The sequence below is a fragment of the Solibacillus sp. FSL R5-0449 genome (assembly GCF_037975215.1).
Taxonomy (GTDB): Bacteria; Bacillota; Bacilli; order Bacillales_A; family Planococcaceae; genus Solibacillus.
This window is the reverse complement of the sequence record NZ_CP150239.1, coordinates 1,044,387-1,967,132: the sequence shown is the minus strand read 5'-3', so window position 1 is coordinate 1,967,132 and position 922,746 is coordinate 1,044,387. Positions and strand designations below refer to the sequence as shown.

The following is a 922,746-nucleotide window of genomic DNA, read 5'->3' as shown; positions in this document are numbered from 1 at the left end:
CCTAAGGAAATTTCTAACTATTATTCAAAATGGAATATTCTTTATCAGGAAATCATGGATTGTACTTTATAATCCTCTTAACCAATAGTCATAAGGAAAGACACAAAACGTTGTAATTACAATATTTGTGTCTTTCTGCCGATTCTAGTTAAGTGAAAACAAAAGGATTTAGTTTACCTTTTTGAGAGAGTGCCAACAAAAGTACCTATCCATACACCTGCAAAACAGGTAATTGTGAAGTAAGCCAAAAAGATACCTTCCCAGCCCCCAACAACATCCTTGCTAAAAATAATTAATCCAATACTAATTAGACTTAAGACAGTGGCGGTTAAAAGTACAACTTTTTTTGAAACTTTACGGGATGTAATATACATTCCAATTGCAAACACAATTCCACAAAGTAATATTGGCGTCCATCCCTCTAACATCAAAGCATCCATTTAATTACCTCCTGTTATGGTATTCCGTAACCTGAGCAATTCATTATTTATATTACTTTCTATTATTAATGTATCGTAATATCATTCGCTTTGCCACATATTTGTTAAATTATGTAATTTTAACTCTTGTCATGAGTTTGTACATTTTATTCATATAGGACTGCTACAACTTGATGAACGTTATTTAGGAATATTTTTTGTATAGGAAGGTTTAGTATTAATTTTTGAAATCCACTTCCAAAGTAGAAAAATAATAAATGTATTATAAATAACAGAGAAAAATCGAAAAATACATTCGTCATTTCTAAGTTATAGGCTTCAAATATTGATACCATCTGATTTCCCTTATACTGAATCCATTTAAACTGTAAGCCAAAAATCAAAGCGATTATAAAACTAATCGTGATTATTTTCATTTTTATCATTACTACACTCAATTCTCACTACTAATATTCCTCTATTATCTTTAAATGTCCTTTTGGTCATTCATAATTTAAACCACTGTACTTATTCGCAAGGTTTCCAAGGCCTCTGATTGAACAAAAGTTTTGATCCTGCATAAGGTAAAAGGTATGACAGGTTTTTTGGGAGGATTTTATGCATTGGGTCACCATTATTATTGTAGGTATAGCGGCTAATTTAGATAATTTGGGGATTGGATTGGCTTATGGAGTAAAAGAAACAAGAATCCCTATTTTATCAAACATAATCATTGCTTTTATTTCCATGACTTTTACTTATTTTGCAGTAATAGCTGGCGGTACGTTAAGCGAATATATTTCACCAAATATGGCCAACTATATAGGGAGTTCTTTATTATGTATGATAGGGTTATGGACATTATTTTCCAAAAGGTTAACTAATCCGGAACCATTTAAAAATCCGGAGCTAATTGATTGGGATGATAATCATGTGATTTCTTGGAGAGAAGCAATATATCTTGGACTTATTTTATCATTGAACTGTATGGCAAGTGGGCTGGGGATTGGTGCAAACGGAATTTCAGCTCTATGGACCGTTTTCTCTATAGGATTTTTTTCTTTAGTGACAATTGGAATCGGCAGCCATTTTGGTTATCTCCTTAATAAAACATTTATCGGTAAATATTCGACAACGATTTCCGGTTGGTTACTTATTATAATAGGTCTTTATGAAATGCTTGTTTAATCTCAATGCATCGGACAGGATATTTTCATAACCCTACAGAATTCTAAATGAAATTCAGCAATTGAATTTCCGTAATATACGGCCGCTTTCCTTATTAAAGGTAAGCGGCTTTTAATTATGTATATAATATAACCCACTGAATCCCAATTAGTTCCAAAATATATTGAGATAAAGTCCATAAGTTGTAATCTTCTTGTAACATACGTAATAGTAATACGTATTTGTATAAATCATAAAATCTGTCAATATTTATTCAGTGGAAGTATACTTTTTTTCTGGATGATTTTGTGAATTTAACAGTTTCGAACCCATTGATTTTATGGAATTTATTAATAGAATGCTATTCTTACCAGTTTATGGACCATTTATTACGTATTTTCTACTGTAACATAGTTTGTGTAGAAGAGGAGGAATTCAAAAATGAATAAAAAATGGTTAGCAACATCATTATGTGCAGCAACATTATTTGCAACATCTATTACTGCGGCTAATGCAGCAGATATAAATAAAGAAGAAAATAAAGGTGCAAATACTCAACATATTCAACTTATTAAAGGTGATCATTATCAAGATTTGGCTTTAAAATTAATTAAGCAAATTTCAGTAAAAGGCGAATTCGGGATTTTATCAAAAGATGCGATTAATCAAGCTTTAGTTAATCTTGATACTAATAAAATAGTTAAAGAGGGCAAAGTAGTAAATACACAAAAAACTACTACTAATAAAGAAGCTCAAAAAGAAACGACTGCTAAAACAGTGGAAAAAGAGGATAAAGCACCTCAAGCTCAAGCACCAGTAAAAGAAGAAAAAGCTCAAACTGTTACAGAAAATAACGATGCAAAAGCACCTGAAGCATCAACAGAAGAAAAAGCAACACCGGTAACAACGAACAATGATGCAAAAGAAGAGCAAGTACCAACAAAAGAAACAACTGCACCAGAAACAACGACAAATACACAGGCAACACCTGTGACAAATAACAATAATACACAAGCACCATCAAAATCAAATAACCAACAAACAGAAGCACCAGTAAAAACAACTACGAACAATGCTAGTCAGTCAGTTTCTGAATTTGAAAAACAAGTGGTAGACTTAACAAATGCAGAACGTACAAAAGCAGGTTTAAAACCGCTTGAAATGCACACGCCATTAATGGGTGTAGCTCATGCAAAATCAGCTGATATGGCGAAAAATAATTACTTTTCACATACAAGCCCGACATTTGGAAGCCCGTTCGATCAGATTAAATCTGCAGGGATTTCATACCGTTCTGCTGGAGAAAACATTGCACAAGGTCAAAGAACACCACAACAAGTAGTACAAGCATGGATGGATTCACCAGGTCACCGTCAAAACATTATGAATGCCAATTTCACACATATTGGTGTAGGTTTTGTTGAAGAGGGTTACTATTGGACACAACAATTTATCCAACTATAAGAATATAAATACGGTTAGGCTACTTATCGTCCATTCTATGGGCGTTAAGTAGCCTAATTTTTTATTCTGCATTTTTCAAATCAATGCGTAAGTCTTTTCCCCAGAAATTTAGAGAACAAAATAGCAATGATTAAAGCGGGTAACGCATAAATTTGTCCTACTAGCAATTTCCAACCTATTGTATTATAGCCATCAGAAGCTGGTAGAATCACAGCGATTAGACAAACAATTAAGTAAACTAATAGAGGGATAATTTTTTTCATCATCGGTTAATTCACCACCTTATAATAGAGTTTTATTTAAGTAATTGCCGAAATTTCTTAATAACTTATTAAACCAAACTCCATTGCCTATGCTTAATTCAAAAACTAGGTTGTGCTTTTTATCATTATACCACCAGAATATAGTAAGCTAATATAAGCAAAATGGGGGATTATTGAAACTAAGGAATATTTCACATAATAATGAACTGCGGAATGGAATCAGACCGAACGATATTGTGAGATAAGACTCAAAGGAGAGAAAAAGAAAAAACAGCCCAAATTGACCTGTCTTATTTAACAATCAATTTTTAATAGAGGCGTTGCTGATTACACGGTGGAAAACCAGATATATCTGCAATCATTGAAAATTCGTACTGTTTCAGTGCAAATTGTGTTTGATACAGATATTCAATAACCATCAACTTTCCGTTTGATACACCACAAAGTACCCCAGATGTCCCCTGACCATTTGCGAAGGATATACCAATCGGTTGTCCTATTAAATAATTAACCTTATGTTGCCATGGTGGCATTGTCATCAACCCTTTCTGTGTAGTTTATGCTTCTGGAAAGGGTATGTGCTACTTCAGGAATATAACCACATTGATTTCGTTCAACATTATTATTTTTAATTTTTTTCGAACGAAATTAAATTTTTTATAGTCTAATAAATAAGGAGGTGGCGTACGTTGGAGAATTTACTTGAAAAAGCTACCGCTGGGGATCAACTAGCGATCCTGGAACTGATTGAACAAGATGAGGAAGTACTTTACCCCATCGCTTATACATACTTGAAAAATGAGCAGGATGCCCTTGATGCCATGCAAGAAATGACCTATAAGGCACTGAAAAAAATGCACACCATTAAACAGCCTGAATTTGCGCGTACTTGGCTTGTACGTGTACTAATCAACTGTTGTAAAGATATATTGAAAAAACGAATCCAAACTGTTGAAATTGAAAAGACCAGCCTTAGTGAAGCGCCAGTTTATAATGACATCAGTCGTCTTCTTAATCTACTTACGCTCACTGAACAACAGTTAGTTTACGCAAAATATTTCCAACAGCTGAAAAACAATGAAATTGCCGAACTGCAAAATATTCCAGAAGGCACCGTTAAATCTCGGCTGCACGCCATTTTAAAGAAACTGCGTAAAGCAGCTGGACAAAAGGAGGATTGGCTATGATTAAAATTCCTAAAGATAAGCTGCGTCAAGGACGTATGGATGCATATACAAAACTGAAAAAAGAACGCCGGCGAAAGAAGCAGTGGCAGGGAATCGCTGCAGTAGCTATCATCTTCCTCAGTTTTTTGCTAACGGTCCGTGTTTCACCGACGATTGCCAGCTATGCCGCTAAAATCCCTGGTTTAAGTGTTATCGTCGAGCTTGTACAGGAAAATGAGGGGATTAAAGACGCCATTGCCAATGAATATTACGAGGAACTGGGCATACTTGTACAAGACAAGGATGTTACGATTACACTTCAAGGTGCCATCATCGATGAATACGGAATTATGCTCATGTACGATTTTGATTACCCGACAAAAAAAAGCGAACATCATAACTATACGGTGAACATTTACCAGGGTGATCAACAGCTGAAAAACAGTATGTCTTACGGGACAAAGGACAGCCGGGACGAGTCGGTTGCACACAGCAGCCATATACTTGAGTTGACGCTCGATCAGCCGCTTGATACGAAAAACCCTAATTTCCGTGTTGAATTTGAAATGCGTGATGGGGACAAACAAACGATTTCCATACCTTTTTCATTAGAAAAACCGATTGCTAAAGCGAAAGTAGTAGAACCGAATACGAACATTACAGCACAAGGTCAACGCCTAACAATCAGTAAAATCATTCGGACACCCCTGCGTATTCATATCGAAGTAAAGCCGGATCCATCGAATAAAATGCAAATTGTCGCACTCGATAACATTTCACTGGAACTTAAAAATGGCAGTAAACGTGAACTTATTCGCAATGGGTTAGTGGGCAGTGGTTCCTTCCGAGAAGGACAGTCCACGTTTTACCTCCAAAGCAATTACTTCTATGATTCAGATGAACTCATCGTCCGTATCGGCGAAATACAAGCTATTCCAAAAGGTGAAGACTATTTCGAAGTTGACTTCAAAACGAAGGAAGTGCTTTACAAACCAAACTTCATTGACTGGGATATTAAAGTTGTCGGCCACGATGTATACCTAAACGCACCCGTCAAGGATGACCACGGCCGCCAGCACTTATTTCCTGCTGAAAAAGAGGATGGTACGGCGCTTGAGTCAAAAGGAGGCAGTTTTTCTACGTCTGCCCACGAAGGCTTTAATTATAGAGAATACTATGAGCCCTACAGTGGCAGAGCAAAACTGTGGATCAACTACATTGCCAATCCGATAGCGAAGGACGTTGAGATTAAAATAGATTTGACTGAATAACGATATATCTCAGTTTTATTGATCAGAAAAAGCATCGTTTCTTTTGGAAACATGCTTTTTTTACTGTTCTGTTTTATGTAAACGCCTATTTAAGGAACTTTATTCCAATGATGGCGTTAAACATCTTGAAAGAGGTGGTATTTTGAAAAAAATTCTCATTCTATTTACAGTGATTAGTTCTATACTAGTTGGCTGTACTCAAGAAAAAGGTTATAGCGTTTGGATTGAAGCATCCCAAGGCCCAGTACTTATTGATACAGCAAAAGAAAGGCTAATTAATGCAAAAATAGATTTTATATTAGATGATAATGGAAGTGTTTTAATAAATGAGAAGGATTTTGATAAAGCTGTATTATGTTGCTCTTAATATTATACAAGCAAAAAACTGAAAATTAGGGGGGAAGCGATGTCCTTAATTTTATTCTTATTTATGGGTCTTATTGGTGTTTTCTTTGTCATGTTTCTTAAAAGGCCGTTAATCAACTTACTGGGAGAAGACAATTTTCTAATATCTAGGTTGAACAATGCGGAATGGTTTCAAAATCATTGGCTAGCAGGCATATTTCTGTTTATTACGAATGCCATCCTATTTTTTTCGACGGCTCTATTTCTTTATTTGTTAAGTTACTTCTTAATTCCGTATGTCCATTTGCCTGTGATGATACTTGCTGTAATAGGAAGTCTCTTTTTATGGATAATAATGAATAGAACTTGGCAAGGGACGAGAAAAAATCGTTTGAAGATGGCAGCAGTCGGGAGCAGTTTTTATATGATCCTCACTCTAATATTGATTTATATGTTAGTAACACTGGAGCCTGCCTATCCGGGGGATGATCCTTTTATGAGAGCAATCGGATTATTCATGGGGATTGTGGTCACAACAGGTGCGTGTATTTCATGTTTTATCTTTACAGGATTTTCGAATAAGAAGGAAGTGAATTAAATGTTACATATAAATTATCACTACTTTCTACTATATTAGGGTTACTATCAATGGTTTGTTTTTCTAAGTTAATTACAAGACAATTAGAAAATTCTCTTGGTGGTGTTGAGGAAAAAATTACTCTATTTGAAAAGATTTTTTCTTTTGCAGGCAACTTTTTAATGTGTCTTATTTTTGAGTGGTTTTTTACATTTTGTTCTCGTTGATTATACACTGATGAATTATTTTCTGGGGTTGCAAAAACCAGAATATGTAGTGGTCTTTCAGTGTTATTACAATATCCATGCACATAATTTGACCATCCAAAGACAAGATTGTTTTTCACAGCAATTATTTGCTCTTCAAATGAAATATCATAAGTCAATTCACCTTCTAAAATTAATGCGTGATCTTCACCAAAGGGATGAAAATGTGCTTTAATTCCTTCATCTCCATTATTAATTTGGAAATATAGAATCCGATGATTTTTGCAAGAACTTTCCCAAATCTTTTTGAACTTAATATCGGCTTTCATTAGTTCTTTTAAATCTATCATATATTTCACCTCAATTTGTATTATAGGTTGTTTAATCTAAGGTTAAATCAATCTTTCGGATGATATTTTAAAAATCATATTAATTATTTAATTGAAGAGCGCGATTCTTTATATGAATCGGCTTTTTTGTTTGGATAAAAAAAGATTAATGTTAAAATTTAGGTGGTGATATTTTTGCTGACTTTAACATACGGGTTGTATAGCATTTCGCTAATAATTTTTATAAGTAATTTTAGAGCGGGTGATTTATATGAAAATAGATTTACTATTTAACCAACCGGAATTTATCAATGAAGTTTCTGAAATGGTCTATCAAGAATTTGTAGTAAAAGCAGGTAGTAGGATGACGTTTGAAGATGTTGTTCAGTACTTTTCTAGTACAAAGGATTATTCATTACCTATAACACTCGTAGCCTTTGAAAATGGGGAATGTTTCGGCACTGTATCAATAGTTGAAAATGATTTAAAGGCAAGACATATGTATAAACCTTGGCTCGCTTCTCTTTATACAAAACCTGCGTACCGTAGTAAAGGGATAGGGAAAATGTTAATAGACGAGACGATTCGCGTAGTGAGGGAATTAGATTGGAATGAGCTGTATTTAAGAACAGAAGATGCTTCGGATTATTATAGGAACAGAGGATGGACCTTCCTAGAGACTGTTTCTGATGAAAAATATGAAAAGATTGATGTGTTTAAAATAAATTGTAAATGAATAATGGGGGAAGTTAAAATGCCATATGAAGTGAATTGGGATTTAGACAGTATTTTTCGAGGTGGAAGCAAGTCAGATCAATTCAGCAATCACTTAAATGAATTGGAAGTTTATTTACATACTATAAAAGAGTCGGTTGCCTCTTTTAGTGCACTGCCCTTAATAGATGATGGGGCCCCAATAGCAGAATTAATGAACAAAATTGGTGAAACCCACATCCATTTATCACAAGCCAATTCTTTTGTCACTTGTCTCCTTTCTCAACATTCTAAAGATTCGGATGCAGTAACTTTACGCGGCAAAATCGTCAGTTTTGAATCTGATTTTAAAATTGCATTATCTAAACTAAAGGTTGTCTTAGCAAATATTGAACAGGAGAGATGGGTAAGTTTAATCGAAGCTAAAGAATTAGCACATTATAAATTTATTTTGACTGACTGGCGTGAAAATACGAATACCGCTTTATCGGATGACGGACAATCGTTAATAGCTGATTTAACGGTTGACGGCTATCATTCTTGGGGCCATTTTTATAATGCACTGATAAGTAGTATGAAAGTACATATTGAAGTGGATGGAAATGAAAAACAGCTTTCAATAGGACAGGCTATCAACTTAAGATCTCACCCTGATGAGAAGGTGCGTAAAGAAGCACATCACACATTGGAAACAGTATACGAAGAAAAAGAAGAGATGTTCGCCAAAATATTAAATCATATTGCGGGCTTCCGGTTACAAATTTATGAGCATTCCGGTATTGAAAATGTGTTGGAAATCCCTTTAAAAGAAAATAGAATAACGGAAAAAACGATGAATGCTATGTGGTCGGTCGTCAAGCAGTATAAAGATCCTTTCTCGAATTATTTAAAAAGAAAAGCTGAAATGATGGGGACTCCCAGCATGAAAGCCTATAATTTTTGGGCTCCGATTATAAATGAAATCCCCAAAATACAATACGACGAAGCAGCTACGCTCATCATAGATCATTTTAGTCATTTTGGAAACGGATTAGAAATGTTTGCTAAGCATGCTTTTAATGAAGGCTGGATTGAAGCGGAAGACCATGACAATAAATCGGCTTTCCCGTTTTGTGCGAGTTTTCCGCTTACCGGCGAATCAAGAATTTTTATGACCTTTGGCGGGACGTTTTTAAACGTGCTGACACTTGTGCATGAATTGGGACATGCTTTCCACAATTACGCGATGAAATCGGTAGATGGGTTAAATAAACAGTATCCGATGTGTATTGCCGAAACCGCTTCAACCTTTGCCGAAATGATTATTTTTGATGCAGCATTGGAAAAAGTGCAGTCAAAAGAAGAGAAATTGTTTTTATTGGATGAGAAATTAAAACGCAGTGTCATGAATTTTATGAATATCCATTCCAGGTTTTTATTTGAAGAAAGATTTTATGAAGAGCGTAAAAAAGGGCTTGTTTCATCCAGGCGTTTGAACCAATTAATGAACGAGGCCATACAAGAAGCATATCACGGATCCCTTGATGAGCCGTCCACCTATTCTTGGGTATGGACACCCCATTACTATATTACACAATCTCCTTTTTATAATTTCCCTTATACTTTTGGCTATTTATTTGCATTAGGAATTTTTGCAAAGGCAAAGGAGAAAGGAAAAGAATTTGAGAAGGATTATCTGAATTTACTTAAAGACTCAGGCAGGATGACGGTAGAAGATTTAGTGATGAAACATTTAGGAGAAGACATCACATCCACAGATTTTTGGGAAAAGGGAATGGAAATCTGTGTAAAAGATGCGGAAGAATTTATAACCCTTACGTCTTAAGATATAATTCATAGGGAATTTCAGCGAAAATTAGGTGGTTAAAATAATGAATGGAACCAAAATTTTAAATATATTTGGATTTGAAGTGGAAGAAGAGCCTGCAAGCATTTATCCATATTCACCGGTATATCGAGTGAAATATGGTAATCGGGATGTTGTTGTAAAACGTACGCAAAAAAGAGCAGGAAATGTTATGTCGTATACGAACATGCTAAAAGACAAGGGGATAAATGTTGTAACGCCAGTTAAGTTACAAGTGGATAATCCGCAAAAATATGAAGATACAAATTTCGTGGTTTATCCATTTATTGAAGGTGAGAAATATTCAGGCAAAGACAATGAAATTTATGAAGCTGGTAAATTGTTAGGGCAGATCCACAGCAGTTCACCTGTTTCCAATGTTTATGACCTCCTCGTATATGATGTCTATGATTTTAATGAAGAAGAAGTGAAAGAGAGTATGGAGGCAATTAACCAACATGCACAAAAAGCCGGAATTAGAATGGACCCAGGATTAAAAACAAAGTTATTGGAAAGTGTTGCAAATCAGCAGGAACTTTACCGGGCAAACTTACCACATGTTGCAACACCTCATGATTTTAAAGCAAATAATTTAATATTAATCCCGGAGCCATTTCTAATCGATCCGGATAATGCGGCATGGATTCCAAAAATATTTGATCTGGCCCTCGCACTACTACTTTTTCATAATGAGCATGAAGAAGCACCAGATCGGGTCTTTACAAAAGGTGAATGGGAACTTTTTTTATCGGGGTACAGAGAGTACATAGACATTACCGATGAGGAAAAAAGCTTTTGGGAAATGGCCAAACAGCACGTTTTTCTAGATGAAGTGATGTGGTTAATGGCGGAGTATGAGGAGCATTCCTGTTAGAAGGATTTTCAGGGACTTGAAAACAAAAAAGCCCTCCTGTATGATGCTTGAGTATCAACGACTAAATTGACTCATTCATCTACGAGAGGACTATCTTAATGAATTCTAATACGAACCATAAAATTAATCAAGTTTCTGAAAATACACTCGTAATCGGCATTGACATTGCGAAGCACAAACATTTTGCCTGTGCTATTGATGATCGAGGCCGAGTGCTCCAAAAATCATTTCCTATTGCGCAGTCACGCATTGGATTTGAAAGCTTTTATGAGCGACTGCTTACGTTAAAAGATACCCATGAAAAACAGGAAATTCTAGTTGGTTTTGAGCCAACAGGACACTACTGGATGAACTTGGCGGCCTTTCTGACAAGCTACGGAATTCCATTCGTAATGGTCAACCCGATGCACGTCAATCGTTCCAAGGAGTTGGATGACAACCTTCAAACGAAGAATGACCAAAAAGACGCACTTGTCATCGCTCGCCTTATGCGCGACGGTCGCTTCAGCTATCCTCGATTTCTCGAAGGAATCGAAGCCGAGTTACGAAATGGTGCGACATTACGAACGAAAATCCAAGAAGATTTAAATGCCCTACAAAATCGCTTGATTCGTTGGTTAGATCGCTTCTTCCCGGAGTTTACACAAGTATTTAAAAGCTTCGGGAAAATGGCGTATGCGGTGCTCGAAATGACACCACTACCATCGGATATCAAAGGGAAAGCACCCGAAGAGCTACTATTCTTATACCGCCAGGTAGAAGGGATGAAAAGTCCCCAGCTACCAAAGGCAAAGCAATTAGTCGAGGTTTCGCAGAATTCAATCGGACTGACAGAAGGTTTAGTGATGGCCAAACTTGAAATCGCCACACTCCTTTCTCAAATGAAATTAATGCAAGCTCAGCTCGACGAATTAACGGCTCAATTAATCGAGCTTGCGAAACAAATGACGGATTATGAGTATTTGGCATCGGTACCGGGAATCGGGGACGTCACAATTGTCGATTTACTGTCAGAGGTTGGTTCTCTCACACAATATGCGCATCCACGCCAATTAATCAAACTAGCGGGACTCACATTGCGTGAAAACTCTTCTGGTCAGCAAAAGGGACAAAAACGGATTTCCAAACGAGGAAGACGCAAACTTCGCGCCCTCCTATTCCGAGTGATGATGCCGGTCATCTTGCATAATCCAGCCTTTAAGCAACTTCATGAATATTACACAACACGTACTAAAAACCCACTCCGCAAGAAGCAATCCATCGTTCTGCTTTGTGGGAAGTTACTAAAAGTTTTACATGCCTTGTGCAAAAAGAAAACCATGTTTAACGAACATCAAATGATAACCGATTTCGCCAGTCTTCAAACGGCTGCCTAAGCGTCACCACCGGAAGTCAAGACAAGAGGATGACACGGAGAAGCCGGCATTATTTATCCCATTCGACCGTTGAGTCATAGTCAAATGAGTCCCCTGAGGAGCATCGCCAGCCTCTGCCTTATGAATAGACCGAACGAAGGAATGTACGCGCACCAGACGCCTAGAGATATGGGAGGGTCCGTCATCATAAGCAACGCAGAGATCCAAAAGTGCATCGATATATCGCACAGGATCAGGAGAATTATTACCAGTTAATGGTTTCTCCTTTAGCGAAGCTTACAGTCAATATGTAAGAAAAATCAAGAATTACAAAATAACGATAGATGTACGAGTCGAAAAAAATATTTTTTGACGCTGAAAAATGGCGCAAGCCATTGATACATCAACATTTATAGAGGGAGGATTGGCAAAAACCTTCTCAGCAAAAATTATTTAATAGCTTAATTCAAATGATATTAAACAGCGCTGACTATAAACTGCTATAAAATGATTACATTAAGATACGTAATCAATCTTCTATTAATACACCACCTCTTCATTCGCATCCAATACGATTCTTATTGTAAAAACAATAAAAAACGTTTGACACGAATGTTATGTGTATGTTATTATTAAAAATTTGTTAAAAATCCATATACGTGTTAAGGTTAAGAAGGTTACCTTATGGTTGCCAAATATGGAGGTGGATTATTTGTTTCAAATTGGTGAAAACATTATTTATCCAATGCAAGGAGCAGGTATCATTAAAGCCGTAGTAGAAAAGGAAATATCAGGTGAAAAACAACAGTGTTATGTCATAAAAATGTCAACCGGTAATATGCTAATCACGATTCCGAAGGACAAAATATTGAATTCAAGTATACGACCTGTTACTGATATAATGGATTTGAAAAACATCATTCACATTTTTCAGCATGGAGAATCCGATAATTTATTGTCGTGGAGACAAAGGTATAAAGTGAACTCGGACAAAGTAAAAACGGGTAAAATATTGGAATGTGCTGAAGTTGTACGTGATTTAATGCGTATGAAAGAAGAAAAAACACTAAATACAAGTGAAAGAGAAATGTTAAATAGCGCACATCATTTTTTGATAATTGAACTCGGATTAATAAAAGGGATTACTGAAAATCAAATTAAAAGTTTCTGCTAAGATAACTGAAGACTTTCAAAAGGGTACGATTCTTAAAAAGAGTTGTGCCTTTTTCAATTGATTGATTTCGTGAAGAGAATCATTGAATACTCGAAACAAAACCGCTTAAAGCCGATAATTTTTAACATACTACATATAAGATTAAAAATTAAAGGTGTGGATGGATTGAAAAGAGCAGTGTTTTTAGATCGGGACGGCGTAATTAACGAAGTGCTGACGAAGCGGGTGAAATTTGTAAATGAACCGAAACAATTTTACTTTTTGCCTGGAGCAGAAGAAGCGATTAAAAATTTAAATGACTGTTTTGATTATGTGTTTGTCGTGACGAACCAAGGCGGAATCGGATTAGGTTATATGAAGGAAAAGCAGTTACAGAGAGTTCATGACTATATGGTGGCCGAGTTGAAGAAAAAGGGTGCAACGATTCATGAGGTTGCCTATTGTCCGCATAAACCAAAGGCCGGGTGTGAATGCAGAAAACCTAACAGCAAAATGATTTTGGATTTAGGTGAAAAATACAACATTGATCTGGAAAAATCCTATATGGTCGGTGACACGGATACGGATATTCAGGCAGGGAAGAAAGCCGGGACAAAAGCTGTCTTTATTGGTGAAAGTGATCCATTGGCAGATGCAGTGTTTCCCAATTTACAGGAAGCAGCACAATGGATTATTCATGATGCAAATAATGATTAGAAATAACCCGCAGAGGAAACCTTTGCGGGTTATTTTTAATGTCGTTTCTCTTTGTTGCAGCTGCCCTGCTACCCATTAATCATAAGTCTGAACATAAAATCCATTTTCCTCAGACCATTCCGCATAATAAATCTTCGTGATATCCTCGTAGCCTTCCTCTTTTAATTGCTGAATGATCCAGCGCTTGTCTTTTCCGATTTGTGCCAAAACTCTTTCTTCAATTCGCCCTTCATCGACAAGCAGATGAGTGAGCACACCACCGGAATCTTCCCCGGATGAATCCTTTTTCAATATGCTGATTTGCCCACCAGGTTCCAAAAGAGCATATTTTACTTCCCTAACCGAAAAAACACCTTGCATCCGCAGCAACGAACGCAGCTGTTCGGATTCCATTTTGTTTTTCTCTAATTCTTTAATATCCAACTTCCCATTATTTACAAGAAAAGACGGCTCTCCTTTAATGATCGGGCGCAGTTTTTCGAATTTCCTGACAAGAAAATCGGTTAACAGGTACAGCGCAGTCCATAGTCCAATCGTATAGAGCACATCCCAAATCTTCACTTTCTCATCGTATACTCCTTCTTCCAGTGTTCCACCGAGAATCACGATAAACACAAAATCGAATGGGGTGACTTCAGTAAGCTCTTTTTTTCCGATAAAGCGGATCACAACCATGAGTGCGATAAACCCGGCAATGATTTTAATCGTAATTGCTGTAATCATGTATTTCACTCTCCTATTATCCTTTGAATACCCTGAAGCCTGTCAATGTAAGCTGGTCTTAAATCACTAGCGTTTCCTGTTTTAAAGGGATTGAAGGAGTATGAATGAGTTGAATCGAAATGATTAGTAGAGGTTTAAAAGCAAGCTTTGCAACAAAAATAACAACTCGGGAGCGATGAGGAGGGAAAGAAATGCGAAGATACCCTGACTGTCCTGTTATTACAAAATCAATTGTTGTTGGAGGGCTGTCGAAAGCCGATCTTATTCAAAAACTGCAACAATCGTCTATTTCATTGAACCAATATGGTGAGAGATTATTATATGATGATCGGTTTACCACTACCGAAACAGCATATAGCGTGGAAATTGTTGAACTATCCGTTAGGGACCTTGGCTTTCCGAATGGCGCAACATTACCTGAAATCTTTAGACAAGCGAACGAACTGGGCTTGCAGTTATGTCCGCCTGAGTTGGGACCATACCTACGACTGGAATATGTAGACCAAGATGAGGGGAATTCAGGGGATCTTTCACAAAAAAATGAGGCACCTTCAGGATCTGTCACCATTGCATCAGAATTAATAAGTAATGAAGAAAGTTTTCCGAAAGGATTTTATGTCCGGAAAGTTGACGGCATATTATGGCTGCGCGGATATGTAGCTGACAACTTGCATGTGTGGAATCCCGATAACCGGTTTGTCTTCAAATCAGACAAGCTAAAATAGGAAACGATATTAGTGAAGTTTTTGGTGGAGCTTACCCAATGTCATGGAAATGGTTTACGTTCCTTTGAAGTCTCCTGGAATGTGAACCTTTGTAGGTGTTTTTGTGTTCAGTAACGAATAACTATATTGAGGTGGTCCAATTGCTGAAGGAAAAATCAGAAATAGTAGTGCATCATCAAAACGTCATAACTTTTATACATAGTTTGAAATCAGTTGATGAAAATCGATTAAGAAAACCGATCGGGGAAGGGAAGTGGTCCATTATAGAAATAGTCGGTCACTTTTACCCTTGGGATGAATTTGTGTTACAGCAAAGAATTCCCTATATATTTTCAGGTGAACACTTACCGGAAGCTCCGGGTATCGCGGAGCTAAATGACCAATCTTCTTTACAAGCCAGAACAGAAGCTGTAGAAAATACATTGGAAAAATGTATTCACGTAAGGCAAGACTTATTAAGTCTGCTAAAGCAAATTCCTGAAGATGACTGGCTGATCCCAATACAGATTAACCAATCAACGTTAACGTTTTACGAATACTTAAAAGGCTTAATGGAACATGATATCCATCATTTAAATCAAATGAAATCTACTATCTAAAACAGATTATAATGCTAGTTAAATAAATTTATATTACATTATTTCATGGTATTCACATTGGAGGCACTGTTGATGTTGAAATTGATAATTGCTTTATTAGCATTGATCGGTGGTTCGGCCGTTGCGATACAAAGTCAAATCAATGCCTTATTCAGTAAAAAAGTAGGTGTATTGGAAAGTGCCACCGTCTCGTTCATGGTAGGGGCCCTTGCCTTATTCTTTTTAGCTTTCTTTTTCGGTAAAGGGAATTTTTTAAATGTATTTACTGTTCCAAAATGGCAGTTAATCGGAGGATTATTGGGCGCATTCTTTATTGTCATCAATATCTATTCTGTTAATTTAATCGGAGTAGCTGCAACGTTTATGGCGGTTATCATTGGTCAGATTTTTGTCGGCGCGATTATTGATCATTTTGGCCTTTTTGGAGGGGTTATCTATCCGATGAATATGACGAAACTCATTGCCCTTGCGTTAATGTTTGCCGGGATTTATTTGTTTAATAAAGCTTAAATGGAAATTTTCTGTATAGTATATGAAACTTATTTGGTTTCCCTTCGTAGGTATATTTATGGAGGGAAATGAATGAAGAAAATATGGTGGATAATTATTAATGGGGTTTGGCTTGTCTTGTTTAGTGGCTTAGCTATATTTATTTATTTTAGAGAAGTAGATGCTGCAGGTGTAGTCCAAACATCTGAGCTTAGATGGCTTTCCTTGGCATTGTTAGGTGTAGTGTTTATTTTCATTACCATCGTCCAACTTATATTTTTATTTTTTTTAAAGAAACGAAAAAGTTAATAGCTTATAATATTTAAGGCGCTTTCCGTAATAAGGGAAGCGTTTTTTTAGTGTGCCCGGCATGCACAACAGCCTGGTGGTGAAAGTCCACTACAGGCTTGGCAGTAGGAACTGTTAGCGAAAGACAAGGGTGTCCATGGTGACGTGGAATCTGAAGGAAGTCGGACGCAAACTCTCGAACTGACGAACAGAAATCAGATAAAAGGCTGACTTGGGACGGATGAGCTTGCTAAACAAAGCGAAGTCCAATACTGCCCAAATCCCATACAGTAAATCTGGCAGTTACATGAGAGGAAGGCGGTTGTGCTTACCCGGGGAGGTCTCTTAAGGGTTATTCAATTAACAATTTGTTTAGTGATAAATGGATGAATCAAGAGAAGTCAGCAGAAGCCATAGTAGTCTTCGACCGAAGATGAAGGGCCGAACAATCTTTTAAATCTTGAAAGAAACAAGGAGGTGGAGACATCCCGCCAAAACACAGAAAACATCAAGGTATAGACCGAATAGATGGCTACTTATAGAGGGATAAGCTGGAAGCGAAAGAGTATATAAGAGCGTGTAGGGATGTAAACATGGAAATGAAGAAACAAGAAAGTATCAATTTAATTGACAGAATTGCGTCCCATAGAAACCTATGGAATGCATATAAGAAAGTAAAAGGAAATGGAGGAGCACCTGGAATCGACGGTATCACGGTTGATGGACTGAAGGCGCATTTAATAAAATATGAGGAACCATTGAAAAGGAAATTAAAAGATGGTTCCTACCAACCTCAACCAGTGAAACGAGTAGCTATCCCAAAAGCGAATGGCTCCAAACGATATCTAGGTATACCATGTGTATTGGACAGAGTTGTTCAACAAGCCATTCTACAAGTCATCCAACCAATAATTGATCCACACTTTTCAGACAAAAGTTTTGGCTTTCGAAAAGGTCGAAACCAACACCAGGCAATTGCCCTCGCTAAGAAATATTACGAGGAAGGTTATCGAACAGTGGTGGACTGTGACTTGAAAAGTTACTTCGATACGATTCATCACCAGCGACTACGAGCTTATTTGGAAGAATTCATAACAGATAAAATAGTACTTAAGCTAATATGGAAATTCTTACGCTCAGGCATATTGGACAAGGACATCCTCATTGAAACGACAGAAGGTACACCCCAAGGGGGTCCACTCTCTCCAATTCTAGCAAACGTGTATTTAAACAAGCTAGATAGAGAGTTAGAAAAACGAGGACACCGATTCATTCGCTATGCGGATGATTTTGTGATTTATGTAAAGTCACCAAGAGCAGGTGAACGCGTCATGACCAGTGTCAAGAATTTTATCGAAGATGAACTGGGTCTCACAATCAATGAGCAGAAAAGTAAAGTATGTGGCGCAACAGCAGCTACATTCTTAGGGTTTCATCTACAAAATCTGTCGGGAAAGTAGGATACCGACCAATCAAGTCCGCCAAGAAACGACTAAAAGATAAGCTAAGAATACTGACGAGTCGTAAACGAACAGGGACATTTCGTGAGATTGTGAAAAGAATCAATCAAACAACGGTTGGTTGGATAAATTACTATGGTATCGCTAACATGAAAACTTTTATCAGAGAAATACAAGCATGGCTAAATCATCGCTTACGTCAATTAATATGGAAACGGTGGAAACTACTACGAACAAAATATGCGAAATTACGCCAATACGGAATCCAACATGATGAAGCCATGAAAACGGCACATTCAAGAAAAGGATACTGGCGAATATCACGAAGTGAGGTTCTACACCAAGCCATTCCAAATAAAAGGCTCGTAAAGTGGGGACTGAAAGACCTGTCCCAACTTTACGAGCGAAGATACTCAAAAGATTGAACCGCCGTATACGGAACCGTACGTACGGTGGTGTGAGAGGTCGGCTAGCCAATTAATGGCTAGCCTCCTACTCGATTGAATAATGCCAATGATGAGAAAAATAATTTTAAAATTTTAAAGCCAAATGTTCTTCTCGGATGTCTAATAAATGTAAAACGAAAATGAAGGGAGGAATTGCGATGAATATGAAGCGCTTAGTAAAAAAAGCTCAAAAAGGAAATGACAAAGCATACTTAGAGCTTTTCCAACAATATGAAGCAGATATTTATCGAATGGCCTATGTCTATGTAAAAAATAAAAATGATGCTTTAGATGTTGTTCAAGAAGTAGCGTATCAGTCATTCAAAAATATTCGCACTTTGAATAAACCGGAATATTTCAAGACATGGCTTATGAAAATTACAATCAATTGTGCCTTGAACGTAATTAATAAAAATAAAAAAGTAGTGCCACTCATACCTCAGTTTGAAGTACATACGGAAGAAGGAGTTGAAGATATTGCCATGTCTTTATCGTTACGGGAACTAATGGATATTTTGCAGGAAGATGAGAAAAGCGTGATTTTACTGAAGTATTATAATGACCGTACGTTAAAGGAAATTTCGGATATTCTGGACATCCCGCTCGGAACAGCCAAATCGATTTTGTACCGTGCTCTGAATAAGCTTCGCCAAAATTTAAAGGAGGTAGAGAACTATGGGGAATCATTTTAAAGAGGATATAGATAAAATTGAAATCCCGTTCCAGCTTCATGAAAGAAGCAAAAAAGGCATAAAGGAAGCCAAATCGGAAATGGGCGGAACGGTGAAACGTTTTGTGAAAAAACGAATTGCAATTACGATCATGGCTGCCTGCTTAATGGTTCCAACTGGAGCATTTGCGTATCAGTCTTTACTTGCAGATGATCTATACGGATCGTTTGATAATGTGAAAAAACATATAGCAAATATTACAATGAAAAGTTATTTACTATTTGATGCAAAATTGTCCCAGGCAAAAGGTGACCTCGGAAAAGAACAATTCGAACAGTTTAAAGAAATACTCCATGTCATTACAGATGCAAAACTTGAATTTGGCGATAAAAACGGAAATATCGATTATTCTAAGGTGTCTGAAGAAAAACTGAAGGAAGTTAAAGCGGCCATTTATGAAATCCAACCGTACTTTGATAAGTTAAATAATCAGCCATCGAGTAAAGAAATTTTAACACCTGAAGAATATGGGCAATATATTCAGGCGTTATTAACCTTTGAAACAGTTATGGCACAATTAGGTGTTTCTTCACCACCAAAAGTAGAGATGGTTCCTGCAGATGCACAAGAAGAATTTTTAAAGGCTCGTGCCGTATTGGATTACGTGAATGAAAAACAAATGGGGAATTAATGGAGACAATCAGCTTGGGCTATTCAAGCTGATTTTTTTATGAATGTAATATCACCTGGGAAATTTATGCTAAAATTTAGTTAGATTTAGGAATGAAAACTTATTAAAAACAGGTGAATAGAGGGAGCATTTATATGGAAATTCTATTAGTCGGAACATGTCACCTTAGCGATACTTCAGACTTGAACACTTTATCGGTAAAGGATAAAAGGAAATATAATGATCGCGATTTTGAAAAGTTGGCCATTGATCTTGCGAAGTTCCAAGCGGATCAAGTGTTTGTCGAATATCCATTTCATTTACAAGAATATCTGAATTCAGTTTACCGCTCGGCAGAAGTAGAAGAAGTAAATGAAGATTTCAAAGAAAATGAGATTTATCAAATTGGATTCCGGTTAGCGAAAAAGCTTGGACATGATGCCATTTATGCTGTGGATTGGAACGAGCAGCCGGAAGAATCGATCGATCTGGGTCTCGTAGCAGAAGGGCAATCGAAAACAGAGTTCGAGGAAATAATGAACCGTGTACAATTTGTGCTCGAAAAGCTCTCTACTATCATTCAGCAAGGGGATATCATCGAACTGTACAAATATATTAATACACAACAATACAATGTAAATGATCATCAAGTCTATGTGGATTTAATGCAGCTCGACGATAAAATTGCATTTGAGTGGGTGACGAAATACTGGTATTACCGGAATTTAAAAATCGTCCGTAATATAAAAAAATCCACTCTTCCTGAAACAAAACGAGCTGTTATTTTATATGGAAGCGCACATAACTATCTACTTAAACAACTGCTGGAAGAGGACGAATCCATAAAAGTCATTCCGTACGGGCATTGGTCGGAATAAGGGGGGCGAGCTGTATAAATTGGGAAAACGAGTTGAGGTACTCAACAGAAAATTAGAAGTAATTGGCCAGATAAAGGGGTTAGGAACAACATGATTACATTAAGAAATGTGCAAAAGACAGATTTAGAAGAGCTGATCGTCATTGAAAATGAAGGCTTTACAAAAGAAGAGGCGGCTACAAGGGAAGCCTTTGTGGAGAGAATCCAGCTGATTGCGGATACGTTTATAGTTGCTGAAAAAGACGGAGAGATTGTTGGTTATATTAATGGTCCAGTAATTCCTCAAATCTACATAACGGATGATCTTTTTGAAGAGATTAATGAAAATCCTAAAAAAGGCGGCTATCAGAGTATTTTAGGTGTAGCTGTCTCTAAAAAAGCAAGAAAACAAGGCATCGCTCGAATACTATTTGATAAAATGGAGCAGCTCGTAATTGAAAATGAACGTCAAGGAATCACGTTAACATGCAAACAGGAATTAGTTCCTTTTTATGAAAAACTCGGATTTATGAATCACGGCATTTCCGATTCACAGCACGGTGGCGTCAGCTGGTATAACATGGTCAAGCTGCAATAGAATATGGATTAATGATAAGGGGGGATTTCGTTGTTTTGGAAATCCTCTTTTTAGGTAGATTAATCTACAGTTGTTTTATATTGCAAAAGTAAGTTAAGTGCAAAGGGGAATTAAATATGAAAATTCACAAAATCGATCATGTAGGGATCATAGTAAATAACCTTGCAGAAGTTAAAGAGTTTTTCAACGACTTTGGGCTGGAAGTGCTTGGTGAAGGGGAAGTGGATGGGAAATGGGCAGAGCGTATCACCGGGCTTGCTGAAGTGAAAGCAACGATTGTCCTATTGGGAATGTCGGATGGCCAAGCCAATTTAGAGTTGGTCAAGTTTCATACAGACTTAGAGCTGTCGAATATTCAGCAATCACCAAAAACCCATATCGCTTTTGCCGTTGAAGATATTGAAACGGTCGTTGCTAAGTTGAAAAAGAAAGGCGCGGAAATAATTAGTGAAATCCAAAATTACAATAATGTTTATAAACTATGCTTTGTTCAAGGACCTGAAGGCATAATTTTAGAGTTAGCGGAGAAAATGCGATAAACTTTAATTGGAAGTTTTTGATCTAATAATTTATTCATAGTAACCTTGGTGGGAGGAATACAATTGGCAACTAATACAGCTTTTCAAAGAGAAATTAAAAGTTTTTGGTATCCAGAGTACAACAAAAATGGATATCCACATCTCCAGCAAGGATTCATTCTACACCCCAACCGTAACGCCGAATTCGATCCATTTATTTTAATGGCAGAAGATTGGTATAAACGTGGCGTATTCTCTGATCACCCGCACCGTGGATTTCAAACGGTAACCTATGTTGTCGATGGCAGACTTGAGCATATTGATAATGCCGGCGGATACAGCATTTTAAATGCCGGGGATGTTCAATATATGAATGCTGGCTGGGCAGCTCGACATGCGGAAGAAGCATTTGATGATGACTTGATTCATACATTACAGCTCTGGCTGAACCTGCCGAAAAGTTTAAAACATACAGAAACGTCTTATCAAAATATTTATGTTGAAGATGCTCCTGTAGTTAATATCGATGGGGGATTCGTTCGAGTTTATTCAGGGGATATTGCCGGGGTAACAGGACCTATGCAAAGTTTAGTACCGATTACGATGACCGAAATTACGCTTCGTGAAGGTGCTGAGTACACGCATGTCTTACCTGAAAATCATAATTCATTCTTGTTTATGTTGGCAGGTGAAATGGAGTTTGGGGAAAGTATGACCAAAATCTCCAAAACAGGAGCGGCTACAATCTCTTATAACGAAGCTGGTTCTGAAGACAATTCAAGCGAACTAAAGATTAAAGCAACTACACGTTCTAAAGTTTTAATTTATTCAGGTGTACCGATTAGAGAAGAAATCGCTCTAGGCGGACCGTTCGTGATGAATACTAAAGAAGAAATCAGAGAAGCATTCCGTGATTTACAGCTAGGGAAATTTGGACCGCCAGCTGTAAGAAAATAAAACTGATAAATTCCCGTTATTACAATGAACCAGATGGAACTGAGCCATCTGGTTTTTTGTTTTCACCAAATTCGACGCTTAAATTATGGTAAAATTTATAATATAAGGAGAGGATTACATGGATTTATTATCGTTTGCTTTTTTAGGATTCTTACTTTACATCGTTGTCTTTTTGGCGGTAAAGCATGGGATTAATTATTCTGAACTTGGAATTTTAATAAAAGAGAAATATAAGATTGAAGAAGAAAAATCAAATATAAGTAATGATATTGTAAAAGAGTTGGAAAAGGAAAGTGATAAACAAAATTAACCGAGAAGTAAAGGGGGATAGCTGTGGAGATTAGAAGGTTGGAAAAACCCGAAAAAGTGCCAATGGAATTATTACTACTCGCGGACCCTTCTAAAAGTATCGTGGAAGATTATTTGGCAAAGGGAGAATGTTTTGTAGCTGAAAGTAATGAGCAAATCATTGGTGTCTATGTCCTGTTGCCGACAAGACCAAAAACTGTGGAAATAGTCAATGTAGCAGTAGCTGAAGAACATCAGGGAAAAGGGATCGGGAAATTATTAATCGATGATGCCATTCGTGTAGCCAAAACAAAGGGCTATAAGACGATAGAAATTGGTACGGGAAATTCAAGTATTGGGCAATTGGCGTTATATCAAAAATGCGGTTTTCGGATTGTTTCAGTTGATCATAACTATTTCATTAAGCATTACTCAGAAGAAATTTACGAGAATGGCATCCAGTGTATCGATATGATTCGGTTATCAAAAGAGTTATAGGGAGGGACAGTATGAAAAAAACCATATTTTTATTCGTTGTGTTTTCCGTCCTGTTCATATTGACTGCATGCAGTTTTCGAGCAGAGCCTACTACTTCAATTGAAGCCATAATTTCACCATTGACCGAGGATGAATTTGAGCGAGTTGGAACACATGAATTAGAAAATCCACATATTGATGATTTCAGAAAATTTATATTAAACGTAGAAGTGAATAATGTAGCTGGCCAGAAAGTTCATTTTGCATTTAGCGATAGCTGGAAAGAAGCGCTTGATTCATTGGATGCTACAGACCGATATTGGTTTGGCGGCGGTGGTGAACAAAATAATGAGAGTGAGAATTTCGCAAAGCATACTCAGGAATTTTCCTTTTATTCTAAAGGATTAAATGAAGGATTAATCAGAGAGGCATTGAATACGATTATTTTTGAAGTAAGGATTGACAACGGTGGGGAAATCGTGACAGAAGAATATAAAGTTGGAGATTTAGTGGAGTTTGAATAAGTCATGGCTTAAACCATTAATTAATAGATTGGAGACATCTTGATGAAAATATACGATCTAGCTAGTCCATTTCTGAATCACTATGAACCTTCCAAAGAGTACTACGAAAATTATTTTAATCAACACCCTCAAATCTATAGCTATTACTTTGATCATCATTGTAAAAATAAGGAATTGAAACTTGAAAACGCATTAAAAGCTCATCCAAATAAAATTGAACAAATGTCCTGGATTACCGAGAAATTAAAATCGCTAACTCCTCAAATTACAAAGGAGTACGAAAAGCGGTATCCGATAAAATTTACTAAGGATGTTTATATTTTTGTCGGTTTAGGTGGTTCGAATGCTTATACTTATCGTTCAATGGATCCTCATATTGCTTTTTGTGTTGAAAAATTTGAGCAAAATGAGACAGGTCTAAAAGTAATAATTGCACATGAATTTGGCCATGCAGTCCATCACCTTTTTACTACACATAACGGGATAGATGCAAAAGATATACAATGGCGTAACCCATTCACATGGCTACTGCAAGAGGGCGTAGCAACATACTTATCAACTTTAGTAGTATCAGCAGATCAGGATATTTATTTTGCATATCAACAAGATCCAGAATGGCTGACTTTTTGTGAAGAAAATACAAAAACCTTTATCAATGTTTTTCAGCAAGATTTAGCTCAATGTACTTCAGCTGAAATATTTAAAGAATGGTTCTCGATTAACGGGGGTCAAACATTTGGCTATAGCCGGCTTGGTTATTATATTGCTTATCTTTTAGTAAAGCATTTAGTAGATGAGGAAGGTATTGAGAACGCTATGCTTTATTGGGGACATTCAGATTTTGAAGCGAGAATGAAATCGTTGTTACGCACTTTTTAAATTATAGAAACCCACTAAACATTTAAGGATGGTGATAATTATGAGATGGAGAAAGTCTTTAATCACAATGCTTATGTTTATAGCAATGTATTTTTCGGCTTCCCAATTTCTTGTTCGAGAAGATTTAATATCTAAGTTTTTTGCAGGCCTGTACTTTTTCTTTTCAATGGTTATTGGAATTGTACTACTATTGGAAAGCTCTAAGAAGATTAAACAAAAATAGTAGTCACACAATGTATTCATATATTGGGGGAGTAGCATGATTATAATTAATTCAGTTGTTTTTTGGCTTATTATCTCACTAGCCATTAATACGTATTTAATGACTATGCCCATGCCGGTTATAAGAAAAAAGGATTTTCCGGCTACTTACATGATTCAGCACGAGAATCGAATCGACTTCCAAAAAGGGACGGAATGCGCGGCATTTTCAACGGCGTACCTATTGCGTCACTTTGGCAAGGATGCTGAAGGGGAAGTATTATATCAGCATTTCCCTAACAAAACAAAAACAGGCAATGTATACCCGAAAGGAATACGGGCGGTATTAAAAAATAAGGGATTTAAGACCCATTATTATAAAGGGAATATAAATTCATTGAAATACGAAGTCAGCAAAGGGACACCGGTCATTGTTTTTATTAAAGTGAAGAAGGATCTCAAAAATCTGCATTTCGTCCCGGTAGTCGGATATGACAAAGAGTTTATTTACCTTTCAGAGTCACTCGGTCATTTAGTAAATGATGAAGGCGAACTGAAAAACTATAATCGAAAAGTTCCGATTGAAGAATTTAAAAAACTTTGGGATGTAAAAAGAATCCATATGCTTCCTTACAGCAATACATATATAGCAGTAGAGGGAAAATAATTTGAAACAAAAAAACGAGCTGGAATCAATGCATCCAGCTCGTTTTTATTTTAACGTCGTAGTTTAAATTTACGCATGCGGTCGACTAAGAAGCCGCCTTTGAATGATTTTGGCTCATATGAAATGATAAAGGCTTTAGGTTCAATTGACTCAACAAGCGAGAATAATTCTTTTTCTCGGTTTCGTTTCGCCAGAATCTCATATTTATAACGTTCACTGTCACGACCTTCACTGACAGATGTCGTGATGGCAAAGCCGCTGTTTCTTAACGTGTCGATCAGTTCCTGGTTTTTCTGCTGCGTATTGATTGTAACAGAGACATAACCAATAGCCAGTTTATTTTCAATCATTGTTCCGACCGGTATCCCGATACTAAATCCGAGTGCATACACAACCATCGCTATAAAGTTCTGATCACCACTAAAAATGATAGAAAGTGCGAATACGTTAATAAGAACTTCTAAAAACCCGAAAATTGAGGCTAGAAGTCTCATATCTTTGACTAAGAAAATTGTTCGTAGGGTCATTAACGGCACGTATACGAGCTGTATGACTAGGATTAGGATTATTTCCTGCATGAAATCCCCTCTTTCATTTGAAAATTTACTTTACTTTTTTACTTCTACCCTAATATGAAATTTATATTCTTATTAATTATTTGAGCAAATGCTATAAAATGAGGGGGAAATGCATTGCAGTTGCTATATTGATACTTCCTAATCATCATTAGGCCATTAGGTTAAACGGTGATTTTTGATTAATCTTAGTAGGTAAAGTTAGGCAATATGCCCATCAATTAGTATTAATAAAATGATATTTTATGCACTAAGACTAATAAAAAACTGCTATGATGATAGAGTCCGAGATTATTATTTGAATATTTAAGGAGTTATGAATTTGGCGAAATCAATCAAAGCAGTACTATCACTATTAATTTTTCTACTAGTTTTTAATTGCAGCTCATTAAGCACGAGTGCAAAAAGCGTAAACCTTCTCCCGTTTGAAGACGAAAAGTCTGGAAGAAACAGTAACGCCTATTTATCTACACAAGAATATCCTTCAACTAAAATGAAGGAAGACTTTATTAATGAAATTTCTACATATGCAATGAAAGCAAATGAACAATGGGGAATTCCTGCTAGTGCAATTATTGGAATGGCAGCTCTGGAAAGCGGCTATGGAACAACAAGAATAGCAGTGAATGCGAATAATCTTTTCGGAGTAAAGGTTTGGGGGTATAACCCGAAGAATGCCTGGCAGTTGAAAGGACAACCTGATGAAGATTATGAACCGGTACCTGTGCTGAAGGATTTCGGAGAAGACCGTAAAATTTATGATGAAAGCAAAAGAAGGGATAACTGGTATCGCGCTTTTAGTTCCTATAAAGAAGCGGTTGAATATTTGGCAGGGAACTTACTGTTAAATGATCGCTATCGTTTCGCCAAAACTAACTACGAAGAACGGATGAAAAAGGGATGGGATTATGAGCGGGCTTCCAAAGAATATTTGTTTGACATTGCCAATGCCGGCTATATCCATTTAGGCGGGGAATACTATCGAAATAAAGTAGGGGCCATCATGGATGAACGGAATTTATATCAATTTGATGATAGAAAGTTAAAGGACATAGGTGGACATTGGGCCGAACAACAGATTTTATTCTTAACTGAAAAAGGTTGGATTTCCGGCTATCCTGATGGTACATATAAACCGAATCAATCGATAACAAGAGCTCAGGCTGCCGCTATTATTAGTAACTTTTTAGCGCTGACTACAACAAATAAAGACATCTCTTTCACTGATGTGGAAAATAGTTTTTGGGCAGCAGACTCTATACGTTTAGTGGCACAGAATAAAATAATTAATGGTATTGGTGATGGACGTTTTTCACCGAATACATATTTAACAAGGGCACAAATGGCTCAAATTTTCTATAATGCCGGTTTTTATAGCCAACCTGCTAACAAAGGTGTAAATTCATTTAAAGATGTAGACTATAACTTTTGGGCATCTCTTGCGATAGAAACGATGAAACAAGAAGGCATTATGGCGGGCTATACGGCTAGCCGATTTGGTCCAAACAATCCGACAACAAGAGCACATATGGCAGCCATGATCTATCGGATACATGAAAAGGGTTTGAATAAATAATACGGCAAATAAAAGAAGCACACAATTGTGCTTCTTTTTGTCTATCTAGGAACCTTTATGAAATCTGTTACCATACCGATGAAATATTCGAGGATTCGAACATCATCAGTGAGTTCTGGATGGAAAGAGCAGCCTAAAAATTGGCCGTCTCTGGCTAGTACGATTCGTTTTTCATATGTAGCAAGTATTTCGACATGTTTACCGACTGAGACAATATGCGGTGCACGAATAAAAACTGCTGTTATTTCATTACCGATTGATGGAATTGATAGCGGTGCTTCAAAGCTATCTACCTGTCGTCCGAAAGAATTTCTTTCCACTTCTACATCCATTAAACCGAGGTGAGGAGTATTGGAATCCTTAATCTTTCTGGCCAGCAGTATAAGACCGGCACAGGTCCCGAACATTGGTACACCTTGCTGTGCCAGTGACTTAATAGGGTCTAACAAATCATTTCGTTCTAACATTTTACCCATTGTCGTACTTTCTCCACCGGGTAAAATTAGACCGTCAATACCAAGTAAGTCACCGCATGTTTTAACTGCAACAGCCTCATGACCAAGAAGTTCAATTTGCTGAATATGCTCTTTTACCGCACCTTGTAATGCAAGTACTCCAATTTTCGCCATTTTACCAGCCACGCTCCTGCATCCGTTCATTAACACTCAATGAGGCTATTTCAATTCCTTTCATCGGTGTGCCAAGTTCCTTCGAGATTTCTGCAATCAGTTTGTAGTCCGTATAATGTGTAGTTGCTTCCACGATGGCACGTGCAAATTTTTCTGGGTTCTCTGATTTAAATATACCGGAACCAACAAATACACCATCTGCACCAAGTTCCATCATTAACGCGGCATCTGCAGGTGTTGCCACGCCACCAGCTGCAAAATTTACAACAGGTAAACGTCCTAAACGCTTAATTTCCAATAATAATTCAAATGGGGCACCTAAAATTTTTGCCTCGGTCATTAATTCGTCCACATTCATTCCGACAACGCGACGAACTTGGGCGTTAACTTTTCGAAGGTGGCGTACTGCTTCCACAATGTTGCCTGTACCTGGTTCACCTTTCGTACGAAGCATCGAAGCTCCTTCACCAATACGTCGAGCTGCTTCGCCTAAGTCACGGCAACCACAAACAAACGGCACTGTATAATCACTCTTAAGTAAATGGAATTCTTCATCAGCAGGAGTTAAAACTTCACTTTCATCGATATAATCCACACCCATTGACTCCAATACACGTGCTTCTACAATGTGACCAATTCGTGCTTTTGCCATGACCGGAATCGTAACGGCATTCATTACTTCCTCAACAATTCGTGGATCCGCCATACGGGCAACACCGCCAGCTTTTCGAATATCTGAAGGCACACGTTCCAATGCCATTACTGCTACTGCACCTGCTGCTTCCGCAATTTTTGCTTGTTCTGCATTAATGACGTCCATAATTACGCCGCCCTTTTGCATTTCTGCCATTCCTCGTTTTACTCGATTCGTTCCAACTTGTACCATGTAAATAACCTCCATTCCTGTAATGACTCTTAGTATAATGAAAATTGACCATATTAAAATAGTCAATTTATTGTGAATCTTTAGGGTCAGTGGGTAGATACCTAAAGCCATGGGCATAAAACAGTCTGATAATTCTGTTATAATAGTGATTGCAAAGGCTTTCTAATTACAGGTTAAGGAGGTTACAAATTTGATAAATAATATAGATTTGAAACATTTACATCGTTGTGTGGAATTAGCAAGAATAGCACTTGAAAAAGGTGACGAGCCATTTGGATCAGTACTTGTTTCCGCTGAGGGAGAAGTGTTGTTTGAAGATCATAATCATGTAGCAGGCGGTGACCATACACAGCATCCCGAGTTTGCAATAGCGCGTTGGGCAGCAAATAATATGGAACCTGAAGAAAGACGCAGAGCGACAGTATATACTTCAGGGGAACATTGCCCGATGTGCGCCGCTGCTCACGGTTGGGTTGGTTTAGGGCGAATTGTTTATGCAAGTTCATCTGAACAATTGGCAAAATGGCTAGAAGAATTTGGACAAGCACCTTCACGTGTACGCAATCTGTCCATTCAAGAAGTTATTAATGATGCAATAGTAGATGGTCCTGTTCCTGAACTAGCAGAGATAGTCCACCAGCTTCATCGTCAGCATCACGAAATGAAATGATGAATAAAATATAAAATGATTTTGTGGCAAGCAAGCGCGATTCTGTAAATAGAATAAGCGCTTGTTTTTATTTTGTGATGATTAAAGAAGGTACTTATTGAGGACTTGCAAATTAAATATATGTAAAGTAAACTTTACTTTAAGTAAAACTCGCTTTACATATAGGGAGGGTTTTTTATTAAAAATAATATTAAGGTTTTACGGGCTCAGCACAGTATGACACAAGACCAGTTGGCAGAAAAACTTTCTGTCTCTAGACAAACGATTATTTCATTAGAAAAAGAAAAGTATAATCCGTCGATTATTCTAGCATTTAAATTGGCAGACATTTTTAATTGTAAAATTGAAGATGTATTTATTTATGAGGGGGAAACTGAATGAACGAAGCTCGAAAAAATCAACTGTCATACTTATTTTTAGGTATTATTATGGTTCCATTAAGTATTTATATTAATTACCCTTATATTGCAAATGGTGATTTTCCAGTAGGTATTATGACTTTTTTCTTGGGAACAAGTTCGTTAATGATGGCATATCTATCGCCACATTTATTTCCTAAAGATGAGCGTACAAAAGAAATTATAGGTAAAAGTATGACAGTTAACTATTTCACGCTGTTTGCAACTATGACACTGCTATTTATTACAGTAGCTAAAACGCACACTGCAACAGAAGTTTTAACGATTTTATTTTGTATTATGGTAACATCCATTCCTCTAACAATGATTTTTTTCTCGAAACGGATATAGTGAAGCTGTACATATGTAAACATAATATGAGTCACATGAAACTGGGATAAGACAGTCCGATAATGAAAGGGGAAAACATAATGCAAATATTTTTCTTTATACTATTAGGGGTCATTATTACGATTCTATCAGTGATAGCATTTGCTGAGTTAGGTTTAATTCTACTGGGTGGTATTGCATTTGGCTTAATATTGTACATTACTGTTAGAGTTAGCAAAATGCCTTCTTCAAAACGGAAGGTACAGTGAGTGTATTATCTGGCGCAGTTCTCTAAGAAGAACGCGTCTATTTTTTTAACAATTTGAAAAGGGAGGGTAAAATGAGACCAAATCAAACAGGTACTAAAAGATTTTTTGAACTTTTTTTAGTAATGGCAGTCTTATTATTAGGCGGATGTTCATCGATTCAAAACGTCATTACTGAAGACGAAGCAAAGCAAAGGGTCTTGGAAAATCACATTAACCAGAATGGTCAAACGGAAATACGATCGGTTGAATTGAAAAATAATAAGTACTTTATTGAGTGGGAAATAAAAGATAACTGCGAACGCGGGGTAGACAGTGTAAATCAACACGGCAAAATTGAGATGATCGAAGCGAGTATCTGCTAATATTAAGCACCAATTAAGGGGAGGATGTATTGTCGACGGTATTCACTTTAATCATTCTTAATATTATAAGTATGATCATTATCTTTATCTATGTTGAAAATGACAGTTTAAAACCGACTAAATTAACGCTTATTTTTCTAATCTGTACATTAATTGTGTGGATATCTTTTATAGGCGGAATTTTTACCTATGTTCCAACTGAGTTTGTCGATTTACTTTGGAATGCATGCTGGATTTATTTAATATTTGCTGGGCTGGCTGCCATAATTTTTGAGGTAAAGAACAGTCGATTATATGTCATAGTTGCTTTACTGTTAACTTCTATAAATTTTATTTTCTTCAGCTTTTCGATTCCGATTGGAAATATGTAATTTTAAATAAGTATTGATTCTTTTTATACTGTCAATTCTGTTGCAGAAAGAGGTGAAGAAAATGGAGAGAGTGGCACACTATTTTTGGGCGGTTCGGATTCCGGATGAAGTCAAACAAACCATGTATGAGGAACTGAATAGAATTAAACCTGTATTCCAGTTTAAGCGATGGGTTGATTTAAATGATTATCATATAACACTTGCATTCCTTGGAGCTGTAAATCAAAAGCAACTTACATCAGTTATTGAATCAGTAGGGGAATCTATAAAGAATCAAAAAGCTTTTATGCTCGACATCAAAGGTTTGGGTGTTTTTGGAGCTGAAAAATCACCTCGTATATTTTGGGGAGCAGTAAGTGAAGCAGATGCTTTATATAAAATACAGGAAATTGTCCATCAAACTTGTCTTGCTGAAGGCTTTAAGTTAGAAACACGTCCATATCATCCACATATTACATTCGCCCGAAAATGGGGAGTTAATGAAGATTTTCTAGTAGACAACTTAAGCACGCGAAATCCTTTTAAAGAAAAGCCTTTATCTTTTAAAGTAAATGAAATCGTCTTATATAAATCAAATATAGAAAATACACCGAAATATGAACCGATTGCGTCGATTTATTTAGAAGAATGATGTTCATTTTCAAGTGTATTAGTGCGCGGGTGCGATTCTTTAGAAAGAATCAGCGCTCGTTTTTTGTTGGGGAGATTGAGATGTCTAGTGGATTCCATCGTCAACCTGAAACTTTTTTCCAATTTATCCGTATAATTTAATTAACAGAGCAAGGGGGGAATTTCATGTATGACATGCCAGGAAGTGGGGATTGGTTATTTAACTTCGGACCAATATTTCTCGCACTTATTTTTATTATCATATTTATCTCAATAATTGGGATGCTATTCAGTAGTTTCAAGCAATGGAAGAAAAATGAGAACTCACCTCGGCTAACAGTTCCGGCCATCGTAAAAGTTAAACGAACAAATGTAACGAGACATACCCATCACCATCATGAGAATAACCATCATTCGCACAGTACCTCTACAAATTACTTCATTACATTTGAGTTCGAGAGTGGTGACCGGTCGGAGTTTCATGTATCCGGGAAAGAGTACGGTATGCTAGCAGAAGGGGATATTGGCAAGTTAACTTTCCAAGGTACAAGATATCTTGATTTTAGTCGGGTGTAATTTCCGCAACTTTATAAGGCTCGCCAAAAACAGCGCGTTTCTGTAATGGAACCAGCGCTGTTTTATCTGGTTATTTGCTACCCATCATTTGAACATATAATTTGAAAAATGTATGATACTTTATACAAGTCAAATATTAGGAGTGAGAACTTGAAAAAATATATGCCATTTGTCTTGAGCCTTTTTCTATTAGCAGCATGTGAGGAGACAAATAATAGTGCAACAGCCGATCCAGACTTTGCAACTGATTCAAAGTCTAGTGAAGTAGATTCAACAAATACTCCGAGTAAGGAAGAAGCGGATTCAAATCAACCGGCAGAAGATACTTCAACTACAGAAGATTTTCAAAGTATTATTCCAAATGATTGGGATGTCGAAATGCCTACCGAATTTCCCGTTTCAGAGGGCAGCTTTTTAACTGCCATAACTAAGATTGATAATGATGTCATAACATTTAATTTCTATGAAACATCAGAAAAACTGGCGATAAACGATAAGGCCATTGAGCAAGATGGAACTTACATTGGACAAGTAACAATTACTAAATACGACTCAAAAGAATTGGCGGGCAAAGAGATTGACCAAACCGTTTTCGATAGTGGACAAGCTGTCGATTTAGGCTATGGAATTACAGGATATCAAGATGCCGGGGCGGGCTCTTTATTTACAAGCTGGAATGAAGGACGTTGGGCAATTATTGCGCGGTCCTTGACGGAAAAAGCCGAAGAGAGCTTAGCTTTAGCGAAAGAAACAGTTGAGTTTTTAGAAACGAATATGCTTCCAGTACCAAAAGATTACGGTTATTTACATGTCGATGTCGAACAATCCGGTACAATGGCGAAATGGCAAAAGGAAGAATATTTATTTGCGATGACTGATTTTGGTGAACAAACATTACCTTGGATTGTGAAATTTAAATAATATAAAGATCGAATAAGGTGGAAAATTTATATAGAAATATAAGCGAAAGAGTAAAACAGCACCCTGTTTTACTCTTTTTGCATTTTATTAACCTGATATATTTACATAGGAACTAAAACTTTATTTGACATAAACATAATAACTTTACAAAAAATGGTTGAACAAATATTGTTAATGTGTATATAATGTGATTATAGTATATACACATTATATAAAAGGTTTGTGATTATTTGGATGTTTTACTGCCATTTTATATGACAGCTTAACTGTTAAAACAAGTAATGAAGAACACGATTTTAATATGTAAAAATGAGGGATTGGCATGCAAATAATTATTTCAAACACTTCAAAAGAACCCATTTATGAACAAATTACGAATCAGATTAAATCCGCTATTTTATCAGGTGAACTTCAGGAGGGTGCAGCAATACCTTCCATGCGTAATCTGGCCAAAGAACTGCAAATTAGTGTTATCACAACGAAGCGGGCTTACGAGGAATTGGAAAAAGCGGGATTTATCTATTCCATTGTTGGAAAAGGTTCCTTTGTTGCAGAGCAAAATTTAGAAGTTATAAAAGAAAAGAAATTGAAAGTCATTGAGGAACAAATGAGCTCGGTCATCATGAATAGCAAAGAAATTGGTCTCTCGCTTGAAGAATTACAAGACTTATTAAAAATCTTATATGAGGAGTGATTTGAATGGAGAATGTTGTTGAACTTACAAATGTCTCGAAGAAATTTAAAGATTTTACTGTAAAAAATTTAAATTTAGAAGTGAAGAAAGGCTTTATAACAGGATTTATTGGAGCAAATGGTGCAGGTAAATCGACAACGATTAAAATGATGATGAATCTATTAAGACCGGATGTCGGGGAAATTAAGATTTTCGGATTGGATTACATGAAACACGAGAAGGCGATTAAAGAGCGCATTGGATTTGTTTACGATGGCAATGTGTTTTTTGAAGGGCTGAACTTAAAAGATATTAAACGCATTGTAGGCCCTGCATATAAACGCTGGGATGACGCACTATTTAATCAATACTTGGAAAAATTTGAATTACCGCTGAATAAACAAATAAAGACTTTTTCAAAAGGAATGCAAATGAAGGCATCATTGGCAATCGCATTATCCCATCATGCGGAGCTTATCATTATGGACGAGCCAACAGCAGGATTAGATCCCATTTTTAGACGAGAGCTGTTGGATCTATTACAGGAATTAATGGTGGATGGAGATCGTACCATTTTCTTCTCCACACATATTACGTCCGATTTAGACCGTATTGCAGATTATATTGCGCTTATTCAGAAGGGTGAATTACTATTCAATCAGTCTATTCTCGATGTAGTTGAAAATTATGCACTTGTTAAAGGGAGATTGGAACTTCTGGACCGAGACACTGAACAGGCATTTATTCATGTTCATCGTGCATTAACAGGATTTGAAGCATTAACGGATAATATCAAAGGAGTACAAAAAATTTTCGGAGACACCGTCGCCATTGATCAGGCCTCTCTGGAAGAGATCATGTATTACATGAAAGGAGGAATGCAGCATGTTTAATCTGATTAGGCGTGATGTAATATTACAGAAAAAACAGCTATTACTTTTTGTACCTTTTGTCATTTTCTTTATTTTCATGGAAGCAAATCCTGCTATGATTTTTCTCGTTGCCAGTATTCTGATTCCCTTTAACACATATGCTTACGATGAAAAAGTTGAAACGAACATCTTATTAAATTCCTTACCTTATACACGCTCGGAAATTATCGCATCCCGCTATATCGGTGCTGTGATCTATATGGTGTTAGCAATCGGTGTGACAAGTCTCACATTATTTGTTTTCAATAAACCTTTTACACTTACACATATTGCGATTGGTTGTAGTTTATTTTTAGTATTTGCTTCATTTACCTTCCCATTATTTTATTTATTTAAGCCAGGTTATATTTTTCCGACTGTATTGATTAGTTTTCTCCTTTTAGCAGCGGTCGGACCATCTATTGTGTTATTTTTAGCTGAACAATTGACTGTGATCAAGGATTTTATTGTTAATTTATCTAACCCTGCTTTATATACAGGCGCAACAATAATCGTCATCACAATCTATGTCGGTTCCTGGTTGGTAACAAACAGCATTTATCAGCGAAAGGCGTTTTAAATAAAGATAACACTCCATCTAGTATATAAATATATGTAGCTATTCAAAGAGCAAACTTCGCATCGTGCGGGTTTGCTTTTTCTTTTAATGAATTACTTATTTGTTTCAATAATAGTATATTTATGGTAATTTAGTAATAATTCAGTTTTTTATAATAAGGGGGAGTATCAATATGGTTTCATTTCCTAAACCAGGGGCAGAGCAGTTTTTACGTACATTTTCAATAAGGGATTTTGCGGTCAGTCCAGATGAAAAACAACTCGTTTTCAGTACAAATTTAAGCGGAAAGTATAACTTATGGGCAATGAATCTGCCAAGTACATTTCCAACACAGTTGACATTCAATAACCAGAGCTGTCAGGGTCTTTTGTATGATAAACAAGGACGATTTATCCTTGCTGGTTTTGATCACGATGGCGATGAAAATACGCAGTTCTTCGGTCTGCCTCTTCATGGTGGTACATTACAGCCAATTATTCGGGAAGAAGGAACGCGCAATACTGGAATGATTCTTTCAGAAGACGGGAATAGCCTTTATTACACTTCTTCAAAAGGAAATCCTTCTTTTTTGAATACTTATAAATATGACCTGGAAACAGGGGAGGAAGAATTGGTTTTAGAAGGTAAAGCGACACCTACATTAACAGTTGGTTTAAGCTCTAATGAAGAAACGCTCCTTTATATGACGGCGTATTCAAATACACATACACTGTTGTATGCAAAACGGGGGAATGATCATATTTTGCTGACACCGGCTACCGATTCTCAGCACACGGTTAGTGATGCATGTTTTGCAACAGATAATCTTGTTTATTTATTAACAGACTACAACGCAGATTTTACATACTTAGCATCGTATAATTTGGAAACGGATGAATTTACTAAAATTAAAGAGGTAGAGAATGAAGGCTTCACTACCCTGAAATATGACAAGCACAATCAACGCCTTTATATTGTTAGTGAAAAAGGTGTAGAAGATACAGTATATATGTATGATTTGTCATCGGATGAGTGGGAGAAAATACAAACGCCATGTAGTACGATTGATAAGCTGATTGTCACGAAAACAGGAAATTTATATTTGTTAGGCGGTACTGCTACTAAACCGGATAATATTTACCGATTTACAGAAAATGATTGGACTTCTCTTACGCAATATGCGGTTCCGGGTGTCGATCAAAGCGAATTAGTGGAGCCTGAAGTAATTACGTATACATCTTTTGATGGGCTGGCAATTGAATCACTATTCTTCAAGGCGAAAAAGGAAAATGATAACGGGGAAATCATCTTTTGGCCACATGGCGGTCCTCAAGCTGCAGAGCGAAAATTCTTCAGGGCATCGTTTCAATTCTTTTTAAATAATGGCTATAGTATATTTGCGCCAAATTTCCGTGGGTCTACAGGTTATGGATTAGCATTCACGAAAATGGTGGACGGAGATTGGGGATATGGTCCACGTCTTGATAATGTCGCAGGTCTCGATTGGCTTATTGATAACGGCTATGCAGAAAAAGGGAATATATTATTGATGGGCGGCAGCTATGGTGGCTATATGGCCTTATTACTTCACGGGCGACATGCAGAATATTTCAAAGCGGTAGTCGATATTTTTGGACCGTCGGATTTGTTTTCATTCGTCAATTCAGTTCCGGAAGACTGGAAACCGATGATGGATCAGTGGGTAGGAAATCCAGAACGAGACAAAGAAAAATTCATTGAATATTCTCCGATCACGTATTTAGAGACGATGACAAAACCAATGCTCGTTATTCAAGGAGCAAATGATCCGCGCGTTGTAAAAGAAGAGTCGGATCAAATTGTGCAGGCGTTGAAAGATAAAGGTCGTGAAGTTGAATATATGCTTCTTGAAGACGAAGGTCATGGATTCTCTAAAAAAGAAAATGAAATTGCTGTTTACCAAAAAATCCTTTCATTCTTTAGTCAATTTGCAACGTCTAAAGTGAAAGCCTAATGAATCAGCGACAACCACTATACAAGAGTGATTGTCGCTGTTTTACTTTGAAATAAGCATATCCAATAGTGATTGAAACCCTTCGTTCACGACTAGTAGCTGGTCGTTTTCTTTGACTCCAAAAATATAAAATTTATTATTATTTTCCGGGGAATAAATATAGCGGTCTTCTAACTGTCTTTCCAGTGTAGGCATACTATCCAATTGATGAACTCTTACTGCATATTTAACTTCACTTTCCTGTTTATATTCGATATCGAATATCGGCTCTTCTTTAAGAATTTTATGATCAGGTCGCTCCAACTGTACATAGGGGTACCTATACATTTCTACCATAGGAGTAAAAGCTGCATCCGATTTCGTAAAGGTTAACAATTCTTCATTTGCTTTGCGATCTATTACTGAAATAGTATCAATATGAGTCTCACTACTCATAATCCCTTTTAACACTTCATATCTACTATGCTCTTGCCAAAGGTCTAAAATAAACCAACCAGCAAAAATGACACCAATTAATGTTACCCAAAGCCATCTTTTCATAATTACCACCTTACTTAATGTACTTCTACAACTACTTCTATATAATTTAGTGAAATCCTTTAAAAGGAATAGGGGGACATTAGCTATCCCTGATATTACTTGCAAATATAAAAAGTTGAAACATTTACCAATTTTATTCGTATAGATATCTTAAGGAGGAATGAATATGACTCTAAATAATAAGTTGCGTAATGACAAAAAGAATAAATCTAGCTATGTTATTCCTGTTTTCATTGGTGGAGCAGTAGGTGCTGTTTTAGGTGTAATTGCATATGTGAAGGACTGGCTCTGAATTTTATCTAAAAGAAAATTCCTATATTTCAATAAAAATGAATGGAGGTTAAATTATGGATGCATTATCAATCCTGGTTATTGTACTCATCATTACCGGACTGGTTGTTTGTGCAATCAAAATGAGAAGTTTGAAAGATAAAATTCATGATAGTACAGCTACACCAATAATCCTTAGATGGATATTAATAACTGTTGCGTGGGGCGTATTGAGCATTTACTTAGTAGCATGGTGGCTAATGCCTCGATTGCTGTAAAATCTTCACTATATAAAAAGAGGGTAATCGAGCCCTTGTTTCGAATGATAATAAGAGGATGTATAAACGAAGGAGCTGTTTTATATGTGTGGGATTAGAAACTAAAAATAAAGAACGAGATATTTTGCTTACAAAGCATCGTCAGGAACTAATGGATACAATCGAACTTGATCTGATTAAAGACGAGAACGTGTTGGCCGTTTTTTATGGAGGATCCATAGGGAATGAGGAAACGGATTTATATTCTGATATCGATCTCCGTATTGTTGTAAAAGATGAAGTTTATGAGGAATATAGGTTGAACAAAAAGCAACGGGCCAGTAACTGGGGAAATGTACTTTTCTATGAAGACTTTCATTGGGCAAATTACAGTACGGCACATTACAGGTCATTTATAAAAGTGGACAGCTTTTATTATAAAACAGAGCATATGAAGCCATCTATCTGGACTCAAAAATTAAAAATTGTCCATGATCCAACAGGTTTGATCCATGGTGTATTAACAAAATCAGCTGGATTAACGTATAGCCCAACAATTTTAGAAATAGAGCATTGGAGAACAAAATTTTTTGCTTATCTTCATGAAGCATATAGAAGAGTGATGAGAAAAGAGATCTATTATGCACTACACAATTTAGATAATTTAAGATTATCCATGATAACCGGCTGGTATATGGAAGCAGGCATACAACCAAATACCTTTGGGGATTGGGCGAAATTAGAAGGAGATAGAAGCAAATTAAGTGAACGGCAATTATCACTGTTAATTCAATGGCACTCTAGTAGGGAACAAGAAGAAATTTTAACTGTCATGAAAAATATCATTCCAGAATTTATTCAAGTTCATAGGCAATTATGTGAGCAATACGGCGTCGACGAGAACCCCGAGTGGGTAAAAGAAATTATAGATTTGGTAATGTAATTTCAAATATAAGTCAGTGGTAATATGGCAGTAGAGAATATAAAAAACGCTCAGATTTTATAATTCCTGAGCGTTCAATCTGCCTATTCGACTAAAACCCTTACTTCGTGTTCTTGAAAATAATCCCAAAAAGCGTACCTATCCAAACGCCTACAAAAATAGTAAATGCAAAGAAGCCTAGACCCATACCTTCCCAACCACCGACAACCAATATGCTGAAGAGGATTAATCCGAAACAAAGTAGAGTCATTACAGCAGAGGTTAAAAGCAAAACTTTTTTTGAAACTTTACGGGCAATGAAAAACATCATAAATGCAAACAAAATTCCTAACAATATTAACGGAGTCCAACCGTCCAACATTAAAGCATCCACTTAATTACCTCCTATTATGTTTTCCGCGAACCAACATGACTGTTATATACTTAAAACACTTCTGTAAAAACCTTAACATAAATTTTCCAATTATTTAAGGGCATTAGGAAATTGCTGACTATTGATTACTCGAAATGTCTTATAATTAAATCCGAAGAAATCGGCTTTCGCTGGATTTCTCTCGCCCAAATGGACAGCTGACCGATGTGATGAATTTCATGCGTTATCATATGGGCGAGAATCTTTTTCTGTGTAAACTCTAATAGTGAACCGTCCCGTCGCTGTACTTCTATTATTTTGAACTCATAGTCTGAAGGGAGTTGTTCAATAAACTGTTCAGTTAACGATTGGACAAAACTCAAATATTCTTTGATTTCACTCAAATGAGTAAGGATTTAACGCCCTTCAAAAGCTACTTTTCCCTCAACTAATGAATTCAACCAAAGCAACTCACAGTCTATTATATGGATAAGTGTTTCACGAATACTTTTCATATCCCCCAATGCGCTCTTTATAAAATTCTTCTTCAGATAAAGATTCACACCATTTGAACCATTCTTCCCGTACTTGCCAATTATATTTAAATAAAGATAACATTTTGCACCTCATTCTAGTAGAATAGTAAACAAATTATAACTTAAATGGGTTTATTGGGAAATAGTGGTGAAGGTTGCATTTCAAATAAGGAGTTGAATGAATGAATAAAAATATTTTAAATAAGGTCTACATTATTTCCGGCCCTGCAGGAGTAGGGAAATCCACTACTTCAAAAGAATTGGCCAAAAAAATTAAAAACAGTGCCTATATATCTGGCGATGATATTAGCCATATGCACATAAACGGGAGAAAAAATCCGTGGGAACGATCGGAAGAAGTATTGATTTGGGATAACATATTGAGTTTGACAAAGAACTTTATTAAGCACGGCATAGACGTCATCATTGACTATGTAACCTTTCCTAAAGAGGCAGACTGGGTTAGCAAAAATCTAAAAAGTTTAAATGTCGAGGTTATTTATATTGTTTTATGGACGGATAAGGAGACTTTATTGACCAGGGATAATATGAGGATGCCAGGCGCTAGAATGGGCGAACGATGTGTGATTTTAGTTGATGAGTTCATTGAATCAGGATTAAATGAACAACACATTTTGGATACAAGCAATAATTCCCCTGATGAAATTTCATTTTTGATTAATGAAACGATAAGTAATGAAAAATATAAATTAGAATCGTAAAAGTAGATAAAAGTAGGTGTGATAATTTGAAAAAATTTAATGTCTCCATAGAAACGGATCGACTCTTAATAAGACCCCTTGAGAAAGAAGACTACCTATCGTGGTTATCCGCTTTTGAAAATAGATTACCATCCCAACATCAATATGATGAAGGTAAGATTGATATGAGCATTTGTACAAAAGATTGGTTTGGAGATTTGGTAGATCGACATCAAAGGCTTGCTTCAGATGATAAAGTTTATGTATTTGGGATTTTCCGAAAAGAGGACCTTGCGCATATTGGTTCAGTAGATTTTTCCACAATGTTAAGGGATGAATTTCAATGGGCAAGATTTGGTTATACCATCCACAACCAATATTGGTTGCAAGGATATGGCAAGGAAGCTGTAAAGGCTGCGATAACACTTGCCTTTAATAAACTGAATTACCATCGGATTGAAGCACATATAAATCTGGATAACTTCCCTTCGATTAAATTAGCAGAAAGTGTTGGACTGCAATTTGAATGTATAAGAAAAGGCTTTATTTATGAATTTGACGAGTGGACTGATCATCTCATTTACTATATAAACTCGTAGTAAAAGAAGTAACTGGAGTGAGTGCATGAAAAAAAGTAAAACAGTCGTAGCCATATTGTTCTTAATTGTTGCTTTAGGTGCTAGCAGTTATATCTACTTCAACCAGCAAGTAGCTTTTGAACAATTTTTTAAATTTGATGAGGATTATGCAAAAACAAAAGACGGTGATATAACAATTTATAGGGCACAGGAAGTTTTGTTTGATACAGAAGCCGTTCTTGACCGGATAGAACCGACAAAACAGTTGGCACAAGACATTTTTAAAATGGACTTTAAGACACATAATTCGCTGCCTATTTTCGTTACACTACCTGGATATAAAGGTCACGAAAAGATGGGGGCAAACACTGGAGTATATATAGATAATATGGGGATAATCTTCATAAATGGGGAAAATGCGCAGTTTTCATCGTATACAGCTGTCCATGAATATAGTCATTTTTTATTTGATTTATACTTAAGCGAGAATGGCATTTCGATTCAGGAAATACCTGCATGGTTCACCGAGGGAATAGCGGAATACTTTTCGTTTAAAATCGAACAGGCTTTGCCAACTTTTTATACATATTACTTCAATACTTTCCCATTTGATAAATTACATGAAATTAACAGTGGGAATGTCAATACAATCTACCTTCAAGGCTTTTATGCCATTTTTGATTTAATTGAATCATATGATGAAGATGTCATAACTCAAATTATCTCATCTTATAAGACGTCGGGTGATTTTTCAGCAGCTTTTGAAGAAGTAACGGATGAAAACTATGCCGAGTACCATGATAACTTTCGCTTAAATAAAAATAAAATCGATCTATTGGCCGATCAACTTTCAGAGCCGGAAAAGGTACTCGAAACGGGTGAACAACTATTGGCTAATCAAGCGAGCATTAACCCATATTCTCCATTTATTTTGCCATACCTCGTTTCCGCTGCAATTGAGTTAAATGAAATAAGTTTGGCGAAAACGTATTTGGATTCACTTGACCAACTATTGTTTAACCCCAATGATTATTTATATTTTGCGGTACAATTTCAAGAAGCAGGCGAACATTCAATAGCTGCCAAACTGATTGAAAAAGGTCGTTATTTTGGAAAAGCCTATCATTATGATCTGGAGTTATATGAAAGGGAGGCTGAAAAGATACTTACATCAGAAGAGCTATAGTTAGAGATTAAATAAAACTATCTAGTCGGCAAGAATGTGGGGTAATTAATCATGGGAAATTTTTTTACTAGTCTAATTTTAATATTGTCCATCTTTGGACTTGTACTATTTATTATGAATAAGTTTTTAAGAAAATGGCTAAACGTGGAGAAGAAAGAGTTTTTCTCCAATCACTTTGTAAATAAAAAACATAAAAAAATGGATTGGACTATTAGAATTACTTTTATAGTCGTTATGCTAGTTGGTTTTTTCTTTAACGTCAGTGAAGATCCTTCAAAGCACATTTGGTTTTTGCAACCATATATCCTTTTGTTTGGATTAATTTTTGTAACTGAACTGGTCAGGATTGTTATGGAGAAAAGATATGCTGCAAACAAAAATGATTATATTTTTACATCTGTACAATTAGTAGTCATCTCGCTATTTTTAATCGCAATGTTTTCGACAGATTTTTTTGGCTTGCTGGCATGGGAGTAAATACGTATACTTTTTCGCTTAAAGCTTATTGAGAAAGGAATCACTGATGAAAAAGAAGAAGTTAATAATAGCGGTTATTTTAATCGTTCTTATACTTGCAGGGCTGTTCCAAGTTACGAAACTGAGAACCTTTCAATTATTTGGTGCGTTGACCTACCACGCGGAAACAGAGGAGAAGGTTATCGCTTTAACTTTTGATGATGGGCCGACGAAGAATGTGGATCAGCTTTTGCCTTTGCTGGATGAATACAATGCGAAAGCTACGTTTTTCCTTATCGGTAATGAAATCGAAAAACACCCTGAAGAAGCAAAAAAATTATTCGAAGCAGGGCATCAAATTGGGAATCACACGTATTCCCACAAAAGAATGGTATTAAAATCGCCTTCTTTTATTAAAGAGGAAATAGAAAAAACGGATGAGCTGATCAGAAGCATTGGGTACACCGAGGAAATTGATTTTCGCCCACCTTACGGCAAAAAATTCATTGGCCTGCCTTATTATTTAAACAAACATAATAAGGAAACCATCATGTGGTCGTTGGATCCGGAAACGTATTATACAAGTGTAAATGAAAAAATCAGTTATGTACTGGAGAACATTGAACCGGGCTCGATTATTTTACTGCATCCAATGTATGATCAAACCGGCGAGACATTACAAGTTGTCGAAACGATTTTACAAGAACTAAAGAATGAAGGGTATCGGTTTGTAACAGTGGATGAACTTCAGGCATTATGATCTCTTTGATAGCACAGAAATTTATAAGACCTGTATCTTTGATTACTCGATAATCTACGGTACAGGTTTTTATAATTGTATAACAAAGTATTTTTTGGAATTTGAACCTATATAGCATTGGCAATCGTCTAATAGCAGAATTGATAATGATTAGTAAGGGGGGCAGTACATTGGACAGTGAAGAAAAGGATTATTTACTAGAAAAAATAATGATTGAATATGGGACTGAGCTGGTGCGGCTTGCATTTTCCTATGTGAGAGATAAAGAAGTTGCGAAGGACCTTGTTCAAAATACATTTATAAAATGTTATAACAACCTGGAATCCTATCGATTTGAGGCGCAAATCAAAACATGGCTTTATCGTATAACCATCAATGAATGCAAAGATTATTTGAAAAGTTGGCACTATAAAATGGTACAGGTTAAAAGTTTTATAAATGAAACAACCAAAGCTGTACTACCATCAATAGAAAAAACCGTAATTGATAAATATAAAGATGAAGAAATTAAAGATATCATTCTATCTCTTCCTAAAATCTATCGGGAAGTTGTTTATCTTTACTATTATAATTCATTAAACACAGAAGAAATTGCCGGTGTATTGGATATCTCTGTGAATACTGTGAAGACGCGATTAAGAAGAGCGAAACATCGGTTAGAACCGATGATAAAGGAGGCGGAACTTAATGGAAGATAATCGATTTAGAAGGGAAGCTAACAATTTAGATCAAGAATTGAAATTTACTAAAGAGGACCGGAATGAAGTATTCAAAAGAATCCATAACTCACAGAAAAATAATATCCCCCAAAAATATGTAAGTCCACTAAGAAAAGCGATCCCGCTTACATCTGCTTTTTTCATTGTAGGCCTATGTTTATTTTTATTCCTTCCGTCAATGCTTCCTGGGAATATGACTAATGAAACAAGTAGCGTTAGTTTAAATAAAGAAGCAAATCCCACTGTTACAGGCACTACAGGAACAGAAGAGGCAAAAGTGTTAACGACATTAATTACGGTTAAGTCTGAAGAAATGGATGATCGAATTTACCTCAACCTTTTACTTTCATACAGTACAGACAAAAATATGGTGAAAGTAGTATCGATTCCTTATGATACATATGTACCTGTCGCTGAACAAGATGAAGAGACTACTTTAAACGGCAAACTGTTATTTGCGTATAATTACGGGGGAGCTAAAAATGTGAGAACAATTGTCTCTAAACTTTTTGATATACCGATTGATCACCATGCAGTGATTGAACTGAGGAGTTTTTCTTCTTTCATTGATTCTATTGGCGGAGTAGAGTATCATTTGCAGGATGATATGACAGTAAGAGGGATAACTCAAGGGACAATAGAATTTAAAAAAGGCGCCAATCAATTAAATGGAGAAGGAGTTATAGCATTAATGATGGCTGCTACAGAACCGAACAACCTTGATGAAGGGAACCTTTTAAAGCTGATGGAAGCAGTAATAGATAAAGCGGAAAATGAAACCTCACCAAATAAGTTGAAAGTATCATTTGCAAATTCATTAAGCGATATGCAGTTGTTAGATAAGGATATTAGAGCTTTCCAACAAATATCTTTAAGCGGCGGAATGATCGATGATGCAATTACAATAAATAATACGGAAGGCCAACACATTTACAGGTTAGATGAGGAGTTTTTAAATGCAGTAACGAAAGAGTTAACTACCTTTAAATAATAAATGAAAGAGGCCAGGACATAATAGAATTATTGCTAAATAAAAGGAAAGCCTTTATTAAGAAATGGATATATAGCAAAATTGATTGGAATGGAGGGCGACTCCTGCGGGAATAGCGTGACGCCTGAGACTACAGGCTCAGGCCACGCCCGCGGAAAGCGTCCCGGAATGGAAATCAATTTTAACGCTCAGCAAAGAAATGCTATTTTTCTCTTAGAGAAAAATAGCATTTCTGGGTTATGTTCCAGCCTCATTTTAATTGATTTATTTAATGGATCACTTTTTTATAGTTCTAATGGCTATCTGTGTTAATTTATGTCATGACGAATTGATTTATCGACTAACTTAGCAGGTTAGGATGAGTACTGATTTTTTGCTCTTTTTTGAATATTTATATATTATTAAAACAAAAAAATATTGTTATTGATTCTATTGACGGTTTAAATTTAAGTTGATATTATTCTACTATTGTTTTTAGAAAATCTAATATACCTTGTATAAATTCAAGAAGATGGCTTGAAAGTTTCTACCAGCTACCGATAATAGCTGACTACAAGGAATGGGAAATAAATTTTATTTTTATTCCATTTTGTAGAGAAGCTTTGGCCTATATTGGTCAAAGCTTTTTTTATTCTAGGATAATAAATTAATTGCTATCGAAATAGCAACTAGGAGAGTACAACATGAAAAACTTTTTCAAATTTGCAGAACGGGGTACTTCGTATAAAACCGAAACACTTGCTGGGATTACGACATTCTTATCAATTGCCTATATTTTAATCGTCAACCCTATTATTCTAAGTCAATCCGGCATGGATCATGGTGCAGTATTTACTGCAACTGCGCTTACTGCAATTATCGGTACATTGTTAATGGGTATCCTTGCGAACTTCCCGATCGCTATTGCACCAAGTATGGGATTAAACTCATTCTTTACTTTTACCGTTTGTATTGGAATGGGAATTGATTGGCAAGTTACTTTAACAGGTGTATTTGTTGCCGGTATCATCTTCCTGATTTTAAGTTTATTTAAAATCCGTGAAAAAATTATTAACATTATTCCGAGTGATTTAAAGTTCGCGATTGCTTCTGGTATTGGATTTTTCATTACATTTGTCGGATTAAAAAACGGTGGCATTATCGTTGGTAATCCGGATACATTTGTGGCGATTGGTGATTTAACATCACCGATGACGTTATTAGCGATCCTAGGTATTTTCCTTACAATCATTATGCTAGTTAAAGGCATCAACGGCGGTATTTTCTACGCAATGGTTATTACTACAATTATCGGGATGCTGTTCGGTAAGATCGAAGTACCTTCTTCAATCATTGGTAGTATCCCAAGCCTTGAACCGACATTTGGTGTCGTGTTTGGTCATTTAGATGAAATTTTTACAGCAGAAATCCTGACAGTTATTTTCACGTTCCTAATTGTCGCTTTCTTTGACACAGCAGGTGCATTAATTGGACTGACAAGCCAAGCAGGCATGATGAAAGACAATAAAATTCCGAATATCGGCAAAGGGTTACTTGCCGATTCAGCTGCCGGTGTAATTGGAGCGGTATTAGGTACGTCAACACCTGCCACAAGCGTTGAATCTTCTGCGGGTATTGCAGTTGGAGGTAAAACCGGCTTTACATCAGTCGTTATTGCAGCATGTTTCGTCATCGCATTATTCTTCTCACCACTTGTTAGCGTTATTTCTGTGGAAGTAACATCTGCTGCATTAATTATTGTCGGTGCATTGATGGCGATGGAAATCCGTCGAATTAACTGGACAAAGTTAGAAATTGTCATTCCGGCATTTTTAACGATTATTATGATGCCGCTGACTTCCAGTGTAGTTATCGGAATTGGGTTAGGTTTTGTGCTGTATCCGATTTGTCTTATCGCACAAAAGCGCGCTAAAGAAATCCACCCGATCATGTATGTGCTTTGCCTGTTATTCCTTTTATACTTTGCATTTATTGTATAAATGGGCTACAAAATTAATGTTTTAAAAGACATAGGTTAGTTCAGCTAATCTATGTCTTTTTACTTTATAATTGTTTCATGGAATTGAATTTAGATTAGTTATTGAGGGGTGAATCAAACTTGTTATATTACGTAATTGATGCTTTTACCGAAACAAAATTTGGTGGAAATCCAGCAGGCGTTGTAATCCATGAAGATTTAGACGAAGAGTTTATGCAGAAATTTGCTGCGGAAGTTCGCTTTTCGGAGACAGCTTTTATTAAAAAAATAAACGCTCAAACATTTGAAATAAAGTTTTTTACACCAACTTCACAAGTAGAACTATGCGGACATGCTACGATTGCTTCTTTTAAAGCATTGTTGGAAAGCCAGGCTGTTGAAAATAATCATACATATATGATGGGAACACTTGCTGGAACACTATCTGTTGAGGTCAATCAATCATTTATAATGATGGAGCAAGCGAAACCTAAACTGGGGAAAACATTTGATGATTATGAATATTTGGCTGAACTTTTTAATATAGATAAAAGCCAAATAGGATGTGCAGGTTTTAACTTGATTCCTCAAGCTGCAAGCACAGGGCTTTGGGATATTATGCTGCCTATAAAAACTAATGAAGCTTTAAATGCGCTAAAACCTGATTTTAAAGCACTTGCTGAATATACAAAGGTCAATAAAGTAGGCGGTGTCCATGCATTTACGCTTGATACAAATGAAGGTGTAGCAATAAGTAGAAACTTTTGTCCGCTCTATGGGATTGACGAAGAAGCCGCAACAGGAACTTCAAATGGAGCATTAACATATTATCTTTTTCATCACAATGTGTTAAATGAATTTAACGAAGAATACATTTTTCTTCAAGGATACAGTATGGATAGACCTTCTCGCATTATTACGAAATTGGTAAATAAGAATAATCCTTTAGTTATGGTAGGCGGAAATGCTACTATACTGACAAAAGGGGAAATTTACTAAGGATTTTAGAAAATATCGATATCAAATTTTCGAGCATGAACCTGCTACAAGGATCATGCTCGTTTTTTATATTGAATCGGGAATTGAAAATCGAATGGCGTTTGGATAATTATGTTAATATTTATAAGGATAGTAAATGGAAAAGTAAAAGAGGTGGGAAAATGTCTCATGTAAGAATACGATGTACAGCATTGATCATCGAAAATAATTCGTTACTTTTAGTCGAGTATGATGACAACGGGATCCATTATAATTTACCGGGCGGGGGACTTGAACCCGGTGAAACAATAATGGAGGGTGTCGCAAGAGAAGTGCTTGAAGAAACTACGGCAGAAGTTGAGGTTGGTCCGTTAGCATTGATTTATGAATTTCCACCGCATAAGCAATCGGGTGATTATGATGAAAATGGGAAACATGGACTTCATCTTATATTTGAATGTACATTAAAGAATCAATCGGTCCCGAAATTACCCGAAAATCCAGATCCAAATCAAACGGCGGTGAAATGGATTTCTATAGAACAATTGGATTCAATCTTGCTCATTCCAAATATCAAAAATCAAATAAAGAACTATATTGATAATAAAAGAAATATTGAATTGATTGAGGATTACAGCCTGGAGAAACTATATTTGAAGTGAATGTCAGTTTGATAAAATATTCTCAGAAATATATAAAATAATAAAATGGAGGGGTTATCTAATAGCTGATTATTATACTGAAACGAGAGCCTACTTCACTTTGTTTGGCGAGGATTTTCCTTTGGAAGAATTCACGAGAGAAATTGGAATCATTCCAACAGAAGCATACAAAAAAGGTGAGGAAGTTATTCGAGGTAAAACAAAACATATAAGATTTGAAACGGCATGGGAGTACGGGCTCGATTACAAAATGACTAACTACCCTGAGGAACAAATTCACACCATAGTAAATATACTATATAACTCAATAGATATTATTAAAAAATATGTAGATACCTACAATCTGAAATGTAAATTAGTTACGGTTGTTTGTTTTAATCGTGAGCCTACACGAAGGCTTGTTATGAATAATAAAGCAATTGAATTTGCCAATCGGGTAAATGGAGAATTTGAATTCGATATTTATAATTTTGCCGATTAGAAAGGTGTTTTAATGGGTTTCTAATTATTGTTGCTTACTCCTAATTACTGAAACTTTTATGTCCCCGATTCCGTATAAACTATAACAAATCGTTTAGTTGGAGAGGGGAATATATATGTCTGAAAAAGGCTGTTTAAAATGTGGAAGTAAGGATGCGAGCAAGAAGGAAGTGGCGATGACTGGTACGGGGTTATCGAAAATGTTTGATGTTCAACACAATCAGTTTATTGTCGTTTACTGCAATAACTGTGGATATTCTGAGTTCTATAATAAAAAGTCGTCTTCAGCATCAAATATTTTGGACCTGTTTTTTGGTTAAAAAACAAAACTGCTATTTAAAAACTTACCGGAGTCTAAATGATTTAAATCAGAACTAATCATGTAAATGTCTTGCATTTTTTCTTCTGTGGCGTTAAGATAAGGTCAAGTTAATAGACCGGTTTGAGTTAAAGAGAGACCTTAAAGAACGCACAAAGCGATATTTGTGTGGTGCTTTAAGGTCTCTCTTTTTTTGTCTACAATAAGGAGGAAACATTATGTCAACAGCTTCATCATTACAACGTTCAGTCATCATGAATGATTTACAAAGCAAAGAATATGACGTTTTAGTTATCGGAGGCGGTATTACAGGTGTGGGAATCGCACTTGATGCCATTACGCGCGGTTTGTCGGTCGCATTAGTGGAAATGCAGGATTTTGCGGCAGGTACATCGAGCCGCTCAACAAAATTAGTCCACGGCGGTTTACGCTATTTAAAACAATTTGAAATTAAAGAAGTAGCCGAGTTAGGTAAAGAGCGTGCGATCGTGTATGAAAATGGTCCACACGTAACAACACCTGTATGGATGCTATTACCGTTCCATAAGGGTGGTACATTCGGTAAATTCTCTACATCTGTTGGATTACGTGTGTACGATTTCCTGGCTGGGGTAAAAAAATCAGAACGCCGCTACATGCTAAATAGTGCGCAAACTTTAGAAAAAGAGCCATTGGTTAAACAAGCCGATTTATTAGGTGGCGGTGTTTATGTTGAATATCGTACTGATGATGCACGCTTAACGATCGAAGTTGCAAAAACCTCGATTGAAAAAGGTGCCGTTTTAGCGAACTACACGAAAGCTTCAGGCTTTTTATATAATGATGCAAAAAAAATTATTGGCATTGAAGCAACTGATTTACTAACAGATGAAACAATTCAAATTCATGCGAAGAAAGTCGTGAACGCAGCGGGTCCATGGGTTGATGATGTACGTAGCATTGAAGGCAAAACAAGCGGTAAGCATTTAATTTTATCGAAAGGTGTTCACATCGTATTTGATGAATCGAAATTCCCGTTAAAACAGGCGGTTTATTTTGATACACCGGATGGCCGAATGGTATTTGCGATTCCGCGTAACGGTAAAACGTATGTTGGTACGACAGATACATTTTATGAAGGGGATCCGCGCAATATGGATATCGAACAATCCGATCGCGATTACATCATGAACGCCATCCACTATATGTTCCCGAATGTAAAAGTAACGGATGCGGATATTGAGTCAAGCTGGGCTGGCGTACGTCCGTTAATTCATGAAGAAGGAAAAGGGCCATCTGAAATTTCCCGTCATGATGAAGTATGGGAATCGGCTTCTGGCCTCGTTACAATCGCAGGCGGTAAATTAACAGGCTATCGTAAAATGGCAGAAGCCGTTGTAAATAAAATTTCAGCAAGTTTAAAAGCAGAATTCGGTATAGAGAGCAAGCCTTGTATTACTAAAAACATCCCGATTTCAGGCGGTGAAGTAGGCGGCTCAAAACATATCGAAACATATATTTCGAAAAAGACTGAGTTAGGTGTGAAAGCGGGCTTAACGAAAGAAGATGCAGCTCACTTGGCTCAGCACTACGGCTCGAATGTTGAAAAAGTATTTAGCTATATGGAGAAAGCAAACGACACGATGCCGAAAGCTTTATTTGCACAGCTTCAATATGGCATCGAGCATGAGCTTGTGACGACACCTGTCGATTTCTTTGTGCGCCGTACGGGGAATATGTTCTTTAATATCGATTCAGTAATGGCATATAAAGATGCTGTCATTGCACAGCTGGCCCAACAGTTAAATTGGACAGATGCCCAATTAACGGAGTTTACAGAACTGTTGAACATTGAAATTAAGCGTGCAACAACGGCAAAATAATGTAAAATAATATTGTGATATAATTTTGGCTCATCGAAGGCGTGGGAGATTTGAATTAACGCACTCGATGAGCCATATTAATATAAACAGATTTCTTAATATAGGAGGATGTTATGCCGTTTAATGATCAGAAAATTATTCCTGCTGCCCGAACGATTAAACAGTTTGATAAAGTAGTAAAAAGTGAGTTTGAATATATCGTATTGCTTGAAGTGCATTTAAGCCATCTACGCTCGCTTAAACAAGAAGCCGATCGTCATGGAAAAAAATTAATTATTCATGCGGATCTAATTCACGGCTTGAAGACGGATAATTTCGCCGCGGATTTCTTGTGTAACGATATACGTCCTGCAGGCATTATTTCTACACGTTCCAATATGATTTTAAAAGCGAAATCACGCGGTATTTTAGCGATTCAACGTGTTTTTTTAATCGATACGATTGCGCTTGAAAAAAGCTATTCACTGCTGGAACAAACGTCACCGGACTTTATTGAATTGCTCCCGGGTGTTATCCCGGAAATGATTAACGAAGTCTATACGCAAACAGGCATACCCGTTATTACTGGTGGTCTAATTCGGACGGACGAGCAAATTAAGCAGGCATTTGATGCAGGTGCAATTGCCATTACTACGTCAAACAAAGAATTGTGGAAACGTTTTCAAAAAGTTGTTGACTAATGGATAATTTCAAACTATTATGATTACTAAGTCGATAAATACGTGGTTGAGTAAAGGAGTCCGCATGTACATTGTTTTACGTGAATTCGTAAAACAATTGTTACTTGCGGACTTTTTTTCTCTTCTAAGTATTTTATTAACGGAATATACATGAGCTAAGGAGGTTATGGAATGTCAACATTTACAGCCGAGTTAGTCGGCACGATGCTGCTAATATTATTCGGTGGCGGCGTAGTAGCAGGTGTTTCATTGCACAAGTCAAAAGGTGAAGGTGGCGGTTGGGTTGTAATCACTTTTGCATGGGGCTTTGCCGTAGCGATGGCAGCTTATGCAGTAGGAGGCATTAGCGGAGCGCACTTAAACCCGGCATTAACAATTGCTCTAGCAACAATCGGAAACTTTGCATGGGCAGATGTACCATTGTTTATCGTCGCGCAATTACTTGGAGCGTTTTTAGGTGCTGTGTTAGTGTACTTTGTTTATTTACCGCATTGGAAAGGCACAAAAGACAAAGGGGCAAAACTTGGCGTATTCTCAACAACTCCAGCAGTAAAACATATTCCATCGAACATGATTGCTGAGATGGTCGGCACATTCGCATTAGTATTAGGGATTTTAGCGTTAGGTACAAACGAAATAACATCAGGACTAAATCCATTTTTAGTTGGTATTTTAATTGTTGTCATTGGTATGGCATTGGGTGGTCCAACAGGTTATGCGATTAACCCGGCCCGTGACTTAGGTCCACGTATTGCCCACGCGATTTTACCGATACCAGGTAAAGGAGATTCCGCTTGGTGGTATGCATGGGTACCTGTAGTTGCACCGATTATCGGTGGTGTTTACGGGGCAGTATTCTTCAGCTTCATCTGGAATGGAGCAGATGCAGCATTATTCTGGATTTTCAGTGTAGTAGTAGCGGCGGTGTTTGTAGCTGCACAAATGACAGTATCGAAAGTAGAAGAGTAGAAGAGTAGGAGGATTTGAAGATGACAGAAAAATTTATGATGGCACTAGACCAAGGTACAACTAGTTCTCGGGCAATTTTATTCGATAAAAATGGTACGGTATTTCATACAGCACAGCAAGAATTCCCTCAATATTTCCCGGAATCAGGTTGGGTAGAGCATAACCCGGAACAAATTTGGTCTTCCGTGCTATCTTGTATTGCTGCAGTATTATCAGAGAAAAATATACTTGCTAATCAAATTGCAGGAATCGGCATTACAAACCAGCGTGAAACGACAGTCGTATGGGATAAACATACAGGTCAACCTATTTACAACGCAATCGTTTGGCAATCAAGACAAACAGCTGGAATTTGCGAAGATTTAAAAGCGCGTGGCTTTAATGATACGTTCCGCGATAAAACAGGGCTGCTCATTGATGCGTACTTCTCAGGAACAAAAGTAAAATGGATTTTAGACAATGTAGAAGGCGCTCGTGAAAAAGCGGAAAATGGGGATCTCTTATTCGGTACGATCGATACATGGATTATTTGGAAATTAACGAACGGTAAAGTGCATGTAACGGATTATTCAAACGCATCCCGAACTTTAATGTTCAATATTTATGATTTGAAATGGGATGAAGAGCTACTTGATATTTTAACAGTTCCGGCTTCTATGCTTCCGGAAGTTCGTCCTTCTTCTGAAGTATACGGTCATACAGATGCAGATAATCTTTTCGGTCAGGAAATTCCAATCGCAGGTATTGCGGGCGACCAACAAGCAGCATTATTCGGGCAAGCTTGCTTTGAGCAAGGAATGGTGAAAAATACATATGGCACTGGTTGCTTTATGTTAATGAACACAGGTGAAAAAGCGGTGAAATCTGATCATGGTTTATTAACGACAATTGCATGGGGCTTAGACGGTAAAGTAACGTATGCACTAGAAGGAAGTATCTTCGTAGCGGGCTCTGCTATCCAGTGGCTGCGTGACGGCTTACGTATGTTCCGTAAAGCGGAGGAAAGTGAAGCATATGCAGCACGTGTAACATCTTCTGAAGGTGTATATGTTGTTCCGGCATTTGTAGGGTTAGGCACGCCTTATTGGGATTCGGATGTGCGCGGTGCAGTATTCGGCTTAACACGCGGTACAGAAAAAGAGCATTTCGTTCGTGCTACACTGGAGTCACTTGCCTACCAAACGCGCGACGTGTTAAGTGCAATGGAAGCGGATTCAGGAATTCCGTTAAGCACATTACGTGTAGACGGCGGCGCAGTAAAAAACAACTTCTTAATGCAATTCCAGTCAGACCTGTTAAATGTGCCGGTAGATCGTCCGGTTGTAAATGAAACAACGGCTTTAGGCGCAGCATATTTGGCAGGTTTAGCAGTAGGCTATTGGGAGACATTGGATGACATCTCAAACTACTGGAATTTAGATCACAAATTTGAGCCGGAGATGGGCGAAGAAGAGCGCGAAGCTTTATACACAGGCTGGGGCAAAGCGGTTAAGGCAGCACAGGCTTTTAAATAGTAGATTGACAATATAAATGCATAAAAGCTGTATGAAAAGTGAGTGAGCTTTTCATACAGCTTTTTTGTGTGGTCTATTCAACTGGTAATTGAACGATCGCTTTTACTGTAACTTCCTTAATTTCTTCCATTTTCACCAACCTGACCATTAGTACGTCATATTTTTCCTTAGCATTTATAAATACTAATACGGTAGTTTTAATTTGAAACAGACTCCCACTATTAATACTGAGGTAAAAATTAAAGTAAGAAATAATAATAATAAATCAAAAGATATCGAGTTTTTTTATATAATTTTCTAACTTTAGCTTCTATATTATCTCTTTTTACTGTGCTAATGCGTCATAACTGAAATTGCTAGGTTTCAGCAAACAATTGTCACATTTGTAATGTTTGTTATGGATTTGCAAAAGAAGCGCCATTCATTCCCTAGTGAAATCACGGTTTTTCTCTAGTAAGCTTGTTACAGATAACGAGAAAGGATTGATTTAACAATGTTGAAAAAAAGTATCGTGTTGTTCTTTAGTATGATGCTATTTGCGCTACCAGCTACTGCATCTGCAGCTACTTATACAGTAAAAAGTGGGGACACGCTTTGGAAGATTGCTTCTAAAAATCAAATCGGACTAAGCGAATTAATTGCTTTAAATCCTACATTAAAAAATCCGGATATGATCTATGTCGGAGAGAAAATTACGATTTCAGAAAATGAACAACAAGCGGTAGAGGAGCAAGTCGTAAGTCTGGTAAACAAAGAACGTGCACAGCAAGGATTAGCACCGCTTAAAATTGATTGGGAGCTAGCACGTGTTGCGAAATATAAATCTCAAGATATGCACGACAAAAATTACTTCAGCCATACAAGTCCTACATACGGCTCACCATTTGATATGATGAAAAAATTCGGTATCAGCTATACAGCAGCAGGTGAAAACATTGCAAAAGGTCAAAAATCAGCTGCGCAAGTAATGGATGCATGGATGAATAGTTCAGGCCACCGCGCTAACATTATGGATGCGAAATTTACGCATATTGGTGTAGGTTATGTTGCAGATGGTAACTACTGGACTCAAATGTTTATTAAGAAATAAAACTATCGAGTAAAATAGAAATAATGAATACCTTCTATTGAAATGAGCGCGATTCTGTAAAAAGAATCAGCGCTTTTTTTATTTGCAAGAGAGATGATTGAAGTATCAATTGCGTGGATATTCTTTTAGAAAATGAGAGAAACTAATGTACTCCAAAAATATATTATAGAAGATATGAGTTATAAATAATTTTTCGCAGAATATATTATTCCTAAGAAAGTATTAGGGGGATGAATATTTGGATTTAATAAAACCGATTTTATCGCACGCTAGTAGAATGCCGGACAAGAAAGCGTTAGTATTTGAAGATTGCACATATACTTACAAAGAATTAAATGATGAGATTAATCGCTATAGTAACGGGCTCATCAATCAAGGTTTAAAAAAGGGCGATAAAGTCAGTCTATATTTGAAAAATTCCCATTGGTTTGTCATTTGCGCATATGCCGTTATGAAAGCGGGAGGTGTCATCGTTCCTGTTAACTTCCGTCTAACAGCTAAGGAACTGAATTATATTGTGGAACAATCGGATTCAATCGCTATTATTACAGATGCAGATCAAACTGAATTGGTGAAAAATGCGGTAGCAAATATTGCTGCAAAGCCGATCATCTACAGTGTAGGAGATGCTGAGGATGATGTTATCTCAATAAAAGAAATTTATACTTCCCAAACCGAAAATCCCGATGTGGCAATAACAGCTGAAGATGCCGCGCAAATTCTATACACATCAGGTACAACAGGCAAGCCAAAAGGGGCACTGCTTACACACGGGAATGTGACGAATCTGAATAGCGCGCAAATGGTCATGATGAAATTAAATTATGATGATGTTTATTTACTCGTAGCGCCAGCATTCCATTCGGCAGGATTAAATATGGTACTTACATCCTGCTTTTTTGCCGGGGCTACAGTTATCATGATGCGTGACTTCCATCCTGTAGAAGCATTAAAGGCAATCGAACAGCATAAAGTGACGCTATTCTTTGGCGTGCCTGCTATGTATAACGCATTTTTCATGGTTCCAAAAGGTACTTTTGATCTTTCAACAATTCGAGGGTATGTGTACGGAGCAGCACCGATGTCACCGAGTATGATTGAAAAGGTTGTTGAATATTTAGGTTCAGACCGTTTCTACAATGCGTGTGGTTTAACGGAAGGTGGACCAGGAGGGGTTTATCTTACACCGGAAGAACATAAGACAAAGCTTGGTGCAAGTGGAAAAGCTATGACATTCCTGGATGTGCGGGTCGTAAATGACTACATGGAAGACGTATTGCCTGGAGAAGTTGGAGAATTTATTATGCGCGGCGAATCGGTTATGAAAGAATACTATAAAAAACCGGAAGAAACAGCGCAAACATTCCGGGATGGGTGGCTTTTAACGGGCGATTTAGCAACGATTGATGATGAGGGTTATATTACCCTTGTAGATCGTAAAAAGGACATGATCATCTCAGGTGGTGAAAATGTTTATTCGGTTGAAGTTGAGCAGATTTTAAATGGATACCCAGGCATTGTGGAGTGTGCAATCATCGGTTTGCCGGATCCGAAATGGGGTGAAGTGGTAACAGCTGTTATCGTTAAAAAGGAAGAGATAGAAATCGATGAAGAAGATATTAAAACGTATTGCCGCGATCAATTAGCAGGATATAAACTGCCGCGCCGGTTTATATATGTTGAAGCTTTACCACGAAATGTATCAGGAAAAATATTAAAATATCAATTAAGAGAAAATTGGAAAGAAAAAATAAAAAATTAAATCGTACCAAAATGGAACTGTACTTAATTGTTAGGAATATTTAACAATTTAGTGCAGTTTTTTTAAGTTATTATGACGTAACATGATGATTTACTTAATTGTTTGATGCATTAATTGGCTAAATTAAGTAAACTATTAAAGGATAATATAGTGAATTAGAAATATTGCGAAATAATAGGTGATTATATGAGTGTTAATAGGAATAAAATATCAAATATTAGAGATGAAATTAGCGATTTTTTAAACTCTTCTTTTGATACGAAAAAAATTAAAGAATCTAACATTGTATATAAAATGCTTGATGATATTTTAAACGCTATGAATGAATCAACAAATATTACGATTACAAATTATGACGGCACAATACTTTATGTGAATAATAATTTCTGCCGACTTTCAAAATATAAAAAAGAAGAAATTATTGGTCAAAATCATAGAATAGTGAATTCCGGAACACACACTAAAGAATTTTTCATACAAATGTGGCAAACAATTATTAGCGGTAATACATGGCGTGGTGAAATCCAGAATAGAGCGAAGGATGGCACGGTTTACTGGGTATTTGAAATTATCGTCCCGATCCTTGATGAGGAAGGGCAGCCATATTATTTCATTAGTTTCCAAACGGATATTACTGAAAATAAACAGGTGGAAACACAATTTAAAATGAATTTTATTCGGACATTTCAAAATCTGCAAAATGGGATTTTTAAAGTGCGAAAAGAACAGGACGGTACACTGAAATATACGATGTCAGAAGGTAAACTGATGGATGAAATCGGAGCGAGTGCTGAAATGATTTTATCCAAGTCACCTTTTGATGTATTTGATTTAGACATTGCAAAAATGAAACAAAGACTGTATACAAAAGCACTCACAGGTAAGAAAGTACAGTATGAGATTGAATTAGGCGGCAAACTTATTTTCGTTGATATTGAGCCGGTCTGCCATAACGGGGTAGTTACAGAAATCGTAGGAACTGTACACGATTTTTCGCAATTTAGAGAAGTTGAAAAGCAACTGAAAGTAAATGAAGAGCGGAACCAGTATTTAATGAATTACAGTTATGAATACATTACAATGCTGGATAAAGATGGCACTATTTTACATATGAATGCGAAAACGTTGAAACTTTTCGAAGTCGATGAAACAATTTTTGGAAACTTGAGTATTATCGATATTACGGTGGAAGAAGAACGCCCGGTTATTGCTTCATATTTCGAAAAGGTATTACTAGGTGAGGTTCAATTATTTGAGTTTGAAGTAAAGAACAACGGACAGCGAAGATTTTTAAATGTTACATTGGTTCCAATGATCAGTGAAAATGAAATCGACGTTATCTATGCAATCGGAAAAGATATAACAGAGGAAAAACTTGTGCTAGAACGCAATGCATTTTTAGCCCATCATGATGAACTAACAGGTTTACCGAATCGTCGGTGGATGGAACAAAAAATTCAGGAGTCATTAAAACTGGCGGAAGAGAATCAAAAGAAGATGGCAATTTTATCTTTAGATTTGGATAGATTTAAATCGATAAATGATACATTGGGCCATGCAGTGGGTGATGAATTACTACAGCAAATTGCAGTGAGATTGAACGCAAATCCGTATAAAGAAAAGTTTCATGTAGCACGCATGGGCGGCGATGAATTAATGCTGCTTTGCCCGATCGTAGAAACGAAAGATGAAGTAATTGAAATTGCACAAAATATATTAGAAAGCTTAAAAGATCCTTTTTATGTACAAGGTTCCGAATTGCTTTTAACTGCTAGCATCGGAATTGACTTTTATCCATCGAATGATGCCAATGTCACAGAACTGTTGAAAAGGGTGGATGTTGCACTTTATAAGGCGAAAGAGTTTGGGCGAAATATGTACCAAATTTATGATTCTTCGATGAACCAGGAAAATTACAAGTCGTTCGTAATGGAGCGTGATTTAAGAAAAGCAATTATGAACGACGAATTGGTGGCCTTCCTCCAACCGAGAGTTGATGCAATAACAGGCAAAGTCGTGGGTGCAGAAGCGCTTGTACGATGGAACCATCCGGAACACGGTTTAATTTCGCCTGGCCTCTTTATTCCGATTGCAGAAGAAACGGGATTAATAATCGCCATCGGAAAATGGATGAAGAACAGAGTGTGCGAACAATTAGTAGAATGGCGAAATGCGGGGGTGCCCCTCGTTCCGATTAGTGTCAATATTAGTTCCAAGCGATTTTTACAGCAAGGATTTGCTGAAGAAATAAGTGAATTATTAGAGCGATACGAATTAGAGGGGAAATGGTTAGAAATTGAAATTACCGAAAATTCAATAATGCTCAATGAAGAAACAGTTCAGAAAACACTGTTGGATTTAAATGAAATGGGCGTTAAAATTTTTATTGATGATTTTGGAACGGGGTATTCATCATTTAACTATTTGAAGGTATTTAAAATAGATGGAGTTAAGATAGATCAATCGTTTATCCGGGATATTTCCCATAAACCGGAAAACGCCACAATTACATCTGCCATGATAAAAATGGCGCAGCTGCTTAAGCTGGAAGTCATCGCTGAAGGCGTCGAAACAAAAGAAGAATTGGATTTTCTACTAGGTGAAAATTGCCGATATATTCAAGGTTTTTATTTTGGAAAACCATGCCAGGTAGAAGAATTTGAGCATTCGTTTTTAAAGTGAAATCTCAATAACATTATCTGCTAGTATTTTTTGTCCGTAATTGCCTATGCTAGTTTAAAAGGAGCAATCAAATGGCAAAGAAAAAACGAAACAAAATTCTTGTACCTGAAGCTAAACAAGAGCTGGATTTGTTAAAAGCGAAAGTAACCGGTTCTAGTAATCCTGAAGTGACAGTGCTAGAGGTAGCTAAGGAATTAGGCATTTCTCTAAATGAAGAATATAACGGCGAACTTACTTCTTTTGAAGCTGGTAAAGTTGGCGGGAAAATCGGTGGCAGCATGGTTAAGGAGCTAATTAAAATGGCACAAGAAAGTTTAAAGAAAGAACAATAAATTAAAGAGTGCTGCAAATTCCTTAGTATTAAGGGTTTGCAGCACTTTTCTTTTTTTAGAAGACATTCTACAACATTGAAATCCAGGTTATGTGCATAACAAATATCCCAGTATATAAGAACATGACGAAAGTAAGAACTACTCGCCAAACATTCGTTAATCTTGTAGGGAAATTTGATTTCCACAGTAACAAAATAGCACCAGATAAAGTGACTTTTATTCCAAGGATTGTTAAGGGTGAAAACGAACTCATCAGTGGGTTCGCTTCTTCAATCCATTCATTACTGAGCCCCCAAGCCGTACAAATACCATCAATTAGATTTAATAATAAAATAACCAACAACATACGTTTGATATTGAACAAAGTTTTCATTATTGTCGTTCATCGCTTGAATAGCAAGCTCTCCTTGTCAACGTTCTTCTTATTCTCTCCAACTTTAGACAAGCATTTACAAAAGTTATTATTTTTATACGGTTTTGTATAACTGAAATGAAATGGGAAGTCTATAGGAGGGGATTAGGCTCTGACAAATATAGTTGTATATCACTTCTTTCGAATTAAAAAATTCCCCAAATTTATTAACATAAACTCATTGAGTAGTATATATAACCTAACTAATTGATAGGGGAGTCAAAAACTATACATAAGTGAGAGAATATACACAGAAATAACTGAGACAAAAGTCATGTCGGTGGACTATACTTTAAAAGTAGGAATATTAAGAAAATGATAGTAATCGAGAGGAACTAACGTCACATGAATGTAAATAGTGTAGAAGCACACACAATCAAAGCAATGATCGTAGAAAAGAAAAATAATCACATAGTAGATGTACCCATGTCCGATCAAAAAGTAGTGGAAGCAAAAGAATTAATAATGAGTTCAGAAGTATTGGAGCTTGTTAATAGCACTCATTCAGTAGAAGGGCATTTACAAAAATGGCGAGGTACTGCTCGTTAATACATAGGCTTTAAACTAACTACATATTACATAAGAAAGCTCATTTCTAAAAAAGAATTGGGCTTTTTTTGTAAAGAAAAAGTTACCTTAAATAGTGTTCTGAAGTGGTGCAATAACTTTAACCAATAATGAAGGAATTGTTCCACTTCATATGGAAGTAGAAGAAGGTGGGATTATAGAGGGGGATTAAAAATGAAATTCAGAAAGAGCTTATTATTTTCTATTATTGCGTTTGCACTAACAGTAGTAGTAATTACTTGTAGTTTAGTTATTCAAAATGTAGGTTCCGTCAATCAAATATTTTTTCCAATGGTTACAGCTATTGTGGATTCGTCAGATGGAATGGAAGAGTGGGAACGTATAAGTTTTAACGCCCAAAAAGACATGACCTATAATAGCATTTTTTGGAGAAAGGAAGTTACGAATGACGCAAACAGTGCAGGTAATATACTCATGAGGGTAAAAGATATAAATGGAGAAATAGTAGTAAATGAATTTCAGATAACACCTGGAAAAAGTGAGAAATTAGAAGGGCTTAAGAATGGTAAAAAATATTTCTTTGAGATTAAAGCTGCAAAAGGAAGGTTTTTCATTAATGCTACATGAGAAATAGGCTCTCAACTAGTAGCTTGATACACAGAATCAGATTTCCGCAATCATGCACTTTTCGTAAAAAGATAAGTGCTTTATTCAATTATAGAGTTATATAGTGGATAACATTAGTTAATAATCACTGGAGGAGTTCAACATGTTTAAAGCTGTATTATTTGATTTAGATGGAACGTTACTGAATCGCGATAAGTCAGTAGATTTTTTTATTAACCACCAATATGAAAGACTGAATAAGATACTTTCTCATATTCCAAAAGAGCAGTATGTTTCACGATTTATTGAACTTGATAATCATGGATATGTTTGGAAAGATAAAGTGTACCAACAACTTATTGAGGAGTTTAATATATGTTCAGTAACTTGGGAAGAACTTCTCGAAGATTATTTGGACAATTTCAAACACCATTGTGTAGGATTTCCTCATATTCATAAAATGCTGGAGGAGTTAAAAAATAATGAAATCGCTTTAGGTATGATTACAAATGGATATGGTCAGTTCCAGATGGACAACATTAAAGCTTTGAATATTGTAAGTTATTTTGATGTAATTTTAGTATCCGAATGGGAAGGGATCAAGAAACCTGATCCCCAAATCTTTATAAACGCATTAGAAAAATTAAATGTCGAACCATCAGAGAGTCTATTTATTGGAGACCATCCTGATAATGATGTGAAAGCTGCTCAAAATGTAGGGATGGCTAGTATTTGGAAAAAAGATGATCAATGGACTGATGTAAAAGCTGATGCAATAATTGATGATTATTTAGAACTTCCTCAGCTATTAAAGAATTTAAGCAGTAACAAAAATTGCAATACATATAGCTTGCTCAAATAAGGGTTTGTACAAAGTAAATCAATAATACTAACAGAGCGTGAATACTATAGAAATTAGGCACATTTTATAAAAAGAAATGTGCCTTTTCTGTTGTGGTTGCATACTAGTGAAAACGATAAATATGAACGATCGAGTTAAGGTGCCTTATGGAAGATATATTCTCATATAGTTTATAAATCTTAGAATATCCTGGTTTTGAAAATGTTTAAATGAAAAAAATATCGGGCAACTAAGGTATAAGTTAACAAATTCAAACAAAAAGGAGCATTTATTATGACACAAACTTCGTATAATAATTTATCGACAACAACAGAAAATGATAATAATGGTAAGCTTTTAAGAGGAATGGTAATCGGGGCAGTTATCGGTGGTGCGCTTTCAATGCTTGACTCAACTACTAGAAATAAAGTTACTGAGACAACAAAAAATATGAAAGATTCAACAATGGATATGTACAGCCAAGTCAAAAACAATCCTTCAGAAGTAAAGGATGACTTGCAAGAGCGACTGAAATCCGCTTCGTCTGTATTAAAAGAAGCGATAAGCGATGCTCAAAACCTTTATGAAAAAGTAAACAATAACATTATTCAACCAGTTACTATGGTAACGGAAGAGTCAAGTGAAATTCTTTCCCATGCGAAAGATGCCACAACGGATTTAAAAGATATCGGCGGGAAAGTAAAAGAAGCCGGTGATGAAGTGAAGGGTAGCGGTAATGGGCAAAGCCAAGGTGCTTAGCTTCCGTGAAATTTTAAATGATTAACGTAAAGTTAATTTAGATTTTAAATTCAAAATCGAAAGCATACTCAAAACAAAAATCTCGCATTTTTAGGAATTATAAAAATGCGAGATTTTATAGTTAGCAAAAGTCTGAATCCCTTATTTCTCTGTTAAAAATACCGGATTTGTAAAAGCCTTATGCTTAAAGATTTGATAAATATAAATGAAAGAAACTAGGACTGTAAAGCTTAAACCAATGACGACACCTGTTTCATAAGCAAGCGCAAATCCTTCTGGCGCTACCATTAAGTATACAAATACTACAGAGGTCATGAATAGGGCTGGTAAACCTGCAATCCAGTGGAACTTGCCTGATTTCAATAAATACGATGTTGCAACCCAAAGCATAACTGTTGCAACCATTTGATTCGTCATCCCTACATAACGCCATAAGAATTGATAATCAATTGTTGATAGGAAAAATGCGGGTGCTGCAACTGCAACTGTTGCTAAAATTGGTGTTGTACTATTTTTTGAAAAACGAGAGCCTAAAAAGTCTAACACAATCATGCGTGCTGAACGTAATGAAGTATCACCTGTTGTAATTGGTAAAATTACAATCCCTAATATTGCTAAAATACTACCAAATGTACCAAGTAATGCAATTGAAATTTCGTCTACTACACCACCTGCACCAATTTCGGAGATTTTTGGTAATAATCCTTCTGTACCGCCATAGAAACTCATACCAGCCGCACACCAAATTAATGCAATGACACCTTCACCAATCATGGCACCGTAGAAGACTTTACGGCCTTCCGATTCTTTCTTGATTGTTCTTGAAATTATCGGGCTTTGTGTAGAGTGGAAGCCAGAGATTGCGCCACAAGAAATCGTGATCATTAATAATGGCCAAACCGGTAAATCATTCGGATGCATATTAGTTAAAGATACTTCAGGAATCGCAATACCTGAAGTGACTAGTGATACTAATACCGCACCGGCCATAATGATTAATACTGCACCAAATATTGGATAAATACGACCGATAATTTGATTGATCGGTAAAATTGCTGCCAATAAGAAGTAGATGAAAATCGCAATAAGTGCTGTCATAAATGTAATTCCTAATTTTGACGAAAGAACAGCAGCAGGTCCTGCAGTAAAGGCAGCTGCTACTAAAACCATTAATATTACTGAAACGATATCAGTGAAGACACGCATTACTTTACCTAAATAACGTTGAACAAGTGCAGGGAATTGTGCGCCTCCATGACGTAATGATAACATCCCTGCAAAATAGTCATGAACGGCACCGGCAAAAATACAACCAAATACGATCCAAATCATTGCAACGGGTCCATACAGTGCACCTGCAATGGCACCGTAAATAGGTCCAAGCCCTGCGATATTTAATAATTGAACCATCCAGCCCTTCCAGGCAGGCATGGGCATATAATCTAAATTATCAGCTTTTGTATAAGCTGGGGTCGGCGTTGCATCATTAACAATAAACACCTTTTCAATAAACTTTCCATATACGATATACCCTACAATTAATAGAGCGATCGAACCAAGAAGTGTATACATATATCTTCCTCCAATATTTCTGATAACTCAAATTATAGTAATGGAAGACTACGTTTGTAAACAAAGTTTTTAGAAAATTCAGTATAAATATCAATTGAAAATGTAAATATGCAAATAAAATATAATTAAACAAACATTATGTAGTGAAAATTGTTATATAAAAATATAATAAAAATCAAATAAATTTGAATGGAGATTGATAGATGTTCATGATAAATTGATAAAAATGGAAATCAACTATTAAAGTTTCCAGTGAAAATGGAAAATTCACAAATACCTTTCTGAAAATAGCTGTATTTCAATCCTGAAAGCACAGGGCACAGATAAGTAATTAACAAAAACAAGAGCATTAACCCGATGAAGGTTAATGCTCTTTCTAATAGAAATAGCTTTTATTCAGGAATGTAAGGTAATTCTAAGTCATTTGGCAGATTGATGACATGAGTTTCTGTGTAAGATTTGATGCCATCTAATCCGTATTCGCGACCTACGCCTGATTGTTTCACTCCGCCAAATGGGAAACGAACATCTAACCCTTGAATTGCGGCAGTGTTAATCATCGTTGTACCTGCTTCAATGCGACGAGCCACTTTAATAGCATGTTCTTCTTCGCCCCAAACGGAACTTGTTAAACCGTAAATGCTTTCATTGTGTAATTGAATCACTTGTTCTTCATCATCATATGGAAGGATTGGAACAGTAGGGCCGAATTGTTCCTCTACTACGACACGGTCATGAACATCTGCACCTAACACGAGTGTTGGTTGTAAGAAGTAACCGTTATCCATTAATTCAGGGTTTAGAATTGTTCCTAATGGAATAATTTTTGCCCCTTTATTTTTGGCATCACTTGAGCGTGATAGAGATTGCATTTCTGAATTAAAAATGAAGGACGTACTTGAAGAGTGGTACGATAACAAAATTAATGAAACCTTTCATGAATTTAAAAAGCTAAGGGACTTTTTATATAAGAAAGGATGTAAAATTGAAAAACAGAAATCTGATGATTATATGACATATTATTTTATTTTGTTTAGAGGATACGATGAAACGAGAAGCTACGGAAACATTGCTTTACGCAACTGGGTGAGTGAGGAAATGAAACGTATATTAGGAATGAAGTATTTAACACCGGCCGATAGAAAGTAAAGACCTCAATGTATTTTACCTTAAGAAGATTATTTCTTTTTATATAGGGAAGATATATTAACCGAAAAGAGATTTTATAGATATCGGTTTCAACAATGAGGAGCGATTCTTCAGATAATGTTGCCAAGTATACTATAATGAATAGATTATCCGATTTAAATTATTTAATAAGGGGTGTTTTTTTGGTCAGTAAAATAATGTTGGACGACAGAGTAATTCAACTGAGTAATTTTGAAGAAGAAAAAGAAAATGGACTTTATACAGTTTCAGTCACTTTTGATGTAACGAGTGAAGATTATCATGATATTGCAACGTTGCTTTACAACGGAACATTTGACGTGAAGATTCCTGAAAAAGATATAATGTTTAGAGGGACAATTTATAACTACTCCACTTCTATTACAAATTTGTATGAAAAAGATCAGGTAGGACAATATAAATTAACCTTAGTGGAAGAAAAGGGCTGAAAAATAATATGAAATTAAGCATTTTGGATCAATCACCGATCTCTTCAAATCAAACTCCACAAGATGCTTTAAATTGGTCATTGAAATTAGCGCAGGCAGGAGAGAAATTCGGATATACAAGGTACTGGATTGCCGAACACCATGATTTATCTGGACTGGCATGTCCTGCTCCAGAAGTGATGCTAAGCTATATTGGAGCTAACACGAATCGAATTCGTATTGGATCGGGTGCTGTTCTGTTGCCTCATTACCGACCATACAAAGTTGCTGAAATCTTTAATACGTTAGCGACACTATTTCCTAATCGTATTGATTTAGGGATTGGACGAGCGCCAGGTGGATCTTCTGAAGCGATGACAGCTTTATCCGGTAACTTTATAAAAAATGTCGGGAACTTTCCTTCCTTACTGACAGACTTACTTCATTTTTTAGATGATGATTTTCCGACAGAGGCCGAATATTCAAAGTTATCGGCTTCCCCAATACCTGAAAATCCGCCAATACCTTGGCTTCTTGGCACTGGTAAAAAAAGTGCTGTACTTGCAGCAGAAAATGGTGTGCCGTATACTTTCGGTTATTTTATGAGCGATGAAGATGGAACAGCTATTATTAAGGACTATATTGATAGCTTTCGCCCAAGAAAAGATGGGGAAACACCACAAGTCATCGTTACAGTTAACGTTATTTGCGACGAGACGACAGAAAAAGCAGAAGAAGTTGCAGCAAGCTATCTCATCTGGTTGTTACAAATGGAAAAGGGGGAACGCAAACAAGGGGTCCCTTCTATAAGTGAAGCAAAGCAGTATGAACTAACGGAAAAAGATCAAGAGATATTGGAAAGAGTTAGACAAAAATTAATTATTGGCAATCCTCAAGAAGTGAAACAGAAATTATTTGAGTTAAAAACTAAATACCACGCAGATGAAATAATGATTAATACGATTACACATTCACCACTAGACCGGATTCGATCCTATGAACTTATCGCGAAAGAAATATTTTAAAAGGCGATAGGAAGAAGAGCAAATGATGGTAAACGAAACCTCCTATATATTTTACATAAATAATGAACCATCACACATTCTATATACAGGAGGTGGGAATATGGGGAAGAAAATTTCGAAGGCGAATCATGGAAAAACAGGAGCTGAACTAATAAGTGAAGCTTTTGGCATGACCAAAAACGATAGCGAAGCTTTATTAGCACAGGCATCGGAAGTTCAAACTACAGATATTCCTTTAGGGAAAGAACATGTATATGCAAGGGATAGTACAACAACAACTTTGAACAACCTACATGAAGATAACACATCCGCCATTTTAGATCGAAATGGGCCAAGGTAATTATTGTAAGTAAATGCATAGTGACTTAAGGCAATTCTTCCTTTAAAGTAACTCTAACCTTTAAAATTCCTTAAATTAAGAGCTTTTGCTTTTAATTTGAGGGATTTTTTAATTTTACATAATTGATAAATACTAACCCGATAAATCTTCCACTATTAAAGTTTTAAAATGAATTATGAATTAGCAATAAAGAATTTTCTCAGAATAATTTTCCAATCTTTGAATATAAACTGATAAATACGGGTATAAAGCATAATGGTTGGTTAAAATTTTTATTATCAGTGTTTATTTGTAATGTATTTTAGAGGAGGTTTTATTGTGGCAGAGAACAAAGACAAAAATGTTGGGAAAAAAGAAGATGGGGAACGTGAAGTTCTAACTACCCGTCAAGGACACCCTGTAAGAGACAACCAGAATATCCGTACAGTGGGTAACCGAGGACCAGCAACTTTAGAAAATTACCACTTCATTGAAAAAATTTCACATTTCGACCGTGAAGAAGTACCTGAACGTGTAGTGCATGCACGTGGTACAGGTGCTTTCGGTTATTTTGAAACTTACGGTAAGGTTGGAGATGAGCCGGTTGAAAAATATACCCGCGCTAAAGTCTTTTCTGGTGCCGGAAAACAAACGCCTCTTATGGTGCGTTTCTCTACAGTGGCAGGTGCAAAGGATTCACCTGAGACTGCACGCGACCCACGCGGTTTTGCGGTAAAAATGTATACGGAAGATGGTAACTGGGATCTTGTAGGGAACAATTTAAAGATTTTCTTTATTCGTGATGCGATGAAGTTCCCTGATATGATTCACGCATTTAAAGCAGATCCGGCTTCCAACGTACCGAATCCTCAACGTATGTTTGACTTTGTTTCACGTTCACCGGAAGCGACGCATATGATTACATTCCTGTTTTCACCTTGGGGTATCCCGGCGACATACCGCCATATGCAGGGATCAGGTGTTAACACATATAAATGGGTCAATGAAGAAGGGAAAGCTGTACTTGTGAAGTATCACTGGGAGCCAAAACAGGGCATCCGCAATTTGACACAAGAAGAGGCAAACTCCATTCAGGCGACAAACGTAGGACATGCTACTCAGGACTTATATGAAGCAATTGAACGTGGAGAGTATCCAGAGTGGGAGCTATTCGTCCAAATTATGGAGGACGACTATCATCCGGAACTGGACTTTGATCCGCTTGATGATACAAAACTTTGGCCGGAAGATAAGTTCCCTTGGCTGCCTGTAGGTCGTATGGTACTTAACCGCAATCCGGAAGACTTCCATGCAGAAATTGAGCAGGCTGCATTCGGTACGGGTGTTCTAGTAGACGGAATGGATTTCTCAGATGACAAAATGCTTCAAGGTCGTACGTTCTCTTACTCAGATACACAGCGTTACCGTGTCGGCGCAAACTATTTGAAATTGCCAGTTAACGCACCAAAAGTACCGGTTCGTACAAACCAGCATCGTGGTCAGATGGATACTCGTGATCCGAAAGAATCCGGTGAAAACCCACATATCAATTATGAACCGTCAATGATTGGTGGCTACCGTGACGGAGGGGATAAAGCATATCCGCCACATCAGCCGTCTTATAATGCGGCATTAATGAGTGAGCCTATTGACCGCCCGAATAACTATGGTCAAGCAGGGGAAACATACCGCAGCTTTGAAGACTGGGAACGTGATGAACTCATTAATAACTTATCGGATGCTCTTGCAATTTGTGACCCGCGCATTCAGGAAGTGATGTACAATCACTTTACACAGGCTGACGAAGATTACGGCCGCCGTGTGAAGGAAGCGACTGAAAAGAAAATGAAAGAAATCGAAAAGATGGCTAAGGAAGGTAAATTACCAGGCCGGGAATCAGGCATTTCTAAATATGGTCAAGGCACGATCGCTGCAAATGAAGCTACAAAAGATGCAGTAAAGAAGAGCCATGAGGCAGACCCTTATTAATGATTAAATAATCACTTTGATGATTTTTACACACCCAAAAGCAAAAATTTAACCAAAAAAATGAATTAGGTAAAATTAAAAGGCTTAAGTTTGGTATCCCACCAGGCTTAAGTCTTTTAACTTGCTCTTAATCAGCAGAAGTGAAAAGGAGGAGCATGCTGGTGGGGATCTCTCAATAGTAGGGGGAAAGTGTGAAATTGAGTTGATAAATACTGTACTTAAAAAGTGAATATATATTACAATTTATAGATGGTAATATTAGGATATTAAAGTTGATTATCAAACTCGTTTAGAAGGAAGTGGATTTTAGTTGGATAGCATAATATTTGATCTAGATGGAACTCTCTGGGATCCAATTGACACAGTACTTAGTGCTTGGAACAGCGTAATAAGAAACAATAAACAAATAATCAATGAATTAACTAGGGAAGACTTTGAAGGTACGATGGGATTACAGATGAATGAAATAAGTAGAAAGCTCTTTCCTGCTTTAAGTTATACGGAACGGCACAACTAGTAAATGCTTGTTGCGAATTAGAACAATCTTTCATAGAAAAATATGGCGGGGTCCTCTATCCAAATGTAGAGAATGTCCTAAAAGAGCTTTCTCAAAAGTATAAACTATATATTGTTAGTAACTGCCAAGATGGCTACATAGAATCATTTTACAAATATCATAAACTTGAAAAGTATTTTTTGGATTTTGAAAGCCACGGAAGAACTGCCATGTCAAAAGGTGAAAATATTAAATTAGTGATTGATAGAAACAACTTATTAAATCAGGTTTATGTAGGTGACACGGAAGGGGATTTAAATGCAGCCAGATATGCTAAAATTCCATTTATATTTGCTAAATACGGATTTGGGCAAGTAAGTCAATATGATAATGAAATTGAAAGTTTGGATGAACTTTTAAGTATTTTCTAGTGAAAGTATTCAAAATTTTAAGCTGTTGTAGATTTTGGTTTTAGATGCATGAACATACATAAAATTTCTGCGGCACATAAGTGAAATCTTGTTAACCCTTATACTTACAGCAGTGCAATAATTATCAAAAAAATCTTTTTTCCCTTCCGTATACTTAGTCTTGAGGTGAGCAGTTATGTATAGTGAAATCGTCCAAAAAATTGTGGATACATTAGAGGAGAACCTATTAACAACGTGGCAGTTGGAGGATTATGCAGAAAAGATCGGTTATTCGAAATTTTATTTGACGCGGCAGTTTAAAAAAGAAACTAGTTTGACGATTGGCGAGTATATTCGGAAAAGACGCCTTGCCATATCTGCTTTTCTGTTGCTCCATACGGACTACACAATCCTTGATATTTCGTTTGAATGTCAATTTCAATCACAAGAAGCTTTTACACGTGCTTTTAAAGAGCTATACAGAATGCCACCCGGAAAATATCGTAATATGATGCGTTCTTTATACCAAAAGGAGGAAAATGAAATGGATACAGTAAATGAAGTAAAGGGTTGGTTTTTAACAGGGACAAATCCATCGCTTTATGGGATGAAAGCAGATCATGAAATATTCCATACGGGCTCAAAATCTGGTTATCTTAGATCTAATGGACCTGTTGAAGAAGGTCAATTTGGAACAATGATGCAAACATTTTCAGCTAAAAAATGGGTTGGTAAACGAATGAAAATGTCATGTTTTATTAAAACAAAAAATGTTATAAAGTGCGGTGCCTGGTGTCGAATTGATTCAAAAAATGGTGATTTACTGCAATTTGATAATATGGACAACCGTTCGATTCATGGAACAACAGATTGGAATTATTATTCAATTGTATTAGATGTACTAGAAGAAAGCGCCTCAATACATTTTGGCCTTTTACTAACAGGATCTGGAGAAGCCTGGATTGATGGGATTTCCTTTGAGGAAGTGGATAAATCGGTATCGTCTACTAATATAGCAGGCTCTGCTGGTGAATTACCGCTGGAGCCAGTGAATTTAGGTTTTGAGGATTTATGATACTGCTCGATTTACTATTTGATATTGTTTTTAATATTTATACGTCATTAGGCTTTGGATCAAAGGAATATAAAATTGAATCCAAGATGGAAAAAATTAAAGGTGACCATCCACAAGCCTATGAAATCTATGTGCAAAACCAAGTTCTATTTGAAACAGATGCAGAGCTAAGTAGAAAGATTTTGGAGTTAAATGTGAAAAGCAAATTGGCGGTCAACAACACCGTCAAAGAGATTTACGCACGTTTTGCGGTAACAGCTTAGCAATAATTAGAAACGATTTTCAACAATCGGGAGCTTTCCTGGATAAGGAAATGCTCTTTTGTGCGTTTCAGGGCGCAATTTAGCATTAATAATTGGCAGTATGTTCTTATCAGTAGGTATAAACCTGTTTTTAGTAACACATAAAATAATTTGATGGAGGAACACTTGGCTATTTAACGCCTGTGGAATTCAAGCTACAGCTCCTTTAATTTTTGTCCAGTTTAGTGTTCACATACCACATACTTCATACAGCAGAAGATTGCTACTTAGTCATTGATGAACAAGTGAGAAACTGGAAAAATGATCCGCAGATGAACAAATATTTAAGACCGATCACCTTATTCCGACCAGGAAATTTTGAAAGCTATTTAAACGATGCGCTTACAAGACAGCAGGAAAATAATCTTGATTTTGAACCTGTCATACTCGATTTTGATGAAGGTGAATGCTATTGATTAAAAAAGAGTTTCTGGAGCAGAGTATTTTAGCGACGATGTTTGAGGAAAACTATTTGATTATGATAGCCAGCTGAAGCCTTGATTTGCCTGCGCAACTCAACTGCAATGTTGAAGCGCGTAGCAATTTTATAAAAGTTCTTCGATTTAGTTGCCAAATCAGCTATTAACATGACAATTTGGTCATATAGGGAATGTTTGTTGGATAATTATTTTTTATAAATCGATAGTGCAGCGGGAATAAGCATTGTATAATAATGGTTTAAAGTGAACTAGGAGGAGCTAGGTTGGTATTTTTAATTTTCATCATTATTGCACTTTTTATTATTGAACCTCGTTGGTATAATAATATGAATATTTTAGCAATTATTTTGTTAATCAATTTGCTTTATTACACGGAAAAAATATTCTTTAATCAAGATTTTAGCGAGCAGGTTGTCAACATTACAGGTTATGTATTTGTTTTTGCCTTCATTCCGCTTGTTATGGCGTCGATGTCCGTTTTAACTTATTTTAATAGTAAAGTTTTACTCGAAAAGGAAGGGCGCAAAAAGTCGAATTTATTTATTGGTTTGATTGGTGTTACAGTTAATATTGTACTAGTCTACTATATTTATTCGATGTATCCGGGCACCGGCAATAAGTATAGCGAAGCCGGATTTTTCTATGTGTTTGGCCTTTTTGTTTACTTTACCATGATGTATTCAGCTACAGCGATTTACTTAGTTCTTTATAATTGGCGGCCGATTGTTTATAGACCAGATTACATAATTATTCTGGGATCTGGCTTAATTGGTGACCAAGTACCGCCGCTCCTTGCAAGCCGAATTGTAAAGGGTGTCCAGCAATATAAAAAATACGGTGGATATCCTTTAATCATTACATCAGGGGGCCAAGGAAGTGACGAGAAAGTAGCCGAAAGCTATGCAATGAAGCAATATATTCATAAGCATTATCCTGATATTCCAGATGAGGCAGTCGTCATTGATGACCAATCGACAACAACATATGAGAATATGCTTTTCTCGAAAAAAATTATTATGAAACGATTTGGCGCGAAAGCACGGGGAATATTTGTATCGAATAACTATCATATTTTGCGCGCTAGTTACTATGCAAAACGAGCAAAGTTAAGAGCAAATGGAGTAGGCTCAAAAACGGCTTTTTACTATGTGCCCAATGCATTTACACGAGAATTTATAGGTTTACTTGAAATGTTTAAGTGGCGGCATATAGCTCTTATCCCTATGTTCACTATTTTTTCTTTTTTAGTATTCCGTACAATGTAATAATGCAAAGAAAACGACAAAGGCTGAATTTACAATTTGTTGTTTTTGGGATGTGATTCTCCTGGTCAGGGGAATCTTTTTTTATTGGAGTGACTGAGTTAGAAGAATATAAACTAAGATTGACACTTTATACTTGTGGTAAAGAAAAAGCTATAGCGCTTACATAATTTCTGGTTTTTGCTTTTGGGTATTCCATTAAATATTCCCATTTTAATATTCTATAAAAGAAGAATTAACCTTAAGTTAAGGGAAAAATATACAATTCCAGTATTTAGTAATATAAAAGTTTTTTGGACAAAAGGATTTAGAACATTTATACTGTTTTTTGTTGCTTTTATATTGAATTAATATTAATAACTATAGATTTTATACTGATTATTAATTGAAAGATAAGTACTTAATGTTATTCTAGTGTTTTTCATTGTTACAAAGAAGAGAGCAATTAATTGAAATTGCCCTTATTTCATCAGTTGGTGGGATGAGCTAAAGCAAAAAGTAAGGAGGATTGTTATTGATATGAGACGTTTTAAATTAAGGCTCATCATGGTGTTATCTATCGTATTAGTCATATTCTTTATTGGAATAACTATGTATACTTCCTATATAAAAATTGGAGATACTGTCGAAGAGGCGATTGCTAACCAGAGTCTTGAATCTGCCAAATCCATTGCTAAGGCAATTGATCTGGAAACATATGAGCGATTTTTAAAAGAACGGAATCGTGATGAAGACTATTGGACAATACGGGATTATTTAAATGATGCCCGAGAAAAGCTAGGTGTATTATACGTCTATACAGTGGAAATAAACAATCCTACTGTTTCGACAACTTTGATTGTAGGTTATCCTGAAAACAAGGATGATCCAAATGATTTTCCAATAGGTGAAGATTGTACTGTACCAGAGGCTCAAGTGAAACTAGCATACGAAGAAGGAAAGCAATTTGTAACAGGAGTTTTAGATGATATGAAATATGGTCCACATTATATAACGGTGGGGACTCCTATTATAAATGAAAAAGGGGAAATCATCAGCTACCTTACTATAGATATTAGTACGGATACACTTGACGGGATTAAAAAAACAGTTATTAAAAGTAATATTTCTTTATTAGTACTTAGCGGATTTTTTGTGATTATCTTTATTATTTCTTTCTTACTTTTACAAAAGTGGTATCAAAAAGAAGTTGGATCTACGGAATCTACATATCAAAAGGAAATTAAAACATTAATTGCTTCTGTTTCGTCATTAAGACACGATTACGTTAATCATATTCAAGTTTTACATGGGTTTCTCCATATGGGTGAGGTAGATCAAGCGAAAAAGTATGTTGATTATTTGTCTAAAGACATACAGATAATTGAATCCATTAAATTGAATCTTGATCACCCGGGGTTAGCAATATTGCTGCAAACAAAAAAATTAACATGTCAAAATCAACAAATTGATATGCAGATAACTGTTGATGATAATCCATTTGATCACATAAAAACGATTGATTTAATCAATATCTTATCGAATATAATTGATAATGCGATAGAAGCGACAATGGAGTTACCAGAGGAACTTCGTAAAATTTCAGTTAGCTGTAAAGCAGACGAGTTGAATTATACGTTTACGATTACAAACGTTGGACGAAAGCTGCCTGATGTAAATCATGTTTTTAAACAAGGTTATTCAACGAAAAAAGTAGAGAATGGAAGAGTTAGAGGACAAGGTCTGTTTATTGTGAAAGAAACAATTAATAAATATAATGGATCGATTACGCTTGAGGCAATAAACGAAAAAGAGACAAGAGCGATTGTGAAAATTCCTATTAAGTAAATAGAAAAAGGTTATGGTACTAATTCAAGTAATGTACTATAGCCTTTTTAAGTGGTGTTTATCGCACGTCGTATAATGAAACATAGGGAACGAACAAAACCTTCGAAGTGATAGTACATCATCATTTCGAAGGTTTTTTAGCTGTAGCGATTTGAAGGTTATCAAGAAGCTGTTTTGGAGATAATTTTCCTTAGGCTCAAAGCTAATATAGCAATTAAGAAGAGTGAAAAAAGTCCAGCCCAAATGCTATCTTCCCCAAACAAAGAAACTAATAAGACATCAAATGAGAGACCCATTGTTTTTGAAAATGGAAAGAAAAGACCTATAAGAAAACCGAAAACACAGGTTAAAAACAATTTATTATTCCTTTTATTCAAGATAATTGCCTCCTTGTATACAGTTACATTCAATATCGTTAAATAAAAGCAAAAAAAAAATAATTCTGCGGACAAATTGAGGACAAAAGAGTAAACAAGTGGTTTGTGTAACATTTTTTTGTTTCTCTGTAATAACTGTATTAACTGTATTATAAGTTTTATACCTATATTTTTAATGAGCTCGTAATGTGCATGTGTTTTCGGGTGTAAGTTCTGAACTTCGTAGGCAAGATGGGAATTAGCCAAAACAAGTGTGCCCGCGAATTCCTCAGTATATTATTTGGTAACATTTTACATTGTATAGTAAGATGATTTAAGAATACATATATTTATAAAACTTTTGGAGGTAGGCTATGAATGATGTTGTGAATAATCAAAAAGAAAAATATAAAGATTGGGTGACGGAAAACTTAGGGGAAAAAACAGGGGTTTGGTACGCACCATATCTTGAAAAACTTGGACAACTGTTAGAAAAGTTCGGATTAGCTATCGGTTATAAAGGAAATTTCTTTGAGTATCAATCTTACTCAGAATTTAAAGATATTTATCAACAAATGACAGAACAAAATGATGAGGATATTGAGAAATTTGTGATGGGTAGAGGTACGCCTCACTATCCTGAAAAGTTTGGTACAACAAGAATTCAATTTAGACAAAATTATGCGGAAGATGAATATAATCGAGGCGTAAGAAGTAAACCGGATAATTTAGGTGGGATACCTGACTGGGGTGTTTTAATTCGCTCGTATTTAATATTTTTATATTATGCTGAAAATCCTACGTTAATTTATCCTAAAAAAGAGAAGAAAATTGCGAATCAAGAAGATGAAATTGATAAAGGCGTTAATTATTGGTTGATTTCACCGGGTGAAAACTCTAGATTATGGGAGCAGTTTCACAACGATAATGTAATTGCCATTGGTTGGGACTATTTAGGTGATATAAAGAACTATAGTTTAAAAGAAGCTGTTGAACGAAGAATATCAGAGCAAAGAGCAGATGGAGTGCGGCCTGTTCATGATACAAAGGCTGTGTGGGATTTCTATAGCGACATTAAAATAGGCGACATCATATATGTGAAAGAGGGAATAAAAAAAATTCTCGCACGCGGAGTTGTTACGGGAGATTACTACTTCGATTATGAAGCATCAGAGTATAAACATAGAAGAACAGTAAAGTGGCTTCAAGTCGGAAAGTGGGAGCTACATCAGACTTTTGCTCAAAAAACATTAACATGTTTAAATAATTATCCAAATTTTATTCAAGAAATAGACAAAGTAATGAATGAAGATTTTATTGATCCAAAAATTGCTGAAGTAAATGAGTTTCAAACTTGGTTATCCAATCAAATTACAGATACAGGAGCTAGCTTAAACGATAAAACAGTTAAGCAAAAAGTAAATGCATTAAAGGAAATAGAACGCCATTTTGAAGCTGCCATTTTTGGTGAATCAGATATTGAGCAACTGAAACTGTTAAAAGATATCGTTTTATCAGATGATTCCTACAAAAAATATAAAGGCGTTTCAGGCAGTTCAATTGATTACTACATTCGTTTTATTGAATCTAAACCTACTGTACAAGAAAATGAAAATTTTACAATGGATGATTTTCTTTCGGCTGTATTTATTGATAAGAAGGAGCTTGTACGTCTAATTTCTCTACTTGAAAATAAGAAGAATCTTATTTTAAAAGGGGCACCAGGAGTAGGTAAAACATTTATTGCTAAACGGTTAGCGTATGTCATGATGGAAGAGAAGGATGAAACTCGTATCCATATGGTTCAGTTCCACCAAAGCTATAGTTATGAAGACTTCATTGAAGGGTTCCGTCCAAAAGCTGAAGGGGATGGATTTGAACTGAAACAAGGTCCGTTTGTGAAGTTTGCTAGAAAAGCAGCACGAGATCCAGAACGAGATTACTTTTTTGTTATTGATGAAATTAATCGCGGGAATATGAGTAAAATATTCGGGGAATTGATGATGCTAATCGAAGCTGATAAGCGAGGTGAGCAAATCAATCTTCTTTATTCTAACGAGAAGTTTTCTGTACCTTCGAATTTATATATCATTGGAATGATGAATACGGCAGATAGAAGTTTAGCTTTATTAGATTATGCACTTAGAAGAAGATTCTCGTTTTTTGAAATTAAACCGGCGTTCCAAAATGAGACATTTAAGTTGTATGTAAATGAATTAAATAATCCAGACGTTTTAAAACGTATCATTGATGAAATCAAAACTTTAAATAATCAAATTGTTGAAGAACTAGGGACAGGCTTTCAAATTGGACATAGCTATTTTGTAGGGGATGCTTATAAAGTAGATGCTACAAATCGAGTAGAGGAAGTTATTGAATATGAAATTATTCCACAGTTATTCGAGTATTGGTTTGATGATGAGCAGAAGGTAAATCATTGGGCTGAGCGACTAAGAGGTTGTTACGATGGAGAGAAATAATAATATTCCTATTCGTAATATATACTATATGCTTTCCTATGCATATCAAACGTTAAGTCTTTCTGAGTATAAACAAATCGGGACAGAAAAGTTTGAGGACGTCAAAGAGCTATACGCAGAAATTTTAATGATTGGTATACCTGTTTTGATTCGCGGAGGATTAAGTAAAGATTATATAAGCATTGAAGAGACTTCCAATGTTATTAAGGGGAAAATTGATATCAATTCCACGATAAAGAAAAATACATTGGTTAATAAGAAAATCTCAGTGGTTTATGATGAATTCTCAGAAAATATATTGTTGAATCAAATTATTAAAGCGACACTCGTTTACCTATCTCGTTCAAATAAAATAAGTCGAAAAATGCGTAGATTGTTTTACGGTTTGCTGGCGTATTTTACAGAGGTATCAGATGTAGAGTTAGATTTGAAGCTATGGAAAAACGTGAGATATAACCGCCAAGATATTCGCTACCAGTTTATTGTAGATGTATGTAGATATCTATATGAGCAATTATTATTTGATGAAAGTTCTACATCTCAACTAATGAAAGAGGTTCAAGATGAACAAAGACTATCAACTTTATATGAAAAGTTCATCTATGAATTTTTCAAACGTGAAACGAAATATAATGTATCTCACCCCCAAATTCATTGGAATGTTGATGATGAATTCACAGATGCTTTACCGATTATGCAAACTGATCTTGTACTTAAGAAAGATAAAATGACTTTGATAGTGGATACTAAATTTTATTCTGAGAATATGGTAGCAAGGTTTAAAGGTGGGGTTGCAAAACAAAAATCTGGTAATCTTTATCAAATATTTACGTATATAAATAATTGGAAAAATGATCCAGGTGAAACGGTAGCAGGTATGTTACTTTATGCGAAAACTACCGCATTAAATCAACCAAATCATATTTATCACATTAAAGGTAATCCAATTTATGTCGTATCTCTAAATTTACAGCAAGATTTTAAAGGTATAAAGAAAGACCTATTAGCATATGCTCATCAATTTTTTGCATTAATGAAGGGGGTAAATCAATGAAAGAAGTTATATCCTTACCAGCTGCACAAACAATGGATTTGATTAAAAAGTATCTAATACACGCCCATCCTCATCCGAGGAAATATAAGGAAGCACAATATATGACGTTCAGAAAAGTCGGTGGTGTTATGGATACATTATACAGTATTGAAAATGAGCTAGTTTTAAAGCCTGAAGAACAAAATATATATGAGCAGATCAGCTTTTTAAACACTGATATTAAAGAGCGACTTCGAGGTTATATAAATGAACGGAAATATACTTTTGGATTTGGTGAAAAGGAAGATTATAAGTTTTATATTCTAAAAATCGAAAAGAATTTGAACCATTTACCAATTCCAAAAGAAGGTAATATGCAGTCCCATACTTATTATACTTATAACGAAATTACCCACGGGAAAAGAGAGATAACAAGAGAATCACAGTTAAAGAAAATTAAGATAATATAAATTTATGAGAGATATAGTTAGACCACTAGAAGTGCAATACAATATTCACATGTTTAGTTTTGAACTCGTCCGTTATCATTTCTCTATTGCTTTTTTAAATAGGAAAAAGCAACGCAAACAGATGCTGATTAAATTAATGAGAATTTCGTTTATTAGGCGTGATAAAGATTGGGGTAAATGTGTAATATTAAATATCTATACAGTAGGCTATTTCCAGTTTAACTTATGAGTACTTGTTTTATTGAACCCATTTTGATAGAATCAATCTAATTAAATGCATTTGCAGGGGGACACAATGTGTTGAGAAGGTAAAACCTGACCCTTAGAACCTGACCGTTAATACGGACGTAGGGAGCAAAGTACATATCTATTTTTCTGTACTTACTATGGCTCCGCGTAATTTACGTGGAGCTTTTCTTATGCAAATACTTTAATTGCAGGGGGACACATTCGTGTTGAGAAGGTTAAAACCTGACCCTTAGAACCTGACAGTTAATACTGACGTAGGGAGCAATTATAGGTGTAGTATACACTTTTTTGGCGTCTCTATATTAATAGAGACGTTTTTTGCACTTACGTCCATCTAAATCCAGCGAGGAGGAAAACGGATAGAGTTTTATGGGAAGTTTGAAAATGGTCTGGTTATTCAAACAACTGACAAAAAATAATTAGGGGGAAATGATGATGAAATTACATGAACAAACCGTTTTAGTTACAGGCGCAAGTAGAGGTGTTGGAGAAGAACTCGTAAAAGCATTTGTCAAAGAGGGAGCTAATGTCGTACTGAATTATTATAAGAGTGAGGAAAAAGCGCAACATTTAGCACAAAGTTTGGGTTCTCAAGTTATCGCTTTACAAGCAGATATCCGCAATCAACAAGAAGTGAAGCAAATGGTTAAAAAGGCAAAAGAGTATTTTCATACCCCGATTACAACCATTGTTAATAATGCATTGATTGATTTTGAATTTAATCCACTCACACAAAAAAATGTGTTTGGGCTTCAATGGACCGATTACAATAAGCAATTTGAAGGAACGATTAAGGGTGCTTTAAATAGTATTCAAGCATGCATTGAGGATATGAAAGAACTGGAATTTGGTCGTATTATTAATATTGGGACAAACTTATTTCAGAATCCGGTAGTAGCTTATCATGAATATACAACAGCTAAAGCAGCATTGCTCGGATTTACACGTAACATGGCGAAAGAGTTAGGGGAGTATGGCGTTACAGTCAATATGATGTCTGGTGGACTATTAAAACAAACGGATGCAAGTAAAGTGACAACAGCAGAAGTATTTCAATTGATTGAAAACATAACCCCTTTACAAAGAGTGGCAACACCAAAAAATTTAGCGGAAGTGGCATTATTCTTTGCATCTCCTTGGGGAAGTGCCATCACTGGGCAGAATTTAGTCGTTGATGGCGGTCTTGTAATGGATTAAGAGCAAACTTATATCTCTCTTTAAGATGAATCCTACTGATAGGCTTACTGGGATATAGAGAAAACCATAATTTTGAAAATATTGATTTACAGTAAGAACAATATATACTACAATGTAAATTATTGAAATACCTGAGTTGTTCAGGAGAGGTTCATAGCTGATACCCTCTATAAAAAACTATGGATACATGTATATTACGCCATGTCCATATTGGATGTGGTTTTTTTTATGCCTCCAATAGTTTGATTAGAGATGTTATAGTTCGCCCTCCTTGGAATACTCCGGTATTAACTTAAGGAGGTTTTTTTTATGTCTGGTCGTCACCAAACAGAAGGATTAGAGGATTTAACATTATTAGGAAATCAAAATGTAAAGTACACATTTGCTTATGCACCAGAAGTATTAGAGTCTGTAGACAATTTACATGTAGACCGTGATTATTTTGTGAAGTTTAACTGCCCGGAGTTTACAAGTCTTTGTCCGATTACGCAGCAACCGGATTTTGCAACGATGTATATTTCATATATTCCTGATAAAAAAATTGTTGAGAGTAAGTCGCTGAAATTGTATTTATTTAGTTTCCGCAACCACGGTGATTTCCACGAAGATTGTGTAAATATTATTATGAATGATTTAATTAAACTTCTAGATCCCCGCTATATTGAAGTATGGGGCAAGTTTACGCCACGAGGAGGTATTTCAATCGATCCATGGTGCAACTACGGCCGTCCAGGTACGAAATATGAAGAAATAGCAAACTATCGTTTAATGAATCATGATTTATATCCTGAAAAAATTGATAATCGATAATTTTTTATTCAAATAGCCTAGAGCGGTTATTAACAACCCTCTATAAAAAAAGATTAACTAGTACTGCCTCTTAGTGCTGTTTTTGGTTTAAGAAAGGGGAGAAAAAGAATGAAACATGAGAAAGCCGTTGTTGTATTTAGTGGCGGGCAAGATAGTACAACTTGTTTGTTTTGGGCTTTAAAAAACTTTAAAGAGGTTGAAGTCGTTACTTTTGATTATGGACAACGGCATGCACTCGAGATTGAGTGTGCGAAACAGATTGCACAGGAGTTGAACGTACGACATCATATTTTAAATATGTCGCTCTTAAATCAATTAGCACCGAATGCTTTGACGCGTGACGATATCGAAATACAAGAAGGCGTGGCAGGCGAGCTCCCCTCTACGTTTGTGCCGGGTCGTAATTTAGTGAATTTTAGCAAGCCAAATTGGCGCGAAGCATATTGTGACAGGTGTATGTGAAACCGATTTTAGTGGCTATCCAGATTGTCGCGATGCCTTTGTGAAATCCTTAAATGTCACATTAAATTTATCGATGGACACATCATTTGTTATTCATACGCCACTCATGTGGATTAATAAAGCCGAGACATGGGCTTTAGCAGATCAGCTAGGTGCGTTTGACTTTGTACGTCACAAAACATTGACATGCTATAACGGAATAATTGCGGATGGATGCGGGGAGTGCCCAGCATGTAAGCTTCGTCTGCAAGGAATGGAAGCTTATGAACAATCGTTAAAATAGGAGGATTTTATGATAAGAGTTTTACTTTATTTAGTATCAATTGTTACGGCAAATGTCGTAACCGCGAGATTTATGCCACTTGAATTCGGGATATTTCTTGTACCGATGGGCTCCTTCTTTATTGGGGCGACATTTATTTTCCGAGACCTTGTTCAAAATAAATATGGCCGCAAAAAAACATACCTCTTTATTTTCCTGGCGTTAGTCTTATCAGCTGTGGTGTCCTTTTCATTAGGAGATACATTAGTCATCGTTGCAGCTTCCGCCTTGTCATTTTTAGTAGCTGAAACGACAGATACAGAAATTTATACACGTTTAAAATTACCGATGGCGTGGCGTGTGTTTTATAGTGGAATTGTAGGCGGCTTGTTAGACTCAGTTATTTTTGTCGTTGTCGGCTTAAGTCCAATGGGCGCAGGCTTTATCCCTTGGGTAGCCGTCCCTGCCGCTATAGTGGGTCAAGTGATTGTAAAAATAGTCATGCAAATGATTGGCGCGGCTTTTTTAGCGCAAGGTTTAGTGTATAAAGAAAAGCGTCTATCTAAAATGTCCGCCTGATTAATGTAATAATATGCTTACGTATTTTTACCGCACTTACATTAGTTAAGCTGAACCGTCCCAGACGTAAATAAGGTTTTGAATAAAGCTTAAAGAACACGAATTATTCATGTTCTTTAAGCTCTTTTGTTATATGCTAACGGTAAGACTTAATGGTTGCAATATTGTTTCTACGACATCTTCTTTTGAGATTTTTTTGGAAGCATATTGCTGCACGTCATTATAACCGGTGAAAGACACTATTTAACCTTTTTACTTGCTATTTATACAGGCATGCATAGAGGAGAAATTTTAGGGTTAAAGTGGGGTGATATTGATTTTGATAAGAAGATGATCCACGTTTTTAGGTCATTAGCGTGCAGATAATGACATTGGCGAATTTTTTACAACGCCACCTAATGTAACACAAAATAATTGGAAAAAATCTTGCGGAAAAATTGCGGACAAAAGGGTAAACAAGTGGTTTGTATTACTCTTTTTTTATTTTTCTGAAGACTATGTAGATAATTGATAAATATTAACTAAAAATGTAAAAATATGTTACTATTATAATTAGTGCAACTACATATTTATAGTGCGGAGGGAAATATGCTCAAAACACCTTTTGGTACATACAATGGGGACAGTTGGGAAGAACATTGTCAAACCTTATTAAAAATGAAATACGAAGTTGATGGTTATCAGGAAATGACTGCGCATACAAATGGCGATTTAGGTATAGAGGGTTTTACAAGAAGTGGAATAGTTTTTCAGTGTTACTGTCCGGACGATGAATATGATTCCGCTAAACTTTATGCTCATCAAAGAGATAAAGTGACAACAGACCTACAAAAACTAAATAAATATAAGCCTCAATTATTAAAGTTCCTTCAAGGTGTCAAAATAAAAAAATGGATTTTTCTTACTCCGAAAATTACTAATAAATCTCTTATTGCTCATTGTCATGAAAAAGCGGTCGAATACCGTAAAGATGAAACTATGAAGGATTTAATAGATGATGATTTTGATGTCCTTGCTCATGATGAGCTATTTTACGGAAAAGAAATTCTTCAGGTAAAACGTATTCTTAATGAAAAGATTAATATTGAAGTATCAGTGCCGGATGAAGCAGAAATTATTAACTGGAAACAGTGCCAGACGTCTTCGATTGCAATATTAGACAGGAAAATCGGGAATCTCTTTGAACATTTGGACCAAGGAATTAAGGAAAGAAAAACTAACAAATATATTGATTTACAGGTGCGAAACTATATAAAGGGACAGGAAATTCTAAACTACATGAAACAGACATATAGTTCTGCATATGAGAAACAAGTGAGAATTAAAAGTTCCATTGCAAGTCATCTGGAAGAAGAGACATTGCTGTCAGATTTAGCTCCAAAAGAGTTGTTAGAAGAAACCATGGTCAAGTATAGGACTGCGTTGATCGGGGAAGATTTCAATGATATTTTTGAATTCTCTGTGTACAATGATTTGTGCCATGAGGCAATCGCAAGCTGGCTTATTGACTGCCCACTGGATTTTGGAGGTTAAAAAATGGACTTGCCATTCGATGAAATAAAAGAAATTAGATTCAGTAGAAAAAAAGTGCCAATTTCCCCAGAATTGCGACCGATGTACCGAATATCACAGATAACTCTTATTCTGCATCTTTCGTCCACGAAGCAGACGGCTTCGCTGTTAAAACTACAGTTATTTAACTGGGGCATGCAGAATCATGGCCGCTATGAAAGGTTGCTGAATCTAAAGGAAACGGGAAACTTTCCAATTATCAGCTTTGACCCCTTTTTAAATAGAGCGCTGAATTACGGAGTAGCAATGGGAGTTTTTATATTCAATGATAGTACGGGTAAATTCTCATTAACTGAAAAAGGGGAAGTTTTCGCACAAAGTATACTGAAAGAAGATGTATTCTTAGAAGAAAAAAATTTTTTAACTACAATTAAAAAAAGTCTGTCTGATAAGTACATTTTGCAAATATTTAAAGAGAGGTACTCCTCATGAACCGAATAAATTTGAATTATTTTAAAATAACGATTGATACGGCTGAAGGAGTATTTGGGACCGATATTCCATTCCAGTCAGGATTTAATATATTAAGAGCCAAAAATACAAAAGGGAAAAGTTCTACTTTAAATTCCATACTTTATGTATTGGGCATTGAAGAAATGCTAGGTGGAAGAAATGCAAAAACCATGAAACCTGTGCTGAAAGAGAAGCTGTCATATTTGGAAAAGGATGTCCCGATTTTAGAATCCAAAGTGCAGCTAGAGATTTCCAATCAAAAAGGGAATATTATAACACTGACCCGATGGATAAAATCATCTAGCATTGATGAGAAATTAATAAGAGTGCATTTTGGACCTCAGCTCACAAAAGAAGAAATAGTGAATTCCAAAGATTTTTATGTCCATATGAGTGGTTCTGCAACAGAGAAAGCAGGATTTCATGCCTTTTTAGCCAGCTTTTTAGAATGGAATTTGCCTGAAGTACCTACATTTGAAGGAAAGGACAGGATTTTATATATTCAGACCCTTTTTCCATTATTTTTTGTGGAGCAAACTAAAGGGTGGAGCAGTTTTTACTCTCCTATCTCTGGAGGTTTTGGTATCAGAGATTTATCCAAACGGGCATTTGAATTTTTATTGAACATGGATGTTACCAAGAATACGAAAGAGAGAGAAGAATTAAAAATACAAAGGGCTTTAATTTCAAATAAATGGTCTACATTGAAACAGGATATAGAAGAATTAGTTGTCAGTATACATGGGGAAGTTACGAGTATTCCTGAAAAACCTTCACTGTTAGAGGAGCTGAAGTTAAATGTGTATGATGAGAATAAAAAACTTGTTTCAATTGTTGACCGTATATTTCAATTAGAGCGCTCGATAAAAGAAAAAGAAAACTATAATATTGTCAAAATATCCAGTGTTACCTCAGAGTACGAAAAGAAGGTAAAAGAGCAAGAAATGCTTGTTTTACAATTGCAAAGTGAAATAAATTCTATCAAACAGGATTTACATTTAGAAAGAAACAATCATCGTTCTATGATTGAAAACCTTAAAAATTTAGAAATAGATTTAAAACGAAATCAAGAAGCTGAAAAACTGTACAAATTAGGTTCAATGGTGGATTCGAGCCTTTCTATTGGTGTATGCCCTACTTGTAATCAGCATGTTGAAGATTCGCTTATGCCTCCAGAAACAAGTATCCAGCCATTAGATTTATCAGAGAATATAACTTTTATAAAAGAACAAATTAATACACTCAATTTCGGTATAAAGCAATCGCAAAAAGTTATTCAAAATAAGAGATCCAAGCATGATGCAATTTCTGAACATCTTGATAATGCTAGAAGAGAGTTAAGGCTTTATAAATCCGAATTAAGTGAAAATCCACAATTGCCTACTAAGAAGGAAATGGAAAAATTGGTGGAGTTGAAAATCCTATTAAATAAGCTGCAAGATGCAAGTAATTCTTTTGAAAAAATTGACCAGCGTTTTGATAATGTAAAGGAAGAGTGGCGAAATTATTTATCCAGACAGGAAGCCTTGCCGAAAGATTACTTCTCGGAACTGGATAAAAAGAAGCTAGCTTATTTCGAGAAAGAGTTTTTAAGCTTGTTAAAGGAATTTAGTTTTTCCAGTATTAAAACAAATGAAATTGCAATTTCACATGATAAATACACTCCTATCGTAAGTGGTTTTGATATTAAATTTAATTCTTCGGCAAGCGATAATATCCGATTAATCTGGTCTTATGTAATAGCTATTTATAAGACAAGTCAGCAGTATGGTGGAAACCATCCTGGACTAATGGTTTTTGATGAACCGGGTCAGCAGCAAATGGCTGTGAAGAGTCAAAAGCAGCTTTTTGAAGTATTATCAAAAACGAAGGGACAGGCGATTGTTGGAACTTCTCTTGAGCCGGCAGAGATACAGGAAATGACAAAAGATTTAAACTTGAATATAGTCGATTTAGGTGAGGATTATATTATTAAACCTTTAAAATAATAGGGGAGACTATCTAAAAAATCAGTAACCGATTAGAAAGGTTACTGATTTTTTGTCAAGATTTTAGAAAAGGAAAAAAAGAAGGATTTTACGAGCCTATTAATTTGATGGTCCCGACTGGTCTCGAACCAGCGACCCCCACCTTGTCGAGGTGGTGCTCTCCCAACTGAGCTACAAGACCGGGATAAGAAACAAAATGTTCTTACCAGTTAGTATAGCATTCACAAAGGGAGAGGTATATAGGAAACTGTTATATTTTTACTTTTATTTCCGGCAAATTTCCCTTAGATCAACGTCTTTTCTTTTTATCGTCTTTTAATAAATCTTGCTTTTTAATTACTTTTTCTAGAACGACATGGACGTGGTATTTACTTTCTTCGATTTGCACGACATTTACAACTTTTCCTTTACGCCCTTTTATTTTTAAATCCTCATCTACATCAGGAATACGTTCTAAACACTGACTTAGAACAGGCGTATTATTTTCCAAATAATGAACAGCAAACAACATGGTTAAACGCTCCTTGTTTCTTCGATTTTAGATTGAGTCAATTTATGAAGATTCCAAGATGGATAGAACCATCAAAAATTGAGATTGATCAACTTGGGAGATATGATTTCCGCATTTCAATAATAGGATATGGTAACGAATGAATTGAGGTGTAAAAGGAATGACAAAAAAATGGGGTTTAATGGCTGTCATTGGATTTGGTCTGTATGTAGTGGCAATGTATCTGTATTTTTTCCTTGGACAAAATAGTGGAATTCCAGCCGCTCTTCAAGGAACAGCAGCTGACCCAAGCACTTTTCTTACAACGCAAGAACTGCTGCTAAGTGAAGAATTATCAAAGACAAGGAATTTCCTGTTCTTTATTACGACGCCATTGGAATGGCTGCTTTACTTCGTTATTTTAATTACGGGTATATCACGTCTGTTTGAGAAATGGAGTGCTAAACAATTTAAATGGTCCATTTTCAGAACAGCAATGTATCTGTTTTTCCTTTCTTTGTTGTTATTCATCCTCCAATTTCCACTGGATTATTACCGTTATACGCTTAGTAAAAGCTATGGAATCAGTACACAAATTTTTTCTTCATGGATGAGGGAAAATATCATCGATTTTTGGCTGGATTTTGGGATGTCGGTCATCATCATAGCAGTTCTTTACTGGCTAATTAGAAAAAGTCCTAAAAAATGGTGGCTCTATGCATGGGCTTTAACAGTACCGTTTTCAATCTTCCTGATGTTTATTCAACCTGTCGTCATCGATCCGATCTACAATGATTTTTCTCCGTTAACAGACAAGGAGTTAGAGACGAAAATTCTATCTTTGGCAGAAGAGGCAGATATCCCATCTGACCATGTGTTTGAAGTGAATATGTCGGAGAAAACAAATGCTTTAAATGCCTATGTGACTGGAATCGGCGATAATTCACGGATTGTGCTGTGGGATACGACGTTAAACCGGTTAACACATGATGAAATTCTGTTTATCATGGCACATGAGATGGGGCATTATTTGCTGAAGGATATTTATATTAATATCGCGGTCTATTTAATTATGACGCTCATTGGACTTTGGCTGATCGCAAAAATCATGCCTAGGATAATTCACCGTTACGGATCGATCCTGAAAATTAAAGAAATGGGCAATTTGAATTCATTGCCGCTGTTTTTAATAATCTCATCCTTTTTACTATTCTTCTCTAGCCCATTGTCCAATGCGATTTCACGTTATCAGGAAAACCGTGCTGATGAATTTGCGATAGAGCTTGTGGAAAATCCTGAAGCAGCGATTTCATCGTTTCAACAGCTGACGAAAGCCGGTCTTAGTGAAGTGAATCCGCCGGTACTTGTGAAATGGTTCCGCTATACTCATCCGCCAATGTTGGAAAGAATCAATAACATTGCAGAAGAAATTGATGAAGATTAAATAAAAACATGTATAATTAGTTTACTATATCTATAAGTGTTTCTATTATTTGGGATTTAGCACCTACTCCTATGGCTGCCAATCACCTAGTATTTCATTGGTAGATTAGGATCGTACTATATACAATACTTTGGATTGAAAGGTGGTAGGAAAGTGGCGAATAAATCAGCATTAGAAAGAAATATATTTCATCTTGAAAACAAGTTGTTGTTACCTGAAATTCGGACATCGAAAGAGGAGCTAACAAGCTTACTTTCTGACGATTTTTTTGAATTTGGAAGCTCAGGGAAAGTGTTGTACAAAGATCAGGAGATTAACGAAGCGACGCTTGGAATCGTACAAATGACAATGAGTGATTTTGAAATACATTCATTATCTGAAGAGATCGTACTTGCCACGTATCGAATTTATAATGAGCTTAATAATCAGCATTCACTAAGGAGTTCAATTTGGAAATTAGTCGAAGGACACTGGAAGATGCAATTCCATCAAGGAACAAAAATTCCACAATAGTTTTCAAGCGCTATTCTTTTAAAAGAATTAGCGCTTAATTTTTAGCGGGAACTGAATACATAGATGATACGGAGATGGAGAAATGAATATTTTCAAAGTAGTAGAGAATATAGAAGAATTGCTTAAACAAGCTGAAATGATCGGAATCGGCTCAACGAGAAAAGTTTATCGTTTTGAAGACATTGTCATAAAGACTTTTTTACATCCGATCGGGTATGACCAAAGTAAAAATGAATTTGAAATGTACAAATTCTTGGAAATGCAGGGTCTGGAAAAACATCTTGCACCCATACTTTTTTTGAGTGAGAGCTATGTCGTTCAGCCTTTTTTTGAGCAACTCCCATTAAACAATCATTGCTCATACGATATCGATTTGGAGAAAGACCCCAGAATAACGAAAGATTTAAAAACCGCAATCCAGATTATTGATCAAGAACTCGACGGCTTTGATTTTAAAGATAGCGGAAATTACGGATTAGATGAAGAGGGAAATCTGGTTTTAATCGACTATGGGATGACTAAAAATTTGTATGAAGAACAATGGGTACCATTAGCAGAAGCGGGGACATTGCCTCAAATACGATTTGAAAAGTGCCGTGTTTGTAACGTAGAAAAGGAACTTCGGATGTATGGCGAAAATGATGCAGATCATCGATGTACTACTTGCGGGAAAGATTACTAATTTTATTTGGTGTTGCAGGAGGAATTAAAAATGAATAAAGAACAAGAAACTCCAGAAGCAAGAAGAGAACGATTAAGACAGCAAGAATTAAAGAGAAACCCGGCAGCAATGCACGGTGGGGGCCTTCAAGATTTAATCGGGGATTTAGGGTGGAAAGGGACAGGAATCCTTATTTTTATAATCATTATCGCCATTGTAATTTATTTAGCATTTTTCAATTAAAGAAGCATTCGTATATATGTCGTGGAGGTATAAATATGCCAAAAAAATTTAAAGTAGTTTTATTATTTCTTATTTTTGTGCTAGGTATCATTCTCGCTCGGTTTATTTATATTAAAGCGAATGAACACATTTATGCAAATAGAGTTACGGACTATCTTGTGAATGAAATGGAATATAATGAAAGTGAAATAGCATCGGTGGAAGGTGTTTATGGATTTAAGTTGCCTAAGTTTTATGTAGTTGTAACCTTTACAAATGAACCTTATATTGAATATGTTTACTTTGCACATGATAGAGTTCTGCAGTTCGAATATCAAATAATTGATAATAAATTCAAAGGAATAACGAAAGAGGATTTACGCAATTATGATCCAAACGGTTCGATTAATTAATCGTAATCGATCAATTATTCTTTTAGGCATATAAAAGAGTATCGAAGAAATGTTTTGGTAATATAACCTTATATGATTTTTAGTAAGGGGGTATTACCATTTCAATTAAATACTCACCTCGTTTGATTTTATTGGCACTTGCGGGATTAGTACTTATCAGCTTGCCTTTTATCAGGCTCATCTTTCCTGTTTTCTATGTTCAAACATTTCTATATGATCCATCAGTTATTGTCCTTTTTCCGCATCGTTTGAATTTCGATCTAGTTCTAGCTGCAAGTTTATTATTATTTGCCGGATTTATTATCCCGCTTATTAAGCAAAATAAATTCACTTATAGCCTGTTAGCTGTGTTTGTGGCAGGCGGTATTTTTGTTTTTTATTTATCGGTTTTGAGCTATACATATATAGGCAAAGAAAAAATTGTATCGCATAATTTATTTGATGGAAAATCGTTAGAATGGACTGAAATTAAAGAAGTGGCGCTTGAGTACTACCAAGATGATACCGGTAGATATGAAGAATACAACTTTAAGGCAAATGACGGTAACTCAATACGGATCCCATTAAACAACCATTTCCTCTATGAAGATAAAAGTGAAATCTATAAAATAGCTAGACAAAATAACATATTTTTTATTGAACTGCAAAAAAATTAACACAGTCAAATCCATTTAATGGTATATTAATAGAGTATATTGGGATGGAGTGATGGTGATGGAAATGATGTATGATAGCGGTGGTATTGGCTTGTTTGCGTTAATCGGATTGTTACCGATGCTATTTAACTTAGTAATTATTATTTTTGTAATTTATTTTATTGTAAAAGCGATTAAGTTTATGGATATGAAACAAAAATTGGATCAGGAAAAAAATGAAAAAATCGATCAGTTAATTCAGCTGATGCGTCAAAAAAATAATGATAACTTTTGATTTGAAATAAGGGGCATTACCTTGATGGGAGTAATGCTTTTTTCTATAAAAATTATTGGGATTTTATGCAAGTATCGAGGGAGATAATATTGAAAGGAATTTTAGCTATGAAAAGATTAGTAATTATGACAGTGGGCAAAACTCATTCCGGAAAAACTACATTTGCTTATGCTTTAGAAAAACAATTAAATAATTCGATTGTGATCGATCAGGACAACCACGCTGAATTTCTAAATACTATTTATAAGAAGCTGCAAAGGGATGAAGGACCCAATATCCTTAAACATGCGCTCTCTAAGTTAATTGTCGATTATGCCAAAGCACATACAGATTATCATTTTATTATTTGCAACTCGAATCGGAGCATTAATGGTCGAGAATATTTACTACAGCAAGTATACCCACCAACAGCCTTTGTCCGGATATTGGTTCACTTTAATCTATCAGATGAGGTACTCCATTCCAGAATCAAACATAGTGCAAGAAGTACAGCTATATTTAGAGGTCCAATTACAAATTTTGAAGAATTGCTTATTAAACAAAATCTGGAATCTCTAAAAGAAGAAATAGTAGATCCTTCAGAAAACGAGGCCGACTATTTGTTTGTAATTAACGAAGAAAAGGATATCGATTTAGTGATACAAAGTATAATACATATTGCCCAAACGAGCTTGTAGACCCAAGCTCGTTGGATTAAGAAGAGATTTAATCCCGATTCGAACTCACCAATTCCAGTTTCCCGTCTATTTTCAGTAATACTCCATCCGTTAATAAAACCTCTAACGGGAAAACTTCAGCCTTCTTATTTGAGAAGAACCATGTGCGGCCTTCATTAACAAACAAAAGATAGGATGCATCTTCCCTTGCGCCCATAAATGTTAACCCTTCAGCCGATATTTCTTTATGGTCCCGTTCAAAAATTGAAACCTCGTGAAACGCTGATGCTGATTTTAATTTATCCTTTACCACAATACTCATCTCCGACACTTTTTGAAGCGATGAAGCGTTAAACGGTGTTGTATTTTGCTTTGCATCGGAAAAGCGGCAAATAAATTCGACTATATTTCCTGCAGGATCCTCAAAATAGATGGATTTCGCGTCAATACCTTCAAAGTAAACTTCATCTTTACCTTGTTCTTTTGATAATGTAACTTTTCCTTTGGTCCATGCTTTTGCTTCTTCAAACTGATTTGAAGGGATATCAAAAGCAAAATGATAAAATGGATTTTCGTTCAATGGGGCCTTGGTGAACGTAACTGCTGTACCTCCCACAAGTATTGTAAAGCGATCCGACTCTTCTGAATGTAGAGGGAATTCTAGTTTGGCTATATAAAATTGTTTTGTTGCTTCAAAGTTAGAAGCGTACATCGTTATATGTTCAATATTCATAAATTTTCCTTCTCTCAATCTGTAATAAGTTTAAGTTACCATGTATTCATTAAATAAGAATCATTAAATGGTCTGAATTTTCGTTTATTTTCCTGTAAATTAATTTTTAACTTTTACTCTAATTTTAATGAGTTAGTACATATAAAGTTTAGTTATTCATTATTAATCTGGCTAAATAAAGATAATAATGTAAAATAATATAAGACGAAAAAGGTTTTCTAGTATAAAGAAATCCAACTTAAAAAGAAAGGGAACTAATCAATGAAAAAAAGAATATTGGCAGCATTTGGCGCACTTATATTTGCATGTAGCTTACCTTTAACGGAAGCATCAGCTGCAAGCTCGAAGCAATTTTCAGATGTACCGGCTTCAAAGTATTTTGCCGAAGCAGTGTATGAATTGGCCGAGCGCAATATTTTGGGAGGCTACCCGGATGGTACATTTAAACCGGGCAACTCTATAACACGGGGACAAGCAGCGGCAATTATTGCGAAAATGGTTAAATTGGACACAGCCAATGTGAAAGACCCGAAATTTAAAGATGTATCGACAGCAAACGGTTATTATAAGGCTATTGCCGCTTTAGCTGAAAACGGAATTATTAACGGCTATGGAGATGGGCGTTACGGTCCGAATGATCCGATCAAACGCGGACAGATGGCTTCGATTCTTGTCAAAGCGTTTGATTTACCTCGCTATGATTACAATAGTAATGAAATACCATTCAAAGACGTTAACTACTCTTTACATGGTTTGAATATTTTTATTATTTACAAGCTGGGAATCACGTCTGGTACGACACCTGATACATTCAGTCCCAATGCTTTTATTACAAGAGGCCAGGCAGCCAAAATGTTGAAAGCAACGGAAGAGGTAAAACCAAACATGGTTACGCTGGAGGCAAGCGAGCTTGGATTTGACCAGATTAGTAGAATAGAAGCGGATGCAATCGATTCACATTTCTATGAAGGATTATTAGTAAAAGGGAAATATTTGCCGACAGGTCATTCGGGTGATCAGATTCAACTTATTCCTTTAAAAGAGGGGACAAGTACACTTGTTATTTCCGGAGTTAAAGATGGTAGTGAAGTATATAAAAAATATTATGTCCATATGAAAAAGGAAAATGGGAAATTGGAGTTAGGGCTGGAACAAACCGAAGATTCATTGCCTACCGTTGCGACATTATGGTTTTACGAAAACTCTATGAATGAACCGCTAAATGATACTGTTCAGAACATTTCGCTTGAAACAATGGAAGGTGAGAACCTTTCAGATAACGTAGCGTTTGAACAATGCGGTACGAATGGGGGCTGTATTGTCATTGATAATCCGGGTCAATATATTGCGACAGTGCGATTTACCGGGGGAAAAGTCGAGCGCTATGGAATTGAGGCGAAACCAAACAAATCCAGCATTTACTATGATATTCGGACGTTAAAAGAACAACGGGAAACGGTATTTAAACTTGATGAAAAATTTGATATCGGAAAACATATAATTCAAACTAAAGATGCAGAGCAATTAGCCATTGTAACAAGAGATCCCGGGACGAATGTGTTCCGTGCTAAAGCGACTGGTGAAAACGGTTATATTTCTGTTGATTTCGAAAAGACCGTCACTGAACGAGAATGTTTTAGCGAAAATGAATGTGTAAACAATGTTTGGTTAGGTGTCACTGTAAATGTTAGCCACATCGGTTCCATTGTAAATGTTACGATTAACCGAAATCTAATGCCAAATTATTAAGTGTTTAAGCAGGTGTAGATCATATGCCTGCTTTTTTTTGCGTACAATAAGAATTTTATGTAAACTAACACGATAATCGATAGACTATTATTTGGCGGTCCTTTTTTATTGAGCCTATGCTAAAATGAAATTGCCAAGTTTTGTTAGCCCGAAAATAGTATTCGGGAAATAACGTTAACCAGTTTTTATCTGAAATCATTCAAAAATGAAGGGAAGTAAGATGAAAATGAATATGTTAAAAGAAAAAATGATAGCATTGATGAATGAAATTGACTTTTCAGGCAATGTCTTAGTGAAATGCAGTGATGATTTTTTACATCAATATAGTAACGGTTTTGCGAATCGTACCCATCGTATTTTAAATAACGACTTAACACGATTCGGGATCGCCTCCGGGTGCAAAATCTTTACAGCCGTAGCGGTTTGCCAGCTTGTAGAAAAGGGGCAGCTTTCATTTGAATCGAAGTTATCCGATATTTTAGATATTCCTCTTCCGCTTTTTGATAAGGATATCACTATTCACCATTTGTTAACCCATACAGCGGGGATCCCAGATTACTTTGACGAAGAAGTTATGGATGATTTCGCAGAATTATGGGTGAATCAGCCAATGTATTTAATGCGGAACGGCCGTGATTTTTTACCTTTATTCCAGGATGAAGCGATGAAGTTGAAAGTGGGCGAGCGCTTCCACTACAATAATGCAGGCTATATACTGCTCGGTCTTATCGTTGAACAATTGAGCGGTCATGACTTTGACGAGTATGTAACGGAAAATATTTTCAAGCGTGCGGGAATGGAGCAATCAGGATACTTTGAACTGGATGCACTGCCTTCAAATACGGCACTCGGCTATATTGATGAGGAAAACGGCAAATGGAAATCCAATATTTATTCTGTACCAGTTAAAGGCGGTGCGGACGGCGGTGCTTTTGTTACGGTGGAGGACATGCATCGTTTCTGGCAAGCTTTAATGAAGTTTGAACTTTTAAGTGAAGCAATGACAAAGCAATTATTAACGCCGTATATTCATACTGATGATCATTTTGACCGCTTTTACGGCTATGGGGTATGGATTGATATGAAAGAAGACAATATTTTTAAGTACCATGTAATGGGCTATGATCCTGGCGTTAGTTTTCATTCTGCCTATTATCCGGGTAGCGGTATGGTTAGTGTAATTTGTTCGAATAAAAGTGAAGGCGCTTTTGACGTCTTTAAAGAAATTGAAAAGATATAGAATGGGAGCCAACTAGCTGAGGCTAGTTGGTTTTTATATATTGTTAGGGGGCGTGGTTTTCTAATATCTGGCGCGGTTCTTCTAATAAATTGTGAAAAGTTCTAATAAAATGCCGAACTTCTAATATAATCGCTCGATGTTCTAATAACTCATTAAAATGTTCAAATATCCTTCATAGATGTTCTAATATCACTCTCACATGTTCTAATAACCGCATCATTTGTTCTAATAAAAACTAGCTGTTATCCAATTAGCCTCGATATTGCGGGAAATATCTCTCAAAAGCGTACGATACACCTAGATTTTCTAATAACCTTTCAATTTGTTCTAATATCCAGTCTAACTGTTCTAATAATAGCCGCTAATGTTCTAATAAAAGTCACAACCCCTTCAGCACACCCCACTATTTCCCGGACAAATCATCAGTTACAACCGATTTTCCGAATTCTGCGGAAGTTTTCGCCAAAACTCTCCCCACCCCATAAAAAAAGTGCCCGCACACCCGTATGCGGACACTTCTTATATCAACCCTCGACCGCGTCAACCTCAACTACCTTCTCACGATCCGCCTTCAACGCTATGTAAACCATCATTACCAAAATAAGCGATGAACCGAGCCACTGGAAACTTCCGAACGGTTCCTTCAGCCATAAAACTGTTGCCAATACGGCAGTCAACGGTTCAATATTACCGAGCAGGCTCGTTTCTTTAGCGGTAAGTGTTTGAAGACTTTCAATGTAAAACCAGAAAGCCAGCATGGTGCCGAAAATAATGACGACAATTAAATAAAATACCGTTGCGCCTGTCCATACCGAAATATCCACATCCCATGGCGGCTGCACAAAACTCATCGTCACTCCGGCCAGGAACATCGCCCAGCCGACAACGACAAGCGAATCGAAGCGCTTTAATAGTGGAATAACATAAAGCGTATAGAACGCTAGCGTTACACCAGATAATAATCCCCAAATAATTGAAGGGAGCGGTACGGCAAATGTGGAAAGGGAGCCGTTCGTTAATAAAAAGAAGCTTCCGCTAAGAGCTAGCACAATTGTTACTGCATCTTTTTTCGTAAATCTGGATATGCCACGTACCGTCACCCAAATTATAATCATAACCGGTGCCATGTACTGTAATAATGTTGCGACCGCTGCATTACCTTCTTTAATCGAAGCCATATATGTGTACTGAACCCCGAGCATTCCAATAATCGCGAAAACGAGCAAGCGGAAAGCAGCCCATTTTTCCCGCCATATCTGTAAAATTTGTGCCCGATCCTTAAATATTGCCTGGGCAATTAAAAGCAGAATACCGGCAATGACAAGGCGTGTGGACACAAGCCAGTTAACTTCAATACCAAGAGAAAACAGTTGTTGTGCCATTGTTCCGCCGATACCCCAGAAGAAACTGCCGCTCACTACTAATAAAAAGCCAATCATTCGTTTGTTTTTCATTTTAAATCCTCACATTATGTATAATTATTTCATTGTATCGAATTATTATTCAAAATGCTATATCGCTATTTGCACCATTCAATCTAAAGAATGAACCTAACTACTATTTTAATATAATAAAAAGACCGCAATGTCCCTTTTTCGTCATATAAAAGGACATATAGATAGTAAAAGGAGGTGAATGACAATGTTAACAATTAGTGCAGGTCATTACGGAAAGGGGACAGGCGCCTCAGGTTATATGAATGAAGGAGAAGAGACTGCCTTGCTTGTGCAGGAACTCGGTAAAAAATTGCAGCAAAAAGGCGTGAAGGTCAATGTAATTATTGATAAGCAATCTAAAAGCCAGCAGCAAAATTTAACGTATTTAGTGAAGCAGCATAATGCATCACAACGCGAACTTGATGTAAGCATTCATTTTAATTCCGCGCCTACACAGCAAAAAGATGGAATTGGGACAGAAGTGCTTTATGTGAATCCGGCTATTTCAACATTTACGCAAAAGATGAGTACCGAAATTGCGAAAGCAGGAAAGTTTAAAAACCGCGGAGCAAAACAGCGTAAGGATCTGGCTTTTTTAAATGGTACAACGAAAAAAGCCATTCTCATAGAAGTATGTTTCGTTAATTCTGAGCAAGATGTAAAGTTATACAGGGCAAATAAAGACCAAATAATTGAAGCAATTGCCGAGACCTTAAAAAGCTATTTTCCGAACACGACACCACCAACACCGGCACCGACACCAGCACCGGATCCGCAAACAATTACGAGTAAAGCATTACAGCAAAAAGTGGAAGCCATTTTTAATGATAAAGTAGCTGTACGTGCACAACTTAAACAAGGTGCTCAGATGGGCGTATTTCAGCCATTATGGTTGGAAAAATTTGATGCTGGCACACTAACGCTATACGATTATATTGCACTCACAACATTGCAATACCAAAAAAATAACTCGAATATGTAACCTTTTATCTCTTAATTCGACTAATGTAGTGAAATTACCGAAAGGATGGAACTATATGAAAAAAATTGCACCTTTAGCATTATCTGTACTGTTACTTGGAACTGCTACTACTTATGCTGATCAGCCAACAACTGAAGGGACTGAGGAAGTGGAAAAAGCAGGAACATTTGTCCAGCACAGAGGGAATATCACTGCAGTCGAAGAGAGGGAAAATGCGAAATTATTTACGGCAGAACAAGCTGGCAATCTGTTCAATTTCTATGTAGATAATAAAACACTCGTTTTTGATGAACATGGCAATGAAGTTGAACTGAAAATGGGTGATACGATTTCACTTTCCATTTATGCGGATCAACCGATGATCTTAATTTATCCGCCGCAATATGCACCACCTGTAGTGATTGTGGAAAAAGATGATACGGCCAACTCTGTAAAAGTGGCACAATTCGATGAGAACTTCTTAAGTGATGATGGAAATTTAAAGCTGAATTTAAATGAAGAATCGGTCATCGTCAATACAAAGGGTGAAAAAGTGTCCGCAAAAGAATTAAAAAACTATAGTGCGATTGTATTTTACGGACCAACAACGAAAAGTATTCCAGCACAGACAGCACCGGAAAAAATTATCGTGTTCCCAAAACTTGATGAAGCAGTAGAAAACCCTGAAATGGCATCAGAAATCCAGGGAATAATTGGTGAGGATTACAAAGAAGTCGATGGCAAAATCATGGTGCCGTTACGTATTGTCGCAGAAGAACTTGGCTTTAAAGTCACTTCGACAGGAAACGGTGCGGTTATTTCAAAAAATGCACTGTCCTACACAATTACACGTGGCGAAAAAACATATGGCCATAATCGGGCACTTAAACATTTTGAAGTTGCACCAGCATTACTGGAAGAAAACAAAACATATGTAGAGTATGAATTTGTTGAACAGTTGCTGAACTAAATTAAATAGCTTACCAGGCTAAAATTCATTTACTCCATGAATTTTAGCTTTTTTTGATACAAAAGGTGCTTTGAATGAAACTCAAAGCACCTTCTATTAATGAATGGAACGAGGCTGTTTTTTTATTAAAATTACAAATAAGCTTGCCATGACACAGCAGACACCGGCCATGAAAAATGCCCAAGTATACGTATTGAAATAAGAATATAACATACCCCCACCATAAGCCGCCGTTGCAGCACCTACTTGGTGGGAAGCGAAAATCCAGCCGTAAATAATGGCACTTTTATGTACTCCGAATATTTGTCTTGAAAGATTGATCGTAGGGGGTACAGTTGCCACCCAATCCAATCCGTAAAATACAGTGAAAACGAGGATCCAAGTTAGATTGCCTTCCATTAATGCAAAAGGCAGCAAAACTAGAGATGCGCCTCTAAATAAATAATACCAGAACAAAAGCCAGCGATTATCAATACGATCGGACAGCCAGCCTGAAAGCGTAGTCCCTACCATATTGAAAACGCCCATAAACGACAGCAAGGAAGCTGCGGTGACGATAGGGATGCCGAAGCTGATACAGTAGGAAATAAAATGAGTCCCGACGAGCCCGTTCGTTGAAAAACCGCAAAAAAAGAAACTTCCGGCTAGTAACCAGAATTCTTTAGAACGTACAGCTTCCGCCAACCCTTTAAATGCCACAACAATAGGATTACCATTTGATTGACCATCCGCAATGTCAGTATCCTCTGTCTGACCATACGGAAGGATGCCGATTTCCTTTGGTGTGTTTTTCATAAATAAAAAAATGATGAAAAACATGACTGCGCTGATCGTTATAATGAAACCAACTGCCCAACGCCACGAGTAATTTTCAATAATTGTCGCTAGCAAGGGGAGGAGAATCAACTGACCCATTGCGGTACTCGCTGTCAGAATCCCTGTTGCCAGACCTCTTTTTTCTTTAAACCAGTGATTCGCTACATATGGACTAAGTACCGTTAAAAACAGACTGGAACCAAGTCCGATAATAACACCCCAAATAATGATCAGTTGCCATGATTGATTCATCATGAAAATTAATAAAAGACCGATCAGGAGTGTTCCCATTGAAGCAAGCATCATTTTCTTTAATCCGAATTTTTGGAGTAATGCGGCCATGAAAGGTCCAGCAAATCCGTAAATAAACAAGCTGATTCCAAAAGCCAAAGAAATCACTTGGCGATTCCAGCCAAACGCTTTTTCAAAAGGAGTTAAAAAAACCCCGGAAGATGCCATTGCAATCCCGGCGGCAATAATGGAGCAGAATGATATAGCAAGAATAATCCAGCTATAGTGAATTTTTTTCAACTGAACACCGCCTTTTTATACTATATTGTAATTTTAAAGACAAACAGATTATATGTAAAACAGTATTTTCGGATTATTTAGAAATTTATTTTTATGTAAAAATCTCTTCTCAAATTTATTTAATATAATTCCAGGAACGATTGCATATGTTAGGTAACAACACTAGCAAGGAAGTGGTTCCAATTATTGATAAAGCACTCATTATGATTATTGCTTTAAGAATTATTTCGGGAAGTATTGAGTTAACGGCTGCTGCATTAATGTTTAAATTCAATGATTTAGAAAAGGCCTTTTATATTAATACATTGCTTGCACTAGTCGGTCCGGTTATTTTAATCGTTACAACGGGACTAGCATTGCTCGGCCTGGCGGAAAAAATCTCGCTTGCTCGAATCATATGTCTTTTCTGCGGGATTTCATTGATTCTTTTCAGTTTGAAAGCCAGTTAAAGACAATGTAAAAAGACCTTTCAGCTATTGCTGTCGGGTCCTTTTTTCTATGATATTTCTTTTGGTTCAATATCCTCGATTTTGATGAATTTCCACACCAGGAATAAAAGAATTATTCCTAATATACCAGCAGTAATATAACTAATATTGAGGTGGTCTTTCATGACAAGCGACATGATAGGCGGGCCTGCAGCAACGCCGATAAATCTGGCTGAACTGTAGAATGAAGAGACAGTACCGCGCAATTCTTTTCTAATATTATCAGTAATGATAGTATCAAGAGCCGGTAATAATGCACCAATTGCAATTCCGACGATGCTTGTAACGATCAGCAGTAGAAATAGCTTTTTACTTGTATAACCGACAAAAATAATGCTGGCGGACATCGCAATTAGAGAAATAACGATAATTTTCTTGATTCGTTTCAAATCCCCTTTAATTTTCCGGCCGGAAATAAAAGAAGAAATACAGAGAAGTAAAAGCGGGATGGCCAGTACAAAACCTTTCTTGATCCCTTTAATGTCATGAACTTTTTCCAGATTTTCTGATAAGAAAAATAACATGCCAAATAATATCAGCATTACAAGGACCCCGTTAAGAAATACCGTATACAACCATTTTCCTTCGTCTTTGAAAACTTCTTTCGTATGGTGTAAAAACCCCTTAAATTTTAACGGTTCATCCTTTTCTTTAGGCACTTTAACAAAGAAAAAAATAAGTACAATCGAAATTAAACTGAGTGCAGAAATAGAAAAGAAGGGAAGGAACCATAGTATTGCAGCAAATATCGAGCCTAAAATCGGACTCAATACTTTACCGAATGTATTGGAAGTTTCGATAATCCCTAAAGTCGAGCTGATTTTTTCATCATCATCTTGATACAGGTCACCTACAAGCGGTAAAACGATGGGCATCGCTCCTGCGGCACCTATACCTTGGATAATCCTGCCGATAATAATCATTGTGAACGGGTCATCTATTTTCCATGAAGCAAACCCAGCGATTAAACCGCCGATTAAAGCTAAAATCAGACTCGGTAATATGACGACTTTCCTGCCAAAGCGATCAGATAAATAGCCAGCTACCGGAATAAGAAAAATAGCTGCCACTGAATAGCTTGTAATGATCATGCTTGACTGGAAAGAGGTGATTCCGACCTTGTCTTCTAGTATTGGAAGTACTGGAATAAGCATTGAATTTCCTAAAGTCATAATGAGCGGAATAGAAGTAAGACTTACAATGCACCATATACTTACACCCTTATTTTTATCCATTACCACACCTCGATGAATTTTGCTTTTGTTTAGGTATGGTTTCCTTTCACGAACATTTTATACGCAAGGTTTGGTTGTATAAATTTTTTATTTAAAATAATAATTCAAAAGCATGCTTTCCAAAATAAAGTCCAAAACCAATCATAAAAATGGACGAAAAAACGGTTACAGTTTTCAAGAGCCTAATGGATAATAATTTGCGTGCGACACTCGATAAGGAAGCATAAAGAAAATCCACAAATATTATGCCAAGTAGTATGGCACCACTAATTAGTATAATGTCAAATCCTGTAGCGATTCCTGCTGTTTTCGCAAGGATCGAGCCATAGATTCCTAGCCAGAAAAGGATTGTAATGGGATTCAGCAAAGACATTAACAACCCAGCTAATAACGAATGTCTTAATCGTACGATTCTACCGGTTTTAGAGTTCATTTCTATTTTATGTAATGTCAGTAAACTTTCAATCCCAGTATACAAAAGGACGAAGCAGCCAAAAGACCATAAGAAGGTTTGCAATATGATTGAATCGATAAATTTTCCGACGCCAAAATACACGACAAGCATATAAGCAATGTCAGTAGCCAAGGCACCCAGACTAAAAAACCATGCATGAAAAAATCCGTTTTTCAATCCAGTATTTATTAAAACGTTCTTAACAGGACCGAATGTAGCAGCCATCGTTATGCCTAAAAAAATATAGGTAAAGATCGAATTCATAAACTGTCCTCCATTAATTAGATATTTGTGCATTTTATTCGACGGTAAGGTTTTTTAGGACTAGTAATAGGCTAAGGAGATTATTTATTTTGAAGAATACTATCCACTTCGGTTAAAGGTGGGGAATACCCAGTTTTTATAATCAATACATAGATTATTTTTTGGATTTATTGTTATAATTTTAACGTAATGATCATTATCAAAAATTATAGTTAAAGGGAGGCAGTTATTATGCAAATAGATAAAAATATGCAGGAAATGTTTTCGAACTTCATTTTACAACGAGTAAAAGAGGATAAGATGGAGGAAGCAAAAGCTTTACTAGCTGAGAATTTTAAAAAGCAGGATGAAGGTACATTTACAAAAGAGGACGTTGAACAGTTTGTTCCAAAAATGCTGGAATATTTAAAACCGGAAAAAATTGAAGAAATTCGAACAATCGCTAAAAATTTCTCAATCAATTTCTAGTAAATCCTATCAGTTCACAAAATTTTTATAAATTTAAAAGGAATCCGTTTGTTCGAAATATTACGAACAGGATTCTCTTTTTTTGTCCTTTAAAGAACCCCGACAATTCCCTCTATGTCAACAATGTTAAACAGAACATTTACCCCTTACTTCAGCGAGCTAAACCAAAATTATTATACAATGTAATCTTTTTGTAATTAGACTGTAACAAGATTTTGACATTAAATATGGATTTACCTCTATTTTTTTCCGGTTTTGTACTATACAATGAGGTGGACAGCTTATGAAAGGATAGGGAACAATGAATCAAAAACTGATTACATTGGTTGTTGCAATCTTCCTCGTTTGTACACTAGCTGTTACACCGACATCAGCTAAGGTAGTATTTGCAGATGTTGCGACAACCGATGCCACTTACGACGAGATCCAGTATTTAATTAGCCTTGGAGCAATTAAAGGATATCAAGAAAATGGCAAAACGTACTACAAACCCAACATGAGTGTGACACGTGCACAAGCTGCGAAAATGGCAGTCATTGCTGCAGGTAAAAGTCCACTAAAAGTAAGTAAATCCTCGTACACAGATGTTAAAGTCGGGACAGAACAATCGACATACATCGAACGTGCACGTCAACTCGGATTATTTACTAAAACATCAGGGAATTTTTCTCCTAATGCCACTTTGTCTCGTGAAGAAATGAGTCACGTATTATCGATTGCATTTAATTTAAATGCAAGTGACTATAAGGATTTGCCGGTGTACTTCCCAGATGTATCGAATTCGAATACATATGCTCCGTATATTAAAGCAATCTACTATAATGGGATTACAAAAGGTAGTGACGGCAAATACATGCCAAAAAGCTCAGTAACACGAGCACAGTTTGCGTCATTTATCGCAAGAGCAAAAAGCGATAAATTCCGACTAGCCTTACCCGAACACCTTGATTCAGTTGATACGACACAAGTAATTGGTCTTGTATCGGTAACAACAGATGGCTTAAATGTTCGTACAGAGCCGAATACATCGAGTTCAGTGATTGGCCGAGTAAATACGGGCGGTAAGTTATCGGTGTATGCTGTGGAAGGTAATTGGTTGAAGGTTTCTTATCAAGGCTACTACGGCTATATCAGTAAATCATATGCCAAATTCCTTGAACAAGACGGCAGTGCCATTGGACCATCAATTAAAGCTGTCAAGACAAATACAATTATAAATCTTTATTACAAACCGACATCGTCATCGAAAAAAATTAAACAAATTTCTGCCGGTTCAACATTGTCAGTCTATAAAGAAATTGACGGTTATTATTTAACAACAGTAGGTGGAGTTCCTGGCTATATTGTAAAAAATAGCACGACGGTTGTAGGGAGTTCAAATGTGAATCCGCCACCATCGGAAACGGATTCCGGCAATAACGATCCTGTCGTTACATCCGGCACAACGGGTAAAGTAACGGTTTCGAGTTTAAACATGCGCAAATCGGCATCAGGGTCATCCGCGACAATTAAAAAGTTATCAAAAGGATCAGTAATTGCGGTACATTCCATTGATGGCTATTGGGCAAAAGTGACAGCGGGCAAAGATACAGGCTATGTGCACAAATCGTACATTAAACTAGTGAACGAAAAAGGCAGCCCTGTTAAAGACCGCATTATTATTTTAGACCCAGGACACGGTGGTAAAGATCCAGGTGCTGTTAACTCTGGTAGTACGGAAAAAGCGATCGTTTTAAAAGTTTCCAATCTTGTAAAACAAAAGCTTGAAGCAAATGGCGCAAAAGTTTTCACAACGCGTTCAGGGGATACATTCCCGACATTACAAGAGCGTGTGAACTTTACAAAAAGCAAATTCGGTGAAGTATTTGTTAGTATTCACGTAAATGCTGCGACATCAACAAGTGCAAAAGGTACTGAAACGTACTACAGCATTACAACGGGTGACCAGTATCAAGAGGATAAAAAGCTGGCAACATATATCAATACTGAAATTGTTAACAATGCGAACATGAAAAACCGTGGCGTAAAAGAAGCGCAGTATTATGTGACACGCAATATGATCATTCCTTCTGTATTGGTAGAACTTGGGTTCATCTCAAATTCAGAAGACCGTAAAAAATTAATCAATGACAAGTATGTAGAAATCTATGCACAATCTATTTATAACGGGATTGTGGATTACTACAGAAAATAAAATATAATAAAATATGCTGTTCAATGGCTTAGTTCTTATTAAAAGGACTAAGCCATTTTTATTTAGTATTAATAGAAAAATATGGTAAAATTTATGGAGACTTAACTTTTGCATTTGGGGTTGAATTGAAGCAATCAAGTTTAACCGAAAAATGCTGAAATAGTGAATAAAAATAGTAAATAGTGAGGTGATTTAATTGACTTTTAAAATGATAAAAAAAGAATTCAAGTTGGTTGGCTTAAAGGGTAGTGGGGAGTATGAAAACTTTGGAAGTGAAGTACCATTGCTTGCAAAACAGTTATTAAGCCGTTCGAGTGAAATCGACTTCCCGACTGAAAGTGAAATTGCATTGTATGAGCCTAAAAAGAGTGCCGGCCATACGACGGGCAATTTCTATGTAGGACTTATCGTTCGCGAGAGAGTGAACAAAATCCCGACAGGAATGGATTATTTAGAGACAGATAACCATTATATTACGACTAGAGGCAACATAATGGAACTTGGTAAACTTCATGAAGGCTTGCTTAATTGGGGAACAGCGCAAGGTTATAAAAGAGATCTTGATTCTTATATTATCGAAACTTATCACCCTGTCAACGAAGGGGAAGAAGTAGAAATCTATTTACCAATCATTGCGTAGAACTTAAAAAGGAGAAGAAAAATGGGCGAAAAGTTAGTGAGAGTCGGAACAACATACATACCGGTAACGGATGTGGAACAATCTGCTGAATGGTATGTAAAGAACTTGGAAGCGGCTTTAAGTTACAAAGACACGGATAAAGCCATATTAAACTTTGCAAATCAAAGTTTTTTTCTCGTGAAATCGAATGAAAATGAAAGTGCCAATTTTAAAGATAAATATGGAAACGAACGTTTTTCAATAACATTTGAAGTTGATGGATTACACGCTTTAGCACAATTGCATAAAGAATTTCAGCAAAGCGGTGTAGAAGTTGGTGAGATTGAAGATCGCGGGCATGCCGGAAGGAATTTTGTCTTTTATGATTTAGATAAAAATAAATTCGATGTGTGGAGCGAACTGAGCCCTGCTTTTAAAGAAAAATTTAAATAACTTCTTTACGGACTTAGTATGGGTGAATTCCTTACTAAGTTTTTTACGTAATAATGAATCTTTTCTTATTCTGTTCCGTACATAAACATAGTGGCGAATGAAATTGTTTAGTACTTTTATAAACATTACTTATTACATAATTTTTTACTTATTTTATAATTGGAATAATTACTATATAATGGAATTCGCAAGTTCTTACAAACAGGAGGTACGCTCATGGTGTTACAACTGAAAGATGTGACGAAACGCTACCGTGATTTCGTTGCAGTAAACCGATTGAACTTTACAATTGAAAAAGGCGAAATATTTGGCTTGATCGGGCAAAATGGTGCAGGTAAAACGACTACATTCCGAATGATTCTGGATTTACAGGATACAACAGAAGGTACCATTACATGGGAAGGGCAGCCGATTAAATCGGTAAGCCGTGATTTTTTAGGTTATTTACCTGAAGAGCGCGGTATTTTTCCGCAAATGAAAGTGGAAGAACAACTTTACTTTTTCGGCGAGCTGCATGGAATGGATAAAAACGAACTGAAAAAAGATATCGATTTTTGGATTGAACGCTTTGACCTGGAAGAAAAACGACATGTGAAAGCAGAAACTTTATCAAAAGGGAATAAGCAAAAGGTTCAATTGATCGCCAGCTTTATTCACAAACCGGCATTTTTAATTCTTGATGAACCGTTTAGTGGACTGGACCCGGTGAATATGGAGCTGCTGAAAAATGCAATCCTCTATTTGCGCGACCAAGGAATGACGATTTTATTCTCGAGTCACCAAATGGATAATGTTGAAGAGCTTTGTGATCACTTATGTTTACTAAAGCGTGGTGAATCCCTGTTTTCAGGCTCGCTGCTTGACCTGAAAAAACAGTACGGGAAAACGAAACTGACAGTACGCACTGATAAATCTTTCGAAGAATTAAGTAGATACCCAGGTGTGAATCATGTCAAAATGGAACGCGATTCACAGGCGGTACTGACACTTGAGGATGAAAAGTATGCACCGGAAATTTTCGACTTGCTGTCAAACGGCAATTACATCGAAAAATTCAGCTTAGATTATTTATCGCTGCATGAAATTTTCAAAGAGAAAGTAGGTGCCGGCCTTGTCTAAATTTAAAGTGCTTATAAAAAAATTATATAAACAAAAAATTTCTTCAAAGTCCTTTATTTTAACAACATTGCTTTATCTTGCAGTATTAAGCGGGTTTATGTTCTGGTCTGAAATCAAAGACCTCATTTTCTCGGGGGATGCCGATACGGTTGCTGTAGTCAATGAAACAGATTTTGATATCGCCCAAGTACTGCTGGACACCGATGATGTGGAATATGTATATGTTGATTCCGGCAATATCGCGGATAAATTGAAGGACGGCGATTATTATGCGGCGTTTACATTAACAGATGCAGATGGCAAACTAGCGGCAAAAATTGAATCATATGATCCGCTGCCGCTAAATGACCAGCAAGATTTCCAAAGTGCGCTAAGTCAGGCAGGCCAGCTGTATGCGATGAGTCAAATGGAATTATCACCGGAGCAGCAACAGTTACTATTGTCATCAGAACCGGTCATTACGTTGAATTCATTGAATGAAACTGCCAATGATGGCAAATCTGCTGAAGAAAAAATGGCGGGTGTCTGGGTTTCATATGCGATTGGAATTATCATTTATATTTTTGTGGCATCGTATTTATCGATGATTACAACAGATGTTGCTTCGGAAAAAGGGTCTCGTGCTCTGGAAATGCTGTTAGTCAGCGTGAAACCTGAAGTGCATTTCCGTTCAAAAATTGTCGGTGTATTTTTAGTCGCACTTACACAATTTGTTATATTATTCGGAGTCCTTTTATTATTGCTTCGCTTCACGGATGGTGGAAACAAATGGTCAGTTGTAACGGATCTGCTTAATTCACTATCGATTAGCTACTTCTTGTATATCGTCGGTTTCTTATTCTTAACAATTTTCATGTATTTAATTATCGGCGCATTATTCGGTTCACTTGTATCTAAAGTTGAAGAGGCAGGGCAAGTAATGATGCCGGCAATGATGCTGACACTTGTTGGATTCTACGTAATGCTGACAGGTATGGGTAACCCGGATACAATGCTAATTAAAGTATTCTCGTACATTCCGTTTACTTCGGGAATGGTGATGCCGATGCGTTTAGGGGCAACGGATATGAGTGCCATTGAACCAATCATAAGCTTTGTTCTATTGATTGCAACGGTGTTGACGCTATACTTCATGAGTCTGTCATTCTACAAACGAAGTGTACTGACATATTCATCAGGCGGTATTATTGAAAAAATGAAAATGGTATTTAAAGTAACAACATAACTTTTTAAATAGGCTCCCCATATTGTGGACAGAAAATCTGTTCAGCTTTATGGGGAGTTTTTTCCGTCAAGAGGATAATGCGGATGATGCCTTAATCAGAGATTTAAGATTAGAAACCGAAATCTATGCGAAGCAACAAGCACTTCATATGTAGGCTGTATACGAGAGTTCATCCAACCTAATAAATATAAAAAAGCAATAATAGTAAGCGTCAACTCAACATGCGAGTAGCTATTCGCAAGCATTCGTAGTAAACTAATAGTGTACGGAGAGATTTGTATTTACAACAAGTCTCTCTTTTTTATGAACGAAAAACAGTAGTAAGGATGAAAGCATGAGAAAAAAAACAGAACTACAAGTAGATAGTAAAGCGATTAAGGATTTGACGAACGGCAATCCATTAATTCTAAAAGATACAGTTATTATGCCGGAAGTAACGATTGAAGAAGGTACTCTTCTTCACTTAGTTGATAAAAGCGGGGGCTATATTGCAACTGGCTATTACGGTATTCAAAACAAAGGAATCGGTTGGGTGCTGACTCGTAAAGAAAAAGAGCTGATTGATGTGAAGTTCTTTACGAAAAAAATCCATGAAGCTGCTGAAAAACGCGCAGACTTTTTTGCTTCGGATGATACGAGTGCTTTCCGTGTATTTAATGGCGAAGGTGACGGCATTGGCGGTTTGACAATTGATTTCTTTAACGGCTTTTACATGGTGAGCTGGTACAGTGAAGGGATTTATTCATTCCGTAATGATATTTATGAAGCATTGAACGCGGCGGTGAATACACGCGGGATTTATGAAAAACTGCGCTTTAATACAAATGGTCAATATATTGATCAGGATGATTATGTTTCAGGTGAAAAAGGCGAATTTCCATTGATCGTACAGGAAAACGGCATGAATTTTGCGGTTGATTTGAATGATGGGGCAATGACAGGAATTTTCCTGGATCAGCGGAATGTACGTAAAGCATTACGTGACCGTTATTCGACAGATAAGACGGTACTGAATACATTCTCATACACTGGAGCGTTTTCTGTTGCTGCTGCATTAGGCGGAGCATCTGGTACGACGAGTGTCGATCTTGCAAAACGCAGCTTGCCTAAAACAATCGAGCAATTCAGTGTGAATGGAATTGACTATGAATCACAAGATATTAAAGTGATGAACGTATTTGACTATTTCAGCTATGCCGCAAGAAAAGGTTTGAAATTTGATGTCGTTGTACTGGATCCGCCAAGTTTTGCCCGTACGAAAAAAATGACATTCAGTACATCAAAAGACTATCCGAAATTGCTTAAAGATGCGTTAACGATCACAAACAATGGTGGCGTGATTATCGCATCGACAAACAATGCAAGCTTTAATATGAAAAAGTTCAAAACATTCATCGACAAAGCGTTTAAAGATTATGGTGCACGCTATAAAATTTTGGAAGAGCACCAGCTACCGGAAGATTTCACGGTGCCGCATAACTTCCCGGAATTCAATTATTTAAAAGTAGTCATCATTCAAGTGATGAACTAATCGGAGTGATATGATATGAAATACAATAAAACAACGATGCTGAAATTAATCAACGAACATCGCGAACTGCATGATGAATTAAAGAAACTGAAATCGGAAATGGGACTGGAAAAAAACTTCGCCGTTAAAGCGCTGTATCATTCAGCTGTAGCAGAAAATGGTCCATATATGAAAGATTATCAGGACTTGGAGCGTTTACGCTAATACTGACACCGCAACGATTGAACCCAATTGTTGCGGTGTATTTTTTTGAGCGTGACCATTAAATTAACTGTATATAATCATGATACAATACAGCTATAATATGTAAAATTGAGGGGAAAGCTATTGAGTATTCGAGAACAAAGAAAACAACAGCGCAGGGAACAAATCATTCAGGCAGCAAAAGCTTTAATGTTAAAAAGCGGCATTCAGCAAGTTCAGCTGCAGGATGTTGCAAATGAAGTAGGGATTGGTATTGCGACATTTTATCGTTATTTTGCGAATAAAGAATTGCTCGTTTTAGCAATCAATAATGAAATAACGAGAGATATGACAAAAACAATCAAGCACATAGCAAATGAACCAATTACCGCTTATGAGCAAATTGAACGGATATTAACTTACTATATTGAGTTAATCGATGATCCGGAGCATCAATTTGTGAAGTTTTTTAAAGCGTTCGAAGCATATAAACCGATATCAGAAGAGACGTACGAATACAAGGAATTTCTAGATATTAGAAGGGAAATGGCCAATGCCTTGTATTCTATTGCGGTAAAAGGAATGGAAGACAAATCAATACGAGCAGGTATTGATATTCCGGAGTATGTATTTACAGTTGTACAAAATATAAGTTATTTTTCGGTAGAATCCTATTTGACCGAGCATGACCCCGATCTACCTGTAAAATTAGATCCTAAAAAACAGTTAAAGCTAATTCGGGAAATGTTTTTACAATTCATAGCTACTAAAAATTGACGGACCGATTAAACACTGCTATTGTTAAATTAAGATAGTGATAGTTAACTATCATATTTTAGGAGGATGATTCTGATGTCTCGATTAACAGGTAAAGTGGCCATTATTACTGGTGCTGCTCAAGGTATGGGTGCTGCCCATGCAAAAGCATTTGTAGAACAAGGTGCAAAAGTAGTTTTAACAGATTTAAATGAAGAAAAAGGGAAAGCATTTGCTGCAGAATTAGGGGAGAATGCGATCTTCATAAAACAAAACGTTACTTCAGAGGAAGATTGGACAACTGTTATCACAAAAGCTGAAGAAGCATTTGGTCCTGTGAACGTTTTAGTAAACAACGCTGGGATTTCAATGGCTAAAAACATGCTGGAAATGTCTTTAGATGAATACATGAAAATCGTCAATATTAACCAAGTTTCTGTATTTTTAGGTATGAAAGCAGTAGCAGCTTCAATGATGAAAGCTGGTGGCGGTTCAATCGTCAACATTTCTTCCATCAATGGCCTAGTTGGTGGTGCTGTAGGATATACAGATACGAAATTTGCTGTTCGAGGTATGACGAAAGCAGCGGCATTAAACTTGGCGCCAATGGGTATTCGTGTCAACTCAGTACACCCGGGTGTTATTGCAACTCCAATGATTATGCAGGAAGATGCAAAAGCTGCAATCGAAGAATTTGCAAAGCATATCCCACTTAAACGAGTATCACAACCGGAAGAAGTATCTCAATTAGTAGTCTTCCTAGCATCGGACGAGTCTAGCTACTCAACAGGTGCGGAGTTTGTCGTTGATGGCGGAATTACAGCACAATAATAGTTAAAAATAGCACTCCAACCGCAGAGAAGTAACGGTTGGAGTGCTGTTTTAATTTATTTTTTCGTTTTCTTAACTAACCATCTCTTATAGCTATATATCGTTATTGCTGCGAGCACAAGTACAATCAGGGTGATGACAATGACGAGTGTCCAAAATGAGCCTTCATCATCCTCATCAGAATTTGTCTCATCTTTTAAAGTATCCACGAGTGAATCTACATCGTTGGCAATTTTTTCGGTAGTGTCAGCTGCATTATCCTCTTCTTTCTTAGTCTCCGCAGGTGCATTTACTGCAAATGAAAATGAACCAGATAACGGATGCCCATCCTCGCTAATACTATCCCATTCGACTGTATAAGTGTCATTTGGAAGCGGATCAAGCATAATTCCGGATAGGACCCCATCATTTATAGAAATTGAATGAATATCCATTTCTTTCCCGTCGCTTGCTATTACTTTAAATATACTGCCTTCTTCAATCTTCCCTTCAAACGTCAAATCAATTGTTTTTATATTTTCGTTTACAGACTCACCTTCTGCAGGATTAGTTGATACCAAGTGTGTATGTGCGAATGCTCCCGGTACAAATAATAAAAATGTAGCAACAAACGATAACAATAATAGTTTCCTCAATAAAAAAACTTCCTTTCGATATTCATTTAGCAGTTCCCATTCCTGCAAAAAAATAAAAATCTGCTGTAAATGGGATATTGGTTTTAGTATGGACAAAAAAATACAGAAATATTGTAAGCGAAAATATAAATGAAAGAACCGTTACAAAATCATTAGTAAAAATGTCAGCAAAAAATAATTCGGAATCCGAAAAAAATATTTGTAAAATATATCGGAAAATTTAAATATTTGGTAAAATGGTGGAACTTGAGTAAAAAAGAGGGTGAAAGAATGAAGGTATTTCTAAAATTAGGTTGGTTTTTTAAAGAGCGAAAATACCAGTACATAGTCGGGCTTCTAATGCTTGTATTAGTAGCGATCCTGCAGCTCGTCCCGCCGAAAATTATCGGCTTCACAATTGATGAAATCGGTGCAAGGACATTAACAAAAGCAGGCCTGTTCAAATGGCTCGCCATCATTATCGGTGTAGCAATTGCCATGTACATACTGCGTTACTACTGGCGTCAAATGATTTTCGGATCGTCCAACCTGTTGGCGCGAACATTACGCGAAAAGCTCCATCGCCATTTTACACAGATGTCCCCATCGTTTTATCAAAAGAATCGTGTCGGTGATTTGATGGCACATGCAACAAATGATATAAGTGCAGTGCAGCAAACTGCTGGCGGCGGAGTGTTAACATTATTTGACTCGCTTACAACAGGGGGCTTTGTCATTTTGGCCATGGCGATCACAATCGACTGGCGTCTGACATTAATCGCGCTCATTCCGATGCCGCTAGTCGCTTTATCGACGAGCTATTACGGCAAGCTTCTGCATGAGCGTTTCCGTCATGCCCAAGCGGCGTTTTCCGATTTAAACGATAAAACACAGGAAAGTATCAGCGGCATGAAAGTATTGAAAACGTTTGGTCAGCAACAGCAGGATGTTGCGGATTTTACGAAGCTTTCCGATGAAGTTGTGGAAAAAAATATGCGCGTTGCGAAAGTCGATTCACTATTTGACCCGACGATCAGCTTTGTAGTCGGATTAAGTTTTATGCTAAGTCTTGGATTCGGGACGAAATTTATTTTGGAAGAGGCAATGACTGTCGGGGATTTGGTAACTTTCACAACGTATTTAAGCATTCTGATCTGGCCAATGCTGGCAATTGGTATGCTGTTCAATATCGTCGAACGAGGCAGTGTTTCCTATGACCGGATCGAACGCATCTTAAATACTCCGATTGAAATCGATGACAAGGTTGGCGCAATCGAAGAAAATCCAACGGGTGACCTTCAATTCAATGTCACTTCATTTACATTCCCAGGAGATGCGGCGCCGACATTGAAAGATGTGCATTTTGAACTGAAACGCGGTGAAACTCTTGGAATCGTCGGTAAAACAGGCGCAGGGAAGACATCGATTTTAAAGCTGCTGCTACGTGAATTTGAAGGTTACAAAGGAACGATTCAATTTGGGGAACACAATATAAATGATTATAAGAAAAGTTCTTTGCGACAGGCGATTGGTTATGTACCGCAAGATCATTTTTTATTCTCGGCAACACTTTATTCCAATATTGCCTTTGCCAACCCACGTGCAAGCATGCAGGAAGTTCGCGCAGCGGCTGCACTTGCAAATATTGATGAAGATATTATGAGCTTTACAGATGGCTATGACACGATCGTCGGAGAACGTGGCGTATCGCTTTCAGGTGGCCAGAAACAACGGATTTCCATTGCTAGGGCACTACTGATGAAACCTGAACTGCTTATTTTGGATGATTCTTTATCTGCGGTAGATGCACGTACGGAAGAAGCCATATTACATGCACTGAAAGAAGAACGTAAAAATGCAACGACGATTATTACATCACACCGTCTAAGTGCGATCCAGCAGGCGCATATCATTATTGTTGTAGATGAAGGGACAATTATTGAAAAAGGTACACACGAACAGTTGATGGCACTGGAAGGCAGCTATTATGAAATGTACCAGTTGCAGCAACTTGAGCAGTTAGTGGAACAGGGGGGTGACCACGATGGCGAATGAGACGATTTCAAGTAAAGAACAGCGCCTCGTATTAAAGCGCCTCTTTACGTATTTAAAGCCTCACAAAAAAATATTGGCTATTGCGCTGTTTCTACTTGTTTTAACAGTACTCGGAGATATTATCGGTCCGTATTTGATCAAAGTTTATATCGATGACCATTTAATGATCGGCAATTTTGATATGACCCCAATCGTGACACTCGGAGTCGGGTATTTTATCATTCAGTTGCTGAATGTTGTGATTACCTATTATCAAAATATTAAATTCCAGGAGCTTGCCCTAAAAGTCATTCAGCAGCTGCGAATTGATGTGTTTTCAAAAATTCACCGACTGGGTATGCGTTATTTTGACCAGGTTCCGGCCGGTTCAATCGTATCCAGGGCAACAAATGATACAGAAGCGATTAAAGATATGTTCGTTTCGGTACTGATTAGCTTTGTACAGGCGGCATTTTTAATAGTCGGTGTATATTTTGCGATGTTTTTCCTGAATGCAAAACTTGCCTTCTATATGCTGCTATTGCTGCCGGTCATTCTGTACATCATTTGGCTTTACCGCAAAATGAGTTCGGTTGTGTATATGCGCATGCGGGAGAAACTGAGTGAACTTAATGCGAAACTTTCTGAAACATTATCAGGAATGAGCATCGTGCAGGCTTTCCGTCAAGAACCAAGGTTCAATGACGAGTTTGACCGTGTCAATGAAGAGCATTTCCAGTCGATGATGGCCAATACGAAGATGAACAGTCTTCTGCTTCGTCCGATTATTGACTTAGTGTACTTTACAGCGATTGTTATTTTACTGTTTTACTTCGGTTGGACATCATTTGAAACAGCTGTGGAAGTCGGGGTTGTTTATGCGTTCATTACATATATGAACCGCTTCTTTGACCCGATCAACCAAGTAATGGAACGTCTTGCACTGTTCCAGCAGGCGATTGTAGCGGCTTCCCGTGTATTTGAGCTGATTGATAATGAAGAACTCGAGCCAGCACAGCAAAACAAGCCTGTACAAGTTTCAAAAGGGCTTATCGAGTTTAAAAATGTGTCGTTTAGCTATGACGGCAAACAAGACGTACTGAAAAATATTTCGTTTACGGTTAATCCCGGGGAAACGGTTGCGTTAGTCGGGCATACCGGCAGCGGAAAAAGTTCCATTATTAATCTTTTGATGCGCTTTTATGAGTATCATCGCGGTGAAATATTAATTGACGGCCAATCGATCAAAGATTACGAACAGCAGGAACTACGTGAAAAGATGGGGCTTGTGCTGCAAGATCCGTTCCTGTTTTACGGAACGATTGATTCGAATATTCGTTTATACAATGAAAGTCTTACATTGCAGAAAGTAAAGGAAGCAGCGGAGTTTGTCCAGGCGAATGATTTTATTGAATCGCTTCCGGATGGATATGAAAGCCGTGTAACAGAGCGCGGTTCAACGTTTTCAAGCGGACAGCGCCAATTGGTGGCATTTGCGCGGACAATTGCGACAAACCCGAAAATCCTTGTTCTCGATGAAGCAACGGCAGCGATTGATACCGAAACTGAAGTGGGCATTCAGCAGTCATTGGAAAAAATGCGTAAAGGCCGTACTACTATCGCAATCGCCCACAGGCTTTCAACAATACAGGATGCCGAGCAAATATTAGTTTTGCATAAAGGTGAGATTGTCGAACGTGGAACACATCAACAGCTTATCGCACAAAAAGGGTTATATCACAAAATGTACTTACTGCAAAATGGTATAGTGGAATAATTTTAAGAGTGCTAGTAAGCTACAATTATTTACTTCTCAAATATGGACAACTATAATGAGAGTATCAAAAATTAGAAGGTGCACCAATGTCAGAACTAAAGAAGGGCGTCTTTTTAGCAATCGGCGCCTATTTAATGTGGGGGATCATTCCCCTGTACTGGAAGCAGCTGCAGCATGTCGGCAGTGTAGAAATATTAGTTGGACGTGTCATTTGGTCCTTTGTATTCACCGTTTTGTTTGTGTTGCTGATTCGTCAGTACAAACAGATGATCGCAGATATTAAAATGCTATTGAAGAATAAGAAACAGTTTTTTTTACTGTTCGTAGCATCGGTATTTGTTTCGCTAAACTGGGGAATTTTCATTTGGGCAGTAAACAATGGACATTTACTGCAGACGAGTTTAGGTTACTATATTAATCCGCTTATATCTGTGTTGTTCGGTCTGATCTTTTTTAAAGAAAAAATTTCTCGGGCAACTACAGTAGCAGTCATCATTGCGGCAATAGGGGTCGGATATCAGGCGGTATTAGGTGGGACGATTCCTTGGGTATCACTTGCGCTTGCACTGACATTTGCTTTTTACGGTGTCATTAAAAAGCAGATTCCGCTCGATGCGACACGTGGTCTTGCAATCGAAACATTGTTCGTTTTACCGATTGCTGTCGCGATCTACATTTATTTAATGAGAACGTCGGAAATCGCCTTTATGCATGTGGACTGGAAAACGAATCTATTGTTGATGGGCGGAGGGATCGTGACTGCCTTGCCACTAGTCCTATTTGCAAAAAGTGCGCAAAAAATACCGCTTTATCTATTAGGTTTCATTCAATTCCTGGCACCTACGATCAGTCTAATGCTCGGCATTTTCTTATATAAAGAGCCTTTCACACTGACAGAATTTATCACTTTCATTTGTATATGGCTTGCGGTATTCATCTTTTCGGCATCCAAAGTGCTCGAAGCGAGAAAACATCATGCAGCGTATAATAAAGAGAATGATGTTAAAGTTTAATCAAACGATAAAAAACGACCTTTTGCACATGCAAAAAGTCGTTTTTTTTATTTTAACGAGAGCCTATCAAGTTTCATCCAATACGGAAGTAATAATATATCCCCCGGCATTATTACCGGAAACTTTGATGTTCTGTGATTCAAGTGTGTTAACGGATGTTTTGTTGTTGGTATACTGCACGAAATAAGTTGTATCATCTAAAGTCATTTTATAAAATTGCTTTTCTTTGAGATAAGCAATATATTCCTCAAACACGAAGTCATGCTGCTTCATCATCACGCTGTGGGGCAGGCCTATGTATCGGAAATGCCAAGGTTCATACTCTATCCCGGTAATGTCGACTTTATGTTTAGGGTAACGAAGAATGTAGCCGAACTCCGCTGCATGTTCTTCCATCCATTTTCCTTCTGTGACATTTTCCATTTTGCCGACAGTTGAACCGATATCAATTGATAAGCCCGTCTGGTGTTCACTGTAGCCTGCAGGTAGAGCATAATCGGCACCGTATTGTTCATAAAGCTGTTCCTGAAGTTTTCCGCTCCGATAGGCACTATTAATTATGAAATGCTCGATTCCATCGTTTGCAGCAGCATCGAATAATTGCTTGAGGGGTGGAATAGCCTGCTCTTCTAGAAAATACTCTGAATTGACGATCACATTATCCGCTATATCAGCTGGAATAGAGGCTAAATTGCTTGGTTCATTCTGCAAAGCGATATCCCGGTTAACAAGTACAAGATCCCCGTTTGAGACGGAGTACGATGCTAGTGAAAGCTGCTGAGGTAAGTCGGGAGCACCAACTTGTTCAGTCGCAAAAAATTGAAAGCCAATAACGGCAAAAATAAGTATAAAAATAATCTTTTTCATTAAATAACGCTCCTTCAATCTAAGCATAGCAAATAAAACGGAATTTTGAAGGTTAAAATTGTGGAGATATTCCGAAGAACATAAAAAATAAGTAGTGCTGCTGATATTTGGATGGAATTAAAAAAATAGAATCCATTTCAAACAATACAGGTAAAAGGGGCTTCTAATTGAATCACTTTAACTAATGAGGAATTATTGTTTTCTATCATTTATAGACCTAGTTTTGCTTTTGGAATAATAAAAATCTACTTTTTTAATACTTGTAATATTAAAAATAATGAAGGGAAATTTTTATTATAAAATACATAAAAATACGTCATATACATAAAAATAAAATTTTTTTAAATAATAAAATTACAGAATATTCTTAAATTAAGTTTTTCCTTCTTTTATTTCCGTTTTCTAATTGTAACAAACGAATCTTTGTGCTATCGTTGCTTATTGAATGGTATGTGAAAGTTTTTACAATCGGGTATGAAATTTTCGAAAAAAATAATATTAAGTGATGGCAAAGGAGAGTTATTATGTCAGAAATGAATAATCAGCAGGTAGAAAAAGTGGCTGTTACACAAGAACAATTAGATGTTTTAGATCAGTTACTAAAGCCAGAGGTACAAGCTTCATTAACTACTTTAGTAGATAACTTACCAAAGTTGGCTGAAATGACTACATTATTAACAAAAACGTATGAATTTGCTACTAGTGTTGCAACTGATGAAACATTAAAAAATGATACAGTTGCTGCTGTAACAGAAATGGCCAGCCCAGTTGTTGGTACTGCTAAATCATTGGCACAAACAGCGATCGAAGCAAAAGACCGTGCTGAAGAAAGCAATGAAACAGTAGGCGTATTCGGCTTATTAAAAATGTTGAAAGACCCACAAGTGCAAGGGGCATTACGTTTTGCTAATGCATTTTTACAAGTAGCATCTGAACGCAAACAAATGAAATAATTTGTACAATCTAATTTTATTGGAGGATATTTAATATGGTAACTAAAGAAATCGTTATTTTAGGTGCTGGATTTGCTGGTGTATTGGCAGCACAAACAGCTCGTAAATATTTAAATAAAGACGAAGCGCGTATTACAGTCGTAAACCAATTCCCTACTCACCAAATCATTACAGAATTACACCGTTTAGCTGGCGGTACAATTTCTGAAGGTGCTGTTTCATTATCACTTGAAAAGATTTTCAAAGGTTATGACATCAACTTGGAAATCGCAAAAGTAAACAGCTTTGACGTAGAAAGTAAAAATGTAGTACTTTCAAACGGCAAAACATTACAATACGATACATTAGTAGTTGCTTTAGGTAGCCAAACTGGTTTCTTCGGAATCCCAGGCTTAGAGGAAAACTCTTTCGTATTAAAATCAGTTGATGAAGCTAATGCTATCCGCGAGCATATCGAAGCACGCATTAAAGCATACGCTACAACAAAAGACGAAGCGGATGCAACAATCGTAATCGGTGGTGGCGGTTTAACAGGTGTTGAGCTTGTTGGTGAAATCGTAGACCATTTCCCTAAAGTTGCTGAGAAATACGGTGTTAAATTTGAAGATCTTAAAATCAAATTAGTTGAAGCAGGTCCAAAAATCTTACCAGTATTCCCAGAAAACTTAATCGAGCGTGCAACACAGTCATTAACGAAGCGCGGTGTAGAATTCATTACATCAACACCTGTAACTGGTGTTGAAGGCAATGTTATTCAACTGAAAGACCGTGAGCCAATCGTTGCAAACACATTAGTATGGACAGGCGGAGTTGCTCCACTTCCATTAGTAGCTGAATCAGGTTTAGCTGCAGATCGTGGTAAAGCAACGATTAATGACTTCCTACAATCTACTTCACACCCTGAAGTATTTGTTATTGGTGATGCGTCTGCACATATTCCAAACCCGGGTGACCGCCCAACTTATGCACCAACTGCTCAAGTAGCATGGCAGCAAGGTGAAACTGCAGGTTACAACATTTTTGCACAAATTAAAGGTGCTGACTTAAAAGAATTCAAATTTACTAACTCAGGTACTTTAGGTTCTTTAGGCCGCAAAGACGGTATTGCGACAATTGGGGCAAACAATACTCAATTAGTAGGTTTACCGGCTTCATTAATGAAAGAAGCTTCAAATATCCGCTATATGACTCATATTAAAGCGTTATTTGGTCTAGCATATTAATATTCGACAAGACATATCCGAAAGTCACTTTCTTTCGGATATGTCTTTTTATTTTTGCAAAAAACAACAAATTTTAACAAATAACTATTATAATGGTAGTAAATGTCGTGGAAGAGGTGTGAGAATGAAAGATTTTGATACATCGAATTCATTATTTATACTAAAAGAACAGCAGATTGACCAATTTAAACAGCTCGAACATTATGACTACTTTTTCCATTTAATCCGCCATGACTTTGCACATTTTGCTTTTGTAAAATACAGTGTAAGCGATATTTTGGTTTACTTTTATTTCGATGAAGAGCCGGTCATCAATTCGGAGCATGCGCTCATTTTTCTAATTCGCCATTTTATATTGAATGAAGTATTAATCAGCTCAAAATTTAAACGTTTGAAAAAAGCAACGGTTGGGTCGTGTACGAATGCTTTAATGGCCTCTGTAATGACCGTCAATCTGTTTTTGGACTATTTCCGGGAAGTATTTAAAACAATACCAAAAGAACAATATGATCTCTATATGAAATTTGAAAACAGTTCGAAGCAATTATTTCATGACCGCTTCTATAAATACGAACATTACCCTAAAAAACTTGTTCAAATCGAAACAACAATTATAAAAAGTTTACGTGATTTCCTGGCAGCCAACGATACAAAGTATGACGAGGCTCAACAAAAAGTCATTCGTTTTATGGATCAATTTTCAATTATTAAACGTGAACTGTACGAACCGTTATCTTTGAAAAAGTAGGAGGTGGCTATAAAATGGGGAAGCAACTAAAGTCATTACAGCTTGACCATTATCGTTCACAAACATTTACATCAATCGATGTACAGTATGAAGCCTATATAGCATTGTTCAAATCATTAATTGAAGAGGGAAATACCGAAAACATAAATGCTTTCCTTCGTTTTGATAGTGAACCTTTTATTTTAGCGAATAGAAATACGAAAATTTTGCAAATGCTATTGGACATTGAACAATATTTCAAAGAAAATTTAAAAGGTTGTTTGGCAAGTCTCTATTTGGTAATAGGACATTGTTATTATTTCAGTATTGATTTTGAGCAGGCAAAGAAATACTACCGGCTTGCGAGCAGTTTGGCATTGGAAGATGAAAATTATTCATTGCTGTCACTCGCGATGAATAACTATTACGCAACACAAATGGATGAATTACCTAAAGATATTTTTTGGGAAATCAGCAAGATACCCGCAGTTTTTTTGAAGATGGGAAACCCTGATGATGAAAAGTTCATGCTGGTCCGTTTTATCACACATATTGAATTGTCTCTGCAAATGGGGAAAATGGATTATGCGAAAAAATTATTCGATGATTATTTTGAAGAGTACCCGTTCGAAAAGTTTTCCCGTATCGATTTGCATGTCCGAGTTCTAAGAGGGAAATTTCTTTTTAAAAATGGCCGATATGAATGTGCAATAGAAGTATTGCATGAGGTGCTCCTGCTTTGTATGAAAGCTAATAGCCATAAGGATCTGGTGCAGGAATGCTATAAATATATTACCCAAGCTTATAAGCTCATAAACGAAGAAACGCTCCTAAAAAAGATGGAGCAGTACCAAGCGCGTTTTTACCGCAAAATTGAAACAGATAAGCGCTATATGGAAAAATATATTAAAACGTCAACAACCAACGAATTTGAATTGGACAAAAGTTTTATATCGCCATTACAGCAGTTTCAGCTCGCGGGTACATATTTATTAAACTCAACAAATGATACAGGGTATACGCTCGTATTAGTTGATTGTAAAGTGGTAGAAAACAAAAAAGAAAAATTAAATGATATTATTCATTTAATCAATGATGAAATGATGAGTGAGATGAAAGAGGTCATCATTACAAGCACCCGTGTTGATGAATCAACAATCGGCTATATTATTCAGCTATCGGAAAAATGTACAGATACGTTATGCGCAAAGGTATTTTATAAAATCCGGGAACATTACCCGAAAAACGACAGCGTACTGGAAGCCATCTATTTTGCATCGGTAAATAATAAAGAAAACAATTTACCGAGCTATCAAAAATGCCTCGATTTAGCATATGCATATATTTATTATGAAATTTACAAATAGAAATCAACAGTAAAATACGAAATATTCAAAAATCTCTTTCGTATTTGAATGACTACCTTTAAAATAAGAGTAGTACATCAAGGAGGTAGTGCCATGTTAGTGAAACAAAGATATATAAAGAAGAAAGATGTAAGTTTTGTAAAAGAGACGGATGCCATTAAAGACGTACTCGGTCAGCTAAATGACAATGGTTATAGATGCATCCCGGTATTGGATGAAGCGGGTGAAAAATTCGTCGGAAATATTTATAAAGTCGAGTTACTCGAGTATAAGTTAAAAGATGGCGACACGAAAGCACCTGTTAAAGCACTTACTGAAGAACCGGATGCATTTGTACACGAAAACAGTTCTTTTTTTGAAGTGTTCCATTCAATTAAACAATTGCCTTATTTGGCGGTTGTAGATACGAAAGGGAACTTTGCCGGCATATTACCTCATTCAAAAGTATTTGAGCTGCTGGAAGAAGCGTGGGGCTACCGTACAGGAAGCTGTGCGATCACAATTGCATTGCCGGACACGGACGGTATTTTAATCAGAGTACTGACGGCAGTAAAAAAGGTATGGCCGCTGCATTGTGTGTTCTCTCTTGATGATGATACGACTTATTTGCGCCGAGTGGTTATTACTCTGGCAAAAGGTGCGAAACAATCAACAGTGGACGAGCTGGAAGCCGCCATCTTAAAACAAGGTGCCCGTATAATTGATTTGGAAGTATTTGATAAAGAAAACTTTTAGTATTAAAGCGATTCGTTCATTAGAGCGAATCGCTTTTTTTTTATGAAATGTGTACTAATACAGAATTAACGGTAAATAAGAGGGTTTTGGGTGATATATATCGAAAAGTATATAGAAAGGGGTATGCCGGAAAGGAGTACACGAATGTTTATCCAAATAAATGAAGAAAAAATCGAATTTACTAAAGTAGAGATAATTGTACTAGAACAGGGGATCAGCGACCTATTTGAGAGTTTTGATAAAAAAACGCTTGGCGAACTGACAAAGCAGAAAAAGTATGAGCATTTAAATGACTTTGTTGAAGAACAAAAACACTTAAAGAATGTGCCGGCCGGTGCAGCAATAAAATCCCTAAAAGAAGAAGGGAATCATACTTACAGACAATTTTTGAATAACTACGGTGACCTGACTTACTCCCGTTTTGTCGTCAGTGGTGACGAGGATTTATTGAAACAACGAGGCATTTATACGATCATCGCAAATAATGAACTGAAATTTTGCGGTGTGTGTGCAAGAACATTTAAAGAGCGTTTTAATCAACATATCGGCAACATATATGCAAAAGGTTGCTACCGGGATGGAACGTCTACACATTGCCATGTTAATGCAAATATAACAAAGCTTTTGCAGACAAGCGATGTTCATTTTGCCATCTATCCTATGGAGAATGAAAAGGCGATGAACAAACTGAAAAATGCCATTGTGAAACGGTTCGAACCAGAATGGAATTTACGTTCCAACAGAGAGGTTTTTGAATTAACTTCAACATAATAATAAAATCTGCCTTTCATCTGACATGATAAAGGCAGGTTTTTTCATTTTACTACATTTTTCCGGTTTCATTTTCGACAAAAAGTGGGAATAGTAAGTGAAAAAAGTAGGTGATGATCATGCAGGCAGCATTAAAACATTACAGGCAAACACATAGCGAATATAAATGGCTGCATTTTTTGGCAGCTGTCGTATTGGTATTTACATCCGTATTCTGGTTTGTACTCCCGTACTTCATGATTAATTACGGAAAATATACGACGAATGTATTCCAGCAATCATTGTTGTTGATTGCCTTGTTCACAGTACCTTCCATCGTTGTGACATTACATTGCTGGTTTATTAATTTTAAGGCAGCTTTACGATGGAAAAAAAGCGCTCCTAAGGAATGCGTATGGCGCTGGTCAATCAAGTTCCAGCTAATTACGATTTCAATAGTAGTGTTGTTTACTTCAGTTATTTATTCCAGTCTTTTTATTATTGATATGATTCGATAGTAAAATCTCCCTTCCCATATCAAATGTGCTAAAGTGCCACACAGTTCAACCGGAAGAGCCTTTCATATGCAATGGTATTAACAACGGCACTTTCGCACATTTATCCCTTTAACCTTTCTCAGTTTCCTTATTACATGGACAAAAAATATTCATCTAAAAAAGGAAGTAAAGTATGGTGAAATTTGGTACGATGGATGTATCAATGTTAAGGAGAATGAAGCAGCATGAATACAGATTTAAATGTCCTTTTAGCTTTTGGAGCCGGTTTTTTAAGTTTTATTTCACCATGTACGCTACCGCTCTATCCTGCATTTTTATCCTACATAACCGGTATGACACTCGATGAGCTGAAAGCCGAAAAGGGAATGATGCAAAAACGCGCAATTTTACATACTTTATTTTTCCTGCTTGGATTTTCGATCATATTTATCGCAATCGGATTTGGAACCTCGTTAGCGAAAGATTTCTTCTTCCAGTACCAGGATTTACTGCGTCAAGTTGGCGCAATTTTAATTGTTGCATTCGGTCTAATGATTGTCGGCCTTCTGCAGATTGACTTTTTAATGAAAGACCGCAAGTTTCAGTTCAAAAATCGACCATCCGGTTATTTCGGTTCAGTGCTGATTGGCCTTGCCTTCGCAGCGGGATGGACACCTTGTACAGGTCCGATATTGGCAGCGATTATTACGCTTGGCGGAACGAATCCCGATTCGGCAATGTTGTATATGCTTGCATATTACTTAGGTTTTGCTATCCCGTTCTTTACATTATCATTCTTCATTTCTCGAATGAATTGGATTCGCACGCACAGCCAAAAAATTATAGTCGTTGGCGGCTATATTATGATCGCGGTCGGTATTTTATTATTCTTTGACGGATTGACTTACATTATTAATCTTCTCTTGCCGATTTTCGATGGTTTTAAAGGATTCTAACTGTTCCATGCTTATTAAGACCATGCTATACTAAAGAAAGTAAGATAAGTGAAAAAGTGTGCATGATCCATTATATTATCTCGATAACACGATAATTTTACATTTGTTCATGCAAGAGGAGGAATATGATGTTCGACAGTATACCTTCTCACTATTTATTAATTGGTTCGACGATTATGGCAGTTCTAATGGGATCTTTCGTAATGTTCATAAGACTGCGTGCACAAAAAAAGCCGGTAACCACGAAAAAAATACTTATCCCGCCTTTTGCAATGTCAACAGGTGCGCTGATGTTTATTTTTGAGGAGTTTCGTGTAGCGCCAATTCAAATAGTAGAAGCGGCCGCACTAGGCTTGTTATTTTCATCTGTATTAATCTTAACGTCGAAGTTCGAAGTGCGAGACGGCGCAATTTATATGAAGCAATCTAAAGCATTTCCATTCATATTAGTGGGATTATTAGTACTACGTATTATTTTAAAATTAATATTTGCCGAAACATTCGATGTCGGTGAACTTGCCGGTATGTTCTTTATCTTGGCGTTCTCGATGATTTTACCGTGGCGAATCGGTATGCTAATTAAATATAAGAAGCTTGAAAAATCGCATATTGTTGCATAAAAAAGACTGTCTCTAAAAGTTTTAAACTTTTAAGACAGTCTTTTTCTGTTAAGGAAATTATATACGATCGCGCTGTGGATAACATGAAACTAAATTTTTGTCCCCGTCCAGGCTAAAGCGCCAACTCCTCGGTCATTTCAGTCCCTCCGTGCAAAAGTGGTGAACCGTTTACTTTTGCGTCGGGCCTTCCTAGTCTTGCGGCTCAAACGATGTGAGTCATTGGGGGCATGCCACATGGATGTGGCGTTTTGCCCACTCGGAGTTGAACGGGCTCTTTAGCGCTTTTGTCCTATGCCTCAAATAAATGGTCATAATTCGTCGTATCAATCTTCATTTCAGTAAGTTTTTTACGTAAAAACTTATGGTCGCGTTTTGGTGAAGCAATAATATAGCCGCGAATAATTAAGTCCAGGTCGATTTTAGAGGCACGCTCATTCAATGCGATTTCACCGATTTTACCGGCGATCTTTTCTTTCGCAACTTGGCGGAATAGCTCTGGTACAGGACTGACAAGCTCGGTAAGTAATTGTTTTTCATCTTCACCCCAAAGGTGAATCGTTTTATCTAAGTATATGTTTTGCCAATCTAGATCCGATTTACCATCCTGTTTCGGCAGAGCCTTCAAAAACTTGCGGAACATAAAAAAGCCGCCAATCCCCATAAGCGAAACCAATACTACCACCCAAAATAAAATAAACCATAAAAACCAGCCATCTAAGCCCACAATGTTCACCTCACTACTAAATATTGTCTATGAAATTCTTTCTACTAAACTAATGGTGATATACCTCATTAATGTCTATTATATAAGGTTTTGTAAAATTTTTCATCGTCCTTGTCCCTTTTTTCTGTAAAACATGACATATATAGGGCAAGGAGGTGATAAACATGAACGAATTCGGATTTTTAACTGCAACGTTAACAGTATACTTTCAGACAGGCCTTGATGAATTTAACGAGCCGATTATTAAAAGTTCCACATTCCGTAACCTGGAAAGAAATGCAACTGCACAACAGCTCTACACAGTTGCTACAACAATCGTCGGCTTAACAGATTACGATTTTATCGAATCTGTGAAAACGCAAAAAGATATTATTACAGACTAATTAAGATTAACGAAGTAAAGGAGGTGAGCGTATGGCACAAGTTCTACAATTAACATTTGCCAATATTGCAGGAAATACGATGACGATCAATATTAATGATCCGAAGCCGAATCTTACGGAGGCTGAAGTGAACGCTGCGATGCAGACGATTATTGATCAGGCGGTATTTTCGAAGGATGGATTTTTATTCAATGTGAAAAAATCAGCGCGCATCGTTGAACGTAATGTTACAGCGATCGAACTGAACAGCTAATAGCAAGGGCGGGCCGGTGAAGTGTAATGCTTTACCGGCTTTTCAAATGTAAGGAGGGGATATTAATGGAGCAGTGGATAGCGATTCTTCAGGAAGTAACATTTCCGATCTTTATATCATTTTATTTACTGTATCGGATAGAAACAAAGCTTGAAGCGATTCATACCGCACTTGTATCATTACATCATCCTGCAGACAGAGCTTAAAAAGTTCTTCACAATGTTGACACACAACCATTCCTTCAATAACTATTGAGAATATACTAAATATTGGGTAAGATGAGAGTAATGTTCAAAGAGTGGAGAGAGAGAAATGAAAACGAAAAAAATAGTATTCGCACTTATGCTCTTGGCAGCAACCGTTCTCACAGCTTGCAGTAATTATCAGTTTAAACCGACGACAAACTTTGAAATTAGCGGGTTTACGATGACCGATCACCGGAATGATGAGGTGACACTGGAAAGTCTAAAAGGGGAACCATGGCTGGCGATGTTCATCTTTACAAGCTGTACAACGATTTGCTCGCCTATGACGATGAATATGACCCGGGTGCAGGACCACCTTGAAAAAAAAGGTCTGGAAGATTATAAAATTGTCGCGTTTTCAGTTGATCCTGACTATGATACACCGGAGCGTCTGACAGAATATTTATCGCGTCATAAACCGGTAGACGAATCAAAATGGCATATGCTGACAGGATATGATCAAAAATTTATCGAGCAGTTTGGCAGAAACTCATTTAAAACTCCTGTCCAGGCAATTGAAGGGAATTCACAAGTTATCCACGCCGATACATTTTTCCTCGTGGATGAAAAAGGAATTGCCGTAAAAAACTATTCAGGTTATGGTACTGGAGAAGATGGTGTTCCATATGAAACGATTGCGAGTGATATGGAAGCACTCATTGATGAACGTTTAAATTAATAGTGGAATGATAGATTAACTTGCGGAAAAAGTGCTGTAACTTTTAACGCAAGTTTTTTTGTGGAGTGGGTGTTGGTCTAATAAAATATTAAATGTGCTAATAAACCCGCTGATTTTCTAATAAGTTACGGAATGTCTAATATAGTTGCGGGATACGCCAAAATCAGTTCCTGTTCAGCTAAAAAGTACGCCAACTCTTCTAAAATCACCTGCAGAAGTGCTAATATAAATCAATTTCTTCTAAAAAAAAGCACAATGGCATCAACCGAAATTGTTCAAACCAGAAATTGAGAAAGCAATAAATAAAAAGAATTTTCAAAACTCAAATTCTATGATATAGTATACGAAATTACATACTGTGTAAGTTACGGTGCTTGTGAGAACAAGCTGAAAAGGGAAACCAGTGAAAGTCTGGTGCTGTCCCGCAACTGTAAATCGGAGTTCGTGATATTCAACCACTGTCTATTGATGGGAAGGATCACAAGAACGTTGATGATGAGCCAGGAGACCTGCCGGAAACTAGTACACGCCAATACCTACGTGGAAATAGGTGGTGATTTTGTGCGAAAGTGAGACAACATCCTTTGATAAAACAAAGGTTTCTTTTGTCAATCTCTTAAACATTCACACCCCTCTTTCATTTGGAAAGAGGGGTTTTGGTTTTTATGTAACAAATTTAAGGAGGAATTGTTTATGAAAACAGCAGTAATTGGCTACCCTTATATTGGACAGAATCGTGAATGGAAGCGTATAACAGAGGCATTTTGGAAAGAACAATTATCTTTGGAAAGTTATGAACAGGAAATGAAAAACTTACGTATCGCTCAACTTCAGCAGCAACAGGATTTGGGGCTGGATATTTTAACAGTAGGAGATTTTACATATTATGACCGCATGCTTGACTTAGCCGTTATGTTTAATATGATTCCATCTAGATACGACCACCTTTCCCTGCAGCATCATTTAACAGCGTATTTTGCAATGGCGCGCGGTGCTGAAAATGTGGTGGCATGTGAAATGACGAAATGGTTCAATACGAATTATCACTATATTGTACCGGAATACGAGGGACAGCAACTGGCATTGCAACACAATGTTTACGCGCAATATATTCAGGAGGCAATCGAAGCATTCGGCACAATCCCTCGTGTGACTATTATCGGTCCTTTTACCTTTTATAAACTTACAAAAGGTGTAGGTGACGCACAAAAACAACACTATATTCAGCAGCTGGTAAATGTGTATAAAGAGTTGCTTCAGTCGTTGGAAGCAAGCGGTGCAACTTCGATCCAGCTTGAAGAACCAAGCCTTACAAAAGACCTTACTTCCGAAGATATTGCATTAGTTCAGCATTTCTATCATCAAGTATTAAAAGGACTGACTGTTGAAATGATCTGCACAACATATTTTGAAGCGTTATCCGACTATGAAACAATTATTAAATTGCCTGTTGATGGCTTTGGACTGGACTTTGTTCATGGAAAAATTGAAAATATAGCATCGTTAAAAAAATTTGCTTTCCCAAAAGATAAAGTTTTATATGCCGGAATTATTAATGGTCGGGATATATGGAGAGCCGAGTTGCAGAAGCAGTTGGCGCTAGTCGCGGAAATACGATCCTATGTACCATTTTCACCAATACATCTACAAACCTCGTGTAGCCTTCAGCATGTGCCAGTTACAACAGCGGGAGAGGATGGCATTGTGCCAGAGCTGCTAAATGCTTTAGCATTCGCAAATGAAAAAATAACGGAACTGCAAATGATTAAAGGGAAGATACTTCACCTGGAATTTCCTCATAATAAGGCTTTTTTAGAAAGCGAAAAAGCAATTCGCACTTTGGCGCTGCATGAATCAAGACAAAAGGAAGCTATACATGCACAAGTAAACGCATTAACACCGGAAGCATTTAAACGAGCAGAGAACTATAACAAGCGTAGTAAGCTACAACGTGCCTTTTTACAGTTACCTGACTATCCTACAACAACAATCGGGAGTTTCCCGCAATCCGCAGAAGTTAAGAAAAACCGTAGTTTATGGCGTAAAGGAGAAATTACAACAATAGAGTATGAAGCATTCAACGCGAACGAAACCGCACGTTGGATTTCGATTCAGGAGGAACTTGGTCTAGATGTTCTCGTCCATGGGGAATTTGAGCGAACAGACATGGTCGAATTTTTTGGTGAAAAATTAAATGGCTTTGCGTTTACGAAAAACGGATGGGTAGTTTCGTACGGATCGCGCTGTGTAAAACCGCCACTTATTTACGGAGATGTTGAATGGAAAGAACCGATGACAGTAAAGGAAGTAAGTGCAGCACAATCACTTACGGAAAAGCCGGTCAAAGGGATGTTGACGGGACCCGTTACCATATTGAACTGGTCATTTGTAAGAGATGATTTAGCACGCTCAGAAGTAGCTTATCAAATCGGTTTGGCACTGAGAGAAGAAGTAAGGGCACTTGAAAATGCGGGAATCAATATAATTCAAGTAGACGAACCTGCCTTGAAAGAAGGTATGCCAATACGTAAAAGTCTGCATAAGTCTTATATCGATGCGAGTGTAGCTGCATTTAAATTAGCGACAAGCGGTGTGCGTGAAACGACCCAGATTCATACACATATGTGTTATTGTGAATTTAACGATTTTATTGATGTAATAGAATCATTGGATGCGGATGTGATTTCAATTGAAACGTCACGAAGTCACGGTGAGCTGATAAAAGTATTAAAAGAAACACCATATGGACTTGGAATTGGCTTAGGTGTATATGATATTCATAGCCCGCGTATTCCAACTGTGGAAGAAATGGCAACCATTATAGAAAATAGTAAAAAAGTAATCGCAAAAGAACAATTTTGGATCAATCCCGATTGTGGCCTGAAAACTCGTACGGAACAAGAGACCATTGCATCATTGAAAAATATGGTGGCCGCAAAAGAGCGACTTAAACAGTTGAATTAGGGGCGGTTACTATGAGACGAATGAAAAGAAATTACAATCCTGTGTTTTTGGCAGCTATAATGAATGGCTTTACAGGAAGTTATTCAAAAAGCCTTAAAGAGTTACGTAATGAGTTGATAGCGACATACCCAGCAGATGCAAAGGAGATTCAAAAAGCATATTATTCTGTAAAAGCTGAATTAGTAGGATGAAAGAATTTTTTATAAACAAATAGAAAATACAATGCCCATTGCAATATGCAATGGGCTATTTGTAATCGTGATATCTTATTAAAAAGTCCCTTTAAATTTCTCAGGCTTTACAACATAGCCCTCGATAATAAAACCGCAATCCGTACAAATAATATATTCAATATTGCATCCTAAACTTAATTTATTAACAGGTGACATCACACTGTACCCGCTATGTTTTCCTCTTCCTAACTCCGTACCGCCACATTTAGGGCATTCATTTACTTTGACGATCGATGTCATCTCTATCATCCTTTCGAAATTAATTACTCGGCAACAATATCATGTTCTGTCAGCTTCTCTTCCTGCTTTTCCTGCATTCGATTCGTGTATTTTTGCACAATTACATTAATATAAAAGAACATCCCCATGACAATTCCTGAAAATACCCAACTTGCCACTCGTTTATAAATTAGCATATCACCATAGCCGTCAATCCCGTATTTCCGCAACAGAAAGACCGTAATTCCTGCCATAACGAGCCCTCGAATTATGAACACAACCTGAATCAGCTGAAACCATCCGAAAATTCCTTTTTGGAAAAATAATGTTTTGCTGTCCTTTCTTGCATAGCCTTGCAAGTAGGCAAAATCAATTGCAACATACAAAGGAAAAGGCTTTTTAATGATAAATAATATTCCATAGATAAATGTGTAAAAAAGACCTAAATAAACATTATTCCAAATCATTTGCTCCGCTGAGCCTGCCAATAAATCAACCGTAGTACCTATAAGCATCGAGCTTAAAATAAACAAGCCCGTCACATTAAACTGCCGATCTTTTGCAAAGCGGTAAATTGTATAAATTATACCGGGAACGGTGGACAGCAGCATCGCGGCATAGTCACCAAATGGCTCCCGCCCAAACTTCCATATCGCATAAGGTAGGACTGCATAGAAAAGTAGTTCCAAAAAGATAAAATATTTATTTGACTGTGAATTATTCGCCATAAAAGCCTCCATTACATTGAATTCTTAAATACCCTTAATAATGTATATAAAGTGTTAAATGAATTATATTACTGAAGATTATCCGACACTATATACTGTATTTTAATAATTTGAAATAAGCTAATAAGCAAACTAAAGAACGCTTTAATTATTATTAGCAGAACTACTTCAGTGCTTTTCACATAACTCCTTTCATTTTATTGTAATATTATGTATATTCTTCTACGAATTACCTCTAAGGAAAGTTTCAAAATTTTAATTTCATAGAGGGGAATAGAGATAAAAGGATTGGGAAACTAAAAGTAAGTAGGTGCAAAAATACTATTAGCTTTTGAGTTTATTTATGTTACAATAACTTTCAAATAAAATAATTTCCTTCGGGGTCGGGTGAAATTCCCAATCGACGGTGATGAGTTGAACTCTAAGCCCGTGAGCCACTTTATGTGTGCAGGATTTTGGTGCAAATCCAAAGCCGACAGTTATAGTCTGGATGGGAGAAGGAATGGCAACACATTTTTAAAAATTTGATTTTAAATGTGATTTTTTGCTATACACTTTTCCTGTCGCGCCTTTGTGACGGGATTTTTTTATTTCATTGAAAAAAATAATTTCCTTCGGGGTCGGGTGAAATTCCCAATCGACGGTGATGAGTTTACCTCTAAGCCCGTGAGCCACTTTTGTGTGCAGGATTTGGTGCAAGTCCAAAGCCGACAGTTATAGTCTGGATGGGAGAAGGAAGCAATGTCAGCAGTTTTTTGAAAATTAACTTCAAAAAGCTTATTTGATGATGCTCAATTTTGCTCTCATCGAACTCCGAAATCAATCGGGGTTCTTTTTTTAATTTTAAAAAGAGGTGAGCAGGATGTTTACAGGAATCATTGAAGAACTGGGAACGGTTGATACAATCAGCCAGTCCACACAAGCGATGGAACTAGCCATTTGCGCAAGCAAAATTTTAGAGGATGTTCAACTCGGGGACAGCATTGCCGTTAACGGTGTCTGTCTGACAGTGAAACAATTCTCGTCATCCGTATTTTTGGCGGACGTCATGCCAGAAACGGTCAAAGCAACAAGCCTCCAGCAATTAGCAGCAGGAATGCCTGTCAATCTGGAACGGGCGATGTCGGCGAATGGTCGTTTTGGCGGGCATATTGTTTCAGGCCATGTTGATGGGATTGCGACAATACAACGTAAAAGACCTGTTGCCAATGCCGTTTATATTGACCTGGCAATGGAAAAGCATTTGATTGCAGAATGCATTAAGAAAGGCTCAATTACAGTAGACGGCACGAGTTTAACAATTTTTGACGTGACGGATACATTCATTACCATTTCCTTAATCCCTCATACATATGAGCAGACCGTATTAGGCTTTAAAAAGCCGGGAGATGTTGTGAACATTGAAACAGATCTGATCGGAAAATATGTAAAAAAACATTTGCAAAATCAAACGGGAAGTACGCTAACAATGGACTTTTTGCAACGTACTGGATTTTAAAGGAGTGGTATAAATGAATACGATTGAAGAAGCAATTCAGGCATTGAAAAACGGTGAAATTATTATTGTGTCAGATGACGAGAACCGTGAAAATGAAGGGGATTTTCTTGTTTTAGGGGAATTTGCTACACCGGAAAATATCAATTTCATGGCACTTCATGGAAGAGGGTTAATATGTACACCGATTTCTTCTGCCATTGCAGAAAGACTTTCCCTTCATCCGATGGTGCAAAGCAATACCGATACATATCAAACGGCTTTTACGATTAGTATCGATCATATCCATACAACAACTGGTATAAGTGCATTTGAGCGTTCTAAAACAATGTTAGCATTACTGGATCCTGCAACAAAACCTGAGCATTTTCATCGTCCGGGCCATGTGTTCCCGCTCATTGCAAAACAGGGAGGCGTGTTGGAACGCCGCGGACATACGGAAGCGGGCGTCGATCTGGCAAAGCTATGCGGTTCGAATGAAGTAGCGGTCATCTGTGAAATTATGAACGAAGACGGTTCAATGGCCCGCATGCCGCAGCTCAAAAAGCTGGCACAAAAACATAACTTGAAATTTATTACTATCGAAGACTTAGTTCAATATATAAAATTAACTACCGTATTGGTATAAAAGGAGCAATTTATAATGGGAAAAACATTTGAAGCACAATTAGTCGGAACAGATTTGAAAATCGGAATTGTCGTTGGACGATTCAATGAATTTATAAATGATAAATTATTAAGCGGAGCAATTGATGGCCTGAAGAGACATGGTGTTGACGAAGCAAATATTGATACAGCATGGGTACCAGGTGCATTTGAAGTACCGTTTGTAGCAAAAAAAATGGCTGAAACGTATAACTATGATGCCGTTATCGGTTTAGGTACAGTCATTCGCGGGTCTACAACACATTATGATTATGTATGTAACGAAGCAGCTAAAGGCATTGCAAAAGCGGGCTTGGATACAGGCGTTCCGGTAATTTTCGGCATTGTCACAACTGAAAATATCGAACAGGCAATCGAACGTGCTGGTACGAAAGCAGGCAATAAAGGCTATGACAGCGCAATGTCTGCCATTGAAATGGCAAACTTGAATAAAATGTTTAAATAAAGATTATTGAACGCCACTCCAAAAATTTGAGGTGGTTTTTCTTTGCTTTCAATAACAAGTTTACAAATTATTTCCTGTAGTTTATTGTTATGTTATACGATATATCGCGTGACATAATAGTTGGAGGAATGAATATGTCTTATAATGGCGGACCGATGACGGAAGCAATGTATTATGTCCTGTTGGCATTAATGCGTCCTAATCATGGTTATCAGCTAATGCAATCCATTACAGAAGTATCAAAAGGCCGTTTGAAAATGGGGCCCGGCACATTATATGGTGTCCTATCAAGAATGCAAAAAGACGGTCTCATTGTTTTGTCAAAAGATGATGGCCGCAGAAAAATATATGAAATAACGGAAGATGGTGAGCATGCATTAAGAAACGAATATGCACGTCTGAAATCTCTAATTTCCGACAGCAGTGTATTAGAGGAGGGAAACGATGGGTAAAGTAGTGCGTAAAATCAGACCAACCAACTACTGGCAAATCGGAGAACACGAAAGCTGGTTTTCGGATATGTCGTTACAAGGACTCCATCTTCATAAAATGGGAACCAATTTAGCTCATTTTAAAAAAGGTGAACCGAAGCGAATCGAATACCGCATTGAAGTGACAGGTAAAAAGTTAATTACATATGAGCAAATAGATCTGTACGAGGAAAACGGCTGGGAGTATGTTACAAGCTATCAGTGGTTTCATGTTTTCTCTTCGCCAACTGAAAAAAAAGCACCTGAAATTCATACAGATCCAGCTGAGCAGGCATTTACTTTACAGCGGCTTTATAAAAAACTCGTATTTAATTTAGTATGGGTTTCTCTGGGAGTAGCCTTGATTTTAGGTATGCTTTTGGCGATGTGGTTTTTGGATGGAACGCCTGTTTTACGGTTGGTTGAAGGATATGTCGTTCAGCAAAGTACCATCACGATCCTTTATATTTACTATGTTATTAATGCGGTAAAAGCAATGCTGGCGATTAAAGAATTGAAAAAAAGTTTAAATGAAGGCAAAGCCATCAATCATCACGCTCCATGGAAAAAGAGTTTGCGGAAAAATGGTATATTGTCGGTTGTCTTTATAGGGATTATTCTTGTATGCGGCTTAATTATGCCATTTTATCAACTGAAAAAAATGGATACCTTTACACTTCCAAAGAATGACGAAAACTTGCCGTTTGTCCGTTTAGCGGATATCGAACAAAATCCACAGCTGAACAGGGATGAATATTATACAGATGAATTCGGTTGGGCAAACCGTTATACAACAAATTGGAGTATCTTTGCACCCGTACAGTTCGAGACGGACGAAATGTGGTTGGAAGAAAGCGGAACCTATTCACCGAGCGTTTCTTCTGAAATATACAATTTAACATTTCAGGCATTCGCTAAACCGTTGCTGTCTGACTTGATGGAGTGGCATACGTATGGGGATGAGAGGGAAAGTTTCATCGAAAGGAAACACCCTGTCTTTGATCATCTTGTTACGCGCGAGGATGAAGAATGGAAGCAATTAGTTGCTTCTAAAGGTAAGGTGGTAATGTATATACGTTATTACGGATATGCAGATCTGGATGTAGTAGTGGAAAATGCAGCTCAGAAAATAGTGCTGCTTGCGGAAAGATAGTTCCAAGCGGTGTAAAAGGCAATCCTGCATGGGCAGGGTTGCCTTTGTGCTGAGAATATTTTTAGTGCATCAGGAAGTGCTGAAATGCTTTCCTGGTCCTAATTAATTATTTACAAACTTTCCCTTCTATTCTATGGTTAGGTCAGGTATATAAGGAGGGAGAGCGATGGCAGAAATCGTACGCAGATTAAGACCGGGCCAATATTGGCGCATCAAGGAACATGAAAGCTGGTTTTCAGATATGTCTGAGCAAGGTCTTCATTTTTATGAGATTGGCACACATTTTGCGAAATTTAAAAAAGGTGATCGTAAACGAATGGATTACCGGCTGGAACTCGCAAAAAGCAAATATATATCAAGTGAAAAAATCCGGTTATTTGAAGAAAGCGGCTGGGACTATATTGCGAGTGACCGCCATTTTCACGTATTCGCTGCACCGACAGATCGTAAAATAAATGAACCCCCAATAGATCGGGAAGAGCAAATAACTGTAGCAAATGCCCTTTTCAAGAAAACATTGATAAGTTTCATCTTTATTTTATTGGCTGTGATAGCCCTTTTTTGGCTAATTGGCAGTATTTGGTTCACAGGAAATACACCAACATTGACATTAATTGAAGGTCATATATTTACAACAATGGTCCTCTCATTGTTGAACCTCTATTACTTGATTTCCATGGCAATGGGACTTCTAGGTATTGCACGCATACGACGCAATATGAATGAAGAAAATTATGATAATCATCATAAACCATGGGAGATTTTTTATCGCAATAACATAATAGTTAATGTAATGACTATGGGAATATCTTTATTTGCGATTTTCATTCCGTTTTATCAGTTACTTCAGATGGATACACTTACATTACCGGAAGAAGATTCATCGCTACCGTTTGTAAGATTAGCGACAATTGAAACTGCGCCAAACCTTGAACGGGATGTTTTTATGATAGATGAAGTAGATTGGGGAAATAATTACTCGGAAAACTGGAGTATAGTCGCTCCTATACAATTTAGTATGAGGGAAAATTTCATTGAAAAGAAAGGGCAAAGGTCTGACCCAAACAACAGTTATGAACCAAGTATCTCTTCGGAGGTTTACCGTTTAAACTTTAAATCCCTTGTTGCACCATTGGTTGATGACCTTATCACAAAGCATAGTTTTGTAAATGAAGCAGAATCATTTATGGAAGGAGAGCATAAGGAATTCGACCGGTTACTTATACGCCAAAGCGACTATAATAAAGAATTTATCTTCGTTAAAGACCAGTCTGTCATGTATATTGGTTACTCAGGTGAGGTAGGGGCGGATGTTATTATAGAAAATGCCGCTGAGAAAATTGTTTTGCTTACGGAATACTAAGCGCGGATCTAGAATTTCTAATATAATCGTAAATCATCTAATATCGGGTAGAAATCTTCTAATAAGTTGCCGATTTTCTAATATATAAGGCAATTGTTCTAATAAGTCTCTCAGATGTTCAAATAAATAGTTGAAATACGCTAATAAACCATAGAAGTTTTCTAATAAAACGAAAAAACTTCTAATAAAATCAGTCGACGGTTACAAAATTTAGTCCGCCATACATAAAAACAACCAAGCATGCTTAACTATTAAACTGAAAATACCCCTGGCTTCCTTCTGATCAACATGTTAACATATTTAAAAATTCAGAAAATGAAGGTGAGTAAATGGAGAATGTAGTGTTCTTTATTATTGCGTGTATACTACTGATCATACTGCCAGGTCCGGATACAGCGATCGTTACGAAAAATACGATTGTTAACGGACAAAAGGGAGGGTTTCAAACGATGGTCGGCTCTTGTGCAGGGTTAACCGTCCATACAATCGCAGCGGTTGCAGGGCTGTCGGCAATTATCGTGAAATCAGCCGTGGCATTTACAGTGCTGAAATATGTCGGAGCAGCGTATTTATGCTATTTGGGTATCAAAACATTGATTAGCCTGCGTGCTAAAAAAACAGAGGCAGAGGAAATGACGGATATTCCGGAAATTGAAGCAAAAGGCAATTCCTATTTTAAGCAGGGCCTTGTCACAAATATTACGAATCCTAAAGTAGCGGTATTTTTCCTTACATTTTTACCGCAGTTCCTATCAAAAGGGGCAGAGCCGTTTTGGCCATTTTTAACGATGGGAATCATCTATATTGTTTTAACTTTTGTCTGGTTTGCACTCTATGTATTTTTATTGAACAAAATCCGTGAATTCATGAAAAAACCTGCTACACAATCGGTAATCGAATCATTGACCGGAGCTGTTCTTATCGGTTTTGGCATTAAACTAGCATTGGAAAAACAATCCTAATAGATAACGGAGAGAAATGTACAAATCCATTGCATTTAAATCGTAATCCCGATTAAACCGCATATTCTTTTTTGAAAAAGGGTATAGTTCCCTAATTCTAGAAAAAAGGATGATGAAAGATGGGTTTGTATATTACTATGTGGATAGCCATGATCGCGGTAATAGTGGTGAATGTGCTATCAAATACACTGCCGATAAACGGTCAAACGGCAGCAGATATTTCGGATCGATTAGAAGTATTATTTACGCCGGCAGGTTATGTATTTTCAATTTGGTCATTAATTTATGTATTGCTTGTCATATGGCTGATTACGATATACCGCAAAGTGAAAGACAATCGTTTTAACGGAAAAGTAGGGATTTTATTTATCATTAGCTGCATATTTAATATTGCTTGGCTGTTCAGCTGGCATTATGAACAGTTTATCCTGTCCATTATCGTAATGTTCTTTTTATTATTTACACTCATTGCGATTTATAAGCAGTATAAAAACAATGAAACCGGTTTTTCAGAACGCTTTCCGTTTTCGTTCTACTTAGCATGGTTATCCGTAGCGACAATTGCGAATGTGAGCTATGTGTTAAAATACAATGGGGTTGATTTAGGAATCTCTGAAGTGGTCGGATCACTCGTACTTGTCGGTGTTGCAGTTATTTTAGGGTATTTGGCTGTTGCCATCTCAAAGGATATCTTCTTTACCCTCGTTATCGTTTGGGCGCTGGTCGGTATCGCTGTCAAAACAGATGATGCGACAATGCAGTACGGAACAATCGTATTAACAATCATATTAATCATTGTGGCACTCATCCACTATATGCGCATGAAAACGAAAAGGCTAGTGTAATAATGAAGAAGGGTTGTAGTATAAGTCGAAACGGACTTGTACTACAACCCTTTATTTTTGGTAGTTATTTAAAAAATACAATCGACATAAAGCCCATGTAAAAACATAATGTAATCGCAAAAGTCATGGCAGCCGATACAACGACCGGTAGCTGTTTAATATAGCTTACAATGACAAGCCCAATAAACAATGCAGTCATGAGGAAAAACCCTAACCCGATACCTGTCATTTGGAAATATCCGCGCATGCCTGCTTCAATCGAGCTCCGGTAAAATAGTTCAAAAAACGGTGAAATTTCCAGAACATAAAAGCTGGGTGGCTGTTGTTCACTATATAGCGCGGTAATGAACAAAATCAATACGAGCAAAATCGTTTCAATCCTTACCCATGTACGCGGTTCAAATAATGGCTTGTTCATTTTCAGTTTTATAAGCAGACTGTTAGCTAAAATAATAACTGTCAAAGGTACTAGCAGAACATGCTTAATAAATAGAAACTGTCCGTAATTGCTCGACCAGCTTGTCACATAGCCCGGCACGATTGTGTCAGTCATAAGGACACCTGTTAAAGCAACAGCTGTAAAAGCTACAAGTGCAACAGGGGAGAACCATTTTAAAAAGGCTTCCCAATTTTGCGCATCTTTTGAGAAGAAGCTCATCATGATTAAAATGCCAAGCCATATACTGACAGCTAGAAGATGGACAAAATCCAGTACCGATCCGACAATCCCTGTCATCGAACCTGCATGACTTATATAACCTATTGCTGCCATCATAGCGATTAAAATAAAAATCACCATGATCGCTATAAGCTTAGACGGTTTCTTTAGAAACTGGCGAAGCACTATAAGCAAAATAATAGTGAAACCTGCGATAGCGAGCCATGAATGGCCAACTTTAAATTTCATAAGCAACATGCCTACTGATTCAATGAAACCGAACTGCGGAGTCAAAATTGTCAGCAACTGAATATTCGGTACAAAAGTGACAAAAGGCAGAATGACTGCACTTACAATGATCCACTTTGCAGGAATATCAATTTTCGGACGAACTGTTTCAGGGATACAGTATAAGAGTAATGATCCCATTAGAAGAGCTAAACTTACATAGAGTAAAAATTGACTAAAAATTGTCAATGCCATCATTTTATATTTTTCCGTCTAGCAATAGTGAAAACACTTACGATTATAATAAGAAGTAAAAGGGCTCCAACGATATACAGTAATGTATTATTTGAAGTTTCCTCTTCAGCTGCCACAGTTGTTTCTGCAGTATCATTATCTGCCGTTTCGTTTACTTCCGCTTGCTCTTCGTCAACTTCTGTAACTTCTTCATCTACCGGTTCTTCTGCTACAGGTGCATCAACCGTAAAGGAGAATTGACCTGATAATGGGTGACCGTCCTCACTAATACTATTCCATTCAACAGTATAATCATCATTTGGTAATGGAGAAGCGAAACTACCCACTAATACACCATCAACTAAATCCATCGAAACGGTTTCTATTTTTTCACCGTTACTTGAAATGACGTTAAATGTACTGCCTACTTCAATTTTTCCGGCGTATGTAAGTTCGATTGCCTGTAACGGTTCAGTTACAACTGCACCGTCCTCGGGGGTAGTCGTGTCTAAATACGTATGTGCTGCTGCGTTCGGTACAGCTAAAAATAGTGCAGCAAGAATCGATAATAATATTGATCTCATATTAATATGATTCTCCTTTCATCTGTTATTTTACTCACCCCATATTGTAGCCGAACCATAAGACAAATGCACTGTTTCCGCTTATTAAACTTGATGAAAAGTCAGATAGAGAGAGTTGTTATGCTATAATATTGTCACAAATGAAAAGGGGATCAACATGCAGCATTTTGTAGAGGATATTTATTTAAAAGGAAATACACAAGCCGTTCTGCTTTTACATAGTTTTACGAGCAATGCGAAAGAGATGAACTATTTGGCAAAAATGCTTCATAGCAAAGGGTATACAAGCTATGCACCTAATTTGGCAGGGCACGGAGCATCACCGGAACAATTATTTGCAAGTTCTATGGAACAAATATGGGAACATAGCAGAAAGGCTGTTCAATTTTTAATCGATGAAAATTATGAAGCGATTACTGTCATTGGCCAGTCGTTAGGTGGTGTACTAGGAATAAGGCTGGCAAATGAATTTCCTGAAGTGAAGGCTTTATGTATTATATCTTCGCCAGTAATAGAGCGGCCCGTGGAAGGATTGGAACAACGTGTCGTCTATTATTCCAAAAGGTATTTACAAAATAAAGGGAGCTCTGAACAGGAACTGCAAGCGTTTTTGAATGAGCACTTTCCAAGACCTGCCGATAAAATGATTGCGCTGCAGCAGTTTATCGTTAATACGGGCAAACAGCTTCATTTACTGAAACAGCCGCTTTTCCTGGCAAAAGGTATGCTGGACGAACCGGTTTTTCATCAAAGTATAGATATAATTGAAAATAGTGCAACAAGCAAGGTCATTACAAAAAAACAATACGACAATAGTGGCCACCTAATTACATTAGGAAAAGAACGCCAATTGCTGACGCAAGATATTATTGATTTTCTCGTTGAAATAGAAAAAGGAACTGTCCAATTTTAGACAGCTCCTCTTTTTATTCTTCTTCGTTGTTGAACCATAGTGGGTCGTTGTCATCAACATCCCCATTATAATTAATAAAAATTTCTTCGCCGGCTTCAATATCTTTATAAGCAAAGAAATCGAATGTTTCGTTGTCGAAATTAATTTCATATGTGGCATTCGGCTCATATGAATGGTTAAATAGCATCCCGTAGCCTAATAGGATTGCTGAGCGTCCAATACCAAACTCAAACGCATAATCCGCAAGATTTGTTTTTTCAATATGTTCATGTTGCTCGTTTGGATAGCTTAGTACCGGTGCTTGGTGGAATAACGTTCCTTTAGGAATTGCATTAATCGCAAAAATACCGCGATTGTATTCCCCGTCACTTATCGGAGAATTCTTTACTTCGATCATATTTTTTCGCCTTCTAACTTTTAAGATTCTTTCCTACTGTAACATGTATCATCATAGAAAGGTTGTTTTATTGCTTATTTACCTAAATAATTCATTGGAAGGATGAAGTTCATGCAAAAACTGCAATTTGAAGCAGCATGGGATAAAACGATTTCAACACAAGACCGATTAATAATCGAACAAGCTTTTCAGAAAACGAAAGAACAAGATCAGCTCATTTCCTGTGATGTAATTCGTAAGGCCATTAATCATAAAAAACAGATCCTCATTACTACACTTATTCATAATCGGACAGATCGACATCTTACTTTTAATAATAGGAAGGTCAGTATTATAACAGAAACGAGTCGAATTGCTCGAAATTTTACAATTGATGCACTCAAAATTCCTCCTTATTGTTCAATGCCGTGGACTTTTATTTTCGACGAAAGTAATGATTTTCTATTCACAGAAATAAAACAGTTGGTTATTGAAATATAATGGGATTGAGGTGAAGGAATCGATGCATGGAATGAATGCAGGTATTTGGCTCACATTCGTAACCCCTATCTTTTTAGTCAGTGCATTATATTTTATACTGTCATTTTTTCAGCAATTGAAAATCGACAATGAGCGATTAGTGAACCAATCGAAGTGGGGAGCAGTTATTTCCCTGGCAATCGCATTAATTGTTCCGGCAATTTATCAAATTGTTGTTTACTATCAAGTCATGAATTATTAAACATACTAATAACAAAAAGACCGCTATGTAAATAGTGGTTTTTTCTACTTCAAACTTCCAATCCCCTTTAAATCACATAATAAGTTTGTTAATAAATACATATGAATACGTTTTTTTACATCAATTTGCTAAAAGCATACTATTCCAGTATGAATTATTCAAATTGACTATTGACTTTAAATTAATGCATCTGTAAACTAACGAATTAAGAATACTGAATTGCAAGAAAATTCTATAACTAGTAAAGGAGAGGTGTTATGGGAGCAGTTGCACATATTGACGAAATCGCGGAAAAGCTTGCGGAACAGTTTGAACAAACAGCCGTAGAAAGAGATAAAGTTGGTGGCAATGCTAAGTTTGAACGGGATTTAATTCGTGAAAGCGGCCTTTTGAAACTTTTAATTCCGACTGAATACGGTGGTTTAGGTGGGAATTGGCAAGATGTGTTTCAAGTCGTTCGAACAATCGCACGAGCTGATAGTTCACTGGCACATGTAATAGGCTATCACTTTATCAATCTTGTTACACCGCATTTATGCGGTTCCCAAGAGCAAAAGGAATTTTATTACCGCGAAACTGCAAAACATAATTATTTTTGGGGAAATGCATTTAACCCGGTAGCTATTCAATTGAAGGCTGAAAAAACAACAACAGGTTATGTGCTGAACGGGGTAAAAACGTTCTGCTCAGGCAGTGTCGATTCAGATGTATTATTAGTATCAGCAATTGTAGAAGGACAGGATGAGCCATTGTTGGTCGTTATTCCTAGTAATCGGATAGGTGTAGATATAAAAGGCGATTGGGATAATATGGGCCAACGTCAAACAGATAGTGGAACGATTATTTTCAGCGAAGTTGAAGTACACGAAGAAGAAGTGTTGCAGCAAGGATTTTATGCAAGTGAGTTTTCTCAACTGCGTCTGAATATCGCGACATTTATTTTAAACCATGTCTATTTAGGAATTTCAGAAGGTGCCCTTCAATCAGCGCTTACATATACGAGAGAACAAACAAGACCGCGTGCTATTACACAAACTTCGGCGATTGAAGATCCGATCATCCAGCATCATTACGGCCAGTTTTACGTACAGGTTGAAGCAGCGAATCTGGTTGTTAAAAAAGCGGATCAACTATTACAGAAACTATGGGATGAACCCGAAAAGATTACCCCTAAGCATCGCAGTAATCTGGATGATGCATTACAAACAGCTAAAATCTTTACAACACAAGTAGGGCTTGATATTACTTCAAAAATTTTCGAAGTGATGGGCAGCCGCGCTACTGCAGGACGATATGGGTTTGACCGCTATTGGCGTAACTTGCGGACGATGACATTGCATGTTCCGGTTGATACGTCGATTCAATCATTAGGTAGAAAATTTCTGTTAGGAGAGTGAGTACATGGTTCAGTTATTGGAACGTCCAGTGCTACAACAAAACCCTCTATCAACGAAACATAGCAACGAGATAAAAACGAAAATTAAAGTGCAGAATATCGATTTCAGTTATGATGCGACGACAAAAATACTAAACAATATTCAGCTGGAGGTGCAAGAGGGCGAGTTTCTCGTATTCATGGGGCCATCCGGATGCGGGAAAAGTACATTACTTCGAATGATGGCAGGGCTTGAACCATTTTCAAATGGCGATATCGAAATAAACGGCAAATCCGTTAAGGAAACGCATCCGGATTGCGGTGTTGTTTTCCAGGACTATTCCTTATTTCCATGGCTGACGGCACAGGCGAATGTCATGCTTGCATTAAAACAACGGAATAAGAAAATGCCGAAAAAAGAACTGGCACATATTGCAGAGCAGTATTTGACACTTGTTCACTTAGGGCATGCGGTAAAAAAATATCCAGGGCAAATGTCCGGTGGTATGAAACAGCGTGCAGCCATTGCGCGGGCATTAAGCTACGGTTCGGACTTACTACTGATGGATGAACCATTTGGCGCTTTGGATCCTGTTACACGTATTCAATTGCAGGATCTGCTTGTTCAAATCAGTGCCGAGCAAAAACGTACCGTTGTTTTTGTGACACATGATGTTGACGAAGCCATTTATTTGGCGGACCGGATTGTCATCTTTGCTCCGGGGAAAAACGGTGCGGTAACGAAAAGCATCCACGTACCGATTGAGAAAAAAGGAACGGATCGTCAGAAGTTATTTGAAAACAAGGAGTTCCGTGCATTTCGTGAATCCCTTTTAAACGAGATGAACGAACAGATCGTCAATAGTTTAAAAACGGAAATAACAGACGGCGCAGGAATATAGGAGGATCGTTAAATGAAAAGAACAAATCAGAAATGGATCGCTTCACTTGCTTTAGCAGCAGGATTGCTTACTGCATGTGGAGATGACGAACAAGTTTCGAAAGGGGAAGCCTCTGACGACTATGAAATTACGGTTGGTTTAAGTCAGTCTGCAGGCGGAACACTCGTCGATATTGCCCACCAGGAAGGCTATTTTGAAGAAGAACATATTGCGGTCAATCGTGTTGGATTTGCAAACTCGGCAGACGGTCTGAATGCACTCCAAGCAGGGAAAATCGATGTCGGATTAACTTTCGGTACAGCTGGACCGTTAACATTTATTGCAAACGGCTCGGACTTCTCGATTATCGGTGGTCATTTGGAAGGCGGACACCCGATCCTAACGAAAAAGGAAAATGCGGGGCAATATACTTCGCTTGAAAGCTATAAAGGTAAAAAAGTAGGGACAATCAGAATCTTTACATCGGATATCGTTTTCCGCTCTGCACTTGAAGATGCGGGGATCGACTGGAAAAAAGATCTGGAAATCGTTGAATTCAAAACAGGCAGTATGCTGCTTGAAGCGGTAGCGTCAGGAAAAGTGGACGTTGCAGTATCGGCAAACTCATTCTACGCACAGGCGGTTGATATGGGTCTTGAAGCAGTTGCATGGAGCAATGATCTACAGGAAGGGCATGTATGCTGCCGTGTCGTAACACGTTCGGAATTATTGGCGGAAGAAGATGGTGAAGCGTATAAACGTTTTTTAAAGGCACTTATTCGCGCAGAACGTAAAAAGATTGAGGATCCGCAATCAGCTGTAACAGCTGCGAAAGAATATATGAAAGTCGATGAAAAAGTAATTAATACAATCGTAAACGACAGCCACTCGAATTATTCTTCTGATCCAAGCAGAGAGAAAGTAGTTCAAATGTGGGAGCAGATGAAAGAAATCGGCTATGTTGAAAATGTGGATGATATTGATGTAAACGACTATGTAAATATCGATCTATACGAAAAAGCATTAAACGAATTAATTGAACAATATCCGGATGATGCTTATTACAAAGATCAGCTCGTTCGTTTTAATGAACAAAACATTTAAGGGGTGGGATGGAATGCTCACATTTTTTAAACGCTATAATCTTACTATATTGATAGGAATAATATTTATTGCAGTCTGGGCCCTTGTCACAAAATATGCGACATGGATCAATCCGGTAATATTCCCGCAGCCGCTAACGGTCGTTGAATCCTTTTCCGCGAAAATTGGTGAGCTATTAACCGGTGTTGTAAGTTCGATGAAACTACTGATACCAGGGTTCTTTGGAGCTTTAGTGACAGGTATTGTAGGCGGTCTGTTTTTCGGATTGAACAAACGGTCACGTGAAATATTAATGCCTTATTTTCATGCATTAAGTCCGATTCCGCCAACATTGTTCATTCCATATGTCATTGCGATTTTACCGACTTTCCAAACGGCTTCGATGTCACTTATTTTTATCGGTGCCTTTTGGCCGGTATTTTTAGGAACGATTCATGGTGTTCTTCTGATAGAAAAACATTATTTGGACAATGCAAAATCACTTGGCTTAAAAGGACCGACATTCCTGTTGAAAGTCGTGTTACCTGCAAGTGCACCCCATATTTTGAGCGGTGCCAGTACTTCACTCGGTATGAGCTTCCTGATTTTAACGATTGCCGAAATGTTTGGGGCTTCATCGGGAATGGGCTTTTTCATCCAGTATTACAGTGACTTTTCACAATATCATTACGTCCTTGCAGGCATCATTTTTAACAGTATTATCATTGTGGCTGTCATGATCGCATTCGAAAAGCTGAAAAAACGCTTGCTATTCTGGACAAATTTAAAGGCTGATGGCAAATGAAAAAAATTTTACTTACAATCCTGTTGCTGGCAGGCTGTAGTGCACATGCAAATGAAACACTCGATGTGTCACTGAATGCCAGTAAATCCGAGCTGGAAGCATTTGAACCGGTAACAATCACAGCAACCGTAACGCAAAACGGCGAACCGATTCAATACGATGTGGAAATTGAATTCGAGCTGATAAATCCAAACGGAAATACGATCGGTTCTGTAAAGCCAGATTATAGAGGGGACGGGAAGTATTCGATTGAAACGAGCTTCGATGGTACCGGCACCTATAAAGTGGTTTCCCATGTCAGTTATGGAGAACTGCATGAAATGCCTGAAATTGAGGTGAAGCTTAAATGAAAAAATGGATACAGCTTTTATTATTCGCTGTCCTGATTATCGCGCTAAGCTATGCCATTATCTCCAACACGTCCAAACAAAAGGCAGAAGCGAAAACCGAAGAAATTTTGCTCCAAACTACTTCCGGTGAGCAAGTTGCCATACCGGAAGAAGGCAGCTATATTCTTAATTTCTGGGCAACCTACTGCCCCCCATGCGAAAGGGAAATGCCCGCCTTTAAAGCGGCGTATGAAACACTTCAGTCTCACAACATTGAGCTCTATGCAGTCAATGTGGAAGAACCGACAAGGCTGGTCAATCAATATTTAGCGAAATTCGATTTACCGTTCCCGATTCTTTTAGATCGTCAAGGGCAGCTGAAAGAAAACTATGAAATTTTGACATTGCCTACGACGTTGTTTTTGCAGGACGGAAAAGTAGTACACACCGTAAAAGGTGAACTGACGGAACAGGAATTGCTTACACTTACTCAAAAATTTCTTTATTAAAGGAGAATTTTCATATGACATTTTTCAATCAGGAAACAATCGCACTCCATACGGGTCAAACTGTTGATCCGGTAACACGATCACGTGCAGTGCCGCTGTACCAGACGACTTCCTATGTATTTGATGATACGGAACATGCGGCAAACTTATTCAAATTACAGGAAAGCGGCTATTTATATTCGCGAAATGCCAATCCGACAAATGCAGTATTTGAAGAACGTCTAGCTGCCTTGGAGGGCGGTGTCGGAGGATTTGCGGTCGCTTCCGGGCAGGCGGCAATCCTGATTGCTGTACTGACTGTCGCACAGGCAGGGGATGAAATTGTCGCAACGAATGCTCTTTATGGCGGTACGTATACATTGTTCTCTAAAACATTGCCTCGCTTCGGTGTAACAGTACGCTTTGTTGAAGGATCTGACTTGCAGGAAGTTGAAGCAGCGATCAATGACAAAACACGCGCTGTATTCACTGAAACAATCGGTAATCCGAGCCTGCAAATTGCAGATATTGAAGGATTGGCACAAGTAGCCCACCGCCATGATGTACCTCTTATTGTTGATAATACATTTGCGACACCTTACTTATCAAAGCCGATTGAATTTGGAGCAGATATTGTTGTGCACTCGACAACGAAATTTATCGGCGGTCACGGAACGTCTTTGGGCGGTGCGATTATTGATGGCGGTAAATTTGAATGGAAAGCGCCTCGATTCAAAAGCTTCGTAGAACCGAATGAATTGATCGGCAACCGTTCTTTTGTTGAAGCAGCAGGAGAAAAGGCATTCATTACGAAGGCACGCTTTGAGCTGGGGCATGATTTAGGTGCCACATTATCACCATTCAATGCATGGCTTTTCATTCAAGGTCTTGAATCACTGGCAGTGCGCGTACGACAGCATGTTGTGAACGCACAGGCCATTGCTGAATATTTAGCGGATCATGATCTGGTGGAATGGGTAAATTATCCGACACTGCCTGGCAATGATCCAAACAATTTAGTAGAGAAGTATTTACCGAAAGGGGCGGGGTCGATTTTCAGCTTTGGGATAAAAGGCGGACTAGAGGCAGCGAAGGCATTTATTAATAATGTTCAGCTTCTTTCACATGTTGCCAATGTCGGCGACTCGAAGTCACTTGTCATCCATCCGGCAAGCACATCTCATTCACGATTATCACCAGAGCAGCAATTGGCAAGTGGAGTCACACCTGGTCTGATCCGTTTATCAATTGGTTTGGAAGATATTGAAGATATTAAAAACGACTTGGCACAAAGCTTACTAAAAGCTGCCGAAGTTGCTCAAATAACAAAATAACAGGGGGATTTTAAAATGGCGATTGCAGTAGTAGTAAATGATGAAGGTCTTGTAACACCGATTGTGGAAGGAACAATTTTACGTATCATTCAGAAGGACCATTCTGTAGAAGATTTGCGTAATCCGGCACTTGATTTAACAGAAGGACGCCGTGGCGCAACATTACGTAAAGCGATTGAATTGGGCGCGACAACTTTTGTTGCACCGCCTGAAACTTTCTGCGAATTATCTTATAAAAAAGCGCAGGAAGAACAAATTTCATTCATTAATATACCGGCAAATCAATCATTTGCTCAGGTGGCAGAACAGTTGAAATCAGGTTCCATTCAACAATCAAACGAATTACCGGCTGATGAAGTAGTAGCAAGTGCGCCGGTTACAAAATAAGGGGGAATTCAAATGACAAAAGTAGAGTTTATTACAATGGCGCCAACTTCTGGTGATAGTGAATATGTAGGAAACCAAACGTCAAATAAAGGTGCACAAACATGGTCAGGTGTCGGGGTAGATTCAGATCGTGAACCTTCTGTAGAGTATATTACAAAAGTTGCACAGGCCGCTGAAAAAGCAGGCTTCTCGACATTACTGTTGCCGATTGGCGGAAGCTGTGTTGATTCATTGGTTGCTGCATCTCATTTGACAGCCAATACTAATAGTTTGAACTTTCTGTTTGCGGTTCGTCCTGGTTCTACTGCGCCAACACAACTGGCGAAACAGTATTCATCGGTCAACTACTGGTCGAATAACCGAGTATTTGTCAATGTCGTAACAGGCGGGGCACCGAAAGAACTTGAAAATGACGGGGATTTCCTATCACATACAGATCGTTACAAGCGTACACGCGAATATATTGAAATTTTAAAACGTCTGTTCAACGGAGAAACGTTCGATTATGATGGCGAGTTTTACACATTAAAAGGCGCGAACTTACCATTGCCTGTTAAAAATGCTCCTCCGATTTACTTCGGTGGATCATCACCGATTGCAAAAGAAGTTTCAACAGATGTAGCGGACGTTTACATGCTTTGGGGCGAAACATTGGAAACGACAAAAGAAGAGCTTGAAACGGTTGTGAAGTTGGCGAAAGAAAAAAATCGCGATCTATCCTACAGTGTTTCATTCCAGGTTGTCTTAGGTGAAACAGAAGAAGCGGCGTTTGAAAATGCGAACAAAATTATTAGCCAAGTAGAACCTGAAGTATTGGCAGCAAAACATGCCAATACGTTAAACAACGGAGCGGTAGGTGTGAGCCGCCTTCATCAGTTGATGCTAGAATCAAAAGATAATAATTTCGTGATTGCACCGAATATTTGGGCAGGGTTAACACAAGTGTTATCCGGCAATTCGATTGCGCTTGTCGGCACGCCGCAGCAGGTAGCTGAGCGTATCGTGGAATTCGTAGATTTAGGCTTTGACAAAGTGTTATTGCGTGGTTTCCCGCATTTGGAAGTAATCGAAGAGATTGGCGAAAAGGTCATTCCACTTGTTCATGATATATTGGCTAAACGCGAAGAACAGTTAGTGTAGGAGGTACGCAAATGACGAAAAAACAAATGAAATTAGGCGTCTTTTTAATGGGTACAGGGCATCATATCGCTTCATGGCGTCACCCGGATGCACAGGCGGATGCAAGCGAGAATGTCGAATTTTTTAAAGAAGTTGCTGTAAAAGCCGAGCAAGGAAAATTAGATATGCTGTTTTTAAGTGACGGTTTATCTTTTAACGAACTTTCACACCCGGCAGAACAAGTTCGCTTTGAACCACTTACATTACTCAGTGTGTTATCAACTGTGACTAAAAATATCGGTTTAACAGCTACTGCGTCCACAACATACAATGAGCCATTTCATATCGCGCGTAAGTTTTCATCGCTTGATCATTTAAGCGGCGGGCGCGCAGCATGGAATATTGTGACAAGTTACTATTCGGCAGAAGCGAGCAACTTTAACAAGGACCACCATCTGGATCATTCACTTCGCTATGAACGGGCAGATGAATTTGTCGAAGTCGTAAAAGGTTTATGGGATTCTTATGAAGATGATGCATTGGCACGCAATAAAAAGACGGGTGAATATATTACAAAAGGCAAACTGCACACATTGAACCATAAAGGTGAATATTACGCAGTACGAGGTCCGTTAAATTCATCGCGTCCTCCGCAAGGCAGACCTGTATTAGTGCAGGCAGGGTCTTCGGAATCCGGTACGACACTTGCCGCACAACAAGCAGATGTTATTTTTACGGCACAGCAGACACTTGAAGATGCAAAGCAATTTTATAAAAAACTGAAAGACAAGGCAGTTGCTGCAGGACGTGACCGCGCTGATATCAAAATCATGCCTGGTGTATCAATTTACGTAGCGGAAACGAAAGAAAAGGCCTACGCCAAATATGAGGAACTGCAACAGTTAATAACACCGGAAATTGGTTTGGACTTTTTGGCAGACTACTTAGGTGTTGACCTTTCGCAACATGATCTGGATGGTCCATTGCCGAAAGACATTCCTCCGACAAACGGGAACCGCAGCCGTCAACAGCTGATCATTGAGCTGGCAGAACGCGAAAACCTGACTATTCGTGAGCTTTATTTACGTATCGCCGGTTCACGTGGTCATCGCATTATTTTCGGTTCACCAAGTGAAATCGCAGATCAGTTGATTGAGTGGGTAGATGAGGAAGCTGCGGATGGCTTCAACTTAATGCCTCCGTACTTCCCGGGCGGCTTTACCGATTTTATTGATTTAGTAATTCCTGAGCTACAAAAGCGCGGGGTATTCCGTACAGAATATGAGGGTAAGACACTACGTGAGAATTTAGGGTTAAAACAAGTCCCATCCCGTTATACTTTACAAAATATTTAGGAGGAGTGTGGATCATGACAAAAGCGATTTTAATTAATGGTGGAAACAGTGTGATATCCCGATTAACAGGTGTTCAGCAATCCATTGAAACATTGCTGGAACAGCAAGGTATTTCTCATGAAACGATTCAGGTCCACCAGTTGCCTGCGCAAGATTTGATTACGGCAAACTATGCGAGTGAGGCAATTGCCGAAGAGATTGTCAAAGTAGGTGAGGCGGATATCGTCTTTTTCCTGACACCGATCTATAAAGGTTCCTATACCGGCATTTTGAAAACATTCATCGATTTACTGCCGCAAAAAGGATTGGAAAATAAAATTGTCGTACCAGTTGCAATCGGCGGGTCCATCGCACACTTATTGGCACTGGAATATTCACTGAAGCCGGTACTTTCGATTTTAGGAGCGACAACAATTTCAAGCCCTATTTATATCGTTGATAAACAAGTAACGAAAACTGATAATGGCTTTACATTGGATGAAGCAGCACAAGAACGCATCGAAAAGGTGTGGGAAAGTGTTGCACCCAAAAGTAAAGTAACTGTATAAAATGAGCCTCGCGAAGGAGTCATTCCTTTTGCGGGGTTTTTTTATTGAATGAATAACCCTCACTAATTGTCATTTTATAAGATAACTGCTTTTCATTTACCGTAAAACAGGGAATACTCTCAGTGGATTGAGCTATTAAAAAAGGAGAGGATTCTATGAATTATAAAAAGGTTACAATTGCAGGAAGCGGTGTTTTAGGTAGTCAAATTGCATTCCAATCCGCATTTTTCGGATTTGAAGTAAGTGTTTATGATATTAATGAAGAGGCAATTACTAAGGCAAAACAGCGTATGGCTACATTAAAGACAACATATGGCCAATATTTTCAAGACGTTGCCCGTGCTGAAAAAGCGTCCGACAGTCTTCAGTATTACACTGATTTAGCAGAAGCAACAAAAGAAGCAGATATTGTAATCGAAGCAGTGCCGGAACGTATAGAAATTAAACAGAAATTCTATGAAAACCTGGGGAAAGTGGCACCTGAAAAAACAGTCTTTGCTTCCAATTCCTCAACATTATTACCAAGCCAATTTGCTGAGTTTACTGGCCGTCCGGAAAAGTTCCTGGCATTACACTTTGCGAATTCTATTTGGCAAAACAATACGGCGGAAGTAATGGGACATCCCGGAACAGATATGCAGTATGTTGAACAAGTGGCAGATTTTGCACGTAATATCGGCATGATTCCGTTTGTGCTGAAAAAAGAGCAGCCTGGTTATATTCTTAATTCATTATTAGTACCGTTTTTATCTGCGGCAATGGAGCTTTGGGTGAAAGATATTGCAGATCCGCAAACAATCGATAAAAACTGGATGGTTTCAACAGGATCGCCACGCGGACCATTTGCAATATACGATATCGTAGGAATGGAAACACCATATAATTTAAACTTAATGCGCGCAGAGCACGATCCGGCAGCAAAATTAATCGCAGAAAAAATTAAACGCGAAATGATTGATCAAGGTAAAATGGGCGTTTCAACAGGCGAAGGTTTCTACAAATACCCAAATCCTTCCTATATGGATCCTGAATTTTTAAAATCGAATTAATACTAAACGTACGATACCACCTAATTCTAACCCTTGAAGAAATACATGCTTCATGGGTTTTTTAATGAAATAAGTGTATGCAGATTTTGCATAGGCAATATCGGAAAAGCCCATCCATTTCATTCAAAAGAAAAGGATGGGTTTCAATTTATTTCGCTGTATATTTTTTAATCGCCGGGATGATTTCGTTACCGATCAGTTCGATATTTTTCATTACTTTACTGAATGGCACTCCGCCAAAATCGATTTGGGCCATGAAGCGCTGCATGCCAAACAATTCATATTGGTACAGCATTTTCTCGATAATTTGGTTTGGACTGCCGACCATGAGTGCATCTTCCACATTTGGTGCCTGTTCCACTTGCCAGCGAGGATAGCCTTGACCTCGAATCGCCTGGAATCCGCCGCTTAAATGTGGGTGCATCCCATCAACCGCTTCTTTTTCCGTTTCCGCAACATAAAACAGACTTGTCGTTGCAATTGGTAAAGATGCCGCATCGAAACCACTGCGATCTGCTGCTTCGCGGTAGGCATCAACAGAAGGTTTAAAGTTAATCGAAGGCCCACCTAAAGTCGTCAGCATCATGGGAATGCCCATATAGCCGGCTTTTATCGCACTACCGGGAGGGCCGCCAACAGCCCGCCAAATTGGAATCGAGCCATTTAAAGGCTGAGGTAAAATATGGGCATCCTTTAATGCCGGGCGAAATTTGCCGTTATAGTTTACTACAGAATGGTCATTTAACTGTTTTAACAGAGCAAGTTTTTCCTCAAAAATTTCCTCATAGTCACGTAGACTAACCCCAAACAATTCATGTGCGCCAACACGTGAACCGCGACCTGCAACTATTTCTGCACGTCCATTCGAAATTAAATCTATTGTCGCAAAATCTTCGTAAACACGGACCGGATCCGCTACGCTCAATACCGTCGCAGAACTTGACAGTTTAATGCGTTTTGTAGCCTGTGCAATTGCACCAAGTACAACTGAATGAGCCTGTGTTGTAAAGTATTGCTGATGGCTTTCACCGACCGCAAATACATGAATACCTGCCTGTTCTGCCAACTGGCTCGCTTCGATGATTTCCTGAATCCGCTGCTGCGCAGAGATGCGTGAGCCTGTTAACGGATTCGGAATATGGTCACCTAACGTATATAGTCCAAACTCCATCCCGTTTTTTTCATTAATTCGATATTGTTCCATAATCACTGACTCCTTAAAAAATCGGCTTTAATTTTGCTGTAATTTCTACACGTCGGGATTCTAAAAAATCCGGCAAATCCAATTGTTCACCGAGCGAGTCCACATGACCGTCGCGTAAAAAGCCTGGTCCATCCGTCGCAATTTCGAATAAAATACCATTCGACTCTCGGAAATACAGGCTCTTAAAATAAAATCGATCGACAATGCCTGATGACATAAACCCTCGTGCTTTTACTTGCTCATCCCAATAGGCCAATTCTTCATCATTTTTCACCCGGATGGCCAAATGGTGAATGCTGCCGCGACCAGGTTTTTCAGAAGGCCCGTCCTGTTCAACAATATAAATTTCTCCAAACATCTCATCATTGACCGATTGAAGAAGGGCGGTTGTTTTGTCTTGTGTTTTCAATACAAAACCAAAGAGTTCAGTTAAAGTCCGAACTAATTTTCCTTTATTTTTTACCGTCATTTCAACAGTTCCCATGCCTTGAATTTGATGTTCAACTGGAACAGGTGATTTTTCATATGCTTCCCAATGTTCAACTTTCGTATTGGGTGCAGCGATAAGTGCCAAACGTAAACCTTCTTCATCTTCAAAGAGAAGGGCAGGGCGACCGGCAAATGTTGTGATGCCTTCATGTTGAACACCGAATTCATCCAGTCGATGAACCCAATACTGCAGACTATCAACGTTTGGTACGATCAAACCGATTTTTGTAATGGCATTTGTACCTCGGTGAGTGCGTCCAACTAACGGAATTTCAAAAAAGGAAAGCTCTGTTCCTGGACTGCCTGTTTTATCCCCATAAAAGAGGTGGTACATGGATGTGTCGTCCTGATTGACCGTCACTTTAACACGGCGTAATCCTAAAATATCACGGTAAAATTTGTTGTTTTGCTGTGCATTTTTTGTAATCATCGAAATATGATGATGTCCTGGAATTGTATACATGTTCATTCCTCCAATAAGTAATCGCACTGTTGTTCTCACTGACCAATCTCACAAAAGGAAACTGATTTCTTCATTTCTTACCTATTACTTTACTACTCAACTGTTTTGACGACAAGAAAAATATCTCGAATTCAAAATAAATTTATCTGTAACTTTTTTCCTTTTTATACGTCTATAGGTAAAGAGAATCGAAAAACTAATCATTAAAGAAGGGGATCTCATGAAAAACTTACTCGCTTTAGGCATATTGCTTCTATTGGTTGGATGTCAAGAAAACGTGCAACCCGAAACAATTGAGCAAACGGAAGTTGAAACTGTACGAAATGATCGTGTTATTGACCATAATGGTGAGATTGAAAATTTGGAGTTATTGCATCAATTTTTAAAAGATACAGAAGATAATAAACAATCGTCGTTGGAGCTGACGCGCTATACGATTGAGGGGGCACCTATTTACTGGAGAGTTGAATATCAGGAAGGCCAATATAACATCGAAGTCGATAACCGCGAAGATAATTTTGGAAGTCAAAATATTGAAAATTACCAATGTGGTGAGCTAAACGAAGATGTGACGGGTTCGCTGACTGATTATAATTTTAAATCATGTGAAGGTGGCTACGAAATCAATTTATTATCGGTGACAAGTGATTAAGCGCACAACAAAAGGCCGCCAAAATCCTATTTAAGAGATTAGCGGCCTTTAAACGATTTATTTAATTGTACTGGCGATTTCCAGTGCCTGTGTAAAGTCTTCAATCAGATCATCTTCATTTTCCAATCCGACTGAAAATCTCAGCAAGCCATCAGTAATTCCGCGTTTTGCACGTTCTTCTGGCTCCATCGCGGCATGACTCATTTTGGCAGGGTACGATAAAATTGATTCAACACCGCCAAGACTAACTGCAAATACCGGAATTTTCATCGCTTCCACAAAAGCTTTCGCAATGTCATAATTCGGCAAACTAAACGATAAAACCGCTCCCGCAGAAGTTGCCTGTGCTGCATGGATTTCAAACCCAGGGTGAGTAGGGAGTCCAGGATAGTATACGTTTTCAACTAACGGATGTGCATGTAAAAATTGTGCAATGCGCATCGCTACACGTGATTCCTCGTTAAAACGTACAGCCGTTGTTTTCATGTTTTGAATTAATGTGTAGCAATCCTGAACACCAAGTACAGAACCGAATGAGTTTTGAACGAAATAAATCTCATTGCCCAGCGCTTCGTCTTTTGTCACAACAAGTCCCGCTACGATATCGGAATGCCCTGATAAAAACTTTGTAGCAGAATGGATTACAACATCAACACCTAATTCAAGCGGTTTTTGATGGAGCGGGGTCATGAACGTATTATCCAAAAACGTGAGCGCACCGTGTTGTTTTGCAATTTCTACTACACCTCGAATATCTGTAATGCCTAAAGTTGGATTCGAAGGTGTTTCCATATAAATTAATTTTGTTTCCGGACGCACAGCTGCTTTTACAGCTTCAAGATCAGTAAAGTCAACAAATGTATGCGTAATGCCATAGCGCGGCAATATTTTTGTAACGAAACGGTATGTACCACCGTAAACATCTTCGGTAATCACGACATGATCACCTGCAGATAAAATCATAAAGCAAGCAGATACAGCTGCCATACCTGTGGCAAATGCAAACCCTCGGTCACCGCCTTCAAGTTCGGCAATCGCTTTTTCCAATGCGGCACGTGTCGGATTTCCCGAACGTGCATAATCATATTCCCCAAATTCGTCAATCGATTCCTGATGGAAAGTCGAGGATAAATACATCGGCACATTTACAGCACCTTTTTTATCGGCATAGCCTTCACGGATTGCCCCATGAACTAATGCGGTTTCAATGCGGTTTGTCATGCAAATTCACCTCTTAACGAATCAAAAACTTGTGTCAGGTCAGCGATTAAATCTTCCGCTTCTTCAATACCGACTGAGAAACGAAGTAATCGGTCACAAACGCCTCGTGCAACACGTTCCTCATAAGGCATGTCGGCATGTGTTTGAGTAGCAGGGTAAGTAATAAAGCTCTCAACCCCTCCGAGACTTTCTGCAAATGTTATCAGTTTGATCCCTTTTAAAAATGGGTTGACCATTGATGCATCTTTGACACGGAAGGAAAGCATGCCGCCTTTTCCTGTGTATAGTACATCCGTTACAAGAGGTTCATCAGCTAAATATTGCGCGACTTTTTTTGCATTCGCATCGTGCTGCTTTAAACGTAAATGCAATGTTTTCAGTCCGCGAATCAGCAGCCATGAATCCATAGGCGAAAGCACCATTCCAATACCATTGTGATAGTATCCTAACTTCTCACATAATTCAGCTCCTTTGGCAACGACCAGTCCTGCCAAAACATCATTATGTCCGCCAATATACTTTGTAGCACTATGTAAAACAATATGTGCACCTAATTCAAGAGGACGCTGGAAATAAGGAGTGTAGAATGTATTGTCTACAATTAGCAGTATGTTATGTTTTTCCGCCAGTTCCGCATATGTCACTAAATCAATTTCCTGCATTAACGGATTTGTCGGTGTTTCGATAAACAATGCTTTCGTATTTTCATTGATTAAACTTTCAACTTCTTCAACATTAGTAAATGGATTATAAACCGGTTTAATATTATAGTTTTCCGCAAATGTTTTGAATAGACGATATGTTCCGCCATATAAATCTTCCGGTACGATTAATTCATCGTTCGGTTTAAATAATGACATGACAAGTTGTACTGCCGCCATCCCAGAACTACAGGCAAATCCTGCATCGCCGTTTTCCAGCTCAGCGATGCCTTGTTCGAGAATCGTACGAGTTGGATTTTTTGTACGTGTATAATCATACCCTGTCGATTCACCAATGCCTGTATGCTGATAAGCTGTCGACATATAAATCGGCGGATTGATCGCACCTGTTTTGGCATCACTTAAATTTCCGAGCTGCACTAATTTTGTTTCAATTGAACGTTGTGACATGAATACACTTCCTTACATGAATTTACTAAACATTTCGAATGAATCGAGTATTACATCAATTTAACATGAACAGATCAAAGGGACAATAGGGGAAACGAGTATTAAGTAGAATAGGGGAATAATTGAAATAAAAAAGAAAAAAACCTGGAATACGTTAAACTTGTATCCCAGGATTAGTGATTTTTATTTAGTTTGCTCGTTTTTTAATAAATCACGGATTTCCTTAAGCAGCTCTTCTTTTGCATCCAATTCAGGAGTCGGTTCTTCCGCAACTTGCGCTTCCTTTTTACGGTTTAGTTTTGTCAGTATTCGTAAAGCCATAAAAATGGCAAATGCGATAATGATGAAATCAATAATCGATTGAACGAATACGCCGAGTGCAACCTGTGCTTCACCTGATCCGAACTTCCATTCATTTGTCAGGTCAATTCCGCCAGTAAGCATACCGACAAGCGGCATAATAATATTTTCAACTAATGATGTAACAATTTTACCGAAGGCCGCACCAATAACAACCGCAACCGCTAAATCGATGACATTGCCCTTCATAGCAAATTCTTTAAATTCTTTCCACATATTATTCAACTCCTCTTAACTATAATAAACAATGTCTAATTTTATACATTGCTATACAAATTTTCAACAGTGAAAATTACCTGCTTTTTTAGTAGAATGATAGTTAACAACATTATTACGTCTGAAGATTGGTGGCTTATATGGCAAAAAGCAAGAAAAAGAACCCTTTACTCTCCCCGAAAACTAAAATTTTATTAATTATTTTGCTTATCCCCATCACTTTAACGGTTTATATTGTCGCTTATTCCAGCTGGCAGCAATTTCGTGGTTGGCCATTTACCGATAAAACAGTGTATCAGCAAATCCAGGAACAGTTTGATTTGGAAATTCCAATCGAGTATATCCCTGTTTACGTCGCAGCCGAACAGAAATACGGTGTTCCGTGGACGCTTTTGGCGGCCCATCACCGCGTAGAAACCCGTTTTTCCACAATGAAGACACTTATTTCACCGGTTGGCGCAGAAGGGCATCTACAGTTTATGCCCTGTACATTTGTAGGCTGGCAACATCCTTCATGCAAAGATTTAGGGCAGGGGGACATCCCGGACCATGATAAAACGAATCCAGCCATAATAAAAAAATATGGCGGCTATGGGGTAGATGCAAACGGAGACGGTGTAGCAGATCCGTTTGATATTGAAGATGCCGTATTCAGTGCAGCCAAATTTTTATCCATTGCCGGTGTAAATGACGGGCAGTTGAAAAAAGCAATTTTTCAATATAATCACAGTGATGATTACGTGGAAGATATTTTATACTACTATAAGCAGTACCGGGACTACGGCAATCAATTGAAGCAAATTGCTCTTGATGAAGAATAAGGAAGACAAATAAAAAAGTGTGACAACACGTCACACTTTTTGCTCTTTATCCTTGATGAGCTTAATTTGTTGCTTTACGCATTGAGCGTAGGATGAAGCTTACAATAAAGATTAAAATGATGGCACCGATCAATGCTGGGAATACATAGAAGTCTGAAACTTTCCAGCCCCAGTTCCCTAAAATCATGCTGCCGATCCAAGAACCGACAATACCTGCAATAATGTTACCGATAATACCACCCGGTACATCCTTACCTAAAATAACACCAGCTAACCAACCTAAAATACCTCCGATAATTAAGAACCAGATGAAACTCATCATACTGTCCAACTCCTTTGTTTAAGATTATTCAATAATAATTGCATCTAGTTATTTATTTCCTTTCAGGCAATTCCTTAAACATTTTTTTAGCTGGAAGTTTTTAAGCAGATCCGGAAATTATGGAAAAATATTATGTTCTATTGAATAGTAATATGGTGTAAATGAATTAATCTATTGTTTATATTATGGATGCACCTAAACAGGATTTGAAATGACCAAGTGCCCATTTATGACCGATTTCATTAAAACTTGCAACGGCATTTTCAGGAATCGCAATTTTATAGCCTAAATTATAACTGTCCACAGCCGTATGCAAAATGCAAATATCTGTACATACACCGACAAGTACAACTTCTTCAACGCCACGTTCCCGCAGTAAAATATCCAAATTTGTTCCTGCAAAAGCACTATAACGGGTTTTATCAAAAGAAATCACGCAATCTTTATATATTTCATATAGATCTTTCACAGAACCATACAGTTCACGTCCGTTAGTTCCTACAATATTATGTGGCGGAAATAATTTAGATTCAGGATGATATGGATCATTTTCATAATGTAAATCATTAGCGAATACGACAACATCTTTTTGTTCAATAAACTGCTCTATCAAAGTACTAATATTTTTTTCAATTGCCTGTCCCGGTTTACCGCAAGTCAATTTTCCGTCGTCTGCTACAAAATCATACGTATAATCAATCACGATTAAAGCTTTTTTCATCCGTCATTCACTCCTTATTCATTGTAATGTTATTATGCCATGGTTATGGAAAAAATGTGGGCTAAATCATTAATTAAATATTCAAAATATTTTGATTTTTGAAATCGAATGTTGTATAGTTAGGATATCAAATAAATGGGGTGATTAATATGGATATGGCAATAACGAAGAGGCTAAACCGTCAAGGGTTAATTTTTGCAGGAATCCACAGTTTAATCATTTTAAATTTTGCTATTGAATTATTATTACTCTAATAAATTACGATATTTAACAGAATCTAGCCTGAATAGGCGCTAGGTTCTTTTTTATGTTAGAAAAGTATTGGGTTCAATAAATATGTACAAAAAATTTTAAAAATTCACTTTTTGTAAAAATTGTGACGAAAGAGTAAAAAGGCAACACCAATGAGGATGAAAGCGATTGCAATAATTTCAGACTTTTTGAATTGTATAAAAAATTCAAAAAATAGTGTTGACGTTGGAGTTCATTTCGTACTATGATAACAACAATTTAGTACACCACATCACTCAAGCGACAATTTGATGTGAGCTTACAAGGTGTAATATTCGATCCTTTCTGATCAAAAAATTTCGAATATTCGAAATTAATATGAAAAATCGAACATATAAAAAACAGCAAGAGTAAAAGCATTACGTTGAGGGGCGTTTAAAATGAGAAGTGATATGATTAAAATGGGAGTTGACCGAGCTCCGCACCGTAGTCTTTTATACGCTACAGGTAAAGTTAAGGCTAGAGATTTAGAAAAGCCATTTATCGGTGTATGTAACTCGTATATTGATATTATTCCAGGCCATGTTCATTTGCGAGAATTCGCGGATGTAGTAAAAGAGGCCATTATTGAAGCAGGCGGAATTCCATTCGAATTCAATACAATTGGAGTCGATGACGGAATTGCAATGGGTCATATCGGGATGCGCTATTCATTGCCATCACGTGAAATTATTGCCGATTCGGCTGAAACAGTTATTAACGCACACTGGTTTGACGGAGTGTTCTACATACCAAACTGCGACAAAATTACACCAGGTATGTTAATGGCAGCTGTACGTACCAATGTTCCTTCTGTATTCGTATCAGGAGGCCCAATGGAAGCCGGTACGTCTTCTTCAGGTAAAACATTATCATTAACAAGTGTTTTTGAAGGAGTCGGTGCACATAAAGCTGGTACGATGACGGCTGAAGAACTGCTTGATATCGAGAACAATGCATGTCCAACATGCGGTTCTTGTTCAGGAATGTTCACAGCAAACTCAATGAACTGCTTAATGGAAATGCTCGGCTTAGCATTACCGGGTAACGGTACGATTGTTGCAACAAGTGAAAAACGTAAAGAATTAATTTACGAAGCAGCGAAACATTTAGTTCGTATGATTAAAGAAGATGTTAAACCACGCGACATTGTTACAAAAGAAGCAATTGATGATGCTTTTGCTCTTGATATGGCAATGGGCGGATCTACAAATACAGTGCTTCATACACTGGCAATCGCCAATGAAGCAGAAATCGACTATAACATTGAAGATATTAATAAAGTAGCAGAACGTGTTCCTTACATTGCAAAAATTATGCCGGCATCGGATATTTCGATGGATGACATTGCAAAAGCAGGCGGTGTTCAGGCAATTATTAACGAATTAACAAAAATTCCAGGGGCTATTCACCCTGACAGACCGACAATCGCAGGTGTATCGATGCGAGAGCTTGTAAAAGATTATGAAATTACAAATGATCGTGTCATCCGCACTAAGGATAATCCATATAGTGCTGTAGGCGGACTGTCTGTATTATTCGGAAATATTGCGCCTGAAGGTTCGGTAATTAAAGTAGGAGCAGTTGATCCTTCGATTAAAACGTTCACAGGCGAAGCTATCGTATTTGATTCGCAGGAAGAAGCACAGCAGGCAATTGATGACGGTCGAGTACGAGAAGGACATGTCGTAGTCATTCGATATGAAGGTCCAAAAGGCGGACCGGGCATGCCGGAAATGCTGGCTCCAACTTCTGCAATTCAAGGACGCGGACTAGGAACGAAAGTCGCACTCATTACAGATGGCCGTTTCTCAGGTGCATCACGCGGTATTTCAATCGGCCATATTTCTCCGGAAGCTGCTGAAGGCGGTCCGATTGCATTAGTACAAAATGGCGATACAATCATCATTGATTTGCCAAGCAGAACAATCAATTTACAAGTTTCCGACGAAGTTCTTGCTGAGCGTCGTCAAAACTTAAAACCATTCGAACCTAAAATTAAGCGCGGCTGGTTAGCACGTTACTCTGCATTAGTAACAAATGCTTCCCAGGGCGGCGTAATGAAAATATAATCTGAATACTTTAAAACGTTGATGAGGTTAAAGGATATAGAGTCTTGTATTTACCAGAGAGCCGGTATTGGTGGAAGCCGGCGATACAACTATATCCGACATCCCCTCGGAGTGAGCTATTAAACGCATTCGCCATTAGATAGCTCCGGGCATATTCGAATTGCTCGTTATTAATGAATCGCTCTCTTTGTTTAGTTGCACAAATTTCCTTTAAGAATTTTGAAATAAAGAGGCTCAAGCGGTTCGCGAGGTAACTAGGTGGATTCTGTTTCTTTACGAAGCAAATTTTCGTCGATGTTATAAATGAGGGTGGTACCATGAAAAGTCTTTTTCATCCCTACGTAAGAGGTTTTCTTTTGCGTGCGGAGAAAAAGGCTTTTTCTTTTTATCAATTTATAAAAAATGATTAAAAAATGATTTCACATATAAAGTTTTGAAAAAGGAAGGAGAAATTACTATGAGTGCAAACGTTTCAGTAAATCAAGAAATCGAAAAGCCCACAGTTCAACAAGTAACAAAACCGAGAGACGGTGCGGATATTTTAGTGCAGGCACTGCATGAACAGGATGTTGATATTATTTTCGGTTACCCGGGCGGGGCAGTTTTACAAATCTATGATGCGCTTTACCGCAACCCGATCCGTCACATTCTGACACGCCATGAACAAGGCGCGATCCATGCGGCAGAAGGTTATGCTCGTGTTATGAATAAACCGGGTGTAGTCATCGCAACATCTGGGCCAGGAGCGACAAACCTCGTAACAGGTATTGCCGATGCGATGATTGATTCGATTCCATTAGTTATTTTTACAGGGCAGGTTGCAACATCGGTCATCGGTACTGATGCATTCCAGGAAGCGGATATTATGGGGATCACAACACCAATCACAAAACATAACTATCAGGTGCAGGACGTAGCGGATATCCCGCGTATTGTTAAAGAAGCATTCCATATTGCCAATACAGGACGTAAAGGACCGGTTGTTATTGACTTCCCGAAAAATATTTCACAAACAGTGTTCATGGATGAGATTAAAGCACCGGAAGATATTTATTTGCCGGGTTACCAGCCGACAACAAAACCGAATTACCTGCAAGTTCAAAAGGCAATTCAGGCATTAAGCTTAGCTAAAAAACCATTAGTACTGGCAGGTGCCGGCGTATTATTCGCAGATGCACGTGAACAATTGACAGAATTTATTGAAAAATATAATTTGCCGGTTGTTAATACATTACTTGGTTTAGGCAGCATTCACGGACAGCACAAACAATTCTACGGAATGGCCGGAATGCACGGTTATGCAACGGCAAATGATGCGATTACAAAATGCGACTTATTAATTAATATCGGTGCCCGCTTTGATGACCGACTAACAGGAAATTTAGCGACCTTTGCACCGAACGCAACAATCATTCATATCGATATCGATCCTGCAGAAATCGGAAAAAATGTACCGACTGATATCCCGATTGTTGCAGATGCCAAAGAAGCATTATTAGCATTGCTGAAAAAAGACTTCGAAGGGCCGGATACAACGGAATGGGTTCATTACTTAAATGATAGCCGTGATAAATATCCGCTTTGGTATGAAGATGCAGGAGAAGAAGTATTACCACAGCAAGCAATTGAGATCCTTCATAAATTGACTGACGGTGAAGCGATCATTACGACAGATGTTGGACAGCACCAAATGTGGGCAGCCCAATACTATCACTTAAATAATCCGCATAACTGGGTAACTTCAGGCGGTTTAGGAACGATGGGCTTCGGCTTCCCGGCAGCGATCGGCGCACAGTTTGCAAAACCTGAGAAAAAAGTTATCTCCATTGTTGGGGATGCAGGTTTCCAAATGACAAACCAGGAGCTTGCACTACTAAAAGAATTTAACTTACCAGTAAAAGTAGTAATCCTTAACAACAGCTGTTTAGGAATGGTTCGTCAATGGCAGGAAACATTCTATGAGGAGCGTTATTCACAAAGCCTGATGCCAATTCAGCCGGACTTCGTTAAGCTTGCCGATGCATATGGCATTAAAGGCTACCGCATCGACAATATTTCTGAAGCGGAAGCGATCTTTGATGAAGCGATCAATTCAGATGAACCGGTTGTAATTGACTGCCGCGTAAAACAACTTGTGAGCGTATTCCCAATGGTTGCGCCTGGTAAAGGATTACATGAAATGATTGGAGTGAAGAAGCCATGAAGCGAGTGCTGACAGTAACAGTAATCAACCAAAGCGGCGTATTGAACCGAGTGACTGGCTTATTAATGAAACGTCAATTCAATATTGAATCGATTACAGTAGGCCATACAGAGCAACCGAATTTTTCGAAAATGACGTTTATCGTTCATGTGGAAGATGAAAATAAAATCGAGCAATTAATCAAGCAGCTTTCAAAGCAAATTGATGTATTAAAAGTAAACGATATTACAGAAAAAGCGATCGTTCTTCGTGAGCTGGCTCTTATAAAAGTAGTATCTCCGCCGAACTTGCGCCTGGAAATGAATGCAATCGTAGAACCATTCCGCCCGCAAGTAGTCGATACATCAAAAAATGTTGTGACATATGAAGTTGTAGGCCATCCGGAAAAAATCGATGCCTTTATCGAATTACTTCGTCCATATGGCATTAAAGAATTAACACGTACAGGTGCAACAGCAGCTATCCGTGAAGCACAAAAAATCGAAAGCCCGCAATTATCGATTTTAAAATAAAGCAATACAACATTGGTTTTAAACAGGGTGGAGGATGTCATCTGAAGCCCGAATTACAAAATAAAAAAACATTCACTTAATTGGAGGAAATGAAAATGTCAAAAATGTATTATGAAAACGAAATCAACGAGCAAGTATTACAAGGGAAAAAAATCGCGATCATTGGTTATGGTTCACAAGGCCATGCTCATGCGCTTAACTTAAAAGAATCAGGTTTTGATGTAGTAGTAGGTATTCGTCCAGGTAAATCATATGATGCAGCTAAAGAAGATGGCGTAGAAGTTAAATCAGTAGCAGAAGCAGCAGCAGAAGCGGATGTAATCCAAATATTACTTCCGGATGAGCGTCAAAAAGCTGTATACGAAGCTGAAATCGCACCACATTTAACACCAGGTAAAGCATTAATGTTCGCACATGGTTTCAACGTACACTTCGGCCAAATTCAACCACCAGCAGATGTTGACGTATTCCTAGTAGCTCCAAAAGGACCAGGACACTTAGTACGTCGTCAATTCACTGAAGGTGCAGGCGTACCAGGATTATTCGCAATCCACCAAGATGCAACAGGTCAAGCTCGCGATTTAGCTCTTGCATACGGTAAAGGTATCGGTTCTGCACGCGGCGGATTACTTGAAACTACATTTGCTGAAGAAACAGTTACTGACTTATTCGGTGAGCAAGCAGTACTTTGCGGTGGTACAACTGAACTTGTTAAAGCAGGTTTCGAAACATTAGTTGAAGCAGGTTACCAACCAGAATTAGCTTATTTTGAAACATTACACGAACTTAAATTAATCGTTGACTTAATGTTTGAAGGCGGTATGGCGACAATGCGCTACTCAATTTCTGATACAGCAGAGTGGGGCGATTACGTTTCAGGTCCACGCATTATCGACGCATCAGTAAAAGCGCGTATGAAAGACGTATTAACGGATATCCAAGACGGTACATTTGCAAAACGCTGGATCGCTGAAAACGAAAACGGTCGTCCTGAATATACAAAATTCAAAGAAGCTGGCGCAAACCACCAAATCGAAGAAGTTGGCGAAAAATTACGTGCTATGATGCCATTCATCAACCAAGGAAAACAAAAGGTAACAGTGAAATAATATGAGAAAAATTGACATTTTTGATACAACATTGCGCGACGGAGAACAATCGGCTGGAATTAACTTAAATACAGCAGAGAAAGTAGAAATCGCAAAACAACTAGAGCGTTTAGGTGTCACAATTATTGAGGCAGGATTTCCTGCCTCATCTCCAGGTGACTTGGAGGCCGTATCGTTAATCGCAAAAACGGTGAAGAATTCAATCGTCACAGGTTTAGCACGTGCTGTGAAAAGCGATATCGATGCAGTTTGGGAAGCAATTCGCCATGCGGAGCAGCCACATGTTCATACATTTATCGCAACGAGCCCGATTCATATGGAATATAAGCTTAAGAAAAATCCGGATCAAGTAATCGAGCAAGCCGTTACTGCGGTCAAGTATGCTAAGGAAAAATTCTCGCTTGTAGAATTTTCTGCAGAAGATGGTTTCCGTTCTGATAAAGAATTTTTAGTTCGTATTTGCCAGGAAGTTATTAAAGCAGGTGCAACAACGATTAATATTCCAGATACAGTAGGTTATGCAACACCGGAAGAATACGGCGCTTTATTCCGTTATTTACGTGAAAACGTGATCGGTGCAGAAAAAATTAAATTCTCTGCCCACTGTCATGACGATTTAGGAATGGCGGTTGCAAACTCATTGGCTGCCATCGAGAACGGTGCAGACCAAGTAGAATGTACGATTAACGGTCTAGGTGAACGTGCAGGAAATGCCGCATTAGAAGAAATCGGTGTTGCCCTACATATTCGTAAAGACTTCTACGGTGTGGAAACTGGCTTAAATTTAAAAGAAATTAAACGTACATCACAGATGGTAAGCCGTTTAACTAATGTAGTGATTCAACCGAACAAAGCGGTTGTCGGTAAAAATGCATTCGCACATGAATCCGGTATTCACCAGGATGGTGTACTGAAAAATCCTGAAACATATGAAATCATTTCACCGGCACTGATCGGTGAAGACGATATTCCATTAGTTTTAGGAAAACATTCAGGCCGCGCAGCATTCCGTGATCGAGCTGAAACAATGGGCTTCCAGCTGTCGGATGAAAAACTGAACAAAGCTTTCGCTGAGTTCAAAAAATTGGCGGACCGCAAGAAAGAAGTAACAGAAGAAGATTTAACAACGATCTTAACTGAGCAGCAAGTTTCAATAGAAGATGTTCCATTATTTGAACTGAAATCGGTTCAAGTTCAATATGGTACAGAAAATATTCCAACTGCTACTGCATCCGTTATGACTCCAGAAGGCGAATTGAAAACAATTGCCTCTACAGGATCAGGTTCAGTCGAAGCGATCTTTAATACACTAGAACAGCTTGTTGGCGGTATAGTCAATATTTTGGACTACCGAGTACAATCAGTCGGTAAAGGACGCGATGCACTTGGAGAAGCGGTCATTAATCTAAAATATAACGGCTATACATCAACAGGACGTGATTCAGCGCAAGACGTGCTTGAAGCAAGTGCAAAAGCGTATTTAAATGCAGTGAACAGACAATTGATCCAACAGCAAGTACGCGATAAACAGACAATTTCGGTTTAGTAGATTCATAAAGTTGTTCTCATAAAGGAAACAACGAGCAAAGCTCATTAGGGAAAATAGCGTCATCATAATCGGTGGCGCTTCTACATCAAGTTACTTCACGTAGAAAGAAAGGTGTTTTACAAATGGAAAAGAAAATTACAGTACTACCAGGTGACGGCATTGGTCCAGAAGTTGTTGCAAGTGCAGTAAAAGTATTACAAGTAATCGGGAAACGTTTTAACCATACATTTCATTTAAATTATGCGGCAATCGGCGGAGCTGCAATTGACCAGTACAATAATCCATTACCGGAAGAAACAATTGCAATGTGCGAAGCAAGTGATGCCATTTTATTAGGTGCAGTAGGTGGTCCTAAATGGGATAACAATCCGCCAGCATTGCGTCCGGAAAAAGGTTTATTAAAAATCCGCAAGCACTTTGATTTATTTGCAAATTTACGTCCTGTGAAAGCATTCCCAAGTTTACTTGCATCTTCTCCATTAAAGCGTGAAGTTGCGGAGAATGTAGACTTAATGATCGTCCGTGAATTAACAGGAGGGCTATACTTCGGAGAGCCACGTAAAAAAACAGATGCAGGTGCTATTGATACATGTGTGTATTCCCGTGAAGAAATCGAACGTATTGTTGAAAATGCATTCGAATTAGCGCGTTTACGTCGTGGAAAACTTTGTTCAGTAGATAAAGCAAATGTACTGGATACATCCCGTTTATGGCGTGAGATTGTAGAAGAAAAGAAAAAGCAGTACCCAGATGTAGAAACAGAACACAACTTAGTTGACTCAGTGGCAATGAAACTGATTACGAATCCGGGTCATTATGATGTCATCGTGACAGAAAACCTATTCGGCGACATTTTAAGTGATGAAGCTTCTGTTATTACGGGTTCACTTGGTGTATTACCTTCTGCATCTATTCGCGGCGATAATTTTGGACTTTATGAGCCTGTACATGGTTCAGCTCCTGAAATCGCTGGTCAAGGTGTTGCGAATCCGGCAGCAACAATTCTTTCAGTGGCAATGATGCTTCAATATTCATTCGGCTTAAAAGAAGAAGCAGCAGAAATCGAACGTGCCGTTGCAGCCGTGTTCGAAGATGGCTATTATACAGCCGATTTAGCTCAGGAACATAAACGTACATTATCAACAGATGAATGGACAGAAAAAGTGATAAACGAAATCGATGCAAGCTTTGTATCTGACAGCATTATGATTTCATATAACTAATTTCAATCGAAAGAAAACTGTTGATGGTTTTGAATATCAACACTATATATGGTTAAGGAACGGTGAGAACTATGGGGAAAAATATTATTGAAAAAGTGTGGGAACAGCATGTCGTACATCGTGAAGAAGGAAAGCCGGACTTACTTTATATCGACCTGCATTTAATTCATGAAGTAACAAGTCCTCAAGCATTCGAAGGACTACGCCTGGCAGGACGGAAAGTGCGTCGTACAGATCTATCGTTCGCAACAATGGATCATAACGTACCTACAAAAAACCTGCCGACGATTAACGATCCAATCGCAAAAAAACAGATTATGACACTTGCTGAAAATGCAAAAGAGTTCGGTATCGAATTAGCGGATATCGGTCATCCGGATCAAGGGATTGTTCACGTTATTGGACCGGAATTAGGTCTTACACAACCTGGTAAAACAATTGTTTGCGGTGATTCACATACAGCAACTCACGGTGCATTCGGCGCAATCGCATTCGGAATCGGTACTTCGGAAGTAGAACATGTACTTTCGACACAAACATTATGGCAATTAAAGCCGCCGACAATGGAAATCCGTGTTAACGGTGAACTTGGTATTGGGGTAACAGCAAAAGATATCATTTTAGCAATCATTGCAAAATGGGGAATCGGTGTCGGTACAGGACATATCGTAGAGTATACAGGTGAAGCAATCCGCAAGCTTTCAATGGAAGAGCGTATGACAATCTGCAATATGTCGATTGAAGCGGGAGCAAAAGCTGGCCTGATATCACCGGATGAAACAACGGTTGAATTTTTACGCGGCCGCCGTCACGTTCCTCAAGGAGAAAAATTTGAGGAAGCGGCAAAATACTGGTTAAGTCTTGCTTCCGATGCGGATGCAAAATATGACATTGTTCTAGAAATCGATGCACAGGAAATTGAACCGATTGTAACATGGGGGACAAATCCAGCTATGGGTGTCGGTGTTTCAAAAACAGTTCCTACTGCTGCTGATTATGACAATGAAACAGACAAATCCGCGTTAAACAAAGCTCTGAAATATATGGATCTGCAAGAAGGGCAAAAGATTACCGATATTGAAATCCAGCATGTATTTATCGGATCTTGTACGAACTCCCGTATTAATGACTTACGTGCAGCAGCTGAAATTGTAAAAGGCGAAAAGCTTGCACCGGGTGTGAAAGGGATTGTAGTTCCTGGTTCCTGGTCGACAAAACGCCAGGCAGAAGAAGAAGGTCTACATCACATTTTCCTTGATGCCGGCTTTGAATGGCGCGAATCAGGCTGTTCTGCTTGCTTAGGGATGAATGAAGATGTTATTCCAGCAGGTGAACGTTGTGCTTCAACATCTAACCGTAACTTTGAAGGACGTCAAGGTGCAGGTGCACGCACACATCTTGTATCACCAGCGATGGCAGCAGCTGCTGCAATTCACGGCCGTTTTGTCGATGTTCGTAAGCTACAAAAGCAGGAAGCATAAGGAGAGATCAGCATGAAACCGATTAATATTGTAAATAGTATATATGCACCACTTGACCGTAAAAACGTCGATACAGACCAGATCATTTCAAAAGAATTCTTAAAGCGTATCGAACGTACAGGATTCGGACAATTCGTATTTTACCACTGGCGGTTTGATGAAAACGGCAATCCGATTGAAGATTTCGTATTAAATAAACCAGAATATAAAAATGCGGAAATTTTAGTTGCTCAAGATAACTTTGGCTGTGGTTCATCACGTGAACACGCACCATGGGCAATTCTTGACTATGGATTCCGAGTTGTCATCGCACCGAGTTTTGCGGATATTTTCCACAATAACTGTTTCAAAAATGGTATTTTACCGATTAAATTAACGGAAAGCGAATGTGACGAACTTTTAGAAAGAGGTTTAGCAGAAGCACAGGCAATTGAAGTAAATTTAGAACAGCAAACAGTTACGACAGGTTACGGCAAAACGTATTCATTTGACATCGATCCATACTATAAACAAATGTTACTGAATGGATGGGATGAAATTTCTCTTACGTTCCAGTATGAAGAGCAAATCGCTGCATACGAAAAAAACCGCATAGCATACTAATCTAAAAGCCTCTTACTTCGGGTTCATCCCTAGTAAGAGGCTTTGTCTTATTTTACCGGTTGTTGTGCCAATTTTACGGTGCTATAATTTTCTTCATTGTTTGAAGTATCGGGAGTGTAACAATGAAAAATCTATGGATGTGGATAGGCATATTATTTATTATAGGATTGATTATTAACTACTGGATGTTTATCGTTGGGGCAGTTGTCTTATATTATGCGGGTAAGAAACTAATAAAATTTTTAAAAGCAAAAAAGAAACAAAAATTTCTTGAAGCAGAACATCTGAAAATGAAAGAAAATCAGTCAACGATTGAGTACAAAATGGAAAGACTGCTTACTTTGTCGAATAATACAGATCCAAATGGTTTTAAGCGTCAGCAATATAGAAATAAGCAACAGCTGGATTTAAGGGATTACTGGTATAAATATTTAGATTTGCGAGCAAAGCTTTTATTAAACGATACGCCAACTTATCGTGAAGAAGAAGTTCTTCATATTATGTGCGATGAACTGCTGATCCGAATGGATAACTTGGAAATTGAAATAACTGATGCGTTGAAAACAGAATTCATTGAAGAAAATTTAACACCATTACTGAGGGATATTGTAGAAATCATGGAAGATATCAGCCCAGTGAAAACGATAAATATGGATGCATACCGCTTATTAAAAGCGAGTAACCATTAAACCTGAAAAGCCATTCTCATCAAGAGATGGCTTTTTTCTTAACCAAAACTAATCATTCTGGAATAGTATTGCTCAGATTGGGCATCCTATAAAAAAGTTTAGTTGGGATTGGGGTAATTCGATGTCTTCGGAAGAGAACATTAAGTGGATTAATGAACAATTCAAAGATACAAATGAATTTACGATGAAGACTATGGAAGATGATGATAAGAAAGCCGAATTATTTTACATAAAGCCACTTATCGATGTGGAGTTGCTTCAACAAATTATTATTAAACCATATTTTGAAATGGATTCAGAGTCGAAATTTATTCGATATTTAAAATCTCTACCCCAATTTCAGGACAGCAAGTCACAGGAGCAACTGAAAACTGAGGTGTTAAACGGCAATGTAGTTCTTTTAATCCAGAATAAATTTTATTTACTAGACCTGAAATTTTCTTTCAATGATCAGACGAATACAGCATCAGTTGAAACAACAATTCATGGTTCACAGCTGGCACTTAGCGACAATATTGCGACAAATATTAATATTATCCGATCCGATTACCATCAGCCGACATTGTATGTTGAATACTCCACGATTGGACAAGTAAACAATCATAAACTGGCGATCATTTATGACAAAGAAAAAGTAAATAAAAATGCCCTGAACATTATCACGGAAAAACTGCAGCAAGTTGATAAGCAGGTGATTACATCTACTGTTCAGCTAAGTAACTATATTAATAAGCAAAAATATTCGCTATTTCCGCAGTTAATTATGACAGAACGTCCTGACAGGATTGTCTATAACTTGGCTGGAGGTAAAATTATATTATTGGTGGACGGTAACCCTCAAGCATTGATAGCCCCTGTATATTTCTTCGATTTTATGACATCGATGGAGGATAATTACCATTCTTACTATATTTCATTATTCCTTAAAATACTCCGTTATGCTGGGCTATTTATAAGCCTTCTATTACCAGGTCTATATATCGGTATTACCTCATTTGCACCGGAAGTGTTCAGGACAGAACTCGCACTGACCATTGCAGGAAGCCGTATTGGCGTTCCATTTTCTTCATTTGTAGAAGTATTGTTTATGCTGTTTTTTATGGAAATGCTGCTGGAAGCGAGTATTCGACTCCCGAAAACGATCAGTGCGACGGCTACAACCGTTGGGGGGTTAATTTTAGGGACGGCTGTAACAGAAGCATCGCTCGCTTCGGATATTATGGTTATCATTGTGTCGGCGGTGGCAATATCAACGTTTGTTATTCCGATCAATGAAATGGCATTTTCCATTAGGGTAATTCGCTTCTTGTTTATCCTTGCATCAACATTATTAGGATTGGCCGGTTTAATGTTAGGGCTTTACGCATTGATTATGTATTTAGTAAGTATCGACAGCTTCGGTGAACCGTATCTGAAATTTAATGAAAAGAAGAAAAGTAAAACGAAGGCAGGGGAGGAAGCATGAGCAGGTTTTATTATTATTTAATTATTATTAATATGGTTGCTAATATTATTGCTTCCGTACCAGCTATCCTTCTCCATTTTCATAATGATGGTTCTGTTATGGGTTTGCTTTTATCAATTCCAGCAGGTGTCCTTCTTGTTATACTCTATACGAAATTTTTCCTTAAGTATCCGGGAAAAACATTACCGGAACTGCTGGAAAAAACTACTTCTAAATGGTTTTACTTGCCTTTCGTTTTTCTGCTAGCTGTCCTATGGTTTGTAGCAGGACTTATTACGCTAATAACATTTACATTTTTACTGATACGTTATTTAAGTCCTGAAATGCCGATTATTCTAATTGCCCTGACGCTCATATCAGCGGTAATTTTTGGCTGTGTATTAAAAACAGAACGGGTTCTGTATACCGTTGAAATGATTATGATTATTACAAGTCCTCTCATTCTTTTCATATTTATTAAAGCATACAGCAGCAACAGTTTAAATTGGGATTTTGTTAAGGAAGCGGCTTTATATATAAATCAAGTTCCGAATTGGCATTCTTTTTCTGCTTGCTTTTTTTTATTTTTGGGGGCGGCCAATTTATTTATATTCAATCGATTTTTTAAAGAAAAACAGAAATTTGGTAAAAAACAAATTTTGTTTATCGTTATATTATCGATTGGAACGCTCTTTACAACCTATTTCATACCGATTGGTTTTAACGGATTTGAGGGGATTAATGAATTAGTCTATCCTTGGATTGCAACAACCGATTCGATTAGGATGGATTATTTTATTGTTGAACGTGTATTATTTATGTTTTTACTTTTCTATTTAGGAATCGCTTTTTTAAGTATACTCATTCACTGGTATGCGGCGGCAGAGTTTTTAAAATTTACATTTAAACTGGAAAAAATTAAATATAAGGATAAAGTAATCGGAATATTTTTCCCTCTTCCAATATTTGTAGGGATTTCTTTATACTATGTAACCGTATTAACGGAATATCAGCTTTTCCAGTATTCGAGTTATTTTTATGATATTTTGGTTTTTATTTTTCCATGCATGATCCTATTGTTTAGTTACATTAACAGGAGGATGAAAAATAATGAATTTCCTTCTAAAAATTAAAGGAACTTTACTATTAGTAATATTGGGAAGTGTTCTATTATCTGGCTGCGCATTCAAAGACATTGATAAAAGTGTCTTTGTTGCAATGATTGCTCTGGATGTTTCCGATGATGAGGAAAAACCGTACAAAGTTACTTTGAAGCTATATGAACCAACTGGATCATTCAGAGAGGCAACAGAACCTCAGTATTCCTATTTATCGGAGAATGGGGAAACTCTTTCGGAAGCAATTCGTATGATGGAATCCTATTCAGATAAGGAGCTTGAATTTGGCCATTCGAAGCTAATTGTTCTAGGTGAGGAATTAGTGATGAATGAAAAAAACAAGGAAATTTTGGACTTTTTAATTCGTAGACCTGATATCCAGATGATTTCCTGGATAACTGTCGGACGGCCTAATGCGGAAGAAATTATTAAAATGATTCCGCAAGGGGAATCAGCTGCCTATCCTGAACTGTTTAATTACTTTGATGGTAATGGTACGACAACCCCCTATATTGTGACGACCCACTTATTTGAGTTTAGAAGAAATATAAAAGAAGGTTGGATCGATAGTGTTTTGCCGATTATCGAAATAAATAATGAAGATCAGCATTTTGAAATTAATAAATCTTTATTACTTTCCGCAAATAAAGAAACGTATGAATTGGATTCATTAAATACTTCCATTTATAATATGCTGTCAAGAAGTGTAAAACATGCGAATTTACTAATAAAAGAGGATGGTGACCATTTCATTGCCAATATTGATACGGTTAAATCAAAATATAATGTTAAAATTAATAATCCTTCAGAAATCGAACTCGATATAAAAATTAGTTTATACGGCTCGGTGGCAGAATCACATAAACCAATGATTAATAAAGACCTGCCGAAGTATAATGAAGAATTAAAAAAAGAAACGGAAGAAAAATTTACGACATTCATTTCAGAGATGAAAAAAAACGGCTATGACCCTTTAGGTTTCGGCATCGATTACAAAGCAAAAGTTCTACATAATCGGCGCATGTCCAAAGAGGAATGGAAGGAAGCCTATAAAAATGCAAAACTCAATTTAACGGTTAAACCTGGTATAAAAAGTACGGGATCAATCCAATAAAAAAGACTTCAAATCGAACATTTGAAGTCTTTTTCCTTTTAAATCGCTACCCAATGCCCTTTAGTAACTTCAACAAGCTCTGTGTTCTCTACATCAAAACGGTTCTTTGCCAGTTCTTCGTCTGTCATCACAATACGCTTTTTCTGTTTTTCAATGGCCGGATCCGGAATTGGAATCGAATCGAGCAGCATTTTCGTATAGGGATGCTGCGGATTGGCATACAGCTCTTCACTTTCTGCCAGCTCAACAATTTTCCCGCCATACATAACGGCAACACGGTCACTAATATGCTTTACCATCGATAAGTCATGTGCAATAAACAAGTACGTTAATCCTAGGCGTTGCTGCAAGTCTTTTAATAAATCCACCACTTGTTTTTGGATGGACACATCAAGCGCGGATAATGGTTCGTCACAAACGATAAATTGTGGTTCCACAGCAAGCGCACGTGCAATGCCGATGCGTTGGCGCTGACCACCGCTGAATTCATGCGGATAGCGGAGTGCATGCTCTTTTTGTAAACCAACAAGTTCCAATAATTCTTCCACCCTTGCCCGGCGAGCTTCCTTGGAAGGGGACAGTTTATGAACATCCAATGCTTCTCCGATAATATCCAGCACTTTTTTTCTTGGGTTTAAACTTGAATAGGGATCCTGAAAGATGATTTGCATATGACGACGCATACTTTTCAGTTCATTTTTCGTTAGGCGACTGACCGGCACACCTTTATAAAGCACTTCACCGTCTGTCGGTTCGTGTAATTGAAGAAGTGTACGTCCGGTTGTCGATTTTCCGGATCCTGATTCACCAACAAGTCCTAATGTTTCACCAGGGTAAATCTGGAATGATAAGTCATTGACCGCTTTTAATACATTGCCTTTTGCTAATTCAAAATGCTTGGATATATTTTTAACTTCCACTAAAGGCACGTTAATATTTAAATCAGGAGATAGATTCGGCTGTTCTTTTGGCTGCTTTGGTTCATGAAGCTTTGGCAACGCGTTTAAAAGCCGCTTTGTATAAGGGTGCTGCGGATTCGCGAAAATTTCTTCCGTCGTACCTTGTTCTACCACTTCGCCTTCCTTCATAACAACTACGCGGTCACACATTCCCGCAACAACACCTAAATCATGTGTGATCAATATAATAGATGTACCAAATCGCTGCTGCATATCCTTCATCAACGATAAAATCTGAGCTTGGATTGTTACGTCAAGCGCTGTTGTCGGTTCATCGGCGATAAGAAGGGAAGGATTACACGCTAATGCCATGGCAATCATCACGCGTTGACGCATTCCGCCACTGAATTCATGAGGGTACTGATTATAGCGTTCTTCACTATTTTTTATTCCGACTAATTTCAGCAGTTCAATTGTTTTCGAATACGCTTCTTTTTTGGAAAGCCCTTGATGCTTTATTATACCTTCCGCAATTTGGTCACCAATACGAATAGTAGGGTTCGTGGAAGTCATCGGGTCCTGGAATATCATACTAATGTCCTTCCCCCGGATCGCTTCCATTTGATTTTCCGTTTGCGTAATCAGATTTTTTCCTTGAAATTCAATCGTTCCATCCTTTAAAAAAGAGGGGGGAGACGGAAGCAGACGCATAATTGAACGGGCTGTCACACTTTTCCCGCTCCCGGATTCTCCTACAATTCCGACTGTTTCACCTTCATTCACATGAAAACTTACGCCTTTTACGGCTTCGAATTCTTGCTCTCCAGTTATAAAAGATACACGTAAATCCTTTACTTGAAGCAACTTTTTACTCATAAAATGCTCATCCTTTAATAAAAATAAAATAATTTCATTGACTTCTGAATGTTCGTTCTACATAATACATTACTATACAGGTAGGGATTATACAATATTAAAAGTGTGAAGATTCTTTACACGTTAGTGAGGGTGGAAAGAATTTGTAAGAAAGGAGCTGCTTTCGTTACATGCAGCATTTATTTTTTGAAAGCTTTCAAAAAAATGCTTCGAAAAAGGGTTATTATTTCGCTTTCGTGCTGCTCGGTCTGCTCGTACACATTTTTACAATTCCGTTCTATTTAGTAAATCGTTCTAAATCAACGTATGCGGAAAAAGCTATGAATGTGAAGAGACAATTAATAGAAGATGAGAAAGTATTCGAGTGGCATAAGCAATATGAAGTAGAAGAACGGACAAAAGCTCAGTTTTTCAATCAAAAGATCGATGAGCAAACTATCATCAATAATGCGAAATCGCTTGCTCAGCAAAAATTGGAGCGAGAAGTTGAAAAAGTACTCGCGGCAAATGGAGTAGTGGAAAACTCCTATAAAAATTATTTTAGTACTCTATTAAAACGTCCGTATTTTTTACTGATTACGATAATTCCTGGCATTTTGATGTATGCTTTACTACTTATTACGAGTAATCCATTTGCTCGCTTTATTTTTGAGCGCTTATTACAGAGTGTGTTCGTTATCGTTGGGGTGGCAACACTCGTGTTTACGATTTTGTACATTTCGCCGTTTGATCCAGCCCGCAATTTGCTTGGGGTAGAGGCGACACCTGCACAGGTCGAAAACTTTAATAAGCTATATGGATTAGATCAGCCTTATTTAGTGCAGCTTTGGCATTCACTGTCAGGTCTGTTCACATTCGATCTAGGAACATCCTTTGCCGGGAAGGAAGATGTAACGCAGAGCATATTGAACAAATTTCCGGTAACGCTTGAAATCGCGATGTTTTCATTACTCATGGCGATTGCCATTGCCATTCCGGTCGGTATTATTTCAGCAGTACGTCCGAATTCATTTATCGATTATGTATTCATGTTAATCGCATTAATCGGTTTATCAATACCAAGTTTCTGGCAAGGGCTGATTTTCATTTTGACGTTCTCGCTTGAACTGAAATGGTTCCCGGCTACATATAATCCGGGAAATTGGATGTCGATCGTTCTGCCGATTGTTGTACTCGGAACATCGATTACTGCATCGATTGCCCGTATGACAAGATCCAGTATGCTGGAAGTCATCCATGAAGATTATATTATTACTGCAAAAGCTAAAGGGTTAAGTGAACGGAAAGTAATTACAAAACACGCAATCCGCAATGCAATGATTCCGATTATTACAGTTATTGGACTGTTGTTTGGCGGAATGCTCGGCGGTGCGGCAGTTACAGAGAAAGTCTTTAATATTAGCGGTATAGGAAGTTATATTGTCGACAAGCAGTTTATTCCGGATATTCCGGCAATTTTGGGTGGGGTAGTCTATATTGCAATTACCATTTCCATCGTGAATATGCTGATCGATATTTTATACGCTTTCTTTGACCCACGAATTCGTTCGAAAATGAAAAAATCTTAGGAGAGGGTAACGACGTGAAATTTATATCAGATGTAAAACTGCTGTTGAAAATAACACAAGAGTATGTAAATGCACAGTTTACCATTGCTTTTTCTGCGATTTTTTCATTGCTGTTTTTACTTTATAGTTTTAATTTTTCAGAAGGTATATGGCGACCGTATGTAATTGGTTTTTTTGCGATCTATCTAGGTACAACAATTTACGTATGGCTCACATCACTGCTTATTAAAAAGGATTTGGCGAAGTACAGAGAACTGACAAAGCGTACACGTCTTCTTGGTATCCCATTGATATTTACTATTTTTGTCGGGAATGTATTTGCTGCTGGATTCGGTTTTATGCTCGCATCGAAAAATAAAACGGCAGAATATACATTTGCTGTTTATGCTTTTATGACGCAAATATTCATTATCCTGATTTCGGGGCTAAATTTGTTCAAACCATATGTAGTGGATACATTTGTTCTTGCAATGGGCGGGTTTATCCTACTAGCATTGCTGTATTTAGCAGCTGCTGTTTTAATCGCAAAGTTTGTTACGGTTGATACAGCGCCTAAATGGATGCTGCCGCTTGGAATTGTTCTGCTAATCCCAACATTGACAGGCAATTTCTTCTCGCTGTTACTAGGTATCACATTAATTCGTAAAGCACGAAATGCAGATCCTTCTGCAGTAGAGAAATGGCAAAAAACATGGAATAAAATCTTACGCAATACGATGGCTGTATTTGGCCTGTTTTTCATCGTTTTCATGTTCAGTTTGTCGGTTGTTAGTTCATGGACATTCGATTATGACTTTGCGGTTGAAAACAATTATGCAGTACTGCTGCAAACACCGACATTGGAATATCCGTTAGGTACCGATAATTTCGGTCGGGACTTGTTCTCACGCATTGTATTCGGTGCGCAAATTTCGTTGATCGTCGGTTTTTGTGCGACGATCATCCCGGCGATAATCGGCGGGGCGCTCGGTGCGATTTCCGGCTATTACGGTAAAAATACCGACAATTTGATTATGCGTGCATTGGATATTTTATATGCGATTCCAGGAATTTTGCTGGCTATTGCAATCATTGCCGCATTTGGCGCAAATACGACAAATCTGATCATCGCTTTAAGTGTCGGGGCTATCCCGACATATGCGCGGACAATGCGGGCAAATGTACTGCAGATTTCAAACTATGAATTTGTTGAATCTGCCCGTGCATTAGGGGCAAATGACCGCTCGATTATTTTCAAACATATTGTACCAAATGCACTGGCACCGATGATTGTCAAAGCAACTTTAACAATCGGAGGAGCTGTTATTTCAACGAGTAGTTTAAGCTTCCTCGGATTAGGTATTGAACCGCATATACCGGAGTGGGGCAATATTTTAAAAGTTGGAAGTACGTATTTAGAATCACATTCATATTTAGCGATTTTCCCGGGGCTATGTATTATGCTGCTTGTTTTATCGTTTAACTTTTTCGGCGATGGACTGCGTGACGCATTGGACCCAAAATCTAATTAACTTTTTGGAGGAATTTTTCATGAATAAAAAATTATTTACGTTAGCATCAACAGCAACAGTGGCAGCAGTAGCATTAGCAGGCTGTGTCGAAACAAAATCAGATGTAGAGGAAAAAGATTCTTCAACAACTGAAACGGCTGGAGCAAAACCAGTCATCGAATTACTTGGTATGTCTTCTTCAGAGCAGGACATGAATATTGTGCGTGACCAATTAGTGAAGAATGGTTTTGATGTGAAACTGAATATCCAACCGGATTACGGTTCTTTCACAGCACAACAGGATGCCGGAAACTTTGATATTGCCATTTCAAGCTGGACGACTGTAACTGGTAACCCGGACTATGCAGTACGCGGTTTATTCAAAACAGGCGGGGACTACAGCCGTACTTCAGATGAAACAGTCGATAAATTAATCGATGAAGCGAGTACATTAACGGGTGATGAAGCAAAGGAAAAATATAAAGAGCTGGAACAAGCTTTAGTATTCGACAATGCCTATATTGCACCATTATATATTTCTCAAAAATTCCAAGGTATTTATAAAGCGGAAGTGAATCCGGATACAGTACGTCTGCCAAAATCACGTGCTCAGGCATGGGAATCAATTTCATTCAATGATGAAGGTAAAAATGCATCTGAAACATTAGTACTTCACCAAGCATTGGCATCATTGACATCACTTGATCCTGTTAAGGCAAATGATGGCTCGATCAATACATTGAATACAAATATGTATGTACGTTTAGTGAATTTATCAGATACAGATGAAGTTGTATCAGAAGGTTCACTTTCATACGACCATGCAATTGCAGAAAACAATGAAGAATATTATTTCGTACTGCGCGATGATATTAACTTTGCAAAAGTGGAAGGCGAAAAAGCTGTTGATACGGGTGATTTAGTATCAGCAGAAGATGTTGTATTCTCATTAAACCGTGCAAAAGACGAAACTTCGGTACCGGATCACCGCACATATTCAATCCATGAAAATATTGATACAGTGGAAATCGTATCGGATATTACATCATTGGATTCAGTGAAAACTGCAGATGGCAAGTCAATTTTAGAAGAATTATCGGATGATCTGCCTGCAGCGATTTCTGAAGTTGTAACAGATGAAAAAGATGTAGATAATGCATCAGGGAAATACCAAGTTGTTAAATTGACAACACCAAATCCTTTCCCGCAAGTATTAAACTACTTAGCGCACCAATCTGGCGGTATTGTATCAGAAGCTGCGGTAACTGTAGTCAATACATTTGATGTAGCAAGCTATGATCCAAACACGGATATCGCATACGGTGACCAATCAACTGTAACTGAAGGCGCGAGCTATGCAAACCATTTAGCAGCATCAGGTCCATATATTTTAGTGAAGAAAAATGACTATGAAGCAACATTCGTGAAAAACCCTGCATACCAGGCAGGAACAGAAAATGAGCCGAAAATTGAAAACATCAGTGTTCGTTTCATCCAGGATAATGACAGTGCACTATCTGCATTGCGTAATGGTGAAATCCACGTATTACAATCAGTTCCTGAAACGAAAACAGATGTAGTGGAAGGCGATGAAAACTTACAATTAAAAACAGCTGACAGCAATGCCGTATCGTACTTATTGTTCAATACTAGCGGCCGTGAAACTGCGAAATCTGCAGACTTACGTAAAGCAGTCCTTCACTCAATCAACCAAGAAGAGTTCATCAGCTACTACCAAGGTAAGAAAAAGCCGGCTGTATCAACAGTTTCACCTTTAATTGACACAGGTTTAAAACTGGAAGCAGACAGCGCAAAAGTAAAAGAGTTCTTAAAAGCATATAACGAATCAAAATAATATAAAAAACCGAAGCGGCATTGGATGCTGCTTCGGTTTTTTTCTTTAAATGGTGATGCTTAGGAAACTTGTGGGGATATATAGCCGGCTTTCAGAATATTTTCGAACGCTTCTTTCTTTAATGGTTTGGAAAATAGATATCCTTGAATGACGTCGCAATCATTCTTCTTAAGAAATTTAAGCTGTTCAAACTCTTCCACACCTTCAGCAACAACATTCATCTCCAAGGATTTCGCCAAATGTAATGTAGCGCAAATAATGCCGTTATCTACCTTATCCTCGTTATTAATATTATCGATAAATATTTTGTCGATCTTAATTTTATTCGGTTTAAACTTTCGTATCGAAGCTAATGAAGCATAGCCGGTACCAAAATCGTCAACTGCGATGCGAATTCCAAGATCTTTCAGGCTTTGAATTGTTAAATATACGCTCGATTCGATATTCAGCAAAGTATCTTCTGTAATTTCGAATTCCAGATAGAACGGATCAATTCCGTATTTTTCTAATTGTAACTTAACATGTTGTAACAAGCCTTTTTTCATAAAGCGAATAGGAGGAATATTAATTGCTATCGGGATGATCGGCAATCCTTTTTCCTTCCATTCTTTAAGAAGCTGACATACTTTTTCAATCACCCAATCGGTAATTCCATTGATCATATGATTTTCTTCGGCAAGCGGGATAAATTCTCCGGGAGAGACTAATCCCCATTCTTTATGATTCCAGCGAATTAACGCTTCAGCACCGCAAAGAGAACCATTTCTCGTCTCTACCTGCGGCTGGAAGTGTAGCTCAAACTCTTCATTTGATATGGCTTTCCGCATATCCCGATCCAACGCATATTTTTTATAATTTGATATATCGCCTTCATCAGAAGAAAGCTGAAAATTACTTTTCCCTTCCTTTTTAGCTTTATGAAGGGCTGTGTGCGCATTTTTCAAAAGCGTCAATTTTTCTTTCCCTTCATCAGGATAGAAGGTAATTCCAATACTAGTTGAAATATTTAACTCGTAATCCTCAATCGTAAATGGTTCTCTTATTTTTTTGATTATCATTTTGGCATATTGAAGCACTTCTTTTTTATTCTCAAAATTATGGATGATCATTATAAAATCATTGCTGCTCAGACGAGCTAAATAACTGTCTTTAGGCATTATTTTTTCAAGACGATTGGCTACGTACTTTAATGTTTTATCTCCGATATAATAGCCGAGTGAGTCATTAATAATATTAAAGCGGTCAAGGTCAAAATAAAGTATCGCAAATGGATTATCGCTCTCACATAAGAGGTCCAATTGTTTAAACAGACTTTGCTGATTTGGCAGACCTGTAAGATGATCGTAGTTGGATAAGTAATTGATTTTGTGTTCTTTTTCAATTTCATAAGTAATGTCGGTCACTAAACCGAATATATTCGTTATTTGGCCATGATCATCAAGGCGGGGGACAACTTCTTCAAGCAGCCATTTTGTATTTTCGTTCCCGGAGTTAATCCGATATATCCACTGGAAACTATTCCCGCGCATCAATTTCTTTTTCCCATTTTCCAATTCTGTAAGATGTACTGGCTGAATCATATTATGCCAGGCTTTTGAATCTTCATATAGGGTGGAGAGGGGAATCTCCAATATTTCCTCTAAACCTTTAGAAGCAAAGAGGAATTTACCGCCTATATCTTCCTTCATCCATATCCCTGAAGTAAGATTATCAAAAATGGATTTATAGCCTTCATTTTGCTCAATCAATTGCTTTTTCAGCAAAGTTTGATAAGTTTCATCTTTAATGATGCCAAAGACTTTCGTCGGTTTTCCTTCTTCCCAAAAGACTTCTGCATGTACTTTAAAATATTTTAATTCATTTGTTTTTTTATGATAAACCCGAACTTTATGTGTATAGTTTTCGCCTTCATGAATGGATTTTTGTAAATATTGAATTGAGATATTCAAATCATCAGGGTGAATTTGCTTGAAAGGCTCATCAATACTGATATATTTTTTGTAATCCAATCCGAACATATTATAAAAGTTTTTTGAACAGATTAGCTTGTCTTCTTTGAAATGATATTCCCAGCTTCCGATTTCGGCTATTTGCTGCGCATAATTCAAATGATTTTCCCAAAGTAACAGTTCCTGTTTCATTAAGGTTTTATCTGTATTATCGGTTACGATCAAATAGATACCGATAGTCTCATCGTCAATAATAATCGGAATGAAAGTCAGGTCGAGAAATAGTGTATTATTAAGATCATTCCTGATCTCAATATTGCATTTTTCGGAATGTCCTTTTAATGTTTTTTGAAAAGTATTTCGAAGTAACTCCAAATTATCGCCATAAACAAATTGTCGGAAATCCGCTTCATTTAATATTGGTTTACCGAGTAAAGCATGGAGTTTTTGACTATTTGATGAAAGTACTTTACCGAATTTAGACAATACAACAACAATATTCGGATGATTATTAGTAAGAGATGTGAAATAATTGAAAAAGTCATTATTCACTTCTTCACTTTTATTTTGATCTGAAAATAATTGCTTGAATTTGAGGTAGTTCATATCATTTTCCATTACTTTTTCCACCATCCCTCTATAAAATCCATTTCATTGATACGTATTACTTCATAACACCAATTTGTCAATCGAATTTTACACCATATGATAAAAAAATACTATTTTCGATATTATAATCTATTTAAACATAAAACTTAATCAAAAGGTACATCTTGAGAGTATTAAATAAAAATTGGAAAAATATACAACGAATAGGTATTTTATGCTAAACTATTTGTAACAGTTTTCAAAAGGAAGGTAGTTTATACGTATGAAAAAAACAACAAAATATATGGCACTTTTTACAATACCGGCTGTCATCTTCAGTGTACCTGCATACCCAGATGCAGCAAATGACTGGCAAGTTGAACACACGGAAAAACTCATTGACCAGATTAATCCATTAAGTACTACATACGAATATTATTTAAATGAGGCAAAAAATGCATATTACGCATTATCAAATTATCAGCAAAACCAAGTCCGTAATTCATCGACACTTTTTTACTACATGCAAAGTACAGACAACCCTCAATATGTGCTGACAACCTTTTCAAATAAAATGTCAGCCATTTCTGCACGAAACAGTACTTTTTTGCGTGATATTGAAGAAGCGAATCGATATTACCATTCTTTGACGTCTTCTCAGCAAGCGATCATTCCAAATTATTTATACTTACAGCTACAGAATTATATGGAAAACTTGAATAAATTGAAAGCCGTAAAGCTTAACCTTGAACAATTATCTGTAAAGGACAGCAATTATGTTTACAATTATGAAACGGCTATGCTGGCATATCAATTATTGCCATACGATTTTAGGATGTTATTAACATCACTGGTGAATGACAAAAAGCGTGAATATGAGTCCTATTATTCACCGACAAACAACCGTTCAGTCGCACAGCAGGTATTAAACGAAATATCCAAATTGTCGACAAGCTCTTCAATCGAACAAGTATCAGCCGTTCGTGATATGTACAATGGATTAAATGTCTTACAGCAAACCTTCGTTTCCAATTATCATGATTTACTGTATATCGAACAAGTACATCGCAATGCGCCTACTGGCTGGGATCCATATTATTATGATGAAACCGGCAAGCCAGATCAATATCCGTCAAATATAGAAGTTACAAAAAAAGGTCAAATGTATACAGTAGTATTGCCTGTTTCCAAAATGAACAAGTATTCGAATACGAAAATAACGGTATCGGATACTGTTACACTTTCAATTCCGAAATCTGCGGTACAAAATACAAATAATAATGATGTTTTAACGTTAACAATAGAAGAAACGAATGAACAATCCATACTATTTACGGCAAGTTTGTATGATGAAAGCTTTGAGTTTTCATCCTATATTGATATAGAAGTAAAGGGCTTACCTTCCTCAGCAACAATTGTCCGTTTGCATGATGATGGGGAGTATGCAGCAACACCTTACAGAAAGATAGCAAATAACTATTCGATAAAAACGAAAACATCTGCACAATTTACAGCAATCAATAATCGAGTACAACTTTTTGATATCCATGCAGACGGGCATCGCTATGAAATCGAGCAATTGGCGAGACGGAAAATCGTATCAGGAGAGAACGGGTATTACAAGCCGAATGCACATGTAACATTGGCACAATATGCAGCGATGATTGCTCGTTCCATGAATATAACGACAGATGAATTCTCTACTTATCAGGATGTTCATGGGAAGTGGTTTGAGAGTTCCATTCAAGCTCTATTGGAAGCAGGTATACTTGAAAAGCCACATTCCAACTTTTTTAATGCCGAAAAAGTTGTGACACGTAAAGAAGCGGCTGTTATATCTATACAATTACTTCAATATGCAGGAATCCATATTTCAGATCCTGATTTAAATAAGGTTCCATTTACGGATTTTAAACAGCTTTCAGCAGCTGATCGTTATTATGTCGCAGCGGCATATGAACTAGGCATTTTTAATGGTAAAGGAAACGGCCAATTTGACCCGAATGGAAAATTGACGCGTTCACAAATGGCCAAAGTATTGTATAAAACTTTGCAGATTGCAAAAATGATTTAATTTAGCCTTCGTTAGGATAGCATACGACATTGGCAGGCTAACTCTAACTCAAAAAGCCGTTTTTCTCTAGGAGATAAAACGGCTTTTTAGTAGGCTGAAGAATCGGTTCTTATAAAATTTTTACTTCTGTCAAACCCATTTTATTATTACTGTGCTACGCGGCGGTACTCTTTTACTGTACCATCTGCAAATTTAATTTCTAATTCCAGTTCCAAAAAGCTGTCAGGTTGTTCAAATTTTTGGAGTACTTCATCAATTACTTCATCATCAGGTGTATCCTTATCTAATGTGAAGCTTTCAAAAATCGGAACCAATTTGTTAGTCGCTTCGTTACCTTCTAACTTCGTATTGTTTACTTCATCTTCAATCTGTGCTTCCGCTCGGGATGCTTCATTTTCATAACTCACATCATAACTTTTATCATCCGCATATTCGATATCCAAATCAAAGTGAGTAAAGTTAAATGGGGCATCCGTTGTTTCGGTTACAGTACTTGTCTGATTCATCGTATTTTGTTCTGTCGGTGCATTGTCTGGTAAGTTGGTTGCTTCTTCGCTGTCACCACAGCCTACTAACAATGCAGTTGTACTTAGTGCGCAAATTAATGCAAATTTTTTCATGAATGTAAACCACCTTTCTTGTAACTACTTTTTAAAATACCCCAATTATAAAAAAATAATCTGCATAATTTCCCTTTGTAAAATATAGTTAATTTTGTTTATGCCAAATTATCTAGAATAAAAGTTAAGTACAGCTTGGATAGTGAAAGTATGTGAAGTTGGGAAAGTTCCAAAATATTCTATATTTAAATAAATTTATGTTACACTTGTTTAATGAGATATTTATGGAAATGACTTAACAATTATGAATTTCATCATCGCGTCTCCAATTTATTTCATAAAATCAATTTGGGAATGACTTTCTAATGCAGGAGGATGTTTGAATGAAAAAGATGACTAAAACCGTTTTAGCTACTACATTGGGGACTACATTGATGCTGACATCAATTATTCCTGCCGTTAAAGCTGATGAAGTAACTCCGGATATAAGCAGCTGGGCAATCGGTACTTTGAATGAAGGCGAAAAATACGGAATTTTTCCGATTGAATGGTACTATGATGGTTTCCGTTCAGCGATTACTAAGGAACGTTTAAATAATTTAATTGAACTCACTGAACAAAAGATTGCAAGTTTAAATTTAGAGAAGAAAGAAAAGTTTAATCCAGTTGCGGTTAAAGGCGATGGTACACGTGGTGATATTATAAACCTTCTCTATAATATTGTCGGTCAATACAAATTAGATACAGTAGATGACGCTGTAACATATATGCAGAAACATAAAGTTTTACAAGGCTCTGAAAAAGGCTTGATGCTCGATCAAAAAGCTACGACACAACATGCGGTTATTTTTGCCGTACGACTAATCCAGAATACATTTGAGCAGGCAAATGCAGGCGCGAAAGGTGTTGCATGGGTAGTGGAAGATGAAGATACCAAAGTATATTTGCTGGGCTCAATCCATGTAGGAACGCCGGATCTTTACCCAATGCATAAAAAACTGACAAAAGCCTTTGATGAATCGGACGGCCTTTTTGTTGAAGCAAACTTATTAGATCCTACTGGTATGGATTATTATATTGAAAAAGCGATGTTTAACGATGGTCGTACAATTAAAGAAGTTGTAAGTGAAGAAACATATGCAAAACTTCAAAAGGTCGCTGCACAGCTTGAAATGCCAATGGAAGAGCTGGAAATGCAAAAGCCATGGCTGCTCTCCAATAATTTTTCGTCGATGATGATGGATGGGGCGTTTGGGTTAACAGCAGAAGAAATGGCGATGCATGGGGTAGATATGCAATTTCTATTAAGCGCCTACTTACAGCAAAAACCTATTTATGAGCTGGAAGGAATCAACGCACAAGTCGATATGTTTGAAGCATTATCGCCAGAAGCACAGGAAGAATCCTTAGTAGCAGCACTTGACGGTATTTTGGAGCCTGCTGATCAGTCCGAAGAAGATGTTCAGCTTATGGCTGATTGGTTTACGAATTGGGTTAAAGGAGATGTAGAAAAGTTTGCGGAAAGTTTGAGTGAAATGGAAGGAGATACTTCTGAGTTCAACCAGATGCTGTTCGGTAAACGTGATGCAGAAATGGCGACAAAGCTTGTGGATGTATTGGAAGAACAAAAAGGGACTTTCTTTGTCGTTGTCGGCGCGGGTCACTTTTTAGTTGATAAAAATATCCGCTATCACTTAAAAGAAAGCGGGTATGAAGTAAAACCGTTTTATCAATAATTTAAATGCGCATGGAGCTGGTTACGAACGTAACTGGTCCATGCGTTTTATTTTGGGGAATATAATAGGATGCCAATTATGATTGCAATATAGTAAGCAAAGGTCTGCCGGCGAGCATGAAAATGATATAGATTGAAAGGGCTCCTAAAATAGCATATCCAGGTTTCCATAAACCTGAAAAATAAAAAACAAGGACAGTAAACAGGACCATGCCGACAGCCCCGAAAATGGCGTTCTGTTGCACAATATGAAATGTTTCATCCGTCATATTTTTCACTTGCAGCCGCATATTAAGCAACGTTAATATCGGGAGCAATGTAATTATGCCGGATAAGAAGTGCAAATTCGATTTGCTTAACCAAGAAGCGAGCAGCATCACTGTACCGCCAAGAATAAATTGAATTACGTAAAACACGTTCCACTTACCTCAATTCCATTAAAATACAATAAATATAAATCATCGATTTGAATGTATCAATATTATTTTCGGAAAATAGAATTAATAATGTAAAACGAGATTTCCTTAGTCTATTTTCTAATATATTTTATAAGAAGAATTGCATAAATTCTCTCAAGTTGTAAAAATATGTTGAATTTTCTAGTCATAGTAGTGTACCCTTGTTGAAAATGATTATCATTCGCATAGTAATGAATAATATAAGGGGTGAGGAGAATTCAAACGAACGATTTAATAAAATTTTTCGCCAACTCAGCGATTCAATATGCAGATTTATTTGTAACAAGTTTAGCTCCTAATGTACATGATACCAATCGCAATACAGCACCATGTTTAAATGGACTCGTTATTACTCTGTCGGGAAGCGCAAATTTTTCACTGAATGGGGAAGTATATGCGATAAATAAAGGAGTAATCCTTCATGCCGGACCTAATATGGCGATTGATATTAAAGTTACAAGTAAGGAACCATGGCATTATACGGTACTGCATTATGCGATGTTAAACCGTCCTTTTTCATTGGATATAGGCCATTTTGAAATCGCAGCTGGTCATCATCATAAATTGGATTATTTAGTCCACCAATTAATCCATTTCGAAAAGATACCGGGTGATATGAACCGGCTGAAATGTAAATCTCTGTTCCTGCAGTTGGTAGAATTCATAGTTATTTGTGCAAAAATGCAAACTTCAAACAATGTAGTGGACCAGGCGATTACATTTATAACCGAACACTATAATTTACCTATAACAATAGCAGAAATCGCTGAGGAGGTAGGGTGTGACCGTCGTAGATTTGCCTATTTGTTTGATAAGCAAATCGGCATGTCACCAATTCAATTTTTAACGGAAATCCGATTAAAACAATCCCGTGAATTGCTACGTACGACATCAATTCCGATTAAGGAGATTGCTGAACTAATCGGTTATCAAGATGCATTCTACTTTTGCCGAGTTTTTAAAAAGCAATATCACATGACACCGACAAATTTCCGTAAGCAATATTTAACTGTTTAGCAAAAATCCATTCATTTTGTAAAAAACTCTATGTACGTAAAAACAACCGTTTGATATTATCGACATTGTAAATAAAATGATAATGATAATCGTTATCAATAAAACGGGAGGAAAAATAATGAAGAAATATCGTACATTAATTGGTGCAGGGGCAATTGCATTATTGCTTGCTGCATGCAATGATGAGGTGGATTCATCATCTGCAGCTGAATCAGAAAATAAAACAGATCAAGTTACAAGTGAAGAAAAACCTGTTGCAGATAAAGCAATACAACAAAAAATTACTTATCTAGGAAACGACTATGATGTACCTGCAAATGTGGAAACAATTATTACAGCAAGTTTGGAAGCGATGGAAGATGCTGCAGTACTCGGTGTAAAGCCTGCGGGTGTTATTTCTACGGATGGCACGACTATTCCTAAATATTTGGAGGCAGATTTGGCAGGGGCAGCAGTTGTCGGTTCCAAAAAAGAGCCAAGTACCGAGGCAATGCTTTCTTTAAACCCTGATGTAATTTTAGGTACTAGCAAATGGGATGAAGCGCAAATGTCGAATTATAACAAAATAGCAACGACATTCCCGTACTCTCATATTTCTATAAACTGGAAAGAAAATTTATTATTATTTGGCCAAATAGCCGGTAAAGAATCAGAAGCACAGAAAGCATTGGATGACTATGATAAGCAATTAGCCAGTACGAAAGAATCGATTGCCAACAGTGAGCTGAAAGATAAAAAGGTTGTAATCATTCGTGTACGTGGCGGTTTGTCGGTCTATCCTGCTGGAGTATATTTAAACCCTTCTATTTATGAAGATTTTGGTTTTACAGTACCAGAAGAATTGAATTCAATAGAAGCACAAACAACGATTACATATGAAACATTGGCAGAGTGGAATCCGGATATAATTTTCCTTCAATTTGCTGATGATGAAAATAAAGATACGCCTGAGTTATTACAGGAGATTTTAGATAATCCGATTTTTAACAGTACAACTGCTGCTAAAACAAATAATGTGCATGTTAATCTTATAGATGCATTGGCACAGGGAGGGACAGCTTGGTCAAAAATTAACTTCCTGAAAGCATTTAATGAGAACGTACTAAAATAAGCACGGATTATTCAATAGACAGCTTCAGAGAAGTTAGAACAGACTGTACAATATTTCTGTGAAAGGGCTGTGCCGGAAAGGTTTTCCGGGCAGCCTCTTTCTTTTATTCAATAAAAGGAGGCATATATTTTTGAATTTTTCATACCGGCATTTCATTTTATTTTCAACAATATTGCCTGTTCTGATTGTTGTTGTGACAATCATGTCGATTTCGATGGGTACAAAATCAATAGCGCTTGAAACGATTCTCGATGCATTTACCCGTTACGATAAAGAAAATGTAGATCACCAAATAATATGGTCTGGTCGGGTACCTAGAGCGCTTGCTGTATTGTTTGTTGGTGCATTTTTAGCAACAGCAGGGGCAATTATGCAAGGGGTTACTCGAAATTTCCTTGCATCGCCATCAATTATGGGTGTAACGGACGGTTCAGCCTTTTTTATAACGATGGCCTTTGTTTTTTTGCCTGGGATATCAAGTTTTAATTTAGTCCTTCTTTCTATGCTGGGTTCACTTTTTGGCGGTGCACTTGTATTTGGTTTTGCATCCATCATTAAAAATGGCCTATCTCCTGTAAGACTGGCAATTATCGGTACGGTAATCGGTACATTTATAAGCAGCACCGGAACTGCAATTGCGATGTATCATCAAATTTCACAAACGATTACAATGTGGTACAACTCGAAAGTACATATGGTAGAAATGGAATTAATTTATTTATGTGTTCCAATTGGAATGATCGGACTATTACTGGCAATTTCATTGGCACGTGCTGTAACGATTACAGCGCTTGGTGAAGATGTTGCTGTCGGCTTGGGGCAGGACACAAGAATAGTAAAAGTATTAAGCATGTTAGCTGTTGCTATATTGACGGGTACTGCTGTAGCTCTTGTCGGGAAAGTAGCTTTTGTCGGTTTAGTCGTACCTCATATTGTAAGAATGCTTGTGGGCGTCGACTACCGTGTAATTATTCCTTGTTCGGCTGTTATGGGTGCCTTTTTCCTTGCAGGCTGTGACCTCGTAAGCCGATACATCAATTTTCCGTTTGAAACACCGATTGGAGTAGTAACGGCACTAATCGGGGTACCGTTTTTCTTATATTTAATTCGACGTAAAGGCGGTGAAAAATATGACGCTTAAAAAAACAAAATGGCTGTTTATAATCGGCATACTGTTTTTCATGCTTTTATTAGCAATGTATATCCATTTAACGAGCGGTGCGTTTACCATGACGACACCGGAAGTATTTAAAACTTTACTGCGGATTGATTCAACAGAACAATTTGATTTAGTCATTTTTGATTTTAGGCTTCCTAGAATCATTACGGCTGCACTTGTCGGTATGGGCCTTGCGATGGCTGGCGTTGTACTTCAGGGGATTACAAAAAATACGCTTGCTGATCCGGGAATTATCGGAATTAACGCCGGTGCAGGATGTGCAATTGTTATCTTCATGTTTTTCTTCCATGTCGAACTTATTGATGTGGAAATAAACAGCCTTATAAAAATATTAATTGTTCCGATTTTTGGTTTTGCAGGAGGAGCAATAGCTGCAGCAATTATATTGGTCATTTCATATAAACATGGACGAATGGATATGCAAAGGCTGATATTAACAGGGATTGCGATTAACACCGGCTTTAGTGCGGTTACTTTATTCTGGTCATTGAAAATGGATGAAGGGGATTATCAGGCGGCCGCTATTTGGATGAATGGATCCATTTATAATTCCAACTGGTATTTCGTTAGTGCAATGATGCCATGGCTGATTATTTTAGGTATTTATATTTACCGGAAAGCCTATTTGCTCGACTACTTTCAATTGGAGGAAGAGACGATTACTAGTCTTGGAATTAGTATTGAAAAGGAAAAAATTAAACTAATGCTTGCAAGTGTCGGACTTGTCAGTGCCTGTGTTTCCGTTTCAGGAAGCATAGGGTTCATTGGATTAATGGCACCGCATATTGCAAGACAGCTAGTCGGAATTCATCATCGCTACATGATGCCAGTAAGCCTTTTTATAGGGGCAGTATTGCTTGTGTTTTCAGATTATGTAGCAAAAACGGTCTTTTCACCTGTAGAGCTCTCTGTCGGGATAGTCGTATCACTTGTCGGGATTCCTTATTTTCTGTATTTGCTTGTAAAATCGAAAGGGTGAGATATATTGTATGCATTTGAAGTTGAAAGCTTAACGACAGGTTATGAGAATACAAGAATTATCGAAAATTTAAATGTGAGCATTCAATCAGGTAAGATTACGACGATTATCGGACCGAATGGCTGCGGTAAATCTACTTTATTAAAAACAATCGGCCGTATATTAAAAAAGGAATGTGGCGAAATTTTTCTGCAGGATGAAAACATGAATACGATGTCTACTAAGGAAATCGCAAAAAAACTGGCATTACTCGTGCAGTCTCCGGCAGCACCGGGACAGCTGAAAGTACATGAGCTTATTTCGTATGGACGCTATCCTCACCGGAAAAATGTTGGACGCCTTACAAAAGAAGACAACGAAAAAATTAATTGGGCTATGGAAGTCACAAACACTTTGGAGTTCCAAAACCGGGAAATCGCAGCACTTTCAGGTGGGCAACGGCAGCGTGTGTGGCTGGCGATGGCTTTGGCGCAAGAGACCGATATTTTACTGTTGGACGAACCGACGACATACTTGGATATGGCACATCAACTGGAAGTGCTTGAAATTGTTCAGCAACTCAATAGAACGTTTGGCTGTACGATAATTATGGTGCTCCATGATTTGAACCATGCTGCAAGATTTTCAGATGAACTGATCGCGATGAAAAAGGGGGAAGTGCTTCATACGGGCACTCCCGAACAAATAATGAAAGCCGACATACTAAAAAGTGTATTCCAAATTGACGCTAAGATTATGATTGATCAGGAACATCAGGTGCCCGTCTGTTTTTCATATAATTTAATGAAATAGGTGAATTTAATGCAATCAATGTACAATGGCTATTCTTATATTGTGGACATTTACGAACCGAATGAAATCCCTCCGGCAGAAGGGTTTCCGGTAATCATCGTGTTGGATGGAACACGCTACAATAAACTGATGTATGAAACAATGGCAATGCAGTTGCGAAACAGGAAAAAAACATTGGTTGATCCTGCAATTATTGTTGGTATCGGCCATGATGAAAAGGATATTCCAAAACAGCGATTTTATGATTTCACGGCACCGGCAGTTCATTATCATTTTCCTGTTCGCAGGGGGAAAGTGATGCAGGAGCTTCCGGCTGGAGGAGCAGTACAATTGATGGATTTTATTTTGCAGCAAATTGTACCGATGCTTCAGGAAAAATATGCAGTTGACGATCAGAAAATATCGCTGTATGGACACTCGTTAGGCGGATTATTTGTATTGTGGAGTTATTTAATTTATCCTGACAGCTTTTATAAATATGTAGCTTTAAGCCCATCGATTTGGTGGAATGATCATGAGCTTTTTCGGACAATTCAACAAGTGGAAAATCCTATTGAAGCACCTATATTCATAGGAGTTGGAGGGAAAGAGGGCGATATGGTTGATGATGCGCAGAAATTCGCTGCAATGGCTTCTGAGAAATGGATGAACTGTGAATTTTATATAGCAGAAAGCGAAAATCACGCATCTGTCATTCCGACTACAATGAGCCGGGTTCTACGATTTTTAAGATCAGATGACTAAGCAGGTGGAACAAACGGCTGTATTATAACTAACCAAACTACGGTTGAACTCTTTAGCTTTACTTCAAATTGATAAAAATCGTCCTTTTACTGTTAGATAAAAGGGCGGTTTTTAGTATGAAATGTTTTAAGACGGAGACAATTGCACCGCATGTTTTTATGTAGATATTTAAGGGAATAGATGACTATCACTCTTCAATCATCGTTAGCTACATGGAAATAGTAGGAGGAATGCAAAATGGGAAACAAAGAATCTGAAACAAACAAAAAATCATATAACCGCTTACCTGATGAACGTAAAGACGAGAAAGTAGAAAAATTTGATGAAACGAATCACGTAAATGTACAAAACGAATCAATGAAAGATGATTTATTGCTTAAAACGAATAAAGAATCGTTTAACCGTTTACCGGATGAGCGTGATGATAAGGAAATGGAAAACTATAATGAACGCAGTCATGTCGAAGGAAACGAGGAAAAAAAAAGCCTAGAAACGAATAAAGAATCCTATAACCGCTTACCGGATGAGCGTGATGAAGAAAAAATGAAAGACTACAATGAACGCAGCCATGTAGAAGGGACCGGACATACAGACAAATCTTTTGAAACTGTAAAGGAATCCTATAACCGTTTACCGGATGAACGTAATGATGAAGAGATGAAATCTTATAATGAACGCAGTCACGTAGAAGGGAATCAGCAACAAGAAACAATTGTTGAAACCGAGAAAGAATCGTATAACCGTATACCTGATGAACCGGTACATGAGACATCTGTTCATGAAAAATATAAAAGTGATAACAAATAAAATTCTGTTCAAACATCAAAAAAAGCGTTGAATTTAAAATTCGACGCTTTTTCTTTAACTTCTAAGCTGATACCAGCTGAACAACATTGCGATTAAACTGATGCTCAATATTATCCCGCCGATAACAAGGGATGCATTGGCATAACTCGTTTTTATAAATATGTATTCATTAGTATCTGACATACCCCTGAGAGATTGTATCCATAAAGAGCCGAGTGTATTGGCAATTCTTCCATTAAAAACAATTAAAAGTAATCCAATGAGCGCAAATATACTGCTTAATTTAAGCAAATCCGAATTTCTAGTCGAGTTTGTCATTTTATCGTTATTCCTCCTCTGTAGGTGTTCGATAGATGTTTATAATGTCGATTAGTTTCGGAAACTGTTCAACGATATGATGGGCTTTTGTTATTTCTTCAAGTTGTGCAAAATCAAAGTTTACAGCAATGGCAATTAGACGGTTATCAATAGCTGCGTTAATATCCGAAACGCGATCACCAACGACAAAACCGCTTTCTATATCATTTTCCTTCAATATCCGTTCAACAAGTTGTGATTTATTTTTTGATGGAATTATATCTATACTATAGCATCCTTTAATCCACCGTTCTAAATTGAAAGTAGATATAATTGCCTGTAAATAAGCGGTTTCGCCATTACTGGCAATATATAAAGGGGTAGGATTCACTCAACGATTGAAGTGTCGTCAACACGTTTTTATAGAGTGCACCATTTCCTTGACGAATTTCTTCAATGAGAGCCGACTGGAAATATTGATTGCTTTTTTCGCGTATTGTATCGGAATGATCGGGACATAACGTTTTCCATACGACATTAAGAGGAACACCCATGATTTCCCGGTATTTCTCGATAGGAGTTTCACCTGACCAAAGTTTTTTTTGACGTAAATATTCAAAAGTACGTTCGAGCGCCGGTTCCAAAATAAGATTTGTTTGAAATAAAGTACCATCCATATCAAAAATAATTGCCGTTTTCATTATCTTCACCTCTTAAATTTGATAGCCAAAAGTTTCCCCATTTTTTAAATTGAGTTCATGTCCATTAATAATGACAATCTCATCGCCCCTGCATCGAAAGCATAGAATTCCAAAGTATAGCCCATATTTGGTGAATAGGATGTTAATAGATGCTCTGAACCTCCGAATGAATATACAATGATTTCTAAAGTGAAAAACAAAATAATCAATGATGTAATCAATATGGAGGTTGAATTTATGAAGAAGGCAACCACTTTTTTTACGCAGGACAATTGTTTATATTCCTGATGTAACGAATAGATAATGAGCATTAAAAGAAGGGCGACAGCAATAAGTGTTGTATAGGAAAATGTCCATAATGTTGTAGTCATTAGATAATAGCAAACCCCGATAAAAGCTAGACAGAAACTAAATAATAGAATGGAAGACCAAAAGTTCCGCAAAACGACACCTCGCAATTAACTGGAAAATAATGTTTTTGTATATAACGCCGTTAATAGGGGAGAAGTTGCAAAAAAAACAGCCGTATGCAAAATGACTACGGCTGCGCATTCATAATAATTATTGTGCTGGGTTTAATTCAAGTTCCACTTTAATTTTAATATCTTTACCAACTAATACGCCGCCCGTTTCAAGTGCAGCATTCCAAGTAAGACCGAATTCTTCACGGTCAATTTTCGTTTCCGCTTCAAAACCGTATACTTCTACACCCCATGGGTTTGTTCCTTTACCGCCATATTCTACATCAAATACGACCGGTTTTGTCACATCTTTTATTGTTAAATCGCCTGAAACTTTATAATCGTCACCGTCTTTTGTGATGTTTGTCGATTTAAATTTAATGTCAGGGTATTGTTCAATATCAAAGAATTCCGCCGATTTTAAATGGTTGTCGCGATCTCCATTGTTTGTATTAATACTTGTCGCATCGATAGTAATTTCAATATTTGCCGATGTTAAATCTTCTAAATTATCAACTTCTACATCCGCTGAATAATTAGTGAATTGACCTTTAACTTTCGATACCATCATATGCTTGACTTCAAAACCAATTGTTGAGTGTGCCTGATCGATTTGCCATTTTGCCATGATAAATTCCTCCCAACTTTTATGAAACCCAAGAAATTCTTTACCTTGAATTCGAGATAAATTTACCATAATAGGGTAGAAGTGTCAATTAAAATATAAGACTATTTGAATAATTCCAACATTTAGGCACGCATTAATTTTCCATCATTAATTTTGCAATATCTTCATCAAAACCGTCATTTCGTTTTAGTAATTCATCGATGACGAGTTTTTGTCGTTCTTTTGAATGACCTTGGCTCAGTTTTGCAGCAGCATCAATGGAGCTGATTCGCAGTTTGAACGGCACAATGCCTTTCAATAACCCGTTCATATATTTGGCGTCCACAGCATTTACATCATAGGAGCTATTCGGCCTCTCGTATTTTTCAATTAAACGTTGGAGGGATAGACGGATTTCTTCTTCATCCTCCATCATTTCGATATGGCCCTTTACATGGACGGTTACATAATTCCAGGTTGGAACTGAATCTTTCGTTTCATACCAGGAAGAAGAGATGTAGCTATGCGGGCCATTAAATATGGCGAGTACCTGTTGATCGAGAATATCTTTCCATTGAGAGTTGGCACGGGCAAAATGTCCGTATAGAAACTTTCGGTCTTCACTTAAATAGAGCGGTAAATGAGTCGCTTCCGGTACGCCTTGATGAATGGAAACAACTGTCGCAAAACTATATTCTTTAATAATTTGATGAATCTTTTGTTCATCTGTTAACTGATACTGCTTTGGAATAAACATCATTAACCTCACAAATGTTTTGTCATAATGAAATCGTTTTGTTCTTCTTCACCCATGAAAAAAGAATGGGAACCCGTTTTTTTAAAGCCTGCTTTTTCATAAAACGCAATGGCATTCAGGTTTTTTTCCCACACACCAAGCCAAATTTTGTTTTTGTTCTTTTCATTGGCTAATTTGATTGCTTCATCCATCAATACTTTCCCTAAGCCAAGCTTCTGAAAACGGCTTAAAATATAAATTCGCTCAACTTCCAGGGTATCTGGTCCTAACAATTCAGACTGTGCCTCATCTGTATTGATCTTTAAATAACCTGCCAGTTCTTCATCTACATAAAGTAATTTAAATAGCGACTGTTTATTTTCGAGCTCAGCTGTCAGTTTTTCACTTGAAAAAGCGGTGTTCAAATATACGGTCATACTTTCCTCGTTATTTTGATCATGGAAAGTCTCATAAAACGTATCCCGGCTGATTGTTTGTAAAGCGTCTAAATTTTCGGTAGTACATTGTTTTAGGTGAATGTTCATAATGATTACTCCTTAATAATTGTGTTTTTTCCTCGCTTTACATTTTCCCAATCTTTTAAAGAGATGTAAACCGATACTTTGGTAAAAAATAGTTGAGAACGGTATTGACAAAAGATTCTATCTATTGTTATAGTTGGAATAATTAATGGAGAGAGATGGTGATGAATATGACAAAATTACATGAGATTGAAACAATGCAATTATGCTTGTCATATGACATTCGCCACAATAGTGCCTTCTAAAATAGAAGAGTCACGCTTCTTTACTGTGCGTATGAAACCTTATGACTGGCAAAATTGCTGGTCATAAAGTTTTTTTGTTTGCCTGAAAAACAAAAACACGATCATACGCCATTAGGAGGCAATTCCATTGAATTTAAAACAATTAGGTTTTACAGCATTTTTTGAGTCACAACTTCAAACATTATCGGTTGATACGACGACAAAGCTTGTTGGTCGCGTCATACTCGAACATAAACATTCTTACCGCGTCCTGACAGAACAGGGCGAATATTTGGCAACGGTGTCCGGAAACTTTGCGTACCACGCCTTTTCAAGAAAAGATTACCCGGCTGTTGGCGATTTTGTCATTATTGAACAAATGCCGGGAGAAGAGCGTGCCATTATTCATCATTTATTTGACCGGAAATCCAAATTCACAAGAAAAATGGCGGGCCTTGAAGTCGATGAACAAATCGTGGCAACAAATGTTGATCTCATTTTACTTGTTATGAGTTTAAATGATGACTTCAATATACGCCGTTTGGAACGCTATTTAGTTGCTGCATGGGATTCAGGGGCAACACCGGTTATTGTCTTAACAAAAGCGGATCTATGCGTGGATGTCACACCTTATTTAAAAGAAATTGAATCGGTTGCTTTCGGTGTGGATATTTTGACGGTGAGCGCGCAGACTGGTGAAGGAATGGCTTCATTAAATGCGTTGTTAACTGAAGGGAAAACTGCCGCATTACTCGGATCTTCCGGTGCAGGGAAGTCAACACTTACGAACGCTTTGTTAAACACAGAACAAATGAAAGTGTCCACAATTCGTGAAGATGATGCAAAAGGCCGCCATACGACGACACACCGGGAACTTGTTGTTTTACCATCCGGTGTTTGCCTGATTGACACTCCTGGAATGCGGGAGTTGCAGCTTTGGGATCAGGGGGACAGTCTAACTGCAAGTTTTTCCGATATTGAACAGCTTACAGAAAACTGCAGATTTCGTGATTGTAAGCATAAAAATGAGCCCGGTTGTGCTGTATTGCAGGCAGTTGAAGAAGGGGCACTTGATGCTGCAAGGTTGACGAGCTTCTTTAAACTGCAGCGGGAACTTGCCTATATCGAGAAAAAGGCGAATACCGATGCCCAGCTTGCGGAAAAACGTAAATGGAAGCAACTATCAAAAAGCATTAAGAAAACGAGATAAATCACAAGCAGGTGTACAGACTTTGTGCATCTGCTTTTTTGGTGCGTTCTATTAACTTGAGCAGTCATTGAATATAAGGGAGATTGAGCTATACTTAATGAAGTAAAGAGATTACAGCACTATGATCGCTTCAAAAATGACGAATTGGAGATTAGTATCTAACCTTGTTATCGCTTACTATCAGGTAAGCGGTATTTTCATTTTCAATGTTATTACAATTCTCACCCGAAAAGTGAATCGATTGTTATAAAATATGCGTTTATATGTCTCAAATGCATATTTACAGGGAATAGTAAAATAGTAGAATGAAAACTAGTAATTAATAACATTTAGTAGTTGCTTTCTCTTAATAATTAAATAATGAAAAGAGATGAATTTCATGACAGTCACTGGTATTTTAACCGTCACCATATTTGCTTTAAATATACTGTTTGCCCTCGTATTAATCTTCATCAGCCGAAAAAGTGCTTCCTCTACATGGGCATGGTTATTTGTGCTCTTTTTCTTGCCGATTTTTGGTTTTATTTTATATTTACTGATCGGTCGGAATTTACAGAAGAAACATTTTGTACGATGGCATGCGGTCCAGCAGGAGGAATCACTGGAAACATTCCAGGATCAAAAGAATGCGCTGGAAGAAGGGACATACGAATTTCCGAATGCCATTACTAAAAAGCATGCTGCATTAATTAAGATGAATGTCGATTATAATCATTCATTACTGAGTTCGAAAAATGATGTCCAAATATTGGCGGAAGGAAAGGGAAAATTCCGTTCGGTCATTGAAGATATCGAAAATGCTAAACAGACCATTCATATTCAGTACTACATTTATAAAATGGATGATGTCGGTAAAAGTATTTTTAATGCGCTCGTTAAAAAAGCAAAAGAGGGCATTGAAGTGCAGATGATGTACGACGATTTAGGTTCGCGTACATTACGCAAAAAGGATCTGAAAAAATTAACGGATGCCGGTGGACAGGTGGAAGCGTATTTTTCATCGTATTTTAAGCTGTTTAACCCGCGTATCAATTTTAGGAATCACCGGAAACTCATTATTATTGACGGCAAGGTAGGATATATCGGCGGATTTAATGTCGGGAATGAATATGCCTGTCTGGATGACGATATCGGGTATTGGCGCGATACGCATTTGAGAATTGAAGGCAATTCCGTCTATAACATGCAGGCGCATTTTCTATTTGACTGGTACCAGGCGAGAAAAGAAGAGCTGACTGAAATCGAACAAAGATATTTTCCAACGTTTACAGTAGATGCGGACACACCTGTTCAAATTGTGTCGAGTGGCCCTGATACGGATTTTGAATCAATCAAAAACAGCTATATTCGGATGATTTTAAGTGCCAAAAAGTATGTTTACATTCAATCGCCATATTTTGTACCGGACGAACCATTTATGCATGCGGTTCAGATCGCTGCATCATCAGGTGTGGATGTGCGCATTATGACGCCCGAAGTAACCGATCATGCTTTCGTATACGGAGCCAATTCAGCATACAGCGGCGACTTATTGGAGGTTGGCGGTCGAGTGTACCGTTATAAAAAGGGCTTCCTTCATGCAAAAATGATTGTCATTGACGATGAAGTGGCGACAATTGGTACGGCTAATATTGATGTCCGCAGTTTTAGCCTGAATTTTGAAATTAACGCCATTCTTTATGATGCGGATTTGGCAAAAAAATGCAGAGAGCTGTTTGAAGCAGATATTAAAGACTGTTTTGAACTAACGAAGGAGCAATATGACGAACGCAGAACTTGGACGAAAATTCGAGAATCCGTTTCGCGTTTATTATCACCAATTTTATAAAGCTGAAGCTAGCCAATTCCAAAGGCTAGCTTTTTTATTTCTAAAACCGAAATATTTTCGAGCATTTTAACTTGTTTTTTAGTAAAATAAGAATTGAAATATAATTCAGAAAGTAGGTAATGGAATGGTGAATGTTAAATATCCTGAAGTTTGGGATTTGGATGTGTTTTTCCCTGGTGGTAGTGCTTCTCCACAATTAATCGAGCATATTGAAGGTTTGACGCCTAAACTTGAAGTATTAAAAGAGAAAGTCGATAAATTCGAAGTTCCACAAAACAGTGATGCAGCTTTAGAAATCCAATCGATTTTAGAAAGCATCAAAGAAGTAATGCTGCATATTTCTCAGGCAGGGGCAGTGCTTTCATGCTTAACTGCACAAGACACGACAGATCGTGAGGCATTATTGCTGCAAGGCCAATTATCCGGTATTGCTGCAAATTCATCGCCGATTTTAGAAAGTTTCAATCAGAAGTTGGGTCAAATCGAACAGGCGACTTTCGAAGCATTATTGCAGACAAAAGAATTAGCTCAATTTGAATTCATCTTAACGGAATGGCGTGAAAAATCAAAAGAGTCATTATCTGAAGAAGAAGAAGCGCTAATTTCAGCTTTAGGTGTTGATGGCTACAGTTCTTGGGGTCAACTATACAGTATGCTGATCGGCGATATTAAAGTGGAAGTAGAAGTAGATGGCGAAAAGAAATTACTGTCAGTTGGACAAGCGAACAATTTAAGCTCACATAAAGACCGTACAGTACGAAAAGCGGCTTTTGACGCATTGGAAAAGGTGTTTACAGAGCGTGAAGAGTTCTTTGCCAAAACATTGAATCACTTGGCAGGTTTCCGTTTAGCTGTCTATAAAAAGCGCGGCTGGGACTCGGTAACAAAAGAGCCTCTGCAAATTAACCGTATGAAACAGGAAACGATTGATGCAATGTGGGGTGCCATTACATCTCGTAAGGCAACATTTGCTGGTTACTTGCAGCATAAAGCAAATCTGTTAGGTACAGAGCAACTGGACTGGTTTGACTTTGATGCACCTGTTACGGATTCAAAAGCTACTATGTCCTACCAGGAGGGGGCCGAGTTTATCCTGAAGCATTTCGGCCGTTTTGGTTCAGAAATGGAAAGCTTTGCACGCATGGCATTTGAAGACGGATGGATTGAAGCGGAAGACCGTGATAACAAACGTCCGGGCGGTTTCTGTACAGGAATGCCGTTATCAGAACAATCTCGTATTTTTATGACTTACTCTGGTTCGATGTCAAATGTTTCGACACTGGCACATGAACTGGGGCATGCATTCCATTCGTATGCATTGCGCCCTGTTCATCCATTGAACCGTCGTTATGCAATGAATGTTGCTGAAACAGCTTCAACATTCGCAGAAATGATTGTTGCCGATGCAGCAGTTGAAGAAGCAACAACTGAACAAGAAAAGATTGCATTACTGGAAGATAAAGTTCAGCGTTCTGTTGCCTTCTTTATGAATATCCATGCACGTTACTTATTTGAAACTCGTTTCTATGATGAGCGTAAAAAAGGGATTGTCTCAACGAAACGTTTGAACGAACTGATGGAAGAAGCTCAAATTGAAGCACATGCAGGCGGTCTAGGTGAAACACATCCGCACTTCTGGGCATCAAAAATGCACTTCTATATTACAGGTGTACCGTTCTATAACTTCCCGTACACATTCGGCTATTTATTCTCATTAAGTATTTACGCGAAAGCAAAAGAAGAAGGTAAGGGCTTCGAAGAAAAGTATGTGGCTCTATTGCGTGATACAGCGATCATGACAGTTGAAGAATTGGCAATGAAGCATTTAGGTGAAGATATCACGAAAGAAGATTTCTGGTTAAAAGGAATCGCACTATGTGAAAAAGATGTTGAGGAATTTATTGCGTTAACATCTAAATAGATTGCAAAAAGGGGCTGTGAAAAACACAGCCTCTTTTATATTGATTATATTAGTAAGCTTATAGCGGTTTTTTATGAAGGGTAAACCCTACTGTATCAGCATCACGGATAGTGATCGTATACGTACCGCTTACTTGATCGTGCTTCACATCAATATTGTCCAAGCCTTTATCATAACGGAAGAGAATCTCACCTTCTGCCGATTTATAGACGACATGCAAATCATCCCGTTTCACTTCAAATGTGGGTGTAAAGTCAGGATTGCGGTCGGTAAACTCATTGATAAACAATTTGGCACCTTGCTCAACAAAATCTTCCCGATTCTCCAGAGGTGCGATTGCTTCGTAAATATTGTGGACCGAAGCATCAAGTTCAATATATTTCCCGTGTTCAAACTCTTCGTCAATTGCTCTTTGAAGTTGCGGAGTCTGCTCTTCGTTGAGCGATTCCGCGATTTTTTCATATAATTCCTTCATCAGCATTTTTGTTTTCTTTTTGTCGGAAGCGATTGGCGTAGCCTGCAGGAAAGTTTCCATGAAAAACTTCGCCGGTTCGCCATCCGATTGTTTATCCAGTACATAAACATTTTCTTCGAGCGGATCATAATTCATTCGGATAAGTGCACATTTTTGTACACGGCTGGATGCATCTGGTAATATATTTTCGATAGTTTTCAAATTCAATGTTTCCAAATCAATCTGGACTGCATCTTTCGGATCCAGCTTTAACAGTAAAATATAATCTTCGCCAATTAGTTCAATATGTGCAACAAAGACCGAACCGTTACTGTTCGATACCGTTTGCATAATTTGATACAGTTTATTTGATAAATCATTGGCTAATGATAGGAAATGAGTGTCATCTCGATATTCTACATAACGGTTCATTTTCGTCAGAATATCATTGTCCCGGTCTAAAAATTTACATGCAACAGATTTTGGACTATTCATCGTTGCATCTATGTATGATTCAAAAAACTGATTATACACTTCAGACTGAAGTGCGGATAAATCCATTGTTTCACTTGCAGATACAAAACGGCTTTGCTGCATATCCAGCAATGTAACAGCCATCCGTTTCATTTGGATTGATAATGTTGTTTCAACTTCATTCATCTTGACATAGCTCCTTTGAATTCCGATTTTTCAAGTATAGCGGACATTAATGAAATTTGCACGAGCCTAAATTCAGTTTACAAACGCGAACATATGTGTTATGATTAATTATGTGCTATTTTAGATAGTGCTATAAATGAATTGGCATTTCTGCTAGTGTTTTTGAAGATACTTATTCACACTGGCGCAAGCTTCAGGGCTGCAAGGACATAGTAGAAGGTTGGGACTATGTTGCTTAAGTTAGAAGAGATTAGTAGAATTTTACCGCGGTTAAAACTGGAGTTGTGCACTCCGAATAAATATAAATTCCCCGGATGATCGGGTTGAGACTTTCATTTATTTATAAATCTATCTATTAAATACTAAAGGGGTCCCCAATACTTGGGGGCCCCTTGTCCAATTCTCCGAATAAAAAACCATCCAAATCGGTTTGGATGGCGCTTAAGAAAATATTAGTCCGTGAAGCATAAAGAAGTCATATACCCAAGCATTAGTAATAATCCAAGACCCATAACAATGTCCATTTTTTTACAACCTCCCTTAATATAACCTACAATATCTTCCTTTTTTATTGTACAATGATTACAATAAAGATGAAACTATTTGTTGAAATATTCGTATATATTAAGGAAGAGTGTTTTAAAATTATACATAATAAAAGTGGGTGATAGACTTGAAAAAATGGATTTACAAATCTCTTGTTGTTTCTGTCGCGTTATTATCGTTTGGTTTAATTACACCAAAGCATGAAATTTGGGCAAATTTTGATGAAGACCGTCATGGGAAGTCTGTATTGGATCGTCCAAGCGATAACCATATTTCAGCTGCCTATCAGCTGGACGATATTATTGTTGATGAAAAACCGCTGCCAACAACCGATGACTTTGTGTCTGCAGCAAAAGAACAATCATACATAAAATTTGGAACAAAAGTCGGACCGGTTATTGAACAACAATTCGAAACTAATATTTTCCCTAAAATCGAAGAAGCGATTGCGATGACAGTGGACCGGATTGGCGATGATATGCTGCGTAACTTAACGGTTTCCGAAAAACCGAGTGGTGATTATTCAGAAAAAATCTTCCACATTGTTGACAATCAATCTAAAACAGACGTAATCCGTTTCCATGTGCGAACAGAGAACCGTCCTTTTGATGGCTACTACTACAATTTCCACTATCATACGTATGAAGACAATTATTCAAAGCATTACGACCTAGGCGAGATATACTGGAGCAAAAATACACCGCCTAAGTGGTTATCATAGCAATGCAGCACCCGTCAATAGGTCGGGTGCTTTTTTATGTACAACAAATATTCTCCACAATATTAGCATCTCATACTTTCTTTCCATCCATTACCAAAAGAAACCTCAGGAACCAAAGCTTAAATAGTTACCGATTGGCCAACCATTAGTTTAGGGAGTGGTAAGGTTGGAAAACAAATTCTTCGTAGGTTTATTTAATGGGCTGATTTTAAGTATAATATTATGGACCTCAATTTTCGGATGGATAAAATTAATTACCGGTTTATTATGAATTTTTTGAGAGAATTGCTTCCCAAGCTTTTAATTCCTTAAAAAGACCAGGTACTCATTACAGAGCCTGGTCTTTTTTAGTATTTAATTTTTATTACTTTTCATTTTCTTCATTTTTGTTGTTTTTGTTCTTTTGCTTTGCGTATTCTGAGAAATCAGCTTCTTTCCCAGCTTCCATATTATAGTTCGGTCTATTTGTTGCTCTTGTATGTGTAACGGTTGCATTGTCCTCTTCATCAAGGTTTTTCATTAACAGCGGAATGCATGCAAGACCGGCAAGACCGACAAGTGCATAAATGATTCGTGATAATCCGGCAGTTTGTCCGCCAAATAAAGATGCGACTAGATCAAATTTGAAAAAGCCGATAAGTCCCCAGTTAATTGCTCCAATAATTACGAGTACGAGGGCAATTCTATATAATGCTCCCATTTAAAACATCTCCTTTATTTTAGATAAAGAAGTTCATCGGTATGTAAATCACATACTAAAGAAATTCAAGTATCTATTTCTGCTTGTATTTTTCCCGGTAACTGCTTGTTTATACTTCATTTTTTTTAAAAGAAAATGTATCAAAATACGAATAAAAAAGGTCACTTAAAAATAAAAATAATTAAAAATAGGAATTAATATCTGCAGCAATCTGAAGGGAAATATATAGTTCTGATTTCGTAATAATTAATGCGAAAGTTATTTATTTAACGTTGTTAGTAGAGTATTTGGAGATTTATCATATTATTACTATGAGGATGGAAAAAGAACCTTTATTTTTTCGTGTAATTTACGAAAAATTTGAAAATTAAAGGTGAATTTTTATGTAACTCGAGGTATAATATTTGTATACTATAGTAAAAAGGAGGACTGCCGATGATAACCGGTCAGTTAGGGCGAGCATTCCAATTAGCGGAAAAACATAAGCTCGACGTAAATACAATTTTGGAATTAACAAAAATTATTGCGAAAGAAGTTAATGGTACTCAAAAAATTGAGGACAAAATTTTACTTCAAATGATTCAAATTCTTGAAAACAACAAAACAATACTTAGGGAGGCAACATAAAAATTGACGCAAACGATTGAGCTATACGATGACTTAGACACATTTGACTAAAGGCGCTACTCAGCAGACGAAATACGAGTAGCGCCTTTTATTGTGCACTTTTTTAATACATACAGATTGATTTCTATATCACATATTAAAATTCTATGTAGTCTTTTCGGTTCGATTTTGCAGATTATGTGTTATTCTCATCATAAGTCTATATAATAAACACGGAGAACATTCTTTAGGAGTGAAAATATTGACACATGCAGATCATACATATTTAAATTTATTGCAATATATTATGGACAACGGTACCGATAAATCTGACCGTACAGGAACAGGGACACGCAGCGTTTTTGGCTATCAGATGCGCTTTAATTTACAGGAAGGCTTTCCGCTTCTAACGACGAAGCGCGTGCCATTCAAACTCGTGGCAAGTGAACTTCTATGGTTTATAAAAGGGGATACGAATATTCGCTATTTGCTTCAGAATAATAACCATATATGGGACGAATGGGCATTCAAAAAGTGGGTAGAATCAGAAGAGTACAGTGGACCTGATATGAGCGATTTTGGAAGACGCTGCCTGATCGATGAAGGATTTAATGAACAGTATCAAACAGAGCTTTCTTCGTTTTGTGAACGCGTATTACATGATGATGAATTTGCTTCGAAATACGGTGATTTGGGTAATGTTTATGGGAAACAGTGGCGTAATTGGACAACATCAGAAGGTGAATCGATCGATCAATTACAGGATGCAATCGATTTAATTAAACATAACCCGGATTCCCGTCGCATTATCGTAAATGCGTGGAATCCGGAAGATGTGATCGATGCAGGAGGAAAGGGCAGTAAAGCGGCTTTACCGCCATGCCATGCCATGTTCCAATTTTATGTTGCTGACGGTAAATTAAGCTGTATGCTTACACAGCGAAGTGCGGATTCATTTCTTGGGGTACCATTCAACATTGCGAGCTATGCATTGCTGACGCATTTAATCGCGCATGAATGTGGGCTTGAGGTTGGTGAGTTTGTGCATAGCATGGCCGATACCCATATTTATTCAAACCATTTTGAACAAGTAAAAGAACAGCTTACACGTGAACCGAAGCAATTGCCGATCTTAAAGTTAAATCTGGAAAAGCAATCGATCTTTGATTTTGAAATGGAAGACATTTCGTTGGAGGGGTATCATCCGCATCCATCAATTAAAGCACCGATTGCGGTATAAAGGGGGATCTCCATGATTTCATTAATCGTAGCGCATGATGAAAACCGGGTTATTGGCTATCAAAACGATTTGCCGTGGTATTTACCTGGGGATTTGAAATACTTTAAGGAAATGACAATGGGAAAACCGATGATTATGGGCCGGAAAACCTATGATTCAATCGGACGACCATTACCTGGCCGCCGAAATATTGTCATTACAAGGAATGAAGACTTTACAGCTGAAGGAATCGAAGTTGTAGGGAGCCTGGATGAAGCGTTGGCGCTTGTTGAAGGTGAAGAAGAAGTGATGATTATTGGCGGTGCTCAAATATTTGAGCAATCGATGGCAATTGCCGATCGATTATATATTACGCTCATCAATCACAGCTTTAAAGGGGACACTTATTTCCCGTCATACGATGAATGGAAAAAAGTATCATGTCTTGAACCGATTGAGTCAGAAGATGGCTATACATTCCAGTATTGTATTTATGAAAAATAACTGTAAAAGGACATGCTGAATCAATTTTTCAGCATGTCCTTTACTTTTATATTAAATAAATATATACACAAGCCACCATGCATCCACATCCAGCAATAACGAATAAATGCCAAATTGCATGATTGTACGGAAGGCGGGTCCATGCATAAAAAATTGCCCCAAATGTAAACAGCAATCCGCCAATAAGCATCAGCATAAAACCATCAAACGTTAAATATTCATATAGTGGCCGTATAGCGAAAATGATAAGCCAGCCCATGAAAATATAAAGCAGCAATGACAATTTCTCGAATCGGTGAATGAACAAACATTTGAACACAACGCCTAATATGGCAATAAACCAAATAATACACAGCATGACAATGCCTGTCACGCCCCCGATTGCAATTAGTAAAAACGGGGTATAAGTACCAGCAATCAATATATAAATTGATGAATGGTCCAGTATTGAAAAGAACCGTTTATATTTTTCCGGAACACTATGTAATAATGTCGACATTAGAAACAGTAAAATTAAAGATGCGCCAAAAATAGCGTAGGAAGTAATATGTACTGCCGTGCCGTATACTGATGAATGGATGATTAATAGTATGCAGGCAGGTATGCTGATGGCAAGCCCAATCCCATGTGTAATGGCATTCCAAAGTTCTTCTTTCCAGTTTTTATAGTCAAATGCGTCTAAATTGTGCATGTGTCATCACGCTCCTCTATATTAGTATAACAATTAATCAAATTATTCGTGATAGATGGATGTCATGATGTTATACTGCTATATGTCATATGTAAATAGTGATAAACGGGGTCATTCTTCAATGACAAATGTCATATTGGTAAACAAATATGATTTCTTTATAATAGTAAGGAAGATAGATAAAGGATGTGTTTTCTTTGAGTCAAATTCATATCGTAACAGATTCAACTTGCGATTTAACAGACGCAGAAATTCAGGAACATGGAATTCATGTAGTACCACTAACAGTTCAAATTGATGAAAAAACGTATACAGATCGTGTAAATTTGCAACCGGATACATTTATTGAGTTACTAAAAACAGCAAAAGAACTGCCAAAAAGTTCTCAGCCGTCTCCAGGTGCATTTAAAGAATTATATGACGAACTTGGAAAAGATGGTTCAAAAATTGTATCGATCCATATGACAGGCAATATGAGCGGTACCTATCAGTCAGCCAATCAAGCATCACAAATGAGTGATTCTGACGTTACTGTAATAGATTCACGTTATATAGCTTTTGGATTGGCATTCCAGCTTCGTGAAGCGATCCGTTTACGCAATGCAGGTGCTTCTGTGGAGGAAATTGTTGCAGGTGTGAATCGAGTACGTGAAAACACACGTCTTTTTGTTGCATTGGACACATTGGAAAACATGGTGAAGGGCGGCCGAATCGGAAAAGGTAAGGCAGTTGTCAGTTCTTTGTTGAATATTAAGCCGATTGGTCACTTGGATATTGGGGAAGTGACGATTTGTGCAAAACCGCGCAGTTATAAGCAAGTGGTGAAATATTTAATGAGTGAATTTGAAAAGGATACTCAAGGCAAAAAAGTGGCAGGTGTCGGCATCTCCCATGCAAATTCGTTGGATACTTTAGTGAATCCGTTGATTGAACAGGTAAAAGCAACAGGCTATACAGGGCAAGTTGAAGTTGCCTTTACTTCGCCGGTTATCAGTACACATACAGGTGAAGGTGCAATCGGTTTTATTTATTATACAGAATAGGTAAAAGGTAATTCTAAAGAATATTAACTTTAGAATTACTTTTTTTGTAAAGTGAAAAAATATTTTCTGATATATCACTATTTTTATAGGCAAAACATTCCTAAAGATAAGGAAAATATTTTATAATGAAATAACAAAATAAAAAGGGGGAAGTTGCATGTGGCGGTTAGTACTCACATCATTAGCTGTCATTTTCTTGTCCGCATGCTCCGTTACAATTGACCCACAAATAGAAGAAGCACAACAATCCGACAATTCATCCAGTGATAATAATGAGTTGTCTATATCAGAAGAAGAAGCCGAAAACGAAGAAACAGTCGCAACGAGCTTTTTTGATATTATAAATGATGTATTTCAACTAGACTGGTCTGATCGTAAGGAAGAAAATGCACAATCGGTTTTTTATTTAGCATTAGGTGATTCACTTACACGTGGTGTTGGAGATGAAACACAGGATTATGGCTATACAATTCGTCTGCAGCAGGAGCTGGAAAAATGGCCGATGGTAGAGGAAGTGGAACTCGATAATCGAGGTAAAAATGGTAGACGCAGTGACCAGCTGCTAAGTCTACTTGAGCGTGGCCACTATGAAGAAGAGCTGCAAAAAGCAAATCTGATTACGATTACGCTCGGTGGTAATGATGTAATGAAAATTGTTAAAAAGAATTTGTTTTCAATGAAAAAATCTATGTTTGATAAGGAATTGCCCCGCTTTGCTGAGCGTTACGAAAAAGTCATAGCTGAAATTCGCAAAGTAAATCCTGAGGCACCGATTATTTTAGTCGGGTTTTATAATCCCTTTTCAATCGTAGTCGATGAAATAACACCTTTTGATCCGATTATTTCGGAGTGGAATGAAGAAATCGAAAAGCTTGCTGCCACAGATGAAAATGCGTGTTTCGTATCTGTAGAGGATTTATTTGTATCAAATGAGGATATGGTATATCATGTAGACTTCTTTCATCCGAATAGCACAGGATATGATCGTATGACAAAGCGTATCATTGAAACAATGCAACAATGTGATATTGAGCAGATGTCAGACGGTTTATTAGGATTTGAGGAGTGAGAAGATGAACAAATGGAAAGTCGCATTTTTACTATTGGCTGGAGCAGTACTCATAACATTCGCCACATTGCTCTATTTAATAACTGCCGACGTTAAACAGGCTACCGAACAGCCGCCACTCCAAGTAGAGGGCAATATACTGACGGTAGAAACGACAGCGAAAGAATTCGAAGCAATTGCAAAACAATATTTATCGGAAGCTATGAACCAGTCACCGGTTCCAGTAGAGCTGACAGTGGATGATAAAATCTATTTATACAGTACTTTAACTGTTTTTAATATTGAATTACCGATACAGATGGATTTCATCCCAGTTGTAAATAATGGTAATATTACACTGAGTCAAGAGGCTGTCCATGTGGGCAAGGTAAATATTCCTCCGAAAACGGTTCTGAAAATGATTGATGATGCGGTTAATTTTCCAAACTGGATAACGGTAAAGCCAAATGACGAAGAAATATATGTGGATCTGTCGCGCATTAATATCGCAAGTGGTTCGAGAGTGCGCGCAAAGGAAATTGATTTACCGAATGATAAAATAGAGTTGGAAGTAGTTATTCCAAACCAGACGAAGTAAAATAGGAGGTAATTTTAATGGCATATGAAAAAGCGACATTTGCAGGGGGCTGCTTTTGGTGTATGGTAAAGCCATTTGACCAACAGCCCGGTATTATAGAAGTCGTTTCCGGTTACACGGGCGGTCATGTTGAAAACCCGACATACGAACAAGTATGCAGTGAAACAACGGGGCATCTCGAGGCAGTTCAGATTACGTTTGATCCTGAAATTTATCCGTATGAAAAACTGGTTGAACTTTATTGGACACTGATTGATCCGACAGATGCAGGCGGTCAATTTTATGACCGTGGCGAATCATACACTACGGCGATTTTTTACCATGATGATGTCCAAAAGCAGATTGCGGAACTATCCAAGTCCAAACTGGAGGCGAGCGGTAAATTCAGATCACCGATTGCTGTTAAAATACTTGAAGCAAAGCCATTTTACGCAGCGGAAGATTATCATCAGCACTATTATAAAAAGAATCCGGCACATTACGAACGCTATTCTGTAGGTTCTGGACGTGCAGGATTTATCGAAAAACACTGGGGGTCGAAATAAATGAATAAAGAGCAGCGTTTAAAAGAATTAACAGATATGCAGTATCATGTTACTCAAAACCAAGGAACGGAACCTCCATTCCGCAATGAGTACAATGATGTTTTCGAAGATGGTATCTATGTGGATATCGTTTCAGGAAAGCCACTTTTCAGTTCAAAAGACAAATATGATGCAGGATGCGGCTGGCCATCTTTTTCAAAGCCAATTGAGTCAGTGGAGGTAACAGAGCATTTTGATACATCACACGGAATGCGTCGTGTGGAAGTCCGCAGTAAAACAGCCGATTCCCATTTAGGCCATGTATTTCCTGATGGTCCACAAGAATTGGGTGGATTGCGTTATTGCATTAACTCAGCGGCATTGCGCTTTATTCCGGTAGAGGATCTTGAAAAAGAAGGTTATGCTGAATATAAATCATTGTTTGAATAAAAAAACTCGCTTATGGAATTTACCATGGGCGAGTTTTTTATTTTAGATTTTAAATTCGTTAACAACACTTCGCAGGTGATCAGCTTGTGAAGCCAGTTCGACGGCCGATGCATTAATTTCCTCCATGGATGCGGAACCTTGTGATGCAGCCGCTGCACTGCGTTCTGTATTGGCAGCAGTATTGTCTGCAATGGCTGCCACATGTACGAATGAAGTTGTGACACTGTGACTATTATTTAACGTTTGTTCAATCTGAGTAACCATTTGTGTTAAGATATCAGATGTTTTCTCTGTTTGCAGTAAAATATTTTGTAAAGAATTCGTCGTCTCATTCGTCACTTCAACACCTCGGATTACTTTTTCTACCCCAGTGTGGTTTTGCTCGATAATGGAATTGACCTCTGTTTGAATCGATCCGACGATTGCTGAAACTTCTTTTGCTGCTTTTTGGGATTGCTCGGCAAGTTTTCGAACTTCAGCCGCTACAACCGCAAAGCCCCGTCCATGTTCTCCGGCCCGAGCAGCCTCAATCGCCGCATTTAAAGCTAGGAGGTTCGTCTGTTCGGCAATTGCTGTAATGGTACTGATAATGGACGTAATATTTTTGGATCTTTCCCCTAATTTTTCAACCGTATCCGAAGTTGTTGCCATTGTTTCTTCAATTTCAAGCATCACATTGGCTGAATGATTCACCGATCTGCTACCCTGATGTGCAGCGTCTTTCATTTCAGATGCCGCTTGCTGAACTTCCCGAGCCTTTTCATCTAAAATATGCATCGATTGCTCCAAATTTTGCATTTCGTTTCCGGCACTTCCGATACTGTTTAGAATTTCACTGCTGTCACTCGCGATGTTCATCGTAGAATCAGCAATAAAATCAATTGTTCGCGCGTTTTCATCTGCTAGTGCCATTAATTCCTGTGAACTTCCCGATACATTATCGGCAAGGTTTGACACGCGTTTCACCAAAGCAGAGATTGATTCAATCAATACGTTTGTAGAATTTGCTATTAATGAAAATTCGTCTTTTGTTTTAACGTTTACACGTCGTGTTAAGTCACCGCCAGCTTGTGCGATATCCAGAATCGATTCATTGATTTTTTTCGTATTTCTCCGAATCGATTTCGATAAAATGTAGCCCAATGAAATAGTTAAAATAACAGCAACACCAGTTAAGGCAGAAATCATTATTTTTGAGGCAAATGCAAACTGTTCCAAGTCTGAAATCGTTTTTTCATTGCGCTGTTCAAGTATTTGAATCAGTTTCCCTGTATTTTCATCTATATAGCCTTTGAAATTTTGGCTTCCGCTATTAGCAAACAGTTTAGCGGCATTTTCATAGCCATATTTTTGACGTACTTCAATCGTCGATTTAGAATAGGATAAATAATTAGCATAAAACTGTTGGATTAAGCCGACGATTTTAAGTTCTTCATCCTGATTTCTAAACGATGCTTCAACAGATGTTAAATTTGTATGTATTCGTTCCTTCGTCTCTTCATATAATTGAAGAAATTTTTCGTCGCCCGTAATTAAATAAGTTTGTTCATGGCTTGAAAGTTTCGCGATATCAGAAGCTAAACTATTGATATGCATTTGCTGTTGGAGATTTTCTTCAGCAAATTCTCGTAAATTATTCTCCAAATTTGTTATATTGATATACGACAAAATTTGCATCGAGATAATTATTGCCATTAAAATAGTGAAAGTAATTAAAATTTTCCCTCGTATTAGGTGAAAGAAGTGAAATAGGGCTTTCGGTTTAATAGATTTTTTTATTCGTTTTTCTTTATTAGGTTTATTTTTCTTGCTCTTTCGCAAATAATTCACCACTTTCTGAAAAATCAATATTTAACTATTTTACTACATGAATGGGAAATTTACACTATTTATTGTGAAAAAAGTATAAAGGAGGGAAAATTTTGAAAAAATCATTTTATCATTTTGCTCTCACATTTAGAGGGGGAGAATGGTCGGACGAGAAAGTGCGTTTTGCGGAAAGCATGTTTCACGATCATGCTTTTCCAAAAATGTCTGACAGCTTTGATGAGCTTACAAATTATATTGAATTTCAGTCCAATGAATTTTTAACAATCGGTGCCTTTGACCAATTATGGGACCTTTATGAAAATAAATTTTCAGTATAAGCAATGTTTTGCATGCAATTTGCCAGATGGGGTATAGTGAAAGTAAGGCAAGCTGCGTAAAATTAATCGTTATTTTGTCCAAATATTGTTTTTTATGCAAATTTTTTTGTGAAGCAAGACGTCTAACGATTGAATGTTTATACGAAAACGTTTACAATTTAAAAGAATTATGATGAAAAGAGGTTTTTTGATGAGCGTTCATATTAATGCCAAAAAAGGCGACATTGCAGAAATTGTACTATTACCAGGAGATCCATTACGTGCAAAATATATTGCCGAAACATTTTTAGAAGATGTTGTACAATATAACGAAGTACGTAACATTCTTGGCTACACAGGAACTTATAAAGGGAAACGTGTTTCTGTACAAGGTACAGGCATGGGTGTACCATCCATTTCAATTTATGCTACTGAATTAATGCAAGAGTACGGTGTACAAAAACTAATCCGTGTAGGTACTTGTGGTGCGATTCAAAAAGACGTGAAAGTACGTGACGTTATTATTGCACAAACTTCGTCTACAGATTCAAATATGAATCGCGTTGTTTTCGGCGGTACAATCGATTATGCACCAACTGCAGACTTTGATTTATTACTGAAAGCATACAATGCTGCTAAAGAAGCGAACTTAAATGTACGTGTAGGTAATATTTTCACTGCAGATATGTTCTATTCAGATGAAGCACAAAACGAAAAATTAGCGCAATATGGCGTATTAGCTGTTGAAATGGAAACTTCAGCACTATACACATTAGCTGCGAAATTCGGTCGTCAAGCTTTAACAGTATTAACTGTATCAGACCACATCTTAACTGGTGAAGTAACAACTTCAGAAGAACGCCAAACTACGTTCAATGATATGATGGTGATTGCGTTGGAAGCGGCTATTCAAGACTAAGAGAATCAAGGGATTGCAACCCTTTATTGCTAATTCGAAAGTACCTGACAGGTAATAACTGTCAGGTACTTTTTTTGTGGTCAGTACATACGGAATCTTATTTCATTTAGAGAAAAATGATTTATAATAGCGGTCAATTTAATGGGCAGACTAAATCAATAAATAAAGTTTAAGGAGCAGGTGAAACAAATGATGTATTTATTAGCTATTTTCTTGCCGCCTTTAGCCGTCCTGTTTTGCGGAAAACCGATCCAAGCATTAATTAACTTTTTCTTATGTTTTTTAATATGGATACCGGCAGTGATTCATGCAATTTTGATTGTTCGTGATTATAAAGCAGATAAAAGAATGGAGCGCCAAATCAAGCTAATGAAGAAATAGCAGGAAAGCGCACATAATCAATAATTGGGTAAATGCACATTACATCTGTATCGTGCATTTTTAGTCTTTTCGCCGATTAAATTTCAAAAATTTTCTTAGCCGATGTTTGGCATATCGATTTTATGTTGTGGGCAAACTGAAATACCGGCAATTTTAAAGCACAAAAAGATGACGGTCAAAAAGTAAAAAGGAGTGAGGGGATGAGTCAGGAAGTAGCGAAGAAATTTATTGATCGAATCTCAAGCACAGTGGATCCGTTAGCGAATATTGTCACGGTGAGTCTGTTTTGTGAAAATGCCATTAATCATCTGATTCAGGAAAAGCTGCCAAAAGTTCGGAGCTTCAAGGATCAGGCAACTTATATCCCGATGGCAAGCTCCAATTACAGTACGAAAGTCTATTCTGTTTATGCATTAGGTTTAATCGAACAGAAATTATTCGAAAACTTATGGTTGCTGAATTATTGGCGCAACAAAGCCGCACATAATATTAGTGTCGATATCAAAGCTTTGCCGATGAACTTTCACATTTTTGATAACAACCTGAGAATCGAGAAAGACATGAATGAAAATGAAATTGTGATCGGGATTGCGCTTTGTACGTATAAAGAGCTGCATGTGTTTTTAAATGAACAATACGGTATAAAACTAAATTGGTGAACAATAAAAAGTGTCTATGCCTGTAGACACTTTTTATTCTATCCGTCATTTCTAAAAAAATGCACGCTTTCCATAGAAGATTTTTAATAATAAATTAAAATACAATTAACCTTATTTCAATTTTAAAGATATAAATAGTACATATTAGGGTATGGATAGGGGAAGTTTACTGTAGGAAGGGTTGAAATGATTTGAAAAAAAGATATTTATTCGCAATGTCTACTTTATCAATTGCATTGGTTGCAGGATGTGGGGATACAGCAGAACCGGTTGACGGTACAGAAAACGAAGCCAATTTAACTTTACAGCAAGTATATGAAAATGCCATGCAGCGCCAGCAGAATTTAAAAAGTGTTCATGCTGAAACAAAAATGGATCAGGTGACGACTTTCTTAATGGATGGTCAGACGATGGAAATGACGAGCAACTCGAATTTGGCAATGGATATTCAGCAAAATCCGATGGCCATGTATTCTAAAGGAACAATCGAAATGGATATGGGCGAGGATAACATGGAAATGCCTATTGAAATGTATATGACAGAAGAAGATGGCTTTTACTTATATAACGGCGAATCGAATGAATGGCTGAAAATGCCGGATGAGCAATATGAACAGCTGTTGGCGCAAACCGGTGCACAGGCAGATGCATCACAGCAACTTGAACAGCTTGAGCAGTTTATCGAAGATTTCAGTTTTGAACAGGACGAAGAAAATTATTTACTGACATTGAATATAGAAGGGGACCAATTCAAGCAGTTCATCCTTTCGCAAATGGGTGCAAGCCTTGGAGAATCAATGGAAATGAATGAGGAAATTTTAAAAAATATGTCCTTTGAAGATTCACAGTATAATATAGTTGTAGCAAAAGATACGTTTGACATAAAAGAAATGGATATGGATCTGAAAATCATCACAAATGTCGAAGGTCAGGAAACAACGATTGAAAATGATGCAAACATTGTCTATTCTAAATTCGATGAAGTAAAAGAGATCAATATACCAAATGAAGTTTTAAAAGAAGCAAAAACTGAATGATAGATCAGGCAGCGAGTCCACTATATTGCGGAAATCGCTGCTTTTTCCTATTTAATATGAAATGAAATAAAAAAAATGACGTCTATCCTTTTCTAGTCGCTTGTAAACTGATATTATTGGTATAGTGTGACATCAGACAGTGTATAAATGAGAGTGGTGAAATTGAAATGGATGAACAAAAAAGAGATGAGGATCAAAACGGTTTAAACGAAGAGCAAATAACAAAACCGGCAGGAAAGTATTTACGCATGAAACCATTTGCATTCATAATGGTTATTTTCCTGACAATTTTATGTACAGCCGGTTTAACAATTTTTGCGTTAACATTCGGTGAAAAGAAAGTTGTGGAAGTAAAAGAACCGGTAGAACGGGCAGAATTCAAAAAACTTTATGATGCGTATGATGCACTTCAGCAAAAATATTATGAAGACATAAATGAAGAAGAAGTGGTATATGGTGCAATCAACGGAATGTTTGATGCATTGGGTGACCCTTATTCTGATTATATGAATAAAGATGAGGCAACCTCTTTCAATGAAAGCCTTTCTTCAAGTTTTCAAGGAATTGGTGCGGAGATTCAAGAGCGAAATGGATATATCATGATCGTATCTCCAATTAAAAATACTCCTGCAGAAAAAGCAGGTTTACAACCGAAAGATATGGTATTAGCGGTTGACGGGAAAAGCGTCAAAGGCATGAGCTCTACAGAAGCTGTGTTATTGATTCGCGGTGAAAAAGGATCTGAAGTCACTCTGACAATTCAGCGCGGAGATGCTGAAAGCTTTGATACAACTATTGTGCGTGATGATATTCCGGTAGAAACTGTATATGGTGATATTGATGAAGAAGGAATTGCTCACTTCCAAATCACATCTTTCAGTGAAAATACTGCAGTAGAACTGGAAAAACTGTTAATTGAATATGAAAAACAGGGAATGAAAGGGATTGTTTTAGATGTACGTCAGAATCCAGGCGGCTATTTAAAAGCAGCAATCGATATTTCAAACTTGTTTGTTGAAGAAGGAAAAACAATCGTTCAAATTCAAGAAAAAGATGAAGCGCCACAAATTGTAGCTGCAGATAATCGTTCTAAATATAAACTTCCTTTAACAATCCTAATCGATGAAGGAAGTGCTTCTGCTTCTGAGATTTTGGCAGGTGCTCTAAAAGAGTCTGCAGGTGCCCAAATCGTTGGTTTGACTTCCTTTGGTAAAGGGACAATGCAGGAAATCATCTATATGGAAGACGGAGCAAACTTGAAGTTCACAACAGGCAAATGGTTAACACCAGACGGCAACTGGGTGAATGAAAAAGGAATTGCACCGGATGTGAAAGTTGACTATCCGGATTATGCTTCATTACCATATATTGATCCAAGCCAGACATATGAACAGAATTCCGATCATGCGTCCATCAAAACAGCTGAGCGCATCTTGGAAGTTTTAGGTTATGAACCAGGTGAAGTTGATACAAAGTTTGACGAATCGACAGAAGCAGCATTAAAAGAATACCAACAAGATAATGAACTTGAAGTGACAGGTATTTTAACAGGCGATACAGCCTATGCCTTAATGGATGCAATTAGCGAAAAGCTGAAAAATGAAGATCCTCAAATTTTAAAGGCAAAAGAATTATTGGATATAAAGCCTGAAGAAACGACAAAAGAATAAAAATTGCGGGCTGGCAAAAAGTGCAAAAACACTTGATTGCCAGCCCATTATTATAGGAAGTGAAACGATGAAAGATGTATATTTATTTAGCGGATTTTTAGGAAGCGGCAAAACGTCCATGTTGACCGATGTCATTCGTCAATTGAAAGAGGCAAATTTAAAGCCTGCTGTAATTATGAATGAATTAGGAAAGCTGCCTTTTGATTCACAGGCGGTGGAACAGGATGTACCTTTGAAGGAAATGCTGGAAGGCTGTATTTGCTGCAGTGGGGCGGAAAAAACGGAAGCGCAAATTCAATCGCTTTTACACGATCAGGAATTTGATGTACTTATTATTGAAACAACAGGGGCCGCACACCCTGTAGAAGCACTGGATGCAGTCTACTCGCCTTTATTTGCGGATAAGTTAAATATTAAGGGGATTGTAACAGTGGCAGACAGCCGCTTATGGTTAGACCGCTCAAGTCTGACGCCACAGGTACGTTCACTATTTATGGAACAAATTCGTCATGCCCATCTGTTATTGGCGAACAAAACGGACTTGCTTACGGAATCGGAACAGGCGCAAGTTGTCTATGAGCTGCAAGGGTTCAATGCAAATGCTTTTATCCTTCAGACAACTAATGGACGAGTACCGTTGAAGTTATTGCAAAATATGCAGTCTACAGCTCGGGTTTCTAAAGAAGACATCGTGTCAGCACGTATAGGTGAAAGCTTTAATTTAGGCTCTCGCCTCGTACGGTTTGACACAAGCTTTACTCAAGAACAGTTTGAAGATTGGGTTCGAACTTTGCCCGATACGGTTTACCGTATGAAAGGGTACGTCCCGATTGAAGGCATCAAAAATCCAATGTTGTTCCAGTATGCCTATGGAATGGTCCAATGGCTGCCGGAATATATAAAAATGGAATCGAACCTAGTGATTATTGGTGAGAACATCAATAATCTTGAAATTATTTCTGTACCTTAATTCGTCAATAGTGTCGGCTATGTACAGGAAGGGAACAGTTGGACACAACATTTATTAAAAAATATTTTGCTGAAGCTATTCTTTTCGCATTTGAAAAGGATAGCTTTTTGGGTTTTCAAAGCATTAACGGAATTCTTGAAACAATATAAATACTTTTATTGAATACTAATTATTTTTTGGGAACTTTAAAAATTTATATGTGAAAACACCCAATTTTAGAGAAAAGCTTTATAAAGTGCCAAAATGTGCTACAATATACGGTATACTTTTAAAAGTCTCTTTTGAAAAGAGACGAAAATTCCAGGAATTGAAGTGATAATTACATAAATCATTTTTTTGAAATAATAATTTAAGGTTATTAAAAAAGAAAAGTTTAAGAGTTTTGTAAAACAATCATGAAAATAAAAAGTAACAACAAATAAATAAGATATTTATCGAAGCATGTTGAAATGTACTATTGCATAAGATAGATGCAATGACAATTGCTTTGTTAGGAGAAATTTATGAAAGAAAAAACAATTATTTTAACAGGCGGAGGTACGGCCGGTCACGTATCACTAAATGAAGCGATTATCCCTTCATTGCAGGAAGCGGGGTATAATGTCCATTATATAGGCTCACATGATGGGATTGAAAAGGAACTGATTACAAATGCTTTCCCTTCTTTGCCATATCACAGTATTTCAAGCGGAAAGCTGCGTCGATACTTTTCAGTACAGAACTTTACAGATCCGTTTAAAGTGATGGCGGGGATTACACAAGCCTTTTCAGTTATCAAGAAAATTAAGCCGACCGTCATTTTTTCAAAGGGTGGATTTGTATCAGTGCCTGTTGTGATTGCGGCAAAGTTGGCAAATATACCGGTTGTTGTTCATGAATCGGATGTGACGCCTGGATTAGCAAATAAAATTTCATTGCCGTTCGCGTCCCATATTTTCACGGTATTCAAAGAAACGATGAAACATTTACCGATCGACAAATCGACTTGTACGGGTTCGATCATCCGTCAGCAGCTATTTGAAGGGAATCGCGAACGGGGCATGGCGTTATGTGGATTTACAACCGAGAAAAAAGTAATGCTTGTTATGGGCGGAAGCTTGGGATCTGTCGTAATAAATGATGCGCTTCGCGAAAATTTACCGGCCTTGCTTGAGAACTACCAGATTATCCATTTATGCGGTAAAGGGAACGCCGACAAAAAACTTGAAAATCTTCAGGGCTATTGTCAATTTGAATATGTGACGACAGAATTGCCGGATTTATTGTTTGCAACGGATTATGTTGTATCGCGTGCCGGTTCGAACTCGATTTTCGAATTTTTAGCGTTGCATAAGCCGATGCTGCTTATTCCTCTATCTGCTGCAAAAAGTCGCGGCGATCAGATTTTAAATGCCAACTTGTTTAAAAAACAAGGCTTTGCACAAGTATTGGATGAGGAAAAATTGACAAAAGCGTCATTCATGCAAGCAATTCAGAAGCTTGAAGAGAAAGCGGAAGAAATGATCGATCATATGCTAGAGGTCGAACATCCGAAAACTCCGAAAGAAATGGTTGCTTTAATTACTCAATATGAAAAATAATCGATAAAAAAGGGGTTACCTAAAAGTTCATACTTTTAAGGTAGCCCCTTGTTTTGTTTTAGGAATATTTATAACGTGACATTCATATAAGCGTAAAGTAGGGATTCGCATCACTGTGAAACTTCTTCTTTACATTGCCTGTTCTTCTGTTTCTTCGAGCGTATTTGCTGTCGTTAAATAGAACAGATCCTTTGGAATTTTGAAAAGACGGAATTTATTTACGCCTTGATTAATTTGTGCGAAAAGAGATGGATTTGATTCCTCGGCATCTACTACATAAGGTAATTTTAGTGCTGCTGCTTGTGAGCGAGCATTTTCTTCGCGGATGCGTAAGAAAACTGTATGGAAATCATAGTCGAAAAATAGTTCATTTAAAAACGCTAATTTCGCTTTCTGATTATAACCGATGCCTTGGTATGGTTTGCCGATCCATGTTCCTAAAAAGCCGGCGCCATCTTGGATATCAAAAATACTGATTGTTCCGATTGGGACACCCCAATCATCTACAATTGTACGTGAAATCGTTAATCCGTTTTGTTCTTCTTCAATTAATTGTTTAGTCATAAATAAATACTCTTCAGCTGAAGTTGCTTTCTGACGTACGAATGGAAACACAGACGGATGACGTAATAATTCGTATAATTCTGCTGTTTCATGAAGTTCTCTCTGTTTTAACATGTGAAACGCCTCCTTTTAAGAAGAAAATGGTAGAGCCTGTTGTTAAAGAAATGGTGCGAATAATCTTCTGATGCTAAAAGGTTCTTTATCATAAGGCAGTAGTCATTTCGAGCTTGATCTTACCTAAAAGAATTTGACGTTAAACTATTATGCATAATTCGTATGTCTCGCTCTATCCTAGACAATTAATAACAATATCGAAATAAGAAATATATCTACAGTTTATTATAATATATTCTCTTGTCGCAACTTTCAAGCTCGAAAAAAACATTTTTTTCTGTTAAAAGTCGATATATTCAGAAAAATGCGTAAATAAAAACTATTAATGACAAGATGAATTTTTTAAAAGTATAATATAATAAAATAAGAGAGAGCGTGGAGGTACAAAAATATGAATATTCAACTAACAAAAGTACATGGTTCTGGCAATACATTTTATTTATACGAAGCATTATATGATGAACAATTTGATTTTGTGAATATCACAAAACAATTATGTCACCCAACCAATGATGGTGGAGCAGATGGCTTATTATTGGTGCTTCCGTCTTCCGTGGCAGATGCAAAAATGCGCGTCATCAATGCAGATGGCTCGGAAGCTTCGATGTGCGGAAATGGTTTGCGCTGTGTCGCACGGTATGTCTGCGAAAAATTCAATGTAAATGAAGCGGTTATTGAAACAATGCATGCATGCCTGAAAGTGAAACGAGAAGACTCCATTTTTGAACAGCTACCTACATACTCTGTTGAAATCTCGCCCATTTCCTTTGAATTAGCTTCATTGCCAATGAAGGTAGAGGACAAACAACAATTGCGCCATGAAGTAATACCTGCTTTTTCAGAAGAAATTCCTTTTACGGCAATTTCAGTACCGAACCCGCATTTAATCGGAATCGTTGATAAAAAATATATCGACAACACATCACATCAGCAACAGCTTGCTGCCTATTTGAACAGTGAAAATGAATATTGCCCTGATGGAGTGAATGTCAGCTATGTACAACCATTATCGGCTGATGAGATTTTTGTCCGAACTTATGAGCGAGGTGTAGGTTTTACAAATGCATGCGGTACTGCAATGACTGCCTCTGCCCTAATTGCCTCAATTGAAGGCTACGTTTCGAGTAGTAAAGTAACCGTCTATAATCCGGGAGGCTTTGTTCAATGTGAGGTTTCTAATAATGAAGGAAGCTGGGAACTGGCACTGATCGGAAATGCAACGATATTAGGGGAATATGAATTCGAGTTGCAAGAAGAAAAAATTGAGTTAGTTCGTATACAGCCGTCAGAAGAGCAAATCCAATATGAGAAATGCAAAATTTTTGTGAAAGATAAAATAGAAAGCTTTCTGTAAAGATCAGTAAAGTAGGGGGACAAGGATGATGAGTTCCATTTATTCAATGGATCTATTGAATTTGTTATTCAAAAATAGTAATGATGCTGTGTTCTTTATGGAAAAAACAGATGAAAAGTATCGTTATATTTTTGTCAATGATGCTGCAGTAAAATTGATTAATACAAATCCCTGCGGCAAAACGATCGAACAGGTAATCCCGTCCCATTTGGCAAAAACAATTATTCACCATTATGACTTAACACTCGAACAAAACAAACAAGTTGAATTCGAGGATTTCACCTATGAAAGAATGAATGTTCGAAAACAAAGAACGACAACTATTCCAGTAACACAAGACGGGAAAAATTATATTTTGGCTATAACAAAGGAAGTGTCCATGAGTCTAGATTTGGAAGATAAATATTTATTTATGCGCTCCTTATTTTCCAACTCATTTTTATCAACAATACTCGTTTCCAATGATCTGCAACTGCTTGAAGCCAACACGAAATTTTTGGATGAATTTAATATACAGTTGGAAGATGCATCCCGTACCAGTATATTAGATATGCCATTTATAGAAAGAAAAATGGCAAAGAGATTAAAATCTTATTTGAAACGTGCGCAGCTTGGTGAAAATATTCAATCAAAAATGCTGTTCTTTATTGATAAATATAATGAGCAGCGATGTTTTACCGCCTCTTTTTCGACGCTGACAAGTAATGGTGATAATATTGCCGTATTTATTATATTGCAGGAAATAACAGAATTTATTAAACAAGGACAGGCATTACGAACGGCATCGCATGGCTTGGAAATGTTCAAAAATGCGATCAATTCATTTGCCGAAGTTATTTTTACTGACGCTGACGGAAATATGATGGATGTCAATGAACGGGTTATCGAAAATACAGGTTACACGCGTGGCGAATTAATCGGCAAGCCTTACCACTTTTTACACTCGACATATCAATCTGATTTTGGTTCAACGAGTTATTGGCATAATGTCAGTAAAGAAGGAATTTGGCGTGATGAAGTGTGCAATTGCAGAAAGAATGGCGATATTTATTGGGTGGATTCCACTGTGATTCCTTTGAAAAATGAGCTAGGGGATATCGAGCAGTTTTTAATGGTGCAATATAATATTTCGTCTGAAAAGAAATTAATGTCCGACCTTTATAAAATTGAACGCAATTTCAGAGCGATTACTGAAAACACAAATGATTTTATTGTTGTCACAGACCGCTACGGAAAAATTAAATACGCTTCACCTTCCTATACAAGGAAACTTGGTTATCATGAGGAAGAGCTGATTGGTGTTCCGTACGATCGATTGCTGAAGCCTGAATGTGTTCAACTGTGGCATGAAGCATTGAACCCTGAAACGATTGATAGAGTAGAGGAACAGAAAATTGAACTGCTTTTGTACAAAAAAGATAATAGTACGATATGGACGGAAGGGAATTATACGTTAACATTTGATCTGGCAAATCATGAAATTACGGAAATTGTCATGGTTTCAAGAGAAATTACCGAGCGAAAGCAGCTGGAAGATCAGTTAACCTATTTAGCGTATCATGATAGTCTGACACAGCTGGGGAATCGCCGTAAATTGTATAAGGACTTTCCGATGCTTAAGGCAGAAGCGGATGAAACAGGCACCTGCCTGGCGATTTTATATCTTGACGGGGATAATTTTAAACAAGTAAATGATCTGTACGGCCACGATGTTGGCGATGAATTTTTAATTCAATTCGGTAAATCGCTCGTTCGAAGCGTACGAAATGAAGACCTCGTTATAAGGCTTGGCGGCGATGAATTTTTAATAGTTTTAACAGGGTTGTCCATTTACGAGACAGATCGTACTGCTCAACTCGCTCAAATTGTGGGCAGAATCAAAGAAAATCTGCAAATTGGATGGATGATTCGAGAGGCACATTTCTCCCCTACAGCCTCAATGGGCCTATCAATATATCCAAAGCATAGTGTAAGTCTGGATGTATTAATTGATTTAGCGGATCAGGAATTATATAAAGCAAAACAGTCTTTCAATTAAAGGTATATCTTTATTTCATTTTCAAGAATACGGAAATTTACTCCGTATTCTTTTTTTATTGTAAAATACAAATGGTACACTAAATGTTGATATAGATTGTTGATAGAGAGGGAAGCTGATGAACCAGAAGATTTTAATTATTGAAGATGAAAAGAATATTGCGCGTTTCCTTGAATTGGAACTTAAGCATGAGCAGTTTGAAACCGTTACTGCATATGATGGGAGGACGGGTCTCGAATTCGCGGAAAGTGAACAATTCGACTGTATTTTACTCGATGTCATGCTGCCGCAATTAAATGGAATTGAAGTATGCAGAAGAATACGTAAATTCAGCGATGTACCGATTCTGTTAATAACCGCACGTGATGAAGTCATGGACCGTGTGTCAGGATTGGATGCAGGGGCAGATGACTATATTGTGAAGCCTTTTGCGATCGAGGAACTACTGGCCCGGATTCGTTCGATATTAAGGAGAGTCACGCACACTCAAAAATCTAAGCAACTCGTTTTTAGAGACTTGGTAATTGATGTTCAGGCATATGAAGTAATATTTGAAAATAACAAAATCGAGCTTACGAGGAAAGAATTCGATTTATTAAAGCTGCTTGTGGAGAACAAAAATCATGTATGTACAAGGGAACATATTTTAGAAATGGTTTGGGGATTTGATTCTGAGGTAGAAACTAATGTAGTCGATGTATATATTCGCCATTTACGTTCAAAACTGCAAACAGAAAATACTCCGTACATTGAAACTGTACGTGGTGTTGGCTATGTGATACGCGGGTGAGGATGATGAAAAATAAATTACTGAACCTTTCCTTAAAATCGAAGTGGATGCTCGCAGTCGGCGTAACGATTTTTGTAAGCTATACCCTCATATCTGTTGTGCTGTATATCGCGCTGCAAACATGGCTGATTCATAATGAGGAAAAAAATGCATTGCGAACGGTTGATGATATGACAACCTATTTTGAATCACAAGGAAACACTGTTACAGTACAGGCGCTTCAAAACAACACAGCATTGATGAAAGCTATTTTAAATCAGGAACAAACAGTACGTGTATTTAATTTGGATGGTATTGAGGTAATGCGTATCAATGATGCTGCGCCTGCTGCACAACTGCCAAAAACTCAAAATTATTATTCAACAGTGATTGAAAAGCAGATGATTTCAGGTTCTGAGAACTATGTCATCCACAGAGTCGTTCAGATCGGTCAATTTCAAGGAATTATGCAGCTGATTCACCCTTTAGCAGCATTTCATTCGATGATGAACTATATTTTGACGACCATCTTTATTATCGGTTTCGGTGCCATTTTATTTTCGGTTATGATCAGTTATTACTTATCGAATATGTTAATGAAACCGCTTGTTCAGTTAAGGGATGCCATGAGTTTCGTCAGAAAAAACGGGTTTGCAGCCCAGCCGAAATTTGATTATACGGCAAAAGATGAAATTGGCGACTTACTTCATATGTATCGTACTTTGATGAATGAACTTGAAATTTCATTTACAAAGCAGCAACAGTTTGTCGCAGATGCCTCACATGAACTGCGAACACCGATTCAAGTTATTGAAGGTCATTTATCTTTAATCAAACGGTGGGGGAAAGACGAACCGGAAGTAATGGAAGAAGCATTAAACACTTCGTTAACCGAAATTGCGCGTATGAGGAAAATGATTGAGGAACTATTGCAACTGGCAAGAAGGGAACAGGCAGATGAAAAGGCTTCAGCTGATATAGAACAAGTATACGAACAAGTAAGAGATGAATTACTGCAGCTCCATCCCAGCACTGAGTTTCGTCTGACCGTAAACGGTGATAAAGCGGCTGCCTCCATTACCGAGCATGCTTTAGCGCAAATCTTTAGAAATATTTTGAGTAATAGTATACGATATAATAGCAATGTTCCAAATCTTCATGTAACAATTGATTATAATGAATTACAGTCGCAGATTTTAGTTAAGATAGAAGACAATGGTATCGGTATTTCTGAACAACATTTACCACATATTTTCGATCGGTTTTACCGAGTGGATGCATCACGAACTAATAAAATTGCAGGTACTGGACTTGGGTTAAGTATTACAAAGATGCTCGCAGATAAATATGAAGTGGAAATTGATGTCGAAAGTAAAATACAGAAAGGTACCTTTTTTTACCTTAAACTTCTTAAAAAATGAATAATTTTTCTCAATCTAATTACTATTTCAATAGTTCACGAAAAAAATTGCTTAATTTGATAAAAAGAGTTGTATTTTTTGTGAAGAGTAGTAAGATTGAGATGGAAAAAATGTTCTTCCGCCGTATATAAATGTGCTTTTAGTCCATGTGGAAGAATGATAAAATATTATTTGCTTTGTTTTGGTAGATAAAAAGAGGGTACTTAATTTATCTACGTACAAAAGAAGGTAATTTTTGTATTGTAATATACAAAATTATACCTTTTTAAGTAAATTATTGGAACAGCCATAAGGCAAAAATTTGGAGGTTATTTTCATGTCGAACAATGTATTACCTGCAGGTTCTCCATGGTCAGCGTTTTCTGGTCCTAACTTAGGTTATGTATTAGAGCAGTATGACTTATTCCTGCAATCTCCTGAAGAAGTAGAACCGGAACTAGTGGAATTATTCCAGGCTTACGGTGGTCCTGTATTTGCAGATGGTCAACAACCGGTTGCAACAGCAGCAGTAACAGGTACTGGAGACTACAAAAAAGTTTTAGCAGCAGTTAAGTTGGCAGAATCAATTCGTGAGTACGGCCATTTAGCAGCAGATTTATACCCATTAAAAAATCGTCAATTAGATACTTCGCGCATTGAAGAAAGCGTATTCAATTTAACAGCAGCAGATTTACAGGCTATTCCTGCATCAGTATTTTTCGCTAATGTTCCTGCAGGTGTTACAAACGGTAAGGAAGCAATTGATTATTTAAAATCTGTCTACACTGATAAAATTGGTGTGGAAGTTGCACATTTACAAAATCCGGAAGAACGTGCTTGGATCGAAGCGCAAGTAGAAGGCGGCACATTCAAAAAAACGTTATCTGCTGATGAAAAGAAAGCAGTATTAGAGCGTTTAACACGCATTGAAAACTTTGAAAAATTCATTCATAAAACATTTGTTGGTCAAAAACGTTTCTCTGGAGAAGGTTTAGACACTCAAATCATTTTATTAGATGAAATTATCAAATCAGCTGAAGCGAAAGGTGTAAAAAACGTTCGTATCGGTATGGCACACCGTGGTCGTTTAAACGTATTAACTCACGTATTAAATAAACCATACGATATGATGTTCTCTGATTTCGCCCATGTTTCTAATGACCTATTCTTCCCTGAAGACGGTAAATTAGAAATTACAAAAGGCTGGACTGGCGATGTTAAATATCATATGGGTGCATCTTACACTCATGATTCAGGATTGAACGTTAAATTAGCATACAACCCATCTCACTTAGAAGTAGGGAATCCGCTTGTAATCGGTTCTGTACGTGCAGCACAAGATGATGTATCAGAAGCAGGTGTTGCAAAACATGATCCATCAAATGCATTCGGTATCATTTTACACGGTGACGCGGCATTCGCTGGTCAAGGGATTGTAACGGAAGGCTTCAACTTCTCTCAAACAGCAGGATTCAAAACAGGTGGTACTGTTCAAATTATCGCGAACAACATGATCGGTTTCACAACTGAATTACATGATTCACGTTCATCTAATTATTCATCTGACCCTGCAAAAGGCTATGATATTCCGGTAATCCATGTAAACGCTGACAGCCCTGAAACAGTAGCAGCTGTTGGTCGCTTTGTTGCGGAATACCGTGCGAAGTTCAAAAAGGATATCGTAATCGACTTAATCGGTTACCGCCGTTACGGTCATAACGAAACAGATGATCCGACAGTAACAAACCCTGAAACATATAAATTAGTAGCAAAACATGAACCAATTCGTGCATTATACGGTGCAGAATTAGCAGAAGCAGGTGTTCTGTCTGCTGATGAAGTAAAAGCATTAGATACTTCTATTTATGCAGAAATGCAAGCTGCGTATGATCATGTAAAAGAAATGGCTGAAAAAGACGAGCATGTAACGCCTAACATGCCGGAAGAACTTAAAATCGAATTCCCTGAAATCGATACGAAAGTAGATGCTGAACGTCTTGCTAAAGTAAATGAAGATCTTCTTGTCTTTGCAGATGGTTTTGAACCGCAAAACAAGTTAGGTAAAATTTTAGCTAAACGCCGTGATGCATTCAAAGATGGCAAAATCGACTGGGGTCATGCTGAAACATTAGCATATGCAACAATCACACAAGATGGCACACCTGTTCGTTTCACTGGTCAGGATGCTCAGCGTGGTACGTTCTCTCAACGTCACTTAGTATTACATGATAAAAACAATGGTTCTGAATTTACACCGTTACACCACATTGAAGGTGCAAAAGCATCATTCTCAGTTTATAACTCACCACTTACAGAAGCAGGTGTAGTAGGTTTCGAATACGGGTATAATCTAGAAAACCAAAATGTATTATCTGTATGGGAAGCACAATTCGGTGACTTTGCGAACATGGCACAAGTAATGTTTGATAACTTCATCTCAAGTGCACGCGCTAAATGGGGTCAAAAATCTGGATTCGTACTTCTATTACCACATGGTTATGAAGGCCAAGGTCCAGAACACTCATCAAGCCGTATGGAACGATTCCTGCAGTTATCTGCAGAAAATAACTGGTTCGTAGCGAACTGTTCAAATGCAGGCAACTACTACCACTTATTACGCCGTCAAGCTGCATTATTAGGTACTGAAGGTGTACGTCCATTAGTAGTGGTTTCTCCAAAATCACTTTTACGTCACCCACTTGCTGCAGCTACTGCTGAACAGCTTGCAAACGGTCGCTTCCAAGAAGTAATCGAGCAAGAAGGTTTAGGCAAAAACACAGAAGCGGTTGAAAAAGTAGTACTTGGTACTGGTAAAGTAATGATCGATTTAGCTGAACGCGTGAAAGACGGCGAAGGCTTAGATCACTTACACATTGTTCGTGTTGAACAAATTTATCCATTCCCTGCACAACAAGTGAAAGATATTATCGCTCGTTTCCCGAATGTTAAAGAAATCGTTTGGGTACAGGAAGAACCGAAAAACCAAGGTTCATGGACATATGTTCTTGAAACATTATATGATATCGCAGAAGGCAAAAAAGTGCGCTATGTAGGACGTCCTGCAATGAGCTCAACTTCTGAAGGTGATGGCGATTCACATAAAGCAGCACAAGCGAAATTAGTGAACGAAGCACTTGAAAAGTAATAAATGATTTGTTTAAAAAGAGCTGCTTCTATTTAAAATAGAAGTGGCTTGCTATACAATGGATGTGTAGCGTAATTAAAGGAGGATATGAACGTGGCTGAAATTAAAGTCCCTGAATTAGCAGAATCAATTACTGAAGGTACAATTGCCCAGTGGGTGAAAAAAGTTGGAGATCGCGTAGAAAAAGGCGAATTCATCGTTGAGTTAGAAACTGATAAAGTTAATGCTGAAATCATCTCTGAAGAAGCAGGCGTTTTAAAGCAAATTTTAGCTGAAGAAGGCGATACTGTATTAGTAGGACAAGTAATCGCAGTTGTTGAAGCTGGCGAAGGCGCAGCACCTGCACCAGCAGCTAAAGAAGAAGAAGCTCCTAAAGCAGCTCCGGCTCCAGCAAAAGAAGAAGCTCCTAAAGCAGCTCCGGCTCCAGTTGCTGCCGAAGAAACTTCAAGTGAGCGTGTAATCGCTTCACCGGCAGCTCGTAAATTAGCTCGTGAAAAAGGCATCGACTTAGCAGCAATTTCACCTGTTGATCCACAAGGTCGCGTACGTGTACAAGACGTTGCAGCTCATGGTACAGCACCAGCAGCTCCTGCAGCATCAGCTACTCAAGCACCAGCAGCAGGTAACGGTCCAATGATCTTTACACCAGCAGCTGACACAGACCGTGTAACAGTTGAAAAAATGAGCCGTCGTCGTCAAACAATTGCAAAACGTCTATTAGAAGTTAAGCAATCAACTGCAATGTTAACTACATTCAACGAAATTGATATGACGAACATTATGGCTTTACGTAAACGTAAACAAGATGAGTTCGTGAAAGCTAACGATATTAAATTAGGCTTCATGTCATTCTTCACAAAAGCTGTAGTAGCAGCATTGAAGAAATATCCATATGTAAATGCACAAATTAACGGTGATGAAATTCACTTAAACAACTTCTTCGATATCGGTATTGCCGTATCAACTGAAGAAGGTTTAGTAGTACCAGTTGTTCGTGATGCAAATGCGAAAAACTTTGCTGAGATCGAGAAAAACATTGCAGAGTTAGCTGGAAAAGCACGCGACAAAAAATTAGGCTTAAACGACATGGCTGGCGGATCATTCACTATCACTAACGGTGGTGTATTCGGTTCATTAATGTCAACACCAATCATGAACGGTACTCAAGCTGGTATTTTAGGTATGCACTCAATCGTAAACCGTCCAGTAGCTGTTAATGGTGAAGTTCAAATTCGTCCAATGATGTATGTAGCATTATCTTACGACCACCGTATCATCGATGGTAAAGATTCTGTTGGCTTCCTGAAAACAGTTAAAGAAATGATCGAAAACCCAGAAGATTTATTATTAAATTCTTAATAGTATTTTCTCTACGAATGCGCGATACTTTATGTATTGCGCATTTACTTTTTTTACCTTAAAATTTCAGAAAAATGATTGTTGACGGAAATGTCGCAATAATGTAATATAAAACTTATCAATTTCATATTAAAACCTCACAATCTCGTGAGGTAGAGGCGCGATACTTAACAGTTTTATATGGAGCCATGAGCTGGCTGTGAAATATAAAAGAAGGAAATATCGCCGAAGTGTTGTAAATGCTCAATTTTACAATGCTGGGTCTGCAGTGAACAATTGCAGAACTGTCTCAATCATCTATATCCCTGATGGTTGAGTTGTGCTATCTCAAAATGGGAACTGTAGAGGATTCGGGCTAATTATAATTTAAACGACCTAAAGTTCTTCTTTTAGGTCGTTTTTTGCATATAATGCGTCCGAAATTTAACAAAAGAGGAGAGATTTTCTATGAAAAAGAGACTATTAATTTTACTGACAGCCATGACAATGCTATTGCTGGCTGCATGTGGCTCGAGCGAAGAAGGTACTACAGGCGGTTCTGATTCCGACAAAAAAGTGCTTAAAATTGGAATGGAAGCAGCGTATGCACCTTTCAACTGGTCACAAAAAGATGATGCCAATGGCGGAGTTCAAATTAAAGGTTCTAAGGAATACGCAGCAGGCTATGACGTGGAAATCGCGAAGAAAATCGCTGAAGGTCTGGACATGGAACTTCAAATTGTTAAGACAGACTGGGATGGTTTAATTCCATCACTACAATCAGGTGCCATTGATCTAGTAATTGCTGGTATGTCACCAATGCCTGAACGTAAGGAAGTAGTTGATTTTACAGAGAACTATTATACAAGTGACTATGTCATCGTTGTAAAAGAAGACGGCCCATATGCTAATGCAACTTCATTATCTGACTTTGCAGGTGCGAAAATTACTGGTCAGCAAGCGACAACACACTATGATGTAATCGATCAAATCGAAGGTGTTCAAAAACAAGTAGCGGCAACTGATTTTGGTGCAATGCGTGTACAATTACAGTCAGGCGCAATTGATGGATATGTTTCAGAACGTCCAGAAGGGATCTCTGCTGAGATGGCACTGAATAACATTAAATACATCGTACCTGAGCCAAACTTCGAAGCAGATGAAGCGTCAACAGCTGTAGCGGTAGGTTTGAAAAAGGGTTCTGATTTACGTGAACAAATTAACAAAGTTTTAGCTGAAATTTCGGAAGAAGAGCGTCAACAATTAATGGAAGACGCAATTGCAAATCAACCAGCAGCACAATAATCGTGTTGGATTAACAGTTTTAATGAGGTTGTCTTGCCGGCAGACGGAAGACAACCTTTTTCTATTAAAATGATCATTTCGTACATAAATAATATAAACAAAGATAGAAACGGAGGACAAGGCGATGGCATTTTTAGAATCATCATGGAACTTGTTTACGGACAACTGGGATTTATTTGTACGAGGCGCATGGACAGCACTGCTCTTGGCAATTATCGGGACAATTTGCGGAACGCTGATCGGATTTTTCATCGGGATTATGCACACAATTCCACAACGTAAAAAAAATATTAAATCAGCACTATTGAAGGTTGTTAATTTTATTTTAACAGCATATGTGGAAATTTTTAGAGGAACGCCGATGATGGTACAAGCGATGGTCGTATTTTACGGTCTTGTCTATTTAGGCATCGATATTGACCGCTTTTTAGCAGCCTCTATCGTCATCAGTTTAAACACAGGCGCCTATATGGCCGAATATGTACGCGGTGGTATCGTATCGATTGATAAAGGGCAATTTGAAGCTGCACAGGCGATTGGTATGAATCACCTGCAAACAATGATTCATATTGTGCTGCCGCAAGTAGCGCGCAATATTTTACCTGCAACAGGGAATCAGTTCGTTATGAATATTAAAGATTCATCTGTATTAAGTGTCATTTCGGTAGTGGAGCTGTTCTTTACAGCGAATTCGATCGCAGGCAGTAACTACAAATACATCGAAGCGTTCTTTATCGCGACGGTATTATACTTTATCATGACATTTACTGTAACTCGTTTCTTACTATTATTCGAGAAAAAGATGGATGGCCCGTCTTCGTATAAAGTGGAACTTATTACAGGCAACAAGCTAGATAAGGATGGTGAATAAGATGGCAGTTGTAATTGATATTAACCATTTAAATAAAAAATTCGGTGATCACGAAGTTTTAAAAGATGTTAATTTCCAGGTAAACAAAGGGGAAGTCGTAACATTGATCGGATCTTCCGGTTCAGGGAAATCGACACTGTTACGCTGCATTAATTTACTGGAAACACCAACAGCAGGGGAAATCATCTACAATGGTGAGAATATTTTAAATGACGGTCATCAAATTGAAAAGTACCGTACGCATTTAGGTATGGTATTCCAGCAGTTCAATTTATTCAATAATCTGGATGTGCTAAATAACTGTATTGTTGGTCAAATTAAAGTGTTGAAGCGTTCTAAAGAGGAAGCCGAACGAAATGCGATGAAGTATTTGGAGCTTGTCGGCATGAGTGCCTATAAGAATGCGAAACCGAAACACTTATCCGGTGGACAGAAACAACGTGTTGCCATTGCTCGTGCATTAGCGATGGATCCGGATGTAATGCTGTTTGATGAACCGACATCAGCGCTTGACCCTGAAATGGTAGGGGAAGTATTGAAGGTAATGCGCCATCTGGCAGACCAGGGAAATACAATGCTGATTGTTACTCATGAAATGGAGTTCGCCAAAGAAGTATCAGACCGGATTGTATTTATGGATAAAGGGGTTATCGTTGAAGAAGGCCCTCCGGAACAATTGCTCGTAAACCCGAAACACGACCGTACAAAAGAGTTCCTGAAACGAACATTACGGTAAAAGCAATAAGCTCGCAGTTAACTGCGAGCTTATTTTCGTGAATTCCATTCGCTTATTATTATAAATACAATTGCAAAAGCAATGGCAATCGCGAAAAACCACATCGGAACACTACCAAATACCATTATTTCCACCTCTGTTTGTGAGTTTAACATGGAAAAGTTGTTCTATCAAATATCTCAAACAGCGATAAATTTAGGAGTTTAACTTGAATGAGTTCATTTAGAAACAAGAAAAGTTGATTTTTACTACAACTCGCTTTCCACTGACAGGAAAATCATATAAAATAGGAGAGTATCGATAATAGATAAAAGTGAGGGAACAACATGTTACATTTAAATTGGAAAGATGCTCCGACAATTCGCACAGTAAAATGCGTACATACAGATGCATCGAAATATTTAGTATCAAATGTTTTAACAGCAGGTAAAGAGTATGAAGTGAAAAACGAAACAGAAGAGTTCATTTTTGTCATCGACAATACAGGTGAAGTTGGCGGTTTCTACAAAGAATACTTCGCTTAAAATAAAAGGTGTGCGAAAAGTCATTATGGCTTTTTCGCACACCTTTTTATTTTTGCTCTAAGATTGTATGTTCGATTGCGTGACGCTTTTCGTCTGTTTCAACGTGCACCCGTAATGTATCCTCAATATCGTGCAGCAATTGCATTTGGGTCTGTTTAAAGCGGTCAATATCACTATGGGATAATGCTGGACGGTTTGCCGCTTTTTTGGACACTTCCAGCATTTTGCCGTTCTTACGCATTAATTGTTCCGATGCATCCATCAGACGCTCCTGGGAACGTATTGCTCGACGCTGATTGTTCATATTTAATAACATCGCTATTTGCGACTGCCATAAAGGAATCGTCGTCATAATCGAACTTTGAATTTTTTCGATCAGCATTTGATTTGTTTGTTGAATCATCCGGATTTGCGGGGCATACTGGATTGCCACTTCACGGGACAGTTCCAGGTCATACATACGGCGGTCAATCCATTCGATTTGCATTTCAATATCTTTCAATTCATGCTGTTTAAATGGATTTTGTCCTTCTACAATTTCTTTTTGAAGTGCAGGTAACACAACATCGCGCATATGCTGTTTTTTTATTTCCAGTGTTGCAATATAAACATTGATTTCCTGAAAATAATCTTCATTGATCGCATACAGCTTATTTAAAAACTGATAATCGTTTAATAATGCATTTTGGTTATATTCCAGTTGAATACTTAAGCGGTCAATCCGTTTACTCAACTTATTGTAATGGGTCATAATTTCTTGAATAGACTGTGTGGAACGACTGAACAGTTTAGCAAAAAAACCTTTTTCCTGTTCGATTAAAGCATCCGGGTCAATCATCTCCAAATGCTGCATCAAATCGGATAATACTTCACCGACTTTCCGTACATCTTTGCGCTGAATATACTGCAGCATCTGGGTCGTGAACTTTTTTAATGCTTCTTGCGCCGGCAAACCAAATGCCAGAACGGTTTCATAATTTTTTGGTTCTAAATTTTGGGCCAGCTGCAATGCCCGTTGTTTCATGTCATTTGATAATGATGCGAAAAGCGGTGAGGCTGCATTGTTTGCAACATTCACCGCAAATTGTTCTTTACTTACTTGCAAGTCAACGTTTTCACTCGCTGTAAAGGCATCAAATGGATTATTTGTCATATTCATTTGTTACTCACCGCCGATTTTTAATCGATCTTTACGCTTTTCATTCGACAATTTTGCAAAGTCGAGTTCGATTTTCAAGTTTTCGATATCCGAAGATAAAGCACTTTTCAAATCTGATTCCATCGTAATTTGCAGTTCTTTTAAAGTTCTGCGTGTATCTTCCAATGCTAAATGCACTTCAGTACCAGGCACCTGCTCTTTTGTCAGTAACGTGTATTTATCGGACAGCTGTACGGCTGACGGCAAGTGTGCATAGAAGAAATCTTCCACTGCATAAAATTTGTGTGGATTTGTCTGTACAATATTGATAATGCGTTTTGCCAGTTTTTGCATTTCATTGATTTGCTTGAACGAACGTACCGAACGCACTCGGACATATTGCTGATTTAATGCCTGAATATGTGAACGGGCCTGTTTTAATTGTGCTTCGATTAAATTGTATTCCGATTTGGAAAGCCCAATTTTTTTACTCTGTGTCGTTTTCTGAATAGCGTAAGTTACTTTATTGCTGATGAAATATGCTGCTGCTCCAAGAGGTAATGCCAGCATCGTTGTCATTCCGGTAAAATTAACAAACGTAAGTGTTACTGCTGTGGAAAAAACTAATACATTAATTAGATGCCGTGTTAGAAAATTTATAGGACCAAGCATTTTCATACCTCCTTTACTCGATACTATTGATACGTATGAAACGTAAAAAAGTTTCAATTTTACTTACTATATTGCAGAATAATCAACAGAATTAATTATTACATACCAAATATTTCAACCGAAATAGAAATGGCGGCTTTTTATTAATCGTAACAAGTTTTGGCTCTATTAAAAAGTAAAATGATTTGGAAAGCAGCACAATTATTTTGATTTCCATTCTTCCCCTAATATAATAAGCATTATTAGACATCACAGACAAAAGTGTATAAAATATAGAGAAAGAAAGGATAATGTATATGTATAAAATTATTTATATGAAGGCGGATTATGAGCCTTGGTGGCAATTTGACGGTTGGGAAGAGTATATCGTATCAACAGATCAATATGATACAGAACATCAATTCCAAATGGCATTGAATCATTTGCTTACTCAATTTCGAAACAAATATGAGTTTGAAGCACATAAAAATGAACGATTTTATGCATTTTGGTCTGAGGATGAATGTGAATTTTGTGAAGCGTGTGATGACGATGCCCAAATTTATCACGGTATAATTGTTTTGACACCAGAAGCGATTACACAATAATAACTGCATTTGATTGAAAATTTGCTTAATTTACCAAATGGTAATTGACAGTCATAATTATGATATATATACTATATTTAACAATTGAAAGATTGACCGAATACAATGGCTTTACATATTACAAACAGTAATCGAGTTAGTGGATCGGTACTCTTGTAATATGTGTTTTTTTATTTGGTTTTTTAATTGTTAACTTTTATTTTTGGAGGTATTTATTGATGAAACAAGGTACAGTAAAATGGTTTAACTCAGAAAAAGGTTTTGGCTTCATCGAGGTAGAAGGAGAAAACGATGTATTCGTACACTTCTCTGCAATTCAAGGTGAAGGTTTCAAAACATTGGAAGAAGGACAACAAGTGGAATTCGAAGTTGTAGATGGCAACCGCGGACCACAAGCATCTAATGTAATCAAATTATAATTGTACAAATTCCGAAGCTGCGTATTCATTTACGCGGCTTTTTCTTTTGCATTACAAATATTTACATATAGTGATATAATCTAGGGAAAACTGAAGGAAGGTTGAGATTCCAATACGAAAAGTACATAGTTTAAGTATTAAGAAAAAAAGAATATTAACATGGGGAATTATTATTATTTTAATATTAGCTGGTTTGTTTGCAACGTTTTATGAGAAAAAGCAAAGTAAAGAAACCGATGAACAAGTGAACGTTCTTGCGGAAAGTCAAGATAATAAAAAACCCCTATTCGAGACATATTTAAAAATTAATCAATATGAGAAATTCTACCGAGATGGAAATATACGATCAAAAGAAGCGGTAAAGTCTTCTGCACTAAGTGAAGCGATCTCTAAATATGCACTGATCGATTATTTACAACAGCAAAATACTACGTTAAGCGATGAAAAGCGCCAATTACAGCTGAAAATTTTAGATGAGCAAGTTACATATGATATGCAAAATCCACTATTAAAACAATATTTTGAGAAGATGTTCCAAGAGCTTGAAATTACCAAGCAGGACTATATCGAGGAGTATTTACTCGTTAATAAAGAACATGAAATTTTAGAAAGGAATATGTTTGATTCGGGTACAATTTATCCAAAAGGCGATCAGGAAGACTGGTATGCAAAGAAGTTGGGAATATCTTTTGATTATCAGGAATATTTAGCTGTAAGTGAATTTATTCATATTGATCCTACTGGGACTGATTTAGATTTGCCTTTTACAGTTTCTACTTATTATCTAGATTTCGCTAAAAATCAGGCTGGAGAAATTATTCTCGCTTCAGAAGATTTTGACCGGCATCGGTTAACAGAAGAACAAACCCGTTTGATTTACTTGATAGAAAAAAAGAACAACTTTCAGGAATTGGCAAGGTATAATTTCAAACAGTATCAAAATGCAATTGAGCAAGAAACAGCTGCAGGAAATGAAGATCCGGCAGTTGTGAATGATTTACTGAAACTCTTTGAAATCGCGGAGCGGAGCATAGATTGGGAACTAGGTGGAGAGTTACATTATCACTACAATGAAATACCTTCATTTGATCCCAGCAAGCTGCGGAAGCATAAGGGTATTACATTACAGTTGTTTGAATATGAAAATTATCACTTGGATGAAAATATTCCTAATAAATCGTTTGCTTATCGAATGGCAAATGAAGAAGTAGGGGAGATCTATGGATTATTTAATTATTTGAAGCAGGATTTCGATATAGAAATAGATGAAACAGCGCGTCTTAAAGCACGTGAACAGCTTGATAAGTCTCTAACAGAGCAAATGGAAAATCCTTATTTTAAAAAATATATGGATGACCAACTGAAGAATTTGGATATTTCATTATCTGCATATATCGATGATTATTTGTTAGTGAAGGAAGAGTATAAATTACTTTTAAAACGAATGAAAGAACAAAATATCGGGCTTGATACAAATCGTCGGTACAATAAAGGCTGGACCGAAGCGCGTTACCGAATGGCTGCAAACTTCACATGGGAATATAAATTTGACAAAATGTGGTCGATGAATGACGGGGAAATTGTTGAGGCACTGGTGCCGCAACCTGAATTATCATTTTCATTACCGGATTATGCACCACAAATCGGTAGAAATACTAAAGGACAATATGTTTTCACTGAGGATTACCCGCTTACGATCTATTTGTCGGATGAACAGCAAATATTCTTTGATCTGCTTGTGCAAACGTTTGATTTACCGGTCCTTTCCCGTTATTCCATTACACAATATATAGAAAAACTGGATCAATTAAAGGCTGATGAAAAAAAGAAAAAGCAATTGCATGAACTACTCGACATTTATAAAAATACGATTACCTAATAATGTTCAAAATAAAAAGAAGGAGGGCAGAATAACTGCCTCCTTCTTTTTCGTTTATTAGCTTAAACCTTGTGCATCTTTCCACTCTAGATACTCATCATATGTTAATGGTTTATCTAAAATAGAACCGTCTTCACGGATTTCGATTACGCGGTTTGCGATTGTTTGAATGAATTGGTGGTCATGTGATGTAAAGATCATCGCACCTTTGAAGCGGATTAAGCCTTCATTCAATGCTTGGATTGACTCAAGGTCTAAGTGGTTTGTTGGCTCATCCAATAATAATACGTTCGAGTTTGAAAGCATCATTTTAGAAAGCATACAGCGCACTTTTTCACCACCGGATAATACTGCCGGAGATTTCTTCACTTCTTCACCAGAGAATAACATACGGCCTAGGAAACCACGTAGGAACGATTCTGTTTCATCTTCAGGAGAATAAGGGCGTAACCATTCAACCAATGACTTTTCGTTACCGCCGAAGTATTGGTCATGATCCATTTCGAAATAGCTTTGAGATGTTGTAACACCCCATTTGTACGTGCCAGCATCAGCCTTTTGACGATCCATTAAAATATCCATTAATGCAGATTTTGCATTTGGAGAACCTAAAAGGATGATTTTGTCTTCTTTGTTCATAGAGAAGCGCATATCTTTGAATAAAATTTCGCCATCTTGTGAAGCTGTTAACCCATCAACTGTTAATACGTCATTACCGATTTCACGGCCGATTTGGAAGTTGATGAATGGATATTTACGGCTAGATGGTTGAATGTCATCCAGCTCGATTTTATCAAGCATTTTTTTACGAGAAGTTGCTTGAGAAGATTTCGACGCGTTTGCAGAGAAACGAGCAATGAAGTCTTTTAATTCCTTAATTTTTTCTTCTTTTTTCGCATTTTGGTCAGCCATTAACTTTTGAGCTAATTGTGAAGACTCATACCAGAAATCGTAGTTACCTACATAAAGTTTGATTTTACCGAAGTCTAAGTCTGCGATATGTGTACATACTTTATTTAAGAAGTGACGGTCATGGGATACAACGATTACTGTGTTTTCAAAATTAATTAAGAACTCTTCCAGCCATTTAATCGCTTTTAAGTCCAAGTGGTTGGTAGGTTCATCCAGTAATAATACATCCGGCTTACCGAATAAAGCTTGCGCAAGTAATACTTTTACTTTGTCAGAACCTTCCAAGTCAGCCATCATCATGTAGTGCATGTCATCGCCGATACCTAGACCGTTTAAAAGAGTGGCTGCATCAGATTCTGCTTCCCAACCGTTCATGTCAGCGAATTCGCCTTCAAGCTCAGCAGCACGCATACCATCTTCGTCTGTCATTTCAGGTTTCATGTAGATTGCATCTTTTTCAGCTTTTACTTCCCAAAGGCGTTTGTTACCCATTACAACTGTATCCAATACGTTGAATTCATCGTATTCGAAGTGGTTTTGCTTTAATACTGAAAGACGCTCATCTTTACCCATTGATACGTGGCCTTCTTGTGCCTCGATGTCACCAGATAAGATTTTTAAGAATGTCGATTTACCAGCACCGTTTGCTCCGATTAGACCATAACAGTTACCTGGAGTGAATTTAATATTTACATCGTCAAATAATTTACGGTCACCATAACGTAGACCTACACCTGATACTTGAATCATGCAAGTACCTCCTTGAATTGTTTCTTTGTATTTTCGATTGCTTAAAAAAGAGAATTCTCTTTTGCACACAATGTTTCTATTATAGCATGTCTTATTCTTAAATTAAATAACAGCGCATCGGAAATAAACGAATCTTATAAAGCAAAATCATTTAATGGTCATACATTTTCATCCGTTTTACGATGGAGTTATTAAAAGAGAAACGAGGAACGAAATATGAAGCAATTATCAAAAGCAAAATCATTTAATGGTCATACATTTTCATCCGTTTTACGATGGAGTTATTAAAAGAGAAACGAGGAACGAAATATGAAGCAATTATCAAAAGGAAAATCTGTTTTCATTATTTTTTCGATTATACTTGTTTCCATCAATCTGCGTCCGGCTATTACATCTGTCGGTCCAATTCTATCGACAATAAGGGAAGCTTTACAAGTTTCGAGTACCCATATGAGTTTACTGACCTCAATCCCGGTATTTTGTATGGGCCTGTTTGCTCCTTTGGCAGTACCAATACAAAAAAAGTACGGGTATCGCTGGTCGGTTACCATTTTAATCGCCTTGATCGGTCTTGCTACGGCGGCAAGAATTGTATTTTCGAATTATGGTGCACTCATTGTAACGAGTTTCTTGGCAGGATTTGCAATTGCGATCATCAGTCCGATTATTAATGCCTATATAAAAGAAATGTTTCCGACAAAAATGGAACCGGTCATTGGGGTCTATTCCTTTGCGATGGGGTTCGGAGCTACATTAAGTGCCGGTTTCACGGCTATTATATATAAGACATTCGACGGGAATTGGTCACTTGCATTAGGAATATGGGGTGTATTGGCCATTATCGCGATGATCAGCTGGTTTACTGTCGTGAAGGATTCAGGTGTTACATCTAGTATTAGTTCTCAGACCGTGGAGAGGCGAAATCCATGGAAAAATAAAGTAGCCTGGTCGATTCTTTTATTTTTCGGTTTCCAAACGTCACTGTTTTTCAGTTTGACGACATGGCTCACTTCCGTAGCGCTGGAACAGGAGATGGCCTTGTTAACGGCTGGTTCTGTCTTAACATTGATAACCATCGTACAGCTGGCAGGGAATTTACTGATTCCATCTTTCATTAATCGTTATCCCAACCGAATCATATGGCTGCATAGTTTAATTATGGTGGGGCTATTCGGTTCGGCTGTATTTTTTATCAATGAAGTTTGGGCAATTTGGGTGAGCGCGGTAGTTTTCGGTTTTGTACTTAGCGGATTATTCCCGATCGGGTTAATGCTTCCTTTGGATGAAGCAAAAAATAAAGCCGAAGCAAATGAATGGAGCTCCATGGTATTGTCTGGCGGTTTTATGATGAGTGCGATTGTTCCACTTATTATCGGAATTGTGTATGATGTGACCGGTACGCATTATGTTACGAAGTGGATTATCGTCATATTATTCGCTTTTATGTCACTTTCGATTATGAGAATGCAAAGGCAAAAGAAATCAGTATAATGGAGGAGTGTCTGATTCGGTTCAGTCACTTCTTTTTTTGATGAAGGGGATTTAGTTTACATAATCTGATTATAGTTTACTATATTAATGTTTGAGGTTTTATTAGAAAATCGGAGGGGCTTATTAGAAGAAGCCGGGAAGATATTAGAACATTTTGACTCGATATTAGAAAGAATCGTGCCGATCAATGCTTCTGACAGATGAGTTACTAGGGAAGAACTTAACTTTGATTTTTATTAGAACAATTCAGTGCTTTATTAGAAGATGGGGGATTGATATTAGAAGATCCCTCTACATTATTAGAACATTCAGTCTATTTATTTGAATAACACGTTGATATATTAGAACATCCGACTTTTATTAGAACAAATAAATTTATATTAGAACTTTTAGAATTTTATTAGAAAATACCACAGAACCCCAGCCCAATTGGAACAGTTATACAACCCCTTTTTAAAACTATACATATTATCCGACACTATATATTAGAAAATTATATACTAAAATAAGCAATTAAGAAGTAAACCAAACCATAAAATAATGCAAATAAATTGTTTCTAGATAAAGAAAGGGTTCTATTTTTATATGTCGAAATTATTGAAAATAGGGGACATATCATCGAAAATCTATTCAATGTATTAGAGTAAATAACTCAATAACTATATTATGTAAACTAAACTCCCTTTTACGAACTTTTATTTGCATGTATAATAGAGAAATTGAAGTTATTTAGGAGGGATTATGATTTCACTAGCATTACAACATTTAAAAACAAACTTTGGTTATGACTCTTTCCGTCCTGGTCAAACCCAAATTATCGATAATGTGTTAAATAACCAAGATACCCTTGTTATTATGCCAACAGGTGGAGGGAAATCCCTTTGCTATCAAATTCCAGCTTTATGTATGGAAGGTACGACACTTGTTATTTCACCATTGATTTCTCTAATGAAAGACCAGGTAGACATGCTTGTGTCGAGCGGGATTTCAGCTGCTTACATTAACAGTTCACTTAGTTATGAAGAAGTACAAGACGTTATGTATGGTGTACAAAGCGGTAAAATCAAATTGCTTTATATTGCTCCGGAAAGACTTGAAAATGAGCGATTTTGTATGGAACTTTCCCAAATAAATGTGCCGTTATTAGCTATTGATGAAGCACATTGTATTTCACAGTGGGGGCATGATTTCCGTCCAAGTTACCGGTCTATCCAGCAACTGTTGCATTTATGGAAAAAGAAACCGACTGTTATTGCATTGACAGCCACTGCTACTGAAGAGGTAAGTGCAGATATCCAACAGCTTCTTTCCATTGAAAAGGAAAATACTTTTATAACCGGTTTTGCACGTGAAAATTTAACATTTTCGGTGTTGCTTGGGGAAAACAAAGAAGCCTATATAAAGAAATATGTGAAAGCAAATGAAAATGAAGCAGGCATTATTTATGCCGCTACTCGAAAATCGGTGGAAGCGGTCTATGAGATGCTGAACAAAGCGGGTTTTGCCGTAGCGAAATATCATGGTGGTATGTTTGAAGAAGACCGTACATATGAACAAAATCGCTTTTTAAATGATGAAGTTCAAATAATGGTCGCAACAAATGCTTTTGGTATGGGAATAAATAAGACCAATGTACGCTATGTGCTGCATTACAACATGCCACGCAATATGGAGAGTTATTATCAGGAGGCAGGACGTGCTGGACGTGATGGACTGGATAGTGAATGTATATTACTATACAGCTCTTCCGACGAACAAACACAGCGTTTTTTAATCGATCAGGCACAAGATCGTTCTCGAATTCCATTTGAACTGCAAAAGCTGCATGCGATGATTGATTACTGTCATACAGAGCGCTGTCTTCAAAGTTATATTATCGAGTATTTTGGTGATGAGGCAGGTCAAGATTGCGGGAAATGTGCGAATTGTACAGATGATCGTCCTCAGCTGGATGTAACGACTGATGCACAGAAAGTATTGTCATGTATCGTACGAATGGGCCAGAAATTCGGGAAACAGTTAACTGCTTCTGTATTGGCTGGGTCACGCAGTAAAAAAGTGCTTGAATTCAATTTCCAAAAGCTGCCCACTTACGGTATTTTACGTGCTATGAATGCGAAAGAGATTGCCAGCTTCATCGAGTTTTTAATTTCAGAAAAACTGATCGTCGTGAATAATGGGCAGTTTCCGACATTATCGATTTCCGATGAAGGTAAAGAAGTGCTGCTTGGACAAAAAAAGGTATTGCGTAAAGAAGCGCGTATTATTGAATCGACAGTAGAGCAAAATGATCCTCTATTTGAAATTCTTCGTAAAATACGCAAAGAAATTGCCGATCGGGAAAAAGTTCCGCCTTTTGTTGTTTTCTCCGATAAATCGTTAAAGGATATGTGTGTTCGTAAACCTAAAAACAGTACACAATTTTTAGAAGTTAGCGGTGTAGGGGAGAGCAAATTGGAGAAATACGGTAAAACATTTATTGAGGCAATTATTGCTAACACCCAATAGAATGTTAAATAATTACAGTATTAACAATAGCTCAAAATTAAACTTTTCATAAAAAAATCCAGTATGTTCTAAAAAAATACTTTCAGTGATTAAATTCAATTTACTCATTGAATTTGCTATCTCACTATACTAAAGGAATGTATTGCCATGTGCAGTACATTCTTTTTTGACTATTTTACGGTTTAAATCATTAAACTTTAAGTTAAGATATTGTAAAAATTCTGTATTCATAGTTTAATAAGAATATTCAGTTAAGAAGTGTAGGTGAAATATTGAATATACTAGGAGAACGCATAAAAAAGCTGAGAAAACAGAAAAAATTAACTCAGACCGAGTTAGTAGGGGAACGTTTAACGAAAGGTATGCTAAGTTTAATCGAGAATGGTAAAGCTCAGCCTTCAATGGAAAGTCTACGTTTTATTGCTAAAAGATTAAATGTCGATGTCGATTATCTACTCGATGACGGTACACTGACAATGCTCAGAAACTTGTATACAGCAATCGAAGAAGATGTAGAGCGTAGAAAGCTCATCCGCGACCCTGAAGAACTCCAATCACTTACGATTAAAATAATCGAAAAAATCGAACCTTATTTACCGGAAATACAAGGCACAAACTATGAACAAATTCGCTTAAGAGAAGTTTATTTCTTAATGAATCGTACGATCAATAAAGCTAAATCCCTCGACGAATATTGGAAGTTTATCGATCAATATGAGGAAATCCATGCGTATAGCCGAATGCTTCGCTGTTATTTTTATTTATGCCAGGCTGCAATCGATCAGCGCAATTACAGTGAAACACTAGCTATATTAAAGCAAGGGGAAAAACGGATTGAACCATATGAATTGATGATGGATCCGATGGTCATCCTTGATCTGTATTACAATTTAACGATTTCCTACTCGGCAGCTGATGATGTTAAAATGTCGGATCATTATTTACAAAAGGCATTGGAAATGGCAAAAAAGAAGCAAATATTTTATCGGATGGACCGCTTTTATCATTTGTTGTTTATTCAATCCATTGCGAATGAGAATATTAACAAAAGTAAAGAGTACATAGAAAAATTAATGCTTTTATCTGAGTTTGCTGATGATCCGGCAATTTCGGTCAGGTATTTATACAGTAAACTGCACTATATGAACATTGTTGAAAAGAAATATGCCCAAATCGTACCGGAAATCGAACATTACAAAACAAAACTGCAAGATTATTTATTTTTGTTTAAAAACCCAATCTTCGTCGGTGAAGAAATGTATGCGGAATTTAAATTACAAAACTACTCGAAAGCACTCCAAATCGGTGCTGCTTTAACCATTCCTGACTATTTACACCATCCCATTGATTTAGCTAAATATTATCAGTTCTTTGCTGTAAGGGCATTAGCTTCGTATTATGAGAAAGATGCAGTTGCCGCAAAGCGTGATATCATCTTCGCAAAAAATGGCGTAGAAGACTTTCCCGAGACGATTTATAAAAAATTCATTTACAAAGCTTTCAATGAAATCTTCATTTAGTCTAGTTCATAATTTTACGAAAAAAGGAACGTACCGCTCGAAATATCGAATGGTACGTTCCTTTTATGCAGAAAGATTAACTTTCTTTCCAGTGGGTGTCAATAAACTCATCACGACCGGATTTGTCACGGTCTTCCTTATAATGTGCTTCTTCTTTTTTATAATAATCCTGATGATAATCTTCTGCTGGCCAAAAAGTTTCTGCCGGTTTAATTTCAGTTACTATCGGCTTTTTGAATCGGCCGCTTTCCGCCAGGTTTTTCTTCGACTGCAATGCAGCCGCATATTGTTCTTCGTTATGCGTAAAAATCACGGTCTTATAAGATTCGCCGCGATCGTGGAACTGACCACCAGCATCTGTTGGATCAATTTGCATCCAATATATATCCAATAGCTTTTCATAGCTGAAAATCTCTGGGTTAAATTCAATTTCCACTGCTTCCACATGACCAGAGTCTCCACGTTTTACATCTTCATATGTAGGGTTTTCCACATGGCCGCCTGTATAACCGCTTGTTACTTTTTCGATGCCTTCCCATTGATCGAAAGGTTTGACCATACACCAAAAACAACCACCTGCAAATGTTGCCTTTTCCATTTCATATCACTCCTTATAAACCAGTAAACCAACACTTTACTTCAATAAAGTAAATATGATGTATTCTAACATGGATAAGAATGACATTCAATTTATTAAACTTTTAATAGCATATAATAGTAAGCTTCGTAATAAAAATAAAGAAAAAAGATATGCGGACATATCATTAGTTAGGAAGAAAATGTGCATAAAATGGTATACTATAAGTAATTTGCAACTAAATTTAATGTAAATCGTCTAAACTTCACAGAAATAGAAAGGAAGTTGTAGGAATGGAAGAACAGACACGTCAAACCCGCTATCAAAAGAAAAAAATGCGTAAAGGCCGGGGAATATTCGTAGTCATTTTTCTTTTGCTTTTAAGTGTAATTGGATATGGATATGTCCAGTTTAATAAAGGGAAGGAAATGGCAAGTGACAATAAAATTGTAGTAGAAGACTTTGAACCAGATGATAATCATCCGACTATAGAAAATTATTTAATTTTAGGTGTTGATACTCGAGGCGAGGAAAAATCGCGTTCCGATACGATGATGGTGCTTTCATGGAACCGAAAAACGAATGATATGAAGCTCGTTTCCTTTATGCGTGATATTTATGCGGAAATACCTGGTTATCAATCCTATAAACTGAATACGGCCTATTATTTAGGTGGGGTACCGTTACTTCAGGAAACGTTAAATAATATGTTTGATATCCCGATCCACCATTATGCCATGATTGATTTTAAAAGCTTTGAAACATTGATCGATATTTTGGCTCCAAACGGTATTGAAATGGATGTTGAAAAAGACATGGGCGGTTTAATCTATGTGGAAATTAAAAAAGGCCTTCAAAACCTGAATGGTAAAGAACTGCTCGGCTATGCCCGTTTCCGTAGCGATGCTGAAGGAGACTTCGGACGTGTAGCGCGTCAGCAGAAGGTTATTGAAGCATTAAAAGATCAGTTGTTTTCACCAAAAAATATTGCAAACATCCCTAAATTTATCGGTGCGACACAAGGATATATCACAACAGACTTAACGAGCAAAGACCAACTGACAACTGCATTAAAAGCAGTATCAGGCGGGGAAATCAATGTTGAAAAAATGACAATTCCAGCTGAAGGAACGTATAAAATTAATAAGTACCGACATGCAGGGGAAGTACTGGAAATAGATGTGGAGAAAAATTCTCAAATTTTGCATGATTTTTTAAATTTAAACGAGTAAGCATTATATGTATGAAGGTTTTTCATGATAAAATAAGTTATAAATTAAATATTGTTGAAATATTGAGGTGGTCTTTTGCAGAGAAAGAATGAAATGAATAAAGTAAATTCATTACCCCAGGAAACGTCTAAATTTTTCTCTTCTAAATTTATTCGATTTTTAGGTGGTAAAAATTTATTATTCTTATTAGTGATCATCTTATTAGTTGGCTGTACGGTATTCGTATACGATAAAATTTCTTTTATATTCGAACCGTTACATGTATTATTCGAAGTCATCATATTACCCGGGGTTTTAGGAGTCATCTTGTTTTACTTATTACGCCCTCCATTGAAGCTTCTAGTAAGATGGAAAGTGCCGCGCGCATTGGCGATTCTGATTTTGTATATAGTAGTAATCGCATTGATCACTTTACTGGTCTTACTTGTTTTCCCGTTTTTACGTGATCAGTTTACAAACTTAGTACAAGAATTCCCTGTAGTTTTAATGGCACTCGCGAATGATTTATTGGCATTTTTAAATAACTCTCATTTCAGCGAGTATTTTGAAAAAATCAACTTTGACTACAATCAGATCTTAACGGATTTTACAGACAGCTTTATAACGACGGTCAAGGTAACTTTAGGCAGTTTAGCTACTGGTGTGGCTAGTGGAATAACAGGTTTCCTATCAACCGTTACAGGTATCATTTTATCGCTTGTCATTGTACCGTTTATTACATTTTACTTATTATACGAAGGCGATAAAATGCCGCGCTTCATTTTATTCCTATTCCCGCCACGCATGCGTAAGCAAATCGGAGAAGTGCTGCATGATATGGACAAGCAAATCAGCTCCTACATACAAGGCCAGATTTTAGTATCGTTTTGTATTGGTGTTATGATGACAATCGGCTTTTTAATTATCGGAATGCCTTATGCTCTATTGCTTGGCTTCCTGGCGATGATTACAAGTGTTGTTCCATATTTGGGACCAGCCATTGCAGCAACACCTGCCGCAATTATTGCGATTGTGAATTCACCTTGGCTGTTAGTAAAGTTAGCAATTGTATGGACAATTGTACAATTAATTGAAGGGAAGTTTATTTCCCCGCAGATTATGGGTAAATCATTAAGTATCCATCCTATTACGATTATTTTTGTATTATTAACAGCTGGCTCTTTATTTGGAGTTCCAGGTGTCGTGCTAGGTATTCCTGGTTATGCTTTAATTAAAGTTCTCATTTCACATACGTATCGACTCTTTAAACAACGCTACAATCGTTTCCAATCAGACGAGACGAATCTGTATGAAGAATTGAAATAAGAAAAACAGGAAATTGTAAAGATGGGGTATGTTAAAAGAAAAACTTTTAACATGCTCCCTTTTTTAAAATCGATCATCAATTACATATTTAACTGGAGGAGAATACATGTTAAGCAAATGGCTAACATCAGTAGAAGAAAATGGCGTAAAAGTTGAAACCGTTATCGAAAAGACAGAACTTGTAGAAGGTGACATATTAAATGGTTCTGTTTATGTGACAGCACATACAGAAGAGCATCAAATCGATTACATTTCATTAAAAGTACTTTGTGAAGAATTGGACGGCGAATTTTCGATACTTGGAAAACACTCGTTTCAGCTAGTTGGCGGGATCCGTTCAAAAGATGGGGAAATCATTCCGTTTGAGATCATTCCGGACGAGCGCTGGGTATGCGGGAAAGATGAGGAGCTCATCTTACAGACAACTGTTGTATTTTTGGATGGAGTGGCAATCGAAGAACAAGGTGTTATTACGTATAGCGCCATTGAATAAACAAAAAGGCGCTGCTGATAATTACATTCAGCAGCGCCTTTCCTTTAGAATTTGATTGATGATAGTCGTTTAACAGCTTCTTGAAGCTTTTCCACAGGTTGTACGAGTGCAAGACGCATATAGCCTTCACCAGCTGTGCCAAATACCGTGCCTGGTACCATGACAACACCTGCCTGTTCGATTGCTTTATAAGCAAAATCGATACATTTAATATCATACGGATATTTTGCCCAGACGAACATCCCGCCATCGCTCGGTGCAACTTGCCAGCCGATTGATGTTAAGCCTTCCATAAGCGTTTTATGACGGACAGAAAACGTTTCTCTCAGTACATTTGTAACTTCTTCTGCATTATCCAATGCTAATGCAGCTACTTGCTGAATCGGTTCGAAAATACCGAAATCCAAATTTGACTTCAGCTGTTTCATAATACCGACCAATTGTGCATTTCCAACTATGTAGGCAATACGAGTCCCAGCCAAACTGAAACTTTTCGATAACGAGTTAATTTCCAGACCGACTTCTTTTGCACCAGGTGTCGCAAGGAAGCTGATCGGAGCATCTCCTTTAAAGTAGAACTCAGAATAGGCCGCATCATGCAGAACGATAATATTATACTTTTTCGCGAATGCCACAACTTCTTCAAAATACGCAATGGATGGCATGGCCGGTACCGGGTTACCCGGCAAATTTAAAATGAGTAATTTAGCTTTTTGGCGAATTTCTTCTGGAATAGCTGACAGATCCGGCAAATACTGATTTTCCTTTGTCAATGGCATATAATAAGGCGTTGCACCAGCCAAGTGAATTCCTGCATCATACGCAACATATGCCGGGTTTGTAGTCAGTACGATGTCACCTGGATCACAGAATGCTACCGGCAGATGGACTAACCCTTCCTGTGAGCCAATTGTTTGTACAACTTCAGTTTCCGGATCTAACTCAACCTTGTTGACTCGTTTATAATAACGACATACCGCTTCATTGAATGTTTGAATACCCGTTAAAGTGTAGCCGTAAGAAGAAGAGAGTGCGGTAAGCTCGGACATTTTTTGCCGCAAATTCTCTGCCGGAGCGATATCAGGGCTCCCAAGACTTAAATCGATCAGTTCCGTTCCTTGTTGCTCTTGCAATTTGGCATGCTTTTTTAAGTCACCAAATATTGCCGGCACAAACAATGACATTTTTTTAGACGGTTGGATATTCAATCTTAACACTCCTTAAAACTTTCAATTGTAAGCACCATTTTATCATACACATCACGTATAATGGGGATGAAATCAGAAAAGAGAATTAATTCACAACATAAAGCACGAAACCGTAGTGGAAGAGCAATAAAAAGTACCGGAAAATATTATTCATAGAAAAATAAATTATTAAGAGGTGTAGGATGAAAATCTATTCGTTGAGCGGGCCAAGCGGTACAGGAAAGAGTACAAGTGCTTTGCAATTTGCGCATGACAATAACATTGAGGCCATCATGGATGACGGGATATTAATTGTAAACGGAGAAAAAGCGGCAGGAACATCGGCTAAATTTGAGAAAAATACCTTAAAAGCAGTGCGCCGCGCCATTTTGGACGATGACTTACATAAAGCGGAAGTACTGGAGGCAATTCACACTCATAATGTAAATTCCATTTTATTGATCGGTACCTCCGACAAGATGACAAAAAAGATTGCAGCCCGTTTACAGCTTGGAGAAATCGATGAATTTCATTATGTCCATAATATCCGTACGGAAAAAGAAATTCGCATCGCCAAGTATGTGCGGGAAATTCAGGGAAAACATGTCATGCCAGTTCCATACCGCCAAGTAGAACAAAACTTTTTCAAACGTCTTATCCAGCGGGGGAAGGAAATTTTCTCATCTTCACAAGTGAAGCTCGGAGAAACAACGATTGTACAGCCGGATTTTCATCAAAATAGTGTCTATATTTCCCGTACTGTATTTACCGATGTATTGGAACATGTCCTTGAAAAGCAGGACAAACTGACAAAATTCGAAATAGCCAATATGCAAACAGACAGCGTACCCCAAATGACAATTGCACTGTTCTTAAAGTCACCAGTTGCCTATGTAGTTCCGGAATTTCTATATGAACTTCAAAAGGAAATTTCACAGGAATTTTTCCTGCATTTCGGTATTGAACCCGAAACGATTCATGTTCACATAAAAGGAATTAAATGAATAGCTATAACAGAAGCTGGCGTAAATATGTCAGCTTTTTTATATAGGAAATATCATATAATAAATAAGTAGTTTCTATTTTTAGATGATTTAGTATATTCTATTTATTAAGTGCTTGGACAAGCAACAGGCCATTGAAAATAGCAAGGGGGAGAAGCAGTGAATTATATTGAACAGTTAAAGGAAATTTTATCACATGAACAAGTGACAACAAATGAAGTGTTACGTACACAACACGGAAAAGATGAATCGTATCATGAACCGCATTTACCGGATGTTGTTGTCTACCCGAAAACGGCACAGGAAGTTAGCGAAATTTTAACATTAGCAAATGAACAGCGTATTCCAGTAGTCCCATTTGGTCTTGGGACAAGTTTGGAAGGACATGTCATCCCGTATCAAGGGGGAATCTCTCTGGACTTATCGCTTATGAATGCCGTATTGGAAGTACGGTCTGAGGATTTTCTTGTAAAGGTTCAACCAGGTGTAACGCGCAGCCAGCTGAATAAAGAATTAAAAAAGTACGGCTTATTCTTTTCAGTCGATCCGGGTGCCGATGCGACATTAGGTGGAATGGCAGCGACAAATGCGAGTGGAACAACTTCCGTTCGCTACGGCATTATGCGTGACCAAGTGCGTGATCTAGAAGTGGTGTTGGCAAATGGGGATGTAATTCATACAGGGGGATTGGCCGCAAAATCTTCCTCAGGCTATCATTTGAATGGTTTAATGGTCGGTTCCGAGGGGACACTCGGGGTCATTACTGAATTGACATTACGCGTTTTCGGAATCCCGGAAAGAATTGTGGCCGGTCGCGCGACATTTGAAACAGTTCAGCAGGCGGTCGATGCTGTTGTCTCATTAAAGCAGGCCGGTATACCAATAGCCCGAATGGAACTTGTTGATAAACAAAGTATTGAAAAGGTAAACAGTGCTTCGGGAACAAATTTCCCTGAAACGCCAACACTATTTTTGGAATTCCACGGTAATGAAGCAGGCTTGCAGTCAGATGTAGTTTTTGCAACCGAATTATTAAACGACAATGGCTGTATCGAGCTGGCATTCGAGCAGGATGAACGAGCACGCAATCATTTGTGGGAACTTCGTCATAATATGGCGTATACATATATTCATTCCGCGCCAGGGAAAAAACTGATGTCTACAGATGTTGTCGTTCCGATTAATTCATTGCCGGATGCGATTCAAAATTCCCGTGAAAAAATTGAAAGCATGCAGATCGACGCGGGGATTGTCGGTCATGTAGGCGACGGGAATTATCATATCTTGCTGATGGTGGATATGGACAGCAAAGAAGAGATTGCAAGAGCAAAAGAACTGAATGAACATGTCGTAGAATATGCATTGTCACTTGGGGGTACATGCACGGGGGAACATGGTGTAGGTTATGGTAAGAAGAAATACCAACAGCAAGAACACGGACTTGCCTATATGTGGATGAAAGAAATTAAACGGGCATTTGATCCGAACAATATTCTAAACCCCGGCAAAATTTTTATTGATTAAGGTTTGTTGAAATAGAGCGTTTTGTCGAAATGCGCTTTTGAGACGGACGAAAATGAGTCACCAGGAAATTCAACAGCAATTGACAAGCGTCGCCTTAAAATCAGTAAACGACATTGTATAATCTGCTCGAATGGATGGACTGTCAATTTGCTGCACTTATAAAAAAACTGCCCCCGCTTATCGGAGGCAGTTTTTTTATTGATTTGGAAGCTGTCTTGTGAAAACCGGCTGGCGTTTTTCAACAAATGCACGGACACCTTCAGAAAAGTCTCTTTCAGAAACAAACGGTGTTGAACCTTCCCATAAAGCAGGGGCTGAATCCACACATTCTTTAACCGAACGTTTGACTGCTAATAAGGAGTCCGGAGACATGCCGGCAACAAGTTTCCCCATACGGATGGCAAAACGGTTCAAATCTTTCTCTGCAACTAAATAATTGAGCATTCCGGCTTTAAACGCTTCTTCTGCTTTATACATGCGTCCAGTGAATACAAAATCTTTTGTTGCAGATGGGCCGACCAAATCGACTAAACGTTTGGCAAATTTATTATTCAATGTAATACCGAGCTTACCGACCGGAATCCCCATTTTAGCTTTGTCCGAGCCGATACGAATATCACAGGCAAGGGCAAGCTCCAGTCCAGCGCCCATTGCCGGTCCATTAATGACACCAATTACCGGAATCGGCAAGTTTTCAATTGTCGAAATCGTTCTTTCCATATGCACGAAAGCTTCTTCCGCTTTTTCCAGCGAAATCGAATTAAATTCTTTAATATCTGAGCCTGCTGTAAAGTTCTCGCCCGAACCACGCAATAACAGCACCTTGTTTTTTGGATTTTCCAATGTGCGCAGTGCAATTTTGGCAAGCTGGTCCCACATATTCGCCGTCAATGCATTTTTAAGTTGTGGGCGGTGGATTGTAATGATGGCGAGCCCCGCAGTTTCCTGATAAATGATTTTCGCTTCTTCCGCTTCAAGTCTAGTCGTACGTACTTGCATTTATGGTCCCCCTTAACTATGTATACATAGTCATTATAGACGAAAAAATATACAATAACATGCATTCCGGTTGGTTCAAGTAAATTTAACGAATATTCAGCAATTTACTGTATCAAATCCATGTAAATCTTACCACTTGGCATGATACAATAAAAAGAAAGGGGCGAAAAATGTGGAAAAAATCCAACCGTATGTTAAGGCATTTACTGCTTACTTAAAGTCCTTAAATAAATCTTTTCATACGACGAAACAATATACATTGGATGCAAAGCAATTCGCGGAGATTATTGAGCATGAGAATCAAATAAATGAAGCCCTGCAACTTTATGCAAAAACGATTCAGGAAAAGTATCCTTCGTTCAATTCAGTCAACCGCAAATTCGCATCCATTCGCCATTTTCTTACTTTCTTGCAGCTGCGCGGTGTCATTTCCGTATATAACGAAGAAATCATCGCCCCGTTGACTAAAGAGGAGACGGAACTGAACGTACTGAAGGAAAAACAATTCAATCGAGCATTAGCTTATTGGCCGAAGCAGTATGAGATTGCCTTGAATGAGGAACATGAATGGCTCGCATTACGCAATACGGTCATTGTATTTACTGTTGCGGAGCTTGGCATTAAGCCAGCAGAGCTTGTACGGATGGAATGGAAGCATATTAATCCTGAAAAACGTGAAGTGATCGTACTGGCTTCAAAAAGTTACCGTGTTTTGCAGTGTTCTAAAAAACTGCTTGAACTGCTCGAAGACTATAAACGCCACACAATTGAATTCATGCCGCTGACGGAGCAGTCACCTTATGTTTGGCTCGGCGTCGGCAATAAAATGGGGGAGCCGGTCACCGTCAAAACGATCGAGCGCATTTTTAAGGCGATGTCCGAACAGCTTCAATTTAAAGTGACCGCTACTAATATGCGCTACCATGCAATACAAAAGCTATTAACAAAACAAGAGGATCCGAAAGTATTGTACGAGCAGTTCGGCTATGCAAGAAAAGGCGTATTGCTTGAACGGGAGCAACGTTTCCCGAAAAACGGCTAGTAAATAATTGGATTGATGAAAGATTGAGAGGGAAAACGAATGGCAATATCAATGATGGAAGCGTATACGATTGAACTACTGAAAACCCATCCGTATACATTTGACCAAATAAAACAATATATTGAAAATGATGATCTTCATCGATTAAAAGAAACGTATGATATTGATACAGAGAGTTTGAAAATTTTATGGAATGAACAGGCTGAAGAGATGGAACAGGCTTTTGCAGGAAACTATAAGGTGAAGTTTGTAACGATCAATGGTTTGAGAAACCTGCTGCGCATGCGTTTTCAAATATCCGATGATCAGTATGAACTCTTGCCTGAAGGGAACGGTCTGCAATCACTACATGTCGATCCGGTCATTGAACAGCAAATTCGCGCGATGCTTTCTTCAAACTGGAAAGTCGAGCGTAGCGGGGAACAGATCACTCTATTTGTCTAGTAAAAGTAAAAGGGGATATGGGATTGTGCCATTGACATCTCCCATATCCCTTTTAGCGTTGTCTTCGTCTATTTATTTTTCCATAGTAGCTTGTCGAAAATTTGTAAACCTGATTTAAAATAAGCAGTGCCAGCGTCATTAAGCCAATAACCATCAGTATAAGTGCGGTCCATTCAAAGAAAGTAAAACTAAAAATTTCGGATAATTTAAATGGCTCTGCCAGCATTTCAATCACTAGATTCATTCCGTATATACCGGAAATCATACTGAATATCGTTAAAATAAAGATCAGTTTATTTAACCGGTCTGTTGAACGGTCTTCCTGAATCCGGTACAGTTCTTCAAGTGTTTCCTTCGTCTCTCGGTAAAGTCCGTCGATCCGGAAGACTTTCCGGAGATAATGTGAAATTTCTTTTCCTTCTGTACGTGCCGATACTTCCGAAAAATAATATCTCGATGCAAACTTCGTAATCTGTTCAATTAATTCCTTTACAATATCCTTATCCCTGGAAAACTTCAGTTCACTATGTTCAAAGACAAGTTTCAGCAGCATCAGTTTATAGAAATAATGAATGAGAAATATGTAATAAGAGACAGAATGAAAGCTGTTTAAGGATTTATACATACTTTTGTCATCCATCGTTGATAGGTGAATTTGACCTTGCAATGTTGTAATAATATGAAATTGTGGCGCCCATCTTTCGTAGCAATGTTCCTCGACGAAACGTTTTATATATTCTTCATTTGTACTTGAAATATACGGATCCCCATTACTATCACGTCCATTTAATTGTCCTGCCCGAAATAATAATTCCTCATCAATTTCCGCGTCTTCTCCCATATGAAAGAATGCATTGACGTACATACGCTCATCTTCGAAAAACGGGATTTTGCTAATGTTTTTGTGAATAGATGAATAATCAATAAAATACTTCTCTAAAAACGGGGCAATTTTTTTTAATAATAGCTCATCGGTATTATGAAAGATAAAATTGTCGTAATAAATTTCCGCGCCTAGTTCTTCCTCAATTTTTGGCCGCAACACTCTAAAATAATGACCGAATGATAACGCGGCATTCATGTCCACATCATCTGCCAATTGTATTCTCAATGCTAAAATCCCAATACCGAATGGACACAGATTGATATCCGCACTCAATAATGTAAAGGGAACTTCATCGAATGCCGTCTTCATTTTTCCTTCGCAATGGATTTTTTTCGAGTAGCGGTTGAAGTTTCGTACGGAAATATCGTTATTCAATAATTTCTCTTCCATAAAAGGATAAAAGAATTGTGTTAGCAATTGGGGGGAAACTTGAATATCGGGTCCATAAAGTGTTTCATTAAATTCCTCTTCATCGATTGTAAAATGATAAAATTTGTTGCGCTTTAATTCATGCTGTAATTTTCCAAAATCATACTGTCGATAATTGAAAGGATAATAAAAAACATAGTGACTTTTAAGGGAATTCATCCTTTCACCTCCTGAAACATCTATTCCCAAAATTCGATAAATTTAACCAAAAAGGGCTTCGACAAAAATCGCTCTCAGACGATTCGACATGGGTCATCATCCACGAATCGACATTTCACTTCGTCTGAGAGCGAATTTACGATATAAGAACAGATGTTCCTTTTTATTGTCGAAAAACCGCTTGAAACTACTAAATTAGCAATAATGTTCCCAAATATAAATTTGGGAACATTTTTTATGCTATAATAAGAGCTAAATAGAGGGGGGAATGGCCGAAAATGAAGCTGCCGAAATTTTTACGTGATTTTTTGATTTACTTAACAACAATTACCGGAAAGTCCCAAAGAACCCGAAAAGAATACGAATATGACCTTATTCTGTTTATGCGTTTTCTAAAAGCGATCGAAGAAGATATTTCGTTGGACCGTTTACATACAATTGACATTTCCGAATTTACAATCGACCAGATTAAAGAAGTGTCTCTGGAAGACTTGTATTTATTTATGGAATATTGCGAAGTGCAGCGCGGCAATTCCTCAGCAGCCCGTGCGCGGAAAGTAGCCACATTAAAAGCCTTTTTCAAATACTTAAAAGGAAAGCGCCGTCTCATCGATGAAAATCCGGCCGAACATTTGGAAACCCCAAAAATTGGGCGACGCCAGCCAATTTATTTAAACTATAATGAGGCAAAAGATTTCATTGGTGCTATCCAAACACAATCGTACAGTGCACGTGATGAATGCATGATGGTCTTTTTCCTGAATCTCGGTATTCGGGTTTCCGAATTATGTTCACTGAATACCGATTCCATTAATGGCCGGATGCTGACGGTAATCGGGAAAGGGAATAAAGAACGTCATGTGTATTTAAATGATGCATGTATGAACGCATTGGAAAAGTATTTAGAGGAGCGGCATGCATATAAAGGGGAAGGGAAAGAACCGCTGTTTACCTCTCAAAAAGGGACACGTTTTGCGAGACAGTCGATTGCGCGGATTGTGAAAGTGATCAATACCAACAGCCCGTCCCCGAAAGAAAAACTGACGCCGCATAAACTGCGACATACTTCCGCGACCATGATGTATAAATCCGGAGCGGACATTCGAACATTACAGCATATTCTTGGCCACTCCAGTGTTGCGACAACACAAATCTACACGCATATCGAGGATGAACAAATTCAGGAAGTACTGAAAAACAATCCATTCAATAATTTATGATAATTATATTATGTAAACTAAATAAATATACGAGCCTTATAACAAGGAAGACGAGCGGCACCCCCGTGCTATAATCAATAAAACACCCATTTTCTAACCAAGAGAAAATGGGTGTTTTTATTATGATTCGCTTTGAGTTATATTCTGTAAGGAACTCATTGTTTTAAAATCATTGCCGGTTGGGTTTTGGAATAGTCTCAAGTCAAACTCGGATGCGATCGCAAAGAGATGATCGAAAATATCCGATTGAATCGACTCATACACCGCCCAGTTAATATCGTTTGTAAATGTGTAAATTTCTAGTGGCAGCCCGTGTTCACTTGGCGCCAATTGTCTCACCATCGTTGTCATGTCTTTGTGGATTCCCGGATGGTTTTTTAAATAGTTGCTGATATATGTCCGGAACAGCCCGACATTTGTCAACGCTCTGCCGTTCACCTGGTTGCTTGTATCAATACGATGTTTACTATTGTACTCGGCAATTTCACGTTGTCTCGTATCAATATAGTCCGTAAGATAATGGATGTTTCGCAACTGCTCGATCTTTTCCTCCGAACAAAACGCGATACTTGTTGTATCAATAAAAATCGAGCGTTTGATCCGTCTGCCACCAGTAACCTGCATCCCTCTCCAGTTTTTAAAGGAATCCGAAATCAAAGCATAACTAGGAATGGTCGTAATGGTTTTATCAAAGTTTTGAACTTTCACGGTATTTAATGAAAGATCAATGACATCACCGTCCGCGCCGTATTTCGGCATTTCAATCCAATCACCTACACGCACCATATCATTTGATGTTAATTGGATCCCAGCGACAAGACCTAATAAGGAATCTTTAAAAACGAGCAGTAGTACAGCGGACAAGGCACCCAGTCCACTTAGAATGATCAGCGGATTTTCTCCGATTAAGTTTGCGATGACCAGGATAATCCCGAGAACATAGACAATTATTTTCACGACTTGAATATAGCCTTTAATCGGTTGTACTTTTGAAATCTCAAATGTTTGATAAATATCATGAACAGCATTTAATAAACTGCCTATTAGGCTTAATACAACTATTATGATATACGTAACAGCTCCTTTTTCGATAAGGGCTTGGTACGTAAAGGCTTCCGCAAAATAATAAATAATGATCGCCGGCACAATATGAGATAACTTATGGAACACTTTCTTTTCCAACAGAATGTTATCCCACTGATATTTATTGTTATTCACAACATGTGTAATAAATCGGATGACGATCTTTTTCGTGATGAAATTTGCGATTAAGCAAATGATTACAATAAAAATAATCATAAGCGCCACTGAAAGATATTCAGCAAATAATGGACTTAATCCAAATTCGATAAGTTTTTTGTAAATAAGATTCATGTAATTCCTCCCGACTCCTATGGTAACAAAGATGTCGATAAGATGAAATGATTGTCTACTGCGGATTTCCCATAAAAACCTTTATCGAAAATGTATAATACTAGTACAAAAATTCAGATAATTTATTGACAGCAATCATAAACTGTTATATATTTAATTTACAAATAAAAACTGTTATATAACAAAGGAGAGAAGAACAATGAGTTATTTCGAAAAAGGGTATCAAATGTATGTAGAGAAGTGTGAACAATTTGGATTACAGCCGGTGAATTTCCGGTATTATGTTAATCAGCTTTCTTATCAGCAATTACTTTCCTATAACGATTATGCAATGGAACAGGAGATGAGACGAAATGGTTAGTCCTCAAACCGAAACCGTTTATTATAAGGATGTTATGCCGGTTCATTCCATCGAACTTGTGAACATTCATTATATCCAGCCGGATCTGACGATGGAAATGTCCCACATATGTGCTAACTACGCCATGCTGTATCGAGGTGTTTATGAAATTACAACTTAATTTACTGTATTAAATCAATCTACGAATCCGTTGTAGGTTGATTTTTTTATTGCTTAATCCTTTATACAGCAAAAAGGCCGCTTTGTAATCGAGTTACAAAGCAGCCCTTTATTAATCAAGCAAATAACTTTCAATTCGTAAAAACTCTTCCTCATCGATATTGTCCATATATTTATAGAGCAAATCGAGGTCGACTTTAATTTCATCTTTATGTGTTAAATAAAACTGCTCTGTTAAATGGGAAATAATTAACGGAACCGCTTTTTGATGGTTAAACCGGTGTAAATAGGTTGATAAAAATTCCGCATTGACAGCAATATCCGTATTTTGGCCAAGCGCATTGAAATCGACATAATGGATATGTGCTGTTAAAAATTGTTCCGTCAAATGCACATTGTATTGACAAATATAAGACCAATCCAGCTCATTTTTGTATCGATTCAACCAATGCAGCTCCGCAATGGCTGTGAATAACTGCTTTTGTTCATCACTGTACGCTTTAAACTTTTTATCCATTTCGGCATTTGTTAATCGACGGTCCCCATAGCGGTTATACTTCTGACTGACCAGTGACGGAATTCCTTTCACTAAATGCTCACTGCCGGCCCATTTATACGAACCACGGTCATATTCGAAAAGCTGCAGATCCATATCAGGAATTTCATCGGCTTCCGGTAAATAGATAAGCTCAAATGAGTTATAAAAGACATTGCTTTCAATGAAATCATCCAGCTGATCGACAAAGTCCGGATTCAGACGCATTTTATTTGCCATTAACGTTGTGACTAAATAACGTTTAAATGACATCGACAACCGGGCAAGTACCGGCTTGTTATATTGGAGTGCTTCCAGATCCACGTCAGGCAAATAATCGATTAAAAACTGTTCCGATAAAAGCGTATTGGCATAGCTCACATACGCAAACGGCAAGTATTGAAAATAAGCCGTTAAGCGAGATGGATGCAACTGAACAGCCTGATGGCACCAGTTTCTATAAGCTTCTAAAAATACGCGGTCATATGGTAGCTGCTCGTAAACGGTTTCGTCATTCGATTCCAGCTGTTTCACAATGGAAAGCTCGTTAAAATCATCTACTGAAAAATGGGCAGGGAACGAAATTTCCTGAAAGGCCTTATTTAATTGGAAAGTGGCTTTTGGCTTCGTCGAAACAAAACTGTATGTTCCGATTGCGCCGCGCTCTTCCAATAATAAATAGGCGAGTTCCTGGCGTTCATCCTGTGTTAAGTCACAGTCTTTAGGGAACTTTACCGCTGCAAAATATTGCGCTTTTGCCAAGTCATAGAAAAACTTGTAGTCGCCTTCTTTTGTATAAGGTTCCTTTGATTCATTTTGCTGCCAGTAGAGGAGGGCTCCTTGTATCGGACTTCTATTTGAAAACGTAATATTCGCGATTGAAAAGATGTTCTGCGCTAATGCGTCATCATACAGAACTTTCATAAACTCGATTTTTTTAATTTTTAGCATGCTAAGACACCTCCGTTCCTACTATTATATACTCGAATCATAAAAATTCCGAAAAAAAAGTTCTCAAAATAGGTTTAAGGGTAGTTTAAGGTGGTATATTACTTGTAAGTAAAGTTGCGGTCACTGAAGAGTAGATGTAAGTTAACCACTAGTTTAGATAGTTTATATGATGATTTCTATTAGCTTCGTTGTATGCGTTTATCAAGCAACATTCACAGTTTATTTTAGGCAATTAATGAACAAAATGCTTTAACGAAGATTTTCGAAAGATGCCAACTAAAGTTAGGCGAGCGAAATGCATACACGAATTGAGATATACTATTGAAAATTTCAGCTCAAACGTTTTATAAGATGTTAAACTAACGTACGAAACATTACAACTGAATACGCAATACCGACCGCAGCTTTACGCCTTTCACTCCTTATGCCATAAGGAGTGTTTTATTTTTGGCAATAATGGCTATAATATACGTAATGAATTGCTGATAGGAGAATGACAATGTGGAAGATACATAACGGGAAACTGATTCAAACAACGGACGAATCAAGAATCCGGTACAAAACGCGTATGAGCGCGGCAATTATTAACAGTTTAAAACAGCTTGCCAAAAAATATGATACACATATCGGTTATTTACTGGAAAATGGATACAGTAATTTAATTGAATCGGGTACAATCGTTTACGATAAAAAAAACCGGCCTAAAGACCGCATCGAATTTCGGACGACATGCGATAAGGAATTACTGGATAACCTGAAGGAATTTGCAAAAGACCATAACCTGAACTTAAACGATGTCATTGAAGCAAGTGTTGCATACATCAATTATGAGGATGTTAAACACGCAAATTGGCGTTACCGTGTAGAAGTTTAATAAGAAAAACGATGAAGCAATTGGGAAACCGATTGCTTTTTTTCATTCTCTCTATATTTATTTTTCCATATTATTGAAATTATTTTCATTTTCCATTAGATTTATAGTATAGAGGTTTTTTAAGAAGGGATGAGAACGGCCATGTTTAAAAACTATTCACCGAGGCTGATTTTTGGTGTAATGGCGGTTACTTGTATTATTATTTCACCGTTGTTCGCCATATTTGTACCGATGACTGTTCCGGATTTATTTTTGACCGATCGCTCTTATTTTTATATTTATTCGTTTCGCACAAATGTAAAACTGATTATGGCGGGGTTTTTTATATTAGCTGTAGCCTTTGCAGTGCTTTGCTGGAAACGCCAAATCGCGACATATGCGCTTAGTTTAGTGCTCCTTATCGGAGGGTTGGTGACGCTATACGGTTCCACTAGTACCTACACAGCGATTAATGAACAGGAAGTGTTTAAACGACAGCTGATCGGCTCTCAGAAAATGCAATGGGATTCGATTGACCGGGTTGCATTAGAATATGTGCCGAATGCATTAGGGAATTATAAATTTATCGATAAATCGGGGAATGAGCTAATTGTTCAGGAGGATAAAACGATGGCAACGAGTTATATTTACCTCATGACGAGTAAGAAAAAGATTAAATTTGATGAGTATGAAAAGAAATAGCTTTATAAGATGAAAAGCTTAGTTTCGTAAGGGGCTAAGCTTTTCTTTTATTTCTGTTTGCGCGGTTAAGGAGGTTAGTAGAAATGTTCAAATTCAGCTGGATAGGGAGCGAAACACATTTTGTAGATTTACCGGATACTTTGCAATTCAAGAACATAGTCATTGGAAGGTTTGGTGGCAATACTTCAGCAGGGCAATATAAAAACGAAGATGGTTGTCTCGTTTGGGTGAATGAAGAACAAAACTGGGAATTTGTCATGATTTTGGATGCCCATAACAGTGCGGAAAGTGCCGAACTTGTTGTGGAAACTATTTTAAACGAAGAGCATAACCTCACTTCAATTTTTAACAAACCGCTTTCCGTTGCTTTTCAGGAATTGGATCATTACATTCTCCATATTTTTCAAGATCCGCTCTTTTTAGCCCGTTGTCGGGAAGTGCAGGGGGAAACGGCTTGTCTGATTGTATTAAGGAAAGACAAATATATTTGGTGGTTTTCGGTTGGAGACTGTATTCTTCACATGTTTCACCCTGAACTGGCTGAAATGCAGCAATATCAGCTAAACCAAAGAAATTTCTATGAATGGATCGGGAATGTTAATACGTTCGAATTGGATGTGCCTTGTTACAGTACGGGGCGCAGAGAATTGCGAAAAGGATTAAATCAGCTTTTTATGACGACGGACGGACTAACGGAATGTCCCCATACTTCATTTGATAACCCGAGGGACATTCTGCAAGTATTTACTCATTCCCAGTCTTCACACGATGCTGTAGGTCAGCTACTAAAGGAGATTGAGGCAAAGGGAGTACGGGACAGTACAACGATTGTTTCATGGGCTGTTGAGATCGATGAATATGCAACGGAGCCGAGCAATAAATAATCATTTAAAGGGGCTATGTATATGTTTAAAGAGACCAATTCTATTACAGGTTATAAAGAAAAGGATATTCACTATACTATTTTAAGTACCAATGAAAATGCTTCGAAACTGGCGATTTTGCTTCCTGGAGCCGGCTATACTGCGCAAGCACCGCTTTTTCATTATTCAACGGGTGTGTTTTTACATAAATCGATCGATGTGCTGCAGGTGAATTATACGTATAACGATAAGTTTTACGATCATTTCACTATGGATGAGCTTGTCGAAGCGATTCACCATGATGTAGGTGCTGTTATTGATAAAGTGCTAGAAGAGAATTCGTATGATGACTATTATGTTGTCGGGAAGTCTCTAGGTACGATTGCCATGGCGTCACTGATTAATAGGGAAATCTTTTATAACGCAAAAGCAGTATGGTTAACACCGCTTCTTAATCGGGATGATGTTTTTCAATCGATGCTACAGAGTCGTAACGAAAGTTTATGTTTTATTGGGGATGATGACACGCACTATAATGCGGAAAGATATCGTCAATTCGCCCAGAATCCAAAGCTCGTAACAAGACTACTCGAAGGAGCGGATCACAGTTTGCAGTATAAGAGCGATCCGGTACAGTCCGTTGATCTGTTAAAAATAGTTATCAAGGCAATCGATGCATTTTAACGAAAAAAACCTTCCACCAGTTCGATGGAAGGTTTTCATTTTATTCTAAGTTATCAATTGCGTACTGAGCTTCTTCAGCCGTAAATTTTTCACCGTATTCGGAAATCAATTGATCATATATAGCAGCGTCAGACATCGCCATTGTTTCAGCGTATGATTTTGCTTTATCTAATGCATTTGCTTTCCAGTCAAACTCCAGGTTATCGATTGCATATTGCGCGGCTTCTTTAGGGAAACCTTCTCCAAAGGGGAGTTACTGCAGTTTATCCATTTGATTTGGAGATGCAGTAAAGAATACTACTACAATAAAAAAGGCACTTTTGTAAGAAGCCACAAAAGTACCGCACCAATATAGTTAAGGTTTTAAAACAACTTTAATACAACCTTCTTGTTTCGCATCGAATATTTCATACCCATACTTTGCTTTTTCAAGAGGGAGGACATGGGTAATAATATCACCTGCATTCACTTTGCCATCAGCAATTAAGTTATAGACATGCGGCATGAGGTGCACAACAGGGGCTTGTCCCGTGCGTATCGCTACATTGCGTTGGAAGATGTCACCAAGGGGGAAAGCGTTGTACCGGCCACCGTAAACACCCGTAATTTGGATAGTTCCTCCTTTACGTACTGCTTGGCTTGCTGTGACGATCGCTCCCATTGCACCACTCTGCAGTTTTATACCACTTGCCAGAAATTCTAGAGGCGTCATTTTTCCGCTCATCCCGACACAATCAATTACAACGTCCGCGCCGCCTTTTGTAATTTCTTTTAAATATTCACCGCAATTTTCATGGTCTTCAAAATTAACAATTTCGACTTTATTTGTCTTTTTCGCGTGTTTGAGACGATAACCGATATAATCTACAGCGATGACTCTTTCCGCACCTTTTAGCCATGTAAATTTTTGCGCCAATAGCCCAACAGGTCCGCAGCCAAGGATGACAACCGTATCACCTTTTTTCACACCAGCGTTCTCTACACTCCAAAAAGCAGTCGTTGCAGCATCGGCGAGGAGAACGAGACTTTCATCGGGAACTTCAGACTTTTCCGGAATTTTAAAAGGGAGGAAATTGCCATAGGGAACACGCATATACTCTGCCTGGCCTCCAGGAAAACCACCTGTTGTGTCTGAATAACCGAAGTAGGCACCCATTTCACCATTGTCATTCGCATTATCGCATTGACTTTCGAGCTCATGATTGCAGTACCAGCATTGACCACATGCAATATTAAACTGAATGACAACCCGGTCACCCTTTTTGACTTTCGTCACATCCTTGCCGACTTCTTCAACAATTCCCATCGGTTCATGGCCAACGACATAATCTTGTCCTATATTTGGTATCATTCCATGCATCAAATGCAAATCAGATCCGCAAATAGCTGTTGTCGTTAGACGGATAATAAGATCATCGGCTTTTTTTATTTTTGGGTCTTTTACTTCCTTGACCTCAACATTTTTAATGCCTTGAAAAGTAACAGCTTTCAATTAAAAATTCCTCTTTTCCATTTACTTTTTTGGTGGGGTAGGGAACATGCCTTTACGATTCATGCTCTTAGGAAATAAATCCAACTGTGCAATACTTATCGCATTTTCCGCGGATTTAATATCCAATTCCTTTTGACCTTCCAAATGATAAGGCTTCAGCCATTCTTTTTTCATCATGAGCTCTGAAATCTCAAAATACAGATCAATCATGACATTCAGTTGCGTTCTCATGATTTTTTGCAGTGCTGGGGAAGCTGTTTCGGTTAAGGCGATTGAAAGATTTCGAATTCCCGTCTTTGTTGTAAGCAAAAACTCAAGCGCAACTCCCGAATCCGTTAGTTCAGGCATTCCGATTGAATTGATTGGATCTAAATAGTCTTCCATAAATTTGACCTCCTAATATACCAGTTCCGATTTAGAGTAGAGCTTAACCATTGCGGCAAGTGCTGGGGTAGATAATTTCACATTTTTATCTAATAAAGCCCTTAAATCATCATCAAAGACAACACCTTGACTTAACTTCGATTTAAGTAAACTAGTTGTCATAAAGTTTATAACTTCATGAAATTCCATTGTTTCATGAAGAGCTAATTTTTTCTCTAACACGTTAAACGCACTTCCAGATTTTTCTTTAAAAAGTTTACCCTGGAGTAAATCTCTTTATACAAATTTGCCTTTAAATCAAGGATAATGCAATTTATTCTATTGTCGAATAACATCGATACTTCATTCAAATATTCATTTGACTATTTAGATGAAGAAGCATAACCTAATATATACAATCAAACGTATATTAGAATATAGAGGTGAATACTTTGCAGAAAGCAAATGATGTGTGTGAAATCACGTGTATAAATGAGGACAATGTCGTCTGGATTCAAAAGAAATTATCTATGGAAAACCCAATAGAAGTAGCCAAAATTTTCAAAGCCTTATCAGATGATACAAGAATTAAAATTGCTTATGCATTGTCACAAAATGAACTGTGTGTTTGTGACGTTGCCAATATTGTAGGAGCAACTACAGCTACAGCTTCACATCATTTAAGACTACTTAAAAATCTCGGAATAGCTAAATACCGTAAAGAAGGGAAATTAGTTTATTATTCATTGGATGACGATCATGTAAAACAACTCATTGAAATAGCATTTGCCCATCAAAAGGCAGGTGTTCAAGTTGAATAATTCAACGGATTCATTAATGGATAAAAAGGTATTTAGAGTTGAGGGTTTTTCCTGTGCAAACTGTGCAGGGAAGTTTGAGCGCAATGTAAAAGAACTAACTGGGGTTCAGGAAGCAAAGGTGAATTTTGGCGCTTCGAAAATTAGCGTGTATGGGGATGCGACAATCGAGGAATTAGAAAAAGCAGGTGCTTTTGAGAATCTGAAAGTGATTCCTGATAAGCCTGTTCGCGAAGAAGGCAATTATACGAATGGAAATAATCGACTTACAGAGGTAAAAGTACCTTTTTATAAAAAGCACAGTACTTTAATGTATGCCGGGTTATTTATTGTCTTTGGCTATCTTTCACAGTTTATAAACGGGGAAGATAATCTCATCACTTCGTTATTGTTTATCACATCAATTGTTATTGGCGGATACTCTCTTTTTAAAGTCGGTTTCCAAAACTTGCGTCGTCTAGATTTTGATATGAAAACTTTAATGACAGTTGCTGTAATTGGTGCAGCGTTCATCGGTGAATGGGCAGAAGCATCGATTGTTGTGATTCTCTTTGCGATCAGCGAAGCACTTGAGCGCTATTCAATGGATAAAGCAAGACAATCAATTCGCTCATTAATGGATATCGCTCCAAAAGAGGCCCTCGTTAGAAGAAATGGTCAAGAATTAATGCTTCATGTAGAAGAAACCACAGTCGGGGACATCATGATTGTAAAACCTGGTCAAAAAATTGCGATGGATGGTGTTGTCGTAAACGGTTATTCTTCTGTAAACCAGGCCGCTATTACGGGTGAATCAGTTCCTGTCGGTAAATCAGTAGATGATGAAGTATTTGCAGGTACATTAAATGAAGAAGGTTTACTTGAAGTTAAAATAACAAAATTAGTCGAAGATACAACCATTTCAAAAATTATTGAATTAGTTGAGGAAGCACAAGCTGAACGAGCACCTTCACAGGCATTCGTAGATAAATTTGCAAAGTATTATACACCCATTATTATGCTGATCGCAGGTTTAGTTGCAGTAGTGCCACCTCTTTTCTTTGATGGTAGTTGGGAAATTTGGGTTTATCAAGGATTATCCGTTTTAGTAGTTGGTTGTCCATGTGCACTCGTCATTTCTACACCTATTTCTATTGTTTCGGCAATCGGAAATGCAGCTAATAAGGGGGTCCTTATTAAAGGTGGCGTTTATTTAGAAGAAATGGGCGCTTTAAAAGCAATCGCATTTGATAAGACAGGGACTTTAACAAAAGGTATTCCCGTTGTTACAGATTATAAAATGACTGAAAATAATATAAATGAAGAAGATTTACTTGCAGTGATTGCGGCGCTTGAAAATCGTTCCCAACACCCCCTTGCATCGGCAATTGTTAAAAAAGCAGAAAATGATTCAATTTCTTTTACGGGTGTTGTAGTAGAAGACTTTACTTCAATTACAGGGAAAGGCGTTAAGGGTACAATTAAGGGAATAACTTATTATATTGGTAGTCCCCAACTATTTAAGGAGATGGACTCGATAAATTTCAGTCACAATCTAGAACAGGATGTAACCGAATTTCAAAATCAAGGTAAAACTGTGATGGTAATTGGAACTGAAAAATTAATACTTGCAATTATTGCTGTTGCTGATGAAGTCCGTGAATCAAGCAAAGAGGTAATTAATAAATTGCATCAACTTGGCGTTCAAAAAACAATCATGCTTACGGGTGATAATAAAGGAACTGCTAGGGCAATAGGTGACTATGTTGGGGTATCAGAAATACAAGCCGACTTAATGCCTGAAGATAAATTGAGTTTTATAAAAAAATTAAGAGCTGAGTATGGCAATGTAGCGATGGTAGGCGACGGTGTAAACGATGCACCTGCGTTAGCAGCTTCTACAGTAGGTATTGCGATGGGTGGTGCTGGTACCGATACAGCATTAGAAACTGCTGATGTTGCCTTAATGGGCGATGATTTAAAAAAACTCCCATTCACTGTAAAGTTAAGCCGAAAAGCATTAAATGTTATTAAGGTTAACATTGCTTTTGCGGTAGGTATTAAATTCCTTGCACTACTTTTAGTAATACCCGGCTGGTTAACATTGTGGATTGCCATACTTTCAGATATGGGAGCCACACTTTTGGTATCGCTAAATAGTTTACGGCTTATAAGAGTAAAAGAATAATGAAAAGGGCTTCCGGAATATGGAAGCCCTTTTCATTTTTAATTTTAGAATCTAACAGTAAATTAAATATTATGGTTGCAAAAATAATGTTTCTAACATAATATAAGCATATTATTATATAGTGATTTACTTTTTAGTCATAATATAAGTATATTATTATATAGCTATGGAGGGATATGATGGAGCTCGATTTATTGGAAAAACAGTTAAAGGCTGTAGCGGACGCCAATCGTTTACGCATTTTAGCCTGCCTGAAAAAGGGTGAAGTATGCGTATGTGATTTTACGGACGTCCTTAATATTTCACAACCCGCAGTGAGTCAGCATTTACGTAAGCTAAAAGAAGCAGGCATTATTACAGAACGTAAGGTGGGTACGTGGAAACATTATCGTATTCAAGAAAATCAAACTTCGTTAATGCAAAATATACTTGCTTCAATTAATGATGATGTGACATGTGAATGTAAAATTAACTGTGAATGTGTGGAGGGCTAAAAATTGAATATGTTTGTTATTGCGGCACTCATTTTTATCATCACACTGATTTTTGTCATCTGGCAGCCAAAGGGACTCAATATTGGCTGGTCGGCAATGGCTGGAGCGATCGTTGCATTACTTGTTGGTGTTGTTGATTTTAACGATGTCGGAGCAGTAATTGATATTACGTGGAATGCCACATTATCTTTTATTGCGATTATATTAATTTCCCTAGTATTAGATGAAATTGGTTTGTTCGAATGGGCGGCACTACATATGGCACGGGCTGCAAAAGGCAATGGGATCAAAATGTTTGTGTATGTCAGTTTGCTCGGTGCAGTTGTTGCTGCATTATTTGCAAATGACGGGGCCGCACTGATATTAACGCCGATTGTGTTAGCGATGGTGCGTAATTTACAGTTCAGCGAAAAGATGATTTTCCCGTTTATTATGGCGAGTGGCTTTATTGCTGATACAACGAGCTTACCGTTTGTCGTGAGTAACTTAGTCAACATCGTATCAGCAGACTTCTTTAATATAGGGTTTGTGGAGTATGCTTCGCGTATGGTCATTCCGAACTTATTCTCGCTGGTAGCAACAATTGTTGTACTACTGATTTACTTTAACAAGTCAATTCCACGTGAATATAATGAATCGATGTTAAAGGAACCACGCCATGCGATTAAAGATATGAAAATGTTTAAGCTTTCATGGATTGTGCTTGCAATTTTAGTTGTTGGGTATTTCTCTAGTGAGTTTATCGGTGTACCGGTATCGCTTGTTGCGGGTTTTGTCGCGACTTTCTTTTTAATCATGGCAAGACAAAGTGCAGTTGTTGACACTAAAGCCGTTGTGAAAGGGGCACCTTGGAATATCGTATTTTTCTCAATTGGAATGTACGTTGTTGTATACGGACTAGGCAATGCAGGATTAACGCCCGCTTTAGCTAGTGTAATCGAATGGACAGCAGAGCAAGGATTGTTCGCAGCGACAGTTGGCATGGGCTTTATCGCGGCTTTTCTATCATCTGTCATGAACAATATGCCAACTGTTATGGTCAATGCATTGGCAATTGCTGAAACGACGACAGATGGTACGTTACGTGAAGCATTAATTTATGCTAACGTTATCGGGTCAGACTTAGGACCAAAAATAACGCCAATCGGATCACTCGCGACACTGGTTTGGTTATATGTATTGTCTCAAAAAGGTGTGAAAATCTCTTGGGGTACGTATTTTAAAACGGGGATTGTGTTAACAGTACCGATCTTAATCTTTACGTTAATCGGACTTTATATTACATTACTAATTTTTTAATAAAGGGAGTTTATACAAATGACAAAAAATACACTTTATTTCTTATGTACAGGAAACTCTTGCCGTTCGCAAATGGCGGATGGATGGGCACAAAAATTATTACCGGGAGATTGGGAAGTGTATTCAGCAGGTATTGAAACACATGGTGTCAATCCAAATGCGATCAAGGCAATGAATGAAGTAGGTATCGATATTTCTCACCACACTTCAGATTTAATTAACCCGGATATTTTAAATAAAGCAACATTAGTTGTAACACTTTGTGGGGATGCAGCAGATAAGTGTCCAATGACCCCTCCAGGCGTACGTCGTGAGCATTGGGGTTTCGAAGATCCAGCAAAAGCAACAGGTACAGAGGAAGAGAAATGGGCAGTGTTCCAGCAAGTACGTGATGCAATCGGTACGCGTATTGAGCAGTTCGTAAATGAAGAATTAAAAAAATAAATGTTTGTAGGGATCGACTTGAAGAAAATTGAAATTTTTGAGCAGGCGATGTGCTGTCCTACGGGTGTATGTGGACCAGCAATCGATCCAGAGTTACTACGCATGTCTTTTATTATGAATAACTTAAAAAATACGAACGTGTCAGCTGAACGTTTCAATTTAACGAATCATCCGGATATGTTTATCGACAATAAAGCAGTTAATGATTTATTGATGAATAACGGAATGGATAGCTTACCGGCGACATTCGTGGATGGTGAACTAGTATTAAAGGGGAATTACCCGACAACAGTTCAGTTTGCTGAGTGGTCTGGATTAAGTGAAGATGAGCTTTTGAAAAAGCCGAAAGTACGTCTATCAATCGGAGTGAATAAATAGTGGAACGTTTTACGCGTGAGCATTTTCCGACGACACCGTTTCTTTTCTTTACAGGAAAAGGTGGTGTTGGGAAAACATCGACTGCTAGCAGTCTTTCCATTGCGTTAGCGAAAGAGGGAAGAAAAGTGCTGTTAATTAGCACTGATCCAGCTTCGAATTTACAAGATATATTTGGTCAGGACTTAAAAAATGAACCAACAAAAATAAATGGTACAGAAAATCTTTATGCTCTAAACCTTGATCCAGAGCAAGCTGCAGCAAGTTATAAGGAGCAAATGGTTGGCCATTATCGCGGGAGATTGCCGGAAGTTGTGATTCAAAATATGGAGGAACAATTATCAGGTGCTTGCACTGTTGAAATTGCCGCTTTTAATGAATTTGCAATGCTGTTAACAAACGATGCGTATACAAAGCAGTACGATACGATTGTGTTTGATACGGCACCAACTGGCCATACCCTCCGTTTATTGCAGTTACCTTCAGCATGGTCAACATTTTTAGATGAAAATACGACAGGTACGTCTTGTCTAGGTCCATTAAAAGGGCTTGAGCCTCAGCGTGAAGTGTATAAGCAAGCTGTTGCACAGTTAACGAATGAGGTGCAAACAACACTGATGCTTGTCACACGACCTGAAGCAAATCCATTAAAGGAAGCAGCACGTGCATCAGAAGAATTATTTGAGATTGGTCTTCGTAATCAGCAGTTACTCATTAACAGCCTTTTACAATCAGAAAGCGATGATCCGATTGAAAAGGCCATTTCTGAACGTCAAACGGTGGCGCTAAAAGAAATGCCAGAACCATTAAAGGCATTTAAACATTTTTACTTACCGTTCGTACCCTATTCTTTATCAAGCATTGAGCGAATGGAAGCATGGATGATGGATACGAAGCTCCAGACAAATGCGAATGAGCCAACGATACTAAATACCCCGGAACTTGAAGAAATGATCGCGGACTACGTAGCACGTAAGCCAAAGATTATTTTTGCGATGGGGAAAGGTGGCGTAGGGAAAACGACTGTTGCCTCGTATATTGCTCTTAGAATGGCCGAAGAAGGGATGGGTGTACACTTAACAACAACAGACCCCGCAGCCCATATAAATTGGACATTTGGTCAAGAGGAACAAGAAGGCGTAACTGTTAGTCGTATTGACCCGAAAGTAGAAATTGCGAATTACGAAGCAGAAGTGCTAGCAAAAGCAAGTGAGACAATGAATGAAGACGGACTCGCTTTTGTAAAAGAAGATTTAGCTTCACCTTGTACAGAAGAAATTGCTGTCTTTCGAGCATTTGCGAATCTGGTTGAAACGCATCAAGATGAAGTTATAATTATTGATACAGCGCCAACAGGGCACACGCTGTTACTGCTCGATGCAACGGAAAGCTATCATAGGGAAATTTCACGTTCAGAAGGGGCAGTACCTGTATCTATATCGAACTTATTACCACGATTACGCGATAAAGACTATACAAGTGTAGCGATTGTTACATTACCAGAAGCAACACCTGTATTTGAAGCAACGCGTTTGCAAGAGGATTTAGCACGTGCAGGCTTACATGTGGATTGGTGGGTCGTTAATCAATCATTTGCCGGTCTTACACTAACAAGTCCAATACTGATGCGAAAACAGCAGTCTGAAGTTAAGTGGTTAGAAAAAGTAAAACAATTAAGTGAAAACCGCTTTGTCACGATTCCTTGGGTGAATGAATCACCGGTTGGAAAAGACGGATTACATGCATTAAAAGGGGAGAAGCTAAAGTGAAGATGAGTTCAGAAGGTAAACAATTTATAGAGCAAGTATTAGCTCAAGCTGAAGGTGCAACATTGCGCTTTTACGGTGTTGCAGGATGTTGCGGTATGAATTTAAGTGCAGAAATTGCACCAGCACAGGAAGTCGATACAGTAGAGACAGTTGAAGGAATTGAAATCGCCGTAGATCCACAAATTGCCCAGCAGTTAACAGACGTAACAATTCACGCAGAAAAAGAAAATGGCCAGCTTGGCTTAGTATTACTAGGCTACGAACAATCAAGCTGCTAAGATGCGATTACATCATTCGAGTACATCAATGGCTGAGCTTCAAAAATAGTAACGGAAATCCATCTCTAACAAGAGGTGGATTTTTCTTTTTATGTTTTTTATCCCAATAAAGAAATCCCCTTGAAAATACTCCAAGAGGATAATTATTTAACAGCAATTAGAAGTGCTATTACTATTTAAATCTAAACTACATACACCGGTCTCAGGAAGGTCTAGCTCTACTTTACGAGCTCCTTCGAGATCACCTGTTAAGTAAGCGACAACTGAACGAACTTGCTCATAGCCAGTCGCCATTAAGAAGGTAGGCGCACGTCCATAGCTTTTCATTCCAACAATATAAAAGCCAGTTTCAGGATGCCTTAATTCTAACTCACCATGTGGACGAACCGTACCACAGCTATGTTCGTTCGGATCAATGAGCGGTGCTAATGCTTCAACACTTTCGACAGCCGCATCAATCGATAATCGGATTTCTTTTAAGAACGAGAAGTCTGGACGGCTTCCTGTATTTGCAATGATTTCATCAACTGCAGGAAGTTGTTGTTCGCCAATCACGCCTTCGCCTTTAAGAATAATTCCAGCAGAAGTTTGTGTAAGTTCTTCGATATAAAATGGGGTAAAGACTTTTACTTTTCCTTCATCAACCAATGTATGAATACGACTTCCTAATTCACCTCGAGCAACAAGGGCATCCTTTTCTTCACCGCCATAAGCATCTTCTACACGTTTTTTACGTAAAATCCATGTAATTTCAACATCCTCAAGTTTTTCTAACTCTAAAATCGTATTAATAGCTGAGTGCCCGCCACCGATAACGGCGATACGTTTGCCTGTATAGCGTTCTTTTAGTGTTTCAATATTTGGAATACCGTAAAAGATCTTGTCAGCAAGCTTTTGTTCAGTTGATGTCCAAACATTATCTGCATGAACAGGATTCGGCGTTGCCCACGTACCCGTCGCATCAATAACCGCACTGGCAAGAATTCGCTTTGTTTCACCATTTCGTTCTGTATAAAGTACAAACGGTGCAGAGTCGCGACTGGCAGACTTCATTTTATCGTGATTTTTTTTACTGATACCTACAACTGTTGTATTAAACGAAATAAATGGTTGGATTCCAGGTAAATTTGCTAAGGGTTTTAAATACACCTCACGAATTTCTTGACCTGTTGGTAGGACGGAATCTTCTGGCGTAGTCCAACCAGATTTTAGTAGCAATTGTTTAGCAGCTTTATCAACGTTGTATTGCCACGGTGAAAATAGACGAACTTGCCCCCAAGATTTAATGTTTTCAGCAACCTCAGAGCCCTTTTCAAGAAGGATAAACGCTTCACCAGCTAAAGATAGATGGGCAGCAGCAGCTAAACCCACTGGACCTGCACCAATGATTGCAACTGGAAACGTTTTATTTAATTCAAAAGGTGTTTCTTTCATGGACATTTCTTTTTTGGGCACTTCCACAGATCCACAGCAAGAACTAGCGGGCTCTTTTGTTGGTGCGCAACAGCTTGCAGTTTGAGATTTAATTGTTAACGGTATGTTCATTTTAACATCCTCCTAAAATACTTGTAGTTTGCAACTATATGATAAATAAAAAAGTAAGAAAGTTCTTGCTTAGTAAATTGGGGTACAGCATACTGTCGATTTAGACATTGCTTCGTTTAGAAGTTGAATCGAACGAAGGACAGTTTCTTTTTCAAAGTCGTTCATATGAGAAAATACTTCTTCTAAATAGGCATTCATGGACTCATCTATCGTTGTTGCAACAAATTTTCCTTGCGTTGTCAACGATAAAATTGATACACGTTTATCTTGAAGAGAAGGTGTTTTTTTAACCAATTCCATTTTCACAAGTGTTTGAATTTGTCGGCTGAATGTCGTAATATCCATTGCGAGTGTTTCAGCAATTTGTTGCATAGAAGGTGTTTGCTGTTTATCTATTTCGTAAAGAATTTGACTTTGGATAGTAGATATTTCAAATAATCCAACAGAGCAACAATTTTTGTTTAATAAGCCAAATCTTCGAGTTAGTATGTGAAAAATTTCGCGTTTGTTTTCCATTCAATCACCTCTAATTAAATGAAAACAGAAATACTTGTAAAGTGCAACTATATGTTTTATTATTTTATTATTCAGATTTTATGGAGGTTAATTCATGGCTATTAAAATTCGATTTGTTACAAGTTAAGATTGGCCAGACGTGAAAAAAATTTACGAAGCAGGAATAGATACAAAAATGGCTACATTCGAATCGAAGGCACCCGAATCTTATAATGAATGGGTTGGTGAAGCAATTCCAACTTGTTCATTTGTTGCTTTGGAGGAAAATCAAATGTTAGGTTGGTGTAAACTAACACCTGTTTCAAAACGTAATGCATACAAAGGCGTAGGCGAAGTAAGCATTTATATTGCGCCTGAAGCAAAAGGGAAGGGAATTGGGGATTTGTTATTAAATCATATGATTCTAGCTTCTGAAGAGGAGGGATTTTGGACCCTGGAATCCAAAATCTTTAAAGAAAACATTGCTAGTCTGAAACTCCATAAAAAAATGGCTTTCGAATTGTAGGGGTTCGAGAAAAGATTGCTCAACTTGATGGGGAGTGGAAAGACAATGTGTTATTAGAAAGAAGAAAATCTTTTTAATAATGCTTTTTGGATGTTGTACAAAACTGCGTAGAATACGAAAAAGCATCTGTCGGTTTACCCAATAGATGCTTTTTTTATCATTTCTTTATTCTAGAGACTCAAGGTAACGATACAGCGTCGATTTACTAATACCTGTCTCATTTTTAATATCTAATAATGCGCTTTATTCCGAATTCAGTCATGTTAGGGTTCGTGAATGCTTTAGCTATTCTTATTTTTATGGCACAAGTACCACATTTTTTAGGGGAAGGGACAATGACGTATGTCTTCATAGCAATTACGCTACTAATCGTCTATATATTACCACGATTTTTTAAAGCCATTCCGGCCCCATTAATCGCCATCGTATTATTAACAGCTGTTACTTTTATGTTTAATGTGGAATTAAAAACAATTCGGGATTTGGGATCGATTACACAAAGCTTACCAAGTTTTTTCACTCCAGATGTACCGTTTAATTTAGAAACATTGTCTATTATTTTCCCATATGCACTTGCACTGGCATTAGTCGGCTTAATGGAATCATTGATGACGGCTCAAATTGTCGATGATATGACGAATACGAAGTCAGACAAAAATCAGGAAGCGCGTGGACAAGGGATTGCGAACTTAATTAACGGTTTCTTCGGTGGAATGGCTGGATGTGCAATGATTGGCCAATCGATTATTAACGTTAAATCAGGCGGACGAGGTCGTCTTTCTGCACTCGTTGCCGGGTTATTCCTGATGTTCTTAATTTTAGTACTTGGGAATGTAGTAATTGATATTCCCTTGCCTGTACTAGTAGGTAGCCGAGGCTTGAATTTATTACAAGAGATGGTGTTAGGTAGTGTCAGCCATAAAGTAATGAAGCGTGTTCATTGTCCAGCTTTAATTGTGAAATAGACTAGAGAAGAGAACTTGGGATCTGTCTATAATAACTGATTCCAAGTTCTTTTATAATTACAGAAGAAGGTGTTGTTATTATGAGCAAATTTATTACTCCTAAAATAGGGACACGGTCATAATATATATTATAGGAAGTTAAGTCTCGTTTCAAAAGTATACTTATAATAGTGAGACGAAACACGTTTTTTAAATAAACAGCCATAACTTAACCGGACCCGTTATATTATGGCTGTTAGTTTACTTTTTCAGTTGGATCGTAACGCTTTTGTATAATTGGATATAAATAAACTGTTCATCAGCAAAATACGCCAACGCGTTTTGTTTAGTTAATTGCTTCTCCAGACCCGGTATTAACGAAATTGGCATCTTTAATTGAGCTGGCTGTTTGAATTCGACATTTTTTCGGTTACTTTTCATTTGAATATGTAAACCTCTATTAATATATATATCTACCGTTAGTTGCTTATACTCGTCATCTACAGTCAATTCGATCCCGTCCGCGCTTTTAAACACTATTGGCTGGCATTCATCTTGCTGATCTATTGTCGCTACCCAGCTGTCCCCAAATGTATGTAACGGAACTTCCAAGCGGTTTTCAGCTGTTTCAGCTAATATTGTATCTTCGCTTACAGAATCCGTTGAAATTACCTTCTGAATGCTTTCAGTCGTTTCATCTGCATACAAGACTTCTAATGTCGTATCAGATTTATAGATTCGTATAACTTGTTCCGCGCTTAGCTGAGTCAATTCCATAGTATCTGGATCCAATTGATACAAATAGCCAGTATGAGAATCATTGCTGAAATACAATAATCCATTGATATAGAAACAAAATTGAATTTTTACAGCAAGTTTCTGTTTAGGTTGAAATGGAAACTCCTCAAAATTCATTTCATACAAATGACCATTTCCAGGATGTGCATAATAAAAACTAGTATTGGCAAGACAGCCATCATATAAACGATGAACTGCTTCGAATTTTTTACTCGTACATAATGGGTAATGATTTTCATTCCATTCATGATCAAGACGCATTTTCTCATCTGCTACTAAAAAATAACGATAGCGAACTTCTTTACCGGGAATGGAACCGATATCATCCCAAGTCACGTCGATATGATACCAATGCTCATCAATCTGCACCATATTCCAAGCATGCCCCTCTGTGCCCTCACCCGCCGCTTTTCCAACTACGTAATAACAAGGAATCTCCAGAGCTTCCATCATCTTTTCAAAAAGAAGTGCGTAAGCCATACAAACACCGTGTTTTTCATTCATAAACGTATACACAGCAAATGGTGAACCTTCAGTATGCCGTTCATAGCTATACGTCCTTGCGATATAGTCATGGACAGTGAAAACCTTTTGCAATGTTGACATATCTGGAGCAATTCGATTTTTTAAAATGTTTTGTATTTCGTCAACAATCCACTTTTCTTCCTGCCGCGCCATACGGTAACGCATCCTAAACTCCACTTTCACCCGATTTTTCGTTAATTGCCGATATTTATAGCTGCGTTTTTCACAATGTTGGGTGTAAAATGGCTGTTCCAGATGACATTGATCAAAAGCTTCCTTAATTAAAGAATCAATCGGCATTGGCAGCTGACCGTTAATATGCAGTGTAAACTGCCTGTCCATGCGCTCCATATGGGCAATAAGCGCCGGCAGCAACTGTTTTGCTGTAATGGTCGTCGTTTTAATTGAATTTCCTTGCCTTTTATACTGTTCATAGCTTTCAAAATATGTTTTCACAATATGTCGATACTCCTCTTATAACGCTTCCGTTTCATCTTCTTCAAATGAATTGAGCTTAACATAGATTTCAACCGTTTTCCCGTCCATTTCAATGACTTTCTCCAGATGCATCCCATTTTTTAATGCAATTCTTTTAGACCCTTCATTTCCTACTTGAATCGCTGAAATATACCGGTGAAGCCACATCTCTTCATCCGCATATTTCGCCAGCGCCTGAGCTGCTTCAAATCCGTAGCCTTGTCCCCAATAAGCACGTTTAATCCAATACCCGAGCTCAATCTCAAAAGTATCGTCAATAACTTGTGCAACAAGCCCCGCATGTCCGATAAAATCACCTGTTTGACGATGAATCAGTTTATGTAACCCGTAATCCCCAAAGTTTTGGTATTGTTCAAGCATCCGTTCGATTAAATGAACCGCATATGATTTATCTTTTATTAGTCCATTGCCAATAAATTTCATCATCAGTGGGTCCGAAACGAGGTCAAGCACAGTCGGTAGATCCTTTTCCGTATAGCGTTCAAAAGTTAACCGCTGCGTAGTTAAATTCAACATGGTATTCCTCCAATTTAATATTTTTTTGACGTATTGTTTATAATATCTCGGGGTTTTTCTTATGCAGAGTCAAAATATTATTATTTCACTTCCATTTTATATAAATTACATGTTTTCACCCATATGTAAGAATTCCCTCACCTTAAATAAAAAAATTTCTCATTATTAGTATATCAGATTTTTACTAGTTATTTTGTGTTATAGTACAATGTGCTGAATAACTCAAATTCAGCTGAAATTACCGATATTTTAAGTTTCGGAATATAATATTGTGCTTTATGTAATTTAATTTCTAGCTAAAATATGTTTTTCATTACTTCCCTTTCCGTAAATAATAATTCTATACCAATTTCAAACAGAACTTCTCCAAATATATCTCCTTAAAACTTGATAATTCTGCTTCATTCGCATTTTAAACATTCAAATTTTTCGGAAAAATTATTATTGCATTATATTGTATCCCCTCTTACAATGAGTACTATTAACGGATTCAAATAGTAATTTGCCGTTTAAAACAGAATAATTTTTCTTAAGGGGGAATTCCGTTGAGTCAATTAGGGGACAAAATCTCAGCGAAACGCGATGGCATTAACTTTGATAAAATCGATCGCATGGAAACATTCAATCAGTTTGTAAAGAAGAAAAACACATTTTTATTCGGAATAACTATAACATTTTTGACATTTTACATCTTACTGCCGGTGCTTGCATTCACACCTGTTTTACAACAGAAGGCAGTCGGCAGTATTACTTGGGTATGGGTCTACTCGCTTGCCCTTTTCATTATGACAATTGTTTTATGTACACTTTACGTAAAAATGGCAGCTAAATTCGATAAAGCGGCCGCTGCGGTTTTACAAGAATATGAAAAGGCGGGTGCATAGCGATGAATCTTGTTTCAGCTGGCTTCTTTATAGGGATCGTAGGGTTAACACTTATTGTTACATATATTGCTGCTAGAAGAACATCTTCTGCAAGTGATTTCTACACTGCTGGTGGTGGGTTAAAAGGTTGGCAAAACGGATTTGCCATTGCCGGTGACTACTTATCCGCAGCCGCATTCCTCGGCGTTTCGGGTGCGATTGCATTAACAGGCTTTGACGGGTTCTTCTTCTCTGTCGGATATGTCGTAGCCAATTTAGTTCTACTATATATAATAGCGGAACCGATGCGTAATTTAGGACGCTATACATTGGCAGATATGCTGACTGCGCGTTTTAATGAAAAACGAATTCGCGGTGTAGCAGCAACTGGTACGATCATTATCGTCATTTTATATATGATTGCCCAATTGGTTGGTGCCGGTGCACTAATTAAACTTTTATTCGGTATTGAGTATTGGATGGCTGTATTAATAGTAGGAGTCATGATGACGACGTACGTACTGTTCGGTGGAATGACGGCAACGAGCTGGGTACAGATTATTAAAGCAGGCCTATTATTGTTCGGTACGACATTACTAGCGTTTTTAGTATTCTCGAAGTTTGATTTCAATTTGGTGAAAATGTTTGATACGGTCAGCACAAATTACGGGGACCAATATTTAGTGCCTGGGATGAAGTACACATCTACGATCGATTCGGTTTCGATGATGCTTGCGTTAGTGCTTGGCACATCAGGTTTACCACATATTCTAATGCGATTCTTTACAGTAAAAGATGCGAAGACGGCACGTGCATCGATTTCATGGACAACGTGGATTACAGCGATCTTCTTCTCGCTGACAATCTTCTTAGGCTTTGGTGCGATGCATTTCGTCGGGTTTGACAAAATCATCGCGGAAAATGCTGCGGGTAATACGGCTGCCCCACTGTTGGCTGAGTTTTTAGGCGGCAATATATTACTGTCATTCATTTGTGCGGTGGCATTTGCTACTATATTAGCGGTTGTATCCGGTTTAGTATTAACAGGTGCATCAGCCATTTCCCATGATATTTATGGTGAAATCCTGAAAGACGGTAAACTAACAGAAAAGCAACAAGTATTAGCTGCAAGAATCGGTTCAATTTCGATTGCGGTTGTTTCGATCCTTTTAGCACTGTTTGCGCAAAGCCTAAATGTTTCCTTCCTCGTATCGTTTGCATTTTGTATCGGAGCATCGGCAAACTTACCGGTTATCCTTTATACGATCTATTGGAAGAAATTCAATGCAAACGGCGCGGTTGCTGCAATGGTAACAGGCTTAGTGTCTTGTCTAGTATTAGGTGCGCTTGGTCCGAATATTTGGAGTCCTACAGGAAATGCCATTTTCGTAGGCGAACCAATTGTGAATTTAGCGGTACCTGCCATCATTACCATTCCTTTAAGCTTCTTTGCAGGTTACCTGGGCTCAATATTAACGGCGCATAAGGTGGAACAAGCAGAGGCAGAACGTGTTTATAAAGAGATCCGCGTTAAAGCACATACAGGTATTTCTGTGCAGGATGTTTCCCATTAATTATTAGAAGAAAGTAAATTAGAACAATAGATTTTAATAAATAAAAACTGTCTCGAAAATATTTGCTATTTCCGAGCAGTTTTTTGCTTTTTTATACCATTTTATACATGAATATAACTTTTCGAATATACTGAATTTATTTTTTTGTAAAATAAATCATTTTTTAAATATTACTTTTACTTATAGAATTGAATAATATTTTCTTATAATTAATTTTCTGATTTTTTGTAATTATTTAACGTTTTGACCCCTTCAAACCCATGTAAATACTACCTTTCCATCGATTATCCAAAATATAACAATTTAATATTCTCCTCTTAATGTATTATTTTTTCTCTATTAAACTTATTTTTTCAAAAAATTTTTCCACATAATTTATTTAAAAAGTGTTGCAATTTTGTTACAGCTAAAATAGAATGAAAATGTAAAATCCTAAAAGCAGAATTTTACGTACATTAAGCAGTAATAATTATCACAAAATGGGGGAATGTTTATGGGGAATAATCAAAAGCCAATTATTGATTATGAGAGAATTGCATCGCAGCAATCTTTCAGGCAACTGGCGCGGAAAAAGAATTCATTTTTATGGTCGATTACCGCAATCTTTTTAGTACTTTATATGTTACTACCAATCTTAACTTCGTTTACAGAAATCTTACATCAAAAAGCGATTGGTGATATTACATGGGTATGGCTTTATTCGGCAGGGTTGTTCGTAATGACTTGGGGATTAGCTCACTTCTATGTAGCACGTGCTAATAAATATGACGCAGAGGCAAAAGAGATTATTGCGGAATATGAAGGAGGTAAAAGCAAATGAGTTTTACAGCGATTTTCTTCTTCGTAGCAATCGTAGGGTTAACGTTAGTCATTACTTGGTGGGCTTCTAAACGTACATCAAGTGCGTCGGATTTCTACACAGCTGGCGGCGGTTTAACAGGCTGGCAAAACGGGCTGGCAATTGCAGGTGACTACTTATCAGCAGCATCATTCTTAGGTATCGCCGGTTCGATTGCCTTATTCGGATTCGATGGCTTCTTCTTCTCGATCGGTTACCTTGTAGCCTATTTAGTAGTTTTATATATCGTAGCAGAGCCATTACGTAACTTAGGCCGATTCACATTAGCCGACATGATTACAGCTCGTTTCGATAAAGCAAAAGTTCGTGGTACAGCAGCATTATCTACAATTACCATTGTATTGTTCTACATGATCGCTCAGCTTGTAGGTGCTGGTGCCCTAATTCAATTACTGTTAGGTATTGAATACTGGATGGCGGTTCTTCTAGTTGGTGTCATGATGACAATTTACGTATTATTCGGTGGTATGACGGCAACATCTTGGGTACAGATCATTAAAGCATGTCTTTTAATGTTAGGTACTGTCATTATTTCATTCTTAGTATTAGCAAAATTCGACTTCTCGATTGCACAAATGTTTACGCAAATGACAACTGAAACTGAACATGGTGCAGCTTATTTAAATCCAGGTTTACGTTATACAAATGGTATTGATACAATTTCAATGCTGCTTGCGTTAGTACTTGGTACAGCGGGTCTTCCGCATATCCTGATGCGTTTCTTCACAGTAAAAGACGCACAGACAGCTCGTTCTTCAGTAATTTGGGCTACTTGGATTGTTGGTATCTTCTATGTATTAACAATTTTCCTAGGTTTCGGTGCTGCAGCATTCGTTGGTAAAGACGAAATCGTAGCAGCGAACCCGGCAGGTAACATGGCTGCCCCACTATTAGCACAAGCGCTTGGTGGCGACATTCTGTTCTCATTCGTGTGTGCGGTAGCATTCGCGACAATCTTAGCGGTAGTAGCAGGTTTAGTACTTTCTGGTGCATCTGCCCTATCTCATGATATTTACGGACAGATTATTAAAAAAGGTAAAGTTACGGAACAAGAAGCGGTTAAAGCAGCTCGTATCGGTTCAATCATTATCTCAGTTGTTTCGATACTGTTAGCTTTAGGTGCTCAAACATTAAACGTAGCATTCTTAGTATCGTTAGCATTCTGTATCGCGGCCTCAGCGAACTTACCGGTAATCATCTACACAATTTACTGGAAACGTTTCAACACATCAGGTGCTGTTACAGCGATGTTAACAGGTTTAATCTCTGCATTAATCTTAGTTGCCGTTTCTCCGAACGTATGGAATCCGGTTGAAGGTAAAGCAATCTTTGTTGGTGAACCGTTAATTATGTTAACGAACCCTGCATTAATTTCTGTACCACTTGGTTTCTTAGGCGGATTTATCGGTACATTGATTTCTAAAGAAAGAAATGATCTGAAATACCGCGAAGTTGAAGTAAAAGCGCAAACTGGTATTTCTGTACAAGACATTTCTCACTAATCATACTCTTCCTTACTTTGACGAGTTGAGGAAAAACAAGTCAGCTTCTAACATTGTTAGAGGCTGATTTTTTATAACTTCCTAGTTTTTATAATCTCCCCTATCCTATATTGAGGAGTGATGCGATGACGCTTGGACAACATATCCGTGTATTCATTTGTGTTGTAGTGATGGGCTGTATTGTCGGCTTTGTACTAAACGGGAAAGAAAATGAAACGGACTCCCCTTATATCGATTATGTAAAAGCGCAGCAATGGCCTTTTAACGAAGCGTTGCACATTGCGGATGTATTTGATGGCCATTATGAATTGACCTACTGGGAGTACTTTACTGCGCAAAATGGCGAGCATGTCGTCCAGTTTACCGGAACGAATGCTGAACAGCAGGATATTTACCAGTTTATCGTCGAAAAAGATTACACAGGATTTCTAATCGGTGCGGTCAAACAAAATAATATCCTTTTGCCGCCTGAACAAAAATGGTCTTTTGTCAAAACGCTCACGAATAAAAAAGCGTCAAAATCCGGAGAATTTCTTGCCGGATTTTGACGCTTTTTCTTGGCTGTTTTTCTAGTAAAAACAGGAATATTCTCCTTAATATTTCATGGTACAATAGAAAAGCAGCATCCAGCTGACTCCTTTTGTAAAGGAGGTGTACTACTGTGTCTTATCCATCACGCAAAGAAAAGGCTAAGGCTGTTTCGGAAAAAAAGCGTAAGGAAAAACTCGCCATTTTTCGTTATGCGACAGATCTTTTCCGTCTTGTCGATACCATTTATCGTTTTTTCCGAATGATGTTGTAAAAAATTTATTTTCACCACTTAGACTCGCCATCTAGGTGGTGTTTTTAATTTCCACCAATAATGAGCAAATAAAAAAGCGATTGGGGGCCACCCAACCGCTTTGTACTACTGTAGATCCATCACGCATGAATCTTACTAACTTCATTGTATGAAAGTATGCCTTTCATGTCAATGAATTACTTTTATCATATGTTTTGTTTTCGGCTAATATACATGAATCCTTACTCTGTCTTTTCAACATAGGCGCGGCAGATTGCCCCATCGCCATCTATATCAATTCGTAGTGATCCGTTTGAATAGCGGTCTGCTCTCGTTAAGGATGTTACTGAGATCGTTTCCTGTATGCCTTTTTCAGTCTCGATTGTAAATGTATTTCTAAAGTTCACAACTAAAATTGTGTAAATACGGTGCGGGTTCGATTTTAACTCTTTTAAAATAACGACACCGCGTTTTGCACGGTTGCCAAGTTCAAGTTCGGATAACAGCATACGCTTAACGGCACCGCGCTGTGTAACGATAACGAGTTCTTGTTCCTGCTCCGGATTTAAGATAGCCACCGCCGCAAGATACTCGCCCTCTTTAACAATGATTCCTTTAACGCCAGCTGTTTTTACTCCTGTTACCGGAAGATCTTCCATAGGGAATCGAATTGTATAGCTTGTGTTTGTCGAAAGCAATACTTCTTCTTTATCCGTAACGAGACGCGCAAAAATCATTTCGTCATCGCCTTTTAAATTCATTGTCTTAATCGGTTTCGAATAACGCGTAACAATATAATCAGCAAGTGCCGAACGCTTAATTTGACCTTCTCTTGTAGCGGTAAATACATACAGATCCGGTTTCTCGAACGTATCAATTCCGATGACTTCGATGATTTCCTCGTTTGAGTCGATCGGGACAATACTCGAAATATGCTGTCCGAGATCTTTCCAGCGAATATCCGGCAATTCATGAACCGGCTGGTAAATATAATGCCCTTTGCTCGTGAACAGCAGTAAGTGATGCTGCGTATTCAAGTGGGCTTCATACAGCAAGTAATCGGAATCTTTCATCGCAAAGTCCTTGCCGTTGGATGCATTGTGTGAACGGAGACTTGTCCGTTTTACATAGCCGTCTTTAGTCACAGTTACAACAACTTCTTCACTTGGTACCAATACATCACGCGTTACTTTAATCTCTTCGATTTCTGCTTCAATTGTTGAAAGACGAGGTGATGAGAAACGTTTTTTAATATCGTTCAATTCCGATTTAATAACACGGATCAATTTCTTTTCGTCCTCTAAAATGGCTTTCAATTTCACAACAAGCTGTTGGAGCTCATCCTGCTCTTTTTGAAGCTGGGTAATATCGGTATTTGTTAAACGGTAAAGCTGAAGGCTGACGATTGCTTCTGCCTGTTCTTCCGTAAAGCCGAATTTCTCCATAATGTTATTTTTCGCATCGCGTTTATCCTTCGATGCACGGATTGTTTCAATTACTTCATCCAAAATGGATAAGGCTTTCATAAGACCTTCAACGATATGTAAGCGATCTTCTGCTTTTGTTAAGTCATATTGGGATCTGCGTCGCACAATTTCCTTCTGGTGATCAATGTACGCATCCAACATGAGCGGCAATGTCATCATCATTGGACGACGGTTATGAATCGCAATCATATTGAAGTTATATGAAACTTGCAAATCCGTTGATTTTAATAGGAAATTTAAAATCCCTTGTGCCGGCACGTCTTTTTTCAGTTCGACAACAATTCGTAAACCGTCACGGTCCGATTCATCACGAATTTCGGAAATGCCGTCTAAACGTCGGTCATTTACACGGAGCTCGTCCATTTTACGGATCATGTTGGCCTTATTTACTTCAAACGGGATTTCGGAAATAATAATCTGTTCTTTATTGCCTTTTAACTGCTCAATTTCAGTACGTGAACGGACAATGATTTTCCCTTTTCCAGTTTCGTACGCTTTTTTAATGCCGTCAATCCCTTGAATAATCCCGCCCGTTGGAAAATCGGGCCCTTTAATAACGGTCATCAGTTCATCGACTGTACAGTTTTTGTTGTCCAGACGCATTAAAACCGCATCAAGTGCTTCCTGCAGGTTATGTGGCGGAATATCCGTCGCATAACCAGCCGAAATCCCTGTTGCGCCGTTAACTAATAGATTTGGGAAGCGAGATGGCAATACAGTCGGTTCCATATCCTGATCATCGAAGTTCGGAACGAATTCAACTGTATTTTTATTAATATCACGTAACAATTCTGAGGCAATCGCCGAAAGACGTGCTTCCGTGTAACGCATTGCTGCTGGCGGGTCCCCATCGACAGAACCGTTGTTACCGTGCATTTCGATCAGCATATGACGGCTTTTCCAGTCCTGACTCATACGGACCATCGCATCATATACCGAGCTGTCACCGTGCGGATGGTAGTTACCGATTACATTACCGACAGTTTTTGCCGATTTACGGAACGGCTTGTCAAAAGTATTACCTTCATGGAACATCGCATATAATATACGACGTTGTACAGGTTTTAGCCCGTCACGTGTATCCGGTAATGCACGGTCTTGAATAATATATTTGGAATAGCGACCAAAACGGTCACCCATTACTTCTTCTAATGGCAAATCTTGAAATTTTTCTACAAAACTCATTATTCGTTAACCTCCTCATGCTGGATGAATTCATTTTCTAAAATGCTTGCATCCTCTTCCATGCCGAAGTTGACGTTTGATTCAATCCATTTACGACGGGGCTCTACTTTATCGCCCATCAATGTTGTAATACGACGTTCTGCACGTGCTCCATCTTCAATTTTCACACGGATTAATGTACGTGTTTCCGGATTCATCGTTGTATCCCAAAGCTGGTCGGCATTCATCTCGCCTAACCCTTTATAGCGCTGAATAATATAGCCTTTGCCGATTTTCTTCGTTGCGGCACTCAGCTCCTGTTCAGTCCAGGCATAGATCAGCTCCTGCTTTTTACCCGAACCTTTTGAAACTTTATAAAGAGGCGGTAACGCGATATACACTTTCCCTGCTTCGATAAGCGGGCGCATATACCGGTAGAAGAATGTCAGCAATAGTACTTGAATATGGGCACCATCTGTATCGGCATCGGTCATGATGACAACTTTATCGTAAGCGGCATCCTCCACTGAGAAATCAGCTCCGACACCGGCACCGATCGTATGGATGATCGTCGCGATTTCTTCGTTTTTCATAATGTCCTGCAGCTTAGCCTTTTCGGTATTGATGACTTTACCGCGCAATGGCAAAATCGCCTGGAATGTACGGTCACGGCCTTGTTTTGCCGAACCGCCAGCAGAGTCACCCTCTACTAGGTACAATTCATTTCTCGAAGCATTTTTCGACTGTGCAGGTGTCAGCTTACCGGACAGAAGCGTACTTGATTTTTTCTTTTTCCCGTTACGGGCATCATCACGTGCTTTACGTGCAGCTTCACGCACTTGTTGGGCACGAATGGCTTTTCGCACTAAAGAAGCCGATAGCTCGGCGTTTTCTTCTAGGACATACATTAACTGTTCTGAAACAACGGTATCAACGGCAGAGCGTGCTTCGGATGTACCAAGCTTCCCTTTTGTCTGCCCTTCAAATTGCAGCAGATTTTCAGGAATACGGACAGAAACAATTGCTGTCAGGCCTTCACGGATATCCGTGCCTTCCAGGTTTTTATCTTTTTCTTTCAGCAGTCCGATTTTGCGTGCGTATTCATTGAACACACGTGTCAAAGCTGTTTTAGCACCTGTTTCATGCGTACCGCCATCACGTGTACGGACATTGTTAACGAATGACAAAATTGTTTCGGAATAGCCGTCGTTAAATTGCAGCGCGAACTCCACTTCAATTTCCTGAATGATGCCTTCTACATATTTGACTGGATGCAATACATCTTTTTCTTCGTTCAAGTATGTAACGAACGCCTCAATACCGCTTTCATAATGGAAAATTTCATGCTTCCCTTCTCCGCGCTCATCGATCAGTTCGATTTTTAAACCTTTTAATAAAAACGCAGATTCGCGTAAGCGCTCTGCCAAAGTATCATAATTATATTTAACGACAGAAAAAATCGATGGATCCGGCAGGAAATGTACAAGTGTTCCTGTTTCCTTCGTTTTCCCGATCATATCAAGCGATGTAGCCGGCTTCCCGCCTTGTTCAAAACGCTGGCGGTAAATTTGGCCGTCACGATAAATCGTTACTTCCAAAAATGTTGATAAGGCATTTACAACGGATGAACCTACACCATGTAAACCACCACTTGTTTTATAGCCGCCTTGTCCAAACTTTCCGCCTGCATGAAGGACGGTGAAAATAATTTCCGGGGTTGGTTTGCCCATTTTATGCATACCTGTTGGCATACCACGACCATGGTCACGCACGCTAATACTGTTATCTTCATGAATCTTCACGATGATATGATGTCCAAATCCAGCAAGCGCTTCATCCACTGCATTGTCTACAATTTCATACACTAAGTGGTGAAGACCTCGACTATCTGTAGAACCAATATACATCCCTGGTCTTTTGCGTACGGCTTCTAAACCTTCTAATACTTGAATGGCATCTTCATTATACGAAATACCGGTTTGGTTTTTTACCAAATGTAATCCCCTCCAAAAATACAAACAACCGTTCTATTTACTACCTAATCGTACGCTCAAATATGCATGATGTCAATGTTTAAAGGTACTGATTTAGGCTTTGCAAAGATTAATTGTATCACCAATAACGAACGTTTAAAAGCATATCCTTTAGCAGCAAACAATAAAATGTAACTTTTTCCCTGTTTTTTACATAGGCGAAAAAATAATACCTCTTTCCTTCTATTAAAAAACATTGTAAAATATTCAATACATACTATTAGTACCAACTGATAATTCTGAATTCGAAAGGAGCACAACACTTGATCAACGCGTTAATTATTATTTGTGCTTATTTAATCGGTTCCATTCCATCAGCTTTATGGATTGGCAAAATTTTTTACAAAACGGATATTCGACAACAGGGCAGCGGCAATTTAGGCACGACCAATACATTTCGAGTATTGGGCAAAAAGTCGGGCATCGCCGTATTGCTAATTGATATATTAAAAGGGACGGCTGCGGTATTGCTTCCGTTATTGCCGTTTTTCGCAGACAGCACGGTCCATCCTTTAATCTTGGGTGTCATCGCAGCTGCGGGCCATATGTTCCCGATTTTCGCCAGTTTCCGTGGAGGAAAGGCGGTTGCTACGAGCGGTGGCGTTATTTTAGGCTATAATTTACCGTTATTTATAATTTTAATCATTGTATTTGTCATCGCTTTAAAACTAACAAAAATGGTCAGCTTATCATCTATGATTGTGTCCGCTGCAGCGGTGATTTATGTCATCGGTCATTGGATGATAACGGGTGAATATGCGTTATTCATTTTAGTTGTCGTATTGGCTGGCTTCATTTTTTACCGTCACCGTGAAAATATTAAACGGATTAAAGCCGGTACTGAACCGAAAATTAAAGGATTTTAACTAATTGACTGAAGGGGTTTCCTTTCAGTCTTTTTTTGTAGTCAAAATTTCAGAACGCGAGCTTTGTAAGTTTTTTTTATTTCCTGCATAATGACAGTAGAGGTGAAATATATGGAAATCAGACTATCAGAAAAAGCACTTACTTGGTTTAAACAGGAAATGGAAGTAGAAAAAGGCGATTTCATTCGTTTTTATGCAAGGTATGGAGGTTCTTCACCTTTTCATGAAGGGTTTTCGTTAGGGATGACGCGGGAGCAGCCGCATGAAATAGGCATTGAAACCGTTGTGGAAGATATTCATTTTTATATTGAAAAGTCCGATGAGTGGTTTTTCAACGAACATCATTTAGTTGTAGATGTCGCCGATTCATCCGATGAATTAACTTATTCCTATGAAAAATAAACACCTTTTTATCGCTCTCTAATACGAACAATTCGCCGTCGAAAAGTTCAAATGTTTCGAAATTTTAGTAAATCCGTTTTTGCCGATTCAATCGTTATAATGAGTAAGGATTATATCGAAGATTGATGAGGGATTATATGTGAAAGCGAAACAGGAATTTTATTGGCGCTGCGTATTTTTTATTGCAGGCATCATTGTTTTATCATTAGGCGTGACATTAACGATCAAAGGACAAATACTTGGCGTTGGGTCATGGGATGTCCTTCATATCGGACTACAAAAAAACTTGGGCTTAACGGTCGGTACATGGTCTATCATTTTAGGCTTGCTCATTCTGGCTGTTGATACGTTTTTCACGAAAAGATTGCCGAAAGTCGGAACGTATTTGGACATGTTCCTGACAGGTATTTTTATTGATATATTTATGATTGTATTACCGGATGCGAATACACTGTTTGAACAAACATTGGCATTTGTTGTTGGCGTTATCCTGCTGGGCTTCGGCTGCGGCATGTATATGGTGGCTAACCTTGGTGTAGGGCCTCGTGACACGTTAATGCTGTTGTTGGTTCACCGTCTTGGCTGGAGTGTCAACCGTGCACGTACAACAATGGAAGTAACGGTTGCTATAATAGGTTTTATATTGGGCGGACCAGTCGGAGTCGGTACGGTATTTATGGCGTTCGGCTTAGGGCCTGTCGTACAATGGGCGCTCAAATGGAACGGAAAGCTGTTCCACCGCGCAGCAGGTGTAGAAAGTGTCGTTATATAAAAATAGGTAGAGAGCAAGCATTATGCGTTTGCTTTCTTTTTTTACATTTGAATTGTTACAATTTTCAAAAAAATACTTTCGTAACAATGGAAAAAAGTGCATAGTAATAAGTGGAGGTGTTTTTAAAATGATACATATTGAAAATATCCATTTATATCGCAATGACAAAAAGATTTTAAACGATTTAAGCTGGCATGTCCAAAAGGGACAGCATTGGGCCATTTTAGGGTTGAACGGCTCAGGTAAAACGACGTTGTTGAAAGTCATTAACGGCTATATATGGCCAAATGAAGGAAGCGTCCAAGTATTGGGCGAAACATATGGCAAGACCTATATACCGAAGATGCGGACGCGGATCGGCTGGGTAAGCAACGCGATGATCGATAATTTCAACTGGCAGGATAATGCGATTGAAATCGTGCTCAGCGGAAAATTCGGTGCCCTTCGACTATTCGATGAAGTGACAGATGAAGAAATTGATCATGCGGTTTCCATTATGAAGCATTTTCACTGTGACCATTTAGCAAATAAATCATTCGAGCATTTGTCACAAGGTGAACGGCAGCGTGTTCAAATCGCAAGGGCCATTATGGCAGATCCCGAAATTCTCATATTGGATGAACCGTGTGGCGGGCTGGACTTAATCGAACGGGAAAACTTACTGCAGACGATTGAACAGATTGCACAAGCTGAAAACGGCCCTACCCTCATCTATGTGACTCACCATGTAGAGGAAATTCTGCCTTGCTTTAGCCATGTGCTTTTAATGAAAGACGGAAAAAATATCGAAGCCAATGCACGGGAAACGGTTTTAACAGATGAATTATTAAGCGATTTCTTCGGGCGTGAAATCAGTTTGCAAATCGAACGCGAACGTGCCTGGGTCGCGATTAAATAAAACGAACCAGCAGGAGTCCACCTCTTGCTGGTTTGTTTCATTTTATACACACTAAATATGATATTCAATATTCTCATCAACATAATGCCATTCGTACGGTGTTTCTTGGTATACGTAGTAGTTCAGCCAGTTGTAGAACAATAGATGCGAATGGGCACGCCAAACATTTTTCGGTGCCTGCAGCGGATCGTTATTCGGAAAATAGTTGACCGGAATATCCGTATTGTCCGGATCTTTCTCGATATCGCGGAAATACTCATCCGATAATGTCGTTGCATCATATTCCAGATGCCCTGTAATCATAATATGTTTATTGTTTTTCGATTGAACGATAAACACCCCTGCATCATCCGAATAGCTGAGTAAACGCAAGTCGGGATGTGCTCGTACTTCATCAATCGAAACCGATGTATGGCGTGAATGCGGTGCAACATACTCGTCACTGAATCCACGTACTAGATCTACTGTTAAATCCGTAATCACATGGGAATATACACCGGAGCATTTCTTCGGCAATTCGAATTTACCAATGCCAAAATGGTGGTACAGGGCAGCCTGTGCACCCCAACATATATACATGATTGAAGTAACATGTTCATTTGCCCAGTCCATCACATGCGTAATTTCGTTCCAGTAGCCGACATCTTCAAAATCCATTTTCTCTACTGGCGCACCCGTAATAATAAGACCATCAAAACGACGGTGCTTCACTTGGTCAAATGTTCGGTAAAATGTATCTAAATGCGATTTGGAAACATTTTTTGATTCGTATGTAGCTGTATTTAAAAATGTGACATCTACCTGTAATGGTGTATTCCCGAGCAAGCGTAGCAACTGCAGCTCGGTTTTCTCTTTTTCAGGCATTAAATTAAACACTAAAATATTTAGCGGTCGAATTTGCTGCGTTTTCGCACGGTCCTCCTCCATGACGAAAATCTTCTCTTTTCTAAGCAGCTCACCCGCCGGTAAATGTTTCGGAATATTAATCGGCATTTCACTTTCCCCCTCATAAACTATTTCAAAATACTTTTAATAATCAGTCGTGTTCAGGCATTGCATTGTTTTACGAGCGAAACGAACCGTTCCAGAACAACATAAAAAGCCCCTCTCACTCCAGCAAAACAGAATTGAGAGGGGCTTTTACCCGTTCTTATCTGCCAAGGTCAACACCTTGCTGGAAGTAGCACCTTTCTAGTAACACTAGAGGTTGCTGAAGCATCATAAGGCCAAGTCCCTCCGCTTCTCTTGATAAGACTATTAAATTGTCATTAGTGTATCATGTACTTTATAGTTTTGCAATAATTCAAAAAATATTATTTTACTCATCCTGAAGCTGTTCTTTTTCTATATTGAATAAGATGGTTTCCAGCCGCTCATCCCATACACGTGTCAACGTATTGTATACACGTACAAAATGTCTGTTTTCCTTTTGATCGAACAATAAAAAACATAGGACCGGTATATCATTAATCTGGATTGATTCCGTCGACACAACACTCGTTATATAGTGCGGAACTTCGTCTTCCGCCACCGGTTGTTCGGAAAGCTGCTGTTGAATGAAATCAACGAGCAATGTTTCTTCAATCGCTTCAATTTCTTCTGTATCCATTGTCGGGAAAGGCTCCGGAAACTCTTCCAAATCCGCGAATTCTTCCAGGTCCCCCTCCAATGGCCGTTCATGAATCGGACTGTATTGAATGAAGTAACTTGTTTCTTCTAGTTCCTCTTCAAAAATGCCCGATTCCAGCTGTGCTTTCCCTTTAGCAGTAAGCGCAAATTCCTGTTCTTTCACTATCATGCCGAGTCGTAACATTTTATTCGTCAAATCATGAATAAATAACGGTTCCACCAATAAAATTTCGGCTAAGAGCTCCACATTTTTCAGTTTTGCCTTTTCAAAGGAAATGAGCATCATCTTCATTAAAATATCCATGGCATTGCGCATCACGGGATGATATTTCACTTCCAATGTATGAATCGGAATGGCATATTGCATTTGCTTTTTAATTTCAATGGATGGGTTTTGGCTGAGTTCTTTCTGCAGCTGTAAAACTGTTCCTTGTAAATCCATTCAATCCAATCCCCCTGTTTCTACACAGCAAAATAGCCGTCCTGTTCTTTTACGGTCGTTAAGACATGGGCATACATATCCCTTGTTTTCGCGCTCTTTGGACGCTTCGTAAACATTTCGGTACTGCCGACCATAATGAGCAGTTCCCGGGCGCGGGATAAGGCAACATTGAGACGTCGGTAATCTTTCGCAAAGCCAATTTCTCCGCGCTCATTGTCATGATTCCGCACCATGCTGACAATAATGACATCCATCTCCATCCCCTGGAATTTATCGACCGATCCAGTACGGATGTGTAAATGCGGTACACTGATCTCCTGCTCGATCAAACGATTAATGCGCTTTACCTGCTCCGCGTAGAATGAAATAACGCCAACCGATTTTAATGCGTCTTGTGGAATCAGACCTTGTGCCTTTGCCTGCTCCGTTGCGGCATTTAATTCGAGCAGCTGCTGTTTAATCTGTTCCAGCTCAGCTAAATTGAATAAACTCGAGCCTTCTTTCATCCGCTCTTCAAAATACGGTTTGGCATTCGGTATATCGAGCCATAGCAAATGATGGTTTCGTGTAATTTTGGATGTTTCAAGGAAATGATCTCGTACAGCATCCGAATCCTCTAACCCACATTGCAGCTGTTCGGATTCATTTTCATAAAACGGTGTAATAGTTGACATAATATTTTTATGCATACGATACTGAAGGGCAAGCATCGTTTTGTTTTGCGACGGCAAATTGTTATATAAACGCTCAAATAGTGATTCTTCGAGTAATTTTTCAAGCTCCCGTTTTTCTTCAAATGTTGTACTTTCCTTCACAACTTGCTCCAATGTTTCTTCAAATGTCGCATCGCCTACAAGCGGCGGCAGCTGGTGATGGTCCCCAACTAAAATAATTTTTGCGCCTTTTAACATCGGCAGTAACAGTTCCGGTGGTGTTGCTTTTGAAACTTCATCAATAATGACGACATCAAACGTCGGGTAGTTGTCCATAAACTCTTTATTCGCCGAGGCAACACATGTTGTGCCGATTACATTGGCATGTTTCACGTACAATTTGCGGATTTCGTCCAAGTCATGGGCATTGGCATTTTTCAATAAACCATGCCATTCGTTTTGAAGTTCTGCTGTTACCGGGAGCAAACTAATTTTCACTTCTAGCGTTTCGATCTTTTCTGTAAAAAGTGTAATTTTTTCGTTTACTTCAATGATTGCCTGCTCAGGGTTCAGTTTTGTCAGCTGTTCAAGTTCTGTGCGGCGTTTTTCAAGCTGTACGCCTTCGCTGTTGATCCCTTTAAAGCGCACTGTTAACTGTTCAACCGTCTCAGTACCAAGGGCAATCTGTTCATTTAAAACTACCAGCTCTTCCGCTTTTTTGTTCAGTTGAAGCTCCACTTTTTCACGGTTTTGGCGCTGTGTTTCGGTTTTCATCTGATCCAGTTCATTTGTTGCGAGCAGTTCTTCCAGCTCATCTGTTGTATGATTCAGCGTTATCGACGGATCGATTTTTTCGTTGATTGTATCCATTTGGGATTTAATCGTTGTTGCCTCTTCCTCCAGCTGCTGAAGATGCTGTGCCTTCACATCATTTTGCTCTTTGAACTGTAGGATAATTTCCTCTTTCAGCTTTTCGAAAATAAGTACGGTTTCACGGATCGCATCCATATATTTATTGTTCAGCTGCTCGATGTATTGCATGCGCAAATGAATTCCCTGAATGGAGCGGGTGCCGTTTTGAGCATTTACGCGGCGGTCCCTAAAAGCGATACTCAGCTTTGTCAAAAACTCCTGAATCTCTTCAAGTGTATAATGATGCCCCATATCCAGCCTATCCGGTGTTACATGGATTCCTAACACCGTTTCACTGTAGTGCAACGCCTTTTCCAGACGTTCTTTCACATCTTTGATCGGCTTATACTGCTCCATTTGCGGCTGAATTCGATCAAGTGCTGTAAGTAAGCGGTCCATCGCATAGTTCCGGCGAATATTGTATTCACTCATGAACTCCTCTATTTCGTACACTTTTTTCAACGAAGCAATTTTATCGACGAGCAGATCATACTGTGACGTCTCATTGGCCTTTTCGATTTTCGTCTTAACTGCAGCAAAACGCTGCTGGAATTGATCAAGCTGTGCCTTATAATGACTTTGCGTAAGTTGCTGCTGGTAGTTTTCTCGCGCTTCTTTCAACTGTTGCGCTTGTTCTGTCAGTTGTTCGACTGACAATCCGTCTTTTACTTGCTGTTCGAAATTAGCGACGGTCTCGGCTACTGTGCTTCCTGTCGCCTGCAGTTTCTCCAATTTGCGTTCATTGTCTTCCAGTTCTTTTTTGCATTCGGTCAATTCTTTTTTTAATGCCAGAATCTTTTCGGCCAGAACATGCAATTCTGCCTTTGCCGCTTCTTTTTGTTCAATTTGAAGTTCCAGCTCTTTTTGTTTTTGTTTAAGCGCATCAATCTCATTTTGCGCTACATTGATTTCATCATTTAAAAGCTGTTCTTTTTTCTCATGCAGCGAAATTTCATGGCCGATTGCTTCAAACGTCTGCTCCTGCCAATACGACGCAACATTTTCCTCGATGAACTTCTTCCCTTCTTCTTCAATGCTTTCCGTACGGCCGTAACGCAAAATCCGGATATCTTTGTTCGATAAAAGCCGGCTTAATGCATTGTCGACCGCTAAGTTCGATTGGGAAGCAACAAGCGTTTTCAGACCCGCTTTTGCATTTTGATAGCAAATTTCCGAAATTACCGTCGTTTTACCGGTACCCGGCGGACCTTGAATAACATACAGATCTTCAGAGCTCATTGCCCCTTCGACTGCCTGCTGCTGGTACTGATTCAGCCGGTTATGAAAATCGAGAGGAACCGTTTTTTTGCGCTCGGCAATAACCGGTTTATCTTCGAATAAAATTGTTTCGAGATTCGCATTTGCAGCCAATCCTTCTTTTAACCGTTCAAACCCTTTTAATAAGCGTTTTAGCTGTGATTTCGTCGCGGCATTGGAAAATTCGATGTCTTCCGATTGGAACTGAAGCTCATTTCTCCGCGCCAAATTGCTGTAATACGGTTTTAAGGCAATTTCAACAGTATTTTCGTTGCGGCGGATTTTTGCCACATCCCCGATTTCCTGGACATAGCCGCGCAAACGCGCACTAAGGCCCTCCAGCTGTTTCCACTGCTTTTTATCGAGGTTGTTAATACGCACGGTCATATGAGAAAAGTCTGCATCAAATGTGACACTTGAAAAACGGGCATGAATATCTTCAATGTCCGCATTTTTGTTTAACACTTTTAAATAGCCTTCCCAGCTGCTGATCCGTTTATTGACATAATCAAAGCGTTCCTGTGCAATCGGCAGTTCATCGATGGCTTTTAGAAACGGTTCCTGGTATGTATGGCCACTAATACGGGAAGCGACGAAGTGGATTTTCATTGTCGCGCGGCGATTTGTGACAACCGGTGTCCCTTTGCCGCGTGTTCGAAAGCTTTTCGCCACTAGTCCGTTTTTCCGGTCAAATACACAGTCCATAATGACGACGCGTTCGTCAAATTTATTTTTTAGTTTTACGTTTTTATCATTATCAAAAAAGATGCTCAAATGCGTTTGTTCTGCATCGACCGATACTTTTTCAAGCGCGACAATGAAATATTGCTGTAAATTAAAAAAGGCGTGTTCATCTGGAACATGCTCCTTCATCGCTTCGCGTGCCGTATTCGTCAATAAAATATGACAGCGGGTTTGAATATTTGCGATTGTTTTTGGTGCCATGAACACACCTCCCTCATAGTTTTTTTATATACAGTTCCGTTTGGTCGTATATGATTATAACAATATTCCTCTGTTCATTAAAGAAAAAATGCCCTGTTATTAATTTAACAGGACATGTCGATTAACTTTGAATTTTCGCAACTTCCGCATATTTGGCATCCCATGCTGCATCAATCTTTTTCAATGCGACCGGACGGAAGTTTTCCTTTTTCACTAAAATATGTTGAGACTTCGCGGTTACTGCAACGGTGCCGTCTTCATGCAGAATTTCATAGCCGTATGTAGTGCGCAGCTTCGTATGTTCCTCAATCCATGTGCGAACTGTAGCTGTTTGACCATAGCGCATCGCCGCTTTGTATTGAATCGAGAAATCCATAACAGGCGATAAATACCCATCCTCTTCAAGCTTCGCATAGTTAAATCCTAAATCCTTCACAATCTTTGTACGCCCAATTTCGCACCAAACGAGATAATTGGCATGATAAACGACACCCATCTGATCGGTCTCCGCATAGCGTACTTCTACTGTTGTTTCTGAAATAAACATTCTCTTCACCTCTAGAGGTATTATAGCGCTAAAGTGAAGGAGTTGTAAGGGTAATGAATCGATTGTTTTTAAAACAGTAAACGAACTAATCTGTTGATCACTTATAATCCTTCTTTACATTTTATCGAATTTCCAAATACAGCAAATTTGGAACAGCTTTCCACCTGTGCTTTGGTATACTGAATTTACTGTACGAATCACTATACAGCTGGGGGAATTTAGATGGATACAAGAGAAACTTTGCAGATGGTTTTAGAGTTTATTGACGAGAATATTACTGGAAATATTAGTCCGGAAATTTTGGCTGCACGAGCAGGCTATTCAACTTGGCATTTCTGCCGAGTATTCCAATGGGGTACCGGATATTCGGTCATGAACTATGTTCGGAACCGCCGACTTGCGTTTGCCGCACATGAACTAACTTCGGGCAAGCGGATTCTCGATATTTCAATAGAATATGGGTTTGAAACTCACTCTGGATTCAGTAAAGCTTTTCGCCGTTATTACGGTTGTTCACCAGGAACTTACCGTTTGCATGCACACAATCATCGTCCGTTTCCACCAAGCCTATCGTGCACGTACAAATACTTTATCGGAGGTATTATTATGGAACCTAAATTTGTCACACTGCCTGCTATTAATCTTGCTGGTTATGTCCTTAAAACGACGTCAACTGGCGGCGAAAACTCTACCGCAATCCCCGCCTTTTGGGACAAATATATAAGTGAAGGAAAGATGGAAAAACTTCACTCGGAAAACTTTATTAAAAAACATGATGAATACGGTGTATGCTTTCCGGAAGATCCGACTACCAGTGAATTTGAGTATGTAATAGGGGTCGAACCGAAAGAAGGTGCTAAAATTGCTGACGAATACCATGTTTGTGAAGTACCTCCTGCAACTTATGCTGTATTTTCAACGCCTCCTTCTGATGCAATAAATTTTGTAGCTGCTATTCAAGGAACGTGGAATTATATTTTTAATGAATGGTTCCCTAATTCCGGTTATGAGTACGCACCGGGTTGTAACGATTTCGAACTATACGATGATCGTTGTATGCTCGATGATGGGAAGATTTGTGATATTTATATTCCGGTAGTTAAAATACAAAGTTAAAGTTTTGAAGTAGTAATAATTTGCAACTAGGAAACATACATTATAATAACTGGTCATTTTATGGACCTGAGTGGATGCTCAGGTCTTTTATTCTATATTCATATAGTGAATTTGTTACTTAAGACCTTTTTACAGCAAAAATCTATTCGAAAGAGTTTCAAGCTATTATTATTTTGGGAATAACGAAAATAGAAACTTAAAAAGGGGTAATGATCATGAACATTTCAAAATTATTAGGTGCGCCATATGCTAATTTAAAAACAGCGAAAGTGTTTGTTAAACCGGGGCAAGTCGTCGTTACATATAATAAGAAAACATACTTTATCGTAAAAAAAGATGTATTTACGAATATTCTTCATCAATTAAAATATAATGCGATAAATTCTTGAGAGATAATTTTATCTCTCTTTTTATTTGTCTCCACCGGGTTACCAATAACATACAACATGGATAAATATAAATTAACTTTTCATACTAAAGCTAAACGGTAAAGGATGTGCTTTTGTGAAAGATACGAAATTTGCGGAACTGGATATGACCAAACTCGAAGCCATTAAACAACTGGAGCAAAAATTAAATGTCACGCTCATTGCGTATGAATTAGCACCGAGTCACCATAACCATCATGAGGATACGCCTATTGTCATTAACCCTTCATAATGTAAAAGCCTTCGCTTAACTTGCGAAGGCTTTTTAAACATTTACTTCCCCTTTATTTGATCCAGAACGTCTCGAAAAGCCTGCCGCTCACCCGCTTCCCTGAAATCTTTAAAGGGATTGCCTATGCTCTCTAAACGCTTGATTACATTTGCTATTGTGAAAAGATCAGGTGTTAATTTTTCATTAACTTCTTCCCATAATAACGGCGTCGCAATCAATCCTTTATCATTGCCGCGAGCTGAATACGGTGCAACAATCGTTTTGCCTTCCCTATGCTGGACATAATCCAAATACAGCCTTTTCCCTCTATTTTTCTTCATCCGCTCGATTGTAAAGGAGTCAGGATATTGCTGTGCAAGAAAGCGGCAAATAAACTCTGTAAAAACACCCGTTTCTTCATAGGAGAACGTGTGAAGCGGCAATGGAATATAAATTTGCATACCTTTCCCGCCCGACGTTTTGACAAAGCTTGTCAGTTCAAAATAATCTAAAATCGATTTGAACTTTAATGCAGCATCTACCGCTAATCCGAATTCATCAACGGATGGTGGATCCAGATCAAAGACAATTTCTGTCGGCTGTTCTGAATTGACCGGCTGAAACGGGATATGAAATTCCAAAGCGAGCTGATTGCCCAACCACAAAAGGGATTCAATGTTATTACATAAAATAAAATGGGTGTCGTCCACTAACTGTGTCGTAACAAAATCAGGCAAATTTTCAGTATAGTTTTTCTGGTAAAAGCTTTCTCCCGGAACACCGTGCGGATAACGGATCACCGTCAATAATCTTTCCCGCAGGAAAGGCAGCAGCATCGGCGAAACCGTCTGCAAATAAAATAAGTAATCATCCTTCGTAATATTGCTTGCGGGAAACACCGGTTTATCCGGACTAGTTATCGTTACATTTTCCGGAATCGGGTTTAACTGCCTTTGCATTTGCTGCCAGTTACAATCTGTTGCTTCCAGATGATGCTGGAATGAATGAAAGCGCGGTTCCCTCAATTTAGTGCCGTCAAAATCAATACAGGCAACGGTTACACAAATTGAAGGAGGTATTTTAAATATACTTTTTTCCAACAGTGTGCCATTTGTTTTAAAAAAGGTGGTCAACGTTTTGCTTTCCTCTTCAGATAAACCATGTTTAAACGACACAATCTCCAAAAGGGTATTTTCTTTATAAATTGCCCCATTAAAGAAACCGTTTGATTGATCAAATTTCGTAAGAATAACATTTACGAGTTTCCAGTTCTTTATTTTCAGCCAGCTTTTCGTTCTCGTATCTTCCATCCATTTGCTGTTACGTTTTTTGGCGATGATCCCTTCGCCATTATGGGATTTTACGTTTAGCCAAAGTAAATGCGAATCATCAAATACATCAATCATTTGCAGTTTTCTTGAATCGGTGTATTGAACAGTTCCAGCTAAATTGAGACGTTCAAAAAAGTCGGATAGTAATTGTTTTCTTGTCGTTAACCGGCTATTTCCCTTAACTTTCCCTTTTAATTTCAGTAAATCGAACACAATATAATGACACGGGAAAGTCTGTGCGTTTGATTCAATATTTTTTTGGTTCGTCATTTTCCCACGTTTTTGCACATACGAGAACTTACTTTTTAAATTGTTTATTAAATATACGACTTCCCCATCAAAGCTAAGCGGTAAGTAAGCTTCGATTTCTTCATAAATACGCTCACAATAATGAATAATTTCAGGGAATTTTTCGTTTAAAATATTCCCATTCCGGCTTTTCAGTATTGGCGACCGATTACCTTTTTCCCAAATTAAAACAGCGCGATAACCGTCATATTTTGTTTCGTATAACCAATCATCACCTAACGGAATTTCCGGTGCATCGGTTAATAACATTGATTTCACATAAAGGCCAACTTTCGTTTTTTTGTATTTATCCTTTGTTTTTTTTCGCAGACGATACATAAATTAAATTTTTAGTCCCATAGTAAGGAAAAATGAGGTGACAACATGCATACTGTCTGGAAAGGTAGTATTAGCTTCGGCTTAGTAAATATTCCGGTAAAACTACATGCGGCAACTGAAAATAAAGACGTAAAGCTCCGACAGCTCCATAAAGAATGCCATACACCAATCAGCTACAAAAAGGTGTGCGAAGGCTGTCAGGCAGAGGTAAAAGATGAAGATATCGTAAAGGCATACGAATATACAAAGAACAAATTCGTCGTTTTGGGTGAGGAAGACTTGGAAAATTTACGCAAGGAAAATGAAGATAAATCCGTCGAGATTATAGATTTTGTGAAGCTGGAAGAAATCGATCCGATTTATTTTGAAAAAACGTACTATTTATCCCCTGACAATACGGGTGCAAAAGCCTATGTGCTACTTCGAAAAACATTGGAGGAATCCGGTAAAATCGGCGTAGCAAAAATTACGATACGATCAAAAGAGCAATTGGCCATTGTCCGTGTTTATAAAAACGCATTAGTGATGGAAATCATTCATTTTCCGGATGAAGTGCGGGATGTCGGGGATGTACCGAATATCCCAAGTGTCGAAGCCGTCGTGCAGAAAGAACTTGATACCGCGCTTATGCTTGTTGAACAATTGACAACCGAGTTTGATCCGACGAAACACACGGATGATTACCGGACAGCACTTATGCAGCTGATTGAGGAAAAGAAATCGGAAAGTACCGTTGTTGCAAACGAAAAACGACCGCTGCCTGATAATGTGACCGACTTGATGTCTGCATTGCAAGCATCCCTTGATAAAACGAAGAAACCGAAAACGAGAAAGCGGACAACGACTACAAGAACGAAGAAAAATGCATAAATTAAAGAAACTGGGACATAAGTAGAATAACCGATAAATAACAGGAAATCCTTTATTAAGAAACGGATATTTTGCAAAATTGATTGGAATGCAGGGCGACTCCTGCGGGAATAGCGTGACGCCTGAGACTACAGGCTCAGGCCACGCCCGCGGAAAGCGTCCCGGAATGGAAATCAATTTTAACGCTCAGCAAAAAAATGATATTTTTCTCTCAGAGAAAAATATCATTTTTGGGTTATGTCTAGGCCTCTTTAAATATTTTCAAACTATTTTACAGCTGCCGGCACCAATAATTCTTCGATCGCTTTCTCGATATCAAGGAATGAATCATCCGGCTCGAATCGACGGATGACACGGCCATTACGGTCTACCAGGAACTTCGTGAAATTCCAGCGAATATTGCGGCCAATTAAGTATTCCGGGTAGTTCGTTTGGATTGTGTTGTATAAGCGGATTTGCTGTAATGTCTCACGAACAAATTCCGGACAATCCACTTCATGTTTTAAGTAATTGAACAGCGGATGTGTTTCATTGCCATTCACTTCGATTTTATCAAACACTGGATATGTAACTCCGAACTGAAGCTTGCATTGTCTTGCAGACGTTTCACCGTCCTCCGGGTTCTGCTCGCCAAATTGGTTGCATGGAAACGAAAGAGCTGAGAATCCTTTATCGGCATAGCGTTCATATAACTTTTGCATGTCTTCATATTGGAAAGTAAATCCACAACTGCTTGCCGTATTCACAATCAACATGACTTGATCTCGATACGTTTCCATCGATAGTATCTCACCGTTTGTTTTTTTTCACTAAATAATTATAAATGCTCATTAAGTCATTCTCCCTACAACGTTTAGTATAAAGCTATCATATTATAAATTTCATACAAGTACAAAATAACTAACTCAAAAAGTTATAAAAAATATGGTGTAAAAATGGGCAAAATTAAAGGCGCATCAGATTCACGAGGAATCATGCGCCAAATCATTCGATGGCTAACCGACCATCGCTAATAGTATCACCAGTTATTTGACGGTTATTCAAAAACACAAAAATTCTTTGCTGTTTTTTATGTAGTTGCTACAGGGTATTCATATGAGTAGCACGGGAAAGATATTGAAGAAAGGAATGAATCAACATGCCAAGAAAACTTATAGCTGCTATAAAGGAGCATGCACTGCCCTTTAACGAACAAAGTTTAAATAAAATTGTAGAAGCGATTGGAAACGCCAAAATTGTGATGATTGGTGAAGCTTCCCATGGTACATCAGAGTTTTATACTGTCCGCGCAGAATTAACGAAAATGCTCATTAATCAATAAGGATTTAATATTATCGGTGTAGAAGGAGACTGGCCTTCAGCTCAGGCAGTGAACCGCTACGTAAAAGGTTATGATAAGGATGAGAAAAATGCTGCTGCGATATTGAAAGAATCTTTTGATCGTTGGCCGCAATGGATGTGGGCAAACGAAGAAGTAGAACAATTTGTAGAATGGCTAAAGGATAAGAATAATACATTGGAGACTAAGGTCGGTTTTACGGCATTGATTTATACAGCCTCTTTGAATCGATGGATGAAGTAATCCACTTTTTATCTGAAAACCCTAAATACAAAGCTGATTTTGAACATGCAAAGAAAGCATTTTCCTGCTTCGAACCTTATAACAGAATGCCGGAGCACTATGCTCTATCCACCGCTCAATTTACCGATGAATGTGTCCGTGAAGTAACGGATTTATTGAGGTCGTTATGAGAGAATAAGCAACAGTACTCGAACAAACATGAGGAAGATTTAAATGTCATGATAAATGCGCTTGTTGCTAAGAACGCCGAAACCTATTACCGGGAGATGATGCAGGATGCCATCTCCTGGAATACTCGCGACTTGCATATGGTGGAAGCAATCAATGAATTATTGAAGTATCACGGTGAAGATGCCAAGATCATTATTTGGGAACATAATACACATATCGGGGATGCATCTGCTACAAGTATGAAAGAAGATCAAATGATCAACGTCGGTCAACTTATCCGAGAGCAGTATGGAATGGACAATACGTATGCTATCGGATTCGGAACATATGAAGGAACGGTCATCGCTGCTGATAACTGGGGAGATCCTCTCCAAATAATCCCAGTTCCCTCCTCCAAACTCAATACATGGGAAGGACAACTCCATGCAGCTGGCGGACAGGATAAAATATTGATTTTCACTGATCAAAATCGGGAATTGTTCAATGACCGGATTGGGCATCGCGCAATTGGTGTCGTCTATCATCCCGAATATGAAGCGTATGGAAATTATGTTCCGTCCAATGTCGGATCAAGATATGATGTCTTTATTTACATTGAACAGACAAAAGCATTAAAGCCATTATAAAGTGAGCGTACGTTTATCGTATCGCTTGCTTTTTATTTGTCTCAGTCACCTATCATCTTCCATTTTATTCTATAATAGTAAATATACTTTTTCTTACAGGAGGCACTTATGATTAATGAAGCGACACTGAACCAAGCATCCGCAGCAGCCAGGCTTGCTTTACTCCTTTGGCCAGGCAACAATTTACATGAATTCGTACAAAACATGGAAGACGTTATTACCAATCTCAACAGTACCGTTTTCTTAGCATTTAATGATGAAAAACCGATTGGATTTGCACAATGCCAGCTACGTTTTGATTATGTTGAAGGAACACATTCCAGTCCGGTTGGCTATTTGGAAGGCTTATATGTTGAAGAGCCCTACCGGAGACAGCATTTCGCACAGCAATTAGTGCAGGCATGTGAACAGTGGGCGAAATCAAAAGGATGTACAGAGTTTGCGAGTGACTGTGAATTGTCGAATGTAGAAAGTTTAAATGTTCACCTTAAATTAGGCTTTACAGAGGCAAATCGCATTATATGCTTTACAAAAAAACTATAAAGGGAGCGGTTGATTGTGGAGTTTAAACTAATGGAAGCAACTGATTTAGCAATATGCACAGAAATATTTATCAAAGTATTTAATGCAGAGCCATGGAATGACCACTGGAACTATGAAAGTGCACACCAGTATTTATCCGATTACTACAATACCCCGAACTTTCTGGGCATAATCGCTTTAGAAAATGACGAACTGCTTGGCTTTATAATGGGGGTGCAACGGAAATGGTATAGTGGCCATGAATATTTCATCCATGAAATGTGCGTCGATCAGACATTGCAAAATAAAGGTATTGGTAAAGCAATGCTGAACTATTTAGAAATCCAGTTGAAAGATAGATCAGTAGAATCGATGACACTGCTCACAAACCGTAATATACCGGCAGAACAGTTTTATAAAAATAATGGCTTTGAAGAAATTGAACGACTCATCTTTTTATACAAAGAGATAGAATAGTACGCTCCATTAAAAAAATGGCTTACCTTTTCGGGTAAGCCATTTTGATTAAAACTAAATTAATTTGATAGCGCAATTTTAATATGAGCGAAATGGTGCTCCTCGTGCCATGCCAGTTTCGCCACTTTTGCGGCCACTGTGACCGGCCCATTTGTTTCATGGGTAAATTCCCGCTTAAGCTGGTCTTCCGTTAAATGATGACCTAACGAAACGACACGCTCATTAATACCTTCAAGCATTTTAATCGAGCTTTCTACAGGTAAGTCTGTGTCCGGCAAAACGGCCCATTTCTCTTCATCAAACCCTGGTACTGTCGGATTGTCGTCCGTTAGTGCCAGCTTCAGTCGCTGATACATGTTCAGCTGTGAATCCGCAATATGATGAACGAGCTGACGAACTGTCCATGCACCTTCACGGTAAGTTTTATTCAACTGCTCTTCATTTAATGAATCGACAACTTCTCTTAAACGTGTCGTAAACGATTCCGTTTGTTGTAACCATTCCTTCACATTGTCAAGCGTCACTTGTTCAGGTACTTGCAATGGACCAATAGGAAATCTTACATCCATGTTAAAACGCCACCTTTATCATTTTACTCATTAATGTTTAATTTTATCGTCCTCAAATAACATTGTCCCATGCTCTTTTAGATTGTTATGGAATGAGAATGCTTTTTCAAGGATATGCGGTGTTTGGCCGCCCACTTTCTCTTTAGCCTCTTCGAAATAAGCACGTAACTGTTCTTTATATTTCGGGTGTGCAATTTCAATCAATTTCTCAGCGCGCTTCACTGGTGGCAGACCACGAAGATCCGCATAGCCCTGCTCCGTTACAATTACATCGACATCATGTTCTGTATGGTCGATATGTGAAACGAACGGAACGATTGTTGAAATTGCACCATTTTTCGCTAATGAAGATGTTACGAAAATGGTAATGCGCGCATTACGGGCAAAGTCACCGGAACCGCCAATACCGTTCATAATTTTTGTACCGTTTACATGTGTTGAATTGACATTACCGTAAATGTCTACTTCAATTGCCGTGTTAAACGAAATAACACCTAAGCGACGAATGACTTCCGGGTTATTCGAAATTTCCTGTGGACGGAACATGATTTTATCCTTGTACTTTTCCAAGTCTTCCGCTAATGAGTCAACACGCTTCTTAGAAAGTGAGAATGCCGTACCTGCAGCGAATTTAACAATACCCGCATCGATCAAGTCAAATACACCATCTTGCAGTACTTCCGAGAATACTTCTAGATCTTTAAATTGAGATTTTTGCATTCCGTTTAAAACGGCATTTGCTACTGAACCAACGCCTGATTGAAGTGGCGCTAATGATTCCGGTAAATTCCCTACTTCAACTTCATTTGCAAGGAATGCTAATAAATTATCCGCAATCTTTTGTGTTTCTTCGTTTGGCTCAAATAATGGTGATGGAATATCCGGCTGCTCCGATAAAACGATTCCTTTTACTTTCGCAGGGTCTACTCTAATTCCGATTTCACCAATTCGATCACCTGTATTGTAAATAGGGATCTCTTTACGCTCGCCTTGCGCTTTTTGTACATAAATATCATGAAGCCCTTCATATGCTTTCGGGGCAGTTGTATTAATTTCGATAATAACATTTTCAGCTTTTTCAACAAAGATCGGTGAGTTCCCTACAGAACCTGTTGGAATGACTAGACCGTCTTCTGTAATTGCAGCTGCTTCAATGATTGCATAGTCAATTTTACCAAGTGACCCTTTACGAACCTCTTCTGCTGTATGTGATAAATGCTGATCAATATAGAAAATTTCTCCGTTATTGATCTTACCGCGCATAATCGCATTACCTTGATATGGCACACGTAAGTTGATGATTCCTGCTTCTGCCATTGATTGGTCAGCAGTTGGTCCTAATGATGCACCTGTATAAAGATTTACTTTGAAATTTTCTTGCTCTCCTCGTTTAGAAAGTGCAAGCGGAAATTCTTTTGGCTCTCCGAAAAGCGTAAAACCACTCATACCCAGATTCATGCCGTCTTCAATCCAAGACGCGGCTTCCTCCGCTGAAACAACTTTGTTTAAAAACGCTTCATTTCTGATGAACTGACTTAAATCTTTTCCCATTAACAATCACCCCAAAATAGTATTTTTAGTTCGATGTTTCGATGAATTTCTGTAAATCCATATAGCCAATTAAAAAATCCGTTACACCTTATTTTTTAATCGCCTTATCTACATTGTAATGAGAGATTCGTCTTTCGTCCATTAGATACTTCCTATAATTTTTATAGAAAAAAACTATAGTGAATAAAAAAGCGGAATTAGAGAGATTTCTCACACTAAAAAACATACTTTTTCGCAACATTAATCAATTGACAAAACGCAGCAATTCAATCACACGCTAAAGTTCCACGCTTTCTATAAACCGATTTCATAAAAAAACACCTCTTTTTTAACAGAGGTGCACACAATATTAAAACTGTTTCATCCATTCCATGAAGTTTGCGATAACACCATCTAAAAATGCGATAGTTGCTTCGTCTGTCAGCTGCCCTTGCGCATCGATTTTTTCATGGACTGCTCCAATATACACTTCATTACCAGGTAATACCGGTGAATTTAAGCCGACTGCAAATAAAATATCACGTAAATGCATTTGCGCTTTAACAGAACCTAACATCCCCATTGATGAACCCATTATGATCGACGGCTTGCCGTTCATTACCTTGTCCACACGACTTAGCCAGTCGATCGCATTTCCTAAAACGCCGGGTATTGTAGAGTTATATTCAGGAGTAATCCAAAGGACTGCATCTGCTGCTTTTACTTTTGCCTTAAAGTTATGGATAGCTTCAGGAGCTTCCATTTCAATGTCCTGGTTGTACATTGGCAGAGGAGTCAAATCCAGAATTTCCAAATCAAATTTATCTGCATAACGTCCTTGAATATATTTTGCGATTTTTAGATTGTATGATTCTTTGCGGATACTTCCTACAATTGCGACAACTTTCATATAGTAAAATCCCTCCAGTATTTTAGAATTATTCGATAAGCTTCCATGGACAATGATTTTATTTTGCTACTTCCGTTTATAGATATACCCAAACAAATGAAATGGCGAAACCAATGAAAAAACACGTAAAAGTTCGGCATACAAACTTTCACGTGTTATTAATTATTTTTATTAATGATGGGCATGATCAATTGCCTGATGGAGCAAGTTGATCACATGGTCGTCTGCGCTTGTATAGTATAGTGTCGTTCCTTCTCTCCTGAACTTTACTAATCGCAAGTTCTTTAAAAAACGCAATTGGTGGGAAACCGCCGACTGATTCAAATCAAGCTTTTCCGCAATGTCATTTACCGAATGTTCTTCACAGCATAACATGTTTAAAATACGAATTCGTGTCGGATCGCTTAACGCCTTGAACGTTTGCGAAACGACAAACAATGTTTCTTCATCCAATTCATGTTGGGTTCTTTTTTCCATTGTCATACGATTAAACACTCTTTTCTCCTCTACGCCAGGCTTATTTGATTAATGGTGGTGATGATGTTGATGGCTTACATCTTGCTTTGCTGTACAATAGACCGAATGATCATGCTGATGCGAATGAGTCTCTACTTGAATCGTAACATGATGAATATTTTGATGAAGCAAATCATGTTCGACTTTATCTAAAAGTTTCTCACTTTCTTTAATCGTCAGGTCATCATTTACAACGATGTGGCAAGACAGTGCATTTAATCCGCTCGTAATTGTCCAGACATGCAGATCATGTAGCGCTTTGATGTCATCATATTTTTCAATTGTTTGAATGATTTCATCGACTTTTACATCCTGAGGTGTCCCTTCCATTAAGATATGCAATGACGCTTTCGTTAAATGATAGCCGCTTCGTAACACCAGTGCGGCTACAAAAACGCTGGCCAATGGATCCGCCCATCCCCAGTCAAAGAACAGGATCAGTAAAGCCGCAATAATGGCACCGATTGAACCGATCATATCGCTGATCACATGCAAGTATGCGCCTCTCATATTTAAATTATCTTTCGTATCTGCACCGCGCATCATAATCCAAGCAACTAAAATATTTACCGCCAATCCGATACTGCTGATGATGAGCATTCCGGTTGAAGCAACTTCAGGAGGATTCATGAAACGTCCAATTGCTTCGTAAAAAATGAACAGGGCGATAATGATTAACGTCAGTCCATTTAAAGTAGCCGCTAATATTTCAATCCGTTTATAGCCGAAAGTTTTACTGGCATTTGCGACTTTTTGTGCAAAAATGATGGCCATTAATGCAATTCCAAGTGAAACGGCGTCGCTTAACATATGGCCTGCGTCAGACAATAGCGCAAGACTGTTCGTCAGCACCCCACCGACCGCTTCGACAATCATAAATCCGGTAATAATTAAAAAGGATATAAAAAGAACTTTCTTGTTCGTACTGTGTGAATGATGGTGCTGATGGTGCTCTCCCATTTAAAACGCCCCCATTTATCTTTTATATATGAACATATACTCATATATTAACATATTATGTTTTATGATAATTGTCAATTACATATGCCCATTTACGATGAACACCTCTCATATGAGTCATTCTTAAGGAACTAGTGACACCGAAACAAGCTCGTCATAAATCTAAAACTGGTGAACCCCCGCAATTGGGGTTCACCAGCTTTTTCACCAATTCCGCGCTTCATTGGCTACATACAGTCCGACGGTTTTATTCTGCTTCCAAACGGTGTTCCAACGTTTCAACGGAACGGATGCTTCCCCGGCAAATGGAGCGATTTCGACCGTCATCGCAGGGCGGTCTTTTACTTTTGTAAAGTAATCTTCAGATGCCGCAATCGGTTCATTCTTTTTCGTTACAGGCATCAACTTATAACCGGTGATGTTCGATACCCCTTTTACCAACTTTTTCGTTCGGCTGAATTTTGTTTTCGTTTGGCTCCAGTAAATAATCTGACCGGAAGAATGATAGGAAACATATGCCAAATGATTGCCGCGATCAATCAGTCGTTTGATTGCGAGCGCTTCCGGTTCTGTATTCGGCGCTTTTCCTTTATATGTCTTGAATGAAGGCTTTGTCGTTTTAATTAGATGCCAGTTCACATTAAATTGACGATTCAAATCGACTCCGTTAATGTTGGCTTTCCAGCGATTGAAATTAGCACTGTTGTTGTTCATCGCCTTCAGTTTTGTCATCGATGTTTTTACTTTACCGCCTTGGGCAAGCGTTACCCCATCCGGATTCACCATCGGCACAAAGACGATGCTTACTTCACTTAATATTTTCTTCACATCATATTTTTCGATTTTCGTCCCGTTTACATATGCCTTAACATACGTATCAATCATTTCCATCAATACATTTGTCGTCATATGTTCACGTCCGTGGAAAGACGCATCCATTAATACTTCCTTTTTACCCGCTCCAACTTTTAATGCATATAATGGCTTTCCCTCAACCGATTTTCCAATTTCCTGCAATTTCGTCAATGACGGATATATAGAGGATACTAGCTTTAGCTTTGCTGCGACTTCATCATAGGTAATTGTTTTCGCGCCATCGACCAACTCGATATAATGCACATCGGTTAAAGGGATGAAAGCTGATTTGGAAGAATATCGGGTCACTCCGGCCTTCCCTTTTATCGCCTGCAGTAATAGCTTGTCCCCTTTAGCTACAGTTTTGATGACATTTCCCTGTTCATCTTTCAGTTCTGTATTCTTCTTTGCAACTACTTGCACAGGATATTTACCAAGACTGACTGTGTCTGAAGCCGCTGCGGCAGAAATCCCATTTAAACTGAACATTGCTGCTACAACCAGACCTAACAAAAATAACTTCTTCATCTCAAGCCTCCTTTTATGTAGATTAAAACTTTTCTTCTATACCCATTACTTTACATTAAAAAACAGCCTGCAAGAAATGAATTCTTACAGGCTGCTTGGATTAATTGTCTTTTACATCTTTACGATTTTTCTTAAGCATTTTTGATAATACTTCATAAACAATCGGTACGATGATTAATGTTAATAAAGTAGATGATAGTAAACCACCAATTACTGTTACAGCTAAGTCTTGTGAAATCAGACCGCCGCCAGCTCCACCGAATGCCATTGGTAACATAGCACCAATTGTTGCGATCGCCGTCATTAAGATCGGACGTAAACGAGTAGCTCCGGCTTCCAGTATTGCTTCACGCATGTTCATACCATCATGTTCCATACGGATAATGCGGTCAACAAGTACGATTGCGTTTGTTACTACAATACCGATTAACATCAGTAATCCCATCATAACTGAAACGGAAATTGTAAGACCTGTTGCGAATAGTCCAATCCATGAACCGATTACAGTAAATGGTAATGAGAATAGAATCGCAAATGGTGCTAAACCTTCACCGAATGTTACTACTAAGATGAAGTATACAATTGCAATAGCTGCAATCATCGCAACACCTAGTTGAGTAAATGTTTCAGCCATATCTGCTGCAACACCACCTACACCAGTTGTAACGCCTTTCGGTAAATCTAAATCAGCAATTTTTTCATCTGCTGCAGATGTTGCTTTTGAAATATCTTTATCTGTAATCGTTGCAGATACTGTCGCAAAGTATTCACCTTTTTGACGAGATAATGAATTTAAAGTTGTGCCTTCTTCAAGTTCAACAATATCACCAATTGTCATTGTCTGACCAGTTGCCGTTTGAATCGGCGTTTCCAGTAATTCATCAATATCCGCTGCTGCAGATTTTGCTTCACGTTGTACAACAACATTAATATCAGCGCCGTCACTTTCAACAGTTGTCAGTACTTCTTTTGCTGTATTTGTTTGTAAAGCCATTAAAATTTGGGCAGTAGTCAGACCGTATTGTAATACATTTTCCTGATCTACTTTAATTACATTTTCTACATATGGTGCAGAAGCATTTGATTCAACTTCATCAAGTCCTTTAATGTCCACTAGAACATCTTCTACTTGAGCGACTGCTTCATTTAACATATCCAGATCTTCACTGTATAGTGTATAGCTGACTTCATTCGATGACATACCCATCGCGAAGTCCTGTGTTTTCCATTCGCCTGATTGGCCAACGTTAAAGATATAGTCTTCTACTTCTTTTTTCGCTTTCGGGAAATCATCCATGTCCGGATCGAAAATGGCATAGATTAAACCGCCGCCTGCACCGCCGCCAGTCATCATTGCAGCAGCATCAGTAGAAGTTTCCGTGTTCACTGATAATTGTAAAACATCGATATCTTTACGTTTCAGTAATTCCTGTTCTACTTCTTCAATGTTTTCAAGTGTTTCATCCATCAATTCGCCAGTACCTGGTGTGTATGTTAGATACATTACCTTCTCTTCTTGAGAGCCCATGAAACTAAAGCCGATTAATGGTGTTAACGCTAGTGAACCGACTAATAGAACAATCGCAACAATTGATGAAATCCATTTATGGTTTAAAGATTTCTCCAGGAAATTACGGTATGCTAATGCAAGCTTACCAACTTCTTTATGCTGACTTTCAGATTTTTCACCGTAAATTTTCTTACGGAATAATGTATGTGAAAGTGCTGGTACGATTGTAACCGCGACGATTAAAGAAGCGATTAATGCAAATGACATTGTTAATGCGAATGGTACGAATAATTCCCCTACCATACCGCCTACAAATACAAGTGGTGCGAATACCGCAATTGTTACTAATGTTGAAGACATGATCGGCTTGAACATTTCAATTGTTGCTTCACGAATTAACGCACGGCCTTGCAATTTCTCTTCTTTCAAGTGCATACGACGATAAATATTTTCTACAACTACAATCGAGTCATCAATTACCCGTCCGATCGCAACAGTAATCGCTCCAAGCGTCATAATATTCAGCGTAATATCCATCCAGTGCAATGCCATTAATGCCATGAATACTGACACCGGAATTGAAATGATTGAGATGATTGTTGATTTAAAGTCACGCAGGAATAACAGGATAATCAATACTGCGATTAAACCACCAAATACCGCTTTTTCAACCATTGTAAAGACAGAATCTTCAATTGGTTTCCCTTGGTCTAAAGAAATATCGATTTTAAGACCAGAAATGGCTTCCTGCTCTTCTTCGATTAAATCTTTTACTGCATTTGCTACAGTAACCGTATTGGCATCCTGACCTTTTACGATTTGAATTGCAATCGCATCTTTACCATTCGTTCGAGATACGGATTGCACTTTACCTACTTTTTCGATTTCAGCAATATCCCCTAGTTTCACGAAAGGAACCGGGTTTGTTTCAGAAGGTGTAACAGGGATCAGCATTTCTTTCAACTGTTCTACTGTTTTGAACTTGCCGTCAACTGCAACAGCCTGCTCGCCCTCTTCAAACTCGTATAATCCTAACGAGACTGCAAGGTCACTAGCCTGAATCATCTGCTTAACAGAGTCTTCCGTTAAACCAAGTTGTGCCATCTTTTCTTCATCATATGTGAAGGCTACTTCTTCAAGATGTTGACCTGTAACTGTCGCAGATGCAACACCGTCAATTTTGTTTAGTTTCGGCAGAATCGTTTTCTCTACTGTTGACGTCAGTTCAACAATTTCTTCTTCCGAACTACTTACTGATAATGCTATAACAGGCATCATGTTCATGCTGATTGCCATAATAGAAGGCTCTTGTGCACCTTCTGGAAGCTCAATATTATCTAAAGCAGCTTCTAACTGGCGTTTCTTTTCATCCATATCCACGCCATATTCATATTCCACTTGAACTTGTGAAACATTTGATGAAGATGTAGAATATACAGCCTTTACATCTTCCAAACTTTCAACTGCCTTTTCATAAGGAATTGAAAGATCATCCATTACTTGCTCTGGTGTTGCACCAGGATAAACACCCATAACGATTAAGAACGGGATCGAAATATCTGGAATCGATTCCATTTTCATACGTGTGGATGAATAAATACCGGAAAACACGATTATGATTGTTAGTAACCATACGGCAAGCTTATTTTTCAATACGAAATTAACTAAGCCTTTCACGGTTCCACCTTACCTTTCTTGACTATATGTAACCACCATTCTATAATAATGACTAGTCGGTCACGTGTCAATTGAAAGGAGCTTGAAATTATTATGACAAGAAAACAATTGATCATCGATTCTGCACTTCATTTATTTGCCGAAAAAGGGATTGAAGCTACGTCAGTACAGCAAATCACTGACCATTGCGGGATTTCTAAGGGCGCCTTTTATTTATCGTTTAAATCAAAAGATGAGCTCGTTTTTTCTATTATTGAACATTTTATGAACAATATAATTCGTGAAGTTGACCAAGCAGTCAGTGAAGCACAAACGCCTTCAGATAAGCTCCATACCTACTTTGTTCAGACGATGAAAGTGTTATCACAATATGCGGGTTTTGCGGATATTTTAATGAAGGAGAATGTTTCTGCCATCAATAAAGCATTAATTGAACGGATTCATTATTACGTAGAGCTCTCCAATAAAAATTTGGAAAAGCTGTTATTCGAAGTATTTGGCGATCAAATCGAGGGAAGACAGTATGATTTAGTCGTGATTATTAATGGGATGGTCCAATCATATATGCAGTATATTTTCGATTCATGCCAGCCATTCGATTCGGGGAAATTTGCGGACTCGCTTGTTGAGAAGACGACTTTACTTGCGACGAAAAGCAAAATCGCACTGCTTGAACATCCATCTCACTTTTATAAACGACTAGAAAATTATTCGAGTGACGATTTAATGGAAGATTTATTATCACTTCAACAACAAACATCAAACAAATTAGAACTCGAATCCATTCAGTTATTAATAGAAGAACTGAAAAGCGAAAATCCAAGAAATGCGATTATTATTGGGCTTGTTGGTAATTTAGAGAAAAACGAATGTTTTAATTGGATTACATTATATTTGAAAAAGCAATACAGTTAAAACGAGAGGGACCCAAAAACATGGATCCCTCTCGTTTTAGTTTTAATTGTTCAGGAAACGGATAATTTCTCTTGCTACAGATTGAGCATCTTCCACCATTCCGAGATGACCTGTATTTGTTGATACTTTTTCTACATTCGGATTGGATGTTGTAATCGGGGTAACCGCTTTGTCCTGTTCCCCTTCAATTACAAGGATTGGAATCGGTAATGTATCGACCAGGTCTTTTTGGCTTGGACGTGACTTCATTGCACCGAGTGCCGCAACGAGCCCTTCTTCCTTCGCTTCATAGGCAACTTCTTTTGCAAACAGAACATCATCTGTTTTTGCATCAGGCGCCAGGAAATTATGAATAATTCCGTCAACGAACGACCCTGTGCCATTTTCCTGAATTTCTTCTTGTTGTTTTGTTCTCTTATCGATTGCTTCCGGTGTATCCGCTGAGTCGGATGAATACAGTAAGACAGCCTTTTCGATATTAGAATATTGTTTCTCGATTGCCGCCAATGTAATATAGCCACCCATCGAATGGCCAATCCAATAAGCCTTTTCAACTTTTTCTGCTACTAATACATCGATAATATCTTCGGCATAACGATAAACTGTATATTCTCCTTCCGGCATTTCGCTTTTACCGTGGCCCGGCAAATCGATGGCAATGACATCAAATTGTTTTGTTAAAGGCTCCATAATTTTTTCAAATATTGCTGTACTGCCTAAAAATCCGTGTACTAATACGATAACTTCCCCTGAACCATTTCGAGTATAATGTAACATCTAACCAGTCCTCCCCTTATTTCATCTCTTATCCTTTTCCGTATTTCTCTAATAATAAACAAAAACAGCCATTTTAAACGAATCGCTTAAAATGGCTGTTTGTTAAACATAGGACTTCTTTCGTCTGAAGGTCGGTTTGACTTCTGCAAACAGAATGGCAAAGAAGATAAGGACACATCCAACAAGCATTCGGCCTGTCAGAAGTTCGTTTAAAAGAAGTACTGAGAAAATCGTACCGAACAATGATTCCGTCGATAAAATAATGGCCGATTTCGTCGGATTTGCATATTGCATCCCGATATTTTGACATACATATGCAACAGCAGTACAAAATATCGCCAAGTAAACAATGATCCCCAAGCCTTCTGAAGTATACGTCGTCGGTACTTCCCCAAGTATAAGGACGCTTGCTACACTGAGGACAGTCGCTGTATAAAACTGAACGATTGTCAGCGCTAAAGCATCTTCCGTTTTGACAAATACATTTGTATAGAAAATATCGAAAGCAAAGCCGATCGCACAAAGAATGGATAAGAAGTCCCCAATATTAATCGTCAGCGAATCCTGTAATGATAAAAAGCCGATACCGACAACGGCCACACCCGCTGCGATAAATTCGAACCGGTCAATTCTTCTTTTATAGATGACATAAGCAATAATCGGCACGATAATGACATTGATCGCTGTCAGGAATGCATTTTTAGAAGCTGTTGTATATTCCAAGCCCATTGTCTGCAATGCAAAGGCGATAAATAAAATTGCTCCAAGAATTGCCCCTTTCCATATTACTGCCCTGGAAATGAGCTTTAATTTTTTATAGAAAATGAAACTTAAAATAATGGAAGCCAATAAAAATCTTCCGGCCATTAATTGAAATACAGTCCAATGTTCAAGGCCTTTTGCCATTCCGACAAACCCGCTTCCCCACATAACAGCGGTGATGAGCATGAGCAGCTCACCTTTAAATTTTTGCATACGATTCCTTCTCCCTGTTGAAACTATTGTTAAAAATTATTATGTATAATCAGTTGTTGTTGAACAAACTATTATTACCATAAGCAATCTTCAATGAAAAAGAAAGCGAAAATTCAAAATCTATCCAAACCAGCAATTAAGATAGAATTTTTTGCTTGACCAATAGGTATCAAAAATGATTTTTTATTGGCTAAATAGTGTTAAGACTATATTTTATTGTGAGGTTTGAGCGAAGAGGTGATTTCAATAAAAATAACATATAGTGTCGGATAATATGTATTATTGTTATAAGTGTTGCAGCTTTTGTTTAGAATATATAGGAAAAAAATCCGCATATTTTTCAATTTCCCAATGCTTGGACTATTATATCAATAGCAATTTACCGTAATATCGTGTAAAATAAACTTTTAGAATAATTTAGGGACGTGAACAGTTTGATTAAAATTGAAATGCCAAAACCAGATTTAGTAATTCGTCAACGTGAGCAAGTATTAAAACCAGGCGATGTGGAAATTACTCCATACTTCGGATTTATTGATTTCCATAAAATTACGCGTGATAAGGGCGGAATCTTCTTCTTCTACAATGAAAAGAATGAACTTTTATTTGTAGGGAAAGCACGTAAAATCCGTCAGCGTATTAAAAAGCACTTTGAAGACAATGTATCACCAATGAAAAACCACCGTGCTGAAATCCACAAAATTGAAGTATATGAAATTGAAGATCCAATGGAACGTGAAATTTACGAAACTTATGCGATCAATCAATTCCAATCTAAATACAATATCGATAAAGTATTTTTCGAACGCGCATAAAGAAGAGCATAACCAAAAACCCATCTTTCTCCGAGAGAAAGATGGGTTTTTTACTATGCTTTAAAATTGATTTCTATTTCGGGACGCTTTCCGCGGGCGTGAGGCCAACACGACGTTGGTCACAAAAGCGTTGCCACAGGACGTGGCGTTCTTAGCTTTTGTTCCTAGTCTTAGGCGTCACGCTATTCCCGCTGGAGTCGCCCTCCATTCCAATCAATTTTACAAATTATCCGCTGCTTAATTTACTTCAACATTTTTTAAAATCTATTAATTATTCTGCTTTAAAATCGAGCATTTCGTTGATTTTCGATAGATCTTCCATAATGCCTTTTTTCTGGTTGGCGATGCCGTCATACCATTTGTTTAAAATGTCCTGCATGCCTTTTTCGATTTCTTTTCCTTCTGACACGAGCTGTACCATCAGGTCGATTACCTTTGTACGCTCTTCATAAAATTTAACACGTGCCGGGAAATCTTTCCCGATATTTTGTTTGAAAATATAGCCGAGTTTAATAATCCCGTTATTCATCAGCTGCTCTGAGTAAAGTGTTGAGCCGACAACTGCCAGACGTTCTTTAAAATCCGGATCTTCTTTAATATAATTTTGCATCAAAAGGGCTACCTCGTCCGCAAATGATTTAAGTTTGTTGCGCTGACCTTCCATCAGATCTTTTGATTCCTCAAAAATATTCAGCATCAGCTCTGTATGTTCAAGCATACTTTTTACTTTATTTAGTGGTTCTTCACTTGCTCCGTTAAGACGTACTTGAATTGTACGGTATACATACTGGCGTTGTAAGTAAGCCGACAGTAATATAATCCCATTGTAATGAATGCTTGCTTCGTAATGTTGTTGTGTTATCATAGTAAAATCCTCCAACCGGTATGTCTATACACTGTTAACAATACCACATATTCAATCAGTTGAAAGGAAAAATTCAAACTATTTTCACTTTTTATATAAAAAAATCCCCGAAAAAGCTCCGGGGATTTCTCCTGCCGATTACACCGATGCATAACCGATCAGTTTATTGAATTCATTCCAACTTGTCAGACGCGGATATTCTACTGTCTGATTGTATGACTGATTTTTCACAATGACTTTCGTTGTGCTCCCCGCCAATGTATTTAAAACAGCGGGCTTATCATCTACATAAACGTCAAGTTCCAAACTTTTAATAATATCGATTTTCTCATGATCTGCCATTCCGCAGGAAAAACGCTCATCCACAACCGGGAACCCCTGTGCTTTTACCCATGCTCGGGTCTGTTCACAATACCCTTTCGGACGTGACGTAATATAATAAATTTCATGTCCTTCTTCTGCCAAGGCATTTAAAACTTCCTTAGCCCCTTCAAAGCTAGGACAGTCTGTGAAATAGATTTCTTCCATCGTATCTTTCCACATTTGGCTGCCTTCTTCATTTGTTAATCCAAACGGTACGTGGATTTCGACTGTCGGGATTGTTTCGAAAACATCTTCGCTGATCTGTTTGTTCAATTTCTTATTATACAAATGAAATGCATGTCGACGTAAATCGATTAACGTATCATCAATATCAAAACCAAATTTCATCTATCTCACCTAACTTAATACGAGAAAAGCTTCATGGAACTTTTGCTCTTTTTCTATTTGTATTGCCTGAATTTTTTCGATTTGTTTTTTTCGTGCCGTTGCACAGCTGACAAAATCAAATTCTTCATTTTCCAGCAGCATCTGGGCCAGCACATGGGCATCCATTAACGAACTGTTTAATCCGTAGGCACCTGTCGGGGTCATTGTATGAACAGCATCCCCAATTAATGCAACACCTTCTTTACCCCATTGTTCGGTCGTACTGCTAAATACATCAAGCAGCACAAAGTCTTTCCATGACCGAATATGCTCCTGTACTACAGGCGCCAATTGGGGAAATGCTTTTACGAGCTTTTCAATGAATGGGATAAACGGCTGTTTGCGTAATTCCGGGTAGCTCCCCTTTTCGATATTCCAACCGATTTGGACAAATCCTTTTGCCTGCGTAAACAGGGATATTTGCATGCCGTCAACTAAGGCCATTTTTATCGAAGGCGTCCAGTACTCAGGTGCGGGTATTCTCGCCCAAAGCAAGTCATAGCCATGATCGCGAATCGTCACATCCAATTCCGCCAGCTTTCTGACCGTCGAATAACGCCCATCCGCACCGATAATTAGCTGTGCTTCAATTGTCATCTCAGCATCACCCTGTTTAGCGCGAACAGCTGTATATTGTCCATGTTCATTTTGAACAAGCTCTTTAACCGTCGTATTCAATAAATAGTCAAATGCCGGATAGCCTTTAGCCTGCTCGATAATTGCCTGAAGCAGATGTGCTTGCGGTACATGGATTCCTAAATGTCCTACTGTGGGATCCGGTTCAATTGTTTTAAACTTTTCACCGCCCATCCAATATTCCAATGTTTCCATCCGCAGCAAACCGAGCTGTTCAATTCGTTCGAAAAGCCCGTACTGTTTAAGAATACGCTCGCCTTCTTCATTTAAATGTTCCCCGCGGAATGCCTTCGCAAAGTCATTTGTCCGTTCAATTAAAAGAACCGATACATTATTTTTCGCCAATATATTGGCAAGCAGTGCACCGCCAGGACCACCGCCAACAATGCATACATCCACTTTTCTATTCATGTAAACCAGCCTTCTTTGGATAGGCTATAATACGCAAATCTTCCCCGATGCGAGTGATTTCACCGAATTCAAGCTCGCTTGCCAAATCGATTGTTTCCACATCAGATCCGGTAAACGGTGTAATGGAGTTTTTCCCTCCCAATACTTTTGGAGCGACATATACCATATACTGGTCAATGAAGCCGCCTCGTAAAAATGATGCGTTCACATTGCCGCCACCTTCAATAAGCAGATGCGTAATGCCCTTTTTATATAATGCTTTCAACATATCCTCTATGTTCAAGCCTGTTAAATCTTTTTTCACCCGGATAATTTCGACATCGTTACGTTCGAGTTGCTGTGCCTTTACTGGATCTGAGTCAAGAGAAGTGACAATGATTGTACGAGCTTCTGTCGTATCCGCTATACCTGCATCAACCGGTGTTTTCAGCGTACTATCCAACACTACTCGAATCGGGTTACGACCTTTCCGATTATCCTTTAGACGTGTCGTCAGTTTCGGGTTGTCATTTAAAACGGTTTGAACACCGACTAATATCCCGTCCACTTCATGGCGCAATTCATGGACATCCGCACGTGCTGCTTCACCCGTAATCCATTGGGAGTGGCCATTATATGTCGCGATTTTACCATCAAGTGTCATTGCGAACTTCGCCACGACAAAAGGACGTTCTGTCAGCATATTATGGATAAACCGTTCGTTCAGTTTCTGGGCCTCCTCCTGGAGAACTCCCACTTCCACTTCGATTCCCGCTTCACGCAACAGACGGATTCCGCGTCCTGCTACTTCAGGGTTCGGATCTTCCATTGCAACAACAACGCGTTTAAACCCGCTTTCCTTTAGCAGCTTCGCACATGGCGGTGTTTTGCCGTAGTGCGAACAAGGTTCCAATGTGACATAAATCGTCGCACCTTTCGTATGCTCTCCTGCCATATTCACCGCATGTACTTCTGCATGAGGTTCCCCTGCTTTACGGTGAAGCCCTGTGCCGACGACGACGCCATCTTTTACGATAACGGCCCCGACTAACGGATTTGGATTTGTATTGCCTCTTGCACTTGCTGCCAGTTGGAGCGCTAGTTGCATATAGTCCTGATCAGTTTTCATTTAAAATTCTCCTTACACCGTTAACTTTTCAGCCATCGCGATATGACCAGACTTTTCTACTTTCGTTTTCAAGTACTGTTCATTCGTTTCTGTCAGACCGCCCCATAATGGAATATGGCCATCCGCAAGTAACCCGCTCTCCTGCAGTGCTGCAAGCTTTTTCGGGTTGTTTGTAATAAGTGTTACCGGTTTTGAACGCAATACTTGCAGTACACGGATTGCGTCATCATACGAACGGACATCATCTTCAAACCCAAGTGCATGATTGGCTTCCACTGTATCAAATTCTTCTTCCTGCAATAAGTAAGCGAGCGATTTTGAAAACAGCCCAATACCGCGTCCCTCATGATCTGCTAAATAGAAGATAGCGCCACAGCCGTGCTCGACAATCATTTTCATCGATTCATGTAACTGATAGCCGCAGTCACAACGCTGTGAACCGAAAATATCACCTGTATGGCAAATGCTGTGCATGCGGATCAATGCATCTTCCTGATTGGCGAAGTCTCCATATACGAGTACTGAAGACTGCTGGCCAAATGCTAAATGCATAGACGATACGGATTCCACTACTTGTTGTTTTGTCTGATTTTTTTCAACAGTTGTCCATGAATACCATTGGAATGTTGCTTCTAGATTTTCTTGCTTTATAGGTAGCTTTACCGGTCCGACTACTGCAATATTTTGCAGTTCATCACGACGGACAAGCTGAATTTTATCTTCTAAAATAGCCATTAATTTTTTCATCTAATCACCTTTAGTTTTTATTAAGTTACTTTATGTAACCTAGTTTACAATAATAAGTGTTTAACGTCAAATAAACCAGAACTATCAATTGATAGTTCTGGTTTCTATCATACAGACCTAAACCTGTTATGGCTATTAGAAATGGTAATCTTCTATTTTTTTCATCTTTTGCGCAATCAGACTTACCGCTACAAATGTAATAAGTGAAGCAAAGATTGGGATGGTAACGGAGTGCATGCCATAAATATTTTCCGCAAATCGATAGATGACAATATACAATGTCAGACCGACTATCATTGAACTGATGGCCCCGTATTTATTTGCTTTCTTCCAGTACAGACCAAATACGACACTCCATAAAAAGGCTGATTCCAGTCCGCCGAACGCAAACAAGTTCAGCATGATTAACAGCTCCGGCGGCTTAACGGCAAATATCACTACCGCGATCCCGATAATGCTTGTGACCCAGAAGCTGCGGTTTTTGATCTGTTTATCGCTTGCTTTCGGATTGATATAGTTTAAATAAATATCTTTTACAACTGTAGAGCTTACTAGAATGAGCAGTGCATTGACTGTCGACATAATGGCTGCCATTGGAGCTGCAAGTACAATTCCTGCCAGTACCGGCGGCAGCACTTCCAATGTCAGAAGCGGCATTACTTTATCGCCGACTTCTATTCCTGGCATAACCGGACGTGCAAATACACCAATTAAATGCATGCCGAACATGATTGTCCCGATTCCGATTGTCCCGATGAGAATTGCTTTATGTAAGCTTTTCGAATCTTTGTAGCTCATCGCGCGAACGGCAATCTGAGGCAAACCGATGACCCCTAGTCCAATTAATATCCAAAATGTTGATACATACAATGGTGTCAGATTTTGTTCTGCACCAAATGGTGTCACTAAATTCGGATTTTCTGCAACGAGTCCTTGCATAATCGTGTCAACACCACCACCGGCAATGACAGTCGCAATCAGAAGAATGACTGTACCGACGATCATGATGGACCCTTGCAATGCATCTGTTAACGCCACAGCACGGAAACCGCCGATAATTACATAGGCTAAAACGGCTACCGCAAAAATAAGCAATGCATTTGTATAGGAAAGCCCTGTCAGTGATTCAATCAGACGAGCACCGCCGACCCATTGCGCTGTCATTGAGGCAAATAGGAAAATGATGATGCTGATCGCTGATAAAATAACGATTGTGTGACTGTCATAGCGTTTCTTTAAAAAATCGATTAGTGTAATGGCTTCAATACGGCGTGCAACAATCGCAAATTTCTTGCCGAGCACCATTAACACAAAATAACCTGCAGGCAGCTGTGCCATTGCCAACAGAACCCATCCAAGCCCTGTATTATAGGCAACACCTGGTCCACCGATAAAGCTTGAGGCACTGCCATATGTCGCCATCATCGTCATCGCCAGGATGAATCCGCCCATTTCGCGTCCGCCTAAAAAATACTCCTGTAAAAATGAATTCGATGTGCGTACTTGACGATTTGCCCAAATACCGATACCAAAAATGACAATTAAAAATATGAGTAATGGAATTATGACTGACCAATGTATCATTTATGTTTGTCCTCCTCTTCAAGCGAAATGTCTTTGAAGAAAAGTTTCATCGCGAGCCATATTGAAATAATCATAAAGATTGTTCCTGCGATACAGCTGTAGAAAAACCATGCCGGGAACCCTAATACATAATCGTACTCCAGCGGGTCACCGGAACCGAGCCCATATGCAAATCCGAACCAGATTGCAAAGTTGATGATGACAAGCACGACTCCGATCAGTGCTTCTTTATGTGCGATTTTAAAACGCTTATCCTGCACATTAAACATCCTTTCTGTTTACTGTTTGAATCTACTGTAACTTCAGATTCTCAAGGGAATTAACTTACTCTAAAGTGGACAACCATCTTTCAGAGACTTAACCTCTCTATTCTACGTTGCCAACCCGCGAAAGAAAAGACTTTGTCATCGATTTGTCCGGCAAAACCCAAAAAAACGACGCCTAAATTTACTAGACGACGTTCGTTTGGATATTACAGTAATTCTTTGCGCAAATCTGCTGGCGATTTTGGGGATAATAAACCATATGGAATATCGAATACCGTCTTTGCACCTTTGTCTCCTTTTGCCTGCAATTTATAGGCAGCGCGTGCATACGCAACAAGAACACTTGATGTGAACATCGGATTGGACTCAAGCGTTAATGAAAACTCCATAATTTGCTTATCTGCGTCACCAGATTCACCAGAACGGATGACAAACCCGCCATGCGGCATCCCTTGGTGATTTTCTTTAAATTCTGCTTCGGTAATAAAATTTACCGTTGTATCATAATCCGCAAAATAGTTTGGCATTTCCTTAATTTCTTTTTCGATCGCTACAGCATCCGCACCTTCAGCCAATACAACATAGCATTCACGGGCATGTTTTTCACGTGTTGTCAGTTCAGGATTTTCGCCATTGCGTACACGGTTTACCGCTTCCTTAATCGGCAAAGTATATTGTACGGCATTTTTTACACCTTCAATACGGCGTAAAGCGTCTGAGTGGCCTTGGCTTAAGCCGTCCCCCCAGAACGTATATGTATTTCCTTGTGGCAGAACTGTTTCACCTAATAGGCGGTTCAATGAAAATAGGCCCGGGTCCCAGCCAACCGAAATAATGGATACTTTATCACTTTTTTGTGCAACTGCATCAACCGCATCAAAGAATGCCGGAATATTTGCATGCGTATCATAACTGTCGATCGTATTGAACCATTGCGCAAAATGCGGAACTTGCTCCGGTAAATCTTTTGCAGAACCACCGCATAATATCATGACATCAATCTGTTCTTTATATTTCGGTGCTTCATCCACTAGATACACCGGTACGTTCGGTGATTTTATAGCAACTGTAGCAGGATCACGACGCGTAAATACAGCTACCAATTCCATGTCAGCATTTTGACCGATCGCTGCTTCCACACCGCGGCCTAAATTTCCGTAACCTACAATACCAATGCGAATTTTACTCATCTTTTTCATTCCCCCAATTTCTTTATTAGACATTTTTCCTTACATAGTGATGTAAATTCAGAATTTTCATCTAAATTAAACTTCATCATACAGTGTCATTTTTATGATTACAATAATATTTGTGATTCTCACAAGAAAAGCTATATTTCGGGCATTGCTTGTAGTATTTGCTTAAAAGTGTTTTCATTTTCTATTTAGGTAGATTTTTGATATACTGAGAAAGTAAATAAATAGACTAATTGGGGGAAAAACATGAAAAAGTTATCAGCAATCTTATTAGCTTTCACACTTGTATTTTCAAGTGTAGGGACTACGATTTTATTTGCAAATGATGCAGATACTGTAGAAGCAAAAGGATACAAGTCAGGTAAAAAAGGCTTCAACAACAATAACAACTCAAATTTCCAAAAGAAAAACAATGATGCTACAAACCCGACAACAACAAAACAAAATAATAATTCTACAAAAAAGAATGATTCAAATACAGCTTCAACTAACAAAGGCGGCTTAATGAAAGGCTTAATGCTTGGTGGTTTAGCCGGTTTATTATTCGGTAGCTTATTTGCAGGCATGGGGATGTTAGGCAATATTTTAGGACTGTTGATCAACGTAGCAGCAATTGCGGCGATTGTCTTCTTCCTAGTGAAGATTTACCAGTTAATCAAACGCAAAAAGGATAAAGAGGTTACTGACTCGTGGAAAAACTAACATTACTTGAACAAGATTTAATTAATGCCGTTTGTCTGTTCCATGCAAAATTCAAAAACGCAGCTCCCGAAGAAGTGGAAGTGGAGCTGATGTATGATGATGTTGCCGGATATTCAGCGGAAGCTTTCTACAACGGACAATTGGATGTATATAACTCTGTGAATTTCATCATGGCACTACGTCTGTATATTGATGAGCAGCTTGGCCGTGACTCAATGTCAGCGCGTATTTCTCTCGCTATTGATGATGAAGAAGGCATGATTGCCCACGTAGAGTTTTAATGAAACGTTAAAAAACCCGTCACTCTCTTTTATGAGAGCAGACGGGTCTTTTTTTATGCAGTCGGCTGCACTTCCGGTGTGTACTTCGTCGTAAGTGATTTATAGCTTACGATAAACGCGACTAATGCCAACACAGAAGCAACGACTAAATAAATAACCAGCGTTAAAGCATTTGATGATAATAATGAAAGATCCCCTAATGAAATAACCGATTTAAATCCTGAAATTGAATACGTAAACGGTAAATATGCACTTACAGCCTGTAAATTTTCAGGCAGCATTGGAATCGGCAAATTCGAACCTGTAATCGATAATTGTGCAATAGCCAGTACAAGTGCGATAAACCGCCCGATATTGCCTGCAACCGATACAAGGAAGAAAATGATCGACATGAATACAATGCTGACAAAAATCCCGAATAAAATAAACGGCACGACATGTTCTACCGATAGCTGTAATACAACTAATGTAAATACGGTAACCAGCACGGCCTGAATTGTAGCAAAGAGTGCCAATTGCAGCCACTTACTGACAAACCAGCTTACCGCAGACTTTGGCAATACAGCCGGCTTTTTAAAGTCAACAAACATGGACAATACGAGCATACCTACGAATAATGCCAACGATAAAATATACGGTGCCGTTGAATCACGGTAATATTCGTATGCATTGACTTTCTCCCCTGCCAATGTGACCGGTGATGAGAACATCGCGATATTTTCGTCGGTAATCCGTAATGCCGCCACTTGTTCACGTCCGCCTTCCAGACCAGTCGCCAATTCCGATGAACCTGCCTGAAGACGGTTCACCCCATCATTTAATGAAGTAACCCCTTCTGTCATCGTTTGCCACCCAACTGCTACGGTTTCATTTCCTGTACTGATTTGCGTTAAACCGCTTTTCAAGTTGGAAACACCTGCACCTAATTTGTTCCACGAGCTCGTTAGCGATGCGTTACCGTTTGCTACCTGTGATGCACCACCCGCTAAAGTAGAAGCCCCTGAAACGACAGCTGTCTGCCCTGCAACAAGCGCATCGATTCCTTGAACAGCTTTTTCTTGACCCGCTGTTAATGAACCAATTCCCGACACGATTGTTTTTTGGCCTGCAATCGCATTTTCAAGACCTGTCGTCAATGCTGGCATGGATTGTGCAATCTGGTTGGCACCATTGCTTAATGCATTAGCACTTTGAACGGCAACAGGATAAACGCTGCCGAGTTCACCCAAACCTGCACTTAACGCAAGTAAATTTTCGCGGTATGCTTCCATACCAGGTGCTTGCGCCAAACTTTGCAGCAATACTGCACCTTGCGCCATTTGCTCAATATCCGCCTGTTTCGACTGCAATACTGTCGCCAGCTGGTTCAGACCTTTTGCCAAGCCAGGATTCGCTTGTGTGCCGTCTCCTACCGCGATCCCTGCGTATAGCTGGTTCGCTCCTGCAGAAAGCTGCTGTAACCCACTAAGTAGATTTTCAGAACCAGGCTGTAATTGCTGTAAGCCTGTGTAGATTTCCGTTGAACCGCCTTTTAAGGAGTTAAGTCCGGCTAATACTTGCTGTGATCCGCCTTTTAACTGTGTAGCACCTGATGCCACTTGACGTGATCCGGACGCTAGCTTGTTAATGTCGCCCGTTCCTCCATTGATCGCAGAAAGAAGCTGGCCTGCCCCTGCATCGGCCGTCTTCGCACCGGCAGCAAGTTTGTTAATATCTGCCGACTTTTCCGTCAATGATGTTAATAAGGTGTTTGTCCCATCTGCCAGCTGCTCCGTGCCATCCACGATTTGCTTCGAACCATCCGCTCCGGTAGCAAATCCTGTTTCGATATCCGTAAATCTTGAGAATACCGTTCTGGCATAAGTCGCTGTAATTTTGTCCCCTAATTGTTCGCGAAGTTTTTCAACAGCACTGTTTGTTACTTGCGCTCCCATGAAGTTTAACCCTTCATTTTGGATATAGCGCAATTCCGGCACTTGCGGATTTGCATCAAGAACGGTAGTCACCTTTTGTGAAAAGTCTTCCGGTACTTCTACCACCAAGTAAAATTCCTGATTTTCCAACCCTGCCATCGCTTCTTCTTCTGTCACGAAATGCCAGCCTAATGAATTACTCTCCTTTAATGTTTCCATTAAATCTTCGCCGACATTGATTGCTTGACCACCCGAAACCCCGCCTGCATCCTTATTGACGAATGCAACCGGTAAGTTATCCAGATTGTCATACGGTCCCCATGTAGCTGACAGAAGAACAGCTACGTAAACAATTGGAATGAGCATGACACCGATCAACGCAACGAGTAAACCTTTACGATTTTTCAGTGACTGCAATTCCTTCCCAAACAACTGAAACGACCCCATAAAAAACCCCCCTTTTTTATAAAATTAGTCCTATACGAATGAATGAACACTCATGCGTATAACAATAATATATTCTAAGTTTTTACATATTTCTACTAGAAAATGTAAATATTTTCTTATTAGTACGTGAATTTTGTTCATATTAATATTCAAAAAATAGGACAATATAATCGTTAAATAACATTCTATTTTAGGACCAACTATATTTATCTGAATTTTCTAACTTATAATGTTATCGAGTGATAAGGTAAACGCTTTCATTTACATAATATTATTTGCAGAAAAATAAATAAAAAAACCACTAACATGGTTGCCCAAATTAGTGGTTTCGCTATTGAATTATTTTTCCGCAGGTGCAGCTACATCTACAATGCGGCCTTCTGTCGTAAACTTAATTTCTTTCATTGATAGTAATTGTTCTTTTAAGTTTTCCCAATCTGATAAACCTAAGTCCGTCACACGGCCTTCACCGTATGCTTTTTCGAATGAGCTGAAGCCGTCTCCGCCTTTAGCTGTGAAGGCATTTGTAGCTACTGTGTATGTTTCGTTATCCGCTATATCGACATATGCATTCGTTGCTTCATCAAAGTATTTTAATGAAACGACACGAGAACCTACTTCTTTAGAAGAATCGTATTCTAGTTTAGCACCTGAAATATGCAGGAATCCGCCGTTCTCTTTTGGAGCTTCTTTCACAGAGTGTTCAAATGCCGCTTTTAATTCAGCACCTGTAACATCCATTAATGCTAATGTATTACCAAATGGCAATACTGTAATAACTTGTCCTGTTGTAATATTGCCGGCAGGAATTGCAGCACGGATACCGCCGCCATTTTGCATTGCCATTACAACTTTTTTATCAGTATATTGTTTCGCTTTTGCAAGCATACCGTCAGTAATAATATTACCTAATACCGTTTCGCTGTTACGTACACTCACTGGATTATCATCTGATGCACGAGGGCTTACTAAATCTTCTGCGATAGTTACACCGATTTCGGCTTTAGTAATTTCATCCACTTTTTCTTTAAACGGCGCTAGAATTTTTAAACCTTCAGCGTCATCTGCAAGTTTACCGATTTCAACTAACTGACCGTCATGTTTCACGATGACACCATTTTCATCGAACTCAACGTTCACAGTACCTAGGAAACCAGCGTACTCTTTCGCTTGAACAATCAATGTTGCATCCTTTTTCTCGCCAACAGTGTTTGTATCAATTACGACTGGCTCTTTCAGTTCAGTATGCGTGTGACCGCCTACGATAATATCAATTCCAGGTACTGATTTTGCTAGAACTTGATCATTGTCATATGCAGGGTTATCGTCATAACCGATATGTGTTAAAGCAATAATTTTATCGACACCTTTATCTTCAAACGCTTTAACCGCTTTTTTCGCTTCGTCGATATAATTTTCAAATGCTACACTTCCTGGTGATGCGATGTCTTTCGTTTCAGCCGTCGTTAAACCGAAGATCCCGATTTTTTCGCCGTTTACTTCTTTAATCATACCAGCGTAAATTTTGCCGTTTTCTGGCTCGCTTGATACTAAGTCAGAGAACATTCCTGTAAACAGGCTGTCTTTTGTAAAGTCAACATTCGCCGTTAATACCGGGAATTGTGAAGCTTTAATGAAGTCTGCCAATGCTTTATGTCCTTCTGGTGAAGAACCTAAGTCAAATTCATGGTTACCTAATGTGATGGCATCAAATTTCAATGCATTTAAAAACGGTAGATCTGCTTGTCCTTGGAATTCGTTGAAGTACAATGTACCGCTGAATACGTCACCTGCATGCAATAAAAGCGCATCCGGTGTTTTAGCGCGTTGTTCCTTAACTGCCGTCATTAATTTCGGGAATGAATCCACACGTCCATGAGTATCGTTCACATGCATGATCGATAATTTATAATTGTCTGTTTCAGGTTCAGGCTGTGGTGCTGGTGCAGCCGCTGCAAGCATTGTTGCCAATACGCTTGAAAGTTCACCACGAGTTAGTTGTTTCGTAGGGTTGAATACAACTTTAGCCTCTGTTAATAATGCTGTTGCATCAATCGGATATACCGCTGAAACATTCGTTAAAATTTTAGCAAACTGATTATGTGTAATTTTATCCGCTGTACGGAATGTGCCGTCTTCATAACCTTTTACAAATCCAGTAGCTACTAATGCCGCTATTTGACTGTAATACTGGTTTGACGTTTTAATATCTTTGAAGTTAGGATTTTTCACATTTGTCGTATCTAGTTTAAGAGCACCCGCAATCATTTTTGCAGCTTGTCCACGTGTAACCGTTGCGTCTGGTTTAAAAGTACCATCTTCAAATCCTTTAACGATACCTGCAGAAGTTAGAGCATTGATTCCATCTGCATATGGATGGCTAACAGAGACATCCGTGAAAATTGTCTCTTCTGCCATTACACCTGTTGCTCCTACAGCTACTGCCGTAAATGCTGCTAAAGCTGTTGCTGAATACATTCTTTTTTTCTTCATCCAAAAGACCCCCCAAAATTTTTAACCTTCCTTTTGATAGTAACGAAATATTATAAAAATTTCCACATTTTCCGTAAAATTTTACTGTTAATTAACAAAAAATACATTCTTTAGGTCCTTTTTGCACAAAAAAAGACAAAGCCAATCGAAATTGACTTTGTCTTTCAAGTTATAGAATGGAATTATTGTTGTGCAGCTTTAGCACGTAATACCATTTGTAGGATACCACCGTGACGGTAGTAGTCTACTTCTACTTCAGAGTCGAAACGAGCTAACGCTTTGAACTCAGTTACTTTTCCTTCTGGAGAAGTAGCAGTAACAGTTAGGATATCACGTGGTTTAACATCATCAGTTAAGTTAACGTCGATTGTTTCGTCACCTTTTAATCCTAAAGTTTCAGCTGATTCGCCAGCCATGAATTGTAATGGTAATACGCCCATCATTACTAAGTTAGAACGGTGGATACGCTCGTAAGATTGTGCGATTACAGTTTTAACGCCTAGTAAGAATGTACCTTTAGCAGCCCAGTCACGAGATGAACCCATACCGTAGTCGTTACCAGCTAATACTACTAAGCCAGTACCTGCTTCTTTGTACTTCATGCAAGCATCGTAAATGTACTCAACTTCGCCTGTTGGCCAGTAAGTAGTGAAACCACCTTCTGTACCTGGAGCGATTTGGTTACGGATACGGATGTTAGCGAATGTACCGCGCATCATTACTTCGTGGTTACCACGACGAGAACCGTAAGAGTTGAAGTCACGGATTGCAACTCCGTTTTCGATTAAGTACTTACCAGCTGGTGTATCTTTACCGATTGCACCTGCAGGAGAGATGTGGTCAGTAGTGATAGAGTCACCGAACTTAGCCATTACACGCATTCCAGCTAATGTTTGGATAGCACCTGGCTCTTTAGAAAGACCAGTGAAGAATGGTGGGTTTTGGATGTAAGTTGATTTGTCATCGAAAGTATATAAGTTTTCAGTTGAAGTTTCGATTGCATTCCAAGCTTCGTTAGCAGTGAATACAGTTTCGTATTCTTTTTGGAATAATTCACGAGTTACAACTTTATTTAATACTTCGTTAACTTCTTCAGTTGATGGCCAGATATCAGCGAAGAATACTTCTTTGCCTTCTGGAGTTACAGCGATTGCGTCTTTTTGTAGATCGATATCTACAGTACCCGCTAATGCGTAAGCAACAACTAATGGTGGTGAAGCTAAGAAGTTAGCTTTTACTAATGGGTGTACACGACCTTCGAAGTTACGGTTACCTGATAATACAGAAGTTACGAATAAATCGTTTGATTTGATTGCATCTTCGATTTCTGGTAATAAAGGACCAGAGTTACCGATACATGTTGTACAACCGTAACCAACTGTGTTGAAACCGATTTGGTCGAAGTAGTCTTGTAAACCTGATTCTTCTAAGTAGCCAGTAACTACTTTAGAACCTGGAGCTAATGAAGTTTTAACCCACTTAGCAGGTTTAATACCTAACTCTACAGCTTTTTTAGCAACTAAACCAGCAGCTAATAATACGTATGGGTTAGATGTGTTTGTACAAGAAGTGATGGCTGCGATTGCTACCGCACCAGCTGGAATTTCAACAGCACCGTCTGCAAAGTTAGCAGTAGATGTTTTTGAGAATTCTTCTTCTGTTAAACCGAAACCTTGTGTACCTTGAGGAGCTACTACTGACTCACGGTAAACTTTTTTCATTTCAGTTAAAGGAATTAAATCTTGTGGACGTTTAGGACCAGAAAGGTTAGCTTCGATGTCAGCTAAGTTGATTTCTAAAACGTCAGTGTATACAGGCTCTAATTCTGGGTTGAAGAACATGTCGTTAGCTTTTAAGTAAGCTTCAACAACAGCAATGTGCTCTTCGTCACGGCCAGTTAAGCGCATGTAGTTTAATGATTCTTCATCAACTGCGAAGAAACCACAAGTAGCACCGTATTCTGGAGCCATGTTTGAGATTGTAGCACGGTCAGCTAATGGTAAACCAGGTACGCCAGGTCCGAAGAACTCAACGAATTTGTTTACTACGCCACGAGCACGTAATACTTGAGTTACTTTTAATGCTAAGTCAGTAGCTGTAGTACCGTTTGGTAATTCGCCTACTAATTTAACACCGATAACATCAGGAATTGGGAAGTAAGATGGTTGACCTAACATACCAGCTTCAGCTTCGATACCACCAACACCCCAACCTAGAACACCGATACCGTTGATCATAGTTGTGTGAGAGTCAGTACCTACTACTGAGTCAGGGAATGCTACTAAACCTTCTTCTGTTTCGTTAACGTGAACGATTGGAGCTAAGTACTCTAAGTTAACTTGGTGTACGATACCAGTTGCTGGTGGTACAGCGCGGAAGTTATCATAAGCAGTTTGAGCCCATTTTAAGAAGTTATAACGTTCAGCGTTACGTTCGAACTCTAAATCCATGTTCGCTTGTAATGCTGCTGCGTTACCGTATTTGTCTACTTGTACTGAGTGGTCAATTACAAGGTCTACAGGAATTGCAGGGTTGATTTTAGCTGGGTCTCCACCCATTTCTTTCATTGCAGAACGTAATGAAGCTAAGTCAACTACTACTGGAACACCAGTGAAGTCTTGTAATACTACGCGAGAAGGTTTGAATGGTACTTCAGCATCTGCATTGTGATTACCGAAGTTAGCTAATTCATTAACATGCTCGTCTTTAATTACATAGTTATCATATTGACGTAATACTGATTCTAATAATACTTTAATTGAATAAGGTAGGCGTGATACTTTTGCGATACCAGCTTCTTCAATTGCAGCTAAACGGAAATAGTTATAAGTTTTACCGTTAACTTCAAAAGTCGAACGACTGTTGTGTAAGTTTGCCATGTTGTGTTCCCCCTAGTTTTTCTTAATTGAAAAGGTTGTAAAGCTCTTTTCTCCACAGTCAATAATAACGCACATTCATACATAAGTAAATTGCATTATTATTATCTTTTGCGATAAGTTAAAATTATGACCTATCGGAAATGCCATTTTCTTCTGCAATTCATTTAGAAATCCTACTTTGTCAGAAAGTTCTTCTAACATTGGTTTCCTCAACAAATGATCCTACAATAAAAATGGCATATTTTTTTAGTACATCTTGTAATAAATTTAAATCACAATCAATTTATTATTGTACTAAAACAAAACCCTTAGTTTAATTTGAGCCAGTGCTGAATGAATGTTGATACAATACTGCGCAGTTTTTCATTCCGATTGGCAAATTTCAAGTAAAAATAAAGTGTTTTTGCCACGTTCAGCTGGTTTGTTCTCGCTTTAAACCAAAGTGCATCATAGCCGCGCTCATAGGCGACCATTTCCAGCTGGTCAAACAGCTGTTCAAACCATTCAATGAACAGTTCTTCGTCGATATTTTTGGCAAGCAATGCCTGAATAATGTTGCAGAAACGTTCTTCTTCGTCATCGACAAATACATAGCCCTTCCAAATATTTGCGCGGATTGCCTGCAGTATTTGGGATGTAAACCGAATCGGATACAACGGATGCGCTATAATGGCGTTGATCAACTCCGTTGTATTCGTAATGCTATGTGCCCAGCCAGACTTCGGATCGACAAAGCTTCGCAAATCCTGCTCTTTCGATAACAGTGCCACCGCATTTTGTGCAAGCAGCTCCAACTGCTCACTACTTAATATGGCAAGCTGTCGATCGGCATTCACGATTGCCGCTAAATAAAGAGCCGCATAGGAACGCTGAAAAACGGATGTTGTCCCCTTTTCACCGATGTTATAAAGTAAACCGTCCGTCGAGGAAAGTTTGCTCACAAAATCGGCAATAACTGTTTCACCGAGTGCATTTTCCGACAACAGCAAAATGAACAGGCGGTAATTCAGCTGGTCACGGATAGCTGCTTCTTCATGACCAATTGTCTCCAGTAAATCATTCAATATCGACGGGTGCCCCTGAATAGATTGTTTTCGCTCTTCCGTCGTCATTTCAAAAAACTTTTCATAATCTTCCACTAACAAAAAGACGCCTCCTAACCAAATGCCTAACAATATTGTAAGAGACGTACGATCATTTGACTAGGTAAAAGCTCTTCTAATAGACGCACACCTTCTGAATATACCCGTTTTTCACAAAACAAATGCATCTTCTGCTTCAAATAATTCATTTACTTCAATTACCCGATCCGAAAAGCGGTCGACTACATTCAAATCGACGGTATTGAACAAATTTGTTAATACAATTGAAGTACATTCAAACTGCTTCTGCTTTTTTGTATGCTCAAATTCTTCGATAAAACGTGATGGTAAAAAACTGGACCCGTCCGTCACGAACAGCAAATCCGCTTTTTTAAATTCACTTTTCTTCAACAGCTCCAATGCTTCCCGTAATGGAAGCTCGTAGTTTGTACCGCCGCCAATGAAACTGTCACTGAACTGAATGAGATCCTGGGTCTTTGCCTGACCTTTTCTGAATAATTTAATTTCCCCTACATTCGTTGCAAAAGGGATAATCGCAAAATCTCTTTTCTGTTTTTTAGCGATATTCAGTAGCGCAATACAAAACGCTTTGCTCTGGGCTTTAATCGATGTCATGGAACTGCTTTCATCCATGCACACAATAATCGGTCCCTTACCTTGACGGTCCTTTCCCTTCTTATTAAAAACAAGTGTTTGCTGCTCGCTTAATCGCTTTAAAAAATCTAGCTTGCTATGTCCGAGCATATAGTTGCCCAATTCCGCCGGCAACAGACGCGACAGCTCATGCCCAAAAGTCACCGATTGATGCTGGACCGTCTCGTCTTGTTTTGACTTCTGCTTTTTTGTCGCAATTTTTTTAAACCGGCCGACTAATTCGGCAATCTTCTGCAATTCCTTTCGCTCGCTAATCATTTTCGCCAGTTTAAACTGGTCTCTTAAAGGAATCTGATCGATTTTTTTGCCATCCATTGTCCCGACTTTCATAACCGCAGTTTTTGTATGGTGAATATTCTTTTTATTTTCCTGGAGCATCATACCGATTGATGTTTTCGATAATTGTTTCAAATATTCCCGTTTTTCCGGTATATCAATCGTCATGTTTGGCGTCTGCTGCTTCTTTTGAAAGGCTTCCAGTTGTTCAATTTGAAAAGGGTTTTTTTGTTCCTTATAAAATTGGAAGCTTTTAAGAAGCTGCTCTGCAATGCTGACGGAAGTGAGGACACTTAATAGCTCGTCACCTTTTGTCAGCTCATGCCATTGAATGTATTCCTCATTTTTCAGCAGCTCTTTCACAAAATCATACTGCATCTTATCCAGTTGCTTTGCATTTTCATTTAATACAGGCGCTTTATAATAGAAAGCATGCCAGCAATCCCCGATGATATTCGTAAAGCCCGGAACAATTTTTTCGCCTGCAATGCAGCTGTCGTTCAACAAAGTAGCCATTTTCAATAATTCGTTAAATCGTGCCTTTTGCTCTGCACTGCCCTTAAAAACCGTTCGGCTGTAGATTACGTGTATGTTCTCATTCAAAAAGCATCCCACCTTCTGTATTCTTTAAAACCCGATAACATCTGAAGTGATTCGCAGCAATTGTTTATGCATTTCCGTTTTGAGACTGTTTAATTCCGGTCGACTCGGGATTTGCCGGCTCATATTCTGTACTTCCATAAATAAGTTTTTCCCCTTTAGCAGCAGCTGACTCAGCTCCGATTTGGCAAACGGGGATTTTTGAAGCATCGCATTTCTTGCAGTTAAAATAATCATTTCAAACTCGGTCGATGTCCTGTGAATAAACGCATCGACTGTATCAAAGGCCACTTCGTTAACAATTCGCTCTGTTACCGATTTTTGTTCAATTGTTTCCCATAAAACATTCGTCAATATCAGCAAGTCTTCCCGAATTACTTCTGTTCGGCCGTCTAAATATGCTTTAGCTTTTAAAGTCGACAGTGACTGTTTAAAACGGCGGTCGGACGGGCGTATGCCTTCATCATGAAGGGCCTGCCTGATTTTAGCGAGCACTTTAAAAATCGTATCCGATATCGCCACCTTATTCGTCTTTTGCTGATGTTCGTAGAGCTCGTCCAATGTTATTTTCGAAACTTCCTTTTTACTATCATCTTTCAGCATGGCAATGAAATCTTCTTCTTCCCGGATATAGTTTACTTCATAGCGAAGCAAGAAACGGTCGAATAGTGCCTCCAGCCCTTCCCCGTCTTCAATGTATTCATTGGAAGAACCGACCATCGTCAAAAGCGGAGAAGCAACTGGAATCCCGTTATTGTAATAGATCCGCTCATTGATTAGAGTGAGCAGTGAATTCAGGATGGCTGAGTTCGCTTTAAATATTTCATCAATGAACGCAAAATGGGCTTCCGGCAGCATATTTGTCACATTCCGCTTGTAGACCCCCTGTTCCAAATCTTTTAAAGAAAGTACCCCAAACAATTCTTCAGGCGTACTGAAAGGCGTCAATAAATGCTGGAAACAATGACTTCCCTCAACGATGGAACCGAGCATTGACGATAGCACACTTTTTCCCGTACCCGCCGGACCGATAAATAAAAGGTGCTGCCGTGATAATAGAGCAATTAATAACGCATCAATTTCTTCTTCCCGATCATAAAAACGTTCGTTCAGTTGCTGACGGATCGTTTGCAGCTGTTCATACATTGATTGACCACCTTCCCTTTTTCGTTAAATACGATACCCGCACATTTATGTAATCTTCTCCTTATAACGTTACACTTCCTGTACAGTTTTTAAACCTTTTCCCTGTCACATTTCTTCCTTTAAAGAACTAGGAATATTTCAGCTGACTTTGCACTATTTTAGTAAGAGCAGAATAAAAATTTTTTCATGTTTTTACACAATTTTAGTTGCAAATGATTAATTTTGTTATTTTACGTGAACATATTACATATAGCATGTTTTGTAGGAGGAATCGTATGGCGTCAGTAAGAGTTTCATCTTCAATTTTTTCACGCATTAAAACTATTCAAAAAGCTGTGCAACGAACAACGAGCCATGATGAAATTACCGTTGCATCCGGGACATATAAAGAAACATTGACTTTTGAGGAAAATAGAACGATTGCAGCACAAAAGGATGCAACTGTCTGCATAAAAGGATCCATCGTGATCGCTGATTGTGCGACGGTCACATTCGAGAACATGACGATTCAACCTACAACGCAAATTTACGTCGAAGGTAAAATTATATTAAAAAACTGCGTTATTCAAGGTGGACGTACGAATGTACTGTTAGCATTGAACGGTGGAACCATTGTCTGTAAAAATACAACGTTCAGAGATGCAACGGATGCGGCAGTCACATTGGTTTACAATAGTGATGCCCAATTTGAACAGTGTCATTTTGAAAACAATAAAAAAGTGCATATTCTAGCGGAAAATTCAACGCTTCGTTTAACAGATTGTACCCTTTCAAAAGCAAATCAGGCACTTTGGGTTAAGACAAATGCAAAGGCCTATTTAACCCGTGTGAAAGTACATCACCATTCAGGGACACAGCTCATTATCCAGGACAATGCCTTATTGGAAATGGAAGCCTGTGAAGTGATGCATGGCGAGGGTAATGGTATATATGCATCAGATCATTCAAACATACATTTATCGAAAACAACAATCCAACACCATCACCTACCTCAAGTCTGGATGCAAAGAAGTTCCCTAAACGTAACAGATTGTCAAATTCAATACGGCAATGAATCCGGTATTATTTTACGGGACTACTCAGAAGCAATGATCGAGAACTCATTGATTGCGTTTCATAAAATTGCGAATATCCAGCTACTGCTCGAATCTTTCCTGAATATGTCGAACTCTGAAGTAAACAGCTGCCAAGGCGTCGGGATTCATATAAAGGAAAAATCGATCGCCAACTTCAATAGTACGGTGTTTGCCTATAATGTGCTGCCGCAGCTTTTCATTACCGAAAATTCCATTTGTACAATAAAAGATGCGACCATTCAGGAAGGCAAACAGATTGGGGTTTACACAGAAAAAGGGGCTTCCTGTTCGATCGTTTCCAGTACGATAACAGGACATAAAAATGCTGCGCTAACGGTAATGGAGGCGGAATTATTCCTATTAAATACGACGGTCCATCATAACAAAGGCAATGGCATTTTGGCGGTCAATCATGCAAAAGCCTCTTTGGACAACTGTCATTTCAATCACAATGACCTCGCACATATTGCCGGGAAAAATAACAGTACGGTGACGATTTACCAAAGCGAATTAATCGGCGGGAAAAGTATCTTTGTCATGGATCAATGTGAACTTGAAGTAACCGAATCGGTTGTTAAAAATGGTACGGGAATTCAAATTGAACTGGTCGGCAATACGAATGCCACAATTTTGCATTCCCAAATTAGCGGCGGCGAAACGAACGGGATTGTGGCGATGAAAGATACGTCGGTCCACATTATCGAAAGCCAAATTTCCTGTCATAAAATGCCGCAAATCATCATCAATGACAGTTCTCTTGTGTTGAAGGAAAGCGAGTTGATGGAAGGTGAGCGTAACGGGTTAATTATTGAAAACCATGCAGAGGCGTTGATTCAGGATACATTCATTTCCAATCATATGTATTCCCAGCTATGGATCGACTCCGAATCTTCAGTCGAGCTGAACGCAACACAGATTATTGAGGGTCATGAATCCGATATATTTGTTCAAAACAAATCGGTTCTCCATGCTTCGAAATGCATTATCCAAAATGCGAAGTTCGACTTCAACATCCAGGCGGTCAACTATTCGAAAATTTATCTGTTCGAAACAATGGTCGACAACTCATTCGGTTCAAAGTTTTACAGTGAAAATAACAGCGAAATTTCATCGAATCTGGACGAAATCAGCTAATGGCATTACTACCTGCAACTTTTTCAGCTGCAGGTAGTTTTTTTAGTTGCAGGCAAAACAAAAAACAACCTACCCTAAATAGGATAGATTGCTATATTTAAATTATTTATTTCACAATCCCACTGACAAATTCAGTAGACGGATAATACATGTTTTTAACAATGACGTTTGCCCCTAAGCACTTCACAGCAGGACAATGACAATTAATCGATTTGGAAATATTTGAATCGAGCCATCTCTTGTAAATTTGAGTCAATGATTCATTTTTAATATTACCGAACGCCTGACCGTCATCCGAAAAATCGGTAACCGAAATATCACCCGAGAATATATTCAGGTTCATTCTTGAACGTCCGTCGACATCATTTCTCATTGTCGTATTCGATGCATGATTGATCCGGTTGATTAATGCGATATCTCGCTCATCCCGGCTGCACGGATAGAACGGCAATGTACCGAATAACACCCAAATATCTTTATTTCTGTAATCGAGGAGTTCATTGATAACTGTTCGATATTCATCCAACCCGATCGTTTCCAGACTTTCAGCGAAATCACTGGCATACATCGGGTGAATCTCATGACGTTTACATAGCATTTCATTTGCTACTTCATGGTGGATTTTTTCCATAAACGGCACCGTGTTGCGGTTCAACATTGTTTCTGCAGAAACGAACATGCCGCCTTTTGACAGCTCTCTTGCATTGTCAAAAATATTGCGGTATAAGTTCCCTCTATATTCAACTGACGGCGTTTTTTCCATCATAGCAAATCCTGTTTCAACAAATTCCTTTTCATCACACCAGTTGTGCGAAATATGCATGACATCCAGATAAGGTGCTACCAGTTCATAATGTGACATCGGTAACGTAAGGTTGGAGTTGATTTGTGTCTTAATGCCTCTGCTCTTCGCATATTTCAATAGCGGTAACAGGTTATCCTTAATTCCCTTTTTCGTTAATAACGGTTCCCCACCTGTAAAACTCATTGTTCGTAACGTTTCAACCTCATCCAGTTTACGAATAATTTCGTCTGCCGGAATGGCCGGTAATTCTTTCGTTAATAACGTATATCCTACTGCACAGTGCGAACATCTCATATTACATAAGTTAGTTGTTGTAAACTCTATATTAGATAAAGTTAGCTTACCATGTTGATCGATATCAATATATGGCTCCCATTCATCATGCGGTTTAAAAATTGTATTCATTTAAAGACTTCCTTTCTGCGAGTACAATTTTCTCATAAAACCGTTGTATTGGAAAGGCTATTGTTGATAAGGAATTCGCAGCAGTCCCGTTAAAAAGCAAATGGCCGCACGAGATAAAATCCCGCGCAGCCATTTTTTTAAATTTCGATTTTTTCTGGTAATTCCGGTATATCCGATACAATATTTTCTTCAGTTAACCGCAGCTCAAACAGTTGGTATTTTTCTTTCAAATTCAGCTGTGCCACCATTTCATCCGGTTCTGCTGCAGTTGGTGTTTCATACGTAAAATCAACCGATACAATATGATCGATCGTCTGTTGAATTTGCAATTTTTCCTGCTCTTTGATCGGCAGAACTCTATCCAATAAAAGAGGCTCTATCGCATCTTTTATAAAGCTTTGTGCTTCGGCAATGCAATTGAATTCAGCCAGTTTATTTACAGAGGCTGTCATGTTGGCCCGTTCACGAATCCGCTGTGCTTCCAATTCGTTTAACTGATTGTGTATTGATAATAGCCGATTTCCCACCAGCTCGTTCAGTCGGCTTTGTACTGCATCCAGTTTTTCAAGAACAAATTGTTCGTATTTTTTAATGAACACCAGTTTTTGTGCACCAGTTTTTTGGATTTTATTCAACGTTTGAATTCGCTCCAACAGAAACGGTGTAAGTTCACTCTCTTTTAACGGGAATGTGAGTGACACCCCCGTTTGTTTTTTGTACTGCTTTTCAAGTTGTCCATATTCCAATGAGTACTCGACATGCAATTTTCGGTAATCACGCACATTTTTTTGGTAAAGCCCCGCCATTTCCTCATACATATCGATGATCGGATCACGTAAATAGGAATGGCTTTCCAGTGTCTGTAACAGCTGAAAAAGAGTTTGTACTTCTTTGAACACTTTACTGACCGATTCATATTGTTTGTCAAGAGAGCTGATGAGCGCTTTATCGTGTTGTAATTGCGCTGCATCTTCATTAAAATCGTTTTGATGCTGAATGACATACTCAAACGCCGATACATACGGTTCTCTTGCAGGAATTGTATTGATTTCCACACGCAGTCGTTCCAGCCACTGTATAAATCGCTCCGTTATATGGCGTGTCTTTTTTTGCCTGTTTTCAATTAACTGGAACATCAGCTGTGACAACTGTGTAATGCGGGAATCAATAAGCAGCTGTGAACTGTTCGTAGTACGTGCTTCCTGGGCCTGTAAAGCCGATACCGGGACATCCTCTCCTATAAAGTAGCCGTAACGTTCTTTCTCCCTATCTAGAAAGGTTTCCACTTCCCCATCTACCCGGTCAATCCCGTTTACGATTAAATGTGCCGTAATCCCCATTTTGTTCAGCTTTTCTATAAAGTTTAATTCAGCCTCTGTGGCAGGTGAACCCGCCTGCAGTACCCAGAACACCTCATTGCAGCGTTTCAAGAGTGCAGGTGGAAAGTAGGCTGTATTGTTTGCGCCTGCTTGCAGCGCAACCGAGTCGACAATGGTTACTTTTTTTAAAAGCTCGCACGTTATATATACTTCCAAATAATCCAGATGCTTACGAATTATTTTGGCACTTTCCGTATTCGAAATGGTGAATAATGAGATGTTGGCAATATCAAAGGTTACTTCCATTCCATTTATAAATACGGCTTTAATATATTCCGTATCTCCGTATTTTAAAAATGTATTGGTCCTCGTCGGTTCTGATGGGCGGTCTTCCAGCAGATTTCTGCCGAGTAAACTGTTGATTACGGTCGTTTTCCCAACGCGCTCTTTTCCGAGAAAGAGCACGATTGGCTGACTGTCTGCATCATTGATTATCTGTTTTAAACGGGTTGACGTATCTTTTACATAACTATTTCGAGATAAAATACTATGCAAAGGTTTTAACCGTTCAATTAATTGTTCCAACGGATTATGTTCATCAAAGTTGTTTAGCTGTTCGCTGAATCGCTCATTCATACGGGTCACTCCTTTACAAACAATTGTTATTCTATTATAAACGCAGTCATTTCCATGTGGACAAGTAATTACGAAATTCGAAATAATTGGTTCCTCATACTTAATCAATAAAACGTCGACTAGGTATTAACACATGGAAATTTTATTGAAGAAATTAAATTACATCATAATGTTGCTATTGCCGGGCATGATTTGCATGCTATTATAGTAGAAGAATATTTAAAAGGAGCTACACAATATATGTACAATATCCGTGAGCAATGGTTTGGGAATGTACGCTCAGATGTGCTGGCAGGACTGGTTGTCGCACTTGCCCTCATCCCTGAAGCAATTGCTTTTTCTATTTTAGCCGGTGTAGATCCGATGGTCGGACTCTATGCCTCATTTGTAATCGCTGTAACAATCAGCTTTGTCGGTGGTCGTCCTGCGATGATTTCCGCTGCAACAGGAGCGATGGCTCTCGTTATCGTCTCGCTTGTTAAAGACCATGGATTGCAGTATTTACTCGCTGCAACGATTTTAACTGGAATTATCCAAATCATTTTCGGAATGCTGAAAATTGCACGCCTGATGAAGTTTATTCCGAATGCGGTAATGATCGGCTTTGTGAATTCATTGGCGATTTTGGTATTCATGGCCCAAACACCGTACTTTATTGGCGGCGACTTCGTTACATGGGTGTTTCTTCTGGCGACAATTGCACTTATTTACGTAATTCCTTTTGTCATTAAAGGTATTCCGGCCCCGCTCATTGCTGTAGTTATTTTATCGGCAGTAGCTATTTATTCAGGCTTTAATTTAAATACAGTCGGAGATATGGGGACAATTACACAATCATTGCCATCATTTTTAATACCTGATATTCCTTTTAATTTTGAAACGTTAATGATTATTTTACCTTATTCATTGGCTCTGGCTGTTGTCGGATTGGTCGAATCATTACTGACTGCATCAATTTTGGATGATATGACGGCTTCTGAAAGCGATAAAAATAAAGAAGCGCGCGGACAAGGGATCGCCAATGTTATTAACGGTTTCTTCGGTGGTATGGCCGGCTGTGCGATGATCGGACAATCTGTTATTAACGTAAAATCCGGCGGACGTGGCCGACTCTCCACTTTTGTTGCTGGTGTATTTTTAATGTTTTTAATACTCGTTTTGGGCGATTATGTCGTTCAAATTCCAATGCCGGTACTTGCCGGTGTAATGGTTGTAGTATGTATTACCCAATTTGACTGGCAATCATTCAAATATGCTGTGACAGCACCGAAAAAAGATGTCTTTGTGATGCTTCTGACAATCGCGGTTGTCCTTTATACACATAACCTGGCGTTAGGTGTTGTAGCCGGTATTGTTGTCAGCGCACTGTTTTTCGTCAACGAAATCTCGCGTGTAAGTATTTCGCAGGAAGGGAAAACATACTTTGTCAAAGGGCAACTATTCTTCGCTTCAACGGAAGGTTTTATTAACTATTTCAAAACGGTTCACAGTGAGTCGTCTTCCATCGTTATCGACTTTTCCCAATGCAAAGTGTGGGATGATTCGGCAATCGGTGCTTTAATGAAGGTGAAAGACCAGCTGAAAGCGAAAAATATAGAAGTAACCTATTTGAATATTGATGAGTCAAGTAAACAGCTATTGAGGAAGTTAACCGGTACGACATTAATCGATTAGGAGGTGGCTCATTATGTATGAACACATTTTACTGGCCGCTGATGGTTCGCAAAACTCGATACGTGCGGCTAAGGAAGCTTTAAAAATAGCCCAAATCAATTCTGAAACAATGGTAACCATCCTTTTTATCATTGATATGGAAAAAGCGAAAACGGATGTACTGCATTCAAGTTCGATTGAAAGTCTTTACATGGAACGCCGTCGAAAGCTTGTGCCGATCGAGGAACTGTTCAGCGAGCAACAAGTTCGTTATAAAGTAGAAATCATTCATGGCTCACCGGGTCCTGAAATCATCAAATATGCCAATACAAAAAATGTAGATTTAGTTGTGATCGGCAGCCGCGGGTTAAACAGTCTGCAGGAAATGGTACTGGGGAGCGTATCACATAAAGTGATGAAGCGCGTCCAATGCCCAGCGATGCTAGTGAAGTAAGCAAAGAAGATAAAACATTTTTAGTTCGACTAAAATGTTTTGTCTTATTTTATGTATAATTGTGGTTAACAGGTCAGATTGAAGATGAGGTGGGAACTGTGTTTTTCTTAAAACCTAAACTAATTAAAAATAATAAGAAATCTATTGCGGATTTGTTATTTAAAGATGTTTCACCTGAACAATGGGATCAGAATCATTTAACTAAAGCTAATTTGGATTATTCAATTGATAGTGTTCGTCTCGTTAATGAGTACGCTGAACGGATACTCCATACAGAATTCGGTCAGCAGCTTTTAAAAGAGCATTCAGAGAAGCTCATCACACGTATTGGTGCGTATTTAGGCGAAGTCATAAAAAATCACAAAGACGGGCACTATCGCTGGTTTGAATTTAATTCCGTAAAAGCAAATACCGTACATTTAAATGGATATGAACAGAGTGTGAAAGACGAATCCGTTCTTTATTCTAAAAAGCTGGATCATGCATTGTGTCCCATTTATGAAGTGAAGCTATATTTTGATGGCAAGCCCAACTATAATCATTTTTTAGCCTATGTAGAACAAGCGATAAAAAACTAGGATTTCGGGGGAGGAATTATTGATGTCGAGTGCCGCTTTAATCGTACTAGCCATAGTTTCGACTGTGATTTGGATCGCCGTTTCTAAAGAAGCTGCAAAACCTACAAAAGAAGTAAACCGAAAAAAGATGTACGTTTTAGTATCCGCAGGAACTTTATCGACTATTATTTTAACGGTGTCGCTTTTGCAAAATTTAGTGCTTTAACTTCTGTAGATTAAATAACAAGACGTCCGTTTGAATTGTGTTGAATCAATATTTATTCCTCAGTTCGGGCAAAATATTCCTCACTTCGGGCTGAATAATCCTCACTTGCTCTTGTTTAATCCTCACTTCTAGCTCGTTATTCCTCACTTCCAAGTATATAATCCACAAATTCTATATGAGGGGCAGAAATCCGCCCCTCTTTACCTTTTAAAACAGTGGCAATTCGTTGTATGGTCATTTACCATGCCGACTGCCTGCATATAGGAATAACAGATTGTGCTGCCGACAAATTTGAATCCGTCTTTTTTCAGTTGCTTGCTCATACGGTCGCTTATTTCTGTCGTAATCGGTACTTGTGCGGATGATTCCCATGAATTGATCAGCGGCTTACCGTCGACAAAAGACCAAATATAGTTTGAAAAGGTGCCATATTGTTTTTGGATAGCTAAAAAGCTCTCGGCATTCGTGACGACACTTTTGATTTTCAGCCGATTGCGGATAATGCGTTCGTCATTTCTTAATGCTTCAATTTTTTCGTCATCATATTGTACAATCTTTTCTGCATCGAGCTGATCAAATGCTGCCAAATACCCCTCTCTTCTTTTTAAAATAGTCAACCAGCTTAAACCTGCCTGCGCCCCTTCCAGACAGAGCATTTCAAATAGCTTCCGGTCGTCATAAACGGGGACGCCCCACTCTTCGTCATGATATTTCACATAAATCGGTTCATCCAGCTTTACCCAACTGCAACGCTCCATTGTACTCACCTCTTGTTAACCACTGTAATCCAACACGTTTGCAATCGCAATCAATATTTGCTACTCTTACCTTACGAACGTCAGGAAGGTGATAACATGACGAAAGAGAAGATCATACAGGCCGCTTTGCTCAATTTCAGTGAACACGGATACAGCGGCGGATCACTGGCCCAGATTGCGGAAGAAGTAGGAATACGGAAACAATCGATCTATACGTATTATAAAAGTAAAGATGCACTCTATTTATCGATATCGAAACAGGCAATGGAAGCTGAACTGTTATTTGCAAAAGAATTTATCGCAAAACATCAACAACTTCCTGTCGAAAAAGTATTACTGTCATATCTGCAATCTTTTCAGCAACGCTTTGAATCATTTGCGGAAACTAAATTTTTCATGCGTTCGATTTTCTTAATGCCGCAACATTTGGAGCAGCAGTTAAGTGAACAAACGTACATTTATTTGGACGAATTAGAAAGGCTATTCACGGATTATTTAAAAGAACAGCAACTGTCCGTTGCAGCGAATGAAGCAGCAATCGGCTTTTTGGCATTGCTTGATAGTCTGTATGTCGAAATGCTTTATGGCGGCAGTGAACGGTGTGAAAAACGTTTGCAGGCGGGATGGACCATATTTCACAGAGGAATAAGAGCTGAGGTGTAGACATCATGACAAAATATTGGATACTCGTCCTATTGGCTGGCATCATTGAAATTGTTTGGGCAATGGGACTGAAATACGCAAACTCTGTGTGGCTATGGGTAGGAGTTGCCGCATTAATCGTAATATCATTTTATATTTTAATTATCGCAACAGAGAAACTGCCTGTTGCTACTGTTTACGCAGTGTTTACAGGGATCGGGACTGCCGGTACGGTCATTGCGGAAACGGTCATTTTCAACGAGCCGTTCAGCTTCACGAAAATCGGATTTATTGGACTATTATTGATCGGTGTGATTGGGTTAAAGCTTATTTCCAATGATCCGGAAGAAACGAGGGATGCATAATGGCTTGGGTATATTTAATTTTTGCCGGACTTTTTGAAGTCGGCGGTGTGATCGGAATGAATAAAGTTGCCCAGAAGAAATCATTCGGCTCCTATGCGTTTCTGATCGGTTCTTTTATTTTCAGTTTCTCTCTCCTTTCACTGGCAATGAAAGAATTGCCGATGGGTGTCGCCTATGCTGTCTGGACAGGGATCGGGACAGTCGGAGGGACGCTTGTAGGCATGTTTATTTATAATGAATCCAAGGACTGGAAAAGAATTCTATTTATTTCGTTTATTATTATTGCGGTTGTCGGATTAAAAATTACGCAGTAGAATAGAATTAATAGAAACAATGTGTACATTTTATGAATTTTTTCATAGAGTGTGCACCTTGTTGTGAAATGTTGGAGGCCATTGTGAGAAATTTATTTCAAGTAGTCCCAATTCCTATCAGTGGGCTCATGCTCGGACTGGTTTCATTGGGAAATTTATTTTTTAGTATGGACAAAGCCGCTTTCGGTCACGTCTGTTTTTTTATAGGGATCTTTTTATTTCTATTAATTATCGGAAAACTGATTTTTGCGTTTTCCAGTATTCTAACAGAAATGCAAAACCCGATTATTGCATCAGTATCTCCCACTTTTACGATGGGGACTTTATCGATCAGTAGTGGTTTACACTATTATGGTGTAAGTGATTTCGTTATACATATGATCTGGATTCTAGCTGCAACGACTCAAATCTTTATAATCTTTTATTTTATCCGAACGTTTATTTGGAAAAAACGAATTTCGATTTCGGATATTTATCCAAGCTGGCTTATTATGTTTGTCGGGACTGCCGTCTTGCCACTAACAGCGAGTGATCTTTCCGGCATATTCACAAAAGCGATTGTTATTTTTGCGATTTGTGCTTTCATTGTGTTACTACCGATTCTTATTTTCCGTGTATTTATTAAAAAAGATTTGCCGGAGCCTACGATTCCGATGCTGACAATTTTAACTGCGCCCGTTTCGATTAGTTTAGCTGCTTATTTCCAGCAGTTTGAAAGTCAATTCGGCATTGTGCTGACATTATTCATCCTCGCGCAAATCATGTATCTACTAGTACTTTCGAAATTACCGGGTGCCTTACAGCTGCCTTTTTATCCAAGCTATGCTGCCTTTACATTCCCGTTAGTAATTTCTGCTACGGCCACTTATGGGATCATTCATTATTTCGGGCAAAACGGGATTTCGACAAATTGGCTGGAACCTTATTTTTATTTTCAAATAACTTTCTCTGCAATTATTGTATTTTATGTTTTTATCCGCTATATCAACTACTTGTCTGTACAAGTACGACTACAGCGCAGAGTCATTCGAGAAGAAAAAGAAGCCATTTCATAATTCTTTCGCAATAGCGAAACATTCCCCCTTTATGCATCGTATACTACATAAAGGGGGGATTTTTTTGAAAAGAATTATTTTTGCACTATTATTTATTGTTCTTATCCTCGTGTTAATTTTCTACTGGCTTGACTATGAAATGAATGCAGTGTTAAAAAATGAGGCAGACGGTTCCAACGAATATGTGGTCGTTTTAGGCGCAAAAGTGAAACCAGGCGGCATCCCTTCCCAATCATTAAAAAACCGTTTAGATGCGGCAGTGGATTATCTTCAAAAATATCCTACCGTAAAAGCGATTGTTACAGGTGGTCAGGGTGCTGATGAAGATCGCACAGAAGCCTCTGTTATGGCTGACTATTTAATCAAACATGGGATTGCTGAAGATCGAGTGCTATTGGAAGATCAGTCTACAACGACTTATGAAAATTTGTTGTTCGCAAAAGAACTGATGCCTGAAGATACAGAGAGCATCACGATCATCTCAAATGATTTTCATTTGAAGCGTGCGACCATTCTCGCTCGCAAACTTGGTTTAAAGGCGGATGTAGTGGCTGCCCCTACGCCAAAAGTCGTCAATACAAAATCACGTATTCGCGAACGTCTTGCGATCATTAAGGCCTATACGAGAGGCCAATAATTTTACATTTGCCGTTCAATTCGTTATCGTAAACTGTAACGAACAGTTGAGGTGAATTTCAATGAAACTTAGTATATTAGATCAAGTACCTATTTCCAAAGGCATGACATCAACCGATGCACTAGCAAATGCAGTGAAGCTTGCCCAACTTGGTGATGAGCAAGGTTATGAACGAATCTGGTTTGCAGAGCACCATAACACAACTTCCCTTGCCAGCTCGGCGCCTGAAGTAACAGCTGCCTATGTTGCGGCGAAAACAGAGCGTATCCGTGTAGGAACGGGCGGCATTATGATGATGCATTATTCTCCATATAAAGTGGCAGAAGTATTTAAAACATTGGCTGCGTTGGCACCAGGTCGTATCGATTTCGGTGCAGGCCGTGCTCCTGGCGGGGATATGCCTGCAATGACTGCGCTTGCAAGTGGACGCAGACCTGACCTGACAGAACAATACGATAAACTCGAAGTTATTTTACGTTTAATGAATGAACAGCGTACAGGTGAAGCGGTTTATGATAATGTTGTCGCCGCTCCTTTCAAAATACAGCTTCCGCAAAGCTGGCTGCTTGGATCAAGCGGACAAAGTGCGAAAAAAGCGGGTGAAGCGGGTGTCGGCTATTCCTTTGCCCAGTTCTTCAATGGACAAATGTCTAAAGGGATTTTCGATGCATACCGCAACAGTTTCCAGCCATCATACTTTATGGAACAGCCGCAAATTATTACGACTTATGCGATCAGTGTAGCTGAAACGGCGGAAGAAGCGGAATACTTATCGATGCCGATGCAAATTACCCGCCTGAACTTGATGCGTGGTAAGCTCCTGACTGTGCTTTCTCCTGAGGAAGCAAATGACTATCCGCTTACAGAGATGGATAAAATGATTCTGGAAGAAAACCGTCCGCTTATGCTGATCGGTTCTGCCGAAGATGTGGCGAATCAGATTAGAGAAGAACAGGCATATTACGGCTTTGATGAAGCGATGATCAACTGTAATTTATATACGATCGATCAGCGTCTGAACAGCTACCGTCTATTAATGGAACAGTTTAAAAAATAATAGAATTTTAAAAAAGTAGAGCCATTTGTATTTTCAAGTGGCTCTACTTTTTGTTTCTCACGTTAATTTAACCGTAATGGAAACACAAACGTAACTTTACAACTAAAAAAGCAGTCCAAACTTTACATATCGTACAATTTGGACTGCCTATAATTTTCATATGCTATTCACTTCAACCTGTTTATACTGTAGCTGTCGTCGTAACTGGTTGCGGGGCAATTTTTGCGACAATCACACTGTTTATAGCGTTAATATAGGCCATAGCCGAAGCTTTTAAAATATCCGTATCTGCTGCTTTAGCAATATAATTTTCTCCGCCATATTCAATAATAATTTTTACTTTCCCTAATGCTTCCTGCCCACGTGATACAGAGCTGATGTTATATTCAACAAGCTTTACCTTGATTCCTGTAACGTTCGCAATGGCTGAATAAAGGGCGTCAATCGGACCGGAGCCGACCGCACTTGATTTGAATACATCTTCCCCGCGGCGAATTTTTACGCTGGCTGACGGGAAAGCAGCATTTGAAATAATCTGTAAGTCTTCGATATCATAAAACTGATCAGAGTAGGATTCCTTGTTTGGATTGTTCTTCTCTGTTTTTTCGTAGTAGCTTTCAACAATGACATATAGATCATGGTTGTAAACTTCCTTTTTCGAATCGGCCAGTTTCAGGAAGCTTTCAAAAATACCTTCAAACTCTTCATCCGAGAAATCATCAAATCCAAGTTTAGATAGCGCATTTTTCACTGCATGACGACCGGAGCGTGCTGTTAACACTAGTTCCATATCATCCAGGCCAACATCTTCCGGATGGACAATTTCATAAGCATCACGTGATTTCAATAAGCCGTCCTGATGAATTCCTGATGAGTGGGCAAATGCATTATCACCTGTAATCGCTTTGTTCACTTGCACATCAAGACCCATGAAGCTTGAAACTAAGCGAGACGTATTCATAATTTCTTTCGTATTAATATCTGTAAACACATCGTACACATCACCGCGCGTCTTAATCGCCATCACAACTTCTTCTAACGCCGCGTTACCAGCACGTTCGCCAATACCGTTCATCGTCACTTCGATTTTATCGGCACCATTTTTGACCGCCGCTAATGTATTGGCAGTCGCCATCCCTAAATCGTTGTGACAGTGAACAGAAAGCAGTACCGAATCGTCCAGGTTTTTCATTCGATAGTTCAGCTTGGCAATCATCTCTCCCCATTGTTCCGGCTCGGCATATCCGACTGTATCCGGTACATTAATCATCGTAGCGCCGGCCTTCATGACCGCTTCAATCGTTTTCCACAGGTATTCAAAATCAGATCGGGATGCATCTTCCGTTGAATACTGTACTTGCGGCAGTAACGTTTTCGCGTATTTTACTGCATCAACTCCGATTTGCAGGATCTGGTCTTTCGATTTACTGAACTTCTTCTCCACATGAATATCGGATGTTCCTAAAACCATATGGATCATTGGATTATTGGCGTATTTCACTGCATTATATACAGAATCAATATCATCTTTTACCGCACGGGCAAGTGCCGTGATCATCATATTCGAATTTTGGCCAACCTTTTGAGCCACAGCTTTTACTGCTTCAAAATCACCTTGTGAAGATGCTGGGAATCCGGCTTCAATAATATCAACACCGAGCTTTTTTAACTGCTGGGCAATTTCCACTTTTTCATATAAATTCAGTTTAGCCCCAGGCACTTGCTCACCATCACGTAATGTCGTATCAAAAACCCAAATTTTTCTACTCATTCTCATAACCCCTTTTCTTCTCAAATGATTTTAAAACAGTATATAAAATAAAAAACCTCGCCTCTATGAACAAATTCATAGAGACGAGGTTATACTCGCGGTACCACTCTAAATTGAATGCCCATTGCTGGAACATTCCACTTATCGACAAATAGTTTGCCTGTCTTTTAACGGAGACTTCCGACTTCCCTACTGTAACTTCAGGTCGTAGCTCATGGACGAGTTCAACAGTTGTATCTGCCAGTTTGCACCACCCACTGGCTCTCTTAAAGTATACAAGCTATTTACTACTTCCAATCATTGCCTAGATATTACCTTGAAATGAAGTTTACCGGCAATGAAATAAAAAGTCAACACTTATTATCAGAAAATTTAAATTTTATCGCCATTGAAAATTGAATTTTTAACAATTGCATAATCAACGTTACGGATCGCCGATAATGTTTTACCACCTGCATATGAAATGGACGACTGCAAATCTTGTTCCATTTCAGTTAGTGTATCGAAAATCGATCCTTTTGAATCAACATACATTTTCTTGCCTTCAACGTTTTTGCGCTCGCCTTTTTGGAATTCCGAAGCAGAACCGAAGTATTCTTTTACTTGTTTGCCGTCGATTTCCACTGTTTGGCCAGGTGATTCCTCATGACCAGCAAAAAGTGAACCGATCATCACCATTGATGCACCGAAACGCACTGATTTGGCAATATCCCCATGTGTACGAATACCGCCGTCCGCGATAATCGGTTTTGAAGCTGCTTTTGCACACCAGCGAAGTGCTGCCAACTGCCAGCCGCCTGTACCAAAGCCTGTTTTAATTTTTGTAATACACACTTTACCTGGGCCAATCCCAACTTTCGTCGCATCTGCCCCTGCATTTTCAAGATCACGTACTGCTTCAGGAGTACCGACATTTCCTGCAATGACAAAGCTGTCCGGTAAATGCTTTTTAATATGACCGATCATTTCAATCACTTGGTTTGAGTGACCATGTGCGATGTCAATCGTAATATAATCCGGTACAAGCTGAGCATCTTTCAACTCTTCGATAAATGTATACTCTTCATCTTTAACACCGACAGAAATCGATGCGATCAAGCCTTTGCTTTGCATATCGCGGGTAAATTGCGCACGCTTTTCAGGTTGGAAACGGTGCATAATATAGAAATAGCCTTGTGCAGCTAATTTTTCTGCTAATTGCTCATCAATAATTGTTTGCATATTTGCCGGAACTACCGGAAGTTTAAATGTATGGTTACCCAAAGTTACGGTTGTATCGCATTCTGTACGACTTTTCACTATGCACTTTGCAGGGATTAATTGAATATCTTCATAATCAAAAACTGTATCTATCATTTCACTACACTCCTAAATACGAACATTTTTCGTTTTTTTATAATAATCATTCGACATCTGTTACTTTACAAAACAATGAAAACGTTGTCAACCATAAAACGAATATTTTATTTAATTTTAATATAATTGTTCGGTTTTTAAGGAATCTAAACAAATTTCTTCATTGTAAACGTAAAAAAATTATATTTCCCCTTATTTATAAATAACTATTGTCCACTAGCCTGATGCAATGCTTTAATAGAATTATTGAAAAGGAGTCGATGAATTGATGTTAGAGAAATGGTTGAACGTTCAGAAATAAGATTGAGCTGAAATTGGCTCAATAATCAATCATTATTGGAGCTGAAAAACATTGGAACATTTATTAAACTGTATGAAAATTATCGGGAACGATACAATCCAACGCATACAATTAACACATCGTATGGAGCTTGTCAAAACCTTTCAAATTAAGAAAGGTATGAAAGTACTTGAAATCGGATGCGGTCAAGGTGATACAACGATTGTATTGGCCGATGCTGTCGGAGAAACAGGACGTGTTGTCGCAATCGATATCGCTTCAACCGAATATGGTGCCCCGATCACATTAGGCGAAGCAGCAGAAACAATTTCACAATCACCATTAGGACAGCGAATCGATTTTTACTATGAAACCGATTTTTTGCAAATGGTGTTCGACGAGAAATTTGATGTCGTCGTTCTATCCCATTGTTCCTGGTATTTCGAAAGTATCGAACTGTTAAAGAAATACTTGCAAAAAACCAAGCAAATAGCCGATCGAATCTGTTTTGCTGAGTGGGATATCGATTATACTTCAGATGCCCAGCGTGCCCATTTTTGCGCAGCTAATATTGCCGCGCTCTATACAGCATTTACAGAAAATGAAGGGAATATCCAAAATCTCTTTCATAAAACGCAAATAAAGGAACTTATGCTAAGCGAAGGCTTTTCAATCAAAGTTGACCAAACAGTCGACGCCAGCTATTTACAGGATGGATCGTGGGAAGTTGACTACAGCAATTACTTGCTGAATGAATTCTCGGAAGTTCCGACCAAAATTCAGTCCTTAATTCGCAGTTATGCCTATTTAATGAATGAGCAAACAAAGCCTCTTCTTTCGTTAAATAGTTTTGTACTGTGCGCTGATTTTTAATAACAAAAAGAAGCCAGTTTAATTAAACAAACTGGCTTCTTCTATTACTTATAATTTATTTTCATTTTGTTGAGCGCTCCAGTTTATTGCTTGTTCAACCAATCCATCAACAAAATCCTGTTTATGCTTCTGATATTGATGCGTTTCATTCGGAAACTGTCTCGCTAATTTTATTTTTAATTCACCATAACTTTTTGCGACTTCTGGAAAATGGGATAAGTATTTCTTGAAATCTAAATGTATATCTATATTTTCATGTCCTTCCTGATAAATATGAACATGATGTGTCCTATTATTCTTACCTTTTGGAAAGTATCTTCTGCCTGCTATTCCATTCTCACCTCTTGGTTCATACCCCAGTTCTGTCATAGTTTCATTATATAAATCAATTTTTCCGATTTCTTTTACAACGAGTAATATATCTATAACAGGCTTTGCATAACCGATTGTCGAAAGAGAAGTACTGCCGATATGTTCTATTCCAAGCAATTCATCTCCAAAAGTATTTTTAAGTATTTTTTCTTCCTTTTCAAATTGTTTTACCCAAGCTTCTGTCCAAGGAAGTATTGTTGTTTTTCTCATCCGTCCCTCCTCAAAAAAGTCATGGTTCACTTATTCCCATAGCTAATAATAAAAGAAATGCAACGACTAACACTGCAAGATTGGCGATGATTCCAATTAATCCGATTACTAGTCTACTTAGGCGACCCTTTAATATCCATGAAGTTATTCCCGCAGTAATAAGACCTATAATAGATAAAATAGTTAACACTGCAATTGTCCTGTAAATATCAGAGTTCGGTCCTCGTACAGAATAAAAATAAATTACACTTATGATCACCGGCAATATAGAAAAAATCCCCAGAATCATCCCGACTTTTGCTTTTTCCAAGTGTCATTCCCTCCTACTATCTAGTGAAGTGAAGTAAATTAAATCAATCTTCAGGAGACTATTTTTTAAAATAAACATGTAACCATATTATATGGATTAACTAAAATGCATACTCACGACGCCCCGTGGCAAACTACCATCATGGAGGTGTAAACAGTGAGTACTAACAATAAAAACAATCGCAGCACGAGTGATGAGCAAGCAGTAAGAAAGAACTTATCAAGGGCGCTTGATCACGAACTGGCAAACGAACCGTTGACAGCGGCCGAGAGACTTAATAACAAGAAAACGAAGAAGCGACAATAACCGCATTCCCCCATCTGGAGTAAGGTGGGGGCTATTTAATTCGTTTGCCTTTATAAGTCGCTACTACTTCCCCTATTTTTTCTCTTCTTTTTACCACCAAGATAATTCCATAGATAATAGGTAGACCAAAATAATGCCGGAAAAATAAAAATGGAAATCGATGAAACATACGGCTTTTCAAAAAAGTTACTTGGAGTACAATAAATGTACAGAACTATGATGATTAGAAATGGCACTAAAAGAATCCAGTAACGTATGTCTTTAAAAGTATTAAAACTCCACATATGATTCTCCCTTTTCAATAATATGTGATCTTTCTTATAAACCAATCGTTAAGATTTAATATAATTCTTTTTACTTTCCTTGCATTTAATATACCGAAACAAAATCACTTCTTCCACAAAATACCGTTTTCCAAAAATAAAAACCACCAGTTGAACTGGTGGTTTTCTCTGCGCGTGAAACGCTGGGTTACTGGCCCACGTCTAAAGACGCTCTGAAAGGTCTGCCAACCGCACTACGTTTCCGACTACCGCTAAAGCGGTGTACTTATTTTTTTCTTCGATTTAGTTCTTCTCCTGTGAATGGGTCAATGAATTCTTTCATCGTCATTTGATCCTCTAGGAGATCTTCCTGCAATTGATTTTTTATATATTCCTGAATGACTTTTCGGTTTCGCCCTACTGTATCCACATAATATCCTCGACACCAAAATTTTCGGTTGCCATATTTATATTTCAAATTTGCATGCCGATCGAATATCATCAAACTGCTTTTCCCTTTAAGATAACCCACAAACGCAGATACACTAAGCTTCGGTGGGATACTGACTAACATATGTATATGATCAGGACACGCTGTGGCTTCAATAATCTCTACGCCTTTTCTTTCACACAGTTGACGTAGTATTTTACCGATATCTGCTTTTATTTTCCCATAGATCATTCTTCTTCTGTATTTTGGCGCAAACACAATGTGATACTTACAATTCCATGTTGTATGTGCTAAACTTTTATTATCCAATATTGGAACTCCTTTCGTACGTAATCGGTTGACCAGACCTGATTTTATTGTACGACTGGAGTATTTTTTTTGTCCATAGCTAAAAGCTTTTTAGAACCCCCCGCATAGCAGGGGGTTTTCGTTTTCATAATAAAAAGGTACGAATTTTGAATATTCAACATTCGCACCTTTTACTCGCTTCGATTATTTAACACCACTTTCTAAAATTTTGAACATCCTCTTTTCACAATCAATTTCTGCTTTTGCCCCATAAGGTAATATAAATTTCGGTTCGGTATGACCAAAGTTCAAGTTATATAATATCGGCAGATTTTCTAAACGATACTCTCTCATCACTTGAAGAATTACCTCTTTATATTCCTCATAATACTTCTCGTCCTGAGGTTTCCCGAAAATGATGCCATTTGTTTTTTGTAAAATGCCTTGTGCCGCATAATTTCGCAGCCAATATTTAATAAGATTCGGTCCAGGATATTCTTCAGAGGTTTCAAAGAATAGAATGCTATTGTCCCAATGTTCTTTATCCGGCCAAATGTCAGTTCCCTTAGCAAACTCCAAAACTTCAATACAACCGCCTATTAAAAATCCTTGCACTACACCCGTTCCCTGAAGTACTTCATAACCTGAATTTTTCCGCATATTCCTGCGACGGTTTTTATTTTCTTCTGTCCATTCCAAACGCTCACTCGTCCATTCGTTTGCAGGTTGAATCTCACCAATGATCTCAACCGAGAATAGTGTCCGGTTTACCATTTCAACCGTATAAGGATCCATCTCCACATTTTCAGCAAAATCGGTTAAGATGGCCGGACCATAAAATGAAGAGATCCCTGCTTTATGACAAAATAAATGGGCAATGGTTACATCCGAATAACCCATCAATATTTTCGGATTTTTACGTATGACATCTATATCAATATAAGGGAGTAAACGGATACTATCTTCTCCTCCAATATTGGCAATGATCCCTTTTATCTGTTTATCTTTAAAGGCCATCATTAAATCCTCTGCTCGAGCCTGTGGATTTTGATAAAGATATTCTTCACCTTTCAAACTGTTCGGCATTGGGACTACCTCAAGCCCAAACACTTCCTCCAATCTCTTTACCCCTTGATTATATCGCCATTTAAGAGCGGGTTCTCCTGCTCCACCCCACGAAGGACTTACTTTAGCAATCCGGTCTCCCGGCTGTAATTTTCCAGGCTTAATTAACATCTTTACTCACCTCTGCAAATCGATTTTTAATTTTGCTCTATAGAAAAAGCTCCATTCGCTGTTGCTTTCGTAAAACCTATTTCACATAACAACTATAATTTCCGCCAATGATCGACCATTTCTTCGTAATATGTATCTGTCCAATGGTAAGGTTGAAGTTCCGTTAATGTCTTAAAAATGATTTCATTCTTTTCATTTGAAATGGCACATTGTACTCGAGGCCCCCAGTAAAATAAGCGTTCTTGGCAAATTCCACAAGGTGAAAGTACTTTTAATGGCGAAAGTTCATCTTCCCTTGCTAAGCAAATGCTATGTGTAATTTTTTTATTAAATTTATGGGCTTCTAAAATTGCACCTGTTTCCATACAAAGAGCAGTTGAATCATTGATTACTTCTGGTGCCACACTTGTATAAATCGTCCCATCTTCTACACGAACCGCTGCCGCACCACCCCAACCACTCGGATATCTTACATCCACTATTTCTTTTACTGCATTATAAAGTTCTTTATCTGGCATTGAATTCTAGCTCCTTGAGATTAATTTCTTTCCTTCTTCTAATTCTTACTTTTTTTATTCCAAAAATAAATAGAAAAAATGATTAAAAAAACGTAAGGTACGACAATTTGAAAAATCGTAGTAAATGTACTCATATTTAACTCCCATTTCTAATAAAAATATAATTTTCTTTAATAAATTCAGTATAATTGAAAATAATGGAATTATTACAAAATATGCGAATTGAAATATTTGGAGGAAACATGGGAATTGGAGATACATTAAAGAAAATCCGTTTGAATCGTAATATGACTCAAAATCAAGTTGCAGAAGGGGTAGTTAATCAAGGGACATATTCTCGTATTGAGAGAAATCAACTTCAGGTTGATGTAGAGCTATTAGAAAAATTACTTCAAAAGTTCAATATATCAAGCAATGAGTTTTTCTATGTTTACAATAATTATTCAGCTACAGAACAACAGACTATTATGCAAGAATTCAGGGATTTAGCTATTGTTTCGCCTGATTTATTAAAAATCAAAATAGATCGTTTAGAAAATTTTTTAGCTAAAACACCATCAACTAACTTAAACAAAATACATTCTGCCTATCAGATATTATTTCATTATATAAATGGGGTAGAAAATGAAAAGAACCAAGCACAAGCAATGGTCATTTGGGAAGAATTCCAACGATTAGACAATTGGTATATTGATGATTTAATTTTACTTAATAGCTTATTATTTCTTTTACCATTAGAGATTGCGGAGGATATTACGAAAACTGCATTACAACGAATTCGAAAGTACAAAGAGTACGAAAAAGATTTAACTTATTTGGAGATTTACTTTCAAATGGATTTGAGCGTTATGTACATTGAACATCAACACTATGACATCGCACTACATAAGCTGAATTATCTTGAACAAACATATAAACAAAAAATGAATTACCAGACATTAGCTGGACTATTTTTCAATAAATCCATCTGCTACTTATTTTTGAATGAACAATATGATGAAGAGTTTTCAAAAGTAAAGATTTTGTTGGAAATTTATGATGATCAAGCATTATTGAACATGCTTCTACAGAATTTTGAGGAGCTTCAGTGTCAATTAGAATTCCGACTATATAACCCCTCATCTCTTTAGATTTTAGATATAGGGTTGCCAAAAATGAGTTATACTGTAAAATTTAGAAAATACATATCTTATAGGCGGTGGAAATAGAAGATGAACTTCCCTATTGTGAAACAATATAGCAATGAATATCAAGCTCAAGTTGTAGATTTAATTCTTCATATTCAGCAGCAGGAATACAACATTCCGATAACTAAAAATGATCAACCCGATCTGTTCAAAGTAAAAGAATTTTATCAGACAGGAAACGGTAATTTTTGGGTAGCCATTTATAATGATAAAGTTGTTGGTACAATCAGCCTTTTAGATATCGGTAATAACCAGGTTGCATTAAGGAAGATGTTTGTGGATAAAAATTATCGCGGGGCAACTTTTAAAACCGCAAGTCTTTTATTAAACACTGCCATCGAATGGGCAAAAGAACATACTGTAGAGGTTATTTATCTAGGAACTACACCACAATTTTTAGCCGCTCACCGGTTTTATGAAAAGAATGGATTTACAAGGATAGATCCTACCGAATTACCTAAGAGTTTCCCTGTATTACAAGTGGATAAATTATTTTATCAGTATTTCGTTCAAGTTGATTTAAAATAAAGGAGATATTGCCATTGAATAATAAAAATAAACTTAGTATGTTAATTGCCATAGTAGGAAGCATCCTGATATTAACAATTGGCGGTATAACTATTAACCAAATTTATAAAAATCATCAAGCAAATGAACTGATTATAGAGAAGTGCTTTGAAAACTTCGATAATGAAAATGGAGTGGTGATAAAAAAAGAAGGATTTTGGTCTCCGGTAATTTGTGAGAAAAAATAGCATAAAAGTTTAAATCTTTTTATGCTATTCAATACTAAATGTTCTAGGGAGTATCATTTATTATGCTTGTCTAATGAGTATTAATTTTTCAAGCATGACTCCTAATTACTCACTTCTTCAATCTCTCATACTTTAATATGTCGGGGAATAAATCCGTCCTGTATCGGTATCAATCACAAATGCCACCTGAACAGTTGCATCATACGGAATTCGGTAAAATTGATAATCTGAACACAAAACGTGCGTAATTTCTATGCTGGAAGATGCCTTCTTATTTACTTGTTTATAAAGTTTGTTTAACTGCTCTAATGTATAGCTTGGTCCAGATAACAGCACTTGCTGATCATACCCATCCACTTCAATTAACATATTCAATCACTACTGGGTGCTAGCCAGCTATATAGCTAAAATTTTAAGCATTATGAAATCTTATTCTACCTTATTTCTCTACTTATTCCCTATTCATATTCAGGGTGGCCATGCTGCATGCAGCCAAATAACTGACAGCCTCCATTAGGATACATATCGTAATCAAAGGATGGTACATCTCCGTTTTCTAAGCCCTGCAATAGGTTTTCGAGAGTATTAAGCTGTTCGGTTAATTCAATTATGCAGTCGTCACGATCCCGCGCTGTCCAATGCTCATCGAGGTCCCTTTGCTGTTCATCCATTTGTTCTTCTTTATTCTGTTGTATTGCTTGTTGGATAATTGTTCGGCAAGTATCGTAGTCCTCTAATTGCCACAACGTATACGCATAGCGACTGATGCAATAAGGTGAAATATAATAGCTGTTCCATTCTTTTTCAAATTGTGCTCGAGCTTCCTTGTAACAACCAAGCTCTATGTAAACATCTGCAATTTCAATCACACCTGTGTAATCATCCGCTTCGTCATTCCAATTAGCTAATAGCGCCTTTGCTTTATCAACACCACCTGCATACAACCACGATACGACCTCGTGTAATTGCGTCATGCCTGAATCACCAATACAGCGAGAAAAAACTTTTGCTGCTTGCTCAAATTCACCGAGCTGAAAATGTGCCATTGCTAAATTATAGGTCACATCCTCCGCTTCGCTAAAACTGTGCGCCTTTAGTAAATAATGCTTCGCTTCATTAAACTGTTTATTATGTAACTCAATTTCACCGAGTAACATATAAGGAAACGAAGTCTGTGGGTTCAGGACAAGTAATTGTTCTAATAATGCCTTTGCCTCATCTCGATTTTCTTCCTCTCGCAACATAATCCACGCAAAATTGTTAAGACTCTGAACAGATGGTGTTTCTATTGCTAACTTTTTAAAAAGTGAAAAAGCTTCATCATATTTGTTTTCCTCTAACAGCTTAATCGCTCTTTTATTATCTGAAATACGGTTCTCCAGCCTTTCTCTGTAAAAAGATTCTTACTTGGTTAAATATTGTTAACTGCATGACCAAAACTGGGACAATCAGAATCGATCCATTTGTAAAACTATCCCAGCAACCATCAGCGAGACGAGTGTTATAAAACTATCGATGTAGAAATGATGATTGACAAAACTAAACAAGCACTCCAAACACAGCCTAATACCTTTTGATTATGTATATTTTTCCCTTGTTGTAACTTTTCTAGGAGCTGAACTAAATTTAGAAACCATAAAATTGAGAATACTAAAGGAGCTACCAGACCTAATATTTCCATATTAACACATCCTTTACGATTGAATAACTTAGCGTTTATCCTGAAGGTAATCTCCTATTTGAATCGTCTTTTCAATTATTTCACCATCATTTTTCTTTTGCCATGAAATATGAAGCTTATATGTTTTAAAAATGCTTTGTAGCTGCTCACTCGAAAAATCCTTTGCATAAAAAATAAAGCGTAGGGTTTCCTGCTTAAAGCTGCCATTATTAAATTTGCTTAAGCTACTCTCCCCGTTCATATACATCGTTCCATAATCTAATTCAATACCATCCATAAATGCCCCCCAATCAAAATCATGATTTACGGTTAACTTGTTAAACTTATTGCCGTTTAATATTTGATAATCGAAAACAATAACTGCATAATACTGTTCGATTTCTTGTTCAGTAAAGTTACTTGCGTTATTACTCAGTTGTTCAAGCTCCTGTTCGTTAGGTTTTTGAATTTCAAATTGCAACCTATCTTCTATAGCAAGCTCCTCTTGTCTACAACTTACTAGTAACAGTACAGCAAGTAAAACAACAGCGAATTTTTTCATTGAACACCCCTATCTTAAAATATAAGAATTCCAACTAAGTTTTTTGTTTAAATCCAAAATCTCTGCGAATTGCCATGCATTGTAGTCGGTGGTATCCACTTCAAACTCTACAGTCTTAATACCTTTTTCACGTAATCGTTTTAATTGCTCTTTTAAAATCACTAATAAATCCGTATTGCCTAGCTGTCCGACCCAGCCAATTTCGTAATGTTCGTTATTTATCGGATGAAGGAATATATATGCAGTGACACGCTTATTTTCGATTACAGTAAAACTTAATTGCAAATCTGGTGCTTCATTTAAAAGGCTATTCTTCCAAGATTGCCAAGTCACCTCTTTGGCAGGATTATGTAGATGCGTATGCTCATAGCTATATTTTAAAAGCTTAAATAAATCTTCTTCTAAAATTGGTTCTTTTAAAATTTGTTCAAGGGATATTAATAATAGCGGTTCATCCGTCTCGTTAATCTTTTGCAATAAATCATTTATTGTATAGTTCTCCATATAAGTTTTTCTAAAAAGCTGGAATTGAAATTGCTGGATTATCTGAATTTTTTCTTGCTCATTTTCCCAGCAAGAAAAAATTATTCGATCATATGGAGGCCGAAGAATAAGTAGTTCATTCATTAGTTCGTTTGAAACAGTACCTGCAATGTAAATATATTTAGCAAAAGGATGGTTTGGATTATTCCAGCTCATCCCGATGGCAATTACAATATCATTAAAAACTTCTGCGATTAGTTCATCGTAGCTGTTAGATTGAATACGCCATAGAAAATCCTTTAAAGATTCTTTAAGGTGATTACCGATTTTGTATTGTTCCAAATTGTCGATTTTTATTATGATTGAATTGTGTTTCATTATGTCCCCCAAAGAAGATTCAATAGACATTATAAAATTAATAGTGATATCCAGTTCTTAAAAATGGACGCCGCGCCAATTGATTATTAATAAATTTGCGTAATTAAAAAAACTCATACAACCCTTTCACAAAATAATCATAGTCATCATCATCAACGATTTTGTCCCCATAGCCTTCAAAAAAGATTTCTTTATCTATTTCATCCTCAAAAGCATTAGGTTTTGGGCGTATAGCCAAGGAGACATCATATCTTGGGTCTCCGTATGCACCGCCACTCCAGTCGATAACTCCTGTAATTTTGCCGTTGTTGACTAAAACATTATCAATTGTAAAATCTCCGTGTATGAGTGTCTGTTTATACTCGTTCGGTTTATTATTTTTGATTTTTTCTAATAATTCTCCAGTTCCGTCCACTTCATAATTTTTCAAATTATACTCCGCCTGGCTTAACTTCTTCTCTAGCCAAGGATGTTCACCTATTAATTCAACAGGACAAGGTGTTGAAAGAATTTGCCGTAACAGATTGCCAAAGTTATAGATGATTTCATGCCGCTTTGCCCTACTTATCTCGTTATATAAAGCAGAACGTACGGTTTCCCCTTCAACAAACTCAATTAGAGCCCAAGACTCTTTTACGGATACTCGTTCAACGTAATTCTTTACCTTAGGAATAGGTAATTGTGTTTTTTGAGTCAAACAGTTAATAACTGATACTTCTCGATTGAGCAAACCACAGTTTAACTCTCCCTTTGTTCTTTTAAGCGCATAAAGGCCTTGAGCATTTTCAATTAATGCTACATTGGAAGTGTAACCTTGTCGCGGAAAAGTCATTGAATTGATCTTTTTAAGATACGTATGGATTTCGCTTGGAATTTCTTCAAGTGCAATTGGCAACAATGTGTCCCCCTCCTAAAGTAGATTAGTTGAAGAAAGATTTAACTTTCCTTTTATTTCTTGAATTATTTCATCGATACTTTTTCCTTCAGTATCTACATACTCTCCGAAGTCGTATTGTTCGAAGGCTTCTATGCATTTATCGGTTTGTTGAAAACACCAGTTGCCTTCTTCCTCTCCGCGTAATCTTAACCTTTTGTAAATTGTCTCTTTACTTGCATTCAAACAAAAGTTATAGGTTTGTCCATCAAAGCTTTTAAATCCTTTATAAATATAATGAAAGTATTCAAGATTCCGGATCGTCATTGGTACGATTAGATTCATATTATATTTAGAAATTAATTTCCTCCCCATATCAACGGTTACCTCTTTCCATAAATCCAGATCTTGAAAGTCACCCGTGGGAGATTCTGTTCTTTTTATATTAGTGGGAATCACATTTCTTAACATGAATCCAATTTCTTCAGGGTCATAAAGCATACTATTTTCAATTTCGCTTAAAAGCCTATTTGCAATAGTAGTTTTACCTACACCAAATGCTCCATTTATCATGATAATCAACACATCATCTCCCTAACCTTCACTTCATTTACGTCACTGATTGATTGCACTTACCCCAAACTGACCATAGTTAATGACTTTCTCATCAGGTGTTGCATAACCTACATTCGTATGATTACTAAAAAGCAACAAAATCTGGATACAATGCCCTCGCCCATTCGTCCACTTCAAACTCCGAATCAAAAATACGGTTATCCTCTTTATGGCTGCCATTTATCCATATCACTTTTCCCATTGAAACTGCCTCATTTCCAAGAAAATTCACAAACATGGCTATTGTTTAACGTTGTCCATCTTTTCTTGCTTGGATATAACCATAATAGACACAAGTCCCATTGTTCGATAAATCTTTTACTTCCATTCCGCAGTTCTCATAAAATTTGAAATTATTTGCTGAAGTGTGCGCAAACCAATCTCCATGCGGAAGCTTTTGAATACATAACTCAACAAGTTTTTTTCCGATCCCTTTACCTCTATATTCTGATAAAACGACTAAATCCATAATATTTGCCGCCATGATTTGATCTGATATCACTCTCACCATCGCAATCATTCTCTCATGGTCCCAAACCGTAAATGCCCAAGTTGAATTTTCAAAGATGAGTGAGTACTTTTCTTTTTGCCAAGATGGAATATTTTTTGCCCATCCAGCGTCTTTAAATAAGTACTCAACAAAATCAGCTGGAATTCCTTTAGTACCTTCTCTAATAACGAAACCATTATAATATTGATACAATTGCGATGCCCCCATGCATTGCTAGATTTTACATACTAATAAAAATATTTCTCATTATGGTTCTTGAAAACCCGCTGTTGCCATTACAAATATGATAAGATAGCCAATCAAACCAATAATATTTAGTCCGAATAATGTAAGTCTGATATACCCTTTCACACCAAACAGAGCAAATAATAAACCTAAAACCCCTATTCCGAATGGTAAGTATAAATTAGGAGCAACAATTAAGTTAAAAATCTTTTCCTCCAAACGAAAAGGCATTTTATTCAACAAGGAAATTAATGCCAAACAAATAATTGCGGAAATGACTGAAAAAATTACTCTCAACTAACCAACACCCCATTCTCTCCATTAAATTATTTATTGGAAATCCATTCATAAAGAATATCTGGTAAATTCTCTTCGTTTTCGTGCCCTCTGGATTTGATTTTAAAGCCGTTTTTTTCATAAAATCGCCGCGCATTTTCATTTACTTCAAATGCAGGTTCACTACTTTCCCTCCTTAGTAATTTCACTTTCATCCCCCGATTTATTTGCAGTGTCTTTCCAACGCTTCTTTTTAATGAAAGTGTAGATAGTTAAAATCACGCCAATAACAAACATCACAATCGCATTGAATGCCAGTATTATCGCAATAAAACCTCCTGCAAAAGCGATTCCTTCTCCTGTACTATCGGGATCGGTATTCGTTCTGTTAAAATAATTAATTCCTAAAGCTACAAAACTATAAACAATCACCGGAACTAAAAGGGCTATAATAATTGCCGAAGTCCATAAAGGAAAGTTCCTTTTACGGTATAAATACACTGCTAATCCATCACAAATTAAAATAGACAATAAGATCACCAGCCATACAATAGCATCTCCACCCATAAAAATCCCCTTTCTTAAAAAGCAGCAAATCGGTTCAGTTTTTCAATTATAAGCCATATTTACTTGACCATTTGTGCATAACCAGGTCAGAAAGTGTAATTTCTATAATAGGATCTTCAGCAATATTTAAAGTTACCTCTCTATCATGTGGGATTACATAAAACCCAAAAGAATCGCCATCTTTATAGTTTAATCCACTTCCAGATGTATATATTTTGAAAGTGCTGCCTCGATAAGTTGCTTTGGCATTTGCTCTTAATCCGAAAGAAATCCCACCCTGTACTCGTTCATGTACAATACCTGATACCAATGTCGCGCCATATAAATTATATTTACCACTTGATCTAAAAGACACGTCGTAATTTGCATCATCTGAAATAAAGACATTCGATACGTAAATCTGATGTTTACCATCATCATAAAGTGTCTTACCTACATTACTTTCAAGGTCCCTTAAATCAATTAATACCGAATACTCACCCTCTATAGGCTTTAATTCGAAGGAATAAAACTTTTCGTTATTAGCAATATCACCGATGTCATAAAACCATAGATTAATGGCACCGGTAATCCATAATAGGAATACAGTGATGGGAAAGCCTATTATGATGCCTTTTAACAGTAAACGTCTCTGTTTCATGACTTCCCCCTAATTGGCGTTGAACCTATTATTTCGTTTCGATAGGTTTACGGCTTTCCAGAAATTTAATAACCGCATAAGAAATAATCAATACTATCCCAATTAGAAATGCGATAAGGAGACCGAATGTGCCATTCAAGCCGACCCATCCGATAGTGAACGTAAGGAAAAATAGTTGATAGCATAAACCAGCTATTATTATTGCAATGGGTACATTAAAGGGAAATAAGAATTTCCACGCAAACCCTAAAAAGGAAGCTGACAAGATTATTGTAACTAAAATGATATTGTGGAATATACCCCAACGGAAACCTGCGCGAGACTGCCCTTCTTCACCAAAGGCAACCTGTGTATTTAAGTCATAGAGAATCATCCAGGCTGTAATAATTCCGACCAATACAATGAAAATGAATGTCACCCAGTTTATCGTTTTTAGCGTATTTTTGTTTTTCATTTTTCCTCCTGAATCCGAAATTTTTAATGCTTACAAAGAAAAAGACAAATCTGATATTTTATTCTGTTTAACTGATTTATGTTGAAAATAAAATAATGCGCTCTATCTCTTACCATTTTACAATTAATAACCAGTATTTTCCTGAATTATTCTTAAAAGAATGTGAAACTATTCCTCATTTTTTACGTCTGTACGTGGCATTCCGAATTAAAGGAGATTAAAAATGAGAAGAAAATTCTTACATTCATGAATGGGCTTACACTGGCATGAAGCTATTGGCGTAGAAGATTGATTGAGTAATAAATTGAAATTATGAAACAAGAGGAATAAGTAATGAATAAGATAAGAAAAGCAACTGTCGAGGACGCAGTGATACTGACGGATATAGCTATTAATGCAAAAGGCTCTTGGGGGTATTCAGAGGATTTTATGAATGCTTGGAAAGATACTTTAACCATTACAACAGACGATATCCAGTCAAAAGTGATTTACGTGCTAGAAGAAGAGAAGGCGATTAAAGGGTTCTACTGTTTATGTACCGAAACGAAAAAATTAGAGAATTTCTTTGTAGTTCCTATATACATAGGACAAGGATTAGGAAAAATTTTATGGAAAGATATTTTACTGAAGGCAACAGAATATGGATTGAGTAGCTTCCAATTTAATAGTGATCCAAATGCATATGAATTTTACTTGAAAATGGGTGCAAAAAGAATCATTTATGTTGAATCAGCAGTCATACCGGGGAGAATATATCCCCTTATGGAATATGTACTTACATAACTTCACCATACATAATATTTCTAAAATAATATTCAAGGATTTTTGGAAATGGCTATCTATTTTTAAAATATACATAAAAGTTATATAATGGGATTTAAAGGATTTTTTATTTTAGTCAGGAGTTGGTGAATTTGTTTGATAAATTAAAGGATTCGTTTACATCCAAGCAATTAGCTTGTTCAAATTGCGGAAGAAAGATCGAAGAAGGGCAACGCTTTACAGCCAATATTACGATGCCCTCCGAAAAAAATATGATGGTTTCAAGATTAGATAATGCAATTGCAAGAACTGCCAATAGTGTACTTTGTGAAAATTGTCAGTAAAGAACGCAATAAATGAATTCACCAATAGGTTCCCTTATACGAATTCGGAATTAGAACGGTAAAGCACGAATATTGTTATTTCAATATTTCGTGCCTATTTTTTGTCATCCTTCATTTTATACTAGTAATGCAAACCAGAACATAACGAAACAATCCTATATTTCACACATGCGTTATTATAACTTCTCAATACCCTCCAGCTCACGATGTACTTCCGCCAAAATCTCTCCGGCCGACCCTTCCAACACTAAGTCAAATGAATAATGTGCACTTGTGGACGTTTGCTCACGGTTGATATAGATGAGCTTCCCTCTTGACATGCTAGGCAGCTGGTTGACAGGGTATACTTCCAAACTTGTTCCGATTACAATCACAAGGTCTGCATCGTGTATTTCATGCAGTGTCTGGTCCCATGCCTCTGCCGGCAAAGTTTCCCCAAACAGCACGACATTCGGCCGTAGTTTCCCGGAACAATAGGTGCAAATACTATTATTCAAAAACTGCTCTTTTGCATGTGGTTTGCCGCATTTTTGGCAGCGAATGGATACGATATTGCCGTGAAGTTCGGCCACATTTTTACTACCTGCCTGCTGATGCAGTTGGTCGACATTTTGAGTCGCGATCAATGAAACAAGTCCGCGCTTTTCGAAGTCCGCCAAAACTAGATGTCCTTGATGGGGATTACAGTTTTCTAGCGCGGTAATTCTCATCTGGTAAAACTCGCGGAACTGTTCATAGTTCTTTTGCAGACTTTCGGTAGAGGCAACTATATGAGGATCGATACTTTGCCACAAGCCTGTCGACGAGCGAAAATCCGGTATGCCCGATTCAATCGACATCCCGGCACCAGTCAGCACGACCGTACGATTCGATTGTTTCATCAAGTGCGCCAATGTTTCAGCCGTCATCCTGAATTCCCTCCATCTCAATCTCATTGACAACTTCCAGCAATGTATTCGTTAAAAGTGCGAAGCGTTCAATGATATGCTCTTTTAAAATATGCTCATGTTCTGCATGAATACCGTCCCCTACAAGGCCCAGACCATCCAATGTCGGCGTATATAACGACGTGAAATTGCCGTCACTTGCACCGCCGACTGATGCTTCATCCACATCAAAACCAAGATCTTCCGCTTCTTCCTGCGCAATTTCGAACAGTTCTTCACTTTCTTCATCTCGTTCCATCGGTGGCCGGTTAATTCCCCCATCGATTTCGATTTTCGTGCGCTGATCGTATGGTTTAAGCGCCTCGAAATAATCGTCGATCCGCTCCTGCTCTGTCCGTGTAACCGATCGGACATCGACCCCTACATGCGCCTCATCGGGAATCACGTTCAATTTGCCGCCGCCCTGGATCATCCCGACATTGAGTGTTGTCCCCTTTTCATAGTCGTTGAGCGCATCGATATTCAGAATTTGCCTTGCCGCTTCCGTAATTGCGCTGACACCATCGCGCGGATTATTCCCCGCGTGTGATGCAAGTCCGTGAATGTTCAGCAAATACCTGGATGTCCCTTTTCGCGCAATTTTCAGTTCACCTGAAACGGTAACTGCAGGCTCCAGTATAAAAGCGGCTACCGATTTTTTGGCCTCTGCTTCGATCAGCGCTCTCGACGTTGGGCTTCCGATTTCTTCATCACTGTTCAGGAAAAATACAACGCGGCGCTTCAAAGGCAGATTCATTTTTTGAACATATTTAAAAAACCAAATCGCACTGACGAGACCTGATTTCATATCCAAAATACCCGGACCGAAAATTTTATCTTCTTCCTCCCGATATGGCAAAGCCCCTTTATCCCAAACAGTATCATAATGACCGATCATTAAAATCTGTTCGGTTCCTTCGCCCATTTCAAAGCGGAGATGATTGCCGTTATGCTCCATCGCATATTCTGTTGCCTTTACATGAAAATAGTCATAAAACATCGACTGGAGTACATCTTTGCACAAATCAAGCAGCTCTTTGTTTTGCGAAGGTGAATCGGCTAATACTAAGCGTTTAATATCATCTTTTATATCTTTTTCATGCAATGTGAAAAAATCGAATGCTTCCATAACAACGCCTCCTTCATTTTCTATACCCAAAAATGCCTAAGTGACATTCACTTAGACATTCGAATTGGGAGACTTTTTGCTCCCGGCAATTGATAAATAGGCGACAAAAACGAGCATTAATAAAGTTCCGACATATTGCCAGTTATACAAAGTTGCACCGAGCCAGACAACGGAAATCGCCATCGCTGTCAATGGTTCAATACTCGATAAGATACTCGTTTCAACTGGGGATATGTATTTCAGGCTTGTTAAAAATAAAATATACGCGAAGGATCCTAAAATACCCGTAGCAATAATGATGACGACATTCACTGGATCCAGCAGCAACAGCCATTGCTCCGGCTTCCAAAGCTGTCCCGTTACCGAGAAGATAAGTCCGCCGATTATCATACCCCAGCCAATAATAATGATGACCCCTACTTCAGCCATCAGCCGAGCAGGATACAGTGTATAAAACGCATACGTAAATCCTAACAGCAGTCCCCAGACAAGTGCTTCCTTACTAACCAGCAACTCTGAAACCGAGCCATTTGTCAGCAATAGAAACAATCCGACAAGTGTACCAAAAATACCGATCAATTGACTGCGCGGTGGAAGAACCTTCCCAATAACCGATGTATAGATGACGATGAAGATTGGCGCTAAAAACTGCAGGAGTGTTGCAATTATTGCATTACTCACTTCAATCGACTTCACAAACGTAAATTGTAACCCTACCATTCCGATTACACTGAAAATCAGTAATTGCACCGAATAGTTCCGGTTTTTCCAAATGGAGAATACCGGTTTTTTCTGCATAGCTACAATCGTAAGAATTAAAACGCCTGCGATCATTAACCGTACTGCTAGCATAAACTCAGCGGTCATGGACGTTGTTTGAAGTAGCCATTCCATCATCGGACCGGTAGCCCCCCAAAACATCGAACCTACAATAATCATCGCTATGCCTTTCAATCGTTCCACAATTACTACCTTCTTCCAACCATCTATTCATAATAAAATTTTATCATGATTCCAATGTTGGGAATAGACTACTTCTTATTTGATTAGTTCGATCCAGCCGCTTTCTTTGATCGTTACGCGGGGTGATGCGTATTTTGGAGGTTCGTAGGAAAATATGGTTTTATCAAAATCTTCCTTTACTACAAACACATTTAAAAATTGAATTTCGTTGATTAACTTTCGGATATGCGCTTTATCATACATGTCGCTTTTCTCATTCATTAATATAAGGAGCTCATTTTTTATACTCAATACGTCTCGTTCATTTGCTCTGCGTATAACACTTTTCGGCATTTTTAGAAATTCGTCGATTTTCATTAAGTTCTTTTCCATCTTTGTCTTCCTTTCCCTCATGGCAATACTTGTGTAAATCTCTTTTGCTGTTATTTACCCAATTTCACCAAATTCACCCCTAATTAATCACCAAGAGGAAATTTTAGACCACTTCTAAGCTTAATTTCACAAGCTTTTAAATTGTTTGTTAATCCGTATTTTTGAATATATATTTATCAAATATTAGATGTATCCCACAAAAGAGGGCTGCCCCCAACCCACCTATCATTGAGAATAGTAATAGATTCGCATCTTCAAAAGAGTAGAGGGCGTATGGAACCGTAAATACCGCACCAATGACAATATAGCTGATCCATTTCATTTTTTCAGAACGCAGATTTTTTTCAAACAGAAACGATACGGCAACCCCTAAAACGAGAAACATTGGTGCGCTTAATACGATAAATGTCAGAACGGTCATGCCAAAAGACAGATACTGTTCACTCGCCGTCATTGTCTCGATAATGGCTAACAGAAAACTGAAAAGAAATGTTGACACGAGTGCTACTGTAAACTTACGACTTAAAACTTGCATAAAACTCCCCCTATAGTGTTCGAAAAAGATGATAAAAGGCATCGAGCAAAGGATACTCGATGCCTCAGAATACAGCTTACATGCTCTTTAATTTTTCATATTCAAGCTGTAATTGTTCAATGCGCTTACGTCCTTCTTCACGATTGCGCACCGTTTCTGCCTGAATTTGTTTTGTTTCTTCAATACCGGAAATGATCGTTTTCCAAGTCGTTTCAATTGTTTCGACTTTGATGCTTGGACTGCCTGCCTGACGTGCAATGTTCACTGAATTTTGACGGACATTTTCTGCATTTCGTACGAGCATTTCATTCGTACGGCGGTCGAGTTCAGCCATCGAATCCGAAACAAGTTTTTGTCGCTGCATTGTAACGGCATGAATCAGACCTTGTTTGAAGATCGGAATAGTCGTCACGAATGCCGAGTTGATCTTACCGATTAAATGGTTGTTCCCTTGCTGCATTAAACGGATTTGCGGCGCTGACTGGAATGATACTTGCTGGGCCATTTCAAGGTCGTAGCCTCGTTGTTCCAATAGCTCGATTCCACGTGTTACCGTTTCCAGCTCCATAATGGCTTCATGGTCACCGGAATCCGCTCTAGCCGACAATGCCGGCAGTTGTTGACGTAGATCATTAACTTTAATATCGATCGCCGCAATATGTTCGCTTAACGTATGGAAGTAGTTTAAATTTTCATCATACATTTGTTCCAGCTGTACCGTGTTTCTTTTCATTTCCACTTCGTACTTCTGAATTTCGTTATAAACGGCATCGACTTCTTTATTCATCGTGTCGTATTTGGATAAAATACGCTCCAATTGCTCTTTGCTTTTTGAGAACAGCTTTTTCAGGAAGCCCTTTTTCTGTTCCTCCTGGAAATCCTGAGGATCAAAGCGGTCCATAATTTTATTTAAATTGTTCAGTAACGTTGTCGACTTTTCCAGATTGCTTTGCTTAATCGTTGCAAGCATTCGGTCTGAAAATGTTGAAATTCCCTGAGCCGTTTCTTTCCCGAATTCAAGAACCGCGATCTGGTTTTTCACATCAATTTTTTCAGCAAGCTGTTGAACTTGAGGCTGTTGTTTTAACTGTTCCTGACGTTGACGGATTTGAGAAAGCTCCTGTTCCGAAACGAGTTGTTTTTGTGGTTGTTCGACTAGATCAGTCGTTTGAGCGGGCTCTTGCTCAGCACGTTTATTTAAATCTTCAAATAATGGATTTTCAGCCATGTTCGATTCCCCCATTCTATGTAGTACTAGTATTTACGTAATTTTTGATGAAAAGTTTCATGCACTTGATGCTAATTATAACGCAAAACATTGCGAATTTTCTAATTTGAGACCGATTGAAAATAAATGCATCGCTTTTAGACACAAAAAATGCCCTTTTATGCGCAAAAGGACACTTTTTGTAAGTCTACTATTGGGGGAGAGACTTCAACACCCACACAAGCTTTGCATGAGTCTAAAGATAAATTACCCTAAATCGTACAACCTAAAACACTTTTTTAAATTTCCATAGATTTTTTTCGAATTGGTTTTAAAATCAATCCAACTACAAAAATAATGATGGCAATGACAACCGCCGAGTAAAATAGACCGCCATAGCCGTTTTGTGCTGCCATGACCGTTACTTCATTGACAGAATTCAAAATGACCTCTTTTAACGTCGGATCTTGAATATTTTGAACGACACTCATCATTTGTTCCTCGGAAAACTGACCGCCTGCTGCAAACTGACTGCCTACTTGAGCAAGTTCTGCAGTTGCCTCTTCCGATAGATTCGCCTGTTGTAAATTTTGCTGTAAAATTCCTTGGAAATCGTTTTTAAATAATGACGGAATTTCACTGAAGCCGCGTGCGATAAACCCGGCATAAATCGTCGGCGCGATTGTCATCCCGATTGTTCGGATTAATGATAATGACGCTAATGCCGTCCCTTTATTCGCTTCAAGTTTTTCTGTTGCTAAAATATTCAGTGGTGCTCCAAGAAGTACCCCAATGCCGACACCGCCAATAACAGATGCAATGACAAACTGCCATTTTGCATCAATCCATGCCGGGAACAGGAAGAAACCAATTGCGGCTGCAAGACCTGAAAACAGAACAGCTAAAATCGGACCTCTTTTATCGACTAAAATACCGCCAACTGCTGCCCCTACTCCTGCAGCCAGTGCAAGCGGTGTCATCCAGTAGCCCGCATGCTCGGATTTAATACCCAGTACTTGCTCAGAGAAGGCCGGAATGAAGATCATTGCAGCAAGCATTGCACCAGATAGAAGACCTAACAGTAATGTCAGTAAATAAGTCGGCTGACGCATTAACCCTACCGGTAAAATCGGGTCCCCTCCACGACGCTCAAGGCGTGTTTCATAGAAATAAAGAATCACTAGTACGATCATTCCAGCTAGTAAATATGGATAGACTGTCGGTTCGATAAGAGAGCTGAAAAAGTTTACACCCTCAATATTTGTCAGTCCGTACATAATGCCTAAAATTGCAACAGAAAGTAAAACCGTACCCGTCATATCAAGCTTGCCGGGTGCTGCGTCTTTCGTTTCTTCCAGTTTAAGAAAACCCATGATGACTAGGAAAATTGCGATTGGCACATTAATTAAAAACAGCCAATGCCAGCTGCCTGTCAAATCCAGAATGATACTTCCGATATTCGGACCTAAAACAGCGGCAATCCCATTCATACCACCAAGTAATCCCAACGCTTTCCCTTGCTTTTCCGCAGGCAGTGTACTAACGACATACGAAGTACCGATAATAAAAATACCGCCTCCGCCCATCGCCTGGATGAAACGGGAAATTAAATAAAATGTAAAGTTCGGGCTAAGTGCCACAAGCAGCGATCCCAGACCAAACAACGCAATTTCCACAATAAACAGTTTCTTGCGTCCATAACGGTCCGAAAGTTTCCCTACAATCGGAACACTGATTGCTAAGCCAAGTGTGTACAGTGTAACACCCCAGGCTCCCCAGTTTGCTTCGACATTAAACGAGCTGTTGATCGTTGTCAGTGCAGCACTGATAATTCCGTTATCCAGTGCGGCCATAAATACGCCAAGTGCAAATAATGTAAGCACCCATGATTGCGAAGTCTTTGTATTTGTCATAAAAAGACACCTTTCTATTTAAAGTATCTATTATTATACTGCTAATTTTTAATTTGTATAAGAAAAAATACCATTTTTAGGTACAAAAATCAAGGAAGGCCAATAACCCAAAAAGTACCATTTTCCTACCTGAGAAAATGGTACTTTTTTATGCGTTAAAAATTGATTTCCATTCCGGGACGCTTTCCGCGGGCACGGCCTGAGCCTGTAGTCTCAGGCGTCGTGCTGTTCCCGCAGGAGTCGCCCTCCATTCCAATCAATTTTATTAAATATACATTTCTTAATAAGGGTTTCTTCTGATTTCCTAGCCTCATCCCTGTCTATACTAATAATTGTTTTGCGTTTTGAATTTGAAGTGCCACTTGCTCAAAGCCTGTGCCGCCTAATGAATTTCGTCGGCTAACAGCAGCTTCCGGTGCAAGTACTGCGTAAATATCTTCTTCAATTAATGCGGATTCTTTCTGCATTTCTTCCAACGGCAGATCCAGTAAATAGATTCCTTGCTGGATACATGTAAATACAAGCTTCCCTGTTACTTCATGCGCTTCACGGAACGGCATCCCTTTTGTCGCCAAGTAATCCGCAAGCTCTGTCGCATTTGAAAAATCTGAATGTACCGCACTGTGAAGACGCGCTTTGTTGACCGTCATTGTACGAACCATACCTTCGAAAATTTTCAGTGAACCTAATACCGTTTCCATCGTGTCGAACATGCCCTCTTTATCTTCCTGCATATCTTTGTTGTACGTTAACGGCGTACCTTTTAATACCGTTAACAGCCCCATTAAGTTCCCGTATGCACGACCTGTTTTTCCGCGGATCAATTCTGCCATATCCGGATTTTTCTTTTGTGGCATAATGGATGACCCTGTTGAGAATGCATCATCCAGCTCAATGAATTTAAATTCATCCGTAGACCAAATAATGATTTCTTCCGCGAAACGTGATAAGTGTGTCATTAATAATGCTGAATTGGATAAAAATTCAACGATAAAGTCACGGTCACTTACCGCATCCATAGAATTGGCATACACTTCCGCAAATCCAAGCAGTTCAGCCGATTTTAAACGGTCAATCGGGAATGTTGTACCTGCCATCGCGCCGGCACCTAACGGTAAAATATCAATGCGTTTCATCGATTCAGTGAAACGCTCTTTATCACGTTGCAGCTGCCAGAAGTAAACCATTAAGTGATGTGCAAAACTAATCGGCTGTGCACGCTGTAAATGCGTATAGCCAGGCGCAATCGTATCCACATTCTGTTCTGCCTGCTCAACAATCGTTTTTTGGAAATGTTCGATTAAGCCGATTACTTCAGGTACGCGCTTTTTCAGGAATAAGTGCATATCTGTTGCAACCTGGTCATTACGTGAGCGTCCAGTATGAAGCTTTCCGCCAACAGGACCGATCAGATCAATCAGCATTTTCTCAAGATTTAAATGGATGTCTTCATTTGAAACCGAAAACTCCAGTTCACCCGCTTCGGCTTTTACTTTTAATTGTGCAAGACCGTCCAGAATTTTCTCGACATCTTCTTTTGGTAAAATATTTTGTGCACCTAGCATTGTGACATGTGCTACAGAACCTTCAATATCTTCCAATACTAACTGCTGATCAAAGCCAATCGATGCCCCGAACTCGTCAACCCAGCTTTCTGCAGACTTTTGGAAACGACCGCCCCATAATTTTGCCATAGTAGTTTCACTCCTCAACTTATGTTCCGAATAATAGAAGAAGCGACTCGGGTTCCGAATCGCTCACTTCAATAACCGTATATCTAATTATTTATTTACTGTTTGTTTTGTGCTTTTTGCTACTTCTGATGCAACAACTGTTGGCATACCCCATAATTCGATAAAGCCTACAGCAGAAGCGTGGTTGAATTGGTCATGTTTTGAATATGTCGCCAATTCTTCAGAGTATAGAGAATTTGGAGATTTACGTCCTTCAACAATCGCATGGCCTTTGTAAAGTTTTACACGAACTGTTCCGTTTACATACTTTTGCGTTTCTTTTAAGAACGCTTGAAGTGCTGTACGGATTGGGTTGAACCAAAGACCGTTATAGATAATTTCAGATAGTTTTTGTTCAATGATTGGTTTGAAATGTGCCAACTCTTTTACTAATGTAATATCTTCTAATTCTTTATGCGCTGTTAATAATACTTTCGCACCTGGAATTTCATATACTTCACGAGATTTAATACCAACTAGACGGTTTTCAACGTGGTCGATACGTCCAATACCGTGTTCACCGGCAATTTTATTTAATTCTTGAATTAAGTCTGCCAGTTTCATTTGAATACCGTTAATCGAAACTGGTTTACCTTCAACGAATTCGATTTCAACGTATTCCGGTGTATCCGGTGCTTCTTCCAATGAAACTGTTAAACCGTATGCTTCTTCAGGTGGTGCAACCCAAGGATCTTCCATTACACCAGCTTCGTTTGCACGGCCCCATAAGTTTTGGTCGATTGAGAATGGTGAATCAAGTGTTGCAGGAATCGGAACACCATGTTTTGCCGCATATTCGATTTCTTCGTCACGGCTCCAGCCCCACTCACGTACAGGTGCTAAAACTTCAAGATCCGGATTTAATGCTTTGATTGACACTTCAAAACGTACTTGGTCATTCCCTTTACCAGTACAACCGTGTGCTACTGCATCGGCATTTGTTTCATTCGCGATTTCTACTAATTTTTTTGAAATTAATGGACGAGATAATGCAGAAACTAATGGATACTTTTGCTCATACCAAGTATGTCCTTGTAATGAGATTAATGCGAAGTCCTCTGCAAACTCATCTTTTGCATCGATCATATATGATTCAACAGCACCTACTTGAAGTGCTTTGTTACGGATAAATTCTAAGTCTTTACCTTCACCAACATCAAGACATACTGCGATTACGTCCCAACCTTGTTCTTTTAACCATGGAATTGCTACTGATGTATCAAGACCACCTGAATATGCTAATACGACTTTTTTGTTCGCCATGTTAATTGCCCCCAAATGATGTATGTTTATACATTGAATTAATAGTTTATACACGAATAGTAACACGTTATAAAAATAAACGCAACTGCATTTATATAAATTTTTTCACTTTTTCATACAATCTAAAAACAATCATTTCGGAAGTTTTCACAGGCTCTCGTTCATGCATAAATATGCTATTTATTGCTAGACATTTCAAAAGAGAGCATTTCAATTTTTATAGGATAAAAATCGAATGCTCTCAAACTTACTTCTTATTAAAGAAACCTTTGCCGACAAATTCCACAAGTGCTGGCGCTACTGCATATAATTTACTCGTTACTGCCATAATACGTGGCAGGTTCACTTCGCGCGGACGTTTCACGATTGCTTGGACAACTTCTTTCGCGACTTTTTCAGGCGGTAACAGGAATTTCCCGATTGCATCCTTATAAGCGTTCGATGCATCGGCTTTCTGAATAAACGGTGTATCGATTGGTCCAGGATAAATTCCGGTAACTTGTATATTGTATTCTGCCAGCTCCAGACGAAGCCCATTTACAAAACCGGTAATTGCATGTTTACTCGCTGCATAAACACTCGCTTTTTTCGTAGCAACCTTCCCTGCCTGTGAACCGACAAAGATCAAATGGCCATTCTTTCTGTCGATCATTGCCGGTGCCAGACGTTTTGCCAAGTAGATAGGCGCACGTACATTGACATCAAGCATTTGATCAATTTCCTGATCAGCTAAATCTACGGCATTTTCAAAATAACCTAATCCGGCGTTTAAAATAGCGATATCGATTGGCGGAAGTTGCGAAACGACTTCATCTATTTGCGAGGGAACTCTTATATCCGCTTTGTAGGCAACCGCCCCTATCCCATTTAAATAGTTAATCGCACTGTCATTTCTACCCGTCGCATAAACGGTATATCCTTCTTTTACTAGCATTTCTGTTACGATGCGCCCAATACCGCTTGTCGCACCTGTAATAAAAACTGTTTTTTTCATAGCTTCCCTCTTTATTATCTTATTTTTAGGTAATATAAAAACTAGTAAATGGCTATTTACTAGTTTGGGTAATGCCGAATAATTCACTTAATATGTCTTTTGATACGAGCACATCCGCCAATGTATAGGTATCAAGCACAGCCAAATAAGCAGTTAATGCTTCACCTAAAGCAAATTTAAGCCTGCACTCGGGAGATATTTTGCAAAGATTCCCTTCCGGATTGAAACATTCAACAAGGTGAAAGTCATCTTCTGTTTTGCGGACGACATCACCAATATTGATTTGCTCAGGTTCAAGTGCCAGACGTATGCCGCCACCGCGTCCGCGAATCGTTTCGATATAGCCATGTTTCCCTAAATCATGGGTTACTTTCATTAAATGGTTTTTCGAAATTTGATACGCATTCGCTATTTCCTGAATCGTAACTAAATTCTCTCTGCCCCGTACACCTAAATACATGAGCGTACGTAAAGAATAATCTGTATATACTGTTAACCGCACGCTGTTCACCATCTTTCTACAACTTAAGTATAACATTTAAACAAAAATGTTCGAATAGAACGGCTTATGTTTATCGATGAATTCATTATATAGTTTTGTGTCCATTTTGTTAAAGATGTATTTTTGTTATATCTTTGTGACAGAACTGTTAAAGATGTATTTTTGATATTGCTTTAGCATTTTTTTAGCAGTATATTGATGGTGCAAGTAACAAACAACCAAATTTGAGGGGACGTGCAAAGTATGTTAGCACAACAAACAATCAATATTATTAAATCAACAGTACCTGTATTGGAGGTACACGGATTAGCCATTACTAAAACTTTCTATTCAAACTTATTCAGAGAAAACCCTGAATTACTAAACATTTTCAACCATACAAACCAAAAGAAAGATCGTCAGCAAACAGCTTTAGCAAACACGGTTTATGCAGCAGCAGTACACATCGATAACTTGGAAGCCATCGTTCCGGCAGTTGTTCAAATTGCACATAAACACGTTAGTTTAGGAATTTTACCGGAGCATTATCCGATTGTCGGCAAATATTTATTGGAAGCAATCAAAGAAGTTCTAGGAGATGCAGCAACAGATGAAATTATCGACGCTTGGGGTAAAGCTTACGGCGTGATTGCGGATGTCTTCATTTCAGTGGAAGAAGATTTATACAAAGCAGCAGAAAATGCTGGCGGCTGGCGCGCATTCAAAGAATTTACTATTGCAGAAGTAGTAGAAGAAAGCGAAGCGGTAAAATCATTCTATTTAAAACCAGTTAACGGCGAGAAATTACCTGCATTCAAAGCAGGACAATTCATTACATTACGTACACAAGTACCTGGCGAACAATACTTAATGAACCGCCAATATACATTAACTGACGGTTCGGAAAATTATTTCCGCATTTCTGTAAAACGTGAAGATGATGTCACACCAAACGGAATTGTTTCAAACTTCCTGCACAACGCAGAAATCGGTACAAAAGTGGACGTAAGTGCTCCTGCAGGTGTGTTCACATTAGTGGAAAATGACAGCCCAGTTCTATTCATCAGCGGTGGTGTTGGTGTAACACCATTACAAGGAATGCTAAAAACTATTGAAGGACGTCAAGCATCATTTATCCAATGTGCACGCAACGAAAATGTCGCGGCATTTAAAGAAACAATCGAAGAAAACGTTGCAGCGACAGACGGGAAATATAAAGCGGTTTATTCAGATTTAGACGGCTATATTACAAAAGCGCAAATCGAGGAATTCCTGGAACCTGGTACGGAAGTGTACGTATGTGGCCCAACAGTATTCATGGAAACGGTCATTCAATACTTAGTTGAACTAGGTGTACCTGCTGAGAAGATTCATTATGAATTCTTCGGTGCAGCGATGGCGTTACAGATTAAGAAGACAGCTTAACTTATAGCAAAGCTTTTATTTAGTACGAAGAAAAAACAGCCAGTTGCCGGTATCCATACCGGTGACTGTTTTTTTGCTTTCCCCGTTCTCATTAAATATGGCTGATCTAATCTTGAAACAAATCCCTTGATAACCTGAAAGTTTTCCTCATTTAAATTGACTGATTATGTTTCTAATAAATTGGTGAGATGTTCTAATAAGCACGTAAAAGTTCTAATAAAACACCGATCTTCTAATATAAGTCGCCGATGTTCAAATAAGTGGTCGAGGTCTTCTAATAAGAGGTCGAGAAGTTCAAATATGTGAGTCGGATGTTCTAATATATCGGGGAAAGTTCTAATATAAGCAGCAGACCACATTTTCTAATATGCAATCGTGAAGTTTTAATGAGATGGTGCGCCGGTTTTCTAATAAGTTAGTGCGCTGCTCTAATAAGCTGCCGAGAACTTCTAATATTTGTGTTGGGATGTTCTAATATATCGGGGGAAGTTCTAATATACGCAGCAAAACGCATTTTCTACTATTTCAGCAGCTATTAAAGATAAATTTGAGTCCGGTGTAATACCGGACTCATTTTTAAAACAGGCTGATAAACGTTTCCGCAATTAACGGGTCAAAATGTTTCCCTTTGTTTTCATCAATAAAGGCCAATGCTTTTTCTTCCGACCATGAATCTTTATACGGTCTGCGCGTCGTTAACGCATCAAATACATCGACAATCGATACGACTCTCGCTTCAAGAGGAATCTGCTCGCCTTTTAACTGGAACGGGTAGCCCGTTCCATCCCATTTTTCATGGTGATACAATATGATATTTTCGGCGACTTCCATACTCTTTATAAAATCATAATTGATTTCCTTCGACATTTTATTTAGAATATCCGCCCCTGTTAATGGATGCATTTCGATTATTTTTCTTTCATAAATGGACAATGCTCCGGGTTTATATAAAATTCCTTCTGGCATCCCCGCTTTCCCGATGTCATGCAATATACTGGAATGAATCACATTATGCATATAATTCGATTCTAATTGGAGGTTGTTTTTCTCATTGTGTGCCTTCAAAAGTTTTTCCGTCAATACCTGAACTCTTATTAGATGTTCTTCCGTTCCGGGATCACGAATTTCACAGGAGATGGCCAGCACTTTCAAAAGCTCTCTCTGAACTTCTACCTTTTTGTCTTCCGATAAGTATAAGCCTTCTTCCAATTGTTCCAGCGCACGAAAAACGCCTATATAAAACAATTCTTCCTCAATTTTGAACGGTGTGATCGTAATAGAAGAATGCCAAAGTTCCCCGGATTTCTTTCGATTTACAAAAATTCCAGACCAAGGGATATGCTGCTTTAGTGAATCTTTCATTGCACGATACGTTTCTTTACTCGTAAGATTCGATTTAATAAAGCCCGCTTTCACTCCGATTATTTTATTTCTATCAAACCCTGTTACCTCTTGATATGTATCATTGACTTCTAGAATAATATGGTCACTGTCTGTTATCAGTACAGCATCTCCTAATTCCAAAAAGCCTTTTAGTTGGAAAGGTAACTGCAGCATCGTTTTCATAAACAGCCTCCTGTTTCTTTTTATTTCTTTTATGACATTGTGCTGACTCGTTATGTTCTCACATGGGAATATTATACTGATAAAACAAGATTAATGCGCTCTAGTTCTTAGTGAAAAATGACACATTTTCTACTCAATATAACGAATTCTTAATATTTCGATTTTTCATCAAGTAATTGTAAACATTTTATGAGCTTTTACAACAAACGGATGATAACAATTGAATGTCAAAAACGTCAAAACCAATTTTTTATGAAAGGTTTTGACGTTTAGGTTAAATACTTAATTATTTATTAATCTGGTTTTCATAATATTTATGTGAAAAATCAATACACCCATTAACTTTTCTCTAATTTCAATACTATTCATTATTATCCTAATCTTGTATTAATAATGAACTTACCGATTCTCCCTAACATTAATAATTTTTAGAAGCTAAGTAATGCTCAATCGTGGTAACATATGTTTTCCAATCGCAATAACATTTTTGAATTTTCGCTTCTAATATGGAATCAATTTGTTTTTCTTCATTATAAATCCCTTTACGACGCATGCTCTCTAATCTATTAACATACTGATTGATTGAAATTTCCTTAAGTTTTCTTTCACCTTTTTTTAGCACATGTTTTTGCTGTAAATATTCAATAAACTCCATATCTTTCCCCCTATAGTTCTTTGTCTTTATCTTAGAAATGCTGAATCATTTACTCCCATTATTTTCATCTTATCTAAGTATTAGTATAAATGGCAGTTGATTATTTCATAACTTAGCCACTGACATAATACCGCAGTGTAAATAATCGCCTTTTTTTCTTTAGTTTGATTAGTATTTCAGAAAATAGATTCCTCCCCCCAACTAATATTGATTTATTATCTTAAAATAAGAAAACCCTGGTATATTCCAACAAAATAATAGCTGATTTCCCCTTCTTGTCTCACGTTAAAATAAGTCCCCTTCATCGACCGTTTCAATACCTTCTGGAACAGACCAGTTAAAGCCTCTCCACACGTGTCCAGAAAAGTCCGCTCAAAAAGATTTAATATTTTTTAAATAATTTAAAAAATATATATTGTTGCGTTAAAACGCAACCGGGTGGATTTTTTCTTTGTGGCTTTTAATATCCTGGCAATGAAAATTATTATTTTGAACCGATTGTCCCCTTTTTAGATTTTTAAAGACATATATAAGGCAAGTGAGTAAGCACACAAATGGAGGCGGGAACATGCAAAAAGTAATAAATTGTTCAACAAACTTTTCAGTTCAGATTGAAGATCACAATAAATACTACAATAAGCAAAATAATATGTCGGTTATCTTATAGGCTTTGATTTATTGTTTTATTCAACAAAAAACCTCCTAACTATTTTTTTAGGAGGCGTTCCAACTATTGAATTTTAAGACTTTCACTGCTTTGAAGTAGATCACAAAATGTTTCATCATTGATTTGAACTTGGTTAGCTTCAATAAAAAAATGATCTTTATTATTAACTTGGAAATAAAAGTTTGTTTTAGAACTGATATCTTCAATCACTCTTAAATCTGGATTTAATGTTTCAATTTTTACTTTCCCAAAACCATTTTGATGATAGCCAATTTCGCTGACAAAACTAGTATCATTAAATTTGCGAGTATTTAATCTATAGGTGTTATTTGCCTCTTGATCATACACTACTGTTTCTTGATAAATATAATACGAAAGAACTTCTTTAAAAGTAACATACGTTTTAATAATATTTTGGCCTGACACACTTTCAACTAGTAGAGAAATCATTTCAGCAAAATAGTTAATATCTAAAGAAGATATTTCCCATCCATTTACTCTGTGCTCTAATAAATAAGGAATATCAGTTAGGTTTTTCATTATTAATACCCAGTTTTATTTAATGATTTATTCGCTTCTCTTGAAGCATGTAGAGTAATATCACTTTTCTTATAAAACTGAATCCCGTCACGTTCTTCAATCTCGACCATACCTTGATCTATCAAATAATCAAACTGCCCTAATGTTTCAGATAATGTCAGGCCTAATTGCTGCTGATAAATGCGTTCGAATAATTGAGTGGTCATTTCAAAGTTGGTTTTTGGTGTATCGAGCATACCGTAAACTTTTAATGCGCGTTGTCTTTGTTTCTCCAACCGTTCATCAATGAGTGGTTCGATATTTGTCAGTTCTGCGCCATGACCTGTATATACTTTTGAGATATCTAAATTTTTCAGGCGTTTAAGTGATTCATTATATTGCAGCAATGATTTAGGTCGCTCCATCGATAAATCAAGCGGTGGTTCGACTAATGGATTCGACGATGTGCGTTCCAGCAGTAAATCACCGCCAATGCATTCACGGGTATTCTCTTCAACAAAGATCAGATGGCTTTGCGCATGCCCGGATGTTTCATAAACTTTCATACCAGGATGGCCCGGCACTTCATCGCCTTCTTTTAAATAACCCGTCAACGGAATCGTACCGAATAGCTCAATTTCCCCTTTAACATGTAATATCCGGTCTACATATTTTTCAGGCACCCCTTGCTCGATTAAGAGCTTTTTGAAAAATCGCTCATGATACTGCAGAAATTCCGGCTCTTTTTTCATCCAGTAATCAACATATTGATGGCCTAATACTTCCGCCCCTGGAAATGCATCGATCCAACCGGCATGATCCGGATGATGGTGCGTTAAGACGACTTGTTCTACATCTTTCATATCATAACCTGCAGCGCGCAGTCCCCATTTGATCGCTTCATACGCTTCTTCGGTTTTCGGACCTGCATCAAATAATGTCAGCGCATCTCCCTTTACTAAAAAAGCATTTACATCTCCCACTGCATATGGTGTAGGTATAACAATTTTATGTACTTCCATAGTTTAATCCCCTTTATCTTAATTCAGCAATCACTTACCTCTTCAAGTAGTGTTTACTGCTTGTTTTGTTTAACCCAGCTGCTGGACAAAAAGCCAGCTGAATAAAGATAAGCCTCTGGCAGGTGACGCAGATTTTAAAAGGAATTTAAGAGGAATTTAAGAGGAAGTCAGCCTAAAACACCGCATCCTGCGACAACGGCTGACTGACCCACGTCCTGTTGGTCTCAACTCAAAAAATCTGGACGCCAATTACGTCGAGACGTAATCGATTCGCTCGCAATGAATGACTATTCATTTATTTTAACTCTTTTTTCTTCATTCGTCACGTCAAAGGTTGACAGTTTTTCAATACAGCACTATAATTTTGGATAATTCAAAATTTACAGGCAATGAAAAAGCCAAGTAAATTATTTTAAGGTTTTAGAGAGTGCCGTCTTTGCTGAAATCGGCATAACCCGCTGAAATAATTGAACCTCCTTTTGAGCCGTTATGACAACATAACCGTATCCTTTGCGATAAAAAGGCTGAAGCTGCACACATTATGTGTGAACAAAGGTGGTACCGCGGAAATTTATGCATTTTCGTCCTTACATTAGTAGGGATGGAGATGCTTTTTTATTTGTTAAACGAAGTCTTAATGCAAAATGGAATCGGATTAAAAAATCGGAGGGATATAATATGCAAAAAATTATTTTTATCGGCGCAGGATCGATGGCAGAAGCGCTTATTCACGGTTGGACCAAAAAGAATGTCATCCATCCACATTCCCTGTTTATATCCAATCGGTCCAATAAAGAACGCCTTAAAGAATTGGTCGAAAGCTACGATGTTAAACTGTTGGAGGACCATACTCAATTGCAGGATGCGGATCTTGTCATTTTGGCAATGAAACCAAAAGATGCCCGCGCTGCGATGGAAATAATCGCACCACATTTAGGAGCAGATACGGCTATTATTTCGGTGCTCGCCGGTGTAACGATTGAAACAATTGAACAGTATCTCGGCAACCGATCGATAGCTCGTGTCATGCCAAACACATCCGCACAAATCGGCATGTCTGCATCCGGTATCGCGTTCAATCCGCATGTTACAGACGTGCAGCGTTCACTTTATATTCAAATGCTTGAAGCGATCGGCATTGTCATTGAAGTGGAAGAAGAGAAACTGCATGCTGTTACAGCACTTGCTGGAAGCGGACCTGCCTACTTATACTATTTGGTTGAAGCATTTGAACAGGCCGGTGCTGAGTTTGGGCTATCAAAAGAAGTCGTGCGGGAACTGATGGTACAGACAATAGCCGGTTCAGCGGAAATGCTGAAATCCGGAAACGTGGAGCCTTCTATATTGCGCAGAAAAGTGACAAGTCCGGGCGGCACGACAGAAGCCGGTATTAAAGCACTTGAATCGATGTCCTTTAACGAAGCGATTGTGAACTGTGTTCGAAGTGCGGAAAACCGCTCAAGAGAACTAGCGCGCGGGGAATAAACATACTCGTTGAACTTATTTGTAGCATATAACTTTAAATACTAGAGGGCTCCTGATGAACTTAATTTTCAGCAACCCAATCTTCAAAAAGCTTGATTCCTCAAAAAGAATCAAGCTTTTTCTCTTTGTGATCATTTACTTTTCCTGGGAAATACCATGATTACCTTACCTTGACATATCGAGAATTCTAGATATATAATTACCCGCATGGAACCTATTGATGTATTCAAAGCATTATCGAATGAAACAAGACTCAATATTCTGGAGTGGTTAAGGGAACCCGAGAAACACTTTCCAAAGCAAGGCGCTCACCTACCAAAGGAGGTAAGTTACAAAGGTGGAGTATGTGTTGGGGATATTCAGGAAAAAGCCAAAATTTCTCAATCCACGATTTCGAGCTACTTAAATATGATGCAAAAAGCTGGTTTACTTGAGTCGATTCGTCATGGCCAATGGACGTATTACAGACGTAATGAAGACTTTATTCAACAGTTAGCTGAATACTTTAAAACAGATATCTAATAGGATTTCTGTTTTTTTATCAATCAATATATCGATTTATCTAGATATACAATTATACCGAAAAGAGGATTTCAACTATGCGCTTTATATTTTATCTATTTGCTTTTTTAGCTGGAGCCGCACTTAGCTTTGAAGGCGCAATCTATGCAGAACTAGGAAAAACAATCGGACAAATAGAAACAAGTTTTTATAACTTCTTTATGGGCTCAATCATCATGGGGCTTTTGTGGATCTTTTTTGGAAAAGGCAGGATTTCCTATACGTTGGAGGCACCGAAGCACTAGCAAAGAATCTGAAACTGTTGCATAAAAGGTCTCCCCTAATAATAGGGGGTCCAAATAAAAACTGGCAATCTTCATTTTTTTGAAGATTGCCTTTTATAATTACTTCCATGCTGTAAAATCGTCGAAACCTATTTTACTCATGTTCTTTGTCTTTCTTCTCTTTTTTCTTTTCTTGATCTTTCTCATGCTTCTCCTTTTGCTTTTCTTTATCCCTCTCTTTCTTCTCTTTTTCCTTGTCCTTCTTCTCTTTATCTCTCTCTTTCTTTTCTTTATCTTTATTTATATCTTTCTTTTCTTTTTGTTTTTCCTTCTTTTCTTTATCCTTTTCTTTCTTCCCTTTATCTCTTTCTTTTTTCTCTTTATCTTTCTTCTTCTCCATCTCTTTCATTTCTTGCTTCTTCTGCTCTTTCTCTTTCTTTTCCTGCTCTTTTAGCTGTTTGACCAGTAGCGGTAGGGCAAATTCTTTTTGGTTAAACTCAGTAATCGATTCAGTCAAAATTTCATTGAAAACCTTTGTGGCAGTCATTCCGCCAGTTCCTGATAAATAATGATTTTCATCTGTTTGATCATAGCCCATCCAGATTGCGCCCACTATTTCCGGTGTATATCCAACAAACCAGTGGTCCTTTGCACCACCGGAATTCGCAAATGGAAGCTCTGATGTGCCCGTTTTGCCGGCTATTTCCCATCCATCTACTTGAGCATTTTTCGCTGAACCTTCTTCGACAACACCTTTAAGCATATATGTTATTTCTTGAGCAACTAGGGGCTTTGTCACGTTCGTCTCATTGTGCTCCCACTTAGCAATGATCTTGCCGTCTGCATCTTCAATTTTTTGTATGGCATGAGCTTCTACCATTACCCCATCATTAGGAAATGTTGAAAATGCCTGAGCCATTTGTAAAGGAGAAACCCCTTCATTCAAACCACCAAGTGCTAAACTTAAATTATGATCCTCTTCTTTCAATTCAATGCCAAAACGCTCCACTGCATTAATACCGGATTTCAATCCCATATTATTTAATAGCCATACCGGTGGGATATTGTATGAATTTACCAATGCTTCATACATTGTGACTTCTCCATGGAATCGTTTGTCATAGTTCATTGGCTGATACCCGTCAATATTAATCGGTGTATCTGGTAATTTATCATACATTCCATAGCCTTGTTCCAGAGCAGGAGTATATGCCGCCAATGGTTTTATAGCGGATGCTGGTTGACGTTTTAATTGAGTTGCTTGATTAAACCCTCTAAAAGTATGGTCTCCCCTTCCTCCAACAAGAGCACTGATTCCTCCAGTTGACGGATTGATAAATATTGCCCCACTTTGGATGAGCTGATCAGATTGCCCTTCAGGAAATAGTTCATTATCGTTATATACCTGTTCAACTGTATTTTGGATTGCAGGATTCAGTTCTGTATAGATATGAAGTCCGCCTGAGAGAACTTCATTTTCTGTAAGCCCGTATTGTTTAATCGCTTCGTCAATAATATGATCTACATAATAAGGATATTTCCCCTTATACTCATCAAATTTTTTACCCTCTACTACGATAGGTTGTGCTTTTCCATCTTTCACTTCATTTGGAGTAATGTACCCTTCCTTTTCCATTAATGATAGAACAAGGTCTCTCCGTTGAACTGATTTATCCATATCTTTTATAGGTGATAATATCGAAGGCGCTTTAATCAAACCTGCAAGCATGGCCGACTCGCCTAATGTTAATTCACTCACGTCTTTGCCGAAATATGTTTGGGAAGCACGCTGTACGCCCCAGGCTCCTTCACCAAAATAGATCTGATTTAAATAGCGTTCCATAATTTCGTCTTTCTCATATGTTCGTTCAATTTTTTTCGTCAAAATGAGCTCTTTAAACTTCCTCGTATAGGTACGTTCTTGTGTTAGAAAGACGTTTTTAGCCAACTGCTGTGTAATCGTACTTCCTCCAGCAACAATTTCTCCACTCATCGTATTTTGAGTCATTGCACGGACAATTCCTATCATGTTAATCCCACTATGCATGTAAAACTTCTGGTCTTCCGTTGCAATTACAGCATGAATCAGATGTTCCGGAATTTGATCTATATTGACGCCATCTATTTTGGAACCTGTTACTTTACTGGCTACCTCTCCATTTTGATCATAAATAATCGTTGGCTGCGGCGTAGGTTCTTCGAGTTTACTGACATCACTTTTCCATATAAAAATATTAAATACGAGCAAACAGCACAATAAAAATATGGAAAGTCCTAGTATTACTTTCATGATTATTTTTTTATCTTTAACCTTACGCCATACCCGCCCGGTTAATTTTTGCTGCTGTCTTCTTTCCACTCTTTTCACGTTTCGTTCCACCTTTAGTCTTACGATTCAGTTTTTGCATAAAGGTTATTGTTAGTTAGGAAATATGCATAGTCAATAGGTTTTTGATAAACCGCTACTTTGTCCTCTACTAAAACCCAAGTATTCATATCATATCTCCTATATAATGGGGCTCCACAATAATAAAAGGGCGCTAATTCTTAATTAAGAATCACGCCCCATTTATTAAATACTTATAAAAATAAGCAACCATCAAGTTCCTAAATCAACCTTTTTTCGTTTGGGGACAATTCTACCGATTATATACCCCATAATGATTCCCGTTAAAAACATGAACAGCCTTTCCCCTGAAAAATCATCCGTAAAGTATCCCCATATTAGCCAACCTGCAACTGTTCCTATTATTAAACCAAGTAACTTTTTCAATCTCTACCTCCTATATCTTTTCACCATTTTACATTAGAGAAACTCACTAGAATTCTATCTCTCTCCTATATCACTTCAATTCACATTAGGTTATTTATGTTAAAATAGTAATATAAAACATTTATTTATTTAAATTGGAAAATATTTATTTAGGGCTATAGAGGTTTAAAAATTGTTGTTGATGTATAAATAGTGGAGTGTGATAAAGTGAAATGGTTGAAGTATGTAATTGGATTTGTAATAGTAGTAGCTTTTTTAACAGTTGTTTTGTTTAACCTCACAACAAAAATTGAAGCAAATCAATTAGAGGAAAAAGTAAGTACCCTGGAAGAACAAATTGGTAATCATTATAGAAGCGACCTCTATTTATGGGAAGATGCGGCAGAGCAGCTATTAATGTTTGATTTTTCTCAGCCTATAACTGAAGAAAACAAAAATGAAATCTTTAGACTTTCAAGATTATTTAATACCGCATCGGAAAACCTTTTTTTTAGACTCCGTACTGAGTCCGCCCATCCGGAATTGTATTCTAAACTGTCCAAGGTAGATAGGTATTTTTTAACTTATGATGATAAAGGTTCACTTACAGAAGAACAAGTGGCTGATTTATCTCAGGTTCTCCATGCAGTACGTTTTATAGCTAAGGATATCAATGACCTTACTCGATATAATATGCAAGCTTTATATGATGCGATGAACGATGAAGAACATGAAATCGGAGAACGCATTAAGTATCGTCTCTCTATAGAATATTGATGAAAAACGCTCAGATTTCTATTTCTGAGCGTTTTACTTTAGCTATATATTATTAGTTACAAGTTTTCAAGAAATCCTTAATTACCGGATCATCTGGAGGACTGATTACCGGTAAATCTGTTAAATCGAAAAATCGTATATCCGTTGCTTCTGATTCATCGAATTTAATCGAACCTTCATAGTTTTTACAGATAAAGGCGGTAACAACGTTATAAACTTCATCACCATGAGGATATTTATAATAAAACTCTTTACCTGAAAATGTTCTGAATAATTCCAACCGTGTGGGGGTTAATCCGGTTTCCTCTTCCATTTCCCTCACTGCCACTTCTTCCAAGCTTTCACCTAATTCCATCGCTCCACCAGGAAGTCCCCAGCTATTATTATCTTTTCTATGTTGTAGAAGTAACTGTGTCTTCTCATTCACTATTAAAACGCAAGCTCCCACCATAATGATTGGATCAGTACCAATCTTTTTGCGCAATTCCATAATATATCCCAAAGTCATCACCTACTACTAGTTTAAATGAAACTTGAAAATCACTAAATAAATCGATACTTCCTCGAAAATTGTGAAATAGCTAAAACGACTGTTGCCCCAACGACCAAGTACCATACTACGTTAAACGGAATGATAAACATTAGTAATCCGAATAATACAGCAATTGAAGCGCTAATTATCATTGCCTGTGCACTTGTTATTTTCATTTGTAAAATAAGATAAATTGCTAACGGTAATGCCAATGTAAAAATCGGTATGTAAATTGTAATAAATGAACTTTTAAATAGCATCAGGGATAATACTGCCATTACAAAACCGATCGATGTAGTAAAGGATCTTTCTAAAACCTTTTCTCCTATAACTGAACGACACAACATAATTGTTAATACAGCAAATAGGCCGGTGATCGAAACAAATGTGTACCCCATAACAAAAGAAGCTGCGGAAAGACAAAGTAAAGAAATACAAGGTAACAGCAAAATTAATGGTTGCTGTTCTTCTTCTATATTCATTACATTAGTGAACCCTACTAGGAATAATAAAGAAAATGGAATCGCCAAAAGTCCTAATTCAATTTGATTAATATAACTAACTTCAAGATCACCAAACAATATGATGAATAATGATGCGCTAATTTGAACGACGATGAACCAGTTGCTTGATAAATTAAATTTTTGAGTAAGCTTCGTCGTCAAAACGACCATAACCAAAGCTATCAATAGTGTTAAATATAACAAAATTCTCCTCCTTGTTATGCGAATATACTTTTAGTGTTTATTCAAGACTTACTCCGTATACTACCATAAAAATCCAATTCATTAAATACTGCTTTTCACTTGAAGTATGCTCTATATGCATGGATGAACGCTTCCGGTGAAGATTTCACGATATACGTATAGACCCCTTGAAGCGTATGTAAATATAGAATCCCCCCTTGATTGGCAATTTTCCGGTAAGAAAAATCCATCACAATGTTAATCGGAAATTCTCGATTCTGCGTAACCACTTTGTCATTGTATAAGTAAATGATTCGGTCATGCTCTATTTCAAACTGTTCAGTACCTGTAACAGTTCTTTCTACTTTAAAATAAGGATGTTGCGCGATCAAATTCATGTGAACCTCCTGATATAAAGACTTAGGAGTATATTAACACAATCTGATTAATTACTTGGTGAAACGGAAACATAATCCCATATACTTTCAAAAGCATAAATTTGCTTCATCATTTCCCACCTCTCAACTTTCTTGATTCGCCTTATTTTTTCGGTGTATTTCTGAAAGATCTCTTATATAGATTAATGAATAGTCATCTCGAATATCGACTTCATAAAAGTAGTCGTTTTCCGTAACGGTATCTTTCACTTCTATTTCAAACAACCCCATGCCTCTACGGAAATTATTTTCTACTAAAATGATATTTTCCCGTTCAATTCCATAATTCGTTTCCATGTAGTCCTCCACATAATGGAATACAACCGCGCCTCGAGATTTACTATTAAAATAATTGAAAGCAACAAAAACCACAACTATACAAAATAATAAGTTAAAGAGAATTATTTTTTTCAAGAGCCTTCCCTCCGCAGTCTAGAATTACAATTTATAAAATTTTAATAGAAAGAAAAAATAGTAGAGCGATGAATGGAAGTATGATAATCGTAATTAAGGCTTTCTTTTTAGTATTTTGAATAGCACGTTCAGTGATCTCAGGTTCTTCTTCGTATAATCCTCTTCGTCCCCATAACAAGCTTTCCTTAGGGTTTACATAAGTCCAAATCGTAACCCCGTATAGCAAAGCCCATGACAATATCACCACTATCATCTTTCATCACCGTCCCAACTTGTATAATAACTAATATACGGTTGAAATTGCCATTAGTTTCAAAATTTTAACAGTTCTTATCAGACTGATTTCTCTAATCAAAAAACACTCAGTTCAAAAAATAACTGAGTGCCTTGGCATATGATTTATTTAATTTTCCCCTTAAGCGAACCGGAATCTTTACAATAATCCATTCTTAATGCGCTTTACAATACTGAATGTCGTATAGAGCGAGATCGGACCTAATACTGCGGCAATGATCAGCCACATCGTTAAGCCATCTGTCGCCTTCAGCATGTCCAAGTTTGTTCGTATGTACACAACGACCCCAAATAACAGAATATAGCTCATGACATTTGGAAAAATAACTAGCAATCGTAATACTTTCGGTGAAATTGTCGGTTGCTGCATCATTCATCCCCCTTTTCTCCATTATAGCGGAATATTTCTGCAATTGAACAAAATTCTCTTAAAAATTAAAGTGGCATATAGTAAACATTTCCCCGTTTACTATACACCTCGAATAAATTCATCTATTCAATTTCCAGCAATTCGTTTTTCCGCCACTCAAATTGGCTGAAATCATTTGCTAAATAACTGTTTTCAAAAATCGCTTGAGCTTCCTCCAAAAACGGAATGAGATCATGCTTTAAAAAACGGGCGCTAATGTGATTTAACAGTAAATGTTTCGCTTGTGCTTCTTTCGCGACAGTTGCCGCTTCCGTATTTGTCGCATGTCCGTACTTGCCCGCCAGTTCTATTGTGGAATGGTCAAAGGTTGCTTCGTGTACGACAACATCAGCGTTTTGTGCTAAACGGATACTGTTTTCGCAATATTTCGTATCCCCTAAAATGGCTACCGTGAACCCTTGCTGTGGTGGTGACGTTACATCACTGCTTTTGACAACAGTGCCATCTTCCAGCTGCACAGAATGACCTGCTTTTAATTGGCCTAATAGCGGACCTTTTGGCACACCTAATGCCAAAGCCTTGTCAATCAGCAGCTCGCCCTGCATCGGCTTTTGTTCAATCCGATAACCGAAGCACGGGACAACATGCTGCAGCGGCAGTGCACGTACCGTAAACTGCTCATCTTCAAACACGATGCCATCTTTTACTTCGACAAATTCAATCGGATACGTTAAATGGGTTTTTGATAATTGCAATGTTTGTTCAATCCATTGCTGTAACCCGGCCGGCCCGTAAATTGTAAGCATGTCCTCCCCGCCTAAAAAAGACCGGGAGCTTAAAAATCCGGGCAGCCCGAAAATATGGTCGCCGTGTAAATGCGTAATAAAGATTTTATCGATTTTACGCGGTTTAATCGTAGTATGCAAAATTTGATGCTGGGTCGCTTCTCCACAGTCAAACAGCCAAATCGAGCCGCATTCTTCAAGCAATTTGAATGCGATCGAACTCGTATTGCGCTCTTTTGAAGGCATCCCTGCACCGGTACCTAAAAATTGGATCTGCATGTCATTTCCTCCTAACACGAGATTAGTTTGCCTCATGTAGAAGCTTTTTACTATCGCTGTCTTTATTATAGGTGGCAAACAAGTTTATGCAAAGTAAAAAAGGCGCGGCAAAAGAAATGGCCAGGCGAATGATAAAAATCCCAACTACATAAAAAAACGCAATCTTCTTTTTGAAGGATCACGCACAGTTTGTGGAAAATGATTTAACTGGTTAGTTGAAAAATATTAGATTAAAAATTGAATCCACTTGTGCTCGGGTTCGTGAAGTTCAAGTGCAGATTTGAGCCATTGTCTCTTCTTATAATCAAGATGGTCCTTTACTGTAATAAAATCTTGATGGTCTTTTTCTCTTGTATTCTTCGCCTTTTATAAAAGGACTATTTCTGGATTTAAATAAGGAATACCCATATCAGAATAACTCCACATTGAATTTAGAGGTAAGGAAATCCTCAAATCTCTTCTGAATTCCCAATCATTATCTTTTGCTTCGTTTAGAAGTACTTCAATTTTATCTCCATTTAACTTATTGGTAGCATGAATTTCGTGTATAGGTAGCTCTAAAAATTCATTTCCCCAATTATGGAATTCACTTTTAATTACTTTCTTAAACTCCCATTCTATTAGATACGCCTTTAAATTTAATTGGTCTTTTCGAAATATAGCAATCTCTATATCTTTATGTTCTCTTGTTTCTTTCCCCATAAAAAGATCAATCGCCCACCCTCCAGCGATGAACCAATTTTTATTAAATTTTGCCATCAAAGAAGTTACATTTTGGCATTGTTCAAATGACATATAAATCCCCCAAGTCTAAATTTCTTACTTTAAAAAGACCATATGTACAACTCGACAATATTTTTACATCCTTCAATAAACGCACCGATTATTGAATAATATCACCCTTATTAATTAAATAAGGACTGAACTTTTAAAGCTACTTCTTTTGCTTTAACGTCAATACACGATTACATTTTTATATCTACCCACGTTGGCAAATATATTCCTCTCGCTCTTAAACATAAACCTATATAAACACTCATCTAATAAATTAAATGCCTAGATTATTTCAAGCAGCTAGTTAATCGGCTAATAGGCTAAACACCATTTGAATAAAGTCATAGTTACCTAAGATATTCGTCCACAGTCTTTTTCAACTAAAGCATAATCTAGTGACGTAATACCAATTAAACCCGAAAGGAGATGATTATTTATGCCGGTTACTGGAAACCAAAACACTGAAGATAATCTAGAAGTAATTCAAACTCAAAATCAAGGATTATTTATTCAAAATTCTCATACTGTTGACGTAACTCAAACGGAAGTTCAAGGTCTTGTGGTAGTTCAAGCTGCCCTACAAGCTGCTATCGAAGCTGCCGTTGTAGTTTTAGGCTCCAATGAAAATGCTGATATAAGCAATCTTCAAAGAATAGCTCAAAATTTAGAAGTTACTCAAACTGAAATTCAAAACGTTACTATTATTGACTCTGATGCAATCACTGTAAGACAAACCGAAGTTAAAATTGATGTAGTAGTTCAAGCAGCTATCCAACTATTAGCTCAACTAGCTTTAAGAGTTGCCTAAATAGAAATTTACACGCTTAAGTTTTGCAATACTAAGAGCTATCCTACAAACTTTTGTGGATAGCTCTTACCTATTTTAATGTTTCACAATATCTAGTTCATTTCCGATAAAATCTCGTTCCTAAGCAAAATTTATTATTAGTTGGTCAGTTAAATAATCTTATTAAATTTACTTTTTATTAACGTGTTTTGATAATGTAGTTGATCTTCAATCTTAATATTTCCACTAAGCTAATATTTCACCTGCAAATTATCCTGTAGTATTTTCTCTGCAAGTTTAATGTTTTCTTTTAGAAATAAAGGTAGTTCCGTATGTGCAAGAATCTCTGATGTAGTCATCCAAATAACATCATCCACTTCTTCAGTACTTTTAGCATAAGGTTCTCCACATTTATGATGACATAGGAAAACAATATCGATCACATTTATCCCTGATTCTGTCACGAAGGAGGAGCTATTTACATATTGAATGCCTGTAATTTCGCTACCTACTTCTTCAAAAATTTCTCGTTTTAAAGTTCTTTCCAGAATATCTGACGAATTACCTTCAATTTCACACTTCCCTCCTACTAATGAGAGACCACCACCAGCATGCTCTTCCTTTTCACTTCTGCGGATTAAAAGCCATTTCTCATTGCGACGAATTGCCCCTTCTACATTTACAACAAACATAAAATACCCCCTAAAATTCATAAACTTTCTTTAGTACTTGCCCATTTAATTTCGTAGACGTATTTTTTTGCAGTAATTCCGCCAGGTTATAGACTCTATAAACTATATCTTATATGAATCTCCAATTATTGCCACATTAAAAACCTTTGCATTATAAAATTTGATAAGTACAACTCCCAAATGTCGCTTTGGTAATGTTAAAATTTTATTTAAATATGGTTTAACAAAAGGAGCAGGATTCATGAATCAAAGCCACGTTAAAAAACATATAAAGAATTGTTTAATTGTAGGAATCTATGCACACCAACTTTTTATTAATGAGAAATTAGAACTTACATCTAGTGAATTTGTGATTAACCTAAAAAATCCTGTTACATCGGAAAGTTGGTATTGGCGATTAGAATGGTCTGAAGATGCCAAAGGACAAGATTTATTAATCATTCATGAACAACAAACTCCTGAACCATTAAAGTTTACAACAGAACCAATTATTTCTAACGATTATTTTATACTTGATTCTAGATTCAGCTTTGATGACAATAACATTAATCAAGTCATTGGTTATGGTTATAAAGACACAAATTATGAAATTTTAAGGTCGCTTGTTTTTGAATTTGAAAACGCTTATCTCCTAGTTAATACTGGTCCTATTATTGAAATGAAGTATGTAAAAGTGAAACCAAAACTTCAGCAAGACATTATTTTTACGATGAATTAAAAATCCGTTACCACATTTAATAAACGCTTTAGGGACACATTTAAAAGGCGTTCCGTTGTTCTTAAAGTGCTATTTATGTTTTGAATTCAGAAAATTGAAACTTTCATGTATTCTTTTCCGTATAACTAATTAGATTGATAAAATTGACTAATTAACTTTAAAAAATTGGGAGGGAAATTTATGAAAAAAATACTTTCGTTAGCAATGCTTAGTATTGGCTGCGCTTTAATGCTATTTGGAGGTGATCAACAAGGTTCATCAAATAATCTTGAAAATGTTGCAAAAGCTGAGGATTTTGAATCACATTATTATCAAAGCGAACGATATATGATTTATTTGGATGAAAATGAACTCACAATTAATGGAACTTTTGTAAATGATGATAGAAAGAGTATTCTTGACAAGGTTGTAGTAACTGAAGATATGGAAAGTTCCCATGTTGAGAGAGAATATACTAATGCTAAGGTAGAAGTCAAAGATGATAAATATATTATTACAGCTGATGACGGTGTTTCATTAGAATTTACTAAATTTAAAGAACATATCATTGTGGATGCCGATGGAATGGAATACATTCGTAAGGCAAAGCCCTTATAATCGAAACGAATTATAGTTGATAATAAAGCCAGTAATCCTTTTAAAGATACTGGCTTTCGTTATTTTTAGAAACCCAACTAAGCATTTTTACCATTTTTATGGTGGAAACTATAAAAGTCACAATTTCTTTTCATAGAATCGCGCCCTTTAATTGAATAACTAAGAATCATTAATTTAATATCTGAGATTAGAGTGTAACATTATCTAATTAATATTGAATATCAAAGGCAGTTACATAAGTAGCGGTACTACCTTCCCATGTTCCTACTATTTCAACTATATATTTCCCTTTTTCTTTTATTTCTTCAAATGTATTATACGTTGCAATCACATTATTATTGTCCCAGACTCTTATCTCATATTGAGTTGGTTCTTTTTCAAAATCTAATTTTATAGTTTCGGCCAGATTAACACTAACTCCTTGTTCGATATTCATCATCTCGTTTGGGGGAGCATGATCTGCCTCCACAGTTACTACTTGCCCTGTACTTTTATCAAAATAACTCCAACTATAAGTTCCACGGTAAGTTTTAATCTCATTTTCGCCAATTTTTAAGTTTATAGCTGGTGGTTTTTCACGATTATTTGACTCTGTGATTATATTGCTATTACTAATACTTTTAGATGTCTCTTCTTCGACATTACTACAACCTAATAATGTGAATAACATCATTAATGAAAATCCCAATCGAATTAAATTATTCATAAAATGTCTCCTTTTTAAATTAGTCGACATTTTCAAAGTAAAGTTACAAAATATTGTCTGTTAATTTAAAACGCATACAGGGCCAATTCTTTTATTCAAGAAAGCGCACAGTTGAAAGAAGGAGTAACTAAGCTTCTGTAACCACACATTTCAAATACAATAAATGTACCAAATTCTGCTTTGAGAAGGTTTTTGAATCTATCTAGTGGAATATAGATATATACAATTATTGGGAGGTGGATATTGGTGAAAAAGAAATTAAGTTTATTATTATTATCGGCAGTAGTGGCTTGTGGTATTTTTACATTTTCAAATAATGTTTATGCAATTACACAGTTGAAAGAGTTAAAGGATGACAGTTATTCTACGGAGGTTCTAACAGTTTTAGATGCCCAAGGTGTTTCCTACTTAACTACCGAAGAAAATTTACACACACCTTCTGGATTACCTATTTATAAAACGGAAGTATATTATGCCAACTTAGATGAATTAAGACAACAACCTGAGTTTTTCGAATTTAAAAAAGATGTTGAAGGGCATTTATATAAAGGTACTCTAGAATTATATCAAGCTGAAATAGAAAACGACGGTAGCTGGAAAGCAATTTATAGTGGAGTAATCTCTAAAGTCGAGTCGTCTAATGAATAACAGTTCCAATTTATACAAGTTGTTTTCAGATAACGTTTCCAAATGAAAGTTTGGATATACACTAAAAAGCGGGAAACGTTGATATAATAACGTTTCTCGCTTTTCTTATCGAACATTGTTTATTCGTGATTTTATTGTGGAAGAACTTTAATTCCATAAAAACCATTCTAATTAAACGTTCGGCATTGTTTTTCTACTTATTCTTGCGAAATATGTTTTTTAATTTTCACGTTTGAGACTTGTAACCCTGTTAGGTTAGAGTCTTAAGTGGGTTCTAAATGAATAACTTAAATAGTGAGAAATTGATTCAAGGAGAAATTAGAGCTGTAAAAAAACAAACACTTAAAGTATTGGGTATTGGTTTTATGGTTATATTATTTTTTTTAATTTATTGGATTTATTTTGAAGAGAGTTTTTTAGTTGTTGAAAGTAAGTCCCCTGATGTTGATAAAGAAGTAATTATTAATGAAGTTGGAAATTAGATAATAGATTCCGGTACAATATAGATATATTTTAAACAAGAAATAGCCATAGAATTTGAACAATCCGCTCAGATTTTAGAGTATTCCTTCTATACTAATCACATAGAAATAAAGAATAGAGAAGAAAGCATTTAATTTATGGAAGAATTGAATTTTGTCTCGCGATTCTTGGTCATACTAACTTTGTTAGGGAAAGGAGTTTATGCATGAAAACAAAAATTTTATTCGGTTCTGCTATTGTCGTTATAACTATGGTTACACTCAGTGGGGTCCTTAAATTTTCAAGTGACGAAGATGAAGCAACAAATAGAAACATTGTAGAAGCATCTGAATCTCAAATTTATCATGCTGAAATTAAAGAATGGGTTTCAAAGATGAACGTATTACTTTCCGAACCGTTGAACGACCCAAAATTGAAAAAAGCAAATAACGATGAAGGTTTCGAGTATTATTTGAAGTCACTAGTAGTCGATAGAGAATCACCAATCGATGTAATTAAAGGAAATAAAGAATTGAAAGAAGATTATACAACTTTGTTCCTTTTAACCAGCTATATATCTAATAAACAAGCTGCCCGAACGGTACATTTAGATCCTAATGGTGAAGCAATAGAATCAACAGATTTAGTTGATCAATGGGCACCTACTGATGAAAATACGCTTATTGCATTCGATTACATGAAGCAAATTATCAATGATTTAGACGTAGCCATTAATCATAAGGGAAAAGGTGAAGTATATGGTGTGACACATTTATTAAACGGTAATAAGGCTTCGGAAGTAAAAAAATTCGTAACCAGCAGTTGAGAGTGAAAATGCCGAAAGTTATTCGTCTCCTTTAGACGGTAGACATGTCGAAGATCTCGATTTTATCTACTGTCTATTTTATTTAAATTTAAATAAGAGCTAATTACTTATACAACAATTTGGCCTATAACGGAAAAACGCGATCTTCTTATTGAAGAATCCCGTCCAGATTGTGGAATATCCATTACTGTATTAACACCTTTGTAAGTACAATAAGAATTATTTTTCAGATTTAAAAAAGCACCCACCTATTGAAATCAATAACCCTAAAAAAGAAATTCCAAATCCTATTTTTGTTCCACTTGAATATCCAAGTCCCGTTGAACTATATGCCGATATAATGGCAATACCAAAAAGTATAATTGCTATTCCTAATAGAACAAATTTCATATGTTACCTCCTCGTCCTTGTTCAAAAAACCTGAACGATAGTTTTAGCGTAATCTTTCTTTCACAATCTTAATTATATTATATATAATTTGGTTTATTTTCCTCTACAAATAAAAGCAAGCGCTGATCCTTGTTACAGAATTGCGCCCAGATTGTTGAACATCGTTATTCAACTAAAAACATCTATTTGTTCAACAAGATGATATTAATATTCATCACTTTTGAATTAAATTAAGTGCGTTGGTTTTATAAATTTTATCTTTGTCTAAATCAAGGAATTCATCATTACCATTATTAATATTAGGGTAATACCCAAGTGTAAAGATCACATTTTTGTTTTCTTTAAATATAATTAAATGATTTGGCAATGCAATATTCATGCTTTCTGTACTTTCTTGTCCTGCTCTTTCAATCGTATTTATAATTCGCTTTATTTCTTCTTTCGATTTAATGACAGAAATAACTTCACCTTCTTGCTCGCTATATTCTTCTGGACTTGGTGATGCGCTTGCAAATTTCAGAATCTCAATACTTGTGATTGTAGTATCATTTACAAAAAAGCTGTTTGAACATCCTCCCAAAAATATAGCCAACAATGATAGTAGTAATAGCAAATTATTTTTTATAATAACAAATCTCCCCCTTTTAAACTTATTAAATTCTTTAAGTAATGCTTCGTTAGTTTAAGTGTAATCCTTAACAATCTTGAATTCATTATCGATTTTGAGTACAGGACTAGATAATTATGTACCAAACGTCAGTTTAGGAATGTTTACGTTTCTTAAATTCATTTACTCGATGGGAAGTGAATTCTCGGGAGGCAGTTATTCCAAATATAAACTAGTCGAATATTCAATCCCATCTTCACCTATATATTTTCTTGGTGCAACTTTATTTAAAGTATAACTGAATTTTGGATTTCCTTTTACTTTAATTGTATAAGTGTCTTTGTTCTTTAATACACTGTACTTTTTATACTCCCCAGGAATTAGTTTCGTTTCAGTGATTGTAATATCCTTGTTGAAATCTTCTTTAGTAGAACCGTCAATACGGGGAGAGGGTATAAATGAATTTTTTATTTCGAGCGTTCCATCAATAGATTCGATTGCGTATTGCGTAAAACTTGTTTTGCTTGTTTGTTCTAGATAAAATCCTTCCCATTCCGCTGTAACATTGTTGTTCTTTTGCAGAAAAGTAAATACCAAAATTATAGTAAATAATATCCCACCAAGCAATATGACCACTGTTTTTTTTGACATATTCAATCTTCCTCCTTTTTTAGCATTATTTTCATTTATCTGTTATACGAATTCCAAAGCAAAAAAGATTCATCAAGAGGTCCCATCAGATTTATGCGGAATTACAAGTACGATGTATCATTAGAATTTACTAAATTTATGGACCATATCGGGGTAGCGTCAGAAAAATGCGGATTTACAACGTTAAGAGCAGATTATTCCCAAACATCGCTTTGGGAACGTATAATGCAGATATAAATGGGAGCGTTTTGCGTTTCGAAGGAGGAAAGACTTTGAATAAACACCCAAAAGTAATTGTTTTTTTACTTTTCATTATAAATATAATTTTTGTATGGGTATCTTTAATGATTTCTGATTTATTTGTTAGTCTAGAAAGACTTAGTGAACTTAATGGATATATGTTAACGGATGAAGGGGAGATTGTAAGTTTTCTGATGTTCAGTATCCCTATGCTCTTGATACAAGTTCTTTTTATATATTTTATATTAAAATATTTGAAAAAAAAGCACGTTCATAAATCTGTAATCATACTAAACATCGTAGCAAATTCTCTTCTCTTTTTGTGGTTTGTCTTTAATTTATACGATTTCACAATAAATGGATATTAAAATACAAGAAGCTCAATGATTTATAAAGTATGCAAATTAAACCTAAATAACGTTCCCAAATGATACTTTGGGCATGTTTATATTTTCAATTATTATAGTAATTCACCCAAACAGCAACTATATAAAATAACTCATAAATGGTAATATGAGGGTGTGTATTGTTTAGGAGGTATCACGATGAGATTAAATATGATTTTAAGTATTATATCTATTTTTTTCTTACTAACTTTAAGTGCGTGTTCAAATAATGAAGTTAAATATGAGGGAGAACCTTTAAAAATTGCTGTAATTGGTGATATTCCTGAATTAAATAACAAAAAAATTCATTTTGAACCAACTTCTTTAGATGAATTTGGTGAAGATACAGTACATATTTCAATAAACTTTGACGCTGTGATGATAACGCCTGTGATGTTTGAAGAAGCATCTAATGATAGATTTGTTGAGGTATATAATAACTCTAAAATACCTATTATCTTTTTTGATTCGGAAAAAAGGAATCTTCCGTTTACGAACGAAGGAACTACCTATGAAACGGCTCGTTGGGAATCTTTAAATAATGGCTCTCATACGACAATTTATCTATCCGATATAGATGCCGATAGAGAAGATGTTTGGTATTTCTATTTAAAGAATGAAAAAGAGTTAGATAGTCTTTATAAAGAGATTTTTCAAATGATCGAAACGTTATAAAGTTAGATTTTACGTAGTTAAGATTGTTATAACATGCAGTATCATTCAAAATAACGTTCCCAAATAAAAGCTTGGTAACATTTTAAACAGCGACAAGCACTGTAAATCAGTGTTTGTCGCTGTTTTTATTAGAAAATAACGCTCTGAGACACTGCGAGAAATCATTTTAAAGAGGACTGCTCAATTCACTCGTTCTGAATGGAGGTAACATATAAATAGAATCTCAATGAAATGTTCCCAAAGGACGCTTTGAGTGCTTTATTTTATTCAACTAACGAGATAGGTTTATTGAATAAAAAGTAACAAGAGATACGAAGAATAAGGAGTAAACGTAAACCAGAGGTGAGTGTTGATGGTTAAGCATTACTTAGTCTTATTAGGATTTATATTGATTATTCTTACTTCTATGCAAGTAGCAAAATCAGAAACAATACCAAAAGCAGAAGAAATGTATGTCACAACAGAGGACATTATTTCAGACATTATCTTCCCAACTATTGATAAAAGAGTTATCAAAGAGTATGGAGGAGATAATCGCCTTATTTGGCACTGGAAAAGGATTGTTGGTATTACTTACAACGAGAATCATTCCTATGATGTTACTGTAAAAATTGAGATTCCTTCAAAAGACATTAATGAAAATGTTGAAAATGTTAAAGAAGATTTGGTTAAGGTAAGAATATCCCCGTCCTGTGATAGTGAGAAGATTAATAGGAAGAAATGTAATCACGGTTTCGAAATTGAGATAATAGACTACAAACATTTATCTCAATAAGAAATATTACCTTTAACTAAACGCAACAAGGTTTTATAAAATATGCAAAATAAATCTAAATAACGTTCCTAAATTAAAGTTTGGGAATACACCAAAATGCGGGAAACGAGGATTTAATAACGTTTCTCGCTTTTCTTATTGAACATTGTTTATACACTATTTTATGCAAGTCTCCTAAACCCTTGATATAAGGGCTTTTTGATTACTGGGTATTATCTTTAATTTGCATAAAAACTTATATAGCCATTCTTTTGTCGTTATAAATCTACATCTTTTTAACACTCCCCCAAAGAAAAAATGCTCCTCCACAATCTTGGCTCGATTATTGAATAACAAAAGACGAAACCCTGTTGGATTCCGTCTTGAACAGTCATAATATGACAGTATATTTTGTTGTAACAACCTTTAATTAAAACGTGCGTTCATACCATGCCTTCGCTTTTTGTACTTCATTCATTGTCAGCTGGTGACCGTTGGATTCCCATTCCAATGTCACGCTTGCTCCTGCGTCTGTTAAATAGCGCTCCAGATCGATTGCTTCTTGCTGCGGGCAAATCGGGTCATTCACTCCTGCTGCGATAAATACTTGTGTGCCGTTCTGTTTCGCCACAGTTGTATCATGATTCGGAACCATTGGATGATGCAAAACCGCCCCTTTTAATGCATTTTCATATTCAAATAACAGGTTCGCTGCGATATTTGCACCATTTGAATAACCGATCGCAATAATGTTTTGACGGTCAAAGCCGTATTCACTTGCTTTCTCGCCGATAAATTCATACAGTTCCTTCGTACGGAAAGCCAAATCTTCCATATCAAACACGCCTTCAGCTAAACGGCGGAAAAATCGTGGCATACCATGTTCTAAAATATTGCCGCGCACACTTAAAACCGAAGCTTCCGGATCAATGATTTCTGCCAGTGCAAGCAGACTGTTTTCATCCCCGCCAGTACCATGTAACAATAAAAATACCGGCTTATCTTCTTTACCTTGATTAAAAATATAGTTCATCGGACATTCTCCATTCTCAGTTTGTTAGTCAAATTATTCGTATTCTTTTTCGATTGTTTTTGTTGAACGCACCGTATCAATCGGTCGGACAACACTTTCAATATAATCGCGTTTACTCTCCAGGAACGGTGGTAATGACAGGATTTCCCCTACTGTTTCATATGGCTCATCGCCCATGAAACCTGGTCCGTCTGTAGCCCATTCAAATAAAATCCCCGGTGCGACACGTGCATAAAGTGATTCAAAGAAGAAGCGGTCCACATAGCCCGACGTACCGAATCCGAAGCTTTCAAGACGGCCGATCCATTCACGCAACACGGCTGTATCTTCAACACGGAATGCTGCATGGTGAACTGTACCGAAACCTTGACGACCTGGCTGCAGCACTGTATTATGCTCGACAATTACAGATGCTCCGTTACCGCCTTCCCCTACTTCAAATAAGTGCAATGAATCTTCTTTTCCTGTTTGACGCATCACTAATACTTTCTCAAGAACTTCCTTGAAATAATCAAAATTTGAAACACGTACATGAATTGGACCTAATCCTGTAATCGCAAACTCTAATGGAATCGGACCTTTTTGCCAAGGTGTACCTGAAGCGATTCCTTCATTGTTTTCATCTGAAATAAGCATGTATTGCTGGTCATCGAAATCGACGAATGATAATGTTTGCTTACCGAACAATGGTTTGATTCCTTCATGTTGTACTTTCAGACGATCGAATCGTTTTACCCAATAGTCCAGTGCCGCATCGTTTGGAACACGGAAAGCTGTTTTGTAAATTTCGTCCGTACCGTGACGGCCTTTCGGGATTCCAGGGAAATCAAAGAAAGTCATATCTGTTCCTGCAGAACCTTTATCATCCGCGAAAAACAGGTGGTATGTTTGAATATCATCCTGGTTAACCGTTTTTTTCACTAGTCGCATTCCTAATACATATGTGAAAAATTCGTAATTCTTTTCTGCACTGCTTGTAATGGCTGTTACGTGGTGGATTCCTTTAATGTGATTCATTTGTATTGCCTCCATTTTTCTCGATATCGAGATATTAGTTTAAGAAAAATGCACCGATTCCGATGCTTTTAATCAATTTAAAATTTGTTCGCATGGTGTCCCACACGCTTTAAATAGTCTGTTAAATTTTGCAGTTCTTCATCCGACAGCACATCAAAAATCGATGCAATCTTCTTTTCATGTGACGGGAAAATCGATTCAATCATCTGTCTTCCTTCATCCGTTAACGAAACAAAAGTAACCCGGCGATCTGTCGGACAGGCAACACGTGCCACGAGATTTTTCTTCTCCAGTTTATCAACGACATACGTGATACTGCTGCTAGCGATCAATACTTTTTTACCGATGATTTGGATAGGCTGATCTCCTTTATGATAAAGCAATTCCATCACGGCAAATTCCGTTAAATTCAGATCATGCTGCTGGATATCTTTTTTCGTTGCTTCTTGAACGGAAGTCTGAGCCCGATGTAAAACAGTAAATGCTTTTAAATGTTTGTCATATTTACTCATAAAGTTGCCTCCTTCCTGTTATCACGAATTCATTTATCTTTAATTCGAGATAAATATACCATGTATAAAATACAGTGTCAATTAAAAAACGTTCCAAATCAGTACTACACTGAGTTGGAACGTCTCTTCTATTCACATATTAAAACTTGGCGTTCAAATTTACCCTTTTTCAAAACGGCTCGATCGATAATCGTTAAACCGGCTTCGTCGATTTTATCATCCATCGATTCGATTGTTACAATGATGACCCGTTTTGCAATCCGACGGGCATTTGTAATGATGCTTTGCTGCAGTTCACCCGTAATATGCGTAAATAAATTGTACGGCATATCAATGATCGCCACATCATAGCCTTCACTTGCCTCTTCAATTGGACCGATCTCTACATTCGGTTCGTAGCCGAAGTGGCGAAGATTGATTCGGGAACCCCATACAACCCGTTTGTTGATGTCACGACCTTCAATTTCAATCCCCATACTCATCGCTTCCACAAGCACTGTACCGATACCACAGCAAGGATCGATCACCTTTAATCCGTCCGGAAACGGTACCGCAATATTGACAATCGCACGGGCATCCCGTGTACTCAATGCCGTAGAATACATTTCAGGTTTTTGCATATGCTTCAGCCAAATTGCTTCCCCATATGTAAGTTCACCTAAATAATAGCGCTCCTCGTGAAGAACAAGACCCAATACTACATCCGGTTTTACGAGTTCCGGTTCAGCATTGATGACCGAGCTGAGGCGAATCATATAATCGTTTCGAATCGCACGGTTAAGTTTCGGTTTAATCGCATCATCACTATTATTTAAACAGTGAATTTTGAACGTATTTTGTCCCAGCTCCAGCTTAGCCGCCATTTCTATCAGCTGCTCTATTGAACTCGCTTCCAGGAATACAGCTAACCTTGAACGCATATACGGACTACGGCTCGGCTCTATTTTTTCTTGGCTGATCAGAACATTTTCTTCAACTTGAAAGTTAAAAAATGTGCGCATTTCCAAACGTGAAAGTTCATATTCATCTCTTTGCCATGTAAAACTATATAAATATTTTTGCGTCATTTATTTCTCGACAATCGATATTAATTGCGCAACAAATTGGTAAAGCATTTCACATACTTCTGTAATCGTCATCTTCTCATGGAAGCCTTCTATGCAGTCAACCGCAATGTTCAGTTCCCAAAGACCTTCTTGACCGGAGAACGCTGCACTGCTGCTTCCTAATGCAGATTTGACATTGTCTTTTAAATATTGACGGATGACTTCACCATGTTTCTTTTGCAGTTTCAAGCCGAATAATGCCGTATACAGATTAAATGCATCATCAAATTCAAGTGCTACCGCATCGATGCGAATATCGTTGAATTGTGCACATTCCACATAAATAAATTCCCCTTGATTGTCCTTTAAATAGTGGATCGGTGTTGATGCAAATGCATTACTTTCCGCTGTAATTGTATCTTCTGTTTCTTTACTGCATCGTTCTAATACTTCTAAATGTAATTGTACCATGTTTATAATTCCTTTCGATTCCATATTCGCCCATTAAAAAATCACCTAGTCCAGTATACATGACTATTGTTTAAAGCGCATTAGAAAGAAATTTCTTTCAAAACGGAAAACCTTCTATTTATGAATGATGCATTTTTTCCTTATGCTGAACCTTTACAAATGCCGCGCCTGATTTCATAAATGAATAGAGCACCACCATACAGAAACTAAATAATAATGTTCCTGTAAATACAAAGCCGGATGTTCCTACTAAATCTAGTGCACCTAAAAGTGAAGACCCTGCGACTACGCCAATCGAGAAAAACGCATAAAAATAGCCGTACGCTTTGCCGCGCGTCTGTTCAGTCGTTGCTTCAATTAATATCGCATTAATAGAAGGGAATAAAAATGCAAACCCGATTCCGTAAAGTGCCAGTATTGCATAAAGCAAAGTCATTTCAGATGTCAGACCGATTCCGATTTGAGCAAGTCCAAGTAATAGCACTCCCGCAAACAATGTCACTTGCGGATTCAAATAATCGAAAATTTTGTTCGTCGGTAAGATAAATATCAGAACAGCAACAATTCCGAATACACTTAGTAATGTACCAGATACTCTGGAGTCATACCCTAGATCCTGTACATAAATCGGCAATAAATAGGCGAGAACACCTTGTGAAAACATGAGGAAAAATGCGCCGCCAAATGCTTTTAAAATACCGCTGTTCCAGTTCAACTTTTCTTTTGCCTGCTGCTTTTCCCGTTTTGGTAACGGTGATTTACGTAAAAACAGCACTAGGCCGACCAATAGGACAATTCCATAAAGTGCAACAATTGAAAGCACATTTGGGACTGAAATTTTACTTGCTAGAATACCGCTTGAAGCCGGACCAACAATCGCTGCAATGCCGACAAATGAACCTGTCACCGCGCTGCCGCTCCCCTGTTCGTTTGCTGCTCGCATATTCGCAAGCAATGTAAAGGCCGCTGGAGTAATAAACCCGCTACTAAACCCGTGAATACAGCGGACGATTAAAAGAGCCGTCGCATTATCGACAAGCTGGTAGCATAATAGCGAAATCGCAGACGTTAACAAGCCGAATAGCAAAATGCGAAAGGCGCCGATTCTATCGGTAAAAATACCGGAAAAGATATTGCCGAATGTATTCATAAATGAATAAAGTCCTACGACTATCCCCGCGATAAATGTTGTCGCGCCGACCGACAAGGCATATGTACTCATAATCGGCAGCTGGACGAACAAATCAAAAAATGAAAAGAAAATGATGGCATAAACGAGCCATTGTTTCGGAAATGGCTTTGTATGTAAGGTTGGTTGCATTTTTTTCAGTCGATAGTCGAGCAGAAAATTGCCAAATGGAATAAATGCGACCAGCACGCTTAACAATGACCAGCCGATATGCCATTGGATACGCAATTGTACAATAACGATTGCGAGAAAATAAACCATAAAAATACCGCCGTGTACGCTGCCGTTTACCGTCACAAATTGCGGTAAATCTGCGAAATACTTAAGCGGCATCGAAATAAGTAATAACGTAATGAGCGAAATCCCATCGAGTAAGCCCATTATTCGTAAAAACCGGATCGGATGTAAACTCATATTGTCCTCCTGATGCATAATATCAACCCTATTATAGCATGGGTCTTTCGTAGTTACCTAACTAAATGAAAATTATTCTCATAATACTATATACAAGTTTCGGAGAAGTTAAACATTGCAAGCTGTGTTGAAGTTCCCACTTTAACGCAGCTTGCATTCATTTCGTATGATCTTCCAGGAAGTCCTTGCTGAAGCTTGTTTTCGAGGCATAGCTTTTTGATTTCACCCGGACACCGCGTTTAATGGCGCCTTTACCGAACTTCTTCTCAATCGTATCGACCAGTTCCAAAATCGGCTCGTCTTTTATATGCTGCTCAAAATTAAACAGACTGAGCTGCTGGGTCAATTCGGACTGATCGACAACATTGGAAACAGTAATGCCGATTAGTCGGACAGGCGTTTCATCCCAGTGTTCGGTAAACAGCTTCCACGCGATTTCAAATATTTCATCTGCCTGATTGATTGCGTTTCGCAATGTTTTACTGCGCGATACATTTTGCCAGTCGAAATTTCGGATTTGAATCGTCACGGTTGTCCCAGCCAAATATTTTACTTTCAGCCGTTCTGATACACTTTTACTCAGCTTTTCAAACGTTTCTTTTAAAATATAGTATTCGGTCTCATCTCTTGGAAGTGTCGTCGAGTTCCCGACACTTTTTGTATCAAAAATAGCATTCGGGTCAACAGGACGCGAATCAATACCATTTGCACGCTTGATAAGTCGAGCCCCGTTTTTCCCTAAATTCCGGATTAACAGCCGTTCATCCGCTTGCGCCAAATCACCGATTGTAAAAATATTCATCGTATTTAACTTCTTCGCTGTTTTCTCCCCTACCCCGTGCATTGTCACGACTTCCTGCGGCCATAAAAGCTCCGGCAGTTCGCGAATCCTCAAAATCGTAATTCCGAGCGGTTTTTTCATGTCAGAAGCCGTTTTGGCGAGAAATTTGTTAGGGGCAATACCGATCGAACACGGCAAGTCGAGCTCATGTAAAATACGCTGCTGAATTTCCTCGGCTAACTGGAGCGGGTGCTGTGATTTCGAGCGTTCCGTCACATCCAAATATCCTTCATCAATTGATACTGGTTCGACTAGATCCGTATAGCTTCGGAGTATGGAGAAGATTGCCGCACTGGCTGCCCGGTATTTTGGGAAATCAGGAGGCAGTAACAGCAGTTCAGGACATTTACGCTTTGCTTCCCCGACATTCATCGTCGTATAAATTCCTTTCGCACGAGCCTCATAAGAGCTTGTTACGATAATCCCTCGTCGTTCCTTAGCATTTCCTGCTACAGCAATCGGCTTTCCTTTTAAACTCGGATCATGGGCCTGTTCGACCGATGCATAAAAACTATTCATATCTAAATGGAAAATAATTCTCGCTGCCATTTCCCCACCTCCTAAACTGAGCAGATTGTTATGAATACTATTTTACTACATTATTATTGGTACGGGGTAAACGCTGAACTCAATAAATCAGAGGAAAATCTTTGTTTACAATGCCACAGAAAGCAAAATATAAAAAAACCGGAATTTCAGATACAAATCTGACCTTCCGGATCAACACAATATTCAACCCCATCTATGCTATTTCAACTCTTTCATTCGATGCTGCCAGTAATATTCAAATACCTCAAGCGAAGATTTTTGCGGAATATACTGAAATACTTCCTTCAGTCTTTTATTGTTCAGAACCGGACGATAACGCAGGAAGTCAACCTGTTCTTCTCCGTACTGACTTAACTTCAGCCTCTTTAATATAAACAGACTCCCTTTTATAAACGGTGCCGGTATTTTCACAACTTTTTTATTCAGCAATATGCCAAGCTCATCAATTGTGACAGCACCATCCCCCGCCAGATTGAAAATACCTGTCACCTCACTGTCAATGGCTTTCGCAAAACAGGAAATGACGTCCTGGTCCCAAATAAAGACAAATGGACTTTTTGATTTGGCTACACCAAGTACCATGTTCTGTTCGAACAAATTCGTAATTTGGTTGCGTACATTCTTCCCTAAAATCGTTCCGATCCTAAAAATTGTCTGCTCAAGCTGCGGGTATTGCGAGCGGTACTGCTCGAGCATCTCTTCCACTAACCGCTTATGATAAGAGTAGGCAAATGCTTCATTGCCCCGGATTGGGTCTGTTTCTTCTATCCATTCCGCATTGGTATCATAGTAGCCATAAGCCGCACCACTGGATGAAACGACAATCCGCTTAACATTTGTCTGGACACATGCTTCCAGAATATTTTTCGTTCCTAATACATCTACAGAATATTCGAATTCCCGGTTGCTTTTCTTACCCGGGGTAACAATCGATGCTAAATGGACAACGACATTCACATCATATTGTTCAAAATATTCCTTCGCTTCATCTGAGCGGACATCCAACACGATATAGTGCAGATTAGGATGCGCTTCAAAAGGAGACGTATCTCGAATATCCGCTGCTATAATGGAATGATTTGTAGACTCCAGTAAATGACGGACGAGCTGTTGACCTAAATAACCACCCGCCCCAGTAATTAAAACGTTCATGCCTGGACCTCCTGTTGAACTGTGACAATCGCTTCGGGAGCGCGCCTTGACCAGAATGTTGCGATTGCTAATCCGGAAATAATATGCCAGATTCCCCACATTGCCGCAACAAGCGCCATACCGCCTAAACCTCCAAAGAAGGTAAAGATGAGCACAAGGCCAAGACCCGAATTTTGAATACCGACCTCGATGGCGATCGCTCTTCTGTCACGCTCGTTCACTTTTAATGCACGGGAAGAGAAATAGCCGATGCAAATCGCCAGTAAATTTTGCAGGATCACGACCCAAACAACCGCCCCAACATTATTAATAAATGTATCGAAATTATTCGCTACCATAATGACAACAAAGAGCACGAAAATGACAATCGAAAGTTTCATCATGATCTGGTTGAAACGGGCTGCAAACTTCGGGAATTTTTTTCGAATATACATCCCGATAATTAACGGCAGACCGAGCATGAAGAAAATTGTCGTGAACATATCGACAACACTAATACTGAACGATGTCATAATTTCTTTTGTCGGACCGTATAAAGATGCCCAAAACATTGTATTGAGCGGTGTCATAACAATCGCCAAAACCGTGGAAATGGCTGACATGCTGATCGACAAGGGTGTATTGCCCTTAGCATAATGCGTTAAAAAATTCGATAAATTCCCTCCCGGACAAGCTGCGACTAAAAATAATCCTAACGCAATACTCGGAATCGGCTGAATGATGCTGACAAGAACAAATGTAATCGCCGGCAACAGGAGAAATTGACAAGCAAATCCGATTAATGCCGGTTTAGGTGTCTTTAACGATCTCTTAAAATCGGAAACTTGCAGATCGAGCGCTACGCCAAACATGATAAATCCAATGACGATGTTCATAATTAACAAGGCTGTCTCATTAAAGTTGATTTGAATAGTATCGATTCCCATACATTATTTTCCTTTCGGTTCGGCATGCATGTCTTTGAAATAACGTAACCCTGGCGCCCACATATGCTTGACCGGGTCAACTTCTGTATGAATGACGGTACACTTTCCGACTGAAATAGAAGTTAAGAGTGCCTGCTCCAGCTGGTCAAACGTTTCTACATATTCACCGTGTGCCCCCATCGCTTTTGCAACTAAGTCAAAACGAATCTCACCTAAATCAGCATTAATACTTTCATGCGGATCCAATGTTTTTTTCAACATCGTTTTAATCGGTCTTAGCGCAAAATGCTGATTCATTTTCACCATGCCCCATTGTTTATCACAAAGCACAATATAGACGACATGCAGATTATTGCGCACAGCTGTTTCGATTTCCTGAGGGTGGAAGCCCATTGCCCCATCACCGATAATGCATAAAACCGGCTGTTCCGGCTTGGCAACTGCTGCACCGAGTGCCTGACCGACACCTGCACCGAGCATGCCGAATTTAAATGTCGATAAAAGCGGCATCTCATCATTCACTTCATAATAGAAGTTCGACCAAATGGCTGTATTGCCGCCGTCTATGACAAGTGGTGTATTTTTAGGGAAGATTTGATTGGCCATATGCGGAATTTGTGCCGGATTTAATGGTGAATTTTTATCCGCTATATGCTCATTCAATTTTTTGCGGTGCGCCCTTTTCGATGCAATATGTTTTTCAATCAGCTGTTTTCGATTGGTATCCATTACGGTTTCCGTATCTCGGTTTAAAACGACTAACAGCTCTTGGAGAAATGCTTTAATGTCAGCCTGTATCAATAGTTCGGCAGGTTTATTTGCCCCAAGGATGGAAGGCTCCAAATCTACTTGAATGACCGTTTGGTGTGCATTCCAGTAAGGTGCTTTCCCCCACCAGTCCGTTTCACCGAGACGGGATCCTAATACTAAAACCACATCCGCATCGTTTCGGACATTATTATTTGTTTCAATATGCACCATTGGCATCATAAGCGGATTATCCTCGCTCATCGCACCACGCCCTGCCCAGCTCGTCGTAACCATTGCCTGCAGTTTTTCCGCCACTTCAGTCAGTTCTCTTTTTGCACCTGCATGGATGACACCACTGCCTGCATGAATGATCGGGAATGTAGCTGACTTCAATAATTCGGCTGTACGTTCGATCTGATAGTTCGATGCTTTCGGCAGCTCCAGCATGCGGTATTGGGAAGGTTCCCAAAAATTCAATTCGCAGCTGACTTTCGTATTCATAATGTTTTCCGGGATATCCAAATGAACGACACCCGGACGCCCTTCATAACATTTGCGCAGGGCCATCCGCAGCATTTCAGGAATCCGGTCAAATGAAGGTACTGCTTCACTCCATTTGGCAAACTGTTTAATTGTTGAAGTCTGATCGAAACACTGATACGTGCCGCCACGATCCGGATACATAATACCTGTTCGTCTCGCACTTGTAATGCACAACACGCGATTCCCTTCCGCTTCTTCTACAACCAAGCCCGGCAGAATGTTGGCAACACCTGGGCCATTACTTGCCATACATACACCCAGGCGGTTTGTCACCCGCGCATAAGCGCCTGCCATATGTGCTGCACTTGTTTCGTGACGGGGTGATATGAGCTCAATCCCATTCTTTTGCAAGTTCGAATAAAAGCCGAAATACGTTCCGTCAATAATCCCGAAGATGTTATCCACACCTTCTTTTGCCAACATTTTTGCTACTACTTCTCCACCTGACATTGTTGCCATTCCATAATTCCCCCTTCAATTTGTAAACGCTTTCTTAATTGTTTAAAAATCACTTCAATCTCTTCACTACTCGGTACTTTCCTGTTCGTTAAAATGCCATTGCCGGCTAATGCCTGCTCCGCAAGTTGTTCGATCACTTCATCAGTCAATAATGGGCCAATCTGTTGTGCGCTTTTCCAAATGTGCTGTTTTCTGTTCAACTCATCCAAATAACCGCTTAAAAATTGAGTTCCATTCAACCCGATAATTTTTGCTATTTCCTCGTAACGTTCATGTGCACTTTCAAGTGAATATTGGATAACAAACGGGTGCATCAGGGCAACACACTGTCCATGCGGCATATGAAATTTCACACCGAGTGCACGACCTGTTGCATGTGCCAAATTTGTTGAAGAGTTGGAAAACGCAATTCCCGCATAAAAGCTCCCCATTAATAATTGCTGTCTCGCCTCTAAATTGTGCGGCTGTTCAAACACCATCTCTATATTTTTTGAAATACAGGAGATCGCTTCTTTCGCGTAAAAGTCACTCATCGCATTCGCTTTCGTTGAAACAAACGCTTCGATCGCATGTGTTAATGCATCAAGCGCAGTAAAACTAGTAATGGATGGCGGCACATCTACCGTAAGCATGGCATCTAAAATGACGACATCGGGAATAAAACTCGGATGTGCAGGATTAAGCTTTTTTTGAAGCTTTTCGTCCGTAATGACCGTTACTTTTGTCGCTTCAGAACCCGTCCCCGCCGTAGTAGGAACGGCGATAAACGGCAAGCGGTGTAATTCAGTCAAATTCGGAATATCGTTTAAGCTCAAGTTCGGATTCACCGCAAAAACAGCCACTGCTTTCGCTAAGTCAATGACACTCCCGCCACCGATTGCTATAACACCATCACAGTTATTTACTTCATGTTCAGCTAATGCCCGTTGCAGCTCAACTGTTGTTGGCTCACCTTTAGAAATTTCATAGAAGTGCGTATCCGGTAGTTCTTGCTTCAAACTATTTAATTGACCACCTAATGCACTTTTGCTGTAAATAATGAATGGCCGCTTCATCTTTTGTTGAGCAATTTCTGCTGATAATCGTTGAAATGAATCGATTCCCGTAACAATTTTCTTCGGTAGAAACAGTTCATTAATCAAGAAGTCACACCTCCTGCTGTTCTTTTAGTTTTCAGTTTCAACATATATAGCTCCGGGTGAAACAAACTACTGTAATACTCGATCACTTCACCTCGCACACCTAAAATGACCCGTTCAATATTTAAAACATTCGTATTCGGCTTCAAATCGAGCAATTCCGCATCTTCTTCACTTATTGGGCTACAGCGAATCGTCTGTTCAGCTTCGACCATTGTAATATTCAATTCTTTTTCGATAATGTCATAGATTGTCGCTTCATTCAGATCGTGTGCGGCTATTTGATTTCCTAAGTGCGTATGATAAAAATGCCGTTCGATGGAGATTGGCTGGTCATCAGCTGTTCGTACTCTGGAAATCCCAAATAATATGGATTGCCCTAATATCGCACTTGCTTCCGGAAAGTTATCAATATTTTTCGCATATAATAGCTTCGCACCAGGTTTCATCCCCATTTGCCTGACCGTATCTGTAAAACTGTTCAAAGAATTCAGCCAGTCATGTACCGTCTTGTTCTTCGTAATAAACGTCCCTTTTCCATGAATTTTTTTCAGTACCCCATCATGTACCAAATGCTTTACCGCCTCTCTCACCGTTGACCGGCTGACAGAAAAGCGCTCCATTAATTCACGTTCACTCGGAATTTTCACCACATGTTTCCCTTCAACAATTTCAGTTTTCAATAAATCCTTTAACTGGATATGTAACGGAATATGATTTTCAAAGTTCATCGTACCCACCTCCATTGGTCCGCACATCATAACGTCCGTACCAGTTCACTTTGTAAAGTTGATTATAGGGATAGTTTCCATTAATTACAATAAGTTTTCAGAATTTTCTAATATATGATTCTTCTATAATATTTCACACTATTATTTCCAAAAAATGATAAAAATAAAAATTCCCCATTACCTAAATCTTTATAGATTAAGGAATGAGGAATTTCATCAATTATATTTTTTTGCTATATTGAATTATTTTAAAAATTTTTACGCTGTCACGTCACGCTTCATAAAGTAGCCGAACGTAATCGCCAGGAAGACAATCGCATATACGATGTTAACGATTAATGAGAACGTAAACGTTAAGCCTTCAATCATCGGCATACTTCCCGGTGCATAATACGATAAATCATTCGCAAACCAAATGTATTTCGCAAAATCATATTGGGCGATAAACATTGTCGCTGTAGAACCCATCAATAAGATGAACAACGATAAACTTACCGCTAACGTACTTGAACCAAAAATCGTACCGATCATGAATGCAAATAAGATCGTCATGATAATCGAACCCAGTGAGTAAAGTGTCGTTTCGACAAATGTATTCTGCACTGTTTCCTGCACAACTTGCCCATCTACAATCGACAATGCAATAGCACTGTCCGTTCCGAAAAATGCCATCCCGACAATCAATGCCACTATGATTCCAACAGCAAATAATGTAATACCATAAAGAATCGAAGCAACCAATTTTGAAAGTAAAATCTTCCATCGTGCTACTGGGCGAGTCAATAACATTTTAATCGTACCAGTACCAAACTCAGATGAAACGATACCTGCCGCAATAACGACAGTGAAAATACTTGTTACCATAATCGTCAATGTTAACGATAAGTCCATATGCTCCGTAAAAGTCATTGCATTTGTTGGTGGTAAATCATTGGCGATACGGTATTCAATCATCGCAACTTCTTCCTTGAAATATTGCTCATCTTCCGGCATTAATTCTCCTGAAGCAAGCATTTCTTTCGGATGTGCCAATAGTTCTTCATTTGCTGCTAAACGCGCTTCTTTTGTGCTTGAATCCACGTCATAATATTTGTTCATTCCTGCAACTAATACGATTAACACGATTAAAAGACCGCTCATAATCCATGCATTTTTTTGCGACCACATTTTGATCCATTCATTTTTAACGAATTGCATCGATTGCACCTCCACCTGTCATCTCGATAAATTGATCTTCAAGACGTTTTTGAATCGGCTGGATCGTATACAGATCAATGCCCGATTCAACTAGTTTACGAATAAGTGCAGGCACTTCTTCTTTTGTCAGATTGACGACATAGCCGCCATTTTCTTTTGTTAACGGCTCTTCAAACATCGCCAGGAGCTGATCCGGCTGACCAACTTCAATATAATATTGCGATGCCTCGACATGTTGCAGTTCACGAATATCAATGAGCTCACCATTTTGAATAATCGCGATCCGGTCTACCATTAATTCAATTTCAGATAAAAGGTGACTCGATACAACGATTGCGACATTATCTTCTGCGGCAATTTTACGTAAATACATACGGAACTCACGAATACCGGCAGGATCCAGACCATTTGTCGGCTCATCCAAAATTAAGAACTTTGGACGGTGCAGCATCGCCTGAGCCAGTCCAAGACGCTGACGCATCCCTAACGAATACGTTTTCACTTTCTCATGAATACGATTTTGCAGACCAACTTGCGCTACAACTTCATCAATACGCTGTTTTGTTACACCTTTATGCATTCGGGCAAAGTGCTGCAAGTTTTTATACCCTGACATATATTTATACATTTCCGGGTTTTCAACGATTACACCAATGTTACTGATTGCTTCTTCATAATTTGTCGAGAGCTGTTTTCCATCGATGATTACTTCTCCTTTTGAAGGGTACATTAACCCCGTCATCATGCGGATTGTAGTAGTTTTGCCTGCCCCGTTTGGCCCCAAAAATCCGGTGATCTGACCCGGATAAAAGTCCAGGTTCAAGTCTTTAATAATGTGTTTGCCCTTGATTGTTTTGTTCAAATTTTTAATTTCCACAATTGGCTGTGACAATTGTCCACACCTGCTTTCTTTTTCTTCTATTACAAGCATTGCTTGGCGTACCTTGATGCTATATGTAGTGACTCGAATGACTTCACATGTAATAGATTCTAATTACTATACTGGGTGAGTATGGAAAAAGTTTCATGAAAATATAATTATGGCGAAAAAAAAAGGGGGTGGGACAAAACCCGCCTCAAAATCAAAAGCCGTTCAAATTTACGATGAGTAAAGTTTGAACGGCTTTATTATTATGTGTCTACTATGTAGTCGTTGTTCTCCGTTACGGCGGACGCTTTCCTGGGGGCACGGCTCGAGCCTGTAGTCTCTCCCACGTGCTTGTCCCCTGGGAGTCGCCGCCTTCACTCCGAACAACTAATTTTTCTTCTATATCAAGTAAATCTCTGCATAATTTCAGGCATGAAAAAAGGACATTCTCTGTTAAAATTTAAGTATCCTACAACCAAATTTCAAACGAAAGAAGTGTCCCTATGTTTAAAGATTATAACATGAATCAAATTATATTACCGCTAGATTTAGAAGTAAAGTTACATAAAAATGATATTGCCTTTTCTATCCATCATTTGGTCGAAAGCATTCCGAACGAAGCTTTCGCTCCTTTTATTCACCATACTGGTTGTCCATCATATCATCCACGTATGATGCTAAAGCTGATTTTATGCGGTTACACACAATCCACTTTTTCAGGAAGAAAAATAGAGGATCTGACAAGAGACAGTATCCGTATGATGTGGCTTGCCCAAGGATATGAACCAAGTTATCGCACTATTAACCGTTTTCGTGTACATCCCAATATGAAGGAACTCATTCGCCAATGTTTTGTACAATTTCGTTGTCAGCTAGTTGAAGAAAAACTCATCGATCAAGAAGCGATTTTTATCGATGGCACAAAGATTGAGGCAAATGCCAATAAGTTCACATTTGTTTGGAAAAAATCAGTGGAAAAACATCATACCAACCTCGTAGAAAAATCAAATAAACTTTACGATGAGTTATTGGAACATCAAATTATTCCTGAAATCAAACGTGAAAGTGATGAGCAGTTATCGATAGAAGAGTTAACTCAAGTAGCACATCACCTAGAAGAAGTAGTCGACGACTATACAAGCAAAATAGAACATTCTGAAGATGTCATTGAGCGAAAAAGATTACGTAGCGAACGAAAAACACCAAAGCAAATCCTCAAACAAGTACATGATTGGATCATAAGAAAGCAGAAATACCAAAAAGATTTTGAAGTGTTTGGCACACGTAACAGTTATTCAAAGACGGATCATGAAGCAACATTCATGCGGATGAAAGATGACTATATGCAAAACGGTCAATTGAAGCCAGGTTATAATGTACAAATCGCTACTGAAGGTCAATACACACTCGCTTATGATGTATTTCCAAATCCAACAGACACGAAAACACTTATTCCATTTCTTAATCAAATTGAAGAAAATTATTTTGAGTTACCAAAACATATTGTAGCGGATGCCGGATACGGCAGTGAACAGAATTACCATGATATTCTTAACAAACGCAAACGAACTCCACTCATTACATTTAATCAATACTTGAACGAACAGAAGCGAAAATATAAAAATGACCCTTTTAAGACAAGTAATTGGGTGTATGAGAAAGAAAACGATGTCTACATTTGTCCAAATGAAAAGAGATTAAGATTCCAATACAATTCTGTTCGTACGGATAAAGCAGGTTTCCAACGAGAATTTAAAATCTATGAATGTGAGGAATGTACAGGGTGTCCTTTCCGTACAAAATGTACAAAAGCTGCAGAAGGTAAAAATCGAAGACTCATGATTAATGAGAAATGGGAAAAACAAAAAGAAGAAGTAAGAGCGAAGCTTTCAGAAGAAAAAACGGCTGCCATTTATCGTCGACGTAAAATCGACGTGGAGCCAGTTTTTGGATTCTTGAAGGCTAATTTGTGTTTCCGTCGATTTTCTGTTCGTGGAAAATCGAAAGTTACTAACGAAATAGGTTTGGCATTAATGGCCACAAATTTAAGGAAGTATGCGGTAAGAGGATAACACCTCTTCCAATATTTTCTTTATAAAACGCAAAAAAGAGAAATTGCATTGTGCAATTTCTCTTTTTGCGTGAACTGGAACTAATTCTGTCCCAACCCCGAAACCCGTTATTAATATTCTCCAACCCATTCATCTTTCAACAGACCATAGACCGCATGATCGACATAATGATTGTACAGCCATTCCGCCTGACGGATTGTTCCTTCATGCATAAAACCAAGACGCTCCGCAATATGACGGCTTTTCGTATTGTTAACAGCAGCATGAATTTCGACTTTTCCAAGCTTATATTCGTTGAAGGCGATATCAATGATGCCTTTTACAGCACGTGTCATAATGCCTTCCCCTTGATATCCTTCATCTAAAAAATAGCCGATCTCGCATTTTTTCAGAGACCAGTTAATCGTATTAATCGATACTTTCCCGACAAATTGCCCTTTATAAAAAATCGCTGTATCCAAACCTTCACGCTTTGCGAATTTATTTAAATTCATCGCGGCAAAATCACGTGTATCTTCAACAGTCTTCGTATTATCTACCCAACCAAGCCACTCACGTAAATAATCACGTGAACGGTCAATGAAAGCAAAGATTTCTTCTGCATCATTTTGTGTAATTAATTTTAATTGTATTTCATTATCTACTTCATAAAAGAACATTACTATCTCTCCAATCTAAGCTCCCATTTAAAACAATAAACCCTTTTTTATTTTCTTATCATATAGAGCTATTTCCGAATATGCAATTAAAATATGTAAACCATTAAAGATTTGTGTAAGTTTACCATTTTCGTACCGTTAATTGTGCACTTTCTAAAGAAAATTCGCAATATTCCTGCTTACTATTTTGGTAAACTAACGGTGAGGTGTTTTTATGGAAACTAATGAACAAGCTTGGGGAAAGTTATTAAAATATTATCGGCAAAAAAAGAAGCAAAAACAAGATGACGTAGCTTTCGGCATCTGTACGCCTTCATATTTAAGCCGGATTGAAAACGGAATCGTCGTCGCAGAGCATTCGATGTATGAGCAGCTATTTAAAAATCTGGGCATCGATTTGAATAAGCTAGAACAACAGCTCCAAGGCCAAACAACTTTTTTGGAGCAGTTATACGAAAAATTATTGTCGAATATAGAGCTTACTGCAGATGAAATTGAACAATTAACCGCTATGCAAAATGATGAACATCCACTTGAACAGCAGCTGATGGCAAAGCTTGTGTATGCTCGCTTCCTATATTCGATAAAAGAAGATGATCAGGCGAGAACAATCCTTCTTGAAATGGAACCGTTCATCAGCTGGAAGAAAGACCGGATCACCCAGCTATTTGTAGCGATTACCGCTTTCGGGCATCTTTCTTTTCAGGAATTTGAGCAGTTGTCTATTAAAGAAGAGAACGATCAACTGTCACAATTTTTATCCAATGCTCATCCTTTTGAACTGGCTAACTACCATTATCATATCGCTTTTGCGAATCACCGAAGCTACAAGTTGCAAAAAGCGCTCGAACATATTGAAATGGCACAGCAGTTTTTCACCCACCAGTATAAACCGTTGTTTCAGCTGAAGCTTTACTCCATGAAGGGTGTAATTTTCAATGATGCACATCGATTCCAGGAAGCGCTAAAGGAGTTTGAAGCAGGGCTCAATCTGCTTGCGAATGTCCCTTCCATTCAAACACCGATGCAATGGAGCTCACTGCATAACAATATTGCGTATTGTTACGAATGCCAGGAAAACTTTACAGAAGCAGCCAAACATTATAAATCGGCAAATGACTATGATGAAGATTTGCATTCAGCCATTAACTGGATGCGCACATGCTTTGCGCAAAAGGATTTCGATCAGTTGCATATCCTGTTGAAACGCTATGAAGAACAGCAATTTATTGTACCTCATCATATTTATCAGCGCAGACTGCTAGCATATGCGGTTGAAGATGAGATTACGATCCGCGGCTTAAAATTGCTGGAGGAGGAAGCTTTTCCACATTTCAGCGAACAGCAGTATTATTCATTAACTCTGTTCTATGCTCCATTATGGGCAGGGTTTTACGAGCAGCTACACGCCTATAAACAGGCAAGCCACTGCTTTAAGCAGGCACTAGATGCAAGTGAAAAAATACGGCAGCGAATGAGCAGCTAGGGGGTTAGGATTTGGAGTTAAAAAAAGAGTATTTTTATTTGTGGTTCGGGTTTGGTGCTTCAAAACTGGGCAGCTGGATTTACTTGATCGCACTCAATCTATTAGTCTGGCATTTGACCGAGTCACCTGCTGCTGTCGCGGGCATCTATATTATTGGTCCGATTGCCCGCATTTTGTGCAGCTTTTTTGCCGGCTCGATCGTCGACAGAACGAATAAAAGGATGATCTTGATTGTTTGTGATGTTTTCCGCGCCGGGATTGTCTTTTTGATGCCGCTGCTTTCGGAAATTTGGCTTATTTACTGTTTGATCTTTTTGGCCAATATCGCCGTCTGTTTTGCAAATCCGAGCAGTACATTTATGATTACAAAACTTGTTTTGCCAAATGATCGCCTGCGTTTTAATGCGATCAACAGCATGCTCGGTTCAGGGAGCTTTATGATCGGGCCTGCGCTAAGTGGTGCCATAATCGCCATGAGCAGTACTGCGACGGCGATGTGGGTGAATGGGTTTATGCTATTGTTTAGCGCATTTATGATGTATCTACTGCCAAATCAGGAAATCAAGTCATCCACGCAGTCAACTGTACTTACACTTATTGTTATCCGAAATGATTTTAGGACTGTGTGGGAATTTATCTCGCAACAGAAATCGCTGCTTAAATTTTTCGTTTTGTATTCAACAGCACTGATGATTTGTTTTTCACTCGATTCACAGGAAATGTCATTTTTAAAAGACTTTCATAAAGTGACGGATTCTGTATACGGCATCATTGTAGGAATAACAGGAATCGGTGCCATTGTCGGTGGCTATTTGGCTGCCCGATTCGTGAAAAAACTGTCGCTCGTCTCGTACATCGGCGTCGGGTTTACATGTACATTACTTTCCTACTTTATATTTTACTTTTCGTCGAATCTAATGATTGCGGTCGCTGCATTTATTCTACTCGGACTGTTCATGGCGTTCAGCAATGCAGGCTACGCGACATTTTACCAGCAAACAATCCCGACTGAAATAATGGGACGGTTCGGCAGTTCATTAGGATTGATTGAAAGCTTGATGCAAATCTCTTTAACTTTAATCATCGGGTTTTTGGCGGAAATCTACACAATTCAGCTGACAACAAGCATCTTCGCTTTGATTGGCGTTGTCATTGCATGTATCGTCTATTTCCATCTGTTGAACAACAAACCATTGTTTATAAAGGAGGAGCTTACTTGATTACTTATGGAACTATTATCTACTGCTGTAAAACTTTTGTGCAGCGGGGAGAGGGGCCTGAATTTCTAATATATCCACAGAAGTTCCAATATAATTTTATTTGTTCTAATATATTGCCGATTTTCTAATATAAGTGCGGTTTGTTCTAATATGTGTCCAGGATGTTCAAATAAAGTATGTACTTCTTCTAATATCCTGTCTCGATTTTCTAATAAACCGTTCAAATGTTCTAATAAAATCCAGACACTGCTTCTTCTCGCCCATTTTACCCGCTATATAGACTGTTCTAGACCTCAAATTTAAGGATTTTCTAATATCCTGTCCGGTTCTTCTAATATCACTTAAGGTTCTTCTAATAAAGCTCTCTATTGTTCTAATAAAATCCGCCCCCCGGAATGGAAATCAATTTTACAATGAAAAAAAGCATCTTTCTAAAAGAAAAATGCTTTTTTCGACTCTTTATTTCTTACGAATCTTATAAAGAACAAATAGCGCGATAAACCATAACGGTGTTAAGAGCAGTGAAGTTCTTGTAGACTCGGAAATGCCCATAATTATTAATAAAAACAAAAAGAATGCCAATATTAAATAGTTGATGAATGGTGTTAAAGGTGCTTTGAAAATTGAAGTTTTATGTAAATCCGGATGACGCTTTTTGTAAATAATATGCGAAATCAGAATAATGCTCCAAACCCAAATAAAACAAATCGCACTAATTGTTGTCACGATACTGAATGCATCGTCCGGCATCATATAGCTTAGCAGTGCACCGATTGAAACGACAACTGCAGAAAATAACAGACCATTTTGCGGCACCGCATTTTTGTTTAATTTACCGTAAGCTTTCGGTGCTTGTTTATTATTACTTAAACTGAACAGCATTCGGCTCGTTGAGAACATCCCACTATTCCCTGCAGAAGCAGCTGATGTCAGTACAACAAAGTTAATTAACCCTGCAGCAATCGGGATCCCTACCAATGCGAAAACCTGAACGAACGGCGAGCTTGCTGCGCTTAATGTATCCCACGGATTGATTGTTAAAATGACGAATAATGCCCCTACATAAAACAGCAGTATTCGAACGGGAATTTTATTAATCGCAGATGGGATGTTCTTCGGCGGGTTTGCCGTTTCAGCAGCCGCTACCCCTACTAATTCAACCCCAACGAATGCAAAGACTACCATTTGGAACGCCATTAAAAATCCAAATGCACCATTCGGGAATAATCCGCCATGCTCCCATAAATTCGATACAGCCACTTTGCCTGTATCTGTTTCAAAGCCAATGATCAATAACACAATACCTATCGCGATCAACGCCACAATTGTGATAATTTTAATCAACGCAAACCAAAATTCCAGCTCTCCGAACAGTTTGACCGTCAATAAGTTCAAAAAAAGCAATACAACTAAACATGCAATAGCCGGTACCCATTGCGGGATGTCGAACCAGTACTGCGTGTACATGCCGACAGCGATAATGTCCGCCATTGCCGTCATAATCCAGCAGAACCAGTAAGTCCAGCCGGTAATATAACCTGCCCAATCCCCTAAGTATTCAGTGGCGAACTCGGTAAATGAAGCATAGCCGCCTTTTGATAAAAGCAATTCGCCAAGTGCACGCATGACGAAAAATAGTGCGGTTCCAACGATTAAGTATGCAAAGATAATAGAAGGTCCTGCAAGTGAGATCGCTTTACCTGACCCTAAAAACAACCCCGTTCCGATTGTTCCTCCAATCGCGATTAACTGAACGTGGCGATTTTTCAGATCGCGCTTTAATTCTTGTTGTTCCAAAACGATTCCTCCAAAGGATAAGTATTTTGTCTGTTTACACAGCGCAAAATAATAAGTACATCATCGCGGTCCATCAAGTAAATTTTTCTGGAATTAAAACAGGGACTGATATTATGCCAGTCCCTGTGTCTAAGAATAATCGATTTCACCTCTGTAAAATCGCGTCCAGATTTCAAAAATCTGTGACATCTATCGAGTACCTTTCTATAAACAATGAATTTACATCCACTATTAAAGAAAAGCGTCTCTCATTACTCTTCTGTCCTTTTGCCTGAGATTGTGAACCCTTCGGCGACGCGGATTATCGCGCTCTCTCCAGAAACTGCTCCCGCCAGTAGTTTTATCCACGACGATCAACGCTTGATATGTATGCAATTAGTTGCCTATAGGTCCTTGGCATCTTCCAATTCCCTATAGTTCGCGTTCAATACTATTATTGTACGATAATTCATACTACCAATTTTTTGCCCGTCTTACAATGGAAGTTCGGAGCCGGTTATTATCTAAATAGCAATTTAACCTTATTCCCAACATAATGTTTTCTTCTTGCAGAAAAATCATGACGAAAAAAATATTACACCGAAAATTCAATATTTTCAGTGTAATATTATATAGAGGAATTGGTAGCCCTCGTATTACTGTATTTGTTTACTTCAATTTTTCCTGAACCGTTTTATCCTCTTCATAGATTGTTCGATTGATATCGATCAGCTTACCCTTTGTTGTGTCGGTTTTTTTCATTTTGACAACATACGTATTGTCCAAAGCTATTTCTGTGCAGGCGATGTCTTCCTCACTGCGAAGATCTTCCGGATAGTTTAACGTAATGACTAAAGTATCCCCATCTTTTTCGATTTTTTCAATTTCTCTTCCACAACCATCCGAATACCCTGTGACAAACAGTACTTCCTCTGATTCAAAATCGACAGGTGGAACGGATTCAAAGCCAAAAATATCGGCCCAAGTCGTATACAGCTTTTCATCCTGGACAATTGAAATACTCGTACCTACCTCAGGAGGTATCGTATCTAAATGAAACAGTAATTCATAATCTACTTTATTTTCATCATTTTCTTTCTGTACAGGTTCGGTTGGATCGGATGATGTTTCATTTTCATTTTCTTTTGTATTACATGCCGCTAGAACTAAGATCATTCCAATGACCAGCATATAACTTAACCATCTCTTCATTGACATTCACCTCATCCCTTTCCTAATTAGTCGTATAAAAAGTAAAAAAGTTTCGAAATTTCCCTCATTATATTTGTTAATATTGGTTAATTTAAACTTACGTGAGAACGTTAAATAAACTAATAATTCAGCAAGTAAGCTTTTATTATAATATGGCGTATAATGTAGTTGTTTATCCAACTATTACACCATTCTCTTGGAGGGTTTGTACAAATGAGTACACGTATTGAAAAAGACTTTTTAGGCACATTAGAAATTCCAAAGGACGTTTATTACGGCGTTCAAACAACTCGTGCATTAGAAAATTTCCCGATTACTAAAATGACAATGCACCCTGAATTAATTCGTGCATTTGCCATCGTAAAGAAAAGTTCAGCACTTGCAAATGCTGCTATCGGCAAATTGGATCCAGTAATTGCTAATGCAATTGCACAAGCATCAGATGATATCATTTCAGGACTATTACATGACCAGTTCGTTGTAGATCCAATTCAGGGCGGAGCAGGTACTTCAATGAACATGAATACCAATGAAGTAATCGCTAACCGGGCACTTGAAATTTTAGGGGAAGAAAAAGGTACTTATTCAATCATTAGTCCTAACAGCCATGTCAATATGGCGCAATCAACAAACGATGCATTCCCATCAGCTATCCACATTGCAACAGTTTCTACATTAAATAATTTAATTATGGCAATGGAAATGATGCGCGATAGCTTCATCAGAAAATCAGTAGAATTCGATTCAATCGTTAAAATGGGTCGTACGCATTTACAGGATGCTGTACCAGTACGTTTAGGCCAGGAATTCGGTGCCTATGCTGCCGTTGTTTCTCGTGATATCGCCCGAATCAAAAAAGCGCAGCAAACAATGCTGCAAATCAATATCGGTGCAACTGCAATCGGGACAGGCCTGAATGCGGACCCTGAATATATGAAAATGGCAGTAGAAAACATCGCGACTTATAGTGGTTTCCCGTTCATTAAAGTAGACAATTTAATCGATGGTACACAAAACACCGATACGTATGCTGAAGTATCATCTATGCTAAAAATCGCCATGATGAATATGTCGAAAATCTGTAATGACTTACGCTTAATGGCATCAGGTCCAAAAGCCGGTTTCGCAGAAATCCGCTTACCGGAACGTCAACCAGGTTCTTCAATTATGCCAGGTAAAGTAAATCCGGTTATGCCGGAAGTTATCAACCAAATCGCGTTCCAAGTAATTGGTAACGATGTAACGATTTCACTTGCTTCAGAAGCAGGACAATTTGAGCTGAATGTAATGGAGCCAGTTCTCGTATTTAATCTGCTACAGTCAATTGAAATTATGACAAACGGCTTCACAGTATTTACAAAATACTGCCTGGATCATATTGAAGCAAATGAAGCGCGTCTGCATGATTTTGTAGAGCGTTCAATCGGTGTTATTACAGCACTTGCGCCGCACCTTGGCTATGAACGTTCAAGCCAAATTGCACGCGAAGCACTGCATAGCGGTAAATCTGTACGCGAACTTTGCTTAATGTACAACTATTTCACACTTGAGCAGCTCGATATTATTTTAAATCCATTCGAATTAACGCAACCAGGTATTGCTGGTGAACGTGCATTTGAAAAACAACAATAACATGTAAAACGAAAGCTCCGCCGAAATATTTCCGGCGGAGCTTTTTTCTTTACGTATAGAGCACTTCTTTTGCGAGTGAGATTGCACGCTTACTAACTTCCAATTTGTCGCCGTCCGCGTTCAGTTTCACAACACCATTTGGCTCATCAAAAATGGATTTCAGCTGTGCTTTCGGTTTGACTCCAACCATTACTGGTCCTCTTTCGGCCTCATCAGTTCGCAGCTTTTCCTGCTCTCGTGCGACACTTTGTTCTTCACCGATTTTCGGGAAGGCTGTAGTTTGTTGCTGTAAATTTCGGGGACGTGTCTGATTATTTAAACTTGAACTCCCTGTGCCAACAGATCGAATCATAAAGATCCTCCTTCATCTATCTTTTCTTACTTTTTCGTATATCAATATCCGCGTATATTTCGACTTCCTGTAGTGCCTGATTCGCTAGCTGATCCGCCTCACCATTTAGTTTGCGGTCGATATATTGATACTCCGGTCGGAGCCCAATCTTTTGCAACTTCGCATCGATTTTATCCGCCCATGTGGAGAGAACGCTATCGGTTACTGCCCATTCACCGTTCATTTCATTAATGACGACTTGGGAATCGCCGTAAATCTTAATTTTTTGATGATGGACACCCATTTCTTCAAGCTGTTCAACTGCAAGATTTAATGCTGCATATTCCGCTTCATTGTTTGATGTCAAATACTCCGCCAGCTGGTTCGTCCGCAAGCGATAGTTTTTCCCATTCTGTTTATAATAGACGACAATTCCTAAACCGGCCAGCTTTTCTTCTCTATTAAATCCGCCATCAAAGTACACTTCGACTTCGCTAGGTTCTGTTTCAAGAGATTTCAAATATTTTTTCAGCTCTTTCAATGTCCATGTACTGTCATGTTCATCAGTCATTACGATGTTTTTTGTACGTCCTGTATTTTCCATATCCAGTACAAGCGTATAGGCATGTGCTGCCGGAATTGCCTCACTTCGCCATGTAATTTCCTGCTTCGACTTTGTCATGTATTGCCATTCAATCGTCAATTCCAATAGGCTCTCCCCTTCCATTTGTCGCTTGCTGCAAATCTTCCTTATAAAACCAGTTAATACACAATGTACTAACCATTATACCTACTATTAACGGTGGTGATACAAAAAATAAGAATTTCTCACTGCCAATAGGTGCTTTCATAAAGTATCCGAATACGACTGGCTGCAGAAAACAAAAAACAAAGCTTGTTAAGTAAAGTGCCCGTTTACTGTAATTTTTACGCATGATGTACAGGACATAATACCAGGGAATCACGACAAAAAAATAAATCGGCAAAACATAAATGATAATGGACGCGGCCGTTCCGAATGTGAACATATGATTCACATAAGGCAATGAAAATGCGATAAAGGCAATGACCGCCATGACATAAGGTAAAAAACCTGTTAAAATGATTTGCCAACTCTTCATCACATTCCCCCTATTTTTCATCATTATACCAAACACCATTTGCCTATACAAAATTTGCTTTTACGGGTATAGTACAGGGGGTGATAAAATGAAGATAAAATTTTATGAAAATAATGAAAAACGCGTATTAGGCATAACATTAAAAGATCCTGCATTTCCCGAGAACAATAATATGGCACTCCATGTCTGCAAAAACGAAGCGGATATTATCGAAAACCGCCAACAGCTTGCCTCACTGCTGCAAACGGAGTTAACCGATTTTGTATGCGCCAATCAAACACATAGCGCCAACTTCTTCCGTGTGGAAAAATCCGAAATCGGCAAAGGAGCTATCGACAATGCATCCGCTGTTCCCGAGACCGATGCACTGTATACGTATGAACCGAATGTCGTGATCTCCAGCTTTACCGCAGATTGTGTACCGGTTTTATTTTATAGTGAAAAAACAAATGTTATTGGGGCCGTTCATTCCGGGTGGCAAGGGACGATTAAGGAAATTACATTGAAGCTGCTGCAGCATTTACAGCAAGAAGAAAATTGTGATTTAAGTGATGTGAAAGTAATGATCGGACCTGCAATCAGCCAGGAAAAATTCGAAGTGGATGCCGATGTGCAGGAAAAATTCAAAGCACTCGGATATGCGGACGAATTTATGTACTGGAATAATGAAACGAATAAATTCCATATCGATAACCAATTGACTGTGAAGAAGCAGTGCTTGCTTGCAGGTGTGCCGGAAGAGAATATTACGATTGACCGGATGTGCACATTTATGGACGATGATGGATTTTCCCACCGACAGGACCGTTCAACAGGCAGACATTTGAGCTTTATTATGCGCAAGGAATAGATTCTTTTGTATAGCACATGTGAAAAAGGAACACCTATAATCCATTAGGCGTTCCTTTTTCATTTATGGCGTATAAATGAAAGGTCATGGAGCTACCAATTCAACCTTAATTCTATCAGGATCTTCAAAAAATACTGCATAATAATTTTCCCCGCCTGCATAGGGATGTTTATCCGTATAAAGGATTTTAACCCCCTTACTTTCCAACATTTTTGTCATAGCATCTACTTGTTGACGGGAATTTGCATGGAAAGCCAAATGGTTTAGACCAACGCGACTTCTATGGTAAGGGACATCCAAAAATCGTTCTTCCGCTTGCACGAATACGATATAGGTAGCTCCGAGTTTCCAACTATGTCCGCTTTCCCACGATTGAAAAGACTCATACCCCAGTTCCTCTAAAAACCAACCCCAAAAATTGATGGAACTTTTTAAATCCGAAACATACAGTTCAATATGATGTATCAGCCCTGTTGACAATGGACGCCTTCCTTTCTATTACTAAATAGTTTAATTTAATCGTAAGATCTTTTATCCGATCTTCTAGAATTCACCTGATATGTAACGCCATAAATGATATTGAAAGCAAAAGTAAGATTTATTGGATTCAGAATAATCCAAGCCTTGTCCACTTCAAATGCGATCAGTAATAAAATCCACATATTCCCTACGACGAAATATGCCACAATCATAGGCCAACTAAAAACTTTGTCCAGCATGGTACCCCCTATAAATAAAATCCTAGCGATATGATTCATATCACTAGGATAAATTAATTTAAAGATTACAGATTTTCAATTTTTCCAACATCTTCTGCAGTCAATTCGAAATCGAAAAGATCCAGATTAGCTGCTTGGTTTTCACGGTTGTGTGATTTCGGGATTACAACTACACCGCGTTCAATCTGGTATTTCAATAACACTTGGGCACCAGTTTTACCGTATGCTTTACCGATTTCCTCCAACACTTCATCTTGGTGTTGTTCTGTTTTCATCGGCCCCCACGCTACAGGTGTAATGCCCTCTTCTTGCAATGTCTCAAGTAATTCTTTGTTTTTTTCTATTAAGTTAATTTGTATTTGATTAACGGCCGGCTGCACTTTCGCGAATCCCTTCAAATCATTCAAATGATTTTTCTTAAAGTTCGAAACACCGATTGCTTTAAGTTTGCCCGCCTCATAATATTCTTCAAAAACTTCCCAAGTGTTTTTAAGCTGTTCTTTGTCTTCAATCGGAGCATGGATTAGAAGCAGGTCCAAATAGTCTGTTTTAAAGTTTTTTAGACTATTATCGATTGCTGCTCGCGTCTTTTCCTTTGAAGAAACATATTCTTCTCTCGCTGGAACTTTTGTCGTAATGAACAACTCTTCTCGAGGCACTGTGCTTTCTGCTAAAATCCCCCCAACAAGCGCTTCGTTTCGATAACTAATCGCTGCATCTATTGAACGGTATCCCAGTTCAAGTGCTTGCTCAAGTTCAGGAATATCATTTTTTAATTCACCGTTATAGTCTTTATTTACTTTCCCGTACGTATTTGTACCCGTACCAACAATCGGCATTTTTACTCCATTATTAAGCGTGATATATTCCATAGTTTAGGCACTCCCTTTGTATCTCTCATTATTTTTCCTGCTCACTCTATCATAACGAAAAAGGGAATTTTCAGAAAGTAATAGGTAGGGGTCAATACTGACATATTAGATTTCGATTCTTTATTGTTTATTTATAGAAATTTGATTAGTTTCCAGTCCTAACCGCTTTTTTAATTCTTCGGTTACAGTAAACGAAATAGTGGTTCCTGCTTTAACATCTTCGAATTTATAATGTATTGCCGTAACAACGGTGCCATCTGTAACAGAGGTTTCAGTCGGATTAGAATTCATTTTTAAATGGTCGATATAATTCCCGCTAATTTGTCCTTGAATAAAATTATCATTCGGCAAAACCGGATAGGCTGGTTGACTTTCTTTCAAAGAAACTTCAATCGTGTCTGATTGTAATTCTACGATGCCGTTTGACGGAACAGCCCCTCCGTTTATTTCTAAACGGTAATTCCATAATTGCAGTGCTAAATCTTTTAATTCGGTATCACTATAATCTTTAATAAGGTCATGGATCACTTGTTGATAATAATCAGCTTCTTCTTTTTTGTAGTTTAATTGCGTTTGCGTATTTTCTAAAGCTGCTTGTAATTCACCATTTTGAACTTTTAATTTGTCTGTTTCACCTTCGGAAGGCTGTGCAGAAGCATTTATTTTTTCAATAGTTACACTAGTATTTTCTCCTTTATTATTTGAACAGGCTACAAGAATTAACATCAAACTTAAGAATACTACTATTTTTTTCAACTATTAGACACCTCCTAAATATTTTCTAATTTTACCAAGTATAACTTTATAACAAAAATTATGTAACATATGCCGTGAATTATATGAAATAAGAAACAAAAAGAGAAGTAAATAAAAAATACCACTTCCCTTTAAGGAAATGGTACGCAGCATAGTAACTACTTTCAATTAACCGAAGAAAACCTATCAGCTATTTCTCTTTAAAAAGATCCGTGCTGTGCGGTACATGCTTTTTGGCTGTCGGGTCAATATACAACCGCGCTGCACTGATGGCAACCGGTGCTTCACCGAATCCCGTTGCAATCAGCTTCACTTTTCCATCATATGTTGTGACATCACCAACCGCATAGATTCCTTCGATATTGGTTTCCATTTTTGGGTTGACGATAATGGAATTTCTCTCGATTTCTAAACCCCATTCTTTAATCGGTCCTAAAGAGGATTTAAACCCATAGTTTACGATGATGTCGTCGACTTCAAGTGTTTCTTTATCTCCTTCTGCATTCCGGATCACAATTTGATGAATGCCATTTTCATCACCAACCAACGCATCCGGCATATAAGGGGTTTTGATTTCCACACTCGAATTGAACAGATTTTCTACACTGTGCTCATGCGCACGGAACTGATCTCGTCTATGCACAAGTGTAACTTTCTTAGCAATCGGCTCAAGCATAAGCGACCAATCAATGGCCGAATCGCCACCGCCGAAAATGACAACATTTTTATCTTTGAAATCACTGATATTATGGATGAAATAATGAAGGTTTTTGCCTTCGTAGTAATCGGCTCCTTCAACTTCCAACTTTCTCGGCTGGAAAGCACCAAGGCCTGCTGTAATGATGATTGTTTTTGTATAATGTATTTCTTTATTGGTTGTCAGTTTAAATGTGCCATCTTCCAACTTATCAATGGCTTCAGCACTTTGATCAGTTACGATTGCCTGATCAAAAGCCGACATTTGTTCCTTCAGATTATTGACAAGTTCCTGTGCACGGATTTTAGGAAATCCTGCGATATCATAAATATATTTTTCCGGATAAAGTGCTGCAAGCTGCCCGCCTAATTGTGGCAGACTTTCAATTAACTTCACTTCAAGCTGGCGCATGCCACCGTAGAATGCCGTAAACATTCCAGCAGGACCTCCACCGATAATCGTGACATCATATAACTTTGAATCTTCCATCATATTATTGTCCCCAATCATTTTAAGAAATTAGAGTGCTATTATTTTCATACGAATTAACACTTCCATTGTACGTTTCCACTACAATAATTTTTAAAACACATGTTGTAATTCTATATTGGAATATTCTTAGCGAATTTAAACTTCGATTTTAATTGTCATCCTTGCTCAGTATGATTCTTTATCCACAATACCGGTTGTTTTACAATTTCACACGCTGCAGTCGTAATGCATTCAACACAACCGATACGGAACTGAATGCCATTGCAGCACCTGCTACCCAGGGAGCAAGGAAACCGAGCGCGGCAATTGGAATGCCGATAACATTATAGGCAAATGCCCAAAACAGGTTTTGTTTAATATTTGTCATCGTTTTACGGCTCATTAATATCGCATCGGCAATACTGTTCAGATCCCCGCGAATTAATGTAATGTCCGCCGCTTCCATCGCTACATCCGTACCCGTACCGATTGCCATCCCGATATTGGCTACCGCAAGTGCCGGTGCATCATTAATACCGTCACCAACCATCGCAACATTTCGTCCTTGTTGTTTCAAGTTTTCGATTTGCTGTGCCTTTTGTTCCGGCAGTACTTCTGCAATGACTTCATCAATGCCGACTTCCGCTGCAATTGCTTTGGCAGTACGCTCATTATCCCCTGTAAGCATAATGACTTTCAGACCAAGCGCGTGCAGACGTTTTACCGCTTCAGCAGATGTTTCTTTTACCGTATCCGCCACAGCAATGATTGCTGCAAATTCTTTATTGATCGCAACAAGCATCGCCGTCTTCCCTTGCTGTTCCAATGAAATCAGTTGCTGTTCAACCGATTCATCGATACTAATTTGTTGATCTCGCATCAGCTTTCTCGTACCAACAGCAACTTCTAAATCATCCACTTGAGCTTCAATACCAAGCCCAGGAAGTGCCTGGAAGCCGGAAACAGCCGAAAGCGAAAGTCCACGCTTCAACACTCCTTCAACAATTGCTTCCGCCAATGGATGCTCGGACTGTTTTTCTGCTGATGCAACAATGCGAAGTACATCCTTCTCATCAAAATCATTAAACAGGACTACATCTGTTAATACCGGCTTCCCGTTAGTTACAGTACCTGTTTTATCTACTACAATCGTATCGACAAAACCAGTCTGTTCAAGGTGTTCCCCGCCTTTAAATAAAATACCAAACTGTGCCGCACGTCCTGAACCCGCCATAATCGACGTTGGTGTCGCCAAGCCAAGCGCACATGGGCATGCGATGACAAGTACTGCAATTGTCGCCTCAAATGCCTGAATGAATTCTCCTCCGATCAGCCACCACAACATGAACGTCACAACGGCAATTCCTACTACTATCGGTACAAATATATTAGAAATCTTATCGGCAAGACGCTGAATCGGTGCTTTGGAACCTTGTGCCGACTCGACGATTTTAATAATTTGGGACAATGCTGTTTCACTGCCAACTTTCAATGCCTTCATTTCCAGTGCACCATTTTTATTCAGTGTGGCACCATAAACGAAACTTCCGATGTTTTTTTCCACCGGCAAACTTTCGCCTGTCAGCATCGATTCATCCACCGCAGAAGTTCCGGAAACGACTTCCCCATCGACTGGAATCTTTTCACCCGGCTTGACGCGGACAATATCATTGATGCGCACTTCTTCAAGTGGTACCGCCTGTTCAACGCCATCACGGATGACAAGCGCTGATTTCGCCTGCATGCCCATCAATTGTTTGATCGCCTGCGAAGACTTGCCTTTTGCACGTGCTTCAAACAGTTTCCCTAATAAAATCAGTGTAATGAGCACCGCGCTCGTTTCAAAATACAGGTGCGGCATATGGCCATTCGGATGTGCGAGCATTTGATAAATACTGTAAAAATAAGCCGCACTCGTTCCCATTACGACGAGCACATCCATATTTGCAGCACCACTGCGTAATGATTTATATGCCCCTACGTAGAATTGCCAGCCAATAATAAATTGAACAGGTGTTGCTAATACTAGCTGTACCCAAGGATTCATCAGAATGTCTGGTACATATAAAAAGCTCGTAAATGAAAAATGGGCAACCATCGTCCATAACAGCGGCAATGATAAAATTGCTGCGGAGATGAATTTAATCGTTTGCCGTTGAATCGCTTTTTCGCGATGATCAACCGGATTTCCTTCAACGACGGGCTGTGCGCCGTACCCAATCTTTTCGATCCGTGCAATAATATCGGATACCGAAACTTGCGAAGGGTTAAATTCGACCGTCGCTTTTTCCAATGCCAGATTCACATTTGCCGAAGCAATTCCATCCATTTTTCCGAGTACTTTTTCAATTCTTGCCGAACACGCCGCACACGTCATTCCATCGATTGTGAAGTCCGCTTTCTCTTTAACGACATCATAACCGAGTGCCTGAATCTTTTGCACGATATCGTGTGCTTTAATAACCGTTTCATCATATTGAATCGCCGCTTTTTCAACCGCTAGATTGACGTTCGCCGACTCAACTCCATCCATACGGTTCAGCCCTTTTTCAATCCTTGCCGAACATGCTGCACACGTCATACCTGTTACCTGCAATGTCAGTTCTTTTGTCATTTTCTCACCTCTTTATACCTCAAGGGGGTATAAAATTTTCTAAAAAGAGAGGTTCTCTATAGAAGAGAACCTGAATCATTTGAAAACCTCAAATTAAACAACGTCATAACCTTGTTCATCAATTGTTTCTTTGATTTGCTCAACAGTAACGGCATCTTCGTTATACGCAACTGATACCTTTTTCTCGGCAAGATCAACTTTTACTTCCTGTACACCAGCTAACGCGCCTACGCTCGTTTCTACAGATTTCACACAATGACCACAAGACATCCCATTAACATTTAACGTTACATTTACCATACTTGAACACTCCCTATTTTTTCATCATTTTTTGAATAGTTACGACAAGCTCGTCCAAAACTTCCGTATCGCCTTCATTCAGACGATCTACGACACAGCCCTTTAAATGACCTTCAAGCAAAATTTTCGCGACACTGTTTAAAGCAGATTGGGTTGCCGATAATTGTGTAATGATATCATCACAATACACGTCTTTATCAATCATACCTTTAATTCCGCGTATTTGCCCTTCGATACGATTCAATCGCGTCGTTAAATCTTTTTTTATCGGTTCAGGATGATGACTTTTACGACAGCTTTCTTCATGTATTTCCAAATGACTATCGCTTTCATGAATCATTCAATCAATCCCCCTTACTTGAATTCACATTATCATACCTGCAAGGGGTATGTAAAGCATTAAGAAAAAACGTTGAAGTTCTTTAAAAGAACCCCAACGTTATTATTTTTCATACACACCATAATGGAACTTAGCTGTTAATCGTACATCCCGCTCAAACTGGTATTTTTCAAACCAGTCCGATTTATAATGTGCCTTTAACACGACACGGTTTTTGGCCACACGCTTTGCCTCGGCCACCCATTCATCCGTTAAAGTCAAATGCTTACCGGCATAGCGCAGCGCTTCAAAGTTCGTTGATTCTTCAATGACTTCCTCGAACATCGGATCCATGTAGACGACATTAAAGCTGTCATCTTCTTGTTTTTTTAAATAGTCCAGCGCATTTGAATGAATGACTTCGATATTACGCATTGATGCAGTTAATGGAAGTTCAGTCGTATCATACGTTTGCATTCCTGTTTTTACAATAAACGACACATTTTTATCTGCTTCTACACCGATCACTTTACCTTTTTCACCTACAACATAGGCAGCCAATAAGCTATCAGCACCGATCCCAAGGGTACAATCCAAAAATGTATCCCCTTCCTGCAATGCACAAGCAGAAAGTAATGGTTCATCTTCACCCCGGGCGACACGTTTCAGACGAAATGCGGCTGAGTTCGGATGAAAAAAGAAAGGCGCCTCGGTACCTTTCGCATAGTATTCAAAACGATTTTTTCCCGCAACAATGACATTGGCATCATACACTTCTGAAAGCTTACGAACCGAACGTTTTTGGCGCGGAACAATTCTTGCCTGCAATTCCCGACTTGCAAATTCAGCTAACTGAAGCGATTGCTCGTCCGGTCTGCCTGCAGTTGTGACGATTGTTACTCGGCACATACTTGTTTTAACACATCTGATAAATGATCACGGATTTGTTCCATTGGATGACCTTCGATTTGATCACGTGGAATGAAGTACGCTAATTGGCCATCTTTTAATATTGCCATTGATGGCGAGCTTGGCGGTACTTCATCAAAGTATCCACGCATTGCTGCAGTCGCTTCCGGGTCTTGACCAGCAAATACTGTTACAAGCTGATCCGGTTTTACATCTGCTACCGCTTCACGAGCAGCTGGACGGGCAAGACCTGCCGCACAACCACAAACTGAATTGATTACAACTAAAGCCGTTCCTTTAGTTTCAGCCATAAATTCGTGTACGCTATCTGCTGTTGTTAATTGTGTAAAGCCTGCACCCTCAAGTTCCGTACGCATTGGCTGTGTTACTTGACGCATATATTCATCATAAGCATTTGTCATTTTCATTACCTCTTTCTGTTATATGTATTCACATCGCTCATTATATCAATCATAGGACAAGTTGTACAAAAATTGGATTTCAATGAATTACTTACAACTATAAGTTTCTCTCAAAAAAATCATACCTGTTAAGTTTAGTCAAATATATCGCTTTCTATTTATGTATAAAAATTTAATATTTTACAAATTATTGAATTTTATAATTTTAGCATGTTTCGACATATATCTCTTCCGAAATAAGATAGGATGAAACAGTTGTCATTTTATTTCAACAAAAGTTTAAACCTACCAACTACTACTGAAGGGAAATTTATCGATGAAATTTTTACTGTTTAAAAAGCTATTAAAAATACGAATTGAGACTAAAAGAAAATTGATGTACAAAAAAGCAAAAGATTTAGGATTCACTCATCCGGAAGTCGTGAATTGCAGTCAGGAACTGGATGAATTACTTAATAAATATTCGGATATTGCAGCTTAATTAAAATGAAGGATTACATATTGTTTCGCTTCTAAATATTTTGAGTTAATATCGATTTATTAATTGCACATAGTTTATTGAATATCAATAAACTATGTGTTTTTCTTTATCATTACTTTGCTTATATTTATATTATGTATCTCTCTTCAAAAAGAAAACCAATTTGCGAAATAAAATTTTATGAACACTTTACTAATCTACCGTTTTCTATATGTATGAATTGAAATTTACTCAACACAAAATCATTTAAAATAGTGTTCCTATAGGTAAAAAAATAGCCCTCCACAAATCGAATGTGGAGGGCTTTATTTATTTTGTTTTAACATATTCTGAAATTCCCTTTCTAATTAAATACATACGTTTTAATTTATTTAATCTAGGATTACTTTTCACAATATTTTCAAAAAAGTTTGTTGCCCCCATTCTTTTTAAAGCTTTCATCCGTATTCACCTCCCTATCTGTAATATAACATAAATAGTCAGAATATTCCATAAAATAATCAAATAAATGATAATTTTTTTTATTTAATAAGATTACATATATTCAAGCTTGTAATTCTCTCGCTTTTCTATTTACCGGATGTACCGCCAAAATATTATCTACAATAAAATTTCGTTTTGCATGACGGGTAAAGCAATACGCTTGCACATGATCACCTGAAATTTTAATTAGTTTGATTCGACGCTTTGTTATTGACTGATCTTTGGCGATATACACAATATCCAATATTTGATGGTGTTGCATCGCCTTTCTTAATTGTTCCTTCATCCATTACACCTCGCTCTTCTACATTATAGAACAAGTGTTCTGTTTTTACAATTATCAAAATTACCCATTTAATGAAAGTTCACTGCCAATATTTTGATTAAAAGTACAAAAATAAATGCCGGATAAATGGATTTCACAATGCCTCTTCTTACGGTTAACTGGTTAACTCACCTTAGTTTTAAAGGATTGTTTGATCCAGAGCAGTCTAAACTATCCAAAAGCTCATTGTAATAACATAATGTTCCCTATTATGTTAAAATAATAAAATTCGAACATGAGAAGGCAGGTCCACCGATGAATATTTACCCCTATGAAAAGAAATATGCAGCGCAAATTGCGACATTGCTCAATGATTTTTTACCATTTGAACCAGAAACGTCCGATACTGTTGATCAGGCTGGTGGCATCCGTTATATTGCGGTTAATGAACAGGATGAAGTTGTCGGTTATATCGCAGGTTATGAAATATTGGATTTCAACAAGGAGTTCCCTTACTTTCATGAAGAACTGCAGCCGTTAAAGAAACTGGTCGCATCAGGCATCAGTTATTATACAAGCCATTTTGTCGTTCATCCAAACGAACGTAAAAAAGGAATTGGTACAAAGCTTGTACGCGCTTACCTAGAAGCCGCACAACTGATTGCAAAAACAATTGTTACAGTTGGATGGGTACAATCCGATACAAACCGCTGGGCAGCAGAGCGACAATTTGCAGCACAGGGCTTTGAACCTTTTATTTACATGCCGCGCTATTTCGAGCCGTATCAAGTCGATTGCCCAAGCTGTAAAGGGCTGTGTTATTGCGATGCACATATTTTTGTAAAGTAACTGCTGACTTTATCAGAGTTCCTAAAAATGAATGTAACAAAAAGTATATAGAAAAGCAGGAACGTTGAATTACCAATGTTCCTGCTTTTCTCAAACTTCGAATTTATTTTGTGCTACTTTTAACTGCAAAAAACTTAATAAACAAAGGTAATAGGAAGATAAGTAACACAATTAAAAATAACCGATCAGACATGATTCTCCAAAAGGCTGTGTTAATAATATAAAGTGTAAGGAGTATTACATATTATCATATGCTCTTTTACTAAACAGAATAGGTTTCTTCAGATAAATCATTAAAAATAAACCTAGCATTAGCGGTTTATATATTTAGCGTTGTTCAAGCTCGAATCGATTTCATGCGTCAGAGTCTGCTCTGAAAGAAGACGGTTGGATATGAACATTCACAATGGAGCCGATTCGCTGCACATCTACAAAAAGAGAAATTTCGTATTCAACATTTGATTCACAAAATGTTTCATAGCACAATTTGTCGATTACTATATTGTTAAACCCAATATGGAACGTACCTTCTTCATGCCCGATAGCTTGCACACGATACAAGTTAGTACCTGGATCTCTAATGACTGTAGCTATCTTTTCTATATCTTTTCTTAATGGTGTATGCTTGCCTATGTTGTATTGTTGTCCCATATCAAATAGATCAGAAGTTTGTTCTTTCACAACCCTCACTTGATAGTAAAAGCTACTATTGTTCGGTTTCACTTCAATTCCGTACCGTACTTGTACTCCCCCGACCATAAGAACAGTAGCAATATACTGACCGGGTTGTTCTATATTGATACAAATATCGTAACCATCATTACATTTTTCGAACTTCACATTTTCAGACAACTTTTTTCCATCCATTGTTGTAAGTGATACGTTTTGAACAGATTCAAACGATACTTCACGTGATTTACTTATTTCCTTCCCTAACCAGTATATCCTTAAATCATTCCATAGCGGTAAAGCCGCTTCTCTCGGCAGAGAATCATCGGTTTCTTCCAGCGTCAGCTTCAGCTCGCCATTTTCTTTTTTACTATGTACATAATATTTTTGAGAAACTTGCTTGTTTGCCTTTTCACCAACGACCACGAGTGTACTCTTTCCTTCTTTCAACGGGAATAACTGGACCTTATCTCCCGTGTAACCGGTTGATAGATTTTTCCCGCTCACTACGATTCCTTCAAAAACACCTGCGTTTATCTCATTCGCTCCAACATTAAAAATTCGATCCCAATTTAAGTCGTTCGCCTTTAATGTCAGCATAGACAGTTTTGCTTCTTCAGATGCTTTCAACAATTTGGCTGCTTGTCCTCTCGTGATGAAAGCATTGGGGCTAAACTTGTCAGCCGATGTACCTCCCGTGATGCCAAGTTTATAGATAATATAAATATTAGTGCTATGTGAATTGGCATAATAGTCAACATCTTTGAAAGGTTTTTTACTTTCATCGAAACTATAGCGTGGCAGATCGAACGCTTTGACAAGTATTGATGCCATCTGTCCGCGTTTGATTGGATCATTTGGCCCATAACGCCCATCGCCATAACCGTTGATGATACCTTCTTCTGTCATGGCTGCAATTGCTTTATAGTAATTATTCGCAGTTGAAACATCTTGAAAGCCTGGATTTTTTACGTTTGAAGTATCCAAGTTGATCATTTTCGCGATAATTGCGGCAGCCTGTCCTCTTGTAATGGTATTTCCTGGTTTGAATGTACCATCTGGATACCCTCCGATAATATTACGTTCTGCCAAATCATTAACCGCTTCGGCAAAGTACTTTGATGAGGGCACATCTGAGAATTGCTTTGTGCTCGCAGCAAACGTCCCCGATAAAGACAGGTTACACACAAAAAATAGTATGCCTAATACAGTAAAAAGTGTATTCTTCATTTTCTTTCTTCCTCTCTTTTCCTTTAATAGATTTGATTGAATTAAAAAAATTATTTGCTTTTGCAACTAGGAATTGTCGAGATTTCATACTAATCGTTCCCATAGTTTTTAATTTCACTTAACGCTGTGCTGGACACCTACTAGCGATAAGTCGTAACGTGGGCATTCTAATTCAATTCTTCTAAAATCTCTACCAATCAGTAGTGCGCTGTACTGACGGTAAAAATGGAAATTAGTTTCACATTATTTCTCTAAAAAATTTTTAAGATTGAAGTATAGATAGATATTTAATTAAACGTGCCTATCATAGTCCAACTTTTCAAACAAAAAATAGAAAATCAAAGTGTTATTTTATTTTAAGTCTTTTAAATCTGTACAAAAGCAACTCTAATTGTTGAAAAAAATTACTAAAACATAATTAAGCATCAATAGCGCAAAATAATTTCGAGGTGTTTAAATGGTAACTGCCAAAAGGATTTTATTTATTATTTGTGTAGTGATTTTTAATATAAGTATTGCTCCATTTTGCAAAGCAGAAGAATTAAATGAAGCTAAGAGTTTAGAGGAAAAAATTGAAGACCTTAAAGAAAAATTAAAAGAAGCTGAAAATCGTCTTCAAAATCTTGAACCTTCCAAACCTGAAAATATTTCTGATCCTCCTTGGAAAGAGCAACCTTTCCCTTCAAATATAGTCCAAATTTCAGAAGTGATGAAAAATGGAACTAAAATTCCTTTTGAAGTGATAGTAAATAAACCTGATTATAAAAGACCTGCATATGAGGAACACTGGTATAGCAAGACAGGAAGATGGAGTTATATTCCAAGTAGAGTCCATTATGCCCTACATCGATTATTTACAAATTATGATATTGGAATCTCTGGTTGGTATGATTTCGAACACAACCTCGGCTTATCTATCCCCATGTTTCAAAATGAAAATGATTTGGACCTTTATATTGTTGCATTTCAAACTGAAATTACCGATGTTTATACTTTAGGTAATCAGGTCGTTGTTGTCGGTCATCCAAAAAGAACTGGTGTTCAGGTTATTACAGTTAAAACCGGAGCAATAAACCCACTTAATAAAAAGGAATCTTTACTTGTACAATTAGCAACTCAATCCGGGGATGAAATTGATTATTCTTTAATTCCTTATATGCCTCCTGACTTTTGGTCAAAGCAAAAGAAAAACTAAATGAGCGTAAGCGTAAAAAAAAGACAAAAAACTCTCTTGCATAAAGAGTCTTTTGTCTTTTAGTATTAGTCAGAGCTATTCCGACCTTATTTTCTATTGTTAATTCTGTCCCTTTATTTATCCATTAACCGGACCATTGTTAATCTTCGTTAATGACTCGTTCACTGCAAAAATTTTGCTGTTGATGGCTGTTATACCAAAGCCATTGAGACGCTTTGAATGCATTTCCAAGTAAGCTGCAGCAGTTTCCTTTGTTTCAAACAAGTAAATACCACCCGCTTCACCAGCTTCCGCATCCTCTGTCCAAATTTTCCAAAGCATGCCTTCTTCTTCATTAATACTTTCTGCCAATCCTTTAAACCCTACAGCCATTTCTTCGCTGAATGGACCGTCCATTTTGAAATCTACTTGTAAAATATATGCCATTAGAAGTGCCTCCTTTTTTCTATACACTCTAGCTTATTTCTTTATTGTCCTGCAAAATCCTTCTCTTCGTTATTCAATTTCCTGCACTTCACAATGCATCGCGTCTTTTGCTTCATGCCAAGGGACACTGTAACCCTTCCCTTTTGCACAGAAAATGCTCGAAGAACTATATTCCGGATCGGCGTTTTTATTGTAGCCAATTTGTTCAATGATGTCTTCACTGTTATGGCATACATCATAGCCATCAAATTGCAGTGTTAACGCGCCTTTCCCGTTTGTATAAGCGGCAAATTGAGTGGAATAATCCATAAAGGTTGCTACAGGAGCCCGCCCGTATAATGTCACGGTGTCTTCTGTTAAAATCGGCGCCTCGAATGTACCGCTTGCCTGTTGGATATCGGACATCATCCGGCCGATATGGTCGTTTGACGCTTTCAACTTAAATCGGTAATAAGGCTCCAACAGTACATTTCCCACTTGTTCAAGCCCTTGCCGCAATGCTCGAAACGATGCTTCCCGAAAGTCCCCGCCTTCTGTGTGCTTGTTATGTGCACGTCCAGTTAGTAGCGTAAAATGAATATCCGTTACCGGAAAACCTGTAAGCAATCCGTGATGGTCCCGCTCAAATAGATGCTTTTCTATTAACCGCTGATATCCGACAGTTAAGTCATCAGTATGGCATTCGTTCGAGAATGTGTTGCCTGCACCACGCGTGTTCGGTTCCATTTTCAGATGCACTTCCGCATAATGCTTTAGCGGTTCAAAATGGCCATAACCGACAGTAGGGGCAGCGATCGTTTCTTTATAAAGAATTTGCGGTTTGCCGAATTGCACGTCAATTCCGAAGCGGTCCTTCACAAGTTCCGTTAATACTTCGAGCTGAATCGTCCCCATAACATGAACCGATATCTCCTGGAATTTCTCATTCCATACAACCCGTAAACTCGGCTCCTCCGCTTCAATTTCACGGAAAATCCGGTGAAGTTCTTTAATATGTAATTCACCTTCGTACATTACTTTCGCCTGCAATGTCGGGACCATTTCAAATTGGGCAGGGTTTGCTTCATTAGCGCCAATTACATCACCAATAATCGGCGTCGTCAGTCCCTTCACCGCAAAAATATCACCTGCCTGCACTTGCTGAACCGTCGTAAAACTGTTGCCATTATATAGCCGGATTTCCGTTACCTTTTCGGCCGTTTCACCGAATGTAAATTCATCACGCACCTTTAAAACACCCGATAAAGCTTTCATAAATGTGAGGCGCTGCTGATTGTCATGGCGAATTTTATAAACTTTCCCTTCAAATGATCCGTTCGCATCGAATGTTGTTTCTGTCAGTTTCGCAACCGTTTCGAAAAACTCCAGTACCCCCTCATCTTTCAGAGCTGAACCCGACATACAAACAAATGCCTGTTCCTGATGAATCATCTGCTTCAGCTTTGCGGTACAATCGTCCTCCGTTAAATCGTCAATGAAGTACTTTTCCATCAGCTGTTCATCACGTTCCGCAAGCCACTCTTTTACTGTAGTATCAATGCCAATGTTGTACAGGAGGGCATTTGGGGATAGGTCTTTTTTAATTGCACCCATTACTGCATCAACATCCGCTCCTTCACGATCTATTTTGTTAATGAAGATGAATGTCGGAACATGGTGTTCCCTCAGCAAATGCCAAACGGTTTCCGTATGCCCTTCAATTCCATCGACCGCACTGACAATGACAATGGCCGCATCCATCACATGAACCGCACGTTCCATTTCCGGTGCGAAATCGATATGACCCGGTGTATCGATCAGTGTGTACACTTGCCCGTTGTAATCGATCCGTCCCTGCTCCGCAAAAATCGTAATCCCGCGCTGACGTTCTATCGCATGATTATCTAAAAAAGCATCCTGGTGATCGACACGACCGCGCTTTTTAATCGCATTTGTATGATAAAGTAATTGTTCGCTAAATGTCGTTTTGCCAGAATCGACATGAGCGACTATCCCGATAGTAGTATGCAATAGTATTCCTCTTTCTTTTTTGTAAATTTTGAATCTATGTAAGTTGCTCTTGTTAAAGAACCTAACGTTGGTATAAAGCTTGCAAGTATTTACATTTTAACAGAAGATGTATGATTTTGATTCTTTCATAGAAAAAAGCCGTTCTCCTAATACATCGAGTAATAGGAGAACGGCTTGTCTATGTCATTAGAAATGAAAATCATCTTCGCAAATAACCATTTCTTTCGGGTCATACGGTTCAATATGAACAAGTGTTGTCGCATAAGGATTCAACTGCTTCACTTCATTTTCAATTTGCTCCGTAATGGCATGTGAATCACGTACATTGAGATTAGGATTTACACTTACTGTAATATCGACAAGAATTAAGCTGCCGTGCTGTCTGCCACGGACATCGGTAACGTCACGGACACGCGGAATTTTCGAAACACGTTCTTCAATCGAACTGATCAATTCCGTATCAAATCCGTCCGTTAACGAGAACACCGCTTCTTTAAAGATTTCGATCGCTGTTTTAATAATGATTAAACCGATAATAAAGGCGGTAATCGTATCGACGATCGGGAAACCTAATATCGCTGCGGTAATACCGATTGCTGTCCCGATACTGACAAAGGCATCAGAGCGGTTATCATAGGCTGCCGCTTTAACAGCAGAACTGTTAATTCTTTTTGAGAGGTTTAAATTATATTTATAAACTGCAAACATACCTGCTGCACTAAACACGGCAACAATAATTGTTAAGATGGAAGGATCCTGATCGATCGGATTAGCGATTTTTTCACCAGCCGATATAAGTACTTCGATCCCGACATAAATCATAATAAATGAAGCGACAAGTGATGCGATCGTTTCTGCACGAAAATGTCCGTATCGATGGTCATCATCAGGCGGACGCTGGGAAATTCTGAGCCCGATCAAAACGGCTACTGAAGCAATAATATCTGTTGTATTGTTTAATCCATCTGCCTTTAATGCTTCTGAATCTCCTAAATAGCCTGCTGCTAACTTAAGCGCGCTTAAAAATATGTAGGCAATAATCGATAAATAGGCACCTTTTTCGCCCGCTCGTAAATTTGTATATTGCTCCAAAATGTTTCCTCCCTGAAAAACTTCTTTAAACACGAAAGAGGTTACCCCGCACAAAATCGAACGGGATAACCTCTTTTACATATCGTTGATTGTAGTATACCAAAAAACCGGGAGAAAACATACATACAAGAAAAAATATTATACAATTATAACTTTATACTCAGTCTAAACGACACCTGTCAATTATCATAGTTTTCGGTTTTGTCCGAAGTAACGGCATATATATGAACGATTTGTCCATCTTCCGACAGAACGATGCCATTCAATTGACCTGTAAAATAACACCCGCCGTCTATTCCAATATATTTTTGGTCTTCACTAATCCAAACATCATTGCAATCATGGATGTGTTGTAATGGTGTATGGCCAAAAACATTGATATACGGTGTTTTATTTTCATTTTTATAATGCTGGCGAATCCATAAGAAATTTTCATCCTGCGTCTCATCAACGGTCGCGAAACTCGAATCAAACCCTGCATGCGTCAACAACAGATTTCCTGCGATTTCATATAATTTGCCGTTATTTAAAAAATCCAATTCCTTCGCAAACTTCTCTTTTACGACTTGCGCTTGTTCAATCGGGTCCAGTTCACTTACTTCGACCGGTAAATACTTTAAAAATGAAGCCATTGTTTCCCGACCGCCATATTTGTAATAAAAGGCGTGTTTTTGTCCAGGATTTTCGAGAAAATCCAGCAGCATCGCTTCATGATTCCCTTTGCAAAAAATAACCTGCTCCCCGTACTGCCGTTTTAAGTTCATTACTTTTTGCACGACCTCATAAGACCTTGGTCCCCGATCGATTAAATCACCAAGTAAAACAAGTGTATCCTTTTGATTCCAATATGTTAATAACTTTTCAAATGCTTTATATTGACCGTGGATATCACTAATAATGAAATAATTTTTCATATTGCACCTGCTTTTCTGCAACCTATTTTGCGCTTTTTACTGCCATATTCGGTTTACAACAGTTTGATTATTGCTAAACTCTATTTCAAAGACATCCGGATTTGACAGCTGCTTCCATTCTTCAAAACCAAAATCCGATTGAAAATGATTGAGTAGTAATGACATTATATTGCCGTGTGTAACAATCACCAATGACATATGAGTACTTTGTTTTAATTCTTCTACAACTTCATTAATGCGTTGTGCGGCTTCATTACTTGATTCCCCGCCCAGGAATTTTAAATCCTTGTCGATATAAGTTTGTTGTAACTTTTCATACCAGTCGGGAAGATTTACACTGCTTAATACCCTTTCTTTTAGACGATCATCTAATTTAAACGGAATATTATTTTGTAAAACAAAAGACTGTATTGTCTGAACTGCCCTTGTATAGGGGCTTGAAATGACTCGTTCTATATTTAAGTGCTGTAAAAAATTTGCTAAACGCTCGCTAGCTTCCTTGCCAGCCATAGTTAAACACGCATCCGGTGCCTGTCCCTCAGCTTCACAATGACGAATTACATACAGTTTCATAACTGAAATCTCCTTGCACTTCATGATAAGACTTACTACCACTACATTATGTATAGCCACTTCCTCTTATACAGTATAAACTAATACATACAAATAATAGAAGACGCGAGGTAACAAAAAATGGAAGATTGGATAAAAAATTTACTAAGTCCTGCAATTGAAATTATGGCGGCCAATATTCCACCTTAAGTTATGCACCGTGTCGTGGCAATGGCATCAGGAGGGATGGATACCCTTCCTCATAACGGCGCGGTCATCACCCTGCTGGCGGTAACAGGATTAACACATAAACAGTCTTATCGTAACATTTTTGCTATTACTATCATTAAAACATTGGCCGTATTTGTTATCATCGCTCTTTATACATTCTTTGGATAGTTTAATAGGCTGGTAGTTATGAAATGGGTTGCTTCAAATACCGAAAGTTTTCATTAGTGCTTTGACAATCAAAATTAAACGGAGCCAGCTCTTTTGGCTCCTAATCTAGGAGGCGTTTTTTGGGTGGTACAAAATAAAGTGTTATTCATTACAGGTGCAGCACAAGGTATAGGATTTGAAATAGCAAAAGATTTTTATACTAAAGGTGCTTTTGTCGTGCTGACCGATATAAATGAAGAAAAAGTGAAAGCAGCAGCGAGCACGCTTGGTGAAAGAGCTGCTGGATTAAAATGCGATGTTACAAAAGAAGAAGAAATTATAGCTGCAATAAATGAAACGATTCAAAAATTTGAGCGGATTGACATACTTATAAACAATGCGGGCATGCAACATGTAGCAATGTTAGAAGATTTTCCTACAGAACGATTCGAACTACTAATAAAAATTATGTTAACGGCTCCATTTGTATTAACCAAACATGTATTACCACATATGAGAAAACAAAAATTTGGTCGTATTATTAATATGTCATCCATAAATGGACTCGTTGGATTTGCAGGAAAAGCCGCATACAATTCGGCTAAACATGGGGTTATCGGGTTAACAAAAGTCGCGGCACTTGAAACGGCATCAGATGGCATTACAGTTAACGCAATTTGCCCGGGATACGTAGATACACCACTTGTTCGAAACCAATTGCAAGACTTGGCAACAACACGCAATATTCCTCTCGAAAATGTATTGGAAGAAGTAATCTATCCACTCGTTCCCCAAAAACGATTACTTGATGTAAAGGAAATTTCTAATCTTGCTTTATTTATTTCAAGCGAGGATGCAAAAGGAATGACTGGTCAGGCTGTCGTATTAGATGGTGGGTACACAGTACAATAATTAAAAACAGGTGTGATGAAATTTAAAATTTTCAACACACCTGTTTTCTGTTAGTTCAATGCACTTTTCCCTTACAAACTACTGTTAATTTGGCCGACAAATCTCCACCAATCACTTGCTTGTGTCGGATAATATACTATTTATGCATTGTTCATTCGGGTTAATTCTTTATGATATTGAGCAGTTGTTTCATAGCTTTCTTTGCTTCCGGAATCGGAAATACCGGAAAAACATGATTCATTCTCGGGTATTCGAAGTAATCGATTGTTACGCCTTGTTCTTTTGCTTTATCGAGCAGCATAGCTGCATCGACAAGCAGCAGTTCACCAGTTCCGACAAAAGCGGTAATTTGACCGATGTCTTTCAGTTCCCCATAGACAGGACTTATTTTGTAGTCGGTTAACTCCAATCCGTCCGCCCATAACCTACCCAGCTCCTGTGCACCGAGCACACCTAGCATCGGGTCCAGTTTTTCAAGTTCTTTATAGCGCGGATCTTCACCGCGGACATCGAGCCATGCGGAATGTAGAACAATATGCTGTGGCTGTTTTTTTGAGAACCTCTTTACATCCTGCGCCAGCGCCAATGCCAGTCCACCGCCTGCTGAATCCCCCATAAAAATAAACGGCGCATCATATTTTAAAACGAGCTGATCATATAAATCATGAATGGCAGTAAAGCACTCTTTATGTGTATGTTTAGGCAGCTTCGGATAAATCGGCACGACAATCGTGAAGTTTGATTCCTGTGCAAGCTTCACTAAATAGCGCCAATGAAAAATCAGTGGATCATTAATATAGGCACCACCATGGAAATAATAAATGACCTTTTCCGGTGTTTGCTGTTCATTGATCGTGTAATAGTTCATGCCATTCAGTTCGTCTTTTTGGATTTGGTGCTGCTCTTTGAATTTAGCATCCAGTTCATACGGTCTTTCATTATGTTTCATTGCAATAAAATCATCGAGCAGGCGTAAATCCATAAATTTCTTTTTCGTTCCGCGCAGCACTAAAAACTTCTCAAACAATACACTTTGCACACTTCGCATACAATGCCTCCCTTTATCTCACACCAAATTTAACATTTTCCCTTTGTTATCAATTCGCCTAAAATCGATTGATCCCCTTCTCAACGGAAAAACGTTACCCTTATGCATATGCCCATTTATACTTCGTTAGAAAAGTCCTTATGTAACTTCAATCTCTTATTATTCCAATAAAATAAAAATAAGATCATTTTGAAACTTTTTTCCAACTTCTTCGTAAATTAGGAAATGAGTTTAGAGGGGGCATGTTCATGCTTATTGGATTTTACAGTGCACTTATCATTTTCACTTTATTATTTATCATTGCTGCTTTCTTTTTTATCCGGCAATTCGTAAATAAGAAAGTATCCCCCTATAATTTGAACACAATTATGCTTGGTGTGCTTTCGCTGTTTATGCTGATTGTTTCAGGGATTTACAGCTACGATTTCTATCATCTGCAGACAGGTGATCAGAAAACTGCTGGAGGAAGTTGCGAAATCACCTTTGTAAATGGGCATGGCAGAAGTATCGATACGACTGAGGTTACGATTGAAAACAAAGTTTACAATATTAAATCCAGTACTTACAAAGACTTCCCTGATGGGCGTTATCAATGTGAATTAACGTTTTTACCGATTACAAAAATTGTGACGCAAATCGATATTGTGACAACAGGAAAGAACGGTGATTAATATGATTGATTTTTCAATTGCATTTATACTTATTTTAGTTTTTATTACACCACTTATTCTATCGATCTACTACAGGGAAAAACCGAAAGTGGATAAAGGATTTAAAATCGCCTATCATGGGCTATCATACCGCCGTAAATTTTTGCGCGACCTTTATTCCATTCCCATTTGTATCATAGCGTTGATCATTATTTATTTGTTTGAAGGTTTCACTAATCTCTTTATATTTTTCACGCTATTTTTCATACTACTTTTTGGGATTCAAACTACGTACAATTATATAAAGTGGAAAAAAGAGGATTAGAAAAAGCCTGAGTTCATCTGGAACCAGGCTTTTTTCCATTATTTCACTCCGCTCGAACCAAAGCCTTTGTCACCGCGCTCCGAATCTGTCAGCTCGTCCGTTTCTTCAACGAAAACTTGCGGAACATATTGAACGACTAACTGAGCGATACGCATCCCCTTTTCAATCGTAAACGGCTCTTTCCCGTGATTAATTAAAATAACCCCGACCTCACCGCGGTAGCCTGCATCGATCGTACCTGGACTATTTAACACAGTAATCCCGTGTTTCAATGCTAATCCGCTACGTGGACGTACTTGAGCTTCTGTTCCTTCCGGCAATTCGATTTGAAGTCCGGTTTTAATTAACCCGTATTCTCCAGGCAGTAAAACGTTGTCTTCAACCGCACTCAAATCCATCCCTGCATCCCCTTCTCGTGCCTGTTTCGGCATTACGGCTTCGGGGTTGGTTTTCTTAATTTTTAATTGAATCGACATATTCATCCAACTTTCTCTTTTTATATACTAACTTCATGCAGTTATAACAAAACCATATTTTTTCTTTATTTTCAATAGTGAGTTGTCTAGGGTTTTGGTTGGATTTATGCAATCATTCAATAGACCCTTTACTTTTAGGTTGTTAACGCTTATACTCAATTCAACTATATATTGTGTTTTTTTAACAAGGTACTACTAAATGTAGTTTAAAAGGGAAGTTTGGTGCAAAGCCAACGCTGTCCCCGCAACTGTAAATGCTGACTGAAGGCGAATAGACCACTGTGCTACTGGCATGGGAAGGTACGTCTGACGGATGAAGCAAAGCCAGGAGACCTGCCTCGTTAAAACTACGTACATTTCTTCGGGGAATAGGAAATGGAGGCGCGCTCTCTTTCCGTTTCCATTTCAAGCTATCCTGTTTTCCGGGATAGCTTTTTTTGTTTTTTTCCGCAAAATATATACGGCACAATCATTAGTAATACTTATATAGCGAGGGATTCTATGATGAAACTTTATACGAAAACAATTTGCCCAAAATGTCTCTGGGTAAAATCCGAACTTGATGCAGCCAAATTGGAAGTAGAAGTCATTAATATTGATCAGGATGAAAAAGCAAAACAACAAGTAATCGATGCAGGTTTTCAGTCAGTGCCGTTATTTGAAATAAACGGTGAATTTATTGCAGAGCCGACTTCTATTATCGATCGCATTTCTGAAATAACTGCATGATCATTTATGCTTCACGAACTGGCAATGTACGATATATCGTGCAAAAACTCGGCTTGCCCGCTATGGATCTGGCCGAAGTGGTAAAAATCGATGAACCGTATCTGTTACTTACGTATACGGATGGATTAGGCTCTGTCCCCCCTATCGTCGACCAGTTCATGACGGCAAACTACGAATTATGCAAAGGAATCATCGTAAGCGGAAACCGTAATTTCGGTCATGATTTTTTCGGCCGTGCTGGTGACACTTTAGCTGCACAATACGGAATTCCGTTAATAGAAAAAGTGGAAATGCGAGGAACTCCGGCTAATTACGAATCGATTACAGATTACTACTACTCCATTTGGAAAGAGGCATCGATATGAAACAGTATTTAACATTAAATAACGATATATTAAACCGTTACCGTGCGACCGGTGAACTGGATTTGGCGAAAGACAAAGAAGCGACACGCCGCTATTTTCTGGAAGACGTCAATGTCCGTCTGCGCTACTTTATAGATATAGAGGAAAAAGTGCGCTATTTAGTTGATGAAGGCTATTACGAAAAAGAGTTTTTAGACTTGTACTCGATGGACTTTATTAAACGGATGTACAAAAAAGCCTATTCCTACAAGTTCCGGTTCCCTTCCTTCATGAGTGCTTCAAAGTTTTACGAAAGCTATGCGATGAAAAGCCGGGACGGAAAAGAGATTCTGGAAAAGTACGAGGACCGGATCGTCATCATCGCCCTTTATTTGGCACAAGGTGATGAAACATTGGCGGAAAAGGCCATTGAAGCGATCATGACTGCCTACCAGCCGGCAACCCCAACTGCTTTAAACAGCGGGAAAAAAGCGCGCGGCGAGCTTGTCTCATGCTTCAAACTGACGATGGACGACACAATGAACTCGATTGCCGAGAACATCGGTTATTGTTTGGAGCTTTCCCGTTTAGGCGGCGGTGTCGGGGTAAACTTGACCGATCTTCGTCCATTAGGGGATCCGATTAAAGGGATCTTAAACCGTGCGAGCGGGGTTATGCCCGTTGCGAAACTGCTGGAGAATTCGTTTTCTTACAGCAACCAATTGGGGCAGCGAAACGGTTCCGGCGTCGTCTATTTAAATGTTTTTCACGGAGATGTTGAGTCATTCATTTCGTCTAAAAAACCTAATGCAGATGATAAAATACGACTTGCTACGTTATCGACAGGCATTATTTTACCGGATATTTTCTTTGAACTGATGCGTCGCGATAAAGATATCGTCTTGTTCAGTTCTTATGATATTTATAAAGAATACGGTAAACGCATGTCGGAAATTTCAATTACGGAAATGTACTATGAGCTATTGGATAATCCGAACATCCGTAAACTGAAACGATTAAACGCCCGTAAACTATATACGGAAATTAAAAAGGCACAATTTGAATCGGGTTACCCGTTCGAAATATTCGATGATAATGTAAACAATGTCCATCCATTAAAGGAAATCGGGCGTGTGAAGATGTCGAACCTCTGTAGTGAAATTCTCCAGTATCAACAAACAAGCGTCATTACCGACCAAAATGAGCCGAATAAATATGGTCTCGATGTTTCTTGTAATTTAGGTTCAATTGACATTCACGAAGCGACGAAAGTTCAGGATTTCGGACAGCTTGTTGATACAGCAATGCGTCTTTTGACGAATGTTTCAACGATGACCGATATCGTCAACGTCCCTTCTGTATCCAAAGCCAACAAAGTGATGCACTCTGTCGGGTTGGGTGTTATGAACTTGCATGGACACCTCGTACAAAGTGGGATTCGTTATGGTTCCAAAGAGTCAATTGAATTTATCGATGCGTTTATGGAATCGTTGAACTATTACTCGTTAAAATCATCAATGGAAATCGCGAAGCAAAAGAACGAAACGTTTTATCGATTTGAGAAAAGTGATTATGCGAGCGGGATTTATTTTGAAAACTATATAAACAAAGAAGATAAAGATTTTGCACCAGAAGTGATTAAAGCACTTGGGGCTACTCCGATTATTACTCGAAATATGTGGGATGAATTGAAAAAACAAGTTCAGAAATATGGACTATTCCATAGCTATCGACTGGCAATCGCGCCTTAACTGACTAGGGCTTTCATTGTTGTAAAACAGTGTCAAAACAAGTGAAATTGCTGGAAAGCCGTAAAGCCAAAAATACGACAACGTAATTGGAAACGATAAACGTGAACGTTGCGAAAGCAGAAAAAAATTTTTGGATAGCATAAGGTGAAAAAAAGCATATTTTGTGAGGTTGTAATTCTCGCTAAATATGTCCTAAGTGCCAATACAATCGGTAATCAGCAGCCAAGCACCTTTCTATGAGGTGAAGGTTCAACGACTATAATACTTGGTAGGCAAACGCCTATATTGTATAGTCTACTCCCTTTTAAATATCAGGAAACTGAGGGTATTAAGGACAGGCAGTATTTCCTACATCCGCAGCTGTACGGCTTCCATCTCCCCTGTTACAGAACGTGTGGAAGTTCGTGATTATGCGGACAGTCGAACAATTTATCCGATGCCATTTTTAACGAATGATAACCAAGAACTTTATACCGAAGCCTATGAAGTAAACCCGTATGAACTGATCGACCTTTACGCAGCCGCGCAAAAGCATGTCGACCAAGGAATTTCCATGACACTATACGTAACGGATCAGTGGAACACAGAACAATTAGCAAAAGTCTACATTTATGCGTGGACGCGTGGCATTAAAACCGTTTATTACGTACGCCAACGTTTACTTACAATTGAGGAGTGTGTCGCATGTCAAATTTAACGTATAAAGCGGTCAACTGGAATACCCCGACGAGTGACCTCGCTCGTATTTTTTGGGACCAGCAATGGAAACAAATATGGTTCCCCGAAGGTGCGACTTGTTTCTAACCGAAATTCACAAGGTTAGAGTGAATTGATTAATCAATTCATAACTGTTATCACGAGGAGTAGAATGATTGGGTAACGCCATGAAATGCTCCCCTTAATACTCCGATTAGCATGATATTAAGCAAATAATTGATTGTTAAAAGCTCGGTGAAGTCGGCTGAATGATACCCTAATGTTGATTTAATTATTAACAAGGAAAGACCTTTAGAGGTAAAGGTTGTATCAGATAGGTCGGAGGTCTATAAAATATCTATGGTTAGGATGTTCAAAAGAACTGACGAAGTTGGGAATGTACGAGTCTATAGGAACAGAATGTAGAAATGCATTTGCTGCCGAAGTTGCGGTGTAAGTGTGGATTAGTAAGATTCTTCAGTATGAAAATCCATATAGTGTTACAGGCACTATCAAGCTTACAGGCTTATACCAACAACCTAAGGATATATGTAAAGATAGTGATAATGGAACAAGGGAAGCTTGCAACGTTGAGAATTTGCTTTCTATGAAACGTTGAATAGGAAAACGTTAATTTGTATAACTATTCTTAATGCAAGTGAAAGCGGAGGCATGAACCATTTGAAATATGTTGTAATGACATATTAGGGATAGCCTCTAGTCAAAACAAATATGAAGTAGATATTTTGTAAATTCAATTATACAGGATTCGAGTAAGACAAGAAGATACGAAAACCACTCTAATATTTTATATTAGAAGGGAGATTAGTAGACCTGACGACTAAAAACAAGAAAAGAAAGTTGTTAAGAAACAACGAATATTACAATATACAAGATGCTTTAGACTTACTATACGAACAATCTAAAGATGGAAGATATTTTAAAAACTTATATGATTTAATTATAAGTGAACAGAATATCATGTTAGCTTACAGAAACATCAAAAACAACAAAGGCTCAAATACAGCAGGAACTGATGGTTTAGTTTTATCGGATATTGATAAAATGGATGAAAATTTATTCATTAGAGATATTCAGAAACGCTTTGAAAACTATCAGCCTAAAAGTGTAAGACGTGTTGAAATTCCTAAGAACGGTGGAGGTTTAAGACCACTAGGTATTCCTTGTATGCACGATAGAATCATACAACAATGCATTAAACAAATTCTTGAACCGATATGTGAAGCAAAGTTTCACAAACATAGTTATGGTTTTAGACCCAATAGAGGTACTGAACATGCTATAGCTCGGGCACAAGCTTTAATAAATAATGCATATATGAACTACGTGGTTGACATAGATATTAAAGGATTCTTTGATAATGTTAATCATAGTAAACTCATGAAACAATTATGGTCTATAGGCATACAAGACAAAAAAGTGCTTAGTATTATTAAAAAGATACTAAATTCAGAAGTAGAAGGACAAGGTAAAACGACTAAAGGAACACCTCAAGGTGGAATCATTAGTCCTCTATTATCAAATGTTGTTCTGAATGAATTAGATTGGTGGTTAAGTAGCCAATGGGAAACTTTCAAAGCAAAGTTTCCATATACTAAAATCGGCAATCAACAACAAGCACTTAAAAAGACCAATCTCAAAGAATTCTTTTTCGTAAGATATGCAGATGATTTTAAAGTATTTTGCAGAGATTACGAAACAGCACAAAAAGTATTTATAGCTGTTAAAGAGTGGTTAAAAATAAGACTCAAACTAGATATTAGTCCTGAGAAATCTAAAGTAACTAATCTTAGAAAGAATTACACTGTGTTTTTAGGAATTAAAATGAAAGCTATTAAAAAGAAATCGAAGTATGTTTGTTATAGTAGAATGTCTGATAAAGCAAAAGCGAATGTATATAAAAATTTAGTGCATCAAGTAAAAGTTATACAAAAAATTCCTACGGGTAAAGAAGTTCAAAAATTAAATTCTATGATACTTGGGATTCACAATTATTATAGAGTGGCTTCTCATATCACTAAGGATATGAGAGAAATTGACTTCTGGCTTAGAAAGGTCATGTATAATAGATTAAAACACAATTTAACTAACGAAGATTGTAGAAGTAAATTTTATCTTCAAAGATATGGTCAATATAATCACAAACTAATAACAGTTGGAAAAGTAACTATTTTCCCTGTCTATGGTTGCACCAATAAAATACCTTTAAGGTTTAACCCAGATATTTGTAATTATACCAAAAAAGGAAGGGAACTTATTCATAAGAAACTTTCTGAAACAGGTTTAATAGAATATCTGATTAAGGTAAAAATTAATTCTATGAGTGTGGAACTATATGATAACTGCATATCATTAATGGCAGCCCAAAAGGGTAAATGTTTTGTCACTAATGAACCATTGCAAATAAACAATATGGAACTACATCATAAAATTATGAAAAGTACTGGTGGAGATGACTCATATAAAAATCTTGTTTGGGTAAGTAAGGATATTCACAAACTTATACACTCAACAAAAGAAGAAACAATTTCAAACTACATGAACAAAATTAAGTTAGATAAAAATCAACTTGATAAATTAAATAAATTAAGAGTTTTAGTCGGAAATAACAAAATATAATTAATCTACTTCAAAAAGTTTTGATGGAAAGCCGTATGATAGGAAACTATCACGTACGGTTTGGTGCGGGGGAAAAGCTGGAGATAACTTCAAAGACTTACCTATCGCAATAAATCGCAGTCAGTAAAGACGTCAAACAATGGAAGGAATTCGAGCATCAGGATACATACAAAAAAGTGTTCGGCGGCCTGACATTGCTTGATACGGTACAAACGAACATCGGCATGAATGAAATTGCCAAGTATACACCTGATTTTCAGGAAAAAGCGGTGTTGACCGTATTCGGATCGTTTGAAGCAATCCATGCAAAGTCTTATTCGTATATTTTTACAACATTATGCACAAACACGGAAATTGACGAAGTTTTTGAATGGGTGCAAAAAAATGAGTTTCTTCAATATAAGGCTAACCGCATCGGCGAAGTATACACCGCGATAAAAGAAGATGACCCGGAAAGTTTATGGAAAGCAATGTTCGCTTCAGTTATGCTGGAAAGCTTCTTATTCTATTCCGGCTTCTTCTACCCTCTTTATTTGGGAGGACAGGGTGTATTGCGAAACAGTGCGGAAGTGATTAGCTTAATCTTGCGTGACGAAGCAATTCATGGAGTAGCGGTCGGCTTTTTCGCCCAGAACATTTTCAAAACGTTCTCAGCAGAAAAACAGCAGGAGCTTACTTTGTGGGGCTATGAATATTTACTCGATTTATATCAAAATGAAATGAAGTATACCGATGATTTATATGCAGAAACCGGACTTTCTCCGGAAGTGAAAAAATATGTGCGCTACAATGCAAATAAAGCGCTTATGAACTTGGGGCTCGATACGATGTTTCCTGACGAGGAAGTCAACCCGATTGTCATGAACGGAATTTCCAATACTGGGTCAACCTACGATTTCTTCAGTCAAAAAGGAGCGACTTATGCAGTGGCTAAAGTAGCCCCTATAACTGATGATACGTTTAAATTCTAAAAGAAACGCTATACCAAAAAACTGGTATAGCGTTTCCTCTTATTTAATATTGCTATGTAATTGTTCGCTATTCCCTTCTATCGAAAAACAAGCAGCACCATTCAACAAATTACCCCATAGCTGGTTGTAAGGCTGTTTATGAAGTGCGGAAATCAAACAGGCAATTGCAACACCGTGCGAAACGACAGCGATTCTCTCATACGGTAACTTTAACAAATACTGGTGAAACCTGAGCATCCGGTTGGTTACTTCTTTAAAGGATTCTTGAGTCGTATTGATAAACAGTTCAGGTGAATTCATATAGCAACAATACTGTTCATCCTGTTGAAGGTTCTTAATATAGCTGCCTTGCCAATGTCCCAAGTTGATTTCACGCAAATTTTCATTTTTATGAATGGTGTGGTCCGGAAACATGAGACGGGCTGTTTGCACTGCACGCTTCAAGTCACTGGAGAATACGATCTCAGGATTCCAGTTAACGGACATTGCCTGTTCAACTCCTTTTGTCGTTAAATCCGAATCAAGCCATCCTTGCAGCCGCCCTACTTTATTCCACACTGTTTCACCATGACGGTAGTAGTTAATGATTTTTGACATAATTCGTTATTTCATCCTTGCATTTTGTCCAGATTTCTTCACTTTTGACAGCGATTCGAAACCATGCGCCGTCCAGGCCGACATAGTTTTTTGTATGGCGTAAAACGATGCCTCGCTCTAATAAATATGTAAAAAATTTATCAGAATTATTTTGTTCCGGCAATTGGAACAGCAAAAAATTCGCTGCACTGTTTGATACTTTACAATCAATTAATTTTAAGTCCTTCACTATCTGACTCCGTAATTTGCTGCTTTTTTCACGAGATTCCATTACAAAATCCTTGTCCTGTAAACAAAGACAGCCAATTTCATTTGCAATCGCACTCACATTCCAGTGCGGCAAGTATTGACGAATTTCTTCTGCCTGTTGACCGATGACATAACCGAGTCGGATTCCTGCCAGCGCATATATTTTTGTCATGGATCGCACAACAAATAAATTGGAATGGGTGTTTACCAATGGAACTACGCTCTCCGATTCATCGGTCCAGTCCATAAACGCTTCATCGACAACAAAATCGCAGTGGGGATACTTTTTAATCAACTGTTCAATCCAATATTTTTTCAATAATACGCCTGTAGGATTATTCGGATTGCAAATATAGCAGGCATGGACATCTTTCAGCTGTTTCTCCAATATTTCCTCATTAAATCGATATGTTTCAATATCGTCAGCTAAAATAGATTGAATGACACAATTCTGCTGTTTTAGTGTTCTAGCATACTCCGAAAATGTTGGCTGTAACAAAGCAATCTCCTGTCCATTGAAAAGCTGTGCCAAAGCCATTAAGCCCTCTGCCGCACCATTTGTAACGACAACTTGATCGGCTGCTACTTGGTGAACAGCTGCCGCTTGCGATCGAAATGGTTCTGCTTGTTCATCCGGGTAGCCAGCAATTTTTTCTAACAGGTTTTGCCACTGTTGCTTTACTTGCTTCGGTACCCCCAGATGATTGACATTTTCGCTGACATCAATGACTTTATCCGGCATCTGTAAATTCATCGCTTTATATAACGCGGCTGCATTAGCCCCATGTGCAGGCAATTCCATACAATATTCCTCCTGTTATCACAACATACCATGTACAAACATACATGTGCTGGATCGCTTTTTTTATATGTATTTTCTGCATCGTATTGGACGGTTTCCCCATATAAGCACGAAATGATTCCACCCCGCCATAATGATTTAACCCGCCTAAACGGATTCCTAACTGAATGGCTGTAGCAGCCTCCATATACCCGCTGTTCGGGCTTGGATGTTTTTTAGCATCACTTAGCCAGTATTTAAATCGGTGTTTAATTGGTTGTGCCGTCTCACATTTTGTAAATACAATAAGGAAAAACCCCGAAATTCTACTAGGCACATAATTCGCAATATCGTCCATTTTTGCTGCAGCATATCCAAAGTCTTCATAACGTTCATTTTTATAGCCGATCATCGAGTCCAATGTATTAATCGCTTTATAGCACCATGCACCGGTTGCCCCGAAACATAATGCATACATAAGAGGAGCCGTCACACCGTCACTCGTATTTTCCGAGACTGTTTCAATGACACCTCTTACAATTTCAGGTTCATCCAAATGATTTGTATCACGACCCACGATCCAGCTTAAATATTTCCTTGCTTCGGATAAATCGTTCGCTTCCAAGGAATCGTAAACGAGCATCGCCGCTTCTTTTAATGATTTCTGGGCTAGGGCTAAACTAATCAAAAAGACTTCGACTACAAGCCAAAGAAGAAGATGTATTTTCATGGCCAGAAAGACAATAAAAAAAACCGAGCCCGTTGTAATACTTACCGTGAGGAAAACTGTTAGTAATCCATTGATCCGTTTTCTAGTGCCACTGCCATCATTCCATTTCCTTTCGAAAAAAGAAATTACGCTACCTATATAAATGACGGGATGCGTCCATTTTTTCGGATCCCCGACAATGCAATCGATGAGCACTGCGAATACACAAATAATAAAATACATCGGTCCATGCTCCTTTAATATTTATCCATTCACTTCGTTTCAATCTTGCTTTCCGAAATAAACGAATAAATCTTTTCCATATTTAAGTGAGGACGAACATGACGGTCCAGCATTTCATACGCTTGTTCACGGTGTTCAAAATCGGATAAGACATCACCTGAAATAGGCTCCATCCCTTTTTGCATACGGATTGTATTAAAATAATCGCGAGTAAACGGACGGTTTTGGAAAACCCCGTGAACATATGTACCAAATACTTGCTCCGTATAGATACCATCTGTCCTGCCGTCATAAAATTGGATGAAAGGCTTCATTGGTTTTGTTGCTACACTGCGCCCTAAATGAATTTCATACCCTTCAATTTCATGACCTGTACAGCTTCTGCCGGAAACTTGCACTGTTTGCTTACTAGTAATAAATGTTGTTTCAATAGGCAGCAAACCTAAAGTTAAATATGTGCCTCCTGTGCTTTCAACCGCATGCTCATCACGGATTATTTCACCTAGCATCTGGTAACCTCCACAAATACCGATAATACGAACATTTTGATTCGCTAACTGTAAAATCCTTTGCATTAACCCGGTTTGCTGAAGCCATAAAAAATCTTCCACCGTATTTTTCGTCCCTGGTAAAATCACGACATCCGGATTTTTCAAATCACTCAGTGCCGTAACAAAGCGCACGCCTACATCCGGTTCTTCAAAGAGCGGGTCTAAGTCGGTAAAATTCGAAATATGCGGAAACCGGATAACTGCAACATCAATCGCAAATTCATAGTATTGTGGCTTTTTAAAACGCATGCTGGATAAAGCGAGCGAATCTTCAGCTTCAATGTGAATATCAAAATACGGAATAACACCAAGTACAGGAATTCCTGTATATTCTTCAAGCCAGCCGATTCCATCATTCAGCAATTCTTTCATTCCACGAAACTTATTAATAACAATTCCTTTGACACGGGCTCTTTCCGCATCGTCCAATAACATCAATGTCCCGACAATTGAAGCAAAAACACCGCCCCGGTCAATATCGGCAACTAAAATTACGGCGGCGTCGGTTTCATGTGCCATGCGCATATTGGCAATGTCCCGGTTTTTTAAGTTAATTTCCGCGGGACTTCCCGCGCCTTCCAAAACAAGGACATTATAACTCTCCGACAAACGGGCAAGTGAAGAACGAACTTCAGGCATGACTGTTTCCACAAAATTTTCACGATAACTTAGCGCATCTATATTGGCATAATGTTTTCCGTTGAAAATCACTTCCGATATCATATCCCCTTTAGGCTTAAGTAAAATCGGGTTCATATCCGTTGTTGCGTCAATTTTTGCGGCTTCTGCCTGAACCCCCTGTGCACGCCCAATCTCCCCACCGTCTTTTGTAATATAAGAATTAAGCGCCATATTTTGTGATTTAAATGGAGCCACTCGATAACCGTCATTTGCCAAAATGCGGCAAAGCGCTGTACATAGTACACTTTTTCCCACATCGGATGCTGTACCTTGAATCATAATTGCCTGCACTAAAATCTCCTCCCATACTGTAAATATCCCAATAAAATAAAAATGCCTCTACCTCTCATCGAAAAAGAGGTACAGGCATGTGAAATTAATTATGGATATTGTTTCAATACACAAAAACAATGACTAGTTTCGCCTATACTTCTCCCTCCGAAAAGTAAGTATCGATTGAATAAGCAGGTTTCCTGGCTTAAGCTTCGTTTTACTTTCACATCTTCCCATCATTACGACAGTGATTTATTGTGATTTCATCAGCTATTACAGTAGCGGGGGCTGCATTAGTCTTTCACTAATTTCCCTTTTACCTTACAAAATTCTGTAAGCACTTATTTAAATTGCAAATTATTAAATTATTATAAAAATAACATAGTAGATAAAAAAATGATAGGACCATTCTTGATTACAATTAATTTTTCAGCACACGCAAGCACAGGTTACTCATTATTGAGCCTCATAATTTCCATTACAGCATTATCTATAGACGCCACCGCAATAATGTTTATATTTAGCTGCTCATCTTTTTTTACTTTCTTCGCTTCTTCTGCGTTTTCCACAGGTAGAAGAATATGAGAGAAACCGCTTTGTTCGGCAATTAAAGTTTTCGCTTTAATCGAACCGATTTCTTTTACATTTCCTTTGCTGTCAATCGCTCCTGTTACAGCAATCGGCACATTATTATTAACGTCACCATTTTCGATAAGAGCGCTTAACACAGCGGCAAGTCCCGCACTGTCACCTTCTATATCTTCTCTTTCTAAAAATTGATTAATAGCAGAAGAGTTTTCTGGTAAATAAGCAATGACGTTTTCCTTCATCGTTTCAAAATGTTTCTCCGCGGGACGTACATAACTTAGTAATTCTACGTTTTTCGAACGGTACCGGATTTCATTCGTGACAACTTCCGCATCCAAAACTTTTTTATTCGTTGAAGATTCTATAGTATGAATTAAATATCCCAAATCTGTTATATATGGGGCCTCAAAAACATCCACTGCCAGTACATTAACACCTGAATCTTCCACTATTTCAAAAGGCTCGTTATATGAGACAAGGAAATAAGTATACTTTTCATAATCGATCAGTCGGCTTTCAAATATAGTTAATAGAGATAGTATATAAAATATCCCTAAAAAAGCAGCTTTCAACTTCTTTTCGTTCCGGTAAAGAAAAAAACCGGAAATCGAAATACCTAAGCCGACTATAATTAAAATAATAAATAGATAACCGTTAATCTTATCAAAATAATAAGCGAGCAAACCTGATATGTATAAAACGAATGGCAGTACTATTAAAGAAATGCGTTTCAATTTTTCAGCTCCTTAAACTAAAGTGGGAGTTCCATGAATAATCCAATCGGCTGTTTGTGTACATTTGGCTGATTTTAATAAATGTCTTAATAATGCCGCCTCGAATTGCTTCACGTTCCATTCATACCGGTATTTCTTATGCCAATCTTCTACTTCTACATAATGCAATCCTTTTAACCACTTCAACAGTTGCTCATCTGTCAGTCCCTTATCCAGTAATGCATCAATGACCGGTAACATGCGTTCTTCTTCCTCATCGATTAAAGCGTATTCAGTATGAAGGCAGCTTTTCAAACTTTGTAATGCACTCCATAATGAATGCGTATCAACCATTAGCGGATGTCTAATTGCTTCTGCTAATAAGTCACTTCCATGTGCGACCGCATGTGCCCAGCCTTTCGTATTGTCGAACCCCCGGTAATCTTTCTCAAGAAAAAGATATTGGATACTTTGGTCAATGGCCTCAACAACGAGTTCCTCTGGCAATATTCTTTTTTCACGATCTAACCCTAAAATAAGGGTGATAACAAGTGATGAAAACGATCTTGTAAATACATCATCAGAAGGTTCGCTCTGAGTAATATTCAAGTAAAGGTGCTCATTATCCAAACATGTTTTTACTAGCACAATTAATTGTTCATCAGTAAATTTCCCATTCAGAATTAATTCACAAAATCCCCGATAAATTAAGTTATCCCGTAAATAGCCATCCGTATTACCGATATTGTTTAACATGAACTCCATTAATTCGTTTAGATTGATTAAATCCACATCGATCGATTTATTTACTACTCCCTCTAGGACTTCTTTCATCACTAATAGCTCCCTTTTCATTGCTCCATTTCAAAAAGTTCTTTTAGTGGCTCAGGAATTTTTGCAACTTTTTTCTTTTCCAAATTGAAAAAGCAGCCTGATTGCTTTCCGGTACAATGTGTTTGCTTCTCCGTTGCAATTTCCAACTCCATTTCCCAACTTGATTGCCCTATTTTAACCATCCAGCACCGTCCGACCGGTTGATCGAATATTGTTAAAGGTGCTTTGTATTCAACCTCCGTTTTCATCAAAATCGGAGAAATTTGCATTTTCATCATATCCGCCAATGGATAATGTTCATTTAAAAAAGTCACACGTAAATCTTCAAACCATCTGACATACACAATATTACTGACAATGCCCATCGCATCAATATCATAGGCGTTTATTTGAATCGGTTGCTCTGCTAATAACTGTCTCACAATGTTTCCTCCTTATTTTCGTTCATCATAACGGACCATTGACCAAAATCCGATATCTTCAAATCCGATCCGCTTATAAATTCGTCCTGCTGCCGGGTTATCATAAAACAGACAAATTGACTTACCTTCAGCGAGCAGGTCTTGGCAAAGCTTTAACATGCAATGTGTCGCATATCCCTTTTTCCCATACCCTGGTCTAGTTCCAACACCTACAATCATCGCGGACTGTGAATTTTCCGCTGTTGTTGATGCGGAAGACACCATTACACCTTGTTCATCACGAATAATATAAGTGCGCCCTGTTTTAAACTTTTCCGCGCGCTCTCTTCCTTCAACACTGAATGTCCCCGTGGAAAATTCCGGAATCGATTGGAGCATTTCAATATTTTCTTCATACTCACTAGGCTGTAAATACGTCACATTTGAAAAATCCAATTCAGCAGTCGGAACCGTCAATTCAGTACATTTTGCATAATACGTTTCACTGTCCCGACGAATACCGCGGTCAATCCATTTTTTTAATGGCGTGACTAAGTGCTGAAGTCCCGATATTTCAATGCGCCCTGGATTTCCGCTGATTATTTTGGCAAATCCTTCGACATCATAGTTCCCTTCACTATACGGGATGTAGTTCTGGTCATAGCGCAGTAAGATAGCAATCAGCCGATCACCATCAAATTGTCCCCATAAATCCTGGATATCAGATTCCATGCCATACGCTTCAATATCACCGATGATAAATAAATTTTCTGCTGGTCTTTTATGTACAAGTGCCATTGTAATTTCCAAGTCTTCGTTTGTTAATTTTCGAATCATTTTGCTTGCCTCCTATAAAGTACGTTTACGCGCTTTTACGATAAAAGTTGTTGGAAAGTGGCTTGCTTTATGTAGAGAATAATATTTTTCGGAATACGGAATTTCTTCACCTTTTAAATGAGATGGCGTATCACTTTCAATAATTTCTACAAGTTCAAAGTCTGCTTTTATAAGGGCATTTATAATTGTCGCCATTTTATATTTCGGTATTTGCATTGGCGCATCTTCCCCTTTAAATGACGTTGTTTCAATATAACCTTCCCGCTGATAGGAATCCGTTAAAATAAACTGATGATCACGGCATTTGATTTGATTGTAAAAAGGATGTTCCCAACTGAAAACGAACTCGCCGCCTTCTTTTAAGTAGCTGTGAATTAACTTGAATGTTGCCGGAAGATCACTTGACCAGCCAATCGCATAAATGGAATACACTAAATCAAAATAATTTTTCGGTAAACCGATCTCTTTTTCCATTGGAGCCGTAAATAAATTGGCCTCGATGCCTTGTAACGTTTTCTGCGCAAGTGCTCTTTGTGCCTCCGAAAAATCGACACCCCAAAGTTCCTTTGCACCATTATTGTTCATATATAAAAGAGAATGGCCGCTTCCAAATCCAACTTCCAAGACCGCTTTCCCGGCAATCTGTCCGATTAAATTCAGTTCCTCTTCTGTTTGGGCTAAAGGTCCATAGCTTGGCAATGCATCTCCTCCCGCAAAATGCTTCGCTACAATCTCCCAGCTTTTTTTGTTGTTTTCGATAATTGAATTCAAAAAAGTCATCCCTTTCCGCAACGATATTTATGACGATAAATCTATACTAGATGTCCCAATTAAACCACTTTATTCCAGATGTTACAATCCGACAATTTTTCTAATTTGTTTTCGATAGGGTGCGTTTCAACATCTACGAATGGATATATATTGAGTTTACAAAGTTTATAAATGTTCCCAATTGAAGTGTAAATTACCTATTCCTCATATGGTATGAAACTCTTTTCTCGGCACATTCTAATGTCAGAAGGAGGCGATAACAAATGGCAAACAACAACAGCTCAAACAAATTACGTGTACCTGGTGCACAACAAGCAGTTGACCAAATGAAGTACGAAATTGCACAAGAGTTTGGTGTTCAATTAGGACCAGATGCATCAGCTCGTGCTAACGGCTCTGTAGGTGGCGAAATTACGAAACGCCTAGTTCAAATGGCAGAGCAGCAATTACGCGGAAATTCAAATCAACAATAATTAATGAGAAGGAAGCGCTACATAATTTGTAGCGTTTTCTTTTCATTTTGGCTCTTCAACAAGATTACATACAAAAACAAATAAAAGGAAAATGAAACTTTTACAGCTTTCCTCCGTAAAAGACAGTAATAACAATTTAAGGAAATTTGGTTACGCTTAGCTGTGGTTTACAAAGGAGGAAAGGTCATTTATGAATATTTATGGTTGGATTGGTTTAGGTGGAATTATTTTCTTCACTTTAATCCCCTTATTGGATAAGAAACATAGAACACGTGAAGAAGTTCAGAAAGCGATTGTGACGGTCGCGATAATAGTTGGAATTATTATTGCCGTTTTAGTTTTCAATATAAATTTCCTCATTGCTTTCCTACTTGGTATTCTGGCTATGATCTTGACGGAACGAAAAACTTATACAAAAAAGCGATTAACCATTTGCGGAGTCGTTATTTTAATTACAGGAATTGCAGCATATGCTCTACTTAGAGATAACCCCAATTATATTATCCAACATTTAAAAGAAAATCCGGAATCCAGCTCTTTTTATTTTGCTGAAAACGGCGAACCTCTCATTACCTATCAGTCAACTGTTATAAGGCCATTGGCAAGTACAGTAAAAATCCTTATTGCAGTTGAATATGCCATGCAGGTTGATGAAGATAAACTTCAAAAAGACCGGAAAATATCATTGAATGAATTGAACCGTTACTATTTTAAAAATACGGATGGGGGCGGACATGAAGCATGGTTAGAAGCTTTAAAACAAGATGGAGGCATCCAAAATAATGAAGTCACTTTGCATGAAGTTGCAAAAGGGATGATCACGTATAGCTCCAATGCCAATACAGATTATTTAATTAATCTGCTCGGGGTGGATGCGATCAATCAAAGAAAAAAAGAGTTAGGCTTAACACAGCACGAGGATGTTTATCCAATTGGCAGTGCACTCTTAATCCCTGATTTTATTCAAAAAGATGGGATGTCTGAAAAGGAATTAATCAAGGCACTCCAAAATTTATCAATGGAAGAGTATCGTAAATTAGCCCAATCGATCAGCCTGCAAATAAAAGCAGGCGAAATTAATGTAAGTGAAGAAAAGTTCGACGCATCTCCTGCCGTACAAAGAGTTTGGTCGGATCGGTTAGTTGGCGCTTCTGCAAGTGATTACGGGAAACTGCTCGCACTTATTTCCAATGACGAGCTGCCACCAATTGCAGCTGAAACAATTCGGGATGTAATGGAGTGGCCGATGCAATTAAATGAAGAAAATTATAAGAAATATACACATATTGGCTCAAAAGGCGGCTCTACACTGTTCGTCTTAAACAACGCGATGTATGTTGAAAACCTTAAAGGAGACCAGTACGAAATGGTCATTTTACTGAATGACCTGAAATTTCATGAACGTTTCCTGTTAAGCAACAATCGAAATTCATTTGAAAGAATGCTTTTGAATGATGCAGATTTTCGTGATGAGGTACGTGAAGCGCTGTTGAACTAAGTTTATTATTTCACTACAAAAAAGATGCTTTGCCTATTTTGGCGAAGCATCTTTTTCATTTAGTAATTCCCCGCGCCCACTTCTTACAAAATCCTTACCGCAATTTTATACTATAGGAATGCATTGCCTTCGGGACACCTTCCATGTCAAAAACCCCATCGACAATTAAACGTCTAACTCGATATTCTATAAACTGATCGCCAATATATTGATCGAGATGACCTATTACTTCTCCGATAATTCTGGCTGATTTTATAAAGTCTTTCTGCTGCTTATTTTGATGGATTTTCTTCACTGTATTGGTAATATAATTATCATAGAAATTTTCAGGAACACTCTTTATCTTTTGATTTTGCCAGATTCGCAGAACATCAGTGGATTGACAAAGCTGCTCCCATTCCCTTTCAAATATATGACGTTCCGCTTGTATCAGTAGCCGACCATTTTGCTCATTTTTATAAATTTCCATTAATTGATCTGATGAAAGTTCACCCATATTTAACGGTGTAAAATCGATATCGGATTTCTCAAAATAAAGTTTATACGCTTTGTTTGTATGAATGATTTGAATGTCGATATCTTTATCTTTTAATAAATAAAGCACAAACCGTAAAGCTGTTTGTTCATGTGCGTTTTCTCCTGCCCAAATGATAATTGGGTGATCACTTGGCGTTTGCTGAATATCGATAATCGACTGTCTAAAATGTTCTTCGTAATGATATAGATCCTCATCATCAATAAGGATGTGGTTTCTTAACCAATTCAATCGATTCGAAATACCTTCTATGTTATGTAAGTTCCAAACGGGGCCAATTGAAAATATATCGGAAAGCGTAATTACCCTTTCCTGTTGACTTATCCCTAATTTTTTAAATGCCATTTTCAGGCTGCCTGATGGCGAATCCCCAAAGACAATATGGGTCTTAACATATTGTACAGGTCCAATATTTAATTGATTCTTTTTGTATTCCACCAAATTCTTATATGTTTTATTAATATCTAAATAGAATTGCTCCTCTGAATAGCCATTTCCCTCTTCGACTACTTGCATCCGTAAAAAAATTTGCATTAATAAGGCTTTCGTTTCTTTGTCTTCTAATTGATTTATCAAATAGTTCAATTCATCAAACAAATGAATACCCCCTTTTTATTAAATTTTACCATTAAACCCTCTTTTGGTATAACTTTCCTGGAGGTGTCATCCTATTTAATTTTAAACACAAAAAAACTGCACCCCCTAATTGGGATGCAGTTTATCGGTTACATCATTAAAATTAAAGTTTTACGATGTTTGTAGCTTGTGGGCCACGTTGACCGTCTTCGATTTCAAATTCAACTTTTTGACCTTCGTCTAAAGATTTGAAACCTTCGCCTTGGATTGCTGAGAAGTGAGCGAATACGTCGTTTCCGCCTTCAACTTCGATAAATCCAAAACCTTTTTCTGCGTTAAACCATTTTACTGTACCTTGTGTCATTTAAATGACCTCCATTTAATTAAATTTAATAAGATCACAATTCCTCATAAAGAAAAAAATTCACATATTACAATAAGTACTAAATAAAACACGAATACATATTGTAATAGGTGAATTTATTGTTGTGCTTGTAACATTTCTTATTAACCTTAGTATATACCATATTAATTCATTTGTCTATGCATATGAAACAATTCATTACTTTGCCAAATTTATTCTTGTGCAATCTATGTTTGGAAATAGATATATTATTATGAATGTGGACCATTACTAGACATTATTCTCAAAATTACAGTATCATTAGAGGCATCAACTACTTAACGAGGTGTTCACTATTATGGCAGCTAAAAAAGTACTAACTAACGAACAGCAAGAACAGCTTCTCACAACATTGAAAGATCGCTTTTTACAGCATATGGAGCGTCATCCGAATATCGATTGGGAAAATGTACAGACAAAACTCGAAGCAAATCCGGTAAAACTGTGGTCTCTTAATGAAATGGAACGTACAGAAGGTGAACCTGATGTTGTTGCCTATAACCAAGAAACAGACACATACACATTTATGGACTGCTCACCGGAAAGCCCTAAAGGACGCAGAAGTATTTGTTATGACCAGGAAGCATTGGATGCGCGTAAGAAAAACAAACCGGAAGACAGCGCTATCAATATGGCCGCGTCAATGGGGATTGAAATTTTAACGGAAGTCGAATACCGCTCTTTGCAGCAGCTTGGGAAATTCGATTTAAAAACATCCAGTTGGGTTCTGACACCACCGGATATTCGTAAACTAGGCGGAGCGATTTTCTGCGACCGTCGATATGAAACTATTTTCATGTACCATAACGGGGCCGACTCATACTACGCGGCACGAGGATTTAGAGGTTCTCTTACTGTATAGCTGTACCATTTTAACTGAAAACAAGCCGTTGTCATAAATTCTGACAACGGCTTGTTTCTATTATAGTCCATAAAAATCCCGGTACAGTTCTTCCAAGTTTCGGTTAATCGGATTCACCGCATGGATTTGCACACCATTTTTCAATAGCCATTGAAGATAGGTTTCAATCGCAAATGCCGCATCTGTAATTAGTACATTCTCTTTCATCTGGAAAGGAAGTTGGCCCTTTTTCATTATTTGAGAAAGATCACTCTCATACGAATATTTAATTTCGTATTGAACTTCCCTACTCGACTGCAACGAATCTTTATAAAGCTTTCCTTCTTTAATAAACCAGAACGTATCCGTCAAATCTTCGAGTAAATCCAAGTTATGCGTTGAGATGAAGATGCTCATTCCTTTTGCATGCAGTACTTGAATCAATTGTTTTAATTCAATAATGCTCGTTGGGTCCAGTCCATTAAATGGTTCATCCATTAAAATAATGAGCGGCTTCGTCAATATACTTAACGCAATGAGCAAATGCTGGCGCATCCCGTACGAATAAGATTTGACGGGCTGATGCACGTAGGAGCGGATGCCGATCAACTCAATGACGTCATCTATTTCTTGTTGCGGAATATGGTAAATATTCGCCACAAATGACAGATGATCATAGCCGGTTAACTGCATGTACAAGTAATTGTCACTTGGCAAAAAGGAAATATGTTTAAAAAACTCAGGCTTATTGTTGGCAATATTGTTTATGTGAACAGTGCCTTTATTAATCTTTTCCAATCCTAATACCGCGCGCATTAACGAAGATTTCCCTGCCCCATTCGGTCCAACGATTCCAATTATTTCACCAGTACCGATTGAAAACGTAATATTATCCAGTACCCTTCTGTTTTTATATTCCATTTCAAGACCGTACACCTGCAATACCATTATGAATTCACCTTCCTTTTAAATAAAAGCCCCAGCCCGAGTAATAGGATTCCACCGATTAGTAAAATGCCCGTACCCGTCAGAAAGTTCACTTTAGCGTTATTTGCCTCAATCGATTTCCAGCCATCTACAATATTCCATGTATCAAAATATACAAACGGATTATACATGCTACTTGTTAGTTCAATGTAATGGTTCCCTGCAAAGTACCCGGTAATGACAAGTATGGATGTAACAATAATCGCGGCATAATGATTTTTCATCAATTTCCCGATAAAGCTGAACAAACTATTTAAGAAGAAGAGTTGTAAAAATACAAGCACGCCACTTTTGAAAAGCAACGATGACAAACTTTCAAAATAGAAATAGGCATTGTTCGCAGTTGAAAAGATAAAGGAATCCTCCAGTCGTTCTGTTGCATAAATCAATATCGGATAATCCCAGTCACCTGCACCACCTATTAGCGTAGCAATCAGAAAAACAATCGTTCCCGTAATGAGCAATAAACTACAGGCAACCGTTAAATTGTAAATCCACTTCATTATATAGATAGAAGAAAATCGAATCGGTTTTGTTGCTAAAAAGTTCATCGACAAGGTCGGTCTATATTCATCGGCCATCGTAGTCCATAATATGAATACAAACAAAAACAGGACGACCAACATCAAGTTCCAATCCAAAAACCGATACATTGCAAACGAACTGCTGTCTCCGTATTTTGTATTTTGTTCCTGGAACAGTTTTAAACGTTCATAATGTTCTTGGTCCAAAGCCTGACTCAGGTCATCAAATTTCGATACCCATTTATGTCCAAGCGGCCACGGGGTTATCCTTTTTTCATCCAGAACTATTTCCTGCTCTTCCGATGCCATGTCGGTCATAGTCCAAAGCGTATTATCGCTTTCTTTATAAGATCCCGGTTCAAATGAGTTCATCACATCCCGAAATGTCTCGGCAAATGTCGGAGAATGAATATCCGCCTTTAAATGTTCAAGCGCTTCAAACCGCATTTCTAATTGTTTAATCATTGCCTGATAAGGATTTTGATCAAGTATTTCCAGCTCTTCACCCGTCTCCTCAGCCATCCGTTGCTGTAACTCCTGCTCCATTTCAAATTCATCCGCGACCAGCTTCCAGTGTGTTTGATCTTGGATATTCGTATTTTGCGAGCTCTCGATTATTTTCAGTGCTTTGTCAGGAAATGTTCGATACTGCTCATTCACTACAATGACCGTACCGCCAATTATTCCGAATAGCAGAAGAACGGTTAAAAGAATATGCCCTTTCCGTTTCTTTTTCATATGCTCAAACTGTAGTAATTTGAATTTCCTATTTGGACGATACTGTTTTTTCGATGCTGTATATTCTGGAACTCCCAAACTGACACTCTTCATATTAATAACAGCATAAGTAAGACCGGTACACACCAAAACCAGCAAGAACATAATGATTAAATAATAGACTAAACGATTCAAATTCAGTAATAGCTGTTCATACGAAACAATCAGGTGAATCGGGTTATACATAAGAAAGCCAGTCTTCAAAGAAACGATATAGCTGATTAACACCGGCAAACTAATCAACGAGAACAACAAACCTAATTTCACTTGCTGTTTAATCAGGCAAGTAAACAGCAGTAATAATATCGCACAGAATATTCCCCAACCTATCGGGATGAATACTAGCCATTTCCATATTGGAATTAATACAACTTCAGAATTGACCGTCACTTCAACGGGATAGTAAATTGTGTTGAGATTCCCTGATAATAATGGCGGCAGGAAAGACAAAACGTATCCGATGACGATGTAACACAACTCGACAAGTAATAATGGCATCAAATAGCCAAAATAAATGGCCGTACTGGACAATGAATTCATTTTAAAGAAATCGAAAGTACGATTTTCTCGGTCGAACATATATTTATAGCTAAAAACTAATAAAAGAAGAAAGGCCGTAACGGGGCTGAATAGAATTTGGAATAATTGTTTTGTAAATAAGGCCGTTTTATATGGCGTATTTTGTTCCGTATAGGCCAACTGATGATCAATGAGCGCTTCAGCTTTCTCCTTTTCTACTGTGACTGATTGTTCTCCAAGATAAGGGATTGCTTTAAATGCTATGTAATTTTCATATTCGTTTAAAAAGGCCAGCTGCTGCTCAGCAATCTGTAGATCGTTCTCGTCTAATTTCTTTAAAATATCGTTTATATATTGCTCTTTCAATAGAAGACTTTCCAATGATTGCTGTTCTTCAGGAGTAAGACCTATTACACGTTCTTTCGTTAATGTACTTGTAATCAATAAATGTACGGTATCTTTCCGGTTGTTGAATGTCTCCTGCAGTTCCTGCTTGGTAGCACCAGATTGTATACTATTCATTACGAGCATCGATCCGACAAGTACAATAATTGCCACAGGTAAAATAAAAATATATTTGCTTTTCAGCAAGCCCTTCATGAGAAAACGAATTACTTCATTCATCATTCTCCCTCCTTCCCCTTTAGTTTGCTGAAAATATAAATTCCTCTTTGAGCAGAACTGCCATAAAGCGGTTGCTTGTCCTTTTCAAAGAGGATTTGAAATGATCAGATTCAGACTAGCAATTACTCCTCGTCTGCGTTACTAAGCGGTGCATATGGTCCTGTTTTCAGCGTGCCTGAGAAGAAGGAATAGCCCGGCTTCCCTACAGCGTAGCCACGATTATACAAATAACCAGAATACGTTTTACCGTTTTGAGTAACCGTTACCCACATCGATTGTGTCGTTGTATATGGCACTTCTTTTGAATACCAAAGTGTATCGGACGCTACAGAAACTTCAGGCTTCAAACTTTCAGCTGCTTGGATACTTGAAATATTCACGGATACACTTAAAGAAATTGCTGCTACTAAACTTAAACTTACCAATTTAAATTTTTTCATCATTGATTCCTCCTCTGTTCCTATTCCAAAACCTGATTACAATAGATGAATCTTCTACATCCTTCACTTATCCTCCACCAGTTCCAATAATCCACAGTTCCAATGTTGTGAGTAATAAATCTACCATTTCTCCCCCTCCTTTGTATTAATTTTACAAACTATCCGACGAAAAGTGTATAATATGCCTAAAAGAATAATTTAGGTGATGAAATGAATAATTACGGGCATGTCATAAAAGAAATCAGGGTAGGTAAAGGCTATTCCCAACAATATGTCAGCGAAAAAATATGCTCACAGGGCAATTACTCAAAATTTGAAAAAGGGGAAAACAGAGAAATTAAATTTTCGATTTTGAAGGAATTTTTGGGACGGCTTGAAATGTCCTATGAAGAATTTGAATACATAAGCAACAATTATGAAATGCATGACCGCCAAAGAATTATGAAGAAGTTCTACAATCAAACCTATAATTCCGAAAACGCTCTGCTTCAAATGATTGAAGAATGCGCTGCCTATTTACAGCAAAATCCGAATGACAATTTAATCATGAATATTCAAACGGTTATGGAAGGCATGCTCGTTTTGGCAAGATCCAGTGATTTTGTACTGGCTTCTAAAACATTATCACCCATTTGGGATGATCTCTCTCAGCGAAATACACTGTACTTAGCTGATATTTATATACTGAATGCCATTTTATTTGTATTTCCGATTTCTACTGCAACCGAAATTAAAGAATTTGCTTTTCGCCATATCGACAAGTACAACGGATTTCAAAATATTAATAAGTTAAAAATAAACTTTCTCATCAATCTGTCGCTTATCAATATAAAAGGAAAAGACTTTGAAACCGCGCTACACCTTTTGAATGATGCCATCGGGAAATGTAAATCGGAGCAGCTTTTTATTAACTTGTCGATCTGTTATGTAAGAAAAGGCGTGTGCCTGAATAATTTGAATGGAACGGATGAAGGTTTTATCGAAAAAGGATTAACACTACTTCAGCATTTAGAACAGGCAGAACTAGTTAAAATGCTGGAGAAGGAAATTAAAAATAATTTAATCGTTAAATAATATAAGCAAATTAAAAAGGGCTGCCTGTATAATGAGGCCGCCCTTTCATTTTTTATTTTTTATTAGGTAAATTCATTTTACGTTCCAATAATTTAATGCGGTATTTATAAATCGCATAGATTACTGCCAGCACAATTATGATGATGACAAAAGGCTGCAAATACTGTTTAAACAGATCCCCTGCCTGCTCCCAGTTCTCCCCAAGCTTAATGCCTAAATAAACATAAAGCGCGGTAATCGGAAACATCGCTAAAAATGTATAGATTGAAAACTTCCATACATTCATTTTTGTCATCCCGCATGGTACCGAAATTGCGGTACGGACGATTGGCATAAAGCGTCCGAAAAAGGCAACGCCCGCGCCGTATTTTGCGAAAAACTTGTCCGATGCATTCACTTGCTTCTCATTAATCAAGAAGAACTTCCCGTATTTCAGAACGATTGGACGACCACCATAACGCCCTACCGCATACAAAGTCAACGGTCCTAATGTTCCGCCTACTGTTCCGGCAAGCACCATTAACCAATAGCTATATTCCCCTTGAGCAATCCAAAACCCGGCCATCGGTAAGATGACTTCTGCTGGAATAAACTCAAAGCACAGTGCCAGTAACACACCGAAATAGCCAAACCCTTTAAAAAACTCAATCATTGATAGAATGATTGTATCTAACAACAAAAACAACTCCAATCATTTGCAATATCCAAAGTTAAAATCAGCGACAAAGTCCGATTTCAACTCCAAAGTCCACTTCTACATTCACTTAGCATACAAAATCTTTAAACGATTCACAATACAAATTGTGAAAACATGCCGTATTTATGTATGTTCTTCTATAGATTAGAACGTCCTCTCCCCATAAATGTTGCCTCATCCGCAAAACTTTTAATTTTATAGCAGTGTATGTCTATGCAAAAAGCGATATGTCAGCATACCTCTGCCGAATGCATGCAAATTAAAAACAAACAGGCGAAACCATAAGTACTATGGAATCCCCTGTTCAAATCGTTAAATCAATGCTTTTAAATCATGAATACATTCATAAATAAAATAGCAGCCAAATCCGAATAATAATAAGCCTGCAATAATGGAAGTCCATTTAATCATCGCTCGGTTCATGACCTTACTTGTCAGTCGTTTTATAAATATAATTATATTTGAATATTTATAAACATTCAATCACTTTTTAACTTCCCCAGTAAATTCCAGTATTGATTTATTTCCGGAAATCTATTATGATGGCATTAATTTATGAGAAGGAGGGATGTTTCTATGTTTTCAATTCGTTTACGCTAAGCTGGCAATAAAAAAGCAAACCCATTAATGTTGGGCCTTTTTGTCATGCTTGTAAACGAAGAAACCATAGGGATTCCTCTTTAAACGGGAGATTTCTATATTTTTTTCGCAGCAGGCATACATATGTCTGCTTTTTTATTGCGTTTTAGACTCATTACAAAATGGAGGGCTAAAACTATGCAGATGTTACTATTCTTTTAATACGGGCGGATTACCCTAACCGCTCGTATCGATAAGCTATCGGTACGAAATTTACTATTTCGGAGGTAGCAACAATGGAAAACTTAAGCTTTGAACTGAAAAATATACTTGTACAATTTTTAGATAAGGATGTACTGACAATCCCGCAGCTGGCCATTTATCAATTCGACCGCATTGGGATTGTCGGTAATAACGGTGCCGGTAAAAGTACTCTATTAAAATTATTAACCGGTCAACTCATTCCACAGCAAGGGAATGTTAATGCACATGTCGACTATTATTATTTTGAACAAACATCCCCTGCCGTTACAGATGACAATATTGACATTGCGCTTTTCCATAAACTGAAAGCAGTCAATCCCCATAGCGGTGGCGAACAAACACGGTCGAAATTGTCACAGGCATTCAGCCATTTCTACGAGGCAATGCTATTAGATGAACCGACAACACATTTAGATCAGGATGGCATCAAATTTTTGCAGGAGCAGCTCCGCTATTATTACGGAGCCGTCGTCATTGTCAGTCATGACCGTAACTTGCTGGATAGCGTCGTTACGACAATCTGGGAAGTGAGTGACGGGCATGTGACAGTCTATAGCGGGAATTATTCGGATTATGCCGCGCAAAAAGAACGGGAAAAACAGGAGCAAGCTGCTGCCCATGAAAAATATGTTCGCGAAAAGGCACACTTGGAAAAGGCTGTTGCTGAAAAAATGAAAAAAGCCGAAAAGATTACCGAAGCGAAAAGGATGTCAAAAAAAGAAACGAAGGCCAAAGCAAACCGAATGTTTGAAACAAAATCCAAGGGAACGAGCCAAAAATCGGTTTACCGATCAGCTAAAACAATGGAAAAACGGATTGAACAGCTGCCTGTTGTCGAGAAAGTAAAAGAAGAAGTACCACTTCAATTCAAACAATCGAAAGCACTGGAACTTCATAATAAAGTACCGATTATGATACAGGACCTTACTTTAGCAATCGGAAACAATATACTGTTGGATCAATGTCAGCTTCATGTTCGCCTACAGGATAAACTAGCGATAAAAGGTCCAAACGGCAGCGGAAAATCAACATTGCTGAACGCGATTATCGAAAAGCATCCTAATATAGAACGCTCACCGAAAGTAAAAATCGGTCATTTTTCACAGCTTGCTTATCAAACCTTACCGAATGAGACGATCTGGCGTTTTATTAAAACAAGAAGTGAATACAACGATGCATTTATCCGCACTGTTTTGCATCAAATGCAGTTTGAACAGAGTGATCTGCAAAAGCGAATCACCGTTTTAAGCGGTGGCGAACGGATTCGATTGCTTTTAAGTCAGCTGTTTTTAGGTGAATATAATATTCTCCTGCTTGATGAACCGACCAACTTCCTTGATATGGCGACAAAAGAGGCATTGGCAAACTTTATTAAGGCCTATGACGGGACTGTGCTCTTTGTTTCCCATGATGACTATTTTGTGAAGCAAGTGGCAACAAGAACGATTGAAATAAAAGATAAGAAAGTAATTGAATTGTGATGATACTGTTCTTTATGAGAGATACATTTCTTTCATTTCCTACCGGTGTGCACTACAATAATTGTTATGGTAATGCTAGTAAGAAAAGGAAACGAGCCCTTTACTAATTGGAGGTCATCATATGGAAATAGGTATTTCAACTTTTGCAGAAACTACACCGGATGTGCTAACAGGTGAAACAGTAAGTCATGCCGAACGACTGCGGCAAATCGTCGAAGAAATTAAGCTGGCGGATGCGGTTGGACTGGATGTGTATGGTGTCGGGGAACATCACCGCGAAGATTATGCAGCATCAGTTCCCTCTGTCGTACTCGCTGCGGCTGCAATGCAAACAAAACAGATTCGACTAACAAGCGCTGTAACGGTGCTTTCATCTGACGATCCGGTACGTGTCTTCCAGCAATTTGCGACACTTGACGGACTATCGAACGGACGCGCCGAAATTATGGCTGGCCGCGGTTCATTCATTGAGTCATTCCCGCTGTTCGGCAATGACTTGAATGACTATGATGCGCTTTTTGAAGAAAAACTCGATCTCTTATTAAATCTTCAGGAAAATGAGATTGTGTCATCAACCGGCCATTTCCGCCCGTCTATTCCAGGACGCGGTATCTACCCCCGCCCTGTACAGGAAAAATTGCCGATTTGGATAGCGAGCGGCGGTACACCACAATCTGCAATCCGTGCGGCTACATTGGGCTTGCCGTTAACATTGGCAATTATCGGAGGAAGCCCTCTGTATTTTGCGCGCATCGTTCAATTGTATTATGATGTGGCGAAAAAAGCAGGACATGATATTTCAAAGCTGCGCGTCGCTTCCCATTCACACGGGTTTATTGCAGATACGACAGAACTTGCAACAGAGCAGTTTTTCCCGTCAACAGCAGCGGCTATGACGAAACTAGGCCGCGAACGTGGCTGGGCTCCGTATACACATGAAGCATTTGATGAGGCCCGAAGCTTGGAAGGCGCTCTTTATGTAGGTGATGTGGAAACGGTTGCGAAGAAAATCATCTATCTGTACGAACATGTCGGCATTTCAAGGTTTTTCTTACACGTGCCGGTCGGTTCTATGCCGCATGACCAAGTACTGCATGCCATTGAACTTTTAGGTACGAAAGTTGCACCAATTGTGCGTGAAGAAGTAGCAAAATTGAAAAAGAGATAAAGATGATCGGTCAGGGGCTATGCAGTATTTTTCTGCATAGCCCCTTTTTATGATGTATGTTTTTATGTTCCACCAAAAGTTTCAGACTATATTCACTAGAATAATAACAAAAATGCTTAAAATTCAGAAAATTATTGCAATTATAAATTTATTAAACTACAATAACATGAATTCAATAGAAAGCTGAGGTTACATCATCATGGGAATTTTACAGAAGATAGGTAAGTTTGCAGGAAATACATTTGCGATTTGGGTTCTTGTTGCTGCAGGTTTAGCAATTTGGACACCTGAATATTTCACTTGGATCGGCAGTTACATCACCATATTATTAGGAATTGTCATGTTTGGTATGGGGATGACATTAAAATTAGATGACTTTAAATTAATTCTTCAATATCCGAAAGGCGTAATTATCGGGATTGTTTCTCAATTTGTCATTATGCCATTACTTGCATTTGCGTTAGCAAAAATTTTCAATTTACCACCTGAAATTGCGGTTGGGGTTATTTTAGTAGGATGTTGTCCAGGGGGTACGTCATCAAACGTTATGACATTCCTCGCTAAAGGTAATACGGCATTATCTGTTACAATTACATCATTCACAACATTATTAGCACCGTTTGTAACACCTGCTCTCATCTATTTATTAGCAAGCGAATGGTTACCGGTTTCATTTATGGCCATGTTTATGTCGGTTATTAAAGTGGTATTGATCCCGATCATTTTAGGGATTCTTGCTCAATTCTTATTTAGACCAATTGTAGAGAAAAGCATTGATATCCTACCAACAATATCCGTTGTGGCGATCGTAATGATCGTTGCAGCCGTAGTAAGCGGAAGCCGCGATAAAATTTTGGAAACTGGATTAATCATTTTTGCCATTGTTATTTTACATAACGGGTTGGGCTACTTAATTGGATACTTGGTAGCGAAACTATTTAAACTAAAATACGATGATCAAAAAGCGGTATCGATTGAAGTTGGGATGCAAAATTCAGGTTTAGGAGCACAGTTAGCGATGGCGCACTTCGATCCCGTATCGGCAGTTCCGAGTGCGATCTTCAGTTTCTGGCACAATATTTCCGGACCGATTCTTGCTACCTATTGGGGTTCAAAAGCGAATAAAAAGGAAAACAGCAAATAGTAATAACACAAAAAAGAGGTACGAATTCATAATGATTTGTACCTCTTCTTTTTCGTTCATATGTATTAATGGGCTTAAATGCATTCAAATATGTATACCTTTCCTTCTTCATTAAAAGACCTTATCATTCTTTCAAAACCAACTTATATTGTACTAACTTAACTTCTTTCCCTATGTATAAATCTGTTCCCACACGGCTTTCCTCTTTAAATCCAATTTTCTTCATCAATTTTCTGGAGCGATGATTTGTTTCATGCGTTTCTCCGTAAAATGTGGTAATTCCAAATTGTTCATTTGCATAATTGATTAATTCCTCTATCATTCGTGTACCAATGCCAATATTCCAGAGCGTACTGTCACCTATAGCAATACCAATTTCAGCACAATTTTCATTAATCTCGGTTAAATCGGCATGACCGATAAGTCTATTTTTATATTCAATTCCCAGACGAATCATATCTTTTTGTTGATTGGCTACACAACGTTCCCACCATTTAAACACTTCCATATGATCTCTATTTTTTTGCCAACCATTTGCTTCACAAAAATGCTCATCCCTGCTCCAATCAACTACAGCATTGAAATCTTCTAATTTCAACTTTCGGAAGTAAATTTCATTTCGATTAATAACCATTAATCATCCCACCATTCTGATTTTCGCAACGCAATAATCGTTCTTAGCTCCGTAATTTACATATGAAAACCCTTGCCGTTTTAAATGGCAAGGGATGTTTCATTTAAACTAAACCTGCTTTTAATAGTTATTAATCTGATATTCGTTCATTTTATGTGCTAAACGAATTGTCACTTGAGCTAATTGTGCATACGTAACTTCACTAGTTGGCTTCAACTGATTATTTTCAGCTTCAAGTAATCCCATTGCATACGCTAATGCCACGTGACCACGTAATTCCTTATCTACTAGTGCGGCATCACTGTATTTCAATTCATATATATCACTCAGTTGTGCAGGTTTATTTAGTTTCAGTGTTCCAATTACCCATTTTGCCAGCTCCTGATTAGTAAGAGCTGTCTGAGGATTAAAGGTTTTAGTAGATGCATCGAGCATTCCCATCTTTAATGCACGAGAGACAAATGCATATGAAGGATCGTCTGGCGTTATATCAGTAAATGATTCGTCCGCCATTTCAAAATCATTGTATCTAGAGCTGTAATACATGTATGTTACGGATTTCAGTAATACTTTTAATGCTTCCTCTTTTGTAATAGCGGCATCCGGGTTAAACTTTTCGTTAACTTCTAAAATACCTGCATGAATTAAATAATTTAATTCTTCGGCAGCTTTTGGATGCTCGATTTTCGGCTTGTCCGCATTGGCCATTCCAGATGCATCTAACCATTCACCTGTTTTGGCATCAATGCCAGCAGACCGTTCTTTGAAGACTGGTTGGTATGCTAAACTGTAATGCTGCTCATTCCCTACTTTTGGATGATTCACATATTGCAGTTTCAGTTTCAACTCATCCTTCAACATTTTTGTTGCTTCCTGTTCAGCTAAAATATCCGTTACTGCCGGGTACTCCAAATCACCATAGTCGCTCATGTATAAGTTGACTAAATCACCTGTTTTGGCATCGACACTTACTGAGACACTATCCCCCATTACCGTTAAGCCATTCTCGATGCGCGGGAATGTAAAGTTATAACTATTATTGTAGGTCTCATGGTAGCCTTCATTTACCGGCAATGCATACTTGTGAGCAGATGAAGGGATCCATTCTTTTACAAGAGCGATCGCTTTATCCAATGCCTGTTTTTGTGTTAATTTCACTTCATCTTTGCTGTCATCATTATCTACTTCGAGACTACTTTTTATATCACTGTAATTAATGAATTCCCCTGTTGCTTTATCAATTGTTAGTACAGTCCCTGTTCCACCATTACGATAGTTATACATATATTGAATGTTGAATACTTCTTTACCCGACTCCGAAGTTGTTTCATCAACCGCTCCAATCTCCAGTTGAACACCTTTTATATCTGTTGCAAGCAATTTTTCAGCCAATGCTCGTGCCTGAGCTGCTGTCATGTTCGGCTGTTTTGACGCTAATGGCGCTGATACAATTGGTGTAATTGGTTTAGCAGATATTGTTGATGAGAGTCCGTCCATAGTGAACCATTCCCCTGTTAGCGCATGGATACCTGAAATAACCTGGCTATTCGGTTCATAAACTAACTTCACTTTATGATTTCCTGTTGAATAATCCGGTATAATTGTATAAGACAATTGTGCTTTTAAAGCATCTTGAACGCGGTTAGCAACGGATGATTCATCTTGTTTTTTTGATGGGTCATCATATGTGAAATTATTTTTTGAAGAGGTTGTTCTATAAAAAGATGATACTGTTCCATCTCCTAGTACACGAATATTGATAGTTTGATCTGAAATTGGAATTCCTGAATTTTTCTTCTCATAATTAAATGAGTATTCAACAGGCTGCGTTAATATAGATGGAGAGTAATAATCGTATGGGTTCGGCACAAGCTCATACCCTTCGCCTTTACTGAACTTTTCCATAAATTTATCCGCTGATTTTTTCACTTCTTCTTTTGAATATTTTGCCGGGAATAATACATCCTTTGTGTATACAGGTTGATAATAGAATTGCTCCAACTCTAACGTATCCCCTACGAAAACAAAGCTCCCATGTTCATATTGATCATTAATATTCTTTGAGAAATAAAGTTCATAACGCACCGTAGTGTCTGAATGATGTGAGTATCCAGCCCCGCTATGAAAGTCTTTTTCCGATACATGCAGGAACTCATTTGGAAATAATTCTCGGAAACGCTTTATTAAATCTGCTTTTGTTACTGTAGTATTTGCTTGTGCGACCTGAATCGGTAATGTCTCCATTCGTTCATTCCCTAATGTTGAAGCACTAGCAATCGGTGCTAATAACCCAACAGATAGCGCTGTTGCAGTTAGCATGGCACCCGCCTTTTTAAAAGTTACCACTCTTCATCCCCCTATCTCTTTCTCGTAAACATCTGTTTACACTTATATATTACGAACTTAAATTCAAAATAGTTTCACTTTTGTTAATATTCAACTAATTATTATGAAATGTTAAAGCCGATAAGCCATATATCTAACCGTTTGATCAATACCATAAAAATTAATTCCTCCCTCTTACCTCTTTTCAAAACATTACCAGTTATCAAGATCAATAGTTCAAATTATTCCCAAAAGAATAAAAAAACACCTATTTTGAAAATAGGTGTTAAAGTTCGGTTATTGAGTAACCGGATTCATCTTCGTAATCTCTTTCCTGTTTATTGAAATTGTTCCGCTAATAGGTTCTACCATGCGGTTCAGCATACGAAGAGCTGTCGTTTTACCACTACCGCTCGTCCCAATAAATGCGATAAACTCCTCTTTTTAATATCTAGAGTTAAGTTATCAACGGTCACTTTCCCACCACGGTATACTTTGCGTAAGTTTTCGATATGTAGCATAGAGCTCATTCCTTTTCCCATTTATCGTAATCCTATTTTGATAAAATACTTTATTTATAAACCCCGCTTTTCAGAAACGTAACAATGGAGACATTTAAATTGCAATATTGTAATTTTATAGTTTATTACGTAATCTCCAATAAAATTTTGTAATATTTAACGGTTTCCATCCGACTTTTTTATTTCTATATAGTATTTTTTTACGATTTCGAATTGACAAAAATAAAGTTTAAGTTAATAATTATAAACCAAGTAACAATTCGTAAAATGTTTAAGGTTGTTACATTATAAAAGGAATAAAGGGAGCGTATTATGCATTTTAAAAAATTAGGATTATTTTCAGTAGCATTATCGGGTCTGCTTTTAGCTGGTTGTAATAATCAGGATGATAGCAGTGCTACAATTGAAGAAAAATTAAACTACACGATTAATGGCATTGAACCAGGAAGCGGAACAATGGAATTAGCAAATAATGCTTTACAAGATTATGAAAATCTAAATAACTGGAACCTTACAGAAAGTTCTACGGCAGGTATGCTGGGCGAACTGGATAAAGCTTATAAAAATGAAGAACCCATTATATTTACAGGCTGGAACCCTCACTGGATGTTCGCAAAATATGATCTGAAATATTTGGAGGATCCTAAAAAATCATTAGGTGAAATTGAAAATATTAATACGATTGTACGAAAAGGCTTTAAAGAAGATTTACCGAACGCTTATACAATAGTGGATCGCTTTTATTGGGAGCCGGAAGATATGGAAACGGTCATGACCGATGCCCAAGATTCAAACTTTGAGGATGCTGCAAATAAGTGGGTAGAGGAAAATTCGGATACGATTGCAGAATGGACTGATGGCGTTGAAAAAGGAAACGGTGAAAAAATTAGTATTATTTCAACTCCTTGGGATACTGAAGATGCTTCATCACATGTCATCGCAGCTATATTGGAACAGCATGGCTTTGATACCGAAATCACTCCAGTTGACCCAGCAATTATGTTCCAGGCGATTTCAACGGGAAATGGGGATATTTCATTAGCTCCATGGCTGCCGATTACCCATGAATCCTTTTACGAAAAGCACAAAGATGACTTTATTGATTTAGGCGAAAATTTAAAAGGGGCACGACTTGGCTTTGTTGTTCCAGCATATATGGATATTGATTCGATTGAAGATTTAGCTCCAAAAAAATAGTCATACAATAGCATCGGGAAATTTATTTCCGATGCTTTTTATTTTGAAAGAATGTAGCTTTACAAATATTGAGAACACTCCATCTAATATCAGATAATTCAAAAATTTCCCGCGCAATAATTTAGTTACTTGTGGATAACTTTAATTTGAAGGGTGCCTAAAGGAATTTCCGTCAATGATTTTCTAATAAATTTTGAGATCTGCTAATATATTTTTATTTGTTCTAATAAAAATTCGAAGTTCTAATTTATTTAATGTTTGTTCTAATAAGGCCGGCAACTCTTCTAATATGTTCTACCGTTCTTCAAATAACCAGCGCATTTCTTCTAATATCCTCCCCAACTGTTCTAATAAAATCTCCCTCAATTTCTTCAAGACAAAAAAACTGCCCAAGTTACAAACACTTGGACAGCTTTCCAATTAGAACGGCATTCCCATAATCGCTTTTGGCTCAAGAAACTCCTCGATACCATAATCGCCCCATTCACGGCCAATACCAGATTGTTTAAATCCGCCGAATGGTGCTGAACGATCCGTTTCACTATCGTTAATACGAATTTGCCCTGCTCGAATGGAGAATGCGACTTTCTTCAGGTCTTCTTTATCATTACCGAATACATATCCGGCAAGTCCATAAATCGTATCATTAGCAATATCAATGGCTTCGTCTAAATCTTTGTACTTGATGACCGACATAACCGGACCAAAGATTTCCTCCTGTGCAATGGTCATATCGTTTTTCACATTCGTAAATACCGTAATTTGTGAGAAGAAACCTTTATTAATTCCATCTGGTCTGCCTGGCCCACCGATTGCAATGGTTGCACCTTCTTCTTCACCTTTTTTAATGTAGGACTGAACGGTCTCCCACTGATCTTTGGAAACTTGAGGACCCATAAATGTATTTTTATCCTGTGGATCCCCTACTGGAAATTCCGTAACAAATTCTTTCATTGCTTCAATGAATTCATCATGCATTTCTTCCGGTACAATCATGCGGGTTGCCGCGGAACAAACTTGCCCTGTATTCATAGCAATTTGTCCTAATGCCGCTTTTGCTGCTTCCTTTACATCCGCATCTTTTAAAATAACAAATGGTGATTTGCCGCCAAGTTCCAATGAAATATTTTTAATATCTTCAGCAGCATTTTTCATTAATCCGCTGCCAACTTCACCTGATCCGGTAAACGATACAATGTCCACATCCGGATGTGTACTGATTGCTTCACCTACTGTTGAACCTGAACCGTTTACAAGATTAAAGACTCCTTTTGGAACACCCGCTTTATCCAAAATTTCTGCCAGAATGACCGCTGCAAACGGTGTTTGGGAAGCAGGTTTTACTACCATCGTACAACCGGCCGCCAGTGCACTTGCAAGCTTTGTGGAAAGCTGATTTGTCGGGAAATTCCACGGTGTAATCAGCCCGGCTACTCCAATCGGTTCTTTTTGAATATATGATTTCTCTCTTTTTTCGGTAAATTTAAATGTCTTCAATTGTTCTGCCGCTTCTTTAAAGTGCGTTAGCCCCATCTTAAAATGGATTTCCTCCGATTTGGTAATAGGTGCACCTAACTCAGCGGTCATTATTTTCACTAAATCATCTTTACGATTTTCATATTCTTCAGCAATCGCTTCCAACAGCTTAATTCGATCATCCACCGACATTTTTGAAAAGGAAGGGAAAGCCTCATTCGCTGCCTGGACCGCTCGATTCACATCTTCTTTCGTCCCGCTGCTAATCTTACCTACTACTTCCTCTGTCGCAGGGTTAATTACTTCGATTGTATCTGATCCAGTAGAATCAACCCATTCCCCATTGATGTATTGTTTTGTATGATTTAGCATAATCAAACTCCTTTATAAATCGACTTATAAAAAATATTCCCTTTGTGCTTGTCAGTAAACATTTGAAACTTTCTCATAAAGCAAAAAAATTCGAAGCCTGTAGTAGCGCTTCGAATTTTTAATCAGTGTTAACCTATTCATTTATCGCAAGCAATTGCTTAGCGATTTCCTTCACATCCGGATCTTTTGATTCTTTTGTAAAACGCACTATATGTTCTTCGATTTCAGTACCTTGCCAATGCACACGATCATATGAAAGTAATGTTTGAATCGCCATATACTGCAAATGGTCGTCAGTCGTTTTTAAAGCTTGCCTAATAAAATCCATACCAATCCCATCATACTGATCCAATTCTTCAATAAGTGATAAAACTACAACTTTCTGGTCGTTCGTCAGTTCATTGAAATCACCAAAACACGCCGTAATTCCAATTAGACGTTCGATAACTTGCGGATCCTTCGCGGCAAATAATGAATAATAATATTGCACATTTTCAGGGTGACTCTTTAACTTTTCAAATACGATGTCCGTTATATCTGCTTTATAATATTTGGCTACCGCTAACGCCATATCCTCATTTTCCTGGTCATATTGCAGAATTTCCAATGCTTCCTGCAGCCATAATGGATTTTGAGCAATCACGTTGATGTTTTCTTCTACTGTACGCTTTTCATGCGGTTTCCAGTTAGATGAAAAGCGATCATCCCATGTTTCTTCATCATATTGTAAATACTCATGAATTTGTGTCAAAATAAAAAACTGGCTGAATGTCAGGCAATGTGTTTTCGCATGATGTGTATAGCGCATCAGTACTTGACCTGCATACTGATATTCATCCATCGTTTGATAAGCCCCTTCATATAAAAGCGCTAATATAATTGTTCCCGCACTGTCAAATATTTTCCCGGAAATAATTTTTTCGTGCAGTTCAATATCAAGCTTCCCTTTTTCAGCACACATTAATGCCGAGGCATTCCCAGGTACAGTATTTTTTAGACCTTCCAGCAATATCCACTGTCGGATATCTTCATTTGAGGCATCCAGGAAATTTAATGCTTCAAGTTTACCCCAGTCTGAAACATTTTTCGCAATATACCATACGATCTCATTACTGTTAGTTGTGCCGTTAGTTATTGCGAATAAAGCCACTCCGGTAAACTCTTCATGCAATGCAATCACTTTTAATCGTTCTTTATACTCTTCACATTTTACTGTTCCCAATACAAGAAGCGCAAATTTCACTACTTCGCGATGTGCCGCATGTTCTAGCAGCCAAATTGCCTCTTCTTTCACTCGGTCTTCATCTTTTTCAGCTTCAGAAAACCGCTCCAAAAATTCATGGAAATAGCTGATGACCTTCTCATCTTTAATTTTTTCGTAGGTTGATTTACGTGTTTGCTCATTCGGATTAGTAACCTGTTCTAAAAATAGCTTAATCAGCTTTTTCGTATAAAATGGTGTTACTGCCTCTTGATGCAGCTGGTCTGCAAACCCTGGCGCAAATTTCGGATGATGTTCATCATATAAAAAATCGTCATCCGGCAAATCTTTTGTTATTACCTGTTGATTTTGCTCATATTGCTCTTCAAGCAAAGGTACGATATACACCTTATTTGCCCATGGTAAAAATTGCAGTTTCATAGCCTCATGGAGCAACTGCTTTCCATCTACTTTCACCTTTATATTCAATTTAACAAAGCCGCCTATTTTCACATATACTCTATGTGTTTTACCGCTTTTGGATTGGAACGTCCCTTTCATTGTTGAAAATGGTATTAGATGCGACCAGATTGATTTCCGTACATTTTGTGCAATCGTTTGGCCATCTACCTTTAAAACTTCTTCCATCATGCCATTCCTAACTTCTATTTGATGACCTTCATACTCCAAGATCCATTGCTTTTCCACTTCTTTTGCAATGTCATTTTTGGCATTACGTATTTCACGCTTCATTTCTTCTTTAAATCCCATTTACTTGCTACCTATCCCTCTCGTTTCTATACAACTATCATAACAATTTTTATTAACTATTTGTTAAATAGTTGCAAAAAAGCGAAATAATATCACAAGTATTTACTTAATTTTTGGGAATTGTCAGATAAAAAGGACTAGTAAATATACTAGTCCTAAAAATAAATTATTGAGTTTTAACAACTACTTTCCCGTTATGCTCCCCATTAATTACTGCATCAAATGCCTTACCAGCCTCTTCTATTGGATAACTGTAACCTACGACAGGTTTTAGCTGTTCTGTTTCCAGCAGCTTTGCTACACCGTATATTAGTTCCTGGTGTTCTTCTGCCGATACATTAAACAGTACCATCCCACGTACATCACATTCTTTTTGCATAACTAGTCGTGGATTAATTTCAATTTCCCCACGGTTTCCGACAATGACAATGACACCGTTTTTAGCAACCATCTGCAAGTCAGTTTGCAGATTTTCATTCGCCAGAAATTCAATTATGACATCCGGACCTTTGCCATCATTGGCATCAAGCACAGTCTCAATCGTTTCTTCTTTAATATGATCAAGCACAACATCCGCGCCCGCTTCTTTTACAAGTTGTTTCCCGGAATCACGGCTTGCCGTTCCTATTACTTTTGCTCCTAAAGCTTTTGCAATTTGAACAGCCTGCAAACCTACCGCACCACTCGCTCCGTGAATGAAAACCGTTTGCCCTGATTTCACTTTCGCTCTTCCAACCAATGCTCTGTAAGCAGTCAGTGCCGGAATTCCTAATGCGGATCCCTGCTCAAACGAAATATGCTCCGGAATCGGATGAACAAAGCGGCTTTCACAAACAATCTTTTGTGCCAATGTACCTGTCGACTTACCACTCGGCAAGCTCGCGATAAATACTCGGTCCCCTGCTTTTACGTTAGTCACTTGTGCTCCAACTTGTTCAACAACCCCCGCCCCGTCTAACCCTGGCGTATATGGCAGATTCGGTTTAACCGCATATGTACCTGTGGAAGTATAAACATCGCTAGGATTTACACCTGCCGCATGAATGTTTATCAGTACCTCATTTTCTGCCGGTGTCGATACTTCCGCTTGCTCCACAACTAAATTTTCAGATGTTCCAAATTGATTGATACGTATTGCTTTCAATAACTTCACCCCATCAACTATATTATATTAAGAATATTAGAAAAATTACATTTTGTATAGAGATAGCTTCGTTTAATAAATTATTAAAATGTAATACTCTTATTGGTTCATCTATATGGATAATATAGAGGGGGCGAGAAATAATTTTTATTGGCAGTAATAATGATGCTATATTTTGAAAGCAGATGTACGAACTCACTTCGTCATCTGCTTTAATGTGATATCCTCTATCTCTTTTATCTAAAAAATAATCGGAAAAGTAAATATAACGAAAGCTGCCCACAATCCGTATACCGGCAAATACTTCGTAATGGCATCTTGAATCGCTTCAGGTCCGGATTTATTTTGAAGATAATGTAAATAGGAAATCATTATCCAAAGTAGGTTTGCAAAGATTAGTATATTCACCCCTAAAACAGCAAGCCGATTTGGTGTAATACCGTAAGAAGTCACTCTGAACATGATGGCTGATAATGCGACACTGTCAATAATAAGCGCAACAACGATTAAAGCGAAATTGACATAGTCGAAGATGGTCTTTTTATCGTCCGAATCCTTCTCGGTAATAGAGAAGATTGTAACAGCCAGTACGCCAAGTAGTATTCCGTTGAAAGCGATCAGGAAATCACGGTCCAAAAACGGGTTTTTACCGACCGATAGGACTGTTACAAGGTATACAATTAAAGTAATAAATACTAACGGGCTAAATATTTTTGCGATAAATGGAGTTATATTTTTGGCCAACTTTAAATTCATAGAAACGAGGTGAACACCTACAACAGCAAGTGCCGCTGCCCCAAATAAAACGATATTACTAAAATAGAAGTTCTCAATATCTAAGCCAATAAAGCTGAATAACTGCAACGTTAATAATGCGAGAAACATCCCGCTAACTGCCATGCTGGCGTAAAGAATGCCAAATTCTAAATTAAATTTGATATAAGCTAATCTTATACTGCTATTTAAATAATCATTTCCTGTATATGCTAGCCCTAATAATACCCACAAGAAAATGGGGAAATGTAAATATGCTAAAATTATGCTATCGTCATTGAAATTCAATGGCAGCATATTCAAATAAATTCCTGAAACTAAGAACATTGCCACTAACGAATAAATGATACTTCTTTTAGGTTTATGCTTGTAAACGAAGTAGGCAGCAATAAACGGAATAATACCAAATGCCAGATTAATCGGAGCGATCGATTCCTGCTCGACAAAATGGAATATAATTCTTGTGCATACCCCTGCCATGATCGCTAATATTCCCATGAAAATAAATCCACTTTGTAATGACGCAGACCTTTTTTTACTATCCATTTCATTGAAATTCAATCTTTCATACCAAACACTCAAAATCGGGGAATCAGAGTTTTGTTCCCATGCCTGATTAAATGACTTAGTAAAAGCTTTCGGGTCTTTTCGATACATTTTCTCCAGTACATCGGGTTTAGTAATATTTTCAATAACCAAATTATTACTCTCCATTGCTTTCCCTCCCTCAATTATGTTCCACCTAAATTTCCTCATCACTTTTGTATTCTAAAATATCTCCAGGCTGACAATCCAACGCCTTACAAATCGCCTCTAAAGTTGTTATTCGGATGGCTTTTGCCTTTCCATTTTTCAATATGGAAAGGTTAGCCATCGTAATTCCAACCTTTTCCGAAAGTTCTGTTACACTCATTTTCCTTTTTGCCAGCATCACATCAATATTAATAATAATTGCCATAGTTATTCACCTCAGACCGTTAAATCATTTTCAGATTTAATATGAATTGCTTCCTGTAAAAGTTTTTGAAGAACCGCTGCGAAGACTGCAATTACCAATGAAGCAAAAGGAACAACTAATCCGACAAAGATAACACCCGGTGCGTCATCCAATTCTGCAAATACATAAAACAGCGGTAAAACGAATAGATGCAAAATACTAATTGTGATGGCACAATATTTTATTTTCTTTAAAGGTTTCACAGCTAGCTCAGAGAACGCTTTATTATTGTCGATAAAGCGTAAAAGTAGGAAAGCCTGATACAAAGCAAAGAAATAAGGAATTGCCGAAGCATCGAAAACGATGTAAACAAAATATTTTACGAATGCAAACTCCGGAAGCATTTTTGATGCTACATTTGCCAACTCAGGTACTAAAAAGATGCATAACGCCAAAATAGGAATTCCTAAAAAAACAACAGCAACTTTTAAAAACAACGTAGTTACTTTTTCCATAATTCGCACCTCATTTATTTATTTTCAATTTTGATTTTAATATATGATTTATCGTAAATCAATAAATATATATCTAATTTCGTGATTTATTTATTGCATATTAGGTTTTACATTTACAATTCCAAAATAAAAAGCTTGGAAAAACCTTACTAATTAAGGCTTTCCAAGCTTATATTCATTGCTATTTAATTTTTTTCACTTTGCCCCTCTTATTTTAGGAAGCTTAAAAAGTTAGAGAATGATGCTACAAGATCTTGGTAGTAACCAATGACTTTATCTTTTAGTGCGATTTTTTCACTTTGATTTTGTTCTTCTTCAGGATCTACACTAATTTCTTCCGTATCTGTTTGGACTGGTTCTTCTTCCGGCTCTGAAACAGTGTTTTCCACTTCTTCACTAAATTGCTCTGGTGTTTCTACAGTAGAAGATAACTCTTCAGTTGCTGCATCTACTGGTACTTCCAGGTTTTCATCAGTTTCAGCTGGCTGAGACCCTTTATTTTCAATCGGGATATCTTGTGAAGAATTTTCCTCTCCAGTTGTTGATACTGTTTCAATAATATCAGTTGCTTCATCAGTTACTAGTGTATTTTCTGTTTCTACATCTACTGGAATTTCCAGGTTTTCATCAGTCTCTGCTGGCAAAGCTGTATTTTCAACCGGTATATCTTGTACATAATCTTCCTTTACAGTTGTTGGTACTGTTTCAACAATATCCGTTGATTCGTCAAATACTGGAGTTTCAGTTAATTCAGTAGATTGGTCAGAATCGAAATTACTTAAATATTGTTCAATATGAGTTTGGTAGTAGTTAATTAAGCTTTGGTAGCTATTATCGATAAATTGATAAGATTCTTCTACCCATGTAGTAAAGTCATCTTCTGGTGTAATTACTTCTGTTAGATCATCTTCAGTCACCGGTACTGCGGGTTCTTCCGTTACATCTTCTTCCACCGGCTCTTCTTCTGCTACCGGTGTTTCTGTTTCATCAGTTCCCTCTTCTACTACTGGTTGTTCTTCAGAAACTGGTGCTGCTGGTTCTTCCGTTACATCTTCTTCTACTGGTTCCTCTTCCGCTACCGGTGTTTCTGTTTCATCCGTTCCCTCTTCTCCCGCTTCGTCATCTTCTGACACTGGAGCTGTCGGTTCTTCCGTTACATCTTCTTCTACTGGTTCTTCTTCTGCTACCGGTGTTTCTGTTTCATCCGTTCCGTCTTCTTCTGGTTGGTCCTCTTCAGAAACCGGTACTGTCGGTTCTTCCGTTACATCTTCTTGTGGTTTTTCTTCTGCTACCGGTGTTTCTGTTTCATCAGTTACCTCTTCTTCTGATTGATCCTCTTCAGAAACTGGTGCTACTGGTTCTTCAGTAATATCTTCTACTGGTTCCTCTTCGGCTACCGGAGTTTCTGTCTCATCACTTAACTCTTCTTCCGCTTGATCTTCTGCTGGAGCATCAATTGCTACTTCATCTTCATTTACCGGTGTCTCTAGTTCATCTGCAAGACCATCATCCGTTGTATTATCCAAATTATCATTATCTTCTAATTCATCTGTCGTTTCGTTTTTTTGCTGGGCAACTTGGCTGACAAGCTTCCCTTTTTCAGGAGAACCTGGCAGGCTCTTTGCAAATTCAGACACTTTCTGCCCGTGATTTTTTGCGTGTTCAATAACTTCCTGATTAACATCTTTTGCATCCAATTCCGCTGCTGAGATAGGTGCACCTGCCGCTAAAAATGATGCAGCGATAAATGATGTTGACATCACTAGTGGCGCTACTTTCTTAGAAAAATTCTTATTTGCTGTTTTAGAGTCCATTTGTTTTTTGTTCATTACTTGATCTCTCCTAATTCGTATTTTGTACTGATAGGATGGATTTTTCATTAACCTCGGCATTAATCGTTTCACCTCTGATTGAACCGAGTAAAATGATTCCTCAATTTATTTGGCAGCACCATCTACTGCCTGCATAAAATATAGCAAAATTATATTACGATATTGTTTTACTCATATTAAAAGAGTTGATTTCCCCATTACGAATCTTTCGAATTTTGCAATATACGAAATAAAATATACTGATAAAATCAATCCGTTTTTATATAATGAATACGCTTCCACATTTGTTCTGTTAGTAATCTTAAAAATTTCCCTTACTTAATAATTTGGTGAAAACATTTTACATATATCACGGGACAGTAATAATTATCTAAACTAATAAGACATTTCTCAGCACATTATTACCAATTAAAATCATAATAGGCTCAACTAGGTAAGAATTTCCGTAAAAACACCTTATTTATTATGTATCATGCATTTCAGCATCCTTGTAATAACAGGAATTTATAAATTACTATAAATTAAAAAGGCATTTTAATAATCCAAAGATGTAAGTAGCTCCTTAGATATCAAAATGCCTCGCCAACTATTCTATTCATTTAAACAATCCTTTTGGTTGTACGAAAACCGTATTTTTTAAAGTTTTAATGGTAACTTCATAAAGATGTTGCTTAAGGTCATCCCGATTTTCCATTCTCGTTTGCAGCGAAGAATATGAGATGATCGGTTCCAATCTTTTTAATACTTGAACAATTTCAATTTGATCAAATTGCTCGACCATAGTTAACCTCCCCTCTATTTTTTACTCCTTTCATGATTTGTCTTTGTGAGGTCATTCGATAATACGTCAATTGAATTTCGTAAAGAATCGATTTTGCCTTCAAATCGCATTAATAAATAAATTGCTATCGTAATGGGAAATCCGAAATTCCCTAATATTTGAAACAGCTGCCCCTCAATCATTTTCCTCCCTCCCTTCTCTCAAAATTCTAATTGCTTTATGAATCATCTTAGAAATGGCTTGTTGTGAAACATTGTAAATCTTCGCAATTTCCTTCTCAGTTAACTCGTTTACATACCGGTAATACAATACTTGCTTTTGCTTTGTATTTAAACGTTTTAACAAAGTTATTAACATTTCATCACTCAACAAGCTCTCTAAGTCATTCTCAAAAATGCTTTCGAATTGTACAGAAGAATTTTCATCTTGAACGGTGTCTACCATTGTCAGGCTTTCATTTATAGGTGCAACCAAATTTAATTCGTATTTTTTATTGTACTCTCTTAGCTTTGAATCAAATTTTTTTGATTCATATATAATTGCTTTTTTTATATAGGCGATACGTATAATCAGTTTTTCAAAGTATTTAAATTGTTCATTTAAAGCATCCGCATTCGAACTTGTCGGATCCTGCAAGTATGCATTATACAGTTTGTTGTAGTCTTCAATCTCTAAAAAACTTTTAAACACATTACTATTCACGACATCAGGATTCAATATCTTCATTCGTCATTCCCCTTATCTTTTTAGTCTTAAAACCTGAACTTCTGTTCGTTTTTAATTAAAAAGACTGAATAGAATGCTTATCCCTTATTATATAAAGGGGATTTCCCTAAGAATAATACAACCAAAACATTACGTTTTATTGAAATATTTCAGAAGAAGATGCACCAGGCGTACGAGTTGGGAATCTATTACGACTGGTGCCATCATTTTACTGAAAATGTCTTTTTATCCCCCGCCAATTCCTACAATCCATAATTCCAGCGCGATAATAATAAACTCAACCACTTTCTCACCCCCCCTTTTTTTACTAATTTTACATAAATTACACTTCACAAACTTATAATATTAGTAAATGAATATTTGGAGGGTATTATGAATAATTACGGAAAAACATTAAAAAAAATTAGAGTCGGCAAAGGATTTTCACAGAAATATGTATCCAACAATATTTGTACTCAAGGGAATTTCTCCAAATTTGAACTAGGTGAAAATAAAGATATTAAGCATTCAACTTTAAGTGAATTTTTAGTACGAATTGAAACATCCTATGAAGAATTTAGATATATTGATAATGGGTATATCATGCCGTTAAGGGATGAAATTATTACGAATTTCTATAATCAAACATATAATAATTCGGAAAATTTATTGCAATTACAGAGAAGTTGTATTTCATTTTTAAAGGAATTTCCTGATGATAATTTAATTAATAAAATATTTATCATTATAAAAAGTTTAACAATATTGGCTAATACGAACGATTTTCATAGTGCGAAATTACTTGCCGAGCCCATTTGGACAGAACTATCGCGTAGAGACGACTTGTACTTGTCCGATATCTTTTTACTAAATTCCATACTTTATATTTTTCCGATTGAAACCGCTGTCGAAATGAAAAAATTCGCTTTTCGACATATTGAAAAATACAAAAACTTCCAGAATATAAACCGGATTAAAATAAATTTTTTAATTAATCTCTCTTTGTTATATTTAAAAAATCACGATTATCATATGGCTTTAAAACAATTAGAAAACTCTATTGAACTATGTAAAATAGAGAAACTTTTTATAAATCTGTCTATATGTTATATACGTAAAGGGATTTGTTTAAATAATTTGGGTCATTGCGGATTATATTGGCAAACTAAAGGGATGAATATGTTGGAAGTTTTAGACGAAATCGAATTGCTTTCCATATTAGAAACAGAAATCGATAAATGCTCCAATTAATATAAAAAAATAGATGTGCAATACGAGATTCTTGGTGTATTGAAGATGGCTAGTGTTATTGCCGTTTATCTACTAAAAGCAGCCGTCGATGAAGACAATAAAAATAAGAGGCCGGGACATAATTAGAATTATTGCAAAATAAAAGGAAAGCCTTTATTAAGAAATGGATATATTGCAAAATTGATTGGAATGGAGGGCGACTCCTGCGGGAATAGCGTGACGCCTGAGACTACAGGCTCAGGCCACGCCCGCGGAAAGCGTCCCGGAATGGAAATCAATTTTAACGCTCAGCAAAAAAACGCTATTTTTCCAAAGAAAAATAGCGTTTTTGAGTTATGTCCCCCCTCATTATTTAATCGCATCTTCCTGCCGTTTTTTCAATTCTTTCTCTATGTACATTGCTCGGTCCGATGCTTTAATCATATCGTCCAGATCTGCATATGCAACATCCGTTGTATAGTGCCATCCAATGCTTGCCGAAACATTGATAATATGCTGATCTAGAATCATTGGCTTCTCTAGAGCAGATTGGATTCGATTCATTATCTTTTTCAATATCGAATTATTCACATTAGCCGTTAGAACGACGAATTCATCTCCCCCTAACCGGCACAGTAAATCGGTTTCCCTTAATACGCCATCGATCCTTAGAACAATAATCTGTAATAATTGATCCCCAATTTCATGGCCGTATGTATCATTAATCTTTTTAAAGCCGTTCATATCAAGGAACAATAAGGCTATTGAGTCGACATTTTCATGCTTCATTAAATCAAACTTTTCCCTAAGCAATGAACGGTTTGCTGCACCAGTTAAAGGATCGTGATAAGCCAAGTCCTGTAACTTGTCATTAGCTTCCCTCACTTTAAGGATGAAAACAATAAGAAAAATAGTGATAAATATTCCAAACAGTATTAAATAAATAAAGTCTTCCTTGACGACATTCGGAAAAATTTCATCGTGAAGATAGAAAAACGAATAGAATGTAAGAATGATCGAAGCGGCCCCTGCCAGCAAAACAGCTTTGATCTGCTGATATATGGCACTTAGCGGAAGGGCGAGCCACATGAAGAAATAATTTACTAAATACGGCGAATCATTAAGCAGATAATAAAAATATAAGTACATACTGATGATCATGACATACATTGTGAATTTGGCGTTTACTTTCTTTTGAATTAGCAAAATCATGATGAGCCCAAAGATTCCAAAGAAGAATGCTGGAGGAAAAATACTCGCTATACCTTCAATCGATATATTAATTATTATTTGTGTAAAATAAAATACACTTATTAATAGAAGTAATAATGAATTTCTTCGATGCATTTCAATCATACTTCACCCTCCTCTACATCTGTATTGGGCATTATTGTTTATTTAACTTGTAATCATTTACTTTATTATAGCTTATGGCAGAATTCTATGCAGTGAATAATAATCAACTAAAAAAAGATCTTTCGACAGTTCATTGAAACTGATGAAAGACCTTCCCTTAAAATCTATATTCGTATTTTAAATACTTTATTCGTAATCGGTGCGAGAAATTTAACCCCTTTTTTCGTCATCATATCACCTAATATATGAGATAAATAGGCCATAGTGGAGATGATTGCTAAATTTTCCGCACCTGTACTTACTTCCAGCAGATGAGACATATATGCCCAAAACACCACAGCCCATATTGTGTGAGTAAAACCTCGGTGCGGGAACCAGCCAGCTGCCCCTATGTATACAGCAAACAGTACGAGCCACCATAGTTCATCGGTAACTGCATAGTACAGAAGAAATAAACTTAAAACCGTCATTAAAATATTTTTCAGCGTTTCCTGACTTCTCATGGACATTGCGATAATAATAGCACCCAACGCTAAAAACAGCAGCTTATTTTGCTGCGTAAACCATTCACCATCCAGAAAAGGCAAAAGATTTAAGTAGGCTGCCAACGATAGAATCATTATAATTCCGCCGACCATTTGTCCGCCCTTTTTTATTTGTTTCGCGGTTTTTGTTACATGTTTATTCAACAGATTGTTCCCATCCAAATCCGGCGCAAGTGAAGCTACCGCGGATACAGCTAAAACAACCGGAATCATCTCAGGTGCCTGGCTGACAGATGCCACTGCACCGATTCCTAAACCAATTGTTAAATGCGTTCGACCTTTCATGATGTCACCTCTTTGTTGTAAAGTCTTTTAGCGGAAATTACCGCGCACTTCATATGTATTCAAAGTGTTCATTGTACTTAATGAAGTTCTATTAATCAAGTTTTTTCATTAATGAAGCCTGCTTCACTTTATGTGCAGCTCTTTCGGTTTATTACTTACCGATCGTTCACAATTCACGTCAGCCTTTGCGCTCGGTTATATATAAAAATACTGCAAAGCATGATTAATGAAATCGTCGCAAACATATAATCGATATAAACCGTTAACAGCCATCCACCGATAATCGGTCCGAGAAAACCTCCTATATTTTTAAACTGTGACGCACCAAGATACGTCCCCTTCTGATCCTCAGGTGCAATTTCCTCAATAACTGCATTCATCATCGGAAAACAGAAAATCTCACCGACCGAGAACACAATCATACTCGCAATGAACATCCAAGAACTGTCGGAAACACCAAACAGAAATAATCCGACCGCAAAAATGACGACACCGATTTTCAGCGAACTGTATATTGAAATTCTCTCGCTTAATACGGTTAAAGGCAGCTGAAATGCCAGTACTGTAATGGAGTTTGCGACAATCACATAGGAAAATAGCTTCACCCCATCCTCCACATTCATATTAATGAACTGTGGGAGTGTCGAGTTGAACTGGGAATATCCAACCGTGATCAAAATGCCCCCTGCGATAAACAGCAGCAGCTTCTGATCATGGAACACCGCTTGTAATACCGACCGGATTTGATGATCTGACTTAAGCCTTTTTTGCTTCATTTCATAACGGTTTAATACGATAAGTAAAAAGATGCCATACAGCGCATACATAATGCCGGTAATCATAAACGGTGTCGCCGGACTTGATAAACTTGCGACCCAGACACCGAGCAACGGTCCCATAACAGCCGCTATATTAATGGCCGTATACCGTACGGAAAATAGCCTTCTTTTTTTGGCATCTTCCGTAAAATCAATCATCAGCGCTTGCGTACCCGGTTCAAAAAATGAGCGGCATAGCCCGTTCACCGCATTCAACACGACAAAGTAAACAGCTGAAGGAGCTAACGCAAACCCAACGAATGTAAGGCTCCATATAAAGACTGTAATTATAATAACCGCTTTTCGTCCGAATCGATCGGTTAAATAACCGCCGATTAACCCGCCGAATGTTGAAAACAGAGGGGCAATTCCAATTGTAACGCCGATTAATAAAGGTGAGGCCTGTAGTTCATTATGTAAATATAAAGCTAAAAACGGGATTGCCATGAAACTCGCAGTCCGTACAAATATCGTGCCACTTAATATAATCCATACAAGCGGATGAAAATAATTAAAAATCCTTGCCATAGCCTGCCTCCTGAAAATTTTGAGAGATAACTTCCATTATACAGAGTTTGCGTAAAGAATATTTCTTTAATATGAAATTTCTGTATGGTTCCGCTTATCAATTTCAAGATAATGGTATAATTACTGAAAATAGTAGGTTAGGAGGTTTTATGTAAGTGAAGCTGACAAAAGAAGAAAAGTCCTGGATTTTATACGACTGCGGGAATTCGGCTTATTCCATTGCAATCACTACCGCGCTTTTTCCCATTGTTTTCGGGATGTTTCAAGGTGTGAACAACATGGATTTAGGTTACTTCAATTCACTCGCAAGTATACTTGTCGCCGTTCTTAGTCCTATATTAGGAGCCTTTGCTGATTATAAGGACAAGAAAAAACGTTTCTTCACATTTTTTGCGTTAGTCGGAATTATTTCCACTCTTTCCTTTACATTTATTTCACCGGATAGTGGGCAATGGCAGCTATTAATCGTCATGTACATTCTTTCATGTATCGGTTTTGCAGGCGCCAATATTTTCTATGATTCTTTCTTGGTCGATGTAACAACAGATGAGAAAATGGATAAAGTATCATCATCCGGCTTTGCTTTCGGCTACATTTCAAGTGTCATTCCATTTGGGATTAGTTTAGTCGTCATCTTAGTGATGGGGATGGGTGCGGCGATCGGTTATCAGATCGGCTTTTGTATTACCGCGCTATGGTGGGGATTACTGACGATTCCGATGATTAAAGACGTCAAACAGCGCCATTATATAGAACCCGAGCCGAATCCGATCGGCAATAGTTTCAAGCGATTAGGTCAAACCTTTTTAAATATTAAAGACTATAAAATCGTATTCATGTTTTTAATCGCTTATTTCTGCTATATCGATGGTGTCGATACAATTATAAAAATGGTTGTTCCGTACGCGACAAGTGTTTTAGGCTCCGACGGGCTGAATACATTTATGCTTTTGGCCATTTTACTTGTTATTCAAATTGTAGCCTTTCCTTTTGCTCTGCTTTACGGTTCACTTGCAAAAAAATATTCGACAAGGGCATTAATTATTGTCGGCATTATGACTTATATGATTGCCTGTATCGCTGCATTTTTCATTTCAGAATTGTGGCATATCTTTATTTTAGGAATAATGATAGGATCTGCACAAGGCGGTATTCAGGCACTCAGCCGTTCCTATTACGGGAAAATTATTCCGAAAGAACGCTCCAATGAATTTTTCGGTTTCTATAATATTTTCGGGAAGTTTGCCGCGATTATCGGTCCTTTTTTAATGGCACTGACAACAACGATGACCGGCGATGCGAGATACAGTATTTTATCTATTATTCCTTTATTCATAATCGGGCTCATTGTCTTTTTAATGCTGCCAAAAGATGCGCATGAACAAACTAAATTAGCAGGGTGATCAAATGAATAAAAATCATAAATATGTAATCGTTGTTTCATATGATGCCTTTTCTAAAGATAATTGGGAAAGTGCAGCATCGAAACCGAATTTAGCAAAACTGATTGAACGAGGGGCCTCCACAAATTTAATGAAAAGTGTCTACCCTACCCTCACCTATGTTATACACAGCTCCTATGTGACAGGTGTTTACCCAGACCGGCACGGAGTTTTTCATAACAATCCATTTCAGCCATTCGTGCCCGAAAACGATCAGAAATGGCACTGGTTCCGAAGTGATATCCAAGCTCCAACTGTATATGAGGCAGCTCGAAAACAAGGACTTACAACTGCAGGACTTTTATGGCCAGTATCAGGAAAAGCGGATATTCACTTTAATATTCCCGAAATAAAAGCGATTAAAAATGAAAACCAGGCACTGAAAATACTGAAAAGCGGCAGTAAATTGTTTACGATGCAAATGGAACTGAAGTACGGAAAAGTTCGGCAAGGGATTCAGCAGCCGTATTTGGATGATTTCACAACACTATGTGCAGTAGATACGATTAAAAAGAAAAAGCCGAATTTACTTCTAATGCATTTAATTGATCTCGATGATACGAAGCATTTACATGGAACAAAGGGGCCTCATATCGAAGAAGTCATTGAACGGATGGATCGCCGAATTGGAGACCTCATCCAGGCGACAATCGATGCGGATATTTATGAAGAAACGACTTTTATAATCGTCGGAGATCATAGTCAGCTCGATGTTCAGTATAAAGTGTATTTGAACCGGATTTTATACGAGGAAGGCCTGATTTATGAGGAGAATGGAAACTGGCATTGGCGTGCATATGTTCAAAGTGCTGGTGGAGCCGCGTATTTACATGTACAGCCCGGTGATGTAGAAGCAGAAAAGATAGCGCTTACAATTTTACAGGATGCTGCACGGAATGAGGCTTACGGCATCGAAGCGATTTTAAGTGCGGAGGAATTACAGGAACTTCATGTGGCCAGTAAATTCCATTATATGATTGAAGCGAAAGAAGGCTTTGCTTTTGAAGATGACCATTTACAGGAAGTTGTGGTCGACTTACATGCACTTGGCGAAAAGTATGCGACACATGGTTACTCCCCTAATAAACCCGATTATACGAGCAACCTGATTATTTCAGGCAACGGTGTGAAAGCCGGCTCAACAATTGGCGAAGCTTGTGTCGTTGACATCGGTCCGACCATTGCACATATTTTAGATTTGGACTTTGGAAATACAGATGGCAGAGCATTGACTGAAATATTCAAGCGATAATACCGACGCTATATAGAAAATCCCTTTTGATTGATTAGCTTCAAAAGGGATTTTAATTTCATAATTATAAAGCTCTATTTTAATTTTGTTCTTTCACTTCTTTATAAATCTTTAAAGCTTTTTCATACATATCATTGTTTTCGTCGATTTGAAAATTTCCAGAACGATTTCCCAGTAGAAAAACCCCTTTATTATCGATCACTAAACTACCTGATATTTGATCATTATAGATAAAATGAATCGTTACCGCCTTATCATAATTAATTTCCTCGTTTGTCTGTTCAATATCTTTAATTTGATTGTACTCCTTCACAAGCGACTGAACCGTTTTTTCATCCACTTTGTTATAGCCCTCAAACATGCTCTGCCCATAACCGATATCGAAGTAATCTGCTTTAATTTGATTAGGCGAATTACTATTAAATCCTCTTACAATAAAAAATAAAATTAAAATAACAAATACTACTAAAAATTTCTTCAAAACTTCCTCCATCTAATCTAACCTTCTTTTAAAACCCTGTGGAACTATCTATAGGTGTATCTTGTCCGTTTATTTTTACATTAATTGAATCATATTGTGCATCACCACGAGTAATTTTATAAACGTATTGTTTTAACTCGCTATTTTCTTCATTTTCAGTTTCCAATTTTATATCCAATATGTTTTCTCTCTCTTCAAGTTCAGCTGTTACGGTTCCTGCAGATTGAAAAACAATATACTTCACATCGCTTTTGCTATCGTTAACAAGCTGCAATGTGTCATCGGGATCCATAAAATCAATACTCTCCTGTACTTTTGGAGGAATCTTTTGCACTTCGGTAATACTCAATTCCGAGGAGTTGCAAGCAGCTAAAAGTATGGCTGTAATAAACATGAATGATATTAATTTTTTCAAGTTACGTCCCCTTCCTTGGTTCGTCTCGTTTTATTCAAGTGCATTTAGTTAAATTTAACACCTTAAATTTGCCGTATTTTAATTTATCACTTCAATCATTTCTCTTTCGGAAATAAAGTGTACGAAAGTGTTATCACAAAATCAATGGCAAGAATAATTAGCCATACCTGACTGAATTTATTGATTCCTTCATTATTAAATGGGAAATTTCCGCTCTCGTCATCAAACCACATTCCGAAAAAATCACTCAGTGGTATTTGCTGCAAACTGTCTGAAAAACCGACTGCAATTACAAATCCTATGTGAACAATGATAAAAACGACGAAATGTAACGCAAATTGCTTCCATTCTTGTATCGCATAAGCCTTCCCATACAGTTTAACAGGTTGGAGTGAATTATCGATTGGCTCTCCCCGTCTTTTAGCCACCCACCTTTTAATAAAGGCATCGAGCTTTTTAAAGTCTGACTTCCCGAATGTCATCGCATATACAATAAGAATCACGATAATAATTTGATAACTCGAAAATTCACCTGTTCGCTGATAATCAAAATAAGCCAAAAGTGCAATCCATAAATCATTCACAATAAAAATAATAAATACGAATATACTCAGCTTTTTCAGCTGAAACCAGTAGCGCAACAGCAAAAAGGCAAATGCACATACCCAAAAGACAACTTCTGCCGTTATGAGGAAAAACCACTTATAATCCAAAATAAAGTCCATTGCTTCCTCCCTTAAAATAGGTTACTTAAATACTATACACTCTTATAATACTTGAAATTGTAAGAGATTAACATTTATTATCCAAATTCATTCACTTTAAAGTAGGAATATTAAGGTATGATGATTATGTAGAATATATTTTGATAAAGGAGCTGAAATTTTGAAGAAAAAGCCGATTTATGTGGAAACTGTAATAGACAGCTCGATTGAAAAAGTATGGCAATATACACAGCAGCCTGATCTGCATGAACAATGGGATTTACGTTTCACATCCATCACCTACAATGAAAAACAGCATGAGGACGCACCTCAAACTTTTACATATACAACAAAAATAATGCCGGGTCTGTCAGTTGCAGGTTGGGGTGAAAGTAAAGGAACACATGAAAAAGCAAGTGGTGTTAAAACTTCTTCTCTGCATTTCGGAACACCGCAAATGATTTCCCCAATTAAAGAAGGACGCGGCTACTGGCAATATATACCGAATGGCGACCGCGTTACTTTTCTGACCCAGTATGACTATGATGCCCGATTTGGTCGATTCGGACAATTGTTTGATTTACTTTTCCGTCCTGTTATCGGCTGGGCAACTGCGCTAAGCTTTAATGTGTTGGCAAGATGGATTGAACTCGGAGAAAAACCGGCAACCCAATACCGGCGATTTTTCAGCTATTATTTACTCTGCTTCCTGTTTAGTTTCATATGGCTCTACCAAGGTCTCGTTCCGAAAGTGTTGATGAAGCATCCGCTTGAAATTGATATGCTGATGAAACTGTCCCCGCTAGCTTATGGTCAAGCATCAACAGCCATAGTTTGGATAGGTATGTTGGAGATGGTGATTGGGATCATCTTTTTGGTACCGAAATTGCAACCGCTGCTGCTAAAAGCACAGATTTTATTGTTCCCATTGCTGACATTAAGCGCAATTATCGCTGCACCTTCAGTAGCAACGGCTCCATTTAATGTTGTTACCTTTAACGTTGGATTATGGATTGCTTCAATAGTTGCTTTACTGCTGACAAAAGAATTACCGACAGCAAAATTTTGCAAACGAAAAAGAGGTGCTTAATATGATTTACGAAACATTGCTGGCAGAAGACTTTAACAGACTGCATCCAAAACTGCAGGAAAGGTACCGCCTACCATTAGGTCAGCCTTTTCATGCACAAGGAACAATGCAAGTTATTCATTCCGGACCACGTTTATTACGACCAATGTATACATTCTTTACTAAAACAGACTTCCTCTTTCCAGAGTCCGGCGAGGAAATTCCTTTTACAATAACGAATACCGCACGAATGAACAACGAAAAGGACGCTGAAGTGTATTGGGAGCGCACCTTCTATTTTCCACTGGCGACAAGAAAGTTCAATGCAACGATGACAGTCGATTTGGAAAGACAAATTGTTAAAGATTATTTAGGGGATCCTTCACTGTTCTACTCTGACTTAAAAATGGATGTTACAAAGGACGGTTCATTAATGATCCGCTCTGCAGAACAGCGTGCCGTCTTCGGGCGTAAAGAAGTGGGTTTGCCAAAGAAACTGACGGGCCGCGTTGTTGTAACAGAAGGCTACGATGATGTGCTCGATGTATATACGATTCATGTTTCCATTTATAATGATTTCATCGGAAGGATGATGATGTATGCTGGTCAATTTACGCCATGTGCTCAGTAGACCTTTAACAATCATCGGTCTGGTATGTATGGCCACGCTTCTGTTATTTAACGAACCAACATCGATGTATTATTATTTGACGCTGGCCCAACTTATCTTTGTACCAGTCATGGTAGAGCTGTTGGTTTCCCTGAAAAATTGGCAAAGACTTATTATAGCTGGCGGTCAATTTGCAGTGACAATGCTTTACTTTACACAGAACAATTTCTCCATCCTGCTTTGTGTACTTATCTACTTGCTAAGTACACTTCTCATTGCCTCTCAAGGTATTAACCGGTTTTTAAAAAGAGGCTTTGTCAATACAGCAGAAATAATGATCGATATCGGTCTCATTTATATTGTAATGGGTGGACTGTGGTTTATGGCATTCCATCTGCAACTGGATACAGGCTTCAGTCCCATCATTACATGGCTGACAGCAATTCACTTTCATTACTCCGCCTTTCTGCTATGCATTACAGTCGGTTTGATCGGACGTCTTCATATGACCCGTTATTTCAAATTTTGCTGTGCCGTCATCGCAGCAGGACCAATGCTAGTAGCGATCGGAATAACTTTTTCAAGAATTGTTGAAATCATTTCAGTAAGTTTGTATGTCATTGCCATTTTCAGCATTAGCTTTTTCGTAATGAAGTGGCCATTACCTCGTGTTCAACGCATCTTCATTCGCCTTGCATTTTTGACATTATGCTTTACAATTATTTGGTCGTTTTTATATGCGTATAGCAATTTTACAGGTACGAATCTTGTTGATATTCCGGATATGCTGGATTTTCATGGGCTATTAAATTGTTTAGGTTTTGGTATATCGGTAGTAATCGCCTGGAGTCTATTGCTGCCACCGACAAAGCATCACGACTATACATTCCCGATAAGCAAAATTCGCGGAAGATTTTCTCCAACAAACAAACCGGCACCTGGACTTGTCGATGATATGTCATCCTATATTAATAAAGAGGAAATTTCTGAATTGGTTCATGAGTTTTATGAACATACTAAGCGATTTGAATTAAAAGCGTCGGTTCAATGGGCAGCATGGTTTAAACCTTTTGCTTATATATATCAATTCATTAGCAGGAAAATGGGACAGCTGAATTTACCCTATTCCTCAAAAATGATTGTGATGGACGGTGAAATCTGGCAAGTTGATTCCCAACAAGATGGTCGGGAAAAACCGCGTGTCTGGCAACGGTCGATCAATGGGGAACCCGTTTTTAATGCGATTTATTCGCAGCATCGTGATGCAGCCAATACTTATATGAATATTGCATTGCCTTTGCCCTTCTCGTCGATGCATGGAATACTGCAGCTTTCCGTAAAAGACCGCGCACTGTACTTAACAAGTGACGGACAAGGCGATGCTGGTACGTATTTAACGTTCAGATCTTATCTATTCAAACTTCCGTTACATGAGAATTTTGTGATTAGGGAACAGCAAGGCATTCTTACAGCAACGCATCAGATGACACTGTTCGGTATAAAGTTTTTACATATTGATTATCATATCCGTAAAAAATAAAAATTCCCGGCTTCCCTATACATAAAGGGAGCCGGGTATTAATTTTATTCCACCATTTTTGCGTTAACATAAACCAACTCAAGCAAAATGATACCTATTGCCACAAACATAACCGTTTCTGCTTGTTGTACACCTGCAAATCCGCTTATGACAATCCCTATACCTAGTAAAGCAAATGTTCCACCGACAAGTACGGCCAATTTATTTTTGTCTTTTACCCGCTTTTCATTATACCCTGCTAGTAGCCAAGTTAACTTTTTAACACCGACTAAATAACCAAGCACTAAAAATATTACGCCAATTATAACTAAGTTCATTTCCATTTCCCGATCCCCCTAAAAGTTTTTTATTACAGCTGGAACAATATAGAAAGGAATGCAAAGCGTAATGATTAAATATATCAAAATCCATTCTATATTTATCGCCCATTCCAAAACCCCTTGGCTGCCAATAACTAAAATCATTATGAGCAATGTATTTAAAACGAACATGCTTCGTAATGACCATTTAGTAATATTTGCATTTACACGATCATCAAATTCGAATTCGTCGTTCATCAATTTACTTCTCCTATACTTTGCTAAAACCATTAAGCAACCGATTCCTACTAGCAAAATCCATTTCAATAATGTACTTTCAATAAATAAAATTACAACAATACAGCAAAGAACCGGGATATAGGTGAATGTCTTTTTCATAGTTCTTCCTCCATCCAAAACAATTTTTCAATAGAAGTATCCAATGCATTTGCAATCAGCAAGCAAACTTTAATTGTAGGATTATACTTTTGTGCTTCGATTAAATTCATCGTCTGTCTTGTGACACCAACTTGCTTAGCTAAATCACTTTGTGTTAAATTGCCTAATTCAGTTCTTCGTAATTTCACACAGTTACTTATTTGTACATCTTTCAATTTGAAAGGCCTCCTCCCTAAAAATTTTGATGTCACGAGGTTTAGTTGCTGACAAAATACGAATAGGAAAAAATTTACTTACAATCAAAGTGTAACATATATATTAACTTAGTCAATTATATATGACATATTACGCAATTTAAAACTGCAAAAAGCTACCATCTCTAAAATAAGAAGATGGTAGCTTTACTTATAATGCTTCTAAATTATTTTGCTTCTTGTTTCTTAATAATAAAGGGTGCTGCCACTAAAGCAAGGATAAGAATAATCCCCAGATAACCGATTAGTGGATAGAAATAACTAACGAGGCCGGTAAAGCCTACGAAACTTGCCAAATAACCAACAATCATTGTAATTGTAAAGAATGTTTTAAATTTCTGTGTCTCGGATTCCGCGAAACGTGCTGAGAAAGAAAAGAACATTCCAACCGCTGTATTATAAATCATACAGAAAATAACTATTGACATGATAATACCTAATATTGGCGATAAGTTACTAACAATTCCTAGCATTGGCATGTCCAATGCACCAACTTCTTCAATTTTCGAGAAAATGGCTAAATGAATTAATAGAATGAGAACCCCTAAAATTAGTCCTCCAACCAATCCGCCTATTGCTGCTGTTTTTGGATTTTTTTCTGCTCCGCCCATCACTATTGACATTGAAGCTCCAACTGCGACATTAAATGAGACGTAATTAATACTGGAAATAAACCAGTTTGGCAGTGTAGTTGGAGTTGCTTGTGCTACATCGTTTAACGATGTAAAAGTGCCATTCATCGTTATAAAACTATAAATTGCAATAAATACGACAAAAATAATGAGAACCGGCGTAATGCTTCCTATAATGGCAACAACGCGATTTACTTTCAAAAATCCTGTTAATAAAACGAGTATTGTCATAAGGGTCGTACCCACAAAGACTGGTAAGTCGAACTGCTGATTTAAGTTCGAACCGGCTCCAGCCAGCATTACGACACCTACACCAAACAATGTAAAAATAAGAATGAAATCGATGACAGTTCCTATATATCGGCCACTAATTCGGTATATAGCGTCTTTATGTGATGTCGTTTTTGTATAACTGCCAAGCCATACTAACAGCATACCAATGCCTGAAAACAGGGCCGTTGATAAAATAGCTCCGAATATCCCGAGTATTCCAAAGCTTGTAAAGTACTGCAGTATTTCTTGTCCTGATGCGAACCCTGCCCCTACAATCACGCCAATAAAAGCGCTTGCAATTTTCAATATATTTTTCACACGTCTAACTCCTCTTTTAATCCTTCGATCACTATGTATTTTCTTAAAATAATTACTAAAGCTATATTCCCCATATCGAATTTTTCGATTATTATAGCCTTTTTTCGATTTCTCCCTAGTTGTCCCCCTTCCTTTATTAAATTAACTACAATTTGTATATTATATCATACTATTATTACGATATTTTATTATTCCAAATATTCATTTTTCAGAAAGTGTATAGGAAAATAGAGATATTGATTAAAACTTATTTCCATAAAAAAACATTTTTCTCAAATGAGAAAAATGTTTTTTCTGTATTGTGATAAGGATTCCATTGCAATGAGGCTGATTTTCTAATAAGTTGCTCCATTGTCTAATATGCTCAAAAATCTTCTAGTAAAAGTGTGATGTTCTAATAAAACGCCTCTTTATTCTAATAAGTGCTTCAATTATTCAAATAAAGCACGAGAATATTCGAATATCCTGCCCAATTTTTCTAATATGTGCCCGGACTTTTCTAATAAAATGCCTTCTCAGATTCTGAAAAATCAACCCGTTGCATCTGTTCGATCAAAGTGGCGACCTTTTTTCAATGCTTCTACAAATTCTGTAATACCTGCTGCGACACCAGGTGCATGCGCATAGTCTTTATCTAAAAGTTCAGCTGAAGCATACCCTAATGCTTTATAATGGTTGAAAATTTCATCAGCAAATCGTTGTACTTTACGTTTCGGTACAACACTATCGAAAGTTGCGGCAACAATCAAACCATCATAAAGTACAGGATCTGCCGTTTCCAGCGTATGGTCGATTTCACGCTCACCGATTCTTCCTTGCTTCTCGCTGATCAATTCAACTGTAACTCCTTCATTTTCTAATGGCGTTACCAGTTCTTCCAAATTACTGTGGGTATTAACAATAATACCGACTTTTTTTGATTTTAAGAATGGTACCTGATTTTTTAGGATACTCACGGCATCTGAAGGCTGTTGATCGGCAACTTGCTGGATCGATTCATCTGGTGGCGTAACACCGATATTTTGTGCAATTTGCTCAGCCATTGCACGGTCGACACGAGCAAACATATCGACTGCTGCTTTGCGAATTTCGATTGTTTCTACTTTCCCCAGTTCAAAACTGAAAGCATTAATAATATGCTGTTTTTCCACATCAGTTTGGCTTAACCAGAATTGACGCGCTTGGCTGTAATGATCTTCAAATGATAAGCTTCGGGCACGTACTTTTCGTCCTTCGATTTTTTCCTGGTAATGTGCATAGCCGCCTTCTTTTTGTGTTACTACATGAGGGGTATTGTTTTGCAAACTGTTTTTCCCGTATGCAACACGACCTTTATTGATCGTCATTCGACCATAGCCATCACGCTGGTTATTATGGAATGGGCAAACAGGGCGATTGATCGGCAGTTCATGGAAGTTTGGCCCGCCTAATCGAATTAGTTGCGTATCTGTGTATGAAAATAAACGGCCTTGCAATAAAGGATCGTTTGAAAAATCAATTCCAGGTACAACATGTCCTACATGGAATGCGATCTGTTCCGTTTCTGCAAAGAAGTTATCCGTATTTCGATTCAATGTCATTTTTCCGAGTTTACGAAGCGGAATCAACTCTTCCGGCCAAATTTTTGTCGGATCTAAAATATCGAAATCAAATTTGAACTCATCTTCTTGTGCAATTAACTGCACAGCAAGTTCATACTCTGGATAATTTCCGGCTTCAATATTATCGTAAAGGTCACGGCGGTTAAAGTCGGGATCTTTACCAGCAATTTTTTGAGCTTCATCCCATACTAAAGAATGCGCACCGAATACAGGTTTCCAATGGAATTTTACGAAGTGGGCTTCTCCTTTGGCGTTTACAAAACGGAATGTATTGACCCCAAATCCTTCCATCGTACGGAAACTTCTTGGAATCGCTCGATCAGACATTTTCCACATTGTCATATGAGCCGTCTCTTCATTGCTTACGACAAAATCCCAAAATGTATCATGGGCACTTTGCGCTTGAGGAATTTCATTGTGGGGCTCCGGTTTAACGGCATGGATTAAATCCGGGAATTTAATTGCATCCTGAATGAAGAAAATCGGGATATTGTTCCCTACTAAATCGTAATTCCCTTCTTCAGTATAAAACTTCGTCGCAAATCCTCGTACATCACGAACTGTTTCTGCTGAACCTCGTGAGCCTGCTACTGTTGAAAATCGAACAAAGACAGGTGTTTGTCGACCTTTCTCTCCTAAAAAATGCGCCATCGTTATATCTGATGCATCACCATAACTTTCAAATACCCCATGAGCCCCCGAACCTCGTGCATGTACAACTCGTTCCGGAATTCGCTCATGGTCAAAATGGGTCATTTTTTCACGAAAATGAAAGTCCTCCATTATGGTTGGACCACGTTCACCTATCGTTAATGAATGTTCGTCATTCGTTAACTTTAATCCATGATTCGTTGTTAGCGGCTGTCCTTCATCCTTTGTTGTAAACTGTTTTAATTGTTCGACTTTCTTATTGTTGTTCTCCAATTTACATCCTCCTCATACCAAAAATAGCAAGTTACACAAGATTAGTTATACTGAACCATCTCTGATACTTTTCTACCCTGTTTTCCGAAAAGTAGTCCTATAAAATATAATCTTAATATTTAAATCTTAAAAGTTAGTACCTTCTCAATTTAATAATTACAAAATTGGCATGTCTTCCTTTGAATTGAACATAATACTTTCAAAAGGATGTGAAAAATACATTCTTTATGAAATACCAAAAGGAATGAGGGAAAATATGTACTATTACAAAGAAGAACTGATCAATATTATTAAACCGGACAAGCCAGATCCGGCAGCTGCACGCGTTTTACAGGAAATTTTAGGCGGGCATTACGGAGAAATGCGAACAATGATGCAATTTTTCTTCCAAAGCTCGAATTTCCGGGGGAAAGAAACTCAATTTAGAGATTTGCTGCGCGGAATTTTCTTAGAAGAAATTGCCCATGTCGAGCTTGTTCAAAATACAATTAATCAGCTTTTGAACGGTTCTGGAGAGTCTTCTGCTCCCGGTAATAACGGAATGGACCAATCGCCATTGGATGAAGCGGTCCGCCATGCAAATCCCCACCATTTTATTATGGGCGCACAAGCATCATTGCCTGTTGATGCAGCAGGCAATCCATGGAACGGTTCCTGGGTCTACTCACATGGTAACCTCATTGCCGATTTACTGAATAACCTCGTATTGGAATCTACAGGTGTTCTGCAAAAGACTCGTATTTATGAGATGAGTTCAAACCAAACGTTCCGGGAAACACTCGCATTTTTAATCGTTCGCGATAACGCCCATCAAAATGCTTTTGCCAAAGCACTTGAAACATTAGGTGTGAATTGGGGCAAACTATTCCCCGTACCGAACTATGATATTAACAAATACCCTGAGTGCCAGAAATTCATTGATATGGGTTACCACAACTGTCAATTTAACTTCCGCCTGGATCCGACTAGAATCGGTGAAATTTTACATGGACAATCCCCAAGCCGAAATGGCGGACAATATCAAGTGACACCGCCCCCGGAAGGTTTCCCTGTACCATTAATGCCGGATATGCCTAATGAGCATAGCCCTGGATTATATGATTTAAATAATTAATAGCTGTATTTAAACCGACCCTCGACAATTCAAAAATCATCCGTTTACTTCTTGGCTGAGTAAACGGATGATTTTTTTATTTTCCTATTTCTTATTTTTTGGCAATGCGATTCGATCAAAATTATCGACGAGTTTACGCAGTCCCTCGCTTAGCTCAACTCCGCTCATTGGCACCCCATGTCCTGTAATCGCTACAGAAGGATTTAAGGCCGCGAGCTTTTTTACCGAATCAAACGCGGCGGTCCAGTCCGGCGTCAAATACTTCGGTGGTCCGTTCACTTCTTTTTCCTGAGTAAATACTTTATATAAAGATTCCTGTTTGACTGTAACAAATGCATCCCCTGCAATAAGTGCTCTATCTTGCTCTCTAAATAACGAAACATGGCCAGGTGAATGACCCGGTGTATGAATCCACTTAAATCCTTCCATGAAAGGTACAGTTTCATCAGGTGGAAGCTCCTGGACAGATTCTCCTAAGTCGATTGCTTCATTCGGAAACATCGGCGACATTTTGGCAACTAACCCGTTGTCAACACTTGGATCAGGCTCTGGATAATCTTTTAAGCCTGTTAAATAAGGCAGTTCCAGCTTATGCGCGAAAACCGGTACCTGCCAATAGTCAACAAGTTCAATGATAGCTCCGACATGATCAAAATGACCGTGTGTCAAAATAATGGCATCCGGTTTTGTTGTTTTACCATATCTTTTTTCCGCCACATCTATTATTTCTTTGGCGCTCTTCGGCATCCCGGCATCAATTAATACAAACCCGTTTTGATCCGGACTGCTATAGAAAACAATATTTGCAATTTGAATTGTATGAACGTATAAATCGGACAATACCTCTTCACTTACACCACTATGAACAGATGTAGCAGGTATAAATTTATAGTCATCACCGTAATTCATTTTTTTATCCAAAATGGACACCCCTTCACAATAAAATTATTGAAATACTGTACAGTTATTCCAATATACCCGTTTTAACTATTTCTACATCTACTTTTGGGGAAATATCCAACGTTGAAAAATGTTCACCCCAATCTTCATTAAACCATTTCGGATGAAATGCTCTTACCTGTCGTCCAATTCCGATTGCATCGCACTTTGCCTCCTGTAATTTTTTGATTACTTCCTTCATATCCTTTTCGATTTCATCTTCCAAAAATTTTTCAAGCTCTAATCTCGTGTTTGTATCATCTAAGTTATCGTCTGGAAATTCAGAAAGAATAAACTCCAGTTTTAGAGGAATATCAATTTTATTTTCTGAAATTTCAAATTTACGTTTTAATTTATTAAGTCTTACTGTTAATGGACTGTCTTCATATAAGTAGGAAATCCTTGTAGCAAATCCAAGGGAATTATTTAATATATTTAATAAAACCGCTTCATCTATTGACAATGTTTTTCCAGTGAAAGAGCGCCCGGAAAAGAGTGCGATTCCTTCTGCCTTAGGATTTTTCTCTTCTCCCATTTTAAAATAAGGCAATGCCAGGTCTTGAGCATTTTCAAAAATGACAGAAGATGCTGTCTGCAATGTGTAAGGGATTACCATTGAATTATCTTCCAAGCTTGTAATAAAGCGATCATAAAAATCCCCTGCCGTACTTTGCTTATCTTCACTTACTTCAAAAAATGGCTTCAAATCTCCTTGTACAATGGCTAATTTAGAAGTTACCGGACTATGCGCATCACGAAAATAACCATCCCAAAATTTATAAATATCATGTTCTGCAGTCTTTTCAGAAATTAAAATCGTTGCTAAAACAGATAAATCCAATGTTTGTTCGACTTTCAGTTCTGCATCCTGACGAACGTCACGTGGTGAAACACCCTCACCTGTAATAATAACGGTTTTCATTTCGGTAGTTGTAGCTTCCGGATAGGCATAATAGGCAGTTAATTTCCCTATCTCCCCTTCAAAACCTGTTAAAGATACAACAGAGGAATTTTTATAAAGCCTCTCATCCCAACAGCCTGCCAGTAGAACAAGAGGTATAACGATTAAGAAGATTTTGCCGAATCGGATACAGTCCGCCCCCTTACCTTGTTGAAAAGTATGATGAGAATGGGCAATAAAAAAGTAAAAGCAATATTTCCATATACTAAATTATGTTTGAAAAATTCCAGCACTGAAAATCGTATAAGGAAATCCGCTATACCGCCAACAACGATAAAAAATATAAGCAGTTTTATTTTCGGATATTTAATTTTGTTTTCAAAATAAACAACTCTTATCACAAGCACATAATTGACGATTGTAACTAAACACCACGAAAGCCAAATATATACAAAAAATAGATCGAGCCTTTTTATGAATGTTACTTCCGCCGAATGTAATATATACAAAATTGGTTCTGGAATAAGTTTTATTTCATCTAAAGAAAAAAACATCAATGTAAATGTAATTGATAGTAAGTAAAAACTTGTTAATGCTGTAAAATAAACCGTCAGCATTTTTTTTGAAACTTTTACACTTTTAGATAAATATTTGCGCAGAACAATATACATCTCTGCCCCGCCAAATGCATACGTACTAAAAACAAATCCCATCCACCATGTGTTAGATCGATCATAAAAAAAAGGCAGCAAATTTGTCACATGCAAACTGGGCACAGTTAAAAACATAAAAAATAAAAAAAGTAATAACATCGGAATTAAAACGACACCAATATTGATTGCTGTTTCTGGCCTGCTAATACTTGCATACAGGCAAACGGATAAAAATATTGCAATCAGAACACTTTCTGGTGTGTTTGGAAAAACCCAAGTCGTTAAAACATACGTAATGTAGACGACAAACACAACAATATAGCTTGTCCAGTAAATGAGGTACAATGCTTTTGTAAACTTATTCAAGAAAAAGTATTTGTGCATACGTTCAAAAAACAATAACTGCAGGAAAAAAATGACCGCCACAACAAGAAACTGAATCGTAGCATCACGTTTGCTATGTTCAATAACCATATTTTGAAATGATGTATAGACAAATCCAGTTTGCATTACAAACATTAATAGAAATAATTGCACCTTTGTTAACTGGATTGTCATTCTCGATCATTCCTTTTCGATTTAAAGCTTCGAGCCTGTCTGTTCGCTCCATAATATGGACCACGGAAGAAAACCTTTCGCATTGCTACTGGATCAAATGGGATAATCGGTGAAAAATAAGGACGTTTTAATGAACTCAAATTTAATAAATGAATAACTAATAAAAATGTGCCAATTACAATTCCGAAAAATCCAAATAGCGATGCTAAGAACATGAACGGGAAACGAAGCGTCCGTATCGTCGTATTAAGTTCAATTGAAGGTACTACAAAGCTCGATATCGCTGTAAACGCTACAACAATTACCATTAAATTTGATACGAGCCCCGCACTTACAATGGCATCACCAATTACAAGACCTCCAACAATACCAATTGTCTGTCCAATTGACTTCGGCAGGCGGACACTGGCTTCACGAATCAATTCAATCGTTATTTCCATGATCATCGCTTCAATAAGTGGTCTGTATGGAATCTGGTTTATATCCGATTTCACCTTATTTGCAAGTTCTAGCGGGAGCACTTCAAAATGAAAACTTACAATCGCAATATAAAAAGCTGGCAAAAAAATAGCGGATACGAAACCGAACAATCGTGTCAACCGGTAAAATGTGCCGACGATTACACGGGAGTTGAAATCATCCGGAGTTTGATAGAACGAAAAAAATGTAACCGGCCCAATGATTGCGTTATTCGACAAATCACTCATTACCGCTATTTTACCTTCCAAAATATTTGCTACTACACGGTCTGGACGTTCTGTAAGCAAAAGTTGTGGAAACGGGGACCATACTTGGTCATCTAAATATTCCTCTAACTGACCCGTGCTGTATAACATATCAATATCGATTGCATTCAAGCGATTCTCTACGATTTTAAGTGCCTCACTGTCCACCACATTTTCTACATAAAAGTAATAAACCGTTGTTCTTGTTTCATTTCCAAGTTGAATTGTTTTAACAACGAGTTTATTGTTCTTAATCCGTTTTCGGATCAGTTGAATATTTACATCCAAATTTTCAACCAAACCTTCATGCGAACCTCTCAACACTTGTTCATTTTCAGGTTCTTCAGGTGATTTATGTGCAAATTCCGCATTTTGTAATCGAATCATCTGTTTAGACTGTAATAGAATAATTAAAGTCTCACCATTACATACATAATCAACAAGTTTTTGCTCATCATATTTTTCTGTAGTAATTGTGATAGTTTCCTCATTAGCTAACTGTTGATTTTGCGTACTAGAATCCTGATTATTTTCACTATTTTTTTCTGGTTCATTTATAACAGATTGATTAGAGTTCTGCTTTGAATTTTGGTTATTCTGTGATGAGGATTCACTCAACTTTTTCAGATTTACAAGGTTCTGTTCTACATCGGTTTTATTCACAAGCGATGAATAGTAGCATAAAATGACATTTTCTTCTCGTCCAAGTTGAATTTCTTTTGCAATAAAGTCTGAAGAATGGAGGAATTGCTTATTAAGTCGTTTAATTTCCTGCTTTATATCAATAGTTTGTGTCAAGACGACTCCCCCCTTTTGTCACAGTATAGGAAGTTTATAAAAGAGTTATTCACTTTAGTTAAATTCGGGAAATTTGGGTAATATAAAAAACAAGCGGTGCTATCTTAAGTTAAAAACTTTATAGCGAGATTAGATATTACTATCCCATTCGAACTAGTCACACCTAATTTCTCAACAAAAGAATAATCAAAAATGTTTATTTTTTTCAAACTGGGTAATACATTTATATGTCACTGAACGGAGGTTATTAAATGAAAAAAGTAGGCATTGTTTTTTGGAGCTCATTTGCATTAGTAATGCTGGCAGTACTAGTTGGTGTACTCGCTCCACAAACTTTAGAAAATGTCACCAAGAACATACAAAATTTACTTACTTATAATTTTGGCTGGTATTATTTATTAGTTGTCGCAATTATTATTGCATTTTGTGTTTTCCTCATATTGAGTCCTGTTGGAGCAATTCGTCTTGGTAAGCCGACTGACCGGCCGGACTACAGCAATGCATCGTGGTTTGCGATGCTATTTAGTGCGGGTATGGGGATTGGGTTAGTATTCTGGGGAGCAGCGGAACCGTTGTCACATTTCGCCATTAGTTCTCCACAGGCTCCAGAAGGTTCCCAGCAAGCATTGAAAGATTCATTTCGTTACACATTCTTCCATTGGGGAATTTCCGCTTGGGCCATCTATGGTGTAGTCGCTTTAGCACTCGCCTATTCTAATTTCCGTAAAGGAGCACCCGGTTTAATAAGTTCCACTCTTTTTCCTCTTTTTGGTGAAAAAACTAAGGGTCCTATCGGATATACAATTGATATTATCGCTGTCTTCGCTACCGTCATCGGTGTTGCAACAACACTCGGATTAGGTGCACAGCAAATAAATGGCGGTCTTTCCTATTTATTTGACCTTCCTATTAACTTTACTGTTCAATTAATCATCATTGTGATTGTTACGGTATTATTTATCATTTCTGCATCAACGGGTCTTGATAAAGGAATTCAGATTTTAAGTAATTGGAATCTCTATTTAGCAGCTGCCTTATTAGTTTTAACTGTATTTATGGGACCTACTGTTGCCATCATGAATGACTTTACGTCAGGTCTCGGGAATTATTTACAAAATTTCGTACAAATGAGTTTACGTATGGAACCCGGGGATGCGGGCAGCCGTGAGTGGATTAACGGATGGACGATTTTCTACTGGGCATGGTGGATGTCCTGGTCTCCATTTGTCGGCATATTCATTGCCCGTATATCAAAAGGCCGTACAATCCGTGAATTTTTAATGGGTGTGATTTTAGCACCGACACTTGTAAGTATTTTCTGGTTTGCGACGTTTGGTACGACAGCGATTGAGACATATTTGACAAAAGATGAAGCGCTTGTTGATTTACCGACAGAACAGCTTTTATTCGGTGTATTTGATCAGATGCCACTCGGCTTTATTTTATCGATTATCGCGCTCTTACTTGTCGCTGTATTCTTCATCACTTCAGCCGATTCTGCTACATTTGTATTGGGGATGCAAACAACATTCGGCTCGATGAATCCATCATTTAAAATAAAATTGATTTGGGGGATTCTACAGGCTGCAATTGCGGCAAGTTTATTATTCTCCGGCGGTCTGACCGCACTGCAGAATGCCGCGATTATTGTCGCCTTCCCATTCTCATTTATTATTTTACTTATGATACTTTCGCTCTATAAATCTTTAATGGCTGAGCGTAAGAAATTAGGTCTCTACATCCGACCCAAAAAACAGCCACCTTCAAATACGCACAAAAAGGAAGGATGACATATTTCATATAAAAAAACGTCGCAAATTTGCGACGCTTTTTTTACGGAAGAGTTTATAACTGTTACTTAAATTTGGTCGGGCTTAACTTATCTTATTTCCCATACAAAGTTGCCTGGTCCCTATCAAAATCTACTGTATTGTTTTTGCGTGGCTTCGTGAATTTATACCATTGCCAGCAGAAAATAATAATGAGCGCTACTTCAATCCAATCCCCTGCATAATACATGACCATGCTTCCCATTTCCGCCTCTTGCTGCGAAATTCCCGCTGGTGGATTGGCGTACATATACTTCGACAATATATCGTGCCCGGCGATTGCGATGATTAAAACTGCCGCACGGAATCGGTAAGAATATTGATGGTAGACCGGATCGAAATAAATAATGGAAATTGTAAACACATACCCTGCGATGAAAAAATGCAAATGTACAAACAAAGCAAATAGCGCATTTTCATGCATTAAAACAAACAAATTCGTTGTGTATAATAACCAAAGTCCTCCTACATTTAAAATTGCGGCAGTAATCGGATGCGAAACGAATTGTAGCAAGCGACTTTTTAAAATGGAAGTCAGCTTGCGTGCGAACGTTGTGTTTGCAGTTCTGAGCGTCAAAGTCACCGGTTTGGCAACTGCCATAAAAATTGGTGCAACCATACTTAATAGTAAGTGGCTCACCATATGTGCTGTAAAGTTGGAATGTGCACTGTTTGCCAACGGACCGACAACTGCTACAAGTGCAACAACCATACCGATTGTCCAACAAACGGTACGGAAAATGGGCCATTTTTTATATCGCTGATTTGTTATGATGACAGCTGTTATATAGGCTACCAGCAAAAATATGAAGAAAAACCCGAGCAATAATTGAGGATTTATTCCAGATACTGAATGGTTCATAGCACTCTGTCCATGGTTGTGCAGTAAGTATAGGCTATTCATTTGCATTCTTCTCTTTTAGAGTACTGTTTTTTGATGTGCGGAATAATAGAAAAATTCCGATGAGTAAAATGATTAGTGCACCGACATTCCATACAATATCGTATACAATGACATTGTCAACGTACCGGATTTGGTGAATTCGCATCCATTTATGTTGAATGATGCCGTCATACAATTGAAATACACCAATTCCTAATAATACGCCACCAAGCCAGCGTTGAAAGATCAGGCCATTTCTCCGACGCAGATCCGCAAATAAAAACAATCCTGCTATTGTAGCAAACCAGCTAAAAGCATGAAAAATACCATCGGAAATTAACCCGATATCCGTTGTCGATTTGTCGTAGAAATGATGCCACCTTAACAGCTGATGGAAAACAGTTTCGTCAATAAAAGCAATCAGACCGACGCCAAACAAGATGCCTGACCACATGTTCCGGCGCGAAACTTCTATCTCGTTGTTATTTTTCATGTACATTCAGAGCCCCTTTACGTGTAATAACTTACATTTAATCTCTCCAAATACAACACAACATATTCGATAATAGAAGTTCCCCTCTTACCTTATTGATTAAACCTGATTGCTATTAATTTCCTGCATATAATCCTTGCTGTTCGAACGTTTTAATCAATTCACTTATATAATCATTCATTTCTTGCTCGGTCGGGATATTTCCAAGCAGCTCAGGGATTGTATACATTTCCCCATCCTTGACTATCTGATCAATTTTCATTGTATTTTCTATATGGATAAGGGGATTTTCATTCAATACTAATAAGTCCGCTATAAAACCTTCTTTTATATCGCCTAAGTCCGCTATTTTCAAAGCTTTCGCTGCATTAATGGTAGCTTGCTGAAGTGCCTCTACTGGTGTAAATCCGGCATCAACAAAAAGCTGAAGCTCACGGTGCAATGCAAAGCCCGGATATGTATAGATTCCTGCGGGCGTATCTGTGCCTGTCACGACAGTCCCACCCATTTTATAATAGGTATAAGCGATTTTTTGAATGGTTTTCGTTTGAATACCTAACGTAGCCTGGCCTTGTTTTGCATGTGCAGCTTGTGGCCAGTGTTTAAATAAGTAGTCACTGTTCTCCATATGATCAACAATTTCATGATTAATTGTCCAATATTGGTCTGCTAATCGCATCTGATCGTATAATACGATTGTCGGACAAAGCTTTATATCTTTTTTCAACAATTGTTTACATATGTTTGTTATCAACTCCTCATCAGGCTGATCCCACGGAATTGTATCCCAGATTTCTTTCGGTGCATCCATTGTCCACTGCGGGTACATCGCTTGAATAATACCGGAGCAATGTTCCAGCCAATCAATCCCTATATCCGCTGCAAGAAGTGCATCCACTTTTTTGGAATAGATAATATCACTGCTTACTTCTAGATTATGTTTGCGCGCTTCTTCTACTACTACTTTCATATATTCAGGATCAAGCCAGCCGTAAACTTTAATAAAATGTGTACCCAGTTCTATTTGCCGCGCTACTTCCTGTCTTGCAAGATCTGCATTATCGACATTGATATTATAGGCCGTATCATCTCCCCACAAGCCCGGCGGACCATCAATCATACGATCTGCTGAAATAACACGCGGTTCCATTTCGCTTCCATTCGCATCAATAAATGGTTTTAGTTCAATAATGCTCCCCGCAGTATTGCGAACCGTTGTAATACCCGCTGCTGTAAAGTAGTTGGCAAAGTGCTTTTTGATATGGACATGCATATCAATCAATCCCGGAATTAGCCATTTATCCGTACAATCCATTACTTCAACATGATCCAATTGAAGATTAGGTGCTACTTTTACTATTTTATTATTTTCAATATACACATCCTGTCTCGTAAAATCCCCTGTTTCCATATTTACTACAAAACCGTTTTTTAATAGTTTCATTTCCAGTCCCCTTTACTTTTTTATTTCTTAATAAATTTTAGTTTAATTTAAATATTCTGGAAATGATATAATTTTATTAGAATAAGAATGAGGTGACTTTGATGGATACAGTCGACGAAAAAATGACAATTAAAAAAGCGAATGAAAGTGATGCTTCACAAATACTCGCAGTGATGAAAGATGCGGAACAGTCGGGATATATGCTCTATGCACCTGATGAACGAAACTTGGCACCAGCTTCTTTGAGCAAGTTAATTCAATCCATAAACCAATCCCCTACATCTGGCTTCTTTATCGCAGAGCATGACGATGAAATATTAGGTTATCTCTTATTAAAAGCGGAAACGTTATCCCGTACTTCTCATAGGGCACAAATTGCTGTCGGGGTACATAGTAAAAGTCGTGGTAAAGGAATTGGTACTGCTTTGTTCGACTATGTGATTCAATGGGCCAAAGAGTCACAGCTCCACCGCCTGGAGTTAACGGTCATCGAGCATAATGAACAAGCTGTACACCTTTATAAGAAAATGGGGTTTGAAGTTGAAGGAGTGAAAAGAAATTCTTTATTAATCGACGGTCATTATGTTAATGAACTGTATATGTCAAAATTGCTTTAATTTAAAATGGGGCTACTCAAAATATGAGCAACCCCTCTTCATTGTGATACTATTACTCTAGCGCTCTAACCTTAATCGGAAACAGTGAGTTTTCCAATCGTTCACGGTAGTCTTCATATTGTACCGGCAACTTTAGCTGCTCGCCCATTGTTTCAGGCGTTTCATCATGTGCAAATCCTGGTGGATCTGTCGCAATTTCAAATAAAATTTCTCCTGTCTCACGGAAATAGATGGCATTGAAGTAATTACGGTCTTTAATGTCCGTTACATGCTGACCTTTATCCATCGCGTATTGCTGCCATTCTTTATGGTCTTGATCATCATTAGCACGCCATGCAATATGATGTACCGTTCCTACCCCCATCGTTCCGCGATTACCGACTGTCATTTTGACGTCCACGATATTGCCGATAGATGCTGTTGCTTTTAGTCGCACAAAATCTCCTTCGCGGCCAATCTCTTCAAGTCCCATCACGTCAACTAATGTACGGATTGTTTCTTCCGGCTGTGATGAATATAAAATTGCCCCGCCAAATCCTTTAATTGCGACATCAGCAGGTATTCCTCCAAACGTCCAGCCATTTGGAGAACCTCCATCACGTTCGACAATTTCGAGATGCAGACCATGTGGATCATCAAAACGTAAATAGCTCTCTCCAAATCTACTTACTTCATTATATAATATATTGAATTTTGTTAAGCGATCTTTCCAGAAACCCAATGCTCCCACTGGTACAACATATGTCGTCACGCCAACCTGACCGTCGCCGATGCTGCCTTTATATGCTGCAGGCCAAGGGAAGAAAGTAATAATTGTTCCCGGCTCTCCGCCTTCATTCCCGAAATATAAATGATATGTTCCTGGGTCATCAAAATTGACTGTTTTCTTTACAAGACGTAATCCAAGAACGCCCGCATAGAAATCGACATTTTCCTGAGGATGACCGACGATTGCTGTAATGTGATGAATACCCGATGTACGTTTTTTCATATTCATTTCCTCCATTCGTAAAAACTGAACACAGCGTTCCATTTGATAAAACACTCTGTCCAACTTTTATGTAATAAATCTGGCACATGCAGTCACATGTGCCAGATTGTTGATTATCGATTAACGAATTGTTTTTAATGCTTTTGACCATGGAATTACTTGGTCCAGCATTTGGTTTACTGAATCAGCCTGTACATCTTTCGGTTTGAAAGTAGTACCATTTTCGAAATCAGTGAATAATGATAATGCTGGGTGTACACGTACATCCGCAACAAGTAATTCACCTAAAATACCGCGTAAATGCTCAGTAGCACGTGCGCCACCAACAGAACCGTAAGATACGATACCTGCAGCTTTATTGTTCCACTCTTCACGCAAGTAGTCTAAAGCATTTTTAAGTGCGCCCGTAATCGAATGGTTATATTCTTGAACAATGAATACAAAACCATCTTGTTTTGCAATTGCTTCAGACCAGCCTGCAGCACCTGATGCATCCCCGCCCGGCTCTCCTAATAATGGCAATTTGAAATCCGCAATATCAATAATTGTGTAGTTCGCATCGCCGCGTTTATCTGCGATTTCTTTCACCCATGCACCGACTTGAGGGCTTACACGACCTTCACGAGTTGATCCTAAAATGATACCGATGTTTAGTTTTTCCACTTTGTTTTCCTCCGCTTTCTTAGTTCCAAATAGTTTACTGATGAATCCCATTTCTTACACTCCTTCAATTATCTTGAATTCAAGATATCAACTAATACTTGAGGCTTTTATAGATGGATATAGGCATGAATACAAATAATTGAAGTATTTGCCTCAAGTCTTAATTTGGTACTTTTATGCATTCGTATCAGTAACGTAAATCATTATTGCCTTATTACTGACAATTTATCCTTGCAGTTCTTTCAATATTAAGCAGCAGGGTTTAATTCTAACTCTACTTTGATTTTGATATCTTTTCCTACTAGTACGCCGCCTGTTTCTAAAGCTGCATTCCATGTTAAACCGAAATCTTCACGGTTGATTTTAGTTTCAGCTTCAAAACCGTATACTTCTACGCCCCATGGATTCGTACCTTTACCACCGTATTCAACTTCAAATGTAACCGGTTTTGTTACATCTTTAATTGTCAAGTCACCCGTCACTTTATAGTCATCGCCATCTTTTTCAATGTTTGTTGCTGTAAACGTGATTTTCCCAAATTCATCAGTGCTGAAGAAGTCCGCTGATTTCAAGTGGTTATCGCGATCTTCATTGTTCGTATTAATGCTTGCTACTTCCAGTTCAAAGTTGATTGATGCAGTAGTTAAATCCGTTAAGTCTGCCGCTTCCACGTTTGCTGAATATTGATTGAATTGACCTTTAACTTTTGATACCATCATGTGTTTTACTTCAAAACCGATTGTTGAGTGTGTTTGATCTACTGTAAATGTTGTCATTTTATATTCTCCTCCAATTTATCTCGATTTCAAGATATATACTCAAAATAAAATTTCGAAACTAGATATCTCGAACTTGAGATAAATATATCATGTGTATTAATAAAGGTCAACAACAAATTAAAAATTATTTTTTTGTCCTGTTTATACCGTAATTTATAACCTTCCGTAAAAAAACCCTCCCCCACTTCACCATAAAAAAAGCGAGATGAAGTTTTGATCACTTCACCTCGCCCTATTCACTTTAAATTTCGTACTCGATTACAACTTCTTTACTGTTGCTGATATTCGGTGATGGCTGAGAATTATAAACACGTGAATATGGCGGCACCGAATATGTCAGCCAAATATTACTGCCAAGCACTGTGTCATGGCCAATTGTAGTTTTCCCGCCTAAAATTGTAGCACCGGCATAGATGACAACATTGTCCTCAATATTCGGATGACGTTTTACACCTTTTATCGGGTTTCCGTTTTCATCGAGCGGGAAACTTAACGCGCCTAACGTTACACCTTGATAGATTTTAACATTGTTGCCGATTGTGCACGTTTCTCCTACTACGACACCTGTACCATGGTCAATGAAAAATGAATGGCCGATCTTTGCACCTGGATGAATATCGATTCCTGTTAACTGGTGTGCATATTCAGACATGATACGCGGAACGATTGTTACATCCATTTTATAAAGTTCATGTGCGATACGATGGATAAATACAGCACGAATCGACGGGTAGCTTAACATGATTTCTTCAGTTGATGTAGCAGCCGGATCTCCGTTATAAGCAGCTTGAATATCTGTTTGAATCGTTTCACGGATTTCCGGGAAACGGTCCATTAACTTCATTACAACATGATCCGCTTTTTCTCGGCATTGGCCATCACAATTATCAAAGTTTTGGTAGACTAATACTTTTTCGATAATATCACGCAAATCCAATGCTGATTGACGAAGATTATTATTTAATTTCATTAATGTACGTGTTTCATCGACAACACCTTGATTATAGATTGTCGGGAAGAAAATCTCATAAAAACTATCCAAAATATGATGGATTTGATCACGGCCCGTGAATCCAATCGATTTTTCAACTTCAATATGTTTTTTATTATAGTCGATTAACTTATTTGCAATAGTTGATGTTTCTTTATTTAACCAGTCCTCGATTTTCATGCCAAAACTCCTTTTCTCTTTAAAATACATAGTAATGAAGATTATACTACACAAAACGCGCAGTTTGGTCCTTCTTTTCAAAATTGTAAATCAGCCTGGGAGCAATAGCCAGTAAAGAGCTTTCTCTCTCCTTATCACGCTAAACAAATTGAGGAACAATACGAATTTAAAAGAACATGTTTTCCTTTTATTTCTTCATTTACAAACTGTTCTCGATACATTATTAACATTTAGTAATTTATTTTTCAAAAAAAGAATGAATGACTAGTAATCTATAATATAATTAATTCATTAGCCTAAATAATCTGAAGGTAGAGGGAGAATTATTTATGTCACAAGCGAAAAGTATTAACTACTACAAAGAATTAATTGATTTAAAAAAAGTCGAACAAATTGAAGCACGGTTTCAACATTTACTCGATGTTTCGATTGATTCCATAATTGACCTGGAGAATTGGATTGAGGAAGAAAAGGCATTACGCTTTGAAATTGAAGAAGCATTGACAGGCCACCTTGTCGACTTCTACCGAAATACAGAGGATCCGGATATTAAATCAACATACCTTCACGATCAGCAAGTCATTCAGCCTTTGATGATGAAATACGAGGCAAAGCTAAATAAAAAATGCTGCGAATCTCCTTATTTCAAAGAATTAGATGATAAGCGTTACGGTTTGATGCGCAATTTTAGAGAGTCAAAAGTAAAACTGTTTAGAGAAGAAAATATTCCACTGTTTGTAAAGGAACAAGAACTAAGCACAAAGTACAGTGAAATCATGGGCGGACTTACAGTTGAATGGGATGGAGAAGAAAAGCCTTTCCCGTTTATCGAATCACAGCTTGATAATTTAGACAGAAGTGTTCGGGAAAAAGCCTATCATTTAATTAGAGCTGCCTACCGTCAAATTAAACCCGAAACGGATGCACTCATGGATGAGCTCGTTCAGCTGCGTCACCAGATTGCAGTCAATGCGGGTTTTAATAATTATCGTGATTATATGTTTGTTGCAAAAAACCGTGAGTATAGTATTGAAGATTGTTATGACTTCCATGAAAATGTTGAAAAGCATATCATTCCTGCCTGGAATCGACTTGCAAATGTTTTTAAGTCCAAACTTGGTGTCGACTCATATCGCCCATGGGATAACACCGCTAAACTGCTGAAAAATCCTCCATATACCGAAACATCCGTGCTTGTGGATGGCGTTGCTGAAATGTTGGGAAAAACAGATCCGTATTTTTCAGACCGTTTGGAGTACATGAGAGCAAATGGATTGCTTGATCTTGGGGACCGTAAAGGTAAAAGTCCTGGTGGTTTCTGTGTCCCTTTACCAGTTTCGGGAGATACGTTCGTTTTTGCAAACTTTAGTCCATCCTTTTTCTCGCTTATTGCACTCATTCATGAAATGGGTCACGCGGTAAATGGTTATCTTCAAGCTTCGGAACGAGGCCCTATCGAAGAATTCCAGTGGCGAGCGGAAGTAGCTGAATTGTATTCACACGGAATGGAATTATTGTTATTGGATAAGTTTAATCTGTTTTATCCGGAAGAAGAGGAATTCAAAAGTGCGCAACGTGAAGAACTAAGACGGGCATTTACGATGTTATTCGGCCCATTGTCAGGCGACCTTTTCCAGCACTGGATGTATACAAATCCCCAGCATACCGCTAAGGAACGTGACGAAAAGTACTATGAGATTTTAAAACGATACGGCTTGAACCCCGTTGATACTGCCGGGTTTGAAGAAGAAATTGGCATGAGCTGGATCGGGACACTTCATTTTATTCAATATCCTTTCTATGATATTGAATACTCGATGTCGATGCTTGGTGCACTGCAATTACTTGAAAATTATCAACAGAATCCAAAGCAAGCTGTCGAATTTTATAAAAAAGGTGCAAGTGCAGATTACAATCAATCCATTGCAGCGATTTATAAAGAAACCGGCGTTGATTTTGACTTTTCAGAGTCAACTGTAAAACGAATGGGTGAATTTCTGGAAAAAGTGATTCACGATATTAATTCATAATCGGTAGAGAACAATTTGAAAAGAACGAATTCCCTGTTCGGAAATTCGTTCTTTTTTAGTTATAGCCATTCACGTTCCCTAATTACTGCCTTTAACAATGTTCTTCACACCGATATAAGTTGCATAGAAATACCCGCCATAAATGATGACAAGGATTACTGAGCTGACTAGTATACTTTCATAGTTGAAATGGAACATTCCGCTGACCGCCTTAATACCGATAATGGAATGAATGACAGCCAGACCAAGCGGGAGTAAAAAATAGATGAGGCATTGTTTTAATATCGCCCCGTTTATCATTTTATCCGTAACACCGATTTTCTTCAGTGCTATATAGCGTCCCAAACTGTCACTTGCATCAGATAACTGCTGCAATGCCATAACAGCCGCGCTCGATACAATAAAGACGAGCCCTAAAAATAAACCAAGGAATATAAATAATGCCGCAGAACCATTTTCCCGCTCTTTTATTTGATCGATTGTACTTCCGATAACTAAACCGGGATGAATGTTTCTATATTTATTTTCTTCAAGCTCATAAAATAGATTTGAAAATTTCTCTTCTGATTTTTCAAAGGAGCGCTCTTCATATACTACGTTAAAACTTGAGAATTCTAATTGAAGGTTGCCCTTAAAATTATCAGGAATGATAAGATAAAAGAACTTACTGCCCTTGTTAATTCTTATATTTTCATCAATAGCCACATCATTCTTTAGTGTATAGGCTTTATTTTCAATTATAATATTTTCTTCATTTTTCATATACTCTGGCAAAGCTTGAATGATCTCGCCATAGCTTGATACAACAAGAACCTCATCATCCTTTAAATCAAAATGCTCTTGCCCCTTCAGATCAAGAATTGCATTATAATCCGATATTTTTATAGCAGATACCGGACCATACAAGTAATTTTCCTGTATAGCAATCTGTTCCTGTTCACTTAAATACTTGGATAATAAATCCTCGATTGATAAATCCAAAAGGTATTCATTAAAAAAGGCATGTTTTTCATTCGGTTCAAATGTAAAGTCAATATCATTCAAATATGCTTTGATATTATTCACTTCAGATTCCCCTTCATCCTGATCAGCTACAAGAAATGCCGAAGCATCAAAAGGAAACGTTTTAGCCGAGTTTTTATCGATTGTTCCTTTTAAATCAAAAGCAGTAAAGATGAGGGAGATTGTTAAGAAAAGCATGAGACAGATAATTGTCATGGAAAGGAAGTTCGTGTTGACCTTATTGTTTATTTGTCTTAGGACAAAAATATTTATATCTTTCAAATAGTATCTCTTATTCTTTTGCACAATATGGATAAAGAAGCTCGAAAGGCTGAAAAAGAATAAAAGTGTTCCAAACACCCCAGCCAAAACTGTGATGATCAATTCCATACTTGCAGCGTTTAAACCGGTCTTCAGGATTCTACTATAGGCAAATACTAAAAAAGCCAAAGATAGAATAAATGTTAGCACGGATACGACAGAATTTTTCAGCTTTACTTCTTCGTTACGTTTAGAGGCATTTAACATATCGATCAATTTGTATTTGGAAATCGTATACTGGTTGAAAATCATGACGAGTAAATAGATGATACCAAAGTAAACAATTGATTTGATCATGGCGCCAAGTGAAAAAACAAACGTATATTTCTCAATATCCATAGATAGGATGTTTGCCGTCAGCACAGATAAGCCTTGCGATACAATTATCCCAAGTCCAATTCCCGCAACTAAAGAGACGACACCGATCAGGAGCGTTTCGACAATTAAAATTCTCGAGATTTTCCCTTTTGACATACCTAATGTCATGTATAAGCCAAGCTCTCTTTTCCTTTTTTTGATCAAAAAATTATTGGCATATACTATCAAACCTCCAAGAACAACTGATACAAATACTGATGTTCCAGACATGAGCAATTCTAATGATTCACGAAACACACTATTTTTGTTCATTTCCTGAATTGCTTGTTGCGAGTCAAGAGAGTTGAAACTGTAAAAAATACAAACACCTAAAGTCAATGTTAGAAAATAGATTGAATAATCTTTAAAGCTTCTTTTAACATTATTGAATGCGATTTTAGAGAACATTGCCGACATCGCCTCCAAGTAAAGTCACCACTTCAATGATTTTATTGAAGAATTCCTTTCTCGTATCATTTCCGCGCACGAGCTCATTAAAGATCCGACCATCTTTTATAAACAATATTCTATTGGCATAACTTGCAGTAAACGAGTCGTGGGTAACCATCAAAATTGTTGACTGGTATTCTTTATTCAGTTTTTCAAAAGAATCCAGCAATAATCGTGATGATTTTGAATCGAGTGCACCTGTTGGTTCATCGGCTAAGATGAGGGAAGGCTCCGTTACAATCGCTCTGGCACATGCGACCCTTTGTTTTTGCCCACCTGACAGTTGAAATGGAAATTTACTAAGGATGCCCGTAATATCAAGCTTTTCCGCAACATCTTTAATAAGTTGATCGATTTCCATTGCCTCTCTTTTTTGAATCGTCAAAGCCAAAGCAATGTTTTCATAAGCTGTCAGCGTATCCAGCAGATTAAAATCCTGAAAGATAAAACCTAACTCGTCACATCGGAATGCTTCGAGCCCTTTCTTCTTTAATGTTGTAATATCCTGATTATTGATTATAATTTTGCCAGTTGTCACCTGATCAATTGTCGAAATACAATTCAGAAGCGTTGTCTTTCCGCTCCCTGAAGGTCCCATGATTCCTAAAAACTCGCCTTCATTTACGGTAAAGCTAATATTATCGATCGCTTTTGTAATATTGCCTTTGTTTCCGTAGTATTTTTCGATTTTTTCTACGCTTAATATCGGTTGCATACGTTTCCTCCAAGATAGATCTATTTTTTCACATCAAATTCGGCCTGTGTTTCCATAATTTTTTTCCCTTTTACATATATCGTGACACCGTAATGCCCCTCTTCAAGACCTTCCGGAACAGATAGCTCGGCAATGAAATATTTCGCATCGTTTACAGTTACTTCTTCCTCCACTACAAATCGGTTCGCTGTTTTAATTTTACCTTTATACCAAACAACTTCTGCCTTATTAGTCCAGAATCGATTTCTCTTCGCGGCAAAATATATTTTTTCACCTGATGTAAACGTATTTGTTATATCAGCAGGTTTCCCCTTTTCATCAATCGTTTTTGCCATGACGCCCTCTACTATTTTTGGCTCTGAAACATATTCATACACTAGGAAAATCCCAAAACCTAACAGAAAGATTCCTAATATTGCAATGGCTTTTTTCATTTTTTATTCCCCCCTAATTGATTTCTAACTGTATCTTATCAATAGGTAATGGGAAGACATATTGGTTTATATTTTATTAAAGTGACATTTTTGCAAGATTATAAACAAAAGCGCCCGATTAACTCCGCCAGCCATTGGAGGACCCGTTGCCTAAAATTGAAAAACGGACTTATAGCGATTGTAATGTACAATCGCTATAAATCCGCTATTCTATGTTGCATTACTGCATGAAGTTTACATTCGTTAAAGGAAAAATAATACTCACCTTTGTTCCTTCCCCCGCCTTTGATGTGATCGTAAGACCTAAGCCAAGCTGATCTGCTAGTTTTTTGCATAAATAAAGACCGATACCGGTGGACTTCCCGAATTGCCTTCCATTTTCCCCGGTAAACCCTTTTTCAAAAACCCGGTGGATATCCTTTTCTGTAATGCCAATCCCGTTGTCCTCGATCGTCAGAACAATATTATGTTCGTTTCGGACCGTATGGATGTTTACCTTTCCATTTCGTTCACGGATATACTTAATGGCATTCCCGATCAGCTGATTCAGGATAAATTCCAGCCATTTCGCATCACTGAAAACGGTCCCTTCAACTTTTTCAAGGTTAACTGAAATCCCTTTACTAATAAAGTCTCTTGAATTTCTCTTTATAACTTTTCTTACAAGGTCAACTAAAGGTACCTCTTTAATAAGATAATCCTTGCTCACATTATTACTTCTTGAATAATAGAGAACCTGCTCGATATATTCTTCAATCTTCTTAATTTCCTCTTGAATATTTCGTGTCACGTCGTTTTGATTATTTTCAATGATCAGCCTTGTGGAGGCAATGGGTGTTTTAATTTCATGAATCCAAGTTTCAATATATTCCCTATACTCGTTTTCCCGGTCCCGAAAACTTTTCACATGCTCATGCATATCTTTATTTGCCTGACGCAATACCTCATACAATGCCTTGCCTTCCACAGTTTCCGGCTCTTTCATGACTTCCGGCAGCAAATATTTCTGATCTAAGTTCTCTGTAATACTAGTTAACTCATCATAAAAAGCTTTTTGCTTAAAATATTCAATCAACATATATAAGATAAGAGGACAAAACCAAATACAGAAAATAAGAAAGACTGTTTGACTATTTATCCCGACAAGCATCATAATGCCGCCAACAATGATAAATAATACGAAATTAGTGAGCAGGAAAACTGTTCTGTCTTTAACATATTCTTTAAGTGTCATGGAAGTATATATCCTAACCCGCGTCTCGTTTCAATGTTTTTTTCCATACCTAATGCTTCGAGTTTTTTTCTTAATCTCGTAACATTGACCGATAAATTATTATCATCTACAAAAACATCTGCGTTCCACATAAAATCCATAAGATCATCCCTTGAGACGATTTTCCCTTTGTTTTTATATAGGCAGGATAATATTTTAATCTCATTTTTCGTGAGCTCTGCCTTCTCCCCTTGATAAGTAACAGACCCGTTGGATAAATTGAGCTTTAAATCATTATAAACAAGGGTATCCCGTATGCTTGACCCCTGGACTCTTCTTAGTATGGTTTCGATTCTTGCCAAAAGAATTTGAGTGTTATATGGTTTTGTGACAAAATCATCCGCGCCTAAATTCATACTCATCAGTTCATCCATCTCGTTGTCCCTGCTCGTCACGACTATAATCGGCACATCCGATTGCTTCCTTATTTCTCTGCAAATATAGTAACCATCAAAAATGGGAAGGTTGATGTCCAGCAATATAAGATCCGGTGCTTCGTTTAGTGTTTCCTGAATAATATGTTCAAAGTTTGTCGGTGCTTTTGTATCAAATCCATATGTGTTTAAAAAGGTTTTCAATTCTTCTCTTATCGTTTCCGTATCCTCTATAATTAAAATTTTTGACATACATTCACTTCCTTTAATGTTTGGAACCCCGGATTAAAATTCATTTACACTTATACCATGCTTATACATTTATCACAAACATATGTACAGCAGATATATGCAATTATTTTCAACTTAAAGACATTCCCACTTTACCCACATAAAAAAGAATGAAATCCGATGCGGAAATCATTCTTAATAAATTTATTTTACTTCTTCCACTTGGTCAGTAGTCGCTTTCACGCGGTCAAAGCCTACTTTAATCGCATTTACATATTCTTTAATTACTTTCTGAGCAAGTTCGGACTGTGGGTTCAGTGATTCAAAGCCATGGTATGCGCCGGGATATAAGTGAAATTCCACATCAACCCCTGCCTGTGCCAGTTTAGTTACATACGTAATAGTTTCGTCACGGAAAGGATCCAATTGACCAACACATGTATACGTATATGGAAGATTGCGATAATCTTCTGCCCTTGCCGGTGCTGCATAAATCGGTACTTCATCGTGACCGTGTAATTCACCTAAATAACATTTCCAGCCAAAATCATTCGTTTTTTGGTTCCAAATCATGCCTTCCGTAATTTCGTTAGCAGAAGGTGTATCGTTGCTATCGTTAATCATCGGGTAAAGTGGCATCTGGAAACAAATTGAAGGATATTCACGATCACGTGCCAGTAAAGTTAAACCAGCTGTCAAACCACCACCGGCACTTGCACCCGCTACACCGATACGGTTCTTGTCCACTTGCAGTTCTGCAGCATTGTCCGCAATCCATGCAAGCGCACTGTAGCAATCTTCAAGCGGTGCAGGATATGGATATTCCGGGGCTAAACGGTAATCTACGGAAACAACGACACAGTTTGCTGTCTCGACAACTTGTACACAAAGGTGATCATTGTCTTCAATGCTGCCCAGTACGTAACCTCCGCCATGAATCCACAATAAAACAGGTAATTCCTGTTCCTGGTGAGCTGGTTTATAAATACGAACACGAATTTCATTGTCATCAATGCCAGTTATGGTTTTATTAATAATATTCACTGTATCAGTGCTCGTTAACGGCAATACCGCCTGAGCCATACCTTCACGCATCGTTTCCAAGTGCTCTACTTTAAAATCAAAGTCTGTAAATGCTTCTAAACCGGCTAAAAATTCTGGATTTACTCGTTTGATCATCTTCATTCCTCCATCTCACAAAAATTGAACTCACTCTACTAATTTATTCATTCAATTTAATGATTAGAACTCTTGTAGATGAATATGGTGTGGAATATATTTTGAAGCAAATGGAGTAATTTTAACTAAGAGTAAAGAAAAACACGGAAATCTTTATGATTATCCGTGTCTTCTTATTATTATATGATTTCTTCATATGCATCGATAATGAACTGGATTTCTCTTGTGACTTTTAAACCTTTTACACCATCCATTGCATATAAAATATCACGTTTCGCATTTTCCTTATCTCCCAGTTTGAAGTAACATAAAGCCCTAACAGCAAATGTACGGTACATCATCGATAAATCAATCGGATGTTGATTGTATTCCAATATTTCGATGTCCTTTAATGTTTGCAATGCTTTTTCATACTGCCCAAGCATGTAATAGGCATAGCCATATTGCCCACTAAAGAAAATGTCCGTGCTGTATGAAAAGCCCTCTGGTGCAAAACTAGTTTCAAATTGGGTCGCAACCGTTTTTTTGTAATCTTTTTCGATTTGATTTGTATAGAGAAGCGTTACAAGCTGCTCCATGAGCGTTTCAGTCGGATCTTCCATAATTTCTGCAAATGCCCGGATTTTCTTTAAATAATAGGAAGCCTTCTCCCCTTCTTCTTTTGAACAGTGAATGAAAAACAAAAAGCGGTAAAAATCATTTAACCTATAAACGATTTTCTTTTCTTTTGCTAATTTTAAAGCTCTTTCCAAATAAACTTCCATTTGAACATCATCATTCAGCGCTGCATAGGAAACCGTAATATTATAGTATAAATCCAGTTTTTCAAGGTCGTCTATCAGATCCCCATATTTCTCGATATACTTTTCCCCTTCATGTAAATAGTGCAGACCTGCAGCATAATCTTTTTCCATAAACTTAATATTCCCCATCCGGGCATAAATCTTCAATATTTTCGAATAGCCATGGACTTGCTCATACATTTTGATTAACTTGGCAAATGGCTTTTCGGATAAATCCATTTTCGCAAAGTAGCGCATTGTTAAATACACTTCGTAAATGCGCACTTCCTCAAAAGTTGCCCCTTTAAGGCTGCCATTCTCATAAAATGGATGGATTAAATGATACAGTTCGAGCACTTTTTCATTTACTTTTTTATCATCATGCTCTTTATTGAGTGCTAAACGTTTTATTTCAACATCCCGGTATAAATCTTTTATTTGCTGATGATTTTCGGTTTGCATGAGCTCGGATACGTCGATGCCGAGCTGACTTGCAATATGTTGAAGGCTTTCCATTGATGGCTGTGCCTTTCCGTTTTCAATCAGACTGAGCATCCCTTTTGTAATTCGATCTCCCGCTACTTGGGCAAGCGTCATCTTGCGCTCTTTTCTTAGTTCTTTTATTTTGGCACCAATATTCAACACGTCGTCACCTCATTAAATACAGTTTACCAAAAATCATACAAAAGGCTAATATTTTAACCTGATTAAACATTTCACACAAAATAAATTCTAACACCTTAAAATATTTTTAATTAAATTAAACTTTTGGATTGTATTTCAAAATCCCACACCATATAATAAGTTTAATTAAATTAAACAAAGGGGTTTTGTTTATGAGTGAACAGCAGAAATTAAAAAGAGCAACGTATCATTTATACACGTTTCTAATAAGCAAAATGATTGGTGCGCTCGGGTCACATGTCTACAGCTTTGGTATCAGTATGTATATTTTATCGATGACAGGTTCTTCGCTTAGTTTTGCGACAAATATTATTTTAAGCTACTTGCCGCGCACAATCATGTCACCGATTGCAGGTCTATTAGGGGATCGTTTACCAAGGAAGTGGCTTGTACTCAGCGGGCAAGCCGGCGTAATACTTACAGTTAGCGGCTTATTGCTCTACACACATGAATTTGGATTATCTTTAATCGCCATATATATCGCTACAGTATTCAATAGTATTTTCAGTACATTTTCAGGAGTCGCATTTTCAGCTTCAATTGCCAATCTTGTCGATGAAGCTCGACTTCAGAAGGCAATGAGTTTTAATCAGTTGTCCTATTCTATTTCAGGTATTGGCGGACCGATTTTCGGTGGGATGTTGTTTGGTTTTGTTTCGATGGAAATGTTCCTGATTATCTTTATCGCAGCTTCTGTCATAACACTTATGTTGGAATCTACAATGAATTTTGTTCTTTATAAGAAAGTAAGCGTTAAAGAAAATGCGGAAAAAGAATCAATGTTTGAAAGCTTCATAGCCGGCTTTCGCTATGTCAATTCAAAACCGATTATTAAAGCCATTTTATGGACTGCACTTTGGCTAAACTTATTTTTCACTGCCATCAATGTTGGCGGAGATTATATTTTATTGACGATTTTGAAGTTAGATCCAAAGTATATCGGTTTTACAGAAGCTGGTGGTGCAATCGGCGTTTTAATCACATCCGTTTATTTCGCATCAAGAGCAACCGTCAAATTCCCATTACTTACTGTTAAACGATCTGTTTTTGCCTCTTCTGTTGTCGTCATTTTATCGGCCCTGCCGCTTATGATCACATTTTCGGCAATGATGAATTTCATCTATTATTTAATCATCATGTTTTTATTCGGAGCATTGGGTGTCATCACAAATACGCCGCTTGGTGTGTTGATGCAAACTTCAATTGAAGAGGAGTACCGGGGGCGTGTTTTTGGGATTATCGAAATGATGGCAATGAGTGCTATGCCTGTCGGGACACTTGTATTTGGTATTTTATACGAGTTCATTCCGGCTCAGTATATCTTAATCGTCAGCGGACTAATTTTAATTGGTATTGTTCTATTATTATTACGCCCTTCGATTTTAGAAATGGCTCACCCTGAACTGAAAAAAGTAAAGCTGGAAACAGAAGCAATAACTGAATAATAAATTTCTCTTCGAATTTGAGCTAATTTTCTATGTTAGCTCTTTTTTTATGTAATTAGCGGATAGATAAGTTTGATATACTGTTAAAGTTTCTGTACAATTTATAATGTAATAATTTTCATATTAGAAAGGCTGATATTCATTGAATTTCCACAACTATTATTTTGTTCCTGAAGGTAAATATTCAGAATTTCAGCAACTTTTGTCAAACAACCCGTCTCTGGACATTCAATTAGAAGATTATAATCAAAATTATAATTTTTATTACCAATTTGTTTATAATCTGTATACATATTTAACTATGGATGATGACCAATTAATATCGGATGATAATATACGTTTTCACTATCCTTTTCAGTCATATCTTCATGAAATAATCATTAAGCAATACGAGCTGCAAAGATTTAAAAAGAGAAAAAGCAATGATCCTTTAATCTGTTTATTATTTTCTGTTCTATTAAAAAGTAAATTAAAGCAGACAATCCAAAGTCTTATTGAAGAAAGCGGTTTCGAACCCGAATTACCATTGGAATTAATAAACTTTTACGAAAACAATCACATTGAATCCCCATCCAGTCAGACTATCAATTATATTCATAATCAATTTCTTAAACGATTAAAAGAACATATTTTTGTTGGCTCTTACTTCAGTCAATTGATAAAAGATACTATTGATCGCACAAATCGGTATTATTTAATCCATCAAAAGGAGTTTTAACAATGCATACAAGTTGCGAGACATCAGTACAACATAGTTTAAACAACGAATTGCGATTGATCGAACGTTCATTAACACTGAGCATAAAGCAATTTAAAACTTTCTATGCTAACAAACAGTTTGATGAAGCATTTGAACAGCTTCAATTTATTTTGGCCATCATAGAACGATCTAAAAACCCGGAACATTTGTCAGAAGCGTTAGTATGCTGTGTTAATTTTGCTTCGATCGTTTCTTCCATTCCACAAAGCGATATGCTGATCAACTCGATCATTCACACGATCGATACGGATTCTTTCCCTCAAAATTTGTCTATGTGCCACTATTTATTAAGCATCCATGCACTTGAAAATAACAACAACCTGGAAGCGGTTCAATATGCAAAGAGTGCATACTTCTATGCTTTGGAAATGAAAGAGGACCGATTATTTTACGAATGCAATGCACAGCTACAGCTCGTTACTGCCCTCTTGGAAATTGGTAGTTTTGAAGAAGCCCATAAATATATAGACCAGTTCAACTGGTATATTGAACATTGTAAAAACGATGCGGAAGTTGTCTTTGTCCATTCCATTCAGGCAAGTACAAACTTCTTAAAGCAAAATTACGAAATGGCCGTTTTTGCAATGTCTTCATTGTTAAAAAAATTTAACGAATCAAATGAAATTATGTATACTTCGTTTTTAGCAAGACACTTCTATCGGATTATCAGGAAGCATCCTGAGGCGAGCTTGCTATACGGCGATTTAATGACCCTATGCGAGCAAGTAATTGAACGACATAAATCCTATATACCTGCTGAACTGAATACTTCTCAAAATGTTCTGATTTATAACTCTAAGCAGTTTTATCAGCTTGCGGACACTTTTTTTGCAAAGCACATCAATGAAAATAATCTTATTTCCATGTACAAATTAGAGCTAAAAAGTCATATGAATTTCACAAAGTTATTTAATCTGATTGATAGTGAATCAGCCAACAATCAGCTTATTATTTACCCTTACAGTGAACAAAAGTTTTTACTGATTACAACCGATAAATTTCAGGATGTACTATTGAATAATAAACAATTTAAAAGCAGTTTAATGTATATTGGTTCTGCTGAAAATACCGAACAAAAAAGTTTTTACGAACTGTATAATGAACTGAATTTATCCATTATTAGCCGTAGTTAAAGCCAATATGATCAAAGTGGCTGGGACATAGGTAGAAAGACCGTTAAATAATAGGAAATCCTTTATTAAGAAACGGATTTTTTGCAAAATTGATTGGAATGGAGGGCGAGTGTAGCTGACGGCTACGCCTTTCGCTACAAGCAAAGCTTCCTGCGGGAATAGCGTGACGCCTGAGACTAGGAACAAAAGCTAAGAACGCCACGTCCTGTGGCAACGCTTTTGTGACCAACATCCTATTGGCCTCACGTCCGCGGAAAGCGTCCCGGAATGGAAATCAATTTTAACGCTCAGCAAAGAAACGCTATTTTTCTCTCAGAGAAAAATAGCGTTTTTTGATGTTACATAGATATTTGATTAGCGTGATTCTTTTGGTGGCTGGCACACTTCACATTTTTGCTGTTTATTTTCTTTGAATTTTTTCCAAGGTTTTTGGAATGTGTTCCCGCACGCACATTGGAAATCTAACTTTTGTGAAAAACCTTTAAATTCAGTTGATAATAATTTTGTATCTGTATTCTTTTCAACATATTCACGAATTGAATGGATTGTCCATTTTTTTGACATTAACTACACCTCCACAAGCTCTTTATTATAGCACGAAAGTTGATTCTTTCCTTAATTAAATAACCAATCTACAACAAAACCGAATCCTTTAAACGCAAAATAAAGAAAAAGGAGACCAATTATGATAAATCCTAAGCAGCCAAACACCCCGGAAAACATAAACAGCTTAAAATTAGGGCCTTTTCGATTGCCCCACTCCTCTTTTTTATCGCTCGTGACAGAGTTGATTGTATGGCAATGCGGGCATTCCTTAATATATGTTCTTTTCTGTTGTTTTTTCCCGTTAAATATTTGTATTTGCGATGAAAAGCGATCGGAAGAAAAATCAATTGTCATTTGTTCCTGACAGTTTCTACATTTTATTTCTACTTTTTTGCCCTCCATAATTAACCAACTCCTTTTTTGTATCAACTCACAATAAAACATATAATGAAAACTTTTCAAGCGTATATACATAAGGTAAGGGATTTGCCTTAGAATAGGAGGAATACATTTGAAAAGTGAAATGGATGCTACACCCTCTTTGGAGATAATTGCTGCCAGACTTGCCTATGCAGGTGCTGCTGTCACTACAATCGGCGATGTATTGGGTATGATTTCTGCCGGTATCGCGTTAAAGCTGCTTGAGGAACAAAATGGACAGCAACCATCCAATGATAAAGGTAATGAATCTGATTTTAAGCAAATGCAAAATGAAATCGATAAATTAATTCGGGAACTTCGCCAAATAAGAAAAATGATGGGTGCTCCCTAATCACGGTTGAACAAATATTTCCTGGAATCTGCTTCGATCCGCCGTTCACAATCATCACAACTAACGCTGGCTTGTCGATTTACTTTAAATTGCTGATAGTTTTTAGTGCCTTCCATCAATTTGAATGATTTCCGGCAATACCGGCAAGTAGTCTCATAAAAGAACATTTCACATTTCCATTCCTTTCGTAATATCTCTATTTATTATAACGTAAAATGAAAAAACCTATTGTGAGAAAGTATCATTCCCTCGCAATAGGCTTTGTTTTATGATTTTAGGATTTTTACAGTAACAGTTTTTCGTCCCCAGTTTTTAGCTGTCGCCTTTTTACTAATAAAGACGTCAATTTTTTTTCCTTTTATGGCACTGCCAATATCACCGGCAACTGCTATTCCATAGCCTTCCACCCATACTTTCGAACCAAGTGGAATGATTTTCGGATCAACGGCTATCACCTTCAAACTAGGGTTTTTACGTAAATTTAACCCTGTTTTCGTAATACCTGAACATCCTTTGCAACTTGCCGTATAGGCCGTTGCTGACATCTTAATTGTTTTTTTCACATTACTTGGATGTGTAGCGGATTTTTTTACTGTTGTTTTCTTTACTGCTGGTTTATTTTTAATATGGCTTGGTAGTTTAAGGACTTGTTTTACTTGTACTTTTGAAGTCTTTAAATCATTCAATGCCATGAGTTCTTTTACTGATGTATCATATTTCTTCGCAAGCATTGTTAAATTCTCGCCTTTTTTGATTGTATGTGAAGCTGCCTCTGACGTTCCTACAAAAATAAATGTGCTTGCGACCATAACCGCAATAAATGCTACTACTTTCTTGATCATACTTGAATATTTCCCTCCAGAAAAAGTGTCGTGAAAAATCTTTTTGATTCAACATGAACTAGCATAACCTTTCTATATTTCAGTAACATGACAACTACATACCACCTATATTACAATTCGATAACAAAAAGTCGAATTGTGTCGATAACATATTACAAATTTCTGAATAAACTTAACTATTTGACTAAATATAACTTCATTTCAACAAATTTCTAATGACTTTTTACCCTTTTTAAACGTATGAGTAAAAAACTATCCTATAGTAACAATTTATGCTAATATATTTTTTGTTTTGATTTTAACAATAGAAAGAGTGAACTGATTGGAAAAAGGCACGAAAGAATTAAGTTTATTTAAGTTAACATGGCCATTATTTTTAGAGTTGTTCCTATTTATGCTAATGGGATTAGCGGATACTTTTATGTTAAGTGCTGTGTCGGATGATGCAGTAGCCGGTGTAGGAACAGCCAATCAATATATACAAATTGCAATTTTATTACTGGGGGTTATCGGTACAGGTGCTTCCATTGTTGTTTCACAATATTTAGGATCACGACTAATTGCTGAAGCATCACAAATTGCTGCTTTATCGGTAACACTCAATTTGCTCGTCGGTTTAGTCATCAGCGGGTTATTTTTATTGTTTTCAGATGTTTTAATGAAGATGATGAACCTGCAAGGTGCTGTATTGGAAGCAGCGCAAAGCTATTTAGTCATTGTCGGAGGATTTATATTCGTTCAGGCTTTAATTACTTCTATGTCTTCCATTATTCGTGTACAAGGCTGGACGAAACAAACAATGTACGTTTCGCTTGCAATGAATATTGTGCACGTCGTTTTAAACTATATTTTAATTTTTGGGAAATTCGGGATGCCGGAACTAGGTGTGGAAGGTGCAGCGATTTCTTCTATTATTAGTCGTGTGCTTGCTGCGGCTGTTTTTTTCTGGCTCTTATACCAGGCGTTAGAAGTTCGTATCGAGTGGGCGGATTACTATCGATTGTCTAAAAACTATATTTCCAAAATATTAAAAATCGGGATACCCTCAGCATTGGAACAGGTGCTTTACCAGACAAATCAAATTGTCCTTCTCTATTATGTAACCTTTATAGGGGCCGAGGCATTGTCTGCCCGTCAGTATGCCGTGAATATATCGATGTTTACTTATCTTTTCGCCATGGCAATCGGGATGGCAACTGCTATTTTAGTTGGACGGTATGTCGGAGCTGGTGATAAAGAGTTGGCCTATAATAAAGTATGGTTTGGTGTAAAATCGGCACTGATTTTTACATTATCAATGGTTGCAATTATTATTCTCTTCAGAGAATCATTGATGGGCCTATTCACTAGTAATGAAGAAATTATTAAAATTGGGGCCAGTGTATTACTATTAAGTATTTTACTGGAAACAGGACGTACGGTTAACATTACAATCATCAATTCATTGCGTGCTTCCGGGGATGCCGCTTACCCTGTGCGTATTGGATTCGTTTCCATGATTTTGATCGGCTTATCGCTAGGTTATTTATTTGTCTTTGTTCTTGATTTAGGTCTTGTCGGTGTATGGCTGGCTATTGCATGTGATGAATGGATCCGTGCAATACTCGTTATTTTCCGCTGGCGTAGCCGAAAATGGGAACGCTATGCGATTGTCAGTTCAGATAAATAAGCATTGTAAAACATCCACTTCCTCTTATATGGAGGGTGGATGTTTTTTTCACCAAATGAATTACAATCAAAAACGCCTTCTGCAATTATATTGCGAAGGCGTTTTTGATTATTTAGATGATTCTTCAGTTGAAGCTTCTTCTGATACAGTTTCCTCAGTTACAGCTTCTTCAAGTTCTGCATTTTCTTCTGCCAGTAATGCTTCTTCAGCTGCACGACGTTTTGCTTCTTCAGCTGCTTTCTTTGCCGCTTCTTCAAGTGGTTTATTGACAACACCTAAGCACCAAATAAATTCTTCCCATGCCATGTTCCAACCTTTGAAAACTTCTTCAGAGTCGTCCCATTTCACTGAATAGGCGATTCCATCTTCAGTTTTTACAATAGAAAGTGATAAGTCCGCTCCAGCACGGTCACTTAGTAATTTAATTTTTCCCTCTTCATCAAAGCGTTCATCGATATTGTCCTTTTCTGTAAATGAACGGCTTTGCGCAATTTCAAAAAGAACATTACTATGAATTCGGTATTTATTTTTTTGCATTCTTTTCCCAACTTCCATTATTGATTCGTTACTTGTACTATCTTACAACGTTTCAAAAAAATTATCGCGATTTTTTTCAGTTTAGCACTTTAAATTATTTTATCACAAGTTGGTACAGTTAAACCACTAACGATTACACAAAAGAGAACGTATATTCCTTATTTTATTAAAAAATATTAAAAAACCCGTGAAGTGTTTAAAAACTTCACGAGTTTAGAAGTATAAAAGTGCTTAGTAGTAATATGAGCCGCTGTTTCGCTTTTCTGCAATTTCGTATGCAAGCTCAATAATGGATTTTGCAAGTTGTGCATATGTCACTTCTTTTTTCGGCAGGAACATTGATTGATCAGTACCTTGAAGTCCTAACACGTGTGAAATCGCTACATAGCCGATTTTTTCCGGATCCACATCAGCTGCATCTTTAATCTTTAACTGATAAATATCAGGATGCTTTGCTGCTTGTTCAAGACCAAGTGTACGGATGTACCAAACGGCTAATTGTTCATTTGTTACTTTTTGGTCGATGTTCAATTCATCTTCAAGCGGATTTAAGATACCTAGACGTGTTGCCGTTTCCACTACATTATAGTAAGGATGTTCCGGATTAATATCTTCAAATGAAACAGGTGGCTGCTCCTGACGGTATGCATAATAATCTTCATAGAAATAAGTGATGGATTTTATTATTGTTTGTAATGCCTGCCCTTGAGAAATGGCTGTATCCGCATTGAAACTTTTCGGATCATTTACCTCAATCGCACCTGCCTGGATTAAATAGTTCAGTTCCTTTTCGGCAGTCGGGTGAGTAACTTTCGCTTTTTCAGTTTGAGCATATGGACTGAAAACTTCACCGCTGTTCACATCGATTTGATAGTACTCTTGTCCCTTCACTGTCGGCACATATACGAGTTCGTATTTTCCGTCTTCATTTTGCAGTCTGTGGTAAACAAGCTTAACATCCAGTGCATCAGCAAACAGCTTTTTCGCCTCTTCACTTGAAACTGATGCAGCAGCATCCGGCCATTCCTCAATTTCTAATGGATAGCGGTAGAATGATTTTAATTTCCCTTCATCATCGATTGTTACCGAAAGACTGTCACCATTTACAATCAGTCCGTTTTTAATTCGCGGGAAATTCACATAATGCACTTTCGATTCTTTATCATAAACGGGTTCTGTATTTGCCTTAGCATATTCATGTACAGATGTCGGAGCAAGTTCCTTCACATACTTTTCAGCTGCTGCTAAAACTTTATCCTTATCCAATCTTGGTACTGAGTTTTCCGTTTCATCATCTTCAAACGGCATTGGACTATAGAAATCAGAGTATGAAATAAGTTCCCCGGTATTTTTATTGAACTCGATCGAAGAACCGAATGAACCGTTTCGGTAGCGGTAAGAATATGAAACACTGATTACTGCCTGGTCATTCATTTCATGTTCATAGGCATGGTCAATCGTGAATTTAGTTGTATTCCCCTGGCTCTCTACTAACTGTTTTGCGATTTCTTTAGCATCGTCAATAGTAATTGGTGATGGTTCTTTTAATTGTTTTGGAGCAAGCGGTTGTAACGCTAACTTGTTATTTAAAGAATCCATCTTACCTGTAGTTGTTGCCCATTTATTTGATGTTGCATGTAATCCAATGACATTTGGCGCTGGCAAGTATACAAGTTTTACAGAAGGTTTGGAAGACATCGACATATAATCAATCGAATATTGCAAAGTTAAATTTAGTTGATCCTTCATCTTTTCTAAAGCGGCTTCTTTAGAAACTACATTTGTCGCCTCTTCAAATGACATCCGTTTTTGTTCCGGACTCACTTGTGTGAAATACTGGATTTTGCCATCGCCAAGTACACTTACTACCATCGACTGATCCTGAATTGGAATATCTTTTTCAGTTGAAGTGAAGCTGTAGTTATACGTAATTGGATCCGTTATGAGACGGCTGTAATAACTAGGTGTTTCATTTGATAATACATAATTGGAAGACGACGCAACTTTCTTAACGAAATCTTCTGCAATTTTACGTCCTTGCTCTTCCGTTATTTTCCCTGGGAATAATGCATCCTTCATACTTGCAGGATTGAAATATAAGTACTCTATTTCAAGATTGTCCGATCTGAATGATACACTACCGCCCTCCATTTGTTTGTTAACTTTTTTCTGGAATGTTAGCTCATAACGTGTCGTCAAATCGTCTGCATAATGATAGCTCATCGATGTCATTTGGAAATCACTGTTAGAGTATGTAGCAAACATCTCCGGTAATTTCGTCTTTAAAATCTGAATCAGCTGTTCTTTTGTGACACTTTCGTCTGTCATCGCAACATAGATGGGCACCCTTTCATCTTTCGGGTTAATAGATGCCTCTGCAAGAGCAGGACTGGCAAGCAATCCTAGAGAAACAATCGACATGCCTAGAGTGGTTGTCCATTTTTTCATTTTAATTCCTCCTTTGTTTTCTCTCTATTATACGCCAAAATATTGGCAATAGTTTCAATATATTGTCTTTTAAATAAAAATATTCCTTTTTACCCAAGTAGTTAGGAGAGATTGTGTTCGAAAGTGAGTCATGATAGAATCTTTCAGAGGTGAAGTTCGTGAATATTGTAACAGCAGGAATGCTAATATCATTTTCCGGCATTATTGTCGTTTGTTTAGGTTTGTTTGGCGTCCTGCCTAATACTAACCAAACATTAAATTATGTATTTATCGGCATCGGATGGGTATTTATCCTATTCGGCATCGTCATCCGTATTATCGGTATGAAACTAGAACGGAAAAATAAATAAAGAAGAGGCCAGGACATAATCCAAAAAAGCTATTTTTCTCTGAGAGAAAAATAGCTTTTTTTTGGCTGAGCGTTAAAATTGATTTCCATTCCGGGACGCTTTCCGCGGGCGTGAGGCCAACAGGATGTTGGTCACAAAAGCGTTGCCACAGGACGTGGCGTTCTTAGCTTTTGTTCCAAGTCTCAGGCGTCACGCTATTCCCGCAGGAAGCTTTGCTTGTAGCGAAAGGCGTAGCCGTCAGCTACACTCGCCCTCCATTCCAATCAATTTTGCAATATATCCATTTCTTAATAAAGGCTTTCCTTTTATTTAGCAATAATTCTACTTATATCCCGGCCTCTTCTCCTTTTTAAATTCCTTTTTAAACAAGTTCCTCTTCAAGCAAATAATATTTTGCTCCGTATAGATCCACTTCATAGGTAATGACACCAGATGTACTTATGTGAATGTTCGTAACTTCCCCTACCTTATCAATAATATGAGCTTCATAAAATTTGCGATAATGGTAGGTTTCACTATCTAAATGTTCATCGATTAAGATGATCTTCACAGTATCCATTACTTGAAATTTCGGCTGATACTGTTCAAACTCCAGATCAAATAAATTTAGCTGACGCAAAAAATTCACCTGCCAATATGTATTCAATCAATACATTCGACAAGTGAATTTAATTTCCTTTATTTAGGCGAAACGTATACAAAATTGATGCCAATCAGCTACGTTCATCCTGCATTTTTGTTAACGGCAAAATCGTCTCATTCTTTTTCTGCTCCGGCTTTAAATAAATGACCAGTTCTTGCTGGTATGTACCATTTTCCAGTAAATAATGATCCAGTGTGTGGCTGTCATACTGGTAGCTGCCAAACGGAAACGAAACGCTTTCGCCCTTGACGGCAGCAAGCAGTCCCGCCACATCTTGACTGACCATTTGCAATACTTCTTCAGCCGTTTCTGTTAATACAAATACAACATTCATCTTTTATTCTCCTATACTCCAATAAATAGTGTCGCCTGCGCAATTGCAATGTAAAATGCCGGGTCCTGTACAGGCGCTTCTTCCCAAATAACGAGCTTAACCGAAAACAAATCCGATTGTTCATCATAAACAGCAAGCCACCTTGCGATAACCTCATCATTAATAATAAAGTTGGACCAGTCTTCCATTTCTTTATCGATTTTCATTTTAAATTTTTCGTTTGAAATAAATAGTTCCGGAACACCAATACGCCAGTTTTCATAATTAATAATATATTTTTCGTTTAGAACAAGATCTTTTCCTTCAAACCACACTTTCCCACGTCTGAAAATCTTCTTCACTTCGAAGACTGGTTGTCCATCATTACGAAGCACCGCATATTTTAAAAAATAGCGGTGATCGAAATAGCCGTCCAGCAGTTTTTTCAACCCATTATCATATATGCGTTGAACTTTCAGGACCTGCTCTCCGGACTCATTGTAAACTGGCCGCTGTTCCGTAGATTTTATATCCCCTAATACTTCGTACGTATAAGTCTGCATTGATTTCCCCTTAATAAATAATCTTAATTTTGTTGAGTATCCTTTGTATAAAATTTTGCTTTTCATCAAATTTTTCACGTTTTGAAAGTGCTTCATCCGGATGGTCGGTAATAACGCCATTTACATTTTTCTCATAAAATTTCTGCATATCCGCTTCATCATTTATCGTCCAGACGAACAATTCCATGCCGCGATCCTCAACCTGCTTCTGAATATTTTTCGTCGCAAAGGACTGCTCTACTGAAATAAAGTCCGCATTGGATTCCGGTAACTTACCGTATGCGATAGAGTATATATGCCCGGTATGAATCCGGGGTTCCATGTCTTCAAGCATTTCCATTGTCGGTATATCAGGTGATTGAACATAATGATAATCCAAGGCATCATATTCATCAAGCAGATCCACAAAGCGCTGTAGAAAGTCTTCTGTTTCAAAACCATGTGTTTTCAACTCAATAAGCAATTTTATATTTAAATCATGACTCATTTCAAGCACTTCCTCAAAAGAAGCAATCGTGTCGCTGAAACCATCCGCCAAAACAGTTGTTGTGACTAATTCATTCAGTGTTAAATCATAGATGATATCATCTTCACCTGACAAACGTGATAAAGTTTTATCGTGATGAACGACAAAATCCCCATCCTTCGTTTGCTGAATATCGATTTCCACCATATCTGCCTCGGCCTCTTTTGCCGCCTCAATCGCATTCAAGGTGTTCTCCACACCGCCATCCATAAAACCTCGATGGGAAATGATGTTTGTATCCGGTTCGTAAATCGTCTTTTCCAAACTGATTAAATTAATACCGCTCACAAGGAAAAAAGCGAATACGACAATGATAAAGGTCCACTGACGAATTGTTTGTCTAAATGGTTCCTCCTGAACGATTAATGGTTTGTGACGTGTTAACTGAAATGCTACCATAACAAGTAACTGGGTAAAGAACACTTGCAATATAGTGAAAAACAGGATGATAACGCCCTGTGCAAGTGTCAATGTAAAGCTTGCAGTAACAAGGCCCCAATCCGGTTTAATTTTTTCGATGATAAATAACGGTGTCAATATTATGAATAACGCGAATAATAAAAGCGTTAAATTAACAAGAACAATAAGGCCGATCATCCCGATTGTCTCGAGTAGTTTTCTTTTCGAAAACTGCCAGCTCATTTTTAAAGCCTTAAAAATTGTAAGCTCTTGGTAAACCGTAAAAAATGGCCATGTAAAAATAAATCGTAAGCTTATAAAACTCATTATAATTATTAGCACAACATATAGAATCGTGCCATTACGTGAATTTAAAAGTTCATCTATAATAAAGCTTGGTACATTGATATTTTGAATCAATGAAACTGGCAATAAGGAAGAAATAAGCGGAATTAATAACAGTAGATAAACGACAATCAGTAATGTCTGCAAACTAACAAAATAGACAACCTTCTGATTTAATCGTTTTAATAGTTCTTTCCATGTATATGGAATCGCGCGCTGCTGATAGTAGGCAAGTAATATTAAAAATCCTAATTCATAATAAATGAATACAATTCCAATAAAAAGAATAATTCCTATTCCAAATAACGCAAAAGGATTTGTCAGTAAGTAAAGGATACTGTCCTGCGTTATGACCTGCACCCCTGTAATATCCATGACAATAGCTGTTATGAGCCAGATGAGCGGCAGTAAAATAAATGCCTGCACAATACGCAAAATCGCAAATGTCCGTATATAATCGACTCGGTAATAATATAAATTTCTGAAAATCAGTTTAATAACTCGTTTTATTCTTTCCACAAGACTTCCTCCAACTAGTAAACTCTATCTCTATTTTTGATTTTTTTTCATATATTCCTTCGTTTGAAGCAATGTATTGGTAAATACCTCTATTGGTTCAACCCCTCTGATTCCGTAATGGTCTTCAAATACGAAAAAAGGAACACTTGATATTTGCAGTTGCTGGGCCTCATAGCGATCCAACATTAACTCTTCCGTGAATTGTTGTTCCTTTATTATTTTTTGTGCCATGTTCCGGTCGATGCCAATTTGTTCACAAATGGCCAACAGTGCTTCCGTGTTGTTTAAATTTAGTCCTTCCGAAAAGAATTTTTCCATCACAATATTTACAAACTCCAATTCTTTTTCATAAAGCTTAGCCAGCTTACATAAGCGATGGGCATTTTTTGTATTGGCCAGCACTACCTTATCAATGTTGAATAGGACACCTGCCTCCTTTGCATGCATTTCCAACGCTTCCATAAATTCTTCCGTTTTACGCAGATCATTATTTTTCTTTTTAAAGATCGTATCGACATATGATATTGTTTCCGATTTTGAAGCTTTAGGATTTAGCTCGAATGCCCTGTAAACAACTTCCGTTTCCTCATCTAAATTTAACTGTTTAATAGCTTGGAATAACTTCGTTTTCGCAATATAACAAAACGGACAAGCGAAATCAGAAAAAATTTCTATTTTCATTTTGTCTCCCCCTCATTTTTATGTACTTATCCCTCTATTCTATGGCTTTTTTATTACATTACCCAAAATTCCAAAGAAAAAAGCCGAACCCAATGTGGATTCGACTAAATATTATCTAAAACGAAGTAATTGTTGCAAAAAACTCTTCATAAAGTCCCTTTAAAATTTGATCTTCAAATTCTGAACGAACACCAAACACAAGACTAACTTCCGAAGAACCTTGATTAATCATTTCAATATTCGCACCTGTTGCAGAGATTGCCGTTGCAGCTCGAGCAGCCAAGCCTGTATTATGGCGCATACCTTCCCCGACAATGACAATCATTGAAAAGTTATGGCTGAACTGAACATCATCTGCACATAGTTCATTTTTAACGCGTCTTACAATACGTTCTTCATTTTCAGGTGTCAGCTGGCTTGAACGCATAATAACTGAAATATCGTCTAAACCAGATGGTGTATGCTCATAGGAAATATTTTCTTCTTCAATAATTTGAAGAAGCTTGCGGCCAAAGCCAACTTCCCGATTCATTAAATATTTTGATACATATAATATTGAAAAACCGCTGTCCGCCGAAATCCCTGTAACCGGGCGATTTGTTGCAGGACGCGTTGGTAAAATCAACGTGCCTGATGCAGACGGGTTATTTGTGTTTTTAATATTGACCGGAATACCTTGTTTATAGACCGGCATCAATGCCTCATCATGGAATACGGAAAAACCTGCGTACGATAATTCACGCATTTCGCGATACGTAATTTCTTTAATATCGACTGGATCATTTACGACTTTAGGGTTTGCAGCGAATACACAGTCCACATCCGTAAAGTTTTCATATAGCTTTGCCCCAACGGCAGATGCCAAAATGGAACCAGTAATATCAGATCCGCCACGGTCAAATGTACGTAAAATGCCTGCCTTTGTATAACCGAAGAATCCAGGGAAAATGATAATCTCCTCTGTATTTTTCAATACACTCAAGTTTTCGTATGCTTCCGGCAGTGCATACGTACGTTCCGGAAAGTCATTTAAAATCAGCTTATCTTTTGGACTTATATATTTTGCAGGCATGCCAATTGCATTAAAATAACACGCAATCAGTTTTGCGTTGTTATCTTCACCGCTTGCTTTTATATTATCTAAGAATAAGTCTTTGTTTGACCAATTTTCTGTCACACGCCCGCGTATATCCTGTTCAATAATATCGGAAATTGTATTGTCTAAACCAAGATCTTCAGCGATATTACGGTAACGGTCTACTACAGCTTTAATTTTTGCTTCAACATCGCCTTTATTAATTACGGTGTTTGCTAAATCTATTAATAAATCCGTCACTTTAATATCATCACTTGAACGCTTACCAGGCGCCGAAACAGCGACAATCTTTCTTTCAGGATTAGACTTCACAATGCTTGCTACTTTTTTGATTTGTTCTGCACTCGCGACAGATGTGCCGCCAAATTTACATACTATCATCTCATCATATCCTTACTCTCAAAATTGATGTTTGTACTCACCGAAAAAACATTTGACTTTACACAGTGTACAAATTTATCCTATTTCAGTCAAGACTATTCAGTAAATTCATTAATCTATTTAGTCAAAATACGAATAATTCGTCATTTTGTCAATATATTATATGAGATTTTCATAAAAAATGATATTTATTTGTTCAAATTTATAACATTTTTACAATAAAAAATAATTATCTCTGTTAGGCTAAAGAAGTGACAAAATAGTGAAACAATTCCCCTCACAATCCTTCGCAACGAAAATTGTTTCATCCCCCATTCTGCTGTAAATTACTCTATAATTATTACTATAGGATTTGTAATTATTATTAGTAGGAGAAGGATATATGAAAATAGTAATTGCAGAAAAACCAGATCAGGCAGCAAAATTGGCTGCCCCATTTTCATTTACTAAAAAGGCCGGGTATTTTGAAGTTAAGCCAAACACGTACTTTCCGGAAGGTGCGCTCATTACATGGGCGATCGGTCATCTATGTGAATTGAAGGCCCCGGAAGAATACAACGCCTCATGGAAGAAATGGACATTGGAAACATTGCCGATCATTCCGGACCGTTTCGAATACAAGGTTACAAAGGCAAAATATAAGCAGTTCAATATTATTAAATCACTTGTGAAAAGACCGGATATTCGGGAAGTTATCATCGGCGGGGATGCAGGGCGTGAAGGTGAACTCATTATACGCACCATTTTAAAAGTATGCGGTGTGAATAAACCAATGAAACGTTTATGGATCTCTTCGTTAACGGAAAATGCGGTGAAAAATGGTTTTGCCAATTTACTGCCGGAAGAGAAAACGAGAAATATTTATTTTGAAGCAATGAGCCGCTCCTGTGCCGATTGGCTGATCGGTATTAATACGTCCAGATTGTACACGGTGCTGCTTAAACGAAATGGAGTAAAAGATGTTTTCTCAATAGGAAGAGTACAAACACCGACATTGGCGCTCATTGTAAAACGGGAGCATGAGATTGCGAACTTTAAACCTGAACCTTTTTGGGAAGTGGAAGCAGAATTTAATTTTAACGGCAAAATACTCAAAGCGAAATGGCATAAAAACAACGTGACAAGACTTCTCGAGGAACGTCAGGCAATTGCTGCAGCCAACTTTTGCCTCAATAAAAACGTGGAAATTACAAATATTAAAAAAGAAAAGAAGGAATATGCACCTCCCCTTTTGTTCAATTTGTCTGCGCTACAGGCAACAGCAAACAAAGCTTTTAAATTTTCACCGCAAATGACGCTCGATATTTTACAGAAGCTCTATTTGAAAGGCGTCGTTTCCTATCCAAGATCGGATTCACAATTTCTGACGAACGAGGAAGCAAAAACATTACCGGCGATTCTTGGACAGTTAGGCAAGTTGGAGCAATATAAAAATCTGTTACCGCCACCGGTAACTTCCCTTCTGAACAACAAAAGATTTGTCAATGAAAAAAAGGTAACCGATCACCATGCTATTATCATTACCGAGCAAGTTCCGAATATGGCAAAGCTTAGTGCGGAGGAAGCAAAAATTTATGATTTAGTAGCAAGGCAGGTGATTGCGGCTCATTACAATAATGCCGTATTCTCCTATACGACAATTCACTCAATTGTCGATCAGCGCGCGGAATTCATTTCCAAAGGGAAAGTGCTGCTGGAGGAAGGTTGGCGCAAAGTAATTCATCATTCGAAAGATAATGCCGACAAAGATGAACTGCTCCCCCTTCTTCAGGAAAATGAACAAGGGACGGTTGTAAAAGCGAATGTCAAGAAAGGTGAAACCCAGCCGCCAAACCGCTATTCGGAAGGTAATCTCATTACAGTCATGAAAACCGCAGGCAAACATTTGGAAGATGTGGAACTGGAGAAGGTATTATCGAAAACAGAAGGATTAGGTACGGAAGCTACGCGCGCTGGTATTATCGGCACACTGAAAGACCGGAACTACATCGAAGTGAGGAAAAACCAGGTGTTTGCAACGACGAAAGGAATGCTGCTCATTGAGGCACTGGGAGAAAGCATTTTAACGTCCGCGTCCATGACAGCGAAATGGGAGCAACGACTTTCTGAAATTGGTGAAGGGAACGCATCTCCCCAAGTATTTATGGAACAGGTAAAAAAACTGGCAGATAAATTGATAGCAGATGCCGGCGAGCGGGAAAAAGAATGGGCATTCAATCAACACGATGTGGAGAAGATTACTGAAAACAATCCCTATACTAAAAAATATAAGAAAGAAAAAACAGTTGTCGGGAAATGCATACTTTGTGATGGCTCCATTGTTGACCACGGTACTTTTTACGGTTGTTCAAATTATAAAAAAGCCAACTGTAAATTCTCGGTTTCCAAAAAAATTCTCGGAAAAACGATAACGCAAACGAACCTGAAAAAATTATTAGCTTCCGGCGAAACCGATTTAATCAAAGGATTTAAAAAAGGCGGTAAAATCTTCAACGCCCATCTCATTTGGGATGAGAAGGAACGAAAGACAAGCTTCAAGTTTACCAATACAAAGTAATCAACTTCCTTTAAAAGATACACCCCGAAAGTTAAATCGAACATTTAACTTTCGGGGTGGTTACTTGAAAAGGCATCTATTACAACTATCATTTTAAAGGTAATTGGATTGTTTCCGATTGATTGTTCCACTCTATATTCGCTTTAAGTTCTGATCCTTCCGTTGCATTCGAACAGCCATATGGCAGAAAAAACATACCATTTTCATCTAAAGAAATGGAGGCTCCTTCTGTATTATCAACACTAAACTCCAATTGCTCTGGCATCGGATCATTACCCAGATATTTTATATAGCCTTTAGTAGCGTTGCAGCCACTATCATCTGTCACTGTATATTGGACTCTCCAATTTTCACTTTCACCAAAAAACACATAATCCTTTTGTATGCAGGCAGTTAAAAGAGTAACACTAAACAAAATTAAAATTCCTATTTTCGAACTTACGCGTTTCAATACAACACCTCCACAATTTGCAGATCTCAGTATGGCTTACTCCTTGATAAAACCAATCACATGATCTATGTATCTCACTAAAGGTTGCTTCGTATCTACAACTATATATGACCCTTTATTTGGTTTCTTACTATTTTCAATGGTAAATTTAAATGTTTCTTCTGAGCTGACCGCTTCAATTTGACTAACCATTCTATTTCGACTTTTTAATCTATTATTAATTTCTTGAAAATCGTTCAGATAACACTCAACGTATTTGTAAGTGGCATTATACTTTTTTGACAATTTTATACCTTGCTCCACCATTTCCTGATAAAGGCAAGGACTATCTAAAATGACATTTTGTCCTTGTGATAAATGAAATTCCACTAAAGACCAATCAACATTATAGGCAATCTTACCAATAAGCTTTTTCTCAATTGAAATTTCCTCAAATGACGTTAATAGCGAAGATTTTACAATGTCATGATCTATTATGACTGCCCCTGTTCTCTTGGCAATTTGTCGAGAAAGCGTTGACTTGCCAGACCCCGGGAATCCGGACATTTGTACAAAAAACATATTTAACAACTCACTTTTTAAAATTTTGTTGACCCAAATACTCTACTGGGAGTTCCCTTTCAATTATGCCGTTTTCCCAAAGCATACTGTACGCTTTGGCATCAGGTCTGGAACTAACCACTTTATAAATTTCCCGGCCTTTATAATGAACCGCAACACCATCATCAACAGCAATTCCTGATTGTATTTGATTGGACTCGATCAGCTTATGATATGCAGGTCTTCTTTCCTTTTCACCATCGTAATGCGGACAATTACTCCCATTTAATAATCCCAGGCAATCTATTGGTTCAAGTCCATCTCCAAAAGAATCTGTCACCCCCTGCTCAAACCAACAGATTGCCCCTGCACTTAACCCCGCTAAAATAACCCCCTCCTCCCAAGCTTTTCTTAAAATATGGTCTAATCCCCAATCCTTCCACAAAGCTAAAAGGTTTTTCGTGTTTCCCCCACCAACATATAAAATGTCTTTCTCTAAAATAAAACTTTCCAAATCCCGTGATGAAGGGTTATATAGAGATAAATGTGAGGGATCACAATTTTGTGTATTAAAAAAATGATAAAACCTGGATATGTATTGTTCAGAATCGCCGCTTGCTGTAGGAAGAAAACAAATTTTCGGTTTTGCCGTTTTCGCCTGCTTCAGAATATATCGATCCAATAGCGGGTTATCTGGTTCCATTGAAAAGCCCCCGCCGCCCATCGCAATTATTTGTTTCATTTCGGTACTCCTTTCAATAATCAAAAGTATTTTATTTTGCCACCATGTTTTGACCTTAATTAATATATTCTACAAAGTTCACGATACTCCTTGAGTTAATCACAAAAAGAGCATTGTCACTTGAACAATGCTCTTTTATAAATCGATTAAATAAGTTGTTGTCTTATACCCCGTCTAAAACTGTTAATAGCGCAATCGTAATACATGACATCATAATCGTGAAGGCACCTGTCATTACATACACATTAAATTTGGAATCCTGATTATTTCGCGATTTATCAATGATGATTGCTAAGTTTAAACAAAATAAAACGGCTAAAATCGGTGTACCATATACTGCCATAAAAATAAAAAACATTGTGTCCTCCAAAGTATTGATAAATTCTCGTTCTCTTTAACCTATCTTTATAGTAACAAATCTTACTATGTTAACGTTTAATCTTATTAGACTGATCCTGTTAGTTTCCATGACCTACGTATCGAAAGTACTCCTTTATCAAGCTAATTATTATGCCGATGTAGAAAATATTAACATTAAAATGTTATACTGATAATACAAATATAGGGGGGATTTATTTTATGGAGAAAAGAAAGAGGACGATATTTTGGATTATACCAATCGGGGTAATTGGTATATTTTTTTACTTTTTTGGTCCACAAAAAGCCGTAACAGATAATGACTATATTACATATATTCATGCGACACCCGTTATGGAAAATAGTAATATTACAACAGAAGAAGCATTCAAAAACTATTGTGAAGAGAGCCGCTGGGAATACTTCCAGACTAAAATGATGGAGCATGTTGTAGAATTTAAAGGTAAGTGCAAAATTGACAACAAAGTACAGCCTGTTAATTTGCAATATATTGTTGAAAAAGGACAAACAGATTACCGTATTGGCGCAATGCTTGTAAATGGCGAACAGCAATCCGAAGATCAGCGAACAGAGTTTTTGAATACACTTCAATAAGATATTACAAAGTGGAAACTTCATAAGCTTCCACTTTTTTCCATCCCAAAAATCTATAGTAGCAAACCCCTTAACTTAGACAATAATCGCTGACGTCTTTTCTTAATTGTTTCATAACTCAGCTTATACTTGTCAGCAATCTCTTTTAACGAAAGCTCTTTTTCAAACAATGCGATCAGCAGAAATTGTTCATCCTTATTTAATTCCTCAAACCATTCCGGCCATTCCAAACCTGTTGTAATTAAATCCTGTTGCTGCGAATTAACGATTATCACGTCTTCCTCCACCGCCAGTTCATGCTCGGTTATATGATTCGCTTTGGATAGTGCTCGAATTACAGCATATTTTACAGTCATATAGGCAAACATCGCAAAATCCCCTTTTGTTGCATCATACTTCTGCAGTGCCTGCCATAGGGCGATTCTTCCGATTTGCATGTATTCATCAAAATCCCGATAAATTTTCAGTTTATAGATCACTTTTTTTATTATTGTTTCACTTTCAGAAATAAGTTTTTCTACATCCTGCATATTTCCAATTCCTTAAAGCTGTGCACAACTGATTATTCCTAGGTACTACAAATTTAAGGAATTGTAGAAAATGAAACAAAGAACAGATTTATTACGAAAAATTACATTTGCACGTTAAATAGTCATAAAATTCACACTTTTATACGGTAAATCGGTCTAAAAAGAACTTTTTCGTATAGTTTTCTAATAAATCAGATATAACGATATTGACAAAAAATGCGCTATCATGCATGCTATTAGAAAATATAAAGGCATATTGAAGACGAGTACGTAGCAATTGGCTATACAAGAGAGCACATTCCACAGGCTGAAAGAATGGCATAGCAAAACCTGCCGAACCTACTTCAACAGCTCCTACAAAAATAGGCGCAGACTCAGCGTTATGAGATAAGTGGAATGCAAGAACTTGGCATTCAATTTAGGTGGTACCACGGAAACAGCACATTTCGTCCTAATCGATAGGATTGAAATGTGCTTTTTTATGCTTTTAAGTCCATCAAAGGTTTTTTTCTATTCCTAAAAAAGTAGAAAAACATAAGTTAAAACTGTCATATCCTGTAACAGCGTATCTATGACCAATATCGTGTAGCGGGATAATTTAATATTTTTATCGAGGAGGATTTCGGGTGGAAAGAAAACGTATTGTAATAAAAATCGGAAGCAGTTCTTTAACAAATAATAAAGGTGAGCTTGATCATGAAAAATTTCATGACCATGTTGCTGCAATTGCTGCATTAAAAAAAGCAGGTCATGAAGTTATTCTAGTATCTTCTGGCGCAGTAGCAGCAGGTTTCCGAAAGCTTGGCTATCCTTCTCGACCGATTACCCTCAAAGGGAAGCAAGCTGCTGCAGCAGTTGGTCAAAGCATACTAATACAAGCGTATGCAGATGAATTTGCCAAATATAACGAGACGTCTGCCCAAATTTTACTGACTCGCTCTGATTTCAACGATAAACAGCGTTACAGAAATGCTTATGAAACATTAACAGAACTGTTAGAACGTTCCATCATCCCGATTATCAATGAAAACGATACTGTATCTGTCGCTGAATTGACTTTTGGCGACAATGACATGCTTTCCGCTTTAGTAAGCGGTCTTGTCCATGCAGATCAGTTAATTATTTTAACGGATGTCAACGGGCTCTATACGGCTAATCCATTAACAAACGCAGATGCCGTTCGAATTGATCGCATAGAAAAAATTACAGAAGAGATGCTTCTCTTTGCTACAGGATCAGGCTCAAAAGTCGGGACCGGTGGCATGCAGTCAAAGCTTGCTGCAGCCAATCATGCAATTAATACAGGAGTCGAAGTTTTTATCGGAACAGGTTCCGGTCATACAAAACTAATCGAAATTCTTGAAAACAACGGTGACGGCACGTATTTTGAACGCAATGAAAAGTACGTACCTACAAATAAACAATGGGTACAGCTTTCAAAATCTTCCGGAAAGATTTTTATTGACGAAGGTGCGGTCCAAGCATTGCAATATGGAGGGAAAAGTTTACTGCCAGCCGGTGTTTATGCCTATGAAGGACAATTTGAAAAAGGCGATGTTGTCGAAGTTTATGATAGACATACTTGTATCGGTCGTGGAGAAATTCTTTATTCTTCAGCTGAATTGGAGCATGCGATGGGTAAACGTACGACAGAGCTCATGCATTATCCGATAGAAGTCATACACCGTAATCAATGGGTCAAAATTTAAGGGGGTTATCTTTATGACGAAATCAATTGCAAATGAAGTGGTTGAAAAAGGTAAGCGTGCAAAAAAAGCGAGCTATTTAACGAATATCAAAACAACAGCAGAAAAAAATGAAGCATTAAAAAGTATTGCTCAACAACTAATTGCCGATATGGACTTCCTGCTGTCGGAAAATACAAAAGATATTACTGATGGAAAAGCAAACGGACTCGATCAAGCAACACTGGACCGCATTTTACTGAATGAAAACCGCATTCAAGCGATGAGCGATGCCATTATGCAGCTGATTGAATTAGAGGATCCTGTCGGTGAAGTAGTCGAAGAAATGACGAAAGAAAATGGGCTGCAAATTACTAAAAAGCGTGTCCCATTAGGCGTAATCGGTATGATTTATGAAGCACGACCAAATGTAACGATTGATGCAGCAACACTTTCCATTAAAACAGGTAATGCGGTACTTCTGCGTGGCAGTTCTTCTGCAAAATACTCCAACATCGCACTCGTTGCCTCGATTCACCGTGCGCTAGAAGCTGTTAATTATCCGGAAGATGCCGTTTTGTTAATCGAAGATACAAGCCGTGAAACAGCGAAATCTTTATTTACACTTACTGAATACTTGGATGTGCTCATTCCGCGCGGAGGTAAAAAACTAATCGATTTAGTTGTACGTGAATCGACGGTTCCTGTTCTTGAAACCGGTGCCGGAAACTGCCATATTTATTTGGATGAATTCGCTGATTTCGATATGGCGAAATCAATTGTAAAAAATGCGAAAACACAGCGTTTATCCGTATGTAATGCGGCGGAGAGCCTATTGATGCACCAGAATTTTTTCCAATTTAATGGCAAGCAATTTTTGGAATATCTACAAAATGAACTTGATATAAAAATTTATGGTGATGAAAATGTATGTGCAGTGTTGCCGGAAGCGATCGAGGCAACAGAAGAACATTATGCCGAAGAGTTTTTGGCTCTGGCATTAAGCATAAAAGTAGTAGATGACGTATTGGAAGCGGTACAGCACATTAATCAGTTCGGAACAAACCATTCAGAAGCGATTATCACCGACAATATGCAAAATGCTGAAATCTTTTTAAATTCTGTAGATGCGGCAGCTGTGTACCATAATGCGTCGACGCGCTTTACGGATGGCTTTGAATTCGGATATGGTGCAGAAATCGGGATATCAACTCAAAAGCTGCATGCTAGAGGACCAATGGGGTTACCAGCATTAACATCAACGAAATACTACATCCATGGTACAGGTCAAATTCGGGAATAAAATGTACCTTCTATAATGAAATTAGGGCTATTATGGGAATTTTTCCTTCCCTATTTTTTCCTCTCTGTAAAGTCTAGAAGCGGAACTCAATCTCTGCATCTAGACTTTTTGGGTCAGTTAAATTACGCCCCGTCAATACGGGATTATGAAAGCAGGTTTGCCATATGAATATACACTCGATACTTAAACTTACTATCTCCATGGCTATTTTTGGTTCTATCGGCTTCTTTACTACGCAAACCGGCCTGCCTGCAGTCGAACTCGTTTTTGTTCGCTGTATTTGTGCCACATTCTTTTTGGGCGGATTATGGTTTATAACAGGCGGTAAAAAAACAGAAGTTTGGAATAAAAGCGAAATAATGAAAACAGTCATTTGCGGTATATTTCTTGTGTTAAACTGGGTATTTTTATTTAAAGCGTTTGAAGTGATGTCGATCTCTATCGCCATTTCCATATACAATTTGGCGCCAATTTTTGTATTGATATTAGGTTCGGTGTTTTTGGCAGAAAAAATGGGGATCGGTGCGATTTGTGCAACAGTCATTTGCTTTTTCGGTAGTATCCTCATAATTGGTATTGATAGCTTTACAAGCGTCTCTCAATTTATGAACTCTGGATTTATATGGGCGCTTCTTTCGGCCATCTGCTATGCGCTGACAATGTTCACGAGTAAAACGATTCACGGTATGTCATCCTATGCTCTTACGTTTATCCAAACAATCGTAGGCATCGTAATGTTGCTCCCTTTTTGCGATTTTGCCGCATTTGAAGGTTTAACGAATACGAACTGGCTATACATACTAGGTACTGGTTTTATTCATACGGGATTTGTTTACTATTTGTTTTTTGACAGTGTCCGGGACCTCCCAACTGTCATCGTATCCGTACTCGTATTTGTCGATCCGGTAGTAGCGATATTATTGGATGCTGCATTGCTTTCCTTCCGACCAAGTTTATTGCAAGTGCTCGGAATTGTTCTGATTTTCGGAAGTATTTTGTACACCGTCTTCTCCCCTGAACAAACCGTAAAAAAGATAAAAACAAGTAGTTCACAATAAAATAGATATAACGAAATAAACTCTAAATCACAGCGGTATCATTTCGCGCGCGATTTAGAGTTTATTTTTTATTCAAACTGGGCCAGTTGTCGTGGTACCAGTATTTTATCTGCAAACCAGATTGCCTGCAATTTCGTTTTATCGCCCATATAGATGACGACAATTTCAATATTTTTCGCTTTTTTGTAATCTGTTACAGCTGTTATCCATTCTTCTTCATTCGGAAAATCATCAAACAGTAATTCATTGCAGATTAAATAGATTTTACCGCTACTGCTATGAGATAATTCTAACTTTAGCATTGTAAAAGCATAATTGATAATACGTTTATAATTAATCGGTTCCGTTTTAAGTCCGAACGATTTATCCAGCTCGAAGTAATAATTAAAATCTATTGATTCTTTATGTGTAATCATTTCCTGGTCAATTGCTTGTATGAATGATAAAAAAACAAAATTGTGTTCATGTTTTTGTGAAAATTCCGAAACAGCCAATGCCAATCCGTTCTGTAAAGTAAGGCTGCGTTTCATCGATATATCTTTTTGAACACAAAATACATATGTACTGTTCGGATCAAGTCCAACTTTCAGGAATTGTTCTGTCTGAAATTTGGATTTCCAAAACAAAACTTCGGAAAAGTGCCTTGATTCAATATAACTCATAAATTTTCTTAAATTGTCATTGCTGATTGTTTCCCATATCTTGTCGCCGAAAAGCAGCTCTACCGCTTTCGTTTCTTCCAGCACTTCTTCAAGAATTCTGTCGTAAATGGAATTGAATTTAAATAAATTCATGTACCAATAGCTTTGAACTTTCAAGTGGATTTCATGATAGATATCACTATTTTTTTGATTTTCAGCAAGGCCCTTTTCATATTCAGTATTCAATTTTTTGATTTTCAACGCTTTACGCATATCATAAAAATAATCTTTTTTAATTTTTTTCCATATGTATAGTGCAATAAAAAAATTTTTTACAGAGGAATCTTTTAAGTACTCAAAATGCAATTTTTTTGCATTTCTAGCTGAAAAAAAATCCAATAAGAAAATTCGCCATTCTTTCAGTCTAATATCTTCTTCTATTATTTCTTTTTCGTACTCTTCCCCAATTTCAAAAAGTGACCAAAGATCATGAAAAATGAAATAAAAATCATCACTTTTTAATAGTATTGAGTCATTACAATGTTCGGAGTATAATAAATTTAATAAAGCTTCTTTACGTTCATCACTTAAAGAACTAGGATTTTTCAGCAATAGCTCCTCCATTATGGACCCACCTCTCTTTATACACTACTAAATATATATCATTCTCTCAAATTATACCATTTATTAATAGATAATGTGAGAATGTTTAACAATAAAAAGGAATTTGCCAATTATTAGAAGTACAGTTGTGTAGTAGGTAATCTATATTATTTTATGAATATAGTAATACTAAAACACTAACCAATATGTTGGCACTACGCCTGCGGTTAGTGTTCAGAAATGGAAAACAATTTTTACAGCGATCAAAAATGCTATTTTCTCAGGAGAAAATAGCATTTTTGATTGATGATCAGGCCATCTTAAATTTTATGCTTTGCGGCTTTCCGTCATTTGTTTCCAGACGGAACCTTTTGCCTCTTCCCCGCCTTCAATACGCGCAAGTGCCATTTTTGCTTGAAGCTTTACTTCAAACTCTTTATCTTCACTCGCTGTTTTTAAGGCGTCAATTGCCTGCTCTGTCCCTACTTCATACAAGTACATTGCCGCACGCCAGCGGACAAGTTTATTTTTGTCACCCAATGCAGCGATCATCGCCGGCTCAAATTCAGGTAACCCTAAATCACTCATGCAGTCGCCCGCTGTACGGCGTACTGCTGCACTTTTATCATTCAATGCCTTCGTTAATGCCGGTACAACCGCAACATCTTCGATCATTCCTAAATAAACGGTAGCAAGGCGTCGAATAGACATTTGCTCGTCTTCCAGCGCTTTTTCAAACAACGGAATATCCTTTACTTCCGGATCCGGTAATTGATCTAACAACTGGAATCGCTGCTGCCAGTCTTCCACTTGCTCATATTGCTCCAATGACACTTCTTTCCGCTCTTGTGCTGCTGTTACAACCTGTTCATTAGCAGACTGGACAATCGATTCAACTCGGTCTTGCGGATAAAGTGCATCCACCTCTTTTAGTACCTCTTGTACTACTTGCTCTTTATCGCCATAGCGAACACCGAAATCGACCCATTTTCGTTCAAAAATATAATTTTCATCCGTCACACTGAACTGCAGACGTTTGAAAGCTGTTGTAAAACGGTCTCCTGCGCTAATTCGTACTTCCCCTTCACCGTCAAAAGCTTTAATTTGCAATGGAATCGCTTTGTACATTTGAACATGTACATTTACTTCCCCATAATGCTCATTCATCTCATATTCCGTAGTTTCAGTTGCCTCTCCGCCAATTGCACGGCGAATGTCCGCCAAAATATTTTCCCAGGCAAATTTCGCATTACGTTCTATCGCCAGGAAATTCGATACATGGTAAATGCCTTTTACACCTTCTACTGCAAAGATGGCCTGCAGCTCAGGTGATGCTTCACCGATGTTGTCTTTCGTATAATTAAAACTTTTACCAAATGGTAAATCCTGATCGATAATTACTTTCATTGAATTTGGACTTGGGGTTGGTTCAATTGATAAAATTTTCATTGTTATGCTCCTATCCATTTGCGATTTCGTCTAAATAGCTCCAGCGCTCGATTAATTGTTCATATTCCTCATTTAGTTTTTCTAAATCGGACGTCAGCTGCTGAAGTTTTGTAAAGTCCGAACCAGCTGATGAAATTTCCTCTTCTGTCGACATAATTTTTTCTTCAACTTGAGCAATCGTATCGGCAATCGTTTCCCATTCTTTCTGCTCTTTGAATGATAGCTTTTTCTTTTCTGTTTTCTGCTTTTCAACTTTCGGCTTTTCCTGCTTCATCTCTTTCGCTTCCTGCTGCAGTTCCGACTCGCGTTTTGCTAAATAGTCGGTATACACATCCAAGCTTTCCGATACGCCGCCTTTTCCGTCCAAAATCCATAGCTTTTTCGCAATGCGATCCAGGAAGAAACGGTCGTGACTAATTGTAATGACAACACCCGGGAAGTTTTCGATAAAATCTTCCAGAACACCTAATGTTTCGATATCCAAATCATTTGTCGGCTCATCTAAAAGTAATACGTTCGGCTGTTCCATCAATAGACGGAGCAGATGAAGTCTTTTCCGCTCTCCGCCTGAAAGCTTGCTGATCGGCGTACCATGTGTATTCAGCGGGAATAAGAAACGTTCGAGCATTTGTGATGCTGAGTAACGAACACCGTCTGAATCGGTAATGTCATTTGAAGCTTCACGAATATAATCGATCATTCGTGCATTTTCATTCATTGCTGGCAGTGCCTGCTTGAAATGAAGACGTTTTACTGTTGATCCCACAACTACCTCGCCCTTATCCGGTTCAATTTCACCTGCGAGCATGTTAAGAAGTGTCGATTTACCATAACCATTTGCTCCAATTATGCCAATACGGTCCCCATGCTGCAGTAAAAATTCGAAATCCTGAATAATCACCCGGTCACCGTAAGCTTTGGAAATTCCATCTGATTCCAGTACTTTTTTTCCTAAACGCGTTGTTGCAAGCCCCAGTTCAAGATCGGACTGGTCATTCGAACGATCGATGGATTCATCCAACGTTTCGAAACGCTGAATACGGGCCTTTTGTTTTGTAGTTCGCGCTTTTGCCCCGCGACGAATCCATTTTAATTCCGAGCGGTAACGATTTCGTAATTTGGCCTGTGATGCTGCATTCATTTCTTCACGAATCGCCCGGGCTTCAAGGAAATCCCCATACGAACCTGTATGGCGGTACAACGTTTTATCTGCCAATTCATATATATGTGTTGCGGTTTCATCAAGGAAATAGCGGTCATGGGTAATAAAGATTACCGCTCCTTTTAGGCGTGACACCATTTCCTGCAGCCATTCTGTCGATGTAACATCCAAATGGTTTGTTGGCTCGTCCAGTAAATATAAGTCTGCCGGTTCGATTAATACTTTTGCCAATGCCACACGTTTTTGCTGTCCGCCCGATAGGCTTGTGACTTGCTGGTCGAACATGTCGATTCCGAGCTTCGTTAATGCTTGCTTTGCCAATGCATTGACGTCCCAGGCATTTTCTGTATCCATTTGCTGCTGTAAACGGAATAATTCATTTTGCAGTTTTTCAGATTGCGGATTTTGTGACAATGCGGCTACCGCTTCTTCATAGGCACGGTTTAGCTGCAATATCGGTGAATCTCCGCTAAACACCGCTTGTAAAACCGTTAAATCCTGCGGAAATTGCGGATCTTGTTCCAAATAAGCAATACGGTACTTATTCGGATGGTCGAATTCCACTGTATCGGCATCCTGTTTTTTTGCAATAATCGATAATAATGTGGATTTTCCTGTTCCGTTTATCCCGATTAAGCCTGCACGTTCCCCTTCATAAATGGTAAATTCAATATTTTGAAATAGCGTTTTATCGCCAACTGTTTTTGTTAAATTTGATACGATTAAATGACTCATGAAATCCCGTCTCTCTCTTTTTTTAACTGCTCTAAAAATTGTACCATAAAGGCATGACGTTCTTCAGCCATTTCGCGCCCTTTTGCAGTTACCATTAAATCTTTCAACAATAAAAGTTTCTCATAAAAATGCGTAACAGACGCTGTGGATTGACTGCGGTATTGTTCTTTCGTCATATTGACACGAACTTCTTCTGCATCATCATACAACTTGCGTCCTTTTGCACCACCGTAAGCAAACGTACGCGCAATCCCTACTGCACCAATTGCATCCAGCCGGTCTGCATCCCGAACAATTTTTGATTCCACTGTTGTAATATCCCGTTCATTGCCCCCATTAAATGAAACCTCCGCAATGACTGTACGGATATGCTTTTTTTCTACTTCCGTTAAATCAAGTTCATCCAAAATCCGCTGTTCCTGCTGTTTATCCGCTGCATACTTTTCGTCACTGACATCATGCAGCAGCACGGCTAAACTTACAATTTTTTTATTTGCTGAAGGCTCAGATTTAAGTATTGTCATAGCGTTTTGATAGACACGCTCAATATGTTGAAAATCATGGCTTGCATCCATCGTTTCATAAATTTCTTTTACTAATTGTTCACACCGTACGATTATTTCGGACATTTCCATTCACCATTTTCTTTTAAGAGTTTACATAATCATATTACCATGAGAAGCAAGATGACTTCAGTTATTTAACACCATAATTGTTAAATGATTCGGTCTTTCCAACTCTTTTGGAAACCCCCTTGATATAGCAACTTTCATTCAAAAAATCAAGTATCAGTAATTATTCGAAGATAATTTTTGTCTAAAATGTGAACTAAATGCTTGTATTTTACAAATTTACATCATATAATAGCAATAAGAAAACATTAAACAGAAAAAAGGAGTGTTATTTATGCAAAGAATGATGCAAGCTGTAGCACCAAATATGAACGATAGCCAACGCAAAGGTCTAATTGTTATTTCACCAATTTTAATTGGATCGGTTGCATACGGATTAAGCGCAACTTTTATGATTGCTACTAACCTTCTACAAATTATGTTTTAATGAACGAACGTAAATTTGAACAAAGCTTCCACTGCAAATAAAAGAAACGTATTCGAATGAATTATCAAACGAATACGTTTCTTTTACTTTTATTTATCACTGCGGTTTTACTATGTCCTTTGACATAAATTTCTCCGGCAGTTATCTCTTATTTTGATTAAAACAATCCAAGCGCACTTCCGTCTTCTGCCACGTCCATATTTAGAGCTGCAGGCTGTTTTGGCAAGCCTGGCATCGTCATAATATCTCCTGTTAAGCAAACGAGGAATCCTGCCCCCAGCTTCGGCAGAATTTCACGAATCGTTACAATGAAATCAGTTGGTCGGCCAACTAAACTTGGCTGGTCTGACAATGAATATTGTGTTTTCGCCATACAAATCGGTAATGTGTCCCAACCATTTTTTTCGATTACTGCTAACTGTTTTTTTGCAGCATCCGTTAATTGTACACCTGCACCACCATATACTTGCTGTACAATTTTCGTCAATTTTTGTTCTACTGTTTCCTGCAAATCATATAAATGATGGAAAGTATTTGGCTGTTCAATTACTTCAAGAACTTTTTCGGCAAGCTCAATACCGCCCTTACCGCCTTCTTCCCATACATTCGTACGGGCAATCCGGACTTCATTTGCTTCCGCCCATTGTAAAACAGCTTTCAGTTCCTGTTCGGTATCTGTAATAAATCGGTTTAATGCAATTACCGGCTCGAGTCCAAAGTTCCGAACATTGGCCACATGTTGCGCCAGATTGGAAATACCTTGTTTTAAAGCTTCCACATTTTCTTCCACTAAGTTTACCTTTGCAACACCGCCATGCATTTTCAGTGCGCGAATTGTTGCTACAATCACGACAGCACTCGGTTTAAATCCTGCTTCACGGGCTTTAATATTTAAAAACTTCTCAGCACCTAAATCAGAACCAAATCCTGCTTCTGTTACAACGATATCCGCAAGTTTACGTGCTGTTTGAGTTGCAGTAATCGAGTTGCATCCATGGGCTATATTAGCAAAAGGTCCACCATGGATTAATGCCGGTGTTCCTTCAATTGTTTGAACCAAGTTGGGATTCATCGCTTCTTTTAAAATAAGCGCAAGTGCTCCTTCTACTTGTAAATCACCAACAGTTACCGGGTTACGATCATACGTATAACCGATTACAATACGTGCAAGACGCTGTTTCAAATCTTTCATACCTGTTGCTAAACAGAAAATGGCCATAATTTCTGAAGCGACTGTAATATCAAACCCGTCTTCACGAGGTACACCTTGCATTGGACCACCTAAACCGACTGTCACATGACGCAGTGCACGGTCATTTAAGTCCAGTACACGTTTCCAGACAATACGTCGCGGATCAATATTCAATGCATTCCCTTGATGGAGATGATTATCAATCAAGGCTGATAATGCATTGTTTGCAGTTGTAATCGCATGGAAATCTCCATTGAAATGCAAGTTGATCTGCTCCATCGGCAATACTTGTGCATACCCGCCGCCAGTAGCGCCGCCTTTCACACCCATAACCGGTCCTAATGAAGGCTCACGTAAAGCAACCATTACCCGCTTATCCAGTTGATGCAGTGCATCCGCCAAACCGATTGTTACGGTAGATTTTCCTTCTCCTGCTGGTGTAGGGCTAATCGCTGTTACAAGTACAACATTCGCCGTTGCTTCACCACTAATTTTACTTGTATCAATTTTTGCTTTAAAGCGACCGTATTGTTCAACTGCATCTAACGGAATATTTGCATTTTCAGCAATTTCCAAAATCGGCTTCATAGTTGCCTGATTGGCTATTTCAATATCTGTTAATGGTTTCTTCGTAGTAGTTGTCATGCTTCGCCCTGCTTTCTAAATATGTAGTCACCTTATTATAGTTTGTTTTATCAGAATTAATAATTTAAATATAGTGCATAAATCGACAAATTATTGACAGTTAACATATGTATAGTATATAGTTTATTCGTAATATTCTGGAATCTTTATGTTTCATCAATTGATTTTGACAGTATCGGAGGAGAAAGCGGATGCACCAAGGCACTGTAAAATGGTTTGATAATGAAAAAGGTTATGGATTTATAGAATCTGCGAATGGTGAAGATGTTTTTGTACACTTTACTGGCATACAAGAAGAAGGATTTCGTTCACTGGATGAAGGACAAGTGGTTGAATTCGATTTAGTCGATGGCATCCGGGGTCCGCAGGCAGCGAATGTTATAAAAAAATAGACAAAGCTGTAAACGAAAAGGGTTGATCGTTTACAGCCTTTTTTTATTTCTTGTTTATTTCATATTGTGCCCCATCGATTGTAATTTGCTTTTGTTCTTTTGCACCTGAAAGGACAACCTTTTTTATGCCATAGCCATTTTCGAGCATATAATTCCAAGCGGCTCCTTCACCAATCGGCTTGACAAAAATAAGCTTCACTTCATCGAGCAGAATAATCGAATACTCTACGTTTTCTTCCTGATTTACCTTTTTTAAAATGGTCGCACCACATAATTGGGCAATTTGCTCAACTGCATCAAAATTCGGCACAACAAAATGGACAGCTTGGATCGCTAAATCCCCTAAAGGATGTTTCGCTATAATCCCACGGTCCGTTAGTTCCTTACGTCGAAGTGAATCTGCTTCATCCCATTGAATGAAAAAAGGGAATTCAATTTTCGATTTAGGATGACCAATATAAAGCAGTTGCCAGCTTACTTCAGTACCATCATCCCGTTTTCTTGAAAAACGTTCAGGTCCTACTACATCCAAACCCGCTTTAGCGAATAACTTCGCGTCTTCTTCAATCGTTGTTGTACGAACGGCAAAACGCGTCAATCCGTCACGTCGGCGATTTTCTTTATAGCTCGCATGTAATGAATAACTCTTATTGGCAGCTTCCTGGAACTTTTTCTCATTTTCAATGCCGATCAGTTCAATATAAGCCAAATCAAAATAGCTCAGTGTATTATATGTGCCCCACGCTTCATGACTTCCTCCCGGAACAACATGGAGACCTTCTTCTTGGAGCTTTAACATTGTCTGTTCTGGATATGGGACAAAATGGACGAGATGATCAAACTGGTACATGCTACAACCTCTTTTCATTAAAAAGTAGATTTAAAATTTAAATCAAACCCTATACAGGTAGTAAAAAAATTCTTTATTTAGAAATGGCATTTATTAATGCTGTTGCAGCGGCCATTTTCCCATCAACTTTAACGGTCTCCCCGGATTTATGAATAATATAATGGGGCTCCATTGCACCATACAATGATTTGGAGCTATTTGCTACCATATAATCCGCTTTTGCCGTTTCCATTCTTGTAGAAGCTCTTTGTAATAAAAATGATTCATCTTCCGTTGCTTCCAGTTTAAAGCCGATTAAAGTCGTATCCGGTGACCAGTTTTTAATTTGTGCCAATATTTTCGGCGCCTTTTTAAAATGGATAATCGGAGGCTCATCAGATGGCATTTTCCCTTTTTCCGTCAGTTCATTCCCCTGCTGATCGAACACTTTATCAATAAGCCAGTCCGAGCCGGCCACAGCCATAATGACATAATCGATATGCTCGGATTCAAGAACTGATTTTAATTTGTTCCCTAAATCTTCAATCCCTTCAAATTGGATGAGCTTCATCTCATTTTGATGTTCAGGCAGCTGTGTAAATACACCATGCATATAAATGACATCCGCACCTTTTTCAAGTGCTCCTTCCGCCAAGTAGCATCCCATTGTTCCTTTTGATAAATTCGTATGGCCGCGGACGTTATCCCATTTCTCGAATGTCCCGCCACTCGTGATCAATACTTTTTTTCCTGTTAGCATGATTGTTCCCCTTTTACTGTTCTTCGTTTTCCAGCCACTGTTTTAATATTTCCACAAATTTTTGCGATGCCGGTGAAAGCTTCTGCTTCGTCGATAATCCGAGGATCCGGTAACTTTCCTGTACAAGAGGCAGTGCTTTTACAGTGTCCGGCAACATCGATATCGCCATTTCTGGCAGTATACTAATACCTAGATTATGTTCTACCATTGATACGATCGCCTTTTCGTCATAAAGTTCAAAACGTATATTCGGGAATACACCATATTTTTCAAATGTCGTCATCACATCATTTGTCCCTTTATAGGAAGGCATTATGATCGGTGTTTCTTCAATTTCAAATAAATCGATCTCTGTTCTATCATATAGCGGACTATGCGACGACACAATACATAACAGAGGATCCCGTTTTAAAGGCATAAAATCGAATTGTTTGGAGCTTGTCCGGTTTAAAAATCCGCAGTCAACTTCCCCTTGCAGGAGCCATTGTTCAATTTCATAATAATCCCCTTCGCGCAATTCAATGCGAATGCCCGGGTACTCTGAATCCATAATGTGAATGATGTTCGGCATCCAATGTGTAGAGATTGTTGATATTAGACCAATTCTTACTGTCCCTTGGCTTACCCCTATAATATTTGAAGCCGTCTGCTGAAGATGCTCCTCCGCCAATAATACTTTGCGCATTTCATAAAGCATTTTCATCCCATCTTCAGTCAACGTTACACCTGTACGGTTCCGGTGAATTAAATTAAAGCCAAATTCCTTTTCCAAACTTGAAACAGCATGACTTACAGCTGATTGTGTGAGTCCTAAAACAGAAGCCGCTTTAGTAAAGCTATGTACTTCCGCCACTTTATTTAAAATTTCATATTTGACTAAGCTCATTATAATTCACTCCACTATTCAATTTTAAACATGAATTATTTTCATATCATTCATTATAAACATTCGTTTTACTAATCACAACTTCCTGTTTATACTGTTTTATAACAGAACGGATTTGTAGAAGATAAAAGATTTTAATTCTATAAATTTTATAGTTGAATTTGTCTTCTAATACATATTTTTACTTATTATTTACAACTTACTTTTTAGAAATGTGGTGACATCTTTGAGTTTACAAGGTAAAGCAAATATTTTAATGGTGATTGTTACAATGTTTTGGGGGCTGTCCTATACGTTCATGGTCATGGGACTGGAAAGTTTGGAAGCTTTTAATGTTGTAGCACTTCGATGCTTAATCGCATTTATCATTGCAGGGCTAATCTTTTTACCGAAGATGTTGCGCGTAAACATAAAAACGATTTTATATGCATCTGTACAAGGCTTCTTATTGTTTACAATTTTCGCCTTATCATTGGTGGGACTAAAAACGACTTCTGCTGGAAATGCAGGATTTATACTTAGTTTAACAGTTGTCTTAGTGCCGATCATGACAAGCTTTATTGAAAAACGGCTCCCTTCTCGAGCAGTCAGCTTCGCCGTTGTTGCTACAATGATTGGTATTACCGTTTTGACTATGAGAGAATCTATGACATTCCAAATCGGGGATATATTAGTTGCTATTGCAGCAGTTTGCTATTCAATCTACTTAATCTTAAATAGTCGATTTACTAAAAATGTCGAGTCGATTTCTTATGGTGTTTATCAGTTAGGTGTTGCCGGCTTGTTCGGAGCAGTGTTCACAATAATGTTCGAATCACCGATGTTCCCGTCCAATTCTTCCGGTTGGATTGCTGTACTTGGATTAGGTATTATTTGTACCGCGTTTTGCTTTATTGCACAAGCTGTTGTACAACAATACACTTCCCCTACACATACAGGGCTGATCTTTTCGCTTGAGCCTATTTTTGCAGCTATATTTGCGATGATTTTCCTAGGAGAAGGATTAACTGCGCAACTTGTGATTGGTGGCGCATTTATTTTAATCGGGAATACTGTTGCCCAGCTCGAACAATTTGTAGCAATGAAAAAAATACCAGCACCTACTCACTCTGAAACTACGTTATAATAGGAAGAGACATCGCATCGAGCGTGCCATGTCTCTTTTTTTATAGATTAGTGAAAGAATTAACTCTATTATTGTTCTATTTTTATGTAAAGTTTAATATAATGTAAAATGCAACAATTTTTCTGATAGTTCTAAAAACATAATCAGTTTTCATAATAACAATCTGACGTTATTATTATTAGTAGCAATACTGCGACATTAGTATTTAAAAGTTGTATTAAAGGAAGTGTTACAATGATTGGACGTAATGACCCATGTCTATGCGGTAGTGGAAAAAAATACAAAAAATGTTGTGAAGGAAAAAATCAAGTAACTTCACAAAACGTTTTCCAGGAAGAGATCGAAAACGTATTACAGACTTTCTATAGTAATTACCCTGAACGAAAAGATATCCGTGAATTTATGGAATTAGTTCGTAAATGGGCACCGAAATTAGAAAAAAAATTGCATAAAGAATTGGTGGAAGCCGTTGCATTGGACGAATATTTCTTCCATCAACGACCTGATATTTGGCAGAACTTCTTAGCAAAAACAGCTAAAAAGGCGCTTCGCCCATCTATGATCGACTTATTGAAATCATGGGAACAGCCGATATTCTTCATCGGAACTGTCGAAGATGTGAAAGATGATTACTTTACAGCTATCTCTGCATTAACTGGCAGAACTTATCACATTCAACGTGAAAGCCACAAATCAATCCCTCTAGGAATGCGTGTGTTCGCCTTTTTATTACCGGATGGTTCAAACAAGGAAAATCACGTATTAGCTGTCTCTACCCTAATCTTCTTCCATAAAGAACATGCGATTTCTTTTGAACAGTTTACAGAGGCTTATAAAGCAAGCCGTTTACCTGTTGAGCAGTTCACAAAAGAAAACCATTTATTATTATGGGAAGGCTTAGTTGAAAACGGCTATGAAGGGGAAGAGTTTACACCTTTCGAGCAGGAAGTCGTGGAACAGTTAAAAGCCTTTATGTCGGAAAAAGCAATCGACAACGAAAGCTTCGTGGCAATGGTTGAAGATTACTTAGTCGAAAAACAGCCAACAGCACGTAAAGCAGGGGCTATCGCTGCCGGTGCAGTAAGATTTGGTCAGGATAATGACTTATTCGAACAAAAGTTCACTGTTAAAGAAATCGGCGAAAGCTTCAGTGTTTCCCCTTCTTCTTTAAATAAATATTATCAGGAATTAAATGCTTTCTATAATGAAAAGCAACTTGTTACAAATTAATAAAAGCAAAAAAGCTACTTTCGAGACGACGAAAGTAGCTTTTTCATTTGCGCTGATTTTTAAATATGACCACAAAAAAACAACTTGTAATATAGTAGTTATGCGCTACATATTACAAGCTGCCTCCTCCTTTTCAGCTATAAAAAGGAATTAAAAATGAAGAAATTTTTCAACGGTAACCACTCCGCTGAAGTCATTTACCTATAAAAAAATAAACCTGTACCAGAGATTTAAACAAGGCAAATAAGAAATACTTAATCATTATATCAAAAAAACATTATTATTCAATAGTAAGAAGAATGTTCTAAAATTATTATTTTTCGGAAACTTTCATTATTTCTTTACCAAGAAACTGAAGCTGTTCCCCTACTGTACAAGATTCAATGCAGAAACGGTGCGCACCATGTTTTCCTCGTTCTTTACGAAGGTCCTGAATGACAAGACAATCAGCGCAGTACATATCCATTAATTCATCAATATCTTTCATAACATCTACTTTATTCAAGTCATGTACCTCCCGATAATTTGTTTTACTATTGTACGCTATTTTTTTATTTTCTCCAACTTACATGTATTTGTTATACTTAAACGAACAGAACATTAAAGGAGCGAAAATATGTTAGAAGTCTATATAGATGGCGCCAGTGCCGGAAATCCCGGTCCTAGCGGGATTGGGGTATTTATAAAAGGTGAAGGACAACAGATAAAAATCAGTGAACCAATCGGGATTACAAACAATCACCAGGCCGAATTTATTGCGCTTTTACGTGGTTTGGAAGAAGCTTTAAAAATCGGTTCATCTTTTGTTTCCATGCGCTCCGATTCGAAGATTGTCGTCAGTTCGATCGACAAAGCTTATGTGAAAAACGAGGAATTCAAACCTTATTTAGAGCGGGCACTCACTTTAATTGAACAATTTGAGCTATTTTTCATAAAATGGATTCCCGATAAAGAAAATAAAGCAGCAGATGTTCTAGCACGCGAAGCGATTTTAAAAAATAATTAAGTATTTCCCTTAATTACAGTCATTTTCAAACATAAAAACCTACTATTAATAGTGGCAAAAAACGATCCATCTATTCCACAAATGGAACGATGAATCGTTTTTCTTATTGTTCTGTTTTATGTTTTTGACGATTGAGCAAGAGCATATACAGTGCAAATACGACAATAATAATAAATGCCGCAATATAATACACAAATTCATAGCCAAGATTTACTGCTACCATCCCCAGTAGATATGATCCAATCGCAATCCCTATGTCAAACAGCGTAAAATAAGTGGCTGTTGCATAGCCGCTCCGCTGAATTGTCGTAGCCTGGATACAAAGCGACTGAAAACTCGTTGTCAACGTACCATACCCTGCACCGATAAAAATCGCCGATAATAGGAACGGAATTTCCTGATTGGCATTGCCAAGGATTATCAGCCCTAACGCGAATATAAAGAATGACGGAATAATGACGAATTTGGCACCCATCGTATCATAGATTTTCCCTGTAAATGGACGGATCGAAATCATCGCAACAGCAAATACCGCAAAGAAATAGCTGGCAACACTGAGTAGATCCTTTTGTTCCGCATAAAGCGATAAGAACGATAGAACACTTGCATATGAAAATGCGACTAAGCTGGCAAGTGCGGCAAGCGGTAATGCACTTCGTTCAAATAAATCATTAAATGAAAATTTAAAGTTACGGTCTACTATAACCGGCTCCGGCAAATCATTCGTCTGAATAGATAAGGCAAGCAAACTGCCGATTGCCACAAAGACAGATAAGACAATAAACAGCATATCAAAACTTGAATATTGGATAATAAGCAATCCGATAAATGGACCGTATACAACCGCTAAATTTGTGGACATCGCAAAGTAGCCCAACCCTGCCCCTTTACGTCTTTTTGGAACGATATCGGCTGCTAAAGAGCCTGAAGCTGTTGTTGCGATACTAAACCATATCCCTTGGAAAAAACGAAGCGCCAGTAAAAGTAAAAATGGTTTAAAAAATAAATATAATACCGTGCATGCAAAGTAAAGGATAAGACTGATAATCAGTAATCGTTTTTTCCCAAAGAGATCCAGCAGCTTCCCGCTGAACGGACGAACGACTATAGCCGAAATTAAAAATACGGTTACAAGCAGTCCTGAATCGTCATCCGATTTCCCTAATTCACCGATTGCATATAAAGGCAATGTCGTGATCAACCCGTAAAAAACTAGAAATATCGACATATTCGTAAAGAATAGACTAATAAATCGCTTAGTAAATATTTTATTTGTTTGTTCTTGAAGCTCCATATATTCTAACCTTCCATCTTTTTTAATAATTGAATAAGGTGCGCCTGTTCTTCCTCAGATAGATTTTCCGTCATTTTTCGTTCGAATGAAAGGACGGATTCCTCAATTTCAGGAAACAGTTCCAATGCTTTGGCCGTTAAGTCAATCATTTTTTCACGTTTATCCGCTCCTTGCACCCTTTCCACCCATCCCAGTGTTTCCAGACGAGTGACTGTTCTTGTAACAGTCGGTGCTTCCACATCCAGGTACTTCCATATTTCAGTAAGTGTCATCTTCCCGTTTTGATGCAATAAAAAAAGAACCGTCCATTGTGAGCTGAATAGTCCATGTTGTTTTAAAACATCATTTAACTGTTTTACTAAATAACGATTTTGCTGAAAAAGTATATGAAATAACGGATTCATCACAATCTCTCCTTATTTACCTAACTAAATAATTCACTTTTCCTATTTTACGCTTCTTAAAATTCTATGTAAAGCAATTAAGATAAAAATGGAAAAAAAGAAGCATTTAAACTATATTGCTAGCCTAAATGCTGTCCTTTATTTTCTGCTGTGCTCACGAACATTTAACAGTGCACCAATCGCACCGGAAAAACCGCAATCTTCCAAGAAAACAGGTTTATGTTTTTTTAATATAGTATAATGTTCAATTACTTTTACAAGCTGTTCATTATCGATCAGCGTGGATCCGATATAGACGATGTGCTCCGTCTTATACTGTACGGCTAGCTGGATACTTAATGTGGAAATCACTTCACCGATCAGCCCCTGTGTTGTTGCAAGGAGATTATTTTGTTCAAATTCACGTTGATCGGTAATACCGACCTTCCCAAAATTACTGGCAGTTAAATTGCCGTCGATCGGTGTATCCATTCCTTGATAAATATCTTTTACAAGCAGATCAATGCCTTCCCGCTTGCCTTTGTAAGCGTTTGCTTTTATTTCATCGAAGTCTGAGATTCCGGTCATAATAGTAGAAAGTCCGATTAAGGTACCGCCGCCTACTCCTGTACCGCCTACTCTGGCATGTGTATTGCCATCCATATAGTGAATCGATGTACCTGTACCGATATTCGTAATAATACTTTGATCAATACTGTGTCCTTCTTTTTCCAGCAAATAGCGCACACCTTTTAAAGTTGCTTCAAATTCAACTATATATTCAATCGACTTCATCGTCTTTAAAACGTCCCGCAATTGCTCAGTCCGTCCTCCGGTTAAGCCGATTTCTTCAACTTGAGGATGATTTTCCAACCATTCTTTTACTAAGTGCATTTCGTTAGATGGAAAGACCGTCAATTTCAGCTCCTGTTGTTCATCTAAATAGGCAAGCTTAGTTAACGTACCCCCTGTATCAATTCCAATCCATGCTGACATAAATTAATCTCCTTTATTATCCCACGAGTGATTCGTACCCCCCTATCATAACGTAATAGGAGTCGGCATTAAAGAAAAAATTCTCCTAAAAATGGAGAATTTATTATACTTGTATTATATTTTTCTCGATTAATGCTCGTTTATAAAACTCAGCAACAAACATATGCTCATACTTATTAAGCAAACTTAACACTCTTGCTTCATATGTATTGGTAGGTTCATCATCTAAATTAAATCTTGCAATTATCTCTTCTTTTTTCAATAAATTTGCTAATGTCATCACTTCAGTTTTCGGCAAAGTGACTTGATGCAATTTCAATATTTTTGACATTGATCGTAATGCCGTACGTGAAATTAAAATTTTGCCGTCCATATTCTCCGAAACTTGCTGCAAGAACTGCTTTGCCTGTGCATTCGGCTTAATCGATATTTTCTCCGATGTCGTTTTTTCTCCGTCTTCCCCCACACGTTCGACTATTTGTACAGTAAAAGGAAGCTCATCACGGAAAGTATTCATTGAATTGACCGTTATCCGATCATCCTCGATTTTACAATTCGTTACTGAGATGACAAGTTCGTACGTCGTTTCGAGCATTCTGAAATTTGTCAGCAATAAAATAAAATCATTCGTTTGCTGCTGTTCAATGAGCTGATCTCCATCAACTTTAACGAAGATTGATAGCAGACTTGCCGCATCTGCTAATGCACGGTGCTGTGTTTCGTTTTCCAACCCAAGCTGTGCCATTAACCCTCCCAATGAAGGCTGCTCTTTTAAACCATTGGCAATCATATATTTTTGCTGGAAATCGATCATCGGATACAAGCAATCATTTTTTATATAATTTCGTGACAGCTCTTCTTCAAGCACTTTCCGATCAAATTCTCCAAATGTCAAAAATACATAATCCTGCTTGCACCAGCGCTTAAATTTATGAAAAGCTTCTTTAAAGGAAGGGGCATCAACTAGCTGTTCTGTCGTGATACCTGTCAGCTTTTGAATGTGCGCATTCAACTTTTTGAATTTATATGGCTGAATTAACTGTGTAAACGTTTCTGTCGTACCATCAGGAAGCCATTTCACTGCGCCAATTTCAATAATATACTGCTTACCGCGTATCAGGGCGGCTTCTATATCTATACTTATATATGTTTTCGTTCGTCCCAAATTTTTCACCTACACCGAATCTATATAAATTTAACAGGATAAGATATTCCCATTAAAGATTTAACTATCTTATTGTATATGAAAATATGGGATATGACACGAGAATGTTCGTTTATTCCACACAATTCGTGTTAAATAGCTTGAAAAAATGCGAATTTCTTATAAAATCTTATCAATAACATTCATTAATCCACTTATTTTCAATATTTTAATAAATGATCGACGAACTTGACTTTAAGTTGTGTCCAATCTTCCAGAATGACACTATACATAACGGTATGGCGAATGATTCCTTCTTTTCGGATCATATGATTGCGCAGAACCCCTTCTTTTACTGCGCCAATCCGTTCAATCGCTTTTTGCGAACGGTAGTTTTCGTGACCTGTTTTAATTTGAACACGATTTAATTGAAGTTCTTCAAAGCAGTATCGAAACAATAAAAACTTGCAATTTGTATTAATCGCCGAGCGCCAAACACTCGGGTTATACCAAGTAGACCCTATTTCCAATCTTTTATGCGGAAATGAAATATCAAGAAAAGAGGTACAGCCTACAATGGCGTCCGTTTTCTTATCGATAACCGCAAACATATTGGAAATCCCTTTCTTCCGCTCTTTAATCGCATTTTCAATATAGTTTTGTACCGCTTCTTTAGAAAGCAATGTTACCGACATATGCTCCCAAATCCGCTCATCATTCGCGGCAGCGGTAATTGCTTCAACATCATCTATTTGTACAGGTCTTAACTTGACGATTTCATTTTCTAATATGATTTCTTCCATATATTTCTCCCTTTTCACGATATCAAATTGGCTATTTCCTTATAATTGTGAAGAATGAACTTGGGACAGATTCCGGACAAAATCCGAGAACTTTTCTTCTTCCTCAATAAACGGGTTATGGTTACTTTTTGCAAAGGTCGTCAAAGTCGCATTCGCTAGCAAATCCGCCGCTTCCACTGCAAATTCATATGGACATTGCGCATCGTATAACCCGCCGTATATATAGGCTTTCGTTTTCACTGTCGGTAATTGCGGTCGCAAATCGAAGTCTTGGAGCTCTTTATACGAAAAATAATCCAGTCTTTTTGAAACGGTTTTCCCGCTGCTTGGCCGGCTTATCATATTTTCATAGCTTTGTTCTTTATATAGCGACATAAGCGCCCATTCTTTAGAGCCCGCTCTTCTTTGCTCGATTGTTGATGATGGATCGCGCAGCATCGCTAAAATCTCAAGAATCCTTTTATTGTTAGGATTTTCCTTGCAGTAGATGCTCGCAGGGTGATGCATATATTCTGCAGAAGCACAAAGTCCGCCAGCTACGATAAATTCCACGCTTTCCGGATGCAAAATCGCATAATTTAATGCAAGCATTCCCCCTGTTGAATGCCCCGCAAAGCCCCATGCATTATAATCCAATGCTGTTCGTATTGCCTCCAGATCCGCTACACTATCCTGCATGCCATAGTTAGAGACAGACACATCATCCGTTGATTTTCCGCAGCCACGTAAATTCACTAAATGCACTTTATAATACGGGACAAACATTTCCGCAAACCGATTGCCATTTGCATTAAATTCGCTGTATAAATGTGTCACACAGAGCGGTTTCCCCTCGCCTTTTGTAAAAACTTCAAAAACTCCTCGCGTTGTTTCAATTAGCTGCTGTTCCCACATAGTCCCACTCCTTATTTTTCCAATATTCTAATAAATTTTCGCATAGATAATGAGGGGATACAATGAGTATTTATATCTTTAGAGGATTTATAAGCACTTAAATCACCATTAAGTCCGTTTAAATTACATTCTTTCAGGTGATTGGATGCCTAGTAATTTCAAACCATCCTTTAATACGGTTGCTACTGCAAAACATAGCTGTAAACGGTTTTCACGTTGTTGATCTTCTACTAATATTTTTGTATTTGCATAATATTTGTTGAACATCCGTGCTAAATGCAATACATATTTCGCAATTAAGGATGGATCCACTTGTTCAAAACTGTCTATAACTACTTGAGGATATTGTTGCAACAGCAAAATGACAGCCCAAGCCGAATCTTCTAATTCTTCTACGGGTATTTCCTTGTCCGCTTTATACTTTGCTTTATCTAAAATGGAATGAATCCGGGCATGAGTATATTGTACATATGGCCCTGTTTCGCCTTCGAAATTCAACATTTGAGGTAATGAAAATTCAATATCGTTTAAGCGAAAGTTTTTTAAATCATTAAATATTACCGCGCCAATGCCTACTTGCTCAGCTACATTTTGTTTATTATTTAAAGTTGGATTTTTTTCCTCTATATTTCTTGACGCTGTATCCACCGCTTCCTTTAATACACCCTTCAATAAAATGACTCTACCTTTACGAGTCGACATCTTTTTTCCGTCTTTCAGTATCATTCCAAATGGTACATGCTTCAGATTTTCCGCCCATGGATAGCCCATTTTCGAAATGACTTGAAACACTTGTTTAAAATGCAGTGTTTGCTCATTCCCTACTACATAGAAAACTTTGGCTGGTTCATAACGCTTCTTTCTATAAAATGCTGCGGCTAAGTCACGTGTCGCATATAATGTTGCCCCGTCCTGCTTAGTTATTAAACAAGGCGGCATGTCTTCAAGCTCCACAACATTTGCGCCATGCGACTCTTTAAGTAATTGCTTCTTATTTAATTCCTCAACAATAGGCTGCATTTTATCATTATAAAAAGCTTCCCCCTCATAAGAATCAAACGCAATATGGAGCTGATCATAAATCTGCTTAAATTCTTGTAAAGAAGCACCTTTAAACCAATTCCATAATTCCAATGCCTCCGGATCCTGATCTTCGAGCGCTTTAAAAGCAGATCTCGCTTGCTCATTTAGATTGTCATTTGATTCCGCTTCATCATGGAACTTCACGTAAAGTTTTAAAAGCGCTTCGATAGGTGCTTGTTCAACACACTCTTTTTCTCCCCATAGCCGAAATGCCACAATCAATTTACCAAATTGGGTACCCCAGTCGCCAAGATGATTTACCCGGACAACGTTGTACCCGTTTTTTTCTGCAATATTTGCAAGGGCATTGCCAATAACTGTAGAACGAAGATGCCCCATGGAGAATGGTTTTGCAATATTCGGTGATGAAAAATCGATTACAATGTTTTTATGTTTTGATTGTTGTTGGCCGTATGCTTCTGGAGCTGACATAATCTTGGTAATGACGCTTCTTGTCACTTGCAGCTTATTTAAAAATAGATTTATATAGCCGCCAACTACTTGCACTTCCTGTATAAGTTCATTTTTAATTCTGTCGCCTATTTCCCGAGCGATCATATTCGGGGCTTTCTTTAATATTTTGGCAAGCGTAAAGCATGGAAAAGCTACATCCCCTAAATGCTCATACTTTGGCTTTTCCAGTAGTTGTTCAATTTCATCTGTCGTTATAATATTTTGAGGCAAAGCGTCTTGAATTATTGATGCAATACTTTTATACATGTTATCCCCTCCCAATATAAAAAAGCCCCCGTCTCCAAATAGAGACGAGAGCTTCGAATTCCCGTGGTACCACTCTAGTTGCCACAAACGTGACCACTTTCCATTATTAACGAGGTGACTCCCCGGCAGATCCTACTTATGTTCAGACCGCTTCTCCAAAGTGCGCTTCATTTACATATTTTGCACCAGGCTTACACCAATCCCCGGCTCGCTTTCCAAAATATCTGTAAACTACTGTCTTTTTCATCGAATTTAAATTTACTGAATTATATCCATTAAAGGGTATTATTGTCAACAGTGTTTATTAGATAATCTGTGGCCTTTATTAGACAATACAGACTTTATTTTAGAAAATCTGGGGAAATAAATGCAGGCAACTCATGTTTTCCTTTAGTTTAAGGGTGTTCGTTTAACTCATATAGTCTTTATTAGAACAAATGAGACAGATATTAGAAAATGCTTGGGACATATTAGAACAACTGAATGCTTTATTGGAAGATCTCGACCACTTATTTGAACAACTGGCCATTATATTAGAAGATCAGGATTTTATTAGAACTTTTTAAAATATATTAGAACAATCCGCTAGCTTATTAGAAGATTGCACCACACCACACCACTTACCACACTAAGCAGAAATCAAAAAAACTACTGAAAACATTGTCTCAGTAGTTTAATTCAGTAAGCCTTTAGCAGCGGCATAACTTATTTTGATTCATTTCCCTTAGTTTCAGGGATGTTTGAGAAAAACTTGCGTCCAATGAATGTTTGGACAATTAAGAATAACCCTCCGACTGCCCAGTACAGTGGGAGTGCAGCCATCGAAGATAATGAAATAATGACAATCATAATCGGTGATACGTAAATCATCAGTTTCATTTGGTTCTTCTGAGCTTCTGGTACGGTTTGAAGCGATACTTTTGCTTGTATAAAATAAACGATACCTGCAATGGCAGTCATCCAAATATCTGTAGAGCCAAGGTCAAACCATAGGAATGAATGGGTTTTAATTTCGGCCGAATATAAAATCGCATAGTATAAGCCCATAATAATCGGCATTTGTATAAGCGCTGGCAGGCAGCCCATATTTAGCGGATTAATATTATGTTCTTTGTAGAGCGACATCATTTCCTGCTGAACAGTCATTCTTTCTTCCGGAGTTTTTGCTGCTTTTAAACGTGCCTGGATATCTTCCATTTGTGGACGGACCGTATCCATTTTCACTTTCATAGTAGCTTGACTGCGGTAAGTTTTAAGCATAAACGGCATTAATACGAGACGAATAATTAATATAATAGCAATAATAGCCAATCCATAGCTGCCGTTAAATAATTCACCAAATGTGTTTAACGTCCAATCCATTGGACGTACAAATGTTGAATAGAAGAAGCCTTCTTTGTTTTCAACACTTTCACAGCCTGCCAGTAAAAGTGGAACAGTTAGAAGGAAAACACTAAGTTTTAAGTTTTTCATAGTTCACCTGCTCAACAATCTTGTAATTCGTCTATATCTTAAAATATTTTTCGATAAATGAACAGTAATAACTCTTATAAATGTTAAGTTTTTTTAATATGAACGTAATTAAACTTAATATTATTTACATGTTCCACCATAATTATAAACCGTAAATCCATTTTTCTAAATGACTCTCCCCTAAGACTTCTTTAACAGGCTCCCCAATATATCTTCATTATGTGTCCCGGCTTTTACCCCGATTGTCCCGTAAGATGCCTTGAAAAGATTGGACTTAATCGGACAAGCAATCTGTTTTTGTGTAGTTCCATCCGGCTTTTCAATTTCCACAAACATTTCCCGGGCCTTGAAAAGTGGATGGGCAACCGTTTCTTCAAAAGATAATACCGGCTCCACACAAGCATCGACTTCAGAAAAAATAGATTGCCACTCTTCCAATGTCTTTTGCAGGAATGTACTTCCGAGCTGTTCTTTCAGCATTGCCAAATCAGCCGGATTACTACTCATTGCTAATCGGAGTAAATCCGGGGATCCGATTGCCTCACACAACTGCTGCCTGAATTTCGGTTCCAGGCTGCCGACTGAAAGGTACCGGCCATCCAGCGTTTCGTAGTAACCATAGAATGATCCGCCGTTTAAGATCAGCTCTTCACGTGCAAGCGGTTTTCCTTCTCCTAAATGATCATGGGCAAATAAAGCATTTAGCGTTAAAGCACAATCTGTCATACTAATATCCAGATGCTGCCCGATTCCCGTTTTTTCACGGTAAATGACTGCCGACAAAATACCGATTACCGCATGCATGGAACCTCCCGCCAAATCTGCCACCTGAAAACCAATATTAGCTGGTCCGCTTTCTTTTGTTCCTGAATAACCTTGCAGCCCCGCCAACGCGACATAGTTAATATCATGCCCGCCACGTTCACTGTAAGGACCAGTCTGTCCGTAGCCAGTAATGGAGCAGTATATTAAGCCAGGATTGATCGCTTTTAATGAATCATAATCAAGACCAAGTCGTGCCATCACACCGGGCCGGAACTGTTCAACAACAATATCGTATTCCTGTTCCTTTAATAGTTCCTTTATAGAAGCGACAACTTCCGGAGATTTTAAATCGACCGCCAGCGATTTTTTAGAACGCTGCAAATACTCGTCCGGTCCCCACTCCTTACCATCTTCTACCGGTTTTGTGACGTGTACCACTTCTGCTCCGAGATCTGCAAGCATCATTGTCGCAAACGGACCTGGCAATAATGTGGAGAAATCCAATACTTTTAATCCTTTTAACAACATAACCCTCATCCTTCCAAAAATAAATTAAGGCCGTACTGAAAGCTGAACTTTCAACACGGCCCCCAATTGTCCTATTTATTGATTTGTAACTGGCTTTAAAAAATTCGGAGGGCGTTTCTCAAAGAACGCACGGATCCCTTCATTTACTTCCCCTGTAGTAAATGTTTTCGCAAAGGCTTTCCGTTCCACTAATAACCCTTGTTCCAACGGCAATTCTTCTGCAGCCAAAATACTCTCTTTAATGAGGCCGATCGCTCCTACTGCACTTTGAGCAAGCTTATTTGCGAATGCAATTGCCTTTTCTTCCAGCTCTTCCGGGGCAACCGCTTCTGTAATTAAGCCGATTGTCGCAGCTTCTTCAGCTTTTAAACGTTTGCTTAAATACATCAACTCGCGTGCTTTTGCTCCGCCTATTAATCTTGTCATGCGCTGTGTCCCGCCGGCACCCGGCAACAAGCCCAATGATGCTTCTGTTAACCCTATTGTTCCGGCACCCATAATCCGGAAATCGCATGCAAGTACGAATTCACACCCGCCGCCTAATGCATGGCCATTGATTGCAGCAATGGTCGGCACCTTTAAGGCTTCGAGCCGATTGAAAATATCCTGCACATGTTTTGAGCTTTCGGCAAAATCCACGTTTACATTAGAGCTGCCCATTGCCCCCAGGTCAGCACCTGCTATGAAAATCTTCGGGTTGGCCGATTTGAATACAATGGCCCGGATTTCCGGATTTTTCTCGACTTCTTCAATTAGTTGCAATAAATCCTGTTGAATTCCTGCATTTAATGTATTGGCTGGCGGGTTATTAATTGTTACGACATGGACGCCATAATCTAATTTCTCTATCGTCATTGTTTCAAGGTTCATCCGTTATCCTCCTTATCTTGGGGCCATGCGAATCGCACCGTCGAGTCGAATCGTTTCACCGTTTAACATCGGGTTTTCAAAAATGGCCTTTACTAAATGTGCATATTCATCCGCTTCACCTAAACGCGGTGGGAAAGGAATTTGTTTTCCTAACGCTTCCTTAAGGGCTTCAGGTGCACTGTTCATTAAAGGTGTATCGAAAATACCCGGAGCAATCGTCATAACCCGAATACCGTGGCTTGCCAAATCCCTTGCAATCGGCAATGTCATCCCTACAATGCCGCTTTTAGAAGCAGAATAGGCAGCCTGGCCGATTTGCCCATCGAATGCCGCTACAGAAGCTGTATTCACGATAACCCCGCGCTCCCCGTGTTCATTCGGTTCATTTGTCATCATGGCAGCTGCCGCTAAACGGATGACATTAAACGTACCAACCAGATTTACTTGAATAATAAAGTTAAATTCATCTAATGGAAAAATACCCTTTCTGCCTACTACACGTGTCGATGTACCAAGACCGGCACAGTTTACAACACCTTGAATCGAACCGTACTTTTCTACAGCACCGTCGATTGCTGTCTGTACATCTTCTTCCTTCACAACGTTCGTTTTAAAAAACAGGCCATTTATTTCATCAGCTACCGCCTGACCCTTTTCTTCATTTAAATCCAGTATGACCGGATAGCCTCCAGCAGCTGCAATCTTTCGTGCAGTCGCTTCACCTAAACCGGATCCTCCACCCGTAACGATAATTGCCTTTTGGTCAAAATTCATTTATTAATCCCTCCCTATTCATGTTCAATCGTTAACCTGTTTGCCATTGCTGGGCATTCGCATTTGCGCCTCGTCCATAACAGCAGAATCTGCGTTCTAGTTCATGTACTGAAGTTTAAGAACTTCGACCAACCGACCGCTTCTTATTTAGGCAATGCGTTCTTGTCCAAGTTTTTCAGCGCCGTCTTTAAAATTTTACCTGTTCCCGATTTCGGAATTTCTTCGATAAAACTCACATAATCCGGCACTTTGTATTCGGCAAGTTTCACTTTGCAGTAGTCCCGAATATCTTCTTCTGTAAGCTCGGAATCTTTCGATACGACATACGCAACCGTTTTTTCACCAAAAACCGGGTCCGGTCTGCCGATGACAGAACATTCTACAATAGCAGGATGCTGGTACAGCATTTCCTCTATTTCCCTTGGGTAAATATTAAATCCACCGCGGATGATAATGTCCTTTTTACGGTCTACGATAAAGTGATAGCCTTCTTCATCGCGGTACGCCATATCCCCTGTATACAACCAGCCGTCCCTGATTGTATTTGCAGTCTCGTCAGGCTTTTTGTAATAGCCTTTCATCATGTTCGGCCCTCTAAATAAAATTTCTCCTACTTCATGATCGGCTACTTCATTTCCTTCCGGATCGACCAGCTTTAAATCGATGCCCGGTAACGGCATGCCGACAGAGTTGACTTTTTTCGGTAAGCTGCGGTGTGTTGTCAACAGCATGACCGTACTTTCCGTTAAACCGTACCCTTCTGAAATACTGACACCGAACGATTCATTCGTCTTATGCAATAGCTCTGCCGGTAAGCTTGCACCACCTGAACCGGCTGTGCGTAATTTCGAGAAATCCAGCTGTTCGACTAAATGTGGAACTTGGGCAAAAAAGGCATACATTGTCGGTACACCTAAAAATATTGTAATTTCATGTTCGGCAATCGCTTTTAATGTTTCTACTGGATGGAACCGTTCCTCTAAATAAATTGCACAACCGTGAGCAATCGGTGCAAGGAAGCCCTGAAGTTTTGCATAAGCATGGAACAATGGTAATACACATAGTACACGGTCACTCGGAACTAACTGATTGTAGACGGCTGCTGTTATGGCCATCCAGTTTAGATTTCCGTGTGTAATCATGGCGCCTTTCGGATTTCCGGTCGTTCCGGAAGTATAAATAATTTGTGCGACTTCAGATTCATGGAGGGGTACAATTTCTGAAATAGAAGCGGATGTGTCCAGATGATGCCAAGATAGAAATTGTTCATCAGCCGTATCACTGTAATTAATAATTGCTTTGACCGATTTCAATTGAGCCATTGCGTTTTCGATAACCGGTTTACACACATCTTCAATTATTAATAGTTCAACTTCAGAATCGTTAAGGATATACGTAACTTCCTGCTCTTTGAATGTCGGGTTGATCGGAACGACCGTACCTCCATTCGCTAAAATAGCAAAATACGTAATAATATATTCCGGGCGATTCGTCATCATTAATGCTATATTTGTACCTTTTGTGACACCTTGTTCTTTTAAACCTGCGGCGACTTTGTAAACCTTATCTTGCAATTCTTTATAAGTAAGCTGAGCCCCTTTGAAGTGGATGACAGGTTGATCTGGTAAACGAGACGTTGTTGAAGTAAGCAATTCAACAATATTCATAATGTAACCTCCTACTTTCAAATTATCGATCAAAGGAAAGGAGGATTCCCCCTCTCCTCAAGAGCGCTTCCTTTAAATTAAATACTTACTTTTGAACTGATTACTTCTTTAGAAACGTTTACAATGATGTCATCCGGAATACGGAAACTTAAAGACGACGGATCGTTTTGTACAGCAGGCACAAGTTGCGGAATATCCGCCGCATCAATATTAAACTCGTCAAAGCTTGGCGGCAGATTTACTGCATTTCTTAAATCGACAATTACATTGATGCACTCATCCAGTGTTTCTTGCGGATTCTCAGCATTCGGGATGACCCCTAATGCTGAAGCAAATGCATTCACTTTCGGTAAGTACATGTTCGGCATGTTTTTCATTACACTCGGCATGAGAACTGCATTTGCCAAACCATGTGGAATTCCGTATTTCGCACCATACGTATGGGCGATATTGTGGATTGGTATATTGGCCATCGCCGCCTGGAAGCTTGTGATCGCCATCGCACTTGCCTGAAGCATATTGGCACGGGCTGCAACATTCTTTCCATCATGCACTGCTGTAGTTAAATTTTCGACGATGATTTTTGCAGCATGCAGCGCAAAAGCATCGGAAAAATTCGTGGCCTTTGTTGAGAAGAATCCTTCTACCGCATGTGTCAGTGCATCCATACCGGTAAATGCTGTTACTCGTGGCGGTAAACCGACCGTTAAATCAGGATCTAAAACCGCGATGTCGGAACTTAAATACGGATTCATCAAGTTACATTTCAAGTTCAGCAATTCATTGAACACTACAGAAATACTGGAAATTTCAGCACCTGTTCCGGCTGTTGTCGGAATCGAAATATGCGGAATACCGAATGGCTTAGCTTCAGGCCATACTTCCAAAACATTCCCGGTTAAAGTATATTCGACTTGGTTCACACCATTATAAAGAGCCCATTTAATTGTTTTGGCAGTATCTAAAACACTGCCTCCGCCAATCGCAATGATGGAGTCGCCATTGCATTCTTTAAAATATTTCAGACCTCTATTAATATTGCTTGATTTCGCATCTTGCTGAATATCATCAAACACACCCGCAAGCTTTATACCGGGCACCATGTCAAATAAGCTTTTGATTTTTTGTGTTAATCCAGCATCCGTTAGTCCTTTATCCGAAAAAAGAACAGGGCGCTTTCCGCCTAAACCTTGAATTAAATCCGGAACTAAAATATGTGAACCTGCACCACTTCGGATTTCAGGGCGATGCGTGAACTCAAAATAGGAAGTCGTTTTCATCGTATCTCTCCATTCGTTTTTCGATTAAAAGATTAAACCTAAAGCTGGGCGCTGCGCGTTTTCTGTTGTTAAGGACGTGCAAATATTTTTAAGCTCCGTGTAGTCATCAAACACTTGAGCTCCCTGCTCCCGACCTAAACCACTTTGCTTATAGCCGCCGAATGGAGCATCCGTACGGAAAATATGCCAGTCATTGATCCAGACTGTACCCGCATTAATTTTTGTCGCAATTTCATTTGCTTTCGTCACATCACGACCCCAGACACCGCCTGATAACCCGTATTCCGTATCATTGGCGATGGCAATTGCCTCTTCTTCAGTTGAGTATTTAAGCACGCATAATACCGGACCAAAGATTTCTTCTCTCGCAATCTTCATATCGTTCGTTACATCTGCGAAGATCGTCGGCTCGATGAAATATCCGTTCTCCAGCCCTGGACCTGTTGCCCGATTACCACCGCATACAAGTCTTGCCCCTTCATCAATGCCAGACTGAATATAATCGAGGATTTTATTCATCTGTGATTCAGAGATAACCGGCCCCATTCCCGTTGTCATATCTAGTGGCTGACCGAGTTTAATTTTCTTCGATGTTTCAACTAGTTGTTGCACGACGATATCATAAATGGATTCATGGACGATAAGGCGTGTACTCGCTTCACACACTTGCCCTGAATGGAAAAACACACCGAGCAGAATTCCCGGAATTGCCACTTCAAGATCTACATCCGGAAGTACGATTGCAGGCGCTTTTCCCCCAAGTTCAAGCGTCACTTTCTTTACCGTGCCTGCAGCTTGCGCCATAATTTTTCTGCCTACTTCAGTGGATCCAGTGAACGCCACTTTCGATACATCCGGATGCGTGACAAGGGCATCCCCTACTTCAGCTCCCGGACCAGTGATGACATTGATTACCCCTGGTGGAATACCGGCTTCAACTGCTAATTGTGCAAGCTTCAATGTACCTAATGGTGTATTGGAAGCCGGCTTAATAATGATCGAGTTCCCCATCGCGATTGCCGGTGCGATTTTCCACATCGCTAAAACTAACGGGAAGTTAAATGGCGTGATTGCCGCTACTACACCGAGTGGTTCACGAACAAGCAGGCTTCGGTTCGGACCGAGCTGCTCATTAACAGGAAGCGCTGTTACAGCTTCATATTTCAACGATAAATCCGCTGTTTGAGTAAGTGAAAGGATTAACTGTCGAATATCCGCGCCACCTAATTTTCGCAGTGTCGCCCCCGTACTAATCCCCTCCAGGAAAATAATCTCCTGGGCATGCTCCCTGATTTTCCCCGCGAATTGCAGCATGATCTGTGCACGTTCAGCCTGCGTTTTTCCAGACCATACACCTGATTCAAATACTTCTTTCGCATTTTGAACCGCCTTGTTCACATCATCCTGATTCCCTTTTGAAACTTTCGCCACAACTTCTGATGTAGCCGGATTGATCACATCAAAAAATTCACCTGAAGCAGGTGGTGTCCATTCACCATTGATAAATTGCGGAAAGACCTTTACTTGTACGTCTGTCGTCATCTTTCATCCCCCTTTAAATAGCAAACTGTCTCTTTACAGCGTCTGAATGATTATTTCCTATACTTCCTCTAAAGCAATATCCGTATTGTAGATTTCTTCCAATGTCTTTCCTTTTGCCCGTGAAAGAACTGTCAGACGTGCCTGCAATTGTTTCATTGCAAATTCCATCGACTTTCCTCGTTCGATTCCAAGACTTGTTACTTCTTCTTTTCTTTCCGTTAACATCATTGCAATCGGTAACAGCTCCTGCAGTCTTTGTTGCACGCGTTCAAACAGCTCAAGTTCAGGATTTTCACTGATGAGGCGCTGAATAAGGAATGTGCCGAAACCAATATGACGTCCCTCGTCACGCTTTACATTTCGAATTCCGGAAATAAATCCCGGGAACAGATTTGATTTTGAGAGTGCTTCATGGAAGAACCAGTATCCTGTTTCAGCCAAAACACCTTCCGCGAAAATATTGTAAGTAACCGCTGCATCGATCATCGCTTCCGGTGATTGATCATCAATCAATTTGCCCATCACTGCAGGCAATTTTTCATCAAATAGCTTCCGGTAGCCTGGTGAAAGTAAATGCGTCAAATCTTCCGTTACGCCGATTTCTTCCAGGAACAGACTGAAAAATTCAGCATGCTTCGCTTCTTCAAAAAGGAATGTTGTTAAATACGATTCCTCTTCGAACCACCCTTTTTTGGAAACCGCCATAATCATCGGTAAAATATCTTGTGTGACCGCTTCTTCACCGCCGATAAATTGAGCAAACTGTGTAAGTACTTCTAATTGTTGCTCATCACTTAATTTCTTCCAGTCTTCTTTATCCTGTGTAAAATCGATATCTACCGGATTCCAGATTCCGAATTTTTTTGCTTTCTGGTACAAGTTATAAGGTAGTGAATTTTTGTTGATTTCCTGTTTCGTCGTTACATATTCTCTCATTGCTAGTTCCCCCTTAATTTTTGTTCGCTTCATCCATAACTGCTTGAGTATGAAAGAGATTCTCCTGTAAAATTGCAGTCAACATCACAAATTTTACGTAACGAAACATCTCCATAGAACAAACGTAAAAGTAATTATTTTTTCACCTCAAAAAACGCCTTCACTTTTACTTCCACATCTTCATTGACCGCTTCCGCCTCACAAATCCAGCAAGCTTCATTTTCATCAACAATTCGGCCTTGAACCGTTATTCTTTCTCCCGGCCTTGTCATTGCTTTGAATCTCGTTGTGAATTTCTTCAAATCCTTCACTTCAAACCATTGTCCAATTGCCTGTCCGACAAAACCCATCACCAGCATGCCATGTGCAATGACCCCGCCTAAATCTGCTGCATCAGCAAATGGGACAACGGTATGGATCGGGTTGAAATCGCCGGATGCACCCGCATATCGAACGAGTTGTGTATGTGTTATTTCATCCTTCTGTAAAGGTTCCAGTGTCTGGCCAACTTCCATAAAATGACCCCCCTAATGCCTTTCGATAATCGTAGATCGGCTGATTAAAATCGTTTCACCTTGTTTGTCCATGTAGTCCTTGCGTATAACAAAGAAGTTCATCGCCGCTTTTGTATACGCTTTTTCAATTACACCATGTACGGTAATTTCTTCATCTGGAACGATTTCCCTGAAATATTCATACTCCTGCTCACCATGGAGAACTTTTTTCATATTTAAATTCAATAGTTCGGACGAAGAGGCACCCCCACCCCAGAAGTCGATCACTGTTGGGAATGTCGGTGGTACTGCTTCTCCGTTCAAATACTCCTCTTTTAAATCGCCAATCGCTTGTGCCAATTCTCTGATTTTTCCTTTTTCAACTCGAAAGGTGTAGGATTCTAATTTCAGGCCAACTTTTTCCTTAAGCCCTGTACTCAAAAAAATCACCTCCTTCAACTTCATTTATCTATATTTTCAGATAATTTAAAATATGTTAATTCATCGTTGCTGACGGTGCTTTCTTCATATAGTCTTTATGAATTTGAGCAGCAATGATGTTTTTTTGAATTTCGGATGTACCTTCATATATTTTTGTAATACGGGCATCCCGGTAGAATCTTTCAACAGGAAAATCTTTCATATAGCCGAGACCACCATGGATTTGAACAGCTTTATCCGCAATGCGATTATAAATTTCCGAACCTAAAAGCTTTGCCATCGCTGCCTCTTTCATGACATTCAACCCCTGGTCCACCATCCATGCTACTCGGTACGTAAAGGATCGTAATGTCTCGATATCCAAAGCCATTTCCGCCAAGTAATGCTGAATGATTTGCTGTTCAAAAATTGGTTTACCGAACTGTTCACGCTCATGCGCATATTTGACGGATAACTCAAATAGCTTTTGGGACGAACCTAAGTTTCTCGCTGCGAGGCCTGCACGTCCATTTGCCAAAATGGTTAAAGCATTAACGTAACCTAATCCTTCTTCACCAAGCACATTTTCGACCGGAACTTCACAATCCTCAAAGAAAATTTCAGAAGAATGGGATCCGCGAAGTCCCATTTTTTCTTCTGTTTTACCGATGATTAAACCGGGAGCGCTTTTATCTACGAGAAATGAAGTGATCCCCTTTGCACCTTTCGATGGATCGGTCGCAGCCATCACTGTAAAAACTCCTGCAATCGGGGCATTTGTAATATATTGCTTTGCACCATTTAGTATATATTTGTCCCCTTTACGAACAGCAGTTGTTTTTAGCGCCGCCGCATGGGAACCGGCAGTCGTTTCGGTTAAAGCAAACGCACCAATGATGTCACCTGAAGCCAAGCGCGGTAAATATTTCCGCTTCTGCTCTTCTGTCCCCAATTCCACAATCCCGACAGACCCAATGCCGGTGTGGGCACCAATTACCGTCATATAACCATTCGATGTGCGCCCGATTTCTTCAAAGAGACTACATTTCCCGACCATATCAATACCCGTACCGCCATATTCAGCAGGGATGCTTAGACCGAATAACCCCATCTCTTTCGACATTTTCATAAGATGTTCTGGAATGCGGTCTTCACGGTCAATCTGGTCTGCAAGTGGATCCACTACATTGTCTATAAAATCCCGGATCGATTTTTTCATTTCAAGTAAATCGGGTGGCAGCTGAAAGTCCATATTTTTTTCTCCCTTCCATTTAGCAGTCCAGAAAATTACACTAACGGAGCATACGGAAAGACTTGGGCACTACCTTCAAGCGGTGTAAAACTTGATTGAAGCGATCCTTTAATTGCACTTAAGCTATCAACAGACCAGCCTTTTGCATTGAATACCGAGCGAATCGGGCGCGGCTGAGAAAATACCATAATTTCTTTTCCTCGCACACCAAATATTTGACCCGAAATATCGGCAGCTTCATCCGATGCCAAAAAAGCAACTAATGGCGCAATATGAGCCGGTGAAAGCTGTTTCAGTCTTTCCACGCGCTCTTTTTCATCTTCTGTCTCTGCAGGAATTGTCCCGATTAATCGGCTCCATGCAAATGGGGCAATCGCATTCGATGTGACATTATATCTGGCCATATCCAGCGCCGTGCTTTTACTTAACCCGACAATTCCTAATTTGGCCGCAGAATAATTGGCTTGCCCCACATTCCCGATTAACCCTGAAGTGGAAGTGAAATGAATAAAGCGTCCACTTTTTTGCTCCTTAAAGATCGTTGATGCTGCCCGCGTCATATTGAAGGAACCTTTTAAATGAACCGCAATCACGGCATCCCATTCTTCCTCGCTCATTTTAAATAGCATACGGTCACGTAAAATACCTGCATTATTCACGACGATATCCAAGCGTCCGAATCTTGAGAGCGCTGTGTCTACAATATTGGAAGCGGAGTCATAATCTGCAACGGAATCATAGTTGGCTACAGCTTCTCCGCCAAGTTCCTGTATTTCCTGTACTACTTCATCGGCAATTTTTGTATCATTCCCTAGCCCGTCTGATCCTCCGCCCAAATCATTGACAACAACTTTTGCCCCTTCTTTTGCTAAAAGTAAGGCAATATCTCGTCCAATGCCTCGACCGGAACCTGTAACGATTGCAACTTTATCCTTTAAATTCGACACAGTTAACACCCTTTCTTATTTGGCTGATTTTCTTTTTATACGAATTGATTGTATTGTTCAGTTAGAGCTGCCCGGAACTTCGGATGCGCAATGGCAATCAAGCTTTCCGCCCGTTCTCTTAAAGACTTTCCGAACAGTTTGGCAACACCGTACTCTGTGACAACATAGTCGATTTCAGACTTCAATGATGTCACGTATTTTGTGTGAACTTTTATCCGGGATTCCGTACCATTTTTCGCCGTGGATGGCAGGGCAATAATCGCTCTTCCGCCAGGGGAAAGTTTGGAACCGTGAATGAAATCCATTTGACCGCCAACTCCCGCCACAACATAGGAGTCCTCAACTTGCTCGGCATTGATTTGTCCTGACAGACTTATTTCCAGCGCCGAGTTAATTGAATTGAAATTGCTTGTTTTCGAAATTATTGCCGCATTATGTGTGTAACTGACCGGATACAGTTCAACGCTTTTATTGTGATGACAGAAGTCATATAAAACGTTTGTTCCGGTAAGTGTTGTACATACGGTTTTGTGACGATTAATTTCTTTACGTTCGTTTGTAATGACTCCTAGATTGATGAGCTCCATAATATCATCAGAAATCGAACCCGAATGCACTCCTAACCCGACTTTTGACCGAAGTGACCGGACAATACTGCCAGCAAGCTTGCCAACCCCGACCTGTATCGTCGCATAATCGGGAACCAGCGCAGCTACGTAATTGCCGATCGCTATATCTTCGTCAGCTGGTGGACTGTTTGGAATCGTAAGTAGCGGACGGTCAGACGGAACAAAACAGTCAATCTGTGATACATGGACCAGCGTTTCACCGGATGTCCAAGGAAGATGGCTGTTTTCTTCCGCGATGACAACCGTCGCTTCCTTTATTAAAGTCTGCACAACATCTACCGAAAGACCGAGATTACAAAAACCGTCTGCATTTGGCTTGGAAACCTGGATTAGTGCAACATCAATTTTCTCTTCTTTGGTCCATCTTGGGATGTCTGAGAAATTCATAGGAATGTAATCACAATGATTATTTTGGTGTGCTTTTTTCAATAAGGATGAATTTAAAAATGTTCGGATTGTAAAGTGTGGTTGACATGATAGATCCGCATATTTGCACGGACTACCTAAAACGATGGTATATAATAAAATCTCTTGTAAACGCGCCCTTTGACGAATTAATTCTTCAACAAGTTCTTGAGGTTCATTACACATCGGTGCCAAAAATATTGTTTGAGAGGATTCAATAAGCTGGATTGCTTTTTTTGCAGTGGTACATTTTTTTGTATAGTGGGATTTCCAATCGGTATTAATCAAGTTCATTTGATCAGCTCCAGTACATATTACAATTGCATGTTTTCAACAATTGTCGTAATACCAAGTCCGCCGCCGATACAGAATGTAACTAAACCGTATTTTTCTCCGCGCCTTTCCATTTCATGAAGCAGCTTTGTCATTAATACACCGCCTGTGCCGCCTATTGGATGACCCAGTGCGATTGCCCCGCCATTCACATTGACACGGTTTACGTCCATGCCAAGTTCTTTAATGACAGCTAAAGATTGCGCTGCAAAGGCTTCATTCAATTCAATCAACCCGATTTGATCGAGTGTTAAATTCGCCATTTTCAATGCTTTTCGAGTTGCAGGTGCAGGGCCGATTCCCATAATTTCAGGCGAAACCCCCGCTACAGCCTGTGCAATAATTTTTGCTTTCGGCTTTTTATCATACTGTGCAGCAGCTTCTTCCGACATCAGGATGATCACACCTGCCCCATCATTACGGCCACTTGTGTTACCGGCCGTTACTGTGCCGTTTTCTTTAAAAACAGGTTTTAACTGGGACAATTTTTCAAATGTTGTTTCCCTCGGATGCTCATCTACTTTAAATTCAACCGATCCCTTTTTCGTCTTCACTTCAAATGGGACAATCTGATCCGCGAACAGTCCCGATTCGATCGCTCTTTTCGCATTTTCCTGGCTTCTTAAGGCGAACTCATCTTGTTCGCTTCGGGAAATCGAATATTTTACAGCCAAGTTCTCGGCAGTCATCCCCATCGTTAAGGCGCCATATGTTTCAATCGGTTGAGCACGAGGCTGACTTTCCGTATTGGAATCAAGAATTTCGCCGTTTCCTGCCCCGTACCCATAGCGAACATTCCGCAAATAGTACGGCGCAGTGCTCATGCTTTCAGCGCCACCAGCGATAATAATATCGGACAGTCCACACATTATTTGCTGGGCACCGCTATTCATCGCCTGCAGACCTGATCCGCACTGCCGGTGAACGGTATAACCTGTAATTTCAATAGGAAAGCCTGCACGTAATAGGGCTAAGCGTGCCAGATTGGGTGAGTCTGTACTTTGCTTCGCTTGTCCGATAATGACTTCATCGACTTTACTTTTGTCGATTCCGGTACGAACTGTAATTTCGTCCAACACTTTTGCCGCGAGATAATCTACTTCCACATCTTTCAATGTCTCGCCCATGCGACCGACCGCTGTACGTACAGAGTCTATTATTACGGCATTTTTCATTTCATCCCACCTCATAAAATCATAGTACGAATCATGTGCTTAAACTTGATGAAGTCGTTTCGGATTAATTACAGTCCTAGATTTTTGGCAATAATGACCTTCATAATTTCGTTGGAACCGGCGAAAATTGGTGTAACCGCAATATCACGGAATCGTCTCGCAATCTTGTATTCTTCCATATATCCGTAGCCGCCATGTAATTGCATGCACTCTACGGAAATTTTCCGGGCCATATCCGTTATCCACCATTTGGCCATTGATACTTCTGTCACGATATCCTGACCTTCCATGTGTCGGATGATTAAATCATCCACAAATGTTTGGCCGATTTGTACTTGTGTTGCAATTTCAGCCAGTGTAAATTGTGTATTTTGGAATTTACCAATCGGTTTGCCAAACGCCTCACGCTCTTTAACATATTGCAGCGTCAAGTCGAGCATATCTTTTGCTGCAGTAATCGCCCCTACTGCTGTCAGAAGACGCTCTTGCTGTAATTTTTGCATTAAATACAAGAATCCTTTTCCTTCTTCACCAAGAAGGTTTTCCGCCGGAACCCGTACGTTTTCAAAAATAAGCTCTGCTGTATCCTGGCTATGCATGCCAACCTTGTCTAATTTTCTGCCGCGCGAGAAACCTTCCATCCCTCTTTCAATAATTAATAAGCTTACTCCGTTATGTGCAGGTACCGCTTTTGGATCTGTTTTACAAGCGATGATGATGACATCGGAAAGTATTCCGTTCGTAATAAACGTTTTTTGACCGTTCACAATATAGTCGTCGCCATCTTTAACGGCCGTTGTCGTCATTTTTTGTAAGTCCGAACCCGCACCAGGCTCTGTCATGGCAATGGCTGAAATCCATTCACCGCTTACAAACTTCGGAAGATACTTCATCTTCTGTTCTTCTGTTCCAAAAGAAGTGATATATGGCGTTACGACATTACTGTGCAAACCAATGCCGCTTAAACCGCCACCGACTTTTGACAATTCTTCAGATAACACAATATCAAAAATAAAATCCAAGCCCATTCCGCCGTACTTTTCCTCGACGCTTGGACATAAGAACCCCTGACTCCCCAACTTTGTCCAAAGTTCACGCGGAACGATGCGATCATGCTCCCATTGTGTAAAATATGGATCAATCTCTTTTTCCACAAATTTTCTTAGAGATTCACGGAACATAATATGATCATTATTAAAAAACGCACGGGAAGCTTTTCTAGTTTTCGCCAATGTTTTATTCATATATTTCACTCTCTCTTCGTTATATTTTTAACTTCTTACAATTGAAAGCGATTACATATCTTTTCGTAGTTTTATAAAATAGGATAGCGTTATTATTTAAATTCTCTCAATAATTGTTGCATTGGCCATGCCCATACCTTCACAAATTGCAAGCAAACCGTAGCGCTGGTTATTACGCTCCATGCGGTAAAGCATCGTCGTCAATAATTTTGTACCTGTTGCACCAAGTGGATGACCTAACGCAATTGCACCACCGTCGGGATTCAGTTTTTCCAAATCCGCGCCAAGCTCTTTTGCCCAAACAATCGGTACCGGGGCAAAAGCTTCATTCACTTCATACGTATCCATATCCGCTATCGTTAAGTTTGCTTTTTCCAGGACACGTTTTGTCGCTTCTATTGGACCTGTCAGCATCAGTGTCGGGTCAGATCCTACAACCGTACGTGCAATGATTTTCGCCATTGGTTTCACACCAAGTTCCTGCGCTTTTTCACTCGACATAATGAGTACAGCTGATGCACCATCACTCATTTGTGATGAAGTTCCTGCAGAAATCACTCCGTCTTCTTTAAACAGCTTTCTTAAACCTTCCAGAACTTCGACAGTCGTTCCCGGTCTTGGGCCCTCATCAGTAGCTACATTACCGATCGCTACAATCTCATCATCAAAATAACCGGATTCAATTGCTTGAATGGCCCGCTGCTGGCTCAGCACAGAATATTCATTAATCTCCTGCTCTGATAACTGCCATTGTTCAGCAATACGCTCAGCGGATAACCCTTGGTGAATCAGCTCATATTTTTTAATACGGTCACTTTTCCGCGTGCCCTCCATATTCGACCCCATCGGTACACGGCTCATGCTTTCGATCCCACCCGCGATTACAATATCCATATCCCCTGCGATAATCGCTTGCGCCGCAAAATGCACTGCCTGTAAACTCGAGCCGCATTGCCGGTCAATCGTGACACCGGGCACTTCAATCGGAAAGCCTGCCATCAATGCGGCAATTCGTGCAATATTTCCGCCTTGCTCCAATGTTTGGGTAACACAGCCAAAAATAATGTCCTCCACGAGTTCCTTTTCGATTCCCGCACGCTTTACTACATCCTCCAGTACATCTGCAGCTAGATCATCTGCCCGTACTTCTGCCAACACACCATTTCTTCTGCCTACCGGTGTTCGTGTTGCAGCGACGATTACGGCTTCTCTCATTCACACATTCCCCCTTAAAATAAATTGGGTGTCGGCAAATCATTTAGATTGCCTCGTAAAACCTCTAAACCATTTCGCTTCCCCAAAAATCACTATATGTTGCTTGTACAAAAAGATTACAACCTATTAAGCAATTAATAATCTGTCTTTTAATTTATATAGATAATGGAGTGAAAATATTCTCAACGTATTAGTACTTTCAAATAGTAAAATTCGACCTTACTCCATAAATTGTTATTGTTCTAATAACAATTTTCAATTTCACTTAAAATTTCAGTATAAGTTAACATATCATTAAGGCGGATATTTAACAGGTTAAATATATGGTTTCATATGTAAACCGACCTTCTTATATGACAGTAATTTATTATGAATCAGATAGAGTTCCCTCCCTATTTCCTTTTAATTTGAAAAGTATTTTTTTCATCTAAATTTTTTATAAATATTTTTCAAATAATAATAAAAAGGCATCATCCATTTGAATTAATCAAATAAGATGATGCCTGTGAATATATATCTAATTTTATACAGTTTTAATTAATCATTTATACTTCCGTCTGTGGAATGGAAGCGCAATAAATCCCCATTTACGACTTTGTCGGAATAGTGAAGTTTTTCCTCTACCATCGCTTTTAATTTATCTGCTGTCTCTAGTTTTGATTCATCAAGCGCTTCGCCTGTTTTCGGATCGTAATATTTGCCGTCCAATGAATAAATCGTCGGGCTGACAAAATTACCGTTTCTGAACGGAACGATTTCGCTATGTTCTTCAGAAAGAAGGTCTGTCCCAAAATGAATATTATTTTTCGTTTCTACACCAAGTAAATGCAGTACTGTCGGAAGAAGGTCAATTTGGCCGCCATACGTATGGTTTACGCCACCTTCTTCCATGCCTGGTACATGAATAAACAACGGTACACGCTGTAAATCAGCGTTCACAACAGGTGTAACTTCTTCACCAATAATTTGTTCCATCGCTTTATTGTGGTTATCGGAAATACCGTAATGGTCACCGTACATCACGATCATTGTATTTTCATAAAGACCGGATTCTTTTAAGTACGCAAAGAACTCTTCAATCGCTTCATCGGCGTATCGAGCTGTCTGGAAATAATTATCGACACTTGTATCGCCAGTTGTCGCCTTACCGATCGTCGTTAAATCCTGGTCGATCTTGTACGGGAAGTGATGGGCAACCGTAATGAATTTTGTATAGAACGGCTCTGGCAATGTTTCAAGCAAGCTTTCCGATTGCTCGAAGAATGGCTTATCCATTAAACCGTACTCTGCCATGTTTTTAGAATCGGTTGTATCATAAGAACCTTCGTCAAAAAACTCGTCATAGCCAAATTGGTTGTAAATAATATTTCGGTTCCAGAAGCTGCCGTTATTCCCGTGGAACACAGCAGACGTATAGCCATAGTCTTTTAATAATGACGGTGCGGCTTCAAACGTATTTTGACCTTTTGTAATAAAGGCAGAACCTTGTGGTAAACCGAACAATGAATTTTCTAGCATAAATTCAGCATCGGATGTTTTACCCTGTGCTGTTTGATGATAAAAGTTATCGAAATACATCGTGTTTTCGTTATTAACTAATGAGTTTAAAAACGGTGTTACTTGTTCGCCATCAAGTTCATAATCGATTAAAAATGACTGCATAGATTCCAGATGCAAATAAATCACGTTCATATCTTTTGCTTTACCGAAGTAATTCTCGTTTGGCTGAGCAGAAAATGAATTAGTATAGTTAATAATTTCCGCAATATCACTGCTGTCTGCCGAAGCACGTTCTGCAGATGCCTCATACGTTTTAACTGAATCATAGATTGTATAATTGTACATACCTAAGTATTTCACAATATAACTGCGGTCAAAGCCACGGCTCAATAAATCCGGGCGGTCCGCTTCCGCTAATTGCAAGTTGACAATAGATAATACAATTGCCGCCGCTATAACTGCTGCAGGCATTTTGAATCCGATTTTACCGGATTGGAAATTAATTTTCTTTGAAAAACGAATATAAATCAATACAAAAATATCTACAAAAAATAATAAATCAGTTGGTTTTAATAATGTTAATACACTGCCGCCCAAATCCCCAAAGTTTTGTGTTTGAGAAACTGTTGGAAGCGTAATAAAATCGCTGAAGAAACGATAATATACAGCATTTGCAAATAATAGAAATGTCATCAAAGTATAGATGATGATCAATGCAGTCAGCTTTCTTTTTCCTTTAAACAGGAAAGCAACTGCTAAAAATAGTACCGCAGAACCTAATGGGTTAATTAATAAAAGAAACTGCTGGAGTGGTCCTTCTACGCCCAACTTAAACTGCGTTACTTGTGTAATGTAGGTTTTCGCCCAAAGCATTAAAACAGCAAGAACGAAAATCCCGAGAAAATTGTTTACTAAGCTTTTATTTTTTACTAAGTTTTTCACCTTGTAATCACTCTTTCTATTCATGACGTTTTCCTTTTTTTATTTAGAAAAACAAGAATCAATATATCAAAAAAACATTAACCTATGCAACTATTATGTAACGAATTTCGATAGCAATTGTTGCCAAGGACTGTTGATATTGAACGAAAACAGTGAAAAAATGGAGGTTTGCGTAAGCAAATTTCTCCATTTTGTATAAGTCTAGCTATTCATGCTTTAGTTTACTAATCTTTATTTAGGAAAAACTTTTTTAAAGCGGTCACACACTGTTAGCATTTGTTCGGTAAATTCCAGGCCTTGTTTAGAAAGTTCTTTACTAAAAAATGCAATATGCGCTTCCTTCCACTGCTCATAAGTACCTTCTCCTTCTGCAAGTGCAAAATCTATTGGCACTTCATTGAACGGGTAAATATCAATAGAATAGGACTGGATAATCGCAACTGGTACATCGAGACTATTTAATACAATTTGGTAATCCCCGACTTCCGGTAAATTTTCTCCTTCGAGTTCATATAACGGATAGCTTGAACAAGTTGCTGTTTTAGTACCGTCTACAACAAGTCCTGCAAGCCAATCCGCCTTTTCACCGAATTGAAACGCTTCCTTATAACGAATATTTTTCATACCTTCAGAAACACAAAAATACCGCCAATATGCTTCGATTTGATTCATTTGCCTAACTCCCTTTGTTTCGACTGTGCCCATTCAAATGGACCTTCATGAACGGTAAGCTGCTGATTTTCCAGCCATGCCGTTCTCGTAAATAGCTTTTGCAGAAAATAACGGTCATGGCTAATCGCGAGAATAGTTCCTTCAAAGTTCTCCAATGCTTCTTCAAGCGCTTCTCTCGATTCAATATCAAGATGGTTCGTCGGCTCATCCAATACAAGTACATTGCATTTTTGAACCATTAATTGAGCCAGTCGAAGTCGCATTTTTTCCCCGCCGCTTAGTTGGTCCACTCTTTTAAATACATCATGTCCGTAAAATAAAAATTGGGCGAGCATATGCCGCGCATCGTATTCCGTTAACGATGCCTGCTCCCGGAATGCATCAATAAGACGCTGCTTGCCGTTAAATTGGTCAAACTGCTGTGCAAGATAACCGATTTTTAAATTGCTGCCCTGTTTAGCATCGCCATCAACCGGTGTCAGTTCCCCCAATAGAATTTTTAATAACGTCGATTTTCCTGTTCCGTTATTCCCGACAATCGCAATCCGATCTTGAAACTGTACCGATAACTGAACATCCATAAATAAGAAGTCCTGTTCAAATCCGTGGGAAATGTTTTTCAGCATAAATACTTCTTTTCCTGTCCGGTCTTGCGTCTTGAGCTGCAAATTCATCTGGCGCTCGGTTTTCGGCTTTTTGACAATTTCCATTCGAGCCAGCATCTTTTCCATTACTTTCGCTTTGCGGTATAGATCGGGATTCGGAGGAGATGCTTCATTCGCCCACTGCCGTAATCGGCGAATCGCCTCTTTTATCTTCTGAATCTTTTTTTGCTGCTCTTCATATGCCGCAAACTGCTGGGCTATTTTTGCCTCTTTATTTTTAATGTACTGATCATAGTTTCCCTTGCTCTTCCAGATCTGACCGTCTTCAATTTCAGCCACATACTGAACCGTTTTATTTAAAAACATCCTGTCATGAGAAATCACAACAACGGTACCTTTAAAGTATTGCAAGTAGTCTTCCAGCCATTGTGTTGCAGCAAGATCCAAGTGATTTGTCGGTTCATCCAGCAGCAGAATATCCGGCTGCTGCAGTAAAATTTGAGCGAGCATTACTTTAGTTTTTTCCCCGCCGCTAAGCGCATGGAAAGGTTGTTCCAATAATTTTGTAATTTCAAGTCCATTGGCAATCGATGCAATTTTCGCTTCAATTTCGTAGCCACCTTTTGCTAAATAGTGCTCCTGCAGCTCGCCGTATTGATTTAAAATTTTGTCGGATAACTCAGTTGCCATCCTCGTTTCCAACTGAGTCAGCCGCTCTTTAATATCATGTAGTTCAGCAAATGCTTTTGACAGTACATCAAAAACCGATATATCCGTATATTGAGGAATCTGATGCAAATAGCCGACAGTTTGACCTTTCGATATGATAATTCGGCCTTCATCCGGCTGTTCAATACCTGCCAGCACTTTAAATAATGTCGTTTTCCCGCTGCCGTTACGACCGACAATCGCGATCCGTTCACCGGCATTCACTTCAAAAGAAAGTTCCTTAAAAATGGTGTTGCCACCGATAATTTTCGTTATGTTTTCTGCTTTCAACTGCATATTTCTACGCCTCCACCGGCGCAGCTAAAAAACAAAAAGACTGCTCATTAACAAGAGCAGCCTTTTCAGTATTGGTGAAAAGAATGAAGTTAATTAGCTACGCATTATTTTTAAATTGTCTAAAAAAGGACACACCTATCCCGTTAGACCCAAATTTAAAAGTAATGACACGTGCAAAATACATAGCTGTATCCACCTTTACACCTGTCGCGATCGCTAACTTTTTCATTCCTTTCACCTCCGTCCATTTGAATTGTTCTAATATTACCATATTTCAATAAATGTGTACATAATGGAAATGCGTGTGTTTTTTGGGTGGTGTTCTGCTTTTCGCATTGTTCCATTTTTGATACTCGATGCTCTATTTCTCCATGCACTTTCTACTTTATTATGAATTCGTTCTACTTTCTGTGTGCAAAATTCCACTTTCACACTCGAACATTCTACCTTTCGCTCTACCTGTTCCACTTTTTAGCCCAGGTTGTTCTAATACCCCTCTTTTCATCCCTTTTCATTCCCCACCTCAAATTCTTAAAAGCCGGAACTTTTATTTTCCCTTTTCACGAATTTGCGATACGATAGGTAGTGGATGCAATTTAGAATGGAGGAAGTTTTCCTTATGTCGAACAAAGCTTTACAAAAAGATGCGATGCGCGTTTTAAAAGAGACGAGCCGTACATTTTATATCCCCATTACTTTTTTAGATAAAGAATTAAAATTAACGGTTGCTGCTGCCTATTTAGCGATGCGGGCAATTGATGAAATTGAAGATCATGAAGATGTTTCCAATGAAATAAAAAATGTGATATTATTAAAAGTTGCGGAATTACTGAAAGCTCCTGCCTTTGATAATACTGCTTATCTTGAAGCGCTGGCACCTGTAAAGGACAAAATGCCTGAAGTGACACTGCGACTTGCTGACTGGCTGGAAGTTTGTCCTCAAGGGGCGTTTCCGATTGTCACTTCTGCGACGAGCGAAATGGCGGAAGGTATGGCAAAATGGGCCCTTGCAAATTGGCAGGTGCATACGAAGGAAGACTTGGACGACTATACATACTATGTGGCTGGTTTGGTCGGAGTCATGCTTTCGGAGCTTTGGGAATGGAGTGCCGGCACGAAAACCGACCGTGAACTGGCAATTGGCTATGGTCGTGGCTTGCAGGCAGTAAACATTTTACGAAATGAACAGGAAGATTTGGATGAGCGTGGTGTCAGCTTCGTTCCTGATGGCTGGACACGTGCTGAACTATTTGCATATGCCGAGGAAAACTTGGCAAAAGCCGACCTTTATATGAAGGATTTAGATAAACGGACAATCAAACTGTTCTGCAAACTGCCATTAGCATTGGCCCATAAAACATTACAGGCAATGCGAGAAGGACGGGAAAAAATGTCCCGCTCAGAAGTGGAAGCAACAGTAGAAGAAATCCAGGTAGACTAAAAGAAGTGCGTTGGGGGTTTTCCCCCGACACACTTCTTTTTTACATAATAACGCCGATTGCGATACTGCAGATGGCACAAAGCACGACATAAGTAAATGAAATTATATGACGACGCTTTTCTCTTCTTAACCAAAATTCCAATAGCCCACGGATTATAAACAAAATCATAATGAACGCAAACAATACAGAATATAATGTTTTTTGGTCAAATAGATTCATAGTTACATACGATAAAAACATGAAACATAGGATGATTTCCAGGAATAAATGCCAAATCCCCACATACTGATCCATAAATTTTTCGTTTTTTGGGATGTTATATTTTTTACGCAGGTTTAAATCGAGTAAACCTGCTCCAAAAAAAGCGATGATGACGATTACAATTAACACAAGCTACTTCCCTTCTATATCTCTGATTGTAAATACTGCTGTCGTAATTCTTCAGGCACTAAATCGCCGCCTGTCGACCAAATAATATGTGTGGCGTTTTTCATTTTATCTTGAAGCCCATGCTTTTGTATATATGAAGTCCCCTGCATCATTAATTCAATCGGCCCATAAACACCTGCATGTGCTGAAGGTTCCATAAAAATGTTTTCCGTCTCATACATACCTTTTAAACTTCTGAATAAGAAGCTGTCATCCACAGTATAGCATCCGCTTATTACGGATTCCATCAATGTTCCGACAAAACGTGATGGACGCCCTACCGCCAATCCGTCAGCTTCCGTCTTATTGGACAAACCAATATCACTCACGCTGATTTTATCATGCATCCCCGTCATCAAACCTAGCAGCATACACGGTGATGCAAATGGCTCCGCAAAGAAAATATGAATATGTTCGCCGTAAATTTGCTTTAAAGCGTAGGCAATCCCTCCAGGGGCACCCCCTACCCCGCAAGGCAGATAAACAAATAACGGATGATTTGCATCGACTTTAATTTTCGCTTGCTGAAGCTGATCTTTCAGGCGTGAACCCGCTACCGCATACCCTAAAAACAGATCGATTGAATTTTCGTCATCAACAAAGTGGCAAGCAGGATCTTGTTCCGCTACTTGGCGCCCGTGTTCCACGGCAGAAGTATAATCGGATTCGTATTCGATAACTTCCACCCCTTTTTCACGCAGCAGTTTCTTTTTCCACTCTTTTGCTTCGATTGACATATGGACAGTTACCTGAAAACCAAGCTGTGCGCTAATAATACCGATACTTAGCCCCAAATTGCCGGTTGACCCGACCGCAATTTTATATTGGCTGAAAAATTTCCGGAATTCTTCACTATGGAATTTAGCGTAATCATCCTGCTCTGTTATCATACCTGCATTAATTGCCAGCTTTTCGGCATGGCTCAACACTTCATATATACCGCCTCGCGCTTTAATCGAACCGGCAATCGGTAATGCATGATCACATTTAAGCATTAACTTTCCGGGAATGTTAAAACCGCGTCGTCCTTCGATAAGTTTTTTCATCGCGGCAATTTCTCTTAGTTCCGATTCAATAATGCCGTCTGAAAATTTCGTAATCGGAAATGCGACCTTTATATAAGAAGAAAAACGCTTCAATCTGCTTTCGGCGTCTTGAATCATTTCAGGTGTTACGAGTTCTGATACTTGCCTTTCCTTTGCTACATTTTCATTTTCCCAAAACACATATTGTTCGGATTGCAGCTTTTCAATTAACGGAAAGCGCTCTTTTAATGCATCTAAATTCAAGATTTGCTGATTCATTTATGATTCCTCCTTCTCAAAAATCGCACGTTCACAAATTTGTCGAAATTTTGTTTCAAAAGCCAAATTATTTTCTTCCGTGCGTTTTTTGGGGCCTTTTGTACGTCCCCCTGCACGTCTTATTTTCGCACTTTCAAATCGAAAAGCCAACAGCTGATCTATATTGTCAGACGTCAGTTCTTTCCCATTGTGATTGACTACAATTCCACCTTTTGCTATACACATCGCAGCAAGGCCATAATCACCTGTTATAACAATATCTCCTCGGTTTAATACACTTAGAAGCTTAAAATCGACCGAATCTGGTCCCTTGTCGACAATAATTGTTTTTGCACCATCTCGTTCGATACGATGTGATGTATCGCAGAATAAGATTGGTCTTATCTCATATCGAGATGAAATAAACAGCGCTAAATCAACAACTGGGCATGCATCTGCATCAATTAATAGTTGTAAAATAGTTCATCATCCTTTCCAAAAGCAACTCCAAATTAATATATCAATATAATATATGAAAACGTTTTCTCTTTTTTAACACCGATTTTACATAGTGATGTTACATAAAATATAATTGAATTGTTTGATAATTCATACTAATGTATACTTATTAATCCATTTGGGGGTATTAACATGACGACAATGACAACAACGAGTAACGCACAGCAATATGTTGATGGTGTGTTTGAAAAATTAAAAGCAAAAAACTCAAATCAATTGGAATTCCTGCAAGCAGCAGAAGAAATTTTCCTTTCTTTAGTACCTGTATTCGAACAACATCCTGAATACATTCAACATAATATTTTAGAACGTATCGTTGAGCCGGACAGAATTATTTCTTTCCGTGTAGCTTGGCAAGATGATCAAAACCAAGTACAAGTAAACCGCGGGTACCGTGTTCAATATAATAACGTTATCGGGCCATATAAAGGTGGTTTACGCTTCCATCCTACTGTAAACGAATCGATTATGAAATTTTTAGCCTTTGAACAAATTTTCAAAAATGCTTTAACTGGTCAACCGATCGGCGGCGGTAAAGGCGGTTCCGACTTTAATCCAAAAGGTAAATCAAATGCAGAGATTATGCGCTTCTGCCAAGCATTCATGACAGAATTATACCGTTATGTTGGTCCGGATGTCGATGTTCCGGCCGGAGATATTGGTGTAGGTTCACGCGAAGTCGGCTATTTATGGGGCCAATACAAGCGCATCCGCGGTGCATATGAAGCAGGTGTTTTAACTGGTAAAAAACCTGGCTATGGCGGTTCATTGGCACGTACAGAAGCAACAGGATACGGTTTAGTATACTTTGTCGAAGAGATGCTACGTGACGCAAAACTTTCAATTAACGAAAAAACGGTTGTCGTTTCAGGTTCTGGTAATGTTGCGATTTATGCAATTGAAAAAGCTCAGCACTTTGGAGCAAAAGTTGTTGCCTGCTCCGACTCTGCAGGCTACATTTACGACCCGGAAGGCATTAACTTAAAAATTGTAAAACAGTTAAAAGAAGTTGAAGGGAAGCGTATTAAAGAATATGTAAATTATCGTCCAAATGCTATTTATACAGAAGGCTGTGACGGCATCTGGACAATTCCATGTGATATCGCTCTTCCATGTGCAACTCAAAATGAAATTAACGGTGAACAGGCCCGTACTTTAATTGCAAATGGCGTGAAAGTCGTTGCAGAAGGTGCAAATATGCCATCGAATTTAGATGCAATCAATGAGTTTTTAGCAAGCGATGTTTTATTCGGCCCTGGTAAAGCAGCAAATGCAGGCGGTGTTGCTGTATCTGCACTTGAAATGGCTCAAAATTCCGGCCGTAACTACTGGTCTTTCCAGGAAGTTGATGAAAAACTTCACGGTATTATGAAATCAATTTTCAAAGAAAGTTCGGATGCGGCGAAAAAATATGGCTATGAAGGCAATTTAGTTGTCGGCTCAAACATTGCCGGCTTCATTAAAGTAGCAAACGGTATGCTTGTAGAAGGCGTATATTAATTAACAAAACCCGCAATCCCCTTTGAACAAGGAGTATTGCGGGTTTATTTTTTTAACGTACTACGAGAACATCACAATTGGCACTGCGAACTACATTCTCCGATACAGAGCCGAGTAAGAAGCGTTCTGCACGGTTTAAACCGGTTGCTCCGATAATGATTAAATCGGCATCTGTCAAGCTCGTCAATACCGCTTTCGGCGATCCTTCTTCAACGTATACTTGTACATGCTTAACGCCGGCCTGTTCCGCTATAACCTTGTATTCCTTTAACTGATCAAGAGTTTTTTCCTTGAGGGCCTTTGCATACTTTAAATCATATGCTTCCACTGAGCCGAATGAATGTGTATCAATTACACTCACTAGATTCAATGTCGCATCCGTCAATCGCGCAACGTTCATGCCACGCTCAAAAGCTACTTTTGCTTTTTCCGAAAAGTCTATTGCCACAACAATATTTTTATACGTTTTTAGCATCTAAATCACTCCTTGTCTAAAATTATTATAACAAATGTTACCATTACATTGTAAACAAAGGGCACAATCCCCTTAAGGTTAGACGTCTTTCTTCAGAATACGAACATTTTTATGTTATTAATATAAAATCATTCGTGTTATAATGAATTTGAAATTACTATTGGAGGTATCTCACGTGGAATTAATTTATACAGGTAAAACAAAGGATGTATTCAAGCTTGAAAACGAATTATATTTACTGAAATTCAAAGATGACGTAACAGGTGAAAACGGGGTTTTTGATCCGGGTGCAAACACAGTCGGCTTAACAATTGATGGGGCTGGCCTTGCAGGTTTGAAACTAACTTCTTTCTTTTACTCTAAATTAAATGAATTAAATGTACCGACACATTATGTTGAGGCAAATTTTGATGAAGCGACAATGACGGTTAAACCGGCAACAGTTTTTGGTAAAGGTTTGGAAGTAATTTGCCGATTTAAAGCAGTCGGTTCATTTTTACGTCGCTATGGCGCTTATGCAACAGAAGGTCAGGATTTGGATTCGTTTGTGGAAGTGACGATTAAGGACGATGAACGCCTGGATCCTCCTATTTCTGAAGATGCACTTGCAATGCTTGATATTTTGACTCATGAAGAGTATGCAATTTTGAAACAACGTACAATCGAAATTTCAAAGTTTGTTGCAGCAGAGTTAGAGAAAAAAGGATTAACACTTTATGATATAAAGTTGGAATTTGGCCGCGATGCAAAAACAGGTGAAATTTTACTTATTGATGAAATTTCAGGCGGTAATATGCGTGCATATCAAGGCGATACATATATTGAACCATTACAATTAGAAAAGATTATGCTTGCTGAATAATTTAAATATTTTTTTGCTTATTATCCAGCTGTAGAGGGACATTTCGGGTTATCCGGTATGTCCCTTTCACTTTTTCCTCTTCCTTTTTTCTTAATAAAATGCTACACTTACTTTTGTACTTCAACGCGTTGAAGCGCGAAACTGTAGAGCGAGGTCTAATCATCATGAATGCAAAACAACATGTAAAACCACATTTTATTGAAGCACTTATTTTAATTTTATTTATTATTGCACTCATCTCCTATAGCATTATGAAACTCGGGAGTGTACCGCATATTCCGATATTAATAGCCATCTTTGTTCTATTTATTTATGGTTTCATGCGAAAATTACCTTACCGAGTTATGGAACAAAGTATGATTACTTCTGTTACAACTAGTATCGGCGCGATTTATATTTTTCTGTTAATCGGTGTTTTAATTAGTAGCTGGTTAATAAGCGGTACAATTCCTACCTTACTCTATATAGGTTTATCCATTATTTCTGCTAGCTTTTTTTATGCTGTGGTGTTCATTATTACGAGCATTATCGGCACAGCGATCGGCAGTTCGCTTACTACCGTTGCAACAGTTGGTATTGCAATGCTGGGTGTCGGCAATTCTATAGATGCTTCACTTGCTATTACAGCAGGTGCAATTGTTTCAGGAGCCTTTTTTGGGGATAAAATGTCCCCGTTATCCGATACAACAAACTTGGCTGCGACTGTTGCCGGTATCGACTTATTTACGCATATTCGAAATATGATGTACACGACAATACCTGCATTTACCATTTCGCTCGTTGTCTATGCTTGGATTTCACCGAGCAGTCAAAATATGAACACAAAGCTTATTACAAGTTTTAAAGAAACATTACTTGCGACAAATTTAATACATTGGTATGCGATTATTCCGCTCGTCGTTTTAATTGTCTGCACGATTTTTAAATTGCCGAGTCTTGCTACACTGGCAATTAGTGCGATATCAGGCATCTTGCTATCATACTTCCACAGCTCGATCCCATTGAACGAATTGTTCGGGATTTTGTATAACGGCTATTCAATGAATACCGGTGTCGAAGCAATTGATTCATTATTGTCACGTGGCGGAATGAACAGTATGCTGTTTACGATTATTTTAATTGTCCTGTCTCTTTCAATGGGCGGACTCCTGTTTGCACTAGGAATCATTCAAACATTGCTGCAGACACTGCAAAATCAGTTGAAATCGGTTGGTTCGGTTATTACGGGAACAGCTTTTACCGCAATCGGTATTAACGTAACGATCGGCGAGCAGTATTTATCGCTGTTATTAACCGGTGAGGCTTTTAAGGATAAATTCAGAGCACTTCACCTCCATCCGAAAAATATGGCACGTACAATTGAGGATGCAGGTACTGTCATCAACCCGCTTGTTCCTTGGAGTGTGTGCGGTCTGTTCATTGCCTCGACATTGAATGTTCCTGTTATTGACTATTTACCATTCGCTTTCTTTTGTCTGTTAAGTCCCATCATAACGATTTTATTTGGCTGGTTGAATATTACGATTACAAAAATCAGCAAGAATTAATTAAAAACCTGCTCATTTTAGAACGAGCAGGTTTTTTCGTATTATATTTGAATTAAAATCTATCTAAACGGCTATTCTCTTCCCGAAAATTGCTTTAAGCAGAGGCGGTGTCACAATTGTTGTTACGATAATTACAATAATTATCGATGTATAATAATTACCTGGAAGAAGTCCTCCTTCAAGCCCCATTGCAGCTAATATTAGGGCAACTTCGCCTCGGGAAACCATTCCAGCTCCAACACCCATCGAGGATTTCGTATTGAATCCGGCTAATTTCGCACCGAATCCGGAACCAACGAATTTGGATACAACCGCAATGATTGAAAATACGATAATAAACCCGATTTGTTCTCCGATTCCATCAAATGAAACTGCTAATCCGATACTAACAAAGAAGAACGGAACAAAAATCCCGTATGCAATCGGCTCAACCTTATGCTCAATTTCTTCTTTATATTCTGTCTGTGCAATGGCAATACCCGCAAAGAAAGCACCGATAATACCAGCGATACCCAGGAATTCTGCAAAATATGATAAACCAAAACAAATAATCAACCCTGCACTCAATATCGATTCAGTAACTCTAAATTTCTTGAATGTTCTTATAAAGTGTGGGATAAACCATTTTGCCAGTACAATTAATATCGCAAAGAATAATACTTTCTTACCTATTAATAAACCGATATTCGTATCTGACCCGGCAAAGAAACTCATCGCAATTGCGATTAAAATGACAACTACAATATCATCCAATACCGCAGCTCCAAGTAATGTTGAACCTTCTTTACTATTCAGCCAGCCAAGCTCCCTTAATGCCTGTACCGAAATACTGACAGAAGTTGCAGAAAGTAATAACCCAATAAAGATGGATTCCCCTACAGACAACCCATAATATTGCGATCCTGCATAACCCAAAATAATAGGCAGGAGAATACCACCTAAAGCAACATAAATTGCCGCTTTTTTGTTTCTATTCATTTCCTGAAGGTCGGTTTCAAGCCCCGCTAAAAACATTAACAGTAAAACACCTATTTGGCTGAATACAGTTAAAAGTTCAGTATCATGTACCCAACCAAGTAATGCAGGACCCAGAATAATACCTACGATAATTTTCCCGAGTACAGATGGTTGCCCTAATCTTGCAGCAAGATGGCCAGCAAGTTTTGTAGCAAATAAAACTAGCACAATTTGTAAAATAAACATAAATTTCCCCTTTCAATGCAAAAAAAGACAAGGCAGTGCCATAGTTGACTATGGCTCCACCTTGTCTTGCACTTGTTATTTAATTTAATGTTCTTAGCTCTATTTTAATATAATTACACTCGATTTTGCAAGTATATTCTATATGAATCTACCTTCGCATTCTTAAATACACTTAATGAATACCTAAAAAACCTTTCAACTCCGCCATTTGCTTTTGTGCCTGCTCATAGCCGACTTCATAATTCGCTTTCATTTGATCGATTTTGCTTTCAAAGCTTTTGATTGGCCGATCCGGTTTAAAAATGAATGCTTCCTGATCAATTTCTTTTTGCGCAATATATTGAATTGTTTCATTATACATATCCGCACGATGTCTCATCGCAGCTGCGAGTCTAGGATAGCGTTTTTGGAAAAGCTTTGTTGCCCACTGATTTGTTCTTGAAGCACTTTTTATATAGCCCGGTTCCCTCGTCAAAATGAGCAGATGCTTGTTATATCCTTTTTCAATCGCTCGTTTGATTGGAATCGAATCCGATAATCCCCCATCATAATAAGGCACATTGTCAATTTTAATTTCAGGGAATAATATTGGAATGGCACATGTTGCCTGCAAAATATCACATGTTTTTGTCATAGTATGCGCACTTTTATACTCCACTTTTCCGGTATATGCATTCGTCAGCCCGAACTCCACCTCGCCCCGGTAATTGTAATAGGCATCCCAATCAAATAAATCAAGCTGATTTGGCACAATATTATAAGCAAAGTCCAATCCGAACAGGCTTTTTTCCTTTAAAAAATTCCGCATGCCCATATAGCGGGGATCATTGCGGTATGTTGTCAAAACACGCATCGTTCGTTCCGGCTGATTTGACATATAGGACACCGCGTTGATGGCACCTGCTGAAATTGCCGCAATATACGGCATTTTTATCTGTTCTTCCATGAGGGCATCCAACACTCCCGCTGTAAAAACTGTTCGAAATGTCCCGCCTTCAAGTATTAGACTACAATCCTTCACTTCCTGCATATCATCACACTCTTTCCCTATTTCCATCGTTTCTCTATTTTACTATATGTCCTGTAAATAATATTAAAAATATTTATCAACCAAATTTTCACTACTTCCTAAATTTTCAGAAATATGGTATTATTTATTTCGAATATCGTAATATTAGGAGGCTAATTATGTCAATGTTGAATCGTAGTGATGTACCGGTTGAAGAAACTTGGAATTTGGAAGATTTATTTGCTACAGAACAAGCCTACACAACGGCAATCGAAGAAATAAGACAACTTGCAGAAGAAACTGCAGAGGGGCTTGCAGGGACAATTACTGATGTACAAGGCGCCATTAATGCCATTGAAGCAACAGAAAAAATTCAGGAGAAAATGGTTGTTGTCGGCACATATGCGAGCCTTTCACATAGCGTTGACCAAACAAGCACAGATAATCAAATGCGTGCCGCAAGCTTTGGTTCATTTGCCGCAAAACTTGCTACTAAGCTATCTTTTGTAAAAAGTGATTTACTTGCGTTGGACGAAGCTGTATTAAAAGAAGCACAATCTGTAAAACCAGAATACGCTAATTATATTGATAAACTGCTCGTACAAAAACCGCATCAATTACATCCGGAAGCGGAAAAAGCATTGGCAGCATTCGGTGCCACATTCAACGCGCCATATGAACTGTACAATACTACAAAATTGGTAGATATGAAGTTTCCTAACTTTGAAGTAGATGGTGAATCATTCCCGCTTAGCTACAACTTGTTTGAAGGTGACTGGGAGCTGGAAACAGACACGAATAAACGTCGTGCTGCATTTGAAGCCTTTTCAAAAAAACTGCGTGATTATCAGCATACGACTGCCAAAACATATAATACACACTTGACGATTGAAAAAACGGAGGCGGACCTTCGTGGCTACGACAATATTTTTGATTCTTTATTAGAGTCACAGCAAGTAGACCGCTCAATGTATAACCGTCAAATCGACTTAATTATGAATGAGCTTGCTCCACATATGCGCCGTTATGCAAAACTGCTGCAAAAAACACATCAGTTGGACAAAATGACGTTTGCGGATCTTAAAATTTCATTAGATCCTTCATATGAGCCAACTATTACGGTGGAAGAATCCCGTCAATATATGAAAGACGGCTTATCGATTATGGGTGAGCATTATACGAACATGATCGATCGTTCTTTTGATGAGCGATGGATTGATTTTGCACAAAATGCAGGAAAATTTACTGGTGCATTCTGTTCAAGCCCATATGGTGTACATCCGTATGTATTGATTTCATGGACGAGCCGAATGAATGAAGTATTCGTATTAGCTCACGAACTTGGTCATGCCGGTCATTTCTACTTGGCAAACGATGCGCAAAACATCTTCAATGCTCGACCATCACTTTACTTCATTGAAGCACCATCAACAATGAATGAAATGCTGATGGCTAACCACTTACTGAAAAATTCTACAGATGCGCGCTTTAAACGTTGGGTCATCTCAACAATCATCAGCCGTACGTACTATCACAATTTCGTTACGCATTTACTTGAAGCAGCATACCAGCGCAAAGTATACGAAATTATCGATGCAGGCGGAAGCGTCAATGCACCGAAACTGAATGAATTAAAACGTGAAGTGCTTGAGCAATTCTGGGGAGATACAGTTGAAGTAACTGAAGGTGCAGAATTGACTTGGATGCGTCAGCCGCACTACTATATGGGCTTATATCCATATACGTATTCTGCTGGTTTAACGATCTCAACACAAGTTTCACAACGCATTTTAAACGGTGACGAAGCAGCTGTTGAGCAATGGATTGATGTATTAAAATCAGGCGGTACAAAAACACCTGTTGAACTAGCTCAAATGGCAGGAGTCGACATTACGACTGAACAGCCATTACGTGACACAATCGCATTTATCGGCGATTTAATTACACAATTGGAACAACTGACTGCAGAGCTGCAAACAGTTTAAGTGACACTGCAATCAGTGGAGATTTTTTATTCCCACTGATTGACCGTCTTCACTATTTTAGAGGATGTGCTGAATTTACTTTCAGACACATCCTTTTTAAATGGCTACCGAAGTATTGATTAGATCTACTTGCTGGAACAATTCAGATACCCCTGATTCGATTGCAGCAGATCCCACCGCTTTCGCCACAACACCTGCAACACGTTCATCCATTGAACTTGGAATAATGAAGTCTTCATTGAGCTCTTCATCTGTTACGAGCGATGCAATAGCTTCAACCGCCGCCAGCTTCATCGATTCATTGATATCTGTCGCTCTTACGTCAAGTGCACCACGGAAAATCCCCGGGAAGGCCAGCATATTATTAACTTGGTTTGCATGATCAGAACGGCCGGTACCGATAATTTTTACGCCCCACTTTTTTGCATTTTCCGGTGTTATTTCAGGATCCGGATTTGCTAAAGCAAATACAATCGGATCTATAGCCATCGATTTAATATGCTTTTCCGTTAAAATATTCGCTGCAGACACCCCGATAAACACATCCGCACCTACTAATGCATCATCCAATGTACCGCGTAACTGCTCCGGATTCGATAAATGAGCAACCTGTTCTTTTACAGGATTCATCCCTTCAGGACGCCCTTCATAAATAATGCCTTTCGTGTCACACATAATGACATTCGTGTAACCCATTTGAATTAAAATACGGAGAATCGCAATACCTGCCGCCCCTGCACCGTTGATGACAACTTTCATTTTCGCCACATCTTTTTTCACTAGTTTTACTGCATTGATTAAACCTGCTCCTACAACAATCGCCGTTCCATGCTGGTCATCATGAAATACAGGGATTGAACATTCAGCACGTAGTCGGTCTTCAATTTCAAAACAGCGAGGCGCTGAAATGTCTTCCAGATTAATTGCCCCATAAGTTGGGGAAATTGCTTTTACGACGCTGACAATTTCGTCTACGTCTTTAGTGTTTAAACATACAGGCACCGCATCGACATTTGCAAAGCGCTTTAATAATAATGCCTTCCCTTCCATTACCGGCAACGCTGCTTCCGGACCGATATCCCCTAAACCTAAAACCGCAGTTCCATCTGTAATAACCGCTACTAAATTCCCTTTCATCGTATAGTCATAAACCGTCGAAGGATTCTGTTCAATTGCCAGACAAGGGGCCGCGACACCCGGAGAATACGCTAAACTCAAATCATATTTATCCTGAACCGGAACTTTTGCACGGATCTCCATTTTCCCGCCAAAATGTTCGTGCATTTCCAGTGATTTTTTCATTAAATCCATAATTACCATCCCCTTCTAATTTTTGAAATCCTTTGTAATTATGAATGTTAACTTTTAGTTTTTATCTTGTCAACAATAGCATTGAAAACTTATTTTAATTACATGAATATCCCTATAAACATTGATATATAAAGGTTTATGAGGTTTTTCAACCGCTTGTTTCACTTGTGAATTTAAACACAATCTATTATTCCACAAAAATCAATGTAAGGGCTATCATTTTCAAAACCCTGCTTTATCAAGCTAAAGTATGTGATGGATTGCACGAAGTATTTTTAATTTAGTAATATGAAATAATTCACAAACTTCTAAAAAATTTTTTTTCGACCAGCTGTTTTTGTCTCAAATTCAGTGTACTTTTGTTACACTTATACATATCGGAGGGAACGCAATGACAGAGAAACCGAATACTGAAGAACTGACAGAAGAAGAATTTTTGGAACTTGTTTTGGAAGAACAGGAAAAGGCGCTTGCAAAAGAGCGGGAAGAACGTTTAAACCCACAGCCGAAAAAATTGAAAAAACAAAAACCATTTGTTCGAATTGTAGTATGGCTGATGGCATTAACATTAGCTTTCAGCACGTTTGCCGTGATTTTCAATGTGTATTCCATTCCAGCCATCGAATTTTTAAAAGTATCGACACAATTATCAAATCAGGAAAATATTCAAACATATAAACAATCTGTTGTCACGATTAATACCGATTCAGGAAAAGGGACAGGATTTGCAATATCAGACAACGGCTACATAATTACGAATGATCATGTCATTGACGATGCGCTGACAATCACCGTCGTTTTTCCGGATGATACACTTTATAAAGCTGAGGTAGTGGAATCATATGAAGATTATGATTTGGCACTGTTGAAAGTGGATGCGGAAAACTTGCCATTCCTGCCACTTGCCCGGGCGAGTGAATTCCGTAAAAATGAGCCGATTTATTTTATCGGAAATCCGCTTGCATTTAGCGGGATTGCCAATAAAGGAACGATTATCGGCTATACTACGGCCGCTGATATTGAGCCGGATATCATTATGATAGATGCACCCGTGTATCGCGGAAATAGCGGTAGCCCCGTTATTAACGAAAATGGAGACGTAATCGGTGTTGTATTTGCGACAGGAAATCGTGAAGGGCACGGTAAAGTCGGGTTGTTTATCCCGGTAGAAAATGTGCATGAACTGTTTCAGGGTTATTTGAAGTGATATGGGACGGTTTATGTGGTTGCAAGCGTCGTAATATATTAGAACTTTTGTGATTGATATTAGAAAAGTTGAGGGATATATTAGAACTTTCATAGAGTTTATTTGAAGATCGCGTGCTCATATTAGAAGAACCGTTGCATGAACTGTTCCGGAGTTATTTGGGACGTCATTATGGTTTATGTGGTTGCAATCTGCGTAATATATTAGAACTTTTGTGACTGATATTAGAAGAGCTGAGGGATATATTAGAACTTTCATAATGTTTATTTGAAAATCGCGTAGTCATATTAGAACAAACGTACACTTTATTAGAAGTTCCGCGATATATTAGAACATTTAATATTTTATTAGAACTTCCCTGGTTTTATTAGAACTTTTCAAATTATATTAGAACAACCAGCAACTATATTAGAAAATCTCACCACCACCACACCCACAAAAAACGGCTGCTCAATATTAATGATTGAGCGCCGTTTTAAAATTAGAAAATAAGGCTAATTAAGAAGTAGAATAATCCGGCCATTAATGCGGAAATTGGCAATGTGATAAACCACGTCACTACAATTTTACGTGCCATCCCCCATTTAACGCCTTTCACACGTTGTGCTGCACCGACACCCATAATTGCAGAAGAAATTACATGTGTTGTCGAAACCGGTAGTGCGATGACTGTGGCACCAAAAATGATCGATGCCGAAGTTAAGTCAGCAGCTACCCCGTTGACCGGTCGGATTTTCATGATCTTACCGCCGACTGTTTTAATGATTTTATATCCGCCTACCGATGTCCCAAGACCCATCGCCAGTGCACAGGCAAAACGTACCCAGTTTTGTACTTCATCAGTTGATTGCAAGTTTGCCGCGATTAGAGCCATTGTAATAATACCCATCGCTTTTTGCGCATCATTCGTACCATGTGTAAACGATTGTAATGCCGCTGTACCGATTTGCGTTAAACGGAATGCTTTCGTTGTTCCGTACAATGGTGAACGGTGGAAAATAAATTTGAATAATTTCATTACGATAAAACCAAGAGTTAATGCTAAGATCGGCGAAATGATTAACGCCTGCAAAATTTTAAAGAAGCCTTCATAGTTTAAAATATTCATACCTGCAGATGCCACTGCTGCACCAGCAATTGAACCGATTAAAGTATGTGAAGAACTTGATGGAATACCGAAATACCAAGTTAATAAGTTCCATGTGATGGCAGAACATAATGCTGCCAAAATTACGACAGATCCTGTTGTATCCCCTTCAAATGCGTTTAAAGAGAATGGATCCACAATTCCAGATGCTACAGCTTTTGCTACACCTACAAACGTCATTGCACCTATAAAGTTCATAAATGCCGCTAACAGAACAGCTACTCGAGGTTTTAGTGCTCGCGTCGAAACAGATGTTGCGATCGCATTCGCTGTATCATGGAAACCGTTAATAAAATCGAATGCCAGCGCAAAGATGACAACGAGTACGGTAATGATTAATAACGTATCCATAATTTACTCCTTTTTCATTATGCATTTCGCATAATAATTGATTCGATTGTATTCGCTACATTTTGGCAGTAGTCCGCAATTTCTTCTAACTGCTCATATAAATCTTTAAAGATGATTAAGCGAATTGGATCTTTTTCAGTCTGGAATAGTTCAGTAATGGATTTACGGAAAATTTCATCACATTCACGCTCATAATCTTTGATCAGAATTGCATGTTGACGCATTCCGATTAAATCTTTTTTATTCAATAACTCCATTGCTTTTACTGCTTCATCTGATGATTTGGCAATATAATCTACAAAGTCACGCATGTACTGGTTCACTTCTGTAAAAGAGTACATTTCGAAGTGGGCAATTGTATTTTCAATGCCATCCAGAATATCGTCCAGTTTAATAGCCAATGATAAAATATCTTCTCGTTCAATTGGTGTCATAAACGAATCGTTTAATTTCACGATTAATTCATGGATCAGCTTGTCCCCTGCTGTTTCATAGGACTTCATTTTAATTTGAATTTGTTTTAGTTCTGATACAGTAGTAATTGTCGATTCTTTAGCATAGTTGGCACCTTGTTGTACATTTTTTGCAATATTTAATAATCCTTCAAAAAATGGATCCGGTTTTTTAGAATTAAACATCGAATAAATCCTCCTAAAATGAAGTTTGTATATTAAAACCTAGGTAATCATAACACCGATTTTTCAATATCTTCAACATTAATCTATGTTATTTACAAAAGCTTTACAATCGTGAAACATAGCTCCCAGTACTTATCCTGTTAATTTTAGCCGATTTTTGATGAAATATTCTGAAATTAACAGAAATTTGTTGATTTAATGCTTTTAAACAGCCATTTTGGCAGTAATCTCTACAAATATTAATGTTTCTTCTTCCATACCCTTTATTAAGCAATGTTAATTGTAAAGCCAATGTAAATTTTAAGTTTCGTAATAGTTATTTTTTTCAGCAGCAATTTCTACTAAAAAAGCCTAGCAAGTTACAACTTACTAGACCATAATTCTCATATTTATTTGTTCAGCACAGAAGAAACAATATGTGCCGCATCCCATTCGCCTAAAGACAGTTTAGTAATCGGATACTTTTTATTGAAAAGCTGCGCTGTTATTTCATCCGTTGTCAAACCCTCTTCGTTCATCATTTCGATTTTAGCACTTAGCTCTTTTAAGTAATAAAGTTTTCGTAGTAAAACGTCTCTCCCATTTTCAATATATCCTGCATGATTACAATAGATTTCTAGAAAGTCGTATGTTAATACTTTCTCCAGCGATCGGATAATTTGTGGAATGCTCTCTTCACGCAAAACGACTTTTGTTTTCGGTGTTACATACAGATCTCCTGTAAAAAGTTGACCTGTCGATTCATTTAAATAGGCTACATGGTCCTCTGTATGTCCGGGAGTTTCAATCACTTTCCACTCAGCAGTTCTTGATGAAAAAGAATCGCCAACAGGCTGTGCTAGAAACGGCCGTCTTGCCCCCCAGAACAGTTTGCGGTATAAAGGATAGTTTGCTTTCTTAGCACTTTCTTCTATATTGAGCGGATGCATAAATATTGGCAGATCATAAGTTTTCTGCAAAAAATGCGCGCCTCCGGAGTGATCTTCATGATAATGGGTCAACATAATCTGATCAACGTCCATCTGTTCGAAAAAAGGCTTAAACTGTTTAAGAAGTGAGGCAGAACCTGTATCGATGAGTATACCGTCCACTTCAAAGCAATGAACATTCAAGTGAATAGCTTGAAATTGAACAGATCCATTCATCATTTTTACTCCGTTCTTTTCACTCAGCTCCGTTTTTTTCTTAAATAACATTTTTCTCACTCCTTTGACCAGTATTTTCTACACTATCACTTTATCATAAATATTGGAAATCAACCCTAATTTTCTGAACGGCAAAAAGCCGCTATGTAAAAATAATTTACATAACGGCCTGTTCAGCAGGTCCATTTTATTTCTCGACAGAATGATGATTTACCCAATCACTATAGCCTGCCATATAGATTTTTATATTTTGATAGCCTGCTTCCTTCAACACAGTATATACCGGTGTCGCTGTAACACCTGATCCGCAATAGACAACTACTTCCTCATCTTTTGGAACTTGTTGAAGAAGAGATGAAGTAATAACGAGTTCCGAGCCATTGCGCAGCTGTTCCCAATCATAGTTTTTAGCTGTCGGTATATGTCCTGCCACTTTATCAAACGGTTCTGTCTCACCACGGTAACGTTCCGGTGCGCGGGCATCGATTAATGTCGCTTTTCGTTTTCCTTCAATAATGTGCATAATGTCCTGACGCTTTAGTAAAATATCGTCATTCCATTGTAAATCAAGCTTACTTTCCTTAAATTCAGGGATTTCTGTCGTTACAGGGAATCCTGCATCCTTCAGTGCTTCAAAGCCGCCATTTACAACATAGGCATGCTTGAAGCCTGCATAATGCAATATCCACCATGCACGTGTTGCGTATGCTGCTGCACCTTGATCATAAATATAGATGGCATCATTGTAATTCAATCCATGCTTTTCAAACAAAGCCTGAAGCTGCTTCTTTTCCGGAAGCGGGTGTCTGCCTTCTTCTTTTGTTAAATCCGACAGATCGGTATTTAAATCCCAGTATACCGCCCCTTCAATATGGCCCTCTTCATACATCTTTCTGCCTGACTCTAAATTGCTCATATCAAATCTAGTATCGATCAAACGACCTGTTCTTTCCATTCGATTTGCGGTCACAAAAATATTCGTCATTAAAAAGATCCTCCTTACGCTTGTAGTTGCGCGTAAATATCTTTCCAAACAGCTAAGCGATTTTCTTCTTGAAGTAACAAACGTTCTGTTTCAATTTGCTCGACTGCCTGTTCAAGCATATGCTGGCGCAATCCTTCTGCCTCAATGGCGATATAGCTGCCGGCCCACTCCATAATTTTAGCCTTTTCCACATCCAGATAACTTTGTGCATCTGGTTTTGTTAATTTTTCCAAGGCATCACGCAATTGCTCTTTTTCATTCTTTTCAAAGAATGCCTTCACATTTTTAAAGTGTGATTTTACGCCTTCATATGGTGTAGAATCCGTAAATGGACCAGTGAAATCTAAAATCTCCGGCTCTTTTGATTCATAGCTTAAAAATGCAAAGCTTGGGTTCAATTCTTTTAATTCACGTGCCTCATCTTTGAACAATTCCTTCATTTTCTTCTCAACAAATTGAGCTAAGCGGAAATTCGTTACACGCAATTCCTGTGCGAAGTCAAAGCTCAATGCTTGAAGCACTTCTTTTAAAGCTGTTTGCAATGCTTGCTGAGCAGGCATTTGCGCGAAAGTGGACGGATTATAGCTTTCACGGTAGAAGTCCGGATAGCGGTAGTACACCCGTTGCAGTACATAGTATAACAGTTCATCCAGTTCCTGTTTTGTTTCACTTTCAAGCATGGCTGTCTGCGTTGATTGGAATTTGGAACGCACAAGCTTTTCCAAATGAGCCAATTCATCAAGACGCTCATCTTTACGCTTCAGGTTTTCTTCGGTTTGTGTAATTAAATCATTCAGGCGTGCTTCTGTTTTATCCACTTCTTCTTGAAGTGCCTGTACCGCAATGCCCATCAGTTCATCATTCAGGAAGTGATGGAATGCATCTTCAAATGGTGCCATACCTGACTGATGTTCAAGCTGATCCTGCTTTTCTTTTAAGGCCAGTAAGCTCGATACTCCGTACAGTCTTGGGAAACGAATACCGAATCTCTGAAGTTCTGAACGAACATAACCTTTTACTTCTTCCTCTTCTTCCATTGTAGAAGCCAAGTCAATCGCATTTACGATAAAGAACATTTTATCCAGTTCAAATGCATCTTTTACACGTCCTAGCTGGATTAAGAACTCACGGTCCGCTTTTGCGAATGCATGGTTGTAGTACGTAATGAAAAGAATGGCGTCGGCATTTCGAATATAATCGAATGCTACACCAGTGTGACGCGCGTTGATCGAATCGGCACCCGGTGTGTCTACTAATGTTACGCCCATACGTGTTAGTGGTGAATCAAAGTAGAAATCGATATTGTCCACGAAACAAGAGCGGTTTTCCTGGGCTACGTATTTTTCAAAATCATGACGGTTAACACGTAATGTTGTGCCTAGTTTAGTGATAAATGTTTCATAACCTTCCGAATATGCACGGATAAATGATTTATGGACATTCAGACGCTCATCTGTTAATGGAACTGCCAGCCCTTCTTCTGCACGATCATACGCTTCTTTCAGTGATGATACTTGAAGGCCAATCGCTGCATACGAGCCTTGAATATCTTCCAGCAGCTGCGCTTCATTCTTCAGATGAACATCGGCTGTTTCATGGGGATGTTCCGGTGTGACAGGACGAATTTTGTTAATCGCTGCTGTCGTCGGGTTTGGTGATACTGGTAAAACACGCTCACCCATCAAGGCATTTGAAAAGCTTGATTTACCCGCACTGAACGCACCGAATAAGGCAATCGTAAAGTCGCGTTTTTGCAGACGTTCCACTTTTTTTGTCAGGAAGCTGGACACTTCTTTGAAGCCTTGTACATCTTTAATAATATGCGCCGTCTTCAATGCTTTTTCCGTTACTTTATCAACATTCAAACCTGAACCTGCTTTTTCCTGCGTCTGTTCAGCAGCAAGTTCTGTTTCCTGGTCTTTCAATTGTAACATCGACTCATCAAATGGACGGATATCTTTCAATGCCTGCTCATGTTCACGCTTCCAGTTTTCCAAATAAATTTTGGATTCCGCACGAATTTCATTGGAAACTTGTTTCATCAATGTGCTGCTGAATGCCTGGAATTTCTCGATTTGCATAATATGCTGAAGTGCATGCACCTTTTCAGACATAGCATTAATTTTAAGCTTAACTGGTGCTGCCGCTTCACGCGCAACCTGTTCCAATGTATCTTTTTGCTCTAGCTTCCACGCATCCGTTGTTTGAATAAAGTAACGCTTTGTCGCATCCGATACACGATTTGCAAAATTTAATACCGCATCGCCCGTTATGACCGCGCTCTTTTGTACTTGATCTTCAATAATCGAGAATGGGAAATTAAATTCCTTATTGTCAATACTTGCGGCACGCTCGTCGTTCAATGCACCAACATCTTTTAATGCTTGTTTCATCATTGCTTTAATATGACCGCTAATTTGAGATTGGACAACATGATTAAAGCTTGCATATGCTTCTTCCTGACGTCGTGATTTCTCTTCTGCTGTTTTCTTTTTCGCTGTAAACAGTCCGCCAACTTTGAAGTCCTCTTGCTGACTTTCTAAATAAGCACGTAATTTATCACGTACATCCGCCGGCATAATCGCCGCATTGGCAAGCAAGTCTTTACGTTTTTCATCGAACTGCTTATCAAATACATCAAACGAGAATAGTTCTGTTTGACGTGTCAGCTTTTCATATTGCTCTAAAATATCTTCACGATGCTGCCAGTCGTCTTCAGAAACGAATTCAGCATATGTAGTGAAGCGATCCTGCTTTTCTTCTTCCAAATACGCTTCATGCTCATGCTGAAGCTTTGTTAGCGTATTTTCTGCAGTTGAAATTAATTGTTCCTGCCAGTCGTTCATCGAATCCATGACGATTTTCTTTACTTGATCAAAATCGTTGTTCGGAAGCTCTTTTTCACGCAGTGAAGTGAAGAAAATATTTTTCGGGTAAACACCCCAAGCTGCAAACGAGTTGTGAACAGATTGTTTAAAATCTTCAAATGATAATTCAGCTTCGCGGTGTTTGTCGATTTGATTGACGATTAAATATACATTTGGATTGTATTTCATCAATTGCTTAGTAAATTGGAAATTCAGTTCTGATTGCACATGGTTGTAGTCCATTGTGTAAAATACCATATCGGCAATATGCAATGCAGATTCAGTACTCATTGCATGTGCATCGTCTGTTGAGTCAACACCCGGAGTATCCATCACCGTTACCCCTTCAGGCAAGCTCGATGTACTGTGTCCAATTTCAATTTGTGATACCAATTCACCGTTTTTGCTCAGTTCTTTTACTTGCTTAATATCATAGCCCGCTTCAAATTTTACCGGCTTTTCATTGTGCAAATATAGAATCGCAAAATCTTCATCAGATTTATGCACTTTTACGATGTTCGCACTTGTCGGAATTGGACTTGTCGCCAAAATGTTTTCTCCAGAAAGCGCATTGATCATACTCGATTTACCTGCAGAAAAGTGACCGGCAAACCCGATAACAAATTCCTTTTGTAAAAGCTTGCGTGCAAATAAATGAAGTTTTTCAATTCGTTCTGTATCTTCATTTTTTTTATAAATTATGTATTGTAATGCCGATTGCTGTAACAATCCCTGAATTTTCTCGTCAAACATCGTCATATTACTACCCCTTTATATCAATTTATATCTTTTTGCCTTAAATTCGTCACATTTCTATAGTACCATGCTTAGCCCGGAAAATCGGCTAGTATTTTTTTAAAATTATTGTTCCCCGCATATTTCCATTAAATATTAGCTGTTTTCTGCTTAATTTGCTATTTTGGAATAACCAGTTTATTATGCGCATTTGAATTCATTTTCATGAATGTATTGTATAGATTTATAAAATCACGTCAATACCCAACATAATATCAGTATAATGAGAAAATAAAAAGATTGGAGCAATATATCGCCCATTTTTTAAATGATTGTGAGAGGAGATGATGAACCATGAGAGGTTTGTCTTTTGAAATACCGAACGAATACGGCCGTTATTTATATGAAATTTTAGAGGACATCAACATCGAAATTTACTTTTGGAAGGCAGGTGACGGAGAGGCATATTATATTGAAAACAATCAGCTAGGAGCTGCAATGTTTCCGCAGCCTTTTACATATACCGGTGAAGACCTTTACAACCAAATCACTGCAAAGGACTATTATGTAATATTTACAGACTTAAAAGCATTTAAAGAACATACAGCTGTGCAGGACATATTTACATATGAAGATTTTCTAGTGAGTCAATGTGAAATCGTCCTGTTAATCGTTGATAGTTCCTATGTAACAATCTATGCAAAAGATGAGCATGTAATTGATTGTATTTATAAAAAAGCGGTTCAGAATGGATACGAAAATATTGAATACATTACAGATGAAAATGACCTTCGCACAACATTGACCTCATTTTGAATGAATAAGTGAAGCAGTAATGATGCTTCACCTATTTTTCAATGGCTCATTTGTCGTATAAAACCCGTTAAAGGACTAACTTTAGCCGAATTTCTTAAATGGCTCATATAAATATCTACCGGATAAATCGTTGCAATAGGTCCTATATCCACTACCCTTAACATATCCGCTTCAATCTCATCTGAAATCAAACTTTCTGGCAATAGCCCGATGCCTAAACCTTCCTTAATCAATTTAATAGCAAAAATAACATCTTTTATTTTGTGGAATTTCTTAATAACGTACTCACTATTTAAATATTCAACTACAGGGGTATGTTCATTTAAATACCCTATATAAAGCGGATGCTCAGCAAAAAGTGCTTTAAGCTGTAAATCCAACTGCTTTTCCGTAAGCTGTAACTTAGAAGAATGGACCAGTTTTAATGGAGAACGGTCAATGCGCTCCGAATGAAAGTCTTTAGAAATGAATTTATGTAAACCTAATGCTACATCTATTCGCTGTTCTTTAATCGCGCTCTTTAAAAGGATTTGATCTTCCATTACAATTTCTACATTATATTGTTGATTTTCTTCAATAAAGTCATGTATTCGTTCTAATAGATTCGTATAAAGCAACGCCGGTGAGACAGAAATTATTAATGGTACAGCCGGATGCAGGGCTTCCAGGTGAATCTCTTTTGTACTTGCTTCTATTTGAGCCACAAGTTTTTTTGCCATCGGGTAATATTTTTCGCCAATTGCCGATACCTTTACCTTTGTATGTTCTCGGCGAAACAATTGGACCTGTAAATGCTCCTCTAATAATTTCATATGTACAGTAATACTCGGCTGGGAAATATACAGTTTTTCTGCAGCCGCTCGAAAACTCCCTTCCTCAACAACCGCAATAAACGATTTCAGCCATTTTATATCCATATCGGTCCTCCTCTTATTAATATTATTAATTAAATCGATTAAAATTCATTAATTTCGTTAATTTTAAGTCTATTATACACTGTAAACACTACATGAAATGAGGTGTTTTAAGTGAAAGATTTAGTAACCGCCTTCACACGTTTCGCCAGCCATGAAACCAAAAACAATAGCCCGCTTTACGAATATTGGTCGATGAGGATTCAAACAGACGAGCAGCTGTTAAATCTTATTATGCATATACCGAAGTTACAGCCGAAGCCTAATTTATTTTTTGGGGCTGTGCAGTATTTATCAGCTCAAACTGAAACGCCGTTAAAACAACTATTCGAAAATCCCAATGTAGTAGATTTGGAAGAAAGCTTTCAGTTGCTCACTGACTTCTGTACACAGCATTCCGATGAACTGTTAAAGTTGTTTCAGACAAAATCCGTTCAAACAAATGAAGTACAGCGGGCCAGCTATCTTTACCCGATCTTTTCGGAAATCGCGGAAGAAGCAAAACTTCCGTTAACATTAATGGAAATCGGGACAAGTGCAGGACTATTGCTTAATTTGGATGGGTATCGGTATGAAATAGAACAAGAACCGCCGATTTCATTTGGCAATGAAAATAGCCCGCTTACTCTTTTTGCAAAAAACTATGGTACTCCTCTAACTTCAGTGAAAAACCTGAACATATTACACCGCATCGGGATTGATTTAAATATTATTGATTTACAAGATTCGGATGAATATTTATGGCTGAAAAGTCTAATTTGGCCTGAACAAATTTTACGCAAAGAAAATTTAGATCAAGCAAAGGCGATTCACCGGCAATACCCCAAGCTTTTACTGACCGGGGATTTCAGAAAACTTATTCCCTCTCTATTTGAATCTCATGAATTTAAAAATAGCCAGATAATTATTTTCCACACACATGTCGCAAATCAGTTTTCCGCTACATTAAAATCAGAATTATTGACACTTCTTCAGCAACTAAGCCATATTCAAAGCATTTATCATGTCTACAACAATATGGAGGATAAAGATTTACATGTCGATTTCATTGATGCAGGTATTACTAAAACCATCAAGATACTTCAAAATACAGATGGACACGGGAAGTTTTTTTGTTGGAATTAACTCCACAAATAGTAATAACTACGATTTATGTTGACAAGTATGTATCAACTATATAATATTATAAATCGTAATAGTTACTATTTAGGAGGTAATGTATGAAGAGGAAATTAAATTGGATAGTTATGTTAGCATTTGGCTTTATCCTCGTTGGTTGTGCTGAAAATTCTAAAGAAGAGGTCAAGGCAACTGCGGATGATGTAACAGAAGAAAAGGCTCATGATCATCAACATGAAATTAATGAGAAACAGGAAAAAATTTATAACGGTTATTTTGAAGACGAAGAAGTACAGGACAGACCATTAAGCGATTGGAGCGGCGACTGGCAATCGGTCTACTCTTATTTGCAAGATGGCACTTTGGATGAAGTATTTGAACATAAGGCTTCCCATGAAAACCAAACATTTGAGGATATTAAATCTTATTATGAAACTGGCTATAAGACTACTACGAACCGAATTGTCATTGAAGATCGTTTTATTACATTTTATGATCATGGTCACGCGCATAAAGGAGAATACGCATATGATGGTTATGAAATTTTAACCTATGAAAAAGGTAATCGCGGTGTCCGGTTTATTTTCAAACATGTCGGCGATGAAACAGGCGTCCCCGCTTATGTTCAGTTCAGTGACCATATTATCGCACCTCAAAAATCAGGGCATTACCACATCTACTGGGGAGATGATCGTGAAGCCTTATTAAAAGAAGTAACGAATTGGCCAACCTATTATCCTTCAAATATGGATGGCCATGAGATTGCACACGAGATGATAGCACATTAAAAAATGTACAAAAAAAACAACCATTTGCTCTTGAGGAAATGGTTGTTCTTCTATATTTTTTATTTTATTCTTCTAAATAAAGATGAATCGTGCCATCTAGTTCTAATACACTTTCCGGCTCCGGTAACTGCGCTTTTACAGTCTCGCCTTCTCCATGTACCTTAATTTGATAAGGATATTCCATCTCCATTATTTCATTGACAGGTACACCGACTAAATTCGGTACGCGCTCCGTCAACTCATCTCCCCAGCGATATTGCTTTTCCAGTTGGCCTTCACGGTCTTTTTCTATTCCCAGAATCGGTGCGATATCTTCAATAATCTGCCCAACAATCGGCGCGACAATTGTACTGCCGAACACTGTTTCCCCTTTTGGACTGTCAACCGCTACATATACGACAACTTCAGGATCATTTGCTGGTGCAAAACCAATAAATGATACGATATAGTCCCCATCTTTATAGCGTCCGTTTTCTACTTTTTGGGCAGTACCCGTTTTCCCGCCAATGCGAAGTCCATCCCGATATGCAGCGCGACCTGACCCATTTGCTACAACGGACTCCAGCGCGTCTCTTACAATTTTAGAAGTTTCCTCACTGACCACATTGCGTTTTAAGGTCGGCTTATTTTCCAGGACGACTTCTCCCGTTTCCGGATTATATACTTTTGACACAACATACGGCGTAAAGAGTTTCCCACCATTCACAGCCGCAGAAACCGCTTGAACTTGTTGAATCGGCGTCACCGATATCCCTTGCCCAAAAGAAGTGGTGGCATGCTCGACTGGTCCAAACGCTTCTTCGGAAAATAATATACCCGATGACTCTCCGGCAATATTGGAACCGGTTGTTTGCCCGAACCCGAAGTTTTTAATGTACTTCATTAACTTGTCAGCACCAACTCGCTGCCCCAGTTCGATAAATCCAGGGTTACAGGAATTTTCAACTACTTGTAAAAATGTTTCTTCCCCATGACCTTCCCGCTTCCAACAGCGAAGTCTTACACCTTCCACCATCGTATAGCCTTTATCAAAAAAAGTATCTTTTTCAAGATCTACTACATTTTCTTCAACAGCAGCACTCAATGTAATAATTTTAAAGGTTGAACCCGGCTCATATGTCATCCATACCGGTAAATTCCGGTTATAAATAGATGAATCAACTTCTTCAAACTTAGAAGGATCGTATGTAGGGTATGAAGAAAGAGCCAATATCTCCCCAGTTTTAGGGTTCATCGCAATGGCCAGCGCCTGTTCCGCATTATATTTTGTCATCGCTTGAGACAATTCTCGTTCGATCACTTTCTGAACTTCCACATCAATCGTTAAATTTACCGTTGCTCCTTGCTTCCCTTCCCGCCACTCATCATTTACATGTGGTAATGGCTTGCCTTTTGCATCAGTAAACAATTTGATCGCTGCATCTTTGGAAGTCAAAAGTCTATCATATTGATATTCAATACCTGCCAGCCCCTGCGAATCATAACCCGTAAATCCGACCAGCCGTGATAACAGATTCCCGTACGGGTAACTCCTGTCATAATCTACACCGCTATATAGTCCGTCAATTTTCAGTTCCTGAATTTTAACAGCTTGTTCATATGAAATATTTTTTGCTTCCGGTGCAAGTTTGACGAGATAACTTTTGGAATTCATTTTTTCATATAATTTTTTCGCATCCAAATTAAGTACTTCTGCAACCTGATTTGCCGCTTGTTCAATATTATCATTCTGGGTTGGCATAAAATAAAGCGTCGGCGCTAATTCATTCGTCACAATAAGTTTACCGTTTCGGTCCGTAATCTCCCCACGCTCTGAAGAAAACGGAATTTCACGATCCCAATTCGATTTTGCAAGTTCCGTTAATTTATCGTGCTGAATAATTTGCACATAAAACAGTTTGATAAATACAATAACCCCAAAAAGAATAAAAGCTGAAAAGATTAACCTTAATCTATTTTTGGAAATAGTTGAAATCCACTTCAAAAAATTCACCTCATTATTCACGTTATGAATAAAACGGAAAATCTATTCAAGCATAGTTTGCGAATTCACTAGAGGAGGTAAAATGGGTCCCTTTTAGCGGTGAGGCTGTGCTAGTGGATGAGGATGAGATTTTCTAATAAATTCGGAAATGTTCTAATATAATTTTATTTGTTCTAATAAAATGCCGATTATCTAATATATCTTCTGGTTGTTCTAATAAGTGTCCGCGATGTTCAAATATCATCTCCCAATCTTCTAATATCACCCGCACTTTGTCTAATAAACTGCTGAATTGTTCTAATAAAACTCCAAACCAAGCACTAGGTATATAAATTTCCAGGCAAAAGCAGCGGTCGGTTCACTTTCTTCTAATATCGACGTAGAATCTTCTAATATCCCACTGAATTGTTCTAATAACTCCTGCAATTGTTCTAATAAAATGGCTTTCAATCTTGACGTTGCCTTAAAAGCGCACTCAAAATGCCTTTCCCTAACCCTAGTGTCGGGTAATATGCACAATCATCCAAATAAAAAACAGCACCTCATAATCGAGATGCTGCCTTAAATTCAAAAATTATTTTTTCTTAATAGTGATTGTCCAAGAAGCTTCGCCTAATTGTTCGTAGTTTGTTACTTCATGGCCGTCTTCAGCTGCCCAGCGTGGAATTGATTCTGTACCTTGAGTACAATCGAACTGTACTTCCAGCTCATCGCCTGTGTTTAACTCTTTAATCGCTTCTTTTGCTTCGATTAACGGAAACGGACAAACCATACCTAATACTTCTAATGTTTTTTTCATGTAAATTCTCTCCTTAAGCACGCGCTACTGCACGTTTTTTTGATGGACGCACGAATACGAAATACGATGCTGTCCAAGTACCCAAAATCATGAATAGTAAAGCAACCCATCCTGACCAAGTCATCATAGATGTCATTACAAGACCGTTCCCGATTGAACAGCCGCCTGCAAGACTTGCGCCGAACCCCATTAAAATACCACCGGCAGAGCTACGTACAACTGTTTTTGTATCTGGTGTACGTAATCGGAATTCACCGCTCATTTTAGCAGCGAAGTATGAACCGAATAAAATACCCATTACAAGGAATACGCCCCAGTTGATGATATCTAAATCCCCAGTTACTAAAAACTGAAGAATGTTTGCTGAAGGTGTTGTAATCCCTAAACCGAAAATTCGTCCAGATGCCGCACTTAACGGCCAAGCCAATGTTGCGATTAAACCGATTAAAGTTGCTGTCACATAAGGGTTCCAGCGTTTTTCGAATAAAATATGTGCCAAGCCTGTTTTCTTAGGTTTCAAGCCTGGAATTTTCACACGTGGTTTGCGTAATTCACGGTAAACAATGAACGCCACCAATGCCACAAATGGAATGACTAAAAACCAGACATTAATGCCAAATGTATCGGCAATTGAATCCGTACCGACTACCGGAGTACGTGCATCAACTGTGAATTGCGCTAATGGACCTGATTTCATGATTGCTGCCATCAACATGTAAAATGCTAATGCGATCCAGCTTCCGATTAAGCCTTCACCTGCACGATACCAAGTACCTGTTGCACAGCCCCCAGCAAAAATGATCCCAATACCGAAAATAAATGCACCAGCAATTGTTGCCCATAATGGGAACTGACCTGCTGTATATTCAAACGCCCCTGCCTCAATTAGTAGGAATACCCCTACCGCTTGAACTGCAATGGCTACTAGTAAAGCATAAAACATACGATTATCTTTTGCGATGTACATGTCACGGAAACCGCCTGTTAAACAGAAACGTCCACGTTGCATCACAAAACCTAAAAGAGCACCACATAGGATACCCGTAATTGCCATTTGCAACAAAATAATTCCTCCTATTTTTAAAACCAAGTTTATCTATAGGGATATAATATAATATTTTACTGCCATAATACAAGTGTTTTGTTTGAGATTAAGATAATCGTATAATTTTAGTTGGTTTTCTCGTTTAAAGGACGAAAATCAATGTATTTTATTAAAAACCCACAAAATAAAATCATTTTTCTATAAAATCATTTTTCCAGTATTGTTAATCAACCATTTAGTCGTTCATACTAGCCCGGACTTTTTCAGGAATCATTACGACTTCTGTTTTCAAATCAATGGAACCAAAGCTTTCATCGATGCATTCATCCCAGTATTCAAGATGCTTTTTATCAATCCAATGTGTGGAATCTTCTACATCCACCCCACCGCTTCCTTGCACAGAATACCAGTATAAATATTCTTCCCCGTTCAAATGTTCATGAAAAATTGTTTCCACATACATTTTCTCACCTTCAAGAGTGATGAGCACATCTTCCATATGATGATTTAAAAAATCCATCCATTCTTTTACTTTAGACGTTTTACCTTTTTTTACCCGATATCGTGTCAGCTCTACCTTCATTGAAATCCCCCTATTATTTCACCCAGTACTCGGAACCATCGTCACTGCGCTCCATAAACCCGTACTCGATGAGATGACGTCGCAGTGAGACAAAATCTTCGTGGACAGTCTTTAAAATTTCATTTACTTCTTTTTCATGGTAGTGCTTTTCTTTATCAAAACGCTTTAAAATATGCTGCAGGATAATGAGCTTTTTCTTTTCTTTACTTGGAATCGTTTCAATTCCCGCGTCCAACCCGTTTTTAAAATAGGTAGTCAGTACTTTTTCCCGTTCTTTCTCTTCTGTACTATAACGTTCGTCCACCTGTCTCGCCCCTTTATGAATTTGATATTGATCAGGATTCTTCATTAGCTGCATGAGGGCAACAAAAATTTTCGCCTGTTTTTCCTTTTCGCGCAGTTTAAAGCGGTGCTGACGAACTGTCGATACACTCGATAAATTGCTGGCATTCACTATTTCCTGATCGGTTTTCCCTTCGAAAAAATGCTGCATCATTTCAATTTGAACATCTGACAGCCCGCTTATTTTTTTATCTAAAGCAAGCAATGCGTGAAATGGTGATGTATGTGCGAGCTCCATATGTATTTTCATCATGCCTTCCGCTGTCAGAAACCGATTGTCATATGGAAAGACTTCATCTGAACGGTAGGACTGTTCACAAAACAAACATTCATAACATTCCTCTTTCATCTCATAACCCTTCACAAGCACTTCCGTTGAAATATTTTGAATTTCCAAATATATCACCTCTATAACATTTATAATATACGTTATATTATTTGTAAACATTTTTAATTTTTGTTTACTTCAAAATATTTTCCTTCTATTTCGGTTTTTTGAAGTTTATAGCTCCCTTATGAAGAGGGTTGAATTCTAAAAAATTCTATGGCATACTACTAATAATTTACAGGAAGGGAAGATGAATGGCTGATGATTAAATAATTCTATTTTACACGTAAAAATGTATACGCATTTTCACATAAAATAGGATTAGTCTGCCCATTTATATTCCTTTAGCGAACTTAAAGGCTTATTTACGTATGATTACTAATCCTTCTGACTTTTTCAGAAGGATTTTTTATTTAATATATTCAGTGTGAATGCGTATACTTTCAATTTAAAATTTGGAGGTATACATATATGCCAATAGAAATGAAAAATGTATCGTTTAGCTATGACTTACTTGAAGAACCATTATTTAAAAACATTAACATAACGATCGATAATACTTGGAAGCTTGGTCTGATAGGCCGGAATGGTCGCGGAAAAACGACTTTGCTCCATTTGCTGCAGAACAAATTACCGTACAGCGGAACAGTAACGAGTGATGAAGAATTTCATTACTTCCCCCTTACCATTCGCGATCCAAAAATAAGTGCGTATTATATGATCGATGAAGTTCTGTCAGTTGAGCTATGGAAGCTCGAACGGGAATGCCAGCTTTTGTCGCTCGATCCATCGTTGTTATGGATGCCCTTTGAGCAATTGTCAGGCGGCGAACAAACAAAAGTAATGCTTGCTGCTGTCTTCTGTGAGGATAACCGTTTTCTGCTTCTCGACGAACCGACGAATCACCTCGATATGAAAGGCCGATCCATCGTTGCGAACTATTTGAAAAAGAAAAAAGGCTTTATCGTCGTCAGTCATGACCGACAATTTATCGATGAAGTGGTTACACATATTTTGGCGATTGAAAAAAGCCAGCTTAGCCTGTACAAAGGAAATTTTTCAATCTATGAACAGCAGAAGAAGCTGCAGGACGAATTTGAACTCGAACAAAATCGCTCATTAAACTCTGAAATCAACCGACTGCAAAAAACGGCTCGCGAAAAGTCTAACTGGGCCGCGCAGCGTGAAAAGCCTTCAGGTAATGATCCGTTCGGAAATGCCATTGCAAAGCGTATGAATAAACGTGCAAAAGCAATCGAAAAACGCACACAGGAAAAAATTGAGGATAAAACGAAGCTGCTGAAAAATATTGAAACAATAAGCGATTTGACGATTAACTGTCATTTTAAACATCGGAACCCTGTACTTCGCGTGAAAAACCTTACGTTGAGCTACAATGATCAACCGCTGTTCCAACCCATTTCATTTGAAATTTTTCAAGGGGAGCAAGTTGCCATTGTCGGACCGAACGGAAGCGGTAAAACATCACTTGTTCAATATTTACAGGGTACATTCCCTGGTACTGTCGACGGCGAAATGATCATGCCACAGGGGTTGAGCACAAGTGTTATCCGCCAAAATTATGAGGATAATCGAGGGATGTTAAAAGACTTTGCCTTTGAGCAGCAAATCGACTACACATTGTTTTTAAATAATTTGCGTATTTTCGGATTTAACCGTGATGTTTTTCAAGTACCAATCGAAAAGATGAGCATGGGTCAGCAAAAGAAAGTCGAATTTTCAAAATCGCTCGGACTCGAAGCAGAATTTTATATTTGGGATGAACCGCTGAACTATTTGGATGTTTTTAACCAGCAACAGATCGAAAAAATGATCGCTCAATTTAAACCAACTTTGTTATTTGTGGAGCATGACGCAACATTCGTAAAAAACACGGCAACGAAAGTTATTGAGCTTCTTCCTTATCGTTAAACTTAAAAAGGAACATTCCTACATTTTTTTGAGGGAATGTTCCTTTTTCCTATTATAAACAAAACAAATCATATTCCTTTGACAGGTGCATCAAAAAATCGATGCCTGCTACACTATTGCCGACTTGATCAATTGCTGGTCCGTAAATGCCGATTCCAATCGGGCCTTGCAGTTGTTCAATTTCCCCATTACGTACAACGGCAATGATAGCACCGGATACACCGCTTTTTGCCGGCAACCCTACAAATGCGGCAAATTTTCCGGATGCATTGTACATTCCGCATGTGAGCATTAAAGCTTTTGCAATATTAATCACCTCTTTATTGCAGCAAGCTTCACTGTCTTTTCCATTAGTCGCAAAATAATAGGCCATTTTTGCTAAATCCGACACGTCTACTGAAATCGAGCAAAGCTGTAAATAGACTTGAAGAGCTTCCTCTACATCAGATTTCAGGAAACCGTTTGCCTGTAATATATAGGCGATTGCCCGGTTATAGTCAGCTGACTGGTATTCCGAAAAATAGATTTCATTATTAATATGCACTTTCTTTCCAATCATTTTTTCCAAATAAGTCGTAACCGATTTCACTTTTTCATACATAGTCTCACCCGGTAGTAACGAAGCAATCGTTATCGCCCCTGCGTTGATCATCGGATTGAATGGCTTATTATTATGGCCTTCCAACCGTACAATGGAGTTAAATGAATCCCCTGTCGGCTCAACATCAACATAATTCATGATTTCCTCGATACCGTGATGATTGGCAGCAACCATAAAACTGATGACTTTCACGACACTTTGAAGGGTAAACGTTTCTGTACAATCACCTAATTCAATTTCCTGTTCTGCGCTCAGTAAACTTACCGCAAATAAATCACTATTTGCTGCAGCAAGCGCTGGTATATACGAGGCGACCTTACCCCCTGCTGTCATTTGCTTTGCCTGTTCATAAATTTTTTGTAATTTACTCATTCGACACTAGTTACCGTAACTAGCTCTTCACCTCCTCATTTTTCAATCATGTACCCTACTCTCCATTTACTATTTCCTTTTTTTCGCTTGAATATATTGTATAATTTTAACATATAGCCAAAACTATAAATTTGCAAAGACAGGTGATAATATGTTTCAACCATTGCAACGTGGCGATAAGATCGGCATTTTCTCCTCTTCTGCACCGGCAACAGCTACCGCAAAGCCACGCTACAATCGTGGAAAAGAGTTTCTGGAGGGAAAAGGATTTCAGATTATCGAGGGCAAACTTACAGGAAAACAGGATGGCTATCGGTCAGGAACGCCAAAAGAACGTGCAGAAGAATTCAATCAGCTACTAAGAGATCCATCGATTAAAATGATCATGTCGTCGATCGGCGGGACAAATTCGAATAGCCTGCTCCCCTATATCGATTACGAAGCGTTTCGAAATAACCCGAAAATTGTGGTCGGCTACTCGGATACTACTGCAATTTTATTGGCTCTTTTTGCCAAAACAAATATACCTACATATTACGGGCCGGCACTCATCCCCTCGTTCGGTGAATTTGAGCCGCTAGTCCATGAAACATATAATTATTTCGAACACTATTTCTGTCAGCCGAGCATTCCGTACTCCGTTCCTATGCCACATGTCTGGTCAGATGAAATGATTAACTGGCTCGATTTTGAAAAGCCGAAAGCACTCTATTCAAATAAATGGATCGGTATTCATGAAAGTGTTGTAGAAGGGCGTTTAATAGGCGGCAATAATAATACAATGTACGGCTTTATCGGGACACCTTATTTCCCTGTTATTAATTCAGGTGATATTTTACTGATTGAGGATTCGTTAAAGAGTGCGGCAACTGTAGAAAAGAACTTTGCAATGTTGAAACTGCACGGCATTTTCGATAGAGTTGGCGGGATTATTCTTGGAAAACACGAGCTCTTTGATGATGAAGGGACAGGCAAGCAGCCACTTGATCTATTATTGGAACAGCTTGACGGAAAAACAATTCCTATTCTCGCCGATGTCGATTGTGCCCATACCCACCCGATGTTCCCTTTGGCTATCGGGAAAAAAATCCGTCTGGATACAATCAACCAATCCATTACGTGTATCGAACATTGGCTTTAGCTATTAAGAAAGCTTTTCGACATTCAAAAGGCTATTGAACACTTCAAGCAATAGCCTTTACTATATACCTTTCATTCATTTCAGAAATATACATCTACTCTAAATAAAAAATCGCATTGCCGATGGGACAATGCGATGAATAGTTTTCATTATTTTATAGATTAATTCGCTGTATTTTTTAACACATAGTTTCCAATTGCCACATAAACGATCACTGTTGCCCCTACCAAAGCATACAACATTTCAAACACCGCCTTATATACTGATAATAATTATCATTTTCATTATAAATGCTTTGAAATTTTCTGTCAATATCGTTACTTTGAATTTTCTTCTATACATATACCAAAGTAACATGTTAATATGAATTAAAAGTCTAGGAAGGAGAAATAAATAATGAGTAATTCGACGCATATTCAAACTATTTTAAACGGGACAATTAATTCACTGAAAACTATTTTGCCTATGAACATAGATGTGAAATCTCCTTCCCTCATTAATGAACCGTATGAACAACATGAAATGGGCGTGCTTATCGGGTTAGTTGGTGATTTTAAAGGCCGCATTATCATTGATGGTACACCGGAAAGTTTCAGTGCAATCGGTTCTGCGATGTTCGGAATGCCTTTAGAAGGGGCTATGCTTGAATCTTTCACAGGTGAACTTGGGAATATGATTGCTGGTAATTTATGTACATACACGGTCCAACATGATTTGGAGCTTGATATTACGCCACCTACCGTAATGGTTGGACATACGAAATTATACGGCTTTAAGCAAGCATTCAAAATACCAGCTACGTTAGAAGGTATCGGGGATTTAGTGATACTCTATACAATCGATACTTAAGAAGACGAATAAATTATGATTGCCTTTTATTGACCATTTCAATGAAAGGTTTTTTATTTGAAGATATTTACGGATATTAGAACAACTCTATAAATTATTAGAATTATTCACTACTATATTTGAACTTCTCAACTTCATATTAGAAGATATGATTTGCTTATTAGAAAATCAGCTTTTTATTAGACGCTTTTTCATTTTATTAGAACATCATTGTTACTTATTAGAAAATCCGCGAACTTTTCAAATCAATCTAACTAAAAACCCCGCTCGATCCTCTCGAACGGGGTTAACCATTATTGTGGTTCTACTGCTAAAATATCTGTGAAGTGTGATTTCACGCTTGTTTCTTCGTTATTTAATAAAATATGAATGTCACCATGGTCATTCGATGTACGAATTAAGCGGCCCATTCCTTGCTGAAGACGAAGCTGCATGAATGGTAATTCCACTTCTTCAAATGGATTTTGCGCAAATGAACGCTTTGCATCAAACAACGGATCATGCGGTGGGAATGGCAAATCGAAAATAATGACGCGCGTTAACGCTTCTTCCGGTAAATCCAAGCCTTCCCATAAATGATACGAACATAACGTTTTTACTTCACCGTTTTGGAATTCACGGACAATTGCCGAAAGCTCCCGGTCGCCTTCGAATGCAATATTTAAACGTTCCATTAAACCTACATTTGATTTAAAGTGATTCATTGCCTGTTTTGACTTAAATAAAATCAATGTTTGCTTCTCATCTTTCAAAAGCTGCTCTACTTTTGCAGTTTTTTCAGATTGCGAAAGGTCATGTAAATAGATTTTCATTACTTCTTCGTAATCAAACGGTGATGGTACACTGAAACTCTGGTATTGTTCAATGCCTAAGCTTGATGCGATATAGCTGAAATCCTTATTTACCGATAGTGTAGCCGATGAGAACACGATCGGCATTTTTTTCGAGAATAATGTTTCGGAAAGAACATCGGTAATGAGGCGTGGCATAATGACAAGCGTCTCTTCCCCGTCTGTATCTTCCAGCCAGTCAACAGCATCGCCTTGTGCAACAAAAATACGCATTGCCGCAACATAATGCTCTAAAAATTCTTCCGCCATATTCAGTTCATATTCCGGAATCATATACAGTTCCGATTCGAAAACGAATTCTTCCAGCAGCTGATCGACATATGCAATTACACGCTCGCCTAATTGGATCAGTCGCTCTGATTTCACAATACGTTTACGGTCTTCTTCTGATTGAACGACATCTTCACGCAATTGATCAAAGAAAAGTTCATGGTGATCTTGTAAATGTTCCATTGCATATAATGTACGCTCACGGACACCGTCTACCATTAATCGTTCCAGTAACTCTACAATCGTATATGCCTGAACTTTGTATGTTAATGCTTTTTGGGCTGCATATTCCAGTAAATGGCCTTCATCAAGCACCATCATCGAAACTTCCGGTAATAGCGGTAACTGCCCTTCACGCTCGCGTGATTCCTTTGTCGCCAAATGTTCCATTAAAAAATCTTGCGAACAAATGATCAGATCCGTCGATTTACGGTAATGTGCACGATGCAATGTTTGGCCGCAACGATTACGTAAATCACAAACCGCACATTGCATGATTGAATTGTAGTTTACTTTTTCCCAGTCTTCATCCGTTACTAACGGGTAATCCGAGCGTTCACCGTATGGCTGTATGGAAATCATACTGCCCTGTGCATATACCCCATCCGGAATTGAAAAGGCAATATCATCAATCCACTCTTCTGTTTCCGTTTTTTCCGCTTCTTCAAAGCGCTTTAAACATAAATATTGGTCACGTGATTTTGCAAGACGGACATCAATATCCAGTCCTAATACATCACGAAGTTTATGAATATCGCCGCCCTCTTTTACGAGCTGGTCGATTAACGTTTCATCTGCACAGGCAATAAGTGCCGGTTTTCCTGTATAACGTGCATAGGACACAGCCGGTAATAAGTAGGCAATCGTTTTCCCTGTCCCTACACCAGCTTCCGCAAATAACACGTTCTTTTCTTTTAATGCTTGCTCTATTTGGTAAGCCATGAAAATTTGTTCGTCACGGCATTCAAATCCTCGTTCAGGCAATTCGTCATACAGGACATCGCCTAACCAATCTCCTAAAGAGTCGAAGAAAGTTTTCTCTCTCGATAATTCAAAAGGTAAAGATTTTCTCAAATGGATGTTCCCCCTCAATATAAGGCGGAAGGAATTATTTACAATCCCTTCCGCAAATACTAACAATTTACAATTTTATTTAAAAAATTCCGTACTCATCATTATACAATGAGTTACTAAAAAAAGACTAATAATATGTAACAAAAAGAGCGTTCTCCGGAATGTCTTCACGGACACGCTCTTCATTATTAATTTTCGCGCTTAGATTTTTGACCCCAATATTGGTACAAATCTGTGCGGATGAACCCGTTGAATAACTTACGCTTTTTCGTCGCTTTTTTACCGTAATGCACTTCAAGATCTTCCATTGATGACAGCATGTACACTGACCACGTTGGATAATTTTGCATTACTTGACCAAACTGGCGCAGCATTTTCTCGATTTCTTCCACTTCACCGATACGTTCACCATATGGCGGGTTTGTAACAATAACTCCGTCTGTCAGTTTCGTTGTGAAATCTGTCGCCTGCATTTGCTTGAATGTCAATAAATCGCCAAAGCCTGCTTCAAGTGCATTTTCTTGCGCAATTGCCACCATTTTATGATCGATATCCGAACCGATAATCGTTAATTCCTGATCATAATTCGCTAATGAATCTGCCTCATCACGCGCTTTATCCCAAATATCCTGCTTCATCCATGGCCATGATTCCGAAATAAATTCACGGTTATAGCCAGGTGCGATATTTTGGCCGATCATTGCCGCTTCCAATGCAATCGTTCCCGAACCACAGAATGGATCTACGAACGGACGGCTTGGCGACCATTTTGAAATTTTCACCAATGCTGCTGCAAGTGTTTCTTTTAATGGCGCTTCACCTTGTGTCGTACGGTATCCGCGTTTATGCAAGCCAACACCCGATGTATCGATCGTTAATGTAGCCATATCTTTTAAAATGGAAATTTCGATCTTAAATGTCGGACCGGACTCATCTAAAAAACCTAAACGTTTGTAAGCCAGTTTCATTCGTTCAACAATTGCTTTTTTTGTGATAGCCTGACAATCCGGTACACTGAATAATGTTGATTTGACTGATTTACCTGCGACAGGGAAATTGGCGTCCACCGGTAAGTATTTTTCCCATTGAACTGCTTTTACCCCTTCAAATAACTGGTCAAATGTTCTTGCCGGGAATTGGGCAACGACGATTTTCACACGATCCGCTACACGCAACCATAGATTCGTGCGGGCAATCGCCATTTCATCGCCTTCAAAATATACTTTCCCGTTATCGACACGTGTTTCATATCCTAGATCACGTACTTCTTCTGCTACAATTGCCTCTAGGCCCATCGCAGCTGTTGCAACTAAATTAAATTTTGTCATGCGTTTAAATCCTTCCTTGATGCTCAACTTCCCAAAATTGGATGAAGTCGATTAATTCTTCCATAGGCAAAGGTTTACTGTAGTAATACCCTTGAATATAATCACAGCCCATCGATTTAAGTAAATCGACTTGCTGGCCTGTTTCCACGCCCTCAGCTACTACTTTCATTTGCAGACGATGCGCCATTTGTATAATCGCATCGACAATTGCCTGCTTATCATCAAGCGAACAAATATGCTGAATGAAGCTGCGGTCAATTTTCAGCACATCGAGCGGGAATCGCACTAAGTAACTTAATGAAGAATACCCGGTCCCGAAATCATCAATCGATAGCTTAAATCCTAATTGCTTTAGTTTAACAAGTTTACTCACTGTTTCCTGCGCGCTGTTCATTACTGTCCGTTCCGTTACTTCGATTTCAAAATTTTGAGCAGAGGCATTATTCCGCTCTAAAATTCTTTGAACCGATTCTAAGAAGCTTTGCTGCTGGAAGTGAATGCTTGAAACATTTACGGCAATCGGTACTTTCGGGTAACCGGCAGAAACAAGCTGATGGTAACCCTCACATGCAAGCTCGAAAATCATCTCGCTGAGTGGGATAATTAAACCCGACTCTTCGGCATGTTCGATAAATTCAGCTGGTGACACAAAGCCTAGTTTCTCACTGTTCCAACGTACTAATGCTTCAATTCCGACAAGATCGCTGTTCTCTGTACTAATTTTCGGCTGGTAAGCAAGCGTAAATTCTTTGTTTTCAATCGCTTTACGGAGCTCGCTGTCCAGTGTCAGCACTCGATTCGAATCCGTTTCCAACTCATCAAAGTAAAATGAGTAGCAATTACGTCCATTCTCTTTCGAAAATGACATAGCACGATCGGCACGATTCAAAAGCTGTTCTGTTGTCGTACCGTCCGCAGGATAAATACTGATCCCCATACTCGTTGATATATAGACATCCTGATCATGAACTTTAATCGGCGCTTCGAATACACGGAGCACATGCTCAGCGAATTTTGCGGCTTCTCTTGGATGTTGAATATTTGCTAATGTAATGACAAATTCATCCCCGCCAAAGCGCGCTAAAATATCCTTGTTTCTTACCAAAGTTTTGACACGTTTGGATACTTCAACCAGTAACTGATCACCAATGGCATGGCCAAGCAAATCATTCACTTGCTTGAAGCGGTCTAAATCCATAAAAAGAACGGCATGCTGGATCGGCATTACCTTATTCTCGGTCATTTCCAGCAGTGCATTCATTCGTTCGATATAGGCGAAACGATTGCACACTTCTGTTAATGAATCATGGAGCGCCCTTTTTTCAAGTTCATCTTCCACGATTTTTCGTTCCGACAAATCCGTAAAAATGCCACAGTAATTTGTAATCTTACCTGCTTCATCTTTAATAGCCAGTATTGTCAGCCATTCAGGGTATAATTCACCCGTCTTGCGCCTATTCCAAATTTCACCTTGCCACATGCCTGTTTTACCGATTTGTTTCCACATATCAATATAAAACGCTCTGTCATGTACGCCAGACTGCAAAATAGACGGTTTTTTTCCTTGTACCTCTTCCAATTTAAAGCCTGTTACAAATTCAAAAGCAACATTAATCGATAAAATTCTTCTATTCGAGTCGGTAATCATAATACCTTCCGCAATATTTTCAAAAACTCTTTCGATTAATTCTTTTGGAAACTGAGACAATGCCAGTTCTTGCAAGTTGGATTTATTAGACTTCAATTCGCTCAAGACATATCACCCTTATATAAAGAACAGTTTTTATATATTCACTCCGAGAGAAGCAGGTGCTGTTTTATTGATTTTGTTCCCTTATTCCCCGATATGAACCTTTATTTTATAGTTATTATAATTTTCCCTACTAAGAAAGGCTCTCCACAAAAGAATGGAGAGCCCTTTTATATGTTCAAAAAAAGCATCAATAATCAATAAGCCATGTTTTGTTCCTAAGTACTCAAGCAGCTTGCGCCTCGTACGATTAGGTAGTAATCATCTATCTACGGCCAAGCTGACCGTCCCTCCATCCGTTCAATTCCTTCAGGAGAGTGCCCCTACCATAATTTGGGTTTCTCACTCATGGGGTTTACCTCGTTCCACCTCATAGTTTTCACTATAAGCTCCGTCACTGTGGCACTTTCAGGAAGTTTCGTCCATATCTAAAAGACTTAGGAGTTCCTTCCGCCGTCAAGAGAAATTCTCTTGCCTTACCTTATTTTTTCAGTAAGCACGAACACTACGGGCATCGCAGCACCGTGTGAGCATGGACTTTCCTCTACGACCTAAAAGTCGCAGCGATTACTCGAATATTGATGTATGAATAAAGTATACTGCAATAATAGAAAAAAAACAATATTCCCATGAATAGTTTAACTATTCGTAAAGCTTACTCCCAAAAACATGCTTCTCCAAGTTTGAAAGTCGCTTTAAAATATCGAAGTTTGTACTATTTGCTGTTGGAGCAGGAGCAACCGCCGATTTGCGGCTTGAGTTTGCCAGCTCTTGCTTTAAGCGCTCATTCTCTTCTTCCAGGGAAGCGATTTTTGCAGTAAATGTGTCATAATCTTCACGAATCAGATCCAAAAACTGATCTACTTCGTCAATGTTATAACCTTTCATGCTCTTCTTGAATTCTTTTTCCAATATATGGTCAGCTGTTAATTTAATATCCATTATTCCTCGTCCTCCCATCACGCTACTTCTTTGGTTTATTATAGCATAGGTCTGACAAATGGGACGACTACATATCTTCTAGATGTCGAAAAAATTCTTATTTCTTTTAATATCTAAACGGCTTAGCCTTTTCTGCCAATTTTTCCGCTGATTTTGAAGCTGTGTTTCTTTTTGAAATGGGATTTCAGGAAGTAAATTATTCCCTATTTCCGTATAAATATACGCCTGCTCATAGTCCTTTACTTTATGTTCAAAAAGCATGGCCAATTGTTCATATGCCTGCAGCTGTTTTCTGACAGGGATGGCTGGAAGTGCTGTCTGGAATGATTGAATCGCTAAATCCGTTTCACCAATCCGCTTTAATTCATACGCTAAATAATAATGGGCATAGCCGGTATCTTTTGTTTCGAAATGTGCTGTCACAGCCTGCAAGATTTCGGTACTTGTTTGCCGCTTCTTCAAGTCGCCGAACCATTTCCCGATATTCGTATACGTTGTAGCCGACTCTGTTGATATATCATCAAACAATAAGTTCGTCGAGTGAATATACAATGTAATTAAGGACAGTAAATCCCATTCATTGTGCAGCAGTACTTTCATCAACGTTTCCGCATTCCCGCTCTTAACAGCATCAAAGTAAATAATCGGAGCTAAATGACCCGGTATATCCCCAACCCGGTGAAAACCGAGCTTATCCTGTTCTACTTGCGTAAGCTTCATACGTGATAAATCATCTTTCCAAAGTCGTTTCGTACTATGCAGCAAGTCAATTTGACGCTGTGACTTCAGCGGCGGCAAAAATTGCTGGTTCAACGTCCAGCGTACTTGAAGCTGCGGCCAGTCGAAACTTTTTCCGTTATAGGATACAACCGTTACATTCCGCTGCCATAGTTTCGATTCAAAAAGAAGAGCCGCTTCATTCGAAGGGTCCGCCAATACATACTGTGTGAGCGTAAAACCTTCATCATCCGCTTCCAAAAAGCCGAGGAGGAAAATATGGGTACCCGCGCCTTTCAAACCGGTTGTTTCTGTATCAAAAAACACGATTGTTTCATCACCGCTAATGGCAAACGGATGATCTTCGGCTTGGGACTTCCAACGCTTTAAAGAAGGAAAAAACTCCCCTAGCTTGTAGTCGCCATGCTTGTAATCAAACGGATAATGCACTTCCCGTTTAAAAAGCATGCCGAATTCATTTTCCACCAGTTCAAGTCCTGCCTGTTGCCATTGTTCACTGTAAAATGGCGGTTCCGGTTTAATGAATTTTGGTTTTTCTTTTTTTTGCTCCGTTTTTTTGCCTAGCAGTTTTTTCATTTGCAATAGCTTATTTTCGTACGACATGCTCTCACATCATTTCGTTAATTAAAATATTCAATACTTTCATCACTTGTTTTTTATTTTCTCCTAAACTATCCTGCGCACCGATGCATGAAGGGCAGCCTTGCTGACATGGACAGTTTTCCACATGCTGTGCCGTTCTTTCAAGCAGTGACAGTAAAACATCATACACACGTTCACTTAAACCGATACCTCCAGGGTAACTGTCATAAATAAACAATGTCGGTTTTTCATTATGAACCGCTTTTACTTGCGGGACAACCGACACATCCGACCGATCGCAGTGGATGAATAACGGGATAAAACTTCCCATTGCATAGGCTGCCCCTGTCAGTGCGTCGGTCAGTTGCTCTTCTGTCCATTTATTCGGCAACTCAAAGCTCATCCACGTGGCATTTGTATGCATCTCCATTGGAGGAATTGAAATAGGGCCTGAACCGATATTGTCATGTGTATTAAAACGGATTTTCTTAAAGATGGTCGGAATAGCTAAAATGCTTACATCGCCGTAGCTTACTGTCGAATTTTTAAATGGTGCCGATTTATCTTCACTTAGCACTTTCAGCTCGATCGCCAAATTCGCATCTGTAAAGTAGTCGACATCCACTTCCCGGACGAAAGCCTTTTTCTCTTCCCAGTCGAGTTTTTCGACCTGGAACTGTATCCCTTGGTGTAAATAGATCGCTTCTTCATGTAAAAGAGTCATTGCACTGTAAGTATCCATTTCGCCGATCACTTTCGTATTGGCAGGAGTTGAAATATCAATAATGACGACATTTTCCTGTGCTGCAGAGCGCAGTGAAATTTCATGCGCCGGGAATCTGTCGCTCATCCAGTGCCATTTCGTACTCGTTCGGACAAGTACACCCTCTTCTTCTAAATACGCTAACAGTTCCTGAACTTCATATTCCCCATACGTATCTTCCATCGAAAATGGCAGTTCAAATGCCGCACACTTCAAATGCTCCATTAAAATTAACAGATTTTCAGGATTAATACGCGCTTCTTCTGGTGAACTTCCTAATAGATAACTAGGATTTTGGACAACATATTGATCCAATGCCGTAGATTGCGCAACATATACAATGAGTGCCTCATCCTGACGTCTTCCTGCCCTGCCCGCCTGCTGCCACGCACTCGCGATATTCCCCGGGTATCCGGTCATAATACATGCCTGCAATTGGCCGATATCGACACCCAATTCCAGTGCGTTCGTACTGACGACCATCTGTATCGATCCTGTCCGTAAACCTTTTTCAATCTCCCGCCGTTCACTCGGCAAATAACCGCCGCGATACCCTTGAATCGATTCGTCCATAATTTTTTTCGCTGTTAACGACTTTAAATACGTCACAAGCATTTCCACACGGACTCTTGATTTCGCGAAAATAATCGTCTGAATACCCGCTTCAAACAAGCGCTTCGAAATATCGCGCACTTCGAGCACTGCACTTCGTCTTACACCAAATGTCGGGTGGACGATCGGCGGATTGTAAAAAATAAATGTTTTCTTCCCAACAGGCGCCCCTGATTGCTCGATCAGCTCATGCTTACTGTTTGTCAGGCTTTCCGCCAGTTCTTTAGGGTTTTTGATTGTGGCACTCGTACAAATAAAAATCGGATTGCTTCCATAAAATTCGCAAATACGCTGAAGTCTTCTTATAACATGTGCGACATGTGAACCGAACACACCTTTATACGTATGTAACTCATCAATGACGATGTACTTCAAGTTTTCAAAAAGGGATACCCATTTTGTATGGTGCGGTAAAATCCCTGAATGCAGCATATCGGGATTGGTCATGACGATATGGCCCGCTTTCCGGATTTTTTGGCGGATGCCTGGCGCAGTATCTCCATCATATGTGTAACTTAAAATATCCTCATCCATCAGTTCAATCAACTCATTAAGATCTGATTTCTGGTCCTGTGCAAGCGCCTTTGTAGGAAACAAATAAATGGCGCGACTTGAGCGGTCTTCTAAAATTTGCTGTAATACCGGCAGATGGTAGCAATACGATTTTCCCGAAGCTGTCGGTGTAATCGCAGTAAAATGTTTTTGCTGTTGTGCATAGTCGAACGCTTTGCGCTGATGGATATAAAGCTGTTCAATTCCGCGTCCATGCAATGCTTTAACAATCGATGGGTGTAAATTGGATGGGAAATCTGCATACTGTGCCTGCTTTTCATCAATCGTATGCATAGCGACAATATTCTGTTTCATTTCTTCCTCGTATTGCCACTCGTCGACAAGCTGCGAAATCGTTCTTTTCTTACTAAGCACCGTCTTCACCTTCCTCAATCTTTGTTGCGAGTAGCTTCAATGTGTATTGGGCAGATTGGATCGATTGAATAAACCGTTTTTTGCTCGTTCCTTTAAAGAAAGACTGTACAACAAATTGTTCCATCGCATCGGCTGCGTGGTCAATTTGCTGTACGTATAAATTTTTTGGGTGCTGGCTTTTTATCCAATTTGTCGCATGCTGCTGCCATTCGTGAATACGTGTATGGACGTCATCGACATGCGGCTTGACCTCATTGAAAAAATCGGGCTCCCTGTCTAAACGTCGCATTTCCTGAAAACGGTGTAAACACGCATCACATTCTTCTATTAATTTGTATGTTTCATCTATCAATTGCATAAAGTGCACCTCGAGTAATTTCATCTGTTTTAACCTTGCAGCGCAAATTACCGTATTTCACTGCAAAAGTTACTTTTTATTGATCTTTGCCCATTCAGGCTAAAGTATATTTGTTCTTAAGTGTATCAAATTCTCCTCGTTTGTACTACTTATATGCGAACAGGCATTCTTTACTTGACTCTTTGTTTCTGCTAAGCTAACTTTTTGATAAACAGTGAGTAGATTGGTTAAATGCTCCACTTTCATTCTTAATTGCTCGCGTTCCATTTGCAGTGATAATAATGTTTGTGCCATTTCAACTTGTTCGATTAAGCGTGATAATTTCGACATATAATGCCCCCTTTTCCACAATGATTCTTTCTTTTTTTACGGAATCCTTGTCATGTGGCAAAAATAGTGTCCATTCGCTAAAAGAAGTTATATTTTGCATAGCTTTTACAAAATTATTAACGGGTACATTGTTTGTGATACACTATTAACGTATTATTTCTTCCAGGAAAGAAGGTGATTCCATGGTGATTCGTTATCCAAACGGTAAACTCTATGAAAATGCCCCAAAGGTTGAGAAAAATAAAGAATCTGCCAAGTTTCAATCGAGTGCTAAAGAAAAAAATAAAAGAGCCGTCAATTACAGTAACCGTGGAAAAAGCTTAGAAGATGACCTAAATGAAACAAATATGTTTTATTTACATAGGAATATGGCAAATATACACAAGAAACCTGTTCCTATACAAATCGTCAAAGTAGATTATCCGGCTAGAAGTGCTGCTGTCATTAAAGAGGCTTATTTCCGCACACCTTCAACGACGGATTATAATGGCGTATGGAATGGATACTACATTGATTTTGAAGCAAAAGAAACGGATAGTAAAACATCCTTTCCATTAAAAAACATTCACCCCCATCAAATGGATCATATGCATTCCGTGACAAATCAACGAGGCGTTGCGTTTTTCATTGTACGATTCAGCATGCTAAACCGGAATTTTGTTATTTCTTATGATATTGTGGCAAAATGGTTTTCAGCAATGGATGAAGGGGGAAGAAAATCTATACCAATCGCCGTATTCGAGCAGGATGCCTTCGAAATTTCCGAAGGTTATTTACCGAGGCTCGACTATTTGCAAGCGGTAAAAAAGTTAATCGCAAACAACAATGTTTGTGAAAGTGAGGAGAAACAACGTGACGGAGAATAGAAAAACACGCGAACAGATTAAACGCGAACGTCAACAACAAAACAAAAAATCCAGAAAACCGAAAACTTCTGCTGGGAAATGGATTAAGCGCATTGTTTTAGCAATCGTTTTAATTGGGGTAATTGGTTTCTTAAGTGGTGCTGCATTATTTGGCTACTATGTGAGCAAAGCACCGGAACTGGATGAGGATGCATTAAAGGATCCGATTTCATCGGAATTTTATGATATAAATGGCGAACTTTTTGCAACAATTGGTGCAGAAAAACGAAATTATGTTAAATATGAAGATATTCCACAGCAGATGATTGATGCGATTATTGCAACAGAAGATGCACGATTTTTCGATCACTTCGGTGTAGACTTGTGGCGTCTTGGCGGTGCCGTACTTGCCAACTTCCGTGATGGATTTGGTGCACAGGGTGCGAGTACCATTACTCAGCAAGTTGTAAAGAACTCATTCTTTACCAATGAGAAAAAGCTGGAGCGTAAAGCACAGGAAGCTTGGCTCGCAATCAAGCTGGAACGTGAATATAGTAAAGAAGAAATTTTCGAAATGTACTTTAATAAAATCTTAATGTCAGGTAGAATTCATGGCTTTGGTACAGCAGCCAAAGAATTTTACGGAAAAGAATTAAGTGAACTGTCATTGGCTGAATATGCTCAATTAGCAGGGATGCCGCAAAGTCCAAACAATTATAACCCGTACAAAAAGCCGGACCGTGCTAAAAAACGTCGTAATATCGTTTTAGGTTTAATGGTTCAGCACGGGAAAATTAGCGAAGCGGAAGCGGAAAAAGCGAAAAAGGAACCTATTACTGGCGGACTCATTCCTGAAGAAGAGCGTGTAGCTAACAGTACAACGAAATACCCGGCCTTTTTGGATGTCGTTTTAGCAGAACTTGAAAAAAATGGTGACAGCGAACTGACTTCTGAAGGGATCAAAGTTTATACAACGCTAGATCCAAAAGCACAGACGACTGTAGAAAATTTAATGAACAATGACAGCAACTTCCCTACCGAAGAGATCCAAGCCGGTGTTGCAGTCATCGATACACCAACAGGTGAAATTCGTGCAATTGGCGGCGGACGAAATTATACAGGTGAATTTAACTATAACTTTGCCTACGATATGACAACACGCCAGCCTGGTTCAACTTTAAAACCTTTAATTGATTACGGGCCAGCCATTGAATATTTAAAATGGTCGACTGGTCAGACTACGGTCGATGAAAAGATTACGTATTCCGGTTCTGATCAGGTAATCGGTAACTGGGACGGCCGCTATTTAGGCGCGATGACAGTGCGTGAAGCGCTTTATACATCACGAAATATTCCGGCTGTGAAAACTTTCCGCGAAGTCGGTCCTGAACGTGCGAAAGAGTTTTTAGGCAACTTAGGGATTAAATCAAGCGGATTGACAGAATCGGAAGCACTTGGTGGAGGACGCGTCAATATTTCTCCTGTCCAAATGGCCGCTTCCTATGCAGCATTCGGCAACAACGGTACTTATAATAGTCCGCATGCCATTACGAAAATTGTTTTCCGTGATGGAAAAACGTCAAAATCATTTAAACCGGAATCCAAAAAAGCGATGAGTGATTATACTGCTTATATGGTAACGGATATTTTACGTGATACAGTTAGTAACAAACGCAATGCCTCTGCGCCGCGTGCAGCAGTAGCAGGCGTTGATATTGCAGGTAAAACCGGTACAACTAACTATGGATCAGATGAATTTGAAAAGTTCAATTTAAAGAATGGCTCAGTACCGGATACATGGTTTGCCGGTTATACAACAAACTACTCGATCGCGATTTGGGGCGGGTATTCACAGCGTAAAGATGCCATTACAACTTGGGAAGAGCGCTGGTTGCCGCAACAATTGTTCAAATCGATCATGACGGATTTAAATCAGCATAACCCGTCGTCATCATTTAAACAGCCAAGCAGTGTCGTATCGGCTTCGATTGTCGTTGGATCAAATCCATTAAAGCTGGCGAATGAATATACACCAGCTACACAAAAAGCGACAGAACTATTTGTTAAAGGAACGGAGCCAACTGAGTATACAGAGGAATTTGTTCCTCAAAATTTAGATGCACCTACTGGTTTACAGGCATCATTTAATGATGCAGCACAACTTGCAGATATTTCCTGGTCTCATTCTTCACTTAACGGTTCTGGTGAAGATACAGATCCTGTCACATTTGAAGTTTCAATGAAAGTAGATGGCGGTCCGGCAACAGTCATTTCGACGACAAGCGCAACCGCTATTCAAGTACCGAACATTGAACGAGGGAAAGAATATACATTTACAGTTACAGCCATTTCGGGTGATTTACGAAGTGATCCGGCTAGCGTTGGACTATACGTAGACGGAAATACAACACCAGAGCCTGAAGATCCGAATGACTCCATTGAAGATCCGAATGATGCAGAACAACCGGAACAGCCGGGTAACGGGAATAACAATGGGAATAACGGAAACGGCAATAACGGAAATGGTAACAACGGGAATGGCAATGGCAATGGCAATAACGGGAACGGCAATGGCAGCGGTAATACCGAAGAGCCAGATGAGCCAGACCCTGAGCCATCACAACCAAACCAGCCAAGCCCACCGACTTCTGGTGGTGAAACAAGACCTGAAGACTCGGAAGACGATTAAACTAAAAAACATCAATTTTTCTCTTAGAGGGAAAAATTGATGTTTTTTCTTTATGAAAAGCCGTATTTACTTTTTTATTCTCAGTCGTGCACAGCGCTTTTTCGTTTCTTTATAAAGTTCGTCCAATTGACGATAGCATGCATATTGTCCGGGACGTGCTTTTATAAACTGCAGACGCTCCATTCCGTTAATTGGCATGAGCTCGTACTCACTTTGCACAGAAAACGGTGTCTCAGTCATAGAACCACTCACAATAAACTGCTCAAAATGTTCGATTCCTTCTACCATGAATTGCTGGGCTGATCCGTCACGTCGTTCATGGGCTGCATGAATCGTTTCACGCAAAACTTCCCATTCACCGTACCAAGCGTCCACCACTTCTTTTGAAATTGCCTCTTGTTGAACTGAAATCATCATATTTTTACCAAACCTTTTTTCAAACGTTTTTGCCCTTCCCGACAGTCATCCAATAACGGACATGACCCGCAGCCGGGATTTTGAGCTTTACAATGATAACGACCGAAGAAAATAATTTGATGATGGGCCCGGCTCCATCGTTCTATCGGCGTCTTTTTCATGATCGTTTCTTCTACTTCCAGCACACTGTCTTTCCACCGACAAAGTCCTAATCGTTTCGAGACACGCTCTACATGCGTATCGACAGCCATCGCAGGAACATCAAAGGCAACCGACAAGACAACATTGGCTGTTTTACGGCCGACACCTGGCAATGTTACAAGCTCTTCACGCGATGCCGGAACCTCCCCGCCATATTCATTTATAAGACGGGCACATAATAATTGAATATTTTTCGCTTTGTTTCGGTAAAGGCCAATTGAACGAATATCATTTTGCAGTTCCTCAAGTGATACATTTAAATAATCCTGAGGTGTTTTATATTTTTGAAATAATTCTTTCGTCACTTTATTGACGAGGACATCCGTACATTGCGCAGATAATAATGTCGCAATCGTCAACTCAAACGGATTGTCATGCACTAATTCACAATGTGCATCCGGAAACATCCGATCCATCTCATCTAAAAAGTGATTCCATTTTGCTTTTGTTAACATAAAAGTTTTGGTGTCCTCCTATTCTCGCTCCTCTAACCAATTATAGAAAGAAACTTTTTCCGTTTTCTGGACTGCTTTTTGCTGATGTACCGGTTGAACCGGTGCAGCGGTCATTGTATTTTTACGGTATTGCTCACTATGTTTTTCAATTTGTGCAATTGTTTTTATGTTGCGCTTCTTCCACTCGATTAAAATTCGATCGATGTAGCGTAAGTTTACTTTATCAGCAAGTACTGCTTCTTTTAAGGCGGCTTTTATAATTTCAGGACTATGTTGATCCAAGTCCATCCACATGCCGATTGTTTCAATTTCCATTGGGGATAGCAGGCGTCCCAGCTCTTGTTCAAATAGCTGGAAAATTTTCGCCTCGTCCAATTTGTTGGCAGTTGAAACCTGCTGTTGTGCTTTTGATTGCAGCAGATCGAGCAGTCTTTCCCATAGCGGATAAATTGAATATTTCTCGGCAAGACGCCCGGAATCATCAGTGCTTTGAGATATTTCGACAAACCCTTTTTGCATCAGGCGTTGTATGATTTGAGAAATAGCGGTCAATTGGAAATTTGTCCGCTGCATTAAATCATTTGGTGTCGGAAAGTCGATTCCTTCCTGTTCGAACGTTAATAAATGTAGAATAATCAATGCTTCGTCATCTTGTATGTTCAATTCGCTATAATGTTTAAAGAATAATTGTGGAATAGTAATTTGTAATTGCTCCGTCCAAACGCGGATTCGATTAAAATTTTTAGACATCGTTGAATCCCCCTTTGTGCGCTCGTAACGACAAAACGCCCGGCAAAATTCCGGACGTTTTCTCGTTGTATAGATTAAGTTCTTCACCAAAGTATAACGTTGATTTCCATTCCGGGTCGGACGCTTTCCAGGGGCACGAGGCCAACACGATGTTGGTTACAAAAGCGTTGCCATAGGACGTGGCGTTTTTAGCTTTTGTTCCTAGTCTCAGGCAACGTGCTTGGCCCCTCGGAGTCGCTTCCCCTTCATTCCAATCAACGTTTGATGGATGACCATTAATTATGGATATAAACGGTTTAATAAACGTGGGAATGGGATGGACTCACGGATATGTTCTGTTCCGGAAATCCATGCAACTGTACGCTCTAACCCTAAGCCGAAGCCTGAGTGAGGTACTGCACCTTGTTTACAAAGATCTAAATACCATGCATATGCATCCATTGATAAGTTATGTTGTTCTAAACGTGATTTCATTAGCTCATAATCATAAATACGTTCAGAACCACCGATAATCTCACCATATCCTTCAGGAGCGATTAAGTCTGCACATAAAACGACATCATCGCGCTCTGGGTGTGGCTGCATGTAGAACGGTTTAATACCGATCGGGTAGCATGTGATAAATACTGGTTTGTCGAAATGGTTGGCAATTGCTGTTTCGTGTGGCGCACCGAAGTCATCGCCCCATTGAATATCATCAAAGCCTTGCTCATGTAAAAACTCGATTGCTTCATCGTAAGAAATACGCGGGAATGGTGCTTTCACGTTTTCAAGTTTTGAAGTATCTCGGCCTAGACGCTCTAGATCAAGCTTACAGTTTTTCAGAACAGATTGTACGATATGTGATACGTATTGCTCTTGTACTTCCAAGCTCTCATCATGCTCAACGAATGCCATTTCAGGCTCGATCATCCAGAATTCGATTAAGTGACGACGTGTTTTAGATTTTTCTGCTCGGAATGTAGGACCGAACGAGAATACTTTTCCTAATGCCATTGCAGCAGCTTCCATGTAAAGCTGACCTGATTGAGACAGGAATGCATCTTCATCGAAATATTTTGTGTGGAACAGCTCTGACGTACCTTCAGGTGAAGAACCTGTTAAGATTGGCGGATCCATTTTTGTAAAGCCATTCTCATTGAAGAATTCATATGTTGCACGAATGATTTCGTTACGTACTTTCATGATTGCATGTTGTTTACGAGAACGTAACCATAAGTGACGGTTGTCCATTAAAAATTCTGTACCATGCTCTTTTGGTGTAATTGGATAATCTTTCGCAGGACTGATTACTTCGATACCAGTAACATTTAATTCAGCTCCGAAAGAAGAACGCTCGTCCGCTTTCACTTCACCAATAACATACATTGAAGTTTCCTGTGTCATGCCTTTAGCTACTGCGAAAAGTTCTTCGCCTACTTCTGCTTTTACAACTACGCCTTGTGCGAAGCCTGAGCCATCACGTAATTGAAGGAAAGCTAATTTACCGCTAGAACGTTTGTTAGCCAACCACGTACCAATTTTTACTGTTTCGCCAATATGATTTGGCATATCTTTAATCATAATTTTTTTCATAAAGTCCAAGTCCTCCAAAGCTTATGTTGCAAGGACGCTTAATCTTGCCATTTTGATTTAACAAAGGCATCGATTCGGCGAACTGCTTCTTCTAATAATTCTAAAGATGTCGCATACGATAAACGTATTGTCGCTGGTGCACCAAATCCTGAACCTGGAATGACCGCAACATTTGCTTCTGTTAATAGTGCCGATACAAAATCATCCACTGAAGTGTAGCCTGTTTTCTCCGCTGTTTCCGAAACATCCGGTAATAAGTAGAAAGCACCTTGTGGCTTTAATACTTTCACACCTGGAATTGCTGCAAGTTTCGGGAAGATAGCTTCTAAACGTGATTCAAACGCTTGTCTCATCTTTTCTACTGCATCCTGCGAGCCGTTATATGCTTCGATCGTTGCATATTGCGCTGTTGTTGTTGCATTTGAAGTAGAGTGAGATGCTAAATCCGTCATCGCTTTAATGATTGTCGCGTCACCAGCTGCATAGCCAATGCGCCAACCTGTCATAGAGTGAGATTTTGCAACACCGTTTACAACAATTGTACGTGCTTTCACTGCGTCTGAAACTTCCGCAATTGAATAATGCTCTATACCATTGTAAACAAGCTTTTCATAAATTTCATCTGAAACGATTAAAATATCCTTTTCTTCTGCAACTTGTGCAAGCTCAGCCAATTCTTCCTTCGAATAAATCATACCAGAAGGATTCGACGGCGAGTTGATAATTACCGCTTTTGTTTTCTCAGTAACGGCATCACGTAGTTGCTGCGCTGTAATTTTAAAGTTCTGTTCCTGTGTTCCTTCCACATATACAGGAACACCGCCAGCAAGCTTCACTTGCTCAGGATAAGATACCCAGTATGGAATTGGGATAATTACTTCATCGCCCTCATTTAAAATAACTTGGAACAATGTATACAGAACGTGCTTTGCTCCGACACCAACGATTATCTCATTTGCTTTGTATGTAAGATTATTGTCACGAGCCAATTTATCAATGATCGCTTTCTTTAAAGCAGGTAACCCTCCAGCAGGTGTATATTTTGTCAGACCAGCATCCATCGATTGTTTTGCTGCATTTAAAATATTTTCCGGCGTATTAAAGTCCGGCTCCCCCGCACCTAAACCAATAACATCAATACCTTGCTCCTTTAACTCTTTCGCTTTAGCTGTGATTGCCAAAGTTGAAGATGGTGTTAAAGTCTTTACACGATTTGCCAACAATTGTTTCATGTTGCTCTCTCCTCTACAAATTCAATATGCGTTTCCACCATTGCCCGTCTTCAAATAGAAGATAGACATAATTCAAGCTGCCGGATTCACTTTTATAGGTAATTTCCCATACTGGACCCGGCTCCTCGAATCCTAACTTCATATGAAGAATCTCTTTCGCAGCAGTATCTTCCTGAAAAACAGACAACGCCTGATCTTCGGTGATGCCATCTGCTAAAAATACTTCCTGCATTGAATTCTCATCTAAACTCATCGGGACGAAGACTGCCTTTTCCTTCCCATACTCATCCACTCCGAAAACAGTGACATATGGCTTATTCCCATTGTAAACATAGGAATCATCAACAACAGCAAGTGCTTTCGTTTCCAGCGCAAAACTTTCCGCCTTTTGTTCTATTTCACTAAACGGTGCATTGGCCTTCCAAAATACAAACACTGAAATAACAAGCGACAAAGATAAAATAAAGACAACCGAAAAGATAATCCAGTTTTTCATAACTGCACCTTACAATCCGATGTATTTGTTTGTTGTTTAAAGTTTTGTTTCATTTTTGTCAACCTGCTTTCCTTCCTCATCGTTTTTCATTATACCAATTTCCTAAGCTTTGCACCATACTGTGTAGAGGCAGTTTTTGTATAGAAATTGGCGGTAATGACTCGATAAACTGCTGTCCGTATGATTTCGTTTCAATCCGGCGATCCAAAACGATAAATACCCCTTTATCATGGCTCGAACGGATCAATCGCCCGAATCCTTGCTTGAACCGGATAATGGCATCCGGCAGCGCAAGCTCTGTAAAGGAATTGCGTCCCTGCTGTGTTATATAATTGGCCCGCGCTTTAAAGGCCGGTTCTTCCGGTGAAGAAAACGGCAGCCGCACAACGATGACAGCAGACAGACCGTCTCCCGGTACATCGACCCCTTCCCAGAAGCTGTTCGTTCCGAATAATACGGAATGATTAAACTTCTGGAAAGACTTTAATAACCGCATACGGCTTCCGGATGTCACACCTTGCGCAAAAATCATATAGTCGCTTAGCAATTCACTTTCCTGAATAAGATTGACCGTTTTCCGGAGCATATCCTGTGACGTGAACAAAACAAAGCATCGTCCATTCGTCATGCGCACAGTATTTGTAACGGCATGTGCGACCTCTTCGATATACTCGGATTGTGATACAGCCTGAATGTCCGGCATGTCATTGACAATATACACTTCTGCCCCGTCGTAATAACTTGGGTCCGCATGCAGCTTTTCAATCGGAATTGACGGATTGATGCCAAGCTGGTTTGTTATAAACCGCTCATTACTTGGTACTGTCAATGTTCCGGATGTCCACACAATGCCGCTCTTTTCACGGATCGGATCAAAAAGCTTCCGGATTGTTGATGTTACTTCTATCGGTTTTTTATAGAGCTGGATACTTCCCGGTACACTTCGCTGATCCAATTCCAGCCAGCATGAATAGTCAGGATCTTGACTTAGAAAAACATCATCCCACTCTGACAGTTTTATCGTAAACTCATTGACGATATACTGCCATTGCTCAATTAAATATTCATGCTCCGGCGCAAGCTCTTCCACACTTGATGTGAACTTCCGGATTAGCTCGGTCGCCTCATCCACCCATTGCTGTACAGTAAGCGAAACTTTCATTAAAATTTCACGGCCCAACTGCAATTCCGAAATGAAAACTTCGATTTTCTGAAGTTGCTTCGTCTGATGATGTTGCGCTTCTTTCACCCCTCGAAGCAATGCCGCCATTGCCGTATCAAACGCGTTGACCATTTGAATATAGCGTTTTTCCAGCTGATCAAGTGTTTGATAATTCAACAGATGTTTTTTAATCGCTACGCGACGGATCTTATAAAATAGCTGTTCATCTTCCTGTATACCAATTTGTCCAAATAAATATTTCCAATTCATATAGGAGAATATTTTTTCGTGCTGATTGATTGCAGCCTGAATAAACTGATGGGCCTCATCGATTACCCAGCCGCCTAATGAATTAAAAATCTGTTCATTGCGTACGAGATCACTTAGCAGCATCGCATGGTTTGTCACGATTATATCTGCCTGGCGACTGTTTTGAATTGCCCGTGAATAGAAATCGTAAAGCGGCATTGTTGTTTTCGGCAAAGCAGTCTTTCGAATTTTATCGATAAGCAGCTGGCCACCGCCTGAAACATTCAGCTCGCTTAAATCACCCGTCTCCGTTTTCGCAAGCCAGATAAGCGTTTGCAGAACGGTAAATGTCTGATCATAGGAAACATCCTGTGTCTTTAGCTCTTTTTCGAATTTTTCAATGTCGATATAATGGTTCATTCCTTTTAATAAAGCCATTTTAACGGGCTGGCCAAGCGCCTGTTCCAATAATGGAATGTCATTTTGCATAAGCTGATCCAGCAAATGGGAAGTATATGTGCTGATTCCGATTTTCTTATTCGTTTTCTTAGCATAATAAATCGATGGCACTAAATAACCCATCGTTTTACCGATTCCTGTTGATGCTTCAATGACATGTTCCGCATTTTCATTGAATGCATGCCATATACTGTCCATCATTCGAAACTGCTGCGGGCGCTCTTCAAAATTAGGAATCCCTTTCAATAATAAGGCCATTTTTTCTTCAGTCGTTTGCGGGTAAACAAGTTGTTCCCCATCACTTTTTGGTGTTGGAGCCATTTTGCGGATGGCAATTTTACGGTAAAAAACATGCCCCTCATCCGTTAATGCTTTACTGCGTTTTATGACAAGTGCATCAAAAAACAGCTGGGACAGGTCTGTTCTCAAACGGAAAGAACGTTTATGCAATTGCTCCAAAGTAATGAGCGGCAATGTTAACAGCTCTTCCCAGCAATGTTTCAACAAATACGCTGTCGCGAGCGCATCATCATCCGCGCGGTGTGCACTCTCCAGCTCGATATGAAACTCATTCGCCAAATCCGCTAATTTGTAACTTAGCGACATCGGGAATAAAATTTTTGTCAGTTCAACTGTGTCGATTTTCTTCCCGTGCCATTTCGATATACCGGCACGGTTAAACTCCGCCTGTAAAAAGTTCAAGTCAAAATCTGTATTATGGGCTACGAATACGGCCCCTTCCAGCAACTCATAAATATAATCCGCATACGCTTCAAAAGGCAGCGCATCTTTTACATCTTCGTCTGTAATATTCGTTAAATCCTGTATAAATAACGGAATCGGTTTTCCCGGATTAATAAATGTAGAATATTTTTTAACGATTTCCCAGCCTTGCATAATGACAATGGCGATTTGAATCATGCGGTCGCCGCTTGCAGGAGAATGGCCTGTTGTTTCAATATCGACTATTGCATATTTTTGACTTTCCTTCATTTTCTTCAACTCACTGTTCAAGTAATATAACGGCATTTTATCATACTGGAGGTAATGCGGTCATGTAATTGGATAGCGCTGTTCCAATGTCACGCTGGAATGCTGCTACCGTAAATATTGAGTCCTTGCCGGTATATGAACGTTCTAGAAGTTCTAATATATTTTACATATCTTCTAATAAAATTTAATTTGTTCGAATAAAATCGCGATTTTCTAATATAACCGCCAACTGTTCTAATAAAAGTCCAACTTGTTCTAATATCATTCCCAGTTCTTCAAATATCCGACGCAAATATTCTAATATCCCCTCAAATGTTCTAATATATCCCGGCAGACCACTACCCTATTTAAAGTCAAAAAAACCTAGTGCCGCCACAAGGGACAACACTAGGTTAATATACTATGTATAGGTGTGCAGGGGCTCATCTCCCTGCACAATTCAAAAGCTTCCCAGCAAATCCGTGCTGTTGGTGGAGGCTTTTGTTGTGAAGACTAAATCTTCACCGAGGTTTTGGCACCTAATACATAGAATACAATAATATAAAGAATCATTCAACTAGATTAATCGATTAAATTTGAACGGTTTCCGAAAATTCCTTTTAACATTGGTGGAGTAACCAACGTTGTGATAATAATAACGATAACCATCGGTGTATAATCTTCTGCCGGCAGTAACCCACTAGAAAGACCCATACCCGCAAGAATCAGTGCCACTTCACCACGTGAAATCATCCCCGCACCGATACCAGTTGAAGATTTCCAGCTGAAACCTGCCAATTTCGCTCCAAGACCAGAACCGATAAGCTTCGATAAGATTGCCACGATCGAGAAAATCACTAAGAACCAAATATTTTCTGTAATTCCCGCAAATGTAACGGACAATCCGATACTTACGAAGAAGAATGGTACAAATAACCCGTTTGCAATCGGTTCTACTTTATGTTCAACTGTATCTTTAAATGGAGTACGTCCGATCGCAATTCCGATAAAGAACGCTCCGATAATTGTCGCAATACCAAAATAATGTTCACCTATGTAGGCTAATGCAAAACATGCCACAAGTGCTCCACTTAACAGGGCCTCTGTTACTTTCAGGCGGCTAAACAGCTTTAAGAATGTCGGAATCACCCATATCATTACAACAGCCAGTAAAACGAAGAAGAATACTTTTCCACCGATTAACGCAGGAATTGAAACATCATCCCCTACTAGGAAACTCATTGCAATTGCGATTAACACAACGACAATAATATCATCCAGTACAGCTGCACCTAGTAATGTTGAACCTTCCTTACTTTTCAGCCAGCCGATCTCGCTTAACGTTTGAACCGAAATACTTACGGATGTAGCGGCTAATGTTAATCCGATGAAAATTGCCTGACCTTGAGTAAGACCAAATGCCAATGCTAACGGATAACTCATTGCAATCGGTAAAATGACACCGCCAATTGCGACGAAAATGGCCCCTTTCATATTTGCATTTAAATCTTCCAGATCTGTTTCCAAACCTGCTAAAAACATTAATAAAATTACCCCTATCTGACTGAATGTTTGCATAATTTCATTGTCAGTAATCCAGCCAAGCATTGCAGGACCGATAATGATACCAATCAGAATTTTTCCGAGTACAGATGGCTGGCCTAAACGTACTGATAAATGTCCTGCGAGTTTAGTAGCCAATAGTACGATAACAATTTGAAAAATAAACATAATATCCCCCTTTTCCATACAAAAAGGCATGAGGGTGCCAGATTTGACTGACTCCACCATGCCTTACTTCGTATAAGATTAGCTTTAGTTTAAATTATAAAAAAAGAAAAAGCAATAAAATTTTACCGTTATCTGAATATTTCTTATTAGCAAACAAATGTTAGATTAGAAAAACCCCGGCAATACTTCCCGCTGAAAATACTGATTTTTCCTAAGCCATACATTTAAAATATGTCGATGTGTCAGCAGCTTTCTCCGTGACGCATGCCTTCTTTGCGCTTCCTGCAGACTTTCGAGCAATATACGCGTCTCCGTCATACATTGTGCCGGGTCGGTAATAACTTTCAAAGCCGGACTTATTAACCCGTGTTCCTGCAGTAGTGCCAGCACTTTAGCAAACTGTTGTCCCATCGCAATATAGTTTTCTTCTATATTAAAATCAATACATTGATATAACGTATTTTCCACTTCTTTTTCTACAAGCTCCATTGACTGATTTTCCATATGTCACCTCATGTTGGAATTGTATACAACAAGTATAGTAGAATTCAGCTCAATAAAAAAGAAATTGGATTGAAAAAGCTACGGGGCATCTCATCTGCACCGTAGCAACCAGTTATTTTGCATGGATCGCTTTTCCGAAAACGGAACGAGCCGCATCGCCAACATGCTCGCTTACTGTCGGATGCGGGAAAATAAGCCTTGCCAAATCTTTTACGGATCCCCCTAATACTTTTGCCGCCAGCATGGAATTGATCATTTCCGTCGCGCCGTCACCAACGACACATGCCCCGTAAATATCCCCTTCAGGACTCGCGACAAACTTCATAAAGCCCTGTGTATTTCCTTCAAGCAAGGCTTTAGGATTCGTCGGTAAATACATCTTCGTTACAATGCTGTCTGCAGGTGCTTCGTGTTCCAGCATGCCAAATGTCGCAATTTCTGGATGTGTATAGACACATCGCGGAATTTCCTGCTGATTGATCACTTTCGGATGCTTCCCTAAAATATAATCGACTGCATGTACTCCTTCTGCACTTGCAGAGTGGGCAAGCTGGAATCCGCCGACTAAATCGCCAATCGCAAAAATGCCCGGAATACTTGTCTCATAGTGATTATTAACTTTGATTAAACGCCCGTCCATCTGCATCTCCAGCACTTCAGCAATTTCAGTGTTCGGACGGCGGCCTGTCGCAAACAATAAATTTTCGAACGGGTAATTCCCGATTGATGTCTGTACATGGTCCGCATGGATTTCTTCGAATGTAAAGTCTGTCACAAGTTCGATTCCCAGTTGCTTCATCTTTTCTTTAATAATCGGCCGTGCATCCGGCTCTTCTGTCTGCAAAATATCTTTACTATGATTTAATACGGTTACTTTTGTTCCCATTGGTGCTAAAGCAAATGCCATTTCAATTGCGATTACCCCGCCTCCGATAATCGTTAATTGTTTCGGAAGCTCCTGGATCGAGAAAAACGTATCCGTTGTATGATATTGTGCATTTTCAAGCCCTTTAAATGGCGGAACGAACGGGCGGCTGCCTGTTGCCAAAATGACATGATCTGCTGTAAATGCCTCATTGCCGATAATCACTTTTCGTTCTGCGGTAACTGTCGCCGTCCCTCGAAACATTGTAATCTGTGCATTTTCAATAAATGTTTCAATATTAGCTAACAGTTCATCAACTACCTGGTCTTTACGCTGCATTAACTTTGGAAAATCAATATTAATTGTCGGGACTGTCACACCCCAATCGGTACCGCGCCGAATTTCCTGCACTAGCTTGCTATGCTCAAGCATTATTTTTGAAGGAATACAGCCGACATTATAGCAGGCTCCACCGACTTTATCTTTTTCCACAAGCGCTACTTTCAACCCGCTTTTTGCTGCATGGATTGCCGCAACATATCCACCAGGCCCTGCACCAATGACAGCTAAACCAAATTTTTCCATCTATACCACCTCAATTTTCACATTAGCATTACGATGTAGGGAATGCAACAAATCGACCGTCAATTTACTATTAATTCTTAATATTTAATCAATAAAAACAGCGAACTGCCAATCGCATTTCGCTGTCTATTCTTCCTTTATTTCAATACTTTAATTTCTACATTTTTACGGCCCCAGTTGAGTGCAATTTTCTTTGTTTTAACATAAACATCAATCCGGTTACCTTTAATGGAACCGCCTGTATCACCTGCAACTGCAATTCCGTAGCCCTCTACCCATACTTTCGTTCCAAGCGGGATGACCTTGGGATCAACCGCAATCAGTTTGACATCCGGATTTTTCTTTAAGTCGATTCCGGATGCCGTTTTTCCGGAGCATCCTTTACAGTATGCAGTAAAAGCGCTTGCTTCCACCGTTAACGTTTTGACAACTTCAAAGTCATCAATCGTTTCCTTTTTCTCTTTTTTCTCTTTTTTCTCTACCGGTACCTTGTTTTTAATATGATCCGGTAATTTCAGTACGAAACCTTCCGTTACTTCTTCTATGTCGTTCACTTCATTTAATTCAAGCAATGTATATACTGATGTGTCATAACGATCTGCAATTTCATCCAATTCTTCACCTTTCTTCACCGTATGCGTAGCTGCAATTGCCGCGCTTGTGAAGAATAAGGTAGTGACCAAAAAGAAGGCAAAGCTAAATAATAGTTTATTTTGAAACATATTAATTATTTCCCCCTGTATCTTTTGTCTTTTTTGTAAAATAAAGCTAAATCCAAGTCTACACATTTTATATTTCAAAAAGATTACAAGAAGATGATATAAAAATTACAATATTATCCTTTATAAACCAAAAATGTAATATAAAAAAAGCTGTCATATAGGAATATTCCTTCATGACAGCTTTTCAAAATGTTTTTACATAATTGTTGCTTCAGGTTCGTATGCGATGATTTCTTTAATTGTATTGCTTTCCCCCATAATCGCAACAGTCGGTGTATGTTCCGCAACTTCTTTATTGTCCACGTACACGTATGAAATAATGATGACAATATCACCTTTTTGAACAAGGCGGGCTGCTGCCCCATTTACACAAATTACTCCTGAACCGCGCTCGCCCGCAATAATGTACGTCTCAAAGCGTGCTCCATTGTTGTTATTGACAATATGGACTTTTTCATTCGGCAGCATGCCAACCGCATCCAAAATATCTTCATCAATTGTAATTGAACCAACATAATTCAAATCTGCCTGGGTCACTTGGGCACGGTGGATTTTACTGTTCATCATCATTCTAAACATACATTACTTCCCCTTTTAACGAAAAAATTAAATTATCGATTAGACGTGTTTTGCCAATATGAACGGCAGCTGCAATAACAATCTGCTCTGTTTGATCATCGACTTCCTTTAAATCCGGATAGGATAAAATCATCAAATAATCAATGTTCCCTGACGTATTGTCATGGATTATTTTTTTCGCAAGTGCTATGGCCGATTCCACACTGCCGGATTCCAGCAGCTCTCTTTTTGCCAGCTGCAGCCCTTGCTGAATTGCAGGAGCCTGTGAACGTTCTTCAGCAGTTAAATAAACATTGCGGCTTGATTTTGCCAATCCGTCCTCTTCACGTACAACCGGCACAACTCGGATTGTGACCGGGAAATTGTAGTCTCGTACAATTGTTTGAATGATTGCCACTTGCTGGGCATCCTTTTGCCCGAAATAAGCGCGGTCCGGCTGCACTAAATTAAAGAGCTTCGCTACAACTTGCAAAACCCCGTCAAAATGACCAGGTCGACTCGCACCACATAAAATATGTGCCTGACGTCCTGCACGAATGGAAATCCCGCCATTGTGCGGATACATTTCTTCTACAGACGGGGCAAATATATAGTCTACCCCTACCGATTTTGCCAATTCTGTATCACGCGGTAAATCTCTTGGGTACGATTCAAAATCTTCATTTGGACCAAATTGTGTTGGATTGACGAATATACTCATAATAACTAGTTCATTTTCTTTGCGTGCGTTTGCGGCCAATGTTAAATGCCCTTCATGTAAATAGCCCATTGTCGGGACAAGACCGATTGACTGCCGGTTGTATTTTGCCATTTGCACAACTTCCCGCAATTCGGCTATTGTCGTTAAAACTTTCATTATTTTACGCCTCCGTAGAGCTCAATTAGCTCTGTCTCTTTCATTGTGAAACTTTGTTGCAATGTCGGGAATGTACCTGATTTTACAGCGTTTGTATAAGCCGTAATCCCCTTCTCCACCTCATCACCAACATAGGCGAATGCTTCTACAAATTTAGGGATGTGGTGCTTTCCGTACTGCAGTAAATCATGGTAGACAAGCACTTGCCCATCCGCTTTTACACCTGCACCGATGCCAATTGTCGGGATCGTTAAGTTATGTGATACAACTTCTGTCAATTGATGTGGAATACATTCCAGCACGACGGCACATGCGCCTGCCTGTTCTACAAGTCGCGCGTCATTCAATAATTTTTCAGCTTGTTCGGCTGTTTTTCCTTGTACTTTATAACCTCCGAGTACACCTGCCGATTGTGGCTGCAGTCCTAAATGTGCCACTACCGGGATACCGGCATCAGTTAACTTCTTAATAACAGGTACGACATCATCTGCGCCTTCTACTTTTACGGCATTTGCATTCGTTTCCTGCATCATTTTCACAGCCGTTTTCAGTGTTTCGTTCACATCTCCATGATAGGAACCAAACGGCATATCAACGACGATAAATGTATCCGGTGCACCTCGGCGAACCGCTTTACTATGGTGAATCATATCTTCCACCGTTACACGCATTGTCGATTCATAACCGAGTACGACCATCCCGAGGGAATCTCCGACAAGTATCATATCGACACCTGCCGCCTCTGAAAATTTTGCTGCCGGATAATCATAAGCAGTAATCATGACAATTTTTTCGCCTTGCTCTTTCATTTTTAAAAACTGTGCTGTTGTTTTCATATTCTTCCTCCTTAAGTGGAAAGAAAACAAAAATACCCTTCTATCTAAAATTAGACAGAAGGGTAGTACCATACGTAAATTCAACACATTTCATACTTTAAGTGGAAAGAAAATCGAACGAAAAGTATAAAATGAATTCATTTATGCGTGTTTTCTTCCGTCTCTGTCCTGTGTAGATCAAAGCAGATTTTTTTAATGTTGACTAGCAGTTGCAGGTACAGTTCTATTAAGATACTGTCCTAGAGCTACTATAACAAGTTTGGAAGAAAACGTACAGAATAAATAATTGCTGTAAAAACTTTTTTTGAGCTTTATGATAATAGTTCAATGTCGGCAGAATAAATGCCCTTAATTTCCCCGTTTGCTTGACGAATTTCCAGGACACCGCTCTCAGTAATACTGACAGCTTCCCCTTCAACGACTTCACGGAGTGTTGTTGCCTTCACCCGTTTTCCGATTGTTCCCGAAGCCTGTTCCCATAGCTTTTTAATTTGACCGAAGCCGTTTTTCACGTATTCATCACTGTATTTTTCCAAACACTCAAGCACTTTGGCGACAAAATGCACACGTTCAATTGGCTCTCCTTCTTCAATCGCAATCGAAGTTGCAATCGATTGCAGCTGTTCAGGGAAATCGCTCTTCTGCTGATTGACATTGATGCCAATTCCAATGAGCAATGCCTGGATACGATCCGCTTCAGCTACCATTTCAGTTAAAATGCCCGTTGTTTTTTTGCCGTTGATTAAAATATCATTCGGCCACTTGATTTCAGGAGTGAAATTTTTAAAACTCGACTTCATTGCTTCAACAATGGCCACAGCAGTAACTAATGTAAATTGAGGTGCCTGATGAGGGGCAACATCCGGACGTATAATGACCGTCATCCAAATACCTTGTCCTTCTGTAGATTCCCATTCACGCATCATGCGCCCTCGCCCTGCAGATTGATGCTCAGCAATTACTACTGTGCCATCCGGTGCACCATTACGGACAAGTTCATGCGCAACAAGCTGTGTCGACTCTACCGTTTCATAATAATGAACTTGCCGGCCATAGCGTTCCGTCGTCAAAAATTGCTGCAGTTGACCCATATCCACCTTATCCGGTACAGACAACAGTTTATAGCCACGTTTTTTTACTGTTTCAAACTCATAGCCTTCCTGCTTCAATGTCTGCATATGCTTCCATATTGCCGTTCGGGAGACGTTGAGCTCATCTGCCAGCACCTGCCCGGAGATTGGTTCTCCATCCGCAGTCAAAAACCGCTTCAAAATTTCATCCTTCATCGTGAAATGCATAAAACCATTCCTTTAATTGTTGTTTATCATTTTGTACTTCCCCGTTTAAGACCGCTTCAACTGCTGCATCGAGCGCCTGTTTAATCCAGCTCCCGCGTTTTTTTGAAGACCATACCAACAAGTCTTTTCCTGTAATCGCCAGTTCATGTGCATGCTGAAGTGGCAATGTGCTTTTTCGTGCGACTAATTCTTCATAGACCACATCCAGCGTATGATTTTGCCAAATAACAAACTGGCAGGCTGTTTTAAGAACCATTGAATCAAAACGCATCAAATCAACATGACTTATTCCGTCGAGTAGACTCTCATAAGCATCCATCACTGTTTTCACAAAGAGTCTATCCTTATTCGAACAGCGATATTTTGTAAGAAGGTTCAAATCACTGCCGTTTATTAAACAGAAATATGCCCAGCCAACTTGCCGGTCATCCGAAGCGAAATGTGTCCAATCCGAAGAGTTAAACTCGCCATATAAATAATGACTCAGTGTCGTTTTTTCCATGTATTCAATACCAAATGCCGAATGGGCAGAAATAAAAATCTTTGATAGTTCCACTTGAATACGCTCGATTGCCACATATTCAATCGAAGCGGCATTTTGTCTAATCGCTTCGAACGTATTATCCTCGATTGAGAAGTGAAGCTGGGCAGCAAATCGCACAGCCCGCAGCATCCGGAGAGCATCTTCTTCAAAACGCTGACCCGGCTCCCCGACAGCACAAATCATTTTGCTGTCGATATGTTGGCGCCCATCATAATAATCGATAAATTCTCCCGTTTGACTAAGGGCCATCGCATTCATCGTAAAATCCCGGCGTTTCAAATCCTCTTGTAGATTTCGAACGAACTCGACTGCGTCCGGACGGCGATGGTCACTGTAAGTAGACTCAGTCCGGTAAGTTGTTACTTCGATCGGTTCTCCGCAGTCCAGTACAATGACCGTTCCGTGAGCGATTCCGACATCGATTGTTTGGGAGAAGATTGTTTGAATTTCTTCAGGCAATGCACTCGTTGCGATGTCGACATCATTATTTTCTTCCTGTAAATAATAATCCCGCACCGCTCCTCCTACAATAAAAGCTTCATAACCGGCATGTTCAATCTTTTTAATGACTTCCTTTGCCGCTTGCCATTGTTGCGGAATCATTCTTTTTTTCAACCACACTTTCATATATCCGTTCATATTGTTCAACCATTTTTGATTCATGGAATTGTTCCCGTACCGATTTTAGTGCAGCTTCTCTGAAAGCCTGATGTTTTTTTTCATCCTGCAGCAGTTCGACCGCATAATCCGCAACAGATTGCGTATCTCCAAGCGGAACCAAATAGCCGTTCACACCGTGATCGATTACTTCAGGAATTCCGCCGATCGCTGTTCCGATGCCTGGTACACCGCATGCCATCGCTTCCAGTAATACGAGCCCAAATGATTCTTTTTCGGACAGCAATAACTTTAAATCACTGATCGCAAAAAGTTCTGTAATGTTTTCCTGCTTACCTAAAAACAGTACATCATCCGTATAAGGTGAATCTTTCACAATATCTGTAACACGATGCTTTTCCGGACCATCACCGACTAATAATAGTTTGGCCGGCATACGCTCACGAATTTTCAGGAATGAATCGACCACATCCGGCAGATTCTTTATTTTACGGAAATTCGAGACATGGATAATTACTTTTTCATGCGGTAATATTCCAAATTGCTCTTTTAAATTGCCTGGATCCACTGGCTTAAATACATCCTCGTCAACAAAGTTATAAATTGTCTCAATCGGTTTTTTCGTATCGATTAAAGCATATGTCTGCTGTTTTAACGATTCCGAAACAGTTGTTACTGCATCGGAACAATCGATGCCATACTTGATCGCCTGCGCCAATGTAGAATCTTCGCCCAAAACTGATATATCTGTCCCGTGAAGTGTTGTAACAATACCAAAATTCTCGCCGCTCATATGACGGGCCAAGACAGCACAAACCGCATGAGGAATCGCATAATGAACATGGAGTAAATCCAGTTTTTCCTCTTTAACAACATCAGCCATTTTGCTTGCTAATGCAATATCGTATGGTGGGTATTGAAATACCGAATAATTATTCACTTCCACCTCGTGGAAAAAAACATTTGAATAAATTTTATTAAGTCGAAATGGCACACTTGATGTAATAAAGTGAATTTCATGTCCTCGTTCTGCCAACATTTTGCCTAGCTCTGTTGCAATGACTCCCGAACCTCCTACTGTCGGGTAACATGTAATACCAATTTTTAATTTTTTCATTCGGCTCCCCATCCTTTTAACAATACGATTTTAACTTTATTTAAAATGATAAAACACATTTATAAAGTAAAATTGACCGACATTTTATTTTCTGCGCTCTTCTAGAATGCGCCAGTCAACAAAACCTTCCTGAAGCCCTTTTAATAAAATTTCCGCTGTGCCCATATTTGTCGCAAGCGGTATATGATACAAGTCGCATAACCGTACCAATGCCATGACATCCGGTTCATGCGGCTGTGCTGTCAATGGATCACGGAAGAAAAATACCATATCCATATCATTATTGGCGATCATCGCACCAATTTGCTGGTCTCCTCCTAATGGACCCGAGCGGAATTTCGTAATCGGAAGTCCCGTTTCGGCCTCAATCATTGTGCCAGTAGTGCCTGTCGCATAAAGGTCATGTTCTTTCAAAATATCGCAATAGGCTATCGCAAACTGAATTAAATTATCTTTTTTCCGATCATGTGCTATTAAAGCAATTTTCATAATATCAACCCATTTCTAAATGATGTTCTCTAATCCGTAGATCAATGTATTGGTTTTCATTACTTCTTCAATACTAAATGTAACACCGCTCATAAAGCTTCCGCGATTTAATGAATCATGACGTATCGTTAATAATTCACCCGTGCTGCCAAACAGTACTTGCTGATGTGCAACTAAACCTGGAAGTCTGACTGAATGGATATGCATGCCGTCATAGTTTGCGCCTCTAGCACCAGTATGTGTTTCTTTTTCTTCCGGATGCCCTTGCGTTTTAGCCTTACGTACTTCACTGATCATTTGTGCCGTTTTGATTCCCGTACCAGATGGCGCATCAAGCTTTTGGTCATGGTGCATTTCGATAATTTCCACATCCGGGAAATATTTTGCGGCATCTTTGGCAAACTTCATCATTAAAATTGCCCCGATCGCAAAGTTCGGCGCAATAATACAGCCTAATTGTCTTTCTGTTGCCATTTGCTGCAGTTCTTCAAGCTGTTCATCGGTAAAACCTGTCGTCCCTACAACTGGACGTATATTATGTAATAACGCCTGTTTTGTTCGTTCATAAACACAAAGCGGATTTGTTAAATCCAAAAGCACGTCCGGTTTTGTCTCACGCACAAGCTCAACAAAATTTGTATAAATCGGGACTTTATAATGATTCGGGAACTCTTCAAGCAATGCCAGTGATGTGCCGACTTCTTTATAATCAAGAGCTGATACAAGTTCCATTCCGTCATTATTCATGATTGTATGTACTGCTTCTGTTCCCATTTTGCCTCGTGCCCCGGCAATTGCTACTCTGATTGTCATTCTGAAAAAACTCCTTTTTACTGTTAGTTGCTTTTTATCCCTGTTTAATTAATTTTGAGTAATAAAATGTGACATTCCTGTGTTCATTCATATTGTTGTCAAATGCGGAAAAATCAAACATAATAAACAATGTAACCTTTTTTCTGCTCCAACACATATATTCTTACTCAACCGATTTTAGGAGGTTTACTATGCAAGGAATAAAAATACAGAATATCATCGGAATACTTATAGGTTCCGCAATATTCAGTTTCGGTTTTGTCCACTTCAATATGCAAAACCAACTGGGTGAAGGTGGATTTAGTGGTATTACACTTATTTTATATTTTACACTAAATTGGGACCCAGCATTAATGAATTTGTTATTAAATATTCCAATGTTTATACTTGGATGGCGTTTACTAGGGAAAAAAGCATTTATCTATACGATCATCGGTACACTTAGTGTATCGGTATTTTTGAAAATCTTCCAAATTTATGAAGTCGATATGAACTTGAAGGATGATCTATTCCTTGTCTCATTATTTGCAGGGGTATTTGTCGGGATCGGTTTAGGAATTGTTTTCCGATTCGGCGGTACAACCGGTGGGGTCGATATTTTAGCCCGACTCGCAAATAAATATCTTGGTTGGAGTATGGGTAAAACGATGTTCGGCTTTGACTTTTTTGTCATTCTTTTCTCATGGATGACGTTTTTGGATGCCCGTTCGATGATGTATACATTAGTCGCTGTGTATGTCGGCGGCCGTGTAATCGATTTAGTGCAGGAAGGTGCGTATTCAGCAAAAGGTGCATTTATTATTTCAGTAAAGTCCGATGAGATCGCAAACTTAATTACAAATAATATGGACCGCGGCGTAACCGTTTTTGACGGTCATGGTCACTTTACAAAAGAACACCGGGATGTTCTGTACTGTGTCATCGGCCGAAACGAACTTGTCCGTCTAAAAAATATCGTTCATGGTGTCGATCCGCACGCATTCGTATCCATCATGGATGTCCGCGATGTAACTGGTGAAGGCTTCACACTGGACGATAAAAAACAGCCGATAAATTAGTCTTTTGAAGTATATTTATTTGCATTTTTAAATATTGTCCGATGATTTCCACTGCGGGCGGCCGCTTTCCGCGGGCGCGGCTCGAGCCTGTAGTCTCTCCCTCGCGCTTTTCCCGCAGGAGTCTGCCGCCCTCCATTCCAATCAACTCCCGTTTATTCAAAGCGGACACAACTTAATAAGTTAGTAAATGGTTGAATAATATTCAAAAAAGTCATTTTCCACAATGGGAAAATGACTTTTTCTAATTTCTATTAAATATTAATCTTCAGAATTCATGCCTGTATAAATTAGGATTAAACGTAATAGCTCCATTACTGCTACAGCTGCTGCTGCAACATATGTCATTGCTGCCGCATTTAATACTTTGCTTGCTGAGCGCTCTTCAGAATTGTTGATAATACCTAACGATACGACTTCATTCATCGCACGTTTGGATGCATCGAACTCTACCGGCAATGTGATGATTTGGAATAAAACACCTGCCGCTAATAACACAATACCTAGCAATAACAATGATGGAATTGAACCAAGCATACCAATAATCACAAAAATCCAAGACATATTCGATGAAATATTAGCGACCGGCACTAATTTCGAACGCAATGTTAAAAACGAATAAGCCTCCGCATGCTGCATCGCGTGACCAACTTCGTGCGCTGCTACAGCAGTACCGGCGATTGAAGAATTGTAATAGTTGTCCTCAGACAAAGCAACCGTTTTAGTGGCAGGATTATAATGGTCAGCCAAAAAACCTTGAGTCGGTACTACACGAACATCTGTTAAACCATGTTGATCTAAAATATAACGTGCTACTTGAGCACCTGTCATTCCTTTTTCAGCAGACACTTTAGCAAACTTTTTGTACGTACTTTTTACCTTCATTTGTGCGTAAATTGGCAACAGCAAAATGATGATAAAGTAAATAATATACATCACTATTATCTAACTCCCCTTCTATCTCTTTCTATACTTTAATTTTAAAGGCTTTCTAGTCTTGTTGCAAATATTCCCGCTTACGACTTTCAAGAAAAGCAAAGACTATACATGCTATCGAAAGCCAAAAAGTGAAGTACCCGATCTCGCTTGGATACTGGTAAATGACTCTGTAAAATGGCATTTGGCCAAACAAATAGTCGATTATATCGTTATGCAATGTCCAAATAGCAGCAACCATCACGTGCCACATTTTAAATCGGTATTTCGGTAAATACAGAACAGCCTGTACTGCCATTAAAAAATGGGAAGCAACGAGCATCCATCCGTCTGCTCCCAACTGTCCATTCTCTGCAAACGTCAGAAGGTTCATCGCAACTGCCCATAAGCCATATTTAATTAAGGTAATAAAGGCAAGCACTTCCATTAACCTGAAATTTTTACCGATAAGCCATCCGATAATAGCAAAACAGAAAAATAAGCTTGCTGTGGGCGAATCCGGTACGAATATATAGTAAATCGGTTCTGTTACTGCCAACTGTCCCCGGTACCAGTAATAGCCGTACACGGTGCCTAGCAAGTTAATAATAAGCAGTAAGGTTAAAAAGGCACGATGGTTTAATACGTACCATAATTGCATCATATATGCTTTCATTTGTTCACCTTTTTCTTTTACATTCTTCTTTACTCTGTATTATGTATTGTGTGCAACTAAACCAACTATTGTACGTCTTTTATTATATATGTTCTTAATCGTTACGCAAGCATACAATGTATATGATGCATACTACAACTAAATGAAAATTAAAAAGAGAGTCAATATTCTGACTCTCCAGTTTAAAAATTATTATTCAGCTTCTTTTAATCCTGCGATAAATTCAGCTAAAACTTGAAGTTCTTCCTCTGTACCTGTAAATGTACCAGCCGGCATACCGCCACGTCCATTCACAATTACGTCCTGAACTTCTTCGGCTGTCAACTCATTGCCAAGAAGCATTGGACCGGATACTCCTGCCAGGTCTCCACCATGACATCCTATACATGAAGCTTGAGCCTGGAAAATTTCATACCCTTCGGAAGTTTCATCTACTTCTACATCCGGCAGTAAACCTAAATGCTTATCCGTAATTTCCCCTTGTGCATCAACTGCTTCCCAGTCAGTTGCCTGAACAGATTCCCATGTTGTATATATAAGTGCTGCTACTGCCAACAACATAAATGCTGTCGGTAATGGTCGTTTAAATGGTCGACGTTCAGGTGTTCGATCTAAAAATGGCACCAATGCTAATGCACCAAATGCAATACCTGGAATAACCATTGCGCCAATGACGTTATATGGACCAGATGCATAAGTGTATTTTAATAGTTGGTACATTGACAGGAAGTACCAGTCCGGTAACGGTATATACGATGCATTTGTTGGATCTGCCGGGCCTTCAAGTGGTGAAGGATGTGCGACAGTTAATAATAAATAACCGATTAGAAAAACTGCACCAACCATCCATTCTTTTAATAAGAAGTCAGGCCAGAAAGCTTCTGTTTTCCCCGGATACTCGGAATAATCTTTTGGCACGTTCGGCATACGGTTACTCGCTTTTACACGTGAATCACCTACGAACTTCATACCTTTTCCGCGTTGCATAGTGTCCCCTCCTTAAAAAATAGTACAATTAGTTTCGGATCATAGAGGTCCTGAAATACCTTGGCGGCGGATCATAATAAAGTGAACTGCCAATAATGCAAATAATGCTGCTGGTAAGAAGAATACATGAATGGCAAAGAAACGAGTTAAAGTTTGCGCCCCGATAATCGTAGAATCCCCAGCTAATAATACTTTTATTGTTTCACCTAAAAACGGAACAGATGCAGCAATCTCGATACCTACTTTAGTAGCGAATAACGCTTTCATATCCCATGGCAATAAATAACCTGTGAAACCTAAACCTAACATAATGGCAAAGATACCTACACCAACTAACCAGTTTAATTCACGCGGTTTTTTATATGAACCTGTGAAGAATACACGAAGTGTATGTAAGAACATCATGACAATTACTAAAGATGCCCCCCAATGGTGCATACCACGAACGATTTCACCGAATGCTACTTCGTTTTGTAAATAGTAAACTGATTTCCAAGCATTCTCTACATCCGGTACGTAATACATCGTTAAGAACATACCTGATAGAATTTGGATTACTGTAATAAAGAATGTTAATCCCCCGAAACAGTAAACGAATGCTGAAAAGTGATGGGCAGGGTTAACGTGCTCTGGCACTTCATGGTCGGCAATATCACGCCAAATAGGAGTAATATCTAAACGTTCATCGACCCAATCATAAATTTTATTTAGCACTGTGTCGTACCCCCTAACTTATTTAGTTACTGTGTGTGTTAGCGATTTTTTTCCCAAGCAATAAGAAACCATCATTTTCTGACACTTCATACATATCCAGCGGTCCAAGAGGCGGTGTACCTTTAACGTTAACACCTGATTTTTCATAACGCCCCGCATGACATGCACAGAAGAACTGATTTGTGTATTCTGGATTACCTTCCCAGTTTACAGTACACCCTAAATGCTTACATACAGGTGAGATTGCGATGATTTCGTCACCTTCTTTGTAAACCCAAGCAGCATCTGCTACTTCTGATTTGTACCAGCCATCCGTCTGTTCGTACGAGAAGTCCACTTTTACCGGAACTTCTGTAATTTCGGCAATTTTTTTGCTTGTCTGTACAAAATCACCATCTTCTTTTGACTGAAGAATTGGGTCAATAGCAAAACGTACCATTGGCATTAACATTCCTGCCGCCATAAATCCACCTACACCAGTAATTGTATAAGTTAAAAATTGACGTCTTGTAACTCGATTCCTACTCATCCTTTTCCCCCCTCTTACTAAAAGGTCAGTCCAACGGACATATACTTTTAAAAATAGTAAATAACTAGGACATATCTATGATATATCAACTGAATAAGTTGGTCAATATAGCATTCATTTCCAAAAGTGTAGTTTGTGAACATTTAATGAAACAAATGTAGCACAAAAATGCTCGTTAAACCCAAATTTTCGTAAAAGTCGGGATGACTTGTTTTAGCTGATCTTCCAATATTCTCTGTTTAACACCCTGGTCCATAGACTCAAGTGGGATAGCCGGAAGCCAAATAATATTTAAATATTCTTTCAATTCAGTCCAAGAATGGTCACAGGTAATAAAGACCACTGCTTTAAAACCTGCTTCCTTCAATTCTTTTTCCATTGCTGCCGGCATTTTATCTGACTTGGTTCCCATTGTATATGAAAAGGGGGGCAATAATAAAAGACGTCCTTTAAACTGCTGTTCTATAAAATTCGTCAACGTCATTAAATATTCTGAAGCAGAACTGCTCTGCTTCATTCCTTGATCCGAAAAATCCAATTGCACGAGCGGGACAATTGCCGTATCTATAAATTGCTTCTGAGCCTGGAACTGTTCTACATCTTTTACTATAAAGTTCATATTCTTTCCTCCTAGTACCTTTAAACTTCTGAAAATAGGAAAGAAGTAATTTTTTTAATAAAGTATAAAATTACTTCGTATGCTTTAATGCTTGCAATAAATTAGATAACTCGAAAAAACGTTCTTTATCTCCACTATCCAGTGCTTCATCAATTTCTTTTAGCAGTTGCTGTTCCTGGAATTCTAGTACACTATTCTCCAGCAAACGCTCGGCTGCTAGACGGTCTTTTTCACTGATGAAGATATCAGCCGGTACGTAAGGATTTTCCTCCAGTACCGCTAAATACAGAGGATCAGGCGGTACGCTCGGGAAATTCAGCTGAAAATAAATTGCTTCGTGGGCATTGATTCGTAAATCATGAAATGCTTTTTCGGCATCGGATGTCATAATATTTTCTTTATAAAACCGGAATGGGATACTTGTTGTTTCAATTGTCGACATTACTATGGAACGCGGGCAATAATGTGCTTCATCAACGAAATGAACATTTTTCAGCAAATCGTCATTACTTAGTAAGTAATTTAAAATCCATACACCTTCACGTCTTTTTAACTGGAAATTTTTCAAAAACCACCTGATAAACAACTTTTTGTCATTCAGTGGTACGGAATATGTCAACATGCAATCCTCCCTTTACTCAAAGCGTTCTAATAAATCAGTCCATTGCTGTTCAGAAGGCTGTAATTGGACAAGTCGCTCGGCAATTTTCTTTGCTTCATCACGCTTGCCGTCCTCAACTAAAAACACAAAATATTTCTCTAAAAACTCAACATCATCGTTAAATTCATTATATGCCTCTTTGTAAATTTCGTATGCTTTTTCGAACAGTTCTTCTTCATTATAAGCATTGGCTACAAATGGATATAAAGCGACCCATTCGAATTCATTTTGATGCAATTGTTCATATAGTGAAATAATTTCTTCATAGCGTTGTTCGGTATTGTAAACAGACATCAATACTAAAATCGCTTCCATATATTCAGGGTCCAATGCAATGGCCTCACTTAAAAACTCTATCGCTTCCTGCTGTTTGCCATTTTTAATCGCCATTTTCCCCGCAAATAAATAGAGGGATTTATCGTATTCGTCTCGTTTAAGACCTTCTTTAATAACTTTTAAGGCACGTTCATTATCCTCGAGCATTGCATAACTTTCAGCCAGCAGTAAATAAGCTGAGAAATAATCAGGGTCCAACTCTTTTAAATCTTCCAGCTGTTTTATAGCTAGTTCATATTTTTCCGTCTGGAACGCTGCATAAGCCGAACCAAACAGCAAGTCTGCTGTAACTTCTTCTTCAAGTGCTTCCATATAATAATCCAGAGCCGTTTCATAACCTGCACCAGCACGGTAAACTTCTGCAAGACGCTGGGCTAAAATTATACCAGCAAACTTTTTATCGATCGCATACAGCTCTTCATAAATTCGAACAGCCTCTGTAAAACGACCTGTTTCAAATAATAATTCTGCTTTGGCAAATTGAAGTAAAGGTTCATGAGGTAAAATTTGCAACGCATCATTAATCCGTTGTTCCGCCACTTCAAATAACCCCTGCATTTGATAATAGTCGGCCAATACTAACAGCGCTTGAGGGTATTCTGGCGCGTCATCGGCAATCCCCATTAATAAATCGAGGGCATTATCCTCTTCGCCAAGCTCAATTAAAACACTTGCACGGTCGATTGAAATTTGCGCTTCTTCAGGAAATAAAAATTGAAGATGCTCAAATACACGGTCTGCTTCATTTAAAAATCCGTAATGCATAAGTGCTTCGGCTACTTCATATTGTGCTGCGGGTTCAGCATCCATTAAAAAAGATTCAAGAAGTCGGTTAATCTCCTCTAAATTTCCTTCTTGAATCGCTTGTAGTAATAGTTCCATGTGTATTTCACCTTTTTCTTTTGTTCTCAATATTATGCTACATGACGAAGCAATGCATCACAAGAAAAAGAATTCGGATGTTTTTAAAATTCATTTGAACAAAGTAAAAAGGAGATGCAAAAAGGAAGTTCTTTTTACATCTCCGTAAATTATTATTTTATTATACTATTAACATGTTCAAAAAAAGTCGGGTAGGAAACGGCGATACAATCCGCATCATCCAATTCAACTTCCCCATCCGCAACTAGCGCTGCGATCGCACCCATCATTCCAATACGGTGATCACCATATGTTTTCAAGCTTCCACCATGTAAAGGAGTCGGGCCTTCAATGACCATGCCGTCTTCTGTCGCTTCAATTTTTGCGCCTAGTTTCTTTAACTCATTTACAACCGCATCAATACGGTTTGTTTCTTTTACTTTTAGCTCTTCTGCATCTTTAATGATTGTTTTACCGGCAGCTTGTGTCGCAAGCAGTGCAATAATCGGAATTTCATCGATTAGGCGGGGAATAATCGCGCCCTCCACTGTTGTTCCTTTTAGATCGGAAGTTTCAATCGTAATCGTAGCGGTTGGTTCTGCTGCGTTCTCGTCATCGATTGTGATGGCCATTTTCGCACCCATGTTTTGAAGTACTTCTAAAATGCCGTCACGTGTTTCATTGACCCCCACGTTATTCAGAACAATTTTGCTGTTTTTCGCAATAGCACCGGCAACTAGGAAAAATGCGGCCGATGAAATATCGCCGGGTACATTTACATGTGTTCCAGTCAGGGTTTGACCGCCTTGCAATGACACGACACCGTCTTCAACTGTTACCGTTGCCCCGAACTGGCGCAGCATACGTTCTGTATGATCACGTGAAATTTCTTCCTCACGGACAACTGTTGTACCTTCAGCACGTATACCGGCAAGCAGAATAGCTGATTTCACCTGGGCACTGGCAACAGGCATTTTGTAGTCGATCGCTTTTAACGGTCCACCTTGGATTGCGAGTGGCGTATATTGTCCATTTTCTCGTCCGGCAATTTGCGCACCCATTAAACGTAATGGATCTGCCACACGACGCATAGGACGCTTACCGATCGATGCGTCACCTGTCATGATTGTATGTAATTTCGTGCCGGATAACAGCCCTAGCATTAAACGTGTTGTCGTACCTGAGTTTCCTGTATAAAGGACTTCTTTCGGTTCAGTCCACCCATCTATTCCCGGGCTGTCTATCGTTACGTCTGTCCCGTCAACCTCAATGTCTACCCCAAGCTTTTGGAAACAGTCAATTGTACGCAGACAGTCTTCTCCTAATAAGAAGCCGCTGACCGTCGTTTTTCCTTTTGCAATCGAGCCGAACATAACCGAGCGATGCGAAACCGATTTGTCACCCGGTACGGTAATATCGCCCTGCAATGACGGTTGACTGTAGTGCAATGTTGTACTCATTTATGAACCCCCTTTTAAGAAAATCCCTTTTGCTTTTATGAAATATATGTATCGTACTTCGCCTTGTGTTCAATACATTGTGCCGCACGTTCCCGGTCTTCATTTGTCTGGAAACTGATGACCAGAATCCCGAATACATCGACACGTGTTTCTACGATACGTATATTTGTAATACTTATATTATTTTCAGCCAATAAGCCTGTGACTTCTGAAATGACCCCTGGATAATCCGGGATATCGACATAAAGATCGTACGGGATATACAAGGCACCGTTCGCAACCGGTAAACTGTCCCGGACATCACGCGCTTCACTGAAGTAGTTCTCGATCGCTTTCGCATCACCTTCAGCCAATAGATCACGCACACGCTGCATTTCGTTAAGCCAATTATCAAGCTGTCCGACCAATTCCTGCTTATTTTGCATTGTAATATCACGCCACAAAGCAGGATTTGAGGAAGCAATACGTGTAATATCACGGAAACCGCCTGCAGCTAATGAAGAGGTCATTGGATATGTCTGTTTTTCACTATTAAGCTGATGTACTAAAGATGCCGCGATAATATGCGGGAAATGGCTGACAACAGCTGTCATATGGTCATGTACCTTCGCATCGACAACGACCATCTTCCCGAGTGTAAATTTCAGCAGATCATCCAGTGCAGCAAGTTTTTCAAGCTCTTCCCCTTCATGGGGTGTCAGCATATAATAGGCATTTTCCAGTAAATAGGGCTTTGCTGCTGTAATACCGCTTTTATGGGAACCCGCCATTGGATGCCCGCCGATAAATGTAATACCCAGTTGCCGCAGCTCTACTGCTTTTTCCATTATTTTCGCTTTTGTACTGCCTGTATCTGTAATAATGACATTGCGCTTCAATTCCCACGACTTCAGCTGTTCCATAAAGTCGAGTGTCACATTTACAGGTGTACCAAATATTATAACATCCGCTTCTTTTGCAAACTCAGCAGGATTTTTAACAACTTCATGAACGACCTGTAAAGTGTCCGCTAATTGTCGTGTTTGTTCATGAGCATCATAGCCGAACACTTTTGTTTGTGGTGCCTTCTGCAAAGCCATCGCTACAGATCCACCAATTAACCCTAGTCCGATTACGAAGACATTTCGTGTCATGCAAGTACTCCTTGTTCATTTAAGACTTCTTCAAGCAACTGTAAAAATCTCGCATTTTGAGCTTCTGTACCGATTGTCACACGAATATAGCCTTCCAATCCTAATGCTGCGCCGCTTCGGATAATAAATCCGCGCTTCATCATCTCTTCAAATACAACATCACTTGGAGCCTTCACTTCAAACATGACAAAGTTCGTTTGGGATGGGAAATAATTTAAACCGTGCTGCTCGCAAAATTCTACAAACTGCTTTTTGCCAATTTCATTTGCTTCACGGCAGCTGGCAATGTATTCCTGGTCCTGTAGTGCGACTTGCGCAACTTGCTGGCTTAGGATCGTATTGTTGAATGGCGCACGCACAGGGTCAAGCTTCGCAATAACATCTGCTTGGGCAATTCCGTAACCAACGCGGAAAGAAGCCAGTCCATACGCTTTTGAGAATGTACGCAATAAAATTAAATTCGGATAGTCACGGAAATAATGCAATGTATCTTTATAAGAGGCATCGTTTATGTATTCCACATAAGCTTCGTCCAATACAATGAAAACATCCTTAGGCACTTTAGCCAAGAAAGCACTTAATGCTTCATCCGATACGATAGTACCTGTCGGATTGTTAGGATTACATACCCATACAACCGATGTATTTTCATCAATTGCCTCCAGCATTGCTTCTAAATCATGGACACCATTTTTCAATGGTACTTTACGAATTTCTGCCCCTTCAATCTCTGCATTATGCCAGTATTGAGAAAATGATAAATCTGCCATGACTGTGTTCACACCTGGATATAGTAATGCACGGGTAATGATAGCGATTAAATCATCCGAACCATTTCCTAAAATGATTTCATTTTCATCAACACCATAGAAATTCGCCAATGATGTTCGTAAGTTTTGAGCATAACCGTCCGGATATATTGCATGATTGGATTCATCTTTTTGTAAAAATTGTTTTACTTTTGGTGAGCTGCCAAAAGGATTTTCATTTGAAGCGAGCTTTACGACTTCATCCAACCCGAAAAGCTTCTTAACCTCTTCAATTGGTTTTCCCGGTTTGTAAGCTTTCATTCCAAATAACTGTTGTTTCCATTTCATCCTTAACGTCTCCTCTAACTCGCAATTATTTCACTAAATCTGGTCTTAATTTTACCGCATCTTCTAAGTATATATGTTGGATTTTGTCCTGTGGCGTTTCCGTATTCACATGTAATAATACACGAATACATAATGGCAATGCACCAGGCACATCCATTTCATGCATGCACATAATCGGTACATACTGCCACCCCGGCATCGAACGTACCGACTTGGCAGGAAAAGCCGAATGAATATCCGGCGTTGTAGAAATTGTCACAGAGGCAATATCTTCCGGTTCAATATTATTTTGTTTCGCAACTTCTTTCACTAATCTTGCCGTTTCTCCCCATACATATTCGGCTTTATCTTCAGCAATCGTAATTGCACCGCGAATTCCACGAATCATTGCTACACCTCCGCTAATAATGCTCTTAGTTGACGATCAATTTCTCGGCATTGTTCAAGTTCAACCTTTTGGACAAATGGTTGTCCGATCGTTTCAAGCAGCACGAACTGCAGTTGTCCATAGTCGGCTTTTTTATCTTTCAGTAAATATTCAATCAGCTGATCGAATGTAAATTCATGAACAGCTTCAAACGGATAGCCGTTTTCCATTGCAAAATGTAAAAAGCGTTTCGTAAATTGGTGATTAACTTTACCGTATTCTTCGCTCAATAGAAGTGCATAAATAAGGCCAATCATCACAGCTTCACCATGCGCTACACGTCCATAGCCTGCTGCTGCTTCAATTGCATGCCCGTATGTATGCCCTAGATTAAGATACTTTCTGACGGACTGTTCGGTTTCATCCTGCTCGACAATGGTCGCTTTAACTTGAATGCCATGTGCCAAATAATTTGCCAACAGTTCTTCCGGAAGTTCCGTTACATGATCTCCCTCAAGCAGCTCTTCCACCCATTGTGCATCGGAAATCAACGCATGCTTAATTACTTCTGCCATCCCTGAGCGTACTTCTTTTTCGGAAAGACTATGTAAAAATTCGGTATCGAAAATAACGGCTTCCGGCTGGTAAAATGCACCGATCATATTTTTTCCTAGTTCGTGATTGATGGCTGTCTTTCCCCCAACAGCTGAATCATGTGCCAAAATTGTTGTCGGCACTTGGATGAACGGAATGCCCCGCATATATGTTGCAGCAACAAACCCGGCCAAATCGCCGACTGCACCACCGCCAAATGCGATAATAAGCGATTTTCTTGTACACTTTTGCTTAAGTAAATATGTTTGCACATCATTATAATTTTCAAAGGTTTTACATGTTTCCCCTGCCGGCATAACATGTACTTCAAACGTGTACGGGAAATTCCCTTCAAAATAGCTTTGCTGTGCTGCCCAAACATTTTCATCTGTCAATACAATGATTTTATCTGCTTTAGTAAGCAAATCATGCTGTGCTGTCAATGCATCACGTAATATCCCATTCCCAATCGTTACTGCGTACGAGTGCGAAGGAGTGCGAACCGGAATCTCCATATTAATACTCCTTCGTGTACTGACGCATTTCATCCAACTGCGCCTTTAATTGTGGTAATTGGTCACTATGGAACTGCTCAACGATAGCGTTTGCGATTTCCCAGGCAATAACATGTTCTGCAACGATGGATGCTGCAGGTACTGCACAGCTGTCAGAACGCTCCACACTTGCTTTAAAAGGCTCTTTCGTTTCAATGTCAACACTTTGCAACGGCTTATATAATGTTGGGATTGGCTTCATCACGCCTCGTACGACAATCGGCATCCCTGTCGTCATACCGCCTTCCAAACCGCCTAAACGATTTGTTGCGCGTGTATAGCCCTTTTCGTCATCCCATAAAATTTCGTCATGTACTTCCGAACCTTTTTTACGTGCCATTTCAAACCCGATACCAAACTCAACGCCTTTAAATGCATTGATGCTTAACATTGCAGATGCCAGTTTTGCATCCAATTTGCGGTCGTAATGCACATAAGAGCCGATTCCCGCCGGTAAACCTTCTACAATGACTTCTACGACACCGCCGATTGAGTCCCCTGCCTGTTTTGCTTCATCAATGGCTGTCACCATTTTTGCTGAAGCATCAGGATCGATACAGTAACATGGGTCGTTTTCAATGATTGTACGGATTTCGTCTGCGGATTTACCTTCCAGCAAGCTGCTGTCTGCTTTAATCCCTACAATTTCCGTAACATGTGAAACAATGGAAATTCCAAGCTCGTTCAACAATGCTTTTGCGACAGAGCCAACTGCCACACGTACTGTCGTTTCACGTGCACTTGAACGCTCCAGTACGTTACGCAGATCGCGGTGACCGTATTTCATCCCTCCGACCAAGTCCGCATGACCTGGACGTGGACGTGAGATTTGGCGTTTAATTTCAGATGGATCGATATCTTCCGGCAATTCTGCCGCACCCATAATTTTCGTCCAATGCTTCCAGTCATCATTTGTAACGACTAATGCGACTGGTGAGCCTAATGTTTTTCCGTGACGGACTCCCGATACAATTTCCACTGTATCAGTCTCAATCTGCATGCGACGACCACGACCATGACCACCTTGACGACGTTTTAAATCATAATTAATTTTTTCTGCTGTTACCGGAAGTAAAGAAGGTAACCCCTCAATAATTGTTGTTAATTGTGGTCCGTGTGACTCACCTGCTGTTAAATAACGCATTAAACACTTTCTCCCTTCAACTCGCTAAAGTATGTATTTTTCACTATAACATATTTCAAATTAAATAACAGTACTGTTTCCGCCAGCCGATAATCTATTTTAGAATATTCTGAACGTTCCAACTAGAAAACGACACATTTGTCAGCGAAAAGAAACAAAAATACGCTTTTCGCTCTATTATCCGAAAAGCGCATTCATATATAGCTTTTTAAAGTATATCTCAACTAAAGCTTCTACGTTCTACAGAGCATCTATAAATTGTACTATTATTTTTTACGGTAAAAAAATGTATCTTCTACTTCAAAGTCATATTTTGCAGGATTAAATATCTGCTCAGTTGACCCTACAAACAAAATGCCGCCTGGTCGCAATGCTTTACTGAAATTTGCATAGATCTGATCTTTCGCTTCTTCTGTAAAATAGATCATGACATTCCGGCAAACAATCAGATCAAAATTCGACTCATAAGGGTCCTTTAGTAAATTATGTTTTTTAAAATTAACCGTGCGCTTAATTTCATCTTTAACTTTGTAAAACTGGCCTTCTTGAATGAAATACTTTGACTGAACCGGTTTTGGTACTTCTGCAAGTGAGCGTTCCGGGTAAAGACCCAATTTTGCTTTTTGGATAACATTTTCATCCAAATCTGTTGCCAGTATATTTACTTGAGATAAAGGTAAATGATGGGACAATACCATTGCCAAGCTGTATGGCTCTTCTCCGGTCGAACAAGCCGCACTCCATATTTTCGGACGTTTATTAGTTTGGAGCAGTAAAGGGAAAATTTTATTCTGCAAAACTTCCCACCGTTTTCCGTTGCGGTAAAACTCCGAAACGTTAATCGTCATGCGATCTAAAAATTCGTTCATCAGTTCGCGGTCTTTCTCCAATGCACTATAAAAATCTACGAAGTTCCGATATCCCTTTTTCTCATATAATGATGTTAACCGACGTTTCATCTGCGCTTCTTTATATAGAGCTAAATCAATGCCCGTTTTGCGCTTAATGCCATCAATAAATTGGACATAATCTGACATTATTCATCTTTCCCCTCATCTAACGTATGCCTATTATAGCCGAAAACTTCAGAACCCGAAACAGATTTTGTCCATAAACATTAATCAATGTGTCTTTCCAGCAAAAGTTGTTTCGATTGTTCTAGTTCAAGCCTCATCTTTTCCGTCTCGGAATGGTAGCTCTGTAAGCGAATCTGTTCCAGCTCGGCCTCTTTCTCCAACATTTTGATTTGCAGCTTCATACTCGATCGTTTGTGTGCTGTCAGTATTGCGGTTAATGCAATCGTAGCACCCGAACCAAAAATAATGCACAAAATAATAATATCTTCCATACGCTTCATTACGCTCCTCTAATTATTATTTTACTTTGTCAGGTCGGTCTGTTAGTTGTGATTCAAGCAGTAATTGCTTAGTCTGTTCCAATTCAAGCTGCATCTTCGCTGTTTCTTTATCATAAGTTTCGAGTCTTAGTTTTTCCAGCTTGATTTCTTTATCAAGGCGCTTTAGTTCAATATTTTTATTTTTCGTGTAAGTATCTGTCAAAATCCCTACTACAGCGACTATTGTAATCATTACCCAGAACATGGATGTCACCCTTTCTACTAATTTAAATCGATACTTTTTATACGTATGTATTCCAAAAATAGTTTCATTATTCCGATTTATTATACCATTAATAGTCCCGGTTTTTCCTGTTCCATATAAAAAAAGCTACCACTTAAAAGTGATAGCTTTTCTGTATGTTTAATTATTCAGCGATTCCTTCTGGGAACCATAAACCGATTTCACGCTCAGCAGAAGCTAAAGAGTCAGAACCGTGGATTACGTTGTGTGATAAAGTTACAGCGTAGTCACCGCGGATTGTACCAGGAGCTGATTCTTCTGGTTTTGTAGCACCCATCATGATACGAGATAATTGGATAACGTTTTCGCCTTCCCAAACCATACCGAATACTGGGCCTGAAGTGATGAAGTCTACTAATTCACCGAAGAAAGGACGCTCAGCGTGCTCTGCATAGTGTTTTTCAGCTAATTCACGAGTTGGTACCATTAATTTTGCTCCGCGCATTACGAAACCGCGACGCTCAAAACGGTCAACGATATCTCCGATTACTTGACGTTCAACGCCATCTGGTTTAACCATTAAAAATGTTTTTTCGATTGCCATTATAAACACTCCTTAAATTTGAGTAAAAGGTTTTACACCTACCGATAAATATTACCAAAATCCTACTCATACTGCAACAAATATTAGATTTGACCATAAATTGGCTAGATTATTTTAAGACTTTCTCTTCCCCATGAACAGCGCAATGTCACGCAATTTTTTCTTCATTGGGTGCTTAGGTAATGCCTCGACCTCTTTTAAAGCCTTTTTTAAATACAAATTACTAATATGGGTTGCTTCTTTTATTGCTTCCGAATTCCGAACTAGTGCCAGCATACTTTGGCGCTCTTCTTCCGTTAATCCTTCTGATGCCACTTTCGACAAATAAGGGGCAAGCTGCGGATCGTCTTTCATCAACAATATCGGCAATGTAACATTCCCGTTCAGTAAATCACTGCCAGCCGGTTTGCCGAGCTGTTTGTCTGTCGCTGTAAAATCTAATATATCATCTACTATTTGAAAGCTCATTCCTACAAAGTAACCGTAGCGCTTTAAATGCCGAGCTGTTTTTTCATCGGCACCGCTTACGACCGCTCCAAGTTCACAACTTGATTCAATCAGTAAAGCTGTTTTACGTTTAATACGTCGGAAGTAATCTTTCAAACTTTGATCTAAACGAAACTTATCCTCAATTTGAATGACTTCACCATTTACCAGCTCAACCATTGTTTTCGCTAATATTTGATGGGCTCTCGGATTTTCTATGCTTGTAACATATTGTAATGCACGTGCAAATATAAAATTACCTGTGTACATTGCCACACGGTTGTTCCACTGGGCTTTCACCGTTTCCCGGCCACGGCGCATATCCGAATTGTCAATTACATCATCATGCACCAATGAACCCATATGAATAAGCTCCAATGGGACAGCAATGTTTTTCATTCGGTCAATATTATAGTCACCAAACTTGGCACTTAGTAACGTAAATACTGGTCGAATACGTTTCCCGCCGGCTTGTAGTAAATGAACTGAGGCATCATTCAATAAGTGTGAAGATGAATTCAACGCTTGTTCCAATTCGTTTTCGATGACTTCTATATCTGATTTAATATCGGCATATAGCATTTTGATTTTCATCTTTTCCACGCGTCAAAACCTACTCCCACTTTTATTTCTTCTTAAAACCCATGTGCATAGCTGCTGCCCCACCGCTATATGGTTTATATGTGACATTCTCATATCCGGCTTCCCGGAACATTTGCGCTAATTTTTTCATGCCGGGAAAATCATTCGCGGACTTTTGCAGCCATGAATACTCTTTGTAGCTTTTCGCAAAAATCTTTCCGAACAGCGGCATAATATGATTAAAGTAAAAACGGAAAAGCTGGCGATATACCGGAATTTCGGATTGGGAAGTTTCCAGACATACTACCATTCCTCCTGGTTTAACGACCCGATTCATTTCACGCAATACTTGCATATAATCGGGTACATTTCGTAAGCCAAAGCCAATTGTTACATAATCAAATGTATTATCTTCAAATGGTAGTTCCATTGCATTTCCGTGAATCAGTTCGATATTCGGGATATTCTCGGTTTTCTGCTTGCCGACTTTCAGCATATTTTCACTGAAATCAAGCCCTTTTACGTCCCCTTCATCACCGACAGCTTTCGATAGTGCGATTGTCCAATCAGCTGTACCGCAGCATACATCAAGGCATTTGGAACCTTTTTTTACGGCCATACGTTTCATCGTATCTTCACGCCATCCAACATGCATTTGGAAACTAATGACCGAGTTCATTTTATCGTAGCTCTCTGAAATGCTTTCAAACACTTCATGAACATGTTGTTCTTTCGATTTCGCCATTATTATTCAAGACCTTTCTAAATTCACTAAAAAGTGATGTATTGCTCAATGGAATGTTTTAATTCATCCGTTAAATCGATAATCCTCAAGTTTTCTCTCAATTGTCGCTCCATGTCATATAAATGATCCCGAAAGGCTTCAATTATAGAATCCATCATAGTCAAATCCGCTGAAAATGCCTTATTTAAAAAGCTCGGCTCCCCCTTGCTCAATAAATCGAGCTCTTTTTTCAAACGAATATAGGTTAACGTTTGCTGCATCAGCCCTGTATAGGCCGTGAAACCGTATACATCATAATATTGTGCAATCAGTTCACTTTCAATCGTCATTAAACTTTCAATCCACTGTTCAAGTGACCGTTTTTGTTCCTCGTAAATGCGGATCTGATGTTCACAACGCTTTACGATTCCTTCCGATAACTTATGAATCAAAAAAATATTGCCCGTTTGTGCAAGTAACTGATAATACCGACCACTATAATAATCACCGGAAAGGACAAGCAATTGCTGCTCTTTACTCGTTGCTTCCACTTCCTTCACTTTTTCGTGCTCTGTCAGTGAAGCATGCACAATTCCCACTGTGACCGCACTGATCTGATGTTCATCGGTCATAGGAGCGCCATTTAAAAAAGGAAGCTGAATGAAAAACAGCTGTTCTTCCTGTAGAGTCGGTTGTCCAACATTTTGAAGTAATGCTCTATGATGAACATGCTGTAGAATATTAGATTTTAACTTCTGAACCGATTGTGTTATAGATGTTGCATTCATAGAAATTACTCCATTTCAATGTGATAAAGCTTACGTACATTTTAATATTTATATGAGAATTACGAGATGTTACTTTTTACTTTGTACGACACCATGTGCAGAGTGAATTTTAGCTTTCCCCCGGATTTTCATGGCAGATGTATGTTCAGTAAACTGGGCGATCATAACTTCTCCCGCATCCAGTTTTTCTGAATGGTGAAATTTTGTATCTGTCCCGCGTGTTAAACCAATAACATGTACACCATCTTCTTCTGCTTCGATAATAATATACTCTGATTGTCCCATTATACAATCTCCCCACGTGTTAATTTCTTTGTCTATAATACCATAACTGTTATTATTATTTCATTTGGATGAATGTATTCACTTCATTACGCTTTATATCATCCTGTTCATAAATGCCGCGTGCAACAGCTGTCACGGTTTTAGAACCCGGTTTTTTCAATCCGCGCATTGTCATACACATATGTTCCGCTTCCACAACAACATATACTCCTTTAGGATTGAGCATTTCCATAATTGTATCCGCTACAGTTGATGTAATGCGTTCTTGAAGCTGAGGGCGGCGCGCTACTGATTCGAGGCAGCGTCCGAGTTTACTTAAGCCGGCAACTTTTCCGTCTTTAGGTATGTAGGCGATATGGGCTGTTCCGTAAAATGGAACTAAGTGATGTTCACACATTGAATAAAATGGAATATCTTTTACTAAAACTAGTTCCTCATGATCTTCATGGAATACCGTGCTGAAATAATCACGCGGATCTTCCTGTAAGCCGCTGAACATCTCCGCATACATTTTTGAAACACGTTTTGGTGTATCCAGTAATCCTTCACGCGTCACATCTTCCCCAACTGCTTCCAAAATCATTTTTACTGCTTCTTCTATCTTTTTTAAATCGACATTCGACATGAAACAAATTCCTCCTACAAACCAAAACGTTTATTATGTATAAATCTATATCTAATTAATTTTTATTCTATATTAAATTTCCCGCTAACCGATTATAGGTTAGCAAAAAAGGTTAAATGCACTCTTGAATCGTAGCACATAAATCTCATAAGTTCAAAACAGTTATACTATTTTTAGCATAGTCAGGTAAAAACAACTGAAATGAACAAAAGCGTCAAAGTTTCCGTTCAGCTCCGATTGGACAAAACGCCACTTCCTGATAGTGTGAGAAGCTTACGCTTAAGCCTAAGACGTAAAAAAGAGCAGCTCTCAGTTAGACTGAGAGCTGCTCTATGTACCTCGAGAAACTGAATTATTTTACAGCGTCCTTAAGTGCTTTACCTGGCTTGAAAGCAGGTACTTTAGAAGCAGCAATTTCGATTTCCTTACCCGTTTGTGGGTTACGACCTTTACGTGCTGCACGCTCACGAACTTCAAAGTTACCAAAACCGATTAATTGTACTTTGTCACCCTTTGCAAGAGCATCTTGAATTGTATCAAATACAGCTTCAACTGCTTTAGAAGCGTCTTTTTTAGAAAGACCTGCAGCTTCAGCAACAGAGTTTACTAATTCTGTTTTATTCACACCATTCACCTCCTCTCAAAGGGTCATGAATCTAAATCCTGTAAAAAGATTAACATACAGAAAACCGCTACGCAACTGAATTCCTCCATGTTTTGTATATATTTCGTCATTTTTTGAAAAAAAACTAAAATTACAGGACAATTCACCTATAAAAGTGAACGGCCCTGTAATCGTAGGTACTTCCTATTCTGTTAGTATGTTAAATAATAAATGTGATTAAACCTCTTTCACCTTCATTAATTAATCTTTCCAGCATGAGGCGCATTCTGTTTTTCGCATGTGTCGGAACACTCTTCATTTTGAAACGGATACTTTCCGTAAGTACTTCGTGAAGAGGTGTTCCAAATAATTGCGTTTGCCATAATGCCTGGCGGTCAAATTCATAAGCATGCTGCAAGTCTTTCAGCAAGTGCTGACTGTGAAATTCGGATCCGATCAGTGGCGAGAATTCCGCTTCCATATCAATTCGGATAATGTGGTAAGAAGGAGCTTTCGCCTTCATACGCACACCATAGAAATTATTTTGTTCGATCAGCTCCGGCTCGCTCGGATCAAATTCATCCATCGCAGGCAATGTGACACCATATCCGTGTTCCTTCGCCTGTTCAATCGCATCGCGGAATCTACGCTGTGCCGCTTTTGCCTCTGAAGCTTCCTTAATAAAGAGGAGCCACTCTTTCTTTGTATCGATTGGTTTTTCAAGAAACTCGGTACACGTTTCCTTATAGTAATCATTGTGAATGTTGACACGTAATGTTGCAATCCCCTGTCCCGCATCAATATTTTCAACGGTGCAACTTTCGACAAAATCGATTTCGCGAAGCAGTTGACTCGCCGCTTCCACGTCACGGATTTTCATTGAATCATCTTGTAATTGCGCCGTCGCAAATGCCAATGTTTCATTTAAATGGTGAGTATCATCTAAAACATCCAACCATTCCGGTTTTTCCACTTGAATTTCATTTACATTAAACTCGAATAGCGCTTCTTGCAAAATGAGCATGACATCGTTCAACTGCATATGTTGAATAGCTGTCGGAATTACAGGAACATCATATTTCTGTGCAAGAGCATTTTGTAAATGCAATGTTTCAGCTGAATGCGGTGTCGTACTATTGAGTACAATGACAAACGGCTTTCCGATCTCTGTAAGCTGATCGATAATTTGCTGTTCCGCCTTTTCAACTGCTGCTCGCAACATCCCATTTACTGTTCCGTCTGTTGTCACAACAATTCCGATATTGGCATGGTCCCGAATTACTTTATCGGTACCGATTTTTGCAGCCTCCTGAAACGCTATCGCTTCATTATGCCACGGTGTTTGCACAAACTTCGGTCCTGACTCATCCTCATAGCCTTTTGCTCCATCAATCACATAACCTACACAATCTACTAATCTAACACGAAACGGTATTGCACTTTCCCCAAAGGCAACCGTAGTTCCCTGTGCTGGGACAAACTTTGGTTCAGCCGTCATAATAGTAGGCCCAGGTGAGCTTTGAGGAAGTTCATCCATCGCCCGCATACGGTCCTCGGCATTTTCGATATTAGGTAAAATCACGCCTTCCATTACCTTCTTAACAAACGTGGATTTCCCTACCCTAACAGGTCCTACAACGCCGATATAAAGATCACCATTCGTACGTTCTGCCAATTGCTGAAAAATATGCTCGCTAATTGTATTGCCTCCTTTATATACCGTAATCTTCTCCAATTAGAAGTATTCATTATCAAAACACTATATGTACCGAGATTTTTAAATATGAAAAAGGTGTGCAGAAAGATTTAACTTTTTTGCACACCTTGTTTTGTTTAATTTTCTTTTTTCGTCGGATCATACATAATGACAGGCTCATTATTTTCATCTACCGTATATGGCAGTGAGTATGCAGGAACAACCGGGAAGTTTTCCACTAAAATCTCTCGGATATCCTCCCCCGGTTCCGCTGTAATATTGTTGTCTTTCATGTACGTATATAAATCAATCGAATAATCGACATACAAATCCCCTTCAGCAGATACGACAATCGGCAGTTGATTGTTCGAATAAGGACTTTGTACGGTAACATCTTCTTTATAGCCAATATTCTCGAAGTTTACCGTATAAACATGTTCAACTATTTTATCTTTGAATTGCGGATAAGTTGTCCCTTTAAAGCGGATATTAATTTCGCGAATTCGCTCAGGTGTTCGCAAATCGACGAGCTTTACAGTAGGGTTTTCTTCGGGATCCCAAATAATATATTGGAATATACCGCCCTTCTCATAGGAGTTTGCCGGCGGTGAGCCGATATATTTCGGGATAAGCTTTTCAAAATCGATTAAGTATTTAATGAAGATGTCTGTATCCTGGTCACGAGTCTTAATCGGAAGGACTCCCGTATCTTCACGATATTCATTGACCGCACGCTGTACACCTGCAAGCATATCGACATCAGGCCTTAAGCTGGACTGGTCAAAATTTGTCGGTGAGCCACAGCCTGTCAGCACTAAAATGACCAGTGACAAAAGAACAAACCATTTTGATGATTTCATATTATGTATTTCCCCCTATATTAGTTCGGCCATGTAAGTACGACAAGAACCATTAATAATGTGCCGATAAAAAACATGACATATGCTACTAATTTCAATAAAATTGACAAAAACATATTATGTACCCACTTACGGACTGCTGTAATAATGAGAATTGAGATTAATAGTAAACCAATCGAATAAAAAGAAACCCACATAACATCTAATGCATGCATGCTCGCTAATGGGCCACGTGCAGAATTTAAAAGTAAATTTGATAGTGGATTCATGAGCTGCAAAGTAAGTTGCACTATTAAAACCGCCTTTCTATTTATTGTTGTTACCGCTAATAATTATAGCCTTTTCAGGTAAAAAAAAACAGGAGGCATACTAGTATCCCTCCTGTTTTGTGACAAATTATTAAATTAATTGGAAATCATGCAAAATATACTAGTTCAGCTCATCTCATCAATTTCGCTTTTTTTCGTGCGCAGCATTAAGGATTCAACCAATGCTTTCGGTTCCATATGATTAAACAGCACATCATACAATGCTGATGTTATCGGCATCGAAACATCGTATTTTTTTGAGAGCTGGTATGTAGCCTTTGTTGTACGTACACCTTCCACTACCATTCCCATCTCATCCAATACTTGCTCAAGCTTCATTCCTTTGCCGAGCATATTGCCCGCGCGCCAGTTTCGGGAATGGACACTTGTACATGTAACGATCAAGTCACCCATACCTGTCAGACCGGCAAACGTAAACGGGTTGCCGCCCATTTTTACACCGAGACGCGTAATTTCGGCTAAACCGCGTGTAATTAAGGCCGCTTTCGCGTTATCGCCAAAGTTCAGACCATCCGTCAGCCCTGCAGCAAGCGCAATGACATTTTTCAGCGCACCGCCAATTTCCACGCCTATTACATCATCATTTGTGTAGACACGCAAATATTGATTCATAAATAGATCCTGCACTTTTTCTGCAGCCTCTAAATTTTCACAAGCAGCCGTTACAGTTGTCGGATGTTTTAAAACAACTTCCTCTGCGTGGGAAGGACCTGATAACACAACGATATCACTTACCGCATTGTCAGCAAGGCTTTCCTTCATCAGTTCGGAAATACGCAATAATGTATCCGGTTCAATTCCTTTCGAAACATGGACAAATAACGCTTTCTCCGTTATATAGTCCGAAATTTTGCCGCAAACTTCCCGGATTCCTTTTGTCGGTACTGCCATCACAATAGTAGAACCATGTTTTGCAGCCTCTTCCAGATTTGAAGTCGCCTTTAAATTACTCGGCAAAACCGTATTCGGCAAATATTTTTTATTTGTGTGCTGTTCATTAATTTCAGCTGCCTGATCTTCGCGATGCGACCAAACGAGCGTATTATGACCGTTTTCCGCTAAAACGATGGCCAGTGCCGTTCCCCAGGAACCTGCTCCTAAAACTACTACATTTTCCATTAAAAAACCCCCAATTCCACTTAAAGTCTGTTGAAAATTAATCCTTCAAGTCAAACCCTATTATGAACAAAAACGCTAGTTCATTTGCATAAACTAGCGCCCTTTTTATTGAATTTTAGTCACGAGCACGTGTAATGAGGCGTATTGGAGTTCCTTCAAAATCGAAAGTCTCACGAATACGGTTTTCTAAGAAGCGCTCGTATGAGAAGTGCATCATTTCCGGTTCATTTACGAATACAACGAATGTCGGTGGTTTAATCGCCACTTGTGTTGCATAGTAAATACGTAAACGACGACCTTTATCTGTTGGTGCAGGATTACGTGCAATCGAATCTTCAATTACTTCATTTAAAATTGATGATTGAATACGCATCGCATGGTTTTCACTAACACGCTTGATAATCGGTAAAATATTGTGGACACGCTGTTTCGTTTTTGCCGAAACGAAAACGATCGGTGCATAATCTAAAAACAGGAAGTGTTCACGAATTTGCTCTGTAAAGATATTCATCGTTTTCTCGTCTTTTTCAATTGCATCCCATTTGTTTACAACGATAATGATTGCTTTGCCGGCTTCATGTGCATAGCCTGCAATTTTTTTGTCCTGTTCCTGAATACCTTCATCCGCATTCAGAACGACTAAAACAACGTCTGAGCGTTCAATCGCGCGCAATGCACGGAGTACCGAATACTTTTCTGTTGATTCGTATACTTTCCCTTTTTTACGCATGCCCGCTGTATCGATAATAACGTAATCTTGTCCATCATATGAGTACGGAGAATCGATTGCATCACGAGTTGTTCCTTGGATTTCACTTACAATAACTCGGTCCTGACCTAAAAAGGCATTCACAAGTGATGATTTCCCTACGTTCGGGCGTCCGATTAACGAGAATTTAATCGTATCATCATCATATTGTTCTTCATCCGGGTTCGGGAAGTGTTTCGCACACTCATCCAATAAATCCCCTAAGCCTAAACCATGTGAACCTGAAATCGGCCAAGGCTCACCGAAGCCCAATGAATAGAAGTCATAAATCATATGACGCATGTCCGGGTTATCAATTTTGTTTATTGCAAGTACTACCGGTTTTTTTGTTTTATATAAAATTTTTGCTACTTGCTCATCTGCAGCCGTAACACCTTCACGTCCATTAGTCATGAAAATAATAACGTCCGCCTCATCAATTGCGATTTCCGCTTGCTGACGGATCTGTTCTAAAAATGGCTCGTCCCCAATTTCAATACCACCAGTGTCGATAATATTAAATTCATGTGCTAGCCAATCAGCCGAACTATAAATACGGTCCCGTGTTACACCTGGAATATCTTCCACGATCGATACACGTTCTCCAACAATTCGGTTAAAAATTGTCGATTTACCTACGTTCGGACGTCCTACGATGGCGATTACTGGTTTTGTCATCTGTACTTCATCCTTCCAAACTCTTGTCTTTCCGTATTATACACGAATTTGACTATTATATCATTTTTTCATAACATTCAAAATCGATTTCGATTTATCGTCAAACTTTTCGGAGGCTATAATTTTCTAAAAAAGTGGGAAATTATCTAATATAACGTGACTAGTTCTAATAAGTAGGCGGTCTTCTAATATATTTCCCAAAAGTTCTAAAATGAATGCCATATGTTCAAATATTGCATGCAATTCTTCTAAAATCCCACTCGCTTTTTCTAATAAACTATAAATTTGTTCTAATAATTTCATGCTATGAGCTTCCCAAAAAGCAAAAAACCGCCCACATAAGCATCCTTATATGGGCGGTTTTCGTAATATTATTTTTTGAATCCTTTTAGCTGATCACCGATAACATCGCTGAAAGAGAAACCTTTATTTTCTTCAGGCAGTTCGTAATCGTAGTCCTCGTCGCTCGCAGAATCTTCCTGCAATGCTTTAATGCTTAGTGCAAGGCGTTTTTCTGCTTCATTTACCTCAAGTACTTTTACTTCCACCTCTTGTCCGTCTTTTAAGACTTCATGCGGTGTTGTAATATGCTTGTGGGAAATTTGAGAAATATGGACAAGACCTTCAACACCAGGGAATACTTCCACAAAAGCACCGAATGTAACAAGACGTTTTACAGTACCTGTTAAGATTGCGCCTTTAGAAGCTTTCTCTTCAATGTCTGTCCATGGACCAGGCAAAGTATCTTTGATCGATAATGAAACACGCTCATTTGGAATATCGACTGAAAGCACTTTTACAGTTACAGATTGTCCTTCCTGTAATACCGTAGAAATATCTTCAACATGTTCATGTGCCACTTGTGAAATGTGGACTAATCCATCAATGCCGCCCAAATCAATGAACGCACCGAATTTCGCCAAGCGCTGAACTGTACCTTCCAGCATATCCCCTTGATGGATATTTTGAATCACTTGTTGCTTTTTCGACGCTTTCTCTTCATCTAATACTGCACGATGAGATAAAATAAGTCGGCCTTTTTCTTTATCTAACTCTGTAATTTTTAAACGTAAAGTTTTGCCTTTGTAATCCTCAAAATCTTCGACAAAATAATCTTCAACGAGTGAAGCCGGAACGAAACCGCGCACGCCTAGATCGACGACAAGTCCGCCTTTCACAACATCTTTTACTTCTGCTTCGAATACTTCACCAGATTCGAATTTCGCTTTTAATTCATCCCACGCGTGCAGAGCATCTACTTTGCGTTTCGATAATACAAAATTCTCTTCTTCAACTTTCGTAATCATAAGCTCTAGCTGATCGCCAACTGAAACTATATCAGAAGCTTTTTCAATGTGTAAGCTTGAAAGTTCGCTAATAGGTATAATCCCGTCGAAAGGTGCCCCCTCGATCGAAACCGTTACTGACTTTTCTTCAACCTGTTCAGCAACACCTTTCACAATATCTCCTTCTTGAAATTTTTGGTTTGACCCTAAATTCATTTCCTCAGACATATGTAGCCCTCCTTCGCGTATTCCACTTTTATTTTATTCGATAAGTTCTACAAAAACAAAAAATAACCCTTTATTTTCAGAAATTTCGTACGTTAGCTTCATTTTTTAATAGTGTTTACTGCATTTTTTGCTGCGCTAATTTCAAAATTTCCTGCGCCGCTTCATCAATTGATAAATGCGTCGTATCTAAAAATAAAGCATCTTCTGCTTGGATGAGCGGTGAAGCTTCACGTTCACTATCAAGCTTGTCCCGCAATGCAATTTCCTTCTGTAATGATTCAATTGTAGAAGGAATACCGCGGCGTTCATTATCCAGGAAGCGTCGATGTGCACGTTCTTCAACTGTTGCAGACATGAAGATTTTAAGCTCAGCATCTTTTAAAACATGTGTTGCGATATCACGCCCGTCCATGACAACCCCGCCGTCCGCAGCCAGCTTTTGCTGCATCGCTACAAGAATTTCACGAATATTGGCATGTGCCGCAACTTCTGATACATTTGCCGTAACTTCATTTGAACGTATAGCCTGTGACACATCTTGTCCATCCACAAAAACGAGTTGGCCCTGCTCCGACGGTTTTAATGTAATCGCCGTTTGCTGCAGCATTTTTTCAATCGCTTCTGCGTCATGTAATTGTATGTTTTCTTTCATCGCTTTATACGTCACTGCCCGATACATTGCACCTGTGTCGATATATGTAAATCGAAGTGCTTCGGCTACAATTTTTGCAATGGTACTTTTTCCTGCACCTGCAGGACCATCAATTGCAATTTGAATTTTTTTCATCATAATTAACTCCCTACTTTCCGTTGCTATTGTATCATAACGGAAAAAAATTTTACCTTCTTTACGCTATATTTTTTTTAAAAAAACTGCCCGTCCATAACATTCGTTTCAGTTATTTAAAAAGGTCTAAAAAGTAAAATACTTTTTAGACCTTTGCTTATAATTCATTCATTTCTTTTTTGCGGATCATTACTTGTCGTTCGAAGCAGAATCGGACAATCTGCTGTTTATCATAATCATCCGTATCCGTGAAATTCAATGCTGCCATTTTCATGTCATTGCGTTCGAACATGTTCACGACTCTCGCATCTGTTTCGACATAGCGGATTTCGCCATTTACAAATGGCAGGACAACAAATGCCTTAACTGAATCCCCTTCAGTAAAATTGACCGGTGACTTAATATGAACCAATGTTCCCCCGGCGCTTATGTCTTCGGCCGCAAACTGAAATTTCTGTTCGTCATGTTCTACGGCAATATCTACTGGTGTTTCTACACGAACATATTCGCGGCGCTGAATTTTAATAAACTCTTCAGGTGGTGGACACGCAAGCAGTATCATTTGAACATTGCCGCCTTTACGTCCTAAAACTTCTGTATTAAAGCAGTAACTTTCCTTTTTTTCCGTACTGAAAGTTGCACGGAATTGTGCGCCATCTATTAAAAAAGCGATTTTTTTAGTTGCCGTATTAATTGGATAGTCGATAAAAATCATATTGTCCTGCCGATCAACTACACGACATTTAAATTTTTCGACCCTTTCCGTATAGGTTGGCTCCAGCGTTAGTTTTGTTCCAATTTTTAGTTCCATTTGCCTCTCCCCATAAGAAATTATTGATACTTTATTATCTCACGGGAATGTAAATATAGCTATATTTTTACAATTATTTTTACTGGACCTAGCACCTTCTACATACTGCTAAAACACTTTTTCGTTTTTGATCACTTCATGTGTTTCCGTATCGATTACTATGCGATACGTATCCTGTGTCTTATTGTCGAGCCTTGCAATAACTTCATAACATTTACGCAGCTCCAGATTTCCATTGCCAGTATAAATCTTTTGCACTTGTTCGACACCTACATGGTCCGCAAAAAACTTATCCCAGTCGATCGGCACCTCACCTTGCTCTTTTATTTTTTCTTCCTGAATATATTCCATTGCGTTGACACCTAAAATTTCCGCGTTATCCTTCGCAATTTTTACTTGAATACTATCCGGATAAATTAAAGCTTCATCATCGCCATACACTCTCGTAAATACGAGATGCCATGCTTCATGATTTTCCCGTGTTTCGGAAAGTTTCACATCAGTGTAGCCTACTTTATTCATAAAGCTTTTTGCGGTATTCAAAATTTCTTCATGTGAGAGTGCATCCTTTTTCACCGGACGTTCAAGCAGGAATGACAGAAGATGGCCGCCATTTTCTGTTATGTCGGCATAGCCGATTTTCGAACCATGGATAAATTGAATATGATAGAACGGGTATGGTGCATTATCACTGCTTTTTGTCACGGTTACGATGGAATCATCGATATTCGGGAAAAACTTTTTAAAATTTTTAATGGCTTCGCTCTTCGTTATTTTTTTATCTTTTAAATGCTGTAACTCCCGCTTTTTCTCATAATCCGATTCACTTGCAGTTAATGGAAAATCGGTTTCATTATATGTTTTTAATTGTTTTGACACGTTCATAAACGGTGAATCTTTAAGGTCGGTTGTATGATTCGTTGACCATTTTTTTAAATCGCCGTCATTTTCATAAAAAGCGACAGTCGCGATATTCCATTCTTCTGCAAACGCATGTAAATTGGAAGCAACCGTACTCATTTTACCGCGCCAGTTTTCATAGTCCCCCGTTGCGGCCGCTTGTTTTGCGTTATCACCGATCTTCCCTAAATAACGCATCCATTCATTTTGTACTTCTGCCTGAATCGGTAAATTGGCGACCGTTTTTCTTAAATCACTGCTCAACCGCCAGATGGAATCCAATTCATTATTTAAAGCTTTTTCGTCCTGAAAGAGTAAAGATTGTTCCACCGCTGTATGCAATGTCGACAATTTTTCAGTCGCTGCCGAAAGGTCCCTCGATTGGGTAGCATAAACAGCTCGCTCCAAATCCTTATTTTGTGTAAATAGATCAAAGGAAACAAAGGCTAATATGACAACAAATAAACCTAATAAATATGCAAATTTTTTCATGTTTTACCCCCGCCTATAAGCAGAAAATATGCTCACCAATTTGTTTGATTTGAGGTCTAGACCAAATCCAATTACTTGTCGCTGTTACAGGATTAAAATAATACAGAGCATTCTCGGATGGGTCCCAGCCGTTTATCGCATCCAACACAGCCTGTTTGGCACGTTCATTTGGAGTAAGCCAAATCTGGCCGTCCGCAACAGCTGTGAAAGCTAATGGCTGGAAAATAATTTCCGAAATCGTATCCGGAAATTCCGGAGACTCCAGACGGTTCAAAATTACGGCTGCAACAGCAACTTGTCCTTCATACGGCTCGCCTCGCGCTTCTCCGTATACGGCATTCGCTAAAATTTGAAGATCCTGCTCTGTGTAGCCTGGTGGAAGCTGCATGGAGGTTGTACTATTTGAGCTTTTTCCGCCATTTCCACCTTTTTTCACCTGATTTTCCAAAGCGACACCGCCATAATACGTGAAGCTGTTCCCAGCATTAATCTGTTTATGAACCCACGCTTTGTCGAAATCCGAATTATTCTCGAGTTTTTCCTTCGTAGAACGTCCGGCAATCCCGTCTACAGGAAGCCCGTATTGCTCCTGGAAATTACGAAGTGCCCAATAGGTTCCGTAACCAAATTTCCCGTCAATTTTCCCATGATAGAAACTTAAATATTGAAGTCGTGCCTGTAACTCAATTACATCGTCACCAAATGCACCTCGTTGCACATCTTGACCTGAAAATGCAAATGTATGACTTACAAAACTACTTGATATAATGATTACGAACAAGACGATTTTTTTCATTGACATTTCCACTCCTTTTTCAGTAGGATGTAGAAATTTGAAAAGTTTATACATTCGAAAGCTGCTTTTTTCAATTTATAGAGAGGTTTTTCGTCACTTATTTTGAGTTTGCAAATCCGTTTTTTACATAGAAAAAGGTTTGCTACAAATATTTTTGTAGCAAACCTTTTAGAAATGGTTACTGCGGGATAAGTGTTCAATTAGATGTTCATGTGCCTGCTTGACTTTGCGTAATGCAAACGTCCATAAAAATAACATGAACGGCAGCATTGCATACAAAAAGTATTCTTCTAACATTAAAATTGAATTATACATAATATGAAGACCTACTGGGGCAAAGAGGGCAAGCGCAATGTACCTCTTCTGTATTTCGTCACTTGAAAATTTTCCTTTTCCGTAATAGTAACCCATCACTACACCGAACAATGCATGACTCGATACCGGCAATAACGCCCGCATAAATGCCTGATCAATCCCAAAAGATAATAAATAGAGGACGTTTTCCACAGTAGCAAATCCTAATGAAACAGCGGCACCGTACAAAATACCGTCATACGGATCGTCAAACTCGATATGGCGTAAAATTACGGCTAAAATAATGAGCCATTTTACGAATTCTTCTATCGAACTGGTGAATATTGCATTGATAAAATAAGGATTCGAAAATGTCTGTTCTTCTTTAATGACAAATTGTATAAATAAAACAGGGAAGGTTATAACCCCGCCATATATGAAAGAATGCATTAATGTACGCCGTGGCTCGGTATCCATCTCATTGCGTAAATAAAAGTAGCTTAAAAGGGCTAAACCCGGCGCAATCGCTGCTGATAATAGTATAAACATCATGCCGGCTCCTCTCGTTTCTCGACTCATAAATAGTATAGCACTATTTTTTTCTAAGCAGTGTAGCATACCCAATATTTGTCTAGAAAATATAAAAACTCGGCTATTTCCATGCCGAGTTCCTATCATTAATGCATAAAAGTATCAAAATCCGTATTGCCGTTCGCAATCATCAACAGGAGCTTCATACGGGCTTTCTTCGGATCAAAGTCCCCGCCCATAATAACGCCGGCATCTTTCAAGTAATTCGCACTGCTGTAATAATCATATGTCGGGAATACTCGTCCTTCTTCAGTCGATGTCGTTAACACAACTTTCGTTCCTTTTTGACAAAGTTTTTCTATTGCGCCCATCATTTTCGGTGCAACTTGACCTCGACCTGCTCCGACCAGCACAATACCTTCAACATCTGCTTCGTAGAGGGCATCCAATATAATGGAACTTGCACCTAAATAAGCAAATACAATTTCAACAGCAGGGTAGCTTTCTTTTATATCATATACTTCTTTATGTGTTGGCTTCTGGTAAATGATGACCTCGTCGTTATCGATAAATCCAAGCATCCCATAGCCGATCGATCCAAAGCCGTTAATGCTTGAGGAATGCATTTTTTTCACGTATTTGGAATGGATGATTTTTTCATTAAAGACAACGCACACCCCGATATTTTTCGCCTCTTCATTCGAAGCAACCAATAAGGAATTCCGGAGATTTGAATAGACATCTGTACCAATATCGCCTGGTGATTTTTGCGAACCCGTTACAATAACCGGGCGTTCATCATGAATTGTCAGCTCTAAAAAGTAGGCCGTCTCCTCTAAACTGTCCGTACCATGTGTAATGACAATCCCGCTCACCGTTTGATCTTCAAATACATTTTTGACCGTTTGATTCAGTAGATTTAAATTTTCGAATGTCATATGCATCGATGGAATCTGGTATAAATCAATCAGTTCAATATCCATCTCATTTTCAAGCTGGCACATCGATAAAATGGCTTGACCATCCAGCTTGCCGGACTCCAGTTTATTTTTCTTGTTGCGTGTACTTGCAATCGTTCCACCTGTTGTAATCAGCACTACTTTTTTCTTCATAACATTCACCCCTTATGTAGTTTGACGAGCAATTTTTTGAGCAATCATATTTCCATGAAAGCGGCCGTTTTCTATAAAGATTTCATTGGCATTATTTCCCGCAGCAATGACACCGGCAATAAATAGATTTTCTACATTTGTTTCCATTGTTTCAGGATCGAATGTCGGTCTTCCTGTTTGTTCATCAATCTCGACGCCCATTTCACGAATGAAACGATGATCAGGGTGATAACCGGTCATTGCGAATACGACATCATTAGCGAATGTTTCTTGTTGTCCATCGATTTCGACAATGACTTCATTTTCTTTGATTTCTTTTACTTCTGTATTGAAGTGCATTGAAATCTCGCCTTCTCGTACAAGACCTAAAAATTCCGGCAATACCCATGGCTTAATGCTCGGCGAATAATCATTGCCGCGATAGATGACCGTCACATGTGCGCCTGCTTTATTAAGCTCCAATGCTGCATCAATTGCAGAGTTTTTCCCGCCGATTACCAGTACATTCAAATCGAAAAACGGGTGTCCTTCCTTAAAATAATGATGCACTTTCGGAAGATTTTCGCCTGGTATATTCAAATAGTTCGGATGATCGTAATAGCCCGTTGCAATGACTACATACGGTGTTTCATAACTGTCCTTATCAGTGCGCACATGAAATAAACCATCCGTTTTTTTAACACTTTCCACTGTTTCAAAACGATTGACTTGAAGGTTTTTCGCCTTCACGACTTCGCGATAATAGACAAGTGCCTGATTGCGTTTCGGTTTTCGTTGTTCAATAATAAACGGCACATCCCCGATTGCCAGCTTTTCACTCGTACTAAAAAAAGTTTGATGTGTCGGATAATTGTAAATCGCATTGACAATATTACCTTTTTCGATAATGACTGGCGACAATCCGATATTTTGTAGTTCAATCGCTGCAGCTAATCCACATGGACCTCCACCAACAATGATTGCATCTACCTTTTGCATACTAACATCTCCTTATTCAATTCCTATAAATCGCTTTTCTCTCATTTTACATCTTGTTCAAATTTAATTGTAATAAGATGACTTTCCGGCTTTGCACAGAGACGCAGCGGGACAAGCGTCGTACCATACCCGTTACTGACAAGTTCATAGCGGTTTTTCACTTTTTTAAAATATCCGTGTGGCTGCAGTCCGAATTTACCGAGACGAATTTGCCCGCCATGTAAATGTGCCCCAATACTGAGCAGTGGCTGAAACTGCTTATGTACTTTGCCGAACAGTTCCGGATTATGCGCAATGAAAACGGTGTTCTTTTCTTCGCATTGCCCGATTGCCTGCTGGATGTTCTGTTCTTCCGGACGATATGAAACTGCGCTCACAGACAGCTTATTTTTGCTTTTGAGACTGATTGATTCATTCTCAATAATATGGATTTGATGGTCTTTCAGCAGTTGACGCAGTTTTTGTTCACCGAATTCAATATCATTATTGCCCCATATAAAATAAATAGGGCCCAGTTTTTTTAGCATGCGTATATTATGGAGCACTGTATCTTCAGAAGTCCGACGATCGACAAAATCTCCCCCTATGAGGACAGCCTGTATATTTTGATCAATCGAATCAATCATCGCTTCATTAATTTTGCGCGCATGTGTATCCGATATAAAATAAAGATGGATTGTTTCATTATCGCCAATTGCTTTCACTTCATGTGACCGGATGTTATTTTCATGTGCTTCTTTATACATATAGAGAAGCACTGAAATACAGGCGATTCCGATAAAACTTATTATGACCATACACGGTCCTCCAATTCAAAAATGCTAATAACACAATAGCCTGATGTAATGCTTTCATAACCTTTAATTTCACCTAGTGTTTACTAAGTATTTAAAATAACAAATTTCTTTCATAAAGAAAAAGACGAGAGCCGGAACGGTTCGTCTTTTTACTAGTCATTATACAAGTGAGAAAAATTATGGAACAATTACTAAAACTTGCCCTGTCGAAATACTGTCCGTTGATAAATTGTTGGCAGCTTTTATTTTATTAACATATTCAGGACTACCATTACCGTAGTACTTTAATGCGATGCGGTATAGATTGTCAGTCGATTGTACAGTATGTGTTTTTTGCTGTGCTTTAGCCGCTTCCTGAGCAGCTTTTTTCTGTGCTTCCTGCTCTTTCGCTTTAGCAGCAGCTACTTTCTGTGCTTCTTCCGCTTTTTTTATTTCTGCCGCTTCTTTTTCAGCTTTTTCTTTTGCGATTTGTGCTTCCGCCTTTTTCGCTTCTTCAGCAGCTAACTTTTCTTTTTCCGCTTTCGCTTTAGCCTCATCCACTTCGGCCGAATTATCATCATTTTTTTCTTCTTTATCTTCGTCATCGTTAGTAGCAGCTGGCTGTGTTTTCGGATCCTGTTTTTGAATCTCCACTACTAAGTCATCCTTCTTATCCACATTTACATTTTCACTTGCAGATGTGTTCGGTTCATAGATTAGCCACACATAAGCTAGAATAACTAAAGGGATAAAAATTAAGATAACTGTTAACACCGTCATAATTGGGTTTGTTTGTTTTTTTCCGTTTTTCTTTCGATGTCGGCTAACACGTGACATTTTTGTACCTGACTCATTATGTAGGTCAATCTCTTGACGATGCTCCTCTACCTTCTCCCGGTAATCTTCTTTTGTCATGGCCTTCACCCCTCCAACTACTAAAAATTATAACTTTATTATGACCAATTTCTACATAAAAGTAAACGGTTCGATAGTAGATTAAGAGTTTATTAACAATATTTTCTTGAGACGGTGTTGCCAATTGGTCATTTTAATCATAGTTTTTGAAGGATCTCTCTCTTCCACCAGTTCAGACACATCGATTCCACAGTTGGAACAGCAATTTTCCTGCTGCTTAGTCAATTGCTGACCAAAGTACTGAACGACTTGCTTCCTCATACATTCTGTACCTTCTATAAGCTTTAAAACGAGCTGGACTTCTTCAAATTTCTTAATCTGTAAATTCAGCATCCGATTCTTTACTTCCTCGGCAGATTCACGTGCCAGCCAATAACTCAGCACACGGAAAACGACTTCCGACATTTCCCCGTTTGCAAGCAATGACTGCGGCTGTTCACCAGCAGCCATCACTTCTGTGAACCGGTCCACATGAATATTTTTCGGCAAATCTTCTGACGCGATAAATTTTGCAAATTGCTCATCACCGTCACAATACAATAAAAAGGCAACTGCTTTTTTGCCATCACGACCAGCCCGCCCAATTTCCTGCATATAGTTCGACAATGTTGCAGGCATTGTTTCATGAATAACTTGACGAACATTTTCTTTATGGACACCCATACCAAATGCATTTGTCGCTACTATCCATTCAAGCTGGCCTGCTAAAAATTGCTGCTGTATAAATTGTCGGTCCTGCGCTTCCTTCCCGGCATGATAAGCGGCCGCCGAAATATTTTGCTGTAGAAGCTGTAAACTGATCGCTTCTGCTTTTGACCGGGATTGCGTATAAATGATACCCGGGCCGGCTGTATTTTTAACATGTTCAATAATCCATTCAATCTTTTCCTCACGCTCTGAAAACAGTTTTTTCACTAAATGAATATTGTCTCTGTTTACAGCGTGCATATAGCGAAAAGGTGCATTCATTTTTAAATAGGATTGGATATCCGCCAAAACCGTATCCGTTGCTGTGGCGGATAATGCAAGAATAGGCGGACGATTCGACTCCGATAATATTTCACCAATCCGTAAATAGTCCGGTCGAAAATCAAATCCCCATTGCGATATACAATGTGCTTCATCCGCAACAATTAGCGAAAGTTCCATCGCTTGAATTCTTGCCTTTACTTGCGGCTGCAACAGCATTTCCGGAGATACGAAAATAAACCGGTACTCTCCCAAAAAGTGTAGGGCATACCTTTTCTGGTCTGGTGTTAAAAAGGAATTCAATGCGACAACTCGTTTTTCCCCCATTTGCTTTAGCTGATCGACCTGGTCTTGCATGAGTGATAATAGCGGCGACACAATCAGCACCGGTTTTTGAAATAAATAGCCCGGCAGCTGGTAACAAAGGGATTTCCCCATTCCGGTCGGCAAAATGGCCACAACATCTCTGCCCGCCACTATATTTTTGATGATTTCTTCTTGTCCTGGCCGGAATGAATCATAGCCGAAATGTTGCTTTAAGGCACTTTGTAAATTCATATATGGGTCGCTCCTTTCGCCAATGTTAGCCGAAGTTGAAAATAGCTTAGCTGCGGCAGTAATTCTTTCAATGTTTTTAATCGTTTCGTATCGTAAGCTTCGACCGCACCTAAAATTTGTTGCTGTTCTTTATTTGATACAAATGGCTCTATCGAAAAGTTCGGTTCATTCATCGCAAGTTCGACAATATGATCTTCAATCGTACTCATTTTTAATCGACGGATATGACTGATTTCTTCCAATGTTCTTCCCGTTCTGTATAACTGGGCGGTTGCGTTTGCCGAAGCAGTCAGCACGACTTCCACACGTATATTTTGCATAATTTCATTCAATAGCGGGTATTGTGTTTTTTCACGGTACAATTCATTCAACCAAGTATGCAATGCGCTAATGTAGTGCAGTTGAACATCCATTTCCTGCATATTATAGCCAAATGCCAGTTGCTGCCACGTAAATCCCGGTTCATTATAGCCGGTCAATCGGTACATGAGGATGTCTTTCATGTTTTCTTCGATTGCACTTTCGGATAAACTTGCAGACATTTCCGAGTAAATTGCTTGTTGCAGCATGCCTTTCTGATATTGGTGTCGCACTAAAAATTGACGTACCCATTGCTGTACTTGTTCATTTTTTTCAATCGGGATAAACGCTTTTTTCTGATGGAGCTGATGCGACAGGCTTTGAATAATAAGCGAAAGTCTGCCGAAAAACAAATGTTCATTGCCACGGTAATGCCAGCCATCAAACGAAAGACGCACAGGTTTTGAGGCAAGCTGTTTTCCTTGCTCGGTCATAGTATAAAAACCGTTTTCCTCTATTATAATAATACTCTTGGCGAACATGAGATCAATTTGCTCATCGAATTTATGACGAGCTAGTTTTGGGAGCAGCCCAAAGTAGGAATATAAATTAAAGAGGCCTACATCATGAATTGTCTGCCCTGACCGCTTCCCTTTCAATAAGTGATAGGCGGCTGAAACAGTGCGTTCCTGCTGAAAAGTATGTAAAATTTTCAAAAGAATTTGTTGGATTAGCATGTCAAATCCCTCATTTTCGTAGTATTAGGTTGAAAAGTGCCGAAAACACCATTAGAATAAGTAAGAGCTTTATGGAAACGAACGGATAAAGGAGAGGTAACAATGCCAAAATATACTATCGTAGATAAAGATACTTGTATCGCATGTGGCGCTTGTGGCGCTGCTGCACCGGATATTTATGATTATGATGATGAAGGAATCGCTTTCGTTATTTTAGATGATAACATGGGTACTGCTGAAGTTCCAGAAGATCTACTAGAAGATATGCAAGATGCATTTGAAGGCTGTCCAACAGATTCTATTAAAGTTGCAGATGAAACATTTGACGGCGACTCATTAAAATTCGAATAGATACAAACATACGAAACGATTCCTTAATTAAGGGTCGTTTTTTATTTTGCCCTTTTTTCTCATTGCGCATCTATAATCGAGATGTTATAGTTAATATTAGTAGTAGGTACTAATATTAACTAATCATTTTAGGGGTGTCGTTATGGATTTATTGCAATTAAAAGGGAAAAATATTGTTGTAATGGGTGTTGCCAATGAGCGCAGTATTGCTTGGGGCATCGCAAAACGACTATTTGATGTCGGAGCAAATGTCATTTTCACATATCGTAAAGAACGTTCAAAAGGAAAAATCGAAAAGCTTTTAACAAATTATGAAGAGCACAATGCAACAGTTATTGAATGTGACGTAAACAGCGACGAAAGCATTGAAAAAGCATTCAATCAAATCGGCGAGCAATTTAAAGTAATTCATGGCATTATCCACTCTGTTGCCTTCGCGCATGCCGAAGACCTTCACAACCGATTCGTCGAAACAACACGTGATGGCTATGCCTTTGCACAAGATACGAGTGCCTATTCGCTGATTGCTGTAACAAAAGCTGCAAAACCTTATATGTCTGAAGGCGGTTCTATCGTAACGATGTCTTATTTAGGTGCACAGCGTGTTCTTGACGGCTACAATGTAATGGGCGTTGCGAAAGCAGCACTGGAAGCATCAATGCGCTATTTGGCAGCGGATGTCGGTGCGGATAATATTCGTGTCAATGCCATTTCCGCAGGTGCCATTCGTACATTGGCAGCAAAAGGTGTGCCAAGTTTCAATCAGATCCTGCATAAAATCGAAGAAACTTCTCCGTTAAAACGCAACACAAACCAGGAAGAAGTAGCTGACATGACAATCGTGATGTTAAGCCACCTTTCCCGAGGTGTGACAGGCGAAACGATTTATATCGATAGCGGTTATAATATTATGGGTTAGTCAAAAGCGAATTCACTACCTCCCTTGTGAATTCGCTTTTTTTTATGTTAAAATACTGGAAAATACTGTTTATTAAGGAGCATTACGATGAAAAAGTATATTTCAGGATTATTAATGGGAGCTGTCTTAATAAGCGGTTTCTCGTTTACGGCAATAGAAGCAGAGGCAGCTACAAAAACAAAAGCAGTCGCTTATAAAAACTGCACAGAATTAAATAAGGTTTATAAGGGCGGCGTTGCGAAAGACGCAAAAACAACGAACAAAGGCGGCAAAACAAAATATAAACCTTTCGTATCAGCTGAGCTTTACAAATTAAATGAAAAAAGTGATCGCGATAAAGACGGAATTGCTTGCGAAAAATAGGAGAAGTGAATGAAATGAAGATTCTCGCTCACCGTGGTTACAGTGCCAACTACCCCGAAAATACGATGATCGCTTTTCAGGAAGCTGCAAAAATGGCTATTTGGGGAGTTGAATTTGATGTCCATTTAACGAAGGACAACCAGTTAGTCGTTATTCATGATGAATCAATTGACCGTACATCTACAGGTAAAGGCTATGTGAAGGATATGACACTGGAAGAGCTGCGAGCATTCGATTATGGCTCATGGTTTGCTCCGGAGTTTGCTGGTCAAACAATACCTACATTAGCGGAAACTTTAGCCATTTTTAAATCAACGCCCTTCCCAATCAATATCGAGATAAAGTCGGACATTTTTCGAGTATCCCGGCATTGAAGCACTCATTGCTAATGAAATTCATACCTTTAACTTAGAAGACCGTGTCATTATTTCTTCCTTCAATCATGAAAGTATTGCGCGTTTTCAGCAAATCATGCCAAATGTAAAAACCGCGCTGCTATTTGCTTCGCTTATTGTAAACTTAGAGGACTATGTCAAGACGCTTGGCGCGGATGCGATCCATATCCCCTATTACTACGGGATGCGTTCCATTGTTCAGCAAGCGATCAAGAACGGAATGACCGTCAGAACTTATACAGTGAATGATGCAAAAGTAGCCCGCCAACTCGAATCACTTGGAATTGAAGCCATCTTTTCCGATGTAGTAAACCTATAAAAATGAGAAAAAACTGTTTCGAAGGAATTCTTTTGCAGCAGTTTTTTTATGTAATATTTAGACAATTACTAGAAAAACGCTTTCAAATAGCTAAACTTTGTTAAGTTCATTTTATCGTCAAACTTTAAAATTTTTACCCGTTTTTACCCTCATTCCTTTTGAAGTCAGACGTCTGTTTACTGTATATTAAGAGTAACAACAAACAGATTCGGAGATGAAATGATGAATACAGAAATTTTATCATATGTAGAAAAAATGGAGGCTGCAGTACTAAACGATTTAGTTACAACAGACTCCTCTGACTTATATGAAATTGCAGTTGAAATGATTGCTGAACATAAAGATGCTTACAAAAATATTTGCCAAGCTTATGAAGTAGTTAAGCATAACTTAGTCGGATAAGCACTTAAAAATAAGCAAAATTAAAAGCAGTTCAAATTTACTTCCCCATAAATTTGAACTGCTTTATTTTTTTGTGCAAAAGTTCGCAAAAAAAGAGGGTTCCTTATAAAAGGCCCCCTCTTCTATAGTTACATCATTAAAATTAAAGTTTTACGATGTTTGTAGCTTGTGGTCCACGTTGACCGTCTTCTACTGAAAACTCAACTTTTTGACCTTCTTCAAGAGTTTTGAAACCTTCACCTTGAATAGCTGAGAAGTGAGCGAATACGTCAGAACCGCCTTCAACTTCGATGAAACCGAAACCTTTTTCAGAGTTAAACCATTTTACTGTACCTTGTGTCATAATAAATGACCTCCAATTAATTAAATTTAATAAGATCGCAATTCTTCCAAAAGAAAAAAATTCACATATTACAAAAAGTACCAACTAAACCACGAAATACTTTTTGTAATAGGTGAATTTAATGTCTTGTAACTATCTCATTGACCTTAGTATATAGTAAATAATCGGATTTGTCTACTATAAATTCAATTTTATCTGCTTTAACAATTATTTATCGATTAAAGGATTTACACCTCAATAACTAACTAAAAATTATTTAGTTACTTTTTGTAAGCATTTTGTTTGCAATTACATTTTAGCATTGGTTAATATAGGAAATGTATTACATAGAACTAGGAGGATTTTTTTCATGGTATTACAAGCAAAAGAATTCCGTACAGCGGAGCATGACATTTCTGAAGTATTTTTAAATCGGTGGTCACCACGTGCCTATGCAGACACACCTGTTGCCGAAGATGTATTAAACCGTGTATTTGAAGCAGCACGCTGGGCACCATCAGCAGGCAACAACCAGCCTTGGCGCTTTATCGTGGCAAAAACAGAAGAGGATTTAGCAAAGTTCCACCCTGTTTTAATGGAAGGTAACTTAGTATGGGCAAACCGTGCACCTGTTTTAGTATTAGTCATTTCTGACAATACAAAAGGCTCACATGAGTTTGATGCAGGAACAGCATGGGGATTCCTGTCACTTCAGGCAGCAAAGGAAGGTTTAATCACACATCCGATGAGCGGTATATATAAGGATGTGGCAAAAGAAGCATTTAACATTCCGGATACGTTTGATGTACATTTAGCTATTGCAATCGGCTACAAAGGCGACAAAGAAATGCTGTCTCCGGAATTACAGGCACGTGAAACGCCATCAGGTCGCCGTCCATTAAATGAAATTGTATTTGAAGGTTCTTTTAAATAAGGTTTAAAATTGATGAGGTAACCGCATGAAGGAAATGTTCTTTCTTGCGGTTTTTTTCAGTTGCCCCCATTAATATAGAACTTAAACTTTTAGAAGCGGCTTTTTAAGCATCTCCAATAACAGTTCATATTCCTTATCTCCGATCGTGTTCCTTACCATCTTTTCTATTTTAAACTCCATCTTTTTGCTTTCATTAACAATAACGATTCCTTTTGCAGTCAAATGGGCCCTCTTTTGAACTTTCGAGCCTTTTATTAATTCGGTCGTAATAAGTTCCTTTTCTTGTAAGGAAGTCACAAATTTATGAACCCCCTGCTTTGAAATGTCCAATTTTTTTACTAGTTCCGGTACCGTTACATAACCCTCAAATATGTTTTTCAGTACAAACCATTCCGAACTCGTTATATGAAGGTCATTATTTTCATTCCACATAATTTCTGCCTTTTGGCGTAACTGTTTATGTTGGCGATACAATAATTCTATAAAGTCAATCATTGGGGCTCCCCTCTTTCTTTCAACATATACTTAAATATTCTCAAGCATCATACTAAAGGAAAAATATTAATTCAAGTTCACGATACTAATAGGACATTTAAGTCAACTTAGTTGACTTAAATACAAAATTACATTAATATTAAACGTATAACTTTTTTTGGAGGCGTATATATGTATAAAATTGGTGACTTAACGTTTTATAAATCCCATGGTATTTGTCAAATTGATGGTATTATAGAACAAAACTTCACAGGAGAGCCTATGCTTTACTATGTTATGCAGTCAAAAATCAGACCGGGAGTAACGCTATATCATCCAGTAGAGAGTAAGAACTCACAACTTGAAAAACTTTTGAGCTATGATGAAGCAGTTCAAATTATGGATTGTTTTTCGAATGAACCAAGTGAATGGAATGACCGCAGTACAAACCGTCAAAGAAATCACGCAGAAATCTTAAGTGCGAATAACCATCTAGAAGCGGCACAATTAATGAATACACTCCTACGAAAAGACTTGGAATTACAAAAAGAAGAGAAAAAAATTACATCTCAAGATTCACAAATTTTACAGCAACTCTCAACGATTATTTATGACGTCTTGGAAATTGCGCTTAAAAAGCCAAAAGATGCTATTGAAAAAGAGATTTTTAAAAGAGTTCAAGGACCTACTAACTGATTTATAAATTAGGTTGATTTCTTTAACGAGTTGAAGTAATCCATTTTACTTCAACACTGTTCGTTACTGAGCGATTTGCCACTTTATACATAAAAAATTATATAAGGCGTTTGCTATTCAACTAAATAGCAGGCGTCTTATTTTTTGGTGAATAAAAAGGAATTTTAACTTCTATTATTATGTGACTTGTATGATGTTTTTCATTTAAGTATGAATGAAAACACTTTTACTGCTCATACTACCGTTGTATGAGATTCACCTAATTTTGAAAGGAAGTGTAATGATGGGAATTTTAACGGGTAACCCAAAAGATGAACCGTTACATTATGGAGAAGTTTTTAACATTTGGTCAAGTTTGGCTGCAGGGTACAGTATGATTGCCGGGTATCAGACTTTTTATAATCATGCCGGTGACCACGACTTGAAAAAAATAATTGAAGACTTTGTTCAATTTGCTCGAGAAGAAGTAAAACAATTAGAAAAAATCCTTAAATTAAATGGCGTTGGACTTCCTCCTGCACCACCGGAACGTCCTGAAGCACGAATCGAAAACATCCCGCCAGGAGCAAGATTCAATGATCCTGAAATAAGTGCAGCATTATCTGTAGATGTCGCTGCCGGTTTAGTTGCATGCAGCCAGGCGATGGGTATGACAACGCGAGAAGATATCGGAATGATGTATGGTCAATTCCATACAGCTAAGGCACAGCTTGGAGCAAAGCTATTACGCTTAAACAAATCAAAAGGCTGGCTAATCCCTCCGCCATTGCATCTGCACCATCCATTACATTAATGAATTAAGTCAAATCCCATTTTACTATGCGCATCATCCCCTTATTCATACGAGAAAAACGCCATTTCTAAAAAAGAATGGCGTTTTTCGTTAGTATTCTTTATACAACTTCATGATAGTAAAGGGCATATAAATCATTCAATGTCACTTTACCAAATGCAAAATCCATTACATTGTTATCTACCAGAAATTCAGTTAGCTCGCTTAACAGCATCGGTTCCGAATGAGGAAGATGCAGCAATGTCATATCCGTAACGAGTGTTTGCTGCTCAATCAGCGGATATTTCTCTTTTAACAGTGCTTTAACGGATTCTTCCATATTTTTTATCCGTACTGTTTTAATTTTTGCCTGGCTGAATCCTTCAATAATTTCATTCGTATCGACCAATTTGCCTCCATTGAAAAGGAAAATCCGATCTGCATACTTCTCCAAGTTATCGAGCAAATGCGAAGCGATAATAATCATTTTCCCCTCGGCCTTTTTCTTCATTAAAATCTTCGAAATGACTTCAATATTATTTGGGTCGAGCCCGTTCATGACTTCATCCATCATCATAATTTCCGTGTTCGCTACAATTTGCATTGCAAAACAAAGTCGCTGACGCATGCCGAGTGAATAGGTACCTGTTTTTTTATTAACATAATGCCCCATATTCAGCGCTTCTATCGTTTCGTCAATCAGCTTCGGGTCGGACTTCCACATCGTTGCGAACATTTTTAAATGGGCACGTCCACTTAAATGGTTATATAAATCACTTTGATCCGGCATCATCGACACAAACTCGTGAATTTTTACTTCATTTGATTTACTCGAATAGCTAAGATTACCGTTAAACGATACTTTCCCGCTTGTTGGCTGCAAATAGTTCATTATGACATTCATCAAAGTAGATTTTCCGGTTCCGTTCGGTGCTACTAACCCGATCATCTCACCCTGTTCAAACTTGATCGAAATATCATTAAGCACTTTTTTATCCGCAAACTGAACGGTAATATTTTCAATAGCAATCATTCGTTGTCCCCCCTCTATTTTACAAGCTTGAACCGTTTATTAAGTGAAATGAGCAGTGCAATGACCAATAGGACAACTGCGCAAATTGACAATAACAGCAGGCCAAGTTGATAATCAACATTTTCACTTCCTAAAAAATAGTTCTGATAACTCGACACAACTTTTCCGACATGGATATACGTTGTCGGTACTTTTTCCACTTCCCAGAAATACCCGATACCGCGGTTCATATAAAACTTTTCGCCAAAAATGACGAATAGTCCGACTGCCAAATTCACCATTTCTTGGCGGAACAGTACACTGCATAAAACCACAACATTGATAATGACAATGAACCATACAATCAGTAATGATAAAGACCGACCCAAAAACATGCCCAATGTCATCATATTAGCTAAACTCTCATTCCCTATTTGCATGAAATTCAAAGCATACTCAGGTGATGGCAGTTTAAGATGGCCGAAACCTGATTGAGCCCCGATTATCATAAAACCAATAAGTAAAGGTACAAATAAAGCGATACTGCCGATAAAAGCAACACCTATTTTCATGAGCAACTTTTTCCAGTCCGCAATCGGGAAACCTTTCAGCACAGACGGGTGTCGGCGATCCTTCGTCACAATATCGACCGCCAGTAATAAGGTACATATAATTAAAATTAACGGAAGCGGACCTTTCAGAAGTCGTTCAAGCGTCTGCAATGCCGTACGTTGCTCAAAAACGCCAATCGACAGCTCGTAATTCGCCTCATTAAAAGCACCATACCGGTAATGTTGATCCATTGCATTTAAAGCACCTTCAACATTTGCATGTTCTCTGTCTGCCACATAATAACGGTCATTATAGAATAGGTGCTCATTATAAAAAGTCAAATAGTTCATTTGAAGATACCAGGCGCTTGTCACTTCCGCATACTTTTTCAGATCATTTGCATCAAGGGCATCCATTCTTGCCTTATCCAGCGGGTTGATATCAGCAAAATCATAATATGCTCTAACTGATGTCGGATGTATTTCCCTTAAGTTCCTCTTACTTAAATCATCAATAAATTCCTGACGCGTTAAATAGCGGGCTTCTATTTCCTCGCGATCGACCTTTTCAATCGGATCATAGGCAGGTGCAATCTTAAACGCATAAAATAGCGCAGCAAATGCCAAGAGAAAATAGATCGCCAAGTTTTTCTTATTCGTAAAAAACTGTTTCAGTTCAAATTTAAAATATCCGTACATATCTTTCCCCCCTAGGCCCTTTTAATTTTTCCTGTAGAGAAGAATGTTTTGATGACAAATAACATGATTAAAATACAAATACTCATAATCAGTAACCCGATATTCATCGTTACATCCACAGGACGCACTAAATCCAACGGCATTCCACTTAAAATTTCATTAAAATTCATGAAATGGAATGGACTGTACGGAAGCACACTAATAATTGAAGGGAAAATAATAGGTAAAAAGAATAGAATAAAATGGACAAATAATGTCAGATACATATTTTTCAGCAGTACATTTAAAATAATCGATAAGAGCATGACAAATATCGAAATGACGAGCATGTAGACAATACATAGCGCAATATATTGCACACTTGAAATTAATGCCGGGTCCCCTAAATACACAGTCACTTTTTCGGAACCGTCTCCCAACCCATTAAATAGCAATGGCGTAGCACTGATAAAAATGAGCGCAATAAACGCGACAACATACAAAAAGGCAATGATACATTTCGATATCACATACTGGTCAAAACGGACCGGGTAGCCTTTTATAATGCTTGAATGCTCAAAATCATCCAGTAAAATCGAACTCGTATAGAAACTCATAAATATGTACCAGCCAACACCTACTAAGCTAAAGAAATACAACAAAAACGGTATGTAATGAGAGATATCGCTAATCGTATTTTTACCCGATTCGTACATCGTTTTAAAATATAAGTAATTCATTGAATTTTGGAACTTGGAAGGCAGCAAATCCTTCACTTTTTCGTACTCTTCCATATTAAAAGCTTGTTGCCGCAGCTCCGCAATACGGTAGGAAGCCTCATAATACATCGGATAGTTTTCTACAGTTAATGAAGCAATTTGTAATGCGACAGCACTTTTCTGCTGAGTCAGATTTTTAAATAAATCACTGCCATCCCCGTCCCTGGAAGCATCCTGGACTTGGAACTTGGCTAATACCGCACGCGAACTGTAATAGTCACCCTTTTTTTCATTGAGCTGATCCCCTATGGACTGCGCCTTAATAAAAAACATACATCCAAACACAATGACGATCACTGCGAGTAACGCAATAATATTTTTTCGGTTGGAGCGTTCGATTAGTAATCCAACTTTTAATGCCTGCAACATGTGTAATCTCCTCCCCCTTCTATATATCGACATTGAAAACGGTTACAAACCTAAATTTCGATTTTTCGGGTACTTTATTAGAATAATCTATCAATTAATAATTTACAAACTAAAAGGTAAATTTTCAAAAAAAAGGAAAACAAACCTTTGTTAAATCAACACTCTTTTTAATTATTTCGTTTCACAATTGAAGTCAAGATGAGATGAAATTATTTTTGTATAATACACCTATTTTTTACAAATTTATGAACTTTTTATTTCTACCACATTTCGACACTTTATTTTTTTTTAATACGTTACGATGAATGGGCGCTGTTTAATTTAACTCGTAAATAATAAAACAGCGTAATACTTCAGAAAGGAACTTACATTTAGCAATGAGATTTTTATTTTTCAAAAAAATATTTAGGCTAAGATTGAGAATAAGAATTGAATCTAAAAGAAAAGACATGTACAAAAAAGCAAATGATCTAGGATTCACACACCCTGAAGTAGTACATTGCAGCCAAGAATTAGATGAGTTACTTAATAAGTATTCGGATACTGCGGCATAAAATAGAGAGAATACATAAATAATGTTGTTCAGGTTCGTACATGAACCTGCCATATTTATGTTTTATTAACAAAAAGCGTTGGAGCATACAGCCCCAACGCTTTCTTTTTAATCTGTTTTTATTTAGTGGTGTGCCCACGCTTAAATCCCATTTGTATTCATCAATACTATACGCCAGCCGTCGGGGTCCGCAATCGTCACACCTTTTTCTTCCCAATACGGATTTTCAGGCGGTACCTCGTAGTAGCCCATACTAGCGAGTCGAGCCTTTACTGCTTGAATTTGCTCAACATTAGGCATATAAAATACAAGCAAATTATCTTCCGTTGGTGCAGGACATGGACTTCCGTCAATATGTTCGGTAAACTCCAGATGATATGATGCATCCGGCAAGCCGATCATAATACCCGTGTATCCTTCATGCCCTTTAAAGCCTCCAAGTTTTTTAAGCCCGAGACCTTCACAATAAAAACGTTCTATCTGTTCTATTTGATCGGTCGGCCGTGCGATACGAAGTTGCGCTACATGTAATGTTTCAGTCCACTCTTTCAAATACATCCCCTCCTTCTTTCATTTTAGAAGGAAAGGAAGGAAAAAACTCTACAACATTCGGATGAAATAAAGAACATAAGCTTATACAGAAAAACGCGTTGGAGCCAATAGCCCCAACGCTTTCCTCTTAGTACATCTTCATATATTGGTCGCGTTCCCACTGGTGTACAGATGTGCGGATTCTGTTCCTATATAATAGGTGGTAATTCAGTTCACTAGGAATGTTGATAAATCAATGTTTTGAGAAGTTCGTTCATTATAATACACTGTAGAAAGTTATAAGTTTGTGGGCAATTTGTGGGCAAATTTTATACAAGAAAATATGCATATTGGTAAGTGTCATACACACTGTTTGCCCTAGGAACTCTTCTTCAATAATCGCGCCCAGATTGTGGAATAAGGGTTCGTCATATTCATGTGGTCTACTACCTTACATAAAAAAGAAGCACAAATACGATTTTGAGTACAGGACTAGAAAATTATGTTACCAAACGTCGGTTTGGGAACCAAAATATATCTTTAATATCCAAGAACATTTACAATATATCTTAAATGTTAAGGGAGGCGTGTCTGGGTGGAATTAAAACAAAATTCAAGTCAATGTGTTATTTTACTTCACGAAATTTATGGCATTAATTCGCATATGGATTACTATGCAAAGGCTTTATATGAAAAGGGGTTTGATGTATATGTCCCAAACCTATTGCAAGGAACCACTGCATTCGCATATGAAGATGAAGAGCTAGCATACAAAAACTTCATGGAAAATATCGGATTTGAAAAAGCGAAGAGTAAAATAAATGCTTTAATAAATGATTTATCAAAAGAATATGCCCACATACGTATTATCGGCTTTAGTATTGGTGCGACAATTGCTTGGCTTTGCAGTAATAACCGTTCTGTACATAAAGTAATTGGCTTTTATGGTTCACGAATTCGACAATATACAGACGTAATTCCAAATGCAGAAACGATTCTAATATTTGGTGAACAAGAAAAATCCTTTAATCCAGTCGATTTAAAAATAAGTCTTGCAGCTTATCCTAATGTATTGATAAATATCGTTGAAGCTGCGCATGGTTTCGCTGACCCGTACTCACCAAAATACAATGAACGTATAGCTAATGATTTAGCAGGATATTTATTCGATTAACATTCTCAAATCTGCATTGAACCCAAATTGTTAGGTTTTAGACTAACAATTTAGGTTCATCTATTCGGGGTCTCGTCAGATTTATGCGGATTTACAACGTTAAGGCGAGATAATTTCCCCAAATATCAGGAACTTTATTACCCTTTAACTAAGTAAACAACAGACGATATAAAAGGAAATATGTTACATATTGGAGGTTACAATGAATATTCAATTAGGAAATAGTAATTATCTTAGCTCCTTAAAAAAAGATGGCTCTAATCGTTTATCCGATGATTTGTTTTTAGATATAAATAAAAAGTCCAAAGCAACCTATGAAATCAAAAAAGAAAACGGCTATATACGTCATTACGTAACGAAAGTAAATGGCGAGAAAATAATGATTAAAGAAACGAAGCTACCTAAATCTAAAGAGAATGAAAAAGGTACGGGTGAGATGAAAGATATGATTACTGAAATGGTGATGAACCAATTAACAAAGGTTTTGGATAAAGAGCAGTTCAACAAGTTTTCTAAAACAGGGTTAGTAGGTCAAAAAGAAAAGCAACTTGAAAAATATACTACAAGTATTTAATTAAAATATAACGTTCCCAATGTCGGTTGGGAATGTTATTTGCTATTAGGAGTCTAGCCAGATTTTCGCGAATTTACAACGATAAGGAATATTATTAACGATGGATTTTGAGATGGCATAATTAATCTTTTGAAAGTAACTATAATTTTAGCTAAATCCATTTGATAGATTGTCAAATTGACTGCTGCTACTACTGAAAAGCAACAACTTGAACAGGCATTAACGGCTGCTACAAATGAAGCAAAAGCGAACGAAGCGAAAGCCACTGAGCTTGAAAAAGCGTTAGCAGAGGAAAAGGCGAAGGCTGAACAGGCGACTGCCCTTCTTCAAGACCGTCATGAGCTTGCATTAGAGCGTGCCATTGTGAAGGCTGAACGTGAATACCAGGAGAAATTACAGGCTCAGCTTGATACATACAACACGCGAACACAAGAGCTTCAGACTGAAAACGATCGTATTCGTGCGTCTTATGAAAATCGTTTAGAAGAGCTTTTGAAATCGAATGAGAAAAAGAAGTAAGTATTAGGAGGACACGACCATGAAATCAACGGGCATCGTACGCAAAGTCGATGAATTAGGGCGTATCGTTATTCCAATGGAGCTACGCAGAACGCTTGAAATCAACGAAAAAGACCCTGTTGAAATTTTCGTAGACGGTGAGGAAATCATTCTACGAAAATTCGTTTCGAATGCTGCATGCATCGTAACAGGAGAAATTACACCAAATAACTTCACATTATTTAATCACATCACCCTTTCTCCTAAAGGGGCTGAAGTGTTGCTAAATCAGTTGAAACAGAAATAATTGAATCCTATAGGTTTTGTCGAGAATCATTTTCGCAAATATAAAAATACAATGTTATAAGCATACAAAGCGCCCTCTCTAATGAAGAGAGACGCTTTGTGTAAATTATGTATGTATCCAAATAGAATACATCAATTAAAATTCGATTATTTGAATTCCCTCGTTACTTGTATCAATGCGAACCTTCCCACCAATCGGTAGCGTGCAAATTGGTTGTGTATGACCAAAATCCAAATTAAAGAGAACAAGGATTTGTTTTAGCCAAGGATGCTTATTTAAAATGAATGGGAACTGCTCCTCTGTCACTTTACTCACGTTTTGGAAACGACCAATTAATAAGCCTTTTATGTTTCCTAACGCTTGTAATAGTGACCTTAAATCCCTTGTGAAAGTCGCTGGATTATTAATCCATCATCTTCAATGAAAAGAATTACATCCTCTGTATTCGACATGTATTTAGTGCCCTGTAATAAGTTGAACGTATATAATTCCTCCTAGCAGCACGCCTTCAGCCTGCCCTCCGGAAAATATTTACCAATAATTTTCAGCTACAAATCATTAAACTTAAGAATTTCATATAACCGATTGTTCATCTCTTCCTCAGTACTGTTAAAATCTTCTTTATGCCATTCTAGAATAAGGCCAATAATGCCATTTGCCGAATATGACAAAGTATATTTATTTTGTTCGAATTGCCCACTCCCAAAATCTCTATGAAGCTTCATAATATTTTCATAAAGCAAATAATAATATTTAATAAATATGTCAGACGATAGAATAATTCGATAAAACGCTTCATTTCTTTTTACATGGTTAAAAATTTTAATCATCCCTGGTGCCAAGTTTTTTTGATTAATATTAAACCCATTTTTAAAAGGATCACTATACCAAAGTTCTAAATCCTGCATGGTCTTTTCAAAAATTTCGTCTAAGATATCTCCAATTTCTTGATAATGAAAATAAAAGGTCCCTCTGCTAATTTCAGCTAAATTACAAAGCTCTGTAATACTGATTTGAGATAAAGACTTTTTTTTCAACAAATCTAATAAAACATTATGAATATTTTTCTTTGTTTTGATAACTCTTAAATCATGTTTATTCATTTTTTATCTCCTTATCTAACAAAAACAGATAATTTGTTTAATATCTAACAAATCCTCTTACTTTGTAAGTTGAATATTAATCTTTTATTAGATTATACTTTTAATGTACAACTGTACAATTTTCCTTAGGAGGTAATTTTCAAATGAAATTAGAAAATAAAGTAGCTATTGTAACAGGCGCTGCATCTGGCATGGGAAAAGCAATCGCAGAATTATATGCAAAAGAAGGAGCAAAAGTTGTTGTTTCTGACTACAATGGTGAAGGCGCTAAAGTTGTAGCTGACGCAATCATAGCAGCTGGTGGCCAAGCAATCGCAAACCAAGCGAACGTAGCAGAACTTGCTGATATCGAGCGTATGTTTGAAGAAACAAAAGCAGCTTTCGGTCAATTAGATATTTTAGTAAATAACGCTGGTATTATGGACGGCATGGAGCCAGTTGGTGAAGTCGACTTTGCTAAATGGAACCGTATTTTCGCTGTCAATACTGTAGGAACAATGCAAGCAATGCAAATCGCTGTGAACATCTTCTTAGAACAAGGTCATGGTGTTATTGTCAATAATACTTCAGCTGCCGGTTTACGTGGTACGCGTGGTGGAGCAGCTTATACAGCTTCTAAACACGCAGTTGTTGGTCTAACAAAAAATACTGGTTATATGTACGCAAATTCAGGTATTCGTTGTAACGCAATCGCACCAGGTGGCGTAAAAACAAATATCCAAAACTCTATGACAGGTGTTTCACAGTTCGGATTTGGCCGTCAAATGACTGGTAAAGATACAATGCCTCGTCTAGGTGAACCAGAAGAAGTCGCACAATTAGCGTTATTCTTAGGTTCGGATGATTCAAGCTTTATAACGGGTCAAGTAATCGTTGCTGATGGCGGTTGGACTGCTTATTAATAGTCGTTTATTAATTTTCTTCTAAATTAAATTTCTACTAATAACAATTAAAAACTGCATTCCCATATTAATTCATTTCAAATTATCATATGGAAATGCAGTTTTTATATTATATATACTCATTTATTTTCATTTTGTAACGATTCAATTACTCGTTGAAACCACTCAATTTCCCTTTTTAACATGTCTGTAAAATAATCGTTCGCTAAATCTACATGGGCTTCCATATGTTTGGGTACGTGCGTATCATCGTATATTGACACGAGCTTTTCGTACTTATTTTCTAAATATAGCTTTTTCACTTGAATAATTGCAATTACCTTTTCAACTTCTACATATCGCACAAACATTAGACCTATAATAACCTCTGACATTTTTGTTGCTTTTTCAAAGACCTCGTAAATTTTCTTCGGTAATACTGTACGCCCTTTATCTGTAATCGAATAAAGATGCTTATCCGGACGATTGTCTTCTTTAATAATTTCAATTGGTGCAATAAGTCCTTGCTTTGATAATGACTCGAAATGATAATAAAGCTTACTTTCTGAAATATTCGCCATTTTATCAAACGCTACTGGTTCCGATAACCCTTTTTTTAATTGGTAAGGGTAGCTATCCCCCTCCATTAATTTGCTCAAAATATAAATTTGAATTGACAACTTTTCTCCCCCTAAAAAAAGAGCTGCAACCAATATCGATTGCAACTCAACATTTTATTGAATAATTGAACGTGGCGCTGGTTCTTTTCGGTGCAACACAGTCACTACCAATAAGTTAATAATTAGCGCTCCTACGCCTACAGCGACTAGCCCCCATACAAATGGTGAAGCATCTGTAGAACCAAACATCACGGCAAAATATGAATTAACTGAATGGTACATCGGCGTAATGTAGCTGACAACTTCATAATAACCATACATCATTTCACGTGGTATCGTTGCACCATTGGCAATCGTTTGTGAAAGTAATATTGGGATATTTATAATCATACCGGCTTCGCCAATTAAGAACGTAAAGATTGCACATACATTAAATGCTGCCATATATAATAAAACTTGCTGACCTGCTACTTTCAGCATAACAGCTGTATCTAAATCTGTAATCAAATATGCTACAATTAATGCAAAAATTGTTGAAACAATCGCAATAATAAGCGCTGATAATTGTACATAACCAAATAACTTGAAGCGTGATGCCTTACCACGGTTATGTTTATATACTTGTACTAATTGCATCGATGCAATCATCGCCCCAACATAACATGCCATTGTTAAAAACATTGGTAACATACTATTATGCATTCCGTCTGGTACATCATTTATAATAACATAATTTCCAACATATGCATTTTCAATTTGCTGTGCCATTGCGGCAGCTTGCTCTTCTGGTACATTCATATTCATTAAAATGCCTTGTGCTGTTTGTGTTGAAAAGCTTGTACTTAACTGCTGATTAATTTCCTTTACAATTGTGCTCATTGATGATGATACCATCGTTGCTGAAGCTTCATTAACTGTGAAATTAATTTCAGCCGATTCACCCTTTTGTGCACTTGCAGAAAAATTTTCTGGAATATGAATTAAAAGAGCAATTTTATTGTCTTCTAACTTTTGTAATGCTTTTTCGTTTGAGTAATCTGATTCAATTTCAAACGGTAAGCTCTCGCTTAACTGTTTTGCGATTTGTATGCCAGTTTCTCCAGCGTCCTCGTTAACAAGCGCAATCTTTAATTGATCCATTTACCCTGGTATTGCTGTATAGCCAATTAAAAAGATAACTAGCATTGCCACAGCATAAAAAATCCCCATAAATACTGAGGCTCCAAAACCTTAATGTCTCGTAAACTGCTTAAATTTCATTAAATACTATCCCTACCATTTCTGTAATTCAATACACTATAATTTGAGTACATTACTTTTAGTATATTATAATACTTTTATAGAAAAGCAAATTAAAAATATTCTAATTTGAGTAGTTATTATTCCTTTTACTTCAAACCTTAAAGGCTGTGTCAGATTTATAGGGTTTCTAACATTCTCTTCATACAAATTATTACGTATTTATTGTTCCTTATTAATTTGATTTTTAAAGCTCCGTTACCTTATACAGACTTTTCAAAATCAAAAAAGGTACACTGAAAACAAACATATTTTCAGTATACCTAGCGCCCATATTTTTTTATCTTACAAAAAATTAAAATAATTTAATAGCATTACTTTAAGTTCGCGATTGTTCCGCCATCTACTCGTAAATCGATACCTGTAATGTAGCTAGCTGCATCACTAAGTAAAAACTCTATTGCTGTCGCAATTTCAGTAGGTTCTCCCTCACGTTGAAGTGGTGTAATGGCTAGCATTTGTGCCATTTGTTCCTGCTGTTCCGCTTCTTGACGCCCCATTGGTGTGTTTATTGTTCCGGGTGAAAGCGAGTTAATTCGTGCTCCTTTTTGTCCCCAAATCCAAGCTTGATCTGCAGCAATTAATTGCACACCTAATTTAGATAAAGAGTAAGCTGCTCCTGGATTTCCTTGAGCAAATTGTTCCATCGTCTCAATTACATTATCAGCTAATGGTTTTTTTAGTACTTCCACATATGGCCCTTGACGAGGTGGCATATAACCGCTCATAGAAGATACTAATACTACAGACGTTCCTTCAGTGGCATAAGGTAAGAAAGCATCCAGAATAAACCCTGTTCCTACTAAATTTACTTCCGTAATTCGTTTTGAGTCAGCCATTGTTGGTGATAAACCTGCTGTATGAATTAAGCCTTTTAATGTTCCTAATGCATTGGCTTTTTCTGCAAGTTCCATAACATTTTCTTTAATTGTAATGTCTACCTGTTGAATATAGACTTCTGTAATCCCTTTAGTAGCTAATTCTTGTTTTGTATTTTCTAAACGTTCTTCAGACACATCTGCTAATAACACAGTGCCATATTTCCCGACTAATTCAGCAGTTGCTTTCCCCATTCCGCCTGAACCACCTGTGATAACATATACGTTTTTTGACATTTGAAATAACTCCTTCTTTTTACAATTTTAACTATGCAAATCATCCTATCCCCATTGATTTAACAAAATTCCAAAATCGCCTTTTACCCCATTCACTCAAAATACACCACTCAAATTTGAGTATTATATTTTAATATCAATATATCAAAGCAATACATAGAATACTAGTACAAATATTAACTTAGAAAAGATCGTAGCTAATGCATACACGTAAAAAAAGCAGATATATCCATAACATATGGTTGCACCTGCTTTTCATTTACTTCCTTAATCGATTATTTCAATAGAAGCAGTTTTTACGATGTATAAATATTGTACTAGTGGTAGTACAAGTTAATAAATAGATTGGTTTCTTTAACTTTCACACAGTTTAACAACTCATTTTATAGAAAGTCTTCTTCACTCTTCAATATCGCCTTCTACTACAATATCTAGTAGTTTTCTATCGTATTTGAATCAATTTGACAATTGGCTTACATGTCTTGCTGCTCGACGCCCTGAAAACATCGCATCGGCCAATGAAAGTCCACTAATATAACTATTTGAACAAATACCAACTGCTGAACGTCCCGCTGCATATAACCCTTCTATTGATTCACCAGAAGCTGTCACAACTTGCCCTGTTTCTTCGTTCACTTTCAAACCACCTAATGTTAAGCCAGGTGCTGGAAAAGCAGGTGAATTTTTTATCGAGACATTTATCAAATAAAATGGTGGACGTAAAATTGGAGAAGCTGATTCTGGTGTTTTGTGCATCGGTTCATCACGTCCCGTAAAAATCGCATTATTATACTCATTCACAGTTTTCGTCACCTCTTCCACTGGAAGTTTGACCTTTTTCGCTAATTCTGGAATAGAGTTTGCCTTATAGAAGCCAAGAGTAAATAGGTATCGCATCATCAATGATTGGAACGATAGAGATTCACGTGGGCCGTTCTTTTTCGCATCCTGCCAAATTTCACGGTCCATAATTAAATACCCTTCTCCGTTATGCTCGTTTACCATTTTCTTCGTAAACGTAGCACCATATAAATCCTCATTTAAAATACGTTGTCCTTTTTTATCCACGGCGATTCCCCGAATAAAATCGGACGGTGGTGAAAGGAAACGCCAAATCGACAATACGTCCATATGATCAACAGCACCGCCAGCTTTCATGCCTAATTGAATACCAAAACCATCATCGTGTACCGTACCCAGCGGCATAACATGTTGTGATTTTGCACCATATTGTTTCAACATTTCTTCATTAAAAATAAAGCCGCCTGCACTTAAAAGAACTCCTTTTGCCGTTACTTCATAATCTTTTGCATGCTGTTCCCATATTTGTTGGCTTTTTTCATCCATTTTCTTGCCTAGTGGTTTAATATATTTCCCGTAATTCGTACCAATTGTCGCATAACGTTTATGTTTGGGGTTGTTGAAGTTTCTGACCCCACGGCATTTTACACCCGTTACTTTTCCGTCTGTGATTAACAAATCAGTCACTCTCGTTAACGGACGAAAATCAATATTTGGTAATTTCTTCGCATAAGATAATAGCGTTTCCATTAAGACTTTCCCCGAATCAAGTCCTTTTGCAAATGTACGATGTCCTCGAGGAGCAGGTGAAGCTTTTTCTTTATATGGATATGATTTTTCATTCCCAGAGTAGTATAAATAAAATTGATCATTTGGATAAGATGTTTTATATGGACATACTGTACCAACAAACTTGATGCCTTTATCTTTCAACCATTCAATTGAACCTGGACTTTCTTCACAAAACTTACGAATCGTGGCATCTGAAACAACATTTCCTACTTCTTGTTTTAAATAACGATACATATTATCGATACTATCCTCTACACCAGCTTCTTTTTGTGTAGAAGTTCCACCACCCGCATATACAACTCCACCAGAGATCCCACTAGCTCCACCACCATAACTTACATCGAGCATACATACATTTAAACCGTTTTCAGCTGCCTCAATAGCAGCACATACCCCAGCCATTCCAGCACCAACAATGATGATATCAAAATTTTCCTTTTCCATAGAAAAACCTCTTTCATTTGCGGCACACTAGTAGTAAATGTTACTCAGCTAGTATGCTTTCGCCTATTTGTATATTGTTTCAAAGATTTGTTCGACATTATCGATTATAGTTAGTTCATCCTGATGGAATCGCCATAAGACGACTGTTCCTAAAAAAGCAGCTGAAAACATATCCATCAATTGCTCTGTCTCAATAAGTGATGTAATTTCACCTGCTTGTTTTGCCTGGTCAACAAAAGTTTTAAATTCTTGCCGTTCACCATAATAAATATAAAAATGCTCACCCTTCAACTCGAGTTCCGCCATAAAAATATAGTACATGAGGTCTTTGCCAATTGAAGTAATGAGCGATGCATAATCAAGTATAAACTTTTTTAAAATGGCTTTTGGCGAACCAATCGTACGGTCAAATTGGACAAATTGTTGTGCATTTTGCAAAAACCAAAATAGTAATAATTCATTTTTACTTTCAAAATGATGATAAAACGAACCTCGTGTAACCTTCAAAGTCTCGCAAATTTTACTAATACTCGTTTGTTCAAACCCATTTTGTTTAAATAATGTAATTGCTGTTTTACTCATTTCTTCTTTCGTTGTTATCATATTCTTTCACCCTTATCGACGTATCATCAAATAATCAGTCCAAAATACTTGGATTTTCCCATTCGATAGGCAAGGCTTTTCCCGCTGAAGCTCCGGCATCGACACTAATAATCGAACCATTAGTAAAGCGTGATAAATCTGAGGCTAAAAATAAAGCTAAGTTAGCAATTTCAGTTGGATCTCCTAAACGACCATTCGGTGAAAGTTGCTTTGCAAGACTTATAATGACTTCTTCTGGTGCATCGTTCCAAATCGCCGTTCTAAATGTTCCTGGACAAATCGCATTAACTGTAATGTTATGTGCGGCATAATCTAAGGCTGCATTTTTCGTCAATCCCACTACGGCATGCTTAGATGCTGTATATAAGCTCATCCCGCTATTTCCTTGTAACCCTGCTAATGAAGCAATATTTACAACGAAGCCACCCGTTGACTTGGATTTTAAAATTGCTTCAATCCCGTATTTCATCCCTAAAAATACACCTTTGAAATTGACATTCTGCACCGCTTCAAATTCAGCTAACGATAACTCATGAAGTACCTTATTCGGTGCCGCCATTCCAGCATTGTTTACAATACCATCCAGTTTACCGTATGTTTGTACTGTAAAGTGGACTAACGCAATAATATCTTCCTCATTGGCAACATTGGCTTTATAAAATACCGCCTGTCCACCCGATTCAATAATATTCTCTACAACTTGCTCCCCTTGTTGCTCGTTCACATCTGACAAGACTACTTTCATACCATTCGCAGCATATGTTTCAGCAATTGCTTTCCCTAAACCATCTGCTGCTCCTGTTACAATGACTACCTTTTCTTTTACACTTGAAAAATCGGTCATAACTATATCCCTCCCATCCACAAAACATACATATGTATGTTTTATATGATTATATAAACTTTAGAATAATCAGTCAATTGAAGTTGTTGAGTATTACAATAAATAAAGCCTATGAGATTACGTAATTCATAGGCTTTAATCAACAATTATTTTATAATTTTAACGTAACATTAATGCACCGCCATCAATTGCGAAAATTTGCCCTGTCATATAATGTGCGTCATCACTGCATAAGAATGCCATAATCGGTAAAAAATCTTTTTTAGGATCCCCTAATTTACCACCTAACGGAATTGAAAATTTTGTCATTTCATCATGTTTAGCAAGCTGTTCAGGCGTCATACCTGCACGTGTTTGATCATACATTGGCGTCCAAATTGTAGGCGCAATCATATTTACACGAATATTATATTTACCCCATTCACTCGCTAGAGAACGGCTCCATGCAATAACAGCTCCTTTACTTGCCGCATAATGTGCTTTATTTGGGTAACCAATTACACCTGATGCACTTGCAAAATTTAAAATAGAGCCACCACCATTTTCTTTAAAATACGGGAATACAGCTTTATTTAATAAAAATGTACCTGTAGCATTTACATTCATCATTGTGTTCCAGCCATCTACTGTAATATTTTCAGCAGGGCTTGCCGGTGCAATACCAGCTGCATGCACTAAAACATCTAAGCCACCTAATAATTCCACTGCTTTTTGAATTGAATCGGTTACTGATGCTTCATCTGTCACATTACAAGCAACAAATTGCACATCTGATTTTTCTGCAATTGCTCTACCAGCCTCTTCATTCAAATCTAAGCTTACAACTTGCGCACCTAGTTTTGGTAATTCTTCAACAAGAGTTTGTCCCATGCCACTAGCTCCACCAGTCACAATAATTTTTCGCCCTGATAATTGCATCATGATAATGTCCTCCTTGAAATAATTTATTAAATACCACATGATTAAATAAATGATTATACTAGATAAGCAACAGTGGCTTATAATTTGATTTTATAGAGCAATATTATTAACAACAATCAGTAACAATTTCTATTTTGACGGTTTTCCGACAGCTATTCGTTAATTGTCGGTTATTTATAAGAAGGAGATGTATGCATGATTGATCGAAGAATTAAGCGTTCAAAAAAAATATTAAAAGATACCTTTATTCGACTATTAAATGAAAAATCTTTTGACATGATTACAATCAAGGAACTCGTTGCAGAAGCAGATGTGAATCGGTCTACATTTTATGATCATTATGAGAACAAAGAACATCTACTAATTGAAATTATGGAAACTATTTTAGAAGAAATGGAGAGGGCATTACTATTACCTGTTAAAAACGGCGAAACAAATATTAATTTTGAAGATAAAGATCCATCAGTCGTAACCGTATTAAAATACGTTGATTACAATAAATTTTATTTACAGGCGCTTATTAATTCTAATTTAGCTGATGATTTTAATAAACGGTTATACGATTTATTAATTAAACATAGTCGTGAAAATATTGAATTTCATTTTAAGAATAATGTTCAAATTAATAAACACATTTATAGTCATTACGCCATGTCATCCTTACTAGGGATTATTAATGCTTGGCTTAAAAATGAAATTACTTGTACTCTCGAAGAATTGTCGGAAGAAATTTATAAAATAAACACATACACCCCATATAAGGTTTCTACTAAGAAAACGCTTTCTACCATGGAGGAACCTTTATAAACCCTAATAACATTTCTTTTGATTATTCTACATGGAATATGCTTTATCAGGAGTCCATACAGACGTTACAAGTCCTTTTGGTACATCTTTCACCTAAGGAAGACTTTCCTTTGCTTTCGCATAATTAAATGCCTTCATCAATCCTGCCGTTAAAAACATGAACCCTAGTAGGATTTGTACAATCTAGAGTGCAATATTCATTGTTCATCAATCCTTTCAAATTTATTATAAAACCCCTTATCGGTAATTGATAAGTGACGATTATATTCACTGCTATCGACCAATAAGGGGTTCTATTATTTCAAATACATGCTTGTTATTGTTTATATTTTTCTGTCATGAGTGCTAATAATGACTCTAACGCAGTGCCTTTCGGATACTCTTGCTCCCAAATGGCTTTATTCTACATACGCTTCATACCACATATTTTCAATCACTTTCGGGTCACCGACTAACCATCTCTTATCAGCTTAAACCTTTTTTTCATTTGTCCTTGACTAAGGGACCATATTATCTAGTTTTCTTTTTGAATTAAATCAATGACACGCTGATGCCAGTCCAGTTCTCTTTGTAACGAATCCATAAAGTATTCATTCGCGAAATTAACTGACGCTTCAAGTTCTTGTGGGACAACTGTTCGATTGAATACGTCCACTAATAATTCATGATTTTGTTCCAGCTTTCGCTTTTTAGCTTGTAAAATACTAATGACTTGCTCTACATCGACATGTTTCACAAATAATAAGCCAATTACGACCTCTGACATTTTTGTCGCTTTTTCAAATACAGTATAAATTTTTTTCGCTAATGCTACGCGCCCTTTTTCTGTAATCGCATAAACCTGTTTATCCGGTCGATTATCTTCTTTAATAATTTCCTTAGAAACAATTAACCCTTGTTTTGCTAATGATTCAAAATGATAATACAATTTGCTTTCCGAAATATTCGCCATTTTATCAAACGGTACTGGCTCCGATAACCCTTTTTTCAGCTGATATGGATAACTATCTCCCTCCATTAGCTTGCTCAAAATATAAATTTGAATCGTCAACCTTTTCTCCTCCTAAAAAAGCTGCAACCTGAGTAGATTGCAGCTTGATTGATTATTGAATGATCGAACGTGGCTTTGGCTCTTTTTTGTGTAATACAGTCACAATCAGTAAGTTGATAAGTAACGCACCAACACCTACTGCAGCCAGTCCCCAAATAAATGGTGACGCATCAGTCGAACCAAACATCGTGGCTAAATACGCATTAACTGAATAATACATCGGTGTGATGTAGCTGGCAACCTCGAAATAGCCATACATCATTTCACGTGGTATCGTTGCACCATTGGCAATCGTTTGTGAAAGTAATATTGGGATATTTATAATCATACCGGCTTCGCCAATTAAGAACGTAAAGATTGCACATACATTAAATGCTGCCATATATAATAAAACTTGCTGACCTGCTACTTTCAGCATAACAGCTGTATCTAAATCTGTAATAATATACGCTGTAATTAAAGCCGCAATTGTTGAAAGTACCGCAATTAACAACGCTGATAATTGAACATAACCAAATAACTTAAAGCGTGACTCTTTCCCACGATGATGTTTATACACTTGCACAAGTTGCATCGCTGCAATCATCGCCCCTACATAGCTGACCATCGTTAAAAACATTGGTAGCATAGTATTATGCATACCATCTGGCACATCATTCATGATGACATAATTACCGACATAGGCATTTTCAATTTGCTCCGCCATCGCAGCAGCTTGTTCTTCCGGCACATTCATATTCATTAAAATGCCTTGTGCAGTTTGTGTTGAGAAACTTGCACTTAATTGTTTGTTTACTTCATTCACAATTGAACTCATCGACGAAGCGACCATCGTTGCAGATGCTTCATTGACCGTGTAATTTATTTCAGCCGATTCACCATTTTGTGCATTCGCTGAAAATGTTTCTGGAATATGAATTAATAATGAAATATCATTATCCTCTAATTTTTGTAAAGCATTGTCATGTGAATAATCTGTTTCGATTTTGAACGGCAAGCTTTCACTTAGCTGCTCGCTAATTTGTGCACCTGATTCTCCGGCGTCTTCATTGACAATCGCAATCTTTAATTGATCCATTTCCCCTGGTATTGCCGTGTAGCCGATTAAAAAGATGACAAGCATTGCCACCGCATAAAACACACCCATAAATATCGATGCACCAAATCCTTGATGCCTTGTAAACTTTTTAAAATTCATAGACGAATAATCCCTACCATTTCTTTGTTATATATACTCTAATTTGAGTACATTAATTATAGTATTATACTTTTTTACAAAAGTAAACGATTATAACCTTACAATTTCGTAATGGGAGGGGAATTAACCCGTGCTAAATACAAAAAATGTCCCAAATCGCTTTGGTGACGTTTCTTATTGATTTAACAAGTGGGGTTTTAAGTCTTATTTACCAAAAGAATATTTCTTAAATAAACATACTATTGATTTTATTGGTAATTTAGGGAGAAATATTTATAGGGTCTTGTTGCAAGATATGGAAGATGAAAAAACAGCTTCCATAATTTTTCAGTTAAATAATAAAGGAAAAGAGGTCTGAAATATGGAAATAACTGATTTAGAAATTGAGGAACTTTTATTAGAAACTTCTTTCCCCTTCTTAGCAGCATCAGAAGGGAAGTGGATTGGCTTAGATGGTAAAACTCTTTTATACAGACAAATGTCGCTTGAGTATTTAGAGAATGCACTTCGTTACCTCCAAAAATACGAAAATGGGTTAGAGCATACCTTAAGAGCGAATTTAAAAGAGTTGATAAAGAAAAAACCTGTGGCAAAACGGAAAAAATATTTAGCGGATTTTGATGAAATTTTAGAATACTGTATCGACTTATATGTAGATAAAAAAATTGAACTTGAAAAAATACTATCTTAATTCAAGGCTTTGCTAATATTTTGGAAATTTTGTACTCAAGGAATTTTGAATGAAGAAAAGTATTTTACAATTTCTCTATGGGGTACAGACAGCAAAACTAAAAAATTATTGGACTAACGTGTATTTATAATCTATACCAAAATATATCTAATAACGTTCCCAAATGTAAGTTTGGGGACGCAAAAAAAACAGACAAACGTTATTAAATCAACGTTTGTCTGTTTTTTTATGGAACATTGTTTATACGCTATTTTATGCAAGTCTCCTAAACCCTTGATATAAGGGCTTTTTGCTTACTGGGTATGATCTTTAATTTGCATAAAAACTTGTATAGCCATTCTTTTATCGTTATAAATCTGCATCTTTTTTTTACACTCCCCCAAAAAAATGTTGCTCCACAATATGGACCGATTGTTGAACTAAGTTAAAAACAATTTAATTTTTGTCAAAATAAAAAGTCCGCTACTACTTGATTGATACAGTAGAAACGGGCTTTAATTTTTTTTAACATTCACAATAGACATAGCAGCCAATGCTAAAATTTCATCGTTTGTAATAGTACGGTCATTTAACTTATCAAGCCAAGACTTATGTGCGCCCTCAGCAATGGCACAATTCACAATGGTTTCACGTTGTCCCTTGCTATCTAAAATATCACTCACAATGTTATTTAAAGCTGGACTGTTAATATCCAATGTACGAGTCTCCTTGTCCTTGACATTTGAAGTAATTGTGGAAGGCGATAATGTTTTACCCACTGCTTTTGCTAATTCTTCTGCAATTGCTTGGCAAATGGCAGCAAAATTCTTTTTATACAACGCAACATCTACACTATCATTAACAAAGCATACTTCAATTAAGTAGCAGGGCTTGTTTGTACCTTTAAGAATACCAATATCCTTACGAATCTTGACCCCACGATTCTTTAAACCGCTTGCTTTTGCAATCGCATCTGTAATACTTTTTGCCACGGCACTATTTTTATCGCTATAGACAAGTGTTTCCGTCCCAATTAAATGGGTCTCCTTCAGTACCTGCAGAGGAAGGGAACCTGTCAACTTCATCCGCTAATACAATCCTTACTGGACGTGATGCTAAACTCGCTGGAGAATTGGCACCAACTAATGTTAAATGACCGCCGGCAAATTTCTTTTGTAGCAAAGTATTATTGCCATCCTTTGCTTTCGGGCTATTTACCTTTTTAGTTAATGTCGGTGTATCACGTATCATTGGTGCAATTCGGTCTTTCGAATATGCTTCAGCCATTTCCAATGTTGGCTGCATTAAAAGCATTGGGGAAGGATCATAATCAATGTAGTAACCAATGATATTATTTATAAGCTCTGATTTACCGACCTGAGCAGAAGACATAACAACAATTTCATCTGTATCAGGGTCACTAATTGAGTCCATAATTTCTCGTTGATATGGTGCACGATCTGTATTCCATTTACCTGGCTCTGCTGATGATTCTTTTGAAAGCACACGATGGGAATCTGCCCATTGTGAAACGGTTAATTTTGGTGGAGGAGCAACAACCCCAGCAACTTTACGAAACAGGTTCAACGTCTGTTTCTGTACCATCGTCCTCACCTACCATATCCATATCTAAATCTTCAACGTCATCCTCTTCAAAGAATAAGGAAGGCTCGTAATCAGCTAGTTCAGCTAATGCTTCATATATATCGCGTTCAAGAAGTGCTTCAATTTCTTTTGGATCATCTTTACTAGCCAAAAGCAAAGCAGTTTTTGAAGGGAGCGAAAGCATCTTAGAACGAAACGAGGTAAGCATATGATTTAGAACTTTCTCTATCTCATCTGCTTTGTGCATTTCTTTCTTTAAATGTGATAACTCAATTTCTGCTTTTTCACGCTTGGCTTTTTCATGCAACCATTTTTCGTATTCTAGAGACTCCTGAACCTTCGACTCATCTAAACCATCGTTCGACATTTTTAAAAATGTGATGTATCTGCTTACTGTATCGATTAGATCGTAGCGTCCATGATTTACACGAGCAATAATTCCCTCTTCAACTAAATAGCGAACATTTCTCTCCGTCATATTAAACATTTTGGCGAGTGCTTTTGTGTTTACTATGGTTCTTTCATCTAATTTTGTTTTTCCAGTACTCGACATTTGCACACCTCATTTCTCAAATATAACTTTGATTTTGCTAGCCGGGTGGAAGGAACGTTATTTTCCGGCATATATCTAGATCGTTTCTGGGGTTCGCGAGACCCGCAGGCTTTTCAAATATTGCCAGAAGGACCCACTTTTATTTTTATAAAATAATAATTGCAATAAAAAAAGACGACGCAGCATGAGCCACATCGCCTGTCGTTATGTTGTTATACATATTACATACTACTATAATAGCACGTTCATTTCGAAAAAGACTGCCAACTTACTGCCACAAGTCTGCCATATTTATTTCTCTGTACAATTTAATTAGTATAAAAATTCCACTCATCAATATCGGGAATATAAATCGGTTGAATATTCATATTTTGCAAATCTATATTTACATCATTTTCGAACTGTTTATAATCGGGGATTTCTACATCTGTAAATCCATCTGGAGAACTAGCATATGAGTTAATTTCGTATATCCCCTTGTTTTCATCCCAATTAAATTCTACCTTAATATCTATTCTATATTTTTTCCAACCATCATCACCATAAGCCTTATTTTCATACTCATAATTAAATTCGAAATAATGAGGAGGTTCATTTTCTCCACCACTACCTTGATTTAAAAAATCAAAGACTTTATTTAAAAATCCCATATTTACACCTACCTTCAAAAGTATATTTACAGTATATCCCTTTTCTGTTTAATAACATATAGATTAGCTTAACTTTTAATAATTTGATGCTTTTTAATTGGAACTACATAATAAATAGACATTAACATAACTTATATTCTGTTAACCTCTAGAAGTCTATATAAATTCAGTTATACCAACTCTTTATGATACTTATTCCTTTCGAGCTTTACAACATTACATTGAGTAAATGTTATTCGCGCACTAAAGTGTGAAAGTAATGTGAAATGTTTCTCATTTCCTAAAAAACAATAAAAGCACCCTGAAATTTCAAGATGCTTTAATCATTTTCATATTCACTTGTTAATATAAGTTCACTTTAAAATGAGCTTTAATCCTTATAAGAGAAACTCGCCTGTTCGGAATATAAGGTAATCCAGATTTTTCTGGTTGACCTTTTTCTTTTGGTCTTTTTTATATCGATATTCGGTGTGATTTCATTAGAATAAAGGCGATTTAATCACATAGTTGAAATGATAAATCGACTTTATTTTCTTATTTCCTACAAATAGAAGGAATTAATGAATTAGATATAGAACTAGTACATTGATACTATTAAAAAGGAGGCGTATATATGTCGATTAGTGCAATTGAAATTAAAGGCGGATATTATAAAGAAAAAAAGCAATTTAAAATATTCACAAATTCACACCAAGTAGCTTCAATTATATACGGTAAAAATGGCAGTGGGAAATCTAGTATTGCTAGAGCATTTAATGAAGTTTTTAACACTATGGAAGTAACAGAATTTCCAGAAATAAATTTTTTAAAATTGCAACAACACCCTAAACAAGGCTTAGATCCATTAGCAATTGAAAGTATCAATACACCATGTTTTGTCCATAATGAAGAATTTACTTTAGATAAAGTTTCCTTCAATGAGAATGGACTGGAAACAATCGTCATGTTTGGTGAGCAAATTGAAATCACTTCTAAAATTGATGATCTTACAAATTCATTGACTAGTTTAAAAGAAGAACATAGTTTTTTAGAAACTAATTATATTGCTTTAAACTCTTTAACTCACACAGAATCGCATCTCTATATCAAAGAAGAAATTAGAAATAAGTTAAAAAATACGTGGGCAAATAGACATCAAATTATTACTGGCAATAAAACTGCTGGTAGAGTTGACGAAAATTTAATTAATACTATTATTGATGCTAATAGTTTTACTAATACTTTAGAAGAAGTAAATTTGACTTTTAATAATATGTTAAATAAATATCAAACTTTAAAATCCTCTAACGTGATAAATAAGTTACCAGTAGTTAATTTACCTCAAAACATAAATACTCTTATTAATCTACTACAAACTGAACTTGAGGAACCTATTCTAACAAATAAAGAAAAAGAAATTCTTCAAATATTAAATTCTTTAAATGATAATGACACAAAAAACACACTTGAATTTTTAAACTCTGAAAAGTCAACTTGTCATACTTGTTTACAGGATGTTTCACCTCAACATAAATTAAGTGTTTTAAATGGTATTCAAAAAATTCTTAACACAGAAGAAGCAAATACATTAAAAAATACACTCATCGATTTGAATATTCTTCCTCTAATCATTAACTATACATACTTAGAAGAGATTATTGATAGTGATTTAAAAAATGAACTTTCTTCAAAATTAGATTTTTTTAATAATGAGATTAAAAATATCAATGAATCTAAAAAAAATAAAATAAACAACCCATACAAATCAATAAAATTACACTTTAATATTAAACATGCGTTTGATGAATTGAATAATATTATAAATAAAGTAAATGCACAGATAGAAATTTTCAATGATGAAATTAAACAGAAAAATACATTGCTCGAGGAATTAAAAGTTCTTAATCTAAAAATTGCATCTATAGAAACCCAAGACCTTGTAAAAATATATAAAGGGAAATTAAAGAATTTTAATCAACTAAAAATTGATTTAGATAATAAAGCCTCAGCTATCAATAATGTAGATAGCTTAATTAAAAATGAACAGGCCGCATTGAGTAATATACATATTGCTCTAGAATTAATCAATAGTTATTTACAGTATATTTTCTACGATGAAAATAGATTGTATCTCACTTCCTCTGAAAATACTTATACTGTTATGAGTAGAAATGAACCTGTTAAGCCTAGTTCATTATCTATAGGTGAAAAAAATATTATCTCCTTATGTTACTTTTTCTCTACACTTTTTAAGGAAGAGAATATTAAACAATTATTTCAAAAAGAATGTATTCTTATTTTAGACGATCCGCTATCTAGTTTCGATTTCGAAAACAAAGTTGGAGTATACTCTTTCTTAAGATATATTCTTAATGAACTTCATTGCGGTAACGAAAAGAGTAAATCAATAATTCTTACTCATGATTTAGATGTTCTTTATAATATGACTAAAGTATATAGCGATATAAATATTAATAAGAAAAAAATAGGATTATTTAACTTACTTAATAAAAATTTAGAAGTAATTAATAATACTAATTACGATGAATACTCTCAATTACTCCAAAATATTTACAATTTCGTTATTGATAGTTCTAGTAACGACTTAAATATTGGGAATAATTTAAGACGGGTTCTCGAAGCTTATGCAACATTTAATTACAAATGTGGTATTGAAGAATTAACTCGCGACCCTGCCATTTTAGAACATTTTACTGAAGCACAAAAAAATTATTTTAGTAATAGTATGTACAGGTTAATTCTAAATACTGAAAGTCATTTAAATGAACGCTCAAAATTAATTCTTTCCACTACATTTAAAGAACATTTTTCAATAGATGAAAAAGTTAAAACTGCCAAAGATATTTTAATGTTTTTATACTTATTAAATCCATTACATTTAGAATTACACTTAAAAGTTGGTAATGAAGATATAAATATTAAAACTGAACAAATAAAATCATGGATTGACACGACATTTCCATCTGCTCCCACAGAGCCTCTAGTCTCAATAATTTCATAAAAAAATGAGGCTGGGACATAACCCAAAAACGAGGCTGGGACAGAATTAGTTCCAGTTCACGCAAAAAGAGAAATTGCACAATGCAATTTCTCTTTTTGCGTTTTATAAAGAAAATATTGGAAGAGGTGTTATCCTCTTACCGCATATTTCCTTAAATTTGTGGCCATTAATGCCAAGCCTATTTCGTTAGTAACCTTCGATTTTCCACGAACTGAAAATCGGCGGAAACACAAATTAGCCTTCAAGAATCCAAAAACTGGTTCCACGTCAATTTTACGTCGACGATAAATGGCAGCCGTTTTTTCTTCTGAAAGCTTCGCTCTTACTTCTTCTTTTTGTTGTTCCCAATTCTCGTTAATCATGAGTCTACGGTTTTTCCCTTCCGCAGCTTTCGTACATTTTGTACGGAAAGGACATCCTGTACATTCCTCACACTCATAGATTTTAAATTCTCGTTGGAAACCTGCTTTATCCGTACGAACAGAATTGTATTGGAATCTTAATCTCTTTTCATTTGGACAAATGTAGACATCGTTTTCTTTCTCATACACCCAATTACTTGTCTTAAAAGGGTCATTTTTATATTTTCGCTTCTGTTCGTTCAAGTATTGATTAAATGTAATGAGTGGAGTTCGTTTGCGTTTGTTAAGAATATCATGGTAATTCTGTTCACTGCCGTATCCGGCATCCGCTACAATATGTTTTGGTAACTCAAAATAATTTTCTTCAATTTGATTAAGAAATGGAATAAGTGTTTTCGTGTCTGTTGGATTTGGAAATACATCATAAGCGAGTGTGTATTGACCTTCAGTAGCGATTTGTACATTATAACCTGGCTTCAATTGACCGTTTTGCATATAGTCATCTTTCATCCGCATGAATGTTGCTTCGTGATCTGTCTTTGAATAACTATTGCGTGTACCAAACACTTCAAAATCCTTTTCATATTTCTGTTTTCTTATAATCCAATCATATACTTGTTTGAGGATTTGCTTTGGTGTTTTTCGTTCGCTACGTAATCTTTTTCGCTCAATGACATCTTCAGAATGTTCTATTTTGCTTGTATAGTCGTCGACTACTTCTTCTAGGTGATGTGCTACTTGAGTTAACTCTTCTATTGATAACTGCTCATCACTTTCACGTTTGATTTCAGGAATAATTTGATGTTCCAATAACTCATCGTAAAGTTTATTTGATTTTTCTACGAGGTTGGTATGATGTTTTTCCACTGATTTTTTCCAAACAAATGTGAACTTATTGGCATTTGCCTCAATCTTTGTGCCATCGATAAAAATCGCTTCTTGATCGATGAGTTTTTCTTCAACTAGCTGACAACGAAATTGTACAAAACATTGGCGAATGAGTTCCTTCATATTGGGATGTACACGAAAACGGTTAATAGTGCGATAACTTGGTTCATATCCTTGGGCAAGCCACATCATACGGATACTGTCTCTTGTCAGATCCTCTATTTTTCTTCCTGAAAAAGTGGATTGTGTGTAACCGCATAAAATCAGCTTTAGCATCATACGTGGATGATATGATGGACAACCAGTATGGTGAATAAAAGGAGCGAAAGCTTCGTTCGGAATGCTTTCGACCAAATGATGGATAGAAAAGGCAATATCATTTTTATGTAACTTTACTTCTAAATCTAGCGGTAATATAATTTGATTCATGTTATAATCTTTAAACATAGGGACACTTCTTTCGTTTGAAATTTGGTTGTAGGATACTTAAATTTTAACAGAGAATGTCCTTTTTTCATGCCTGAAATTATGCAGAGATTTACTTGATATAGAAGAAAAATTAGTTGTTCGGAGTGAAGGCGGCGACTCCCAGGGGACAAGCACGTGGGAGAGACTACAGGCTCGAGCCGTGCCCCCAGGAATGCGTCCGCCGTAACGGAGAACAACGGCTACATAGTAGAAACAATAATAAAGCCGTTCAAACTTTACTCATCGTAAAGTTTGAACGGCTTTTGAATTTGAGGTGGGTTTTGTCCCAACCCCATTTATTTTTATCTATTTTCTATTCTAAATAATTTATCTTCTTGAGATAATCTTAATACTACAAAATTATCTGTATTTAATTCCTGTGGAATTTTATCACTTAAAATCGACAAAATTACCTGAATATTTTTATCCTTAATATAGTTATTTAAATTTATTAATTGATTACCATGCATTAGCTCCTTTTTATCATTTAGAATAAAGTGCAATACTGGTATATTTTCAATATCTGCAAATTGAATGTAAGCAAGATCAAAGCAAAGAATTTCTCCCTGCTTTTTACCTGAACTTGCATTTGCATTAAATGAATAAAAAACATATACATCCCTTTTTGATTTTTTATGTTCTTTCACTTCAAATGTTATTGCATAAGTTTCTCCATAAAGTTTTGTAGCTACATCAGCGAAGTACTTATTAAATTTCGTTAATTGTTTTTTTATCTGATTTTGAAATTCTTCGCTAAACTGCTGTTCATCTATCAATTTCAAATCTTCTTCTAAATCGTTAATAATTTCTTCTACCTGGTTAATTTGGTTAATGGTATTTTCTATTTCCCCCATTTCTTGATGAACTTCGTTTGACTTTTTAATTAAATCTTCCAAATCCTTAAAAGTATTACTTTTAACTATTTTTTTTGATAAGTCTTTCTCCTTCTCCAACTCTTGTTCTAATAATTTTTTTAAATTAATTATTTCTTTATCTATATCGGGTAATTCATGACCTACAAAATTCACCTTCTCAATTATCATTTTATTATGATATTCTACAAGCTCTTCAAATGTTTTTTGAAGATTTTCTACGTATTGTGAAGCTTGATCATAAATAATCCTTAATTGTTGAATATTAATTTTTGCACTTTGGCTTTTTAAATCTTCGATTGCTTCAGTTATAATTTTTTTTCTTAAAGTTAACTTTGATATTTCTGAACTAATTTTTGTAATTTTATATTTTACTTCGTTCAATAACCCTAAATCTGTTTCATAATTCTGATTTATATTCAGTTGTTGAATTTTTCGTTCCAGATTAAGTATGTCTTCTTTAGTTAAAGAAAGTTTAAATTCTAATGCATTTTTATCAAATGGCTTTTCTAATCGTGCCTTATACGTTTTTTCTACAGCTATTTTACTAATATAAGGAGCACGTTCAGATTGTTCAACACCAAAGAGATATAAGTGTAATGTCTCGTATTCAGGTTCTGAGGTGTAACTAGAAAGTACTTTTAACGTATTGCTGATTCTTTGTTCAGAATATCTAATATTATGAGAAATTATTTCTCTAAAAGTTGGCTTTTCGGATTTTCTCTCACCTATAATCAATTCATCTAATTTATCTAAAAAATCCTGTCCTGAATTTCCTATATAGTTATATCCATTAATTTCCATAATCCTTTTGTTTCTTAATAAGAAATTTCTTTTAATAACAATTTCTTTGCTAATGTCATCTTCCAAGTCTTCTTTTAAAATTAAAGTAACTATCACATGATTATTCTGCAAAAACTCTTTAATATATTTAATTTCTTTTTTATTTTCATTATCAAGATATATGTCCCTTGGATCGTTACCTAAACAAAAATCAATTAATTTTAATACAGTAGTTTTACCAACATTATTCCCGGTTTTAGTAATTCCATTTTTATCTATGTCATCCGAAGGGAATACAGGTGTTTCATCTACTATTAAATTAAGCCCTTTGTGAAAAGGGACTTTTCTAATCATTCCTGATTTATCTTCAATCACTAACTCTTTTATAAACATAAATGTACAGCTCCCTTTTCATCTACTTCTGCTAAATTCATTAGAAATAACCAGTCTAAACAAAGAATAAAAACCGGAAACGTCATAGCCTTCTCGCTATTAACAATCTTGTAAAGCTGAATCATATCTAAATCCTCTTGCGTAACTTGTAATTTTTCCAGTACAATTGCTCCGTTGAAATATATACTATCAAGGGGATGCATATTTTTAGGTAATAACATGAGTATATCCCTCCGGATTTTCAAAAATTTCGCATCTTATAAATGCGTCTACAACTATTATAGAAATACAAACTTCCAATTCTTCGTCTGGTATATTAACATAATTTTCACTTTGCATTATATACATTTTAGTTTCATTCAAGATTTTTAAAAATACTTCCCCACTAGTATTACATGCTATTAATGCTTCTTCATAAAATGAATTGAGTTTATCAAAGACAGACAAACTTCTATTCGAACCTAATTGGTCATATTCACGATAAATTGAATCTACTTGAGAATAATAAATTTTATATCTATTAATTCTCCTTTTCATATGTAATAAGTTATTAAACTCTACCTTATTTTCTATATTAAATTCATGTAAATTTGAATTCGTGTCTTTTACTCTTAAATTTTGTTCTGCTAAAGAATTGATTACCATAGTTAAATTTGAAGTGATTTTTGTTGATTCGTAATCAATACTTAAGTCTAAATCTATAAGTTCTTTAATGTCTATGAGTTTATTTGTTGGAAGATCAATTAAAACTCTACATAATCCTTTTAAATCTAAAATATCATTATCGGAATCAAAATTTATATTATGAATATTTTTAATTTTACTTTTAGTAAAACTAGTAGCAGAAATTTTTAAAAATAGAAAACGTAAAGTATATCCTTCTTTTTGGAATTTATCTAATATATCTTTCTTTAAAGTTGAATTTATTTTTTCAAGTGTACATGTTGAAGTAACTTGTACTATTACTTTATTTTCATTGTCTATAAGATCTATCGCTTCAATATTTTGTTCTAAGTTATTAGCATTTTCTAATTTCAAATTTAATAATTTGTTTAAAAAATCTCTAAAAAACGCTTCAGCATGAATATTTAAATGTAATAAATTTAATGAGCCATTCATTTCTATTCTACTAATCAGGTTAGTAAGTTTAAGCTGTATGTCATCATAATAATTAACCCTATTCATAACAAAACCACCTTCAATAATATGTACCTATGTATTATACAATTATTTCTAATACAATAGGGGATGGTTTTCATCATTTATATTGATTATTATATAATATTTACTATACAATATAAAGAACAAATGTTCTCATTTTAATAATGGAGATGATTGGATGGCTACACAGCATTACACGCACACCGAAGATTACGTCAAAAACTTCTATGAAAAAATCGGCATTACAAAGCCCCAGGAGCTGAATTTTCAAACGATAGCCGAAACAACTAGGCATTTATGTGTTTTACTGGTCAGATGCTAGCCAAGCGCTTTTTACAGGCAATAAAGGATTTATATTATTAAACGAAAACCTGACATCACAGCAACAATGGCAGGAATTTTGTCATGAACTTGCCCATGTTCTCTTCCATGCTGGCAATCAAAGTAAGATTCCTCCAAGCTTTCGGGAGTATCAAGAAGCTAAAGCAAACATTTTTATGTCTCATGCAGCTATCCCTACCTTTATGCTAGATCAATTATCAATTTATAATTTTGATTTTATGACGGTCTATGAAGTGCAAAAGCTTTTTAATGTGGAATATGAATTTGCACTGGAACGACTGCAGCATTACTTAACTCAACATAAATTGTATTCCAAATTGGAATATCCAAATCGATTCTCTAAAGAATGAATTACATATAAGGTTAATTTGTAAAGGAGATGATTTAATGGCCTCATTTCGAAAACGTGGCAAGTATTGGACCTATCGTATTCGTGTAAAAGGATTCAATGATGAATGGAAAGAGTATACCGGAGGTGGCTTTCATTCAAAACCAGAAGCTAGAAAAGCAGCTATGGAAAGAGAAGTCGAATTAAAAAACAATGAGCATCTTGGTGGTAAAATGCTCTTTAAAGTCTTTGGGGAAATGTGGCTTGAAAACTATGTAAAAGATAAATTGAAGCCCAACACTTACAAAACATACCGTAATGCAATTCGCGATCATGCAGGCCCTGCTTTTGGAGATATGCACCTACAGGAAATTCGCCCAATGGCTTATCAAAAATTTATAGATAGCATTATTGAAGGTGGATTAGCACATTCTACAGCTCGTCGTGTTCATAATGCAATTTATCAATGTATGAAACGTGCTGTGTTAAATGGATATATCACTAAAAATCCTTGTGAAAATGTGGTTATAAAAAAACTGCCCGTGAAAAAACTAAAATTCATAGAACCTAGTCTCGTCCCTCAAATTTTAGAATACCTTTATCGCCGTGATTATACATTAGGTTTATTTTTTGAGACACTTTTTGAGACTGGGATGCGTAAAGGTGAATGTGCTGCACTTCGTTTAGATGATATTGATTGGCGTGAAAATACTTTGCGTGTAGATCAAATATTAGATTTCCAACCAGAAGAAGGTGACGATCTCCTGGGTGATCCAAAAACCTATTCCTCTACCCGCATCATAAAAATGCGTCCAAAATATATGCAAAAGCTCAAAACATATGTAAAGTATCGTACCGAACAGAAGATGCTTGTCGGTAGCCTTTACAATCATGAATTAAATCTTGTATTCGCTCGTGATGATGGAAACCCTATTTCAAAATCCACACTTTGGAATGCTTTTAAATCTTCTCAGGAATATTTAGAACTTGAGCCAATTCCGATTCACTCTACCCGTCATACGCATGTGGCAATGCTTATTGAGGCTGGATGGGATATGAAGTCCATTGCTGATCGTCTTGGTCATGAATCTGCTACTACTACAATTAATACTTATGCGCATATATCGCATAAACATGCAGAAAATACCCTTCATAATTTTGATGAATACATGGAAAAATTGGGGCAATAAAAAAGTTTGTGGGCAAAATGTGGGCAATTAAAAATCAGTTTGTGGGCAACAAAAAGGATAAAAGCGTTGGAGCCTACAGCCCCAACGCTTTCCTCTTAGTACATCTTCATATATTGGTCGCGTTCCCACTGGTGCACAGATGTGCGGAACATATCGAACTCCACTTCTTTTGCTTCTTTGAAGTTTGCATAAATATGTTCGCCTAACGCATCGATGATTACTTCATCTTTCGCTAAAGTAGCTAATGCTGCATCCAATGAACCTGGTAAACTTGCAATACCGTAAGCTGCACGCTCTTCAGCATTCATCACATAAATGTTACGGTCAACCGGTGCTGGTGGCTCGATTTCATTTTTCACGCCATCCAATCCTGCAGCCAAAATAACAGCCATCGCTAAGTACGGGTTTGCAGACGGGTCAACTGAACGTAATTCAATACGAGTCGATAGACCGCGAGATTCCGGAATACGTACTAATGGTGAACGGTTCTTTGGTGACCATGCTACATAACAAGGTGCTTCATAGCCAGGTACTAAACGTTTGTATGAGTTAACAGTCGGATTTGTCACCGCTGTAAATCCTTGAACGTGTTTTAATACACCTGCTAAGAAATGTTTCGCTGTTTTTGATAACTGTAAGTCTTCCCCTTCATCCCAGAATGCATTTTTGCTTCCTTGGAATAAAGATAAGTTGAAGTGCATTCCTGAACCGTTCACACCGAATAATGGTTTTGGCATAAATGTTGCATGTAAGCCATGTTTACGCGCAATTGTTTTTACTACTAACTTGAACGTTTGAATATTATCGCACGCTTCCACCGCGTTGGCATATTTGAAGTCGATTTCGTGTTGACCTGGAGCTACTTCATGGTGTGATGCTTCAATTTCAAAGCCCATTTCCTCAAGTTCCAATACGATATCGCGGCGGCAGTTTTCCCCTAAATCAGTTGGTGCCAAGTCGAAGTAGCCACCATCATCATTTAATTCTAATGTCGGATTACCTTTTTCATCTAATTTAAATAAGAAGAATTCTGGCTCAGGCCCTAAGTTAAAGCTAGTAAAACCTAAGTCTTCCATTTCTTTTAACATTCTTTTTAAGTTTGAGCGTGGATCCCCTTCAAAAGGAGAGCCGTCCGGACGTGCGATGTCACAAATTAATCGGGCAACTTTCCCTTTTTCTGCAGTCCATGGGAATATCATGAAAGTATCTAAATCCGGACGCAAATACATGTCAGATTCTTCAATACGCACGAAACCTTCAATTGAAGAACCGTCAAACATCATTTTGTTATCCAGCGCTTTATCTAACTGACTTACCGGAATTTCAACGTTTTTGATTGTTCCTAAAATATCAGTAAATTGCAGACGAATAAATTTTACATTTTTATCTGCCACTATTTTTTTAATGCTTTCTTTCGTCGCTTTGCTTGTTCCATTCACCATTACATTTGCCATACTTCAACACTCTCCTTTTTAGTTGGTCCTACTCAGTTTTATATTGAAAGAAACGCGATAAATCGCCTTGACGTAGTGATGTCTTTTGCATGCGCTGCGCTTGCTGCATTTCTTCACGCAATATCGTCCGCAATTCTGTATCTGTCACGCGAACTACGTCAGGTTTCTTTACATACTCTTTCGATCTCATCGCAAATACTTTTTTGACACCCGCCATATTAATGCCCTGGTCGAGTAACTCCCTTATTTCCAGCAACGCATCAATATCATCAAGAGAAAACATCCTTCGATTCCCTTCTGATCTAGCAGGGACGATTAGTTCATGTTCTTCATAATAACGAATTTGTCTGGCCGTTAATTCAGTCAATTGCATTACCATGCTAATCGGCAGTAACGGCATCGCTCTTCGAAATTCTCGACTCATTATCTCGCCTCCCTCTTCTTACCATTTACTTTAAACGAATGTAACATCCACTGTCAATCTAATGTTATAAAAACTAACATACGTTTTTTAGAACGATTTAATCGCATAATTCGAACATTCCCTTAAATGGATTTTTAACCCATGTTACATTTCAAGACATATCTCACAATAAAATAAAATAAAATTTTATTAGCATCCATTAGTACATAACTTAATTTCCATTTTTTACGTAAAAAAATCGGTTAATTTACCCGTTGAAAAGTCACCTAGCCAAAATTGATGTATAATTGTTACCATGCAAATTGAGGAGGAATTATATGACGAAGCAAGACATCGCAAAGTCAATCGGACAAAAAATCATCGTTATTATCGGCGGTTTGATTGCCGCTTACGGATTAGAAGCTGTATTAATACCAAATAACGTATCGGATGGTGGAATCACAGGGATTAGTATCGTTATTTCTCAACTAACACCATTAACATTAGGCATGCTGATTGCCTTATTAAACATCCCGTTTATTTATTTAGGCTATAAACAAATCGGAAAAACCTTCGCGATTAATTCTGTTATCGGGATTGCATCATTAGCGATCGGTACTTCACTTATGCACCATGTACCGACAATCATTTCGGGCGATGCCTTGCTCATTACAGTTGTAGGGGGAATCATTTTAGGTATCGGTATGGGGTTAGCACTTCGTAATGGTGGTGCGTTGGATGGGATAGACATGCTTGCTGTGCTGCTTTCAAGAAAACTGCCTTTCAGTACAAGTGACCTCATTCTATTTTTAAACTTTTTCGTTTTCATCGTTGTATCGTTTGTTTTCGGATTTAAAGGTGCATTGTTATCAGCGATTGCGTACTATATCGCATCAAAAGTTATTTTAATCGTTGAAGAGGGACTAAGCGGTTCCAAAACGTATAAAATCATTACAAAAGAACCTGTTAAAATGGTCGAAACAATCCGCGACCGTTTAGGACGAAGCGCGACGTTCAATACGGTATACGGTGCTTACTCCAATCAGGAATTCCAAGAAATTACATGTGTAATCAACCGGATGGAAGAAAGTAAAATAAAGTTAATCATTCGTGAAATCGATCCGAATGCCTTTGTGACTGTATATGAAGTGGTTGAAGTTAAAGGCGGCAGCTTCAAAAAACAAAATATCCATTAAACAGAAAATGTGTGTGTAAAAGGATTTTCTCCTTTTACACACACATTTTTTAATTTTTATTTACATCATTACTACGGTTCGGAACACATAATCCGATAACCGCTCCCACTACAGCCGGAACAATCCAACCTAACCCAATTGAATACAGCGGCAAGTAATCCGCGTAGACCGTCGAAACAGATGTCAGCATACTCATTTCAAATGCCGGCACACTTCCGATCAGTGCATTGTAGCCATCAATTATACTTATAAAGAAGACAAGTAAAATCGCCCATGCAAATACAGGCTTTTTGTATTGAAACAACGGACCTAAAAGCGCCAGTATAATTAATACAATTGCCAGCGGGTAAAGGAACATCAGCACCGGAATCGCATAGGTAATAATATTCGTTAACCCAAAGTTTGCAATGATAAACGAAACAACACATAACATGACTACAAATGTTTTATAGCTGATTTTCGGAAACACCTCATGGAAAAACTCACTGCACGAAGTAATGAGCCCGATACTTGTTTTCAAACATGCCAGTACAATAATAATCGCCAATAAAATCGCGCCGTACGAACCGAAGTAATGATCAGCAACCGCCGCAAAAATTTGCCCGCCATTTTCAAATGTACCAATTGCCGTTACACTCGATGCTCCCATGTAAGCAATCAGACCATAAATGAGCATCATTAATGCCATTGCAAAAATACCCGATTTCCAAGTCGCTTTTGCAATTTCTTTTTTATCTGTAATACCTGTCCGTTTAATCGCATGGATGACTACAATACCGAACGCAAGTGAAGCAAGCGCATCCATCGTATTATAACCTTCTTTAAACCCTGTCATAAATGCCTCGTTAATATAGGCTCCAGCAGGCTCAACGAATTTCCCCATAGGAGAAAACAGACTAATTCCGATCAATACAAATAAGAAAATCAAAAATGCCGGCGTTAAGTACTTTCCGATAATATCCATTATTTTCGCCGGATTTAACGAAAAGTAAAAAACGATCGCGAAGAAAACAAAACTGAATACCGCCAGCCACAATGCTGCCTGTGAAGGATCGATAAACGGTTCAAATCCCACGACAAACGGTACTGTTGCTGTACGCGGAATTGCAAAAAATGGCCCGATCGTTAAGTATAAAGCCAATGCAAATAACAAACCAAACATCGGATGTACTTTACTTGCTAAATCACGCAAGCCATTACTTCCCGACAATCCGATTGCCAAAATCCCTAAAAACGGCAAACCAATCGCCGTAACTAAAAAGCCAATTAGCGCAAGCCAATAATTTGTCCCTGCTAATTGCCCCATTTGAATCGGAAATATTAAATTTCCTGCTCCAAAAAACATCCCAAACAGCATCGTGCCGATTACTGCATAGGTTGAAAATGGTATTTTCTTGTCCATCATATTCTCTCCTAAGATGTCATTTCATGGTGTATAAATGAAACGTCCAAATTTTCTTAACAATGTACCACATCATATCAGCACGATAACAGAATGACAATAGTAATAGTAAATATAAAAGGAGCAATGTCATAAAGTTAACACTTTTCGACATCGCTCCGTAATTTCTTATAAAATTTAAGCTAAATATTGTTTGCGCTGATTTTCAATCCATACACGCATTGTACGGTAAAGCATCGTCACAACTACAAACATCATAATCCCTTTAACAATATTAAACGGTAAAATACCTAATACGATCGTTTCGTACATATTATATTCGAAGCCTAGTAAGTACGTGTACAGCGGCAAGAACGCCACATAGTTTAATGCCGCCATTCCAAGTGACATGACAACCGTTGATACTACTAAACCTGTCATTAACCCTTTAGCAGAAGGGAATTTTTTGTAAATATAGTAAGCTGGTAAAATGAATAATACACCTGTAGCGAAGTTAGCCATATGACCTACCGGAATCCCTTCAGGAGCCCCTGTGTAAATCCAGTCCAGCACATTTTTAACCAGTTCAACTAGGATACCTGCAACAGGTCCCATCGTAATTGCCGCAATCAATGCTGGCACATCACTGAAATCAATTTGTAAAAACACCGGGAACCATGGTAGTGGGAAGTTTAACAGCATTAATACAAATGAAACCCCACTCAGCATTGCAATCGTTACGAATGAACGTAACTTTAAACTTCTTTTTTGCATAAAAATCTCTCCTCTTTGCTGATTCCATCTCGCAAGAAGAAAGGACGTATCAAATCATTTCATGAAAAAACCCTTATGCTAAACTAGAGCATAAGGGAGAAATAGGCACACTTAAATAAAGGGTCTATCTGTGCATCTGCAGCCATTCCTGTTTTTTGGTATACGAAAAATATTCCGTTAACAAATAAGGAATTAGAAATAAATACTGCAAAGCACGGCATTTTCAAAAAATGACGACCGTACCTTCACCTTCTCCCATCCAGACTATACTGTCGGCTTTGGAATTGCACCAAATCCTGCACACAAAAAGTGGCTCGCGGGCTCGAAAAGTTTGACATAACTTCCTCCAAGTAAATGGTCAGAGGTTACAACTTTTATTACCGCCGGTCGGGAGTTACACCCTGCCCCGAAGATGAATCAATATGAAATTATGTAGCAATTACCTTGCTATAACTATTATTATATATAAAAAAAAGGAATTGTAAAGCCTATTGCTTACAATTCCTAGTAAAATTATTTGAATTATTGAAATTCATAATGGATACGGTTTGCCGCAACCGGCTTCTCTACTGGTTTTGAGAAGTCAAAACCGCCCCATTGTTCCTGTACGATATTTTCAAACTTTACCTGTTTATCAAAACTTGCCGCTGTCATGATTAATCCTTCAATCATTCGCATTGCTTGAGCAGGTTCATAATTCTCCAGGTTTAAAGGTTCTTCGAATGTGATCGTAACGATTGCATCTGCTTCTTCAACTTTTAAATAAACACCAGGCAAGATGACCGTTCTGTATATATCATTTGCTTCCACCGTCATATTTTTGATTGCTTCTTGCACATCTGTAAAGCTCATTCGGAAATTCGGACTTAAATATACAGCGCCATTCCGCATCTGATACATAAAATAATTATATTGAGCATTCTCGTCATTTAATAAAAACGGCTCATTAACATCACCAATATGGTCAAAGTAAATTGGTGTTCCGGCCGTATTTTCTATTTCCACTTCCGTATATGCACCGCTGAAAGTATCAATAAGGGACCCTAGATAATTCGATAAGGACGCTGTTCCCGCATCATATTGGTGATCTTCCGGCAACATATGGACAAGCTTATCCCCTTCCTCACGCAATTCCCCTTTATACGGATGGTATTCATTAAAGCCAAGTGACTGTTCATCCAGCAGAGGACTGAATGTGTTATAAAGTTCCAGCAACGTCGGATTCTCTTTACCCGTTTTTTCAGCAACAACTTCATTAGGAATCAATATGCTTACAGGTACACTTTCCGCATCGTCCCCTGCAAGACCAATTGTAAATAATGTGTTGCCCTCCAGCTCGTCTTCATAAACTAAAGTCCGCTCTGGCTGTGCTTCCGTTGAGAAACTATTAATCATCGAGCGTTCAGTTTGGGTAGATGCATCTTCTTTTGCGCTCATTGTCATATTCTCTTCGGTTTCCGGATCGGCAAGATCGAATGTTTCATTTTGCATAGAGACCGACTCATTATTACCTATAAATTGCGCACTGATCAAAACAATAATAAATATGGATGCAATGGAAAAGAACAATGGTGCCCATCGAATGCCTTTTTGATTGTTTGGCTGTAGTTGAGGCGGATCTTCATTAAATGCTCCTTCATCCATTAAACGATTGAATACCTCATCTTTTGAACGATGATCGGTTACTTTCGGTGCTTTTTTCAGAAAAAGCTCAATCTCTTTTTCATCCCAATGCTCCTTTTTCATAATGGATTCGCCTCCCTTCCTTCTTGCGCTTCCAATAACAGCCGCAAATTCTTTAAAGCACGGTGCTGTGTCGTCTTAACCTTTCCGGTCGTCCACCCTAATATTTCCGCTGTTTCCTGAATTGAAAGTTCCTGAATGAACCGCATGATAATAACCATTTTCTGATCACCTGAACATTCCTCCAACGCTACCAGTAATTGATGGAGCTGATCATTTAATTCGGTAAATTGTTCAGGTGAAGGGACTGGGCTTACAAGTTGCTCTGTCTCCCAATCAAACGCTGTAAATGCATGCTTATCACGAACTTGCTTTTTTCTGAAATAGTCGATCGCCACATTTTTCGCTATAGAAAACAACCAAGTCTTTTCCGAGCTTTTCCCTTCGAAACGGTCGTATGATTTCAATACACGAACGTATACTTCATGGGCAAGATCCTCAGCTGCGGTACGGTTTTTTACTAAGTAAAATAAGAAATTAAAAACATCCTGATGATACGTATCGTATAATCGATGGAAAATGGATTGCTGCACCCATCCCACCTCCATTCACGTAATTTGTCGTTTTCGAATCAAAAAAGTTACAACTAATCATCCGCTTCCAAAAGATCTAGTCAGTTAAAAAGAAAAGTTTATCACTTTGAACAATTCAAAATGATAAACTTTTTAAGACTAACATAATTCCATTACCCTATTTTTATCAAGGTAATGGCAAGTAAAATGTAAAGGTTGTTCCTTGCTGTTCCACGCTATCAACCGATATTCTGCCGTTATGCGCTTCCACAATGTTTTTTGTAATGGCCAAACCTAAGCCAGTTCCGCCTTTTGAACGTGTACGCGCTTTATCCGCTTTGTAGAATCGTTCGAATACATACGGTAAATCATCTTGCGGAATGCCCTGCCCCGTATCCTTGATTTGAATTTTAGCGTAGTTTTGCTCATTTTCTATCGAAACGGTTACGGATCCATCTGCAGGTGTATGGCGAATCGCATTGTCAATCAAGTTCGTTAACACTTGCTCGATACGGTCCTCATCAATCGAAATAAGCGTTTCGTCCGAAAAGTTCGTTTCAATATGCAGCTGCACATGTTTTTCTTTCGCTGTCTGGTCAAACTTATGAGTCATGCGTTCAATAACCGCCACTAATGGAACGTCTTCCTTATACAAGCTCATATGCCCAGATTCCATCCGCGCCAGGTCAAGTAAATCTGTTACGAGGCGACTCATACGCTGTGATTCATCGTATATGACCCTGATCATATCAGTCCGTTCTTCTTCTGTTGTCACAACTCCATCAATAATCGCTTCAGAATAGCCTTGAAGCATTGCAATTGGTGTCCGGAGCTCATGTGAAACATTGGCGATAAAATCTGATTTCAGCTTTTCCAATTTCGTTTCTTCGGTTTTATCACGAATAACAGCGACTGCACCACGAATTGTATCCCTGCTGTACAGGGGACTAATTGTAATACTGTAATAGGATTTGCCCATTTCTAACTCTTCATCCAGCTGATCTTCAAAGTTCAATACATGATCAAGCATATGATAAAGTTCATCCGGTATCGGCTTTGAGCTATCCAATCCCTTTTCGACGAACCATTTTTGAAGTAGTCGCTCTGCAGGCGGATTGCTCACTAAAATCGTTTTATCACGATTAAATGTAATAACGGAATCAGTCATCGATGTTAAAATACTCGATAATTGTTCCTTTTCCTGATTGATTACTTCTAAATGATGCTTCAATTGGCGGCCCATCTGGTTGAACGCAACGGCAAGCTGACCGATTTCATCATTTTGCTTCGTTTCAATTTTCGAATCGAAACGCCCCTTCGCCAATTCAAATGCATGCTCTCTCATTTTACGCAATGGAAGCGTTATTTTAGAAGAAAGGAAAAAGGCGAAAATTGTCGTCAATATAAATGCAATAGCCGCAGCTAAAACTACAATTTTCGTCGTTTCATTACTAGTCTGGTGTAATGCATCTGGATTTTTATATATAAAAACAGCCCCATGTAAATCTTCAACACTTTTCAGCGGGAAACCTAATACTATATAATCGGAATTTTTCGCTTCTTCCCGATTTGAAGGCAGCGTCAGTTCCTTTACAGTTGGCTCTGATGATTCATAGACTTCTTCAAATGCTTTACTGCTTATGATTTTTTGCTGTATTTCTTCTTTATTGATGCCTTCTTGTCTTGCATACAATATTTCATCTGAACTTTTGGCGATAAGTACGTTTGTCGTTTCCGTTAACAACTCTGAAATGATCGCAAACTGTTTATCATCGATTTCTTCCTCATCGATAATGCTCGCGATGGCTGCAGCTGTTTGTCTTAATGATGCCTCTGACTGCTCATTATGATAGTTTTCAAGAAATTCCAACATGAATATGGTGAAAATAAACAGGACAAATGAAACGAGAAGCAAAATGGTTACCCATAGCTTCCCGACAATACTTGTTGCTATTCTAATCATTTACAACCTCGAATTTATAGCCTACTCCCCAAACCGTAACAATCATTTTCGCAGCATTTTCAGAGACACGGTTCAGCTTTTCACGCAGGCGCTTTACATGTGTATCCACTGTGCGCAAGTCACCAAAGAAATCATAGTGCCAAACTTCTTTTAATAATTGCTCACGGTCGAATACTTTATCAGGTGACTTCGCCAAAAAGTATAATAGTTCGTATTCTTTCGGTGTTAAATTTACTTCCGTTCCATCTGCTGTTACACGATGTGCATCATGGTCGATTGTTAAATGCGGGAACACGACTAAATCTTTCGATGATGAAGCATTTGAAACAGGTGCAAACACTGCTGAACGTCGCAATATTGCTTTCACACGCAGCACGACTTCACGCGGACTAAAAGGTTTCACAATATAATCATCCGCACCAAGCTCAAATCCTTGTACACGGTTTGCTTCTTCACCTTTTGCCGTCAACAATATAATAGGCGTTGTTTTCTTTTCACGCAGTTCAGCACAAACTTCCAAACCATCTTTTTCAGGCATCATAATATCCAACAAAATACAATGATAATCTTTTTCAAGCGCCATCGAAAGTGCTTGTTCTCCATTTTCCGCTTCTTCTACTGTATAGCCCTCACGCTCTAAATACATTTTTAACAAACGACGAATTCGATCCTCGTCGTCCACAATTAACACAGAAATATTTTCAGACACTGGTGTTGCCCCTTTCAAAACTCTATTTCTCTTCTCTATTGTACCTTTTTAGTGATCGATTGAAAAGAAAAGCCCAATCAATCCGATTGAACTTTTCTAACTTTATGACAGTTTATTAATTATTTTGCATAGAATTGGAAACGATTAAATTGCTTTAACAATAGGATGAAAAGCAATATTTTGTCACATTATGCATAAGAGTGTAATCCTGCGATAACTAGATTAACAACGACTAAATTGAATAGAATAATAAGGAAACCAATTACCGTAAGCCAGGCACTCTTCCTTCCTTCCCAGCCTTTTGATAGGCGCAAGTGCAAAAATGCCGCATAAAACAGGAATGTAATAAGTGCCCACACTTCTTTCGGATCCCAGCCCCAAAATCGTCCCCATGCTTCCTGTGCCCATATCATTGCAAAAATAAGCGCGCCTAATGTAAAAATCGGAAAAGCAATTAAAATCGAACGGTAGGCAATTTCATCCATTAGCGTCGAGTTCACCCGTTTCACTAACGGCTGGAACATTTTCGCTATCTTTCTTCTAAAGATCAGTCGAATGAGTATATAAATCATTGTACCGAATAGAACAGACCAAAAAACAGTTGTTAGTTTCCGTGCATCGATCAATGCCGGTAATTCAAATAACGGTGTCATACGGTCTTCTGACAGTTCTTTATATTCATTCATACCAAAAATAGCTGGCATTAAATATGTCGCAGTACTGACCTGATCCAATGTATCAACGTACTCATACTTCGCTTCATAGTCCATGGCGTTAAATGTAACCGTTGCTGCAACGAAACCTACAACTAGTACACAGCAGAACATGACTGTTTCCAGCCAGAAACTTTCTTTTGAACGTTCGTCCATATTCACATTTCCCAACAAGTAAATAAGTCCGGCTACCGCACTAATCCCAAAAATCGATTGTCCCAGCGCTGCAGTCGTAACATGGATCGTCAGCCAATGACTTTGCAGTGACGGGACTAAAGGACTTACCTCTGTCGGGAACATAGAGGCATAGGCAATAATCAATAATGCAATCGGTAAAGCAACTACACCTAAAGCCGCAACTTTATACGTAAAGTAAATAACGATAAATGATAGTACGATGAACATACCGAATGCTGTCGTAAATTCAAACATATTACTAACAGGTGCATGTCCTGTATACATCCAACGTGTTATGAAATAACCTAACTGTGCAACAAAACCGATAATTGTAACAACAAGGGCGATTTTACCGTACTTATCTGCCCGTGCTGCTGCCGTGTCATTTTTCACTTTAATTGCACCTGCAAATAAAAATGTACCAACTAAGTAACTAATGAATGCAGCATACAGTAAATAACCGCTTAAATCGATTAAACTCATAAGGTTTTACCATCCTTTTCTGTTTCAACATGTTCATTGTTTTCTATTTCCTGTTGATCTACGTATTGTGGTAAATGAGCATGCTTCGTTAATGCATCTAAATCCTTTTTCATACTAAACCAGTTTTTATTCGTATGTGCTGCCAAGCGTATTGTTCCATCTGCCAACTGTTCAATCCAAATACGGCGATGATTCCAATAGGAACCGATTGCAACACCAATCATAAAGATAATCCCCCCTACGATTAAAATAGGGATCGTCCGGTCATAACGGATCGTTAGACCCGACATATGACGAGTTTCCACATTTGAAAACTTCATTTTATAAATATTGTCACCTTCAGGCTCCAATGTTTGCTGGATCGCGACAAAGCTTGTCTCCCCTTCCGGTGTTTCTGGGGTGATCATTTTAAAAATAAATGCCGGATTATTCGGTGTTTGGGTCGCAGTTTGCGGTACACCTTCTTTAAAACCTGAAAAGTCCGGATAAAAGCCCATTAATTCGACCTGCGCCCCATTTTCGAGTGTATATACTTCCTGCGGGTTCGTTAAATCAATGCTTAATTGGCCAAGCGATTCTTCTGTTTCTTTATTGATTAAATCAAAAACCATTGCTTTAATTTCATTTAAACGGAAATCCATCTGATAAAATGCATAGCCCTCATGCTTGAGCGGATGGTTTACCTGAATTCCGTATTGCTTCACTTCTTCCAGGTTTTCCGCCTGTCCCGGCACACTGTTTTCCTGCTGTTTATACAATGTCACGTCTGTCTGGAAATTTTTCGCGACTACATTGACCCCTTGTTTAATCTGCTCGCCTTGCGGAACATTGTCGTAAGTTTCCAAAATAAATTTGTCATTCTTCAGGAAGTACCCGTCCATACCGGGTACGGCACGTGTCTCGCCTTCACGAAGCCACATCGATTCGTCCACATACATGCCCGGTACTAAATGGAGCATGACCCCAATTAAAAAGACAATTAATCCTACATGGTTCACGTAGGCACCATAGCGCGAAAAACGCCCTCGTTCCGCTAAAATGGCATCATCTTCTCGTCGGACATTGTAGTTTAATTTTTTTAAAGATTGTTCAACGAGCTGAAGCGTTTGTTCCGGCGTTTCAGTTGGTTTCCCCTCACCAATAATTCGCTGACGCTTCATAAAGTTTGTATGTCGTTTAACTCGTTGATTTTTTAAAGATTTATGTAATGGAATACCTCTATCTATACTTGCAATAATAATGGACACACCTAACATTAATACAAGTAATTGGAACCATAAGGATGAATAAAGATCCGATAAACCTAACGCGTAGTATATTTCACCGAACCATCCATAAACATCTGAATAGTACTTTTCCTTTTCCGCGTCAGTCGCTACGCTTATGTAGAACTCCTGAGGCAGGATTGTACCAATTGATGCTGCTATTAAATTGATAATAATAAGCGTAATTCCGACTTTCACACTCGAGAAAAAATTCCAAATCTTGTCAATAATTGACTTATTATAAGTTTTTGAACGTATGGCTGTCCCTTCGTACCGCATATCTGCAATTTTTTTACTTTTTTCCTCTGCGGATAATGGAGAACCGCATTTTTGGCAGAGTGTTGTACCTTCAGGATTTTCATGCCCGCATTCACAAAGTAGTTTATTCATTGCGTAAAAACTCCTATTCCGGCTTTATTGACTCCATATATTGCACAATTTCTCCTTCGGTCATTTCTCCAGTAATAATACGGTCTATTGTACCGTCGGGTTCAATGAAAATTGATGTAGGCAGGGGTCCAATATTATAGGCAGTGAAAACACTTTTCGTTTTATCGATCGCAACGGGGAACGTCATCCCCATATTCGCCACATATTTTTTCACTTCGAATTCAGACTGTGCGAAGTTAACGGCAATAATTTGAACATCCTGGTCCTTAAATTCCGCATATTGACGCGTCATTGCAGGGAATTCTCGCTCACACGGCTCACACCATGTACCCCAGAAATTCAGTACGACGCCCTTTCCCTCGTAGTCTTTCAATCTATGTTTTTCTCCGTGCAAATCTACTACTTCAAAATCAGGCGCCTGTGCCCCGGCTTGTACAATATTTATTTTATCTTTCGTTACGGCTGCATAAACTGTATATCCAATTGCGATTGCTAAAATGGTTAAAATGATGCCGCGCGTCACAGAACGTTGTTTCTTTTTTTCCAAATAAAAAACCCCCTTCCACTTCAGCAACTACTGTTGCCTATTATAGCAAATTATTACAAAATTTAAATTCTTTTATTTAAGAATGATTGATGAATCTCTTAAACTGTTAATTGTTATAATCAATTTTTCCTGTTTCAGCTAAGACACGTAATAGTTTTACTTCATGTTTTGTCAGCTGACGGTATTCGCCCGGGCTAAGTCCTGTTAAATCTAAAAATGCAAAGCGCTCGCGCTTTAATTTCACAACAGGTGTACCGATTGCTTCAAACATACGACGGACTTGACGATTTCGCCCTTCATGAATGGTAATCTCACAAATAGCTTTCCCAGCTTTCTCATCAAAACTTGTCATACTTACTTTTGCCGGAGCCGTTTTTCCGTCTTCCAGCTTAATGCCGCTTTGAAGTTTCATTAAACCTTGTTTAGTCGGAATTCCTTTTACACGCGCAATATATGTTTTGTCGATTTTGAATTTCGGATGTGTCATCAAGTTCGAAAACTCGCCGTCATTTGTTAATAGCAATAAACCAGTCGTATCATAATCTAAACGCCCTACAGGGAAAATACGCTGATGTACATGCTTTTTAAAAATATCCGTTACTGTTTTTCGACCTTTATCATCCGTAACTGCCGAAATATAGGCACGTGGTTTATATAGTAGGAAATAGACTTTATCTTCTTTTTCCAGTTTTACGCCTTCTACTTCAATCGTATCCGAGTTGGATACTTTTGTACCAAGCTCTTTCACTACGACTCCGTTTACCTTTACTTTACCTTCTACGATTAATTGCTCTGCTTTACGTCTTGATGCAACGCCTGCATAGGCAATCACTTTTTGTAATCTTTCCATAAGTTCACCTCATTGATTGATAAACTGCGAAGACGCATACTTCATCAGCATTCGCCTTTGCACTTTTCGTTTACTGCTCTGTTAATTTTAAATATTATTGCTGTAATCCACAAATACGAGCGAAAATAAATCCTTAACGATTAAAAATTATGTCATACTTTTAGCACTTAATCAATTGCGCCTTGCGTAATTGCATCCGGATACGGCTTTGAAGTCCACAGGATGTAGGACAGTCAGCTGTTGTCGCATGAAGCGACGCTTTTAAGCTGACTACCTTGTTTAGAACTCCTTTTCGAATCCATGACATCCGCCGGGGACTTAACTTCAATCCTGAAGTGAAAGATATTCACTTTTTGATTATTTTACTGTTACAAGCTTTGATGATACGAGCGCTTCATCTGCATATAAAAGCCAAACCCCTCGATCCGAGCCTTTTAGTCGTGAAACTTTAACAATATGTTCAAAGTTCGGTCGTTCTTTCTTATGAAGCAGCATTTGGAACGGTTCATCCAATTCGATGGCCAGTCCGTTCGCATTGTATTTTCCTTTTTTCACAATCGTTTGCTTTTCAAAATTGTTGTCGATGAAATCCGCCAAGTTTCGGTGGATATTCCAGTCATTTCCTTCATTAATAGTAACGACAACAAATGATTTTTGTTCCCGCTCAAAGTATGTTGCCAATGTTCGACCTGCAACTTTTGTATAGCCTGTTTTCCCAGCGATGGCTCCTATCTTCTCATGCATCAGTCGGTGCTTATTTCTCCACTGTCTGCCATCCGAAAAGTTTTGTGTAGAAGCAATTTTTCTGAACTGGGGATTCATCATTGCAATTTGCAGCATTTTCGCCGTGTCATAGGCAGAGGACAGATGGGCTTCATTGTGCAGCCCTGTAGGATTTGTAAAGGTTGTTTCATTCAACTGATAAAGCTCGGCCTTCTCATTCATAAGCTGAACAAAGCCTTCTACAGATCCGCCAACATGTTCCGCAAGCGCAGTAGCAGCATCATTTCCCGATTGCATCATTAAACCATGAAGCAAGTAATCAATCGTATACGTCTCGTTTTCCATTAAATAAATGGATGAACCTTCCACAAGCGAGGCTTCCTTTGAAACGACAACTTCATCGGTAAGCTCACTGTTTTCCAAAACAACCAGGGCCGTCCAGATTTTTGTCAGGCTGGCGATCGGCAGGCGTGCATGTTCATTCACACCCATTAACGTCCGTCCATTTTCCGCATCGATCACAACATAGCTATTGTACGACGCTGCCTGGATTTGTGACGCACCACTCAAAAACACGAACAATACAACAATAGAAACAAACCACTTTTTCAACAGGCCACTCCTTTAATTTTGGTTAAATGTTTCCTGGAACTTCGTTAAAAATAAATCTGTCGGCTGATCATCTTCCTGATCCACTTCTTCCGGTAACGGCGGCAATTCTTTAATATTTTTTAAGCCAAAATAATTCAGGAACTCTTTAGTCGTCCCATATAAGATTGCCCGTCCTGTTCCTTCCGCCCTGCCAACTTCCTGTACAAGTGCCCTTGAAACGAGTGTCGCAATCGGGCGTTCGCTTTTCACCCCTCGCAGATCTTCCACTTCCGCGCGCGTGATCGGCTGCTTATACGCTATAATTGCCAGAACCTCTAATGAAGCTGCGGTTAATACTTGATTTGTCGGGTTTTCGATTAATTTTTTCAGTGTGTCGGTCACTTCCGGTTTTGTCGTTAACTGATATGTACCGGCAATCTGTTTTAATGTAATCCCCCGCATTTCCTCCTCATTGTAATGAGACAGCAGTTCGCTTAATCCCGCTTCAATATCCATTGGTTCTACTTCTATATATTGTGCAAGTTGTTTAACTGTCATACCTTCATCACCTGCTACGAATAATAGTGCCTCAATTCGGCTCAGTAAGTTGTTCGAATTCATCGCCAATTTCCTCCTTTGTCAATAATACGGATAAATCATCGAAGTTATTTTGCTGTTCGACAAAAATCACTTGGCGCTTCATCAATTCCAGTAATGTTAAAAACGTCAATACAAGCATTGGCTTATCCTCTGCTTCAAATAATTGCGAGAACATCACTCTTCCGCCTGCATTTTTTAAAATGTTTACAACGGAACGCATTTGTTCCTTCACTGAAATTTCCTGTCTTGCGATACGCGTTGACAATGGTTTTTTCAATTGTTTACGACGCATTAGTTTTTGAAATGCACTTAACATGTCGTAAACATTTACATTTTGATCAAAAAGCGCCAATTGTTCTTCCGGCATAAATTCCGATAAATCTGCCGGCGCTTTCGTGAATACTTGCCCACGTTCTGTTTCCAATTCCTGAAGCTGGACAGCCGCTTCTTTATACTTTTTATATTCGATTAACCGTGCAACAAGCTCTTCCCGCGGATCGACCTCATCGATTTCGAGCTCTTCAGCATCGATTTCATTTTCATTAATCGGAATGAGCATACGGCTTTTAATCGCCAGTAATGTTGCGGCCATGACTAAATATTCGCTTGCTTCATTCAATTCCAATGTTTGCATCGCATGGATATGATCAATATACTGTTCTGTTAATTCCGCCATTGGAATATCATATATATCAATTTCCAAACGATGAATTAAATGCAATAATAAATCTAGCGGCCCGCTAAAGGCGTCTAGTTTCACTTCGTAAGACATAAAATACCACCTATCGTTAATCGGAAATTATCATTAGCATCTAATTCACGCTATGATTAATTTTACGTTTTGCTAGATACTTTATTCGTCAAAATCCAACAAAATATAGCAGAACCTATCTAATTAGTATAGAGGAAAGGGGACAACAATGCATCCTTTGTTTCATCCACTATTTATCGATTATTGCGCTTATTTTAACGGCAATAATGACTATTTTGAATGCCATGAAGTTTTAGAAGAATATTGGAAGGAAATCGCACCGAAAGAAAAGCTGCATCCTTTAGTAGGCTATGTCCAGCTTGCGACAGGTATGTACCATTGGCGGCGGGGAAACGTTACTGGCGCTGCACGCATTCTGGAAAAAGCGATTGTTAATTTTGAGCTGAACTACGAAAGTGAATTTTTCGAATATATTGATGTGAGACAACTGCTAATCCTGATGAAAAACAAGCTTCGGAAAATACAGGAAAACGAACCATTTTCACAATTTCCGCTTCCTATTACAGACCGGCAGCTGCAAGAATTGGCACTAGAAAGAATAAAGTCGGTTCCTCCAATGGAATCACACTTTATTTTCAATAAACATATGCTGCGGGACCGGTCAGAAATACTGGAAGCAAGAGAATTTAAAAAAAGAAGTCGACAGTAAATTAGTCGACTTCTTTTAATATAGGTATACATTTTTGGACAAATGCATTTGTAACTTCATTCGCTTGAATATGTTCATATCCCATATTCTGCAGCTCCTGTAACATTTCTAATGCGACACCTTCACCGCGATACGACGGGATGACTGTAATATGCTGAACGACTACAGCATCATCTTCTTCTGCAATCCCGATCGCCCCAACATATTCTTCCCCGTTTTTCCATAGGAAAAGTGTCCAATTTTCTTTTTGCTCATATTGTTGAATGGTTTCCATTAAACGTTTAATGTCTTTTTCTTGTGGCATTAACGAAATTAATCCCATTGCAATTTTTTCAAGTGTTTTTTTATATCGAACTAACATTTTACATTCCCTCAATTCTAACATTGCACATCCTATCAAAAGATCGACCGAAATGCAATAACACAATTTTCCAACGTTCAGTTTGAAAATTTGTAAATTAGCGGACTAATAATGTAAATGAACAAGAGCGACCAAATCACAATTCCAATTAATAGACCAAAACCCCATTTAGCTTGCTTTGATAATTTCAACGATTATTCACCCTTTGTCAATGTTAATGGCAGATCATTTACCACTAAATCTTCATAGCTTTCTCGTTTTATCGCTAATTGGTGCTCTCCATTTTCAACGAATACTACTGCCGGTCTTGGAACACGGTTATAGTTTGATGCCATTGAATAACCGTATGCCCCTGTACAGAACATCGCTAAAATATCACCGGTATGTGCATTTTGTAATGACGCATCAATAATTAACTTATCTCCTGATTCACATAGCTTACCTGCAACAGTGTATGTATTTGTTTTTGGATCATTTGCTTTATTGGCAATAATCGCTTCATATTTCGCGTCATAAAGTGCCGGACGTATATTATCGCTCATCCCGCCATCGACCGCAATATATTCACGTACATTTGGTACAGTTTTCTGAGAACCGATCGTGTACAGTGATGTACCTGCATCCCCAACTAAAGAACGGCCTGGCTCAATCCAAATTTCAGGCATCGCTAAATTAAGTTTTTTACTTTCATCCTGCACTGTGCGAATCATATCCGCAACATACTCATGAGGCTCCAAAGGTTTATCCTCTTCTGTATAACGGATTCCGAACCCACCGCCCAGATTCAGTACTTGTGCAACAAAACCGTGCTGTTCTTTCCATGCACCCATTTTTTGCATTACTTTACCCGCTGCCAAACTAAAGCCTTCTGTTTCAAAAATTTGAGAGCCGATGTGGCAATGTAAACCTAATAGTTCGATATGTTCATCATTTACTACTTGTTTAAATGCCTCATCAGCTTGTCCATTATTTAAGTCAAAGCCGAATTTGGAATCCGCTTGACCTGTTGTAATAAAATCATGTGTATGTGCTTCAACACCTGGTGTCACACGTAATAAAATTTTCATTTGCTTATTTTTCTGCTGTGCGATTTCTTTAATTAACGAAATCTCGTAAAAGTTATCGACTACAATACAACCGATTCCTGTTTCAAACGCCAATTCAAGTTCGGCAACCGATTTATTATTGCCATGGAAATGAATGCGGTCTGCCGGGAATCCAGCTTTAATCGCTGTAAAAAGCTCTCCGCCTGACACAACATCCAGCGACAGGTTTTCCTGCGCAGCTAACTGATATGCCGCAACACAGGCGAATGCTTTGGATGCATAGGCAACTTGCGCTTTTACACCTAATTGTTCAAAAGTATCGATAAAGCCGCGTGAACGTTTACGAATTAACGCAGTATCATAAACGAATAACGGTGTCCCGTATTGGTTTGCCAATTCAATTGTATCTACCCCGCCGATTGTTAAATGACCGAGTTCATTAATTTGCTGTGTTCCATATAAATGCATCGTATTCTCCCCTGACTTAGCTAATCCTCGTTAATATTCTCAAAAATCACAAAATATTATATGAGAACTTTAACATAGGTGTCAAAGTGATGCAATTCATGATTATACACGTTTTCTCTTTTTTGCGTTCACGATAAATGGTCTTGGCGAATCTTCCGACATTGGTGTTCGAATCACAACACGAGCGAACGCCTTCGGGAAAAACGGCACAAGCGGCCATAAATACGGCACATTCATCGGTTTTAATGAACATAGATAAGTGAAAATCAGGAACGCTCCAATAAAGAATCCGTTAACTCCAAATAGCGCTGTTGCACCTAATAGAACCAAACGGAATACCTTCACCGAAATACTCAATTCGTAGTTTGGAATCGCAAATGTAAAAATTGCGGTAATCGCAGTATAGAGGACAATTTCACTTGAAAATAGTCCAACATCGATTGCAATTTGCCCGATGATGATACCGGCGATCAATCCCATTGCGGTCGATAATGGTGTCGGTGTATGAATTGCCGCAATCCGCAAATATTCAATCCCGATATCCGCAATCATTATTTGCAGGAATATGGGGATTTCGCCTTTCTCATTTATCCCGATAAATGCTAACTTATCGGGGAGCAATTCCGGATGTGTTACGAGTAAATACCAGAAAGGAAGTAAAAGAAAACTTAAAGTAACCGCTCCAAAACGAAGGAACCGCATCATTGTCCCGACCAGCGGCGCCTGCCGATATTCTTCCGCATGCTGCAGCAAATGGAACATGGTAACAGGGACAAGCATGACAGAAGGCGATGTATCAACCATTATCGCAATATGCCCCTCTAAAATATGGGCGGCTACAATATCAGGCCGCTCCGTATAACGGACAAACGGCAAAGGATGATATTTTTGCTTAAACAGCCATTCCTCCAACGATTTGTCACTCATCGTTAATCCATCATGATCAATTTGCTGAAGCCGTTCACGGATCCATTCTAAATGACGTTCGTTTACCAGATCATCCAAATACGAAAGTACGATATCTGTCTGGCCATAGGTCGTTACGTGGTGCATATGGAATCGCAGCTTTTCACTTCGAATCCTGCGACGAACCAACGCAGTATTCAAAATAATATTTTCGGCAAAACCATCTCTCGAGCCACGGATAACTTTTTCATTATCCGGTTCTTCCGGATTACGTCCCGGATAATTACGGAACTCCGTCAAATAGCAGTAACCGCTTTTCGTAATAAACCCTACTCGCCCACTTAATACTCCAATCATAAATTCATCTATCGATTTCGGTAGATCGACCCCGAAGAAGTTGAAGTGGGCGTGAAAGTAATCCTCTTCATCCAGTATTTCTTCTTCCTCATTGTCCCTCTGTAAATCAGACAATATTTCCGTTAAACTGTCTCCATTGATGAGACCACTAACATATACCGTTAAAGTCGGTAAGTTTTTTATTGTAATTTCTTTAATACATAAATCAAAGTTTTTCTCTGGTTCAAATTTTGAATTTAAGAAGCCTTCTGCAATTTTCAGTGATGTAAAAAGCTGATTTGTCATTTTTTCACCGCTTATTCATATTTAGTCTAAAACACCATGGAGTAATTGCGGTCACTTAACCTATCTGCTTAATGTAGACTGATCCATCCATGATTTCAATTGGGCTAGTATTTTCTTTTCCAATCGTGATACTTGTACTTGTGAAATACCGAGTCTGTCGGCAATTTCCGTTTGGGTTAAGTCCAGATAATAGCGGAAATATATGATCGATTGTTCCCGTTTCCCAAGTCTTTTCAACATGTCTTTCAATGGAACATAGTCAAATGCAAGCTCAGATTTATCATCGCGCATCTGATCCATTAATGTAATGGAATCTCCATCATTTTCAAAAAGCTGATCATGCAAACTTGCCGGATCACGCATCGCGTCCGTTGCGAGTAAAATATCTTCTTGTGAAACTTGGAGTATTTCAGCAAGCTGTGCAACAGACGGTGGTTTTTCATTCGTTTTCAAATAATCATCAGTCGCATGACGAATTTTGTAATTCAATTCCCGGATAGAACGACTTACCTTTACCATACCGTCATCTCTTAAAAAACGTTGAATCTCCCCAATAATCATCGGCACTGCATATGTGGAAAATTTTACATCATAGGACAAGTCGAATTTATCAACAGATTTCATTAAGCCAATACAGCCAATTTGAAACAAATCTTCCAGTTCAACACCCCTAGATGCAAAGCGTTGAACGATAGACCAAACAAGTCTAGTATTTCCTTCAATCATCGTTTTTCTCGCAACTTGATCGCCTTGTTGTGATTTTGCGATTAGTTCACGCATATAAGCTTGCGTTAATAACGTTTCAGATGACTGCTCGATGTTCCCCATCCCCTTATTTCGTTATGTCACGAGTGTCCCTATTGGCAAAATTTGTTTTGTGAATGTTACGACTGTGCCTTTTCCTAGTACGGATTCCACTTGCAGGAAATCCGAAAAACTTTCCATGATTGTAAAGCCCATTCCGGAACGTTCAAGCTCCGGTTTCGTTGTGAATAATGGCTCACGTGCCTGTTCAATATCTTCAATTCCGCAACCTTCATCTTTAATCGTCACACTTACTTCCGAGCCGTAACGAACCGCATAAACCGTAATAATGCCATGCGGATTATCGGCATAACCATGGATAATGGCATTCGATACAGCTTCCGATACGATTGTTTTACATTCCGATAGCTCTTCAATTGTCGGATCGAGTTGCGCCATAAAGCTTGTAACGGCAATACGAGCCAACCCTTCATTTTCACTGCGCGCCAAAAAAGTTAGCGTCATTTCGTTATCCATTGACAATCCCCCTCGCTGTGTGAAATAACTTGCTGTTCAGATGCAAATTGTATGAGATTTCCTAAACCGGAATACTGGAATATTTTCTGCATCGTTTTTGATGGATTTAACAAAATTGTTTGTCCATCGACAGCTCGGAGTTCTCGCATTCTGCCAAGCACTAACCCAATTCCGGAACTGTCCATAAAATGCAAATGCTCTAAATTCCAAACGAGTAGTTTTACATTTCCTTGTAAAATAGCTTTCGATATATGTGTTCTCACTTTTTCTGTCTCATGATGATCCAGTTCGCCAAATAGTTGGACAATCAATACATCATTTGGATACATCGTTAAATTAAAGTTCACCTACATCGCCTCCTTCTTGCATGCAAATTCGGCAAGTTCAGAAATAATCCTATCTGGCTGACAAAACTAGTGTTCATTCGTTAAAAGTAGTGCTCCTGCGACAACTAAAATCAGTATAGGTAGCTGGGTCTATTTTTAATCATTGCTAAAATGAAAAAAGAGACCGAACAGAAAGTATTACTTTTCCATTCAGTCTCTTATTCTTTGTTCTTTTTCTATAATTTATACATGTTATATTGTTGCTTCGGATAATTTGTTTTGTGCCTGCACTTCCTGCTCTGATAGTGGAATGCCAATAGACAGCAATCGGCATTCTTTAAACGCATAGTGGGTGCAGCCGACACATTTACTTAACTCGATATACTGGCATGCCGCTGAAATCGCGTCACTTGTCGTATTATAAAAATGCTCCCCCTCCATCAAATCATACAACCCGCTTCGTCTAAGCATTTGTTCCAATCCCGGCTGAACATTCGTTACAAAAACTTTTCCGCCATATGACTTAATCGTTTGAAGGATATTGCGGAAATATTCTTCCCCTGTCGAATCGATATACGGCACTTTCCGCATGCGCAGGATGAATACTTTCGGTCGTTCCTGTATCGTATTCAGCAAAGTCTGTTCAAACTTTTCGGCAGCGCCAAAAAATAGAGGACCTTCGATCGTATAAATACTGATTTGTGGACAATCATGAAAATCCGATACAATTTGGGACTGCAACTTACCGTTCCCTTTTTCCAAATTCGGCAGTACTTTGGAAACAGTCAGGCTATCGCTCATACTTTTTGCAAATAGGATTACCGCTAAAATGAGTCCGACCATCACGGCAACCGTTAAGCTCATAAATACGGTCAATAAAAATGTAATGCATAGAACAAGCGAATCCCCGGATTTCAATTTGAGTATGTGCAGAAAATGATGGCGTTCGCTCATATTCCATGCGACCATCATGAGTACAGGAGCTAAACTTGCAAGTGGGATATGTACCGCGAATGGTGCGAGTAATAAGAGTGTGAATAAAACGAAGAACCCATGGATTACCCCTGATAGTGGTGAAACAGCACCGGATTTAATATTTGTAGCCGTTCGTGCAATCGCCCCTGTTGCAGGTATTCCTCCAAAAAACGGTGTCACAATATTGGCGACCCCTTGCCCGATCAGTTCCCGGTTACTGTTATGCTTGCTGTTTGTCATACCATCTGCTACAACTGCCGATAACAATGATTCAATCCCGCCTAGCATTGCAATGACAAATGCCGGTCCGATTAGCATGAAAACACGCTCTAATGTAATTTCAGGAATATGGAATTCCGGCATTGTATTCGGTATTGCACCATATGTGGAGCCGATAGTTGCAACATGGCCCTGTAAAAAAAGTACCGTCACAACGGAAGAAACTATAATTCCGATCAGCGCACCCGGCACTTTCGGTAAAACTTTCGGTGCGATTAGGATTAACGCGAAACTAATCACGGCAACGAGTAAACTATAAAAATTAACGGTTCCGATATTGGAAGTAATTTCAAGAACATTCATATGAAACTTCTCATGCTGCTCCATATTGGTTAACCCTAAAAAATTTCCGATTTGTCCGGTAAAAATAATAACGGCAATCCCTGCAGTAAAGCCGACAGTTACCGGCCTCGGGATAAATTTGATCAGTGATCCCAGCCTGAAAATTCCCATCAGCAACAGCATAATTCCCGCCATTAATCCTGCAATGAGCAAGTTTTCATACCCGTATACGAGCACAACCCCAAGTAAAATCGGAACAAATGCACCTGTCGGACCGCCGATTTGGAACTTCGACCCCCCCAGTAAGGAGATTAATATTCCTGCAATAATCGCTGTGTAAATCCCGTATTCCGGTTTGACACCGGAAGCAATGGCAAAACTCATCGCTAACGGTACAGCAATAATCCCGACAATCGTCCCAGATAACAAATCCTTTTTGAAATGGGCAAACGAATAACCTTCAAACCTTCCAGACCACTTAACTTTCATAGTATCCCTTCTTCTTATAAATATTCATAAAACAGAATTTTTATTACTTAAAGCAGCAATATACTTCTAATTTTATCATATTTGTAAAATATTTAAAGCACAAAAAAATCTTCCGCAATCCATTCGGACTGCGAAAGATTCTTATTTTTTTGTTATTGTGTAATAATTGCTTCGATTAATTTTGGTGCTTCGACTTTTTCTGCAGAAATGTATACATGTGCATAAATTTTTTCCAATACTGCGTCGACATTTTCTGTATTGGCATGGATTGTCATAAGCGATTCGCCTTTTTCGACTTGATCGCCCACCTTTTTATGAAGGACAAGCCCAACCGCTAAATCAATTTCAGATTCCTTTGTTGCACGGCCAGCGCCAAGAAGCATTGCAGCCGTTCCAATATCATCCGCTTCGATTTTTGAAACATAGCCAGCTTCTTTTGCCGGTACATCGAATTTGAATTTTGCCTGAGGTAAACGGGATGGATCGTCCACTACTGAAGCATCTCCGCCTTGTGCGGCGATGAATTTTTTCAGTACTTCCAATGCTGCACCGTTAGCTACAACTTCCTCCAGCATTTTTCGAGCTTCTTCGATTGTTTCTGCTTTTCCGCCAACAACAACCATTTGAGAACCTAATGTATAGCAAAGTTCATTTAAGTCAGCTGGCCCTTTACCTTTTAATGTATCGATCGCTTCCTGGACTTCAAGAGCGTTCCCGATTGCATAGCCTAAAGGCTGACTCATATCCGAAATGATCGCCATTGTTTTGCGGCCGACATTATTACCGATTTTCACCATAGCTTCAGCCAGTTTAACTGAATCTTCAACGGTTTTCATAAATGCGCCGTCACCTGTTTTAACATCAAGAACAATTGCATCTGCACCTGCAGCGATTTTCTTCGACATAATTGAACCGGCAATCAGCGGAATGCTTGAAACCGTTCCCGTAACATCACGCAGCGCATACAGCTTTTTATCCGCCGGTGTTAAGTTACCTGATTGACCGATAACCGCCATACCGATTTCATTAACTTGTTTTGAAAACTCTTCACTTGTTAATTCAACATGGAATCCTTCAATCGCTTCAAGCTTGTCAATCGTACCGCCTGTATGACCTAAACCACGGCCACTCATTTTTGCTACCGGAACACCGACAGCAGCTACCATTGCAGCTAATGGCAATGTCGTTGTATCGCCAACTCCGCCAGTTGAGTGCTTGTCTACTTTAATACCGGCAATTGCAGATAGATCAATCTGATCACCTGACTCAACCATTGCCATTGTTAAATCCGCGCGTTCGCGATCTGTCATATCCTGAAAGTAAATGGCCATACATAATGCACTTGCCTGATAATCAGGAATCGTACCATCTGTATATCCTTCTACAAAGAAACGAATTTCAGCTGTTGTCAATTCTTCGCCGTTACGTTTTTTTTCAATAATGTCTACCATTCTCATATGGAAAATCCCCCTTATTTCAGCTCTGATAAAAAGCTTTTGCCAAATTGCGGTGCTGCAATATTAAAATTATCTGCAATTGTTGCTGCAATATCCGCAAATGTCTCACGTAACTGCAGTTCTGATCCTGCAGTAAAGCGTGGTGAGTAGACAATCAACGGTACATATTCACGTGTATGGTCTGTACCAGGGAATGTCGGATCGTTCCCGTGGTCTGCCGTAATTATGAGCAGATCATCTTCTGATAACGCTTCCATAACTTCCGGTAAACGTCGGTCGAATTCTTCCAATGCCTGACCATAACCAATCGGATCACGTCGGTGTCCAAAGTTCGCATCAAAGTCCACTAAGTTCAGGAAGCTGATACCATGGAAATCACGACGAACAACTTCCGCCATTTTGTCCATGCCATCTGTGTTGTTTTTTGTACGAATCGCTTCTGTTACCCCGTCACCATTAAAGATGTCCGAAATTTTGCCGATCGCAATGACATCAAGATTCGAATCCTTCATTTCAGCCATTGTCGTGCGTCCAAATGGTGTCAATGCATAGTCATGACGGTTTGATGTACGTGTAAAATTACCTGGTTCGCCAACGAACGGACGGGCAATAACACGGCCTACTAAAAATTCTGCATCCAATGTCAATTCACGTGCAATTTCACAAATTTTATAAAGTTCTTCTACTGGAATTACTTCTTCATGTGCTGCAATCTGCATAACCGGGTCTGCCGATGTATACACAATAATGGCACCTGTTTCCATATGTTCCGGACCATAATCGTCAATGACAGCGGTTCCACTGTAAGGTAAATTACAAAGAACTTTGCGGCCAGTTGCTTCCTCCAACTTGGAAATCAGTTCTGCAGGAAAGCCGTCCGGGTATACTTTAAACGGAGTATCGATATTCAGCCCCATGATCTCCCAGTGCCCTGTCATTGTATCTTTACCAACAGATGCTTCTTGCATCATGCCGTAAAATGCAGCAGGGTTTTCAGTTTTATTAATGCCTTTAAGTTCACGAATATTCGATAAACCTAACTTCTCCATATTCGGCATATTTAAGCCATTCATTTTTTCTGCGATATGTCCTAATGTATTTGAGCCAGCATCGCCAAATTTATCGGCATCCGGTGCTTCACCGATACCAACAGAATCCATTACAATTACATGTACTTTCTTAAACGGTTGCATAATGCTTTCAACTCCCCTTCTTCCATTCTATTTTACATAAAACGTCTAAACAAAGTAAAGGTCAGACATCCGATTTCACAAGATTTATTTTTAAAAGATAAAAGCCAAGCTCCCCATTAGTGTTACGCGATTAGGCCATTTTTAAGCACGAGGATGGAATTGTTTATATACTTCCGATAAACGGGTTTTACTTACATGTGTATAAATTTGGGTCGTTGATATATCCGCATGGCCTAACAGCTCCTGCACTGCGCGCAAATCGGCACCATTTTCAATGAGATGTGTCGCAAAGGAATGGCGCAGCACATGCGGTGTAATTTCTTTGGAAATGCCAGCTGCTGCCGCATGCTCCTTGATGATTTTCCAGCAGCCTTGTCTCGTGAATCTTTTCCCTCTCTGCGTAATGAAAAACGCATCATTTTTCGGTGCAGTACCTAAAAGCTGTGGTCTTGCCTCTTCCAAATACTTTACACAGGCCGAAATCGCACTGCGCCCAAGCGGGATAATCCGTTCTTTTCCGCCTTTACCAAATACACGGACGAAGCCCATTGTCATATGCACATCCTCCAAGTTCAGTTCAATCAGCTCGCTTATACGCATACCGGAACCGTACATCATTTCCAAAATGGCAATATCCCGCGTGCCCTGAGGTTTTTCTTCGGATGGTGCAGTCAAAAGTGCATCAATTTCTTCTATTGATAATACTTTTGGTAATGACAGTTCTTTTTTCGGCATTTCCAAATGAACGGTAGGATCCTGATTCGTCACCTTTTCCCTCAATAAAAACTGATGAAAGGAACGGATTGATGAAATTTGTCTCGAGATCGTCTTCGATGATTTTCCTACTGACCGTAAGCTGTCCAAATAAAGCAAAATATGTTCGCGCATAACGCTATCAAATTCCATGATTCGCTGTTCATGATGAATGTGACGGGCATATGCGACTAAATCACGCTTATAGGATTGTAATGTATTATCAGATAGCTGACGTTCGACTTTAATAAAATGTAGATAATCTTCTATTGAATCTTTTAAAGCTTGCATATAAATCGCCCCTCTTGCATTCTATACATTTATATTACCATTTTCGTACAATTGAAGTGACGTTTTATCCTTCATTCATTCGTTTTTTCGGTGCAGCATATCCTTTCATTTGAATTGCGTCCCATTTACAAAATGTACTATTTACGGTATTCTTGAAAGTAAAACGTGACAGATTGAGGTGATAATTTGGGATCGACAAACTAAAAATCGGAGAGCTTGCCGCAGCAACCGGCGTGACAAAACGAACTATTGATTATTATACAAATTTGGGCCTTCTAAAAGTAGAACGTTCGGCATCCAATTATCGCTACTATGATAAAGAAATGATTGAACGTATTCACTGGATTGAAGAGCAGAAGAAGCTTGGCAAATGCCTCGATGAAATTCACCGCTTACTTGGCCCTTCAAAAGAAGAACCTGAAGAAATCGATGTTCAGGATATTCGATTGCAAATGCGCAAACTTGAACATGATGTAACGGTATTAATGGAGCATTTAGATGACAAAGAGCGGCAGAAACTCCGTAAAAAAGTTTCACCTGAAAGTGTTGCACTCATGCAATCACTATTATTAATTTTAAATAACTAGGAGGTGAACGTTCTACTTCGTGAGTAGAACGCTCGTTTGACCACAATCATTAACTTAACTATTTTCGCGGTTTTAATCGCTTTTACGGCCTTTTTCGTTGCAACGGAATTTGCGATCGTAAAAGTACGTCAATCTCGTATTGACCAACTTGTAGCTGAAGGTAAAGCTGGTTCCATTTCAGCTAAAAATGTAACATCCCACCTTGATGAATATTTATCGGCCTGTCAATTAGGTATTACGGTAACAGCGCTGGGGATCGGTATGGTCGGTGAATCCACATTTGAATTTATACTTCACCCTCTATTCGAATCATTCGGTATCGGTTCAGAATCTATTCATTGGTTTACATTAGGTGGTGCATTCTTTTTAGCGACATTCTTCCACGTAGTAGTAGGCGAACTTGCGCCTAAAACAATTGCCATCCAAAAAGCGGAAGCGATTACACTGGCCTTCGCAAAACCGATACAATTATTCTATAAACTTATGTTCCCATTAATCTGGCTGTTAAATGGTTCAGCACGTTTATTATTAAAATTGTTCGGGATGCGACCAGCGAGCGAACATGAACTCTCCCACACGGAAGAGGAATTGCGCCTGCTTTTATCAGAGAGCTATAAATCCGGCGAGATCAATGTAAACGAATTGAAATATGTAAACAATGTATTTGAATTCGATGATAAAATCGCACGTGAAATTATGGTTCCCCGTACAGATATTGTCGGCTTTGATGTAACTGCAACGTTCGAAGAGGTGTTAACGCAAGTTTCTGAGGAACGCTATACACGCTACCCGGTATACGAAGGGGACCGCGATAATATTTTAGGTTTTTTAAATATTAAAGACTTTTTAACACTCGGTATGAACAATCGGATCAAACCGGCGACATTCAAATTGGAAGACTATATTAATCCGGTCGTTCGCACAATTGAAACAACACCGATTCAAAGTCTGCTTCAAATTATGCAGAAAAAGCGCATTCATATTGCGATCCTGCTTGATGAATATGGCGGAACGAGCGGTATGATTACCGTTGAAGATATTCTGGAAGAGCTTGTCGGGGAGATACGCGATGAGTTTGACGATGATGAAGTTTCAGATATTCGTAAAATCGGTGAAGACCATTATTTAGTCTATTCAAAAGTATTGCTTGAAGATGTTTCTAAACTGCTGTTTCTTGATATTGAAGATCCGAATGTTGATACAATCGGAGGCTGGTACTTCACAAACATGCCGGACCTGAATATTGAAGATACATTTATTTATGAAAACTACGCATTTAAAATCCATGAAATTGATGGCCATCAGCTGCAATTTTTGGAGATAAAAAAAATGCATGATCTCATAGAACAGTAGCCGTTAAAACAATATAATTTCCATCTGTATGCACGTTAATCCTGTCAGCTGAATGATGCCTTTATGAATCTCTTAACGTTTTAATTGTAAGAGTTCGGGAATAACATAAGTATTCATACAAAGGAGAGTGTATATAATGGCAATTTTAAAATCAGTAGAAAACGGTGTACAGGCAAAATCAGTAATCGAATCATTTATTACAGAAGGTTATGATCGCGATCATATTCATGTCTTCGCAAACAGCAATAAACGTGCGGAAGACATTGCCGACTTTTTCAATGTGGATGCGAGCAAAACTCCCGGCACAACGGAAAATGACAAAGGCTTCTTCGCATCGATTAAAAACTTCTTCCAAAGTACTCCGGAAGATCTTCACCATCAGCTTGCTGATATTGGTGTAGGCGAAAATGAACATGCAGCTGCAAAGAATGATCTGGATGCAGGTAAGGTTCTTATTGTTGCCCATCATCCGGCAAAATAATTAAAACTACAAAACTCTATTTCTCACATTTGAGGGAAATAGAGTTTTTTGTGTAAGTGTAGATGCCTGCCTGTCTTTTATTATTATTAGACAAATGCAAAAAATCATACAAAAAAAAAGAGCAGCAAATTTTGCTGCTCTTTTTTTGATTATAGATTATGCATTGCTGTCTCCAGAGTTATCATTATTATCATGACAACGCCAGCAGATGCCATGGAATGTAAGACGGTGATCTTTGATAATAAAGTTCCAACGTTTCTCCACAATTTCTTCTACATCTTCTAGTAAATCTTCTTGAATTTCATCTACTGCGCCACATTCGATACAAACTAGATGATGATGGAAATGCTTTGCGCCCTCTTGACGTAGATCATAACGGGACACCCCATCACCAAAGTTAATTTTATCGACAATTTTCAGCTCTGTTAAAAGCTCCAATGTACGGTATACAGTAGCCAGTCCAATCTCGGGTGCTTTTTCTTTCACTAATAAGTAAACGTCTTCAGCACTTAAATGATCTTCCTCATGCTCCAGTAAAACCGCTACTGTTGCTTCTCGCTGTGGCGTCAGCTTATAGCTCGCACTATGCAGTTGCTTTTTAATTCGATCAATACGGCTCTCCATATGTGACGCCCTCCTAAACTCTTTTCATTATACCAAATGAGTAAATCTCATTACAAGACAATGATTATTTAAATAAATAAGTAATTGCTAAATTTTCGACTGCAAAAACAATTAGCATTACGACGATCAGGAAAATGATCTTATTCCATGGCATGACCGTTTTCAAGGCTCGTCTACTCGAAGTTTTAGTAGTAATTTGATAGAGCATAATTAAAAGTACACAATATATTAACTGAAATGGAAACCACCAAAATGCATAGAGTTTAATAGATTCATGCTGTACTAGTAAATAGACCGAGCTGAAACCTAAAAACGTTACTTTTATTGCAATAAAAATAAGGCCTATACGCGGCAAATATTTATGTGTCGAAAAGAATAATACAATACTTAAGGCAACTATGAAAGGAACTACACTCCAAAGCAATTCAGGTTTATCCATTTGGAGCAGTCTACGATCACTGTATTTAATAATTTGCTGTACTTGTCCAATATCGAATAACTGATAACAAACTACCCCACAAATGAAACATACGACAATCATCGAAGTATATTGAATATATAGATATTTACGCATTTGGACGCCTCCTTGTCCATACAACTTATGCACATAAATTGTCCTTATGCGTAAACAATTATTGATTTCATTTCATTTTTAATTTCAACCATAAAATCGCAAAAGCGGTTTTGGCATCGTAAATACGACCGTCCGCTACCATCGCTTCTGCTTCTTCCAATGATACTTCCATTAGCTCCACAAATTCATCTTCGTCTAAATCAACCGGAATGTCTAATTTTTTTAACTTTTCTGCTACGTAAATATGGATAATTTCATCCGCAAATCCCGGTGATGTAGCAAAAGCCTGTATAAAATCGAAATGATCCGATGTATAGCCTGTCTCTTCCTCCAACTCGCGGCGGGCCGTTACAATAGGCTCTTCCCCTTTTTCCAGCTTGCCGGCAGGAATCTCTATAATTGAACGTTCAAGCGCTTTACGGTACTGCTCAACAAGTAAAATTTTATTGTTTTCTGTGATGGCAATTACCGCGACTGCTCCTGGATGATTAATAATTTCACGCTTCCCTGTTTCACCATTCGGAAGCGATACATCGTCTACTTTTAATGAAATGACCTTCCCTGAATAGATGGGTTGGGATTGAATTGTTTTTTCTTCAAATTTTTTCATGACCATGCCTCCACTTGTTCTCTTCCTAATATTCATTGTACCATTAGTAGGAGCTATTTCTAAAATATTGAACCAGGGAGGAATTAACATGAAAAAACGACAATTAGGTACAAGCAATCTTCACATCTCTGAAATTAGTTTAGGCTGTATGTCATTACCTCCAAACAAGGCACAAGCAGAAGAGGTCATCCATGCTGCAATTGATGCGGGCATTAATTATTTTGATACCGCAGACCTGTACAACCAGGGCGAAAATGAAAAAGTTGTTGGCGCAGCGCTGAAGCAACACCGCCACGATATTTATTTGGCAACGAAAGTCGGGAATCGTTGGGAAGAAGGCAAGGAAGGCTGGGGCTGGGATACATCCGCAAACTATATTAATAAAGCGGTACGAGACAGCCTGCAACGACTACAGACGGATTACTTGGATCTTTACCAGTTACATGGCGGTACGACCGAAGATAATTGGGAAGAAATTACCGACACAATGGAAGGTTTGAAAAAAGAAGGATTAATTCGCGAATATGGCATTTCCTCCATACGACCGAATGTCTTCATGCCATTTTTGCAAAATAGTAATGCCATCAGCAATATGATGCAGTTTAATATTTTTGATGAACGCGCAAGCGAATTTTTCGATTCGATTCAACAGACAGGCGCTTCTGTCGTAACGCGCGGATCAATCGCGAAAGGCTTGCTGACAAATGAGTGGCGTACACGTTTAAAATCCTATATGAGCTATGATGAAGCGGCAGCAAAAGACGTACTGCAAAAAATTGAACAGCAATTCGGGGATGTACATGCAGCTGCAATCGCATTCAATTTACGCTATCCAACTGTTGCTTCAACTGTTATTGGGGCACGTACACTCGCTCAGCTGAAGCAAAATCTGGATGCTTACGAAAAAGCGCAATCGCTGCAAAATATTTCGGAGATCGACAGCTGGACAAAAACCGACCGTTACACTGAACATAGATGAAAAAGTGGATTGTTCTCGTCATCATCGGGATAATCGTTGTCGTAGTAATGTCTAACATGGGCTATGAACAGCAAACGATTGTTCCAGCACTTAAGGATTTGTTAAAAGACAAACCTTTTGAAGCATGGTTAAGCCAGTTTGAAATTCCTTATTGGGGAAAAATTATATCGGTTGAAACACGGGGCTATTTTCAATTTCTTGAGTTTCTTATCCGAAAAGCTACCCATTTCTTCGGATACGGTTTATTAGCGGTCATACTCTATACTTTGTACCGGAAACTGAAGTGGTACTTTCCGATCGTTCTCGCCTTTGTTACAGCTGTAGTAATCGCAAGCCTTGATGAATACCGCCAAAGTATGATTCCGGGTCGCAGCGGCCTTGCAGCAGATGTCGTACTCGACGCATGCGGCGCGTTGACATTGTTACTGTTTGCAAAACTTATTGTTGTTGTATTTAAAAAAGATAGCAGGACATAATCAAAAAGCCATCTTTCTCCGAGAGAAAAATGGCTTTTTGTGCTGAGCGTTAAATTGATTTCCATTCCGGGACGCTTTCCGCGGGCGTGGCCTGAGCCTGTAGTCTCAGGCGTCACGCTATTCCCGCAGGAGTCGCCCTGCATTCCAATCAATTTTGCAAAATATCCGTTTCTTAACAAATGCTTTCCTATTATTTAACGGTCATTCTACTTATGTCACAGCCTCTATTCGTATTTATTAAGCTTCTTTGTAATCCGTTTTGGATAACCCTTAAAATTTCGAACCTTTATCACCGTATTGATTTAACAGGTCTTCAAAGCTCATATTTTTTTCACGTTGTTTGCGTTCGAATGCCGCTTTCGCCAGGCGCTCTTCTTCTTTCGCCTTTTCGTCAGCCACCATTTCCTGCTTCGCTGCTTTCAGCTTGGCCAATACATCGCCGCCTAACTGATCGGCCAATGTTGCCGCCTTGTCTTTTGGAAGCTCGAATTCATTTGTTGTTCTTTGCTGTTTCTTTTTTGCCATCGTTTTCACCTACATTTATTATTAGCGTTGTACAATTGTCGCTACACCTTGTCCGCCACCAATACATAATGTTGCAAGACCCAGCTTTGCATCGCGCTTTTGCATTTCATGTAATAATGTGACTAAAATACGCGTTCCGCTTGCGCCGATTGGGTGTCCAAGTGCAATTGCACCGCCATTTACATTTAGTTTATCATGATTGAACGCCAATTCGCGATCAACTGCAATCGCCTGAGCGGCAAATGCTTCATTCGCTTCAATTAAGTCCATTTCGTCCAATGTTACATTCGCTTTCGATAAAGCTTTTTTCACTGCCGTTACCGGTCCGATTCCCATTACAGAAGGATCGACCCCCGCGCTCGCATTAGCGACGATTGTTGCAAGTGGTGTAAGCCCTAATTCAAAAGCACGCTGCTTTGACATAACGACTACCGCTGCCGCTCCGTCATTAATACCGGAAGCGTTCCCTGCAGTAACCGAACCGTCTTTCTTGAATGCAGGACGTAATCCGTTTAATTTTTCTGTTGTTGTTCCATGTTTTACATATTCGTCTTGTGAAAAAATAACCGGATCCCCTTTACGTTGAGGAATTTCTACAGGAACAATTTCTTCAGCGAATCTGTTTGTCGAAATGGCTTCCGATGCACGGGCTTGGGAACGTGCTGCAAATTCATCCTGTTCCTGACGAGAAATGTCATACTGATCACATAAGTTTTCTGCAGTTACGCCCATATGGTAATCATTAAATGCGCACCATAAGCCGTCTTGAATTAATGTATCGATAATTTTTTGATCTCCCATGCGGAAACCTTCTCTTGCATTTCGCATAATATATGGTGCTTGACTCATATTTTCAAAGCCTCCAGCGACAACAACTTCCGCATCCCCGGCAATGATTGCCTGTGCTGCTAAATGAACGGCCTTTAAGCCTGAACCACATACTTTGTTAATTGTCATCGCTGGAACTGTGTATGGTAAACCAGCTTGGATACTTGCCTGTCTTGCCGGGTTTTGACCTAAACCTGCTGCGAGAACATTCCCCATAATAACTTCATCAACTGTTGATGGATCTAATTCAATACGATTCAATGCTTCTTTTATTACGATACTCCCTAAAGTCGGAGCCGCAATATCTTTTAATGCCCCCTGAAAAGCACCAATTGGCGTACGTACTGCACTTACTATTACAACTTCTGTCATGAATATATCCCCCTTAGTGTGAATGGTCCCTTTGTGAGCAAAGTTAAACTTGCTTAACCCGATTTTATCAAATATTCCGCATTTTTCACACAAAAGTTTCCAATAATAAATAGATACATATTAGTTGATTTATCCTAATAATTCATCGAATATTAAATTAATTAAGGAGTGGTTTTCATGAAAAAACGTACACTGTTTTTATCTGGCAGTATTGTAACAACACTGCTGGCAGCTGCTACAACGATCACTGGTGTCGTGATGACAAATCACATTATGTATATAAAGAAAAAGGACGATGCTTTCATCCGCGAACGTGAAATTGCGGCAAAACGCTTTGATGAAGCTTGGTATGAAGGCTGTCCGAAAGAAATTTTATTGATTGACTCTCCAAATGGCTATAAAATAAGCGGCATCTATTTAAAACCTGTGGAAACAAAAAATACAGTCATCATCTGTCATGGTGTCACTGAAAATAAAATTAACTCGATGCGCTATGCCCGAATGTTTGAACGGCTTGGTTTTAATGCATTTGTATACGATCACCGCCGTCACGGAGAATCTCAAGGAAAAACAACAAGTTACGGCCATTATGAAAAATACGATTTACAGGCAGTTGTGGAGACAATCCGCAACATTGCCGGGGAAGATGCCCTACTTGGTATTCACGGGGAATCAATGGGGGCGGCAACGACTCTGCTCTATGCAGGCACATTAGAAGATAATGCGGATTTCTATGTATCCGATTGTGCCTTTTCAAATTTCCCCGAGCTTCTAAAACGCATTTTCGAAAGTGTTGTACCGATCGATTCGAAATACACACTTCCTTTCGCCGACTTTTTCATGCGTATCCGCGATGGCTACTCCGTAAAAGAAGTGATGCCGATCGATGCTGTAAAACAAATTCAAAAGCCCGTCCTCTTTATTCACAGTACACCTGATGATTTCATTCCCTCCTCCATGACCGAAGAACTGTACGAACAAAAACCCGAACCGAAAATGCTGAAACTGTTTGAAAAAGGCGAGCATGCGAGATCATTCAACGACAATCCCGGTGACTATGAACAAACGGTAGCGAAGTTTCTCCATGACCACGTACCGGCATACCGCAATATAACCGATTCTTTAATTTAAGTAATAAGCACTTTCTGTTCAGTTGTTTGAACAGGAAGTGCTTTTTCGTTTGCCGGAAGGAATAAAAAAAGCCCCCATTTAAATGGAGGCCCTACATCTATTAATCATTAAAAACAATATGCCATTCATCGCGTTTGGCTAAAAATTCTTTTGCCAGCTGTTGCGCACCTTCTAAACTATGGCTTGCCGCCCAACCGCATTGAACTTCATTGCAGGCAGGAACAGAAGTCGCCGCCAACACATCCTGAATAGTCTTTTCTAAAATCGCCAACACGCCTTCATAATCATCATAATTCATAAATGAGACATAAAAGCCTGTTTGACATCCCATTGGTGAGATATCGACAACCGCGTCACTATGATTGCGGATACGGTCTGCCATTAAATGTTCCAGTGAATGAAGTGCCGGCATTTCCATATGCTCTTTATTCGGCTGCTTAAAGCGGATATCATATTTTGTCACGACATCGCCCTTCGCCCCTTCTTTTGTACCCGCTAAACGTACATACGGTGCGACCACTATCGTATGGTCTAAATCAAAGCTCTCAACATTCGTTTTTTCTGTTGCCATTTTTTTCCCCTCCAATACTTACAATCTATATAAGAATAGACTAGATTATTTTTCTTTTCAAACAAAATATTCTGAATTTTATTTTACGTCAAATAAAAACTACCTTCTTCACTCAATAGAATGCGAAAGGTAGTCCAATTATTATTTATCTTGGAATTTGTTCATTTGTGCCATCATTTGACGCACTTGTTTTTCAGACGGTTTACGTCCCATTTGTGCCATCATCACGCGAATCATTTGTTCATTAATTGGCGGGTTTTCTTTTAAATACTTCATCATATATTGACGAGCTGCGTAGAAACCAATTGCCACGCCCCCGATAAGAGCTACGACGATAAGTGTAATTCCTAACCATAAAGCCATTTTGTCCAACCTCCTCCACTACTTATGTACCGAGAAAAACTCTCCATCAAGCATTATACAATAAAAGCTATTCCGTTTCTATATATTTTCACTCTCCTGGCAGAAGTTAAGTCATGAGAATAGCTGTCTGAGACCGTCTCAGCCTCGAGACCTAGATGAAAATACGGTAGCAGGTCGTTATCGAATTTTTAAATTCACGGTAACATGAACTTATCAACGACAAGGAGGAACACATAATGAAAAAGTTTTTCTTATATTCAGCGGCTTTTATTACAGCGATCATCGCACTTTGCCTGCTCGCACCAGTAGCCGGGTTATTAATCTCGGGAGCACTTCTGGCAGCAGGTCTGCACTATTACACAGAAAGTAAATCTACTTTCGGAAAAGTAATGAGTCTGGTTGTCGCTTTAGCCGGTTTAGTAAGTGCCTTATCAAACATCCCAGGCTTTATCGGCTTAGCTGCAATCGGTGTCTTATTTTATCTTTACAAAAACCGTAAAAACGAAAAGATTGAATTTTTACCAGGCAAAAAAGAGGAAGAAGATCCATTTACAAACTTTGAACGCGAATGGGCAAATTTAAACAAATAGGAGCGATGGACAATGAGAAATTTATTTACAAAATTTAAATATTCAATTCAGGCGGATTTACATGAAATGTTTGACAAAAAGGTCGACAAAAACCCGATTAAAATGCTGAACCACTACATTCGTGAAGCAGAAAAACAAACTGAAGAAACGGGCAAATTGCTTGCACGTCAGGCTCAGCTAAAAAAAGAGCTGGAAATCCAACTTTCACAAACAGTTGAAATGCTTGAGAAACGTGAAAAACAGCTAGTACTGGCTCAGTCAACTGGGGAAGCTGAACTGATTGCGTTTGCACAGGAAGAAGTAACGGCTTACACTGCACGAAAACACGCTCTTCTTTCAAGCATTGATGCAGCGAATACGGAATATTTTGCACTGGAACGCAAATTCGAAACGATGAAACATAAAATCAAAGATATGAAAGTGCGCCAGCTTCAGCTGATGGGCAAAGAAAATGTCGTGCGTGCCAACCATCAAATGGATAAAGTTCTCACATCGGACAATGCCGGTAATTTTGATGAACTATCAACGTATATTGATGAATTATCTCAAAATATCGAGCGTAAATATGAAGTAACCTCTTTTGAAGCTCGCTTGGCACAGCTTGAAAAAGAACAAAAGCTCATAGAACAGCCAAAATAATGATATAATGCGTAAAGGAGAAGGCATCGTGCTTTCTCCATTTTGCACGTTATAGGGGGAGGCACTATGCCGAAAATTACATCAGATCAGCTTGCGATTATCGCGATTAGTATGGCACTTGTCGTATTGATTGAATTGACTCTTTTCAATAATGGCACTGTGTTTTTACTGATTTTAGGTGCACTGTTTCTATTTTTCAGCTTTAAAAAGAAGAAACGGTACTTATTATGGACGGGACTCATTCTATTATTCTTTGCTATTATTAATATTTGGACACTGCGCCTTTTAATCATCGGTGTGCTAGTCTTTCTTTTATACCAATACTTAACGAAAAAAGAGCAAGTGATGGAAATCAAAAGCCACTTTGCCAATACATCAAATCACAATCAATTAATCGGCACAACGGGTGCTCCGACAGAAAGCTATCATTGGAAAGACGTTCATATTCAACGTTTTATCGGCGATATTACAATCGATACGACCGAAACGATTTTACCAAACGGAAAATCGATTATCGTCATCCATCAATCTCTTGGAAAGGTACGTGTTATCGTACCTTATGAAGTGACGATTCAGCTGCATTACTCCACTTTATATGGTGAAGCAACATACTTGGACTATGCGCCAAAGCAATGTATTAATGAACAGCTTCGTTTTGAGGATGGAGAAATGGATGCAAAACGTGTCCTAGTTATTTATGTGACATCTTGGATTGGCGATGTGGAGGTGCAGCGCGGATGATTGCCTTTATTTTACGCTTTTTTATACTGATGATGGTTTTTGCAACTTTTGCCATGAATATTTTCATTTTCCTGCTTGGCCAACCGCAAGAAGAGACTTGGCGCTTTTTATGGGAAAACAATGATTACTCATTACCGATTGTCGCCGTGATTGCCATTATCGCAACAACGACGAGCTTCTTTATTTCATTATGGATTTCAATCGCATTGAAAATGAAAGAAAATCAGATGACCCGCATTGTGAAAAAAGTGGCGGAGCCTGATTTCGCACAAAAATTCAAAAAAGCGAATGGCTCATTAAAAAAAGCATTGCGTGAGACGAATGAATTAATTGAAACACAGCGGACCTCTCTACAGCGGCTTTCAAATGAAAAAGTGGAAACGAATGACGCCATTGTTCAGGAGCGGCTTCTTGCAGAACGTCAGCGGCTTGCACGTGAACTGCATGATTCTGTATCCCAGCAGCTGTTTGCTGCTTCCATGCTCCTCTCCGCACTTACAGAACAGCGACAAGATGAATTTGCACAAAAGCAGCTCGGGCAGGTGGAAAAAATCGTCCAGCAGGCCCAGCTCGAAATGCGCGCACTGCTACTTCATCTGCGACCAGTTGCCCTGCACAATAAAAGCTTGGCGGAAGGTTTAGAAGATCTGATTGTAGAATTACAGGAAAAAGTGTATTTCAATATCGACTACCAAATCGAAGAAATCGCTTTATCGAAAGCAGAGGAAGATCATCTCTTCCGAATCGCTCAAGAAGCTTTGTCGAATACGTTACGTCACGCGAAAGCAACAGAAGTCGAACTGTTATTGATCGCACGCGACCAGCTGGCGATTTTGCGCATTCAGGATAATGGTCTCGGCTTTAATATGGATGGAGATAAAACGACTTCTTACGGCCTGCGCAATATTGCCGAACGCGCTGTCGAAATTGGCTGCACGTATAAAATTGTCTCTGTACCGGATGAAGGAACAATTGTCGAAGTGAAAGTTCCGCTCAAAAAGGAGGAACAAATGAATGATTAAAGTTGTCATAGTAGATGATCACGAGATGGTTCGAATCGGGGTTTCCGCCTATTTATCGGCACAACCCGATATCGAAGTCATCGGTGAGGCGACGAACGGCGAGGAAGCGATTGAAACAGTACTCTCGCTAAAACCGGATATTGTACTGATGGATAATGTGATGCCGATCAAAACGGGTGCTGAAGCGACTGCCGAAATTTTGGCACTGTGGCCGCAAGCTAAAGTAATGATTGTCACGAGCTTTATCGATGACGATAAATTATATCCGGCCCTTGAAGCAGGTGCTGTCAGCTATATACTGAAAACAAGCAACGCCAAACAGATTGCCGAAGCGATCCGGAAAACGATGGCCGGGGAAACCGTTCTTGAACCGGAAGCAACGACGCGGGTAATGGCCCGTATGCGCGGAACAGCCCCTGCCCTGCATAACCATTTAACAGACCGGGAAATGGAAGTACTCTTATGTATGGCTCGCGGCCTTGCCAATCAGGAAATAGCGGAAGAACTGTTTATCGCATTAAAAACGGTAAAAACCCATGTTAGCAACATTTTAAGTAAACTCGAAGTGCAGGACCGCACACAGGCTGTCGTCTATGCATTTCAAAATGGCTTAGTAAAGTAAGGAGAATTTTTTATGACATTTACGTACGAAAACTTTGCAAAGGACGGGACGCTCACATTACTGGATCCCCTCTTCACACTGTTGCTGATTTTCTCAGCTTTGTTCATCATTGTCCTGCTACGCTTTGCGATCAATCCGAAAATCATACTGTTTATTGGTGCACTCATTATTTTATTAAGTGCACAACTGCAGTCGATTGGTGGGATTTTGGCGGATGAGCTGAATTTAGTTAGCTCATCAAAAAACTTTTACATTTTTATTGTGATCGCTGTGATTTGGGTCGCGATGATCGTGTTTGCGTTTGTGAAGGATAGAAAAAAGAAGAAGTGATGATTGGACTGGGGTTGTCCTGAAGTTATGTCTATAACTTTGGGGCAGCTTTTTTTGGGGGTTGGGGTGTTGGATTTATTAGAACTTTTTTGGGTTTATTAGAAGATTTGTGTGGCTTATTAGAACTTTTTACAGGGATATTAGAAGTTCAGTCGGTTTAGGGCGAAGAACGGTCTAAATACGTTTCCACGGAGGCTATGGTGTGCACCGGGGTAGTTATATTAGAACTTTTTCGATTTTATTAGACAATCTGAATGACATATTAGAACTTCTGACCGCGTTATTCGAAGATCGAAGCTACTTATTAGAAGATTCGGGAGATATATTAGAAGTTCCGTTATATATTAGAACTTTTCAGATTTTATTAGAACTTCCAGCATGGATATTAGAACTTTCAGCGCTTTTTTGGGCTTCGGTATGCTAATGGGTGCACATCTCCACATATTAGAAGATTTGTTTTGGCTTTTTAGAACTATATTAGAAGTTCAGCCGGTTTATGGCGAAGAAATGGTCTTTATACGGTTCCACAGAGGCTATGGTGTGCACCGGGGTAGTTATATTAGAACTTTTTCCTGTTTATTAGACAATCCGACTGACTTATTAGAACATCTGACCGCGATATTCGAAAATCGGAGACACTTATTAGACAATCCACAACTTATATTAGAAGATCCATAACATATTAGAACTTTTCAGATTTTATTAGAACTTCCAGCATGAATATTAGAACATTTCCGTCCCACACAAAAAAGCCCACGTACCGCTTTCTTCCTCAAAGCGTTCGTGAGCCCTTCCCCTATTATTTCAAATCATTCAAAATCGTAAACAGCGGTTTTTTAACATCGAGCAATTGCTGATGTGCCCCACTCTGCTGTTCCGCGCTTTCCGCCTCATAAAATGCAGCTAATGCCTCATCGATTTGTTGATAGGAATCAAACAGGTTTGCATCATCCACTTTTTTATTGCCGAAAATATCGATGAACATGCTCAGCTGATATTGAAAGTTTTTCTCGTACATTGTCAGCACATGCTTATTGTCATCAATCTCCACTTCATCGTTCAATATATACGTTTGGAAATCCACCAAATCCGTATACGCTTTTTCCAGCTCTACCGCATATTGAGCCTCTTTTTCATTGCCTTTATTCCAATCAAGAATCTGAATAAAAATAAGTAAAAATAGAATGATCGTTAAGTATATCGAAATACCTTTCCAAGATAAAAACTTCATGCTTGTTCCCCCATCTGCCGGTGCTTCGTTAATTGAAAAGATATTCTTTCAAGTTTTCCAATGTTGAATCAATGCCTGAACGCAGCGATACTTGATCTTCGCGACAATTCTCGATTGCTTTTTCAATAGCAATTAAAGCATTTTCCAAAAACGGCTCGGCATTCAAATCTTTATACAGCTGTGTTAAAACGAGCGCTTTATTCCAGTACCATCTTGCGTTATCCGGATCCAGGTCGATCGCCCGCTCAATATAGACCATTACATCAAACGGCGACCAGTTAAATCGGTTCATCGTCTGTCCTGCAATCCCGTAATACAATGCCTTATCCGGATGATGCTTCACCGCCTGCATAAAGCAGTGCACACTTTCATCATAATGGTGCGCCATTAAAAAAAGATGTCCCTGTACATAAAACGACTGTGCTTTCCGTTCGGCATCCGCTGTTCGGGCATCGTGTTCAAGCTGTTTCACTTTTTCCGAGAACTGTTGTTCATCTTTAATCGCACGCAGTTGTTCAACCTCATCATTTTCCGGATAGCTTTCATTGGCACGTTCAACACTTTGCGAAATCCGTGCTGTCGGCTTCGGGAATTTCCCATAATCGTATTTCTCAAAGATTTTTAAAAATTGCGTTGCCTGTTCATTTTCGCCGCCTTGTAATTGGCGTTTCGCTTCTTCATAGCATTTCAAAAACTGTCCGTCATAAAAATACTGCACCATGTTCGACATTAAAAACACCTTTCTGTTATTCATTCACTATTTGTGAAAGTATCGGTTATATGTATTACGTTTAAAAGTATGTATAGCACAAAGGTGTCCTAACCAAACATTAGGACACCCCCTTTACACTATTTTGAGATTGTGCCTGCTACTTCGGCGATTACAATTTGTGAACCTAACATTGGTGATTCACCTTGATGACCTCCGCCTTCACCTTCAGATGGACGTTTGTGTGATTGTTTGAATGCATCACTTTCACGCCATACAGCAAAGCTCTCTTTTGAGTCCCAGTACATAACAACGCTCATTTCGTCATATTCTTCAAATTGCGTTGATACTAGTACTTCTACTTTCTGGAAACCTTCAAATTCCTGTAATGGTCCTGGTTGTACAAATTTTGGGGCCATTTTTTCGGCAAAGCCTTTTTTTACTTGAATACGGTTAGTTACTGTAATCATGATTACCAACTCCTATAATTTAGCATAAACTGTTTATTCTATTTATTTAATCACTTTCAGAACTGTTGCGCAATAATTCACGCTATAATAAGGAAAATGAAATATTAAAGGAAGTTTTCTCGATGAAATTTACTATTATTGCGACGAGCGATATTCATGGACATACCGAACGCTTTTCACAGCTTGCGCAAATGATTTCTGCCAGACAGCCAGAACTGTTAATCGATAATGGCGATTTTTTGCATGGCAGTCATTTAAGTTATTATTACGATTATATTATTCAAGAACAGCACCCGCAAATTGAGCTTGCGAACACCCTTGGCTATGATGTTGCCGTTTTCGGGAACCATGAATTCAACTATTCTCCCGAGAAAATCCAATCGATCCGCAACGCCACTAATTTCCCGTGGATCGCCGCCAATATTGCAGGGTTTGCCGAACCATATTTTATTAAAGAAATAAATGGGCTGCGCATTGCTGTCATTGGGGTCGTGACGCATTTCACAAAAAACTGGGATGAATGTGATTCGACAAAGCATCTGCATTTCGAGAATGCTTTTAAAAGTGCAAAAAACACTGTAAAGCATGTTCGCGAAGTTGAACAGGTACGGCTTGTCATTTTAAGCTATCACGGCGGTTTTGAACGGGATCTTCATAACGGTCACCTAATCGATCTGGAACAAGGCGAAAATGAAGGTTATCGTATGCTTCACGAAATAGAAGGAATTGATCTCTTCATTACCGGCCATCAGCATTTGGAAATTGCCACAGTACAAAATGGTGTCGCAATAGTACAACCGGGAGCAAATGCACATTGCTTCGCGCAAATCGATGTCACTGTGGAAAACGGTTCATTTTCTTTTGATCCTTCTATCGTTCAAGTCGATTCAACATTAACAATGCAGTCTTTTCCCGATTTTGATGCGTGGAAAAAACAACAAATCGGAACAGCTGGTGAAGCATTGACTTATTCCGACTTTTATACGCCCCGCATGAAAATGACCACTTATACACAGTTGCTTTACGATATGCAGCTCCATTACACGGGCGCTCAAATTTCGGTCATCGAATTGCCGTACCATGCAAAAGGCGGCTTTCCGGAAAAAATAACCCGTGAAGATGTTTTACATAACCTCCCCCGGTCTACCCGACTGCTCGTCATCCGAATGACCGGAGCCGAAATCCGCCGGGCGATTGAACAAAGTGCCGCTGTCTTTGCGCTCAACGATCTGGGAAAAATCGATTTTAGCATGAACGTCTACTATCCGGAGCCTCAGCCGTATATTTATGATCTGTGGGGTGGCATTGATTACATAATTGACTTATGTCAACAAACAGGTCAACGCGTCACGAAGCTAGCTTTTGAAGGAAATCCAATTCAGGATAATGAAATTTTTGAAGTAGCGGTCAATAGCTACCGTGCAACAGGTGCACATAACATGCAGATGTTTAAAAAACCGCCTATTCGTAAAACCGATCAATTCATTCCCGATTTGATGATGGAGTACATAGAACAGAACAGTCCGCTAACGGTTCACATCAAAAACGATTTCCAAATGAAATAAACCACTCTTCCTCCAAGATGTATGTCAATCACTTTGAATTGGCATACATTTTATATTTTTCGGAAAATAATAAATTTTTTTGAAACTTTTTTCCATTTCATCCGTAAATTTATTAAATAGCAATAAGGAGGTGGCAACTTGTTTGGTTATTCCATTGAAACCATTTATTTAATCATCTTAATCGTTATTGGGTGTTGCACTGTTCTTTACTTATTTTTTGCAGATGTTGCGGATGTGTCCATCGATGGAACACCATTTTTTGACCCGGCTGTTATCCTTTCATTTATAACGTTCACATCGGCTGCGGGCTATTTGCTGGAACAGTTTACCGGCTTAACGAGTATCATCATATTCATCATCGCCCTTATAATTGCGAGTTTATTGACAGCACTTATATATTTTTTCCTGCTCGTTCCATTACGTTCAGCAGAGGTGTCCCTTGCCTATACGGAAGAATCACTTGAAGGTCAGGTCGGAAAAGTGATTGTGCCCGTTCCTCTTGATGGTTTTGGGGAAATAGTGATTGAAACGGCAAACGGTATTATTTCAAAGCGTGCAGCAAGTTTTCATCAAGTAGAGATTCCGTATGACACGCAAGTTTTAATAATTGAGATGCAGAGTGGTACAGCAATGGTCGCGATTTATGAGAAAGAAGAAATTCAATTTTAGAAACAGGGAGGAAATTTTATGTCAGGTTTGGCAGGAATATCAGGAATTTTACTAACAGTGGGGGTAGTTGTATTTCTAATTGTCGCTCTTGTAGCCGTCTATATTATGAAATATCGCACAGCTGGTCCGGATGAAGCATTAATCGTAACTGGGAGCTATTTAGGAAGCAAAAATGTACATACCGATGATTCAGGAAACCGCATCAAGATTATTCGCGGTGGTGGTACATTTGTATTCCCGGTTTTCCAACAGGCAAAACCACTTAGTCTACTTTCAAGTAAACTCGAAGTAACAACTCCGGAAGTTTATACAGAGCAAGGTGTTCCGGTTATGGCGGATGGTACAGCAATCATCAAAATCGGTGGTTCAATTTCGGAAATTGCCACTGCTGCCGAGCAATTTTTAGGAAAAGATAAACAGGAACGCGAAAGTGAAGCGCGTGAAGTACTTGAAGGTCACTTACGTTCGATTTTAGGATCGATGACTGTTGAAGAGATTTACAAAAACCGTGATAAGTTCTCGCAGGAAGTACAGCGTGTCGCATCACAAGATTTAGCGAAAATGGGCTTGGTCATCGTATCATTTACAATTAAAGATGTTCGTGATAAAAACGGCTATTTGGATTCTCTAGGTAAGCCGCGAATCGCACAAGTGAAACGTGATGCAGATATCGCAACTGCCGAAGCAGACAAAGAAACACGTATTAAACGTGCACAGGCAGCTCAGGAAGCGCAACAGGCTGAATTAGAGCGTGCTACTGAAATTGCGGAAGCCGAGAAAAATAATCAGTTAAAAGTGGCTGAATACCGCCGCGAGCAGGATATCGCAAAAGCTCGTGCCGACCAGGCATACGAACTGGAATCTGCACGTGCGAAACAGGAAGTAACGGAACAGGAAATGCAAGTACGAATCATTGAACGTCAAAAGCAAATTGAATTAGAAGAAAAAGAAATTCTACGTCGTGAGAAGCAATATGATTCGGAAGTTAAGAAAAAAGCAGATGCGGATCGTTATGCAATCGAACAAAACGCAGAAGCGCAAAAACGTAAAGAGCTTGCACAGGCAGATGCCGAGAAATACCGGATTGAAGCACAGGCACAAGCTGAAGCGGAACGTATTCGTTTAGATGGTCTGGCGAAAGCCGATGCAGAGCGTGCACAAGGTACGGCAGAGGCAGAAATTATCCGTCTGCGCGGTCTTGCGGAAGCAGAAGCGAAAGAGAAAATTGCAGAAGCGTTTGAACAATACGGTCAGGCAGCTGTCCTTGATATGATTGTGAAAATGTTACCGGAATACGCAAAACAAGTTGCGAGCCCACTTTCTAATATCGATAAGATTACCGTTGTGGATACAGGTGGCGGTGCAAACGGTGGTGCCGGTAAAGTGACGGGTTATGCGACTGATCTAATGGCCGGTTTACAGGAAACATTAAAAGCTTCTTCCGGTATTGATGTGAAGGAATTAATTGAGACATATGTCGGAAAAAATGCATTTGAAAAATCGGCAATCATTCCTCGCGAAGACTTTTCACGCGTTGAAGAAGTACTTGAAAAATAATTAATACAATAAAAAATACAGCCTCCATAACGGAAGTGCTGTATTTTCTTTTATTAAATTTTAACCGTCCAGCCAAACGGATCTTCAACTTTACCGTATTGGATGCCTGTTAATGTATCGTAAAGCATTTGTGTTACTTCACCGATTTGGCCGTTGTTGACAGTAATGATATCATCCAGCCACTTCAGCTCCCCTACCGGAGAAATGACAGCTGCTGTACCTGTACCGAATGCCTCTTCCAAAGTACCGTTTTTAGCCGCTTCTACAATTTCCTCAAAAGCAATTGCACGCTCTTCAATCGGAATGTTTTTTGATTTTAATACTTGAATCATTGAATCGCGAGTAATCCCAGGTAGAATACTGCCGTTTAATGCCGGAGTAATTACTTTTCCTGAAATTTTAAAGAAGATGTTCATACTGCCTACTTCTTCTACGTATTTATTTTCCTTGCCGTCCAGCCATAATGTTTGAGAATAGCCTTGTTGTGCAGCAATTTCAGAGCCTTTTAAGCTCGATGCATAGTTGCCGGCTGTTTTTGCTTCACCAGTACCGCCAACTACGGCACGTACGTAGTGCTGTTCTACTAAAATTTTAACCGGGTTAATGCCTTCTTTATAATAAGAGCCAACTGGTGACATGATAATCATAAATTTATAGCTATTCGCAGGATTTACACCTAAATAGCTTTCTGTCGCAATAATAAATGGTCGAATGTATAGAGATGTACCTGGCGCCGTCGGAACCCACTCACGATCTACTCGAAGTAATTCTTTTAATGCTTCTAATGCAAAGTCCTCATCAATCGGTGGAATGCAAAGACGTGCATTGGAAGTATTTAATCGTTGGAAGTTACGGTCCGGGCGGAATAACTGGACTTCCCCATCTTCTGTCATATATGCTTTCAGACCTTCAAATACTGCTTGTCCATAGTGGAATACCATCGCAGCAGGGCTTAATGTAATCGGAGCATATGGTGTAATTGTCGCATTATGCCATCCTTTTCCATCTTCATAATCCATAACAAACATATGGTCAGTAAAAATTTTACCAAAACCAAGCTGTTCTGCAGGTGTTTTCTGTTTTCTATTTGTTGATAACTCAGTTGTAATTTGGTATGTTGTCATAATTTCATGCTCCTTAACTAATTTAAGTTGATACACTTTATCATACCATGTTATTTTTAGAAAATTTAGTATTTTTTAATTTTAGACAAAAAATATTTTTTTCTAGCAGTTCCATTAGTTTTCGAGCAAATTTCTACGCAATCATTTTTCCATTTTCAGAAGTTTTCTGACAGGTGCTGTCATGTTAGTTTTGAACAGTTCTTCTTGCTCTTTCTTCACAGCCACCAGCACTGCACATGACGGGCCTGCCGAACTTGTTAAATCCACATCTGTTGTATAGTTTTCACCGGCAAAACGGATTATTTCCGCCCCAATTCCTTTAGAACCCGTTGGCCATATTGCTTGGATCCAACCGCTATTCAGTCCTTCGTACAACTCATCCAACTGAGCGATTTTCTTTCGGTTTTCCATCACATCATTTCCGACAAGCGGTTCACCGACAACATAAAACTCGCAATTGTTTGTATTTCGCTCAAATTTCTTTTTTCCTAACATCGTGAGGGAAACCGCTGATTGTAGCGACTGGAAATTCGTTTCACTCGAACCCATTAAAGGTGGCATCTCCAGCCCCATTTCGGAAAATGCCTTTTTAAACCCATGCTCATATTCCGTCCAAATATCATCACCCGAAAAATTGGCCATTACTAACTGAACAGGGATGGCACCCGCGCAAAGCTGTTCCAAAATAGCGGTACGTGCTGTAAAATAAGCGGTAATTTCATTTGGCACATGTACAATATCATGCTCTTTTGTACCGATACAGCCCGAATTATCAATCGATACGACTAACCCGTTCACTTCGATCGCATTTCTCATACATTAACCCCTACTCGCTGCACGACCGTCTTCAATACAGGCATGACAAGTATTGCGATAAGACAGTTCACAGCTGTCGCAATTGTTAGTGAGGCAATGGAACCGATGTAAAATGCCGGAGAAATAATAAAATAAAACGGAATCGGTGCAATAACACCATTTGCAATTATTACAAATATCCATTTTAAAATATGAAGGCCTTTTTGATGCATAATTGCAAAAACCGCAACAATAATAAACATTTCCGCTGCAATTAACAGATGTAAAATGCCTAGCGGAAAACCGGATGTAAGACCTGTTGCGATATGACCAAGTGCTCCAGCCGCCCCTGCAAAAACTGGTGGGAGAAATATTGCGCTAATAAGAGCCGGGGCAGAATCGAGTGCAGCTGTTCCGACTATCCCTACCGGCACTTTAATAAAACTCCCAATCACACAAATTGCCGCAATGAGTGCTGTTAAAATAATGAAACGTAATTTAGTTTTGTCCATGAGAATCTCCCTTTAAAATTTGTGGAATACCGTACCATACACGAACAACTGTCTGTGCTTCATTACAAAGCAACTGGTATAGCCGGCCGCATGTATCTCTTAATTGCCGTGCTTCTTTTTCCAGTGGTACTACACCGCGGCTTGTATCCGTACAAATACAAAACAGTTCTGCTCGCTCGGCAATTTGAATAATCTGATCGAAAATTTGCTGCGCAGCCTTTTCTTCCGGTTCATGAAGATACGGTAAAATCATTTGTTCAAAATTACTTATTATGTAGCGCTCGTTTTCTTTTATATTTTCTACTTTTGGCAAGTGTCCTTCACAAACAATCAGTTCTTTTGCTGGTAACTGTTCAATCAGTTGTTCTGTATATTTTCGTTTACCGTTATGTGCGCCTCCGAGTATAACGTGCATCTCGCACCTCCTAAAAGTTCATCTGCCGAATCCCAGCCAAGTGTATAAATCGTGCGATGATTGGCCACTGTTTGCTGAAAGGATTGTTCCTTCATTCCGTATACGGCAAGTAATAATCGAATGACCCCTCCGTGTACGATGAACGTATATTCCTTCTTTTCCTTTACAATGCCATGAAAGCCGTCCAATACGCGCTGCTTGAATCGGATAAAGGTTTCTCCGTTCGGAATCGGATTTTCGAGCGGGTCATCAATCCAGGCCCGGTATGTTTCATTATGCTGTAATTGTTCATATGTACACATTTCAAAATCCCCAAAATGCAGCTCACGCAATTCCCTTGATGCGATAAATTCGGCATTCGGAAAATAGCATTGGGCAGTTTCTCGGCATCTCCGCAAATCGCTCCCATAAATGATAGCAGGCTGCAGATCGATCTCGGCTTCCACTTTTTTTTGGATCGGCTCATCTGTCCAGCCAATATATTTGCGCTCCATATTTGCTTTCGTTTTTTCATGTCTGATTAAATGCACAGTAATATCGTTAGCCATAGGACAACCTCCAACCCTTCACCGAGTGCTCCGAGTAAATCACCTGTTACACCGCCAAAATGTTTCTTTGACCAATTCCGGTAAATAACAACAGCAATCAGCATTATTACGACCAAAATAAATAAGTTGAAAACGCCAACGTAAAACCAGCATACAAATGCCAGAATACTTTGAACGCCGATTAAAACAGCAAGCTTATTTTGAATGACGATTCCTTTAAAATAGGCAGCGAGTCCCTTTTCCTTTGCAGGCTGCATCGTTACAAAATATAACAGCATCCCCATTCTCGCTATAAAAGGAATGAAGATTAAAAACGGCACAATCGCCAATTGACCATGCAACAGCATTTCATAAATAACGCCGATTTTTAATACTAGTAAACAAAAAACACTTATTACCCCAAAAGCGCCTGTATGCGGATCATCCAATATCTCCAACCGTTTCTCCTTTTCTCCATAGGAAAAGAACGCATCGCTCATATCGATCCATCCGTCTAAATGCAGCCCCCCTGTCAGGACGATCATCCCGATCACAATCAAAATTGCCAACAACAGGTCCGAAATCTCACTATAGCGAGATAATATAAATACGCCACTACTAATTATGGATCCCATCAGCAATCCGACAATCGGCAGAAATCCATACATCCATGTAACAGACTTGGCATTCATATCCAGCTGTTTTTTTACCGGCACTGCCGAAAAAAACTGCCACGCCAATAAAAAACCGCTCCAGCTATTTTTCAACTTGCTTCCTCCTTACTTCCACCGCTGTACAAGCTGAAATTGTACTTCATACGCTTCATCACTATTTTGGACAATCCATTGGTGAAACTCTCCCAACAATTTACGATATAAATTTACTTCCTCATATTGTGAAGGCAGTTCATCCAGCACTTCATTTGATACAACTATTATTGTAGCACCTTGCTTCCGCCAAGTTAGCAATTGCTTTTGCATCGATTCGATACAAATATCGATATATTCGCTATTTTCATTTTTTTGTTCATATGTATACAGTACATTCGAAAGCCATGTTGTCACACATTCAAACAATACTACTGCATTGTTTGAGAGTTGCCCAATTGCTTCCGGAACCTTCACTTGCATTTCCACTGTAGTCCAGTTGATATTCTGATTGTCACGGTCCTGCTGATGGCGGATAATGCGTTTTTTCATTTCATCATCAAAAGATACACCTGTCGCCACATAGTAGAATATCTTTTCCTCACCTAACTCCCTCGCATACTTCTCTGCAAAAGCACTTTTACCGCTGCGCACACCACCGGTTATAAAAATCAATGGTATCCTCCTCCTTATGCATTGTAAAAAGACATGCCTAAACTAAGGCATGCCCTTCTATTCTATACTTATTTAAACAGTTCCGGGTATACTGATTGTGCCATAATTTCTACCGCTTCACCAATACGCGGTCCAGGACGGGACATAATATCCCCATCGACTAAATAAATAGCCTGATCTGTGACTGCCTGTATTTTATTCCAGCCTGTACGACCTAGAATCTCATCAACCGCATTTTCCATATAAGTTGCTGGTGTAATAATAATTTCAGGATTACGTGTAATAACATCTTCTTCCGTTACACTAATCCAGCTCGTCTGATCTGCAAAAATATTTTCAACATTGGCGTGGTCCATGATTTCCTGCTGGAATGTACTGCTGCCGGTAGTCCAAAGATTCGGAGCTGGTGTTACTTCATAATATGCTTTTTTCTTCGTATCAAGTGTTGCTGTTTTTTCCTGTACTGTTTCAATTTGCGCCTTAATGTCTTCTACAACTTCTTCGCCTTTTTCTTCGACACCCATTACTTCAGACAGCTGGATAATATCCGAATAAACATCATCAAATGTCGCCGCCGAAGCAATTACAAACACTTTAAGACCCGCATCTTCCAATTGGGCAATTTGAGCTTCCTCTCCGATTGTATAAGCAACAACAACGTCCGGATTTAATTCCAGAATTCGCTCTGCATTAATGACAGTAGAAGTCGACACACGTTCAATTTCTTGTGCGGCTTCCGGATATGTATCAAATTCTGTGGCACCGATAATTTGTTCCCCGACGCCCAGTTCAAATAAAATTTCTGTATTGCTTGGCTGTAGAGAAATAATTGTTTCCGGTACTTCATCGAATGTAACTTCAACTCCGCGATCATCAACAACTGTATACGGTGCTCCATCATTTTTCGATGTAGCCTGCTCTTCTTTTTCCACTTTGCCATCAGTTTTTTCCTCATCTGAACTACATGCTGCCAGTAATAATGTTGCCGCTAAAGCAACGATCCATTTGTTATTAAATTTCATTTGTTGTAACTCCTTTTTTCTTTTTCGTTGGATAGGATTTTGAGATAAATGGAATTTCCTCTTGCTGATGCTGCTGATTCATATACACTGCCATGACAAAAAATACATTGGCAAGCAATCCAAGAAAATCAAACAGAATTTCATCCACTTCCCGTTCTTCGCTCACTTTATGTAATGCCCTGTAAGACTTTTTCGCCTCACTGCGGCAAATATGCAGTCTTGCGGCACTTTCGATTCCTTGTGGCAGTACAAACTGCTGAATCGACTCTCTGACTTCACCTACATAATAATCGTATCGATCACTGAGCCATTGCAGATCCTCAGATGTAATGGCCAATTTGCCGCGGACCGAACCATTCGCATGATAGGCTAACGGTTGAATCATCCTTAAGTCCTTCAAAACGACATGTCCGGATGCATCATCAACTAATGTCGGAAATACTGTACCAATTCGTGTTGTTAAAGAATCGGTACGGATTTCATAATCGACACAGCTTGATTTTTCCCGCATAAACGGATAGCAGGAAAAACGAATATCCTTTTTCATAAAAATTCTCCTCACTTCAAGTAGTGCCTCACCGAAATTATCAAGGGTACGAAAAAAAGCCACCCAAGAAAATGGATGGCTTCAAAAATCAAAAAAGGGCACAATAATGCTCATTCGATCCGTGACTGCCGTACATTCTCTTTAATTCCGAAGAGGGATGTTACGATAAGAAAAAGATTGGTCTCCTGGCTCTGCGTTTCACTTTACTCATAAGTACCTTCCCGCCATATTAGCAGTGGTATCACACTTATTTTCATCAACGCTTACAGTTACGGATATAGCTTCGGATTTGCACCGAATTCCCATTTATGCATAATGCATCTTTTTCCTGCAAATTTATTCAATTTGTCTTAATCACTTTAGCATATAAAAAAAATTATGCAAATAAAATATTTTCAGTTTCCTATAAACAATCCGGACATTTCCCGTAAATCTCAAATTTATGGGCCTCAACAGCATAACCCGGCAGCTTTTCACCGAGCATTTCCATCGGGCAGACAGACAGTTCCTTTACATTTCCGCAATCACGGCAAATAAAATGATGATGATGGTGATCCGACTCGCAATGCATGCGGAAATTGCGCTCACCGTTTAATTCTGTTTCTTCCAAAATATCAAGCTCCACAAAAGTGGCCAAGTTACGGTAAATTGTATCAAAACTCATCCCAGGGAAATCTTTTTTCAATACTGACAGCAAATCACGGGCAGTCAAATATTTGTCTGTAGCTGCAAACATACCCAAAATCAACTCTCGTTTATCCGTCTTTTTATAGCCATTATCCTTTAATATTTCCCACGCGCGCGCTGCATTCACAGTACTTCTTCCCCTTCCGTTTTAATTGAAAATTTCAATACAAGTTTTTTAATTAAAATTACTGACAGCAAAATCAAAATGGATGTGACAACAATTGTTCCACCCGGTGCCAAGTTCAGGTAAAAGGCAGAAACGAGTCCGATCACTACGGCCAGCTCGCCAAATACAATCGCTAAAATGATCGCTTCTTTAAAGCCGCGAGCCAATCGCATCGCTGCAGCTACCGGTAATGTCATTAAGCTTGAAACAAGCAGAATTCCGACAATGCGCATACTTGCTGCGATGACGAGTGCGACAACAATCATAAATAATAAATGAATCCATTTCGCCGGCAAACCGCTCGCCTTCGCATATTCCTCATCGAACGACAATACGAAAAGCTCTTTGAAAAACAGCACTAAAAATAAAACGACGACGACTGCAATTGCCAGTACAACATATAAATCCTGGCGTGATACCGCAGATACAGAGCCGAATAAATAGCTCATTAAATCGGTATTAAATCCGCTTGCAAGTGAAATTAAAATCGCACTCACACCGATTCCGCCAGACATAATAATCGGAATCGCAAGCTCTTCATAATGTTTATACAGTCTGCGTAAACGTTCAATTAAAATCGAACCGCTTACAGATGCGATAATCCCCAAATAAATCGGGTTCAATAATGCCAGCGCTGCAAATGATTGACTCAAGTACAGGCTTCCGGCAATCCCCGCCAGTGTAACATGCGACAGCGCATCCGCAATGAGCGATAAACGTCTGACTACGATAAATACACCTAATAGTGGTGCTATTATTCCAATAACAAGCCCTGAGAAAAAGGCATTTTGTAAAAATTCATAGTTTAATATAGCTTCAATCATAACGGCCTGCTCCTCTTAATGAATCTTTCGAACAGAGTGGCCGTTCCAGCTAGCAATCTGTTCTTCCGAAATCGTATCAAAATCATTTTTATATCCGTGGAAATGGATCGACTGATTTAAGCAGGCGACATGACTGACACGATCCGAAACCGTGTCCACATCATGTGTAACTAAAATCATTGTCATATTGTGATGCTTATTCAAATGTGCGAGCATATCATAGAATGCCTGCACATTTTCGCGGTCAATGCCGACTGTCGGTTCATCCAAAATAAGGAGCTTCGGATCGGACACTAATGCACGTGCGATGAACACACGCTGCTGCTGTCCGCCGGAAAGCTGACCAATATTCCGTTTCAGAAATTTTTCCATGCCGACATCTTTTAAAGCACCTTTCACTAAAAAGTCCGCATCTTTTGGATAGCGTTTAAAGAGCCCGACCTTTTGCGATAAACCGCTCTTCACGACTTCTTCGACCGTTGCAGGAAACCCCGAGTTAAAGGCATTGGATTTTTGCGAAACATAGCCAATCCATTCGCGGTGTTTAAAATGGTTTGCTTGTTCGCCGAATAATTTAATTTCCCCTGACATGGGCTTTAACAGTCCTAAAATTAATTTCAAAAGTGTCGATTTTCCGGAACCGTTTTGACCGATTAACGCCAAAAAATCGCCTTCATTGACACGTAGCGAAATATTTTTCAATGCTTGTGTGTATTCATATTGAAAGGAGACATCTTTCAATTCAATCAATGGTTTTTTCATTTCGTTCGCTTCTTTCTAATTCAAAATCATTACGATTTACATCATGTTAGTATAATGTAGTTTTTTGTTCATGTAAAGGGAATAAGCTTGAAAGGATGAAGACAATTCAAATGCTACAATGGTTTGAAAATTTAAAAGGAATGAATGACAGGCAACTACAGGATTTCGCCAAACAGCAGGGACTTGAATTGAGTATTGAAGAAGTTCAGAAGCTGCAAAAAATTCTTAGGCATGCCAACATAAGCTGGGCTCTTACCGGCATTCCAAAAGAAGTTTTACAAAAAATCCAGAAGCTGCTTGGGGATAGACGGTATAAAAAATTAATGAAGCTCGTCGGATTATAAGAACTATTAATCCAGTCAAAGAGGCTGAGACATATGTAGAAGTACCGTTGAATAAGAAGGAAATCCTTATTAAGAATCGGATATTTTATAAAATTGATTGGAATGAAGGGCGACTCCTACGGGAATAGCACGACGCCTGAGACTACAGGCTCAGGCCGTGCCCGTGGAAAGCGTCCCGGAATGGAAATCAATTTTTAACGCTCAGCAAAAAAATGCTATTTTTCTCTCAGAGAAAAATAGCATTTTTGGGTTATGTCCCAGCCTCTAATAATTGATCATTCATTTATTTTAAAGCACTTTCCCCGGAATCTCTAAATTTTCTACACATACTTCGATTGCCAGTTCAATGGCTGCTGTCAGATCCCGCATTGACCAGCCGGGAATTCGGCCGTGCTCAATCGCCAGCTCGAATGATGCAGGAATGTGAATAAATCCTGCTGCTCGAATCGCTTCATTCTTCGCAGCATAGTACAAGCCTTCATACATAATATTATTGCATAAATACGTTCCCGCTGAATTCGATATAGCTGTCGGATAACCTGCAGAATTTAAGCGGTTGGCTATTTTACGAATCGGCAATGTCGACAAATATGCAACATCCCCGTCTTCTTTTATCGGTGCATCTTCAAATGCATTTCCCGCATTGTCTTTTTCCCCATCTTTTACATTCAATGCAACTCGTTCCGGAGAAATTTTTGTAATTCCTGCAGCTAATCCCAATGAAATGATAATCGTCGGCTTTACTTCTTCAATCAGTGCCATAAACTGTTCTGGTGCTTTTGCAAAGTCCACAGATAATACATGGCCGACAATTTCAAACTGACCGATAGATTTTCCGTTCAGTGCCTGCACGACTTCCATTGTAGGGTTGATCGGATTTGATAAAAATGGTTCAAATCCTGTTAATAGTAATTTCTCCATCTGTTTTGCCCCTCTATAAGTTTTTTACAAGCGCTGCCATTGTACGGTCAATATATACAGTGCCATTCGATTTGTTTTCCAGTAAAATTGAGAAAATATATTGTTTGCCGCTTTGGCCTTTCATATATCCTGATAAAGTATATACATTCGGAATATAGCCCGTTTTTGCGTAAATTCTATTTTTCAACGCACTGCTTGTTAAACGACTTTTTAATGTTCCGCCTACCATGCGGTCTTTATTGCCGGCGATTGGCAACGAATCAAAAAATGTATCGAAATACGGTTCTTTTTGAACTTTGTAAAGTAGCTGTGAAAGACCGTTTGATGTTACACGGTTTGAATTCGATAGTCCCGAGCCATCTGCAAAATGCCAGTTGTTCACAGGAATATTCAATGATGCACTGTATTTCTTCAGTAATGTGACACCTTTCTTTGTACTGCCTTCCCCTAGCTGCTGCTTGCCCATCGCTTTTACAAGAATATCGGCAATACTGTTATTGCTCAGCTTCATAAATGCCGGGAAAATGGCTGCCAATGTACGAGATTCATTTGTATAGAGCAACGTAGCTTTTTTCGGAACTTTCCCTAATTCCACTTTCGAACTCTTCACAAATTTTAAACCTGTCCCTTGCAGCGTCTGCTTAATTGCCTGCATCGTATTTTTCGACGGGTCCTGCAATGTTACCCATTCCTTCTTGCTGCTCCCTTGTGGAAGATTCCCTGAAATAATGATGCGGTTCGTGTTGTAGGCACGCTTGATAGCGATCGTATTTCGACTTCCTTTACTCACTGTTTTCGCCTGATTGGAAATGACCATACCGCTTAAATTCGGTTCAATCGAATAGCTCGGTTTGGCCCCGACTTTACCAGGCTTTGCAGTAATGATCACTGTACTCGCATCAAAATCATTGTTTTGTGACATCGTGATTGCGGAAGTACGTGCCCCGAAGTAATACGTCTCATCCGATTTCAAGACACCCGGCGGTAATGTACTGCCGGAAAATGCGGTATCATCACCGATTAAGTGACCATTGATTGTACGAATACCATTGCGCTTCAATACTCGGGCAAACTCCAAAAAGTCGTCCTTCTTCAATGTCGGATCACCACTGCCCTTTATGTACACATTTCCATTTAATGTATCGTTGACAATAATGCCGTCAATATATAAATCCGTTTTAAAACGGTAGTCCTCACCTAAAATCGACAATGCAGCCGCACCGGATACTAATTTCATATTCGAAGCCGGGCGCATCAGCTTGTCCCCGTTTTGTGAATAGACAACTTTTCCGCTCTCCGCGTCACGTATCGTCACCGCTGCATTACTTTTCCCTAAATGTGTCGTTACCGCACTATTGACTGATGCGAAACTTTGAATAGGCAATGAAAAGAAGAGTGCAAATAAAATGACGAGCTGGAATATTTTTTTCATCAACTGATTCCTCCTTTTGAATTTTTCTAATTTACAGTTAACTTATTATAACAAATTATGTCATAAAAAACGCAAAAAAACATACTTTGCATCAAATTTATGCAAAGTATGTTTTCATTTTGTTATTATTCGCGCAGAGCATCAATTAATGCCGGCTGGAATTCACTGTTGCGAAGCATCGCAATTTCGTGTAAATATGGCGCTTGTTTGTTTTTCGCATCCGGACCGACAAATGGTGTTTCCAATATTTTCGGTAAATGCATTAACTGTGGATGATGCACAATATAATGCATCGCCTCAAAACCGATCTCGCCGAAACCGATATTTTCATGACGGTCTTTTGCAGCACCGCGCACATTTTTCGAATCATTGATGTGCAGTACTTTTAAACGGTCCAACCCGATTGTTTTGTCGAATTCATTTAACACACCGTCAAAATCATTAACAACATCATAGCCCGCATCATGAATATGGCAAGTGTCCATACAAATCGACAGGCGCTCATTGTTTGTCACGCCATCGATAATACGTGCCAATTCTTCAAATGTACGACCGATTTCAGTGCCTTTGCCCGCCATTGTTTCGAGTGCGATCTGTACCGGATAGTCCTGTGTCAGTACTTCATTTAGACCTTCTACAATGCGTTCAATACCCGCATCAACGCCCGCACCGACATGGGCACCCGGATGCAGCACGATTTGTGTCGCTTCAAGTGCAGCGGTACGTTTAATCTCTTCCTGCAAAAAGTTTACGCCCAGCTCAAACGTTTCCGGCTTTGTCGTATTCCCTAAATTAATAATATAAGGTGCATGAACAACAATGTTTGAAAGGCCGTTTTCTTTCATATGAAGAAGGCCCTTCATAATATTCAGCTCTTCAATCGGCTTTCTGCGCGTATTTTGAGGTGCGCCTGTATAGATCATAAAAGTATTGGCACCATAGCTTAATGCTTCTTCACTGGCACCTAGCAGCATTTTCTTTCCGCTCATTGAAACATGTGAACCTAATAACATTTAACTTTCCTCCATTTAACGAACAAACAGGCTGCGTAGAAATATCTTTCTAAGCAGCCCCTTGTAAAATTATCTATTGTTGCGGCGCGCTTTAATACGGCGTTCGCGTTTTTTCACTTTTTCCATTTCCCACTTCATATTACGTTTATAGCCTGGTTTTACTTTCTTCGGCTTACGTACGAGGGCTTTGGCTTTCACATCAATTTCATCTTCTTTACGCTCACCTTTACGGTTTGCACGTTGGTGACGGTCTTTTAAATCTGACCATTCGCCATTTTTAATATCTTTTTGTACAAATGGGATGCCCATTTTTTCGATGCGTACTACTGCATCCTCATCTTCCGGCTGGTATAACGTAATCGCTGTACCTTTAGAACCGGCACGTGCTGTACGACCAACTCGGTGAATGAAGAATTCAAGATCTTCAGGAATTTCATAGTTGATGACATGCGAAATTCCTTGAATATCAATACCGCGTGCAGCTAAATCTGTTGCTACGATATATTGGAACTCAAGATCACGTACTTGCTTCATCATTTTTTTACGGTCACGCGGGCTTAAATCACCGTGGATTTGTCCTGCACGGACCCCTTGTTCTGCTAAAAAGCTTGCGACAGCTTCTGCATTTTTACGTGTGTTACAGAAAATAACAGCAAGGAATGGATTGATTCCTTTAATTACTTCAAGTAAACGTGTATTACGCGCTTTCGAACGTACAGGCACCAATACAAAATCAATACCTTCCGCTACCGGGCGTTTGTCATTCATATGAATATGGACTGGTGAATCCATGTATTTCTTCAAGAATGGTTTTAATTTTTCTGGAATTGTCGCTGAGAACACGAACATTTCAAGCTTTTCAGGCATATGCGACGCAAAACCGTCGATATCTTCAATGAAGCCCATGTCAAATGCCAAGTCTGCTTCATCGACAACTAAAATCGGGGCAGTGTGAACAAGCAATGCATTTTCTTTTACTAAATCTTTAATACGACCAGGTGTACCTACAACGATTTGCGGCTGTGTTTTTAAACGGTCGATTGTACGTTGTTTGTCCGTACCACCGATAAATAATTTAGTTGAAATTTCTGTTCCTTCAACCAACTGGTTTAATGCATCAAAAATCTGTTGCGCCAGCTCACGTGTTGGCGATGTAATAACCGCCTGTACTTCTTGCTTTTCTTCTACAATACGCTCCACGATTGGCAATAAAAAACTATGTGTTTTCCCTGTACCTGTATGAGCTTGTCCGATTGCACTCTTTCCTTTTAATACGAGTGGAATCATTTCTTTTTGAATGGGTGTCGGTTCTGTAAATCCAAGCTTTGCAATGGCGTCCTGCAAAAATGGCTTGAATTGATAATCAGTATATTTTGACATTCACGTACCTCCTTACATCTTTCCTATTGTACTATAATTCGTACATTTAAGTGACCATCTGCATATCATAACGGTAAATAGTTTCAACGTCAAACAGTTGGGACGAATTTATGAAAGAAAATTGTAATATCATGTCGATTTTTAGAAAGGAGTTAATTATGCGCCCACCTTATTACTTCCAACCCCAAGCAATGATGAATCAAATGCCGGTTGCACCACGCTTCCCAATGTATGCACCATACATGATGCGAGGTCCGGCAGCAGGGATAGGTCCGATACCTGGAGCAGGACCAATTCCCGGAGCTGGCCAGTTTATGAACCATATGCCAATTCCTCCTCAAGCACCTATACCAGGAGCTGGAGCAGGGAGTGTACCGAAACTTGAAGGATTTTTATCAGGAGCAAACTCTTTATTTAATAATGCCCAAAAGTTCACGCCTTATATTCAGCAGGCAGCACCAATGTTTAAAAATCTGCCCGCTTTATGGCGTTTATACAAAGGATTTAAAGACACATCGGACCCGCTCGAATCTTCTACTGTTTCGATGCCGCAAGAACAGGAGCGACCAAGAGAACGAATGAGAGAAAGAATGAATCCTCGAGGGAACCGGCGAGAACAAGAGCCAGTTGAAGAGAAAATTACAACAAAACCGTCTTTACCGAAAATATTTCAGCCGCCTTTTGAATAATAACACCATAAAAAGCTACCCCATGCAAATGAGTGCAGATTCGTTTTTTACTATTACGAGTCCTCTCCTTTGTATGATGGAGTAGCTTTATTTTTATCTTTTGGTTTTTAATAATGGACAGAATTTTCTTCCAGCTCTTTTTCAACATGTTGTAAAAGTTTATCGGCATTTTCCGCTTTTATAAGCTCACCATTTACAATCGCAAATAAATTACATTCGCAAATTTCACAGTTTGATGTACAGCCGGATTCCGTTATATCTATATCATCGCGTTCCAGCAACACATCATATACATCTGCTGCGCCGAGCGATAAATTCGTCATGCAAAACTCCACCTGATTTTTTAACGCTGCCGTTTTGTTCCTCTTAAAAAAAGAAAACGCCATCCCATTTCCCCCACTTTACGTTTTATTTATTTCTGCTATTATAGCAAACGTTCGCAAATTCCTGTACTTGCGCTATCATTTGATATATACTGCTTTTTTGACCGAATTTAATAGAGATTTCAGTAAGCGAACTTTGAATAAAGCATACACGTCCTATATAATGAAATTACAGGGCTTTGAAAGGAGTTACGTATAAATGAAAGTTGTTAAAATTAATCCGCGTGGGTACTGCTATGGGGTAGTTGACGCTATGGTCATTGCACGCAATGCCGCACTTGATCCGACATTACCAAGACCAATCTACATTTTAGGTATGATTGTACACAATAAACATGTTACAGATGCATTTGAACAAGATGGCATCATTACGCTTGATGGCGAAAACCGTAAAGAAATAATCGAACAAGTAGAGCAAGGTACCGTTATTTTCACGGCACACGGTGTATCACCTGAAATTCGTGAAATCGCAAAACGTAAAGGACTCGTATCAATTGATGCGACTTGCCCGGACGTTACGGTGACACACGACTTAATCCGCGAAAAAACAGCAGAGGGCTACGATATTATTTATATCGGTAAAAAGGGACATCCTGAACCGGAAGGCGCAATCGGCGTTGCACCGGATCACGTTCACTTAGTTCAATCGATGAAAGATATCGATAATTTATCTTTTGAAAATGATAAAATTCTAGTAACAAACCAAACGACAATGAGTCAATGGGACGTTGCATTCCTGATGGATAGTTTAAAAGAAAAATTCCCGCATGTAGAAGTGCATAAAGAAATTTGCCTAGCGACACAAGTTCGCCAAGAAGCCGTTGCTGAACAGGCTGGTGCTTCCGACTTATTAATCGTAGTGGGCGATCCAAAATCAAACAACTCAAACCGTTTGACACAAGTATCGGTGGAAATTGCCGGAACACCATCTTACCGCATCTCGGATGTTTCAGAGCTGCAAATTGAATGGCTAGAAAACGTTGAAACAGTAGCAGTAACTGCAGGTGCTTCAACACCGACACCAATCGTTAAGGAAGTTATTTCATTCCTTGAAAAGTTTGATAAAAACGATCCTTCAACACATGAAATCGTACGTTCCGTGACATTGGACAAAATTTTACCGAAAATTAAAGCACCAAAACCAGTTGAAAAGATCATGCCTTACTAATAAAGAAAAAATCTCAATTTTCTTCTGCCGGAGAAAATTGAGATTTTTGTTATTCCTGATTAAATAAACTGGAACGGTTCCGTATTAATTTTGGACTGGATAAATTCAACCGGCAATTTTTTATCATCACATAGAGAAGTCATTTTTTCAGCAACACCTTTAATCATGACTTTTTCGACGTGGTGACCCGGATCAATAATGCTTAGACCATCCACCTCTGCATCCTGTGCCATATGGAAGCCGATATCTCCTGTTACAAATACATCCGCCCCGGCATATTTTGCAGCACGAATATATTTATTGCCGTCACCACCGACTACTGCTACCTTCTTTACAGTACGATCCAACGGTCCGACTGCACGCAGACAAGGCACGTCCAGCTGCACTTTCACGAACTCGGCAAACTCCCGTAATGTCATCGGCTCTTTTAACTTCCCGATACGGCCAAGGCCTTGTTCATTCGTGTCGACATCCATTGTAAACAGGTCATATGCAGGTTCTTCGTACGGGTGGTTATTAAGCATTGCCTTTAAAATTTTATTTTTCATCGATTGCGGGAACACGACTTCCACCTTTTCCTCTTCCTCGATGTGAAGCTCACCGATCTCCCCTACAGCCGGATCTGCTCCTTCTGTGGCACGGAAACGGCCTTTGCCTTGCAATGTATAGCTGCACGCCTCATAGTGCCCTAAACGGCCCGCTCCGGCTTTAGCCAGCACGTCACGTAAAGCATCTGCATCATCGTTAGGAACGAATACAGCTAGCTTCATCATTTTCTCTTCGAATGTAACATCCAGTATTTTACGTTCTTCCAATTTTAGTGCATCTGCCAGTAAATCATTGACTCCGCCCGGTGCTACATCGAGATTCGTATGTGCTGCATATACTGCAATATCATTTTTCAGGCACTTTTCATACAATGCCCCTTTCGGATTGTCTGTACGCAAGTTCGAAAGTTTCATGAAGATCGGCGGATGGTGTGCAATAATAAGCTCACAGCCGTTGTCGATTGCCTCATCCACGACTTCATTTGTCACATCCAGTGTGACAAGCACTTTTGTAACCGGCTTATTTAACGTACCAATGGCCAATCCAATCGGGTCATTCGGCATGCATGCATATTTTTTGGGTGACCATGATTCAAATAGTTGGATAATCTCGTTGCCGTTTACGGATTTCACGCAATCGCCTCCTGTACCATTTTAATGTAGTGTGTAAGTTGGTCATACTTTTCCTGATTTTCAGGCGTTTTTTCGGCTTCTGAAATCGCTTGTTGTACACGCTGCCAATTTGCGATTTCACGTGACCATTTTTCGATGAAAACCGGTACTTTCGTTTCCATCAGCTTTGGCCCAAGCAAAGTTTGCGCTTCGTTTAATTTCATTTCCCCACGCTGTAAAACTAGGACTTCATAAATTTTACCGTCCTCTTCTAAAATGACCTCATCCTGGATCGCCCAGCCATTTGCCATTGCCCATTCACGGATCGCTTTTGCATGAATATTCGGCTGCAAAATTAAACGGGTTACCGTTTTTAAAGCTTGTGGATGCTTTTCTAAAATGGATACGATCAGTGGTCCGCCCATTCCTGCAATCGTCACAGCTGTAATTTCATCCGCTTCTTCGACAGCCGCCAGACCATCTGCCATGCGTACTGTAATTTTATCTGTTAAGCCTTCTGTGCGAACTTGTTTGACAGCTGATTCATAAGGTCCTTTTACAACTTCACCCGCTACTGCACGCGCAGCAATTCCTTTATGCACTAAATAACATGGTAAATAGGCATGGTCACTTCCGATATCCGCTACAATTGCTCCTGTCGGGACAAATGAAGCGACCGTTTCAAGTCGTTTTGAAAGTTTTTGTGCGTTCATATTTATATATCCTCTTTTCTATATCACAAACTACCCCTATTATATAGAACTTTTACATAAACGTCTCTTTCCAGAATATAAAAAAGTGCAGAACAGGATCACTCCATTTTCTGCACTTGGCTATTCATTATAAACCTGAAATATACTCGGCTACTGCATCTGCTTCCGCTTCGTTTTTAAGAATTGGCGGCATATTGCCGTTTTCCGAACCGTTTAATGCGTAGTCTTTAATATGCTCAGGATCTAATCCAACGATTGAAGGACCTCCACCACCAGTTAAATCACCACCGTGGCACGAAATACAGTTATTTTGAGCAATATCTTCACCATTTAATTCAGCAGTTTCCCCTGAATGATCGCCGTCCGCACTGTTTTTATCAGCTGCACCCTCAAATGACATGAAGAAAATTAGTCCGATACCGAATGCCATGATAAGTACGTATGGAATAAGTGGATTGTTTCTCATTGCGTTCCCCTCCCTCATTAAATATTCTATTTCATGCTAGACTTTTGCCTAGTAAACAATATTAATTGTACTTGATTCTATAGAAAACTGAAAGACTTTACGAACAAGTTTTACTAGCTTTGTAACAATTTTACCAATTTGCTATTTCTATCATAATATATGTCTTGCAATTACCATTTTCTGTACTTCGGACGTTCCTTCACCGATTTCTAATAGTTTTGCATCACGTAAATAACGTTCTACTTCATATTCTTTCATATAGCCGTAGCCGCCATGAATCTGAATGGCCTCATCGCACACTTCCATCGCCATTTCGGAAGCATAGTATTTGGCGATCGCCGCTTCTTTTCCAAAAGGACGTCCCTGATCTTTCAGCCATGCCGCTTTGTATACGAATGTCCGCGCTAATTGTATTTTTACCTCCATATCCGCTAATTTAAACTGGGTTGCCTGGAAATCCGCCAGCGCCTTCCCGAATTGCTTGCGTTCTTTTGCGTATTGAACCGCTTTATTTAATGCGCCCTGGGCGATTCCGACAGCCATTGCCGCAATACCGATCCGACCGCCGTCCAGCGTCGTTAAAAACTGCTTAAAGCCATTCCCCCGGACCCCAAGCAAGTTTTCTTCCGGTACGTGAACATTTTCTAAAATCAATTCTGTTGTATTCGAAGCATTCAAGCCCATCTTTTCGTATTCCGATTTGATCGTAAAACCTTTGGCATCGGTCGGGACAATAATGGCGCTAATTTCTTTTTTGTTTCCATCCCGATTTGTGATTGCTGTTAACGCTAAATGTTTGGCATAACTTGCATTTGTAATAAAAACCTTCGACCCGTTAATGACAAATTCGCCATTATCCAACACAGCAGTAGTTTCTGTACCACCTGCATCAGAACCGGCATTAGGCTCTGTTAAACCGAAAGCACCGAATGATTCCCCTGTACAGATCGGCGTTAAGTATTTTTCCTTCTGCCCCTCCGTACCGAATAAATGCAGTGGTGCGCCGCCTAGGGAAATATGAGCCGAATATGTAATACCTGTTGAAGCACATGTACGGCTCAACTCTTCTGTCACGATTGCAAAGCTGATTGTATCTGCACCAGCCCCACCGTATTGTTCAGGAAACGGCAGTCCCATAATGCCCATATCGGAAAGTTCTTTAAAAATTTCTACTGGGAAGGCTTTCGTTTTATCACGCTCGACTGCTCCTGGTGCCACTACTTCATCCGAAAACTCACGTATCATCTTTTGTAACATTGCTTGCTCTGTTGTTAAATCAAAATGCATACCATTCATCCTCTCAGCCTATTTCATTTCCACTCTATTGTAATCTAAAAATATGTATTTTTACAGAAAATATATGTATTTTGCAGAGTATTTTGTAAAATAGACACAAAAAAGCTATGCGTGAAAGTTCGAAAACTTCCGCATAGCCTAGAAGAATAATATAAATATATGTATTACTTCGGATTTTCTATAGAAAATAAATCCATGCAGCAATGATCGCAATTAACCCGAGAATGCCTGAAATCGTAAAATAGATGATTTTCAGCATAAGACCGCTTACGAGCCAAAATACACAATTTACAATAAGAATTATATACAGTATTTCATTATTGCCGGCAAAATACGTTGTACTCACTTTCAATGTCACACCTAAAATGGATAAGGCGGTCGCCAGCTGCAGCATTACAGCCATTACATGATTTCTTTTTGCAAAATAAATCGCCCCGATCAGACAGCCTGCCGCAAATACAGCGGCTACTGCAATGACAACCCATTCGAACTGCATTGTAAACAGCAGCAACATAATCACAATTGCACTAATCGGGAAGAACATCGATATACTGCGGTTTTTACGTTTTTCGACATTAATGACTGCATTTTTTGATTTTCCTTCAATTTCTTCCTGTTGGTTCCCTTCCGAATAAAGGGTCATTAAAAAATCGCAATAATGTTCCGGTAACATTTTGTTTTGTTTCCAGAACTTGATTTCATTCATAATAATTTGTTTTTTAGGATTTGACATCATTTCGCCCCAAATCTGTATTTATATGCTCTATCCTATTTTAAATAATTCCCGGATGAACAACATCGGTAAAAAGCTATACCATTATTCTCGAAAAATAGTAATTACCTGCTATATTTACACAAAAAAAGATGAAGAGTAATATACTCCTTCATCTTTTCTCTGTTTAGCTTATTCTAAGAAATCTTTTAAGCGTTTTGAGCGAGATGGATGACGCAATTTACGTAATGCTTTCGCCTCGATTTGACGAATACGTTCACGTGTAACGCCAAACACTTTCCCTACTTCTTCTAAAGTGCGTGTACGGCCATCATCTAAACCGAAACGTAAACGTAATACGTTTTCTTCACGGTCTGTTAATGTATCCAGCACGTCCTCTAACTGTTCCTTCAATAGCTCATATGCTGCGTGATCAGAAGGAGATTGTGCTTCCGAGTCTTCAATAAAATCACCTAAATGAGAATCATCTTCTTCCCCGATTGGTGTTTCCAATGATACAGGCTCTTGAGCGATTTTAAGAATTTCACGAACTTTTTCAGGTGTTAAATCCATTTCCTCTCCAATTTCCTCTGGAGAAGGTTCACGGCCTAAATCCTGAAGAAGCTGACGTTGTACACGGATTAATTTGTTGATTGTTTCAACCATGTGTACCGGAATACGGATTGTACGTGCCTGGTCAGCAATCGCACGCGTAATCGCCTGACGGATCCACCAAGTTGCATAAGTCGAGAATTTGAATCCTTTACGGTGATCAAATTTTTCAACCGCTTTGATCAGACCCATGTTACCTTCCTGAATAAGATCCAAGAACAGCATGCCACGGCCGACATAACGTTTTGCAATCGATACTACAAGACGTAAGTTTGCTTCGGCAAGGCGTTTACGTGCTTCTTCGTCACCTTGTTCGATACGTTCCGCTAAACGGATTTCCTGATCTGCAGAAAGTAAATCCACACGTCCGATTTCTTTTAAATACATACGTACCGGGTCATTAATTTTAACGCCAGGAGGAACACTTAAATCATTTAAGTCGAAAGCTTCTTCGCTTGATTCTTGCTTAGATAGCGCTTCTTCTTCAAATTCTTCTTTTCCTTCAACTGTTACATCATTTTTTTCGATTTCATCGGCAAAGTTGAAAATCTCTTCATTTTCCAGTTCGAAAAATGCTAATGTTTCAGAGATTTCCTTCATTGACATTTCGCCAACCTGTTTTGCTTTAGCTAAAAGTTGCTTTTTTACCTGCTCTAATGAAACCCCGTTTACTACCGTATCTTTTGAATGTTTTGACTTGTCCGCCATAAACCTTCCTCCTTCTAAAAACAAATCGCGTTAAACGCCCATTTTTATCTTTCTATTCAATGCAATTATCTGTTGGGCAATCTCAAGTGCTCGTCTATGCTCATGCATTTTTTCTGCTTCTTTTTGATCGTGCTTTAATTGTTCAATCTTTAGTTCTAATCGGCGTTTTTCGATTTGTTTTAAACAATCAATTATCTCCGCTTCACCATTATCAGGGTCACGTTCAAGTAACGCAGCATCCATCACGATTTTTCGTAAATCATGATCATCCAACACTTCGACGAATCGATGGAAATCAGCCATTTCATATTCTTCGTAAAAACCAATTAAACGAACAAATACCGATAAATATTCCTCATGAATGAAAGGTTCGTTATTTCCCTCTCTGAGAACTTTATTCACAATATTTACATCATGCAACATATGTGCTAAAAGTATACTTTCCGCACGGTCTGTCGCATCTTTTTTACGCTCCCTTTGGAGAAGAGGTGTTGGTTCTTCCACCATTTTCTGATCGCGTTTCTGCTCTTTTACATTATCTGCGACCATTTTTCTTAATTGGGTACTGATCGCCTCTTGGGAAATATTTGTTTCATTTGCCAATTGACGAATGTATAAATCACGTTCAGTTGGAGAAGTATTATTTTTTAATGTTTCCAGAACTTCTTGAATGTATTGAAGTGTGTCATTTTCAAATTGAAAATTTTTGCCGCGTTTCGCATGCATCATCATAAATGCAATATAAGCGTGCGGCTTTTCTATTATTTGATTTTTAAATGCCTCTTGACCGTGTGTCCGAATGTATTCGTCCGGGTCAAGTTTATCTGGTAAAACAGCGACCTCAACTTTAATCTGTTCTTGATGAAGCATCTGTGCAGCGCGCTTGGCAGCCTCGAAACCAGCATTATCACCATCATAGCAAATCGTAATTTGCTGAACTAAGCGTTTGAGCTTTGTAATATGCTGGGGTGTCAGAGACGTACCCATCGTTGCTACAGCATTGTATATACCTGCTTGGTTTGCTGCTAAAACATCAATAAAGCCTTCCATTAAAATTACTTGTCTTGATTTACGAATAGATGCCCGCGCCTTATCCAAATTATAAAGTACTTGACTTTTATGGAAGATCGGCGTTTCAGGACTATTTAAGTACTTAGCATCTTCGCCATCGGAATTTAAAATCCTGCCTGAAAATGCAATCGTTTTCCCGTTTTCATCCCGGATCGGAAACATAATCCGTCCCCGGAAACGGTCAAAGTAGCTGTCATCACTTTCTTTACGGATAATCAGACCGCTTTCAGCCATTTCTTCAGGATCAAATCCTTTACGCTCCAGTAAGATTGACAGCGTGTCCCAATTCGGCAACGCCCACCCTATCTGATGTGTTTCGATTTGCTCACGTGTAAATCCTCTTTCAAGCAAATAATTTAATGCAGGTTCGCCATCTTCTGTGTTCATTAAAATATGATGATAAAACTCCACTGCAAACGTATGAGCCTCTCGCATTTGCTGCTCTTTTTTTGAAATGGGCGAATTCGACACCGATTGATCTGTCGACATTTCCATTTCAAGCGGGATTCCCGCACGTTGACTTAGTTTAATGAGTGCATCCGGAAACGACAGTTGTTCCATATCCATTACAAAAGTAATGGCGTTTCCTCCTGCCCCACAGCCAAAACAGTGAAATATCTGCTTATCGCTGGATACGGAAAAAGAGGGTGTTTGCTCACCATGAAATGGACATAATCCAAAATAGTTGCGCCCTCTTTTCGTTAACTGCATATAATCGCTAATGACATCGACTATATCGGACTGCGAGCGAATTTGTTCAATCACATGTTCGGGTATTTTTCCAGCCACATTATCACCATCTACAGTATTCGAGATAAATTACAAATATCCTCTAAAATACGACAAAATTTCTTATTACAAATTTGTAATTACCCTATAATAATTATTTTTACCACAATTTTATTATTATAAAACAAAAAGACTATTGTTGCTATATAATTTCAAAAAAATAATCAGAATATAACTAAAAATGTCGAAATTTAGCAAAACATGCGAGAGTTTTCTGGAGCAAAAGTATAGTTCACTTAGTTTCTAAAAAATCTCGAATATTATTCCACCAAAAAAACCTCCTCTTCCTTTTTGAAGAGGCGGCTATGGATGCTATCGACAATCAAGCTCTAGCATATCGATTATTTTGTGTGCTGTTTCTTCGACTGCACGATTTGTAACATCTATCGTTCGACAACCTATTTTATCAACAATACTATAAAAATAGCTAATTTCCTGCTCAATTCTAGCATGTTGTGCATAAAATGCATTTTCCGTTAATCCTAACGTTATTAGACGCTCTTTTCGAATATTGTTAAGCTTTTCCGGTGTTATGACTAATCCGAAGCATTTTTTCGGATCAATCTGCATTAATTCAGCCGGTGGTTCCACTTCCGGAACGAGCGGCACATTCGCCACTTTATACCGTTTATGCGCCAAGTATTGGGATAGCGGGGTTTTGGATGTTCTAGATACTCCGACTAAAACGATGTCCGCCAGCAATATGCCGCGCGGGTCCTGCCCGTCATCAAATTTAACAGCAAATTCGATTGCTTCAATCTTTTTGAAATAATCATCATCCAACTGATGGACAAGTCCCGGCTTTTGCAGCGGCATTTCATCAAATGAAGTTTCAATCAGGTCAAGCATCGATCCCAATAAGTCGATTGCATGAACCTTATATTCTGCTGCGATTTTTTGAAGTGCTTGTCTCATCTGCTTTTCAACAAGTGTAAAAACAATCGTTGCTTCATTTGCAATCGCAATTTGGACAATTTTCTCCAGCACATCCACATTAGCAATATGCGGAAATTTTCGAATCCTTACTTTTTCAAAATTTGGCCGAAACTGGCTTACTACCGCTTTCACAGCAGCTTCTCCAGTTTCACCGACCGAATCTGATACAACAAATATCGTCAATTTTTTCATAAGGTCACCTATAAATCATGCGTTTCAGCTAACGAAATAAACGCACGTGTAATATTCGTCTTTGTTAAACGACCGGTAATGACCAAGCCCTTCTCTGTTTCTTCAACAACCGGCATGGAATCGATCTCTCGTTCTATTAACTTTTTGGCCGTGACGATCAATGAATCCGAATTAACACAATAGGCGATATTCGGCATTCTCGTCATAATTATATGCACAGGCATTTTATTTAAATCCTGTGTTCCGATACTCGAACGAAGTAAATCTTTTCGAGACAGCACACCTTGTAATATTTCATCTTTATCAATAACGAACAGTGTTCCGACATCCTCGGAAAACATATGGATAATCGCATCATAGACGGTCATATCATCCGGAACAACTACCGGGATTGACTGAAAATCTTTTACTTTTAAGTTCAGCATTGATTCCGTAAAGGCTGCCGTTGTTTTTTTACCAGCATAGAAGTAGCCGACACGTGGGCGCGCATCTAAAAATCCAGCCATCGTTAGTATAGCTAGATCCGGTCTCAATGTAGCGCGCGTTAATCCAAGGCGCTCAGCGATATGTTCGCCCGTAATAGGGCCATTTTCTTTTACAATTTGCAAGATTACATCTTGACGTTTATTGAGTTCGATTGGACTCACCCGCTTCAAATAATGTTATACTTTATCCTTAATTATTATATACTATTTCCTTCTATATTGCGAAGAAAACAAACCCATGCTACAATATTAGCGAACAACGCACTTGTTGTTTCATGATTATTAATATGTAAGCGATGATGGGATTAATAAGTATCAATTCTAACATAAGCGAGTAGGGATAGTGCAAGCCTACATTGAATTGAGAAACGGCACCCCTGAGCTATTTTTATAAAAGAGGTTTTTAATTTATTAAAAACAAGCGGGGTGGAACCGCGGGTATATCGTCTTGATGCACTCGTCCCCGGGCAGAGATTTTGTGCCCGGAGACGGGTGCTTTTATTTTTTCATTACCGAACAGGAGGTTTTTTTTCATGGCAGAAAAATCAATGGAGACAATTGTATCATTAGCAAAACACCGCGGATTCGTATTTCCGGGATCTGATATTTACGGTGGTTTAGCAAACACTTGGGATTACGGTCCACTAGGTGTAGAACTTAAAAACAACGTTAAAAAAGCTTGGTGGCTGAAGTTCGTTCAGGAATCTGAACATAACGTAGGTTTAGATGCAGCGATTTTAATGAACCCAAAAGCTTGGGTTGCATCTGGTCACGTAGGTAACTTCAATGACCCGATGATCGACTGTAAAGCATGTAAAGCGCGTCACCGTGCAGATAAATTGATTGAAGATGCTTCATTAACAAAAACAGGCAAAGAAATTATCGTTGATGGTATGACGTTCGATCAAATGAAAGAAAAAATGGAAGAGCTTGAAGTAGCTTGTCCGGACTGCGGAAAAATCGATTTCACAGATATCCGCCAATTCAACTTAATGTTCAAAACGCACCAAGGTGTAACTGAATCATCATCAAATGAAATTTACCTTCGTCCGGAAACAGCACAGGGTATTTTCGTAAACTTTAAAAACGTTCAACGTTCAATGCGTAAAAAGACACCATTCGGTATCGCCCAAATCGGTAAATCTTTCCGTAACGAAATCACACCTGGTAACTTCACATTCCGTACTCGTGAATTCGAACAAATGGAACTTGAATTCTTCTGTAAGCCAGGTGAAGACCTTGAGTGGCACTCTTACTGGAAAGAGTTCTGTAAAAACTGGCTTCTTGGATTAGGTATGAAAGAAGATTCAATGCGTTTACGCGATCATGAAGATGATGAGCTTTCACACTATTCAAATGCGACAACAGATATCGAATTCCGCTTCCCATTCGGCTGGGGCGAACTATGGGGTATCGCAGACCGTACAGATTTCGACTTGAAGCAGCATATGGAACATTCTGGTGAAGATTTCACTTACATCGATCCTGTTTCAAATGAGCGCTATGTACCATACTGTATCGAGCCATCATTAGGTGCTGACCGTGTAACATTGGCATTCTTATGTGACGCTTTTGAAGAAGAGCAATTAGAAGGCGACGATACTCGTACAGTATTACGCTTCCACCCTGCACTAGCTCCATTCAAAGCAGCGGTATTGCCACTTTCTAAAAAATTATCGGAAGAAGCTGGCGACGTATGGGCAGATTTACGTAAAGCATTCCCGGTTGATTACGATGAGTCACAATCGATCGGTAAACGTTACCGCCGTCAAGACGAAATCGGTACACCATTCTGTATCACATACGATTTCGATTCAAAAGAAGACGGTCAAGTAACAGTACGTCACCGCGATTCAATGGAACAAATCCGTATGCCGATCGCTGAAGTAAAAGCTTATATCGAAAAACATTTACAATTCTAATTTCACAAGGCACTTTCTGTTCGATTTCGAGCAGAAAGTGTTTTTTCTTTTTACAGGGTCTCCCCCCCTCACAAGCTTTAAGTATTCCGGAAATTAATTCACTAAAGCAAAAGCACCCCTTTTTATATTATCTTCCTGTAAAAATATACAAAAACGCTTTTAATTTTTAGATTATTTAGATAATTAAACGTAAAAATAAGTTATAATCTAAGAAAGTAATAGATGGAGGGGATTTTATGTTTTTTCAGGTAAAGGATAAATCCAATACACCTTTAGACACGTTTGATAAAATTTCACATCTCGTAAAAGCTATACTCCAATATGAATGCCCGGAACACCGCGCACAGCACCACATCCTTTACACCGCAAATATGAAGCTTGAAACTTACCGTGAAGCACAGTTATTTTACAGAAAGTTTGATGATCCGAGCAATGCACTTGATCGTTTGAGCCGCGAAGCTTATGAACTGGCAAATAAAAAATACAATCAATTGTTTACAATCATCCGGGGTTATATGCATTTAAGCGACGATCAAAAACGTGATCATTTTAATCATCACTTCCGCTTTTCCAAAGAAAAAATCGATGATATGTTCACTCTTTTCGAACAGATGCACCATCATCAGCACTTAAAGCTTGAAGAAGAGTTTTATGAACGGTTAAAAGAAGATATCATCCCATTGCTGACACAATTCGAGTAACTTGCTGAAACCTTTTCCTATATGAAACGTAAAATAAGGAACATGTCCATTGGGAGGGCGATTAGATTTATGGAAACGCAACAGCAGCTGGAAAATCACTTATTAGCAATCCAACTATGGGAAAAAGATCAAAGCGGTTTATGGTTTTGGGAGAAAATTGGCCGTATCCCTTTTAAAATACTCGATAAATTAACACCGAAATTCATACAGGAGAAACTTTCCGTCTTGATCGACGAACTGGTGAGCTATGTCCAAACAGGTGGAAAATATTTAGTAAGCGAAAAGTCAATGATGCGTCATATTCAAAAACATACGTTGCATTCGGTTTCGACTTTGGAGGATATTGGACAGATGCCAATTGAAGATATGGTGGAACTGAGTGAGAAACTGCAGAAAAACCGTGCAAAAGTAGCGACTGTACAAGGGGCGTCAACCGGCTTTGGCGGTGTGTTTACATTGGCACTCGATATCCCAGTTATTCTTGGAATTGCGTTAAAAACATTGCAGGAAATCGCCATGATCCATGGCTATGATCCAAATGAAAAAGCCGAGCGTATTTTCATCGTAAAATGTCTGCAGTTTGCCTCTTCGGATGTAGTCGGCAAAGAAGCTATACTAAACGAGCTGGCACAACATTATGAAAAACCTAACGCTGCAGAAAATATGGTTTCCCAGCTACAAGGCTGGCAGGAAGTCTTCTTTACGTACCGCGATAACTTCGGTATGAAGAAGCTCTTTCAAATGATTCCTGTAGCCGGTATGATTTTCGGTGCCTTTATCAATAAGTCATTGATTGAAGATATTGCCGAGGCAGGCATGATGCTATACCGTAAGCGAAGAGTGCTGGAACGGATGAATGAACTGGCAAACAACTAATTTTCCATAAAAATAGCCAAGGATTTTAGTTTGACCTAAATCCTTGGCTATTTTTTACCGTTTCTTTATTTAGTTTATGCATGTCTTTTAAACCTTTATAAAACGGATAAAGCTTTTGCAATTCTGTTTCATCCACACAGTCGGCTGATAAATTATTTAAATATAATAAAGACTCATCAATACGTTTTTGAATTTCATTTTTGTTATTCGTCGTTGTCCCATGTCCCGGCACGAGAACTTCAATTTTTTTGTGCGAAATAATTGTCTGTACCTTTTGAATTGTCGCCAAATACGCTTCGTAATCTTCGATAAAAGGAAACTCGACATTCGATAAATAATCCCCTGCCAATAAAATCCCGGACGGCTCCACAACTGTAAATAAGCCATCTGCCGTATGTCCTGGCGATCGATAAAAGCTACACGTCACGTCCTGCAGCTCAACTGTTTGGCTATCTTCTTTTATGACGATATCGATATGAGGATAAATAACTGGATAATCCCTTTCGATATAGTACTGCGCATCAAACTGACGAATTTGTTCCAATACCTCTTCTTTATTTATTTTATTGACAAAGGCTTCACTGGCGATAGTAGTCGCATTCGGGAAGGCCCCTGCAGCAATAATATGATCATAATCACTATGTGTATAAATAATATATAATTTCCGATCTTCAATAACCGAATCGATATAGGCTTTTATTTCGGCAACTTCATTCGGCAACCAGTTAGGGTCCGTAACAATTAAAGCATCCTTTGTTTTAACTACCGCTGATGTCGTTTGATATAACACACTTTGAAATACGGTTAGCTGCTCATTTTCAAATTGGCGCAATATTTCCCCTCCTCAATAGAACAAAGCGAGTCTGCGCAATTCTACGCAATTTCGACTCGCTTTATTTCCTAGGCAATAATTTTATTCTTCTTCCTTCTTTTCACGCTGCAGTAACGGTGTACGCTCCAATTGCTCAATGAAGTTGCGTGATTTCAGACGGATTCCTGTTTGCTCTTCATAGATTGTCGTGACAATTTTTTTTATAAATTGTTTCGTTTGCGGTTTTAAATCCAGCTTGCCGACTTGTTCAATCGGCACTGTATAAAACATGCGAATCAGCTTAAGCTGCGTTGGTGACAACCGAATAATATACGGATCCAAATGGAAACAACGATGGCAGATAAATCCGCCTTGTGTAAATGAAAATGCAAATTCCCCATCAACGGCTCCACACCCTGCACATGCATGCAAAATCGGCTGGATCCCTGCAAACGGGAGCATTTTCCAATCCACAAATAATGTAATTGCTTCAGGATCATACCCTTCTTCAATTGCATTCAATGCCTGTATTAATATATCAAAAGCATAAGGTTCCGGTCGTCCTTCTTCAACGAGGCGATCCACAATTTCCACGATATAGCTTGCATAGGCTGTTGCCACAATATCCGTTTGTATATGACGCATCGAATTGAAATGTTCCCCTTGCTGCAATGTCCCCATGCCTGATGTTCGCTGGACTAAGAACGAGCCATGCATAAATGTTTGTGTTACACCTGCCAGACGACTCGTCGGCTTTTTCGCTCCACGTGCCATACACGCGACTTTACCGGCTTCACGTGTCATAAGGGTCACGATTTTATTGGATTCACCATAAGCACGCGCCTTTAAAACGATGCCTTCCCATTTATGTAGCATCTGTTGCACATCCTTCTATTTCTTTCGTATCTCTATTATACCGCACTATCAATAGAAAAGTTTAATAAACGGTTACAGATTGTCCCATGATTTTCTTTACCCATTGCAGATTTTTTACAGAGCGCTGTTCCACATCTTTTAACGGATAAACCCGATAAATTCCGTCTGCATCCTTTAATACAGACGTGGCATAAAGCTCAGGTTTATCTATTGTAATCCGGTCGCCTTCCTTTGTAATATCAAGGCTTGCAATCCCGCCAATCATCGTGTTTGGTATTGTTAAGATAGTAGAAAAGAAATTACCGAGAGAATAAAAAATATGCGTTTCCTGCCCCTGTTCATTTGTCAGCTTGTCATACGGCTGGAGTACATGCGGGTGAGTCCCGAATATAATATCAACACCTGCTTTATTTAATATATCCGCATAATATTTTTGATTGTCATTCGCTGCATACACATATTCTGATCCCCAGTGCATCGAGACTGCTACGACGTCGACCGTTTTTTTTAATTCCTCGACATCCGCTTTGATCTTTGCTTCATCGATATAATTAATGAGCAATGGTGATTCCTTCGGTAAATAAAGTCCATTTGTTCCATACGTATAGGCAAGCAGTCCAATTTTTATCGATCCGATTTCGATAATGCGTTGTGCTGACTGATCCTCTTTATTTTTATAAGCTCCGACATATGGCATATGATAGTCTTCCAGGTTATTGAAGACCGTACGTATACCACTTTCACCTTGGTCGACGATATGATTATTGGCTATCGTCACCAAATCCACCCCTGCATGCTGGAGATCGCGAATAATATGGGCTGGACTCGAAAAGCGCGGATAGCCGCTTAATGGATACTCATTGCCGACAGGTGGCGATTCCTGATTGGCAATCAGAAAATCATAGCTTTGCATCTTCGGCACCACCGCTGCAAAAGATGAAGTATAATCATCATATTTCGCAAGCCTTAAATGCAGCAAAATATCACCTGTCATTGCAAGACGAATCGATTCCTTGGTGACTTGTTCCTTAGGTTTGCTGATCGGTTTGTCAGTTTCATTTAGATCATTCTCTGACTTTATTTCAGGTGGGTTGTTTTCCTCGGTAGTCATTTGACCTTCTGCGACTAATATTGGTGGGTCCTGATCCGCAGTCGCAATGACAATAAATAGTAAAGCGAGTGATACCGTCCATAGTGCCAATAAAAATTTATTTAATTTATTCAATGTTTCACCTGCTAACTTCTGTTAAATATTCCCTTATTAAATGGTAGCAGAACATTCGCTATAATCAAGAATAATGTTGTTATCGGGTGGGAGAATTTATTGGACTCGTTGTTGAGGTTTGGAGAAAGTTTAGTGGTAAAAGTAGAAGGTTTTGGCTTGGAAGTAGAATCTTTTCATTGGAAAGTGGGACGCGCTTTCTTTATTCGCCAATTCAATGAGCGATGTAGAATATTTCATGGCGAAAGTAGAACCTCCCTGCCCAAAAGTAGAACTATTTCTCCGTAATGTGGAACAATACTCACGAAATGTAGAACACGCATACCTTATTTGCCAAACAAATAGAAAATGGAGAATATTTCATGGCGAAAGGAGAACCTCCCTGCCCGAAAGTAGAACCTTTTCATCCTAATGTGGAACAATACTCACTGAATGTGGAACGCGCTTACCTTATTCGCCAATTTAATGAGGAATGTAGAATATTTCATGGCAAAAGTAGAACCTCCCTGCCCGAAAGTAGAACCTTTTCATCCTAATGTGGAACAACACGCATGGAATGTAGAACACGCCTACCTTATTCGCCAATTCAATGAGAAATGGAGAATATTTCATGGCGAAAGTAGAACCTCCTCGCACGAAAACGAGACGCACGAAAAGTAGAACATTAAAATACACCCATTTTCCTTAAGAAAATGGGTGCTTCGCTACATCTTAATACTCGTCTTCTCTAAATCCGAAGTCGCGTAAATGTGTTTGCTTGTTACGCCAATCTTTTTGAACTTTTACCCAAAGCTCTAAGTATACTTTTGAGCCTAATAGCATTTCAATATCTTGGCGGGCACGGGAGCCGACTTCTTTTAAAAGGGCACCGCGTTTGCCGATGACAATCCCTTTTTGTGAATCGCGTTCTACCATGATCGTTGCCTGAACATGAATCATATTTTCTTTTTCTTCATGTGGCTTAATGCGCTCAATGACAACTGCAATTGAATGCGGAATTTCTTCACGAGTTAAGTGCAATACCTTTTCACGGATCAACTCAGAAATAATGAATCGTTCCGGGTGGTCTGTTACTTGATCTGCCGGGTAATATTGAGGCCCTTCCGGTAAATACTTTTCGATTGTCGTTAATAAGTTTTCTACGTTGTTGCCCTGTAATGCTGAAATTGGAATAATTTCCGCAAAGTCAAACTTATCTTTATACGAATCAATGATTTTTACCAGTTCATCCGGGTGCACTAAATCGATTTTGTTGATGATTAAAAATACCGGTGTTTTATTGCCTTCCAGCAGTTCGATGATGAATTCGTCACCTTTTCCGATCGCTTGTTCAGCATTCACCATAAACATGATTACATCGACTTCACGTAAAGCGTTGCGTGAAGTTTTCAGCATAAATTCGCCTAATTTATGTTTCGGCTTATGAATGCCCGGTGTATCGATGAAAATCGTTTGAGAGTTTTGTTGTGTTAATACACCTTGTACTTTATTACGTGTCGTTTGTGGTTTGTCTGACATAATCGCAATTTTTTGGCCGATTACTCGGTTTAAAAATGTCGATTTGCCCACATTAGGACGACCTACAATCGAGACGAAGCCCGATTTGTATCCTTTATTTTCCTGCATTTTTCATATCCTCCGTATTAAATGCACCCGGGATCAGCTCACCTACCGTTGTTTGTTGAACGTCACCATTCATATTCGTTAAGTAGACGGGCATATCCGGAGCACAAAATTCACTCATTACTTGTCGACAAGCTCCGCATGGGGAACATGGACCCGGTGTATCTGCTACGACCGCCAGCGCTTTAAATTTCATATTGCCTTCTGACACTGCTTTGAAAAACGCCGTACGTTCTGCGCAGTTTGTCATGCTGTAGCCTGCATTCTCAATATTGCAGCCGTTGTATACTGTACCATCTTCAGCTAGTAAAGCCGCACCTACTTTAAATTTCGAGTAAGGTACATAAGCAAATTCACGTGCAATTTTAGATTGTTCCATTAATTGTTCCATGTTCATAATTTGGTTCCCCCAAAACATTATTTTTAAAACCATTTTGGTAAAAATATGAGTAGTCCGATTATAACACTTGCGAGCGCAAAAACAAGTACGGCCCCTGCCGCGACATCCTTTGCCTGCTTGGCGAGCGGATGAATTTCCGGTGATGCCAGGTCCACTACACGCTCGATTGCTGTGTTGATCATTTCGGCTCCTATGACAAAAGCGATGACGAAAATGATGATGCACCATTCGACGATCGATAACCCTGTCAACAAGCCTGCCATTATGACAATAATGGCACTCGCTATGTGAAATCTGAAATTCTGTTCATGTAAAGCCGTAAACAGTCCTTCCATTGCATAACGAAAAGAACGAAAAAATTTACGGACATTCATTCATATCACGACCTAGGCCGTATGACTGTAAAATCGTATCTTGCTTCCCGAACATGACTTTTTCATCTTCCGGTGTCATATGATCATAGCCTAGCAGGTGCAAAAAGCCATGGACAGCCAAGAAGCCAAGTTCACGCTCAAACGTATGGCCATATTCGGCTGCCTGTTCACGTGTGCGGTCTGTCGAGATGATAATATCCCCTAAAACACGCGGAATCCCTTCACCGATAATTTGCAGTTCCCCTTCACCCATTTCTTCCATTGCAAAAGAAATAACATCAGTAGGCTGGTCCTTATCACGGTATTCACGGTTAATTTCATGGATCGCTTCATTTGTCACAAACGTAACCGACACTTCCGAGCCGTCCTCGATTCCTTCCTGCTCCGCTGCATGCTGCAGTAATTTTTCCACTAGTTCCAAGTGGTCTTCTTTCACTTCATTTGTTTCATCTAAAAAATCAATTAATAACATGTTGTTCCCTCCTACTATTCCTTTGGATATTCAATACGCGAGTGGAACGTTCCATTCAATGTTTCACATAATACGTCTTCAATCTTTTTCAGTTCTTTTAATGAAATATCACATTCATCAAACTGGTCATCCTGTACACGATCCTGAATAATCGATTGCACAAGCTTCTGTATTTTCTCAGCATTCGGCTGCTGCATCGAACGGACTGCCGCTTCCACACTATCCGCAATACTGATGATTGCCGCTTCTTTCGTCTGTGGCTTTGGACCCGGGTATCGGAATATACTTTCGTCCAATTCTTTCCCTTCTTCCTTCGCCTTAAACAAAAAGAATTTCAATGTGCTTGTCCCGTGATGCTGTAGACAAATATCTATGATTTCCTGCGGCATTTTATGCTTGCGCAAGAGCTCTGCCCCATCTGTAGTATGCGCAATAATAATTTCCGCACTACTTTCGGGTGCCATCGTATCATGAGGATTTGTCCCCATTTGGTTTTCAATGAAAAATAGAGGTCTTCGCGTTTTTCCTACATCATGATAATAGCAGCCGACCCTTGCCAGCAAGCCATCCGCCCCGATCGCTTCACATGCCGCTTCAGCCAGATTCGCAACCATTATACTATGGTGATACGTACCAGGTGTTTCCGTCAAAATTTTCTTCAGCAGCGGGTGGTTCGGATTCGATAATTCAATCAGACGCACGACCGATAAAAGTCCGAATGCCGATTCAAAGTAAGGAAGCAGCCCCATCATTAAAGCACCGGATAATAACCCGGAAATAATTGCTGCAGCAACGTAAAATGCAACTTCCTTCATTCCGTAACCTGATTGTCCCATTAAAATATAAAATGCGATAAATACAATGTTCACAAGGATTACAATACCAACCGCCTGTAAAATGTCTGTCCGTTTTTCCAGACTGCGCATGAATATAATCGATGCGAATCCGCCAAATAAAATGTAAAGCGCTGTATCCATCTGTAAAATACCGGATAACCCTTCATGAAAGATGATCCCTGCAGATGCAGCCGTAATGATTGTCACAATACTCGCGGTACGGTCATTGGCCAGTACGCGAACAAGCATTGTCGCTAACGCTGACGGGAAAATGAAGGCAATCATCAAATCAAAATTCGTTGAAATGAGCGCGATCAGTTTCATCATGATTAACGCAATCGCATACACAATAATTGTCACGAGCAGTTCATTGCGTTTTGAAGCAATGTCTTTTTCCGAACGGTCAAACAAAACAAACAGGAATGACATTTGCAGTAAAATCAAAATAATCAGTCCGGCAATCGGTTTAATCGATTCCTCACTGTCCAGCATTCCTAACAAATCAAGCTGGCGGTATATTTCGCGGGTAATAACTTCGCCTTCCTGGACAATAATCTGTCCTTGCAAAATACGTGTCGGCTCCACCGCTTCCTTTGCCTGCTGTCTGGCAATCTCCGTTTTTTCACTATCAAGCACTTCAGTTTCAACAATAGCTGCACGACCAATGACGATTGCCACACTCATTAACCCCTCGGATATTGAGGGCTGCTGGCGAATCTTGCTTTCCAGTTCGTTTCGGTATGGCAGCAAGCTCTCCTTACGAAGCGGATAATTTAAGTTTACTTCTACCAATGTCGCCAATGCATCACGTGCAGATTCAAGATTTGCCTGTGGTGCACTTAAGACATTCACCAACTGTGCATCCGATAAAATCAGGGTTTGCTGGTTGTCCAATATATCTTTTAGCGCTGAACGCAGAATTTTAACCTGTTCATCTTGCGGTACTTCCTCCTCCGCCTTTGCAATCTCATTTTTCACGTCCAATGCGATATCAAAAATGGTCGTCACAAAAGTTGCACGCTGACTTGGAACCTCATCTTTATATATGTATACAGGATCTACGGCTTTCTCCGCATTTGCCCTTTCTATTTCTGTCTTTACCGTATCTTCCACTGTTTTGGAAGAACGAATCGTTTCCGGTGATAATTCAGTTAGCTGGATATCATATGTAACGCCACGAACATTATCAATCATCAGGAAAAACTGCAGAAGTGCAGTAGCCGCAAGTACGATGATTAACAGTGCGCGAAAGCTGACTAGTTGGATGAGCTTGTTAAATCTTTCTATGATCATGCACCTCCCTTTGTTTCTATGTTCATTTTATCAAAATTATATGTTTGGTGTTACGAAAAGTACGTATGTTTTTCAAATAAAGTTTAACTTCAATCTGTGGGGGTTCTTTTTATCCCCACTGATTAAAAGGAACACAAGCTAAAAACGTCACGTCCTGTGACAACGCTTGTGTGACCAACATCGTGTTGGCCCAAACCAATCGGGCTTTTACGGGTAGTTGACCACAATCTCTGTTTTATGCCAAAGCTGGAAGTCTTACTTCTAGCGCTAAACAATTATCCCAAACAGATAAATTACTACCCGTTAATGCGGGATAAATGTCTTTATACCAATGAACATTGTCACGAATTCCTCCTTTTAGTTTATATACGTAAATTTTTCCAATAAGTTTCATGCCATTTTTCCCAATAAAAAAACTTTCAACCTTACAATAAAGTTGAAAGTTTCCTTTTTATAATTCCTGCTCTGTGTAAGCCTGGATGACTCTCGCTACTAATGGGTGACGGACTACATCACCTTGTTCAAGTATTTGGAAATGAATGTCTTTTACATAGCGTAATGTGCGCTCCGCAATAATTAGACCGGATTCCGTATTTTTAGGTAAATCAATTTGCGTTTTATCGCCTGTAATGACCATTTTCGAACCAAAGCCTAAACGCGTTAAGAACATCTTCATTTGCTGATGTGTTGTGTTTTGGGCTTCGTCTAAAATGACAAACGCATCATCCAATGTACGGCCACGCATGTACGCTAACGGCGCGATTTCAATCGTCCCGCGCTCAATTAGGCGCTGCGTCTGTTCCTGTCCATAAATATCATGCAAGGCGTCATAGAGCGGACGTAAATACGGATCGACTTTTTCCTTCAAATCCCCCGGCAAAAACCCTAAAGACTCGCCTGCTTCAACGGCAGGGCGTGTTAAAATAATACGCTTTACATGACCATTTTTTAATGCCTGTGTAGCCATCACAACCGCTAAATATGTTTTACCGGTTCCGGCTGGTCCAATTCCGAATATCAGGTCTTTATGACGGATTGCCCGGATGTACTCACGCTGCCCGATCGTTTTTGCACGGATGGGCTTGCCTTTTGTATTGCGCGCAATTTCTTCATCATATAGCTCCGCATAATATTCAATTGTGCCTTTACTGGCCATCTCAATGGCTGTTGACACATCACGCTGATCGATATTAATATTTTTTCGAATAACTTTCAATAACGCTTCCAAAACTGCATATGCCTGATTTTTCTTTTCTAAATCGTCACCTGCAATTTGTATGACTTCCCCACGCGTAATAATTTGTACGCTATAAGTTTCTTCAATCAATGTTATATTTGCATCTGACATTCCTAAAAGCATTACAGCTTCATTTGGATTGTCGATTTGGAGCTCAACATATTTTTCTGACATACTCATTCTCCTTGGTGAATTGGATGTGGTTGTGCGATATTTTCATTTATTAAATACAAGACTTTCCCTTTAACTGTATCATCATCACTGTAGACGTGCAAAAGTTTTTCTGCTTTAATGGCGGTTTCAAGCGGTAATGAAGAAATCATCTTTTCATGCAGTAATGGCAAGATAATTGTTTCTACATCCTTTTCACTTATCTTTTCCTTTTTTTTATGGAACATTCGATAAGGTTTATACGTCACAACGGACTTCAAAGGTTCAATAGACATCTGTTCTATCGCTGTTCCGATTTTCTCCCAATTCACGTCATACTTCCAGCCATGGTCATCCAATACTTCGATTTCAATTGATTTAGGAACGGAAAATGATGTTTCAAGCCAGTAATCCACAAACACTTCGCCTTCAGCACCGATAACAATTTCCTTTTCACCATGCTGCAGCACACCTGAAACGAGAATATCTCCTTTGTAGACCGTCATATTTTGCTCAACTTGACGAACACCGCGTTCAATTTGGAAATGAGTGACGACACCGCTGTTGTTCGCAACGAGATGCTGGTTTTTGTTCACTTTTGGAACCGGCTCAATCTTTGGCGCCAATTGCGGATTAATCGTAATTTTACTTCCGTTTTTCATAATATGTACCCATGAAAACTCCCGAAACTCCTTCATCATCGTCTGTCGGATTTCATTATCGGATAAAAATGTTTTTTTCGGTACAGGAAACTTTACGCCCATCTCCTTATGCAAATACTGCGCCACTTCATCTTCCAGTTCAATCGTGGTGGCTTCAACTTCGACTTCCCATACAAAGCGTGAAAGTATTATTGGCAGGATGATTAACATGATGATACCAATGGCCGTAACCATATCTTTTTGCAGAATTTTCTCCGGCTCGCTGTAACGGATTGTAATTTTTACTTTCGCTTTTTTTCTTAGTCTGCGCAGTAATGACAAATTACTATGCGCCACTTGGAAAGTTATTTCGCTCTGTTTAAAAGTCAAATTAAAAACACGGATTTTATGCTCTTTCAGCAGCATAATAAAAGTACTTGCTTCTTTTGATTGCTTTAGTTTGATTGTTATTAGCTTTTTATAGGATTTACTCATTTTGCATTCCGCTCAATCGTAAGCTTCTGCAGATTTTTACATTGAATTAAAAACCCTTCTTCGAATAAATGCTGGACTTCCACTTCCCCTGCATGAACGTACATCGTAAAATCCTTTGTCGTACAATTATATTCGGTCGGGGTTACATCACCTATCGTATAGGAACCATCATAGCGGATATCCATAAAAGAGGTGATTTGCAATTTATTGTTTTTAGGAAATAAATTTTTCAATAAAAGCCTCCTTTTTACGTCACTATATGCTCGGAAAAAAGAAGGCATGTATAGATTATTTAATACCACTTTAACTAACAATCAATGGGGTATTAATCGCCCTATTAATCGAGGTTTTACTTTATCGGAATTTCCCAGTTCGCAGTATCTCCTAATGCATCACCGGAACTTTCGCTTTCCGGTTCCTTAAATGCAGCTGGAACTAGGAGATTCAGCGATGTATTTTCATCATATATGTGCTGAGGAATCAAATATGACACATTAAAAGTCGTTTCCATTTGAGGATTCACCATAATTTGTTCGTTCTCAACAGAAGACGACAGCTGTTCTATATCTTCCTGATCCGGTGTTTGAATAGTAAATTCCGGCGTATAATAAACGATTTGGCTGAACTCATTTTTAATATTTCCGCTAATTTCAAGAATCAATTCACCCGGCTCGGCAGATACCTTTTGAATTTTATAGTCGAGATTTAATGTGACACCTTCCATATGATGTGTCAGTGGCTCCTCGCTCTCGAAAACAGTAGACGATCCATCCGTCTCAGTAATCGCCTCTTCCACTTCCTTACCGCATGCAGCCAGTACTAAAATAAACACAAACATTAATATCCATCTTTTTTTCATGTCTGTTTCCCCCTCTCATAATAGATATACCCGGTTCCGCGGAAATTTAATTGCTTGTTTTCATAAAGTCCGTTGATTTTCCATTACGGATGAACGCTTTCCGTGGATACGAGGTCAACATTACATTTTCATATATCTTATATAAAAAAACTACCTATTCCCACGTTACGGTGAAATAGGTAGTTTTGTATTATTTTCTTCTCGCTTTAGGTGGACCGAGAACTTCTGTCATAATAATCGCCTGCATTAAATCACGTTGACTCGATGGCACGACCTGAAAAGCTTCTGCTTCTTTTTTGGCCATTGCGACGATCGGACGCTCTTTTAATGAACGGGCATTATTCATCTTTTCAGTTACCGGTTCCACTATAGAAGGAGCAGCTTCAACAGGTTTTGATACTTGTTTCGGAAGCTCCCGTTCTATATTTTGCGTTACTGGTTTTACTTTTTCATTCAGCTGGCCGAATACTTCGTTCGCAAAATCCTCCAATGTTTTTGGACGGCTTTGCTCTGTTCGACGCTGAACTTCCTGTTTTCGAGGAGCAGGTTGACTGCTAAATGGCGGCATTTGTTGCTTTTCTCTTTTTTGCTGCTGTTCTTTACCTTTACCCAATAAAGAACTGACAATAAAGACAATAATCATAATGATAATTCCTTCCATTTAGTGCTCACTCCTTTCCTCGATTATTTGTTTTTCGGATCTTTGCTATCGTCATTCGAAACTTTTGAGATCGAATCACGCATTGATGTGTCCGCCTGAATATTTTTGTAGTTCATGTAATCCATAATACCGAAGTTGCCAGAACGAAGCGCTTCTGCAAGAGCCATTGGAACTTCTGCCTCTGCTTCTACTACTTTCGCTTTCATTTCCTGAACTTTTGCAATCATCTCTTGCTCGCTTGCTACGGCCATTGCACGACGCTCTTCGGCTTTTGCTTGAGCAATGTTTTTATCTGCCTGTGCTTGCTCGATTTGAAGCTCGGCACCGATGTTTTTACCGATATCAACGTCCGCGATATCGATCGATAGAATTTCGAATGCTGTACCAGAGTCTAAACCTTTAGATAAAACCGTTTGAGAAATTAAATCCGGATTTTCCAGTACTTTTGAATGTGATTCACTAGAACCTAATGTCGATACGATACCTTCACCAACACGGGCAACGATTGTTTCTTCACCAGCACCACCGACTAAGCGGTCCAGGTTTGCACGTACTGTAATACGCGCTTTTGCTTTAACTTCAATCCCGTTCATCGCAACACCGGCGATAAATGGTGTTTCAATAACTTTCGGGTTAACCGACATTTGTACCGCTTCTAATACGTCACGACCAGCTAAGTCGATTGCTGCAGCACGTTCAAATGTTAACTCGATATTTGCTCGGTGTGCCGCGATTAATGCATTGACAACACGGTCTACGTTACCACCTGCTAAATAGTGTGATTCCAATTGGTTAATTGTTACTTCTAAACCGGCCTTATGAGCCTTAATTAACGGATTCACGATACGTGACGGAATAACTCGACGTAAACGCATTCCGACTAATGTGAAAATACTTACTCTTACACCTGCTGCTAGGGCACTAATCCATAGTGCAACCGGAACAAATGTGAAAAATACTGCCAGGATAATAAATGCAATGACTAATCCGACAATTAATGTAATTGTTCCTGCATCTGCTAACATATTCATACTTATTCTCCACCTCTTCCAATAAATTCTCTTACGACAATACGAGAGCCTTCTACCTTCACTACTTCTACTGTTTTACCAGCATCAATATAGCCGCCCTGTGTTACAACATCCAGACGGTCCTGATCAACAATGACGGTCCCTGATGGTCGCAACGGCGTGATAGCCTGCCCTGTCTTGCCTATTAATTCAATTCGGTTTTTGTTTGAAACATAACCTTCTTCCGTCGTCGTTGCATCTCTCAGCACGAGACGGTTGAACATATGCAACTTTTTCCCGAAGAATTTCATAAGTATCACCATTCCTATACCTGCAATTATCATTGCAATTAAAATCGAATAAGCCATATGAACAAAGCTTTCCCCTGCAAAAAGCAAACTTCCTATCATTAATGCGCCACCGATAATACCAATAATACCACCTGGTACAAATAGCTCGGCAATGAGTAAAATAAGTCCGATTACAAAAATGATGACGGTTTCATATCCGGCAAAACCTGCAATCGTATGTCCAAAGAAGAACATACCTAACGAAGCAAGCCCCATTGATCCTGCCACACCGAATCCTGGTGAATACAGTTCCACGACCAATCCAATACTTGCAATCGACAATAAAATAGGAACAATAACCGGATTGGTAATAAAGCGTGCCAGCTTTTCGGCAAATGTTTGCTCGATTTTTACAACGTCGCTGCCATCAAGGTTGGTTTTTTCCAGCAGTTCTGTTATCGATGCAACAGTGCCTTCCGAGTACTTAACTTCTTCCGCATCTTTCGCAGTTAGTGTTAGGAGTTTTCCTTTAGGGGCTCTAAGTTCAGGCAGATCCTCATCGTTTCTGACCATTGCCTTCGCATATTTAGGATCCCTGCCAGAGTTTTCGGCAGCCGATGACATTTTAGCAAGCCAGTCACTTTCTGCCTTTTCTCCTGCTGTGTTACCGGTAGAATCGGTGACCGCTGCAGCACCCATAGTAGCATTAGGCGTCATATAGATTTCATCGGCATGTAAAGCAATGAACGCTCCAGCAGACAGTGCATCCGAATTGATGAAGGCAATTATCGGTATATCCATTTCATCCATCAGTTTGCCGATTTCCGAAGCGGCAGTTACAAACCCGCCCGGTGTATGCATATTTAAAATGATTGCTTCTGCATTATTTTCTTTCGCTTCATCGAATCCACGCTTTAAATGCTCCACCAAACCTTTTTCAATTTCGTTATTGATGGATATTTCATACACTTTACCATCTGCAAATGCTGTTAAAGAAGGAAACATTAATACGAATGACATGACTATCAGAAAAATCCAACTAATCCCTTTCGTTCGTCTCAATTTTATCACCCCTTTAGCTAAGTTATGTACAGTTAATTCTACGGATGAGATTAAGAAAAGTTTCAAATTTTTTTAAAAAGCTTAAAAAAACTTACTTTACTATGATTTGCTAACATATTCCAATTATACGGAACTAGTTGCAGATTATTAAAACTTTCCCCGAAAACGCTTTCTTTCTCTTTTCTATTATGGGTGATTTTAAGAAGAAATACAAATACCCCGCAGTTAAATTAATAACTGCGGGGTATATCATTTGTCTGCTCAGTTAAATCTGAAAATTGCGTGTTATGAACGTAGGGTTTTTACAGGGAAAATTACCACTTACGTTTACGTGCAGCTTCTGATTTCTTTTTACGTTTAACGCTAGGTTTTTCGTAGAACTCGCGCTTTCTAACTTCCTGAATTGTACCTGATTTTGATACAGTACGTTTGAAGCGACGAAGAGCATCTTCAAGCGATTCGTTTTTGCGAACGACAGTTTTTGACATCTCTCTTTCCCTCCCTCCGAACACACGTCATACATACATTAACTTGTTAGTTAATGTGTACTAAAGTAGTATAGCGTATCTTAAAAAAAGAGTCAACAAAAACTATTGAATTAGTAATTAGAATCTGATTTTAGACCATTCATGATAGCAACACCAGATGAAGCACCAATACGAGTAGCACCATTTTCAATCATCAGTTGCATATCTTCCAAGCTGCGAACACCGCCGGAAGCTTTCACACCAAGATCCGGACCGACTGTTTTACGCATTAATGCGATATCTTCAGCTGTTGCTCCGCCTGTTGAGAATCCAGTAGAAGTCTTCACGAAATCTGCACCTGCTTCAACAGAAAGTTCACAAGCTTTTACTTTTTCTTCATCTGTTAATAGGCAAGTTTCGATAATTACTTTTACTAAAGTACCATTTGCAGCATCTACTACTGCTTTGATGTCATCACGAACTAAATCGTAATTACCGTCTTTTAGTGCACCAATATTAATAACCATATCAATTTCGCCGGCACCGTTTGCAATCGCATCTTTTGTTTCGAATGCTTTTACTGCAGATGTTGTAGCACCTAATGGGAAACCGATAACTGTACATACTTTAACCTCTGTACCAGCTAATTGCTCTGCGCTGTACTTCACCCAAGTAGGATTTACACATACTGAAGCAAATCCGTATTGTTTCGCTTCTGCACAAATCTTTTCTACTTGACCTTTTGTAGAATCAGCTTTTAATAAAGTATGATCAATCATTACTGCATAATTTTGAGTCATTTTTCATTACTCCTTTTATTCAACATTAGTTGTCCGTACATCTATAGTTTAGCATGTATTTTAATTGACGCAAATTATCAGACAACTTAAATTATTCATCTGAATAGGCGAATTTTGTACGAATTATTTTTCTGTCCAAAGGCTCACCGTCATCTGTGACATATTGAATATTCAACTCGGGATTCTGACGATGGACTAACTGGTACGTTAAAATATTTTTTATTAAATGCTCCTGTGCCAAATCAAATGCCTCTTGCTCTATAAGAGAGTCATCAGATAATACAATTTCCCAGTTTGAATAGTTTTCATTTGCAGCGATATGCGTAATTCCATCTTCTGTACTTTGCTCACTTGTTTTCTTATACTGCTTTAGAAATTGTTCTGTTTGTTGCGTGACTTCAGTTAGCTGTTGCTCATTCATCGCCAAAGAAACGACACCATTCGGCTCAATACTTTTATAAACATCCGATGCTTTGTACTCAATATTAAGCGAGCCGTAATGTCTTGCTACTTCAGTAGGAATACTGACTTCCAGCATAGCCGATTCACTTTCTACTGTTGGTTCTTCTTTTTTTTCCGTGCAACCATATAAAATAAATAGAATTGCAGCAAACATCCATATTTTCTTCATATAAATTGCTCACCTTCTTTGCTTATAATCGGGATCAACACAATGTTTCCGAATCATAGTGTCGGCTTGTCTTCCTCATAATATACTTAAACTTCCAGCCGTTTACGACTAACTTTTGGTAAATTAATTTGCTGCATAAAAGTACATGTTGTTCCCCGATTATGAAAACTTGTGCACATTATTTTCTGTACCCGATTTTATTAGAAGTAAAATAGGTTTAATATAATATCCACTCCTTACACGTTGTTCTCCGTAACGGAGAACAACTAATTAACTTTTTGTACAAAGTAATGTCATCTAACACAAAAAGAGGGATTGCTCTGTGCAATCCCTCTTTCTTTATAAAGAATACTTTTAAATCGCTTGGCCTTCCAATACGCGGACGAATTGTCCTTCGTTGTATGGGTAGCCTGCTTTTGTAATTTTAACTTTTACAAGTTCGCCGACCATTTCTTCTGTGCCTTCGAATATTACTTTCAGGTAGTTCGTTGTATAGCCGACATATAAGTTTTCATTGTCGCCATCTTTGAAGCGTTCTTCCGGTATAACTTCCAGAACTTCCCCTTCAAAACGGGAAGCATATTCTTTTGCAAGCTGATCATTCAGTGCAATCAGACGGTGAACGCGTTCATTTTTAATTTCTTCATCAATTTGATCTTCCATTCTCGCTGCAGGTGTACCAGTACGTTGAGAGTACGGGAATACATGAAGCTCAGAGAATTTGTGGTCGCGGATAAAGTTGTATGTTTCCATAAACTCTTCTTCCGTTTCACCCGGGAAACCTACGATTACGTCAGAAGTAACCGCCAAGTCAGGTAAAGCGATTTTCAGCTTTTCAAGACGCTCTGCGAAAAACTCCATTGTATATTTACGACGCATACGTTTTAATACTGTATCTGAACCCGATTGGATTGGAATGTGTAAGTGGTTCACGACAATTTCAGAGTTTTGAAGTACTTCAATCACTTCATCTGTTAATTGAGATGCTTCGATTGAAGAAATACGTAAACGTTTCAAGCCTTTAACTTGTGCTTCCAAGTCACGTAACAGCTGCGCTAAGTTATAGTCTTTGAAGTCTTGTCCGTATCCGCCTGTGTGGATACCTGTTAGGACGATTTCCAAATAACCCGCATCAACAAGTTGCTGAGCCTGACGAATAACTTCTTCCGGATCACGTGAACGCATTAAGCCGCGCGCCCAAGGAATGATACAGAATGTACAGAAGTTATTGCAGCCTTCCTGGATTTTCAGTGAAGCACGAGTACGGTCTGTAAATGCCGGTACATCCAATTCCTCATATACACGGTTTTTCATAATATTACGTACCGCATTGATCGGCTGACGCTCGTTACGGTATTGATCGATATATCCAAGCATTTTTTCGCGGTCCTGTGTACCAACAACAATATCGACCCCTGGAATGGCCATAATTTCAGCAGGTGATGTTTGTGCATAACAGCCTGTTACACAAATAACCGCATCCGGATTTTGACGGATTGCACGACGGATTACCTGGCGAGATTTTTTATCACCCGTGTTCGTTACAGTACAAGTATTGATTACATAAACGTCCGCTTGATGATCGAACTCAGTACGTTCATAGCCTTGTTCTTTAAATAGCTGCCAAATTGCTTCTGTTTCATAGTGGTTTACTTTACACCCTAATGTATGTAGAGATACGGTTTTCGTACGTTCGTAACTCATAATTTATATCATCCTTTCAAGGTTAGCACTTATCTATTTTACTCCGGCGATTTCCCTCTTTTAAGTCGACCGGTAGCACGATCTTCATTCCTTAAATGAAGAAAAATATCAACGTGTTTTATAATAGCACAAAACGCTATACAAAGCCTATTTTTTTAACTACTTGTTAAATTACAGACTTTCTTTCACTGAAGCCTGTGTAGAACGGATATGTTCTTCATTGTCGGATACCTGTTGCAGTATCGCCTGTCCATCCGGTAAACCCATCAGCGATAAAGCCGCCTGTTTTCGAACATTGCTGTTTGGATCAAGCATCAACTTTTTCAGATAAGTGTACGAATCGTCCTCTTTAACAAAGCGTAAAATTTCGGCGAGCAATAGACGCTCTTCCCAATGTGTTGAATGGATAAATTCTTCATAATGCTTCACATGCGAAATTTCGCCATACGATGAAATTGCTCTTAATGCACGAAGACGAATTCCCCCACATTCGGAAGTCAGTAACTGTTCAAATAATGAAAGGTATGAAGGGCCCAAGTTCCTATTCAAGCATGAATACTCCAGGAACGCTAATTTCAGCTGCATCGGCAATTCTTCAAAATGATCTTTAAAGTAGTCACAATAACTATCCTCTATATTCGATAGCAACACATGGTATTCATTATCATTAAAAGTCAATCTAGGCTTGTACATATGCGCCAAAAATAAATTTCTATTATATTTCGCTGCAACCTTTAGCATTAACAAATACTCTTCCATAGACCCTGTACGATTGTCTTTTAGTCGGCGTTCGATTAGCGGCACTAAAAATTCCAGATCCAGAATCAATGTGCGTTGCAAAGCATGAAGACGGTCAGCTTGATCACGACTCGTCAATTGCTTTGTATAATAGTTTTTCATATTTAACGCAGCATATGTTGAAGCTCTCTCCAGAATCTCTTCTTTATTCATCGATGTAACATACGAAACGAAAATACTGTCAATTGCCTCAAGCTCATTTTTTGTAGCCAAGTGTTTTGGAAGTGGTTTTTTTAAAACTAAATAATTGTACCAGTCCCTCTCATTTTGTTGGATATAGTTATTTATTTTATTGAAAGTGCGCTTCTTCTCGTTCTTCCGGTAGATTGTTAAAAAATAAATACATAATAGAATAAAAAGCATTACACTACAGATAATTAAGATCCCTGTTAAAATTTCTTCAATTTCCATATTATCGCGACCCTTTCAATCTGTTCTCCATGTTAGTAACTAATATATCACCTTTTTCCTTCCTGTTTACACATCCAATTTATTATCATGCCACCATAATGTCCCAAATCTTCAAGTATGGGCTCCAAGTAAATAAAAAGTTTGTCTCCTTTATTATGTACAAAAATAAAGCATACGACAAATATCGCATGCTTCATCCGTTAGTTATTAATATATTTCTCAAAAACATCGCCGAAATCTTTCTTCACAAATGCTTTCTTTTGTTCAAGAAGCCAGCTATGTGAAAATGTTGTGATCTCCTTAAATGCTTCGGCTGGTGAAACCCCTTCATTGCCAGCGCGGCCGATTGCAGATGCCGCTAAATTCAGACTTTGTTTTGCAGCATCCATGCTGAATGCATTCGCTTTTTGTTCAAGTGAAATAGCATGAAGCGCTTTGTATAAATCTTTAATTTCCGTTAAGTGTTTTTTATGAATATCAATGCTTAATGGCACATTTCCGATTACAAATTTAATCTCTACATCCAGATCAATTGTTCCGGCTGTTTCCAGCAGCACTTCTTCAATCGCAAAATGCTCATAGTCATAGCGACGCAGCATACGTTTTTTACTGATTGCATTAGCCCCGTCAACATGTATTAATGCATAGTTCGTGAAGCAATACTCATCCGCTTTTGTTTTGATCAGGAAATAAATTTTTTCGTCCGCTTCATTAAAAATGAAATCATCCGCATCTGTTTTGTCAAAGTCCTGTCTTGAAATAACTACCCCAATATCTGATAGACCTAATGCGTCTGATGCTAATTTTTTGAACATTGTATTGCCCCCTTTAATTGAATAGTTATTATACGTTTCCATTCAATTAAAAGTTTCACTACAATGTCTACTCTTTAAGCATTTGTTTGAATTGCTGCCGGCTGATGGTGTAATTGTGCTTCTTTCTTTTTATACAGCTCTACTTTCGGCAATGGTTTAACAGGAAGTAATGTCTGTTTATCCTGCTGTAAAATGCCGTTTGCTGTAATTCGGGCTGATTCCAGAATAATCGGCAAGCCACTGCCCGGGTGTGTACCACCGCCGACTAACCAGCACTGATCCAGCTCTTCAAATTTATTGCGCGGACGGAATACAAGCATTTGAGACAATTGGTGACCTAAATTGAACGTCGCCCCTTTATAAACATGAATATCGCGTTCCCAGTCAGCAGGTGTAATCATACGCTCTTCTTCGATATACTCCCAAATGTCCTTAACGCCAAGTTTATCTGCCACCATATTTAAAACCATATCGCGGAAAGGACCCGCCTTTTCCGCCCAGTCAATTCCGCTCATATTATTCGGTACCGGTACTAAAATATATAATGTCGACTTCCCTTTTGGAGCAACCGTTTCATCCGTTACGACTGCATTTTGAATATAAATTGACGGATCTTCGGACATCAGTTTTGTCTTAGTAATTTCCTCTACATTTTTACGGTAGTCTTTTGCAAACCAAATTGTATGGTGCGGTAAATCAAATTGTTTATTGACACCTAAATACAGCATGAATGTTGAACAAGAATATTGTTTTTTCTCAAGTTTTTCCGGTGTGTATTTTTTCAGTAGACCCGGCTCCACAAGATGTGTCATCGCATGGGCAAAATCTCCGTTAATGATGACCTCATCCGCTTCAATTTCCTGACCATCTTCCAGCAGTAAGCCCGTCACTTTTCTGCCTTTTGTTTTTAATTTTTTCACGCCGTTATTGAGGAGGATTTTCCCGCCTGATTCTAGCACAACTCTGCCCATTGCTTGTGTCAGCTTATTGATGCCGCCTTTAATGTGGTAAACGCCGTACGCATGTTCAATATATGAAAGAATCGAAAATGCGCCAGGACTTTCCCAAGGTGACATTCCTAAATATTTCGCCTGGAATGTGAAAGCGAGCTGCAATTCTTCTTCGTTAAAGAATTTCGACAGTGTATCAACTAGAGAATTTCCTATTTCCAACTCTTTGAACGCTTTCATCACTTTCGGATTGAACAGATCTGTCAGCTTATTCATCGGTGCCTGCAGTACTGGTGCCAGCACTTCAAGTTTCTTTTGCGTCTGCTCCATGTAGCGCTCATAGCTACCCTCATTCCCAGGGAAAAGCTCGTTGATTTGACGGATCATCTCATCGGCATCACGCGTCATATTAATTTTTTTATTATGGTAAATCAGTTGGTACATCGGATTCAAATCAATCAGATCCACATAGTCGTGAATATTTCGGCCTGTTAACTCAAAAATTTCTTCGGCAATGTACAGCATATTTAAAAATGTCGGGCCCATATCAAATTTATAATCACCAAGCTTAATCTCGCTTGTTCGCCCACCTACATATGCCTGCTTTTCATAAATCGTTACTTCATACCCTTTATGTGCCAATAACATGGCAACCGCTAATCCACCGGGTCCTGCCCCTACCACTGCAATTTTTTTCATTTCTATTTCCTCCCTATTCTGATTCGATATTGTACAATGTTTCACTTATTAATTTTGATTTGTATAATGTTTAGAGGTATTCTTCGTTCTTTCTAACGTTGCTAATAATAAACTTTGATATATTAACTGTTTCAAATAAATATTTGTCCAGTGACTTCGTTATATGTTATACAAACATTATACATACTTGTTTTTTGTTATACAAGAGGGAAATGCATTTAATTTGAGATAATTTACAAATAGGGGGCTATGGTTAACAAAATAAAAAGCCTTAACTTCTCTTTTCGTGAGAAATTAAGGCTTTTTATAGGTTTATTATTCAAATTCATACGAAATCGCCGCAAGCGCATAAAATGGCGCGGTCTCTGCCCGTAAAATACGTGGTCCAAGTGACATTGTCTGTGCACCGGCTTCAAGCATTATTGCCGATTCATTGCGGGAAATGCCGCCTTCAGGACCGAAAATGCATAAGATGCGCAGTGTTTTTTCCGTATTTAACGACTGCAGCTTTTGTTTAAAAGTCGTACGTGTCGCCAACTTCGCGTCTTCTTCGTCTGCAATATATACGGCATCATAGTTTGAGAATGTTTGTACAAGCTGTTTGAAACTGATTGGTTGTACAACATTCGGTACATATGTACGATGCGATTGCTCGGCCGCTTCCTGAGCAATTTTTTGCAGGCGTTCCTGGTTTTTCTTCGCTTTTTTATCATCCCATTTAACAATCGAACGTTCTGCCGCAAACGGAATCAGTGCGTGCATCCCGAGCTCCGTCGCTTTTTGTGCAATCAGTTCCAGTTTATCGCCTTTTGGCAGACCGCATGCGATATCGACTTTAACCGGCATTTCCGGTGAAGGTATTGTCGTACCTGTTTTTTTCGCACAGACATCCTGGTCAAGTTCGATAATTTCACAAACATGTGCTACATTATCGTGTACAACGATGATCTCTTCCCCGACCGTCATACGCATCACTTTTAAAATATGGCGTGCGTTTTCTCCGGAAATGATAAATTGGTCCTTATCACTATCCACTGTATCTACAAAATATCTTTGCATTGTCTTCACTCCTTGTTGATAACGTAAAAATCGAACATTTTGCCCGATAGCAAAATGTTCGATTTTCGATTAAACGATTTAATTAAGGACGACGTGAAATAATCGCTACCCAATCTTCCATCATTAATACTTCTTCAATGACAAATCCGGCTTTTTCAAGAGCGGCTTTGACATCGTCTTTTTTCGCTCCGATAATACCTGATGTCACGTAGATGCCGCCTGGTTTTACAATTGAAAAGGCATCATCTGTAAATGACATGATGATTTCCGCTAAAATATTCGCCACCACAATATCAGCTGGTTCTTTTACTGTATCCAAAAGATTGCCGTGGAATACTTCAACAATATCACTCATTTTATTCAGTTCAACGTTTTCACGCGCTGCATTTACCGCTACTTCATCTAAGTCCAATGCATGAACGCTTTTCGCTCCAAGCATGGCAGCACCAATTGACAGTACACCAGATCCTGTACCAACATCGACAACTGTGTGGTCATGTTGTACAACTTTTTCAAGCGCCTGTAAACACATTACTGTTGTAGGATGTGTTCCTGTTCCGAACGCCATTCCCGGATCCAGCTCAATGATCAGCTCATCCGTCGATACCGGTTTGTAGTCTTCCCAAGTCGGCACAATCGTGAAGCGTTCCGAAATTTTCACCGGATGGTAGTACTGTTTCCATGCTGTTGACCAATCTTCTTCATCAACTTCACAAAGTGTTAATACATTTTCGCCAATATTAATATCAAAGTTTACAAGGTTTGCGATTGCAAGCTTAATTTCTTCGATTGTTTCCGCTAAAAAACTTGAAGCCGATAAATATGCTTTTACAATGACACCTGTTTTCGGAAAATCTTCAGGATTCAGTGCATAAATTTCACCAAATTTATCGATTCTCTCTTTATCTAATTCCTTTGAATCTTCAATTACTACACCGCTTGCGCCAGCTTCGTGTAAAATGTTCGTCACTGCATCAACAGCTTCATGCGTTGTTAAAATCGAAAGTTCTGTCCATTTCACTTGCAATACACTCCTTAGTCGCCTTTAATTTTTTTCTTAATTTTGTCGAACAGCGAGCTTCCGTGTTCTTCCGGAATGTCTCCGCTGATTTCTGCAAATTCACGTAACAATTGTTTTTGTTTTTCCGTTAATTTCGTCGGTGTGACAACATTTACGATGACATACTGGTTCCCCATGCCATAGCCGTGTACATTTTTTACGCCTTTATCTTTCAGGCGGAATTGTGCACCGGATTGTGTGCCTGCAGGAATTTTCAGTTTCACTTTCCCGTGAATTGTCGGTACTTCGATTTCATCACCTAACGCTGCTTGCGGGAATGTTAATTTTAGTTCATATAAAATATCATCGCCGTCACGTTCGAAATACTCGTGCTTGCGAACATTGAAGATAATGTATAAATCGCCGGCCGGACCATTGTTGTATCCTGCTTCACCTTGACCAGCTACGCGTAATTGTTGACCATCATCAACACCTGCCGGGATTGTGATTTTGATTTTTTTCTTTTTCGTAATTGTACCAGTACCGCGACATGGTGAACATTTTTCCACAATGATTTTACCTTGACCACGACATGATGGACAAGAACGTTTGTTTACCATACGGCCAAACGGTGTGTCGACTGCCTGGTTAATCTGACCAGCGCCATTACATTGTGAACATGTTTGTGGATGCGTACCTGGTTTTGCACCAGAACCGTGACATGTATCACATGTTTCTTCTTTTGGAATCTCTATTTCTGTTTCTTTACCGAATACTGCTTCTTCGAAGGAAATGTTCATACGGAACTGCAGATCGTCACCTTTACGTGGGGCGTTTGGATCTTGACGTCGGCCGCCTCCGAAGAACGAACTGAAGATGTCCTCGAAACCGCCGAATCCAGCGCCGCCTCCGAAGCCGCCGCCACCAAATCCGGCATTTGGATCTTCATGGCCGAATTGGTCATAACGTGCGCGTTTTTGGTCGTCTGACAGTACTTCATACGCTTCTGCGACTTCTTTGAACTTTACGTCTGCGCCCTCTTCTTTGTTTAAATCAGGGTGATACTGTTTTGATAATTTACGATACGCTTTTTTTATTTCATCTTTGCTTGCACCTTTGCTCAGGCCAAGTACTTCATAGTAATCGCGCTTACTCATTGTTCACTCTCCGCTCTTTTTACATAACGTCTATTTTATCATGTTGAAAAATTGATGTATAGCTTTTGCTTTAGTTCATCTTATATGAAATTAAATAATGTTTCGGTTTGTTCATAAAGTCCGTTGATTTCACTCCGGCTGAAGTTATAAAGTTTAGTTTCTTTCATATAGGCCGATGTGCTGCGTTGCGGAGGCCAACACGATGTTGGTCACGAATGCGTTGTCACACGATGTGACGCTCTTAGCATTCGTTCCTATCTCATGGGGGCGTGGCTCCAACTAACTTGATGTATGCCTCTACGGCGGCATACATCAAGTATCAAGTGGATTTTCCGCGCACGCTAATCCCCTAGGAGTCGGCCTCTCCACTCCGCACAACTACCGGGTAGTATGGGCGTTGGACTTCTATTTAATTAGAGTCAAGGTTTGGTGAAATTTATTACCCGTCATAACTTCTACTTTATGAGTGTGCATTTCTACTTTTCTTTGAATAACGTACACATTAGCCGCTGAACTTTCTACTTTCGCTTCAATAAGTTCTACTTTCTCGCGGGAATCCGCTAATAAAACTTACACTTTCTACTTTAAGGCCGTACGCTTCTACTTTCCCATGGTTACCTTCCACATTAGCCGCTGAACTTTCTACTTTCACTTCAAAAAGTTCTACTTTCTCACGGGGATTTGCTAATAAATTTGAACTTTCTACTTTAAAGCCGAACACTTCTACTTTCCCATGGATAACTTCCACATTAGTCGCTGAACTTTCTACTTTCGCTTCAATAAGTTCTACTTTCTCTCGGGAATCGGCTAATAAAACTTGCACTTTCTACTTTAAGGCCGAACATTTCTACTTTCTCATAGATAACTTCTACTTTACTCATTGAACTTTCTACTTTCGCTTCAATAAGTTCTACTTTCTCGCGAGGATTTGCTAATAAATTTGAACTTTCTACTTTAAGGCCGAACATTTCTACTTCCCCACAAAAATCCGCTAATAAGCCCAGCACATATCACGACAAGCATAAAAGCCAAAGCCGCAAGCGGTCTTTGGCTTTTATGTGAAAATCAGAAAGGATTATTTATTGTCTTTGTCGTCTTTTACTTCTTCAAAGTCAGCGTCTACGATACCGTCGTCTTTTTGGCCAGCGTCTGCTGCGCCTTCGAAGCCTTCAGCACCGCCTTGTGCTTGTGCAGCTGCTGCAGCTTGCTCGTAAACTTTCATTACTAATGGTTGTAATACGCCTTCTAATTTTTCTTTAGAAGCTTTGATGCCTTCAAGCTCGCCTTTTTCTAAAGCTGCTTTTAACTCGTCGCGTGCATCTTCAACAGATTTCTTTTCGTCTTCTGTGATTTGCTCGCCTAAGTCTGTGATTGTTTTATCCACTTGGAATACTAATTGGTCTGCTTCGTTGCGAAGATCTGCTTCTTCTTTACGTTTCGCATCTGCTTCAGCGTTTGCTTCTGCATCTTTAACCATACGCTCGATTTCTTCTTCTGATAAACCTGAATCAGATTGGATCACGATTGTTTGTTCTTTTTGTGTACCTAAGTCTTTCGCTTTAACTGATACGATACCGTTCGCATCAATATCGAATGTTACTTCGATTTGTGGAATACCACGTGGTGCTGGTGGAATATCAGATAATTGGAAGCGACCAAGTGTTTTGTTGTCTGCTGCCATTGAACGTTCACCTTGTAATACGTGAATGTCTACTGCTGGCTGGTTGTCAGCAGCTGTTGAGAACACTTGAGATTTAGATGTTGGGATTGTTGTGTTACGATCGATTAATTTCGTCATAACGCCGCCCATTGTTTCGATACCTAATGATAATGGTGTTACGTCTAATAATAATACGCCTTGTACGTCACCGGCTAATACGCCACCTTGTACAGCAGCACCCATTGCTACTACTTCGTCAGGGTTTACGCCTTTGTGCGGCTCATGACCAGTTGCTTTTTTGATTGCTTCTACTACTGCAGGAATACGAGTAGAACCACCAACTAAGATTACTTTATCTAATTCTGAAGCAGAAAGACCTGCATCTGATAATGCTTGACGAGTTGGAACGATTGTACGCTCTACTAAGTCTTTTGTTAAATCATCGAATTTTGCACGTGATAATGACATTTCTAAGTGAAGCGGGCCATCAGCACCTGCTGTGATGAATGGTAATGAAATTTGAGTTGAAGTTACACCTGATAAGTCTTTTTTCGCTTTTTCAGCTGCATCTTTTAAACGTTGCATTGCCATTTTGTCTTTAGATAAGTCTACTGAATTTTCTTTTTTGAACTCTTCTACTAAATAAGCGATGATTTTGTCGTCGAAGTTGTCACCACCAAGTTTGTTGTCACCTGCAGTTGCTAATACTTCGAATACGCCGTCAGCTAATTCAAGGATCGATACGTCGAATGTACCGCCACCTAAGTCGAATACTAGGATTTTTTGGTCAACGTCTTGTTGATCTAAACCGTATGCTAATGCTGCAGCTGTTGGTTCGTTGATGATACGTTCAACTTCTAAACCAGCGATTTTACCTGCGTCTTTTGTTGCTTGACGTTGCGCATCGTTGAAGTAAGCAGGAACTGTGATAACAGCTTTTGTTACTTTTTCGCCTAAGTAGTCTTCAGCATAGCCTTTTAAGTATTGTAAAATCATTGCAGATACTTCTTGTGGCGTGTACTCTGTATCTTCCACTTTCACTTTTTCGTTTGTACCCATTTTTGATTTGATAGAAATGATTGTGTTCGGGTTTGTTACAGCTTGGCGTTTTGCTACTTCACCAACTTGTTTTTCTCCATTTTTGAATGCTACTACAGATGGAGATGTACGGTTACCTTCCGGGTTTGGAATTACTTTTGGTTCTCCGCCTTCTAATACAGATACACAAGAGTTTGTTGTTCCTAAGTCAATACCGATAATTTTACTCATAATTTAATTTTCCTCCTAATAGTAAAAAACAAAATGTGTTAATTTAAAAAATATATAGATAGCACCGAAAAGCACTAAATTACTCGTTTACAGATACCATTGACGGACGCAGTACACGGTCCTTTAACTGATACCCTTTTTGCAGTTCGCGTAAAATGACGCCAGTTTCCTTTTCGCTGTCCTGCTCCTGCATTACAGCTTGGTGGAAGTTCGGATCGAAGCTTTCGCCCTCTGCCGGAATGATCGTAAGACCTTCTTTTTCCGTAGCAGCAACTAACTGGTCATATACCATCTGTACACCTTTATATAATGAAGCCGCTTCTTCTGTTGTTACTTCTACTTGCAGTGCGCGGTCTAAATTGTCCAGCACCGGTAAAAGTTCAGTCAGTAAGCTCTGTGCACGGTATTTCTCGGCTGCTTCACGATCTAAGCGTGTACGGCGAGCTAAGTTATCGTAGTCAGCACGCAAACGCAGATAGCGCGCATCCTCTTCAGCAAGTTTCGCTTCAAGTTCAGTGATTTTCTGATCTTTTTCATCTGCAGTTTCTTCTGTTTCAGTAGTTTCAGCTGTTTCCACTACTTCTTCCGTAGTTTCTTCCTGCTGCAATTCTTCATTGTTTTTTGTTTCTGACACTTCTTTTCCTCCTCGAGTATCAATCATTCAAGAATTCAGCGGCTATGTTTACTAAGACCGCTGAATCAACGGTTTTACTTCTTATTATCGAAGAACGCTCTGGACAGACTGTTTGTCATAACATCCAATAATGTCACAACACGTCGGTAATCCATGCGCGTCGGGCCGATAATTGCGATTGCCCCCTGCTGTTCTTCCCCTACAAGGAAGGAAGCGGTGATGACACTGCAGTTTTCCATTGCTAAATGATTGTTTTCTGAACCTATTCGGATTTGAATACCATTTTTCTGTTCATTGAATAAAGTTTGAACTTGGCTTTCCTTGTCGATCAGATCCATCAGCATTCGCATTTTCTCTAGATCATGGAACTCCGGCTGATTCAACATATTGGATTTACCACCGTAATAAACTTTATTTTCGTGATGGTTTGAAGTAATGGATAACAATGACCGGATAATCGAATCGGATGCATGAATATGAGACTTCAATACCGAAATTGCCTCAGTTTGAAGTTTTACCGGAAGTTCATATAACGGCACACCGACTAGACGGTCATTCAAAATGTTAACCATTTTTTCAATATCATGCGGGTTAAAACCCGGTGGTAACGTTAGTGTTCGATTTTCTACATGACCGTTATCTGTGATGATAATAGCCACCGCTGTTTGTTCTGTTAACGGTACAATCTGGAATTTCTTGACACGGTGCTTTTGAACATCCGGACCGAGTAAAATGGTCGTGTATGTCGTCAATTCCGATAATATATTTGCGGATTCTTTAATGATTTGTTCTGCTTCAACAATCTGTTTTTTAAAGAGCGACTGGATTTGCGCTACTTCGCCACTCGAAATGATTTGAGGCTGAAGTAAATGGTCGACATAAAAGCGATACCCTTTTTCAGAAGGGACCCTTCCTGAAGAAGTATGCGTTTTTTCTAAAAAACCCAGTTCCTCCAAATCTGCCATTTCATTACGTATTGTAGCAGCACTATACGTAATACCTTCTTTTTTGGATAGTTGACGCGAACCAACAGGCTGTGCTGACATCACAAATTCGTCTACGATTACTTGCAATAGTTGTAACTGCCGATTTGTTAACATCTTTCTCACCTCTGTTAGCACTCGATTAAGAGGAGTGCTAATATATTTATAAATTAGCAAATCTCTAAATTGATGTCAATGAATTCGTCCGTTTTTTTTAACTTTTTTCAAGTACCGCCGCAAAAAGATTATTCCCCTACTAAAAACCGTTGAAATACTTCATTGCCGATAAACCGGCCCTTTCTTGTTAAACGGATTCCTTCAGAGTCAATTTCAATGAGATGTTCTTCCTGTAATTGATCGATTATTTCCTTATATATAGTAAGCATCGGCTGACCGAATTTCTTCTCAAACTCTCCATGTGTCACGCCGGCAGATTTTCTTAAACCTAAAAACATCTGCTCTTCCAGCTTCTCATCACCCGTCACTTCATGTTCATGCAATAAAGGACGCTCTCCTGCCATCACTGTTTCAATATATTTTTTGATTGGTGCGACATTGGAATAGCGTACGCCTTCCAAGTAACCGTGAGCACCAGCGCCAAATCCTGCGTATTCGTCATTATCCCAATAGATTTTATTATGTGTTGACTCATAGCCTTCATTCGCGAAATTACTGATTTCGTATTGCTGGAGTCCATGCGCTTCCATCGTGTCCATCAAAACACCATACATGTCCGCTTCCAGATCTTCTGTCGGCAAATGGAGCTTTCCTTTTGCATACTGGATATAAAAGATCGTTTTAGGCTCTACAATAAGCGAGTACGCTGAATAATGCGGCAGCTTCAGTGCCAAGGCTTTTTCAAGCGTTTCCTGCCATTGTTCCATCGTCTGGCCAGGCAGACCATACATTAAATCGATGCTTATATTTTTAAATCCAACGTTTTTGGCGTTTTGGATTGTTTCATATACATGTTCATTCGAATGGGTACGTCCGATTTTTTTCAGTAGTGACTGGTCGAATGATTGGACGCCCATACTTAAACGATTGACGCCTCCATTATATAGTGCCTGCAATTTATCGATTGTCAGTTCATCCGGATTTGCTTCACTGCTAAACTCTTTTACGGATGACATTGGAATATGTTTCGTAATGAGCGACAATAATTTTTCAATTTGCTCTGCGGACAGTGCAGTCGGGGTTCCGCCACCGAGAAAAATCGTTTCGATATTCGTGAACGCTTCCGGCATCGCGGCAACCGTCATTTCCATTTCCCGTCCGAGCGCTTCAATATATTCATCAACTGGCTGATTTTTAAAAAATACTTTATTAAAATCGCAGTAGTTACAAATTTGATGACAAAAAGGAATGTGAATATATACACCTCTAGCCATTTAAATCACTTCCTTATTCTAGTTGTTCTCCTATATTGTAGCCTTTCTCCACTAAAATACAAACCACGGACCCTCGGAAAAAGGGCAACAAAAAAAGCTTTGCTAAATGAAGATTCATTCAACAAAGCTGGAATCATCTATTAAATAGAAAATACAGGCTCTTCATTATTCATTAACATAACCAAATCAATTGCCGTCATTTCTGGCAACTTTGCACAAAATTGTTTCGCTTCTTCAGCTGTATCGAACTGGAAGGCATCCAATTCTTTTGTAATTTCATATTGATCGTTCATAAGCTGAGTCATATAAAGGCGGACAGTTGGATGGCATCGCTTCGTTTTGTCAAAGTTTTCCCCAGCAATGACAATACCTGTATCCGCTGACGTTTTGCTAACGATCGTTTCGATAATATGTAGTTCATCCTGGACAAACCACGTTGGTACGATTAGTTGAATTTGACTGTTCATAAAAAATACATCCCCTTTAATATTATATTTATCTTATGACAAATTTAATTGTTCACAGCAATTATTATGTATTTGTCACGTTAAACAAAACGACACTTTCGCAAACATTCTGAATTCTGAAATCTGCGGTGAAATGAAATGGTGCAAAACAAGTATTTACTACTATTCTCTCTATATAATTTCGTATTAACAAATTAAATACGTATTTTTATACCACTATTCTACTACAGTCAATAATTTATTAAAAGCTACATTCTTAAAAATATTCTTAATATTAAATCAATGACTATAGGCGGATTGCATTATGGAATAATTTTACATATAGTTCGTTAATATGACTTCTTGATTAAAGATAACAGTTTTCATGATAAATTTCATCAGTTTTCAGAAAATAATTACAATTTTTCATGTATTTTTATCTTTTGTTGTCAATTACTTATAGATGTTACAGTACTATAATAAAATTTAAAATGGTTTCGACAAAACTCGTCAAAATTAGATTTAAATCGCTTTTTTGCTTATATTAAATTATGTATTTTTTTACAATTATTCGGATGTTTTTATTAAACCTAGTATGATTGCTCGACTCCCCCTCATTTTTAAAATCAAAAAATTACTATAAATTGATTTAAATTTATTCGTCACTTATTCATGCATATTCGCCATTTCAGAAACTTATTCGTCAACTGGAAACAGATATTAGTCAAACCGTTTGATTTAATCGCCAATCCCCGTCCAAAACAAAAAAGCTATACAAGCCGGAAACTCCAGCCTGTATAGCTTTATTACATAAATTCCTTCGTCAGCTGATCAAATTGTTCTTCTGATAAGCTAATATCGATATCTGTTAACGGTAGCTCTGAATAGCCTTTGATTTTCTCCTGATACGAAGTTGTTTCAGTATCCTGATAAATAATACCCGTTACAAGACCTTCATGGCGCATTACTGTTTGCATCGCTTGTTCACGGTTTGAAGAATCATAGCCTTCGATGTCAGCAAGCTTTGTTAAATTCTCTTTGAACCAGTCGTACGTGTTTACTTTGTTGTACGTTACACATGGTGAGAATACGTTGATGAACGAGAAGCCTTTATGGTTCAGACCGGCCTCAATCATCGCTGTCAGTTCTTTAATATCTGTCGAGAAGCCTTGTGCCACAAATGTCGCACCTGCAGTTAACGCAACTTCCAACGGTTTTAATGATGGCTCGATTGCTCCGCCCGGTGTTGATTTCGTAATGAAACCAGCAGCTGAACGTGGAGACGTTTGGCCTTTTGTTAATCCGTAAATTTGGTTATCCATTACTACATACGTAATGTCGATGTTACGGCGGATTGCATGGATTGTGTGACCCATACCGATCGCGAAGCCGTCACCGTCACCGCCTGAAGCGATAACTTTCAGGTCTTTGTTTGCCATTTTAAGGCCTTGTGCGATCGGTAATGCACGACCATGGATACCGTGGAAGCCGTATGAATTAATATAGCCTGAAATACGGCCAGAACAGCCGATACCTGAAATAACAGCTAGTTCGCTTGGTTCATAGCCCACGTTTGCTGCAGCACGCTGAATCGCCGCTTGTACGGAGAAGTCACCACAACCTGGACACCAGTTTGGTTTTACGGAATTTCGGAAATCTTTAAATGTTGCCATGATTAAATTTCCTCCTTCACTAAGTTTGTTAATTCACGTGGTAGGAATGGTGTACCATCGTATTTTAAAATCGATTTCGTCTTCGCGTGACCACCGATATTCATTTTCATAATATTTGCTAGCTGACCTGTCGCATTGTTTTCAACGACAATCACTTTTTTCGCTTTATCCATCAATGCACTCATTTCTTCTGAAGGGAATGGATGGATCAGCTTAATATGTGCATGGTTTACTTTTACGCCTTCAGAGTTCAGCTTTTCCTGAACTTCTTCGATTGCTCCGCGCGTCGAGTTGAAGCCTACAAGTAATACGTCTGCCTCTTCATGTGGCGCGTTCACGTATACCGGGTTTTCAAAGCGGACATGCTGTAATTTACGCATACGCTTATCCATTTGCGTGCGACGGTTGCCCGTTGCTTCAGATGGCTTACCTGTTTCATCGTGCTCTACACCCGTTACGTGGTGAATACCGCCTTTTGTACCTGGCAGGACACGTGGTGAAACGCCGTCTTCTGTATTTTCATAACGCTTGAAGTAATCTTTTGATTCTACATCTTCAACCGCTTCCACAATTTTACCGCGACGAATTTCAATTTTGCTGTAATCGAACGGATCAACCGACTGCTTACCTAATGATAACTGCAAGTCTGTCATAACGATTACCGGGATTTGTAATTCTTCAGCAATGTTAAACGCCTGAATCGTATCATAAAACGCTTCTTCCATTGTAGAAGGCGCAATTACAACTTTCGGAATTTCACCGTGTGTACCGTAGAGCATCGCCATTAAATCCGATTGCTCCTGCTTTGTCGGTAAACCTGTCGATGGACCACCACGTTGTGTATCGAAAATAACAAGCGGCTGTTCCGTCATACCTGAAAGACCGATTGCTTCCATCATTAATGAAAGACCAGGACCAGCTGATGCTGTGAATGCACGCACACCACCGTAGTTTGCACCGATTGCCATTGTTGCCGCAGCAATCTCATCTTCAGTTTGAATAACCGCTCCACCTACTAATGGAAGCTTTTTAATCATATATTCCATAATTTCAGATGCCGGTGTAATCGGATATGCCGCCATGAAACGAGAGCCGGCAGCCAATGCACCTAATGCCGCTGCATCGTTACCAATCATGAACATACGGCGTTTTCCGTCTGCAGGCGCAATTTCCCATGTGCCTACACGATCACCGATTTGCTCTGAAATCGCCTGACGACCACGCTCGATCGCTTCAATATTCTTCGCAACGACCTCTTCACCTTTACGTCCGAAAATTTCATTTACAACACTTTGGAAAACCGATTCATCCAAGTTTAAAAGTGCTGCCGTTGCACCAATCGCAACCATGTTTTTCATTAAAGACGTACCAAGTTCAGCCGCAATTTCCGTAAACGGTACCGCGTATAATGGCGCAACACTGTCTTCCGGGTTTTTCGGATCAAATTTCGCATCCGCTAAAATGATACTGCTCGGTGTTAATTCATTATAGTTCACGTCGATCGTTTCCTGGTCAAACGCCACTAGTATATCTAAGTCGTCCGCAATTGCGCGTACTTCTGTCGGACGAACCGTAATTTTATTATTCGTATGGCCACCTTTAATACGAGAAGAGAAATGACGGTAACCGTATAGGAAATACCCTAGACGATTCATTGCCATTGAGAAGATTTCACCTGTACTCTCAATCCCTTCACCTTGCTGCCCACCGACTTTCCATGAAAGCTGATGTAACATATCAACATCTCCTTAAGTTCTGTATTATATAAATGAATAAAGCCATTACGTGCTTTATTACTGAGCAGCTGTCGTATAGCACAGCCATGTAGAAATCAATTACGCGAATGCGTAATTGCATCCGAATTCGGTTTTTGTGCTTGCACAAAAAAACTCCTTTCCGAATTCGTGATATCCGCCGGTGCTTAACTTCTTTCAGTGAATGAGGACTCCACTTAAAAAGTAAACACTAGCTTCTATCCTGCATCTTATAAATATAAGAAGACTTCTACTGAAAGAAGTTATTTTTCCTACATTAGTTTAACATGAAGTTTTCGTCTCTTCTATTGCAAATGTCATATCGAGTCAAAAAATCAGACCTTTGACGGAAAGTTCTGTACACAAATTGTTTTGAATTAAAACAAGATTTCTATTCCCTAAAATTTATATGGTAAATCTTTTATTGGAGGACGATTGATTATGTAGGATGGTTGCGTTTTAGAAGGAGCGCAGTATATAGGAGGGGAATTTTTCTCTAAAAAGAGGAAGTGACTAATATCCACTAACTATTGGCTATTATGTATTCCAAAGTGGCGAAAATATAAACGAAACTGACTAATAAGTAAAGGCATTTGACTAATAAACCATCAGAATTGGCAAAAAAAAGCCGATTACCCCGCAAACAAAAATACACCCGCTTAGCCCAGTATGGGTGCTAAGCGAGTGTATGGGTCTTCATGGATTAACGATTTCTTTTTTCAACGAGTAGTTTTAATGCCGTCCGATCTTCTCCTGCAATGATGATGTCCGCGAAAGCCGGCGCACAAATCAGATCTGTGCCGCTTGGGGCTACAAACCCTCGAGCGATTGCTACTGCTTTAATTGCCTGGTTTAACGCACCTGCACCTACCGCCTGCATTTCAGCAAACCCTTGCTCTCGTATAACCGCAACGAGTGCTCCTGCAACAGAATTAGGATTAGAACGAGATGATACTTTTAATGAATCCACAGCTATTTCCTCCTCATCTAGTACTGCTTTATCTTTTTTTAGGCAATTTTTATTGCCTGTACGTCATTGTATGCGCTTTATGAAGCAATTAGAATCCGTTTTTTACAACTACCGCAAGAAAATATTCAGATTATTCAATTAAGCGGTAATCTTCATAATAATATATAAACCATTTACTTTATTACAGTTAGTACCCTTTATTTTTACCAAGATTTCTTCGACCTCATATTCCATCTATTTAATCAAGCAATTACTTTGTCAACACGTATTATGTTCCTTTTCTTGAAAAAAGAGAGTAGACTTTGCTATTTACAAAGTTCTACTCTCTTCTACATTTCTAATAGCAGTGTGTAAATGTCACTTTATGCATTAAGCGAGATGACAAGCGATATAATACAAAAAATAATAGCAATGATAATACCTGATTTCCATCGCTCCTTCATCACATGTCCCCTTCTTTCTGTTATTAGTGTACTAATCTTTTTATTTAGTATTTAAACATATTCAACAAGTTGGGAAACTATACATATTAATTATCTCTTACTTTTGAACAGGACTTGCCATCCTTTAAATAAACTAATTAGAGACGCATTTAGGGTACCAAAAGGTATGTCTTTTAATTATGCTCCTCTAGTCTTATCAAGTCCTGAGAGCTGTACAGTAGTATTCCTCTTAAATGAATAAAACACCTATCACTAAATCAAAAAGGTAATAACCTTTCTTTTTTCAGTAATAGGTGTTTAAAATTAATATTCACTTATGCTTGAAACGGGTTATCTTCATTAATCAAAACACGTTCCTGGCGAATTGCTTTACCTGTTTTATCATCAATTTCTACGAAGAATGCACTCAACACAGCGCGGCCTTTTTTCGGTACTTCATAGCGTGCCGGCATATTTGTCAGGAATTTATAAATGACATTGTCTTTCCCCATACCTAAAATTTCATCGTACGGACCTGTCATACCGACGTCCGTAATATAAGCTGTGCCGCCTGGGTAAATACGGTTATCCGCTGTTTGAACATGTGTATGTGTACCGACAACGACCGATGCTTTCCCGTCCAAATGCCAGCTTAATGCGATTTTTTCGCTCGTTGCTTCAGCATGGAAATCGACAAATACGATTGGCGACGTTTTTTTCGCTTCTTCGACCATTTCGACTGCCATCGCAAACGGATCTTCATGCGGCGGCAAAAATACACGACCGTGTAAATTAATAACCGAAATCGTCACACCGTTTTTCGACACTTGTGTCATACCGCGTCCCGGTGCATCTTTCGAGAAGTTTGCCGGACGCACTAAATAATCCGCATCATCGATAAAATCAAAAATGTCTTTGTTATCCCATGTATGGTTACCCATCGTAATGACATCGACACCCATTTGCAGTAAATCATTGTAGATCGCACGTGTAATACCGCGCCCTGCTGCAGCGTTTTCACCGTTTGCAATAACAACATCCAAATTATATTTTTTCTTCAATCGAGGCAAATACTGCTCTACCGCATCGCGACCGATTGAACCAACGATGTCACCAATAAATAATACTTTCATTTTTAAAAACCACTCTTTCTGTTCTTCAACATCTAATCATTTTATCACTTTTTGTACATCGGACGCAAAAAAACTGCTACAAACTGAATTGTAACAGAGTTGTACATTAACATTTTGAGTTTTCTTGCCAATTCCATGCATCTTCCATCATTTCCTGTACATTTCGTTCTGCATGCCAGCCATGCCCCGATTGCATATTTTTAGAACTAATCTCAGACAGATCAAACATCCTGAATGCCGACTTCTCCCGCTCCAACGCTTCAAGTGCTACAACATGGGCATTCGCTACCTCTGTAATATTGCCCCGGTTACCTGTCCCATCAATCGCAGCTTCCGGATTTCCACTAGCCCAAGCGCTCTTACAATAGCGGAGAACAATCCCATTCATATCATAGGCATTCGCATAAGCTTCAAGCATCTGCTCAATCATACATTTCTCCCCCTGTAAAAGCTCATTTTCTTCAGAACATGCTATAACGGCTGAGGAAAGCAAGATATTTTTCACTCTGCATGCCCGCATGACTTTCAATAATGCCAATGTGCCGCCGACATTATTTTCATAGTAATATTCGGGATTCCCCATTGCTTCGTTGACTGAGTCCGATGCCGCAAAATGGATGACTGTCTGAATCGGAAACAATGTAAATATTTGCGTTAACCGTTGCTGATCCGTTAATTCGCCTTCGATAAAAATAGCTTGTTCATCGACTGCTCCGCGGTGTCCTGTGGATAAATTATCATACACAACGACCGGCCCATTTTTCAGTAATAAATTTACGACATGGCTTCCAACAAAGCCCGCTCCACCAACGACTAATATCACAAATATTCCCCCTTATCGAGCTTCGAATTTTACTTGTATAGTAGCAAGTTTATTTACTCAAGCCTTTACTTTATGAATTAACCGGAAAAATGTCGGATAGACCCTCATTTTCACTAACGGTTTCATCATGCGCAGATTCCACGGAAGCTGTGAAAAGTTTTTGCTTTCCCGGATAATTTGACGCTCCAGCGATTTCACTTGTCGTGTGTTTGACGTCGTTAATAACACATGATGATAACGATGAATATATAATCGTAAATTTAACCCTTCGATTACATTGCGGTACTGCCTTTTATCAAAAAACTGCTTCAATTGTGCATACGTTTGCGCATGAGAATGGGCAATCGACGGAGTAGAGTTTTTCATCAGCATATCCTCATATTGCACAAAGTTATACTGCGGTTCATTGACTATGGCTATCTTTTTCGCAAACGATAAGTACTGTGCGATAAAACCGACATCCTCAAAAAACGGATGATTATCGAAATATAAGCGCTCCCCCATAATGATCGAACGTAAAAAAAGTTTATTCCAAGGGACGATATACGTTTCATTATGCTTTGTCAGATAATAATTAACAGGGTTTGGATTTGTTAATAAGGCCTCATTAACCTTCACCTGTTTTTTGCGCTCTGTTTCCGGCCAGTATTTCGAATAGCCGCACAGTACGAGGTCCGCATGCTTTTGTTCAGCTCGCTGCACAAGCTTCTCATACATCGTACTCTCCACAAAATCATGCCCATCCACAAAGGCGATATATTTTCCAACCGCTTCCTGCATTCCATAATTACGCGCTTCACTCAGCGTCAGGCTTTGCGCATTAAATATACTGAAACGCTCATCTTCACTGACGTATTCTTCACAAACAAGAGCCGTTCCTTTAGAAGAACCATTGTTCATAATCAGCACTTCGATTTCTTTCAAGGTTTGCTGCTTCAGGCTTTTCAGACATTCTCTAATCGAATATTCAACATTATGTGTTGCCACAATTATAGACACAATCGGTATCATGGGAATCCTCCTAAACAGTAAAAGTGATTAATATTTGGAACGGGCTACAGTAACCGGATGCCTCGACTTCTCAATATCCAAATCAAGCCATTGTCCCAGCTTCAAACTGTCGTCTTCTTGAATTTGATTATTTAAACAAGCGTCCGGAGTGAAGGTAAAGTTGTTAAAGTAAACTTTCTCATCTACTACTTTTAAATCGATGCGCACATACGTAAACGGCTTGCTCAGCTTCTTCGCAATGGCAAGCAGTTCGTCCAGCTGCGCAGGTCTAGCTTTCCCTTCATCGAAAGGATGCTTTTTCTTTATATAATTTGTATTAAACCAATCCGGTGTTAACATGAGTGTTTGCTCTTTCGATGTATTGCGGTCGAAAGTGGATTCGATAATCTTCGGCACTCCATGGAAACAATGAATGTTGTAGTCTTGTACAGCATTGCCAGATGTCGATTCGATAAAACGTTCAATAATAATTCTCGGAAGAATCGATGCATAGTGAGGCTCCGCATAGGCAAGCGAATAGTCCGTTGCCATCATTTCCGCTAATTGCTGCCTAGTTTCCCGGTAATCCATTTCTCGTTTATTTTCGCAAACAATCGTCATGCCATCGCCGTGTGAGCATTTCAGTACGAATTTCCTTGGCAGTTGCTCGAAAATGATATCCTCTACTTCGTCAAAAATTCCGATCAGTGGCGGCAGTAAATAGTTGTAGCCGACTGTGATCATATATTCGCGGGCCCTCACCTTATCTGTAAATCTTCTTTTAAATTCAACATCTTCAAATAGTTTGAGCCACATTAATTTTTCATTGAAGGTTTTTGGATTTTCCAAGTTCAGACGGGTTTTGAATCGGTTCCAGTATAATAATTTACTTGCGGCAATTGGGGATAACTTTACGACTTGTGTAAATGCATAGCGTTTTGCCTGTGCAGGAATTTGCATAAACGAATCACAGCTCCTTCTATTATTTTTTCACATTACTAATTGATGATGGTTAAGTTAATTAGTGAGGTTTTAGCTGTGAATAATAGAGTGAGAATATTAATGTAGTTGTATTGAATAGATTATTTTCTTGGTTAGTCAATTGTCTAATTACAAAATTACTCTATAATTATCTTTTTATTAGTATAGTCTTGAAATCTCTAATATATACCTCTGATTGAAGCTTTTCTTCTATAAAATGTAAAATAGCAATTAAAAGACCTTTCACTTCAAAGCAGACATAATGAGTAAATTAATGTTTATATAATAAAAAAACCCCATTTCATAGATTAGCCTCTACGAAATGGGGGTTTTTGAAAATATAAAATACTGTTATTATTTCGCATACTCCACTGAACGTGTTTCACGAATAACTGTCACTTTGATGTGACCCGGGTAATCGAGTTCTTCTTCAATACGTTTGCGGATATCTCGCGCTAAACGATGTGATGCAAGATCATCGATTTTTTCAGGTTGTACAATGATACGTACTTCACGACCTGCTTGGATCGCAAATGATTTTTCAACGCCGTCATAGCTTTCAGAGATTTCTTCCAGCTTTTCAAGGCGGCGAATATAGTTTTCTAATGTTTCACTGCGGGCACCTGGACGAGCTGCTGATAATGCATCGGCTGCTGCTACAAGTACAGCGATAACTGAAGTTGCTTCTGTGTCACCATGGTGGGATGCAATTGAGTTAATAACAACTGGGTGTTCTTTATACTTCGTTGCCAGTTCCACACCGATTTCAACGTGGCTTCCTTCAACTTCATGGTCAATTGCTTTACCGATATCATGCAGTAAACCTGCACGACGCGCTAATGTCACATCTTCGCCTAGTTCAGCAGCAAGCAATCCTGCTAAATGGGCTACTTCGATTGAGTGTTTCAATACGTTTTGACCATAGCTTGTACGGTATTTCATACGACCAAGAATTTTCATTAAATCCGGATGCAGGTTATGGATACCTACTTCGAATGTTGTTTGCTCACCTGTTTCGCGGATTTGCTCATCCACTTCACGGCGAGATTTTTCAACCATTTCTTCGATACGTGCTGGGTGAATACGACCATCTTGAACTAGTTTTTCCAATGCAAGACGAGCTGTTTCACGGCGGATCGGATCAAAGCCGGATAAAATAACCGCTTCAGGTGTATCATCAATAATTAAATCGATACCTGTAAGTGTTTCTAATGTACGGATGTTACGGCCTTCACGACCAATAATACGGCCTTTCATCTCATCATTCGGCAGATTTACAACGGACACTGTTGTTTCTGCAACATGGTCAGCTGCAAAGCGTTGTAATGCAAGTGATAAAATTTCTCGAGCCTTTTTGTCTGATTCTTCTTTTGCACGCAATTCCGATTCTTTCGTCATTACAGCAATATCTGTAGAAAGTTCGTTTTCAACTTCCTTCAAGATAACCTCTTTCGCTTCTTCGCGCGTAAGAGCTGCAATGCGCTCAAGCTCAGTTTTTTGACTTGCAACAAGTTGTTCTACTTTGCTTTCCATCTGTTCAATATGCTGTTGTCTGCTAGCTAGAGCTTCTTCCTTACGCTCTAAGCTTATCTCTCTTTTGTTCAGAGTTTCATCTTTGCGGTCAAGGTTTTCTTCTCTTTGCAATAAACGGTTCTCTTGTTTCTGAAGCTCTCCACGACGGTCACGAATGTCGTTTTCCGCTTCAGTTCGAAATTTGTGAGTTTCATCCTTTGCTTCAAGCAGTGCTTCCTTTTTAAGTGCATCTGCTTCACGTTTCGCGTCTTCCACGATTTGCTCGGCAACATGCTTTGCACCAGTCACTTTTGATTCATTCACGTTTTTCATGTAGAAATAGATAACAGCGACACCGACAGCGAATCCTAGCAAAGCAGGGAGTATCATTTCCATAATATCGTTTCCCTCCTATGCCTATATATGTCTGATGTTCTCTTAGTCGGCTAAATATATCTGAATTATTCAAACATACCGCCTATTCATTTCAAAATTTAGAAATTATACATTTTAATTGTATAGTTCAAAATAAGGTATGTCAAGAATAGCCATGGTTTAAGGGGTTTTTTATATTTTTTGGTTGCGTTGGTTTTGCGGTGTTGATAGGATTTGGTATAACCTAAAATTTTCTAAATAGGGTTGGGAGTTGTTGTAGAGAGCGCGTGTGCCCTGTGGTTTTAGTGTAACCTTATTTTTCCATTATATACATGTGTGTGGGGGTTCGGTGGCTGGCTGATGGAAGTTCTAATAAATCTTAAAAAGTTCTAATATATTTTTATTTGTTCTAATAAACTTTCGTACTTCTAATATATCTCGCACTTCTTCTAATAAGTGCTCCCGATTGTCTAATATCCCTTCCCGTTCTTCTAATATCGGACCGAGATTTTCTAATAAAGCGAAATTTCTTCTAATAAAAGTTCCTGCTGGACTTTTTCACCACTTTTCTCAAACTAACTCCAAACAAAATCGGTCAATCCAGTCCAATCTTCTAATAAAAGCTCCAAACCTTCTAATATCACCCTGAGTTCTTCTAATAACCCTCATATTTCTTCTAATAAAATTGCCGGCTAGTATAGCCCCCTCAAAGTTCTAATAAATCCTAAAATGTTCTAATATATTTTTATTTGTTCTAATAAACTTTCGAACTTCTAATATATCCCGCACTTCTTCTAATAAGTGCTCCCGATTGTCTAATATCCCTTCCCGTTCTTCTAATATCGGACCGAGATTTTCTAATAAAGCGGAATTTCTTCTAATAAAAGTTCCCGTGACCACTTTTCCACCGCTATTCTCAAGCTAACCCCATCAAAATCTGCCCCATCAGCACAATTTTCTAATAAAACCCTCAAACCTTCTAATATCACCCAGAGATCTTCTAATAACCTCCATATTTCTTCTAATAAAATCACCCACACCACCCAGGCAAGCCCACACCCCCACCCACACAAACAAACCCAAGCAAAATTCTTCGCTTGGGTCTGTACCAGTCATTATTCTTTTTCGTCTTCGAATAATTCTAGTTCGTCCAGTTCTTCTTCGTCTGTTGTATCATTGGCGCCGATTGTGTAGCCTAGTTCACCGATACCGAAGTGTTGACGGATTTTTTCTGTTACTTCTTCTTTGATCGCTGGGTTTTCTTTGAAGAATTGTTTTACATTTTCACGACCTTGGCCGATTCGTTCGCTGTTGTAAGAATACCAAGAACCGCTCTTTTGGATGATGTCCAGTTCTGCACCGATGTCGACGATTTCGCCTTCTTTAGAAATCCCTTCACCGTACATAATGTCCACTTCCGCTGTACGGAATGGTGGTGCTACTTTGTTTTTCACGACTTTAATTTTCGTTTTGTTACCGATAATTTCAGTACCTTGCTTAATCGCTTCACCGCGACGTACTTCTAAACGGATAGAAGAGTAGAATTTAAGGGCACGTCCACCTGTAGTAGTTTCTGGGTTACCGAACATAACACCGATTTTTTCACGTACTTGGTTGATGAAAATAGCAAGCGTATTCGATTTGTTGATAACACCTGATAATTTACGTAATGCCTGAGACATTAAACGCGCTTGAAGACCCATGTGCGAGTCACCCATTTCGCCTTCGATCTCTGCTTTTGGTACTAATGCTGCTACAGAGTCGATAACAATAATATCGATCGCGCCAGAACGTACTAAAGCTTCCGCGATTTCAAGTGCTTGTTCACCTGTATCCGGCTGAGATAGTAATAATTCGTCAATGTTAACGCCTAATTTTTGCGCATATACTGGGTCAAGTGCGTGCTCAGCATCGATAAATGCTGCTGTACCGCCGTTAGCTTGTACTTCTGCGATGGCATGTAATGTAACCGTTGTTTTACCAGATGATTCCGGTCCGTAAACTTCTACAATACGTCCGCGCGGATATCCGCCTATACCTAATGCTGCATCAATTGCGATAGAGCCTGATGAAGTTGTATCGATTTTGTTATTCGAGTTCTCACCTAACTTCATGACAGAACCTTTACCGAATTGTTTTTCTATTTGTTTTAACGCCATATCTAATGCTGCTTTACGATCGCTCAAACTATTTCCTCCTTAAGAAAAAGCTTTATTTAACTTATGTCTCTATTATACTTGCTAATGAGATAACATTCAAGAAAAAAGCGAACATATTTTCGCTTTTTATTTGAATGTTTCTAAATGCCATTAAATCAAGGACCAAACCGTCTCTTTCAACAGAAACCGACAACTAAATCAGCTTTTTGTACCCTTTATTCGCCAGTTCCCTCATTAAATAGCTGAACGTAAACTTCACTGCACGGATACGGTTTGTATTTCTTGAGCCGGATAATTGCAGTCGATACGTCAACGGCTCTGTGTCACCGATCTTAATCCCAACCCAGATCGACCCTGCAGGCTGTCCGTCATGATCGCCCGGTCCGGCAGCACCTGTCAGGCCGACACCGATATCTGTACCGAACTTTTCACGGACTTGTGTCGCCATTGCCGCAGCACATTCACTGCTGACAATCCCGTATTCGTCAAGCAGTTCACCCGAAACTCCGAGATGTTTGATTTTCGCTTCTTTCGTATACGTTACGATACCGCCGATTAATGCGGACCCGACACCCGGAACTTCTGCCAGCTCCGACTGGAACAGACCGGCCGTTAAACTTTCGGCAGCGGAAACCGTCAATTCATTTTCAAGAAGCATTTGCACAAGCTTGAATCCTAACGACTCATCATTTACACCGTAATAGTATTCTCCGACAATATCGAGAATTTCGCGTTTCTTCAATTCAATCAAACGGAATGCCTGTGGTTCGTTTTGCGCTTTTGCCGTTATGCGCAATGTTACTTCACCGTCTGACGCAAGCGGAGCTACTGTTGGATTTGTCTGTTCTTCCAAAATGTTCTGTATACGTGTTTCCAGATCTGCTTCACCGATTCCATAAAAGCGCAATACATGTGATAAAATAACGCCGCCGTCATGCAGCAGTGCCGCCAGTTTTGGCTTCGTTTCATACTGGAACATCGGCTCTAACTCTTTTGGCGGACCTGGCAGTAAAATATAAATACGGTCATTTTCCTTTAAAAACATACCCGGTGCCATCCCATGCTGGTTCAGCAATACATCACAGCCATCCAGTACTAGTGCCTGTTTCCGATTGTTTTCCGTCATCGGTCGTCTTTGCTTCGAGAAGAATTCTTCAATTGCAAACAGTGCTGTTTCATCAAACACTAATGTGCGATTCAAATGTTTCGCTATTGCTTCCTTCGTTAAATCATCCTTTGTCGGGCCTAAGCCACCCGAGAAGATAATGACATCCGCGCGCTGTTCCGCAATTTTAATCGCTTCTAAAAGCCGCGCCTCGTTATCCCCCACAACTGTATGATAATAAACATTAATGCCAAGTTCCGAAAGCTGGCTCGAAATAAACTTCGCATTCGTATTGGCAATCTGTCCTAATAATAATTCTGATCCTACCGCTATTATTTCTGCATTCATTCCTAAAACCCCCTAAATATATCAATTTCGCCTTGGCGTAATTGAGTCCAGATTTTTTGAGTATACGCTATAGCGTATACTCAAAAGTACTTTTAGAAAATCTGTGACATCTGCCAGAGGCTTTTTTTACAGCAGTTGTTTTAGCAACTGCTGTAAAAAAAACTAGATTAGAAAAACATTCCTCGCATCAGCGAGTCCTGTTCTATCTTTTACGGATACTTATTACCTTTACCTATCCATAAAGAAATTCTAACCTAGTTTTAGAAATTTTATTTATTTTGAATCCAATAATGCACGACGGTTTAAATAGAAATAATCCCATCCAGACCATACTGTAAAGAATAATGCTACATAAAGCATAATCATATCAAAAGGTATTCCAATTAATGTAAAAATCGTATTGTGTAAAATTAATGCAGAAATCGCCACGATTTGGGCCCAAGTTTTAATTTTACCAAGCTGGTTTGCCGCTACGACTTCCCCTTGTCCTGCTAAAATCAATCGAAGTCCCGTTACCGCGAACTCACGCGAAATAATGATAATGACAATCCATGCAGGTGCCAGGTCGATTTCCACCAGTAAAATAAAGGCAGCAGAAACGAGCAGCTTATCTGCAAGCGGGTCCAAAAACTTCCCTAAGTTCGTCACTAAATTATATTTGCGGGCATAGTAGCCATCTACCCAGTCCGTTGCTGATGCGAAAATAAAAATCAGTGCCCCTACAAAATAGTTCACTTGCATTTCCGCGCCAAACAGCGTCATATTTCCCCAACCGAAATCAAACATCATTACAATCACAAATAGTGGGATTAATAAAATACGCGAGACTGTAATCTTATTTGGAATGTTCATTTGTTAACACCTTTCGTCTAAAGAAAAGAGCCATCTTTTAAGATGACTACTCTCCTTGTCCTTCATTCACTAACTTTAAAATGATATTTTGCGTCATACGATCTTGAGCGTATGTCAATTCTACATCATTTACATATACTTTCGCCACTTTTGAATTCCCTAAACGAATTCTTGCATAGCCGTCAGCAGTCGAATCATTTTCTACGATATCTCCAGCTTTATAAACCGTAGCGTTCACTTGTTCCTGCTGCTGTTCGTTTCGGATACCTACCCATGTTTCACCAGATACTTCAACACGAACATTTAAGCTGTCTGTTCCCGATACTTCAAATGTTGTATTTTCGCCTTGTACAACACCTTCACCAATTGTTTGGGCTACTTCAGGCTCATCTGTAACAGGTTCTTCAGGCTCAACGTTTTCTTCAACATCTTCTTCTGCGTCTTCTTCGTTGTCTTCAACAGGTTTTGTTGGAGTTGAATTCGGATTTTGTTCGTATTCGATCGGTTCAATCTCCTCTTCTCCTCCATCCGGCGTACTGCCCGTTTTTTGGAAGTATAGAGTTGTAATAACAATAATAATGACAATCGCAAACAATGCGACGATCAATTTCGGCATCGCTTCCATCATTTTATTGCTCGATGTCGCTTTCATATTGCGGCGACTCGGACTTTGTGTGAATGATTGGGCAACTTCTTCTTTTTGCATTTCCGGAATATCTTTGCGATACTCTGTCAACACTTCATCCGCATCTAATCCTACTGCTTCGGCATACTGCTTGATGAAGGCACGTACATAGAAAGAACCAGGCATAATCGTATAGTTGCCTTCTTCGATTCCTATTAGATAACGTTTTTGGATTTTAGTGATATTTTGCAAATCATCTAAACTATAACCTCTAGCTAATCTCGCTTCCTTCAAGCGAGCTCCTAGTTCCGTCAAAAAAAACACCTACTTTTAATATATTCAAATTAAGTTGGCACAAGGCCCTCTTATTTACTAAAAATCAAATCCGCCAAAATGGTCTGTACTCGATAACATATTATTCTTTTCGATAATTTCATATGTTATTTCTTCATCCGGCTCATGGCGCAATTCGATAATATAGTCAAAATCTTCTATTTTATATGATGAATGCTGTACGAACAGATCTGGATGCTCAATGACTTTAATCGTCGGCATACCCATGATTTCCCGAACTAACTGCTGGTGGCGTTCATCCGTCGAGCGGCGTGTCACGGCACCATCCAATATAAAAATATTATTTCCATTAAACTCATCGCCCATTAAGGTACTCCGGACGGTTTGTTTAATCATAGTAGAAGAGATGAAAATCCATTTTTTATTCGCGCACACACTTGCGGCAACGATTGATTCTGTTTTTCCGACACGAGGCATTCCGCGGATTCCAATTAACTTATGCCCTTCCTTTTTAAATAATTCGGCCATAAAATCAACTAAAATTCCTAATTCGTCACGTACGAACCGGAATGTATTTTTTTCATCCGCATCTTTCGGAATATAATGCCCATGCCGAACTGCCAATCGGTCACGCAGTTTTGGCTCACGAAATCTTGTTACATTAATATTTTCCATTGTTGAGACGATTGAAATAAAACGCTGGATAGATTCTTCATTCTCTGTAGATAACAACATTCCTCGATGCTCCTCATCCACACCGTTAATCGAGACAATATTAACGCGAAGCATACCTAACAACGATGCAATATCTCCTAATAAACCTGGTCGATTCACTTGAATTTCATATTCAAAATACCATTCGCCCATTTCGTATCTGTCCCCTCATAATAGAAACGTATTTATTTCTTACAAGTTCCATCATAGCGGATTTTCTACCTATTGAAAAGTTAGAAAGCCACGTTTTTGTTAGTTTTCTTGAAATAATTTTTGAAAAAACGCGTTCTAGAAGTATCAATGTTGGACAATCGTGCATTTACAGTTGGAGATTGGTACTAATAGAAAATCATGCAAGGAGATTTTGTTTATAAGAAGGGGGATTTATTAGTCATTCTCATTAAGTTAATCGCCAATATGTATGGAATAATCGCCACTTTTTATATGGGGGAAATTTATTCGCCACTTATATAGAGATATTCGTCAGTTTTGACCTTTTAATCGTCAACGTTAGTAGATTATTCGCCACTTTACACTGGTTAATCGCCAATCATGAGTAGTTAATCGTCAATTCCCTATTTATTCGTCAATTCAGAGAACTTTCGCATACATAGAAAAAATGCCGCTCACCATACAGTGAGTGGCATTTTTCCCGTAGAACGAATTAGTTTGTTGCTTTATTTTGAACGAGCTTCATAATACAGCTTGCAATCGCTTGCTTCTCGTCCTTTTCTGCAACGGACCACAAGTCTGATAGTACGCGCTCTTGCTCATTTTGTGGGTCAACGTTTTTCGCAAGATACTCGCCGATCTGAACTGCCGCCTTCTCAATAATTTTGTTAGGCATGCCGTTTTCTTTTGCATCAGATACTTGTTTACCTAAGAAGCTTGTCCACTGTTCCCAGTTTTGTAAAATTCCCATGTGCTTTCCCTCCTCTCGCACAAATAGTATGTGCGGTTATCGGGAAATTATATGTACCAGCCGCCATTAACTCGAATTATTTGTCCTGTTACATAATCAGCGCGTCCGCTCAAATAAAAAGCCGCCATATTCGCAATATCGAGCGCTTCCCCGAATGATTGCAATGGAATTTGGCTTTCGATCATTTCGCGTTCCTCGGCATCAAATTTTGCATTCATCTTCGTATTAATGATTCCGGGTGCTATCGCATTAACGCGAATGCCGCTAAATGCCGCTTCCTGAGAGTATGCTTTCACAAAACTGTGCTGGGCGCCTTTTACAGCTGAGTAGGCTACTTCGCCCGCTGCACCGACTTCACCCCAGATCGAACCGATGACAAGCACATAGCTGACTTTGTTCGCTCGCAATTTGCCTGCGAGCAGTGCTGTCGTCCGCATCGGATTTTGTACATGGACATGCCAAAGCTTGGTCATTTCCTCTGCAGGTGTATTTTCAAGTAAATCATAGAATGCATGGCCGTTCGCAAAAACGATCGCCTGCAATGAATAAATTTGAGCGGCAATCTGATCTGCCCCTGTGTCACTGCTAAAATCCGCTTTTACCGGGATAAACTCCTGTTCCGGAAAATTCTCGGTAAACGCCTGAAGCATACTGTCAATGACAGTATGCCCAGAGTGATAATGCAGATAGAGTGACCAGCCATCCTGTGCTAATTGCTGGGAAATTGCTTGCCCAATCGCACCGGAAGCACCGCAAACTAATGCAAACTTCTTCATTTTTGATCGCGCCCGCTTACTGGCATGATTGTAAACACCGTTTGTTGCTCTTCACCTTGAATTGTTTTAAATGCTTTTTCGATATCTTCCACTGTAATTGTTTCCAGTACCGGTACAACGTCGAATAAATTCATATCATTGAATTTGTAACGTGTAAACTGGTTGGCGATAAATTCGATGGAATTCAGTGCACGCAGGAAGAAACCGATTTTTTTACGTTTAATCCGTTCTACATCTTCAGAAGTGAATAAGTTTCCTTGCTCTGTTTCTGCCAATTTGTCTTTAATCAGTTTGGCAAGCTGCTCCGGCTGTTCGGAATCCGAGCCGATCAGCGCAAACCCATAGCCATTTTCCAATGAAAAATCATAACCGTACGATTCGTCGATCAGGCCATTTTCATAGACATCTGTATAGAACGATGAAGCGCGGCCGAATAAACATTCAACACCGATTTGCACAGCAAGCTCATGCTTCAGCATTTCTTCGCCGCTTAAACCAACTTGCTTCGCTTTTAATCCAACATACACTTTTGGCTTTTGCACATCCATATGAAGCACACGCTCTTTTTCCGCTACATTTGTTGGTTCTTCATCAAATAAGCGTTTTAAGTCTGTCGGCTCCTGGAATGTCTTTTTGTTTTGGTTATCTTCAATAAATGCCATCATTTCAACAGGATCTACTGCACCAATTACGAACAATAGCATGTTTGATGGGTGGTAAAACGTGTTGTAGCACGTATATAAATGCTCGGCTGTAATTCCGTCAATAGAATCGATCGTGCCGGCAATATCAATTTTCACCGGGTGGTTATGGTACATATTTTCAATCGCACCAAAATATAAACGCCAATCCGGCTGATCATCGTACATCGTAATTTCCTGTCCGATAATGCCTTTTTCTTTATTGACCGTTTCTTCCGTGAAGTACGGCTCCTGTACGAAATTCAGTAATGTTTCCGTACTTTTATAAATATGGTCTGTTGCAGAGAACAGGTACGCTGTGCGGGTAAATGATGTGAATGCATTTGCCTGTGCCCCTACTTCACTGAACTTTTGGAATACATCCCCGTCTTCTTTTTCGAACATTTTATGCTCTAAAAAGTGGGCAATCCCGTCCGGAACTGTAATTGGCTCTGTTTCTCCGATCGGTACGAATGTACGGTCAATCGAACCATACTTCGTTGTAAATGTCACAAATGTTTTTGAAAAACCTTTTTTCGGCAAAATGTATACGTCTAATCCATTGTTTAGTTTCTTGTAATATAATGTTTCATCTAGTTGCTGGAATTCAATTGTTTCCATGGATTACTCCCCCTTACCGCATAAGAAATACGTTGCTTCTAATTTAATATCCTGTGCCACTTTTTGCACATCTTCTTTTGACACAGATTGCCAGCGTGCAGTCCACGTATCCATAGTAAACGGTTCGTCTAATACTTTGTATTGGTCAAAAATTTCAATTTGGCCACGAGGTGAATCCAATGCTTCTTTTAACTGGTTAATGAGCATCGCCTTCGTTTGCGCCAATTCCAAATCGGTAATTTCACCATTTTGCATTACTTTTAACTGTTCGGCAATTAATTTGCGTGCCTTTTCTTCATTTGCCGGCTCGATACCAGACACGACGAACAGTAATCCGTATTGTGAAGAGTAAGAGCTTGATGCATAATAAGCTAAACTTTCTTTTTCACGGACATTCATAAATAATTTTGAATGGGCATAACCGCCAAAGATCCCGTTGAAAATTTGCATGATCGGGAAATCTTTATCGCCAAATCGAACAGGTGTCGAGTAGCCGATATGCAGTTTCCCTTGTTTCATTTCCTGCGTTTCTTTTGTATATGGCTCAATGTTTGCAGGCGTTTTGTCTTCTTGTGTTTTTGGCAGCGCATTGCGGTCAGCAAATTGGAATGCTGCTTTCAACTTTTGCGTCATTTCTTCCACATTAATATCACCGACAACATAAATATCAATGACATCATTTGCTAGCATATCTTCATATGTTTTTGTCAATGATTGTGGTGTAATTGCTTTTACGGCTTCAATATTACCGTTTGCAGAAAATGATGCTGCGCTGTTTGGACGGATAATTTCTGTTAAACGTTTTTGTGCGTAGCGTGATTTGTCATCGAAAATTGATTGGATTCGTTGGATGACCATTTCTTTTTCACGGTTGACAATTGATTCTTTAAATACACCGTTTTCGTAGTTCGGTTTGAAGATCGCTTCCTGGATCAGGTCGATTACTTCATTTAGAACATTGCCATGCGATAAATATTGGTCATTTACTGTTTCGACATTCATGAGTACGGTATGTTCCTGACCGCGCTTTGCTGTGTCAAAATACAATACTGTGCCGAACAGGTCATCTAAATAGCTGCGGTAACTTGCCGATGTTGGAAATTTTTCGTTGCTGTGCTGCAGGACATTCGATAATACTGTACGCTGTGCCGCTGTTTCTTCATTTAATGGTGCTCTCCATTTGATCGAAAAGTTAACCGTTTTGAATTGGGCGGTTTGTCGTATATGAAGCGAAACACCTTTCGCAATTTCTGTTGTTAAAAACAAAAAAACTCCTCCTGACTACCTCGTGAATATAAATATAAATGCTTCTTCTCTACTATACATGTGTTGCCTTGATTTGTGCAAAGTTATTATCCGTACTAAGTGTTCCCTAATTCGTGACATTTATGAATGAAAAGTATGAAGGTGTAAAAAAATAAATTTTTAATGTTCAATACGCTTCTGCGTTCTAACTCAAGTCCGATGTGCTGCGTTCCGGGGCACAGCACTAGTACACTATATTAATATAAAGTGTACATTTCTTAATATAGTCCAGTGCTTTCCATTCCGGGTCGGACGCTTTCCGCGGGCGTGGCCTGAGCCTGTAGTCTCAGGCGTCACGCTATTCCCGCTGGAGTCGCCTCCCCTCCATTCCAAGCACTTCTCTTTTAGTATTAAATTTCGTATTCTAACTAAGTTTCATTTCGAGGCACGTTTAATCCCTATGAGTCGGCCCCTCCACTCCGCACAACTATGGTTTTGTATGAAGTTTGGGCTGCTTATTTAATTTGAGGCAAGGTTCGGTGAATTTTATTCCCTTTAAATACAGAGTTCACGCTTTAACACAAATTGGTTAATAAAAACGGGTTTTCTACTTTACGGTCTACCTATTCTACTTTTCCTTGAATAGTTTCTACCTTAAACTTTGAAGTTTCTACTTTCCTCCAGCTAATAAGCTAATAAGTTCAACACTTTCTACTTACCTGAAGATTTGTTCTACTTTACCCTAAATAGTTTCCACTTTAGCCGCAATACTTTCTACCTTCTCTTAAATAAATTCTACTTTCTCTCTCAACTTGGCTAATAAATTTTGTGTTTCTACTTTACCGGCGTTTCATTCTACTTTTCCCTAAATAGTTTCTACATTAGCCGGAGAACTTTCTACTTTCTCTTCAAAAGGTTCTACTTTCACCCGTAACTTGGCTAATAATTTCCACGCTTTTTACTTTACCGGCGAATCGTTCTACTTTTACATAAATAGTTTCCACTTTAGCCTGAAAACTTTCTACTTTCTCTTCAAAAGGTTCTACTTTCACCCGTAACTTGGCTAATAATTTCCACGCTTTCTACTTTACCGGCGATTCGTTCTACTTTTACATGAATAGTTTCCACTTTAGCCTGAAAAATTTCTACTTTACCTCCAAGATGTTCTACTTTCCCCTACAACTCGGCTAATAAATCAAAGCCCCGCCCACTCAATCAACACCAAAAAACCGCCTGCACAAATCCACTTTGTACAGACGGTCCTATAATTAGCGTTTTCCTTTGATATAAGGAACGCCTGATGCTTTTGGTGCTACTGCTTTTCCTACGAAGCCTGCTAATGCCAGGATTGTTAGGACATATGGTAGTACTTGCAGGATTACCGGTGGGATATCTTGAATGTACGGGATGTTCCCGCCACCGATACTTAATGTTTGCGCTAAACCGAAGAATAGTGCGGCACCTAATGTTCCGATTGGATGCCATTTACCGAAGATCATTGCGGCGATGGCGATGAATCCTTGTCCGGCTACTGTAGAGCCAGAGAAATCACCAGATGATGTCATAGCCAATGAAGCACCACCGACACCTGCTAATGCACCGGAAATCATTACACCGATATAACGCATTTTCGCTACGTTAATTCCCATTGTATCTGCTGCCATTGGATGTTCTCCGACAGAGCGAATACGTAGACCGAATGGCATTTTATAAAGAACAAACCATGCGCCTACCGCAACAACCAATGCGATGATCGTTGTGGAGTATACATTTTGGAACAGCAGCGGTCCCAAGAACGGTATATCTGATAAAAATGGTATTTCAAAACGTTGTAATGGTGCAGAAACCATGTCTGTTTGACCTTTACCGTAAATTAATTTAACCAGGAATACTGTAATCGCTGCAGCAAGCATGTTTGCTGCTACACCTGTAACAGTTTGGTCTGCGCGGAATGTTACGGCTGCAACGGCAATAATTAACGAGAAAATTGCCCCTGCTAATAGCGCTGCCAATAAAGCCAGCCAAATGACGTTTTTCCCAAAGTCAGCATAGTATTCCAAGTTGATATAAATACCTGTAAATGCACCGACAATCATTAACCCTTCAACACCAAGACCGATTACCCCTGCACGCTCCGAGAATAGAGCCCCGATACCTGTTAAAATAAGCGGTGTTGCGTATAAAAGGGCAGAAGGGACGATAAAGTATAACACTTCTAAAAAGCTCATGTTACTTGCCCTCCTTTTTCTTTCCGAATTTCTGTAAACCAACACGTAAAATATAGCCTGAAGCTACGAATAAAATAATTACTGCAATGATGATTGATACGATTTCTTCCGGAATACCTGCTTCGTTCGGCATGTTTAATGAACCGTATTTTAGGGAACCGAATAATGAAGCTCCGAAGAATACACCGATCGGATTGTTCGCACCTAGTAATGCTACGGCGATCCCGTCAAATCCGATACCTGAAGCTGCTGCTTTAATCGAAGCGTTCTGGTATGTTCCCAATGCTTCCATCGCACCGCCCAGACCGGCGAATACACCGGAAATTGTCATTGCTAAAATGATGTTGCGGTTTACATTCATACCTGCATATTCAGCAGCGTTTTTGTTGAACCCTACTGCTTTCAACTCATAACCGCGCGTTGTTTTTTCTAAAATAAACCACATAACAACTACCATGATCAGTGCCACGATAATCCCTAAGTGAAGACTTGAATTGTCCGTAATTTCGCGTAACCACTGATTACGTAATGTAGCTGATTCTAATACCGTCGGCGTTTTGAATCCGCCGTCTGATAAAGATTTAATCGCAGCATTTGTTAAATATAATGCTGTGTAGTTTAACATGATCGAAGCAATTACTTCGTGTACTTGAAGTCTTGCTTTCAGGAAACCGACGATAAATGCCCAGAACGCACCCGCTGCCGCAGCCGCTAGTAATGCTAATGGCAAGTGGATCATACGTGGTAATCCTTCAATTGCATAACCGACATATGCCGCTGCAAGCCACCCCATTAATAGCTGACCTTCAACACCGATGTTGAATAATCCAGTACGGAAGGCAAATGCTACTGCTAGACCTGCTAAAATATACGGTGTAATTTGACGGATTGTATTACCGATAGAATAAGAATCTCCGAAAATACCATTCCATAGTGCTGTATACCCATCAATTGCATCATAGCCGCTGACAACCATGATGATCCCGCCAACGAGTAATCCTAAAACTACCGAGATGAGTGGAACGAGCAGATTCACAACTCGATTTGACATTATTCGTTCCCCTCCTTAACTGCCTTTGCTTTACGTTTTTCACCGGCCATTAATAAGCCCAGCTCTTGTTCAGATGTTTCTTTCGGATATACCGTATCAACGATTGTCCCATCATAAATAACGGCAATGCGGTCAGAAACATTCATAACTTCATCTAATTCAAACGAAATCAATAATACGGCTTTTCCTTTATCACGTTGCTCGATTAAACGAGAGTGGATAAATTCAATTGCCCCTACGTCCAATCCACGAGTAGGAAGTGCTGCAATCAGCAGTTCCGGATCACGGTCGACTTCACGTCCGATAATGGCCTTTTGCTGGTTACCGCCTGAAAGTGCTCGTGCTGGCGTCATTTCGCCCTGACCTGTACGAACATCATACTCTTCAATGATTTGGCGTGCTTTTTCATTAATTTTCTTATAGTCCATAATAGCGCCTTTTGAAATTGGCGATTTGTAGTAAGTTTGTAGTGCGATATTGTGCCCAATAGGGAAATCCAGGACAAGCCCGTGTTTGTGACGGTCCTGAGGAATATGTCCTACACCTGTTTCCGTAATTTCACGCGGTTTTAAGCCTGTAATATCTTTGCCGGCTAAAGTTACTTTACCGCTCTTAATTTTGCGCAGTCCTGTAATTGCTTCGATTAATTCTGATTGACCATTTCCGTCAATCCCTGCAATACCAACGATCTCACCGCGGCGAATCGATAAATTCAGACCTTTTACTTTTTCGACATCCCGGTAATCCGTTACAACAAGGTTTTCGACTTTGAAGATTTCTTCAGTAGGGTTTGCTTCCCCTTTTTCTGTTTTGAATTCTACTTGTCGGCCTACCATTAATTCCGCAAGCTGATCCGGGTTTGTTTCGTTTGTTACGACTGTTCCAACCCCTTCACCTTTACGGATAATTGTTACACGGTCCGATACTTCCATAATTTCTTTCAGCTTATGGGTAATGATGATAATCGACTTGCCTTCTTTGATCAGAAGTTTTAAAATCGCCATCAATTCCGTAATTTCCTGCGGTGTTAATGATGCAGTCGGCTCGTCAAAAATAAGGATTTCCGCACCGCGGTATAGCGTTTTTAAAATTTCTACACGCTGTTGCATTCCGACAGAAATATCTTCAATTTTCGCATATGGATCCACATCCAAGTTGTATTTCTTCGACAATGCAGCGATATCTTTAGCAGCATCTTTAATGTTGATAGCTCCCAGTTTCGTAGGTTCGCTGCCTAAAATGATGTTTTCCGTAACCGTAAAGTTTTCCACAAGCATAAAGTGCTGGTGCACCATTCCGATCCCTAAATCATTTGCTTTGTTTGGATCTGTAATTTTTACTGATTCTCCGCGTACTTTAATTTCTCCGGCTTCTGGTTGATATAGACCGAAAAGTACATTCATTAAAGTCGATTTACCTGCACCGTTTTCTCCTAGTAGTGCATGAACTTCGCCTTTTTTTAACTGGAGGGTGATATTGTTGTTTGCTACGAAATTACCGAACTCTTTGCGGATCCCGAGCATTTCAATCACGTATTCCACTAGACTCACTCCCTTAGGCTATTTATCTTTAAAAGTATTTTTATAAAATTAACACATGAAAGATTTTTGGTAAAATCTTTCATCTATTAATTTTTCAGACGAATTCTACACTAAATAAGTCACTTATCTTACAATTCTATGAAAATATAACGCTTACATTTCTCTCAATACTAAATTTACTGAATATTTAAAACAGACCTGCAAATTAGAAAATCATCATAGGGAATAATTCCCCCTATGATGATTACTCCATTAAGAATTATTAATTATCTTTAGGTTTTTCTTCTGAAACTTTAATTTCGCCAGAAGCAATCTTCTCTTTATATTCTTCTACTTTATCCATTACTTCTTGAGGAATAGCACCACGAGAATCTGCTAAGCCAACACCATCTTCAGCTAAACCGTAAACAGTAGTTGTACCACCTGGGAATTCACCGTTTTTCGCTTTAGTAGCAATATCCACTACTGCGTTGTTAACACCTTTTAACATAGAAGTTAATGTGATGTTTGTAGAGTCGTCAACTTGACCTTCTGCATATTGGTCAGCGTCAACACCGATTACCCATACGTTAGCGTCTTTATCTTTTGCTTTACGCTCTTTAGCTTCTGAGAATACACCGTTACCAGTACCACCAGCAGCGTGGAAAATAATATCTACACCAGAAGAGTACATTGAGTTTGCAGCGATTTTACCTTTAGAAGCATCATCGAATACTCCTGTGTAGTTTACTTGGATTTCGATATCCGGGTTAACAGCTTTTGCACCCTCTACGAAACCAGCGTGGAAGCGGTTAATTACTGGGATATCTGTACCACCTACGAAACCGATTTTGCCTGATTCAGACATTGAAGCTGCAACAACACCAGCTAAGAAAGCACCTTCTTGCTCTTTGAACAGGATGCTTGCTACGTTATCAGCTGCTACTTCAGCATCGATTAATGCTAACATTGCATCTGGATTGTCATTAGCGATTTCTTCAATTGCATCACCCATCATGAAACCAACACCGAATACTAAATCGAAGTCACGACGTAATAAGTTGTTTAAGTTTGTGTTGTAGTCAGCGTCTGATTGAGATTGTAAGTAGTCGAAACCACCGTCGCCTTTAGATAAGCCGTTGTCAGCACCGAACTTTTGAACACCTTCCCAAGCTGATTGGTTGAATGATTTGTCGTCTACGCCACCAACGTCTGTAACCATTGCGATTGAGAAATCGCCAGAACCTGCGTCAGTGCTTGTTTCAGAACCAGAATTAGAATCATTGTTTGAAGTGTCTTTTGAATCAGTTGACTCTTCGTCAGTTCCACATGCCGCCAAAATTGCACCAGTTGCTACTACAGAAGAAATTAATAAACCAAATTTACGCTTTTTCATTAATGAGTCCCCCTCAAAGGTAATTGATATTAGCAGGAATTAAATAATAGAAATTATTGTTCTACACCCGTTTACGTACTACATGGAAGCTGAATTTGTCAGCTCTAAAATAATTTTTTGAATAAAGAACAACACGATCATTTTCATCATAGTGAAGTTGCTTTAATACAAGCAATGCAGTTTCCGGCCCACATTTCAATATCGGTGATACTTCATCGTGGAAGCCTACTGGATCGATATATGTCACGGCATATGCGACACGAATTGATCCGGTTTGCTCTAAAGCCGAGAAAATCGAAACGTTTTGATTACTTATAAATTCATTTGGCAGTAAATTTGCCGGTACCTTGTCCACACAGTAGACGACCGGTTCATTGTCTGCCGTTCTAACACGTTCAATCGTGATAACATTGTCATCAATGTCAGCTTGGAAACGTTCCACATCATCTTCCGTGGCTTTTTCTTCCTTCGCACTGATGAAGATTGTGCCTGGATTCATACCAGCGTTTTCAATCATAGACGATATACTCGATAAATGTTCAATGCCTGATGTAAAGACGGGCTTTGGATTAACGAATGTACCGACACCATGACGACGGACAATAATGTTTTCTTCTTCCAAAAGTCGCAGTGCTTCACGAAGCGTTGCACGACTTACACCTAATGTTTTTGAAAGTTCGAATTCTGAGGGTAATTTTTCGTTCTCACGATAGGTCCCTTTATCTATATCTGACTTCAAACGATCAATAACTTGTAAGTATAAATGACGATGATCTGCTTTAATTGTCAATTAGTATCACCACCATAACATAGAGATCAGACATCTGATGTACAACATTCCTACTAATTCGTGAATAATATAACACTTTAAACGAAAAAAGAAAACATATTTCTTTAAATGTGTCACGTTAATGTGAAAAATTAGCGAATTTATTTCAAAACTTATAGAAAAGAATATATTCCGAAAAGTGCGACAATGTCAAGGTTTACTAGCTAAAATCGATTTCCGAGAACTTGTCGCGGTTTACTTCCTTCGGGTGGTCCGACAACCCCGCGCTGCTCCATCTGATCGACAATTCGGGCTGCACGTGAATACCCGATTCTGAATCGGCGCTGCAGTAAAGATACGGAAGCTGTTTGCATTTCCAGTACGAGTTGTACGGCTTCATCATATAAATCGTCCGTTTCGTCCATTACGTCAACGATCGGTTCATCGGTCGGAATCATCGCCTCCTCATATTGAGCTTTTTGCTGCTCAATGACACTGTTAATAATTCTTTCCACTTCATGATCACTTACAAATGCACCTTGCACACGGACTGGTTTGGATGCCCCTGCCGGTAAATACAGCATATCTCCGCGGCCAAGTAATCGCTCGGCACCGCCCATATCTAAAATCGTGCGGGAATCTACAGCCGATGATACGGCAAATGCAATTCGGGAAGGAATATTCGCTTTGATGATGCCGGTGATAACATCGACTGACGGTCTTTGTGTTGCAATAATGAGGTGTATCCCTGCTGCTCGCGCCATTTGGGCAAGTCGCGTAATCGCATCTTCCACTTCACTTGATGCAACCATCATTAAGTCCGCCAACTCATCGACAATCACAACAATGTACGGAAGCTTCGGCTGTTTTTCCATTGCTTCTTCATTGCTTATATCGATATATTCGTTATATCCTTCAATATTCCTTGTTCCGGAATGTGAAAACAGATCATAGCGTCGTTCCATTTCCGATACAACTTTCTGCAATGCCTGTGCCGCTTTACGCGGATCTGTTACAACTGGCGCCAATAAATGCGGAATGCCGTTATATACACTTAGCTCAACCATTTTCGGATCGATCATCATCATTTTTACTTCACTTGGTTTTGCGCGCATCAATAGTGACACAATAATGCCATTGATACATACACTTTTCCCGCTGCCTGTTGAACCGGCAACTAATAAGTGCGGCATTTTGTTTAACTCTGCCGCTATTGCCTGGCCTGTTACATCACGTCCCAAACTAACCAGCAATTTGGCTCCGACTTTCACCTGCTCGTTCGCTTCGAGTACTTCGCGTAATGTTACGACCGCCACTTCACTGTTCGGTACTTCGATGCCGACTGCCGATTTACCTGGAATCGGTGCTTCAATACGAATATCTTTTGCGGCAAGGGCAAGTGCCAAATCATCTTGAAGGCTGACAATTTTACTTACTTTTACACCTGTGTCCGGCATGACTTCATACTTTGTCACAGCAGGACCTAAATGAACTTGGGTCACTTTCGCTTTTACACCGAAGCTTAAAAATGTTTGTTCCAGTTTCTTTGCATTTGTTTGAATAACCGAATATTCGCCGCTCTGATCATGTTCTGGTGGTGGATTCAGCTGCTGCATTGACGGCAAAATATAAGTTTGGTCCGTTTCGGATGTTACGGCCATGATCGGCTCACTTATTTTTTCCTCAACTTCGATTTCGATACCTTTTTGCTGTTCCTGTTTCACTTGCTCCACAAAGTTTGAAATGATCGGCTCATGATGTGTCGGCGTTGCTGTTGTAATAATCAGGTCTTCCAAATCGGCCGCTTCCTCTTCAATGATTGGTTCGATTTTAGAACGACGCAACTTCTCTTGAGGTTCAGGTTTTGGCTTACTTCTTGTGCTGCGTTTCGTTCTTTTGAACTTTCCCCTAATAACCGGGGCTTTCTCCACTAAAATGGGCACGAGTGCTTTTCCCGTAATTAAAATGATCCCGATTGCCAATAATACAAATGCAGCAATTTTTGCTCCGGATGCGTCGAATAATACATGGAACAGGCTAAATAATATTCCGCCGATCATCCCACCGCCGAGCGCATTGCTGCGGTTGGCGATTCCATCTGTACTGATCAGTATTCTCCATGTTTCCTTTAGAACTGAATTTGACAACAATGTGTTCGTTGCAGCCATCTGCTCGAATAGCAAGCTATGACTGAAAATCGTCAAGCTGGCCCCGACAAACAGCACACCATATACGACACGTGTATTAAATGGGACACCCCGGCGCTTGACCATTAGCATCCCTGCCACTAAAAAGCAGATTAACGGGATGATAAAATGCAGATTGCCGAAGAAAAACATGGCGATCGAATGAAGCATTCTGCCGACAAGTCCAAACTCCAGAAATTCAATAATGGCCAATGCGATGAGCAGCAATCCGATAATTTCATATGCGAGCGGATGGAGCTCCTCTTTTGTCTTTGGCTTCAGCGTCGGTTTTGCTTTTGCTTTTGTTTTAGTACTTTTCTTTTTTTCCAATCTTTGTTCACCTACTTAAAAATTGTTCCTTATTGTTAGACGCCAAAGTTGCTGTATAGGCTTCCGGATGATAGGGATACGTGATTTGATCAATTGACTTAGTTTGTGCTGAATTAACAATTACTTTTACTGCTATGTACCGAAAAATCAGTTTTTTTCAAATAAAATTCAGTTCTTTACCGCATTTATCCAGCCTTCTTAAATTCTAGCACCAAAACACAGCGCCACTCCGGAATTTCAGTTAGAAAAAGGGCTTTCTCACGCTTAATGTAAGAAAACCCTTTTTGATTATTAGATAAAAGTGCAACTATAGTTGACTCGCCCTCTAATTAGTACTCCATAATAATCGGAATAATCATTGGACGACGTTTTGTTTTTTGGAATAGATACTGATTTAATGTGTCGCGAATTTCTTGCTTGATGTTTGTCCATTCGAACGTTTCTTTACCGACATACTTTTCGATCACTTCGCGTGCGATTTCAGAAGCTTCTTCCATTAACTGCTCTGATTCGCGTACGTAAACGAATCCGCGCGATAAAATTTCGGGACCTGAAGCAATTTTTTTCTGTGCACGGTTCAATGTAACAACGACGATGAAGATACCATCTTGAGATAGCAGTTTACGGTCGCGTAAAACGATATTCCCTACATCGCCTACACCGATTCCATCGATTAATACATTCCCTGCCTGTACACGTCCTGTCATGCGCATTTTGCCGTTTTTGTACTCGACAATATCGCCTTTATCCGCGATGAAAATTTGTGATTTTTGCAGTCCTACTTGTTGTGCAAGTTTCGAGTGCGCAATTAACATGCGGTACTCCCCTTGAACAGGAATAAAGTATTTCGGCTTCATGAAATTCAGCATCAGCTTTAAATCTTCCGCGCTGCCGTGGCCGGAAACATGGACTTTCTTGTTCGAAGTCATGACATGTGCGCCAGCTTTAGCCAATTGGTTCATTGTGTTATACATTTGCACTTCCATGCTCGGTGACGGAGTAAATGTAATTAACACTGTATCTGTATTTCTGATTTTAATGTCGCGGTGGTGTTTACGCACAATTTTATCCAGTGCATCAAGTGGTTCACCTTTGTTGCCCGTTGCCATAATAATAATTTCGTCATCATGATATTTATGAATTTCGTTTACTGGTACGAGTGTTGATTCATCGATTTCCAAATAGCCCAGGTTTACACCGATATCGACCATTTTCTCCAATGATTTCCCGACAACCGCGACTTTACGGTACGATGCGGCAGCTTGTCTAAACACTTGCTGAATACGAATAAAGTTTGATGCATATAATGCTACGATAATTCGACCTGGTGCCGAATGGAACGTTTTTTGCAATTCTTCCGCAATAACGGCTTCACTAGTTGTATAGCCAGGACGTTCTGCTTCCATTGATTCTGATAAAAGCATGAATACGCCTTCTTCACCAAGCATCGCCATTTTTGCCAGATCCGGCTTGAACTTGCCTGTTGCCGACTGGTCAAATTTGAATTCGCCTGTGTGAACGATAGCACCTTCAGAAGTATGGAACACGATACCTAATGAATCTGGAATACTATGTGTCGTATGGAAGAATGTCACATAAGTAGAATTGAAGTTCATTCGACTATTGCTCGATACTTCAAAGAATTTCACTTGGTAAGGTGCAGGCAATTCTTTTAAATGCTCCTTCGCAAGTGCGATCGTTAACTTTGAACCGTACACCGGTGCTTTAATTTTCTTTAATACATACGCAATCGATCCAATTGCATCTTCATGTCCATGTGTAAGGAAAATACCTTTTACGCGCTCTTTATTTTCCTCTAAATACGTGATATCTGGAATAACGATATCAATTCCAAGCATTTCGTCTTCTGGGAACATGAGCCCACTGTCTACTACGAAAAGCTCTTCATCGATTTCTATTACATACATTGATTTTCCGATTTCGCCAACTCCACCTAATGGAATGACACGGATTAGTTCATTTTTTGATTTTGTCACTTTATTTCCTCCTAAATTGTTCCGAACAGCAACCACTTAAAGTTCATTATACGGTGAGAATGACGTTAGTACAAATAAAAAAGTGATTTTCTTTTTTTACGGAACTGCGGGCAAATTAAAATCATAACCGTTTTGCATAATGTCAAAATTTTATTCCTCTCTTTTAACTGGATAATCCTCAGTTGGCAGCGGGTAATCCTCAAGACTCGTCTTATAATCCTCAGTTTCTGACCATTAATCCTCACTTCATCCGCAATAATCCTCAAACTGACCAAAAATAAAAAAAACAGTCACCCGCTTCTCATCGGAAGGAGTGACTGTGAATTTTGTTAGTTTACTTGTAATGCGCGGAAACTCTTTGCTTTTTCCTGATACGTATCCCAGATTTCATCGAATGCTGCCTTTTCTTCCGGTAGCATTTCCATCATCGGCATCCGTACATCAAGTGTATCAAAGCCTAATTTAGTCATCGCGTATTTAATTGGTGATGGATTCGGTTGTGCAAATAGCGCACGGACAAGCGGCAATAATGCACGGTGAATTTGTGCAGCCTCCTGATGACGGCCTTCTTCAAATGCACGGACCATTTGCTGCATATCTTTCCCTACTACATGTGAAGCAACAGAAATAATGCCGCGACCACCGATTGCAAGCAGTGGCAATGTTAACCCGTCATCCCCTGAATACACATGGAAATCCGGATCCACATTTTCAATGATGTCCCCCATTTGATCCAAGTTACCGCTCGCTTCTTTGATGCATGTAATATTCGGTACATCTTTGCTGATCGCAATCGTTGTTTCCGCTAAAATATTGGCACCCGTACGTCCAGGGACATTATAAAGCATGACAGGGAGTTTCGTTTCTTTTGCGATCGTACTAAAGTGGGCATACATGCCGCGCTGGTTAGGTTTATTATAATATGGGGTTACTAGCATGATTCCGTTTGCCCCATTTTCCTCTGCTTTGTGAGTCATCATAATCGAATAGGCTGTTTCGTTATCCCCTGTACCGGCAATAACAGGTATGCGTCCAGCCACTTTTTCGACTGTAAAACGCACGACCTCGATTTTTTCCTCAGTTGACATCGTCGGGTTTTCAGAAGTTGTTCCACAAGCAATAATTGAATCTGTACCATTTTCAATTAAATGGTCAATAATACGTTCTAACTCAGGATAATTAATCGTACCGTCCTTTTTAAACGGCGTAATCATCGCTGTACCAATACGTCCGAAATCCATAACTAATAATCCTCCCCTTATAGTAAGTGATCCTCTAGCATAGCTTCTGCAATTTGAATAGAGTTGAGTGCAGCCCCTTTTAATAAATTATCTGACACAATCCATAAGTGGAATCCTTTTTTGTTGTCTAAATCTTGGCGAATACGTCCAACATATGTCGGTTCTTCATTTTCCGCAAAAATCGGCATCGGGTAAAGCTGTTCGCGAATATCATCTTGCAAAACAATACCCGGTGCACCTGTTAATGCGTCAAAAATTTGCTGTACTGTTGCTTCTTGCTCCAGTTCGATATAAACCGATTCTGAGTGGCCTGAAACAACCGGAACACGTACACATGTTGCAGCGACTTTCAGCTCAGGTAATTCCATAATTTTTTTCGTTTCGTTGATCATTTTCATCTCTTCATATGTAAAGCCATTTTCCGTAAATTTATCGATTTGCGGAATGACATTACGTGCGATAGGATAATGTTTTTTATCTGATTTAACCGGTAAAACTTTCGCTTCTACATTTTTCCCTGCATCCCACTGTGCACTTTGCTCACGCAGTTCTTCAATTGCTGCCACACCAGAACCGGATACCGCTTGATATGTCGATACAACCACTTTTGTTAAACCGAATTTTTCACGGATTGGCTGTAATGCTGCAACCATTTGAATAGTCGAACAGTTTGGGTTTGCGATAATCCCTTTTGGAACTGTTTTTAATGCATGGCGATTTACTTCCGGTACAACAAGCGGTACCTCTGGATCCATACGGAAATGGCTTGTGTTATCAATAACAATCGCTCCACGCTTTGCTGCTTCAGGTGCAAGTGCCTCTGATACAGCCCCGCCTGCTGAAAATAATGCTAGATCGATCCCTTCAAAACTTTCCGGTTTCGCTTCTTCTATCGTATAGTTTTCACCATTGAATTCAACTTGTTTTCCCGCTGAACGAGCAGAAGCTAAAAACTTGATCGATGCAATTGGAAATTTACGCTCAATCAGCTTCTCCATCATTTTTGTACCTACAGCTCCTGTTGCCCCAACTACGGCAACATTCAATCTTCTTGTCATGTCTCATCTCTCCTAAAAATATCGGTATGTATATAATGTTGGATATTGTATCATATATTATTAAAATTGTGTGAGATAATTTGATTATTTAAAATATTGTATAAATATTGGCTGGATCTGTTTTTTATGAGCGAGCGTATATGCTACAGTATCGAGCATTTTTGTGAAATCCGCTATGAGCGACGTCGGTTTTTTAATTGGATCGTCCTGACCGAATGGAATGAAGAAAATGTTTTTTGCATTCATTAATTTCATTAAATTCATTCCGTTTAACCCAAGCGCATCATTCGTAGAAATACCAAGTACAACAGGTGAACCATTTCGAAGTGTCGCCTTTGCTGCCATGAGTACGGCACTATCTGTTGCAGCATTTGCGAATTTACTGATCGAGTTCCCTGTCATCGGTGCGATTACCATACAGTCTAACGGATTACTCGGTCCGAATGGTTCCGCTTCCGCAATCGAGCTGACAACCTTTTCCCCCGCAAGCGCTTCGATTTTCTCAATCCATTCTTCACCAGTTCCAAATCGTGTAGCAGCATGTAATACAGAAGGCGTTATAATCGGTACAACGGTTGCACCGGCTTCACGAAATTGGGTAATTTTCGGTACGACTTCTTCATACGTACAATGTGATGCGGTAATTCCTAAACCAATGCGTTTTCCCTCAAGCATTTGCTTCCTCCTTTCGTAATTCTAGTATCGTTTCATATAATAAGTTTGCTGCAGCTTGCGGAAAGTATTTCCCAGGTAATGCAGGTAGCAGCTCATATTGCGATAATTTGATATCGTTCAAACATCCCGGGTTTGATGCGACATCATAAATCGGACGGACCATCCATGATGCAAAATCCTTTGTCAGCCATTTCGTCGGAATCGTATTAATCAGAAAATCCGCTTCCATCCTATTTTTCTCATTTAATTCAATACCTTGGTAGCCATATGCAAGGGCCTCGGCTTTTTGCGTTTCCGAACGTACGGCGATGATGACCTTTGCATTGAGACGTGTTAAAAACAGGGCAAGCATCTTTGCTACACGTCCAAACCCTGTAATCATAATTGTTTTATACTGCACATTTACTTTCTCTTTATACAAATGCGCTAAAAAGCCCTCTGCAGTAAGCGCAGCATTTTTCCAGATGAACGTTTCATCTTCCAAATAGTAATGCAAGCGCTTGTTTTCAAGAATCTGTTTCCATTCATCTGTTAATTTACCCGCAAAAAATCGTGCCTGACGAATACCTAAAAGCTCCTCCACTTGAATCGATAAAGGGTGGATCGGCAACACAACTTCTGTCGGGTGCAGCTCCAATGCTACTTTGTTCAGTGCTTCATCCCAAACAGTCGTATTTTTGTAATACACCGTGCGATCATTTGTCGATAATTGCTTCGCCAAAAACTTCATCCGCTCATCTGTACCGATCACAAGCCAGCGTTCAGTCATCATTGGCATGCTTTAATGTCGATGTTGTTTTTTGAAATAATACCCGGTCTTCCCCGATTAAAATAATTTCACTCCAAGGAATGTATTTTACCATCCCCGTCTTTTTCTTTTGGAATGGCATCTTCACCATTTGCGCGGGCATTTCAAATCCGGCAATCTTCCCTGTTTTGGCATCAAAAATACATTCCGTCTCAGCTAAAAATCCATATCGAACACCGTTTTCCATTTCGATCAGTTCTTTTTCAGCGAGCTCTGATAAAAGCATTGCATCCCTCCTCTTGTAAGAGCCTACATTACTATATGCATCAACTTTGGCAGAAGTGAAATGGTTCATCATTTAAGTTTGAAGGACCTATTCGTGGGCAGTGAGTCACTCAGCACGGGTTCGGAAAAAAGATTGCTTAAATTTATATTTTTCAAATTTGCAGTAGACATATTATTCCATGTCTGTATATACTGTATATACACAGTTTGAACATGTGAGGTGAAATGATTGATTATCAAATTGAGCAATAACAGTGAAAAGCCTATTTATGAACAGATTACCGACCAGTTAAAACAGGCTATTTTGACAGGCACACTGGTAACAGGCGACTCCTTACCTTCTATCAGAGCATTGGCGAAAGAATTGAAAATCAGTGTGATGACAACAAAGCGGGCATATGCAGATTTGGAACGGGATGGCTTTATCGTCACGATTGCCGGTAAAGGAAGCTATGTATCCGAACGCAATCAGGATTTCCTGCGGGAAGAGCTGATTCGTCAAATTGAAGTGCATTTCACAAAAGCGGTATCCATCGCGAAAACTGCCAATGTGCCGAAAGAGGAACTGCACGACCTACTCGATTTACTATTGGAGGAATGATGATGAACGCAATTGAAGTTAAAAATGTTTCGAAGCAATTTAAAAAATTCCGTTTAAATAATATTTCGTTCACGGTGGAGAGCGGGACGATTGCAGGCTTTATCGGGCAAAACGGTGCCGGAAAATCTACAACGATCAAACTGATTTTAAACTTGCTGAAAAAAATTGATGGCGATATTCTTTTATTCGGAAAAGACCATATCGAACATGAAGTGGAGTTGAAGGCGCAAATCGGGGTTGTATTCGATGAACTGCATGTACCGGAAAATTTCACACCAAAAGAACTCGATGTTCTGTACGGAAATGTTTATCCTACGTGGGACCGCCCTTATTTTTATCAATTGCTGGAGCAGTTGGATGTGCCGAAGTACGACAAAATCAAAACGATGTCCAAAGGAGCGAAAATGAAGCTCGCCCTTTCACTTGCACTAGGACATCGGCCGAAACTTTTGCTGCTCGATGAACCAACGAGCGGTCTTGATCCGATCGTGCGCGATGAAGTGCTCGGTATACTGCAAAACTTTATGGAACAGGAAGATCATGCCATCCTCTTTTCTTCCCATATTACATCGGATTTAGAGAAAATCGCCGATACGATCACATTTATCCATGATGGCGAAATTCTGTTCAGTGAAAATAAAGATGACCTGCTGTACGGATACGGGATTTGGAAAGGATCGTATGAAGACGCCAAAATTATACCGAACCATTCCATCATCGGCAAACGGGATTATGTATTTGGGGTTGAGTACTTGGTCATGCGTGAATTTGTGAATCCGGTTATTGAACTGCAAAAACCGACGATTGATGATCTGATGCTGTTTTTCGTAAAGGGGCGGAAAAAATGAACCAGATGCTTTTTCGTTTTTACGGTCAGCAATTGTCTGCATGGATTTTGTTTACACCGGTTGTGGCATCCATTTTCGGCCTCCCTTTATTATTCGAAGGTGCCGAATTCGCGGCGTACTTTATACTGTCCATCAGTATAACAGCGCTCTGTGCCGTTTATCTGGATCAACGGGAGAGCCAGCTTGTCATGACAAGTCTGTTTCCGATTCCCAGAAAGACATTTTTCATTGTAGACCTCTCTTTTTTAGGGCGCTACGCATTGTACTATATTCTTTATACAATTGTCGCAACGACCGCGATTCAAACATTGCTGGAAAAGCAGCTTGTTTTGCCTTCCGTCAGACAGCTATTCGTTAGCTTTGGCATCAGCTTTTTTATTATCGCTTTTTTCCTCCTGTTTCGCCGTAGTAAATTTGGTCGGTTTATTAACTTATTTATAGTTCTTATTCCATTAGGTGTAGCTCAATTACTTATATTTTTAGAAAGTTTAACAACATCTCAAAGCTTCATTTTATTTGTAAGTGTATTCATACTTTTAATCATCGCCGCAAGCATCTCTTACTTACGAGAAAACAGGAGGGATATCGTTTGATCGCACTACTGAAAGTTCATTTTTATCTATCGAGAAAACTACTGATCACTGTTTTTTTATTTATTGCAATGATGATCGCAATTCAGTGGCTAATAAGCAACGAAATTAATATAGGTTTTCTGGCTTTTTATTTATTGATGTTCTCACCATCATTAGGCTCGAGCTACATACTCGAAAACCACTTTATGAAACGATTACGGATAATGCCGATTGACCCAAAAGATTTTGTGAAAAGTTTATTTATTTTCAGTCTGCTGCTCTTGCTTATCATTGCCGTTCCTATCGGGATTTATCAAACTTATTTATATTTGAATGATCAAATCGGGGGCTTTCAGTTTTCCTTAATTTCGATTGCCTTTGCTGCCGGAGTTGCTTCCATCGGCTCTATGTTAAAAAACTATTTAAGCAATCCGACAAAGGGCTCGACAAGAATTTCATTTGGCATATTAATTGGTTACTTTCTTCTCTTTATGTTTGTTCATTTACTGAGCATGCTTCTATTTAGTGTTATAGGTATTAAACAAATCGGAGCTCCGATTGTTATAATTATTAGTTTCATTATTTATTATCAATATTTCAAATCGTCTGCAACAAAATATTTGGCCGCAGAATTTTAAAAGGACAGCGTATGCTAACTGCTAGCACGCGCTGTCCTTTTTGTTATTCGTTTTCCGGTCCGATAATCGCAATGGCCGGTTCGGATAGTAAAATTTGTGTAATTAACTCATCGATCGTTTCCATCGAAATCGCATCGATTTTTGCCAGTACTTCATCGACTGAACGGTGATTTTGGTGGATGAGTTCATTGACCCCGTTACGGTTCATAAAGTCTTCCGTTCCTTCAAGCCCTAAAACAAAACCGCCTTTTAACTGCTCTTTCGCATTTTCAAGCTCGGTTTCCGTTACCCCGCCTGCTACAAGGTCAAATAACGTCTGGTCGATCTGCTGCTTTAATGCATCCAAGTTTTGTTTCGATGCCGACGCATAAATCGTAAATGTTCCCACATCTTCATAGCTCGACTGGTAGCTGAATACCGAATATGCCAAGCCGCGCTCTTCCCGCACTTCCTGGAACAGGCGTGAACTCATATTGCCGCCGATAATATTATTCAACGCAATAAAGCTGTACATTTTCGGATCTTTTACCGCAATCGCCGGGAATGAAATGGCAATATGCGCCTGTTCAGTATCACGTAACTTTTCGACTTCCCCTGCTGTAAATGTCGGGTAAGACGGTTTGGAAATTACCGATTCTTCACTTGCTTCATAGTTTCCGAATAATGCTTCCACTTTTTCCAGTAAACTATTTTCAATATTCCCTGCAATCGAGATGACAACATTTTGAGGTCCGTAATGTTTCGCCATATACGTGCGGATCATCTTCTCATCGAATGTTGCCAGCGTTTCCGGTGTGCCTAAAATCGGACGGCCCAGCGCATCATCCGGGTACATGACACCCCATAATTTTTCATGGACATCATCTGCCGGATCATCTTCACTCATATAGATTTCTTCAAGCACAACTTGGCGTTCACGTTCAATTTCTTCTTTTGCAAATAAAGAGTTAAAGAACATATCAGCCAGAATATCGATGGCAAGCTCACCATGATGGTCGAGCACTTTTGCGTAATAGCATGTATGTTCCTTCGATGTGAAGGCATTGATCTCTCCGCCGATGCGGTCGAATTCTTCCGCGATCTGACGGGCTGTACGGTTTTTCGTTCCTTTGAAAAGCATATGTTCGATGAAATGGGTAATCCCATTTTCTTCTTTTGTTTCGTAGCGTGAGCCTGCATTGACCCAAATGCCGACCGATAATGACCGGACATGCGGCATTTGCTCTGTGACAATACGCACGCCATTTTTTGCTGTAATTACTTGTACCATAAATTTCTCCTTTATTTCGGCTAATAAATTATAAGTATGACGTATAAATCAGTAGTATTCCAATTTGCGGCTTATTTATATAGTCCGGTATGCTTCATTCCGAGAGGCCAACAGGATGTTGGTCACGAATGCGTTGTCACACGATGTGACGCTCTTAGCATTCGTTCCATTATTTCCGGGGGCGTAGCTCCAAAGCTTTGAATAAAGCTTTGAGACGAGTAACCGCAGGAGCAACCAGATTTTCCGCGCACGCTTAATCCCCTAGAAGTCGGCCTCTCCATTACGCATACCTCCCCTTACTATTCTTCATCAAGTTATGGATATTGCTATTCCATCAACATAATATTATTTAAAAAAGAGGCTGTACAATAGTGTACAACCTCCCTTTTTATCTTGTTGGATACGATTGAAAACAATTATTTTGCTTGTTCCGCACGCTCTTTTTCTTCTTTGATTACTACTTTACGTGATAAGTTTACGCGACCTTGTTTGTCGATCTCGATACATTTCACTAGTAACTCATCGCCTAGTTTTAATACGTCTTCTACTTCTTTCGTACGTTCTTCCTGAATTTCAGAAATGTGCAGTAAGCCGTCTTTACCTGGGAAGATTTCACAGAATGCACCGAATTTTTCAATGCGTTTTACTGTTGCCATGTAGTACTCGCCTACTTTAGCTTCGCGTACGATTGATTCGATCATTTCTTTCGCACGGTTAATCATTGCTTCATCAGCTGAAGCGATGTAGATTGTACCATCTTGTTCTGTATCAATTTTAACGCCTGTTTCATCAATAATTTTATTGATTACTTTACCACCCGGTCCGATTACGTCGCGGATTTTGTCAGGATTAATTTTGATTGAAACAATTTTTGGTGCGTATTGTGATAATGAAGTGCGTGACTCTGAAATCGTTGACATCATATGCTCTAAAATGTGCATACGGCCGATTTTCGCCTGAGTTAATGCTTCTTCTAAAATATCACGAGACAGACCATCGATTTTAATGTCCATTTGAAGTGCTGTTACACCTTTAGCTGTACCTGCCACTTTAAAGTCCATGTCGCCAAGGTGGTCTTCCATACCTTGGATATCTGATAATACTGTATAGTGCTCGCCTTTTTTAACAAGACCCATTGCAATACCTGCAACTGGTGCTTTAATCGGAACACCTGCAGCCATAAGTGCCATTGTTGATGCACAGATTGATGCTTGAGAAGTAGAACCGTTTGATTCCAATACTTCCGATACGCAACGGATTGCATATGGGAATTCCTCTTCTGTTGGCATTACCGCTAAAATAGCACGCTCACCTAATGCACCGTGACCGATTTCACGACGGCCTGGGCTACCGTAACGACCTGTTTCCCCAACTGAGAATTGTGGGAAGTTATAGTGGTGCATCCAGCGTTTTGACTCTTCAATACCTAAGCCGTCAATAATTTGAACGTCTCCTAGAGCACCTAAAGTACAAATTGATAATGCTTGAGTTTGTCCACGTGTGAATAATGCTGAACCGTGTGCACGTGGTAATAGATCTACTTCAGAAGAAAGTGGGCGGATTTCATCTTGCTTACGACCATCCGGACGAACTTTATCTTCTGTAATTAAACGACGCACTTCGTCTTTTACCATTTTATCTAAAATAGCATTCACTTGTTTCATTGTATCTTCGTCAGCTTCCTGCGCTTCATAAGATTCAATAACACGTGTTTTTACCGCTGTAATATTTTCTTGGCGTAATTGCTTGTCCACTGTTTGAATCGCTGTATTCATATCAGCTTCACATTCAGCTTTAATCGCTGCTGTTAAGTCTGCGTCTAATTCATATAATGTTACTTCTAGTTTTTCTTTCCCAACTTCAGCAACAATTTGCTCTTGGAAAGCAATTAACTTTTTAATTTCTTCATGACCGAACATGATCGCTTCAAGCATAATTTCTTCAGGTACTTCTAAAGCGCCTGCTTCTACCATGTTAATCGCATCTTTGTTACCTGCTACTGTTAAGTGAACTGTTGATTTTGCAGATTGTTCTACAGTCGGGTTCACCACGAATTCACCGTCGATATATCCTACATGTACACCTGCAATCGGTCCGTCGAATGGGATATCAGAAATTGCTAATGATAATGAAGAACCAAACATTGCTGCTACATCTGCAGGGCAGTCTGAATCATTTGACATTACCATTAAAATTGATTGTACTTCATTACGGAAACCATCCGGGAACATTGGACGGATTGGACGGTCGATTAAGCGAGAAGTTAATACTGCCGCTTCTGATGGACGTCCTTCACGTTTAATGAAGCCACCCGGGATTTTACCTGCTGCATAAAGACGTTCTTCAAAGTTAACTGTTAACGGGAAGAAATCTAATGCTTTTGGCTGTTTTGACATTGTAGCCGTAGCTAAAACTGCTGTTTCGCCGTAGCGGATCATTGCAGCACCATTTGCTTGTTTTGCTAGCTGTCCTACTTCTACTACAAGTGGACGGCCTGCCCATTCATACGAAAAGACCTTTTTTTCGTTCATTAAATGAACCCCTTTCTTATTGAAACACTCTACGTATCATATTATGTACCATAGTTAGTGTATCAAAAAAGCGTTTTCTATGCTAAATTTTTTGATTAAAATTACCGATAAATTTCTTAAAATATTTTTGACTTTCCAGCAATGGTTTAACTTCTTTCAACAGGCGTATTGACACCTGCTCAAAGAAGTTAAACATCGCACCATTGAAATGGAAAGCTGAATCTTTCAAACATAATAAAAAGCGGGAAAAATCCCGCTTTTATTATCAGACTAACGACGTATTAGCGACGTAATCCAAGTTTAGTAATTAATTCACGGTAACGAGCTACGTCGTTTTCACGTAAATATTTTAATAAATGACGACGTTTACCTACCATTTTAAGAAGACCACGTTGAGAGTGGAAATCTTTCTTGTGAGTAGCTAAGTGAGCGTTTAAAGCGTTGATTTCTGCAGTTAATACAGCTACTTGTACTTCTGGAGAACCAGTGTCTGTTTCGTGTACGCGGTACTCAGCGATAATTTCGTTTTTACGTTCTTGTGTAATTGCCATTTTAAATGACCTCCTGTTAAATAAAATATCCCCAATAGCACAGCAGTCGCTGGAGTTGCGAAAAGCCGAGCTAAGGTTCATACGATAATTTCGTACTAATGAATAGTACCATAATTATTGATGATTGCGCAACTATTTAGCGTAGTTGTTCAAAATAGGCGATTGCTTGCTGCTTATCCAATTCAATTTGCTCAATAAGCGCTTCGATGCCGTTAAATTTACGTTCACTGCGAATCCGTTTATACCAGCCGACAACGACCTCTTCACCGTAAATGTTTTTATTGAAATTCAGAATATGCACTTCAATCGACAGCTGCTTTTCATCCGGGTTGTTGAATGTCGGTTTATAGCCTACATTACACACCCCGTCATACCACTTATTTTGCACTAAAATTTTCACTGCATACACACCAGTTGCCGGTATATAGCAGCCTTCCATCGCCTGGACATTTGCTGTCGGGAAGCCCATTGTCCGTCCGCGTTTATCTCCGTGCACAACAATTCCCGGCACTTCAAATGCACGGCCTAATAGATTACGAGCCTGCTCCATTTCCCCGTCCTGCAATGCTTTGCGAATGCGTGTGGAACTGATTTTTTCGACTACATCCTGCTGTTTTTCGATTACGGTCACACCGTAACGGCCGTTAGACAGCTGCTCCATCAGCTCCATATTGCCTTTGCCGTATTGACCGAATGAGAAGTCAAAGCCAGCTGTAACATGCTGAACATTTAAATCGACGATAAAATACTTAATGAATTCTTCAGGTGTAAGCTTTGCAAAATCTGATGTAAAGTTTACAACAAATACTGTATCGATATTCAATTTTTTTAATGTATCTAATTTTTGTGATAGAGGCGTAATATAAAACACTTTTTCATTACGTCTTCCTAATACAATCGATGGATGTGGATCAAAAGTCATAACGGCGCTTTTGATATGAAGTTGCTCTGCTTTTTGCTTTGCCGCTTCAATGACCGCCTGATGTCCTTTATGTACCCCATCAAAAAATCCGATTGCTAATGAGTACGACTCTTTTTCTATTTCCTGTGCTAATTGATGGGGGTATTTCAAATGAATAACGTTCATCTCGTGCCTCCTAATTAATTTCGGGAAACATCTTATCCGGCTTCATTTGCCCGCTCTTTGTTGGATGGGCAATGTAAACCGCAAATGCTCGTCCCTCTACACCAAATACAATTTTATCATGTTCTGATAATAAAGTATGCATTGGGAGAACTTGCCCATTGAAAATTTGCTTTTCAATGTCTTCCGTAATTTCGATGTATGGATAGTCGGATAATGCATATTCAACCGGCAACAGAAACTTCTCCTGCTCCCCTGCTTCCATCATTTCCGCGATTTCAGCCAATGTAAAGCAATTGTCTTTTGTGAATGTACCTGATGCTGTACGGACAAGTTCGTGCATATGTGCAGGATAGCCTAATGCTTCACCGATCTGCACAGCTAGTGTACGAATATACGTCCCTTTCGAACATTTGATGCGGACCCGGAATTTCACTTCTTCCCCTTCAAATGTTTCGGCAACATCCAGTAATTCCAGCTCATAAATTGTGATTTTACGTGTTGGGCGTTCGACTGTTTGGCCTGCTCTTGCATATTCGTAAAGCTTTTTCCCGTTTACTTTTACTGCGGAAAACATCGGAGGCGTTTGCTCGATTTCGCCAGTCAGCGTTTGGAGTGCTTGTAAAATTTCTTCACGAGTAAATGATTTGAAATCTGTATTTTGCTCGACTGTTTCGCCTTCCGCATCCTCTGTAGTTGTCGTACGTCCGATTGAAACGACTGCTTCATACGTTTTGCCGGCATCTGTTAAGTATTCTGCAATACGTGTTGCCTGGCCGATACAGATTGGCAGGACGCCTTCTACACCCGGATCAAGTGTCCCGGTATGCCCTACTTTTTTCGTCTTCAATATTTTTCGTAATTTAAAGACACAGTCATGACTTGTCATGCCGCGCTCTTTCCATAATG

935 protein-coding genes, 1 tRNA gene, 1 other RNA gene, 13 pseudogenes, 14 riboswitches and 3 other annotated features (2 of these 967 running past the window's edge) are annotated in these 922,746 nt (G+C 38.4%); of the genes and pseudogenes, 407 read left to right on the top strand and 543 right to left on the bottom strand.

The window, feature by feature from the left end:
- Positions 1 to 72, top strand: partial view of an NUDIX domain-containing protein gene (locus tag MKY27_RS09720; RefSeq protein ID WP_339194712.1) — the final stretch only. Its footprint begins 411 nt before the window's first position; only the last 72 of its 483 coding nucleotides appear in the window; the start codon falls outside the window, past its left edge; it ends in the stop codon at positions 70 to 72.
- Between the two features lie 101 nt (positions 73 to 173).
- Here the strand turns inward: MKY27_RS09720 and MKY27_RS09715 are convergent, their stop codons facing one another.
- Positions 174 to 440, bottom strand: a complete 267-nt coding sequence (locus MKY27_RS09715) for a YesK family protein (RefSeq protein ID WP_339194710.1) — start codon at positions 438 to 440, stop codon at positions 174 to 176.
- Positions 441 to 1,037: 597 nt separating this feature from the next.
- Here MKY27_RS09715 and MKY27_RS09710 point away from each other — a divergent pair.
- Positions 1,038 to 1,607, top strand: coding sequence for a manganese efflux pump (locus tag MKY27_RS09710; protein ID WP_339194708.1), 570 nt, complete (start codon positions 1,038 to 1,040; stop codon positions 1,605 to 1,607).
- Positions 1,608 to 2,027: 420 nt separating this feature from the next.
- Positions 2,028 to 3,050 (top strand): CAP domain-containing protein, encoded by a 1,023-nt coding sequence (locus tag MKY27_RS09705; protein ID WP_339194706.1) that lies wholly within the window; start codon positions 2,028 to 2,030, stop codon positions 3,048 to 3,050.
- An 80-nt stretch (positions 3,051 to 3,130) separates the two neighbouring features.
- Here the strand turns inward: MKY27_RS09705 and MKY27_RS09700 are convergent, their stop codons facing one another.
- Both MKY27_RS09700 and MKY27_RS09695 read right to left on the bottom strand, forming a co-directional pair.
- Positions 3,131 to 3,313 carry a DUF4017 family protein gene (locus tag MKY27_RS09700; protein WP_339199688.1) on the bottom strand — a complete coding sequence of 61 codons (183 nt, stop codon included), beginning with the start codon at positions 3,311 to 3,313 and terminating at the stop codon, positions 3,131 to 3,133.
- Between the two features lie 308 nt (positions 3,314 to 3,621).
- A complete protein-coding gene (locus MKY27_RS09695) occupies positions 3,622 to 3,852 on the bottom strand; it encodes a hypothetical protein (protein WP_339171479.1) in 231 nt (76 codons plus the stop codon).
- 150 nt (positions 3,853 to 4,002) lie between these two features.
- Here MKY27_RS09695 and MKY27_RS09690 point away from each other — a divergent pair, with 150 nt between their 5' ends.
- The 4 genes from MKY27_RS09690 to MKY27_RS09675 all read left to right on the top strand — a co-directional run bounded on the left by MKY27_RS09690 (position 4,003) and on the right by MKY27_RS09675 (position 6,693).
- Positions 4,003 to 4,500 carry a sigma-70 family RNA polymerase sigma factor gene (locus MKY27_RS09690; RefSeq protein WP_339194703.1) on the top strand — a complete coding sequence of 166 codons (498 nt, stop codon included), beginning with the start codon at positions 4,003 to 4,005 and terminating at the stop codon, positions 4,498 to 4,500.
- Positions 4,497 to 5,750 carry a DUF4179 domain-containing protein gene (locus MKY27_RS09685; protein ID WP_339194701.1) on the top strand — a complete coding sequence of 418 codons (1,254 nt, stop codon included), beginning with the start codon at positions 4,497 to 4,499 and terminating at the stop codon, positions 5,748 to 5,750. The genes MKY27_RS09690 and MKY27_RS09685 overlap by 4 nt, the downstream gene beginning before the upstream one ends.
- A 142-nt stretch (positions 5,751 to 5,892) precedes the next feature.
- On the top strand, positions 5,893 to 6,117 hold the full coding sequence (locus MKY27_RS09680; protein WP_339194699.1) for a hypothetical protein: 225 nt from the start codon (positions 5,893 to 5,895) through the stop codon (positions 6,115 to 6,117).
- A 39-nt stretch (positions 6,118 to 6,156) separates the two neighbouring features.
- Positions 6,157 to 6,693, top strand: coding sequence for a hypothetical protein (locus MKY27_RS09675; RefSeq protein WP_339194698.1), 537 nt, complete (start codon positions 6,157 to 6,159; stop codon positions 6,691 to 6,693).
- On the opposite strand, the gene MKY27_RS09670 is transcribed toward MKY27_RS09675, so the two are convergent.
- Positions 6,659 to 7,228 carry a cupin domain-containing protein gene (locus MKY27_RS09670; protein WP_339194697.1) on the bottom strand — a complete coding sequence of 190 codons (570 nt, stop codon included), beginning with the start codon at positions 7,226 to 7,228 and terminating at the stop codon, positions 6,659 to 6,661. The genes MKY27_RS09675 and MKY27_RS09670 overlap by 35 nt on opposite strands.
- 250 nt (positions 7,229 to 7,478) lie before the next feature.
- Between MKY27_RS09670 and MKY27_RS09665 the strand changes: the two genes are divergently transcribed.
- The 6 genes from MKY27_RS09665 to MKY27_RS09640 all read left to right on the top strand — a co-directional run bounded on the left by MKY27_RS09665 (position 7,479) and on the right by MKY27_RS09640 (position 13,866).
- Positions 7,479 to 7,943, top strand: a complete 465-nt coding sequence (locus MKY27_RS09665; RefSeq protein ID WP_339194694.1) for a GNAT family N-acetyltransferase — start codon at positions 7,479 to 7,481, stop codon at positions 7,941 to 7,943.
- Between the two features lie 18 nt (positions 7,944 to 7,961).
- Positions 7,962 to 9,746, top strand: coding sequence for a M3 family oligoendopeptidase (locus tag MKY27_RS09660; RefSeq protein WP_339194692.1), 1,785 nt, complete (start codon positions 7,962 to 7,964; stop codon positions 9,744 to 9,746).
- Positions 9,747 to 9,792: 46 nt separating this feature from the next.
- Positions 9,793 to 10,641 carry a phosphotransferase gene (locus tag MKY27_RS09655; protein ID WP_339194689.1) on the top strand — a complete coding sequence of 283 codons (849 nt, stop codon included), beginning with the start codon at positions 9,793 to 9,795 and terminating at the stop codon, positions 10,639 to 10,641.
- A 98-nt stretch (positions 10,642 to 10,739) separates the two neighbouring features.
- On the top strand, positions 10,740 to 12,017 hold the full coding sequence (locus tag MKY27_RS09650; RefSeq protein WP_339194687.1) for an IS110 family transposase: 1,278 nt from the start codon (positions 10,740 to 10,742) through the stop codon (positions 12,015 to 12,017).
- A gap of 676 nt (positions 12,018 to 12,693) precedes the next feature.
- Positions 12,694 to 13,170: a CarD family transcriptional regulator gene (locus MKY27_RS09645; RefSeq protein ID WP_339194684.1), complete on the top strand. Its 477-nt coding sequence runs from the start codon at positions 12,694 to 12,696 to the stop codon at positions 13,168 to 13,170.
- A 165-nt stretch (positions 13,171 to 13,335) separates the two neighbouring features.
- The gene (locus tag MKY27_RS09640; RefSeq protein ID WP_339171465.1) at positions 13,336 to 13,866 is read left to right on the top strand and encodes an HAD family hydrolase; all 531 of its coding nucleotides are present in this window, start codon (positions 13,336 to 13,338) and stop codon (positions 13,864 to 13,866) included.
- 75 nt (positions 13,867 to 13,941) lie between these two features.
- Here the strand turns inward: MKY27_RS09640 and MKY27_RS09635 are convergent, their stop codons facing one another.
- Positions 13,942 to 14,589, bottom strand: coding sequence for a DUF421 domain-containing protein (locus MKY27_RS09635; protein WP_339171463.1), 648 nt, complete (start codon positions 14,587 to 14,589; stop codon positions 13,942 to 13,944).
- A gap of 191 nt (positions 14,590 to 14,780) precedes the next feature.
- On the opposite strand from MKY27_RS09635, the gene MKY27_RS09630 reads away from it, so the two are divergent.
- From MKY27_RS09630 to MKY27_RS09550, 17 genes are all read left to right on the top strand, one after another.
- Positions 14,781 to 15,314, top strand: coding sequence for a helicase (locus tag MKY27_RS09630; RefSeq protein WP_339194682.1), 534 nt, complete (start codon positions 14,781 to 14,783; stop codon positions 15,312 to 15,314).
- A gap of 140 nt (positions 15,315 to 15,454) precedes the next feature.
- Positions 15,455 to 15,913, top strand: coding sequence for a DinB family protein (locus tag MKY27_RS09625; RefSeq protein WP_339171457.1), 459 nt, complete (start codon positions 15,455 to 15,457; stop codon positions 15,911 to 15,913).
- Positions 15,914 to 15,985: 72 nt separating this feature from the next.
- Positions 15,986 to 16,423: a DMT family transporter gene (locus MKY27_RS09620; RefSeq protein ID WP_339171454.1), complete on the top strand. Its 438-nt coding sequence runs from the start codon at positions 15,986 to 15,988 to the stop codon at positions 16,421 to 16,423.
- Between the two features lie 72 nt (positions 16,424 to 16,495).
- The gene (locus MKY27_RS09615; RefSeq protein WP_339171452.1) at positions 16,496 to 16,711 is read left to right on the top strand and encodes a DUF3923 family protein; all 216 of its coding nucleotides are present in this window, start codon (positions 16,496 to 16,498) and stop codon (positions 16,709 to 16,711) included.
- A gap of 578 nt (positions 16,712 to 17,289) precedes the next feature.
- A complete protein-coding gene (ltrA, locus tag MKY27_RS09610) occupies positions 17,290 to 18,150 on the top strand; it encodes a group II intron reverse transcriptase/maturase (RefSeq protein ID WP_339194679.1) in 861 nt (286 codons plus the stop codon).
- Positions 18,090 to 18,575 carry a group II intron maturase-specific domain-containing protein gene (locus MKY27_RS09605; protein ID WP_339194676.1) on the top strand — a complete coding sequence of 162 codons (486 nt, stop codon included), beginning with the start codon at positions 18,090 to 18,092 and terminating at the stop codon, positions 18,573 to 18,575. The genes ltrA (MKY27_RS09610) and MKY27_RS09605 overlap by 61 nt, the downstream gene beginning before the upstream one ends.
- A 179-nt stretch (positions 18,576 to 18,754) precedes the next feature.
- Positions 18,755 to 19,288, top strand: a complete 534-nt coding sequence (locus MKY27_RS09600) for a sigma-70 family RNA polymerase sigma factor (protein ID WP_339194673.1) — start codon at positions 18,755 to 18,757, stop codon at positions 19,286 to 19,288.
- Positions 19,272 to 19,958 carry a DUF3600 domain-containing protein gene (locus MKY27_RS09595; RefSeq protein ID WP_339194670.1) on the top strand — a complete coding sequence of 229 codons (687 nt, stop codon included), beginning with the start codon at positions 19,272 to 19,274 and terminating at the stop codon, positions 19,956 to 19,958. The genes MKY27_RS09600 and MKY27_RS09595 overlap by 17 nt, the downstream gene beginning before the upstream one ends.
- 134 nt (positions 19,959 to 20,092) lie before the next feature.
- Positions 20,093 to 20,815, top strand: coding sequence for a DUF5694 domain-containing protein (locus tag MKY27_RS09590; RefSeq protein WP_339171445.1), 723 nt, complete (start codon positions 20,093 to 20,095; stop codon positions 20,813 to 20,815).
- 90 nt (positions 20,816 to 20,905) lie between these two features.
- A complete protein-coding gene (locus tag MKY27_RS09585) occupies positions 20,906 to 21,391 on the top strand; it encodes a GNAT family N-acetyltransferase (RefSeq protein ID WP_339194668.1) in 486 nt (161 codons plus the stop codon).
- Positions 21,392 to 21,507: 116 nt separating this feature from the next.
- Positions 21,508 to 21,930 carry a VOC family protein gene (locus MKY27_RS09580; RefSeq protein ID WP_339194665.1) on the top strand — a complete coding sequence of 141 codons (423 nt, stop codon included), beginning with the start codon at positions 21,508 to 21,510 and terminating at the stop codon, positions 21,928 to 21,930.
- Positions 21,931 to 21,993: 63 nt separating this feature from the next.
- Entirely contained in the window at positions 21,994 to 22,866 is an 873-nt protein-coding gene (locus MKY27_RS09575; RefSeq protein ID WP_339194663.1) for a pirin-like C-terminal cupin domain-containing protein, read from the top strand.
- Positions 22,867 to 22,984: 118 nt separating this feature from the next.
- Complete coding sequence (locus tag MKY27_RS09570) at positions 22,985 to 23,176, top strand: hypothetical protein (protein WP_339194660.1); 192 nt, start codon at positions 22,985 to 22,987, stop codon at positions 23,174 to 23,176.
- A 23-nt stretch (positions 23,177 to 23,199) separates the two neighbouring features.
- Positions 23,200 to 23,652 carry a GNAT family N-acetyltransferase gene (locus MKY27_RS09565; RefSeq protein ID WP_339194657.1) on the top strand — a complete coding sequence of 151 codons (453 nt, stop codon included), beginning with the start codon at positions 23,200 to 23,202 and terminating at the stop codon, positions 23,650 to 23,652.
- Positions 23,653 to 23,663: 11 nt separating this feature from the next.
- On the top strand, positions 23,664 to 24,155 hold the full coding sequence (locus MKY27_RS09560; protein ID WP_339194655.1) for a fructose-bisphosphate aldolase: 492 nt from the start codon (positions 23,664 to 23,666) through the stop codon (positions 24,153 to 24,155).
- Positions 24,156 to 24,197: 42 nt separating this feature from the next.
- Positions 24,198 to 25,034, top strand: coding sequence for a hypothetical protein (locus MKY27_RS09555; protein ID WP_339194653.1), 837 nt, complete (start codon positions 24,198 to 24,200; stop codon positions 25,032 to 25,034).
- A 259-nt stretch (positions 25,035 to 25,293) separates the two neighbouring features.
- On the top strand, positions 25,294 to 25,902 hold the full coding sequence (locus MKY27_RS09550; protein WP_339194650.1) for a cysteine peptidase family C39 domain-containing protein: 609 nt from the start codon (positions 25,294 to 25,296) through the stop codon (positions 25,900 to 25,902).
- 50 nt (positions 25,903 to 25,952) lie between these two features.
- Here MKY27_RS09550 and MKY27_RS09545 read toward each other — a convergent pair whose 3' ends face one another.
- The gene (locus MKY27_RS09545) at positions 25,953 to 26,480 is read right to left on the bottom strand and encodes a DUF2179 domain-containing protein (RefSeq protein WP_339171416.1); all 528 of its coding nucleotides are present in this window, start codon (positions 26,478 to 26,480) and stop codon (positions 25,953 to 25,955) included.
- Positions 26,481 to 26,799: 319 nt separating this feature from the next.
- On the opposite strand from MKY27_RS09545, the gene MKY27_RS09540 reads away from it, so the two are divergent.
- Entirely contained in the window at positions 26,800 to 28,053 is a 1,254-nt protein-coding gene (locus MKY27_RS09540; protein ID WP_339194647.1) for an S-layer homology domain-containing protein, read from the top strand.
- A 41-nt stretch (positions 28,054 to 28,094) separates the two neighbouring features.
- Here MKY27_RS09540 and pdxT read toward each other — a convergent pair whose 3' ends face one another.
- Together pdxT and pdxS are read right to left on the bottom strand one after the other, a co-directional pair.
- Entirely contained in the window at positions 28,095 to 28,682 is a 588-nt protein-coding gene (gene pdxT, locus MKY27_RS09535) for a pyridoxal 5'-phosphate synthase glutaminase subunit PdxT (protein WP_339194645.1), read from the bottom strand.
- 1 nt (position 28,683) lies between these two features.
- Positions 28,684 to 29,568: a pyridoxal 5'-phosphate synthase lyase subunit PdxS gene (gene pdxS, locus MKY27_RS09530; RefSeq protein WP_339194642.1), complete on the bottom strand. Its 885-nt coding sequence runs from the start codon at positions 29,566 to 29,568 to the stop codon at positions 28,684 to 28,686.
- 190 nt (positions 29,569 to 29,758) lie between these two features.
- Here pdxS and MKY27_RS09525 point away from each other — a divergent pair, with 190 nt between their 5' ends.
- From MKY27_RS09525 to MKY27_RS09470, 12 genes are all read left to right on the top strand, one after another.
- Complete coding sequence (locus MKY27_RS09525) at positions 29,759 to 30,238, top strand: nucleoside deaminase (protein ID WP_339171409.1); 480 nt, start codon at positions 29,759 to 29,761, stop codon at positions 30,236 to 30,238.
- Between the two features lie 177 nt (positions 30,239 to 30,415).
- Positions 30,416 to 30,619, top strand: coding sequence for a helix-turn-helix transcriptional regulator (locus MKY27_RS09520; protein WP_339176605.1), 204 nt, complete (start codon positions 30,416 to 30,418; stop codon positions 30,617 to 30,619).
- A complete protein-coding gene (locus MKY27_RS09515; protein WP_339171407.1) occupies positions 30,616 to 30,987 on the top strand; it encodes a hypothetical protein in 372 nt (123 codons plus the stop codon). Before MKY27_RS09520 ends, MKY27_RS09515 begins: the two co-directional genes overlap by 4 nt.
- Positions 30,988 to 31,306: 319 nt before the next feature.
- The gene (locus MKY27_RS09510; RefSeq protein WP_339194639.1) at positions 31,307 to 31,597 is read left to right on the top strand and encodes a hypothetical protein; all 291 of its coding nucleotides are present in this window, start codon (positions 31,307 to 31,309) and stop codon (positions 31,595 to 31,597) included.
- Positions 31,598 to 31,626: 29 nt separating this feature from the next.
- Positions 31,627 to 31,968, top strand: a complete 342-nt coding sequence (locus tag MKY27_RS09505; protein WP_339194635.1) for a hypothetical protein — start codon at positions 31,627 to 31,629, stop codon at positions 31,966 to 31,968.
- Between the two features lie 61 nt (positions 31,969 to 32,029).
- The gene (thpR, locus tag MKY27_RS09500; RefSeq protein ID WP_339194633.1) at positions 32,030 to 32,599 is read left to right on the top strand and encodes an RNA 2',3'-cyclic phosphodiesterase; all 570 of its coding nucleotides are present in this window, start codon (positions 32,030 to 32,032) and stop codon (positions 32,597 to 32,599) included.
- 164 nt (positions 32,600 to 32,763) lie between these two features.
- Positions 32,764 to 33,153 carry a DUF2500 domain-containing protein gene (locus MKY27_RS09495; protein ID WP_339194630.1) on the top strand — a complete coding sequence of 130 codons (390 nt, stop codon included), beginning with the start codon at positions 32,764 to 32,766 and terminating at the stop codon, positions 33,151 to 33,153.
- Positions 33,154 to 33,303: 150 nt separating this feature from the next.
- Complete coding sequence (locus MKY27_RS09490) at positions 33,304 to 34,074, top strand: hypothetical protein (RefSeq protein ID WP_339194628.1); 771 nt, start codon at positions 33,304 to 33,306, stop codon at positions 34,072 to 34,074.
- 322 nt (positions 34,075 to 34,396) lie between these two features.
- The gene (locus tag MKY27_RS09485; protein WP_339171394.1) at positions 34,397 to 34,768 is read left to right on the top strand and encodes a GntR family transcriptional regulator; all 372 of its coding nucleotides are present in this window, start codon (positions 34,397 to 34,399) and stop codon (positions 34,766 to 34,768) included.
- 5 nt (positions 34,769 to 34,773) lie between these two features.
- Entirely contained in the window at positions 34,774 to 35,640 is an 867-nt protein-coding gene (locus MKY27_RS09480) for an ABC transporter ATP-binding protein (protein WP_339194626.1), read from the top strand.
- Positions 35,633 to 36,238 (top strand): ABC-2 transporter permease, encoded by a 606-nt coding sequence (locus MKY27_RS09475; RefSeq protein ID WP_339194624.1) that lies wholly within the window; start codon positions 35,633 to 35,635, stop codon positions 36,236 to 36,238. The genes MKY27_RS09480 and MKY27_RS09475 overlap by 8 nt, the downstream gene beginning before the upstream one ends.
- Positions 36,239 to 36,410: 172 nt before the next feature.
- A complete protein-coding gene (locus tag MKY27_RS09470; protein WP_339194621.1) occupies positions 36,411 to 38,210 on the top strand; it encodes a prolyl oligopeptidase family serine peptidase in 1,800 nt (599 codons plus the stop codon).
- A gap of 42 nt (positions 38,211 to 38,252) precedes the next feature.
- Here MKY27_RS09470 and MKY27_RS09465 read toward each other — a convergent pair whose 3' ends face one another.
- Entirely contained in the window at positions 38,253 to 38,750 is a 498-nt protein-coding gene (locus MKY27_RS09465; RefSeq protein ID WP_339194617.1) for a histone acetyltransferase, read from the bottom strand.
- Positions 38,751 to 38,916: 166 nt separating this feature from the next.
- Between MKY27_RS09465 and MKY27_RS09460 the strand changes: the two genes are divergently transcribed.
- From MKY27_RS09460 to MKY27_RS09450, 3 genes are all read left to right on the top strand, one after another.
- The gene (locus MKY27_RS09460; RefSeq protein WP_339194615.1) at positions 38,917 to 39,042 is read left to right on the top strand and encodes a hypothetical protein; all 126 of its coding nucleotides are present in this window, start codon (positions 38,917 to 38,919) and stop codon (positions 39,040 to 39,042) included.
- Between the two features lie 55 nt (positions 39,043 to 39,097).
- Positions 39,098 to 39,298 carry a phosphate starvation-inducible protein PhoH gene (locus MKY27_RS09455; protein WP_339194613.1) on the top strand — a complete coding sequence of 67 codons (201 nt, stop codon included), beginning with the start codon at positions 39,098 to 39,100 and terminating at the stop codon, positions 39,296 to 39,298.
- A gap of 88 nt (positions 39,299 to 39,386) precedes the next feature.
- A complete protein-coding gene (locus MKY27_RS09450) occupies positions 39,387 to 40,220 on the top strand; it encodes a hypothetical protein (RefSeq protein WP_339194612.1) in 834 nt (277 codons plus the stop codon).
- A gap of 100 nt (positions 40,221 to 40,320) precedes the next feature.
- Here MKY27_RS09450 and MKY27_RS09445 read toward each other — a convergent pair whose 3' ends face one another.
- From MKY27_RS09445 to MKY27_RS09435, 3 genes are all read right to left on the bottom strand, one after another.
- Positions 40,321 to 40,593 carry a YesK family protein gene (locus tag MKY27_RS09445; RefSeq protein ID WP_339171377.1) on the bottom strand — a complete coding sequence of 91 codons (273 nt, stop codon included), beginning with the start codon at positions 40,591 to 40,593 and terminating at the stop codon, positions 40,321 to 40,323.
- 125 nt (positions 40,594 to 40,718) lie between these two features.
- Positions 40,719 to 40,955 (bottom strand): DinB family protein, encoded by a 237-nt coding sequence (locus tag MKY27_RS09440; RefSeq protein WP_339194611.1) that lies wholly within the window; start codon positions 40,953 to 40,955, stop codon positions 40,719 to 40,721.
- A 115-nt stretch (positions 40,956 to 41,070) separates the two neighbouring features.
- A complete protein-coding gene (locus tag MKY27_RS09435; RefSeq protein WP_339194607.1) occupies positions 41,071 to 41,190 on the bottom strand; it encodes a DinB family protein in 120 nt (39 codons plus the stop codon).
- Positions 41,191 to 41,290: 100 nt separating this feature from the next.
- Here MKY27_RS09435 and MKY27_RS09430 point away from each other — a divergent pair, with 100 nt between their 5' ends.
- The 24 genes from MKY27_RS09430 (at position 41,291) to MKY27_RS09315 (ending at position 64,932) form a co-directional block, all read left to right on the top strand.
- On the top strand, positions 41,291 to 41,830 hold the full coding sequence (locus tag MKY27_RS09430) for an AAA family ATPase (protein ID WP_339194604.1): 540 nt from the start codon (positions 41,291 to 41,293) through the stop codon (positions 41,828 to 41,830).
- A 26-nt stretch (positions 41,831 to 41,856) separates the two neighbouring features.
- A complete protein-coding gene (locus tag MKY27_RS09425; protein ID WP_339194602.1) occupies positions 41,857 to 42,408 on the top strand; it encodes a GNAT family protein in 552 nt (183 codons plus the stop codon).
- A gap of 25 nt (positions 42,409 to 42,433) precedes the next feature.
- Positions 42,434 to 43,573 (top strand): collagenase, encoded by a 1,140-nt coding sequence (locus MKY27_RS09420; protein ID WP_339194599.1) that lies wholly within the window; start codon positions 42,434 to 42,436, stop codon positions 43,571 to 43,573.
- Positions 43,574 to 43,624: 51 nt separating this feature from the next.
- Positions 43,625 to 44,050, top strand: coding sequence for a DUF4181 domain-containing protein (locus tag MKY27_RS09415; RefSeq protein WP_339171369.1), 426 nt, complete (start codon positions 43,625 to 43,627; stop codon positions 44,048 to 44,050).
- Positions 44,051 to 44,096: 46 nt separating this feature from the next.
- Entirely contained in the window at positions 44,097 to 44,789 is a 693-nt protein-coding gene (locus MKY27_RS09410) for a polysaccharide deacetylase family protein (RefSeq protein WP_339194596.1), read from the top strand.
- A gap of 170 nt (positions 44,790 to 44,959) precedes the next feature.
- Positions 44,960 to 45,487 (top strand): sigma-70 family RNA polymerase sigma factor, encoded by a 528-nt coding sequence (locus tag MKY27_RS09405; RefSeq protein WP_339194593.1) that lies wholly within the window; start codon positions 44,960 to 44,962, stop codon positions 45,485 to 45,487.
- Complete coding sequence (locus tag MKY27_RS09400) at positions 45,477 to 46,499, top strand: LCP family protein (RefSeq protein ID WP_339194591.1); 1,023 nt, start codon at positions 45,477 to 45,479, stop codon at positions 46,497 to 46,499. The genes MKY27_RS09405 and MKY27_RS09400 overlap by 11 nt, the downstream gene beginning before the upstream one ends.
- Positions 46,500 to 46,972: 473 nt before the next feature.
- Positions 46,973 to 47,072: riboswitch (purine riboswitch) on the top strand.
- A gap of 110 nt (positions 47,073 to 47,182) precedes the next feature.
- Positions 47,183 to 48,478 carry an NCS2 family permease gene (locus MKY27_RS09395; RefSeq protein ID WP_339194588.1) on the top strand — a complete coding sequence of 432 codons (1,296 nt, stop codon included), beginning with the start codon at positions 47,183 to 47,185 and terminating at the stop codon, positions 48,476 to 48,478.
- Between the two features lie 119 nt (positions 48,479 to 48,597).
- The gene (locus tag MKY27_RS09390) at positions 48,598 to 49,455 is read left to right on the top strand and encodes a PhzF family phenazine biosynthesis protein (RefSeq protein WP_339194586.1); all 858 of its coding nucleotides are present in this window, start codon (positions 48,598 to 48,600) and stop codon (positions 49,453 to 49,455) included.
- Between the two features lie 161 nt (positions 49,456 to 49,616).
- Entirely contained in the window at positions 49,617 to 50,096 is a 480-nt protein-coding gene (locus MKY27_RS09385) for an NUDIX domain-containing protein (RefSeq protein WP_339194584.1), read from the top strand.
- Positions 50,097 to 50,196: 100 nt separating this feature from the next.
- Positions 50,197 to 50,577 carry a DUF4279 domain-containing protein gene (locus tag MKY27_RS09380; protein WP_339171349.1) on the top strand — a complete coding sequence of 127 codons (381 nt, stop codon included), beginning with the start codon at positions 50,197 to 50,199 and terminating at the stop codon, positions 50,575 to 50,577.
- A 115-nt stretch (positions 50,578 to 50,692) separates the two neighbouring features.
- Positions 50,693 to 50,896, top strand: coding sequence for a zinc ribbon domain-containing protein (locus MKY27_RS09375; protein WP_339171348.1), 204 nt, complete (start codon positions 50,693 to 50,695; stop codon positions 50,894 to 50,896).
- A 217-nt stretch (positions 50,897 to 51,113) separates the two neighbouring features.
- Positions 51,114 to 52,757, top strand: coding sequence for a glycerol-3-phosphate dehydrogenase/oxidase (locus MKY27_RS09370; RefSeq protein WP_339194581.1), 1,644 nt, complete (start codon positions 51,114 to 51,116; stop codon positions 52,755 to 52,757).
- Positions 52,758 to 52,870: 113 nt separating this feature from the next.
- Positions 52,871 to 53,437 carry a glycerol-3-phosphate responsive antiterminator gene (locus MKY27_RS09365; RefSeq protein ID WP_339194577.1) on the top strand — a complete coding sequence of 189 codons (567 nt, stop codon included), beginning with the start codon at positions 52,871 to 52,873 and terminating at the stop codon, positions 53,435 to 53,437.
- Positions 53,438 to 53,608: 171 nt separating this feature from the next.
- On the top strand, positions 53,609 to 54,406 hold the full coding sequence (locus MKY27_RS09360; RefSeq protein ID WP_339171345.1) for an MIP/aquaporin family protein: 798 nt from the start codon (positions 53,609 to 53,611) through the stop codon (positions 54,404 to 54,406).
- 20 nt (positions 54,407 to 54,426) lie between these two features.
- The gene (gene glpK, locus MKY27_RS09355) at positions 54,427 to 55,920 is read left to right on the top strand and encodes a glycerol kinase GlpK (RefSeq protein WP_339194574.1); all 1,494 of its coding nucleotides are present in this window, start codon (positions 54,427 to 54,429) and stop codon (positions 55,918 to 55,920) included.
- A gap of 493 nt (positions 55,921 to 56,413) precedes the next feature.
- Entirely contained in the window at positions 56,414 to 57,010 is a 597-nt protein-coding gene (locus MKY27_RS09350) for a CAP domain-containing protein (RefSeq protein WP_339194571.1), read from the top strand.
- Positions 57,011 to 57,248: 238 nt separating this feature from the next.
- The gene (locus tag MKY27_RS09345; RefSeq protein WP_339194568.1) at positions 57,249 to 58,772 is read left to right on the top strand and encodes a long-chain-fatty-acid--CoA ligase; all 1,524 of its coding nucleotides are present in this window, start codon (positions 57,249 to 57,251) and stop codon (positions 58,770 to 58,772) included.
- A gap of 186 nt (positions 58,773 to 58,958) precedes the next feature.
- Entirely contained in the window at positions 58,959 to 61,454 is a 2,496-nt protein-coding gene (locus MKY27_RS09340) for an EAL domain-containing protein (RefSeq protein WP_339194566.1), read from the top strand.
- Positions 61,455 to 61,525: 71 nt separating this feature from the next.
- Positions 61,526 to 61,786 carry an alpha/beta-type small acid-soluble spore protein gene (locus MKY27_RS09335; RefSeq protein ID WP_339194563.1) on the top strand — a complete coding sequence of 87 codons (261 nt, stop codon included), beginning with the start codon at positions 61,526 to 61,528 and terminating at the stop codon, positions 61,784 to 61,786.
- A gap of 757 nt (positions 61,787 to 62,543) precedes the next feature.
- Entirely contained in the window at positions 62,544 to 62,747 is a 204-nt protein-coding gene (locus MKY27_RS09330; protein ID WP_339194561.1) for a hypothetical protein, read from the top strand.
- 192 nt (positions 62,748 to 62,939) lie between these two features.
- Complete coding sequence (locus MKY27_RS09325) at positions 62,940 to 63,353, top strand: hypothetical protein (protein WP_339194558.1); 414 nt, start codon at positions 62,940 to 62,942, stop codon at positions 63,351 to 63,353.
- Positions 63,354 to 63,495: 142 nt separating this feature from the next.
- A complete protein-coding gene (locus MKY27_RS09320; protein WP_339194556.1) occupies positions 63,496 to 64,194 on the top strand; it encodes an HAD family hydrolase in 699 nt (232 codons plus the stop codon).
- Positions 64,195 to 64,467: 273 nt separating this feature from the next.
- Complete coding sequence (locus tag MKY27_RS09315; protein WP_339194553.1) at positions 64,468 to 64,932, top strand: YtxH domain-containing protein; 465 nt, start codon at positions 64,468 to 64,470, stop codon at positions 64,930 to 64,932.
- A gap of 141 nt (positions 64,933 to 65,073) precedes the next feature.
- Here MKY27_RS09315 and MKY27_RS09310 read toward each other — a convergent pair whose 3' ends face one another.
- The gene (locus MKY27_RS09310; protein WP_339194551.1) at positions 65,074 to 66,504 is read right to left on the bottom strand and encodes a carbon starvation CstA family protein; all 1,431 of its coding nucleotides are present in this window, start codon (positions 66,502 to 66,504) and stop codon (positions 65,074 to 65,076) included.
- Positions 66,505 to 66,896: 392 nt separating this feature from the next.
- Positions 66,897 to 67,352, bottom strand: a pseudogene (locus tag MKY27_RS09305) (aldehyde dehydrogenase family protein); the annotation flags it as partial.
- A 483-nt stretch (positions 67,353 to 67,835) separates the two neighbouring features.
- Here MKY27_RS09305 and MKY27_RS09300 point away from each other — a divergent pair.
- The 11 genes from MKY27_RS09300 to MKY27_RS09250 all read left to right on the top strand — a co-directional run bounded on the left by MKY27_RS09300 (position 67,836) and on the right by MKY27_RS09250 (position 77,244).
- Positions 67,836 to 68,120 (top strand): DUF3219 family protein, encoded by a 285-nt coding sequence (locus MKY27_RS09300; protein WP_339194549.1) that lies wholly within the window; start codon positions 67,836 to 67,838, stop codon positions 68,118 to 68,120.
- An 8-nt stretch (positions 68,121 to 68,128) separates the two neighbouring features.
- Positions 68,129 to 69,124 carry an LLM class flavin-dependent oxidoreductase gene (locus MKY27_RS09295; RefSeq protein ID WP_339194547.1) on the top strand — a complete coding sequence of 332 codons (996 nt, stop codon included), beginning with the start codon at positions 68,129 to 68,131 and terminating at the stop codon, positions 69,122 to 69,124.
- A gap of 100 nt (positions 69,125 to 69,224) precedes the next feature.
- Complete coding sequence (locus MKY27_RS09290; RefSeq protein ID WP_339194544.1) at positions 69,225 to 69,464, top strand: cAMP-binding protein; 240 nt, start codon at positions 69,225 to 69,227, stop codon at positions 69,462 to 69,464.
- Between the two features lie 318 nt (positions 69,465 to 69,782).
- Positions 69,783 to 71,432, top strand: a complete 1,650-nt coding sequence (locus MKY27_RS09285; RefSeq protein ID WP_339194541.1) for a catalase — start codon at positions 69,783 to 69,785, stop codon at positions 71,430 to 71,432.
- A gap of 310 nt (positions 71,433 to 71,742) precedes the next feature.
- The gene (locus MKY27_RS09280; RefSeq protein ID WP_339194538.1) at positions 71,743 to 71,949 is read left to right on the top strand and encodes an HAD hydrolase-like protein; all 207 of its coding nucleotides are present in this window, start codon (positions 71,743 to 71,745) and stop codon (positions 71,947 to 71,949) included.
- Between the two features lie 32 nt (positions 71,950 to 71,981).
- Positions 71,982 to 72,359: an HAD-IA family hydrolase gene (locus tag MKY27_RS09275; RefSeq protein ID WP_339199685.1), complete on the top strand. Its 378-nt coding sequence runs from the start codon at positions 71,982 to 71,984 to the stop codon at positions 72,357 to 72,359.
- Positions 72,360 to 72,534: 175 nt separating this feature from the next.
- Positions 72,535 to 73,413 (top strand): AraC family transcriptional regulator, encoded by an 879-nt coding sequence (locus tag MKY27_RS09270; RefSeq protein WP_339194536.1) that lies wholly within the window; start codon positions 72,535 to 72,537, stop codon positions 73,411 to 73,413.
- Complete coding sequence (locus MKY27_RS09265; protein ID WP_339194533.1) at positions 73,410 to 73,676, top strand: hypothetical protein; 267 nt, start codon at positions 73,410 to 73,412, stop codon at positions 73,674 to 73,676. Before MKY27_RS09270 ends, MKY27_RS09265 begins: the two co-directional genes overlap by 4 nt.
- Positions 73,677 to 73,888: 212 nt before the next feature.
- Entirely contained in the window at positions 73,889 to 74,131 is a 243-nt protein-coding gene (locus tag MKY27_RS09260; RefSeq protein ID WP_339194531.1) for a conserved phage C-terminal domain-containing protein, read from the top strand.
- Between the two features lie 287 nt (positions 74,132 to 74,418).
- Positions 74,419 to 75,420, top strand: a complete 1,002-nt coding sequence (locus tag MKY27_RS09255; protein ID WP_339194529.1) for a YdcF family protein — start codon at positions 74,419 to 74,421, stop codon at positions 75,418 to 75,420.
- A gap of 516 nt (positions 75,421 to 75,936) precedes the next feature.
- Positions 75,937 to 77,244, top strand: coding sequence for a Spo0B domain-containing protein (locus MKY27_RS09250; protein ID WP_339194526.1), 1,308 nt, complete (start codon positions 75,937 to 75,939; stop codon positions 77,242 to 77,244).
- 161 nt (positions 77,245 to 77,405) lie between these two features.
- Here MKY27_RS09250 and MKY27_RS09245 read toward each other — a convergent pair whose 3' ends face one another.
- Entirely contained in the window at positions 77,406 to 77,621 is a 216-nt protein-coding gene (locus tag MKY27_RS09245) for a hypothetical protein (RefSeq protein WP_339194523.1), read from the bottom strand.
- Positions 77,622 to 77,974: 353 nt separating this feature from the next.
- On the opposite strand from MKY27_RS09245, the gene MKY27_RS09240 reads away from it, so the two are divergent.
- The 11 genes and pseudogenes from MKY27_RS09240 (at position 77,975) to MKY27_RS09190 (ending at position 89,155) form a co-directional block, all read left to right on the top strand.
- The gene (locus MKY27_RS09240; RefSeq protein ID WP_339194522.1) at positions 77,975 to 80,080 is read left to right on the top strand and encodes an AAA family ATPase; all 2,106 of its coding nucleotides are present in this window, start codon (positions 77,975 to 77,977) and stop codon (positions 80,078 to 80,080) included.
- Entirely contained in the window at positions 80,067 to 81,134 is a 1,068-nt protein-coding gene (locus tag MKY27_RS09235) for a restriction endonuclease (RefSeq protein WP_339194521.1), read from the top strand. Before MKY27_RS09240 ends, MKY27_RS09235 begins: the two co-directional genes overlap by 14 nt.
- Positions 81,131 to 81,583: a hypothetical protein gene (locus MKY27_RS09230; RefSeq protein ID WP_339194518.1), complete on the top strand. Its 453-nt coding sequence runs from the start codon at positions 81,131 to 81,133 to the stop codon at positions 81,581 to 81,583. Before MKY27_RS09235 ends, MKY27_RS09230 begins: the two co-directional genes overlap by 4 nt.
- Positions 81,584 to 81,857: 274 nt before the next feature.
- Positions 81,858 to 81,954: riboswitch (TPP riboswitch) on the top strand.
- Between the two features lie 57 nt (positions 81,955 to 82,011).
- A riboswitch (TPP riboswitch) is annotated at positions 82,012 to 82,110 on the top strand.
- Positions 82,111 to 82,267: 157 nt separating this feature from the next.
- Complete coding sequence (locus MKY27_RS09225) at positions 82,268 to 83,029, top strand: 3-oxoacyl-ACP reductase (protein WP_339194517.1); 762 nt, start codon at positions 82,268 to 82,270, stop codon at positions 83,027 to 83,029.
- Positions 83,030 to 83,169: 140 nt separating this feature from the next.
- A riboswitch (PreQ1 riboswitch) is annotated at positions 83,170 to 83,216 on the top strand.
- Between the two features lie 122 nt (positions 83,217 to 83,338).
- The gene (queF, locus tag MKY27_RS09220; protein ID WP_079527139.1) at positions 83,339 to 83,839 is read left to right on the top strand and encodes a preQ(1) synthase; all 501 of its coding nucleotides are present in this window, start codon (positions 83,339 to 83,341) and stop codon (positions 83,837 to 83,839) included.
- 108 nt (positions 83,840 to 83,947) lie between these two features.
- A pseudogene (queC, locus tag MKY27_RS09215) lies at positions 83,948 to 84,584 on the top strand (7-cyano-7-deazaguanine synthase QueC).
- Between the two features lie 12 nt (positions 84,585 to 84,596).
- The gene (locus tag MKY27_RS09210; RefSeq protein ID WP_339199682.1) at positions 84,597 to 85,142 is read left to right on the top strand and encodes a VUT family protein; all 546 of its coding nucleotides are present in this window, start codon (positions 84,597 to 84,599) and stop codon (positions 85,140 to 85,142) included.
- A 273-nt stretch (positions 85,143 to 85,415) separates the two neighbouring features.
- Positions 85,416 to 85,508, top strand: coding sequence for a hypothetical protein (locus tag MKY27_RS09205; protein ID WP_339199679.1), 93 nt, complete (start codon positions 85,416 to 85,418; stop codon positions 85,506 to 85,508).
- Positions 85,509 to 85,730: 222 nt separating this feature from the next.
- Positions 85,731 to 86,675: a hypothetical protein gene (locus MKY27_RS09200; RefSeq protein ID WP_339194514.1), complete on the top strand. Its 945-nt coding sequence runs from the start codon at positions 85,731 to 85,733 to the stop codon at positions 86,673 to 86,675.
- Between the two features lie 3 nt (positions 86,676 to 86,678).
- Entirely contained in the window at positions 86,679 to 87,146 is a 468-nt protein-coding gene (locus tag MKY27_RS09195) for a hypothetical protein (RefSeq protein ID WP_339194513.1), read from the top strand.
- Positions 87,143 to 89,155 carry a hypothetical protein gene (locus tag MKY27_RS09190; protein ID WP_339194511.1) on the top strand — a complete coding sequence of 671 codons (2,013 nt, stop codon included), beginning with the start codon at positions 87,143 to 87,145 and terminating at the stop codon, positions 89,153 to 89,155. Before MKY27_RS09195 ends, MKY27_RS09190 begins: the two co-directional genes overlap by 4 nt.
- A gap of 108 nt (positions 89,156 to 89,263) precedes the next feature.
- On the opposite strand, the gene MKY27_RS09185 is transcribed toward MKY27_RS09190, so the two are convergent.
- Both MKY27_RS09185 and MKY27_RS09180 read right to left on the bottom strand, forming a co-directional pair.
- Positions 89,264 to 89,336: transfer RNA gene (locus MKY27_RS09185), tRNA-Val, on the bottom strand.
- 108 nt (positions 89,337 to 89,444) lie between these two features.
- Positions 89,445 to 89,666 (bottom strand): hypothetical protein, encoded by a 222-nt coding sequence (locus MKY27_RS09180; RefSeq protein ID WP_339171234.1) that lies wholly within the window; start codon positions 89,664 to 89,666, stop codon positions 89,445 to 89,447.
- Positions 89,667 to 89,826: 160 nt separating this feature from the next.
- On the opposite strand from MKY27_RS09180, the gene MKY27_RS09175 reads away from it, so the two are divergent.
- The 8 genes from MKY27_RS09175 (at position 89,827) to MKY27_RS09140 (ending at position 94,505) form a co-directional block, all read left to right on the top strand.
- Positions 89,827 to 91,089 (top strand): M48 family metallopeptidase, encoded by a 1,263-nt coding sequence (locus tag MKY27_RS09175; RefSeq protein WP_339194510.1) that lies wholly within the window; start codon positions 89,827 to 89,829, stop codon positions 91,087 to 91,089.
- Positions 91,090 to 91,242: 153 nt separating this feature from the next.
- On the top strand, positions 91,243 to 91,602 hold the full coding sequence (locus tag MKY27_RS09170) for a DUF4440 domain-containing protein (RefSeq protein WP_339194509.1): 360 nt from the start codon (positions 91,243 to 91,245) through the stop codon (positions 91,600 to 91,602).
- Between the two features lie 82 nt (positions 91,603 to 91,684).
- Positions 91,685 to 92,284 (top strand): protein kinase, encoded by a 600-nt coding sequence (locus tag MKY27_RS09165; RefSeq protein WP_339194507.1) that lies wholly within the window; start codon positions 91,685 to 91,687, stop codon positions 92,282 to 92,284.
- A gap of 30 nt (positions 92,285 to 92,314) precedes the next feature.
- Positions 92,315 to 92,506, top strand: coding sequence for a DUF6366 family protein (locus MKY27_RS09160; protein WP_339194506.1), 192 nt, complete (start codon positions 92,315 to 92,317; stop codon positions 92,504 to 92,506).
- Positions 92,507 to 92,541: 35 nt separating this feature from the next.
- Complete coding sequence (locus MKY27_RS09155; protein WP_339194505.1) at positions 92,542 to 92,898, top strand: DUF3139 domain-containing protein; 357 nt, start codon at positions 92,542 to 92,544, stop codon at positions 92,896 to 92,898.
- A gap of 122 nt (positions 92,899 to 93,020) precedes the next feature.
- Positions 93,021 to 93,554, top strand: a complete 534-nt coding sequence (locus MKY27_RS09150) for a hypothetical protein (RefSeq protein ID WP_339194503.1) — start codon at positions 93,021 to 93,023, stop codon at positions 93,552 to 93,554.
- Between the two features lie 58 nt (positions 93,555 to 93,612).
- The gene (locus MKY27_RS09145; protein ID WP_339171218.1) at positions 93,613 to 93,828 is read left to right on the top strand and encodes a hypothetical protein; all 216 of its coding nucleotides are present in this window, start codon (positions 93,613 to 93,615) and stop codon (positions 93,826 to 93,828) included.
- A gap of 107 nt (positions 93,829 to 93,935) precedes the next feature.
- The gene (locus MKY27_RS09140; protein WP_339199676.1) at positions 93,936 to 94,505 is read left to right on the top strand and encodes an AAA family ATPase; all 570 of its coding nucleotides are present in this window, start codon (positions 93,936 to 93,938) and stop codon (positions 94,503 to 94,505) included.
- Positions 94,506 to 94,533: 28 nt separating this feature from the next.
- Here MKY27_RS09140 and MKY27_RS09135 read toward each other — a convergent pair whose 3' ends face one another.
- The gene (locus MKY27_RS09135) at positions 94,534 to 95,217 is read right to left on the bottom strand and encodes a VOC family protein (protein ID WP_339194501.1); all 684 of its coding nucleotides are present in this window, start codon (positions 95,215 to 95,217) and stop codon (positions 94,534 to 94,536) included.
- A gap of 261 nt (positions 95,218 to 95,478) precedes the next feature.
- Between MKY27_RS09135 and MKY27_RS09130 the strand changes: the two genes are divergently transcribed.
- On the top strand, positions 95,479 to 96,966 hold the full coding sequence (locus tag MKY27_RS09130; RefSeq protein WP_339194499.1) for an S-layer homology domain-containing protein: 1,488 nt from the start codon (positions 95,479 to 95,481) through the stop codon (positions 96,964 to 96,966).
- A 220-nt stretch (positions 96,967 to 97,186) separates the two neighbouring features.
- Positions 97,187 to 98,206 (top strand): serine hydrolase, encoded by a 1,020-nt coding sequence (locus MKY27_RS09125; RefSeq protein WP_339194498.1) that lies wholly within the window; start codon positions 97,187 to 97,189, stop codon positions 98,204 to 98,206.
- Positions 98,207 to 98,730: 524 nt separating this feature from the next.
- On the opposite strand, the gene MKY27_RS09120 is transcribed toward MKY27_RS09125, so the two are convergent.
- Complete coding sequence (locus tag MKY27_RS09120; protein WP_339194497.1) at positions 98,731 to 99,660, bottom strand: EamA family transporter; 930 nt, start codon at positions 99,658 to 99,660, stop codon at positions 98,731 to 98,733.
- 187 nt (positions 99,661 to 99,847) lie between these two features.
- Between MKY27_RS09120 and MKY27_RS09115 the strand changes: the two genes are divergently transcribed.
- The gene (locus MKY27_RS09115) at positions 99,848 to 100,624 is read left to right on the top strand and encodes an N-acetylmuramoyl-L-alanine amidase (protein WP_339194494.1); all 777 of its coding nucleotides are present in this window, start codon (positions 99,848 to 99,850) and stop codon (positions 100,622 to 100,624) included.
- Between the two features lie 55 nt (positions 100,625 to 100,679).
- Positions 100,680 to 101,573: a stalk domain-containing protein gene (locus MKY27_RS09110; RefSeq protein ID WP_339194492.1), complete on the top strand. Its 894-nt coding sequence runs from the start codon at positions 100,680 to 100,682 to the stop codon at positions 101,571 to 101,573.
- 96 nt (positions 101,574 to 101,669) lie between these two features.
- On the opposite strand, the gene MKY27_RS09105 is transcribed toward MKY27_RS09110, so the two are convergent.
- Positions 101,670 to 102,920 (bottom strand): MFS transporter, encoded by a 1,251-nt coding sequence (locus tag MKY27_RS09105; protein WP_339194491.1) that lies wholly within the window; start codon positions 102,918 to 102,920, stop codon positions 101,670 to 101,672.
- A gap of 146 nt (positions 102,921 to 103,066) precedes the next feature.
- On the opposite strand from MKY27_RS09105, the gene MKY27_RS09100 reads away from it, so the two are divergent.
- Positions 103,067 to 103,369: a YqhV family protein gene (locus MKY27_RS09100; protein ID WP_339171197.1), complete on the top strand. Its 303-nt coding sequence runs from the start codon at positions 103,067 to 103,069 to the stop codon at positions 103,367 to 103,369.
- A gap of 47 nt (positions 103,370 to 103,416) precedes the next feature.
- Here the strand turns inward: MKY27_RS09100 and MKY27_RS09095 are convergent, their stop codons facing one another.
- Both MKY27_RS09095 and MKY27_RS09090 read right to left on the bottom strand, forming a co-directional pair.
- Entirely contained in the window at positions 103,417 to 104,643 is a 1,227-nt protein-coding gene (locus tag MKY27_RS09095) for an MFS transporter (RefSeq protein WP_339194489.1), read from the bottom strand.
- 91 nt (positions 104,644 to 104,734) lie between these two features.
- Positions 104,735 to 105,361 (bottom strand): LysE family transporter, encoded by a 627-nt coding sequence (locus MKY27_RS09090; protein WP_339171192.1) that lies wholly within the window; start codon positions 105,359 to 105,361, stop codon positions 104,735 to 104,737.
- Between the two features lie 231 nt (positions 105,362 to 105,592).
- Between MKY27_RS09090 and MKY27_RS09085 the strand changes: the two genes are divergently transcribed.
- From MKY27_RS09085 to MKY27_RS09035, 11 genes are all read left to right on the top strand, one after another.
- Positions 105,593 to 105,829: a hypothetical protein gene (locus MKY27_RS09085; protein WP_339171191.1), complete on the top strand. Its 237-nt coding sequence runs from the start codon at positions 105,593 to 105,595 to the stop codon at positions 105,827 to 105,829.
- A 301-nt stretch (positions 105,830 to 106,130) separates the two neighbouring features.
- Positions 106,131 to 108,023 (top strand): N-acetylmuramoyl-L-alanine amidase, encoded by a 1,893-nt coding sequence (locus MKY27_RS09080; RefSeq protein WP_339194487.1) that lies wholly within the window; start codon positions 106,131 to 106,133, stop codon positions 108,021 to 108,023.
- 196 nt (positions 108,024 to 108,219) lie between these two features.
- Positions 108,220 to 108,663 (top strand): AraC family transcriptional regulator, encoded by a 444-nt coding sequence (locus MKY27_RS09075; RefSeq protein ID WP_339194486.1) that lies wholly within the window; start codon positions 108,220 to 108,222, stop codon positions 108,661 to 108,663.
- 21 nt (positions 108,664 to 108,684) lie between these two features.
- A complete protein-coding gene (locus MKY27_RS09070) occupies positions 108,685 to 109,095 on the top strand; it encodes a VOC family protein (protein WP_339194484.1) in 411 nt (136 codons plus the stop codon).
- Between the two features lie 216 nt (positions 109,096 to 109,311).
- The gene (locus MKY27_RS09065) at positions 109,312 to 110,214 is read left to right on the top strand and encodes an ABC transporter ATP-binding protein (RefSeq protein ID WP_339194482.1); all 903 of its coding nucleotides are present in this window, start codon (positions 109,312 to 109,314) and stop codon (positions 110,212 to 110,214) included.
- Positions 110,207 to 111,439: an ABC transporter permease gene (locus tag MKY27_RS09060; protein ID WP_339194481.1), complete on the top strand. Its 1,233-nt coding sequence runs from the start codon at positions 110,207 to 110,209 to the stop codon at positions 111,437 to 111,439. Before MKY27_RS09065 ends, MKY27_RS09060 begins: the two co-directional genes overlap by 8 nt.
- A gap of 22 nt (positions 111,440 to 111,461) precedes the next feature.
- Positions 111,462 to 111,593: a hypothetical protein gene (locus tag MKY27_RS09055; protein ID WP_339194478.1), complete on the top strand. Its 132-nt coding sequence runs from the start codon at positions 111,462 to 111,464 to the stop codon at positions 111,591 to 111,593.
- A 180-nt stretch (positions 111,594 to 111,773) separates the two neighbouring features.
- Positions 111,774 to 112,970 carry a class I SAM-dependent rRNA methyltransferase gene (locus tag MKY27_RS09050; RefSeq protein WP_339194477.1) on the top strand — a complete coding sequence of 399 codons (1,197 nt, stop codon included), beginning with the start codon at positions 111,774 to 111,776 and terminating at the stop codon, positions 112,968 to 112,970.
- A gap of 15 nt (positions 112,971 to 112,985) precedes the next feature.
- Entirely contained in the window at positions 112,986 to 113,174 is a 189-nt protein-coding gene (locus MKY27_RS09045) for a hypothetical protein (protein ID WP_339194475.1), read from the top strand.
- 123 nt (positions 113,175 to 113,297) lie between these two features.
- Positions 113,298 to 113,930, top strand: a complete 633-nt coding sequence (locus MKY27_RS09040; protein ID WP_339194473.1) for a TetR/AcrR family transcriptional regulator — start codon at positions 113,298 to 113,300, stop codon at positions 113,928 to 113,930.
- A 75-nt stretch (positions 113,931 to 114,005) separates the two neighbouring features.
- A complete protein-coding gene (locus MKY27_RS09035) occupies positions 114,006 to 114,740 on the top strand; it encodes a glucose 1-dehydrogenase (RefSeq protein WP_339171169.1) in 735 nt (244 codons plus the stop codon).
- Positions 114,741 to 114,796: 56 nt separating this feature from the next.
- Here the strand turns inward: MKY27_RS09035 and MKY27_RS09030 are convergent, their stop codons facing one another.
- Positions 114,797 to 115,375, bottom strand: coding sequence for a copper resistance protein CopC (locus tag MKY27_RS09030; protein WP_339194471.1), 579 nt, complete (start codon positions 115,373 to 115,375; stop codon positions 114,797 to 114,799).
- Positions 115,376 to 115,645: 270 nt separating this feature from the next.
- On the opposite strand from MKY27_RS09030, the gene MKY27_RS09025 reads away from it, so the two are divergent.
- The 3 genes from MKY27_RS09025 to rarD all read left to right on the top strand — a co-directional run bounded on the left by MKY27_RS09025 (position 115,646) and on the right by rarD (position 120,178).
- A complete protein-coding gene (locus MKY27_RS09025) occupies positions 115,646 to 117,409 on the top strand; it encodes an ABC transporter transmembrane domain-containing protein (protein WP_339194469.1) in 1,764 nt (587 codons plus the stop codon).
- Positions 117,399 to 119,165: an ABC transporter ATP-binding protein gene (locus MKY27_RS09020; RefSeq protein ID WP_339194468.1), complete on the top strand. Its 1,767-nt coding sequence runs from the start codon at positions 117,399 to 117,401 to the stop codon at positions 119,163 to 119,165. Before MKY27_RS09025 ends, MKY27_RS09020 begins: the two co-directional genes overlap by 11 nt.
- A gap of 86 nt (positions 119,166 to 119,251) precedes the next feature.
- Positions 119,252 to 120,178: an EamA family transporter RarD gene (gene rarD, locus MKY27_RS09015; RefSeq protein ID WP_339194466.1), complete on the top strand. Its 927-nt coding sequence runs from the start codon at positions 119,252 to 119,254 to the stop codon at positions 120,176 to 120,178.
- Between the two features lie 66 nt (positions 120,179 to 120,244).
- Here the strand turns inward: rarD and MKY27_RS09010 are convergent, their stop codons facing one another.
- Positions 120,245 to 121,045: a M15 family metallopeptidase gene (locus MKY27_RS09010; protein WP_339194464.1), complete on the bottom strand. Its 801-nt coding sequence runs from the start codon at positions 121,043 to 121,045 to the stop codon at positions 120,245 to 120,247.
- Positions 121,046 to 121,569: 524 nt separating this feature from the next.
- Between MKY27_RS09010 and MKY27_RS09005 the strand changes: the two genes are divergently transcribed.
- From MKY27_RS09005 to MKY27_RS08965, 9 genes are all read left to right on the top strand, one after another.
- Complete coding sequence (locus tag MKY27_RS09005; RefSeq protein WP_339171152.1) at positions 121,570 to 121,998, top strand: DUF1641 domain-containing protein; 429 nt, start codon at positions 121,570 to 121,572, stop codon at positions 121,996 to 121,998.
- A gap of 35 nt (positions 121,999 to 122,033) precedes the next feature.
- The gene (locus MKY27_RS09000; protein WP_339171149.1) at positions 122,034 to 123,221 is read left to right on the top strand and encodes an NAD(P)/FAD-dependent oxidoreductase; all 1,188 of its coding nucleotides are present in this window, start codon (positions 122,034 to 122,036) and stop codon (positions 123,219 to 123,221) included.
- A gap of 124 nt (positions 123,222 to 123,345) precedes the next feature.
- Positions 123,346 to 123,969, top strand: coding sequence for a serine protease (locus tag MKY27_RS08995; RefSeq protein ID WP_339194462.1), 624 nt, complete (start codon positions 123,346 to 123,348; stop codon positions 123,967 to 123,969).
- Between the two features lie 14 nt (positions 123,970 to 123,983).
- Positions 123,984 to 125,315, top strand: coding sequence for a dehydrogenase (locus MKY27_RS08990; RefSeq protein WP_339194461.1), 1,332 nt, complete (start codon positions 123,984 to 123,986; stop codon positions 125,313 to 125,315).
- Positions 125,316 to 125,408: 93 nt separating this feature from the next.
- Positions 125,409 to 126,050, top strand: coding sequence for a cyclic di-AMP binding protein CbpA (gene cbpA / locus MKY27_RS08985; RefSeq protein WP_339194459.1), 642 nt, complete (start codon positions 125,409 to 125,411; stop codon positions 126,048 to 126,050).
- 144 nt (positions 126,051 to 126,194) lie between these two features.
- Positions 126,195 to 126,821, top strand: coding sequence for a hypothetical protein (locus MKY27_RS08980; RefSeq protein ID WP_339194457.1), 627 nt, complete (start codon positions 126,195 to 126,197; stop codon positions 126,819 to 126,821).
- A 119-nt stretch (positions 126,822 to 126,940) separates the two neighbouring features.
- Positions 126,941 to 127,318, top strand: coding sequence for a hypothetical protein (locus MKY27_RS08975; RefSeq protein ID WP_339171137.1), 378 nt, complete (start codon positions 126,941 to 126,943; stop codon positions 127,316 to 127,318).
- A gap of 224 nt (positions 127,319 to 127,542) precedes the next feature.
- On the top strand, positions 127,543 to 128,253 hold the full coding sequence (locus MKY27_RS08970; protein WP_339171136.1) for a cytochrome c biogenesis protein CcdA: 711 nt from the start codon (positions 127,543 to 127,545) through the stop codon (positions 128,251 to 128,253).
- A gap of 128 nt (positions 128,254 to 128,381) precedes the next feature.
- The gene (locus MKY27_RS08965) at positions 128,382 to 128,873 is read left to right on the top strand and encodes a cytochrome c biogenesis protein CcdC (RefSeq protein WP_339171134.1); all 492 of its coding nucleotides are present in this window, start codon (positions 128,382 to 128,384) and stop codon (positions 128,871 to 128,873) included.
- A 289-nt stretch (positions 128,874 to 129,162) separates the two neighbouring features.
- On the opposite strand, the gene MKY27_RS08960 is transcribed toward MKY27_RS08965, so the two are convergent.
- Positions 129,163 to 129,606 carry a DUF2621 domain-containing protein gene (locus tag MKY27_RS08960; RefSeq protein WP_339171133.1) on the bottom strand — a complete coding sequence of 148 codons (444 nt, stop codon included), beginning with the start codon at positions 129,604 to 129,606 and terminating at the stop codon, positions 129,163 to 129,165.
- Positions 129,607 to 129,761: 155 nt separating this feature from the next.
- Between MKY27_RS08960 and MKY27_RS08955 the strand changes: the two genes are divergently transcribed.
- The 6 genes from MKY27_RS08955 to MKY27_RS08930 all read left to right on the top strand — a co-directional run bounded on the left by MKY27_RS08955 (position 129,762) and on the right by MKY27_RS08930 (position 134,312).
- Positions 129,762 to 129,980 (top strand): DUF1659 domain-containing protein, encoded by a 219-nt coding sequence (locus MKY27_RS08955; protein WP_339171130.1) that lies wholly within the window; start codon positions 129,762 to 129,764, stop codon positions 129,978 to 129,980.
- A 31-nt stretch (positions 129,981 to 130,011) separates the two neighbouring features.
- Complete coding sequence (locus MKY27_RS08950; protein WP_339171128.1) at positions 130,012 to 130,233, top strand: DUF2922 domain-containing protein; 222 nt, start codon at positions 130,012 to 130,014, stop codon at positions 130,231 to 130,233.
- A gap of 65 nt (positions 130,234 to 130,298) precedes the next feature.
- Complete coding sequence (locus tag MKY27_RS08945; RefSeq protein ID WP_251687655.1) at positions 130,299 to 130,439, top strand: YvrJ family protein; 141 nt, start codon at positions 130,299 to 130,301, stop codon at positions 130,437 to 130,439.
- A gap of 106 nt (positions 130,440 to 130,545) precedes the next feature.
- Positions 130,546 to 131,157, top strand: a complete 612-nt coding sequence (locus tag MKY27_RS08940) for an SCO family protein (RefSeq protein WP_339171124.1) — start codon at positions 130,546 to 130,548, stop codon at positions 131,155 to 131,157.
- 351 nt (positions 131,158 to 131,508) lie between these two features.
- Positions 131,509 to 131,689, top strand: a riboswitch (cobalamin riboswitch).
- 161 nt (positions 131,690 to 131,850) lie between these two features.
- Positions 131,851 to 134,121 (top strand): 5-methyltetrahydropteroyltriglutamate--homocysteine S-methyltransferase, encoded by a 2,271-nt coding sequence (gene metE, locus MKY27_RS08935; RefSeq protein ID WP_339194455.1) that lies wholly within the window; start codon positions 131,851 to 131,853, stop codon positions 134,119 to 134,121.
- 11 nt (positions 134,122 to 134,132) lie between these two features.
- Positions 134,133 to 134,312: a hypothetical protein gene (locus tag MKY27_RS08930; protein ID WP_339171120.1), complete on the top strand. Its 180-nt coding sequence runs from the start codon at positions 134,133 to 134,135 to the stop codon at positions 134,310 to 134,312.
- Between the two features lie 78 nt (positions 134,313 to 134,390).
- Here MKY27_RS08930 and MKY27_RS08925 read toward each other — a convergent pair whose 3' ends face one another.
- Together MKY27_RS08925 and MKY27_RS08920 are read right to left on the bottom strand one after the other, a co-directional pair.
- Complete coding sequence (locus MKY27_RS08925; RefSeq protein WP_339194452.1) at positions 134,391 to 134,594, bottom strand: transcription initiation factor TFIIIB; 204 nt, start codon at positions 134,592 to 134,594, stop codon at positions 134,391 to 134,393.
- 23 nt (positions 134,595 to 134,617) lie between these two features.
- On the bottom strand, positions 134,618 to 135,301 hold the full coding sequence (locus MKY27_RS08920) for a VC0807 family protein (protein ID WP_339194450.1): 684 nt from the start codon (positions 135,299 to 135,301) through the stop codon (positions 134,618 to 134,620).
- Between the two features lie 369 nt (positions 135,302 to 135,670).
- Positions 135,671 to 135,807, top strand: a riboswitch (FMN riboswitch).
- 100 nt (positions 135,808 to 135,907) lie between these two features.
- Positions 135,908 to 136,042, top strand: a riboswitch (FMN riboswitch).
- A 121-nt stretch (positions 136,043 to 136,163) separates the two neighbouring features.
- On the opposite strand from MKY27_RS08920, the gene ribE (MKY27_RS08915) reads away from it, so the two are divergent.
- The 8 genes and pseudogenes from ribE (MKY27_RS08915) to MKY27_RS08880 all read left to right on the top strand — a co-directional run bounded on the left by ribE (MKY27_RS08915) (position 136,164) and on the right by MKY27_RS08880 (position 142,700).
- Entirely contained in the window at positions 136,164 to 136,799 is a 636-nt protein-coding gene (gene ribE / locus MKY27_RS08915) for a riboflavin synthase (protein ID WP_339194448.1), read from the top strand.
- A 13-nt stretch (positions 136,800 to 136,812) separates the two neighbouring features.
- Positions 136,813 to 137,397, top strand: a pseudogene (gene ribB / locus MKY27_RS08910) (3,4-dihydroxy-2-butanone-4-phosphate synthase); the annotation flags it as partial.
- 42 nt (positions 137,398 to 137,439) lie between these two features.
- Positions 137,440 to 137,907: a 6,7-dimethyl-8-ribityllumazine synthase gene (ribE, locus tag MKY27_RS08905; protein WP_339171113.1), complete on the top strand. Its 468-nt coding sequence runs from the start codon at positions 137,440 to 137,442 to the stop codon at positions 137,905 to 137,907.
- A 134-nt stretch (positions 137,908 to 138,041) separates the two neighbouring features.
- The gene (locus MKY27_RS08900; RefSeq protein WP_339194446.1) at positions 138,042 to 138,359 is read left to right on the top strand and encodes a PadR family transcriptional regulator; all 318 of its coding nucleotides are present in this window, start codon (positions 138,042 to 138,044) and stop codon (positions 138,357 to 138,359) included.
- The gene (locus tag MKY27_RS08895; RefSeq protein ID WP_339194444.1) at positions 138,352 to 139,530 is read left to right on the top strand and encodes a DUF2812 domain-containing protein; all 1,179 of its coding nucleotides are present in this window, start codon (positions 138,352 to 138,354) and stop codon (positions 139,528 to 139,530) included. Before MKY27_RS08900 ends, MKY27_RS08895 begins: the two co-directional genes overlap by 8 nt.
- Positions 139,531 to 139,696: 166 nt before the next feature.
- Positions 139,697 to 140,893, top strand: coding sequence for a DUF2812 domain-containing protein (locus tag MKY27_RS08890; RefSeq protein WP_339194442.1), 1,197 nt, complete (start codon positions 139,697 to 139,699; stop codon positions 140,891 to 140,893).
- A 329-nt stretch (positions 140,894 to 141,222) separates the two neighbouring features.
- Entirely contained in the window at positions 141,223 to 141,855 is a 633-nt protein-coding gene (locus MKY27_RS08885) for a LysE family translocator (protein ID WP_339194440.1), read from the top strand.
- Positions 141,856 to 141,974: 119 nt separating this feature from the next.
- Positions 141,975 to 142,700, top strand: a complete 726-nt coding sequence (locus tag MKY27_RS08880; RefSeq protein WP_339194438.1) for a TspO/MBR family protein — start codon at positions 141,975 to 141,977, stop codon at positions 142,698 to 142,700.
- A gap of 64 nt (positions 142,701 to 142,764) precedes the next feature.
- Here the strand turns inward: MKY27_RS08880 and MKY27_RS08875 are convergent, their stop codons facing one another.
- Positions 142,765 to 143,844, bottom strand: coding sequence for a CopD family protein (locus MKY27_RS08875; protein ID WP_339194436.1), 1,080 nt, complete (start codon positions 143,842 to 143,844; stop codon positions 142,765 to 142,767).
- A complete protein-coding gene (locus MKY27_RS08870; RefSeq protein ID WP_339194434.1) occupies positions 143,841 to 144,404 on the bottom strand; it encodes a copper resistance protein CopC in 564 nt (187 codons plus the stop codon). The genes MKY27_RS08875 and MKY27_RS08870 overlap by 4 nt, the downstream gene beginning before the upstream one ends.
- A gap of 157 nt (positions 144,405 to 144,561) precedes the next feature.
- On the opposite strand from MKY27_RS08870, the gene MKY27_RS08865 reads away from it, so the two are divergent.
- Positions 144,562 to 145,317, top strand: a complete 756-nt coding sequence (locus MKY27_RS08865; RefSeq protein WP_339194432.1) for an alpha/beta fold hydrolase — start codon at positions 144,562 to 144,564, stop codon at positions 145,315 to 145,317.
- Between the two features lie 13 nt (positions 145,318 to 145,330).
- Here MKY27_RS08865 and MKY27_RS08860 read toward each other — a convergent pair whose 3' ends face one another.
- Complete coding sequence (locus MKY27_RS08860; RefSeq protein ID WP_079526970.1) at positions 145,331 to 145,714, bottom strand: SET domain-containing protein; 384 nt, start codon at positions 145,712 to 145,714, stop codon at positions 145,331 to 145,333.
- 111 nt (positions 145,715 to 145,825) lie between these two features.
- Here MKY27_RS08860 and MKY27_RS08855 point away from each other — a divergent pair, with 111 nt between their 5' ends.
- The 14 genes from MKY27_RS08855 to MKY27_RS08790 all read left to right on the top strand — a co-directional run bounded on the left by MKY27_RS08855 (position 145,826) and on the right by MKY27_RS08790 (position 157,188).
- Positions 145,826 to 146,194, top strand: a complete 369-nt coding sequence (locus MKY27_RS08855; protein WP_339171099.1) for an SLAP domain-containing protein — start codon at positions 145,826 to 145,828, stop codon at positions 146,192 to 146,194.
- Positions 146,195 to 146,216: 22 nt separating this feature from the next.
- The gene (locus tag MKY27_RS08850) at positions 146,217 to 146,435 is read left to right on the top strand and encodes a hypothetical protein (RefSeq protein WP_339194430.1); all 219 of its coding nucleotides are present in this window, start codon (positions 146,217 to 146,219) and stop codon (positions 146,433 to 146,435) included.
- Positions 146,436 to 146,692: 257 nt separating this feature from the next.
- The gene (locus MKY27_RS08845) at positions 146,693 to 147,832 is read left to right on the top strand and encodes an acyl-CoA dehydrogenase family protein (protein ID WP_339194428.1); all 1,140 of its coding nucleotides are present in this window, start codon (positions 146,693 to 146,695) and stop codon (positions 147,830 to 147,832) included.
- A gap of 4 nt (positions 147,833 to 147,836) precedes the next feature.
- Positions 147,837 to 148,712, top strand: coding sequence for an ABC transporter ATP-binding protein (locus MKY27_RS08840; protein WP_339194426.1), 876 nt, complete (start codon positions 147,837 to 147,839; stop codon positions 148,710 to 148,712).
- A gap of 12 nt (positions 148,713 to 148,724) precedes the next feature.
- Positions 148,725 to 149,795, top strand: a complete 1,071-nt coding sequence (locus MKY27_RS08835; RefSeq protein WP_339194424.1) for an ABC transporter substrate-binding protein — start codon at positions 148,725 to 148,727, stop codon at positions 149,793 to 149,795.
- Between the two features lie 13 nt (positions 149,796 to 149,808).
- Positions 149,809 to 150,579 (top strand): ABC transporter permease subunit, encoded by a 771-nt coding sequence (locus tag MKY27_RS08830; RefSeq protein WP_339194421.1) that lies wholly within the window; start codon positions 149,809 to 149,811, stop codon positions 150,577 to 150,579.
- On the top strand, positions 150,576 to 150,929 hold the full coding sequence (locus tag MKY27_RS08825; RefSeq protein ID WP_339194418.1) for a FixH family protein: 354 nt from the start codon (positions 150,576 to 150,578) through the stop codon (positions 150,927 to 150,929). Before MKY27_RS08830 ends, MKY27_RS08825 begins: the two co-directional genes overlap by 4 nt.
- The gene (locus MKY27_RS08820; RefSeq protein ID WP_339194415.1) at positions 150,926 to 151,417 is read left to right on the top strand and encodes a redoxin domain-containing protein; all 492 of its coding nucleotides are present in this window, start codon (positions 150,926 to 150,928) and stop codon (positions 151,415 to 151,417) included. Before MKY27_RS08825 ends, MKY27_RS08820 begins: the two co-directional genes overlap by 4 nt.
- Positions 151,418 to 151,431: 14 nt before the next feature.
- Positions 151,432 to 152,730, top strand: a complete 1,299-nt coding sequence (locus MKY27_RS08815; protein ID WP_339194413.1) for an O-acetylhomoserine aminocarboxypropyltransferase/cysteine synthase family protein — start codon at positions 151,432 to 151,434, stop codon at positions 152,728 to 152,730.
- A gap of 15 nt (positions 152,731 to 152,745) precedes the next feature.
- A complete protein-coding gene (locus MKY27_RS08810) occupies positions 152,746 to 153,117 on the top strand; it encodes a chemotaxis protein CheY (RefSeq protein ID WP_339194410.1) in 372 nt (123 codons plus the stop codon).
- Between the two features lie 12 nt (positions 153,118 to 153,129).
- The gene (locus MKY27_RS08805) at positions 153,130 to 154,257 is read left to right on the top strand and encodes an LLM class flavin-dependent oxidoreductase (RefSeq protein ID WP_339194408.1); all 1,128 of its coding nucleotides are present in this window, start codon (positions 153,130 to 153,132) and stop codon (positions 154,255 to 154,257) included.
- A gap of 11 nt (positions 154,258 to 154,268) precedes the next feature.
- A complete protein-coding gene (locus tag MKY27_RS08800; protein ID WP_339194406.1) occupies positions 154,269 to 155,591 on the top strand; it encodes an LLM class flavin-dependent oxidoreductase in 1,323 nt (440 codons plus the stop codon).
- A 14-nt stretch (positions 155,592 to 155,605) separates the two neighbouring features.
- Entirely contained in the window at positions 155,606 to 156,139 is a 534-nt protein-coding gene (gene ssuE, locus MKY27_RS08795) for an NADPH-dependent FMN reductase (RefSeq protein ID WP_339194404.1), read from the top strand.
- 155 nt (positions 156,140 to 156,294) lie between these two features.
- Positions 156,295 to 157,188 (top strand): 3-hydroxyacyl-CoA dehydrogenase, encoded by an 894-nt coding sequence (locus tag MKY27_RS08790; RefSeq protein WP_339194401.1) that lies wholly within the window; start codon positions 156,295 to 156,297, stop codon positions 157,186 to 157,188.
- Positions 157,189 to 157,336: 148 nt separating this feature from the next.
- Here the strand turns inward: MKY27_RS08790 and MKY27_RS08785 are convergent, their stop codons facing one another.
- Positions 157,337 to 158,392 carry an LLM class flavin-dependent oxidoreductase gene (locus MKY27_RS08785; protein ID WP_339194398.1) on the bottom strand — a complete coding sequence of 352 codons (1,056 nt, stop codon included), beginning with the start codon at positions 158,390 to 158,392 and terminating at the stop codon, positions 157,337 to 157,339.
- 13 nt (positions 158,393 to 158,405) lie between these two features.
- Complete coding sequence (locus MKY27_RS08780; RefSeq protein WP_339194394.1) at positions 158,406 to 159,344, bottom strand: ring-cleaving dioxygenase; 939 nt, start codon at positions 159,342 to 159,344, stop codon at positions 158,406 to 158,408.
- A 220-nt stretch (positions 159,345 to 159,564) separates the two neighbouring features.
- On the opposite strand from MKY27_RS08780, the gene MKY27_RS08775 reads away from it, so the two are divergent.
- A complete protein-coding gene (locus MKY27_RS08775; protein ID WP_339194392.1) occupies positions 159,565 to 159,996 on the top strand; it encodes a DUF4362 domain-containing protein in 432 nt (143 codons plus the stop codon).
- A 57-nt stretch (positions 159,997 to 160,053) separates the two neighbouring features.
- Here MKY27_RS08775 and metC read toward each other — a convergent pair whose 3' ends face one another.
- The 3 genes from metC to mscL all read right to left on the bottom strand — a co-directional run bounded on the left by metC (position 160,054) and on the right by mscL (position 162,905).
- Entirely contained in the window at positions 160,054 to 161,217 is a 1,164-nt protein-coding gene (metC, locus tag MKY27_RS08770; protein ID WP_339194390.1) for a cystathionine beta-lyase, read from the bottom strand.
- Positions 161,214 to 162,329, bottom strand: a complete 1,116-nt coding sequence (locus MKY27_RS08765; protein WP_339194387.1) for a methionine biosynthesis PLP-dependent protein — start codon at positions 162,327 to 162,329, stop codon at positions 161,214 to 161,216. Before MKY27_RS08765 ends, metC begins: the two co-directional genes overlap by 4 nt.
- A gap of 183 nt (positions 162,330 to 162,512) precedes the next feature.
- Complete coding sequence (gene mscL / locus MKY27_RS08760) at positions 162,513 to 162,905, bottom strand: large conductance mechanosensitive channel protein MscL (RefSeq protein WP_339194385.1); 393 nt, start codon at positions 162,903 to 162,905, stop codon at positions 162,513 to 162,515.
- Between the two features lie 140 nt (positions 162,906 to 163,045).
- Here mscL and MKY27_RS08755 point away from each other — a divergent pair, with 140 nt between their 5' ends.
- The gene (locus tag MKY27_RS08755) at positions 163,046 to 163,726 is read left to right on the top strand and encodes a lytic transglycosylase domain-containing protein (RefSeq protein ID WP_339194382.1); all 681 of its coding nucleotides are present in this window, start codon (positions 163,046 to 163,048) and stop codon (positions 163,724 to 163,726) included.
- Positions 163,727 to 163,787: 61 nt separating this feature from the next.
- On the opposite strand, the gene MKY27_RS08750 is transcribed toward MKY27_RS08755, so the two are convergent.
- The gene (locus MKY27_RS08750; RefSeq protein WP_339194380.1) at positions 163,788 to 164,048 is read right to left on the bottom strand and encodes a GlsB/YeaQ/YmgE family stress response membrane protein; all 261 of its coding nucleotides are present in this window, start codon (positions 164,046 to 164,048) and stop codon (positions 163,788 to 163,790) included.
- A gap of 178 nt (positions 164,049 to 164,226) precedes the next feature.
- Positions 164,227 to 164,769 (bottom strand): isochorismatase family cysteine hydrolase, encoded by a 543-nt coding sequence (locus MKY27_RS08745; protein WP_339194378.1) that lies wholly within the window; start codon positions 164,767 to 164,769, stop codon positions 164,227 to 164,229.
- A gap of 671 nt (positions 164,770 to 165,440) precedes the next feature.
- Between MKY27_RS08745 and ilvD the strand changes: the two genes are divergently transcribed.
- The 12 genes from ilvD to MKY27_RS08685 all read left to right on the top strand — a co-directional run bounded on the left by ilvD (position 165,441) and on the right by MKY27_RS08685 (position 180,156).
- A complete protein-coding gene (ilvD, locus tag MKY27_RS08740; RefSeq protein WP_339171046.1) occupies positions 165,441 to 167,111 on the top strand; it encodes a dihydroxy-acid dehydratase in 1,671 nt (556 codons plus the stop codon).
- Positions 167,112 to 167,568: 457 nt separating this feature from the next.
- Positions 167,569 to 169,314, top strand: a complete 1,746-nt coding sequence (gene ilvB / locus MKY27_RS08735) for a biosynthetic-type acetolactate synthase large subunit (protein WP_339194377.1) — start codon at positions 167,569 to 167,571, stop codon at positions 169,312 to 169,314.
- Positions 169,311 to 169,826 (top strand): acetolactate synthase small subunit, encoded by a 516-nt coding sequence (gene ilvN, locus MKY27_RS08730; protein WP_008403681.1) that lies wholly within the window; start codon positions 169,311 to 169,313, stop codon positions 169,824 to 169,826. Before ilvB ends, ilvN begins: the two co-directional genes overlap by 4 nt.
- 95 nt (positions 169,827 to 169,921) lie before the next feature.
- Positions 169,922 to 170,935 (top strand): ketol-acid reductoisomerase, encoded by a 1,014-nt coding sequence (gene ilvC / locus MKY27_RS08725; RefSeq protein WP_079526917.1) that lies wholly within the window; start codon positions 169,922 to 169,924, stop codon positions 170,933 to 170,935.
- A 1-nt stretch (position 170,936) separates the two neighbouring features.
- Entirely contained in the window at positions 170,937 to 172,481 is a 1,545-nt protein-coding gene (locus MKY27_RS08720; RefSeq protein ID WP_339194374.1) for a 2-isopropylmalate synthase, read from the top strand.
- A 125-nt stretch (positions 172,482 to 172,606) separates the two neighbouring features.
- Complete coding sequence (gene leuB / locus MKY27_RS08715) at positions 172,607 to 173,707, top strand: 3-isopropylmalate dehydrogenase (protein WP_339194372.1); 1,101 nt, start codon at positions 172,607 to 172,609, stop codon at positions 173,705 to 173,707.
- Positions 173,708 to 173,778: 71 nt separating this feature from the next.
- Positions 173,779 to 175,188, top strand: coding sequence for a 3-isopropylmalate dehydratase large subunit (gene leuC / locus MKY27_RS08710; RefSeq protein ID WP_339194371.1), 1,410 nt, complete (start codon positions 173,779 to 173,781; stop codon positions 175,186 to 175,188).
- Positions 175,189 to 175,200: 12 nt separating this feature from the next.
- Positions 175,201 to 175,791 carry a 3-isopropylmalate dehydratase small subunit gene (gene leuD, locus MKY27_RS08705; RefSeq protein ID WP_339199560.1) on the top strand — a complete coding sequence of 197 codons (591 nt, stop codon included), beginning with the start codon at positions 175,201 to 175,203 and terminating at the stop codon, positions 175,789 to 175,791.
- 122 nt (positions 175,792 to 175,913) lie between these two features.
- Positions 175,914 to 176,480 carry an ABC transporter substrate-binding protein gene (locus MKY27_RS08700; protein WP_339199557.1) on the top strand — a complete coding sequence of 189 codons (567 nt, stop codon included), beginning with the start codon at positions 175,914 to 175,916 and terminating at the stop codon, positions 176,478 to 176,480.
- A 121-nt stretch (positions 176,481 to 176,601) separates the two neighbouring features.
- On the top strand, positions 176,602 to 177,945 hold the full coding sequence (locus MKY27_RS08695; protein ID WP_339199555.1) for a spore germination protein: 1,344 nt from the start codon (positions 176,602 to 176,604) through the stop codon (positions 177,943 to 177,945).
- Positions 177,942 to 179,057, top strand: coding sequence for a GerAB/ArcD/ProY family transporter (locus MKY27_RS08690; protein WP_339199553.1), 1,116 nt, complete (start codon positions 177,942 to 177,944; stop codon positions 179,055 to 179,057). The genes MKY27_RS08695 and MKY27_RS08690 overlap by 4 nt, the downstream gene beginning before the upstream one ends.
- Positions 179,035 to 180,156: a Ger(x)C family spore germination protein gene (locus MKY27_RS08685; protein WP_339199552.1), complete on the top strand. Its 1,122-nt coding sequence runs from the start codon at positions 179,035 to 179,037 to the stop codon at positions 180,154 to 180,156. Before MKY27_RS08690 ends, MKY27_RS08685 begins: the two co-directional genes overlap by 23 nt.
- A 38-nt stretch (positions 180,157 to 180,194) precedes the next feature.
- On the opposite strand, the gene MKY27_RS08680 is transcribed toward MKY27_RS08685, so the two are convergent.
- On the bottom strand, positions 180,195 to 181,931 hold the full coding sequence (locus MKY27_RS08680) for an ABC transporter ATP-binding protein (protein WP_339199549.1): 1,737 nt from the start codon (positions 181,929 to 181,931) through the stop codon (positions 180,195 to 180,197).
- A 170-nt stretch (positions 181,932 to 182,101) separates the two neighbouring features.
- On the opposite strand from MKY27_RS08680, the gene MKY27_RS08675 reads away from it, so the two are divergent.
- Genes MKY27_RS08675 through MKY27_RS08665 form a run of 3 tightly spaced genes read left to right on the top strand, consistent with a single transcriptional unit; the run spans position 182,102 to position 186,844 of the window.
- Entirely contained in the window at positions 182,102 to 183,499 is a 1,398-nt protein-coding gene (locus MKY27_RS08675; RefSeq protein WP_339199547.1) for an ABC transporter permease subunit, read from the top strand.
- A 14-nt stretch (positions 183,500 to 183,513) separates the two neighbouring features.
- Positions 183,514 to 185,010 (top strand): ABC transporter permease, encoded by a 1,497-nt coding sequence (locus MKY27_RS08670; RefSeq protein WP_339199545.1) that lies wholly within the window; start codon positions 183,514 to 183,516, stop codon positions 185,008 to 185,010.
- A 19-nt stretch (positions 185,011 to 185,029) separates the two neighbouring features.
- Positions 185,030 to 186,844: an ABC transporter substrate-binding protein gene (locus MKY27_RS08665; protein ID WP_339199542.1), complete on the top strand. Its 1,815-nt coding sequence runs from the start codon at positions 185,030 to 185,032 to the stop codon at positions 186,842 to 186,844.
- 59 nt (positions 186,845 to 186,903) lie between these two features.
- On the opposite strand, the gene MKY27_RS08660 is transcribed toward MKY27_RS08665, so the two are convergent.
- Entirely contained in the window at positions 186,904 to 189,411 is a 2,508-nt protein-coding gene (locus MKY27_RS08660) for an EAL domain-containing protein (RefSeq protein WP_339199539.1), read from the bottom strand.
- 253 nt (positions 189,412 to 189,664) lie between these two features.
- Between MKY27_RS08660 and MKY27_RS08655 the strand changes: the two genes are divergently transcribed.
- Positions 189,665 to 191,455 (top strand): S-layer homology domain-containing protein, encoded by a 1,791-nt coding sequence (locus tag MKY27_RS08655; RefSeq protein WP_339199537.1) that lies wholly within the window; start codon positions 189,665 to 189,667, stop codon positions 191,453 to 191,455.
- Positions 191,456 to 191,601: 146 nt separating this feature from the next.
- On the opposite strand, the gene MKY27_RS08650 is transcribed toward MKY27_RS08655, so the two are convergent.
- Positions 191,602 to 192,075, bottom strand: a complete 474-nt coding sequence (locus MKY27_RS08650) for a YusW family protein (protein ID WP_339199536.1) — start codon at positions 192,073 to 192,075, stop codon at positions 191,602 to 191,604.
- A 323-nt stretch (positions 192,076 to 192,398) separates the two neighbouring features.
- On the opposite strand from MKY27_RS08650, the gene MKY27_RS08645 reads away from it, so the two are divergent.
- Positions 192,399 to 193,751, top strand: coding sequence for a TraB/GumN family protein (locus MKY27_RS08645; protein ID WP_339199532.1), 1,353 nt, complete (start codon positions 192,399 to 192,401; stop codon positions 193,749 to 193,751).
- Between the two features lie 76 nt (positions 193,752 to 193,827).
- Here MKY27_RS08645 and MKY27_RS08640 read toward each other — a convergent pair whose 3' ends face one another.
- Positions 193,828 to 194,166, bottom strand: coding sequence for a GlpM family protein (locus MKY27_RS08640; protein WP_339199529.1), 339 nt, complete (start codon positions 194,164 to 194,166; stop codon positions 193,828 to 193,830).
- Between the two features lie 249 nt (positions 194,167 to 194,415).
- Here MKY27_RS08640 and MKY27_RS08635 point away from each other — a divergent pair, with 249 nt between their 5' ends.
- The 7 genes from MKY27_RS08635 (at position 194,416) to MKY27_RS08605 (ending at position 200,838) form a co-directional block, all read left to right on the top strand.
- Positions 194,416 to 195,225 (top strand): AraC family transcriptional regulator, encoded by an 810-nt coding sequence (locus tag MKY27_RS08635; RefSeq protein WP_339199527.1) that lies wholly within the window; start codon positions 194,416 to 194,418, stop codon positions 195,223 to 195,225.
- Between the two features lie 118 nt (positions 195,226 to 195,343).
- Positions 195,344 to 196,336, top strand: a complete 993-nt coding sequence (locus tag MKY27_RS08630) for an ABC transporter substrate-binding protein (protein ID WP_339199524.1) — start codon at positions 195,344 to 195,346, stop codon at positions 196,334 to 196,336.
- A gap of 130 nt (positions 196,337 to 196,466) precedes the next feature.
- Positions 196,467 to 197,477 carry an iron ABC transporter permease gene (locus MKY27_RS08625; protein WP_339199521.1) on the top strand — a complete coding sequence of 337 codons (1,011 nt, stop codon included), beginning with the start codon at positions 196,467 to 196,469 and terminating at the stop codon, positions 197,475 to 197,477.
- Positions 197,467 to 198,495: an iron ABC transporter permease gene (locus MKY27_RS08620; protein WP_339199518.1), complete on the top strand. Its 1,029-nt coding sequence runs from the start codon at positions 197,467 to 197,469 to the stop codon at positions 198,493 to 198,495. Before MKY27_RS08625 ends, MKY27_RS08620 begins: the two co-directional genes overlap by 11 nt.
- A 6-nt stretch (positions 198,496 to 198,501) precedes the next feature.
- A complete protein-coding gene (locus MKY27_RS08615) occupies positions 198,502 to 199,287 on the top strand; it encodes an ABC transporter ATP-binding protein (protein ID WP_339199516.1) in 786 nt (261 codons plus the stop codon).
- 9 nt (positions 199,288 to 199,296) lie between these two features.
- Positions 199,297 to 200,031 (top strand): alpha/beta hydrolase-fold protein, encoded by a 735-nt coding sequence (locus MKY27_RS08610; RefSeq protein ID WP_339199513.1) that lies wholly within the window; start codon positions 199,297 to 199,299, stop codon positions 200,029 to 200,031.
- Between the two features lie 237 nt (positions 200,032 to 200,268).
- Positions 200,269 to 200,838, top strand: coding sequence for a hypothetical protein (locus tag MKY27_RS08605; RefSeq protein ID WP_339199511.1), 570 nt, complete (start codon positions 200,269 to 200,271; stop codon positions 200,836 to 200,838).
- A gap of 54 nt (positions 200,839 to 200,892) precedes the next feature.
- Here the strand turns inward: MKY27_RS08605 and MKY27_RS08600 are convergent, their stop codons facing one another.
- The 6 genes and pseudogenes from MKY27_RS08600 to MKY27_RS08575 all read right to left on the bottom strand — a co-directional run bounded on the left by MKY27_RS08600 (position 200,893) and on the right by MKY27_RS08575 (position 204,185).
- Positions 200,893 to 201,156, bottom strand: coding sequence for a translation initiation factor 2 (locus tag MKY27_RS08600; protein WP_339199509.1), 264 nt, complete (start codon positions 201,154 to 201,156; stop codon positions 200,893 to 200,895).
- A 7-nt stretch (positions 201,157 to 201,163) separates the two neighbouring features.
- Positions 201,164 to 201,836: pseudogene (locus tag MKY27_RS08595) on the bottom strand (HAD hydrolase-like protein).
- Positions 201,837 to 201,880: 44 nt separating this feature from the next.
- A complete protein-coding gene (locus MKY27_RS08590; protein WP_339199507.1) occupies positions 201,881 to 202,207 on the bottom strand; it encodes a hypothetical protein in 327 nt (108 codons plus the stop codon).
- Positions 202,208 to 202,397: 190 nt separating this feature from the next.
- Entirely contained in the window at positions 202,398 to 202,925 is a 528-nt protein-coding gene (locus MKY27_RS08585; RefSeq protein ID WP_339176523.1) for a YceI family protein, read from the bottom strand.
- Positions 202,926 to 203,058: 133 nt separating this feature from the next.
- Positions 203,059 to 203,661 carry an FMN-binding negative transcriptional regulator gene (locus tag MKY27_RS08580; protein WP_339199504.1) on the bottom strand — a complete coding sequence of 201 codons (603 nt, stop codon included), beginning with the start codon at positions 203,659 to 203,661 and terminating at the stop codon, positions 203,059 to 203,061.
- Positions 203,662 to 203,669: 8 nt separating this feature from the next.
- Positions 203,670 to 204,185, bottom strand: coding sequence for a GNAT family N-acetyltransferase (locus tag MKY27_RS08575; RefSeq protein ID WP_339199502.1), 516 nt, complete (start codon positions 204,183 to 204,185; stop codon positions 203,670 to 203,672).
- Positions 204,186 to 204,554: 369 nt separating this feature from the next.
- Here MKY27_RS08575 and rsgA point away from each other — a divergent pair, with 369 nt between their 5' ends.
- The 3 genes from rsgA (at position 204,555) to MKY27_RS08560 (ending at position 209,365) form a co-directional block, all read left to right on the top strand.
- Positions 204,555 to 205,616 carry a ribosome small subunit-dependent GTPase A gene (gene rsgA / locus MKY27_RS08570; RefSeq protein WP_339199499.1) on the top strand — a complete coding sequence of 354 codons (1,062 nt, stop codon included), beginning with the start codon at positions 204,555 to 204,557 and terminating at the stop codon, positions 205,614 to 205,616.
- A gap of 379 nt (positions 205,617 to 205,995) precedes the next feature.
- Positions 205,996 to 207,444 (top strand): cardiolipin synthase, encoded by a 1,449-nt coding sequence (cls, locus tag MKY27_RS08565; protein WP_339199497.1) that lies wholly within the window; start codon positions 205,996 to 205,998, stop codon positions 207,442 to 207,444.
- A gap of 124 nt (positions 207,445 to 207,568) precedes the next feature.
- The gene (locus MKY27_RS08560) at positions 207,569 to 209,365 is read left to right on the top strand and encodes a M3 family oligoendopeptidase (RefSeq protein WP_339199493.1); all 1,797 of its coding nucleotides are present in this window, start codon (positions 207,569 to 207,571) and stop codon (positions 209,363 to 209,365) included.
- A 58-nt stretch (positions 209,366 to 209,423) separates the two neighbouring features.
- Here the strand turns inward: MKY27_RS08560 and MKY27_RS08555 are convergent, their stop codons facing one another.
- Complete coding sequence (locus MKY27_RS08555) at positions 209,424 to 210,479, bottom strand: nucleoid-associated protein (protein WP_339199490.1); 1,056 nt, start codon at positions 210,477 to 210,479, stop codon at positions 209,424 to 209,426.
- 673 nt (positions 210,480 to 211,152) lie between these two features.
- Between MKY27_RS08555 and MKY27_RS08550 the strand changes: the two genes are divergently transcribed.
- Positions 211,153 to 211,746, top strand: a complete 594-nt coding sequence (locus tag MKY27_RS08550; protein WP_339199487.1) for a YpjP family protein — start codon at positions 211,153 to 211,155, stop codon at positions 211,744 to 211,746.
- A gap of 364 nt (positions 211,747 to 212,110) precedes the next feature.
- Here MKY27_RS08550 and MKY27_RS08545 read toward each other — a convergent pair whose 3' ends face one another.
- Complete coding sequence (locus MKY27_RS08545; protein ID WP_339199484.1) at positions 212,111 to 212,446, bottom strand: DUF378 domain-containing protein; 336 nt, start codon at positions 212,444 to 212,446, stop codon at positions 212,111 to 212,113.
- 435 nt (positions 212,447 to 212,881) lie between these two features.
- Here MKY27_RS08545 and MKY27_RS08540 point away from each other — a divergent pair, with 435 nt between their 5' ends.
- From MKY27_RS08540 to MKY27_RS08530, 3 genes are all read left to right on the top strand, one after another.
- Positions 212,882 to 213,073, top strand: coding sequence for an ABC transporter permease (locus tag MKY27_RS08540; protein ID WP_079526843.1), 192 nt, complete (start codon positions 212,882 to 212,884; stop codon positions 213,071 to 213,073).
- Between the two features lie 241 nt (positions 213,074 to 213,314).
- Entirely contained in the window at positions 213,315 to 214,292 is a 978-nt protein-coding gene (locus MKY27_RS08535) for a thymidylate synthase (protein WP_339199481.1), read from the top strand.
- 12 nt (positions 214,293 to 214,304) lie between these two features.
- On the top strand, positions 214,305 to 214,775 hold the full coding sequence (locus MKY27_RS08530) for a dihydrofolate reductase (protein WP_339176513.1): 471 nt from the start codon (positions 214,305 to 214,307) through the stop codon (positions 214,773 to 214,775).
- Positions 214,776 to 214,821: 46 nt separating this feature from the next.
- Here the strand turns inward: MKY27_RS08530 and MKY27_RS08525 are convergent, their stop codons facing one another.
- Entirely contained in the window at positions 214,822 to 215,466 is a 645-nt protein-coding gene (locus MKY27_RS08525; RefSeq protein WP_339176511.1) for a hemolysin III family protein, read from the bottom strand.
- A gap of 197 nt (positions 215,467 to 215,663) precedes the next feature.
- Between MKY27_RS08525 and MKY27_RS08520 the strand changes: the two genes are divergently transcribed.
- From MKY27_RS08520 to msrB, 5 genes are all read left to right on the top strand, one after another.
- Positions 215,664 to 216,509 (top strand): DegV family protein, encoded by an 846-nt coding sequence (locus tag MKY27_RS08520; protein ID WP_339199480.1) that lies wholly within the window; start codon positions 215,664 to 215,666, stop codon positions 216,507 to 216,509.
- A gap of 157 nt (positions 216,510 to 216,666) precedes the next feature.
- Complete coding sequence (locus MKY27_RS08515; protein ID WP_339176508.1) at positions 216,667 to 217,578, top strand: GDSL-type esterase/lipase family protein; 912 nt, start codon at positions 216,667 to 216,669, stop codon at positions 217,576 to 217,578.
- Positions 217,579 to 217,582: 4 nt separating this feature from the next.
- Complete coding sequence (locus MKY27_RS08510; protein ID WP_339199477.1) at positions 217,583 to 218,155, top strand: YpmS family protein; 573 nt, start codon at positions 217,583 to 217,585, stop codon at positions 218,153 to 218,155.
- Between the two features lie 17 nt (positions 218,156 to 218,172).
- A complete protein-coding gene (msrA, locus tag MKY27_RS08505; RefSeq protein ID WP_339176506.1) occupies positions 218,173 to 218,700 on the top strand; it encodes a peptide-methionine (S)-S-oxide reductase MsrA in 528 nt (175 codons plus the stop codon).
- Positions 218,701 to 219,129, top strand: coding sequence for a peptide-methionine (R)-S-oxide reductase MsrB (msrB, locus tag MKY27_RS08500; protein ID WP_339199474.1), 429 nt, complete (start codon positions 218,701 to 218,703; stop codon positions 219,127 to 219,129).
- Positions 219,130 to 219,171: 42 nt separating this feature from the next.
- Here msrB and MKY27_RS08495 read toward each other — a convergent pair whose 3' ends face one another.
- Positions 219,172 to 220,959, bottom strand: coding sequence for a methyl-accepting chemotaxis protein (locus MKY27_RS08495; protein WP_339199675.1), 1,788 nt, complete (start codon positions 220,957 to 220,959; stop codon positions 219,172 to 219,174).
- A gap of 92 nt (positions 220,960 to 221,051) precedes the next feature.
- Here MKY27_RS08495 and MKY27_RS08490 point away from each other — a divergent pair, with 92 nt between their 5' ends.
- From MKY27_RS08490 to MKY27_RS08455, 8 genes are all read left to right on the top strand, one after another.
- A complete protein-coding gene (locus tag MKY27_RS08490) occupies positions 221,052 to 221,276 on the top strand; it encodes a YozE family protein (protein ID WP_339176503.1) in 225 nt (74 codons plus the stop codon).
- Positions 221,277 to 221,466: 190 nt separating this feature from the next.
- Positions 221,467 to 222,174: a purine-nucleoside phosphorylase gene (gene deoD / locus MKY27_RS08485; protein ID WP_251687817.1), complete on the top strand. Its 708-nt coding sequence runs from the start codon at positions 221,467 to 221,469 to the stop codon at positions 222,172 to 222,174.
- A gap of 189 nt (positions 222,175 to 222,363) precedes the next feature.
- Entirely contained in the window at positions 222,364 to 222,555 is a 192-nt protein-coding gene (locus MKY27_RS08480) for a YqaE/Pmp3 family membrane protein (protein ID WP_339176502.1), read from the top strand.
- A 200-nt stretch (positions 222,556 to 222,755) separates the two neighbouring features.
- Positions 222,756 to 223,214 carry an RND transporter gene (locus tag MKY27_RS08475; protein WP_339176501.1) on the top strand — a complete coding sequence of 153 codons (459 nt, stop codon included), beginning with the start codon at positions 222,756 to 222,758 and terminating at the stop codon, positions 223,212 to 223,214.
- Between the two features lie 191 nt (positions 223,215 to 223,405).
- A complete protein-coding gene (locus tag MKY27_RS08470) occupies positions 223,406 to 224,251 on the top strand; it encodes a DUF6612 family protein (protein WP_339176500.1) in 846 nt (281 codons plus the stop codon).
- 167 nt (positions 224,252 to 224,418) lie between these two features.
- Positions 224,419 to 225,921 (top strand): S41 family peptidase, encoded by a 1,503-nt coding sequence (locus MKY27_RS08465; RefSeq protein WP_339199471.1) that lies wholly within the window; start codon positions 224,419 to 224,421, stop codon positions 225,919 to 225,921.
- A 67-nt stretch (positions 225,922 to 225,988) separates the two neighbouring features.
- Positions 225,989 to 226,891 (top strand): CobW family GTP-binding protein, encoded by a 903-nt coding sequence (locus tag MKY27_RS08460; RefSeq protein WP_339199468.1) that lies wholly within the window; start codon positions 225,989 to 225,991, stop codon positions 226,889 to 226,891.
- Positions 226,892 to 227,394: 503 nt separating this feature from the next.
- On the top strand, positions 227,395 to 228,471 hold the full coding sequence (locus MKY27_RS08455; protein ID WP_339199465.1) for an undecaprenyldiphospho-muramoylpentapeptide beta-N-acetylglucosaminyltransferase: 1,077 nt from the start codon (positions 227,395 to 227,397) through the stop codon (positions 228,469 to 228,471).
- Positions 228,472 to 228,600: 129 nt separating this feature from the next.
- Here the strand turns inward: MKY27_RS08455 and MKY27_RS08450 are convergent, their stop codons facing one another.
- A complete protein-coding gene (locus MKY27_RS08450; protein ID WP_339199462.1) occupies positions 228,601 to 229,149 on the bottom strand; it encodes a GNAT family protein in 549 nt (182 codons plus the stop codon).
- Positions 229,150 to 229,540: 391 nt separating this feature from the next.
- Here MKY27_RS08450 and dapF point away from each other — a divergent pair, with 391 nt between their 5' ends.
- From dapF to MKY27_RS08400, 10 genes are all read left to right on the top strand, one after another.
- On the top strand, positions 229,541 to 230,503 hold the full coding sequence (gene dapF, locus MKY27_RS08445; protein WP_339199460.1) for a diaminopimelate epimerase: 963 nt from the start codon (positions 229,541 to 229,543) through the stop codon (positions 230,501 to 230,503).
- A 25-nt stretch (positions 230,504 to 230,528) separates the two neighbouring features.
- Positions 230,529 to 232,541: a diguanylate cyclase gene (locus MKY27_RS08440; protein ID WP_339199458.1), complete on the top strand. Its 2,013-nt coding sequence runs from the start codon at positions 230,529 to 230,531 to the stop codon at positions 232,539 to 232,541.
- 118 nt (positions 232,542 to 232,659) lie between these two features.
- On the top strand, positions 232,660 to 233,331 hold the full coding sequence (locus MKY27_RS08435; RefSeq protein WP_339199456.1) for a response regulator transcription factor: 672 nt from the start codon (positions 232,660 to 232,662) through the stop codon (positions 233,329 to 233,331).
- Between the two features lie 2 nt (positions 233,332 to 233,333).
- Positions 233,334 to 234,731 (top strand): HAMP domain-containing histidine kinase, encoded by a 1,398-nt coding sequence (locus tag MKY27_RS08430; protein ID WP_339199453.1) that lies wholly within the window; start codon positions 233,334 to 233,336, stop codon positions 234,729 to 234,731.
- Between the two features lie 316 nt (positions 234,732 to 235,047).
- A complete protein-coding gene (locus tag MKY27_RS08425) occupies positions 235,048 to 237,855 on the top strand; it encodes a 2-oxoglutarate dehydrogenase E1 component (protein WP_339199450.1) in 2,808 nt (935 codons plus the stop codon).
- A 93-nt stretch (positions 237,856 to 237,948) separates the two neighbouring features.
- Positions 237,949 to 239,214, top strand: coding sequence for a 2-oxoglutarate dehydrogenase complex dihydrolipoyllysine-residue succinyltransferase (gene odhB / locus MKY27_RS08420; protein WP_339199446.1), 1,266 nt, complete (start codon positions 237,949 to 237,951; stop codon positions 239,212 to 239,214).
- Positions 239,215 to 239,359: 145 nt separating this feature from the next.
- A riboswitch (Lysine riboswitch) is annotated at positions 239,360 to 239,547 on the top strand.
- A 114-nt stretch (positions 239,548 to 239,661) separates the two neighbouring features.
- Complete coding sequence (locus MKY27_RS08415; protein ID WP_339176488.1) at positions 239,662 to 240,498, top strand: transporter substrate-binding domain-containing protein; 837 nt, start codon at positions 239,662 to 239,664, stop codon at positions 240,496 to 240,498.
- A 124-nt stretch (positions 240,499 to 240,622) separates the two neighbouring features.
- Positions 240,623 to 241,369 (top strand): amino acid ABC transporter permease, encoded by a 747-nt coding sequence (locus tag MKY27_RS08410; protein WP_339199443.1) that lies wholly within the window; start codon positions 240,623 to 240,625, stop codon positions 241,367 to 241,369.
- A 1-nt stretch (position 241,370) separates the two neighbouring features.
- A complete protein-coding gene (locus tag MKY27_RS08405) occupies positions 241,371 to 242,105 on the top strand; it encodes an amino acid ABC transporter ATP-binding protein (RefSeq protein WP_339176485.1) in 735 nt (244 codons plus the stop codon).
- A gap of 326 nt (positions 242,106 to 242,431) precedes the next feature.
- A complete protein-coding gene (locus MKY27_RS08400) occupies positions 242,432 to 242,629 on the top strand; it encodes a DUF6501 family protein (RefSeq protein ID WP_339199440.1) in 198 nt (65 codons plus the stop codon).
- 46 nt (positions 242,630 to 242,675) lie between these two features.
- Here MKY27_RS08400 and MKY27_RS08395 read toward each other — a convergent pair whose 3' ends face one another.
- Positions 242,676 to 243,788, bottom strand: coding sequence for a toxic anion resistance protein (locus tag MKY27_RS08395; protein WP_339176484.1), 1,113 nt, complete (start codon positions 243,786 to 243,788; stop codon positions 242,676 to 242,678).
- A 3-nt stretch (positions 243,789 to 243,791) separates the two neighbouring features.
- On the bottom strand, positions 243,792 to 244,439 hold the full coding sequence (locus MKY27_RS08390) for a 5-bromo-4-chloroindolyl phosphate hydrolysis family protein (protein ID WP_339176482.1): 648 nt from the start codon (positions 244,437 to 244,439) through the stop codon (positions 243,792 to 243,794).
- Between the two features lie 296 nt (positions 244,440 to 244,735).
- On the opposite strand from MKY27_RS08390, the gene MKY27_RS08385 reads away from it, so the two are divergent.
- From MKY27_RS08385 to MKY27_RS08375, 3 genes are all read left to right on the top strand, one after another.
- Positions 244,736 to 245,026 (top strand): DUF1033 family protein, encoded by a 291-nt coding sequence (locus tag MKY27_RS08385; protein WP_339176481.1) that lies wholly within the window; start codon positions 244,736 to 244,738, stop codon positions 245,024 to 245,026.
- A 218-nt stretch (positions 245,027 to 245,244) separates the two neighbouring features.
- The gene (locus MKY27_RS08380) at positions 245,245 to 245,445 is read left to right on the top strand and encodes a cold-shock protein (protein ID WP_079526785.1); all 201 of its coding nucleotides are present in this window, start codon (positions 245,245 to 245,247) and stop codon (positions 245,443 to 245,445) included.
- Between the two features lie 193 nt (positions 245,446 to 245,638).
- Positions 245,639 to 247,324 (top strand): hypothetical protein, encoded by a 1,686-nt coding sequence (locus MKY27_RS08375; RefSeq protein ID WP_339199437.1) that lies wholly within the window; start codon positions 245,639 to 245,641, stop codon positions 247,322 to 247,324.
- Positions 247,325 to 247,381: 57 nt separating this feature from the next.
- On the opposite strand, the gene MKY27_RS08370 is transcribed toward MKY27_RS08375, so the two are convergent.
- The gene (locus MKY27_RS08370; RefSeq protein WP_339199434.1) at positions 247,382 to 248,986 is read right to left on the bottom strand and encodes an ABC-F family ATP-binding cassette domain-containing protein; all 1,605 of its coding nucleotides are present in this window, start codon (positions 248,984 to 248,986) and stop codon (positions 247,382 to 247,384) included.
- Between the two features lie 309 nt (positions 248,987 to 249,295).
- On the opposite strand from MKY27_RS08370, the gene MKY27_RS08365 reads away from it, so the two are divergent.
- From MKY27_RS08365 to MKY27_RS08355, 3 genes are all read left to right on the top strand, one after another.
- Entirely contained in the window at positions 249,296 to 250,477 is a 1,182-nt protein-coding gene (locus MKY27_RS08365) for an MFS transporter (protein ID WP_339199431.1), read from the top strand.
- 741 nt (positions 250,478 to 251,218) lie between these two features.
- Positions 251,219 to 252,985: a DNA helicase RecQ gene (recQ, locus tag MKY27_RS08360; protein WP_339199427.1), complete on the top strand. Its 1,767-nt coding sequence runs from the start codon at positions 251,219 to 251,221 to the stop codon at positions 252,983 to 252,985.
- Positions 252,986 to 253,257: 272 nt separating this feature from the next.
- Positions 253,258 to 254,505 (top strand): helix-turn-helix domain-containing protein, encoded by a 1,248-nt coding sequence (locus tag MKY27_RS08355; RefSeq protein WP_339199424.1) that lies wholly within the window; start codon positions 253,258 to 253,260, stop codon positions 254,503 to 254,505.
- A 76-nt stretch (positions 254,506 to 254,581) separates the two neighbouring features.
- On the opposite strand, the gene msrA (MKY27_RS08350) is transcribed toward MKY27_RS08355, so the two are convergent.
- Positions 254,582 to 255,103: a peptide-methionine (S)-S-oxide reductase MsrA gene (gene msrA, locus MKY27_RS08350; protein ID WP_339199422.1), complete on the bottom strand. Its 522-nt coding sequence runs from the start codon at positions 255,101 to 255,103 to the stop codon at positions 254,582 to 254,584.
- 272 nt (positions 255,104 to 255,375) lie between these two features.
- Here msrA (MKY27_RS08350) and MKY27_RS08345 point away from each other — a divergent pair, with 272 nt between their 5' ends.
- The 3 genes from MKY27_RS08345 to MKY27_RS08335 all read left to right on the top strand — a co-directional run bounded on the left by MKY27_RS08345 (position 255,376) and on the right by MKY27_RS08335 (position 258,112).
- Positions 255,376 to 256,314, top strand: a complete 939-nt coding sequence (locus tag MKY27_RS08345) for an LCP family protein (RefSeq protein ID WP_339199419.1) — start codon at positions 255,376 to 255,378, stop codon at positions 256,312 to 256,314.
- A gap of 93 nt (positions 256,315 to 256,407) precedes the next feature.
- Entirely contained in the window at positions 256,408 to 257,619 is a 1,212-nt protein-coding gene (locus tag MKY27_RS08340; RefSeq protein ID WP_339199416.1) for an AI-2E family transporter, read from the top strand.
- Positions 257,620 to 257,725: 106 nt separating this feature from the next.
- On the top strand, positions 257,726 to 258,112 hold the full coding sequence (locus tag MKY27_RS08335; protein WP_339176468.1) for a sporulation protein: 387 nt from the start codon (positions 257,726 to 257,728) through the stop codon (positions 258,110 to 258,112).
- A 44-nt stretch (positions 258,113 to 258,156) separates the two neighbouring features.
- On the opposite strand, the gene MKY27_RS08330 is transcribed toward MKY27_RS08335, so the two are convergent.
- Complete coding sequence (locus MKY27_RS08330) at positions 258,157 to 259,320, bottom strand: aminotransferase class I/II-fold pyridoxal phosphate-dependent enzyme (RefSeq protein WP_339199414.1); 1,164 nt, start codon at positions 259,318 to 259,320, stop codon at positions 258,157 to 258,159.
- Positions 259,321 to 259,502: 182 nt separating this feature from the next.
- Here MKY27_RS08330 and MKY27_RS08325 point away from each other — a divergent pair, with 182 nt between their 5' ends.
- Together MKY27_RS08325 and MKY27_RS08320 are read left to right on the top strand one after the other, a co-directional pair.
- On the top strand, positions 259,503 to 260,303 hold the full coding sequence (locus tag MKY27_RS08325; RefSeq protein WP_339199411.1) for a hypothetical protein: 801 nt from the start codon (positions 259,503 to 259,505) through the stop codon (positions 260,301 to 260,303).
- A 159-nt stretch (positions 260,304 to 260,462) separates the two neighbouring features.
- Positions 260,463 to 261,827 carry an FAD-linked oxidase C-terminal domain-containing protein gene (locus MKY27_RS08320; RefSeq protein ID WP_339199408.1) on the top strand — a complete coding sequence of 455 codons (1,365 nt, stop codon included), beginning with the start codon at positions 260,463 to 260,465 and terminating at the stop codon, positions 261,825 to 261,827.
- A 195-nt stretch (positions 261,828 to 262,022) separates the two neighbouring features.
- Here MKY27_RS08320 and MKY27_RS08315 read toward each other — a convergent pair whose 3' ends face one another.
- The gene (locus MKY27_RS08315; protein ID WP_339176463.1) at positions 262,023 to 262,826 is read right to left on the bottom strand and encodes an enoyl-CoA hydratase-related protein; all 804 of its coding nucleotides are present in this window, start codon (positions 262,824 to 262,826) and stop codon (positions 262,023 to 262,025) included.
- 172 nt (positions 262,827 to 262,998) lie between these two features.
- Here MKY27_RS08315 and MKY27_RS08310 point away from each other — a divergent pair, with 172 nt between their 5' ends.
- Both MKY27_RS08310 and MKY27_RS08305 read left to right on the top strand, forming a co-directional pair.
- Positions 262,999 to 263,868, top strand: a complete 870-nt coding sequence (locus tag MKY27_RS08310; protein WP_339199405.1) for a tyrosine-type recombinase/integrase — start codon at positions 262,999 to 263,001, stop codon at positions 263,866 to 263,868.
- Positions 263,869 to 263,907: 39 nt separating this feature from the next.
- On the top strand, positions 263,908 to 264,312 hold the full coding sequence (locus MKY27_RS08305) for a hypothetical protein (protein WP_339199402.1): 405 nt from the start codon (positions 263,908 to 263,910) through the stop codon (positions 264,310 to 264,312).
- A gap of 52 nt (positions 264,313 to 264,364) precedes the next feature.
- Here the strand turns inward: MKY27_RS08305 and MKY27_RS08300 are convergent, their stop codons facing one another.
- Positions 264,365 to 265,786 (bottom strand): sugar phosphate isomerase, encoded by a 1,422-nt coding sequence (locus MKY27_RS08300; RefSeq protein WP_339199399.1) that lies wholly within the window; start codon positions 265,784 to 265,786, stop codon positions 264,365 to 264,367.
- Positions 265,787 to 266,064: 278 nt separating this feature from the next.
- Here MKY27_RS08300 and MKY27_RS08295 point away from each other — a divergent pair, with 278 nt between their 5' ends.
- Entirely contained in the window at positions 266,065 to 267,006 is a 942-nt protein-coding gene (locus MKY27_RS08295; protein WP_339199396.1) for a tyrosine recombinase XerC, read from the top strand.
- A 120-nt stretch (positions 267,007 to 267,126) separates the two neighbouring features.
- On the opposite strand, the gene MKY27_RS08290 is transcribed toward MKY27_RS08295, so the two are convergent.
- Positions 267,127 to 268,380: a mechanosensitive ion channel domain-containing protein gene (locus MKY27_RS08290; protein ID WP_339199394.1), complete on the bottom strand. Its 1,254-nt coding sequence runs from the start codon at positions 268,378 to 268,380 to the stop codon at positions 267,127 to 267,129.
- 199 nt (positions 268,381 to 268,579) lie between these two features.
- Here MKY27_RS08290 and MKY27_RS08285 point away from each other — a divergent pair, with 199 nt between their 5' ends.
- Positions 268,580 to 268,741 carry a transcriptional regulator gene (locus MKY27_RS08285; protein ID WP_339176453.1) on the top strand — a complete coding sequence of 54 codons (162 nt, stop codon included), beginning with the start codon at positions 268,580 to 268,582 and terminating at the stop codon, positions 268,739 to 268,741.
- The gene (locus tag MKY27_RS08280; RefSeq protein ID WP_339199391.1) at positions 268,734 to 268,901 is read left to right on the top strand and encodes a hypothetical protein; all 168 of its coding nucleotides are present in this window, start codon (positions 268,734 to 268,736) and stop codon (positions 268,899 to 268,901) included. Before MKY27_RS08285 ends, MKY27_RS08280 begins: the two co-directional genes overlap by 8 nt.
- 111 nt (positions 268,902 to 269,012) lie before the next feature.
- Here MKY27_RS08280 and MKY27_RS08275 read toward each other — a convergent pair whose 3' ends face one another.
- A complete protein-coding gene (locus tag MKY27_RS08275; RefSeq protein WP_339199389.1) occupies positions 269,013 to 270,386 on the bottom strand; it encodes a nucleoside-diphosphate sugar epimerase in 1,374 nt (457 codons plus the stop codon).
- A gap of 499 nt (positions 270,387 to 270,885) precedes the next feature.
- Here MKY27_RS08275 and MKY27_RS08270 point away from each other — a divergent pair, with 499 nt between their 5' ends.
- The 4 genes from MKY27_RS08270 to MKY27_RS08255 all read left to right on the top strand — a co-directional run bounded on the left by MKY27_RS08270 (position 270,886) and on the right by MKY27_RS08255 (position 273,488).
- On the top strand, positions 270,886 to 271,260 hold the full coding sequence (locus MKY27_RS08270) for an rRNA methyltransferase (protein ID WP_339199387.1): 375 nt from the start codon (positions 270,886 to 270,888) through the stop codon (positions 271,258 to 271,260).
- Between the two features lie 141 nt (positions 271,261 to 271,401).
- A complete protein-coding gene (locus tag MKY27_RS08265; protein ID WP_339199384.1) occupies positions 271,402 to 271,941 on the top strand; it encodes an ATP-dependent exonuclease in 540 nt (179 codons plus the stop codon).
- An 83-nt stretch (positions 271,942 to 272,024) separates the two neighbouring features.
- Complete coding sequence (locus MKY27_RS08260) at positions 272,025 to 272,825, top strand: protein phosphatase 2C domain-containing protein (protein WP_339199381.1); 801 nt, start codon at positions 272,025 to 272,027, stop codon at positions 272,823 to 272,825.
- Between the two features lie 21 nt (positions 272,826 to 272,846).
- Positions 272,847 to 273,488, top strand: coding sequence for an alpha/beta family hydrolase (locus MKY27_RS08255; protein ID WP_339199379.1), 642 nt, complete (start codon positions 272,847 to 272,849; stop codon positions 273,486 to 273,488).
- Positions 273,489 to 273,528: 40 nt separating this feature from the next.
- Here MKY27_RS08255 and MKY27_RS08250 read toward each other — a convergent pair.
- The 4 genes and pseudogenes from MKY27_RS08250 to MKY27_RS08235 all read right to left on the bottom strand — a co-directional run.
- Positions 273,529 to 273,735, bottom strand: a pseudogene (locus MKY27_RS08250) (Ltp family lipoprotein); the annotation flags it as partial.
- A 108-nt stretch (positions 273,736 to 273,843) separates the two neighbouring features.
- On the bottom strand, positions 273,844 to 274,980 hold the full coding sequence (locus MKY27_RS08245; RefSeq protein ID WP_339199376.1) for a zinc-dependent alcohol dehydrogenase: 1,137 nt from the start codon (positions 274,978 to 274,980) through the stop codon (positions 273,844 to 273,846).
- Positions 274,981 to 275,001: 21 nt separating this feature from the next.
- The gene (locus MKY27_RS08240; RefSeq protein WP_079526734.1) at positions 275,002 to 275,364 is read right to left on the bottom strand and encodes a spore coat protein; all 363 of its coding nucleotides are present in this window, start codon (positions 275,362 to 275,364) and stop codon (positions 275,002 to 275,004) included.
- A 12-nt stretch (positions 275,365 to 275,376) separates the two neighbouring features.
- On the bottom strand, positions 275,377 to 275,586 hold the full coding sequence (locus tag MKY27_RS08235; RefSeq protein ID WP_079526732.1) for a spore coat protein: 210 nt from the start codon (positions 275,584 to 275,586) through the stop codon (positions 275,377 to 275,379).
- Positions 275,587 to 275,795: 209 nt separating this feature from the next.
- Here MKY27_RS08235 and MKY27_RS08230 point away from each other — a divergent pair, with 209 nt between their 5' ends.
- The 8 genes from MKY27_RS08230 to MKY27_RS08195 all read left to right on the top strand — a co-directional run bounded on the left by MKY27_RS08230 (position 275,796) and on the right by MKY27_RS08195 (position 282,987).
- A complete protein-coding gene (locus MKY27_RS08230) occupies positions 275,796 to 276,164 on the top strand; it encodes a metalloregulator ArsR/SmtB family transcription factor (protein WP_339199373.1) in 369 nt (122 codons plus the stop codon).
- A gap of 16 nt (positions 276,165 to 276,180) precedes the next feature.
- On the top strand, positions 276,181 to 278,328 hold the full coding sequence (locus MKY27_RS08225) for a heavy metal translocating P-type ATPase (protein WP_251690014.1): 2,148 nt from the start codon (positions 276,181 to 276,183) through the stop codon (positions 278,326 to 278,328).
- A 179-nt stretch (positions 278,329 to 278,507) separates the two neighbouring features.
- On the top strand, positions 278,508 to 278,822 hold the full coding sequence (locus MKY27_RS08220; RefSeq protein ID WP_339199371.1) for a metalloregulator ArsR/SmtB family transcription factor: 315 nt from the start codon (positions 278,508 to 278,510) through the stop codon (positions 278,820 to 278,822).
- Between the two features lie 3 nt (positions 278,823 to 278,825).
- Entirely contained in the window at positions 278,826 to 280,121 is a 1,296-nt protein-coding gene (locus MKY27_RS08215) for an arsenic transporter (RefSeq protein ID WP_339199368.1), read from the top strand.
- An 18-nt stretch (positions 280,122 to 280,139) separates the two neighbouring features.
- Positions 280,140 to 280,565 (top strand): arsenate reductase (thioredoxin), encoded by a 426-nt coding sequence (arsC, locus tag MKY27_RS08210; RefSeq protein ID WP_339199366.1) that lies wholly within the window; start codon positions 280,140 to 280,142, stop codon positions 280,563 to 280,565.
- A gap of 18 nt (positions 280,566 to 280,583) precedes the next feature.
- Positions 280,584 to 280,943 (top strand): arsenite efflux transporter metallochaperone ArsD, encoded by a 360-nt coding sequence (arsD, locus tag MKY27_RS08205; protein ID WP_079524112.1) that lies wholly within the window; start codon positions 280,584 to 280,586, stop codon positions 280,941 to 280,943.
- Complete coding sequence (gene arsA, locus MKY27_RS08200; RefSeq protein WP_339199363.1) at positions 280,943 to 282,709, top strand: arsenical pump-driving ATPase; 1,767 nt, start codon at positions 280,943 to 280,945, stop codon at positions 282,707 to 282,709. Before arsD ends, arsA begins: the two co-directional genes overlap by 1 nt.
- A gap of 2 nt (positions 282,710 to 282,711) precedes the next feature.
- Positions 282,712 to 282,987: a Fe-S cluster assembly protein HesB gene (locus tag MKY27_RS08195; protein WP_339199672.1), complete on the top strand. Its 276-nt coding sequence runs from the start codon at positions 282,712 to 282,714 to the stop codon at positions 282,985 to 282,987.
- 147 nt (positions 282,988 to 283,134) lie between these two features.
- Here MKY27_RS08195 and MKY27_RS08190 read toward each other — a convergent pair whose 3' ends face one another.
- Together MKY27_RS08190 and MKY27_RS08185 are read right to left on the bottom strand one after the other, a co-directional pair.
- Entirely contained in the window at positions 283,135 to 284,532 is a 1,398-nt protein-coding gene (locus MKY27_RS08190) for an NAD(P)-binding domain-containing protein (RefSeq protein WP_339199360.1), read from the bottom strand.
- 69 nt (positions 284,533 to 284,601) lie between these two features.
- Positions 284,602 to 285,048, bottom strand: coding sequence for a MarR family winged helix-turn-helix transcriptional regulator (locus MKY27_RS08185; protein WP_339199357.1), 447 nt, complete (start codon positions 285,046 to 285,048; stop codon positions 284,602 to 284,604).
- A gap of 139 nt (positions 285,049 to 285,187) precedes the next feature.
- On the opposite strand from MKY27_RS08185, the pseudogene MKY27_RS08180 reads away from it, so the two are divergent.
- Both MKY27_RS08180 and MKY27_RS08175 read left to right on the top strand, forming a co-directional pair.
- Positions 285,188 to 285,630: pseudogene (locus tag MKY27_RS08180) on the top strand (N-acetyltransferase family protein).
- 156 nt (positions 285,631 to 285,786) lie between these two features.
- A pseudogene (locus tag MKY27_RS08175) lies at positions 285,787 to 286,422 on the top strand (solute carrier family 23 protein); the annotation flags it as partial.
- A gap of 336 nt (positions 286,423 to 286,758) precedes the next feature.
- Here MKY27_RS08175 and MKY27_RS08170 read toward each other — a convergent pair.
- A complete protein-coding gene (locus tag MKY27_RS08170) occupies positions 286,759 to 288,276 on the bottom strand; it encodes a transglutaminase domain-containing protein (RefSeq protein WP_339199354.1) in 1,518 nt (505 codons plus the stop codon).
- 18 nt (positions 288,277 to 288,294) lie between these two features.
- Complete coding sequence (locus tag MKY27_RS08165) at positions 288,295 to 288,834, bottom strand: GNAT family N-acetyltransferase (protein ID WP_339199351.1); 540 nt, start codon at positions 288,832 to 288,834, stop codon at positions 288,295 to 288,297.
- Between the two features lie 545 nt (positions 288,835 to 289,379).
- On the opposite strand from MKY27_RS08165, the gene MKY27_RS08160 reads away from it, so the two are divergent.
- The 6 genes from MKY27_RS08160 to MKY27_RS08135 all read left to right on the top strand — a co-directional run bounded on the left by MKY27_RS08160 (position 289,380) and on the right by MKY27_RS08135 (position 294,434).
- Positions 289,380 to 289,718, top strand: coding sequence for a DUF485 domain-containing protein (locus MKY27_RS08160; protein WP_339199348.1), 339 nt, complete (start codon positions 289,380 to 289,382; stop codon positions 289,716 to 289,718).
- A gap of 2 nt (positions 289,719 to 289,720) precedes the next feature.
- On the top strand, positions 289,721 to 291,271 hold the full coding sequence (locus MKY27_RS08155; RefSeq protein WP_339199345.1) for a cation acetate symporter: 1,551 nt from the start codon (positions 289,721 to 289,723) through the stop codon (positions 291,269 to 291,271).
- Between the two features lie 493 nt (positions 291,272 to 291,764).
- A complete protein-coding gene (locus MKY27_RS08150) occupies positions 291,765 to 292,091 on the top strand; it encodes a DUF485 domain-containing protein (RefSeq protein WP_339199343.1) in 327 nt (108 codons plus the stop codon).
- Positions 292,088 to 293,632, top strand: a complete 1,545-nt coding sequence (locus MKY27_RS08145; protein WP_339199340.1) for a sodium/solute symporter — start codon at positions 292,088 to 292,090, stop codon at positions 293,630 to 293,632. The genes MKY27_RS08150 and MKY27_RS08145 overlap by 4 nt, the downstream gene beginning before the upstream one ends.
- Positions 293,633 to 293,757: 125 nt before the next feature.
- Complete coding sequence (locus tag MKY27_RS08140; RefSeq protein WP_339199337.1) at positions 293,758 to 294,180, top strand: hypothetical protein; 423 nt, start codon at positions 293,758 to 293,760, stop codon at positions 294,178 to 294,180.
- A gap of 113 nt (positions 294,181 to 294,293) precedes the next feature.
- Positions 294,294 to 294,434, top strand: a complete 141-nt coding sequence (locus MKY27_RS08135; protein ID WP_339176419.1) for a hypothetical protein — start codon at positions 294,294 to 294,296, stop codon at positions 294,432 to 294,434.
- A gap of 221 nt (positions 294,435 to 294,655) precedes the next feature.
- Here MKY27_RS08135 and parC read toward each other — a convergent pair whose 3' ends face one another.
- Positions 294,656 to 297,085, bottom strand: a complete 2,430-nt coding sequence (gene parC / locus MKY27_RS08130; RefSeq protein WP_339199335.1) for a DNA topoisomerase IV subunit A — start codon at positions 297,083 to 297,085, stop codon at positions 294,656 to 294,658.
- Positions 297,085 to 299,058: a DNA topoisomerase IV subunit B gene (parE, locus tag MKY27_RS08125; protein WP_339176417.1), complete on the bottom strand. Its 1,974-nt coding sequence runs from the start codon at positions 299,056 to 299,058 to the stop codon at positions 297,085 to 297,087. Before parE ends, parC begins: the two co-directional genes overlap by 1 nt.
- A gap of 302 nt (positions 299,059 to 299,360) precedes the next feature.
- On the opposite strand from parE, the gene plsY reads away from it, so the two are divergent.
- The 4 genes from plsY to MKY27_RS08105 all read left to right on the top strand — a co-directional run bounded on the left by plsY (position 299,361) and on the right by MKY27_RS08105 (position 302,035).
- Complete coding sequence (gene plsY / locus MKY27_RS08120; protein WP_339199333.1) at positions 299,361 to 299,963, top strand: glycerol-3-phosphate 1-O-acyltransferase PlsY; 603 nt, start codon at positions 299,361 to 299,363, stop codon at positions 299,961 to 299,963.
- Between the two features lie 111 nt (positions 299,964 to 300,074).
- Entirely contained in the window at positions 300,075 to 300,365 is a 291-nt protein-coding gene (locus MKY27_RS08115; protein WP_339199331.1) for a HesB/YadR/YfhF family protein, read from the top strand.
- A 139-nt stretch (positions 300,366 to 300,504) separates the two neighbouring features.
- Positions 300,505 to 301,137: a YitT family protein gene (locus MKY27_RS08110; RefSeq protein ID WP_339176414.1), complete on the top strand. Its 633-nt coding sequence runs from the start codon at positions 300,505 to 300,507 to the stop codon at positions 301,135 to 301,137.
- 127 nt (positions 301,138 to 301,264) lie between these two features.
- A complete protein-coding gene (locus tag MKY27_RS08105; protein ID WP_339199329.1) occupies positions 301,265 to 302,035 on the top strand; it encodes an ABC transporter ATP-binding protein in 771 nt (256 codons plus the stop codon).
- Between the two features lie 51 nt (positions 302,036 to 302,086).
- Here the strand turns inward: MKY27_RS08105 and metA are convergent, their stop codons facing one another.
- The 4 genes from metA to MKY27_RS08085 all read right to left on the bottom strand — a co-directional run bounded on the left by metA (position 302,087) and on the right by MKY27_RS08085 (position 308,420).
- Positions 302,087 to 303,028, bottom strand: a complete 942-nt coding sequence (gene metA, locus MKY27_RS08100; protein WP_339176412.1) for a homoserine O-succinyltransferase — start codon at positions 303,026 to 303,028, stop codon at positions 302,087 to 302,089.
- Between the two features lie 154 nt (positions 303,029 to 303,182).
- A riboswitch (SAM riboswitch) is annotated at positions 303,183 to 303,290 on the bottom strand.
- Positions 303,291 to 303,353: 63 nt separating this feature from the next.
- Entirely contained in the window at positions 303,354 to 304,106 is a 753-nt protein-coding gene (locus MKY27_RS08095; RefSeq protein ID WP_339199327.1) for a nucleoside-diphosphate sugar epimerase, read from the bottom strand.
- A 20-nt stretch (positions 304,107 to 304,126) separates the two neighbouring features.
- Positions 304,127 to 307,873: an AAA domain-containing protein gene (locus MKY27_RS08090; protein ID WP_339199324.1), complete on the bottom strand. Its 3,747-nt coding sequence runs from the start codon at positions 307,871 to 307,873 to the stop codon at positions 304,127 to 304,129.
- A 121-nt stretch (positions 307,874 to 307,994) separates the two neighbouring features.
- Positions 307,995 to 308,420 (bottom strand): thioesterase family protein, encoded by a 426-nt coding sequence (locus tag MKY27_RS08085; protein ID WP_339176408.1) that lies wholly within the window; start codon positions 308,418 to 308,420, stop codon positions 307,995 to 307,997.
- Between the two features lie 222 nt (positions 308,421 to 308,642).
- On the opposite strand from MKY27_RS08085, the gene MKY27_RS08080 reads away from it, so the two are divergent.
- From MKY27_RS08080 to MKY27_RS08070, 3 genes are all read left to right on the top strand, one after another.
- Positions 308,643 to 309,536, top strand: coding sequence for an AraC family transcriptional regulator (locus MKY27_RS08080; RefSeq protein WP_339199322.1), 894 nt, complete (start codon positions 308,643 to 308,645; stop codon positions 309,534 to 309,536).
- Between the two features lie 215 nt (positions 309,537 to 309,751).
- A complete protein-coding gene (locus MKY27_RS08075) occupies positions 309,752 to 309,925 on the top strand; it encodes a hypothetical protein (protein WP_339199320.1) in 174 nt (57 codons plus the stop codon).
- 115 nt (positions 309,926 to 310,040) lie between these two features.
- Positions 310,041 to 310,196 carry a uroporphyrinogen-III decarboxylase gene (locus MKY27_RS08070; RefSeq protein WP_339176404.1) on the top strand — a complete coding sequence of 52 codons (156 nt, stop codon included), beginning with the start codon at positions 310,041 to 310,043 and terminating at the stop codon, positions 310,194 to 310,196.
- Between the two features lie 41 nt (positions 310,197 to 310,237).
- Here the strand turns inward: MKY27_RS08070 and MKY27_RS08065 are convergent, their stop codons facing one another.
- The gene (locus MKY27_RS08065) at positions 310,238 to 312,073 is read right to left on the bottom strand and encodes a DNA ligase D (protein WP_339199318.1); all 1,836 of its coding nucleotides are present in this window, start codon (positions 312,071 to 312,073) and stop codon (positions 310,238 to 310,240) included.
- Between the two features lie 105 nt (positions 312,074 to 312,178).
- Between MKY27_RS08065 and MKY27_RS08060 the strand changes: the two genes are divergently transcribed.
- On the top strand, positions 312,179 to 313,003 hold the full coding sequence (locus tag MKY27_RS08060) for a Ku protein (RefSeq protein WP_339199316.1): 825 nt from the start codon (positions 312,179 to 312,181) through the stop codon (positions 313,001 to 313,003).
- A gap of 266 nt (positions 313,004 to 313,269) precedes the next feature.
- Here MKY27_RS08060 and MKY27_RS08055 read toward each other — a convergent pair.
- A pseudogene (locus MKY27_RS08055) lies at positions 313,270 to 313,834 on the bottom strand (glutathione peroxidase).
- Between the two features lie 307 nt (positions 313,835 to 314,141).
- Between MKY27_RS08055 and MKY27_RS08050 the strand changes: the two are divergent.
- The 3 genes and pseudogenes from MKY27_RS08050 (at position 314,142) to MKY27_RS08040 (ending at position 316,381) form a co-directional block, all read left to right on the top strand.
- Positions 314,142 to 315,382: pseudogene (locus tag MKY27_RS08050) on the top strand (erythromycin esterase family protein).
- A gap of 108 nt (positions 315,383 to 315,490) precedes the next feature.
- Complete coding sequence (gene aac(6') / locus MKY27_RS08045; RefSeq protein WP_339199314.1) at positions 315,491 to 315,925, top strand: aminoglycoside 6'-N-acetyltransferase; 435 nt, start codon at positions 315,491 to 315,493, stop codon at positions 315,923 to 315,925.
- 15 nt (positions 315,926 to 315,940) lie between these two features.
- Positions 315,941 to 316,381, top strand: coding sequence for a GNAT family N-acetyltransferase (locus MKY27_RS08040; RefSeq protein ID WP_339199312.1), 441 nt, complete (start codon positions 315,941 to 315,943; stop codon positions 316,379 to 316,381).
- 59 nt (positions 316,382 to 316,440) lie between these two features.
- Here MKY27_RS08040 and MKY27_RS08035 read toward each other — a convergent pair whose 3' ends face one another.
- From MKY27_RS08035 to MKY27_RS08005, 7 genes are all read right to left on the bottom strand, one after another.
- On the bottom strand, positions 316,441 to 316,950 hold the full coding sequence (locus MKY27_RS08035) for a YfiT family bacillithiol transferase (protein WP_339199310.1): 510 nt from the start codon (positions 316,948 to 316,950) through the stop codon (positions 316,441 to 316,443).
- A 30-nt stretch (positions 316,951 to 316,980) separates the two neighbouring features.
- Entirely contained in the window at positions 316,981 to 318,501 is a 1,521-nt protein-coding gene (locus MKY27_RS08030; protein WP_339176396.1) for a succinate CoA transferase, read from the bottom strand.
- A gap of 349 nt (positions 318,502 to 318,850) precedes the next feature.
- On the bottom strand, positions 318,851 to 319,390 hold the full coding sequence (locus MKY27_RS08025) for an NAD(P)H-dependent oxidoreductase (protein WP_339199308.1): 540 nt from the start codon (positions 319,388 to 319,390) through the stop codon (positions 318,851 to 318,853).
- A gap of 171 nt (positions 319,391 to 319,561) precedes the next feature.
- Positions 319,562 to 319,873 (bottom strand): metalloregulator ArsR/SmtB family transcription factor, encoded by a 312-nt coding sequence (locus MKY27_RS08020; RefSeq protein WP_079528762.1) that lies wholly within the window; start codon positions 319,871 to 319,873, stop codon positions 319,562 to 319,564.
- A gap of 42 nt (positions 319,874 to 319,915) precedes the next feature.
- Positions 319,916 to 320,866, bottom strand: a complete 951-nt coding sequence (locus tag MKY27_RS08015; RefSeq protein ID WP_339199306.1) for a cation diffusion facilitator family transporter — start codon at positions 320,864 to 320,866, stop codon at positions 319,916 to 319,918.
- 204 nt (positions 320,867 to 321,070) lie between these two features.
- Positions 321,071 to 322,249, bottom strand: coding sequence for a M14 family zinc carboxypeptidase (locus tag MKY27_RS08010; protein ID WP_339199303.1), 1,179 nt, complete (start codon positions 322,247 to 322,249; stop codon positions 321,071 to 321,073).
- 100 nt (positions 322,250 to 322,349) lie between these two features.
- Positions 322,350 to 325,436, bottom strand: coding sequence for an efflux RND transporter permease subunit (locus MKY27_RS08005; RefSeq protein ID WP_339199301.1), 3,087 nt, complete (start codon positions 325,434 to 325,436; stop codon positions 322,350 to 322,352).
- Between the two features lie 93 nt (positions 325,437 to 325,529).
- Between MKY27_RS08005 and MKY27_RS08000 the strand changes: the two genes are divergently transcribed.
- On the top strand, positions 325,530 to 326,351 hold the full coding sequence (locus tag MKY27_RS08000; protein WP_339199298.1) for a TetR/AcrR family transcriptional regulator: 822 nt from the start codon (positions 325,530 to 325,532) through the stop codon (positions 326,349 to 326,351).
- Positions 326,352 to 326,393: 42 nt separating this feature from the next.
- Here MKY27_RS08000 and MKY27_RS07995 read toward each other — a convergent pair whose 3' ends face one another.
- Both MKY27_RS07995 and MKY27_RS07990 read right to left on the bottom strand, forming a co-directional pair.
- Positions 326,394 to 327,128 carry an alpha/beta hydrolase gene (locus tag MKY27_RS07995; RefSeq protein ID WP_339199295.1) on the bottom strand — a complete coding sequence of 245 codons (735 nt, stop codon included), beginning with the start codon at positions 327,126 to 327,128 and terminating at the stop codon, positions 326,394 to 326,396.
- A gap of 102 nt (positions 327,129 to 327,230) precedes the next feature.
- Positions 327,231 to 328,103, bottom strand: a complete 873-nt coding sequence (locus tag MKY27_RS07990) for a DMT family transporter (protein WP_339176389.1) — start codon at positions 328,101 to 328,103, stop codon at positions 327,231 to 327,233.
- Positions 328,104 to 328,537: 434 nt separating this feature from the next.
- Between MKY27_RS07990 and MKY27_RS07985 the strand changes: the two genes are divergently transcribed.
- Complete coding sequence (locus MKY27_RS07985) at positions 328,538 to 328,918, top strand: nucleotide excision repair endonuclease (protein ID WP_079526647.1); 381 nt, start codon at positions 328,538 to 328,540, stop codon at positions 328,916 to 328,918.
- 271 nt (positions 328,919 to 329,189) lie between these two features.
- On the opposite strand, the gene MKY27_RS07980 is transcribed toward MKY27_RS07985, so the two are convergent.
- The 8 genes from MKY27_RS07980 to MKY27_RS07945 all read right to left on the bottom strand — a co-directional run bounded on the left by MKY27_RS07980 (position 329,190) and on the right by MKY27_RS07945 (position 336,475).
- Entirely contained in the window at positions 329,190 to 329,783 is a 594-nt protein-coding gene (locus tag MKY27_RS07980; RefSeq protein WP_339176388.1) for a transcriptional regulator, read from the bottom strand.
- A gap of 138 nt (positions 329,784 to 329,921) precedes the next feature.
- A complete protein-coding gene (locus MKY27_RS07975; RefSeq protein ID WP_339199292.1) occupies positions 329,922 to 330,494 on the bottom strand; it encodes a hypothetical protein in 573 nt (190 codons plus the stop codon).
- 9 nt (positions 330,495 to 330,503) lie between these two features.
- Complete coding sequence (locus MKY27_RS07970; RefSeq protein ID WP_339199290.1) at positions 330,504 to 331,580, bottom strand: FAD-dependent monooxygenase; 1,077 nt, start codon at positions 331,578 to 331,580, stop codon at positions 330,504 to 330,506.
- Positions 331,573 to 332,688 (bottom strand): bifunctional diaminohydroxyphosphoribosylaminopyrimidine deaminase/5-amino-6-(5-phosphoribosylamino)uracil reductase RibD, encoded by a 1,116-nt coding sequence (gene ribD, locus MKY27_RS07965; protein ID WP_339199288.1) that lies wholly within the window; start codon positions 332,686 to 332,688, stop codon positions 331,573 to 331,575. The genes MKY27_RS07970 and ribD overlap by 8 nt, the downstream gene beginning before the upstream one ends.
- Before the next feature lie 12 nt (positions 332,689 to 332,700).
- Positions 332,701 to 333,435, bottom strand: coding sequence for a GTP cyclohydrolase II (locus tag MKY27_RS07960; protein WP_339199285.1), 735 nt, complete (start codon positions 333,433 to 333,435; stop codon positions 332,701 to 332,703).
- 135 nt (positions 333,436 to 333,570) lie between these two features.
- Complete coding sequence (panF, locus tag MKY27_RS07955; protein ID WP_339199669.1) at positions 333,571 to 335,016, bottom strand: sodium/pantothenate symporter; 1,446 nt, start codon at positions 335,014 to 335,016, stop codon at positions 333,571 to 333,573.
- Positions 335,016 to 335,288: a YhdT family protein gene (locus MKY27_RS07950; RefSeq protein WP_339199282.1), complete on the bottom strand. Its 273-nt coding sequence runs from the start codon at positions 335,286 to 335,288 to the stop codon at positions 335,016 to 335,018. The genes panF and MKY27_RS07950 overlap by 1 nt, the downstream gene beginning before the upstream one ends.
- A 203-nt stretch (positions 335,289 to 335,491) precedes the next feature.
- Positions 335,492 to 336,475 carry a diaminopimelate dehydrogenase gene (locus tag MKY27_RS07945; RefSeq protein WP_339199280.1) on the bottom strand — a complete coding sequence of 328 codons (984 nt, stop codon included), beginning with the start codon at positions 336,473 to 336,475 and terminating at the stop codon, positions 335,492 to 335,494.
- Between the two features lie 252 nt (positions 336,476 to 336,727).
- On the opposite strand from MKY27_RS07945, the gene MKY27_RS07940 reads away from it, so the two are divergent.
- Both MKY27_RS07940 and MKY27_RS07935 read left to right on the top strand, forming a co-directional pair.
- Positions 336,728 to 337,183: a hypothetical protein gene (locus tag MKY27_RS07940; RefSeq protein WP_339199278.1), complete on the top strand. Its 456-nt coding sequence runs from the start codon at positions 336,728 to 336,730 to the stop codon at positions 337,181 to 337,183.
- The gene (locus tag MKY27_RS07935; RefSeq protein WP_339176378.1) at positions 337,171 to 337,464 is read left to right on the top strand and encodes a YxcD family protein; all 294 of its coding nucleotides are present in this window, start codon (positions 337,171 to 337,173) and stop codon (positions 337,462 to 337,464) included. Before MKY27_RS07940 ends, MKY27_RS07935 begins: the two co-directional genes overlap by 13 nt.
- Positions 337,465 to 337,517: 53 nt before the next feature.
- Here the strand turns inward: MKY27_RS07935 and MKY27_RS07930 are convergent, their stop codons facing one another.
- The 6 genes from MKY27_RS07930 to MKY27_RS07905 form a co-directional block, all read right to left on the bottom strand.
- Complete coding sequence (locus MKY27_RS07930; protein ID WP_339199276.1) at positions 337,518 to 339,824, bottom strand: YhgE/Pip domain-containing protein; 2,307 nt, start codon at positions 339,822 to 339,824, stop codon at positions 337,518 to 337,520.
- Positions 339,825 to 340,163: 339 nt separating this feature from the next.
- Positions 340,164 to 342,317, bottom strand: coding sequence for a 5'-nucleotidase C-terminal domain-containing protein (locus MKY27_RS07925; protein ID WP_339199274.1), 2,154 nt, complete (start codon positions 342,315 to 342,317; stop codon positions 340,164 to 340,166).
- A 182-nt stretch (positions 342,318 to 342,499) separates the two neighbouring features.
- A complete protein-coding gene (gene acnA / locus MKY27_RS07920) occupies positions 342,500 to 345,196 on the bottom strand; it encodes an aconitate hydratase AcnA (RefSeq protein WP_339176375.1) in 2,697 nt (898 codons plus the stop codon).
- 308 nt (positions 345,197 to 345,504) lie between these two features.
- Positions 345,505 to 346,335: a DUF2785 domain-containing protein gene (locus tag MKY27_RS07915; protein ID WP_339199668.1), complete on the bottom strand. Its 831-nt coding sequence runs from the start codon at positions 346,333 to 346,335 to the stop codon at positions 345,505 to 345,507.
- A 114-nt stretch (positions 346,336 to 346,449) separates the two neighbouring features.
- Positions 346,450 to 347,832 (bottom strand): VWA domain-containing protein, encoded by a 1,383-nt coding sequence (locus tag MKY27_RS07910; protein WP_339199272.1) that lies wholly within the window; start codon positions 347,830 to 347,832, stop codon positions 346,450 to 346,452.
- A 24-nt stretch (positions 347,833 to 347,856) separates the two neighbouring features.
- On the bottom strand, positions 347,857 to 348,975 hold the full coding sequence (locus MKY27_RS07905; protein ID WP_339199270.1) for an AAA family ATPase: 1,119 nt from the start codon (positions 348,973 to 348,975) through the stop codon (positions 347,857 to 347,859).
- Positions 348,976 to 349,250: 275 nt separating this feature from the next.
- Between MKY27_RS07905 and MKY27_RS07900 the strand changes: the two genes are divergently transcribed.
- Positions 349,251 to 351,185, top strand: coding sequence for a right-handed parallel beta-helix repeat-containing protein (locus tag MKY27_RS07900; protein ID WP_339199268.1), 1,935 nt, complete (start codon positions 349,251 to 349,253; stop codon positions 351,183 to 351,185).
- Positions 351,186 to 351,291: 106 nt separating this feature from the next.
- Here MKY27_RS07900 and yfkAB read toward each other — a convergent pair whose 3' ends face one another.
- Both yfkAB and MKY27_RS07890 read right to left on the bottom strand, forming a co-directional pair.
- Entirely contained in the window at positions 351,292 to 352,395 is a 1,104-nt protein-coding gene (gene yfkAB, locus MKY27_RS07895) for a radical SAM/CxCxxxxC motif protein YfkAB (protein WP_339199266.1), read from the bottom strand.
- Between the two features lie 137 nt (positions 352,396 to 352,532).
- Positions 352,533 to 354,350, bottom strand: coding sequence for a dynamin family protein (locus tag MKY27_RS07890; protein ID WP_339199264.1), 1,818 nt, complete (start codon positions 354,348 to 354,350; stop codon positions 352,533 to 352,535).
- A 240-nt stretch (positions 354,351 to 354,590) separates the two neighbouring features.
- Here MKY27_RS07890 and MKY27_RS07885 point away from each other — a divergent pair, with 240 nt between their 5' ends.
- The 4 genes from MKY27_RS07885 (at position 354,591) to MKY27_RS07870 (ending at position 357,240) form a co-directional block, all read left to right on the top strand.
- Positions 354,591 to 356,024: a SulP family inorganic anion transporter gene (locus MKY27_RS07885; protein WP_339199263.1), complete on the top strand. Its 1,434-nt coding sequence runs from the start codon at positions 354,591 to 354,593 to the stop codon at positions 356,022 to 356,024.
- 13 nt (positions 356,025 to 356,037) lie between these two features.
- Positions 356,038 to 356,457, top strand: a complete 420-nt coding sequence (locus tag MKY27_RS07880) for a universal stress protein (RefSeq protein ID WP_339176365.1) — start codon at positions 356,038 to 356,040, stop codon at positions 356,455 to 356,457.
- A gap of 98 nt (positions 356,458 to 356,555) precedes the next feature.
- Positions 356,556 to 357,035, top strand: a complete 480-nt coding sequence (locus MKY27_RS07875; protein WP_339199260.1) for a hypothetical protein — start codon at positions 356,556 to 356,558, stop codon at positions 357,033 to 357,035.
- Between the two features lie 22 nt (positions 357,036 to 357,057).
- Entirely contained in the window at positions 357,058 to 357,240 is a 183-nt protein-coding gene (locus MKY27_RS07870) for a hypothetical protein (RefSeq protein WP_339199258.1), read from the top strand.
- A 200-nt stretch (positions 357,241 to 357,440) separates the two neighbouring features.
- Here the strand turns inward: MKY27_RS07870 and MKY27_RS07865 are convergent, their stop codons facing one another.
- On the bottom strand, positions 357,441 to 357,998 hold the full coding sequence (locus MKY27_RS07865) for a DNA-3-methyladenine glycosylase I (RefSeq protein ID WP_339199256.1): 558 nt from the start codon (positions 357,996 to 357,998) through the stop codon (positions 357,441 to 357,443).
- A 96-nt stretch (positions 357,999 to 358,094) separates the two neighbouring features.
- Between MKY27_RS07865 and MKY27_RS07860 the strand changes: the two genes are divergently transcribed.
- The 6 genes from MKY27_RS07860 to MKY27_RS07835 all read left to right on the top strand — a co-directional run bounded on the left by MKY27_RS07860 (position 358,095) and on the right by MKY27_RS07835 (position 362,068).
- Positions 358,095 to 358,661, top strand: a complete 567-nt coding sequence (locus tag MKY27_RS07860; protein ID WP_339199253.1) for a TetR/AcrR family transcriptional regulator — start codon at positions 358,095 to 358,097, stop codon at positions 358,659 to 358,661.
- A gap of 5 nt (positions 358,662 to 358,666) precedes the next feature.
- On the top strand, positions 358,667 to 359,005 hold the full coding sequence (locus MKY27_RS07855; RefSeq protein WP_339176358.1) for a multidrug efflux SMR transporter: 339 nt from the start codon (positions 358,667 to 358,669) through the stop codon (positions 359,003 to 359,005).
- Positions 359,005 to 359,319 (top strand): multidrug efflux SMR transporter, encoded by a 315-nt coding sequence (locus tag MKY27_RS07850; protein ID WP_339176356.1) that lies wholly within the window; start codon positions 359,005 to 359,007, stop codon positions 359,317 to 359,319. The genes MKY27_RS07855 and MKY27_RS07850 overlap by 1 nt, the downstream gene beginning before the upstream one ends.
- Positions 359,320 to 359,402: 83 nt before the next feature.
- The gene (locus MKY27_RS07845; protein WP_339199250.1) at positions 359,403 to 360,374 is read left to right on the top strand and encodes a TDT family transporter; all 972 of its coding nucleotides are present in this window, start codon (positions 359,403 to 359,405) and stop codon (positions 360,372 to 360,374) included.
- Between the two features lie 64 nt (positions 360,375 to 360,438).
- The gene (locus tag MKY27_RS07840; RefSeq protein WP_339199248.1) at positions 360,439 to 361,011 is read left to right on the top strand and encodes a YdcF family protein; all 573 of its coding nucleotides are present in this window, start codon (positions 360,439 to 360,441) and stop codon (positions 361,009 to 361,011) included.
- A gap of 61 nt (positions 361,012 to 361,072) precedes the next feature.
- On the top strand, positions 361,073 to 362,068 hold the full coding sequence (locus MKY27_RS07835) for an LLM class flavin-dependent oxidoreductase (RefSeq protein ID WP_339199245.1): 996 nt from the start codon (positions 361,073 to 361,075) through the stop codon (positions 362,066 to 362,068).
- A gap of 181 nt (positions 362,069 to 362,249) precedes the next feature.
- On the opposite strand, the gene MKY27_RS07830 is transcribed toward MKY27_RS07835, so the two are convergent.
- Together MKY27_RS07830 and guaC are read right to left on the bottom strand one after the other, a co-directional pair.
- Entirely contained in the window at positions 362,250 to 363,839 is a 1,590-nt protein-coding gene (locus tag MKY27_RS07830) for a 2-isopropylmalate synthase (RefSeq protein WP_339199243.1), read from the bottom strand.
- 76 nt (positions 363,840 to 363,915) lie between these two features.
- Positions 363,916 to 364,149: a binding site (T-box leader), on the bottom strand.
- Positions 364,150 to 364,211: 62 nt separating this feature from the next.
- On the bottom strand, positions 364,212 to 365,192 hold the full coding sequence (gene guaC, locus MKY27_RS07825; protein WP_339199665.1) for a GMP reductase: 981 nt from the start codon (positions 365,190 to 365,192) through the stop codon (positions 364,212 to 364,214).
- Between the two features lie 355 nt (positions 365,193 to 365,547).
- Between guaC and MKY27_RS07820 the strand changes: the two genes are divergently transcribed.
- Positions 365,548 to 366,348, top strand: a complete 801-nt coding sequence (locus MKY27_RS07820; RefSeq protein ID WP_339199242.1) for a methyltransferase domain-containing protein — start codon at positions 365,548 to 365,550, stop codon at positions 366,346 to 366,348.
- Between the two features lie 48 nt (positions 366,349 to 366,396).
- Here the strand turns inward: MKY27_RS07820 and MKY27_RS07815 are convergent, their stop codons facing one another.
- Entirely contained in the window at positions 366,397 to 366,930 is a 534-nt protein-coding gene (locus tag MKY27_RS07815; protein WP_339176348.1) for a GrpB family protein, read from the bottom strand.
- A gap of 19 nt (positions 366,931 to 366,949) precedes the next feature.
- A complete protein-coding gene (locus MKY27_RS07810) occupies positions 366,950 to 367,240 on the bottom strand; it encodes a hypothetical protein (RefSeq protein ID WP_339199240.1) in 291 nt (96 codons plus the stop codon).
- Between the two features lie 156 nt (positions 367,241 to 367,396).
- Between MKY27_RS07810 and sspO the strand changes: the two genes are divergently transcribed.
- The gene (gene sspO / locus MKY27_RS07805) at positions 367,397 to 367,546 is read left to right on the top strand and encodes a small acid-soluble spore protein O (RefSeq protein WP_339176346.1); all 150 of its coding nucleotides are present in this window, start codon (positions 367,397 to 367,399) and stop codon (positions 367,544 to 367,546) included.
- A gap of 549 nt (positions 367,547 to 368,095) precedes the next feature.
- On the opposite strand, the gene tnpA is transcribed toward sspO, so the two are convergent.
- The 3 genes from tnpA to MKY27_RS07790 form a co-directional block, all read right to left on the bottom strand.
- Positions 368,096 to 368,569, bottom strand: a complete 474-nt coding sequence (gene tnpA / locus MKY27_RS07800; RefSeq protein WP_139377765.1) for an IS200/IS605 family transposase — start codon at positions 368,567 to 368,569, stop codon at positions 368,096 to 368,098.
- A gap of 183 nt (positions 368,570 to 368,752) precedes the next feature.
- Positions 368,753 to 369,784, bottom strand: a complete 1,032-nt coding sequence (locus tag MKY27_RS07795; protein ID WP_339199239.1) for a S66 peptidase family protein — start codon at positions 369,782 to 369,784, stop codon at positions 368,753 to 368,755.
- 92 nt (positions 369,785 to 369,876) lie between these two features.
- Positions 369,877 to 370,302, bottom strand: coding sequence for a cytidine deaminase (locus tag MKY27_RS07790; RefSeq protein ID WP_339199237.1), 426 nt, complete (start codon positions 370,300 to 370,302; stop codon positions 369,877 to 369,879).
- Between the two features lie 242 nt (positions 370,303 to 370,544).
- On the opposite strand from MKY27_RS07790, the gene MKY27_RS07785 reads away from it, so the two are divergent.
- The 3 genes from MKY27_RS07785 (at position 370,545) to MKY27_RS07775 (ending at position 372,244) form a co-directional block, all read left to right on the top strand.
- Positions 370,545 to 371,432: a helix-turn-helix transcriptional regulator gene (locus tag MKY27_RS07785; RefSeq protein ID WP_339199235.1), complete on the top strand. Its 888-nt coding sequence runs from the start codon at positions 370,545 to 370,547 to the stop codon at positions 371,430 to 371,432.
- A gap of 81 nt (positions 371,433 to 371,513) precedes the next feature.
- Positions 371,514 to 372,017 carry a GNAT family N-acetyltransferase gene (locus tag MKY27_RS07780; RefSeq protein ID WP_339199233.1) on the top strand — a complete coding sequence of 168 codons (504 nt, stop codon included), beginning with the start codon at positions 371,514 to 371,516 and terminating at the stop codon, positions 372,015 to 372,017.
- 14 nt (positions 372,018 to 372,031) lie between these two features.
- The gene (locus MKY27_RS07775) at positions 372,032 to 372,244 is read left to right on the top strand and encodes a hypothetical protein (protein WP_339199231.1); all 213 of its coding nucleotides are present in this window, start codon (positions 372,032 to 372,034) and stop codon (positions 372,242 to 372,244) included.
- Positions 372,245 to 372,376: 132 nt separating this feature from the next.
- Here MKY27_RS07775 and MKY27_RS07770 read toward each other — a convergent pair whose 3' ends face one another.
- The 13 genes and pseudogenes from MKY27_RS07770 to MKY27_RS07710 all read right to left on the bottom strand — a co-directional run bounded on the left by MKY27_RS07770 (position 372,377) and on the right by MKY27_RS07710 (position 379,489).
- Positions 372,377 to 372,613, bottom strand: a complete 237-nt coding sequence (locus MKY27_RS07770) for a hypothetical protein (RefSeq protein WP_339176333.1) — start codon at positions 372,611 to 372,613, stop codon at positions 372,377 to 372,379.
- A gap of 89 nt (positions 372,614 to 372,702) precedes the next feature.
- Positions 372,703 to 373,488: a tetratricopeptide repeat protein gene (locus tag MKY27_RS07765; RefSeq protein ID WP_339199229.1), complete on the bottom strand. Its 786-nt coding sequence runs from the start codon at positions 373,486 to 373,488 to the stop codon at positions 372,703 to 372,705.
- A 257-nt stretch (positions 373,489 to 373,745) separates the two neighbouring features.
- Positions 373,746 to 373,925: a hypothetical protein gene (locus MKY27_RS07760; RefSeq protein WP_339199226.1), complete on the bottom strand. Its 180-nt coding sequence runs from the start codon at positions 373,923 to 373,925 to the stop codon at positions 373,746 to 373,748.
- Between the two features lie 28 nt (positions 373,926 to 373,953).
- Positions 373,954 to 374,466: a hypothetical protein gene (locus tag MKY27_RS07755; RefSeq protein WP_339199223.1), complete on the bottom strand. Its 513-nt coding sequence runs from the start codon at positions 374,464 to 374,466 to the stop codon at positions 373,954 to 373,956.
- Between the two features lie 9 nt (positions 374,467 to 374,475).
- Entirely contained in the window at positions 374,476 to 375,327 is an 852-nt protein-coding gene (locus tag MKY27_RS07750) for a hypothetical protein (RefSeq protein ID WP_339199222.1), read from the bottom strand.
- Between the two features lie 103 nt (positions 375,328 to 375,430).
- Positions 375,431 to 376,225, bottom strand: coding sequence for an aminoglycoside phosphotransferase family protein (locus MKY27_RS07745; RefSeq protein ID WP_339199220.1), 795 nt, complete (start codon positions 376,223 to 376,225; stop codon positions 375,431 to 375,433).
- Positions 376,226 to 376,237: 12 nt separating this feature from the next.
- Positions 376,238 to 376,774 carry an AAA family ATPase gene (locus tag MKY27_RS07740; RefSeq protein WP_339199662.1) on the bottom strand — a complete coding sequence of 179 codons (537 nt, stop codon included), beginning with the start codon at positions 376,772 to 376,774 and terminating at the stop codon, positions 376,238 to 376,240.
- 289 nt (positions 376,775 to 377,063) lie between these two features.
- Positions 377,064 to 377,519 (bottom strand): GNAT family N-acetyltransferase, encoded by a 456-nt coding sequence (locus MKY27_RS07735; protein WP_339199218.1) that lies wholly within the window; start codon positions 377,517 to 377,519, stop codon positions 377,064 to 377,066.
- Between the two features lie 54 nt (positions 377,520 to 377,573).
- The gene (locus MKY27_RS07730; RefSeq protein WP_339199215.1) at positions 377,574 to 377,849 is read right to left on the bottom strand and encodes a hypothetical protein; all 276 of its coding nucleotides are present in this window, start codon (positions 377,847 to 377,849) and stop codon (positions 377,574 to 377,576) included.
- A gap of 29 nt (positions 377,850 to 377,878) precedes the next feature.
- A pseudogene (locus MKY27_RS07725) lies at positions 377,879 to 378,001 on the bottom strand (GNAT family N-acetyltransferase); the annotation flags it as partial.
- A gap of 10 nt (positions 378,002 to 378,011) precedes the next feature.
- Complete coding sequence (locus tag MKY27_RS07720) at positions 378,012 to 378,395, bottom strand: hypothetical protein (RefSeq protein WP_339199213.1); 384 nt, start codon at positions 378,393 to 378,395, stop codon at positions 378,012 to 378,014.
- 46 nt (positions 378,396 to 378,441) lie between these two features.
- Positions 378,442 to 379,035: a hypothetical protein gene (locus MKY27_RS07715; protein ID WP_339199210.1), complete on the bottom strand. Its 594-nt coding sequence runs from the start codon at positions 379,033 to 379,035 to the stop codon at positions 378,442 to 378,444.
- Between the two features lie 28 nt (positions 379,036 to 379,063).
- Positions 379,064 to 379,489 carry an RND transporter gene (locus MKY27_RS07710; RefSeq protein WP_339199207.1) on the bottom strand — a complete coding sequence of 142 codons (426 nt, stop codon included), beginning with the start codon at positions 379,487 to 379,489 and terminating at the stop codon, positions 379,064 to 379,066.
- Between the two features lie 333 nt (positions 379,490 to 379,822).
- Between MKY27_RS07710 and MKY27_RS07705 the strand changes: the two genes are divergently transcribed.
- Complete coding sequence (locus MKY27_RS07705; protein ID WP_339176318.1) at positions 379,823 to 380,272, top strand: GNAT family N-acetyltransferase; 450 nt, start codon at positions 379,823 to 379,825, stop codon at positions 380,270 to 380,272.
- A gap of 131 nt (positions 380,273 to 380,403) precedes the next feature.
- Positions 380,404 to 380,595, top strand: a complete 192-nt coding sequence (locus MKY27_RS07700; protein WP_339199205.1) for a hypothetical protein — start codon at positions 380,404 to 380,406, stop codon at positions 380,593 to 380,595.
- A 176-nt stretch (positions 380,596 to 380,771) separates the two neighbouring features.
- Here the strand turns inward: MKY27_RS07700 and MKY27_RS07695 are convergent, their stop codons facing one another.
- From MKY27_RS07695 to MKY27_RS07645, 11 genes are all read right to left on the bottom strand, one after another.
- Positions 380,772 to 381,503: an NAD-dependent deacylase gene (locus MKY27_RS07695; RefSeq protein ID WP_339199202.1), complete on the bottom strand. Its 732-nt coding sequence runs from the start codon at positions 381,501 to 381,503 to the stop codon at positions 380,772 to 380,774.
- Positions 381,493 to 382,650 (bottom strand): M20 family metallopeptidase, encoded by a 1,158-nt coding sequence (locus MKY27_RS07690; RefSeq protein WP_339199199.1) that lies wholly within the window; start codon positions 382,648 to 382,650, stop codon positions 381,493 to 381,495. The genes MKY27_RS07695 and MKY27_RS07690 overlap by 11 nt, the downstream gene beginning before the upstream one ends.
- Positions 382,651 to 382,701: 51 nt before the next feature.
- A complete protein-coding gene (locus MKY27_RS07685; RefSeq protein WP_339176312.1) occupies positions 382,702 to 383,613 on the bottom strand; it encodes a DMT family transporter in 912 nt (303 codons plus the stop codon).
- A 75-nt stretch (positions 383,614 to 383,688) separates the two neighbouring features.
- Positions 383,689 to 383,985: a cytosine deaminase gene (locus MKY27_RS07680; protein WP_339199196.1), complete on the bottom strand. Its 297-nt coding sequence runs from the start codon at positions 383,983 to 383,985 to the stop codon at positions 383,689 to 383,691.
- Positions 383,986 to 384,133: 148 nt separating this feature from the next.
- On the bottom strand, positions 384,134 to 384,520 hold the full coding sequence (locus MKY27_RS07675; protein ID WP_339176309.1) for a hypothetical protein: 387 nt from the start codon (positions 384,518 to 384,520) through the stop codon (positions 384,134 to 384,136).
- Between the two features lie 76 nt (positions 384,521 to 384,596).
- On the bottom strand, positions 384,597 to 385,748 hold the full coding sequence (locus MKY27_RS07670; RefSeq protein ID WP_339199193.1) for a toxic anion resistance protein: 1,152 nt from the start codon (positions 385,746 to 385,748) through the stop codon (positions 384,597 to 384,599).
- A 278-nt stretch (positions 385,749 to 386,026) separates the two neighbouring features.
- The gene (locus tag MKY27_RS07665; RefSeq protein WP_339199190.1) at positions 386,027 to 387,640 is read right to left on the bottom strand and encodes an MFS transporter; all 1,614 of its coding nucleotides are present in this window, start codon (positions 387,638 to 387,640) and stop codon (positions 386,027 to 386,029) included.
- A 320-nt stretch (positions 387,641 to 387,960) separates the two neighbouring features.
- Positions 387,961 to 389,334 carry an argininosuccinate lyase gene (gene argH, locus MKY27_RS07660; protein WP_079526508.1) on the bottom strand — a complete coding sequence of 458 codons (1,374 nt, stop codon included), beginning with the start codon at positions 389,332 to 389,334 and terminating at the stop codon, positions 387,961 to 387,963.
- A gap of 87 nt (positions 389,335 to 389,421) precedes the next feature.
- Positions 389,422 to 390,636, bottom strand: a complete 1,215-nt coding sequence (locus MKY27_RS07655; RefSeq protein WP_339199187.1) for an argininosuccinate synthase — start codon at positions 390,634 to 390,636, stop codon at positions 389,422 to 389,424.
- A 247-nt stretch (positions 390,637 to 390,883) separates the two neighbouring features.
- A complete protein-coding gene (locus MKY27_RS07650) occupies positions 390,884 to 391,630 on the bottom strand; it encodes an SDR family NAD(P)-dependent oxidoreductase (RefSeq protein ID WP_339176304.1) in 747 nt (248 codons plus the stop codon).
- 52 nt (positions 391,631 to 391,682) lie between these two features.
- Positions 391,683 to 392,132 (bottom strand): Rrf2 family transcriptional regulator, encoded by a 450-nt coding sequence (locus tag MKY27_RS07645; protein WP_339199185.1) that lies wholly within the window; start codon positions 392,130 to 392,132, stop codon positions 391,683 to 391,685.
- 243 nt (positions 392,133 to 392,375) lie between these two features.
- Between MKY27_RS07645 and hmpA the strand changes: the two genes are divergently transcribed.
- Complete coding sequence (hmpA, locus tag MKY27_RS07640) at positions 392,376 to 393,536, top strand: NO-inducible flavohemoprotein (protein ID WP_339199182.1); 1,161 nt, start codon at positions 392,376 to 392,378, stop codon at positions 393,534 to 393,536.
- Positions 393,537 to 394,112: 576 nt separating this feature from the next.
- On the opposite strand, the gene MKY27_RS07635 is transcribed toward hmpA, so the two are convergent.
- The 4 genes from MKY27_RS07635 to MKY27_RS07620 form a co-directional block, all read right to left on the bottom strand.
- A complete protein-coding gene (locus MKY27_RS07635) occupies positions 394,113 to 395,102 on the bottom strand; it encodes an HD domain-containing phosphohydrolase (protein ID WP_339199180.1) in 990 nt (329 codons plus the stop codon).
- 418 nt (positions 395,103 to 395,520) lie between these two features.
- Positions 395,521 to 395,757 (bottom strand): hypothetical protein, encoded by a 237-nt coding sequence (locus MKY27_RS07630; RefSeq protein ID WP_339199177.1) that lies wholly within the window; start codon positions 395,755 to 395,757, stop codon positions 395,521 to 395,523.
- A gap of 730 nt (positions 395,758 to 396,487) precedes the next feature.
- Positions 396,488 to 396,964 carry a hypothetical protein gene (locus MKY27_RS07625; RefSeq protein ID WP_339199175.1) on the bottom strand — a complete coding sequence of 159 codons (477 nt, stop codon included), beginning with the start codon at positions 396,962 to 396,964 and terminating at the stop codon, positions 396,488 to 396,490.
- 2 nt (positions 396,965 to 396,966) lie between these two features.
- Complete coding sequence (locus MKY27_RS07620) at positions 396,967 to 397,965, bottom strand: MBL fold metallo-hydrolase (RefSeq protein WP_339199172.1); 999 nt, start codon at positions 397,963 to 397,965, stop codon at positions 396,967 to 396,969.
- Between the two features lie 380 nt (positions 397,966 to 398,345).
- Positions 398,346 to 398,557, top strand: a binding site (T-box leader).
- On the opposite strand from MKY27_RS07620, the gene proC reads away from it, so the two are divergent.
- The 3 genes and pseudogenes from proC to MKY27_RS07605 form a co-directional block, all read left to right on the top strand.
- The gene (gene proC, locus MKY27_RS07615; RefSeq protein ID WP_339199170.1) at positions 398,539 to 399,450 is read left to right on the top strand and encodes a pyrroline-5-carboxylate reductase; all 912 of its coding nucleotides are present in this window, start codon (positions 398,539 to 398,541) and stop codon (positions 399,448 to 399,450) included. It overlaps the preceding feature by 19 nt.
- Positions 399,451 to 399,657: 207 nt before the next feature.
- On the top strand, positions 399,658 to 399,972 hold the full coding sequence (locus MKY27_RS07610; RefSeq protein WP_339199167.1) for a metalloregulator ArsR/SmtB family transcription factor: 315 nt from the start codon (positions 399,658 to 399,660) through the stop codon (positions 399,970 to 399,972).
- Between the two features lie 77 nt (positions 399,973 to 400,049).
- Positions 400,050 to 400,250: pseudogene (locus MKY27_RS07605) on the top strand (DMT family transporter); the annotation flags it as partial.
- Between the two features lie 139 nt (positions 400,251 to 400,389).
- On the opposite strand, the gene MKY27_RS07600 reads toward MKY27_RS07605, so the two are convergent.
- Both MKY27_RS07600 and MKY27_RS07595 read right to left on the bottom strand, forming a co-directional pair.
- A complete protein-coding gene (locus MKY27_RS07600) occupies positions 400,390 to 402,603 on the bottom strand; it encodes a PBP1A family penicillin-binding protein (protein ID WP_339199164.1) in 2,214 nt (737 codons plus the stop codon).
- A gap of 231 nt (positions 402,604 to 402,834) precedes the next feature.
- Complete coding sequence (locus MKY27_RS07595) at positions 402,835 to 403,008, bottom strand: tRNA U-34 5-methylaminomethyl-2-thiouridine biosynthesis protein (RefSeq protein ID WP_339176293.1); 174 nt, start codon at positions 403,006 to 403,008, stop codon at positions 402,835 to 402,837.
- A 207-nt stretch (positions 403,009 to 403,215) separates the two neighbouring features.
- Between MKY27_RS07595 and MKY27_RS07590 the strand changes: the two genes are divergently transcribed.
- The gene (locus tag MKY27_RS07590; protein WP_339199162.1) at positions 403,216 to 403,764 is read left to right on the top strand and encodes a hypothetical protein; all 549 of its coding nucleotides are present in this window, start codon (positions 403,216 to 403,218) and stop codon (positions 403,762 to 403,764) included.
- A gap of 52 nt (positions 403,765 to 403,816) precedes the next feature.
- Here the strand turns inward: MKY27_RS07590 and MKY27_RS07585 are convergent, their stop codons facing one another.
- From MKY27_RS07585 to MKY27_RS07555, 7 genes are all read right to left on the bottom strand, one after another.
- Positions 403,817 to 404,266 (bottom strand): NUDIX hydrolase, encoded by a 450-nt coding sequence (locus MKY27_RS07585; protein WP_339199159.1) that lies wholly within the window; start codon positions 404,264 to 404,266, stop codon positions 403,817 to 403,819.
- Positions 404,267 to 404,307: 41 nt separating this feature from the next.
- Positions 404,308 to 405,003, bottom strand: coding sequence for a UDP-N-acetylmuramyl pentapeptide phosphotransferase (locus tag MKY27_RS07580; protein ID WP_339199156.1), 696 nt, complete (start codon positions 405,001 to 405,003; stop codon positions 404,308 to 404,310).
- A 95-nt stretch (positions 405,004 to 405,098) separates the two neighbouring features.
- Complete coding sequence (locus tag MKY27_RS07575) at positions 405,099 to 405,380, bottom strand: hypothetical protein (protein ID WP_339199153.1); 282 nt, start codon at positions 405,378 to 405,380, stop codon at positions 405,099 to 405,101.
- 123 nt (positions 405,381 to 405,503) lie between these two features.
- On the bottom strand, positions 405,504 to 405,716 hold the full coding sequence (locus MKY27_RS07570) for a hypothetical protein (protein ID WP_339199151.1): 213 nt from the start codon (positions 405,714 to 405,716) through the stop codon (positions 405,504 to 405,506).
- Positions 405,717 to 406,266: 550 nt separating this feature from the next.
- Complete coding sequence (locus MKY27_RS07565) at positions 406,267 to 406,497, bottom strand: acyl-phosphate glycerol 3-phosphate acyltransferase (RefSeq protein WP_079526444.1); 231 nt, start codon at positions 406,495 to 406,497, stop codon at positions 406,267 to 406,269.
- 122 nt (positions 406,498 to 406,619) lie between these two features.
- Entirely contained in the window at positions 406,620 to 407,561 is a 942-nt protein-coding gene (gene rnz / locus MKY27_RS07560) for a ribonuclease Z (RefSeq protein ID WP_339199148.1), read from the bottom strand.
- A gap of 366 nt (positions 407,562 to 407,927) precedes the next feature.
- Positions 407,928 to 408,356: a hypothetical protein gene (locus MKY27_RS07555; protein WP_339199145.1), complete on the bottom strand. Its 429-nt coding sequence runs from the start codon at positions 408,354 to 408,356 to the stop codon at positions 407,928 to 407,930.
- A 415-nt stretch (positions 408,357 to 408,771) separates the two neighbouring features.
- Between MKY27_RS07555 and MKY27_RS07550 the strand changes: the two genes are divergently transcribed.
- Positions 408,772 to 409,143 carry a hypothetical protein gene (locus MKY27_RS07550; protein WP_339199143.1) on the top strand — a complete coding sequence of 124 codons (372 nt, stop codon included), beginning with the start codon at positions 408,772 to 408,774 and terminating at the stop codon, positions 409,141 to 409,143.
- Between the two features lie 230 nt (positions 409,144 to 409,373).
- On the opposite strand, the gene MKY27_RS07545 is transcribed toward MKY27_RS07550, so the two are convergent.
- Positions 409,374 to 409,814: an NUDIX domain-containing protein gene (locus MKY27_RS07545; protein WP_339199140.1), complete on the bottom strand. Its 441-nt coding sequence runs from the start codon at positions 409,812 to 409,814 to the stop codon at positions 409,374 to 409,376.
- A gap of 241 nt (positions 409,815 to 410,055) precedes the next feature.
- On the opposite strand from MKY27_RS07545, the gene MKY27_RS07540 reads away from it, so the two are divergent.
- Positions 410,056 to 410,532: a hypothetical protein gene (locus MKY27_RS07540; protein WP_339199137.1), complete on the top strand. Its 477-nt coding sequence runs from the start codon at positions 410,056 to 410,058 to the stop codon at positions 410,530 to 410,532.
- Positions 410,533 to 410,712: 180 nt separating this feature from the next.
- Positions 410,713 to 411,129, top strand: a complete 417-nt coding sequence (locus MKY27_RS07535) for a protein-disulfide isomerase (protein ID WP_339199135.1) — start codon at positions 410,713 to 410,715, stop codon at positions 411,127 to 411,129.
- 208 nt (positions 411,130 to 411,337) lie between these two features.
- Here MKY27_RS07535 and MKY27_RS07530 read toward each other — a convergent pair whose 3' ends face one another.
- Positions 411,338 to 411,835 (bottom strand): hypothetical protein, encoded by a 498-nt coding sequence (locus MKY27_RS07530; protein WP_339199132.1) that lies wholly within the window; start codon positions 411,833 to 411,835, stop codon positions 411,338 to 411,340.
- A gap of 246 nt (positions 411,836 to 412,081) precedes the next feature.
- Here MKY27_RS07530 and MKY27_RS07525 point away from each other — a divergent pair, with 246 nt between their 5' ends.
- From MKY27_RS07525 to MKY27_RS07515, 3 genes are all read left to right on the top strand, one after another.
- Positions 412,082 to 412,483, top strand: a complete 402-nt coding sequence (locus tag MKY27_RS07525) for a hypothetical protein (RefSeq protein WP_339199129.1) — start codon at positions 412,082 to 412,084, stop codon at positions 412,481 to 412,483.
- 278 nt (positions 412,484 to 412,761) lie between these two features.
- Entirely contained in the window at positions 412,762 to 412,965 is a 204-nt protein-coding gene (locus MKY27_RS07520; protein ID WP_339199127.1) for a hypothetical protein, read from the top strand.
- A 206-nt stretch (positions 412,966 to 413,171) separates the two neighbouring features.
- Positions 413,172 to 413,771, top strand: a complete 600-nt coding sequence (locus MKY27_RS07515; RefSeq protein WP_339199125.1) for a hypothetical protein — start codon at positions 413,172 to 413,174, stop codon at positions 413,769 to 413,771.
- Between the two features lie 219 nt (positions 413,772 to 413,990).
- Here MKY27_RS07515 and MKY27_RS07510 read toward each other — a convergent pair whose 3' ends face one another.
- The 3 genes from MKY27_RS07510 to MKY27_RS07500 form a co-directional block, all read right to left on the bottom strand.
- Positions 413,991 to 414,161 carry a hypothetical protein gene (locus MKY27_RS07510; RefSeq protein ID WP_339199124.1) on the bottom strand — a complete coding sequence of 57 codons (171 nt, stop codon included), beginning with the start codon at positions 414,159 to 414,161 and terminating at the stop codon, positions 413,991 to 413,993.
- A 214-nt stretch (positions 414,162 to 414,375) separates the two neighbouring features.
- On the bottom strand, positions 414,376 to 414,741 hold the full coding sequence (locus MKY27_RS07505) for a hypothetical protein (protein ID WP_339199122.1): 366 nt from the start codon (positions 414,739 to 414,741) through the stop codon (positions 414,376 to 414,378).
- A 243-nt stretch (positions 414,742 to 414,984) separates the two neighbouring features.
- Positions 414,985 to 415,419 (bottom strand): hypothetical protein, encoded by a 435-nt coding sequence (locus tag MKY27_RS07500; RefSeq protein ID WP_339199119.1) that lies wholly within the window; start codon positions 415,417 to 415,419, stop codon positions 414,985 to 414,987.
- 785 nt (positions 415,420 to 416,204) lie between these two features.
- Between MKY27_RS07500 and MKY27_RS07495 the strand changes: the two genes are divergently transcribed.
- Together MKY27_RS07495 and MKY27_RS07490 are read left to right on the top strand one after the other, a co-directional pair.
- On the top strand, positions 416,205 to 416,720 hold the full coding sequence (locus MKY27_RS07495; RefSeq protein ID WP_339199118.1) for an amino acid oxidase: 516 nt from the start codon (positions 416,205 to 416,207) through the stop codon (positions 416,718 to 416,720).
- 352 nt (positions 416,721 to 417,072) lie between these two features.
- Entirely contained in the window at positions 417,073 to 417,495 is a 423-nt protein-coding gene (locus tag MKY27_RS07490) for a hypothetical protein (protein WP_339199116.1), read from the top strand.
- A 409-nt stretch (positions 417,496 to 417,904) separates the two neighbouring features.
- Here MKY27_RS07490 and MKY27_RS07485 read toward each other — a convergent pair whose 3' ends face one another.
- The 14 genes from MKY27_RS07485 to MKY27_RS07420 form a co-directional block, all read right to left on the bottom strand.
- The gene (locus MKY27_RS07485) at positions 417,905 to 418,507 is read right to left on the bottom strand and encodes an alpha/beta hydrolase (protein ID WP_339199115.1); all 603 of its coding nucleotides are present in this window, start codon (positions 418,505 to 418,507) and stop codon (positions 417,905 to 417,907) included.
- Between the two features lie 33 nt (positions 418,508 to 418,540).
- Positions 418,541 to 419,524 carry a ring-cleaving dioxygenase gene (locus tag MKY27_RS07480; RefSeq protein WP_339176251.1) on the bottom strand — a complete coding sequence of 328 codons (984 nt, stop codon included), beginning with the start codon at positions 419,522 to 419,524 and terminating at the stop codon, positions 418,541 to 418,543.
- A gap of 77 nt (positions 419,525 to 419,601) precedes the next feature.
- Positions 419,602 to 420,036 (bottom strand): MarR family transcriptional regulator, encoded by a 435-nt coding sequence (locus tag MKY27_RS07475; RefSeq protein ID WP_339199113.1) that lies wholly within the window; start codon positions 420,034 to 420,036, stop codon positions 419,602 to 419,604.
- Between the two features lie 128 nt (positions 420,037 to 420,164).
- Positions 420,165 to 421,103, bottom strand: coding sequence for a methyltransferase domain-containing protein (locus tag MKY27_RS07470; RefSeq protein WP_339199111.1), 939 nt, complete (start codon positions 421,101 to 421,103; stop codon positions 420,165 to 420,167).
- A complete protein-coding gene (locus tag MKY27_RS07465) occupies positions 421,104 to 421,553 on the bottom strand; it encodes a protoporphyrinogen oxidase (protein ID WP_339199109.1) in 450 nt (149 codons plus the stop codon).
- Positions 421,554 to 421,671: 118 nt separating this feature from the next.
- Complete coding sequence (locus MKY27_RS07460; protein WP_339199107.1) at positions 421,672 to 423,156, bottom strand: MFS transporter; 1,485 nt, start codon at positions 423,154 to 423,156, stop codon at positions 421,672 to 421,674.
- A 157-nt stretch (positions 423,157 to 423,313) separates the two neighbouring features.
- A complete protein-coding gene (locus MKY27_RS07455; protein ID WP_339176242.1) occupies positions 423,314 to 424,546 on the bottom strand; it encodes a DNA polymerase IV in 1,233 nt (410 codons plus the stop codon).
- A 198-nt stretch (positions 424,547 to 424,744) separates the two neighbouring features.
- On the bottom strand, positions 424,745 to 425,698 hold the full coding sequence (locus MKY27_RS07450) for an SDR family oxidoreductase (RefSeq protein WP_339199104.1): 954 nt from the start codon (positions 425,696 to 425,698) through the stop codon (positions 424,745 to 424,747).
- A complete protein-coding gene (locus MKY27_RS07445; protein ID WP_339199102.1) occupies positions 425,695 to 426,624 on the bottom strand; it encodes a bile acid:sodium symporter family protein in 930 nt (309 codons plus the stop codon). The genes MKY27_RS07450 and MKY27_RS07445 overlap by 4 nt, the downstream gene beginning before the upstream one ends.
- 3 nt (positions 426,625 to 426,627) lie before the next feature.
- Positions 426,628 to 428,376, bottom strand: a complete 1,749-nt coding sequence (locus tag MKY27_RS07440) for a thiamine pyrophosphate-binding protein (protein ID WP_339199101.1) — start codon at positions 428,374 to 428,376, stop codon at positions 426,628 to 426,630.
- Positions 428,349 to 429,518, bottom strand: coding sequence for an iron-containing alcohol dehydrogenase (locus tag MKY27_RS07435; RefSeq protein ID WP_339199098.1), 1,170 nt, complete (start codon positions 429,516 to 429,518; stop codon positions 428,349 to 428,351). The genes MKY27_RS07440 and MKY27_RS07435 overlap by 28 nt, the downstream gene beginning before the upstream one ends.
- The gene (locus tag MKY27_RS07430; RefSeq protein ID WP_339199096.1) at positions 429,515 to 430,246 is read right to left on the bottom strand and encodes a GntR family transcriptional regulator; all 732 of its coding nucleotides are present in this window, start codon (positions 430,244 to 430,246) and stop codon (positions 429,515 to 429,517) included. Before MKY27_RS07430 ends, MKY27_RS07435 begins: the two co-directional genes overlap by 4 nt.
- A gap of 258 nt (positions 430,247 to 430,504) precedes the next feature.
- Positions 430,505 to 431,443: an ABC transporter permease gene (locus tag MKY27_RS07425; protein ID WP_339199094.1), complete on the bottom strand. Its 939-nt coding sequence runs from the start codon at positions 431,441 to 431,443 to the stop codon at positions 430,505 to 430,507.
- Positions 431,430 to 432,335, bottom strand: coding sequence for an ABC transporter ATP-binding protein (locus tag MKY27_RS07420; protein WP_339199092.1), 906 nt, complete (start codon positions 432,333 to 432,335; stop codon positions 431,430 to 431,432). Before MKY27_RS07420 ends, MKY27_RS07425 begins: the two co-directional genes overlap by 14 nt.
- Before the next feature lie 479 nt (positions 432,336 to 432,814).
- Here MKY27_RS07420 and MKY27_RS07415 point away from each other — a divergent pair, with 479 nt between their 5' ends.
- Positions 432,815 to 434,383 carry an IS1182 family transposase gene (locus MKY27_RS07415; RefSeq protein ID WP_339196489.1) on the top strand — a complete coding sequence of 523 codons (1,569 nt, stop codon included), beginning with the start codon at positions 432,815 to 432,817 and terminating at the stop codon, positions 434,381 to 434,383.
- Between the two features lie 110 nt (positions 434,384 to 434,493).
- Here the strand turns inward: MKY27_RS07415 and MKY27_RS07410 are convergent, their stop codons facing one another.
- Positions 434,494 to 435,042, bottom strand: a complete 549-nt coding sequence (locus tag MKY27_RS07410) for a GNAT family protein (RefSeq protein ID WP_339199090.1) — start codon at positions 435,040 to 435,042, stop codon at positions 434,494 to 434,496.
- A 214-nt stretch (positions 435,043 to 435,256) separates the two neighbouring features.
- Here MKY27_RS07410 and MKY27_RS07405 point away from each other — a divergent pair, with 214 nt between their 5' ends.
- Positions 435,257 to 436,528: a sugar-phosphatase gene (locus MKY27_RS07405; RefSeq protein ID WP_339199088.1), complete on the top strand. Its 1,272-nt coding sequence runs from the start codon at positions 435,257 to 435,259 to the stop codon at positions 436,526 to 436,528.
- A gap of 11 nt (positions 436,529 to 436,539) precedes the next feature.
- Entirely contained in the window at positions 436,540 to 437,748 is a 1,209-nt protein-coding gene (locus MKY27_RS07400; RefSeq protein ID WP_339199086.1) for an MFS transporter, read from the top strand.
- Positions 437,749 to 438,207: 459 nt separating this feature from the next.
- Here MKY27_RS07400 and MKY27_RS07395 read toward each other — a convergent pair whose 3' ends face one another.
- Both MKY27_RS07395 and MKY27_RS07390 read right to left on the bottom strand, forming a co-directional pair.
- Positions 438,208 to 439,545 carry an amino acid permease gene (locus MKY27_RS07395; RefSeq protein ID WP_339199084.1) on the bottom strand — a complete coding sequence of 446 codons (1,338 nt, stop codon included), beginning with the start codon at positions 439,543 to 439,545 and terminating at the stop codon, positions 438,208 to 438,210.
- Between the two features lie 249 nt (positions 439,546 to 439,794).
- Positions 439,795 to 439,874: riboswitch (glycine riboswitch) on the bottom strand.
- A 319-nt stretch (positions 439,875 to 440,193) separates the two neighbouring features.
- Positions 440,194 to 440,736 carry a dehydrogenase gene (locus tag MKY27_RS07390; RefSeq protein ID WP_339176217.1) on the bottom strand — a complete coding sequence of 181 codons (543 nt, stop codon included), beginning with the start codon at positions 440,734 to 440,736 and terminating at the stop codon, positions 440,194 to 440,196.
- Between the two features lie 213 nt (positions 440,737 to 440,949).
- On the opposite strand from MKY27_RS07390, the gene aspA reads away from it, so the two are divergent.
- A complete protein-coding gene (gene aspA, locus MKY27_RS07385; protein ID WP_339199083.1) occupies positions 440,950 to 442,368 on the top strand; it encodes an aspartate ammonia-lyase in 1,419 nt (472 codons plus the stop codon).
- A 49-nt stretch (positions 442,369 to 442,417) separates the two neighbouring features.
- On the opposite strand, the gene MKY27_RS07380 is transcribed toward aspA, so the two are convergent.
- Genes MKY27_RS07380 through MKY27_RS07370 form a run of 3 tightly spaced genes read right to left on the bottom strand, consistent with a single transcriptional unit; the run spans position 442,418 to position 443,820 of the window.
- A complete protein-coding gene (locus MKY27_RS07380) occupies positions 442,418 to 442,720 on the bottom strand; it encodes a DNA primase (RefSeq protein ID WP_339199082.1) in 303 nt (100 codons plus the stop codon).
- Between the two features lie 16 nt (positions 442,721 to 442,736).
- Complete coding sequence (locus tag MKY27_RS07375; RefSeq protein ID WP_339199080.1) at positions 442,737 to 443,408, bottom strand: reverse transcriptase-like protein; 672 nt, start codon at positions 443,406 to 443,408, stop codon at positions 442,737 to 442,739.
- Positions 443,392 to 443,820 carry an ATPase gene (locus MKY27_RS07370; protein WP_339199079.1) on the bottom strand — a complete coding sequence of 143 codons (429 nt, stop codon included), beginning with the start codon at positions 443,818 to 443,820 and terminating at the stop codon, positions 443,392 to 443,394. The genes MKY27_RS07375 and MKY27_RS07370 overlap by 17 nt, the downstream gene beginning before the upstream one ends.
- An 88-nt stretch (positions 443,821 to 443,908) precedes the next feature.
- Between MKY27_RS07370 and pgeF the strand changes: the two genes are divergently transcribed.
- Positions 443,909 to 444,670, top strand: a complete 762-nt coding sequence (gene pgeF, locus MKY27_RS07365) for a peptidoglycan editing factor PgeF (protein ID WP_339199077.1) — start codon at positions 443,909 to 443,911, stop codon at positions 444,668 to 444,670.
- An 84-nt stretch (positions 444,671 to 444,754) separates the two neighbouring features.
- On the opposite strand, the gene MKY27_RS07360 is transcribed toward pgeF, so the two are convergent.
- From MKY27_RS07360 to MKY27_RS07320, 9 genes are all read right to left on the bottom strand, one after another.
- Positions 444,755 to 445,150 carry a VOC family protein gene (locus MKY27_RS07360; RefSeq protein ID WP_339199074.1) on the bottom strand — a complete coding sequence of 132 codons (396 nt, stop codon included), beginning with the start codon at positions 445,148 to 445,150 and terminating at the stop codon, positions 444,755 to 444,757.
- Between the two features lie 304 nt (positions 445,151 to 445,454).
- Positions 445,455 to 446,261 (bottom strand): aldo/keto reductase, encoded by an 807-nt coding sequence (locus MKY27_RS07355; protein ID WP_339199071.1) that lies wholly within the window; start codon positions 446,259 to 446,261, stop codon positions 445,455 to 445,457.
- Positions 446,262 to 446,381: 120 nt separating this feature from the next.
- A complete protein-coding gene (locus MKY27_RS07350; protein WP_339199069.1) occupies positions 446,382 to 447,017 on the bottom strand; it encodes a hypothetical protein in 636 nt (211 codons plus the stop codon).
- A 190-nt stretch (positions 447,018 to 447,207) separates the two neighbouring features.
- On the bottom strand, positions 447,208 to 448,206 hold the full coding sequence (locus MKY27_RS07345) for an NAD(P)/FAD-dependent oxidoreductase (protein WP_339199066.1): 999 nt from the start codon (positions 448,204 to 448,206) through the stop codon (positions 447,208 to 447,210).
- A 199-nt stretch (positions 448,207 to 448,405) separates the two neighbouring features.
- A complete protein-coding gene (locus tag MKY27_RS07340; protein ID WP_339199063.1) occupies positions 448,406 to 450,799 on the bottom strand; it encodes a heavy metal translocating P-type ATPase in 2,394 nt (797 codons plus the stop codon).
- A 93-nt stretch (positions 450,800 to 450,892) separates the two neighbouring features.
- Entirely contained in the window at positions 450,893 to 451,099 is a 207-nt protein-coding gene (gene copZ / locus MKY27_RS07335) for a copper chaperone CopZ (RefSeq protein WP_251688345.1), read from the bottom strand.
- A 13-nt stretch (positions 451,100 to 451,112) separates the two neighbouring features.
- On the bottom strand, positions 451,113 to 451,439 hold the full coding sequence (locus tag MKY27_RS07330) for a metal-sensing transcriptional repressor (protein WP_339199060.1): 327 nt from the start codon (positions 451,437 to 451,439) through the stop codon (positions 451,113 to 451,115).
- 102 nt (positions 451,440 to 451,541) lie between these two features.
- Positions 451,542 to 452,327, bottom strand: a complete 786-nt coding sequence (locus MKY27_RS07325) for a class I SAM-dependent methyltransferase (RefSeq protein ID WP_339199057.1) — start codon at positions 452,325 to 452,327, stop codon at positions 451,542 to 451,544.
- The gene (locus MKY27_RS07320; RefSeq protein ID WP_339176193.1) at positions 452,315 to 452,749 is read right to left on the bottom strand and encodes a BrxA/BrxB family bacilliredoxin; all 435 of its coding nucleotides are present in this window, start codon (positions 452,747 to 452,749) and stop codon (positions 452,315 to 452,317) included. Before MKY27_RS07320 ends, MKY27_RS07325 begins: the two co-directional genes overlap by 13 nt.
- A 316-nt stretch (positions 452,750 to 453,065) precedes the next feature.
- On the opposite strand from MKY27_RS07320, the gene MKY27_RS07315 reads away from it, so the two are divergent.
- Positions 453,066 to 453,230: an aspartyl-phosphate phosphatase Spo0E family protein gene (locus MKY27_RS07315; RefSeq protein WP_339199054.1), complete on the top strand. Its 165-nt coding sequence runs from the start codon at positions 453,066 to 453,068 to the stop codon at positions 453,228 to 453,230.
- 309 nt (positions 453,231 to 453,539) lie between these two features.
- Here MKY27_RS07315 and MKY27_RS07310 read toward each other — a convergent pair whose 3' ends face one another.
- Both MKY27_RS07310 and MKY27_RS07305 read right to left on the bottom strand, forming a co-directional pair.
- The gene (locus MKY27_RS07310) at positions 453,540 to 453,671 is read right to left on the bottom strand and encodes a hypothetical protein (protein ID WP_339176191.1); all 132 of its coding nucleotides are present in this window, start codon (positions 453,669 to 453,671) and stop codon (positions 453,540 to 453,542) included.
- Between the two features lie 103 nt (positions 453,672 to 453,774).
- On the bottom strand, positions 453,775 to 453,999 hold the full coding sequence (locus MKY27_RS07305; protein ID WP_339199051.1) for a transcriptional regulator: 225 nt from the start codon (positions 453,997 to 453,999) through the stop codon (positions 453,775 to 453,777).
- A 294-nt stretch (positions 454,000 to 454,293) separates the two neighbouring features.
- Between MKY27_RS07305 and MKY27_RS07300 the strand changes: the two genes are divergently transcribed.
- Positions 454,294 to 454,827, top strand: coding sequence for a GNAT family N-acetyltransferase (locus MKY27_RS07300; RefSeq protein WP_339199048.1), 534 nt, complete (start codon positions 454,294 to 454,296; stop codon positions 454,825 to 454,827).
- A 354-nt stretch (positions 454,828 to 455,181) separates the two neighbouring features.
- On the opposite strand, the gene MKY27_RS07295 is transcribed toward MKY27_RS07300, so the two are convergent.
- Positions 455,182 to 456,726 carry an S-layer homology domain-containing protein gene (locus tag MKY27_RS07295; protein WP_339199047.1) on the bottom strand — a complete coding sequence of 515 codons (1,545 nt, stop codon included), beginning with the start codon at positions 456,724 to 456,726 and terminating at the stop codon, positions 455,182 to 455,184.
- 457 nt (positions 456,727 to 457,183) lie between these two features.
- Here MKY27_RS07295 and MKY27_RS07290 point away from each other — a divergent pair, with 457 nt between their 5' ends.
- Complete coding sequence (locus MKY27_RS07290) at positions 457,184 to 457,921, top strand: hypothetical protein (protein WP_339199045.1); 738 nt, start codon at positions 457,184 to 457,186, stop codon at positions 457,919 to 457,921.
- A 117-nt stretch (positions 457,922 to 458,038) separates the two neighbouring features.
- Here the strand turns inward: MKY27_RS07290 and MKY27_RS07285 are convergent, their stop codons facing one another.
- The 5 genes from MKY27_RS07285 to MKY27_RS07265 all read right to left on the bottom strand — a co-directional run bounded on the left by MKY27_RS07285 (position 458,039) and on the right by MKY27_RS07265 (position 462,936).
- A complete protein-coding gene (locus MKY27_RS07285) occupies positions 458,039 to 458,347 on the bottom strand; it encodes a monooxygenase (protein WP_339199043.1) in 309 nt (102 codons plus the stop codon).
- Between the two features lie 69 nt (positions 458,348 to 458,416).
- Positions 458,417 to 460,357 (bottom strand): translation factor GTPase family protein, encoded by a 1,941-nt coding sequence (locus MKY27_RS07280; protein ID WP_339199042.1) that lies wholly within the window; start codon positions 460,355 to 460,357, stop codon positions 458,417 to 458,419.
- A gap of 186 nt (positions 460,358 to 460,543) precedes the next feature.
- Positions 460,544 to 461,449 (bottom strand): cation diffusion facilitator family transporter, encoded by a 906-nt coding sequence (locus tag MKY27_RS07275; protein ID WP_339199040.1) that lies wholly within the window; start codon positions 461,447 to 461,449, stop codon positions 460,544 to 460,546.
- A 179-nt stretch (positions 461,450 to 461,628) separates the two neighbouring features.
- On the bottom strand, positions 461,629 to 462,363 hold the full coding sequence (locus tag MKY27_RS07270; RefSeq protein ID WP_339199038.1) for a metallophosphoesterase family protein: 735 nt from the start codon (positions 462,361 to 462,363) through the stop codon (positions 461,629 to 461,631).
- Between the two features lie 36 nt (positions 462,364 to 462,399).
- A complete protein-coding gene (locus tag MKY27_RS07265) occupies positions 462,400 to 462,936 on the bottom strand; it encodes a histidine phosphatase family protein (protein ID WP_339199036.1) in 537 nt (178 codons plus the stop codon).
- 174 nt (positions 462,937 to 463,110) lie between these two features.
- Here MKY27_RS07265 and MKY27_RS07260 point away from each other — a divergent pair.
- Together MKY27_RS07260 and MKY27_RS07255 are read left to right on the top strand one after the other, a co-directional pair.
- A pseudogene (locus MKY27_RS07260) lies at positions 463,111 to 463,314 on the top strand (GntP family permease); the annotation flags it as partial.
- A 123-nt stretch (positions 463,315 to 463,437) separates the two neighbouring features.
- On the top strand, positions 463,438 to 464,205 hold the full coding sequence (locus MKY27_RS07255) for a 3-hydroxybutyrate dehydrogenase (RefSeq protein WP_339199034.1): 768 nt from the start codon (positions 463,438 to 463,440) through the stop codon (positions 464,203 to 464,205).
- A 160-nt stretch (positions 464,206 to 464,365) separates the two neighbouring features.
- On the opposite strand, the gene MKY27_RS07250 is transcribed toward MKY27_RS07255, so the two are convergent.
- Positions 464,366 to 465,253 carry an alpha/beta hydrolase gene (locus MKY27_RS07250; protein WP_339199032.1) on the bottom strand — a complete coding sequence of 296 codons (888 nt, stop codon included), beginning with the start codon at positions 465,251 to 465,253 and terminating at the stop codon, positions 464,366 to 464,368.
- Positions 465,254 to 465,501: 248 nt separating this feature from the next.
- On the opposite strand from MKY27_RS07250, the gene MKY27_RS07245 reads away from it, so the two are divergent.
- Positions 465,502 to 465,924, top strand: a complete 423-nt coding sequence (locus tag MKY27_RS07245; protein WP_339199030.1) for a cobalamin biosynthesis protein CobN — start codon at positions 465,502 to 465,504, stop codon at positions 465,922 to 465,924.
- Between the two features lie 342 nt (positions 465,925 to 466,266).
- Here MKY27_RS07245 and dut read toward each other — a convergent pair whose 3' ends face one another.
- Entirely contained in the window at positions 466,267 to 466,704 is a 438-nt protein-coding gene (gene dut / locus MKY27_RS07240; RefSeq protein WP_339176588.1) for a dUTP diphosphatase, read from the bottom strand.
- A gap of 170 nt (positions 466,705 to 466,874) precedes the next feature.
- Positions 466,875 to 467,060, top strand: a riboswitch (cobalamin riboswitch).
- Positions 467,061 to 467,205: 145 nt separating this feature from the next.
- Between dut and MKY27_RS07235 the strand changes: the two genes are divergently transcribed.
- The 6 genes from MKY27_RS07235 (at position 467,206) to nrdF (ending at position 473,835) form a co-directional block, all read left to right on the top strand.
- The gene (locus MKY27_RS07235) at positions 467,206 to 467,433 is read left to right on the top strand and encodes a glutaredoxin (protein WP_339176178.1); all 228 of its coding nucleotides are present in this window, start codon (positions 467,206 to 467,208) and stop codon (positions 467,431 to 467,433) included.
- Positions 467,430 to 467,798: a class Ib ribonucleoside-diphosphate reductase assembly flavoprotein NrdI gene (gene nrdI, locus MKY27_RS07230; RefSeq protein WP_339176177.1), complete on the top strand. Its 369-nt coding sequence runs from the start codon at positions 467,430 to 467,432 to the stop codon at positions 467,796 to 467,798. Before MKY27_RS07235 ends, nrdI begins: the two co-directional genes overlap by 4 nt.
- Positions 467,795 to 469,528, top strand: coding sequence for a ribonucleoside-diphosphate reductase subunit alpha (locus tag MKY27_RS07225; protein ID WP_339199026.1), 1,734 nt, complete (start codon positions 467,795 to 467,797; stop codon positions 469,526 to 469,528). The genes nrdI and MKY27_RS07225 overlap by 4 nt, the downstream gene beginning before the upstream one ends.
- Positions 469,529 to 469,793: 265 nt before the next feature.
- Positions 469,794 to 470,225 carry a hypothetical protein gene (locus MKY27_RS07220; protein ID WP_339199024.1) on the top strand — a complete coding sequence of 144 codons (432 nt, stop codon included), beginning with the start codon at positions 469,794 to 469,796 and terminating at the stop codon, positions 470,223 to 470,225.
- Between the two features lie 860 nt (positions 470,226 to 471,085).
- Positions 471,086 to 472,864, top strand: a complete 1,779-nt coding sequence (gene ltrA, locus MKY27_RS07215) for a group II intron reverse transcriptase/maturase (RefSeq protein ID WP_339199021.1) — start codon at positions 471,086 to 471,088, stop codon at positions 472,862 to 472,864.
- A gap of 113 nt (positions 472,865 to 472,977) precedes the next feature.
- Positions 472,978 to 473,835, top strand: coding sequence for a class 1b ribonucleoside-diphosphate reductase subunit beta (gene nrdF / locus MKY27_RS07210; RefSeq protein ID WP_339199659.1), 858 nt, complete (start codon positions 472,978 to 472,980; stop codon positions 473,833 to 473,835).
- A gap of 39 nt (positions 473,836 to 473,874) precedes the next feature.
- Here the strand turns inward: nrdF and MKY27_RS07205 are convergent, their stop codons facing one another.
- From MKY27_RS07205 to MKY27_RS07165, 9 genes are all read right to left on the bottom strand, one after another.
- Positions 473,875 to 474,432 (bottom strand): histidine phosphatase family protein, encoded by a 558-nt coding sequence (locus MKY27_RS07205; RefSeq protein WP_339199018.1) that lies wholly within the window; start codon positions 474,430 to 474,432, stop codon positions 473,875 to 473,877.
- On the bottom strand, positions 474,416 to 475,483 hold the full coding sequence (locus MKY27_RS07200) for a histidinol-phosphate transaminase (RefSeq protein WP_339199015.1): 1,068 nt from the start codon (positions 475,481 to 475,483) through the stop codon (positions 474,416 to 474,418). Before MKY27_RS07200 ends, MKY27_RS07205 begins: the two co-directional genes overlap by 17 nt.
- Positions 475,458 to 476,414 (bottom strand): adenosylcobinamide-phosphate synthase CbiB, encoded by a 957-nt coding sequence (cbiB, locus tag MKY27_RS07195; RefSeq protein ID WP_339199012.1) that lies wholly within the window; start codon positions 476,412 to 476,414, stop codon positions 475,458 to 475,460. Before cbiB ends, MKY27_RS07200 begins: the two co-directional genes overlap by 26 nt.
- Positions 476,415 to 476,443: 29 nt before the next feature.
- Positions 476,444 to 477,937, bottom strand: coding sequence for a cobyric acid synthase (locus MKY27_RS07190; protein ID WP_339199009.1), 1,494 nt, complete (start codon positions 477,935 to 477,937; stop codon positions 476,444 to 476,446).
- Between the two features lie 154 nt (positions 477,938 to 478,091).
- Positions 478,092 to 478,279, bottom strand: a riboswitch (cobalamin riboswitch).
- 89 nt (positions 478,280 to 478,368) lie between these two features.
- Positions 478,369 to 479,241 carry a S16 family serine protease gene (locus MKY27_RS07185; protein WP_339199006.1) on the bottom strand — a complete coding sequence of 291 codons (873 nt, stop codon included), beginning with the start codon at positions 479,239 to 479,241 and terminating at the stop codon, positions 478,369 to 478,371.
- A 12-nt stretch (positions 479,242 to 479,253) separates the two neighbouring features.
- Positions 479,254 to 480,054, bottom strand: coding sequence for a DUF2785 domain-containing protein (locus tag MKY27_RS07180; RefSeq protein ID WP_339199004.1), 801 nt, complete (start codon positions 480,052 to 480,054; stop codon positions 479,254 to 479,256).
- 17 nt (positions 480,055 to 480,071) lie between these two features.
- On the bottom strand, positions 480,072 to 480,476 hold the full coding sequence (locus MKY27_RS07175; RefSeq protein WP_339199002.1) for a thioesterase family protein: 405 nt from the start codon (positions 480,474 to 480,476) through the stop codon (positions 480,072 to 480,074).
- A gap of 12 nt (positions 480,477 to 480,488) precedes the next feature.
- Positions 480,489 to 481,292: a GNAT family N-acetyltransferase gene (locus MKY27_RS07170; RefSeq protein ID WP_339198998.1), complete on the bottom strand. Its 804-nt coding sequence runs from the start codon at positions 481,290 to 481,292 to the stop codon at positions 480,489 to 480,491.
- 12 nt (positions 481,293 to 481,304) lie between these two features.
- Positions 481,305 to 482,072, bottom strand: coding sequence for a class I SAM-dependent methyltransferase (locus MKY27_RS07165; RefSeq protein ID WP_339198995.1), 768 nt, complete (start codon positions 482,070 to 482,072; stop codon positions 481,305 to 481,307).
- A gap of 254 nt (positions 482,073 to 482,326) precedes the next feature.
- Here MKY27_RS07165 and MKY27_RS07160 point away from each other — a divergent pair, with 254 nt between their 5' ends.
- On the top strand, positions 482,327 to 482,536 hold the full coding sequence (locus MKY27_RS07160; protein ID WP_339176137.1) for an alpha/beta-type small acid-soluble spore protein: 210 nt from the start codon (positions 482,327 to 482,329) through the stop codon (positions 482,534 to 482,536).
- A gap of 190 nt (positions 482,537 to 482,726) precedes the next feature.
- Positions 482,727 to 484,034, top strand: a complete 1,308-nt coding sequence (locus tag MKY27_RS07155; protein ID WP_339198992.1) for a serine hydrolase — start codon at positions 482,727 to 482,729, stop codon at positions 484,032 to 484,034.
- Between the two features lie 94 nt (positions 484,035 to 484,128).
- On the opposite strand, the gene MKY27_RS07150 is transcribed toward MKY27_RS07155, so the two are convergent.
- Both MKY27_RS07150 and MKY27_RS07145 read right to left on the bottom strand, forming a co-directional pair.
- Complete coding sequence (locus tag MKY27_RS07150) at positions 484,129 to 485,166, bottom strand: DUF1835 domain-containing protein (RefSeq protein ID WP_339198989.1); 1,038 nt, start codon at positions 485,164 to 485,166, stop codon at positions 484,129 to 484,131.
- Positions 485,167 to 485,308: 142 nt separating this feature from the next.
- Positions 485,309 to 485,509 carry a cold-shock protein gene (locus MKY27_RS07145; RefSeq protein ID WP_008406560.1) on the bottom strand — a complete coding sequence of 67 codons (201 nt, stop codon included), beginning with the start codon at positions 485,507 to 485,509 and terminating at the stop codon, positions 485,309 to 485,311.
- 337 nt (positions 485,510 to 485,846) lie between these two features.
- Here MKY27_RS07145 and MKY27_RS07140 point away from each other — a divergent pair, with 337 nt between their 5' ends.
- Positions 485,847 to 486,410 (top strand): DUF4256 domain-containing protein, encoded by a 564-nt coding sequence (locus MKY27_RS07140; RefSeq protein WP_339198987.1) that lies wholly within the window; start codon positions 485,847 to 485,849, stop codon positions 486,408 to 486,410.
- A 60-nt stretch (positions 486,411 to 486,470) separates the two neighbouring features.
- Here MKY27_RS07140 and MKY27_RS07135 read toward each other — a convergent pair whose 3' ends face one another.
- From MKY27_RS07135 to MKY27_RS07125, 3 genes are all read right to left on the bottom strand, one after another.
- The gene (locus MKY27_RS07135) at positions 486,471 to 487,337 is read right to left on the bottom strand and encodes an ABC transporter ATP-binding protein (RefSeq protein WP_339198984.1); all 867 of its coding nucleotides are present in this window, start codon (positions 487,335 to 487,337) and stop codon (positions 486,471 to 486,473) included.
- A complete protein-coding gene (locus MKY27_RS07130; RefSeq protein ID WP_339198981.1) occupies positions 487,337 to 489,820 on the bottom strand; it encodes a hypothetical protein in 2,484 nt (827 codons plus the stop codon). Before MKY27_RS07130 ends, MKY27_RS07135 begins: the two co-directional genes overlap by 1 nt.
- A 122-nt stretch (positions 489,821 to 489,942) precedes the next feature.
- The gene (locus MKY27_RS07125; RefSeq protein WP_339176128.1) at positions 489,943 to 490,260 is read right to left on the bottom strand and encodes a hypothetical protein; all 318 of its coding nucleotides are present in this window, start codon (positions 490,258 to 490,260) and stop codon (positions 489,943 to 489,945) included.
- A 210-nt stretch (positions 490,261 to 490,470) separates the two neighbouring features.
- Between MKY27_RS07125 and MKY27_RS07120 the strand changes: the two genes are divergently transcribed.
- Positions 490,471 to 491,334 (top strand): helix-turn-helix transcriptional regulator, encoded by an 864-nt coding sequence (locus MKY27_RS07120; protein ID WP_339198978.1) that lies wholly within the window; start codon positions 490,471 to 490,473, stop codon positions 491,332 to 491,334.
- A gap of 52 nt (positions 491,335 to 491,386) precedes the next feature.
- Here the strand turns inward: MKY27_RS07120 and MKY27_RS07115 are convergent, their stop codons facing one another.
- Positions 491,387 to 491,986, bottom strand: a complete 600-nt coding sequence (locus MKY27_RS07115) for a DedA family protein (RefSeq protein ID WP_339199656.1) — start codon at positions 491,984 to 491,986, stop codon at positions 491,387 to 491,389.
- Positions 491,987 to 492,343: 357 nt separating this feature from the next.
- Positions 492,344 to 492,514 carry a hypothetical protein gene (locus MKY27_RS07110; RefSeq protein WP_339198975.1) on the bottom strand — a complete coding sequence of 57 codons (171 nt, stop codon included), beginning with the start codon at positions 492,512 to 492,514 and terminating at the stop codon, positions 492,344 to 492,346.
- Between the two features lie 392 nt (positions 492,515 to 492,906).
- Between MKY27_RS07110 and abc-f (MKY27_RS07105) the strand changes: the two genes are divergently transcribed.
- From abc-f (MKY27_RS07105) to MKY27_RS07095, 3 genes are all read left to right on the top strand, one after another.
- Positions 492,907 to 494,355 carry an ABC-F type ribosomal protection protein gene (gene abc-f / locus MKY27_RS07105; protein WP_339198973.1) on the top strand — a complete coding sequence of 483 codons (1,449 nt, stop codon included), beginning with the start codon at positions 492,907 to 492,909 and terminating at the stop codon, positions 494,353 to 494,355.
- A 121-nt stretch (positions 494,356 to 494,476) separates the two neighbouring features.
- Positions 494,477 to 495,523, top strand: a complete 1,047-nt coding sequence (locus tag MKY27_RS07100) for an LLM class flavin-dependent oxidoreductase (RefSeq protein ID WP_339198970.1) — start codon at positions 494,477 to 494,479, stop codon at positions 495,521 to 495,523.
- 199 nt (positions 495,524 to 495,722) lie between these two features.
- The gene (locus MKY27_RS07095; RefSeq protein ID WP_339198969.1) at positions 495,723 to 496,667 is read left to right on the top strand and encodes a bile acid:sodium symporter family protein; all 945 of its coding nucleotides are present in this window, start codon (positions 495,723 to 495,725) and stop codon (positions 496,665 to 496,667) included.
- A 124-nt stretch (positions 496,668 to 496,791) separates the two neighbouring features.
- On the opposite strand, the gene MKY27_RS07090 is transcribed toward MKY27_RS07095, so the two are convergent.
- From MKY27_RS07090 to MKY27_RS07080, 3 genes and pseudogenes are all read right to left on the bottom strand, one after another.
- Positions 496,792 to 497,301, bottom strand: coding sequence for a GNAT family protein (locus MKY27_RS07090; protein WP_339198967.1), 510 nt, complete (start codon positions 497,299 to 497,301; stop codon positions 496,792 to 496,794).
- 120 nt (positions 497,302 to 497,421) lie between these two features.
- Complete coding sequence (locus tag MKY27_RS07085) at positions 497,422 to 499,647, bottom strand: YcdB/YcdC domain-containing protein (RefSeq protein WP_339198964.1); 2,226 nt, start codon at positions 499,645 to 499,647, stop codon at positions 497,422 to 497,424.
- 285 nt (positions 499,648 to 499,932) lie between these two features.
- Positions 499,933 to 500,147: pseudogene (locus MKY27_RS07080) on the bottom strand (ATP-binding cassette domain-containing protein); the annotation flags it as partial.
- Positions 500,148 to 500,459: 312 nt separating this feature from the next.
- On the opposite strand from MKY27_RS07080, the gene MKY27_RS07075 reads away from it, so the two are divergent.
- Positions 500,460 to 501,344, top strand: coding sequence for a glycine betaine ABC transporter substrate-binding protein (locus MKY27_RS07075; RefSeq protein ID WP_339198962.1), 885 nt, complete (start codon positions 500,460 to 500,462; stop codon positions 501,342 to 501,344).
- 420 nt (positions 501,345 to 501,764) lie between these two features.
- On the opposite strand, the gene MKY27_RS07070 is transcribed toward MKY27_RS07075, so the two are convergent.
- From MKY27_RS07070 to MKY27_RS07025, 10 genes are all read right to left on the bottom strand, one after another.
- Positions 501,765 to 503,192 (bottom strand): aldehyde dehydrogenase family protein, encoded by a 1,428-nt coding sequence (locus MKY27_RS07070; protein WP_339198960.1) that lies wholly within the window; start codon positions 503,190 to 503,192, stop codon positions 501,765 to 501,767.
- A 133-nt stretch (positions 503,193 to 503,325) separates the two neighbouring features.
- Complete coding sequence (locus MKY27_RS07065) at positions 503,326 to 505,164, bottom strand: hypothetical protein (RefSeq protein WP_339198958.1); 1,839 nt, start codon at positions 505,162 to 505,164, stop codon at positions 503,326 to 503,328.
- Between the two features lie 166 nt (positions 505,165 to 505,330).
- Positions 505,331 to 506,317 carry an NADPH:quinone reductase gene (locus tag MKY27_RS07060; RefSeq protein WP_339198954.1) on the bottom strand — a complete coding sequence of 329 codons (987 nt, stop codon included), beginning with the start codon at positions 506,315 to 506,317 and terminating at the stop codon, positions 505,331 to 505,333.
- Between the two features lie 231 nt (positions 506,318 to 506,548).
- The gene (locus MKY27_RS07055; protein WP_339198951.1) at positions 506,549 to 507,796 is read right to left on the bottom strand and encodes a DUF4153 domain-containing protein; all 1,248 of its coding nucleotides are present in this window, start codon (positions 507,794 to 507,796) and stop codon (positions 506,549 to 506,551) included.
- Positions 507,797 to 507,824: 28 nt separating this feature from the next.
- The gene (locus MKY27_RS07050) at positions 507,825 to 508,040 is read right to left on the bottom strand and encodes a helix-turn-helix transcriptional regulator (RefSeq protein ID WP_339176114.1); all 216 of its coding nucleotides are present in this window, start codon (positions 508,038 to 508,040) and stop codon (positions 507,825 to 507,827) included.
- 11 nt (positions 508,041 to 508,051) lie between these two features.
- Complete coding sequence (locus MKY27_RS07045; protein WP_339198949.1) at positions 508,052 to 508,534, bottom strand: DUF2975 domain-containing protein; 483 nt, start codon at positions 508,532 to 508,534, stop codon at positions 508,052 to 508,054.
- A gap of 209 nt (positions 508,535 to 508,743) precedes the next feature.
- On the bottom strand, positions 508,744 to 510,363 hold the full coding sequence (locus tag MKY27_RS07040; protein WP_339198946.1) for a hypothetical protein: 1,620 nt from the start codon (positions 510,361 to 510,363) through the stop codon (positions 508,744 to 508,746).
- Between the two features lie 598 nt (positions 510,364 to 510,961).
- Positions 510,962 to 511,147: a hypothetical protein gene (locus tag MKY27_RS07035; protein ID WP_339176111.1), complete on the bottom strand. Its 186-nt coding sequence runs from the start codon at positions 511,145 to 511,147 to the stop codon at positions 510,962 to 510,964.
- A gap of 14 nt (positions 511,148 to 511,161) precedes the next feature.
- Positions 511,162 to 511,329, bottom strand: a complete 168-nt coding sequence (locus MKY27_RS07030; protein WP_339176110.1) for a YvrJ family protein — start codon at positions 511,327 to 511,329, stop codon at positions 511,162 to 511,164.
- Positions 511,322 to 511,873, bottom strand: coding sequence for a sigma factor-like helix-turn-helix DNA-binding protein (locus tag MKY27_RS07025; RefSeq protein WP_339198944.1), 552 nt, complete (start codon positions 511,871 to 511,873; stop codon positions 511,322 to 511,324). The genes MKY27_RS07030 and MKY27_RS07025 overlap by 8 nt, the downstream gene beginning before the upstream one ends.
- 372 nt (positions 511,874 to 512,245) lie before the next feature.
- Between MKY27_RS07025 and MKY27_RS07020 the strand changes: the two genes are divergently transcribed.
- Positions 512,246 to 513,103, top strand: a complete 858-nt coding sequence (locus tag MKY27_RS07020; protein WP_339198941.1) for an XRE family transcriptional regulator — start codon at positions 512,246 to 512,248, stop codon at positions 513,101 to 513,103.
- Positions 513,104 to 513,451: 348 nt separating this feature from the next.
- Here MKY27_RS07020 and MKY27_RS07015 read toward each other — a convergent pair whose 3' ends face one another.
- The 3 genes from MKY27_RS07015 to MKY27_RS07005 form a co-directional block, all read right to left on the bottom strand.
- Positions 513,452 to 514,438 carry a GGDEF domain-containing protein gene (locus MKY27_RS07015; RefSeq protein WP_339198939.1) on the bottom strand — a complete coding sequence of 329 codons (987 nt, stop codon included), beginning with the start codon at positions 514,436 to 514,438 and terminating at the stop codon, positions 513,452 to 513,454.
- A gap of 164 nt (positions 514,439 to 514,602) precedes the next feature.
- Positions 514,603 to 515,268, bottom strand: a complete 666-nt coding sequence (locus MKY27_RS07010; protein WP_339198937.1) for a metal-dependent hydrolase — start codon at positions 515,266 to 515,268, stop codon at positions 514,603 to 514,605.
- Between the two features lie 173 nt (positions 515,269 to 515,441).
- Positions 515,442 to 516,614: an MFS transporter gene (locus MKY27_RS07005; RefSeq protein ID WP_339198935.1), complete on the bottom strand. Its 1,173-nt coding sequence runs from the start codon at positions 516,612 to 516,614 to the stop codon at positions 515,442 to 515,444.
- 155 nt (positions 516,615 to 516,769) lie between these two features.
- On the opposite strand from MKY27_RS07005, the gene MKY27_RS07000 reads away from it, so the two are divergent.
- Together MKY27_RS07000 and MKY27_RS06995 are read left to right on the top strand one after the other, a co-directional pair.
- Positions 516,770 to 518,017, top strand: coding sequence for an MFS transporter (locus MKY27_RS07000; RefSeq protein ID WP_339198933.1), 1,248 nt, complete (start codon positions 516,770 to 516,772; stop codon positions 518,015 to 518,017).
- A gap of 4 nt (positions 518,018 to 518,021) precedes the next feature.
- Complete coding sequence (locus MKY27_RS06995; RefSeq protein WP_339198930.1) at positions 518,022 to 519,308, top strand: alkaline phosphatase family protein; 1,287 nt, start codon at positions 518,022 to 518,024, stop codon at positions 519,306 to 519,308.
- A gap of 79 nt (positions 519,309 to 519,387) precedes the next feature.
- On the opposite strand, the gene MKY27_RS06990 is transcribed toward MKY27_RS06995, so the two are convergent.
- From MKY27_RS06990 to MKY27_RS06980, 3 genes are all read right to left on the bottom strand, one after another.
- The gene (locus MKY27_RS06990; protein WP_339198928.1) at positions 519,388 to 519,801 is read right to left on the bottom strand and encodes a hypothetical protein; all 414 of its coding nucleotides are present in this window, start codon (positions 519,799 to 519,801) and stop codon (positions 519,388 to 519,390) included.
- Positions 519,802 to 519,817: 16 nt separating this feature from the next.
- Complete coding sequence (locus tag MKY27_RS06985; protein WP_339198926.1) at positions 519,818 to 520,204, bottom strand: peptidylprolyl isomerase; 387 nt, start codon at positions 520,202 to 520,204, stop codon at positions 519,818 to 519,820.
- 95 nt (positions 520,205 to 520,299) lie between these two features.
- Positions 520,300 to 520,929 (bottom strand): hypothetical protein, encoded by a 630-nt coding sequence (locus MKY27_RS06980; RefSeq protein WP_339198923.1) that lies wholly within the window; start codon positions 520,927 to 520,929, stop codon positions 520,300 to 520,302.
- Between the two features lie 160 nt (positions 520,930 to 521,089).
- Here MKY27_RS06980 and MKY27_RS06975 point away from each other — a divergent pair, with 160 nt between their 5' ends.
- Genes MKY27_RS06975 through MKY27_RS06965 form a run of 3 tightly spaced genes read left to right on the top strand, consistent with a single transcriptional unit; the run spans position 521,090 to position 524,127 of the window.
- Positions 521,090 to 521,998: a DoxX-like family protein gene (locus MKY27_RS06975; protein WP_339198921.1), complete on the top strand. Its 909-nt coding sequence runs from the start codon at positions 521,090 to 521,092 to the stop codon at positions 521,996 to 521,998.
- A gap of 1 nt (position 521,999) precedes the next feature.
- Positions 522,000 to 522,608 carry a DUF4166 domain-containing protein gene (locus tag MKY27_RS06970; protein ID WP_339198919.1) on the top strand — a complete coding sequence of 203 codons (609 nt, stop codon included), beginning with the start codon at positions 522,000 to 522,002 and terminating at the stop codon, positions 522,606 to 522,608.
- Entirely contained in the window at positions 522,577 to 524,127 is a 1,551-nt protein-coding gene (locus MKY27_RS06965; protein ID WP_339198917.1) for a YndJ family protein, read from the top strand. The genes MKY27_RS06970 and MKY27_RS06965 overlap by 32 nt, the downstream gene beginning before the upstream one ends.
- Before the next feature lie 44 nt (positions 524,128 to 524,171).
- Here the strand turns inward: MKY27_RS06965 and MKY27_RS06960 are convergent, their stop codons facing one another.
- The 5 genes from MKY27_RS06960 to MKY27_RS06940 all read right to left on the bottom strand — a co-directional run bounded on the left by MKY27_RS06960 (position 524,172) and on the right by MKY27_RS06940 (position 528,827).
- Positions 524,172 to 524,450, bottom strand: a complete 279-nt coding sequence (locus MKY27_RS06960) for a DUF3784 domain-containing protein (protein ID WP_339176092.1) — start codon at positions 524,448 to 524,450, stop codon at positions 524,172 to 524,174.
- A 12-nt stretch (positions 524,451 to 524,462) separates the two neighbouring features.
- Entirely contained in the window at positions 524,463 to 524,825 is a 363-nt protein-coding gene (locus tag MKY27_RS06955; protein ID WP_339198914.1) for a hypothetical protein, read from the bottom strand.
- Positions 524,822 to 525,040: a helix-turn-helix transcriptional regulator gene (locus MKY27_RS06950; RefSeq protein WP_339198912.1), complete on the bottom strand. Its 219-nt coding sequence runs from the start codon at positions 525,038 to 525,040 to the stop codon at positions 524,822 to 524,824. Before MKY27_RS06950 ends, MKY27_RS06955 begins: the two co-directional genes overlap by 4 nt.
- A 206-nt stretch (positions 525,041 to 525,246) precedes the next feature.
- Positions 525,247 to 526,302 carry a hypothetical protein gene (locus MKY27_RS06945; RefSeq protein ID WP_339198909.1) on the bottom strand — a complete coding sequence of 352 codons (1,056 nt, stop codon included), beginning with the start codon at positions 526,300 to 526,302 and terminating at the stop codon, positions 525,247 to 525,249.
- A 530-nt stretch (positions 526,303 to 526,832) separates the two neighbouring features.
- Entirely contained in the window at positions 526,833 to 528,827 is a 1,995-nt protein-coding gene (locus MKY27_RS06940; RefSeq protein ID WP_339198906.1) for a catalase, read from the bottom strand.
- A gap of 256 nt (positions 528,828 to 529,083) precedes the next feature.
- Between MKY27_RS06940 and MKY27_RS06935 the strand changes: the two genes are divergently transcribed.
- Positions 529,084 to 529,941, top strand: coding sequence for a manganese catalase family protein (locus tag MKY27_RS06935; RefSeq protein WP_339176082.1), 858 nt, complete (start codon positions 529,084 to 529,086; stop codon positions 529,939 to 529,941).
- 84 nt (positions 529,942 to 530,025) lie between these two features.
- On the opposite strand, the gene MKY27_RS06930 is transcribed toward MKY27_RS06935, so the two are convergent.
- Genes MKY27_RS06930 through MKY27_RS06915 form a run of 4 tightly spaced genes read right to left on the bottom strand, consistent with a single transcriptional unit; the run spans position 530,026 to position 534,515 of the window.
- Positions 530,026 to 530,862: an MBL fold metallo-hydrolase gene (locus MKY27_RS06930; RefSeq protein WP_339198904.1), complete on the bottom strand. Its 837-nt coding sequence runs from the start codon at positions 530,860 to 530,862 to the stop codon at positions 530,026 to 530,028.
- Between the two features lie 43 nt (positions 530,863 to 530,905).
- Complete coding sequence (locus tag MKY27_RS06925; RefSeq protein WP_339199654.1) at positions 530,906 to 531,925, bottom strand: Ger(x)C family spore germination protein; 1,020 nt, start codon at positions 531,923 to 531,925, stop codon at positions 530,906 to 530,908.
- A 20-nt stretch (positions 531,926 to 531,945) separates the two neighbouring features.
- The gene (locus tag MKY27_RS06920; RefSeq protein WP_339198901.1) at positions 531,946 to 532,992 is read right to left on the bottom strand and encodes a GerAB/ArcD/ProY family transporter; all 1,047 of its coding nucleotides are present in this window, start codon (positions 532,990 to 532,992) and stop codon (positions 531,946 to 531,948) included.
- Entirely contained in the window at positions 532,989 to 534,515 is a 1,527-nt protein-coding gene (locus tag MKY27_RS06915) for a spore germination protein (RefSeq protein ID WP_339198900.1), read from the bottom strand. Before MKY27_RS06915 ends, MKY27_RS06920 begins: the two co-directional genes overlap by 4 nt.
- Before the next feature lie 251 nt (positions 534,516 to 534,766).
- On the opposite strand from MKY27_RS06915, the gene MKY27_RS06910 reads away from it, so the two are divergent.
- Complete coding sequence (locus MKY27_RS06910) at positions 534,767 to 536,305, top strand: BCCT family transporter (RefSeq protein WP_339198899.1); 1,539 nt, start codon at positions 534,767 to 534,769, stop codon at positions 536,303 to 536,305.
- A 94-nt stretch (positions 536,306 to 536,399) separates the two neighbouring features.
- Here the strand turns inward: MKY27_RS06910 and MKY27_RS06905 are convergent, their stop codons facing one another.
- From MKY27_RS06905 to MKY27_RS06895, 3 genes are all read right to left on the bottom strand, one after another.
- A complete protein-coding gene (locus tag MKY27_RS06905; RefSeq protein ID WP_339198897.1) occupies positions 536,400 to 537,206 on the bottom strand; it encodes a cytochrome c oxidase assembly protein in 807 nt (268 codons plus the stop codon).
- A 34-nt stretch (positions 537,207 to 537,240) separates the two neighbouring features.
- Entirely contained in the window at positions 537,241 to 537,720 is a 480-nt protein-coding gene (locus tag MKY27_RS06900) for a DUF2243 domain-containing protein (RefSeq protein WP_339176074.1), read from the bottom strand.
- 115 nt (positions 537,721 to 537,835) lie between these two features.
- The gene (locus tag MKY27_RS06895; RefSeq protein ID WP_339198895.1) at positions 537,836 to 539,164 is read right to left on the bottom strand and encodes an amidohydrolase family protein; all 1,329 of its coding nucleotides are present in this window, start codon (positions 539,162 to 539,164) and stop codon (positions 537,836 to 537,838) included.
- Between the two features lie 101 nt (positions 539,165 to 539,265).
- Here MKY27_RS06895 and MKY27_RS06890 point away from each other — a divergent pair, with 101 nt between their 5' ends.
- Positions 539,266 to 539,781, top strand: a complete 516-nt coding sequence (locus MKY27_RS06890; protein WP_339198892.1) for a GNAT family N-acetyltransferase — start codon at positions 539,266 to 539,268, stop codon at positions 539,779 to 539,781.
- Positions 539,782 to 539,833: 52 nt separating this feature from the next.
- Here MKY27_RS06890 and MKY27_RS06885 read toward each other — a convergent pair whose 3' ends face one another.
- The 4 genes from MKY27_RS06885 to epsC all read right to left on the bottom strand — a co-directional run bounded on the left by MKY27_RS06885 (position 539,834) and on the right by epsC (position 543,385).
- Positions 539,834 to 540,772 (bottom strand): ring-cleaving dioxygenase, encoded by a 939-nt coding sequence (locus tag MKY27_RS06885; RefSeq protein ID WP_339198891.1) that lies wholly within the window; start codon positions 540,770 to 540,772, stop codon positions 539,834 to 539,836.
- Between the two features lie 120 nt (positions 540,773 to 540,892).
- The gene (locus MKY27_RS06880; protein ID WP_339176070.1) at positions 540,893 to 541,486 is read right to left on the bottom strand and encodes an NADPH-dependent FMN reductase; all 594 of its coding nucleotides are present in this window, start codon (positions 541,484 to 541,486) and stop codon (positions 540,893 to 540,895) included.
- A gap of 197 nt (positions 541,487 to 541,683) precedes the next feature.
- Positions 541,684 to 542,211 (bottom strand): YceI family protein, encoded by a 528-nt coding sequence (locus MKY27_RS06875; protein ID WP_339198888.1) that lies wholly within the window; start codon positions 542,209 to 542,211, stop codon positions 541,684 to 541,686.
- Positions 542,212 to 542,455: 244 nt separating this feature from the next.
- The gene (gene epsC, locus MKY27_RS06870) at positions 542,456 to 543,385 is read right to left on the bottom strand and encodes a serine O-acetyltransferase EpsC (protein WP_079526150.1); all 930 of its coding nucleotides are present in this window, start codon (positions 543,383 to 543,385) and stop codon (positions 542,456 to 542,458) included.
- A gap of 329 nt (positions 543,386 to 543,714) precedes the next feature.
- On the opposite strand from epsC, the gene MKY27_RS06865 reads away from it, so the two are divergent.
- Complete coding sequence (locus MKY27_RS06865; RefSeq protein ID WP_339198884.1) at positions 543,715 to 545,415, top strand: M3 family oligoendopeptidase; 1,701 nt, start codon at positions 543,715 to 543,717, stop codon at positions 545,413 to 545,415.
- 78 nt (positions 545,416 to 545,493) lie between these two features.
- Here MKY27_RS06865 and MKY27_RS06860 read toward each other — a convergent pair whose 3' ends face one another.
- The 7 genes from MKY27_RS06860 to MKY27_RS06830 all read right to left on the bottom strand — a co-directional run bounded on the left by MKY27_RS06860 (position 545,494) and on the right by MKY27_RS06830 (position 553,178).
- Complete coding sequence (locus MKY27_RS06860; protein ID WP_339198882.1) at positions 545,494 to 547,503, bottom strand: ABC transporter permease; 2,010 nt, start codon at positions 547,501 to 547,503, stop codon at positions 545,494 to 545,496.
- Entirely contained in the window at positions 547,493 to 548,260 is a 768-nt protein-coding gene (locus MKY27_RS06855) for an ABC transporter ATP-binding protein (protein WP_339198879.1), read from the bottom strand. Before MKY27_RS06855 ends, MKY27_RS06860 begins: the two co-directional genes overlap by 11 nt.
- A gap of 20 nt (positions 548,261 to 548,280) precedes the next feature.
- The gene (locus MKY27_RS06850) at positions 548,281 to 548,694 is read right to left on the bottom strand and encodes a hypothetical protein (protein WP_339198877.1); all 414 of its coding nucleotides are present in this window, start codon (positions 548,692 to 548,694) and stop codon (positions 548,281 to 548,283) included.
- 220 nt (positions 548,695 to 548,914) lie between these two features.
- Positions 548,915 to 549,928: a sensor histidine kinase gene (locus tag MKY27_RS06845; RefSeq protein WP_339198874.1), complete on the bottom strand. Its 1,014-nt coding sequence runs from the start codon at positions 549,926 to 549,928 to the stop codon at positions 548,915 to 548,917.
- Positions 549,925 to 550,593, bottom strand: coding sequence for a response regulator transcription factor (locus MKY27_RS06840; protein ID WP_339198872.1), 669 nt, complete (start codon positions 550,591 to 550,593; stop codon positions 549,925 to 549,927). The genes MKY27_RS06845 and MKY27_RS06840 overlap by 4 nt, the downstream gene beginning before the upstream one ends.
- 183 nt (positions 550,594 to 550,776) lie before the next feature.
- Positions 550,777 to 551,751 (bottom strand): alpha/beta hydrolase, encoded by a 975-nt coding sequence (locus tag MKY27_RS06835; RefSeq protein WP_339198870.1) that lies wholly within the window; start codon positions 551,749 to 551,751, stop codon positions 550,777 to 550,779.
- Positions 551,752 to 551,930: 179 nt separating this feature from the next.
- Complete coding sequence (locus tag MKY27_RS06830; RefSeq protein WP_339198867.1) at positions 551,931 to 553,178, bottom strand: helix-turn-helix domain-containing protein; 1,248 nt, start codon at positions 553,176 to 553,178, stop codon at positions 551,931 to 551,933.
- 191 nt (positions 553,179 to 553,369) lie between these two features.
- On the opposite strand from MKY27_RS06830, the gene MKY27_RS06825 reads away from it, so the two are divergent.
- Both MKY27_RS06825 and MKY27_RS06820 read left to right on the top strand, forming a co-directional pair.
- Entirely contained in the window at positions 553,370 to 554,662 is a 1,293-nt protein-coding gene (locus MKY27_RS06825; protein ID WP_339198865.1) for an MFS transporter, read from the top strand.
- Between the two features lie 720 nt (positions 554,663 to 555,382).
- Entirely contained in the window at positions 555,383 to 556,555 is a 1,173-nt protein-coding gene (locus MKY27_RS06820) for a hypothetical protein (protein ID WP_339198862.1), read from the top strand.
- 354 nt (positions 556,556 to 556,909) lie between these two features.
- On the opposite strand, the gene MKY27_RS06815 is transcribed toward MKY27_RS06820, so the two are convergent.
- The gene (locus MKY27_RS06815) at positions 556,910 to 557,119 is read right to left on the bottom strand and encodes a hypothetical protein (protein WP_241368462.1); all 210 of its coding nucleotides are present in this window, start codon (positions 557,117 to 557,119) and stop codon (positions 556,910 to 556,912) included.
- A 51-nt stretch (positions 557,120 to 557,170) separates the two neighbouring features.
- The gene (locus MKY27_RS06810) at positions 557,171 to 557,503 is read right to left on the bottom strand and encodes a redox protein (RefSeq protein WP_339198860.1); all 333 of its coding nucleotides are present in this window, start codon (positions 557,501 to 557,503) and stop codon (positions 557,171 to 557,173) included.
- 109 nt (positions 557,504 to 557,612) lie between these two features.
- Here MKY27_RS06810 and MKY27_RS06805 point away from each other — a divergent pair, with 109 nt between their 5' ends.
- Positions 557,613 to 557,873 (top strand): hypothetical protein, encoded by a 261-nt coding sequence (locus MKY27_RS06805; RefSeq protein WP_339176051.1) that lies wholly within the window; start codon positions 557,613 to 557,615, stop codon positions 557,871 to 557,873.
- A 266-nt stretch (positions 557,874 to 558,139) separates the two neighbouring features.
- Here the strand turns inward: MKY27_RS06805 and MKY27_RS06800 are convergent, their stop codons facing one another.
- Entirely contained in the window at positions 558,140 to 558,715 is a 576-nt protein-coding gene (locus MKY27_RS06800) for a 3D domain-containing protein (RefSeq protein ID WP_339198857.1), read from the bottom strand.
- Between the two features lie 322 nt (positions 558,716 to 559,037).
- Between MKY27_RS06800 and MKY27_RS06795 the strand changes: the two genes are divergently transcribed.
- Complete coding sequence (locus MKY27_RS06795) at positions 559,038 to 560,384, top strand: MATE family efflux transporter (RefSeq protein WP_339176049.1); 1,347 nt, start codon at positions 559,038 to 559,040, stop codon at positions 560,382 to 560,384.
- 108 nt (positions 560,385 to 560,492) lie between these two features.
- On the opposite strand, the gene MKY27_RS06790 is transcribed toward MKY27_RS06795, so the two are convergent.
- On the bottom strand, positions 560,493 to 560,921 hold the full coding sequence (locus tag MKY27_RS06790) for a homoserine dehydrogenase (RefSeq protein WP_339176048.1): 429 nt from the start codon (positions 560,919 to 560,921) through the stop codon (positions 560,493 to 560,495).
- Positions 560,922 to 561,152: 231 nt separating this feature from the next.
- A complete protein-coding gene (locus MKY27_RS06785; protein WP_339198854.1) occupies positions 561,153 to 563,369 on the bottom strand; it encodes a YcdB/YcdC domain-containing protein in 2,217 nt (738 codons plus the stop codon).
- Positions 563,370 to 563,527: 158 nt separating this feature from the next.
- Here MKY27_RS06785 and MKY27_RS06780 point away from each other — a divergent pair, with 158 nt between their 5' ends.
- Entirely contained in the window at positions 563,528 to 563,719 is a 192-nt protein-coding gene (locus MKY27_RS06780; protein WP_339176046.1) for a hypothetical protein, read from the top strand.
- Between the two features lie 361 nt (positions 563,720 to 564,080).
- Here the strand turns inward: MKY27_RS06780 and MKY27_RS06775 are convergent, their stop codons facing one another.
- From MKY27_RS06775 to MKY27_RS06750, 6 genes are all read right to left on the bottom strand, one after another.
- The gene (locus MKY27_RS06775; protein WP_339199651.1) at positions 564,081 to 564,347 is read right to left on the bottom strand and encodes a hypothetical protein; all 267 of its coding nucleotides are present in this window, start codon (positions 564,345 to 564,347) and stop codon (positions 564,081 to 564,083) included.
- 85 nt (positions 564,348 to 564,432) lie between these two features.
- Positions 564,433 to 564,696 (bottom strand): thymidylate synthase, encoded by a 264-nt coding sequence (locus tag MKY27_RS06770; RefSeq protein WP_339198851.1) that lies wholly within the window; start codon positions 564,694 to 564,696, stop codon positions 564,433 to 564,435.
- 11 nt (positions 564,697 to 564,707) lie between these two features.
- Positions 564,708 to 565,238 (bottom strand): peptide ABC transporter ATPase, encoded by a 531-nt coding sequence (locus MKY27_RS06765; RefSeq protein ID WP_339198848.1) that lies wholly within the window; start codon positions 565,236 to 565,238, stop codon positions 564,708 to 564,710.
- A 10-nt stretch (positions 565,239 to 565,248) separates the two neighbouring features.
- A complete protein-coding gene (locus MKY27_RS06760; RefSeq protein ID WP_339198845.1) occupies positions 565,249 to 567,027 on the bottom strand; it encodes a glycerophosphoryl diester phosphodiesterase membrane domain-containing protein in 1,779 nt (592 codons plus the stop codon).
- Between the two features lie 30 nt (positions 567,028 to 567,057).
- Positions 567,058 to 567,708 (bottom strand): DsbA family oxidoreductase, encoded by a 651-nt coding sequence (locus MKY27_RS06755; protein ID WP_339198843.1) that lies wholly within the window; start codon positions 567,706 to 567,708, stop codon positions 567,058 to 567,060.
- Between the two features lie 115 nt (positions 567,709 to 567,823).
- Positions 567,824 to 569,185: an aspartate kinase gene (locus MKY27_RS06750; RefSeq protein WP_339198841.1), complete on the bottom strand. Its 1,362-nt coding sequence runs from the start codon at positions 569,183 to 569,185 to the stop codon at positions 567,824 to 567,826.
- 382 nt (positions 569,186 to 569,567) lie between these two features.
- Here MKY27_RS06750 and MKY27_RS06745 point away from each other — a divergent pair, with 382 nt between their 5' ends.
- Entirely contained in the window at positions 569,568 to 571,742 is a 2,175-nt protein-coding gene (locus MKY27_RS06745) for a DNA topoisomerase III (protein WP_339198838.1), read from the top strand.
- A gap of 88 nt (positions 571,743 to 571,830) precedes the next feature.
- Here MKY27_RS06745 and MKY27_RS06740 read toward each other — a convergent pair whose 3' ends face one another.
- From MKY27_RS06740 to MKY27_RS06725, 4 genes are all read right to left on the bottom strand, one after another.
- Positions 571,831 to 572,193: a hypothetical protein gene (locus MKY27_RS06740; RefSeq protein ID WP_339198835.1), complete on the bottom strand. Its 363-nt coding sequence runs from the start codon at positions 572,191 to 572,193 to the stop codon at positions 571,831 to 571,833.
- 36 nt (positions 572,194 to 572,229) lie between these two features.
- Positions 572,230 to 572,754, bottom strand: coding sequence for an AAA family ATPase (locus MKY27_RS06735; protein ID WP_339198831.1), 525 nt, complete (start codon positions 572,752 to 572,754; stop codon positions 572,230 to 572,232).
- 10 nt (positions 572,755 to 572,764) lie between these two features.
- Positions 572,765 to 573,475: a Type 1 glutamine amidotransferase-like domain-containing protein gene (locus MKY27_RS06730; RefSeq protein ID WP_339198827.1), complete on the bottom strand. Its 711-nt coding sequence runs from the start codon at positions 573,473 to 573,475 to the stop codon at positions 572,765 to 572,767.
- A gap of 163 nt (positions 573,476 to 573,638) precedes the next feature.
- The gene (locus MKY27_RS06725; RefSeq protein WP_339198825.1) at positions 573,639 to 573,833 is read right to left on the bottom strand and encodes a hypothetical protein; all 195 of its coding nucleotides are present in this window, start codon (positions 573,831 to 573,833) and stop codon (positions 573,639 to 573,641) included.
- Between the two features lie 221 nt (positions 573,834 to 574,054).
- On the opposite strand from MKY27_RS06725, the gene MKY27_RS06720 reads away from it, so the two are divergent.
- Positions 574,055 to 574,447: a glucosamine 6-phosphate synthetase gene (locus tag MKY27_RS06720; protein WP_339198822.1), complete on the top strand. Its 393-nt coding sequence runs from the start codon at positions 574,055 to 574,057 to the stop codon at positions 574,445 to 574,447.
- Positions 574,448 to 574,500: 53 nt separating this feature from the next.
- Here MKY27_RS06720 and MKY27_RS06715 read toward each other — a convergent pair whose 3' ends face one another.
- Positions 574,501 to 574,977, bottom strand: coding sequence for a sigma-70 family RNA polymerase sigma factor (locus MKY27_RS06715; RefSeq protein ID WP_339198819.1), 477 nt, complete (start codon positions 574,975 to 574,977; stop codon positions 574,501 to 574,503).
- Between the two features lie 626 nt (positions 574,978 to 575,603).
- Here MKY27_RS06715 and proB point away from each other — a divergent pair.
- The 3 genes from proB to MKY27_RS06700 all read left to right on the top strand — a co-directional run bounded on the left by proB (position 575,604) and on the right by MKY27_RS06700 (position 579,023).
- A complete protein-coding gene (gene proB / locus MKY27_RS06710; protein WP_339198816.1) occupies positions 575,604 to 576,686 on the top strand; it encodes a glutamate 5-kinase in 1,083 nt (360 codons plus the stop codon).
- Positions 576,687 to 576,699: 13 nt separating this feature from the next.
- Entirely contained in the window at positions 576,700 to 577,965 is a 1,266-nt protein-coding gene (locus MKY27_RS06705) for a glutamate-5-semialdehyde dehydrogenase (protein ID WP_339198813.1), read from the top strand.
- A gap of 164 nt (positions 577,966 to 578,129) precedes the next feature.
- Positions 578,130 to 579,023: a DMT family transporter gene (locus MKY27_RS06700; RefSeq protein WP_339198810.1), complete on the top strand. Its 894-nt coding sequence runs from the start codon at positions 578,130 to 578,132 to the stop codon at positions 579,021 to 579,023.
- A gap of 68 nt (positions 579,024 to 579,091) precedes the next feature.
- Here the strand turns inward: MKY27_RS06700 and MKY27_RS06695 are convergent, their stop codons facing one another.
- The 4 genes from MKY27_RS06695 to MKY27_RS06680 all read right to left on the bottom strand — a co-directional run bounded on the left by MKY27_RS06695 (position 579,092) and on the right by MKY27_RS06680 (position 584,242).
- Positions 579,092 to 580,288, bottom strand: a complete 1,197-nt coding sequence (locus tag MKY27_RS06695) for an aldehyde dehydrogenase (RefSeq protein ID WP_339198808.1) — start codon at positions 580,286 to 580,288, stop codon at positions 579,092 to 579,094.
- Positions 580,289 to 580,594: 306 nt separating this feature from the next.
- Entirely contained in the window at positions 580,595 to 581,716 is a 1,122-nt protein-coding gene (locus tag MKY27_RS06690; RefSeq protein WP_339176016.1) for a virulence factor, read from the bottom strand.
- Between the two features lie 10 nt (positions 581,717 to 581,726).
- Positions 581,727 to 583,613: an ABC-F family ATP-binding cassette domain-containing protein gene (locus tag MKY27_RS06685; protein ID WP_339198806.1), complete on the bottom strand. Its 1,887-nt coding sequence runs from the start codon at positions 583,611 to 583,613 to the stop codon at positions 581,727 to 581,729.
- Positions 583,610 to 584,242 (bottom strand): HD domain-containing protein, encoded by a 633-nt coding sequence (locus tag MKY27_RS06680; protein WP_339198805.1) that lies wholly within the window; start codon positions 584,240 to 584,242, stop codon positions 583,610 to 583,612. Before MKY27_RS06680 ends, MKY27_RS06685 begins: the two co-directional genes overlap by 4 nt.
- Positions 584,243 to 584,519: 277 nt before the next feature.
- On the opposite strand from MKY27_RS06680, the gene MKY27_RS06675 reads away from it, so the two are divergent.
- The gene (locus MKY27_RS06675) at positions 584,520 to 584,672 is read left to right on the top strand and encodes a hypothetical protein (RefSeq protein ID WP_176142076.1); all 153 of its coding nucleotides are present in this window, start codon (positions 584,520 to 584,522) and stop codon (positions 584,670 to 584,672) included.
- A gap of 157 nt (positions 584,673 to 584,829) precedes the next feature.
- On the opposite strand, the gene MKY27_RS06670 is transcribed toward MKY27_RS06675, so the two are convergent.
- Complete coding sequence (locus tag MKY27_RS06670; protein WP_339198802.1) at positions 584,830 to 586,509, bottom strand: formate--tetrahydrofolate ligase; 1,680 nt, start codon at positions 586,507 to 586,509, stop codon at positions 584,830 to 584,832.
- Positions 586,510 to 586,700: 191 nt separating this feature from the next.
- On the opposite strand from MKY27_RS06670, the gene MKY27_RS06665 reads away from it, so the two are divergent.
- On the top strand, positions 586,701 to 586,901 hold the full coding sequence (locus tag MKY27_RS06665; RefSeq protein WP_079526068.1) for a cold-shock protein: 201 nt from the start codon (positions 586,701 to 586,703) through the stop codon (positions 586,899 to 586,901).
- Between the two features lie 43 nt (positions 586,902 to 586,944).
- Here the strand turns inward: MKY27_RS06665 and MKY27_RS06660 are convergent, their stop codons facing one another.
- The 3 genes from MKY27_RS06660 to MKY27_RS06650 all read right to left on the bottom strand — a co-directional run bounded on the left by MKY27_RS06660 (position 586,945) and on the right by MKY27_RS06650 (position 589,376).
- Positions 586,945 to 587,751, bottom strand: coding sequence for a VOC family protein (locus tag MKY27_RS06660; protein WP_339198799.1), 807 nt, complete (start codon positions 587,749 to 587,751; stop codon positions 586,945 to 586,947).
- A gap of 73 nt (positions 587,752 to 587,824) precedes the next feature.
- A complete protein-coding gene (locus MKY27_RS06655) occupies positions 587,825 to 588,490 on the bottom strand; it encodes a phosphopantothenoylcysteine decarboxylase (protein WP_339198797.1) in 666 nt (221 codons plus the stop codon).
- Between the two features lie 13 nt (positions 588,491 to 588,503).
- Complete coding sequence (locus tag MKY27_RS06650) at positions 588,504 to 589,376, bottom strand: LysR family transcriptional regulator (protein ID WP_339176006.1); 873 nt, start codon at positions 589,374 to 589,376, stop codon at positions 588,504 to 588,506.
- A gap of 226 nt (positions 589,377 to 589,602) precedes the next feature.
- On the opposite strand from MKY27_RS06650, the gene MKY27_RS06645 reads away from it, so the two are divergent.
- Together MKY27_RS06645 and MKY27_RS06640 are read left to right on the top strand one after the other, a co-directional pair.
- Positions 589,603 to 590,502, top strand: a complete 900-nt coding sequence (locus MKY27_RS06645) for a DMT family transporter (RefSeq protein WP_339176005.1) — start codon at positions 589,603 to 589,605, stop codon at positions 590,500 to 590,502.
- Positions 590,503 to 590,736: 234 nt separating this feature from the next.
- Positions 590,737 to 591,732 carry an SEC-C metal-binding domain-containing protein gene (locus tag MKY27_RS06640; RefSeq protein WP_339198795.1) on the top strand — a complete coding sequence of 332 codons (996 nt, stop codon included), beginning with the start codon at positions 590,737 to 590,739 and terminating at the stop codon, positions 591,730 to 591,732.
- Between the two features lie 313 nt (positions 591,733 to 592,045).
- Here the strand turns inward: MKY27_RS06640 and MKY27_RS06635 are convergent, their stop codons facing one another.
- Positions 592,046 to 592,237: a zinc-finger domain-containing protein gene (locus MKY27_RS06635; RefSeq protein WP_008404740.1), complete on the bottom strand. Its 192-nt coding sequence runs from the start codon at positions 592,235 to 592,237 to the stop codon at positions 592,046 to 592,048.
- Between the two features lie 111 nt (positions 592,238 to 592,348).
- Here MKY27_RS06635 and MKY27_RS06630 point away from each other — a divergent pair, with 111 nt between their 5' ends.
- Positions 592,349 to 592,738, top strand: a complete 390-nt coding sequence (locus MKY27_RS06630; RefSeq protein ID WP_339198792.1) for a reverse transcriptase-like protein — start codon at positions 592,349 to 592,351, stop codon at positions 592,736 to 592,738.
- Positions 592,739 to 592,841: 103 nt separating this feature from the next.
- Here MKY27_RS06630 and MKY27_RS06625 read toward each other — a convergent pair whose 3' ends face one another.
- The 27 genes from MKY27_RS06625 to MKY27_RS06495 form a co-directional block, all read right to left on the bottom strand.
- On the bottom strand, positions 592,842 to 594,032 hold the full coding sequence (locus MKY27_RS06625) for an MFS transporter (RefSeq protein WP_339198789.1): 1,191 nt from the start codon (positions 594,030 to 594,032) through the stop codon (positions 592,842 to 592,844).
- A gap of 5 nt (positions 594,033 to 594,037) precedes the next feature.
- Positions 594,038 to 594,436: a MarR family transcriptional regulator gene (locus MKY27_RS06620; protein ID WP_339198786.1), complete on the bottom strand. Its 399-nt coding sequence runs from the start codon at positions 594,434 to 594,436 to the stop codon at positions 594,038 to 594,040.
- A gap of 138 nt (positions 594,437 to 594,574) precedes the next feature.
- Entirely contained in the window at positions 594,575 to 595,411 is an 837-nt protein-coding gene (coaW, locus tag MKY27_RS06615) for a type II pantothenate kinase (protein ID WP_339175999.1), read from the bottom strand.
- 103 nt (positions 595,412 to 595,514) lie between these two features.
- Positions 595,515 to 596,585 (bottom strand): 3'-5' exonuclease, encoded by a 1,071-nt coding sequence (locus MKY27_RS06610; protein ID WP_339198782.1) that lies wholly within the window; start codon positions 596,583 to 596,585, stop codon positions 595,515 to 595,517.
- A gap of 191 nt (positions 596,586 to 596,776) precedes the next feature.
- A complete protein-coding gene (locus MKY27_RS06605; protein WP_339198779.1) occupies positions 596,777 to 597,358 on the bottom strand; it encodes a GNAT family protein in 582 nt (193 codons plus the stop codon).
- A 39-nt stretch (positions 597,359 to 597,397) separates the two neighbouring features.
- Positions 597,398 to 598,252, bottom strand: coding sequence for an alpha/beta hydrolase (locus tag MKY27_RS06600; RefSeq protein WP_339198776.1), 855 nt, complete (start codon positions 598,250 to 598,252; stop codon positions 597,398 to 597,400).
- A gap of 123 nt (positions 598,253 to 598,375) precedes the next feature.
- On the bottom strand, positions 598,376 to 600,055 hold the full coding sequence (gene argS / locus MKY27_RS06595; RefSeq protein WP_339198774.1) for an arginine--tRNA ligase: 1,680 nt from the start codon (positions 600,053 to 600,055) through the stop codon (positions 598,376 to 598,378).
- Positions 600,056 to 600,092: 37 nt separating this feature from the next.
- Positions 600,093 to 600,311: a binding site (T-box leader), on the bottom strand.
- A 449-nt stretch (positions 600,312 to 600,760) separates the two neighbouring features.
- On the bottom strand, positions 600,761 to 601,528 hold the full coding sequence (gene yidC / locus MKY27_RS06590) for a membrane protein insertase YidC (RefSeq protein WP_339198772.1): 768 nt from the start codon (positions 601,526 to 601,528) through the stop codon (positions 600,761 to 600,763).
- A 180-nt stretch (positions 601,529 to 601,708) separates the two neighbouring features.
- The gene (locus MKY27_RS06585) at positions 601,709 to 602,821 is read right to left on the bottom strand and encodes a CaiB/BaiF CoA-transferase family protein (protein WP_339198770.1); all 1,113 of its coding nucleotides are present in this window, start codon (positions 602,819 to 602,821) and stop codon (positions 601,709 to 601,711) included.
- A 75-nt stretch (positions 602,822 to 602,896) separates the two neighbouring features.
- On the bottom strand, positions 602,897 to 603,691 hold the full coding sequence (locus tag MKY27_RS06580; RefSeq protein WP_339198767.1) for an enoyl-CoA hydratase/isomerase family protein: 795 nt from the start codon (positions 603,689 to 603,691) through the stop codon (positions 602,897 to 602,899).
- Between the two features lie 12 nt (positions 603,692 to 603,703).
- The gene (locus tag MKY27_RS06575; protein ID WP_339198764.1) at positions 603,704 to 604,465 is read right to left on the bottom strand and encodes a 3-hydroxyacyl-CoA dehydrogenase; all 762 of its coding nucleotides are present in this window, start codon (positions 604,463 to 604,465) and stop codon (positions 603,704 to 603,706) included.
- Between the two features lie 143 nt (positions 604,466 to 604,608).
- Positions 604,609 to 606,132, bottom strand: coding sequence for a long-chain-fatty-acid--CoA ligase (locus MKY27_RS06570; protein WP_339198760.1), 1,524 nt, complete (start codon positions 606,130 to 606,132; stop codon positions 604,609 to 604,611).
- Between the two features lie 77 nt (positions 606,133 to 606,209).
- Complete coding sequence (locus tag MKY27_RS06565) at positions 606,210 to 607,412, bottom strand: iron-containing alcohol dehydrogenase (RefSeq protein ID WP_339198758.1); 1,203 nt, start codon at positions 607,410 to 607,412, stop codon at positions 606,210 to 606,212.
- Positions 607,413 to 607,436: 24 nt separating this feature from the next.
- On the bottom strand, positions 607,437 to 608,954 hold the full coding sequence (locus MKY27_RS06560; RefSeq protein ID WP_339198755.1) for an aldehyde dehydrogenase family protein: 1,518 nt from the start codon (positions 608,952 to 608,954) through the stop codon (positions 607,437 to 607,439).
- Between the two features lie 57 nt (positions 608,955 to 609,011).
- On the bottom strand, positions 609,012 to 609,923 hold the full coding sequence (locus MKY27_RS06555) for a R2-like ligand-binding oxidase (RefSeq protein ID WP_339198753.1): 912 nt from the start codon (positions 609,921 to 609,923) through the stop codon (positions 609,012 to 609,014).
- A gap of 101 nt (positions 609,924 to 610,024) precedes the next feature.
- Positions 610,025 to 610,405 (bottom strand): MaoC/PaaZ C-terminal domain-containing protein, encoded by a 381-nt coding sequence (locus MKY27_RS06550; protein WP_339198750.1) that lies wholly within the window; start codon positions 610,403 to 610,405, stop codon positions 610,025 to 610,027.
- A 12-nt stretch (positions 610,406 to 610,417) separates the two neighbouring features.
- On the bottom strand, positions 610,418 to 610,834 hold the full coding sequence (locus MKY27_RS06545; RefSeq protein ID WP_339198748.1) for a MaoC family dehydratase N-terminal domain-containing protein: 417 nt from the start codon (positions 610,832 to 610,834) through the stop codon (positions 610,418 to 610,420).
- Between the two features lie 46 nt (positions 610,835 to 610,880).
- Positions 610,881 to 612,056: an acyl-CoA dehydrogenase family protein gene (locus tag MKY27_RS06540; RefSeq protein ID WP_339198746.1), complete on the bottom strand. Its 1,176-nt coding sequence runs from the start codon at positions 612,054 to 612,056 to the stop codon at positions 610,881 to 610,883.
- A 35-nt stretch (positions 612,057 to 612,091) separates the two neighbouring features.
- Positions 612,092 to 613,003, bottom strand: a complete 912-nt coding sequence (locus tag MKY27_RS06535; RefSeq protein ID WP_339175974.1) for an SDR family NAD(P)-dependent oxidoreductase — start codon at positions 613,001 to 613,003, stop codon at positions 612,092 to 612,094.
- 35 nt (positions 613,004 to 613,038) lie between these two features.
- A complete protein-coding gene (locus tag MKY27_RS06530) occupies positions 613,039 to 614,331 on the bottom strand; it encodes an acetyl-CoA hydrolase/transferase C-terminal domain-containing protein (RefSeq protein ID WP_339198744.1) in 1,293 nt (430 codons plus the stop codon).
- A gap of 20 nt (positions 614,332 to 614,351) precedes the next feature.
- Positions 614,352 to 615,545 carry a thiolase family protein gene (locus MKY27_RS06525; RefSeq protein ID WP_339198742.1) on the bottom strand — a complete coding sequence of 398 codons (1,194 nt, stop codon included), beginning with the start codon at positions 615,543 to 615,545 and terminating at the stop codon, positions 614,352 to 614,354.
- Between the two features lie 68 nt (positions 615,546 to 615,613).
- Entirely contained in the window at positions 615,614 to 616,789 is a 1,176-nt protein-coding gene (locus tag MKY27_RS06520; RefSeq protein WP_339198740.1) for an acyl-CoA dehydrogenase family protein, read from the bottom strand.
- 96 nt (positions 616,790 to 616,885) lie between these two features.
- On the bottom strand, positions 616,886 to 618,004 hold the full coding sequence (locus MKY27_RS06515; protein ID WP_339198738.1) for a thiolase family protein: 1,119 nt from the start codon (positions 618,002 to 618,004) through the stop codon (positions 616,886 to 616,888).
- 537 nt (positions 618,005 to 618,541) lie between these two features.
- On the bottom strand, positions 618,542 to 620,446 hold the full coding sequence (locus MKY27_RS06510; RefSeq protein ID WP_339198736.1) for an LTA synthase family protein: 1,905 nt from the start codon (positions 620,444 to 620,446) through the stop codon (positions 618,542 to 618,544).
- Positions 620,447 to 620,677: 231 nt separating this feature from the next.
- On the bottom strand, positions 620,678 to 621,118 hold the full coding sequence (locus tag MKY27_RS06505) for an ASCH domain-containing protein (RefSeq protein WP_339175966.1): 441 nt from the start codon (positions 621,116 to 621,118) through the stop codon (positions 620,678 to 620,680).
- Entirely contained in the window at positions 621,115 to 622,728 is a 1,614-nt protein-coding gene (gene abc-f, locus MKY27_RS06500; protein ID WP_339198735.1) for an ABC-F type ribosomal protection protein, read from the bottom strand. The genes MKY27_RS06505 and abc-f (MKY27_RS06500) overlap by 4 nt, the downstream gene beginning before the upstream one ends.
- Before the next feature lie 97 nt (positions 622,729 to 622,825).
- The gene (locus MKY27_RS06495) at positions 622,826 to 622,957 is read right to left on the bottom strand and encodes an RAxF-45 family protein (RefSeq protein ID WP_339175964.1); all 132 of its coding nucleotides are present in this window, start codon (positions 622,955 to 622,957) and stop codon (positions 622,826 to 622,828) included.
- Between the two features lie 390 nt (positions 622,958 to 623,347).
- Here MKY27_RS06495 and MKY27_RS06490 point away from each other — a divergent pair, with 390 nt between their 5' ends.
- Positions 623,348 to 624,169: a phytoene/squalene synthase family protein gene (locus tag MKY27_RS06490; RefSeq protein ID WP_339198733.1), complete on the top strand. Its 822-nt coding sequence runs from the start codon at positions 623,348 to 623,350 to the stop codon at positions 624,167 to 624,169.
- A gap of 40 nt (positions 624,170 to 624,209) precedes the next feature.
- Here the strand turns inward: MKY27_RS06490 and MKY27_RS06485 are convergent, their stop codons facing one another.
- Genes MKY27_RS06485 through MKY27_RS06475 form a run of 3 tightly spaced genes read right to left on the bottom strand, consistent with a single transcriptional unit; the run spans position 624,210 to position 626,362 of the window.
- Positions 624,210 to 624,560, bottom strand: coding sequence for a DUF4181 domain-containing protein (locus MKY27_RS06485; protein ID WP_339198731.1), 351 nt, complete (start codon positions 624,558 to 624,560; stop codon positions 624,210 to 624,212).
- 14 nt (positions 624,561 to 624,574) lie between these two features.
- The gene (locus MKY27_RS06480; protein WP_339198729.1) at positions 624,575 to 625,903 is read right to left on the bottom strand and encodes a D-serine ammonia-lyase; all 1,329 of its coding nucleotides are present in this window, start codon (positions 625,901 to 625,903) and stop codon (positions 624,575 to 624,577) included.
- Positions 625,904 to 626,362, bottom strand: a complete 459-nt coding sequence (locus MKY27_RS06475; protein ID WP_339176582.1) for a DUF188 domain-containing protein — start codon at positions 626,360 to 626,362, stop codon at positions 625,904 to 625,906.
- Between the two features lie 171 nt (positions 626,363 to 626,533).
- Between MKY27_RS06475 and gdhA the strand changes: the two genes are divergently transcribed.
- Positions 626,534 to 627,901, top strand: a complete 1,368-nt coding sequence (gdhA, locus tag MKY27_RS06470; RefSeq protein ID WP_339198727.1) for an NADP-specific glutamate dehydrogenase — start codon at positions 626,534 to 626,536, stop codon at positions 627,899 to 627,901.
- Between the two features lie 52 nt (positions 627,902 to 627,953).
- Here gdhA and MKY27_RS06465 read toward each other — a convergent pair whose 3' ends face one another.
- Positions 627,954 to 628,376: a universal stress protein gene (locus MKY27_RS06465; RefSeq protein WP_339198724.1), complete on the bottom strand. Its 423-nt coding sequence runs from the start codon at positions 628,374 to 628,376 to the stop codon at positions 627,954 to 627,956.
- A gap of 175 nt (positions 628,377 to 628,551) precedes the next feature.
- Here MKY27_RS06465 and MKY27_RS06460 point away from each other — a divergent pair, with 175 nt between their 5' ends.
- Positions 628,552 to 629,238: a phosphoribosylaminoimidazolesuccinocarboxamide synthase gene (locus MKY27_RS06460; protein ID WP_339198721.1), complete on the top strand. Its 687-nt coding sequence runs from the start codon at positions 628,552 to 628,554 to the stop codon at positions 629,236 to 629,238.
- Positions 629,239 to 629,402: 164 nt separating this feature from the next.
- Entirely contained in the window at positions 629,403 to 630,785 is a 1,383-nt protein-coding gene (nhaC, locus tag MKY27_RS06455; protein WP_339198719.1) for a Na+/H+ antiporter NhaC, read from the top strand.
- A 63-nt stretch (positions 630,786 to 630,848) separates the two neighbouring features.
- On the opposite strand, the gene MKY27_RS06450 is transcribed toward nhaC, so the two are convergent.
- The gene (locus MKY27_RS06450) at positions 630,849 to 631,988 is read right to left on the bottom strand and encodes a cation:proton antiporter (RefSeq protein WP_339198716.1); all 1,140 of its coding nucleotides are present in this window, start codon (positions 631,986 to 631,988) and stop codon (positions 630,849 to 630,851) included.
- A 172-nt stretch (positions 631,989 to 632,160) separates the two neighbouring features.
- Positions 632,161 to 633,018, bottom strand: coding sequence for a patatin family protein (locus MKY27_RS06445; RefSeq protein WP_339198713.1), 858 nt, complete (start codon positions 633,016 to 633,018; stop codon positions 632,161 to 632,163).
- Positions 633,019 to 633,176: 158 nt separating this feature from the next.
- Between MKY27_RS06445 and pepF the strand changes: the two genes are divergently transcribed.
- Positions 633,177 to 634,982, top strand: coding sequence for an oligoendopeptidase F (pepF, locus tag MKY27_RS06440; RefSeq protein ID WP_339198710.1), 1,806 nt, complete (start codon positions 633,177 to 633,179; stop codon positions 634,980 to 634,982).
- Between the two features lie 96 nt (positions 634,983 to 635,078).
- Here pepF and MKY27_RS06435 read toward each other — a convergent pair whose 3' ends face one another.
- Positions 635,079 to 636,293, bottom strand: coding sequence for a malic enzyme-like NAD(P)-binding protein (locus MKY27_RS06435; protein WP_339198707.1), 1,215 nt, complete (start codon positions 636,291 to 636,293; stop codon positions 635,079 to 635,081).
- A gap of 391 nt (positions 636,294 to 636,684) precedes the next feature.
- Between MKY27_RS06435 and MKY27_RS06430 the strand changes: the two genes are divergently transcribed.
- Positions 636,685 to 637,500, top strand: a complete 816-nt coding sequence (locus MKY27_RS06430; RefSeq protein ID WP_339198705.1) for a trypsin-like peptidase domain-containing protein — start codon at positions 636,685 to 636,687, stop codon at positions 637,498 to 637,500.
- A gap of 481 nt (positions 637,501 to 637,981) precedes the next feature.
- On the opposite strand, the gene MKY27_RS06425 is transcribed toward MKY27_RS06430, so the two are convergent.
- The 5 genes from MKY27_RS06425 to MKY27_RS06405 all read right to left on the bottom strand — a co-directional run bounded on the left by MKY27_RS06425 (position 637,982) and on the right by MKY27_RS06405 (position 645,392).
- Positions 637,982 to 638,998 carry an inorganic phosphate transporter gene (locus MKY27_RS06425; RefSeq protein ID WP_339198702.1) on the bottom strand — a complete coding sequence of 339 codons (1,017 nt, stop codon included), beginning with the start codon at positions 638,996 to 638,998 and terminating at the stop codon, positions 637,982 to 637,984.
- A 17-nt stretch (positions 638,999 to 639,015) separates the two neighbouring features.
- Positions 639,016 to 639,636, bottom strand: coding sequence for a DUF47 family protein (locus MKY27_RS06420; protein ID WP_079525974.1), 621 nt, complete (start codon positions 639,634 to 639,636; stop codon positions 639,016 to 639,018).
- Between the two features lie 389 nt (positions 639,637 to 640,025).
- A complete protein-coding gene (locus MKY27_RS06415; protein ID WP_339198699.1) occupies positions 640,026 to 640,832 on the bottom strand; it encodes an MBL fold metallo-hydrolase in 807 nt (268 codons plus the stop codon).
- Positions 640,833 to 640,968: 136 nt separating this feature from the next.
- The gene (locus tag MKY27_RS06410) at positions 640,969 to 641,766 is read right to left on the bottom strand and encodes a sulfurtransferase (RefSeq protein WP_339198697.1); all 798 of its coding nucleotides are present in this window, start codon (positions 641,764 to 641,766) and stop codon (positions 640,969 to 640,971) included.
- A 14-nt stretch (positions 641,767 to 641,780) separates the two neighbouring features.
- Positions 641,781 to 645,392, bottom strand: coding sequence for a dynamin family protein (locus MKY27_RS06405; protein ID WP_339198694.1), 3,612 nt, complete (start codon positions 645,390 to 645,392; stop codon positions 641,781 to 641,783).
- Between the two features lie 330 nt (positions 645,393 to 645,722).
- Between MKY27_RS06405 and MKY27_RS06400 the strand changes: the two genes are divergently transcribed.
- Positions 645,723 to 646,184, top strand: a complete 462-nt coding sequence (locus MKY27_RS06400; RefSeq protein WP_339198691.1) for a DUF2691 family protein — start codon at positions 645,723 to 645,725, stop codon at positions 646,182 to 646,184.
- Between the two features lie 38 nt (positions 646,185 to 646,222).
- Here MKY27_RS06400 and MKY27_RS06395 read toward each other — a convergent pair whose 3' ends face one another.
- Positions 646,223 to 647,101: a LysR family transcriptional regulator gene (locus MKY27_RS06395; protein ID WP_339198689.1), complete on the bottom strand. Its 879-nt coding sequence runs from the start codon at positions 647,099 to 647,101 to the stop codon at positions 646,223 to 646,225.
- 111 nt (positions 647,102 to 647,212) lie between these two features.
- On the opposite strand from MKY27_RS06395, the gene MKY27_RS06390 reads away from it, so the two are divergent.
- Both MKY27_RS06390 and MKY27_RS06385 read left to right on the top strand, forming a co-directional pair.
- A complete protein-coding gene (locus MKY27_RS06390) occupies positions 647,213 to 648,223 on the top strand; it encodes a DUF2332 domain-containing protein (protein ID WP_339198688.1) in 1,011 nt (336 codons plus the stop codon).
- Positions 648,224 to 648,345: 122 nt separating this feature from the next.
- Positions 648,346 to 649,005, top strand: a complete 660-nt coding sequence (locus MKY27_RS06385) for a metal-binding protein ZinT (RefSeq protein WP_339199648.1) — start codon at positions 648,346 to 648,348, stop codon at positions 649,003 to 649,005.
- A gap of 64 nt (positions 649,006 to 649,069) precedes the next feature.
- Here the strand turns inward: MKY27_RS06385 and MKY27_RS06380 are convergent, their stop codons facing one another.
- From MKY27_RS06380 to MKY27_RS06360, 5 genes are all read right to left on the bottom strand, one after another.
- Entirely contained in the window at positions 649,070 to 650,989 is a 1,920-nt protein-coding gene (locus tag MKY27_RS06380; RefSeq protein ID WP_339198685.1) for a penicillin-binding transpeptidase domain-containing protein, read from the bottom strand.
- Positions 650,990 to 651,563: 574 nt separating this feature from the next.
- Positions 651,564 to 651,788, bottom strand: coding sequence for a sulfurtransferase TusA family protein (locus tag MKY27_RS06375; RefSeq protein WP_008404823.1), 225 nt, complete (start codon positions 651,786 to 651,788; stop codon positions 651,564 to 651,566).
- A 13-nt stretch (positions 651,789 to 651,801) separates the two neighbouring features.
- Complete coding sequence (locus MKY27_RS06370; RefSeq protein ID WP_339199647.1) at positions 651,802 to 652,842, bottom strand: YeeE/YedE family protein; 1,041 nt, start codon at positions 652,840 to 652,842, stop codon at positions 651,802 to 651,804.
- A 226-nt stretch (positions 652,843 to 653,068) separates the two neighbouring features.
- Positions 653,069 to 653,416 (bottom strand): DUF6176 family protein, encoded by a 348-nt coding sequence (locus MKY27_RS06365; protein ID WP_339198683.1) that lies wholly within the window; start codon positions 653,414 to 653,416, stop codon positions 653,069 to 653,071.
- Between the two features lie 13 nt (positions 653,417 to 653,429).
- Complete coding sequence (locus MKY27_RS06360) at positions 653,430 to 654,164, bottom strand: DUF2087 domain-containing protein (protein WP_339198681.1); 735 nt, start codon at positions 654,162 to 654,164, stop codon at positions 653,430 to 653,432.
- Positions 654,165 to 654,557: 393 nt separating this feature from the next.
- On the opposite strand from MKY27_RS06360, the gene abc-f (MKY27_RS06355) reads away from it, so the two are divergent.
- Entirely contained in the window at positions 654,558 to 656,018 is a 1,461-nt protein-coding gene (gene abc-f, locus MKY27_RS06355; RefSeq protein WP_339198679.1) for an ABC-F type ribosomal protection protein, read from the top strand.
- A 52-nt stretch (positions 656,019 to 656,070) separates the two neighbouring features.
- Here abc-f (MKY27_RS06355) and glsA read toward each other — a convergent pair whose 3' ends face one another.
- Positions 656,071 to 656,991 (bottom strand): glutaminase A, encoded by a 921-nt coding sequence (gene glsA / locus MKY27_RS06350; protein WP_339198677.1) that lies wholly within the window; start codon positions 656,989 to 656,991, stop codon positions 656,071 to 656,073.
- Positions 656,992 to 657,142: 151 nt separating this feature from the next.
- Between glsA and MKY27_RS06345 the strand changes: the two genes are divergently transcribed.
- On the top strand, positions 657,143 to 658,132 hold the full coding sequence (locus MKY27_RS06345) for a S66 peptidase family protein (RefSeq protein ID WP_339198675.1): 990 nt from the start codon (positions 657,143 to 657,145) through the stop codon (positions 658,130 to 658,132).
- Positions 658,133 to 658,528: 396 nt separating this feature from the next.
- On the top strand, positions 658,529 to 658,981 hold the full coding sequence (locus MKY27_RS06340) for a chemotaxis protein CheX (RefSeq protein ID WP_339198673.1): 453 nt from the start codon (positions 658,529 to 658,531) through the stop codon (positions 658,979 to 658,981).
- A gap of 293 nt (positions 658,982 to 659,274) precedes the next feature.
- Here MKY27_RS06340 and MKY27_RS06335 read toward each other — a convergent pair whose 3' ends face one another.
- The 9 genes from MKY27_RS06335 to MKY27_RS06295 all read right to left on the bottom strand — a co-directional run bounded on the left by MKY27_RS06335 (position 659,275) and on the right by MKY27_RS06295 (position 669,506).
- Positions 659,275 to 661,176, bottom strand: coding sequence for an ATP-dependent DNA helicase (locus tag MKY27_RS06335; protein WP_339198671.1), 1,902 nt, complete (start codon positions 661,174 to 661,176; stop codon positions 659,275 to 659,277).
- A 188-nt stretch (positions 661,177 to 661,364) separates the two neighbouring features.
- Positions 661,365 to 662,504 (bottom strand): class I SAM-dependent RNA methyltransferase, encoded by a 1,140-nt coding sequence (locus tag MKY27_RS06330; RefSeq protein WP_339175920.1) that lies wholly within the window; start codon positions 662,502 to 662,504, stop codon positions 661,365 to 661,367.
- A 4-nt stretch (positions 662,505 to 662,508) separates the two neighbouring features.
- Entirely contained in the window at positions 662,509 to 664,257 is a 1,749-nt protein-coding gene (locus MKY27_RS06325; protein WP_339198669.1) for an EAL domain-containing protein, read from the bottom strand.
- Positions 664,258 to 664,450: 193 nt separating this feature from the next.
- Positions 664,451 to 664,833, bottom strand: an RNA gene (gene rnpB, locus MKY27_RS06320) — RNase P RNA component class B.
- A 63-nt stretch (positions 664,834 to 664,896) separates the two neighbouring features.
- Positions 664,897 to 665,196 (bottom strand): cell division regulator GpsB, encoded by a 300-nt coding sequence (gene gpsB, locus MKY27_RS06315; protein ID WP_079528712.1) that lies wholly within the window; start codon positions 665,194 to 665,196, stop codon positions 664,897 to 664,899.
- Positions 665,197 to 665,274: 78 nt separating this feature from the next.
- Positions 665,275 to 666,537: a ribonuclease H-like domain-containing protein gene (locus MKY27_RS06310; protein ID WP_339198666.1), complete on the bottom strand. Its 1,263-nt coding sequence runs from the start codon at positions 666,535 to 666,537 to the stop codon at positions 665,275 to 665,277.
- Positions 666,538 to 666,541: 4 nt separating this feature from the next.
- Complete coding sequence (locus tag MKY27_RS06305; protein WP_339198664.1) at positions 666,542 to 668,818, bottom strand: DEAD/DEAH box helicase; 2,277 nt, start codon at positions 668,816 to 668,818, stop codon at positions 666,542 to 666,544.
- Entirely contained in the window at positions 668,811 to 669,176 is a 366-nt protein-coding gene (locus MKY27_RS06300) for a YppE family protein (protein WP_339198661.1), read from the bottom strand. Before MKY27_RS06300 ends, MKY27_RS06305 begins: the two co-directional genes overlap by 8 nt.
- A 99-nt stretch (positions 669,177 to 669,275) precedes the next feature.
- The gene (locus tag MKY27_RS06295) at positions 669,276 to 669,506 is read right to left on the bottom strand and encodes a molecular chaperone (RefSeq protein WP_339198659.1); all 231 of its coding nucleotides are present in this window, start codon (positions 669,504 to 669,506) and stop codon (positions 669,276 to 669,278) included.
- 182 nt (positions 669,507 to 669,688) lie between these two features.
- On the opposite strand from MKY27_RS06295, the gene recU reads away from it, so the two are divergent.
- Both recU and MKY27_RS06285 read left to right on the top strand, forming a co-directional pair.
- Entirely contained in the window at positions 669,689 to 670,372 is a 684-nt protein-coding gene (gene recU / locus MKY27_RS06290; RefSeq protein ID WP_339198658.1) for a Holliday junction resolvase RecU, read from the top strand.
- The gene (locus tag MKY27_RS06285; protein ID WP_339198655.1) at positions 670,359 to 673,040 is read left to right on the top strand and encodes a PBP1A family penicillin-binding protein; all 2,682 of its coding nucleotides are present in this window, start codon (positions 670,359 to 670,361) and stop codon (positions 673,038 to 673,040) included. The genes recU and MKY27_RS06285 overlap by 14 nt, the downstream gene beginning before the upstream one ends.
- Positions 673,041 to 673,106: 66 nt before the next feature.
- Here MKY27_RS06285 and MKY27_RS06280 read toward each other — a convergent pair whose 3' ends face one another.
- The 19 genes from MKY27_RS06280 to dapB all read right to left on the bottom strand — a co-directional run bounded on the left by MKY27_RS06280 (position 673,107) and on the right by dapB (position 692,565).
- Entirely contained in the window at positions 673,107 to 673,457 is a 351-nt protein-coding gene (locus tag MKY27_RS06280) for a YpoC family protein (RefSeq protein ID WP_339198652.1), read from the bottom strand.
- Positions 673,454 to 674,113 (bottom strand): endonuclease III, encoded by a 660-nt coding sequence (gene nth / locus MKY27_RS06275; RefSeq protein ID WP_339198649.1) that lies wholly within the window; start codon positions 674,111 to 674,113, stop codon positions 673,454 to 673,456. The genes MKY27_RS06280 and nth overlap by 4 nt, the downstream gene beginning before the upstream one ends.
- Before the next feature lie 18 nt (positions 674,114 to 674,131).
- Entirely contained in the window at positions 674,132 to 674,863 is a 732-nt protein-coding gene (locus MKY27_RS06270) for a DnaD domain-containing protein (RefSeq protein WP_339198646.1), read from the bottom strand.
- 279 nt (positions 674,864 to 675,142) lie between these two features.
- Positions 675,143 to 676,438: an asparagine--tRNA ligase gene (asnS, locus tag MKY27_RS06265; RefSeq protein ID WP_079525914.1), complete on the bottom strand. Its 1,296-nt coding sequence runs from the start codon at positions 676,436 to 676,438 to the stop codon at positions 675,143 to 675,145.
- Positions 676,439 to 676,476: 38 nt separating this feature from the next.
- Positions 676,477 to 677,670 carry a pyridoxal phosphate-dependent aminotransferase gene (locus MKY27_RS06260; protein WP_339198643.1) on the bottom strand — a complete coding sequence of 398 codons (1,194 nt, stop codon included), beginning with the start codon at positions 677,668 to 677,670 and terminating at the stop codon, positions 676,477 to 676,479.
- A 13-nt stretch (positions 677,671 to 677,683) separates the two neighbouring features.
- On the bottom strand, positions 677,684 to 678,166 hold the full coding sequence (locus tag MKY27_RS06255) for a DUF5590 domain-containing protein (RefSeq protein WP_339198641.1): 483 nt from the start codon (positions 678,164 to 678,166) through the stop codon (positions 677,684 to 677,686).
- Positions 678,167 to 678,242: 76 nt separating this feature from the next.
- Positions 678,243 to 681,029 carry an ATP-dependent DNA helicase DinG gene (gene dinG / locus MKY27_RS06250; protein WP_339198638.1) on the bottom strand — a complete coding sequence of 929 codons (2,787 nt, stop codon included), beginning with the start codon at positions 681,027 to 681,029 and terminating at the stop codon, positions 678,243 to 678,245.
- Between the two features lie 561 nt (positions 681,030 to 681,590).
- A complete protein-coding gene (locus MKY27_RS06245) occupies positions 681,591 to 682,739 on the bottom strand; it encodes a cation:proton antiporter (protein ID WP_339198635.1) in 1,149 nt (382 codons plus the stop codon).
- A 165-nt stretch (positions 682,740 to 682,904) separates the two neighbouring features.
- Positions 682,905 to 683,243, bottom strand: a complete 339-nt coding sequence (locus tag MKY27_RS06240) for a transketolase (RefSeq protein WP_339175900.1) — start codon at positions 683,241 to 683,243, stop codon at positions 682,905 to 682,907.
- Positions 683,244 to 683,355: 112 nt separating this feature from the next.
- Positions 683,356 to 684,693: a dihydrolipoyl dehydrogenase gene (lpdA, locus tag MKY27_RS06235; RefSeq protein WP_339198632.1), complete on the bottom strand. Its 1,338-nt coding sequence runs from the start codon at positions 684,691 to 684,693 to the stop codon at positions 683,356 to 683,358.
- Positions 684,694 to 684,830: 137 nt separating this feature from the next.
- Positions 684,831 to 685,415, bottom strand: coding sequence for a 3D domain-containing protein (locus MKY27_RS06230; RefSeq protein ID WP_339198629.1), 585 nt, complete (start codon positions 685,413 to 685,415; stop codon positions 684,831 to 684,833).
- Between the two features lie 195 nt (positions 685,416 to 685,610).
- Positions 685,611 to 685,994, bottom strand: a complete 384-nt coding sequence (gene panD / locus MKY27_RS06225; RefSeq protein ID WP_339175897.1) for an aspartate 1-decarboxylase — start codon at positions 685,992 to 685,994, stop codon at positions 685,611 to 685,613.
- On the bottom strand, positions 685,987 to 686,850 hold the full coding sequence (gene panC, locus MKY27_RS06220; RefSeq protein WP_339198625.1) for a pantoate--beta-alanine ligase: 864 nt from the start codon (positions 686,848 to 686,850) through the stop codon (positions 685,987 to 685,989). Before panC ends, panD begins: the two co-directional genes overlap by 8 nt.
- Positions 686,850 to 687,686 (bottom strand): 3-methyl-2-oxobutanoate hydroxymethyltransferase, encoded by an 837-nt coding sequence (gene panB, locus MKY27_RS06215; RefSeq protein WP_339175894.1) that lies wholly within the window; start codon positions 687,684 to 687,686, stop codon positions 686,850 to 686,852. Before panB ends, panC begins: the two co-directional genes overlap by 1 nt.
- A gap of 311 nt (positions 687,687 to 687,997) precedes the next feature.
- Positions 687,998 to 688,984: a biotin--[acetyl-CoA-carboxylase] ligase gene (locus tag MKY27_RS06210; protein WP_339175893.1), complete on the bottom strand. Its 987-nt coding sequence runs from the start codon at positions 688,982 to 688,984 to the stop codon at positions 687,998 to 688,000.
- Positions 688,962 to 690,191, bottom strand: a complete 1,230-nt coding sequence (locus MKY27_RS06205) for a CCA tRNA nucleotidyltransferase (RefSeq protein ID WP_339198623.1) — start codon at positions 690,189 to 690,191, stop codon at positions 688,962 to 688,964. Before MKY27_RS06205 ends, MKY27_RS06210 begins: the two co-directional genes overlap by 23 nt.
- Positions 690,091 to 691,263 carry an N-acetyl-alpha-D-glucosaminyl L-malate synthase BshA gene (gene bshA, locus MKY27_RS06200; protein WP_339198621.1) on the bottom strand — a complete coding sequence of 391 codons (1,173 nt, stop codon included), beginning with the start codon at positions 691,261 to 691,263 and terminating at the stop codon, positions 690,091 to 690,093. The genes MKY27_RS06205 and bshA overlap by 101 nt, the downstream gene beginning before the upstream one ends.
- Positions 691,264 to 691,347: 84 nt before the next feature.
- Positions 691,348 to 691,752, bottom strand: coding sequence for a methylglyoxal synthase (gene mgsA / locus MKY27_RS06195; protein WP_339175889.1), 405 nt, complete (start codon positions 691,750 to 691,752; stop codon positions 691,348 to 691,350).
- 15 nt (positions 691,753 to 691,767) lie between these two features.
- Positions 691,768 to 692,565: a 4-hydroxy-tetrahydrodipicolinate reductase gene (gene dapB, locus MKY27_RS06190; RefSeq protein ID WP_339175888.1), complete on the bottom strand. Its 798-nt coding sequence runs from the start codon at positions 692,563 to 692,565 to the stop codon at positions 691,768 to 691,770.
- 191 nt (positions 692,566 to 692,756) lie between these two features.
- On the opposite strand from dapB, the gene MKY27_RS06185 reads away from it, so the two are divergent.
- Positions 692,757 to 693,623: a YitT family protein gene (locus MKY27_RS06185; RefSeq protein ID WP_339175887.1), complete on the top strand. Its 867-nt coding sequence runs from the start codon at positions 692,757 to 692,759 to the stop codon at positions 693,621 to 693,623.
- A 258-nt stretch (positions 693,624 to 693,881) separates the two neighbouring features.
- Here the strand turns inward: MKY27_RS06185 and MKY27_RS06180 are convergent, their stop codons facing one another.
- The 42 genes from MKY27_RS06180 to MKY27_RS05975 form a co-directional block, all read right to left on the bottom strand.
- On the bottom strand, positions 693,882 to 694,556 hold the full coding sequence (locus tag MKY27_RS06180; protein ID WP_339176581.1) for a zinc metallopeptidase: 675 nt from the start codon (positions 694,554 to 694,556) through the stop codon (positions 693,882 to 693,884).
- A 55-nt stretch (positions 694,557 to 694,611) separates the two neighbouring features.
- Positions 694,612 to 695,211: a DUF1405 domain-containing protein gene (locus MKY27_RS06175; RefSeq protein ID WP_339198618.1), complete on the bottom strand. Its 600-nt coding sequence runs from the start codon at positions 695,209 to 695,211 to the stop codon at positions 694,612 to 694,614.
- Between the two features lie 192 nt (positions 695,212 to 695,403).
- Complete coding sequence (locus tag MKY27_RS06170) at positions 695,404 to 696,198, bottom strand: c-type cytochrome (protein WP_339198615.1); 795 nt, start codon at positions 696,196 to 696,198, stop codon at positions 695,404 to 695,406.
- A gap of 39 nt (positions 696,199 to 696,237) precedes the next feature.
- On the bottom strand, positions 696,238 to 696,912 hold the full coding sequence (locus MKY27_RS06165; protein WP_339175884.1) for a cytochrome b6: 675 nt from the start codon (positions 696,910 to 696,912) through the stop codon (positions 696,238 to 696,240).
- Between the two features lie 22 nt (positions 696,913 to 696,934).
- Positions 696,935 to 697,441 (bottom strand): ubiquinol-cytochrome c reductase iron-sulfur subunit, encoded by a 507-nt coding sequence (locus MKY27_RS06160; RefSeq protein WP_339198612.1) that lies wholly within the window; start codon positions 697,439 to 697,441, stop codon positions 696,935 to 696,937.
- 175 nt (positions 697,442 to 697,616) lie between these two features.
- On the bottom strand, positions 697,617 to 698,060 hold the full coding sequence (locus MKY27_RS06155) for a YpiF family protein (protein WP_339198610.1): 444 nt from the start codon (positions 698,058 to 698,060) through the stop codon (positions 697,617 to 697,619).
- Positions 698,061 to 698,130: 70 nt separating this feature from the next.
- Complete coding sequence (locus MKY27_RS06150; protein ID WP_339175879.1) at positions 698,131 to 698,679, bottom strand: ReoY family proteolytic degradation factor; 549 nt, start codon at positions 698,677 to 698,679, stop codon at positions 698,131 to 698,133.
- A gap of 15 nt (positions 698,680 to 698,694) precedes the next feature.
- Positions 698,695 to 699,939, bottom strand: coding sequence for a tetratricopeptide repeat protein (locus MKY27_RS06145; protein ID WP_339175878.1), 1,245 nt, complete (start codon positions 699,937 to 699,939; stop codon positions 698,695 to 698,697).
- Between the two features lie 152 nt (positions 699,940 to 700,091).
- Positions 700,092 to 701,378, bottom strand: coding sequence for a 3-phosphoshikimate 1-carboxyvinyltransferase (gene aroA, locus MKY27_RS06140; RefSeq protein ID WP_339198608.1), 1,287 nt, complete (start codon positions 701,376 to 701,378; stop codon positions 700,092 to 700,094).
- Between the two features lie 35 nt (positions 701,379 to 701,413).
- Positions 701,414 to 702,511, bottom strand: a complete 1,098-nt coding sequence (locus MKY27_RS06135; protein ID WP_339175875.1) for a prephenate dehydrogenase — start codon at positions 702,509 to 702,511, stop codon at positions 701,414 to 701,416.
- Positions 702,508 to 703,608 (bottom strand): histidinol-phosphate transaminase, encoded by a 1,101-nt coding sequence (hisC, locus tag MKY27_RS06130; RefSeq protein ID WP_339198605.1) that lies wholly within the window; start codon positions 703,606 to 703,608, stop codon positions 702,508 to 702,510. Before hisC ends, MKY27_RS06135 begins: the two co-directional genes overlap by 4 nt.
- 25 nt (positions 703,609 to 703,633) lie before the next feature.
- Entirely contained in the window at positions 703,634 to 703,996 is a 363-nt protein-coding gene (aroH, locus tag MKY27_RS06125; protein ID WP_339175872.1) for a chorismate mutase, read from the bottom strand.
- A gap of 2 nt (positions 703,997 to 703,998) precedes the next feature.
- Positions 703,999 to 705,084: a 3-dehydroquinate synthase gene (gene aroB / locus MKY27_RS06120; protein ID WP_339198602.1), complete on the bottom strand. Its 1,086-nt coding sequence runs from the start codon at positions 705,082 to 705,084 to the stop codon at positions 703,999 to 704,001.
- A 1-nt stretch (position 705,085) separates the two neighbouring features.
- On the bottom strand, positions 705,086 to 706,267 hold the full coding sequence (gene aroC / locus MKY27_RS06115) for a chorismate synthase (RefSeq protein ID WP_339198599.1): 1,182 nt from the start codon (positions 706,265 to 706,267) through the stop codon (positions 705,086 to 705,088).
- 266 nt (positions 706,268 to 706,533) lie between these two features.
- Positions 706,534 to 707,304, bottom strand: coding sequence for a protein-glutamate O-methyltransferase CheR (locus MKY27_RS06110; RefSeq protein ID WP_339175868.1), 771 nt, complete (start codon positions 707,302 to 707,304; stop codon positions 706,534 to 706,536).
- An 80-nt stretch (positions 707,305 to 707,384) separates the two neighbouring features.
- Entirely contained in the window at positions 707,385 to 707,624 is a 240-nt protein-coding gene (locus tag MKY27_RS06105; protein WP_339198596.1) for a hypothetical protein, read from the bottom strand.
- A 16-nt stretch (positions 707,625 to 707,640) separates the two neighbouring features.
- Positions 707,641 to 707,868 carry a hypothetical protein gene (locus MKY27_RS06100; protein ID WP_339175866.1) on the bottom strand — a complete coding sequence of 76 codons (228 nt, stop codon included), beginning with the start codon at positions 707,866 to 707,868 and terminating at the stop codon, positions 707,641 to 707,643.
- A 163-nt stretch (positions 707,869 to 708,031) separates the two neighbouring features.
- Entirely contained in the window at positions 708,032 to 708,451 is a 420-nt protein-coding gene (gene ndk, locus MKY27_RS06095) for a nucleoside-diphosphate kinase (RefSeq protein WP_339175864.1), read from the bottom strand.
- 114 nt (positions 708,452 to 708,565) lie between these two features.
- Positions 708,566 to 709,540 carry a heptaprenyl diphosphate synthase component II gene (gene hepT / locus MKY27_RS06090; RefSeq protein ID WP_339175863.1) on the bottom strand — a complete coding sequence of 325 codons (975 nt, stop codon included), beginning with the start codon at positions 709,538 to 709,540 and terminating at the stop codon, positions 708,566 to 708,568.
- 22 nt (positions 709,541 to 709,562) lie between these two features.
- Positions 709,563 to 710,264: a demethylmenaquinone methyltransferase gene (locus tag MKY27_RS06085; protein WP_339175862.1), complete on the bottom strand. Its 702-nt coding sequence runs from the start codon at positions 710,262 to 710,264 to the stop codon at positions 709,563 to 709,565.
- Between the two features lie 26 nt (positions 710,265 to 710,290).
- On the bottom strand, positions 710,291 to 711,031 hold the full coding sequence (locus MKY27_RS06080) for a heptaprenyl diphosphate synthase component 1 (protein WP_339198593.1): 741 nt from the start codon (positions 711,029 to 711,031) through the stop codon (positions 710,291 to 710,293).
- Positions 711,032 to 711,100: 69 nt separating this feature from the next.
- Positions 711,101 to 711,316, bottom strand: coding sequence for a trp RNA-binding attenuation protein MtrB (mtrB, locus tag MKY27_RS06075; RefSeq protein WP_339175858.1), 216 nt, complete (start codon positions 711,314 to 711,316; stop codon positions 711,101 to 711,103).
- 55 nt (positions 711,317 to 711,371) lie between these two features.
- The gene (gene folE, locus MKY27_RS06070) at positions 711,372 to 711,941 is read right to left on the bottom strand and encodes a GTP cyclohydrolase I FolE (protein WP_339175857.1); all 570 of its coding nucleotides are present in this window, start codon (positions 711,939 to 711,941) and stop codon (positions 711,372 to 711,374) included.
- 352 nt (positions 711,942 to 712,293) lie between these two features.
- A complete protein-coding gene (locus MKY27_RS06065) occupies positions 712,294 to 712,566 on the bottom strand; it encodes an HU family DNA-binding protein (RefSeq protein WP_004232618.1) in 273 nt (90 codons plus the stop codon).
- Positions 712,567 to 712,765: 199 nt separating this feature from the next.
- Positions 712,766 to 714,280 (bottom strand): stage IV sporulation protein A, encoded by a 1,515-nt coding sequence (spoIVA, locus tag MKY27_RS06060; protein ID WP_339198590.1) that lies wholly within the window; start codon positions 714,278 to 714,280, stop codon positions 712,766 to 712,768.
- Positions 714,281 to 714,378: 98 nt separating this feature from the next.
- Positions 714,379 to 715,101 carry a hypothetical protein gene (locus MKY27_RS06055; protein ID WP_339175855.1) on the bottom strand — a complete coding sequence of 241 codons (723 nt, stop codon included), beginning with the start codon at positions 715,099 to 715,101 and terminating at the stop codon, positions 714,379 to 714,381.
- 20 nt (positions 715,102 to 715,121) lie between these two features.
- Positions 715,122 to 715,391: a DUF2768 domain-containing protein gene (locus MKY27_RS06050; RefSeq protein ID WP_339175853.1), complete on the bottom strand. Its 270-nt coding sequence runs from the start codon at positions 715,389 to 715,391 to the stop codon at positions 715,122 to 715,124.
- Between the two features lie 144 nt (positions 715,392 to 715,535).
- Positions 715,536 to 716,549: an NAD(P)H-dependent glycerol-3-phosphate dehydrogenase gene (locus MKY27_RS06045; protein WP_339175852.1), complete on the bottom strand. Its 1,014-nt coding sequence runs from the start codon at positions 716,547 to 716,549 to the stop codon at positions 715,536 to 715,538.
- Positions 716,550 to 716,664: 115 nt separating this feature from the next.
- Positions 716,665 to 717,975, bottom strand: coding sequence for a ribosome biogenesis GTPase Der (gene der, locus MKY27_RS06040; RefSeq protein ID WP_339175850.1), 1,311 nt, complete (start codon positions 717,973 to 717,975; stop codon positions 716,665 to 716,667).
- 126 nt (positions 717,976 to 718,101) lie between these two features.
- Positions 718,102 to 718,278, bottom strand: a complete 177-nt coding sequence (locus MKY27_RS06035) for a hypothetical protein (RefSeq protein WP_339175849.1) — start codon at positions 718,276 to 718,278, stop codon at positions 718,102 to 718,104.
- Between the two features lie 68 nt (positions 718,279 to 718,346).
- The gene (gene rpsA, locus MKY27_RS06030; protein WP_339198587.1) at positions 718,347 to 719,489 is read right to left on the bottom strand and encodes a 30S ribosomal protein S1; all 1,143 of its coding nucleotides are present in this window, start codon (positions 719,487 to 719,489) and stop codon (positions 718,347 to 718,349) included.
- Between the two features lie 115 nt (positions 719,490 to 719,604).
- Positions 719,605 to 720,279 (bottom strand): (d)CMP kinase, encoded by a 675-nt coding sequence (gene cmk, locus MKY27_RS06025; protein ID WP_339198583.1) that lies wholly within the window; start codon positions 720,277 to 720,279, stop codon positions 719,605 to 719,607.
- Positions 720,280 to 720,433: 154 nt separating this feature from the next.
- Complete coding sequence (locus tag MKY27_RS06020) at positions 720,434 to 721,087, bottom strand: flagellar brake domain-containing protein (protein WP_339198579.1); 654 nt, start codon at positions 721,085 to 721,087, stop codon at positions 720,434 to 720,436.
- Between the two features lie 108 nt (positions 721,088 to 721,195).
- Entirely contained in the window at positions 721,196 to 722,479 is a 1,284-nt protein-coding gene (locus MKY27_RS06015; protein ID WP_339198577.1) for a PepSY1/2 domain-containing protein, read from the bottom strand.
- A 13-nt stretch (positions 722,480 to 722,492) separates the two neighbouring features.
- On the bottom strand, positions 722,493 to 723,275 hold the full coding sequence (gene sleB, locus MKY27_RS06010) for a spore cortex-lytic enzyme (protein WP_339175843.1): 783 nt from the start codon (positions 723,273 to 723,275) through the stop codon (positions 722,493 to 722,495).
- A 168-nt stretch (positions 723,276 to 723,443) separates the two neighbouring features.
- The gene (prsW, locus tag MKY27_RS06005; protein ID WP_339176579.1) at positions 723,444 to 724,118 is read right to left on the bottom strand and encodes a glutamic-type intramembrane protease PrsW; all 675 of its coding nucleotides are present in this window, start codon (positions 724,116 to 724,118) and stop codon (positions 723,444 to 723,446) included.
- Positions 724,119 to 724,246: 128 nt separating this feature from the next.
- Positions 724,247 to 725,212 carry an asparaginase gene (locus MKY27_RS06000; protein ID WP_339198574.1) on the bottom strand — a complete coding sequence of 322 codons (966 nt, stop codon included), beginning with the start codon at positions 725,210 to 725,212 and terminating at the stop codon, positions 724,247 to 724,249.
- A 12-nt stretch (positions 725,213 to 725,224) separates the two neighbouring features.
- Positions 725,225 to 726,190, bottom strand: coding sequence for a YpdA family putative bacillithiol disulfide reductase (locus MKY27_RS05995; RefSeq protein WP_339198572.1), 966 nt, complete (start codon positions 726,188 to 726,190; stop codon positions 725,225 to 725,227).
- 41 nt (positions 726,191 to 726,231) lie between these two features.
- A complete protein-coding gene (locus tag MKY27_RS05990; protein WP_339198569.1) occupies positions 726,232 to 726,987 on the bottom strand; it encodes a metallophosphoesterase in 756 nt (251 codons plus the stop codon).
- A gap of 177 nt (positions 726,988 to 727,164) precedes the next feature.
- Complete coding sequence (locus MKY27_RS05985; protein ID WP_339198567.1) at positions 727,165 to 727,881, bottom strand: LysM peptidoglycan-binding domain-containing protein; 717 nt, start codon at positions 727,879 to 727,881, stop codon at positions 727,165 to 727,167.
- 81 nt (positions 727,882 to 727,962) lie between these two features.
- Complete coding sequence (locus MKY27_RS05980) at positions 727,963 to 729,408, bottom strand: ATP-dependent DNA helicase RecQ (protein WP_339198564.1); 1,446 nt, start codon at positions 729,406 to 729,408, stop codon at positions 727,963 to 727,965.
- Positions 729,405 to 730,445, bottom strand: a complete 1,041-nt coding sequence (locus MKY27_RS05975; RefSeq protein WP_339198561.1) for a helix-turn-helix domain-containing protein — start codon at positions 730,443 to 730,445, stop codon at positions 729,405 to 729,407. The genes MKY27_RS05980 and MKY27_RS05975 overlap by 4 nt, the downstream gene beginning before the upstream one ends.
- A gap of 102 nt (positions 730,446 to 730,547) precedes the next feature.
- Between MKY27_RS05975 and MKY27_RS05970 the strand changes: the two genes are divergently transcribed.
- From MKY27_RS05970 to MKY27_RS05945, 6 genes are all read left to right on the top strand, one after another.
- A complete protein-coding gene (locus MKY27_RS05970; protein ID WP_008404945.1) occupies positions 730,548 to 730,796 on the top strand; it encodes a ferredoxin in 249 nt (82 codons plus the stop codon).
- A gap of 142 nt (positions 730,797 to 730,938) precedes the next feature.
- Positions 730,939 to 731,715, top strand: a complete 777-nt coding sequence (locus tag MKY27_RS05965) for an SDR family oxidoreductase (RefSeq protein WP_339198558.1) — start codon at positions 730,939 to 730,941, stop codon at positions 731,713 to 731,715.
- Positions 731,716 to 731,802: 87 nt separating this feature from the next.
- Positions 731,803 to 732,078, top strand: coding sequence for an excalibur calcium-binding domain-containing protein (locus MKY27_RS05960; protein ID WP_339198555.1), 276 nt, complete (start codon positions 731,803 to 731,805; stop codon positions 732,076 to 732,078).
- A 14-nt stretch (positions 732,079 to 732,092) separates the two neighbouring features.
- Positions 732,093 to 732,452: a glycerophosphodiester phosphodiesterase family protein gene (locus tag MKY27_RS05955; RefSeq protein WP_339198552.1), complete on the top strand. Its 360-nt coding sequence runs from the start codon at positions 732,093 to 732,095 to the stop codon at positions 732,450 to 732,452.
- Positions 732,448 to 732,792 carry a glycerophosphodiester phosphodiesterase family protein gene (locus MKY27_RS05950; RefSeq protein WP_339199643.1) on the top strand — a complete coding sequence of 115 codons (345 nt, stop codon included), beginning with the start codon at positions 732,448 to 732,450 and terminating at the stop codon, positions 732,790 to 732,792. Before MKY27_RS05955 ends, MKY27_RS05950 begins: the two co-directional genes overlap by 5 nt.
- Before the next feature lie 219 nt (positions 732,793 to 733,011).
- A complete protein-coding gene (locus MKY27_RS05945; RefSeq protein ID WP_254865311.1) occupies positions 733,012 to 733,194 on the top strand; it encodes a hypothetical protein in 183 nt (60 codons plus the stop codon).
- A 142-nt stretch (positions 733,195 to 733,336) separates the two neighbouring features.
- Here MKY27_RS05945 and MKY27_RS05940 read toward each other — a convergent pair whose 3' ends face one another.
- On the bottom strand, positions 733,337 to 733,537 hold the full coding sequence (locus MKY27_RS05940; protein ID WP_079525806.1) for a cold-shock protein: 201 nt from the start codon (positions 733,535 to 733,537) through the stop codon (positions 733,337 to 733,339).
- Positions 733,538 to 733,886: 349 nt separating this feature from the next.
- Between MKY27_RS05940 and MKY27_RS05935 the strand changes: the two genes are divergently transcribed.
- Positions 733,887 to 734,450: a nitroreductase family protein gene (locus MKY27_RS05935; protein WP_339198548.1), complete on the top strand. Its 564-nt coding sequence runs from the start codon at positions 733,887 to 733,889 to the stop codon at positions 734,448 to 734,450.
- A gap of 81 nt (positions 734,451 to 734,531) precedes the next feature.
- On the opposite strand, the gene MKY27_RS05930 is transcribed toward MKY27_RS05935, so the two are convergent.
- Positions 734,532 to 734,945 (bottom strand): MarR family transcriptional regulator, encoded by a 414-nt coding sequence (locus MKY27_RS05930; protein WP_339198545.1) that lies wholly within the window; start codon positions 734,943 to 734,945, stop codon positions 734,532 to 734,534.
- Between the two features lie 171 nt (positions 734,946 to 735,116).
- Here MKY27_RS05930 and MKY27_RS05925 point away from each other — a divergent pair, with 171 nt between their 5' ends.
- Both MKY27_RS05925 and MKY27_RS05920 read left to right on the top strand, forming a co-directional pair.
- Positions 735,117 to 735,620, top strand: a complete 504-nt coding sequence (locus MKY27_RS05925) for a CarD family transcriptional regulator (protein WP_339198542.1) — start codon at positions 735,117 to 735,119, stop codon at positions 735,618 to 735,620.
- 283 nt (positions 735,621 to 735,903) lie between these two features.
- Positions 735,904 to 736,413: a DUF3231 family protein gene (locus MKY27_RS05920; protein ID WP_339198539.1), complete on the top strand. Its 510-nt coding sequence runs from the start codon at positions 735,904 to 735,906 to the stop codon at positions 736,411 to 736,413.
- Between the two features lie 100 nt (positions 736,414 to 736,513).
- On the opposite strand, the gene MKY27_RS05915 is transcribed toward MKY27_RS05920, so the two are convergent.
- From MKY27_RS05915 to MKY27_RS05905, 3 genes are read right to left on the bottom strand one after another with little or no spacing between them, the layout of a single operon-like run.
- On the bottom strand, positions 736,514 to 737,425 hold the full coding sequence (locus MKY27_RS05915; protein ID WP_339198537.1) for an ABC transporter ATP-binding protein: 912 nt from the start codon (positions 737,423 to 737,425) through the stop codon (positions 736,514 to 736,516).
- Positions 737,426 to 737,439: 14 nt separating this feature from the next.
- Complete coding sequence (locus MKY27_RS05910; RefSeq protein WP_339198535.1) at positions 737,440 to 738,654, bottom strand: ABC transporter permease; 1,215 nt, start codon at positions 738,652 to 738,654, stop codon at positions 737,440 to 737,442.
- A gap of 11 nt (positions 738,655 to 738,665) precedes the next feature.
- Positions 738,666 to 739,781 carry an ABC transporter gene (locus MKY27_RS05905; RefSeq protein WP_339198532.1) on the bottom strand — a complete coding sequence of 372 codons (1,116 nt, stop codon included), beginning with the start codon at positions 739,779 to 739,781 and terminating at the stop codon, positions 738,666 to 738,668.
- A gap of 377 nt (positions 739,782 to 740,158) precedes the next feature.
- On the opposite strand from MKY27_RS05905, the gene MKY27_RS05900 reads away from it, so the two are divergent.
- The gene (locus MKY27_RS05900; protein ID WP_014824333.1) at positions 740,159 to 740,335 is read left to right on the top strand and encodes an aspartyl-phosphate phosphatase Spo0E family protein; all 177 of its coding nucleotides are present in this window, start codon (positions 740,159 to 740,161) and stop codon (positions 740,333 to 740,335) included.
- 140 nt (positions 740,336 to 740,475) lie between these two features.
- On the opposite strand, the gene MKY27_RS05895 is transcribed toward MKY27_RS05900, so the two are convergent.
- Positions 740,476 to 740,892: a VOC family protein gene (locus MKY27_RS05895; RefSeq protein ID WP_339198530.1), complete on the bottom strand. Its 417-nt coding sequence runs from the start codon at positions 740,890 to 740,892 to the stop codon at positions 740,476 to 740,478.
- A 568-nt stretch (positions 740,893 to 741,460) separates the two neighbouring features.
- Here MKY27_RS05895 and MKY27_RS05890 point away from each other — a divergent pair.
- From MKY27_RS05890 to MKY27_RS05875, 4 genes are all read left to right on the top strand, one after another.
- The gene (locus tag MKY27_RS05890; protein WP_339198527.1) at positions 741,461 to 742,039 is read left to right on the top strand and encodes a dienelactone hydrolase family protein; all 579 of its coding nucleotides are present in this window, start codon (positions 741,461 to 741,463) and stop codon (positions 742,037 to 742,039) included.
- Between the two features lie 202 nt (positions 742,040 to 742,241).
- A complete protein-coding gene (locus MKY27_RS05885; protein WP_339198524.1) occupies positions 742,242 to 742,613 on the top strand; it encodes a hypothetical protein in 372 nt (123 codons plus the stop codon).
- Between the two features lie 177 nt (positions 742,614 to 742,790).
- On the top strand, positions 742,791 to 743,132 hold the full coding sequence (locus tag MKY27_RS05880) for a hypothetical protein (protein ID WP_339198522.1): 342 nt from the start codon (positions 742,791 to 742,793) through the stop codon (positions 743,130 to 743,132).
- Positions 743,133 to 743,151: 19 nt separating this feature from the next.
- A complete protein-coding gene (locus tag MKY27_RS05875; protein WP_339198519.1) occupies positions 743,152 to 743,418 on the top strand; it encodes an AbrB/MazE/SpoVT family DNA-binding domain-containing protein in 267 nt (88 codons plus the stop codon).
- Between the two features lie 135 nt (positions 743,419 to 743,553).
- Here the strand turns inward: MKY27_RS05875 and MKY27_RS05870 are convergent, their stop codons facing one another.
- Complete coding sequence (locus MKY27_RS05870) at positions 743,554 to 743,766, bottom strand: hypothetical protein (RefSeq protein ID WP_339199640.1); 213 nt, start codon at positions 743,764 to 743,766, stop codon at positions 743,554 to 743,556.
- Between the two features lie 200 nt (positions 743,767 to 743,966).
- Entirely contained in the window at positions 743,967 to 744,521 is a 555-nt protein-coding gene (locus tag MKY27_RS05865) for a TetR/AcrR family transcriptional regulator (RefSeq protein ID WP_339198516.1), read from the bottom strand.
- 143 nt (positions 744,522 to 744,664) lie between these two features.
- Here MKY27_RS05865 and MKY27_RS05860 point away from each other — a divergent pair, with 143 nt between their 5' ends.
- The gene (locus MKY27_RS05860) at positions 744,665 to 745,423 is read left to right on the top strand and encodes a glucose 1-dehydrogenase (RefSeq protein ID WP_339198513.1); all 759 of its coding nucleotides are present in this window, start codon (positions 744,665 to 744,667) and stop codon (positions 745,421 to 745,423) included.
- 119 nt (positions 745,424 to 745,542) lie between these two features.
- Here MKY27_RS05860 and MKY27_RS05855 read toward each other — a convergent pair whose 3' ends face one another.
- From MKY27_RS05855 to MKY27_RS05825, 7 genes are all read right to left on the bottom strand, one after another.
- On the bottom strand, positions 745,543 to 746,082 hold the full coding sequence (locus MKY27_RS05855; RefSeq protein ID WP_339198510.1) for a PadR family transcriptional regulator: 540 nt from the start codon (positions 746,080 to 746,082) through the stop codon (positions 745,543 to 745,545).
- Positions 746,083 to 746,136: 54 nt separating this feature from the next.
- Complete coding sequence (locus MKY27_RS05850) at positions 746,137 to 747,162, bottom strand: ABC transporter permease (protein WP_339198507.1); 1,026 nt, start codon at positions 747,160 to 747,162, stop codon at positions 746,137 to 746,139.
- 473 nt (positions 747,163 to 747,635) lie between these two features.
- Positions 747,636 to 748,436 carry an SDR family oxidoreductase gene (locus MKY27_RS05845; RefSeq protein WP_339198504.1) on the bottom strand — a complete coding sequence of 267 codons (801 nt, stop codon included), beginning with the start codon at positions 748,434 to 748,436 and terminating at the stop codon, positions 747,636 to 747,638.
- Positions 748,437 to 748,892: 456 nt separating this feature from the next.
- Complete coding sequence (locus MKY27_RS05840; protein WP_339198502.1) at positions 748,893 to 750,473, bottom strand: FAD-binding protein; 1,581 nt, start codon at positions 750,471 to 750,473, stop codon at positions 748,893 to 748,895.
- Between the two features lie 63 nt (positions 750,474 to 750,536).
- Positions 750,537 to 751,076 (bottom strand): TetR/AcrR family transcriptional regulator, encoded by a 540-nt coding sequence (locus tag MKY27_RS05835; RefSeq protein ID WP_339198500.1) that lies wholly within the window; start codon positions 751,074 to 751,076, stop codon positions 750,537 to 750,539.
- 34 nt (positions 751,077 to 751,110) lie between these two features.
- Positions 751,111 to 751,920, bottom strand: coding sequence for a glucose 1-dehydrogenase (locus MKY27_RS05830; RefSeq protein ID WP_339198497.1), 810 nt, complete (start codon positions 751,918 to 751,920; stop codon positions 751,111 to 751,113).
- 159 nt (positions 751,921 to 752,079) lie between these two features.
- On the bottom strand, positions 752,080 to 752,841 hold the full coding sequence (locus MKY27_RS05825) for an SDR family oxidoreductase (RefSeq protein ID WP_339198494.1): 762 nt from the start codon (positions 752,839 to 752,841) through the stop codon (positions 752,080 to 752,082).
- Between the two features lie 195 nt (positions 752,842 to 753,036).
- Here MKY27_RS05825 and MKY27_RS05820 point away from each other — a divergent pair, with 195 nt between their 5' ends.
- Complete coding sequence (locus MKY27_RS05820) at positions 753,037 to 753,648, top strand: TetR/AcrR family transcriptional regulator (RefSeq protein WP_339198492.1); 612 nt, start codon at positions 753,037 to 753,039, stop codon at positions 753,646 to 753,648.
- A gap of 514 nt (positions 753,649 to 754,162) precedes the next feature.
- Here MKY27_RS05820 and MKY27_RS05815 read toward each other — a convergent pair.
- Positions 754,163 to 754,699: a PadR family transcriptional regulator gene (locus MKY27_RS05815; RefSeq protein ID WP_339198489.1), complete on the bottom strand. Its 537-nt coding sequence runs from the start codon at positions 754,697 to 754,699 to the stop codon at positions 754,163 to 754,165.
- A 52-nt stretch (positions 754,700 to 754,751) separates the two neighbouring features.
- On the bottom strand, positions 754,752 to 755,897 hold the full coding sequence (locus MKY27_RS05810) for an ABC transporter permease (RefSeq protein WP_339198486.1): 1,146 nt from the start codon (positions 755,895 to 755,897) through the stop codon (positions 754,752 to 754,754).
- Between the two features lie 361 nt (positions 755,898 to 756,258).
- Here MKY27_RS05810 and MKY27_RS05805 point away from each other — a divergent pair, with 361 nt between their 5' ends.
- Positions 756,259 to 756,588 carry a hypothetical protein gene (locus tag MKY27_RS05805; protein WP_339198483.1) on the top strand — a complete coding sequence of 110 codons (330 nt, stop codon included), beginning with the start codon at positions 756,259 to 756,261 and terminating at the stop codon, positions 756,586 to 756,588.
- 494 nt (positions 756,589 to 757,082) lie between these two features.
- On the opposite strand, the gene MKY27_RS05800 is transcribed toward MKY27_RS05805, so the two are convergent.
- The 4 genes from MKY27_RS05800 to MKY27_RS05785 all read right to left on the bottom strand — a co-directional run bounded on the left by MKY27_RS05800 (position 757,083) and on the right by MKY27_RS05785 (position 759,375).
- Positions 757,083 to 757,559: an N-acetylmuramoyl-L-alanine amidase gene (locus MKY27_RS05800; RefSeq protein WP_339198479.1), complete on the bottom strand. Its 477-nt coding sequence runs from the start codon at positions 757,557 to 757,559 to the stop codon at positions 757,083 to 757,085.
- Between the two features lie 16 nt (positions 757,560 to 757,575).
- Positions 757,576 to 758,172, bottom strand: coding sequence for a phage terminase large subunit family protein (locus tag MKY27_RS05795; RefSeq protein WP_339198475.1), 597 nt, complete (start codon positions 758,170 to 758,172; stop codon positions 757,576 to 757,578).
- Entirely contained in the window at positions 758,138 to 758,725 is a 588-nt protein-coding gene (locus tag MKY27_RS05790) for a hypothetical protein (RefSeq protein WP_339198472.1), read from the bottom strand. Before MKY27_RS05790 ends, MKY27_RS05795 begins: the two co-directional genes overlap by 35 nt.
- Positions 758,726 to 759,033: 308 nt before the next feature.
- A complete protein-coding gene (locus tag MKY27_RS05785; RefSeq protein WP_339198470.1) occupies positions 759,034 to 759,375 on the bottom strand; it encodes a hypothetical protein in 342 nt (113 codons plus the stop codon).
- 613 nt (positions 759,376 to 759,988) lie between these two features.
- On the opposite strand from MKY27_RS05785, the gene MKY27_RS05780 reads away from it, so the two are divergent.
- Positions 759,989 to 762,376 carry an AAA family ATPase gene (locus tag MKY27_RS05780; protein ID WP_339198468.1) on the top strand — a complete coding sequence of 796 codons (2,388 nt, stop codon included), beginning with the start codon at positions 759,989 to 759,991 and terminating at the stop codon, positions 762,374 to 762,376.
- Between the two features lie 128 nt (positions 762,377 to 762,504).
- Here the strand turns inward: MKY27_RS05780 and MKY27_RS05775 are convergent, their stop codons facing one another.
- The 4 genes from MKY27_RS05775 to MKY27_RS05760 all read right to left on the bottom strand — a co-directional run bounded on the left by MKY27_RS05775 (position 762,505) and on the right by MKY27_RS05760 (position 767,327).
- Entirely contained in the window at positions 762,505 to 764,073 is a 1,569-nt protein-coding gene (locus tag MKY27_RS05775; RefSeq protein WP_107934954.1) for an IS1182 family transposase, read from the bottom strand.
- A gap of 323 nt (positions 764,074 to 764,396) precedes the next feature.
- Positions 764,397 to 766,142 carry a DUF2326 domain-containing protein gene (locus MKY27_RS05770; protein WP_339198462.1) on the bottom strand — a complete coding sequence of 582 codons (1,746 nt, stop codon included), beginning with the start codon at positions 766,140 to 766,142 and terminating at the stop codon, positions 764,397 to 764,399.
- Entirely contained in the window at positions 766,133 to 766,363 is a 231-nt protein-coding gene (locus tag MKY27_RS05765) for an ABC-three component system middle component 6 (RefSeq protein ID WP_339198459.1), read from the bottom strand. Before MKY27_RS05765 ends, MKY27_RS05770 begins: the two co-directional genes overlap by 10 nt.
- Positions 766,350 to 767,327 carry an ABC-three component system protein gene (locus MKY27_RS05760; RefSeq protein WP_339198456.1) on the bottom strand — a complete coding sequence of 326 codons (978 nt, stop codon included), beginning with the start codon at positions 767,325 to 767,327 and terminating at the stop codon, positions 766,350 to 766,352. Before MKY27_RS05760 ends, MKY27_RS05765 begins: the two co-directional genes overlap by 14 nt.
- A 269-nt stretch (positions 767,328 to 767,596) precedes the next feature.
- Here MKY27_RS05760 and MKY27_RS05755 point away from each other — a divergent pair, with 269 nt between their 5' ends.
- Both MKY27_RS05755 and MKY27_RS05750 read left to right on the top strand, forming a co-directional pair.
- Entirely contained in the window at positions 767,597 to 767,995 is a 399-nt protein-coding gene (locus MKY27_RS05755) for an ImmA/IrrE family metallo-endopeptidase (RefSeq protein WP_339199638.1), read from the top strand.
- 37 nt (positions 767,996 to 768,032) lie between these two features.
- Positions 768,033 to 769,163, top strand: coding sequence for a tyrosine-type recombinase/integrase (locus MKY27_RS05750; protein WP_339198455.1), 1,131 nt, complete (start codon positions 768,033 to 768,035; stop codon positions 769,161 to 769,163).
- 95 nt (positions 769,164 to 769,258) lie between these two features.
- Here MKY27_RS05750 and glnA read toward each other — a convergent pair whose 3' ends face one another.
- Positions 769,259 to 770,605, bottom strand: a complete 1,347-nt coding sequence (gene glnA, locus MKY27_RS05745; protein ID WP_339199636.1) for a type I glutamate--ammonia ligase — start codon at positions 770,603 to 770,605, stop codon at positions 769,259 to 769,261.
- Positions 770,606 to 770,645: 40 nt separating this feature from the next.
- Positions 770,646 to 771,041 (bottom strand): MerR family transcriptional regulator, encoded by a 396-nt coding sequence (locus MKY27_RS05740; protein WP_339198452.1) that lies wholly within the window; start codon positions 771,039 to 771,041, stop codon positions 770,646 to 770,648.
- A gap of 317 nt (positions 771,042 to 771,358) precedes the next feature.
- On the opposite strand from MKY27_RS05740, the gene MKY27_RS05735 reads away from it, so the two are divergent.
- On the top strand, positions 771,359 to 772,216 hold the full coding sequence (locus MKY27_RS05735; RefSeq protein WP_339198450.1) for a YitT family protein: 858 nt from the start codon (positions 771,359 to 771,361) through the stop codon (positions 772,214 to 772,216).
- 49 nt (positions 772,217 to 772,265) lie between these two features.
- On the opposite strand, the gene brnQ is transcribed toward MKY27_RS05735, so the two are convergent.
- The 13 genes from brnQ to MKY27_RS05670 form a co-directional block, all read right to left on the bottom strand.
- Positions 772,266 to 773,618: a branched-chain amino acid transport system II carrier protein gene (gene brnQ, locus MKY27_RS05730; RefSeq protein ID WP_339198447.1), complete on the bottom strand. Its 1,353-nt coding sequence runs from the start codon at positions 773,616 to 773,618 to the stop codon at positions 772,266 to 772,268.
- A 177-nt stretch (positions 773,619 to 773,795) separates the two neighbouring features.
- Positions 773,796 to 774,371 carry an ECF transporter S component gene (locus MKY27_RS05725; RefSeq protein ID WP_339198445.1) on the bottom strand — a complete coding sequence of 192 codons (576 nt, stop codon included), beginning with the start codon at positions 774,369 to 774,371 and terminating at the stop codon, positions 773,796 to 773,798.
- 243 nt (positions 774,372 to 774,614) lie between these two features.
- A riboswitch (FMN riboswitch) is annotated at positions 774,615 to 774,789 on the bottom strand.
- Positions 774,790 to 774,893: 104 nt separating this feature from the next.
- Positions 774,894 to 776,117: a hypothetical protein gene (locus tag MKY27_RS05720; RefSeq protein WP_339198442.1), complete on the bottom strand. Its 1,224-nt coding sequence runs from the start codon at positions 776,115 to 776,117 to the stop codon at positions 774,894 to 774,896.
- A complete protein-coding gene (locus tag MKY27_RS05715) occupies positions 776,114 to 776,647 on the bottom strand; it encodes an RNA polymerase sigma factor SigX (RefSeq protein ID WP_079525770.1) in 534 nt (177 codons plus the stop codon). Before MKY27_RS05715 ends, MKY27_RS05720 begins: the two co-directional genes overlap by 4 nt.
- 166 nt (positions 776,648 to 776,813) lie before the next feature.
- Complete coding sequence (locus MKY27_RS05710; RefSeq protein WP_339198438.1) at positions 776,814 to 778,589, bottom strand: ATP-binding protein; 1,776 nt, start codon at positions 778,587 to 778,589, stop codon at positions 776,814 to 776,816.
- A complete protein-coding gene (locus MKY27_RS05705; protein ID WP_339198436.1) occupies positions 778,582 to 779,298 on the bottom strand; it encodes a response regulator transcription factor in 717 nt (238 codons plus the stop codon). Before MKY27_RS05705 ends, MKY27_RS05710 begins: the two co-directional genes overlap by 8 nt.
- A gap of 188 nt (positions 779,299 to 779,486) precedes the next feature.
- Positions 779,487 to 780,671 carry a c-type cytochrome biogenesis protein CcsB gene (gene ccsB, locus MKY27_RS05700; RefSeq protein WP_339198435.1) on the bottom strand — a complete coding sequence of 395 codons (1,185 nt, stop codon included), beginning with the start codon at positions 780,669 to 780,671 and terminating at the stop codon, positions 779,487 to 779,489.
- Entirely contained in the window at positions 780,668 to 782,326 is a 1,659-nt protein-coding gene (locus MKY27_RS05695) for a cytochrome c biogenesis protein ResB (RefSeq protein ID WP_339198433.1), read from the bottom strand. The genes ccsB and MKY27_RS05695 overlap by 4 nt, the downstream gene beginning before the upstream one ends.
- Positions 782,327 to 782,339: 13 nt before the next feature.
- Positions 782,340 to 782,873, bottom strand: coding sequence for a thiol-disulfide oxidoreductase ResA (gene resA, locus MKY27_RS05690; RefSeq protein WP_339198431.1), 534 nt, complete (start codon positions 782,871 to 782,873; stop codon positions 782,340 to 782,342).
- Positions 782,874 to 782,979: 106 nt separating this feature from the next.
- The gene (locus tag MKY27_RS05685; protein WP_339175795.1) at positions 782,980 to 783,723 is read right to left on the bottom strand and encodes a pseudouridine synthase; all 744 of its coding nucleotides are present in this window, start codon (positions 783,721 to 783,723) and stop codon (positions 782,980 to 782,982) included.
- Between the two features lie 357 nt (positions 783,724 to 784,080).
- On the bottom strand, positions 784,081 to 785,058 hold the full coding sequence (locus tag MKY27_RS05680; RefSeq protein WP_339175794.1) for a D-alanyl-D-alanine carboxypeptidase family protein: 978 nt from the start codon (positions 785,056 to 785,058) through the stop codon (positions 784,081 to 784,083).
- Positions 785,059 to 785,070: 12 nt separating this feature from the next.
- A complete protein-coding gene (gene scpB, locus MKY27_RS05675) occupies positions 785,071 to 785,658 on the bottom strand; it encodes an SMC-Scp complex subunit ScpB (protein ID WP_339198429.1) in 588 nt (195 codons plus the stop codon).
- Entirely contained in the window at positions 785,627 to 786,409 is a 783-nt protein-coding gene (locus tag MKY27_RS05670) for a segregation/condensation protein A (RefSeq protein ID WP_339175792.1), read from the bottom strand. The genes scpB and MKY27_RS05670 overlap by 32 nt, the downstream gene beginning before the upstream one ends.
- A 148-nt stretch (positions 786,410 to 786,557) precedes the next feature.
- Here MKY27_RS05670 and MKY27_RS05665 point away from each other — a divergent pair, with 148 nt between their 5' ends.
- A complete protein-coding gene (locus tag MKY27_RS05665) occupies positions 786,558 to 787,058 on the top strand; it encodes a DUF309 domain-containing protein (protein WP_339198427.1) in 501 nt (166 codons plus the stop codon).
- 1 nt (position 787,059) lies between these two features.
- On the opposite strand, the gene MKY27_RS05660 is transcribed toward MKY27_RS05665, so the two are convergent.
- The 10 genes from MKY27_RS05660 to xerD all read right to left on the bottom strand — a co-directional run bounded on the left by MKY27_RS05660 (position 787,060) and on the right by xerD (position 797,807).
- On the bottom strand, positions 787,060 to 787,419 hold the full coding sequence (locus MKY27_RS05660; protein ID WP_339175788.1) for a GNAT family N-acetyltransferase: 360 nt from the start codon (positions 787,417 to 787,419) through the stop codon (positions 787,060 to 787,062).
- Positions 787,420 to 787,613: 194 nt separating this feature from the next.
- Entirely contained in the window at positions 787,614 to 788,933 is a 1,320-nt protein-coding gene (lysA, locus tag MKY27_RS05655) for a diaminopimelate decarboxylase (RefSeq protein ID WP_339175786.1), read from the bottom strand.
- A 102-nt stretch (positions 788,934 to 789,035) separates the two neighbouring features.
- Positions 789,036 to 790,481 (bottom strand): spore germination protein, encoded by a 1,446-nt coding sequence (locus MKY27_RS05650; protein ID WP_339198424.1) that lies wholly within the window; start codon positions 790,479 to 790,481, stop codon positions 789,036 to 789,038.
- Between the two features lie 60 nt (positions 790,482 to 790,541).
- Entirely contained in the window at positions 790,542 to 791,309 is a 768-nt protein-coding gene (locus MKY27_RS05645; protein WP_339175783.1) for a SigF/SigG family RNA polymerase sporulation sigma factor, read from the bottom strand.
- A 12-nt stretch (positions 791,310 to 791,321) separates the two neighbouring features.
- Positions 791,322 to 791,762 (bottom strand): anti-sigma F factor, encoded by a 441-nt coding sequence (spoIIAB, locus tag MKY27_RS05640; RefSeq protein ID WP_079525739.1) that lies wholly within the window; start codon positions 791,760 to 791,762, stop codon positions 791,322 to 791,324.
- On the bottom strand, positions 791,747 to 792,109 hold the full coding sequence (gene spoIIAA / locus MKY27_RS05635; protein WP_008408083.1) for an anti-sigma F factor antagonist: 363 nt from the start codon (positions 792,107 to 792,109) through the stop codon (positions 791,747 to 791,749). The genes spoIIAB and spoIIAA overlap by 16 nt, the downstream gene beginning before the upstream one ends.
- A gap of 231 nt (positions 792,110 to 792,340) precedes the next feature.
- Positions 792,341 to 794,113 (bottom strand): sulfate permease, encoded by a 1,773-nt coding sequence (gene sulP, locus MKY27_RS05630; protein ID WP_339198422.1) that lies wholly within the window; start codon positions 794,111 to 794,113, stop codon positions 792,341 to 792,343.
- Between the two features lie 152 nt (positions 794,114 to 794,265).
- Positions 794,266 to 795,570, bottom strand: a complete 1,305-nt coding sequence (locus tag MKY27_RS05625; protein WP_339175778.1) for a pyrimidine-nucleoside phosphorylase — start codon at positions 795,568 to 795,570, stop codon at positions 794,266 to 794,268.
- A gap of 14 nt (positions 795,571 to 795,584) precedes the next feature.
- Positions 795,585 to 796,763, bottom strand: a complete 1,179-nt coding sequence (deoB, locus tag MKY27_RS05620) for a phosphopentomutase (RefSeq protein WP_339198421.1) — start codon at positions 796,761 to 796,763, stop codon at positions 795,585 to 795,587.
- A gap of 141 nt (positions 796,764 to 796,904) precedes the next feature.
- A complete protein-coding gene (xerD, locus tag MKY27_RS05615; RefSeq protein ID WP_339198419.1) occupies positions 796,905 to 797,807 on the bottom strand; it encodes a site-specific tyrosine recombinase XerD in 903 nt (300 codons plus the stop codon).
- Between the two features lie 191 nt (positions 797,808 to 797,998).
- Here xerD and MKY27_RS05610 point away from each other — a divergent pair, with 191 nt between their 5' ends.
- The 3 genes from MKY27_RS05610 (at position 797,999) to MKY27_RS05600 (ending at position 800,228) form a co-directional block, all read left to right on the top strand.
- A complete protein-coding gene (locus MKY27_RS05610) occupies positions 797,999 to 798,394 on the top strand; it encodes a MerR family transcriptional regulator (RefSeq protein ID WP_339176577.1) in 396 nt (131 codons plus the stop codon).
- A gap of 36 nt (positions 798,395 to 798,430) precedes the next feature.
- Positions 798,431 to 799,747: a hemolysin family protein gene (locus MKY27_RS05605; protein WP_339175775.1), complete on the top strand. Its 1,317-nt coding sequence runs from the start codon at positions 798,431 to 798,433 to the stop codon at positions 799,745 to 799,747.
- Between the two features lie 136 nt (positions 799,748 to 799,883).
- On the top strand, positions 799,884 to 800,228 hold the full coding sequence (locus MKY27_RS05600; RefSeq protein WP_339175774.1) for a general stress protein: 345 nt from the start codon (positions 799,884 to 799,886) through the stop codon (positions 800,226 to 800,228).
- A gap of 156 nt (positions 800,229 to 800,384) precedes the next feature.
- On the opposite strand, the gene MKY27_RS05595 is transcribed toward MKY27_RS05600, so the two are convergent.
- The 3 genes from MKY27_RS05595 to MKY27_RS05585 form a co-directional block, all read right to left on the bottom strand.
- Positions 800,385 to 800,852 (bottom strand): Fur family transcriptional regulator, encoded by a 468-nt coding sequence (locus MKY27_RS05595; RefSeq protein WP_079525722.1) that lies wholly within the window; start codon positions 800,850 to 800,852, stop codon positions 800,385 to 800,387.
- Between the two features lie 64 nt (positions 800,853 to 800,916).
- Positions 800,917 to 801,426 (bottom strand): hypothetical protein, encoded by a 510-nt coding sequence (locus MKY27_RS05590; protein ID WP_339175773.1) that lies wholly within the window; start codon positions 801,424 to 801,426, stop codon positions 800,917 to 800,919.
- A 67-nt stretch (positions 801,427 to 801,493) separates the two neighbouring features.
- On the bottom strand, positions 801,494 to 802,036 hold the full coding sequence (locus MKY27_RS05585) for an NUDIX hydrolase (RefSeq protein ID WP_339198416.1): 543 nt from the start codon (positions 802,034 to 802,036) through the stop codon (positions 801,494 to 801,496).
- An 88-nt stretch (positions 802,037 to 802,124) separates the two neighbouring features.
- Here MKY27_RS05585 and MKY27_RS05580 point away from each other — a divergent pair, with 88 nt between their 5' ends.
- Positions 802,125 to 803,015: an aldo/keto reductase gene (locus tag MKY27_RS05580; RefSeq protein WP_339198413.1), complete on the top strand. Its 891-nt coding sequence runs from the start codon at positions 802,125 to 802,127 to the stop codon at positions 803,013 to 803,015.
- Positions 803,012 to 803,491, top strand: a complete 480-nt coding sequence (locus MKY27_RS05575) for a VanZ family protein (protein WP_339198410.1) — start codon at positions 803,012 to 803,014, stop codon at positions 803,489 to 803,491. Before MKY27_RS05580 ends, MKY27_RS05575 begins: the two co-directional genes overlap by 4 nt.
- Positions 803,492 to 803,761: 270 nt before the next feature.
- Here the strand turns inward: MKY27_RS05575 and MKY27_RS05570 are convergent, their stop codons facing one another.
- Both MKY27_RS05570 and MKY27_RS05565 read right to left on the bottom strand, forming a co-directional pair.
- The gene (locus MKY27_RS05570) at positions 803,762 to 804,016 is read right to left on the bottom strand and encodes a YqkE family protein (RefSeq protein ID WP_339198409.1); all 255 of its coding nucleotides are present in this window, start codon (positions 804,014 to 804,016) and stop codon (positions 803,762 to 803,764) included.
- A gap of 21 nt (positions 804,017 to 804,037) precedes the next feature.
- A complete protein-coding gene (locus MKY27_RS05565) occupies positions 804,038 to 805,216 on the bottom strand; it encodes an acetyl-CoA C-acetyltransferase (RefSeq protein ID WP_339198406.1) in 1,179 nt (392 codons plus the stop codon).
- A 177-nt stretch (positions 805,217 to 805,393) separates the two neighbouring features.
- Here MKY27_RS05565 and MKY27_RS05560 point away from each other — a divergent pair, with 177 nt between their 5' ends.
- Positions 805,394 to 806,347, top strand: a complete 954-nt coding sequence (locus MKY27_RS05560) for an alpha/beta fold hydrolase (RefSeq protein WP_339198403.1) — start codon at positions 805,394 to 805,396, stop codon at positions 806,345 to 806,347.
- A gap of 100 nt (positions 806,348 to 806,447) precedes the next feature.
- On the opposite strand, the gene MKY27_RS05555 is transcribed toward MKY27_RS05560, so the two are convergent.
- Both MKY27_RS05555 and MKY27_RS05550 read right to left on the bottom strand, forming a co-directional pair.
- Positions 806,448 to 806,918: an S-ribosylhomocysteine lyase gene (locus MKY27_RS05555; protein WP_339175766.1), complete on the bottom strand. Its 471-nt coding sequence runs from the start codon at positions 806,916 to 806,918 to the stop codon at positions 806,448 to 806,450.
- 141 nt (positions 806,919 to 807,059) lie between these two features.
- Complete coding sequence (locus tag MKY27_RS05550; RefSeq protein ID WP_008408061.1) at positions 807,060 to 807,281, bottom strand: YneF family protein; 222 nt, start codon at positions 807,279 to 807,281, stop codon at positions 807,060 to 807,062.
- Between the two features lie 236 nt (positions 807,282 to 807,517).
- Between MKY27_RS05550 and MKY27_RS05545 the strand changes: the two genes are divergently transcribed.
- From MKY27_RS05545 to MKY27_RS05520, 6 genes are all read left to right on the top strand, one after another.
- A complete protein-coding gene (locus tag MKY27_RS05545) occupies positions 807,518 to 807,871 on the top strand; it encodes an ABC transporter permease (protein ID WP_339175765.1) in 354 nt (117 codons plus the stop codon).
- Between the two features lie 12 nt (positions 807,872 to 807,883).
- On the top strand, positions 807,884 to 808,510 hold the full coding sequence (locus MKY27_RS05540) for a PspA/IM30 family protein (RefSeq protein WP_339198401.1): 627 nt from the start codon (positions 807,884 to 807,886) through the stop codon (positions 808,508 to 808,510).
- Positions 808,511 to 808,576: 66 nt separating this feature from the next.
- Positions 808,577 to 809,251: a cell wall-active antibiotics response protein LiaF gene (liaF, locus tag MKY27_RS05535; RefSeq protein ID WP_339198398.1), complete on the top strand. Its 675-nt coding sequence runs from the start codon at positions 808,577 to 808,579 to the stop codon at positions 809,249 to 809,251.
- Positions 809,248 to 810,273, top strand: coding sequence for a sensor histidine kinase (locus MKY27_RS05530; protein ID WP_339198395.1), 1,026 nt, complete (start codon positions 809,248 to 809,250; stop codon positions 810,271 to 810,273). The genes liaF and MKY27_RS05530 overlap by 4 nt, the downstream gene beginning before the upstream one ends.
- The gene (locus MKY27_RS05525; RefSeq protein ID WP_339198392.1) at positions 810,266 to 810,895 is read left to right on the top strand and encodes a response regulator transcription factor; all 630 of its coding nucleotides are present in this window, start codon (positions 810,266 to 810,268) and stop codon (positions 810,893 to 810,895) included. The genes MKY27_RS05530 and MKY27_RS05525 overlap by 8 nt, the downstream gene beginning before the upstream one ends.
- A gap of 12 nt (positions 810,896 to 810,907) precedes the next feature.
- Entirely contained in the window at positions 810,908 to 811,225 is a 318-nt protein-coding gene (locus MKY27_RS05520) for an acyl-CoA dehydrogenase (RefSeq protein WP_339198390.1), read from the top strand.
- Positions 811,226 to 812,024: 799 nt separating this feature from the next.
- Here MKY27_RS05520 and MKY27_RS05515 read toward each other — a convergent pair.
- The 3 genes from MKY27_RS05515 to MKY27_RS05505 form a co-directional block, all read right to left on the bottom strand.
- On the bottom strand, positions 812,025 to 812,456 hold the full coding sequence (locus MKY27_RS05515) for an iron ABC transporter substrate-binding protein (RefSeq protein ID WP_339175756.1): 432 nt from the start codon (positions 812,454 to 812,456) through the stop codon (positions 812,025 to 812,027).
- A 28-nt stretch (positions 812,457 to 812,484) separates the two neighbouring features.
- Complete coding sequence (locus MKY27_RS05510) at positions 812,485 to 813,186, bottom strand: O-linked GlcNAc transferase (RefSeq protein ID WP_339198388.1); 702 nt, start codon at positions 813,184 to 813,186, stop codon at positions 812,485 to 812,487.
- Positions 813,187 to 813,305: 119 nt separating this feature from the next.
- Positions 813,306 to 813,635 carry a heme oxygenase gene (locus MKY27_RS05505; RefSeq protein ID WP_339198385.1) on the bottom strand — a complete coding sequence of 110 codons (330 nt, stop codon included), beginning with the start codon at positions 813,633 to 813,635 and terminating at the stop codon, positions 813,306 to 813,308.
- Between the two features lie 122 nt (positions 813,636 to 813,757).
- Between MKY27_RS05505 and MKY27_RS05500 the strand changes: the two genes are divergently transcribed.
- The 3 genes from MKY27_RS05500 to MKY27_RS05490 all read left to right on the top strand — a co-directional run bounded on the left by MKY27_RS05500 (position 813,758) and on the right by MKY27_RS05490 (position 817,426).
- Positions 813,758 to 815,200, top strand: coding sequence for a bifunctional UDP-sugar hydrolase/5'-nucleotidase (locus tag MKY27_RS05500; RefSeq protein ID WP_339198383.1), 1,443 nt, complete (start codon positions 813,758 to 813,760; stop codon positions 815,198 to 815,200).
- A gap of 138 nt (positions 815,201 to 815,338) precedes the next feature.
- Positions 815,339 to 815,869 carry a hypothetical protein gene (locus MKY27_RS05495; RefSeq protein ID WP_339175750.1) on the top strand — a complete coding sequence of 177 codons (531 nt, stop codon included), beginning with the start codon at positions 815,339 to 815,341 and terminating at the stop codon, positions 815,867 to 815,869.
- Between the two features lie 18 nt (positions 815,870 to 815,887).
- Positions 815,888 to 817,426, top strand: coding sequence for a flotillin family protein (locus MKY27_RS05490; RefSeq protein ID WP_339175748.1), 1,539 nt, complete (start codon positions 815,888 to 815,890; stop codon positions 817,424 to 817,426).
- A 53-nt stretch (positions 817,427 to 817,479) separates the two neighbouring features.
- On the opposite strand, the gene MKY27_RS05485 is transcribed toward MKY27_RS05490, so the two are convergent.
- The 12 genes from MKY27_RS05485 to MKY27_RS05430 form a co-directional block, all read right to left on the bottom strand.
- Positions 817,480 to 818,550 (bottom strand): branched-chain amino acid aminotransferase, encoded by a 1,071-nt coding sequence (locus tag MKY27_RS05485; protein ID WP_339175747.1) that lies wholly within the window; start codon positions 818,548 to 818,550, stop codon positions 817,480 to 817,482.
- A gap of 141 nt (positions 818,551 to 818,691) precedes the next feature.
- Complete coding sequence (locus tag MKY27_RS05480) at positions 818,692 to 819,366, bottom strand: hypothetical protein (RefSeq protein WP_339198380.1); 675 nt, start codon at positions 819,364 to 819,366, stop codon at positions 818,692 to 818,694.
- On the bottom strand, positions 819,363 to 819,857 hold the full coding sequence (locus MKY27_RS05475) for an ECF transporter S component (RefSeq protein WP_339198377.1): 495 nt from the start codon (positions 819,855 to 819,857) through the stop codon (positions 819,363 to 819,365). The genes MKY27_RS05480 and MKY27_RS05475 overlap by 4 nt, the downstream gene beginning before the upstream one ends.
- Positions 819,844 to 820,272, bottom strand: a complete 429-nt coding sequence (locus MKY27_RS05470; protein ID WP_339198374.1) for a bifunctional adenosylcobinamide kinase/adenosylcobinamide-phosphate guanylyltransferase — start codon at positions 820,270 to 820,272, stop codon at positions 819,844 to 819,846. The genes MKY27_RS05475 and MKY27_RS05470 overlap by 14 nt, the downstream gene beginning before the upstream one ends.
- Positions 820,215 to 820,820, bottom strand: a complete 606-nt coding sequence (locus MKY27_RS05465) for a histidine phosphatase family protein (RefSeq protein ID WP_339198371.1) — start codon at positions 820,818 to 820,820, stop codon at positions 820,215 to 820,217. Before MKY27_RS05465 ends, MKY27_RS05470 begins: the two co-directional genes overlap by 58 nt.
- Entirely contained in the window at positions 820,793 to 821,566 is a 774-nt protein-coding gene (gene cobS / locus MKY27_RS05460; protein ID WP_339198369.1) for an adenosylcobinamide-GDP ribazoletransferase, read from the bottom strand. Before cobS ends, MKY27_RS05465 begins: the two co-directional genes overlap by 28 nt.
- A gap of 12 nt (positions 821,567 to 821,578) precedes the next feature.
- Positions 821,579 to 822,121, bottom strand: a complete 543-nt coding sequence (locus MKY27_RS05455; RefSeq protein ID WP_339198367.1) for a bifunctional adenosylcobinamide kinase/adenosylcobinamide-phosphate guanylyltransferase — start codon at positions 822,119 to 822,121, stop codon at positions 821,579 to 821,581.
- Positions 822,122 to 822,189: 68 nt separating this feature from the next.
- Positions 822,190 to 823,143, bottom strand: a complete 954-nt coding sequence (locus MKY27_RS05450; protein WP_339198365.1) for a helical backbone metal receptor — start codon at positions 823,141 to 823,143, stop codon at positions 822,190 to 822,192.
- A complete protein-coding gene (locus MKY27_RS05445; RefSeq protein ID WP_339198363.1) occupies positions 823,133 to 823,690 on the bottom strand; it encodes a hypothetical protein in 558 nt (185 codons plus the stop codon). Before MKY27_RS05445 ends, MKY27_RS05450 begins: the two co-directional genes overlap by 11 nt.
- 157 nt (positions 823,691 to 823,847) lie before the next feature.
- Positions 823,848 to 824,030: riboswitch (cobalamin riboswitch) on the bottom strand.
- 63 nt (positions 824,031 to 824,093) lie between these two features.
- A complete protein-coding gene (locus tag MKY27_RS05440) occupies positions 824,094 to 824,504 on the bottom strand; it encodes a Fur family transcriptional regulator (protein ID WP_014824390.1) in 411 nt (136 codons plus the stop codon).
- Complete coding sequence (locus MKY27_RS05435) at positions 824,501 to 825,367, bottom strand: metal ABC transporter permease (protein WP_339198361.1); 867 nt, start codon at positions 825,365 to 825,367, stop codon at positions 824,501 to 824,503. The genes MKY27_RS05440 and MKY27_RS05435 overlap by 4 nt, the downstream gene beginning before the upstream one ends.
- Before the next feature lie 15 nt (positions 825,368 to 825,382).
- Complete coding sequence (locus MKY27_RS05430) at positions 825,383 to 826,129, bottom strand: metal ABC transporter ATP-binding protein (RefSeq protein ID WP_251689055.1); 747 nt, start codon at positions 826,127 to 826,129, stop codon at positions 825,383 to 825,385.
- Positions 826,130 to 826,239: 110 nt separating this feature from the next.
- Between MKY27_RS05430 and MKY27_RS05425 the strand changes: the two genes are divergently transcribed.
- Positions 826,240 to 826,473, top strand: a complete 234-nt coding sequence (locus MKY27_RS05425) for an isopropylmalate synthase (protein ID WP_339198358.1) — start codon at positions 826,240 to 826,242, stop codon at positions 826,471 to 826,473.
- Positions 826,474 to 826,761: 288 nt separating this feature from the next.
- Here MKY27_RS05425 and MKY27_RS05420 read toward each other — a convergent pair whose 3' ends face one another.
- The 4 genes from MKY27_RS05420 to MKY27_RS05405 form a co-directional block, all read right to left on the bottom strand.
- The gene (locus MKY27_RS05420; RefSeq protein ID WP_339198357.1) at positions 826,762 to 827,394 is read right to left on the bottom strand and encodes a pyroglutamyl-peptidase I; all 633 of its coding nucleotides are present in this window, start codon (positions 827,392 to 827,394) and stop codon (positions 826,762 to 826,764) included.
- Between the two features lie 13 nt (positions 827,395 to 827,407).
- Positions 827,408 to 828,826 carry a D-alanyl-D-alanine carboxypeptidase/D-alanyl-D-alanine-endopeptidase gene (gene dacB, locus MKY27_RS05415; RefSeq protein WP_339198355.1) on the bottom strand — a complete coding sequence of 473 codons (1,419 nt, stop codon included), beginning with the start codon at positions 828,824 to 828,826 and terminating at the stop codon, positions 827,408 to 827,410.
- 125 nt (positions 828,827 to 828,951) lie between these two features.
- Entirely contained in the window at positions 828,952 to 829,839 is an 888-nt protein-coding gene (locus tag MKY27_RS05410; protein WP_339198353.1) for a deoxyribonuclease IV, read from the bottom strand.
- 69 nt (positions 829,840 to 829,908) lie between these two features.
- Positions 829,909 to 831,219 carry a DEAD/DEAH box helicase gene (locus tag MKY27_RS05405; protein WP_339198351.1) on the bottom strand — a complete coding sequence of 437 codons (1,311 nt, stop codon included), beginning with the start codon at positions 831,217 to 831,219 and terminating at the stop codon, positions 829,909 to 829,911.
- 110 nt (positions 831,220 to 831,329) lie between these two features.
- Between MKY27_RS05405 and vrrA the strand changes: the two genes are divergently transcribed.
- On the top strand, positions 831,330 to 831,908 hold the full coding sequence (vrrA, locus tag MKY27_RS05400; protein WP_339198349.1) for a VrrA/YqfQ family protein: 579 nt from the start codon (positions 831,330 to 831,332) through the stop codon (positions 831,906 to 831,908).
- 107 nt (positions 831,909 to 832,015) lie between these two features.
- Here the strand turns inward: vrrA and MKY27_RS05395 are convergent, their stop codons facing one another.
- Entirely contained in the window at positions 832,016 to 832,294 is a 279-nt protein-coding gene (locus MKY27_RS05395; protein WP_339198346.1) for a DUF1450 domain-containing protein, read from the bottom strand.
- A 196-nt stretch (positions 832,295 to 832,490) separates the two neighbouring features.
- Between MKY27_RS05395 and MKY27_RS05390 the strand changes: the two genes are divergently transcribed.
- Positions 832,491 to 833,459 (top strand): 4-hydroxy-3-methylbut-2-enyl diphosphate reductase, encoded by a 969-nt coding sequence (locus MKY27_RS05390; protein WP_339175718.1) that lies wholly within the window; start codon positions 832,491 to 832,493, stop codon positions 833,457 to 833,459.
- 59 nt (positions 833,460 to 833,518) lie between these two features.
- Here the strand turns inward: MKY27_RS05390 and MKY27_RS05385 are convergent, their stop codons facing one another.
- The 9 genes from MKY27_RS05385 to MKY27_RS05345 form a co-directional block, all read right to left on the bottom strand.
- Positions 833,519 to 834,640: a Nif3-like dinuclear metal center hexameric protein gene (locus tag MKY27_RS05385; protein ID WP_339198344.1), complete on the bottom strand. Its 1,122-nt coding sequence runs from the start codon at positions 834,638 to 834,640 to the stop codon at positions 833,519 to 833,521.
- A complete protein-coding gene (locus MKY27_RS05380; protein WP_339198341.1) occupies positions 834,637 to 835,332 on the bottom strand; it encodes a tRNA (adenine(22)-N(1))-methyltransferase TrmK in 696 nt (231 codons plus the stop codon). The genes MKY27_RS05385 and MKY27_RS05380 overlap by 4 nt, the downstream gene beginning before the upstream one ends.
- Positions 835,333 to 835,459: 127 nt before the next feature.
- Complete coding sequence (locus MKY27_RS05375; RefSeq protein WP_339198337.1) at positions 835,460 to 835,798, bottom strand: cytochrome c; 339 nt, start codon at positions 835,796 to 835,798, stop codon at positions 835,460 to 835,462.
- A gap of 150 nt (positions 835,799 to 835,948) precedes the next feature.
- A complete protein-coding gene (locus MKY27_RS05370) occupies positions 835,949 to 837,085 on the bottom strand; it encodes an acyl-CoA dehydrogenase family protein (RefSeq protein ID WP_339198334.1) in 1,137 nt (378 codons plus the stop codon).
- Between the two features lie 187 nt (positions 837,086 to 837,272).
- A complete protein-coding gene (locus tag MKY27_RS05365) occupies positions 837,273 to 837,827 on the bottom strand; it encodes a hypothetical protein (protein ID WP_339198331.1) in 555 nt (184 codons plus the stop codon).
- Positions 837,828 to 837,998: 171 nt separating this feature from the next.
- Complete coding sequence (gene rpoD, locus MKY27_RS05360) at positions 837,999 to 839,126, bottom strand: RNA polymerase sigma factor RpoD (protein WP_339175709.1); 1,128 nt, start codon at positions 839,124 to 839,126, stop codon at positions 837,999 to 838,001.
- A 30-nt stretch (positions 839,127 to 839,156) separates the two neighbouring features.
- On the bottom strand, positions 839,157 to 840,986 hold the full coding sequence (gene dnaG / locus MKY27_RS05355) for a DNA primase (RefSeq protein ID WP_339175708.1): 1,830 nt from the start codon (positions 840,984 to 840,986) through the stop codon (positions 839,157 to 839,159).
- Positions 840,987 to 841,298: 312 nt separating this feature from the next.
- Positions 841,299 to 842,114 (bottom strand): pyruvate, water dikinase regulatory protein, encoded by an 816-nt coding sequence (locus MKY27_RS05350; RefSeq protein WP_339198329.1) that lies wholly within the window; start codon positions 842,112 to 842,114, stop codon positions 841,299 to 841,301.
- An 8-nt stretch (positions 842,115 to 842,122) separates the two neighbouring features.
- Positions 842,123 to 842,761 carry a helix-turn-helix transcriptional regulator gene (locus tag MKY27_RS05345; RefSeq protein ID WP_339198327.1) on the bottom strand — a complete coding sequence of 213 codons (639 nt, stop codon included), beginning with the start codon at positions 842,759 to 842,761 and terminating at the stop codon, positions 842,123 to 842,125.
- Positions 842,762 to 843,132: 371 nt separating this feature from the next.
- Here MKY27_RS05345 and MKY27_RS05340 point away from each other — a divergent pair, with 371 nt between their 5' ends.
- From MKY27_RS05340 to MKY27_RS05330, 3 genes are all read left to right on the top strand, one after another.
- Positions 843,133 to 844,521, top strand: coding sequence for a glycine--tRNA ligase (locus tag MKY27_RS05340; RefSeq protein ID WP_339175705.1), 1,389 nt, complete (start codon positions 843,133 to 843,135; stop codon positions 844,519 to 844,521).
- A gap of 236 nt (positions 844,522 to 844,757) precedes the next feature.
- Positions 844,758 to 845,222, top strand: coding sequence for a hypothetical protein (locus MKY27_RS05335; protein WP_339198324.1), 465 nt, complete (start codon positions 844,758 to 844,760; stop codon positions 845,220 to 845,222).
- Between the two features lie 69 nt (positions 845,223 to 845,291).
- The gene (locus MKY27_RS05330; RefSeq protein WP_339198322.1) at positions 845,292 to 846,098 is read left to right on the top strand and encodes an EcsC family protein; all 807 of its coding nucleotides are present in this window, start codon (positions 845,292 to 845,294) and stop codon (positions 846,096 to 846,098) included.
- Positions 846,099 to 846,123: 25 nt separating this feature from the next.
- On the opposite strand, the gene MKY27_RS05325 is transcribed toward MKY27_RS05330, so the two are convergent.
- The 62 genes from MKY27_RS05325 to MKY27_RS05020 all read right to left on the bottom strand — a co-directional run bounded on the left by MKY27_RS05325 (position 846,124) and on the right by MKY27_RS05020 (position 913,743).
- On the bottom strand, positions 846,124 to 846,930 hold the full coding sequence (locus tag MKY27_RS05325) for an MBL fold metallo-hydrolase (RefSeq protein ID WP_339198320.1): 807 nt from the start codon (positions 846,928 to 846,930) through the stop codon (positions 846,124 to 846,126).
- 81 nt (positions 846,931 to 847,011) lie between these two features.
- Entirely contained in the window at positions 847,012 to 847,785 is a 774-nt protein-coding gene (gene recO, locus MKY27_RS05320) for a DNA repair protein RecO (protein WP_339175690.1), read from the bottom strand.
- Between the two features lie 61 nt (positions 847,786 to 847,846).
- On the bottom strand, positions 847,847 to 849,010 hold the full coding sequence (locus tag MKY27_RS05315) for a CapA family protein (protein ID WP_339198318.1): 1,164 nt from the start codon (positions 849,008 to 849,010) through the stop codon (positions 847,847 to 847,849).
- A 708-nt stretch (positions 849,011 to 849,718) separates the two neighbouring features.
- Positions 849,719 to 850,633 carry a GTPase Era gene (gene era / locus MKY27_RS05310; RefSeq protein WP_339175687.1) on the bottom strand — a complete coding sequence of 305 codons (915 nt, stop codon included), beginning with the start codon at positions 850,631 to 850,633 and terminating at the stop codon, positions 849,719 to 849,721.
- Positions 850,620 to 851,027: a cytidine deaminase gene (locus MKY27_RS05305; RefSeq protein ID WP_079525607.1), complete on the bottom strand. Its 408-nt coding sequence runs from the start codon at positions 851,025 to 851,027 to the stop codon at positions 850,620 to 850,622. Before MKY27_RS05305 ends, era begins: the two co-directional genes overlap by 14 nt.
- A 26-nt stretch (positions 851,028 to 851,053) precedes the next feature.
- Positions 851,054 to 851,404, bottom strand: coding sequence for a diacylglycerol kinase family protein (locus MKY27_RS05300; protein WP_339175686.1), 351 nt, complete (start codon positions 851,402 to 851,404; stop codon positions 851,054 to 851,056).
- On the bottom strand, positions 851,391 to 851,876 hold the full coding sequence (gene ybeY, locus MKY27_RS05295; protein ID WP_339198315.1) for an rRNA maturation RNase YbeY: 486 nt from the start codon (positions 851,874 to 851,876) through the stop codon (positions 851,391 to 851,393). Before ybeY ends, MKY27_RS05300 begins: the two co-directional genes overlap by 14 nt.
- 14 nt (positions 851,877 to 851,890) lie before the next feature.
- The gene (locus tag MKY27_RS05290) at positions 851,891 to 854,005 is read right to left on the bottom strand and encodes an HDIG domain-containing metalloprotein (protein ID WP_339198313.1); all 2,115 of its coding nucleotides are present in this window, start codon (positions 854,003 to 854,005) and stop codon (positions 851,891 to 851,893) included.
- A gap of 451 nt (positions 854,006 to 854,456) precedes the next feature.
- Positions 854,457 to 855,416, bottom strand: a complete 960-nt coding sequence (locus MKY27_RS05285) for a PhoH family protein (RefSeq protein WP_008403135.1) — start codon at positions 855,414 to 855,416, stop codon at positions 854,457 to 854,459.
- A gap of 2 nt (positions 855,417 to 855,418) precedes the next feature.
- Positions 855,419 to 856,528, bottom strand: coding sequence for a sporulation protein YqfD (locus MKY27_RS05280; protein WP_339198310.1), 1,110 nt, complete (start codon positions 856,526 to 856,528; stop codon positions 855,419 to 855,421).
- Positions 856,525 to 856,761, bottom strand: coding sequence for a hypothetical protein (locus tag MKY27_RS05275; RefSeq protein ID WP_008403137.1), 237 nt, complete (start codon positions 856,759 to 856,761; stop codon positions 856,525 to 856,527). The genes MKY27_RS05280 and MKY27_RS05275 overlap by 4 nt, the downstream gene beginning before the upstream one ends.
- A gap of 116 nt (positions 856,762 to 856,877) precedes the next feature.
- The gene (locus MKY27_RS05270) at positions 856,878 to 857,387 is read right to left on the bottom strand and encodes a hypothetical protein (RefSeq protein ID WP_339198308.1); all 510 of its coding nucleotides are present in this window, start codon (positions 857,385 to 857,387) and stop codon (positions 856,878 to 856,880) included.
- Between the two features lie 190 nt (positions 857,388 to 857,577).
- Positions 857,578 to 858,048, bottom strand: a complete 471-nt coding sequence (locus tag MKY27_RS05265) for a hypothetical protein (RefSeq protein ID WP_339198306.1) — start codon at positions 858,046 to 858,048, stop codon at positions 857,578 to 857,580.
- 23 nt (positions 858,049 to 858,071) lie between these two features.
- Positions 858,072 to 859,079: a flotillin-like protein FloA gene (floA, locus tag MKY27_RS05260; protein ID WP_339198303.1), complete on the bottom strand. Its 1,008-nt coding sequence runs from the start codon at positions 859,077 to 859,079 to the stop codon at positions 858,072 to 858,074.
- Between the two features lie 2 nt (positions 859,080 to 859,081).
- Complete coding sequence (locus MKY27_RS05255) at positions 859,082 to 860,410, bottom strand: nodulation protein NfeD (protein WP_339198301.1); 1,329 nt, start codon at positions 860,408 to 860,410, stop codon at positions 859,082 to 859,084.
- A gap of 314 nt (positions 860,411 to 860,724) precedes the next feature.
- Positions 860,725 to 860,898, bottom strand: coding sequence for a 30S ribosomal protein S21 (gene rpsU / locus MKY27_RS05250; RefSeq protein ID WP_004227078.1), 174 nt, complete (start codon positions 860,896 to 860,898; stop codon positions 860,725 to 860,727).
- Between the two features lie 110 nt (positions 860,899 to 861,008).
- The gene (deoC, locus tag MKY27_RS05245; protein ID WP_339175671.1) at positions 861,009 to 861,677 is read right to left on the bottom strand and encodes a deoxyribose-phosphate aldolase; all 669 of its coding nucleotides are present in this window, start codon (positions 861,675 to 861,677) and stop codon (positions 861,009 to 861,011) included.
- A 91-nt stretch (positions 861,678 to 861,768) separates the two neighbouring features.
- Entirely contained in the window at positions 861,769 to 862,308 is a 540-nt protein-coding gene (locus MKY27_RS05240) for an adenylate cyclase (RefSeq protein WP_339175669.1), read from the bottom strand.
- 354 nt (positions 862,309 to 862,662) lie between these two features.
- Complete coding sequence (gene mtaB / locus MKY27_RS05235; RefSeq protein ID WP_339198298.1) at positions 862,663 to 864,012, bottom strand: tRNA (N(6)-L-threonylcarbamoyladenosine(37)-C(2))-methylthiotransferase MtaB; 1,350 nt, start codon at positions 864,010 to 864,012, stop codon at positions 862,663 to 862,665.
- A 171-nt stretch (positions 864,013 to 864,183) separates the two neighbouring features.
- Positions 864,184 to 865,221, bottom strand: coding sequence for a HEAT repeat domain-containing protein (locus tag MKY27_RS05230; RefSeq protein ID WP_339198295.1), 1,038 nt, complete (start codon positions 865,219 to 865,221; stop codon positions 864,184 to 864,186).
- A gap of 200 nt (positions 865,222 to 865,421) precedes the next feature.
- Positions 865,422 to 866,036, bottom strand: coding sequence for a PH domain-containing protein (locus tag MKY27_RS05225; RefSeq protein WP_339198293.1), 615 nt, complete (start codon positions 866,034 to 866,036; stop codon positions 865,422 to 865,424).
- Between the two features lie 74 nt (positions 866,037 to 866,110).
- Positions 866,111 to 867,685, bottom strand: a complete 1,575-nt coding sequence (crtI, locus tag MKY27_RS05220; protein WP_339198290.1) for a phytoene desaturase family protein — start codon at positions 867,683 to 867,685, stop codon at positions 866,111 to 866,113.
- Positions 867,686 to 868,000: 315 nt separating this feature from the next.
- The gene (locus tag MKY27_RS05215; protein ID WP_339198287.1) at positions 868,001 to 868,744 is read right to left on the bottom strand and encodes a 16S rRNA (uracil(1498)-N(3))-methyltransferase; all 744 of its coding nucleotides are present in this window, start codon (positions 868,742 to 868,744) and stop codon (positions 868,001 to 868,003) included.
- A gap of 82 nt (positions 868,745 to 868,826) precedes the next feature.
- Complete coding sequence (gene prmA, locus MKY27_RS05210) at positions 868,827 to 869,765, bottom strand: 50S ribosomal protein L11 methyltransferase (protein WP_008403155.1); 939 nt, start codon at positions 869,763 to 869,765, stop codon at positions 868,827 to 868,829.
- Positions 869,766 to 869,779: 14 nt separating this feature from the next.
- The gene (dnaJ, locus tag MKY27_RS05205; RefSeq protein ID WP_339198283.1) at positions 869,780 to 870,901 is read right to left on the bottom strand and encodes a molecular chaperone DnaJ; all 1,122 of its coding nucleotides are present in this window, start codon (positions 870,899 to 870,901) and stop codon (positions 869,780 to 869,782) included.
- Positions 870,902 to 871,430: 529 nt separating this feature from the next.
- Positions 871,431 to 871,724 (bottom strand): hypothetical protein, encoded by a 294-nt coding sequence (locus MKY27_RS05200; protein ID WP_339198281.1) that lies wholly within the window; start codon positions 871,722 to 871,724, stop codon positions 871,431 to 871,433.
- A complete protein-coding gene (locus tag MKY27_RS05195; RefSeq protein ID WP_339198278.1) occupies positions 871,678 to 871,869 on the bottom strand; it encodes a hypothetical protein in 192 nt (63 codons plus the stop codon). Before MKY27_RS05195 ends, MKY27_RS05200 begins: the two co-directional genes overlap by 47 nt.
- 107 nt (positions 871,870 to 871,976) lie before the next feature.
- Positions 871,977 to 873,830, bottom strand: a complete 1,854-nt coding sequence (dnaK, locus tag MKY27_RS05190) for a molecular chaperone DnaK (RefSeq protein WP_339198275.1) — start codon at positions 873,828 to 873,830, stop codon at positions 871,977 to 871,979.
- 79 nt (positions 873,831 to 873,909) lie between these two features.
- Positions 873,910 to 874,464 (bottom strand): nucleotide exchange factor GrpE, encoded by a 555-nt coding sequence (grpE, locus tag MKY27_RS05185; protein ID WP_339198272.1) that lies wholly within the window; start codon positions 874,462 to 874,464, stop codon positions 873,910 to 873,912.
- Between the two features lie 74 nt (positions 874,465 to 874,538).
- Positions 874,539 to 875,564: a heat-inducible transcriptional repressor HrcA gene (gene hrcA / locus MKY27_RS05180; RefSeq protein ID WP_339175648.1), complete on the bottom strand. Its 1,026-nt coding sequence runs from the start codon at positions 875,562 to 875,564 to the stop codon at positions 874,539 to 874,541.
- 128 nt (positions 875,565 to 875,692) lie between these two features.
- Entirely contained in the window at positions 875,693 to 876,838 is a 1,146-nt protein-coding gene (gene hemW / locus MKY27_RS05175) for a radical SAM family heme chaperone HemW (RefSeq protein ID WP_339175646.1), read from the bottom strand.
- A gap of 140 nt (positions 876,839 to 876,978) precedes the next feature.
- Positions 876,979 to 877,305 carry a geranylgeranyl pyrophosphate synthase gene (locus MKY27_RS05170; protein WP_339175645.1) on the bottom strand — a complete coding sequence of 109 codons (327 nt, stop codon included), beginning with the start codon at positions 877,303 to 877,305 and terminating at the stop codon, positions 876,979 to 876,981.
- 785 nt (positions 877,306 to 878,090) lie between these two features.
- On the bottom strand, positions 878,091 to 878,957 hold the full coding sequence (locus MKY27_RS05165; RefSeq protein WP_339175644.1) for a 2-oxoacid:ferredoxin oxidoreductase subunit beta: 867 nt from the start codon (positions 878,955 to 878,957) through the stop codon (positions 878,091 to 878,093).
- Positions 878,958 to 878,959: 2 nt separating this feature from the next.
- Entirely contained in the window at positions 878,960 to 880,693 is a 1,734-nt protein-coding gene (locus tag MKY27_RS05160) for a 2-oxoacid:acceptor oxidoreductase subunit alpha (protein ID WP_339198269.1), read from the bottom strand.
- Positions 880,694 to 881,414: 721 nt separating this feature from the next.
- A complete protein-coding gene (locus tag MKY27_RS05155) occupies positions 881,415 to 881,681 on the bottom strand; it encodes a stage V sporulation protein S (protein ID WP_079525540.1) in 267 nt (88 codons plus the stop codon).
- A 757-nt stretch (positions 881,682 to 882,438) separates the two neighbouring features.
- Complete coding sequence (locus MKY27_RS05150; RefSeq protein ID WP_339175641.1) at positions 882,439 to 883,236, bottom strand: TIGR00282 family metallophosphoesterase; 798 nt, start codon at positions 883,234 to 883,236, stop codon at positions 882,439 to 882,441.
- 106 nt (positions 883,237 to 883,342) lie between these two features.
- Positions 883,343 to 884,059, bottom strand: a complete 717-nt coding sequence (locus MKY27_RS05145) for an NAD-dependent epimerase/dehydratase family protein (protein WP_339198266.1) — start codon at positions 884,057 to 884,059, stop codon at positions 883,343 to 883,345.
- A 57-nt stretch (positions 884,060 to 884,116) separates the two neighbouring features.
- Positions 884,117 to 885,070 (bottom strand): glycosyltransferase family 2 protein, encoded by a 954-nt coding sequence (locus tag MKY27_RS05140; RefSeq protein WP_339198263.1) that lies wholly within the window; start codon positions 885,068 to 885,070, stop codon positions 884,117 to 884,119.
- 27 nt (positions 885,071 to 885,097) lie between these two features.
- Entirely contained in the window at positions 885,098 to 886,009 is a 912-nt protein-coding gene (locus MKY27_RS05135) for an ATP-grasp fold amidoligase family protein (protein WP_339198260.1), read from the bottom strand.
- A 375-nt stretch (positions 886,010 to 886,384) separates the two neighbouring features.
- The gene (rny, locus tag MKY27_RS05130) at positions 886,385 to 887,938 is read right to left on the bottom strand and encodes a ribonuclease Y (protein WP_339175634.1); all 1,554 of its coding nucleotides are present in this window, start codon (positions 887,936 to 887,938) and stop codon (positions 886,385 to 886,387) included.
- An 836-nt stretch (positions 887,939 to 888,774) separates the two neighbouring features.
- Positions 888,775 to 888,951: a hypothetical protein gene (locus MKY27_RS05125; RefSeq protein WP_339198257.1), complete on the bottom strand. Its 177-nt coding sequence runs from the start codon at positions 888,949 to 888,951 to the stop codon at positions 888,775 to 888,777.
- An 81-nt stretch (positions 888,952 to 889,032) separates the two neighbouring features.
- The gene (recA, locus tag MKY27_RS05120; protein ID WP_339175631.1) at positions 889,033 to 890,103 is read right to left on the bottom strand and encodes a recombinase RecA; all 1,071 of its coding nucleotides are present in this window, start codon (positions 890,101 to 890,103) and stop codon (positions 889,033 to 889,035) included.
- Positions 890,104 to 890,269: 166 nt separating this feature from the next.
- Positions 890,270 to 891,529 (bottom strand): competence/damage-inducible protein A, encoded by a 1,260-nt coding sequence (locus MKY27_RS05115; protein ID WP_339198254.1) that lies wholly within the window; start codon positions 891,527 to 891,529, stop codon positions 890,270 to 890,272.
- A 273-nt stretch (positions 891,530 to 891,802) separates the two neighbouring features.
- Positions 891,803 to 892,381 (bottom strand): CDP-diacylglycerol--glycerol-3-phosphate 3-phosphatidyltransferase, encoded by a 579-nt coding sequence (gene pgsA / locus MKY27_RS05110; RefSeq protein ID WP_339175629.1) that lies wholly within the window; start codon positions 892,379 to 892,381, stop codon positions 891,803 to 891,805.
- Positions 892,382 to 892,427: 46 nt separating this feature from the next.
- On the bottom strand, positions 892,428 to 893,330 hold the full coding sequence (locus MKY27_RS05105; protein WP_339198251.1) for a RodZ domain-containing protein: 903 nt from the start codon (positions 893,328 to 893,330) through the stop codon (positions 892,428 to 892,430).
- 48 nt (positions 893,331 to 893,378) lie between these two features.
- On the bottom strand, positions 893,379 to 894,167 hold the full coding sequence (locus MKY27_RS05100; protein ID WP_339175627.1) for a DUF3388 domain-containing protein: 789 nt from the start codon (positions 894,165 to 894,167) through the stop codon (positions 893,379 to 893,381).
- Positions 894,168 to 894,678: 511 nt separating this feature from the next.
- The gene (locus tag MKY27_RS05095; protein WP_339175626.1) at positions 894,679 to 894,936 is read right to left on the bottom strand and encodes a DUF3243 domain-containing protein; all 258 of its coding nucleotides are present in this window, start codon (positions 894,934 to 894,936) and stop codon (positions 894,679 to 894,681) included.
- Positions 894,937 to 894,983: 47 nt separating this feature from the next.
- A complete protein-coding gene (locus MKY27_RS05090; protein WP_339198249.1) occupies positions 894,984 to 895,712 on the bottom strand; it encodes an SDR family oxidoreductase in 729 nt (242 codons plus the stop codon).
- On the bottom strand, positions 895,709 to 897,013 hold the full coding sequence (locus MKY27_RS05085; protein WP_339198246.1) for a pitrilysin family protein: 1,305 nt from the start codon (positions 897,011 to 897,013) through the stop codon (positions 895,709 to 895,711). Before MKY27_RS05085 ends, MKY27_RS05090 begins: the two co-directional genes overlap by 4 nt.
- Positions 897,014 to 897,016: 3 nt before the next feature.
- Positions 897,017 to 898,279, bottom strand: a complete 1,263-nt coding sequence (locus tag MKY27_RS05080) for a pitrilysin family protein (RefSeq protein WP_339198243.1) — start codon at positions 898,277 to 898,279, stop codon at positions 897,017 to 897,019.
- A 1,247-nt stretch (positions 898,280 to 899,526) separates the two neighbouring features.
- The gene (locus MKY27_RS05075) at positions 899,527 to 900,486 is read right to left on the bottom strand and encodes an ABC transporter permease (protein WP_339175620.1); all 960 of its coding nucleotides are present in this window, start codon (positions 900,484 to 900,486) and stop codon (positions 899,527 to 899,529) included.
- Position 900,487: 1 nt separating this feature from the next.
- Positions 900,488 to 901,537 (bottom strand): ABC transporter permease, encoded by a 1,050-nt coding sequence (locus MKY27_RS05070; RefSeq protein WP_339198241.1) that lies wholly within the window; start codon positions 901,535 to 901,537, stop codon positions 900,488 to 900,490.
- Complete coding sequence (locus MKY27_RS05065; RefSeq protein ID WP_339198238.1) at positions 901,537 to 903,078, bottom strand: ABC transporter ATP-binding protein; 1,542 nt, start codon at positions 903,076 to 903,078, stop codon at positions 901,537 to 901,539. Before MKY27_RS05065 ends, MKY27_RS05070 begins: the two co-directional genes overlap by 1 nt.
- A 262-nt stretch (positions 903,079 to 903,340) precedes the next feature.
- Positions 903,341 to 904,453, bottom strand: coding sequence for a BMP family protein (locus MKY27_RS05060; RefSeq protein WP_339198236.1), 1,113 nt, complete (start codon positions 904,451 to 904,453; stop codon positions 903,341 to 903,343).
- 61 nt (positions 904,454 to 904,514) lie between these two features.
- Complete coding sequence (locus MKY27_RS05055; RefSeq protein WP_339175614.1) at positions 904,515 to 905,243, bottom strand: GntR family transcriptional regulator; 729 nt, start codon at positions 905,241 to 905,243, stop codon at positions 904,515 to 904,517.
- 203 nt (positions 905,244 to 905,446) lie between these two features.
- Positions 905,447 to 907,738, bottom strand: coding sequence for a DNA translocase FtsK (locus MKY27_RS05050; RefSeq protein WP_339198233.1), 2,292 nt, complete (start codon positions 907,736 to 907,738; stop codon positions 905,447 to 905,449).
- 329 nt (positions 907,739 to 908,067) lie between these two features.
- A complete protein-coding gene (locus MKY27_RS05045) occupies positions 908,068 to 909,735 on the bottom strand; it encodes a ribonuclease J (protein ID WP_079525327.1) in 1,668 nt (555 codons plus the stop codon).
- Positions 909,736 to 910,064: 329 nt separating this feature from the next.
- The gene (gene dapA, locus MKY27_RS05040; RefSeq protein WP_339175612.1) at positions 910,065 to 910,976 is read right to left on the bottom strand and encodes a 4-hydroxy-tetrahydrodipicolinate synthase; all 912 of its coding nucleotides are present in this window, start codon (positions 910,974 to 910,976) and stop codon (positions 910,065 to 910,067) included.
- Positions 910,977 to 910,993: 17 nt separating this feature from the next.
- Positions 910,994 to 912,034: an aspartate-semialdehyde dehydrogenase gene (locus MKY27_RS05035; protein ID WP_339198232.1), complete on the bottom strand. Its 1,041-nt coding sequence runs from the start codon at positions 912,032 to 912,034 to the stop codon at positions 910,994 to 910,996.
- Between the two features lie 84 nt (positions 912,035 to 912,118).
- The gene (locus MKY27_RS05030; protein ID WP_339175608.1) at positions 912,119 to 912,709 is read right to left on the bottom strand and encodes a dipicolinate synthase subunit B; all 591 of its coding nucleotides are present in this window, start codon (positions 912,707 to 912,709) and stop codon (positions 912,119 to 912,121) included.
- Positions 912,702 to 913,487, bottom strand: coding sequence for an NAD(P)-dependent oxidoreductase (locus MKY27_RS05025; protein WP_339198230.1), 786 nt, complete (start codon positions 913,485 to 913,487; stop codon positions 912,702 to 912,704). The genes MKY27_RS05030 and MKY27_RS05025 overlap by 8 nt, the downstream gene beginning before the upstream one ends.
- Entirely contained in the window at positions 913,471 to 913,743 is a 273-nt protein-coding gene (locus MKY27_RS05020) for a YlmC/YmxH family sporulation protein (RefSeq protein ID WP_339175606.1), read from the bottom strand. The genes MKY27_RS05025 and MKY27_RS05020 overlap by 17 nt, the downstream gene beginning before the upstream one ends.
- 228 nt (positions 913,744 to 913,971) lie before the next feature.
- Here MKY27_RS05020 and MKY27_RS05015 point away from each other — a divergent pair, with 228 nt between their 5' ends.
- Genes MKY27_RS05015 through MKY27_RS05000 form a run of 4 tightly spaced genes read left to right on the top strand, consistent with a single transcriptional unit; the run spans position 913,972 to position 916,401 of the window.
- Positions 913,972 to 914,343, top strand: coding sequence for a GntR family transcriptional regulator (locus tag MKY27_RS05015; RefSeq protein ID WP_339198229.1), 372 nt, complete (start codon positions 913,972 to 913,974; stop codon positions 914,341 to 914,343).
- 2 nt (positions 914,344 to 914,345) lie between these two features.
- The gene (locus tag MKY27_RS05010; RefSeq protein WP_339175604.1) at positions 914,346 to 915,191 is read left to right on the top strand and encodes an ABC transporter ATP-binding protein; all 846 of its coding nucleotides are present in this window, start codon (positions 914,346 to 914,348) and stop codon (positions 915,189 to 915,191) included.
- Positions 915,188 to 915,784 carry an ATPase gene (locus MKY27_RS05005; RefSeq protein WP_339175603.1) on the top strand — a complete coding sequence of 199 codons (597 nt, stop codon included), beginning with the start codon at positions 915,188 to 915,190 and terminating at the stop codon, positions 915,782 to 915,784. The genes MKY27_RS05010 and MKY27_RS05005 overlap by 4 nt, the downstream gene beginning before the upstream one ends.
- Positions 915,781 to 916,401 (top strand): hypothetical protein, encoded by a 621-nt coding sequence (locus tag MKY27_RS05000; protein ID WP_339198227.1) that lies wholly within the window; start codon positions 915,781 to 915,783, stop codon positions 916,399 to 916,401. Before MKY27_RS05005 ends, MKY27_RS05000 begins: the two co-directional genes overlap by 4 nt.
- A gap of 43 nt (positions 916,402 to 916,444) precedes the next feature.
- Here MKY27_RS05000 and MKY27_RS04995 read toward each other — a convergent pair whose 3' ends face one another.
- From MKY27_RS04995 to truB, 5 genes are all read right to left on the bottom strand, one after another.
- Positions 916,445 to 917,671, bottom strand: a complete 1,227-nt coding sequence (locus tag MKY27_RS04995; protein ID WP_339198224.1) for a pitrilysin family protein — start codon at positions 917,669 to 917,671, stop codon at positions 916,445 to 916,447.
- 416 nt (positions 917,672 to 918,087) lie between these two features.
- Complete coding sequence (pnp, locus tag MKY27_RS04990) at positions 918,088 to 920,202, bottom strand: polyribonucleotide nucleotidyltransferase (protein WP_339175600.1); 2,115 nt, start codon at positions 920,200 to 920,202, stop codon at positions 918,088 to 918,090.
- A gap of 281 nt (positions 920,203 to 920,483) precedes the next feature.
- Positions 920,484 to 920,753, bottom strand: coding sequence for a 30S ribosomal protein S15 (gene rpsO / locus MKY27_RS04985; protein ID WP_008403229.1), 270 nt, complete (start codon positions 920,751 to 920,753; stop codon positions 920,484 to 920,486).
- 136 nt (positions 920,754 to 920,889) lie between these two features.
- Positions 920,890 to 921,840 (bottom strand): riboflavin biosynthesis protein RibF, encoded by a 951-nt coding sequence (gene ribF, locus MKY27_RS04980; RefSeq protein ID WP_339175599.1) that lies wholly within the window; start codon positions 921,838 to 921,840, stop codon positions 920,890 to 920,892.
- Between the two features lie 10 nt (positions 921,841 to 921,850).
- Positions 921,851 to 922,746, bottom strand: partial view of a tRNA pseudouridine(55) synthase TruB gene (gene truB / locus MKY27_RS04975; protein WP_339198223.1) — the 3' portion only. Its footprint extends 16 nt past the window's final position; the window shows 896 of its 912 coding nt (coding positions 17-912); the start codon falls outside the window, past its right edge — the gene reads right to left on this strand; the stop codon is at positions 921,851 to 921,853.

What these genes read in the sequence shown, in the direction of transcription:
- MKY27_RS09715 (WP_339194710.1), bottom strand. Translation starts at nt 440, where the DNA reads ATGGATGCTTTGATGTTAGAGGGATGGACGCCAATATTACTTTGTGGA.
- MKY27_RS09710 (WP_339194708.1), top strand. Translation starts at nt 1,038, where the DNA reads ATGCATTGGGTCACCATTATTATTGTAGGTATAGCGGCTAATTTAGAT.
- MKY27_RS09705 (WP_339194706.1), top strand. Translation starts at nt 2,028, where the DNA reads ATGAATAAAAAATGGTTAGCAACATCATTATGTGCAGCAACATTATTT.
- MKY27_RS09700 (WP_339199688.1), bottom strand. Translation starts at nt 3,313, where the DNA reads ATGAAAAAAATTATCCCTCTATTAGTTTACTTAATTGTTTGTCTAATC.
- MKY27_RS09695 (WP_339171479.1), bottom strand. Translation starts at nt 3,852, where the DNA reads ATGACAATGCCACCATGGCAACATAAGGTTAATTATTTAATAGGACAA.
- MKY27_RS09685 (WP_339194701.1), top strand. Translation starts at nt 4,497, where the DNA reads ATGATTAAAATTCCTAAAGATAAGCTGCGTCAAGGACGTATGGATGCA.
- MKY27_RS09675 (WP_339194698.1), top strand. Translation starts at nt 6,157, where the DNA reads ATGTCCTTAATTTTATTCTTATTTATGGGTCTTATTGGTGTTTTCTTT.
- MKY27_RS09670 (WP_339194697.1), bottom strand. Translation starts at nt 7,228, where the DNA reads ATGATAGATTTAAAAGAACTAATGAAAGCCGATATTAAGTTCAAAAAG.
- MKY27_RS09665 (WP_339194694.1), top strand. Translation starts at nt 7,479, where the DNA reads ATGAAAATAGATTTACTATTTAACCAACCGGAATTTATCAATGAAGTT.
- MKY27_RS09660 (WP_339194692.1), top strand. Translation starts at nt 7,962, where the DNA reads ATGCCATATGAAGTGAATTGGGATTTAGACAGTATTTTTCGAGGTGGA.
- MKY27_RS09655 (WP_339194689.1), top strand. Translation starts at nt 9,793, where the DNA reads ATGAATGGAACCAAAATTTTAAATATATTTGGATTTGAAGTGGAAGAA.
- MKY27_RS09650 (WP_339194687.1), top strand. Translation starts at nt 10,740, where the DNA reads ATGAATTCTAATACGAACCATAAAATTAATCAAGTTTCTGAAAATACA.
- MKY27_RS09645 (WP_339194684.1), top strand. Translation starts at nt 12,694, where the DNA reads ATGGAGGTGGATTATTTGTTTCAAATTGGTGAAAACATTATTTATCCA.
- MKY27_RS09635 (WP_339171463.1), bottom strand. Translation starts at nt 14,589, where the DNA reads ATGATTACAGCAATTACGATTAAAATCATTGCCGGGTTTATCGCACTC.
- MKY27_RS09630 (WP_339194682.1), top strand. Translation starts at nt 14,781, where the DNA reads ATGCGAAGATACCCTGACTGTCCTGTTATTACAAAATCAATTGTTGTT.
- MKY27_RS09620 (WP_339171454.1), top strand. Translation starts at nt 15,986, where the DNA reads ATGTTGAAATTGATAATTGCTTTATTAGCATTGATCGGTGGTTCGGCC.
- MKY27_RS09615 (WP_339171452.1), top strand. Translation starts at nt 16,496, where the DNA reads ATGAAGAAAATATGGTGGATAATTATTAATGGGGTTTGGCTTGTCTTG.
- ltrA (WP_339194679.1), top strand. Translation starts at nt 17,290, where the DNA reads ATGAAGAAACAAGAAAGTATCAATTTAATTGACAGAATTGCGTCCCAT.
- MKY27_RS09605 (WP_339194676.1), top strand. Translation starts at nt 18,090, where the DNA reads ATGTGGCGCAACAGCAGCTACATTCTTAGGGTTTCATCTACAAAATCT.
- MKY27_RS09600 (WP_339194673.1), top strand. Translation starts at nt 18,755, where the DNA reads ATGAATATGAAGCGCTTAGTAAAAAAAGCTCAAAAAGGAAATGACAAA.
- MKY27_RS09595 (WP_339194670.1), top strand. Translation starts at nt 19,272, where the DNA reads ATGGGGAATCATTTTAAAGAGGATATAGATAAAATTGAAATCCCGTTC.
- MKY27_RS09590 (WP_339171445.1), top strand. Translation starts at nt 20,093, where the DNA reads ATGGAAATTCTATTAGTCGGAACATGTCACCTTAGCGATACTTCAGAC.
- MKY27_RS09585 (WP_339194668.1), top strand. Translation starts at nt 20,906, where the DNA reads ATGATTACATTAAGAAATGTGCAAAAGACAGATTTAGAAGAGCTGATC.
- MKY27_RS09580 (WP_339194665.1), top strand. Translation starts at nt 21,508, where the DNA reads ATGAAAATTCACAAAATCGATCATGTAGGGATCATAGTAAATAACCTT.
- MKY27_RS09570 (WP_339194660.1), top strand. Translation starts at nt 22,985, where the DNA reads ATGGATTTATTATCGTTTGCTTTTTTAGGATTCTTACTTTACATCGTT.
- MKY27_RS09560 (WP_339194655.1), top strand. Translation starts at nt 23,664, where the DNA reads ATGAAAAAAACCATATTTTTATTCGTTGTGTTTTCCGTCCTGTTCATA.
- MKY27_RS09555 (WP_339194653.1), top strand. Translation starts at nt 24,198, where the DNA reads ATGAAAATATACGATCTAGCTAGTCCATTTCTGAATCACTATGAACCT.
- MKY27_RS09550 (WP_339194650.1), top strand. Translation starts at nt 25,294, where the DNA reads ATGATTATAATTAATTCAGTTGTTTTTTGGCTTATTATCTCACTAGCC.
- MKY27_RS09545 (WP_339171416.1), bottom strand. Translation starts at nt 26,480, where the DNA reads ATGCAGGAAATAATCCTAATCCTAGTCATACAGCTCGTATACGTGCCG.
- pdxT (WP_339194645.1), bottom strand. Translation starts at nt 28,682, where the DNA reads ATGGCGAAAATTGGAGTACTTGCATTACAAGGTGCGGTAAAAGAGCAT.
- pdxS (WP_339194642.1), bottom strand. Translation starts at nt 29,568, where the DNA reads ATGGTACAAGTTGGAACGAATCGAGTAAAACGAGGAATGGCAGAAATG.
- MKY27_RS09515 (WP_339171407.1), top strand. Translation starts at nt 30,616, where the DNA reads ATGAACGAAGCTCGAAAAAATCAACTGTCATACTTATTTTTAGGTATT.
- MKY27_RS09510 (WP_339194639.1), top strand. Translation starts at nt 31,307, where the DNA reads ATGAGACCAAATCAAACAGGTACTAAAAGATTTTTTGAACTTTTTTTA.
- thpR (WP_339194633.1), top strand. Translation starts at nt 32,030, where the DNA reads ATGGAGAGAGTGGCACACTATTTTTGGGCGGTTCGGATTCCGGATGAA.
- MKY27_RS09495 (WP_339194630.1), top strand. Translation starts at nt 32,764, where the DNA reads ATGTATGACATGCCAGGAAGTGGGGATTGGTTATTTAACTTCGGACCA.
- MKY27_RS09485 (WP_339171394.1), top strand. Translation starts at nt 34,397, where the DNA reads ATGCAAATAATTATTTCAAACACTTCAAAAGAACCCATTTATGAACAA.
- MKY27_RS09480 (WP_339194626.1), top strand. Translation starts at nt 34,774, where the DNA reads ATGGAGAATGTTGTTGAACTTACAAATGTCTCGAAGAAATTTAAAGAT.
- MKY27_RS09475 (WP_339194624.1), top strand. Translation starts at nt 35,633, where the DNA reads ATGTTTAATCTGATTAGGCGTGATGTAATATTACAGAAAAAACAGCTA.
- MKY27_RS09470 (WP_339194621.1), top strand. Translation starts at nt 36,411, where the DNA reads ATGGTTTCATTTCCTAAACCAGGGGCAGAGCAGTTTTTACGTACATTT.
- MKY27_RS09465 (WP_339194617.1), bottom strand. Translation starts at nt 38,750, where the DNA reads ATGAAAAGATGGCTTTGGGTAACATTAATTGGTGTCATTTTTGCTGGT.
- MKY27_RS09460 (WP_339194615.1), top strand. Translation starts at nt 38,917, where the DNA reads ATGACTCTAAATAATAAGTTGCGTAATGACAAAAAGAATAAATCTAGC.
- MKY27_RS09455 (WP_339194613.1), top strand. Translation starts at nt 39,098, where the DNA reads ATGGATGCATTATCAATCCTGGTTATTGTACTCATCATTACCGGACTG.
- MKY27_RS09435 (WP_339194607.1), bottom strand. Translation starts at nt 41,190, where the DNA reads ATGTTATCTTTATTTAAATATAATTGGCAAGTACGGGAAGAATGGTTC.
- MKY27_RS09430 (WP_339194604.1), top strand. Translation starts at nt 41,291, where the DNA reads ATGAATAAAAATATTTTAAATAAGGTCTACATTATTTCCGGCCCTGCA.
- MKY27_RS09420 (WP_339194599.1), top strand. Translation starts at nt 42,434, where the DNA reads ATGAAAAAAAGTAAAACAGTCGTAGCCATATTGTTCTTAATTGTTGCT.
- MKY27_RS09415 (WP_339171369.1), top strand. Translation starts at nt 43,625, where the DNA reads ATGGGAAATTTTTTTACTAGTCTAATTTTAATATTGTCCATCTTTGGA.
- MKY27_RS09410 (WP_339194596.1), top strand. Translation starts at nt 44,097, where the DNA reads ATGAAAAAGAAGAAGTTAATAATAGCGGTTATTTTAATCGTTCTTATA.
- MKY27_RS09400 (WP_339194591.1), top strand. Translation starts at nt 45,477, where the DNA reads ATGGAAGATAATCGATTTAGAAGGGAAGCTAACAATTTAGATCAAGAA.
- MKY27_RS09395 (WP_339194588.1), top strand. Translation starts at nt 47,183, where the DNA reads ATGAAAAACTTTTTCAAATTTGCAGAACGGGGTACTTCGTATAAAACC.
- MKY27_RS09385 (WP_339194584.1), top strand. Translation starts at nt 49,617, where the DNA reads ATGTCTCATGTAAGAATACGATGTACAGCATTGATCATCGAAAATAAT.
- MKY27_RS09375 (WP_339171348.1), top strand. Translation starts at nt 50,693, where the DNA reads ATGTCTGAAAAAGGCTGTTTAAAATGTGGAAGTAAGGATGCGAGCAAG.
- MKY27_RS09370 (WP_339194581.1), top strand. Translation starts at nt 51,114, where the DNA reads ATGTCAACAGCTTCATCATTACAACGTTCAGTCATCATGAATGATTTA.
- MKY27_RS09365 (WP_339194577.1), top strand. Translation starts at nt 52,871, where the DNA reads ATGCCGTTTAATGATCAGAAAATTATTCCTGCTGCCCGAACGATTAAA.
- MKY27_RS09360 (WP_339171345.1), top strand. Translation starts at nt 53,609, where the DNA reads ATGTCAACATTTACAGCCGAGTTAGTCGGCACGATGCTGCTAATATTA.
- glpK (WP_339194574.1), top strand. Translation starts at nt 54,427, where the DNA reads ATGACAGAAAAATTTATGATGGCACTAGACCAAGGTACAACTAGTTCT.
- MKY27_RS09350 (WP_339194571.1), top strand. Translation starts at nt 56,414, where the DNA reads ATGTTGAAAAAAAGTATCGTGTTGTTCTTTAGTATGATGCTATTTGCG.
- MKY27_RS09340 (WP_339194566.1), top strand. Translation starts at nt 58,959, where the DNA reads ATGAGTGTTAATAGGAATAAAATATCAAATATTAGAGATGAAATTAGC.
- MKY27_RS09335 (WP_339194563.1), top strand. Translation starts at nt 61,526, where the DNA reads ATGGCAAAGAAAAAACGAAACAAAATTCTTGTACCTGAAGCTAAACAA.
- MKY27_RS09330 (WP_339194561.1), top strand. Translation starts at nt 62,544, where the DNA reads ATGAATGTAAATAGTGTAGAAGCACACACAATCAAAGCAATGATCGTA.
- MKY27_RS09325 (WP_339194558.1), top strand. Translation starts at nt 62,940, where the DNA reads ATGAAATTCAGAAAGAGCTTATTATTTTCTATTATTGCGTTTGCACTA.
- MKY27_RS09320 (WP_339194556.1), top strand. Translation starts at nt 63,496, where the DNA reads ATGTTTAAAGCTGTATTATTTGATTTAGATGGAACGTTACTGAATCGC.
- MKY27_RS09315 (WP_339194553.1), top strand. Translation starts at nt 64,468, where the DNA reads ATGACACAAACTTCGTATAATAATTTATCGACAACAACAGAAAATGAT.
- MKY27_RS09310 (WP_339194551.1), bottom strand. Translation starts at nt 66,504, where the DNA reads ATGTATACACTTCTTGGTTCGATCGCTCTATTAATTGTAGGGTATATC.
- MKY27_RS09295 (WP_339194547.1), top strand. Translation starts at nt 68,129, where the DNA reads ATGAAATTAAGCATTTTGGATCAATCACCGATCTCTTCAAATCAAACT.
- MKY27_RS09290 (WP_339194544.1), top strand. Translation starts at nt 69,225, where the DNA reads ATGGGGAAGAAAATTTCGAAGGCGAATCATGGAAAAACAGGAGCTGAA.
- MKY27_RS09270 (WP_339194536.1), top strand. Translation starts at nt 72,535, where the DNA reads ATGTATAGTGAAATCGTCCAAAAAATTGTGGATACATTAGAGGAGAAC.
- MKY27_RS09265 (WP_339194533.1), top strand. Translation starts at nt 73,410, where the DNA reads ATGATACTGCTCGATTTACTATTTGATATTGTTTTTAATATTTATACG.
- MKY27_RS09250 (WP_339194526.1), top strand. Translation starts at nt 75,937, where the DNA reads ATGAGACGTTTTAAATTAAGGCTCATCATGGTGTTATCTATCGTATTA.
- MKY27_RS09240 (WP_339194522.1), top strand. Translation starts at nt 77,975, where the DNA reads ATGAATGATGTTGTGAATAATCAAAAAGAAAAATATAAAGATTGGGTG.
- MKY27_RS09235 (WP_339194521.1), top strand. Translation starts at nt 80,067, where the DNA reads ATGGAGAGAAATAATAATATTCCTATTCGTAATATATACTATATGCTT.
- MKY27_RS09230 (WP_339194518.1), top strand. Translation starts at nt 81,131, where the DNA reads ATGAAAGAAGTTATATCCTTACCAGCTGCACAAACAATGGATTTGATT.
- MKY27_RS09225 (WP_339194517.1), top strand. Translation starts at nt 82,268, where the DNA reads ATGAAATTACATGAACAAACCGTTTTAGTTACAGGCGCAAGTAGAGGT.
- queF (WP_079527139.1), top strand. Translation starts at nt 83,339, where the DNA reads ATGTCTGGTCGTCACCAAACAGAAGGATTAGAGGATTTAACATTATTA.
- MKY27_RS09205 (WP_339199679.1), top strand. Translation starts at nt 85,416, where the DNA reads ATGCATAGAGGAGAAATTTTAGGGTTAAAGTGGGGTGATATTGATTTT.
- MKY27_RS09200 (WP_339194514.1), top strand. Translation starts at nt 85,731, where the DNA reads ATGCTCAAAACACCTTTTGGTACATACAATGGGGACAGTTGGGAAGAA.
- MKY27_RS09195 (WP_339194513.1), top strand. Translation starts at nt 86,679, where the DNA reads ATGGACTTGCCATTCGATGAAATAAAAGAAATTAGATTCAGTAGAAAA.
- MKY27_RS09190 (WP_339194511.1), top strand. Translation starts at nt 87,143, where the DNA reads ATGAACCGAATAAATTTGAATTATTTTAAAATAACGATTGATACGGCT.
- MKY27_RS09180 (WP_339171234.1), bottom strand. Translation starts at nt 89,666, where the DNA reads ATGTTGTTTGCTGTTCATTATTTGGAAAATAATACGCCTGTTCTAAGT.
- MKY27_RS09175 (WP_339194510.1), top strand. Translation starts at nt 89,827, where the DNA reads ATGACAAAAAAATGGGGTTTAATGGCTGTCATTGGATTTGGTCTGTAT.
- MKY27_RS09165 (WP_339194507.1), top strand. Translation starts at nt 91,685, where the DNA reads ATGAATATTTTCAAAGTAGTAGAGAATATAGAAGAATTGCTTAAACAA.
- MKY27_RS09160 (WP_339194506.1), top strand. Translation starts at nt 92,315, where the DNA reads ATGAATAAAGAACAAGAAACTCCAGAAGCAAGAAGAGAACGATTAAGA.
- MKY27_RS09155 (WP_339194505.1), top strand. Translation starts at nt 92,542, where the DNA reads ATGCCAAAAAAATTTAAAGTAGTTTTATTATTTCTTATTTTTGTGCTA.
- MKY27_RS09145 (WP_339171218.1), top strand. Translation starts at nt 93,613, where the DNA reads ATGGAAATGATGTATGATAGCGGTGGTATTGGCTTGTTTGCGTTAATC.
- MKY27_RS09140 (WP_339199676.1), top strand. Translation starts at nt 93,936, where the DNA reads ATGAAAAGATTAGTAATTATGACAGTGGGCAAAACTCATTCCGGAAAA.
- MKY27_RS09135 (WP_339194501.1), bottom strand. Translation starts at nt 95,217, where the DNA reads ATGAATATTGAACATATAACGATGTACGCTTCTAACTTTGAAGCAACA.
- MKY27_RS09130 (WP_339194499.1), top strand. Translation starts at nt 95,479, where the DNA reads ATGAAAAAAAGAATATTGGCAGCATTTGGCGCACTTATATTTGCATGT.
- MKY27_RS09125 (WP_339194498.1), top strand. Translation starts at nt 97,187, where the DNA reads ATGAAAATGAATATGTTAAAAGAAAAAATGATAGCATTGATGAATGAA.
- MKY27_RS09120 (WP_339194497.1), bottom strand. Translation starts at nt 99,660, where the DNA reads ATGAAAAACAAACGAATGATTGGCTTTTTATTAGTAGTGAGCGGCAGT.
- MKY27_RS09115 (WP_339194494.1), top strand. Translation starts at nt 99,848, where the DNA reads ATGTTAACAATTAGTGCAGGTCATTACGGAAAGGGGACAGGCGCCTCA.
- MKY27_RS09110 (WP_339194492.1), top strand. Translation starts at nt 100,680, where the DNA reads ATGAAAAAAATTGCACCTTTAGCATTATCTGTACTGTTACTTGGAACT.
- MKY27_RS09100 (WP_339171197.1), top strand. Translation starts at nt 103,067, where the DNA reads ATGTTAGGTAACAACACTAGCAAGGAAGTGGTTCCAATTATTGATAAA.
- MKY27_RS09095 (WP_339194489.1), bottom strand. Translation starts at nt 104,643, where the DNA reads ATGGATAAAAATAAGGGTGTAAGTATATGGTGCATTGTAAGTCTTACT.
- MKY27_RS09090 (WP_339171192.1), bottom strand. Translation starts at nt 105,361, where the DNA reads ATGAATTCGATCTTTACCTATATTTTTTTAGGCATAACGATGGCTGCT.
- MKY27_RS09085 (WP_339171191.1), top strand. Translation starts at nt 105,593, where the DNA reads ATGCAAATAGATAAAAATATGCAGGAAATGTTTTCGAACTTCATTTTA.
- MKY27_RS09080 (WP_339194487.1), top strand. Translation starts at nt 106,131, where the DNA reads ATGAATCAAAAACTGATTACATTGGTTGTTGCAATCTTCCTCGTTTGT.
- MKY27_RS09070 (WP_339194484.1), top strand. Translation starts at nt 108,685, where the DNA reads ATGGGCGAAAAGTTAGTGAGAGTCGGAACAACATACATACCGGTAACG.
- MKY27_RS09065 (WP_339194482.1), top strand. Translation starts at nt 109,312, where the DNA reads ATGGTGTTACAACTGAAAGATGTGACGAAACGCTACCGTGATTTCGTT.
- MKY27_RS09050 (WP_339194477.1), top strand. Translation starts at nt 111,774, where the DNA reads ATGAGAAAAAAAACAGAACTACAAGTAGATAGTAAAGCGATTAAGGAT.
- MKY27_RS09045 (WP_339194475.1), top strand. Translation starts at nt 112,986, where the DNA reads ATGAAATACAATAAAACAACGATGCTGAAATTAATCAACGAACATCGC.
- MKY27_RS09035 (WP_339171169.1), top strand. Translation starts at nt 114,006, where the DNA reads ATGTCTCGATTAACAGGTAAAGTGGCCATTATTACTGGTGCTGCTCAA.
- MKY27_RS09025 (WP_339194469.1), top strand. Translation starts at nt 115,646, where the DNA reads ATGAAGGTATTTCTAAAATTAGGTTGGTTTTTTAAAGAGCGAAAATAC.
- MKY27_RS09020 (WP_339194468.1), top strand. Translation starts at nt 117,399, where the DNA reads ATGGCGAATGAGACGATTTCAAGTAAAGAACAGCGCCTCGTATTAAAG.
- rarD (WP_339194466.1), top strand. Translation starts at nt 119,252, where the DNA reads ATGTCAGAACTAAAGAAGGGCGTCTTTTTAGCAATCGGCGCCTATTTA.
- MKY27_RS09010 (WP_339194464.1), bottom strand. Translation starts at nt 121,045, where the DNA reads ATGAAAAAGATTATTTTTATACTTATTTTTGCCGTTATTGGCTTTCAA.
- MKY27_RS09005 (WP_339171152.1), top strand. Translation starts at nt 121,570, where the DNA reads ATGTCAGAAATGAATAATCAGCAGGTAGAAAAAGTGGCTGTTACACAA.
- MKY27_RS09000 (WP_339171149.1), top strand. Translation starts at nt 122,034, where the DNA reads ATGGTAACTAAAGAAATCGTTATTTTAGGTGCTGGATTTGCTGGTGTA.
- MKY27_RS08995 (WP_339194462.1), top strand. Translation starts at nt 123,346, where the DNA reads ATGAAAGATTTTGATACATCGAATTCATTATTTATACTAAAAGAACAG.
- MKY27_RS08990 (WP_339194461.1), top strand. Translation starts at nt 123,984, where the DNA reads ATGGGGAAGCAACTAAAGTCATTACAGCTTGACCATTATCGTTCACAA.
- cbpA (WP_339194459.1), top strand. Translation starts at nt 125,409, where the DNA reads ATGTTAGTGAAACAAAGATATATAAAGAAGAAAGATGTAAGTTTTGTA.
- MKY27_RS08980 (WP_339194457.1), top strand. Translation starts at nt 126,195, where the DNA reads ATGTTTATCCAAATAAATGAAGAAAAAATCGAATTTACTAAAGTAGAG.
- MKY27_RS08975 (WP_339171137.1), top strand. Translation starts at nt 126,941, where the DNA reads ATGCAGGCAGCATTAAAACATTACAGGCAAACACATAGCGAATATAAA.
- MKY27_RS08970 (WP_339171136.1), top strand. Translation starts at nt 127,543, where the DNA reads ATGAATACAGATTTAAATGTCCTTTTAGCTTTTGGAGCCGGTTTTTTA.
- MKY27_RS08965 (WP_339171134.1), top strand. Translation starts at nt 128,382, where the DNA reads ATGTTCGACAGTATACCTTCTCACTATTTATTAATTGGTTCGACGATT.
- MKY27_RS08955 (WP_339171130.1), top strand. Translation starts at nt 129,762, where the DNA reads ATGAACGAATTCGGATTTTTAACTGCAACGTTAACAGTATACTTTCAG.
- MKY27_RS08950 (WP_339171128.1), top strand. Translation starts at nt 130,012, where the DNA reads ATGGCACAAGTTCTACAATTAACATTTGCCAATATTGCAGGAAATACG.
- MKY27_RS08945 (WP_251687655.1), top strand. Translation starts at nt 130,299, where the DNA reads ATGGAGCAGTGGATAGCGATTCTTCAGGAAGTAACATTTCCGATCTTT.
- MKY27_RS08940 (WP_339171124.1), top strand. Translation starts at nt 130,546, where the DNA reads ATGAAAACGAAAAAAATAGTATTCGCACTTATGCTCTTGGCAGCAACC.
- metE (WP_339194455.1), top strand. Translation starts at nt 131,851, where the DNA reads ATGAAAACAGCAGTAATTGGCTACCCTTATATTGGACAGAATCGTGAA.
- MKY27_RS08930 (WP_339171120.1), top strand. Translation starts at nt 134,133, where the DNA reads ATGAGACGAATGAAAAGAAATTACAATCCTGTGTTTTTGGCAGCTATA.
- MKY27_RS08925 (WP_339194452.1), bottom strand. Translation starts at nt 134,594, where the DNA reads ATGACATCGATCGTCAAAGTAAATGAATGCCCTAAATGTGGCGGTACG.
- MKY27_RS08920 (WP_339194450.1), bottom strand. Translation starts at nt 135,301, where the DNA reads ATGGCGAATAATTCACAGTCAAATAAATATTTTATCTTTTTGGAACTA.
- ribE (WP_339194448.1), top strand. Translation starts at nt 136,164, where the DNA reads ATGTTTACAGGAATCATTGAAGAACTGGGAACGGTTGATACAATCAGC.
- ribE (WP_339171113.1), top strand. Translation starts at nt 137,440, where the DNA reads ATGGGAAAAACATTTGAAGCACAATTAGTCGGAACAGATTTGAAAATC.
- MKY27_RS08900 (WP_339194446.1), top strand. Translation starts at nt 138,042, where the DNA reads ATGTCTTATAATGGCGGACCGATGACGGAAGCAATGTATTATGTCCTG.
- MKY27_RS08895 (WP_339194444.1), top strand. Translation starts at nt 138,352, where the DNA reads ATGGGTAAAGTAGTGCGTAAAATCAGACCAACCAACTACTGGCAAATC.
- MKY27_RS08890 (WP_339194442.1), top strand. Translation starts at nt 139,697, where the DNA reads ATGGCAGAAATCGTACGCAGATTAAGACCGGGCCAATATTGGCGCATC.
- MKY27_RS08885 (WP_339194440.1), top strand. Translation starts at nt 141,223, where the DNA reads ATGGAGAATGTAGTGTTCTTTATTATTGCGTGTATACTACTGATCATA.
- MKY27_RS08880 (WP_339194438.1), top strand. Translation starts at nt 141,975, where the DNA reads ATGGGTTTGTATATTACTATGTGGATAGCCATGATCGCGGTAATAGTG.
- MKY27_RS08875 (WP_339194436.1), bottom strand. Translation starts at nt 143,844, where the DNA reads ATGATGGCATTGACAATTTTTAGTCAATTTTTACTCTATGTAAGTTTA.
- MKY27_RS08870 (WP_339194434.1), bottom strand. Translation starts at nt 144,404, where the DNA reads ATGAGATCAATATTATTATCGATTCTTGCTGCACTATTTTTAGCTGTA.
- MKY27_RS08865 (WP_339194432.1), top strand. Translation starts at nt 144,562, where the DNA reads ATGCAGCATTTTGTAGAGGATATTTATTTAAAAGGAAATACACAAGCC.
- MKY27_RS08860 (WP_079526970.1), bottom strand. Translation starts at nt 145,714, where the DNA reads ATGATCGAAGTAAAGAATTCTCCGATAAGTGACGGGGAATACAATCGC.
- MKY27_RS08855 (WP_339171099.1), top strand. Translation starts at nt 145,826, where the DNA reads ATGCAAAAACTGCAATTTGAAGCAGCATGGGATAAAACGATTTCAACA.
- MKY27_RS08850 (WP_339194430.1), top strand. Translation starts at nt 146,217, where the DNA reads ATGCATGGAATGAATGCAGGTATTTGGCTCACATTCGTAACCCCTATC.
- MKY27_RS08845 (WP_339194428.1), top strand. Translation starts at nt 146,693, where the DNA reads ATGGGAGCAGTTGCACATATTGACGAAATCGCGGAAAAGCTTGCGGAA.
- MKY27_RS08840 (WP_339194426.1), top strand. Translation starts at nt 147,837, where the DNA reads ATGGTTCAGTTATTGGAACGTCCAGTGCTACAACAAAACCCTCTATCA.
- MKY27_RS08835 (WP_339194424.1), top strand. Translation starts at nt 148,725, where the DNA reads ATGAAAAGAACAAATCAGAAATGGATCGCTTCACTTGCTTTAGCAGCA.
- MKY27_RS08830 (WP_339194421.1), top strand. Translation starts at nt 149,809, where the DNA reads ATGCTCACATTTTTTAAACGCTATAATCTTACTATATTGATAGGAATA.
- MKY27_RS08825 (WP_339194418.1), top strand. Translation starts at nt 150,576, where the DNA reads ATGAAAAAAATTTTACTTACAATCCTGTTGCTGGCAGGCTGTAGTGCA.
- MKY27_RS08820 (WP_339194415.1), top strand. Translation starts at nt 150,926, where the DNA reads ATGAAAAAATGGATACAGCTTTTATTATTCGCTGTCCTGATTATCGCG.
- MKY27_RS08815 (WP_339194413.1), top strand. Translation starts at nt 151,432, where the DNA reads ATGACATTTTTCAATCAGGAAACAATCGCACTCCATACGGGTCAAACT.
- MKY27_RS08810 (WP_339194410.1), top strand. Translation starts at nt 152,746, where the DNA reads ATGGCGATTGCAGTAGTAGTAAATGATGAAGGTCTTGTAACACCGATT.
- MKY27_RS08805 (WP_339194408.1), top strand. Translation starts at nt 153,130, where the DNA reads ATGACAAAAGTAGAGTTTATTACAATGGCGCCAACTTCTGGTGATAGT.
- MKY27_RS08800 (WP_339194406.1), top strand. Translation starts at nt 154,269, where the DNA reads ATGACGAAAAAACAAATGAAATTAGGCGTCTTTTTAATGGGTACAGGG.
- ssuE (WP_339194404.1), top strand. Translation starts at nt 155,606, where the DNA reads ATGACAAAAGCGATTTTAATTAATGGTGGAAACAGTGTGATATCCCGA.
- MKY27_RS08790 (WP_339194401.1), top strand. Translation starts at nt 156,295, where the DNA reads ATGAATTATAAAAAGGTTACAATTGCAGGAAGCGGTGTTTTAGGTAGT.
- MKY27_RS08785 (WP_339194398.1), bottom strand. Translation starts at nt 158,392, where the DNA reads ATGGAACAATATCGAATTAATGAAAAAAACGGGATGGAGTTTGGACTA.
- MKY27_RS08780 (WP_339194394.1), bottom strand. Translation starts at nt 159,344, where the DNA reads ATGTATACAATTCCAGGACATCATCATATTTCGATGATTACAAAAAAT.
- MKY27_RS08775 (WP_339194392.1), top strand. Translation starts at nt 159,565, where the DNA reads ATGAAAAACTTACTCGCTTTAGGCATATTGCTTCTATTGGTTGGATGT.
- metC (WP_339194390.1), bottom strand. Translation starts at nt 161,217, where the DNA reads ATGACAAACCGCATTGAAACCGCATTAGTTCATGGGGCAATCCGTGAA.
- MKY27_RS08765 (WP_339194387.1), bottom strand. Translation starts at nt 162,329, where the DNA reads ATGTCACAACGTTCAATTGAAACAAAATTAGTGCAGCTCGGAAATTTA.
- mscL (WP_339194385.1), bottom strand. Translation starts at nt 162,905, where the DNA reads ATGTGGAAAGAATTTAAAGAATTTGCTATGAAGGGCAATGTCATCGAT.
- MKY27_RS08755 (WP_339194382.1), top strand. Translation starts at nt 163,046, where the DNA reads ATGGCAAAAAGCAAGAAAAAGAACCCTTTACTCTCCCCGAAAACTAAA.
- MKY27_RS08750 (WP_339194380.1), bottom strand. Translation starts at nt 164,048, where the DNA reads ATGATGAGTTTCATCTGGTTCTTAATTATCGGAGGTATTTTAGGTTGG.
- MKY27_RS08745 (WP_339194378.1), bottom strand. Translation starts at nt 164,769, where the DNA reads ATGAAAAAAGCTTTAATCGTGATTGATTATACGTATGATTTTGTAGCA.
- ilvD (WP_339171046.1), top strand. Translation starts at nt 165,441, where the DNA reads ATGAGAAGTGATATGATTAAAATGGGAGTTGACCGAGCTCCGCACCGT.
- ilvB (WP_339194377.1), top strand. Translation starts at nt 167,569, where the DNA reads ATGAGTGCAAACGTTTCAGTAAATCAAGAAATCGAAAAGCCCACAGTT.
- ilvN (WP_008403681.1), top strand. Translation starts at nt 169,311, where the DNA reads ATGAAGCGAGTGCTGACAGTAACAGTAATCAACCAAAGCGGCGTATTG.
- ilvC (WP_079526917.1), top strand. Translation starts at nt 169,922, where the DNA reads ATGTCAAAAATGTATTATGAAAACGAAATCAACGAGCAAGTATTACAA.
- MKY27_RS08720 (WP_339194374.1), top strand. Translation starts at nt 170,937, where the DNA reads ATGAGAAAAATTGACATTTTTGATACAACATTGCGCGACGGAGAACAA.
- leuB (WP_339194372.1), top strand. Translation starts at nt 172,607, where the DNA reads ATGGAAAAGAAAATTACAGTACTACCAGGTGACGGCATTGGTCCAGAA.
- leuC (WP_339194371.1), top strand. Translation starts at nt 173,779, where the DNA reads ATGGGGAAAAATATTATTGAAAAAGTGTGGGAACAGCATGTCGTACAT.
- leuD (WP_339199560.1), top strand. Translation starts at nt 175,201, where the DNA reads ATGAAACCGATTAATATTGTAAATAGTATATATGCACCACTTGACCGT.
- MKY27_RS08700 (WP_339199557.1), top strand. Translation starts at nt 175,914, where the DNA reads ATGAAAAATCTATGGATGTGGATAGGCATATTATTTATTATAGGATTG.
- MKY27_RS08695 (WP_339199555.1), top strand. Translation starts at nt 176,602, where the DNA reads ATGTCTTCGGAAGAGAACATTAAGTGGATTAATGAACAATTCAAAGAT.
- MKY27_RS08690 (WP_339199553.1), top strand. Translation starts at nt 177,942, where the DNA reads ATGAGCAGGTTTTATTATTATTTAATTATTATTAATATGGTTGCTAAT.
- MKY27_RS08685 (WP_339199552.1), top strand. Translation starts at nt 179,035, where the DNA reads ATGAATTTCCTTCTAAAAATTAAAGGAACTTTACTATTAGTAATATTG.
- MKY27_RS08680 (WP_339199549.1), bottom strand. Translation starts at nt 181,931, where the DNA reads ATGAGTAAAAAGTTGCTTCAAGTAAAGGATTTACGTGTATCTTTTATA.
- MKY27_RS08675 (WP_339199547.1), top strand. Translation starts at nt 182,102, where the DNA reads ATGCAGCATTTATTTTTTGAAAGCTTTCAAAAAAATGCTTCGAAAAAG.
- MKY27_RS08665 (WP_339199542.1), top strand. Translation starts at nt 185,030, where the DNA reads ATGAATAAAAAATTATTTACGTTAGCATCAACAGCAACAGTGGCAGCA.
- MKY27_RS08660 (WP_339199539.1), bottom strand. Translation starts at nt 189,411, where the DNA reads ATGGAAAATGATATGAACTACCTCAAATTCAAGCAATTATTTTCAGAT.
- MKY27_RS08655 (WP_339199537.1), top strand. Translation starts at nt 189,665, where the DNA reads ATGAAAAAAACAACAAAATATATGGCACTTTTTACAATACCGGCTGTC.
- MKY27_RS08650 (WP_339199536.1), bottom strand. Translation starts at nt 192,075, where the DNA reads ATGAAAAAATTTGCATTAATTTGCGCACTAAGTACAACTGCATTGTTA.
- MKY27_RS08645 (WP_339199532.1), top strand. Translation starts at nt 192,399, where the DNA reads ATGAAAAAGATGACTAAAACCGTTTTAGCTACTACATTGGGGACTACA.
- MKY27_RS08630 (WP_339199524.1), top strand. Translation starts at nt 195,344, where the DNA reads ATGAAGAAATATCGTACATTAATTGGTGCAGGGGCAATTGCATTATTG.
- MKY27_RS08620 (WP_339199518.1), top strand. Translation starts at nt 197,467, where the DNA reads ATGACGCTTAAAAAAACAAAATGGCTGTTTATAATCGGCATACTGTTT.
- MKY27_RS08610 (WP_339199513.1), top strand. Translation starts at nt 199,297, where the DNA reads ATGCAATCAATGTACAATGGCTATTCTTATATTGTGGACATTTACGAA.
- MKY27_RS08605 (WP_339199511.1), top strand. Translation starts at nt 200,269, where the DNA reads ATGGGAAACAAAGAATCTGAAACAAACAAAAAATCATATAACCGCTTA.
- MKY27_RS08600 (WP_339199509.1), bottom strand. Translation starts at nt 201,156, where the DNA reads ATGACAAACTCGACTAGAAATTCGGATTTGCTTAAATTAAGCAGTATA.
- MKY27_RS08590 (WP_339199507.1), bottom strand. Translation starts at nt 202,207, where the DNA reads ATGACTACAACATTATGGACATTTTCCTATACAACACTTATTGCTGTC.
- MKY27_RS08585 (WP_339176523.1), bottom strand. Translation starts at nt 202,925, where the DNA reads ATGGCAAAATGGCAAATCGATCAGGCACACTCAACAATTGGTTTTGAA.
- MKY27_RS08580 (WP_339199504.1), bottom strand. Translation starts at nt 203,661, where the DNA reads ATGTTTATTCCAAAGCAGTATCAGTTAACAGATGAACAAAAGATTCAT.
- MKY27_RS08575 (WP_339199502.1), bottom strand. Translation starts at nt 204,185, where the DNA reads ATGAACATTCACCTAAAACAATGTACTACCGAAAATTTAGACGCTTTA.
- cls (WP_339199497.1), top strand. Translation starts at nt 205,996, where the DNA reads ATGACAGTCACTGGTATTTTAACCGTCACCATATTTGCTTTAAATATA.
- MKY27_RS08560 (WP_339199493.1), top strand. Translation starts at nt 207,569, where the DNA reads ATGGTGAATGTTAAATATCCTGAAGTTTGGGATTTGGATGTGTTTTTC.
- MKY27_RS08555 (WP_339199490.1), bottom strand. Translation starts at nt 210,479, where the DNA reads ATGAATGAAGTTGAAACAACATTATCAATCCAAATGAAACGGATGGCT.
- MKY27_RS08545 (WP_339199484.1), bottom strand. Translation starts at nt 212,446, where the DNA reads ATGGGAGCATTATATAGAATTGCCCTCGTACTCGTAATTATTGGAGCA.
- MKY27_RS08540 (WP_079526843.1), top strand. Translation starts at nt 212,882, where the DNA reads ATGATAACCGGTCAGTTAGGGCGAGCATTCCAATTAGCGGAAAAACAT.
- MKY27_RS08530 (WP_339176513.1), top strand. Translation starts at nt 214,305, where the DNA reads ATGATTTCATTAATCGTAGCGCATGATGAAAACCGGGTTATTGGCTAT.
- MKY27_RS08525 (WP_339176511.1), bottom strand. Translation starts at nt 215,466, where the DNA reads ATGCACAATTTAGACGCATTTGACTATAAAAACTGGAAAGAAGAACTT.
- MKY27_RS08515 (WP_339176508.1), top strand. Translation starts at nt 216,667, where the DNA reads ATGTGGCGGTTAGTACTCACATCATTAGCTGTCATTTTCTTGTCCGCA.
- MKY27_RS08510 (WP_339199477.1), top strand. Translation starts at nt 217,583, where the DNA reads ATGAACAAATGGAAAGTCGCATTTTTACTATTGGCTGGAGCAGTACTC.
- msrA (WP_339176506.1), top strand. Translation starts at nt 218,173, where the DNA reads ATGGCATATGAAAAAGCGACATTTGCAGGGGGCTGCTTTTGGTGTATG.
- msrB (WP_339199474.1), top strand. Translation starts at nt 218,701, where the DNA reads ATGAATAAAGAGCAGCGTTTAAAAGAATTAACAGATATGCAGTATCAT.
- deoD (WP_251687817.1), top strand. Translation starts at nt 221,467, where the DNA reads ATGAGCGTTCATATTAATGCCAAAAAAGGCGACATTGCAGAAATTGTA.
- MKY27_RS08480 (WP_339176502.1), top strand. Translation starts at nt 222,364, where the DNA reads ATGATGTATTTATTAGCTATTTTCTTGCCGCCTTTAGCCGTCCTGTTT.
- MKY27_RS08475 (WP_339176501.1), top strand. Translation starts at nt 222,756, where the DNA reads ATGAGTCAGGAAGTAGCGAAGAAATTTATTGATCGAATCTCAAGCACA.
- MKY27_RS08465 (WP_339199471.1), top strand. Translation starts at nt 224,419, where the DNA reads ATGGATGAACAAAAAAGAGATGAGGATCAAAACGGTTTAAACGAAGAG.
- MKY27_RS08460 (WP_339199468.1), top strand. Translation starts at nt 225,989, where the DNA reads ATGAAAGATGTATATTTATTTAGCGGATTTTTAGGAAGCGGCAAAACG.
- MKY27_RS08455 (WP_339199465.1), top strand. Translation starts at nt 227,395, where the DNA reads ATGAAAGAAAAAACAATTATTTTAACAGGCGGAGGTACGGCCGGTCAC.
- MKY27_RS08450 (WP_339199462.1), bottom strand. Translation starts at nt 229,149, where the DNA reads ATGTTAAAACAGAGAGAACTTCATGAAACAGCAGAATTATACGAATTA.
- dapF (WP_339199460.1), top strand. Translation starts at nt 229,541, where the DNA reads ATGAATATTCAACTAACAAAAGTACATGGTTCTGGCAATACATTTTAT.
- MKY27_RS08440 (WP_339199458.1), top strand. Translation starts at nt 230,529, where the DNA reads ATGATGAGTTCCATTTATTCAATGGATCTATTGAATTTGTTATTCAAA.
- MKY27_RS08435 (WP_339199456.1), top strand. Translation starts at nt 232,660, where the DNA reads ATGAACCAGAAGATTTTAATTATTGAAGATGAAAAGAATATTGCGCGT.
- MKY27_RS08430 (WP_339199453.1), top strand. Translation starts at nt 233,334, where the DNA reads ATGATGAAAAATAAATTACTGAACCTTTCCTTAAAATCGAAGTGGATG.
- MKY27_RS08425 (WP_339199450.1), top strand. Translation starts at nt 235,048, where the DNA reads ATGTCGAACAATGTATTACCTGCAGGTTCTCCATGGTCAGCGTTTTCT.
- MKY27_RS08415 (WP_339176488.1), top strand. Translation starts at nt 239,662, where the DNA reads ATGAAAAAGAGACTATTAATTTTACTGACAGCCATGACAATGCTATTG.
- MKY27_RS08410 (WP_339199443.1), top strand. Translation starts at nt 240,623, where the DNA reads ATGGCATTTTTAGAATCATCATGGAACTTGTTTACGGACAACTGGGAT.
- MKY27_RS08405 (WP_339176485.1), top strand. Translation starts at nt 241,371, where the DNA reads ATGGCAGTTGTAATTGATATTAACCATTTAAATAAAAAATTCGGTGAT.
- MKY27_RS08400 (WP_339199440.1), top strand. Translation starts at nt 242,432, where the DNA reads ATGTTACATTTAAATTGGAAAGATGCTCCGACAATTCGCACAGTAAAA.
- MKY27_RS08395 (WP_339176484.1), bottom strand. Translation starts at nt 243,788, where the DNA reads ATGAATATGACAAATAATCCATTTGATGCCTTTACAGCGAGTGAAAAC.
- MKY27_RS08390 (WP_339176482.1), bottom strand. Translation starts at nt 244,439, where the DNA reads ATGCTTGGTCCTATAAATTTTCTAACACGGCATCTAATTAATGTATTA.
- MKY27_RS08385 (WP_339176481.1), top strand. Translation starts at nt 244,736, where the DNA reads ATGTATAAAATTATTTATATGAAGGCGGATTATGAGCCTTGGTGGCAA.
- MKY27_RS08380 (WP_079526785.1), top strand. Translation starts at nt 245,245, where the DNA reads ATGAAACAAGGTACAGTAAAATGGTTTAACTCAGAAAAAGGTTTTGGC.
- MKY27_RS08370 (WP_339199434.1), bottom strand. Translation starts at nt 248,986, where the DNA reads ATGATTCAAGTATCAGGTGTAGGTCTACGTTATGGTGACCGTAAATTA.
- MKY27_RS08365 (WP_339199431.1), top strand. Translation starts at nt 249,296, where the DNA reads ATGAAGCAATTATCAAAAGGAAAATCTGTTTTCATTATTTTTTCGATT.
- recQ (WP_339199427.1), top strand. Translation starts at nt 251,219, where the DNA reads ATGATTTCACTAGCATTACAACATTTAAAAACAAACTTTGGTTATGAC.
- msrA (WP_339199422.1), bottom strand. Translation starts at nt 255,103, where the DNA reads ATGGAAAAGGCAACATTTGCAGGTGGTTGTTTTTGGTGTATGGTCAAA.
- MKY27_RS08345 (WP_339199419.1), top strand. Translation starts at nt 255,376, where the DNA reads ATGGAAGAACAGACACGTCAAACCCGCTATCAAAAGAAAAAAATGCGT.
- MKY27_RS08340 (WP_339199416.1), top strand. Translation starts at nt 256,408, where the DNA reads ATGAATAAAGTAAATTCATTACCCCAGGAAACGTCTAAATTTTTCTCT.
- MKY27_RS08335 (WP_339176468.1), top strand. Translation starts at nt 257,726, where the DNA reads ATGTTAAGCAAATGGCTAACATCAGTAGAAGAAAATGGCGTAAAAGTT.
- MKY27_RS08325 (WP_339199411.1), top strand. Translation starts at nt 259,503, where the DNA reads ATGAAAATCTATTCGTTGAGCGGGCCAAGCGGTACAGGAAAGAGTACA.
- MKY27_RS08315 (WP_339176463.1), bottom strand. Translation starts at nt 262,826, where the DNA reads ATGCAAGTACGTACGACTAGACTTGAAGCGGAAGAAGCGAAAATCATT.
- MKY27_RS08305 (WP_339199402.1), top strand. Translation starts at nt 263,908, where the DNA reads ATGGCAATATCAATGATGGAAGCGTATACGATTGAACTACTGAAAACC.
- MKY27_RS08300 (WP_339199399.1), bottom strand. Translation starts at nt 265,786, where the DNA reads ATGAATTCCCTTAAAAGTCACTATGTTTTTTATTATCCTTTCAATTAT.
- MKY27_RS08295 (WP_339199396.1), top strand. Translation starts at nt 266,065, where the DNA reads ATGAAGCTGCCGAAATTTTTACGTGATTTTTTGATTTACTTAACAACA.
- MKY27_RS08290 (WP_339199394.1), bottom strand. Translation starts at nt 268,380, where the DNA reads ATGAATCTTATTTACAAAAAACTTATCGAATTTGGATTAAGTCCATTA.
- MKY27_RS08285 (WP_339176453.1), top strand. Translation starts at nt 268,580, where the DNA reads ATGAGTTATTTCGAAAAAGGGTATCAAATGTATGTAGAGAAGTGTGAA.
- MKY27_RS08280 (WP_339199391.1), top strand. Translation starts at nt 268,734, where the DNA reads ATGGTTAGTCCTCAAACCGAAACCGTTTATTATAAGGATGTTATGCCG.
- MKY27_RS08275 (WP_339199389.1), bottom strand. Translation starts at nt 270,386, where the DNA reads ATGCTAAAAATTAAAAAAATCGAGTTTATGAAAGTTCTGTATGATGAC.
- MKY27_RS08270 (WP_339199387.1), top strand. Translation starts at nt 270,886, where the DNA reads ATGTGGAAGATACATAACGGGAAACTGATTCAAACAACGGACGAATCA.
- MKY27_RS08265 (WP_339199384.1), top strand. Translation starts at nt 271,402, where the DNA reads ATGTTTAAAAACTATTCACCGAGGCTGATTTTTGGTGTAATGGCGGTT.
- MKY27_RS08260 (WP_339199381.1), top strand. Translation starts at nt 272,025, where the DNA reads ATGTTCAAATTCAGCTGGATAGGGAGCGAAACACATTTTGTAGATTTA.
- MKY27_RS08255 (WP_339199379.1), top strand. Translation starts at nt 272,847, where the DNA reads ATGTTTAAAGAGACCAATTCTATTACAGGTTATAAAGAAAAGGATATT.
- MKY27_RS08240 (WP_079526734.1), bottom strand. Translation starts at nt 275,364, where the DNA reads ATGGAAGACTATTTAGATCCAATCAATTCAATCGGAATGCCTGAACTA.
- MKY27_RS08225 (WP_251690014.1), top strand. Translation starts at nt 276,181, where the DNA reads ATGGATAAAAAGGTATTTAGAGTTGAGGGTTTTTCCTGTGCAAACTGT.
- MKY27_RS08220 (WP_339199371.1), top strand. Translation starts at nt 278,508, where the DNA reads ATGGAGCTCGATTTATTGGAAAAACAGTTAAAGGCTGTAGCGGACGCC.
- arsC (WP_339199366.1), top strand. Translation starts at nt 280,140, where the DNA reads ATGACAAAAAATACACTTTATTTCTTATGTACAGGAAACTCTTGCCGT.
- MKY27_RS08195 (WP_339199672.1), top strand. Translation starts at nt 282,712, where the DNA reads ATGAGTTCAGAAGGTAAACAATTTATAGAGCAAGTATTAGCTCAAGCT.
- MKY27_RS08190 (WP_339199360.1), bottom strand. Translation starts at nt 284,532, where the DNA reads ATGAACATACCGTTAACAATTAAATCTCAAACTGCAAGCTGTTGCGCA.
- MKY27_RS08185 (WP_339199357.1), bottom strand. Translation starts at nt 285,048, where the DNA reads ATGGAAAACAAACGCGAAATTTTTCACATACTAACTCGAAGATTTGGC.
- MKY27_RS08165 (WP_339199351.1), bottom strand. Translation starts at nt 288,834, where the DNA reads ATGTTGAATTTAACTACGCAGCGGTTAACTTTTGAACGCTATACGGAA.
- MKY27_RS08155 (WP_339199345.1), top strand. Translation starts at nt 289,721, where the DNA reads ATGAATCTTGTTTCAGCTGGCTTCTTTATAGGGATCGTAGGGTTAACA.
- MKY27_RS08150 (WP_339199343.1), top strand. Translation starts at nt 291,765, where the DNA reads ATGGGGAATAATCAAAAGCCAATTATTGATTATGAGAGAATTGCATCG.
- MKY27_RS08145 (WP_339199340.1), top strand. Translation starts at nt 292,088, where the DNA reads ATGAGTTTTACAGCGATTTTCTTCTTCGTAGCAATCGTAGGGTTAACG.
- MKY27_RS08140 (WP_339199337.1), top strand. Translation starts at nt 293,758, where the DNA reads ATGACGCTTGGACAACATATCCGTGTATTCATTTGTGTTGTAGTGATG.
- parC (WP_339199335.1), bottom strand. Translation starts at nt 297,085, where the DNA reads ATGAGTTTTGTAGAAAAATTTCAAGATTTGCCATTAGAAGAAGTAATG.
- MKY27_RS08115 (WP_339199331.1), top strand. Translation starts at nt 300,075, where the DNA reads ATGGAAATCAGACTATCAGAAAAAGCACTTACTTGGTTTAAACAGGAA.
- MKY27_RS08105 (WP_339199329.1), top strand. Translation starts at nt 301,265, where the DNA reads ATGATACATATTGAAAATATCCATTTATATCGCAATGACAAAAAGATT.
- metA (WP_339176412.1), bottom strand. Translation starts at nt 303,028, where the DNA reads ATGCCGATTAATATTCCGAAACATTTACCGGCGGGTGAGCTGCTTAGA.
- MKY27_RS08095 (WP_339199327.1), bottom strand. Translation starts at nt 304,106, where the DNA reads ATGGATTTACAAGGAACAGTTTTACAGCTGCAGAAAGAACTCAGCCAA.
- MKY27_RS08090 (WP_339199324.1), bottom strand. Translation starts at nt 307,873, where the DNA reads ATGGCACCAAAAACAATCGCAAATATTCAAACCCGCTGTCATATTTTA.
- MKY27_RS08085 (WP_339176408.1), bottom strand. Translation starts at nt 308,420, where the DNA reads ATGTTTATTTCAGAAACAACAGTAGAAGTACGCTATGCGGAGACCGAT.
- MKY27_RS08080 (WP_339199322.1), top strand. Translation starts at nt 308,643, where the DNA reads ATGGATACAAGAGAAACTTTGCAGATGGTTTTAGAGTTTATTGACGAG.
- MKY27_RS08075 (WP_339199320.1), top strand. Translation starts at nt 309,752, where the DNA reads ATGAACATTTCAAAATTATTAGGTGCGCCATATGCTAATTTAAAAACA.
- MKY27_RS08060 (WP_339199316.1), top strand. Translation starts at nt 312,179, where the DNA reads ATGCATACTGTCTGGAAAGGTAGTATTAGCTTCGGCTTAGTAAATATT.
- MKY27_RS08035 (WP_339199310.1), bottom strand. Translation starts at nt 316,950, where the DNA reads ATGGATGTAAGATTTCCTATTGGTCCATTGCAAGTACCTGAACAAGTG.
- MKY27_RS08030 (WP_339176396.1), bottom strand. Translation starts at nt 318,501, where the DNA reads ATGGGAAAAGATTTAAGTCAGTTCATCAGAAATGAAGCGTTTTTAAAC.
- MKY27_RS08025 (WP_339199308.1), bottom strand. Translation starts at nt 319,390, where the DNA reads ATGAAAGTTGTCGCAATTGTAGGAAGTATCCGCAAAGAATCATACAAT.
- MKY27_RS08020 (WP_079528762.1), bottom strand. Translation starts at nt 319,873, where the DNA reads ATGACAATGGAAAAAAGAACCCAACATGAATTGGATGAAGAAACATTG.
- MKY27_RS08015 (WP_339199306.1), bottom strand. Translation starts at nt 320,866, where the DNA reads ATGGGAGAGCACCATCAGCACCATCATTCACACAGTACGAACAAGAAA.
- MKY27_RS08010 (WP_339199303.1), bottom strand. Translation starts at nt 322,249, where the DNA reads ATGAAGAAGTTATTTTTGTTAGGTCTGGTTGTAGCAGCAATGTTCAGT.
- MKY27_RS08000 (WP_339199298.1), top strand. Translation starts at nt 325,530, where the DNA reads ATGACAAGAAAACAATTGATCATCGATTCTGCACTTCATTTATTTGCC.
- MKY27_RS07995 (WP_339199295.1), bottom strand. Translation starts at nt 327,128, where the DNA reads ATGTTACATTATACTCGAAATGGTTCAGGGGAAGTTATCGTATTAGTA.
- MKY27_RS07990 (WP_339176389.1), bottom strand. Translation starts at nt 328,103, where the DNA reads ATGCAAAAATTTAAAGGTGAGCTGCTCATGCTCATCACCGCTGTTATG.
- MKY27_RS07980 (WP_339176388.1), bottom strand. Translation starts at nt 329,783, where the DNA reads ATGATAACACAACAACATTACGAAGCAAGCATTCATTACAATGGGATT.
- MKY27_RS07975 (WP_339199292.1), bottom strand. Translation starts at nt 330,494, where the DNA reads ATGAAATTTGGTTTTGATATTGATGATACGTTAATCGATTTACGTCGA.
- MKY27_RS07970 (WP_339199290.1), bottom strand. Translation starts at nt 331,580, where the DNA reads ATGAATAGAAAAGTGGATGTATGCATTGTTGGCGGTGGTCCTGGCGGT.
- ribD (WP_339199288.1), bottom strand. Translation starts at nt 332,688, where the DNA reads ATGAAAACTGATCAGGACTATATGCAACTAGCGCTCCAACTGGCAGCA.
- MKY27_RS07960 (WP_339199285.1), bottom strand. Translation starts at nt 333,435, where the DNA reads ATGAAAAAATTAATGGCTATTTTAGAAGATAAAATTCAGCTTGTCCGT.
- MKY27_RS07950 (WP_339199282.1), bottom strand. Translation starts at nt 335,288, where the DNA reads ATGTTTAATGTGCAGGATAAGCGTTTTAAAATCGCACATAAAGAAGCA.
- MKY27_RS07945 (WP_339199280.1), bottom strand. Translation starts at nt 336,475, where the DNA reads ATGAGTAAAATTCGCATTGGTATTGTAGGTTACGGAAATTTAGGCCGC.
- MKY27_RS07940 (WP_339199278.1), top strand. Translation starts at nt 336,728, where the DNA reads ATGAAAAAGTTATCAGCAATCTTATTAGCTTTCACACTTGTATTTTCA.
- MKY27_RS07930 (WP_339199276.1), bottom strand. Translation starts at nt 339,824, where the DNA reads ATGGGGTCGTTTCAGTTGTTTGGGAAGGAATTGCAGTCACTGAAAAAT.
- MKY27_RS07925 (WP_339199274.1), bottom strand. Translation starts at nt 342,317, where the DNA reads ATGAAGAAAAAAAGAATGTATTCAGCAACAGCTTTAGCAGCATTTACG.
- acnA (WP_339176375.1), bottom strand. Translation starts at nt 345,196, where the DNA reads ATGGCAAACTTACACAACAGTCGTTCGACTTTTGAAGTTAACGGTAAA.
- MKY27_RS07905 (WP_339199270.1), bottom strand. Translation starts at nt 348,975, where the DNA reads ATGTATGAACAGCTGCAAACGATCCGTCAGCAACTGAACGAACGTTTT.
- MKY27_RS07900 (WP_339199268.1), top strand. Translation starts at nt 349,251, where the DNA reads ATGGCGTCAGTAAGAGTTTCATCTTCAATTTTTTCACGCATTAAAACT.
- yfkAB (WP_339199266.1), bottom strand. Translation starts at nt 352,395, where the DNA reads ATGAATACAATTTTTAAACCGCATGATGAATGGGAGCCATATATTGAT.
- MKY27_RS07890 (WP_339199264.1), bottom strand. Translation starts at nt 354,350, where the DNA reads ATGAATGAGCGATTCAGCGAACAGCTAAACAACTTTGATGAACATAAT.
- MKY27_RS07885 (WP_339199263.1), top strand. Translation starts at nt 354,591, where the DNA reads ATGTACAATATCCGTGAGCAATGGTTTGGGAATGTACGCTCAGATGTG.
- MKY27_RS07880 (WP_339176365.1), top strand. Translation starts at nt 356,038, where the DNA reads ATGTATGAACACATTTTACTGGCCGCTGATGGTTCGCAAAACTCGATA.
- MKY27_RS07870 (WP_339199258.1), top strand. Translation starts at nt 357,058, where the DNA reads ATGTCGAGTGCCGCTTTAATCGTACTAGCCATAGTTTCGACTGTGATT.
- MKY27_RS07865 (WP_339199256.1), bottom strand. Translation starts at nt 357,998, where the DNA reads ATGGAGCGTTGCAGTTGGGTAAAGCTGGATGAACCGATTTATGTGAAA.
- MKY27_RS07860 (WP_339199253.1), top strand. Translation starts at nt 358,095, where the DNA reads ATGACGAAAGAGAAGATCATACAGGCCGCTTTGCTCAATTTCAGTGAA.
- MKY27_RS07855 (WP_339176358.1), top strand. Translation starts at nt 358,667, where the DNA reads ATGACAAAATATTGGATACTCGTCCTATTGGCTGGCATCATTGAAATT.
- MKY27_RS07850 (WP_339176356.1), top strand. Translation starts at nt 359,005, where the DNA reads ATGGCTTGGGTATATTTAATTTTTGCCGGACTTTTTGAAGTCGGCGGT.
- MKY27_RS07835 (WP_339199245.1), top strand. Translation starts at nt 361,073, where the DNA reads ATGAAACTTAGTATATTAGATCAAGTACCTATTTCCAAAGGCATGACA.
- MKY27_RS07830 (WP_339199243.1), bottom strand. Translation starts at nt 363,839, where the DNA reads ATGAGTAGAAAAATTTGGGTTTTTGATACGACATTACGTGATGGTGAG.
- MKY27_RS07815 (WP_339176348.1), bottom strand. Translation starts at nt 366,930, where the DNA reads ATGAGAAAAACAACAATACTTCCTTGGACAGAAGCTTGGGTAAAACAA.
- MKY27_RS07795 (WP_339199239.1), bottom strand. Translation starts at nt 369,784, where the DNA reads ATGTTAATTAAGCCTGGAAAATTACAGCCGGGAGACCGGATTGCTAAA.
- MKY27_RS07790 (WP_339199237.1), bottom strand. Translation starts at nt 370,302, where the DNA reads ATGCCAGATAAAGAACTTTATAATGCAGTAAAAGAAATAGTGGATGTA.
- MKY27_RS07785 (WP_339199235.1), top strand. Translation starts at nt 370,545, where the DNA reads ATGGGAATTGGAGATACATTAAAGAAAATCCGTTTGAATCGTAATATG.
- MKY27_RS07780 (WP_339199233.1), top strand. Translation starts at nt 371,514, where the DNA reads ATGAACTTCCCTATTGTGAAACAATATAGCAATGAATATCAAGCTCAA.
- MKY27_RS07770 (WP_339176333.1), bottom strand. Translation starts at nt 372,613, where the DNA reads ATGTTAATTGAAGTGGATGGGTATGATCAGCAAGTGCTGTTATCTGGA.
- MKY27_RS07765 (WP_339199229.1), bottom strand. Translation starts at nt 373,488, where the DNA reads ATGTTGCGAGAGGAAGAAAATCGAGATGAGGCAAAGGCATTATTAGAA.
- MKY27_RS07760 (WP_339199226.1), bottom strand. Translation starts at nt 373,925, where the DNA reads ATGGAAATATTAGGTCTGGTAGCTCCTTTAGTATTCTCAATTTTATGG.
- MKY27_RS07755 (WP_339199223.1), bottom strand. Translation starts at nt 374,466, where the DNA reads ATGAAAAAATTCGCTGTTGTTTTACTTGCTGTACTGTTACTAGTAAGT.
- MKY27_RS07750 (WP_339199222.1), bottom strand. Translation starts at nt 375,327, where the DNA reads ATGAAACACAATTCAATCATAATAAAAATCGACAATTTGGAACAATAC.
- MKY27_RS07740 (WP_339199662.1), bottom strand. Translation starts at nt 376,774, where the DNA reads ATGATAAATGGAGCATTTGGTGTAGGTAAAACTACTATTGCAAATAGG.
- MKY27_RS07720 (WP_339199213.1), bottom strand. Translation starts at nt 378,395, where the DNA reads ATGGGTGGAGATGCTATTGTATGGCTGGTGATCTTATTGTCTATTTTA.
- MKY27_RS07715 (WP_339199210.1), bottom strand. Translation starts at nt 379,035, where the DNA reads ATGAAACAGAGACGTTTACTGTTAAAAGGCATCATAATAGGCTTTCCC.
- MKY27_RS07710 (WP_339199207.1), bottom strand. Translation starts at nt 379,489, where the DNA reads ATGAAAAACAAAAATACGCTAAAAACGATAAACTGGGTGACATTCATT.
- MKY27_RS07705 (WP_339176318.1), top strand. Translation starts at nt 379,823, where the DNA reads ATGAATAAGATAAGAAAAGCAACTGTCGAGGACGCAGTGATACTGACG.
- MKY27_RS07695 (WP_339199202.1), bottom strand. Translation starts at nt 381,503, where the DNA reads ATGACGGCTGAAACATTGGCGCACTTGATGAAACAATCGAATCGTACG.
- MKY27_RS07690 (WP_339199199.1), bottom strand. Translation starts at nt 382,650, where the DNA reads ATGGAAGCATTCGATTTTTTCACATTGCATGAAAAAGATATAAAAGAT.
- MKY27_RS07680 (WP_339199196.1), bottom strand. Translation starts at nt 383,985, where the DNA reads ATGGAAAAGAACTTAATGAAAATCGACGAATTTCTAAAAATGCCGAAA.
- MKY27_RS07675 (WP_339176309.1), bottom strand. Translation starts at nt 384,520, where the DNA reads ATGCAAGTTTTAAGTCGTAAGTTTACAGTAGCACTCGTGTCAACATTT.
- MKY27_RS07670 (WP_339199193.1), bottom strand. Translation starts at nt 385,748, where the DNA reads ATGGCTGAAAATCCATTATTTGAAGATTTAAATAAACGTGCTGAGCAA.
- MKY27_RS07665 (WP_339199190.1), bottom strand. Translation starts at nt 387,640, where the DNA reads ATGACAAATACAAAGACTTCGCAATCATGGGTGCTTACATTATTTGCA.
- argH (WP_079526508.1), bottom strand. Translation starts at nt 389,334, where the DNA reads ATGGCAAAATTATGGGGCGGTCGTTTCCAAAAGTCTGCAGAAAGCTGG.
- MKY27_RS07655 (WP_339199187.1), bottom strand. Translation starts at nt 390,636, where the DNA reads ATGGCGAACAAAAAAGTCGTATTAGCATATTCAGGTGGTCTTGATACA.
- MKY27_RS07650 (WP_339176304.1), bottom strand. Translation starts at nt 391,630, where the DNA reads ATGAAAAAAACAGTTTTTATTACAGGTGCGACAAGCGGTATTGGGCGC.
- hmpA (WP_339199182.1), top strand. Translation starts at nt 392,376, where the DNA reads ATGTTAGCACAACAAACAATCAATATTATTAAATCAACAGTACCTGTA.
- MKY27_RS07635 (WP_339199180.1), bottom strand. Translation starts at nt 395,102, where the DNA reads ATGAAAACGATGCTGCAGTTACCTTTCCAACTAAAAGGCTTTTTGGAA.
- MKY27_RS07630 (WP_339199177.1), bottom strand. Translation starts at nt 395,757, where the DNA reads ATGGAGTTTATTGAATATTTACAGCAAAAACATGTGCTAAAAAAAGGT.
- MKY27_RS07625 (WP_339199175.1), bottom strand. Translation starts at nt 396,964, where the DNA reads ATGAAAAACCTAACTGATATTCCTTATTTATTAGAGCACAGAGTAAAT.
- MKY27_RS07620 (WP_339199172.1), bottom strand. Translation starts at nt 397,965, where the DNA reads ATGGAAGTACATAAAATTGTTATACCTACACCATATGCAGTGGGAGAT.
- proC (WP_339199170.1), top strand. Translation starts at nt 398,539, where the DNA reads ATGCATTTTCGTCCTTACATTAGTAGGGATGGAGATGCTTTTTTATTT.
- MKY27_RS07610 (WP_339199167.1), top strand. Translation starts at nt 399,658, where the DNA reads ATGGAACCTATTGATGTATTCAAAGCATTATCGAATGAAACAAGACTC.
- MKY27_RS07575 (WP_339199153.1), bottom strand. Translation starts at nt 405,380, where the DNA reads ATGAATTTGATCGCGCAACATCCTTATTTTAAAGTAGAAAGAACTGTT.
- MKY27_RS07570 (WP_339199151.1), bottom strand. Translation starts at nt 405,716, where the DNA reads ATGGAAACGAATTATGGAATTGAACGGGAAAATATCATTTTAGTAGAA.
- MKY27_RS07565 (WP_079526444.1), bottom strand. Translation starts at nt 406,497, where the DNA reads ATGCAGCAACCGACAATTTCACCGAAAGTATTACGATTGCTAGTTATT.
- rnz (WP_339199148.1), bottom strand. Translation starts at nt 407,561, where the DNA reads ATGCAGATCCAATTTTTAGGTACCGGTGCAGGGATGCCTTCAAAAGAG.
- MKY27_RS07555 (WP_339199145.1), bottom strand. Translation starts at nt 408,356, where the DNA reads ATGTCATTTGAACAATGCCAAAATGTAACTTCTTTGATGGCAAAATTT.
- MKY27_RS07550 (WP_339199143.1), top strand. Translation starts at nt 408,772, where the DNA reads ATGCCGGTTACTGGAAACCAAAACACTGAAGATAATCTAGAAGTAATT.
- MKY27_RS07545 (WP_339199140.1), bottom strand. Translation starts at nt 409,814, where the DNA reads ATGTTTGTTGTAAATGTAGAAGGGGCAATTCGTCGCAATGAGAAATGG.
- MKY27_RS07540 (WP_339199137.1), top strand. Translation starts at nt 410,056, where the DNA reads ATGAATCAAAGCCACGTTAAAAAACATATAAAGAATTGTTTAATTGTA.
- MKY27_RS07535 (WP_339199135.1), top strand. Translation starts at nt 410,713, where the DNA reads ATGAAAAAAATACTTTCGTTAGCAATGCTTAGTATTGGCTGCGCTTTA.
- MKY27_RS07530 (WP_339199132.1), bottom strand. Translation starts at nt 411,835, where the DNA reads ATGAATAATTTAATTCGATTGGGATTTTCATTAATGATGTTATTCACA.
- MKY27_RS07520 (WP_339199127.1), top strand. Translation starts at nt 412,762, where the DNA reads ATGAATAACTTAAATAGTGAGAAATTGATTCAAGGAGAAATTAGAGCT.
- MKY27_RS07515 (WP_339199125.1), top strand. Translation starts at nt 413,172, where the DNA reads ATGAAAACAAAAATTTTATTCGGTTCTGCTATTGTCGTTATAACTATG.
- MKY27_RS07510 (WP_339199124.1), bottom strand. Translation starts at nt 414,161, where the DNA reads ATGAAATTTGTTCTATTAGGAATAGCAATTATACTTTTTGGTATTGCC.
- MKY27_RS07500 (WP_339199119.1), bottom strand. Translation starts at nt 415,419, where the DNA reads ATGTCAAAAAAAACAGTGGTCATATTGCTTGGTGGGATATTATTTACT.
- MKY27_RS07495 (WP_339199118.1), top strand. Translation starts at nt 416,205, where the DNA reads ATGAGATTAAATATGATTTTAAGTATTATATCTATTTTTTTCTTACTA.
- MKY27_RS07490 (WP_339199116.1), top strand. Translation starts at nt 417,073, where the DNA reads ATGGTTAAGCATTACTTAGTCTTATTAGGATTTATATTGATTATTCTT.
- MKY27_RS07485 (WP_339199115.1), bottom strand. Translation starts at nt 418,507, where the DNA reads ATGAACTATATTTTTAATCAAGGTAAAGAAGATAAGCCGGTATTTTTA.
- MKY27_RS07480 (WP_339176251.1), bottom strand. Translation starts at nt 419,524, where the DNA reads ATGAATCACATTAAAGGAATCCACCACGTAACAGCCATTACAAGCAGT.
- MKY27_RS07475 (WP_339199113.1), bottom strand. Translation starts at nt 420,036, where the DNA reads ATGAGTAAATATGACAAACATTTAAAAGCATTTACTGTTTTACATCGG.
- MKY27_RS07470 (WP_339199111.1), bottom strand. Translation starts at nt 421,103, where the DNA reads ATGACGCAAAAATATTTATATAGTTTTACATGGCAAAGAGATGAATAT.
- MKY27_RS07465 (WP_339199109.1), bottom strand. Translation starts at nt 421,553, where the DNA reads ATGGTACAATTACATTTAGAAGTATTAGAACGATGCAGTAAAGAAACA.
- MKY27_RS07460 (WP_339199107.1), bottom strand. Translation starts at nt 423,156, where the DNA reads ATGAGTTTACATCCGATCCGGTTTTTACGAATAATGGGCTTACTCGAT.
- MKY27_RS07455 (WP_339176242.1), bottom strand. Translation starts at nt 424,546, where the DNA reads ATGGCAGCGAGAATTATTTTCCATTTAGATATGAATAGTTTTTATGCA.
- MKY27_RS07450 (WP_339199104.1), bottom strand. Translation starts at nt 425,698, where the DNA reads ATGAACGTTTTAATTACTGGGGCGGGTGGTTATTTAGGTCAACAGCTC.
- MKY27_RS07445 (WP_339199102.1), bottom strand. Translation starts at nt 426,624, where the DNA reads ATGGGAATCGATACTATTCAAATCAACTTTAATGAGACAGCCTTGTTA.
- MKY27_RS07440 (WP_339199101.1), bottom strand. Translation starts at nt 428,376, where the DNA reads ATGGCAACAATGTCAGGTGGAGAAGTAGTAGCAAAAATGTTGGCAAAA.
- MKY27_RS07430 (WP_339199096.1), bottom strand. Translation starts at nt 430,246, where the DNA reads ATGAACTTTGAAAATCATATTCCGTTACATATCCAGTTAAAGGATTTA.
- MKY27_RS07425 (WP_339199094.1), bottom strand. Translation starts at nt 431,443, where the DNA reads ATGCAATTCGTTAAAAATGAATGGATCAAAATGTGGTCGCAAAAAAAT.
- MKY27_RS07415 (WP_339196489.1), top strand. Translation starts at nt 432,815, where the DNA reads ATGTTTAAAGATTATAACATGAATCAAATTATATTACCGCTAGATTTA.
- MKY27_RS07410 (WP_339199090.1), bottom strand. Translation starts at nt 435,042, where the DNA reads ATGTTCTTTTATGAAGTAGATAATGAAATACAATTAAAATTAATTACA.
- MKY27_RS07405 (WP_339199088.1), top strand. Translation starts at nt 435,257, where the DNA reads ATGGAAACTAATGAACAAGCTTGGGGAAAGTTATTAAAATATTATCGG.
- MKY27_RS07390 (WP_339176217.1), bottom strand. Translation starts at nt 440,736, where the DNA reads ATGAAGAGATGGTTAAGTTATATGCTGGTCATTGGAATGATCTTAGTT.
- aspA (WP_339199083.1), top strand. Translation starts at nt 440,950, where the DNA reads ATGAGTACACGTATTGAAAAAGACTTTTTAGGCACATTAGAAATTCCA.
- MKY27_RS07380 (WP_339199082.1), bottom strand. Translation starts at nt 442,720, where the DNA reads ATGATTCGATCTGTTGGCACAGGGAGTTCAAGTTTAAATAATCAGACA.
- MKY27_RS07370 (WP_339199079.1), bottom strand. Translation starts at nt 443,820, where the DNA reads ATGAAGAGTTGGCAAATCATTTTAACAGGTTTTTTACCTTATGTCATG.
- pgeF (WP_339199077.1), top strand. Translation starts at nt 443,909, where the DNA reads ATGAAGATAAAATTTTATGAAAATAATGAAAAACGCGTATTAGGCATA.
- MKY27_RS07355 (WP_339199071.1), bottom strand. Translation starts at nt 446,261, where the DNA reads ATGGAATATATCACGCTTAATAATGGAGTAAAAATGCCGATTGTTGGT.
- MKY27_RS07345 (WP_339199066.1), bottom strand. Translation starts at nt 448,206, where the DNA reads ATGATGGAAGATTCAAAGTTATATGATGTCACGATTATCGGTGGAGGT.
- MKY27_RS07340 (WP_339199063.1), bottom strand. Translation starts at nt 450,799, where the DNA reads ATGACAAAAGAACTGACATTGCAGGTAACAGGTATGACGTGTGCAGCA.
- copZ (WP_251688345.1), bottom strand. Translation starts at nt 451,099, where the DNA reads ATGGTAAATGTAACGTTAAATGTTAATGGGATGTCTTGTGGTCATTGT.
- MKY27_RS07330 (WP_339199060.1), bottom strand. Translation starts at nt 451,439, where the DNA reads ATGATTCATGAAAGCGATAGTCATTTGGAAATACATGAAGAAAGCTGT.
- MKY27_RS07325 (WP_339199057.1), bottom strand. Translation starts at nt 452,327, where the DNA reads ATGTGCCGAGTAACAATCGTCACAACTGCAGGCAGACCGGACGAGCAA.
- MKY27_RS07320 (WP_339176193.1), bottom strand. Translation starts at nt 452,749, where the DNA reads ATGACAAATGCTTATGATGAATATATGCGTCAAGTAACACAGCCAATG.
- MKY27_RS07315 (WP_339199054.1), top strand. Translation starts at nt 453,066, where the DNA reads ATGAAATTTTTACTGTTTAAAAAGCTATTAAAAATACGAATTGAGACT.
- MKY27_RS07310 (WP_339176191.1), bottom strand. Translation starts at nt 453,671, where the DNA reads ATGAAAGCTTTAAAAAGAATGGGGGCAACAAACTTTTTTGAAAATATT.
- MKY27_RS07305 (WP_339199051.1), bottom strand. Translation starts at nt 453,999, where the DNA reads ATGAAGGAACAATTAAGAAAGGCGATGCAACACCATCAAATATTGGAT.
- MKY27_RS07300 (WP_339199048.1), top strand. Translation starts at nt 454,294, where the DNA reads ATGAATATTTACCCCTATGAAAAGAAATATGCAGCGCAAATTGCGACA.
- MKY27_RS07295 (WP_339199047.1), bottom strand. Translation starts at nt 456,726, where the DNA reads ATGAAGAATACACTTTTTACTGTATTAGGCATACTATTTTTTGTGTGT.
- MKY27_RS07290 (WP_339199045.1), top strand. Translation starts at nt 457,184, where the DNA reads ATGGTAACTGCCAAAAGGATTTTATTTATTATTTGTGTAGTGATTTTT.
- MKY27_RS07285 (WP_339199043.1), bottom strand. Translation starts at nt 458,347, where the DNA reads ATGGCATATATTTTACAAGTAGATTTCAAAATGGACGGTCCATTCAGC.
- MKY27_RS07270 (WP_339199038.1), bottom strand. Translation starts at nt 462,363, where the DNA reads ATGAAAAATTATTTCATTATTAGTGATATCCACGGTCAATATAAAGCA.
- MKY27_RS07265 (WP_339199036.1), bottom strand. Translation starts at nt 462,936, where the DNA reads ATGAAACTGTATGTAATTCGTCATTGTGAAGCTGAGGGACAGGCACCG.
- MKY27_RS07250 (WP_339199032.1), bottom strand. Translation starts at nt 465,253, where the DNA reads ATGCGAAGTGTGCAAAGTGTATTGTTTGAGAAGTTTTTAGTGCTGCGC.
- MKY27_RS07245 (WP_339199030.1), top strand. Translation starts at nt 465,502, where the DNA reads ATGCTTATTGGATTTTACAGTGCACTTATCATTTTCACTTTATTATTT.
- dut (WP_339176588.1), bottom strand. Translation starts at nt 466,704, where the DNA reads ATGTCGATTCAATTAAAAATTAAGAAAACCAACCCCGAAGCCGTAATG.
- MKY27_RS07235 (WP_339176178.1), top strand. Translation starts at nt 467,206, where the DNA reads ATGATGAAACTTTATACGAAAACAATTTGCCCAAAATGTCTCTGGGTA.
- nrdI (WP_339176177.1), top strand. Translation starts at nt 467,430, where the DNA reads ATGATCATTTATGCTTCACGAACTGGCAATGTACGATATATCGTGCAA.
- MKY27_RS07225 (WP_339199026.1), top strand. Translation starts at nt 467,795, where the DNA reads ATGAAACAGTATTTAACATTAAATAACGATATATTAAACCGTTACCGT.
- MKY27_RS07205 (WP_339199018.1), bottom strand. Translation starts at nt 474,432, where the DNA reads ATGTCAAAAATCATTAACTACTACCGTCATGGTGAAACAGTGTGGAAT.
- MKY27_RS07200 (WP_339199015.1), bottom strand. Translation starts at nt 475,483, where the DNA reads ATGGAATTGCCTGCACATGGGGCTAATGCAGCCGCGTTATATAAAGCG.
- cbiB (WP_339199012.1), bottom strand. Translation starts at nt 476,414, where the DNA reads ATGTATTTTATTATTTGTGTATTCGCAGTGCTCATCGATTGCATTGTC.
- MKY27_RS07180 (WP_339199004.1), bottom strand. Translation starts at nt 480,054, where the DNA reads ATGAAAGAAGTCCTAGAGGGAGTAGTAAATAAATCGATCGATGTGGAT.
- MKY27_RS07170 (WP_339198998.1), bottom strand. Translation starts at nt 481,292, where the DNA reads ATGATTCGAAAATTAACAAACGAAGACTTGGAAATTACAATGGCACTT.
- MKY27_RS07165 (WP_339198995.1), bottom strand. Translation starts at nt 482,072, where the DNA reads ATGACTTTTTTGAATTCAATTATCGAAAACAACAAAAAAAGCTGGGAG.
- MKY27_RS07160 (WP_339176137.1), top strand. Translation starts at nt 482,327, where the DNA reads ATGGCAAACAACAACAGCTCAAACAAATTACGTGTACCTGGTGCACAA.
- MKY27_RS07155 (WP_339198992.1), top strand. Translation starts at nt 482,727, where the DNA reads ATGAATATTTATGGTTGGATTGGTTTAGGTGGAATTATTTTCTTCACT.
- MKY27_RS07145 (WP_008406560.1), bottom strand. Translation starts at nt 485,509, where the DNA reads ATGACACAAGGTACAGTAAAATGGTTTAACGCAGAAAAAGGTTTTGGA.
- MKY27_RS07140 (WP_339198987.1), top strand. Translation starts at nt 485,847, where the DNA reads ATGGCAGCTAAAAAAGTACTAACTAACGAACAGCAAGAACAGCTTCTC.
- MKY27_RS07135 (WP_339198984.1), bottom strand. Translation starts at nt 487,337, where the DNA reads ATGGTATTGCAGGTGTACGGTCTTGAAATGGAATATAAAAACAGAAGG.
- MKY27_RS07130 (WP_339198981.1), bottom strand. Translation starts at nt 489,820, where the DNA reads ATGAATGAAGTAATTCGTTTTCTCATGAAGGGCTTGCTGAAAAGCAAA.
- MKY27_RS07125 (WP_339176128.1), bottom strand. Translation starts at nt 490,260, where the DNA reads ATGAAAAAATTTAAATTGGTAAGTTTAAGTTTAGTAGCAGCAATTTCT.
- MKY27_RS07120 (WP_339198978.1), top strand. Translation starts at nt 490,471, where the DNA reads ATGAATAATTACGGGCATGTCATAAAAGAAATCAGGGTAGGTAAAGGC.
- MKY27_RS07115 (WP_339199656.1), bottom strand. Translation starts at nt 491,986, where the DNA reads ATGATTGAGTTTTTTAAAGGGTTTGGCTATTTCGGTGTGTTACTGGCA.
- abc-f (WP_339198973.1), top strand. Translation starts at nt 492,907, where the DNA reads ATGGAAAACTTAAGCTTTGAACTGAAAAATATACTTGTACAATTTTTA.
- MKY27_RS07100 (WP_339198970.1), top strand. Translation starts at nt 494,477, where the DNA reads ATGGAAATAGGTATTTCAACTTTTGCAGAAACTACACCGGATGTGCTA.
- MKY27_RS07095 (WP_339198969.1), top strand. Translation starts at nt 495,723, where the DNA reads ATGGGAATTTTACAGAAGATAGGTAAGTTTGCAGGAAATACATTTGCG.
- MKY27_RS07090 (WP_339198967.1), bottom strand. Translation starts at nt 497,301, where the DNA reads ATGGTTATTAATCGAAATGAAATTTACTTCCGAAAGTTGAAATTAGAA.
- MKY27_RS07075 (WP_339198962.1), top strand. Translation starts at nt 500,460, where the DNA reads ATGCATTTTAAAAAATTAGGATTATTTTCAGTAGCATTATCGGGTCTG.
- MKY27_RS07070 (WP_339198960.1), bottom strand. Translation starts at nt 503,192, where the DNA reads ATGCTAAATCATACAAAACAATACATCAATGGGGAATGGGTTGATTCT.
- MKY27_RS07065 (WP_339198958.1), bottom strand. Translation starts at nt 505,164, where the DNA reads ATGGGATTTAAAGAAGAAATGAAGCGTGAAATACGTAATGCCAAAAAT.
- MKY27_RS07055 (WP_339198951.1), bottom strand. Translation starts at nt 507,796, where the DNA reads ATGGAGAGTAATAATTTGGTTATTGAAAATATTACTAAACCCGATGTA.
- MKY27_RS07050 (WP_339176114.1), bottom strand. Translation starts at nt 508,040, where the DNA reads ATGGCAATTATTATTAATATTGATGTGATGCTGGCAAAAAGGAAAATG.
- MKY27_RS07045 (WP_339198949.1), bottom strand. Translation starts at nt 508,534, where the DNA reads ATGGAAAAAGTAACTACGTTGTTTTTAAAAGTTGCTGTTGTTTTTTTA.
- MKY27_RS07040 (WP_339198946.1), bottom strand. Translation starts at nt 510,363, where the DNA reads ATGAACAAAAAACAAATGGACTCTAAAACAGCAAATAAGAATTTTTCT.
- MKY27_RS07035 (WP_339176111.1), bottom strand. Translation starts at nt 511,147, where the DNA reads ATGGTCGAGCAATTTGATCAAATTGAAATTGTTCAAGTATTAAAAAGA.
- MKY27_RS07030 (WP_339176110.1), bottom strand. Translation starts at nt 511,329, where the DNA reads ATGATTGAGGGGCAGCTGTTTCAAATATTAGGGAATTTCGGATTTCCC.
- MKY27_RS07025 (WP_339198944.1), bottom strand. Translation starts at nt 511,873, where the DNA reads ATGAAGATATTGAATCCTGATGTCGTGAATAGTAATGTGTTTAAAAGT.
- MKY27_RS07020 (WP_339198941.1), top strand. Translation starts at nt 512,246, where the DNA reads ATGAATAATTACGGAAAAACATTAAAAAAAATTAGAGTCGGCAAAGGA.
- MKY27_RS07015 (WP_339198939.1), bottom strand. Translation starts at nt 514,438, where the DNA reads ATGATTGAAATGCATCGAAGAAATTCATTATTACTTCTATTAATAAGT.
- MKY27_RS07010 (WP_339198937.1), bottom strand. Translation starts at nt 515,268, where the DNA reads ATGAAAGGTCGAACGCATTTAACAATTGGTTTAGGAATCGGTGCAGTG.
- MKY27_RS07005 (WP_339198935.1), bottom strand. Translation starts at nt 516,614, where the DNA reads ATGGCAAGGATTTTTAATTATTTTCATCCGCTTGTATGGATTATATTA.
- MKY27_RS06995 (WP_339198930.1), top strand. Translation starts at nt 518,022, where the DNA reads ATGAATAAAAATCATAAATATGTAATCGTTGTTTCATATGATGCCTTT.
- MKY27_RS06990 (WP_339198928.1), bottom strand. Translation starts at nt 519,801, where the DNA reads ATGGAGGAAGTTTTGAAGAAATTTTTAGTAGTATTTGTTATTTTAATT.
- MKY27_RS06980 (WP_339198923.1), bottom strand. Translation starts at nt 520,929, where the DNA reads ATGGACTTTATTTTGGATTATAAGTGGTTTTTCCTCATAACGGCAGAA.
- MKY27_RS06970 (WP_339198919.1), top strand. Translation starts at nt 522,000, where the DNA reads ATGATTTACGAAACATTGCTGGCAGAAGACTTTAACAGACTGCATCCA.
- MKY27_RS06965 (WP_339198917.1), top strand. Translation starts at nt 522,577, where the DNA reads ATGCTGGTCAATTTACGCCATGTGCTCAGTAGACCTTTAACAATCATC.
- MKY27_RS06960 (WP_339176092.1), bottom strand. Translation starts at nt 524,450, where the DNA reads ATGGAAATGAACTTAGTTATAATTGGCGTAATATTTTTAGTGCTTGGT.
- MKY27_RS06955 (WP_339198914.1), bottom strand. Translation starts at nt 524,825, where the DNA reads ATGAAAAAGACATTCACCTATATCCCGGTTCTTTGCTGTATTGTTGTA.
- MKY27_RS06935 (WP_339176082.1), top strand. Translation starts at nt 529,084, where the DNA reads ATGTACTATTACAAAGAAGAACTGATCAATATTATTAAACCGGACAAG.
- MKY27_RS06920 (WP_339198901.1), bottom strand. Translation starts at nt 532,992, where the DNA reads ATGACAATCCAGTTAACAAAGGTGCAATTATTTCTATTAATGTTTGTA.
- MKY27_RS06910 (WP_339198899.1), top strand. Translation starts at nt 534,767, where the DNA reads ATGAAAAAAGTAGGCATTGTTTTTTGGAGCTCATTTGCATTAGTAATG.
- MKY27_RS06905 (WP_339198897.1), bottom strand. Translation starts at nt 537,206, where the DNA reads ATGAACCATTCAGTATCTGGAATAAATCCTCAATTATTGCTCGGGTTT.
- MKY27_RS06900 (WP_339176074.1), bottom strand. Translation starts at nt 537,720, where the DNA reads ATGAAAAATAACAACGAGATAGAAGTTTCGCGCCGGAACATGTGGTCA.
- MKY27_RS06895 (WP_339198895.1), bottom strand. Translation starts at nt 539,164, where the DNA reads ATGAAACTATTAAAAAACGGTTTTGTAGTAAATATGGAAACAGGGGAT.
- MKY27_RS06890 (WP_339198892.1), top strand. Translation starts at nt 539,266, where the DNA reads ATGGATACAGTCGACGAAAAAATGACAATTAAAAAAGCGAATGAAAGT.
- MKY27_RS06885 (WP_339198891.1), bottom strand. Translation starts at nt 540,772, where the DNA reads ATGAAAAAACGTACATCGGGTATTCATCACATTACAGCAATCGTCGGT.
- MKY27_RS06880 (WP_339176070.1), bottom strand. Translation starts at nt 541,486, where the DNA reads ATGGGATTCATCAGTAAACTATTTGGAACTAAGAAAGCGGAGGAAAAC.
- MKY27_RS06875 (WP_339198888.1), bottom strand. Translation starts at nt 542,211, where the DNA reads ATGACAACATTTACAGTAGATCAAACACACTCAACAATCGGTTTTGAA.
- epsC (WP_079526150.1), bottom strand. Translation starts at nt 543,385, where the DNA reads ATGAAAATCGAGGACTGGTTAAATAAAGAAACATCAACTATTGCAAAT.
- MKY27_RS06865 (WP_339198884.1), top strand. Translation starts at nt 543,715, where the DNA reads ATGTCACAAGCGAAAAGTATTAACTACTACAAAGAATTAATTGATTTA.
- MKY27_RS06860 (WP_339198882.1), bottom strand. Translation starts at nt 547,503, where the DNA reads ATGTTCTCTAAAATCGCATTCAATAATGTTAAAAGAAGCTTTAAAGAT.
- MKY27_RS06855 (WP_339198879.1), bottom strand. Translation starts at nt 548,260, where the DNA reads ATGCAACCGATATTAAGCGTAGAAAAAATCGAAAAATACTACGGAAAC.
- MKY27_RS06850 (WP_339198877.1), bottom strand. Translation starts at nt 548,694, where the DNA reads ATGAAAAAAGCCATTGCAATATTAGGAATCTTTCTGTTAGGTTTTGGG.
- MKY27_RS06845 (WP_339198874.1), bottom strand. Translation starts at nt 549,928, where the DNA reads ATGACACTTAAAGAATATGTTAAAGACAGAACAGTTTTCCTGCTCACT.
- MKY27_RS06840 (WP_339198872.1), bottom strand. Translation starts at nt 550,593, where the DNA reads ATGTCAAAAATTTTAATTATAGAGGATACGGAAACGATAAGAGAAGAA.
- MKY27_RS06835 (WP_339198870.1), bottom strand. Translation starts at nt 551,751, where the DNA reads ATGATCAAACGAGTAAATCCAGAATTTTTAGCCGGTTTAGAAGCATTT.
- MKY27_RS06825 (WP_339198865.1), top strand. Translation starts at nt 553,370, where the DNA reads ATGAGTGAACAGCAGAAATTAAAAAGAGCAACGTATCATTTATACACG.
- MKY27_RS06820 (WP_339198862.1), top strand. Translation starts at nt 555,383, where the DNA reads ATGCATACAAGTTGCGAGACATCAGTACAACATAGTTTAAACAACGAA.
- MKY27_RS06815 (WP_241368462.1), bottom strand. Translation starts at nt 557,119, where the DNA reads ATGTCAAAAAAATGGACAATCCATTCAATTCGTGAATATGTTGAAAAG.
- MKY27_RS06810 (WP_339198860.1), bottom strand. Translation starts at nt 557,503, where the DNA reads ATGGAGGGCAAAAAAGTAGAAATAAAATGTAGAAACTGTCAGGAACAA.
- MKY27_RS06800 (WP_339198857.1), bottom strand. Translation starts at nt 558,715, where the DNA reads ATGATCAAGAAAGTAGTAGCATTTATTGCGGTTATGGTCGCAAGCACA.
- MKY27_RS06790 (WP_339176048.1), bottom strand. Translation starts at nt 560,921, where the DNA reads ATGCAAAAAAATAAATACCGAATTCATAGTAATGTTCTTTTTGAAATT.
- MKY27_RS06785 (WP_339198854.1), bottom strand. Translation starts at nt 563,369, where the DNA reads ATGAAAAAATGGACAACCACTCTAGGCATGTCGATTGTTTCTCTAGGA.
- MKY27_RS06770 (WP_339198851.1), bottom strand. Translation starts at nt 564,696, where the DNA reads ATGAATGTTGTATTTGTATTAACAGAAACGGCTGAAGAAGTATTGCAA.
- MKY27_RS06765 (WP_339198848.1), bottom strand. Translation starts at nt 565,238, where the DNA reads ATGCAGACTTATACGTACGAAGTATTAGGGGATATAAAATCTACGGAA.
- MKY27_RS06755 (WP_339198843.1), bottom strand. Translation starts at nt 567,708, where the DNA reads ATGAAAATAGAAATTTTTTCTGATTTCGCTTGTCCGTTTTGTTATATT.
- MKY27_RS06750 (WP_339198841.1), bottom strand. Translation starts at nt 569,185, where the DNA reads ATGATAGTATGTAAATTTGGCGGCACATCTGTCGCGAGTGCAGAACAA.
- MKY27_RS06745 (WP_339198838.1), top strand. Translation starts at nt 569,568, where the DNA reads ATGAAAATAGTAATTGCAGAAAAACCAGATCAGGCAGCAAAATTGGCT.
- MKY27_RS06735 (WP_339198831.1), bottom strand. Translation starts at nt 572,754, where the DNA reads ATGTTTTTTGTACAAATGTCCGGATTCCCGGGGTCTGGCAAGTCAACG.
- MKY27_RS06730 (WP_339198827.1), bottom strand. Translation starts at nt 573,475, where the DNA reads ATGAAACAAATAATTGCGATGGGCGGCGGGGGCTTTTCAATGGAACCA.
- MKY27_RS06725 (WP_339198825.1), bottom strand. Translation starts at nt 573,833, where the DNA reads ATGTTTTTTATTTTTATGGCAGTATATGGTACACCGATTTTAGCCGTT.
- MKY27_RS06720 (WP_339198822.1), top strand. Translation starts at nt 574,055, where the DNA reads ATGGAGAAAAGAAAGAGGACGATATTTTGGATTATACCAATCGGGGTA.
- MKY27_RS06715 (WP_339198819.1), bottom strand. Translation starts at nt 574,977, where the DNA reads ATGCAGGATGTAGAAAAACTTATTTCTGAAAGTGAAACAATAATAAAA.
- MKY27_RS06705 (WP_339198813.1), top strand. Translation starts at nt 576,700, where the DNA reads ATGACGAAATCAATTGCAAATGAAGTGGTTGAAAAAGGTAAGCGTGCA.
- MKY27_RS06700 (WP_339198810.1), top strand. Translation starts at nt 578,130, where the DNA reads ATGAATATACACTCGATACTTAAACTTACTATCTCCATGGCTATTTTT.
- MKY27_RS06695 (WP_339198808.1), bottom strand. Translation starts at nt 580,288, where the DNA reads ATGGAGGAGCTATTGCTGAAAAATCCTAGTTCTTTAAGTGATGAACGT.
- MKY27_RS06690 (WP_339176016.1), bottom strand. Translation starts at nt 581,716, where the DNA reads ATGAAAATTTTATCAATTGAACCAACCCCAAGTCCAAATTCAATGAAA.
- MKY27_RS06685 (WP_339198806.1), bottom strand. Translation starts at nt 583,613, where the DNA reads ATGAGTCATTTAATCGTATCAAATTTAACAAAAACAGTTGGCGATAAA.
- MKY27_RS06680 (WP_339198805.1), bottom strand. Translation starts at nt 584,242, where the DNA reads ATGTCCGAAATAATCGTACGGTGTGAACAATTAGTAAAAGAAATTTAT.
- MKY27_RS06675 (WP_176142076.1), top strand. Translation starts at nt 584,520, where the DNA reads ATGCAAAGAATGATGCAAGCTGTAGCACCAAATATGAACGATAGCCAA.
- MKY27_RS06670 (WP_339198802.1), bottom strand. Translation starts at nt 586,509, where the DNA reads ATGACAACTACTACGAAGAAACCATTAACAGATATTGAAATAGCCAAT.
- MKY27_RS06665 (WP_079526068.1), top strand. Translation starts at nt 586,701, where the DNA reads ATGCACCAAGGCACTGTAAAATGGTTTGATAATGAAAAAGGTTATGGA.
- MKY27_RS06660 (WP_339198799.1), bottom strand. Translation starts at nt 587,751, where the DNA reads ATGTACCAGTTTGATCATCTCGTCCATTTTGTCCCATATCCAGAACAG.
- MKY27_RS06655 (WP_339198797.1), bottom strand. Translation starts at nt 588,490, where the DNA reads ATGCTAACAGGAAAAAAAGTATTGATCACGAGTGGCGGGACATTCGAG.
- MKY27_RS06650 (WP_339176006.1), bottom strand. Translation starts at nt 589,376, where the DNA reads ATGAGCTTAGTCAAATATGAAATTTTAAATAAAGTGGCGGAAGTACAT.
- MKY27_RS06640 (WP_339198795.1), top strand. Translation starts at nt 590,737, where the DNA reads ATGATTGGACGTAATGACCCATGTCTATGCGGTAGTGGAAAAAAATAC.
- MKY27_RS06630 (WP_339198792.1), top strand. Translation starts at nt 592,349, where the DNA reads ATGTTAGAAGTCTATATAGATGGCGCCAGTGCCGGAAATCCCGGTCCT.
- MKY27_RS06625 (WP_339198789.1), bottom strand. Translation starts at nt 594,032, where the DNA reads ATGGAGCTTCAAGAACAAACAAATAAAATATTTACTAAGCGATTTATT.
- MKY27_RS06620 (WP_339198786.1), bottom strand. Translation starts at nt 594,436, where the DNA reads ATGAATCCGTTATTTCATATACTTTTTCAGCAAAATCGTTATTTAGTA.
- coaW (WP_339175999.1), bottom strand. Translation starts at nt 595,411, where the DNA reads ATGTCAGCATGGATTGGAATTGATACAGGGGGTACGTTAACTAAGCTT.
- MKY27_RS06605 (WP_339198779.1), bottom strand. Translation starts at nt 597,358, where the DNA reads ATGGAAGAAATCATATTAGAAAATGAAATCGTCAAGTTAAGACCTGTA.
- MKY27_RS06600 (WP_339198776.1), bottom strand. Translation starts at nt 598,252, where the DNA reads ATGTGGGAACAGCAGCTAATTGAAACAACGCGAGGAGTTTTTGAAGTT.
- argS (WP_339198774.1), bottom strand. Translation starts at nt 600,055, where the DNA reads ATGTATAAAAGTATTGCATCAATAATTCAAGACGCTTTGCCTCAAAAT.
- yidC (WP_339198772.1), bottom strand. Translation starts at nt 601,528, where the DNA reads ATGAAAAACTTAAAACTTAGTGTTTTCCTTCTAACTGTTCCACTTTTA.
- MKY27_RS06585 (WP_339198770.1), bottom strand. Translation starts at nt 602,821, where the DNA reads ATGTTGTTAAAAGGATTAAAAGTATTGGATTTCTCCACATTATTGCCA.
- MKY27_RS06580 (WP_339198767.1), bottom strand. Translation starts at nt 603,691, where the DNA reads ATGAACCTTGAAACAATGACGATAGAGAAATTAGATTATGGCGTCCAT.
- MKY27_RS06575 (WP_339198764.1), bottom strand. Translation starts at nt 604,465, where the DNA reads ATGAATTTTGACCAAAAGGCAATTATCGTTACGGGTGGAGGATCCGGT.
- MKY27_RS06570 (WP_339198760.1), bottom strand. Translation starts at nt 606,132, where the DNA reads ATGAATATTGTTGAATTGCTTACTTCAACAACGTCTCGTTTACCAGAT.
- MKY27_RS06565 (WP_339198758.1), bottom strand. Translation starts at nt 607,412, where the DNA reads ATGAAAACGACTTCCTATTTTGAGTTCACGCATCGCCCTGAAATCCGA.
- MKY27_RS06560 (WP_339198755.1), bottom strand. Translation starts at nt 608,954, where the DNA reads ATGACGACAGACGTACAAGTAAAGGTCTTTCCGCAATTTATCAATGGT.
- MKY27_RS06555 (WP_339198753.1), bottom strand. Translation starts at nt 609,923, where the DNA reads ATGAAGCGAACAAAAATTAAGGGGGAACTAGCAATGAGAGAATATGTA.
- MKY27_RS06550 (WP_339198750.1), bottom strand. Translation starts at nt 610,405, where the DNA reads ATGGAAGTTGGCCAGACACTGGAACCTTTACAGAAGGATGAAATAACA.
- MKY27_RS06540 (WP_339198746.1), bottom strand. Translation starts at nt 612,056, where the DNA reads ATGGACTTTCAGCTGCCACCCGATTTACTTGAAATGAAAAAATCGATC.
- MKY27_RS06530 (WP_339198744.1), bottom strand. Translation starts at nt 614,331, where the DNA reads ATGAACTTGATTAATACCGATTGGAAATCCCACTATACAAAAAAATGT.
- MKY27_RS06525 (WP_339198742.1), bottom strand. Translation starts at nt 615,545, where the DNA reads ATGAAAAATGCCGTAATAATAGACTCTGTACGTACAGCGGTCGGTCGC.
- MKY27_RS06520 (WP_339198740.1), bottom strand. Translation starts at nt 616,789, where the DNA reads ATGAATAAAACATTGGCGAAAACTAGAAAAGCTTCCCGTGCGTTTTTT.
- MKY27_RS06515 (WP_339198738.1), bottom strand. Translation starts at nt 618,004, where the DNA reads ATGAGAGAAGCCGTAATCGTCGCTGCAACACGAACACCGGTAGGCAGA.
- MKY27_RS06505 (WP_339175966.1), bottom strand. Translation starts at nt 621,118, where the DNA reads ATGAATCAAATCGAAGCATATTGGCGGTATTTTTGTGTTTCTGAAGGT.
- abc-f (WP_339198735.1), bottom strand. Translation starts at nt 622,728, where the DNA reads ATGCAGTTGAAAGCAGAAAACATAACGAAAATTATCGGTGGCAACACC.
- MKY27_RS06495 (WP_339175964.1), bottom strand. Translation starts at nt 622,957, where the DNA reads ATGAAAAAGTTAGCGATCGCGACAGGTGTAAAGGTGGATACAGCTATG.
- MKY27_RS06490 (WP_339198733.1), top strand. Translation starts at nt 623,348, where the DNA reads ATGTCGAACAAAGCTTTACAAAAAGATGCGATGCGCGTTTTAAAAGAG.
- MKY27_RS06480 (WP_339198729.1), bottom strand. Translation starts at nt 625,903, where the DNA reads ATGAATCAGCAAATCTTGAATTTAGATGCATTAAAAGAGCGCTTTCCG.
- gdhA (WP_339198727.1), top strand. Translation starts at nt 626,534, where the DNA reads ATGACGACAATGACAACAACGAGTAACGCACAGCAATATGTTGATGGT.
- MKY27_RS06465 (WP_339198724.1), bottom strand. Translation starts at nt 628,376, where the DNA reads ATGCTAAAAACGTATAAAAATATTGTTGTGGCAATAGACTTTTCGGAA.
- nhaC (WP_339198719.1), top strand. Translation starts at nt 629,403, where the DNA reads ATGAATGCAAAACAACATGTAAAACCACATTTTATTGAAGCACTTATT.
- MKY27_RS06450 (WP_339198716.1), bottom strand. Translation starts at nt 631,988, where the DNA reads ATGTTTATTTTACAAATTGTGCTAGTTTTATTTGCTACAAAACTTGCT.
- MKY27_RS06445 (WP_339198713.1), bottom strand. Translation starts at nt 633,018, where the DNA reads ATGCAGGAAGTGAAGGATTGTAGTCTAATACTTGAAGGCGGGACATTT.
- pepF (WP_339198710.1), top strand. Translation starts at nt 633,177, where the DNA reads ATGTCAATGTTGAATCGTAGTGATGTACCGGTTGAAGAAACTTGGAAT.
- MKY27_RS06435 (WP_339198707.1), bottom strand. Translation starts at nt 636,293, where the DNA reads ATGGATTTAATGAAAAAATCACTGGAAATGCACGAACATTTTGGCGGG.
- MKY27_RS06430 (WP_339198705.1), top strand. Translation starts at nt 636,685, where the DNA reads ATGACAGAGAAACCGAATACTGAAGAACTGACAGAAGAAGAATTTTTG.
- MKY27_RS06425 (WP_339198702.1), bottom strand. Translation starts at nt 638,998, where the DNA reads ATGGATACGTTATTAATCATTACCGTACTCGTTGTCATCTTTGCGCTG.
- MKY27_RS06420 (WP_079525974.1), bottom strand. Translation starts at nt 639,636, where the DNA reads ATGTTTAATTCTAAAAAACCGGATCCATTTTTTGAAGGATTATTAAAT.
- MKY27_RS06415 (WP_339198699.1), bottom strand. Translation starts at nt 640,832, where the DNA reads ATGTTATTTAAGAAAAAAACGGAGCTGAGTGAAAAGAACGGAGTAAAA.
- MKY27_RS06410 (WP_339198697.1), bottom strand. Translation starts at nt 641,766, where the DNA reads ATGACGAATATTTTTGTGACCGCAAATCGAATGGAAAGAACAGGTCGT.
- MKY27_RS06405 (WP_339198694.1), bottom strand. Translation starts at nt 645,392, where the DNA reads ATGACGATGTTTGACGAGAAAATTCAGGGATTGTTACAGCAATCGGCA.
- MKY27_RS06400 (WP_339198691.1), top strand. Translation starts at nt 645,723, where the DNA reads ATGAGAGGTTTGTCTTTTGAAATACCGAACGAATACGGCCGTTATTTA.
- MKY27_RS06395 (WP_339198689.1), bottom strand. Translation starts at nt 647,101, where the DNA reads ATGGATATAAAATGGCTGAAATCGTTTATTGCGGTTGTTGAGGAAGGG.
- MKY27_RS06385 (WP_339199648.1), top strand. Translation starts at nt 648,346, where the DNA reads ATGTTAGCATTTGGCTTTATCCTCGTTGGTTGTGCTGAAAATTCTAAA.
- MKY27_RS06375 (WP_008404823.1), bottom strand. Translation starts at nt 651,788, where the DNA reads ATGAAAAAAACATTAGAAGTATTAGGTATGGTTTGTCCGTTTCCGTTA.
- MKY27_RS06370 (WP_339199647.1), bottom strand. Translation starts at nt 652,842, where the DNA reads ATGGCAATTACGGGTATCCTATGTGGTGCTCTTTTAGGTTTTGTGATG.
- MKY27_RS06365 (WP_339198683.1), bottom strand. Translation starts at nt 653,416, where the DNA reads ATGAAGGTAGAGCTGACACGATATCGGGTAAAAAAAGGTAAAACGTCT.
- abc-f (WP_339198679.1), top strand. Translation starts at nt 654,558, where the DNA reads ATGCCAATAGAAATGAAAAATGTATCGTTTAGCTATGACTTACTTGAA.
- glsA (WP_339198677.1), bottom strand. Translation starts at nt 656,991, where the DNA reads ATGAGTAAATTACAAAAAATTTATGAACAGGCAAAGCAAATGACAGCA.
- MKY27_RS06345 (WP_339198675.1), top strand. Translation starts at nt 657,143, where the DNA reads ATGTTTCAACCATTGCAACGTGGCGATAAGATCGGCATTTTCTCCTCT.
- MKY27_RS06340 (WP_339198673.1), top strand. Translation starts at nt 658,529, where the DNA reads ATGAGTAATTCGACGCATATTCAAACTATTTTAAACGGGACAATTAAT.
- MKY27_RS06330 (WP_339175920.1), bottom strand. Translation starts at nt 662,504, where the DNA reads ATGACAAAATTTAATTTAGTTGCAACAGCTGCGATGGGCCTAGAGGCA.
- gpsB (WP_079528712.1), bottom strand. Translation starts at nt 665,196, where the DNA reads ATGGATATTAAATTAACAGCTGACCATATATTGGAAAAAGAATTCAAG.
- MKY27_RS06310 (WP_339198666.1), bottom strand. Translation starts at nt 666,537, where the DNA reads ATGTCGTACGAAAATAAGCTATTGCAAATGAAAAAACTGCTAGGCAAA.
- MKY27_RS06300 (WP_339198661.1), bottom strand. Translation starts at nt 669,176, where the DNA reads ATGCAATTGATAGATGAAACATACAAATTAATAGAAGAATGTGATGCG.
- MKY27_RS06295 (WP_339198659.1), bottom strand. Translation starts at nt 669,506, where the DNA reads ATGTCGAAATTATCACGCTTAATCGAACAAGTTGAAATGGCACAAACA.
- recU (WP_339198658.1), top strand. Translation starts at nt 669,689, where the DNA reads ATGGTGATTCGTTATCCAAACGGTAAACTCTATGAAAATGCCCCAAAG.
- MKY27_RS06280 (WP_339198652.1), bottom strand. Translation starts at nt 673,457, where the DNA reads ATGATGATTTCAGTTCAACAAGAGGCAATTTCAAAAGAAGTGGTGGAC.
- nth (WP_339198649.1), bottom strand. Translation starts at nt 674,113, where the DNA reads ATGTTAACAAAAGCAAAATGGAATCACTTTTTAGATGAGATGGATCGG.
- MKY27_RS06270 (WP_339198646.1), bottom strand. Translation starts at nt 674,863, where the DNA reads ATGTCTAAAAATTTTAATCGAATCCGCGTTTGGACGGAGCAATTACAA.
- asnS (WP_079525914.1), bottom strand. Translation starts at nt 676,438, where the DNA reads ATGAAAAAAATTATGATTAAAGATATGCCAAATCATATTGGCGAAACA.
- MKY27_RS06260 (WP_339198643.1), bottom strand. Translation starts at nt 677,670, where the DNA reads ATGAAACAATTGTTGGCAAATCGTGTAAAGACTTTAACACCATCTTCA.
- MKY27_RS06255 (WP_339198641.1), bottom strand. Translation starts at nt 678,166, where the DNA reads ATGAAAAACTGGATTATCTTTTCGGTTGTCTTTATTTTATCTTTGTCG.
- dinG (WP_339198638.1), bottom strand. Translation starts at nt 681,029, where the DNA reads ATGAAGGAAAGTCAAAAATATGCAATAGTCGATATTGAAACAACAGGC.
- MKY27_RS06245 (WP_339198635.1), bottom strand. Translation starts at nt 682,739, where the DNA reads ATGTTTATTTTTCAAATTGTTATCGTACTATTGGCTACTAAACTCGCA.
- MKY27_RS06240 (WP_339175900.1), bottom strand. Translation starts at nt 683,243, where the DNA reads ATGGAAAATCAGTCAATGGAGCTTGTAGAAAAAGAAGTGGAAAATACG.
- lpdA (WP_339198632.1), bottom strand. Translation starts at nt 684,693, where the DNA reads ATGGAAAAATTTGGTTTAGCTGTCATTGGTGCAGGGCCTGGTGGATAT.
- MKY27_RS06230 (WP_339198629.1), bottom strand. Translation starts at nt 685,415, where the DNA reads ATGTTTCAAAATAAACTATTATTTAGCTTTGCCTTCTTTTTGGTCACT.
- panD (WP_339175897.1), bottom strand. Translation starts at nt 685,994, where the DNA reads ATGTTTAGAATGATGATGAACAGTAAAATCCACCGTGCCCAAGTGACC.
- panC (WP_339198625.1), bottom strand. Translation starts at nt 686,850, where the DNA reads ATGAAAGTTTTAACGACAATAGCCGAATTGCGGGAAGTTGTGCAAATG.
- panB (WP_339175894.1), bottom strand. Translation starts at nt 687,686, where the DNA reads ATGAAAACAACAGCACAGTTTTTAAAAATGAAAGAGCAAGGCGAAAAA.
- MKY27_RS06210 (WP_339175893.1), bottom strand. Translation starts at nt 688,984, where the DNA reads ATGCATTTCACGATGAAGGATGAAATTTTGAAGCGGTTTTTGACTGCG.
- MKY27_RS06205 (WP_339198623.1), bottom strand. Translation starts at nt 690,191, where the DNA reads ATGAATCAAAAATGGTTGAACAATATGAACGGATATATGAAAGTGTGG.
- bshA (WP_339198621.1), bottom strand. Translation starts at nt 691,263, where the DNA reads ATGAAAAAATTAAAAATTGGTATTACATGTTACCCGACAGTAGGAGGT.
- mgsA (WP_339175889.1), bottom strand. Translation starts at nt 691,752, where the DNA reads ATGAAAATTGCTTTAATAGCACATGATCGGAAAAAAGATAATTTAATT.
- dapB (WP_339175888.1), bottom strand. Translation starts at nt 692,565, where the DNA reads ATGACAATCAGAGTAGCAATTGCCGGGGCACGAGGCAAAATGGGAACA.
- MKY27_RS06185 (WP_339175887.1), top strand. Translation starts at nt 692,757, where the DNA reads ATGCAAGGAATAAAAATACAGAATATCATCGGAATACTTATAGGTTCC.
- MKY27_RS06180 (WP_339176581.1), bottom strand. Translation starts at nt 694,556, where the DNA reads ATGTATATTATTTACTTTATCATCATTTTGCTGTTGCCAATTTACGCA.
- MKY27_RS06175 (WP_339198618.1), bottom strand. Translation starts at nt 695,211, where the DNA reads ATGAAAGCATATATGATGCAATTATGGTACGTATTAAACCATCGTGCC.
- MKY27_RS06170 (WP_339198615.1), bottom strand. Translation starts at nt 696,198, where the DNA reads ATGCAACGCGGAAAAGGTATGAAGTTCGTAGGTGATTCACGTGTAAAA.
- MKY27_RS06160 (WP_339198612.1), bottom strand. Translation starts at nt 697,441, where the DNA reads ATGAGTAGGAATCGAGTTACAAGACGTCAATTTTTAACTTATACAATT.
- MKY27_RS06155 (WP_339198610.1), bottom strand. Translation starts at nt 698,060, where the DNA reads ATGAACTTTATAGTAAAAGATGTAGAACAGTTCCAGGCTCAGAAGCAA.
- MKY27_RS06145 (WP_339175878.1), bottom strand. Translation starts at nt 699,939, where the DNA reads ATGGAACTATTACTACAAGCGATTCAAGAAGGAAATTTAGAGGAGATT.
- aroA (WP_339198608.1), bottom strand. Translation starts at nt 701,378, where the DNA reads ATGAGTACAACATTGCACTACAGTCAACCGTCATTGCAGGGCGATATT.
- MKY27_RS06135 (WP_339175875.1), bottom strand. Translation starts at nt 702,511, where the DNA reads ATGACACGAAATGTCTTCGTAATCGGACTAGGGTTAATTGGTGGATCT.
- hisC (WP_339198605.1), bottom strand. Translation starts at nt 703,608, where the DNA reads ATGAAATGGAAACAACAGTTATTTGGAATGAAAGCTTACAAACCGGGA.
- aroH (WP_339175872.1), bottom strand. Translation starts at nt 703,996, where the DNA reads ATGATTCGTGGAATTCGCGGTGCAATTACGATTGCTGAAGATAAAGCC.
- aroB (WP_339198602.1), bottom strand. Translation starts at nt 705,084, where the DNA reads ATGGAGATTCCGGTTCGCACTCCTTCGCACTCGTACGCAGTAACGATT.
- aroC (WP_339198599.1), bottom strand. Translation starts at nt 706,267, where the DNA reads ATGCGTTATTTAACAGCAGGTGAGTCACACGGACCACAATTAACAACA.
- MKY27_RS06110 (WP_339175868.1), bottom strand. Translation starts at nt 707,304, where the DNA reads ATGTCAGATTATGTCCAATTTATTGATGGCATTAAGCGCAAAACGGGC.
- MKY27_RS06105 (WP_339198596.1), bottom strand. Translation starts at nt 707,624, where the DNA reads ATGAAGCGTATGGAAGATATTATTATTTTGTGCATTATTTTTGGTTCG.
- MKY27_RS06100 (WP_339175866.1), bottom strand. Translation starts at nt 707,868, where the DNA reads ATGTTCTGGGTAATGATTACAATAGTCGCTGTAGTAGGGATTTTGACA.
- ndk (WP_339175864.1), bottom strand. Translation starts at nt 708,451, where the DNA reads ATGGCAATCGAAAAAACATTTTTAATGGTTAAACCAGATGGCGTTGAA.
- MKY27_RS06085 (WP_339175862.1), bottom strand. Translation starts at nt 710,264, where the DNA reads ATGGCGAAATCGAAAGAACAACATGTTCATGAAGTGTTTGAAAGCATT.
- MKY27_RS06080 (WP_339198593.1), bottom strand. Translation starts at nt 711,031, where the DNA reads ATGAATGCAACATCTATAACACAATCGGTTCAGAAGTTAAAATCTAAT.
- mtrB (WP_339175858.1), bottom strand. Translation starts at nt 711,316, where the DNA reads ATGGGACAATCAGAGTATATTATTATCGAAGCAGAAGAAGATGGTGTA.
- folE (WP_339175857.1), bottom strand. Translation starts at nt 711,941, where the DNA reads ATGTCGAATGTCGATTTAAAAAAGATAGAAGAAGCAGTAAAAATGATT.
- MKY27_RS06055 (WP_339175855.1), bottom strand. Translation starts at nt 715,101, where the DNA reads ATGAAATCATCAAAATGGTTTGTTCTTTTGTCACTGGTCATTTTAGTG.
- MKY27_RS06045 (WP_339175852.1), bottom strand. Translation starts at nt 716,549, where the DNA reads ATGGAAAATGTAGTAGTTTTAGGAGCAGGTTCCTGGGGAACGGCACTG.
- der (WP_339175850.1), bottom strand. Translation starts at nt 717,975, where the DNA reads ATGACAAAACCAGTAATCGCCATCGTAGGACGTCCGAACGTAGGTAAA.
- MKY27_RS06035 (WP_339175849.1), bottom strand. Translation starts at nt 718,278, where the DNA reads ATGAAATTATTAGAACAAATTTATAGTTTATTAGAAAAAGCGAGTGGG.
- rpsA (WP_339198587.1), bottom strand. Translation starts at nt 719,489, where the DNA reads ATGTCTGAGGAAATGAATTTAGGGTCAAACCAAAAATTTCAAGAAGGA.
- cmk (WP_339198583.1), bottom strand. Translation starts at nt 720,279, where the DNA reads ATGATGAAAAAAATTCAAATTGCAATTGATGGTCCTGCAGGTGCAGGA.
- MKY27_RS06020 (WP_339198579.1), bottom strand. Translation starts at nt 721,087, where the DNA reads ATGGAACTAAAAATTGGAACAAAACTAACGCTGGAGCCAACCTATACG.
- MKY27_RS06015 (WP_339198577.1), bottom strand. Translation starts at nt 722,479, where the DNA reads ATGAAAAAATTTGCATATTTATTAGGTTTATTTGTTGTCATATTAGCC.
- sleB (WP_339175843.1), bottom strand. Translation starts at nt 723,275, where the DNA reads ATGAAAAAAATCGTCTTGTTCGTAATCATTATATCAAGTAGTTTTGTA.
- prsW (WP_339176579.1), bottom strand. Translation starts at nt 724,118, where the DNA reads ATGTTTATACTATTATCAGCAGCGATTGCGCCGGGTTTAGCCCTTTTA.
- MKY27_RS06000 (WP_339198574.1), bottom strand. Translation starts at nt 725,212, where the DNA reads ATGAAGAAAAAAGTAGTGCTGATTACAACAGGTGGAACGATTGCAAGT.
- MKY27_RS05995 (WP_339198572.1), bottom strand. Translation starts at nt 726,190, where the DNA reads ATGCAAAAGGTAGATGCAATCATTGTTGGTGGAGGTCCATGTGGATTA.
- MKY27_RS05990 (WP_339198569.1), bottom strand. Translation starts at nt 726,987, where the DNA reads ATGGTCATAATAAGTTTTATCGGAATCGCCTGTATTTCAGTGCTTCTC.
- MKY27_RS05985 (WP_339198567.1), bottom strand. Translation starts at nt 727,881, where the DNA reads ATGACAAAAGAAGATTACCGGGAGAAGGTAGAGGAGCATCGTCAAGAG.
- MKY27_RS05980 (WP_339198564.1), bottom strand. Translation starts at nt 729,408, where the DNA reads ATGAATTTACAAAGTGCCTTAAAGCAACATTTCGGCTATGATTCATTC.
- MKY27_RS05975 (WP_339198561.1), bottom strand. Translation starts at nt 730,445, where the DNA reads ATGCTAATCCAACAAATTCTTTTGAAAATTTTACATACTTTTCAGCAG.
- MKY27_RS05970 (WP_008404945.1), top strand. Translation starts at nt 730,548, where the DNA reads ATGCCAAAATATACTATCGTAGATAAAGATACTTGTATCGCATGTGGC.
- MKY27_RS05965 (WP_339198558.1), top strand. Translation starts at nt 730,939, where the DNA reads ATGGATTTATTGCAATTAAAAGGGAAAAATATTGTTGTAATGGGTGTT.
- MKY27_RS05960 (WP_339198555.1), top strand. Translation starts at nt 731,803, where the DNA reads ATGAAAAAGTATATTTCAGGATTATTAATGGGAGCTGTCTTAATAAGC.
- MKY27_RS05955 (WP_339198552.1), top strand. Translation starts at nt 732,093, where the DNA reads ATGAAGATTCTCGCTCACCGTGGTTACAGTGCCAACTACCCCGAAAAT.
- MKY27_RS05945 (WP_254865311.1), top strand. Translation starts at nt 733,012, where the DNA reads ATGATGAATACAGAAATTTTATCATATGTAGAAAAAATGGAGGCTGCA.
- MKY27_RS05940 (WP_079525806.1), bottom strand. Translation starts at nt 733,537, where the DNA reads ATGACACAAGGTACAGTAAAATGGTTTAACTCTGAAAAAGGTTTCGGT.
- MKY27_RS05935 (WP_339198548.1), top strand. Translation starts at nt 733,887, where the DNA reads ATGGTATTACAAGCAAAAGAATTCCGTACAGCGGAGCATGACATTTCT.
- MKY27_RS05930 (WP_339198545.1), bottom strand. Translation starts at nt 734,945, where the DNA reads ATGATTGACTTTATAGAATTATTGTATCGCCAACATAAACAGTTACGC.
- MKY27_RS05925 (WP_339198542.1), top strand. Translation starts at nt 735,117, where the DNA reads ATGTATAAAATTGGTGACTTAACGTTTTATAAATCCCATGGTATTTGT.
- MKY27_RS05920 (WP_339198539.1), top strand. Translation starts at nt 735,904, where the DNA reads ATGGGAATTTTAACGGGTAACCCAAAAGATGAACCGTTACATTATGGA.
- MKY27_RS05915 (WP_339198537.1), bottom strand. Translation starts at nt 737,425, where the DNA reads ATGATTGCTATTGAAAATATTACCGTTCAGTTTGCGGATAAAAAAGTG.
- MKY27_RS05910 (WP_339198535.1), bottom strand. Translation starts at nt 738,654, where the DNA reads ATGTACGGATATTTTAAATTTGAACTGAAACAGTTTTTTACGAATAAG.
- MKY27_RS05905 (WP_339198532.1), bottom strand. Translation starts at nt 739,781, where the DNA reads ATGTTGCAGGCATTAAAAGTTGGATTACTAATCGAACGCTCCAACCGA.
- MKY27_RS05900 (WP_014824333.1), top strand. Translation starts at nt 740,159, where the DNA reads ATGAGATTTTTATTTTTCAAAAAAATATTTAGGCTAAGATTGAGAATA.
- MKY27_RS05895 (WP_339198530.1), bottom strand. Translation starts at nt 740,892, where the DNA reads ATGTATTTGAAAGAGTGGACTGAAACATTACATGTAGCGCAACTTCGT.
- MKY27_RS05885 (WP_339198524.1), top strand. Translation starts at nt 742,242, where the DNA reads ATGAATATTCAATTAGGAAATAGTAATTATCTTAGCTCCTTAAAAAAA.
- MKY27_RS05875 (WP_339198519.1), top strand. Translation starts at nt 743,152, where the DNA reads ATGAAATCAACGGGCATCGTACGCAAAGTCGATGAATTAGGGCGTATC.
- MKY27_RS05865 (WP_339198516.1), bottom strand. Translation starts at nt 744,521, where the DNA reads ATGAATAAACATGATTTAAGAGTTATCAAAACAAAGAAAAATATTCAT.
- MKY27_RS05860 (WP_339198513.1), top strand. Translation starts at nt 744,665, where the DNA reads ATGAAATTAGAAAATAAAGTAGCTATTGTAACAGGCGCTGCATCTGGC.
- MKY27_RS05850 (WP_339198507.1), bottom strand. Translation starts at nt 747,162, where the DNA reads ATGGATCAATTAAAGATTGCGCTTGTTAACGAGGACGCTGGAGAAACT.
- MKY27_RS05845 (WP_339198504.1), bottom strand. Translation starts at nt 748,436, where the DNA reads ATGTCAAAAAACGTATATGTTATCACAGGTGGTTCAGGCGGAATGGGG.
- MKY27_RS05840 (WP_339198502.1), bottom strand. Translation starts at nt 750,473, where the DNA reads ATGGAAAAGGAAAATTTTGATATCATCATTGTTGGTGCTGGAATGGCT.
- MKY27_RS05835 (WP_339198500.1), bottom strand. Translation starts at nt 751,076, where the DNA reads ATGATAACAACGAAAGAAGAAATGAGTAAAACAGCAATTACATTATTT.
- MKY27_RS05830 (WP_339198497.1), bottom strand. Translation starts at nt 751,920, where the DNA reads ATGACCGATTTTTCAAGTGTAAAAGAAAAGGTAGTCATTGTAACAGGA.
- MKY27_RS05825 (WP_339198494.1), bottom strand. Translation starts at nt 752,841, where the DNA reads ATGATGCAATTATCAGGGCGAAAAATTATTGTGACTGGTGGAGCTAGT.
- MKY27_RS05820 (WP_339198492.1), top strand. Translation starts at nt 753,037, where the DNA reads ATGATTGATCGAAGAATTAAGCGTTCAAAAAAAATATTAAAAGATACC.
- MKY27_RS05810 (WP_339198486.1), bottom strand. Translation starts at nt 755,897, where the DNA reads ATGAATTTTAAAAAGTTTACAAGGCATCAAGGATTTGGTGCATCGATA.
- MKY27_RS05805 (WP_339198483.1), top strand. Translation starts at nt 756,259, where the DNA reads ATGGAAATAACTGATTTAGAAATTGAGGAACTTTTATTAGAAACTTCT.
- MKY27_RS05795 (WP_339198475.1), bottom strand. Translation starts at nt 758,172, where the DNA reads ATGGTACAGAAACAGACGTTGAACCTGTTTCGTAAAGTTGCTGGGGTT.
- MKY27_RS05790 (WP_339198472.1), bottom strand. Translation starts at nt 758,725, where the DNA reads ATGTCGAGTACTGGAAAAACAAAATTAGATGAAAGAACCATAGTAAAC.
- MKY27_RS05785 (WP_339198470.1), bottom strand. Translation starts at nt 759,375, where the DNA reads ATGGGATTTTTAAATAAAGTCTTTGATTTTTTAAATCAAGGTAGTGGT.
- MKY27_RS05780 (WP_339198468.1), top strand. Translation starts at nt 759,989, where the DNA reads ATGTCGATTAGTGCAATTGAAATTAAAGGCGGATATTATAAAGAAAAA.
- MKY27_RS05775 (WP_107934954.1), bottom strand. Translation starts at nt 764,073, where the DNA reads ATGTTTAAAGATTATAACATGAATCAAATTATATTACCGCTAGATTTA.
- MKY27_RS05770 (WP_339198462.1), bottom strand. Translation starts at nt 766,142, where the DNA reads ATGTTTATAAAAGAGTTAGTGATTGAAGATAAATCAGGAATGATTAGA.
- MKY27_RS05765 (WP_339198459.1), bottom strand. Translation starts at nt 766,363, where the DNA reads ATGTTATTACCTAAAAATATGCATCCCCTTGATAGTATATATTTCAAC.
- MKY27_RS05760 (WP_339198456.1), bottom strand. Translation starts at nt 767,327, where the DNA reads ATGAATAGGGTTAATTATTATGATGACATACAGCTTAAACTTACTAAC.
- MKY27_RS05750 (WP_339198455.1), top strand. Translation starts at nt 768,033, where the DNA reads ATGGCCTCATTTCGAAAACGTGGCAAGTATTGGACCTATCGTATTCGT.
- glnA (WP_339199636.1), bottom strand. Translation starts at nt 770,605, where the DNA reads ATGGTGAATGGAACAAGCAAAGCGACGAAAGAAAGCATTAAAAAAATA.
- MKY27_RS05740 (WP_339198452.1), bottom strand. Translation starts at nt 771,041, where the DNA reads ATGAGTCGAGAATTTCGAAGAGCGATGCCGTTACTGCCGATTAGCATG.
- MKY27_RS05735 (WP_339198450.1), top strand. Translation starts at nt 771,359, where the DNA reads ATGACGAAGCAAGACATCGCAAAGTCAATCGGACAAAAAATCATCGTT.
- brnQ (WP_339198447.1), bottom strand. Translation starts at nt 773,618, where the DNA reads ATGGACAAGAAAATACCATTTTCAACCTATGCAGTAATCGGCACGATG.
- MKY27_RS05725 (WP_339198445.1), bottom strand. Translation starts at nt 774,371, where the DNA reads ATGCAAAAAAGAAGTTTAAAGTTACGTTCATTCGTAACGATTGCAATG.
- MKY27_RS05720 (WP_339198442.1), bottom strand. Translation starts at nt 776,117, where the DNA reads ATGAAAAAGGAGCATTGGGATGAAAAAGAGATTGAGCTTTTTCTGAAA.
- MKY27_RS05710 (WP_339198438.1), bottom strand. Translation starts at nt 778,589, where the DNA reads ATGATTAGAATAGCAACAAGTATTGTCGGGAAGCTATGGGTAACCATT.
- ccsB (WP_339198435.1), bottom strand. Translation starts at nt 780,671, where the DNA reads ATGAGTTTAATCGATTTAAGCGGTTATTTACTGTATGCTGCATTCATT.
- MKY27_RS05695 (WP_339198433.1), bottom strand. Translation starts at nt 782,326, where the DNA reads ATGAATAAACTACTTTGTGAATGCGGGCATGAAAATCCTGAAGGTACA.
- MKY27_RS05685 (WP_339175795.1), bottom strand. Translation starts at nt 783,723, where the DNA reads ATGGAAAGATTACAAAAAGTGATTGCCTATGCAGGCGTTGCATCAAGA.
- scpB (WP_339198429.1), bottom strand. Translation starts at nt 785,658, where the DNA reads ATGAATTCGAACAACTTACTGAGCCGAATTGAGGCACTATTATTCGTA.
- MKY27_RS05670 (WP_339175792.1), bottom strand. Translation starts at nt 786,409, where the DNA reads ATGTCTTACGAAGTGAAACTAGACGCCTTTAGCGGGCCGCTAGATTTA.
- MKY27_RS05665 (WP_339198427.1), top strand. Translation starts at nt 786,558, where the DNA reads ATGCATCCTTTGTTTCATCCACTATTTATCGATTATTGCGCTTATTTT.
- MKY27_RS05660 (WP_339175788.1), bottom strand. Translation starts at nt 787,419, where the DNA reads ATGTTAGTTCGATATAAAAAAACACTTGAAAAAATTGCAATGGGATTA.
- lysA (WP_339175786.1), bottom strand. Translation starts at nt 788,933, where the DNA reads ATGCATTTATATGGAACACAGCAAATTAATGAACTCGGTCATTTAACA.
- MKY27_RS05650 (WP_339198424.1), bottom strand. Translation starts at nt 790,481, where the DNA reads ATGACAAATCAGCTTTTTACATCACTGAAAATTGCAGAAGGCTTCTTA.
- MKY27_RS05645 (WP_339175783.1), bottom strand. Translation starts at nt 791,309, where the DNA reads ATGGGGAACATCGAGCAGTCATCTGAAACGTTATTAACGCAAGCTTAT.
- spoIIAB (WP_079525739.1), bottom strand. Translation starts at nt 791,762, where the DNA reads ATGGATAACGAAATGACGCTAACTTTTTTGGCGCGCAGTGAAAATGAA.
- sulP (WP_339198422.1), bottom strand. Translation starts at nt 794,113, where the DNA reads ATGAAAGTTAAGTGGTCTGGAAGGTTTGAAGGTTATTCGTTTGCCCAT.
- MKY27_RS05625 (WP_339175778.1), bottom strand. Translation starts at nt 795,570, where the DNA reads ATGAGAATGGTAGACATTATTGAAAAAAAACGTAACGGCGAAGAATTG.
- deoB (WP_339198421.1), bottom strand. Translation starts at nt 796,763, where the DNA reads ATGCAACCGTTTAAGAAAGTACATGTAATTGTAATGGATTCTGTTGGT.
- xerD (WP_339198419.1), bottom strand. Translation starts at nt 797,807, where the DNA reads ATGCAAGCTTTAAAAGATTCAATAGAAGATTATCTACATTTTATTAAA.
- MKY27_RS05600 (WP_339175774.1), top strand. Translation starts at nt 799,884, where the DNA reads ATGGCAATTTTAAAATCAGTAGAAAACGGTGTACAGGCAAAATCAGTA.
- MKY27_RS05595 (WP_079525722.1), bottom strand. Translation starts at nt 800,852, where the DNA reads ATGGAGAGCCGTATTGATCGAATTAAAAAGCAACTGCATAGTGCGAGC.
- MKY27_RS05590 (WP_339175773.1), bottom strand. Translation starts at nt 801,426, where the DNA reads ATGCGTAAATATCTATATATTCAATATACTTCGATGATTGTCGTATGT.
- MKY27_RS05585 (WP_339198416.1), bottom strand. Translation starts at nt 802,036, where the DNA reads ATGAAAAAATTTGAAGAAAAAACAATTCAATCCCAACCCATCTATTCA.
- MKY27_RS05580 (WP_339198413.1), top strand. Translation starts at nt 802,125, where the DNA reads ATGAAAAAACGACAATTAGGTACAAGCAATCTTCACATCTCTGAAATT.
- MKY27_RS05575 (WP_339198410.1), top strand. Translation starts at nt 803,012, where the DNA reads ATGAAAAAGTGGATTGTTCTCGTCATCATCGGGATAATCGTTGTCGTA.
- MKY27_RS05570 (WP_339198409.1), bottom strand. Translation starts at nt 804,016, where the DNA reads ATGGCAAAAAAGAAACAGCAAAGAACAACAAATGAATTCGAGCTTCCA.
- MKY27_RS05565 (WP_339198406.1), bottom strand. Translation starts at nt 805,216, where the DNA reads ATGACAGAAGTTGTAATAGTAAGTGCAGTACGTACGCCAATTGGTGCT.
- MKY27_RS05560 (WP_339198403.1), top strand. Translation starts at nt 805,394, where the DNA reads ATGAAAAAACGTACACTGTTTTTATCTGGCAGTATTGTAACAACACTG.
- MKY27_RS05555 (WP_339175766.1), bottom strand. Translation starts at nt 806,918, where the DNA reads ATGGCAACAGAAAAAACGAATGTTGAGAGCTTTGATTTAGACCATACG.
- MKY27_RS05550 (WP_008408061.1), bottom strand. Translation starts at nt 807,281, where the DNA reads ATGGCTTTATGGTTAGGAATTACACTTATCGTCGTAGCTCTTATCGGG.
- MKY27_RS05545 (WP_339175765.1), top strand. Translation starts at nt 807,518, where the DNA reads ATGAAAAAGTTTTTCTTATATTCAGCGGCTTTTATTACAGCGATCATC.
- MKY27_RS05540 (WP_339198401.1), top strand. Translation starts at nt 807,884, where the DNA reads ATGAGAAATTTATTTACAAAATTTAAATATTCAATTCAGGCGGATTTA.
- liaF (WP_339198398.1), top strand. Translation starts at nt 808,577, where the DNA reads ATGCCGAAAATTACATCAGATCAGCTTGCGATTATCGCGATTAGTATG.
- MKY27_RS05530 (WP_339198395.1), top strand. Translation starts at nt 809,248, where the DNA reads ATGATTGCCTTTATTTTACGCTTTTTTATACTGATGATGGTTTTTGCA.
- MKY27_RS05525 (WP_339198392.1), top strand. Translation starts at nt 810,266, where the DNA reads ATGATTAAAGTTGTCATAGTAGATGATCACGAGATGGTTCGAATCGGG.
- MKY27_RS05520 (WP_339198390.1), top strand. Translation starts at nt 810,908, where the DNA reads ATGACATTTACGTACGAAAACTTTGCAAAGGACGGGACGCTCACATTA.
- MKY27_RS05515 (WP_339175756.1), bottom strand. Translation starts at nt 812,456, where the DNA reads ATGAAGTTTTTATCTTGGAAAGGTATTTCGATATACTTAACGATCATT.
- MKY27_RS05510 (WP_339198388.1), bottom strand. Translation starts at nt 813,186, where the DNA reads ATGTCGAACATGGTGCAGTATTTTTATGACGGACAGTTTTTGAAATGC.
- MKY27_RS05505 (WP_339198385.1), bottom strand. Translation starts at nt 813,635, where the DNA reads ATGATTACAGTAACTAACCGTATTCAAGTAAAAAAAGGCTTTGCCGAA.
- MKY27_RS05500 (WP_339198383.1), top strand. Translation starts at nt 813,758, where the DNA reads ATGAAATTTACTATTATTGCGACGAGCGATATTCATGGACATACCGAA.
- MKY27_RS05490 (WP_339175748.1), top strand. Translation starts at nt 815,888, where the DNA reads ATGTCAGGTTTGGCAGGAATATCAGGAATTTTACTAACAGTGGGGGTA.
- MKY27_RS05485 (WP_339175747.1), bottom strand. Translation starts at nt 818,550, where the DNA reads ATGACAACATACCAAATTACAACTGAGTTATCAACAAATAGAAAACAG.
- MKY27_RS05480 (WP_339198380.1), bottom strand. Translation starts at nt 819,366, where the DNA reads ATGAGAAATGCGATCGAAGTGAACGGGTTAGTCGTATCGATTGATAAT.
- MKY27_RS05475 (WP_339198377.1), bottom strand. Translation starts at nt 819,857, where the DNA reads ATGGACAAAACTAAATTACGTTTCATTATTTTAACAGCACTCATTGCG.
- MKY27_RS05470 (WP_339198374.1), bottom strand. Translation starts at nt 820,272, where the DNA reads ATGCACGTTATACTCGGAGGCGCACATAACGGTAAACGAAAATATACA.
- MKY27_RS05465 (WP_339198371.1), bottom strand. Translation starts at nt 820,820, where the DNA reads ATGGCTAACGATATTACTGTGCATTTAATCAGACATGAAAAAACGAAA.
- MKY27_RS05450 (WP_339198365.1), bottom strand. Translation starts at nt 823,143, where the DNA reads ATGAAATTTAATAACAAATGGATCGTTGCTTTAGCGGCAACATTATTA.
- MKY27_RS05445 (WP_339198363.1), bottom strand. Translation starts at nt 823,690, where the DNA reads ATGAAAAAGGATATTCGTTTTTCCTGCTATCCGTTTATGCGGGAAAAA.
- MKY27_RS05435 (WP_339198361.1), bottom strand. Translation starts at nt 825,367, where the DNA reads ATGATTGAAGCTATATTAAACTATGAATTTTTACAAAATGCCTTTTTC.
- MKY27_RS05430 (WP_251689055.1), bottom strand. Translation starts at nt 826,129, where the DNA reads ATGAAAAAACCATTGATTGAATTGAAAGATGTCTCCTTTCAATATGAA.
- MKY27_RS05425 (WP_339198358.1), top strand. Translation starts at nt 826,240, where the DNA reads ATGCTACAATGGTTTGAAAATTTAAAAGGAATGAATGACAGGCAACTA.
- MKY27_RS05420 (WP_339198357.1), bottom strand. Translation starts at nt 827,394, where the DNA reads ATGGAGAAATTACTATTAACAGGATTTGAACCATTTTTATCAAATCCG.
- dacB (WP_339198355.1), bottom strand. Translation starts at nt 828,826, where the DNA reads ATGAAAAAAATATTCCAGCTCGTCATTTTATTTGCACTCTTCTTTTCA.
- MKY27_RS05410 (WP_339198353.1), bottom strand. Translation starts at nt 829,839, where the DNA reads ATGTTATTAGGTTCACATGTTTCAATGAGCGGAAAGAAAATGCTGCTA.
- MKY27_RS05405 (WP_339198351.1), bottom strand. Translation starts at nt 831,219, where the DNA reads ATGTCAAAATATACTGATTATCAATTCAAGCCATTTTTGCAGGACGCC.
- vrrA (WP_339198349.1), top strand. Translation starts at nt 831,330, where the DNA reads ATGAAAGAAAATTGTAATATCATGTCGATTTTTAGAAAGGAGTTAATT.
- MKY27_RS05395 (WP_339198346.1), bottom strand. Translation starts at nt 832,294, where the DNA reads ATGGCGTTTTCTTTTTTTAAGAGGAACAAAACGGCAGCGTTAAAAAAT.
- MKY27_RS05390 (WP_339175718.1), top strand. Translation starts at nt 832,491, where the DNA reads ATGAAAGTTGTTAAAATTAATCCGCGTGGGTACTGCTATGGGGTAGTT.
- MKY27_RS05380 (WP_339198341.1), bottom strand. Translation starts at nt 835,332, where the DNA reads ATGAACGCACAAAAACTTTCAAAACGACTTGAAACGGTCGCTTCATTT.
- MKY27_RS05375 (WP_339198337.1), bottom strand. Translation starts at nt 835,798, where the DNA reads ATGAGAAACAATCCACTTATTCCATACGTACTTATCATGGCATTCGGT.
- MKY27_RS05370 (WP_339198334.1), bottom strand. Translation starts at nt 837,085, where the DNA reads ATGCATTTTGATTTAACAACAGAGCAAGCAATGTTACAAAAGATGATA.
- MKY27_RS05365 (WP_339198331.1), bottom strand. Translation starts at nt 837,827, where the DNA reads ATGTCAAATCCTAAAAAACAAATTATTATGAATGAAATCAAGTTCTGG.
- rpoD (WP_339175709.1), bottom strand. Translation starts at nt 839,126, where the DNA reads ATGGCGGACAAGTCAAAACATTCAAAAGATACGGTAGTAAACGGGGTT.
- MKY27_RS05350 (WP_339198329.1), bottom strand. Translation starts at nt 842,114, where the DNA reads ATGAAAAAATTGACGATATTTGTTGTATCAGATTCGGTCGGTGAAACT.
- MKY27_RS05340 (WP_339175705.1), top strand. Translation starts at nt 843,133, where the DNA reads ATGGCAGAAAAATCAATGGAGACAATTGTATCATTAGCAAAACACCGC.
- MKY27_RS05335 (WP_339198324.1), top strand. Translation starts at nt 844,758, where the DNA reads ATGTTTTTTCAGGTAAAGGATAAATCCAATACACCTTTAGACACGTTT.
- MKY27_RS05330 (WP_339198322.1), top strand. Translation starts at nt 845,292, where the DNA reads ATGGAAACGCAACAGCAGCTGGAAAATCACTTATTAGCAATCCAACTA.
- recO (WP_339175690.1), bottom strand. Translation starts at nt 847,785, where the DNA reads ATGCTACATAAATGGGAAGGCATCGTTTTAAAGGCGCGTGCTTATGGT.
- era (WP_339175687.1), bottom strand. Translation starts at nt 850,633, where the DNA reads ATGCAGGAAAATAAAGGATACAAATCGGGCTTCGTCTCGATTGTAGGT.
- MKY27_RS05305 (WP_079525607.1), bottom strand. Translation starts at nt 851,027, where the DNA reads ATGAACATGGAACAATTAATGGAACAATCTAAAATTGCACGTGAATTT.
- MKY27_RS05300 (WP_339175686.1), bottom strand. Translation starts at nt 851,404, where the DNA reads ATGAATGTCCGTAAATTTTTTCGTTCTTTTCGTTATGCAATGGAAGGA.
- ybeY (WP_339198315.1), bottom strand. Translation starts at nt 851,876, where the DNA reads ATGTTATTAATTGATTTTTTAGATGAAACAAATGAAGTGAAAGAAGAC.
- MKY27_RS05290 (WP_339198313.1), bottom strand. Translation starts at nt 854,005, where the DNA reads ATGATCATAGAAAGATTTAACAAGCTCATCCAACTAGTCAGCTTTCGC.
- MKY27_RS05285 (WP_008403135.1), bottom strand. Translation starts at nt 855,416, where the DNA reads ATGTCAGAAAAATATGTTGAGCTCCAAATCGACAATCCAAATGAAGCT.
- MKY27_RS05280 (WP_339198310.1), bottom strand. Translation starts at nt 856,528, where the DNA reads ATGAGTAAATCCTATAAAAAGCTAATAACAATCAAACTAAAGCAATCA.
- MKY27_RS05270 (WP_339198308.1), bottom strand. Translation starts at nt 857,387, where the DNA reads ATGAAAAAAAGATGGATATTAATGTTTGTGTTTATTTTAGTACTGGCT.
- MKY27_RS05265 (WP_339198306.1), bottom strand. Translation starts at nt 858,048, where the DNA reads ATGGAAGGAATTATCATTATGATTATTGTCTTTATTGTCAGTTCTTTA.
- floA (WP_339198303.1), bottom strand. Translation starts at nt 859,079, where the DNA reads ATGAATATGTTAGCAGATGCAGGAACAATTACATTAATTGTCGGATTA.
- rpsU (WP_004227078.1), bottom strand. Translation starts at nt 860,898, where the DNA reads ATGTCAAAAACTGTCGTTCGCAAAAACGAATCGCTTGAAGATGCTCTT.
- deoC (WP_339175671.1), bottom strand. Translation starts at nt 861,677, where the DNA reads ATGACTCAAAATTATGCAGTAATGATTGATCATACTTTATTAAAAGCT.
- MKY27_RS05240 (WP_339175669.1), bottom strand. Translation starts at nt 862,308, where the DNA reads ATGAAGAAAATATGGATGTTTGCTGCAATTCTATTTATTTTATATGGT.
- mtaB (WP_339198298.1), bottom strand. Translation starts at nt 864,012, where the DNA reads ATGAGTTACGAACGTACGAAAACCGTATCTCTACATACATTAGGGTGT.
- MKY27_RS05230 (WP_339198295.1), bottom strand. Translation starts at nt 865,221, where the DNA reads ATGGAAATTGAAGAAATTTTAACAGGGATCTTAATTATCTGTAGTGTA.
- MKY27_RS05225 (WP_339198293.1), bottom strand. Translation starts at nt 866,036, where the DNA reads ATGTTCAAAAAATTAGCATCAGACGCATTAGGTCTATCAGATATTGGG.
- crtI (WP_339198290.1), bottom strand. Translation starts at nt 867,685, where the DNA reads ATGAAAAAAATTGCAGTGGTAGGGGCAGGACCCGGTGGATTAGCGGTT.
- MKY27_RS05215 (WP_339198287.1), bottom strand. Translation starts at nt 868,744, where the DNA reads ATGCAAAGATATTTTGTAGATACAGTGGATAGTGATAAGGACCAATTT.
- dnaJ (WP_339198283.1), bottom strand. Translation starts at nt 870,901, where the DNA reads ATGAGTAAGCGCGATTACTATGAAGTACTTGGCCTGAGCAAAGGTGCA.
- MKY27_RS05195 (WP_339198278.1), bottom strand. Translation starts at nt 871,869, where the DNA reads ATGTTCGGCCTTAAAGTAGAAAGTTCAAATTTATTAGCAAATCCTCGC.
- dnaK (WP_339198275.1), bottom strand. Translation starts at nt 873,830, where the DNA reads ATGAGTAAAATTATCGGTATTGACTTAGGAACAACAAACTCTTGTGTA.
- hrcA (WP_339175648.1), bottom strand. Translation starts at nt 875,564, where the DNA reads ATGTTAACAAATCGGCAGTTACAACTATTGCAAGTAATCGTAGACGAA.
- hemW (WP_339175646.1), bottom strand. Translation starts at nt 876,838, where the DNA reads ATGGCTAGAGGTGTATATATTCACATTCCTTTTTGTCATCAAATTTGT.
- MKY27_RS05170 (WP_339175645.1), bottom strand. Translation starts at nt 877,305, where the DNA reads ATGAACAGTCAAATTCAACTAATCGTACCAACGTGGTTTGTCCAGGAT.
- MKY27_RS05165 (WP_339175644.1), bottom strand. Translation starts at nt 878,957, where the DNA reads ATGGCAACATTTAAAGATTTCCGAAATTCCGTAAAACCAAACTGGTGT.
- MKY27_RS05160 (WP_339198269.1), bottom strand. Translation starts at nt 880,693, where the DNA reads ATGTTACATCAGCTTTCATGGAAAGTCGGTGGGCAGCAAGGTGAAGGG.
- MKY27_RS05150 (WP_339175641.1), bottom strand. Translation starts at nt 883,236, where the DNA reads ATGAAAGTATTATTTATTGGTGACATCGTTGGTTCAATCGGTCGCGAT.
- MKY27_RS05140 (WP_339198263.1), bottom strand. Translation starts at nt 885,070, where the DNA reads ATGATACCGATTGTGTCTATAATTGTGGCAACACATAATGTTGAATAT.
- MKY27_RS05135 (WP_339198260.1), bottom strand. Translation starts at nt 886,009, where the DNA reads ATGCAAATTCCTGCACAGGCAAAACGCTATGCATTTACACAAGTCGTA.
- rny (WP_339175634.1), bottom strand. Translation starts at nt 887,938, where the DNA reads ATGGAAATGATACTCCCTGCTTTGCTAGGATTCGCTGTCGGTGTCGCT.
- MKY27_RS05115 (WP_339198254.1), bottom strand. Translation starts at nt 891,529, where the DNA reads ATGAATGCAGAAATAATAGCGGTAGGATCAGAATTATTATTAGGACAG.
- pgsA (WP_339175629.1), bottom strand. Translation starts at nt 892,381, where the DNA reads ATGAACATTCCAAATAAGATTACAGTCTCGCGTATTTTATTAATCCCA.
- MKY27_RS05100 (WP_339175627.1), bottom strand. Translation starts at nt 894,167, where the DNA reads ATGGGCGAATGGTATTTTGAATATGAAATTCAAGTGAATCGACCAGGT.
- MKY27_RS05095 (WP_339175626.1), bottom strand. Translation starts at nt 894,936, where the DNA reads ATGGGAATTTTACAAAACTGGGAACAGTGGACAAGCTTCTTAGGTAAA.
- MKY27_RS05090 (WP_339198249.1), bottom strand. Translation starts at nt 895,712, where the DNA reads ATGAAGAAGTTTGCATTAGTTTGCGGTGCTTCCGGTGCGATTGGGCAA.
- MKY27_RS05085 (WP_339198246.1), bottom strand. Translation starts at nt 897,013, where the DNA reads ATGGAAACAATTGAATTCCAGCAACTAGATGAAACATTATATTACAAG.
- MKY27_RS05075 (WP_339175620.1), bottom strand. Translation starts at nt 900,486, where the DNA reads ATGAGCTTTTTAGAAGTGTTATACTTTATCGTCCCTTCTGCCCTTTTA.
- MKY27_RS05070 (WP_339198241.1), bottom strand. Translation starts at nt 901,537, where the DNA reads ATGTCAAATCGAGTTGTGAATCTGCTCGTTCCACTCATCTCGGTAGTT.
- MKY27_RS05060 (WP_339198236.1), bottom strand. Translation starts at nt 904,453, where the DNA reads ATGAAAAAGCGTAAATTTGGTTTATTAATTTCTTCTGTAGTAGCAACT.
- dapA (WP_339175612.1), bottom strand. Translation starts at nt 910,976, where the DNA reads ATGGATTTCGGACGTATTGGTACAGCGATGATTACGCCGTTTAAAAAG.
- MKY27_RS05035 (WP_339198232.1), bottom strand. Translation starts at nt 912,034, where the DNA reads ATGACAAGAAGATTGAATGTTGCCGTAGTTGGGGCAACAGGAGCTGTA.
- MKY27_RS05030 (WP_339175608.1), bottom strand. Translation starts at nt 912,709, where the DNA reads ATGCTTGAGGGAAAACGCATTGGTTTAGGAATTACCGCATCACATTGT.
- MKY27_RS05025 (WP_339198230.1), bottom strand. Translation starts at nt 913,487, where the DNA reads ATGCCAATGATGACTGAACGCTGGCTTGTGATCGGTACAGATGAGCGG.
- MKY27_RS05020 (WP_339175606.1), bottom strand. Translation starts at nt 913,743, where the DNA reads ATGCTTTTATCAGAGCTCGCTGAAAAAGAACTGATCGAAATGGAAAAC.
- MKY27_RS05010 (WP_339175604.1), top strand. Translation starts at nt 914,346, where the DNA reads ATGAACGCAATTGAAGTTAAAAATGTTTCGAAGCAATTTAAAAAATTC.
- MKY27_RS05005 (WP_339175603.1), top strand. Translation starts at nt 915,188, where the DNA reads ATGAACCAGATGCTTTTTCGTTTTTACGGTCAGCAATTGTCTGCATGG.
- MKY27_RS04995 (WP_339198224.1), bottom strand. Translation starts at nt 917,671, where the DNA reads ATGGTACAAGTAATTACAGCAAAAAATGGCGTGCGTATTGTCACAGAG.
- pnp (WP_339175600.1), bottom strand. Translation starts at nt 920,202, where the DNA reads ATGAACGAAAAAAAGGTCTTTTCGTATGAATGGGCAGGCCGTCCACTT.
- rpsO (WP_008403229.1), bottom strand. Translation starts at nt 920,753, where the DNA reads ATGGCAATTACACAAGAACGTAAAAACGAAATTATCGCTGAGTACCGC.
- ribF (WP_339175599.1), bottom strand. Translation starts at nt 921,840, where the DNA reads ATGAACGTTATTCATTTGAAATACCCCCATCAATTAGCACAGGAAATA.